Below are 922,746 nucleotides of genomic sequence, written 5' to 3'. Positions count from 1 at the left end.
AAGGGACATCCCCTTTGTCCTATTTTTTGAGTTTTGGATTCCTTCGAAGGAGTTTGCACCATGAAGTTCTTTATCGATACTGCCAATCTGGACGAGATCGCCGAGGCCAAGAGCTGGGGCTGCCTGGCCGGTGTTACCACCAACCCGTCCCTGTACGCCAAGACCGGCGGCAAGCTTGCCGACTTTGAGCCGCATATGCTCAAGATTGCCGAGCTCTGCGAGGGCCTGCCCGTTTCCGCCGAGTCTACCGCTACCACTGCCGAGGGTATGATCGAGGAGGGCAAGCGCCTTGCCGCCCTCGCCCCCAACATCGTGGTCAAGCTTCCCGTGTGCGAGGCCGGCCTTGCCGCCTGCCGTGCACTGGCCGATGCTGGCGTGCGCGTCAACATGACGCTCGTCTTCTCGCCGACGCAGGCCCTTATGGCCGCCAATGCCGGTGCTCGCTACATCAGCCCGTTTGTCGGTCGTTTCGATGACATCGCCGAGGACGGTATCTCGCAGCTCGACAACGTCGTGACCTGCATTAAGAACTACGACTGGACGGGCAAGAACGTCGACGACACCGTCGAGATCATCACCGCCTCGGTTCGTACGCCCAACCACGTGACCCAGGCCGCGCTACTCGGTGCCGATATTGCGACCGTGCCCATGGCCGCTCTCAAGAAGTGCCTGCATCATCCGCTGACCGACCAGGGCCTCGCCTCTTTTGAGGCTGACTGGCAGAAGGTCGTCGCTCAGGCTTAACGAGTGGATTGCCCCGGCATCGCGTCATCCGGTGCCGGGGTTGTTCTCAAGAGAGGAATTCGTATGACCAACCAGGAGCTGGCGAAGGTCGCCAATGAGGTCAGGAAGGGTGTCGTGACTGCGGTTCACGCGGCCAAGTCGGGACACCCGGGTGGATCGCTCGGTGCTGCCGACATCATGACGTATCTGTACTTTGAGGAAATGAATATCGATCCTGCCGACCCTCACAAGGCCGATCGCGATCGCTTTGTGCTCTCCAAGGGTCACGCGGCGCCGGGCCTGTATTCGGTGTTGGCAAATCGCGGCTATTTTCCCGTCGAAGAGCTCGAGACGCTCCGTCATATTGGCAGCCGACTGCAGGGCCATCCCAACATGAACGACGCCCCTGGCATCGATATGTCCACCGGATCGCTCGGTCAGGGCATCTCTGCTGCAGTTGGAATGGCGCTTGCCGCTAAGCACTGGGGCGACGGCTACCGTGTCTACACGTTGCTGGGCGACGGTGAGTGCGAGGAAGGCCAGGTGTGGGAGGCGGCCATGTTCGCCGGCAACCATGCGCTCGACAATCTTGTTGCCGTCGTCGACCACAACGGCTTGCAGATTGACGGCACGATCGATGAAGTCAACTCGGCCATGCCGCTCGCTGACAAGTTCCGCGCCTTTAAGTGGCATGTGATCGAGCTCGCCGACGGTAACGACATGGCGCAGATTGCCGCCGTCTTTGCCGAGGCCCGCAAAGTGAGCGACTCGCCCGTGGCCATTATCGCCGAGACGGTGAAGGGCAAGGGCGTCTCCTTTATGGAAAACCAGGTGGGCTGGCACGGCAAGGCACCCAACGATGAACAGTTTGAGCAGGCCATGGCCGAGCTCGCAGCAGCAGGGGAGGAGCTCTAATGGCAGACGTCAAGAAAGTCGCCACGCGCGTTAGCTATGGCGAGGCACTTGTCGAGCTGGGCAATGAGCGCGATGACTTTGTGGTTCTCGATGCCGACCTGGCCGCCGCCACGCAGACCGGTAAGTTTAAGGCTGCGCACCCTGAGCGCTTCTACGACGCCGGCATTGCCGAGAGCAACCTGATGGGTCTTGCCGCCGGCATCGCGACCACGGGCCGCGTTGCTTTTGCGAGCACCTTTGCGATGTTTGCCGCCGGTCGCGCCTACGAGCAGGTCCGCAATTCCATCGGCTACCCGCACCTCAACGTCAAGATTGGCGCTACTCATGCCGGCATTTCGGTGGGCGAGGACGGCGCCACGCACCAGTGCTGCGAGGATATCGCACTCATGCGCACGATTCCGGGTATGACGGTGGTCGTTCCCGCCGACGACGTCGAGGCTCGTGCCTGTGTGCGCGCCGCCTATGAGTTTGAGGGCCCGGTTTACATGCGCTTCGGCCGCCTGGCAACACCGGTCATCAACGACTGCGAGGACTATGAGTTCAAGATTGGTCGCGGCGTGGTCGTGCGCGAGGGGTCCGATGTGACCATCATCGCTTGTGGCCTTATGGTCGCCGAGGCGCTTGAGGCTGCCGAGGCGCTCGCTGCCGATGGCATCGATGCCGAGGTCATCAACATGCATACGATCAAGCCGCTCGACGAACGCCTGGTTGTAGCCAGCGCCAAGAAGACCGGTCGCGTGGTCACTGCCGAGGAGCATTCGATTATCGGCGGTCTTGGCGAGGCCGTTGCCTCGGTGCTAGCGGAGCAGTATCCGGTGCCGATGCGTCGCGTCGGCGTGCGCGATGTGTATGGCGAGTCCGGCCCTGCGGTCGATTTGCTGCACAAGTACGGTTTGGACGCCGACGGCATCGAAGCTGCGGTCAGGTCTGTGTTGTAAGGAAGGTTTCCATGGGATTTGTATCTGCCAACCAAGTGACGATAGGGTATACCGCCGCCTCGCGCGAGGATGCCCTGCATTATTTGTCCGATCAGGCCGTCGAGCTCGGCTTTGCTGACGACGCATCTGCCGTAGAGACTGCCTTCATGGCTCGCGAGAACGAGGCCGAGACTGGCCTTGTCGCCGGTTTTGCCGTTCCACATGCCAAAAGCGATGTTATCCACACGCCGGGCGTTGCCGTGCTTAAGCTGGTCGAGCCCGTTGAATGGCCGAGCTTCGATGGTGTGCCCGTCGATGTTGCGCTCGCGCTGTACGTGCCTGCCGGCGAGGCAGGAACCACGCACCTGCGCTTGCTCTCCAAGGCTGCCGTGATGCTGATGGACGCCGGCTTCCGTGACAAGGTGCGCGCGAGCACCGATCCCGTTGAGATTGCGGAGCTCATCAATAGCGGACTCGAAGACTAGAACGGTCATCCCGTTCAATCAATTGATCCTTCTCCAAGGAAAAGGGCCGCGACGCCGTATGGGTGTCACGGCCCTGTTCGCGTTTCCCAAGATAAAACCTGCCGAAATAAACCTGTCCCTTTTTGGCAGGTTAATCGGGGACTATTTCACCGCAACTTAGGGCACGGTTAGGAAGTGTGCACCTTAAAGAGTGGAGCCCATGATTAGAGAGGTCGCGCTCATCTCGCTAAATGTCTCTCTAAAGAGAAGGTTGGTTAGAGAGATAGCATTAGGCAATCTAGCAGCGAATTCGATACATCTCTCTTAATGTCTCTCTAAAACAAGGCGCTCATCTCTCTAAAGTTAGAGAGATGAGCGCCTTGTTTTAGAGAGACGGAATGCCAAAATTCGTCCGTCAGCTACCATCTGCCAAAAATGACGGATAAAGGGCTCATCGAAGTAATGGGTTCATCGACGAGTCGTAACCGCCGATATCGGAAGAAGTAGATGCAGCCGGGTCGCCTCTCTAGTGTCTCTCGAGGCCAGATGGGTGCTGGAGGGGCGATTGTCTCGCGATATTTCCCCAGATAAAACCTGCCAAAATAAACCTGTCCCTTTTTGGTAGGTCAGTTAACGCAGTCCAGGTTGAGCATATGCGAGCGAGCAGGCTCCGGGTGCGGTAAGGTGACGTGAAACAAGCGGGCGCTGACCTTTTGGTCGCGCCCGTGAAGTTGAACGTCAGATTGCCGTGCCCGGGGCCTGCGCAGCGCCGAGCAGTTACGCCGTTTGTAAAACGGCGTAACCTAAAGGTTCATGTTGCCGTGGATGTAGGGGGTGACCTCAGGGGAGATATGGTCGCAGCCCAGTTCGCGCAGCGCGGACTCGATAACGGCGGGCAGCGGGGTTTTGCCCTCGGCATCGACGGCGTTGCCACCGAGGGCAGCAATCTTGGCGACATCTGCGGGTGCGGCCTCGATATGCATGCAGCCGCCGATCAAGCGCGCGCGTACCTGTGCCAGATCAAGATCGTGCAGGTAATCCTCGCAGGCGCGGATTAAATCGACCTTCTCGCGCGTAAGCTCCTCGCCCGTGGGGACGCGGGTGGCAAGACATGCTCCCGCCGGCAGGTTCCAAACGGGATAGCCCCATGCGCGCAGCAGCTCGCGCTCTTCGTCCTTGGTAAAGCCGACCTCCATAAGGGGTGAGCGTACGCCGAGCTCTTCTGCCGCACGCATGCCGGGGCGGTAGTCACCGCGATCGCTTGCATTACTGCCATCGATGACGGTGGGAAAGCCGAGCGACTTGGCGTGGTTGACGATGGCGGTAAAGCCGGCGTGCTTGCAGTGGTAGCAGCGATTAGCATCGTTGCAGGCTACTTGGGGGAGCTGCAGCTGATCGACCGAAAGATTGAGCACGGGGAGCTTAAAATGCGCCCCTTCATTGGCTTGTCCATCAACGGACTGCTCAAACGAAGCCTGCTCGGGCGTGCCGATGAGCGGCGTGGTGAGATGGACGAGGAGGGTATTGGTAGGCATGATGCGGGCGCATACGGCGGCCAAAAAGCTGCTGTCAACGCCGCCGGAAAACCCGATAGCCACGCGCCCGTATGCCAAAAGCAGCTGTTCGAGCGCCGATAGCTTGTCTTGAAGCTCCTCTGCGGGTGCCGTGGTGTCTAAAATCATGAAACGTTCCTTATCGTTGAGTACTCGATCGAAAACTATAATCCTAATGCGTTACTTGCCATAAGACTTCTATCTGTGTAACGAAAGTGCAATATGGCATATACGTTATATACAAGTTGCCAAATGCGGTAGAGTTGCAGCAACGCGACAGCGAGAGTCGATGGGGGACCGATATGATCAAGGCTGTTATTTTTGACATGGATGGAACGCTGGTCGATACCGAGCGTTTGGGGATTAAGGCCTGGAAGGCAGGCGCCGCTGAGCTGGGGCTCGCGATTGATGAAGCGCTGATCCATCAGTTTATCGGCCGCACGCTGCCCGATGTCATGGACATCCTTGATGAGCATTACGGCAGCCACGAAACCACCGAGGCGGTCTATGTCCGCCACAAGGAGATTCGCGACGAGATGGTCAAGACCGAACTGGAACTTAAGGCCGGCGCCGCCGAGTGCCTAGACGAGCTGCTGGCTGCAGGCTATCACGTTGGTCTAGCGACGTCGTCGCGCCTCGTTACGGCCGAGCGCAACCTTAAGATGGTTGGCCTCTTTGACAAGTTTGAAACGGTAACGTGTGGCGAGGACGTCGTGCACGGCAAGCCCGACCCCGAGATGTATCTGCTCGCCTGCGAGCGCGCGGGCTTTGCTCCCGAGGAATGTGCCGTGGTCGAAGATTCGCGCAACGGTTGCGTCTCGGGCATTACGGCCGGCTGCCATGTCTTTGCCGTCCCCGATATCGTGCCGCTGCCGCAGGACGTGGTGGATGGCTGCGAGGCCGTGCTCGATACGTTGTTCGACCTGGCGGCGGCGGTCAAGGCCGTGCGCTAGACAATTGCGGCGTTGAAACGAGCAATTGCTTACGTTTGCGCTTAAACAAAAGGGGTCCGGCAATGGTCGGGCCCCTTTTGCTTGAGCGGCGACTTAGCATACTTGCGGGCGTGCTATAGATACGCACCGAGGTTGATGGCCGTGGCGTCGGTCTGGCTGCTTGCCTGGGTGCTGGCGCGTTCCAGCAGGAACGGCCGCACGAGTTCTTGGCGGTTGATGTCCTCGATGGCCGTGACCGCGGTGACGGTGCGCGCGGCAGAGCTGACGTGGATATGCTTGGTCTTTGTCGGGGCCTTGTTCTCGATTTGCTCCATCAGCAGTTGGATACCCTTGCGGCCAATCTCGTAGCCCGGGGGCGCTACCGTAGTGAGCGGGACCGATCCGCTCCAAGCGAGCGGGTTGCCGTCGCATCCGGCCACTCGTACTTGCCCGGGGACAGAGATGCCCTTGTCGACCAGTGCCGAAACGACGCCCGAGGCCAACACATCGGTCAGGCCGACGACAAAATCGGGACGTTCGTCCGCGGGGCGCTCGGCGATTTGGTTGCCGATACCATAGCCGTCGGCCGCCGTGTTCCACTCGCCGGCGTCGATGACTTCGATCTTGATATCGGGGTGCAGGGCGAGCGCCTTATGAATGCCAAGGACGCGCAGGGTGAGTTGCATAAATGCTGCTCGGCCGACGACGACAATATGGTGCGCGCCGCGGGCGATAGCAAGTTCGGCAATGATGCGACCCTGGGCCTCGTTGTCGGCCGCTACGTAGTAGCCGGGCTCGGAGCAATGGATGTCCAGATGGACGATCGGCACGGGCATCTTGGTCATGGCGGGGTGCCAGTCGGGGAATGCCATGGGCTGAACCATGACGCCGGACATCTGGGTGCCCATAAAGTAGCGCAGGTAATGGTCCTCGAGAATATCGTCGTTATCGGCGTTGGCGATGAGCAAGTCGTAGCCGTGCTTGCGGGCCTCGTTGTGGGCGCCGCTGGCGATTTGGAGCGAAAAGCCGTGATCGAGACGGGGGAGCACCAGGCCAAAGGACTTGGTGGCGCCGCCCGCGAGCTGACGGGCGCTTTGGTTGGGCAGGTAGCCAAGGCGATTAATGGTCTCGTTGATGAGCTTGAGGGTCTCGGGGCGCAGCTTTTCGGGGTGGTTGAGCGCGTTGGAAACCGTGCCCAACGAAACCCCGGCCTCGCGTGCGACGTCGCTGATTTTTACCTTTGCCATAGCGGCCCCTTTGATGCGTTTCAAGTACAAGCCAGATTGTAGCATCCCAAACCTTCCAAAAAGGGACAGGTTTATTTTGGCAGGTTTTATCTGGGCAAACGCTATTGCCAGCGCGACCACCACGAAGGGGGCAGGCACCTTTGTGGTGGTTTGGACCGGCTGGACGTGTGTGCATCGAGTGGTATCTAAGTTGAGATACCACTTCTGGTATATCAGCTTGCGTTTGCGTGAGTACAATACTCGAACGTTATACGTCTCAGCGCCCCTTGTGCGTGGACGTCTTGCAGTCACGCGAACGAAGGGATTTATCTTATGTGCGGAATCGTCGGCTACACCGGCTCTGATATTGCAAAGAACATCCTGGTCACGGGCCTCAAGCGTATGGAGTATCGCGGCTATGACTCCTCGGGCGTCGCGCTCGAGGTGGGCGAGGGCGCCGCGGCGCACCTCGACGTCATCCGCCGCGTGGGCAAGGTCGCGGGCTTGGAGAGCGAGCTTTCCAACATCGACAGCGACGCTACCTGCGGTATCGGCCACACCCGTTGGGCCACCCACGGCAAGCCCTCCGTCGTTAACGCTCACCCCCACACCAGCTGCGACGGTCGTATCGCCATCGTCCACAACGGCATCATCGAGAACTTCGCCGAGCTGCGCGAAGAGCTGGAGGGCCGCGGCCATCACTTTAAGAGCGAGACCGATACCGAGGTCTTCGCGCATCTGATCGAAGAGGCTTATGCCGAGGCGCACGACCTGATGGCCTCCGTGCGCGAGGCGTGCACCCACGTGGTCGGTGCCTATGGTCTGGCCGCCGTGTGCGCTGACGAGCCCGGCGTGATCGCCGTGGCCCGCAAGGATTCCCCGATCGTGGTCGGCGCGGGCGAGACCGGCGCCTATGTCGCCTCCGACGTCATCGCGCTCATCGACGCAACCCGCGACGTCGTGGTGCTCGAGGACGGTCAGTTTGCCAAGCTCACGCCCGCAGGCGTCGAGTATACCGACGAGGCCGGCAACGTGATTGAGCCCAAGGTCACCCACATCGACTGGGACCTGGACATGGCAGAAAAGGGCGGTTATCCCGACTTTATGCTCAAGGAGATTCACGAGCAGCCGCGCGTGGTGCGCGACACGCTGGTGGGCCGTATGACGCCGGCCGGCGAGCTCGACATCGACGAGCTGGGCCTTTCGCTCGAGGAACTCAACGACATCGACCGCGTCTACGTGATCGCTTGCGGCACCAGCTATCACGCCGGCCTCATTGCCAAGAATCTCATTGAGGGCTGGGCTCGCATCCCCACCGAGGTGGAGGCGGCCAGCGAGTTCCGTTATCGCAACCCCATCATTACGCCGACGACGCTTGTCGTTGCCGTGTCCCAGTCGGGCGAGACGGCCGACACTCTCGCCGCCATTCGCGACGCGCGCATCAAGGGTGCCAAGGTCTTCGGCATCACCAACGTGGTGGGCAGCCCCGTGGCGCGTGAGAGCGACGGCGTCATCTACACCAAGGCCAACAAGGAGATCGCGGTCGCCTCGACCAAGAGCTTCATCGGCCAGGTCGTGAGCCTGACGCTGCTGGCTCTGCTGCTAGCGCAGGTCAAGTACCGCCTGACCACCAAGCAGGCGCGCATGCTGTTCCGCGAGCTTTCCGATACGGCCGAGCAGATCCAGTGGATTTTGGATACCCAGACCGAGGCCGTTCATGAGGCTGCCCTGCTGTGCAAGGATGCGCAGTCGGCGCTGTTCGTGGGCCGCGGCATGGGTGCCGCTATTTCCTACGAGGGTGCGCTCAAGCTCAAGGAGGTCAGCTACCTGCACGCCGAGGCCTACGCCGCCGGCGAGATGAAGCACGGCCCCATTGCCCTGATCGACCCGGGCTTCCCTGTCATCGCTGTGGCCACCAAGAGTGCCACCTACGACAAGACCGTGTCGAACCTTATGGAGTGCAAGGCGCGCGGTGCCAAGGTCATCGTCGTTGCCACCGAGGGCGACGAGGAGATCAACAAGATTGCCGACTGCATCATCCGCGTGCCGGCAGTCCGCGACGTGTTCAGCCCCATCACGGCGAGTGTCCCGCTGCAGCTGCTCGCCCGCGAGGTCGCCATCCTGCGCGGCTGCGACGTCGACCAGCCCCGTAACCTGGCCAAGAGCGTCACGGTAGAGTAGTTGGTTCCGCCGTTCTAGCGACTAAGGCCCGGCTCCGCGTCATTAGACGGAGCCGGGCCCTTTTTTGCATTTGACCAGATAAAACCTGCCAAAATGAACCTGTCCCTTTTTGGCAGGTTAGCGGAGCTTGCTGGTCTCGAAGTACTCGGGGAACTGGTCCAGAACCTCGGTTTGGTTGCGGAACATCATGTGCAGGTGCTTGCTGACCAAAAAGCTCGCTTCGATGGGGTCGCGACCGGCGATGGCGCGGCGAATCTGCTTGTGCTCGTTCACGATGTCCTGATTGTCGAGAACCTGCGTGGCGGCGCGCAGCCAGCGGAAGCGCTCCAGGTCGGCATTGGTCTCTTCGAGCCACGACCACACGGTGCTGCGACATGCGATGCTAAAAATCATGTGATGCATGAGGTTGTCGCTCAAAAAGAAGCCGATGCGATCCTCTTCGGCCATGGCTTTTTCCTGCAGCACGATGGCGCGGTCGAGCTGCTCGATGCCGGCCGACGTGGCTCGCGCACAGCACTCCACGATCACCTGCTTTTCCAGATGCTCGCGGATGTAACAGGCACTCTCGGCAAGGGTGAGGTTGATGGGTGAGACGTAGGTGCCGCTCTGGGGCACGGTGCGCACCAGGCCCTCTTGCGCCAGACGCACCAGTGCCTCGCGCACGGGCGTGCGACCCATATCTAGGTCGTCGCAAAGCTGCTTGACGCCCAGCTTTTCGCCCGGCTTGTAGTCCAGGTAGACGATTTTGCGTCGAATGGTGTGATAGGACTGGTCCTGTAGGCTCGTTTCCTGCTCGCCGACGTGCATCGATTCTTCCATAGCGCCTCGCAACTGTTCTATCAAACTCATATGTCAGTTGTTAATTATGCCGCGAATCAGCTCTCCGCGGTGGGTAATTCGGCTGTTGCCTGAGAACTATTGCGGCATCTTAGTCTGTGTTTGCGCAAGGCTGCGCTCAATGTTGCCGTATCATAAGCCGTCGCAAACGTGAAATAGAAAGAAGGAATCCCATATGCAACTGGCAAACATCGTACGCGAGCGCTGGAAAGGCGTCTTGTTCTGCCTGATCATCGCCATTCCCGCGACGTTGCTCGGCAAACAAATTGAGGTGGTCGGCGGTCCGGTATTTGCCATCCTCTTTGGCATGGTCCTGGCGCTCGTCTTTCCCAAGAATCGTCGCGAACAGCTCACCGCCGGCGTTACCTATACGTCCAAAAAAGTCTTGCAGTACGCGGTTATCCTGCTTGGCTTTGGCATGAACCTCTCCCAGATTCTGTCCAAGGGCGCCCAGTCGCTACCGATTATCGTGGCAACAATCTCGACCTCGCTTGTCATCGCCTTTGTGCTCTGCCGCGTTATGAACGTGCCGGGCAAGATCGCGACGCTTGTGGGTGTGGGTTCGTCGATTTGCGGCGGTTCTGCCATCGCCGCGACCGCGCCCGTCATCGATGCCGACGATCGCGAGATTGCCCAGGCTATTTCGGTCATCTTCCTGTTTAACGTTATCGCGGCGCTCGTGTTTCCAACGCTCGGCGGCATGCTCGGGCTGACCAACGAGGGCTTTGGCCTGTTTGCCGGTACCGCCATCAACGACACCTCGTCCGTAACGGCTGCGGCGAGCGCTTGGGACAGCATGCATCCCGGCGCCAATGTGCTCGAGAGCGCCACAGTGGTCAAGCTCACCAGGACGCTGGCCATTATTCCCATCACGTTGGTCCTCGCATGCTGGCAGATGCATCCGGCACGCAAGGCCGGTGGCGACGCTAAGAGCACGTTCTCGCTTAAACGCGCGTTTCCCATGTTTGTGCTGTTCTTTGTGCTGGCGAGCGTGATCACCACGGTGTTTCAGCTTCCTGTGTCCATCACGGCGCCCATCAAGGAGCTGTCGAAGTTCTTTATTGTGATGGCCATGGCGGCTATTGGTTTTAATACCGATATCGTCGAGCTGGTCAAAAAGGGCGGCAAGCCCATCGCGCTGGGCTTTTGCTGCTGGATTGGCATTGCGTGCATGAGTTTGGGAATGCAGCACGTGCTGGGAATCTGGTAGAGAAGTAGCTTGTTTGCGTGCTGCGTGTTGGTTGCTGGTGAGCGCAAGCCTGCAGTGGAGCGATAGGAGCTCTTGCGGGTATGGCTTGTCCGCAGGTTTATAAGTCCCGAAGAGCTCTTATCGCCCCGCCAGGATGGCGATGCGGGGCAACACCTATACTCGCAGGATGACGCTTTCTGCCCTATAGTGTTTGGTGAGCAATATCGTTCAATTTTGAAACACTCGGTCGTGCGACCGTCGACGGTTGCACGTCGCTGCGGACAGGGGCAAATAATGGATAGCGATGCCAAGCTGAACATCTTGACCGAGGCCCTGGCTGCTGCCGGGGCCTCGGCATTGGCAATCGATGCGCGTGGGGACGTCGCGATCTCGACCGTGAATGACGCGGCGCTTGAGCGGGATGTGGCGGCTTTTGTCGCCGAGCGCCTCGACCGTATAGGAGACGGCGCGCGTCTGGTTATGGGGCGTGCGGGTACGCGCCTGAGCCTGACCGTTCGCCCCACCGACAAAGAGGGCGGGGGACTTTGGGTCGTCGTGGTCCGCGAGGTGCGCGGTGCCGCGGCGCATGCGGGCATCGAGTGGCTCAACGCCGACGAAGTTGAGGCCCGCTATGAATCGAGCGCGTACGGCATCGTTGAGGGTGCCGCTGCGGTAGCTGCACCGGTTTCCGAGAGCTATGCGCGCGGCGTGCCCCTTATGCTCGAGGGCGAGCTGGGCGCGGGCCAGATCGAGATCGCCAAGCGCCTCTATCTGGACGGTCCTTTTGCCGATCAGCCCTTTGTTTCCGTCGCGCTCGATGAACTCACCGATCGCGGTTGGCGCCATGTGCTCAAAAGCTCCGAATCGCCGCTGTTCCAAACGGGGCTGACACTTTGCATTGAGGGCTGGAATGCGGTTGGTCCCCAGCGCCTTCGCGAACTCGTTTCCACGATGGCCGACACCGCGTTGGCGACGCGCTGTCATGTGGTGCTGACGGCGAATGACATGCCGGGCGGCAGCGAAAGTGATCAAGCCGCCTTTGTGACCGAGCGCTTCGCCTGTGCGGTGAGCGTGGCGCCGGCAATCGCCGAGCAGGGAGCCGCGTCGACGAAGGTCGCGCGCTATTTGGAATATCTCGCTGATGCATTTGGGACGGCAGCGCCCACGCTGTCTGCCACGGCGACGAAGACGCTCGATGCTTACCGCTGGCCGCGCAATTATCTGCAGCTCCGCGAGGTCTCGGAACGACTGTATATATTGGTGGGGGCGGGCACGGTGGACCGCGCTGTGGCGGAGGAAGTGCTCGCCCAAGAGGACGTGATTAAGACCGCAACCTTTGGCGCCCCGACACTCGAAAGCGACCTGTATATTCTGCGACCGCTGGCCGATACCGAGCGAGATATCGCGCATTTGGTTGTAGACCATCTCCACGGTAACCGAACCCGTGCGGCGGAGGTGCTGGGCATAAGCCGTACAACGCTGTGGCGCTTGCTGAAGGACGATGACCGTTGAGCGAGGCGCCCGTGACCGCGCGCGACGCGTGTGCTACAGTCCAAAGCGTTATTGTTTCGATTTGGTTACGGCGTGCGAGGGCATATGGCTGAGACTTCAAAACCGAGCCGCAGAAGGCGGAGCGCCGCGCCGGTTAACCGACGCACGACATCGGTGACGTGGGGCAAACACGCCTCGGGGTTTGATGGCTCGTTCAAGCGCACTAAATACGGCTATCCTTCGGCAAGCGCCCGCTTGGCAATGCAGGCAGAGTCCTCGCTGTTGGGCCGCAAACGCGTGGTGGGCTCAAAGCTCAAGCACGACGGAACGCTTGGTTACATCAGCCGCGGGGCGGCTCGCCGCAGCGGGCTCAATCCTGCTGGTTGGCATCGTTATGTTCCGATCGTGGCCGCCGTTGCAGTGATCGTCATCGCGCTCGCTGCGCGCGGATATGCCGGCGGTGGCGCCAACTTGGACGCAATGTTTAAATCGCCCGAGCTCGCGCATGCAGGCACAGAAGTTGTCGAGGGCGCACAGACCCAGACGGGCGTTGCGCCCCAGCGCGGTATCGTTGCGGCGGCCTCCACCATCGCCGATGCGCAAAAGGACGAGGACGAACAGGGCGATGGCGCCGAAACGGCCCAGACGAACGAAACGACGACAACTCCATCGGCGGGATAAGTTGCGAGTGGGGCAGCTAATTTGGGACGGGGCTTTTTTAGCTGCCCAAGACAGTGGCTCATTCGATGTCAGCCGCCAAAAGCGAGCGAGCCGCATTTGCGCCAAGGTGACGTGAAATGAGAGGGCGCTGACCTTCTGGTCGCGCCCTCGAAATTGAACGTCAGATTGGCGTGAATGCGGCCCGCGCAGCGTCAACGAGCCCGCCGTTCGGTAGAACGGCGGAACTAATTACCTTACGTAGATGATGTTGTCGCGGCGGGGTTTGGGCTCGGGTAGCGTGTCCTCGGCGTAGCCAAGAATGCAGTTACCGACACCGCGCAGGCTGCCGTCGGCGGGCAGGCCCCAGCTGGCCAGCAGCTCCAGGCCCTCGGGCGAGTCAAAGACCTCATGCGCGCGGTGAATCCAGCACGAATCAACGCCCAGCGCATAAGCGGCGTTGAGCAAGTTGCCCATGGCGAGCGAGCCGTCTTCCAGATGTGTGGGCACGCTGCGGTCAACCAGCACCACCACAACGGTCTTGGCGCCATAGAAGGGGTCGCTGTTGCTGCCCATGACTTGCGCGTTGAGCTGCGAGAGACGCTCGACGGTCGCGGGGTCGGTGACGGCGACAAACGTCACCGGCTGGCGGCCCATGCCGCTCGGTGCATATTGGCCGGCTTCGATAATGCGTGCAAGCTTTTCGGCCTCGACGGGACGATCGCTGTAGTTGCGGCAGCTGCGGCGGTGAATGAGTGCTTCGATAGTCTCCATGGTGTCTCCTTGCGGTGGCGTTGCAGATGCCCCGTTCATACCCGTCGGGCTCAAACGATAGACGGTCAATTGCCCGGCCAAAAGGATAGATTCCAATTGGGAAAGTAGGTTTGCATAAAAGTACCTTCAGAATGTGACAAACAAATGGGATGGTTAAACGTTTTATCCCGTCTACCCTGCGGTTTTTTACCACTTGCCTAAATGACGAACGCATAACCTCTGATAAAGGTTTTACTAAAGGAGGACCAACGTTTATCAATGCGCCGTGGTGGCGCCGGGCCAGGAGGTAACATCATGTTCCAGGCTGGAGATGTCGTCGAGACCGACTTCGAAGGATTTCTGAAGCTGCTGCGTTCCAAGACGCGCGCTTTCGTGTCGATCAACGATCACGAGTACTACATCACGCACACCGATGGCTATTGGCGTGTTCAGGATTGCGAGGCCCTCAACGACAAGGGCCACTTTACTGACTGCTCCGAGCTGGTCAACACGGTCTGCGAGGTCGTCGAGCTGCCGTGGATTGCCGGCAAGAGCCTGCATGACAGCTTCTCGGGCGCTACGGTCTATGAGGCCGTCGCCGCTTAACAGGCAATAAAACTCGATTTTCACGTGACCGCTGGCGCCGCCCCCGCGCCGGCGGTCTTTTTCTGCCGATAGGCCATAAAAGTGCACGCATTTGCGGAGAGCCTGTTGACGATAGTCAAAACTCGGACTAATCTAGAGACACAAAATTGGTCAAAACTCGGACAATCGAATGGTGGGATAGATGAATAGTGCGGTTACACTGGTCGACTTCGACCGGTTGCTCAATGGACTCGACCATATCTATTCGGAGTTCTCGCGCGCCTGCGGCCTTTCGGACTGCGCTTACTGGATGCTCGTTGATACCAGCACGGCGGGCGGCAGTATTGCCGTAAGCCGTCTGACAAGCGAATGGTTCTACAGCAAGCAGACCATCAACTCGGCAATTAAAACCTTGACGGCGCGGGGCTTCGCAACGTTGGAGTTTGCCGAAGGCAGTCGTAAGAACAAGGTTGTGAGCCTGACCGAAGAGGGCAGGCGATTTGCCGAGCGTTATGCGCTGCCGGCACTCAAGGCCGAGCAGCGAGCCTTTGGCGCGCTTGAGCCGTGTGAGCAGCGCGAGATTATGCGCTTGATCGGCAAATTCTCTCAGGTGCTCGGCGAGGAGTGCGAGACATTTAAGCGGCATATCGCTGCCGAGAGCCAAGCCGAGAATCAAGGTGAGGGGGAGTCGTGCGACTGTTAATGAGGTTTTTGAAGCCCTATCGAGGGCTTGTCGCAGTGACGCTGCTGGTGCTGCTGGTGGATAACGTCGGTACGTTGCTGGTTCCCACGATGCTGGCGAACATGGTCAACACCGGTATTACCACGGGCGATGTCGACTACATTTTACGCAACGGCCTATACATGTTTATCGCGACCAGCATGGCTAGCGGCGGCACGGTGCTGGGCTGCTATCTTTCGGCGCGCCTGGCCGCCAACGTGGCTTGCGATATCCGCAATGCCGTGTACGACAAATCGCTCGAGCTCGCGGCCAGCGATTTTGAGCGCTTTGGCACCGGATCGATGATCACGCGCTCGCTCAACGACATCAACGTGATTCAGCAGGCGATTCTGCAGACGATTCAGCTGGTGCTGCCCGTGCCGTTTTTGGCTGTGGCGGGCATCATCTTCGCCTGGTTTATCGATCCCGCCATGGGCACGCTTCTGGGCGTAGTCGTTGCTATTGTGCTGGTGGCGGCGGTCTTTACGGTTGCCAACGCGGCGCCGATTTTTATGCGCCTACAGGGCTTTATCGACCGCATGAACGTGGTGCTGCGCGAGAATATTGTGGGCGCGCGCGTCATCCGTGCGTTTAACAAGGAGCGCCACGAGGAACGGCGTCTGGACGAGGTGTTTAGCGACTACGCCGCCAACGCCATCAAAGTCAACCACCTGTTTGTGGGCCTCGACAGTTCAAGCTTCTTTTTGATGAACATCGCCGAGGTGGCGGTGTTGTGGGTGGGCGGCAACCGCGTAGGCGCCCACGCCATGCAGATTGCGAGTATCTCGGCGGTGCTGGAGTATGCAATTCTGATCCTGTTCTTTGTGATGATGGCCCAGATGGTGGTGCTGACGCTTCCGCGTGCTGCCGCGTGCCTGAACCGTGCGCAGCAGGTGTTGGAGATTGAGCCGAGCATCGTCGATGGCGAGCGCACGCTGGATGACGGGGCGCGCGAGCCCCAAGACGAAGCCGATGCGGTGGCCGTGTTCGACCACATGTCGTTTCGCTTTGACGATGCCGACGAGGACACCCTGTGCGACCTGAGCTTTGCCTGCCGTCGCGGTCAGACGACTGCAATCGTTGGCTCGACAGGCTCGGGCAAATCGACGGTGGCAAAGCTTCTGCTGCGCTTCCACGATGCCACCAAGGGCTCCATTCGCCTGAATGGTGTGGACCTGCGCGAGCTTTCGCAAGGTGAGATTCGCGGGCACATCGCCTATGTGCCGCAGAAGGCGTGGCTGTTCTCGGGCACCGTGGCAAGCAATCTGCGCTTTGGCAACGAGGACGCGACCGAGGCGGACATGCTTCATGCGCTGCGGGTTGCCCAGAGCACCTTTGTGCTCGATCAGCCGCAGGGGCTCGATACCCCGGTTGCCCAAGGCGGTACGAACTTCTCGGGTGGTCAGCGCCAGCGCCTAGCCATTGCTCGCGCGCTCATGAAGCATGCCGATCTATATATCTTCGACGACAGTTTCTCGGCCCTGGACTTTAAGACCGATGCCGCCCTGCGTCATGCGTTGCAAGATGAGACGCGTGACGCTGCGGTGCTCATCATCGCGCAGCGCATCTCTACGATCTTGCACGCCGACCAGATTGTCGTGCTCAAGGACGGCGAGATTGTGGGCTTGGGCACGCATAGCGAGCTTATGGAAACCTGCGAGGTGTACCGCGCCATCGCGGAATCGCAAATGAAGGGAGGTGAGTAGCATGACCGAGGAGCTCAAGAAGCAGGGCGGCCTTGTCGATGCCGCCGCTGCGGACGCTGCCGATAAAACGGTCGACCAGGCTGCCGCGTCGACCGAGCTGGATGACGCCGCCAAGGCTGCAGCCGAGCGCGAGGCTCGCCGCCAAGCGCTCTACGAGGAAAATGAGCGCGCCGAGGACGAGCGCGCCCGCGCTGAGGCGGAGCGCATGCGCGATGTGGACGACGAGGACGAGGACGAGAAACCCCGCGACACCTGGGCGACGGTGCGCCGCCTGTGGAGCGAGGCTGCCGGCGACCATTGGCGCTTCTATATCGTGTTCGCGAGCATTGTGTTCTATGCCATCTTTAACACCGCTGCGCCGGCATATAGCGCCCGTGTGATCGATGAGCTGTGGGGCCACATTCAGGTGGCGTTTGCCAACAACGCCACCTTCAACATCACCTGGGAGAACTGCGGCAGGACCATCTTCATCTACTTTATGATTTGGACGGCCGCCGCCTCGTTCTACGCGCTCCAGAGCTTTTTGATGTCGAGCGTGGCCGAACGCCTCAATCTACGCCTGCGCAACCGCATCGCGCAAAAGCTCAACCGTCTGCCGCTTGCCTTCTTTGACGCGCATCGTCCCGGTGAGGTCGTCAGCCGCGCGACCAATGACCTGGACAAGATGTCCGAGAGCATGCAGCGCGGATTGCTGCAGCTGCTCGTGTCGATCGGCACGGTTGTTGGTGCTGTGAGCGTGATGTTCGTGTTCAGCGTGCAGCTTACGCTCGTCTTTCTGTTCTTTACGGCACTGTCGCTGCTGGTGACGAAGGTCGTCTCGCGCCGCACACACGATGTGACGGGCGAGCGCCAGGAGTGGGTGTCCAAGATTACGAGTGCGGTCGAGGAGGGCTACTCGGGCCGTCTGGTGATCCGCGCGTTTAACCGCGAGCGCCAGAGCTCCGCTGAGGTGCACGAGGCCTCGGGCGAGCTGGCTCGTGTGAGCACCAAGGCCGACTTTATGATCAATGCTGTCGGCCCCGCGGTGCGCTTTATCGGCCGTTTGGCGCAGATCGTTATTGCGCTGGTGGGCTGCAGCATGCTGGTTGCCGGTCACATGACCGTCGGCGTGTTCCAGGCGTTCTTCCAGTTTATCTACGAGGCGTCCGAACCCATGACGCAGCTGTCGTTTACCTTCAACTCGCTGCAGAGCGCGTTGGCGAGTGCGGAGCGCGTGTTCGACCTGCTCGATGAGCCCGAGATGGAGGCCGATCCGCTGCCGGACAAGGCCGCCAAGCTGCCGGGTCGCGTGGAGGGCCGCGTCTCCTTTGAGCACGTGCGCTTTGGTTATTCGCCCGACAAGCCGCTTATGCGCGACGTGTCGTTTACCGCCGAGCCGGGCCAGAAGATTGCCGTGGTGGGAACCACGGGCGCAGGCAAGACGACGCTCATCAACCTGCTCATGCGCTTCTACGAGATTGACGGCGGGCGTATTACGCTCGACGGCGTGGATACGAGCCGCATGGATCGCGGCGAGCTACGTCAGCAGTTTGGCATGGTGCTGCAAGACGCCTGGCTGTTCGATGGCACGATTGCCGAAAACATCGCCTACGGCTGTCCCGAGGCGACGCGCGACGAGATCGTGGCCGCCGCTCGTGCCGCGCAGGTCGACTTCTTTGTGCGCACCATGCCGCAGGGCTACGACACGCGCGTGGCCAACGATGCCGAGAGCATCAGCCAGGGCCAGCGTCAGCTGCTGACCATCGCACGCGTGCTGCTCAACAACCCGGCGATTCTCATCCTGGACGAGGCGACCTCAAGCGTGGATACGCGTACCGAGCTTGCCATCGGTCGTGCCATGGACGCGCTCATGCGCGGGCGTACGAGTTTTGTGATCGCGCACCGCCTGTCGACGATTGTGGATGCCGACCTGATCTTGGTCATGGATCACGGCAACATTATCGAGCAGGGCACGCATAAGGAGCTGCTGGCTGCCGAGGGTGCCTACGCCGACCTCTATCTGAGCCAGTTCGCATAATGTGACAAAGGGACAGTCCCACATGTCGCATCAACGCAAAGGCGCGCCGGGGATGAATTCCCTGGCGCGCCTTCTTGCGTTGATGCCGATGTCGTTTTGTGCCGCTTGCGTTCCTAGCGCTCGTCCACGAGCTTGGCGACGAGGGCCTTGAGCTCGGCCACCTCTCGCTCGAGCTCTTTAACGCGGCGGGCGTTCTCGGTGATGCCTTGGCGGTTGAGGGCACTCTGCTCGGCGGCGTCGTCGGGCATGTACTCGCGATGCTGCTTGGCATCGAAGCTCTCCTCGAACACGCGGCAGCCGTTGCGCTTGATGATGCGTCCCGGCACGCCCACGACGGTGCAGTTGTCGGGCACGTCCTTAACGACGACCGAGTTGCCGCCGATCTTGACGTTGTTGCCGATGTGAATGTTGCCGAGCACCTTGGCACCCGTGCCCACGGTGACGTTATCGCCGAGCGTTGGGTGGCGTTTGCCGGTCTCGTTGCCGGTGCCGCCGAGCGTAACGCCCTGGTAAAGCACACAGTTGTCGCCCACGACGGTGGTTTCGCCGATGACGACGCCCATGGCGTGGTCGATAAAGAAGTGCTTGCCGATCTGCGCGGCGGGATGAATCTCGACGCCGGTGATGTGGCGGGTGATTTGCGAGAGCACACGGGCGAGCGAGCGATGTCCATGCTCCCAGAGCCAGTGCTCGGGCACGTGATTCCACTTGGCGTGCAGGCCAGGATAGGAAAGGAAGATGACCAGACCGTTTTGCGCAGCGGGGTCTTGCGCCTGGACGGTCTTGATGTCCTCGCGAATGGTATTGATAAAGCTCACCGGCCGCCCTCCCTTAGCGCCATGGCAATGCGATTCAATAAAGTATAGCGATTCGCTAGGGATTAGGAAGAACAATCTTGGCGGCTTTGCACGACAAGTGTCAGTTATGAGTTATGCAAACTTGCTGGTAATGGAGTCATGCTTTTGTGGGGTTGCGCACGAGGGGGCGCCGCAACCGTATACTGGTCAATTTGGACGTATCCGCGCCCACAACTGAGAGGTTTTACTTCATGGGTTTCATCAATTTTATCGCCGAGCTGCTCAAAGACCCGCGCACCGCGATTGCCAGCTGGATCGCCGCCGGTCCGCTTATGGCCTACGGCTGCGTGTTCCTGATTATCTTCATTGAGACAGGCGTGGTGTTCTTCCCGTTCCTTCCTGGCGATTCACTGCTGTTTGCTTCGGGCTTCTTTGCCCACAACGGTGGTTTTAACATCGTGGCACTGCTGGTCGTCGCATGGGCTGCTGCCATCCTGGGTGACCAGTGCAACTTTATGATCGGTCACTTCTTTGGCAAAAAGATCATCGCTTCGGGCAAGGTCAAGGCCATGACGCCCGAGCGCATCAAAAAGTCCGAGGATTTCTTGGACAAGTGGGGTCACCTGGCTATTTTCCTGGGCCGCTTCTTCCCGTTTATTCGCACCTTTGTGCCCTTTATCGCGGGCATGGGCGGCATGCACTGGCGCAACTTTGTCATCTACAACGTACTGGGTGGTATTACCTGGTCAACGCTCTTTACACTGCTGGGCTACTTCTTTGGTGGCATTCCCTTTGTGCAGGAGCACTTTGAGTTGCTGATTGTTGGCATCGTTGCTGTGTCGATCATTCCGACTGTGGTCGGTCTGGTTAAGGCTAAGCTGGGCAAAAAGAGCGCGTAACTCGAGCCAGCGCGCAAACCGTGCAGTCAAGGCCCGTCACCGCTTGCGGTGGCGGGCCTCTTTGCTTCGGTCAAATGAAAATACTTTAGTTAGTTAAAGAAAAACGTTTTATCCGACGCGCGTGCGGAGTACAATCTCGTGCATGCGAATCGACGTGCCATCGGCTTTGATGCTGTTTGCGTGTCCCGTCCGGCTTTACGCTCCGGGCGTGCGACGTTGCGACGCGGCCGGCCTCGGTCCTTGCGTGCGGGTTCGCGAGTTTGCAACTGTGTATGTAAGGAGCGACATATGACTGTCGAGAAGAAGGATATCGATTGGGGTAGCCTCGGCTTTGGCTACATGAAGACCGATTACAGCTACGAGGCTCATTGGAAGGATGGCGAGTGGGACGAGGGCGGCCTGACCACCGACCACACCCTGCATGTCTCCGAGTGCGGCGGCATCTTCCATTACTGCCAGGAGGTCTTTGAGGGCCTGAAGGCCTACACCGCCGAGGACGGCAGCATCGTCTGCTTCCGTCCCGACATGAACGCCGAGCGCATGTATAACTCTGCCCAGCGCCTCGAGATGCCCCCGTTCCCCAAGGACAAGTTCGTTGAGGCCGTCAAGCAGGTCGTTTCTGCCAACGCCGCCTGGGTTCCGCCCTTCGGCTCCGGCGCGACCCTGTACGTGCGTCCGTTTATGATCGGTTCCGGTGACGTGATCGGCGTGGCTCCCGCTCCTGAGTACACGTTCCGCATCCTCGTGACCCCGGTCGGTCCGTACTTTAAGGGTGGCCTCAAGCCCGTCAAGCTGCGCGTTTCCGAGTACGACCGCGCCGCACCGCACGGCACTGGCAACATCAAGGCCGGCCTGAACTACGCCATGTCCCTTAAGCCCACGATGGAGGCCCATCGCGAGGGCTATGCCGAGAACCTGTATCTCGACTCCGAGTCCCGCACCTATGTCGAGGAGACCGGTGGCGCCAACGTCCTGTTCGTGAAAGAGGATGGCACGCTCGTCGTTCCGCAGTCGCACACCGACTCCATCCTGCCCTCTATCACCCGTCGTTCGCTCGTTCAGGTTGCTCAGGACCTGGGCATGACCGTTGACCAGCGCCCCGTCGAGTGGGCCGTGGTCAAGGCCGGCACCTTTGTGGAGTGCGGCCTGTGCGGCACCGCTGCCGTCATCTCTCCGGTTGGCGAAATCGACAACAAGGTTTACGGCGCCGACGAGACCGTGACCTTCCCGGCTGGATACACCGAGATCGGCCCTGTGATGAAGAAGCTTCGCGAGACCCTGACTGGTATCCAGTCCGGTGCTGTCGAGGACAAGCACAACTGGGTTTACACCGTCGCGTAAGCTGTCTTAGCTGTCCGGCCCGAGGGCAACCTTCCTTTCCGGCGCGTCCTCGGACATGAAAGAACCTCCGCTGCGCACTTCGTGCGGCGGAGGTTCTTTCGTCCTGCGGAGTGCGCCGGAAAGGAAGGTTGCCCTCGGGCCTGCGTTACCTCGGTGCTGCCGTTACGGGCAATATAGATCTGAAGTAAAGATGGTGCGCGGCCTATTGGCCGCGCGTTGTGCGTGGGCGCGTTGTGCGTGGATAAGAAAAGGGCCCAAGGTTTGTGCCTTGGACCCCAAAGGGTTGATGAGCTGGCTTAAGACTCGGCCGTGATTGTTAGAACTTGACGGTCGGTGCCTGGCGGGCGGCCTCGGCGGCCTCGAAGCCCTGGCGCTCCTTAAACTGGAAGATGCCGGCAAAGATAACGGCCGGGAACGTCTGGATGGCGTTGTTGTAGCTGAGCACGCAATCGTTGTAGCTCTGGCGCGCGTAGCTCACCTTGTTCTCGGTGTCCTCGAGCGTGGACTGGAGCTGCGTAAAGTTGGTATTTGCCTTAAGGTCGGGGTAGGCCTCGGCGACGGCAAAGAGCTGGCGCAGCGCACCGGTCAGCACGTTGTCCGCTTCCATCTTGGCCTCGGGGGTGGTGGCGCTCACGGCGGCGTTGCGCGCGTTGACTACGGCGGCGAGCGTGTCCTGCTCGTGCTTGGCGTAGCCCTTGACGGTCTCGACCAGGTTAGGGATCAGGTCGTTGCGGCGCTGCAGCTGCGTGTCGATGTTCTGCCAGGCATTATCGATGCGATTGCGCTTGGTGACCATGTTGTTGTAGATGCCGGCGATGGCGCTGGCGATCACAACGACAACAACGATACCGATGATGACGGGAAGCATGATGTCTCCGTTTCGAATGGCAGCGGCGTTTTGCGCCGGCTGCCGTTGGTGTAACGCTACTAGTATACCCGCAACCTTTGGCGATACCGAACTTTCCGGTAAGCGTTATGTTTCCGCCAAGGAGGGGGGCGCCAACATGGAACGGGTGGTACAGGTGTAAGATATGCGACAAATTAAGGAATGCTGTCTACACCTTGAGGATGGCGATATGGATGGACCTTCGCATCAAGAAAACCTATCGTGCCCTGTTCGATGCTTTTACCGAGCTCTTGGAAGAGCATCGGTTTGAGGATTTGACGGTTGCCATGCTTTGCGACCGGGCCCTGATTCGCCGCACGACGTTCTATAAGCATTTTCGCGATAAAAACGATTACTTTGCCTTCTATATCGATGAGCTTATGACGGGCTTGCCGCAAAACCGGACCGATGCAGCGGACGCGGAGCCGCTTGATGACGTACGGGCGCTTCGCCATGAGGTCTTTGACGATGCCATGAATATGATTCTGGCGCATGAGCAGCTCATGGATAACCTTTTGGCCAGCAGCATGTCGGGCATGCTGACCGGCATGATTTGCGACCGCATTGCGCGTTCCATCCGCGAGCGTGTGATGAGCTCGCTTGCCGAAGATGCCCTGGCGCCCGTTTCGCTCGAGACGACATCGGAGTTTATCGCCGGTGGCATTATTCGACTGTTCACAAATTGGTGGGAGTCGGGTCACGATCTTGAGCGTCGACCCGAGATAGCCGACGTGGTCGATGCGCTGTTCGAGCGCACCATGACGCCGGTGAATCACTAAGGTGGCGGAGAGAGGGGGATTCGAACCCCCGGAACGCTCTCGCGCTCAACGGTTTTCAAGACCGCCGCATTCAACCGCTCTGCCATCTCTCCGTGAGTCGTAATGATAGCATCGTTTTGGATTTGCAACAGGGAAGGCGAACGATGACGAGCACCGGAATCGATGAGAAGTTCATGAGCGAGGCGCTGGCGGAGGCGCGTGCCGCCGCGGCGGTGGGCGAGGTGCCGATCGGTGCCGTAGTGGTGCGCGCGGGTGAGATCGTCGCGAGGGCGCATAATCGCCGCGAGCTCGACCAGGATCCTTCGGCTCATGCCGAGTTTTCGGCCCTGTGCGCCGCCGCGCAGTCGCTCGGTCGTTGGCGCCTTTCCGACTGTACGGTCTACGTGACGCTCGAGCCCTGCTGCATGTGCGCGGGGCTTATGGTTAACGCGCGCGTGGGGCGCTGCGTGTACGGCGCGGCCGATGCCAAGGCGGGTGCACTGGGCTCGCTGTACGACCTCAATGCCGATTCGCGCCTGAACCATCGGTTTAACGTACGTGCCGGCGTGCTGGCGGATGAGTGTCGTGAGGTGTTGAGCAGCTATTTTAGTGGGCTGCGTGGCACCGATTGTGCTGGCTGCGGTTGTGGGGCCGATCTTGGGGCACATACCGCTCATGCCGAGGCGCTCGCGTGTGCCGAAGAGGATGCTGGCGCAGCGGTTGACTTTGGCCCCGTGCAGCGCCGGCCCCGCCGCGTGCTGCTGGCGATTGATTCCTTTAAGGGTAGCGTTTCGAGCGCGCAGGCGGAGAAAGCCGTTGCCGAAGGCGTGCGCCGTGTGTGGCCCGATGCCGAGCTGGGCGCTTTGCCGCTGGCAGATGGTGGCGAGGGAACGCTCGACGCCATCGCCGCGCGCGGTGGCGAGCTCTCGACCTGTGAGGCTGCAGGCCCCTTGGGCGACCGCGTGTCTGCCCGGATGCTGGTGGACGGCGAGCACGAGTCGGCTGTAATTGAGATGGCCGAGGCGGCGGGTATTGGGTATTCGCCCTGCACGGAGTCGGCGGCGTTGGCGGCCACAACTTATGGCGTGGGCGAACTGATGCTTCGTGCGGTTCGCGCGGGTGCAAAGACGATCTATATTGGTTTGGGCGGCAGCGCCACCAACGACGGTGGCGCCGGCATGCTGCAGGCGCTGGGCGCCCGCCTTGTCGATGAGCGTGGCCGCAATATCGCCCCCGGCCTGGCGGGCCTTGAACACGTGGCGGGTATCGATTTGGCACCAGCGCTTCGGGTACTGAATGGCACGCGTGTCGTGGTGCTTTCCGATGTCGAGAATCCGCTCGTGGGGCGTCGAGGCGCACTGGCGGTGTTTGGCGGGCAGAAGGGTCTGCCGACGGATGATGCCGAGGCGCTGCGCAGGTACGACAGCTGGATGGTCGGCTATGGTCGCCTGCTCGATGCGGCGATTACCGGGGCGCGGGCTCAGGGGTTGTTGCGCGTGCCCGAGGGTGCACGGACATTTGGCTCGGTGCTCGGTGTGCCCGGTGCCGGCGCCGCCGGCGGCCTGGGCGCCGCGTTGCTAGCGCTCGGTGCGGAGCTGCGTTCGGGCGTGGAGACGGTGCTCGATCTGATTGGGTTTGACGAGTGCGTGCGCGATGCCGACCTGGTCATAACGGGCGAGGGCAATATGGACGAGCAATCCGCTGCCGGCAAGGCACCGGTGGGCGTGGCTCGTCGTGCGAAGCGATATGGCAAGCCGGTTGTTGCCGTCGTGGGCGGTCGTGCCGACAACCTGGATGCGGTGTATGGGCAGGGTGTCGACTTAGTTCTGCCGGTCTGTCGCAGACCCATGCCCCTTGACCAAGCGCTCGACCCCCAGGAAGCCACAACCAACCTCATCTGCGCCGGTGAAGCCGCCGCCCGATCCTACGACCTCGCCCGCCTCTAAAATCCAACTCCCTATAAGTTGCGGTGGAATAGTTCCTGTTTGGCGGCTCAGGCGGCAAAAACAGGAACTATTCCACCGCAACTCAAAAGTGGTCTTTTGGCCCCGTCCTAAATTAGCTGCCTTGCCGTGGAGGGCGGGAGCGGGTAAGATATACCGAGCGCCTAGCGCGTTCGATGGGTTCGGATGACGACATGTTCCGAATCTGGTCAGGTCCGGAAGGAAGCAGCCATAAGGAGCCTCTGTCGGGCATCCGAATCCATCGAGCGCACGGGCGCTTTTTGGTGCCGCGATGTGGTCCCGGTGCCGGCGGGCTGTTTGGTGTCTCGCTGGTCCTCGGCTTTGCCTGCGGAATCGCTCGACTACCAAACAGCCCGCCGGCACCGGGACCACATCGTCCAAAATGCGCCCGTAGAGGCGCGTTAATCTGAACAATTAATCCCTTGTCTAGTGCTGCTCGTTGGCTTTGCCAAAACATGTTCGGGTGCTTTGTCTCTGTGCCTAGTTTCCTGATTGTTTCGGGGGCTTGTTCTGTGACGAGTTGATTTCATATCTCCAGGGCTCTCCGTACTATCATGAATCAGATTGAAGAGAGATGATGATAAGGAGCGCCTATACATGATTGAGCTGCTCAGGCGTTTTGGTGGTAAGTTTCGCCGGTATATGGTGATTGGTCCTGCGTGCAAGCTGATCGAAGTGATCTTTGACCTGCTGACGCCGCTCGTGATTGCCCAGATGATCGACAAGGGCATCGGCGCGCACGACGTCAGCGCCGTCGTCCACTACGGTATGCTGCTTGGCGCCATGGCTGTGATCGGCATCTCGTTTACGCTCGTTTGCCAAAAGATGGCGGCGCTGACCTCACAGGGCATGGGCACCGATATTCGCGGCGCACTCTATGAGCATATCAACAAGCTGAGCTATGCCGAGCTCGATCGCTTTGGCACGCCGTCGCTCATCACGCGCATCACCAACGACGTCAATCAGGTGCAGCTCGCCGTGGCGCTGGGCGTGCGCATGCTTATCCGCTGGCCTTTCCTGGCGGTGGGCTCCATGGTTGCGGCCCTCGCCATCGACCTTAAGCTCGGCATTATCTTTTTAATCTGCACGCCCGCCATCGGCCTGGTGTTTTGGTTTGTCATGGCGCGCTGCATTCCGTACTACAAGCAGCTGCAGGCAAAGCTCGACCGCATTGCGCTCATTTGCCGCGAGGGGCTTTCGGGCGCTCGTGTGGTCCGCGCGTTTGTGCGCGAGGATCACGAGCGCGAGCGTTTTGCCCAGGCGGCTGACGATCAGGCGCATGTCGCCATCGCGGTGGGCAAGCTCTCGTCGATTCTCAACCCCGTCACGTTTTTGGTGATGAACCTGGGCGTGTGCGCCATCCTGTGGGTGGGCGGCATCCAGGTGAATGTGGGCGAGCTCACGCAGGGCCAGGTCATGGCGTTTGTCAACTACATGACGCAGACGCTCACCTCCATCGTGTACGTCGCCAACCTGGTCGTGGTCTTTACCAAGGCGAGCGCCAGCGCGTCGCGCATCAACGAGGTGCTCAATTGCGTGCCGAGCATTACCGACGAGGGCAACGAGCCGGTCGCCCTGCCCGAGCCGAACGCGGCGGGCGCAGCTGCCCCGGTCCCCGCGCTGAGCTTGAGCCACGCGAGCTTCTCCTTTGGCGCGGGCGCCGCCAATGCCGTCAACGACGTGACTCTGGATTTGCCGCTGGGCAAAACGCTCGGCATTATCGGCGGCACGGGCAGTGGTAAGTCCACGCTCGTCTCGCTCATTCCGCGCCTGTACGATGCGGGTACCGGCAGCGTGAGCGTAATGGGTGCCGACGTGCGCACCTGGCCGCTCGACCAGCTGCGCCACGTGGTCGCGACCGTCCCGCAGCGCGCGTCGCTGGTGAGCGGCACCATTCGTAGCAACCTGACCTGGCGCGACGAGTCGGCGACCGACGAGGAGCTCTGGGCGGCGCTCGATATGGCGCAGGCCAGCGAGCTCGTGCGCAACAAGCCGCAGGGGCTCGACGCCTCGGTCGAGGCGGGCGGCAAGAACTTCAGCGGTGGTCAGCGCCAGCGCCTGACCATCGCGCGTGCCTTGGTGGGTTCGCCGCAGATTCTGATCATGGACGACTCCGCCTCGGCACTCGATTTTAAGACCGACGCGGCGCTTCGCCATGCCATCCGCGAGCGCAGCGTGCGCGGCGCCGCCGAGGGCGGGTTGCCGCTGACGACCGTCATCGTGAGCCAGCGCGTCTCGACCGTGCGCGATGCCGACATGATCTGTGTGCTCGATCACGGTTCGGTTGCGGGCCTGGGTACGCACGACGAGCTGTACGCAAGCTGCCAGCTCTACCGCGAGATTTGCCAGTCGCAGCTCCGCCGTGAGGAGCTCGAGGGCCAGCAGGGGAGTGCGACGCCCGCTTCGGACTCCGCCCCTGCATCCACCCGCGCAAAGGAGGGCCGCTAAATGAATCCGTATACTTCTTCCGGTTCGGTCGCCACGATGACGGCCAATGTGTCCGGTAGCGATAACCTCAACGATCTGGGTGACGGCCCGCGCCAGCCCGGCGATTCCGAGCGCTATCCCGTGAGCACGGTGACCCGTCGCCTGATGGGCTACGTGCGTCCGCACCGCATTTCGTTTACGGCGTCGTTTGTGAGCGCCGCCATCTCGGTGATCCTGCAGCTCTATACGCCCATCCTCATCGGCGAGGGCATCGACCTCATCGTTGCCGCCGGACAGGTGGACTTCGATGCACTGCTACCGCTCGTCACCAAACTCGCGCTGGTCGTGGTTGGCGCTGCGGCGTTCCAGTGGCTGCAGGGCTACTGCGTCAACCGCCTGTCCTACGAGACGGTGCGCGACATGCGTGTCGAGGCAAGCGACAAGCTCAGCCGCATGCCGCTCAGCTTTATCGACGGCCATGCCCACGGCGACCTTATGAGCCGCGTGGTCAACGACGTCGACCAGGTGGGCGACGGTCTGCTGCAGGGCTTTACGCAGCTCTTTACCGGCGTCATCACCATCGTGGGCACGCTCGCGTTTATGCTCTCCATCAACCTGACCATGACGCTCGTGGTGGTGCTTGTCACACCTCTTTCCATCTTTGCGGCGGGCGCCATCGCCAAGCTCTCCAACAAGAGCTTTACAGCGCAGCAGCGCATTCAGGGCCAGCTGGGCGGCCATATCGAGGAGTATGTGGGTGAGCAAAAGCTCGTGGACGCCTTCGCCTATGGACCGAACGCGCAGCAGCGTTTCGACGCCCTCAACGCCGAGCTCTACACTGCGGGCGAGCGCGCGCAGTTTATGGGCTCGCTTTCCAACCCCGGCACGCGCTTTATCAACAACATCATCTACGCCGTGGTCGCCGTGATCGGCTGCGTGGGCGTGATCACGGGCGTGCCCGCGGCGCTTACGGTGGGCGGCGTGCAGATCTTTCTGTCCTACGCCAACCAGTACACTAAGCCGTTCAACGAGGTTACGAACGTCATCACGCAGATCCAGACGGCGTACGCCTCGGCGCGCCGCATGTTCGCGTTGCTCGATGCGCGCGAGCAGGAACCCGACGCTGTGGATGCCATTGAGCTCGCCGCCCCGAAGGGCGAGGTTTCGTTTGAGCATGTGGACTTTAGCTATGTGCCCGACCGCAAACTGCTGCAGGATATCTGCATCGATGCCAAGCCCGGTATGCGCTATGCCCTCGTCGGTCCCACGGGCTGTGGCAAGACGACGCTCATCAACCTGCTACTGCGCTTTTACGATATCGATGCTGGGCGCATCGCGGTCGATGGCCGTTCCTCGCGTGACTACACGCGCGCAAGCCTGCGCCGCGCCTTTGGCATGGTGCTGCAGGACACTTGGCTGTTCGAGGGCACGGTGGCGGAAAACATCGCTTACGGCTGTCCCGATGCCACGCGCGAACAGGTTGTCGAGGCGGCCAAGCGCGCGCACGCGCACAAGTTTATCGTGCAGCTGCCAGGCGGCTACGATACGGTCATCGGCGAGGACGGCGGCACGTTTAGCCAGGGTCAAAAACAGCTGCTGTGCATCGCGCGCGTCATGCTCACCGACCCGGCTATCTTGCTGCTGGACGAGGCGACCTCGAGCATCGATACGCGTACCGAGCTGCAGGTGCAGGCGGCATTCGACGAGCTCATGGCTGGCCGCACAAGCTTTGTCGTGGCGCACCGCCTGAGCACGATTCGTAACGCCGACTGCATTCTGGTGATGCGCGACGGGCAGATTATCGAGCGTGGCACGCACGACGAGCTGCTAGCGGCAGGCGGCTTCTACGCCGAACTCTACCGCAGCCAATTCGCCCAGTAAGCAAGACGCGGGACAAATGAATCAGGTTAATTTGCCCCATAGAGCCATCTTGTTATATAGCGTTCTACCAGCGCGTGATACATTTTGACGATACTCCGTGACACAATTTGACGGTATTCCGTGAAACACTCTGCGGCGGCATTAATCCAAGTACACGCGGTCCAAAATCCACCCAAGGTGTCGTCTGCGTCGCCAATCGACAGACGGTGGTTTACATCTGTCGCGTTAGTACTAAGATATTCATCTAATAAATTGCATTAGTGGCTTTAGTTTTGGGGGAAACGAGCAACGTGACTATGACATGCTCTTTGGTGGTTAACAGCAAGAGCGGTAATACCAGGATGGTTTCGGGCGCGATCAAGCGCGCTCTGCAGGCTGCGGGCGTTGAGTTTATCCACGCCGCGGCGTTGAGCGACGATGCGGATGCGGATCAAGTTGCGCTCGAGGCGCAGGGCGCCTGCGCGGCCGACACGGTGCTCGTCGGTTTTTGGTGCGACAAGGGCGCGTGCACGCCTTCGGTCGCGGCGTTGCTCTCCGCCTTGCACGGCAAGCGCGTGTTCCTGTTTGGCACCTGCGGTTTTGGGGCCGACCAGAGCTATTATCAGCAGATTATCGATCGTGTGACCTCCAATTTGGCTGTGGATGCCGAGCTTGCGGGTTGGGCGATGTGCCAGGGCAAGATGGGCCCCGCGGTCAAGCAGCGCTACGAGGCCATGCTCGAGCAAGATCCCGACAACGCCCGATTTAAGATGCTGCTCGACAACTGGGTTGCCGCAAAGGATCACCCCACCAAGGAAGATCTGGACAACATGGCTGCAGCCGCCAAAAAGGCCGTGCTGGGGGAGTAGCTCCCATCGCCGACGGCGGTCGGTCCATCTTTCTAAATGAAACGTCCTCCCGGGCGTCGGGGCACGAAGTTCCCTGCTCTACAGTCCTGCGCAAGACGAAGGCCACATTAAGTGGCCTTCTTTGCGTGCGGAACTCGCGATGAACTTCGTGCCCCGCCGTCCGGGAGGACGCCTCTTTATTGATGGGAGGCCTGATAGGTCGATGGTTCCGTGCCCGGATGCGTCCAAAGTGGGACGGGCTTTCCGGATGGGCAGGCTTTCGAAAAATGCGTCCCGGAATTTGCCTTTGGAATGGGACGTAGTTTCCCGTTGAGGTGCTTTGCGGAAAGTGCATCCCACTCTGGGCGGTCGAAGTGGGACACACTTTCCCAAAGGCGCTCCAACGGGAAATTGCGTCCCATTATTCGGTCAAGAAACGGGATGCATTTTCCCAATGAGAGCAAAACCGGAAAATGCATCCCGGAATTTGCGCTCAAAGTGGGATGCGGTTTCCGGTTGAGGGTCTAAGGGGAAAGTGCGTCCCAGAATCGACGCTTGAAATGGGATGCAGTTTCCCGATGAGGCACTCGACGGAAAATACATCCCAGAAATGGCCTTTGAGCTGGGATAAGATTTCCGCGGCATCTCGGATTCTCAAAAATGAGACACGCCGTTGGCGAAAATGAGACACGTGATATCGGGCATCGGACGTATCATTTGCAAAAATGAGTCAACTCCACTCGAATAAAGCGAGGTCCCTCATGTACGTTCCACACCCCCGTATCCGTAGGCTGTCGAAAATCCCGCTTGTTGGGACGGCGGCGCTTGCTGCGTTGATCGCCACGAGCGTCGCCTGCTTCACGGCCACGCCCCAGGTTGCCCAGGCGGCAGACGCGCCCGCAATCACCGATATGACCGAGCAGGATTATCAAGCCCTGGGTCTGGGCACGAGCGAGGACATTCCGGCCGATACCGTTGGCCCCTATTCCACTGATACCCCCACGACGTTTGCCACGCGCAGCGAGGTCTATATGGCAGCTAACGGTAGCCATGGCAATCGCTACACTCTGCGCGACAAGCTCGAGAACGTCGAGCGCGGTGACATTGGCGGCAGCAGCAAACTCACCGATGGCTATGGAAGTGTGTGGGGCGCCGCAAAGTTCTGGCAAAACGTCAACAAATTCGATACGAACAGCGATCTCTACAAGCATAGCGACTACGGTGGCGGCACCTGGTCGTACCTAAGCAACAATGAGTCCTCAACAGTACTCGCCAACGACAACAACGGTTTCTCGGGCATTCACGCCACGAGTGTTGAGTTCTGCAGCGACGCCAGCACGGGCAAAAAGAGCCGCGTTGCCGAGCTCCGTGCCTACGGCGACAGTTCCTCCACGACGATTGACGGCAAGTCATACGCCGGAAAGGTTGAGCTGGTCCTCTACTCGTTTAGCAACGGGCGTACGCGCACTCTCGACACACGCCTGCCGGTGACGGTCAACACTAATATGATGTACGAAGGCCGTTTTAAGTACCTGGATGCCGGTTACCTGCAAGAGCACGACGCCGTCTTTGATGTCGAGGCGGGCGATGTCGATGGCGACGGCGTCGACGAGCTTTTTGTCTACGCGGGCTGCTATGTCGACGAGAACGGCGTGCGCAAGGCTGTAGTCGGCATGTATGACTTGGAGGGCGGCAACTGGAAGCAAAGCGTCGTCAAGATCGATGCCGGTAACGCCGCGGACTACACCACGCACAACAAGGGCGGGAACGACTCCTGGACGCAGCTTCAGTCAGCTCCTGTCGTTTCGCTAGCGGCCGGCGACCTCGATCGCGATTTTTGCGATGACCTCGCCATCGTGGTCTCGGCACCCTACGGCAAGAAGAATATTGATAAGTCGACGCATTGCGAGCTGTTTTCGTGGGATGCATCCAAGGGTGCGCTCGTCCATGTCGATGCTCTGGGCGACGCGGGCGCAATCTCCCTCTCCGCGAACGGCAAGACCATGGTCGCTGCGAATGCGACGTTCGGCACGTTTGCCGCCTACGATGAAGAAGGAAAGAAGACGGGTGAAACCGTCACGGGCCTTATTCTTGCGGGCTATGACTGGCAACGCAGCGCTTTTGATTACGGCGCTTCTGACGGCAGCAAGGGGCTGTACGGCGCGCTGTACCGCTACGCGTATTTTGACTCGGAGTCTGGCGAGTTCAAGCTTTCCGATTGCAAGGAACACAGAGACGGGCTCCTCGCCTCCTATGGGCTGATGCATGTGCCCAACAGCGCATGGAAGGATAGCGCTCAGGATAAGCGCTATCCGTGCACCTTGGCGCCTATTGCCCTTGCCACTGCCAACCTTGACGGCCTGTCCGAGCAGCTGGCGGTCGACGAGGTGCTCGTGGGCGGCGATGTGTTCCGCGACTTTGCCTGCAACACGGCACAGAGCGGGGCTCAGGGCTTGGGGTCCATGGTCGGAACCATGAGCATGAGCGGTCAGCAATACAACAGCGGCAACAAGCATGACCACAAGGGTATAGAGCAGGTGTGGATCAGCGACGTCAAGGCGGGCAGCGTCTCGGGTTCGGACCGCTATAACGAGAGCTTTATCGCCGTGGTGGGCAAGCACCTCGACGAGGACCTGCGCAAGAACGATGACTACTATTGGATGACCGCCTCGCATTTTTCGCTCGACGAGAACGGAAAGGTGCGCCGCGGCGAGGAGCAGGTGATTAGCGAGAGCAACCGTCGCGGCACTACCTACGGCACATTTATCTCGCTCGCGCTGCCCGATGTCGACAACGACAGCGTCAAGATCACGTACAAGGACCGCTACAAGGTCTATACCAACCCGCGCGTGCTTGCCGTGCTGCAGGATGCGCCCTATGTTGAGGATCTGGAGCAGGCATACGGCTATCTGGTGTTGGGCGGCACGTCATACGGAGAGGAAAAGGGCACGGGGACATCCCAGGGCTATACCATTGGCGCCGAGTTGGGCGTTGCCGTCGAGGTGCAGACCGGTCCGCCCCTGGTCGCGATGAATGCTTCAGTCGATTTTGCCGCCGAGGGATGCTATGACTACCGGAGCGAGCGCACGGTCAGCGCAAGCGTAAGCTATGAGTCGCATGCCGGCGAGGGTGACAAGGCCGTGCTCTACACGATTCCGATGGTCTATTACGAGTATGAGATCGAAAATGAGGAAACTGGTGGCAAGGGCGTGATGGCGGCGCCCGTGTCGCTCGGCGCGCAGACCTCGGTCGTTAATGTCGAGGCCTATGACCGCATTGCCAAACAGCACAATATGACGCCGCTCAGCTACTTTTTGACCAACCGGTCGGGAGAACCCGGAACCTATCAAACGACGCTCAACGGCGAGACTCCCGTTGGGGATTCCTTTGGCCTGGGCAAGCCTGGCGTAACGCGCGCCTACACGCACGATGGGTTTAACGGCGCCGCCGCGCAGTCGGGGGCGAGCATTGAGCAGACCATCGAAGTCGAGGAGGGCAAGGAGCAGGAGCTCGAGCTCGGCTTGACGCTGAACGGCAGCGTTGTCATGGGCGCGAAGCTCGCAAAGCACGAGTTGTTTGGCGGCCTGTGCTTTGGTGCCAACGCCGGCTTTACTACGGGTAACTCCTCGAGTGAATCGACCGAATACGGCGGCACCGTCGACAACCTGCCCGAGGCCGCGCAGGGCAAGTACGGTTTTGTGTGGCGTCTGGGCGTCAACGCGGTGGATGTCGACAAGTTCGAGGCAGACTCGGGCGACAAGCTCGGCACCAAGGACACCGACCAGTTCTGGATCGTGGGCTATGACGTTAAGGACGTCGAGATGCCCGACGCGCCGGCCGTGACGGGCTTTACGGCAAACGCTGTCGATTCGACCAGCGTTACGTTTAGCTGGGACGATGTACTCGCAAACAAGAGTGGCTTTAGCTACGGCGTGGGTATGCTGCAGAGCAATGCGGCGGACGCCGTCGTGAACAGCTGGAAGATTGCCGACAACACGCAGACGTCGCTTGCCTGGGACGGGTTGCAGCCCAATACGGAGTATCGATTCGCTATCGCCGCCGTTAAGAACGGATCCACGACTGAAACAGGTATTCGTTCGGCAATTATCACGGTCAAGACCATGCCCGATGGCATGACGATGACCGTGAGCGGACCTGCGGCGGATGCTGCGGAGGGGTCGGATCTTGGATACGACTCTTCGGTTGAGCGCACGGCGGGAAGCCACCTGACGCTCTCGGCGATTGGCCATGTGAAGCAACTCGGTGCCGACGATAGCGAAACAGGGCTGGCACCGACCTATATGTGGTACCGCAAGGGCCGCGGCGAGACAGAGTTTAAGCTCGTGGGTGCCGATGGCAACCTCGCGGCTGGAACGGCCTCAAAGCTCGAGATTGACCTGATCGCAGACGATGACGGTGCGCAGTATTACTGCCACGTGGGATACAACGACGTGGGCCTCGACACCGGCACGACGCTCGTGAATATCGAGGCCGAGGAGACGGCGCCCACAACGGTGAACGCCACCCCGATCCGCACGCGCCGCCTGTTCTCACAGGCAAGTGCGGGCGCCAAGAAGTTCCTGGACCATACGCTGGTAAACACCGCCGGCCCAACCGATTCCGAAGGCTCAAAGGGCCCCGAGACTCCTGAGACCCCGACGAACCCGGACAAGCCCAAGTCCGACAACGGAGCTAAGACCGACACCAAGGTTAAGACTACGACCACAGCGAAGAACCTCGCAAGTACCGGCGACCAAACATTCGCCCTAGTCGCCACCGCAGCAGCAGCGGGAGCAACGCTCGTAGTGATAGCCCTCATCATGCTGATCAAGCGCCGCAAGACCCACTAGTAGCCAGTCGAACATATCGACAACCCAAAAACCCGGGTAGCCAAAAAACAGGCCACCCGGGTTTTCTGTTGAGTGGAGACTCCGCAAGCGGAAACTGCATCCCACAATTAGCGCCCGGAACGGGACACATTTTCCGTCAAGCCCTCATCCGGAAAAACCATCCCAGTTTGAGCGCCCAGACCGGATCGCACTTTCCCAAAGGGTCCTCAACGGGAAACTGCGTCCCATAATTAGGCCGAGAAATGGGATGAACTTTCCCAATGAGAGCCAACCGGAAACCACGTCCCAGAATCAGCCCCCAAAGTGGGACGCACTTTCCCAACGAGCCTCAACCGGAAAATACATCCCGGAATCCAGCTGAATAGTGGGACACACTTTCCCAATCGGGTCCCAAGCGGAAACTGCATCCCATTCCAGACAAGAATTCCGGGACACACTTTCCGCAAACAAAGAAGGCCACATAACGTGGCCTTCAACTTATATATGTTCGGCGATACACCCAAGACAAGCCACGCTCCAACAACAGGGCGTCTGTCCGGGCGGAGGTATGTAAGGTTCATCGCGAGTTCCGCACGCAAAGGAGGCCACTTAATGTGGCCTCCGTCTTGCGCAGGACTGTCCGAGCAGGGAACCTTACATACCTCCGCCCGGACAGACGTTTCAGTTATGAACTCGCAGCTAGTCGCTACTTGATCTTGGTCGTACCCGGTGCCAAGTTGGGGTCGGTCTCGTTGGCCTCGGTCTGGAAGTGCTCGGTGTACACGTTCTTGCCGTCGCGGAACATCTCGTAATACTGCATTTTGGCGTAATCCTCGCGCGCCTTGGTGGCGGCTGCTGCGGCGTCGTCGTCACCGGTGACGTTGGAGGAGAGCGCCCAGCGCAGGCTGGCGTCCTCGTAGCCCACCGAGTTGATGGCGGGCAGCGACTCGCGCAGCGTCATGTGCGCCTTCTGGTAGTCGGAGAGGGGTGCGCCGATCAGCTGCATAAGTTGGGTGGACAGGTAGTTGGTGGACAGGTCGTCGGTCTCGCTCGTCTGGTCGCAGCCGGCAACGTCGTAGTTGGCCCAGATGATGTAGTCGGTCTGCCACAAGCGCTCCTGGTGGGTGGCGTCGTCCTCGCCGGTAAACCACTTGTCATTGAACTTGGACGGGAAGAACGGCTGGTGATCGCCCCAGAACACCACGACTACCTTGCGGTCGAGCTTGCTCAAGGCGTTGAGGAAGTAGCGCAGCGCCTGATCGGACTGCTCGATGCACGAGACATACTCGTCGACATCGGACAGCGTGCCGTCCTCGACGGTCTTGGCGTCCAGGTCGGTCGTGTCGATATTCAGATGCATCTGCTTATCGACCGGCAGCAGGCCCGTGTCGTAGCCCGAGTGGTTCTGCATGGTCACGTCGAAGATAAACTGAGGATCGGCGTTCTGGTCGAGCAGCTCAAGAATCTTGTCGTAGGTAGCCTGGTCGGTCACCATCCCGCGCAGGGTATCGGCGCCCTGGAAATCGTTGATGGACAGGAACTGGTCAAAGCCAAAGTCCTTATAGACGTTTTCGCGGTTCCAGTTGGTGGCGTGGTTGGGGTGCATGGCCGTGGTGGAATATCCGAGCGACTTGAACTGCTCTGCCAGGTTCCCGGTCGTCTCCATGTTGTAGATGGTGTACGGATACACGCCCGAGCCCAGGTTGGCCATGGAGTTGCCGGTCATAAACTCAAACTCGGTATTGGCGGTGCCGCCGCCGTAGGCGCTCACGTAGAGCTTGCCGCGGCTGAGGCAGTTGGACAGGTTCTTAAAGTACTGCGGGCCTTCGTAGCCGGCGCGCATGTTCTGGTAGATCGACAGATCCGAGAAGGTCTCGTTCATGATGGCGATGACCGTGGGCTTCTCGCTGTCGAACTGCTCCTTTGCGGCGGCGCGCTCGTCGCTCTTGGCCGCGTCGGACTTGTCGTAGGCCTTGGCGTACTTTTTGAGCGTGGCCTTGGCATCGTCGACGGAGTAGTCGGCGGGTTTGGGCGGCTTGATGGACTGCGCTGCGCTAATGAAAGCGGGCAGGTAGCCCTCGCGCCAGTAGCTCTCGAGCGGGCGCCAGGTGTAGACGGTGATGCCGAGGGTGTTGTAGTAGTCGATGAGTGTGACGTGTGCGGTCACGCCGCCCAGGCACAGCACGGCAACGAGCAGGTTGATGAGCAGCATGCGCTTGGCGTTGGCGGCACCCTTCTGGCGGTGCGGCGCCACGATGCCGGCGTACTCGCACAGCAGCATCGAGATGGCGGTAAAGCCCATGGATAGCACGCAGAACAGCGAGATCGAGAAGGTGTAGCCGTTGCCGGCGACCGCGGCGGCGGTGGAGATGGCCGAGAGGTCGCCCGGCTGGATGGGCATGGATTTAAACGTGATGACGAAGAACTCGGCAATGCCCAGGACAAAGAGGGCGAAGGCCAGGACGGCCGGAGCTGCGCCGTGGCGCTGGAACAGGAAGAATAGGCCGGCCATGAGCGTGGTGATGATGGCCAACTCGAGCAGGATGCACAGGGGGTAGACCCAGGTAAAGTCGTGGTTGGACGAGACCTCCATGCCCAGCAGCGCAAAGACGCCGGCAAGCAGCAGGCACAGCACGGCGGCGACAAGCGGCTTGCCCACAAAGGCGCCGCGCAGGCGGGCGAGCTTGCCCGTGGGGGCGGGGGCGTCGGCCGAGGCGAATGCAAAGACGCGCGGTGCGATGCGATCGCGGGCGATGCTTGCCCAGGCGCAGCTGGTGAGAATGGCGTTGGTCAGGATGAGCATCACAAAGGCGAGCGGCTCGTTCTGTGCCACGAGGCCAATAGCGCCCCAGACTGTCAAAAAGAGCTGGAACAGGCCAAAGGCGACGCTCCAGGCGAAGGCGCCCTTGGTGACGGTGCCCGACTGAGCGCGAATGGCCTTGGCCTCGCGCAAAACAAGGTAGACGGTCGCCGCAAGACCGACGAGCGAGATGGCGGCAGCGAACATGCTGAGACTCCTCACAAACTTAAAACCTACGAAAGCGGGGGTTTACCCGATTGTTACCTAAATATGCACTGCATTTGCGGGCTGCGCACAACAACCAGCCATATTAACGCGCATGTGCGGCGGTGTGGCGCAATGTAGTGGCGACCTGCGCGATAATGGACGGGAATTACACGGAAACGTAAAGGCTTCTTAAAGAATTGGCGAGGATAGAGCTATGGGCGAGCAGGTTTGTATGACGGGTGCCGAGTACTGCGGCGGAGCTAAGGGCGTGGATACGAACGGCTATCCGGTCGAGACTACGGGCAATGCGGTGCTGGACACGTTGGAGCACCGTTCCTCCACGCGTGCCTTCGCGCGTGACGACAACGACCGTCCCGTGGCGGTGACCGACGAGCAGCGGGCGGCGATTTTGCATGCGGCGAGCCGTGCGCCGTCGGCAGGCGCCATGATGATGTATTCCATCGTGAGCATCCGCGAGCATGCCACGCTCGACCGCCTGGCCGACCTGTGCGACCACCAGCCCATGATCGCCAAGGCGCCCTGGGCACTTATATTTGTGGTCGATTATGCCAAGTGGATCGATCTGTTTGAGCACGTGGGCTGCTTTGAACCCGAGTTTGTCGAGCGTACGGGCAAGGCGCCCCGCCGCGCGCCGGGTTTGGGCGACTTTGCCATCGCGGCCCAGGACGCCGTGATCGCCGCGCAAAACGCCGTGGTTGCCGCCGAGGCCCTGGGGCTGGGAAGCTGCTACATTGGCGACATCGTGGAGAACGCCGAGGAAGTTGCCGAGCTGCTCGACCTGCCACCCTATACCATGCCGCTGTCGATGCTCATCGTCGGCACGCCTCGCAAGGAGCGTCCGGCCATTGCGCATCCCGTGGTGAACCTGGTGCACGAGGAGCGCTACTGCCGCGCGGATGCCGCGACCATGGACGCGCAGGTGGCCGAGATGGACGCGATGTTCCGTCCGCATGCCCGCGAGGTGGGGGAGCGCGTCATGGATATCTACACCCGCAAGCACACGAGCCCCTTTATGGCCGAGATGAGCCGCTCCATGGAGTGGTGGTTCAAAAATTGGCTCGGAAAATGACGAATGTGACAAGGGGACAGTCCCTTTGTCACATTCCATATCGCCGCGGTGGCCTAAAGGCCGTATAAATGTTTATCTAGCTGGGAAAACAGTACCATTCAAACATAGGCCGATTACCTATAATTCCTTCGAACATTAAAGTTGGGAGGAAACCGGCTTATGGAACAGAAGGCCAAGGAGGCAGCCTCGCACGCTGCGATTCCCGTGAGCATCTCGGCGATGCTCGTCACGCTGGGCGTGGTGTACGGCGATATCGGCACCAGCCCTATGTATGTAACCAAGGCGCTCGTTGCCGGCAACGGCGGCATCGGAAGCGTGACGGAGGAGTTCGTGCTTGGCGCGCTCTCCCTTGTCGTGTGGACGGTCACGCTGCTGACCACCATCAAGTATGTGCTCATCTCGCTGCGCGCCGATAACCATGGTGAGGGCGGCATCTTTGCCCTGTACAGCCTGGTCAAGCGCTGTGGCAAGTGGCTTATCATCCCCGCCATGCTGGGTGGCGCCGCGCTGCTCGCCGACGGCATCCTGACGCCGGCCGTTACCGTTACCACGGCCATCGAGGGCCTGCGCACCATCCCGGCGGTCCATGCCGTGCTGGGCGATGACCAGGGCCGCGTCGTCGCCATTACGCTCGCCATCATCATCGCGCTCTTTTTGGTGCAACGCATCGGTACGGCCAAGATCGGTCACGCCTTTGGCCCCATCATGACGCTGTGGTTCCTATTCCTGGGCGGCACGGGTCTGTTCTTTGTCTTACAGCACCCCGCCGTGCTGCTGTGCCTCAACCCGCTCCGCGGCATCGCCTTTTTGTTGAGCCCCAACAACCACGCGGGCATCATGATTCTGGGCAGCTGCTTCCTTGCCACCACCGGTGCCGAGGCGCTCTACTCCGACATGGGCCACGTCGGCCGCGGCAATATCTACGCTACCTGGCCGTTCGTTAAGTGCTGCCTGCTGCTGTCCTATATGGGCCAGGGCGCTTGGCTTATGAACAACGCTGCCAACCCCGAGCTCATGGGCATTGCCGATCTCAACCCGTTCTACCAGATGCTCGCCCCGGGCCTGCGCCCGTTTGCCGTCGGCCTTTCCACCGTCGCGGCCATCATTGCCTCGCAGGCGCTCATCACCGGTGCATTCTCGCTGGTGTCCGAGGCCAGCCGTCTGGACCTCATGCCGCACATGCAGGTCTTCTACCCTGCCGAGACCAAGGGCCAGCTCTACATCCCCATGGTCAACAACGTCATGCTTGTCGGCTGCGTCATTGTGGTGCTGCTGTTCCAGAACTCGGCGCATATGGAAGCCGCGTACGGCCTTGCCATCACGCTGACTATGATGTGCACCACGCTGCTGCTCTTCTTCTACCTGCACGAGGAGCGCAAGCTCAAGGTTGCTCCGTGGATCTTCGCGGCCTTCTTCCTTTTGCTCGAGGGCTTTTTCTTCGTGAGCTCGCTCACCAAGTTCTTCCACGGCGGCTACTTCACCATCCTCATGGCCGCACTCATCATGGGCATTATGGTGTGCTGGTACAACGGCACGGCGGTCGAGCAGCGCCAGTTTACGCTGCTGCCGCTGCGCAGCTACCTGCCGCAGCTCAAGCGCCTGCGCGACGACGACCGTTACGAGCGCATGAGCGACAACGTCGTGTACCTGACCAAGGACACCCATACCGACTACATCGACCGCGATATCGTCTATTCGATCTTGGACAAGCATCCCAAGCGCGCCCGCGCCTGGTGGTTTGTGAATGTCGAGACCATGGACGAGCCGCACACCTTTGCCTATTCGGTCGAGACGTTCGGCACCGACTACGTGTTCCGCGTGCATCTGTACCTGGGCTACAAGATCAACCAGCGCGTCAATGCCTACCTGCGTCAGGTCGTTCAGGACCTGGCTGCCACCGGCGAGCTACCGGCGCAGATGCATGACTACTCGGTCTACAAGGATCCGGGCAACATCGGTACGTTCAAGTTCGTCCTGATTCGTAAGCTTCTGGCGCCTGAAAGCGATGTGGAGCCGAGCGAGCGTACGGCCATCACGCTCAAGTACATCATCCGCCGCGCCGCCGGCACGCCTGCGCGTTGGTATGGCCTGGAGAACTCCAACGTGAGCTTTGAGTACGTGCCGCTGTTCACCAAGTTCAAGGCCGTGAACAAGATGCAGCGCCTGGCCCCCAACGAGCGGCCGTAGTCGACGCTCGAGGTTTGTCTGCGAACGGGCGGGTTTGTATTGACGGGGATTGAGTCCTGGGAGGAAACCATGGATGCAAAGGTGCTTGACGGTTGCGATCTTGCGACCGAGCTGGTGCGTGAGGTACGCGCCGATGCTGCCGAAGATCGGTTCTTTACGAATCGGGCCAACATGGATATGGCCGACCGCGTGATTTCGATCGTGGTGACGGTGCTTGTCGCGGCGTGCGTGTGCGCACTGCTCGCGCACGTGCTGTTTGTCTAACGACCGCAGGTTGCAAAGGCTTTACACTTGGAACCACCACAAGGGGAAACCACCACAAGGGTGCCTGTCCCCTTTGTGGTGGTTTTTGTTTTTGAGAGAGGGGCGGGACGCTGATGGACGTCCGTACGGACGGCGATATTGCCGATAGCTTTTGGTGGCGGCGCACAACGCTGACGCGCCGCACTCCTCTGTATGACGCCTGCGTATCGGTGGGGCTGCTGGTCGCGGCGACGATTATGGGCGCGCTGCTCGACCATCCGGGTCTCGCGCCGAGCATCATGATCGTCTATGTGTTCGCCGTTCAGCTGTGCGCATTCTTTACCTGGAGTCGCCTGTATTGCTTGCTGAGCTCGGCTGCCGCCGTGGCGCTCTACAACTTTTTGTTTGTCGACCCGCGCTACTCGCTGTCGCTTATCGACCGCGGCTATCCCGGCATGTTCTTCATCATGTTCGTGGTTTCGCTTGTGTCGAGCTCGATTGCGTTGGCCCTGCGCCGCGCCTTGGCACAGGCTGCCGCCAGCGACCGCCGCACGCATATGGTGCTCGAGACCAACCGCATGCTGCAGCGGTGCGCCGATCAGCATCAGATCGTTCACGCCATGGCCACGCAGCTGGCGCGTCTTTCGGGCTGTCCGGTTGTGTGGTACAGCGCCGACGCCGAGGGCGATGACCTGCTGCCGCGTGCGACGTACACGGCCGTGGGCGATGCCGCCCCGGTGCACGAGCTGGCGCCGCAGATGCCGCCGAGGCTCTCGGCGTCCGCCTACGTGGGAACGCCGCTCGACGCCACGTTTGGCGGTTCGGCGTTTTATGGCATCTACCTGACGGTTCGCACGGGCGACGGCTTCGTGCGCTCGAGCGACCCCGCCTCGGTGGTGGGCGTGCTGGCTATCGTTGCCGAACCCGACGTGCTGACGCACGAGGAACGGACACTTGCCGATGCCATCGTGAGCGAAGGCGAGCTGGCGCTCGATCGCGCCCGCGCCATGGAGGCCCGCGAGGAGGCGGCGGTGCTTGCCAAAAATGAGCAGCTGCGCGCCAACCTGCTGCGCTCCATCTCGCACGACCTGCGCACACCGCTTACCAGTATTTCGGGTAATGCCGACGTGCTGCTCGACCAGGGCTCGACCGGCACCGCCGTGCTCGATGCCCAGACGCGCCGCGGCCTGCTTCTATCCATTCGCTCGGATGCGCTGTGGCTCAACGCCACCGTCGAGAATCTGCTCGCCATCACCAAGCTCGAGGGTGGCGGCATGCGCCTGTCGACCACGCTCGAGCTCATGGACGATATCGTCGAGGAGGCACTGCGCCACGTGAACCCTGCCGTGCGCGAGCACGACCTTAAGGTGGTGCCGTGCGATGAGCCGGCGCTCGTCAATGTCGATGCGCGCCTGATGGTGCAGCTGGTGGTCAATCTGGTGAACAACGCCGTCACCTATACGCCCGCAGGCTCGCATATCGTGATTTCGATTGGCGTCGACGGTGGGCACGTGACGTGCTCAGTGGCCGATGATGGCCCGGGCATTGCGCCCGAGGACCGCGAGCGGATCTTTGAGTCGTTCTACACCGCCAACCACGGTCTTGCCGACAGCCACCGTAGCGTGGGCCTGGGACTTTCGCTCTGCCGCTCCATTGCATTGGCGCATGGCGGTAGCATAGAGGTTGCCGCGGCGGACCCGCACGGCTCGGTCTTTACGATTGAGCTTCCCGTCGCCGACGTTTCGTTTGATAAGGAGTAGCGCTGTGCCGAACTCTGCCGTAAAACCGCTCATCTTGGTCGTTGAGGACGACCCCGCCGTTCGCAATCTTATTGTTGCCGCGCTCGAGGCGCACGGCTTGCGTCATATGGCCGTGGAGACCGCCCATGCCGCCATTGCCGCTGCCTCATCGCAGGCACCGAGCATTGTGCTGCTCGATCTTGGTCTGCCCGATATGGACGGCGTCAAGGTGGTGGAGTCGGTGCGCGCATGGTCGGGCATGCCGATCATCGTGGTCTCGGCGCGCAGTGAGGATGCGGACAAGATTCGCGCGCTCGATGCCGGCGCCGACGACTACCTGACCAAGCCGTTTTCGGTCGAGGAGTTGCTCGCGCGCATTCGCACGACGCTCAGGCGCCTTTCGTATGCACAAACGGGCGGCGTTGTCTCCGAGGGCTCGTTCGATACCGGCGAGTTGCATATCGATTTTGATGCCGGCATCGCCACGATGGATGGCGAGGAACTGCATCTGACGCCGATCGAGTACAAGCTCCTGTGCCTGCTGGCGCACAACGCCGACAAGGTGCTGACGCACCAGTTTATCCTGCACGAGATTTGGGGCACGGCAACTAAGAGCGATCTGGCGAGCCTGCGCGTCTTTATGGGCACGTTGCGCAAGAAGATCGAGTCCGACCCCGCGCACCCGCGCTATATCCAGACGCATGTGGGTATCGGTTACCGATTGGTCACCCAAGGCTAGATCGCCGGCCACCATCCCAATATGAGTTGCGGTGAAATAGTTCCTGTTTGTGCCTTTACCAGGCATTTTAGGAACTATTCCACCGCAACTTTGTTTATTTGCCCTTGGGCTTGCTGGCGTAGAACTTCTTCTTTTTGGGCTTGCCGGCGGGGGAGGGTTTGCCGGCAAGGTTGGACTTGCCGTTGCTGGCCTGCGCGTGCGCGGGTACTGCCGCACGAGACTTGCGGGCCTCGGGGTTGCGCAGCTCCTCGGTTCGCTCTGCAATCTCCTCGGCACTAAAGCCGACCTCGGCCATGGCGTCCTCGATGGGCAGGCGGCGCACGATATAGCAATGGTGCACCTTCTGGTTGCGTGCGAAGTCCTCGGGGATGGTCTGTGCCGTAATGTCCTCCAGCACGACGCCCGCGCGCGCGAGCTTGCGCGTCTCGGGGCGGAAGCCGCGCAGGTTGCAGCTAAAGATGGCATGGCCGCCCTGCGCGAGCAGGCGCGATACGCCGGCCAAAAGCTCAACATGGTCGCGCTGGACATCCCAGGTACGGCGGCCCATCTTGGACGAGTTCGAAAACGTGGGCGGGTCGACAAAGATCAGGTCCCAGCGGTTGCGCGTCTGGCGCTGGTCACGAATCCAGGCGAGCACGTCGTCGCGCACAAAGTGATGCTGCGGACCCACAAAGCCGTTCTGGCGCATATTACGCTCGGCCCAGTTCAGGTAGGTGTTGGAAAGGTCGACCGTCACAGTCTCCTCGACGCCGCCGTCTGCCGCATAGCAGGTGGCGGTGCCGGTGTAGGCAAACAGGTTGAGGAAGCGGCGCGCCTGCTTGGCGTGCTCGCGCACTAGGTTGCGGGTGACGCGGTGATCCAGGAAGATGCCCACATCCAGATAGTCGTCAAAGTTGACGGCAAAGGTGAGCCCGCCCTCTTCGATGAGCGGCAGGCGACGGCGCGCGATGTTGGCGCGCTCGCCTGATGCGCCCTTACCGGCGCCCTGCTTGCCGTACTGCGAGCCGCCGCGCGAACGCATGCGGGCCTTGGCGTGCACGTGCTCGGCTGGGACATCCAGGATGCGCGGCGCGATGGCCAGAATGTCGAGCATACGAGCCTGGGCCAGTGCGGGGTCGATGGTCTTGGGCGCGGCGTATTCGGCGATGACGAGCCAGCGGCCCGGCGTCTGCGGGCAGCCCTCGTACAGGTCGATAGCGGCGGAGTAGTCGGGTAGGTCGGCATCGTAGACGCGGTAGCAGCTCACGCCCTCGCGCTTGGCCCACTTGCGGCGCAGACGGGCATTCTTGCGCAGGCGGTTGGCGAACTGCTCCGACTCCGGGATGAGCACGGGCAGCGGCTTGCCGTCGCCCAGGTCGAGCATGGCGGCAGGCTCGGGCATGGGGGTGCCGGCGGCTTCGTCTTGGGCACCTGCGGTCTGCTCCTCAGCACCTGCACTGGTCGCAGCTTCAAATGCCGCGGCGGCATGGTCGAGCGAGGGCCAAACCTCAATAGCCGCCTCCTCGTTATTGGGCATGACGGCAATGGAGCGCGCGGGCTCGGCATGGAGTGCGCGGGCCATAAGGCCATCGCGGGTGAGCGCGGCGACCGGTGCCGAGGCAAGCTCGGGCGCGCGGCGCAGCTCACCGACCAGCGTCATGGCGTCGTGCATGAGCGAAAGCGGGGTTTCGGTGGTGTCTGCGACCACGACGGCACCGGCGACGGCGCCCGCATGGTCCAGCACGGCGGCGGACTTGGCGGCGCAAAAGTCGACAAAACGCTTGTAGCCGGCGCACTTGACCATGCGCTCGGCAGTCTTGCGGGCGGCGGGGTCAATGTCCACGGCGACGATGCGCGCCTGGCGCTCACGCGCCGCGGTCTCGCGCTCGCGCGCCTCGGCAAGCAGCTGCTCCCACAGAGCGGCGTCGTGCAGCTGCCAGCCCTCAAAGCCCCAGCGCTCGCGTGCGGCGCCCGGGGCGCGGTCGGTCAGAATGTTCACGGCCTCCAGCAGCAGGCCGCCGCCGGCGCACGAGGCATCGACCAGCGTGGGCAGGGCCTCGTTCTCGTAATCATCGGCCGTCAGCTCGCGCTCGCACAGCGTGGTCCAGCCGACCTGCGCCAGCACCAGAGCGGCGTAGTCGGGGCGCAGCACGTGCGCACCCTCGCCGGCGCGGGTCGCTGCGGGCGGCAGGCGCTTGAATAACGGATCGCCCGAAAGGCCCAGGCTTATGCTCGCGCGGCGCTGACGCAGCGAAAGCAGCAGGTGAACGTCGGGATCGGCGGCGTCGACATCGGCGCGACGTCCTGTGGTCTCGGCCAGACGGTCGCACAGCGCGTCCTTGGCGCGCAGGGCCGAGAAGCGCGTGTTGCGCAGCTGCTCGGTCACGCCGCGGGCGGTAATGGCGATGGTGGCGCCGGGGCGGATGATGGTCTCCCAAGCGATGTCGTAAACGCCGTCGTACAGCCCATCGGCATCCTGCGCCTCAAAGCGCCCGAGTACCACGAACACGCGGCTCGCCAGGCGCGACCACAGACAGGCGCGGTAGCCTTCTTCGAGCTCGCCCTCAAATGTAGCGCGGCCTTTCAGGCGGCGGACATGCGAAAGTCCGAGGCGTTTAAGCTCATCGGCGAGTGCGGGCTCAAAGCCCTCGGGGCAGCTTGCGTAAAATTCCATGGGTGACCTCTCTGGTTGCGTCGCTCCATTATATGATGGATGCTTCGTTTGCCCTTATCCTCGAAAGGAACCCATATGATTGATGCGTGCCCCGATTCCGCCGTGCTCTTTTTTGACGTGGACGGCACGCTGACGTCGTTCGATCCCGACGATATGACCGATAAGGACTTTTCGGCGGTTCGCCCCTCGCAGATGGTCGTCGAGGCGTTTCATCGTCTGCGCGACGCGGGGCACAAGGCGTTTATCTGCACGGGTCGCCCCCTGTGGCTCATCGCGGACAGCTTGCGTGCGCTCGACCCCGCGGGTGTCGTTGCCATGGCGGGCGCCACGCTCGAGGTCGAGGGCCGCGTGGTGCATGAGGACTGCTTTGGCGAGGACGTTATCGAGGAGCTTGCACGCCGTATGGCCGCGGCAGGGATTGAGGCCTTTTTCGAGACCAACGTGGCTACTTTTGCCCTGGAACCCGCGGGTGTTGAGCAGTCGTCTCTGATCGGCACTTCTGTGGCGCACAGCACCGAGGAGATGCGCGTCGACGGCAGTCTGCGCGTGGGCAAGGTAGGCATCGTCGCGAGCGACCTGGCTCGCGTAGCCAACGATGATGGCTTTATCGATCGCGAGTTTGAGCTGTGCAACACCGGTGGTCAGAATCGCGAGCTGAGCCCCAAGGGCATCGACAAGGGCGTGGGCGTGGCGCGAGCGCTGGAATACCTGGGTCGCACCGGCAACGCGCGCACCTTTGGCTTCGGCGATTCGGGTAACGACCTGGGCATGCTCGCTGCGGTCGAGACGGCTGTCGCCATGGGCAACGCCATGCCTGAGGTCAAGGCGGTCGCCGACTACGTGACCGACGACGTCGCGCACGACGGTACCGTCACAGCGATGCAGCATTTCGGCCTCATCTAATGAATCCCGCGTTCTGACGTTTGCCTAAACTGCGGCTCTTTGCTTTTGCATGCTCAATCGATTTATCAAACCAAACACTAAAGCGTTTATACCGTTCGCCGAGAAGATAAAAACCCGCAGTTCACGCCTTGATAAACATAGGTAAAGTGTTTAGCAGTTTATCGGCCGCATGCTAACGAAAGGAATCAGGCAGATGGCAATCAAGGTGTTCGCTGACGGTGCAAACCTCGAGGGCATGCTCGACATGTACGAGAACGGCAACGTTCAGGGTTTCACGACCAACCCGTCCCTTATGAAGAAGGGTGGCGTGACGGATTACCGCGCGTTTGCCAAGGAGGTTCTGGCTCACATCACCGATGTGTCCGTCTCGTTTGAGGTCTTTGCCGATGACGTCGAGACCATGGAGGTCGAGGCCCGCGAGATCGCTACCTGGGCCGACAACGTCTACGTCAAGATTCCGTGCGTGACCACCAAGGGCGAGTCCACCGCCGAGCTGGTCCGCAAGCTTTCGGCCGATGGCATCAAGGTCAACGTCACCACTATCTTTACGCCCGAGCAGGTCGACGAGATGGTCGAGGCCGTTGACGCCGAGACGCCGTCCATCATCTCGCTCTTTGCCGGCCGTATCGCCGATACCGGCGTCGATCCCATTCCGTTTGTGACGGAGTCGGTCAAGAAGGCCGCCGTCAAGCCCAACTGCGAGGTCCTGTGGGCATCCACGCGCGAGCTCATCAACATCTACCAGGCCGAAGCCTGCGGTTGCCAGATCATCACGGTGCCTAACAGCATCCTGGCCAAGCGCAAGAACATCGGCCGTGATCCGTACGAGGTCTCGCTCGACACCGTCCGCGGCTTTGCCAAGGATATCGCCTCGCTCGGTTTCCATATCCTGCCGTAACGCGAACACTGGCTGCGCTGCGAGTTGTTCGCCCCGGCCTTTCCTTTCCCTATCGCTCACGCGCTTCGCGAGGGTCGCGCTAGGCAAAGGAAAGGCCGGGACTGCCGACACGAACTTGCCGGTAGGCTGGTGATTGGCTTCCATATTCTGCCGTGGACAAAGGTACCCCCGCCTGCGCCGTGCAAAACTGAGAGTATTCAGCAAGGTAAAGGCTTTTACCAGCTAGCTGAAGCACGGAACAGCCCCCGTTTTGGCTCTGACGACGCTAAAACGGGGGCTGTTTTTTGCTTTTTCGTCTCTGAGGGGGGTGGCGCGCGCAGACGTGGTGTAAGAGCGTCCTGAGGTCCGTCGCTGCAAGTCCCGATATTACTCCTTCTTGAGGCCGCGCCTCTCGACTATCTCGTCCACTATCTCCCTGGCGCGCCGCCCGAGCGCGCGGCGCCTCCCCTCTGTCGGGGCCGGCCTGTCCGCGGGCTCGGCGAAGCCCTCGGCGGCCGAGGCCTCGGAGAACACGCGCTGCTGGGACCACTGTCCCTCGGTCTCCATGAGGCTCGCGCACGTCAGGCGCAGCATCGACTCCCTCGAGGGGAAGGACTGCACGACCCTGTAGCGGCGCTTGATCTCGCGGTTGGCGCGCTCCTGGACGTTGTTGGTGCGGAGCTTGGCCCAGTGCGCCCTGGGGAAGGCCGTGAACGCCAGCGCGGAGTCCTCGGCCTGCTCGAAGACCTCGCCGGCCCTGGCGGACACCGACGCCACCCAGGGCGCCGCCTCGGCCCACACGCAGCGCGCGAGGTCGGGGTCGTCCTGGTAGACCGCGGCGTGCACGAGGTCCCTGACGGCCGCCTTGGAGTCCTCGGGCCTGCCCTGTTAGCGTCAATCTATTTTTCACCAGTTTCGCTAAACAGGCGTGCCGTTCGCGCAAAGGCGGTTTCACCGGTTGCGCTAACGTATTTTCACCGATTCCGGTCACGGCTTGACGGGACCGTCCCTCGGCAGGTCCTTCAGCCTGTAGGACCTGCCCGTTATCTTGACCAGGTGGCAGTGGTGGCACACCCTGTCCGCGATCGCGCTCGCCGCCACGTCGTCCCCGAACACCCTGCCCCAGCCGCTGATCCCCACGTTGGTGGTGATGATCGTCGAGCGCTGCTCGTAGCGCGTCGATATCAGCTGGAACAGCAGGTCCGCGCCCGCGCTACCGACGTCGAGGTAGCCGAGCTCGTCGATGATCAGCAGCCTCGAGTGGGCGTAGTACTTGAGCCTCTTCTTGAGGATGCCGCGCGACGAGGCGTCCTCCAGGTCCTCGACGAGCCGGGCGCAGTCCACGAACCTGACCTCGCGCCCCGCCCTGACCGCCTCGATGCCCAGCGCGACGGCGAGGTGCGTCTTGCCCACGCCGGGGCTCCCCACGAACAGGACGTTCTCGGCCCGCTCGACGAACCTCAGGGTCGCGAGCTCCTCGATCTCGGCGCGCGGGACCGACGGCTGGAAGTCCCAGTCGAAGTCCGCCAGCCCCTTGACGTAGGGGAACCCCGACGACCGTATGCGCTGGCTGGTAATCCTGACCTCCCGGGCGGCGACCTCGACGCGCGTCATCTCCTCGAGGGCGGAGGCGAAGCCCCGCTCGCCCGCGGCGACCATCCTCACGTAGTCGGGCAGGGACGCCGCCATCTCGTGCAGCCCGAGCGCGGAGAGGTTCGCCTGCGCCCTGATCGAGGGGCTACCCTCCGCGACGGCGCCCATCACGCCCCTCCGAGCGAGTCGAGCAGCGCGAGGTTGGCGCGCGCGGCCTCGGCGATGTCCGCGTCGGCCAGGCCGCGCTTCCCCTCGAGGGCCTGCCCATAGTGGTCGGGGTCGTAGTTGATGGGCCTCGACGGCCCGGACGCGGCGTCGTGGACGGCGACCTCCTCGCCGGCCATCCTCACCACGACCTGGCCGCCGGGCATCGCTATGACGCTCACGCGCCGGCCGATGCAGCGCCTGGGCACGGACCACTCCCTGCCGGCGGCCCTGACGAGCATGGTCGGCGGGACGGTCTGGACGCTCACGTCGCCCACCATCGACTCGAGGAGACGGAGGTTCCCGATGGGTCGCAGGCTCTCCTTCTCCCGCATGAACAGCGCGTCAGGCGGCAGGCCGGTGGTGCGGTTCGGCTCCGAGTTTGCCTGGGCCTCGATCCGGGCCACCGCCTCGGCGAGGCCGCTCCACCCGGTGAACTCGCCGCCGTAGGCGAGCAGGCGGTTCAGGAAGCGGTTGGCCGACTCGTCCTTGCCCTTGGTCTGCGGCGAGCGCGGCGCGCAGAGCCTGAGCTCGAAGCCGGCCTCCCGCGCGAACCGCCACGCCCTCTCCTGCCTGGTCCTCCTGCGGCCCGAGACGGTCACCAGGCACGACATGTTGTCCGTGATGCACTCCTCCGGGACGCCGCCGAGGCGGGTGAAGGTGGCGAGCAGGCAGGACAGCAGGTCGTCGAGCGTGCGGCTCCTGACCGGTATGAAGCGGTGCTTCCGGGAATAGCCGAGCGTCGCGGTGAACACGCTGAACTCGAAGACCTCGCCCTCCGAGTCGACGAGCCTCATGCCCTCCTTCCAGTCGAACTGCAGCTGCCTGCCCGGGGGCGTCTCGAACCGCGGGTGCGGCTCGCGGCCGCCCACACCCCCGAAGGGCACGTCGCGGCCCCGGCACCATGCGGTGAAGGCGCCGTACCCGGGCAGCCCCTCCCCGCGGCCCTCGCGCAGGAACGCGTACACGGCCATCTTGGTCATCCCGGGCAGCTGGGCCTTCGCGCGGATCACCTCCTCGAGCGGGTCGAAGGCGCTGCCCCTCGCGGACCTCCCGTCGGCGGCGGCCTCGCCCTCCCGCCAGTACTTGGCGACCGTGTGCCGGTCCATGCCGTGCCTCCTCGCGATCTCGCTGAAGTTCGGCTTCGCGCCGGACCCCCTGTAGACGTTCAGCTCTCCCATTACGTTTCGCTCCATATCCCGCTCCTCCCGGGTCGGATACCCGATCGGAGCATAGTTCCGTTAGCGCAGTTGGTGAAAGTACGTTAGCGGGGTCGGCGAAAGCGCGTTAGCGCATTCGGCGAGATGCGTTTGCGAAAGTGGTTAATTTTAGATTAGCGCTAACATGCCCGAGCAGGCGCTCTGGAGGTTGCGCTGCAGGTGCGTCACGCAGCGCTGCCAGGCGCAGCCCTGGAACAGGCGCGAGACGGCGGCCACGAGCCCGGCGTGGCTGTCGGAGACCACGAGGCGAACGCCGGCCAGCCCGCGCTCGCGCAGCCCGCCGAGGAATGCCGCCCAGGAGTCCTCGCTCTCGGTGTCGACCACGTCGCAGCCCAGGAAGTGCTTGCGCCCGTCGGCGCCCAGCCCGATCGCGGTCACGACGCCCTGCGAGACGACCGACGAGCCGACCCTGCAGCTCATGTAGGTGGCGTCGAGCCACAGGTAGCAGCACGGCGTGCCCGACAGGTCGCGGCGGCGGAACTCCGCCACCTCGGCGTCGAGGTCGGAGCAGAGGCTCGAGACCTCCGAGCTCGACAGCGAGGATATGCCCAGCCTGGACGCCACGCGCTCGACCTTGCGGGTGGATACGCCGCACACGTACATCTCCTGCACGATGGCGGCCACCGAGGTGTCGACGCGCGACCATCGCGCGAGCATGCCCTCGGGGTAGTAGGTGCCGTGCCTGAGCTTGGGTATCTCGAGCTCCACGTCGCCCACGGCGGTCTTGAGCGACCTGGGGCGGTAGCCGTTGCGACTGTTCTCCCTGCCGTCACTGCGCTCATTGCGGCTCGCGCCGCACATCTGCTGGGCCTCGGAGTCCATCAGCGCGTTCATCACGCCGCCCAGCACCCTGCACGCGAACTCGCGCGCGTCGCCGCACTCCTGCCAAAGCCTCGCCGCCTCGAGGGCCTCGTCGCGGCCGAGGCGCAGTACACTCTCTTCTTGGGGCATCGCCTTTCCTTCCATTCGTCACCTTCATTACTCCAACGACGAATTCTAGGCGGTGTCCCCTCCCTTTCAAGAAAGGGCGGAGGCGGGGCATGCCCCGCCTCTTACACCACATCTCTGTGCGCTACCCTGAGGGGCATCAGGAACGGTGGAATTTGCAGAATACTCGCGATTTTGCACATCGCTACAGGGGGTACCTTTGCTTTGGCGGTTTACTTGCCCTGCACCATGGTGAGCGAGATCTTCTTGCGGTCGCGATCGACCTTTTCGACCCACACCTTGACCGTGTCACCGACGCGCACGACGTCGCTGGGGTGCTTGACAAAGCGGTTGGCCAGCTTAGAGATATGTACGAGGCCGTCCTGGTGCACTCCCACGTCGACGAAGGCGCCAAAGTCGACGACGTTGCGCACCGTGCCCTTGAGCTCCATGCCGGGCTCCAGGTCGTCGATGGAAAGCGCCGAGCGGCTAAAGACCACCTCGGGCGCGTCATCGCGCGGGTCGCGGCCGGGCTTCTTGAGCTCGTTGACAATGTCGACGAGCGTGAGGGTGCCGCAGTTCAGATCGCTAGCCAGCGTTGAGATGCTGCCCAGACGGCGCTCGATGTCGGGCACGCCGCCGCGGCTGAGCTCGCTGGCTTTAACGCCGGCGCGTTCCAGGACGGACGTGGCCACCTCGTAGCTCTCGGGGTGGACGCTTGTCGCGTCGAGTGGGTTCCTGCCGCCGCTAATGCGCAAAAAGCCCGCGGCGTTGAGATATGCCTTGGGTCCCAGCTTGGGGACCTTCTTAAGCTGGCGGCGATCGGTAAAGGCGCCGTTTTCCTCGCGGTAGGCCACGATGTTTTTGGCCACGCTCGGCGTGATGCCCGATACGTATCCCAGCAGACTTGCGCTCGCGGTGTTTACGTCGACGCCCACGCGGTTGACGACGTCCTCCACCACGTGGCCCAGGGTGCGTGAGAGCTCGGCCTGGTCAAGGTCGTGCTGGTACTGACCCACGCCGATGGACTGAGGCGGAATCTTAACGAGCTCTGCCAACGGATCCTGCAGGCGGCGGCCCAGGCTCATGGCGCCACGCACGGTGACGTCCAGGTCGGGGTATTCCTGACTGGCGAGCTCGGAGGCGGAGTACACCGACGCGCCGGCCTCATTGACGATGGTGTAGCGAAGGCTGGGCGCCTGCTCGGCAATGAACTCCGAGACGACTTCCTCGGTCTCGCGGCTGGCGGTGCCGTTGCCGATGACGATGGTGTTGACGCCATCCTTCTTGACGAGGCGGGCGAGCTCGCGCTTGGTGCCGGCGACGTCGTGGCGCGGCTTGGTGGGGTAGACCACGCCGTGGTCGAGTAGCTTGCCGGTCTCGTCCATGACGGCGACCTTGCAGCCGGTGCGGTAGCCCGGGTCGAGCGCGAGCACGCGTGCGCCGCGCACGGGACGTGCCGAGAGCAGGCCCTCGAGATTCTTGGCAAAGACGTTGATGGCCTCGGTCTGCGCGCGAACGGTGAGCTTGGCGCGGGCTTCGCGCTCCAGCGAGGGGGCCATGAGGCGCTTGTAACCGTCAGCGATGGCGGCGTCAAAGACGGGCGCGAAGACGCCCTGACGGCGGGGTCAACGGCTGCCGAGGCGTGCCGTGGCGGCAGCACCGTCGACGTTCACGCGCACGCGGAGCTTGCCTTCGCGCTCACCGCGGTCGATAGCCAGCACGCGGTGGTTGGGTATACGGCGCAGTGGCTCATCATAGCTGTAGTACGGCTCGTAGGGAGTCTTTTCGGCGGGGTCGGTGGCCTCGACGACGATGTCGGCGGTGTTTTGCGTAAAGGCGCGCAGGTCGGCGACGTTCTCGGGGTCCTCGGCTACCGTCTCGGCCACGATGTCGGCGGCGCCGGCGAGCGCCTTCTCGGGCGTGTCGAAGCCGGCCTCCTCGTTGACGTATGCCGCGGCGGCGTCGAGTGCGCTGCCCTTGGCCGAGGCCTGCATGATGACCATGTTGGCGAGCGGCTCCAGGCCGGCCTCGCGGGCCTTTTGCGCGCGGGTCATGCGCTTTTTGCGGTAGGGCTTGTAGAGGTCCTCGACACGCTGGAGCTGCGTGGCCTCGCGAATCTGCTGTTCGAGTTCGGGCGTGAGCTTGCCCTGGGCGTCGATGAGCAGAATGACGTCCTCTTTGCGCTGCTCAAGATTGCGCAGGTAGGACAGGCGCTCGTCGAGTGCGCGCAGGGCGACGTCGTCCATGCCACCCGTGGCTTCCTTGCGGTAGCGCGAGATAAAGGGAATGGTGTTGCCCTCGTCGATGAGCTTGACGGCTGCCTCGATGTTGTCAGCCTTAAGGTTGAGCTCGCGGGCGAGCTGGGCGATAAGATCCATGGGACTCCTTGCGTTTAAGGTGCGTTTGCAGCACAGGGCTACCAAGGATACCACCCGTCCCAAAAGACTGTTTTGGGCCCGCGTCACGAAAACGGCCTATCTACTACGTTTAACCCATATGGGTCGACCATTCCCCGGTTTTCAGAGAATACGCAAGCCGTCTACCTGCGGTTTTTATTTCGCGAAATTCGGCATGGTTGAGGGCGATCGGTTAAGCGTAGTAGATAGGCCCATTTCGTGGCGAACGAATCAAGCCGAGGTGCAAAATAGCCCCCGCCCCAGAAAAATCGTCGGCAAGGTAGCAAAATGCCCCGCGGGCAGGAGGCTGCTCGCGGGGCAAAGAAGAGGGGCTTGTTGGTGACGGACCGAAGGGTTCGGCATGGGGTTTCTGCCGCGGTCGCTCTTAAGGCATTACAGCTCGACGAGCTGGCCGGTCTCGGCGGCCTCCTTGATAGCGTTGAGAAGCGTGAGCGTCTTAACGTTGTCGGCGGGGGTCACGACGGGCTCGACCTCGCGGCGGACAACCTTCACAAAGTGCTTGAGCTGCATCTTGTGCGGCAGTGCCGGGTCGACGGCCGGAATCTCCATCTGCAGCGGCTTGTGCCAGTTGGAGGCGCCGTCGTAGGAGAACTGGTGCAGGCGGGGCAGCGACAGGGCGCCCTTAGTGCCGCCGATAAAGTAGGCGTCGGCGTCGAAGGGGCGGTACTGCGGGTCCTCGCGAGCGGTTGCCTCCCAGTTCCAGGGGCTGGCGGTGGCGTCGGAGATGGTCATGCTTGCGAGCGCGCCATCGGCAAAACGGACGTTGACCACGGCGGAGTCCTCGGTCTCAAAACCGCGGGCGGCGCTGGACTGCATACCCTGGACGGCAACGGGCTCGCCCAGCAGGTAGCGGAGCAGGTCGACGTCGTGCACCAGGTTGACCAGGATCGGGCCGGCACCCTTCTTGCGGCGCCATTCGACATCGAAGTACTCGTCATTCTTATAGATCATGTAGTGGAAGCTCGACACGGTGAGCTTGCCCAGCTCGCCGGACTCGATGATCTCCTTGGCCTTGTTGACGAAGGGGTTGTGGCGACGGTGCTGACCCACGAGCACGGGCACGCCGGCGGTCTCGGCCTCGGCAGCGAAGGCCTGGGCATCCTCCAGGTCGTTGGAGATCGGCTTTTCGACCAGCGGCACGATGTTGCGCTTTACAGCCTCGCGGGCAACGCCCAGGTGCAGGTCGTTGGGGGTGGCGATAATGACGGCCTCGGGCTTGACCTCGTCCATCATCTGAGCGGGATCGGTGTAAAACGGCACGCCGGCGGCCTCGGCCGTGGCGCGGGCGCCCTCAAAGGCGTCGGCGATGGCGACGAGCTCGGCCTCGGGCTCCTCGGTGACAAAGCGGATGTGGTTGCGGCCCATGGCGCCGGCGCCGATAACGGCAATGCGGACGGGGTTGAGCTCAGACATTTCGACTCCTTAATACTGGTGACCGGTGGAATGCGACAAAGGGGCTGTCCCTTTGTCGCATCGGTAAAACTAGGCGGACTTCTTCTTGCTGTCGGAGACCATCATGTAGACGGTGAGCACGACGGCGATGGCGGCGATCACAATGGCGCCGTAGAAGGACTGCTGGTAGGCGGCGCTGCCGGCCTCGGCGTGATACAGCACGGCGGTGATGGGCTGGCTGATCCAGGTGGAAGCGGCATAACCCAAAAACATGATGCCGTAGTTGACGCCGATGTTACTGGTGCCAAAGGCGCCACCGGTGAGCGGCGGGTAGATGACGAGCAGAGCGCCAAAGCTAAAGCCGAGCAGAGCGAGCGCCACAAAGAACATGGCCTGCGTAAAGCTCATCGACATGATGACGAGTGCGACGATGGTGACGACAAGGCTGATGAGCAGCGACTTATAGGCGCCGAGCTTGTCGATGATCTGGCCAAAGGACAGACGGCCGACCAGGTTGGCGCAGGTGTTGACGGAGACCACCACACCGCCGAGGGCGACGGCCGCGGCGCTCGTGGGGTCGGCGAAGAGCTGAACGGCGGCGATGGAGGCAACCTTGCCCACGAGCAGGGTGCCCGCGGTGGCGGCAAAGGCGAAGGTGACGATGAGGACCCAGAAGCGCGGGGTCTTGACCATCTCACCCGGGGTGAGGTCGCCGAAGGTGCCAGCATGCGCGCCGCCCTTGGGGGCCTCGAAGCCCTCGGGCAGCCAACCGGCCTCGGGGGCCTTCAGGAACAGGGCGGAGGCGGCGATCGTCACAAAGAAGATGACGCCGAGCGCCTTAAGGGCGCCAAAGATGCCCAGGCTCGGGATGAGCAGCGAGGCGAGCACCGGGGACAGCACGGCGGGACCGGCGGTCGAAGCGGCCAGGGTGATGCCGGAGGCGAGACCCTTCTTGTCGATGAACCACTTTTGGCCGGTGGTGAGCGCGGGGTTGTAGCCCAGGCCGTTGCCGATGGCGGCGACGAGCGAGAACCACAGGTAGAACTGCCACGGCTCGGTGACGGTGCCGGACATGAACCAGCCCAGGCCGTAGCACGCGGCGGCGGCGATCACGACGTTGCGGGGGCCGATTTTATCGGAGATGCGGCCGGCGAAGATGCCCGTCACGGCCATGATGGTCTGGAAGACGGGGAAGGCCCAGGTAAGGGCGCTGGACCACTCGGGATAGACGGCGAGCAGATTCTTGCTCACGACGGAATACAGCGCGATGGAGCTGATGAAGAACATGGTGACGCACGCGGCGGAAAGCACGACAGCGCGACCCTTGTTGGAGTTGGTGGAAGCCATTGGACTCTTTCTAATCGATACGGGGGAGGAGCGGGCGTGTCCGCGGGACCTCCCTGCCAGGTTGGTTTACTGGTCGGTCGGCTTGGCGACACCGGACTCATCGGACCAAAGCTCGACACCCTTGTTCTTAAGGTAGTTGTCGGCATAGGCGCGACGGCCGCCGGGCTTGGCGGTGAGGTCGCCCATCATGTTGGAGAAGCCGCCGTCGACCTTGATGGCATCGCCGGTGGTAAAGTCCGAGCGCTTGGACGCCAGGAACATGACGGCGTTGGCGATATCGCTGACCTCGCCGATGCGGCGCGTGGCGATCAGACGGCTGCGGCTCTTTTCGACCTCGGGGTCGGCGTAGAAGTTGGCCGACATCGGGGTCTTAACGAAGCAGGGCTCGACGCAGTTGGAGCGGACGCCGTAGGGGCCCCACTCGGCGGCGAGCATCTTGGACATCATGTTGACGCCGGCCTTGGTGGAGCTGTACACGCCCGAGAACGTCTCGGGGGAGTGGCTGGCGACGGTCGAGATGTGCACCAGGCGGCCCTGGCCGGCCTTGATCATCTCGCGACCAAAGCGCTGCGAGGTGATGAAGTAGCCGGTGAGATTGACGTTGAGCACCTGCTCCCAGTCGCTTAGCGGCAGGTCCTCCATGGCGGCGAAGCGCAGGATGCCGGCGGTGTTGACGAGGACGTCGACGCGGCCGAAGTTGGCGATGGTGGCGTCGACGGCAGCCTGAACCTCGGCCTCGTCAGTGGCGTTCATCTTGTAACCCTCGGCGTGGATGCCAAACTCGGCAGCGAGGTCGGCGGCAGCGGCCTTGACCTTTTCCTCGTCCAGATCGAGTAGGACGACGTTGGCGCCATTGCGGGCGAACTCGCGGCAGATCTCGGCGCCCATACCGCCGAGCGCGCCAGTCACGGCGCAGACATCGCCCTCGAGCTTAAGCCAATTGCTCATAGGAACTTCCCTTCTTGTGCCTCCCGGTGGGTCGCTCCCATTAACCGACCCACGTGGTTTTCGCTGGTTATCGTATGCTTTGCATTTGCGCAGGTGAATTGCATATTTGTTAGAATGGCGTTAACCGTAGGTTTATACTGTGCGATGCAGTTTATTCTCAATTGAGCGCGTGACCTGCGAAAACAACCCCCCTGTGGCACCATGCGGTCACGGGCGCGAAAACGGGAGATTGACGTGTACGATCGACGACTTGAGGCCATATCGGCCGCCGCGGAGCTGGGAAGCTTCTCGCGTGCGGCGGCAAAATTGCGCGTGTCGACTCCGGCGCTCGTCAAGCAGGTGTCGGGCTTCGAGGCCGAGTTCGGCATCACGCTGTTCGAACGCTCGCACTCGGGCGTCAAGGCGACGCCGGCCGGCGCACTGCTGGTGGACGATGCGCGCTCGATCATGCGGCAGTCCGAGGACGCGCTGCGCCGTGCCCGGCGCGCGGCGGGCGATGGCGGTGCCGTGCGCCTGGGCGTGTCGATGATGTGTCCGGGGCGTCAAACGCTGTCGATGTGGACGGGCATCCACGATTTGGAACCGTCGCTGCGATTTGAGATCGTGCCGGTAAGCGATCTCTACGACGAGCGCGAATCCGTCATGCGCAGGCTTGGCCGCGAGGTGGATGTAGTGCAGTCGAGTTTTTCGACTCCGCGCTGGGGCGACACCTGCCAAAAGCTCCGCATTGTCAACGTGCCGTTTTATATCGACCTGCCGCGCACGAGCCCGCTGGCGCGCAAGACGCGCATCACGGTTGCCGACCTGGAGGGCAAGCGCCTGCGCGTGCTCCGTCACGGCAACGACGCTATGGACAGCCTGCGTATCGATCTGTTGGCCGACGGCGGCGTGGATGTGATCGACGTGGATAGCTTCGACTTTGCGCTCTTTAACGAGGCGGAGGAAAAGGGTGACGCGGTGCTCACCTGCGGAGCGTGGTCGGGGGTGCACCCGGCCTTTGTGGGCGTGCCGTTCCTGTGCGGCCGCGAGGTGCCAGTCTTTCTGCACTACCCGCTCGAGCCCACCCTCCAAGTCCAAAAATTCGTCAACGCCATGGCCCAACTCCTTAACTAGCTAATTTAGGACGGGGCTTTTTAGCTACTTTCGCCGCACTACCAGCACAATGCGAAAAATGATGCGAAAAATGACTGCAAATCGGTCACGCATGATTTTGCTTTTGCCCTGGGCTGGTTGTAGAATCAAAAAGCTTAAACGAACTACTTGTGCAGCTTGCGCGAAAGCTCGGGCTGCGGCTGGGGGGGGATGCGCCCGTGCAGGGTCCTTTCGGTCATATTGCGTCGATGCGCCGCACCTTTATGATGTTGGCAGCGGCCTTATGCGTGTTCGTTATGGCCGGGGGGGGGTTGCCCTCGCGCGCGTACGGTGACGATGGCAACCTTATAACAAACCCAAACTTTCTTAACCAAGCTACTGGCTGGTCGACGACCTCTCCGAATGAGAGAATCGGCGAGACGATGAAGCTCGAGCTTTCCACGCAGCTCCTCAAGCCCCAAACGAACACCAAACAAGCTAACGGCAATCACTTTGCGCTTGCGTGGAATTTTAGGCCACAGGGCACCAATCTTTATTTTGAACCTGGATCAACCTACACCACCTTTTCCACCCAGAGCGGCGCCACGTACGAGTGGGGCCTAAACCATCGCGCCGCAACCGACCACGACGTGCTGATGCTCACGATGGGTCCTCAACAGGAGAATCTGTCGATTAACAGCGCAGGCCAAGACCAGCTTATGCAGCTGCGGGCTTGGCTTAAGGCGCAGGTCAAGATGCCCCAGGGAAATACCGTTGAGCAGTACACCGTTTACAGCGATCCCTTTGCTGCAAACGGCGGATTTGCTGGTAACAGTGCTGATGGATCCCACTTTTCGTTTGAACAGAGCGACGGTCGCATCGCGCTTTCTGTGTGGCTCGTAAGCTCTAACGGACAGGGTTGGTTCTCCTTTGGCACCAACAGCACGCATTATTATCGAGATCTTCCCGAGGAAGACGATGAGTTTGCCTATCAGGCTGACTATACCGCAGCGTCCGACAAAACGATGCTTGCGCTGACTTGCTACGATTCAAATCTTACGGGGGAGAACGAACAATACCGGGAGTGGTTTGGTAATCTGGTCAACGACGTTCACGTGGAAAAGCAGGGCACACGCGACATCTATAGCGACTTTGCCAAGGTGTATTGGGAAAATTCGTCCGAGACCATGACAACGCTCACAAACTATGCGTTCTCGACCTCGAATCTTAAGAACGAGAATACGAACATTGCTAACGGCAGCTTTGAAGAGGATATACATCTAGGGAACCAGAGGCCCAGCAAGTTTACGTTGTGCTCGCCCCATTGGCGTACGACCGAGACGGACCATCGTATCGAGATCGTTGCCAAGAACGACTACTATATCGACCCAGTTGGGCATTCTGTTACGTTTACGCCCTCCGATGGTGACTATGCAGCCGAGCTCAACGCACACGAGGCGAGTTCGCTCTACCAATATGTGACGACCGAGCCGGGAAAACAGTACGAGTGGGGGCTCGACCACCGCGGCCGCTCGGGTCGAGACGCCATGGCCCTTATCATCGGTCCGCGACAAGAAAACGAGCCGTACAAGGACAATCAAAAGGCACTCGATCAGTACCAGCAAATTGTTCAATGGATTCAAATGAGCGTCGACAACTATGTCGGCTTGGATGTGGTCAATTTTTCCCAATCGGGCTGCAGCAAAAAGATCATCCTGTATTCAACCAAGTTTGACAAAGTGGGCGGATTTGCCAATGCGTCCAGCGGAAGCGCGTTCTCATGGACGGCCGATGCGGAGCATACCGAAAAATGGTGCGTATGGATCATGGCGTCCGAAAACGACGCGTGGGCTTCCTACGGTTCCAACGCGCTCGAGCAGAGCAAAAAGGTTGACTACGACTATACCTACACCATTCCGGATGGCCAAAACCAGAGCGTCTTTGCTTTTGTGGCCTACAACACGGCCAACGGGAGCAATTCGACCGGCAACTTCCTCGACAATATCTCGTTTAGGGAGTTCTATCGCATCGAGACATACACGACGCCCAACGGAAGCGGAACGTATTTTTATAACGCCAATACCAAGACGGCGGACTTTACCTATGCCAAAAACTACGTAGGTAAACAGGAGAAGAACTCCTACTTTATGGTCGATGCCAAACGCGATGACGGGGCAGTCTTTATCGGTGCTTTTGTCAACGGCGAGTTCTATTCCGCAGACGACGACGCACATTGGACCAGATTGGAAGATGGTACCTATCGCTTTGAGGTCGACAAGGTCACAAAGCACTACAAAGTGCACCTCGTGTTTTCCAAGGCAGGCGTTCAATACGATGTGAACGGCGGCAAAGCGTATCACTACGATCCGTACAATGAGTCCACGGGCGATTTCGTACAGCTTTCTGGCGCTGGAGCGAGCTATACCTCCCATGCTGCCGTTGGACAAAACGACGACTGGAAGTTTATGGGCTGGGAGTACGCGGGCTCGGGAAAAGCCGTTCGCTTCGATGCCAAACACACGGTGACCCATACAGCTCCCGAGGGCACCACGGATTCCGGCACTCTTACCATTAAGGGCAAGAAGGTCAATCCGGATACCGGTGCTGTGGGCGATGCGGTAACCGTCGAAAACATTCCCGAGAGCCAGGGCGCGACGTTCGTGGCGCAATGGAAGTATCGTCAGGCCTTTGTTGCCCAGCTTAAAAATGCCGATGGCACGTGGAGCAACGTAACGACGGGCGGCACGGTCAGCTCCAAGCTTAAGGGGGCAAAGGGCTCCATCGATGCCGGGGATGGCTCGGGCAAGGACGAGGACGCGTACAAAAAATCGGGCGTTGCCTACTTTGTGGATGACGGCACGTTTGTGGAGGCGGTGGCCGCTCCCAAGGAGGGCTATCACTTTGAGGGTTGGTACGACCTATCGAATCCGGACGCCCCGGAGCTGCTGTCGTCTTCACCCACCTATACGTACAACGTAAAAGATCGCCATACGGGATGCGTATACGCACGATTCACCCCGCGCACCTACACACTCAAGGTTTCCAAGAGCGTTACGGGCAATATGGGCGACAAGCGTGCCTACTTTAAGATGACGGCGACCTTTACGGGCCTCAAGGCTGGTCAGACCTACGCCATCGAGTATTCGGATGCGTCTGCCCAAGGCAGCCATGCGCTCGTGGCGCGACCGAATGATCGGGCCGAGACCGTGGAAAACAAGACGGCCTTTACGGCCGATGGCCAGGGCAAGGCGACCGTGCCGTTTGCCGTTAAGGACGGCCTGACCGTTTCGATTAAGGCGCTGGATTACAACGCGGTCTATACCGTGAGCGAAGACGATTATTCGTCGTTGGGGTACCACGCCGAGCTTACGGGTGCGAGCGGCACGCTCAACGGTCCGCGTGTGACCGTTGCCGTTGAAGCTAAGGCCACCAATTCCCGACAGGTCGCGGTGCCTACGGGTATTACGCGCAACCCCATCTATGCCCTGGCGATTTTGGCCGCCGGCGTGCTGTTGGCTACGGGCATGGTTGCGCTGCGTTTACGCCGCGGCTCCAAGAGGGGCGGGCGCCTATGAGAAGACATGGCGCCAGCAATGCTGGTGATGGGCCAGCCGCACGAGCGGCCCCGCAGGGAAGACCCCGGGGCTCGCGGTATTCGGCCGCGTCGAACGTGAGGTTGGGCGCCCATGCGGCGCCAGATCTGGGAGAAGCGGACGACCGGCGCGATATCGTGGGTTTTCTGGCGCGCTTGGCATTTTTTGTCGTGACGCTCTGGCTGCTCTTTGGCGTGGTCTTGGGCGTGGGTGCAGTCACGACTGGCGAGATGGCCCCGCGTATCTGTTCGGGTGACGTCATGCTCTACTGGAGGTTCAGCCAGAGCTTCAACGAGGGTGACGTGGTGGTATACACCGCGGATGGCGCAGAGCGCCTAGGCCGCGTGGTTGCCCGTCCCGGTGATGAGGTCACGATTACCGAGGAAGGCGAGCTCATGGTTAACGGGGCTGTTGTTGTGGAAAGCGACATCACCACGCCGACGCCGCGCTATGAGTCTGCTGTGGACTATCCCGTGCGCCTGGGAACGGATGAGTTCTTTGTACTGGCAGATTTGCGTGAGGGCGGCCACGACAGCCGCCTGTACGGGCCGATTGCCCGCTCGCAGATCAAGGGCAACGTGATCAGCGTGCTGCGCAGGTCGAACCTGTAGGCACGGAGATTGGTTTTATTAAGGGCATATGCCCGAGAGGAAGGATACAACATGAAAACTGGAAAGAGACGACTGACAGCATTTGCAGTTGTGGCTGCCACGATGCTGCTGGCTTTGGTGGGAGTTGTCGCGCCCGCGTGGGCGGAGGACAGTGCCGCTCAACCGCATCTGCCGGTAAAAGACAACAAGGTTACGATCACCTCGACGCTTACCATGAATGAGAATGCCGTGGTGCCTAATGCGACGTTTAACTATTCGATTGCGCCGGCGGATGAGGAGAGTGAGCTTACGAGCACGAGCGGTATGCCCGTTTATGCTGGAGTGACAGACGCCGTCACGCTTTCGCCGACTTCCGTTAATTTTTCCAACAAAGGCCTTACAAGCACAGAGAATACCGGTGAGAAAACTAAGACAATAACCGCCAAACTGAGTGCCGAAATTAAAACCTCTCTGTTCAAGGCTCCGGGTATCTATCGATATAAAATTACGCAGACGCCGTCAGGGCTGGACGGTCTCAACGTTACATACAAGGAGCTCTTCCTGGATGTTTACGTAGAAAACGAAGAGAATGGCGGTTCGGGCTATGTTGTTAAGGGCTGTATTCTTAGAACAGAAGCAGGCTCGGGCGAGAAGACCGCAGGTTTTTTGAACAAATATGTCACCCATAAGCTGACCATCACAAAGGTCGTCAAGGGCAACCAAGGTGACAAGAATAAGGACTTTAATTTTACCTTCACGATTAAAGGCGCTGACGGGGAGAGCTATGAGTACGCCACTGTGAAAAACGGTGCCACCACCATGAGCCAAACTGGTACCGTCAAGATTCTTTCGCAAATTGATTTAGCCGTCTCCGGCCCCGTCCTCTTCTAGCCCTCCGCCTTTCCCCTCAGCTCGTCCATCTCCTCCAGCTTCGACATGTCCAAGTACCTCCTCTTGCCCCACTCGTGCTCCACTATGTACTTCAGCCTCGCCGTCACCAACATCAGAGCCGAATTGCCGTCTGGGAAGGTCCCGACGACCCTCGTCCTCCTCCTGATCTCGCGGTTGATGCGCTCGATCCCGTTGTTCGTCCTGATCCGGCGCCAGTGCTCCGGTGGGAATTCCGTGTAGGCAAGCGTCTCGGCGAACCCGTCGCGCACCGTCCTCGCGGCCGCCCCGAGCCTCATCGATTCCAGCTCCTCCGCCACCTCCTCGGCTTTTCTGGCGCATGCCTCGCGCGATTCCTGCGCGTGGATCGCCTTCAGCATGCGCGCCGCGGCCTTCCGCCTGGTCACGGGAACCCTTCCCAGCACGTTGCGGTAGAAATGCACCGTGCAGCGCTGGTAGCGGGCCCCGGGGAACACCTCCTCGAGCGCACCGAGCATCCCCGCGCACTTGTCGCCGGTGACGAGCCGTACGCCGGAGAGCCCGCGTCCCTTGAGCCAGGAGAAGAATTCGCGCCAGGACTCCGCGGACTCGGTGTACCCCTCGGAGCAGCCGATGACCTCCCGGTCGCCGGCGGAGTTGACGCCGATGGCGACCAGCACGGCCACGTTCTCGTAGGACCCTCCCCAGCTGCGCTTGAGGTAGATACCGTCGACGAAGACGTAGGGGTAGCCGCCCTCGAGCGGCCTCTGCCGCCATGTCTCGATGGACGCGAAGGCCCTCTCGTTGAGGTTGGAGACGGTGCCGGAGGACACCGGCGCTCCCCACAGGAGCTCGGAGACGTCCTCGATCCTCCTGGTGGAGACGCCCGCCAGGTACATCTCGACGATGGCCTCCTCGACCGAGGTCTCGCGCCTGCGGTAGCGCTCGATGACGGCCGTCTGGAAGGTCGCCCCGCGGAGCTTCGGCACGCTGAGCTCGACTTCCCCGGCGCCCGTGACGAGCCTCCTCGTGTAGTGGCCGCTGCGGTAGGCCTCCCGGCCCGCCGTCCTCTCGTAGCGCTCGGCCCCGACGAGCTCGGACGCCTCCTCGTCGAGCAGTGCGTTGAGCGTCTCCTCGACGGTCTTCCTCACCAGATTCTTTATGTCGTTGCGCAGCGACTCCTCGTCGACTGATACGATGTTCGCAGACACGGCCCGTGCCCCCTTCGTCGGTGATTTGTTGTTTAGTCGCTAGAAATCATATGACGGGGCGCGGGCCGTGTTCCGCTATGCGGTTGTCAATTTGCGAAAGAAATTATGCGTCACCGCCAAACTCCAGCTACGTCGGGAACTGCGGTTACCGTAAGCCTTAAGCATGGGGAATCCGTCATCGTTTACGGTCTCTCATCGGAGGATAAATTCGCCGTAACTGAGGCGGATTATCATGGCGACGGTTATAAGACGTCGTACAAGATTGGTGATGGCACCAATTCGACAGAAGGTAGCTCTATTGTCGAGGAAGCTATCGGTGCTTACGACACCACGGTGATCTTTACCAACACCAAGGATGTTACCGTTCCGACCGATGTTATTCGGACGGTCGTTCCCTATGCGGCAATCGTCGCGTTTGCTGCCGTGATGGGCGTGGTCTTCTTCCGTCCTCGTCGTAATCGTCGTTAAAACAGCGAGGATTACAGCCGATGGAGCTTAAACGCATAGCTCGGCTGGCGAGAGCCGGCGACCGCGTGCTTACGTGGTTTGCCGGCTTTCTCGTGCTGCTCATGCTGCTGTACGGGGGCTATTCGCTGTGGGATACAAACAACGTTATGAACGGCGGGTTCATCAGCGATGAGCTGCTGCACTACAAACCCACCGGGACCAACGATTGCGCACGCCTGCAGGATCTGATGGCCAAAAATCCCGACGTTGTCGGATGGGTCACCATCGATGGCACCAACATCGATTATCCCTTCGTTCAGGGAAAAGATAACCAGGAATACCTCAACAAAAACGTGTTGGGGGAGTCCGCGGTTTCGGGAGCGGTGTTTTTGGATACGCGCAACAGCCGCGCGATGACCGATCCCTACAATCTGCTCTATGCGCACCACATGGATAACGGTGCGATGTTTGGCGATGTCGATCGGTTTCTAGACAGGGGCTTCTTTGACCTGCACCGCACGGGCACGCTCTACACAAAGGATGGGGCGTTCCGGCTGCGCATCGTTGCCGTGTGTTCGTTTGCTGCGAGTGATGACATTATCTTTGGGCCGGGAAACCTGGACCAGGCCTCGATGCAGACGCTGCTCACGCATATCTCGCAGACGGCGGTGCATGCGGACATGGATGACGTTGGCCCTGATTCGCGCATCATCGCTCTTTCTACCTGCAGTGATAAAACAAACGGGCGCCGAGCACTTATAGCAGAGGTCTTGTAGCTCATTGAATATTCCGATTAAGCTGCGCCCCATAGGCTGCATCAAGTTTGAGGCTCTCGGTCCATCATGGTAGAGTTGTCCGCGCGTGAATTTCGGCACACTGCGCGCTATCTGAGCTTTTACCGTTTGGAGGAGTGAGCTTGTGAATGCTTCTGTCGCCAAGAAGGCCAGCCAGGCGGTGCGCCTTCTGATGATGGCGCTCACGGCAGTTCTTATCTTTTTCTTCATCAATGTCATGTTGCTCGTCTCCGACATCCAGGGCACGGCGCGCGTGGTCAACTACGCCGGTCTGGTGCGCGGCACCACGCAGCGAATCGTTAAGCTCGAGGATGCAGGCCAGCCACAAGACGACCTGCTCAAGGCCGTTGATTCATACATTAGTGGTTTGCGCTACGGAAGCGACGACCTCAATCTCGTCCGTCTCGATGACGATGAGTATCAGGCAAAGATGACCGAGCTCGCGAGCTATTTTGACAAGCTTCGCACCGAGATTGCCCGTGTGCGCGAAGTCGGCTACGAGAACACCGACATCATCGCCATGAGCGAGGAGTTCTTTGGCATTTGTGACGATGCCACGAGGCTTGCGGAGGACTACTCCCAGGAGAAGGCCACGGCGCTCAATCGCCTTGAGGGTTTGGTGATTATCGACATCGTGGGCCTGGTGGCGACCTTTGCGGTCGAACTTGCTCGCGCGGTGCGCACTGCCGCGCTCAATCGCGAGCTGCAGAACAAAGTCTATCTCGATGAAGCCACGGGACTGCCCAACAAGAACAAGTGCGAGGAAATCTTGGGGCAGGGGCATCCCGTTTCCGCCGAAGCGCCTGTTGCGCTGTGTGTTTTCGATCTTAACAATCTGCATACGGTCAATAACAGCTTTGGCCACGAGAAGGGTGACGAGTACATCCGTTCTTTTGCCCAGCAGCTGGGGTGCGTGGCGTCCGAGACCTGCTTTGTGGGCCGCGACGGCGGCGATGAGTTTATCGCGGTGCTGTGGGATGCCGATCGAGCTGCCGTGGAATCCTGTCTCGCTCGGATTCGTGCGAACGTGAGCGAGTATTCCGAGGCTCACTCCGACATGCCTATCAGCTACGCGGTGGGCTATGCGCTTTCTAGTGATTATGATGAACCGCCCACGATGCGCGAGCTCTTTTCCCAGGCCGACAAAAACATGTACATCGACAAGAACCGCATAAAGATGGCCGAGCCAGCCGGGCCGCAACGCGAGGAACGGTAAGCCTGTAACAGAGGGCGGCTAATTTGAAGGCAGCTAAAAAGCCCCGTCCCAAAAAGACTGCCATGAAAAGAGGTCCTGGCCATTTGGCCAGGACCTCACTAACTTTTATTCCGTTCAAATGAGGAGTTGACTGCGCGCAGGGCTCCGTCTCGGGAGGGCGGCATTTTACCTCCGCGCGCAGTTTCGCAGCGCAGCGAGAATGTTTGAGCACGGAGGTAATATGCCGCCCTCCCGAGACGGAGCCCGTGGGTTTACCTACTCGAGCTCAAACGCACCCGTATACAGCTGGTAGTAATACCCGCGCTTGGCAATCAGCTCATCATGGCTGCCGCGCTCGATAATCTGCCCGTGATCCAGCACGCTGATCAGGTCGGAGTTGCGCACCGTGCTCAGTCGGTGCGCGATCACAAACGTGGTTCTGCCCTCCATCAGCGCATCCATGCCGCGCTGCACCAATGCCTCGGTGCGGGTATCGATGCTCGACGTGGCCTCATCCAAAATCATCGCGGGCGGGTCGGCCACCGCGGCGCGCGCGATGCTGATCAGCTGGCGCTGTCCCTGTGAAAGACCGCTGCCGTCGCCCTCGAGTACGGTGTCGTAACCGTTCGGCAGCATGCGGATAAACCCGTCGGCGTTGGCCAGGCGCGCCGCCTCGATGCACTGCTCGTCCGTGGCGCCGGGGCAGCCGTAGCGGATGTTGTCCATGACGGTGCCCGTAAAGAGATTCACGTCTTGCAGCACCACGCCCAGGCTCCGGCGCAGGTCGGCCTTGCGGATCTTGTTGATGTTGATCCCGTCGTAGCGGACCTTGCCGTCGTCAATGTCGTAGAAGCGGTTGATAAGATTGGTGATCGTGGTCTTGCCGGCGCCCGTCGCACCAACGAGCGCGATCTTCTGCCCGGGCTCAGCTTCGAGCTCGATATCGTGCAGCACGAGCTTTTGGGGCACATAGCCAAAGCTCACATGGTCGAACATAATATGCCCCTTGAGCGGCACGAGCCCGCAGCCGCCATCGTGATGTGGGTTCTTCCAGACCCAGCGCTCGGTTCGCTCGCTCGTTTCGACAAGCGCGCCGTCCGCGTCCTCGCGCACGTTGACCAGCGTCACGTAACCGTCGTCGGACTCGGGCTTCTCATCCATGAGCGTAAAGATGCGCCCGGCGCCCGCAAGCGCGATGATGATCGAGTTGAGCTGGTTGGACACTTGCGCTACGGGGTTCATAAAGTTGCGCGTGAGCGTCAAAAACGATGCGATGGCGCCGAGCGTGAACGTGTCGAAACCGGTAAGTCCCAGGTTGGGTGTCCCTGCGATGGCCATGTAGCCGCCGAGCACAGCCACCACCACATAGATCAGGTAGCCAAGCGCGTTCATCATGGGCATGATCGAATTGCCCACGCCCTGCGCGTTCGTCGCAGCCTTTGCCCAGGCACGGTTGAGCTTACCCATTCCGGTACGTGCGGCGTCCTCGTGACAAAAGACCTTGATGACCTTCTGCCCGCCGACCATCTCCTCGATGTAGCCGTTGAGCGCGCCGAGTGTATCTTGCTGCTCGATAGAAAACGCCCCGATGACCCCCGTGATGCGGCCCACGAACACGAGCACCGCCGCCATGAGCACGCAGACTACCACGGTGAGCCCCACGCTCATCCAAAGCATGCACACGAAGACCGCGACCAGCGTGAATGCCGAGCTTACGAGCTGCGAGAGCGACTGCGCGATCATCTGGCGCAGGGTGTCGGTGTCGTTGGTGTAGAGGCTCATGATGTCGCCGTGCGCGCGTGTGTCGAAGTAACGCAAGGGGAGCGTCTGCATGTGCGAGAACATATCGTCGCGGATGCGTTTGAGCGTGCCTTGCGCCACAGTAACCATCGCGCGGTTGTAGACGAGCGTGGCTGCAACGCCCACCACATAGACAGCGCCGATGGTGATGAGCGCGTGCGCAAGGCCCGTCCATATGGGAGCGTCGGTCGCCAAAAGCGGGACGATGTAGTCGTCGATGAGTGCCTGCAAAAACATCGACGACGCGGCGCTTGCGATAGCAGAGATCAGGATGCACGCGACGACGAGTACAAGCTGCCCTCGGTAGCAGGACATATACGAGAGCAGGCGCTTGACGGTTGCCATGTCGAGTTGCATCGCGGGCATGTCGGCGCCCGGTGCCGCTCCGTTTGCGGGGCGTTTATTCTGCTTACTCATCCTCTGCCGTTCCCTTCTGCTGCGACTCAAAGACCTCGCGATAGATATCGCTCGTGCACAAGAGCTCCTCGTGCGTGCCCACCGCGCTGATGCGCCCGTCGTCCATGACCACGATCTTGTCGGCGTGCATGACCGAACTCACGCGCTGCGCGATCACGATCTTGGTCGTGGCGGGCAGGTACTCGGCAAGGCCGCGTTGGATCTTGGCGTCGGTCTTGGTGTCGACGGCGCTCGTGGAGTCATCGAGTACGAGCACGCGCGGCTTGGCCACGAGCGCGCGGGCGATGCACAGGCGCTGCTTTTGCCCGCCCGAGACGTTGGTGCCGCCCTGCTCGATCATGGTCTGGTAACCGTCCGGCAGCTGGTCGATAAACTCGTCCGCGCAGGCGAGCTCGCAGGCGCGCACCAGCTCTGCATCGTTGGCCTCGGCGTCACCCCAGCGCAGGTTCTCGGCGATGGTGCCGCTAAAGAGCTCGTTTTTCTGCAGTACCATGGCCACCTGGCCGCGCAGCGCATCGAGGTCGTAGTCGCGCACATCGATGCCGCCCACGCGCACGGTGCCCGCGGTGACGTCATAGAGACGGGCGATCAGATTCACAAGGCTCGACTTGGACGAACCCGTGCCGCCGATGATGCCCACGACCTCGCCGCTCTTGATGGTGAGGTTTACGTCCTCGAGTACGTTTTTCTCGGCCTTGCTCGCGTAGGCAAAGCTCACGTGGTCAAACTCCACGGAACCGTCCGCAACCTGCGTGACGGCGCGACCGGGCTCGGGGCTCGCGATGTCGCTCTGTTCGTTGAGTAGCTCGGCGATGCGCTTGGCCGAGCTCTGGGCAATCACGATGAGCGTAAAGACCATGGAGAGCATCATGAGCGCCATAAGGATTTGCGTGGCGTAGGTAAAGAGTGCGGTGAGCTGTCCTGTGGTGAGGCCGAGCGCGGCGTTGTTGCCCGAGGCCACGATGGCCCTAGCGCCGAGCCACGAGATGAGTATCATACATGCGTACATGCAGGCCTGCATGAGCGGCGTATTGAGTGCGATGAGGCGCTCGCCGCGGGCGAAGTCCTCGTAGATGCGTTGGCTGATGGCGCCGAACTTGCCGATCTCGTGCTCCTCACGGTTGAATGACTTGACCACGCGGATACCCGCAATGTTCTCCTGCACTACGTTGTTAAGCGTGTCGTAGGTAGCGAAGACGCGGTTGAAGATGCTGCTTACGCGCCACATGATGAGTCCGAGCGCGATGGCAAGGATGGGGATCACGGCTAGGAATACAAACGAGATCTGCCGGTTGATGGTAAACGACACGATCCAGCAGAACGCGAGCATCACGGGGCCGCGCACGCCCATGCGGATGATCATCATGTAGGCGTTTTGCACGTTGGTGACGTCGGTGGTGAGGCGCGTGACGATCGAACCGGTAGAGAACTTGTCGATGTTGCCAAAAGAGAAGGTCTGCACGTTGTCGTACATATCGTCGCGCAGGTTGGCGGCGAAGCCCACCGAGGCGCGTGCGCCCATCCAAGCGCCGCCGGCGCCCACTCCAAACTCGAGAACGGCAAGGAGAAGCAGGGCGATGCCAAGGCGCCAGACCTCGCCCATGTTGCCGGCCTGGATGCCGCGGTCGATAAGGTCGCTCATGACGAGCGGGATGGCGATCTCGAGTATCACCTCCAGGATGGAAAGTAGGATGGCGGTGACGGAGCTCTTGCGGTATTGCCGCAGGCTCCGTGCAAGCGTTCGTATCATGCATGTTCCTTTCGGTACGAATCGGGCTGAAATTACGTAGCAAGCTACGGAATAGGGTGTAAAGAAGCCCGTCGCAGGCGGATCGAATCCGGTGGGCGACGGGTGCTGATGAGGCTATTGTTTATTGTTTGCAGACGTTGGCGTAGATTCGCCTGAGCATGCGGATGAGCTCCGTCTGCTCGCGTTCATCAAGGCCGGCGAGCAGCTCTCGATCGCGTTCGCGCATGGTGGCACGCATGCGATCACCGGCATCGTGTGCCTTGTCCGTAAGCTCAACGACCTTATTACGTCGGTCATCCTCGGCTACCCAGGTGCGCACGAAGCCGTTTTTCTCGAGCCGGCTGACGAGGCCGGAGACCGTTGGGTGAGAGACCTTGAGGCTAGTTTCGATCTCTTTTTGGAGCGCTCGGCCCGCATGCTCAATGAGGTAGACGATCACCTGGCTTTGCGCAAAGGTGAGCCCTTGCTCCTTGAGGTCCGCATCGGCAGACGCCTGCATGCGCTCGTTGATTACCTTAAACAGGGGTCCAACAGCATCTTCGGGAACCATTCCAGCCACCATCCTTTCTGTAGCATGTTACGTTTATAGCACAACCAGAAGCATGCGACACATTCTTCACGAAACTGTCCTCGCTTTACGGCCTTTGGGGTCGTCTAATATCGGGACCTGACTATTCGGCAAACAATATCTGCAGGTAATCGCGTTTTCCGTGGAGAACACGGTCAATATAGACCTTCTGGTGAAAGCGGTAAAACGCGAGATAATTGTCACAGATCACGAACCGGTAATCGGAGCGTAGGGGATAGATCGAGGATAGTGGCGTGCCCGACTCCGGGAAGCTGGAGAGCAGGTCTATCCGAGCGAGGATACCCTCTACGATTCTCTCCGCTGCTGCGGGATTGTCCTGTTCGATGGCAATGTAGTCCCAGATGTCGTCGAGATCTTGCAGAGCCAGCGGAGAGTAGACGACCTTGCAGCTATGCATGGCTTGCAGCCTTGCGGCGGAAGTGTGCGGCGACGTTATCTGATGAGACCCATCCGCTCTCCTCGCCTGAGTTGCGCCCACGCTCAAGCTCGGACATCAGCGTGCTAATGGCGCAAAACCGGTCGTAATCTTTCATGTCGAGTACCGCGTAGCAACCGTGCCCGTTTTTAGTCAGAAACACCGGGGAGCCCTCGTGGACATCGGAGAGCACCTCGTTGTAATTGCGTAAATCGGAAACAGGCTTAATGGCAGGCATATAAGGCTCCAATCGATGTGCGGGAACTTACGATAAATTATACGATTAATATGCAGCACCTGCCAGTCAAAACGCCCCACACAAAACAAGGCCCTGGCCAAACGGCCAGGGCCTCACCATTTCTCTTCAGCTTGCGAGAAAAGACCGCGCGCGCAGGAGCTCCGTCGGGAGCGTAGGGCTATTTTGAGCTACTCGAGCTCAAATGCACCCGTGTACAGCTGGTAGTAATACCCACGCTTGGCAATCAGCTCGTCGTGGTTGCCGCGCTCGATAATGCGGCCGTGGTCCAGGCAGATGATCGCGTCGGAGTTGCGCACGGTGGAGAGACGGTGCGCGATGACAAACGTCGTGCGGCCCTCCATGAGCTTATCCATGCCTGCCTGCACGATGGCCTCGGTGCGGGTGTCGATGGAGCTCGTGGCCTCGTCCAGAATCATTGCCGGCGGATCGGCGACGGCAGCACGTGCGATCGAAATCAGCTGGCGCTGGCCCTGCGACAGCTGTGCGCCGTTGCCGGTGAGCATCGTGTCGTAGCCGTCGGGCAGGCGGGTGATAAAGTCGTCCGCGCCGGCGAGCTTTGCCGCCGCGATGCACTCCTCGTCGGTGGCGTCTAGGTTGCCGTAGCGGATGTTGTCCATCACGGTGCCGGTGAACAGGTTCACGTCCTGCAGTACCACGCCCAGCGAGCGGCGCAGATCGGCCTTGCGGATCTTGTTGACGTTGATGCCGTCGTAGCGAATCTTGCCGTCGGCGATGTCATAGAAGCGGTTGATGAGGTTGGTGATGGTCGTCTTGCCCGCACCGGTGGCGCCGACAAACGCGACCTTCTGGCCCGGCTTGGCAAACACGGACACGCCGTGCAGCACCTCGTGGTCGGGCGTGTAGCCAAAGTCGACGTTGTCCATGACCAGGTCGCCGCGCAGCGGTACGTACTCGATCTCGCCGGTTGCGCGGTGCGGGTGTTTCCATGCCCACATGCCGGTGTGGTGGTCGGCCTCCTCGAACTCCCAAGTCTCGGGGTTCACCTGCGCGTTGACGAGCGTCACGTAGCCTTCGTCGGCCTCGGGCTCCTCGTCGATGAGCTCAAAGATGCGGTCGGCGCCGGCGAGGCCCATGACCACGGCGTTGATCTGCTGCGAGATCTGACCGATCTGTCCGCAGAACTGCTTGGTCATGTTGAGGAACGGCACCACGACGGCGATGGACAGCGTCATGCCCGAGATGCTCAGGTTGGGCACGCCCAGCGCCAGGAAAATGCCGCCGGCAAGGGCCACCAACACGTAGAGCAGGTTGCCCAGGTTCATAAGGATAGGCATGAGGATGTTGGCGTACATGTTGGCCTTCTGCGAGACCTCGAAGAGCTTTTCGTTGCGCTCGTCAAAATCGGCCTCGGCGGCAGACTCGTGGCAGAATGCCTTGACGACCTTCTGGCCGTTCATGACTTCCTCGATATGGCCCTCGACCACGCCGAGCTCGGACTGCTGCGCAATAAAGAAACGCGCGGAGTTGGAGCCGAGCAGCTTGGTCATAAAGGTCATAAAGACGACGCCGGCCACAATGACCAGGCACATCCACACGCTGTAGTACAGCATGATAAAGAATACCGTGACGATGACGATGGTCGTCATGAGCAGGTTGGGCAGCGACTGGCTGATCATCTGGCGCAGCGTGTCGATGTCGTTGGTGTAGTGGCTCATGATGTCGCCGCGCTGGTGCGTGTCGAAGTAGCGAATCGGCAAGTCCTGCATGCGGTTGAACATCTTCTCGCGCAGCTTCTCGAGCGAGCCCTGCGTGACGATGGCCATGGCGCGGTTCCAGAAGAGCGAAGACAGGATGCCGATGCCGTAGATGCAGGCGAGGGTGGTCACGAGCTGTGCGATCTTGGGCTGTGCGGCTTCCCAATTGCCCGACTGCCACGATTCGCTAATAATCTGCAGGGCGCTCTGAAGGAAGGTCGCGCCGATGGAGTTGATGATGGCGCAGAGCACCACGCCGACGACGACGAGGGGCAAAAGCACGGGGTAGAAGCCAAAAAGCGTCTTGATGAGGCGCGACATGGTGCCGCCCTTGCGGTTGAGTGCGCGCTCGGCGGTTGTTGCCTTACTCATGTGCCTCGCCTCCTTCCTGGGTCTGAGCTTGCGTTGCGGATGCCTCGGTGTCGGCCTCGCCGGCCCCTTCGCCCTCGGCAGACATCTTGTTTTGCGAGGTAAAGGTCTCGCGGTAGATCTCGCTCGTCTTGAGCAGCTCGTCATGGTTGCCGATCTGCGCGATACGGCCACCCTCCATGACGATGATGCGGTCTGCGTCCTGCACGGAGCTGATGCGCTGGGCGATGATGAGCTTGGTCGTGTTGGGCAGATAGCTTGCCAACCCTGCGCGAATCTTGGCGTCGGTCTTGGTGTCGACGGCGCTGGTGGAGTCGTCCAGGATCAAGATCTTGGGGCGACGCAGCAGGGCACGCGCAATGCACAGGCGCTGCTTCTGACCGCCGGAAACATTGGAGCCGCCCTGCTCGATCCAGGTGTCATAGCCCTTGGGGAAGCCGTCGACAAACTCATCGGCGCAGGCCAGATGTGCCGCCTCGCGGACTTCCTCGTCGGTGGCGTTCGGGTCGCCCCAGCGCAGGTTCTCGGCAATGGTGCCGCTAAACAGCACGTTTTTCTGTAGCACCATGGCCACTTGGTGGCGCAGGGCGTCCAGGTCGTAGTCGCGCACGTCCATGCCGCCCACGCGCACGGTGCCTTCGGTGGCGTCGTACAGACGGGCGATGAGGTTTACAAGCGTGGACTTGGCCGAGCCGGTACCGCCGATGATGCCGATGGTCTCGCCGCTCTTAATGTGCAGGTCGATATCGTCGAGCGCCTGGCGCTTCGCATGCGCGGAATACTTAAAGCTCACGTGGTCAAAGTCGATGGAACCGTCGGCAACCTCGAGCGCGGGCTCGGCGGGATCGGCGATCGTGGGCTCGGCGGCCAGCACCTCGGTAATGCGGTGCGCCGATTCGTCGGCCATGGTCACCATGACAAAGATCATCGACAGCTGCATCAGGCTCATGAGGATCTGGAAGCCATAGGTAAAGATCGAGGAGAGCTGGCCCACGTCGAACAGCGTGCCCTGGCTCGTGATGATGAGCTTGGAGCCCAGGTAGATGATGACGACAAACGCGCCGTTGACGCAGATGTTCATCATGGGGTTGTTAAAGGCGAGCAGCTTCTCGGCGCGGGTGAAGTCCATCTGGACGTCTCGTGCTGCGGTCGCGAACTTTTCCTTCTCAAAGTCTTCGCGCACGTAGCTCTTGACTACGCGCATGCCGGTGACGTTTTCCTCGACGGACTCGTTAAGGGCGTCGTACTTGTGGAACACGCGCGAGAAGATGGGGCGCACCTTAAAGATGATAAAGAACAGTCCAAAGCCCAGCAGCGGAATGATGACCAGGTAGACCATGGCAACGCTGCCGCCCATGATAAACGCCATGGTAAAGGCGAAGATCAATACCAGCGGCGCGCGTACGGCGATACGGATGATCATCATAAAGGCCTGCTGCACGTTGTTGATGTCGGTGGTCAGGCGCGTGACGAGCGAGGAGCTCGAGAACTCATCGATGTTGGCAAAGCTGAACGTCTGGATCTTGTAGAACAGGTCGTGACGCAGGTTCTTGGCGAAGCCGCAACTCGCATGGCTGCAGGTGACGCCGGCAGCGGCACCAAAAGCAAGCGACGTCAGCGCGATGAGCACCAAAAAGCCTGCGGTGGGAAGCATCTCGGCCACGGTGGCGCCGTCTTTGATGGCGTCGATCAGGTTGGCGGTGATAAATGGAATCAGCATCTCGCAGAGCACCTCGCCAAGCACGAGCAATGGCGTGGCAACAGTGACTTTCATATAGTCGCGGATGCTGCCCATGAGGGTTTTAATCATCCAGTTCCTCCCAGGTTACACGGATTTTCTCGAGCATTTCGGCGAGCTGCTCGCGCTCGTCGTGAGTGAGGGCGCTAAAGGCCCGTTCTCTAAAGCGGATGCGGGCCGCCTGGTCGATGCGGGCGTTTTCCCGGCCGGTTTCGGTCAGGCGAATGGTGAGTTGCCGTCGATCCTTGGGGTTACGGCTGCGCTCGATGAGGCCGTTGACCTCGAGCTTGGACAGGATCTCGGAAAGCGACCCCGGCTTGAGGTCAAAGTGCATGCCGAGTTCCTGCTGCGACATCTCGCCGCCGGGCTGCTTGGCCAGCAGGCAGATGATGGGCGCCTTGCCGGACACGCCTCCGCCATGAAAATGCATGTAATGGCCGCAAAAACCCAGGCCGCTCAGGATGCGCTTGGCGAGTTTGTCTTCGGCGCTGACCGCTTCGGGTATGTCTACCGGTTGCGACGGGTCACCGCCGGGCTCGTGCGAACAAAGGTTAAGAGGTTCATCGCACATGAATTAGTGTTGCTCCTTTCTTTAGTTAGGTAGTGGAATTGTTTTGTGCCTAACCAATTTAGGAGCGTGAGAAATCAATGTCAAGGTACCAAACTTATTAAGTTACGGCGTTTTGCCAAACGCCGTAACCGCTCGACGCTGCAAACCCGCCAGAGCGGCAATCTGCCTTTCAACTTCGGCGGCATGACCAGAAGGTCAAGATAGTCGTTGGGGACGTTCTTGTTTGACTAGTCATTTAAGAACGTCCCTAATGACTAACTTCCTCCTTCCCGAAACCTTTCCGCAACAATTTGCCCTTCGCACTGCTCGACTCCGCTCGCAACGTCCCCTGCGCTACACTTAGTTGCACTGTGGCGCCGTTGCGCCGCGCCCGAACTAAGGGGGACACTCATGAAGAATACTCAGCTGCTGCTGATTAACGATATGTGCGGCTACGGCAAGGTCGCGCTTTCCGCCATGCTGCCGGTGCTGTCGCACATGGGCTACCGTATCCATAACCTGCCGACGGCGCTCGTTTCCGACACGCTCAACTACCCCAAGTTCTACATCCACGACACCACCGAGTACGTGCGCCAAAGCCTCGCTATCTGGGAGGAGCTCGGCTTTGAGTTCGACGCCATCTCGACCGGCTTTATCGTGACCGAGGAAGAGACGCGCATCATCTCGGACTTTTGCCACCGCCGTGCGCAAAAGGGCACCAAGGTGTTCGTTGACCCCATCATGGGCGACAACGGCAAGCTCTATGCGGGCGTGCCCGAGTCCACGATCGGTCTCATGAGGCACCTGCTCGAGTGCGCCGACTACGCGGTTCCCAACTACACCGAGGCCTGTTTGCTCACCGACACGCCTATCGTCGAGCAAATTACGCCCGATGAGGCCCGCGCCCTTGTGGACGCCGTGCGCGAGCTGGGTGCCAAGTCGGTGGTCATTACGAGCGCCGTAGTCAATGGCACGAACGCGGTTATCGGTTACGACCATGTGGCGGGGGAGTACTTTACGATTCCCTTTGAGCTCATTCCGGTCTATTTCCCGGGCACGGGCGACACGTTCTCGGCGGTGCTCGTCGGCCGCGTTATGGCAGGCTGGAGTCTGCAGCGCGCGACGTCCGATGCCATGCGTGTGGTGGCTGAGCTTATCGAGCGCAATGCCGACCAAGAGGACAAGTCGGCCGGCCTTCCCATCGAGGCCTGCCTGGATGTGGTTGACCATGAGTAACGCCGACGAGAGCAGCACCGAGGCAGCGGGCGAGAACAGGCCGCTCGGCGCGCCGCGTGGCAAGCGTCCGCGTATCCGTATTAGCTGCGTGGACCAGCTGGGTGCGTGCCGTTGTCACCACGGGCACAAGCCGGGCGATGTCTTCGACTTCGATCGCGATCGCGGCAAGATGTGCGCCATGGCCTGCCACGTGGGCTTTCCCTATATCGATATCCTGCGCTATGGCGGGACCGTGCCTGGCAACGAGCCCGGCATGGCAAAGTTCTGCTGCCCCGAGGTCGATACACTGAACGTCTGGCTTGCCGAGATCGTCGACGAGTAATCGAGCGTGGATTTTCTCCCGTTTAGAGCGTACTTGAGCGCTCAAAGTGGGAGATTGTCCACACTCAATTTGTATGCGGGAGATTATCCACGCTCATTTTGCGCCGAAGACGTGGCCCGCGACCTCGCTTGCCTACAGCTGCTCGAGCATGGCCGTGCAGCCGGCGAGCACGTCGCGGTACGTGGCATCGAAATTGCCGGTGTACCAGGGGTCGGCCACGTCGCCGGGGCGCTCGGTCCAATCGAGCAGGCGCGAGATCTTGCCGTCGGGGTCGTCGCCAAAGATGCGACGCAGGCCACGGGCGTTCTCGGCATCCATATAGACAATGTGATCCCAGTTGCCATACTCCGCGCGACGTACCTGACGTGCGCGATGTGCGACGACGGGAATCCCAACCTCGCGTAGCTTGGCAACAGTACCGTGATGCGGCGGGTTGCCGATCTCCTCGGTCGAGGTCGCGGCAGAATCAATGACAAACTCGCCCGCGCGCCCGGCGCGGTGCACCAGCTCGGTAAACACCGACTCGGCCATCGTCGAGCGGCAGATGTTCCCATAGCAGATAAACAGTACGCGTTGCATATGCGGTTTCCTTTCGATCGCCATCATCGAGTTCGAGTATCGCACCTACGCCTACGCCCTCGCCCGCTTGCGCTCCCAGCGAGCCAACTTAATCGTCACCAGCGTGAGCGCCCAGGCCACAAGCGAGAACGCGGCGCCCACTGCACCCACGTACGCAATGCCAATGCTGCTTACCACGGCGCCGCCCACTGCGGTGCCAAACGAGATGCCGACGTTAAACGCCATGGGCTCAACCGAACTTGCGAGTACCATCGACTTGGGATGGCGGCTGCGTGCCACGTCCATAAAGTGCGTGATGCATGAGACCGAGAACAGGTACATGAGCATCGCCAGGCTAAAGACAAAGACCAGCGCGAGCGGCATGGCGGCGCCCACGGCAAACAGCCCGAGCAGTGCCGCCGCCTGCAGCACAAACGTAACCAGCAGCGCCTTCATGCCAAAACGCGCATCGATCCATCCGCCCAGGATGTTCGAGATCAGGCAGAACACGCCATAGGCCATAAGTGTGGTGCTCGCCTGAACGGTATCCATGCCCAGCACCTGCTCCAGATAAGGCGTCACGTAGCCGTAGAATACGTAGACCGAGCCCACGCCAAACAAGAAGATGAGCATGCCGGTGATGATACTCGGCTCGCGTAGTAGCCCCGCCTGCTCGCGGAAGGTGGCGGGCTCATCGGTCTGCCCGGCGCGAGGCATAAACGCCACGAGCGCGCTACAGATCAAAACGGCAAAGGTCAGCGTGCCGTACATGGCCACGTGCCAATCGAGTGTGTCGGCCACAAACTTGCCAATCGAGGTCACAAAGACCATCGCCACGGAAAACGCGCCGTACACGACCGAGATGGCAAGTGAGGTTTGCTGCGGGGATAGCAGCTCAGGGATGTACGTCACGCCCACGGCGAGCAGCGCACCCGAGACAGAGCCCAGGACAATGCGTGAGATAAACAGCACCTGGAAGTTGGGGGCCAACGCCATGACCAGGTTGCCGAGCACAAAGACGACGCTATAGCACACGAGCAGCTGGTAGCGGCGGAATCGCCCCGTGCTGAGCGCGAGCACCGGCGTCGCGATAGCGTAGACGAGCGCAAACACGCTGATGAGCTGGCCCGCAGTGGCAAGTGATATGCCGAGTTCCGTTGCCAAGTCGCTTTCGATGCCGATGACCACGAACTCGGAGCAGCCGAGCGAGAATCCCAACAGCACGAGCAGCGCCAGGCAGAGCTTGGTGCGCGCGGGGGAGAGCGCGGCGGCGGTTGGCTTACTTTTAGGCGTGGTTGCGGCGGTCAAGGTTGTCACTCCAATGTCGCATGAATAAGCGGGATTCAATCCCTGCAACTCTAACAGAATGTGACAAAGGGACAGTCCCTTTGTCACATTGCGCTGCCGGCCAGTCGCTTAAACCGTCACAACATTCGGCGAAAATCTCGAAATCGAAGAAAAGCGTCGAATGTTGTGATGGTTTTCCTATCTGTGCCGGCGAGCCGCCGTGCCGTCTGGGGGTATAAGACTAGCGAGTGTTTATTTGCGAGGCCTAAGGGGCGCCCCGTATGGATATCGATAACTTTGAATGGTGGTATAGCGAGGGCGAAGCTCCGGATGAGGAGTGGGACGAGCCTACGCCGCGTGGCGTGTCGAGCGACGAGGACGAGACCGGCAACGACGTCGCCGCCGACTCGGACGCCGCCCTCGACCCTGTCGAGCCCCTGACCTTCGAACAAGCTTGGGCCCAGGCCGAGGCTGACGAGGCCAAGGCCGACGCTACGGCCACGCTCGGCGAGCCAGCCGACATGTCGATCTCGCCGGCAAAGACCCCGCAGCCGCGTCACACTATCGACCCCGACAGCACGGCATCCTTCAGCATTCTCGACGTGCCCTCGCAGGGTGCCCAGGCGCCCGCACCCACACGTCGCCCCAATCTGTCTCGCGAGGAAGATGCAGGACGTCGCTCGCCGCTCGGCCCCATCCTTATCGCCTTTATGGCCGGCGTTATCGCATGCTCGGTAATTGGAAACGTCTGGAGCCATGTGGAGCAACAGCGCAAAGATGCCGCCAAGGTCGAGATGTCTGTCGAGCAATCGCTCAGCCGCACGCGCTCGGTGCATGTGTCGGTCGAGGTCAAGGACGGTGCGACATGGGACACCGCCCGCGGCGATAGTCAGATGCTCATCCACATCGTGGGCCGCACGCTCAGGGGGCAGGCGATTGACGAGTATCAATATGTCAACTCCGCTGGCGACGGCATCGAACTCAAGCCCGGCGACTACGAGCTCACGGTCGACGAGCCGCCCGTCGCCACCGATGGCACGCGCTTCCGCGCCTCAAAGCGCATGGTCCCCGTGAGCTTTAACTCACAGGCGCCCGATACGGTCGACAGCACACCGCAGGGCGGGTTCGACCTTTACGCAATCGCTCAATAACTGCGCCTGCCGCCTCTCCGTGCCGCCAAGAGTGGCACAATAGCCCTCGACACTGTTGTTTACTTTTGGAGGAAGTAGCATGTCCACCGTCACCACCATCAAGCGCGGCGGCCTCACCGCGGCCATCGATTCCATGGGAGCCCAGCTCACGAGCCTTGCCCTCGACGGCAACGAGTATCTGTGGCAGGGCGACCCGGCCTTTTGGGGCAAGCACGCGCCCATTCTGTTCCCCATCGTGGGATCGCTGCGCAACAACACAGCGACGTCTGCGGCTGGCACCTGCGAGATGCCGCGTCATGGCCTCGCGCGCATCGTCGAGCACAAGCTGGTCGAGGTCTCCGAGGACGGCTCGTCCGTCACCTACGAGATCACCGATACGCCCGAGTCGCTCAAGGCTTTCCCCTTCCACTTTAAGCTCAACATGACCTATGCCCTGACTGGTGACGCCACGCTCACGCAGACCTTTGCCGTCACCAACACCGGCGACGTGGACCTGCCGTTCTCGGTGGGCGGCCACCCTGCATTTAACGTGCCCGCCCCCGGTGCCGAGGACGAGACGTTCGAGGACTACGAGCTGGCATTTACCGAGGCTTGGACCAACGAGGCCCCCGTCATCACGCCCGACGGTCTTATGACGTTCGAGGGCAGTTACAAGGCTCCCGATAACTCGGACGTGCTGCCCATCACGCACCGCAGCTTCGATAACGACGCCATCATGTTCACCGATACCCCGGGCTCCACGCTCACGCTGCGCGGCCGCAAGTCGGGCCACGGCGTCAAGATCGACTTTGAGGGCTTTAAGTACATCGGCGTGTGGTCTGCCGCCAACGACGCCCCGTTTGTGGCGCTCGAGCCCTGGACCGGTCACACCACCATGGACACCGAGGACGACGTCTTTGAGCACAAGGTCAACACCATTACCTTGGCTCCCGGCGCTACCGATAAACGTAGCTTTAGCGTCACCTTGCTCTAGAGGTTCCGCCGTTCTAACGAACGGCGGACCAGTCGACGCTGCGCGCCACCCGGAGCGACAATTTGTCATTCAAAAGGCAAGGCATGACCAGAAGGTCTATGCCTTGCCTTTTTTATGCCAAGCGGTGCATGGGGGACAGGTTGCTTTGCGCCAATCGTCCTCGTGTGTCTATTAATTTTTCGCGCACATGCCGCGCCGCTGGTTGCGGGCGTATATCCTGTCTTATTGTCAGTAACACAAAATAGGGAAGGCACCAGATGCAACCTCGGCAACAGCGCGGCATGCAGACCCAGCCGGTATGCAGCCGTCGCATCTTTTTGGGAAGCGCTCTCGCTGCGAGCGCTTCCGTCGTCGCCGGCGCGCTCGCCGGCTGTCAGCGCCCGTCCACGCTCAAGGTGGTTCAGCCCACGACGGGCGGCGGTCGCGACGACCTGTCCGATTCCGTGATCGGCAAGGACAAGATCCGCATTGGTATGGAGGCGGCCTACGCCCCGTACAACTGGCAGGTTTCCGAAGCCAGTGAGTACACCATCCCCATCGACAACGTGCAGGGCGCCTATGCCGATGGCTACGACGTGCAGATCGCCAAGATCGTCTGCAAGGCCCTCGGTGGCGAGCCCGTTGCCGTCAAGCAGAGCTTCTCGGGCCTCATCGATTCGCTCAACAACGGCCAGATCGACCTCATCATCGCCGGCATGAGCGCCACGCCCGAGCGCGAGGAGTCGGTCGGCTTCTCCGACCCGTACTTCATTGGCTACTTTGGCCTGTTCGTAAAAGAGGGTTCCCCCTACCAAAACGCCACCAAGCTCAGCGACTTTAGCGGTGCCACGGTACTCGGCCAAAAGGACACCATGCTCGATACCGTCATCGACGAGATCCCGGGCGTTGTGCACAAGAACCCGGTCGATTCGGTTCCCACGGTGTTCTCGAACCTGCTGCAGGGCACGTGCGATGCCGTGACCTACAACACCGAGAACGAGAAGGGCTATATGGCCCAAAATCCCGGTATCGTCCCCATCCATTTTGCCGAGGGCGAGGGCTTTAAGCAGGAGGTCGCGGCAAACGTCGGCTGCCGCAAGGGCTCGGACAAGCTGCTTAAACTCATCGACAAGACACTCAAGGGCATTAGCCAAGAGGAACGCGACCAAATGTGGGACGCATGCCTCGATCGTCAGCCGGCATAGGGAGGCAGCATGAAAACCATCAATCGTCTGGCCTCCTTTATCAAGGCCGACCACCGTTATGTGTACCTGGGCACGAGCGTTGTCGCGGCGCTCGGCCTGGCGTTTAGCCAACGCAATCCCACACCGCTGAGCTTCTTAGCCCCCACCGGTATCTTCCAGGATTGCCTTTGGGCGATTCTTTGGGCCTGGATTGTCGTGTCGGCGGCGGCGCTTGTCACCAAGCTTATGCACTGGAGTGACTATCGCGAAACGTCGCCGTTCGCATCCGAGCGTTTCCACCGCGTCGCGCGCCTGGGCAGCTATGTCGTGGCCGCCATCGCGGCGATCTTTTTCGTGGACCGCTGCGTCATGTCGTTTATCGACCTGGTACAGGTGAGCATCGTCTCGGACTCCAACCCCAGCGACTTTTTGTCGAGCCTGGTCTACATGACCTACAAGAGCGGGGACTTCTTCATCCGCGGTATCGAGATCACCATCGCACTTGCGACCCTTGGTACCGTTATCGCCTTTTTCCTGGCGCTGCTCTTTGTGTTCCTGCGTATTCAGACGTTCGACCGCGTGGATAACGATCTCACGCGCTTCTTTAAGAGCATCGGCCGCGGTTTTGCGACCATCTACTCCACCATCGTGCGCGGCACGCCCATGATGGTCCAGGGCCTGCTCATCTATTACGCGGGCTTCACCGTTTTGCGCGGCATGGGCTTCGAGACCGCCCAGGCCAACCAGATTTGGAGTACCTTCACCGCCGGCCTCGTCACCATCTCGCTCAACTCCACCGCCTACATGATGGAGGTCCTGCGCGGCGGCATCGAGTCCATCGACGCCGGCCAAGCCGAGGCGGCGCGATCGCTGGGCCTGTCGCAGTGGCAGGCCATGCGCAAAGTCGTGTTCCCCCAGGGCATTAAAAATGCGATTCCGGCGCTCACCAACGAGCTCATCATCAACATCAAGGATTCGTCGGTGCTCTCGGTCATCGGCGTGTTCGACCTTATGTACGCTACTACCACGGTCGCCGGCGTGTACTACCGCCAGATGGAGGTCTACTGCGTGGCGCTCGTGGTCTACCTGATCCTGACGCTCGTGGCGAGCCGCCTGCTCGAGGCCTTTGGCAAAAAGCTCGGCGCCGAGGCCCCGGCAACGCTGCCCAGCTCCAACTAGGCTCAAGACGAGGAGAATCATCATGGCAGATATCGCCACTACCGGCACCGCGGCCGCCGCACAGACCAATGAGCCGCTTATCCGCGTCGAGGGCCTGCGCAAGAGCTTCGGCTCGCTCGAGGTGCTCAAGGGCATCGACCTGTCCGTTAACCCCGGCGAGGTCGTCACCATTATCGGCGCTTCGGGCTCGGGCAAGTCGACCTTCCTGCGCTGTCTCAACCTGCTCGAGACCCCGGACGCGGGCCACATCTGGTTCCACGGCCAGGACCTTACGGCCGAGCGCTGCAACATCAACAAGCTGCGCGAGGACATCGGCATGGTGTTCCAGGGCTTCAACCTGTTCAACAACATGGACGTGCTCGACAACTGCACGCTCGCGCCCGTCACGCTCAAAAAGATGAGCAAGGCCGAGGCCGAGAAGGTCGCGATGGAGCATCTGACGAGCGTGGGGCTCGAAAAGTTCGCGCACGCCGCCGTGGGTCGCCTGTCCGGTGGTCAAAAACAGCGCGTGGCCATCGCTCGTGCCCTATGCATGAATCCGCAGATCATGCTGTTCGACGAGCCGACCTCCGCACTCGACCCCGAGATCGTGGGCGAGGTGCTCGAGGTCATGCGCAAGCTCGCTGCCGACGGCATGACCATGGTCGTCGTCACGCACGAGATGGCCTTTGCCCGCACGGTGTCCGACCGCGTGGTCTTTATGGACAAGGGCGTGGTGCTCGAGGACGCCGCGCCGGCCGAGCTCTTCGGTAACCCCAAACACCAGCGCACTCGCGAGTTCCTCTCTCGCTATCTCGAGGACAAATAACCGACCGCAAACGCTTGCGTTGCAGGGCCGCTCCCGTGGGGCGGCCTTTGTCGTCATAATCGAAAGGATGTCATGGCCGAGGTTTGGCGCTTCTTTGCGCATGAGGACGATTTTGCCGATATAGACGAGGCCGGCGCGTGCGAGCGCTTGGGCCGTGTGCTGTCGTTTCCGACCATCTCGAGCATGGATGCCGAGGCGGTGGACTGGCGGCCCTTCGACGACCTGCGTGCTTATATGCAGCAGGCCTGGCCGCACGTATTTGCGGCGGGCGAGGTCGAGCTTATCGACCATTCGCTATTGGTGACGCTTGGCGGTTCCGACTCTGCCCTCAAGCCCATTATGCTCATGGGCCACATGGACGTGGTTCCCGTGGTACCCGGCACCGAGGCTGACTGGACGCATGCTCCCTTTAGTGGCCACGTGGACGACACCTACATCTGGGGCCGCGGCGCGATCGACATGAAGGACCAGGTCGTAGGCATTCTCGAGGCTGTCGAGTATGCGCTGGCGCACGGTTGGCAGCACGAGCGCACGCTGCTCCTGGCCTTTGGTCAGGACGAGGAGACTACGCAGTACGGCGCAGGCGCCATCGGCCGCGCGCTCGAGGAACGCGGCATTGAACTTGAATACCTGATCGACGAGGGTGACTACCGTATTGTTTCGGCTGCCGAGTACGGCGCAGGCGAGGGCTGGCTCATGCACGCCGACCTGGCTGAGAAAGGCTACGCCGATATCGTGCTCAAGACAAAGAGCGCGGGTGGACATTCCTCCAACCCCTACGGCGGCACGTCGCTCGAGGTGCTCAGCCGTGCCATCACCGCAATCTGCGATATCGAGTGGCCGACGCGCGTGACCGACTTGCTTGCCGCCCAGCTCGTCGAGTTGGGGCTCTACACGGCCGATGAAATTGCCGCAAACGGGGATGCTATTGTCCGCGATTGCCTCGCCAGCAAGAAGCTCTATCCGCTGGTGACGACCACCTGCGCGCCCACGCAGATCGAGGGTGGCAGCACCGGCGCCAACGTAATGCCGCAGGATATGTGGGCCAACATCAACTTCCGCATGCTCGAGGGCACGAGCGTGGCCGACGTTGTGGCGCGCTGCCGTGAGGCGGTTGCCGGGGCGGACCTTGCCGGTCGTGTCGAAGTGGAGCTAGGCCCCGGCAGCTCCGAACCCTCGCCGTCCCCGCGCATCGGTGGTCCCGGCCTCGAGGCGGTTCGCTCCATCGCTGCCCGCTATTTCCGTGATCCAAAGGAGACGGAGGAAAATGGATCATTCGAGCCAGTGGCAATTGTGCCCTCGACCGTGATCGGTGCGACCGACGCTGCCAACTACCAGCACATTTGCCCTGAGTGCATTCGCTTCTCGGCCTTTGTGGTTGATGACGACGAGTGTGATCGCGGCGTCCACGGCACCAACGAGCGCATCACCCGCCGCGCCTACCTCCAAGGCATCCGCTTCCTCGTCGCTCTGCTTCAGGCGCTCTAGCCAAAAAGAAAGCTCTTGGTGCAATGGGGTCAGGTTTGTTTGCACTAATCCGTGCGGGTTATATGCAGGTTTGCCTGCGCACGCTATCATGTATGGGTTAGACCGCAACTATGTACCCCATACGCGAAGGGATGCGCATGTATCTGAAGATCGACATGTTCTAGCCGGGCTTACCCCCGCAGTGGCGCCGCGCGCCCCATCAACTCTGCCGATTTTCACCTTCACGCATATAAAGGAGTCCCGCCATGCGCGACAAGCTCGAAAAGATCATCAAGGCCTACGAGGAGCTCGAGAAGAAGCTCTCCGACCCGGCCGTCGCCTCCGATATTAAGGAGTTCACGCGTCTCAACAAGGAGTACGCGCACCAGTCCGACCTCATCGCCGCCTCGCGCGAGTACATCGGCGCACTCGATGACATCGAGGCCGCCAAGGAAATGCTCCGCGACACGACCGACGCGGACGAGAAGGAGATGCTCCAGATGGACATCTCCGAGAACGAGGAGAAGCTTCCCCAGCTCGAGGAAGATATCAAGTACATGCTCATCCCGAGCGACCCCAACGACGACAAGAATACCATCGTCGAGATCCGCTCCGCCGCCGGTGGCGACGAGGCGGCCATCTTTGCCGGCGATCTGTACAAGATGTACCAGCGCTTCTGCGAGTCGCGCGGCTGGAAGACCACCGTGCTCGACTCCAGCCCCAGCGAGGCCGGCGGCTTTAAGTCCATCGAGTTCAAGGTCGAGGGCGACCGCGTCTACTCCGTTATGAAGTTCGAGTCCGGCGTGCACCGTGTCCAGCGCGTCCCCAAGACCGAGTCCCAGGGCCGCATCCAGACCTCCACGGCAACCGTCGCCGTGCTTCCCGAGGCCGAGGAGATCGACGTTCAGATCAACCAGTCCGACCTGCGCATCGACACCTACTGCGCCTCCGGCCCTGGCGGTCAGTGCGTTAACACCACCTACTCCGCCGTGCGTATCACCCACCTGCCCACCAACACCGTGGTGCAGTCGCAAGAGCAGCGTTCCCAGATCCAGAACCGCGAGGTCTGCATGCAGATGCTGCGTGCCCGTCTGTACGAGATGGAACTCGAGAAGCAGCAGGCCGAGCTCGGCGCCGAGCGCCAGAGCCAGATTGGCCACGGCAACCGTTCCGAGAAGATCCGTACGTACAACCAGCCCCAGGACCGCGTGACCGATCACCGTATCGGTTTTAACTCCACCTACAACGGCGTCCTTCTGGGCGATCAGCTCGGCACTGTCATCGAGGCACTTGCCGCCGCCGAGCGAGCCGAGAAGCTGGCACAGGCTGTGTAGGTTACGCGGTTTTACCAAACCGCGTAACGGCTCGACGCTGCAAACGCCCCTAAGCGGCAATCTGACGTTCAATCGTCGGTCGCGTACCGAAGTACGCTTCCCTCCTCTTTCACGTCACCTTGCTCGCTTAGGGGCGTTTTCGCTGGCTTATGCTCAACCTGCGGTGTCTTAGAGGTAGCCATTGGGGACGTTCTTAAATGACTAGGTTGGACACATTGCTTTGAGGTGTTATTCAATCGGTTTTGATGGCCTTTAGGCTGTTTGCCTGCTTAAAGTAATTAATGGTATGCGTCTGCAATTGAAAATATTGCTCGAAAAATCGTCCAAGAAGTCGTGGGGCCCTTTTTGACGCGTTGCGTGTCAAGCGATGTGGCAAGTTGTTGGTTAGATATTGGTCAGTTTTGGGGCAACCTTGCCAAAAGCTTGACGGATGCAGATTTAGACGTCGACGAATGAACACTTCGATTGCGATTCAAGCAAAATTCTGGGCTGATTCTCGATAATCGCTTCCAATCGTCCCTTGCCGCGCGCCACCCTCGCGTACAATCTGCTCCGACATTCGTGCGCCGCCCGGCGCTTAAGAGGGGAGGACCCCATGGCAAACGAGATCTGGACCATCAAGCGTTGTCTCGAGTGGACCAAGGAGTACCTGGCCGAGCGCGGCGAGGAGCATCCCCGTCTTTCTGCCGAGTGGCTGCTGTGCGCGGCCACGGGCCTGGCGCGTATCGACTTGTATATGCGCATGGACGAGACGCTCGACGCAGCGCAGCTCGAGACCATGCATGCGGCCGTCGTTCGTCGCGCCAAAGGCGAACCGCTGCAGTACATCACCGGTAGCACGCAGTTTCGCATGATCGACGTCGCGTGCGCCCCCGGCGTGCTCATTCCGCGTCCCGAGACCGAGATGCTCGTCGAGGAAGTTCTGAACTATCTGGATGCCGAGGTGCTGAGCCCCGAGGCCGCCGCCCGTCAGCGTGTTGAGCTGCCTTGGAACGATGAGGTCGAGGAGGCACGCAAGGCCGAGGCCGCGCTGGCCGACGAGCGCACGACCGCCGAGCGTCGTGCCGCCAACCTGACGGCCGCCGATGAGGCTGCGCTGGGTAGCGACGTGCTCGGTAGCCGCGCCTATGCCGAGGAACTGGCCGACCGCGAGGCTGAGGAAGCCGCGCAGGCAGCAGAAGCCGAAGCCGCGGAAACCCCCGAGCCCGAGCTCGACGAATACGGCATCGCCATTGAGGACAACGACCAACAGGCGACTCCCGCGCAAGATGCCGCCGAGGCCAACGCACCTGCCCCAGCCGAGCCCCGCACTGCCCGCATTCTCGAGGTCGGCTGCGGCACGGGCTGTATCTCGCTCTCCCTTGCCTGGGAGCGCCGCGGCCACGTTGCCTGCACCGCCACCGATATCGAGCCGCGCGCCATCGACCTTGCTACCAAAAACCGCGATGCGCTTGGCCTCACGTCCGGCGAGGTCGCCTTTAGCCTCACCAACCTGGTGAGCTCCATTCCCCACGACGAGTGGGGCACCTTTGACGTACTCGTCTCCAACCCGCCCTACATCCCCACCGATGTCATGCGCTCGCTGCCGCACGAGGTCAAGGACTTTGAGCCCGATCTGGCGCTCGAGGGCGGTGCCGACGGCCTCGATATCTTCCGCCGCCTGCTCAACGCGGCGCCCTACATGTTGCGCGCCGGCGGCCTCTTTGCCTGCGAGCTCTACGAGGGCGCGCTCGACGCCGCGGCCGAGCTCTGCCGTCAAGCGGGTCTGTCGGACGTGCGCATCGTCCACGACCTCACCAATCGCCCCCGCATCGTCCGAGCCATCGTCACCGAGCCCAAGCAGCGTAATTAAGCTGAACTAATAGACATTTGCTCAAGTTTGCTCTTGCAATATACCGTAAAACTTCTACTATAGAAGGAGAAAGGTATGTCAAATCGGCTGCATCGGTACCGTATCGTGCTTGATTACATTGAACCTTGGCTTGATGAGCAGGATGAAGCTACGCTGAAGCAGATTTATGCAGACCTTTTGGTGCTCGAAAAGGAAGGTCCCAGCCTTGGTCGTCCACTGGTTGACCGTGTCAAGGGCTCGAAGCTTCATCATTTAAAGGAGCTGAGAGTGACTTCATGTGGTGGGCAGGTGATCCGCATCCTCTTCGCCTTTGACCCCAAGCGCCAGGCGGTATTGCTATTGGCGGGTGATAAGTCGCGAGCGGGATCGTCAAGGGCAAAATGGAACGGCTGGTATGCGATCAACATTCCAAAGGCCGAGCAAATATACCGTCGCCACGTAAGGAGGCTCGATCGAGATGGAACTGCATGAGTATATGGAATCTCGCGGGATAACACGCGACTCCATTACCGCCGAGCAGGAGAGGACTCGCGATCGTATCGAAGCCTATAAGCTTGCTCAGATTCGCAGGCTAAAAGATCTAACACAGGCGTCGGTCGCCCAGTCGATGGGCGTTTCTCAAAAACGTGTATCCGAGCTCGAGCGCGGCGAGCTGGGTTCGATGAGGCTTGACACGCTGAGCAGGTACGCAGAGAGCCTCGGCGGAAAACTGGTTGCAAGCATCGAGTTTCCCGATCGTACCGTTACGCTTGCGCGCTAAAAATCTTCAATTAACCCCCCTCACTTTCACCGACTACTAGAGCCGCTCACCAAACCAACATGCGCTCTGGGCAAATAGGTTGAACGTTTCGTGCGAGAATGCCCCACAGTAAACAAACTTGCACCAGAGCGTAAGGGGCTGGCATACACATGCAGACGGTCTATCGGGTATACGAGGGAGCGCGCGAGCCGCACCGGCTTGCAGTCGAGCGCACGGCCGAGCTACTCGGTCGCGGCGGCCTGGCGCTTATTCCAACCGAGACGGTCTACGGTGTCGCCGTGGCGGTCAACGCCTTCTCGGATGCCGTTCCACAAGATACAAGTGAACCTCTGCCGTGGCCGCGCGATCCGCAGGCCACCGTCAACGGCGCCGCGGTCCCCGCACTCGGTACCGGCTATCGTCGTATCTTTACTCTCAAGCAGCGCGAGCTCACCCAAACGGTTGCCTGGCTGGTCGATGATGCCGAAGCACTCGACCGCTATGGCGTGGATATCCCTAATGAGGCCCGCGTGCTCGCCCGACGATGCTGGCCGGGCGCCCTGACTATCGTGGTCAAGGCGGCCCCCTGCGTGCCGACCTTTATGCGCGCCGCCGACGACACGGTGGCACTTCGCGCTTCGGCCTCGCCCGTGGTGCAAGCGCTCATCCGCGCCTGCGGCAGCCCTCTTGCCTGCACGAGCGCCAACACACACGGCGCGCCCTCGCCGGCAAGCTTTGCCGCCGTCGAAGGTCGCATCCTGGAGGGGGTCGATGTTGCCGTCGACGCCGGCGAGACCCCGTGTCGCGACGCCTCGACCATCGTGTCGTTCCAGCACGGCGGGCTCCAGATCCTGCGCCAAGGCGCACTTCCCGCATCAGAGATCGAACGGGTCCTGTCCGACCCGATGCAATAGAAAGGTGTAAGCGATGTCGTTGAATCTGGGCAGCCTGGGCATGGAAGATGCCTCGTTTAACTTTGGCGGTTCCTACATCATGGCGTTCGACTGCGGCACCACCTCGGTACTTGCAACCATCGTCGACGAGTACGGCTGCATCGTCGCGCAGGCACGTCGTGGCGTCAAAACCAGCTTCCCGCGTCCCGGTTGGATAGAGCAAGACCCCATGGAGGTGCTTGCCAGCCAGATCGGCGTGATGATGGAGGTCCAGTTTAAGAGCGGCATCCATTCTGACCGCATCGCCGCCATCGGTATCTCCAACCAGCGCGAGACCACGGTGGTGTGGGACCGCATAAGCGGCCAACCCATCTATAACGCCATCGTGTGGCAATGCCGTCGCACCGCACCTCTGATCGACGAGCTGGTCGAGCGGGGCGCAGAAGAGCTGGTGCGCTCCCGCACGGGACTCACGCTCGATCCGTATTTCTCGGCTTCCAAGGTGCAGTGGATCCTCGACAACGTCGACGGTGCGCGTGAGAGCGCGGCGGCGGGCGACCTCATGTTCGGCACCATCGACACCTGGCTCATCTACAACCTCACCGGCAGTCAGGTCTTTGCCACCGACTACACCAATGCCAGCCGCACGGCGCTCTTTAATATCCATACGCTCGATTGGGACGACGACCTGCTGGCGCTCTTTGACGTTCCACGTTCCATGATGCCCGAGGTTCGTTGGAGCTCGGGCGACTACGGCCGCGTCGCGAGCGACATCATGACCAACATGCCGCCCATCATGGGCGTGGCGGGCGATCAGCAGGCGTCGCTGTTCGGCCACTGCTGCTTCCATCCCGGCCAGACCAAAAACACCTATGGCACGGGTTGCTTTATGCTCATGAACACCGGCGACGAGGTCGTCGAATCCAAGAACGGTCTGGTCTCCACGATCGGTGTCGCCGCGGACGGCAAGATCAGCTATGCGCTCGAGGGTTCTATCTTTGCCGCCGGCTCAACCATGAACTGGCTGCGCAACAACATGGGCATCATCTCGAGTGTGAGCGAGTCGGCACAACTCGCCGCTTCGATTAGCGACAACGAGGGCTGCTACTTCGTTCCCGCCTTTGCGGGTTTGGGTGCTCCCTGGTGGGACCCGCATGCCCGCGGTATCGTGTGCGGTCTGACCGGCGCCTCGAGCCGTGCGACCATCGTACGTGCCGCCTGCGAATCCATGGCATATCAGAGCTACGACGTGCTGCGCGCCATGGAGCAGGACGTGGGGCTTTCGATTGAGCGCCTGTCTGTCGATGGCGGTGCCTCGCGCAACGAGTTCATCATGCAATTCCAGGCTGACCTGCTGGATATCCCCGTGCTGCAATGCGAGACGGTGGAGACCACGGCAATCGGTGCCGCGTACTTGGCGGGTCTTGCCGTCGGCTATTGGGAAGACCTTGAAGAGCTGGAGCAAAATGCCCAGATCGTTAGGACCTTCCTTCCCTATATGTCCGCCGAGCGTCGCGAGCAAAACCTTGCGGGCTGGCGTGATGCAGTCAAGCGCTCGCTCAGTACCGCACAGTAGGGCTGCGATGGGCTGCTCGATACAACAAGCCGCTAAACTTATGCATGGCGTGCGGCGGCAACATTGCTGCGCGCCTTGTCAGCAAGGCCGTTTTGCGCCGCAACGAAAGGGGCAATCAACCCATGACCGTCACCTACGATGCGTCCCGTGTGACGCTTGTCGATCATCCGCTCGTCCAGCACAAGCTGTCGATCCTGCGCGACAAAAACACCGGCACCAACCAGTTCCGCCAGCTTGTGCGCGAGCTTGCACTTTTTGACGGCTACGAGGCCATGCGCGACCTGCCCATGGAAGACGTCGAAGTCGAGACCCCCATCACCACCGCAACGTTTAAGCAGCTTGCCGGCAAGAAACTCGCCATCGTGCCCATCCTGCGTGCGGGCCTTGGCATGGTCGACGGCATCCTCGACCTGGTGCCCTCCGCTCGCGTGGGCCACATCGGTATGGAACGCGACGAGGTCACCCACGAGCCGCATGAGTATTACTGCAAGATGCCTAAGGATATCGACCAGCGCATCTGCCTGGTTGTCGACCCCATGCTCGCCACGGGCGGTTCGGCTGAGATGGCCATCAGCTACCTGCGCGAGCGCGGTGTCAAGGATATCCGCATGCTGTGCATCGTCGCCGCGCCCGAGGGCCTCAAGTCACTGACCGAAAAGGACCCCGACGTACATATTTATACGTGCGCCATCGACGACCATCTCAACGAGGCCGCCTACATCGTTCCCGGCCTGGGCGACGCCGGCGACCGCATCTACGGCACGCTCTAGTCGCTGGGCTAAGACGGCCGCGGCTGCAAATACGAAGAAACGGTGCGCGCGGTCGAACAAAAGGCGACCGCGCGCACTCCTGTTAACGGACGTTTTGCGCTGAGGGGTTCGAAAAAACGTATTACCGTACCTGCGGCATAAAGAAGGCCTTAAGAAAACGTACAGGTGCGTATTAACCGTTTGTTTTACGGTTGTACTTTAGCGATTGGCTCGTACAATAGTCACCAATGTTTGGCGGGAACTGTTCTGTGAGGCGTTAAAAAGGAAAGTGAGGACGCCAGTGTTTCAGATAGCCGATCTGCTCGCTATCGTTGCAGGCGCCATCGCGGGCGCAATTGCCTTCCTTCCCTTTGTCTTTACGCTCAAGCCGGTTCTTGACGATAAACAGAATGCGGACATGCTCAAGGGTATGGTGAGTCTCGCGGTCTCGGCAATCGCGTTGCTTGTCTTTACCTTGGTTGTGTTTGTGTTGTTCGGAGAGGCATTTCGCATGTTCCTCCTGGGCGAGGCGATCGGCTTCGTGGCCTTTATGGCCGCCTGCGCGGTTCGCGTCGCCAAGGCGCTGCGAGATCCTCATGAGGTCGAAAGGTAAGTCGTGGAAATTTTTGAAAAGCTGCCTGATGAGATTAATCATCTGGTCAGCGAGTTCAGCTCCACCCCTGTCGTGGGCGATCTGAGCTGCGGCATCACGCAGTACTCGTTTTGGCTGATCGTCTCCACGATCGTGCTCCTGATCGTCCTGGCCGTGTTCAAGAAGAAGCAGACCCTGGTTCCCAAGGGCTTCTTCGTCAACGGTTTCGAGTACATCATCGAGTACGTCGAGAACGATATCGGCAAGGGCGTCGTGGGTGAGAACTGGAAGAAGCACTTCCCGTTCCTGTGCTCGCTTTTCCTGTTCATCCTGATCAACAACATGATCGGCCTGATTCCGGGAATGAAGCCCGGCACCGGCGCAATCGGCTCCACCGCCGCGCTCGCCATCTTCGCCTTCGTGTACTTCATCTACTACGGATGCAAGGCTCACGGCGTGATCGGCTACATCAAGAGCCTCGCTCCGCAGGGCGTGAGCTTCCCGATGAACGTGCTCGTGTGGGTCGTCGAGCTTTTCTCGACCTTCCTGCGCCTCATCACGCTTGCCGTCCGTTTGTTCTGCAACATGTTCGCAGGACACGTGGTCATGGGCTCGTTCGCCATCATGGCGAGCATGTTCATGCAGCCGCTGCTTCAGCAGGTTTCCGCGGCCCACGCCGTCGGCGCCCTGCCTTCGCTGGCCTGGCTTGCCATCCTCATCCTGATCTATGCGATCGAGCTTGTGGTCGGCGCCATCCAGGCTTACGTCTTCACGGTCCTTACCGCCGTGTATGTCTCCGAGGCAGAGGAGGTCGCGGAGGAGGAGTAGTCTTCCGTTCGCGCCTTAAAGGTAAGGCAATTCGTTAAACCGCCGGTGCCCGTACCCATGGAGCCCGGCAGTTATAAAAAGGTTATCCTGCGTGAAATAAGACACGCACGACAAAGGAGGAATCGTGGGAGTTATCGGTTACGGTCTCGGTGTTATCGGCGCTGGTCTTGCTATCGGCCTGTCTGCTCTGGGTGCTACGGGTGCTATGGCCCGTCAGCCTGAGGTCCAGGGCCGCGTGTTCACCGTCTTCATCATGGGCTCCGCTTTCGGCGAGGCTCTGGCTCTGATCGGCTTCGTTGTCGCGCTGATCGTTAAATAGCACGGAGCGTCAAGTATGAATCTTTCATCCCAGAAGAGCGCGATCGCACTCTCCGCGTCCGCGGCCGCGCTGCTCATGCCGGTTTCCGCGTTCGCCGAGGACGGCGCCGCCGGTGCGGACATCCTCATCCCTAAGATGGCGGAGTTCATCCCGGCGCTTATCGCCTTCCTGATTATCTGGATCGTGCTGGCCAAGGTCGCCCTGCCGGGCATCATGAAAACCATGGAGGAGCGCGGCAAGAAGATCGAGGAGAGCCTCGACGAGGCCGAGAAGACCAAGCAGGAGGCTATCGCCAAGCGCGCTGAGTCCGACTCGATCGTCACCGACGCCCGTCGTCAGGCTGCCGACATCGTTCTCGAGGCCCGTAAGGACGCCGAGTCCGAGCGTGCCCGTATCATCGAGGCTGCTCACAAGGAGGCCGAGGAGATCATCGCCAAGGCCCATACGACCGTCGAGGACGAGCGCAAGTCCATCTACGCCGGTGCCGCGAGCTCCATCGCCGACCTGTCCGTTGCCGTCGCCACCAAGATCGTGGGCGAGGCACTCGAGGACGATGCCGAGCAGAAGAAGCTCATCGAGCGCTACATCCAGGAAGCAGGTAGCCTGAATGCCGACTAGCCGCTATCAGGACAAGGTGCTCGAGACCTACGCGCGTTCCCTTTTGGAAGCCGCCAAGGCCGAGAACCATGTGTTCGAGGACCTCGAGATGATCGAGCGCTTGGCTTCTGCCAGCCCCGAGATCATCGCCGTGCTCGACACCATGTCCAAGCGCGACCAGCTCGACCTTCTTCCCAAGGTGGCAGCTGCCTTTAAGTATGTTGCCGAGGAAGACGAGGATGTAGTGGGCGTGACCGTCACCACGGCGATCCCGCTCGACGACGAGCTGCGTCAAACCATCACTAAGAAATGCGAGCAGGACTTCGGCCGCAAGGTATTCCTTATCGAGCAGGTCGACCCGTCTATCGTGGGCGGCCTGGTGCTCGAGGCCCGCGGCGAGCGTCGTGACATTTCCGTCAAGACGCAGCTGCGCATCGCGCAGGAGACCCTCGCAAACTCTGCTAATTCGTACGGAGGTGAAGCCTAATGTCCGAAACCCTCAATGCCCAGGATATCGCCAAGAAACTGCAGGAGCAGCTCACGAGCCTCTCCGCGACGGTCGATACGCATGAGGTTTCAACGGTCGACGAGGTAGGCGACGGCATCGCGCGCGTCTCCGGCCTCAAGAGCGCCATGGCAGGCGAGCTTCTGGAGTTCAAGAGCTCCGATACCGGTGAGACCGTCTTCGGCCTTGCCCAGAACCTTGACCGTGACGAGGTCGGCGCCGTTCTGTTCGGTGCCGTCGACTCCATCAAGGAAGGCGACGAGTGCCGCACCACTGGCCGCGTTATGGATATCCCCGTGAGCCGTGCCATGCTCGGCCGCGTCGTCAATCCGCTCGGCCAGCCCATCGACGGCCTGGGCGACATCGTCGCTACGCACCGTCGCCCCATCGAGTTCAAGGCTCCCGGCGTCATCGATCGTACCCCGGTGTGCGAGCCGGTTCAGACCGGTCTGCTCGCTATCGACTCCATGGTGCCTATCGGCCGCGGTCAGCGTGAGCTCATCATCGGCGACCGTAAGACCGGTAAGACCGCCATCGCCATCGACGCTATCCTCAATCAGCGCGGCAAGGGCATGGTCTGCATCTATGTTGCCATCGGCCAGAAGGCCTCCACGGTTGCCAACATCCGCGAGACCCTCGCTCAGCACGGTGCGCTCGACTACACCATCATCGTTTCGGCCACTGCTGCCGATTCCGCCCCTATGCAGTACATCGCGCCTATGGCCGGTGCCGCTATCGGCGAGTTCTTTATGTACAACGGCGAGGACGGCAAGCCCGCCAGCGAGACCAACCCCGGCGGCCACGTGCTCGTCATCTACGACGACCTGTCCAAGCAGGCTGTGGCCTACCGTCAGATGTCGCTGACGCTGCATCGTCCGCCCGGACGCGAGGCCTATCCTGGCGACATCTTCTACCTGCACTCTCGTCTGCTCGAGCGTGCCGTCAAGATGTCCAAGAAGAACGGTTACGGCTCCATGACGGCTCTGCCGATCATCGAGACTCAGGACGGCGACGTCTCGGCCTACATTCCGACCAACGTCATTTCCATTACCGATGGTCAGATCTACCTGCAGTCCGAGCTCTTCTTCCAGGGCCAGCGCCCGGCAGTCGACGTGGGCATTTCCGTGTCCCGCGTCGGTGGCGACGCGCAGACCAAGGCTATGAAGCAGGTCGCCGGCAACCTCCGTCTGGACCTCGCTTCGTACCAGGAGCTCGCCGGCTTTACGCAGTTCGGCTCCGACCTCGACGAGGCTACTCAGAAGCAGCTGACCCATGGTGCCCGCATGACCGAGCTCCTGAAGCAGCCGCGTTACAAGCCGTTTGAGGTTGGCGAGCAGATCGTTACGCTGTTCGCTGGCAACGAGGGCTTCCTGGATGACCTGGAGATCGCCGACGTGCTGCCTTTCCGTGCCGAGCTCATCGAGTACATGGACAATGGCTTTGGCTCGCTGCTCGACAAGGTTCGCGCCAAGAAGATCGATGATGACACCAAGGCTGAGCTCTTGCGCGTCATCGGCGACTTCAAGCAGCAGTTCATGGCCAAGCACCATTCGGATGTTTCTGGATCAGAGGAGAACTAAGCCCCATGGCCAACCTTCGCGACATTAAGAAGCGAATCTCCTCGGTTACCACGACCAAGCAGATCACGCGCACGATGGAGATGGTCTCTACGGCCAAGATCCGTCGTGCCCTCGATCGCTCCAAGCAGGCCGAGCCCTATAAGGAGGCGCTGACCGACGTCATGTTGACGGTCGCCGGCGACGCCTCCTGTTCGGGCACCGATCCCATGCTGCAGAAGCATGAGAGCGTCAAGCATGGCCTGATTGTCGTTATTGCCTCGGACCGCGGCCTTGCCGGCGGTTTCAATACGACGGTGGAGCGCACGGCCGAAAAGCTCGCCGCTTCTTGGGCGAACGACGGCATCGAGTGCGAGATCATCGCGTGCGGGCGTAAGCCGGCCACGTATTTCCGTGACCGCGCAAACGTCGTCATGCACTTTGAGGGCAACTCCTCTGAGCCCGATTTTAATCAGGCCCGCATGATCTCCTCTCATATCTGCGATGCGTATCGTGCCGGTGAGCTTGACCGTGTCGAGCTTGTCTACCACCACGCCAAGAACCGCGTGGATCAGGAGCTTCGCGTCGAGCATCTGTTGCCGCTCGACCCCGAGATGATCGCTATGGCCCACGGTCCGCGTAAGAACGAGACCGACGCCCCTAAGCGCATCTCGTCCACGTTCGAGTTCGTGCCCTCTCCCGAGCATGTTCTCGGCAAGCTTGTGCCGTCTTATATCCTGACGGTCATCTACCAGGCCCTGATCGATTCGGCGGCTGCCGAGCAGGGTGCACGCCGCAAGGCCATGCACTCCGCGACGGAAAACGCCACCGCGATCATCTCGACCCTTACCCGCACGTATAGTCGCGTGCGCCAGGCTTCGATCACGACCGAGATTAACGAGATCGTCGGCGGAGCCTCAGCATTGGAGGAACAGTAATGGCTAATAACACCGTAAAGCTTGCGGTCGAGGAAGCCACCAAGAAGACGACTGCCGGTGATGGTCGCATCGTGCGAATCATCGGCCCTGTCGTCGACGTCAAGTTTGACGGCGCGGTGCCCCCGATCTACAACGCGCTCACGGTCGAGGCCGAGACCCCGATCGGTCATCTGAGCACGATCCTCGAGGTCGAGAGCCAGCTTCCGGGCGGCGTCGTCCGCACGGTCGCCATGTCCTCGACCGACGGCCTGCAGCGCGGCCTCATCGCCACCGATACCGGTGAGCCCATGAAGATGCCCGTTGGTCCCAAGACGCTCGGCCGCATTTGGAACGTCATGGGCAAGCCCGTCGACGGCAAGCCCATGCCCGAGGTGGAGGAGTTCTACCCCATCCACCATGCAGCGCCCCGTTTCGACGAGCTCACCACCAAGACCGAGATCTTCGAGACCGGCATCAAGGCCGTTGACCTGCTCGAGCCCTACATCCGTGGCGGCAAGACGGGCCTGTTCGGCGGCGCCGGCGTCGGCAAGACCGTTCTGATTCAGGAGCTCATCAACAACCTTGCCCAGGAGCACGGCGGCACCTCGGTGTTCACCGGCGTCGGCGAGCGTACCCGCGAGGGCACCGACCTGTTCCTCGAGATGAGCGAGTCTGGCGTTATCGACAAGACCTGCTTGGTCTATGGTCAGATGAACGAGCCGCCCGGAGCGCGTCTGCGCATCGGTCTGGCCGGCCTTACCACCGCTGAGTACTTCCGCGATCGCGGTCAGGACGTTCTGCTGTTCATCGACAACATCTTCCGCTTCTCCCAGGCGGGTTCCGAGGTTTCCGCACTGCTGGGCCGTATGCCGTCCGCCGTTGGTTACCAGCCCACGCTGGCAACCGAGATGGGCGACCTCCAGGAGCGCATTACCTCGACCAAGACGGGCTCCATTACCTCCGTCCAGGCTGTCTACGTCCCCGCAGACGACCTGACCGATCCGGCGCCTGCCACGACGTTTACGCACCTCGATGCCACTACGGTTCTTTCGCGTAGCATTTCGTCGCTCGGCCTGTTCCCGGCTATCGACCCGCTCGCGTCTTCCTCCGACGCTCTCGATCCCTCGATCGTCGGCGAGGAGCACTACCGTGTCGCCGTCAAGGTCCAGGAGCTCCTGCAGGAGTACTCCGACCTTCAGGACATCATCGCAATTCTGGGTATGGACGAGCTGTCCGAGGAGCAGCGCCTTACGGTCAACCGTGCCCGTAAGATTCAGCAGTTCCTCTCGCAGTCCTTCCACGTCGCCGAGAAGTTCACCGGCAACCCCGGTGTCTACGTCCGCGTCGAGGATACCGTCCGCTCTTTCGCCGAGATTGTCGACGGCAAGGCCGATGACCTGCCCGAGCAGGCTTTCCGCTATGCTTCCACGATTGAGGACGTGCGCGAGCGCGCCCGCAAGATGGGGGAGAAGTAGGTTATGCGTATCCGCATCGTGTGCCCCGTGAGCTGCGCCTATGAGGGCGACGCTGCGTTTGTGTCGATTCCGTCCACGGATGGCGAGTTTGGTGTCCTGCCTGCTCACTCCAGCGAGATCTGCACGATCGACCGCGGTTACGTTCGCGTTTCCGATAAGGCCATGGGCACTGTCGACCACACGTTTGCCGTGGCCGGCGGCTATGCCCAGGTTGCGGACGATGTCGTGACCGTTCTCGCCGAGCGTGCTTGCGATTTGGCGACCGTCGATGCCGACAAGCTTAAAGCTGATATTCAAGGTTTTGAAGAGAAGCTGGGTAATTTGTCGGAGGATGATGCACGCCGCGCCTACCTCTATAATGAAATCGCATGGTGTAAGCTCAAGCTTGCCCAATAGTCAAACGATTTAGCGTTCGACCATTTGCGAACACATCATGCCCGGGATGGCCCAGCCACCCCGGGCATGCTTTTTGAAAGGGTAGACCTTGGATATTATCCGCGTTGAGGGTGGCCACGCCATCGGAGGCTCCGTGCCCGTTTCGGGCGCCAAGAACTCCGCGCTCAAACTCATGGCGGCAACGCTTCTGGCGCCGGGCAAGACGACGCTGCAGAACGTGCCCGATATTTCCGATGTCCACGTGATGGGCAAGGTGCTCAAGGGTATGGGCGCTACGATCGATGTTCTCGACGAGCACACGCTCGAGATTGATACCTCTCAGGTCGATTCTTGGGAGGCCCCCTACGAGCTCGTTGCCAAGATGCGTGCTTCCACCGCCGTCATGGGACCCTTGCTGGGTCGCTTCCATCGCGCCAAAATTGCCATGCCGGGCGGCTGCAACCTGGGTGCCCGCAAGATCGATATGCACATTCTTGGTCTTGAGGCCCTGGGCGTTGAGTTCGATACCGCCCACGGTTACATCAACGCTAATGCGCCCCAAGGTCTGCGCGGTACCACCGTCACGCTCGAGTTCGCCAGCGTCGGTGCGACCGAGAACCTCATCATGGCCTCTGTGCGCGCACAGGGCACCACGGTTATCGACAATGCCGCCCGCGAGCCCGAGATCGTCGATCTCGCCAACATGCTCAACGAAATGGGCGCTAAGATTGTCGGCGCCGGTACGCCTGTCGTGACCATCGAGGGCGTGGAAGAGCTCCATCCCGTTACCCATCGCGTAGTGGGCGACCGCATCGAGGCCGGTACCTTTATCGTCGCCGGTGCGCTGATGGCCGACGATCGCGGTGTCGACGTCACGGGTTTTTGCCCCATTCACTTGGGCATGGTGCTCAAGAAGATGGAGCTTATGGGCATCGATTGCGAGCGTACCGACGACGGCGTCCATGTGAGCCGTGCCGAGCGTATCAAGCCGGTCGACATCCAGACGCTTCCGTTCCCCGGCTTCCCGACGGACATGCAGGCGCAGATTATGGTGCTCTCCGCCCTTGCCGACGGCAGTTCCGTTATTACCGAGAACATCTTCGAGAATCGCTTTATGTTTGCCTCTGAGCTGGTGCGCATGGGTGCCGACATTCGTATCGAGAGCCATCATGCCATGATTCATGGCGTCAAGGGCTTCTCGGGCGCACAGGTTACCTCGCCCGATCTGCGTGGCGGAGCGGCCCTCGTCGTAGCGGGCTTGATCGCCGACGGGACGACCGAGGTTTCGGCCATCCATCACATCAAGCGCGGCTACGAGCAGTTTGTCGAAAAGCTGCAGGCGCTCGGCGCGCATGTCGAGCATGCTACCGTACCCGATCCCGTCATCTACTAATACAGGTTGCCTATGTTTAATAAAAAGCCCCTCGCGGATACCACCGCCCGAAGACCCTCAACTGGTGCGCAGGCCAAGATCTACAGTCGCGATAACGTGGCTCGCTATTCCGAGCGCGCTCGCCAACGTCGTCGTAGCCACACGATTCGTCACGTCGCGCTCATTGTCGTGCTTGGCGTGCTGCTGAGTGCCACTACCGCTGCCGGCCTGTGGTTTGCCACCATTATGGGCAAGCTCGGCGATTCTAATGTCATTACCGACAATCTGCGTCGGGTTCTGGTTGACACCGATGAGGCAAAGGATCCGTTCTACGTGCTGCTTCTTGGCACCGACGGCCGTCCGGGCGAGGATACGTATCGTGCCGACTCGATTATCCTGGCACGCATCGACCCCACGCAAAAGCAGGCGACGCTCATTTCCGTTCCGCGCGACACCAAGGTCGAGTACAAGGGCGAGACCATGAAGATCAACGCCTGCCATACCGTTGGCGGCGCCGAGGCCATGGTCGAGGCGGTCAACGAGCTGTGCGGTGTTCAGATTTCCCACTATGCCGAGGTCAGCTTCGACGGTATGCAGGCGCTGATTGATTCGGTTGGCGGTATCGACATTAACGCAACCGATGATGTTGACGACCCCGAGCACCTGGATATTAAGATTACCGCTGGCCAGCAGCATATGGACGGTGCCACCGCCCTTACCTATGCCCGCTGCCGCTACACCTATGCCGACGGCGATTACACGCGCATGCGCCACCAGCGTCAGGTGCTTGGCGCCCTTGCCAACCAGATTCTCAATAACTTCGATGCCACGAAGATCTTTGGCCTGGTTAATTCGCTGTCCGATATGCTCGTAACCGATATGAGCGTTCAGGATATCGTGGCTACGGTCAACGCCATGCGCGGTATGGATGTCGACGGTATCTACTCGGCCAACCTGCCCTCGTACGCCGACGACAGCACCATGATCGACGGTGTGAGCTACGTCTTTGTCTACGAGGACGAGCTCAAGGAAATGATGGAGCGCGTCGATGCCGGCAAGGATCCCAAGGGTCCCAACACCATGGGTCTTTCCGACGGTTCCAGCTCTACGATCGGCGACCTGAACAACAACACGTCTGACGACTACGCAAACGGTACCGCAACCTCATCGGTCAGCTCTGACGATTCCGATGACTCAAGCGATTCAAGCGATTCGGACTACTACGAAGAGCCCACCGGCGACGGCAACGGCTACGAAGCCAATTATTAGGGTTACGCGGTTTTACCAAACCGCGTAACCGCTTGACGCTGCAAACCCGCCAGAGCGGCAATCTGCCTTTCAACTTCGGCGGCATGACCAAAAGATCAATGCCGCCTTGTTTCAAGGCACCTTGCTCGCTCTGGCGGGTTTTCGCTGTCCGCGCCAAAACATCGGCGTTGCCGGAACGCTTGGCACTTGGGGACGTTCCTTTTGTGCCGGCAGTTTGGGACACTCCTTGCGTTAAGAGGCTGGCGTGCGTCAACCTGTTCTCATTGCAGCAAAAAAATCGCCCCGTTCTTGCTTGAGGACGGGGCGATTCGTCTTTTGGACTTGTGCAGCCAGGCTTATGCAAAGCGGGCGACGAGCTCCTGGAGCACGTCGGTCATCTTGACGAGCGAACTGACCGGGACGAACTCGTTGACGCCGTGGTAGCAATAGCCGCCGGTGGAAAGGTTGGGGCAGGGCAGACCGCGGAACGACAGCTGAGCGCCGTCGGTGCCGCCACGAATCGGCAGCACTTGGGGCTCAACGCCGCAGGCAAGATAGGCTTCCTTGGCAACATCAATAAGCTCGGGGTAGTCACGCACGATCTCGGCCATGTTGCGGTACTGCTGCTTGATCTCGACCGTCACGCGCTCTTCGCCCAGGCGCTGGTTGAGCAGTGCTGCGGCGGCATCCGTCAGCTCGAGCTTCTGCTGGAACTTGGCGGCATCGTGATCACGGACGATATAGCGCGCCGTGGCATGGTCGACCGTTGCCGAGACGCCCTCAAGGTGATAGAAGCCCTCGTAGCCCTCGGTGTATTCCGGACGCTGCTCGTAGGGGAGCAGGGCATTGAAGTCGCAGAACAGATTGCCCGCGTTGACCATGCGGCCTTTGGCGTCACCGGGATGGATGGACTGGCCCTCAAAGTGAACGGTTGCCTCGGCGGCGTTAAAGCACTCCCACTCCAGCTCGCCAATGGGACCGCCGTCGACCGTGTAGGCGTACTTGCAGCCAAAGGCCTCGATGTCCAACAGCTCGGCGCCGTGACCGATCTCTTCGTCTGGGCAAAAACAAATGCCGAGTGCGGGGTGGGGCAGCGAGGGGTCCTGAGCGATACGCGCGACAAGCGCCATGATCTCGGCGACGCCGGCCTTGTCGTCGGCGCCCAGCAGCGTGGTGCCATCGCTGCAGACCAGGCCCTCACCCGCGAGGTCATTCAGGGCGGGGAGCTTGGCGGTACTCATGGCAACGGGCTTACCGTCAACCGTGCCGCAGACCAGGTCGCCGCCTTCGTAGTGTACGATGTGCGGCTTCACGCCGGCGCCCGGTGCAACTTCGGTGGTGTCGAGATGGGCGATCAGGCCCAGGGCGGGCTTGTCCTCAGCGCCCGCACTTGCGGGGATATGCGCGCAGACATAGGCGTGCTCGGTCACGTGGGCATCTTCCGCACCAAGCTCGCGCAGCTCTTCAGCCAGCACGTTGGCAAGGTCAAACTGAACGGCGCTCGAGGGTACCTGGTCGCAGTTTGCGTCCTCGGACTGCGTGTTGATCTGGACGTAGCGCAAAAAGCGCTCGAGGACATCGGGGCTCGTGGTGGTGTTTTCCATAAAGACCGCTCCAATCTTGGTCGTCGTGTGCAACAAGAACTCTAGCACGGTATGCCACGGCATACCACGACGCTTGGATGGGGTAGAATCAGCCATTGAATGCAGAAGGGACGGAAGATCATGGATACGACAAATAGCTCGCGCGAACTACATCTGACGGTGGCGAACGAAGACTACTTGGAGTGCATGGTTCGCATTGAAAGCGAAGAGGGGGAAACCAACGGCGTGCGATCGGTCGACATCGCGCAGCGCCTTGGCGTCTCCAAGGCATCGGTCAATAAAGCGGTTTCGGCGCTCAAGGCATCCGAGCTTGTCGAGCAATCGCACTACGGCAAGGTGATCCTGACCGATCGCGGCCGCGAGGTTGGCACGGCTATCTGGTACCGTCATCGCCTCATCCGCACGTTTTTGGTTCAGGAGCTCGGTGTCGAATTTGAGCGAGCCGATTCCGAGGCCTGCATGATGGAGCATGCGCTATCCGAGGACACGATGAGCCGCTGGCTCGCCTATCTCGAAAAGCAGGGAATCAGCGTCGAGGAATAGCGGGATATATATGGATACGAGTTATTACAACCGCTTTGGTGCCGAGGAACTTACGCGCCGCTTGTCGAGCGAGACCTTGTTGGCGCAGGGCCCCATGGGCAGTGTTCTGTTGAGTGAGTACGATGCCGCCGACATTCCACCGGCGTTTTGGAATCTGGCAGAGCCGCAGACCGTTTCTCGTATCCATCGCTTGTATGTCGCCGCCGGCGCGCAGGTGCTCATTACCAATACCTTTCAGGCATCGAGCTATGCCCTCAAGCACGACCAGATTGCGCCGTCCGTGGCGGAGGTCAATCGCGGGGCCGTCGACGATGCCCGCCAGGCGCACCCTCAGCTACTGCTGGGCTCAATGGGCCCGATCGGTATTGAGTGGTTTGCCGAGGACTCTGTCGAGTATCGTGAAATCCGCGGCATTGCGCGCGAACAGGCGCACGCCTTGCTCAATGCTGGCGTTGACGGTCTGCTGATCGAGACGGTGACGTCTATCCGTAATCTGCAGCCCATGCTTGCCGGCGCCCGAGATGCCGCCGACGGCATGCCTGTTCTGGTGAGTTTTGTCGTTGACGATAAAGGCGACCTGCTGGGCGATGGCCTCAACATCGAGGCAGCCGTTTTGTACGCCGAAAAACACGGCGCAAATTCGGTTGGTGTTAATTGCTGTTCGCTTGCGGCCGCGAACGCGGCGGTGCCCAGGATGGTTGCATCGGCGACTACTCCCGTCACGGTGCGTCCCAACGTAGGCGATCCGGTCCAGACTCAGGATGGCCCCGTATGGCACGAGAACCCCGAAGCTTTCGCGCGCGCATGCATCGAATGGAGACATGCCGGTGCCGCAATGGTGGGCAGTTGCTGTGGAACCACGGCAATCACTACGGCCGCGATGGCCGAGGCGCTCGATATATAAAGGGCAAACCGCTCCATACGGGGCGGTTTTTTTTATTGCTTGCATGTCCTCGGCAGCATTTGCCCAAATGGTGAATGCTGGTGCCGGCAGGTTGCCGAGTGCATGTTGCGGGTATACCCCATGCGTACCATGATCCAAACACTGTGAGGTGTCTGCGCGTGTGCGCGATAATTCATTTTGGAACTGACGGTTGGCGCGCTCGCGTCGATGAGGACTTCACTGCCGATAACGTTGCCCGTATCGCCGATGCCGTCGGCGAGTTGTGGCAAAAGATCAATCCGGGCAAAACGGTATATATAGGGTTCGACACTCGGCCCCTGGCGCGCGAGTTCGCTGAGCTTGCGGCGGGCGTGCTAGCAGCGCACGGGCTAGACGCCGTGCTCGCTTCGCGACCTGTCCCGACCCCTGCCCTTACGTGGGCGGCGGCTTATGACGGTGAAGCGTGCGGCGCGCTCATGGTGACGGGGTCCCATCATCCGCAGGGCTATCTGTGCCTCAAGATTCGCATGGGTGACGGCTCGACCGCCAACCAGGATGTCATCGAAGAGCTCGAAGAGACTATGGCTCCCGAGCCAATGGGGATCGAGGGGCAATATCGCACCGCGGATATCATTCCTGACTATATGCAGGCGGTGGCATCGTTTGTCGATGCCGAAGCCATCCGCGCCGCGCACCTGCGCGTGGTTGTCGATCCCATGGGCGGCGCAGCCCAGGGCTATCTAGCCGACTTGCTGCGCGAGCTTGGCGTTGAGGTGCACGAGATTCACGCCGGGCAGGCGTCTGACCAAGAAGATATCTGCCCCGACCCCGTTGAGCCGTGGGTGGACGCTTGCGAGCGCACGGTTATCGAGGACGGAGCTTGCGCTGGCCTGGTGACCGACGGCGACGCCGACCGCATCGGCGCGGTTGACGAGCGCGGCAGATATATACATCCGCATCAGATCATGGCGCTCGTTTTGGGCGACTTGGTTCAATTTCGTAATTTGGAGGGGCGCGTCGTCGTCAATCTTTCGTGCTCGACGCTCGTGCGTCGCATTGCCGAGGCGCTTGGCTGCCGCGTGACCGTCAAACCAGTCGGTTTCAAATATATAGCGGCGGAGATGAAGAAGGGCGGCGTCCTCATAGGCGGCGAAGAAGCCGGTGGTATCGGCATCGCCGCACATATGCCCGAGCGCGATGGAATCCTCGCCTGTCTGATTCTGTGTGAGCTTATGGCAAAGACGGACGCGCCTTTGGGCGTTCTGGTCGACCAACTCGAGGACAGTTTTGGTAAGACGAGTTACGGTCGACGCGATTTACGCCTTGAGGCCGAAGATGCCGAAACGTTACGAACCCTGCTGCCGGGCGTAAACCCCAAGTCGATTTGTGGCAAGGTGCCGCAAAACGTTAGTCATATGGATGGCTTGCGTTTGGCATTCGAGGATGACACGTGGCTGCTGGTCCGTCCTAGTGGGACCGAACCAGTGGTGCGCGTCTACGCCGAGGGGTTCTCGGTGGAAGAACGCGATGAGTTGCTCGATGCTGGCTGTGCTTTAGCTAGGGGGACGTATCCGCTTTAACCATGAGACTGCCTTATATAAAGAGATGCTCGGCGAGCGGTAGTTAACGGCTGGCAAACGTTAGTCGGATCACAAAATGTGTAGGAAATGTGTACACCCAGATTCCCGCCCCCGGGGCCCCTCCGGTCTGGCAATATATCTCCTTGCCGCGCGGCCCGGTCGGACCGGATGAGCCGCGGGGCGTGCACCTTGAGAACCGGATACTGCGAGGATGGACACACCAGTTGTGTCGCATCCGGGCAGACATCGAACCATTTGAAATGGTCTAACTTGGATTTGTTTTTCGCAAGGCCGCCGAGAGGCGGCCCCGAGAAATTCCTTTTCCTATACTAGAACCATATGAATCGAACGGAACCGATCAGCTAATAGTTGTGAGGACCGGACGGGCTCGAAGCCCATACATTTTGGACGGAGAGTTCGATCCTGGCTCAGGATGAACGCTGGCGGCGCGCCTAACACATGCAAGTCGAACGGCACCCCTCTCCGGAGGGAAGCGAGTGGCGAACGGCTGAGTAACACGTGGAGAACCTGCCCCCTCCCCCGGGATAGCCGCCCGAAAGGACGGGTAATACCGGATACCCCGGGGTGCCGCATGGCGCCCCGGCTAAAGCCCCGACGGGAGGGGATGGCTCCGCGGCCCATCAGGTAGACGGCGGGGTGACGGCCCACCGTGCCGACAACGGGTAGCCGGGTTGAGAGACCGACCGGCCAGATTGGGACTGAGACACGGCCCAGACTCCTACGGGAGGCAGCAGTGGGGAATCTTGCGCAATGGGGGGAACCCTGACGCAGCGACGCCGCGTGCGGGACGGAGGCCTTCGGGTCGTAAACCGCTTTCAGCAGGGAAGAGTCAAGACTGTACCTGCAGAAGAAGCCCCGGCTAACTACGTGCCAGCAGCCGCGGTAATACGTAGGGGGCGAGCGTTATCCGGATTCATTGGGCGTAAAGCGCGCGTAGGCGGCCCGGCAGGCCGGGGGTCGAAGCGGGGGGCTCAACCCCCCGAAGCCCCCGGAACCTCCGCGGCTTGGGTCCGGTAGGGGAGGGTGGAACACCCGGTGTAGCGGTGGAATGCGCAGATATCGGGTGGAACACCGGTGGCGAAGGCGGCCCTCTGGGCCGAGACCGACGCTGAGGCGCGAAAGCTGGGGGAGCGAACAGGATTAGATACCCTGGTAGTCCCAGCCGTAAACGATGGACGCTAGGTGTGGGGGGACGATCCCCCCGTGCCGCAGCCAACGCATTAAGCGTCCCGCCTGGGGAGTACGGCCGCAAGGCTAAAACTCAAAGGAATTGACGGGGGCCCGCACAAGCAGCGGAGCATGTGGCTTAATTCGAAGCAACGCGAAGAACCTTACCAGGGCTTGACATATGGGTGAAGCGGGGGAGACCCCGTGGCCGAGAGGAGCCCATACAGGTGGTGCATGGCTGTCGTCAGCTCGTGTCGTGAGATGTTGGGTTAAGTCCCGCAACGAGCGCAACCCCCGCCGCGTGTTGCCATCGGGTGATGCCGGGAACCCACGCGGGACCGCCGCCGTCAAGGCGGAGGAGGGCGGGGACGACGTCAAGTCATCATGCCCCTTATGCCCTGGGCTGCACACGTGCTACAATGGCCGGTACAGAGGGATGCCACCCCGCGAGGGGGAGCGGATCCCGGAAAGCCGGCCCCAGTTCGGATTGGGGGCTGCAACCCGCCCCCATGAAGTCGGAGTTGCTAGTAATCGCGGATCAGCATGCCGCGGTGAATGCGTTCCCGGGCCTTGTACACACCGCCCGTCACACCACCCGAGTCGTCTGCACCCGAAGTCGCCGGCCCAACCGAGAGGGGGGAGGCGCCGAAGGTGTGGAGGGTGAGGGGGGTGAAGTCGTAACAAGGTAGCCGTACCGGAAGGTGCGGCTGGATCACCTCCTTTCTAGGGAGATACGTTCTTAGAGAGACAAACTTTAACTCGAATAGAGGGCAGGAGCCCGTCCGGTAGATGTCCCGCCACGGATGATTCCCCGCAGCACCCGGTCCCCGGGGTCGCACCCGCGTACCTTGAGAGCCGCATAGCGATAGGAGAGAGATGGAAGATCCAATTCTTCCAGACTCGATTCTTTTCTGCGATTTATCAGACAGAATGATAGCAATCATTCATCCGATCCAAACAAGAAGAATTCACTTATTTATGAGTGAGGAGCATCTGATCGCGAGCACAGTGAAACAGACTGTGCCGCGGTATGAGATACCCGAATTGCGACATACGAGCGCTATTCATGATATCGATTAATTAACTTTAGCGACACGTGGATATCCCGCGGGCCCGATGCGGTCCCGCAAGATACCACGGGCGCACGGCGGATGCCTTGGCACAGGGAGCCGATGAAGGACGCGGCAAGCTGCGATAATCCCCGGCGAGGAGCACACATCCTTCGACCCGGGGGTCTCCGAATGGGCGAACCCATGCACAGCAGTGTGCATATCCCCACCCCGAACACATAGGGGTGGGGAGGACAACCCGGGGAACTGAAACATCTAAGTACCCGGAGGAGAGGAAATCAATCTCGAGACTCCCCGAGTAGCGGCGAGCGAAAGGGGACCGATGGCCAAACCGTCGAGCGGGCATACCCGGCAGGGGTTCCGCCGACGGGGTTGCAGGGCCGCGCATCCGGGGGCTGCCGCCCCCGGGCGCAGGTCCGGCTGGGGAGCGGAACGGCATGGGAGGGCCGGCCGCAGCGGGTGACAGCCCCGTACGCGAACCCAGACCGGACGGCGCGACGCGGTCCCTGAGTAGGGCCGGGCACGTGAAACCCGGTCCGAACCTGGGTGGACCACCATCCAAGCCTGAGTACTACCCTGTGACCGATAGCGCACCAGTACCGTGAGGGAAAGGTGAAAAGCACCCCGGGAGGGGAGTGAAACAGTACCTGAAACCGTGCGCCCACGAGCAGTCGGAGCAACTTTTAGTTGTGACGGCGTGCCTTTTGTAGAATGAGCCAGCGAGTCGCTGGCGCGGGGCGAGGTTAACCGAAAGGGAGCCGGAGCGAAAGCGAGCCTTAACAGGGCGACTTGAGTCCCGCGCCGCGGACGCGAAGCCGGGTGAGCTATCCGTGGGCAGGCTGAAGCGGGGGTAAGACCCCGTGGAGGGCCGAACGCACGTCGGTTGAAAACGGCGGCGATGACCTGCGGATAGGGGTGAAAGGCCAATCAAACCCGGAGATATCTCGTTCTCCCCGAAATAGCTTTAGGGCTAGCGTCGCGCGTTCACCGCCGGAGGTAGAGCACCGGATGGACGAGGGGGCTTCGCCGCCTACCGAATCCAACCGAACTCCGAATGCCGGCGGCCCAGAGCGCGGCAGTCAGAGCATGTGGGCTAAGCTGTGTGCTCGAGAGGGAAACAGCCCGGACCGCCCGCTAAGGTCCCCAAGTTCCAGCCGAGTGGCAAAGGATGTGCGTCCGCCCAGACAACCAGGATGTTGGCTTAGAAGCAGCCATCCATTCAAAGAGTGCGTAACAGCTCACTGGTCGAGTGGACATGCGCCGACAATACACGGGGCTAAGCTGGACACCGAAGCGGCGGGATTTTGATTTTCAGAATCGGTAGGGGAGCTTCCCATGGGCGGAGAAGCCGGAGGGCGACCGACGGTGGAGCGCATGGGAGTGAGAATGCTGGCATGAGTAGCGAGAGACGAGAGAGTAACTCGTCCGCCGTGAACCCGAGGTTTCCTGGGCAAGGCTAATCCTCCCAGGGTCAGTCGGGGGCTAAGGCGAGGCCGGTAGGCGTAGCCGACGCGCAGCAGGCAGACATTCCTGCACCGCGCACGCGGCGCTACGACCGACGGGGCGACGGATGGGGGTGGCTCGGCGGGGTTCTGGACGTCCCCGTGATGGAGCGCGGCCCGCGGACCAGGGAAATCCGGTCCGCACGAAGGGCGAGGCTCCGGACGAAGCGACTGAGCGAAGCGAGTGAGCCCGAGGTCCCTAGAAAAACCCCTAGGCAGGCGCGTGCGCGCCCGTACCGCAAACCGACACAGGTGGGTGGGTAGAACATACCGAGGCGATCGGGTCAACCATGGTCAAGGAACTCGGCACAATGGCCCCGTAACTTCGGGAGAAGGGGTGCCCGCGCGTACGTGAACGGACTTGCTCCGGGAGCGGAGGCGGGCCGCAGTGGAGAGGCCCAAGCGACTGTTTACCAAAAACACAGGACTCTGCAGAAGCCGCAAGGCGACGTATAGGGTCTGACGCCTGCCCGGTGCCGGAAGGTCACGCGGAGGAGTTAGCCATTTCGGCGAAGCCCCGAAGCCAAGCCCCGGTAAACGGCGGCCGTAACTATAACGGTCCTAAGGTAGCGAAATTCCTTGTCGGGTAAGTTCCGACCTGCACGAAAGGCGCAACGACTTGGGCGCTGTCTCGACCATGGACCCGGTGAAATTGCACTGGTCGTGAAGATGCGACTTACCCGCGGAAGGACGGAAAGACCCCGTGAACCTTCACTGCAGCTTGGCATTGGCCGCTGGTCCCGCGTGTAGAGGATAGGCAGGAGGCATCGATCCGGAGGCGCCAGCCCCCGGGGAGCCGCCCTTGGAATACTGCCCTCGCGCGACCGGCGTCCTAACCCGAGGCCGTCAACCGGCTCGGGGACCGTGCCAGGCGGGCAGTTTGACTGGGGCGGTCGCCTCCTAAAGGGTAACGGAGGCGCGCGAAGGTCCGCTCGGGACGGTCGGCAACCGTCCTTTTGAATGCAAGAGTACAAGCGGGCTTGACTGCGAGGCCCACAAGCCGAGCAGGTGCGAAAGCAGGCTCTAGTGATCCGGCGGCCCCGAGTGGGTGGGCCGTCGCTCAACGGATAAAAGGTACTCCGGGGATAACAGGCTGATCTTGCCCAAGAGTCCACATCGACGGCAAGGTTTGGCACCTCGATGTCGGCTCATCGCATCCTGGGGCTGGAGCAGGTCCCAAGGGTACGGCTGTTCGCCGTTTAAAGCGGTACGCGAGCTGGGTTCAGAACGTCGTGAGACAGTTCGGTCCCTATCCTCCGTGGGCGCAGGAGAATCGATGGAGGCTGCCCCCAGTACGAGAGGACCGGGGTGGACGCACCTCCGGTGAACCGGTTGTCGACCAACGGCACGGCCGGGTAGCCGCGTGCGGCGCGGATAACCGCTGAAGGCATCTAAGCGGGAAGCCGTTCCAGGGATTAGTTCTCCTTCCGGTAAGGGCCCAGGTAGACTACCTGGTCGATAGACGGCAGGTGCAAGGCTGGCGACAGCCTCAGCCGAGCCGCACTAATCGCCCGAGCTCTTCCGGAACCGCACCTCGCGGCCCGCGGGACATGCGCTCATGCGCGGTCCGGGCACGAGGATGCCCCCGAGTCACCTCCCCTATGCGCCATGCGGCCCCCAGGGCACGTGTAGAGTGAGACCCAGGACACCGTAACGGTGGGCGCCGCCCACCGGTCAGCGGCCAGAGCATGGGGGGCACGCCCGGTCCCGTTCCGAACCCGGAAGCTAAGCCCCATCGCGCCGAGAGTACTGCGGGGTCGGCCCGTGGGAGGCCAGGGCGCCGCTGACCGGTGGACGGCACCGAGCCGTACGCTTGAACTGAGAAGGGGGAGGCCTCGCGGCCTCCCCCTTTTTTGCGTTATACAAACCGACATTTACACTATCTGTTTTAGGTGTGTTCGGATTGGCTTTAGTCGAGGGCATCGTTGTCGTCCGCGGTGAGGTAGAGCCGATCTTTTTGCTTATGTCGCTTTCTGGTGGCGCTCAGTCGGCTCCAGGGTTCTGTCGCCACGTTTATTCGGACGGATCTTTTGCTCCTTATTTCCAGTAAATCAATTAAGAGGCATTGTTTCAATCAAATTCACTCCGCCTGCGGGGGCTCTATCTAATTAGTGATAGAGTCCCCGCTGGCGTTTTATAGATTTGTTAACGTTGTCCTTCAATTTATGACGGGCTTACTAGCGGAGACCGACGAGGGTATAAAGATGCTATGTCTACAGTGGACAGCAAGATTCCCGAGGTCATACGGTCTGTCCGAGGTTTATGACCATATGTATGACTCTGAGCAACTCGGAGTCCAGTTAATTCATTTGTGAACAAAATATGGAGTGCGCGATTCCCGCCCGCGGGGCCCCTCCGGTCTGGCAATATATCTCCTTGCCGCGCGGCCCGGTCGAACCGGGAACCAGCGCAGGCGTGCACCTTGAGAACCGGATACTGCGAGGATGGACACACCAGTTGTGTCGCATCCGGGCAGACATCGAACCATTTGAAATGGTCTAACTTGGATTTGTTTTTCGCAAGGCCGCCGAGAGGCGGCCCCGAGAAATTCCTTTTCCTATACTAGAACCATATGAATCGAACGGAACCGATCAGCTAATAGTTGTGAGGACCGGACGGGCTCGAAGCCCATACATTTTGGACGGAGAGTTCGATCCTGGCTCAGGATGAACGCTGGCGGCGCGCCTAACACATGCAAGTCGAACGGCACCCCTCTCCGGAGGGAAGCGAGTGGCGAACGGCTGAGTAACACGTGGAGAACCTGCCCCCTCCCCCGGGATAGCCGCCCGAAAGGACGGGTAATACCGGATACCCCGGGGTGCCGCATGGCGCCCCGGCTAAAGCCCCGACGGGAGGGGATGGCTCCGCGGCCCATCAGGTAGACGGCGGGGTGACGGCCCACCGTGCCGACAACGGGTAGCCGGGTTGAGAGACCGACCGGCCAGATTGGGACTGAGACACGGCCCAGACTCCTACGGGAGGCAGCAGTGGGGAATCTTGCGCAATGGGGGGAACCCTGACGCAGCGACGCCGCGTGCGGGACGGAGGCCTTCGGGTCGTAAACCGCTTTCAGCAGGGAAGAGTCAAGACTGTACCTGCAGAAGAAGCCCCGGCTAACTACGTGCCAGCAGCCGCGGTAATACGTAGGGGGCGAGCGTTATCCGGATTCATTGGGCGTAAAGCGCGCGTAGGCGGCCCGGCAGGCCGGGGGTCGAAGCGGGGGGCTCAACCCCCCGAAGCCCCCGGAACCTCCGCGGCTTGGGTCCGGTAGGGGAGGGTGGAACACCCGGTGTAGCGGTGGAATGCGCAGATATCGGGTGGAACACCGGTGGCGAAGGCGGCCCTCTGGGCCGAGACCGACGCTGAGGCGCGAAAGCTGGGGGAGCGAACAGGATTAGATACCCTGGTAGTCCCAGCCGTAAACGATGGACGCTAGGTGTGGGGGGACGATCCCCCCGTGCCGCAGCCAACGCATTAAGCGTCCCGCCTGGGGAGTACGGCCGCAAGGCTAAAACTCAAAGGAATTGACGGGGGCCCGCACAAGCAGCGGAGCATGTGGCTTAATTCGAAGCAACGCGAAGAACCTTACCAGGGCTTGACATATGGGTGAAGCGGGGGAGACCCCGTGGCCGAGAGGAGCCCATACAGGTGGTGCATGGCTGTCGTCAGCTCGTGTCGTGAGATGTTGGGTTAAGTCCCGCAACGAGCGCAACCCCCGCCGCGTGTTGCCATCGGGTGATGCCGGGAACCCACGCGGGACCGCCGCCGTCAAGGCGGAGGAGGGCGGGGACGACGTCAAGTCATCATGCCCCTTATGCCCTGGGCTGCACACGTGCTACAATGGCCGGTACAGAGGGATGCCACCCCGCGAGGGGGAGCGGATCCCGGAAAGCCGGCCCCAGTTCGGATTGGGGGCTGCAACCCGCCCCCATGAAGTCGGAGTTGCTAGTAATCGCGGATCAGCATGCCGCGGTGAATGCGTTCCCGGGCCTTGTACACACCGCCCGTCACACCACCCGAGTCGTCTGCACCCGAAGTCGCCGGCCCAACCGAGAGGGGGGAGGCGCCGAAGGTGTGGAGGGTGAGGGGGGTGAAGTCGTAACAAGGTAGCCGTACCGGAAGGTGCGGCTGGATCACCTCCTTTCTAGGGAGATACGTTCTTAGAGAGACAAACTTTAACTCGAATAGAGGGCAGGAGCCCGTCCGGTAGATGTCCCGCCACGGATGATTCCCCGCAGCACCCGGTCCCCGGGGTCGCACCCGCGTACCTTGAGAGCCGCATAGCGATAGGAGAGAGATGGAAGATCCAATTCTTCCAGACTCGATTCTTTTCTGCGATTTATCAGACAGAATGATAGCAATCATTCATCCGATCCAAACAAGAAGAATTCACTTATTTATGAGTGAGGAGCATCTGATCGCGAGCACAGTGAAACAGACTGTGCCGCGGTATGAGATACCCGAATTGCGACATACGAGCGCTATTCATGATATCGATTAATTAACTTTAGCGACACGTGGATATCCCGCGGGCCCGATGCGGTCCCGCAAGATACCACGGGCGCACGGCGGATGCCTTGGCACAGGGAGCCGATGAAGGACGCGGCAAGCTGCGATAATCCCCGGCGAGGAGCACACATCCTTCGACCCGGGGGTCTCCGAATGGGCGAACCCATGCACAGCAGTGTGCATATCCCCACCCCGAACACATAGGGGTGGGGAGGACAACCCGGGGAACTGAAACATCTAAGTACCCGGAGGAGAGGAAATCAATCTCGAGACTCCCCGAGTAGCGGCGAGCGAAAGGGGACCGATGGCCAAACCGTCGAGCGGGCATACCCGGCAGGGGTTCCGCCGACGGGGTTGCAGGGCCGCGCATCCGGGGGCTGCCGCCCCCGGGCGCAGGTCCGGCTGGGGAGCGGAACGGCATGGGAGGGCCGGCCGCAGCGGGTGACAGCCCCGTACGCGAACCCAGACCGGACGGCGCGACGCGGTCCCTGAGTAGGGCCGGGCACGTGAAACCCGGTCCGAACCTGGGTGGACCACCATCCAAGCCTGAGTACTACCCTGTGACCGATAGCGCACCAGTACCGTGAGGGAAAGGTGAAAAGCACCCCGGGAGGGGAGTGAAACAGTACCTGAAACCGTGCGCCCACGAGCAGTCGGAGCAACTTTTAGTTGTGACGGCGTGCCTTTTGTAGAATGAGCCAGCGAGTCGCTGGCGCGGGGCGAGGTTAACCGAAAGGGAGCCGGAGCGAAAGCGAGCCTTAACAGGGCGACTTGAGTCCCGCGCCGCGGACGCGAAGCCGGGTGAGCTATCCGTGGGCAGGCTGAAGCGGGGGTAAGACCCCGTGGAGGGCCGAACGCACGTCGGTTGAAAACGGCGGCGATGACCTGCGGATAGGGGTGAAAGGCCAATCAAACCCGGAGATATCTCGTTCTCCCCGAAATAGCTTTAGGGCTAGCGTCGCGCGTTCACCGCCGGAGGTAGAGCACCGGATGGACGAGGGGGCTTCGCCGCCTACCGAATCCAACCGAACTCCGAATGCCGGCGGCCCAGAGCGCGGCAGTCAGAGCATGTGGGCTAAGCTGTGTGCTCGAGAGGGAAACAGCCCGGACCGCCCGCTAAGGTCCCCAAGTTCCAGCCGAGTGGCAAAGGATGTGCGTCCGCCCAGACAACCAGGATGTTGGCTTAGAAGCAGCCATCCATTCAAAGAGTGCGTAACAGCTCACTGGTCGAGTGGACATGCGCCGACAATACACGGGGCTAAGCTGGACACCGAAGCGGCGGGATTTTGATTTTCAGAATCGGTAGGGGAGCTTCCCATGGGCGGAGAAGCCGGAGGGCGACCGACGGTGGAGCGCATGGGAGTGAGAATGCTGGCATGAGTAGCGAGAGACGAGAGAGTAACTCGTCCGCCGTGAACCCGAGGTTTCCTGGGCAAGGCTAATCCTCCCAGGGTCAGTCGGGGGCTAAGGCGAGGCCGGTAGGCGTAGCCGACGCGCAGCAGGCAGACATTCCTGCACCGCGCACGCGGCGCTACGACCGACGGGGCGACGGATGGGGGTGGCTCGGCGGGGTTCTGGACGTCCCCGTGATGGAGCGCGGCCCGCGGACCAGGGAAATCCGGTCCGCACGAAGGGCGAGGCTCCGGACGAAGCGACTGAGCGAAGCGAGTGAGCCCGAGGTCCCTAGAAAAACCCCTAGGCAGGCGCGTGCGCGCCCGTACCGCAAACCGACACAGGTGGGTGGGTAGAACATACCGAGGCGATCGGGTCAACCATGGTCAAGGAACTCGGCACAATGGCCCCGTAACTTCGGGAGAAGGGGTGCCCGCGCGTACGTGAACGGACTTGCTCCGGGAGCGGAGGCGGGCCGCAGTGGAGAGGCCCAAGCGACTGTTTACCAAAAACACAGGACTCTGCAGAAGCCGCAAGGCGACGTATAGGGTCTGACGCCTGCCCGGTGCCGGAAGGTCACGCGGAGGAGTTAGCCATTTCGGCGAAGCCCCGAAGCCAAGCCCCGGTAAACGGCGGCCGTAACTATAACGGTCCTAAGGTAGCGAAATTCCTTGTCGGGTAAGTTCCGACCTGCACGAAAGGCGCAACGACTTGGGCGCTGTCTCGACCATGGACCCGGTGAAATTGCACTGGTCGTGAAGATGCGACTTACCCGCGGAAGGACGGAAAGACCCCGTGAACCTTCACTGCAGCTTGGCATTGGCCGCTGGTCCCGCGTGTAGAGGATAGGCAGGAGGCATCGATCCGGAGGCGCCAGCCCCCGGGGAGCCGCCCTTGGAATACTGCCCTCGCGCGACCGGCGTCCTAACCCGAGGCCGTCAACCGGCTCGGGGACCGTGCCAGGCGGGCAGTTTGACTGGGGCGGTCGCCTCCTAAAGGGTAACGGAGGCGCGCGAAGGTCCGCTCGGGACGGTCGGCAACCGTCCTTTTGAATGCAAGAGTACAAGCGGGCTTGACTGCGAGGCCCACAAGCCGAGCAGGTGCGAAAGCAGGCTCTAGTGATCCGGCGGCCCCGAGTGGGTGGGCCGTCGCTCAACGGATAAAAGGTACTCCGGGGATAACAGGCTGATCTTGCCCAAGAGTCCACATCGACGGCAAGGTTTGGCACCTCGATGTCGGCTCATCGCATCCTGGGGCTGGAGCAGGTCCCAAGGGTACGGCTGTTCGCCGTTTAAAGCGGTACGCGAGCTGGGTTCAGAACGTCGTGAGACAGTTCGGTCCCTATCCTCCGTGGGCGCAGGAGAATCGATGGAGGCTGCCCCCAGTACGAGAGGACCGGGGTGGACGCACCTCCGGTGAACCGGTTGTCGACCAACGGCACGGCCGGGTAGCCGCGTGCGGCGCGGATAACCGCTGAAGGCATCTAAGCGGGAAGCCGTTCCAGGGATTAGTTCTCCTTCCGGTAAGGGCCCAGGTAGACTACCTGGTCGATAGACGGCAGGTGCAAGGCTGGCGACAGCCTCAGCCGAGCCGCACTAATCGCCCGAGCTCTTCCGGAACCGCACCTCGCGGCCCGCGGGACATGCGCTCATGCGCGGTCCGGGCACGAGGATGCCCCCGAGTCACCTCCCCTATGCGCCATGCGGCCCCCAGGGCACGTGTAGAGTGAGACCCAGGACACCGTAACGGTGGGCGCCGCCCACCGGTCAGCGGCCAGAGCATGGGGGGCACGCCCGGTCCCGTTCCGAACCCGGAAGCTAAGCCCCATCGCGCCGAGAGTACTGCGGGGTCGGCCCGTGGGAGGCCAGGGCGCCGCTGACCGGTGGACGGCACCGAGCCGTCATCGAACTGAGAAGGGGGAGGCCTCGCGGCCTCCCCCTTTTTTGCGTTTACGGGCTTTTGTCTCACATAGTAGCTGTGTTTTATAACCCTCGTTTGTCGCATCTTCTGTGAACGGGCTACAATAACTTAGTCTGTGCGATCTGGAGGTGAACATGGCTGAAGCTGGTATCGGCGTTGATATCGTCGAGATTTCCCGCATGAAATCAATTCTTGAAAAGACGCCGTCGTTTGCTCGGCGTGTGTTTACCGAAGAAGAGCGTGCGTATTGCGATGCATCATCGCGTCCTGCTGCTCACTATGCGAGCCGCTTTGCTTCGCGCGAGGCGGTACTTAAAGCTCTCGGCACGGGTTTTAGTCAAGGCGTGGGTCGCAAGGATGTTTCGGTTACGCGTGATAAACTCGGCAAACCGAAAGCGCTGCTTTCGGGCCGTGCTCTCGAGATCGCTCAAGAACTGGGTGTTGTTGAGGTCGCTCTTTCCATTACGCTTACAGGAGACTTGGCCGTTGCGAATGCCATCGCGATTACCGAAGATGCTCGGCCTAAGCCAAAAGAGGAAAAGGTGAGCACCAAGAAACGCGTAGCGCAGACATTTAAAGAGGCTCGCTCTGTTTTAGATGAGCTTGAGCAGCTGCAGAATTCAGCATTGACGGAGCACCTGGGCGATGCTTCGCAAGATACGCTAGGAGCATAGATGAAACCGGTTTTGAGTACCGAAGAAGTCGTTCGTCTCGAGGATATCATCGAACGCGAAGGGACTTCGAAGGCCGAGCTTATGGAGCTAGCGGGTGAGTTTGCCGCCAACGAGGTCTTGAAGCTCAATCCCGATCGGGTTCTCGTTCTGGTCGGTTTTGGTAATAATGGCGGCGACGGTTGGGTTGCCGCCGATATCCTGAGCCATAAGGGTGTGGACGTGGATATCGTTTCTCCGGTTGAGCCGGATGAGATTCCTGCTGCTCTGGCACGTCATGTTGCTCGTCGTACTGCCGGCCGCGATGTGCACGTTTGCGTCGGCCCCTCGCGTGACGAACTCGAGGTTTTGATCGATAAGGCCGATGTTGTTGTCGATGCCATTTTTGGTACCGGTTTCCACGGAAATCTGCGTGCGCCGTTCTCCATCTGGATTCCTACGGTCAATGAATGCGCCGATTGTGTCGTATCCATTGATGTTCCCTCGGGCCTGAATGCCGAGACGGGCGTTGTTGATGACGACTGCATTCGTGCCGAGCATACGGTGACGATGATTGCGCCCAAGATTGGTCTGTATAGCGCTGATGGTCCTGAGTATGCTGGCGATTTGATCTGCGGCAATCTTTACGACCGTCTTGACGAGGTCATCGATGATGTCGACCACGCCGCCGAGATTGTCGAGCCCGGTGACTTAGTTGATTACTTTGCCCCACTACCTACGAATATCGATAAGTACTCCCGTGGCTCTGTGCTTATTGTCGCCGGATCTGCGCAATATCCTGGTGCTGCCATTATGGCGGCCAAGTCTGCAGCTCGCGCGGGTGCTGGTTACGTGGCAGTCGCGGCTCCTGACGCCTGCGCCAATCTTATTCGCATGGCACTTCCTTCGATTCCCGTCTTTGCTATTCCGTCTGATTCCCGCGGCTCCTTTGGCGCCGCTGCGCGCATGACTGTGTGCGAGATTGCAAAGAAGTACAGCTGTGTACTGTGCGGTCCCGGTATGACGACATCTGCCGGCGCTATGCAGGTGGTTTCGGGCTTGCTCGAGCTTGATGTGCCGCTTATCTTGGACGCCGATGCACTCAACTGCCTTGCTAAGATTGCCATTGACGGTATTGATAGTAATCCCGAGATGTATCGTCGCGAGCAGCCGTTGGTTATGACGCCGCACTATCGTGAACTTTCGCGTCTGGTTGCCGGTGACGAGGTGAACGACCTTGGTACTGCGATTGCAGCCGCGCAGAAGGTTGTCTGGGCTGCAGGCTCTGACAATCTGGTGGTCATTGCCAAGGGGCCGACGACGGCTATCTGTGGCGTTGAGCGTGTGCTGCTGCCGCTCTCGGGTCCGGCTTCTCTGGCAACTGCCGGTTCGGGTGATGTCCTCGCGGGTATTTTGGCCGGCACGCTTGCCACCATGCGCGACGAGATGGATCGTTGGGAGTTGCTGTATTCGTACGCCGTCGCACTTCACAGCTACGCCGGTTTTGCCGCGGCGACGGAGTATGGTGAGAAGAGCGTCATCGCGACCGATCTTATCGACTTGATCGGTCCGGCCATGGAACTGGCGGCAAAGGATGCGCTCGAAGATCTGGGAATCATGGACGAAGGGTCGGATGACTAATCATGAATAAAGCCGATTTGACGCGCTGGTCCTGGGTCGAGATCGACCGCGGGGCGCTCCGTCGCAACACGAGGGCCTATAAGAACTTGCTGAATCCACGTCAGCGCCTGTGCTGCGTGGTCAAGGCCGATGCTTATGGCCATGGAGCTGTTGAGTGCGCCAAGATCATGTATTCGGCCGGTGCCGACATGTTTGCCGTGGCGACGGTTAACGAGGGCGTTGAGCTCCGACAGGGCGGGATTACGAAACCCATCCTCATCCTAAGCGAGCCGCCTATCGAGGCCATTCCGACGTTGCTCGAGTTTGATATCATGCCTTCGGTCTATACGTCTGACTTTGCTCTTGCGTATGGCGAATGTGCCGTCGCGGCGGGCAAAGTGGGCAAGTATCATCTCGCCATCGAGACGGGCATGAATCGTATCGGCGTTCACTACACGCAGGTGCTCGACTTTGTCCGCGGTATAAATTTCCATCGCGGTATTCAGTGCGACGGCGTATTTACGCACTTCGCCACGGCCGATGAACCTTCGGGCTGGGACTACAAGCTGCAGTGTCAGCGCTTTACCGAGGCCGTTCAGGCCATTAAGGATGCGGGTTTTGAGTGCGGTATCGTGCACTGCGCCAACACGCCGTCCTCGATGCTCGACCCCTCGATGCATTTTGACATGATCCGCGCCGGCGTTGGCTTGTATGGCATGCAGCCGTGCGAGCTGAGTGGCCGCGTGATGCAGCTTGATCCCGTTATGAGCGTCCATGCGCGTGTGACGCGCGTGGCACACCCTGCGATGGGTGAGGGCGTGGGCTACGGTTTTACCTACCGCGTACCGCGTACGCGCGTTCAGATCTGCACGCTGCCGATCGGTTATGCCGATGGCCTATCGCGTACGCTTTCCAATCGTATGGATGTGCTGTATCGCGGCGAGCGTGTGCATCAGGTTGGCAATATCTGCATGGACCAGTTTATGGTCGCCATTCAGTCCAACCCGGCACACGAGATTCCCGAGGCCGAGTATGGTGACGAGATAATCATTGTCGGCCGCGATGGCGATGCCGAGATCACTATGGACGAGATGGCCCGACTGCGTGGAACGATTAACTACGAGGTCGCCTGCGGCTTTGGCATGCGTCTCGACAAGGTCTACGTGTAGGAGCCGCTATGGGCGTCATGCACATCCCCGGCCATACCCATCAGGCACCACGTGAGGTCGCACTCGAGGAAATTGAGGCCGTTCTGGGCGATTGTCACCTCTGCCAGCTCTACCAGTCGCGTCACAATATCGTGTTTGGCGTGGGAAACCCCCGCGCTCGCGTGATGTTTATTGGTGAGGCGCCGGGCCGCAATGAGGATTTGCAGGGCGAGCCCTTTGTGGGGGCGGCAGGCGAGGACCTCAACGGCATTTTGTCGCTGGCGGGCCTCAAACGCGAAGACGTCTACATTGCCAACGTGCTTAAGTGCCGCCCGCCGGGAAACCGCAATCCGCGTCCCGAGGAAGTGCTGGCTTGCTCGCCGTTTTTGCGTGAGCAGATTCGAAGCATCTGGCCCGATATTATCGTGACGCTCGGCAACCCCGCGACGCACTTTGTGCTTAAGACCGAGATTGGCATTACTAAGCTGCGCGGCAGGTTCCACCAGATGGGGCATTTTGTAGTAATGCCCACGTTCCATCCGGCAGCAGCGCTGCGCAATCCGGCGTGGCAGGAGCTGCTGGAGGAAGACTTTAAGATGCTGGGCGACTATCTGGAGCGACATCCCGCACCAGAGGACGCCTCGGAATAATAAGGAGCATATATGTCCCTGGAGCGCCTGGGGGTAGGTACTTACAAAACGACTTGCGCTGCCGATACGGAGTACTTTGGCGAGCTAATTGCACCGTGCCTTGAGGACGGCGATGTGCTCATCCTGACCGGTGGCCTGGGAGTGGGCAAAACTCACTTTACCAAGGGCGTCTCGCGCGGGCTGGGCGATGGGCATATGGTTACGAGCCCTACGTTTGCGCTCATGGCCGTTCACGATCAAGGTCGTATTCCGCTGTTTCACTTTGATCTATACCGCCTGGAGCATGCCTACGAGCTCGAGGATACGGGCATTTTCGATGTGCTGGGCTATGAGGGTGCTTGCCTGCTGGAATGGGGCGAACAATTCCAGGACGAGCTGACGGATGAGTATCTTTCGGTGACGCTCAAGCGTGATGAGGGCGACAGCGATGTGCGAACGATAACGCTTGAGGCGCACGGTGACCGCGCAATGGAGCTTTCCCATTTGATTGATAAGGCTGTACAAGATGAGCTTGCATAACGACAACGCGCTGGTGGTGGCGCTTGATACCTCGACCGACATGCTTGCCTGCGTGGCAAGCTGGATTGATGGGCAGACGGGCGAGACGAAGCTCGTGAGTGGCGACCACATGTGTCGCCGTCACGCCAACGTTGAGCTCGTGAATACCGTTGATGGCTTGCTGGCTCAAGCCGGTCTGGATCGCAGCGATGTTGGTTGCTATGTGGTCGGTCGCGGCCCGGGGTCCTTTACGGGTGTGCGCATCGGCATCTCCACTGCCAAGGGCCTCGCGCGTGGTGCCAATGTTCCGCTGCTGGGCGTGTCGACGCTCGACGCTTGCGCTTGGACGGCGTGGAAGGCTGGCGTGCGCGGCAAGCTTGGTATCTTGGCCGATGCTATGCGCGGTGAGGTATATCCGGCGCTGTATATGCTGGTCGATGAGGGCCCCGAGCGTCAATTTGAGCGCGAACACGTGGTCAAGGCCGCCGTGGCGCTCGATGAGTGGCGCCAAGCAGCGGACTGGGACCAGGTTCAGCTGACCGGCGACGGTCTCGTGCGCTATGGCAAGCTGCTGGGTGAGGACGAGATCGCCCGCTGCGTGGAGCGCGACCTGTGGTGGCCTTCGGGCGAGGGCTTGCTGCTCGCGCACGCTGCGGGTGACGGCGATCCGGCTCGCGTCCTGCCGATTTACACGCGCCTTTCGGATGCCGAGGAAAACGAGCGCAAGCGTCTTGGTCTTACCGAGAGTGCGCAGAGCGAAATAACGGGCGTTGCCGATGAGCTCGCCGGTCGTCATCTGCAGTTCCGTCCCATGGGCGCGGCGGATGCCGAGGGCGCGAGCGCGTTAGAGGCTGCCTGCTTTGAAGGTGCCGGACACAAGGCGTGGACGCCGGGCATGTTCCTGTCCGAACTGGGCGAGGACGTCGCTGCGCCGCGTAGTTGGTGGGTGGCACACGACGACGGCAAGCTGCTGGGCCTTGCCGGCGGTATGGTCGTGGACGGTGATGTGCAGATTCTGGATGTCGCCGTCGACTCGGCACATCGCCGTGAGGGCATTGCCCGCAAGCTGCTGTCGCATGTGAGCTATGATGCCCAGATGCTCAGCTGCACCACGGCTTCGCTCGAGGTCGAGGACGGCAACGAGGGAGCGATCGCGCTTTATAACGCTCTGGGCTTTACCGAGGCTGGCCGTCGCCGCGGCTACTATGGTGCCGGCAAGGATGCCATCGTCATGACGGCTCCGCTGCCCCTCGTGCTTCCGGTCGACAATGCTTCGCCCGAGCCGACGGCGGCAGAGCAGCGCGTATGGCCGCTGCCTGCGCCTGGGCGCTCCGAGGGGGAGCGTGCCGAAATTGAGCGCCGCCGCCTAGTGCTCGCTATCGAGAGTTCCTGCGACGAGACGGCCGTGGCGATTATCGATGCGGATGGCAATATGCTGGCCAACCAGGTGTCGACGCAGATTGATTTCCATGCCCGTTTTGGCGGCGTGGTGCCCGAGATCGCCTCGCGCAAACACGTTGAGGTGATTGTGAGTGTCGTGGATGCGGCGCTCGAGGATGCCGCAGCATCGCTGGGCCTTACGGGCGGAGCCATTGCACCAAGTGAGCTTGCCGCCGTGGGCGTGACGCAGGGTCCGGGCCTGGTGGGCGCGCTCGTGGTTGGCGTCGCCTTCGCCAAGGGCTTTGCCTACGCTGCTGGCAAGCCGCTCGTGTGCGTCAACCATCTGGAGGGGCACCTGTTTGCCAACCTGCTGGCGCAGCCCGACCTCAAGCCGCCGTTCATCTTCACGCTTGTCTCGGGCGGGCACACCATGCTCGTGCACGTGAAGGCGTGGGGCGACTACGAGGTGCTCGGTGAGACGCTCGACGATGCTGTGGGCGAGGCCTTCGACAAGGTAGCCAAGGCGTTGGGTCTGGGCTATCCCGGTGGCCCCATCATTTCCAAGCTGGCCGAGACGGGCAACCCCAAGGCGATCGATTTCCCCCGTGCGCTTAACAGCAGGGGGGACTACCGCTTCTCGCTTTCGGGCCTCAAGACGGCGGTGACGCTCTACATCGAGCAGGAGACCAAAGCCGGGCGTACGATTCATCTGCCCGACCTGGCTGCTTCGTTTGAGGCCGCGGTCTTTGACGTTCAGTACAAGAAGGCCAAGAACGCGCTGCATGCCACCGGATGCAAGGAATACTGCATCGGCGGCGGCGTCTCGGCCAACCCGCATCTGCGCGAGATGATGATCAAGAAGCTCGGGCGCCAGGGCATCCGCGTGACGGTGCCGCCTCTCTCGGCATGCACCGACAACGCCGCTATGATCGCGGAGGTCGCCCGCCGTAAATTCGACCGAGGAGAAATCTCGCCGTTCGACGTCGACGCCGATCCGAACATGACGCTGTAGCTGGTACGGCGCGGTCCCCGGCCGGAGGGGCCGGATATAAGGTTTCCTGCTCTACAGTCCTGCGCAAGACGAAGGCCACATTAAGTGGCCTTCTTTGCGTGCGGAACTCGCGATAAACCTTATATCCGGCCCCTCCGGCCGGGGACCTTTCTGTATCGATATAGCTTCTGAGCTGGTTTGGCGTCGACAACGTCCAGCAAGGTTAACAAGCCAGCGTCGAATTTCCGGCGTTCTTTAGCTGAAAGAAAAAGTTGGCGTGCGGAGCTTTGCTCCGCATTTGGGATGGGAGCCCCTCGGGAGCGGGCGGGCGTATACAAGGTTTATCGCGAGTTCCGCACGAGCCGGAGAGCACTTAATGTGCTCTCCGTGCGAGCAGGACTGTAGAGCAGGAAACCTTGCATACGCCCGCCCGCTCCCGAGAGGCATCTCTCATGCAAAAACTGTCGTGGGGTAAAGTCCGAGGTCAGTGGCGTTTTATACCGAGAAATCCAAAAAAGTTGAAAATTCATTACAAATTTGCGTTGACTTTAGGTAACTAAAGTTTCATACTCCTTTTCAACCACTGGGGGATGTGAACACGCACGGATCGTTCGCATCATGATTGAAGAGGATTTCTTAGACATGTTCACGCATCAGCTAAACATTATCAGCGTAGTAATTATCTGATGCGGGTTAGCACATACAGCTAGCCCGTACGATAACGGGCGGCTGATGAAGATGAGGGCCGTCGAGCGCAACCGACGGCCCTCATTTTTTATGTCTAGGAAGTTCTTTTTAGAGGAGGAAATGTAATGAACGGAGTTTTGCTCATGGTTGTGGCCGCGGCGGTGCTCGCCTGCGGCTATCTGGGCTACGGCCGATGGCTGGCCAACAAGTGGGGCGTTGACAAAGAGGCCCTCACGCCGGCCAAGCGCATGAAGGACGGCAAGAGCTTCTCGCCCGTCTCCGCCTTCACCGCGTTCTCGCACCAGTTCAGCTCGATCTGCGGTGCTGGTCCTGTCACGGGTACGATCGTCGCCATGGCCTTTGGCTGGCTGCCCGTCGTGCTCTGGGTCCTCGTCGGCGGCATCTTCTTTGGCGCCGTCCACGACTTTGGTGCCCTGTACGCTTCGATGAAGAACAACGGCAAGTCACTCGCTCAGCTCATCGAGAAGTATATCGGCAAGACCGGCCGTCGCCTGTTCCTGCTGTTCTGCTGGCTGTTCTGCATCATCGTCATCGCCGCCTTCACCGACATGGTCTGCAAGACGTTCATGTTCACCCCGGCCGTTGACGCTTCTGGTGCTGCTACCGGTGCCATCGACTTCACCAAGTCCTATGCCGCCGGCTGCGCTGGTACCATCTCCATCCTGTTCACTTTCGTCGCTATCGCTTTTGGTTGGGCCCAGAAGAAGTTCAACCTCACCGGCGCTGCCGAGTTCGTCACCGGCGTGGTCCTCATGGTTCTCATGTTCGCCGTCGGTATGCAGTTCCCGGTCTACCTGGATAAGTTCCAGTGGTTCGCCGTCGTCATGGTCTACCTGGTCTTCGCTGGCGCTATGCCCATCCAGATGCTCAAGACCCCGCGTGACTACCTCACTTCCATCATGATGATCGTCATGATCGTCTGCGCTGTCCTCGGCATCGTCGTCCTGGGCGTCAACGGTCAGGCCACTATCACCGCTCCGGTCTTTACCGGCTTCTCCACTGCCTCCGGCATGATGTTCCCGGTCCTGTTCGTCTCCGTCGCTTGCGGTGCTCTCTCCGGTTTCCACAGCCTCGTTTCTTCCGGCACCTCTTCTAAGCAGGTCGAGAAGGAGCAGGACGCCGTCAAGGTCGGTTACGGCGCCATGATTGTCGAGTCCTTCGTCGGCATCCTTGCCATCATCGTCGCCGGTATCATGTTCTCCGACATGAACACCGCCGGTACCGGCGCCCTCAACGCCGGTGTCGCTTCCACCCCGTTCCAGATCTTCGCCGCTGGCATCTCCCGCGGTATGCAGGCCTTCGGTGTTGACGGCACGCTCGCTACCGTCTTTATGACCATGAACGTCTCCGCTCTGGCCCTGACCTCGCTCGACGCCGTCGCCCGCATCGCCCGCACTTCGTTCTCCGAGTTCTTTGCCCAGACCAACGATGCCCTGGCCATCGAGTCCAAGGCCGGCTACATGAAGGTCCTCGGCAACCCCTGGTTCGCCACGGTCGTTACCCTGCTTCCTGGTCTCGCCCTCGCTTTTGGTGGCTATGCCAACATCTGGCCGCTCTTTGGTGCTTCCAACCAGCTGCTCGGCGGCATGACCATGATCACCCTCGCCGTGTTCTGCAAGTGCACCGGCCGCAAGGGTTGGATGCTCTACGTGCCCGTCGTCTTCCTGCTCTGCTGCACCTTCACCTCGCTGGTCCAGAGCGCCATGGGCTGCATGACCGCCGTCCAGGCCTACGGTTTCTTCGGTACCATCCCGGCTACCGCCACCACGGCCGCCGTCTCCGTCGCCGCCACCAAGGGCCTGCAGCTCGTCTTTGCCGTCCTGCTGATGGTCCTGGGCCTCATCGTCGCCGTCAACTGCCTCAAGGAGTTCTTCGGCAAGGAGGCTGGCTCCATGCCCGACGAGGAGCCCGAGTGGTCCGAGATGGGCAAGGCCGAGTATGGCCGCGCTGCTGCTGCCGAGGCTCCTGTCGACGCCGAGGCCGCCAAGGCTTAGTCGACCTGACGAGTTGAACGTCACCTCTATATGACTCGGAAAGACCGGGTCCGCGACTTCGCGGGCTCGGTCTTTTTTCATGCAAAAGCGGGTGACGCTCGAGTGTTCTCGCAGATGTTTTGCGTGGATAAGGGCGCGCGTTGTACCATATAGACGTATATGTGTGCATATGAAAGGGGCCCCGTGGCCAAGACGGTATATTCCGATAACCAACAAAATGTCGATGCTCTGGCTGAGCGCCTGAGCAGCCAGACGTCGCTTTCTGCTGAGCGTGCCAAGCTGGTTGCCTACGACCTGCTTTGCCGCAAGGCGCTCAAGATTAAGTCGAGTGCGCTGGCGCAGATTTTCCGCTCCGTCGATAAGGAGTGCGACACCAAGGCGATGCGCGATGAGCTTATCGCGGCAAAGATCGTGACCAAGATCGAGGGTAGCGGCATTAACGGGCGCCCGGCGTTCTATACCATCAATGCCGAGATTAACGATGCCCAGGAGCGGCCCGTCGAGGTTGCCGAAGAGGCCGTCGAGGACGTTGTCGAGGCGCCCGCTTCGGTGGAAACGGCTCCGCGCGAGCATGTCGATACCGACGAGCTGCTTGACGAGAGCGTCGTTCGCGCCTTTACGGCCAAGGCCGGCCGCGGCGGTTTTGGCGGGAGTGGCAAGCGCGATGCGCAGCGCCGCGCCCAGCAGGAGCGCTTCCGTCGCGCCGTTGCTCAAAAGGGTGAGACGGATGCTGAGGCTGTTGAGACCGAGGTTGCTGCCGAGTCGCAGAAGCCCGCGAGGGAGCAAAAGCCCGTGGAGGCCCAAGAGCCCAAGCGTCGTCGCGGTGCTCACTTTAAGACTGCACAGCAGGATGCCGCGCGTGAGGTTGAAGAGTCTTCTGAGGTTGCAGACGATGTTGAGGAGTCTGCCAAGAAGGCTCCGGGTTCGTGTCGTCCTGGTCGCGGTTTTGCGGGACGTGCATATCCCGTAAAGCGTCAGGAGAAGGGCGAGTCGGTTTCGACCACCCAGGACGAGAAGACCGTTGAGCCGGCGGCTCGCGAGCAGAAGCCTGTTGAGCCGCAGCTTGAGGTTGATGCCGAGGCCAAGGGCCAGCAGCCTACTGATGAGCAGGCGGAGCAGGGCGCGTCGAGCAAGCCTCGCCGCCGTCGCCATCGTGGGGGCCGCAGTTCCCATGCCGAGACTGCAACCGAGAAGACCACGCCGCAGGACGAGGATGCGAAGGTCGAGGTTTCTTCGGGGCAGCCTAAGCGCCAGCCGGCGAAGGAGAGCAAGTCCGATCGTCCGCAGAAGCAGGCGCCTATGCCGAAGCGCGAGCGCAATTCCCAAGGCGATTCTAAGCGCAAGTCTCAGAAGAAGCCGGAGTCTACCGCAGTAGATACTGCTGCCCAGCAGCCCGAGTCGGCAGTCCACGGCGAGGTCTCGGCGTTTGCCCTTGCCCGCGTTTTAGGCAGGCAGCTGCTCAAAGTTGTCCCTACGCCTACGGCGCTCTCTAAGATCAAGGAGCAGCAGACACAGATCGTAAAGGTCGAGGGCAAGGACGGCAAAAAGGCTCCGCAACGCACTCAGCACAACGAGATGTCCAACCGCAAGATTGCCGAGGAAATCGCAATCATCCAGGCTTGGATCGAGCAGAACCGAGGTACCGATACGCCGGTTGCCTCGCGCCGCCAGCGTGCCTACCAGATCTTTAACGACGAGAAGGCTTTTGACGGCAAGCACGGTGAGCGCCTGATCAGGCGTATGACCGAAAAGGGCATCAGCATGCAGGCGATCAAGGTCGCTCCCAATCGCCCCGTGCACTTTACGGGTTTCTTTACGCTGGGCGCCGACAAGCCGTTCATTATGGTCGAGAACCTGGATACCTATGACGAGATCGTCAAGCTCCTGCGCGGACGCAAACATGCCAAGCTCTTTGGCATCAAGGTGGGCGGCGTGATTTTTGGCGGCGGCTGCAAGGCGAGCGTCTCGCACGCACTGGATGATTATCTGGCCGAGATTGGCTATCGCTTTAACTACGTCTACTACGTGGGCGATATCGATCGCGAGGGCGCGCGCATCGTCGAGCAGGCTCGCAATGCCAATGTGGTTGAGATTCGCCTGCATGCCGGCATGTACCGCGCCATGCTCGCCGAGCATAAGCGTCGCATGAAGGCCGGCGGCGAGTGCGAGCCCGCGGCTGCCAACCAGGGCGTGCCGCAGAACCTGGCAGCGACGATCAAGGATCTGCCCATGGTTACGCGCGTGCAGTTCCGCAACGTGCTGCGCGAGGGCGGGCGCATTCCGCAGGAGATTCTGATGACCGCAGACTATCGGGATGGCGACTCGGGAAGCTTCGACCGCATGCTGAACAACTAGATTCCGCCGGCCCCGGGAGAGCGGGGACACCGGCTTAGGTTTCCTGCTCTACAGTCCTGCTCACGACGGAGGCCACATTAAGTGGCCTCCTGTTCGTGCGGAACTCGCGATAAACCTAAGCCGGTGTCCCCGCTCTCCCGGGGCCTGTGGTTACTTGGTTGTTGCATGCGGCTCGCTTTTCGGAACAGGGCTGATAATTCTAGATGCAAGGCGCTCTTGGTCGTTATGGGCCTGGGGCGTCTGTCTTATATAGGTAGATTCCTTGCGGGTTCGAATCCCTCCGCTTGCTCACAAGAAAAGCCTCCCGATCGGCTATGCGTTCGAGAGGCTTGTTTCTTTGGCTGGGACGGAGGGATTCGAACCCCCAACAGCCGGCACCAAAAACCGGAGTTCTACCGTTGAACTACGTCCCAATGTGTGGTGTTGCCCAAAAGCAACTCGTTTAGTTTACCTAATCTGCCAGGGCATCGCAAACGCCATCGAGAAGGCGGACGGCGAGGGTCTGCGCGTCGCTTGCGGTAAAGGTGCCGTTGTAACGCGTCATGCCGGTGAGCTCGATGCGAATTCGTGCCGGCTTTTGCTGTGCGGCAATATTGGCGGTACGGATGCGCTGGGCCAGGTTGTGGCACTCGGCGAGGGCAATCGTGGCGCGCGGTGCGGCGTCGGCGGGCAGCTCATCGCTTGCGATCTCGAGCACCAGGTCAACGTCGGTTGGGACCTCGGAGTCGCAGAGCATCATGCCGCTGTTGTCGGTCGTTGCCGTGGCGATATTCCACATGCGCGACGCAACGCTGCGTGCGATGGGGTCCTCGCCGATAACGGCAATCTGGAAGCGCTCGAGCACGTTGGCGGCGCGAGCAAAACCGATACGGGACTCGGCTTCGGTGACCGAGGGCTTGCCCTCCCACACATGGTGCAGGCGGTTGATGTAGGCGTAGGTGTCCTGGAAGGCCATGCCGTCGGCAAACAGGCCGACATTTTCCTGGAACTGCTGCAGGGCGGCCTCGGTATGCGGACCAAAGTAGCCGTCGTCTTCACCACAGGCAAAGCCCAAAACGTTGAGAGCGCGCTGCAGGGCCTGCACATCGGCGCCATGGAAATTGGGCATGCGCAGATAGAGGGTGCGGTCGCCCAGCTTATACGAAGCGTCTACAAGGGCGCTCCAACAGGGGATATCGACGGCATGACCGGCAGCAAGGCCGCTGTCGAGCCTGAAGGTGCTGACGGCCTGCTCAGTGGTGGCTCCAAAGTACTTGTCGGTGACTTCGGCGGCATCAATCGTGTAGCCGAGCTGCAGGAGACGAGACTGCACGTCCTCGACGGCTGCTCCTTGCATGCCCGTTGTAATAGGTTCCATGAACGAACCCCTTTCGGCGTACCATTCGTACTATTTGAGCGTCTGTCGGATAGACAACGCAAAGGGATGCATAAACATGCACTCAACAGTGTAGCAAGTTGTGCCTAAATACGCTGCTGACAGGTTTTATAACCCCCGTTAGTTAAGACGCTCCACAAAGAAATCTGCCATGGAGAGGAACAGCTCGCGTGCGTGCGGATCAAGCTCAACGTTCTCGATGGCCGCTTTGGCCTTAGCGGTCAGGTCGAGCGCGTAAGTGTGGGCGTAATCGATGGAGTCGGTCTCCTGGAAGATCTCCACGGCGCGTGCGAGCTGCGCGGGATCATCGGTGCCCGAGGAAAGAATCGCCTCGACCTCGTCGTGGTGGCGCTCATCAGAGAGGGCGTGTACGGCGACAAGCGTGCGCTTGCCCTCGGTGATGTCGGTGCGGAAGTCCTTGTTGGCGGCTTCCTTAGTGCCGACAAGGTTGAGCAGGTCGTCCTGAATCTGAAAGGCAAGGCCTGTGTGCAGGCCAAAGGCGCGCAGCGCTTCGATTTGCTCATCGCTGCCGCCGCCGATAATGGCTCCGGCGGCAAGCGGCGTGGCTCCGCTGTAAAACGCGGTCTTGTGCGTCGCCATGTCCAGGTAGTCATCAACCGAGATATCAAAGCGCCCGTCGCGGACCCAACCCAGGTCGAGTGCTTGACCCTCGATGGTGCGGACGATCATCTCGGTAAGCTCGTGGAGCACGCGCAGCTTCACGTCGGACTCCAGCGTAGGGTCGTCGAGAACCGTCTTGGTGACCATGGTGAGCGCCAGGTCGCCACAATTGATGGCAAGGCCCGTGCCCTCGGTAAGGTGCATGCAGGGCTTGCCTCGACGAAGCTGTCCGTTGTCGGCGATGTCGTCGTGGATTAGCGCGCCCGACTGGAAATGCTCGATAGCTGCCGCGGCGCTGCGGGCGCTCTCGAAGCTACCGCCCACTGCGGTTGCGGCGAGCATGCAGATAAGCGGGCGGTGGCGCTTGCCGGCGTTGGCCGTAAAAGTCGAGAGCGGCGCGTACAGGTAGCGCTCGATATCGGCAGAGGTCGCCTGTCCGTCAAAGAACGTGGCCAGATAGTCGTTAATCTGGTCAAAGTGCTGGGCTAAAAAGCTGGTAAACGGACTGGACACGGGTTCTCGCATTCTTTCTGAGGTTGCGTTGATGCAATATGCAGATAACATATTGCCACATCAGGGCGTTTGGCGCGGCAGTTTTGGCGATTTAGGACAACGGGCGTGCGTTTGATGGAGCGCGCCTAAATCAGCCTAAAATGCTCGAGCGCCGCAACGACACCGTCGTGATCGACGGTGTCGGTCACGTAATCGGCCTTATCCTTGAGATAGTCCGGCGCATTGCCCATGGCGATACCGACATCGACGGCGTTCATCAGCGAGACGTCATTGCTGGCGTCGCCAATGCCGTATACGGTTCCGTGGTGGGGGTCGAGGGCGTCGAGTACAGACTGGATGCCCCCGCGCTTCGTGCATTCGCGGGGCGAGATTTCGGTCACCTCGAGTTCGAGCTCGTTAAAGCACAGCAGCGGCTCAAGTGCCTTATCTTGAGCGATGTGGTTGGCGAGCGATGTAGACATCAAGATCTTGTAGACACTGTAATGTTGCAGCTGCGTGACTGCGTCGCCCAGGGTGCGCGCGTATCCGGGAGCATCGGGCGCATCGGCACTCATGCGCACGACGCCGTTGAGGCCCTCAAAGCGGATGACCTCGCCCGATTGCTCAAGGTAGGGGGCAAGACGCTGCAGCATACTGGGCGTCATCGACAGATCGCGAATTGCGTGTCCGTTGATCTCGGCGTAACCGCCCGCAAGACAGACGATGCCGGTCCAAGGCAGCTCAAGAAGTTTGGGGTGGATGCAGCTGAGGGTGCGTCCCGTGCAGATAAAGGCCATGTTGCCGTTGGCGACAAACTCGCGGATTGCCTGCGAAACCGCCTCGTTGGGATAGGGGGAGAGGTCCCGCTCGTCTTCGGGAAGGTCTTGGGCGAGCCTGGGGTCTTGCCAGGCGAGCGTTCCGTCGATATCGAAGAAGCAAATAGAGCCGCGCTTATGGGCTGCGCTGGCGGCAGGGGAGGCCGAGGTGGTGGGCACAAATTCCGGCTCGAGGCCCATGATCTGGTCAAAATGCTCTTTAACGCGGGGAACGGAGATGCCGATGACCACCTGGGCGGTCTTGCCCGTAATGATGAGGCCCTTGGCGCCCACCGCGACAAACGACGCGTTATCTGCAACGATGGAAGGGTCTGCGACCTCGACGCGCAGGCGCGTGGCGCAGTTGGTTGCGCCCACGATATTGCCAACGCCACCTAAAAGCTGAATTACCCGCTCAGCGAGGACGTGATCTTGATCGGATCGACTATCGACCTCGTCATTGGGGGATTGCTCTTTGGCAAAGTCGCTTCCCGTTAAACAATCGATTGCCGCGCGATTGGCAACATGATCCTCGCGGCCCGGTGTCTTAAGGTCATAGACCAAGATGAGTGCTCGAAAACTAACAAAAAAGATGAGGCTAAAGGCAAGGCCGATACCGAGCGCCAAAAGATAGGCACCGGCATGCGTGCGCATGAGCGGAATAAAGTTGAAGGCTGCCATCTCCATCAGGCCGCCCGAGAAGATGCCGACGATGCCAAAGAGATTCATGGTTGTGGCAAGGCAAGACGATAAGACGGCGTAGAGCAAAAAGAGCCCGGGGTGGGTGAACATAAAGAGAAACTCGAGTGGCTCGGTAACGCCGCAAACCACCGAGGCGATGATGGCGGGAGCAAGGATGACCCTGAGGCCGGCGCGGCGCTCGGGTTTTGCGGTGGAGTAGAACGCAGCTGCGATGGCAGGAAGGCCAAAGAGCTTGACCCAGCCGGTGGCGGTAAAACCGGCCCACGGCGCAAGTTCATTAAGGGGGCGCGTGCTATGGGAGAGGATGGGGAGCAAACTGCTCCACGTGGCGTAGATGCCGTCGTTAATGACCAGGTTGTCGTAGTAGATCGGCATGTAGAGCAGGTGGTGCAGGCCAAAGGGCTCGAGTGCTCGTTCTAAAAAGACAAAGATGCCCACGCCAAAGGGGCCGACGCTCGTAAGTGCATGGCGCAGCGTTTCGGTCATTGCGTATACGGAGGGCACGATGGCGGCCGAGATAGCGGCAAGGGCAAACACGGCAAAAAAGCTGATGAGGTAGACCAGCGAGGAGCCCGAGAAGGTGCCGAGCCAATCGGGAACCTTGGCATCGTAGAAGCGGTCATGGATGGCGACGACGGTTGCCGATACCACCAGCGGGCCGATAATGCCGGTGTCGAGCGTCTTGATGCCGTCGATGACGGTGATACCGTTGGCGGGGGTCAAAGATGACGGGTACTTAAGCCCAAGGTTGTCTCCGCTCAGCTTAATGATCTCGCTCAAAAAGAAGCAATAGGCAAAATAGGCCACGAGTGCCTCGAGGCAGCAGCGTGCCGGTTGCTTTTGGGCAAGACCGATAGGCAGCGCTACGGCAAAAAGGAGCGGGAGGCGTTTAAAGACCGTCCATGAGCCGCGCTGGATGATGGCCCAAAAAACGTACCAAGGGGTTCCGTATACGGCTAGATCGCCGACGATGTCCGCAGTCGTTGCGAGAGCGGAGACGCCGACCATGAGGCCCGATATAGAAAACAGCATGGCGGGAGCGAACATTGCCCCGCCAAAGCGTTGGATTTTTTGCAGCATGTTCTGCCTTCCGAATATCGAGGCGCGTTGCGCGTGGGGAAACGTTTAAACAATGGATTCATTGTAGAGGACCAGACGATTGTCGTGCCGGCAGTTTTGAGCGAAACCGATTTGGGCACGACAGAAACCGTCAACGGTTAAATCCTGTCGCTTTACCGATATTCGGTTTAAACAACTTTAAGAAATGCTATCGTGCCTAGCCGGAAATAAATAATGTAGAGGTGAAACAATGCCAAAAGCGATATACGAAGGAATCTACCGAGAAATACGCTCGCGCATCATTAATGGGACCTATGCGTTTCAGGAGATGCTGCCAACCGAAGCCGAGCTGACCGCGGAGTTTGGCTGCACGCGCAATACCGTTCGACGCGCCTTGAGCATGCTGGCCGACCAGATGTTTGTGCAGCCTATACACGGCAAGGGCGTGCGCGTTATTTGGCTCAAGGGCGAAACCGACATGCTGGGCGCACTCGAGGAAGTCGAGTCGTTTGGCGAATTTGCAAAGCGCAACAATGCCGTTGCATCGACGGACGTTAAGTCTTTTGAGCATTTGATTTGCACCGAGTAGCTCTCTCGTCGTCTGGGCTTTAAGGTGGGCGAGGAGTTGATTCGCGTGGTGCGTGTCCGAAGCCTTAACGGCAATGCGCGCCAAGTAGACCATGGTTACTTTTTGGAGTCAATCGCCAAGGGCCTGACGCCCGAGATCGCCGCAAAGTCAATTTACGACTATCTGGAGCACAAACGAGGCGTCAAGGTGATGGCGAGTCGCCGTACAGTGAGCGTCGAGCTTGCCAACGATGAGGACTGCAGCTATCTTGACCTCGGAAAATACAACTGCGTTGCCGTCATGGAGAGCCAGTCGTACACCTCGGACGGCATCTTGTTCGAGGTCACGCATGCCCGCACGCATCCCGAGATCTTCCACTACCGCGTCAACTCCAAGCGATAGCCGGCTAGCTCGCAGCCTGACGAAACCCATGCCCTCAAAGCGAAAGCGCCCGGTCAAACCGACGATGCATCGGCTTGACCGGGCGTTTTCTCTGCATTCGATAACAAATAATTGTTTATACAAAACTTGTCAAGTATCAAGTTGAAATTACCGTTCACCGAAGTTTTCCTACCGCTCTAGTAATACTTGTTCAAACAACTAGCCAAATAGCGTATTGTACAAATCAGCAAAAGGGGCAAAGTCCCCGAGCCAATCTCCGAAGGCGGCGGCAAAGGGTGCCGCCACGGTGTGAAAGGGTGGATTGTAATGAAGAACGAAATGAGCAGAAGGCAGTTCCTGGGCTTTGCTGGTTCCGCGGCTGCGGTTCTTGGTCTGGGTCTCGTGGGTTGCGGCGGTTCTGCCGGCTCCGGCTCCTCTGCTTCTGGTGACGCTGCCGAGGTCTACTTCCTCCAATTCAAGCCCGAGGTCGACAAGGAGTGGAAGGAGATCGCCAAGGCCTATAAGAAGGAGAAGGGCGTCGAGGTCAAGATCGTGACCGCCGCCTCCAACACCTACGAGGAGAAGCTCAAGTCCGAGATGTCCAAGAGCTCCGCTCCGACCCTGTTCCAGGTCAACGGCCCCACCGGTCTTAAGAACTGGAAGGATTACTGCGCCGACCTGTCCGATACCAAGCTCCGCGGTGAGCTCATTGACGACTCCCTGGCTCTGCAGTCCGACGGCAAGGATGTGTGCATCGACTGGGTTCAGGAGAGCTTCGGCATTATTTACAACAAGCAGCTGCTCGAGAAGGCTGGCTACAAGGCCGAGGACATCAACTCCTTCGACAAGCTGAAGGCTTGTGCCGACGACATCCAGGCCCGCAAGGACGAGCTTGGTGTCGAGGGTGCCTTCACTTCCGCCGGCATGGACGACTCCTCCAGCTGGCGCTACACCACCCACCTTGCCAACATGCCGCTCTACTACGAGTTTGAGAAGGAGCACAACCAGGAGGACGACGAGATCAAGGGTGAGTTCCTCGACAACTACAAGCAGATCTTCGACCTGTACATCACCGACTCCACCTGCGATCCTTCGCAGCTTGCTTCCAAGACCGGCGACGACGCCACCAACGAGTTCGCAACCGGCAAGGCCGTTTTCTACCAGAACGGCTCTTGGGCCTACTCTGACCTCGTCAAGGCCGGCATGACCGACGATCAGATTGGCATGATGCCCATCTACATCGGTGTTGACGGCGAGGAGAACCAGGGCCTGTGCTCCGGCGGCGAGAACTACTGGTGCGTCAGCTCCCAGGCTTCCGAGGATGCCCAGAAGGCCACCGAGGACTTCATGTATTGGTGCGTCACCGCTGACACCCCGACCAGCATCATCGCCGACAAGATGGGTCTGACCGCTCCGTTCAAGAGCGCCAAGGAGACCACCAACGTCTTCTCGCAGCAGGCCGTTGCCATGGCCAAGGACGGCAAGAAGACCGTCGCTTGGGACTTCGTCTACATTCCCTCCGAGGAGTGGAAGAAGAACCTCAAGCAGGCTCTGATTGCCTACGCTGCCGATAACAGCAAGTGGGACGGCGTCAAGAACGCCTTCGTCGATGGCTGGAAGACCGAGAAGGCTGCTTCCGAGTAAGCAGTTGCTGCCCAAGCTATCTGATTAGCGACAGGGGGCGGGCAGACGTTGGTTTGCCCGCCCCCTGCATATTGAAAGGACCCTTTTATGGGCAAAGCACTCAAGCGCTGGTGGCCGCTCTTTATGCTGCCCACGTGCCTGGCGTTTATGATCGGGTTCGTGATTCCCTTTATCCAGGGCTTCTATCTCTCGTTCTGCCAGTTTATTATCATTAGTAACGCGCACTTTGTCGGTATCGAGAACTACGTGCGCGCGCTGTCCGATCCGCAGTTCTCCACGTCGTTCTTCTTTACCGTGGCGTTTGCCTTCCTGTCGACGGTGCTCATCAACGTGATCGCCCTGGCCATTGCGCAGGCGCTCACCCGCAAGGCGCTCAAAGGCACCAACATCTTCCGTACGATCTTCTTTATGCCTAACCTGATCGGCGGCATCGTGCTGGGCTACATTTGGCAGATTCTGATCAACTGCCTGCTCTCCAACGTGGGCGCCCAGCTCATCGCTCTTAACTCTGCTGCTGGCTTCTGGGGCCTTATCATCCTGACCCTGTGGCAGCAGGTCGGCTACATGATGATCATCTACATCGCTGGTCTGCAGTCCATTCCGTCCGACTACATCGAGGCCGCCAAGGTCGACGGCGCTACGGCATGGCAGACGTTTTGGAAGGTTAAGATCCCTAACCTGATGCCGACCATCACCATCTGCCTGTTCCTGTCCATCACCAACGGCTTTAAGCTGTTCGACCAGAACCTCGCCCTTACCGGCGGCGCCCCCGCGCACTCCACCGAGATGCTCGCCCTGAACATCTACAACACGTTCTATTCGCGTGCAGGTATCGCATGGCAGGGCATCGGTCAGGCCAAGGCGGTTATCTTCTGCATCCTGGTCGTGGCCATCTCCATGATCCAGCTTAAGGCTACGAGGTCCAAGGAGGTGCAGCAGTAATGAAACGCGATAAGGTTATCAACCGCGCGCTCTCGATTTTCTTTACGATCCTGTCGCTCGCGTGGATCTACCCCGTGTTTATGATCGCGCTCAATTCCTTTAAAAAGGCAACTGCAATCAGCACCACCACGGCATTCGATCTGCTCACGCCCGAGACGTTCAACGGCCTCGCAAACTACATGCATGCCCTTAACGAGCAGGGCTTTGCCTCGGCATTTATGTACTCGCTCATCATCACGGTCACGTCGGTCGTGCTGATTCTGGTGTGCTGCTCCATGTGTGCTTGGTACGTAGTGCGCGTCAACAGCAAGATCTCGAACTTCTTCTATTACCTGTTCGTCTTCTCGATGGTCGTGCCCTTCCAGATGCTCATGTTCACGCTGTCTAATTTGGCGGACCGCATCGGCTTCAACACGCCGTTCAACATCTGCTTTATCTATCTGGGCTTTGGCGCGGGCCTGGCGGTCTTTATGTTCGCCGGCTTTGTAAAGAACATTCCGCTCGAGATCGAAGAGGCGGCCATGATCGACGGCTGCAACCCGGTCCAGGTGTTCTTTAAGATCGTCCTTCCCATCATGAAGCCCACCTATCTTTCGGTCGGCATCCTCGAGACCATGTGGGTCTGGAACGACTATCTGCTGCCCTACCTTACCCTCGACTCCACCAAGTACAAGACCATTCCTATCTTGATCCAGTACTTCCGCGGCGGCTACGGCCACGTCGAGCTCGGCCCCATGATGGCCTGCATCATGATGGTCGTTATCCCCATCGTCATCATGTACATCCTCTGCCAGAAGTACATCATCGACGGCGTGGTGGCAGGTGCCGTCAAGGGCTGATGCCGTAACTGTTTTGCAAGTTTCTGCGGCGCCCCTCAGCGCGGCGCCGCATATCGAAAGGTAAAGACATGGCCGAGATCGTTCTCAAACATGTTCAGAAGGTGTATCCCAACACCGAGTCCAAAAAGAAGGGCTTCTTTGGCAAAAAGAAGAAGACCGAGGAGAAGAAGCACAACCTCAAGGTTACCGAGGATGGCGTGCTTGCGGTGGAGGACTTTAACCTCACCGTGCATGACCAGGAGTTCATCGTCCTCGTCGGCCCGTCTGGCTGCGGTAAGTCCACGACGATGCGCATGGTCGCCGGCCTGGAGGACATCACTTCGGGTGACGTGCTCATCGACGGCAAGCGCGTCAACGACGTGGCACCCAAGGACCGCGACATTGCCATGGTGTTCCAGAGCTATGCTCTGTACCCCAATATGACGGTGTACGAGAACATGGCGTTTACGCTTGAGCTCAAGAAGGTCCCCAAGGACGAGATCGACCGCAAGGTTCGCTCCGCTGCCGAGATCTTGGGTATCACCGAGTACCTAGACCGTAAGCCCAAGGCGCTTTCGGGCGGCCAGCGCCAGCGTGTCGCTATCGGCCGCGCCATCGTGCGTGATCCTAAGGTCTTCCTGATGGACGAGCCGCTGTCCAACCTGGACGCCAAGCTGCGTAACCAGATGCGTGCCGAGCTCATCAAGCTGCGCCACGAGATTAAGGGCACGTTCATTTACGTCACTCACGACCAGACCGAGGCCATGACCCTCGGCGATCGTATCGTGGTCATGAAGGACGGTGTCGTCCAGCAGATCGCCACCCCGCAGGAGGTCTTCAGCCATCCCGCGAACATCTTCGTCGCCGGCTTTATCGGCGTGCCGCAGATGAACTTCTTCGATGCCCAGCTGGTGCGCTCGGGCAACGGCTTTACCGTCAAGACCGAGGATATGAACGTGGCGCTCGCCCCCGAGACTTGCGCTCAGCTTGCCCTCAACTGGGACGGCGGCGACGTGAAGGAGATTACGGCCGGCGTGCGTCCCGAGCAGATCCTGCTTGCCGACAAGGGCGAGGAGGGCGCGCTCCAGGGTACCGTCGAGGTGACCGAGCTCATGGGCTCGACCGAGCATGTCCACGTGACCGCTCCCGACGGCCAGTTTGTTCTGATTATCCCCGTCGTCGATCTCGAGGCCAAGGGCGCGCTCAAGGCTGGCGACACCATCTGGTTCAAGTTCGAGAAGAACGCGACCCATCTCTTCGATAAGGTGTCTGGCAAGAACCTTATCTAGGCCCGGTGCATCCGGACCCTCCCTTTGGGCGACTGCGGTATTGCCATCCTTTTGCCGCGGTCACATATAAGGCTCCCCTCCCGTCCACTGGGCGAGAGGGGAGCCTTTCTTTGTGTCGGGGCTGTCCATCGGCCAGTTTGTCTTGATTTGTAACAGGTAGGGCCGATTTCGGACGCTAGGTGTTACAGATCGAGACAGTTCCGCTGAGCTGACCATTTCATCTAAATCTGTAACACCAAAGGTGAATTTCAGCTGCTAGATGTTACAGATTGAGATAAACCCAAGGGGAGGGGCCGGTATGTCTCGATCTGTAACAGCTGGGACCGTTTTGGTTGAGTAGTTGTTACAGATTGAGATTGTTTGGTCGAGTCGGGTCACAGGGTAACGTACGGGCACAAAAAACGGAGCCGTGTTGCCACGACTCCGTTTCTCAAGAGGATGGGTAAGGGAAGCGAAATTAGTTCAGGTGCCAGATCTCGTCGTTGTACTGGGAGATGGTGCGGTCGGACGAGAAAGTGCCGGCGTTGGCGATATTGATGAGCGCCTTGCGCATCCAGGTGTCCTGGTCCTCATAGTCGGCCAGCACGCGCTCCTTGGTCTGGATGTACTCCTCGATGTCGAGCAGGGCCATAAACCAGTCCTTGCCCTTAATGTCATCGTGCAGGCGCTGCAGGCGCTCGGCATTGCCGGTCGCCATAAAGGCCGGGTTGGTGATGAAGTCCACCAGCAGTTTAATGCCGGGCTTGCGGTAGAGCGCCCCGGCGTTGTAGGTGCCGTCGGCGTAGAGCTGCTCGACCTGTTTGGACGAGGCACCAAAGGTATAGATGTTCTCGTCGCCCACGAGCTCGGCAATCTCCACGTTGGCGCCGTCAAGCGTGCACAGGGTTAGGGCGCCGTTGAGCATGAACTTCATGTTGGAGGTGCCGCTCGCCTCCTTGGAGGCCAGGCTGATCTGCTCGGAGATATCAGCGGCGGGGATCACGCGCTCGGCGGCGGTGACGTTGTAGTTCTCGATCATGACGACCTGCAGGTAGGGAGCCACGTCGGGGTCGTTTGCAATCCACTGCGACAGCGTCAAGATCAGATGGATGATGTCCTGCGCGATAGTGTAGGCAGGCGCCGCCTTGCCGCCAAAGATGATGGTGACGGGGTGCTTAGGTCTGTTGCCGTTCTTGATATCGAGGTACTTCCAGATGATGTAGAGCGCGAGCATCTGCTGACGCTTGTACTCGTGGATGCGCTTGACCTGGACGTCGATGATGGCGTTGGAGGGAATGGTCACGCCCTGCTCGAGCGCCATGAACTGGCGCATGATGGCCTTGGCCTCGACCTTGGTGGCGGCCAGGCGCTCAAGAACGTCCTTGTCGTCGGCGAAATTGGCGAGTTTGCTCAGATCGCCGGTGCTGCGCCAGTCGGTGCCGATCACATCGTCGAGCAGGCTGGCGAGCGCGGGGTTGGCCCCATGGACCCAGCGGCGGAAGGTGATGCCGTTGGTCTTGTTGGAGAACTTCTCGGGATAGATTTCGTAGAACGGATGAAGCTCGGTGTCCTCCAGGATCTTGGTGTGGAGGGCGGCTACGCCGTTGATGGAGAAGCCAAAGTGGATGTCCATGTGGGCCATGTGGACGGTATCGTGTTTGTCGATGATGGCGACGCGCGGGTCATCGTGCTCGGCCTTCGCGATCTCATCGAGCTTGACGATAATGTCGGCGATGGCAGGGGAGACCTTCTGTAGGCTGGCGAGCGGCCACTTCTCGAGCGCCTCGGCAAGAATCGTGTGGTTAGTGTAGGCGACCATGGAGCGTACGATGGTCACGGCCTCGTCAAACTCGATGCCATGCTCGGTGGTGAGCAAGCGAATGAGCTCGGGAATGACCATGGTGGGGTGCGTGTCGTTGATCTGGACAACGGCGTAATCGGCCAGATCGTGCAGGTTGCTGCCGCGCTCGACGGCCTCGTCGATCAGGAGCTGGGCGGCGTTGCTCACCATGAAGTACTCCTGATAGATGCGAAGTAGGCGGCCCTGCTCGTCGGAATCGTCGGGGTAGAGGAACAAGGTGAGGTTCTTGGCGATCTCGGTCTTGTCGAAGTCGATGGAACTGCCGGGGACCAGGCCGTCGTCGACGCTCGCCAGGTCGAACAGGCGCAGGCGGTTCTTGGTGGACTGGCCGTAACCGGGCACATCGATGTTGACGAGCTTGGAGGTAACGGCAAAATCGCCGAACTCGACGGTGTAGGAGTGGTCATCGTCGACTAGGATGTCCTGCTCACCGAGCCACTCGTCGGGGACGGCCTTCTGCTGGTTGTCGACAAAGCGCTGACGGAACAGACCGTAGTGATAGTTGAGGCCCACGCCATCGCCGGTCAAGCCCAGCGTGGCGATGGAATCCAGGAAGCATGCGGCCAAGCGGCCCAGGCCGCCGTTGCCGAGTGACGGCTCGACCTCGAATTCCTCGATCTTGTTGAGGTCGTGGCCTGCGGCGGTGAGCTGGTCCTTAACCTCGTCGTAGATGCCGAGGTCGATCATGTTGTTGATGAGCAGCTTGCCGATCAAAAATTCGGCGGAAATGTAATAGAGCTTTTTCTTGCCGTTGTTGAGCGGGCAGGTGGCAGAGCGCTCCTGCACGAGTTTGACCAGCAGCTTGTAAATGCGACGGTCGTCGAGCTGCTCGAGCGAGGTGCCAAAAGACTGCTCGGCGAGTTCCGTGAGGTTAATTTGGGGCATGTTTTCTCCTGTGATGGGTTGTTTCATGTCTGCAATTCATAAGAAGCCCGCGCGAGGGGATTGGGGTGGCCTCGCGCGGGAAAAGCAAGCGCGTCCGCACGGTGGGGAGGGGCCGGGCGCGGTAGCTCCTATTGAGGAAGCTCGATTTCGGCTTCCGACGGGATACGGAAGTAGGTCTCGGTCCAGTCGGTGAGTTTGTGCTCGAGCTCGCGGGTGATGGCGCCGTCGAGCATGCGCCAGGTCCAGTTGCCGCCCAGCGTGGCAGGGGTGTTGATGCGCGCCTCGTTGCCCAAGTTGAGCAGGTCCTGCATGGTGTAGATGCACGTGTCACTCACGCTGGCGGCGATGGTGCGATTGAGTGCATCTGCCATGGGTTCGCCGGCCTGCTGATGGGTGTACAGGGCTGCCTGCTCGCGTTGACGCGGGGTGGCCGTTCCCTCAAACCAACTGCGCGCCGTCTCGTTGTCGTGGGTGCCCACATAGGCGACGGTGTTGGCGATGTAGTTATGCGGCAGGTAGTACGAGTTGGTACCCTCAAAGGCAAACTGCAGGATCTTCATGCCGGGGAAGCCCGAGTTATCGCGCATGTCGATGACGCCGGGGGTGAGGAAGCCCAGGTCCTCGGCGATGATGGGCAGCGTGCCGAGCTTTTCCTCGAGCGTCTTGAAGAACTTGAGGCCGGGGCCCTGCGTCCACGAACCGTAGGACGAATCGGGCGAGGAGAACGGCACCTCCCAATAGGCCTCGAAGCCGCGGAAGTGATCCAGGCGGATGACGTCGTACATGTCGAGGGCGGCGCGAATGCGGCCCTCCCACCAGGAGAAGCCATCGGACTCCATAGCGTCCCAGTCGTAGATGGGGTTGCCCCAGTACTGGCCGGTGGCCGAGAACTGGTCGGGCGGCGTGCCGGCGACGCTCACGGGATTGCCGGCGGCGTCGATCTTAAAGAGCTCAGGCGTCGCCCACATCTCGACGGAGTCACGCGAGACATAGATGGGCAGGTCGCCGATGATGAGAATGTCGCGCTCGTTGGCATAGGCCTTGAGGCGGCTCCACTGGCGATCGAAGAAGTACTGCGTCATCTGGTGGTAGAGCATACGCGCCGGATGGTCGGCGCAGACCTTGGCGGAAGCCTCACCGCGGGTGCGGAGCTCCGCGGGCCACTCCCAAAACGCCTTGAGACCGCACTCCTCTTTGACGGTCATGAACTCACAGTAGGGGATGAGCCAGTCCTCGTTGGCTTGGATAAAGTCATCGAAATCGGCCGGCTTGTCGGCAGCAAAGCGCTCGGCGGCGCGGTCGAGAATCTGACGGCGGCCGCCAAAGATGGCACCGTAGTCGACGTTACTGGGGTCAGAACCCAGGTACACGCCATCGATATCGCGCTGCTCTAGATACCCTGCCTCGATAAGCTCGGCAAAGTCGATAAAGTTGGGGTTGCCTGCGCGGGCCGAGAACGACTGATAGGGCGAATCGCCATAGCTGGTCGTCGTAAGGGGCAGAATCTGCCAGTAATGTTGTTTGCACGAGGCGAGAAAATCGACGAAGTCGTAGGCATTCCAGCCAAAGCCGCCGATTCCGTATGGTCCGGGCAGAGATGAGACGGGCATGAGGACGCCGCTTGCACGCTCCATGAATGCGCTCACCAACCTTCTTGTTGTGGGGTCGGCCTGCCGATGGGTGTGCAGTCCGCCTCCGATGTTCTGATTCGATACGCCTATTGTAAAACATGTTGTTTAAACATGTACAGGCAAGATAAAAAAGTTGGTCGATTTTCGGCGAATGGTTACATGCCATGAAAAAGCCCCGACCTCACAACGTGAGATCGGGGCAAGAGCGGTATGTAGGTTTTTGCTACTCGGCGTCGGCGAAGCCGTTGGGGTTGTGGCTCTGCCAGTTCCAGCTATCGCGGCACATGTCCGCGATGTCGTACTGGGCCTTCCAGCCCATCATGCGCTCGGCCTTGGAGGCATCGCACCAGTTGGCAGCGATGTCGCCGGCGCGGCGCTCGCGGATCACGTAGGGCAGCTCCTTGCCACAAGCCTTGGAGAAGGCGGCGACGACCTCGAGTACCGAGGTGCCGGTGCCGGTGCCCAAGTTAAAGATCTCGACGCCGGTCTTGCCGTTCATCCAGTTAAGGGCGGCAACGTGACCAGAGGCCAGATCGCACACGTGGATGTAGTCGCGCACGCCGGTGCCGTCGGGGGTGGGGTAGTCGTTGCCAAAGACCTGAACGGCCTCGAGCTTGCCCACGGCGACCTGGGCGACATAGGGCACCAGGTTGTTGGGGATGCCCTTAGGGTCCTCGCCGATCAGGCCCGACGGATGAGCGCCGATGGGGTTGAAGTAACGGAGCAGCACGACGTCCCACTCGGGGTCGGCGGTGTGGACGTCCATAAGGATCTGCTCGATCATCCACTTGGTCCAACCATAGGGGTTGGTCGCGGGTTTCTTAGGATCCTCCTCGGTGACGGGCGGGTTGTCCGGGTCGCCGTAGACGGTCGAGGAGCTCGAGAAGATGATGGACTTGCAGCCATGGTTGCGCATGACGTCGATGAGCACCAGGGTGTTCTCGATGTTGTTGTGGTAGTACTCGACGGGCTTGCTCACCGACTCGCCGACGGCCTTAAAGCCGGCAAAGTGGATGACGCGGTCGATCTGATGGGTATCGAAGATTTTGTTCATCGCATCGCGGTCGAGCACGTTGGCCTCGTAGAAGGTGAGGTTCTTGGCGGCCTCGTCGCCCACGATGGTCTTGACGCGGTCGACGGCGACGGCGCTGGAGTTGGAGAGATCATCGACGATGACGACCTGATAGCCACCCTCGAGCAGCTGAACGACGGTGTGCGAGCCGATAAAGCCGGCGCCACCGGTAACGAGGACGCAGGTGTCTTTGGGGTCGAGTGCTTTGGACATGTAGTCTCCTATCGAATCAGGAACACTTCTTCAGGGGAGTATAGCGCAGGCAGGGACGCCCAAATCGTGCGCTGTAGGAAAAGTAGAGGACTGTGCTAACGTACTCATAGAAGAGCTTGCGTACGCATAACCTGATCTTTGGCATTTGCTTACGAGCCGCTGACCTTGTAGTTTCCTGCCGTTCGTGGAAATCGTTGGGACGCGCCATATGTACGCTAATATGTATGAGTTGAGCGACATATAAATAAGCATGTAACGGAGTACATATGTCACCAAACAGCGATTCCATCCTTTCCCAGGAGCTCTCGCGCCGCACTGCCCTCAAGGCCCTGTTCGGCGCCGCTTCTGCGGCAGTTCTTTTTGGCCTGCCCGCTCGCGCCCATGCGGCGGAGGCTTCCAAAGAAACCACCGATAAACTGAATGCCGCCCAGGCCCAGCTCGACGAGGTTCAGGCCCAGCTCGACAGCATCGCAAATGAGTATGCGGCGCTGGCCAACAAGAATGCCCAGACCCTCAACGACATCGAGAATGTCCAGGGCAAGATTGACGACACGCAGGCCCAGATCGATGAAAAGAAGGCCGAGCTCAAGAAGAAGCGCAACGACCTTTCCGATCGCGTGGCCGCCAGCTACAAGTCCGGCGGCACGAACATCCTGTCGCTGCTGCTGGCCTCTGGCTCGTTTGAGGAACTCGTCGCCAACGCGCATTACGTTGAGAAGATCAACAAGAGCGACCGCGACGCCATCGAGGACATTCAGACCATCCAGGAAGAGCTCGATGCGCAAAAGACCGAGCTTGAGTCGCAGAAAGCCGACTTAGAGAAGCTCAAGGACCAGCAGACTGCTCAGATGCAGGACATGCAGGCCAAGCAGCAAGAAGTCCAGACCGTGCTGAACGGTCTTTCCGACGACGTCAAGGAGCTCATGGCTCAGCGCGATTCCGAGATCCTCGCTGCCGCCCAGGCTGAGGAGGCTGCCAGGAAGGCCGCCGCTGCCGCTGCCGCCGCGAACAAGAACAATTCCTATTCGGGTGGTTCAAGCTCGGGTGGCGGATCGTATGCGCCCGGAACCCCGCAACAGAATGCCGGCTCGGGCAAACAGCAGGCCGTCGTCAACGCGTGCTACTCCACGCCTTCGCCGGGTCAGAACTGGTGTGCGGCGTGGGTTACCAATGTCTTCCGTAACGCCGGCGTTGGCTACTTTGGCGGTAACGCGTGCGATATGTTTAACGCATGGTGCTATAGCTCCGACCGCTCGGCGCTGCAGGTGGGCATGATCGTGGCCGATTCCTCGCACAGCGGCACGGGTGCTCCGGGCCTTATCTACGGTCATGTGGGTATCTACGTTGGCGGCGGCATCGTTATGAGCAACGAGGGTGCCATTACGTCTAAGTCGCTCGATTCGTTTATTAGCTTCTATGGCACTGGCTCTGGCGTGCGTTGGGGCTGGCTTGGCGGTATTGCGCTGTCGTAGCTGCGGTTTGAAGTAAGTTGGTCCGGGACCGCGGGCGAGGCATAAGGTTGCCTGCTCTACAGTCCTGCGCAAGACGAAGGCCACATTAAGTGGCCTTCTTTGCGTGCGGAACTCGCGACCAACCTTATGCCTCGCCCGCGGTCCCGGACCTTCCGGGTTCGGGGCGCGACACACCGGACTGGGTTATCTGAATAAATATGGCGAAGGCCCCTTTCGGGGCCTTCTTTGTTAAAGGAATTCGCCTACTCGGTGGACTTCGGGTTCTAGGTCTACGTTGAATTGGTCTTTGACGGTTGCCTGGATGTGGCGGATGAGTTCGTCGACATCGGCGGCGGTGGCGTGGTCGGCGTTGACGATGAAGCCGCAGTGCTTCTCGCTCACCTGCGCGCCGCCAACGGCGTGTCCTCGCAGGCCGGCATCCATGATGAGTTTGCCGGCAAAGTAACCCTCGGGGCGCTTGAAAGTGGAGCCAGCACTCGGCATGTCGAGCGGCTGCTTGTCCTCGCGGCGCTGGCGGTAGTCGTCCATGTCGGCCTTGATCATCGCGGCGTTGCCCGGGGTGAGATTGAAAGTGGCCGAAAGCACGATGAAACCGTCGTCGGCAATGCGGCTCTTGCGATAGCCCAGGTTGAGTTCGTCGACATCGAACTCGATGATGTTGCCGCTGCCGCGGGTGCCGTCGTCGAGCTGGCGAGCGGGTTTGTAGACGCGCACGTACTCCAGCACATCGGCCATGCAGGCGCCGTATGCTCCGGCGTTCATGTAGCAGGCACCGCCGACCGATCCGGGAATGCCCGAGATGGGCTCCATGCCGGTGAGACAGGCCTCGGCTGCCGCGGCTGCGACATCGGAAAGCAGCGCGCCGGCTGCCGCCGTGACGTGCGTGCCGTCGATCGTAATGTCGGAGAGGCCTTCGCCCAGCGCCACGACGACGCCGCGGATGCCCTTGTCGCCGACGAGTAGGTCGGAGCCGTTGCCCACGATGGTGAGGGGCAGATCGCAGCGATAGCAGGTATCGAGCGTGGCGACGAGGCCCTGCTCGGTATCGGGCGTGACAAAGACGTCGGCCGGGCCGCCGATCTTAAACGTGGTGTGCTCGCGCATGGGCTCGCTCATCAGTACGTTGTCCTCGCCGGCAACGCCAGCAAGCGCGCACAGCAGGTCCTCGTTAAAAAAGTCGTTCTCGTGCATACGAATATCCGCCTTTTGGTGGTCGTTGTCATCAATCGATTGCAATATACCCCACCCGGACGGATTTGGTGCGCTGGCGGCGATAAAACAGCCGTCTACCGGATTGGTAAAGTGTTTATCACCGAGGTAGAGGGGTAGTCGCTATACTTTCAAGAGATTGCGCGTAAACCCGGAAGGAGCGAGATGGCCAACAAAGTCACCCTCAAGCAGATCGCCCAGGAGGTGGGGCTTTCCCCCTCGTCGGTCTCGCTTGTGCTCAATAATCGGCCCTGTCGCATCTCGGAAGAAAACCGCAAGCTCATCAAGGAGGTCGCGGCGCGCAACCACTATGTTCCCAACCAGATCGCGCGCAGCCTGGTCATGCGCGAGTCGCGCACCCTGGGCCTTATCGTCCCTAACATCGAGAGCCGCTTTTTTGCCTCGCTCGCCGGTAGCCTGGAAAAGCGCTGCCGCGAGGACGGCTATGCGCTCTTCATTACCAGCTCGGGCGGAAGCGCCGATGACGATCTGGAGCTGCTGCGCCAGCTGGTGACGCGCGGCGTTGATGGCGTCTTCCTGGTCGTAGGCGACGAGTTCTCCGACGACCGCGCCCTGCGCGAAGAAGTCAGCCATCTGCCTATCCCTGCCGTGATGGTCGACCGTGCCATTGAGGGGCTCGAGTGCGACAAGGTGATGTTCGACCACGAGATGGGTGGCTACATGGCCACTCGCTATCTGATCGAGCAGGGCCACCGTCGCATTGCCTGCTTGGTTAACGCGCGCCGTTCCAATACGGGGCGTAAGCGACTTGCCGGCTATGAGCGCGCGCTGCGCGAGGTTGGCCTGCCTATCGACGCACGTTTGGAGTTTGAGAGCGAGTACTACATTCCGAGTGCCTATGAGGCCTCGGAGGCGGTGCTCGCAACTGATGCCACCGCTGTGTTCGCAAGCTCGGATAACATTGCCCTCGGTCTGCTCAAGCGCTTACACGAGATGGGGAAGAGCATTCCGGGCGACATCTCGGTGGTGAGTTACGACAACTCGGCCGCCGACGTTCTCTTTGAGCCGGCGCTGACCGCCATTGAGCAGGATCCTGGTGTCCTTGCGGAGCATGCTTTTGGCTGCATGTCCAAGCGTCTTGCCGGTAGGGGCGGCAGGCGTGCCGAAGAGGTCGTCCTGGAGCCGGCGCTTATCGTTAAGGGCAGCGTGCTCGAACTTACCGAATGTAGCTAAGCGTACTTGAATGTAGCTAAGCGTACTTGTTTGTTTGCATAGATTGCATGCGGAGTGTCCGCTATTTGCCGGCGGGGCCGGGGTGCCTGCCTTGTTTTGAGAAGTTCGCGGAGCCCACTTCTCAAAACAAGGCAGGCACCCCGGCCCTCGTCCGTTAACTCTTCCGCTGGGCGAGCCTTAGACGCCGCGCACCGATAGGGTAAGGCAGCGGCTTGAAATTGGTGCTATATTCAGCTTGAGTTGTTTAATGCTAGTACGGGAGGCTGATATGGGGCTGTTCAAGAAGAAAAACCCGCAGGATGCCTTTGATCCCGATGTGTTTACCATCACGGATACGATTTTGGACCCGCCGCGGTTTACATTTTTGCCGGCCATCTACCAGGATGCCACGCGCCGCAAGTGGGCCGTGCATCAGCGCGGCGGCGAGCCGAAGATCTTTGACTATGCGGACGTGCTGCAGTGCGAGATTGTCGAGACCGGAAATCCCGAGGATGTGCCGGAGGTTAGCAAGCGCGAACTAGCTCAGCAGATTTTGATTAATCCAGCTCAGGCTACCAAAAACAACGCTGCCAAGCGTAATATATGCCTTGGTATGGGTGTCATCGTTGCCGTGCAAACCGGCGAGGATGAGATTTCGAAGCTTGAGATTCCGGTGACCGCGGGCGAAGTCAAGCGAGACTCCGGCCTATATCGATCGTATCGGAACGTTGCGGAGCAGATCAAAGAAGCCTTCGACGCCATGGGGCGTCCGGAGCAATGATGCCCGCAGCATCAAGCGGTTGAGGAGCCTTGCCCATGTCGAGTGAACCATATGCGATTCCGCCCAAAGATCGCGCCTTTGAGGGCATTCTTTGGTATATCAAACATTATGACCTGCAGGGTGGTGACCGGCTGCCCGCCGAGCGTGTGCTCTGTGAAGAGCTGGGCGTGTCGCGCACGGCGTTGCGCGCTGCGATCACGCGTCTTATTTCGTGCGGAACTTTGGAAAGCCGTCGCGGTTCGGGCACCTATGTGTGTCCTCCCAAACCGCTGAATATCTTTCAGGAAACATGGAACTATACGCAGGCGGTGGAGAGGGTTGGTTCAAAGTCGACCGCACGCCTGGTTTGGTCCAAGGTCGTGTACGCCGATATCGATCTGGCCCAAAAAGCCCAGATCGACCTGGGCATGCCGCTCTTCTGCATTCGGCGCGTGCGCGTGGTTAATGGTTCCCCGGCGTCGATTGAGACGGCTCACGTCAATCTGTCTTTGTGCCCCTCGCTTCCCGATCACGATTTTGAGCAGGAAAGCCTCTACGACGTTTTGCTCAAAGAGGGGAATGTCCATGTGGCGCACGGCAAGGAGCATATTTCCATCAGCCGTCTGAACGCCGACGAGGCCAAGTTGCTGGGTGCTCAGGAGGGCACGCCGGTGTTTTACAAGGCTTCGCACGAGCGTGACGAGAACGATGGCTTTGTCGAGTATTGCAAGTCCGTGATTCTGCCGACCAAGTATCGTTTTGCCGATAACGGCGAGGCAGACGGCGTTGCGACGAAGGTGGGTGTCGAATGGCTGATGCAGTAGAAGACTTGCCGGTTTACAAACAAATTCGCCGCTGCATTGCGGAGCGAATCGAGCGCGGCGACTACCCGACGGGCTCGATGATTCCGTCCGAAAACGAGCTGGCCGAGGAGTTTGGCACGACACGCTTGACAATCCGAAGCGCCATGGACGAGCTGGTCAAAAGTGGCCAGATCCGTCGCGTGCAGGGCAAAGGCGCCTTTGTGGGACACAAGTGGTTTGACGAGCACGAACGCAAGGGCGGCTTCCGCCAGTCGGTTTTGGCATCGGGCGCGACGCCGTCGGTGCGCATCCTGGCGCGCTCCAAACGCTACGCCGGCCCGTATTATGCCGACTTGTTTGGCATCGCCGAGGACGATCTGCTTTACTCGGTGCGCCGCCTCAACTGCATCGATGGTGAGCCCGTATCGATCGAGATGACACTGATTCCGTGCCTGCTGTTTCCGGGCATCGAAGACGTGGACATTTCGGTCTTCAGCCTGTTCGAGACCTACGATATGTTGGGACGCAAGCCAGATCAGTCGGTAGAGAAACTCGATATCGAGGCGCTGGGCGCACGCGATGCGAGTTTGCTCAATCTTGAACCGGGCGATCTGGCGCTCGTGCTGGAAGGCCTGACCTATGACTCGAGTGGGCAGGCAATCGAGCATGCCAAGTCTTTTACCCGCGGCGACGCCGGCGGATATACCTACAACTATTAGCGTCTAGGGCGTCCCTGCGCATGGCGGGGGCGCTCGTTTTTACGGATATATGTCGCTTGACCGATGAGCGGCAAAAACTGACCGTCTACCGAGAGGGGAGGATGAAATCATAAAATCGGTATTAAAAACGGCTAACCTGTAATCGTTCACTGGTATTAAGAACCTTTGAATTGTTGAGCTTGGGGCCAAGATGTCCACAAGGTTAAGCGGTGCGACGGGGCGGCAAGCCTGTTCATTCCGTGCGACAATTCAAACTGCTCGTGAAAGGAGCGGGAATGAAGGAGACCGAGAAGATCGAGATCATGCACTTCGACCAGGAGGGCTACCTCGAGGACGGCAGGAACGTCTACGAGGCCGGCAAGAAGATGACCGCCCTGGCCGACCGCGTGCACGAGGAGGGCTACGACGCCGTCTTCCTGATGGGCGTCGGCGGCACCTGGGACGAGTTCATGCAGCTCGAGTACCTCATGAACAAGTTCGGCGACCGCGACCTCGAGGTCTACCTGATCCACGCCGCCGAGTGGAACGTCATGGGCCACAAGCGCATGACCGACAAATCCGTCGTGCTGACCGCCTCCGAGTCCGGCACCACCCCCGAGGTGCTCGAGGCCGTCGGCAAGATGAGGGAGATGGGCGTGCGCGTCTTCGCCATGACCAACCCCGAGGGCAAGATCGGGCAGGCCGTGGGCGCCGAGAACTGCGTCATGATGGCCTCCGACCACGGCGCCGGCGGCTGCGAGAAGGGCTACTACCTCGCCGACTGCTTCGGCCTGCGCCTGCTCAACCGCCGCGGCTGCTTCCCCAAGTTCGACCTGTTCATCGAGCAGACGAAGGACGTCTGGAAGGACATGCTCGACATCCGCAAGCGCTTCGAGCCGCGCGCCGAGGAGCTCGCCAGGAAGTACGCGCTGGCCGACTACACCATGTTCATCGGCTCGGGCGCGCTGTGGGGCGAGACCATCCTGTACTCCATGTGCCTGCTCGAGGAGATGCAGTGGAAGCGCATCCGCCACATCACCTCGCACGACTTCTTCCACGGCACGCTCGAGCTGCTCGAGCCCGGCGTCCCGGTGTTCCTGTTCATGGGAGAGGACGAGTGCCGCGCCCTCGACGAGCGCGTCCGCGCCTTCCTCACCAGCGGCGTGACCGGCGACGAGGACTACGTCATCATCGACACCGCCGAGTACGCGATCCCGGGCCTGGACGACGACTTCCGCGTCATCGTGTCCCCCTGGATCCTGTCCGTGCTGACCACCGACCGCCTCGCGCGCAACTACGAGCTGGTCACCAAGCACAACCTCAAGTACCGCCGCTACTACCACCAGTTCGACTACTAATTTCATTTGGGGGAAACCGCAATGAGGCAATACATCTTCGCCAGCCACGCGCATTTTGCGACCGGCATCAAGGAGAGCACCGAGCTGCTCTCGGGCGCGCGCGATAACGTCCACGACCTGTCGATGTTTGTCGACGGCCGCACCGACGTCGCCGAGGAGGCCGCCAAGCTCCTGGCGACCTTCGACCCCGCCGACGACGTAATCGTGTGCACCGACCTGTTTGGCGGCAGCGTCAACAACGAGTTCACCAAGATCGTCCAGACGCGCCCCAACACCTACCTGGTTGCCAACATGAATCTGCCGCTGCTGATCCAGCTGCTCTTTTCGGACCAGGAGGCTCCCGCCGATCAGGTTATCCGCGAGATCCTCGCGGCTGACGACACGCGCGTCAAGTTTGTCAACGACCTGCTGACCGATGCGGATGACGAGGAAGAGTTCTAGTCACCGCCTGCTATTAATGGGGCCGGGTTTCCGGCATGAGACCTTTGGGGGTCAATCATGATTCAACTGCTTCGCGTCGACCATCGTCTGCTTCATGGCCAGGTGGCCGTCTCTTGGGTCCAGGGCTTGGGCTCTGACTGCATCTTCTGCGTTGGCGACAAGGTTGCCAACGATCCCGTCTGGAAGACTACGCTCAAGATGGGAAAGCCGGCCAACGTCAAGCTCGTCATCAAGGACATGGAGCACGCCATCGAGGCCATCAACTCCGGTGTTACCGATAAGTACAAGATGATCATCTGCGTCGCCAGCATCGCCGAGGCCAAGCAGCTTGTCGACGGCTGCCCGCAGATCACCTCCATCAACCTGGGCAACACCAAGTCCAAGGACGAGCAGCGTCCCGATGCCCGTAAGATCTCCCGCCAGATCTTTGTGACTGCTACCGAGGAAGAGGACATTCGTGAGCTCGTCGGCCGCGGTGTCGAGGTCGAGATTCGCGCTCTGGCCGACGACCCCAAGGTCGATGCCCTAAGCGCCCTCTAATTGGGAACCACGGGCGGCGCGCACGGCGCCGCCCCTATTCGTGGGCGTACCGGATAAACGCTTTACCCGTTACCCCCATCTACCGTTCACCGGGAGTACACGCCCGTTGAGCGATTGGTATTAAATAGTTTTCTCATGACTATATAATTGGTATCAAATCATTTGCACCGGTTTAGGTGTTAACAGCACACCGGTACAAGCTGGATCTGTCTAGGCGATTGTCGGCATGGAAAAGGGCGCGCTGACAAGTCGGGAATCGCCGCGCGGATCCAAGAGGGATCAAAGGGAGGAACAATGCTTGTTCAAGCGATCCTCATCGGACTTATCGCTGCCTTCGGTAAGCTCGATTATCAGCTCGGTACGCTCTATGCGTTCCGCCCGATCGTTCTGTGCCCGCTCGTCGGCATAGTCCTCGGGGACCTGCAGTCCGGCCTCGCCATCGGTGCGAGCCTCGAGCTGCTCTTCATGGGTTCAATCTCCATCGGCGCTTACGTGCCGCCCGATGAGTGTATTGGCGGTGTGCTCGCCTGCGCCTTCGCTATTCAGCTGGGTCAGAGCACCGAGGCCGCTATCGCGCTCGCGATGCCCATCGCCACTCTGTGCTTGGCCATTAAGAACGTCGTCAACGCCGGTATGCCCCTTCTGGTCGACCGTGCCGACGTCTTTGCCAGCAAGGGTAACCTCAAGGGTATCTACGCTATGCACTGGATTATCGGTCTCGTGATTGTCGTCCTGGCCTTTATCCTGTGCTCGGTCTCCTTCTATCTGGGTGCCGACGCCGTTCAGGGCCTGCTCGACTTCATCCCGACGTTCGTCCTCGATGGCTTTGGCGTCGCAGCCAACATCCTGCCTGCCATGGGCTTCGCCATGCTCGGCCGTCTGGTGCTTACCAAGCAGCTCGTGCCGTTCTACTTCCTGGGCTTCCTGCTGTGCTCCTATGCCAACGTGCCCGTCCTCGGCGTCGCCCTGATCGCAATCATCATCGGCATCGACAAGTACGACCTGCTGGGCCTTGGTGGCGCCCAGTCCCAGCTTTCTGTGGAAGGGGATGAGGACGATGACTTCTAATTCCGAGAACCAGATTACTCGCTCCGACCTCATTAAGAGCGCCGTGAACACCGGCGCCCTGGGCATGGAATTCTCCTGGACCTACTACAAGCAGATGAACATTGCCTTCTGCCTGATGGTCGCCAACATGCTCAAGAAGATCTATGCCGGCCGTCCCGATGATTACGCCGAGGCCTTGCACCGTCACAGCGCATTCTTCAACATCACCCCGCAGCTCGCTCCCTTCGTGGGTGGCATCGCGATGGCCATGGAAGAAAAGGTCGCTCGTGGCGAGGTTGAGCCCGAGAGCGTCAACGACATCAAGGCCGCCCTCATGGGTCCGCTTTCCGGCCTGGGTGACTCCTTCTTCCTGTCCACCCTGCGCGTCGTCGCCGCTGCCGTGGGCATCAGCCTGTGCCAGGCCGGCAACGTCTTTGGCCCCATCGCCTTCCTGCTCGTCTACAACATCCCGGCGTTCCTGATTCGTATCTTTGGCGCTATCAAGGGTTATGAGCTAGGCATTGGCTTCCTCGACGAGGCTCAGAAGACCGGCCTGATGCAAAAGATCATGGCCTGCGTCGGCATTGTCGGCGTCATGGTCGTCGGCGCCATGAGCAAGGACATGTTCTGGGCTTCGTTGCCCATCGCCATTGGTCAGGGCGACTCCGCCCAGACTCTCCAGGACATCCTGGACGGCATCATGCCCGGTATGCTCGGTATGGCCGCCTTCTGGCTCTACTACTGGCTGCTCTCCAAGAAGATCAACCCGATGGTCCTGATCCTCTGCACCATGGTCGTGGGCATCATCGGCGCTTACTTTGGCGTGCTTGCCTAATATGTTCGAATCGCGCTTCCATCGCGTCTAACGGTTGCGTCGATCTTTGGGGGCTTGTCGCATCTGCGGCGGCCCCCTGTTTTTTAAAACTCCGTACGAAAGGGGAGGGCTATGGTCGTACCCGAGCTTTCGCTCATGAACATCAACCATCGTTACTACAGCATCGAGACGTTTTTTAAGGCTGCAGGTGAGGCCGGCTATCGCAATATCGAGCTGTGGACCGGCTCGATGCACCTGTATGTGGATTGCCATGAGCACGATTCGGTGGATAAGATTCGCGATCTTGCCGCCCAATACGGTATCAAGATCGTGTGCGTGTGCCCCGAGCAGAACAACCCCAAGCCGTGGAACGTCGCGGTGCGCGGTGAGGCGGGCCAAAAACGCATCCTCTCGTACTTTAAGAATGTGATCGACGTTGCCGTTGAGTTGGGCGTGCCGCAGATTCTGGTGACGAGTGGTTGGGCCTATCTGGACGAGCCGGCTGAGGACGCCTGGGCCCGCAGCGTTGCCATGCTGCGCTCGGTGTGCGCCTACGCCGATACGCGCGGTATTCGCGTCGCGCTCGAGGCCCTGCAGCCGTCGGAGTCCGTGTTGGTCAACACCGCACAGGATGTCGCGCGCATCCTCGAGGCGGTCGATCGTCCCAACCTGAAGGCCTGTATCGACTTTGGCGCCATGGAAGTTGCCGGCGACACGATCGACGGCTACTTTGAGGTTTTGGGCGACAAGATCGTTCACACCCACTTTGTAGATGTGGGCGGCGGCACGACGCATCTTGCCTGGGGCGACGGCGAGCGTGATATGCGTGCCGACCTCGAGGCACTCATGCGCCACGGCTATACGGGCTATGTCTCGGCCGAGACGTGTGATGGCCGCTACTATCAGGATCCGTCCAAGGCGACGACTCAGGTTATCGAGATGTATCGCCGTGTGACAGCGGAGATGGAAGCCGAATAACTAAACTGCGCGGTTGCGCCGGAAACGCTTGGGCGGGTCTGGCGCAACGCTTTTATAGCTGGCGAGTTGTGGGGAACCCGTTGGCAGTAGCGCTCGAAATAGACAACTATTGGCGTTGTAATACCACTCGGGCGAGGAAACCGACCGTTCGCCGCAAATCTCCGTGAGTTTGGATTGGTATTAAATAACAAGCAATCGTATGGCTATAATTGGTATCAGCAAGAAGCGCGATGTATAGAATTGCGCACATGTGATGGGAGGACACACATGAAGGAGACCGAGAAGATCGAGATCATGCACTTCGACCAGGAGGGCTACCTCGAGGACGGCAGGAACGTCTACGAGGCCGGCAAGAAGATGACCGCCCTGGCCGACCGCGTGCACGAGGAGGGCTACGACGCCGTCTTCCTGATGGGCGTCGGCGGCACCTGGGACGAGTTCATGCAGCTCGAGTACCTCATGAACAAGTTCGGCGACCGCGACCTCGAGGTCTACCTGATCCACGCCGCCGAGTGGAACGTCATGGGCCACAAGCGCATGACCGACAAATCCGTCGTGCTGACCGCCTCCGAGTCCGGCACCACCCCCGAGGTGCTCGAGGCCGTCGGCAAGATGAGGGAGATGGGCGTGCGCGTCTTCGCCATGACCAACCCCGAGGGCAAGATCGGGCAGGCCGTGGGCGCCGAGAACTGCGTCATGATGGCCTCCGACCACGGCGCCGGCGGCTGCGAGAAGGGCTACTACCTCGCCGACTGCTTCGGCCTGCGCCTGCTCAACCGCCGCGGCTGCTTCCCCAAGTTCGACCTGTTCATCGAGCAGACGAAGGACGTCTGGAAGGACATGCTCGACATCCGCAAGCGCTTCGAGCCGCGCGCCGAGGAGCTCGCCAGGAAGTACGCGCTGGCCGACTACACCATGTTCATCGGCTCGGGCGCGCTGTGGGGCGAGACCATCCTGTACTCCATGTGCCTGCTCGAGGAGATGCAGTGGAAGCGCATCCGCCACATCACCTCGCACGACTTCTTCCACGGCACGCTCGAGCTGCTCGAGCCCGGCGTCCCGGTGTTCCTGTTCATGGGAGAGGACGAGTGCCGCGCCCTCGACGAGCGCGTCCGCGCCTTCCTCACCAGCGGCGTGACCGGCGACGAGGACTACGTCATCATCGACACCGCCGAGTACGCGATCCCGGGCCTGGACGACGACTTCCGCGTCATCGTGTCCCCCTGGATCCTGTCCGTGCTGACCACCGACCGCCTCGCGCGCAACTACGAGCTGGTCACCAAGCACAACCTCAAGTACCGCCGCTACTACCACCAGTTCGACTACTAAGAGCTGGTCACGGGTCCGATATCTTGGCTGGTTGATATCTCGACCCTGCACAAGGGCGTCCGCATTTGCGCGGGCGCCCTTTTTGCGTTGCGACAAGAGACTGCTGCTAACCGCTCGCCCTATGTTTCCAAATGAATACGGTGTGAGCCGAGGAGGACGATTCTCCCCGCAAACACTCTAGTATGCTAAAGTACCCAGAAGACCGGCGGAGCTATGCCGGTCTTCTGTTCCATACGAAACACAGCATGAGGAGGCTCACCAGATGACGGCCACACCGTGGGGATTCCGGGACATATTGCCCGAGGAGGCTCAGGCGCGCGAGGAGATTGCGCTGACGGTGAAGGGCTGCTTCAGGGAGCATCATTACCTTCCGGTCGAGACGCCGCTGCTCGAGGACAAGGGTTCGCTCGAGGAAGGCGGCCGCATTGCGGACACGCCGTTTAAGCTCTTTGACGATGACGGCCGCCTGCTGGTGGTCCGTTCCGACAACACATTGCCGATCGTGCGTCTGGTTTCGACCCGCATGCGCGCGGCCGACCTGCCCCTACGCCTTCGCTACGAGGCGCCGGTGGTTCGCGAGTGTCAGCGCAATGCCGGTGGCTCGCGCCAGTTTACACAGCTGGGCTTTGAGCTTATCGGTGCGGGCGATACCGCGGGCGATGTCGAGATCGTCTCGCTCGTGGCCGAGGCGGTGCGCAAGCTGGCACTTCCCGATGCGCACATTATCGCGGGTAGCGTGCGTCCGTTTAAGGAGCTGCTCGCGGCGTGTGAGGATCGCGAGCTGGCCGCTGAGGCCCTGCGCTGCGTGCACGCCAACGACTTTGTGGGCCTCGATGCCCGCGTGGCGGCAAGCACCGAGTCCGATGCCGTCAAGGCCGCCATTAGCGAGCTGCCGCGTTTGCACGGCGGTGCCGAGGTGCTCGACCGCGTGGACGCGCTGCTGGAGACCGCCGGTGTTGTCGCGCCGCTGACGCGCGAGCTGCGTGCCCTGGTCGAGGGCCTGGCACCCGAGGACGCCCAGGTGCTGTCATTCGACTTCTCCATCATGAACTCTTTCGATTACTACACGGGCCTGGTCTTTAAGGCCTATGCCGGCGGCCTGCCCGATCCGGTGGGCTCGGGCGGTCGCTACGACTCCATCTTTACCGGCGCATTTGGCGACGGTATCGAGGTGCCGGCGGCGGGCTTCGCCTTTTCGCTCGAGCGCCTGGAGGCCGCGCGCACCTCGGCCGAGGATGCCGCTTCCGATGGCGACCACGCCGTGGGCCGTGGCGCCGAGGGCCCGCTGCGCATTGCCGTGCCCAAGGGCTCGCTTAAGGCCGACACGCTCGACGTGCTTGAGATCGCGGGCCTGGACGTCTCCGAGCTGCGTGACCCCGGCCGTCACCTGATCGTGCGCGGCCGCGACACGCGTGCCGGCGAGGGCGCGGTCGGCGATATCGAGTTTGTCATCGTGCGTCCCAGCGATGCGCCTGCCTTTGTGGGCTGCGGTGGTGCCGATTGCGGCATCTGCGGTTGGGACTCGCTCATCGAGGCAGACCTCAACCTGCTGCAGCTGGTCGACCTGGGCTATGGCCTGTGCACCTTTATCGAGGCGGAGCCCGCATGGCGCGCCGGTCAGGCCGAGCGCAACTATACTCGCCGCGGGTCGCTTCGCGTGGCCACCAAGTATCCGCGCATCGCGGGTGCATGGTATGCCGAGCGCGGCGTGAACGCCGACATCGTTTCGCTGCACGGCAACATCGAGTTGGGCCCCATCGTCGGCATGACTGATCGCATCGTGGATATTACTGCCACGGGCGCCACGCTGCGCGACAACGACCTGGTCATCACCGGTCGCATTATGGACTGTACGGCCCGCTTCTTCGTCAACCCGGGTGCTGCGCGCCTGGATCCGCGCGTGCGTAATCTGGCAGATCGCTTGGCAGCGGCCGTGAAGGACAAGCATTTTGAGCCCGTTGCGGGCTCGGCACAATAGCGCGAGCACGCACGGGCGTCCCAACGTCTGGGCTGCGGGCCGATTGGCGCCGCCGCCCGGCCTCTCGTTTTTCGAACTCAACCTCGACCGATAGGGGATTCCGATATGAAGACCATCAAGCTTGCTCCCGGTGAGCGCCTCGTTACCAACCAGCTCAACCGCAAGGGTGTGCTGCCGCAAAGCATCGTCGACGCCGCCCGCGATATCGTGGCTAACGTGCGCGCCAACGGCGATGCCGCGGTGCGCGATTACTGTCAGCGTTTTGACGGTGTCGAGCTGCAGAGCTTCCGTCTGCCGCAAGAGCAGGTCGATGCCGCGCTCGAAGGCCTCGATCCGGCCTTTGTCGCCGCGCTCGAGAAGGCCGCGCGCCAGATTCGTGAGTTCCACCAGCGCGAGGTCGAGCAGAGCTGGTTTACCACGCGCCCGGACGGCACGATGCTCGGCGTTAAAGTGACCCCGCTCGCGGCGGCCGGCATCTACGTGCCGGGCGGTCGCGCACAGTATCCCTCCACGGTGCTTATGAATGCCATTCCCGCCAAGGTCGCCGGCGTTAAGCGCGTGGTCATGGTGACCCCGCCGCAAAAAGACGGCCTGATCAGCCCCTACACGCTCGCCGCGGCAAAGCTCGGCGGCGTGGACGAAATTTATATGGTGGGCGGCGCCCAGGCCGTGGCCGCGCTGGCATACGGTACCGAGACCATTCCGCGCGTCGACAAAATCACCGGCCCGGGTAACGCCTTTGTTGCGGCGGCCAAGCAGATTGTCTCGGGCGATGTGGGAATCGACATGGTCGCCGGCCCGTCCGAGGTCTGCGTGCTGGCCGATGCTACGGCCAAGCCCATGGTGGTCGCGGCAGACCTGATGGCTCAGGCCGAGCACGATCCGCTGGCAGCCTGCTATTTGGTGACCTGCGACGAGCAGTTTGCGCGCGAGGTCGAGGCGGGTATCGATATTCTGGTGGCGCAGTCCCCGCGTGCCGAGATCACGCGTGCCTCGCTCGATAACGAGGGCACCATCGTGGTGGCCGCCGATATGGCTGCCGCTGTCGAGGCGGTGAACACCGTGGCGCCCGAGCACCTTGAGCTGCACTGTAAGGATGCGATGGGCCTGCTCGGCGGCATTCGCAACGCCGGCGCCATCTTTGTGGGCGCGTGGAGCTCCGAGCCGCTCGGCGATTACGTTGCCGGCCCGAACCACACGCTGCCGACCGGCGGTACGGCCATGTTCTCCAACCCGCTTTCGGTCGAAGAGTTCGTTAAGCGCTCGAGTGTCATTTGTTATACACCCGAGGGCCTGCTCTCCGACGCTCCCGCGACGCAGCGCCTGGCCGAGGCCGAGGGCCTGTGGGCGCACGCGCTTTCCGCCGCTTTGCGTCGCCGCGTGTTGGAGCAGGGCGAGGATGCCGTGAGCGCTGCGTCGCTGGCTGCGGCCGACCTGACCAAGGTCGCCTGGCCGGGTGATACGACCGTGACGGTCGCCGAGGGCGTGGACCTGGCGGCTGCAGGCTCGGATGGCGCTGGCGCGACCGGCGAGGAGGCTTAACATGGCCGAACTCACGCCGCGCATGAAGGAGCTCGTCCAGCCCTACTTGGCCGGTATTGAGCCCTACGATCCCAACTTTACGCCCACGCGCATCAATCTTTCGGCCAACGAGAACACCTATCCCGTGCCCGCTGGCGTGCGCGAGGCGATCGACGCGGCCTTGGCTGCCACACCGCTCAACCGCTATCCCGATCCCATGTCCAACGAGCTGCGCGACGAGCTGGCTGCTTGGCATGGCGTGACGCGCGAGAATACTTGCGTGGGAAACGGCGGCGACGAGCTGCTCTATAACTACCTGCTGGCGTTTGGCGGCGCGGGACGGACCCTGCTCAACTGCCCGCCGTGCTTTAGCGAGTATGCGTTCTTTGCATCGCTCTGTCAGACCGAGGTGCGCGACGTGTGGCGCGACCCGGCGAGCTTTGAGCTCGACCAGGCAGCCGTGCTTGCCGCGGCGCCGGAGTGCAGCCTGGCCATCGTGACTTCGCCCAACAACCCCACGGGCGACGTGGCACCGCTCGACTTTGTCGCGGCCCTGTGCGATGCGTGCCCCGGCATGGTCATGGTCGACGAGGCCTACGTTGAGTTTGCGGACGATTCGTTTGGCGCGGCTACCACGGCGCAGGGGCTTATCGCCGAGCATCCCAACCTGGTGATTCTGCATACGCTGTCCAAGGCGTTTGGCGCCGCCGGCACGCGTCTGGGCTATGTGATCGCGGCGCCCGAGGTCATCGATGCGTTTGCGGCGATTCGCCAGATCTACTCGGTTAACGTGCTGAGCCAGGCCGCCGCGCTTGCCTGCGTGCGTGCCCGCGATGCCTACGCACCCGTGGTGGCACAGGTTGCATCCGAGCGGGAGCGCGAACTGTGTGCCCTGCACGCAATGGCTGCCGAGGGTCTGCCCGTGGAGGCGTGGCCGAGCGCGGCGAACTTTGTGCTCGTGCGCACGCCGCATGCCACGCACGTGCGCGAGCGTCTGCGCGACGAGTATTCGATTTTGGTGCGCGACTTTAGCTACGCGCCGGGGCTCGCGGACTGCCTACGCATTACCGTGGGTACCCCGCAGGAAAACGACGAGGTGCTGGCTGCGTTTGCCGCGCTGGTGAAGGAGGAGATGTAGATGGACCGCTATGCCGAGGTGACCCGCAAGACGGGCGAGACCGACATTGTCGTAAAGCTCGACCTGGACGGAAGCGGCGTGTGCGATATCTCGACCGGCGTGCCGTTTTTCGACCACATGCTCAACGCTTTTGGCCGCCATGGTCTGTTCGATCTGACGGTGCACGCGGTGGGCGACGTGGAGGTCGATGCGCACCACACCGTCGAGGACGCGGGTATTGTGCTGGGCGAGGCGTTTTGCCAGGCGCTGGGCGACAAGGCGGGCATTACGCGCTTTGCCGACGCGGCGATCGCCATGGACGAGACACTTGTGATGGCTGCTGTTGATATTTCGGGCCGCGGGCAGGCCTACTGCGAGCTGCCCGTGCCGACCGAGCGCGTGGGCAGCTTCGATACCGAGCTGGCCGTCGAGTTCTTCTACGCCTTTGCGCGTGACGCCAAGCTCACGCTGCACGTGCGCGAGCTGGCGGGCAGCAACTCGCATCACATTATCGAGGCTGCCTTTAAGGCCGTGGGCCGCACGATGCGCCACGCCTGCGAGCTCGATCCCCGCGTGCAGGGCATCCCCAGCACCAAGGGATCGCTGTAACCGTTACAAGGGTAAAACCACCACAAAGGGGACAGGCACCTTTGTGGTGGTTTTGGATGATGAGAAGTGGAGGGGTCGCGTGGGCGAACCGAAGATCGTGGTGGTCGACTACCACAAGGGCAACTTGTCGAGCGTTGTGCGCGGGCTTGCGCGCGCCGGTGCCGTCGCCTGCACGTCGGACGACCCAGAGCAGATCCGTAACGCCGACGGCTTGGTCATCCCGGGCGTGGGCGCGTTCTATGACGCGATCGCCTTTATGCGCCAGAGCGGCGAGGCCGACGCGGTGCTCGATGCCGTCGCCGCCGGAACTCCGCTACTCGGTATCTGCCTGGGCCTTCAGCTATTTTTTGAGCGCGGCAACGAGGGCGTGCCTGCGGACGAGGGCGCGGTTGCCGATGGCAACACCCCCGAGCAGGCTGGCGGTCCCTGGGTCGATGGCCTGGGTATTATGCGTGGCTCGTGCACGCGCTTGAAATCGAGTCGCCTGAAGGTGCCGCACGTGGGCTGGGACCAGGTGCACATGACGCCCGCCGGTGCGGCCGATCCGCTGCTTACTGGTTTTGCCGAGGGTGCCAACATGTACTTCACCCACAGCTACGCGGTGGCCGACGATGCCGATGCCGCCGATGTGCTGGCGCGCACGCACTATACGCGGAGCTTCCCGTGCATCGTGCGCCACGGCAACGTGTGGGGCTGCCAGTTCCATCCCGAGAAATCCTCCGCGCTGGGTCAGCGCATCCTTAAGAACTTCGTGAGCATCGTCGAGGGGGCCGGCCGATGATTCTGTTTCCCGCAATCGATTTGATCGGCGGCAAGGTTGTGCGCCTGGAGCGCGGCGACCGGAGCCGCTGCAAGGTATATTCCGACGACCCCGTTGCCGTTGCCCGCTCGTTTGCCGAGCAGGGCGCAAGCTGGGTGCACGTCGTAGACCTGTCTTCTGCCTTTGGCGAGGACGAGGACACGTGCGCTGCCAACTCGGCGGCGATAAAGGCTATCTGCGGCGTCGACGGCCTGTCTGTGGACGTGGGCGGCGGCGTCCGCTCGCTCGCGCGCATCGACGAGCTGGCCGGCTATGGTGCTCGCCGTATTGCGCTGGGCACCGTGCTGGTGACCGAGCCGGGTTTTGCCGAAGTGGCAGCCCAAGGCTTTGGCGAGTTGCTGGTGGCAGACATTGCCGCGCGCGACGGTCAGGTCAAGGTGAATGGCTGGCGTGACGGTGCGGGTGTGGCGCTCGACGACGCCGTGGCGCAGCTTTCCGAGCTGGGTTTTAAGCATCTGGTGTATACCGACATCGCGCGCGACGGCATGCAGACGGGCATCGACGTAGCGGCGTATCGCCATGTGGCCGAGGTCGCGGGCTTTCCCGTCGTGGCTTCGGGCGGCATCTCGGCGCTCGACGACATCCGCGCACTGGCCGCGGTGGGTGAGGGCGCGATTGAAGGTGCCATTACCGGTCGTGCGCTCTACGAGGGCAACTTTACGTTGGCCCAGGCGCTGGCCGCCGCTCGAGGGGAGGAATAGCCCATGCTTACCAAACGCGTGATTCCCTGCTTGGACGTCAAGGATGGCCGTGTGGTCAAAGGCGTCAACTTTGTGAGCTTGCGCGATGCGGGCGATCCGGTGGAGCTGGCGCGCGCCTACGATCGCGAAGGTGCGGACGAGGTCGTCTTCCTGGACATTACCGCCACGAGCGACAACCGTGCGACGACTATCGAGATGGCGGCGCATGCGGCCGAGGAGCTGGCCATTCCCTATACCGTGGGCGGCGGCTTTCGCGACCTGGCGGGCATGCGCACCATGGTTGCCGCCGGTGCCGACAAGGTGTCGCTCAACTCTGCCGCCGTGCGCGATCCATCGCTGATTAGCCAGGCTGCCGCGGCGTTTGGTAGCCAGGCCGTGGTCGTGGCGATCGATGCCAAGCGTGTGGGGCTGCCCGGGGAGCCGGGCGCCGATAAGTGGGAGGTCTTTACGGCGGGCGGTCGCAACGCTACGGGTATCGACGCGGTGGCGTGGGCCGAGGAGGCGGCTCGTCGTGGCGCCGGCGAGATCCTGCTCACCAGCATGGATCGCGACGGCACCAAGGCCGGCTTTGATTTGGCGCTCACCCGCGCCGTGGCGCGCGCGGTGCCGATTCCCGTCATCGCGAGCGGCGGAGTGGGCACGCTCGAGCATTTTGCCGAGGGCGTGATCGAGGGCGAGGCCGACGCCGTGCTGGCGGCGAGCGTCTTTCACTTTGGAACCTTCAGCATTCGCGAAGTCAAAGAGTATATGGCCTCACAGGGCATTCCTGTGAGATTGGACTTCTAATGCTGCGGCTTGTCCAGGCACCCGACCTTCCGGCTCCAACCCTCCTCGCGTACTTAAGTACGCGTCGTCGGGCTTGTCGCTCGGAATCTCGGGCACCTGGACAACCCTCGCCGACCGGCGATGTTTAAATTGGGGAATTGAAATGAGAGAAATTACTACTCCAGCGGATCTTAAATACGACGCCAAAGGATTGATTCCTTGTGTGGTTCAGCAATATGACACCGGCGAGGTGCTTATGGTTGCTTGGATGAACGAGGAGTCGGTGGGGCTGACGCTCAAGACCGGTACCACGTGGTTTTGGAGCCGCAGCCGTCAGGAGCTCTGGAATAAGGGCGCGACGAGCGGCAATATGCAGGAGGTCAAGGAGCTCTGGGCCGACTGCGATAGCGATACGCTGCTGGTCAAGGTCGACTCGCCGGGTCCGGCCTGCCACACCGGCAACCGTACCTGCTTCTTTAAGAAACTCGCGTAGGACGGGCGCTCGACTAGGCGCTTGGCCAACCAGAAAGGATTGAACTATGGGTGTGCGCACCGCAAACGTTCAGGATGGAAATATCGGAGAGACGCTGACAGGTCTGGCCGAGGTGATTCACGGTCGTCGTGATGCATCGCCGCAGGAGAGCTATACCGCGCGTCTGCTGACCGACGTCGAGGACGAGCTGCTCAAGAAGCTTGCCGAGGAGGCAAGCGAGGTAATCATGGCCTGCAAGGATAACGATCACGATCACATCCGCTACGAGGCCGGCGACCTGGTCTACCACCTGCTCGTGACGCTCGAGCGCTACGGTATCACCCTCGACGAGCTTGCCGGCGAACTCAACGCCCGCCGCCACTAGTCGTTTGGGACAGTCTTTGTTGGTGTAACGGGGTCATGGAAGTTGCGGTGAAATAGGGACTGTTTAAGCGCTTCATCAAGCAAAACAATCCCTATTTCACCGCAACTTATGAAGGGATGGCTAGGCGAGGGGCGTGGATTCCCATTCGCCGGTGGCGTGGGGGATGTCGAAGGTTCGATAACCGCAGTCGTAGGCGTGCGCCTGGGCCTCGCGGATGTTCCAGCAGATATCGCAGGCGCGGTGCGCGTCCGAGCCAAAGGTGATCGGCACTTCGGCATGGGCAAAGCAGCGCAAAAGACCGGTTGCGGGGTAGTAGTCGCCCAAGCCCTTGCGCGGTGCGGCCGTCGAGACCTCAACGCGGCGGCCCGTGTCGTGAGCGCACTCGGCCATCTGTTCCCAGAACGGCGCGGGGTCAAAATCGGGCGCAAAGCCTTCCTTCGAAAAGCGCATGACCAGGTCGGGGTGAGCCATCACATCAAAGCTGAGCGAGCTTTCGCAGGCGCGGCACCAGTCATCGACATAGCGCTCCCACACGCCGCGCACGCCCAGGTTTTCCCAAACGTGCAGGTTGGTGTCGTCGTCGATCCAACCGCAGCGCGAATCGGGCGTATCGGGACGAGCGACGTTTTCCGTTCCCGCCGTGCCCGCGGCGCCGGCCATGATATCGCCTGGGTTGCCAATCCAATGCACGCTGCCCAAGCGCACTATGGCACCCGCGGACCAGCGCTCAACCAAAGGCTCGCAGCCCTCGTACCAATCGCATTCAAAGCCATAGATAAGCTCGAGCTCAGGCGCAATCTGCGCGGCGAGCTTGCGGGCGTCCTCAAATGCCAGGCGATGCGCCGTCAGGTCGCCCTCGACAACCTGCACTTCGCAGTTGGCGTCCATGCTGGCGGGCAGGGTGAGGTGATCGGTCGAGACCATGACGCGGCAGCCGGCAGCGGCAGCAGCGCGAACGTTGTTCTCAAACGAGGCATGGCCGTCCGAAAACGAGGTATGGGTATGGCAATCGATCAGCGGGCAAGCAGACATGGCGGCTCCTTTGCGTCAAGCGAATCCGCTCCATTGTAATGGCGCGACCCCTGGCGCGCCGGGAACGCCGCAAGTCGAAACCGACTGGAAAGGGCAGATGGCGCGCAAGGGCTGCCACACGACATCGACCCTGCCTTAAAACGTGTACATCAGCCTCCAAAAGCTGCAAAAAATGACGTGTTTGGAGGCTGATGTACATGTTTGGCTGAGGCGGTGGAGTGTCGGTTTCTTGCCGACAAGGAAAATCGCGCTCATCACGTGCCGTCACACTCGCGCAGCCCGCGATGTGCTAGCGTTTGGGTGAATAAAACGAGCCCATGCGGAAAGGAGCCGGACCGTATGCCATGCGATAGCACATCCCCGCTGTCTCGCGAGACCGATGCGCCCGAAACTATCGTCAAGCTGGAGTGCGACATCGACGACGCGTCGCCCGAGGTGCTCGCCTACGCCGCTGACCGCCTGCGCGAGGCCGGCGCCCGCGAGGTGCATTGGCTGCCGCTTTACTGCAAAAAGGGCCGCCCCGGATGGCAGCTGCAGGTGATCTGCTCGCACGAGGATATTGAGCGCTTGCAGACGATTATCTTTTTGGAGACCACGACTAACGGCATTCGTCGCCAGGTGATGGAACGCGTTTGCCTGCCGCGCCGATTCGAGCAGGTGACAACGCCTTGGGGCGAGGTATCCGTTAAGGTGGCGACCCTGCCCGACGGCAGCGAGCGCGCCGCGCCCGAGTACGAGGATTGCGCCCGTCTTGCCCGCGAACATGGCGTGCCGCTCCAACGCGTGATGCAGGCGGCTCAGAGCGCGGCGCTGCGATTCGAGTAACACGGTAGATGGGCTCCACATCCGCGGACTCCGTATTCAACCCCCCCATCAATCCCACTTCGAAAGGACTACCCATGAAATACCTCATCGCCTCCGACATCCACGGCTCGGCATACTGGACCGAGCGCCTCTGCACCGCTATCGAATCCGAGCAGCCCGACCGCATTGTGCTGCTGGGCGACCTGCTCTATCACGGTCCGCGCAACGACCTGCCGCGCGACTACGCCCCCAAGCGCGTGATTCCGCTGCTCAACGCCCTGGCCGACCGCATCATCGCGGTGCGCGGCAACTGCGACGCCGAGGTCGACCAGATGGTCCTCGACTTTCCGGTCATGGCCGACTACGCCACGCTGTTTGACGAGACCGGCCGCGAACTGTTCCTGACGCACGGCCACGTCTTTGGCGCCGGCATGCATAACAGCATTGACCACGCACCCGCGCTGCCCGAGGGTTCCGCGCTCGTCTACGGTCACACGCACATCAAGGTCAACGAGGCGAGCGAGGAGCATCCTGGTCTGTGGCTCTTCAACCCCGGCAGCGTGAGCATCCCCAAGGACGGCACGCACAGCTATGGCATCTACGAGGGCGGCGCGTTCCGCCACGTGATCCTGGAGGAGGAGTAACCATGGCAGAGCACATGGCTCAGCAAAATGCCGAGGGTTCGCGTGACCTGGCCACGCTGGTCGATGCGTCGGCCGAGCTGCAGCATCTGGTGCAGACCATCTGGCGTCTGCGTCAGCCCGATGGCTGCCCGTGGGACCGTGAGCAGACGCACCGCAGCATTGGCAAGAACATGATCGAGGAGGCCTACGAGGCACTCGACTGCATCGAGGCCGACGATGCCACGCATCTGCGCGAGGAGCTGGGTGACGTGCTCATGCAGGTCGTACTGCATGCACAGATTGCGGCGGATGCCGGCGAGTTTTCGCTGGCCGACGTGGCGCGCGATATCGATGCCAAGCTCATTCGCCGTCATCCGCACGTGTTTGGCGATGTGGATGCCGACAACTCTGACGAGGTGCTCAAGATTTGGGACGAGGTTAAGCTTGCCGAGAAGGCCGCCAAGGACCAAGCTGTGGCGGCAGGCGAGGCCGCGCCCGAGGGACTGCTCGACGGCGTGCCCACGCACCTGCCGGCGCTGATGCAGGCGCAAAAGGTGTCGCGCAAGGCGGCGGCCGTGGGCTTTGAATGGGAGACCGTCCAAGATGTGTGGGATGAGGTGGCCGAGGAGCGTGCCGAGTTTGAGGCCGAGGCCCCCGGAACGCCCGAGCGCGAGATGGAGTTTGGCGACCTACTCTTTGCCCTAGTCAACGTTGCGCGCAAAGAGGGGATTGACGCCGAGAGCGCCTTGCGTGCCAGCACGGCAAAGTTCCGCCGTCGGTGGACTGCGATGGAGCAGATGGCGGCCGACGCCCACGTTGATCTGGCTGAGCTTTCGACCCACGGTCTCAACGACCTGTGGGATGCCGCAAAGGCAGGGGAGTAATACCGCGGGAGCGACGGGACGGACTTGTCCCATCGCTCCATTATTTTTTAAAAAGAGTGTATCCCTTGGCTAACTTAGGGCATAATAAAAAAGTGCGACAAGGCTAACTTATGAACCTGCGCGCCGCTGCAGCGTGCAAGCCGCGTCGCCAAGCATTCAACCCGTTTCCAAGTGAGAGGGAGACAACATGAGCGATATTTTGGATGTCTACGGTCGCGAGGTGCTCGACAGCCGCGGCAACCCCACCGTCGAGGTCGAGGTCGTGCTCGAGGACGGCAGCTTCGGCCGCGCGATGGTGCCTTCGGGCGCTTCGACCGGTGCCTTTGAGGCATGTGAGCTGCGCGACGGCGACAAGGGCCGCTATCTGGGCAAGGGCGTCTCGCAGGCCGTCGAGCACGTCAACAACGAGTGCGCCGATGCCGTCGTAGGCCTCGACGCCTTCGATCAGCGCGCCGTCGATGCCGCGCTAATCGCCGCGGACGGTACGCCCAATAAGACCAAGCTCGGCGCCAACGCCATCCTGGGCGTGTCGCTGGCCGTTGCCCGCGCCGCAGCCGAGTCGGCGGGCCTGTCGCTGTACCAGTACCTGGGCGGCGTCAACGCTCACCTGCTGCCCACGCCCATGATGAACATCCTCAACGGTGGCGTGCATGCCGACAACAACGTTGACTTCCAGGAGTTCATGATCATGCCCGTGGGCGCCCCGAGCTTTGCCGAGGGCTTGCGCTGGTGCGCCGAGGTCTACCACACCCTCAAGGGCGTGCTGCACGAGGCTGGCCTGGGCGGCGGCGTGGGCGACGAGGGCGGTTTCGCGCCCAACCTCAAGACCAATGCCGAGCCGTTCGAGTACATCACCAAGGCCGTCGAGAAGGCCGGCTTTAAGCCCGGTGTCGACTTCATGTACGCCATGGATCCGGCATCGACCGAGTTCTACAACGCCGAGACCGGTATGTACGAGCTCAAGGGCGAGGGCGTGGAGTACACGAGCGCCCAGATGGTTGATTACTGGGAGAAGCTCGTCGACACCTATCCCATCATCTCCATCGAGGACGGCATGGCCGAGGAGGACTGGGACGGCTGGGTTGAGCTCACCCGTCGCATTGGCAACAAGGTGCAGCTGGTGGGCGACGACCTGTTCGTCACCAACACCGAGCGCCTCAAGAAGGGCATCGAGCTGGGCGCCGCCAACGCGATTCTGGTCAAGGTCAACCAGATCGGCACGCTCACCGAGTCGCTCGAGGCCATCGAAACCGCCAAGGAGGCCGGCTACGCTTGCATCGTGAGCCACCGTTCCGGCGAGACCGAGGACTCCACGATCGCCGACCTGGTCGTGGGTGTTAACGCTGGCCAGATTAAGTCGGGCGCCCCGTGCCGCAGCGACCGTATCGCCAAATACAACCAGCTCATCCGTATCGAGGACGAGCTCGAGGGCAGCGCGCGCTTCGCCGGCAAGGCCGCGTTCTACAACATTCGCTAGGCAAGCGGCGTGCGCGGGGCGGGGCTGACTCGGATTCGCTTCGCTCCCGCTGGGCGCTGTTGAGCACCATTGGGCGCTGGGCCATATGACTCAGCGCCTTTTTTATGTCGAGCAAAGGCTGTCGAAGGCGGTGCGCGCGCTCGTGCTATAACTAGAATACTTAGCGCAAACAAACCTCAACCGCACAAGGCGCACATGGATCAGATTTACGACAACAGGTACTATTCCGCCGGTTCGCGTGAGCCGTCGCCTCGCCGTGCGCGCACGGTGCAGCTCGGTGGGTCCGCCTACGCCGGCGCCGACCGCTCCACGCAGCGCCCGACAAGTACCTCGCGCCCCAATGCTCAAGTGAATACTTCGACAGATGGACCAGTGCGCCCAGCACGTTCGTCGCATGCTCAGCGCTCGTCGGCTCAAACGCACGATAGGTCGAGCAGGCCCTCGAACCGTCTTTCGGGCTCGGACTTTATGCACTACGCCAACGACAACGCGGTGGTCAAGGCGATCTACGACTTTACCCACGGTCCTCAGCGAGGGCTATTCATCGGCATCGTCGTTGCCCTGGTGCTCGTGAGCCTGTATTTCCCCGTGCGCGACCTGTATGTGGCAAAGCGCTCGAGCGATATCTTGGCCAAGCAGGTCGAGATTCGCCAGCAATACAATGATGAGCTGCAAAAAAGCGTCGACAAGTTGCTCTCGGAGGAGGGCATCAAGGATGCGGCATCCGAGGACCTGGGCCTGGTGATGCCCGGCGAGAAGAGGATTGAAGTGCAGGGCCTAGACGGCGATTCGGATGCCTCGTCGAGCCAGAAGTCGTCGAACGCCAAGAAAGCCAGCGAGGTGGCCAAGGAGATCGAAGAAGTCGGCAAGGACGCGCCGTGGTACATTCAGACGCTCGACATGCTGTTTGGATTTAACGGCGTCGAGGGTCAGACGGTCGCGTCTAGCGGCGAGTAGGCGAGTAGCGCCCGGAGGGGAGCCCGCAATGACAAATTGCAAACGCTATAAGGTAGCCGCGATCGACCTGGGAACGGTGTCGTCGCGACTGGTGTTGGCCCAGGTCGAGGGCGGGGCGATCGTGGAATCGTCCAAGCATACCGAGATTACCGATCTGGGCGAGGGCGTGGACGCGACGGGGCGCTTTTGCGAGGCGGCCGTTGAGCGCGTGCTCGCTGCGTGCCGCATGTTTGTGGACGAAGCCCGTGCCTTTGGGGCCGCGTGCATCTGCACCACGTGCACGAGTGCCGCGCGCGATGCGTCCAATGCCGCGCTGCTGCTGGACGGTCTGCGCGAGCTGGGGCTCGAACCGCAGGTGATTCCGGGAGAGGTCGAGGCGCGCCTGACGTTTTTTGGCGTGGCACACGACTTTGCTGGCGAGCGCATCATCGTCGCCGATTCGGGTGGCGGCTCCACGGAGCTCGCGACGGGCGTCTATGCGCCTGAGCGCGGGGTCTTTGCGCTGGAGGGAACGCGCTCACTGGACATCGGTTGCCGTCGCGTGACGGAGCGGTTTTTCTCGGCGCTGCCGCCCGCACGCGGCGAGCTTGCTGCCGCTGCCTCGTGGGCAGGCGAGCAGTTCGCCGCCTATTTTGAAGGCCTGCCCAGCGACTTTGAGCGCGCCGAGCGTCTGGTCGCGGTGGGTGGCACGGTGACTACGCTGGTGGCTCTGGTCCACGAGCTGGAACCGTACGATTCGAGCTTTGTTCACCTACGCGAGCTGTCGCTGGAGCAGGTCTCGGCCGCTATCGAGCGCATGTCTGTGTTGGACGCGGAAGGCATCGCCGCGCTACCGGGTGTACAGCCCAAACGCGCGGGCGTGATCTTGGCTGGCGCCGTGGTGATCCGCGAACTCATGCGTGCCGGCGGCTACAAGACGCTCACCGTAAGCGAGAACAGCCTACTCGCCGGCATGGCCGCCACCATCAACGAGACTCTCGACGGCGCGACCCCCACCATCGGCTGGACCCCGAGCCTGAGTGCTCTTTAACCGTCTTCCTCTGAGTTGCGGTGAAATAGTTCCTAAATAAGCTGGTAAACGGTATAAACAGGATCTATTCCACCGCAACTTAGAGCCCCGCCGGCGTGTAAAAGAAACGAGCCCGCATCCCTGGGGGACGCGGGCTCGTAAAAACCAAATGGTAGGGGCGGTGGGACGTCCGCGCATTTGCTGCGCAAATACGCACCGGCTTCGGCCGCCTGTCGGCGCCCTCGCCGGCTCGCTACGGACGCTGCGCGTCCGCTTAACGCTCGCCCCCTCGCGGGTTCGAGTCCCACCGGCATCTAAAAGAAGCGAGCCCGCATCCCTGGGGAACACGGGCTCGCAAGCTCCATATGGTAGGGGCGGTGGGACTCGAACCCACAATCCTTGCGGCGAGAGATTTTAAGTCTCCTGCGTATGCCAATTCCGCCACGCCCCCGTGAGACTAGAAGTCTAGCACAAGCCGTCCGTTACGCGTTGACGGCCATCGAGTGTTGGCCCGACTTCTCCAGGAACTCCTGGAACTTGGCTTCGTCGCCCTTGTTCTGGTACTGCAGGGCTAGCAGGTACTCCAAGCGGCAGCGCTTGACCGGGTCGTCGCCGACATCCTCGAGCATGCGCTCCAGCTCGGGAATGTCGTTGTGGCGCTTGAGGATCATCGTGTCGTACATCAGCTGACACTCGTGCGCAACTGCCTCGGCCTGACCGCCCTCAAAGCCCTTGATCTCGTGCAACAGCTCTTTGGACTTTTTGCGGTCCTCCTGGCCAACATAGTAGTTAAAGGCCTTAATCACCAAGTCGACGCGCTGCATCTTGGGGAGGTTGAGTCCCAGCAGTAGGTCGAACATCTCGCTGGCACGCTCGTGGTCCTCGCGCAGCAGATAGGAGTTCAGACGCAGGTAGTCGCGGTTGTAGCGCGGGTACAGCATGCTGGTGAGTTTGCCGTCGAGCAAACGATCGAACTCGTCCCACTGCTTGGCAGCCATAAGCTGCTGCAGGCGCTTAAACGTGGTGCGTTTTTTGACGCTAAAGAACACCGACACGGCGATGCAGATGATAACGACGGCGGTCCAGAGGGTGCGGGAATCGGGCATATTAGGGTCCTTAGTCGCTCATAAAGCGAGCGGTATGACAACACGTACTAGATGTATTATACGCAGCGCGCAAGCAAACTGGCATAAAAGCTCATCGAGGCCGAGTGCCATCGCTCGCTGCGGTACACTTACCTAAAGTAAACCATGAAGGGAGACATTACCTATGAAGAAGATCGTTTTGGCTTGCGGTGCTGGCGCTGCTACTTCCACGCTCGTTGCCCAGAAGGTCGCTACTCTGCTCGACGCCAACGGTTATGCCGACAAGTACGAGATCGTGCAGTGCGCCATCTCCGAGGCCAAGGATTACTGCGACGAGGGCGCTGACCTGCTGATCGCCACCACCGTTGCCCCCGAGGGCCTCACCTGCCCGTACGTGAGTGGCGTGCCCTTCATGACCGGCATGAACCGCGTTGCCGCCGAGAAGGCCGTTCTCGACGTCATGGCTCAGTAGGCGCTGCCTGTATGAATGAGCAGAACGCCAATCCGGTCGAGCTCTTTGGCATGCGCGTTGCCCATGTGGGCATTAACGCCACCGACCCGGCAGATGCCTTGGAGATCGCGGAGCTGTTCTCGACGATGATGGGCCTGCCCGTTATTGAGACCCCGGTTTCGTACTTTAACGATTCGCTGGTCGAGATCATGAAGCAGAACGGTCGTGGCACCAAGGGCCACATCGGCTTTGCCGTTAACGACATCGATGCAGCTGAGAAGTGGTTTGCCGAGCGCGGGCTCGAGGTCAACGAAGAGTCGCGCGCGCTGCTGCCCGACGGTGGTACCAAGCTCGTGTACTTTAAGCGCGAGTTCGCCGGTTTCGCCGTGCACCTGTGCCGCGAATAGCGCACAAGCTGCCATAGCTAGCAAAAAGGGATAGGGCCGCGTGGCCCTACCCCTTTATTTATGCCGAGGGGCTTCCTACCGCGGCAGGCGAATCGTAAAGCGGCTGCCGACGCCCTCGACTGAGGTCACGCCAATGACACCGCCATGGCTATCGACGATCCACTTGGCAATGGCAAGCCCCAGGCCCGAGCCCTGCGCGCCGGCATTGCGTGCGTTGTCGGCGCGGTAGAACCGTTCAAACGCGTGAGCTGCGGATTCCTGGTTCATGCCGATGCCCTCGTCCTCAACGCTTATGTCGATTGTGCCCGCGCCCGCATCCGGCGTTATGCCAAATGTGACGGTCGTTCCCGCGTCCGAATACTTGGCGGCGTTTTGCACGATCACGCGTAGCGCCTGCTTCACGAGTGCCACGTCGACGGGCGCGTCGCAGCGCGAATCGCTGACAAGCGCGGTGTCGTACGCCAGCCGATACGTGTGCGCGGTATCGATCATCTGCGATTCCTCGCATACCTCGCCGACCAGTGCGGCCAGGTTGGTATCCGCACGCCGCAGGACCGTGCGCCCGGCATCGCCGCGTGCCAAAAACAGCAGCTGCTCCACGAGCTCTTGCATGTGCTCGCTTTCGGCCTTGAGGGACGCGATGGATTCCGCCAGCACGTCCGGGTCGTCTTTGCCCCAGCGATCGAGCATGTTTACGTAACCCTGAATCACCGCGATGGGCGTGCGCAGCTCGTGGCTCGCATCGTTGACAAAGCGCATCTGTTGCAGTTTGGCCTCTTGCATCTGGCGCAGTAGGCGGTTGAGTGCAACCTCGATGCTTGCCAGGTCGGCGTCGCCGGTAGTGACGCTCGGCGAGTCGACGCTTGCGCGCTCGATGGCTTGCTCCAGTGTTTCCATCTTGCCGCCGGCGAGTTGCATGCGGCCGAGTTCGTCCACGCGCAGGGCCAGATCGTTGAGCGGCGCCATGGTGCGGCGCACGCGGCGGGCGCCGCCGAGCATGTTGAGCACGCTGATGACCTGCCAACCCACAACGACAAGGTAGAGAGGCCATAGCGTGACGAGGTCCTGCGCGAGGGGGAAAGTCTTGGTGGTACGCGCAAGCTCGACGGTATAGGTGAGCGTTGTCAGGTCCCAGCCGCGCGCGGGCGTCAGCGTCATGCCGCGAACGGTGGCGCTGGGGATCCATCCTGCGGTAAACGCGCCGTTGGGCAGCGTCTGGTTGTATCCATAGACAAGGATCGCCGCCACAATCACTACTAGCAGCAGGTCGAGCCAAACGTAGCTCATCAGGCGGCGCCACATATAGCTCCAGTTGATGGCGCGGGCGATGGAGGTGACGCGTTTGGCCTCGGCGTTACGCGCGGCAGACATAGCCCACCCCGCGCACGGTCTGGATGATGCGGGCGCCGCCGGCGTCCTCGATCTTGGCGCGTAGATGCGCGATGTGCACGTCGACGTTGTTGGTGTCGCCCATGTATTCGTAGCCCAGCGCTTCGTGCGCGATGCGTTCGCGCGTGAGCACGGTCTCGGCATGCGCCATAAGCAGGGCGAGGACATCGAACTCGCGGGCCGTGAGCGCAATGGGCGAGCCGCCGACCGTGACTTCGCGGCGGTCGGGGTCGAGCGCAACCGAGCCCACGGCGAGCGTGGCGGGGGAGAGCGAGGCGGAAACCTGGGTCGAGTCACTGACCGGGGGCATCGCAGTGGCGCCGACACCCGTGCCGCCTGCCGCGCCCGTCCCGATGCCGCCAACGCCCGAAGCCGCCCGCACGGCCTCCGAGCGCTTCAACGCCACGCGGATCCGTGCGAACAGCTCCTCAATCGCAAACGGCTTGGTCAGGTAATCGTCGGCGCCGGCATCGAGCCCGGCCACCTTGTCCATCACGGCATCGCGCGCGGTGACCATTATCACCGGCACATCCTTGTGCTTACGGACGCGCCGCAGGACCTCCATGCCGTTGAGCTGCGGCAACAGCACATCGAGCAGAATAAGATCGTAGTTGCGCTCCAGCGCCAGGTCCACGGCGGTGCGGCCATCGGCGGCGTGTTCCACCTGGTAGCCCTCGTGCTCCAGCTCGAGCGTCACAAAGCGGGCGATTTTCTCCTCGTCCTCTACGATCAGGATCCGTGCCATGCGTGCCCCCGTCTGCGATTACTTGTCGTCGTTCAGATTTTGCTTGATGTCGTCCGCGGCATCGGCGGCGTGATTCATAAGGTTGTTGATGCTGCCGGGCACGTCGCCGTCGCTGTCGATGCGGTAGCGCATGCCAAAGAACAGGCCAATCAGCATCAGCCAAATCGTAGCGCCCCAGGCAAACAGGGCGATGATGGGGATCAGGATGGGGATGTTGAGGATGATCGCATCGCGGCGCGTGGCGATAAACTTGGTGTCCAGGCTCAGGCGGAAGAGCTTTTTGAGGTACTCCCATACGCTGTCCATCTTCTTGGAGAAGTCGGTCTTTTCGCTCGACTTCTCGTAGGCGGCCTGCGCGGCGACCATCTCGGCTGAGGGCTCATCGACCGGCTCAGACTCGGTGGCGGCATGCGCTGATGTGGTCTGGGTCTTGCCCTGCGACTCGAGCCAAATGATGGCGTCCAAAACGTTGCCGTCGGCGGCGTCGAGCGCGGCCTTGGCATCGGTGTAGCTCACGTTGCACTTGGTGCGGATGGTTTCAACTTTTTCGAGGTCGTCCATGACCTGTCCTTTCGTTCGATGGGCGCGACGCCAGGCGATCTGCCTGGGCGCGAGCGTTGCGTTCGGCGGCCTGCGTTGCGCGGCGCCGCCCCGCCCTTGGTCGAACTCTATAGTGCAGGTTATAGATTAAGCGATTCTTGAGCCAAGATTAATGTTGGATGAGTTTTTGGGTAGCGGTGGGAAAAGTATTAGACCTCGATAGCGGGGGATGTGGTGCCGGTGCAAAACGGCGTCAAAGGTTGGTCGAGCAGGCGGTTTCTCCATTGATGTCCGCACGACATGTGACACTTACCCTGCCGCCCTGCTCTGCCGCGGAGGCATGTACCCAAACAACGACCCTCTAAGGAGTTCGATATTGATGAGTGACAACGCAAAGCATCTCGCAAAGAAGTGCGTTAAGGACGCGGGGCCGTGCCTCGCGCTGTGCGTAGCCGGCGCAGCGGTCGCGCTGCTGGCTTCTTTGGGGCCATTCGACGTGCTCCGAAGTGCCGTCTCTCTGCACGTTTGCATGGCCCTTGCCGGCGCCATGATGACCGGCGGCGTGCTCGATCTGGTTTTTTGGGTGCTTGACCCGTTTGGATGGAAGAACGAGGGGTAAGCCCTAAGGGCTGGAACGGTTGGCTTAGTGATCGTGCAGAATGCGGGCTAGCGACTTACAGGGAAGTGGTGATCCGATGACGGTCTATGTGACGGGCGATATTCACGGCGGCGTCGACATGCAAAAGCTGCGCGACTGGGACCTTGGGGATAGTCTGACGAGCGACGACTATCTGATTATCGCCGGCGACTTTGGCTTTCCGTGGGATTTCTCTGCCGAAGAATGTGCCGACATCGCTTGGCTGGAATCGCGTCCCTATACCGTGCTGTTTGTCGACGGCAACCACGAGCGTTTCGATCACTGGGCGGAGCGCCCCATGGAGTTGTGGCACGGTGGGCTGACGCAGCGCCTGTCGGACACCTCTCCCATACGGCGCCTGACGCGCGCCGAGGTTTTTGAGCTCGACGGCTCAACGGTCTTTACCATGGGCGGCGCCACGAGCGTGGACAAGGAATACCGCATTCCGTATTCCAGCTGGTGGCCGCAGGAGCTGCCGGACGAGCGCAACTTTGAGGAGGCGCGGGCAAAGCTCGACAGCGTGGGCTGGACGGTCGACTACGTGATCACTCACACCTGCTCTACGCGCATGCTTTCGTCCACGCTTTATCCAGCGTCCGGCTGGAATTGCCCCTCCGTTGATCGGCTTACGGCATTTTTCGATGAGCTGGAAGACCGCTTGGACTACAAGCGCTGGTACTACGGGCATTTTCATCGGGATACCAACCCGGCCGAGCGTCACACCGTGCTCTACGACTGCATCGTTCGCTTGGGCGACGAACTCCAACCCTGGGACATTGCGTAGGGGCGGGGCGTTTGGCTACTCGGCCGTTACGGTGATGTTCTCCCTGTGCGCGCGGATGACGTCCCAGCTAAAGTGCTCGACCAGCTGCTCGGCGGTGCGCGGCGTGGCGTCCGGCGCGATGCCTGTTTGTCCGGCGAGCCATCCCAGCAGCGCCTCGGGCGTGCCAAAGCGTGCGCGGAGCTCGCCCAGGTCCAGATCGCGGTCGCGCTTGGAAAGGCGGCGGCCATCCGGCGACATGAGCAGCGGAATGTGCGCGTAGTGCGGTGTGGGCAGTCCCAGCAGATGCTGCAGATAGATCTGGCGCGGCGTGGAGCCCAGCAGGTCGCATCCGCGTACGACCTCGGTGACGCCCATGGCGGCGTCGTCGACCACCACGGCCAGCTGGTAGGCAAACACGCCGTCGCTGCGGCGCACCAAAAAGTCGCCGCATTCGGTGGCGAGTGCTTCGCATTGGGCGCCATACGTGCGGTCCACGAATTCGACCACATCGTCTGCGAGGTCGTCGACGGCGGGCACGCGCAGGCGCGTGGCCGGAGCACGTAGAGCGCTGCGGCGAGCAACCTCCTCGGCAGAAAGGCCTCGGCAGGCGCCGCGGTAGATGGGCGTGCCGTCGCTGGCGTGCGGCGCGCTCGCGGCATGGAGTTCGGCGCGCGTGCAAAAGCAGGGGTAGGTGAGGCCGGCGTCTTGCAGCCGGCGCAAGGCACTCTCGTACAGGTCGAGGCGATCGTGCTGGTAGTAGGGGCCTTCGTCCCACTCGAGTCCCAGCCAGGCTAGGTCGTCAATCAGTTGAGCGGCAAGTTCCGGGCGCTTGCAGCGATCGTCCAGGTCTTCGATGCGCAGCACGATGCTGCCGCCCTGGCTGCGGGCCGAAAGCCACGAGCACAGGCAGCTGAACACGTTGCCCAGGTGCATGCGGCCCGATGGCGACGGGGCAAAGCGCCCCGCGACGGGCGCGGGAACGGAGACGGGCTGCGTCGTTGGCGCGTCCGCGACGGGCGTTGCTATGTTGCGTGCGTTGATATCCATGCGGACGAGTATAGCGCGGGGCGCGATGGGGAGGCGTCACTGCGGTCCGCAAGTTGTCGAGCCCCGCATTGCGTATGGCGTGCTGCAGACTCGGTGCTTTGATTCCTGTCCATCAACTCGGCACCTTAGACGACAGAAACCCCGGCAGCTCTTCGCAACTGCCGGGGTTTCCGCGGAAAAGGGGGACATGATCCTCGAGCGAACGGCAAAGGGGCAAACCGTTTTCGCTCAACTGCTTTATGCCCCTCGGCTGGCGGCTCAATCAGCGCGTGCCGCGCCCACACAAAGCCGCTACACCTGTGACTGAGCTGTGAAATGGTATCTATTGCTGGCGCAGGCCGTACCAAAGAGTGTCCCAAACTGTCGGCAGATAAGGAACGTCCCTAAGTGCCAGGCTCGGGTGGGACTTTTGTCCCATTTGACGTTCCGTTGGCCCAGATGTTCGTCATGTGTACCCGCAAACGTGGGACAATGGCGCTGTTGGTTTTACAGACAAAGGATGTGCCTATGAACACCCTCGCCGCCAAAGTCAGCAAGCAGCGCCGCCCGTTTGCGCGATTTGCTTCCATTTGCGCGCTCGTCGCGTGCGCACTGCTGCTGTTGCCCGCCGTTGCACGTGCCGACGGCTACTCCATGACCCAAACCTATATCGGCGCCACGGTTGAGGCCGACGGCTCGCTGACCGTTGTCGAGGGACGCCAGTTTGATTTCGATGACGACATTAACGGCGTGTTTTGGGAGATCAATGCGGGCACCAACCAGCAGGGCGGCACGGCGGGCGTCGATGTGCTGAGCGTTGAGGAAGACGATGCCGCGTTTAACAAAGTCGATAGCGCGAACAAGGGCGACTCTGGCGTCTACACGGTCGAGCAGACCGGTGACGGCGTAAAGATTAAGGTATTCAGCCCCCACGAGAGCGGCGACAGCGCGATCTATTACGTGAGCTACACCATGACCGGTGCGGTTATGAACTGGTCCGATACCGCCGAGCTCTACTGGAAGTTTGTGGGCGACGGCTGGTCCGCGGATTCCGAAGATGTCGAGATGGAAGTGTACTTCGCAAATGCCGCTGCCGGGACGGCGGCCGTCAAGGGCGATAACTTCCGTGCATGGGGCCACGGCCCGCTGACGGGCGACGTATCGCTCGATGCGGACGAGCCCATGGTCACCTATGCCATTCCCTGCGTGCATCAGGGCGAATTCGCCGAGGCGCGCATCGCCTTCCCCAGCGACTGGGTGCCTTGGCTTTCCGCTTCGAGCGAAGAGCGCATGTCAACGATCCTGAGCGAAGAGAAGGAATGGGCCGACGAAGCTAACGCCCGCCGCGCTCACGCTCGCATGATTGCCAATGCACTTGCCGTGCTAAGTGTTGTCGCGGCGGTGGCCTTTACCGGCACAATCGTTGTGCTCAAGCTGCGTAAGCGCAAGCCCAAGCCGCTTTTTCAGGACGAATATTTCCGCGATGTGCCTTCGGCCGACCATCCCGCCGTGCTTTCGGCCCTCATGAGCTGGAACGAGGTGCCCGATCAGGCATATATCGCCACGCTCATGAAGCTCACTGACGACCGTGTAATCAAGCTGGAGCAGGCGACCGTGACCAAGGCCAAGAAGGGTCTGTTGGGGCGTGAAAAAGAAGAGCAGACGTATCGCGTGACGGTGAGTGATGCGGGCTGGAAGTCGGCCAAGGGCATTGACCACATGGTGCTCAAGGTCTTCTTTGCCGGTGCTAAGCCCGACGAGAACGGCGACCGCTCGCGCACGTTTGACGAGCTACAGCACTACGTCAAGCAGCACGCTACACCCGTGGGCGACAAGCTCGAGGACTATCAGAACACCGTTAAGGGCAAGCTGGCCGATAGCGAGTATGTTGCCTCGGACGGCATTGTCGCAATGGTGTTTTGCCTGGTTCTTGGTATTCTGATCGCCTTTGTTCCCGCGGGATCCATCATCTTTACCGACGGTGCACAGGCGAACATTATCGCTGCGGTTATCTCGGTGCCGATTGTGCTGGTGGGTATTGGCGTGGGCCTTACGTTCCGCCGCTTTACGCCGGAGGGCGCCGAGGTGGCGGCTCGCTGCAAGGCGCTTAAGCATTGGCTCGAGGACTTCACGCGCCTAAAGGAAGCCGTCCCCGGCGATCTGGTCCTGTGGAATAAACTTCTGGTGATGGGTGCGGCGCTGGGCGTTTCGAAGGAAGTCCTGCGTCAGCTTGCCGAGGCTGTTCCTCCCGAGGTGCGCGAGGCCGACGGTTTCTACGACAATTACCCCTGCTACTGGTGGTACTACCATCATTACGGTACCGAGTCGCCGCTCGATTCGTTTAACGATGTGTATCACGAGAGCATCCGTGAGCTGGCTTCGAGTTCCGATAGCTCGAGCGGCGGCGGTGGCGGCGGCTTCTCGGGCGGCGGAGGCGGCGGCGTCGGCGGAGGCGGCGGCGGAACGTTCTAACGGTCGTAAACTATGGGATGGGCTTTTCTCGACAGCCGTCGGGGGAAGCCCATTCCCTTTTTTATGCGCTACCTACGAAGACTGTCCCCAACGACTAGTCACTGGGGACGTTCCTAAATGACTAGGTATGGCTGCTGGGCCTAGGCTGTTAGGTCGAGTTCGTAGAGGAAGCTTTCGCGCGGCATGTCGTGGCGGCGCTCTTCGCGGTTGGCGCGGTGCGTGGCCGTGCGCTTAAAGCCGTGCATCTCGTAGAACTTCCACGAGCAGCTGGAGTCGGTGTACAGGTGCGCCCTCGTCGCTCCAAGCGAGGACAGGTACGAGACCGCGGCATCGAGCAAAACCGAGCCAACGCCCAGGCCGTGGACATCGCGATCAACGGCAAGCAGCGTGACCTCGTTGTCGTGCGGCAGCGGGCTGCTCTCGAGCAGGCGGTTGTTGGTTCGGATGGTTGCGCGCACAAACGAGAGATACTCGGCGCAGGCATCAGGCTCCAGCTCGCGCATCTGCGATAGCAGCGCGCGTTCGGTATCCATCCAATGTTCCTTAACGGTGGCGCCGGAGCTCTGTCCCGCACGCGCGAGCGCAATGCCGCGCGCCTGACCGTCGATTACGGCAACCTGCGAAAACGTCGATGACGAAAGGCAATAGGCGAGGTCGCACGCGGCCTCAAGGCGGTTGTACTCATCGTTATCCGAATTGTTATGCCAAAGCTGCTGCAGAATCAGTGCGATGGCGTCGAAGTCTTCGGTATCAAACGGTCGGTAGAGAACCCGCGAGACCATGGTGCCTCTTTCTTTTGCGGATGCATATCGAGCACAGTTCTACCACGCCATTGGCATCAAATTATGGTGCCCCTGTGTTCCATGAACTCACCGTGCCCAGTGCCGTGCCCATCCCCTCCGCTCACAAACTTTTTCTGCACATGCGCCCGTTGCGGGGTGCATCGATGCGCTCGATGCGCTACATTGAATCAGTATTTTCAATGCCGCTGCGCGAGCGCTGCAGATCGACGTATCACCGACTCACAGAGCACGGCGGCGTACCAGACAGGAGGACTGCATGGGATCTGATGTGAAGATCGCACGCGCGTTGATCTCGGTTACCGATAAGACGGGCGTCGTCGATTTCGCACGGACGCTGGTCGATGACTTTGGCGTCGAGATCATCTCTACGGGCGGCACGGCTCGTGCCATTGAGGACGCGGGCGTTCCCGTAACCCCCATCGAGGAGTTCACGGGCTATCCCGAGATGATGGACGGCCGCGTTAAGACCCTGCACCCCAAGGTTCACGGCGCGCTGCTGGCCCGCCGCGATTCCGAGCAGCACATGCAGGAGGCCGCTCAGCACGGCATTAAGCTGATCGACCTGGTCGTCGTCAACCTGTACGAGTTCGAGAAAACCGTCGCCAACCCCGAGGTCACCTTCGCGGACGCCATCGAGCACATCGACATCGGTGGCCCCTCCATGCTGCGCTCCGCCGCTAAGAACGCCGCGAGCGTTACCGTCATCTCCGACCCGGCCGACTATGATGCCGTCCTGGCCGAGATGCACGAGACCGGTGGCTGCACCACGCTTTCCACTCGTCGTCGCCTGCAGGTGAAGGTCTACCAGACCACCGCCGCCTACGACACGGCTATCTCCCGTTGGCTTGCCGCCCAGGCAAGCGACGTGGCGGACACTTCTGCCAAGCTTGAGATCTCGCTGGAGAAGGTCGACGACCTGCGCTATGGCGAGAATCCTCAGCAGAAGGCTACGGTCTATCGCTTTGCCGAGGGCTGCGAGAACACCGCGAGCTCGCAGTTCCCGCTCGTTGGCTCCGAGCAGATCCAGGGCAAGCCGCTCAGCTACAACAACTATCTGGATGCCGACGCCGCTTGGAACCTGGTCCGCGAGTTCGACGAGCCTGCCTGCGTGATCCTCAAGCATCAGAACCCCTGCGGCTCCGCCGCGGCCGAGGACATCACGGCCGCCTACGACCGCGCGTTTGCCTGCGATCCCAAGAGCGCCTTTGGCGGCATCATCGCCTGCAACCGCGAGGTTCCCTATGAGCTGGTCGAGCACTTCGCCGATCAGAACAAGCAGTTCGTCGAGGTTATCATCGCCCCGAGCTACACTGCCGAGGCGCTCGAGCGCATGGCAAAGCGCCCCAACCTGCGCGTGCTGGCTACCGGCGGCGTGGACCACGGCGCCCAGGTGGAGCTGCGCTCCGTCGACGGCGGCATGCTGGTGCAGGAAGTCGACCACGTGACCGAGGATCCCGCGACCTTCACGTTTCCCACCGACCGCAAGCCCACTGACGCCGAGATGGCCGAGCTCGAGTTTGCCTGGAAGGTCTGCAAGGGCGTCAAGTCCAACGCCATCCTGGTCTCCAAGGGCAAGGCCGGCATTGGCATGGGCCCGGGTCAGCCTAACCGCGTTGACTCTGCGCTGCTTGCCTGCGAGCGCGCCGAGGACTTCTGCGAGCGCGAGGGCGTGGAGAAGGGCGGCTTTGCCTGCGCAAGCGACGCGTTCTTCCCGTTCCGCGACAACGTCGACGTGCTTGCCGAGCATGGTGTGACCTGCATCATCCAGCCCGGCGGCTCCAAGCGCGACGACGAGAGCATCCAGGCCTGCAACGAGCACAATATTGCTATGGTGTTTACGGGCGCTCGCCACTTTAGGCACTAAGTTTCGCCCCGGGACAAAATAATCTCTGCAAAAGACGGTTGCTCCGTTTGGAGGGCCGTCTTTTTGGTATAAGAGGACGGAATGACTAACACGAAAGGTATGACCATGCCCCAGATTGATGATGCCGAGCTGTTTGGCAATGCCGAGGATCAGCGTGCGTACGAGGACTTTTGCGCCAATCAGGAGGCGGTCGAGAAGTTTACGCTCGACAAGCCCGCGCTTGTCTGCCGTTGGCGCATGTCCAACAAAAAGGTGCCCATGCTCAACCGTCACATTCGCGCGCTGTCCGAGCGTCTGGTGCAGGGCGAGCCGCTTACCCATAACATGCTCAGCTGGGCCAAACAGCACGTTGAGTGGTCGCTTGCCGAGGGCGATTACACCGCGCGCGACGGCGTGCTCATGCTGGTGATCGACATCAACGGCAACGCCGCCATGACGGTGGGGGAGTACGAGCCGCTAGCCGATACGTCGGCCAAGGCGCTGCGTGCTCGCTCCGCCGAGGCCCGCTCCGAGGCCGACGAGACCGGCGTGGCGCCCGAGCTGCTCGCCGCCGTCAACAACGGCGAGCTTGCCTTTGTGGCGCCGGCGGACGAGCGCCTGTGTGGCACGGCGACGCTCATTGAGCAGCTGGCCCAGACCAAGGGCATCCCGGTCACGCGCGTAGACATTCCCGCGCAGCTTAAGGGCGCGCTGTTCCTAGTGAGCGACGAGCACGGCGTGGTCCCCGCAACCGAGACGGACGCCACCGAGGCCGACGCCGCTACGGTTGCCTTCTTCGCCGAAGGCTACGAAAAGCTCCGCGCCCGCCGCTAAATGATTTTCTGGGACGGGGATTAAAGAATCATTTTGGTCCCCGCCACCGCTACGAGTGCGAGGCGGACAAAACGCCCCCGCTCGCGAACAGTTCTGTCACCTTGGCACCGCGCGCGGTGCACACCTGCAGTTTCGCAGCCATAATGGTGGCAAGACAACCAAGAGGGGAGCGGAACCCATGCCGCTGATCTATATCGTTGAGGACGACGAGCCCATTCGTCGTGAGCTTGTCGACATTCTTGCCCGCGCCGGGTTTGAAATCGAGGCCTGCGAATCGTTCGAGCACGTCTCGCGCGATATTCTCGCCGCCGCTCCCGACCTGGTGCTGCTCGACCTCACACTCCCTGTCAAAGACGGCCAGCACATCTGCCATGAGGTTCGCCGCGAATCCGAGGTTCCCATCATCGTCCTCACGTCGCGCACGACCGAGATTGACGAGGTCATGGCCATGACGCTCGGCGCGGACGACTTTGTTCCCAAGCCCTACAGCGCCCGTGTGCTCGTGGCGCGCATCAACGCACTACTGCGTCGCACCGCGGCGGCGGGCGAGCGCAGCACGCTCGTCCACAAGGGACTGGAGCTCGACCTCGCACGCTCCATGGTCACCAACACGCAAACGGGCACCAGCACCGAGCTCACCAAAAACGAGCTGCGTATCCTCTCGTTGCTTCTGAGCCGCGCGGGCAAGATCGTCTCGCGCTCGGCCATCATGCAGGACCTGTGGGACTCCGATGCCTTCGTGGACGACAATACGCTCACCGTCAACATCAACCGCCTGCGTACCACGCTCGAAAAAATCGGCATCAAGGGGTATTTGACGACGCATCGCGGCCAAGGCTATTCGGTCTAGGGGCCGGCTATGTCGTTTGGCAAGTTCTTTAAAGATGCGCTGCTTCCCGTCGCCGTGTGGACGTGCGGCGTGCTGCTGAGCTGCTTTGTGCTGACGGTCGCCGGTGCTTCGACATCTATTGTGGTCGTGGCGGTCGGCGTGTCCTTTATCTTTGGTATGCTCGGCATCGTGGTCGAGTACGCGCGCCGTCGCCGTTTTCTGCGTCAGCTGGAGCGTGCGGCCGAGGAGCTCGAGAGTCCCGCATGGGTGCAGGAGATGGTGCAATGCCCGACCTATGCCGAGGGCGAGCTCGAGTACGAGGTCTTGCGTCGCGTGGGCAAAGCTGCTTGCGACGAGGTTGCCGAAGGCCGGCGTCAGACCGATGACTATCGCGACTATATCGAGAGCTGGGTCCACGAGGCCAAGCTGCCCCTGGCGGCGGCCCATCTAATTTTGGAAAACCTGGACGGCAGCGAAGACGACCTGTCGCGCGTAGATGACCTCGGTCGCGAGCTTGCCCGCGTGGAGCGCTATATCGACCAGGCGCTCTACTATGCGCGCTCGGAGGTTGTGGAGCGCGATTACCTGATTCGGCGTTGGAGCCTCAAGGCCCTGGTGACAGGTGCGATTAAAGCCAACACGCGCGAGCTCATTGCGGCGCACGTGGCGCCGGTGTGCGAGAATCTCGACTTTGAGGTCTTTACCGACGAGAAGTGGCTCGAGTTTATCTTGGGGCAGCTCATCCAGAACAGCATTAAATACGCGTGCGAGGACGGCGCGAAGATCGTGTTTTCGGGTGCGTTGCTGGACGAGGGTCTGGCGAGTGAGCGCATTGAGCTCACTGTTGCCGATAACGGCTGCGGCGTGAGTGCGGCAGACCTGCCACGCGTGTTCGAGAAGGGCTTTACCGGCGACAACGGCCGCACCACCAAGCGCGCAACGGGCATCGGCCTCTATCTGGTGGCACGCCTGTGCTCCAAGATGGGCATCGACGTCACCGCGGCATCCGATTCCGGCGAAGGCTTTGTCGTAACATTCGCGTTTTCAACGAACAAGTTCCAATATTTCGAGTAACGTACGCGGCAGACGCCCGCCCAAACAAAACGTGCCGCCCCAAACGGGGCGGCACGCCATTTTTCTATCAGACAACTCGCTGAAGTAAGGCTGCGAAGGCCGCGAGGCCGGGAGGGGTTTCCTAAGGGCACATCCCGCAGCCGCGAAGCGGCGAGGACGTGCCTGTGGAAACCCCGCAGGCCCCGCGGCCGGTGGGAGCAACGCTACTTTACGACCAAGATGTCGCAGTCGGTGTTGCGCAGCAGGAACGTCGAAATCGAGCCCAGGAGCGCATACTTGATCGAGGACAGACCGCGAGCGCCGCAGAGCACCAGGTCGGGCTTGACCACGTCGAGCATCTCGTCCTTGAGCGTCTCGCGAATACGGCCGGCGCGAATCATAACCTCGACCTCGGGAATATCGGGATTGGCCTTGGCCTCTTCGAGTTGCTTGGCGATGGAGTTCTTAAATGCCTCCTCTAGGCCGTTGACCAGATCGACCGGATAGGAACCGGCGCTCTCGAGTGCCGTGGAATCGATGACGTGGCCGATAATCAGCTTGGCGCCGTTGTTCGCGGCGACCTTGATGGCGCGTGCGAGCACAAAATCCTGCTGCTCAGTACCGTCGAGTGAAACAAATACCTTGGTATAGCCCTCGTTCATGGTTTCCTCCTTGGTCTATCGCACGGGCGCGGGGCTCGTGCGTCGGGCGGGCGCGGATGCGTGACCGCCGGACACTTTATCTTGTTGCAGTTATACCCAAGGATTTTGGTTTGACCGCTCGCAATTCTGTGAACGGGCGAGTTTTTTGGTAAGGGTAGGCGCAGGCGCGCCGCCAACGGTTGATAATGGGACATCGCCCGCACCGTCCGCAGAACAACTATCGGCGGGTGTCTAACGAGGGGGTCCCTTTGGATATTATCGAGCTTCTAAAATCTGCCTTCATGGGCCTAGTCGAGGGCATTACCGAATGGCTGCCTGTTTCGTCGACCGGCCACATGATCTTGGTGGACGAGTTCGTCAAGATGAACGTGAGCGAGACGTTCTGGAATATGTTCCTGGTCGTGATTCAGCTTGGCGCTATTTTGGCCGTCTGCGTCCTGTTCTTCTACGACCTTAATCCGTTTTCTCCCAGCAAAGGCAAGGAGGGTCGTCGCGACACCTGGGTGCTGTGGGGCAAGATTGTGCTCGGCTGTATTCCCGCCGCGGCGATCGGTCTGCCGCTTAACGACTGGATGGAGGAGCATTTCTATAATGCTCCCGTCGTGGCGCTGGCGCTCATTGTGTACGGTGTGCTGTTTATCGTGATCGAGAACTGGCGCGCGAACAAGCGCGACCAGGCCGCTCTTGCCGGTTCGTTTGGTTCGCGTGCCGTGGTGGCGGGCGGACGCCCCGCTGGTGCGCATTTTGCTGCACCCGCTGCGACTGCCACTGCAGACGATGACGATAACCTGGACTTTGGCTCCATTGCTACGCTCGAGGACCTGAGCTGGAAGACTGCGCTGGGTATCGGTTGCTTCCAGGTGCTCTCGCTGGTGCCGGGCACATCGCGCTCCGGCTCCACCATCATCGGCGGCCTGCTGCTGGGCTGCACGCGCTCGGTGGCGTCCAAGTTCACGTTCTTCCTGGCTATTCCCGTTATGTTTGGCGCAAGTGCGCTCAAGCTGGTCAAGTACTTTATTAAGGGCGGTACCTTCGGCACCAACGAGATCGCCATCTTGGGCGTGGGCTGCATCGTCGCCTTTGCGGTGTCGCTCATTGCCATCAAGTGGCTTATGGGCTTCGTTCGCCGTCACGACTTCAAGTGCTTCGGCGTCTACCGCATCATCCTGGGCATCGTGGTGCTCGCGTACTTCTTCGTCCTGGAGCCGATGCTCGGCCTCTAACTTAGTCGACGCTGCGCGGCGGCCGGGGCGACAACTTGTCATTCAAAGGGGGCGGCATGACCAGAAGGTCTATGCCGCCCCTTTTCATGCCAATTTGTTCGCCCCGGCCACCGCTCGCTGCTGCTGCCATGACATCGGCGACTCCCTGATTGGTGCATTGGGGCCGGGTTACTTTGCAGCAACATGGTGCAGATCAACCTGACCCCATTGCGCCAAATCCGCTGGGGCGGGTCTGACGGTGGCGCACGGAGTCGTGGTGTGATTTGCGTCGGTGTCCGCGCGGCTCGGTATACTGGTACGGCTCAAACTATGGCGCTGCCCGCAGGCGCGCCGTCCGTCAGATGAGGAGTCGCCCATGACCCAGCCCCTGCCCTGGGAAAAGAACGCCGCGGTACCCGTGCCGCCCGCGCCGGAACCCGTGCCGCTCGATGCATACACCGCCCCTGCAGCGCCGGAGCCCGAGCTCGTCCCGCTCGACATCTACGACGCTCCCGCGCCGGCGCCCAAGCCCGCCAAGCCGCTCGTCGACATTGACAGCCTTAATCCCGCCCAGCGCGAGGCGGTCCTGTCCACCGAGGGTCCGTTGCTGGTGCTCGCCGGCGCCGGCTCGGGCAAGACCCGCGTCTTGACCTTCCGCATCGCACATATGCTCGGCGACCTGGGTGTTAAGCCTTGGCAGGTTCTTGCCATCACGTTTACCAACAAGGCCGCGGCCGAGATGCGCGAGCGTCTGGCGGCGCTCATTCCCAGCGGCACCCGCGGCATGTGGGTGTGCACCTTCCATGCCATGTGCGTGCGCATGCTGCGTGAGGACGCCGACTTGCTGGGCTATACCGGTCAGTTCACCATCTACGATGATGATGACTCAAAGCGCATGGTGCGTGACATTATGCAGGCGCTCGGCATCGAGCAAAAGCAGTTCCCCATCAACATGATCCGCAGCAAGATCAGCTCGGCCAAAAACGCCATGATCGGCCCCGAGGACATGCTCAAGAGCGCCGATAGCCCCAACGACAAAAAGGCCGCGCAAGTCTACCTGGAGCTGGAGCGCCGCCTGCGCGCCGCCAATGCGATGGACTTCGACGACCTGCTCGTGCGCGCGCTTGAGCTGCTGCGCACCCGCCCCGAGGTGCTCGATAAGTACCAAGAGCGCTTCCGCTACATTAGCGTCGACGAGTATCAGGACACCAACCACGTCCAGTACGAAATCGCCAACCTGCTGGCCGCCAAGTACCAAAACCTCATGGTCGTAGGCGACGATGACCAGTCCATTTATAGCTGGCGCGGCGCCGACATCACCAACATCCTGGACTTTGAGAAGGACTTTAAAAACTGCAAGACCGTCAAGCTGGAGCAGAACTATCGCTCCACGGGTCACATCCTGAGCGCCGCCAACGCCGTGGTGCGCCACAACTCGCAGCGCAAGGACAAGCGCCTGTTTACGGCCGAGGGCGATGGCGAGAAGATCCAGGCCTTCCAGGCGAGCGACGAGCGCGACGAGGGCCGCTGGATTGCCGGCGAGATCGAGAAGCTGCACGCCAAGGGTACGAGCTACGACGACATCGCCGTGTTCTACCGCACCAACGCCCAGTCGCGTATTCTCGAAGATATGTTCCTGCGCGCGGGCGTGCCCTACAAGATCGTGGGCGGCACGCGATTCTTCGACCGTGCCGAGATCCGCGACGTCATGGCCTACCTCAAGATGATCGTGAACCCGGCCGACGAGATGAGCGTCAAGCGCGTCATCAACACACCTCGCCGCGGCATCGGTTCCACCTCGATCCAAAAGATCGAGCAGCTGGCGCGCGACAACCACTGCTCGTTCTTCCAGGCTTGCGAGATCGCGTGCGCCGAGACCGGCATGTTTAGCGCCAAGGTGCGCAACGGCCTGTCGAGCTTTGTGTCGCTGGTGCGCGAGGGCCGCCGCATGGACGGCGAGCTCAAGGACGTCGTCGAGATGATTGTCGATAAGACGGGCTTGCTGCAGGCATTTCGCGCCGAGGGCACCATGGAGTCCGAGAGCCGCGCCGAGAACATCCAGGAATTCCTGGGCGTCGCTGCCGAATTTGAGGAGACGCACGAGGACATCGAGGGTACGCTCGAGAGCTTGGAAGAGCTGCGCGCAGCCGGTGTTGCCGACGTTCCTGCCGGCGCCGAGCCCGAGCCCGTCGTGGTGAGCGCGCCCGCGCCCGAACCGGGGCCGTCCGCCCCGGCATCCTCGTTTGAGGCACTCGTCGGCGCGCGCGATGCTGCAGGTTCCAATCCGCTCGATAGACTAGCCGCCCCGGCGCTCTCACCGCAGGATGCCCTGGCCGCTGCCATCGCGGGCAACGCGTATGCCGCGCCGACGGAGATGCCGGCGGGTGCCGTGCATGCCGACGAGATTGAGCGCACCTACGGTCCGCTCACCTGTAAGGCGCTGCCGGCACTCATGGAGTGGCTGGCCCTGCGCTCCGACTTGGATTCCCTGGCCGGCGAGACGCATGCCATCACAATGATGACCATCCACTCCGCCAAGGGCCTGGAGTTCCCGGCGGTGTTCGTGGCCGGCATGGAGGAGGGCATCTTCCCGCACGTGCACGACTTTGGCGGCAGCGATGACCCGGGTAAGCTCGAGGAGGAGCGTCGCCTGGCCTACGTCGCCATCACGCGCGCCCGTAAGCGCCTGTTCTTGACCTATGCGGCCACGCGTCGCACCTACGGCTCGACCTCTGCCAACCCGCGCTCGCGCTTCCTCAACGAGATTCCGTTTGAGGATATCGAGTTTAGCGGTATCGGTTCTGCCGGTTTTGAGGGAACGGGCTGGGAGAAGCGCGGCGACCGTCGCGGCACCTTTGGCTCGGGCATGGGCTCGGATATGTATGGCGGCAAGGTGTTTGGTTCGCATACGCGCTCGACCGGCGGTTCCGGTTCGCGCGGCGGATCGAGCTTTGACGATTTCTTTGGCGGTAGCAGCCGCGGGACCGAGCGCCATCGTGGGGTCTCGCCCGACGCCGGCCGTGTTGCCTCGACCTTTGGTTCGGGTGCGCCGCGAGCTAAAAAGCCGTCGTCCAAGGTGTCTCCGACGGTGGAGCGCAAGGTCGATCGTGCCAGCGCGTCGCAGGACTTTGCCGCAGGCGATACCGTGAGCCACAAGACCTTTGGCACGGGTACCGTGATCTCGGTCGCTGGAGACATGATCGAGGTTCAATTCGAAAAGACCGGCCAGACCAAAAAGCTAATGAAGGGCTTTGCTCCGATCGTCAAGCTGTCGTGATCCTGGCGGACCTGGGCGGGCGTATAGGGCAACATCGCCTGCTCGGGCAGTCCTGCGCAAGACGGAGAGCACATTAAGTGCTCTCCTTTGCGTGCGGAACTCGCGATCGATGTTGCCCTATACGCCCGCCCAGGTCCTTGGGTAACGGTGCTTGCGAACGTCGCTCTGCTCGTTCGCTTTTTGATCTGGAGAGCCGGGTGGGCTGATAAATAGATATGGCAAGGGGCTCTCCCGCACATGGACGGGAGAGCCCCTTGTTGCGTTTGGGTTGTTGGTGCGACCTACAGGTGGCTGATGATCAGTTCCATCTTGCCTTCGAGGTCGATGGAGCTGACGGTGCTCGGGGCCAGCAGGTGGCTTCCCTTGTGGACGGGGTCGCCGCAGACGGTGCCTTCGCCGTCGATGACCGACAGACACATGAAGGGCCAGCGCTGGTCGAGGGTCTTGCTGCCGTCGACACGCACGCGATCGACGGTGTAGCAGGAGTTAGACTCGAGCTCGGTCACGCCATCGATTTCGGGCGCGGTCACCGTGCCGTCGGTCGGAGCCTGAGCATCAAAGTCGATGCAGTCGAGGCTCTGCTCAATGTGCAGCGGGCGCAGCTTGCCATCGGTGCCGGGACGGTCGTAGTCGTACAGGCGATATGTCACGTCGCTCGACTGCTGCGTCTCCAAAATGAGCGTGCCGGTCTTGATGGCGTGCACGGTGCCGGAATCAATCTGGAAAAAGTCGCCCTTGTGGATCGGCAGCACGTTGAGCATGCCGTCCCAGCGGCCGTCCTCGATCATCTGTGCGGCCTCGGCGCGGTCATGCGCGCGCTGGCCGACGATAATCGTGGAGCCGGGCTCGCAGTCCAGCACATACCAGCACTCGGTTTTGCCCAGGCTGCCGTTCTCGTGCTCGGCGGCGTACTCGTCGTTGGGGTGAATCTGGATCGAAAGGTCGTCCTTGGCGTCCAGAATCTTAACGAGTAGCGGGAACTCCTTGCCCTCGCAGTTGCCAAAGAGCTCGCGATGCTCGGCCCACAGCCACGACAGCGTGTGACCGGCATACGGGCCCTCCGCAATCTGGCAGTCGCCATTGGGGTGGGCCGAGATGGCCCAGCACTCACCGATGGGACCCTTGGGAATGTCGTAACCAAATACGGTTTCGAGCTGGCGGCCGCCCCAGATCTTCTCGTGAAAGATCGGCGTCAGTTTAATCAAATCGGACATGTTCATACCCCCATTGTGTTGCGCGGGCGCTGCACGAAACAGCTCAAAGCGAGCGCCCGGATGACTACAAAAACCTATGCCAACGTTACGTTGTGCAACTCAAAGCGGTCGCCAACGTTGCGCGAGACCGAATACTCAAAGGCGGCGCCGCTGTCCAAAAAGCCAATCTGGGTGAGCTCGAGCAGGGGAGAGCCAAGTTTGGTGTCCAGGCGCTTGGCTTCTTCCTCGGTTGCTGCCACGGCGCGAATGGTACGGTGGAAGCTCGATATCTTCAGCCCACATTGCTCGCGGATGAAGTGGTAGACCGATCCGTACAGGTCCTTCTTTTTAAGGCCTGGAATCAGCTCGAGGGGCATGTAGGTGTACTCGATAACGATGGGCTTCTCATCGGCCTGACGCACGCGCACGATGTGATAGGCAAAGTCATCCTCGGCAATTCCCAGCTGGGCTGCGATGTCCGCTGGTGGATTAACAATCGAGAAATCGTAGACCACCGAGGTCACCTTCTCCCCGCGGTGCTCATACGAAAAACCCTGGGCACGGTCGTTTTTGCCCTGGAAAAACGCCTGGCCGGGAAGTCCCGCCGTGTCCTTAACGTAGGTACCCGATCCACGACGGCTGGTAATAAGACCTTCCTCGGTGATTTGCTCGATAGCTCGTTTGACGGTGATTTTGGAAACGCTATAGAGCTCGCAGAACTCAACGACGGTGGGAAGCTTGTCGCCCGGTTTAAGAGCACCATCCTCGATACTTCGACGAATATCTGCAGCTATTGCCTCGTATTTGGGAATCAAGGAACCTCCTTTCCGACTTGATTGAGAATAAAAGAAAGTATAGTCAACGCCTAAGTATCTCTATTGAGTTATTGAAAAGTTCGAGAAAGATAAAATCAAAAGACGCCCCGCTTGTAAAATCAGAGCGTTTTAAATGATAAACATTTGAGTAGTGTCGTGTTGAGGAATGATCGGTCCGAGGACGGGACCGAACCGATATAGCGGCCAGCGAACCGAATCTCGTACTCTGCGTTTTCCCAGATAAAACCTGCCAAAACAAACCTGTCTCTTTTTGGTAGGTTTTTGCCTTGGGAGCGGTACCATACAGGCAATGTTTAAACGAGAAAGGTGGGCTCTCATGGAACCTAAGCAGTACTACATCGGCATTGACGTCGGCGGCACTTCGGTTAAGGAGGGTCTGTTCGACGAGGACGGTAACCTGCTGGCCAAGGCCAGTGTGCCCACGCCTCCCATCGTTGACGCCGCAGGCTTTGCCGCGGTGACCGAGGCTATCGACCAGGTGGTCGCCAAGGCGCAGATTCCGCGCGCCTTTGTGGCAGGCATTGGCCTGGCCGTTCCGTGCCCCATCCCGGCGTCGGGCGATGCCAAAGTCAAGGCCAACATTGCCATTAACCTGCCCGAGCTGAGGATCGCCATTCAAAAGCACTGCCCCGATGCGGTCGTTAAGTATGAGAACGATGCCAACGCCGCTGCCATGGGCGAGGCCTGGCTCGGCTCTGCCAAGGGCGTACAGAACGTGGTGATGGTCACCATCGGTACCGGTGTGGGCGGCGGCGTTATCGTTAACGGCGACGTGGTATCGGGCGTTGTGGGCGCCGGCGGCGAGATTGGCCACATGTGCCTGAACCCGGCCGAGGAGCGCACCTGCGGCTGCGGCGGCCATGGCCACCTGGAGCAGTATTCCAGCGCCACCGGCGTGGTGAGCAACTACCTTGCCGAGTGCAAGAAGGCGGGCGTCGACCCCATCGAGCTCACCGGCCCTTCCGATTCCAAGGACGTGTTCCAGGCCTGCCGCGAGGGCGACAAGCTTGCGCTGGCCGCAGCCGACACCATGGCCGACTACCTTGGCCGCGCCCTGGCGCTTATCGCCAACGTGGTCGACCCCGAGATGTTCCTCATCGGCGGCGGCGCCTCCGCCTCGGCCGATGTCTACCTCGACAAGGCTCGCGAGTACTTTAAGCAGTACGCGCTTTCCGCCTCGCGCGAGACGCCCATTAAGGTCGCTTCGCTCGGAAACGACGCCGGCATCATCGGTGCCGCCTACGTAGCCCTGCGCGCCGCCGGTAAATAGCTGGTGCAAGGGGGACAGGTTACTTTGCACCAATATGGTGCAAAAGGGACAACCTTGGCCCCGTGCCTGCCCCAAAATATGCCGTAGCCCTTCCGTCTGCGAAGGCTCGGCATCGGCGTGCTACCATAGCTACGTCCAAGTACACATATCAAGTGGAGGATATCCATGGCAAACGTTCTTGTCTTTGGTCACCAGAACCCCGATAACGACGCCATCATGAGCGCCGTCGTCCTGTCCCAGTTGCTCAACCAGGTTGAGTATGCCGGCAACACCTACGAGGCCTGCGCCCTTGGTCAGCTTCCGGCCGAGTCCGCCAAGCTGCTCGCCGACGCCGGCATCGCCGAGCCTCGCGTGATCGAGTCCGTCGAGGCCGGTCAGCTCGTCGTCCTCACCGACCACAACGAGTCCGCCCAGTCCGTCGCCGGCCTTAAGGACGCCACGGTCTTTGGCGTTGTCGATCATCACCGCATCGGCGACTTCGAGACCGCCGGCCCGCTGCACTACATCTGCCTGCCCTGGGGCTCCAGCTGCACCATCGTCACCAAGCTCGCCGGCGTGCTCGGCGTTGAGCTTTCCGACGTCCAGGCCAAGCTGCTGCTCTCGGCCATGATGACCGACACGCTTATGCTCAAGAGCCCCACCACCACCGATGTCGACCGCGCCGTCGCCGCCAAGCTCGGCGAGCAGGTGGGCGTCGACCCGGTCAAGTTTGGCATGGAGGTCTTCCTCACCCGTCCGTCCGGCTCCTTCACCGCAGCCGAGATGGTCGGCAACGACATCAAGATGTTCGAGCCCGCCGGCAAGAAGCTGCTCATCGGCCAGTACGAGACCGTCGACAAGAGCCGTGCGCTTGGCATGATTGACGAGATTCGCGAGGCCATGCGCGCCTACGCCGCCGAGAAGGGTGCCGACGGCATTGTTCTGTGCATCACCGACATTATGGAGGAGGGCTCGCAGGTCCTGCTCGAGGGCGAGACCGAGGCCGCTCAGAAGGGCCTGGGCATTGCCGACGAGCACGACGGCGTCTGGATGCCGGGCGTCCTCTCCCGTAAGAAGCAGGTCGCTGCCCCCATTATGGCCGCCTGCTAGGTTTAGTTGACCAAACGCTACGACCGGATCGCGGACACCCCGCCTCCGGTCGTTTTTTGTGCACGGCGCCGCGTCGTCTCTTGGACAGGCGTGCCCGTGCCGTTGAGCAAATAATGTTCAACCTGTGGTTCCGCTTTTCGGCCACGCCTGCGTGCTTGTCGTGCAGGGTAGGCTAGATGCAAGCGTAATACGTTAGAGCGCGGCGCCGCCACTTGGGCGGGCCGTGCTTTTTTAAGACGGGAGCTTTCCCGTGAAAGGAGCCGCCCATGGCAGCAACTGAGCAGCTGTTCAACGTTCGTGAGCGCAAGCGCTTTGAACGTCACGACATCTGGGAGCGCATCGCCGAGAACGGCACGATTTCTGCCGCCGTCATGGTCTTCGCCGCCATCGCCGCCGTCATTTGCGCCAATACCGATGCCTACGAGGCCGTCCATCACTTTTTGGAGACCCCGCTGTATGTGGGTCTGGGCAACCTTACGGCCGGTCTCACCGTTGAGCTTTTCGTCAACGACTTCCTCATGGCGATTTTCTTTTTGTTGGTGGGCATTGAGCTTAAGTACGAGATGACGGTCGGCGAGCTCAAGAATCCGCGTCAGGCCATGCTTCCCATGCTGGCGGCCGTGGGCGGCGTCGTCGTTCCCGCCTGTATCTACCTGATCTTCAACCATGCCGGCGCCCGCAACGGTTGGGCCATCCCCATGGCAACCGATATTGCCTTTGCGCTGGGCGTGCTATCGCTTTTGGGCAATCGCGTTCCCAACGGCGTGCGCGTGTTCTTCTCGACGCTCGCCATCGCCGACGACCTCATCTCCATCGCCGCCATCGCCATCTTCTACGGTCAGAGCCCCAATCCGTTTTGGTTGGGCGCCGCCGCGCTTGTGACCTGCGCGCTCGTGTGGCTCAACAAGACGCAGCATTACCGCCTTGCCCCGTATTCGGTACTGGGTCTGCTGTTGTGGTTCTGTATGTTCAAGAGCGGCGTGCACGCCACGCTTGCTGGCGTTATCTTGGCCTTTACCATCCCGGCCAAGTGCGGCGTCAAGCTCGATAGCCTCACCGATTGGTTGGGCGAGTGCCTGCCGCTGCTCGATGACCGCTACGACGACGAGGCGCACATCTTGGGCCAGCATGACTTTACCGTCTCGACCACCAGGGTCGAGCGCGTCATGCACCGCGTGACCCCGCCGCTCATCCGCATGGAGCGTCTGATCTCCACACCGGTCAACTTTGTGATTCTGCCGATCTTTGCGTTCGTGAACGCACAGGTTCGCCTGGTAGGCGTGGATATGAGCACGTTGCTCACCGACCCGGTGACGCTCGGCGTGTACTTTGGCATGCTGCTGGGCAAGCCGATTGGTATTTTTGGCATGACATTTGCCCTGGTCAAGCTCAAGGCTTGCCAGTTGCCGCGCAACGTCAACTGGCACATGATCGCCGGTGTGGGCATTCTGGGCGGCATCGGCTTTACGATGTCGATCCTCATCAGCGGCCTCGCTTTCCCGACGGCCGAGTTTGAGGTTCTTGCCGCCAAGGCTGCCATTCTTGCCGGTTCGGTCACCGCGGCCGTGCTCGGCATGATCTACATGAGTGTGGTCTGCAAGCACCCCGCGCCCAAGAACGAGTAAAAGCTCGAAAAAAGACACCAGAACCGGTTTGGATGCGTTCGAAACTCGGATCCGAGCGCTACTGGCCCCCTGCCAGATACCCATTACAGTCTGAAGTGGGCCACCGATAAATTTCGATGGCGAGCATTCGGCGCATTGCCTACGATACGGGCAAGCCCCGAGGGGCCGCCGATCGGGCGCCTCCGGATGGCCGTCTGCCCCTGCCCCGTAGAGGGCCCGGGGGGTGTTGCCACCGGGGGCGCTCGCCGCTCCGGACGACTGATAGGAAACTGCCGGGCGCAAGCGCCACGGCCAGGTAATGTGGGTGTCGCAGGGAGGGGTTCCGATCGGCCTACCGATTGGAGGATAACACCGTGGCACCACCTAGAATGCCGGAAGCCGTCATCGGGCTCGATGTCGGGAAATTGTCCCATTGGGCATGCGTCGCGACCCGGGACGGCGAGATACTGCTGAGCGCCCCCGTCGCGAACAGGGAGGGCGATCTGGACTCGCTGTTCGGCCGCTTCCCCGACGCGCTCGTGGTCGTCGACCAGTCGCGCAACATAGGCGCCCTCGCGCTCGCCCGCGCCAAGGCGGCCGGGATGTCGGCGGCGTACCTGCCGGGACTCGCGGCACACGGGGCCGCCAGGCTCTTCGCCGGCGACGCCAAGACCGACGAGCGGGACGCAATGGTCATCGCGAAGACGGCGCTGGGCATCCCCGACGCACTCCTGCCGGTCGGGGATCCGGGCCCGACGGTCGCGGCGGCGAGGGCGCTGGCCGCCCAGAGAAACTTCCTGACCTGCGAAAACACCAGGAGCAAGAACCGGCTGCGCAGCATCCTGCTGGAATCGTGCCCCGCCTTCGAGGCGTTGGTCGACCTGTCCGACGGTCCCCAGCTGAGGCTCATGGCATCCCTCGGCGGGGCCTGGTCGGTGGCCGACGCCGGGCCCCGCAGGGCGGCGGCGCTCACGCGCGGGGCGGCGCGCGGCAAGATCGAGGCCCTCGTCCGCTCGACGGCCTCCTCGACAAGGCCGGACGCGGCGGCCATCGCCGCCGAGGACCGGGCGGTGAGGCTGCTCGCGCGCAGGATCTCCGAGAACTCGGCGGAGATCGATGTGATCACGGCGGAGATATCCGCCCTCCTCGAGGGCGACGATACCTACCGATGCCTCCTGACGGTGCCGGGGATCGGCCCCAAAACCGCTTCCGAGCTCGCGATCTCCATAGATATCGAAGACTTCCCAAGCCACGACAGGCTCGCGTCGTACTGCGGCCTGGCGCCGCGCAACCGCCAGTCGGGGACCTCGATCTCCTCGGTGACGGCATCGCGCCAAGGCAACAAGAGGCTGAAGAACCTGCTCATATTCTCGTGCAACTGCCTTACCCGGACAGAGGGAAGATGGGGCGATTACTACGCTAGGTGCCGAGAGCGGGGCATGCCGCACGGCAAGGCGCTCAAGGCGCTGGCACGAAAGAGGCTGAAGGTCATCTACGCGATCATGCGGGACAGGGTGCCCTACGCCGCCTAGTCGAAGCGCTCCGAACAGATTGGAGCCCATCGGCCGAAAGGCCTGGCGTTAGCATGTCGCGATTCAATCTCGAAAACAGCATTGCCCAGTTGACAAAACTATAGGAACACCCCCCGTGGTCAAAAAACGCCGTTTGTGAGTACTGTCACAAACGGCGTATCATTTTAGGTGCGGAAAATAATGAACAAATTTATAAGAACTGTACGTTAATGAGTGACCATCGACTTCCAATTTGGCGCTAGCTGACGGTGATTAGGGAGTTTCAAGGTGGCGCGCGCAGACGTGGTGTAAGAGCGTCCTGAGGTCCGTCGCTGCAAGTCCCGATATTACTCCTTCTTGAGACCGCGCCTCTCGACTATCTCGTCCACTATCTCCCTGGCGCGCCGCCCGAGCGCGCGGCGCCTCCCCTCCGTCGGGGCCGGCCTGCCCGCGGGCTCGGCGAAGCCCTCGGCGGCCGAGGCCTCGGAGAACACGCGCTGCTGGGACCACTGTCCCTCGGTCTCCATGAGGCTCGCGCACGTCAGGCGCAGCATCGACTCCCTCGAGGGGAAGGACTGCACGACCCTGTAGCGGCGCTTGATCTCGCGGTTGGCGCGCTCCTGGACGTTGTTGGTGCGGAGCTTGGCCCAGTGCGCCCTGGGGAAGGCCGTGAACGCCAGCGCGGAGTCCTCGGCCTGCTCGAAGACCTCGCCGGCCCTGGCGGACACCGACGCCACCCAGGGCGCCGCCTCGGCCCACACGCAGCGCGCGAGGTCGGGGTCGTCCTGGTAGACCGCGGCGTGCACGAGGTCCCTGACGGCCGCCTTGGAGTCCTCGGGCCTGCCCGAGCAGGCGCTCTGGAGGTTGCGCTGCAGGTGCGTCACGCAGCGCTGCCAGGCGCAGCCCTGGAACAGGCGCGAGACGGCGGCCACGAGCCCGGCGTGGCTGTCGGAGACCACGAGGCGGACGCCGGCCAGCCCGCGCTCGCGCAGCCCGCCGAGGAATGCCGCCCAGGAGTCCTCGCTCTCGGTGTCGACCACGTCGCAGCCCAGGAAGTGCTTGCGCCCGTCGGCGCCCAGCCCGATCGCGGTCACGACGCCCTGCGAGACGACCGACGAGCCGACCCTGCAGCTCATGTAGGTGGCGTCGAGCCACAGGTAGCAGCACGGCGTGCCCGACAGGTCGCGGCGGCGGAACTCCGCCACCTCGGCGTCGAGGTCGGAGCAGAGGCTCGAGACCTCCGAGCTCGACAGCGAGGATATGCCCAGCCTGGACGCCACGCGCTCGACCTTGCGGGTGGATACGCCGCACACGTACATCTCCTGCACGATGGCGGCCACCGAGGTGTCGACGCGCGACCATCGCGCGAGCATGCCCTCGGGGTAGTAGGTGCCGTGCCTGAGCTTGGGTATCTCGAGCTCCACGTCGCCAACGGCGGTCTTGAGCGACCTGGGGCGGTAGCCGTTGCGGCTGTTCTCCCTGCCGTCGCTGCGCTCGTTGCGGCTCGCGCCGCACATCTGCTGGGCCTCGGAGTCCATCAGCGCGTTCATCACGCCGCCCAGCACCCTGCACGCGAACTCGCGCGCGTCGCCGCACTCCTGCCAAAGCCTCGCCGCCTCGAGGGCCTCGTCGCGGCCGAGGCGCAGTACACTCTCTTCTTGGGGCATCGCCTTTCCTTCCATTCGTCACCTTCATTACTCCAACGACGAATTCTAGGCGGTGTCCCCTCCCTTTCAAGAAAGGGCGGAGGCGGGGCATGCCCCGCCTCTTACACCACATCTCTGTGCGCTACCAGTTTCAAGTCGAGTTTTGCCGATTTCGACCAAGAAACGCTGCTACTAAAAAGGTGACAGTACTCATATTTGCCCTTTTTTGGCCACAAGCCCTAAAACAAGCCTCGCCAGGGTCGGGAAACGGGCCAAATGCCGGCCTCGAGGCTTATTCCACGGTGCCGTAGACGGCGCCCCAGCCGTGGGCGGCCAAGGCGGAGTTGAGCTGGTCGCAAAGCGATTGGCGGTCGTAGTAGCCGGGCGGCAAAAGGTTGACGATTTCCATGAGGTCGGGCGCGAGGTCCAAGATCTCGGCCTGCACGATGAGATCCAGGCGGTCGATGGCGCGGCGGTCATAAAACAGTCCGTCGACCAGGCGCTGCAGGTCGCCGAATTCCTCGGCCTGGAACGATCCGTACTCCATAGTGCCTCCTTGGGCGCCCCACACCGGCATGCGCGGCGATGTCGTAATTCATTGCGATGGACTTAATCTATCACGGCTTCATACCGTTGCGGCAGTGGCGGTCTATACTTAGACGAACTGCAACGTCCCGCTTCGCGAAAGGTCGCACCCATGCAGACGATCTACCAGAAGATGGAAACCACCGAACTCGATGCCGCCATCGAGGCGCTCAAAGCCGAGGTCGCCGAGGTCAAGGCCAAGGGCCTGGCGCTCGACATGGCCCGCGGCAAGCCGTCGCCCTCCCAGGTGGACATCTCTCGACCCATGCTCGATATCCTCAATGCCGATGCCGATCTGCACGACGGCAACGTCGACTGCTCCAACTACGGTTGCTTTGAGGGCATTCCCTCGGCACGCAAGCTGGCGGGGGAGTTCCTGGGTTGCCCCGCCGAGCAGACGCTCGTACTGGGTTCGTCGAGCCTGCTGATCGAGCACGATATCGCCGGCATGTTCTGGCGCTGCGGCTCGTGCGGTAGCGAGCCTTGGGAGGCTTATGAGGCCGCGCATGACGGCAAGAAGGTCAAGTTCCTGTGCCCTGTTCCCGGCTACGACCGCCACTTTGGCATCACTGCCGACTTGGGTATCGAGAATGTCCCCGTCGCGATGACCGACAACGGCCCCGACATGGACGAGATCGAGCGCTTGGTTGCCGCCGACGACTCCATCAAGGGCATCTGGTGCGTGCCCAAGTATTCCAACCCCACGGGCATCACCTTTAGCGAGGACACTGTGCGTCGCCTGGTCGAGATGCCCACGGCCGCGCCCGATTTCCGCATCTTCTGGGACAACGCCTACTGCGTGCACGACCTGTACGACGAGACCGACGAGCTCGCCAACATCTTTGACCTCGCTCGCGCGGCGGGCACCGAGGACCGCGTGGTGGCCTTTGCATCGACGTCCAAGATCACCTTCCCGGGCGCCGGCATCGGCTTTATCGGTGCGAGCCCCGCGGTTATCGCGGAGTTCTCCAAGCGCCTGAAGGCCGGCCTTATCAGCGCCGACAAGCTCAACCAGCTGCGCCACGTACGCTTCCTTCCCACCATCGAGGCGGTCAAGGAGCACATGAAAAAGCATGCCGAGTTCCTGCGTCCGCGCTTTGAGGCCGTCGAGCGCAAGCTCACCGAGGGCTTGGGCGACACAGACTGTGCCACCTGGACGCACCCCCGCGGCGGCTACTTTGTAAGCTTCGATGGTCCCGAGGGCTCGGCCCAGAAGGTCGCCGCGCTTTGCGCCGACCTGGGCGTCAAGCTCACGCCGGCCGGTGCTACCTGGCCCTATGGCAAGGACCCGCGCGACACCAACATCCGCATCGCGCCGAGCTATCCCACAGTCGAGGACCTGGAGGCCGCGCTCGATGTGCTGGTGCTGGCTGTGAAGCTGGTCGCTGCCGAGCTTGCGCGTGCCGAGCGCGCCTAACGCGCGGCTTCCCGTACTATCCGCACTTTCGATACGTAAAGGAGCGTATACATGGATTTGGGTATTTCCACCAACCCCACGCCAGAGCTCTATACCATTAAGGTAACCGGCGAGATTGATATCTCCAATGCCGATAGTCTGCGCAACGCCATCGACTTGGCGCTCGAGCAGCCCACCGAGGCCGTTGAGCTCGATTTTGCCCAGGTGAGCTACATCGATTCGACGGGCATTGGCGTGCTCGTGGGCGCCGCGCACCACGCGGTCGACCACGGTAAGCGCTTTAGCTGCACTAATGTGCAGCCCCAGGTGATGCGCGTGGTTCAGCTGCTGGGCGTCGACCAGGAGATTTCGATCACGGCGGCATAATCTTTGCCCCCAAAAGGGCGTGCCGTTTGGCATATGTTTGTGATGCGCTCGGACGTTTTGGCGTCCGGGCGCTATACTTGACCGAATGAATAGACGAGTTCCGGCCGAATGGCGCGGTGCGGGCTCGACTCACATCGAGCCTTGGAGGTATGTGTGTTTGGTATTGGAGAGGGTGAGCTGGCAATCATCGTGGTCTTCGGCTTTTTGCTGTTTGGCCCGGATAAGCTCCCGCAGATGGGCCGCACGATCGGCCGTGCCATCCGTCAGTTCCGCGAGACGCAGGAAAAGATGACGGCCGTTGTTCAGTCCGAGATCATCGATCCGGTAAGCGAGGCTGCTTCGGCTCCGGTCAAGCCCAAGAAGGCTGCCGTCGATGACGATTCCGATGCGGACGATGATGCCGTCGAGACGGTCGCGCCCGCAAAGAAGGAGACCTTTGCCGAGCGCCGTGCCCGCCTTGCCGCCGAGAAGGCTGCGAGCGAGGGTGCCACCGAGGACGAAGGTATTGCCGAGGAGGCCAAGGGTGCAGAGCCTGCCGCCGCTGCTGCTGCCGCAGCCGAGCCCGAGCCTGCTGCAGAGCCGGAGCCCGAGCCCGAGCCGGCAGAGCCCACGACAGCTGACCTCTACGCCCGTCGTCCCCGTAAGCGCAAGGCTGTCGTCGACCAGCTCGCTCGCGAGCTCGAGGCCGAGGACGACGCCGCTGCCGCCGACGCCCCGAAGGGAGGCGATGAGTAATGCCTATCGGACCTGCGCGTATGCCGCTCTTCGATCACCTGGGAGAGCTCCGTCGCCGCCTGACCATCGTGGTCGTGTCGGTGTTCGCCGCCGCTATCGTGCTGTATTTCGCCACGCCTGTGGTGCTCGACATCCTGGAAGATCCCATCCGCTCCTTTGTGCCGGACGGTAAGTTCTACATCACTACCACGCTCGGCGGCTTTGGCTTGCGCTTCTCGCTGGCCATCAAGATGGCCGTGGTCATGTGCACGCCCATGATCATCTGGCAGATTCTGGCGTTTTTCCTGCCGGCGCTTCGCCCCAACGAGCGCAAGTGGGTCGTGCCCACGGTGCTCGCCTCGACGGTGCTGTTCTTCCTGGGTGCCATCTTCTGCTACTTCATCATCATTCCTGCGGGCTTTGAGTGGCTCATCGGCGAGACCTCGGCCGTCGCTACGGCACTGCCCGATCTGGAGAACTACGTCAACATGGAGCTGCTCTTTATGATCGGCTTTGGCGTGGCGTTTGAGCTGCCGCTCATCATCTTCTATCTGTCCGTCTTCCACATCGTGTCCTACGCTGCTTTCCGCGGTGCCTGGCGTTATGTATACGTTGGCCTGCTCGTGGGTTCGGCTGTGATCACGCCCGACGGCTCGCCCGTTACGCTGGGTCTCATGTATGGCGCCCTGCTCTCGCTCTACGAGATTTCGCTCGCCATCGCCCGTGTGGTCATTACCGCGCGCGAGGGCAAGGAGGGCCTGTTTGTGAGTCGTCTGGACCTGTTCTCGGACGATGAGGACGACGAGGAGTAAATCGGTATGCACGAGGTTGGCATTGTCAACGGCATACTCGATACAGTGATTCGCGCGGCGCGTGGGGCGGGGGCCTCGCGCGCCGTTTTGGTAACGCTGCGTATCGGGGATATGACCGAGGTCGTGCGCGAGGCGCTCGACTTTGCCTGGGAGGCGTTTCGCGACGAGGACCCGCTCACGCGCGGCTGCGAGCTTGCCGTGGAGGAGGTCCATCCACAAAGCGAGTGCCTGGACTGCGGCGAGGTCTTTGATCACGACCGTTTCCATTGTCGCTGTCCCCAGTGTGGCGGCTCCAACGTGCGTCTGCTGCACGGCCGCGAACTCGACATCGCAAGTATCGAGATCGAGACCCCCGACGATTAGCCCGCCAGCAACCTGGGGACGGGGTATAAATGGTAGAAGTAAGGAGCGCCGAGTATGGCCGAGAAAACGATTGATATCGCGTCGCCGATCCTGTCGCGCAACGAGCGCCTGGCAGATCAGCTGCGTCAGCGATTTAATGAGACAAACACCTACGTGATCAACGTCTTGTCGAGCCCCGGCTCGGGTAAGACAACAACGATTCTGGGCACCAACGAGCGCCTGCGCGACAAGGCCGGCTTGCGCTGCGCCGTCATCGAAGGCGATATCGCCTCGGACGTCGACGCCATCACCATGAAGGAAGCCGGCATGCCTGCCATCCAGATCAACACGGGCGGCCTGTGCCACCTTGAGGGCAACATGATCATGGAGGCCGTTGACGCGTTCGACCAGGCCGTGGGTCTGGAAAACATCGACGTCATCTTTATCGAAAACGTGGGTAACCTGGTCTGCCCAGTCGACTTTGACCTGGGCGAAAACCTGTCCATCATGATTCTCTCGGTGCCCGAGGGCGACGACAAGCCCATCAAGTACCCGGGCATCTTTCAGCACGCCGGCGCGCAGCTGCTCAACAAGGTCGATGTGGCCCCGGCTTTCGATTTTGACATGGATAGGTATACTAAGACACTCGATGACCTCAATCCGCAGGCGCCGCGGTTTGCCGTGAGCGCGCGCAAGGGCGAGGGCATGGATGCCTGGTGCGATTGGCTCATCGGGCAGATTGAGCAAGCAAGGGCGTAAGTCGGCCGCCATACGGGCGGGCGTAGCCGCAGAGATACGAGATAGGAGCCTCTTTTGAAGCTCATCATCGCCGAGAAAAACGACGCCGCGCGTCAGATTGCCGAGCGTCTGTCCACGGGCAAGCCCAAAAAGGACAAGGTGTACAACACCGCCATCTACCGTTTTGAGTGGAAGGGCGAGGAGTGCGTGACCATCGGCCTTGCCGGTCACATCCTAGCGCCCGATTTTTGCGACAGCGTGCTGTTCGATAAAAAGCTGGGCTGGTATTCGGTCACCGAGGACGGCGAGATGCTGCCGGCCGACATACCCGATGGCCTGGCGCGTCCGCCCTACGACACCAAGCGCAAGCCGTTTCTTGCCGATGGCATCTCAATCAAGGGCTGGAAACTCGAGAGCCTGCCTTACCTCACCTGGGCGCCCGTCATTAAGCTACCGGCCGAGAAGGAACTCATTCGTTCGCTCAAGAACCTCGCCAAGAAGTCCGACAGTGTCATCATCGCCACGGACTTCGATCGCGAGGGCGAGCTGATCGGTTCGGACGCCCTCAACAAGGTGCGCGAGGTTGCGCCCGACCTGCCGGTCGCCCGCGCCCAGTATTCTTCGTTTACCAAGGCCGAGATCACGCAGGCCTTCGATAATCTCGTCTCGCTCGACCAGAATCTGGCCGACGCCGGCGAGAGCCGCCAGCACATCGACCTCATTTGGGGTGCGGTGCTCACGCGCTACCTGACGCTCGCCAAGTTTGGCGGCTTTGGTAACGTGCGCTCTGCCGGCCGTGTGCAGACGCCGACGCTTGCCCTGGTGGTCGAGCGCGAGCGCGAGCGCATGGCGTTTGTGCCCGAGGACTATTGGCAGATCCGCGGCATGGGCGCCGCACAGGGTGCTGCCGAGGACGACCGCTTTAAGATTGCGCACAAGACGGCGCGCTTTACCGACAAGGATGCTGCTGAGGCGGCGTACGGCCACGTTGACGGCGTTGCGACGGCAACCGTCGCCGCGGTGACCAAGCGTTCGCGCAAGCAGCAGCCGCCCACGCCGTTTGCGACCACCTCGCTGCAGGCTGCCGCCGCAGCCGAGGGCATCTCACCTGCGCGTACCATGCGCATCGCCGAGTCCCTCTACATGGCCGGTCTCATCAGCTACCCGCGTGTCGACAATACCGTGTACCCTGCGACGCTCGATCTGGGCGCCGTGGTGAGCGACCTTGCAAAGATCAACCCGGCGCTGGCGCCCGTGTGCAAAAAGGTGCTCGCCGGCCCCATGAAGCCCACGCGCGGCAAAGTCGAAACCACCGACCACCCGCCTATCTATCCCACGGGCGAGGGCGATCCGTCCGCGCTCGACGGTGGCCAGCGCAAGCTCTACGACCTCATCGCCCGTCGCTTCCTGGCAACGCTCATGGGTCCCGCGACCATCGAGAACACCAAGCTCGAGCTCGACGTCAATGGTGAGCCGTTCGTGGCTTCGGGCGATGTGCTCGTGACCCCGGGTTTCCGTGAGGCGTATCCGTATGGACTCAAGCGCGACGAGCAGATGCCGCCGCTGGAGCAGGGCGATGCGGTCGACGTGTTCGACATTAAGCTCGAGGCCAAGCAGACCGAGCCGCCCGCACGCTACAGCCAGGGCAAGCTCGTGCAGGAGATGGAAAAGCGCGGCCTGGGCACCAAGTCCACGCGCGCGAGCATCATCGAGCGCCTGTACGCCGTGCGCTATCTCAAAAACGATCCCGTGGAGCCGAGCCAGCTGGGCATCGCCATCATCGATGCACTGTCGCAGTTTGCCCCGCGCATCACGAGCCCCGATATGACCAGCGAGCTCGACGGCGACATGACCCGCGTGGAGCGCGGCGAGGACACCGAAGAGCATGTCGTGACGCACTCGCGCGCGCTGCTGGCCGGTGTGCTCGACGAGCTGCTCAAGCATACGCAGGAACTGGGCGATGCTATCAGCGACGCCGTCACGGCCGATGCGCGCGTGGGCGCCTGCCCCAAGTGCGGCAAGGACTTGGTTATGAAGACGAGCGCCAAGACCCGCGGCAGCTTTATCGGCTGCATGGGCTGGCCCGACTGCGATGTGACCTATCCGGTGCCGAGCGGCGTCAAGGTGAGCCCGCTCGAGGGCGAGGCTGCTGTGTGCCCCGAATGCGGTGCGCCGCGCATTAAGTGCCAGCCGTTCCGCCAAAAGGCTTTCGAGATTTGCGTGAACCCCACATGCCCCACCAACTACGAGCCCGACCTTAAGGTGGGCGAGTGCAAGGTGTGCGCCGAGGCAGGACGCCATGGCGACCTGATCGCACACAAGAGCGAGAAGAGCGGCAAGCGCTTTATCCGCTGCACCAACTATGACGACTGCGGCGTGAGCTATCCGCTGCCGGCGCGTGGCAAGCTCGAGGCGACGGGCGAGACCTGCCCCGAGTGCGGCGCCCCCATCGTGGTGGTCAACACCGCGCGCGGCCCGTGGCGCATCTGCGTGAACATGGACTGCCCGACCAAGGAGAAGAAGCCCGCCCGCGGCCGCAAGACCACGACCAAGGCGAGCGCGGCGAAGAAGACCACGGCAGCAAAGAAGACTGCTGCCAAGAAGACGACGGCCAAAAAGACGACTGCCAAGAAGTCGACTACCAAAAAGACCGCTGCCGACAAGTAACCGAGCACATATAGACACGGCGGGGCCGGGCGCGCAAATGCAAATGCGTGCCCGGCCCCACTTCTAAGTTGCGGTGAAATAGGGACTGTTTTTGCTGGCAAAAGGCCTAATTAATCCCTATTTCACCGCAAGTTTTGATCAGTTGTTGGGATTACTTCACCTCGACGGGTGCGGCGCCGGGGTAGCGGTCCTCAAAGTCCAGACGGTATTTGTTGTCGTTGGTGCCCGCTACGTTGTCGCGCGCCAGCGGCGCCACGATCTCGTCCTTGTGGTTGGCGGGGCTGGAGTACTCAAGGCTGATCTCCCAAGCGTCGCAAATCACGTCGATGCGATTCTCCAGGTCGTCATAGAGCGTGATGATATCTTTCCACGAGCTGTAATTCTGCGAGTCGATGGGAACGTCCAGGTCCTCGACCTCGTCCTTCAGGTCGCCGATCTGATCCTCGAGCGCCTCGGCGGTATCGCTGGCAGATTGGCGCGAGCTGCGGTCATCCTTGAGATAGTACGTGTTGAACGTGGTAGCGCAGTCGCGAACCTGCTGATCAAGATCGGAGAGCCTGCTGTAGTAGGAGCTCAGCTGGTCGTAGACGTTCTGCTCGCTGATGGTGGTGGCATCGTGGGCGTCATCGTCATTATCGTCAAGCTTGTTGGGGTCGCCCTTGACGGACGCATCGTCGTTATCGTGGTCGATCTTGACCTTCTCGATCGTCGTGCCCTTGGTATCATCGGTGCCCTTGTCGAAAGGCTTGATCATAAAGAACACGACGAGCGCGATAATCACGACGATTAGCGCGGCGATGATGCCGATAAACAGAGCGTTGTTGTTTTTGGGCGCAGCGGGAGCACCGGCCTGCGGAGCGGCGGTCGGTATGGGTTGCTGCGGCGCGGAGCCGGCTGGCGTCGCCCATTGCTGCGTCGCGCCAGCTTCCGGCTGGGGAGCGGGCGCGGGCTGATGGGCGGACTGTACGGTCACGGCTGCCTGCGCATCCTCTTGCGACTGAGAGGCCTGGCCATCATCGGTTACCGGCGTTCCGCAGCTGGTGCAGAAGCGCTCGTCGTCTTTCAGAAGCTTGCCGCAATGGGTACAAAACCGGGGCATGATGGTTCCTTCCACTCGATGTGCTGGCTAGATTATAAGGTGGTTCAGGTGCGGTTGGGCCGCGCCGACCCAACTGGTTATGTGAGGATGATCATGTCGCGCAAGCCCTGTCGCATGCGTCACAAATGAGTGCGGCATGCTGGGTGTCCGGCGCGGCCGTTTATCGACGGCTCAGTAGAATGCGATGGTGGGGAGTGAGTCTGTGTACTGCGGCGAGCAAGGTCGGGGTGGCGGCGACAACGTGGAGGCGTTCCGGTTCCCGCCGGGGGATGCACCCCTTACTGCGCGCGATTGCTCGCGTCGAGTGTTTTGTGCCGGGATGTTGACCGGAGCGCTTGCCTCGGTGATGAGTCTCGGCGGTTGTGCCGCGCGCCGCAACGAGGCTGAGGGCTCCGCTGTCCCTGTCAAACAAAAAGCGAATCATCCGTCCGCTCAAAAGACGGAAGCTGTCGCCTGTGCTTCTTGGATTGCCGGCCTTCAGCAAGATATCGAAGCCCTTGTCGAGCCGTATGATGGGTCTACCTCGGTCTATGCTGTGGCGCTTGATCCACAAACGTTCGCGTCGCTCGATGGTGAAGTCGCTGTAGCGCCGGACGCGCGACGTGTGGCGGCAAGCATCATCAAGCTTCCCATTCTCGCTTGTGCGCTCGAGACCGTGACGGCGGGCGAGCTGTCCCTCGACGAGCAGATAACGGTAACGCAACAGGATATCGTGGGTGGCAGCGGCAACATTCAGTCGCGCGGCGCGGGTGTGTCGTACGGTATTGACGAGCTGCTGCACGCTATGATCGCCCAGAGCGATAACGTGGCAGCGAACCTTGTTATCGGCAGGCTTGGCATGGATACGGTCAACGAAACGTGTGCCGCATTGGGGCTGACCCAGACCGTGCTCGCTCGTTTGATGATGGACACCGAGGCCCAGGCACAAGGTCGCGAGAACTATACGAGCGCCCGTGATGCTGCGGCTGTGTTGCAACGGCTGGCGGCAGGGACAATCGCGACGCCCGAGCTATGCGAGCGAGCGCGCGGATATCTGCTGGCGCAGGAAGACGCGCGCGGTATTGTCGAAGGCGTTCCCGGCGGCGTTTTGGTCGCGCACAAAACGGGCAGCCTGGCGAATGCTCAGCACGATGCCGCAATCGTCTACGCCGAGCGCCCTTACGTGCTGGCAATCCTCACCCAAGACCTCGAACGCGAGCAGGCCCTAGCCCTCGAGCGCGACATTTCCTTCGCCATCAACGCCCGCGCCCACTCCTAACTTGCGGTGAAATAGGGATTGTATTTGCTGTTAGAAGGCGTATCTAGTCCCTATTTCACCGCAACTTAGAGGGTCGGCAGTTGGGTGTTCCTATAGTTTTGTCAACCGTCGGGGCTACTCCCGGTAGGGCACCCGGTCGCGCATCACGGCGTATATCGCCCTGAGCCGCTTCCTCGCGACGGCCTTGAGCGCCCGCCCGTGCCCCATGCCCCGCGCCCTGCAGGCCCGGTAGTACTCGCCGTAGCGCCCCGAGGACCTCACCAGGCTGTTGCACGAGAAGATCAGCAGGGACTTGAGCCTCGCGTCGCCGCGCCTGGACGCCCTGACCGACCTCACCGACGTGCCGGAGCTCCTCACCCTCGGGGCTATGCCGCAGTACGAGGCCAGGTGGTCGTGGTCCGGGAACTGTTAGCGCTAATCTAAAATTAACCACTTTCGCAAACGCATCTCGCCGAATGCGCTAACGCGCTTTCGCCGACCCCGCTAACGTACTTTCACCAACTGCGCTAACGGAACTATGCTCCGATCGGGTATCCGACCCGGGAGGAGCGGGATATGGAGCGAAACGTAATGGGAGAGCTGAACGTCTACAGGGGGTCCGGCGCGAAGCCGAACTTCAGCGAGATCGCGAGGAGGCACGGCATGGACCGGCACACGGTCGCCAAGTACTGGCGGGAGGGCGAGGCCGCCGCCGACGGGAGGTCCGCGAGGGGCAGCGCCTTCGACCCGCTCGAGGAGGTGATCCGCGCGAAGGCCCAGCTGCCCGGGATGACCAAGATGGCCGTGTACGCGTTCCTGCGCGAGGGCCGCGGGGAGGGGCTGCCCGGGTACGGCGCCTTCACCGCATGGTGCCGGGGCCGCGACGTGCCCTTCGGGGGTGTGGGCGGCCGCGAGCCGCACCCGCGGTTCGAGACGCCCCCGGGCAGGCAGCTGCAGTTCGACTGGAAGGAGGGCATGAGGCTCGTCGACTCGGAGGGCGAGGTCTTCGAGTTCAGCGTGTTCACCGCGACGCTCGGCTATTCCCGGAAGCACCGCTTCATACCGGTCAGGAGCCGCACGCTCGACGACCTGCTGTCCTGCCTGCTCGCCACCTTCACCCGCCTCGGCGGCGTCCCGGAGGAGTGCATCACGGACAACATGTCGTGCCTGGTGACCGTCTCGGGCCGCAGGAGGACCAGGCAGGAGAGGGCGTGGCGGTTCGCGCGGGAGGCCGGCTTCGAGCTCAGGCTCTGCGCGCCGCGCTCGCCGCAGACCAAGGGCAAGGACGAGTCGGCCAACCGCTTCCTGAACCGCCTGCTCGCCTACGGCGGCGAGTTCACCGGGTGGAGCGGCCTCGCCGAGGCGGTGGCCCGGATCGAGGCCCAGGCAAACTCGGAGCCGAACCGCACCACCGGCCTGCCGCCTGACGCGCTGTTCATGCGGGAGAAGGAGAGCCTGCGACCCATCGGGAACCTCCGTCTCCTCGAGTCGATGGTGGGCGACGTGAGCGTCCAGACCGTCCCGCCGACCATGCTCGTCAGGGCCGCCGGCAGGGAGTGGTCCGTGCCCAGGCGCTGCATCGGCCGGCGCGTGAGCGTCATAGCGATGCCCGGCGGCCAGGTCGTGGTGAGGATGGCCGGCGAGGAGGTCGCCGTCCACGACGCCGCGTCCGGGCCGTCGAGGCCCATCAACTACGACCCCGACCACTATGGGCAGGCCCTCGAGGGGAAGCGCGGCCTGGCCGACGCGGACATCGCCGAGGCCGCGCGCGCCAACCTCGCGCTGCTCGACTCGCTCGGAGGGGCGTGATGGGCGCCGTCGCGGAGGGTAGCCCCTCGATCAGGGCGCAGGCGAACCTCTCCGCGCTCGGGCTGCACGAGATGGCGGCGTCCCTGCCCGACTACGTGAGGATGGTCGCCGCGGGCGAGCGGGGCTTCGCCTCCGCCCTCGAGGAGATGACGCGCGTCGAGGTCGCCGCCCGGGAGGTCAGGATTACCAGCCAGCGCATACGGTCGTCGGGGTTCCCCTACGTCAAGGGGGCTGGCGGACTTCGACTGGGACTTCCAGCCGTCGGTCCCGCGCGCCGAGATCGAGGAGCTCGCGACCCTGAGGTTCGTCGAGCGGGCCGAGAACGTCCTGTTCGTGGGGAGCCCCGGCGTGGGCAAGACGCACCTCGCCGTCGCGCTGGGCATCGAGGCGGTCAGGGCGGGGCGCGAGGTCAGGTTCGTGGACTGCGCCCGGCTCGTCGAGGACCTGGAGGACGCCTCGTCGCGCGGCATCCTCAAGAAGAGGCTCAAGTACTACGCCCACTCGAGGCTGCTGATCATCGACGAGCTCGGCTACCTCGACGTCGGTAGCGCGGGCGCGGACCTGCTGTTCCAGCTGATATCGACGCGCTACGAGCAGCGCTCGACGATCATCACCACCAACGTGGGGATCAGCGGCTGGGGCAGGGTGTTCGGGGACGACGTGGCGGCGAGCGCGATCGCGGACAGGGTGTGCCACCACTGCCACCTGGTCAAGATAACGGGCAGGTCCTACAGGCTGAAGGACCTGCCGAGGGACGGTCCCGTCAAGCCGTGACCGGAATCGGTGAAAATACGTTAGCGCAACCGGTGAAACCGCCTTTGCGCGAACGGCACGCCTGTTTAGCGAAACTGGTGAAAAATAGATTGACGCTAACAGGGAACCTCCCGATGTCGACCGACACCGCGAGCTGCGCCGCGGTCCTCGGGCCGATGCCGGGCACGGTGAGCAGACACGCGTAGGTCTCGTCGCCCTCGAGCAGCGCCGCCGTCTCGGCCTCGAGGGCCCCGGCCTCGTCGAGGGCCTCCGATATCCGGGCGGCCAGGAACCTGACCTGCCTGTTCTCGGCCTCGATGGATTGGCAACACCTATTTGGACGATTCCGGGAGGGACAGCCCCGCCTCCCTGAACTCGACCGGAGACATGTAGCCCAGCGTCGAGTGGATCCTGAAGTTGTTGTACCAGTGCACGTAGTCCGAGAGCTTGGCCCGGAGCTCGCGCGTCGTGCCGAACGTCTCGCGGTGGACGAGCTCGGCCTTCAGTATCCTGTTGGTCGACTCGTCGACGGCGTTGTCGTAGGGGCAGCCCTTGGCCGACAGCGACCTCTCAATGCCGAAGGCCTCGAGCATCAGGTCGATCTCGGCGTTGTCGAACTCGCTGCCGCGGTCCGTGTGGAAGACCTCGATGTCCGAGATGGGGAAGGAGAGCGTCGCGAACGCCGACTTGACCAGCCGGGCGTCCTTCCTGGGCCCGGCGGAGTGGCCGACGATCTCCCTGTTGTAGAGGTCGACGAGCAGGCAGACGTAGTTCCACGAGGCCCCGACGCGCACGTAGGTCAGGTCGCTGCATATATGGGTGCGCGGCGCCCTGCCGCCGAAGCCGCGCGCGACGACGTTGGGCACGTCGGCCTCGTTGACCGCCCCGGGGTGCACCTTGAACCTCTTCCTGCCGTATGCGCTGACCAGGCCGTTCTCCCTCATGATGCGGCAGACCCGGCGCCGGCTGACGGTGACGCCCGACCTCTCGAGCGACGCCTTTATCTTGCGCGAGCCGTACCGGCCCTTGCTGGCGGCGTGGGCCGCGACCACGGCCGGCGCGGCGGGGTCCGGCGCGGCGGGCCGGTCGGCCCGCGAGCGCATGGAGTAGTACGTCGACCTCGCGACGCCGAGGAGCCTGCACTGCGCTGATATGGGGGTAGCGGCCCTCGTTGGCCGCTATGGCCCTCACTTTCGAGCGTATATCAGCGCCGCTTGTTTTAAGACGTCGACCTCCATCCGGAGCCTGCGGTTCTCGCGCTCGAGCTCCAGGATCCGGTTCTGCTCGGGCGTGCGGTTGCACGCGGCGCGCGGCGAGCCGGTCGCGTTTATCGACTTGATCCACCTCTCCACGGTGCTCTTGCCGAGGTCGTACTCGTCCATGATCTCGCGCTTGGGCTTGCCGGCGTTGTAGAGGTCGACTATCTGCCTCTTGAACTCGTCGGTGAAATGCCTCGGGTGCCTGGGGTCCCTCATATACGGCCCTCCCGTCTCCTGCGCCCCTCCCGGAACTGTCCACATCAGTGTAGCCAATCCATCCCTGGTCGCGCAGGCGACGACGTGGTCGCGCTGCGACGAGAGGGCGCGGGCGGCCTCGAGGGCCTCGCCGCGGCCCGGGACCCCCGACAGGGAGTCCGGCACGCCCAGGGCGGTCCGCGCGATCACCGCGGCGTCGCGCTCGTCGGTCTTGGCCTCGCCGGCGAACAGGCCCGCGGCGCGGCTGGCGGCGAGCCCGGGCAGGTGGGCGACCCCGAGCCCCGCGGCGCGGGCCCGCCTCACGGCGAGGGACCCTATGTTGCGGAACTGGTCGACGACGACGAGCGTGCCGGCGGGCGCGGAGGCGAACAGCGCGTCGAGCTCGGCCTCCCTGTTGCGGACGGGGGCGCTGGCCAGCACCTCCCCGTCGCGGTCGATCAGGCAGGCCCAGTGCGACGACTTGCCGACGTCCAGGCCGAGCACGGCCGCGGGTCTGGTGGATGGCGCTTTCACGGTGGTATCCTTCCGGTAGTCGTTCGACCGGATGGCCTCCCCCTCGGCACTCACATTACCAGCCGCGGCGCCTGCCCGGCACTTTCCTATCAGCCGTCGGGGGCGGCGCGTCCCGCGCCGGCAGCACCCAACAGGCCCTCTCGGGGGCAGGGACGTTCGGCCGTGCGCGGGCGCCCGGTCGGCGGCCCGTTCTGGGCGCGCCTCAATCGTAGCCCGAGACGGTCCCGGGCTGACAATTTCGACTGTAATGGACGTTCCTTTTAATATGAGCAGGACATTGTCAAGAGGCAAAATCGGGCCTGGCCCCAACGATATGGGGTCAGGCCCTCTCCCTATATCAACCCGTCCGCGGCGACCTCGGCGTGTCTTCCCGACGCTCGTCTTTGCAGTTTAATATCCGCCCGTGGCGATCTCTCGCTGGGCAATCCGTTGCTACGGCTGAGGCTTCTACGTCGAACCGACAGTCTGTGCACGCGTGTGGCGCCCTGGGCGCTCGCAGAAAAGGGACCTGAGGTTCGCCTCAACGGCTTCGGATCCAACCGCTTCCGGGGTGATCGGCTTATGTGCGGGGGACCGCCCCCCCTACGCCTCCTCGGCCATGAGGCCGACCGCCCACACCCAGCAGGCGAGCTCGCGCGCCGTGGCGACGTTCGCCTTGTTGTTGTGGACCCCGCGCGCGAGCAGGGTCCCGCGCCTCTCGACCAGCCTCCGCACGCCCTTGGCGGCATGCCTGCGGGCGCCCGGGTCCGGGGCCTGGCCCCTGGCGGGCTCCTTCGGCCGCGCGGAGCACGTCAGGTAGTGCCACGCGGCCTCGACCAGCGCCTTTCTCAGGTGCTTGTTGCCCGCCTTGGTGATCGCGCCCCTGCGGTCGCTCTCCCCGCTGGTGGATTGGCTACACTGATGTGGACAGTTCCGGGAGGGGCGCAGGAGACGGGAGGGCCGTATATGAGGGACCCCAGGCACCCGAGGCATTTCACCGACGAGTTCAAGAGGCAGATAGTCGACCTCTACAACGCCGGCAAGCCCAAGCGCGAGATCATGGACGAGTACGACCTCGGCAAGAGCACCGTGGAGAGGTGGATCAAGTCGATAAACGCGACCGGCTCGCCGCGCGCCGCGTGCAACCGCACGCCCGAGCAGAACCGGATCCTGGAGCTCGAGCGCGAGAACCGCAGGCTCCGGATGGAGGTCGACGTCTTAAAACAAGCGGCGCTGATATACGCTCGAAAGTGAGGGCCATAGCGGCCAACGAGGGCCGCTACCCCATATCAGCGCAGTGCAGGCTCCTCGGCGTCGCGAGGTCGACGTACTACTCCATGCGCTCGCGGGCCGACCGGCCCGCCGCGCCGGACCCCGCCGCGCCGGCCGTGGTCGCGGCCCACGCCGCCAGCAAGGGCCGGTACGGCTCGCGCAAGATAAAGGCGTCGCTCGAGAGGTCGGGCGTCACCGTCAGCCGGCGCCGGGTCTGCCGCATCATGAGGGAGAACGGCCTGGTCAGCGCATACGGCAGGAAGAGGTTCAAGGTGCACCCCGGGGCGGTCAACGAGGCCGACGTGCCCAACGTCGTCGCGCGCGGCTTCGGCGGCAGGGCGCCGCGCACCCATATATGCAGCGACCTGACCTACGTGCGCGTCGGGGCCTCGTGGAACTACGTCTGCCTGCTCGTCGACCTCTACAACAGGGAGATCGTCGGCCACTCCGCCGGGCCCAGGAAGGACGCCCGGCTGGTCAAGTCGGCGTTCGCGACGCTCTCCTTCCCCATCTCGGACATCGAGGTCTTCCACACGGACCGCGGCAGCGAGTTCGACAACGCCGAGATCGACCTGATGCTCGAGGCCTTCGGCATTGAGAGGTCGCTGTCGGCCAAGGGCTGCCCCTACGACAACGCCGTCGACGAGTCGACCAACAGGATACTGAAGGCCGAGCTCGTCCACCGCGAGACGTTCGGCACGACGCGCGAGCTCCGGGCCAAGCTCTCGGACTACGTGCACTGGTACAACAACTTCAGGATCCACTCGACGCTGGGCTACATGTCTCCGGTCGAGTTCAGGGAGGCGGGGCTGTCCCTCCCGGAATCGTCCAAATAGGTGTTGCCAATCCATGGAGTGCTCGGAGGGCGTCAGGCCGACCCATGCGGCGAACGACCGGGCATTCCTGAACCTCGAGAACTCGCCGGCCTCGAACACGAGGTCGGCGGCCGTCGCGGTGTCGACGCCCTTGAGGCAGCGCAGGGAGTCGACCCTCCTCCTCCACCTGGGCTTGCGGGTCTCGGCCTCGACGAGCCCCTCGAGCCTCGCCTTGTCCTCCGCCGCCCGCCTGACCGCGTCGACGTAGTAGGCGAGCGCCTCGTTGTCGGCCCCCTCCGCGAACCTTATCGACTCGATCCAGGACCAGTGCGCCCGGGTCCAGTTGCCCTTCCTGCGGCCGGTGGGCGTCCTCTCGTCGAAGACGAGCCCGTGCCTGAGCAGGAACTTGGAGAGCCGCTGCTTCGAGCGCGAGAGGTCGTCCCTCGCGTCCTCGAGCGCCCTGGTCAGGTCGCGGGCGGCCTCGCACTCGTCGTCGGGGACCCACACCTCGACCACGTTGCCGACCGACAGCATGCGGGCGAGGAACTCGGCGTCGTTGCGGTCGTTCTTCCTGCGCCTGTCCGCGCTGGGCTTGATCATCTTCGAGACGGCGCCGACCACGCAGTCGACCCCGAGGCCGGAGAGCCTCTTCTGCAGGTCGAACCCCGTGACCCCGGACTCGTACACGCACTTGGCCTTTGGGTCCACGGACCGCACCCACTCCGCGACTGCCCCGGCGTCGTAGCCGAAGGTCGCGCAGCGCACCTCCCCGGTCATGACGTCGAGGGAGACTGCCTTTATCGAGCGGGCGTGGACGTCGAGGCCGACGAAGGTGGTAGTATCGAGCATGGGAGCCCCTTCCATGAATGCGGCGTGGCCGCCGCGGCTGAATTAGACACTCACCATTGTCGGCCTAATCCGCGGTCTTTCATGCAGCAGGGGCTCTCAATGTTTTTATGTCCTGCTCATATCGTCTCTGCCGGCACTTTGGGAACGTTCCTAACTGCCACACTAGCCCCTGCCCCTGGGGTATCATGGCTTGGTTGCTATAACTTGCATTTTCGCGCCTTGTAGGAAGGGGCTGCGCTCATGGCTTTTGAGCCCGCTCAACATAGCTTTATCACGCTCGAGGGCGTCGACGGTGCCGGCAAGTCCACGCAGGCACGCCTGCTTGCCCGTGCGCTCGAGCTCGCTGGCTACCAGGTTGTGAGCCTGCGCGAGCCGGGCGGTACCGCCATCAGCGAAAAGATCCGTGCTCTGCTGCTCGACCCTGCCAATACGGCGATGGGCGACACCTGCGAGTTGCTGCTCTACGAGGCGGCACGCGCTCAGTTGGTGCACGAGGTCATCGCGCCCGCCCTTGCTGCCGGCAAGGTGGTCCTGTGCGATCGCTTCTACGATTCCACGACCTGCTACCAGGCGTTTGCCGATGGCCTCGATCGTCAGATGGTGCGCGATGCCAACAACCTGGCCGTCGCGGGTACGCACCCGGCGCTCACGCTCGTCTATCACATCACGCCCGAGCAGGCGGCGCTGCGCATGGCCGACCGCGGTGCGGCAGATCGCATGGAGGCTAAGGGCATGGCCTTCCAAGAGCGTGTCTACCAGGGCTTTTGCGCAATTGCCGCCGAGGAGCCAAACCGCGTAAAGCTCATCGATGCCACCGCGACCATAGAGGAAGTCTTTGCGAAGACGGTCGAGCAGGTTCGCGCGTACGGTCTCGACATTTCCCAGGACGCCGTCACCGCCGCGCTTGCCCAGGAGGCCGAGTAACATGGCCCCCGCTCAGGCAAGCCTGCTGGCCAAGCTCGACACCCAAGAGCGCGTGCGCGACTTTTTGACCAATGCCGTCGCCAGCGGTCGCGCATCGCACGCCTACCTGTTTTTGGGCGCTCCCGGCGCCGGCAAGCTCGATGCCGCATGGGCGCTCGCCCAGGCCTTCCTGTGCGAGCAGGACGGCTGCGGCGCATGCGACAGCTGCGTGCGCGTTGCGCGGCACACGCATCCCGACGTGCACTATTACACGCCCGAGAGCGCCACGGGCTACCTCATTGCCCAGACCCGCGAGCTGCTCGACGACGTGCCTCTGGCGCCCATCCGTGCCAAGGCCAAGGTCTACATCATCGACCGTGCCGAGCAGCTGCGCGCTAACACCGCCAACGCACTGCTCAAGACACTCGAGGAGCCGCCCGAGGGCGTCATGTTCATCCTGCTGGGCACCTCGGCAGATGTGATGCTGCCCACCATCGTGAGCCGCTGCCAGTGTGTGCCGTTTCGGCTGGTGTCGCCCACCGTGGCCGCGCGTGCCGTGAGTCGCGCGACGGGTCAGGATCTCGCGCGTTGCCGCATGGCGGTCGCCGTGGCGGGAAGCCCCACGCGCGGTATCGAGTTCCTTAAGAGTGCCGAGCGCCAGGATGCCCGCCGCCAGATGGTCCGTGCCATCGATTCGCTCATCGCTGCCGACGAGGCCGATGTGCTCAGCCGCGCCAAGTCGCTTATTGTCGCCGTTAAGGCACCGCTCGCCGAGGTCAAGTCCACACAGGAAAAGGTGCTCGAGCAAAACGCCGACTACCTGTCGCGTGGAGCATTGAAGCAGCTTGAGGACCGCAACAAGCGCGAACTCAACGCGCGCGAGCGTTCGGGTATCATGGAAGCGCTGGCGAGCGCGCGGACGCTCATGCGCGACGTGCTGCTGACACTTCAGGACGAGGCAGCCGACGTGGTGAACGAAGACGTGCGCGACACGATCGGTCGGCTTGCCGCCGCGACCAATGTTGCGGGTGCCACGCGGGCGCTCGAGGCAGTCGCGACCGCCGAGCGCAACATCGCCAGAAACGTTACTCCCCAGCTGGCCATCGAGGTCATGCTGTTCGATATCAGGAAGGCACTGAAATGCCGTTAGTCGTACCCGTTAAGTTTACCTACGCCTCGCGCGACCTGTGGTTCGACCCGCAGGATCTGGATATCCTCGAGGCAGATTACGCTATCTGCTCCACCGAGCGCGGAACCGAGATCGGCCTGGTCACGGCCGATCCCTTCGAGGTGCCGCAAGACGAGATCGGTCAGCCGCTCAAGCCCGTGCTGCGCGTGGCGAGCGACATCGATCTGCAGCTTGCCGACGACTTGGCCATCCAAGGCGACGAGGCGATGGTCGATTTCCGCCGTCTGGTCAAAGAGCTCGACCTCGAGATGAAGCCGGTCGGCGTTGAGTACCTGTTTGGCGGCGAGAAGGCCGTGTTCTACTTTGCAGCCGAGGAGCGCGTCGATTTTCGTCAGCTCGTCAAGGACCTGTCCTCAACGCTGCATATTCGCGTCGACATGCGCCAGATAGGCGTGCGCGACGAGACCCGCCTGGTGGGCGGCTATGCCCAGTGCGGACAGGAGCTCTGCTGTACGCGCTTTGGCGGACAGTTTGAGCCCGTCTCGATTCGCATGGCAAAAGAGCAAGACCTGCCGCTCAACTCGTCCAAGATCAGCGGCGTTTGCGGCCGCCTGATGTGCTGCCTGCGCTATGAGTTCGAGGCGTACAAGGACTTTAAGAGCCGTGCGCCCAAAAAGAAGACGCTCATCGATACGCCGCTTGGCAAGGCGCGTATCCAGGAATATGACACGCCGCGTGAGCAGCTGGTGCTGCGCCTGGAGAACGGCAAAGTCTTTAAGGTCAACCTGGCCGATATGACGTGCTCGGAGGGCTGCAAAAAGAAGGCCGCCGAGCAGGGCTGCAACTGCCGCCCCGACTGCGTGACGCGCGACGTGCTCGAGCGCATCGAGTCGCCCGAGATGCGCCTGGCGCTTATGGAGCTCGACCGCGAGAACGGCGTCGACGTGGGCGATGGCCTGTCGAGCGCCGACCGTCTGGCGGGCACGTCGATGCCCAAGCGCCGCCGTCGCGATGCGGACGCCGATACCCGTGCCGGTCAGAGCCAGGGCGAGGGTCGCGGCCGCGGTAAGGGTCGCGGCAAGGCCGAAGTACCCGAGGCTGAGGAGGCTGCCGGTGGACGTCGCCGCCGCAAGCGCTCGGGTTCGGGCGATGCCGGCGAGGCTGCTCCCGCAGGCAAGAACGCCTCTCGCGAGCGCGAGGTTCAGCAGCCCCAGCAGCAGAATCGCGGCGGCGGCATGAACCCCACACGTCGCCGCCGCCGTCATCTGTCGAGCGAGGAGCGCGAGGACGCCTTCCGCGCCGCAGCTGCTCGCGAGGCCGGTGCCGCTTCCAAGGGCGCCTCGGCCTCCGATGCGCCTGTCGACAAGGGCGGCAAGTCACGTGGCGAGGAGGAGCGCGCGCCGCGTCCGCGCCGTCGCCATTCCTCGGGCGCGCAGCAGAAGCCTTCAGTGCCCTCCGTGGCCGATCAGGTCTCGGATGGCGAGGTCAAGGTCACGCGCCGTCGTCCCGGAGATGGCGGGGGAGCGGCTGCCAAGGCTTCGCATGGCGCCGCTCGTGACGAGCGCGAGCTGCGCGGTGGCGAGGGCTCGGCCGACCAGGGTCAAAAGCGCCGTCGCCGTCGCCGTTCCCGCAAGCCGCGCCAGGATGGTGGCGAGGGCTCGACCCCGTCTTCGTCCGCACCACAACCGCCTGCCGGCGAATAACGCCCGCGAGCGGATTTAGCCCGCCTTGCCCCGAGCGCATCGGGGTATCATAGCGCCGAATCAACAACCCTCCCTGCGACCGAACGTAGGGAGGGTTGTGTCTTGAAGAGCCATCTGAACATATTGAGCTGTCTGCAGGGTGCCGGTGCCCTACCGTTTGCGGACGAATTGCTACCGTTTGCCGAGCGGGTGGCACGCGAGGCGCTCGAGGCATTGTCGCCAACACGATGTGCCGGCTGCGAGCGCGCCGGTACGCTTATTTGCCAAGACTGCCTGACTGCGCTCACGCTCATCGACCCACGTCATAGCTGCACCCGATGCGGCGCCCCGTTTGGGGATTTGCTGTGCACTGAGTGTTCGGTCGAGGGCACGTCCTCGGCAATGGCGGAGGCGCTCGACCGCTGCCTGGCGTGCGCCGTCTATGCGCATCCGCTGCCGCGCATCATTAAAGCGTACAAGGATGCGGACGAGCGACGTCTGGCTCCGTATCTGGCGGAGCTGCTCTACGACACCGCCCTGCATGCCCAGGTCGTAGCGCCCGATCGCTATGGAGGTGTGCTGTCCGGTGCGGATGCGGTGGTGTTTGTGCCTGCGACGGCGGCAGCGTTTCGGCGGCGTGGTTTTGATCATATGGAGGCTATTGCGCGCCCATTTTGCGAGCTGTCGGGTGTTCCCCTGCTCGATGCTCTCGTCAAGTACGGGCATGGCGACCAGCGCGAACTCGGTCGTGAGGAGCGCCGCGAGCGTGCCCAAGGCATGTACGAGACGGTTGAGGATGTGCGGGGCAAGCGCCTGCTGCTTATCGACGACGTTATCACCACGGGTGCGACGATGGCAGCGGCTTCGGCGGAACTCAAGCGCGCCGGTGCCACGGCCGTTGATGGCCTCGCTATCGCACGCGTTTGGTAGGGGTGGTTTTGTGGCAGTGAAGATGGCGCGACGCATCGAGCCGACAAGCGAGCAACTGGCGGCCTCCGTAATCCTGACCGGCGCCTCGGCGCTGCGCATGATGCGCGCCGAGCGCCGACAAATGGGTTACATCAGCTGGAGGGACCTCGATCCCGATGAAGAGCGCCGTGTGCTGCGCACGTCGTCGCCCTCGACCGAGGACATCTATCTTCCCGATTTGGTGCGGATTGGGGCCGCAAGCGGCGAGGTGCAAGAGGATTTGTGCTTGTTGGTAGGGTCTGCAGCGCAGCGCCGCCGTATTCTTGGCGTGAGCTGGTCCGTATGCTCCGAGTTGCCCGCCGGCTCGATTCTAGAGGTGGAACCGGGGGTGTACAGTCTATCTCCCGAGGCCCTTTGCGTAGCCGTCGCGCGCGAGGTCGGCTGTATCCAGGCATTTGCCCTGGCCCAGGAGCTGTGCTCTAAGATTTCGCTGAGTGACCGCGGGAAGTATCTGCCTCCCTACACCTCGCCTGTTACGAATAAACTTGCAAAGGACAAGGACCAGCCAGCAGGCGTGGGCTACTTTGAGGTTGAGCCGGTGCTGACGCCCGATCGTCTGGCAGATTACCTCGCGGTATGCAAGGGGAATGCGGCCAAACAACTGCAGCGTCTGTGTCCCTACTTGTCAGAAAACCTGCGCTCGCCCATGGAGTGCATCATGCTCGCTCTGTTTTCGCTTCCGTTTTCCTATGGCGGATTTGCCTGCGGTCCCTTTAAGACCGACTACAAGATCGAGTTCGATGACCGCGCGCAGGCAATCTCGGGGATGCCGCATGCAGTTTGCGATGCGTATCAGGAAACAGCCCGGTTTGACCTGGAATACAACGGTGAGCTGGGCCATTCCTCTCGGAGGGGACGTATCCATGATGAAAAGCGCAACACGGGCTTGATTACTATGGGAATCGAGGTCGCGACGGTCAACAACGAAATGCTCTGCGACATGGAAGCGATGGAAGCGCTCGCATGGCGCATCCACCAGCGTATGGGTAAGCGATATCAGAATCGCGTAGAGGCTCGCCGAAAGAGGCAAGATGCTCTGCTGAATACGCTCCGAGCGTGCTTTGGGCTCAAGCCAGCGTAAAACTATGGCTTTATAGGGGGTCTGTTTATATGCTCTGTGCAAAAAACGGCAAATATGAGTACTGTTACTAGATTAGTGACAGCAAAAACAAAGAAACTTGGGCCGAAAATCTGGATTCAGCGAAGAGATAGTAAACGAATGTGGAATATCTTGGCGCCAAGCAGGCTGTGCGGAACTCAAAAAGGGCTCGTGAGGCGGTAATACTCTGCTACTAAATTGGTAACAGTACTCATATTTGCCGTTTTTTGCACACGGCACCCTGAGACGGGTGCCCCGGAGCTCCCCGTGGGGGAGCTCCGGGCTTCATGGGGGCACGAATGATCCGTCCTGACCTGCGAAATCTGTACTCGCGATGCGAATAACGCCCCTAACCTTAAACTTTAGCTTGAACTTAGCTATAATGCGCTACGTTCCTGCCAGGCTGTGGTTGCGGACGGACGAAATGCCCATCCTAGTCCAAGACAGACGCGGTCAAAGGGATCCACGTAAGCGACCGCGTGCGCGCGGCGCGATCATGGCGCGTCCTAGATGTAAGCCGCACCGTCCGTTCTACTTTCTTTGGGGCAATACCGCCTCGCGGGCGAGCGGGCCAGTCGTGAAGGTGGCTGCGGCCTCCCGAGCAAACGCCCCGGTGCGCAAGTGTGGGGTCAAATACCAGGTCAGCTGGTGGGAACAACCCGATATTCCGTGCGGGGCACGGATCGTATACGACACAGAAGGCAGGGTAGTGGACATGGTGAGGGGCAGCTTGATGCATGCGGCTCGGTTAGGTGCTGGGGCCGCGGCGGTCATTGCCGTTTTGGGCCTGAGCGGATGCGCGTTCAATCCACTGTCCACGTTCACGACGCCCACGATCGACCAGATCGAGCGCGAGACCGTTACCCCCACGGTATCGGACGATGCCCTGGTCACGCCGGGAACCCTGACGGTCGCCCTCGATACGTCCGATGCACCGCAGGCCATGCAGGATGCCGACGGAAACCTCACGGGCTATGCGGTCGATGCCGCTCGTGCCCTCGCATGCCGCATGGGTCTCAAGGTCGCCTTTGTCGATGCGTCCTCGGCCGATTCCGCGCTCAGCGATAAAAAGGCGGACATCTTCATTGGCGACATCAAGTCTGCGGGCGGCGACATCAGCTCGCTTGGCACCTGTCTGTACGATGCCGCCGCCGTATTCGGCAAGAGCAGTGACGGCGAGTCGCTGAGCGTTTCCACCGAAACGCTTAACACCGCTACCCTGGGCGTTCAGACCTCCTCGGCCTCGCAGGAGGCGCTCGCCAAGCAAAGCATCACCGCCAACCAAAAGACCTTTTCCAACATCAATGAGTGCTTTGAGGCGCTCGAGTCGGGCGAGGTCGATTACGTGATCTGTGATTCCACGGCTGGTGGCTACCTCGCGCGTCTGATGAGCCAGATCTCCTATGTCGGTACGCTCGAGGCGCCCTCCACGCTTGGCGTCGCAGGTCTTAGCTCTAATGATGAGCTGTGCCGTGCCGTGAGCGATGCCCTCGATGGCATCACGGTCGATGGCACGCTCGAGGCAGTCCACTGCGTCTGGTACGGACAGATGCCCTATGACCTTACCGCCAAGACCGTTTCGGGGGCCAATGTGCAGGCATCCGACTCCACGTCCAACGAGACCGAGTCCTCCGATGACGACGCCTCTGATAACAACAGCGACGGCCCGTCGTCTAGCCAGGAGGGCACCATCACCGACGATGACATCAACAAGCTCAATAGCTAGTTATTGGTAGGGGTGGCGCCTGCCACACGCTGAACAAGGCGCTTCTTCACGGTTTCAACACGCATGGCCGGGTCTCCCCAATAAGGGAGCCCGGCTTTTCTATTTTGGTAAAAACGGCAGGTAAAAGCTGATTTCCAGGAAAAAAACTAGCTTTGCCGACGCCCTCCTATAGCGCACTTTGTCACGGAAAAGTGCGAGACTTCGGTATGCGGTATCAAGCAGTCGTTATTCGGGTCTTTGGGAATTCGCGTGATTAAATGCACGGCAATGGGTACATAGCCAGTACAGTAAGTCCCCGAGGCAGATTGGAGCCACGTATGGATATCAAGGTTTCTGGACGCAAGACGACGGTAACCGATGCTCTGCGTGCGCATGTGGATGAGAAAATCGGCGAGGCGCTCAAGGTTTTCGACATCGAGCCCATGACAGTCGACGTCGTGCTTCGTTATGAGAAGAACCCCTCGAACCCCAACCCGGCAATCGTCGAGGTCACGGCTCGTGCCCGCGGTTCGGTGATTCGCGTTGCCGAGCACGGCGCAGATATGTATGCTGCCATCGACCTCTCCGCCGATAAGGTCACCCGCCAGCTGCGCAAGTTCAAGACCAAGGTCGTGGACAACCGCCAGGGTGGTGCCAGTGCCGCGGATGTCGCGCCGGTCGAGCGCGTTGAGGATCTGGCCGACCTGCTGCTGCCCGAGGAGGACGACGACCTGCTCGTCCGCGAGAAGGTCATCGATGTCACCCCGATGACCGAGGAGCAGGCGCTGGTGCAGACCGATTTGCTGGGCCACGACTTCTACGTGTTCGAGAACGCGACGACTGGCCTCATCAATGTGGTGTATCACCGTAAGAATGGTGGATATGGCATCATCAAGCCCCGCATCGAAACACTTGACGAGTAAAATACGTTAACTTGCATGAGTTAACGGTTGGCGGCCATCCCATGCGGGTGGCCGCCTTTTTACGTAAGGAGTCGCTTTGATGGACAAGGCCGCATCCGCCGGTCATTCGGACCGTTGCCGCATCGTCGTCGATACTTGCTGCGACTTTAGCCCCGAGGTCGCCGCGAACCTCGATGTCGATATCCTGGGTTTCCCCTTCATTATCGATGGCGAGGAGCGCACAGACGACATCTGGTCGAGCATGAGCCCTAAGGAGTTCTACGACCGCATGCGCGCCGGTGCCCGCGTGTCCACATCGGCTGTGTCGCTCGGTCGCTATATCGAGTTTTTTACCGAGTGCGCCAAAGAGGGCACGCCCACGGTCTACCTGTGCTTTACCTCGGCGCTGTCGTCGAGCTACAACTCCGCGTGCCAGGCGGCAGATGCCGTGCGCGCCGAGTATCCCAACTTTGAGCTCTACGTGGTCGACAACGCTCTGCCCTGCGCGACCGGCGCGCTCCTGGCGCTCGAGGCCGTGCGCCAGCGCTCGGCGGGACTCACCGCCAAGCAGCTGGTCGACTGGGCAAACGAGGCAAAGACCTACGTCCACGGCTACTTTACGCTCGAGAGCTTCGACGCGCTGGCTGCCGGCGGCCGCATTCCGCCCGCGGCGGCGCAGCTCACGGCAAAGCTCGATGTCAAGCCCGAGCTCTCCTACGACCTTGCCGGCTCGCTGTCGCTGATTGGCGTCAACCGCGGCCGCAAGAAGGCGCTCAAGTCCATCCTCAAGTCGTTCCGCGAGAACTACGTGCCCGACCGCACCATGCCCATCGCCATCATGACGGCCGATGCCGAGAAGGACGGCGACTGGCTCGAAGCCGCCATCCGCAAGGAGGAGGGCTGCGCCGACGTCACGATCATTCGTAGCTCCGTGGGCCCCACCATCGGCTCGCACGTGGGCCCCGGCATGGTGGCTTGCGCGTTTTGGGGCAAGAACCGCGCCGAGAAAGCCTCGCTTTCCGACCGCATCGCGCGTCGCGTGCGCGGCGAGTAGGCGGGCGCTGCGGTTGCAAGCGCCCTCAAGTCACGGCCCAAACGCTGGCACTGAGTATTCAACCTGGTAACAACACCCAACCCAAAAGGAAAGGTTTCATGGCAAACAAGCTCTCCGTCGCATTTATCGGCACCGGAATCATGGGTGCCCCCATCGCCGGTCACATCCTGGACGCCGGCTATCCTGTCACGGTCAACAACCGCACCAAGTCCAAGGCTGCCGCGCTTATCGAGCGCGGTGCCGTCTGGGCCGAAACGCCGGCCGACGCTGTGGTGAACGCCGATGTCGTCTTTACCATGGTGGGCTATCCCTCCGAGGTCGAGGAGCTCTACCTGGCGGGCGACGGTCTGCTCACGTGCACCAAGCCGGGCGCGGTGCTGATCGACCTCACTACGAGCTCGCCCGAGCTCGCCCGTGACATTGCAGAGGCCGCCCAGGTATCTGGTCGCATGGCGTTTGACTGCCCCGTCACCGGCGGCGAGTCGGGTGCTATCGCCGGAACGCTCACGGCTATCGTTGGCGCTACCGAGAACGACATCGCGCCGGTCCGCGATGTCCTTTCCACCTTTGCGGCAAACATCTGCTGCTTCGACGGCGCCGGCAAGGGCCAGGCTGCCAAGCTTGCCAACCAAGTGTCGCTGGCCGCCTGCATGGTCGGCATGGCCGACGCCATGGCATTTGCCGAGCTGAGCGGCCTTGACCTGGAGAAGACCCGCGAGATGATCCTGGGCGGCACCGGTAAGTCCGGCGCCATGGAGAGCCTGGCGCCCAAGGCGCTCGACGGCGACTACAAGCCCGGCTTTATGGTCGAGCACTTCATCAAGGACCTGCGCCTGGCGCTCGCTTACGCCGACGACCGCGAGCTCGCGCTGCCCGGTGCCGACGTGGCCTTTACGCTCTACGATATGCTCGACGCCATCGGTGGCGCCAAGCTGGGCACCCAGGCCATCACGGTACTCTACAAGGAGGAGGCCGACGCCATCGCCGCCGGTCTGGACTGGTCGCAGTATCGCCCCGAGGAGCATGGTGCCCACGAGGACGGCTGCGGTTGCGGCGAGCACGGCGACGACCACGAGTGCGGTTGTGGCCACCATCACGGCGAGGACCACGAGTGCTGCGGCGGCCACGGCCATGATGACGGCCACGAGTGCTGCTGCGGCCACCATCACGAGGAGTAGCGACCATGAGCTGGACGTTCGTGGTGCTTGCGCTGGTGCTCTTTCTCTTTGCGATCTACATCGGCTTTTTGTGCGGCCAGTGGGCGTGCGAAAAGCGCGTCATCACCAAGCGCGACTACTGGATTGCCAACTTTGCGGGAGCGGCGGCAGTCGTCCTGCTGACCTGGGTGTTCTCGCTGTTCCCGCTGGTGCAGTTTGCGCCGATCGGCTGGCTCGGCGGCTTTATCGCCGGCCTTAAGATGAGCTTTGGCGAGTCCGTGGGTCCGTGGCGCAAGCACGACGAGGTCTTTAACGTCAACAAGGCACACCGCGCCGCCGCCGATGCGGGCGACGCCGAGGAGCGCCGCCGCGCGCGTCACAATGGTGCAGCCGACCGACAGCTCATCTCGGTCACCGATGACAGCAAGGGTGCTGGCAAGCACGCTAAGAAATAGTAAGAAGAGGTAACTATGGCAGAAAACAAGGAAGAACAGCTCACCGACGAGGAGCTGGCACAGCTTCAGCTGGCAGAGGAGAACGAGAACGCCGTCGACCGTCTGGTCAAGGAGCTCGGCTGCCCCACGCGCCGTATCCGCCAGTTTGCCGCCCGCGTGCTGCACCTGCTGGCCGAGCGCGATCCGCAGCGCGTCGTGCCCTGCGTGCCCGCGCTGATCGAGGCACTCGACCGCCCCGAGGCTCAGACCCGCTGGGAGGCCCTCGATGCCCTGGCGGCGCTCGCCACCACCTGCCCCGAGCAGCTGGGCGATGCCTTTGAGGGCGCCGAGACTGCGCTGTTCGACGAGATTTCCTCCACGCTGCGCTATGCCGCCTTCCGCCTGCTGTGCGTGTGGGGCGCCACGAGCGTCGAGCGTTCGCGCGAGGCTTGGCCCATCCTGGACGAGGCCATCCAGTGCTACCACGGCGACCTCGAGTATCGCGATATGCTCGGTTGCCTGTACGAGTTTGGCCAGGGCGAGATCGACGCCGAGGTCGCCGAGAAGCTCGCGCTGCGCCTTAAGTTCGACGCCGAGAACGGCAAGGGCAGCTATCTCAAGGCCCGTTCGAGCGAGATTTGCGAAATGCTTGTTAAACGTTTTGGCCTGGATCTCTCCAAAAAGAAGAAGCGTGCTAGCGTTAAAAAATCTGACGACGCCGAAGACGAGGAGTAACAGATTATGGCGCACGATGTAGTCCTGATTCCCGGTGACGGTATCGGTCCCGAGATTACGCAGGCCATGCGCCGCGTGGTCGAGGCCACCGGTGTCCAGATCAACTGGAACGTCCAGGAGGCCGGTGCCGGCGTCATGGACGAGTTTGGCACGCCGCTGCCCCAGCATGTGCTCGATGCGGTCGCCGAGACCAAGGTTGCCATCAAGGGCCCCATCACCACGCCGGTCGGCACGGGTTTCCGCAGCGTTAACGTGGCCCTGCGCAAGCACTTCGACCTGTACGCTTGCGTGCGCCCCTGCCTGTCGCAGCCGGGCGACGGCTCGCGCTTCCGCGACGTCGACCTGGTCATCGTGCGCGAGAACACCGAGGACCTCTATGCCGGCATCGAGTTCGATGAGGGCGCTGCCGAGGTTGAGGAGCTCTCGCAGCTTGTCGAGCGCTCGGGTCAGAAGACCTTCGCCGCAGATTCCGCCATTTCAATTAAGCCGATCTCCATCGCCAAGAGCCGCCGCATTGTGGAGTATGCCTTTGAGTATGCCCGCCGCTGCGGCCGCAAAAAGGTGACGGCCGTGCATAAGGCCAACATCATGAAGGCGACCGATGGCCTGTTCCTGCGCGTGGCGCGCGAGGTGGCCGCCAACTATCCCGATATCGAGTTCAACGACAAGATCGTCGACGCCACCTGCATGGGTCTGGTCCAAAACCCCAACGACTTCGATGTCCTGGTGCTGCCCAACCTGTACGGCGACATCGTGAGCGACCTGTGCGCCGGCCTAGTGGGCGGTCTGGGTATGGCTCCTGGCTCCAACATCGGTGCCGACTGCGCAATCTTTGAGGCAACGCACGGCTCCGCGCCCGATATCGCTGGCCAGGATATCGCTAACCCCACGGCCGAGATTCTGTCTGCGGCTATGATGCTCGATCACCTGGGCGAGAACGACGCGGCCAATCGCATTCGCGCCGCCGTTTCTACCACGCTCGACGAGGGTGAGCAGGTTACCGGCGACGTTCGTCGTGCCCAGACCGGCTCCGTTGAGGGCGCTGTGGGCACGCAGGCCTTTGCCGATGCCGTTATCGCGCACCTGGCCTAAGGCATGCAGACTGCAAACGCCTAAATAGTACTTAAGTGTTTGCGTATAACCTAAGAATCAATACGCCCGGCGCTCTGTCGGGCGTATTCTATTGCGGACTATGTTTCCTAACAAGGAGTAACTGATATGGGTCTGATTCAAAAGAAGGACGAGAAGGACGAGATCGACGGCATCCAGATCATCGAGCGCGGCGAAGGCCCCGACGGTGACGAGGAGGAGAAGATCGATCTGGTCGCCGGTACGTCTGCCGAGCACATTGCTGCCGGTACGACGGCCGAGGAGGAGGACGCTCGCCTGGAGGCAAAGATCGCCGCGGACGCCGCCGACGAGAACCTCATGCCCGAGGAACAGGACGAGGACGACGACTCCGACGCGGACGACCGTGCATCCAAGCACAAGAAGACGATGATTGCCGCCTTTGTGGTCGCTATCGTGATCGCTGCTGTGGTCGGCTTCTTTATCGGCAACGGTGGTTTTGGCGGCAAGGGCGTCGGCTCGGCGACCCTCACCGAGGACCAGCTCGATTCGACCGTGGCAAGCTACAGCTACAACGGCAAGAAGAGTGACATCACCGCGCGCGAGGCCATCGAGAGCCAGTACAGCCTCGATACCGTCAAGGATGGCGATGGCAACTACACCGCTCCCTCTGCCGACGTTATCCTGTCCTACGTGCGCAACAAGATTCTGCTGGACGCTGCCGAGGACGAGGGCATCACCGTCTCTTCCAAGGAGATGAAGAAGTACGCCGAGGATTCCATCGGCACTTCGGACTACAAGACCATGGCCACGCAGTATGGCGTGTCCAAGGACCAGGCCAAGCAGATCGTCCGTCAGTCCGCGACGCTGCAGAAGCTCTACAAGAAGAAGGTGGGCGATAGCTCCGCAAGTATGCCGACCGCCCCGACCGAGCCTTCTGACGGCAACGAGGAGACCGCGAGCAAGGACTACGCCGACTACATCATCAACCTTGCCGGCGACGAGTGGGATAGCGAAAAGGGTACCTGGAAGGACGCCGATAGCACCTACGCTAAGGCCTTCGCTGACGATGCCTTTACGGCCGATAGCGCTACCTATAAGCAGGCCATGACCGCCTACTACACTGCTTATCAGCAGTATTCCTCGCAGGCTTCGAGCGCCAGCTCCAAGTGGACCGAGTATGCTAACGGCCTCTACGCCAAGGCCAACATCAGCATCTACGGCCTGTTTGCGTAAGGTTCGCCTGAGCTTCCGAGTGCGTAGCCGAAATATCTGAATAAGCCCGCTAGAACGGATACCGTTTTAGCGGGCTTTTTGCGTTGAAGAAGAGATTGGTGAGAAAAGAGGGATTATATTCAGCTTTTCGGACGTTTTATTCATATGTTCCGCTTCGCCATCACCAAATTCAACCTCATGACCCCTGGTCGCGAGGATATGGATGTCGAGGAGACCTCCGCCCTCTCCGCTGCTGGCGACGACAAGTTCGCCGCTGTGGCCGCTGCCGTTCTCGCTGCCGTCGGTGGCAAGGAGAAGGGCAAGACCGTTGACTGCTGCGCTACTCGCCTGCGCTTCGAGCTCGGCGATTCCGCTCTGGTCGACGAGGCTGCCTGCAAGAAGGCTGGCGCTCTGGATGTCATGAAGATTGGCAAGGGTGCTACCCAGGCCATCATCGGCGCGGACCCAAGCTGTTGCCGGGGAGCTCAAGAAGCTTCTCTAAGACTTAAAGACGTATGTATCTTGCAAAGTGTCGTCCCGCTCCGCGGGGGCGGCCCTTTTTGCTACATCGATACTTGATGCAGCGGTGTGATTGGTATTACAGCGCACAAGCTATCAACTGGCAAACAATATTGAAATGTGCGGTTTGACCTGCTGTTATTCCATTAAAACTGATATAGTACGTGGTGTCTGGTTACAACCAATTTCGAGTCATATATCCGGCAGGTATCATTATGGCAATGGGAGCGCGCAAACAACCTCTGTACGATCAGCTCGTCGATTTGCTGACCGATAAAATCGATCACGAACTTCGACCCGGCGACTATTTGCCGTCCGAGCGTGACTTGTCGGAGCGCTACGGGCTCTCGCGTACGACTGTTCGCCTTGCCCTGCAGGAGCTTGAGCGCCTGGGCTTGGTGGTTCGTCAGCGTGGCCGTGGAACCATGATAAGCGACCGCTCTCTGCAGACGGCAAACCTCACACAAACCTATAGCTTTACCGAGCAGATGAAGGCGATCGGCCGTGTGCCCAAGACGACGATTCTTGAGTTTACCGAGGTCGAGGCTGACAAGAATATTGCCGCAGAGATGAACGCGCGTCTGGGCGAGCGTCTGTACAAGATCAAGCGCCTGCGTATTGCCGATGGTGTGCCGCTGATGATTGAGTGCACGTATTTGCCGAGCCGCAAATTCTTTGCGCTTAAGCGCCCCATGATCGAGAACAAATCTCTATATGACATGATCGAGCAGGACTATCACGAGAAAGTTCGCCTGGCCGAGGAAGAATTCTACGCGAGTATCGCACGCCATTCCGACGCTCGTCTACTCGAGATTGCCGAAGGCGCACCGGTCCTGGATTTGATTCGTACCACATATGACATGAACAACGAGGTTATCGAGTATACGCGTTCGGTTGCGCGCGCCGACCAGTTTAAGTACAAGGTCTACCACAACCGCGCTGTCTAACGGTATTGGGTATAAACGGCTTGGCGTGTTTTGCGGCGGGTGCAAAATGAGCCAAGCGGTAGAAGGCAACGAACAATCGCTCGAATTAACAATGAGGTGGTTTTTGATTCGCCCTAAAACACACTGCGGGTGCGGGAGCATAGATGAGCACGTACGCAATTTAGGCTGACAAGTTCTTCTTGCCGGCGGGCCCGCAGCTGGGCGGCTATCTCATGGTCGAGGACGGCGTCTTTGGCGCCTGGCAGGCCGACGAGCCCTCCTGCGAGATCAGGGACTACACGGGGTCGTGGATCGCACCGGGCATGGTCGACACCCACATCCACGGCTTCTACAACCACTCGACTACCGATGGCGTCGAGCAGATCAAGGACGCCTGCGCCGCCATCGCCCAGGCCGACGAGGGCCGCGGCGCCAGAAGGCGTGTGGACACGGTTTTTCTCGGTGCAAAAGGACTATCGACATCATTCATACCGCAACGCCGCGTCAATGGATTCTGATCATGGTGGCCTCAGCCGCCGATGCGCTCGCGCTGGTTGGGGGCGGCGTGTCGATCGCCAAGGTCAGCATTGGCCATATGCGGGCGGGGGAGGGCAGGCGTCCCGCAACGCCCACGGTCGCCATAGGCGATGCGGACATCGCCGCTCTCAGAGAGCTGCAAGCGCTTGGTGTGAAAATGGAAGTTCGCAATCTACCCAGTGACGAACCCGACTCCATGAATGCTCTGCTGTATTAACGAGTCGTCGAACGCGGCGAATCGGTCGTAAGAAAGTCAGGTTCGATTCTGGATATTTTCAGGCTTGGAAATAGGAAGGCAACAGATCTCTTATGCTCATGTAGGTGAATCCAAAGTAGATAAGCATTTGAAGAAATGCGATTAAACATAACGTAACTAGTAGGAAATAGTGGATAGATGGTACATACCACCTTTCAAATATAGAATCGTTAGGAATCTATAATTAAACAGTGGTCTAACAGGTAGTTTAATTTTCTTTATTAAAGCCGTTCATCGTCATTTCGCTACCGTTTACGGACCACTTCAGATTCTGTCTACATAATTGCGTTAATGCGTCCATAATAGGCAAGGCGTTTAGCCGAGGGCCGAGGAACCGGCATCGGCGTCGTAGAGCACGAAGATCGGGAGTAGCATGCATTCGTTTAAGATCACCAATCAATTCCTACTTGATGATGAGCCGTTCACCATCTTGTCGGGGGCGATTCACTATATGCGTGTTCATCCGAGCGACTGGCACCACTCGCTCTATAACCTTAAGGCTCTTGGGTTTAATACGGTCGAAACGTATGTACCGTGGAATCTTCATGAGCCAAAGCCTGGCGTCTTCGATTTTTCTGGCTCAATCGATTTGGCGGCATTTCTTGATGAGGCAGCATCGCTCGGTCTGTATGCAATTGTTCGGCCCTCTCCGTTTATTTGTGCAGAATGGGAATTTGGCGGCATGCCAGCATGGCTGCTGCGCGAACATGATATGAGGCCGCGTAGCAGCGACCCCAAATTTCTTGCTCACGTTGCGCAGTACTACGACCATCTCATGCCGATACTCGTCTCGCGTCAGATTGACAAGGGCGGAAACATCATCATGATGCAGGTTGAAAACGAGTATGGATCATATTGCGAGGATAAGGACTATCTTCGCGCGATTCGTCGCCTTATGGTCGAGCGTGGGGTTTCCGTGCCCCTTTGTACTTCCGATGGCCCGTGGCGTGGGTGCCTTCGTGCCGGTACGCTCATTGACGATGATGTGTTGTGCACCGGCAACTTTGGTTCTCATGCAAAGGAGAACTTTGAGGCTCTTTCTGCTTTTCACAAGGAGCATGGAAAACAATGGCCTCTTATGTGCATGGAGTTGTGGGACGGCTGGTTCAATCGCTATGGGGAGAACGTCATCAGACGCGATCCCGAAGATCTTGCCTCTTGCGTTCGCGAGGTGCTCGAGCTTGGAGGATCTTTAAACCTCTACATGTTTCATGGAGGCACCAACTTTGGATTTATGAACGGATGTTCTGCACGCCATACGCATGACCTGCACCAGGTGACATCATATGACTACGATGCTCCATTGGACGAACAGGGCAACCCGACCGAGAAATACTTCGCAATTCAAAGGACAGTTCACGAGCTGTATCCCGATATCGCGCAAAGCAAGCCGTTAACAAAAAAGGCGTTTTCCATGCCCGATATTTCGGTGAGTGAGCGCGTAAGTCTCTTTAATGTGCTCGATATTCTTTCGGAGCCGATTGAAGCCCAATATCCTATGCCCATGGAAGAGATGGGTCAGTCGTATGGATATACGTTATATACCACGACTGTCGAGCGTGACCGTGCAGATGAAGAGCGTATTCGGGTTATTGACGCCCGCGACCGCGCTCAGATGTTTGTGAACGGTGACAAAGTGGCGACGCAGTATCAGGAGCACATCGGGGAAGATATTCACTGCGTTCTTCCCTGTGAACACAACCGCCTGGATGTTCTGACCGAGGATATGGGTCGCGTCAATTATGGTCACAAATTGCTCGCTGATACGCAACATAAGGGCATTAGGACAGGAGTTTGCGTTGATCTTCACTTTGTTACCGGTTGGGAGATGCGTTGTCTGCCACTCGATAACATCGATAATCTTGATTATTCCGCCGGCTGGGTAGAGGGGCAACCTTCCTTTTATCGCGCAAAGTTTGATATATCTGAGCCGGCTGATACCTTTATCGACACTACGGGTTTTGGAAAGGGTGTGGCATTCGTAAACGGAACGAATGTCGGACGTTTTTGGGATAAGGGTCCCATCATGACGCTCTATGTTCCGCACGGTTTATTGCACCCTGGTACCAATGAACTCGTTATGTTCGAAACAGAGGGCGTGTATGATGCGAAAATCTCCCTTCGCTCTGAGCCCGTTATCCGTACACTTGAACAAGAAGGAGTTGAGTAGAAATGATTGTAGGCGCACGAATCGACTTTCGCTTGATTCACGGACAGGTGGCAAACCTCTGGTCTAACGCCCGTCAGGTAAGCCGCTTCATGGTAGTTGACGACGAGGTATCGCAAGATGCTACCCAAAAGCAGGTTCTTCGCATGGCTTGCCCGGCAACTGTGAAGTTGTCCGTGCTTCCTGTCGACAAGGCCGCTGCCAACATCACTGCTGGCAAATATGATGCGCAACGTCTCTTCATTGTTGCGAAAAAGCCTGAGGTCTACGTTCGACTTTTGGAACAAGGTGTTAAGCTTGAGCAGCTCATCGTCGGTAATATGACGACAATGGAGCCGGTCAAGAAGCTGAATCGCAACATTAGTTGCGACCAGGGGGACCTTGACGCATTTGCCAAACTCAAGGCCGATAATCTTCCTATTGTCATTCAGCTGACGCCGCAGGATAACCCAGAGGCTCTCACGCTCTAGTCGAATTAACGCTAGGCCGTGAAGGGGGATGCACGGTTTATATAAGCGTATTGGTATTGTAGAAACTGTTACACCTTAAATAAGGAGTTTACCATGATTGCTTGGTGGCAGATTCTTCTGTTAACCCTGTATGCGGGTTATCAGATTATGGATGAGCTGAACTGGTACACCTGTGCCGGCTCAGCCGTCTTCTCCGGTATGATTACCGGTTTGATTATGGGTGACCTGCAGACTGGCCTGTTTATCGGCGGCAGCATGCAGCTTACCGTCCTGGGCGTTGGTACCTTTGGCGGCGCCTCTCGTATCGATGCCAACTCCGGCACTCTGGTCGCCACTGCCTTTGCCGTGGGTGCGGGCATGAATCCCGAGACGGCTCTTGCCGCCATCGGCGTACCTGTCGCTGCCATTCTCGTTTACACCGATATCGCCGGCCGTTTCGCCAACACGTTCTTCGGTCACATGTGCGATGCCGATATCGAGAAGATGAACTGGGGCGCCTACAACGTACACTACTTGTTCGGTGCCGTTTCCTGGATGTTGTCCCGCATGATTCCGGTCTTCCTGGCTCTCGCATTTGGCCAGGGCTTGGTCGAGGGCATCACCACCGCCCTTAACGGCGACTTGAAGTGGCTGGGTGACGGTCTGTCTGTTGCTGGCGGTGCCTTGCCCGCCGTTGGCTTCGCCATCCTGCTCCGTTACCTGCCGGTCAAAAAGCACGTCGCCTACCTGCTGCTCGGCTTTGTAGTCGCCGCCCTGTTTGGTACGGCCTTCACGAGCATCATGAACCTCAACGCCAACATCGTCGCTGTGAACGGTGCGCTTGGTAAGGGTGCCGTGGATATGGTCGGTATGTTCAATAACATGTCGATGCTGGCGATCGCTATTATTGGCTTTGCTCTGTCTTTGCTGTACTACAAGAACAACCAGCGTCCCGTCGCTGCTGCTGGCGCTGCGGAGGGAGACGACGACGATGAGCTCTAATGAGAAACTCGCCAATGGCACCACTGGCTACAAGATTACCAAGGACGACCTTGCGCAGATCAACCGTCGTAACCTGCTTGGTTTCCAGGATGGTTGGAACTACGAGCGCATGCAACACTCTGGTTATCTCTGGATTATCCTGCCCACGCTGCGCAAGCTGTACGGTGACGGCACGCCGGAGCTAAAGGAAGCCTGCCGCGCCCAGTGCGCACCGTTCTTCAACACCTCAAACTTCCTCAACACGATCATCACCGGTATCGATTTGGCGATCGAGGAAGAGGAGGGCATTGAGGGCCTCGAGGCTGTTGCCGGTCTCAAGACTGGTCTCATGGGACCGCTGGCTTCCATCGGCGATTCCATCTTCGGTTCGCTGCTCCCGACCATTTTTGGCGCCCTGGCTGCCAATATGGCCATGAACGGCAACCCCTTGGGTATCTTCATCTGGGTCGCCGTTAACATCCTTGTTGACTGGTTCCGCTGCAAGCAGACCCACATGGCCTATGAGCAGGGTATGAAGCTCGTCACCACCATGAGCGACCGCCTGAACGCGTTGACCGACGCGGCCTCCGTAATGGGTGTCTTTATGGTCGGTGCCCTGGTCGCAACCAATGTCGGTATCGTCATTGCAGCGAAGCCTGTTATCGGTGGCGTTACCGTTGACTTGCAGAATATCTGCAATATGATTTGCCCCAAGCTGGTTCCTGCCGCGCTCGTCGGCTTCGTATACTGGCTCCTTGGTAAGAAGGGCATGACCTCGACGAAGGCTATCTTTATCGTCTTGGTTCTGTCCATTGCCTTGGGTGCATTCGGTATCATTTGCAAGGGCTAAGTACCCCATATTGTCGCGACATTTGATCCTCAATTAAGATGTGGCGCACACCTCCAAGGCGACTTTATCGCCATATCCCCTGGAGTGTGCGCCTCTTTTGTTTTGTCGGACACCGCTTTTCATAGGCGGTTATGCAGTCATCGTGTTCGATTAATTCATTAAGGCTGCCTTGAAGGGAATATAGTGCAATGCCATTTTGGATTGTCCTGTTCATTTGTGTTGTCGTGGCTTATTTCGCTGTGACCGAAGGAGCGAAAAAATACTTCGATATGAAATTGCAGGTATTGTTTAACTTGGGCTTATACCAAGATTGCATAGACCTGCTCGATCGCAAACTAGCGCGTATAGTAATGTCTACGTATAAGCAGTATTACCTTCGTTTCACTATCTACGAAGCTGCTGATATGGACGCATATGCAGATCGAATGCTTGACCACTTGCTGGAGATGTCGTGCAGCGATAAGCAACGTCGACAGCTTGCGGTTCGCGCATTTAATTTCTATATCAAGACGGGTGACCGCAAGCGGGCGGCGTCCATGTTGGAAGAGATGCGCCCCGTCGTGTCGAAGGGTATTTTGGCGGACAGTCAATTGACCTACGACATAGTCTTTCGCCGTCGGCATGATAAGATCGATGAGATGGAAGCCATGCTAGATACGAACGACCTTGGGTTACGCGGAAAGCTCTATCTGCTGCTCTCATATCAATATGAGAGTAGCGGGAACAAGAGCGAAGCACGTAGATATCGCAACCTTGAAAAGCAGCTTAGAGACGCTCACAGACCTCCCACGATAAAACAAAATACTCACTAAACTTTAATGATGCAGTGGTCGTAAGAGCCCTTTTGAGGGGTTCTATGGCTAGAGAAAGCGAACGGTAGAAAGGTAGATAGAATGATTGGATTTGTACTAACTGGTCACGGTCAGTTTGCACCTGGTTTGAAAAGCGCTGTGGATATGGTCGCCGGCGAACAGCCTAATTTTGAGGTAGTTCCTTTTGCGGGCTCGGAGGCGGTTACTTTTGGTGATGATTTGCGAACCTGCATTGCCAAGATGCGTCAAGCTTGTGATGGCGTATTGGTGTTTGTTGATTTGCTTGGCGGTACTCCGTTCAATCAAGCTATCCCAATGACGACTGAGCTCGATAACGTGACCGTTGTCACCGGAACAAATCTACCTATGTTGGTGGAGCTCGTTATGACGCGTGCGTTTGGAGACCCAACGCTTGATGAACTTGCCGAACGCGCGCGGGTCGTTGGTCGTGAGGGAGTCGATCTCAAGAAACTCGAGAGTGCTGACATTGATGAAGACGATGAGATGTAGCGTCGCTATTAGCCCATTTATTGGACATGTTGGTGCGTTACCTGAAGGCTGAAGTATTGGTCAATTGCTCATTACGTGGAGAATATCATGACGTGCACGAGGCACAGACAACCGCTATATGACCAGCTCGTAGATATTCTGATCGAAAAAATTGATCATGAATATCAGCCAGGTGATTTGATTCCGTCCGAACGTGAGCTTGCCGAACGTTTCGGGCTTTCGCGGTCGACTGTCCGGCTTGCAATTCAGGAACTTGAGTATCTTGGTCGGATTGTGCGAAAACAAGGTCGCGGTACGTTTGTTGCCGATCGACTAGCTCAAGCAACAAATCTTACCCAATCGTACAGTTTTACTGAACAGATGAAAGCGATGGGCCGGCTGCCAGAAACAACCATCTTAGAGTTCTGTGAAATGGAAGCAGATAAAACGCTCTCGATGCAAATGGGGATTCATTTGGGTGAAAAGGTATTAAAACTCAAACGTTTACGAATGGCAGATGGTATACCTATGATGGTTGAGCGTAGCTATCTTCCAGCAAGGCTCTTTATTTCACTCAAGCGTCCTCTACTCGAACAAAAGCCCCTTTACGATGTTATTGAGCAGGATTATCAGCAGAAAATTCGAGTAGCGGATGAGGAGTTCTCTGCGGGTATAGCACGTCCATGTGACGCTCGGCTTCTAGGTATTGGTGAGGGTGCGCCAGTTCTGGACATAGTCCGAACTACTCACAACACCCAAAATGATGTTGTCGAGTTCACGCTTTCGGTGGCTCGTGCGGACAAGTTCAAGTACAGAATCTCTCACTATCGAGATACTTTGTGATCGGATACGAGTGCCAACGAAAGAAAAACAGCCTATGACTACTACCCGATTTAACTTTTCAGATTAAGTCTTTGTATATCAGACAATTTAGTAAAGAAAGAGGTATTAGAAATGTTCGAGAAGAGTGTCGAGGAGCTTACCGAGCTCGGCGCCCAGATCACCACGGCCGAGATTGCTCAGCAGCCCGAGCTTTGGCGTGATACGCTCAACATCTATCGCGAGAACAAGGAGGCCATCGAGGCCTTTCTGGCTGAGGCTCGCGCTATGGGCGAGGGCCGTCTGTCCGTTGTCTTCACCGGTGCCGGTACGTCCGACTACGTTGGCGATACCTGCGCCCCGTACCTGCGTCACGCTGGCAACACTGATCTCTACGACTTTAAGCCCATCGCCACGACCGACATCGTGAGCGCCCCGCGCGACTTCCTGCGCGCCGAGGATCCCACGCTCGTGGTTTCCTTTGCCCGCTCTGGCAATAGCCCCGAGAGCCTTGCCGCCGTTGCCGTTGCCAAGGAGCTCGTCCACAACGTCAAGTTCCTCAACATCACCTGCGCTCCCGAGGGCAAGCTCGCCGTTGAGTCTGCCGATGATCCCAACGCGCTGACGCTGCTCATTCCGCGCGCCAACGACAAGGGCTTCGCCATGACCGGTTCTTATTCCTGCATGACCCTGCTCTCTACCCTTATTTTCGATACGGCCTCTGACGAGCAGAAGGCTGAATGGGTCGAGACCATCGCCAAGATGGGCGAGGAGGTTATCGCTCGCGAGTCCGAGGTCGCCGATTACCTGGCTGGCGACTTCAACCGCGTGACCTACTTGGGTTCTGGCTCCTTCGGTGGCCTTGCCCAGGAGAGCCAGCTCAAGATCCTCGAGCTCGCTCACGGCCTGGTTGCCACTTCTTACGACACTTCCATGGGCTATCGTCACGGACCTAAGTCCTTCGTCGACGATAAGACGCTCGTCTTCGTGTTCGTCAACAATGACGCTTACACCCGTCAGTATGACATCGACATTCTCAACGAGATTGGTGGCGACGAGATCGCTCAGCACACCATCGCCGTTCAGCAGGAAGGTGCCACCGTCTATGAGGGTGAGTCCTTCACCTTTAAGGGCTACGAGGCGCTTCCCGAGGGCTACCTTGCTCTGCCGTTCGTAATGTTTGCCCAGGCTATCAGCCTGCTCAACTCCGTGCGCGTGGGCAACACGCCCGATACGCCGAGCCCCACCGGCACGGTCAACCGCGTGGTTAAGGGCGTGACGATTCACCCCTTCACCGCTTAATCGCGTCCCCCCTGTAAGGGCGCCCGTCCGCTCATAACGGCGGGCGGGCGCTTTTTGTTTTACGTGAGCTGTGTATAAGCATCACCACAGTCAACTGCTTTAGAAGCAAGGAGTGCATATGAGCACGTACGCAATTAAGGCTGACAAGTTCTTCTTGCCGGCGGGCCCGCAGCTGGGCGGCTATCTCATGGTCGAGGACGGCGTCTTTGGCGCCTGGCAGGCCGACGAGCCCTCCTGCGAGATCAGGGACTACACGGGGTCGTGGATCGCACCGGGCATGGTCGACACCCACATCCACGGCTTCTACAACCACTCGACTACCGATAACGATCCCGAGGGCATCGATATCAGCTCGACCGAGCTCGCCCGTCGCGGCACCACCAGCTGGCTGCCCACGACGTTTACCGATGGCGTCGAGCAGATCAAGGACGCCTGCGCCGCCATCGCCCAGGCCGACGAGGGCCGCGGCCCCGACTTCTGCGGTGCTCGCATTCAGGGCATCTACCTGGAGGGCCCCTTCTTTACCATGAAGCACGTGGGCGCGCAGAACCCCGCTTATCTTATCGATCCCTCCGAGGAGGTCTTCGACCGGTGGCAGGAGGCCGCGGGCGGTCGCATCGTCAAGAGCGCCATGGCGGCCGAGCGCGACGGAGCCGCTGCTTATGCGGCTGCTCTGAACGCCAAGGGCGTGGTGACCAGCATCGGCCACTCCGACGCCACCTACGATGAGTGCATCGCCGCCATCAACGCCGGCGCCAGCTGCTTTACGCATACCTATAACGGCCAGCGCGGCCTGCATCACCGTGAGCCCGGTGTCGTGGGCGCCGCCATGTCCACGCCCGAGACCTACGCCGAGATCATCTGCGACGGCAAGCACGTAAACCCTGCCGCCATCAAGGCGCTGCTGCAGGCCAAGGGCTGGCAGCACACGGTGCTCATCACCGACTGCCTTGGCTGCGGCGGCATGCCCGAGGGCAGCTACACCAGCGGCGGCATGGACGTCATCATGAAGGACAACCTGTGCTGGCTCGCCGACGGCAAGAGCATTGCCGGCTCGGTGCTCACGCTTGCCCAGGGCGTCAAGAACATCGTTGACTGGGGCATTGCCAGCGCCGATATCGCCATTCGCATGGCAACTGAGGTGCCGGCTCGCTCTGCGCACATCGAGGATAAGTGCGGCAGCATCATGCCGGGTCGCGACGCCGACTTTGTCGTGTTCGACCATGAGCTCACCCTCGTCGAGACGTACGTTGGCGGCCAGAGCGTCGGCAACGCCTTTACCGAGTAACGATAGAAAAAGACGGCGGGCCCGAATCTGCTCGGACCCGCCGTATGGGTTAAACGCTCAAAAGTACCTTCACAGTTACAGCTTGTTAGCGATCTTCTTTGCCGTGCGCTTAACGCCGGCCACCAGGCCTCCTGCAGGATGCTCCTTCTCGTATGCTAGGCGCTTCTCGCGCTTGGCGTACTCTTCGACGATGATGTCGCCATACTCGTCTTCGATCTTGTCGAAGAAGTCGACGGCGCCCTTAATTTCCTCAGCGGTCGGGTGTCCCTTTTGGACACCGCCGGTGAGTTTGAACGGCCCCCACGTATCAAAGCCGGGGCAGCCGTAGGCACCCATAAAGATGGCCCGCCTCATGCGGCAGATATCATCGATATCCTTGCCGTACCACTTGTTTTTGCCACCGCAGGTCATAAGGCCAAACACCTTGTCCTGCGGCTGCAGCACGTTAGTGAGCACATGCGCCATGTCCTTGTCGATCTCGGAGTAATAGATGCCCGTGGCAACACCGATTAGATGATATTCGTGCAGGTCGGGATACTCGTTTTTGCCGAGCGTCTTGACGTCGAGGGTATCGATCTCGGGGTGCGCCTCAACGATGGCGTCCACGAGCTTTTTCGTATTGCCGTGATGGCGCGAGGCGTAGAGGATGATGGTTCGCATAAGAAGGCCTTTCAGCTGTAATTGCATCAATGTCTGTATGGTGCCCCGTTGCATGGCTGGGATACCGGGCACATCGATGAGCGTGCGGGTTTTGTCCCTTGGTCAGGGCCGAGACGGGTACTTGCGAGCAAAAAGCAGTTGTTCGAAAGGATGGGCAATGGAATACGCTCTCTCCAACGATTCAATTTCTATTAAGGTGTCCACAGCTGGTGGTTCGTTTACCTCGATTGAGGCTGACGGACGCGAGTATTTGTGGCAGGGTGATCCCGCGGTGTGGTCCGGCCAGGCGCCGGTCTGCTTTCCGATTTGCGGAGGCCTGCGCGATGGTAGCGCCATGACGTTTGCCGGGCATCATGTGAAGCTCGCCCGCCACGGCTTTGCGCGCAAGCAGGAGTGGAAGCTGTTGAGCCAAAACGCAAACGAGCTGGCGATGTGCCTGGCATCTGAGGATAACGCTGCATTGCTGAGCGCTTATCCATATCCGTTTAAGCTCGTCGCCCGCTATACGCTCGAGGACGCTGCCGTGCGTGTCTCCTATGAAGTGACCAACGAGGGCGCCGAGGACATGCCGTTCTTTATCGGTGGACACCCCGGCTTTAGGTGCCCGCTCGACGAGGGCGAGGCCTATACGGACTACGAGTTGCGCTTCGAGAAAGACGAGGCAGCGGAGCTTTGCACCGCCGTACCCTCGACCGGATTGATTGATGTAGCTAACCGCTCCAAGAACCCCATGGTGGGAAAGACGCTGCCCCTATCGCACGAGCTCTTCGATTTCGCGGAGACCATCTTTGACGTGCTCGAGAGCCGTCAGGTCACGCTTTCCAAGAAGGGCGAGGACAAGGGCGTCCGCCTGAGCTTTGAGGGCTTCCCGTATCTCATTGTGTGGAGTAAGCCCGAGGGCGATTTTGTGGCGGTTGAGCCCTGGGGCGGCCTTTCGACCTGTTCCGATGAGGACGACGTACTTGAGCATAAGCGCGGCTGCCTTGTCGCTAAGCCCAAGGAGACCGTCGTTCGCTCGTTCACGATTGAGATTCTGTAATTCCGTTTTGTCGACTCGTATCGCGAGGCACAAGGAGCCTGCGAGATAAGGAGCTAAAAATGATCCTCACCGTTACGATGAACCCGTCTGTCGATACGCGCTATCAGCTCGATGAGCTCATTATCGACGACGTTAACCGTGTGACGCCCGAAAAGACCGCCGGCGGTAAGGGCCTCAACGTGGCCCGCGTCCTGGGCCAGCTGGGCGACGATGTCGTGGCAACCGGCTTGCTTGGTGGTCATATGGGCGCCTATATGGCCGAGCTCATGGATGCTAACGGCATTAAGAATGATTTTGTGCCCATCAAGGGCGAGACTCGCATTTGTCTCAACATCCTCCACGCCGGCAACCAGACCGAGCTGCTCGAGAGCGGCCCGACGATTGCCCCCGAGGAGCTCGATGCCTTTACCGCCAAGTTCGCCGAGCTTGCGAGCAAGGCCGATGTCGTTACCATCTCGGGTTCGCTGCCCCGCGGCGTCGAGGCGGACTACTACGCTAAGATCACGGGCATTGCAGAGAACGCCGGCGCCAAGGTGCTGCTCGATACCTCGGGCGCCTCGCTCGAGGCTGCGCTCAAGTCCGAGGTCAAGCCTGAGCTGGTTAAGCCTAACCTGACCGAAATTAACGGCCTTCTGGGCACGAGCTTTACCACCGACGATGTGGACGAGCTCCGTTCCGCGCTCGCCTCTGACGCCCGCTTCTCCGATATCCCCTGGGTCATCGTATCTATGGGCGCTGCCGGCTCCGTTGGTTTCCATAACGGCCGTGCGTTCCGCGCCAAGACCCCCGATATCCCCGCCGTTAACGCTACGGGCTCTGGCGATTCGACCATTGCCGGCTTCGCACATGCGATTGCTGCCGGAGCCGACGACGAGACGGTGCTGCGTACCGCCAACACCTGCGGCAAACTCAATGCCATGGATCCCATGACTGGCCACTTGGTTATGGATCGTTGGGACGAGGTTTACAACGGCGTTGTCGTGACCGAGCTGTAGGAGCTTGTGCTGCGGCCCCGGCATCGGTTGCCAGCTCATGTCGACGACAAGTGCAGTAGCATTATGCCGGGGCGCGACGCCGACACTGTCGTGTTCAATCCCGACCTTACCCTGGTCGAGACGCATGTGGGTGGCAACAGCGTCGGTAATGCGTTTGCCGAGTAGCCGCCAAAGAAACGATCCGAGAGGGGATTTAGATGATTTACGGTGCATTGGGCGATATCGAGGAGTACCGTGGAATGCTCAAGGGCCTCGACGTGCTGATCGACTGGCTCGAGGAGAACGATCCGGCGAAGCTCGAGGTCGGCAGCCATCCGATTCTGGGCGACAAGGTCTTTGCGAACGTCATGGCTCCCACGACGCGTCCCGAAGCCGAGGCTCACTATGAGACGCATCAGCGCTATCACGACCTGCAGATCGACGTCGAGGGTCGCGAGGCCTTTAAGGTTGCCACGGGCAGCCTGACGCTGGTTCAGGAGTTTGACGAGAAGGACGACTACGATCTGGTCGATTCCGACGCCTCGATCGCCGGCGATCTTGCTGACGACAAGTTTGCGCTGTTTGTTGCCGGCGAGCCTCACATGCCCACGCTCGAGTTCCAGGGCGATGGCGCGCAGCCGGTCAAGAAGATTTGCTTTAAGCTGCTTGCAGATGCTTACTGGGAGGGGTAACGCACTGCTCGGCTGAGCTGCTCGTCTGATGACGTGATTCCATTGGGGAGCGCGCTTGAGCCCCGTTAATCGCGGTTCCCTTGGGGATTGCGGTTGGCGGGGCTTTTTGTTGAGTAGGGGAGATGCCGGCGGCGTTGTGCTTGGATTTATTTGCGAAGAACATCGGCTAGCCGCAGGATTGAAATCATCGACCGATAAGTGAGTTCCACCTTTTCGCCCGCAAGCAGTCGTTTCGAGCCAATCTCATCTAGCCCCACAAGCCGAGAAAACAGCGGGCCGCTCATCGTGCCATCGTCAATTGACTCCCTTATGGTCTTCAAAACGTCCGTATCATGAAGCGATGCCGAGCTGTAGGGGGCAACACGAGCGGAACTCTCAATTAACGACGAGACAAAAGGATGGAGATGCTTTGGACATAGCCCATCAAACACCACATCCCCATTGTCATCCGAGCCGACCAGGCGCCAAGTATAATGATCGACCCAGTCGTCTCCGTCATATATGGCGTCCATGAGCAACTTCCCGTCTAGAGAGAGAAACCTATTTGGACATCGGGGCGCAAGACCGCAATCCATATCGGGCCTGCAGCAGCTCCAACCCAACGCACCACATAGGTTCCCTTTCGTACATGTGTATCAATCTGCCCCGAAATGCCGGTGAATGCAATTCCAGACCCGTTTGTCGGATAGCAATCGACGTATTTTTGTTTTCCGCTCACAACCTTGTATAGATATATCGTTCCAGCAAAAGAGAAGGTATCATGACTATTTTAGATCTATATGGCCAATTCGAGCCATCGCCATGGCAATTGTTGCAGCTGGGTTTCTTTTCATTAAAATTTCACTTTGGTAGATCCCCGCCCCTAAGCATTAAACCCGAAGTCCACCGAGTGGGCGAATTCCGGCGGATGTGCGCCTGAAATCGGTAACAAAAAAGCCGCCCGAAGGCGGCTATCTTGTGCAATGGAGCCAGCGACCGGGCTCGAACCGGTGACCCCCGCTTTACGAGAGCGGTGCTCTACCAACTGAGCTACGCTGGCGGCCATGTGGTGACGCAACTGAGGCGTCAACGGCTGTCTATGATACGGGACATCGCACATCCGCGCAAGTGTTCTGACGGCTTTTCTCACTTTAAATGCACTAATATTGGAGACGTGATGTCTTGCTCTTACGGGTCTCAAGCAGAATGGGGCAGTGATGATTCAACCCAAGATTCTTCTCACGCGCATCGATGATCGGTTTATTTACGGGCAAGACGTTGAGCTGTGGAATGAGGCGGTTGGTTCCAACCTCGTCCTGATCGTTAACGACGAGATTGCGGCGGATTCGCGCAAGTGGGCGCCTATGAGGGTCGCGGTGCCCGAGGGCGTGTGGACACGGTTTTTCTCGGTGCAAAGGGCCATCGACATCATTCATACCGCAACGCCGCGCCAATTGATTCTGATCATGGTGGCCTCACCCGCCGATGCACTCGCGCTGGTTAAGGGTGGCGTGCCGATCACCAAGATCAGCATTGGCCATATGCAGGCAGGGGAGGGCAAGCACCCCATAACGCCCGCAGTCGCCGTAGACGGCGAAGATGTCGCCGCCTTCAAAGAGCTGCAAAAGCTCGGCATAGAACTAGAAATCCGCTATCTCCCCAGCTCCAATCCCGACCCCATCGGCAATCTGTTCAACTGATCCCTTGGGGACGGAGAAAAACGAATCATTTTGCCCTTGCGAGGGACGCGTGCGATGCTGCCTGTCAAAAACAATGCCCATTTACTACGTTTGATCGGCTATCGCCGAGCATGTCGAGGTAGCGCACAGAGATGTGGTGTAAGAGGCGGGGCATGCCCCGCCTCCGCCCTTTCTTGAAAGGGAGGGGACACCGCCTAGAATTCGTCGTTGGAGTAATGAAGGTGACGAATGGAAGGAAAGGCGATGCCCCAAGAAGAGAGTGTACTGCGCCTCGGCCGCGACGAGGCCCTCGAGGCGGCGAGGCTTTGGCAGGAGTGCGGCGACGCGCGCGAGTTCGCGTGCAGGGTGCTGGGCGGCGTGATGAACGCGCTGATGGACTCCGAGGCCCAGCAGATGTGCGGCGCGAGCCGCAACGAGCGCAGCGACGGCAGGGAGAACAGCCGCAACGGCTACCGCCCCAGGTCGCTCAAGACCGCCGTGGGCGACGTGGAGCTCGAGATACCCAAGCTCAGGCACGGCACCTACTACCCCGAGGGCATGCTCGCGCGATGGTCGCGCGTCGACACCTCGGTGGCCGCCATCGTGCAGGAGATGTACGTGTGCGGCGTATCCACCCGCAAGGTCGAGCGCGTGGCGTCCAGGCTGGGCATATCCTCGCTGTCGAGCTCGGAGGTCTCGAGCCTCTGCTCCGACCTCGACGCCGAGGTGGCGGAGTTCCGCCGCCGCGACCTGTCGGGCACGCCGTGCTGCTACCTGTGGCTCGACGCCACCTACATGAGCTGCAGGGTCGGCTCGTCGGTCGTCTCGCAGGGCGTCGTGACCGCGATCGGGCTGGGCGCCGACGGGCGCAAGCACTTCCTGGGCTGCGACGTGGTCGACACCGAGAGCGAGGACTCCTGGGCGGCATTCCTCGGCGGGCTGCGCGAGCGCGGGCTGGCCGGCGTTCGCCTCGTGGTCTCCGACAGCCACGCCGGGCTCGTGGCCGCCGTCTCGCGCCTGTTCCAGGGCTGCGCCTGGCAGCGCTGCGTGACGCACCTGCAGCGCAACCTCCAGAGCGCCTGCTCGGGCAGGCCCGAGGACTCCAAGGCGGCCGTCAGGGACCTCGTGCACGCCGCGGTCTACCAGGACGACCCCGACCTCGCGCGCTGCGTGTGGGCCGAGGCGGCGCCCTGGGTGGCGTCGGTGTCCGCCAGGGCCGGCGAGGTCTTCGAGCAGGCCGAGGACTCCGCGCTGGCGTTCACGGCCTTCCCCAGGGCGCACTGGGCCAAGCTCCGCACCAACAACGTCCAGGAGCGCGCCAACCGCGAGATCAAGCGCCGCTACAGGGTCGTGCAGTCCTTCCCCTCGAGGGAGTCGATGCTGCGCCTGACGTGCGCGAGCCTCATGGAGACCGAGGGACAGTGGTCCCAGCAGCGCGTGTTCTCCGAGGCCTCGGCCGCCGAGGGCTTCGCCGAGCCCGCGGACAGGCCGGCCCCGACGGAGGGGAGGCGCCGCGCGCTCGGGCGGCGCGCCAGGGAGATAGTGGACGAGATAGTCGAGAGGCGCGGTCTCAAGAAGGAGTAATATCGGGACTTGCAGCGACGGACCTCAGGACGCTCTTACACCACGTCTGCGCGCGCCACCCATGTCGAATTTGAGAAAAACAAAACCGCAGGTAGGCGGCTCGCGAATTTAGCAAAAACCGGTGCATGGTCGAGCATCCCGGGCTAAACGTAGTAAATGGGCATAGTTTTGATATGTCACTCATACAGTCACAGCGAAATTGAGCCCAAAAGATGAAAAAACGCCCGTCGGCGGTGGTGCCGGCGGGCGTTGCTGTGCAATATGTCGCGTTGTGGGCCTAGTGCCTCATAAAGTGGTACTCGATCACATTGCTGTAGGGGTGACCCGGGCCCACAATGCCCTGCGGGAACAGCGGCTGGTGCGGCGTGTCGGGGTACATCTCTGCCTCGAGGGCAAAGCCGGCGCCCCAGCCATAGTTAGCATCGTCCTTGGCGTGCTCGTCGCCCAGCCAGTTGCCGGTGTAGAGCTGCACGCCCGGTGCGGTGGTGTAGTAGTCCAGCTCGCGACCGGTCCACATCTCCTCGACATGCAGGGCGCGGCGCAGGTTGCGACCGTACTGATAGCCATCGATGCACAGGCAGTGATCGTAGCCACGGGCCTGCTTAATCTGCGGGTCGTCGGCTTCCATGCCAGGAGCGACGGGGCGCAGCTCGCGGAAGTCAAACGGCGTGCCCTCGACCGGAGCAATTTCGCCGGTGGGAATGTTCTGCTCGTTGATGGGCAGGTAGTGGGCGGCGTTGGCGACAAAGAAATGTTCGCAGTCCATGCCGGCGTTATGGCCAGCAAGGTTAAAGTACGTGTGGTTGGTCATGGACACGTAGGTGGCGCGGTCGCTCTCGCAGCCATACTCGATGCGAAAGACGCCGGTGCGTGTAACGGTAAACACGGCCGTAAAGGTGCGGTTGCCGGGCAGGCCCAGTTCGCCATCCTCAAGCGAGGTGGTCATGCGCGCGGCATTGTGGACTTCGTCGAGCTCAACATCCCACACGCGTTTATGCAGACCGTGCTCAAGATCGCTGTGCAGGTTGTTGGTGCCCTCGTTGGCCGGCATATGCCAGTCCGTACCGTCGATGGTGATCGTGGCGCCCGCGGTGCGGTTTGCCACGGGGCCGATGGTCGCGCCAAAGCAGGCGGGGTTGTCAAAGTAATCCTCGAGCTTATCGAAGCCCAGCACCACATCGCGCACGTTGCCGGGAATGTCGGGCACGTCGATGCCCAACACGGTGGCACCATAGTCCATAATGCGAACGCAGATCTCGGGCCCGTTGAGGGTGTAACGATGAACGGGGGTACCGCACGGCGCGGTGCCGAAAAGCTCGGAAGTGATCATTTGGTTCCTAACATCGAGGTATTTCCGACAAACTGTAGCGCGAACAGGCGAGATTATCACTACACCCCACTAAAGCAGGGGATATTTTTCTCAAAAAAGTGATGATTGGAGCTGTGCGGGCGTTCATTTCTGACGCGCGCGAGTCTGATACAATTTGTTCGTTATTGTTTAAATGACGTGAGCGTGGAACAGCGAGGACTCATCGTGATTAAAGCGGAGCGACAGGATAAGGTCCGGCAGCTGCTCGAGGAACAGGGAACGGTCTCGGTCAAGGAGATTTCGGATGCGTTAGGTGTCTCGGATATGACGATCCGCCGTGACCTTGAGGAACTTGCGAGCCTGGGCGAGATCGAGCGCGTGCACGGCGGAGCCCGCAGTGCGCAGAGCCGTCCACACGCTATGCTGCGCCATGAGTATTCGCACAGCGAAAAGCGCACAAAGCATGCCGAGGAAAAGTTGCAGATTGCGCGCCGTTCTGTGGAGCTTATCGAGGAAGGCTCGACCATCTTTTTGGGCACGGGCACCACGGTTGAGCAGATGGCCTCGATGCTGCCGGCGTTTCGCCTGCGCATTGTGACCAATTCGCTTTCGGTGTTTAACCTGCTCGAGGCGCGCGAATACTGCGAACTGTGCCTGGTGGGCGGCGTGTACCGCCGCCGCACTGCCGCTTTTGTGGGCCCCACGGCCGAGGACACCTTGCGCGCACTGGGGATCGACGCAGCCTTTATCGGCGCAAACGGCATTTTGGACGGCGACGTGTCTACGTCTAACATGGAAGAGGGCCGCATCCAGCAGCTCGCCTTTAGCAAGGCCGACTCGCGCTACCTCATCGCCGACTCCAGCAAGATTGGCAAGCGCGACTTCTACACCTTCTGCCGTCTGGACAGCCTGGACGCCGTGGTGTGCGAGCCGGGCATCGCCGCCGAAGATCGTGCCGCCATCGAGGAGCATACGCAGGTCATTTGCTAGCTAGCGCTACGGGATTGCCAACGGGCGATGCGGGAGGACTTTTACCTCCTGTCATTGTGGAAACCAGCGCGTCAGCGCTACGCGATATGACGCGCAAATGAGGACTCCACTATCAAATCGCCTCAATCTGTAACATCTAGACGTCCAAAACCGGTCTTAGTGTTACAGATTGAGACAATTCGGCGGGGTCTACCTTGTTTGTCTCGATCTGTAACGGTTAGGACTTAAAAACTCGGCTACGTGTTACAGATCGAGACAAAAGAAAAAGAACATTAGGACTTGAAAATAAAGTTTTGATAAGGGATTCGCCCAGTTAAGACGGTGCGGCAGACAATTGAGATTAGTTTGCCTCCGGAGTCGTAAGCATAATGAGTCAGTTCGATGACCGGAAGTTTTGCAACACCATAATTTCTGGCTTCGGAATCGCTAAGCTGACGTGCTCTATAGCTTTCCCTAACAGATTGGATAGACTTGGACAAGTCGTCCATGATTCTGCTAAATGCCTGAAAATCTAACTGGTTATTCGGAACGCGCGACTTTGAAATGAAGAACGTATCAGCGCCTATGAAGCTACCTTCAAGTTCGTAGGTCAATTCAAGACGCTGAATTTCATCGCGACTTTGACATCCAAATTGCTGGAGCATCATTACGGAAATTGGACGACCTGATGTGAGGCCGCCGAAATGTTTGGTAATGGCATCTGGATCAACGCCATCGCAATGGCTTGCAAAGTCAAAGTCTAAAAGTGAATTGAGCTCGCTAACGCGTTTCGGTGCAACAAACGACCCCTTACCTTGGATTCGATAGATACTTCCACGACGCTCCAGCTCACTCATGGCAAGTCGGACGGTTGTTCTGCTTACGGCGTATTCGTCGCAGAGTTCCATTTCTGTTGGAAGTTTATCGTCTGCTTGATATTCATCGACGATCTGCTTGAGCAGCGCGTCGGTGAGCTGTAAATAGAGTGGCCGTTTTTCGTGTGTATCGAGCATTAGAGCCTCAGTTTGCATGTTGGTTATACCTGATGGTTGCCTCAGTCGGGATGTAACGTGGGCAAGGTAACCTTAACGTATCACAGAGCGGCTCAGCATGACGATCTGATGCCTGTATCCACGAAGGGCTTGTCCGAGCGTGAAGATATTCTGGGGCAGGCAAATACCGTTCATGGAGTCCCCGATATGTTGGAGGTCAGCGCCGGCTGCTTTTGCTGCAAGGCCTATTTTCTTAATGGTCTCGCTGTCGCAGGAGTCTTGACTCGTCCCGTTCGCCGCCATGACGAGAACCTTCTCTTCAATTGACTTGCCTACGTTGTGGGATCGTACAAAGTCTACGATGGCGCGCAGGTCTGCTTCTTGGAAGCAAGGGACGGTGTAGGGGGCTGGCACGAGAAGGATATCGACGCCGAGGTCAACAAACTTGCGCGCAATTTCGAGCGTCATGACAGGTTCCGCAACGCCCGCTCCATGCATTTTTCCGGCTATGACCAGGCCATTGAAATGCTCTTTGGAGAGTTTAATCGAATGGGCGATTGCATCGTTGGAGACGCCGGTTCCAGGGTTGCCCGTCAGGCAGATAAAATCAAATCCGAGTTCGTTAGCCTTTTCTAAGGTTTTGGGAGAGACGCGACGACCCATGGGGATTTCCGTACGGGATTCAGACATCTCTGCCTCGTTATCAACTGGCTCCAGATTGACGCCAATGGGCCTTCCGCATGCTCGCTTCACCCAAGTGACCGGGTTTTCATTGAGATCATCTGGAATACCGGCAATAACTGGATCGAACACATCGAGCGCGTTAAACAGAAGCAGGTCGGCACCTGCGGCACGTTCGATTTCTGCATTAGTAACGCCGCCGAGAAATTGGGAAGAGGGTACGTTTTCCGCCATGATGGTACGTCCCTCGGAAGCCAGAATTGCCTGCTTTAGATCCATGGGTGACGTGGCGGCAAAATCGGATGCGGACATGTTCAGTAATCGTTTGGGCATTGTTACTTCCTTTGACTAGAACGACAGGCTTGTGACATTGTCTCTAATATTGTTACAACAATATATTCAATATGTTATATCCAATCGGTGAACGGTTGCAAGCTTATTGTACTGCTCGGAAAAAATAGCCTTTAGCTGGGAAAACCTTATATTAATCAACTACCGTTCACCGAATAAGTATTTGAATTCTTGACATATCGACAAAGCGGAAAAAGAATTGGTTATGACAAATCGCGCAAATGATATTACATTTCGCACAAGAACGTATTCACTTACATAAGTGGATACAAACGGGGACGACGACGGTTGAGTCCGGATAAATCGTTGTGTGCCCGGGAATCATGAAAGGATGTGTTATGGACGCTATCGTCAAATTCCTTGAAAAACACCAGCCTCTCTTCGACAAAATCTCGAGGAACATTTATCTGGTGGCGATTAAGGATGGCTTTCTCTCGAATATGCCAATTGTGCTGTTCTCGAGCCTGTTCCTTCTTCTTTCGACGCTCCCTGCCTATGTAGGCATCACGCTTCCGTCTGAGGTGCTGGATTTCTTCAATAAAATCTATGCATATACCATGGGACTTCTTGGCATTATGGTGGCCGGCACCACGGCGAGCTCACTTGCCATGTCGATGAACCGTCGCATGCCTTCGGGTAAATCTCTCAACCCCACCTCGTGCATGGTTTGTGCCATGTGCGGCATGCTCTTGCTATCGGTGACGAACGATGTTGTCTCGATTGGCGGAGCAGATACATCTGTTTTTGAAACCGGCTATATGGGAACTAAGGGTTTTCTCGCTGCGTTCGTAGCCGCATTCTTGACCGTTAATATCTATAAGGTGTGCATTAGCCATAATGTGACGATCAAGCTCCCCAAAGAGGTCCCTGGCTCTATTGCGCAGAGTTTTCGCGATATCTTTGCATTTGGGTTTTCGATCCTTGCGTGCGCTTTTATCGATCTTGCGAGCCGCAAGCTGCTTGCTGTGCCGTTCGCCAATTTGGTATCCGCTCTCATCTCGCCGCTGTTCTCCGCGGTTGACACCTATCCTGGCATGGCGCTTATCGAAGGCGCGGTCGCACTTTTCCAATTTATGGGTATCCACGGTGCTTCGGTTGTCATGAGTCCGATCAATGCTGCGCTCTACGGCAATACCGTTACCAATCTTGAGGTTTTCCAAGCAGGTGGACGCCCGTCAATTGCTCTCACGCAGGACTTTACAAGCTTCATCGGCGGTCTGGGCGGTTCTGGCTGCACGTTCATCGTTCCTATTATCCTGATCATGTTTATGCGCTCCAAGCAGCTTAAAGCCATGGGCAAGGCATCGATTATCCCGGTGATTTTTGGAGTTAACGAGCCCGTTATCTTCGGTATGCCGATTGTTCTCAATCCCTATATGTTCGTGCCCTTCCTAGTGGCTCCTATGGTCAACGCCATTATCGGTAAATTTTTCATTGACGTCATTGGAATGAACGCCCCCATGTATACCATGCCGTGGGCGCTTCCCGGCCCAATCGGTGCATTCCTCACCACGGGTCTCGATCTGCGTTCTCTCGTATTGATGGCAGTGCTGTTGGTCGTTGACTTTGTGATTTACTATCCGTTCTGCAAGGCGTATGACCATCAGCTTTGTTTGGAAGAGTCTGCAAAGGAGACTGCAGGAACCTCGGATGCAGATGCTATTGCCGCACAGGAAAATGTCGCAAAAGCTCTCGAGGCGGTAAAGGACAAGGCGGAGCAGATCCGCGTGCTTGTGCTTTGCCAGGGTGCCGGCACTTCGACTCTCTTGGCAAATGCTCTTCGCGAAGGTGCCGCTGCTAAGGGTATCGATCTGGTTTCTCAGTCCGGTGCGTACGGAAGCCACTATGAGACGATGGATCAGTACAACGTGATTGTTCTGGCACCCCAGGCACGCATGTACTATGACGCTATGAAGGCCGATACCGATCGCCTTGGAATTAAACTGCTCACCACAAGGGGCAAGGAGTATATCGACCTTACCAACGATCCCGAAGGTGCAATTGACTGGATCGTTCAGGAGCTGGCCAAATAGTGGATGCACTCCGTCGTTGATTCGTCGGTGTATAGTACGGCCCTGCAGCTTATTGAGCTGCGGGGCCGTATTTCGTTGAGTATCTAATTGAGACAATGAGCGCAACCGTCGTGAGGTCGCATTGGCGCTCTCCGAGTCACCGACAAGCTGCCTTTCATCTATGTGACCAATTCGCTTTCGGCCTTTAGCCTGCTCGAGGCGCGCGAGGATTGCGAGCTGTGCCTGGTGGGCGGCATGTACCGCCGCCGCACCGCCGCCTTTGTGGGCCCCATGGCCGAGGATGCCCTGCGCGCACTAGGGATTGACACGGCGTTTATCGGTGCCAACGGCATTCTGGACGGCGACGTGTCCACGTCCAACATGGACGAGGGCCGCATCCAGCAGCTCGCCTTTAGCAAGGCCGATACGCGCTATCTGATTGCCGACTCCAGCAGGATCGGCAGGCGATACATCTGCCCATTACAGTCTGAAGTGGGCCACCGATAAATTTCGATGGCGAGCATTCGGCGCATTGCCTACGATACGGGCAAGCCCCGAGGGGCCGCCGATCGGGCGCCTCCGGATGGCCGTCTGCCCCTGCCCCGTAGAGGGCCCGGGGGGTGTTGCCACCGGGGGCGCTCGCCGCTCCGGACGACTGATAGGAAACTGCCGGGCGCAAGCGCCACGGCCAGGTAATGTGGGTGTCGCAGGGAGGGGTTCCGATCGGCCTACCGATTGGAGGATAACACCGTGGCACCACCTAGAATGCCGGAAGCCGTCATCGGGCTCGATGTCGGGAAATTGTCCCATTGGGCATGCGTCGCGACCCGGGACGGCGAGATACTGCTGAGCGCCCCCGTCGCGAACAGGGAGGGCGATCTGGACTCGCTGTTCGGCCGCTTCCCCGACGCGCTCGTGGTCGTCGACCAGTCGCGCAACATAGGCGCCCTCGCGCTCGCCCGCGCCAAGGCGGCCGGGATGTCGGCGGCGTACCTGCCGGGACTCGCGGCACACGGGGCCGCCAGGCTCTTCGCCGGCGACGCCAAGACCGACGAGCGGGACGCAATGGTCATCGCGAAGACGGCGCTGGGCATCCCCGACGCACTCCTGCCGGTCGGGGATCCGGGCCCGACGGTCGCGGCGGCGAGGGCGCTGGCCGCCCAGAGAAACTTCCTGACCTGCGAAAACACCAGGAGCAAGAACCGGCTGCGCAGCATCCTGCTGGAATCGTGCCCCGCCTTCGAGGCGTTGGTCGACCTGTCCGACGGTCCCCAGCTGAGGCTCATGGCATCCCTCGGCGGGGCCTGGTCGGTGGCCGACGCCGGGCCCCGCAGGGCGGCGGCGCTCACGCGCGGGGCGGCGCGCGGCAAGATCGAGGCCCTCGTCCGCTCGACGGCCTCCTCGACAAGGCCGGACGCGGCGGCCATCGCCGCCGAGGACCGGGCGGTGAGGCTGCTCGCGCGCAGGATCTCCGAGAACTCGGCGGAGATCGATGTGATCACGGCGGAGATATCCGCCCTCCTCGAGGGCGACGATACCTACCGATGCCTCCTGACGGTGCCGGGGATCGGCCCCAAAACCGCTTCCGAGCTCGCGATCTCCATAGATATCGAAGACTTCCCAAGCCACGACAGGCTCGCGTCGTACTGCGGCCTGGCGCCGCGCAACCGCCAGTCGGGGACCTCGATCTCCTCGGTGACGGCATCGCGCCAAGGCAACAAGAGGCTGAAGAACCTGCTCATATTCTCGTGCAACTGCCTTACCCGGACAGAGGGAAGATGGGGCGATTACTACGCTAGGTGCCGAGAGCGGGGCATGCCGCACGGCAAGGCGCTCAAGGCGCTGGCACGAAAGAGGCTGAAGGTCATCTACGCGATCATGCGGGACAGGGTGCCCTACGCCGCCTAGTCGAAGCGCTCCGAACAGATTGGAGCCCATCGGCCGAAAGGCCTGGCGTTAGCATGTCGCGATTCAATCTCGAAAACAGCATTGCCCAGTTGACAAAACTATAGGAACACCCCCCTGCCGGCGCGGGGGTACCGCTTTACAATGACGCGCAAATAACTTTGAGCAACAAGGATGAGGCTATTCTGAGATATGACTAGACTCCGTATTTCGTCTTTATGTCCCTTGAGAATGAATCATAGTCTTCATAGAGCCCCTCTTTGCTTTCATCCTCGGCGTGGTTTATACGTTCAAGGAGCTTATCCTTTGGAGCCTCTTTTGTTATTGCGGCCTCGCTATCGGGTATTGTGGATTGCAAGAATAGTTCTAGAGCATGGACGTCTTTGAGTATGTAGCCTGTCGAACGACCCGCTCCTGTTTTTTCGATTGCGCTGCAACTAACAAGCTGACCGAGGGTTCGTTTAACGGTGACCTCGCTGATATCGGGGCAGTTGGATCGGATGTCGGATTTCTTAATGACGCCGGGTCTCTGTTGAAATAGAACGGCGATGCGCGCTTGCTTCGACATGGGACGAGTGCTTGATTCAATTAAGGTACGCTGCTCGAGCTGTCGGTAGGCGGCCAGGGTTGTTCCGAGCATGAAACGGATAAAGGGTACTTCGGTGTTTTGATTTTCATTCCATCCAGTGGAGCTTGCAGCGAGAGCGTTGTAGTAAAGCGCTTTGTTGTCTTCAATAAGTCGTTCGATGCTGATGTAACGCGCAACGTCGTATCCAGTCTTTTCGAGCAGCAGCGTTGTAAGGAGCCGGCTCATCCTGCCATTGCCATCGTTGAAGGGATGAATGCTAACAAAATCGAAGATAAAGCGGAGCGATATAAGGAGGGGATCGCAAACTTGGCGAGATAAAGCATCGTTGAGGGACTGGCAGGCTTCTTTAATAAGTCCCGGGGTTGCTAGGGCCGAAGGGGGCCTAAAGCGCACAAATCGATTTCCTTGATCGTCAATGGAGACGATTTCGTTATCGCTATCTTTCCAATGGCCTCCATACGAGATTGCCGTGTGCGCCATGAGGTCACGATGCAACTGCAGAATGACCGATGGCGTTACGGGAATGGAATCGTGTTGCTCGTGAATAAGCGACAGCACATCTCGGTATCCAGCAATTTCTTCCTCTGCGCGGGAGCTTGGCTTGGCGGAATACGCCATGATCGCTTTGAGTCTTTTTTGGGTGGTAACAATTCCTTCAAGTCCGTTGGAGGACCGGGTGCTTTGGATCTTAGCCTCCTCCATTAGGGACGATAGAAGCTCGGGTTTGACTTGACTCAGAGCAAGCTGACGGCCTTTATGCTCGCGTATCGAGAGGAGGAGGTTGGTGATTGGAGTTGCTTCGAGTTCCGCTGGGACTGTGGTGTAATCGAACTGGCGCATGCGGCTCCTTTCGGTATCACGAACATATTTTCGATATCATAATATCATTAAATGATACCGAAAGTATGTTCGTGATACCGAAAACTAGAAACCATGCTTTATAACTGCTTGGAAAGTTCGGATTTGACTATCTTATTGTCTCGATCTGTAACAGTTAGACGGTTAAAAGTGGGCTACGTGTTACAGATTGAGATCTTTCAGCCCTGGTCGCCCGTTCGTCTAAATCTATAACAGTTAGGATTGAAAATCCCTGCTAGATGTTACAGATCGAGATAAACGGCCCGCACGGGCTCACCAAAAACAAAAAAGGCCGCATGCGAACCCGTGGAGGGATTCGTATGCGGCCGGCAGGGGGTACGCGGCTTAAACTAGGCCATGAGCAGGCCGGTCTCTGCGACGTTCTTGTACCAGTACGCGCTCGCCTTGGGATAGCGCTCCTGGGTCTCAAAGTCGATGTAGAACAGGCCATAGCGCTTGTTATAGCCGTTGGTCCAGGAGAACTGGTCCTGCAGCGACCACACAAAGTAACCGTCGACGTTCACGCCGCCGTCGATTGCCTTGAGGATCCACGCGAGATGCTGACGCATGTAGTCGATGCGAGGGGCGTCGTCGATAAAGCCATCCTCGAAGTCGTCCTTATAGCCCATGCCGTTCTCGGTGATGTAGATCTTCTTGTAGTTGGGGTAATCGTTCTTAATGCGCAGCAGCAGGTCGTACAGGCCCTCGGGATAGATAATCCAGTCCCAATCGGTGGTGGGAACGCCTTCACGCACGCATGCCTCGCCCACGCCCTTGAGGAACCAGCGCGAGGAGCCCTTGTCGCCGGTGCCATTGTGGTTGATGTCGTTTTCGCCCTCGGCGGCACGCAGGAACTGGCACTTGTAGGTGTTGACGCCCAGGCAATCGTTGTAGGGGAGCGCGGCGGTCAGCGCGGCGATGTCCTCGTCGCGGACGTCGAGCTCGCCGCCGGCGATATGGGCCAGCTTGGTCGCAGCCTCCATGGTGTCGGCTGCATAGTGGCCGCGGAAAGTGGCGTCGAGTACCCAGCGGTTGTTGATGACGTCGGCCATGCGAGCTGCCTCGCAGTCGGCGGCGTTGTTGGGATCGAGGGGATACTTGGGCTCCAGGTTCTGGACAATGCCGATCTCGCCCTCAAAGCCGCCCTCATGGAAGGCGACGACAGCCTTGGCGTGGGCCACCATCATGTTGTGCATGAGCTGGAAAGCCTTGTCCAGGCGATACTTCTCGCCGTGCGGCCAGTTGCCGACGATAAAGCTGCCCTCGGCGGTCGCGGGAATCTCGTTAAACGTGAACCAGTGCTTGACCTCGGTGAACTCGGCAAAGCAGAACTTGGCGTACTCGACAAAGGCGTCGATCGTCGTGCGCGTCAGGAAGCCCTCGCCGCCGTTCTGGTAAAAGGCCTCGGGCGTATCAAAGTGATCGAGCGTGACATAGGGGATAACGCCAGCATTGTTGCAGGTGGCAAAGAGCTCGTGATAGAAGGCGACACCTTCGGGGTTGATCTCGCCAGTGCCGTTGGGGAAGATGCGGCTCCAAGCGATGGAGACGCGGATACCGTTGATGCCGAAGCGCTGGCACAGGTCGATATCGACCGGGTACTTGTTGTAGAAATCGCTTGCGGGATCGGGGGAGAAGCGACCCTGGGCTGCCAGGAAATCGTCCCAGGGCACTTTGCCCTTGCCGTGCGTACGGGTCTCGCCCTCAACCTGGTAAGCAGCGGTGGCGCCGCCAAACACAAAGCCGTCGGGGAACTGCATGGGGTTGGTCATGAGTCATCCTTTCTGTGGGATACGAATAGGGAGGGTGCCCGAACTGGGGATCCGGGCACCAACAGAGGGAGGAACCTAGTCGAGGTTCTCGCGGAGCCACTTGATGGCGCCAGCGGGGTCACGAGTAAGGTCGATATATTCCTTACCGCGCGGGGCGAGCAGCTTAATGCCCAGACGATCGGTGTCGGCCTTCATGTCGTTGTAGTAGCTACGGACCTGCGGGGCAAGCACGATAACGTCGTACTGATCCATGATGGCAGTGTGCTGACCATAGGCGCCTGCGGAGGAAGCGATGTTCTCTCCGGTCTGTGCGGCACCTTCCTTGATGGCGTTGGCGAGCATGGCAGAGGTGCCGGCGCCGGCGCACAGGACGAGGACCTTCAGGCCGTCGACATCCTTCTTAGCGGATGCGTCGGCGGCGGGCTCGGGCTGATCGGCGACAGGCTTGCTGTCGGCGGCAGCGGCGGTCGGCTCGACGGCAGCGGCGGTCTGCTCGATGGCGGGTGCAGAGGTGCTGGCGGCGATGGTGGCAGCACCATCGGACTCGAGACCCAGCTCGGCGGCGCGCTCGGCCTCCTGGTCGCAGAGCAGCTTATCGTATGCCTTCAAGAACGGCAGGTAGATGATGGCGTCCAGCAAGATGATGATCGCGACAAATACCAGGGCGATAAGCTGGAAGTTCGTGGTGATGAAGATGCCGATGGGGGCAGGGGTAGCCCAAGGCACCACGAAGGAGAAGCCGTTCATGCCCACATTGTCGATAAAGAACTTGGCAACACTCACGTTGACGCAGCCGGCGGCAACAAAGGGGATGAGCATGTAGGGGTTAAGGATCATCGGCGCGCCAAAGAGCAGCGGCTCGTTGACAGCAAAGGCAACAGGAACAATCGAGGCCTTACCGACGGCTTTGAGCTGCTTGGACTTCATAAAGAGAATCAGCAGGAGCGGCACGATGAACGTGGCGCCGGTGCCGCCGAACTCACCCACGAGCGACATGTTAAAGGTGAGGGAGTGGGCGGGGTGACCACCGGCCAGCAGAACCTGCAGGTTCTCGGCCTGGTTGGCAAGACGGATGGGGTCGATGCCCGGCTGGACGATCGAGGGGCCGTGGACGCCGATGAACCAGAAGAACGCGGTGGCTGCCTGAATAAGGATGAGTCCGGGGTAGGTCTCTGCTGCAGTGAAGAGCGGGGAGAGCAGTTTGATGAGCAGCTCGGAGAACGGAACGCCCATGAGGTTGCGCACGACGACATCGATGATGCCGCAGATAATGACGGCGCCGCCAAAGGGGATGATGTCGCGGAAGTTCTGAGCGATGGCGCCCGGGACCTCCTTGGGCAGCTTAATGGTCAAATCGCGCGAGACGCAGAATTTGTAGACCCACACGGTGATGAACGCGGCGATATAGGCCGAGAACAGACCGCGCGTGCCCATGCTGGTGCAGTCGAAGACCGAAAGCTCGGAGCCGTTGAACTTGGTGGTGAACTGCGTAACGGCGAGCAAAAGCATACTGCACTGGGCGGCCACCATGGTGGAGCCGTCGTTGAGCACTTTGCCGGCGGGCATGCGACGGTTCATGGAAGCCGTAAAGTTCTTGGCAGTGGTGCCGGCAACCATGATGCCCATGACGCCCATGGTGAAGTTGTACAGCTTGTTGCACCAGTCGGTGAGCGGCTGGGGCAGCGTGATGCCGACTACGCCGGGAAGGGTGGCAATGAGCAGGAAAATCGAAGAGGTGAGGACGATGGGCATGCACCCAAGGAATCCGTCCTTAATAGCCTGGAGGTAGATGTTCCTCGAGATCTTCTCAAAGAACGGCTGATGCTTTTCGAGCATCTTTACGATGGCGTCCATAGAGCTCCTTTGCTACTTGATGCGCGATGCATGTGGATGGAACTGGTCGTCGATGGATGGTCAGGACTGCCCGGAAACCTTCCTGCTTAGGGAAGGCATTGCGAAATGACAACGTTGTCATTTCGTTAATGACAACGTAAGACATTTTTGGAAGAGCAACAAGGATTTACGGGTGAACGGTCGATATTGTCCGATAAACGGCTGATTTGTCAGTCGGGCAGGTAGTGTATGCTAGAACGCAAAAAACAAGCGATGCAAAACCGACTGGAGAAGTAGTGGCAACGATGGACAAGAAAAATGTCTCAATGAACGATGTGGCAGTTGCTGCGGGCGTTTCTCTCAAGACGGTGTCGCGCGTGATCAACGAGCCCGATAGCGTGCGAGAGTCGACACGCGATAAGGTCCATTCCGCAATGGAGGCGCTCGGGTTTCGAACTAACTTTGCCGCGCGTTCACTCAAGTTGGGCCGTTACGGGTGCATCGGCGTGGTGATGTTCCACTTGTCGGGCGGCGCCGTGGACATGATTGACGGTATCGCCGATGCCGCCGAAGAACGCGGCTTTGCGCTCACGATGATTAAGAAGTGCGCGGGGGAGAAGATGACCCTTGCCGACGCAGCGCGCAGGATGTCGCAGCTGCCTGTTGATGGCATGATCTTCAACCTGCGTCAGATGGTCGATGACTTTGATACGTTTGAGGCACCGAAAGACCTCAAGACGGTGATTATCACGCCGATGGAACATCCTACCTGCTCTACCGTTAGTGACGATCAAGAGGGTGGTGCGCGCATGGCGTGCGAGCACTTCTTAAATCGCGGGCACAAGAACGTGTATTTCGTCTCTGGTAAGAAAGAGTCGCTGTCGAGCCAGTGCCGTATGAAAGGTTGGCGTGCGGCGCTCGAGGCACGTGGCATTGAGCCGTCCGAGCCTCTGCAAGGCGATTGGAATGCGGATAGTGGCTATGCCGCGGGCCTTGTGCTTGCCGATAAACCCGATTGCACGGCGATCCTCGCTGCTAACGACTGCATGGCAAATGGTGTGATGATGGCTCTACATGACAAAGGACTCAGTGTGCCCGACGACGTGTCCGTGATCGGCTTCGACGATGAGCTCTACAAGACGATTCCCAACTCGATTCTGACGTCGGTGAAGTTTCGCCACCGCGAGCTGGGCATCCGTGCGCTTAACGAGGTCGTTGCGGGTTTGGAAGCCCCGAGCTCCAGAAGTCGCACGCTTGTGTCGGGCGTGTTGGTCGAGCGTTCCAGCGTAAAGGACTTGCGGGCGTAGGGTTTTTCGGCCCGTTCGTCTCAATCTGTAACAGTTAGGACCGAAAAACTCAGCTAAATATTACAGATTGAGATATTTCTGCTCGGGCGTTCTGTTTGTCTCGATCTGTAACAGCTAGGATCCAAAAACTCAGCTAGTTGTTACAGATTGAGATGAACAGGAGGACGGGTGCGGTCTAAACAAAATGGCCCGCGCATCACGCATCGATGCACGGGCCATTTTTTGTCTGCGAGCGGCAGGTGGCGTCAGCGTCTTATGCCTTGAGGTTTTCCTCGATCCAGGCGACGGCACCCTTGGGATCCTTAGTGAGGTCGATGTACTGTTTGCCCTTGGGCGACAGCAGCGTGATGCCCAGGCGGTCGGTGTCGGCCTTCATCTCGTTGTAATAGGTGCGAACCTGCGGAGCCAGGACGATGACGTTGTACTGGTCCATGATGGCGTAGTGGCTGCCGTAGGCACCGGCGTTGGCGGTAATGTCGATGCCCAGCTCGTCGGCGCCTTCCTTAAGCGCGTTGGCGAGCAGTGCAGAGGTGCCGGCGCCAGCGCACAGAACCAGAACCCTCAGATCCTTGCCCTTAAGGGCGGACGGAGCTGCGGAGGCCTCGGTGGCAGAAGCGGTCTCGACAACAGGAGCCTCAACGGCGGGGGCGGCAGCGGTCTTGACGGCCTTGGTCTCCTCGGCCTCTTCTTCGGCCAGGGTCTCGGCCTCCTGCTTGCACAGGACGTTGTCGTAGGCCTTGCAGAACGGGTAGTAGATCAAGAAGTCAACGACCAGCAGGACGACAACCAGGACCAGAGAGATCGGCTGGAAGTTGGTGTCGATGAAGGTGCCGATCGGTCCGGGGAGTGCCCACGGCATGGCATAGATAAAGCCGTTCATGCCCAAAAAGTCGATGAAGAACTTACCAATGAGGACGTTGGCCACGGGGGCAAACAGGAACGGGATCAGGAAGTACGGGTTGAGGATGATGGGCGCGGCGAACAGCAGCGGCTCGTTGACGGCGAACATCACGGGTACGACAGAGGCTTTGCCGACGGCCTTGAGCTGCTTGGAGCGCATAAAGAGCAGGAAGATGATCGGGACAATGAACGTGGCGCCGGTGCCGCCGAGTTCGCCGATGTAGTTACCGAAGTTCTCGGTCAGGGCGAGGGCGGGGTGACCGCCGGCCTGCAGCGTGGCGAGGTTGGTGGTGATGTTGCCAAACAGCGCGGCGTTGAGGGCAGGCTTAACGACCGAGGGGCCGTGGATGCCCATGAACCAGAACAGCGGGATCATGAACCAGATGAGGGCGAGGCCGGCGTAGGAATCGGCAGCGGCGAACAGCGGGCTCACCAGCGTGGAGATGACGTTGGCAAACGGGACGGCCAAGCAGGTGCGGCAGATAACGTCGATGACGGCGACAAACAGGATGGAGAAGCTGAAGGCGAAGATGTCGCGGAAGTTCTGGGCGATGGCGCCGGGGACTTCTTTGGGCAGCTTGATGGTGATGTCTCGCTTAATGCAGAAGGCATAGATGTTGACCGTGGCAAATGCGGCGACAAAGGAGCTCAGCAGGCCTTTGGTGCCCATGTTGTCGGTAAAGAACACCGAGACATCGGCGCCGTCGATCTTGGCACTCGTCTGGGTAACGGCCAAGATGAGCATAGCGCACATGGCGGCGACCATGGTGCTCGTGGCGTTGATGGCCTTGCCGGCAGGCATGCGGCGGTTCTTGGAGCCGGTCAGCGCGCTTGCGGTGGTGCCGGCGACCATGATGCCCACGACGCCCATCGTGAAGTTGTAAACCTTGTTGCAGAAGTTCACGACGTCGACGTTCCACCAGTCGGGCAGCGTAAAGCCGCCGACCGTGGCGACAACGCCCGGCAGGGTCGAAATGAGCAGGAAGACAGAAGAAGACAGGATAATGGGCATTGCTGCCAAAAAGCCGTCTTTAATGGCCTGAAGGTAGATGTTCTTAGAGACCTTGTCGAAGTACGGCTGACCTTTCTCCAAGAACTTAACGATCGATTCCATAGTTCACGCTCCTCTTTGCATGAAATCTTAATGGCATGGACGTTGAAAACCTATATGGTCTCCCGCTTGCTAAAAGCCCGGGTGCAGGCGGGGCCGGTCCCAGGGGGAGAGAGGGGAGCGGCTGGGTTTGTATCGCATAGGGCCGCTCCCTTCTCGGGGGAAAGCGAGGCGATGCGCTACTGCGCGTCCGCCATAGTGTCGGCGAGCTCCTTGTACCAGAGTGCCGACTGCTTGATGTAGCGTTTTTGCGTGTCGAAGTCGATGTAGAACAGGCCGTAGCGCTTGTTATAGCCATTGGCCCACGAGAACTGGTCCTGCAGGCTCCAGATAAAGTAGCCCTGGACGTCGACGCCCTCGGCGCGCGCCTGGAGCACCTTCTCCATGTGCTGGTCGACAAAGTCGATGCGCTCGGGATCGGCGACGATGCCGTTTGCGTCGGGCTCGGGGTCCTTGTGGCCCAGGCCGTTTTCGGTGATATAGATGACGGGGAGGTTGGGATAGGTGGCGCTGATGTGCTTGAGCGTGTCGTAGAGGCCTTGCGGGTAGATGAGCCAATCCCAGTCGGTGGTGGGGATACCCGGCATATCGACCTGCTGCCCGACGCCCTTAAACTTAAAGCACGAGGTGCCCTTGTCTCCGGTGCCGTTAAAGCTGTTGGTTGACTCGCCATCGTAGGCGGCGATAAACGCCGACTGATAGTAGTTGAGGCCGAACATATCGTTGCGGGGCGCCGCCTTGGCGAGCTCCTCCATGTCGCTGTCCTCAACCGTAAGTGTGGCGTTGTTGGCACGCAGAATCTCGTTGATGAGTGAGAGGGTGCGCGCGGAGTAGTGACCCAGGAAGGCGCCGTCCATGATGAAGTCGGTGTAGAAGGCGTTGTACAGGTCGGCGGCGTGCTGGTCGGCGGGCGAGTCGGTGGCAGGATATGCCGGCGTCAGGACGTTGACCATGCCAATGCGTCCGCCCAGGTGCTCGGTCTCGTCAAGATCCTTATACAGGTTGACGGCGCGGGCGTGGGCAACGAGCTCGTTGTGCTGGCTCTGGATGCCGCTCGTCACATCAAAGTGATGGTTGGGCGGGAAGTTGCCTTGGATGTATTGGGAGTGCGAGAGGCTGATGAGCTCGTTGATGGTGAACCAATTCTTGACCTCGCGGAACTCGCGGAAGCAGAACTCGGCATAGCGCACATAGGCGTCGACGGTCTTGCGGTTGAGCCAGTCGCCCTGGTTGAACAGGGCGGCGGGGGAGTCAAAGTGATGCAGGGACACATAGGGCTCGACGCCATACTTTTTGCAGCAGGCGAACAGCTCGTGGTAGTGCTTAACGCCCTCGGCGAGGGGTTCGGCATCGTCGCCGTTGGGGAAGATGCGGGTCCAGGCGATGGACACACGAATGGCGTTGAGTCCATGCTCGGCAGAAAGGCGGATATCCTCCTCGTAGCGGTTGTAGAAATCACTGGCCGGGTCGGGCAAAAAGCGACCCTGGGCGACAAGGTAATCGTCCCACATGGTCTTACCCTTGCCTGCCACCTTCGTGGAACCTTCCGTTTGGTACGCGGCGGTTGCGGCGCCCCAAACAAAGCCCTTCGGCAGCTGCTGTACGCGGTTTAGCAAAGACATATGCATACACCCTCTCGTCTCGCTGTTCGATATTGTGCGTTTGCGCTCAGGAGGCTCCCTGGTTAGCGTTCAGCGGTGAAAAAGCCCGATAAACACTATCTTAAAATGATTAGAACCAAAATGAGCACGTGAACATTTGACAATGAGCACGTTAACATCCGGCTGGGATGTATAGAAACAAAACAACTTCAAACAGCCGCGAACGGTTGTATTTGTTCGGTAAGCGGTTTTGATTGACAGAAGTTTTCATGTTGTGGTATATGGCTCGGGTATCATGAGCACGTTATCAATGTATGTACGATGCGCCATGGGCGCGGGGAATAGTTGGGAAGCAGGTTAGCGTGGAAGGCATGGATCAGCAGACAAGGAATGGTCGTTCGGCGAGCGCGGCAGAGGTTGCGGCGCTCGCTGGCGTGAGCCGCCAGACTGTGTCTCGCGTGGTCAACGGTATGCCCAACGTGACGGAAAAGACGCGCAAGCGTGTGCTGGCCGCCATGGAAGAGCTGGGCTTTCGTCCCAATTTTGCTGGAGCGGCGTTGCGCGGCGGGTCGTATCGTTCTATTGGCCTGTGCATGTACAACATCACACGTGTCGGTAACCTGGCGACGCTCGAGGGTATCATGCAAGCGGCGCGCGAGCACGATTTTGCCGTCACTATGATCGAGATGGGCGGCGACAAGCCCTATGCACTTGCCGATGCCTCGCGCCGCATGGTCGAGCGACCCGTCGACGGCATGATTCTCAACATGAACCGCATGGCTCCCGATTTTGAGGAGTTTGTTCCCCAGCCGGGAGTGCGAACGGTCATCCTGTCCATGTATGCGCATCCGCGCTGCACGACGATCGACTCCGACCAGTATGGTTCGTGCGAGCTGTTGACCAATTATCTGCTGGAACATGGTCACTCGAATATGCGGTTTGTGGCGGGTCCGGAAAACTCGATTTCCTCGCGTTTTCGTGAGGCCGGTTGGCGCGATACGCTGGGTCGTGCTCATGTCGATGCCGCTCCGATGCTGCGTGGCGATTGGAGTGCGGACAGTGGGTACGCCATGGGCGAGCGGATTGCGGCCGAGGTGCTTGCCGGCGGGTCGCAGGCGCCGACTGCCGTGCTTGCGGCAAATGACCAGATGGCGCTGGGCGTTATCGCCGCGCTCGAGAACGCGGGCCTGTCCGTGCCCGACGACGTGAGCGTGGTTGGTATCGACGACGCACTCGAGGGACTTGTTCCTCACAATCGGCTGACGACGCTGCGATTTGATTTGCGCGGTGTCGGTAAGCTTGCGTTTGAGGCGGCGATTGGAGAGAGCTCGTCTATCGAGGCGATTCATGTGCCGAGCACGCTGGTCGAACGCTCGACTGTTAGGGACATACGGGGTTAGGTCCTACTCCGTTTGTCTCGATTTGTAACAGGTAGACGGTCAAAAGCGGGCTACGTGTTACAGATTTAGATTCTTCGGAAAGAGCAATCCTGTTCGTCTCAATCTGTAACAGCTAGGACCCAAAAACTCGGCTAGATGTTACAGATTGAGACAAACGGACCCCGAACCGCCCAAAAAGGCCGGGGGCGGCGCGCCGTGTGACGTGCCGCCCCCGGTTGAGAAATGGGGACAGGTTATGTGGGCGGGTAACCCCGCAAGCCGCTAGTCCAGACGACGGGTCTGCGCTACGTGCTTGTACCAGTAGGCGCTTGCCTTGGGCGTGCGCTTCTGGGTTTCAAAGTCAACGTAGAAGAAGCCATAGCGCTTGTTGTAGCCATTGGTCCAGGAAAACTGATCCTGCAGGCTCCACAGGAAGTAGCCGCCCACGTTGACGCCCACCTCCATGGCCTTGAGCAACCAGCGCAGGTGCTGCTCGATGTAGTCGATGCGCGGCTGGTCGTCCACAAAACCGTCCTTGTAGGGGTCCTTGTAGCCCATGCCGTTCTCGGTGATGAAGATCTGCTTGTAGTTGGGGTAGCGCTGCTTAATGTAGACGAGCAGATCGAACAGGCCCTCGGGATAGATGATCCAGTCCCAGTCGGTGGTGGGGACGCCGGGCTTGTTCACATGCTCGCCAATGCCCTTAACGCGCCAGCGGCCAGTGCCCTTCTCGCCCGTACCGTTGTGGTGCAGGTCGTTCTCGCCATCGTAGGCCTTCAAGAAGCGGCACTGGTAGTTGTTAACGCCCAGGTAGTCGTTGTAGAGCGCGGCCTCGCGCATAATCTCGAGGTCCTCGTCCAGGATCTCGATGGTGCCGCCCGAGACGGCAGCCAGACGGTTGGCGCACTCGAGGGTGTCGGGCGCGTAGTCGCCACGGAAGGTGGCGTCGAGCAAGAACTGGTTCTGCAGCACGTGCTCGTTGTTGGCGGCTTTGATGTCGGCGGGGTCGTTCTCGTTGAGCGGATACTTAAACTCCAACGACTGAATGACGCCGATCTTGCCCTTAAAACCGCCGTTGTGGAAGGCCAGTACGGCCTTGGCGTGGGCGAGCATCATGTTGTGCTCGCACTGGAAAGCCTCGGCCAGATGCGCCTTGACGCCGCCGGGGAAGGTGCCCTCGATGTAGGTGTTGGAGGCATCGGCCCAAATCTCGTTAAAGGTGAACCAATAGGTCACCTGGTCGGCGTACTCCTTAAAGCAGAAGGTGGCAAAGTCCACAAAGGCGTCGATGGTCTCGCGGTTGAGGAAGTCGCCCTTCTCAAAGAGGGGAAGCGGCGTGTCAAAGTGATGCAGCGTGACAAACGGCTCAACGTGGTGCTTGTGGCATTCGGCGAAGAGATCGTGATAGAACTGGACACCCTCGGGGTTAATCTCACCGATACCGTTGGGGAAGATGCGGCTCCAGGCGATGGAGAGGCGAATGCCGTTGATGCCAAACTCCTCGCACAGCTCCAAGTCGACGGGGTACTGGTTGTAGAAGTCCGAAGCGGGATCGGGGGAAAAGCGCCCCTGGGCCTCCAAGAAGTCGTCCCAGGCAACCTTGCCCTTACCGTGGGTGCGGGTCTCGCCCTCCACCTGGTAGGCAGCAGTGGCACCGCCAAAGACAAAGTTCTCGGGAAACTGCGCGGGCGGGTTGGTGACGCTGGCAGGGTTAACGGACATGATGAAATATCCAATCGTCTAAATCGAAGGGCCAGCCGGCTGTTGATGGTCGGCTGGCCCTGAGCGTTACTTACTTCGAAAGCTGCTCGGAGACGAAGGCGAGAGATTTGTCGCCGTTCTGGGAGAGCTCGATGTACTGCTTGCCGCGGCAGGCGACGCACTTGTTGCCCACGCGCTCGCAGTCCTTCTGCAGGTCGGCCAGGTAGCTGGCAGCCTGCGGGGCCAGGACGACCAGGTCAAAGTCGGGGAGCATGTCCACGTGGTTGCCATAGGCCTCGGCAGCGGTCTCGAGGTTAATGCCGCGCTCCTTGGCAGCCTTGGCCAGCGCGTTGGCGAGCAGGCCCGAGGTGCCGCCACCCTGGCAGAGCACGAGCACGCGCTTGCCGTTGAGGTCGCTAGTGGCCGTAGCCTCGGTGGCGGGTGCTGCGGAAGCGGCGGGGGCGTCGGCCTTCACGGCCTCGGCAGCAGCGCCGGCGGCAACGCTCTTGGCGTCGGCCTTGCCCTGGAAGGCATCGTTGAGCTTGGCGGCCTTCTCGGCGTTCTTGGCGGCGAGCTCCTCCTGGGAGATCTCGGCCTCCTCGGCGCACTTCTGGGCGTCGTAGGCACGGAAGAACGGATAGTACAGAACAAAGTCGACGACCAGGATAAGGGCGAGCATCACAAAGGCGAGCGGCTGGAAGCCCAGGCCCATGATGGTGCCGATGGGGCCGGGGACGGTCCAAGGCAGGGTGTACATAAAGCCGTTCATGCCCAAGAAGTCGATAAAGATCTTGAGGATCCAGATGTTGGCGATCGGGGCAAAGACAAACGGGACAAAGAAGACGGGGTTGAGCACGATGGGCGCGGCGAACAGCAGCGGCTCGTTGACGGCAAAGCAGACGGGGACGATGGCGGCCTTACCGACGGCGCGCATCTCCTGAGACTTGGCCAGGAAGCAGAACATAAAGACCAGGACGAGCGTGGCGCCGGTGCCGCCCATGCAGACGACGAAGTACTGGGCACCCTGGGTCAGGACAGCGGAAGCGTGCTGGCCGGCCTGGAACGCAGCCAGGTTGTCGGTCATGTTGGCAACGAGGGCGGCGGCGATGGCGGGCTCGACGATCGAGGGGCCGTGGACGCCGACGAACCAGAACAGGCTCATAGCGCCGTAGATCACAGCGAGGCCGATGTAGCCGTCGGCAGCGGTGAACAGGGGCTGGAACACCTGGATGACGCCCTGGGCAAAGCAGAAGCCAAAAGCAGCGCGGAAGGCGATGTCAAAGACCCAAAAGACGGTGATGCAGACGGAGAAGGGGATGATGTCCTTAAAGGTCTGCGAGATGTTGGGCGGAACCTGCTCGGGCATCTTGACGGTGATGTTGCGCTTAATGAAGAACTTGTAGATGATGCCGGTCACAAACGCAGCGATAAAGGCGGTCAGCAGGCCTTTGGAACCAAAGTAGGTGGTGTTGAAGCCGCTGGCAGCGTCCGTGGCGATCGTGTCGCTCGAAAGGAGCAAGAAGCCGATGATGGCCGCGCACATGCACGAGATGAAGTTGATCTGGTTGTTCTTGGGCAGATCGCGGTTCTGAGCGTCGGCGAAGTGCTTGGCCGTGGTGGCGGCACAGGCGATGGCCAGGATGCCCATGGAGTAGTTGTAGCACTTCCACAGGGCGTTGTTGATGTCATCGGGCCAGTAGAAACCCCAGATATTGGGAACCGAGGCTACCAGGCAGAAGATGGACGAGAAGATGATGATGGGGATGACGGAGATAAAACCGTCGCGGATCGCCTTGAGGTACTTGTTGCGGGCGATCGCGTTGAAAAAGGGCTGCCCCTTTTCGATGATGGCGATGAGTTGCTCCATGCAAAGCTCCTAAGAGTCGGTGGGTTGGCAACGATGGTAGCTTTTGACGTTTGGTTGCCAAAATGTTGACGTTGCCATTTTGCGACACAAAATAAGACGCGAACCGATGGCCCCTGTGCCTGTGGACCGTCGATTCCTTGCGCGTAAACGTTTGAGCCGCCCGGTGGCTCTGTGTTTGCACAATGGCAACGTTAACATTTGGGCGACAAAAGCCGTTCGGGGAAGCAAAAATGTCGGTGAACGGTAGGTTTTGGGTGGTGAGCGTATGGTGGGGGAGGCGTTGGATATACTTGAAGGCGTTAAAAATGACTGCGCAAGGTGCCACCAATGGCATCGTTGACATAGAAAGATCGACCTATGGCCGCTGTTAAAAAATCGGTATCCGTCAAAGACGTAGCGCGCCTCGCGGGCGTCTCGGAGCAGACGGTCTCGCGCACCGTGCACGATTCGCCCAGCGTGCGCCCCGAGACCAAGGAACGCGTGCGTGCCGCCATGCGCGAGCTGGGGTATCGCCCCAATTTTGCCGGTCGATCGCTGCGCCGCGGTAAGTTTAAGACCGTCGGCGTCGCCATGTTCAACATTACCGGCACCGGCAATCTCGACCGTATGGAGGGCTTTGCCGCCGCGGCCGATAAGCACGGCTATGCCATCACCCTCACTAAAGTAGACGGGCATCCGTATACCCTCGAGAGCGCATCGTCGCGCATGAGCGCACTGCCAGTGGACGGTATGGTTGTGATCATGAATCGCATGCCGGCAGACTTTGGCACTTTTGAGCCGCTGCCCGGCATGCAGACGGTGCTCGTTACGATGTTGGAGCACCCGCTCTGTTCAACGGTCGATAACGACCAGTTCGATTGCTCGCGCCAGGTGGTCGAGTACTTGCTGGAGCGGGGGCACAAGACCGTGCACTTTATCTCGTGTCCCGAGCGCTCGCTTTCGGGCATGCGGCGCGAGGAAGGCTGGCGCGAGACATTGCGCGCGCATGGCATTGAGCCACCGCGACTTATCCGTGGCGATTGGACGGCGCAGAGCGGATATGCCGCAGGTCAGGCCCTGGCGGATGATCCGACCTGTACGGCCATTTATGCTTCCAACGACGCCATGGCCTACGGCTGCATTCGCGGGCTCGAGTCGCGCGGAAAGCGCGTGCCCGAGGACGTGAGTGTGGTGGGTGTTGATGACAGCCTGGGCGATATCGTGCCCGACCGTCGCCTGACCACGGTGCGCTTTGACAACAAGCGCGTCGGCATGTGGGCGGTCGACAAGATTGCCGGCGCCGAGGGCGTTGCGCCCGGTGTGGAGCACATGCTGTTTCCGGGCGTGCTCGTCGAGGGCGATACGGTGCGCGATGTACGCTAGGGCGCAGGTCTGTTTGGGTTGCCGCTAATTGTGTTCGATATTGTTCAGATTGGTTTAAAAACCGTTCACGGGCGAAAAGCGACCGTTCATAGCTCGAAATTACGTTTTACGCTGTTCTTTTTTGTTTGAATGTTATTGTTTCTGTCATACACAACGCAGCGCGTATGCCCGGACGCGATGCTCTCCATTGGTTCATATGTGAAAGGAACGCAATATGGCAACCAAAGAAGAAATCTCGATGGTTGGATTCGAGATTGTCGCATACGCAGGTGACGCCCAGACAGATCTGCTTGCAGCGCTCGATGCTGCTCGCGAGGGTGACTTTGAGAAGGCCGAACAGCTGCACAAGGATGCCAGCGATGCACTTATCGGCGCCCACGACACGCAGACCAAGCTGCTTTCGCAGGAGGCCGGTGGTGGCGAGATGGAGATGACCTTCATCATGGCCCACGCTCAGGATACCCTCATGACTACCATGATTCTGGAGAAGCAGACCCGCTTTACCATCGACGCCTACAAGCGCATTGCCGAGCTCGAGGCCAAGCTCGCCTAACCCTTTTTGCGCAACTCAGTTCCCTTCCAAAAGCCCTGCCGTTACCCGCGGCAGGGCTTTTTCTGTTCTCCTTCAAGTTGCGGTGAAATAGGGACTGAATAGGGGCCGACGGGCGCAAAACAATCCCTATTCCACCGCAACTCATCCGGAGATAGTCATTGGGGACAGTCTTGGTGCGCTCTGTTCGTCTTCCCGTTCGTTTTTTGCTCGGTGGGTATACTTCCTTTCGCATTAAACGCCGGACTGAGGAGGTATCCAAATGCCGGACAACGGATCGATTCAAAAGAAAGACGCGCACGAGATGACTCATGGGCGTCCTGTCCAGATAACCGAGCATACGACGGTAACCGAGCTGCAGCCCAGCCTGTCCGATGTCGTGTGCGCAAACAAAAAGCTGCAGATTGGCTTTATCGTTGCGCTCGTGGTACTGGCGCTGTTGTCGGGCTTTGTAGCTCGTCCGCATTTTGCCGATACCAAGACCTGGGACTCCACCATCGAGGTCATCGATCAAAAGAAGGGCAATGTTTTGGCGCTCACGACCTCGTGCGTCGCCCTATCTGCGGGTATCACCGCGCTGCCGGGCGATACGGGAACGCCGGTTGCCGAGCAGCTCGCGCAGCTTTCGGGAAACTTGGGTATCGTGCTTGCCGTGCTCTATCTTGAGAAATATCTGCTGACCATTTTGTGGTCGGTTGGCCTGGGCATCCTAATTCCGTTTGCGTTGGTGCTCTTTGCGGTGTCGCTCGGCATTCACGGGCGCTGGAGCACGAGCACTGTCCTGCGCCGTGTGGCGACACGCGTACTGGTGGTTGCCGTGATCGGCATGGCGCTCGTGCCCGCGAGCGTATGGGTGTCGCAAAAGGTCGATGAAACGTATCGCGTAAGTATTGAGCAAGCTGAGCAAAAGGCTGCGGACGCTGCGGACGCGGCCGACACCACGGACAAGTCAGCCGAGACCAGCTCAAAATCGAACAAGAAAAAATCCGAGGCCACGGAGTCCAAAAACGTGCTTGAGCAGTTGACTGATGGGGCCTCGAACCTGGTCACGTCGGTGACCAGCGGCGCCAAGCAGATGACCGATGAGATCGTGCAGCAGGTGACCGACCTCATCGAAGGCGTCATCGTGATGATCGTGACCTCGTGCGTTATCCCGCTGCTGGTGCTCGTGGCGTTCCTATGGCTAGGACACGTGCTGCTGGGGATTGATATTTCCGGCCCGGCGAACTATTTGACGGGCCGCTTTCTGAGTGCTCCGTCCAAGCACGCCAAGAAGGGCAGGCAGTCTGAGTAGGCGGCAAAGCGTTCTTTGGAAGATCAACTGTAAGAAGGGCGGCCGAGACACGTTCTCGGCCGCCCTTTTGTTTGTTGAATACGCGGTCGCTACGTCCGCGCCGGGTCCAGACGGTCGGCAATCATCCGTGAACGGTATTTGTTCAAAAAAGAACAAAGATAAACAAATAATTCTTGCAGTTACTGTTCGAATGTGTTCAAATAAACATGAACAGTGAAGAACCGCACATTCAGATGCCCGGACCTGAACGCGATTCAACACTTCCAAACAGAAACTACGCACCTGCGTATCTCTCAAGGAGGATGTCATGAGGGTTGTAATCGCTTCCGATGCCGACGGTATGTCGATGAAGGAGTCCATCAAGGAGATGCTCATCGCCGACGGTCACGAGGTCGTCGACTATTCCGAGACCCCTGCCGCGGACTTTGTCGATTCCGCGACCGCCGTTGCCAAGGACCTGCTGGAGCACAAGGATTCCCAGGGCTTCGCATTCGATAAGTACGGCGTCGGCTCCTATATGGCCGCCGTCAAGATTAAGGGTATGGTCGTCGCCAACATTTCCGACGAGCGTTCCGCCTACATGACCCGCGAGCACAACGGCTCGCGCATGGTCACCATGGGCCCGGGCGTTGTGGGCACCGAGGTCGCCAAGAAGATCGCCCGCGAGTTCCTGCGCGCCCAGTACGCCGGCGGCCGTCACCAGATCCGTGTCGACATGCTCAACAAGATGGCCTAACGAGAGCCACCGAGAACTCGAACTTCTACCTCAACTTGTGAATTCAGACGAAAGGACGTTCTGATGAAGAAGACCATCGCAATCGGTTGCGACCATATCGTTACGGACGAGAAGATCTATCTGGCCGACCGCCTGGAGCAGGCTGGTTACAAGGTGCTCGACTGCGGCACCTACAGCCACACCCGTACGCACTATCCCATCTACGGCAAGGCCGTGGGCGAGGCTGTTGCCAGCGGCAAGGCCGACTTTGGCGTGGCCCTGTGCGGCACCGGCATCGGCATCACCAACGCCGTCAACAAGGTTCCCGGCGCCCGCTGCGCCCTGGTCCGCGACATGACCTCTGCCCTGTATGCTCGTCGCGAGCTCAACGCCAACATCGTGGGCTTTGGCGGCAAGATTACCGGCGAGTTCCTGATGGCCGATATCATGCTTGCCTTCCTGGAGGAGCCCTACGAGAAGACCCCCGAGCACGATGCCCTGATCGCCAAGATCGATGCCTGCAATAAGGCCGACGCCGAGGCTCAGGCTGACCCGCACTTCTTTGACGAGTTCCTCGAGAAGTGGGACCGCGGCGAGTACCATGATTAGTGGGTATTCGGCGTAATTAACTAGTCCGTTGACGGCTCGCGTTTCTGTGAGGGGGCGCGGGCCGGTTTTCTATCAGCCCAATTGGTCCAGCGGGCTGGACGTGCATTGTTCTTTTGTTTGCGGCGCTGCCTCATTACCTTTCTGCTAAAGGCACGACGTTCACAATGGATCGTGCGAGATGATATGTGAAGGAGAAGATTCCCATGGAGTTTGTTCTTGATAACGGCTCTGTCCGCATTGCGTTGAGCACGGCTGGCGGATCGTTCACTTCTATTGCGGCCAACGGCCGTGAGTACCTGTGGCAGGGTGACCCGGCGGTCTGGTCGGGCCAGGCACCCATTTGTTTCCCGATCTGCGGCGGCCTTCGTGACGGTCGCGCAATGACCATGGGCGGCCGCGAGGTTAAGCTTGCCCGTCACGGCTTTGCTCGCAAACAGGAGTGGAAGCTCGAGGAGCAGGGCGACAACATGGTCGCGCTGAGCCTAAGCTCTGCCGACCATGCCGAGTTGCTCGAGCAGTACCCGTATCCGTTTAAGATCGTTGCTCGTTACACGATCGATGCGGAAAAGGTGGCCGTGTCGTACGAGGTGACCAATGAGGGCACCGAGGACATGCCGTTCTTTGTGGGCGGTCACCCTGGCTTTAAGTGCCCGCTTGACGAGGGCGAGTCCTATGACGACTACGAGCTCCGTTTTGAGCAGCGCGAGGCCGCCGAGCTCTGTACTGCCGTTCCTTCGACGGGCCTGATTGATGTTGAGCATCGCAGCAAGAACCCGATGGTTGGTCATGACCTGCCGCTGACCCACGAACTCTTTGACTTCGCGGAGACCATCTTTGACGTGCTCGAGAGCCGCGTGGTTACGCTTACCAAGAAAACCGAGGACAAGGGCGTGCGCCTGACGTTCCCCGATATGCCGTACCTGATTGTGTGGAGCAAGCCCGAGGGTGACTTTGTGGCCGTGGAACCGTGGGGTGGTCTGTCCACCTGCTCCGACGAGGACGATATTCTGGAGCACAAGCGTGGCTGCCTGGTGGCCAAGCCGGGAGAGACCGTCACCCGCGGCTTTGAGATCGAGATCCTTTAACGAGTTATCGTATGTTTGGGGCGGGTTATGCCGCCCCGGAACAGGAGTTCAACATGATTCTGACCGTTACCATGAACCCGTCGATTGATACGCGCTATCAGCTCGACAAGCTGATCATCGACGATGTTAACCGTGTGACGCCCGAAAAGACCGCTGGCGGCAAGGGCCTCAACGTGAGCCGCGTGTTGCTGCAGCTGGGAGATGACGTGCTCGCGACCGGTCTGCTCGGCGGCCACATGGGTGCCTATATGGCTGAGCTTATGGATGCCGACGGCGTCAAGAACGACTTTGTGCCCATCGCCGGTGAGACGCGCATTTGCCTGAATATTCTGCACGAGGGTAATCAGACCGAGCTTTTGGAGAGCGGCCCGCAGATCGCCCCGGCCGAGCTCGAGGCCTTTACGGCCAAGTTCGCCGAGCTTGCAGCGAAGGCGGACGTTGTGACGCTTTCGGGCTCGCTGCCGCGTGGCGTCGATGCCGGCTACTATGCCGAGCTCGTCAAGATCGCCGAGGAGGCGGGCGCCAAGGTGCTGCTCGACACCTCGGGTGCATCACTGGAGGCCGCGCTGGAGTCCGACGCTAAGCCTGAGCTCGTAAAGCCCAACCTGACCGAGATTAACGGCCTGCTGGGTACGTCCTTTACGACCGATGATGTCGATGCCCTGCACGAGACGCTTGCCGCCGATGACCGCTTTGCCGGTATCCCCTGGGTTGTCGTTTCGATGGGCGCTGCCGGTTCGGTGGGCTTCCATGAGGGTCGCGCGTTCCGCGCCAAGACGCCTGCGATTGCGGCTGTGAACGCGACGGGTTCCGGTGACTCGACCATCGCCGGCTTTGCGCATGCCATCGCTGCCGGTGCCGACGACGTCACGGTGCTCAAGACCGCCAATACCTGCGGCAAGCTCAACGCCATGGATCCCAAGACCGGCCACCTGGTCATGGATCGCTGGGACGAGGTCTACAACAGTGTTGTCGTGACTGAACTGTAGGGTTACGCGGTTTTACCAAACCGCGTAACGGCGCGACGCTGCAAACGCCCCTAAGCGGCAATCTGACGTTCAATCGTCGGGCATGACCAAAAGGTCAATGCCCTCCTCTTTCACGTCACCTTGCTCGCTTAGGGGCGTTTTCGCTGTCGTTGCCAAGACACCGGCGTTGCCTTGGTTGCAAGTAGTCATTGGGGACGCTCTTTAATGACTAGTCGTTTAAGAACGCCCCTTAAGAATGACCCCAATGACTACACTCAAAAACGGCGCCCGTCGGCGATGTTGCCGGCGGGCGCCGTTGTCTTGAAGACGAAATGATCTGTTTTCCTCCGTCCCCAAGGGACCATTACAGTGAGTCGATAAAGCGCTGTTGGGCGGTGCGTCCTGCTTCGTCCCACTTAAAGACGCCGGCGTTGTCGAGCACGTGGCCAAACACCACGCCGACCTCCTCGTGCAGGATATCGATGGCGTTGTCGGCCGTAAGCTCATCGGCGCGGCGGGCATAGACATCCTCGGCCCACGCGGCATGGCTGCGGCAAAGATCATCGCCCTCGAGCGCACCGGCAAGGTCGTAGCTGGCATCGGCCTTGGCTGCCAGCAAGTGCTCGCGGACAGCGCCGAGCTCGGGAACCAAGCGTGGCGGCAAAATGGCCAGGCCCATGACCTCGATCAGGCCGATGTTCTCCTTTTTAATATGGTGATACTCGGCATGCGGGTGGAATACGCCCAGCGGATGCTTGTCGGTCGTGATATTGCAGCGAAGCGCCAGGTAGGCCTCGTAGATCTCGCCGCCGGCGTTGCCGCGAGAGTCGACGCGGCGGATGACGGGCGTCACGGTGTTGTGCGCCACGCCATCGGCTGTGTGCGCGATAACGCCCACGGACTCATCGGTCCACTCGCGCCAGGCGAGGATAATCTTCTCGGCAGCGTCGAGCAGCTGAGCGCGGTCATGCGAGCGCAGGCGCAGCACCGAAAGCGGCCACTGCAACACGGTACCGCTGACCTGGTCAAAGCCGGGCACGCTAAACTGCGAGACCTCGGCGGCGTGCATCATGGGGAACTCGTGCGCGCCACCCTGGAAGTGGTCGTGCGACAGAATCGAGCCGCCCACGATGGGCAGGTCGGCGTTGGAACCGATGAAGTAGTGCGGGAACAGGTCCACAAAATCGAGCAGGCAGGTCAGTCCCTTACGGTCGACGTGCATCGGGCGATGCTCGGAGCTCATGGCAATGCAGTGCTCGTTAAAGTACGCATACGGGCTGTACTGGAAGCCCCAGCGCTCGCCGTTGAGCTGAATGGGGATAACGCGCAGATTCTGGCGGGCGGGGTGAGCGCCGCCGTCGGCTGCGGCAGAGCGTCCGGGATAGCCCTCGTTTTCGATGCAGAGCTGACAGGCGGGGTACTTCTCGCCCGTGTTCTTTGCGGCGCCGGCCGCGGCAATGTCGCGCGGGTCCTTCTCAGGCTTGGACAGGTTGATGGTGATCTCAAGATCGCCCCAGTTGGTGGGGGTGCTCCATTTGATGTTGCGCGCGATGGCGGCACGGCGCACGTAGCCGGCGTCGCAGCACAGGCCGTAGAACCAGTCGGTCGCGGCGCGGGGCTCGTTGACGCCCATGCGGCCGTTGAACTCCTCGTTTACAACCGAAGGCCTCGGCATGAGCGCGCCCATGATGCGCATGGCGAGGCGATCGCGGCCCGATGCCGTGTCCTCGGCAGCACCGTTGGCAACGGCAGCTTCGGAAAGCGCGGCAAGCGTGCCTTCAAGGTCAAAGTCGGGTGGGGTATCGGGGTGCAAGAGCGAGAGTTTCTCGACCTGGAGCGCCCAGGCCATGTCGAGCGCCGGGCCCGTGGCGCCGATGCACTCCAAAATGGTGTTGTATGCCCAGATGCGATCGTCCTGGCCGATCATCGATCGGTGGATAGCGTACTCGATCAGGTTCTGCGCGGCCTCGCGCACGTCAGTCATTACAGCCATGCCGCGTAAGCCCCCTTGTCAGAGATGGCGTAGTGACGGGCAGAGCCTTCGCCCAGCCAGCCGTTCATCTTGGCGATGAAGGTGTCGACCAGGTCGAGCGGCACGAAGGCCTGGATGGTGCCACCAAAGCCGCCACCGTGGATACGGACGGCGCCGCGGCCGTCGAGCACGTGCTCGGCCAGCGCCAGGGCATACATGGAAGGCTGCTCGGAGCCCAGCTTGGCAACGACATTCTGCAGGTACATGGCAGAGCTGGCGCCGGACTCGCGCGTCAGGACCAGGAACTGATCGATGTCGCCGGCGTTCAGGGCCGCCCAGCGCTTATCGACCAGGCCGTTCTCGTACCAGTAGTGAACGGCGCGCAGGCAGGCACGGTCGCCCAGTTTGGCACGCAGCTCGGGGAGCTTGGCGTCAAAATCGGCAACATCGACCTCGCACAGGCGTGCCTTGCCAAACTCGGCGGCGACGTCCTGCATCTCGCGCGGAACGGCGGCGTAGTCGTCGGTAGCTGCCACATGGTCGGCACCGACCTTAACGAGCACGAGCGCATAGCCGTGATCCTCAAAGTTGAGTTTGAGCTTCTGGGTCTTGGGCTGGGCCTGATCCTCAAAGTCCATGTAGGCGAGTCCGCCCAAGCAAACGGCGGCCTGGTCCATCAGACCGCAGGGCTTGCCGTAGTAGTTGTTCTCGGTGCGCTGGCTCATCTGGGCGAGCGTGACGGGCTCAATGGCGGGCGCGCCCCAGAGCGTCTCCATGGCACGACCGTACGCGGCTTCGACGGCGGCAGAGCTGGAAAGGCCGCCGCCCGAGGGGACGGAGCAGGTAAAGGCAAAGTCGAAGCCTTTGGGCTCAACGCCAAGGGCTGCGACCTCGTGGGCCATACCGCGCACGAGGCTTGCGGACGTGCCCTTCTCGGACTCCTGAACGTCTAGCGTGTCGAGCGCGATTTCAAACGTGGGATAGCCCTCGTCGGCTACGCGAACCTTGTTGGAATCGGTTGCCACGGCGATGCCGTCGACGGCGACATCGAGCGAGCCGGCGATAACGTGGCCACCCTCGTGGTCGGTGTGGTTGCCGCTGATCTCGGAACGGCCGGGCGCGTGCACGTAGAGCACCTGGCGGTCGCCGATGGGGCCAAACTCCTCCTCGAACAGCTTGGTGAGCGTGGCGAATGTCTTTTCGTCGGGGGTGGTCATGGGAGTCCTTTCCTTGGCGCGCACGGGTGGGTTTTGCGTCGTTATAAGTACGTTAACAACTTGAAGCGGCATGAACCAAGTGTTCACAATACCGCACGTTACGGGCTATGTTAACGTACTCATAACACATCGCTTGTCACTTTTTGAGAATCTGGTAATCGGTAGAAATTCAGCCGTGAACGGTACTGCCGTATGGACTTATAAAGCAGAAGAGATGCAGATAGAAAAAGTAGAGTACGTTAACATGCGTCCGACGATAGCGGGCCTCGGCGCGGGATGTATTTCTGCCCGGGCCGGCATTCACGCTATTCAGATCTCGCAAGGGTGAAGGTGATCCTGTGGCAAGGCGCCCGTCCAACGATACCAGTTCGCGTCCGGTCTCCATGGCCGACGTCGCCCGCGCTGCCGGCGTTTCGCAGCAGACGGTTTCGCGCGTCGCCAACGGCTTGCCTAACGTTAACGAGCAGACGCGCCAGCGCGTACAGGCCGCTATGCAAAAGCTCGGCTTTCGTCCGAGTTATGCCGGTCGCTCGCTGCGCGACGGCCGTTATCATTCGGTCGGCCTGTGCGTCAACGATGTCACCAAGTTCGGCAACCTCTCAATGATCGACGGCATCGCCAGCGCTGCTCGCGAGCATAATTGCGCCATCACGCTGGTCGAGATGTCCAAGACCGAGGAGTTTTCGCTTGCCGAGGCTACACGTCGTATGGCCGCATTGCCCGTGGACGGCATCATCATCGGCATGAGCCGCATGGCGCCCGATTTTGAGACGTTTGATCCACTGCCGGGCATTGGCACGGTCATCGTTACCATGTACGCGCATCCGCGCGTGACCACGGTCGATTCCGACCATTACGGCTGCTCGCTATTGCTTATGGACCACCTGTTTGAGCTGGGGCACGAGCAAATTCGCTATATTGGCGGCCCGTCGTTCTCGGTCGACGAGCAATTTCGTCGCGCCGGTTGGCAGGATGCACTCGAGCGTAAACACATCGAGCCGGCAGAGCCGCTCGAGGGCGACTGGTCTGCCAACAGCGGTTACGAGGCCGGCAGATATCTGGCCGAGAACGACCGCACCATGACGGCGATCTATGCGGCAAACGACCAGATGGCAAATGGCGCGATTGCAGCGCTGCGCGATAGCGGTCTGCGCGTGCCCGAGGACGTGAGCGTGGTGGGCGTCGATGACTCGCTCGACGACTTTGTCGCGCATAACGAGCTCACGACCGTGCGATTCGATCTGCATCAGCGCGGACGCGAGGTATTCGAGCATGCGGTTCCCGAGGCAGGTACGGCGGGCAAAACCGTTGCTATTCGTATTCCCGGCCAGCTCATCGTTCGACATACCACGGCAGCTCATCGCGTATAGTTTTTGCAGGTCAACGGCGGTATATTCCGCCTAAATAACAATCGGTAAGGTTGCCGGCAGATAGCTGTGGCTCTAAAGACGAGTGCTATGATAGACGAGCTCTTTTGTCTATCTAGGAGGCTTTGCCTGATGGAGATCACCAAGGATATCCGCTACATTGGCGTCAACGATCACGACATTGACCTGTTCGAGGGCCAGTACGACGTGTCCGAGAACGGTATGGCATATAACAGCTACGTTATCTTGGGCGATAAAATCGCTGTCGCCGATTCGGTCGACGCTGGCTTTGTCGACGAGTGGCTCGGTAACCTCGAGACCGTGCTCGATGGCCGCACGCCCGACTACCTGGTTGTCCATCATATGGAGCCCGATCACTCCGCCGGTATCGCCGCCTTTATGGAGCGCTATCCCCAGGCGCAGATTGTGGCCAGCATGGGTGCTTTCCGCATGATGGTCAACTACTTTGGCACCGACTTCCCCGAGCGTAAGATGGTCGTCAAAGATGGCGACGTGCTCGATTTGGGCGGTCACAGCCTAACGTTTGTCGGCGCCCCCAACGTGCACTGGCCCGAGGTGCTCTTCTCCTACGAGTCCACCGACAAGGTGCTCTTTAGTGCCGACGGCTTTGGCAAGTTCGGTGCCAACGACATCGAGGATCCGGAAGGGTGGGCTTGCGAAGCGCGCCGTTACTACTTTGGCATCGTGGGAAAGTTCGGCAAGTTTGTGCAGGCCGTGCTTAAGAAGGCCGCCAATCTGGACATCCAGATTATTTGCCCGCTTCACGGTCCTGTTCTTAGCGAGAACCTGGGCTATTACCTCGACACCTACAACACCTGGTCGAGCTATCAGCCCGAGGACGAGGGCATCACGATTGCCTATGCGAGTGTGTATGGTCATCTGAAGGCTGCCGTTGAGGAGCTCGCTTCTGCGCTCGAGGCCCGCGGTCAGAAGGTCTCCGTCTTTGACCTAGCTCGCGACGATATGGCCGAGGCGGTTGAGGATGCGTTCCGCTATGACCGTCTGGTGCTCGCTTCCATTACCTATCAGGGCGAGATCTTCCCGTTCGTGAGCACCTTTATCCATACGCTTGCCGAGCACGCCTATCAGAACCGTACGGTGGCACTCGTCGAGGCCGGCTCCTGGGCGCCCACCGCTGCCAAGGTTATGACCAAGGAGCTCGAGGGCATGAAGGACATCACCCTGGCGCAGAACAAGGTGACCGTGCTGGGTTCGCTCAACGACGCCTCGCGCGCTCAGATCGAGGTCCTTGCTGACGAGCTGTCCAAGTAGCGATATCTCGCTTTTAACGAGCAAAACCACCACAAAGGTACCTTTATGGTGGTTTTTGTTTAAGCGCCGGCGATGACGAGATTCGGGCGGGCGTCGTCGGCGGTCTCGGCGATTGAGGTGGCGACGGCGCCATCGGGATCACAGTCCATCACGATGGTGTCGACGTCGGCAAGCTCGGCAAAACGATACATACCGCGTCCGTTAACCTTGCTGGCGTCCATGAGGGCGACGCTTTGATGGGCTGCGGCGATCATAGCCGTTTTGGTCTCAGCCATCTGGGGAAAGTCGGTCGTAAAGCCGCAGCCGGGAACAAAAGCTCCAGGGCACATGACGGCAAGATCGGCGTGGACCATTTGGAGCGCCTGCATAGTGAGCGGTCCGTACAGATAACGATGGCCTTTGCGCAGCGCCCCGCCCGGCATGACGACATCGACTGAGGGCATGCTCTCGTCGATGTAATCGGCAATGGTAATGTCGGCCGTGATGACGGTGATACCGTCGTGCTGATCGAGGAGCCGGACGAACTCGAGCGCCGTGGTGCCCGAGTCGACGAGCAACGTGTCGCCGTCACTGACGAGCTCGATGGCGCTTTGCGCGATGGCCTGCTTGGCGGCGACGTTGACATTGATGCGGCGATCCTGCGTGGAGACGGTTAGGCGTTTGTGGAGCGACACAGCGCCGCCATGTGTGCGGCGCAGCTTGCCTGCTTCGGCGAGCGCGTCTAGGTCGGCGCGGGCGGTGACGGAGGACACGCCAAAGGTCTGGGCGATTTCTGCTACCTGCACCGAGGCGTTATGCTCAAGCATCTCCATGATGGCGGCACGACGCTCATCGGCGAAGGCACGGTTGGTAGCTTGGGCCATGTTTGCTCCATTCTCGGCTAAATTTGCAGGAATTGTGTTGACTCTATTTTCGTTCATTTTCTTTTTTAGTAAGAAAATACCTTTCGATTACTTATCTTTTCTATAAAAGAAAGACGCTGAACGCACAAAATTCAATATCGAACACGCCCACTCGGCTCCAATTCCTTCCGTTTACTTTTCAAAAACGACTGTATTGACCTGCATGGGCTCAATATCTCGCACATGCAAAGATGCTGAATTTCATACAATGAGCGCGAAAAAAGGCAAGGTAAAACGCCTTGTGAACAACTACGCCCGATGTCCAGATGCGGGCGAGGGAGAGGAGCAAACGCTCATGGCACTTGTTACCACCGAAAAGATGCTCAAGGACGCTCAGGCCGGTCATTACGCCGTTGGCGCGTTCAACGTCGAGAACCTCGAGTTTGTTATGGCCGTTCTGGCCGCTGCCGAGGAGACCAAGTCCCCCGTCATCATGCAGACCACCCCGGGCACCATCAAGACCGCTGGCCTGGACTACTTCTACGGCATGGTCAAGGCTGCCGCCGAGCGCGCTTCCGTGCCCGTTGCCCTGCACCTCGATCACGGCGACGGCTATGACCGCTGCATGCAGGCTTTCCGCACCGGCTACACCTCCGTCATGATCGACGGCTCGCACGAGTCCTTCGAGGATAACATTGCCCTGACCAAGTCCGTCGCCGACGCTGGCCGCGCCATGGGCGTGCCCGTCGAGGCCGAGCTCGGTAAGGTTGGCGGCAAGGAGGACGACGGTCCTGCGGTTGAGGGCGAGAGCCCCTACACCGATCCGGCCGAGGCCAAGGAGTTCGTCGAGCGCACTGGCTGCACCTCCCTCGCTATTGGCGTTGGCACCAGCCACGGTGTGTACACGAGCGATCCGCACATCGAGCAGTCCGTGGTCAAGGCCATCCGCGACGCTGTCGACGTGCCGCTGGTCCTGCACGGCACCTCCGGTGTGCCCGATGAGCAGGTTGCCGAGGCTGTGAAGAACGGCATCTGCAAGGTTAACTACGCCACCGAGCTGCGTCAGGCCTACACCAAGGGCTTCATGGCCTACATGGCCGAGAACCCTGCCTGCTTCGATCCCAAGAAGCCGGCCAAGGAGGGTATGCGTGAGATCACCGAGCTGGTTAAGATCCGCATGACCAACCTCAACTCTGTGGGCAAAGCAGAGTAACAGCAAGGGTACTCTGATCCCACCGGACGGCTTGGGCAGGTCCCCGTACTTAGTTTCCAAAACGTCCTCGCGCATGAAGGCCCCCGTTGCCTCGCTTCTACGAAGCGTTGGCAACGGGGGCCTTCGCGCTGCGGAATGATTTTGGAAACTAAGTACGGGGACCTGCCCAAGCCGTCCTGCTCGATCGCCCTTGTGGCGTTAGTGTCGGAAAAATAAGACGTTGCTTTTTGCCCCCTGCGGAAAGATTGGAGAACTAAGCCCTCGTCCCTCCCAGGTTGACCTACTCGAGGTCGTCGGCCTTGTGGCGTTGGGGCTGAAAGGGTGGGGCGCGGGGGTTACTTGGTTGTTAGGGTTAGCAGGTCGTTGGGGGTTTTGAGGTTGTAGGTGGCGTTTGGGATGTCTTGGTGTGATCCCCATGCCGCTCTGGCAAAACTGACCCCTGCCGAAGTTGCGCATTGTTCGTCGTAGACGGTGTCGCCAACGTAGACGACGTTGCCAGGATTCGCGCCCGTACGCCGGAGATATTCGAGCATGGGTGCGGGTGCGGGTTTATGTTCGGTTGTGTCTTCGACAAGGATGATGTGCTCAAAATACTTATCGAAACCAAGGGGTGCAATTTCTTTTGCGTATTCGTCGCGCGCACGTGAGGAGACGATGCCAAGTTTGCAGCCGCTATCGGCGAGTGTTGCGATGACTTCAAGCAAGCCTGGAAACACGCTGATGGTGCTTTTAAAGCTGGCGGCAACTTGGCACCAGCGATCCAACGTTGCCTGCGAGTAGATTCCAAGTTTCTCAAGGGCATCCTTGCCGGGTATGCCGAGGGCAAATTCAAGCTCGTGTCGGGGGAGCGTTTTGCCGGTCTCTTCTTGGACAATCTGGACAAGCGATGATAGAACGCTTTCTTCTGTATCTGCCAATGTCCCATCAACGTCAAATACGATATGTTCAAAGTGCTTCATATGATTGCTCCTCTCTGTTGTTTGCCTGCAAGTTTGATGCGGTGACAGAAGAAAGGCTAGCGGGATTTCTGCCTGGTGCTATCGAGATTCTGCCTCGCTGCTCGATAGCTCGAAGGAGTGCACCCCATTTGTTCTTTAAATACCTGGCCAAGATGGCTTGCTGTTATAAATCCGCATTGGCGCGCGACTGTCTGTACCGTTCGCGTGGTGTGTGCCAAAAGTTCGCAAGCACGGTTTATGCGGTATGCGCGTAGATATGCCGCCGGGGTCGTTCCTGCACAAGTTTCGATAATGCGGTAACACTCTCTTTCGCTTACGCCGGCTGCAGATGCCATCTGGGGCACATCTATAGCGGCTGCATAGTTTGCGCGGATAAAGTCCAGGATTCCCTTGAACTGTACGTCGCGGCCGGTCATCCAAGAGGCGCCGTCGGAGGAAAAGAGCGGTTCGGCCTTGGCGTAAATCTGAATCCAGAGCTCTGACAAGTTATTTCGAAGCGCCATCTCGTTCTGCGGCCGTTGAAGGTCGTGGCTAAAGGAGCTCTTCAGCAAATCGATAAAGGGCATATCGTCGGGGTTGGTGGGCGACCATTTGAGCACATCGACGCCTCGACATTGAAGTAATGGATTGATGTAGCGCTTTTGGAGACGTCCCGCGGGATCGCCGAGCATCGACGGCTGAAAGATATGCAACATTTGAATGGCTGGTGCCGAATTGGCTGATTGCAGCGTGCTGTGCAAAACGCCGCCGTTGATAAAGCCGGCTGACCCTTCCTCAAAGCGTACGTGCTCATGAGCCGCGCGCGTTCGATAGTCAATCGCTCCCTGCTCCATGTAGAAAAGCTCAACTTCGGAATGCCAGTGCCAGGGGACGGAATTGCCCGGATAGCGAGCGAATTCTGCGCGTTCGGCAATATAGGGCCAGTCTTCGGCGGTCTCGGGAAACGCTTCCTCGCGTCCTCCGCGGTGCAATTCTATGTGATCCATGTTTCGCATGGCATCAGTATAAAGCGCGATGGGCTTAGATTGCTCTTGCCTGTTCGGGGAACGCCTTGTCTAGGGATGCTTGGAGCTTTTCGAAGGATGTCTGCAGGTTGAGGTGTTGGTCTGCAGAGCGTTTGGGTTTGGGAGTTGGGGAGTCGAGGAGGCCGTTTCTCTGTGTCGGGGGGAAGGAGAAAAGGTTTGCATGATTTAGGGATGGCTGCTGTGCTGCGTCATTGGAAGAATGCATGCTTATGCGGCCTCCTCGATGTCCACCAAAAGGTTGCGCACGGGGTGTGCTGCTAGGTCCCGTGCGTTGGCAGTATTATGCCGCGGCTGTTGCAAAGAAGCGCTAAAGAAAGGCTTAATCAGATTTGATGTAACAATGAAACCGCAGGTCAAAGCTGTCGGGTAACACTCTTGAAAGGTTTTGAGCTTAAGGGCTTTCTAAGGTTTGTGGCGCGGATGTGGCTCGCCTGTGTGGGGCGTGTGGACGGCTCGTTCTTAGCGCTGCGGCTCTGCGGCCCGCACCCGCTCGATGACCTTTTCCATGGTGGCATCGATGCGGTCTTTCTTGAGCTCACATTCCCAGACGGTGATGGGCGTCCAGCCCATTTGGGTAAGTGCGTTGATGGCTGCTCGGTCGCGCTCGACGTTGCGGCGAAACTTTGCCTCCCAAAACTCAACGTTGCGCTTGGGTTGGCTAGGGTTGCACTTGGGGCAGCGGTGCCAAAAGCAGCCGTTGACGAAGATGGCGATCTTGCGCCCGGGAAAGGCGATGTCGGGCTTGCCGGGAACCTTCCATTCCAAGCGATAACCCGTAAGGCCCGCTGCCCGCAGGCGCTGGCGAACGAGCAGCTCGGGCTTGGTGTTGGCGCGCTTGTTGCCCTTCATGGACTTTTTGATGGCGGCGCGACGGCGCACCAGTTCACGCTCGTCGGCGGAAAGGTCCGAGGTGTCGATGCCGTCCAGCAGGCCGGGCTTGGGGCGCTTCTTGCTGCGGCGCTTAGGTGCGCGCTTGGGCTTGGAAGCGCGCTCGTCGGTCGCGGTGGCCTTGGCGTCGTTGGCAGTGCTGTTGGCCTCAAGCCGATCTTCCTTCAACTCAATCAGCGCATCGATAAGCCCTTTGTCGGCGGGCATCCACTCAACGGTGGCAAGCGAGGTGCGCGGAATCCAGCGGATATCGAGCTGGCGGTCGTGCTTCTGGGGCTCGCCGGACTCTTTGGCCATCGAGCAGTAGTAGCACTCCATGGAGAGATGAAAATCGGGGTAGTCATACTCAACGGTGTAGAAATCGCGCAGGTTGGTGACTTTTACCTGCAGTTCTTCCATGAGCTCGCGGCGTACGGCGTCCTCGGGCGTTTCGCCGCGCATGAGCTTGCCACCGGGGAACTCCCAAAGTCCCTGCATGTCGCCATAGCCGCGCTGCACGGCAAGCAGCTCATCGGATCCTTCCTTGCGAATGATCCCAGCGGCAACATGAACAGTCTTCAACAGGAGTCCTCTCTCAACATCAACACGTGGCAGGGTAGCTACCCGTACCTTACACAACGGTAAGGCAAGCGTAAGCCATATCGATGGTAGCCGACTCGTCTTCTTGCGACTATAGATGCCGTAGACTAATTGCAAGAAAGGACTCGGTATGCAAACCACGCACATGGCGACCCCGGTACTGGAGGTCGCGCATCTCGAAAAGGTATATGGAGCGCTGGGCAACGTGACCCGCGCGCTCAACGACGTCAGCTTTACCGTCAACCGCGGCGAATTCGTCGGCATCATGGGCGCTTCGGGCTCGGGCAAGTCGACGTTGCTCAACTGCGTGTCGACCATCGATAGCGCCACAAGTGGCACGATCCGCATCAACGGGCAGGACGTGACGCGCATGAAGCAGGCTAAGCTTTCGCAGTTCCGCCGCGAGGAGCTCGGCTTTATCTTCCAGGACTCCAACCTGCTCGATACGCTCACGGCACGCGAGAACATCGCCCTGCCGCTCACCATCGCCCGCACAAACTCGGCGGAGATCTCGACCCGAGTGCAGGATGTGGCCGCGCGTCTGTCCATTAGTCAGGTGCTCGACAAGTATCCCTACCAGATGTCCGGCGGTCAGCAGCAGCGCGTTGCCGCGGCTCGCGCGCTCGTCACCGACCCCACCATGATCATGGCCGACGAGCCCACCGGCGCCCTCGATTCCAAGAGCGCTCGCCTGCTGCTCGAGAGCCTGGAGGCCCTTAACCGCCGCCTACGTGCCACCGTACTCATGGTCACGCACGACAGCTTTGCCGCCAGCTACACGAGCCGTGTGCTGTTTATCCGCGACGGCAAGATCTTCACCGAGCTGCGCCGCGGCGACACCGACCGCCGCGAGTTCTTCGACCGCATTATGGAGGTCGTTGCCATGATGGGCGGTGAGGGCTCCGATGCTCTGTAAACTCGCTTGGGGTAACGTCCGCCGCGCCGGCCGCGACTACCTCGTCTACCTTTTGACGCTCACCCTGGGCGTCACGGTCTTCTATGCCTTTAATACCATCTCGATGCAGGTCGACATCGCCGGCATCGATGAAAAGGGCTTGGCGCAGGTTATGGGCAGCATGCTCGGCAACCTGACGTACTTTTTGGCCGGTGTCATGGCCTTTTTAATGGTGTACGCCAATAACTTCATCATGAAACGCCGCAAGAAGGAGTTTGGCCTGTACCAGGTGCTCGGCATGGGGCGCGGGCGCGTCGCCACGATCATGGCGCTCGAGACGGTGATCGTCTCGGTCGGCGCCTTTGTCGCCGGCATTGTGCTGGGCGTGGGACTCTCCCAGCTCATGACGTTCTTTACGGCCTCGCTCTTTAAGACACAGATCGCCAATTTCCACTTCTTTTTCTCGGTGCATGCGTTCAGCCTGACCCTTGCCTGCATGCTCGTGATGTTTGTGCTCACGCTACTGCTGAACCTTCGCGCCGTGCGTCGTACCAAACTCATCGAGCTTATGGGTGCCGAGCGTCGCAACGAGAGCATCAAGACACGCAACCCCTGGATCGCGATTGCCATTTTTGCCGTGGGCGTGGTGCTTGTGGGCGTGGCCTATTACCGTCTGCTACGTGATGGGTTCCCGCTAACCGCGACGGACAGCAAGCTGCAAGAGGCCATGACCCAGTTTGGTATTACGACCGCTATGGTTACCGTGGGCACCTTTGCCCTGTTCTGGGGACTCTCGGGCATGCTCATCAAGCTGCTGCAGAGCCTGCGCAGCGTGTATTGGCGCGGCCTCAACATGTTTACCGTGCGCCAGCTTGCGGCCAAGGTCAACACGGTGTGCTTTTCGATGGGCGTCATTGCGATGCTCCTGTTTTTGGCCATCACCTCGGTGACGTGCGGTATGTCGATTGCCAATGTGATGAACGAGAATCTGGAGCGCTATAATCCGGCCGACATGTCGCAGACGTATGTCTATTACACGCCCGATACGCTCGACTTCTATAAAGAGTCTTTCAATCCGTCTGAGGCCGATCGCATGGTGCTGGCCGATAGTACGGTCGATTTGTACTCCGCATGGCACGGCGATCGTAAGGGCAAGTCGGCGGACAACAACGATGAGACCGGCAAGAAGGTCAATATCGCCGATGTTGCAGGCGAGCATGTGCAGATCGATTCGTATCTGAGTTACCCGCTTGGCGGCTCGAATCCTTCGGTGACTCCAAGTGAGATGTGCAAGACCATGGGCGAAAAGCTTCCCAAGGCGTTCGGGGGTAGCAATGCCGATGCGATGGGTCTGTATGTGACGCCGGCAAGTCAGTACAACAAATTGCGTCAGATGATGGGCGAGGAGCCGGTGAGCATTGGCCGCGACCAGTACTTGCTCACGTGTGATATGGGCGGCGAGCTGGTCGACCTGTACACCAAGTATATGGCTGGCGGCCATGCCCTTACCTTGGGCGGGCATACGCTCAAGCCCGCAACCGATAAGTCGGACGAAGATACGGCGGCCATCGCCAACTCGGCGATGGGCAGTAATCCGGGTACCGTCGTCGTTTCCGACGAGCTGTTGTCCCAACTTAATCTGCAGCCGTATTCCAGTAGCCTGCTCGTTAACTACAAACAGGGGATGGATACGACCGAGGCAGACGAGAGCATTAAATACACTGTGCTCGACAATCTGCTCGTTGACGGCAAGGAGCCGGGGTCGTGGGGAACCTTCATCACACGCTCCGAGATGTACACGCAAGCAGCGCAAATGAACGGTCTTATTAGCTATCTAGCCATCTACATCGGCTTTGTATTGGTCGTTGCATGCGCGGCGATTCTGTCGATCCAGCAACTCTCCAACGTGGCCGATGGCAGCCGCAGCTATCGTGTGCTGGCACAGATCGGCTGCGACGACCGCCAGATTCGCCATTCGGTGATGGCGCAGCAAGCGGTATTCTTCCTGTTCCCGCTGGCAGTGGGCCTGGCGCACTCCTTTGTGGCACTTAAGGTGATCATCGAGCTGGTGAGCATTTTCGGAAATATGAGCATCGGCGGCACCGTGGGCCTCACCTGTGTAATCTTCCTGGCAGCATACAGTGGCTACTTCCTGGTGACCTACCTCATGAGCACCGGCATGGTGCGAGCCGCCATAGCCACCCGTTACAGCGAGTAACTCGTTCAGCTTGGAATTATCGTAGGTTGAGCATAGGTCAGCGAAAGCGCCCCTAAGCGAGCAAGGTGACGTTAAAGAGGAGGGAAGCGTACTTTGGGTACGCGACCGACGATTGAACGTCAGATTGCCGCTTAGGGGCGTTTGCAGCGTCGAGCCGTTACGCGGTTTGGTAAAACCGCGTAACTTCATCGTAGAAGCACGCTTGCGGGCGGCGGATGCTCGTCTCCTGTCGCCCGCTCACCGAGGCCCGGCAATTGCCTTAATATCTTAAGGACCTCGATTTGTCCAAGACTGAGCGAAGGAGCTCATCATGAGCGACGGAAAGAAAAAGCTTTCCTTCTTGACGGTCATCTCGACCATCATCTGCGTCGTCTTCGTTTGCGAGGCCGCCGCACCTGCTGCTGCCATTGGCAACCAGCAGTTCTTCTGGTGGATCTTCCTGATTCTGACCTTCCTGCTCCCTTATGGCATGGTCGTTGCCGAGCTCGGCACTACCTATGACGGCGAGGGTGGCATTTACGACTGGGTACGCGATGGCCTGGGCGACAAGTGGGGCGCCCGCATTTCGTACTACTACTGGGTTAACTACCCGCTGTGGATTGCCTCGCTGGCCACTATGTTCCCGGACATTTTGGGCATGGTCTTTGGCGTCGAGTTCAATCTGATTGCCAAGATTGGTATCGACCTTGCCTTTGTGTGGATCGTCTATCTTATGGGCCGCTCCAAGGCTGCCGACTCCGAGTGGGTCCTGAACGGCGGCGCCATCATCAAGGTCGCCGTTGCCGTTATCGTCGGCGCTTTGGGCATTTGGTACGCCATGGAGAACGGTTTTGCGAACGATATGTCCGCTGCCACCTTCCTGCCCGAGCTCACCAACACCAACGCGCTCGGCTACCTGTCGATCATCATCTTTAACTTCATGGGCTTCGAGGTCATCTGCACCATGACCGACGATATGGCCGATCCCGCTCGCGATATCCCCAAGGCTATCATCGTCGGCGGCCTGTCCATCGCCGTGATCTATCTGTTCGCTGGCTTTGGAATCGGCGCTGCTGTGTCGGCCGATTCCATCGATCCTGACTACGGCATGATTTACGCTGTCCAGACTATTGTGGGCGATTCCATGATCTTTAAGGTCATCTGCATCGCCTTCCTGATCACGCTGTTCGCCAACATGGCTGCCTGGTCCTTCGGCGTCAACTCCGTTGCTCGCTATGCTGCCGAGCATGGCAACATGCCCAAGGTCTTCGCCTCGATGATCTCGGATGACGACATGCCCAACGGCGCCAACCTGGTCAACGCCATCGTTGCCTCCCTGGTGCTGTGCCTGCAGCTGGTTCCCATCGACGCCATCTCCAACGGTGTCTTCTGGATGCTCTTCGGTACCTCCGTTGTCTTCCTGCTGCTGACCTACATCCCGATGTTCCCGGCATTCCTCAACCTTCGTAAGAACGACCCCAACCGTGAGCGTATCTTTACGTTCCCGTTTAAGGGCGCCATGATGAAGGTCATGCTGGCTATTCCCTGCATCGAGCTGATTCTGGCTATCGTTGCAACGCTGATTCCGTTCTCTGTCGATGAGATTGGCGATAAGGTCCCGATGATCGTCATCTTCATCGTGCTCTTGCTTATTGGCGAGGTTGTCCGCGTCGTCAGTGCTAAGGGCCGCGAGACCGAGTACAAGGGTCTCACTCCCGAGCTGGCTGCTCAGCGCCTCGCTGAGGAGTCCGAGGAGGACTAGAGCACCCGGATTCGGGGCTCCAACCTTCCTCGCGTACCAACGTACGCTTCGTCGGGCTTGTCGCTCCCGACTCGGGACACTCTAGCCTCTTCGGAGGCGTGCCCAAGCAACAGGTTTGCTAACCTTTCTCTGAGGTGGGTGTGAGCTATTGCTCCGGTAACCACCGCCCGCCCCAATCTCTCTTCCGTATCCTTCGTGCGTTTTGTCTCCGCGCACCGGGTTACGTCGCCGCTTGCCGGTGCGACATCCGTGAAAACCGGTGCCAGGCGCCCCGACCTTTGCCGGGGAACGGGCGTCTACCATCTCTTGGTTTTAGGCTGCGGGTAACCCGCCCGCAGCAAGCGATCGTTCGATTTGGAGGAAATCTTATGCGTACGATCACCGAGTCCGAGTCCACCCCTAAGGCCGATGGCTTCTTTATGCCTGCTGAGTTCGCCCCACAGGATCGCGTGTGGATGGGCTGGCCCCATCGCACCGATACCTGGGCCCATGGTGCCAAGCCGGCTCAGAAGCAGTATGCCGCCATCGCTCGCGCCATCGCCGAGTTCACCCCGGTCACCATGTGCGCCAACCAGGCCGACTACGCCAACTGCAAGGCCGTCTTTGAGGAAGACGAGAACGTCACCGTTATCGAGATGACCACCGACGACGCTTGGTTCCGCGACACCGCTGCCACTTTTGTTATCAACGGCAAGGGCGATAAGCGCGCCAACCACTGGCACTTCAACGCCTACGGCGGCCTCGTCGACGGCCTCTATTTCCCGTGGGACAAGGACGAACAGATTGCCCTTAAGATGGCTGAGCTTTCCGGCTGCCGTCGCTATCGTCCCGATGACATGATCCTCGAGGGCGGTTCCATTACCGTCGACGGCGAAGGCACTGTGGTCGTGACCGACCAGTGCCTGCTTTCCCCAGGCCGCACCTGCTCTGCGGTTCTGGAGGAGGAAGAGGATCCCGAGTCCATCTGGCCCAAGTTTAAGAGGAAGTTTGAGCCCTGGAGCGAGGAACTTCGCGCCTATATGGACGAGCACCTCAAGGATTACCTGGGTGTCGAGAAGGTCATCTGGGTCAAGGAGGGCATCGACCCCGAGGAGACCAACGGCCACATCGATGACGTCGCTACGTTCATCGCTCCGGGCGTCATGGCTTGCATCTGGACCGACGATCCCGAGTATCCGTTCTACGAGCAGTGCCACGCTGTCTACGAGACCCTCTCCAACGCCGTTGACGCCAAGGGCCGCAAGATGAAGGTCTACAAGCTCTGTATGCCTGTGAACCCGCTGTTCATGGACCAGGCTTCCTGCGACACCATCGACGCCGACGAGAACGCCGAGCCGCGCGTTGTCAACGAGCCGCTGATCGCCTCCTACATGAACTACCTGGTCACCAACCACGGCGTTATCGTCCCGCAGTACGGCGACGAGAACGATCAGCTTGCCGTTGACACGCTCCAGAAGATCTACGACGAGGTCTGGGGCGAGGGCGTCTACAAGTGCGTCGGCGTTCAGTCCGAGCAGGTCGTTTTCGGCGGCGGAAATATCCACTGCATTACGCAGCAGGAGCCCTCGGCGTAACTGTCTGTCTTCCCGAGGCACGGCACCTTGCCCTTCAATCGTCGGGCATGACCCTTAAGGTCTATGCCCTCCTCTTTCAGGGCAATCTGCTGCACCTCGGAAACCCAGCCGGTCAAGCGGACCGACGTAGCTAGTTACCGCATTACTCATTGGTGCCAACCTTGGCAACAATGCAGGTCGAAAAAACGTCAGCGAAAACCCGCCAGAGCGAGCAAGGTGCCTTGAAACGAGGCGGCATTGATCTTTTGATCATGCCGCCGAAGTTGAAAGGCAGATTGCCGTTCTGGCGGGTTTGCAGCGTCGAGCCGTTACGCGGTTTGGTAAAACCGCGTAGCTAAATACGTTCCGCGATCTCGTGGATGAGGTAGTCGGTCTTTTCCCAGCCCAGGCACGGGTCGGTGATCGACTTGCCAAAGACGCCGCCGTCGACCGGCTGGTTGCCGTCCTCCAGGTAGGACTCGATCATAAAGCCCTTGACCAGCTTGGAGATGGATTCGTTGCGGCGGCAGCTGTCGAGCACCTCCTTGCAAATGCGATACTGCTCCAGCGGACGCTTGCCCGAGTTGTCATGGTTGCAGTCGATGACCGCTGCCGGATTGGCATAGCCGGCATGCTCGGTATAGCGTTCGGCCAAGCGTTCCAGGTGTTCGTAGTGGTAGTTGGGGTAGGTGCGCCCATCGAGACCGATGTAGCCACGCATAACGGCGTGTGCGAGCGGATTGCCGTCGCACTCGACCTCCCAGTTGCGGAAGATGAAGCTCTGGTGCGCCTGGGCGGCGTAAATGGAGTTGAGCATAACGGTGGTAGAGCCGGCAGTGGGATTCTTCATGCCGACGGGTACCGAAATGCCGCTCGACACCAGGCGATGCTCTTGGTTCTCGACCGAGCGTGCGCCCACGGCAACATAGCTCAGCAGGTCAACGAGGTATTGGTAGTTGGACGGGTAGAGCATCTCATCGGCGGTAAAGAAGCCGGTCTCCTCGATGACGCGCAGGTGCATGTGGCGGATGGCCTTGACGCCCTCGAGCAGGTCGTCGGGAGCCTCGGGGTTGGGGTTGTGCAGAAGACCCTTGTAGCCGGTGCCCTTGGTGCGCGGCTTATTGGTGTAGACGCGCGGAATGATGATGAGCTTGTCCTTGACCTCCTCAGCGGTCTTGGCCAGTCGGTTCATGTACTCAAGTACCGAATCCTCGCGGTCGGCAGAGCACGGGCCGATGATGAGCACCTTACGTGCGTCCTCGCCGGTAAAGACTTTGGCGACCTCGGCGTCAAATGCCTGCTTTTTGGCGGTAAGCTCGGCAGAAAGTGGCATTTCCTCGCGGATCTCCATGGGTATCGGCAGCCTGCGTTTGAATTCCATGGCCATAGGGGCCTCCTCAATCTATAGAAAGAGCAATAAGCGTATTGTCGAATGCTCGGCATTATCCGCTGTCGCACGCTAAAGTGCAAGCCCTTGTCACCCCGAAACCTACCAAAAAGAGACAGGTTTATTTTGGCAGGTTTTATCTGGGGAAACGTCGGCGGATGCCGGGAGGGAGCGGCGCCGCGCGGGACCCTAAGGCTGTTGTCGGTTCCCTAGGAAATACCCTGTGGGCAAAAAATGCCAAATATGAGTACGGTTGCTATCTTAGTAGCATATTGCCTTCGCAAAATAATAGACATAACAGCAAAATATGTTCATTAACGTAAACACATATAAGTTCGCTATAGGGCTGTTTGATCAATTTAGGGACGCGTGTAAGCCGTGAAAACGGCATTTGGGACTGTTTTGGCTGTTACTAAAAAAGTAACAGTACTCATATTTGCCATTTTTTGCCCACGGGGCCTCGAAGGGGCTGTCAATCAGGTCCCAGGGGAGGCGGTTTGAAGGTCGCAGAACAAAAAAACGGGGGCACAGGTGGTGGCGCGCGCAGACGTGGTGTAAGAGCGTCCTGAGGTCCGTCGCTGCAAGTCCCGATATTACTCCTTCTTGAGACCGCGCCTCTCGACTATCTCGTCCACTATCTCCCTGGCGCGCCGCCCGAGCGCGCGGCGCCTCCCCTCCGTCGGGGCCGGCCTGCCCGCGGGCTCGGCGAAGCCCTCGGCGGCCGAGGCCTCGGAGAACACGCGCTGCTGGGACCACTGTCCCTCGGTCTCCATGAGGCTCGCGCACGTCAGGCGCAGCATCGACTCCCTCGAGGGGAAGGACTGCACGACCCTGTAGCGGCGCTTGATCTCGCGGTTGGCGCGCTCCTGGACGTTGTTGGTGCGGAGCTTGGCCCAGTGCGCCCTGGGGAAGGCCGTGAACGCCAGCGCGGAGTCCTCGGCCTGCTCGAAGACCTCGCCGGCCCTGGCGGACACCGACGCCACCCAGGGCGCCGCCTCGGCCCACACGCAGCGCGCGAGGTCGGGGTCGTCCTGGTAGACCGCGGCATGCACGAGGTCCCTGACGGCCGCCTTGGAGTCCTCGGGCCTGCCCGAGCAGGCGCTCTGGAGGTTGCGCTGCAGGTGCGTCACGCAGCGCTGCCAGGCGCAGCCCTGGAACAGGCGCGAGACGGCGGCCACGAGCCCGGCGTGGCTGTCGGAGACCACGAGGCGAACGCCGGCCAGCCCGCGCTCGCGCAGCCCGCCGAGGAATGCCGCCCAGGAGTCCTCGCTCTCGGTGTCGACCACGTCGCAGCCCAGGAAGTGCTTGCGCCCGTCGGCGCCCAGCCCGATCGCGGTCACGACGCCCTGCGAGACGACCGACGAGCCGACCCTGCAGCTCATGTAGGTGGCGTCGAGCCACAGGTAGCAGCACGGCGTGCCCGACAGGTCGCGGCGGCGGAACTCCGCCACCTCGGCGTCGAGGTCGGAGCAGAGGCTCGAGACCTCCGAGCTCGACAGCGAGGATATGCCCAGCCTGGACGCCACGCGCTCGACCTTGCGGGTGGATACGCCGCACACGTACATCTCCTGCACGATGGCGGCCACCGAGGTGTCGACGCGCGACCATCGCGCGAGCATGCCCTCGGGGTAGTAGGTGCCGTGCCTGAGCTTGGGTATCTCGAGCTCCACGTCGCCAACGGCGGTCTTGAGCGACCTGGGGCGGTAGCCGTTGCGGCTGTTCTCCCTGCCGTCGCTGCGCTCGTTGCGGCTCGCGCCGCACATCTGCTGGGCCTCGGAGTCCATCAGCGCGTTCATCACGCCGCCCAGCACCCTGCACGCGAACTCGCGCGCGTCGCCGCACTCCTGCCAAAGCCTCGCCGCCTCGAGGGCCTCGTCGCGGCCGAGGCGCAGTACACTCTCTTCTTGGGGCATCGCCTTTCCTTCCATTCGTCACCTTCATTACTCCAACGACGAATTCTAGGCGGTGTCCCCTCCCTTTCAAGAAAGGGCGGAGGCGGGGCATGCCCCGCCTCTTACACCACATCTCTGTGCGCTACCGCACAGGTTGTCCTGCGCCCCCGTTTTCTTGGCATTGCGGTTGTTTGCCGCCGGTTTTTACGCCGCTTCGTCGAACTGCGAGTTGTACAGGTCGGCGTAGAAGCCGCCCTGGGCGAGCAGCTCGTCGTGCGTGCCCTTCTCGACGATGTCGCCGTCGCGAATCACCAAGATCACGTCGGCGTTGCGGATCGTGGACAGGCGGTGTGCGATGACAAAGCTGGTACGGCCCTGCATCAGTGCATCCATGGCGCGCTGAATGAGTTCCTCGGTACGGGTATCGACGTTGGAAGTCGCCTCGTCCAGAATCAGCGCCGGGCGGTCGGCCAAAATGGCACGGGCGATGGTCACGAGCTGGCGCTGACCCTGCGACAGGTTAGTGCCCTCCTCGTTAATCATAAAGTCATAACCGCCGGCAAGCGTATGGATAAAGTGGTCGCAACGTGCGGCGCGCGCGGCGGCCTCGACCTCGGCGTCGCTCGCGTCGGGGCGTCCGTAGCGGATGTTCTCGCGGATGGTGCCGTTAAACAGCCAGGTATCCTGCAGCACCATGGCAAACTCGCCGCGCAGCGCCGCGCGGTCCCAGTCGCGCACGTCGACACCCTCGACGCGCAGCGAACCGCCGTCCACATCGTAGAAGCGCTGCAGCAGCTTGATGAGCGTGGTCTTGCCGGCGCCGGTGGGGCCGACGATGGCGATGGTCTGGCCGGGTTGCGCCTCGCAGCTAAAGTCGTGGATGATGGTCTTGTCGGGCGTATAGCCAAACTTGACGTGATCAAACTCCACATGGCCGGGGCGCTTTTCGGGAATCTGCGCGTCGGCTTTCTGCTCCTCCTCGGGCGCGGCCAGGAACTCAAAGACGCGCTCGGTGGCGGCGGCCATCGACTGCATCGTGTTGCTCACGTTGCCCAGCTGCTGCACGGGTTGCGTAAAGTTGCGAACGTACTGGATAAAGCTCTGGATGTCGCCGGGCGTGGCATTGCCGGTCAGCGCGAGCTGTGCGCCCACCACGACGACGCCCACGTAGCCCATGTTGCCCACCAAACTCATGAGCGGCATCATCAGGCCCGACAGGAACTGCGAGCGCCAGCCACTAATAAAGAGGCGGTCGTTTTGGCGGTCGAATTCCTCGATCGAGGCCTCGGCGCGGTCGAACACCTGAATGACGTTCTGGCCGGCAAAATCCTCCTCGATAATGCCGTTGACGGCGCCCAGAACCTGCTGCTGCTCGCGGAAGTACGGCTGCGAGAAGTGAATCATCACGGTCAGGATAATCGCAGCGGCCGGCAGCGTGAGCACGGTGACGCCGGTGAGCGGCAGGCTGATCGACAGCATCATGACGAGCACGCCGATAATCTGCGTCACCGACGTGATGAGCTGGGTCACACTCTGGTTGAGCGACTGACCCAGCGTATCGACGTCGTTGGTGATGCGGCTGAGCACATCGCCCTTGCTGTGACCGTTGAAGTAGCTCATCGGAACGACAGCGATCTTGGCGGCGATCTCCTTGCGCATGCGATAACAAATCTTTTGCGTGACGCCGGTCATGAGCCAGCCTTGGATCAGGCTGCAGACAGAGCTCGCCAGATACAGACAGAGCAAAAAGCCGAGCGTCTTGGCGATCCAGACAAAGTCGACATCGCCGGTGCCGTTGACCTTGGCAACCAAGCCCTCGAACAGTTTGGTGGTAACCTGGCCGAGCACCTTGGGTCCCACAATGTTAAAGATGACCGAGCACACGGCAAAGGCGACGGCGGCAAACACGGCAATCTTGTGCTGGCCGATATAGCCGAGCAGCTGCCTCATGGTGCCCTTAAAGTCCTTGGCCTTTTCGCCGCGACGCATGCCGCCCATGCGGCCCATGGGACCACGCTGGCGGGTGGGCTTGGGAATCTGAGTCTTGGTCTCGTCTGCCATTAGCGCTCGCCTCCTTCCGTGACGGCTGCAATTTCTTCTTGGGTAAGCCCCAGCTCCTCGGCAGAAAGCTGCGACTGTGCGATCTCCAGGTACGCCGGGCAGCTGCGCAGCAGCTCCTCGTGCGTGCCGGTGCCCACCACGTGGCCGTCATCGAGCACGATGATCTGGTCGGCGTGAATGATGGTCGCGATGCGCTGGGCCACGACCACGAGTGCGGCGTCGGTAACGTTTTTGGCCAGCTCCTCGCGCAGGCGCGCGTCGGTCTTGTAGTCGAGGGCACTAAACGAGTCATCGAATACCACGATCTCGGGCTTTTTGGCCAACGCACGGGCGATGGCCAGGCGCTGGCGCTGACCGCCCGAAACATTGGAGCCGCCCTGGCTGATGGGGGAGTCGTAGCCGCCCTCGCGCTCGGCAATAAAGTCCTCCGCCTGGGCGACACGTGCTGCCTGGCGCATATCCTCGTCACTCACCATGTCGCCGGCAAACTTGAGGTTGCTCTCAACGGTGCCCGAGAACAGGCGACCCTGCTGCGGAATGTAACCAATGCGGTGGCGCAGCTCGGAAAGGGTCATGTCGCGCACGTCGATGCCGTCGAGCGAAATGCTGCCGCCCGTGACGTCGTACAGGCGCGGAATCAGCTGCACGAGCGTGGACTTGCCCGAGCCCGTGGAGCCAATAATGCCAAGCATCTGGCCGGCGTGCGTGGTGAAGTTTACGCCGCTGATGACATCGGCGCGGGCATCGGGGTACTGGAAGCTCACGTCGCGGAAGGTGAGCTCACCGCGCGGCGCGCTGGCTGCGGGCAGTTTGGGCGAGGCAGGGTCGTTGATGCTCGTGGGGCAAGTGATGACCTCTTCTACGCGCTCGGCTGCGACCTCGGCACGGGGCAGGATGACCGAAACCATGGTGAGGATCATAAACGCCATGACGATCTGCATGGTATAGGAGATAAACGCCATCATGTTGCCGACCTGCATCACGCCGTCGGACACGCCCTGCGCGCCAAACCAGACGATAAGCACGGTGATGCAGTTCATGACGAGCATCATGAGCGGCATCATAAAGCTCATGGCGCGGTTGGTGTAGAGCTGCGTAGTCATCAGGTCGAGCGACGCCTTGTCAAAACGTTCGAGCTCATGCTCCTCGCGGTTGAACGAGCGGATGGGCATAAGGCCGTCGAGCAGCTCGCGGGCGGTAAGGTTCACGCGGTCCACAAAGCTCTGCATCTTTTTGAACTTGGGCATGGTGAGGCCCATGAGCACGCCGACGACGGCCGAAACCGCGATGATGGCCACAGCGATGGTCCACTCCAGGCCGGTGTGGTTGGCTAGGACGCGCATGACGGCGACGATGCCCATGACGGGGGCCATCAGACACATGCGGATAAACAGAGTTGCGGCCATCTGGATTTGCTGAATGTCGTTGGTGCAGCGGGTAATGAGCGAGGCCTGGCTAAATTTGCCCACCTCGGCCGGCGAGAAGTGCATAACCTTGTTGAAGGTCTCGCGGCGCAGGTCGCGGGCGATGGAGCAGGCGGTGCGCGAAGCCACGGCGCCGGTCAGGATGGTGGCGACGAGCGACACCAGGCACAGGCCAAACATCGTGGTCGCCATGCGGCTCAGGTAAGCGTTCTGCACGTCGGCGGGGTCGATGCCCTGTGCCTTGTACTCGTCCTGCACATAGCTCACGGCGCGCTGGGTGACGATGGAGCCCGACATGGAGCCCATTTTGTCCGCCATTTGGTTGGCGCCCTCGATGAGCTTACCCTGGTCGATTAGGTCGCCTTCAACGCCCAGGCGCAGGCTCTTCATGGTGATCTTACCGCCGTCGGCATCAATCTGCTTTTGCATGTTCTGCGCCGCCGCGGCCTTCTGCTGCATCTCGGCGAGCTGCTCGGGCGTCATCGCTGCCATTTGCTCGGGGGTGGGCATGGCCTGGGCAGCGTTGTCGTCTTTCTCGCTGGACGAGCCCATCATGTCGCCCATGGAGTTGGCGTCGATGCCCTGGTTGAGCGAAAGGACAACAGTCTCGGGCAGGCTCATAATGTCAGCAATCTTGCCTCCATCGGCACGCTCTTCCTCGGTGCCCTCGTACGTTCGAATGTCGTTTTTGTCAGCCTTGCTAAACACGGCCTCCACAGCCTTGGCGTCCTTGGCGCTCATAAAGAGTTCGAGGTCGTCGAGCGATTCGGCGCGGATGGTGTCGGGTACGGGCGACGCGATGCCGCCTTGCTGCACACCCACGTCGACGATGTCGCTCATATAGGTAGGCAGCGCCAGATCGGCGTTGCAGCTGATTACGATAAGTACGATAGCTGCGAACAGTGCCAGGATATGTTTTTTAAAGAGCTTGAGAATCCTCACTCGGCATCTCTCCTTTCTTGATTGCGGTCGATAATTTCGTTGGCACGTCTAAGAAGGCGCACCATCTCTTGGGTATCTGTTTCGCCAAGCTGCTCGAGGAAGGCCGCGGTGCGGTCCTCGAATTCCCGACGTTTGATTTCGATAACCTGGAATCCTTTGTCGGTCACCGTGACGTGTACGCGACGACGGTCGGTCTTTGAGTGCTCGCGCTCGACCCAGCCCTTGGCCTCGAGGGCACGCAGGATATTGGCGATGCGGGCGCTCGAGACCCAGGCGCGATCAGCGAGTTCGCTCGGCGTGAGCGAGCCGCCGGCGCGCATGAGGGCGCGCATGACGGCCATCTCGCCACCCAGAGCCTGGTCGGCAAAGCGCGAAACGCGCTGGTGCATGCTGCCAAACTCGGTAAAGAGCTGACGCCCAAGCTCATGGAAATCGGTATCTTCCACCGAAAACCCCTAACACTAGAAACTATTTTCGGTGGAAGATGATACCCCCGCTCAACCATCCCATTCGGTGGATTTCTAGGCATGTCCCAAAAATCTACTTGGCCGCTAGGCAATATTAAGAGTGCATTAAGACTTAAAATCATTCAATTGCTGAAGCGTTTCAAAGAACTATTATGCACGCGGTTAGGCGAGGGGTTGTCACCACCATGGGTTGTCACCACCATGACGACTGGGACTCATATAATCGCCACGTGCGATGCTCCAACTTCCCGCAAGGAGACACCTTACATAAAGGGGGATGGAGTCATGGCATTTGACTTCACGGGCAAGACCGCGATTGTCACGGGCGGCACTCAGGGCATTGGCCTCGAGATCGCCAAGGGCATCGTCGCGGGCGGCGGACATGTCGCGCTCATCGCAAGGAACGCTGCTAAGGGCGAGGCCGCAGTGGCCGAGCTTGGCGAGGGCAACAAGTTCTATCAGCTCGATGTCGCCGATGCGCCCAAGGCGCGCGAGACCGTCGAGCAGATTTTTACGGACCTGCCGCAAACCAACATCTTGATTAACTGCGCTGGCGTCATCAGCACCAAGAAGTTCGACGAGATCGATGACACCGAGTGGCGCCGCACTATCGATATCAACCTCAACGGTACCTTCACTATGATGAACGCCGTGTACCCGCACTTTAAGGCGGCGCATGCCGGCACTATCGTCAACGTGAGCTCCGTTGCTGGCAAGATCGGCGGCGGCCTGCTTGGCACCGCTGCCTACGCGAGCTCCAAGGCCGGTGTCAACGGCCTTACCAAGGCGGTCGCCAAGGAGGGCGGCAAGTTTGGCGTTCGCTGCAACGCCGTGTGCCCGTCGCTCACGTTGACCGATATGACCTCGATTCTCTCTGACGAGAACTCTCAGCGCATCATCAACGGTATTCCTCTGGGCCGCGCTGCCCAGGCCAGCGAGCCTGCGCAGATGGTGCTGTTCTTCGCTTCCGACCTCGCCAGCTTCGTGAACGGCGAGATCGGTGACTGCGACGGCGGCATCGTCCTGGACGGGTAATACCCCGCGATGATTATTCGGCGACGGCTCCTGCGACTCGGGACCGTCGCCTTCTTTCTGACATAGGCGCGTGCGGCTACGATTCGCATGCATCCAAAGGAGATATATATGAGTGAATCGACTGCGGTGGAGGCGCCGGCGGCAAAGGAGCCGTTCTTTAAGATGTCCTCCATCCCGGGTGCCAATATTTTGGTGCCGCTTTTGCTGGGCTGCCTGCTCAACACGCTATTCCCCGACCTGTTCAAAACGCTCGGCAGCTTTACGCTTGGTATGACCCAGCAGGGCGCAGGCCCGCTCGTGGGCGCTTTTTTGCTCATCGTCGGTACGACGATTTCGTTTAAGAGTGCTCCTGCCGCCGCTGCACGCGGCGCCATCATCATCGCCGTCAAGCAGATCGTGGTCGTTGCCGTGTCGCTGCTCATCCTTTATGTGTTCAACGACAACCTGTTTGGCATCTCTGCCATGGTGATGCTGGCGGCTTGCACCGGCGCCAACAACGCTATGTACGCTGGTCTGATGGGCACCATGGGCAATGAGGCCGAGCGTGGCGCTGTCGCCATCACCACGCTCGTTGTCGGCCCTCCGGTCACGATGATCGTGCTCGGCGCTGCCGGTCAGGCTCCGATCGGCTGGTCGCTCGTGGGTGCCATTCTGCCGATCGTCATCGGCATTATTCTGGGTAACCTGTTCCCCAGCTTTAAGAAGATGATGGCACCGGCACTTTCCGCCATCATCGTGCTCGTCTTCTTTGCCATGGGCTCGACCATGACCTTTGGCCAGCTCATTAATGGCGGTCTCCCCGGTATTCTGCTCGGTGTGATCTGCTCGGTGGTCTTTGCAATTCCCGTCATCGCGGTCGATAAGCTCACGGGTGGTACGGGTGTCGCAGGTGCGGCCATTTCGAGCTGCGCCGGAGCCAATGTGGCCACGCCTGCTGCCATGGCAAGCGTCAACGGGGCCATGTACGGCGGCGCCGTGCTCGCGACGGCTACGGCACAGGTTGCCGCCTGCGCAATCGTGACGGCTATTTTGACCCCGCTGGTCACCAGCTGGTGCTACAAGCATTTTGAGGGCCAGGGCAACGGCAATAGCAAGGCAACGACCGACAAGGCCGCCGCAGCCGCCTAATGCCAAGCGGCAATCAAAGCTAAAAACTAGCTACGCCACAGGGCGGCCACGGGGGATCCCGTGGCCGCCCTGCAGTTTCTGTAGGGTCTCTGAGACACTTTACCCTGCTAAAGCTGGCATAACAGCTAGAGCGAACGTCGTACAAAGGCAAGGAAAATAACATACAAATCGGTGAACGGTAGTTGTTCGCGCTCGCATTTCCTGCGGGTTTGTAAAAAACGCCCTTATGATATAAAAAAAGAAACATATAACAGCCCAGATGGAGAGGGTCGCTATGTTATCCTTCTCAGACGGGTGAAATCTTGGGTTTTGGGTTGTAGTTCCAAGGTGGACAAACGTTTTCTCTGCACCAGCGTGTGGTGAAGAACGGAAGAAGCCGGTAGTGCAAGCCGAACATTCAAGAATTCAATAAGCAGCGGTGTGAGAGAGCGCCGCATTACACGTAACTAGGAGCGTGGTTACACAATGCAGGAGGCATGGGAAGGCTTCAAGGAAGGCATCTGGACGGGAGAAGTTGACGTCCGAGACTTCATCCAGAAGAACTACACCCCCTACGAGGGCGACGAGTCGTTCCTCGTCGGTCCGACCGAGCGTACCAAGGAGCTGTGGGGCGAGGTTCTCGACCTGCTGCTTAAGGAGCGCGAACAGGGCGGTGTCCTCGATATGGACACCAAGATCGTCACGGGTATCGTGAGCCACCCCGCTGGCTACATCGATAACGCCCACCGCGAGAAGGAGACTATCGTCGGCCTCCAGACCGACAAGCCGCTCAAGCGCGCGCTGCACGTCAACGGTGGTATCCGCATCGCTTGCCAGGCTGCCAGCCAGCACGGCTACAAGGTCGACGAGAACGTTGTCGAGCGCTACACCTTCGAGCGCAAGACCCACAACGCCGGCGTCTTCGATGTTTACACCCCCGAGATGCGTGCTTGCCGCTCGGCCCACATCATCACCGGTCTGCCCGATGGCTATGGCCGCGGCCGCATCATCGGCGACTACCGTCGTGTCGCCCTGTACGGTGTCGACTACCTGATCAAGGACAAGGAGGCCCAGAAGGCTTCCACCCCGACGGTCATGACCGCCGACAACATCCGCGATCGTGAGGAGCTGCAGGAGCAGATCCGCGCCCTCGGCGAGCTTAAGATGATGGCCGAGACCTATGGTTTCGATATTTCCAACCCTGCTACCAACACGCAGGAGGCCATCCAGTGGATGTACTTCGCCTACCTCGCTGCCGTCAAGGAGCAGAACGGCGCCGCTATGTCCATCGGCCGTACCTCCACGTTCATCGACATCTACGCTGAGCGCGACCTTGCCAACGGTACCTTCACCGAGGAGCAGATCCAGGAGTTCGTGGATCACTTCATCATGAAGCTTCGCATGGTCAAGTTTGCCCGTACCCCCGAGTACCAGGCCCTGTTCACCGGCGACCCGCAGTGGGTCACCGAGTCCATCGGCGGCATGGGTGTCGACGGCCGTACGCTCGTTACCAAGATGAGCTACCGCTACCTGCACACGCTCGAGAACATGGGCACCAGCCCCGAGCCCAACATGACCGTTCTGTGGTCGACCCGTCTGCCCGAGAACTTCAAGAAGTTCTGCGCCAAGACTTCTGTCGCTAGCTCCTCGATCCAGTACGAGAACGACGACCTCATGCGCGTCTATCATGGCGACGACTACGGCATCGCCTGCTGCGTGTCCTCCATGCGCATCGGCAAGGAGATGCAGTTCTTCGGCGCTCGCGCCAACCTGGCCAAGTGCCTGCTGTACGCACTCAACGGCGGTGTTGACGAGGTCTCCAAGAAGCAGGTCGGCCCCAAGTATCGCGCCGTCGAGGGCGATACGCTCGATTACGACGACGTTGTGGCCAAGTACAACGACATGATGAAGTGGCTCGCTGGCGTGTACGTCAACTCGCTGAACATCATTCACTACATGCACGACAAATATTGCTACGAGCGCATCCAGATGGCTCTGCACGACAAGCACGTGCACCGCTGGTTCGCTACGGGCATCGCTGGCCTTTCCGTCGTGGCTGACTCCCTGTCCGCCATCAAGTACGCCAAGGTCCACCCCGTCCGTGATGAGAACGGCATCATCGTCGACTTCGAGACCGAGGGCGAGTTCCCCAAGTACGGTAACGACGACGACCGCGTCGACCAGATCGCTCACGACGTTGTGCACCAGTTCATGGAGTACATCCGCATGAACGATACCTACCGCAACTCCGTGCCTACGACCTCGGTTCTGACCATTACCTCCAACGTCGTGTACGGTAAGAAGACCGGCTCCACGCCCGACGGCCGCAAGGCTGGCCAGCCGTTCGCCCCGGGTGCTAACCCCATGCACAAGCGCGATAGCCACGGCGCCATCGCTTCGCTGTCTTCGGTTTCCAAGCTCCCGTTCCGCGATGCTCAGGACGGCATCTCCAACACCTTCTCCATCATCCCGAGTGCGCTCGGCAAGGAGGACCAGGTGTTCTTTGGCGATATCGACCTTGATCAGCTGGGCGAGTAACTATTGTTAGTGCTATACTAACAATAACGATTACTGATTAGTGCGCCGGTTTCGGCCGGCGCCTATTAATCGAAGGAGACACATTATGAAGGTTTCTGAAGTTTCCGAGACTCAGGCCGATAACCTGGTCCACATGCTCGACGCTTACGCCGAGAAGGGTGGCCACCACCTGAACATCAACGTCTTCAACCGTGAGACGCTGCTCGACGCTCAGGCTCACCCCGAGAAGTATCCGCAGCTGACCATCCGCGTTTCCGGCTACGCCGTGAACTTCCACACGCTCACCAAGGAGCAGCAGGACGAGGTCATTGCGCGTACCTTCCACGACAAGTTCTAAAGGGACTCAACTCCCACCGGAGACCCGGTAAGGCCTACGCACTTTGCCTCTCAAACGTCCTCGCCGCTTCGCGGCTGCGGAATGTTTGCGAGACAAAGTGCTCCCGGCCTTGCCGGGTCTCCTGCGTTGTCGTCCTTTAGGGAACCACGCTAAATTAAATTGATGTCCTCGGACATGCAAAGAGGCTCGCTGCGCACTTCGTGCGGCGAGCCTCTTTGCGTCCTGCGGAATGTTTTGGGAGGTAGCCCAAACAGCCCCGGCTGGGGTCCTGTGTAGTCACCCTTTAGGCGGAACTCTCCTAATTATTTGGATGAGTCGTTTACTTACTTGTACTGTTACCGTCTTCCCGCTCTTGTTGGGGTATGCTTTGTTCGTATGTAAACGTATGACATGTTGATGGGGGAGGGTGCTATGGCTCGCGAGGGCGCTCGTTCTAAGGATTCGGCTAAGCCTGGCATCAAGGAAGTTGCAGCGGTGGCGGGGGTTTCGCCTACTACGGTATCTCGCGTGCTTAATAATCGCGGCTATATTAGCCAAGAGACCCGCGATAAGGTCCATGCCGCGATGAAGCGCATCAACTATACGCCCAACGATATCGCCCGTGCCATGCTCAACGGTCGCCTGAATCTAATAGGTATGATAGTCCCCTATGTCAGCAGCCCGTTTCATGCCCAAGCGGTCCAAGCCGTTGAGCGTACCCTGGCCGAAAACGGTTTTAAGATGTTGCTGTGCAATAGCGCCAATCGACCTGATCTTGAGCGTTCTTATATCGATATGCTTCGGCGCAATATGGTTGATGGCGTCATCGTCAACTCGCTTAATATCGGTGCCGAGGCGTATGCCGAGATGGGCTTGAGTCTGGTTGGTATCGACTGCGACCTTGGCGAGACCTCTGTTCAGATTGCGAGCGACAGCTATGGCATCGGCGAACTTGCCACGCGTCGCCTGATTGATGACGGGTGTTCGCGCATCTTGTGCCTGCGCAACAATAGCCGCATGCGCATGCCTGCCAATAAGCGTACCGATGCCTACCACGATGTTGTGGAGCAGGCCGGTTTGCCCGCGCTTGTCCGTGAGGTCGAGTTCGTTAAGTCCGATGACGAAAAGAGTGCGGTCGTTGCGAAGATCCTCGATGAGAACCCCGATATTGACGGCATCTTTGCGGGAGACGACACGATGGCGGCCATCTGCCTCAACGTGATGAAGCGGCGCGGCTTGAGCGCTCCGGACGATATTAAGGTCGTGGGCGCGGATGGCGCCCGCCGCACTATGACGTTTATGCCTGACTTAACAACCGTTCGTCAAGATATCGATCGCATCGGAGAGCTCGCGGCGCAATCCATCATCGCTCTTGTTAACGGTGAAAAGCCCGAATCGAATACCAAGCTCCCCGTTGAACTCATTGAGGGCAAAACCGCGTAGTTCATCCCGTGCCAAAAGAATTCCTCAAACGCCTCTGATGACCGTTCGCCGCCATATGTCAACCGTTTGCCGACGACTGGAACTGCGAAAAGACGTATTAGTGTGAAAACGTTTGACATATGAAAACGATTGACATATCTTGCAGTTGTACCGAGTTAGTATCTTGTGGGAAAGGAAGTCTCGGATGCACAAGGTGTATTACCAGCCTGAGGGAATTTGGGTAGGCGACATCATGCCGTACGGCGAGGACGGCACGTTCTATCTCTATCACCAGCGTGACACGCGAAACCCCGGTCCTTTCGGAGAGCCGTTTGGTTGGGCACTCGCGACGACCAAGGATTTCGTCAACTACAAGGACTTTGGCGAGAGCCTTGAGCGTGGCGGCGACGAGGAAGTCGACCAGTATGTTTATGCCGGCACGGTGTTTAAGGTGGGCGACAAGTACCATGCGCTCTACACTGGTTGCAATCGCGATAAGGTCCGCGCACGCTTGATGAAGCAGGTTCTTCTTCACGCAACGAGTGACGACGCCGTCAAGTGGGAGAAGAACATCGCCGAGACGCTGCTTCCGCCCCAGGAAGGTTACGATGACCGCAACTGGCGCGATCCCTTTGTGCTTTGGGATGAGGAGAACGAAGAGTACATGCTCATCCTCGGCACGCGCGTGGGCGAGGACAAGCGTCTGATGACCGGGCGTCTGGTCAAGTTCACCTCCAAGGACCTGGATACCTGGGAGTTCCAGGGCGACTGGTGGAATCCGGGCCTTTACACCATGTTCGAGATGCCTGATCTCTTTAAGATGGGCGACTGGTGGTATCTGGTGTTCTCCGAGTACAGTGATGGCAACAAGACCCGTTACCGCATGTCTCGCTCCATCAACGGTCCTTGGATCACTCCTGCTGACGATTCATTCGATGGCCGCGCGTACTATGCCGCGCGTACCGCATTTGATGGCGAGCGCCGCGTTCTCTTTGGTTGGGTTCCTACGCGTGACGAGGGTGGCGATCCCAGCTCTTACCTGTGGGGTGGCACCTTTATGCCTCTCGAGATCGTTCAGCGTGCCGACGGAACGCTCGGCACCAAGCTCCCTGACAGCATGCTTGGCGCCTTTGGCGAGGCTAAGGCAGTCGAGGCCTTTGAGCTTTCCTGCGAGTCGGGCAAGGTCGAGCAGGTGCTCGCCGCGGATGCCGGTTCCACCTATATGCTCGATGCCGACATCGAGCTCGCCGGTGACGCTGCCGGCTTCTCGGTCAAGTTCGCCGAGGACGCCGAGACCGGTCTTGCCTATGAGTTCCGCGCCAACCTGCGCGAGGGCAAGCTCGAGTTCACGCCGGCTCCCCAGTACCCGTGGTTCCAGGTCAACAACATGGGCCTCGAGCGTCCGTTGTTCTTTAAGGGCGAGGGCACTCATCATGTGCGCCTGGTCGTTGACGACGATATCGCGACCATCTTTGTCGATGATGTTGCGCTTAACGCTCGATTCTGCAATAAGCAGGGCCAGGGTGTGGCGCTGACGGTCACCGACGGTACGCTTAAGTGCGCAAATGCAACGATCGCGTCTCTGTAATGGCATCAAAACGTCTTATGATTTCGTAAAGGAATGGAGAGGAACATGGACTACAAAGTAGTGTCTCAGCAAGTCGTCGATAACGTCGGCGGTCTGGAGAACATCGAGGGCGCCACGCATTGCGTTACGCGTCTGCGTCTGGTGCTCAAGGATACGAGCAAGTACAACAAGGCCGAGCTCGAGAACATCGATGGCGTCAAGGGCGTGCTGTACAACAGCGGCCAGCTCATGATCATCTTCGGTACCGGTACCGTCAACAAGGTTTACGATGAGTTTATGGCTCTGACGGGCGTTAAGGAGATTAGCGCTTCCGAGGTCAAGGGCGCCGAGGCGGACAAGAAGGGCAAGTTCTTCTCGGTCCTCAAGGTATTCTCGGACATCTTTATCCCCATCATTCCCGCTTTCGTCGGCGCTGCTATCATCATCGGCCTTAAGTCGCTGATTGTTGCCAACGGCCTCTTTGGCATGGAGGGCAGCCTCGCCGATCACAGCGAGTTCCTCAAGAACCTCGCAAGCTTCTTTGCCATTATCGCCACCACCTTCGACTACCTACCTGTCCTGGTTATGTACAGCGCGGTCAAGCGTTTTGGCGGTAACCCGATCCTGGGCATCCTCGTCGGTATCGTCATGGTTCACCCGAGCCTTATGAACCGTAACACGTTCGTTATGGACCCGACGGGTGCTGAGTACTGGAACTTCGGTCCGCTCTCCATTCCCATGGTTGCTTTCCAGGGCGGCGTGTTCCCTGCAATCCTGACTGCCTGGTTTATGGCCAAGGTCGAGAAGATTGCCCAGAAGTACATCCCCGAGGTCGTTTCGTTCGTCTTTGTCCCGACCGTTACCCTGATTCTTGCTAACGTCGCCCTGTTCACCGTGTTCGGCCCGCTCGGCAACCTGATCGGCGACGTCCTCGCCGGCGTAATCGATATCCTGTACAACAGGATGGGCGTCTTCGGTGCCTTTGTCTTTGCCGCATTCCTGCAGCCGCTCGTCGTTACCGGTACGCATCAGTTCATCCAGGGTATCGAGGCAAACCTCGTTGCCACGACTGGCTTCAACTACATCCAGGCAATCTGGTCGGTTTCCATCATCGCCCAGGGCGGCGGCGCCATCGGCATGTACCTCATTCACAAGAAGCATTCCAAAGAGCGCAACATCTGCATGTCGTCCTTTATCCCGACGCTGGTCGGTATCTCCGAGCCCGCAATCTTTGCTGCAAACATGCGCTACTCGATCATCCCGTTCATCTGCGCTTGCATCGGTGCAGGCTGCGGCGGTGCCTTCGTGAAGCTCTTTGAGGTGCGCGCCATCGGTCAGGGTCTGACCGGCGTGCTTGGCCTGCTCATCGTTACGCCCGAGACGCTCGTGTGGTATGTGGCTGGCAATCTCATCGCCTTCATCGTGCCGATCGTCTTGATCTTTGCCTACAACAAGGCAAAGGGCGTGCCGACCACCGATGAAGAGGGCGCTGGCGCTGGCTTCGACGTTAGCTTCTAGTTGAGCCGTTCAGCGTAATGTGCGGATAAGTCCATTTGGGGAAGGGCGTTCGGCTCGTGTGAGTCGAGCGTCCTTTCCCATAGACGAGAAAGTCAACGGCGATGTTTAATCAAAAAAATAAGGTGACATGCGCGGACTATGAGCAGTGGCGTGCCGGACAGGATGAGACGGTGGCTCGCATCGCATCCGACCCCGATAGGCTTTTGTTCCATGTGGAGCCTGAGCTTGGCTGGCTCAACGACCCCAATGGTTTGGTTCAGATTGGTGATACGTATCACATCTATCATCAATACGATCCGTTCGATGCTGCGCATGGCGGTCCAGTGCTTTGGAACCATCTGACGACAAAGGATTTTGTGACGTACGAGAATCACGGCCCCGTGCTGTTCCCCGATTCCGATTTGGATTCGAGCGGAGCGTATTCTGGTTCTGCCTTTGTACGTGATGGCAAGATTCACTACTTCTATACCGGCAACGTCAAGCATTTTGACCGCGATGATTACGACTACGTGTTGACGGGCCGTGAGCAAAACCAGATTCATATGGTTGCCGAGAATCCCGACGAATTGGGCGAGAAGCGCATGGCTGTTGGACCAGTCGATTACCCCGACGATATCGGTACGCACGTGCGCGACCCCAAGATCCTTGAGCACGATGGTATCTACTACATGGTTCTGGGCGCTCGTACGAAAGACGACCGTGGCTGCGTGCTTGTCTATACTTCGCGTGATTTAGGGGTCTGGAGCTATGCGACGCGCATTGAGCTGGGCGAGAAGTTTGGCTTTATGTGGGAGTGCCCTGATCTGTTTGAGCTTGATGGCGAGCTTATTCTCGTTTGCTGTCCGCAGGGTGTGCCTGCCGATGGTTGGCGTTACCGCAATCCGCATCAGTGCGTGTGGTTCCCCATCGAGGCCGATTGGGAGGCGCCGAGCTTTAAAATCGTCGGGAAGGGCATGCCCCCGATGGTCGATGCCGGTTTTGATTTCTATGCTCCGCAGTCCTTTGAGGATGCTGCAGGCCGGCGATTGATGATCGGATGGTCGGGTTGCCCCGATGCGACGGCGGAAAACCCGACGGTGGCGCGCGGGTGGCAGTGCGCGTTGACGGTGCCGCGAGAGCTGAGCATGCGCGATGGTAAGCTCTGCCAGCAGCCGGCGCACGAGATTGAGAGGATGCGCGGCGACTGCGTTCGCACGACAGGCGGTGAAACCGTTGAGGAGCCGGGCCGCCTGTTTGATCTCGTGGTTTCCTGTGAGGGCGCCAAGATGGTTGAGCTCGAGATTCGCAAGGGTGTCTTTGTGCGCTATGCGGACGGGATGCTTACCCTCGACATGGGTGACGAAGGCTATGGGCGCGACCAGAGGTCGATTGAGCTCGGCGAGCTTCGCGACCTGCGCGTGCTTTCGGACACTACGATGGTCGAGATTTTTGCCAACGGCGGTGAGGCGGCACTTACGAGCCGTACCTATTCGTCGGCGGTTCCGGCGATGGCGCTGCACGCCGAGGGCGCGGCGTCGATGGATTTCTACCGCCTCGCTCATTAACCGTGCATGGAGCACGATTGGACTTGTTGGGCGGAATGTGTCGCAGTTGCCGCGGCCAACTACCGTTTATCGCGTATAGCGACCGTTTGCGGAATAAGTAACACTCCTTAATAAACCGTGTAAAATCTCAGTTAAGCACGGAGTTTTCCAGGGAGACGCTGTCCTTTGTTATGTGCAAAGGGCGGCGTCTCTTTGGCGCTTAGATGCCGTTGTGCAACAGCGCGACGCGCGTGTCATGTATTGAAAAGCCAATGTCGAGATGGGTCGTGATAAGAATGGGCAAGTATGTAATCGTGGTTGAGTCTGGGTCGGATGTAACGCCGGAGCTCTGCGAGCGCTACGGCATCGTGCGCGTGCCCATGCATGTCACGATTGGTGACGAGACCGTCGAGGACGGCTCGATCGATCCGCTCGAGATTTATTCGCGCTGCAACGAGTTTGGTGTGATGCCCAAGACCAGTGGCTGTTCGCCAGCGGATTTTGCGCATGTGTACGACCGCATCCATGCCGAGCAACCCGACGCGACTATTTTGCATCTTGCATATTCCGAGGCCACGACCTGTTCGCATCAGTCCTCTAAGATTGCGGCCCAGGGGCGCGACTACGTGTTCTCCATGGACACACGCTTTGTCTCGGTGGGCCAGTCGCTCGTTGTCGTCGAGACCGCCAAATACATCGAGGCTCACCCCGATGTCACCGTCGACGAGATCTTTGCATTTACGAACTCCGTCATGGACCGCGTACTGTTGGGCTTTGTTCCTACCGACCTTGCCTTCCTTAAGGCAGGTGGCCGCTTGTCCAACGTCGCGTTCCTAGGCGCCCATCTGCTCAAGATTAAGCCCTGCATTGAGGTGACGGGCGGCAAGTTCGTGGCGACCAAGAAGTTCCGCGGTTCTATGCTTAAGTGCGCCCGTGCCTTTATTGATCACATGGTAGAGAAGGGCGAGATCGACTACTCGCATATTGGCCTGGCGTATTCGGTGGGTCTTTCCGAGGAGTTGCGCGACGACATGGAAGTCTATGCACACGATCTTGGCTTTAAGGACGTTACCTGGACTCAGGTCGGCGGCGTCATTTCGAGCCACTGCGGCCCGACTGCTTTCGGCGCGGTGCTCACGCTTAAGGCGTAAAGGCCTCAGACGAGCGTTCTTCAGTCTGACATCTCGAAGTAGACCCCAGCCATGGTGATGGGGGATAGATTAAAACGTGCCATTCTAGCCCGAGACGTTTAAACGCAAACGCATAGGCTAGAATGGCTCTGGCATTTTAATTGGTTGCATCCAAGGAGAGGCAAGGTAGCGCGAATGGCAGAAATGACGCTTGAGGGTGTGGACGCTCGTCCCGAGGACTCTGCGTTTGCCCTTGGCCGCGTGCATTCAATCGAGACGATGGGAACGGTCGACGGACCCGGCATTCGCTTTGTGGTGTTTGTCCAGGGCTGTCCCATGCGCTGCGCGTATTGTCACAATCCCGATACCTGGTCTGTTAACGGCGGCACCATGGTGACCGTCGAACACCTGATGGATGAGTTCCAGAGTAACCACGAGTTCTATCGCAGCGGTGGCATTACGGTGTCCGGCGGCGAGCCGCTCCTACAGCCTGAGTTTTTGGCCGACCTGTTCTGTGCCATGCACAACAACCCCGATGGTCGCGTGCATACCTGCTTGGATAGCTGTGGCTATGCGTTCGATCCCGCGCATCCCGAGAAGTTCGATGCCGTACTCAACGAGACCGATATGGTGCTGCTCGACATTAAGCACGCCGATCCCGTCGAGCATAAAAAGCTGACCGGTTGTGATCCCGCACGCATCCTGGCGTTTGGCGATGAGCTTGCACGTCGCAAGATTAAGGTCGTTATCCGCCACGTGGTGGTGCCGGGCATTACCGACACGGTGGAGGAATGCGAGAAGCTTGGTTGCCTGATCGCTCCATGGCACAACGTGGTGGGTTTGGAGATGCTGCCGTATCACACGATGGGTGTCGTCAAGTACGAGCAACTGGGCATTCCCTATAAGCTTGAGGGCGTGCCCCAGATGGATACCGCGCGCATGCCCGAGTTGCGCAATGCCGTCATGACGGGCATGAAAAAGCGCCGCGCCGAACTCAAAAACGCCATCGGCTAGCGTGCCATTTTTGCCCCTTTATGATATCCGAGCTGCACTGGCTTCACTCATTGGGGACAGACTTAAATGAGTGCCCCTGGGCACCAAGTTGATTGCCAAAGAGCCCCGTCCTTAAAAGACTGCTCTCTGGGTTGCGGTGAGATGCGCAACAGAATCGTGCCATTTGGATAAATACGCTTGTGGTTTCTTTAAAGACACCTTAAACGCCGCTGAATATCTTTGGAAAGAAATGCCTGCTCGGTATCATACTGCTCGTATATAAACGGTGGCAGTCAGGAGACCACGTGCGAAACATCGCATCGCGGGACGAGTATGTGCCGCAGCATGGCAGCAGATATAAGACGAAGGGCACGTCTTCGCGTGGCCTTGCCGGCGCTCGCATCCGCGTGAGGAAGATTGCCGCCATTGGGATGCTAACGTCGGCGGTTATTATCCTCGGAATTACCGTTAAAACCTACGCCTCGGAGCGAACGGTGCGCCCAGATGCGTCAACGGTACAGCTGCAAAACGAGAAGGTTTCAAAGTCCAAAGCGTCGGCAGATCAAGCTCTGTCGACAGCAGATCTCAAGACGAGACTTTCGAAGGCGGACTTCAACGATATCCCTTCGGGTGATACCGTTCGGACCTTCTCGTTGGTGGATAACAAGACTCCTGCCTTGGAGGATGAGAGCCTTGCCTCGCTCCAGGATGCCCTGTGTCGGGCGCAGGAGCTGGGCGACGTGGGTGTAGTGTTCTACGACCTATCGAGCGGTAGGGGCGTGACGTATAACGCCGATGTCGAGGTGTATGGAGCGAGCAGCTACAAAGCGCTGTATGCGCTCTATATTTGCGAGACGTTGGTCGAATCGGGGCGGGTGTCGCTCGATGGGCCTTTAGCCACGTATGGTGGTTGCAGCATGGGCTGGCAGACGGTGCGCGACCTTATCGAGAATGCCGTCGCCAACTCAGACAACGATTCGTTTATCGCGTTACGCGCGGCGTTTGACCATGATGGCTATGAGGATTGGATTGCCAATCTGGGTGTTGATGACGAAACGGCACTGAATCCGATGAGTGATTTTCCGACCTACTGCCCGCGCACTTCTGCGAGGTTATGGCGCGAGATGAGCGAGTATCTGAGCATGGATACCGAGACTTCACAGTGGTTGTCAGGCCTTTTGGCATCAACATCGCGCTCGTTTATTCGCGATGGCATTGCGGACGATCAGGTCTTGGTGCGCAACAAAGCGGGTTGGATCAGCGAGGACGGCTACTATTCGACATGCGATGCAGGCCTCATCGACATCGATGGCCGTACCTATGTCATGAGCGTCATGACATCGATGCCATCGAGCGACCGTTCGAGCGAGGTTACGGCTGCGATTGCAAAGGCTCTGTTTGATACGCGAGCTGCACTGGCTTAGCGTGTTCGTTTGGCGAGGTCAAACAAAATGCTGGTACCATACCTTGGTTGAGAATTTCGTATAGGTTTGGGGAATGGTATGGCTACCATCGCGATTATCGGTGCGCTCGAAAAAGAGATCATGCAGATTAAGGAAGAGCTGAGCGACGTTTGCGAGGCACGGGAGGCAGGCTTGACCGTTGTGAGCGGTGAGCTCGACGGCCTGACAGTTGTCGCCACAACGGCGGGCATGGGCACGGTGAACGCCGCCGCTGCAACACAGCACCTCATTAGCAAGTATGCTCCGCAGGCTGTTGTGTTTTCGGGCATTGCGGGCGGTTTGAACCCCAAGCTCCATATCGACGACGTGGTCATTGGCAAACGCCTACGCTATCTGGATACCGATACCGCGCTTATCGCCGAGTCCGCACCGGGGCTCGAGGAGTTTGGCTCGACGCCCGCGCTGGTCGATATTGCCGCCGACGTGCTTGCTGAGCGTGGGTTTGTTGACGCTTCGAAAAATGCAGTCGCTTCGAACGAGGGCACCAAGCAGTTCCTGGTCGGCACGATTGCCACGGGTAACCGCTTTGTGACGGGCGCCACCATGCGCAATGACGCTATCGAGGCGACGCATGCCGATTGTGTCGGCATGGAGGGCGCGGCAATTGCCCATGTCGCAACCAAAAATGGTGTCGATTGCCTGGTGTTGCGCGCTATCAGCGATAATTGTGACGAGGCGTACGATGCAATTTGCGAGCGCGAGTTCGATCTGTTCGAGTACGCGCGTGTCGCAAGTGACATCACGCTCGATATCGTCCGCCGCATTGCCGCTGCGCAATAGCGCGTCTATTTGTAAGAACCTACGACCAAGGAGTGTCCATGGCCGATTCCATTAACTACCAGCTTGCCAAGTTCGTCGCCAGCTATGGCAAGGTTTCGCAGATTCCCGAGTCCACCTGCCCCGAGGTGAGCTTTGTCGGCCGCTCCAACGTGGGCAAGTCGTCGATTATGAACAAGCTATTTGGCCGCAAGAACCTAGTCAAGGTTTCCAGTACGCCGGGCAAGACGAGCAACATCAACTTCTTTGAGGCCGACGACGTGCATTTCGTGGACCTGCCGGGTTACGGTTTCGCCCGTCGCTCCAAGGCCGAGCGCGACCGCTGGGCCGAGCTTATCGGCGACTTTTTCGACTCCGAGCGCAGCTTTAACTTGGTCGTCTCGCTGGTGGACATTCGTCACGATCCCAGCAAGCTCGATCATGACATGATCGACTACCTGCAGGGCAATGAGTTCAACTTTATCGTCTGCCTCACCAAGGCCGACAAGCTCAGTCGCACCCAGCAGGCCCGCCAGGCAGCAGCCATCAAAAAGCAGCTCAACGTTCCGGCCGAGAACGTAATCATCACAAGCTCCCAGACCGGCACCGGCATCGACGAACTCAAAAAGCGCATCGCCGAGGCTTGCCTCTAGTAAGGGTTCTTGGCAGGCAATAGTTTGCATCTATCTATATCACCCCAGTGATAGTTATTGGTACACTATCACTGGGGTGATATTTTTGTTTGGAGGTCGATATGGAGCTTTGGCACGGGTCGGAGGTTGTTGTCGAGCATCCGTCGTTGGATAAATGCAGACAATTCAATGACTATGGGTGTGGGTTTTATTGCACGCCACATGAGGAAATGGCAATGGAGTGGGCATGTCGGACTGAGTCTGATGGCATTGCAAATCGATATGAGCTCGATATGGATGGTCTCGCAGTCTTGGATTTGGAGTCCGGGGAGTTTTCAATTCTCAATTGGCTTGCGATTTTGGCTAACAATAGGGAGTTCAATGTTTCGACACCGCTGGCGCGCGAAGGACTTCGCTATCTGCTGGATAACTGCCTGATTGATATTTCTCCCTATGACGTAATTCGAGGTTATCGCGCCGACGACTCCTATTTTTCGTTTGCAAGACAGTTTGTCAGCGGCATGATCTCGCTCAGGCAGCTGCAACGTATCATGCGCTTGGGTGATTTGGGTATCCAATATGCTCTTATGAGCGAGTGCGCATTTTCGGCGATTAGATTCTGCGATTGGAAGCAGGCTTTGGGGTCTGAGTTTTATCCCAAGCGTTTTGAGCGAGAGCAGAATGCTCGACGCAAATACTTGGATACGGTTAACGGGTTCGATTCCGAAGGTATCGACATTAGGGATTTAATGGCAGGGAGGGTTGATTTAAATGATCCAAGAGTTAACGGATTGTGGGCCGAGTAGGACATACCCCGTCTACTACCTCGAGGATGCAATGAACAACCTCGGCGACTGCTTTGACTATGCCGTTAACGATTATGGAGCAGAAGGATCGGAAGTTGCTGAACTCTTTTGCCTGAGCGGCGTAGCTCGCGAGTTCGAACGCGGCAACGCATGGGTCGTATCGGGAAAATCGGGCGTTGAGCTGTTCGCGCTTATCGCTGAAAGGTCCGGCTATCAGAGCGGGTCTATACCGGATCGCACCTATCGTTTTGAGAAGACGCCAGAGTATTGGACAGGCTGGATACTGGCATATCTGCAGTGGCGTTTAGGGGAGTCTTTCGAAGACCTGCTGCATGTCGTTCCGTTTGACGCACTGCGCAGTCTGTACTATCCCTGGCATGAAGCCTCGGAGGAACGCGTGGCTCGCCTCGTCTGCGATATGGCGAAAAAAGCGTCCAGGCAAACCAAACTTGCGTTAGCAAGAAAGAAGCTTAAGAAAACCCAACAAGACCTGGCATACGAATCGGGCGTGTCCCTCCGCTCAATCCAAATGTACGAACAACGCCAGAGAAACATCAACGAAGCCTCGGTAACAACCGTAAGGGATATAGCAAAAGCCCTACACTGCAACATCGAAGACCTCCTAGAGCCAGTCTTCGAATACAAAGAAACCAGCGCCGCCTAAACCAGGCACGCAGCCGATGCCCGCCTCTAGGAAGTGCTCCAGCCTAGCAAGAGCCCCTACCAATAAAAAGCCAAACTATCAGCCCGGCGACTTTCCAGAGCGTAGGTCCCTGTAGCCGCCGCCGGCGAAGTTAACATAGGGGAGGCCAGGGGGCTTTGCCCCCAAATCTTTCCGCAGGACGGCAGGACCCCCGCCGCACGAAGTGCGCAGCGGGGGTCCTGCCATGTCCGAGGACGATTTGGGGGCAAAGCCCCCTGGCCTCCCCGGCGAGTATACGGGACGGCGACTACAGGTATTCGATCTGGGCGCCTTCCGTGTCGCACGTCAGAATATGCGTATCACACTTAGGGAACTGCTCGCGCAGCTTGACCTGCAGGAACTTTGCCACGATGGTGTCGTCAGTCACGGCCATGAGAGTCGAGCCCGAGCCGCTGATCCAGATGGTCTTGGCGCCGCCGTTAAGGCAGGTGTCGCGCACGGCGTTGTAGTCGGGAATCAGACGGCGACGATAGGGTTCCTGGATGCGGTCGTCATTGGCGGCGGCAATCAGGTCGAGGTCACCAGTCTCCAAGCCGCGCGTCATGCCGGCGATGCGGCCCATCTGCCACACGGCGGTGGAGAGTGGAATCTCCTGCGGCACAACCTTGCGCGCCTCGCTCGTATGCACCTCGTAGGGCGGAATCACGGTAATAAAACGCAGGCGATCGCTCACCTCGTAGCGCAGGCACTGGGGGAGCGAATCGGTCGGCGTAAAGGAACAGACGGCGCCGCCCAGGATAGCGGGGGCGACGTTATCGGGATGGCCCTCGACTTCGGTGGCAATGCGAACCAGCTCGGCGCGGTCGACGGTGTGGCCTGTCAGTGCGGCGGCGGCCATAATGCCGGCGACGACGCAGGTGGAGCTGGAGCCCAGGCCGCGGGCGACGGGCACGTCGGTCTGGATGTCGATGGCAACGGGAAAAGCCGGCTCGCCCCATGCAGCCAGTGCATCGACAAAGCTCACGTAGACCAGGTTGTTCTCGTTTTGGAATTCCTCGGGGCAGCCCGTGATGGTGAGTTTGTCGGCGCGCTCGAAGGTGAAGTGCGAGTAGAGGCTGACGGCCATGCCGAGGGTATCGTAGCCAATGCCCAAGTTGGCGCTTGTTGCTGGGACGGTGATCTTGATCATGTGAGTCCTCCTGGCGTGCCTGGCTGTTTAGTTCGCTGCTCGGGCAGTCCTGCGCAAGACGGAAAGCACATTAAGTGCTTTCCTTTGCGTGCGGAACTCGCGACGAACTAAACAGCCAGGCACGCTATGCACGTTCGTCATCATCCCGGTAGGTATCTGATAAAAGAAGGTGCGCCGGCTTTCGCCGGCGCCTTATAAGGGGTTTAGTTGGTTGCTATCTTTTTTGCAGCCTGCTCTACGTAGCTGGCCATCTCATCGACGTCGCAGACGTCTTCGAAGCGGACGGGCTTGGACTCGAGTTCGGCGAGCTGGGCTGGGGCGACCGTGTTGGTTGCCTGCTCGAGCACGCGCATGGCCTCAAAGTCGTCCTCGGGAACGTCGAGGCCCAGGGCATCGCAGCAGGCGCGCGGGAACTTGTAGGGGCTGGCGGTCGAAAGCAGCACGCGGGCCTTGGCGCCCTCGGTGGGGGCGACCTGCTCAAAGACGTGATAGCCGCAAGCGGTGTGCGGGTCGATCACGTAGCCGTTGGCATCCCAGCAGCTCTTGATGGCGGCGCGAACCTCGTCCTCGCTGGCCCAGCCGCAGCCAAATACGCTCTGGATCTTGGCCAGCAGCTCGGCAGGCACCTCGTAGCGACCGGTCTGGGCAAGCTGCTCCATAAGGCCGGCAACGAGCTCGCAGTCGCCGTCGGACAGGAAGTAGAGCATGCGCTCCAGATTAGAGCTAATAAGGATGTCCATCGACGGCGAAATGGTCGTGAAGAACGGACGGTTGCGGTCGTAGACGCCGGTGGTCAGGAAGTCAGCGAGCACGTTGTTCTTGTCGCTCGCGACGATGAGCTTGGCGACGGGCAGACCCATACGCTTGGCATAGTAGCCGGCCAGGATATCGCCAAAGTTGCCGGTCGGTACGCAGAACTCCACGGCGTCGCCGGCCTCGATAGCGCCGGCGCGCAGCAGCTGCGCATAGGCGGCAAAGTAGTAGACGACCTGTGGCACCAGGCGGCCGACGTTGATGGAGTTGGCACTCGAAAGCACCGTGCCGGCGGCCTCAAGACGCTCGGCAAGCTCCTTATCGGCAAAGATACGCTTGACGGCACTCTGGGCATCGTCGAAGTTGCCGCGGATGCCGCAGACGGCGACGTTATCGCCCTCCTGCGTGGACATCTGCAGGTTCTGGACGCGGCTGACCTTGCCCTCGGGATAAAAGACGGTGATGCCCGTGCCCGGGGCGTCGGCAAAGCCGGCGAGTGCGGCCTTGCCGGTGTCGCCTGACGTGGCGGTGACGATCATGATGCGTTCGGCGCCGCCGTCCTTGGCGGAAGTGCGGGCCATGAGGCGGGGGAGCATCTGTAGGGCGACGTCCTTGAAGGCGCTTGTGGGGCCGCCAAAGAGCTCCATCACATAGGTCTGAGGGGCGTCAGCGCCCGGCGCTGCGTCGAGTTTGACGAGCGGCGTAACCTCTTCACTCGCGAACGTGCCGCGGTATGCCTCGTCGACACACGCCGAAATTTCTTCGGCCGTGTAATCATTCAGTAACATTCCCAACACATCTTGAGCGATTTCAAAGTACGATTTATCTGCAAGCGAGCTGATATCGACCTGCTGGGTGCCAAGCTCGTCCGAGACAAACAAACCCCCGTCGGGAGCGATGCCGGTGCGGATTGCCACCTTACTTGAGCACGATAAAGTGCGTCCTCGTGTACTATGATAAGTTCCCATATAACACTGCTCCTCGGATGCCTTGGTCCCAATCGGTGAAACCATGGTATCAGAGCGCGCAAAGTAGGTTTGCAGAGGCTTTTTAGAAAGGTAACCTCCAGCCCATGATTAAGATTGCCAAGTTTGGCGGCTCGTCGGTCGCCGACGCCGAACACTTTAAGAAGATCAAGGCCATCGTCGATGCCGACCCGGCTCGCCGTTTTGTGGTGGTTTCCGCCTGTGGTCGCCGCTTTAAGGGCGACACCAAGGTGACCGACCTGCTCTACCTGGTTAACGCGCACGTTAAGTATCACGTGTCGTGTGAGGAGCTGCTCGAGGACATTGGCCAGCGCTACTTTGATATTGCTGACGAGCTAGGACTCACCTATCCCATCCGCGAGGAGTTTGCGGCCTTTGCCGAGCGCGCCCGCTCGGGCGGCTACTCTACCGAGGAGCTCGTGAGCCGCGGCGAGTACTTCACCGCTCGCCTGATGGCCGAGTACCTGGACCTGCCGTTCCTGGACGCCGCGACGGTTGTGGCGTTCCATCACGACGGTACGCTCAGCATGAACCGCACCTCCGAGCTGGTGCAAGAGTACGGTCAGCAGGGCGGCTTTGTTATGCCTGGCTTCTACGGCGCGACGCGCGAGGGCCAGATCAAGCTGCTCGACCGTGGCGGCGGCGACATTTCCGGCTCGATCCTGGCCAAGTGCCTAGGCGCCGACCTGTACGAGAACTGGACCGACGTTTCGGGCTTCTATTCTGCCGATCCTCGCATTGTGCCCGAGGCTCAGCCCATTGCGCGCGTTACCTACGAGGAGCTGCGCGAGCTTTCGTACATGGGCGCAAGCGTCCTGCACGAGGAGGCCGTGTTCCCTGTGCGTGAGGCGGGTATTCCGCTGGTCATCAAGAACACCAATGCACCGCAGGACCCCGGCACCATCATTAGCGAGACGGCTGATGAGGGCGAGGCGGAGCCCATCATTACCGGCGTGACCGGCAAGCGCGGCTTTGTCGCCATCAACGTCGCCCGCGACCGCACCAAGCCCCGTGTTGGCTTTATGCGCCGTGCGCTTTCGGTGTTCGAACGCTATGACGTCTCCGTCGAGCACATGCCCACCGGTGTCGACCGCTTTGGCGCCGTGGTGCAGGAGCAGGATGTGCACGACTCGCTGTACTCGCTCGTGGGCGACATTCAGCAGGAGGTCGAGCCGCTCGAGATCGAGGTTGTCGAGGGCCTGGCGCTTATCGCGACCGTCGGCCGTAACCTGCGCGGGCGCGCAGGTATCTCGGGTCACCTGTTTGGCATGCTTGGCCAGGCCGGCGTGAGCGTGCGTATGATTTCGCAGAGCTGTGACGAGATCAACATCATTATCGGTGTCGAGGAGAAGGACTTCGACCTAGCGATTCAGACCATCTACCGTGCCTTCTCCGACGAGAACGGCATTGTGAAGGTCTCCGATCTGGAGGTCCCCGCGCCGGTCGATCCCGCCCTGGCCACGCTCCACAAGTAGCTGCTATCCCAGTAGATTTTTGGACTTGCCTCAAAAATCTATGGCGGGGCGTTTCGTTTCGGTTTCGTTTCGACGGGGCGGGTTTCGTGCCCGCCCCGTTCTTGTATACACTGGCAACAATAATCGGCCTGCTTGGCGTGCGGGCAAAAGCCACAACCTTTAAAGGGGGAAGCATGAAACAGTACACGGTTGCTATTTTGGGCGCGACGGGAGCCGTGGGCACCCAGATGCTCGAGTGCCTCAACGAGCAGGAGTTCCCGGTTGGCAAGCTCAAGCTGCTGGCGAGCGCGCGTTCTGCGGGCAAGACCGTCGAGTTCCGCGGCGAGCAGATCGTGATCGAAGAGGCTTGTCCCGAGGCCTTTGAGGGCTGTGACATTGTGCTTGGAGCTGCCGGCGACGACATCGCGAAGGAGCTACTGCCCGAGGCCGTCAAGCGCGGCGCCGTCGTGGTCGACAACAGCCATGCCTTCCGCATGGATCCCGAGGTGCCGCTGGTTGTGCCCGAGATCAATGCCGACGACATCAAGTGGCATCACGGCCTTATCGCCAACCCCAACTGCGCGACCATTATCGGCCTGGTTCCCACGTGGCCGCTGCATCAGCTCGCTGGCGTGAAACGCATGATCGTCTCGACGTACCAGGCGGCTTCGGGTGCTGGCGCCCCCGGTATGGCCGAGCTCGAGGCTCAGCTGGCCGCCCTGGGCCGTGGCGAGGAGATTCCCGAGCCGCGCGCGTTTGCCGCCCAGCTGGCGAGCAACCTGATTCCGCAGATTGGCGGCGTCAAGGAGGAGGGCTTTACCTCCGAGGAGATGAAGTTGCAAAACGAGGGCCGCAAGATCATGCATCTGCCCGAGCTGCGCGTGAACTGCACCTGTGTGCGCGTGCCCGTGCTGCGCTCTCATTCCGAGAGCATTACGCTTGAGTTTGAGCGTGATATTACGGCCGAGGAGGCCCGTGTTGCGCTGGCTGCCGCTCCGGGCGTGAAGCTGGTTGACGACATGAGCGCCGAGGATGCGCACGAGCGCTTCCCCATGCCGATGGATACGTCCGACCAGGACCTGATCTGGGTCGGCCGCGTGCGCCGCGACATCTCGAACCCCGAGGCCGCGCGCGGTATCACCTTCTGGTGCTGCGGCGACCAAATCCGTAAGGGCGCGGCAACCAACGCCGTCCAGATCGCTAAGCTGCTCTGCGAGTAGTGTGGCCTGTCCGGCGGGGGCCGGGCTTAGTTTTCAGAACGTCCTCGACCATGTGTGGCGCCTTGTCCTGCTCCTTCGGAGCCGCGGACAAGGCGCCACACTGGTCTGCGGAGTGTTCTGAAAACTAAGCCCGGCCCCCGCCTGCGGTGACTCGGCTGCGAGCGGCCAGCGATGGGGCCGTTGTTGGTTGGGGCCGCTGGGCTGATGTGAGGGCACGTGGCCGCTGCGGGCCCTGGTCCCGGCGGTGGCCTCGGCGCTTTGCGCCTGCCGCCTTGGGGGACTGTGGGGCGCGGCCGGCAGCTGCGGCGCTGCGCGCCTGCTGCCTTGGGTGACTTTGGGGTCGATTGGGGTTGTCTGCACAATTCGCGGTATTATGTTGCGGAGTTTTGAAAGGAGCCGCTGGTGGTCACGACGACGTTTGCTTCGCCTTTGGGCGAAATCTTGCTTGCCGCTGATGGCCGCGGTTTGACGGGGCTTTGGTTTGAGGGGCAGGAGCACTTTGGCTCCACGCTTCTCAAAGAAGATCCCGAACATGTTGAAGGCGCCGATGCAGTTTCTGGTGCTGGCGGCATGTCGTCGGTGAGTCCGGCAAATGGTGCAGCGTCTTCGGTGCTTGAGCGTTCTTGGGCTTGGCTGAATGCTTATTTTGCAGGACAGGAACCTCGGTTTACGCCGCCGTTGCATTTGATTGGCACGGCGTTTCAGCGTGAAGTTTGGTACGAGCTGCTTTCTATTCCGCGTGGCGAGGTCGCTACGTATGGCGAGATCGCCCAGCGTGTTGCGGCTCGACATCGTGTGCCGGGAAATGAGACACCCGTTGTGTCTCCCCGTGCCGTGGGGGCCGCGGTCGCTCGCAACCCTGTTTCGATTATTGTGCCATGCCATCGCGTAGTGGCGGCCGACGGCTCGCTTAACGGATATGCCGGCGGGCTTGATCGCAAGGAGTGGCTGCTTCGGCTTGAGGGCGCGTACGAGGAGTAACGCTCGAGTACTTTGCCTGTAGTAGCCGACTTCGACCAAAGCTCGCTCGAGTTCGCTTTGATTAGAGCACTTAAGACCCTTGTTTTCTGTCAATAGTGCTATCTGTTCGTTGATGGATATCCACGACTTCTGGTATTTCATTTAAGCCTCTTGATATAAAAAGAGCTGGAGTTGCGCATCGTTGAGAGGCTTTCCAGCTTTAGAGACATAAAATTATAAGATACGATGACCTGCGTCAAGGAAGCTGCCAGATGATCTTGGAGCGGCTGATTGCCTGGCCTAAAACCTGATGCGCGGGACGGCGCTCCGCGCTATTCAGCGCGCTTGATAGGATGACGAACCACGGTCTTTAGTTTCTCCGGTGCACATTTGCGTGGATCGGAGAGATAGATTTCGTGATGTAAACGGGTGCCTGAGAAGTCGGGGACATAGCCCTGCTCGGTCGTGTATTCATGCATAGCGTTTACGGTCGCCGGTTCGTCGTCATAGGGCCCGGTGTGCATGCATTGAACGCAGAGACCCTCGTCAACTTTAAGCAGCTCGACGGCAGAAAAGTCCAGTTTCTTTTTGGCCGTGGCCTCCGCGACTGCCCAGTCAAAATCATCTCGGCTGACGAAATCGGGCAGGCGGATGCACGAGATAAAGTTGAAATCGTCCTTGCGTACATAATCGATGTCGCCGCTCGGGGAGTCTTGCCACCAGAAACCCTCGAGCGGAGGTACCACAAAGTCGAAATAGCCCTCGATACTCCTTGAGCCTTTCTTCGACATCTTGACGGTATAGGCGATGCCGTAAAGCAGCGGCAGGGCGTTTTGATACTCGCCACCTTCAGTATTTGGGTCGCCCTTTCCGCGAACGGCAACGTAGCTCATAGGCGGGACAGTTACGATACTCGGCTTGCTCGCAGGTCTGTAGAGCTCCTTGCATTCCTTCTTAAAGTCGAACGCCATGTTGGCCGCCTTTCTGCGTATTGGCCTGCTTAGATAACGGAATCATATCATAGAAACGAACAGCTGTTCGAATGATTTGGCTGACAGATTGAGATGCGTGCGTTGTGTTTGGCGGTCGGCCTGACTCCGTCGATGATTTCTCTGCCTCCCCGGCGCCTCATTTATAGCTGCCATTTCCCCATATAAAACCTGCCAAAATAAACCTGTCCCTTTTTGGTGGGTGCGAAATGGGTAATACTAAAGAGTTATCCGACCAGATGGGAACCGATCGATGGCCTATATCGAATTCAAAGACGTCATCAAGACATACGGCGAGGGCGACGCCCGCATTCACGCACTCGACGGCGCGAGCTTTACGGTCGAGCGCGGCGAGCTCGCCATCATTTTGGGTGCTTCTGGTGCCGGCAAGACCACGGCGCTCAACATTCTGGGCGGCATGGATACGGCGACTTCCGGCACCGTGACGGTGGACGGGCGCGATGTGAGCTCCGCTAACGAGGCGCAGCTCGTGGAATACCGCCGCGCCGACGTCGGCTTTGTCTTCCAGTTCTACAATCTGGTCCCCAACCTGACGGCGCTCGAAAATGTTGAGCTTGCGGCGCAAATCTGCCCCGATTCGCTCGATGCCGAGCAAACGCTTTGCCAGGTTGGCCTGGGCGAGCGCCTGGGCAACTTTCCGGCGCAGCTTTCGGGTGGCGAGCAGCAGCGCGTGTCGATCGCCCGCGCACTGGCAAAGAACCCCAAGCTGCTCCTGTGCGACGAGCCCACGGGCGCGCTCGACTATAAAACCGGTAAGCAGATCTTGCAGCTGCTGCAGGATACCTGCCGCAAGCAGGGCATTACGGTCATCATCATCACGCACAACTCCGCGCTCGCGCCCATGGCCGATCGCCTGATTCGCTTTAAGAGCGGTCGCGTGGAGAGCGAGACGGTCCAGCAAAATCCCGTGCCTATCGAGACGATCGAGTGGTAGCGCCCATGGACCAGGACCGCCAAAACAGCCTACGCCACGACGCGCAGAATACGGAGCGCGAGCAGGATTTTACGACCTACCGCACTGCCCAAAGCTCAAACGACATGGTGCCGACGGTGTTTCGCCGTGGCATCTACCGCACAATCCGAGGCAGTCTTAAGCGCTTCTTGTCAATCGTCGTGATCACCGCGCTCGGCGTGAGCGTGATGTGCGGCCTTAAGGCGGGTTGCGAGGACCTGTGCGATTCGGTTGACGCCTACTTCGACCAGCAAAATGTCTATGACATTAACGTGCAGTCGACCTATGGCCTGACTGACGATGATCTCGACGCCATCCAAGAGGTCGATGGCGTCGAAACGGCCGAGGGCATCTACACCGAGACCGCCTACACCGCCGTGGGCACAACGCGCGAGCGCGTGGTCGTGCAAAGTCTCTCCAAGGAGAATATCGATCAGCCAGTGCTCGTGAACGGCGATTTGCCCGAGAGCGCCGATGAGGTCGCGGTGACTTCGAAGTTCCTGAAGGCTTCGGGCAAAAAGCTCGGCGATACGGTGAGCTTTGCTGCCAACGATGCGAGCTCGTCGAACCAAAGCGCCAAGGATCAGTTTGCCGATGGCGATTACACCATCACGGCCGAGGTTCTCGATCCCACTGATGTGAGCTCCGACTCGACGGTCAACGCCTTCCGTGCCGCCTCGGCGGCGGACTATAAGTTCTATGTGAGCGAGGACGCCGCGACATCTTCTTCCTACTCCGCGGTCCACGTGGTCGTCGAGGGAGCCAAGGATCTCAACTCATATTCGGATGCCTACGCGGCAAAGATCAATGAGGTCAAGGGCAATATAGAGAAGATCCGCGAGGAGCGTGAGAAGGCGCGCGCTCAGGAGCTGACGGTCGACACGCCGACAAGCTTGGATGCGGCCGAGCGTCAGGCCGCCATGCTCTTTGGGATCGAGCAGGACAACATCAATCGCATGGCCGAGGGCAGCGACGAGCGTGCGCAGGCGCAAGCCGACCTGGACCAGCGCCGTGCCGCCGCCGACCAACAGTTTGCCGACGCCCGCGCCGAGCTTTCCGACCTGGGCGAATGCACCTGGTACATCCAGGACCGCGGCAATATCGCAAGCTACTCGAGCGTGGAGAGCGATAGCTCGTCAATTGAAGCCATCGCCACGGTGTTCCCGTTCATCTTCTTTATCGTCGCCGTGCTCATCAGCCTTACCACCGCCACGCGTATGGTCGAGGAGGAGCGCACGCTCATCGGCCTGTATAAGGCGCTCGGCTATTCGCGCGGACGCATCCTGTCCAAATACGTGGACTATGCGCTGTGGGCTTGTCTGATCGGCGGCGTGCTCGGCAACATCATCGGATTTGTGGGCCTGCCGCTGTTCCTGTTTACGGTGTTCGACGACATGTACTCGCTGCCCCAGATGCTGCTTTCGTACGACATCGTGTCCTCGATCGTCTCGGTGGCGCTGTTTGCCGTGGGCGTGGTGGGCGCCACGATTATCGCCTGCCGCCACGAGATGGCCGAGACCCCGGCCTCGCTTATGCGTCCCAAGGCCCCGCGCGCTGGCTCGCGCATCTTGCTCGAGCGCATCGGCTTTATCTGGCGCCGCATGGGCTTTTTGAACAAGGTCGCTGCACGCAACCTATTCCGTTACAAAAAGCGCGCCTTTATGACCATCTTTGGCATCGCGGGCTGTACGGCGCTTGTGATTTGCGGCATGGGCATCCGCGATACGTCGGTGGCGCTTTCGCCCAAGCAGTACGGGCATATCACGCGCTATGACCTGCTGGCGGTTGCCAATCCCGACGATTTTTCGCAGACGTGCGCGGCATTGGATGAGCGAAGCGCAGCCAAGGATTCCGACGTGACCGTGACTTCGACGCTGCCGATTATGACCGACAACGTCACCTTTACATTCGGCGGAAAGAGCGAGACCGTGCAGCTGATCGTGGTGCCCGATGACCGCACGAACGATCTGGACGACTATGTTCGCCTTGAGGATGAGTCCAAAGAGCCACTGTCTTTGCGTGACGGAGACGTGTATCTGAGTAAGAGTTCACAGCTGGTGCTGGGGATTCAACCGGGCGATACGGCGCACGTCCAGGATTCGTCGCTCAACGTAGCCAAGGTCAAAGTCAGCGACATTTCGCTCAACTATCTGGGCAATACGCTTTATATGACGCAGGGCACCTATGAGCGCGCGTTCGGTCGAAGCGTGCGCCTTAACGGTGTCTTTGTGCTGCTTAAGGGCTCGTCGGCCGACCAGATTGCGTTTAGCAAGAATCTTAAGAGCGACGGTTGGCTTACGATTTCGAGTACGGCCGAGCATTGGGAGAACTACGAGGCGAACTTTACGATTATCAATTCCGTCGTGGTGCTCGTGACCTTTATGGCGGCGTGCCTATCGTTTGTGGTGGTGTTTACGCTGTCCAACACGAATATCTCCGAGCGCGAACGCGAGCTGGCGACCATCAAGGTGCTGGGCTTCCGCCGTGGCGAGGTGCACCATTACGTCAACAAGGAGACGTTGATCCTCACGGCAATTGGCGCCGCGCTGGGCGTGCCACTGGGCGGCTTGCTGGCCGAGAGTTTTACGTACATTTTGCAGATGCCGTCGCTGTACTTTGACGTCGAAGTCGAGCCGCTAAGCTACGTGCTCGCCGTGGTGCTTTCCTTTGGCTTTACGTTTATCGTCAACCTCGCCACCAACCGAACGCTCAACAAGATCGACATGGTCGGCGCCCTCAAGAGCGCCGAGTAACCTGCCTGGGATTCAAGCTGTAGCGAGCTGTAATGTACCACAACCGCATTTTTGCATAAACCGCCCCGCCGATTGCATATTTCGGCGGGGCGGTTGCTTTTTGCCCGCGGGTACCCCAGGGGGCGGCGTGCAAATTCCGGAGAATTCAGCATCCCGGAGTCCGCGAGTGTGGGAGCGGGCGCACAAAAGCGCATTGAAAGCCTGACTTTGAGCTCCGGCGCCTCGAGGACCGCTCATTTTTTTTGCAGAATGCGGCCCGCGGCGCCTGTCTCTCGCCCAAAATCCAGTATGCAGGCACCCTCGGCTGCTGAATACTCCCAAAAATGCACGCCGCATCCTACCCCACGCACCCGCAGTAAGAAGACGAATAGCCTCGGCCTCCCCAGTCACCGTAGGAGGCCCCAGGGCTTACCTCCCAAATCTTTCCGCAGGACGGAAGGATCCCGCCGCGCGAAGCGCACGGCGGGATCCTGACATGTCCGAGGACGATTTGGGAGGTAAGCCCTGGGGTCTCCGATGAGAGCAGTTTCGGCCGAGGCTATTCGTCGCCGAAGCTGATGCCCAACGCCTTGGCCTCGCGCACCAGGTCGCTCTGGGGGTCGACAAACTTCAGCTTGCCGGCGACATCTTCGAGCGGCATGTGGCACATCTTGCCGTCGCGCAGGGCGATCATGTAGCCAAACTCGCCGCGCAGGCAGCCAAGCGCGGCCTCGACGCCGCACTGGGTCGCAAAGATGCGGTCCTGAGCGTCGGGCTGGCCGCCGCGCTGCGTGTGACCGGGGATGGCGACGCGGGTCTCGCGACCGGTCTTGGCCTCGATCTCCTTGGCGATGTCGTACACGATTGACGGGCTCGTGCGCTCGGCGAGCTTCTTCTTGTACTCCTTCTTGGACAGCGCCGCGTCCTCCTTGGAAATAGCGCCCTCGGCGACGGCCACGATGGTAAAGCGGCTGCCGGTCTCCATGCGATGCTCGATGGTCTTGATGACGTTATCCATGTCGTAGGGGATCTCGGGAATCAAGATGACATCCGCGCCGCCCGCGACGCCGGCGTATAGCGGGATCCAGCCAACCTTGTGGCCCATGATCTCGATAACGAACACGCGGCCGTGGCTCGAAGCGGTGGTGTGAATGTCGTCGATGCACTTGGTGGCGACGTCGATGGCGCTCGTAAAGCCAAACGTCAGCTCGGTGCCCCAGGTGTCGTTATCGATGGTCTTAGGCAGGGCGATAACGTTGAGGCCCTCTTCGCGCAGACGGTTGGCGGTCTTGGTGGAGCCGTTGCCGCCCAGCATAAACAGGCAGTCGAGCTGCAGCTTATGATAGGTGTGGACCATTGCCGGCACCTTCTCGACGCCGTCGGCCTCGGGAATATCCAGGCGCTTGAACGGCGTACGGCTCGTGCCCAGGATGGTGCCGCCACGGGTAAGGATGCCGCTAAAATCGGCGGGCGTCATGACGCGGAACCGGCTGTAGATAAGGCCCTGGTAGCCGTCCTCAAAACCATAGATCTCAATAGGCTCTTCGCTATTGGTCATAAGCGTTTTGACAATGCCGCGCATGGTGGCGTTGAGCGCCTGGCAGTCGCCGCCACTGGTAAGAAGACCGATCCTAAGCATGATGAATCCTTCCGGGCAAGTTATAACATGCGCATAAGTTTACCCCCGCACACTGTTGATACGGGGGTAAAACGTGTTAGCTCAAGCGTATAGAAATGTAAACAACGTCAGGCGAGCGTAAGGTCGACGAGCCTGGGTCCTTACAGTGCGAAGGCGTCGACGTCGCCCCAGTGGCGGCGCAGCGTAATGGCGGCGGCGGGTTCGGTATTGTCAAAGACGACCGACCATTGCGTATTGCTGGTGATGTCTTTCGGATTGGGTTCTTGCGCTGCAGCGCGTAGGGCCTTCCAAGCGACTGCCTCGTCCTGGGCACCGACATGGGCGTCAAGGACATCGGCGATTGCGATGGCGCGCTCTTTACCATGGCCCAGCTCGCCATTCTTTTGGTTGGGCAGCACTTCGTCGCCATAGCAGGCGTAGAAGTTCGTAACCTGGCGTACAGGAGTCGCTTTGAAAGCACGGTCCGGATCGCGCGGATCCCACTCTACTACGCGCGCGTCACCGGCGGCGTCGTTGATAAAGAAGTGGTAATCGCGTCCTGCCATGGCGTGCATGTCGTAGGCGGAAAGCAGGTCGACAGCTTCTTGCGTGGTGGCGGCACGGTCGAGCACCAGACGGATGGCGAGCGAGGTATTGATGACGGGGCGTTGCGCGTCCTGGTCACAGGGCTTGGAATCCAGGGTGAGTACGGCAATGGACACGCCGCATTCGTTAACACCGTCGAGCTGGCCAAACGGGCCCATGAGTGCGGCGGCCCGTCCGGCGACGGAGTCAAGCGGAGTGTTATCGCCCAGGTTGTTAAGGGCGGCAAACCCGATGGAGGCATAGCCGCCGCGTGGGTGATTGCGCACCAGCAGCGCCGAGGTGTCGTCCTTAAAGTCGTAATTGCGACCGGTGCGCACGCGGCCTTCGGCATCTACGGCGACAAAAGCGCTGCAGGCAAACTGGGGCGCCTGGACATGTACCGGCACACCGGGCAGCACCTGCGCCACCACGGCATCGATGTAGGCCTGGTCGTCGCGCACGCCAGCGGCGATGATGCGATTAAGATCGTAGTCGTAGGCGATGTCGATTGCGTACAGGTCATAGCCATCCGCGTAGCCGGTCAAGCGTTTGAGCGACGCGGCGGACTTGATTTGCTTGTGATAAACGATACCGGTGGCAGCGGCAAGGCTGACGGCGACTCCCGCGACACCGCAGGCGATGGCAATGTTACGTGGCTTCATGGCGGCTCCTCTCGTCCTGTTAGCGTAATTGTCGCAAAAGGTGCACGGGCATGATGGCTCAACTTGGTGAGCGGTGCGGGATTAAACACGGAATGAAGAGTGCAGCGCTGGCGTGGCGGGGTATGCTGGAGGGGACCATCAACCCAGCGAAAGGGGAGAGCATGACGGATCAGGAAACGCCCGAGCGCGCGCACGTGACGGCCGACGATATCGAGGCTGCCAACGACCTTATCGACTTTATCGAGGCATGCCCCAGCATGTTCCATACGGCAGCGACCATTATGGCCGAGCTCGACGAGGCGGGCTTTACCTACCTGCCCGAGAATGCGGCGTGGGACATCGAGCCGGGCGGGCGTTATTACACGCAGCGCAACACCTCGAGCGTTGTTGCCTTTAAGGTGGGCGAGGACCTGGCCGCGACGTGGGGCGAGGACGGCGTTGCCGGCGACTACCATTTTCAGCTGACGGCGTCGCACAGCGACTCGCCTACGTTTAAGGTTAAGGCCGTCCCCGAGCTCGACGGCGCAGGCGAGACGCTGCGTCTGAACACCGAGGCCTACGGCGGCATGATCGACTACACCTGGTTCGATCGTCCGCTGGCGCTCGCGGGCCGCGTACTGGTGCGCGAGGGCGACCGTATTGAGAGCCGCCTGCTTACCACCGAGCGCGAGGTTGCCATTATTCCGAGCCTTGCCATCCATATGAACCGTGGCGTTAACGAGAGCTTTGCTCCCAACCGAGCCGTTGACCTGTGCCCGCTCATCAGCGCCGGTGAACTCAAGCAGGGAGATTTTGACGCTCTGATTGCCGATGAGCTGGACGTTGAGCCCGAGCAAATTTTGGGCCGCGATCTGTTCCTGGTCAATCGTCAGGATGCGCGCATTTGGGGCTGGGCCGACGAGTTTATCTCGACGCCCAAGCTCGACGACCTGGCCTGCGCCTATACCTCGCTGCAGGCATTTTTGGGTGCTGAGAACGCGCGCGATATCTCGGTCTTCTGCTGCTTTGATAACGAGGAGGTTGGCTCCGAGACCAAGCAGGGAGCCATGTCGACGTTCTTGGCTGATGCGCTGCGCCGCATTAGCGGATCGCTGGGCTTCGATGACGAGTCGTACCATCGCGCACTTGCCGCCTCGATGCTCGTGAGCTGCGATAATGCGCATGCCGTGCATCCCAACCACGCCGAGAAGTGCGATGCCCGCAACCAGGTCGTGCTCAACGGCGGCATCGTTATCAAGGAAGCCGCCAACCAGCACTACTGCACCGATGCCTTTAGCCGCGCGGTGTTCCAGGCTATTTGCGATGACGCCGACGTGCCCACGCAGGCCTTCGCCAACAAGAGTGATATGGCCGGCGGCTCCACCCTGGGCAACCTGTCTAACATGCAGGCGAGCATGCACGCCGTAGACGTGGGCCTGCCGCAGCTTGCCATGCACTCGAGCTACGAGACCGGCGGCGTGCGCGACGTGATGTACGCCATCCGCGCCCTCACCGCCTTCTACGAGCGCAACCTAACCATCAACGGCGCCGAAAGCGTGGAGCTCTAATACCTGCCAAAAAGGGACAGGTTTACTTTGGCAGGTTTTATCTGGGCAAATGCCGCAAAGCCAACAGCTGGACAGAATTGTTATGACACCGCAGGTTGAGCAAGCGTCAGCGAGCGATGTCCAGAGCGAACAAGTTGGCATGAAAAAGGCAAGGCATAGACCTTCTGGTCATGCCTTGCCTTTTGAATGACAAATTGTCGCTCTGGGCGGCGCGTAGCGTCGACCGGTCCGCCGTTCGTTAGAACGGCGGAACCCTAATGTTCGATCCAGCAGCGAAGCGTCTCGCCGGCCTGCAGGTGACGCAGGTTCTCCGCGGCGATGTCGACCACGTTATTGAGCGTGGCGGCCAGGTGGAACCAGCCGGAGACGTGCGGCGAGATGAGCATGTTGGGCGCATCCCACAGGGGGCTTGTCTCGGGCAGCGGCTCGGGGTCGGTGACGTCGACCGCGGCGCCGGCGAGATGCCCCGACTCCAGGGCGGCAACCAGGTCGTCGGCGACCACAAGATCGCCGCGGCCGCCGTTGGCAAAGAAGGCGCCCGGCTTCATCGCGGCAAAGAACTCGGCATTCGCCAAGCCACGGGTCTCGGGCGTGCTCGGCATAAAGGATGCGACGATATCGGCCTCGGCCAGGCGCTCGGACAGGGCATCCATGCCGTCCATGTCCTCAAATACAATGGGGTAGACGAGCGGATGGCGCTTGATGCCGCGGACGTGCGCGCCCATGCTGCGGCAGAGCGTGGCAAAGTGGCCGCCGATATCGCCTGCGCCCAGCACCAGCACGTTGGCGTTTCTGAGCGAGGTGACCGGGCCCAAGTCCTCCCAGCGATGTTCGCGCTGCAGATCCTGGTAGCCGGGCAGGCGCTTCATCATAGACAACACCATGGCAAACATGTGCTCGCTCACGGCCTGGCCGTAGGCGCCCACCGAGCAAGACAGTTTGGCGTTGGCCGGCACGGTGCCGGCGGCAAGGTAGTCGTCATAGCCGGCGGTCTGCAATTGCAACAGCTGGAGATGCTCGCATGCCGTGAGCATGTCAGGGTCGATGCTGCCCAAGATCACGTCGGCATCGGCGACCTGTTCACGTGTGGCGGCGTCGGCGCTCGTGTAGATAAAGTCCTCGCCCGGAGCACTCGACTCAAGAATTGCGCGATGGCGGTCATTGACGGGCAGCAAAACCAGGATGTTCACTAGCAGTCCTCTCCGCTCGACCTGCCAAAAAGGGACAGGTTTATTTTGGCAGGTTTTATCAGGCAAAACGTTCAAATAAAACGCCGGATGCAAGACGGGCGTGCCCGTTAGCATCCGGCGTCCGCACGGTTACCAGCTCAGCAGCTCGTAGCCATCCTCGGTCACTACGAGCTGTACCTCGCACTGAGCCGAATCGCTGCCGTCCTTGGTGCGCACGCACCAACCGTCACCCTTGCTGATCTTGATGTCGGGCGCTCCGGCATTGACCATGGGCTCGATGGTAAAGACCATGCCCGGAGCCATGATGGTGTCCACATCGGGCGCCTCGGTGGTAAAGCCCACAAACGGGTCCTCGTGGAACTCCTTACCGATGCCGTGTCCGCCGTACTCGCGCACCACGCTAAAGCCAGCGTCCTCGACCGTCTTTTGCACGGCTTCGGCCATAACGGACAGCGGCAGCCACGGCTTGACGGCGGCCAGACCCGCCTCCACGCTGGCACGGGTGACCTCGACCAGGCGCTGGCGCTCGGCCGAGACCTCGCCGATACAGAACATGCGGCTCGAATCACTAAAGTAACCGTCCAGGATCGTGGAGCAGTCCACGTTGATGATGTCGCCCTCGTGCAACACGTCCGTATCGCAGGGGATACCGTGGCAGACCACGTCGTTGATCGAGGTGCACACGCTCTTGGGATAGCCCTCGTAGTTGAGGTCGGCCGGCGTGCCACCGTGCTCGACGGTGTAGTCGTAGATCATCTGGTCAATCTGGTTGGTGGTCATGCCCGCGGCGATGTGTTCGCCTACGTAATCGAGCACGCCCACGTTGATAGCGGCCGAGCGCTTGATGCCCTCGATATCGGTGGGCGTCTTGTAGAGCGTGCGGGGCAGGACCTCCCAGCCCTCTTCCCACAGGCGCTCAAGGCGCTCGTCGAAGGCGCTGTGGCATTTCTTATATTTTTTGCCGCTGCCGCACCAGCAAGCGTCGTTGCGGCCGGGTACGGGTCCTTTGTCATACATGGCTAACTTCCTTTCATCCGCAGCTAGTATAGCCCACTCACAGGGCAGCTGCGCGCTAGTAGCTCACCTGGCAGGGAATGCCGAGGGCTTGGACGCGCGCGGCAATGGCGTCAAGCACCTCGGGTGCTGCTTTGGCAAGGCCTGCGACCGGTGTCTCGCGCGCCACCGTGTAGATGGTCGCTTCTTGTGGGCGAATGCGCTCAAGCGCCGCGAGCCAGGGGGCGACGTACTCCTCGCCGGTGTTGTCGATGAGCTTGCCCTGATACTCGCCGGTCAAAAAGATTGTCTGGATAATAACGTGACCGTCAAAGCTTGCGAACGTCTCGATCTGGTGCTCGACGTCATAGGGGCCAACGGGCTGGTCGAGCAGCTGGATAAACGCCGGATCGACCGTATCGAGCTTGAGGATGTTGTCGTCGACCATCATGAGCGCGTCGTGCACCTCGGGGCGGTCGGCGCGCGTGCCGTTGGAGAGCACGGCGATTTTGGAGTTTGGGGCAAGCTCGTCGCGCAGCGCGACGGCGCCGGCAATGGCCTGCGGAAACTCCGGTGCGGCGGTGGGCTCGCCGTTGCCTGCGAAGGTGATCACATCGGGGAGCTCGCCCTCGGCTGCCATCTCGCGCAGCTTTGCCTCGAGCGCGTCGAGTACCACGGCGGCCGTGTTGTACGGCTCATGGCAGGGGCGCTCGGCGTTGAGGCCGTTTTCGCAGTAAATGCAGTCGAACGTGCAGATTTTACCGCTGGCCGGCATCATGTTGACGCCGAGCGAGAGACCAAGGCGACGGCTGCGAACGGGCCCAAAGATGGGGCTGGCATTCAAAAACGTAGACATAGGCTTATGCTCCTCAAGACAATTGTGCCTAAGCATAGCATCGGCTCCAAAGCAAGGTATGGGCTCTTGCTTTACAAGTTTCGTTTTTTCACGTCGCCCATTATGCCGCGCCATGAAAAGCCTCGGGTCGGGTAAAGTTAATCTGTTAACAAGGTGTAAGGCAATGTGGGTCCATCCAACCGCGCTGACGTGCAACTGGATGAGCATTGATGATGGGGGCACAACATGAATTTTACGGTCGAGAATGCGGGCACCACGATTGCCTGTCGCGAATATGCCGGCCCAGATGTGTCGCCTGATGCTCCTGCCTTGGTGTGCGTGCACGGCGCTTGTGTCGACGGCACATTTTTCGACGGTATCGCTTGTGAGCTCAGCCGCAACTACCGCGTAATTGCCTACGACCGCCGCGGCTGCGGTGGCAGCAGCGATGCGGCAGACGGCAGCTATGATCTTGCCGCTCAGGCCGCCGACCTGCAAGCCGTGATCGAACACGTTGGCGCTCCGGCAAATGTGCTTGCGCATAGCGCCGGTACGTTGGTGGCGCTGGAGCTTCTTCGCGCCGAACCCCATCTCGTCGCCCGTGCGATTCTGCATGAGCCGGCTGTGTCGGCCGAAGGCGTCGGCATGGGCGCAGCTCCGGTTTTGCTCGATATGATTGCGGCTGGAAAGGTTTCAAGGGCGCTCCGGCTTTTCTTGGGAGCCCTCGGCGACTTGGACCCCGAAGCTCCCGGGATGACCGAAGCGGAAGCCAAACATGCCCTGCGCAATGGTCGTTGCTTTATGGCTAATGAATACGGAACAAATATGACATATGCTCCCGACTGGGAGCGCGTCCGCGCGTCAAAGGCGGTGTCGGCCGTGTTTTTGGGCGAGCTTTCGGTCGATACACCCCGCGAGGCTGGCACGCGAGCGGCTGCCGAATATCTCGATTGCCCCCTTGTGACGATCCCGGGCGCGCATAACGGTCTGCGCGATCGCCCCGTTACGGCGGCAAACGCCGTTCGCGATGTCTTGGAGCGTTAGCACGCTCGATGACCTGCGGGGAGAGGGGCTGTTAGCGTTTCGTCATTGTTAACGAATGCGCCCATAACCGCGCGCCCGCGGCTCCATTACCGCCGTTTGCCAGGTCATAAAAATGTAACGATAATCGCGCGTTTGCCTTCAGCTGTTAGATGCTACCCTTGTACCAATTGATATGCACCGTTGCCGTGCGTAACGATAGGAAGGGCCCCATATGCTCAATAATCACGAGGTCAATCTAACCGACGAGGAGGCTGCCGCCGAGGTCGCCCGCGTCGCGAAGACCTACCCCGTGGTGCGTTTGTTGTCGGCCGATCAGATTAAGAGCGAGCCTAACTGCTTGCTCGCCGGCGATCGCTGCCCTTGTCTGCGTCAGTCGAGTCTTGAGGCCTTGGCAGGTTCCGATGATGTATCGGAGCAGCTGCTCAATGATGGTACCGAGTACCGCGCTCGCCTGCGCCCTCTGAAGGTCGAGGGCGAGCCTCACGTCCTGCTGATGGTGCGTCCGATCGATGAGCAAGAGGCTGCAGAAGAGGACCTCGTCTACACCGACGTGCTGACGAGTGTGCGCAATCGCCGATATTACGAGGAAAAGCTCCGTAGCGCCCGCATGAATGCCGGCGTTGCGGTGATCGACCTTGATGATTTTAGGGTCTTCAACGATACGTGTGGCCGTCATGCCGGCGACCTTGCGCTCGGTGCTGTGGCGACAGCCATACGCAGCGGAATTCGTTCGACTGACGAGCTTGTACGCTATGGCTGCGACAAGTTTGTGGTCGTCATGCCCAATATTCCCTCCGATGACTTCACCCGTCGCCTGCATCAGGTGTCCGATGCCGTTCATGCCACGATTGTTCCGGGCCATGAGTACGTGAGCTTGACGGCATGTGTTGGCGGTGTTCGCATTCATGGCGAGACGGTCGATGAAGGAGTTGGCCGCGCTGTCCAGTTATTGAGCCGCGCTAAGGCAAAAGCCGGTACGGTCGTGACCGATGCCGATTCCATCGAAGCCTTCCAAAGCGAAAAGCCTTTGGTGCTTATTGTCGATGACTCCGAGATGAACCGAGCCATTCTCAACGAGATGCTCAAGGACGAGTATTGCATCCTCGAGGCCGACAACGGTCGTACGGCGCTCGACATGGTCGACCGCTATGGCGATGAGTTGTCGCTCGTGCTGCTGGATATTGTCATGCCGGGCATAAGCGGCTTTGAGGTGCTGGCCGATCTGTCGCGCCGATCGGGTATCGACAATCTGCCTTTCATCATGATTTCGAGCGAAGATTCCGATGATATGGTTCTGCGCGCGTACGAGCTGGGCGCCTCGGACTATATCAACCGCCCGTTTGACTCCCGTGTCGTGCGCCGCCGTGTAAGCAACACCATCCGCCTATACGCCAAACAGCGCCGCCTGACGAGCCTGCTGTCCCAGCAGTACAACGAGCGCGTCAAGAACAGTCGCATGCTCATCGACATCATGGCCGGCGTCATGGAGCTTCGCAACGGCGAGAGCGGCAGGCACGTTACGAGCATCGAGAAGCTGACCGAGCTGCTGCTTGACTGTCTGGTCCAGCGTAGCGACACGATCTCCCTTGACAATGAGGAACGCTCTACGATTGCCCTGGCTTCGGCGCTGCACGATATCGGCAAGATGTCGATTGACGATGCGATTCTCAACAAACCCGGACGCCTTACGTCCGAGGAGTTCGAGATTATGAAGACGCATACCACGATCGGCGCCGACATGTTGCTTGAGCTGGGTCGCCATCACGTCGGCAATGCGCTTATGGAATATGCGTACCAGATTGCGCGTTGGCACCATGAGCGCTGGGACGGCAAGGGCTATCCCGATGGCCTTAAGGGCGACGATATTCCCATTGCCGCGCAGGTGGTCTCGGTGGCCGACGTGTACGATGCTCTGACGAGCGTGCGTGTGTACAAGGACGCTATTCCGCACAAGGAGGCTATCCAGATGATCTTGGACGGTAAGTGCGGTGAGTTTAACCCGCTGTTGCTCGACTGTCTGCTCGAGGTGCAAGACCGTATTGCCGAGACGTTGGCACGCCCCGCCGACGTTGTCGCGTTTCCCACGATTTAGTTTGACCAAAGGAGTTTTAATCCATGATTTCCATGCGTGAGGCGTATGAGAAGATCGGCGCTAATTATGATGACGCGTGCGCTCGGCTGATGGGCGGGGAAATGCTTGCCCGCTTTGCCCTCAAGTTTTTGGATGACGAGAGTATGGACAAGCTGGAGGCCGCCATGGCGGCGGGAGACGCCGAAGGTGCGTTTATGGCAGCGCATACGCTCAAGGGCGTGAGTCAGAACCTGGGATTCGATAATCTGTACGAGCCTGCGGTCGTGGTAACCGAAGCGCTGCGTGGCGCCGATGCCGTTGACGGCGCTCGCGAGGGAATGCATGCGTTGCAGCAGCAATATGCGGCTACGATGTCGGCTCTGCGCGAGGCGGGCGAGTAAGAGGTTGTGAGCCTTGGGCTGTGTGCCTGCCGCGTATAGGCAAAAGGGCACCCCGTCGGACCATGTGGCCGGCGGGGCGCCCTTATCTGTTGTGTGGCTCGCGAACTAGCGAGCCTGCTTAACCTTGGCCGCTGCCTCGACAAACGACTTCCACAGGTTAAAGTCGGTCTCGAGTGTCTTCCACGTGTACTCAGGGTGCCATTGCACGCCCAGACAGAACGGCTGGCCTTCGACTTCGATGCACTCGGGAACGCCGTCGGTTGCTTTGGCGACCAAGCGCGTGCTTTTACCCAGACGGTCGACGCAGCAGTGGTGTGCGGAGTTGGTCTGGATTAGCCTGTGCCCGCCAACCGTGCGTTCCAGCAGCGAGCCCGGCACGACCTCGACGGGGTGCACGGGATCGTTGAGCACGTGGGTGTGACGCCACTGCGTGCGACCCTCGCGCGCACCCAGGCTCGGCACGTCCATGCACAGGGTGCCGCCAGTGGCGACATTGAGCAACTGCGTGCCGCGGCAGGTGGTAAAGAGTGGCTTTTTGGCGCGGAGCACCTCGCCGACCAGCTTAAACTCAAAGCTATCGCGGATCTCGCAGCAGAGGGTGGGGTCGTAGGGTCGATCATCGCCCCAGCGCTTGGGATTGACATCGGGGCCGCCGGGAATGGCGATGCCGTCGGCGATATCGACGTAATGACGGATGACCTCAATGTCCTCGGTGATGGACATCTGCAGCGGCAGGCCGCCGGCGGCAAGGATGGCATCGACAAAGACGCTCGCAATCTCCTCGTTGGGGGAGAGCGTCTCGCTCAAATAGGGTTTCGCTTCTTCCCAGCGTGGTGCGACCAGGATGAGCGGACGGTCGGCGGGATCGACGTCGACGTGCGGAGTGTAGGACGATGAGGTGCGGGTTCCGATCATGGGCGTAGCTTTCGAATCCGGGTGGACATGGCACAGGGGTGGCGCGGAGCAAACGTTACTGATGAATTTGCCCGCGTGGCAATTGGGTTAGTGGCCCTTGATGGAGTTGAGGAAGTCCTGGGCGCGCTTGGTCTGGGGGTGGTCGAAGAACTCGTCGGGCGTGCCAGTTTCCACGATCTGGCCGTCGGCCATAAACACGACGCGGTCGGCCACACGGCGGGCGAAGTTCATCTCGTGCGTGATGACGATCATCGTCATGCCCTGCTGGGCCAGACGGACCATGACCTCGAGCACCTCGTTGATCATTTCGGGATCGAGGGCGCTTGTGGGCTCGTCAAAGAGCATAGCCTTGGGCTGCATGGCAAGCGAACGGGCGATGGCCACGCGCTGCTGCTGGCCGCCCGAAAGCTGCGCGGGCACCTTGTCGGCCTGCTCGGCCACGCCCACGCGGCTCAGCAGGTCCATGGCGCGCTCACGGGCCTCGTCCTTGGACACGCCCAGCACGTCGACCGGCCCCAACATGACGTTCTGCAGTACGGTCATATGTGCGAACAGGTTGAACTGTTGAAACACCATGCCCAGCTCGGCACGCATGCGGGCAAGATCCTTGCCTTCCTGCGGCAGGGGCTCGCCCTCGATGAGGATCTCGCCCGAGTCGATAGTTTCCAGGCGGTTGATGGTGCGGCACATGGTCGACTTGCCCGAGCCCGAGGGACCGATCACAACGACGACCTCGCCGCGGTCGACCGAGAGATTGATGTCGTTGAGGACGTGCAGATCGCCATAGTGCTTATCGACGTGTCTGAGCTCGATCAGCGGCTGATTGCCGGTGGAAGAGGTGCTCTGTGCCATGGTGCTCGGCTCCTTATGACTCGAAATGGTAAAGCGTTAGCGGATGATGGTCGCGCCGGTCTTGTGCGAAACGTAGACAGCGGCCTTGTTGATCGCGACGTTGATGAGGATGTAGATGACCGCGATAACCAGGTAGACCGACACGAGGGCGTCGTAGTTGGTAATGAGCACGCGGGCATTTTGCATCAGGTCGGGATAGCTCACCACATAGGCGACGGTGGTGTCTTTGACTACGACCACAAGCTGTGAAATCAAGGACGGAATGATAAACCGAATAGCCTGCGGCAACACGATTTTAAAGGTGATTTTGGCCTTGGAGAGACCGAGCGCCTGGGCCGCCTCGACCTGCCCGCGCGGCACGGCGTTGACGCCGGCGCGGAAGATCTCGGCGAGTACGCCGGCTGCAGCGAGTGCGACGGGGAGCGTGAGCATCCAAAACGACGGCAGCGCGATCTTGTACTGGGGCAGCACCAAAAAGAAGAAGTAGATGAACAGCAGGCTCGGCACGCCGCGGAAGAAATCGGTGAGCACACGGCAGACCAGTTGCAGTGGCTTAATGTCGCTGGTGCGGCCGAGCATAAGGGCTAAGCCCAGCACCAGCGCGATGGCGCCAGCGGTGAGTGCGACTTTAACGGTGCCCTCAAAGCCGGCAAGCAAGAACTTCCAGGTGGTGAGGTGCGTAAAGAAATACCAGTAGTGGACCGAAAGCTGACCGGTCACATAAAAGCGCTGCAGTACCAGGACGGCGAGTGCGGCCACGGCAACAAGCGAGATGGCGGTGCCGATGCGAATCTTGGCGCGCATCTTGGGGCCGGGAGCCTCGTAGAGCGCATCGCGCATGGTAAGCGCAGGGGAGGAATGCTTGCTCATCGGAGGATCCTCACCTTCTTATCGATATAGTTGCCGATGTGGCTCACCACAAAGGCCGTGCCCAGGTAGCCGAGCGCCGAGATAAAGAACGCGGCGACGCCGCCAAGTGAGCGCGTGTTGATATAGCTCACCACGCCGGTGAGCTCCTGCGGTTTAAGCGGCACCTGACTGCCGAGCGCGGTGGTGAGCATGACGGCGATAAAGAGGTTGGTCATGGGCAATACGCTCGAGCGCAGTGCCTGCGGAATCACGATCTTGGCGAGGATGCGATTAAAGCTCATGCCCAGCGAGCGGGCGGCTTCGACCTGACCGACGCCGACGGTGTTGATGCCACTCATGAAGTTCTCAGAGCCAAAGGCCGAGCCCAAAAGGACCGTGGCGACGATAACGCAGGTGCGGTAGGGCAGAACGACCTTGAGCGGCGGCAGCGCATAGACGACGATGATGAGCAGCGCGATGCCGGGGATGTTACGGAAGACCTGGACATACAGGTCGCCAAAGACGCGCAGTGGCTTGAGCGGCGACACGCGCATCACGGTGACGGCGACGGCCAGTACCATGGCGATGGCAAACGACTCAAGCGTCATGCCCCAGGTTGCTAGCAGCGCGTCGATATAGTTCTGGCCATAGAGCGACCAGAGTTCGGAGAGACTCATGCGGACCTCCCGCCGATAAGGAAAGGGGCTCCCGTGTGTACGGAAGCCCCGACAACTCAGTGAGGAAACAGTTTACCGCAATAAAGCGCATCGTGCGTTTCCGTATGGTTTCGTTGCGGCCGTTACCAGGCTCGCTGACTAGGCGCCGATCTCGGGCAGCTCGGGAACATTGGTGTCGCCCGTACGGTCGCCGATGCAGATCTGCCACAGCTCAGTCCAGGTGCCGTCGTCCTCGATCTTCTTAAGGAAGTCGTTGACAAAGGCGACGCCGTCGGAATCGAGCGGCAGGCCGATGCCATAGGGCTCCTTGCTGCCGAAGGGCTTGCCGGCGATCTTGTACTTACCGGGCTCGCGGACCAGGGCGCTCTGCTGCATGTTGTTATCGATGACGTAGGCGTCAACGCGGCCCTGCTGGAGTGCCTGGCGGGCCTCCTCGTCGGTCTTGAACTCCTGCTGGCTGGCCTTGGGGGCGAACTCCTCCAGGATGGCAGGGCCGTTGGAGCCGGACTGGACGGCGACGTTCTTGTCGACCAGGTCGTCGACGCTCTTGATGTCGTCGTTATCGGCGAGCACCAGGATGGCCTGCTGCGTGTAGTAATAGGGACCGGCAAAGGAGACAAGCTTCTTGCGCTCGTCGGTGATGGTGTAGGTGGCAAAGACGGCGTCGACCTGGCCGTTCTGCAGGACGGACTCGCGCGTGTCCGAGGTCACCTGGGTGATCTCGACCTTGTTCTCGCCCAGAATGTAGTTGGACAGGAGCTGTGCGATACCGGCATCGAAGCCGCGGGTCTGACCGTCTTTCTCGTTGAGGAGGGAGAAGAGCGTGGAGGTCTGAACGCCACCGATCTTAAAGACGCCGGCGTCCTTGACGGCCGTGGCCCAGGTGCTGGCGGCGATGGCGTCGTCATCGGCCTTGGGGCCGTCGTCGACGAGCTTGTCGAATGCCTTGGCATCGAGCGTAGCGGAAACCTCGGTATCCTCGGAGCCCTTGGAGGAGCCGGCGGCGGAACCCTTGTCGGCCTCGGCGCTGGTGTCGGAGCAGCCGGCAAGACCAAGGCCGGCGACGGTTGCGAAGGTAGCGGCGACAAAGCCGCGGCGGTCGAGAACGACCTGCTGGGAGAGGTTCTTGCTCATGGTAGAACACCTTTCTCAATAAAATCCCTAGCGGTTGAGTAGAGTTATACCCTATCGCGCTCAAATGGGTCAACACGAAATAACTCAGAAACATACTTACCTTATGGGTAATTCTACCTACCAAAAAGGGACAGGCACCTTTGTGGTGGTTCTGGCCGATGCGGTGGCATGCCTTGCTGCTTTGTCTCAATCTGTAACATCTGCAGCCGTTTTTGCCGAGTAACTGTTACAGATTGAGATTTTCTCTTCAGGGGGATTTGAATGTCTCGATCTGTAACATCTGGACGGGCAAAAGGTCTCTATCTGTTACAGATTGAGACAAAGGTCGGGGACTAAGACGTCTTGTCTCGATCTGTAACAGTTAGACGAGAATTCGGGCCATAGATGTTACGGATCGAGATAATCGCGTCGCGAAAGCAAAAACCTCCGCAGGGGTGCTTTCCTTGCGGAGGTTTTTCTTACTCGTTGAGTAGCCTTACGGCTTCAGCGGCCATGTTCTCGACCGTCATGCCGTTCTGCGCGAGCAGCTCGTTGGGGTCGTAGCGGTCGGGGAAGCCCTTGGCGATGCCGAAGGTGCGCGTGCGCACTGGCGTGCAGGCCAAGTAGCACGCGACGCGCTCGCCCCAGCCGCCGTCCAAGATGCCGTCCTCGAGGGTGACGACAACGCGATGCTCGGCGGCAAGGCTGTCGAGGAACTCGCGGTTGAGCTCGGTTGCAAAGCGCGGGTTGACGAGCGTGGCCTCGATGCCGTACTCGGCGGTCAGACGGTTTGCCACGCGCTCGCCCAGCTCAAAGAAATCGCCGAGCGCGAGCACTGCTACGTCGCGACCCTGGCGCACCACGTTGTAGCGAACGGTGCTGTAGTCGGTGTCTTCGGCAGGCGCAAGGTCGGGACGGCTCACCAGGCCAATACCAGGCACACGAATCGCCACGGGATGCTCGCGGTGGTCGAGCGACCAGCTCAGCATGGACAGATATTCCTCCATGCAGGCCGGCGCCAAGTAGTGCATGTTGGGAAGACCGCCCAGCATGGAAATATCAAAGAACGAAAGGTGCGTCTCGGACGTGGTGCCAAAGATCGACGCACCAAACACCAAAATGGTTGCCGGGGCGTCGTTGAGGCACAGATCGTGCCACAGCTCGTCGTAGGCGCGCTGCAAAAACGTGCCGTACACACCAAAGACTGGCTTGGCGCCCGAGCGCGCAAGCGCGGTGGCAAAGGTCACGGCGTGCTCCTCGGCAATGCCCACATCGACGAACTGTTTGCCGGCGGCAGCGCGAAGCTCGGGTGTAAAGCCCATGATGTAGGGTGTGGCGGCCGTGATGCCCACGACCTGCGGATCGCGCTCGATGGCGGCGCTGAGCGCCTCGCCCGTAATGTCGGCATAGGTGCGCGGCGCAGGCTCGCTCGGATGGCCCGGGCAAAGCTTGCGCCCAGTCGCCATGTCAAACGGACCCACGTGGTGCCAGCGTTCGGGGTCGCTCTGGGCCGGCTCAAAGCCCTTGCCCTTGGCGGTGGAGACGTGCAGCACGATGGGATGATCGATATTGCGCAGTTCCTGCAGCGTGTCGACCAGGGCCAACACGTCGTTGCCGGCGTCCAAATAACGGTAGTCGAGTCCCATCGCGCGGAAAACGTTGCGCTCACAGGTGCCGTTGCTGGTGCGCAGCTCGGCCAGATTGCGATAGAGGCCACCGTGGTTCTCGGCGATGGACTGGTCGTTATCGTTGACGATGATGATCAGGTTGCTGTCGAGTTCGGCGGCATTGTTGAAGCCCTCAAACGCCAAGCCGCCCGAAAGCGAGCCGTCGCCAATGATGGTGATGACGTTGTAGCTGTCGCCCGCCAGATCGCGGGCGTGTGCCAAGCCGCAGCCCAGGCTCACCGATGTGGAGGTGTGGCCCATGGCGAACAGGTCGTGCTCGGACTCGTCGGGATTGGCAAAGCCAGAAGCCTCGCCAAAACGTTCCGGATCGATATAGGTATACGCGCGCCCGGTCAGCGCCTTGTGGGCGTAGGTCTGGTGCGAAACGTCAAAGACAATCTTGTCGATGGGGGAGTTAAACACGCGATGGAGCGCGACCGTGAGCTCAACGACGCCTAGGTTGGGGGCAACGTGTCCGCCGACAGCGGCGGAGCTTTCGAGGATGGCGTGGCGAATCTCGCCGCAGAGCAGCGGAAGCTCGGCGCGGTCGAGAGCCTTGACGTCCTCGGGCGTTGTCGTTTGCGTAAGCAGCATCGTTGTGGGTTACTCCATGCGAATCGAGCGCCGGCGCTCCCTCGGCCGACACAATTGCACAAGACAGTCTCGCACATTTTGGCGTTTGATATGTGACGGCGGCGCGGTAATTCGACAACTGGTGGGGCAAAACGTTTTGTCCGATGCCATACTGATACATTCGATGATGATTTTTTCAATACGTGCAGGCCGTGGCTTGCCGCCGTGAGCCGCTGGAAGGAGGCAGCATGTCCGATGCCGTTCGTGCCGAGACAGTCGCGCACGAGGTCGACGATGCCGCCCGCCAGCTCGCCCAGGCGGGCCGCTTGGACCTGACGCGCGAGTTTATCCAGCATGGCGACGTGACGGTCTATGCACATGTGACCTCGGTGGCGCGGGCGAGCCTGTCCTTTGCCGAGCGCCTGGGCCGCGTCGGTGTCTCGGTCGACCGCGCCTCGTTGCTGCGCGGGGCCCTGCTGCACGATTACTTTCTCTATGACTGGCACGATCCCGACCCAAGCCATCGGCTGCATGGCTTTCGCCACCCGTTTTTTGCCCTAGCACGTGCGGAGGAAGATTTTGAGCTGACGTCGCGCGAGCGGAACATTATCGTGCGGCATATGTTTCCGCTGGTGCCGGTGCCGCCGACGTGTCGTGAGGCATGGATTGTATGCCTGGCAGATAAATGGTGTGCTCTGCGCGAGACAGTCGCCGGCCGTCTGCGGCGCAAGGACGAGGCTGACGATGGCGTGAACAGCGAATCGAGCGAAAAGAGGAGAGGGTAGACGGTGGAAACCGCGATTGATATGGCGTTTGGCGGCGCGACGCTTGCCGCCTGCCCGCTCTCGGCACTGGTGCTCTCGTTTGCCTTTTACGGGTTTTGCGGCTGGGCGTGGGAGTCGACAGTATGCGCCATGCTCAACCACGGACGCTTCGCCAACAGTGGCTTTTTGCTGGGGCCGTGTTGTCCTATCTATGGTGTGGGCGGCATTGCCTGCTGGCTTTTGCTGCGCGGGATTCCGGATGCGTCGAGCCAGTTTGTCGCTGCAGCGCTCGTATGCAGCGTGATTGAGTACAGCGTAGGCGTGCTGCTGGAAAAAACAACGGGCGCTCGCTTTTGGGACTATTCGCACCTGCCGTTTAATCTGCACGGACGTATCTGCCTGTACTGGGCATGCGCGTTTGGCTTGGGTGCGTTGTGCATTTGCCGTTTAGTGGAGCCGGCATTGCTGGGGCTGCTTGGCCATCTGCCGGTGCTGATTGTGCGGCTGTCGGCCTTTATCGTCGCGGTCGCGATGATGGTTGACGCAGTGTGCTCGTTGGCGAGCTGGCGGCGTCTGTCCAATCAGCTGGAGCGCGTCCGGGCCGACCTTGCCGACCGCATCAATGAGTCGCTCGCCGATGCGTCCGACTCCATGCTCGAACGTATTCCCGATTCTACGATTGACTCGGTGGCACAGACGCACATCCGTAGCCGTGCCGTTAACGGGTGGCTGGCCGAGCTGGGTGACGCCGCGCTCGATGCCCTGCGCGAGAAGGCTTCGATGCCGACGTTTATCGCGGATGGTGCTCGCGGCCTGGCGCTTGCCGCCCGCCGCGTGGCCGATGCCGCGCCGAACATGCCGCGTCCGTCGCTCAGCCGTCGCCTTGCCGGCAAGCGCATGAGCCGTCCGGTGCCAAGCGTGTCGCTCAGCCGACGCGACCTGCGCTTCTTCAATGCCTTCCCGCGCTTGCGCATCAACCGCTACGAGGGCGTCATCCGAGCTACCGACCTCCGTGACCGAGCCCGCGAGCTGTTCCGCCGCTAGCCGGGACGGGCGCGCTCGCGGCTTCCTTGCTCGCGTATTTCCCGTTCGTTTCGCGTCCGTTGCCGCGCCGTTTCCAAGGTTGCGGCGCCGTTTCCATTCGACAACGCCGCGTTTAACAACGCCGTATCTGGTCTACACCAGTTGCCCCTCGGCCGCATTATGGGCGCCGACAACGTTCATGCGACCAAGGGAGAGCGAATGTACGATACGGGATCGACAACGTTTATGCTCATCTGCACCATGCTCGTGTTTTTAATGACACCGGGTCTGGCGTTTTTCTATGGCGGCCTGTCCAGGCGCAAAAATGTCATCAACACCATGCTCATGTGCTTTGGCGCCATTGGTCTGGTTGGTGTGCTGTGGATTGTTGCCGGCTGGTCTCTGGCCTATGGCGGCGACGGTTCGAGTCCGTTTATTGGAGGCCTTGACCAGCTGCTGTGCCTGCCGGTGCTCAACCAGGTGCTGCAGGCGGCCGAGGGCAATGCTGCGGACGGTGTCGTCTACCCTCAGATCATCAACATCGCCTTCCAGATGGCATTTGCCATGATCACGGCTGCTATCGTCACGGGCAGCCTGGCCGGCCGCGTTAAGTTCGGTGCCACGACGGCCTTCCTGGGCATTTGGCTGCTCGTGGTCTATGCGCCGCTTGCTCACATGGTTTGGGGCGGCGAGGGCTCCTTTATCGGCGATATCATCGGCGCGCTCGACTTTGCCGGCGGCGACGTGGTGCACATCTCGTCTGGTCTTACGGGCCTGATTCTCTGCTTAATGCTCGGCCGTCGTCGCGGCTTTGGCATGGTGAGCTACCGTCCGCATAACGTGCCGTTTGTGGCGCTGGGAGCCGGCCTGCTTTGGTTTGGCTGGTTTGGCTTTAACGGCGGCAGCGAGTTCAAGGCCGACGCCGTGGCGGCACTTGCCATCCTCAATACCGTGACGGCCAGCGCGGCGGGCATGGTCTCGTGGCTTGCCGTCGAGCGCGTGCACACCGGTCGACCCACGCTGGTGGGCGCCAGCACCGGTCTGGTTGCGGGCCTTGTGGTGGTCACGCCGGGCGCGGGCTTTGTCGAGCCGTGGGCGGCGCTGGTCATGGGCCTGATCGTATCTCCCGTCTGCTACCTGGCCATCAGCCATCTTAAGACCAAATTTGGCTACGACGATGCGCTCGACGCGTTTGGCTGCCACGGCATCGGTGGCATCCTGGGCGGCGTGCTCACGGGGCTGTTCTGCGTGCCGGAGCTCTCGTGGACCGGTAAGGGCGGCCTGTTCTACACGGGCGATGTCTCGCTGCTCATCTCGCAGATTTTGGGCATTGTGGTGACGGTCGCTATTGTACTGGTGCTCGACTTGGTGATCGCCGCGGTGGTCAAGGCGCTGTTCCACGGCAGCCTGCGCGTGGACGAGGCCGACGAGGCGCTGGGCCTGGACGCGAGTCAACACGGCGAGAGCGCGTATCCCTCGTTCTCGGGACTTGACTAGCGGCTTCCCCAGGCTCCGCACCTTGCCGTTCAATCGTCGCGCGGCTTTCCCAGGCACCCGACCTTGCCCCTCAAACCGTCGCTTGCGTACCGAAGTACGCGGCGCTCCTCTTTCGGGGCAATCTCGGGCACCTGGAAAACCCGCGTCATTGAATGGCAATTCATTTCTTTGATAAAGAGAGGAATTTACTATGAAGAAAATTACGGCGATCGTTCGTGCTGAGAAGCTTGAGGTTCTTAAAGACGCGCTGTTTGCTGCCGATGTTCGCGGTATGACTATCAACCAGGTGCAGGGCTGCGGCTCACAGCATGGCTGGAAGGAATACGTGCGCGGCAACGAGTTGCTTGTCAACACGATCCCTAAGGTGCAGTTCACCCTTATCTGCGCCGATGAGCACGTCGATGGCATTGTCGACATCATCTGCAACGCCGCTCGCACCGGAGCCGCCGGCGATGGCAAGATCTGGGTCGAGCCGGTCGAGGAAGTCATCCGCATCCGTACCGGCGAACACGGCCCCGCCGCGGTGTAGAATCGACCGCCTGCCATCCGCAACGTTAAAATACTGCAATGAGGCACAAGACTTGCGTTGCGGATGGACAGATTATGGGGCGTAATAAATATCCCGAGGAGACAGTCGCGAAGATTCTCGACGCGGCGCTGGAGCTATTCTGCGCACAGGGTTATGAGGGGACGAGCATTCAAGATATCGTCGACCGCCTCAATGGCATGACCAAGGGTGCTGTCTATCATCACTTTAAGAGCAAAGAAGAGATTTTCAACGCCGCATTTGATCGGGCAATGGCTCCGATTGTTGAGCGCCGCCGCGCGACACTCGGTGCTGGCAATATGACGGGAGCCCAAAAGCTCAAGCGACTGTACGCGCCCGAGTCTGTCGTTCCGCAAATTGAGCTATGGGCACGCATGCATCCTGCGGCAGATCCGGTAAAAAGCTCGCGTCTACTGGCGATGCAGTACCAGGGCTCGTTCGACGAGTCGGCCGATGGCTGTCTTTTGCCAGTGATCGAGGAGGGCATCGCCGACGGCTCCATTGCGTGCAAATGCCCGCGCGAAGCGGCTGAGGCCGTATCGTTGTTGGCGAATCTTTGGCTGCTGCCGCTGTTCCGTCCGCTCGAGACCAAGGATCGAATGCTCGCTCGCGCGCAATGTTTGGCGCAGATGGCGGCCGCGGTGGGGCTCGATTTGGGTAATGAAGTGCTCCAGACAACGGCTCAGATTTGGGACGTATGGAACCGTGCTGGGTGGTAATATAGATACTGACGGTATGTAATTGATTTGTAAGGGTAGCCACGGCTGCCCTTTTCAAGTCATTAAATACATACTAATGGTATGTATAGGGGGCAGGCTTATGGCTGGAATGCGGAGGAGCAATGTCTCGTTGGCGCAAAAAACAGTGCGATCTATCAGGCTTTTCGGTCTTCTTGTTGCACAGCTGTGCGCGTATTCGATGTTGTCGGCACTGTGCTTTGCGTGCCCGCTTTACTTGTTCGATTGCAGCGGCTCGTCAACGTTATATGGTGCTGTCGCGGCGATAGCGTTCGTGCCGGGCGTGCTTGCGACTCCGGCTGGCGGAATCTTGGCGGATCACGGGAGACATCGCGGGGTTCTTGTGGTGCTCGGCATTGTTCTGATGGCTGCATCACTGCTGTTTATCCCCATGAAGTGTTCGCTGCCTCTTGCGGTTGTCGTGGCAGCAATGCTTTGCGTCCAATATGGCATCCAATCGCTGCTGAAACCGATGCTTCAAATTGAGACGGTGCACATGATGGGCCAAGAAAAGGTTGAGCGTGCCACAGCGTTGGTCTCGCAGGTAACCATGGCGAGCAATATCTTGGGGCCTGTAGTCGGGACGGCAGTCTATGGGTGCTTTGGTATCGATGCTCTATGCGAAACCGCGGCGTTGACGTTTGCGATGTCAGCCCTGCTGTTCGGGGGCGCACTCAAGCAAAATGCCTCATCTGGAATGACAGGGGACAGTACGACTTGCTCAACATGCCGAAGCGATTTTCGGGAGTCGATTCGGTACCTGTTTCAAAACGCATCATTGCTCGTTGTGTTTTTGCTTGCGGCTATTTTGAACCTTGCGTTAGTTGGGTTAACGATTGGTGCTCCCGTTATTGTTGCAAAGCATCTCGGAATGCAGTCATCCTTTGTTGGGATTATTGAGGTGGCTATGGGCTTAGGTGGTTTTGTCGGCAGTGGTTTGGTCGGTATTTGGCCGCATCGTTTTTCCTTCAAGGGCATATGTCGATATGTTGCGATGATTTGTTTTGGAGTCGTACCGATTATTGTCACGCTACTGAGCGGTCCTGATGAATTAGCGTTTGCCGCGCTTGCGGCCGGCTCGGCATGGGTCATGGCGTGGGCAAGCATTGCATCGGTCGGAATCGTTTCATTTGTTCAGCGGTCAGCGCCAAAGGAACTCTGCGGAAAAGTGCTGGCACTCGTTTATATGACACTTTCCTGTGCAACGCCTATTGGCCAATTGGTTTACGGGCTTGCATATGATCGATGGGCTCCGGCGATTGTATTCGCAGGCATGTTGGCGGTGCTGACGTCGACGACGGCGCTGTTTAATCGGCTGAAAAGTCGCTTATGGCGAATGTCTTAAGGCGCTGGGGGACCGTGAATTTGTGGAGACAGTGGCACGCCGCGCCGGGACGGCATTGTTTAGGCATGCCTCTCCTTCGTCTACAATATCGTGCAGACGAAGGAGAGGCGTATCCATGATCAAGATGTTTGCGAGTGACTTAGACGGAACGCTGCTGAACGCCCTGCACGAGGCAGATGGGACCATCCGCCGTGCCATTCGCGAGCTGACCGAGGCTGGCCTGCATGTGGTTCCCGCGACCGGGCGCTCGACGCTGCCGATTGGCGAGCATGGCTTTACGGGCCTGGCACTCGACGCCTGCTGCTCCAATGGGTCCATCGTGCGCGACAGCCATGGCGAGGTGCTCAGGACCTGGACCATCGACTCGCAGATTACCGAGGAGCTGCTCAAGGAGTTTCCGGATATCTGTTTTGACTGCTCCACGCCCGATGGCATGTTCTCGAGTGGATCGTTCGAGATGCACCAGGCAGGCTTTAAAAAAGACAGTCCTATCAAGCGCATCGTGATGCGCGGTATGCGTGCACGTGGCGGGTATCACGAGGAGCAGTATTTCGATCAGTCGATCGGCGACATCCTGCGTCACGATGTATGCAAGATTAACTGTCGCGTGACCTCGCCCGAGCTGGAGCGCGACCTTAAGGCGTATTTGGCCGAGCGATCGGACCGCGTGGTCAACGCGCCGTTCGATCCGGTGATGTTCGAGATCACGGACGTGGCGTGCAACAAGGGCGAGAGCGTGGCCTGGCTGGCGAGCTACTACGGCATTGCCGAGGATGAGGTCGCGGTTTACGGAGACGGCGGCAACGACATCGCCATGCTCAAACGCTTCCGCCACAGCTACGCGACCAAAAACGCAAGCGATGCCGCCAAGGCCGCCGCGAGCGCAACTATCGGCAGTTGCATGGTCCACGCCGTCCCCAAACACATGCTCGCCACCATGCGCAAGCAAAACTCTCGCACCGTCATCGAATAATGTGACAAAGGGACAGCCCCTTTGTCACAGGTGACGCTGGTCTCTTGAAATACGAACAAACATTCGCATATCTAACTGCGCTTTGATAGAATTGATACTGTTGGCGGCAGTTCCATGTGCCGGGCAACGCCCTCCATCTGATGGGAGGTGATGCCCATGACCGATCTGATTGATTTCGTGAGACTTCTGCCCGCTTTGGTCTCGTTCTCCACGGCACTCGTCGGGCTTTCCGAGGCACTCAAGCAACGTTCGAAGCAACGTAAGACGATATGAGAAAGCCATTTGGGTCGCCTCCCCCGCGGCGCAGCTTCTTTCCGCGGGCTCGGGATGCCACAATGGGCTTTGAGTATCGGCCCGTGCGGTAGCCCTTACCGCACCTGCGGGGAGGAGGCTTCCCATGCCCCATGTTACCTCCATCGGCCTGGACGTCCACGCGCGATCGGTCGCCGCCGCGGCGTTCAACCCCTTCACCGGCGAGGTGGTGCACCGTGACTTCGGGACGGACGCCGCCGAGATCGCGGAGTGGGCCCTCGGGTTCGAGGAGCCCAGGGCCTGCTACGAGAGCGGCCCCACCGGCTTCCACATGGCGCGCGAGCTGCGCGCGCTCGGCCTCGACTGCGCCGTGGCCGCCGTCTCCAAGATGCAGAGGCCGGCGGCGGACGCGCGCCGCAAGAACGACCGGCGCGACGCCGAGTTCATCGCCCGCATGCTCGCCACCCACAACATCGTGGAGGTCCCGCTGCCCGATGCGGCCGTCGAGGCCGCCCGGGACCTCGACCGCGCCCTCGACGACGCCACGGTGGAGTACCGCCGCGCCAGGCAGCGCCTCAACATGTTCCTGATCAGGCTGGGCCACGTCTGGGACGAGCGCAACGCCGACGGGACGAGGAAGGGATCCTGGACGCGCGCCCACTGGAGGTGGATATCCGGGATCAGGCTCGAGGGGCCCCAGCGCGACGTGCTCGAGTACTACGTCACGGCCGCGAGGTGCGCGGAGTCGGACCGCCGGCAGCTCGAGAAGAAGGTGCTCGCCCTCGCCCGGACCGACCGGTGGCGCCCGGCCGTCGAGGCGCTCTCCTGCATCAAGGGAATCGATGTTAGCGTCAATCTATTTTTCACCAGTTTCGCTAAACAGGCGTGCCGTTCGCGCAAAGGCGGTTTCACCGGTTGCGCTAACGTATTTTCACCGATTCCGGTCACGGCTTGACGGGACCGTCCCTCGGCAGGTCCTTCAGCCTGTAGGACCTGCCCGTTATCTTGACCAGGTGGCAGTGGTGGCACACCCTGTCCGCGATCGCGCTCGCCGCCACGTCGTCCCCGAACACCCTGCCCCAGCCGCTGATCCCCACGTTGGTGGTGATGATCGTCGAGCGCTGCTCGTAGCGCGTCGATATCAGCTGGAACAGCAGGTCCGCGCCCGCGCTACCGACGTCGAGGTAGCCGAGCTCGTCGATGATCAGCAGCCTCGAGTGGGCGTAGTACTTGAGCCTCTTCTTGAGGATGCCGCGCGACGAGGCGTCCTCCAGGTCCTCGACGAGCCGGGCGCAGTCCACGAACCTGACCTCGCGCCCCGCCCTGACCGCCTCGATGCCCAGCGCGACGGCGAGGTGCGTCTTGCCCACGCCGGGGCTCCCCACGAACAGGACGTTCTCGGCCCGCTCGACGAACCTCAGGGTCGCGAGCTCCTCGATCTCGGCGCGCGGGACCGACGGCTGGAAGTCCCAGTCGAAGTCCGCCAGCCCCTTGACGTAGGGGAACCCCGACGACCGTATGCGCTGGCTGGTAATCCTGACCTCCCGGGCGGCGACCTCGACGCGCGTCATCTCCTCGAGGGCGGAGGCGAAGCCCCGCTCGCCCGCGGCGACCATCCTCACGTAGTCGGGCAGGGACGCCGCCATCTCGTGCAGCCCGAGCGCGGAGAGGTTCGCCTGCGCCCTGATCGAGGGGCTACCCTCCGCGACGGCGCCCATCACGCCCCTCCGAGCGAGTCGAGCAGCGCGAGGTTGGCGCGCGCGGCCTCGGCGATGTCCGCGTCGGCCAGGCCGCGCTTCCCCTCGAGGGCCTGCCCATAGTGGTCGGGGTCGTAGTTGATGGGCCTCGACGGCCCGGACGCGGCGTCGTGGACGGCGACCTCCTCGCCGGCCATCCTCACCACGACCTGGCCGCCGGGCATCGCTATGACGCTCACGCGCCGGCCGATGCAGCGCCTGGGCACGGACCACTCCCTGCCGGCGGCCCTGACGAGCATGGTCGGCGGGACGGTCTGGACGCTCACGTCGCCCACCATCGACTCGAGGAGACGGAGGTTCCCGATGGGTCGCAGGCTCTCCTTCTCCCGCATGAACAGCGCGTCAGGCGGCAGGCCGGTGGTGCGGTTCGGCTCCGAGTTTGCCTGGGCCTCGATCCGGGCCACCGCCTCGGCGAGGCCGCTCCACCCGGTGAACTCGCCGCCGTAGGCGAGCAGGCGGTTCAGGAAGCGGTTGGCCGACTCGTCCTTGCCCTTGGTCTGCGGCGAGCGCGGCGCGCAGAGCCTGAGCTCGAAGCCGGCCTCCCGCGCGAACCGCCACGCCCTCTCCTGCCTGGTCCTCCTGCGGCCCGAGACGGTCACCAGGCACGACATGTTGTCCGTGATGCACTCCTCCGGGACGCCGCCGAGGCGGGTGAAGGTGGCGAGCAGGCAGGACAGCAGGTCGTCGAGCGTGCGGCTCCTGACCGGTATGAAGCGGTGCTTCCGGGAATAGCCGAGCGTCGCGGTGAACACGCTGAACTCGAAGACCTCGCCCTCCGAGTCGACGAGCCTCATGCCCTCCTTCCAGTCGAACTGCAGCTGCCTGCCCGGGGGCGTCTCGAACCGCGGGTGCGGCTCGCGGCCGCCCACACCCCCGAAGGGCACGTCGCGGCCCCGGCACCATGCGGTGAAGGCGCCGTACCCGGGCAGCCCCTCCCCGCGGCCCTCGCGCAGGAACGCGTACACGGCCATCTTGGTCATCCCGGGCAGCTGGGCCTTCGCGCGGATCACCTCCTCGAGCGGGTCGAAGGCGCTGCCCCTCGCGGACCTCCCGTCGGCGGCGGCCTCGCCCTCCCGCCAGTACTTGGCGACCGTGTGCCGGTCCATGCCGTGCCTCCTCGCGATCTCGCTGAAGTTCGGCTTCGCGCCGGACCCCCTGTAGACGTTCAGCTCTCCCATTACGTTTCGCTCCATATCCCGCTCCTCCCGGGTCGGATACCCGATCGGAGCATAGTTCCGTTAGCGCAGTTGGTGAAAGTACGTTAGCGGGGTCGGCGAAAGCGCGTTAGCGCATTCGGCGAGATGCGTTTGCGAAAGTGGTTAATTTTAGATTAGCGCTAACAATCGACACCCTGACGGCCTTCAGGCTCGCAGCCGAGGCGGGTTCCTTCACGAGGTTCCGGACGGCCCCGGCCTTCGCGAGCTGGTGCGGGCTGGTCCCGTCGGAGCGCTCGAGCGGCGAGACCGAGCGGTGCGGCGGGATAACCAAGACGGGCAACCGGCTCGCCAGGACGGCACTGGTGGAGTCGGCGTGGCACTACCTGACGTGCACGCCCCGCCCGAAGGCCCCGGCCCCCGGCGTGGACGTCCCCGCGGCGATCCGGGCGCGCGCCGACGACTGCACCGCCAGGCTCTGCCGCCGCCGCGAGGCGCTGGCGGCGGCGGGCAAGAGCTCGTGCAAGGCAAATGCCGCCGTCGCGCGCGAGCTCGCCTGCTGGGTCTGGGAGATCGGGCGCCGGGCGGAGGGGACCCTCGGCTGACCCCGTCGGACAACAAGCCTCCCGCCGGGAGGGCCCGCGCCTCGACGCATCGCCGGCGCGCGTTCACGAGCCCTTTTTGGGCAGCCCAAGGGCCGCGCCCGTGAACAAGACTGGTTTCGGACGAGCGCGCCGGGCGGAGAATCGAAATGCGGTGGGGTGCGCGGACATACCGGGCTGACCGCCGGCAGCGCGCCCACAAGAGCCCGCGGATATTAGCTTGCCAGGCAAGCGTCGACTAAACGTGCAGCGTGCGCGGGCCCTCCCGACGGGAAACGAAAAAGCCCGGTTTTAAACCGGGCTCAACAAACACGCCTATTGACAATGGCTTTCTCATATTAAAGGGGTCGCCGCCGCTAAGGCGTTGACCCCTTAATCCAAGCAACGGCGCTGCCCAGCTTTCCAGAACTTGGGCTGCCGTCGACACTATTCTACCCACGAATGATATTTTGAACAATCGGCAATGCTGCTCCAAAAGCCAGGCACAACTGGCACAACCTAGGCGGTCGCTGAATATGGCAAAGAAACTGTCCCTTTAACACATCCAAAATATTGCCTTTACGTGTTGATGCACACGGTGTGCAATAATACTCGCACTGTGCAATAGCGCACAGGCTGAGTAACAAGGAGGACGCTTGTCCCAGCTCGAGAAATGCGATCGCCGGTCCCTTCGCTCGCAGCGTGCCCTTCGCCAGGCACTTGCCAGCGAGCTTGCCGAAAGCGGCGACCTTTCGCGCATTAATGTCGCGTCGCTCACCGAGCGCGCTGGCCTTACGCGCCGTACGTTCTATTCGCACTACCGCGATATCCCCGACTTTATCAATCAAATCGAGGATGGCTTGCTGGCCGAGATCCGTGAGCGTATTGAGCTCATCACCGCAGCTCAGCTGCCCGATCTCTATCACAACATCGATGAGCTCGAGCCGGCGCCCGGTTCGGTTGAGCTGCTGCGTTATCTTGCGGCCAACCGCGACTTAATCGGTGCGCTGCTGGGTCCGGGCGGCGACCAGGCCTTCATTAAAAGGATTATCGACACCGCACGTGAGGCTGTGGTGCCGCGTGCACAGACGGGCATTTTGGGCCTGGCGCTGGGCACGTTCTTTGACTACTACGTCACCTACGTCGTGAGTGCCGAGGTCGGCATGATTCAGCGCTGGTTTGAGCGTGGGCTCACCGAATCGCCCGAGGCCATGGCGCGCATTATGACGGTGCTCGCTTTTGTGCGCCCCGGTGACCTGTATGGCCAACCTATCGATATCAACGTGCCGGAATACGGCATGAAGCTATTGAACTTGCAGCTCGAGGACGCGGCCGACACCGCCGCAACCGTCGAGTCCAACAACTAAGAGGAGAGACAATGAGCAAACTCGTCGAGGGCATTAAGGACCGTATGGTCGCTGCCGCACGCGAGGCCGCGCCCGCCGTGGTGGACGCCGCGCAGAAGGCCGCGACTGCCGCTGCCGAGAAGGTTGCCGAGGCGGTTGCCGAGGCCAAGAATGCGGCGGGGGAGACGCTTGCCGCCGACGCAGCCACGTCCGTCGTCGCCGAGCCCGCAGTCGCCACCGCCGCCCAGGCCCCCGAAGGCGCGATCTTCAACCCCGAGAACGCTCGTGGCAACCTGCACCTGGGCATCGACGTGGGCTCTACCACCGTTAAGCTCGCCGTGCTCAACGACGACAACCAGATCGTCTACGCCAAGTACCAGCGCCACCACACCGACGTCCGCGCCTGCGCCCGCGACCTGTTCGAGGGCGCTGCGACCGTGCTGCCGGCTGCCCAAATGACCTGCGCCATCACCGGTTCGGGCGGCCTGCTGCTGTCCCAGTGGCTCGACCTGGAGTTTGTCCAGGAGGTCATCGCCAGCAAGCGTGCCGTCGAGACCCTCATCCCGGCCACCGATGTCGCCATTGAGCTGGGCGGCGAGGATGCCAAGATCATCTACTTCGACAACGGCATCGAGCAGCGCATGAACGGCACCTGCGCCGGCGGCACGGGCGCGTTCATCGATCAGATGGCCACCCTGCTGCACACCGATGCCAGCGGCCTCAACGAGCTCGCGGCCAACGCCACCACCATCTATCCCATCGCCAGCCGCTGCGGCGTCTTTGCCAAGACCGACGTGCAGCCGCTGCTCAACGAGGGCGCCCGCCCCGAGGACGTGGCCGCCTCCATCTTCCAGGCCGTCGTGACCCAGACCATCTCGGGTCTGGCGTGCGGCCGTCCGATCCGCGGCAACGTCGCCTTCCTGGGCGGCCCGCTGCAGTATCTCTCCGAGCTGCGCCACCGCTTCTACCTCACGCTCAGCCTGGACGAGGAGCACCGTATCGTGCCCCAAAACGCTCACCTGTTTGTGGCGAGCGGCGCCGCCATGGCGCACGAGTCCAACAAGCTCAGCACGTTCCCGCAGCTCATCGAGGCCATTGATGCCCTGGGTGACACGCAGGGTGCCGAGGTCGAGCGCCTGGACCCGCTCTTTGCCACCGACGAGGACTTTGCCGAGTTCAAGACCCGCCACGACACCGAGGTCGTCCCCAAGGGCAAGCTCGACGGCTATGCCGGCCGCGTGTTCATCGGCATCGACGCCGGCTCCACCACCATGAAAGCCGCACTCGTGGGCGAGGACGGCCAGCTGTTGCACACCTGGTACGGCAACAACAACGGTGACATCCTGGGCACGGCCAAGGTCATCATGGCCGATTTCTACAACCACATCCCCGCCGGCTGCACCATCGGCCACGTGACCACCACGGGCTACGGCGAGGCGCTGCTCATCGAGGCCCTCAAGGCCGACTCCGGCGAGATCGAGACCGTCGCGCACCTGCGCGGCGCCAAGGCGTTCCTGCCCGGCGTCGAGTTCATTCTGGACATTGGCGGCCAGGACATGAAGTGTCTGCGCGTCAAGGACGGCGTCATCGAGCACATCATGCTCAACGAGGCCTGCTCGTCGGGTTGCGGTAGCTTTATCGAGAGCTTCGCCGTCTCTATGAACATGGACGTGTGCGCGTTCGCCGACGCCGCCATCCATGCCAAGGCCCCGGTCGACCTGGGCAGCCGCTGCACGGTCTTTATGAACTCGCGCGTCAAGCAGGCGCAAAAGGAAGGCGCCACGGTGGGCGACATCGCGGCCGGCCTGTCCTATTCCGTCATCAAGAATGCCCTGTTCAAGGTCATTAAGCTACGCGACCCCAAGGAGATCGGCAGCCAGGTGATCGTCCAGGGCGGCACCTTTATGTCCGACGCCACGCTGCGCGCATTTGAGCAGCTCACCGGCGTCCATGCCGTGCGTCCCGACATCGCCGGCTGCATGGGCGCCTACGGTGCGGCCCTGCTCGCCCGCGATCGCGCTGGCGCCGACGGCACTTCGACCATCCTTTCGGCCGAAGACATCGCGCACCTCACCGTGACGCAAAAGCATGTCCGCTGCGGCCGCTGCTCCAACAACTGCCAGCTCACCGTCAACGACTTTGGCGGCGGCAGGCGCTTCATTACCGGCAACCGCTGCGAGAAGGGTGCCGGCCACAAAAAGCAGAAGACCGAGGCTCCCAACCTCTTCAAAAAGAAAAACGAGTTGCTGTTTAACCGCGAGGTGCTGAGCCCCGACGAGGCCCCGCGCGGCACCGTCGGCATCCCCCGCGCACTCAACATGTACGAGAACTACCCCTTCTGGCACGCGTTCTTTACGCGCCTGGGCTTTAGCGTGCAGCTGTCCGACCAGTCGAGCAAGAAGACCTACCAGGCGGGCATCGAGTCCATGCCGTCTGAGAGCGTCTGCTATCCGGCCAAGATGAGCCACGGCCACGTGATGAACCTCATTGACCGCGATGTCGACTTCATTTGGATGCCGTGCGTGCGCTGGGAGCGCAAGGAGGATCCGACGGCCGGCAACTGCTACAACTGCCCCATCGTCATGAGCTACCCCACGGCGCTGGCGCTCAATATTGACGAGATTCGCGAGCAGAACATCGAGTTCCTGTACCCGTTTGTGCCGTATCACGATAAGACCGAGCTCAAGCGCCGTCTGTATCAGGTGCTCGCCGTCGACCGTGTGGCCGATGCGCAAGCCGGTCGCGGTCGCGTGCGTGGACCCAAGATCACGCGCTCCGAGGTCGATGCCGCCGTCAACGCTGCTTTTGAGGCCGATGCGCGCTTCCACGAGGACATTCAGACCATGGGCGAGGAGGCCCTCAAGTGGGTCGAGGACCACGGCGGCCACGGCATCGTACTCGCCGGTCGTCCCTACCATAACGACCCCGAGATCAACCATGCCCTGCCCGAGCTTATCTCGAGCTTTGGCTTTGCGGTCTTTACCGAGGATTCGCTTGCGCATCTCGTGAAGCCTGAGCGTCCGATTCGCGTCGTCGACCAGTGGATGTACCACAGCCGCCTGTACGCCGTCGCCCGTTTTGTGACGATGCGCAACGACCTGGACCTGATCCAGCTCAACTCCTTCGGCTGCGGCCTGGACGCTCTGACCACCGATCAGGTGCAGGAGATCCTGGAGGCCAGCGGCAAGATCTATACCGTGCTCAAGATCGACGAGGTGTCCAACCTGGGCGCCGCGCGTATCCGCATCCGCTCGCTCATGGCGGCGCTCAAGGACCAGGAGGCCGAGCGCTTGGCCGAGGCCACGGCCGCGGGCGAGGCTTACGAGCAGGGCGATGCCGCGCCGGTGTCCCCTTCCACGGATGCCCCCGCGTTCGCGAGCCGTAAGTACACGTTCGAGGCGCAGCGCGAGAGTGCTTCGACCGCGTGGCCCAAGGTGCCCTTTACCGAGCAGATGCGCGACGAGGGCTGCACCATTCTGTGCCCGCAGATGGCGCCGATCCACTTTGACCTGGTCAAAGAGGTGTTCCGCGGTGCTGGCTACAACTTGGAGCTGCTGCCCTCGACCGATCACGACGCCGTCGAGGCCGGCCTGCGCTATGTGAACAATGACATTTGCTATCCGTCCATTTTGGTGACCGGCCAGATTATGGAGGCCATCGAGAGCGGCCGGTACGACTTGTCCAAGACGGCCGTGGTTATCAGCCAGACCGGCGGCGGCTGCCGTGCCACCAACTACATCGCGCTCATCCGCAAGGCCCTGCGCGAGAGCGGCCACCCCGAGATCCCGGTAATCTCGCTTTCGGCCGTGGCACTCGGCGAGGACAACCCCGGCTTCAAGATTACGCCGGCGCTGCTTAAGCAGGCAGTCTACGCGGTGCTCTTTGGTGACGTGATGATGCAGATGCTCTACCGCTGCCGTCCGTACGAGGCAACGCCCAGTGCCGCCAACGCGCTCTACGAGGAGTACATGGCGCGCGCCCGCAAGCTGGCGCCCAAGTTCAACCGCCACAACTACACCAAACTGTGCCGCGAGGCCATCCGCGCGTTCGACACCATGCCGCTCGTGGGCGAGGGCACCAAACCGCGCGTGGGCGTGGTCGGCGAGATCTTGGTCAAGTTCCACCCCACAGCCAACAACCACGTGGTCGATGTCATCGAGCGCGAGGGCTGCGAGGCCGTGGTGCCGGGCCTGCTCGACTTCTTCCTGTACTCCATGAGCAACGCCGAGCTGCAGAAGGACGAGCTGGGAAGCTCTGCCACCACGCGCGCTGGTATGCAGGCGCTCATCAAACTCGTGGACTGGATGCGCACGCCGGTGGAGGAGATGCTCGAGAAATCCCGCCGCTTTGAGGCACCCGAGCGCATCGGCACCATGGCGGACAAGGCCCGCACGGTGCTTTCGGTGTGCAACAACATGGGCGAGGGCTGGTTGCTCACGGCCGAGATGCTCGACCTGATCGATCATGGCGCACCCAATATCATCTGCACGCAGCCCTTCGCGTGCCTGCCCAATCACGTGGTGGGCAAGGCCGTGATCAAGGAGCTGCGCCGTCAGCACCCCGAGAGCAACATCGTCGCGGTGGACTACGACCCCGGTGCATCCGAGGTCAACCAGCTCAACCGCATCAAGCTCATGATTAGCGTGGCCAAGGAGAACATGCGCGCCGGCAAGGGCTTTAAGCTCGAGAAGGTGGCGCCGCTCGCGATGGACGAGGTTACCGGGCAGATGCGTGCCCATGACGGCTGCGTGAGCTGCGGGCCGGCCAGTGAGGAGGCCGTTGCATCGGTCGCCAAGCGTCTGGGGCGCGGTATTAAGAAGTAGTTGGCCTACTTCGAGCCGGATATAAGACAAACGGGTGGTAGTCGTACCGGCTACCACCCGTTTTTGCTGGACATATGTTGCGCAAATGATCTCGCTGCAGCCTTCCGTGGGCTTGTCCGATTTTTGGGCCGGTTCGGGCTTTGAGGACAAGTTACTGCAGGCCCAAGGCGATTTTTCGCTCAACGCAGGCCAGCACAGTGTGATCTATCTGCCAAACGACGAGACGACCGCTATGGACTGCCCATCGCCGCCTACGCAATGGAAGCCGAGAAGTACATCTACCGCGTGTACAAGTACGAGCTGTAGCGCTGCGCTTGGGTTTGACCAATGGAGTATGAAAACACGCCGTTCGCCGATGCCCCCTCCGCGAGTGGCGGCCATATGGTTTGATGTCAGAAACATATAGTTGTCGCCAGCCTGCTGGCGACGTTCCCCCTGACATCGGAGGTTCCAGGTATGTTTCACGCTCCGTTAAACAGCTATCGGTTGGGCTAACATGGGTCGCCGTGCTATTTCGATAACCCTTGCAGTGGTCTGCCTGGCTGTGCTCCTGGGCGCTACAGGGCTGTTTGCTATAAGCCGAGAAACGTCCTATATGCAGGAATGCGCTTCCGAAGGGTTTGCCATTGATGGTTACTATCGGGATGACAAAACGAGTCGGGAAACCCTGGCTTTTCTTGAGGAGGACAACTGTCGATGGCAGCTGGTCGATCAAGACGGAATCTGCACAGACGGGCAGTTTAAGCGTACGGATGACCCCAACATCCTGATATTAAAGAAGGAAAACGGCGAAGAATTCGGCACGATTCACGTTGCGTATATATCGCGCCGACGCAATCAGGGGCAGATTTACCTAATTAGAAATACTAAGGTGACCCGATTTTATCTGGTGAGCACCGATCCGGCGTTTACAGTGGAATCTGGCGATGTCGATGCGGACGTCTGATTCACGGCAATAAAACAGCGAGCGGGGCGCGGGTGAACTGCGCCCCGCCATTTGCTCGTGTCCGTATCGCGTCTGCGCCTCGTTGTAACTTGCGTCCGTGCGAGCATTCGTCCCGCGCTGGCATTACTCCACATCAAACTCCACGCGATCGAGTTCGGGCACGTTGAGGTCGATGAGCTTGCGGGCGACGTGGCGGTCGTGCGTTCCGAGCGCCTCGCTCGTTGTCACATGGGCGACAATCTCACGCTCGACGATGCCCTCCTCGTCCCCTTCGGCAGCCGAGGTCTCGACGGCGACGGTGTAATCCTTAAAGCCCGGCAGCACCGCGGCAAGTTCGCGCGTAGTTTCGGTGACACCGTAGCCGTCCTGCACGCCGGCCTGCGCCGAGCCAATGGAACCCGCCGTCATAACAATGCAGGGGATGGCAAAAATCACCGTGCCCACAATGATGCGGCGGCGCACCTTGCGCGACAGCTCGTCGACCTCGGCGTCTTCCTCAGCGGTTACAATGCCGTCGCCGTTGAGGTCGCGCTTGAGCGGCACACGCAAAAGAAGCAATACGGCTTCGGCCGCCAGCGCGATAAAGACGACGTTGATGCCAAACTCGTAGAGGGCTGAGAGGAACAGCGACCCGCTCGCGATGGCAATGCCATAACCCGCCGCGCACAGGGGCGGCATGAGCGCGGTTGCCACGGCCACGCCGGCGATGAGCGTGGCGGGTTCCTGGTCGCGCGAGTTGCCCAGGCCGCCCGCAAAGCCGCCCGCGAGCGCGACGGCAAGGTCCCACACGGTGGGCGTCGAGTTGTCGACGATGGCGGCCGTGGCGGTGCCAAGGGGCGAGAGCTTAAAGTACAACGTGGACGTGACCAGGCAAAAGGCCATCTGCAGCGCAAGGCTGGCGATGGCTTCGACGGTAATCTCGCGGTCGAGCGTGGCGATGCCGTATGCCATGGCAAGGACCGATCCCATAAGCGGGCAGATGAGCATGGCGCCCACGATGGCGATGTCCGAATCGATATCGAGGCCGATGCTTGCGATGAGCATGGCGATGATGAGGATGCACAGGTGAGAGCCGGTCAGGCGTGCCCCGTTTACAAAGCGCTTGCGGATTACGTGGTAGGGCGCGCGACCCTCGCGAATGTTGAATGCGCGCTTTAGGAAGCGGGTGGCGTTCTCCATGGCCTCGCTATGGGCGGGGCGGATGCCGTGGCGCCGGTGATGGCGTTCGCGTAGTCGCTTGATCTGTTGTTTGTCGAGTTCCATGTCCACCTCGTTCCAGCGCGGTCCGCGCAACGCGCCCGTTGTCCTAACTCTACACCGTGGCGGGCAGGGCGTCTGTTGGATGTGGGATTCGATAGGGCAGATGACGCGGGAGCAAATGCAAATCACAGGCTCAATTCGATCCCGCAAGAATATGATGCGCCAGCTCCTACATATGTGACGAAATTGTGAAGCACGAGAGCGTAAATTTCAAAAAATACGCTGGTCGCCAATGTTGCGCAACAGAATTCAAAAATCGACAGCTACCGTTTGATACGTATGGATACATCCGTGTCAAAGGGAGAAAGCCATGGCAAACTACAGTCCACAACACTTTGAGCCTCGGGCCAAGACTGTCAACGTCAAGGGCGTTGCTAACCGCGCCGTCGCAACCGTTTTGACGGCGGGCCTCATCGCTCAGCCGCTCATGTCGCCGCTGGCGGCAATCGCCGCACCGTCAACCGGTAACGGCGATTCTGTTCAGGGGGGGGGTAGTTCTGTAGAGAATACCGTTACCGCCGGTAACCAAGCGGTCGTAAAGACGGCTGCCCAGCTGGCCGAGGAGTCGGCAAAGCAGCTCAAGGACGCTCAGGCCGCCTACGATGCCGCCCAGAAGAAGGCCGACGCGGCGGGCCAGTCTCAAAAGCAGGCGCAGCAGCAAAAGAATCAGGCCTCGCAGGCCGTGACCGATAACGCCGCCGAGCAGAACGAGGCCGAGGTAGCCGCGCTTCAGGAGAAGATTGACGAGCTTAAAGCCGCCGTCGAAAAGACCGAGCAGCAGCAGAAGAAGCTGGGCGACCTGAACGATCAGCTCGAACAGGCCAACAAGAGTGTCGAGGATAAGACCCAGGCGCTCAAGGACGCCAAGGCAAAGCAGGATGAGGCCAAGAAGGCCCTCGATGATGCCCAGGCCAAGCTCGAGGCCATGGGTATGGACGAGTACGAGGCCGCCAAGAAGGCCGTCGAGGACGCGCAGGCAAAGCTCGATGACGCCAATAAGGCCGTTACTACTGCACAGGCCAATCTGGACCAGGCCAAGGCTGCCGAGGCTAGCGCCCAGCAGGAAAAGCAGAATACCGAGGCAGCTTTGACGACTGCCCAGGCCAAGAAGCAGGAGACTGCCGCTGCTCTCGCAGTCGCAACCACCGCGCGCGATAACGCCCAGCAGAAGTTCAACCAGGCGCAGGCCGCGCTCGATGCTGCCGTCTCGGGTACGGGTGTTGACCTGAGCGCGCTTGAGGCCGCCAAGATCGCTGCTGCTGGTGAGCTCAAGACCGCGCAGGACGCGCTCGAAGCCGCGACGACTGCAGACGCCACCGCACAGGCGAACCTGCAGGCTGCGCAGACTACCGTCACCGCCGCGCAGGAGAAGGCCAACGCCGCCAACGCTGCTGTGGCATCTGCCCAGTCTGCATACGATGCGGCAAACAAGGAGTACAAGGACGCGGCCAGTAAGCGTGACGCCGCGAAGACGGCATACGAGCAGGCCCAGCAGACCGAGGCCGACAAGAAGGCTGAGTACGACCGACTCGTCGAGATTCGTCAGCAGAAGAGCAACGAGTTCGATCAGGCTCGTGCTGAAGTAACCGACGCGCACAATGCATACGACGCCGCAAACGCCGAGGTCGAGAAGCTTAACCAGCAGATTGCCGACCTCAAGTCGAACATGACCGTAGACCAGAATGTCATCAACCAGGGTATGTTCGGCTTCATGAACTACATCATCGGCGGCAGCCAGTTCACAGCCACGCAGAAAAAGAACGCCCAGGATGCCGTATCGACGTTGACCGGTGCCGATGACAAGGCCGAATGGTATGACCAGTACGTCGATCAGGACATGTCTCGCGACACCAACCCGCTTTCCCTGGAGCAGATGCGCAACGCCCTGACATATCTCGACACCCAGAACAACCTTCGCAAGGCGAACGGCCAGTCGGCGCTCAGCGTCAGCCTCCGCATGACTGTGGCAGCTGCCCTTAATACATCGTATTCATCGAATATCTGGGGGCACTCTGGCTGCTACTATGATAACGGTGAAAATCTTGCAGGCGGCGGCGGTGCATATACCGGTGGAGAGACCGAGGACACCCTCGGTTGGCCCTATACCGGTCTCTACACCCAGGAAAAAGAGGCATTCGATAAGTACGTCGCGCAGTATGGCGACGAACTCGGCAGCCACCGATATGATGCCTATTATATCTCCCAGAACTACAACAGCATCTATCAAGAGTGTGGACATTATCTCAACATCATCGATGCCGCTGCGGAAGCCATCGGTATTGCAACCGGTAGCGGAAAGAATACCGATTCCGAGGTAACCATCTTCGATTACAGCGCTGATGATACCCAGGCCGATTTCACTGTCTCAGAGTTCAAGAAGCTCCTCAACGACTATATCGATTCCGCTTACAACGCAGGCGGCACGCAGGAGCAGAAGGAGCAGCTGAAGCAGCTACAGAATAAGCTGGCGGAGGCGCAGAAGAACTTCGGGACTGCCGGAACGGCTTATTCTAACGCATTGGATAAGCAAGAAAGCGCTCGCGACGACTATACCGCGGCCGACACGAACGTGAACACCGCCAAGGGCGAGTACGAGAAGGCTAAGTCCGGCACCGCCGCCGCGAAGACAGCATATGACGCCGCGAAGGACGCCCTCGGCGGAATCGACATCGAGTCCCTCAAGCAGAACCTCGATGCCGCCAAGGCCGAGGCCGCTACTGCCCAGGCGGCTCTCGATAAGGCAAACGCCACGCTTGCTGACAGCAAGACGAAGGCAGCCGAGGCCGCTGCTCACAAGGCGAAGGTTCGCAGCGCCCGCGATGCCGCCAAGGCAAAGTCCGAACAGGCCAATGAGGCGTATGACAACGCCACGGCTTCGGTCAAGGACCTTGCTGCCAAGCGCGATGCCGCCCAAGCGGGCCTTGCGAATAAGCAGGGCTCGCTTGACGAGGCAAAGAAGGCCGACGATGCCGCCCAGGCTGGTGTAGACAAGGCCCAGGCCGCAGATGTCCAGGCCGCGACTGCTCTTTTGGACGCCAAGCAGGCGGTTGCCGCCAAGGCGCAGGCCCTGTCCGACGCACAGGAGAAGGCCGAGGCCGCCGAGGGCGAGCTTGCCACCGCAAACAAGGCCTTCGAGCGCTTCGCCGGCGCCCAGAAGGCGGTCGACGACGCCAAGGCCGCCTATGACGCCGCCGTCGCCGGTGTCGCCGATGCCCAGAAGCAGCTCGAGGCCGCCAACGAAGCCGTCGTCGATGCGAACCTCGATATCTTCAAGGCCAAGGCAGAGCTTGCCAACGACGAGGCACTCAAGGCCGATCTTGAGGCTGTCGATCACAAGGCATCCCTTGCCGCGGGCACGACGGGCAACGAGAAGCTGGTCAAGCTGAACGCTGCCTACGCTCGCTATAAGGCTGCCGTCGATGCCGCCGCTGGTCTCAAGGCTGCTTTGAGCGATGCCGATGCCAAGCTGTCCGATGCCAACGACGCCTATGCCGCCGCGCTTGCCGAGCTTGGCGATGCCAAGGATGCCCTGGCTGCCGCGCAGGCCGAGTACGACAAGTATCATCCCAAGGCCGAGCCGCAGGCCAAGCCTCAGGTTGCGCAGGCTGCTGCAAAGGCTCCTGTCGCCAAGAAGAAGGCCACGTCGGCCGCGCTCGCCCAGACTGGCGATGACTCCGCTCTTGCGGGCGAGGTGTTCGTCATCGGCGGTATCACCCTCGTGGCCGCTGGTGTGATGCTGAGCGATCGTCGTCGCAAGCAGATGTAGCGTTTCGAGCGTAGTTTCTGCAACGAACTTCGGTTCATAGCAGGAGCGCTTCGATGGCTTAACCGATAAGGCCGGCGCGCTGTCATACGCAGCGCGCCGGCCTTTCTTTGTTTCGATATCAAAAAGCCCGGTCGGTAGCCGCGAAAGCTACCGACCGGGCAAATCGTAGGCAATATGGTTGCTGTCGAGCAGCTGCTCGACTTAGCCCAGCAGGCTTAAGCCCACGGAGACAAACGCCAGGATAACGCCGACGATGGACTCGCCGCCGAGCAGGCCGCTGGCGACAACCAGACCCTGTTCCTGGAAGGCGGCGTCCTTGGCAGCCCTCTCCTCGTCAGAAAGACCAGCGGTGGCGTCGCGGTGGGCGGACCACTTGTCGTAGGCGAGCTTGACGCAGGAGCCCAGGAATGCCGTGAGCGACATGTAGAACGGCAGGTACACGCCCAGGCCGATCATCATGGCCGGAATGCCGAGCCAGTACATGACGATACCGGCGATAAAGCCGCCAACGAACCACGGCACGCTCGGGATGCCCGAGACCATGGTGGCGACGACGCTTGCCTGCGCGGCAACAAAGCTCTTGTCGGGGCCAAAGGCGTCCGGGCCATAGGCGGTGACGAGCGCGACCATGACGGCTGCGGCGACCAGGGCGCCCACGATGCCGCCGATGGCCTGGCCGATCCACTGCGCACGCGGGTTGGTGCCCAGCACGGCGCCGGCCTTAAAGTCGTTCATGACGTCGCCCGCAAGGCCGCACGCCACGGCTACGATGCCGGCGATAAAGAACAGCTTGACCTGAGCGATCTGTGCAAAGGCAGCCACGATGAGCATAACGATGAGGCCAAAGATTTCCATGGGGTCGATGCCCGTCTGGCCGCAGCTCTGTGCGCTCATGATGGTGGTGACAAAGGTGAACAGCGTGACGATGACGGCCGGAACGGGGCCAAGGTCAAGCACGATGGCGATGACCACGGCGATGGCGGCAGCGCCTAGGCCGATGATGCCGGCGTCGAGCTTAAGGGAGCCCGAGATGAGCGACTGCTCGTCGGTGTCGGTGGAGCTGTCGGCGGCAAGACCGCGGACGATACCGGCGACCTGCGGCAGGATGTCCTTGAGGACGACGGCGACGCCAAAGCCCATCATGAGGCCCATGCCCAGGGACTTAACAATGCCCTGTGCCGTCATAACGTCAAACAGGCCGGCAGCGGTGCCGCCGACGATGATGCCAAAATTGCCCAGCAGCGCGCCGGCAAACCAGAACGCGACGGGGGCGAAGCCCACGAGGAAGCCGACGGAGAGCAACATGGGCGAGTTGTAGATGGCAAAGGTCACGCCGGGGATATTGAGCGTGCACAGCATGCTGGGCACCACGCCCAGGGCGTCGCGCAGCACGCTGTAGATGCCGGCGATGGCCATGGAGCCAAAGAGCTGCTTGCCGGTCTTGCCGCCGGCCTCGGTCGCACGCAGGGTCTGAGCCGCGGCGTTGCCGGTGGGGAACTCAAGTGCGGCGTCCACGATAAAGTGACGGTGGATGAGCGCTGTCGCCAGAAGGCCCAAGATGGTGCCGGCGAGTGCCACGATAAACATGTCGAGCCAGCTGATCTGGTCGGCATAGCCCAGCATCCAGGCGCCCGGGATGGTAAACGCCAGACCGCCGGCGACCATGGCGCCTGCGGACATGATGGTGTGGGTGACGTTTGCCTCGTTGAGACTGGCGTTGCCCATGAGCTTAAGGAAGAACAGCGAGATGACGGCAGCGAAGACGATCGGCCAGGGGAGTGCGCCCATCTTGAGGGCGGTGTAGGCCGAGCTTGCCGTGATTATCACGCAGCCAAGGACGCCGATGACGACGCCACGCAGCGTGAGTTGCCCGCGCATCGAGGCGCGGTTCGAGGGATTGCTCATATAGAACTCCTTTGCGTATATCCGCTTCCCCCGGGAGCGCCGCTACGGATACGGCGCGGGAAGTCGGGTTACCAAGGGCCGCCGCGTGAGCTCGCGCGCGACCGCGCACCAGTATAGCCGCAAGCTAGCTCATTTGGGACGGGGCTTTTTTAGCTACCCCGGGCTCGGCCAAAGGATGATTATTCTGGGACGGGGATTTAAAAATCATTAGGTACGCAATGATTTTTAAATCCCCGTCCCAGAATAATCATCGGGATATACTGCTGGACAGACGAAAGGAGCGCCGGCGATGCTTAATGGGTGCGCATATATATTGACGGTCGACGTGGGTAACACGTTCATTCGCTTTGGTCTGTTTGCCGAGGATTCGGCCGCGGCGCAGGAATGCCCGCTTGCGACGTGCGAGATCACGACGCCGTCGAGCATTACGGCCGACGAAGCGCGCATGAGGCTCGCACGGGTCATGGCCGCACTGGCGGCCGATGCGGGCATGCCCGGCGCGCTCGTTCCCGCGGCCGCAGTGCTGAGCTGCGTGGTGCCGGCGCTCGAGCGCCCGTGGAAGACGGCGCTTTCCCGCACCTGCACAGGACGCGTGCTCACCGTGGGGCCGGGCCTCAAGACCGGCATGCCCGTACACTACGACGATCCGGCCGAGATCGGCCCCGACCGCATCGCCGACGCTGTGGCGGCACGCGCCGTCTACGGCTCGCCGTGCATCGTGATTGACCTGGGCACGACGACCAATATCGAGGTCATCGACGCGCGCGGTACCTTTGTGGGCGGCGTCATCGCGCCGGGTCTGGCGCTTGGCGCCCGTTCGCTTTCGGCGGCCGCGGCGCGTTTGCCTCAGGTCGAGCCCTCGGCGCCCACGCATGTGATCGGCCGCAACACGCGCGAGGCTATGCGCTCGGGCGTGGTCTTGGGCGAGGTGGCCCGCATCGACGGCATGCTCGATATGGTGCTTGCCGAGATGCGCGCGACCAAGGCGGCGGGCGAGGGCAGCGTGCCCATCATCATCACCGGCGATGATGCCGAGGCGCTCGCGGCGTTGGTCGGCCATAGCCTGACGGTCGACGACGCGCTGACGCTGCGGGGTCTCGCCGAGCTCTACCGCATCAACCAAAAGCCCCGCCGCGTGTAAAAGTGAGGGCGCCGGTGGGACAAACGCCTCCACCTTTCACCTGCTACAATGGGTCAAACTATTGCGATTACGGAGGTGTCTGCCATGTCGGACGATCTTCATCAAACTTCGTCAGGCAAGCGCCTGGACGTCATTAGCTGGGACGAGTTCTTTATGAGCGTGGCCATCGCCGCACAGCGCCGCAGCAAGGACCCCAACACGCAGGTGGGTGCGTGCATCGCCAACACCAACCACCGCATCCTTTCGGTGGGCTACAACGGTACACCCTCGGCGCTCAACGACGACTTTTTTCCGTGGGGTACGAGCGACGACCCGCTGCAGGACAAGCACAACTACGTGGTCCATGCCGAGGCCAACGCCGTGCTCAACTACCGTGGCTCGCTCAAGGACCTCGAGGGTTCCACGGTCTACGTCACGCTGTTCCCGTGCCACGACTGCGCCAAGATTTTGGCTCAGGTGGGCGTGGGCGAGGTCGTCTACCTGGACAACAAGTACGCCGACACCGATGACGGCCGTATCAGCCGCCGCATTCTCGACTCTTGCGGCATCAGCTACCGCCAGGTTATCGTCGATGTCCAGATTGGTACCGGGGGACAGGCTCGACAGTAATATGCGTTGTCGCTATCTGACGACGAACGCAGCTCAAAGAGTCCCGTCCCAAATTGACTACTCGTGAAAGTCGCGTCTGCGCGCATGGACGGCTCGTGAGCGGGTACATGGCTGTAGTAACATAGCTTCTGTCCGCGGGCGCGCCCGCGTTATTGTGAGAAAGGAGCCCCTGTGGCTGTTAACGAAGAGCTGCTTAAGAAGGTTCTTGAAGAGATCCGCCCCAACCTGCAGGCCGATGGCGGCGATATGGAGTATGTGGGCGTTGACGACGAGGGTGTCGTCAAGCTGGAGCTGCAGGGCGCCTGCGCCGGCTGCCCCATGAGCTCGCTGACCCTGTCCATGGGCATTGAGCGTATCCTGAAGGAGCATGTGCCCGGCGTTACCCGCGTTGAGCAGGTCAATGCTTCCGGCGAGGCCGAGGACCTGTACGACGAGTACGCGCCGTTCTAAGATGCGAAAGCTGCGGACGGCATACTCCGCATAGACGTTACGCCCAAATATGCGGCTGCGAGCGCAAGGCCCGCGGCCGCATTTGTATGTAGGGAGTAGGAGGGTCGATATGCTCAACGACCTCTACCATATGCTTGATCCCGTCGCCATCTCGGCGGGGCCCATCACCATCTACTGGTACGGCTTGGCCTATGTGGTCGGAGCTCTGCTTACGGCGGTCGTCATGTACCGCACGCAGCGCCGTTGGGGTTTTGACATTACGGTCGACGACCTGACGAGTGTCGTGGTCGGCGTGGTCTTTGGCCTTATCATTGGCGCCCGCCTGTTCTACGTCATCTTTTACGGCGACGGCTACTACTGGGCGCATCCGCTCGAGATCTTTGCCACCAACGAGGGCGGCATGAGCTTCCATGGCGGTTTGGTGGGCGGCGTTATCGGCGGCGTGCTCGTGTGCCGCATGTACAAGCTCGACGCATGGACTTTGGCAGACCTTGCCGTCATAGGCGCGCCGCTGGCCTTGTGCCTGGGCCGTTGTGCCAACTTTGTCAACGGTGAGCTGTGGGGCAAGCCGACCGATCTGCCCTGGGGCGTGGTCTTCGGTGGCACCGCGGGCGATATGCCGCGTCACCCCTCCCAGCTCTACGAGGCATTTCTTGAGGGCATCGTGCTCTTTTGCATTCTGCAGGTGCTCAGCCGCAAAAAGCCGCTACTGCCCCAAGGCACGTTTATGGGCGTGTTTGTGATGGGTTACGGCATCGTCCGCTTCCTCATTGAGTTTGTGCGCGTGCCCGATGCGCAGCTGGGCTATCTACTGGGTGGCGTTATCACCATGGGCCAGTTGCTGAGCCTGCCGCTCGTAATCGCGGGCCTGGCGCTCATCATCTTTGCCCGTCGCCGCAACCAGCCCCAGCGCGTCTACCTGGACGCCTAACCACCAAAACCACCACAAAGGGGACAGGAACCTTTGTGGTGGTTCGCTGGGCGACGATGACAGAACCGTAACGTTTCCCCAGATAAAACCTGCCAAAATAAACCTGTCCCTTTTTGGCAGGTTTCTAGAAAGGCTTTCGGACTGTGAAGGATTCCGACCTCTCCACAACGGCTGCGCGCGACGCTGCCCGCATCGTCTGGTTTAAGCGCTACCCCGCCAAGCAGACGCTCATCGCATTTTTGCTCGCGCTGTTGGCGACCACGGCGTTTTCCATCGATCCCGCCCCGGTGTCGAGCAACGCAGTCTTGGCGATTGACCCCAAAGCCTCGGGCATGCTGTACGTGTGCTACGAGGTGCTCCTCTCGTTTGCCGGCCATACCGACGCGGTCATGTTGCTTGCACTTGCCTGCCTGCTCACCTTGCCGTTTCGCTACGTGTTCTTTGGCCGTGGCGACACCTGGCGTCCATCGATCATTCTGCCGTCGCTGTTCTTCGCCATCTGCATGGTGTTCGGCCGCAGCTACGATCTCACCGACTCGGCCGAGATTGTCCTTGGCGACAAAGCCCGCATCATCTGCGCCTGGATTGGCGGCGCGGGCTGGATGCTCTTGGCGGTCGTTGCCTTCTACCTTGCCTTTGAGTGTCTAGATTGGCTGAGCTCTCGGCGCATTCCGTTTTCCGAAGCGCACTTTGGCCGCGTATGGCGTGTGACTCACGCCGTGCTCTCGGTCCATCCCTTTGCCGGGCCCTTCCTGGTGCTTATGATCGCCTGGGCGCCCACGCTCATCGCTTCGCTGCCCGGTCTTTTTATGGGAGATACGGGCGCGCAGATTCGCCAGTGGTTCAACTACCCCAACGGCACGAGTGACTACCTGCGTCTGCTCAATCCCAATGTGTTGCTCAACGGACATCACCCCGTGGTGCACACGGCTATCATCGGTTCGTGCGTCCAGCTGGGGCTTTCACTGTTCAACAGCGCTAACGCGGGCCTCATCATCTATACCTGCGCTCAATTTGTCATCACGGCCGCCTGCATGGCCTATTCCATTTCGTCGCTGCGCAAACTGGGCGTGAGCCTGCCGGTTCGCGGTGCGATCCTGCTGTTCTTTGCGTTTATGCCGATGTTCTCTAACTACGCGGCGTTGCTCACCAAAGACGTGCTCTTTGCCGACGCGTTTTTGGTGCTGCTGGTACAGACCGTCAAGCTCGTGGCATGTGGCTTGCCCCGTCGTGATGCCAATGCCGAGCGAGCGGGCGAGAAAGCCCCCGTGCTCTTTGCGCGCCACGACTGGCTGCTGCTCGCTCTGGGCGCCATGGGTTCCACGTTCCTGCGCAACGGCGGTCTGGTGTTTCCCCTGGCGGCATGCGTAATCGCGGCGGCGTTTTGCGTATGGGACGTGCATGTGGCTCGTCGTGCAGCCAAGCAGACTGGTGCTGCGCCTTCAGGCGCCATCCCGCGTTTCCGCTGGGTCGGTGTCCTCGCGGTGCTCGCGCTCTGCCTTGCCTCTAATATGTACTTCACCAAGGTCTTTATGCCGGCGCACGATATCACGCCTGGTTCCAAGCGCGAAATCCTCTCGATTCCGTTCCAGCAGACGGCTCGTTTCGTCCAAAAGCACGACGGCCTCAACTCGGGCGTCAACCCCACGGTTAAGGAGGACGGCACCATTGTGGAGGCTCCTTGCGACGGCTTGGTGACCGACGAAGAGCGTGCCGTGATCGACCGTGTGCTCAAGTACGAGAACCTGGGCCGCCGCTACAACCCCGACAAGTCCGATGCCGTCAAGAACTGCTTTAACGAGTATGCCTCGCAGGAGGACATCGATGCCTATTTTGAGGTATGGGCTCAGATGTTTAAGAAGGATCCCGAGTGCTATATCTCGGCGCTTATCAATAACTACTATGGTTATTTTTATCCGAGCGCGCGCGATGCCTGGGTCTACAGCACAGCGCGTAGTGCCGAGATTATGGCGCGCCCCGACAACCTCAAGTACTTCGACTTCCATCCGGTTGACAGCAACATGGTGCGCTGGTGCGACCACCTGATCAATCTGTACCGTGTGGCGGTGCAGCGCATCCCGTTTATTTCGCTCACCATGAGCTCGGCCACCTATGTGTGGATCATGATCGCCGTGGTGGTCTACCTGCTGCGTCGTCATTCATGGCGTGCGCTGGCGATCTGGGTGCCGCTGTTGGGCGTGCTCGCCGTGTGCCTGATCGGTCCATGTAACGGCTCGACCTACATGCGCTACCTGTATCCGGTCATCGCCTGCATGCCCTTCGCCATCGGCGCCACCGTCACCCGTAGCGACTTCCTCTGGTTCTAGCTTGGTGTATTGGGGTCAGGTTTCTTTGCACCAAAGGGGCCATCATCACGACGCCTTCATTTTGGGGTTTATCTCGCAGGCCAGTAGGTATATCATAACGACGTTTGTTTATATTGCCCGAGCATCTGCGCTGGGCTTTAGGTCGAAACCGATAGGAGACACGTATGTCCGGACACTCTAAGTGGGCCACAACCAAGCATCGTAAGGGCGCGCAGGACGCCAAGCGTTCCGCCCTCTTCTCCAAGCTCAGCCGCAACATCACCGTTGCTGCCCGTCTCGGCGGTGACCCGCTGCCCGAGAACAACGCCAGCCTCGCCGCTGCCGTTGCCAAGGCCAAGGCTCAGTCCATGCCTAAGGACAAGATCAAGTCCGCTATCGACAAGGCTTTTGGTTCGGGTGCCGATGCCGCCGTCTACGAGAACATCGTGTACGAGGGCTACGGTCCCGCCGGTGTCGCCGTCTACGTCGACTGCCTGACCGACAACCGCAACCGTACCGCCGCTGATGTCCGTTCCGCCTTCTCCCACGCTGGTGGCAACCTGGGCACCTCCGGCTCCGTCGCCTTCCAGTTTGAGCGCAAGGGCCAGATCGTCGTCGCCAAGGAGATCCTGGACGAGAACGCCAAGAAGGAGACCATGATCGCCAACGGTGCTGCCGGTGACGAGGATGAGTTCATGATGGCCATCGCCGAGGCCGGCGGCGAGGACTACGAGGACGCCGGCGAGGAGTGGATCGTCTGGACTACTGCCAACGAGGTCATGGCTGTCTCCAAGGCGCTCGAGGAGCAGGGCGTCCAGGTCAAGGGCTCCGAGACCACCATGGTCCCGACCACCCCGACCGAGGTCTCCGGCGCCGACGCCAAGAAGGTTCAGCGCCTCATCGACCGTCTTGAGGAGCTCGACGACGTCCAGGATGTTTACAGCACCATGGACATGACCGACGAGGTCATTGCTGCCCTCGAGGAGGAGTAACGCCCGCACGGGTTAAGCCGTGCATATCTGGGCATAATGAAGCGAGCATGCAAGCCTCGTGGAATAGATGAGCCGGATCCGCGTGCGTAGAGCACCGGACCCGGCTCTTTTATAATGATGCGAACCGTTTTGCATTTCGAGAGCCGAGATTTGAAGGGAGCGCCACGTGCGCGTACTCAAACGAGCCCTAGCGATCGTGTATCTTGCCGCCGCCATCGTGGCGCTGGGTACGCTTGTCTGCCAGTTTTGGGGGCCGTATACGTATCGCTTTATGCTGCTGATGCGCGACCCCATGCCGCGCATTGTCGTGACGGCATGCGGCGGAGTTGTGGCGATTGGCGTGCTGGTAAGCTTCTTCCGCCTGATGTTTGCTCGTCGCGAGCCGTCCTGCGTGCATCCGGCGGGGGAGCGCAATATCGAGGTCACGCTCGCGGCGCTTTCTTCGTGCGCCAGGGCTGCTGCAGAGCGCGACGATCGCGTGATGATCGAGCATGTCGAGGCCCGCGTCCAAGGTTCCGACGATTCGCACGTCCGTTTTAAGGTCGAGGCTATCGCGCTTGACGATAAGGACGTGGCATCTTTGGCTACCGCGATGCAGCAGCGCATCGAGGAAGCTTGCGACACCATGCTCGGCACGCCGGGTACGACCACGCGCGTCCGTTTTTTGCCGTCCAAGACTACCGTCCAGACCGTGGAGGTTTCCGGTGAGTGATACCAATCAAGATAAGACCGCTCGTACGCCGCGCCTGACGATTGACCAGAGCGCCACGCCGGCGAGCGAACCTGTTGATTCCAAAGCAGAGGCAACCGAGTTACAAGACGCGGCAGCCGCGGATTTTGATGAGGCTATGGGTCTCATCAAGGGTACGGGCGCTGCCATCTGGAGCTATGCTGTTCGTCATCCCAACACCACGCTCGGCGCCGTCGCTGGCTTTATCCTCGCTGTGTTGGTGCTCACGCTCGGCCTGTGGGACACGCTCGTCATTGCATTCTTCGTGCTGATCGGCGCTGTGATCGGCCAAATTCGCGACGGCGAGAACGGGATCGTCAACTTCTTCGGCCGTCTGTTTAGCGGTCGCTAATATGTATTCGACTGTCGCATCCGCGGCAGGCATAAGGAGGAACCATGGCTTTTAATACGAAGGTCGATGTAGCCGATACCGAGCTCGAGGCAGACGAGACCGTCACCGCCGAGGCCGAGGACGTAACGCTCGAGGATGAGGCGCTCGTCGAGGCCGAGTCCGATGTGGATGAGGATGACGAGGAAGCGGACGAGTCCGAGGACTCGCTGACCTATTCCAACGGTGTGATCGAGAAGATCGTTGCCATGGCCACCCGCGAGGTTCCGCACGTTCTGGGCATGAAGGGTAACCTTATGCACTTTGTGCAGGAGCAGTTTGGTGCCGAGAATCTGACCAAGGGCGTGACGGTCGAGGTCACCGATGACAATCGCGTGGTCGTCAACATCTCCGTCATTATCGAGTACGGTGCCTATGCGCCCGCGATCTTCGACGATGTCAAGGCACGTGTCACCGAGCGCCTTGCCGCGATGACCGGCCTTGAGGTGGCGGGCGTCAACCTGCGTATCGAGGACGTCATCACCCCCGAGGAGTACGAGCACCGCACCAGCCAGCACGAATAACCTTCCAAAAAGGGACAGGTTTGTTTTGGCAGGTTTTATCTGCGAAAACGTTAAACGGCCGACCGCGCAAGCAAAAGCGTGGCCGGCCGTTATTTGTATGCCCCCCGATGTAGGCATACCGCTCGTCTAACTAGGGGTTGCAATCGTCGCGTTCCGCGTTACCCTAATGGGCGCATTGTTTCCAAATTGTTAACGAGGGGTTGCCGTAATGGCTGACGAGCACGAAACAGAAAGCAAGGCATGGGCGATTGAGGCCGCCGCGGCAGAGGCGGCATCGCGTGCTGCCGAAGAGGTGCATCGTCCTCCCGTAGTGCCGATGGAGCGCGTGGTTGATCGCACCGATATCGAGCGCGGCGAGCGTGCCGGCCAAAAGCGCAGCCAGGAGCCGGGTTTCCCGCGCTTTTTTGCCGAGCTCAATCTGGGCCTGATTCTTACGGCCTTTGCCATCGTTGCGTTTAAAACCCCTAATCACTTTGCTTTTGGCGGCACCTCGGGCGTGTCGGTCATTCTGTCCACGCTGTTCCCGACCCTGCCCGTCGGCGTCTTTATGTGGATTATCAACGCGGTTCTCGTCGTTTTGGGCTTTATCTTTTTGGAGCGCAAGGCGATTCTTTGGAGTGTCTTCGCCTCGTTTGCGCTGTCCGCCTATGTTTCGCTTTTTGAGCTTTTTATTCCGACCGATGTCTCGATGACGGGCGATATGTGGCTCGACCTGTGCTTTGCCGTGATTCTGCCGGCGCTCGGCAGCGCCATCGTCTTTGATATTGGCGCCTCGACGGGCGGCACGGACATTCTCGCTATGATCCTCAAACGCCGCACCACGCTCGAGATTGGTCGCGCACTGCTGTTTGTCGATATCGGCATCGTGGCCATCGCGGCCTTTTTGTATGGCCCGCGTGTCGGTTTGTATTGCGTGCTCGGCCTGTTTGCCAAGACGCTTGTGGTCGACAAAGCCATTGAGAGCATTCATCTGCGCAAAGTCTGCACGGTCATTTGTTCCGAGCCCCTTAAGGTCGAGGAGTTTATCGTCAAGCATCTCAACCGCACGGCGACTATCAGCCGCGGCTACGGTGCTTTCTCGGGCAAGTGCGTGACGGTGATCATGAGCGTGCTGAGCCGTCGCGAGGCCGTGCAACTGCGCCGTTACGCGCGCGAAGTCGATCCGGGTGCCTTTATCACGATCGTCGACAGCTCCGAGATCGTCGGCAAGGGCTTCCGCGGCACGAACTAGCGCGGACACACTCATCAAACAATCGAAAAGCGCCTCGCGCGTTGCAAATACGTCATCTAAGAGTATTTGTCCTCACATTGGGTGATAATGATGCCAAAGACATCGTTTGCGATCCAGGTGATTCGCTCTAGATACGAAGGGATGATTTCGATGTTCTGCTCGCAGTGTGGCGCCCCCATGGGCGATAACGACAAGTTCTGCGGCGTGTGTGGTGCTCCTAATGCCGGTGCCGCTGGCCCCGCTCCCCAGGGACAGCCTCAGCCCCAGCAGTTTGTTCCGCAACCGCCCGTGGCGAATGCGCCAAAGGGCTGTGTGGCTCAGGCGTTCCAAGATATGACCAAGACTCCGGGCGTGCTTCAGCGTGTATGCCAAATCGCGTTTTTGCCGGCGCTGATTTGCGTTGTGTCGGTGCTCGTGTTGTTTATTCCCGTTATTGGCGGCATTGCGGCTGCCATCGGCTTTTTGGCAGCTTGCATTGCGAGCGTGTGCGGTTCCGGCTTTGGTATCGAGTGGGGTCGCGATCTGTCGCTCAAGGTCGATGACGGCATGGACCGTCCACTCATGCGTTCCACGTCGTTTGGTCTCGGAGTCTTTTCGAGCGTTATTTCGGTCGTGCTCGAGGTTATCGCTGCCATTCCCGTGATCGGTGTAGTGCTTTCGCTGGTGGAGGGCGTGGTAATTGGCGCTGCGGGCTCGTATTCTTATTACGGCTCTTATGCGCTCGAGGCTGCGCTGTTCGGTTCGCTCGGCCTGCTTGTCCTGGCGCTAATTGCCTCGGCGATTCTGGGTGTCTTCTTTAAGATGTTCGCCGACATCGCCGTGATGCATTTTGCGGTGACCGGTCGCGTCGAGAGCGCGTTTTCGCTCGATAAGGTCTGGGCGGCCTTTAAGAACAACAAGACCAAGCTGTTCTGTGCTTCGTTCCTTCCCGAGTTTTTGACGGGCCTGGTCGCCAACGTTGTCACATGGATCTTGACGGTCGTCTTTGGCGCCATTGCCTCTGTCGGTATGTATAGCTACTACTATCGTCCTACGGGTATTGAGGCAATTGTTACCGGCGGTGGTGTCACGCTCGCGCTGTTCTTGGTGCTGGTCGCTTTCGTCACCGTATTTCTTACGGTTTTTGGCAAGATACTCAAGCACCGTGCCGTTGGCTATTGGGCCGCACGCTATGCAAGCGAGTGGGCCGATGAGGATAAGGACGACGTCCTGACTTTTGTATTGCCCTTCGAGAAGAAGTCCACCCCTTCGGGTTACGGTGCTCCGGATGCTTCGCCGGCACCTGCACCCGCTCCCGCGACCGAGCCTGAGCCGGCGCCCGAGCCTGAGACGGCATCTGAGTCCGAGCCTGCACCTGAGCCTGAGCCTGAGCCGGCACCTGCACCTGAGCCGGCACCTGCACCTGAGTCGGCGTCCGAGCCAAGCTCCGACGAGGAACCTCAGGACGAGTAGCCATGCCGTCTGCCATTTGGGGACGGGGTAGAAATAGTAGAAATAGCGCTTGAAGAATGAGCGGGGGCGGACGTGTCGAAACGTCCGCCCCCGCTTTGACATCGCGATGTGGCTATGACTGCGAGATGCCAGCGAATCGACTACTCGTCGTGCTTCTCCTCGCGGCGTGCAGCAGCGCGTGCGTCGTGGATGCCCTTGATCGCGGCATGGCGAGCCGTTCGGGCATCATGGATGGCGTCGCGAGCCTCGGCGGTCGTCGCCTTGGCAGAGCGCAACTTGGCGGCCAGATCGGGGTTGGTTTCGGCGACCGCGGTAATCGCGGGGCCGTCGAGCTCCTCTTGCGTGGGCTCGGCCAAAAAGTCGATAGCATACTGGGCGGCCACCATGGAGCCCTTTGCCAGCACGGTCTCGTCGATCTTGTAGAAGCAGGAATGTTGGGCGTACGTGGCGCCAATCTTGGGGTTGCGCGTACCTACAAAGGCGAGCACGCCCGGTACGCGACGCAGGTACTCCGAAAAATCCTCGCCCGAAAGCGTGCCGCGATAATGGCCTTGGCCGGTGGGGCCCAGGCACTTGATTACAGCCTGACGGCAGCGCTCGCTCGAGGCGGCGTCGTTTTCGACCTTGTAGTTGGCGATGGTGTAGTCGGTGAGCTCTGCCTCGGCGCCCAAGGCGGCCGCGGTATGCTCCACGATGCGGCGCATAAGCTCCGGCATTTCCTCGTGGGTCGAATCGCCGTAGGTGCGCACCGTGCCGGCGAGGTAGGCCGTGCCGGCGATAACGTTGCGTGCGGTGCCGCCGTGCAGCTCGCCGACGGTGATGACGGCGGGTTCGTAGGGGCTAATCTCGCGCGAGACGATGGTCTGCAGGGCGTTGACAATCTCGGCGGCAACCATAACGGCGTCGTGGCCGCGCTGGGGCATGGCGCCATGGCACGAGGTGCCGCGAACGTCGATGCGGAACCAGTCGGTATTGGCCATGCGTGGGCCGGGCTCGCAGCTCACGGTGCCGGCGTCGACCTCACTCCAGATGTGCGCGGCGTAGGCGCCGTCGACGCCGTCGAGCACACCCGTGCCAATCATGAGTTTGGCGCCCTGGCCGTTTTCCTCGCTGGGCTGGAATACGATGCGAATCTCGCCGTGGATGTCATCGGTCATGTGGCGCAGAATCTGCAGCGTGCCGAGCATCATGGCGATATGGCAGTCGTGACCGCAGGCGTGCATGCAGCCCTCGTTGACGCTGGCGAACTCCTCGCCGGTCTGTTCGGTGACGGGCAGGGCGTCGATGTCGGCGCGCAGCAGGATGCGGCGGCGTGGCGTGCCGTCCTCGCGATAGGCGTCGGGCGCGGTGCCGCGAAGGGTCGCCACAAGGCCCGTCTTGAGCGGACGCTCGTAGGGGATATTCATGGCGTCGAGCTGGTTGGCGATGTCGGAGGTCGTGCGCTCCTCGGCAAGGCTCAGCTCCGGGTGCTTATGGAAGTGCCGGCGCTGCTTGATGATATAGGGTTCAAACTCGGTAGCGATATCTTTGATGGCTGCGGTGACGTCGTCAGCCGCGCGAGCCTCGGTCGCCGCCATAATCTGCTGTGCCTTGGTCTTCGTCATGGTCGATTTGCTCCTTGCTGGGTTGATCGCAAAATCGTACAGGCTCTTTCCAGTATGCCACCTGCCGCTAGGGCTGGTAAAGTTGCCGTTTGCCGCTTGGGGTTTTGTTGCAAGGGCGGGGGAGTACACTCGGGGGTGTTGAATTTCCTGCCAGAGATGGGGATGCCCATGCAACATATCGATCGGATTATCCGTTCCAAGAACGTCTTTACCGCCCAAGACGGCATCGATGCCGCCCGCGAGTTGGCGATCGCCATCGCGGGTGATCGCATCGTCGCGGTCGGCGCGCCCGATGACGTGATTGCCGCCGCCCCTGCCGCCGCGCCAGTTGTCGACTACGGCGAGCAATTCATCTGCCCCGGTTTCCACGATGCGCACCTGCATTTCTTCCATACCTCGGTCGGTTCCTCGCCGTACATGCTCATGGATATGGGCACGTCCGAGGCGGCGCTGGTGCAACATGCGCTCGAGTTTTCCCAGGACCTGCCCGACGACGCTTGGGTTGTGACACAGGGCTGGCGCGATTACCGTTGGGACCCGCCCGAGCATCCAACCAAGGCGTCGCTCGATACGGCATTCCCCGATCGTCCCTGCGTTATGTATTCGGGCGACGGACACACGCTTTGGCTCAACAGCCGCGCACTCGAGGCACTCGGCGTCACGCGCGACAGCGAGCCACCAGCAGGCGGCAGCTACGACAAGGACGCAAACGGCGAGCTCACGGGCATTGCTCACGAGGCGGCTGCCATGCAGCTGCTACCGCGCTGCCTTGAGTGGCTGGGGGAGGATCGCATCGCAAGTGCTTATGCCGATCAAATGAGGCGTATGGCCGAGCAGGGCATCACCTCGATATGCGATATGTCGCTCATGCCCATGCCGGGCTGCGATTTTATCCGCGACGACGTCTACGACAAACTGCAGGCAGCCGGCAAGCTGGGCATCCGAGCCCATCTGTTCCCCACGCTGTTGGATGACCAGTCGCGCTTGGAAGAGCTGCAGACCCGCTACGCGAACAACGCGCTGCTCTCGGCGCCAGGCTTTAAGCAGTTTTTCGACGGCGTGTCGAGCGAACACACGGCCTATCTCACCGAGCCCTATACCAACCCGCGCTTCCCGGGCGATCAAGGTCGCCTGACGGTTCCTGCCGAGCGCATGCGCAAGCTGGTTCTGGCGGCCGCGGAGCGCGGCCATACCGTGCGCATCCATGTCATCGGCGACGGTGCCATCCATGCCGCGCTCGATATCTTTGAGGAGGCCGCCGAACTGTACGGCCTGCCCCAGCACGGCCATAACACGCTCGAGCACCTGGAGAACCTCTTGCCCGAGGACATCGATCGTCTACGCAAGCTTAACGTCGTTGCCTCGAGCCAGCCCTGTCACATTACACTCGACCCAGGCGGCCCCGAGCGCGATCTGGGCCTGGAGCGCAGCCGCATCATGTGGCCGTTTGCGACCTATAAGCAGCGCGGCATTCGCCAAGCCTTCGGTACCGACAGCCCTATCACAGCTGTTACCAGCATGAACGTGCTCTACACGGCTATCACGCGCCAGGACCCCAAAAGCCACTGGCCCGAGGGCGGCTGGCTGCCGAGCGAGCGCATCGATGCGGCAACGGCCCTGCGCAACTACACCCTGGGTAGCGCTTATGCAGCGGGCGACGAGCAAAACCTCGGCAGCTTGGAGCCCGGCAAGTATGCCGACCTGGTAGTCCTGGACCAAAACCCGCTCACCATCGACCCCCAAGAGCTCCAGGCCACAAAAGTTCAGGCCACCTACCTGGCAGGCAACTTGATTTACGAGCGCTAATATTCATGTCGTACCGTTAAACGCGGCTCGCGCAGCCTATTTTGGGATGGCGCTCGAGCCGCGTTTGCGTTTTGGTGGGGATCCGCCATGAGCGTCCCTGCTCTGTTGGATTTGGGTGCGGGGCGGAGGTGCTGCTGCCCCGCGCTCAATTTGGACACCAGCAATGCTATCTCTTGGTGTTTTGCATACTTCCCATTACAGATTGAATAAAAAGGCTGGGATGTCCTTCCTGATCCTGATGTACCCCCGCCCGTGCCGTGCAAAAAACGGAGTATTCAGCACCGCGAGCTCTGCCGGTGCCGCTGCGGCTGAGTAACGTTGCGGAGATTGACGTCATTTTGGGCTCCGGTACGGCGCGAAGCATGCCTTTTTGTCCCAACGGGGTCTGCCCACCGACCAAAACCGCCCGCTGAAGGCGTTCTTGGGACCAATAAGGTATGTCCGGCGCGTATGCAGCCGTCCTGGCTTGCTGAATACTCCCAAAAATGCACGGTGCTTCCCAGGGGACCCGTGCGCGCAGCGAAACCCATACCCACGTTCCTATCCGCATCGCCATTTTGCTGCACTGACTTTTCTGAATGTCGGGCCCGAATTAGTTAACCTGCCTCCCGTGTGGCTCCGGAGGGGCGGGGCATAAGGTTTATCGCGAGTTCCGCACGAGCCGAAGGCCACTTAATGTGGCCTTCGTGCGAGCAGGACTGCCCGAGCAGGAAACCTTATGCCCGCCCTCCGGAGCCACGCGGGAGCCACCGCTAAGTTATCCCCCGGCATTCAGAAAATCTAAGTGCCAAAAAATAAGATTTTTTGACTCCGTGTTGTATAACCCGTCATTCGTGGGTACCATTCAACGCGTACGCAAACAAAAAGGGTTAACCCGCGCGGCATGACCGCGCGGCCCAAAAAGGAGGAAACAAGCATGTCGTCTTTGAAGCCGCTTGCAGATCGCGTCCTGGTCAAGCCCGACGAGGCCGAGCAGAAGACCGCTTCTGGCCTGTACATCGCCAGCAACGCTCAGGAGAAGCCGCAGCGCGGCACCATCGTTGCCGTTGGCGCCGGTAAGGTCAACGACAAGGGCGAGCGCATCCCCATGGACGTTCAGGTCGGCGACGTTGTCATCTACGGTAAGTTTGGTGGCAACGAGGTCAAGGTCGACGGCGAGAAGTATCTGCTGATGCGCGCCGACGACATCTACGCCGTCGTCGAGGCCTAGCCTCGTCAGAATCTCTGATTCGTCTTTGAACGCGCCTGCCGCATAGGACTCGGAAGCGGCGACGCGAGTCACATTTCTTTTGGAGGATTACCTACCATGGCAAAGAACATTACGTTCAACACCGATGCCCGCGCCAAGCTCGCAAAGGGCGTCAACACTCTGGCCGATGCCGTTACCGTCACCATGGGCCCCAAGGGCCGTTACGTCGCTCTGCAGCGCACGTTCGGTGCCCCGACCATCACCAACGACGGCGTTTCCGTCGCTAAGGAGATCGAGCTCGAGGACAACATCGAGAACATGGGCGCTCAGCTGGTGAAGGAGGTCGCCACCAAGACCAACGACACCGTGGGTGACGGCACCACCACCGCAACCCTGCTCGCCCAGGCTATCGTCAACGACGGTCTGCGTAACGTCGCCGCCGGCGCCAACCCGCTGGCCATCCGTCGCGGCATCGACAAGGCTGTAAACGCCGCCGTCGCCGAGATGAAGAAGCAGGCCAAGCCGGTCGAGACCAAGGAGCAGATCGCTTCCGTCGGTACCATCTCCGCCGGTGACCCCGAGGTCGGCGAGAAGATCGCCGAGGCCATGGAGGTCGTGGGCAAGGACGGCGTCATCACCGTCGAGGATTCCCAGACGTTCGACATTACCATCGACACCGTCGAGGGCATGCAGTTCGACAAGGGCTATGTCTCCGCTTACTTCGTCACGGACAACGACCGCATGGAGGCCGTGATGAAGGATCCGTACATCCTCATCACCGACCAGAAGATCTCCAGCGTTCAGGACATCATGCCCGTTCTCGAGGCTGTCCAGCGCGCTGGCCGTGGCCTGCTCATCATCGCTGAGGACATCGACGGCGAGGCTCTGCCGACCTTGGTCCTCAACAAGATCCGTGGCGCCCTCAACGTCTGCGCCGTCAAGGCCCCGGGCTACGGCGATCGCCGCAAGCGCATCCTCGAGGACATCGCCGTCCTCACCGGTGGTCAGGCTGCCCTGGACGAGCTGGGCGTGAAGGTCGCTGACATCACCGCCGATATGCTCGGTACCGCTAAGTCCGTCACCATCTCCAAGGACAACACCGTCGTCGTCGGCGGCGCTGGCTCCAAGGAGGCCATCGACGCCCGCATCGCTCAGATCAAGGGCGAGATGGAGAACACCACCTCTGACTTCGACCGCGAGAAGCTCCAGGAGCGCCTGGCCAAGCTCTCCGGTGGCGTTGCCGTCATCAAGGTCGGCGCTGCTACCGAGTCCGAGCTCAAGGAGATCAAGCACCGCGTCGAGGACGCCCTGCAGGCTACCCGCGCTGCTGTCGAGGAGGGCATTGTCGCTGGCGGCGGCGTCGCCTTCATGGACGCTGCTCCTGCGCTCGACGCTGTTGAGATCGACGACCCCGAGGAGAAGATTGGCGTCGATATCGTCAAGAAGGCTCTGACCGCTCCGGTCGCTACCATCGCCAAGAACGCTGGCTTTGAGGGCGCTGTCGTGGTCGACAAGGTTGCCGAGCTGCCCGCCGGCCAGGGTCTCAACTCTGCCAACGGCGAGTGGGGCGACATGATTGAGATGGGCGTCCTCGACCCCGTCAAGGTCAGCCGCGTCACCCTGCAGAACGCTGCTTCTGTCGCCAGCCTGATTCTCATCACCGAGGCCACCGTCTCCGATGTGCCCAAGAACACTCAGCTTGAGGATGCTATCGCTGCTGCTACCGCTGGTCAGCAGGGCGGCGGTATGTACTAAGGCCGACAAGGTCTAGAACTCCCACCGGGAATCCGGGGGCGTGACGGGGTTTCTCTCCGGAACGTCCTCGGACATGCAAAGAGGCTCCGCATCGCGCTTCGCGCTGCGGAGCCTCTTTGCGTCAGTGCGGAATGTTCCGGAGAGAAACCCCGTCACGCCCCCGGATCCCCTGCGTTTACGGCCTTGAGGTCGGCGTGGGCGGAGAATGTGGTTGATGGGGATACGTGTCCCTTTCGCTGTTTCGCGCTTTGCGCGAAAGGCGCGCTACTTTGGAGCGAACGGAGAACGTGGTTGTTGCGGCAACTGATCCCCACCATAAATTACTCTTGGCATACTTGCGCGAAAGCCTGCCCGTGCTACACTTGCAATTGCTGTTTCAGGGCGGGGTGAAATTCCCCACTGGCGGTAAATCGGGCGGTGCCAAAGGGGTACCGTGGCGCAGGAAACGTGCCTGCGGCCGAGCCGATGAGTCCGCGACCCGTGTGTGCGTTGGTTCGCATGCCGGCTGAACTGGTGAGATCCCAGTACCAACGGTTAGAGTCCGGATGAAAGAGGCAGGTGATCTTATGTCTGAACAGTCGCAGCATATCCATTTTGAGAACACGAATAGGTGGAGCACCAAACAGCTCGTTACCATGGCGTTGATGTGCGCCTTGGGAGCACTGTTTATGTATGTGCAGCTGCCCATCCTCCCCTCGGCGCCGTTTTTGACGTATGACCCGTCGCTGGTGCCGGCGATGGTGTGTGGATTTGCGTATGGCCCTGGTGCCGGCACCGCTGTTGCCGCTATGGCGATCGTTATCCATGCGCTTACCACGGGCGATTGGGTCGGTGCGCTTATGAACTTGGTTGCCACGCTGGGCTATATTCTGCCTGCGGCTATCGTCTACCAGAAGATGCATACCTATAAGGGCGCCGTGATTGGCCTGGCGCTGGGCGTTATTGCCGCTACGGCGTTGTCTATGGTCGCAAACCTGACCATCGGCGTTTGGTTCTGGTATGGCTCGGCCGATGTGATTTTGCCACTCATGCTTCCTGCTGTTCTGCCGTTCAACCTTATCAAGACCGTGCTTAACTCGGTATTGACGCTTGCAGTGTACAAGGCGGTCTCTAATCTCATCACGCCCAAGAAGGACCAGGTCAAAGGTCGCGCATGATTGAGTGTCGGGGCGTTTCCTTTAGCTATGACGGTGTTGCACCGGCGCTCGATGGCATCGATCTGAACATCGAAGATGGCGAGTTTTTCTGCATCCTCGGCGGAAACGGGTCGGGCAAGTCGACGTTTGCCAAGCACCTGAACGCGCTGCTGCAGCCCGATGCGGGAACGGTGTGCGTCAACGGCATGGACGCGTCCGATCCCGAGCTGGTCTACGACATTCGCTCGACTGCTGGCATGGTGTTCCAGAATCCCGACGATCAGCTGGTGGCAACGCTTGTCGAGGACGATGTTGCGTTTGGTCCCGAGAACTTAGGGGTCGAATCGGCCCAGATCGCGCAGCGCGTGCGCGAGGCGCTGAAGGCCGTGGGTCTGGTGGGCTTTGAGCGCCACGAGACCCACGCTCTCTCGGGCGGACAAAAGCAGCGCGTGGCGCTTGCCGGCGTGCTCGCCATGGAGCCGCGCGTGCTCATTTTGGACGAGGCTTCCTCGATGCTCGACCCGCGCGGGCGCAAGGGCCTTATGAAGGCCTGTCACGCGCTGCACGAACGCGGCATGACCATCGTGATGATTACGCACTTTATGGAAGAGGCCGCTGAGGCCGATCGAGTCGCGGTGTTTCGGGCGGGGCGCGTTGCCATGTTGGGCACGCCCGAGGAGATCTTGACGCGGGCGGACGAACTCGCGCGGCTGAATCTGGATATGCCGGCATCGTGTTGTCTTGGCAGGGCGCTTCGCGCGAAGGGCGTGCCCATTTGCGCGCAGGTGCGCGAGGCGGATATGGTCGCCGATATAGCGCAGGCTTATACCGAGCGGAGTAGGACAGGCATCGCCGGGCGGCCTTTCGCATCCGATCCTCGTATTCCCGACAACGTTTCCTCTGCAATCGATGGCGCAGACGCGCTGGAGCCCGTCATCGAGATTTCGCACCTTTCGTATGGCTATTCGCTGAGCGCCCGCGAGCGTCGCCGTTGGCACAAGCGCTCAGCTGCCGAGGGTGCATCGAACAAACAGGCCCTCTGGGGCAACGACCCTAGCAGCCCCTGGGCGTTGCGCAATGTATCGCTGACGGTGCGTCGTGGCGAGTTCCTGGGCCTTGCGGGCCATACCGGTTCGGGTAAGTCGACACTGGTTCAGCATCTCAACGGACTGATTCGTCCCCAGGAGGGTTCCGTTTACGCGTTGGGGCTCGACCTGGTAAACAAGAAAGATGCCGCCGCGGTTAAGGCAAAGGTCGGCGTGGTGTTTCAGTATCCAGAGCGTCAGCTGTTTGCCGAGACCGTGGCACAGGACGTGGCATTTGGTCCGCATAACCTTGGCTTGTCGCAGGCCGAGGTTGCCCACCGCGTTGAGTCATCGCTCGCGCGCGTGGGCCTCGACCTGGCCACGGTGGGCGACAAGAGTCCCTTTGAGCTCTCGGGCGGGCAGCAGCGGCGCGTGGCGTTTGCTGGCGTGCTTGCCATGGAGCCCGAGGTCCTGGTACTCGATGAGCCCATGGCGGGGCTCGATCCGGCAGCCCGCAGGGATTTCCTGGAGCTCATCGGCCATCTTCATGACGAGGGCCTGACCGTCGTCATGGTTTCACACAGTATGGATGACCTTGCCAATTGCTGCGACCGTATTGTCGTGATGAACGAGGGCACGGTGTTTGCCGAGGGTACGCCCGCTCAGGTTTTTGCGTATGCCGATGAGCTCAAGTCGATCGGCTTGGGTGTTCCCGCTGCCCAGCGCATGGCGCTGGCGCTTGCGAAGGCAGGCGTGCCGCTGCGCTTTGACGGCCTCTATACGGTTGAGTCGCTGGCAGACGAACTGGTGGACCTGCTTATCGGTCGCTCGGACGGTCCTTCTAACGTCGCGGACATTGCTAAATCCAAGACGGTCGCGCGAGAGGAGGGCTGCTAATGGAGGCGTTTTCGTTTGGCAGCTACTATCCCGGCGATAGTGCAATTCACCGCCTGGACCCGCGAACCAAGTTGCTCTTGGGCTTTGTGTTTCTGATCACGACGCTCACGGTCAGCAGCTTCCGCGGACTAGTCCCGGTCGCAATCTTCGTTGTCCTGATCTATGCCGTGTCCCGGGTGCCGGCTCGTCGCGTCCTGTCATCGATGGCGCCGCTGCTGGCGATCGTCGCGGTGGTCGCGGTGCTCAACCTGTTTTCCGACCAGAGCGGGCGCATTCTGTGGCAGCTCGGCTTTTTGCAGATAAGCGAGGGCTCGCTGCATTCCGCCGCCTTTATGGCGTGCCGCCTGACCTTGATGATGGCCGGCATGAGCGCTATTACGCTCACCACGCCCACGCTCGATCTCACCGCGGGCTTTGAGCGCCTGCTCGCGCCGTTTGCGCGTGTGGGACTTCCTGCGCACGAGCTCGGCATGATCATGGGTATCGCGCTGCGCTTTATGCCGCAGTTTGCCACCGAGATGAAGCAGACGGCCGATGCACAGGCGAGCCGCGGTGCGCGCGTGACGGGAGGCCCGCTCGGCGGCGTGCGTATGCTCGGCAGTGTGGCGATTCCGCTGTTCACGGGCGTGTTCCGTCATGCCGAAACGCTGTCTGCCGCCATGGATGCCCGTTGCTATCATGGCGAGCAGGGCCGCACACGTCTGCATGCGCTTGCATTTGGCCGCGGCGATGCGCTGGCGGCGGTGGTGACGGCGTTGCTGCTCATCTGCGTCATCGTCATCAATCTTCAACTTGTTTAGGCGCGATTCGAGCGCAGGAAAGGGGTCCCTATGACCGATAACGACCGCACGGCGCAGCTCGAGCGCGCCTGTTCGTATCTTAGGCGTATTCCGGCGTGGTATCTCGCCACGATCGACGTGACGGACGGACATCAGCCGCGCGTGAGGCCGTTCTCGTTTGCCATGGTCGATGATGGCAAGCTGTGGTTTTGCACCTCGCGCGATAAGGATGTGTGGGCCGAGCTTAGCGCGAACCCCAAGTTTGAGGTTTCGGGTTGGAAACCGGGGGAGTGCTGGATCGTATTAACTGGCGAGGCCGCGCTCGAGGACGACGCGGTCGTGAGTGACCGGGTGCGCCAAGCCGGCTTTAAGCACATGGTGGGCATCGGCGAAGATCACGAGAGCGCCAACGACGGTCGCCTTGCGTTCTTCTCGGTGCGCAATATCGCCGCCCGCTTCTGTGATATCGACGGCAGCGAAGAGCGCCTGGAGCTTTAACCATAGGGTAGCTAAAACAGCCCAGACCCAAAAAATACGAGCGTCAGGAGGACACATGGACGGATTGAATACGGTGTTGGAGTATCTGACGTCGGTACCGGCATGGTATTTGGCGACGAGCGTTGACGGGCAGCCGCATGTGCGTCCGTTTTCGTTTGCGCAGATCCAGGACGGCAAGCTGTGGTTTGTAACGGCGCGCACCAAAGACGTGTGGCAAGAGTTGCTGCAAAATCAACGCTTTGAGGCCACGAGTTGGTGGCCGGGCCATGGCTGGCTCATCTTGCGCGGGCGTGCGGGTCTGGATGACCAGGCCGCTCTCGATATGCGCGAGGCAGGCTGGAAGCACCTGGAGCGCCTAGGCGAGCACTACGAGGGCGCAGGCGATCCCACGCTCGTCTTCTTTAGCGTGGAGGAACCCGAGGCCTTTATCTGCAACCATGACGAATGGGTGCCGATCGAGCTCTAAACGAGTCTCTCAGCAAGCTTCGACAATTCAAATTCTCGCATGTAGCGGGCCCCACATTGCAACGTCACCGTAAGGCGCACTGGGCAATATGGGGCCCGCATTTATTTGTCAATTCCTTCGAGTGAATGTGTCGGGACTGTTTCAATGCATGAATATGTAAAAGATTTGCGTAGATATGCATCTTTTGGTGCTAAAGTTTCAACCCACTTCATAACGACGGCTGCGGGATGCGCATTGGTGCATAACTGCAGACAAGGAGTCTGATATGTCTTTAAAGGTTGGAATCGTCGGTGCGGCTGGATATGCCGGCGCCGAGCTCATTCGCCTCGTCCTCGGTCATCCCGAGTTTGAACTTGCTGCCATTACGTCCAACGCCGATGCCGTCCAGCCGTTGTCTGCGGTGTATCCGAGTTTCGCCGGCGTAAGCGATCTTGTCTTCACGACGCATGACGCCCCCGAGCTCAAGAACTGCGATGCGGTCTTTTTGGCCGTGCCGCACACGGCTGCCATGGCACAGGTGCCCGCCCTGCTTGCCGCGGGAGTCTCCTGCATTGACCTCTCGGCCGACTATCGCCTGAGCGATCCGGCCACCTTTGAGGCCTGGTATGCCGCCGAGCACACGAGCCCCGAGCTACTCAAGACCCGCGCCTTTGGTCTGCCCGAGCTGTTCTGCCAGGACTTGGAGACCGCCGCATCCGATTATGCTGACGGCAAGTCCGTGCTGGTTGCCTGCGCCGGTTGCTACCCCACCGCAACGAGCCTTGCTGCCGCGCCTGCCGTGCGCGCGGGCTGGGTGGCCGAGAGCGGTCCCGTGATTGTCGACGCTATCAGCGGCGTGACGGGTGCCGGTAAGTCTTGCAACGCCCGCACGCATTTTTGCAGTGCAGACGAGAATCTGGAGGCATATGGCGTGGGCAAGCATCGTCATACGCCCGAGATCGAGCAGATACTTGGCCTGGCCGACCGCATCGTCTTCACCCCGCATCTGGCACCGCTCAAGCGCGGCCTACTCTCCACGGTGACGCTGCCGCTCGCGCCGCAGGCTCTCGACACGCTGACCCTTGAGGACGTTGTCGACCATTACAAGCAGTTCTACGCCGGTCGCACCTTCGTGCGCGTACTCGATGCCGGCCAGCAGCCCAAGACGGCTTCGGTCGTCGGCACCAACGCCGCCCAAATCGGCCTCGCGCTCAACAAGCGTGCGGGCGTTCTGGTGGCTACGGGCGCCATCGACAATCTGTGCAAGGGTGCAGCAGGCCAGGCGGTCCAGTGCGCAAACATCGTCTTTGGTTTTGACGAGCGACGAGGCTTGCCCACAGTGGCGTGCCCGGTGTAGCACATTCGATTGTTAGCGATTTGGTAGTCGGGCATCGAGTGGGGCGCCACTCTTAAGCTGGTCTCATGATTGTGGCTGGCATGGCGCACCAACCGATGCCCATTTTTTGTTTGACATAAGGAGTCATAAAGACGATGAATACAGAGCAGTTCGATATCAAGATTCGTGCCGTAGAAGGCGGCGTAACGGCGGCAGCCGGCTTTAAGGCGGCGGGCATCCATGCCGGATTCCGCAAGAATCCCGAGCGCCTGGATTACGCGCTCGTCGTGCCCGATAAACCCTGTCCCGGGGCCGGCGTGTTTACGACTAACCGCTTTTGTGCGGCGCCCGTGCAGGTGAGCCGTGTCAACCTGGGCGGCGCCGACAAAGGTTATGGCATCATCGCCGGTGTTTCTATCAACTCTGGCAACGCCAACGCCGCCACGGGCGAGACCGGTCTTGCCTGCGCGCGCGAGACCTGCAACATCGCCTCGCAGGTCATCGGCTGCGAGCCCCAGCAGATTTTGGTCGCCTCCACGGGCGTAATTGGTCAGATTCTGCCGATTGACACGTTTGAGACCGCCGTTCCTGCCGCCTACGAGGCACTCTCCGCCCATGGTGGCGCTGATGCCGCCCGCGCTATCATGACGACCGACACGCACTCCAAGGAGTATGCCGTGTATTACCGCAGCGAGGCCGCGGGGCACGCAGGCAATGCCTATACGGTGGGCGGTATGTGCAAGGGCTCGGGCATGATCATGCCCAACATGGCAACCATGATCGCGGTCATCACTACCGATGCCCCCGTCGAGCCGGAGGCGCTCCATGCCCTGTTGCTCTCCACCGTCAAACAGACCTTCAACAAGGTAACGGTCGATTCCGACACCTCGACTAACGACACCTGCATCATGCTTGCCTCCGGCGCCGCTGCCGCAGATGCCGAGCCTATTGTCGAGGGCTCTGACGCCTTCGACGAGCTGGCCTTTGCCGTGCATGAGGTGTGCGAGAGCCTGGCGCGCAACATCGCCGCAGATGGCGAGGGCGCATCCAAGCTCGTGACGGTTAACGTCACCGGCGCCGTGAACGACGAGGAGGCCGATATCGCCGCTCGTGCCGTCGCCAACTCGCCGCTCGTCAAGACCTGCATTGCCGGCCACGATTGCAACTGGGGCCGCGTTGCCATGGCGCTCGGTAAGTGCGGCGTGCAGTTTAACCAAGAAGATGTGTCCATCGACATGATGGGTATGCCCGTCTGTCGCGATGGCCTGACGGTCCCCTTCGATGAGGACGAAGCCCTGCGACGTTTTGAGGCGCCCGAGATTGTGATCTCGGCAGACCTGGGTGCAGGGGACGCGGCGACCACCGTGTGGACTTGCGACCTCACGCACGAGTACATCTCCATTAACGGTGACTACCGTTCCTAGACTCCCGATGTGCCGTGCATCCCGCTGCAATCTCGGGCAACGAGGTACGGCGCGATAGCTAAACGAAAGACGAGGCAGACTATGAAGTTCGCACGCGATTGTCGCTCGAGCGAATCCAACGAAGTTACCGCGCAGCTGCTGTTCGAGGCGCTGCCGTGGATTAAGAACCTGACCGGTAAGACGGTCGTTATCAAGTACGGCGGTGCCGCCATGGTCGACGAGCAGCTGCGTCGTGACGTGATGAGCGACATCGTCCTGCTCAAGATTATCGGCATGCGCCCTGTTATCGTGCACGGTGGCGGCAAGGCCATCAACGAGGCTCTCAGCCACTACGACATCCCCGTCGAGTTTAAGAACGGCCAGCGCGTGACTACGCCTGCCACCATGGATATCGTGCGCGAGGTGCTGGGCGGCAAGGTCAATCAGGAGCTGGTCGCGGCGCTCAACCACCACGGCAACCTGGCCGTGGGCGTGTCCGGCAGCGACGCCGGTACCCTTATCGCCGAGCCACTCGACCCAGAGCTCGGCCGCGTAGGCAAGGTTACGCACGTCAACACCGACTATATCGAGCGCCTGCTCGACAGCGAGTACATTCCCGTTATCGCCACGGTCGCAGCGGGGGAGGAAGGTGGCTTCTTCAACATCAACGCCGATACCGCCGCCGGCGCCGTTGCGGCGGCGCTTCATGCGCACAAGGTGATCTTCCTTACCGACGTCGATGGCCTGTATAAGGACTTTAGCGACAAGGATTCGCTTATCTCCAACCTAACGCTCGACGAGGTTAATGAGATGCTCTACGGCGGCGAGGTCGACAAGGGCATGATTCCAAAGCTGCGCGCCGCTGTCGATGCGCTTGCCGCTGGCGTGTTCCGAGCCCACATCATCAACGGCACGACGCCGCACTCGCTGCTCCTGGAGCTGCTGACCGATGCTGGCGTGGGCACCGTGATCCACTCCACCGAGACGGCCTACGAATTCGATACGCATCCGCACCCGCTTTCGACGTTTGCGGCGCGCCTGACCGAGAACCTCGACGAGGTCGAGAAGCTCCAGACGGTTTAAGGTCCTGGCGCCGCATCCTAACACCCATAGCCCGCGCCGCCCGGCGCCCAACGAAAGGCATCCCATGTCACTTGCAACTCAACAATCGCTCGAATCCCATTACGTTATGCATACCTTTGGCCGCTCGCCGGTTGAGTTTGTCGAAGGTCACGGTATGAAGCTCGTCGGCGATGACGGCCGTGAGTATCTTGATTTTCTTGCCGGTATCGGTGTGTGCAGCCTTGGCCACGGCAACGCTGCAGTGCTCTCGGCGCTCGAGGCGCAGACCAAAAAGCTCATGCATGTCTCCAACTACTTCTTCATCGAGCAGCGTGGCCAGGTCGCGGCGCTGCTGTCCAAGCTCGCTAACGACGACGTAGATGGTGCGTGCGTGCTGGCCGATGCCATTGCCGCCGGCGATGAGACCACGGCCGCTGCGCTCGGTGCCCCGGCTGCGGACGAGCAGGTGTGGGAGACGTTCTTTGCCAATTCTGGTGCCGAAGCCAACGAGGGCTCGATGAAGCTCGCGCGTCTGTACGCCAAGCGTGCTGGTAACGGCGGCAACACCATCGTATGCATGCGCGGCGGCTTCCACGGCCGTACGCTCGAGACCATTGCCGCCACCATGCAGGATTGGCTGCAGGATAGCTTCCGCCCGCTGCCGGGCGGCTTTGTGGCCTGCACACCCAACGATGTCGATGAGCTGCGTGCAATCTTTAAGCAGCTGGGAAGCGAGATTTGCGCCGTCATGCTCGAGCCGATTCAGGGCGAGAGCGGTGTGCACCCCATGACCGAGGAGTTTATGGCGGCAGCGCGCGACTTGGCACACGAGGTGGGTGCCGTTCTTATCGCCGACGAGGTCCAGTGTGGCATCTTCCGCTCCGGCAAGCCGTTTGCATTCCAGACCTATGGCGTGGAGCCCGACATCATGAGTCTTGCCAAGGGCATCGCCGACGGCGTCCCCATGGGTGCCGTGGTGGCAAAGAAGGAGATCGCCGACGTGTTTAAGCCGGGCGACCACGGCTCGACCTTTGGCGGTAGTTGCTTGGCTGTCGCGGCGTGCGCCGCGACGCTCTCCGCGCTTGTGCGCGGCGACTACGCTGAGCATGCCGCCAAGGTGGGTGCTTATATGGAGCAGGCGCTGGCCAAGCTTCCGCACGTTACCGAGGTACGCGGTCGCGGCTTAATGCTCGGCTGCGATCTGGATGACGCTGCGGGCGATGCGCATGATATTGTTGCCCGCGCGCTGGCCGCCGGCGCCGTGATTAACGCTACTGGTGCCCACACGCTGCGTTTCCTGCCGCCGCTTGTCTGCGAAGAAGCCGACGTGGACAGCCTGATCGAGATTTTGTCGGACGTTTTGGCCTAACACAGCGCAATAACTCAATTTGGACCGGGTTCCGGACTGCGGACGTGCCATATGCGGCACGATTCAGCGGTCTGGAGCCCGTTTTGTTATCGATTTACCATGGCTGGGATAGGCCGTGTGCAAAAAGTGGCAAATATGAGTACGGGCACTAACTTCGTAACATATAAATTAGGCGTTTTTAGATGAGTTGGGCCACATATGTCCAGTTTTGCAGTAACTAAATTGGCTTAACTGGACTATCAGTCGTCGTTCTAAGGTAGCGCACAGAGATGTGGTGTAAGAGGCGGGGCATGCCCCGCCTCCGCCCTTTCTTGAAAGGGAGGGGACACCGCCTAGAATTCGTCGTTGGAGTAATGAAGGTGACGAATGGAAGGAAAGGCGATGCCCCAAGAAGAGAGTGTACTGCGCCTCGGCCGCGACGAGGCCCTCGAGGCGGCGAGGCTTTGGCAGGAGTGCGGCGACGCGCGCGAGTTCGCGTGCAGGGTGCTGGGCGGCGTGATGAACGCGCTGATGGACTCCGAGGCCCAGCAGATGTGCGGCGCGAGCCGCAACGAGCGCAGCGACGGCAGGGAGAACAGCCGCAACGGCTACCGCCCCAGGTCGCTCAAGACCGCCGTTGGCGACGTGGAGCTCGAGATACCCAAGCTCAGGCACGGCACCTACTACCCCGAGGGCATGCTCGCGCGATGGTCGCGCGTCGACACCTCGGTGGCCGCCATCGTGCAGGAGATGTACGTGTGCGGCGTATCCACCCGCAAGGTCGAGCGCGTGGCGTCCAGGCTGGGCATATCCTCGCTGTCGAGCTCGGAGGTCTCGAGCCTCTGCTCCGACCTCGACGCCGAGGTGGCGGAGTTCCGCCGCCGCGACCTGTCGGGCACGCCGTGCTGCTACCTGTGGCTCGACGCCACCTACATGAGCTGCAGGGTCGGCTCGTCGGTCGTCTCGCAGGGCGTCGTGACCGCGATCGGGCTGGGCGCCGACGGGCGCAAGCACTTCCTGGGCTGCGACGTGGTCGACACCGAGAGCGAGGACTCCTGGGCGGCATTCCTCGGCGGGCTGCGCGAGCGCGGGCTGGCCGGCGTCCGCCTCGTGGTCTCCGACAGCCACGCCGGGCTCGTGGCCGCCGTCTCGCGCCTGTTCCAGGGCTGCGCCTGGCAGCGCTGCGTGACGCACCTGCAGCGCAACCTCCAGAGCGCCTGCTCGGGCAGGCCCGAGGACTCCAAGGCGGCCGTCAGGGACCTCGTGCACGCCGCGGTCTACCAGGACGACCCCGACCTCGCGCGCTGCGTGTGGGCCGAGGCGGCGCCCTGGGTGGCGTCGGTGTCCGCCAGGGCCGGCGAGGTCTTCGAGCAGGCCGAGGACTCCGCGCTGGCGTTCACGGCCTTCCCCAGGGCGCACTGGGCCAAGCTCCGCACCAACAACGTCCAGGAGCGCGCCAACCGCGAGATCAAGCGCCGCTACAGGGTCGTGCAGTCCTTCCCCTCGAGGGAGTCGATGCTGCGCCTGACGTGCGCGAGCCTCATGGAGACCGAGGGACAGTGGTCCCAGCAGCGCGTGTTCTCCGAGGCCTCGGCCGCCGAGGGCTTCGCCGAGCCCGCGGGCAGGCCGGCCCCGACGGAGGGGAGGCGCCGCGCGCTCGGGCGGCGCGCCAGGGAGATAGTGGACGAGATAGTCGAGAGGCGCGGTCTCAAGAAGGAGTAATATCGGGACTTGCAGCGACGGACCTCAGGACGCTCTTACACCACGTCTGCGCGCGCCACCCGTTCTAATGTCGGATTTGCCTTTTATGACTTCGAAAACGCTGCTACCAAAAAGGTAGCAGTACTCATATTTGGCATTTTTTGCACATGGGTATTCGCCAAGGGTCCATTTCGCCGCCCGCTTTCGCTTCGGGCCTCCGCTCCTCGCGTGCTGCGCTGGAAAACGCTTACGCGTTTCCTCAGCTCCGCACCCTTGCGGGTTCGAATCCCTCTGCACGGGGCCCAAAAAGGAAAGGCCCCCATCGCTGGGAGCCTTTTCAATCAAGTGGTGGGCGATGAGGGGTGTCCGCGTGCGGCTGGCGCCGCCCGCGCCCCGCTTCGTCGCTTCGCTCCTCGCGTGCTGCGCCGGAAAACGCTTACGCGTTTCCTCAGCTCCGCACCCTTGCGGGTTTGAATCCCTCTGCACTGGGCCCAAAAAGGAAAGGCCCCCATCGCTGGGAGCCTTTTCAATCAAGTGGTGGGCGATGAGGGATTCGAACCCCCAGCCTTGTGCGTGTAAAGCACCTGCGCTAACCGTTGCGCCAATCGCCCGCAGGGATTGAGTATAGCGGAAACCCCGTGCTGTTCACCGCTAATTCATAACGAAACTTACGCGGCGACTTCGGCGCCCTTGTCCTCGTCGATAAAGAAGCGCTTGTACCAGATGAGGAACGTCAACGTGGTATAGATCTTGCGCTGGTTGAGCGCGCGACCCTCAAAGTGATCGTCAAGCAGTTTCATGAGCGCATCGGTGTCAAAGAAATCGGCAGCCCACGGTGCGGTGAAGTATTCCTTTACGTAGTCGTAGTACTTTTGCTCGCGCAGCCAGAACTTGACCGGTACGGGGAAGCCCACCTTCTTGCGCGTTGCCCACTCGTCGGGCAGCGTGCGGTTGGCAGCGTGACGCAGAACGAGCTTGCAGCCTTCTTCGTTAACACGGTAGTTGGCGGGAATGTGCTCGGCAAACTCCATGACCTTCTTGTCCAGGAACGGGACGCGAAGCTCCAGAGAATGCGCCATGCACATCTTGTCTGCCTTGAGCAGGATGTCGCCCGGCAGCCACATGTTCATATCCAGATACTGTTTCTTGGAAAGCTCGCAGCAGTTGGGAACTTGCTTGTAGTACTCGGCGCACATCTCCGCGGCGTTCTTGCCAGTGTCATAAGCGGGCTTGAGCACCTCGTCGACCTCGGAGGGATCGAACACCTTTGCCTGACCCACATACCAGCGCTCGGGAACCTCGGCGCATTTCGTCAGGAAGTTGTGGCCCTTAAAGTAGGGGAGATGCTGAACGAGCGAGCCCAGGGCGCGACGTACGCCGAGCGGCACGCGCTTCTTAAAGGAGCGCATCTCGGGGGTGTCCTCGTACCACTCGTAGCCGGCAAACAGCTCGTCGGCACCCTCGCCCGAAAGGACGACGGTGACCTCCTCGGAAGCCATCTGCGCCAGATAGTACAGCGGCACGCTGGACAGGTTCGATTGCGGCTCGTCCATGTGATACTGGATATCGGGCAGTGCATCGAAGAACTCGTCGGCGGTAATCATCTTACGCACGTTCTTGATGCCCAGCTTGTCGGAAAGCTCGGCAGCGTAGTTGGTCTCGTTGAAGTTCTTGTAATCAAAGCCGACAGAATACGTGGTGTCGGGCATGAGACAGGCGGCAATGTAGCTGGAGTCCACGCCGCCAGAAAGGAACGAGCCCACCTTAACATCGGCGATTCGGTGTGCAGCGACGCTTTCGTGCACGACCTTGTCGCACTCGTCCACGTACTCCTCGAAGGTCTTGGAGTTGTCGTCGGTGAAGTCACAGCTCCAGTAACGCTTGATGTCCATGGTGTTGGTCGTCAGGTCATATGTAAAGCAATGCGCCGGGGCAAGCTTGAACACGCCCCTAAAGAAGGTCTCCTCCGTGGCGGGGAATTGCAGCGTCAGGTAGGGGCGCAGCGCGTCGTGGTTGACAGCCTTCTCAAACTTGGGATGGTCCAGGAAGCTCTTGATCTCGGAGCCAAACAGCAGCGAGCCATCGGATGCCTGGTAGTAATAAAACGGCTTGATACCAAAGATGTCGCGAGCGCCAAAGAGTTTGTTCTTGTTCTGGTCGTGAATCACGAACGCGTACATGCCGCGCAGGCGGTTGACCAGGTCCTCGCCCCACTCCTCGTAACCATGCACCAGGACCTCGGTATCGGCGTTGCAGTGGAAGGCGTAGCCGGCTGCCTCCAGCTCGGCGCGAAGCTCCTGGAAGTTGTAGATCTCTCCGTTGAAGACAATCGTGACCTTGCCGTCGTCGCTCGACATGGGCTGAGCTCCAGCTTCGGAAAGATCGAGAATCGAAAGACGACGGAAGCCAAGGGCAACGTTGTCAACGATATGCTGGCCGCCCATATCGGGACCACGGTGGATGATGCGATTCATCATGGCCGTGAGAACCAGCTCACTCTGTTCATCTGTACCGGTAAAACCGACAAAACCGCACATGCAAGATCCTTTCTGCTGACGGCTCAGGTGTACTGCCGCAAGGATTGCGGCAGCTGATGTCAAATAATCTTTACTATCATGCCAATCTTTTGTTTCGTGATAGGGCATAAGCGCCGAGCGAACCGAAAAAACCACGGCCCGATCTTCAGATGAAGCGGCGGGTCGTGGTTGTGAACGCTATGTATGAGCGGTTAGCGCTTGCTGCGCTCGGCGAGACGGTGCTCCACCTTGGTGACGATGTGGATGAGCGGAATCGTCACGACCAGATAATAAAGTGCGGCGCAAATGTAGGGCGTAATGTTGCCCGTGGTGGCCGTGAGGTTTTTGGAGAACAGCATGAGCTCCATGACACCAACGCTCGAAAGCAGCGACGTGTCCTTGTACAGCATAACGAACTCGCTGGTCATAGTCGGTATAACGTAACGTACAGCCTGCGGGACCACGATGCGCGACATAACTTGGGACCAAGTCATGCCAAGCGAGTAGGCAGCTTCCGCTTGACCATGCGGTACGCTCTCGATGCCGGCACGGAAAATCTCGGCAAGATAGGCCGAGCAGTTGATGGCGAGCACGCCAACGCCGAGCGGCAGATTGGGCACGTTGAGACCGATCATAGGGAACCCAAAGAACGCAATGTAGATCTGCAGGAAGAGCGGGGTTCCGCGCAGGACGTTGATGTATGTCACGGCGATGCCGCGCAGCATACGACTATGACTGATTTTCATAAAGGCAAACAGCAAGCCGATGGGGATGGCGAGCGGAAAACCGATGGCGGTCACGGCAAGTGCTATGCCCCAGCCCTTAAAGAGCGAGGCGATTGAGGTGACGATAATCTGCGGCTTGCAGAACATGCCCAAAAACGGGTTGGAGTTCCATGCGGCAACCCAAGGCTGGGCATCGAGCCAGGCGACGATTTCTTGCACCATGGTGCTCTCCGAGACGCTGATGGTGGGGCTCTCGGGAAGATCTCGCTTGTCGCCGTCGGTGACATAGCTGCCGGTGACGGCATAGGCACCCGCGTTGCTCGGGAATACGACGTCGGGGACGACAACGCGAATCTGCGAGCCGGCAGCGACGGGATCGGCGAACTTGATGACGAGCTTTGAGCCGTCCAGCGAGCACGATGCCTTGACACCCGTCTGGTTCAGTCCGTCGAGCAGCGTGACCTTAACATCGGTGCTTTCAAATGACCCGCCTTCGGGCAGCTCAAGCTCAATTTGCGAAACGTCGCCCTCGTCGCTACCCGTTGTCGCTTCCCAGGTCAGGCGGGTTGCGATGCCGCCGAGCACGCCGTTGCCGCCGTCTTCGTTTGACTTGGCGGTCGCCGAGGTGACGGCGAGTGAAGCGCCCGTCGCGTCGTCTGGGCTCGAGGCATCCTCGTTATCGGACCCGCTCGTGGGTGCCATGCCAAACCACTTCTCGTACAGTTTGTCATAGGCGCCGGAGCTCTTGATCTTGGCAAGGGCATCGTTGATGGCCTGTGTCAGCTCGGGGTTGTCTTTAGAGACGGCAATGCCAAACTGCTCGCCCGTCGGAACCTCTTTGATGATCTCCATACCGGTAAAGGAGTTCGAAACCATCCACTGCTCAACGGGAAGATCGCATACGACCGCCTGGCACTGACTACTCATGACGGCGGTGAAGGCTGCCGTCCAGTCGTCAAAGTTGACGGTGGTTGCCTGCGGCAGGTTCTCGATTGCCCACTCCTCGGATGTGGTGCCCGACTGCACGGCAATTTTGACGCCCGGTGCGTTGAGGCTGTCGACCGTGTTGTATCCAGTGTTCTTTGCAACTGCGACGCCCTGGTTAGAGTCGATATAGGGGTCGGTGAAGTCGACCTCTTTCTTGCGCTCATCGGTAATCGTGATGTTACATGCGCCGACATCGGTCTTTACACCCTGCTTGACCATGGGGATAATGCCGTCGAACTTTTGCGCCGGCAAGTAGTTGAGCTCCAGACCGAGTTCGTCTGCGATCATGCCCATGAGTTCGTAGGTAAAGCCCTGGTCTTCGCCGGAATCGTTGACGTATTCAAACGGGGGTGTGGCCAAGTCACTTGCGACGGTGAACTTGCCATTCTCGACGAGTGTGTAGGTGCTCGAGGCGTTCTGGGAGGACGAACAGCCGCTCGCGCCGATGGTGGTGGCAAGGGCCACAACGATCGTCGCGAAGGCGCAGACGATGCGCCGGGTCAACTGGACATGTGCCGAGTGGTGGCGACGTTCGAAGTGTCGTTTCATCTGGAATCCTTTGCTTGGGCATGATGGGTCGGCATTGTGGGTCAATGAGGCGCATCAAGACATTTGGATAAAGAATAGCACCCAGATTTCCTTGTTTTTACACGGGGTGGACACTGTTGTCATTTATTGGCCCACAGCACAGTCCATGCAATTTTTTAGAAGGCTGCAGTGCGCGCAAGGCCAGGTGGCATATTAGGATGGTTGATAATACAGAATGTTTCATCGTTTCTGCCGCGGGACGTCTTTTGCCCTTTAAGGCTGAATTTAGCGAGAGAGGTCTTTGTATGTCGAGTCCGACACAAGAGAAGCTAACTCTGATGCGCTATATAGAGTTGCTCGAGGAAGATGACCTTGTTGTTTCCAGACCGAGCGCTTCGTGCGACCAGCGCATTGAGTTTGCGACTGACGACTCGCGCCAGGTGCGTCCGGGCACGTTGTTTGTCTGCAAGGGCCGCGCGTTTAAGCGCGAGTACCTGCTTTCGGCAATCGCCGATGGCGCCGTGGCCTACGTTTCCGAGGTCGATTACGATGTTGATCTTCCCGCGGTGATTGTGAGTGATATTCGTCGCACGCTCGCCGTGGTGGCAGATGCCTTTTATGGGCACCCGTCGGGTAAGGTGAAGGTCTGCGCCTTTACAGGCACCAAGGGAAAGTCGACCTGTAGCTTTTATCTGCGCGGCATTCTCGCCAACGAGGCCAAGCTTACGGGCTGTCATCGGCCCGCTCTTAATACGGGCATTGAGTTCGACGACGGCATCGAGGCAGGCCCTTCCAAGCTGACAACCCCCGAATCCTTCCTGCTGCAGTCTCGCATCGCGCATGCTGCGGAGGCGGGTGCCCCGTGGCTGGTTATGGAGGCATCGAGCCAGGGCCTCAAATACGAGCGCACGGGCAAGATCGCCTTTGAAGTCGGCGCCTTTACCAATATCGGCGAGGATCACATTTCGCCGATTGAGCATCCGACGCTCGAGGATTACTTTGCCAGCAAGCTCAAAATCTTCTCGCAGAGCCGTTTTGCCGTGGTCAATCTCGATATGGATAAGGTCGATCGTGTGCTCGAGGCGGCATCTCGTTGCGAACGTACGGTGACGTTCTCCTTGACCGACGAGCGTGCCGACGTGTTTGCGCTGGCGATTCGTAATGGCGACTGCGGCGTGGTGGCAACGGTGCGCACGCCCCGCTTTACGCGCGACATTGTGATTCCCACGCCGGTTAAGTTCAATGTGTCCAACGCGCTTGCCGCTATTGCCTGCGCCGAGGTCCTGGGCATTTCTGAAGAGGGTATCGTCCATGGCTTTGAGGGCGTCTTCGTTCCCGGCCGCATGGAGCTCTATCCGTCCGTATCGGGCAAAATCTTGGGTATCGTCGATTTTGCACATAACGGCATGAGCCTCGAGACACTCCTGCGCGACTTGCGCGAGAACTATCCCGAGCGCGAGCTGGCGGTTGTATTTGGCGCTACGGGTGGTAAGGGTGTCGATCGACGCACCACGATGGGCATCGCCGCTGGCAAGTATGCCGACCGAATCGTGATTACCGAGGATGACCCCGGCCCCGAGGATGTCGAGGATATTTGCGCCGAGATCGCGCGCAACGTTCAGGCGCAGGGAAATGATAACTGGCAAATCGTGACTGATCGCGTTGCCGCTATCGAGGCTGCCGTGCGTGAGACCGTCCGTCCTGCCGTGGTCATCGTGACCGGTAAGGGCGAGGAAGAGCGTATGCTGCGCAAGAACGGACCCGAGCCTTGTGAGCGCGATGGTTCGATTCTCAAGCGCACCCTTGCGGCGTACGACGCCTAAGACCAGAAGCCCCTTCTACGTAATGGAGTGACCATGTCCCACAATACCCTGCCGACCGTCGCTGAGCTTTCGGGCGAGATGCGCGAGCGTCTTGCCAAGGTCAAGTACGTCTTTACCGACCTGGACGCCACCATGCTCGCTCCCGGCTCGTGCGTACTGCGCGACAACGACGGAAATCCCTCGACCAAGCTCGTCGAGGCGGTCGTCGCGCTCGCTCGTGCCGGCATCCAGGTGGTTCCCACCTCGGGTCGCAACCGCACTATGATCCACGAGGACGCGCGCGTGCTCGGCCTCAACTCCTACATCGGCGAGATGGGCGGCCTGGTCATGTACGACCTCAAGGCCAACGATTGGGAGTACCTGACCGGCGACATGCCCTACGATCCCGCCTGCGATCTCACGCCGCACCAGGTGATCGAGCAGACCGGTGTGTGCGAGAAAATTCTCGCTCGCTGGCCGCATAAGATCGAGTACCACAACGACATGTCGACCGGTTACAAGTACCGCGAGGTCACTGTCGGCATGCGCGGCGATGTGCCTGACGATGAGGTTCAGGCCATCTTGGACGAGGCCGGTTGCGGTTTGGTTTGGGCTTGCAACGGCCATTTGACCCACCTGTCCAAGCCGACGACGCTCGAGCTCGATCGCGTCGAGGACGGCCGGGCGTTCAACATCAATCCGGCGGGTCTCAACAAGGGCGTTGCCATTGCGCGCTTCTGCGAGCACCTGGGGATCGAGCGCGAGGAGACGCTGGCGCTCGGCGACTCCGAGTCCGATTTCTACATGGCCGACCACGTGGGCACGTTCTGTTTGGTCGAGAACGGCCTGACCAGCGCCGGCGCGCCCGAGTTCCTGGACGCTTGCGACAACGCTTACGTCACGCGCGGCAAGATTGTCGACGGCTGGGTGGCAACGGCAGAGCTGCTCGTCGCGGCTCGTTCGTAGCGCGCACCTATCGTTCTGAGCCATATCTTTTCGAGAGAGAATCTGGTGAGGTAATGTCCGATATCGAGAATCTGGCTGGCGACACGCGCCCCATTGGCGTATTCGATTCGGGTCTGGGCGGTCTGACGGTTGCACGCGCCATCGCGACGGCGCTGCCGCATGAATCCGTCTACTACTTCGGCGACACCAAACGCTGCCCTTATGGCACCCGCACCGAGGACGAGGTGCGCTCGTTTGCACTGCAGGCGGGCCGCTGGCTGTCAAAGCACGATGTCAAGATCATGGTCATCGCCTGCAACACGGCGACCGCAGCGGCCTTGCGTCTGGCTCAGCAGGTGCTCGACGTTCCCGTGATCGGTGTCATCGCGCCGGGCGCACGTGCGGCGATTAACAGCACTCGCACGCGCCGCGTGGGCGTGCTCGCCACCAACCTCACTATTCGCTCGGGTGCTTACACGCGTGCCATTCAGGATCTGGACGCCGGTGTGGACGTGTATGGATGCCCGGCTTCGAGTTTTGTCGAGGTCGTCGAGCACGAGCTCGCCTCGGGTGCGCATCTGCAGGAGCAGTGGCTCGAGAACGAGGACATCTTCGATACGCCAGCCGTGCGAGCGCTGGTCGGCGCCACGGTTGAGCCGCTGCGCGATCGCGGAATCGATACCGTGGTGCTTGGCTGCACGCACTTTCCGCTGCTCGTGGGGCCTATTCGCCATGCGCTGGGGCCCGGGGTGCGCGTGGTGAGTTCCGCCGAGGAGACTACGCGCGAGCTGACCGATATCCTCACGCGCCGCGAGCAGCTGGCGGGCGACGCTGCCGAACCGCAGCATCGCTTTGCCACCACGTCTGACAACATTGCCGAGTTTGCGGTGGCGGGTAGCTTTATCTTCGGCCAGCCGCTCAAAAGCATCGAGCATGTCGATATCAACGAACTGAAATAGATGTAGGGTTACCTTCCAAAGACTTGCCCCCTTCTTTTGCCGAAAGGATATTTCTATGGAGTACATGCAGGTCAACCGCGCCAACGGCCGTGCTGCCAATGAGCTGCGCCCCGTCAAGCTCACCCGTGGTGTTATGAAGCATGCCCACGGCTCGTGCCTGGCTGAGTTCGGTGACACGCGCGTGCTGTGTGCCGCCACCATCGAGGAGGGCGTGCCGGGCTGGCGCAAGGGCGCCAAGGCCGGTTGGGTAACCGCAGAGTATGCCATGCTGCCGGCATCGACCGGTAAGCGTTGCAAGCGCGAGTACGCCAATCGTAAGGGCCGCTCCATGGAGATCGAGCGCCTCATCGGCCGCAGCCTGCGTACCGTCGTCAACATGAAGGCGCTCGGCGAGTACACCGTCACCGTCGACTGCGATGTGATCCAGGCGGATGGCGGCACGCGTACGGCGAGCATTACCGGCGCCTGGGTGGCGCTGCACGACGCCCTTGCCATGTGGGTCGAGGCCGGCAAGATCGAGCGCATTCCGCTCACGGGCCAGGTTGCTGCCATCTCTATGGGCGTTGTCGACGGCAACACCATGCTCGACCTCGATTATTCCGAGGACAGCCACGCCGAGGTCGACATGAACCTCGTCGCTACCGACACCGGCGAGATAATTGAGCTCCAAGGCACCGGCGAGCAGGCGCCCTTCGACCGCAAGCGTCTCAACGCCTTGCTCGACCTGGGCGACAAGGGCATCGCCGAGCTCATCGAACTCCAGCGCCAGGCCCTCGCCTAACCTGCCAAAAAGGGACAGGTTTATTTTGGCAGGTTTTATCTGCGGAAACGCTGAACTATAAGGTTTCTGTCGCCAGGGAGGGGAGAGGGCTCGAGGCCGGTTTCCCTTGGGCGACATTGCTATAGAGACAAGGAGGCCAGTCATGGCACTTGAGAAGATCGATATCGACACCCTCGACCCGGCAGCGACCATCGTCGTGGCAACGGGCAATGCCCATAAGCTCACCGAGATCGAGGCCATTTTGGGTAAGGTCATGCCCGAGGTGCGCTTTGTGGCACTCGGCCAGCTGGGTGATTTTGAGGACCCCGAGGAAAACGGCACGACGTTTTTGGAGAACGCCATCATCAAGGCGCAGGCTGCGGTAGAGGAGACGGGGCTCATGGCCATCGCCGACGATTCGGGCCTGGTTGTCGATGCCTTGGATGGCGAGCCGGGTGTGTATAGCGCGCGCTACGCGGGCGTGCACGGTGACGATGCCGCCAACAACGCCAAGCTCCTCATGAATTTGGAAGGCGTGGCCGACGAGGACCGCACCGCGCGCTTTATGAGTGTCGTCGCGCTCATCGACCAGGACGGCCTGGTCACCTATGGCGAGGGCGCCTGCGAGGGCGTTATCGCGCACGAGGGTCGCGGCGACCACGGCTTTGGCTACGACCCTCTGTTCCTGCCGGTTGATACGCCGGGCAAGACTATGGCAGAGCTGACGGCAGACGAGAAGAACGCCATCAGCCATCGCTTCCACGCGCTTGAGCACCTGTCCGCCAAGCTGACGGGCGAGGAGTAGGCCGTGCGTGCGGTGGTACAGCGCGTGCTCAATGCCGGTGTGACGGTCGACGGCGAGTGCGTGGGAAAGATTGGCCGCGGTTACCTGGTGCTGCTGGGCGTGGGCCATGGCGATACACGCGCCGAGGCCGATAAGCTGTGGGGCAAGCTCCGGGGCTTGCGCATTAACGAGGACGAGAACGGCAAGACCAATCTGGCACTTGCCGATGTCGACGGTGAGGTGCTCGTGGTGTCGCAGTTCACGCTGTTTGCCGATTGCCGTCACGGCCGCCGCCCATCGTTTACGGATGCCGGCGCCCCCGATGTCGCCAACGAGCTCTACGAGTACTTCCTGACGCTCGTTCGCCAAGATGTCGAACACGTGGCGCACGGCATCTTTGGCGCCGATATGAAAGTCGATCTCGTCAACGACGGCCCATTCACCATCGTCTTGGATACCGATAGTCTGTAAGTAGTCAATTTGGGACCGGGCTTGTTTAACTACTTGCGTATGGCGGCAGCAGGGTGCTATAGTATTAGAGTTTTGTCTATCTTAGGGGTATTATCCCCTTTTTGAATTGCACCTTCTGGAGGCCCTGTTCATGGAAGAGATGGAAGTCAATCACGTCGACGACATCCACGAGAAGCTGACCGATATGGTGGGCGATCGCGTCAAGGTGAAGGCCAACATGGGCCGCACCCGCGTCGTCGAGCGCATGGGCACCATCAAGAGTGTTCACCCCGCCGTCTTTATCGTCGAGGTTGACGAGCGCCGTGGCCGCAAGTCGCGCCAGTCCTACCAGTATATCGATGTCCTTACCGGCCAGGTCGAGCTGTTCGACCCCGAGAGCGGCGAGCACATCTTTACCCCGCTCGGCAATCAGCTCGAGGAGCACTAGCGGTGACCGATTGGTCCCTGACCCTTTCCGCGCCGGCAAAGATCAACCTCTATCTGGGGGTTCATACCGAGTGCGACGACCGCGGCTACCATAAGGTCGATTCCCTGATGGCAGCCGTCGGTCTTGTCGATACCGTTACGGTCACCCCGGCGCAGGAGCTGAGCGTCCAGACGATTCCGGCATCCGACTTTCCCATGCAAAAGAATACGGCTTATCGTGCTGCGCTCGCTATGGCTGAGCGTTATGGTCGGGAGGCCAACGTTTGCGTGACGATCGAGAAGCACATTCCGCTGTGTGCTGGTCTGGGCGGTCCCTCGACGGACGCCGCGGCAGTCATTGTCGCCTTAGCGGAGCTCTGGGGTGTCGATCGCGGCGATCCTGCGCTGGATGACATCGCGCGCGGCATTGGTGCTGATGTTCCCTTCTTCTTACACGCGAGCCCCGCATTCTATGTGGGTGGGGGAGACGTGTTGGCAACCGAGTATCCCGCGCTGCCCGCAACGCCCGTTGTGCTGGTCAAGCCGCGCGAGGCGAGCGTTTCAACAATTGAAGCCTATCGACGTTTTGATGAGAACCCGGTGCCGGCAGACAAGCCCGGCGCGATTGCTTCGGCCCTGCGTGCTGGGGATGCCGAGACGGCATACGCGCTCATCCAGAACAATTTGGGCGTCATTTCTGCGCAAATGGAGCCTCAAATCCAATCGGTTCTCGACTGGTTGCGTGCGCAGGACGGCACGGTTGCCGTGGATGTGTGCGGGTCGGGCGCTTGCTCGTTTGCCATTTGCGACACCGTTGCCACGGCATCCAATCTCGCGGCATCCGCTCAGCAAAATGGCTGGTGGGCTTGCGCAACGGAGCTTATTTCCGACACGGTTCGCATCGAAGTGCCAAAGAAGTAAAAATTTCTCTAGCACATGGCGGAAATCTTTGTTACTATAGTCGAGCTAACGGGTTGTGGCTCAGTTTGGTAGAGCACTGCGTTCGGGACGCAGGGGTCGCTGGTTCAAATCCAGTCAACCCGACCAGAGCATGAGGAGGGACCGCTTCTTGCGGTCCCTTTTTTTAGCTATTGTTGCTCTTGTTGTGATTCCAAAGCTGCATGCAGGCCCGCTGCGGTATAATCCATCGAGCTTGTTTGCATTGATTCCGGGAGGAAAGTACATGTTCCCTAAAGGCTTTGAGTGGGTAGTTATCCTTATTGTCGCCCTGTTGATTTTTGGGCCTAAGAACCTGCCGAAGCTCGGCAAGTCGCTTGGCTCTACCGTCAAGAACATCCGTGAGGGCATGGAAGGCGACAAGGGCGAGTCCAAGCAGGCCGAGGACGTTGTGGTCGAGGAGTCCGAGGAGGACAAGGAGATCGCTGACCTCGAGGCCAAGCTCGCTGCTGCCAAGAAAAAGAAGGCAGAGGACGGCGACGCGGACGCAGAGTAGTCCCATCCCTTTGGGGTGAGCACCTGACCGGCTTGCCCGCAGGCTAGCCGGTCTTTTTCGTTTTGTTGACAGTTGATCGTTACATCATAGTTGGGGAGATATCCGTATGGACGCAAGCCAGATCGTACTGACCGCTGAGGGCCGCCAGAAGCTCGTCGAGGAGCTCGCTTGGCGTGAAGGCGATTACGCCAAGGAGATCGTCGAGGACATCAAGGAAGCCCGCGCGTTCGGCGACCTTTCGGAGAACTCCGAGTACGATGCCGCCAAGGACAAGCAGGCCCAGAACGCCGCTCGTATCGCCGAGATCCAGGCCATCCTCGCCAACGCCCAGGTTGCTGCCACCACGGGTGATCTGACCGTCTCCATCGGTTCCACCGTTTCGTTGATTGATCCCAACGGTGAGGTCATGGAGGTCACGCTCGTCGGTACCACCGAGACCAACTCGCTCGAGCACAAGATCTCCAACGAGTCTCCGGTCGGCCACGCCATCATCGGTCACGGCGAGGGCGACTCCGTTGAGGTCGTTACGCCTTCTGGCAAGACCCGCGTCTACACCATCGCCAAGATCGCACGCTAGACCACGGTCCCGCGTAAAGGTATGTTTTCGCTCCCTGGGACCGAATCCTGGGGAGCGTTTTAGTTTGAGGAGCTAACTTATGGCAGAGAACCAGAACGCCGCCGATCAGGCATCGACGCTCAACGACGAGCGCGCCACCCGCCTGGCCAAGCGCGCCTCCCTGTTCGAGGCGGGCCAGAATCCGTACCCCGAGCACTCCGAGATCGAGGACTACGTTGCCGACATCGAGGCTAAGTATGCCGAGCTTGCCGATGGCGAAGACACCGAAGACGTCGTAAAGATCGGCGGCCGCGTGGTTGCCAAGCGCGGTCAGGGCAAGATTATGTTCATCGTCATCCGCGACGCGACTGGCGAGGTTCAACTGTTCTGCCGTATTAACGACATGGACGAGGCAGCCTGGAGCACGCTCAAGGCCCTCGACTTGGGCGATATCCTGGGCGTGACCGGCGTGGTCGTGCGCACCAAGCGCGGCCAGCTTTCCGTCGCTCCCAAGAGCGCGACCCTGCTCTCCAAGGCCGTTCGCCCGCTGCCCGAGAAGTTCCACGGCCTCTCCGACAAGGAGACCCGTTATCGTCAGCGTTACGTCGACCTCATTGCCAACGACGATGTTCGCGAGACCTTCCGCAAGCGCTCGCAGATCCTCTCCACCTTCCGTCGCTTTATGGAGTCCGACGGCTACATGGAGGTCGAGACCCCCATCCTGCAGACCATTCAGGGTGGCGCTACGGCTAAGCCGTTCATCACGCACTTCAACGCTCTCGATCAGGAATGCTACCTGCGCATTGCTACCGAGCTGCACCTCAAGCGCTGCATCGTCGGCGGTTTTGAGCGCGTCTTCGAGATCGGTCGTATCTTCCGTAACGAGGGCATGGATCTCACCCACAACCCCGAGTTCACCACGATGGAGGCCTACCGTGCCTTCTCCGATCTCGAGGGCATGAAGGCGCTCGCCCAGGGTGTCATCAAGGCTGCCAACAAGGCCATCGGCAACCCCGAGGTCATCGAGTATCAGGGCCAGACCATCGACCTGTCCGGTGAGTGGGCAAGCCGCCCCATGACTGATATTGTCTCTGACGTGCTCGGCAAGAAGGTTACCATCGACACGCCCGCCGAGGAGCTTGCCGCCGCCGCGCGCGAGAAGGGCCTGGAGATCAAGCCCGAGTGGACTGCTGGCAAGATCATCGCCGAGATTTACGATGAGCTGGGCGAGGACACCATCGTCAACCCGACCTTCGTGTGCGATTACCCCATCGAGGTCAGCCCGCTCGCCAAGCGTTTTGAGGACGACCCGCGTCTGACCCACCGCTTTGAGCTGGTCATCGCCGGCCACGAGTACGCCAACGCATTCTCCGAGCTCAACGACCCGGTCGACCAGGCTGAGCGCTTTGCTGCCCAGATGGCCGAGAAGGCCGGCGGCGACGATGAGGCCATGGAGTATGACGAGGACTACGTGCGCGCTCTCGAGTACGGTATGCCTCCCGCGGGCGGCATTGGCATTGGTATCGACCGCGTGGTCATGCTACTTACCAACCAGGCTTCTATCCGCGACGTCCTGCTGTTCCCGCACATGAAGCCCGAGAAGGGTTTCCAGTCCGGTGCCGCTGCCGCCAAGGCTGCAGAGGCCGGCAACGCCGCGAGCCCGTTCGTCAAGTCGCTTAAGCCCACGCTCGATTACTCCAAGATCGCCGTTGAGCCGCTGTTCGAGGAGTTCGTCGACTTCGATACCTTCTCCAAGAGCGATTTCCGCGCTGTGAAGGTCAAGGCATGCGAGGCCGTCAAGAAGTCCAAGAAGCTGCTGAACTTTACGCTCGACGACGGCACCGGTACCGACCGCACCATCCTCTCCGGCATCCATGAATACTATGAGCCCGAGGACCTGGTCGGCAAGACCCTGCTCGCCATCACCAATCTGCCTCCGCGCAAGATGATGGGCATCCCCAGCTGCGGCATGCTCATCAGTGCCATCCACGAGGAGGAGGGCGAGGAGCGCCTCAACCTGATCCAGCTCGACGCCTCCATCCCCGCCGGCGCAAAGATGTACTAGGGGGTTACGCGGGTTTACCAACCCGCGTAACCAGTTGACGCTGCAAGCCCGCCAGAGCGGCAATCTGCCTTTCAACTTCGGCGGCATGACCAGAAGGTCAATGCCGCCTTGTTTCAAGGCACCTTGCTCGCTCTGGCGGGCTTTCGCTGTCGTTGCCAAAACATCGGCGTTGCCTTGGCCGTCAAGCTGGACGTCGCTCACTGTCCGTCCTCTACCTGCGGCGTTGACTTGATTGATACTTAGAACATCGATGTAGTCATTGGGGACGTTCTTAAACGACTACTCAACGGCTATTGCGCGCATGGCTCGCACGACAGCCGTCTCTTTTATGTTTCCTTTAGCCGTCGCTGTCTAGGATGGGGGTTAGTCGACAGGAAGGGAGCACCGGGATGGACGATGCGAGCGAGCGCGCGATTGAAGAGGACATGCTCGATCAGTTCAATTACTTTGATGATGAGGACGAGGAGCTGATTGACCGTCGCGAGCCAGCGCCGCTTGATTCCTTTGATCTAGTCGATGAAGAGGCTGATGAGGTTGAGGGTGAATCAGTGGAGCCCCCACAGCCTTCGCGCCTTGACTCGCTGCTTTCGAGAGCCCCCATGCACCACGGTGTCCGTGCCGGCGCGCTCCATATGAAAACTGACTGGCGACAGATCGTGACCGCGGGTGATGAGCTTGCCGTCGATGCACCGCTTACCGACAAATCATCCATCATCTGCCGCACCGGTATGCTTATGCTCGCGAGCGGAACGGGTGCCTGGCGTGTACGCGATACCATGAACCGCGTCGCCGCCGTACTTGGTGTCACCGTCCACGTTGACTTAAGTCTCCTGTCGTTTGAGTGCACCTGCATCGAAGGCGGCCACTGCTTTAACGAGGTTGTCAGCCTGCCCACAACGGGCGTCAATACCCATCGCATTTGGATGATGGAGAGCTTCCTAAAGGAAATCGAGACATATGGCCGCCGTTTTACGGTGCATGAGTATCACGAGATGCTCAAGACCGTTGAGAGTTCAAAACCTGATTACGCGCCTTGGCAACAGGGCCTTGCGGCGGCCTGCGCCTGTGGCGCCTTTGTCTTTTTACTTGGTGGCGGTCCCATTGAGATGGCATGTGCGTTCGCGGGCGCGGGCGTCGGAAACTTTGCCCGCTCTCATATCCTCAAGCAGGGCCTCGGCCAGTTTAGCGCGTTGACGTTTGGCGTCGCGCTGGCCTGCATCTCGTATTTGCTGGCGTTGCTCGGCCTTGGCCAGGTCATTCCGGGGGCAATGTCGCACCAAGAAGGCTATATCGGCGCCATGCTCTTTGTGATTCCCGGCTTTCCCCTCATTACGGCAGGCCTCGACATCGCAAAGCTCGATATGCGAAGCGGCATCGAGCGTCTTTCGTATGCTGTGTCAATTATTGTGATGGCGACCCTCGTAGGTTGGATGGTTGCCGAGTGTGTCGGCCTGGCGCCGGATGACTTCGCCCCGCTCGGCCTCTCACCGTTGGCTCTTACGCTCTTGCGCATACTGATGAGCTTTGTCGGTGTATTTGGCTTTTCGGTTATGTTCAACAGCCCGGTAAAGATGGCCGCGGCGGCAGGGCTCATCGGCGCCGTGTCCAATACCTTGCGCCTTACGCTCGTCGATGCGCCGACGATGCTACCCTTCCTGGGCCTGAGCGTAGGCATGCCTCCCGAGGCGGCTGCATTTATCGGGGCGCTCGTATCGGGCCTGCTGGCAAGCCTGGCAGAAATCAAGCTCACCTACCCGCGCATCGCCCTCACGGTGCCATCGATTGTCATTATGGTGCCGGGCTTGTACCTGTATCGCTCGATGTATTACATGTGCACCTTCGACACGGTCAATATGCTCGGCTGGTTTGTGCGTGCAGTGCTCATCGTGGCATTTCTGCCCGTTGGCCTGGGTGTGGCGAGAACCCTCACCGACCCTCGCTGGCGCCACACCAGCTAATTAGTCGTTGGGGACGTCCCAACGGATCAAGTGCGCCTCGCATCTCCACAAACTCAACGCTTACGAAGCGCGCGCCGTTCGTGTTAGGGTAGTTCCACCACATAAGTAGTCGCAGACGCACGTACCACGGGCGGGCGAGATGAAGTTCAAGTAACTCCATCTCGCCCGCCCATTTTTGTTGCGTGGCGTTGCGGCGCAAAACAGAAAGGATTTCGCCCTTTATGCCTATCAACAAACGAGAGAGCCTGCTGTTCACCTTTATCATGTGCTTTTGCATGGTGCTCTGGATGAGCATCTACAACGTTGCCCTGCAGCATGGGGCCATCAACGGCGAGGTTGTTGCCGCTGCATGGCTCGGCTTCCCCGTTGCCTACGTCTTTGCCATGTGCTGCGACTGGTTTGTTGCCAGCCCGCTGGCCAAAGGCTTCGCCTTCAAGTTCCTGGTTACTCCGGGCAAGAGCTCGCCGCTCGCTATGACGCTCGCCGTCAGCTCCTGCATGGTCGTTCCCATGGTCATCATCATGTCGCTCTACGGCGCGTGCGAAGGCCTGTTCCATATGCCCGGCGGCCCGCTTGCCAATTTGCAGGCGCTGCCGATGATGTGGCTCATTAACATTCCGCGCAACTTTATCATGGCCCTGCCCTGGAACCTGCTGGTGGCCGGTCCGGTTGCTCGCTTTGTCTTCCGCCGCGCTTTCCCCATGGGGACCGTCTTTGAAGAGCCGCACATGGAGTTCGTGCACATGCCGGGTGCTCCCGCTGCCGAGGAGGTTGCCAACATTTCCGAGGGCATGGACGTCGAGCCTGCCTGCTAGGCAACGCTCAAAACCAGACCCCCAAACAGACCGGAGCGATTCCTTTTTTGTAGACGTTGTCGCGCGGCTCCGTACGGAAAAGGTCCCAACGGTTAACATATACTCCATATGGGTAAAGAGACCAAAGCGCTGCCGCGGGGCGGCGCTTTGCGTTTGAAAAACTAGCTCGTCTAAGAGGAACTAGCATGTTAGACCGTTTTACCGATCGCGCGCGCAAGGTCATGTCCATGGCCAAACAAGAGGCGCTCGATCTGCACTCAAATAAGGTGGGCACCGAGCACCTGCTGCTCGCACTCGCCAAGGAGGACGAGGGCATCGCTGCCGAGGCGCTGCGCTCGCTTGATATCTCCTACGACGACATCATGGACACCCTCAAGGAGGTCCAGACCACGGTTCCCGAGCCCAGCGAGGAGACCGAGGCTGCCAAGCTTGCCTTTACGCCGCTCGTCATTAGCGTGATGGAGCGCTCCTTCCGCGTGGCGCGTGAGAACAACCAGACATATGTGTCGACCGAGCACCTGCTCATCGGCATCGTCGAAGAGGGCAACGGCATGGCCATGGATATTCTCATGCGCCTGGGTGTGTCATCTGCTTCTATCAAAAAGGCCATCGAAAAGCTTACTGCCAAGGATCAGGACAAGAAGCGTCCGCTCGCCGGAGCCGGCGCCGGTCGTCCCGGTGCGGGCCTGCCGTTCTTTAGCGGCTCGGATGCCTCCCAGCAAAAGGGGAGCGGCACCGAAACGCTCAAGCAGTTCGCCACTAACCTCACGCAAAAGGCGCGCGACGGCGAGCTCGATCCCGTGATTGGCCGCGAAAAGGAAGTCCAGCGCATGATGGAGATCCTTTCGCGCCGCACCAAGAACAACCCGCTTATCCTGGGCGATCCCGGCGTGGGCAAGACGGCCATCGTCGAGGGCCTGGCCCAGCAGATCGCTGCCGGCAATGTGCCCGAGAATCTTATGAACCAGAACATCTGGACGCTCGACCTGCCGGGTCTTGTCGCGGGCGCCAAGTATCGCGGTGAGTTTGAGGAGCGCCTCAAGAACGTGATCCAGGAGGCAACCGAAGCCGACGACGTCATCTTGTTTATCGACGAGATGCACACCATCATCGGTGCCGGTTCTGCCGAGGGTTCTATCGATGCGAGCTCTATGCTCAAGCCGGTGCTCGCGCGCGGTGCTTTCCAGATTATCGGTGCCACCACGGCCGAGGAGTTCCGCAAGTACCTCACCAAGGACCCGGCGTTTGAGCGCCGCTTCCAGACAATCGATGTCGAGGAGCCGAGTGTCGAGGACACGGTCAAAATCCTGACCGCGCTCAAGCCGCGCTACGAGGAGCACCATCACGTGCGCTATACGCAGGGTGCTATCGAGGCCGCCGCGAACCTCTCCAACCGCTACATCCAGGATCGCTTCCTGCCCGATAAGGCCATCGACCTCATCGACGAGGCCGGCGCCCGCGCCCGCATCGCCGCCAACCGCGCGCCCGAGCCGGTGCGCGAGGCCGAGCATCGCGTGGAGGAGCTTAAGGCCGCCGCGCAGGAGGCCACCGAGAGCGACGACATGAACAAGGCTGCCGAGATCACCGAGCAGCAGAAGGCCGCCGAGATTGAGCTCGCCGAGGCCAAGGCTGCCTGGACGGCCGAGCTCGACGCCAGCCCGCTCACCATCGATGTCTCCCAGATTGCCGACATCGTGTCCGTGACCTCGGGCGTGCCGGTGTCCTCGCTCACCGAGAGCGAGAGCCGCCGCCTGTTGCAGGCCGAAAGCGTGCTCAAGACGCGCATCATCGGTCAGGACGAGGCCGTCGAGGCCGTTGCCAAGGCCGTGCGCCGCAGCCGCTCGCCGCTCAAGGATCCGCGTCGCCCCGGCGGCAGCTTTATCTTCCTGGGCCCTACCGGCACGGGCAAAACCGAGCTCGCCAAGACGCTCGCCGAGTATCTCTTTGGCAGCAAGGACGCGCTCATCAGCTTCGACATGTCCGAGTTCGGTAGCGAGTTCGAGGTCTCCAAGCTCATCGGTAGCCCTCCTGGTTACGTCGGTCACGACGAGGGCGGCCAGCTTACCAAGGCCGTTCGTCGCCACCCGTATTCGGTCGTGTTGTTCGACGAGATCGAGAAAGCACATCCCGACATCTTCAACATCCTGCTGCAGGTGCTGGAGGAGGGTCGTCTGACCGATAGCCAGGGCAAGACGGTCGATTTCCGCAACACCGTGATCATCATGACGTCAAACGTGGGCGCCCGCGAGATCGCGCAGGATGCGAGCGTTGGCTTTGGCACCACCGGCGAGCAAGGCCTTACCTCGAGCGAGATTAAGGGCCGTGCGATGGGCGAGCTCAAGCGCCTGTTCCGCCCCGAGCTGCTCAACCGTATCGACGACATCGTGGTGTTCCAGAAGCTTTCGGGCGAGAACCTGACCAAGATCGCGCACCTGCTGGTGGACGACCTGCGTCAGCGCCTGATCGCCAATGGCATGAATATCAAGCTCACCGATGCGGCCTACGACAAGATCGTGGCCGAGGGCACCGACCTCACCAACGGCGCGCGTCCGCTGCGCCGCGCCATCCAAAAGCTCATCGAGGACCCGCTGTCCGAGGAGCTGCTGGCCGGCGAGTGGGGCGAGGGCGATACCGTCCTGTGCGACGTGGCCGACGGCAAGTTCGTCTTTAGCCATGGCACAGGCGAGATTCCAGCGCCGCGTCCGGCAGGTGCGCTCGGGGGCGATACCGCCCCGGCGGCACCGCACACCGGCAACGCCGCGCCCGTGAGCGGCGGCGTGACCTCAGGCCCCGGCGGCATGATGCAAGCCGGTTCCGGCGCGCTGTAGGGATTAACATAGCTTGTATAACGGGGGCGTTTCCGATAAAGAAGCGCCCCCATTTCTATTGAAATGCGCTTCGATCTGCCGTGCTATACTAAAACTGAGATACCGTATAGCAAGGGAGCTGATATGCCTACATCAATGCTCGATACGCGGCCAGTTCAGATGAACGTGCGTATAGATCGCCAGCTCAAAGAGGCAGGAGACGCCGTCCTGACCCATATTGGCATGACGCCGTCACAAGCCGTTCGGACACTTTGGGAGTATCTGGTCGTTAACGGACGCATGCCCTCGAAGGGAGACGCGGCGGCTCCGGTTTCTGACGGAGTGGAGCCCATGGAGTCAAGGGCCGCGCAAGGCAGCCATATCGTTCGCGATTCGTGCCTCAAATACGGCATTCCCATCCCTGAGTTCTCGGGTGACTACGATGACCTCTATGAGGAAGCAATGGCGGAGCGCTATCCCGAGTGGGTGGAGCTATGAGTGCAGACGGCATTCTCAAGTTGCTTATCGACACCAACGTATGGATGGATTACTTTTCTGGAAGGTCGGACCGGACAGCGGATGTCGCCCGTCTATTCGAGATTGCCGATGTCTCGGAGCAGATTGCCCTGTTTGCCTCGTCTCTTTCGGTCAAAGATGTCTCGTATCTTGTCTCGGCGGCGATTAAGAGGGAGTGCCGAAGGAAGAATGGTTCGCTGAGCGATAACGCCATTGCGGCGGCGGACGAAACGGCCTGGGCATGCGTTCGGCAGATGCGCGAGCTCGCCCTCATCGCGCCGGTCGGTGCAGACGAGGTCTTCGACTCCTTTGTGTTCAAGTATCATCACAACGACTTCGAGGACGACCTGATGCTGGGCGTCGCCAATCGCATTGATGCCGATTACGTCGTGACGGAGGACAAAAACCTCATTAAACATACCAATGGCGTATGCATAAACGTTGATCAAGCTTTGAGGTTGGTTGAAGGGTCCAACGTCCCTTCGGCGCAGCCCGTCTAACCTGCTTTATCTTAATAAAGTGGCGTTTCCCCGCCGTTAGCCGATGATGCGAGGGCGCTCGGCGTTTTCGACTGGTTTATGCACGCAAAGTCTGGGAATATACAAGTCGCATGTCTTACTGTCTAACCAGTTGCGCCAAGGAGGCACCATGGATTACAAGATCACCGGCTACGAGCCCGCCCAGCTGTTCCATTTCTTTGAGGAGGTCAGCGCGATCCCCCGTGGGTCTGGCAACGAGAAGGGCATCAGCGATTTCCTGGTTGCGTTTGCTAAGGAGCGCGGCCTCGATGTGTACCAGGACGAGGTCTACAACGTCATCATTCGCAAGCCCGCTTCTGCCGGCGCCGAGCATGCTCCGACCGTGATGCTGCAGGGTCACATCGATATGGTGTGCGACAAGTTGGGCTCCGTTGAGCACGACTTTACGACCGACGGTATCGACCTGGTCGTCAAGGACGGCGTCCTCACCGCTAACGGCACCACGCTGGGCGCCGACAACGGTATCGCCGTCGCTCTGATGCTCACTGTCCTCAACGACGATTCGATCGTTCACCCCGCCCTCGAGTGCGTATTCACCACTGACGAGGAGACTGGCCTGGTCGGCGCCGAGACGCTCGACAAGTCCCAGATTAGCGCCCGCACCATGATTAACCTTGACTCCGAGGAAGAGGGCGTTGCCACCGTCAGCTGCGCCGGCGGCGTCGTCGTTACCTACAACTGCCCGATCGCGCGCGAGCACAAGACCGGTAGCACCCTCACGCTCGACATCTCCGGCCTGCTGGGCGGTCACTCCGGCAGCGATATCAACCTGGAGCGCGGCAACGGCAACCTCATCATGGCCCGCATCATCGACCGCCTGATGGTTGCCGGCGAGCCCGCCATCGTCAGCTTTAACGGCGGCACTAAGGACAATGCCATCAACCGTGAGTGCAAGGCTGTTCTGGTCTACGCCGACCACGCTGCCGCCGAGGCCGCGGCCCAGATTGCAAAGGGCATCATCGCCGACGTCACTGCCGAGCTCGAGGTCTTCGACCCCGGCTTTACCTGCACCGTCGAGATTGCCGACGACGCCGAGGTCGAGGCCATGGACCAGAAGTCCGCGCTTGCCCTCATCCGCGCCCTGCGTCTTGCCCCTAACGGCGTGATTCGCCGCAACGTCGCTACCGACGGCTCCGTCGAGGTTTCCTCCAACATCGGTGTGGTTGCCACTTCTGACGACGAGGTCAAGATTATGCTGTCCCCGCGCTCCTCGATCACCTCGCTGCAGAACGAGTTCAAGGACCGTCTGCAGACGCTGGCCGATGTCCTGGGCTTCGACGCCAAGTTTGAGTTCGAGTATCCCGGCTGGAGCTATGCCGAGCATTCGCCGGTCCGCGACGTCTTTGTCGAGAGCTATCGCGAGCTCTTTGGCTCCGAGCTGCGCATCGAGTCCATCCACGCCGGCCTTGAGTGCGGCCTGTTCGCCGAGGCCCTGCACGGCCTGGACGCCATCGCCGTGGGCCCGACGCTCTCCGATGTCCATACCCCGGACGAGAGCATGGAGCTCGCTTCTGCCGAGCGCTTCTACGAGCTGCTCATCGACGTCCTCAAGCGCCTTGCCGCGTAAAGGTTGCGCTAGCAGCAGTCCGAGTCACGTGCTAGCGGATTGCAGATGACATTACGAGAGGGGGCATCCGAGCTTTTGCGACGGGTGCCCCCTCTCTTCTTTCGGGAAATGGGAATTTGCGGCCACCTAGCCCATATCCGCCTTGATGAGGTCGAGGGTGCGCTGGCAGTTTTCACGGACGGGGCCGAGCATATGCTCGCGCAGGTCCGCCATGCCGGGCAGGTTAGCGTATTCGTCCATGACCTCTTCCATACAAATGGGTACCTCGTAGGCGAGGTCCATCATGGTCGCAAAGCAAAACTTCTCGGATAGCCCGGCGTCGGTGAGCGCCGCTTCCAATGCGGGGTCACCCATACCGTGGTATCGGCGGATAGCGCCTGGACCGATGCGCCCCACACGATTTTCGCCGCCAACGCTCATGGCAAGGCGCGCCCGGCGGCGCATGCGCTCGTATGCCAGCCCCGATGCAACGTCATACATACGGGCCATCATAGCTGTGCCGCCGTTTCCAAGGAGCAGGGAATAGTTTTTCGCATGCGCATCCGGTGCGCCGATAATGGCGTTGAAGAACAGTATCTGCGTAAACAGATGCAGGTTAAGTTGATGGTGGCTCGTAGTTACGAGGAGCTCTTGAATGTCGCGTGCGGTCGGGCCGCCGTCTGCCGTGTACTTTTGAGCGGGCATCACTCCAAGAGCCTGACAGAGGTCTTCTTGGTGTAGACGCATGATTGTTCCGTCTTTGACTTTCACACGGTCATAGCGCTCAACAATGAGGGCGGGTTCGTCCTCAAATAAGCGATACTCAACGTTCGCCGTTGCGATACCCGCGCGCTGGGCGCTTTTCATGCAGACAAACTCATTAAGAGCCTCAAGTTTAAATCCGATGACGCCATTTTTGAAAATATGCGTCGTGGGCGAGGAGCCCACGCATTCGCACCAGCGACCGTCTATGAGTGCGAGAGCGAACTTGCCCTGATTGCCTCCAAGTGACCAACTTTCATCTAGGCCCATCCACGATGCCTCGCGGTCATCTCTGATCGACTTGAGGCGCAAGGCAATCTCGTGGTCGTCTATAGGGCGGTATTCGCCAGTGCGATGCAAGACGGCGTCGATATCTTCTTCGGCGCAAAACTGCACTCCGCCCGGACAGTCGAGTCCGATATGGCTGAGCAGCGCAACGGCATTGTTGGGTCTAACGTCGAATTCGGCAGCAATCGCTTTTCGTTGGTCCTCGCTGTCGGGCAGAAGGCCAAACAAGTACGGATTCATGACCTGTTGGCCGTATGTGCGATTTGATACGGGAATGTTGGTCGATAGGGCTGGCCCGTCATAATCTTGATCGTAGACAAAACTGACCAGACCGCTCTCATCTTGCATGAGCGTTCCTGCGGGTGCACCGCAAATAATAGTCCGAAGCGATGTGGTGGCCATTGGCTACCTCCCTTTAGGCCTGGTTTGGGCAGATGGGTTTGCGGCAATCGAGACTCCGAGATTGGACATGGCGAAATCGGCGAAGGCCTTGTCGTAGAGCTCGGACGTAAAGGGGACATCTGCGAGAGTCGGAATGGCTGCGCTGCGACGGTTGCGATGGTGAAAACATTGAGCGTGATGGCGCCTGGGGGTGCTACGAGGTTGCAAATCAGCATGCGGGGCGTCGACTGGTTGCTCGTTATTCGTTTTAGCGATATCCCCTTGAGCGGCGAGCGCCAGTCCGAGAGCATTGAAAATTGCCAATAGCTTGTCGAGTCGAATGCCGGTGGCGTCTCCTAGCTCGAGCGATGCGAGCAGGCGCTCCGAAACACCGGCTTTTTTAGCGAGGGCCGCACGGGTGATTCCCTGCGCCTCGCGTGCCTGGCGCACGTAGATGCCAGCTTGGCGCGGTGTGGTGATGGGAAGGGTATCCACGGCGATCTCCTAACGTGCAGGCTTTTGCATATCAGTATGACATGCAAAAGTCTGCACGAAAAGGCCTCATGCAAAACTCTGCATGAGGCCTTGTGCTGGCGTTGAGTTTTGAGCGATTGTGTTTGGCGTTACAGCGCCAAAATCCCCAGATGCTCAAGCAAAATCTTAAGCCCAATGAGGATGAGCACGACGCCACCCACGATGGTGGCGGGTTTTTCGTAGCGCGCGCCAAAGGTGTGGCCGATCGCTACGCCGGCGACGGAGAAAATAAACGTTGTGACGCCGATAAGCGATACGGCGGGCGCGATGTCAACCGAGAGCGCGGCAAATGAGATACCTACGGCTAGGGCGTCAATCGAGGTGGCAATGGCAAGAATCAGATATTCTGCCAGGTCAATCTTTTCGGCATCCTTGCCGTCGCCCCCATCCTCGTCTTCGGTAAAGGCTTCCCACAGCATTTTGCCGCCGATAAAGGCCAAAAGGATAAAGGCGATCCAATGGTCGATGGGTCCGATGATGCCCATGAATTGACTGCCGAGCGCCCATCCGATTACGGGCATGCCGGCCTGAAAGCCGCCAAAGAACAGGCCGAGCACTACGGCGACTTTAAGGTTGATCTTTTTCATGCCAAGGCCCTTGCAGATGGATACGGCAAAAGCGTCCATAGAAAGGCCGATAGCGAGCAACACAAGCTCTGCGAGTCCCATAGTCTGGCTCCCTCTCTGCGGGCGAGCCCGATTACGCGACTACTCCCTCATTTATATGAGACCCGATGCTACCACACGAGCAGTCAAGAGAGCCTCGTCCCAAATGAGCTACCTAAGCGGTGTTCGCTCATTCTGTAAGCATCGGATTTCGCAAGCGCCGCGGGGACAAACCGTGAGAAACTATTTAGCGTTTATGGAGCGTATACGATGGGAGCGATGCCTTGGATAAGAACGAGCTGCAAAAGCGTATGGAACAGGCCATCCGCCTGACGGCACCTGGTCAGCCGATCCGCACTGCCCTCGACATGATCATCGCCGGTCACCTGGGCGCCCTTATCTGCGTCGGCGACACCGAAAACGTGCTCGCTGCCGGTAACGACGGCTTCCCGCTCAACATTTCGTTCACCTCGAACCGTCTGTTCGAGCTCTCCAAGATGGACGGTGCCATCGTCATCGACGGCGACCTCACCCAGATCCTGCGCGCCAACTTCCACCTCAATCCCGATCCCTCGCTTGCCACGAGCGAGACGGGCATGCGTCACCGCACCGCCGCTCGCATGTCGGTGCTCACCGATGCCATCGTGATCTCGGTCTCGGCCCGTCGTGCCGTCGTTAACGTGTACGTTCACGGCAAGAGCTACGAGATCCAGCCCGTCACCACCATCATGAGCTCGGTCAACCAGCTCGTCGCCACGCTCCAGACTACTCGTCAGTCGCTCGATCGCTCCCTGCTGCGCCTGACGGCACTCGAGCTGGACGACTACGTCACGCTCGCCGACATCACTGGCATCTTCTCGAGCTTCGAGATCATGCAGCAGGCAAAGACCGAGCTTAAGGATTGCATCGTCAAGCTGGGCAACCAGGGCAAGCTCGTGCAGATGCAGCTCGAGCAGCTCGCCGGTTCCAGCATGGATACCGAATACGACCTGATGATCCGCGACTACGCGAGCGATTCCTCCGAGGCAAACGCCGAGAAGATTCGTGCAGAGCTCGCTCGCATGACGCCTAAGGACCTGTCCGACCCGCAGCACGTAGCGGCAGTTCTGGGTTACGACGACCTGGACGAGGACTCCGTCATGACGCCGCTGGGCCTGCGCACGCTTTCGCGCGTGTCCGTCGTGCGCGACGGCGTGGCCGAGAAGATCGTCGACGAGTATGGCTCGCTGCAGGAGCTCATGGACGACATTAGCGAGGATCCGGAGCGCCTGGGCGACTTTGGCGTCAACAACCCTGCCATTCTTGCGGACTCGCTGTACCGCATGAAGGGCACCAAACAGGGGAACGCATAATGGCGCCCGTATGCGCCGTGGTCGTTGCCGGTGGCAGCGGCCAGCGCTTTGGAAATCCCGGCGGCAAACAGCTCGTTAACGTGGCGGGCCGTCCGCTCATGAGCTGGTCCATCCGCGCGTTCGACCGGAGCGACAAGGTCGGCCACATCGTGGTGGTGTGTCCTGCCGAGCGCCGTGCCGAGATGCGCCGCCTTGCCATCGACCCGTTTGACTATGACACGCCCATCAGCTTTGCCGATGCCGGCGATACCCGTCAGGATTCCACCCGTGCCGGCGTGCATGCGGTTCCGGCGGGTTTCGAATATGTCGCCATCCACGATGGCGCTCGTCCGCTCATTACGACCGAGGCCATCGACCACGCTATCGACGTGCTCATGGGTGACCGCTCGCTCGACGGTGTCGTGTGCGGTCAGCCCGCGATCGACACGCTCAAGATCGTCGACGGCGATAATATCGTCGAGACGCCGCCGCGCGAGCTCTATTGGGCCGCGCAGACGCCGCAGATTTTTAGCGTCGACGCCATGAAGCGCGCTCACGCCGCTGCTATCGCCGAGGGCTTTATCGGTACCGACGATTCATCGCTGATCGAGCGCATGGGCGGGCGCGTCCGCTGTGTCCAGAGCCCGCGCGATAACCTTAAGGTGACGGTGCCCGAGGATTTGCGTCCCGTAACCGCGATTCTGCTCGGTCGCATGGCCGAGGGAGAGGACCTTCCCCATGTTCAGTAACCTGCGCATTGGCCACGGCTACGACGTCCACCGTTTGGTGGAGGGGCGTCGATGTATCATCGGTGGGGTCGACATTCCCTACGAGCGCGGCCTGCTGGGCCACTCGGATGCCGATGTGCTCGCGCACGCCTTGGCCGACGCCATTCTGGGCGCCTGCCGCGGGGGAGACATCGGCAAGCTATTCCCCGACACTGATCCTGCCTACGAGGGTGCTGATTCGATGGTGCTGCTCGCTCGCGTGATGGACTATGCGCGCGAGCTGGGCTTTGAGTTTGTCGATGCCGATTGCACCATTGCCTGTCAGCAACCCAAGATCACCCCGCACCGCGATGCCATGCGCGCCAACCTTGCCCATGCCCTGGGCGTTGACGTCGAAAATGTGGGCGTCGCCGCCACCACGACCGAAAAGCTCGGTTGGGAAGGCCAAGGCGAGGGAATCGGCGCCTGGGCCGTCTGCCTGCTACAGAAAACCGTTAAGGAGTAACGAATGCGTATCTACAACAGCGCTACCCATAAAAAGGAAGAGTTTCAGCCCATCGAGTCCGGCAAGGTCCGCATGTACGTGTGTGGCCCCACGGTCTACGACAACATCCACATCGGCAACGCCCGCACGTTCATCAGCTTTGACGTGATTCGTCGCTGGCTCATCGCGAGCGGCTACGAGGTTACGTTCGCCCAGAACCTCACCGATGTCGATGACAAGATCATCAAGCGCGCCAACGAGCAGGGCCGTACGGCTGCCGAGGTCGCGACGGAGTTTTCCGACAAGTTCATCGGCGTCATGCGCGCCGCCAACGTGCTCGATCCCGATGTGCGCCCCCGCGCCACCAAGGAGATCGGCCCCATGATCGCCATGATCAAGACGCTTATCGAGCAGGGCCACGCTTACGCAGCCGATAACGGCGATGTGTACTTTGCCGTGCGCAGCGATCCCAACTATGGTCAGGTCTCGGGCCGCAACATCGACGACCTTATGGTTGGCGCGCGCATCGAGGAGAACGAGGACAAGAACGACCCGCTCGACTTTGCCCTGTGGAAGGCCGCCAAGCCGGGCGAGCCCAGCTGGCCGAGCCCCTGGGGCGAGGGCCGTCCCGGTTGGCACACCGAGTGTGCCGCCATGGTGCACCGCTACCTGGGCACTCCGATTGACATCCACGGCGGCGGCTCCGACCTTGCCTTCCCGCATCACGAGAACGAGTGCGCTCAGGCCACCTGCGCCTGGCACCAGGGCTTCTCCAACACCTGGATGCACACGGGCATGCTGCTGGTTGACGGCGAGAAGATGTCCAAGTCGCTCGGAAACTTCTTTACGCTGGCCGAGGTTCTCGAGCAGCACTCCGCTGCCGCCCTGCGCCTGCTGATGCTGCAGACGAGCTATCGCTCGCCGCTCGACTTCTCCTGGGAGCGCCTGGAGGGTGCCGAGAATTCGCTCACGCGTATCGCCGGTACGGTCGAGAACCTGCGCTGGGCCGCGAACCATGCGACGGCCGATGCCGATGAGGCAGCATCCGAGGCGTTTGCCGCCAAGGCCGCCGAGACCCGCGCCGCCTTTATGGAGTGCATGGACGACGACTTTAACACTGCCGGTGCCATGGGTGCTGTCTTTGGCTTTGTCACCGAGTGCAATCAGTATCTGGAGCAGGCAGGCGACGCTGCCGACAAGGCCGCCGCGCTTGCTGCCGCCGACACGCTGGCCGAGCTGCTCGATACGCTTGGCGTTGAGCTCCCCGAGCCCAAGGTCGAGCTGCCGCTGGGCCTGCTGGGCGTTGCCGCCGGCCTGGTTGCCTACACGGGTGACGACGTGGACGAGGCCGCTGCCAAGATTCTCGAGGCCCGCGCCGAGGCCCGTGCCGCCAAGAACTGGGACCTGGCTGACGCTATCCGTGACCAGCTCAAGGACCTGGGCCTGACGATCGAGGATACTGCCGCGGGCACCCGTATTAAGACTCTCTAATCCCTTCGGGTTTCCCAAGCGCCCGACCTTGCCGTTCAAACCGTCGCTCGCGTACTCAAGTACGCGTCGCTCCTCTTTCACGGTAATCTCGGGCACTTGGAAAACCCGTACCGACCGCCCGAGCCACGGCACCTTGCCTTTCAATCGTCGGGCATGACCTCAAGGTCTATGCCCTCCTCTTTCAAGGCAATCTGCCGCACCTCGGGCGGTCGGTCTATTTGTTTCGTTTGATAGTTGTATTTAGGAGGTCGCTTTATGGCCGACAATCGCAAGCGTACGCCTCGTGGCGGCAAGCAGGCTGCTTCTGGCTCGCGTCCGATTCGCCGTTACGATCGCGCTGCCGCTCCCAAGGGCCAGCGCGATCGTACCCAGGCCGCACGTCCGCAGCGCAACCGCGACAACGTTCAGGCTCCCAAGGGTGAGTTTATCGAAGGTCGTCGTGCAGCCGCCGAGGCGCTGCGTACCGGCTTTCCCGTCAAGTGCGCGCTCATTGCCGAGGGCGGGGAGCGCGATGCCGCCCTGTCTCGTCTGGTCGATGACCTCAACGCCGCGGGCGTCCGCATTAAGTATGTGCCGCGCGCGCAGCTCGATGCGCTGTCGAGCCATGGCGCTCACCAGGGCATTGCGCTCGAGGTTGGCAACTTCCCCTATGCCGATGTTGCCGATATCCTCGACCGTGCGGGCGACGGTCCGGCGCTCGTCGTCGTGCTCGACCATGTGACCGACGACGGCAACTTTGGCGCCATCGTGCGCTCCGCCGAGGTCGTGGGCGCGGCGGGCGTCATCATTGCCAACAAGCGCGCCGCCGGTGTGACCGTCGGCAGCTATAAGACTTCTGCTGGCGCCGTCATGCACCTGCCCATCGCGCAGGTTCCCAATATCGCCCGTGCGCTCGATGACCTCAAGGCCGCCGGCTTTTGGGTGAGCGGCGCCTCCGAGCGCGCCGAAGGCAGTTGCTGGGACGCCCCCTTCGAGGGCCGCGTTGCGCTCGTCATGGGTTCCGAGGGCGACGGCATCTCGCGTCTTGTGCTCGAGAAATGCGACTTTTTGACTAAGCTTCCCCAGCGCGGCATGACCGAGAGCCTCAATGTTGCCCAGGCGACCACGGCGCTATGCTTTGAGTGGCTGCGTCGCAACGCCGGCGAGCTCATGGGGGAGGAGTAGCGCATGTCCAAGAAGAACCGCGCCAAGTCCAAGGCCAAGCGCTTTGGCGAGGGCTCGGCCAAGCCGATTGTTTCGGCCGCGACCTATGGCGTGGGCGGCAATGCGTTTGCGCAGGCTATCGCCGACCCGGTCTCGACAGTGCATTCCAATAAGCCCGAGCTGCTGGTGGTCGACGGCTACAACGTGATTCACTGCACGCCGCGCTACGAAAAGCTCGTCTACGACCATTCCGACGATCCGTATTCCAGCGACGTCCACGATATGGCGCGCACCGCCCTCATCAACGACGTTGCCGCGTTTGCCCAGGGCCGCTACGAGGCCGTAATCGTGTTTGACGGTGCGGGCAATATCTCCAGCGAGCGCCCCAACCTGCCGGCCCGTGGCGTGCGTATCGAGTTTTCGCCGACGGGCGTATCGGCCGATACCGTGGTGCAGAAGCTCTGCATCGAGGCGCGCGAGGAAGGCCGCGCGTGCTCCGTGGTGTCGAGTGACGGCACGATCCAGGCCGTCGTCATGGGCAAGGGCGTTACGCGCATCTCGAGCCGCATGCTGGTGGACGAGATCAAACAGATCGATAACGACGTTCACGAGGCAGAGGAAGCTCCGCAGATCAAGATGACCCTGGGCAGCCGCTTGAGCCCCGATGCCCTGGCCAAGCTCAAGGCCCTGCGCGGGAGGTAGGTAGACCTTCAATGGGGGCTGCTTTCTCGATTGACCAACCAACTGGTTTGTAATCAGTGGGTTGCAGGCCGGCCTCGCCAAAACGAATAGTTTTTGGTTCTGGCGAGCAGATAAAACTATTCGTTCTGACGAAGGGTTTTGAGATGTGGTCGGTCAAAGGGTCTGTTGCGCCTCGTCCGCAATTCCTTTATTCTTAACTGGCTTCGCGTGAAAGCGCCAAGTGTGCCAGTGTGGCGCAACGGTAGCGCAACTGATTTGTAATCAGTGGGTTGCAGGTTCGATTCCTGTCACTGGCTCCATGAGTTTTCGCAGGTCGGGGGCCGTATGGCTCCCGATTTTGCATTTTCATGCAACAGCTCATGCAACAAACATGCAACAATTAAATCGGAATTGCATTTATGTGTGTTTTGTGACCGATGTCCAATGTCCATAAATGCGTGCAACGAAGCAGGAAAAGCAAAGCTTACAGTTGCTGTCTCCATTAGAGTTTTGGGCTTTGTTTCTCCAACTGGGATAGGGTGGAAAGTGACCAAGGTGCCGAGAGCTCCGATGCTGCCTCTCGAAAGATCGCGCGCCGTGCGCGGCGCTCTTTCCTGTAGCCCATGGGTATTACTATAGTCTAGATTTAATTCGGCGCGAGAAGTCAAGGGCGACAAGGATTTCCCGTCGTTTGTGAGCAAGGTGATTGAAAGGACTCATGATGATTAATAGCGTAGAGGACCCAACGGTTGCCAATATTCTGTCGACCGATATGCTAAAAATCTATGACATTCCTCGTTACCAGCGCGAATACACTTGGAATCAGCGCGATTGGGCGAATCTCTATGACGATATCACCCAAAACGATGCCGGATACTTCCTGGGCTCGTTTATTGTCGTGAACGGGACTGTGAATTCCAAGATGGATACCATTCACTATGAAGTCATCGATGGCCAGCAACGCCTGACGACGCTCAGCCTTCTCCTTGCTGCCATCTACGCTCGCGTTATGGAGCATAAGGATTCTATCGACGATGACCTGATGCTGGACGATGTCCGCCCTCTGCGCAATCGCCTTATCCTGAAATCCGACAAGTCGAGGACGCGCGTTATTCCTCAGGTTCAGAATCATAACCTTGAGGATTACCGCTGGATCTTGAAGGAACATATCGGTTTAGACGTCGTTATGCAAAAGCCGAAGTTCCTCGGTCTGAGAAAGATGTCTAAGGCATTCAACTATTTTTACGATCGATTGGGCGAGGAAGTTGAAGACGGGAGCGGGATCGAATGTGTTCATGCCCTGCTTGATATCTGCAAGCTGGTGTGCTCCGCAGTCGTGGTCCAGATTACCGTCGATAGCCATGCGGACGCCTATACCCTGTTCGCGTCCCTTAACAACCGCGGTGTCCCCTTGAGCGCCGTTGACCTCATCAAAAACATGCTTCTCGGCAAGGTTGCCGGGGTGGATGACGGACGGCTCGACTATTACTTTGAACGCTGGCAGGAAGTGCTCCGCAATCTCGGCGATGACTACAAGACGCAGGAGCGCTTCTTCCGCCAGAACTACGATGCCTTCCGCCGGGAGGTAAATAAGCCATTTATCGGCGAATCAGGTTCCCAACTCCCCCTCGGTTCCGTTGCCACGCGTTCCAACCTTCTGAAAATCTACGAGAAGCGGATGGAAGCCGATGACGGCGCCCTTAAGGTGTTGGACGAGCTGACCGAGAATTCCGCACTCTACTCGAAGATCATTGGGCTCGATCAAGAGAGCCCGGATTCCGAGCTTTCGCATCAGCTTTTGGAGCTTTCGAGAGCGCAGGGCGTCGCATCTTACCTGATGCTGCTGTTCCTTTTCAAGAAGCAGGACCAGTTGGAGCTAAAAGATGAAACCCTCGCGCTTCTTGTTAAGCTCCTTGTCTGCTTCTTTGTCCGACGCAACCTTACCGATACGCCTCCCACGCGTGACCTGGAGAGGCTCTTCATCAGTATTTGCGAGAGCCTCGAAAGCGAGGGTCTCAAGGGCATTGCGGCCGCGGAATACATCAAGAAGCGCCTCGTCGACGTGTCTGCCAGTGACGCTTCCTTCAAAGAACGTCTTGAAGGGCCGATTTACGATGTCAATCCCGATATGACGCGCTACATCCTGACCGTTATTGCATCACCGAGCGTTACGAAGGAGATGAAGCCACTTTGGGATCGATATGACTCCGGAAACTACGTTTGGACAATCGAGCACATCTTTCCCCAAGGTAAGAACATTCCCGACGAATGGGTGAAGATGGTTGCGGACGGCGACGTTTCCAGGGCGATTGAGGTGCAGGAGAAGCAGGTTCATACGCTTGGAAATCTGACTATCACCGGATATAACTCAAAGCTGAGCAACATGCCCTTTGTGACCAAGCGAGACCGCAAGGATGCGAACGGGGCGAACGTCGGATACCGCAACGGGTTGAACCTGAACGACGAGTTGGTAAACACGGATACCTGGACCAGCGAGCAGATTCAGGAGCGCACAGACAAGCTCGTTGGACTCACTTTGAAAGCTTTTGACTTTGACGAGATTGAGTTCTAGTGACCTCCAGCCAATATCTTGGGGACATTCGGCCCAAACGATTCAATCTCAATCTGTAACATCTAGACCGGTATTTCTCTTCAAGCTGTTATAGATTGAGATGTTAAGACGGGTTGGCGGGTAATATCTCGATCTGTAACACGAAGAGGCTGAAAACCTTTCTTACTGTTACAGAATGAGACGGAAGTCGGGGCTACTGCGTAGTATCTCAATCTGTAACAGATAGGGGAGAAAATATTCTCTAGATGTTACAGATTGAGATAAAGGCCGGGCCGGTCCAAGTCATTCTGGTCGAGCGTGGCTTATCGGACATACGAGCGTGGATAATCTCCCGCTTAGTGAATGAGCGTGGATAATCTCCCACTTTGGGCCCAGTGGCACGCCAAAAGTGGGAGATAATCCACGCTCGATTTCAAACGGGAGATAATCCACGCTCGAATCTGTCTGGGAAGCCCGATCTCGACCTATATATAGGTGCAAATGAGTCGTTATCGAAGTAATCATTCTGCAGGCTCACTCCACTACGCCAAAGTGTTCCCTCGGGAAATGTCACTGCTATATGCAAATTCACCGTCCTCCATATCCAAACTCAGCAAAACCGCAGGTCAAAGGTATGTAGATACGCCCGGCACCGTGTATCTAGAGGTTTTCGTTGACAGCCCCCAAGGTGGCATCGTATTATCTTCTTCGTTCGCGGGGGCGGCGGTCCAAAAGACCAAAGGACCTGCGGATACTTGAACGATTGGGAGTTTGCCCGAGTGGTTAATGGGGACGGGCTGTAAACCCGTTGGCTATGCCTACATAGGTTCGAATCCTATAGCTCCCACCCGTCAAGTGCCTGTATAGCTCAGTCGGTAGAGCACTTCGTTGGTAACGAAGAGGTCACCAGTTCAAGTCTGGTTGCAGGCTCCATCCGGCGGTGTAGCTCAGTTGGTTAGAGCACACGGTTCATACCCGTGGCGTCACTGGTTCGAATCCAGTCACCGCTACCATAGGTAACACGGTGGCTTCTCAATAGTATGTTGAGAGGCCACTATGGTATAAAGGCAAAGTCCCGTCCGGGGACGACCTGTTTAGAGGAGGGCTTTATGGCCAAAGAGAAGTTTGAGCGCACTAAGCCGCATGTTAACATCGGCACCATTGGTCACGTCGACCACGGCAAGACCACGCTGACCGCTGCCATCACCAAGGTTCTCTCCGAGACCGAGGGCTGCAAGGCTGACTTCACTGCGTTCGAGAACATCGACAAGGCTCCCGAGGAGCGCGAGCGCGGCATTACGATCTCCGTCTCCCACGTCGAGTACGAGACCGCTGCCCGTCACTACGCTCACGTTGACTGCCCGGGCCACGCTGACTACGTCAAGAACATGATCTCCGGTGCTGCTCAGATGGACGGCGCTATCCTGGTCATCGCCGCTACCGACGGCCCCATGGCTCAGACCCGCGAGCACATCCTGCTCGCCCGTCAGGTCGGCGTTCCCTACATCGTCGTCTTCCTGAACAAGTGCGACATGGTCGACGATGACGAGCTCATCGACCTCGTCGAGATGGAGACCCGTGAGCTCCTCTCCGAGTACGATTTCCCCGGCGACGACATCCCCGTCATCCGTGGTTCCGCTCTGGGCGCTCTCGAGGGCGACGCCAAGTGGATGGACGCCATCCGCGAGCTCATGAAGGCTGTCGACGAGTACATCCCGACGCCTGCTCGTAACAACGACCTCCCGTTCCTGATGGCCGTTGAGGACGTTATGACCATCTCCGGCCGTGGTACCGTTGCTACCGGCCGTGTCGAGCGCGGTGAGCTCAAGCTCAACGAGCCCGTCGAGATCGTCGGCATCAAGGATACCCAGAACACCGTCGTTACCGGTATCGAGATGTTCCGTAAGTCCATGGACTTCTGCGAGGCTGGCGACAACGTCGGTCTGCTGCTCCGCGGCATCAAGCGCGAGGACATCGAGCGCGGCCAGGTTCTCTGCAAGCCCGGTTCGGTTACCCCGCACACCAAGTTCACCGGCGAGATCTACGTTCTGACCAAGGAGGAGGGCGGCCGTCACACCCCGTTCTTCGATGGTTATCGTCCTCAGTTCTACTTCCGTACCACCGACGTTACCGGTACGGTCAAGCTCCCCGAGGGCACCGAGATGGCTATGCCTGGTGACCACATCACCATCGAGGGCGACCTCATCCACCCGATCGCCATGGAGGAGGGCCTGCGCTTCGCTATCCGCGAGGGCGGCCACACCGTCGGTTCGGGCATCGTCTCCACGATCATTGAGTAAATTAGCTCTTTGATATAGCTGACTTAGAGAACCCGGCACTTATATGGGTGCCGGGTTCTTTTCTGCAATGGATATTGAGCCGTTGCTGGTGTCGAGAGGATCGATAATGGTCCTGGGTGCACCGTCGATTAGATCTCGTTGGCTCCATTGATGTGTTCCAAATATGAATGGGTTCACCGAGAACCAATTGATTCGAGGTTTTCGTTGACAGCACTTACGTAGAGCTGATAAAGTATCAACTCGTGCCCGTACGGGGCGGAAATGAAAGGTCAGGATACATGCGAACTCTAGTTACTCTTGCGTGCACTGAGTGCAAGCGCCGCAACTATACGACCACCAAGAACAAGTCGACCATGCCTGATCGTATGGAGATCAAGAAGTATTGTCCCTGGTGCCGTCACCACACGCTGCACAAAGAGACTCGCTAGTCTCTAGTCACATACGCCAGTAGTTCAATTGGTAGAGCATCGGTCTCCAAAACCGAGTGTTGAGGGTTCGAGTCCTTCCTGGCGTGCCAGTCATTATTCCGTAAGCTCCCAATTGGGGGCTTACGGTTTACTCATGTATAAGCGCATTGCGCGGAGGTAACCCAAATGGCCAACAAGAAGAACAAGAAGAAGGCTCAGCAGCAGGCGCCTGCCAACAACGCTGCCGCCAACTCCAAGGTTGAGGCCAAGAAGGCCGTTGCCAAGAAGAACGAGAAAGCTGCGAAGTCCAAGAAGAACGAGAAGCCTGGTTTCTTCGCCCGCACCAAGAAGTATTTTGCTTCGGTGAAGTCCGAGATGAAGCGTGTCACGTGGCCCGATAAGAAGGAGCTCGTGAACTACTCGGTCGTCGTTTGCGCTTCTCTGATCGTCGTCGGCGTCGTCATCGCTCTGCTCGATGCTGGCTTTGGCGAGGCTCTTGCTCTGTTCTCTGGATTGAGGGGCTAAACCATGTCTAAGCGTTGGTACGTCGTTCACACTTACTCTGGATACGAGAACCGCGTTAAGTCCGATCTCGAGCATCGCATCGAGACTATGGGCATGCAGGACCGTATCTTTGACATCGAGATTCCTATGGAGCGCGTCACCGAGATTAAAGAGGGTGGCAAGCGCGAGACCAAGGATTCCAAGATTTTCCCGGGTTATGTCCTGGTCCGCATGGAGATGGATGACGATGCTTGGACGTGTGTTCGCAACACGCCCGGCGTCACTGGTTTCCTAGGCGGCAATGGCAAGCCCGCTCCGCTTTCCCGTGACGAGTACAACAAGATGACTCGTCGTCCCGGTAAGGGCGATTCGCCCAAGCGCACCTCGGTTGATATTCAGGTCGGCACGTCCGTCCGCGTCACCGATGGCCCGCTTACCGACTTTGATGGCAAGGTCTCCGAGGTTAACACCGAGGCTGGCAAGCTCAAGGTCACGCTGATGATCTTTGGCCGCGAGACGCCGGTCGAGCTCGACTTTAACCAGGTCGCTGTCATCGCTTAAGTTTTCGTCCGTTCGCGCGAGCGTGCTTCTTCTGTGACTGCTCATCTCAGGAGTGCTTCTAACACGTGCGTGCTTACGATATAGCAAGTACTTCACACTCGTGATTCGAAAGGAATGACCATGGCTGAGAAGAAGGTTGCCAACGTCATTAAGCTCCAGATTCCTGCTGGTGCAGCTAACCCCGCTCCTCCCGTCGGCCCCGCTCTGGGCGCTGCTGGCGTGAACATCATGCAGTTCTGCCAGGCCTTTAACGCCGAGACGCAGGACAAGAAGGGCGACATCATCCCCGTTGAGATCTCTGTCTACGAGGATAAGTCCTTCTCCTTCATCACCAAGACCCCGCCGGCGGCTCACCTCATCAAGAAGGAGCTGAACCTCAAGTCTGGTTCCGCTAAGCCCCAGGCCGACAAGGTTGGTCAGCTCTCCCAGGAGCAGCTCACCAAGATCGCCGAGATCAAGATGCCGGACCTCAATGCCAACGACATTGACGCCGCCAAGAAGATCATCGCCGGTACCGCCCGTTCCATGGGCGTCACCATCGCTGAGTAGCGATTTCTTATGGTAACGACGGGTGCTCCGACCGGGGCGCCCGTTTAATGTGTGCAATAGGGCACACGATACGATGTGGGAGGGCTCACGCCCGTTTAACCACAGGAGGTAATGCACATGGCTAAGCATGGTAAGAGCTATAACGCCGCTGCCGAGAAGATCGACCGCGCCACGCTCTACACCCCCCTTCAGGCTGCCAAGCTCATCAAGGAGCTCGACACCGCCAAGTTCGACGAGACCGTCGAGGCCCACTTCCGTCTGGGCATCGATACTCGTAAGGCTGACCAGAACATCCGTGGTTCCATCTCCCTGCCCCACGGCACCGGCAAGACCGTTCGTGTTGCCGTCTTCGCCGAGGGCGAGAAGGCCCGCGAGGCCGAGGCTGCCGGCGCCGACATCATCGGTTCCGACGAGCTCGTCGCCCAGATCCAGAAGGGCGAGATCAACTTCGACGCCGCTATTGCTACGCCGAACATGATGGCCAAGGTTGGCCGCATCGGTAAGATCCTTGGTCCCCGTGGCCTCATGCCGAACCCCAAGCTCGGCACCGTGACCATGGACGTCGCCAAGATGGTCTCCGAGCTCAAGGCTGGCCGCGTTGAGTACCGCGCCGACCGCTACGGCATCTGCCACGTGCCCCTGGGCAAGAAGTCCTTCTCTGAACAGCAGCTCGTCGAGAACTACGCTGCCCTGTACACCGAGATCCTGCGCGTCAAGCCCTCTTCTGCTAAGGGCAAGTACGTCAAGTCCATCTCCGTGTCTTCCACCATGGGCCCTGGCGTCAAGGTCGATCCCGCTGTCCAGCGTGACTTCCTGGCTGAGTAACTGCTAGTTACTGCCTGAGCAAAGCAAGCATTGCTAAAGAAACCCGGTTCCGCCTCGTGTGGGACCGGGTTTCTTGCTATCTCGGGCCAAAACCACCACAAAGGGGACAGGCACCTTTGTGGTGGTTTTGGCACTTTGGCGTCAATGTTATGGCATCGCAGCGAGCCGGTTCCAAGTGCCCCAGGTCGCCCCGAAAGAGGAGCGACGCGTACTTTGGTACGCGAGCGACGGTTTGAGGGGCGAGATGGGGTGCTTGGGGCCGGCGCAGCGTCAAGCCTTAAAGGTGGTTACCAGGGCGTTCTTGCGGTTGAGGACTCGATGGCATCGTGGCGTTTGAGCTCGCGGCGCATGGTTTGCGAATTGAGCCAGGCCGCCTGCCAGCCACGGATGGGGTAGCGCGTCTGGTCGAGCTCAAACTGCGTATAGCCGCAGGCGTTGATGATCGTCGTTCCACACACATGCTGCCGCTCGCGCTGAAAATCGTAACCGTAGCTTTGGTGTACATGCCCATGCACCATGTAGTCGGCCCCCCAGGACTCAAGCGCCGTGTTAAAGCACTCAAACCCTCGATGCGGCAGATCGTCCAGATCACCCATACCGGCCGCGGGTGCATGGGTAAGCAGAATGTCGCACCCGCCGACCATCCTAACCTTACGCGACAGCTTACGCATGCGCTTGGACATCTCGCGTTCGGTGTACATGTTGGCGCCGTCGCGATAACGCATGGACCCGCCAAGGCCCGCAATGCGAATCCCTCGGTATGTGTACACGCTGTCTTCCACGCAGATACATCCACCCGGTGCATGACGTGCGTAGCGGTCATCGTGATTGCCGCGTACGTAGATGAGCGGTTTGTTGATGACTGTGACCAAAAACTCAAGATAGTCCGGGTCCAGATCGCCGGCGGACAAAATCAGGTCGACACCCTCAAAGCGTTCCTTGCGAAAGCACTCCCAAAGGCATCGTTCTTCGGTATCGGCTATGGCAAGGATCTTCATAGGGCGGTAACTCCCGGCTCATCGTCGAGCTGCGGAATGGTGCCTACCACGTTGTCCGCCAGCCAATTCATCTCGACAATCTGCGTGCTCGGCAGCGGAGGGAAGCCTTCGATCTGTACCACGCCGCTCTGGCTGTGGAGCTCGCCGCCAAAGGGGTTGATGGAACCCTCGACAATGCCGTTGCGGAGCAACTGCACGAGTTTGCGCGTCTGGTAGGGTAGGCCCGGAGCGTAACGGATATCGATAACGCCCGAGCTCATGCCGTACCAGTAGTTGACGGCGCGAACCTGATTGTCGTCACTGGTCTCATCCCAGGTGCCATGCAGTAGGCTTCGCACGATGAGCTCGTAGTAACGGCCCCAGTTCCATACCGGCATGGCGATGCCGGAAACCTTGCCATCGACCAGGCGGTGGAGTCCGTAGGCCGTAGGGTCTTCGAGCGACTTTGACATGTCAGCGCCGGTCATGACGCTCACGCCTTCGCGGCACATGGCCTCGGCAAGACCGCCGGCGGGCACATCGCCCCAGGTGAGGATAATTTGCGCGCGGGGGTCGAGCAGCGAGGCGCCGATGGCAAAGGCATTGATCTCGCTGAGCGCGCCGGATGCGAAGACCGACGCGTGGTAACCGATGCGGTGGTTGTCCGCCATGCTGGCGGCAAGGGCGCCCAGGAGAAACTTGGCCTCGTACATCTTGCCAAAGTACGAACGGACGCTTTGATGGGGGAGGCCGATAGAGCAGTTGAGGAACCGAACCCGGGGATACTCAACGGCAGCCCTGAGCGTGTATTCCATCAGGCGGTGCGAGGTCGAGAAGATGACGTTATCTCCATGTTTGACAGCCGTTTCCACGGCGGCGTAGAACACGTCCGGATCGTGACAGTCCTCGAACGCCTCGGTGCGCACGATACCGCCAAAGTGCTCATCGAGATACTGACGCCCTTGGTCGTGCAGGCTGTCCCAGCTCGACGTCGCACAGGGGAACTCATGGATAAAGGCGATGCGCAGGGGGTTGGTCGCTGAGTAGACGGTCTTGCCCATAAAGAAGTTGAGCACACCGGAGGTGGACTTGGCGGGCGTCTCCTCCTCGTCGACGCTCGGTGCTTCGACGAGATCGACCTTGTCCTCGTCATTTTTGCCGGCAATGACCAGCTCGCGCCAGATCTTGCACAGGCGGTTTACGACGATATCCGTCGGCGTATCCAGCAGGCGGTCCTGGTTGTACACATTGAGGTACACGAGCATGGCGTCGGCGGGCGTAATGTCCAGGTGATCGCCGCCTGCGCGAAGGTAGGCACGCTTAAAGAGCAGGAAGGTGTGACGCAGGTAGTCGACCTTTTTCTGCGGCCATTTTTCGATAAGGTTCTGACCGAGCATCTTGGCGAGCGTTTCGTAGCTTCCCTCACGCGAGAACTCGATCTCGTATAGGGGGCAGACGCGCCAAAACGCGCAGAACTCACCGTACAGGCGGCTTTCGACGGAATCCCATGTGCCGGGGTAGAGACGGGTGACCTTGGCCGAAACCGTCGGGGCGTCTAGGAATTTGAGGACACTGACGCGTTTGTTGCCTTCCTGGACATAGAACCGATGCATGAACTCGGTGACGATGATGGGGTCGCGATAGCCCTCGGTCACCTGGATGTCGTAGAGGTTTGACCACTTGCGGGCGAACTCGGTGTTAAACGGAAGCAGGGGCATAAAGTTACACGAAAAGGCGGACTGACGGCCTTTGGTGACCGTGCCGACGACCATTTCGAGCGGAATATCCCGCAGGCCGACGCTCACTCGCTGACCTAAGGGGAGCTGAGCAACCAAACTGTCGAGGTCCGTAAGGTATGGATGCTCGCTTTGGCTAATGGCGCGACGGCGTCCCTGCTCGCCGCGCTTGCGTGCTTGACGATAGGCCTCTTCCATGGTGTCTACTCCCTTAGTCGTTTAAACAACGATATGAACCATGGTACCACGAATGAAAACCACTACAAAGATGCCTGTCCCCTTTGCGGTGGTTTAGGCAATGATGGGGGCGATGGCGCGGATGCAGGCGTCGGCTGCCGTGAAAGTGGTGCTGTCGTCGCTGACGATAAAGATGATCTTTCCTTTGATGCCAAAGTCGCCGATTTCGCTAAAGAGTACGTAGGGCTCCTTGTCAAAGCCCGAGATGGGCGAGACGGCCGTTTTGGTTGCGCTCGTGAGCTCGTCTGCCAGCGCGTCAAGGGAAGCCCACTTAGACGTGTCCTTTACGGCAACGGGCACGACCACGCGTCCAAAGGGCATCAAATGCACGAGTGTGTTCTTGGAAATGTTGGAGTTGGGGACGATGATGGTCTGCCCGCAGGCGTCCTCGATGGTCGTGTGGCGCCAGGTGATGTCCTGGACCACGCCCGACACGCCGCCGACCTCGATATTGTCGCCGGGCTTGATGATGCCCATAAAGGTCACCTGCATGCCGCCGATAAGGTTTGACAGCGTGTCCTGAAAGCCCAGCGAGATGGCGATGCCGCCGACGCCAAGAGCGGCGACGAGGGCGTTTGCGTTAATGCCAAAGCAGTTGTCGAGGATAAAGCTGCCGCCGATCATCCAGATGACGGCACGCGCGATGTTGATAAAGATGCTCGATGCCGGTAGCGGGTTATCGTCTCGGTTAAGCAGATGGTTCAGGGTCTTGGATATGACCTTGGCGGCGACGGCGGTGCCTATCGCCAAGATGACGGCCCAGATGATGTTGTGGACCCACCGTTGCTCAAAGAAATGAAGAATCGGCTCAAACAATTCCATGTAGGGAAAACCTCCTAATGATCGTTCAACCATGATACCCACCAAGAAGCCCGTCCGATCAAATTCGGACGGGCTTCTGTGCTCGATATAAGGTTTACGCGGCGGGGCTGTAAGGCCCGGCGGTGTAGCTTAGCGTCGACGCTTCCAGATAATGCCAAGAATGATGACGATGATGCCGCCGATAAGGCACGCGCCAACTACTGCCAGCGTGCGGTCTCCCGTTGCGGCGAGCTTACCGGTCGTCTTCTTGGTGATGACCTTCGTGGTCGTCGCGTCCGTCTTAGGCGAGGGCTTAGGCGTCGGGGCCGGTGTGGACGTGGGGTCCACGGCAGTAGCGCCAAAGCTGATGGTGCCCGCGAGCGAGGCCATCTTGCTCTCCCAGCCGTTCTGCCCAATCAGCGCCCTTAGCGCTGACTCGCAGGTACCCCACTCGGTGTGCTTGGTGGCGTTTGCGAAGGTGGGGAAGTCGGTCGTGTTGGTGATGATGTAGTTGTTGGTGGCGACGGTATAGGTCTTGGCGGGGTCGAGCGTGCTGCCGTCCTTGGTGAGTGTGGCACTCACAATGCGCTTGCCTTCGGGCTGCGTCCAATCGATTGTCACGTTGATGCCGCCAAAGGAGAGAACGCTGCCGGAGTCGTCGCGCCACTTGTACATGTCTTGCGCCTCCTGCTCGGTGTGGCCGGCTGCCACGTAGGCTTGCTGAAGCTCGTAGCTGTGATTGCACTCGTCGCTGATTTGCAGCGAGTGCTCGAGTGCTGCGAGGAAGTCCGCGCCGGTCATGGTCCAGGTTTCCACGGTGTTGCCGTAGGGCGAGATGGCGATGACGTTGCCGGCGGTCACGTTGCCCGCCGCGATGCCGCCGCGGATGCCGCCAGCGTTTTCGATAGCGAGGTCCGCGCCCGTCAGGGCAAGATAGGAGCCGCAAATCACGTGGCCGATGGTCTGGGCCTTGGTGGTATCGCCCTCCTTGCTGGGGCGGAAATCGGTGGTGCGCACCATTTCCCAACCATGCGTGCCTGCGGCGTCCTCGCCGTAGAAATAGTTGGTGGTGGATGTGCCGAGCACCTTGTTCGATTCGTTTTCAAAGGCCTCGTCGAGCGGCTTGATCTTGTTGCGGACGGCTTCAAGGCAGCTTTGGTAGTCGGAGCCCTTGTCGGGGTCTGCCAAAAGGTCGTTGACGTTCTTGGCGGTGTAGAGCTTCTCGTCGCTGCCGTCTGCAGGGACCGTGACCGCGTCATCGTCGGTCGTCTCGGTGCCATTGGTGTCGTACTTGTACGGAATGGAAAGCAGCCCCACCTCGGCAAAGGCGCTGCCTGCCTCGACAACGTGGATCGTCTTGCCGTCGACTCCCGTCACCTTCTCGTTAAGGTTGATGTGCTCGTGGCCTGCGATAAGGGCATCGACGCCACGGAGCCGTGTGGCAAAGGTCTTGGCGTTGAGCGTATGCGCGATACAGACGACAACATCGCAGCCCTCCTTGTGCAGCTGCTCTGCCTCGGTATTGATGGCGTTCGTGGCACTCGAGAACGACGTGCCCGCGACCAGGTCCGCGCGCAGCGAGGATCCCAGCGACTCATCCATGGCACCCACGACGCCGACCTTGATTTTGTAGTCGAATGTGGAGTGATCCTCGCTATCCTCCCAGGTGCGATCGAGCGTCTTCGTGATGCTCGAGCTCCATACGCCGCTCGTAGACTTCGCGTTCGCGCAGAGCATGGCGAAGGGCGTGCCGGTGGTGCTGTAGCCGGTCATGGTGCGGAGTTTGTCCGCGCCGTAGCTCCAGTCGTGGTTGCCTGGCGTGGTCGCGTCGTAGCCGTCGGCGTAGAAGGTGTCCATGAGCTCGGCGATGCTCTTGCCCTCGCTCATGGTGGCGAAGGACTGTCCGTGGAAGGTGTCGCCCGCATCGAGCAGAAAGTCGGGGGCGTTGTTTTGGGCGCTATAGAGAACCGCCAGTCCGTCAAAGCCAATGGTGCCCGTGCCCTTGCTTGCGTTGTAGCTGTACTTGTAGCTGCCATGGATGTCGTTGGTGTGCATGACGGCCACGGAGCCGTCAATAGCGGCGGGCAGGTTTCCCGCGAAAGCGAGGCTTGGGATGCCTGCGAGCGCGCCGGCAAACAACGCGGCGGCTAACGCAAGGCGGGGGAGTCTTTTCATGGCAGTTTCCTTAGTCCTTAGCCAGAATGTCTGGTTGAATATCGGATTATCGACATAATATGCGAAAACCGCCGCAAGGGCGCCTGTCCCTTAGCGGCGGTTTTGACGTTTGCGCAGATAAAACCTGCCAAAATAAACCTGTCCCTTTTTGGCAGGTTTTAGCTCAGCAGCATGCGGTCGTTGGCGAGCTCGCCGCCCGAGACCTCCTCGAACTTCTGCAGCAGGTCGGCTACGGTGAGCGACTTCTTCTCATCGCCCGCCACGTCGTAGATCACGTGGCCTTCGTGCATCATGATCAGACGATTGCCCAGACGGATAGCGTCGTTCATGTTATGCGTGACCATGAGCGTGGTGAGGTGGTTCTCGTCGACGATCTCCTCGGTCAGATTGAGCACCTTAGAGGCCGTCTTGGGGTCGAGGGCCGCGGTGTGCTCGTCGAGCAGCAGCAGGCGTGGCCTGGTGAGCGTGGCCATGAGCAGGGTGAGTGCCTGGCGCTGGCCGCCCGAGAGCAGGCCGACCTTGGCGTTGAGACGCGTGTCCAGACCAAGGTCCAGGCGCTTGAGCAGCTCAACGTACTCATCTTTCTCGGCCTTGGTGACGCCCCACGAAAGGCCGCGACGCTGGCCGCGACGCTTGGCGAGGGCCAGGTTCTCGGCGATTTGCATGTCGGCAGCGGTACCGCGCATGGGGTCCTGAAACACGCGGCCCAGGTACTTGGCGCGCTGCGACTCGCTCAGGCGCGAGATGTCGGTGCCGTCGAGCTCAATAACGCCCGAATCGAGCGGGTACACGCCGGCGATCATGTTGAGCAGCGTGGACTTGCCGGCGCCATTGCCGCCGATCACGGTTACAAAGTCGCCGTCATTCAGGGTGAGGTCGACGCCGGTGAGCGCGCGCTTCTCGGTGACGGTGTCCTTGTTAAAGGTCTTCTTGACGTGCGAGAGCTTAAGCATCTGCCTCATCCCCCTTCGTGTAGGAGCTGCGGAGCTTATAGCGCTCCCAAACCACGGGCACGCACAGGGCCACGGCGACGATCACGGCGGAGAGCAACTTCATGTCGTTGGCGTCCATGCCCAACTGCAGCACGATGGCGCGGATAAGGAAGTACACCACGGAGCCAAAGACGGCGGAGGCAAGACGGACGCTAAACTGCGTGAGGCCGCCGGGCAGCAGACGGCCGAGCACCTCACCGATAACAATGGCGGCAAGACCGATAACGATGGCACCGGTGCCCATACCAATGTCGGCATACTTCTGGCTCTGGCAGATAAGCGCGCCCGAAAGGCCGATGAGGGCGTTGGAGAGCACGAGGGCGATCATCTTGGTGGAGTTGGTGTTGACGCCCAGAGCGCGGATCATGTACTCGTTGTTGCCGGTGGCGCGCAGCGCCGAGCCGATCTCGGTGCCAAAGAACCAATACAGGATGGCAACGATAGCCACGGCGAGCAGGATGCCCAAGATGATGGCAACGGTGGACTGCGGCAGACCGGTCATATTGCTGACGGCCGAGAACACGGTGCCCTTGGCAAGAATTGGCGTATTGGACTTGCCCATGATGCGCAGGTTGATGGACCACAGGCTGATCTGGGTGAGGATTCCGGCGAGGATCGCGGGAATCTCAAAGACGGTGGTCAAAATGCCCGTGACGGCACCCGCGATGGCGCCGGCGCACATACCGGCCAGCACGGCGAGCAGCGGGTCGACGTTGTTATTGACGATGAGCACAGCGCAGACGCAGCCGCCGAGGGCAAAGCTGCCGTCGCAGGTCATATCGGGAATGTCGAGCAGGCGGAACGTGATAAACACGCCAAGCACCATAATGCCCCAGAGGACGCCCTGCGAAACGGCGCCCTGCAATGCAATGAGCATGCTTCATACCTCCTAGGATAGGGTGGACACGTGATTCACCATAATAGCGGTAACAATGCATAGAAGAGCTGCGGACAGACGTTTTGTTTTACCTGAAACAAGCAGGGCGGACGCCGGTCTACAGCGCCCGCCCCTGTGGCTCAGATATTGAATAACGCAGCTAAAGCGCGAGCACGGGCTCTAGACGCATGCCGCGTATAGCATTACGCGTCCAGAGCGGAAAGGTCGACGCCCAGGGCCTCGGCCATCTCGTCGTTCTTGACGACGACCAGGTCCTTGCTCGAGAGGTGCTTGATAGGCATGTCTTCGGGCTTGGCCTCGCCCTTCAGAATCTTGACGGCCATCTCGCCCGCGGCGTAGCCCAGATCCTCGTAATTGATGGAGAGGGTGAACAGGCCGCCGGCCATGCACATGCCCTCCTCGCCAGTCACGAAGGGAAGCTTGTTCTCCTTGCAGATCTGGCCCACCTGCGAGGCGCCCGCGGCGATGGTGTTGTCGGTGGGGGAGTACAGCGCGTCGACCTTGCCCACGGCAGACTCGACGACGGACTGAATCTCGTTGGAGCTCGAGACGGTGAAATCGGTGTACTCGAGGCCCAGCTTGTCGAGCTCCTTCTTGGCGGCCTTGATCTGGACGTCGGAGTTGGACTCGGCGGTGCAGTAGAGCAGGCCGACCTTTTTAACGTCGGGCAGGACCTTCTGCATCATCTCGAGCTGCTCGGCGACCGGGGTGAGGTCGGAAGCGCCCGTGACGTTGGTGCCGGGCTTGTCGTTGTCCTGGACCAGGCCGGAGGCGGCGTAGTCGGTGATGGCGCAGCCCACGATGGGGATATCGGCCGTGGCGCCGGCGGCAGCCTGCGCGGCGGGCGTGGCGATGGCATAAATCAGGTTGACGTTGTCGCCCACAAACTTGTCAGCAATGGACTTACACGTGGACTGGTCGTTCTGGGCGTTCTTCTGGTCGATCTTGACCTTAAGGCCGCTCTCCTTGATGGCCTTGACAAAGCCGTCGTTGGCGGCATCGAGTGCGGAGTGCTCGGTGAGCTGCAGAACGCCGATAGTGTAGTCGGAACCGGCGGCAGCAGAGCCGGAACCAGAGTTGCCGCCGCATCCGGCGAGCGGGGCGAGCGCGAGCAGGCCAGCGGAGACCAGAAGGCTCCTGCGGCTGATGGTGATGTCCTTCATATCATTACCCCCAGTATAAAAATGGCTGGAAACACTGCACTGGGACAAAGTGCAAGTGGAACTATAGTAGCGCTGATGTCCATTTTTACAACAGCCTGGCGGGTTTTTTAATACAGAATCGGATGGGCGGTACGGGTAGTCGAATGGGCGGCGGAGGGTCTTATGCGGCGGAGGAGGCGTCGTCCTCGTCTAGGGCGGCGAAGAGCTTCTTGCCGTCGAGGAGACGTGTGGTGACGTTTCTCATACGGGCGATCTCGACGGTGCGCAGCGTATCGTCGGTGCCTCGGGCGTCGTAGACCGTTCCCAGCAGATACGAGATGCCATCGCGCTGCCTGATGGCAAAGGGACGGAGTGTCATCCGTGCTGCTTCGGTTTCGCCGCGTGTCGTGACGCTCGAAATATCAAAACTCACCGTGGTTCCGTGGTCGATGGCCTGCTCGACGAGCTCGCACGTGTCGATGCGCTTGATGGGCGTGCGTGTTGCCTTGGTAGCCTTGCTGCCTGCGCTTGGAGCGGGTTCGGGTGTATCGAGGTAGCCGCGAACGTCGGCGCTCGCCATGGCAACTAAGTGCTGCGCCATGCTCTTGCGGATAGCGATAGGCGTGGAGCGGTTGCGCATGACCATACCGTGGAGCCGGATGATCTCTTCGTCGGTGAGCGGACGGGTCAAGAGCCGATACCCCACGCCGCGTTTGTACTCAATTTCGTATCCGGCATGGCGAAGTGCGGAGATGGCGGTGTAGATGCTGCGCCGCGCCGCCGAGATGGGCATGCGGGCGGGGTCGTCGGGATGGGCGAGGAGCCGGATCAACTCATCGGAAAGCATGGCCTTGTCCTCGCCGGTGTTCTCGCTTAATAGCTGCAAGATGCGAACGGCGCGATAGGCTGCCATCGACGCGGCGCCCCTAGTTGTGGTGTCGTAGGTTTCAACAGCGGTTTCGGTCATGGTGCCCACGTCCTTTCCGTTTTGGGTGGCGACGGTATGGAGCCTAGGGCGCGGGGTTTTCCCAGGGGCGCAGGGCGCTCTGGGCGGTCGGTAGTCGTCGGCAAACGGCGGTTCGAGTTTTCAACAGCCCTGTTCAACTGACCAAAAACTTGCCAAAAGCTTGACGGATGCTGTTGAAAAAAGCGTCTCTCGACCGATGTCGAGAGACGCTTGTGCGATGAGCGTTGGCGTGTGGCGACGCGAGCTAACGTCCGACGATTAGAAGTCGGCGTTGCCCACGGTGCGCGGGTGCGGCAGGACGTCGCGGATGTTGCCCACGCCGGTGAGGTACATCACCAAGCGCTCGAAGCCCAGACCGTAGCCGGCGTGCTTGCAGGAACCGTAGCGGCGCAGGTCCAGATAGTACTTGTACTGCTCGGGATTCATACCCAGGTCCTTGATACGGGCCTCGAGCAGATCCAGGCGCTCCTCGCGCTGGGAGCCACCGATGATCTCGCCGATGCCCGGCACCAGGCAATCGGCGGCGGCGACGGTCTTGCCGTCGTCGTTCATGCGCATATAGAAGGCCTTGATCTCTGCCGGGTAGTCGGTTACAAAGGTCGGGCGCTTAAAGTGCTCCTCGGTCAGGAAGCGCTCGTGCTCGGTCTGCAGGTCGATGCCCCAGCTGACGGGGTAATCAAACTGGTGGCCAGCAGCGACTGCCTGCTCCAGGATCTCGACGGCCTCGGTGTAGGTGACGCGGGCAAAGTCGGAGTTTGCCACGTGGTCCAGGCGTTCGATCAGGCCCTTGTCCACAAACTTGTTGAGCATGTTGAGCTCGTCGGGGCAGGTGGCCATAACGTCCTTAAGGACGTACTTGAGCATGGCTTCGGCGTTATCCATGTAGTCGTTCAGATCGGCAAAGGCCATCTCGGGCTCGATCATCCAAAACTCGGCGGCGTGGCGCGTGGTGTTGGAGTTTTCGGCGCGGAAGGTGGGGCCAAAGGTGTACACGTCGCCAAAGGCCATGGCAAAGTTCTCGGCGTTGAGCTGGCCGGACACGGTGAGGCTCGCGTGCTTGCCAAAGAAGTCCTGGCTCCAGTCGACCTCGCCGGACTCGGTGAGGGGCGGATTTTTGGGGTCGAGCGTGGTCACGCGGAACATCTCGCCGGCGCCCTCGCAGTCACTCGTGGTGATGATAGGGGTGTTGACGTAGACAAAGCCCTGCTCCTGGAAGAAGCGGTGGATGGCGGCAGCCGCGACAGAGCGGATGCGGAACACGGCTCGGAACAGGTTGGTGCGCGGGCGCAGGTGCTGCTGGGTGCGCAGGAACTCGACGGTTGCGCGCTTCTTCTGCAGCGGGTAATCCGGGGCGCTGACGCCCTCGACCTCGATGGAGGTGGCAGAAAGCTCGAAAGGCTGGGGCGCATCGGGGGTCAGCTTGACGGTGCCGGTGCAGATGAGGGCAGCCGAGACGTTTTGATGGGCGATCTCGTCGTAGTTGTCGAGCGCCTCGCGGTTCATGACGACCTGCAGGTCGCGGAAGCAGCTGCCGTCGTTGAGCGTAACAAAGCCAAAGTTCTTCATGTCGCGGACGGACTTGATCCAGCCGGCGACGGTGACGGTCTGGCCGCCGAGCGACTCGGCGTCGGCGTAGAGCTGCGCGATTTTGGTGCGGTTCACGTATCCTCCCATAACGGTTGAATGATAGTTATCCATACAGTTCGATATTCTAGCAGCTCGGCTCATTTGGGCTATACAGATAAGGCATTGGCGGGATGGTTTTTCAAACGAAAAGCGCCCGCGGCCAAATGGTCGCGGGCGCTTGACGAGGTGCCTTTTGGCTGTGTGGCGCGGGGCCTGACTACTTGGTCTTGGCAACCAGCAGCGGGTCGCCAAGCTTGACGAGCGGGTTGCCGCCGATAAGCGTTCCAGACTCGCCGACATGGTCGATGCTCTTAAGACGATCGAGCTCGGAGACGATGACGGTCACGATGTCCTCGTGGCCAGCGGCCTTAATGGCCTCGCGGTCGAAGCTGATGAGCGGCTGGCCTGCCTTGACCACATCGCCCATCTCGACAAAGCGGGCAAAACCCTTGCCGTTCATTTCCACGGTGCCCAGGCCAACATGGATGAATACGCGAAGACCGTCCTCGGTGATCATGCCAATGGAGTGGTTGGTGACGGTGGTAGCGCCGATGCGGCCGTTGGCGGGCGCATAGATGGTGCCGGTAATGGGCTCGATGCCATAGCCCTGGCCAAGCATGCCCGAGGCGATCGTCTCGTCGGGGACCTCGTTCAGGTTGACGAGCACGCCGTTGACGGGGGCATAGATGACGCCTTCGCGGGTGGCGAAGCTTGCTGCGGGCGGAACGGACGCCTCGCCCGTCGAGGTGAAGGTGGACTTAAGCGAATCGAGCAGACCCATAGTTGCCTCCAACTTAAATAGGCGCATATCGCGCGTTTGGTTTGCCGGAAACGTTTCATATGTGTTTCGCGGCTTGGTCAACGTCCCCTATTCTACGCTGCTCAGCGATACCTCTGAGCTGGGATTATGTGATATATCAGTTGAAGGGAAACTTATTGCTGGCGTGTTTCTGCGCCATGAGTTCAAGTGGGGTACGCTTGAAGGCGAAAAACAAGGGCGCTTAATTTGCGCGAAGGGAGCACATATGATTGTCGAGAACCATGCGCTGTGGGGCGAGGAGCCGACCGAGGAATATCCGGCGACGTTTACGTATCTGGGCGCCGAGCCGCTCCCCGACAAGCCCAATGGCCGCCGCCCCGCGGTGATCATTTGTGGCGGGGGCGGGTTTACACATATCGCTCCGCACGAGCAGGACCCGGTGGCGTTTGCATTTTTGGACCGCGGCTACCAGGCCTTTGTGCTCAACTATGTGACGAGCGGCACGGGCGATGTGAGCTTTCCGCACCCGCAGGCAGACCTTGCCAAGATGGTCGCCACGGTGCGCGCCAACGCCGACGAGTGGCATGTCGATCCCAAGCGCGTGTGCGTCGTGGGCTTCTCGGCGGGCGGCATGATCTGCGCCTCGCTGGCAACGCAGTGGAAGACTGGTCCCTTCGCGGGCCTGGCAGGGGCGCGTCCGGACGACATTCGTCCCGATGCCGTGGTGCTGGGCTATCCGCTGCTCGACTTTGCCTATGTGCGCGACATGCAGACGCGCGATCCGCGCATTGACTTGCGTGTGCCCAAGACGGGCGGCAAGACGGGGCGCGATTTGCTCAACGACTATTTGTCGATGGTGACGGGTGGCGAGGCAACTGACGAGCATCTGGCCGACATCTGCCCCACCACGCATGTTTCGCGTCAGATGCCGCCGACCTTTGTGTGGGGCGTGTCCGACGACAAGACGGCGCCGATCGCGCAGGTCTATCCGTTTGCGCAGCGCATGGCCGAGGAGGGCGTCGCATGCGAGATGCACGTCTTTGACCAGGGCGGCCACGGCCTTTCGCTCGGCAACGCCAACACTGCGGTCGACAACGAGGACAAGCAGGCGGCTGTCCGTCCTTGGATTCGCCTGGCCTTCCGCTTCCTGGAGCGCCACGGGTTTTAGTTACGGCGTTTTACCAAACCGCGTAACCACTTGACGCTGCGAGCCCGCCAGGGCGGCAATCTGTTAATTGAACGTCACTATGTGTTCGCGCTATCATGCATGGTTACAATTGGTTAGCCATGGCAAACGGTTAGCCATGGTAAACAAAATGCAACGCCCTGTGGGCGCCGGGGGAGGAACACGGACGTGAAGCTCGATACGCTCGAGATTGGAAAGGACGCCGTTGTCGCATCGGTGGCATCGGACGACCAGGCACTCCGACAGCATATTTTGGACATGGGCCTAACACCGGGCACCGAAGTCACCATGATGAAGTACGCCCCTATGGGCGACCCGCTTGAGATTCGCCTGCGTGGCTACGAGTTGACGCTGCGCAAGGACGATGCCGCTCGCATTGAGCTCGTAGATGTCCACGACACAGATACAGGTCCGCGCGCTAACGCCGCAATCGGCACGACGGAGCACCCGGCGCTCGGCGAGGGGACGTATTCGCCCCGCGCGGCAAAGACGGCCGTGCCCGAGGGCGCGCCGCTGCATTTTGCCCTCGCTGGCAACCAAAACTGCGGCAAGACCACGCTGTTCAACCAGCTGACGGGCTCCAACCAACACGTCGGTAACTTTCCCGGCGTGACGGTCGACCGCAAAGATGGCACTATCCGCAACCATCCCGAGGCGAGTGTCACCGACCTGCCTGGCATCTATTCGCTGTCGCCGTACACGGGCGAGGAGATCGTGAGCCGTCAATTCATCCTTGACGAAAACCCCGATGCCATCATCGACATCATCGACGCTACCAACATCGAGCGTAACCTGTACCTGACGCTGCAGCTTATGGAGCTCGATCGCCCCATGGTCATCGCGCTCAACATGATGGACGAGGTGACGACCAACGGCGGCGCCGTGGACGTCAATCTGCTCGAGAGTTTGTTGGGCGTGCCGGTTGTCCCCATTAGCGCTGCCCGCAACGAGGGTATTGGCGAGTTGGTGGACCATGCCCTGCATGTGGCGCGGTTCCGCGAACGTCCCGGCCGCTTGGACTTTTGCGCACCCGATGGTCCGGACGGCGGCGCGCTGCATCGCTGCATCCACGGCATCGCCAACCTTATCGAGGACCATGCCGCGACGGCGCACATTCCCGTGCGTTTCGCGGCGACCAAGCTGGTTGAGGGCGACGAGCTGGTAACCGAGGCGCTTCACCTGGACCGTAACGAGCTTGATGCCATCGAGCACATCATTACCCAGATGGAGGGCGAGGCCGGCACCGACCGTCTGTCCGCGCTGGCCGATATGCGCTTTAGCTTCATCGGCGACGTGTGTGGGCGCTGCGTCGTCAAGCCGCACGAGAGCCGCGAGCACGTGCGCTCCGTCAAGATTGACCGCATCCTGACGGGTCGTTACACAGCCATTCCGGCGTTTTTGGTGATCATGGGCCTCGTCTTTTGGCTGACGTTTGGCGTGATCGGCGCGGCGTTGCAGGGACTCATGGAGGACGGTATCGCTGCCATCATCGCCTCGGCCGATGCGGGCCTCAAGGCGTTCGGTACCAACGACGTGGTGCGCTCGCTGGCTGTCGACGGCGTGCTTACGGGTGTGGGCAGCGTGCTGACCTTTCTGCCGATTATCGTCGTGCTCTTCTTGTTCCTCTCCATTCTGGAAGACTCCGGCTACATGGCACGCGTAGCCTTTGTCATGGATAAGGTGTTGCGTCGCTTTGGCCTGTCGGGCCGCAGCTTCGTGCCCATGCTCGTCGGGTTTGGCTGCACCGTGCCGGCTATCATGTCGACCCGTACGCTCCCATCCGAGCACGACCGCAAGATGACGGTCATGCTCACGCCGTTCATGAGCTGCTCAGCCAAGTTGCCGGTTTACGGCTTGCTGTGCGGGGCGTTTTTCCCGCAGGCGACGGTTCCCGCCATGGTCTCGCTCTATCTGATCGGTATCGTGGTCGGCTGCATTGCGGCTTTGGTGCTCAACCGCACGGCATTTAAGGGCGATCCGGTGCCATTTATCATGGAGCTTCCCAATTACCGCCTGCCGAGCGTCAAGACGACAGTGATGCTGGCATGGGATAAAGCCAAGGATTTTATTACCAAGGCCTTTACCATTATCTTTGCCGCTACCGTGGTCATCTGGTTCCTTCAGACGTTCGATATCCGCTTTAATGTGGTCGCCGACCAGTCGCAAAGCCTGCTTGCGGGCCTCGGCAGCATCATTGCGCCGGCGCTGGCGCCGCTTGGGTTTGGCGACTGGCGTGCATCCACGGCGCTCGTTACCGGACTTATCGCCAAGGAGAGTGTCATCTCGACCCTCACCGTGCTTTTGGGTGCAACGTCACCCGCGGCGCTGTCGACCATGTTTTCGCCGTTTACCGCCTACGTGTTCTTGGTCTTTACGCTGCTGTACCCGCCCTGCGTGGCTGCCATCGGCGCCGTTAAGAGCGAGCTGGGCGCGCGCTACGCCGTTGCCGTGTTCGCGTTTCAAGTGACGGTCGCCTGGATCGTGGCGTTTGTCGTGCATTCGGCGGGCATATTGCTGGGGTTGGCTTAGTTATTTATTGACGGCGCAACCTTTGTGTATCGAATTGTTTTCGGCCCTGCGTCTGTTGCTGACGGATGCGGGGCCGTTGCTATATAATCGCCTCCGCTCAAAATGATTGGAGACGTTATATATGAGTCAGGCAAGGCAAGACGGCATCACGCTCAGGCAGTGGCTCCCGCTCGTCGGGCTCACCTGCTGTGCGTTCGTGTTCAACACGTCGGAGTTTATGCCCATCGGCCTTTTGACTGATATCGCCGCGTCGTTCTCGCTCACCGAGGCCCAGGCGGGCATCATGATCTCGGTCTACGCCTGGGGCGTCATGCTGCTGTCGTTGCCGCTCATGGTGTTTGCCTCGCGCTTCGAGTTCAAGCGGATGCTGCTGGGCGTGCTTGCCGTGTTCTCGCTGGGCCAGTTCCTGTCCGCCTTGGCGCCGACCTATCCCATCTTAGTCTGCGCGCGCCTGGTGGTTGCCTGCGCGCACGCTGTGTTCTGGTCGGTCGCCTCGATCATGGCGTCGCGCCTGGTTGACACACGCCACGGGGCGCTCGCCATCAGCATGATCGCTACGGGCTCTTCCATCGCACAGATTTTCGGCCTGCCGCTCGGCCGCGCCATTGGCCTGGCCGTGGGCTGGCGTATGACGTTTGCCGTGGTCGGGGTGCTGTCTACTGTCGCGGTCGTCTACCAGGCCACGGTCTTTCCTGCCATGCCAGCGGGTGAGCGCTTTACCGTCAAACAGCTGCCCGAGCTGCTCAAGAACCCGCTCCTCATCGCGCTCTACGCAGTCACGGTCTTCATGGCGACCGGCTATTACGCAAGCTACAGCTATATCGAGCCTTTCCTGGCTCAGGTCGCCCATGTCGACGCAAGCGCTATCACCATGACGCTGACGGCGTTCGGCTGCTCCGGTCTGCTCGGAAGCTGGCTGTTTGGCCGCCTGTTCGATGGGCATCGCTTCCCGTTCTTGGCTATCACGCTCTCCGGCGTGCCGGTGGCCCTGCTGCTCATGGGGCCGGCCGCATCGTCGCTCGTGACAGTGCTTGCCGTCTGCGCACTGTGGGGTTGCTGCGCCACGGCCTTTAACGTGGCGTTTCAGGCCGAGCTCATCAAGCACACGCCGGCAGATTCGTCGGCCGTCGCCATGTCGATCTTCTCGGGCCTGTTCAACCTCGGTATCGGCACGGGTACCGCGATCGGCGGAGCCGTGGTTTCGGGCCCCGGTATCGCCTGGATCGGCTGCGCGGGCGGTGCGATCGCTGCCGTGGGCGTCATCCTTGCCATCACGGTGATGTTCCCGGCTATCCGCCGCGCCAAGCCCGTCGCCTAATCACGTTCCCTCATCAGTTGCGGTGGAATAGTTCCTGTTTAAGGCTTCTGAAGGCCCAAGCAGGAACTATTCCACCGCAACTTATTTTGGGGAAGAGGATACAAGCCGGGCATACAATGGATGTCGTTGTGTTGCGCTTACCGGGAGGTTGCTATGTGGGCATACGAGACGACGTTCTATCAGATCTATCCGCTGGGCTTTTGCGGAGCTCCGCGCGAAAACGCCGCCCCCGTTGCCGAGAATGAGCTCGCCCAGGCCGCCGATGCCACAGCTAGCCCCGATGCCCCCATCATGAAGATTGCCCAATGGGCCGACTACCTGCAGGAACTCGGCGTTGGCGCCGTGCTCATCAACCCGCCGCTCGAGTCCGATAGTCATGGCTACGACACGCGCAGCCTGCGCCATATAGACCGTCGCCTGGGTGGGGACGCCGACTTTGCCGCCGTGTGCGAGACGCTGCACGTCCATGGCATCCGCGTGGTGCTCGATGCCGTCTTCAACCACGTCGGTCGCGGCTTTTGGGCCTTCCGTGATGTGCAGGAGCGCAAGTGGGATTCGCCGTACAAGGACTGGTTCCACATCAGCTTTGACGGTGACTCGTGCTACGGCGACGGCTTTTGGTACGAGGGCTGGGAGGGCCATTTTGAGCTTGTGAAGCTCAACCTGCAAAACCCCGCCGTGGTCGATTACCTGCTTGAGTCCGTGCGTCGCTGGACCGAAGTCTTTGGCGTCGACGGTCTGCGCCTGGACGTCGCCTATATGCTCGATCGCGATTTTATGCGCCGCCTGCATACTTTTACCCGTGAGCTCAAGCCCGACTTTGTGCTGATTGGTGAGACGCTCCACGGCGACTACAACCAGATCGTCAACGACGAGATGCTCGACTCCTGCACCAACTACGAGTGCTACAAGGGCCTGTACTCCAGCTTTAACTCGGTCAACATGTTCGAGATTGCCCACTCGCTTCATCGCCAGTTTGGCGGCGACCCCTGGTGCATTTATCGCGGCAAGCATCTGCTGTCGTTTGTCGACAACCACGACGTGCCGCGCCTGGCGAGCATCCTTACCGACAAGTCCTGCCTGCGCCCCGCCTACGGCATGCTCTTTGGTATGCCGGGCATTCCGTGCGTCTACTACGGCAGCGAGTGGGGGATTGCCGGCGAAAAGGGCGGCCCCGATGGCGATTGGGCGCTACGTCCTGCGCTCGATGAGCCCGCGCCCAACGAGCTGACGGCATTTGTCACGCAGCTGGCGCACCTGCGCTCGACAAACGACGCGGCAGCCCGTGCTCTCAACTACGGTGCCTATCGCAACGTGGTGATCCAGAACAAGCAGCTGCTGTTCGAGCGCGCCTGCGACGATGCGACGGTGTTCGTGGCGGTCAATGCCGTGAACGAGCCCTACACCTTTGGAGCTGGCGAACTCAGCGGCTCCTTCGTCGACCTGCTTGCCGACGATGCGCCCACGGTCGAGCTGTCGGGTGCCCTTGAGCTTGCACCCTATGAGGTGCGCTATCTGCTGAGGGCCTAGCTCGTGGCCGCGCCGGACGAGGGCTATCAACATATTGAGCATGGGTTTGAACCCGTGTTTGACGAGCACTCGCGCGTTTTGGTGCTGGGGTCGTTTCCCTCGGTGCTCTCGCGTGCCAATGCCTTCTACTATGGCAATCCGCAGAACCGCTTTTGGCGCGTGATGGCCGCGTGCCTTGGTGCGCCCGTGCCGCCCAACGAGGGAGACTCTTTGGCGAGCGGCGAACCCGCGACGCTTGACGCCTCGATTGCCGCCAAGCGGGTTATGCTGCTCAACGGCGGTGTGGCCCTGTGGGACGTGATCGAGAGCTGTGACATCAAGGGCTCAAGCGACGCGAGCATCAAAAACGTCGTTCCGGCGCATGTCGAGCGCATTACCGGTGCAGCTCCTATCGGGCAGGTGGTCTGTAACGGCGGCACGGCAGGACGGCTCTACAAGCGCTATCTACAAGAACGCACGGGGCTGTCGGCCATCGTTCTGCCGTCGACTAGTCCCGCCAATGCGGCATGGCGCCTAGAACGCCTTGTCGAGCGCTGGCGCGAGGCCGTTGATTGGGGCGCTCTGTAATTTAGATATCTGGTTGGGCGCGGGTGCCGAGGCATTTCATGATGGCATGCCAGATCGGTGCGGGCAGCGCGGGCTTGGCGCGCACCATGCCGTCGGCATCGACGCTTTCGGCATTGCCACCGCCAAGCAGCTGCGCATGCTCTATGGAGCAGCCCATGCGCACGGCGCCCACGAGCTTATCCATCGCTTCCGAAAATGGTCGGCGCAAGAGGCCCATGCGTGGGGAATGGCGAAGCGCTGCGATGCCGCTGCCAGCACAGATGACAACGCCGTCGCACCATGGCAGGTCACGTAGAATACATGCCCGGTATAGGCGGTCGAGGGCTTCGTCCGCCTGCTTGGTGTTTTTGGACAGGGCCTGAACGACGACATAGACGCGCGCGTCTGTATTCTTAAAGCGATCGAGTATCTCCTCGACAGCGATCATAGCCTCATCATCACATGCATCATCAACAGCGAGCACCATGCCATCGACTGCACCGGCATCATCCGCCTCCAAATCGATCGGGCGGGGGAGCGCCGTGCCAGAAAGCTGAGCATAGGCGGCGATGGCATCCTGCAGGTCCCAAAGCAAAAACTCAAGATCGGCGCTCTCGGGAATACTGACAAACGCGATGTTATGCAGTGTTTTTGGTACATCGCCGCGCGCGGTCACCTCCATGCCATCTCCTTTCCAGTCCGTTTCCGTTTAGGTTACACCGTCCGGTGGCGCTCCGCCGCGCTATCCTAGTGCAACCCTTACGAAAGGAACGCTATGCGCCTGCCCATGAATACCTCGCTTGCCACGCTCAAGCCCTCCGGCATCCGCCGAATCAACGCGCTCGCCGCCCAGCATCCGGGATGCATTGCGCTTGCGCTCGGCGAGCCCGATTTTCCCACGCCCGACGTGATTAGCGCCGAGGTGACGGCCTCGCTCGACCGCGGCGACACGCACTATCCGCCCAACAACGGCCGTCCCGCCCTGCGCGAGGCGTTGTCTGCCTACATGGGGGACGCGGACCTTACGTTTTCGGCCGACGAGGTCATCCTGACCGACGGCGCGACCGAGGCCCTGTCGGCAACATTCATGGCTATGCTCAACCCCGGCGACGAGGTCATCATCCCTACGCCGGCTTTTGGTTTGTACGAGAGCATTGTCGTGGCTAACCATGCCAAGACAGTCTTTTTGGATACGGAGCCCGCGCAATTTCAGATTGACGAGGAAGCGCTTCGCGCCTGTGTGACCCCGGCGACCAAGGCCATCGTTATCTGCTCGCCCAACAATCCCACGGGCTGCATTCTTAACGCGGCATCGCTCGACGCCGTGGCGCGCGTGGCGGAGCAGGCGGGCATCTACGTAGTCTGCGACGACGTATACAACCGCCTCGTCTATGTGGACGGCTACGAGCGCTTCGCCCAGCGACACCCGGAGCTGCGCGAGCAGACAGTCGTCATCGAGAGCTTCTCCAAGCCCTGGGCCATGACCGGCTGGCGCCTGGGCTGGCTCGCAGCGGCAGCCCCCGTCATCGCCGAGATCGCAAAAGCACACCAATACCTAGTATCGAGTGCCGTTTCATTTGAGATGGACGCAGCAGCGCGAGCCCTGACCGTCGACCCAACCCCCATGCTCGAAGTCTACCGAGCCCGTCGCGAACGCGTACTCGCGGCCTTAGACGCCATGGGCCTCGACGTAGTAGAGCCCGCAGGAGCCTTCTACACTTTCCCGAGCATCAAAAAGTTCGGCCTAACCAGCGAAGACTTCTGCATCAAAGCCATCAAAGAGGCAAACATAGCCCTAGTCCCGGGCGACTGCTTCGGCACCGAAGGCCACGTCCGCTTAAGCTACTGCGTCTCCGACAAAAATCTGGACGAAGGTCTCCGCCGCCTGTCCAACTTCGTGTCAACCCTATAGCCCAACGGGACGCAACACATCAGCCTACCGACCCAAGCATTATGAGTGGGGGCGTCAGCCAACGAAAACCCGGGCTGCCCAAAGTCAACGCAGGCACGCGCCGCCGAAGGCCAGGCGCAAGGGTTTCGTAGATTCCGCACGAGCCGAAGAGCACTTAATGTGCTCTTCGTGCGAGTCAGGACTTGACCGAGCGAAAACCTTGCGCCTGGCCTTCGGCGGCGCGTGCCGGATGGTGGAATTGTGTGCAGCCCGGTTTTCCGTTGACCGACGCCGGGGTCCCCGCCATAATACTTTCGGTTCACGCACGAATCCGCTGCCAGAGACAGCCGGCGCAAACGGGCATCGCCCGCGAGCTTAATGGGATATCCCGCCAGCCGAGGTGGTCGAGTAGATATGTCTTCTCGCCCCCGTCGCTCATGCAGCGCGGGGGCTTTCTTTTTGGACATGCCCCCGTCACGTCCTTGTGACGGACCGTGCCCGGAAAGAATTCGAGGAGGTGTAATTCATGCCCCAGCAGTACAAAATCGACAAGGTTGCAGAGATCGAGTCCCGTATCGCCGAGAACGCCGGTCTGTTCGTCGTCAACTACAACGGTCTGACGGTTAAGCAGGCTCAGGAGCTGCGTCATCAGCTTCGCGAGTGCGGCGCCGAGATGAAGGTCTACAAGAACAACCTGGTCAAGATCGCTCTCAAGAACCAGGAGCAGCCCGAGCTCGACGAGATCCTCGCCGGCCCCGTCGCTTATGTGTTCTACGAGTCCGAGCCGGTCGAGGCCGCTAAGGCCCTTAAGGACTTCTCCGCTAAGTCCAAGGGCGTCCTTGAGATCAAGGGCGGTATCTCCGACGGCAAGGCCGTTTCCGCTGATGATGTTAAGGCTATCGCCGAGCTGCCCACCAAGGATCAGCTTCTCGGCCAGATCGCCGGTCTCATCTCCGGTTTCGCTCGCGACATCGCTGTCTGCGTCAACGGCGTTTCCTCTGGTCTCGCTCGTTCGATCCAGCAGGTCTCCGAGCAGAAGGCAGCCTAGTCGCTGTTTTCACCCGCGGCGGCAACGCCGCACCCCTGGCGCATTCGCGCCGTGTTTTAACTGATCTCCGTGCATCCGCACGGAAACCGAAAGGACTTAGAAATGGCTAAGCTTACCACCGATGAGATCATCGATGCTCTTAAGGAAATGACCCTTCTCGAGGCTTCCGAGCTCGTCAAGGCTATCGAGGACACCTTCGGCGTTTCCGCCGCCGCTCCTGCCGCTGTTGTCGCCGCTCCCGCTGCTGGCGCTGCTGAGGCCGAGGAGAAGACCGAGTTTGACGTCGTGCTCGAGGGCTTCGGCGACAACAAGATCCAGGTCATCAAGGCCGTCCGTGAGCTCACCAACCTTGGCCTGAAGGAGGCCAAGGAGGTCGTCGAGGGCGCTCCCAAGGCTGTTCTCGAGGGTGCCAAGAAGGAGGACGCCGAGGCTGCCAAGGAGAAGCTCGAGGCTGCTGGCGCTGCTGTCACCCTCAAGTAATCAGGCTCTCTCGCCAGATTTCTTTGCAGACGGGGTTCGCATTGCGAGCCCCGTCTTTTTTTGTTTTGGCCCCTCATTCCCATTGTTCGGCACGCAGAACACTGCCGTCTTCGCCGTGCCAATCCCGTTACCGCTGGGGCGTAAAATTGCACCATTCGAGCAATAATTTGCGTTGACCTGCTGAAGAATTACGTTTGCCTTACGGTGACGTATGTCTCCGGCGGTAAGATACTTCGGTATCGCAATTTGGTCTGCGGCCGCCGTGCCGCACGCATGGGGCGCATTCTGCGCCTGCGAAAGGATCCTTGAATAACATGAAGGCAATCATCCCCGCCGCCGGTCTTGGCACGCGTTTTCTGCCTGGCACTAAGTGCACGCCCAAAGAGATGCTGCCGGTGCTCGACAAGCCGGTCATCCAGTATGTCGTCGAGGAGGCGCTCGACCCCGAGGAGGTCGACGACGCCATCATCGTTACCTCTCCCGGTAAGCCCGAGCTGCTGAGCTACTTCCAGCCCGATCGTTCGCTCGAGAATCTGCTGCGCGAGCGTGGTAAGGATGCTTACGCCGACGCCGTCGCCCATGCGGGCGGTATGCCGGTCGACTTCCGTTATCAGTACGAGCCCAAGGGCCTCGGTCACGCCATTCGCTCTGCCGCCGATGCTGTGGCAGGGGAGAACTTCCTGGTTCTTCTGGGCGACTACGTTGTGCCCAACCGCGACATCTGCGACAAGATGCTGGCCGTCTCCAAGGAGCACGGTGGCGCTTCGGTTATCGCCGTTGCCGCGTGCGCTCCCGAGGAAGTCAGCCGCTATGGCGTCATCGCCGGCGATCGCGTTGGCTCGCTCGAGGGCTTTGAGAATGCTGCCGACGACGAGCCCGGTGCCGTTTGGCGCATCGGCGGTCTGGTCGAGAAGCCCGCTCCCGAGGCGGCTCCGTCCAACCTGTACATCGTCGGTCGTTATCTGCTGAGCCCGCTGGTCATGGACCTGCTCGCCGATCAGCAGGCCGGCAAGGGCGGCGAGATCCAGCTCACCGACGCCATGGCCCGCTCGCTCGATCGCGAGGCCATGTATGCCGTCGTCATCGACCCGCTGTCGGGCTACGACACCGGCACCCCGTCTGGCTGGATGGCCACCAACGCCCTCATGGCTGCAAGCGATCCTCGCTTTGCCGGCGCATTCTGGGACGCCATCGACGAGCGCGGCGGTTTGATGCGCAAATAAGCCTTCGGGCATCGACATTTACGGGTGCAGACTTCGGTCTGCACCCGTTTTTTATAAGAGCTGCGATTGCCGACTCTCTGTTCACAGAAAATATATGAACAGGTGTTCGATACACACCTATCTACCTGCGCATTTTCTGTCGAAAAACTTTGCTACTCCAAAAACTCAATCGCGTCAAGGCTTTTCTTGCCCAACGGTCGGTACCTGATAAACTATTAGGTTGCGATAACTGGCGAAGCTATGCCTCGCCAACCCACCGAGCATTTCCGTGAAGGAGGAAAAACCTGGTGACCTACGCATACACTGCCACTGAGCGCAAGCGCGTCAGCTTCGGGAAAATCCCGGAGGCCATGGAGCTCCCCAACCTTATCTCTGTTCAAAGGGAATCCTTTGAGCGTTTTAAGGACGAGGGCCTTCGTGAGGCGTTCAAGGAATCCAGCCCCATCCAGAGCCAGAACCATGTTCTCGAGGTTACCTTCGGCGAGCATCAGTTCGGCGACCCCGCGCACACCGTCGAGGAGTGCCGCGAGAAGGATATGACCTATCAGGCTCCGCTTCTGACCGACGTCCGTCTCACCAACAAGGAGACCGGCGAGATCAAGGAGCAGCTCGTCTTCATGGGCGACTTCCCCATGATGACCGATCAGGGCACCTTCATCATCAACGGTACCGAGCGTATCGTCGTCTCGCAGCTCGTCCGCTCCCCGGGCGTGTACTACAGCTCCGAGATGGATTCGGGCAAGCAGATCTACAAGGCCCAGATCATCCCGTCCCGCGGTGCCTGGCTTGAGTTTGAGGTCGACAAGCGCGACCAGCTCATGGTCTCCATCGACCGTAAGCGCAAGCAGAGCGCCACGATGTTCCTGCGCGCCCTTGGCATCGCCGTCACCAACGACGACATCATCGAGCTGCTCGGCAACTCCGATGTGATCAAGCGCACCCTGGAGCGCGACACCGCCCTCACTCGCGAGGACGCCCTCATCGAGATCTACCGTCGCCTGCGTCCGGGCGAGCCTCCCACCGTGGATGCTTCCCGCAGCCTGCTCGAGGGCCTGCTCTTTAACCCGCAGCGCTATGATCTGGCCCGCGTCGGTCGTTACAAGGTCAACAAGAAGCTCAACCTCACCACCGAGGAAGAGGTCACGGTGCTCACCGACGAGGATATCGTCGCGACGCTGCGCTACCTGCTGTCCCTCGCTGCCGGCGAGCAGGGCTTCAAGGTTGACGACATCGACCACTTCGGTAACCGCCGTATCCGCACCGTCGGCGAGCTCGTCGCCAACCAGTTCCGTATCGGCATGAGCCGTATGGAGCGCGTCGTCCGCGAGCGCATGAGCTCCCAGGACATCGACGAGATCACCCCACAGTCGCTCATCAACATCCGCCCGATCGTGGCCTCCATCAAGGAGTTCTTCGGTTCCTCTCAGCTCTCGCAGTTCATGGACCAGGCGAACCCCCTGACCGGTCTGACCCACAAGCGCCGTCTGTCCGCACTCGGCCCTGGTGGTCTTGCCGGCCACAAGTCCGGCTCCAGCCGCCGCACCAACGTGCCGACGGCCGTCCGCGACGTTCACAATTCGCACTACAGCCGCATGTGCCCGATCGAGACCCCCGAAGGCCCCAACATCGGCCTGATCGGCTCGCTCGCCCTCTACGCCCGCGTCAACGAGTATGGCTTCATCGAGGCCCCGTTCCGTCGCGTCGAGAACGGCGTTGCCACCGATCAGATCGACTGGATGACCGCTGACGAGGAAGAGAAGCACGTCATCGCGCCGGCCAACACGCCGCTCGATCCCAAGACCAACGAGTTCATCACGACCGATGCCGAGGGTAAGATCGTCCGTCCGCACACCGTGATCGCCCGTACCCGCGACTTCGACGGCTCCTTCGGCGCTCCCGCCGACGTGCCCGTCGAGGACGTCGACTACATGGACGTCTCGCCGCGTCAGATGCTCTCCGTCGCAGCCACGCTGATCCCGTTCCTTGAGCACGATGACGCCAAGCGTACGCTGATGGGCGCCAACATGCAGCGTCAGGCCGTGCCGCTGGTTCACCCCGCCGCTCCCTATGTCGGTACCGGCATGGAGCGTCGCGCCGCTCTGGACTCCGGCGAGGTCACCCTGGCCAAGAACGCCGGCGAGGTCATCTTTGCCGACGCCGCCAAGATCATCGTCAAGCATGCCGGCGGCATGGACGAGTACCACCTGGCCAAGTACCAGCGCTCCAACCAGTCCACCTGCATCAACCACCGTCCGCTCGTTCGCGTTGGTGACACCGTTGAGCAGGGCGAGCCTCTGGCCGACGGTCCTTCGACCGATCACGGCGAGCTCGCACTGGGTCAGAACCTCACCGTGGCCTACATGCCGTGGGAAGGCTTTAACTACGAGGACGGTATCGTCGTGTCCGAGCGCCTGGTGGCCGAGGACCTGCTGACGACCATCAACATCACCCGTCACGAGATCGACGCCCGCGACACCAAGCTCGGCCCCGAGGAGATCACCCGCGAGATCCCGAACCTCTCCGAGGACATGCTTGCCAACCTCGACGAGGACGGCATCATCCGCATCGGCGCCGAGGTCGGCCCTGGCGACATCTTGGTCGGCAAGGTCACGCCTAAGGGCGAGAGCGCTCTGACCGCCGAGGAGCGCCTGCTGCGCGCCATCTTCGGTGCCAAGGCCCACGACGTCCGCGACACCTCCCTTAAGATGCCTCACGGCGCTTACGGCCGCGTCATCGACGTCGTCCGCTTTAGCCGCGAGAACGGCGACGACCTGGCCCCCGGCGTCAACGAGCAGGTGCGCGTCTACGTCGCCCAGCGTCGTAAGATCCAGCAGGGCGATAAGATCGCCGGCCGCCACGGCAACAAGGGTGTTATCTGCAACGTTCTGCCGGTCGAGGACATGCCCTACATGGCTGACGGTACCCCGATCGACGTTATCCTCAACCCGCTGGGCGTTCCTTCGCGTATGAACGTCGGCCAGCTGCTCGAGTGCCACCTTGGCTGGGCTGCTGCGTGCGGTTGGGATACCGAGCAGGCCGACTCCGACAAGTACGTCCCCGGTCCGTTCTTCACCGCCACGCCCGTCTTCGACGGCGCCAAGGAGGACGAGATCGCCGAGGTCATCCGTCGTGCCAACAAGAACATGCTCAACAAGGCTACCGCTGCCTTTGGCGATCACATGCGCCCCGAGTTCGTCACCCAGCTTGACGAGCGCGGCAAGACCCGCCTGTTCGACGGCCGCACCGGCGAGGAGTTCCGCGAGCCCATTACCGTGGGTACGTCCTACATCCTCAAGCTCGGCCACATGGTCGACGACAAGATCCACGCCCGTTCGACCGGCCCTTACAGCCTGGTTACCCAGCAGCCTCTGGGCGGCAAGGCTCAGTTCGGCGGCCAGCGCTTCGGCGAGATGGAAGTTTGGGCACTGTACGCTTACGGTGCTTCCAACGTCCTGCAGGAGATCCTGACCGTCAAGTCCGACGATACCGTGGGCCGTGTCAAGACCTACGAGTCCATCGTCAAGGGCGAGAACGTTCCTGTCCCGGGTATCCCCGAGTCCTTCAAGGTTCTCGTCAAGGAGATTCGCTCCCTCGCACTGGACATCGAGCCCATGCACGATGCCGACGAGGACGCCTCCGCCCCTGTGACCGCCGAGGAGACCTCTGCTCTCGACGACCTGGCTGCGCTCGCCGGCGTTGACGCCGACGTCGAGGCCGAGGATGCCGAGACCGCCGAGGCACCCGAGGCTGTCGCCGCCACGACCACTGATAAGGAGTAGTTGACTGTGGCAGATTTCGAAGCTACTGATTTTGACTCGGTAAAGATCTCCCTTGCCTCCGCCGACCAGATCCGTTCCTGGTCGCACGGTGAGGTCAAGAAGCCGGAGACCATCAATTACCGTACCCTCAAGCCCGAGAAGGACGGCCTGTTCTGCGAGAAGATCTTCGGTCCCGCCAAGGACTGGGAGTGCTCCTGCGGCAAGTACAAGGGCATCCGCTTTAAGGGCATCGTCTGCGAGCGCTGCGGCGTCGAGGTCACCTCGGCCAAGGTGCGTCGCGACCGCATGGGCCACATCGAGCTCGCCGCTCCCGTGTCCCACATCTGGTACTTCAAGAGCCCCACGAGCTTCCCGATGAGCCGTATGCTCGACATCAAGTCCAAGGACCTCGAGAAGGTTCTGTACTTTGCCAGCTACATCATCACCGAGGTTGACTACGAGGCTCGCGAGGCCGACGCCGACGACCTGCGCGAGGAGCTCGCCGCCGATCTGGAAGAGATCGATGCCGAGTGCGCCCGCCAGATCGAGTCCCTCAAGGAGCAGGGCAACCCCGAGAACTTTGACGAGTTCTCCGACGAGGAGCCGCTGACCCCCGAGGAGATCGCCTCTGGCATCGTCGACATCGAGGAAGAGTGCAAGGACGAGAAGCAGCTCCGCACGGACGCCTTCAACGCCTTCATGAAGCTCAGCGAGCGCGACCTCATTTCCGATGAGCCGCTGTTCCGCGAGATGACCCGCTACTACTCGATGTACTTCAAGGGCGGCATGGGTGCCGAGGCCGTCCGCGACCTGCTCGCTGCCATCGACCTCCCCTCCGAGGCCGAGAAGCTCAAGGCCATCATCGCCGACGAGGACTCCCAGAAGCAGAAGCGCGAGAAGGCCGTTAAGCGCCTCGAGGTCGTTGACGCCTTCCTGAAGGGCGGCAACAGCCCCGCGAACATGATCCTGGACGTCATTCCGGTCATTCCGCCCGATTTGCGCCCGATGGTCCAGCTTGACGGTGGCCGTTTCGCCGCGTCCGACCTCAACGACCTGTACCGTCGCGTGATCAACCGTAACAACCGACTCAAGCGCCTGCTCGACCTGGACGCCCCTGCGATCATCGTGAATAACGAGAAGCGCATGCTCCAGGAGTCCGTGGACGCCCTGTTCGACAACGGCCGTCGTGGTCGCCCGGTCTCTGGCCGTGGCGGTCGCCCGCTCAAGTCGCTCGCCGAGGCCCTCAAGGGCAAGCAGGGTCGTTTCCGTCAGAACCTGCTGGGCAAGCGTGTCGACTACTCCGGCCGTTCGGTAATCGTTACCGACCCCAAGCTGCTGCTGCACCAGTGCGGTCTGCCCAAGACCATGGCGCTGGAGCTCTTCAAGCCCTTCGTCATGAAGCGCCTGGTCGAGCTTGGCAAGGTCGAGAACATCAAGGGCGCCAAGCGCGCTATCGACCGCGGTGCCACCTTTGTGTGGGATATCCTCGAAGAGGTCATCGACGGCCGCGTCGTGCTGCTCAACCGTGCACCGACCCTGCACCGTCTGTCCATCCAGGCCTTTGAGCCGGTGCTGGTCGAGGGCAAGGCTATCCACCTGCACCCGCTGGTCTGCTCGCCCTTCAACGCCGACTTCGACGGCGACCAGATGTCTGTCCACGTGCCGCTGTCCAGCCAGGCTCAGGCCGAGGCCCGCGTGCTCATGCTCTCTGCGAACAACCTGCGCTCGCCGGCATCCGGCAAGCCGGTCAACATCCCCTCGCAGGACATGATCATCGGTGTGTACTACCTCACCCAGGTCCGCGACGGTCTGCCGGGCGAGAACCATGTGTTCGCCAGCTTCGACGACGCGCTGCACGCCTATGACTGCCGCTCCGAGGTCGACATGCAGGCCAAGATTCAGGTCCGCGTGTCCGCTGCCGACGCCAATGTCATCAACGAGGACGGCACCCGTATCTTCCGCGTTAAGAACGGCAAGAACGAGTTTGTCGACTACGACGTCACCGGCAACAAGACCGCGCGCTTCGAGACCTCCATCGGCCGCATCATCTTCAACCGCCAGTGCCTGCCCGAAGACTATGAGTTCATGAACTACAAGATGGTCAAGGGCGACGTGGCCAAGCTGGTTGCCGACTGCTGCGATCGTTACCCCGAGGCCAAGGTCGGCCCGATCCTCGACGCCATCAAGTACTCTGGCTTCCACTACGCTACCCGCGCCGGCCTCACCATCTCGGTGTGGGACGCTCTCATCCCTGCCGAGAAGCAGGAGCTGCTCGATCGCGCCCAGGCCAACGTCGACCAGATCAACGAGTACTTCGAGGAGGGCTTCATCAACGAGACGGAGCGCCACATCGAAGTCGTTAACGAGTGGACCGCTTGTACCGACAAGGTCGCAGCGCTCATGCTCGACATGTTCGACGAGGAGAACCCGCTGTACATGATGGCCGACTCCGGCGCCCGTGGTTCTAAGACCCAGCTGCGTCAGCTCGGCGGCATGCGTGGCCTGATGGCAGACATGTCCGGCGAGACGATCGACCTTCCCATTAAGGCGAACTTCCGCGAGGGCCTGCTGCCGCTCGAGTACTTCATTTCGACCTACGGCGCCCGTAAGGGCCTGGTCGATACCGCATCCCACACCTCGGACTCTGGTTACCTGACCCGTCGTCTGGTCGACGTGGCCCAGGACGTCATCGTCCGCGAGGAGGACTGCGGTACGCACGAGGGCGTCACCTACAACCTCATCATCCCCGGCACCACTGACCTCAACACCGACCTCGTCGGCCGTTGCTTCATTGAGGACGTCGTGGCTCCCGATGGCACCGTGCTCTTTGAACAGGACGGCTACATCGAGAAGGTCGCCGACATCCAGAAGATGGTCGATGCGGGCCTCAAGAAGGTCAAGCTTCGCGCGCTGCTCACCTGCCGCTCCAAGTACGGCGTGTGCCAGAAGTGCTACGGCTGGGATCTTTCCACCCGTCGTCCGGTCGCCATCGGTACCGCGGTCGGCATTATTGCCGCCCAGTCCATCGGCGAGCCCGGTACGCAGCTTACGATGCGTACCATTCACTCCGGCGGCGTCGCTGGCGTCGACGATATTACGCAGGGTCTGCCTACGGTCAGCCGTATGTTCGATATCGTCGGCAACGTCAACGAGAAGATCCTGGGTCGCGAGGCCGAGCTGGCTCCGTACTCTGGCCACCTCTCGATTAAGCCCGAGAAGTCCGAGTACGTGCTGACGCTCACCGACTCCGAGGATCACACCCGTGTCCTCGACGAGCGTCGCGTCCCCGCTTCGGTGCGCTTTATGCCCGAGATCGAGGACGGCTGCGAGGTTCGCGCCGGTGACCAGATCACCAAGGGCTTCGTCAACTTCCGCAACCTGCGCAAGCTGACCGACATCGAGTCGACGATGCACACCTTCGTCGAGAGCGTCAAGGACGTCTACACCAGCCAGGGCGTCGACCTGAACGACAAGCACATCGAGGTGCTCGCACGTCAGATGCTGCGTCGCGTTCAGATCACCAACCCCGGTGACTCCAAGTACCTGCTTGGTCAGTACGTCGACCGCTACGAGTTCGCCGACGAGGTCGAGCGCGTTGCCCGTCTGGGCGGTCAGGCTCCTGTGGCCGAGCCCGTCATCCTGGGTACGCTCAAGGTCGCGTCCAACATCGACTCCTGGCTGTCGAGCGCTTCGTTCATCCGTACCGCCGGCGTCCTTACCGAGGCTGCCATCGAGGGCAAGGTCGACCACCTGCTCGACCTTAAGTCCAACGTCATCGTCGGTAAGAAGATCCCGGCCGGTACCGGCCTCAAGCCGTACGCCAACGCCAAGCTGACGTATCGTACGGCCGACGGCTACGTGGACATCGACGGCCCGGCTTCGCCCAACGCCAAGTCGCTGCCCGAGTGGGCTCCGGTTGAGCTCAAGGACCTGGACGAGCAGCTCCCGCAGCAGCTCGACTGGGCCGGCTACGACGAGTTCGGTGGTGCTGACGGTTCGTTCACCCGCAACGGCCACACCATCTCCGCCGAGAAGGCTCGTCTGTACCTGTTCGACGACCTGGGCGTGTCGCAGCGCTGGACCAACAAGTTCAGCGAGGTCGGCATCGAGACGGTCGGCGACCTGGTCGGCAAGTCCGAGGAGGATCTGCTGCGCATCGATGGCATCGGTGCCAAGGCGATCGAGGAGCTCCGTGACGGCCTGGAGGCCCACGACCTGCTCTACATCCTCGAGAACAACGACGACGTTGCCGACGAGGAAGACCTCTCGCAGCTGCTGCAGATGGTCTTTAGCCCCGACGGTCCGGACGACATCCTGCTGGGCACCTCCGCCGCGCCGACGCATCACGCCGACGCCGACGAGGAGCTCCTGGGCGCCCCGATCGACGACAAGAAGACTCCCGCCAACGGTGCCATCAACGAGGACATGGCTTCCCTCGACGAGCTGCTCAACCAGCTCGTGGACACCGACGACGCCGAAGAGGCCAAGGACAACGACGAGGAGTAACTAGTTCCGCCGTTCTAACGAACGGCGGCGACCTCCGTCGCTGCGCGGCCCCCAGAGCTACAATCTGTCATTCAAAAGGCAGGGCATGACCAAAAGGTCAATGCCCTGCCTTTTTCATGCCACCTTGTACGCTCTGGGGGCCGCTCGCTTGCGTATGCTCAACCTGTTGCGTTCCGTTGGTCCGTTGGGGACGGAGGAAAACGGATCATTTTGAGGCGCGATTTCGGAAGTATGCGTCAAAAGCTTGATGGGTCGACCACACCGCATATGCTCAAGCGCTCTACCTGCTGGTTTAATATCGCAAAACCCTTGTGCGCTCAGCAAGTTCAAAATTTGCCGCATACTTCCGAAAAAACGCGTCGTTTCATAAACGATGGGGGAGACGAATGGCCATGAAGGTGCGACCTCTATGCTGTTTAGGGCAACAAATGAGCGTCGTGCACGGGTAAAGTAAGGGCCCGATCCGAAGTTTCGAATCGGGCCCTTGTGGTGGAGCTCTACTTTGTGAGAGTAGAACGATATGTCTAGTTCGCGGGCTAGATGCAGAACGCAGGTCTTACGCCAACAATGGGGTCGCCGTCCTTGTTGTATGAATAGGGCTGGCTATCGTTGGTGATTCGTGCCGCTTCCCCATCGCCATCGGAAAAGCATGCCCTAAAGCAAGGACGAAGAGTGGTGAAGTAGGCGACTTCGTAGGTTGACCATGAGCGCAGCCACCAGCCGCCTCCCCTTTCAGAGTCATACGTACCGAGAATTTTGTTTGGCTTATTCTGCTTTACGCCACCGTCTTTATAGATTTGATACTGGGACCCTTCCTGAAGTAGATAGTTGAAATCATTATCCGAAGGATCAAAGCCGAGATCATCGGTTGCTAAGACCTCAACGTAGGAAGGCAGCCACAACTTATCCGAACTTGTAATTGCTTTTGGGGTAGATTCGTGGCCCTCCAAACCTACGCTAGGGCTACCATCTTCGTCGCTATCGTCATCATAATACGGCAGAGTTGTCGCAACCAGCGGCATTACCGCATCGGTTTTGTCTACGGCGACGATCTTGTCGCTCAGCTCGGAGGGGAGCTGACCGGTAAATGAATCGTTCAACCATGTATGCAGGGAGGTGTCCTCCCAACTGAGCGTGGCCGATCCGTTGTCTTGGATTTCTTGGAACAGGTTGTCCATGTCCGTTTTCTCGCACATGTTTTGTTTGGCGACATCGTCCGTGAAGATGAAGGTGATGCCGGCCTTACCGGAGCCGTCGGACTTGTCGTCGTGATTGAAACCCATGATCATGACTTTGGTCTGGGTGCCGTCGGAGAGCGTGACGTCCTTGGTCTGGGTGCCATCGAGCTTTCCGTCGCTCGTGCAGAGATGATACTTTTTGGCGACCTCGATGGCGCCGTTCTGGTCGCCCTTCTTGGAGATGAGCTGGGAGATCTGCGAGATTTCGTCCCACGAGTAGTCGTTGAGACAACCCCTGACTTCGGGGCCCTTGGGGATGAGGACAAAGGCTGCAGCGGCGATAACGATGACGGCGGCAACAATGCCTCCGACGATGACGGGCATAGGCGGTTTGTGTCCGCGCTTCTGCACGACGCCCATTGGCATTGCACTAGGCGTGCCTGCGCTTACCGAGTAATCGGCTGTACCCATTACAGTCTGAAGTGGGCCACCGATAAATTTCGATGGCGAGCATTCGGCGCATTGCCTACGATACGGGCAAGCCCCGAGGGGCCGCCGATCGGGCGCCTCCGGATGGCCGTCTGCCCCTGCCCCGTAGAGGGCCCGGGGGGTGTTGCCACCGGGGGCGCTCGCCGCTCCGGACGACTGATAGGAAACTGCCGGGCGCAAGCGCCACGGCCAGGTAATGTGGGTGTCGCAGGGAGGGGTTCCGATCGGCCTACCGATTGGAGGATAACACCGTGGCACCACCTAGAATGCCGGAAGCCGTCATCGGGCTCGATGTCGGGAAATTGTCCCATTGGGCATGCGTCGCGACCCGGGACGGCGAGATACTGCTGAGCGCCCCCGTCGCGAACAGGGAGGGCGATCTGGACTCGCTGTTCGGCCGCTTCCCCGACGCGCTCGTGGTCGTCGACCAGTCGCGCAACATAGGCGCCCTCGCGCTCGCCCGCGCCAAGGCGGCCGGGATGTCGGCGGCGTACCTGCCGGGACTCGCGGCACACGGGGCCGCCAGGCTCTTCGCCGGCGACGCCAAGACCGACGAGCGGGACGCAATGGTCATCGCGAAGACGGCGCTGGGCATCCCCGACGCACTCCTGCCGGTCGGGGATCCGGGCCCGACGGTCGCGGCGGCGAGGGCGCTGGCCGCCCAGAGAAACTTCCTGACCTGCGAAAACACCAGGAGCAAGAACCGGCTGCGCAGCATCCTGCTGGAATCGTGCCCCGCCTTCGAGGCGTTGGTCGACCTGTCCGACGGTCCCCAGCTGAGGCTCATGGCATCCCTCGGCGGGGCCTGGTCGGTGGCCGACGCCGGGCCCCGCAGGGCGGCGGCGCTCACGCGCGGGGCGGCGCGCGGCAAGATCGAGGCCCTCGTCCGCTCGACGGCCTCCTCGACAAGGCCGGACGCGGCGGCCATCGCCGCCGAGGACCGGGCGGTGAGGCTGCTCGCGCGCAGGATCTCCGAGAACTCGGCGGAGATCGATGTGATCACGGCGGAGATATCCGCCCTCCTCGAGGGCGACGATACCTACCGATGCCTCCTGACGGTGCCGGGGATCGGCCCCAAAACCGCTTCCGAGCTCGCGATCTCCATAGATATCGAAGACTTCCCAAGCCACGACAGGCTCGCGTCGTACTGCGGCCTGGCGCCGCGCAACCGCCAGTCGGGGACCTCGATCTCCTCGGTGACGGCATCGCGCCAAGGCAACAAGAGGCTGAAGAACCTGCTCATATTCTCGTGCAACTGCCTTACCCGGACAGAGGGAAGATGGGGCGATTACTACGCTAGGTGCCGAGAGCGGGGCATGCCGCACGGCAAGGCGCTCAAGGCGCTGGCACGAAAGAGGCTGAAGGTCATCTACGCGATCATGCGGGACAGGGTGCCCTACGCCGCCTAGTCGAAGCGCTCCGAACAGATTGGAGCCCATCGGCCGAAAGGCCTGGCGTTAGCATGTCGCGATTCAATCTCGAAAACAGCATTGCCCAGTTGACAAAACTATAGGAACACCCCCCTGCGGAAGCGGCTTGCCACAGCTTGCGCAGAATCTTGCGTCATCGGGGTTTTTAGTCCCGCATGCTGGACAGAACATCGGTCTCCTTCCCTTGGGTTTCTATAGCTGTTTTCTAAGAATACACTTGCGTTGACGTTCATTGCGAGTTGCGCAACATGAAGAAATGAGTGAGGAACGTTGCCTCGACGAGCATGTCGGATTCCCGGGCCGGGCGGCCTGCGGTTTAAGTTTGTCGCGAGTTCCGCACGAGCCGGAGGCCACTTAATGTGGCCTCCGTGCGAGCCAGGACTGTAGAGCAGCAAACTTAACCCCTGTGCCGCCCGGCCCGGGAATCCGCCCCCGCGCACAGGAGGGGATTCCTTTTGTGTAGGCTTTGCGGAAATATGGCTATTTTGGGATACGCCCGGCGGCGTGGTCTGTTGACGGCACAGCTAACGGCACGTATCCTATCGAACTGCGTGTTTCGTAGGGGGATGCTGACCCCTCGATTCAAGCCGTTGCACTTTACAGAAAGCTGGAATCATTCGAGAAGGAGTACGCTTTGCCTACTATTAACCAGCTGGTTCGCCAGGGCCGTCGTTCCGTGCCCAAGAAGTCCAAGAACGCTGCTCTGCAGCACAACTCCCAGAAGCGCGGCGTGTGCACCCGCGTCTTCACCACGAGCCCCAAGAAGCCGAACTCGGCTCTTCGTAAGGTTGCCCGTGTTCGCCTTGTCAACGGCATCGAAGTTACTGCTTACATCCCGGGTGAGGGCCACAACCTGCAGGAGCACTCCATCGTGCTCGTCCGCGGCGGTCGTGTCCGTGACCTCCCTGGTGTCCGTTATCACGTCATCCGTGGCGCCTACGACGCTGCTCCGGTCCAGAACCGTATGCAGGCCCGTTCCAAGTACGGTGCTAAGCGCCCCAAGGCCAAATAAGCCAGATAACGTTTTGATACTTTCGCCGTGTGCCGCCTAAGCGCCGCACGGTAGACACTTAAGGAGATTTCACATGCCGCGTCGTGCAGCAGCTAATCGTCGTGAGGTTCAGCCTGACGCCGTTTACAACAACCGCCTGGTGACTCAGCTCATCAACAAGGTCCTTCTTGACGGCAAGAAGGCCACCGCTGAGCGCATCGTTTACACCGCTTTCGAGATCGTTGCCGAGAAGTCCGAGGGTGGCGACGCTCTCGCTACCTTCAAGAAGGCTATGGACAACGTCAAGCCCACGCTCGAGGTTAAGCCCAAGCGTGTCGGTGGCGCTACCTATCAGGTCCCGATGGAGGTCAACTCCCGTCGTTCCACCGCTCTGGGTATCCGCTGGATCGTCAACTTCTCCCGCGCTCGCAAGGAGAAGACCATGGCCGAGCGTCTCGCCAACGAGATCCTCGACGCTTCCAACGGCCTGGGCGCTTCCGTCAAGAAGCGTGAGGACGTCTTCAAGATGGCCGAGGCCAACCGCGCGTTCTCTCACTATCGTTGGTAAGTTAAGGTAAGGAACTAACATGGCTAAGCCTAAGTACAAGCTTTCCGATACCCGTAACATCGGCATCATGGCTCACATCGATGCCGGTAAGACCACCACGACCGAGCGTATTCTTTACTACACCGGTAAGACCCACAAGATCGGTGAGGTCCATGAGGGCGCTGCCACCATGGACTGGATGGTTCAGGAGCAGGAGCGCGGCGTAACCATTACCTCCGCTGCTACCACGTGCTTCTGGAATAAGGACGGTAAGGACTACCGCATCCAGATCATCGACACCCCGGGCCACGTTGACTTCACCGCCGAGGTCGAGCGCTGCCTGCGCGTCCTCGATGGCGCTGTCGCCGTCTTCGACGCCGTTGCCGGCGTTCAGCCCCAGTCTGAGACCGTTTGGCGTCAGGCTTCTACCTTCAACGTCCCCCGCATCGCCTTCATCAATAAGTATGACCGCGTGGGCGCTGACTTCTTCAACGCTATCGAGACCATGAAGGATCGTCTCGACGCTAACGCCGTGGCCGCTCAGGTCCCGATGGGCGCCGAGGACAACTTCTGGGGCGTCATCGACCTGGTCACCATGACTGCATGGGACTTCAAGGCCGACGAGAAGGGTATGACCTACCCCGAGCCGATGGACGAGATCCCGGCTGAGTTCGCTGACATCGCTGCCACCAAGCGCGAGGAGCTCCTCGACGCTGCTGCCAGCTTTGACGACGAGCTCATGGAGAAGATCCTCATGGAGGAGGACTTCACCGTCGAGGAGCTTAAGGCCGCTCTGCGCAAGGGCGTTCTGGCCAACGATCTCAACCTCGTCTTCGTGGGCTCCGCCTACAAGAACAAGGGCGTTCAGGAGCTGCTCGACGCTGTCGTCGACTACCTGCCCAGCCCGCTCGACGTTGAGGCCGTCACCGGTACCGATCCGGACACCGGCGAGGAGATCCAGCGTCATCCTTCCTTCGACGAGCCCTTCTCCGGCCTGGTCTTCAAGATCATGACCGACCCGTTCGTCGGTAAGCTCACCTATGTCCGCGTTTACTCCGGCCGCGCCGAGTCCGGCTCCTACGTTGTCAACGCTTCCAACGGTCAGCGCGAGCGCCTCGGCCGCATCCTCGAGATGAACGCCGCCGAGCGTATCGACCGTGACGACGCTGCCGCCGGCGACATCGTCGCTTGCGTCGGCTTCAAGAACTCCACCACCGGCGACACCCTGTGCGCCGAGGGCAAGGAGATCGTCCTCGAGAAGATCGAGTTCGCTAAGCCCGTTATCGACGTTGCCATCGAGCCCAAGACCAAGGCCGAGCAGGACAAGATGTCCCTGGCTCTGACCAAGCTCGCCGAGGAGGACCCGACCTTCCAGGTGTCCACCAACCACGAGACCGGCCAGACCATCATCGCCGGCATGGGCGAGCTGCACCTCGAGATCATCGTCGACCGTCTGCTCCGTGAGTTCAAGGTTGACGCTAACGTTGGTAAGCCCCAGGTTGCCTACCGCGAGACCGCTGGTCACGACGTCGAGAAGGCTGAGGGCAAGTTCGTCCGTCAGTCCGGCGGTCGCGGTCAGTACGGCCACGCCGTCATCAAGCTCGAGAAGATGGAGGAGGGCTTCGGCTACGAGTTCGTCAACGCTATCGTCGGCGGCGTCGTGCCCAAGGAGTACATCCCGTCCATCGACAAGGGCATCCAGGAGGCCCTGAACACCGGTGTTATCGCCGGCTTCCCGGTCCTCGACGTTAAGGTCACCCTGTTCGACGGTTCTTACCACGAGGTCGACTCCTCCGAGGCCGCCTTCAAGATCGCCGGTTCCATGGCTATCAAGGACGCCCTCAAGAAGTCCGACCCGCAGCTGCTCGAGCCGATCATGGCTGTCGAGGTCGAGACCCCCGAGCAGTACATGGGCGACGTTATGGGCAACCTCTCCGGTCGCCGCGGCAAGATCGAGGGCATGGAGGATCGCAAGAACAGTAAGCTCATCCGTGCCAAGGTGCCGCTGGGCGAGATGTTCGGTTACGCTACCGACCTTCGCTCCCAGACCCAGGGCCGTGCATCCTACACGATGCAGTTCGACTCTTATGAGCCTGCGCCCAAGTCCATCGTGGACGAGGTCATGAGCAAGAACGCCTAAGTTCGAGCTCCCTGTTACGTAATCCTGCGAGAACATCTCTCGCACTCTTTGGAGGTTTAAGTTGGCTACCCAGAAGATCCGCATTCGCCTCAAGGGCTATGATCACGAGGTCGTCGATCAGTCCGCGAAGCTCATCGTCGAGACCGCTCAGAAGACCGGCGCTCGCGTTTCCGGTCCTGTCCCCCTGCCCACCGAGCGCAACCTGTACACGGTTATCCGCTCGCCGCACGTGAACAAGGACTCCCGTGAGCAGTTCGAGATGCGCACCCACAAGCGCCTCATCGACATCCTCGACCCTACCTCGGGCACCGTTGATTCGCTCATGCGTCTCGACCTCCCCGCTGGCGTCGACATCGACATCAAGCTCTAAGCGATATCGCTCATAGCTTAAAGGGCCCCGCTGCCGTTACGGTAGCGGGGCCCTTTTGTTTTGAATTTAGATTTTGGGATAGCGAATTCGTCTGCCGAGCCGGCGGCTGCGGCGCCCTATTCGCTCAGGGGGCGCAAGGATGCTTCTTCGAAGTGGAAGACGCACAAGCCGCTCTCGGTCTCAATGCATGCGCGGCCGCAATCGTCGACCGTTCTAAATATGCCTCGTGCCAGCTCGTCTCCAGCGGGGGAGCGGGCGATAACGTGCTTCCCGATCCAATTAAGGTGGGCAATATATTCGTCGTGGACGGGCGCGAGCGGACCGGCATCTTCTTCCTTGGCGTTGAGGCGCTCTGCCCAGGCATCTGCAGCGTCTATAACTGCGTGATAGACCTCATCGAGGAGCATGTCGACGGCAGGTACGCTCTCGTTGAGATCCGAGAGGCCGATTGCCGGCAGGCCGCCATCGGGCACCTCTTGGGGCGCATAGTTCACATTGACGCCAATGCCGCAGACGGCGAAAGGTTTGCCTTCGTTATCGCGTGCGGCCTCGACCAGAATGCCGCCGAGCTTGCGTCCTCGCGCGACAAGGTCGTTGGGCCATTTAAGACGAATCTCGTTTGCAAGACCCTGCTTTTCGAGTGCTTCGAGCACCGCTAGGCCGCTGACGGCGGCAAGACCAGAGAACTTTGCAGGATTAACGCATGGGCGCAGGACAAGCGAAAGCAATAAGTTGCCGACGGTTGAGTCCCACTTGTGCCCGCGCCGGCCGCGCCCTGCTGTTTGAGCCCGGGCGGCAAGTCCTGTGCCGTGCGGCGCTCCCTGTTTTCCTGCTTCGAGCAGGTCATCGTTGGTCGATCCGGTTACGTCGACAATCGTTAATTGGGCATCCATAGCGGCTGCTACCTCCTTATTGAATAAGTGAATGACGCAATGGTGTCGAGAGATAGACACAATGTGAAGCCTTTGTCGCATTTGGACAATTTAATGTTAACACGTCAACAAAGACTGAAATGCGTTATCCTCTCTTGGTCGATGTAAACACGTCAACAACTCAAAGGAGGTTAGTGATGGGTTTCACGATTCTTGGAACAGGCTCGGCGCTTCCTGAACACAGTGTTTCCAATGACGAGCTGTCTGAGTTCCTCGATACCTCGGATGAGTGGATTTTTACCCGCACGGGTATCAAGAGCCGCCACGTCTGCACCACCGAGTCACTTGACGACCTTGCCGTAGCGGCGAGTGAGCGGGCACTCCAGGTGTCCGGAATCGACGCGAGCCAGCTGGATCTGATCGTCTGCTCGACGACGACGGGTGACCACCTTGTTCCCGCTGAGGCGTGTGCCGTTGCTGAGCGACTAGGCGCGACGTGCCCTGCCTTCGATGTCTCGGCGGCTTGTGCCGGCTTCGTATTTGCGCTCGATGTCGCCGAGGGCTATATCGCCCGCGGTCGCGCCGAGCGCGTGCTTGTCGTTGCTGCCGAGCAGATGACGCGCGCGCTCGACTGGACCGACCGTGCCACCTGCGTGCTCTTTGGCGATGGGGCAGGCGCCGCAGTGATTGAGGCTGGGGGAGACAGTCCCCTTGCCATTGAGCTTTCGACGGCGCCCGACGTCGAGACGTTGCGCGTTCCCGGTCTGGTCGGTACCTCGCCGTTTAAGGCTTCCGCAGATAGCGCGAGCGTGCTGTCCATGAACGGCCGCCGCGTGTTCAAGTTCGGCGTCAACGCCATCTGCGACACGGTCCATAAGCTTGCGATCGATGCGGGCATTTTGGTCGAAGACATCGATCATTTTGTATTCCATCAGGCTAACGAACGAATCCTGAGCCAGGCGGTCAAGCGCCTGGGCGTGCCGGACGAGCGCGTGGTTCGCACGTTGCGCGAGACCGGCAACATTTCGAGCGCATGCATTCCGCTTGCCCTCGACCGGCTGGCAAACGCCGGTGCACTTCACACAGGCGACACCATCGCCTTGGTTGGATTTGGCGCCGGTCTGGATATAGGTGGCTATCTGCTTCGTTGGAAGTAGTCGCACATAGGAAATAAAAACGCCCCTAGGGCACAACCAAAGGAGAACTACCATGGCAGATCAGAAGACCTTCGAGCGCGTTTGCGACGTTATCCGCGAGACCGCCGGTCTTGACGATGTCGAGATGAAGCCCGAGTCCACGCTCGAGGAGATTGGTCTCGACAGCCTGGGCACCGTCGAGATCCTCGTTGCCGTCGAGGACGAGTTTGGCATCCAGCTCGATACCGAGGAGAACCCCAAGACGGTCGGCGAGTTCGCCGATACGGTCGAGGCGGCATTGGAGAAGTAGAGATGCTCAAGACTCCTCTCTGCGATCTGCTCGGCATCGAAAAGCCCGTGTTCCAGGGCGGTATGGCCTGGATTGCCGATGCCTCGCTGGCGTCCGCAGTGTCCGAGGCGGGTGGCTTAGGCATCATCGCGGCCATGAACGCCGACGCCAACTGGCTTCGCGACCAGATTCATGAGCTGCGCGCCAAGACGGATAAGCCCTTTGGCGTGAACGTCATGCTCATGAGCCCGTTTGCCGACGAGGTTGCACAGGTCGTGATTGACGAGCGAGTGCCGGTCGTCGTGACGGGCGCCGGCAATCCCGCCAAGTACATGAAGGCGTGGAACGAGGCGGGCATCAAGGTCATCCCGGTCGTTGCCTCGGTGGCGCTGGCGCGCCTCGTGGCACGTCGTGGAGCCACGGCGGTTGTTGCCGAGGGTACCGAATCGGGCGGCCATATTGGCGAGACCTCGACGATGGCACTGGTGCCGCAGGTCGTCGATGCGGTTGACATTCCCGTCGTGGCCGCCGGCGGTATTGCCGACGGCCGCGGCGTGGCGGCCGCCTTTATGCTGGGCGCCGAAGGCGTGCAAGTGGGTACGCGCTTTCTGGTCGCAGACGAGTGCACCGTCTCGGAGCAGTACAAAGAGATGGTCCTGAAGGCCAACGACACTTCAACGCGTGCGACCGGTCGCTCGACGGGACATCCAGTGCGCGCCCTCAAGAGCCCCTTCACCAACGCCTATGCCAAGAGCGAGGGTTCCGGCGCGAGTGCCGAGGAGCTCGGTGCTATGGGAACCGGTGCGCTGCGTAAGGCCGCCAAGGACGGCAACTACGAAGAGGGTTCGTTTTTGTGTGGACAGATTGCCGGCATGGTCAACGAGCGCCAGAGCGCACGCGAAATCGTTGACGACCTGGTCGATGGCGCCGAGCACGTCCTGAAGGGTGCGTGCGCATGGGTGGCGTAGCGTTTTTGTTTGCCGGCCAGGGTGCCCAGCACCCCGCGATGGGCGTCGACTTGATCGAGACATCGCCGGCGGCCGCCGAGGTGTTCGCCATTGCCGACGAGGTGCGCCCGGGGACCAGCGAGCAGTGCCGGAGTGCCTCCAAGGAGGAGCTCTCGCAGACCGAGAACACGCAGCCTTGCGTGTTCGTGCACAACTTGGCTGTCGCCGTCGCCCTGCGCGAGCGCGGCGTGGTGCCTGCCGCCTGTGCGGGATTCTCGCTGGGCGAGGTCGCTGCACTCACCTTTGCGGGGGCATTCGATACGCGAGCGGGTTTTGAGCTCGTGTGTGAGCGCGCGGCATTGATGGCCACGGCGGCCGAGCGTCACCCCGGCGGCATGCGCGCCGTCATCAAACTTGATGCTGCGCAAGTCGAGAACCTGGCTGCGCAGGCCGGCGAGGACTGCTGGCCGGTCAACTACAACAGTCCCCAGCAGACGGTTGTGGCCGGAGCGCCCGATGCGCTGCAGACCCTCGACGTCCTAGTAAAAGAGGCTGGCGGCCGCGCCATGAAGGTCGCGGTGTCGGGTGCATTTCATAGCCCCTATATGGCCGAGGCGACCTGTGGCCTTGCCGCATATATTGAGGCCGGTCACGCGCCGTCCCCGTTGCTCATTCCTGTTTTGGCAAATATGACAGCGGCGCCCTATCCGGCGGATCCCCAGACGGCATCGGATGTCTTGGCCAATCAGGTGAGCCATGCCGTACGCTGGGTCGATACGCTGCATGCTCTGCAGGATCAAGGCATCGACACATTTATTGAGGTCGGCCCCGGCAAAACGCTGTCCGGCCTGGTCAAGCGTACGCTGAGCGACGTTCGTGTGTATTCGTGCGAGACGGCCGAGCAGGTCGCAGCTATTGCCGACGAGCTCGCATAGTCCACAGGGCTGTAACCCGAAAGGAATGACATGGGCAACTTGAACAATGGCGCGCTCGAGCGCAACGACTCACGTCGCGTGGCACTGGTCACGGGCGGCTCGCGGGGTATCGGCCGCGCCTGCGCTATCGGTCTGGCGGAGGATGGCTACGATATCGCCGTCGTCTATGCCGGCAGCGTCGATGCGGCGCGCGAGACGTGCGACGCCTGCGAGGCGGCTGGCGCCACGGCGCGCTCATATCAATGCGACGTGGCCGACCCCGCTGCCGTCAACGCGTGCGTGGAAGCGGTCCTCAACGACTTTGGCTCCATTTGGGCGCTCGTCAACAACGCTGGCATCACCCGCGATGGCCTGCTCATGCGCATGGGCGATGACGCCTTCGATCGCGTGCTCGATGTCAATCTTAAAGGAACGTTTAACACGACGCGCGCGCTCACCAAGACCTTTATGCGCCAGCGCGGCGGCTGCGTCGTCAACATGAGCTCGGTCGTGGGCCTGATGGGCAATGCCGGGCAAGCCAACTACGCTGCCTCCAAGGCGGGCGTGATCGGCCTGACCAAGGCGGTGGCGCGCGAGCTTGCGCCCCGCGGCGTACGAGTGAACGCGGTTGCCCCCGGGTTTGTCGAGACGGATATGACGGCAAAGCTCTCGGAGAAGGTGCGTGCGGCGTGCGAGGAGCAGATTCCCCTGAGGCGCATGGCGCGTCCCGAGGAAGTGGCCGGCGTGGTGCGCTTTTTGGCGAGCGACGCGGCTGCCTACATTACGGGCGAAGTCGTACGCGTCGACGGCGGAATGGCGATGTAGAAACCAGGGCCGAAGAACGGCTTGGATGAGGAGACCATGATGGAACAGAGAGTTGCAATCACCGGTATCGGTGCCGTGTCGCCGCTCGGCAACACCGCGCTTGCCACCTGGGCGGCCATGTGCGCCGGCACGTGCGGCATCGGCCCGATCACGCACTTCGATACCGATGCGTTTGCCGTCAAGGTGGCAGCCGAGGTCAAGGGCTTTGACAGCAACGAGTACTTTGGCAAGCGTGACGCCAAGCATCTCGACCCCTGCGTTCAGTTTGCGATGGCGGCTTCGGACGAAGCCATGCACGATGCGGGCTTTGATGTCGAAGGCGCCATCGATCGCGAGCGCCTGGGCGTCTACGTGGGCTCGGGCGTGGGCGGCATGACGACGCTCGTCGACAACGTCCATACGATTGCCGAACGTGGGCCCCGCCGCGCATCGCCCTATATGATCGCGATGATGATCCCCAACATGGCATCGGGCAATATCGCAATCCGCCACAAGGCAAAGGGCCCGACCCTGCCCGTGGTGACCGCGTGCGCAACCTCGGCCCATGCGGTGGGCGAGGCGTTCCGCGCCATCAAGCACGGCTATGCCGACGCGATCCTCGCGGGCGGCGCCGAGGCTGCAATTATCCCCGATGCCGTTGCGGGCTTTACGTCCTGCCGCGCATTGACCACCAACCCCGATCCCGCGACGGCCTGCCGTCCGTTCGATGCAGACCGCGACGGCTTTGTGATGGGCGAGGGCGCCTGCGTGCTGGTACTCGAGAGCATGGAACATGCGCAGGCGCGCGGTGCGCACATTTATGCCGAGGTCGTGGGCTACGGCAACACCGATGATGCCTATCACATCACGAGTCCTGATCCCGAGGCTGCCGGCATTGCCCGCGCGATATCGCTGGCGGTGACCGAGGGCGACGTCAAGCCTTCCGAGGGTCTCTACATCAATGCCCACGGCACATCGACCAAGCTCAACGATTCGTCCGAGACGACGGGCATTAAGCGTGCGCTCGGCGAGGACGCGGCGCGCGCCGCGCACGTCTCGTCGACTAAGTCGATGACCGGCCACATGATCGGTGCCACGGGCGCCATCGAGGTCATGGCCTGCGCCATGGCGCTCGAGCAGGGCGTGGTGCCGCCGACCATTAACTACCACACGCCCGATCCCGCCTGCAATCTTGACTACACGCCCAATCGCGCGGTTCGCGCCGACCTTACCTGGGCGCTTTCGACCAACCTGGGCTTTGGCGGACACAACGCCGCCATCGCGCTGCGTAGATATACGAGGAGCTAGAGCATGGATTCCAAAAGACTTGCCGAGATAGCCGATGTTATGGAGGACCGCGGCCTCACGCGCGTACGCGTTGAGGAGCCCGATGGCACCGCGGTCGAACTCGAGCGCGCGAGCGCCGCACAGCCGGTTGCCGCGCCCATGCCCATGCCGAGCGCTATGGCCGCTCCAGTTGCAGCTCCCACAGTCGCGCCTGCCGCACCGGAGCCCGCCGCGCAGACACCTGCCGCCGCACCGGAGCCCAAGGGCACCGAGGTGACCGCTCCCATGGTCGGCGTTTTCTATGCTGCCCCGGCGCCGGGCGACGAGCCGTTTGTGCACGTGGGCTCTAAGGTCAAGGCCGGCGAGACGCTCTGCATCATCGAGGCCATGAAGGTTCTCAACGAGGTAACGGCAGAGGCAGACGGCGAGGTGCTCGAGATCTGCGTGGCCGACGGCGACCTCGTGGAGTTTGGCAGCTGCCTCATGAGGATCGGATAGGTGATATCCATGAACAAAGAAGAGCTTAAGGAACTGTTGCCGCATCGCGAGCCGATGCTTTTGCTCGACGAAGCCGAGCTGGTGGGCGACGAGGCCCACGGCAAGATCACGATTACGGGCGACGAATACTTTTTGCAGGGGCATTTTCCGGGAAACCCGGTGGTCCCCGGCGTGATCCAGTGCGAGATGCTCGCCCAAAACTGCTGCGTGCTGCTGATGGGCGATGAGGAGGCGCGCGGCGCGACGCCGTTCTACACGAGTCTGGACAAGGTGCGCTTTAAGCGTCCGGTGCGCCCGGGCGACACGGTGGATCTGGTGTGCTCCATCACGCGTGCGCGCGGGCCGTTCCGCTTTGCGACGGGTACCGCGAGCGTCAACGGTGAGGTTTGCTGCCGCGCCGATATGTCTTTTGCACTCATGCACGAAAGTTAAGGAAGGCTCCATGTTCGACAAAGTGCTCATCGCCAACCGCGGCGAAGTCGCGGTCCGTGTTATCCGCGCGTGCCGCGATATGGGCATCAAGACCGTCGCTGTTTATTCCACGGCCGATGCGGACGCGCTGCACGTGCAGCTTGCCGACGAGGCGTATTGCATCGGTGGCCCGCGTCTTGCCGAGAGCTACCTCAACGACGATGCCGTGCTCACCTGTGCCGTAAAGTCGGGAGCTAAGGCAATTCATCCCGGCTATGGCTTCTTTTCCGAGAAGGCGAGCTTCGTGCGCGACTGCGACAAGTATGGCCTGGCGTTTGTTGGTCCTTCGGCCAAGGTGATCGACAGCATGGGCGACAAGGACGCCGCACGTCGAACGGCTGCCGCGGCGGGCGTGCCCATCGTGCCGGGCTGCGATTTGCTCAAAAGTCCCGAGGAGGCAACGGCCGAGGCTGAGCGCATTGGCTGCCCCGTGCTTATTAAGGCGCGTGCGGGCGGCGGCGGTCGCGGTATTCGTAAGGTCGAGCGCGTGGAAGATGCGGCAAAGGCCTTTATTGAAGCACGAGCCGAGGGCGAGGCCGTTTTTGGCGACGGCGAGTGCTACATGGAGAAGTTCGTCGCGCCGGCGCATCACGTTGAGGTACAGATTATGGCCGATAAGCAGGGCCATGTGTTTTCGCTCGGCGAGCGCGAGTGCTCGGTGCAGCGGCGCAACCAAAAGCTAATCGAGGAGAGCCCCGCGCCGTGCCTCGACGGACACGACGACATTCGTGCTCGCATGCACAAGGCAGCGCGTGACCTGGCTCGTGCCGTCGGCTACGAAGGAGCCGGTACCATCGAGTTCCTGTATTCGGACGACGGCAATTTCTACTTTATGGAAATGAACACGCGCTTGCAGGTGGAGCATCCGGTTACGGAGTTTGTGACCGATACCGACTTGGTCAAGTGGCAGCTGCGCGTGGCAGCCGGCCAGCCTCTGCCCTTTGAGCAGGAGGACATGCCGGTCCGCAACCACGCCATGGAGTGCCGCATCAATGCCGAAACGCCGGACTTTCTGCCGTCATGCGGAACGGTCACCGCGTTGCGTGTGCCGGGTGGTCCGCGCGTGCGCTGGGATTCCGCCATGTTTACCGGTGCTAAAGTTCCGCCGTACTACGACTCCATGCTTGGCAAGCTCATCGTGTGTGCGCCCACGCGTGACGGCGCCATTCGCAAGATGCGCTCGGCCCTGGGCGAGCTCGTGATTGAGGGCGTGAGCGAAAACAGCGAGCTTCAGCTCGACGTGCTGGCAAACGACGAGTTCTTGTCGGGCATGTATCACACCGATCTGATGGGGCATCTCTATGCTGATGAATAGAAAAGCGAAGACGGTCAACGTCCTCGAGGGACCGATGACCGAGTCGTGCGCCGAGTTTCCCGCGCGCCACGTGTTTATCAAGTGCCCGGAGTGCCGCCGCGTGATCGATGAGGCGCGCCTGCACGACAACCTCGAGGTCTGCCCTCGTTGCGGCAAACACTTTCGCGTGAGCGGGCGCGACCGCATGCGCATGACGATTGACGAGGGCACGTTTGAGGAATGGGATGCCAGTCTGGCGCCGGAGGACTTCCTCTCGTTTCCCGGCTATGCCGACAAGCTCAAGAGCGTGAGCGAGCGTTCGGGCGAGCACGATGCCGTTGTGTGCGGCAGGGGCAAAATCTGCGGTTGCGATACCGCGCTCTTCTTTATGGACGCCAACTTTATGATGGGCTCGATGGGTTCCGTGGTGGGCGAGAAGATCTGTCGCACATTTGAGCGAGCGACCGAGCTTGGATTGCCAGTTGTCGGCTTTACCGTTTCGGGCGGTGCGCGCATGCAAGAGGGCGTGACATCGCTTATGCAGATGGCCAAGATTTCTGCGGCGGTTAGGCGCCACAGCGAGGCGGGCGGCCTGTATATCACGGTGCTCACCGACCCCACGACCGGAGGCGTAACCGCGAGCTTTGCCATGGAGGGCGACATTATCCTGGCCGAGCCCGATGCCCTGACGGCATTTGCCGGCCCGCGCGTGATCGAGCAGAACATGCACAAGCGCCTGCCCAAGGGATTCCAGCGCTCCGAGTTTTTGCTGGAGCACGGCTTTTGCGATGCCGTTGTTCCGCGTGGTGAGATTGCGCTCACGGTAGGCGAGCTGCTGGCGCTGCACGAAGGGCACGCGCCCGGCCTGGGGGCACCGCATGAGATCGTGCATACGGGTCGCCGCGGCAAAAAGCTGGGACACTTGTTCAAGCGCTCGGCCGCACCAAAAACCGCGTTCGAGATTGTCAAGCAGACCCGCTCGGCAGATCGCGCCACGGCAGGCGAGATGATCTCGCTGGGCCTGGATGGATTTGTGGAGCTGCACGGCGACCGCTACTTTGGCGACGACGCTGCTGTGGTGGCTGGCATTGGCTGGAAAGACGGACGCCCCGTAACGGTCATCGCCATCGAGCGCGGCACCACGACCAAAGAGCGCATGCGTCGCAACTTTGGTATGGCACATCCCGAGGGCTACCGCAAAGCGCGTCGCCTGATGCGCCAGGCCGAAAAGTTTGGTCGACCGGTTCTGTGCCTGGTCGATACTTCGGGCGCGTTTTGCGGCATCGGTGCCGAGGAGCGCGGCCAGGGCGAGGCGATTGCCCAGAATCTCATGGAGATGAGCGGCCTTAAGACGCCGATTGTCTCGGTGGTGACAGGCGAGGGCGGCTCTGGTGGCGCGCTGGCGCTATCCGTGGCCGACCGCATCCTGATGCTCTCGAGCTCGGCCTATTCGGTCGTGAGCCCCGAGGCCTGTGCGTCGATCCTGTGGAAGGATACCGAGCGCGCGAATGAGGCCGCCGAGGCACTTAAGCTCACGGCCCCCGATCTGTTGGCGCTCGGCATCATCGACGGCATTGTTGACGATAGGGGCCTGTCGCATGAGGAGATCGCCGGTGCCGTCATGTCCTCGGCATTTGATGCCTTCGATACGCTTGGGCAGCTCGACGACGCGACCCTCACAAACCTCCGCTACGAAAAGTACCGCGCAATCGGTCAGTACCGCACGATGTGACAAAGGGAAAGCTCGCATGTCACATTGGGAAAGGCGTTCCATGTCACAAGTTTCTAACACCTCGTTTACAACGTCGGTTTCATCAAACGCCATGGCCGTGGTGGACTATCTGTCCAAAAGCATGATGTCGGCGCTGCCGTTTATTGTCTGCGCGGCGTTGTTCCGCACCGTCGCCGTCATTATGGGCGAAGGCATGCTGGGCCTGTGGTCTGCCGATTCCGATATCTATCGCCTGTTCTACAGTTGGCTCTATAACGCCGGCTACTACTTTTTGCCCATTTATCTTGGTTGGGCGGCCGCCCGCCAGCTCGGTTGCTCGGAGCAGCTGGGCATGATGCTGGGCGGCGTATTGATTGCACCCGATTTACTCAAGCTTGTCGATGCCGCATCGACGACGGGGGCATCGATGACTTCCGTGTATGGTCTGCTTCCCGCGCCGGTCAACGATTACACGACGACTGTTATTCCGATTCTCATCTCGGTGCCCGTGCTATGGCGAGTGGAGTGTTTCTTTCAGCGCGTTATCCCTAAGGCCGTGGCGTTTTCGTTCGTTCCGTTTGCGACCATGCTTGTCATGGTTCCGGTTTCGCTGTGTATCACGGCGCCGGCGGGCAGCTATCTGGGCATGCTGTTGGGCCAGCTTATGTTTATGCTTGGCAATTCCGGTGGCATCGTGTCGCTGCTCACGCTCATGGGGCTTGCCGCGGGTTGGGAGTTTCTTAAGATCGCGGGTGTCAGCAACGTCGTTCTATCGCTTGCGTACGCGCAGTTTATGAGTGTGGGAACGGATTCGTGCATCCTGATCGCCGCGACGATGGCAACGTTCGCCGTTTGGGGCATGCCCTTTGGCGCGTCGCTTCGCGTTGCGGATAAGGACGAGAAGGCGCTCATGCTGGGCTATTCAATCTCGGGTGTTCTTGGCGGCGTAAGCGAGCCGGCGCTGTACGGTTGCGGCTTTAAATATGGCAGGTGCCTGACGTGCATGGCCATTGGCGGCGCCGTCGGAGGCCTTGTTGCAGCCGTGGGCCACGTTACGGCCTATACCATCGGCATGACGAATGTCTTCATGGTCATTGGCTTTGCCACGGGCGGCATCTCGAACCTGCTGTGGTGCTGCGCTGCCGGCGGTGTGGCATTTGCGGTGTCTGCGGCGCTGAGCTACTGCTTTGGCGTGGTGCCGGCGAAGGGGCAGACGATGGGGGACGGAGCCGATTCACCCGAAACCTCGAAGAGCGTGGCCGAAGTAAGCGCGTAAACCTGTGCGACACAAGGACGATTCCTTTGCCATGCTCCAAGGCCGTGGCCCGTGTGGGTCGCGGCCTTTTTGTATCTGAAGGACAAAGTGGCTACACTACAAACCGTTTGAGCAATAGATATATATAGGCAGTACCGTGGGGGCTGATGAAGATGGTCGAGTGGATCGTTCGTCGTGCGCAGGGCGACCGTGCGCGCGTGGGCACGTTGACGGGCATGGTGTGTATTCTCGCTAATGTTGCGCTTTGTGCTGCGAAGGGCGCAATTGGTGTGCTGTCGGGATCGGTTTCGATTGTGGCGGATGCCATGAACAACCTGTCCGATGCCAGCTCGAATATCGTGAGTGTGCTGGGCTTTAAGCTGGCGAGCAAGCCGGCGGACCCCGAGCATCCTTACGGACATGGCCGCTACGAGTATCTCTCGGGTCTGGTCGTGGCGGCGCTCGTGCTGCTGATCGGCGTTGAGCTGGTGAAGTCCTCGGTTGAGCGCGTCATCCACCCCGAACCTGTCGAGTTCTCGCTTGCCCTGGTGGCAGTTCTAGTGCTTTCGATGATTGTTAAGCTGTGGATGGCAGCCCTCAACCAAAAGCTCGGTGACCGCATTGAGTCCGAGACGCTGCATGCGACCGCTCAGGATTCCAAGAACGATGTCCTTGCTACGGGTGCTGTGCTGGCGTGCGCAATTGTTTCCCAGGTGACGCATATCAATCTTGATGCCTGGGTTGGACTTGCCGTTGGCGCCTATATTGGCTGGAGCGGCTTTGAGCTTATCCAAGATACGGTGAGTCCGCTTTTGGGCCAGGCACCCGATCCCAAGTTGGTAAAGCACATTCGAGACAAGATCATGAGCTATCCCGGCGTTTTGGGCGTTCATGACCTAATGGTTCACGACTATGGCCCGGGCAGGAAGTTCGCAAGCGCTCACGCCGAGATGTCAGCCGAGGCCAGCCCGCTGGAAAGTCATGACACGCTCGATAACATCGAGCAGTCGTTTAGGGACGAAGACGGCATGATCGTCACGCTCCATTACGATCCCATCGTGACCGACGATTCAAATGTGGCGAGCATGCGCCTGCGCATCAACGCTATGGCCCAGGAGATTAATAGCCGCCTTTCGATTCACGATCTGCGTTGCGTGCCGGGCCCTACGCACACCAACGTGATCTTTGACTGCGTGCGTCCCTCGGATCTGCAGATGAGTGCCGAAGACGTAAAGCACGCGCTGGCACAACGGGTCGAATCGGAATATCCCAAGTCGATTGCCAAGATTACGATCGACGAAGACTACGTAGGACATACCCACGAGTAAGGCTGTGCCGGCAAAGCAGGTTATGCAGAAGGGGAGAGCATGAAGAAGCTGTATCTACTCCGCCACGGCCAGACGGAGTTCAACGTCAAAAAGCTGGTCCAGGGCCGCTGCGATTCACCGCTGACCGACCTGGGCCGCAAACAAGCGGGAATGGCAGCCGCATGGCTCAAGAGCCACGACGTTGTCCCCGACAAAGTGGTCTCATCACCCTTAGGCCGAGCCATGGACACAGCTCAGCTCGTCGCAACCGAACTCCTTGGCCCGGACGCAGCAGTCGAGCCCTGCGAAGGCATCATCGAGCGCTGCTACGGCTCCTTCGAAGAAGGCCCGCACGGCGCGCTGCCCACCGACGTCTGGGATCCGGGCGAGGACCTGGTCCCCTTCGGAGGAGAAGGAAACCAGGCGCTGCAAGAACGCATGGTAGGCACCCTCACTAATCTCATGGACTCCGAGGGCATCGAAGCCCTCCTAGCAGTAAGCCACGGCAGCGCCAGCCGCCAATTCATTAAGGCTGCAGCCCCAGAGGGCTTCGAGCTCCCAACAAAACTCCCCAACTGCGCCATCATGATCTTCGATTTTGACGAAGAAGATTTGCAAGGAGAGAGTGACAGGCCCCAATGCAAGTTCACTCTCCAGCAAATAGTGGACCCCCAACAAAGTCATTAGCCTGAGCGAGCAAGGTTTAGCAGACATCAACGTGGCGTTCCCAGTGTGCGGCGGAGGGGGCGGGCCTGAGACATATTAAGGTTGTCGCGAGTTCCGCACGAACAGGAGAGCACTTAATGTGCTCTCCGTCGTGAGCAGGACTGTAGAGCAGCAACCTTAATATGTCTCAGGCCCGCCCCCTCCGCCGCACACTGGGAACGTGCCACGCACTTTACCTGCGTAAACAATGTGAGTGAAATATGAATCTCGATGGATACGCCCGCAGCCGTGTATACTAAACAGCTGTGTGTAACCAGGGGAGTATTCTGGCTGGACAAAATGCCTGCTTAATAGGGTTGTCAGGTAGTCCGGGCGAAATACAAGGCTGGGGAGCACGTCGTGTAAGTAGTGGTCCTCTAGGGGCGTACGCTCGGTGGTGTACGCATTGTCCCAAGACCACGCGAGAGTTGGGATCATATCTTGATCAGCATGATTCTCGGCCGCAAGATTGGCATGACCCAGGTTTGGGACGAGGACGACAACGTCGTTCCCGTCACGGTCATCCAGGCTGGCCCCTGCGCTGTCTCGCAGGTTAAAACTCAGGCAACCGACGGCTATGATGCCGTCCAGATCGGTTTCGGCGACATCAAGGCCAAGAACGTGAACAAGCCCATGGCTGGTCACTTCGCCAAGGCTGGCGTCGAGCCTGTCCGCTTCCTTCGTGAGGTCCGCGTCGAGAACGGCGAGGAGCACAAGGTCGGCGAGGTCGTCACCGTCGCTGATTTCGCTGATGTCGAGAAGGTCGACGTCATCGGTACCTCCAAGGGTAAGGGCTTCCAGGGTCGCATCAAGCGCTGGGGTCAGCGCCGCGGTCCTATGACGCATGGTTCTCACTTCCAGCGTCACCCCGGTTCTATCGGTCAGTGCGCCTATCCTGCGCGCGTCCTCAAGGGCGTCAAGATGGCCGGTCACATGGGTAACGAGCGCGTTACCGTCAAGAACCTTTCCGTTGTCCGCATCGATGCCGAGCAGAACCTCATCTTGGTCAAGGGCGCTGTCCCGGGTGCCAAGAATGGTCTCGTCGCCATCCGTATGGCCTAAGGGCCCAGCCCATTTAGCCCAGCGTCATACCAAGGAGAACACTTAAATGGCAAAGTTTGAAGTAAAGAACAGCGAGGGCAAGAAGGTCGCCGAGGCCGAGCTCGCCGCTGAGGTGTACGGCATCGAGCCGAACATCCACGTTATGCACCACATCGTCAAGTGCCAGATGGCCTCTTGGCGTCAGGGCACCCAGTCCGCTAAGGGCCGCTCTGAGGTTTCCGGTGGCGGCAAGAAGCCTTGGCGTCAGAAGGGCACCGGCCGTGCCCGCCAGGGTTCCATCCGTGCTGCCCAGTGGCGTCACGGTGGCGTCGTCTTCGCCCCCAAGCCCCGTTCCTACGCTAAGCGTATGAACAACAAGGAGGTCAAGCTGGCTATGCGCTCCGCGCTGTCCGCCAAGCTGGCCGATGGCGAGCTCGTGCTCGTCGACGACTACGGCTTCGAGAAGCCTTCCACCAAGGCTGCCGTCGCCATGCTCAAGGCTCTCGGCCTTGAGGGCAAGCGTCTGACCATCATCGTTCGCGATGAGGACGTCAACGCCTACCTGTCGTTCCGCAACATTCCCAAGACGTTCATCATCACTGCCGACGAGGCCAACACCTACGATCTCGTCAACAACAACGCCGTGCTGATGCCCGCCGACATCGCCGCTCACTTCGGGGAGGTGCTTGCTTAAATGACCGCCCACGAGATCATCATCCGTCCGATCGTGTCCGAGCGTTCCTTCTCCGGCATGGAGCAGAACAAGTACACGTTCGAGGTCGCCAAGGATGCTAACAAGTATCAGATCAAGGACGCTGTCGAGGAGATCTTCGGCGTCAAGGTCGTTCGCGTGAACACCCTGACGGTCAAGCCCAAGACCAAGCGCGTGCGCTATGTCGCCGGCAAGACCCGTTCTTGGAAGAAGGCCATCGTCACGCTGGCCGAGGGCGACACCATCGAGGTCTTTGGCAACCAGGCCTAAGACTCGCTGCTGTTGAGTGAGCTCATGCCTCCCAAATAGGGGAGGCGAGAGCTCAAGGTTTTGGGCGTATAAAATGGACACGCCCGGAGCCGTGTATACGTCCGGTGTCATCGCACCCGAGGCAGAACCTCGAATCCCTGTCTGCGATGGCTAACGGATTCCTATTGAAAGGGATTGTAATGGCTGTAAAGCACCTTAAGCCGACCTCCGCTGGTAGGCGTTGGCAGACGATCTCCGACTTCTCCGAGATCACCTGCACCAAGCCCGAGAAGTCTCTTCTCGAGCCCCTGCCCAAGAAGGCCGGTCGTAACAACAACGGCCGCATCACCACCCGCCACCAGGGCGGCGGCGTGAAGCGTCGTTACCGCGTGATCGACTTCAAGCGCAACAAGGACGGCGTGCCCGCCAAGGTTGCCACGATCGAGTACGATCCGAACCGTTCCGCTCGCATCGCTCTGCTGCACTACGCTGACGGTGAGAAGCGCTACATCCTGGCCCCCAAGGGCCTCGAGGTCGGTCAGACCATCATGTCCGGTTCTGACGCCGACATCAAGCCGGGCAACGCTCTGCCCCTTGCCGACATCCCCGTCGGTACGCTCATCCACGCCGTCGAGTTCCAGCCGGGCAAGGGCGCTGCTATCGCCCGTTCCGCCGGTAACTCCTGCCAGCTGATGGGTAAGGAGGGCAAGTACGCTATCGTCCGTATGCCTTCCTCCGAGATGCGCCGCATCCTCGTTACCTGCCGCGCCACCGTCGGTGAGGTCGGCAACGCCGATCACTCCAACATCGTCATCGGCAAGGCCGGCCGTAAGCGTCACATGAACGTGCGCCCGACCGTCCGCGGTACCGTCATGAACCCTGTCGACCACCCGCACGGCGGTGGCGAGGGCAAGAACCACACCTCTGGTCGTCCCTCTGTTACCCCCTGGGGTAAGCCGACGAAGGGCCTTCGTACGCGCAAGAAGAAGAAGGTCTCGAACCAGCACATCATTCGTCGCCGTAAGAAGTAATTTCGGATACCGAGTTTTAGGAGAAAGCACTTATGAGCAGAAGTCTCAAAAAGGGCCCGTTCGTGGAGACTCGCCTTCTCTCGCGTATCACCGCGATGAACGAGGCTGGCAAGAAGGACGTCGTGAAGACCTGGTCCCGCGCGTCCACCATCTTCCCCGAGATGGTTGGTCACACCATCGCCGTCCACGACGGCCGCAAGCATGTGCCCGTGTATGTTACCGAGTCCATGGTTGGTCACAAGCTCGGCGAGTTCGCGCCGACTCGTACGTTCCGTGGCCACAAGGCCAAATAGGGGGTTAACCGTAAATGGCAACTAAGTCTATTGAAACTGAGGCCACCGAGGTTCGCGCCGTCGCTAAGTACGTGCGTGTTTCCCCCAGCAAGGCCCGCCTGGTGGTCGATCTGATCCGCCGCAAGCCTGTCGCTCAGGCCTTCGACATCCTCCACTTCTGCGACCGCGCCGTCGCCGTGGATGTCGAGAAGGTTCTCCGTTCCGCCGTTGCGAACGCCGAGAACAACAATGGTCTGCGTGCCGACAACCTGGTTGTCGCCGCTGCCTATGTTGACGAGGGTCCGACGCTTAAGCGCATCCGTCCCCGCGCCAAGGGTTCCGCTTCTCGCATTCTGAAGCGTACTTCCCACATCACCGTCGTCGTTGCTCCTCGAAAGGAGGCGTAAAGCTGTATGGGTCAGAAAGTCTACCCCACCGGCTTCCGTCTTGGCATCACCGAGAACTGGCGCTCCCGCTGGTTCGCAGAGAAGGATTACGCTAAGACCCTCGGTAACGATCTCGAGATCCGCAAGTACCTCGAGAAGCGTCTTTCCCGCGCAGCTGTCTCCCGCGTCGAGATCGAGCGCGCTGGCGACAAGGTGAAGGTCATCATCCTCACCGCTCGCCCCGGCGTTGTCATCGGTAAGAAGGGTGCCGAGATCGATACCCTCCGCACCGAGCTCGAGAAGGTCGCTGGCGTCTCCAAGGGCCAGCTCTCCGTCGACGTTGTCGAGATTAAGCGCCCCGAGCTCGACGCCAACCTCGTTGCTCAGTCCATCGCTGAGCAGCTCGAGGGCCGCGTTGCCTTCCGTCGCGCTATGCGCAAGGCTGTCCAGTCCGCCCGCAAGGCCGGCGCCAAGGGCATCCGTATCCAGTGCTCCGGTCGTCTCGGCGGTGCCGAGATGGGCCGTCGTGAGTGGTACCGTGAGGGTCGCGTGCCTCTGCACACCCTCCGCGCCAAGATCGACTACGGCACGGCTGTCGCCAGCACCACCATGGGTGCCTGCGGCGTGAAGGTCTGGATCTACCTGGGCGAGAAGCTCCCGGGCCAGCCTGTTCCCAACCCTGCACTCGAGGGCTCTTCCCGTCCTCGTCGTCGTAACTCCGAGAGGAGGGGTCAGTAGTGCTTGCCCCTAAGCGTATTCTTCACCGCAAGGTGCAGCGTGGCTCCATGAAGGGCCAGGCCAAGGGTAATACCGAGCTGCATTTCGGCGAGTTTGGTATCCAGGCTCTCGAGGCCCATTGGATCACCAACCGTCAGATCGAGGCCGCTCGTATTGCCATGACCCGCTACATGAAGCGTGGCGGTCGTGTCTACATCACGATCTTCCCCGATAAGCCCATCACCAAGAAGCCTGCCGAGACTCGCATGGGTTCTGGTAAGGGTAACCCCGAGGAGTGGGTGGCCGTCGTCAAGCCCGGCCGCATCATGTTCGAGGTCAAGGGCGTGCCCGAGGAGGTCGCTCGCGAGGCTCTGCGTCTTGCACAGCACAAGCTTCCCATCAAGACCAAGATTGTTGCTGCCAAGAACGCTGAGCAGCGCATCCAGAAGGAGATGGCTGAGGAGGCCGCTCTCGAGGCCAAGTGGGCTGCTGAGGACGCCGCCGCCGCCAAGGAGGAGAACTAATGAAGCCCGCAGAGATTCGTGAGCTCTCGGACGCTCAGCTCGTTGAGAAGCTGAAGGAAATGCGCGCCGAGCTCTTTAACCTTCGTTTCCAGATGGCCACCAGCCAGCTGGACAACACCGCTCGCGTCAACACCGTGAAGAAGGACATCGCTCGCGTCCTCACGGAGCAGCGCGCCCGCGAGATCGCAGCGGAGAAGTCCGCTGTCGCCGAGTAGGACCTAAGGAGAGAACATGACTGATTCGCGTAACTCGCGTAAGGTCCGTACGGGTGTCGTTACCTCCGTCTCCGGTGCCAAGACCATCGTTGTCACCATCACCGAGCGCAAGCGTCACCCCAAGTACGGCAAGATGATGACCAGCTCCAAGAAGCTGCACGCTCACGACGAGGAGTGCACGGCTGGCGTGGGCGATACCGTCCGCGTTATGGAGACCCGTCCTATGTCCAAGATGAAGCGCTGGCGCCTCATCGAGGTCGTCGAGCGCGCTAAATAAGCAGTCGCTCTTACGACTTGTACGTTTCCGAAGATGTGCGTATGCCTGGCTTGCATACCACGGGCCGTATAAAGGCTGCGCACCTCTCTTCGGTTCTTAGTTCGGAGGAACATCTACCATGATTCAGATGCAAACCATGCTGAACGTCGCCGACAACTCCGGCGCTCGCAAGATTCGCTGCATCAAGGTGCTTGGCGGTTCCAAGCGTCGTTATGCAGGCATCGGCGATGTGTTCATCGGTGCTGTCCAGGAGGCTACCCCTGGCGCCAACGTCAAGAAGAAGGACGTTGTCCGTTGCGTCGTCGTTCGCACCGTTAAGGAGATCCGCCGCAAGGATGGCTCCTACATTCGCTTTGATGAGAACGCCTGCGTTGTCATCAACAACGATGGTTCGCCCGTCGGCACCCGTATCTTCGGGCCCGTCGCTCGCGAGCTTCGTGACAAGAAGTACATGAAGATCGTCTCGCTCGCTCCCGAGACCCTGTAGTTAGGGGAGATATATGTATATCAAGAAGGGCGATAAGGTCCAGGTTCTCTCTGGTAAGGATCGCGGCAAGCAGGGCGTTGTCCTGCGTGCTCTCCCCGCCGAGAACAAGGTCGTTGTCGAGGGCGTTTCGGTCGTCAAGAAGGCCGTCAAGCCCAACGCTGCCAACCAGCAGGGCGGCATCGTTTCGCAGGAGGCTCCCATCGACGCCTCCAACGTCAATCTCGTTTGCCCCGAGTGCGGTAAGGTTACCCGCGTCGGTCACGAGAAGGACGGCAAGAACAAGCTGCGCGTCTGCAAGAAGTGCGGCCACAAGTTCTAAGCTGCCCGCAACAGTTAAGTTGCTAGCAAAGGCCCGGATGCCACGGCACCCGGGCCTTTTTTCTATCCCTATTCATTGGGTACTCATTGGGGACAGCCTTAAATGAGTGGTTGCGCGCGCGAAAGGCTGGCGTGACAGTCGGTCAGCTCGTGCGTTGTTGCGAACTCGGTGAGGCAACGGTTAAAAGGGCAACTGCTGGCTGGCGCGACGCCTCAAATGATCCGTTTTCCTCCGTCCCCAACGGATCATCACAGCTTTCCGCGTAAAAGATGATCCGTTTTCCTCCGTCCCCAGGGGATCAGGTGATGCGCATCTGTGCGTAGCTGCGTGCGTATGATTGCGTGAGTATACGTGTATATGCGCCGTTAACTCCTGAATTTTGACCATTTAGCGGTAATACACGCAGAAGCACGCACATACACGCGCATTTGTGCGAATATAGAGCTGTCAGAAATGAAAGACTTTTCACGATGTAGGAGGCACATATGGCAGATTCCAAGCAGGCTCCACTCGACTCCGCGGCAGCCGCAAAGGCAGCGTTCGCTTCGGTCCAGGGCAAGCCGTTCCCCGATGATATCTTTACGGCTCCCGAGCTTCGTTGGGCTGTGATTGGGTGCGGCGTTATCGCCAACCAGATGGCCCAGTCTCTCGCTCTTGCCGGTCGCAAGCTTGCGGGCGTCGCTAACCGCACGCTGTCAAAGGCTCAAGCTTTTGCCGAGCAGTATGGCATCGAGAAGGTCTATGAAACGGCCGAGGACCTCTATGCCGACCCTAACATCGACGCAATCTATATCACCACTCCGCATAACACGCATATCACCTACCTGCGCGCCGCCCTGGCAGCTGGCAAGCACGTGCTCTGCGAAAAGGCCATTACCCTCAACTCCGCCGAGCTCGACGAGGCACGTGCCATTGCCGACGAGCATAACGTGGTCCTTATGGACGCTACAACGGTGCTCCACATGCCCTTATATCAAGAGCTGCGCCGCCGCATGGATGCCGCTGAGTTTGGCCGCATGAACCTCGCTCAGCTCAACTTTGGCAGCTACAAGGAGTACGGCGATCTGACCAACCGTTTCTACAATCGCAACCTTGCTGGCGGTGCCATGCTCGACATTGGCGTCTATGCTCTGTCCGTTATGCGCCTCTTTATGGCAAGCCAGCCCGCTGAGGTCGTTTCGCTGGGCAACACCTGTGAGACCGGCGTTGACGTTGCGGGCGGCATCGTCTGCCGTAATGCCGAGCAGCAGCTGGGTGTTGTGAGTCTTACGCTTCACTCCAAGCAGCCCAAGCGCTCGGTCATCAGCTTTGACAAGTGCTATATCGAGGTCAACGAGTATCCGCGTGCCGATCACGCGACCATTGTGTGGACTGCGGACGGCCACCGCGAGGAGGTCCACGCCGGCACCGAGGCTTATGCCCTGTGCTACGAGATGGCCGACCTCGAGAAGGCGGTTGCCGGCGACGACTCCAAGCGCGAGCTGCTGGATTATGCTTATGATGTTATGGAGCTTATGACCAAGCTCCGCGCCGACTGGGGAGTCGTGTACCCCGAGGAGGAGTAAGCGATGCTTGCGGAAGATAGGCTCAACGCGATTGTGTCGATGGTGCAGCAGGCTGGCTCGGTTACTGTGCCAGAGCTTGCCGATACCCTGGGCGTGACGGCGTCTACCATTCGGCGCGACCTGCAGACGCTCGATCGAGCGCACCGCATCGCCAAGGTCCACGGCGGAGCGACGAGTCTTGAACGCGCGCACGTGACGCGCGACCTAACGCTCAATGAGCGCAGCGACCTCCATAACGACGACAAGGAGCGTATCTGCGCCCGTGCGGCGGCGCTTGTGGAGCCCGAGAGCTTTGTATACATCGACTCGGGCTCGACGACGCTCAAGCTCATCGAGCATCTTCCACACCTTGAAGGTGTCACCTACGTGACCGACTCCGTGCTCCATGCTCAGCATCTCGCCCTGCGCGGCATGCGCACTGTGGTGTTGGGTGGCGAGCTCAAGCCCGAGACCGAGGCGCTCGTTGGCCCCGATGCCTTGGCAACCCTAGACCACTACAACTTCAACTGTGGCTTTTGGGGTTCTAACGGCATTGCTGCCGAGCAGGGCTTCACGGCGCCAGATATCGAGGAGGCGCAAGTAAAGCGCATCTCGATGCGCCATACGGCCAAGCGCTTCGTAATCTCGGACGCCAGCAAATTTGGCATGGTGGCGCCCGTCAAGTTTGCGGACTTCCGCGACGCAACGATTATTACCGCAGGCGAGGTCCCCGCCAAGTACCGGGCAATGGACAACGTCATCACGGTCTAGCAAGCAGAGGCAGGTTAAGGCCAAAACCACCGCAAAGGTGCCTGTCCCCATTGTGGCGGTTAGTAACGAAAACCGAGTAGTTTTCCCATTAGAAAAGCGGCAACGTCCATCACGGGCGTTGCCGCTTTCGTTGTCTGCCGGCTTGTCTAAGTCTGTAACAACTGGACCGTTAAAAGTAGGCTAGGTGTTACAGATTGAGATACTTCCGAACCGCGCCGTCCCTTTGTCTCAATCTGTAACATCTGGGACGGATTTTGCCGAGTTACTGTTACAGATTGAGATTTTCCCTTGAGGGGGATTTGAGTGTCTCGATCTGTAACAGATAGACCGGAAAATGGGTTCTAACTGTTACAGATCGAGACGTTTTGGGACCGCGGCTAAGCCATTGCGTCAAAACCACCGCAAAGGTGCCTGTGAACTGCCTCCCATTTCTTGGACATCGGGAAATGGGAGGTTTTCCATGAGTAAAGACCTCAGGGTGAAGCACGACCTGGAGTCCAGGAGGCGGGCCGTCGAGCTCTTCGACGCCGGCGTCGGCTGCAAGCCGGCGGCCGAGGCCCTGTCCGTCCCCCGCGAGACCGTGAGAGAATGGCAGTGGGTATACCGGGCGTTCGGAAGCGAGGCGCTGCTGTCCATGGGCGGGAAACAATCCAGTTACACATTCGAGCAGAGGGTCGCCGCGGCGTCGGCCGTGGTCGACGGCGGGATGGCGAAGGCCGACGCCATGGCCGAGTTCGGGATCAGGTCGAAGTCCCCGCTGGAGCGCTGGTGCAGGCTCTACCGCGAGGGCGGCGCCGAGGCGCTGCGGCCCCGCCCGAAGGGCAGGCCGAGGGGGTCGAGGTCGAAACCCCGGGCCCGCACCCGCGAGCAGGAGCTCGAGGAGCGCTGCCGCAGGCTCGAGGCCGAGGTCGCCTACCTAAAAAAATTGCGCGCCCTGGTCGAGCGGGACGGGCTCTGACCAGGGCGGCGGCCGAGGCGGTGAGGGCGCTGAGGGCGGAGGGGCACTCCCTGCGCCACCTGCTGGAGTGCTCGGGGCTCAGAAGGTCGACCTACTACTACGCGCTGGCGCACCCGCGGAGGCCGACCAGGCCCGAGCTGCGCGACGCCGCGGCCGAGATATTCTCGCGCACCGCCAACGGCTGCGGGCACCGGCAGATAGCCATGTGCCTGCGCGCCGAGCTGGGCGCGGTCGTGGCCGACAAGACCGTGCTCAAGATGATGCGCGAGATGGGCATCCGGTGCGGGATGCGCCGCCGGGGCTCCCGCCGCCGGTACAGCTCCTACAGGGGGCTCGTGGGGAGCACGTTCGAGAACGTCATCGCGAGGGACTTCGGCGCCGAGGGGCCGTGGCAGAAGCTCGGCACCGACGTCACCGAGTTCAAGGTGGCCGGCGCCAAGGCCTACTGGGCCCCGGTGCTCGACTTCTGCACGAAGGAGATCGTGGCGAGCGACATATCGACCTCGCCGGACCTCGCCCAGCAGCACGGGATGCTCGACCGGCTCCTCGAGGCCCTGCCCGGCGGGGCGGCGCCGACCATGCACTCGGACATGGGCTGGCAGTACCAGCACGAGTCCTACGCCTCCAGGCTGGAGGGGGCGGGCATCACCCAGAGCATGTCGCGCAAGGGGAACTGCATCGACAACGCCGCCACCGAGCAGCTCTTCGGCCACGTGAAGGACGAGTTCTACCGCGGCAGGGAGTGGGGCAGCTTCGGGGACTTCAAGCGCGACCTGGAGGAGTACATAGCCCATTGGAACACGCGGCGCAGGCAGGTAAGATTGAAGGGCCTGACGCCGGAGGAGTTCCGGAACCGGGCCCTTGCGGCGTAGTCGCTATTTATTCAGTCCAAGTTTCGGGGCGCAGTTCACAGGCACCTTTGTGGTGGTTTAAGGCTCCCAGGGGCAGGGGGCTTCGATGTGGATGTGCTCGCCGGTAACGGGATGCGTAAAGGACACGCTGTGGGCGTGGAGCATCAATCCACAGGGGCGAGCAGTGCCGTACAGGTCGTCGCCGACCAGGGGGTGATGCTCACTGGCCAGGTGGACGCGAATCTGATGCTTGCGGCCGGTGAGCAGCTCGACATCGATATACGAACGCGTGGGCAGACCTCGGCGGCTCTTAAGGCGCTTGAGCACCTTCACGCGCGTCTGCGACGGCTTGCCGCTGGCGCCGACGCGCATCTTGCGGCTGTCGTGGCGGTCGCGGGCGATGGGCTTGTCGATGAGCTTCTCGTTCCAGTCGATCTTGCCCTCGGCCAGCGCCAGATAGTGCTTTTCGAAGGCGTGGTCGTTCACCATCTGGTCAAAGGCGGGCTGCGTCTGTTTGTCGAGCGAGAACAGCACCACGCCGGTGGTGTTGCGGTCCAGGCGGTTGAGCGGCTGCATGTCGGTCGCGGCAAAGCCGTCGCCCATCGCCAGCAAAAGGTCGCTGGCGTAGTCGGTAAGTGTGCGCTCACCGGTGCCGTCGCCGTGGACGATCATGCCGGCGGGCTTATCGATGGCCATGAGCCAGGCGTCGCAGTAGAGGACTTGAGGTTCTTCGTTCACGTGTAAGCCTTTCGGTTAGCTAATTCCCACAAACATGCAGCCCGAGGTGGCGCCGCGCAGGCGGGCAGCGGGCTTGCGACCTGCCTGAGCTGCCTCAATGGCGCGGCGGACACGAGCAACGGCACGGCCAATCTCATCGGCTTCGAGCAGGGTTCCGTCAACCATAAGACGGCGCACGCCGGCGTCGAGCAGCTGTGGTACCTGCGGCGTAAGGTCGATGGGGTAGGCGTCGTACAAGCGAGAGCGGCCATGGATGTCGGTGCGCACGGGCATGACCTTGCCGTCGATATTCTTGAGCGACAGCTTGCGGGCGCGCAGGCGGCAGTTGGCGCAATCGTGGATGCAGCCGTTGGCAACCTGCAGGATGCAGTGCTCGCTCGTCATAACGCGCGGGCGGCCGAAAACGGTGATGCCCAGGGCTGCGGGCGCGGAGGGGCCAAGCGAGATAATCTCGTCGAGCGTAATCTCGGGCGAGAGCCAAAAAGCGCCGGCCCCGCGCTCGGCGAGTGCCTCCATGCAAGGCGTGTTGTGCACGGGCAGGCAGGATCGAATTTCGGCCGTGGCGCCAACCTGGGCGGCCAGGGCAAGCTCAGAGATGTTACCGACAGCGATGGTGGCCCCAGCCTGTATCCACGAATCGACGCGCTCGTGGTCGACGGCGCGGCAGATCTCGTCGAGTACGGGTACGATGCCCTGCTCAAACGCATCGGCGGGGGAGACACCGGCGGCCTGGAGCGCGTCGGTGGTCATGTAGATGCGCGTTGCACCCTCGGCGCGAGCGGCCTCGGCGGCCTCGAGCGAGGTGACGGTGGCGCAGATCTGCGGCTCATCGCGGTAATGCTCGGGCGCGGGGCGGGAATCACTGGTGACAATCGCCGGCAGCTCGAGCGTGCGGGCGCGCTCCGCGTACGGCGCCAGAATGGCCTCCTCCAGTGCCTTGCAAGCGGCGGCACGCACCTTATGTACGGCGGAGAAGCCCATGCCGCAGCCCTCATCGAGCGTCACATCAAAGCTCGCAGCCTCAAAGGGCGAGGAGCCCATGCGGCCCACATGCTCCACCAGATCGGATGCCTCGACGGCGCGCGTCTTGGCGGCCTCGACGGTAAAGCCGGTCGCAGTGGCAGCGAGCGCGGGGTCGTCGCAGCAGGTGAGCGTCACGGTAAACGGCTCGCCCAGACGCGCCACGATAGACACATCTACGGCACGGCGGCGCAGCACGTCGCGCTTGAGCGCGGCGCCGGCGGCGTCGATAGCGCGCTGGCTGCGAATCACGCGGACGCGGCAGCCCTCGGGCATGCTGCGGGGCACGCGGCACTCGATGACGTCACCGGCGGCGGCATCATCGGCGGCAATGGTGGTCAGGAATTGGTCGAACTCATCGTCGTGGCGAAGCTCCAACAGGTCGCCCTTGCCCACGGGCTCAAACAACTCAATGCGGGCGATGGCGGCGCGGCGACGGCGATCGTCGGGCTTGAGCCCGCGCACATCGCGGTTGGCCAGGTGGCTGCCGAGCACCGTGCCCACGATCTGGCCGCGGTTGTTGGAGCGCTCGTAGCTCATCATCTCGTCACCCGAGGTGCCGTCTTGGTAGGCGTGCGTAAAGTCGCGGTTAAAGCAGCGCTTGAGCTGGCGCTGGCGGGCGGCGTCCTCGTCCTTATCTACGGCGACCCCGGCCAGCATGTCATCGATCTGATGACGGTACACGTCGACGATGGAATACACGTAATCGGGGGCCTTCATGCGGCCCTCGAGCTTGAGTGATGCGGCGCCGGCGTCATACAGACGGCGAACGAGCTGCGACGTGTTGGTGTCGCGCGGGCACAGCGCGCGCTCGCGACCGGCAGGGGAGAGCGAGCGGCCGTTCTCGTCAATCAGCTCGTAGGGCAGGCGACAGGGCTGAGCGCACATGCCGCGGTTGGCCGAGCGGCCCGCCATGGCAAAGCTCGACAGCAGGCACAGGCCCGAGTAACAAAAGCAGATGGCGCCGTGGCTAAAAACCTCCAGGTCAACGTCGGGCGCAGCGTTGTGAATGGCGGCGATCTCGTCAATGGAGAGCTCGCGCGAGAGGGTCACGCGGTCGGCGCCCTGCTCGCGGCACCAGATGGTCCCACGGTCATCGTGGATGTTCGCCTGGGTCGAGATGTGCGTCTCGATGCCGGGCATGGTGCGCTTGACCTCAAAGAACAGGCCCCAGTCCTGGATAATGAAGGCATCGGCGCCCAGCGTGGAGCAGCGATGGATGAGCTGCAGCGCATCGCTCATCTCGGACTGCTTGATGACGATGTTGACCGTGACGTAGACGTGCGAGCCGGCCAGGTGCGCGGCGCGGCAGGCCTGCTCAAAGGCCTCGTCGGTAAAGTTCGTTGCCTTGCGGCGGGCGTTGAAGCTGCCCATGCCACAGTAGATGGCGTCTGCCCCGGCAGCGAGTGCGGCGGCAAAGGGCTCCGGGCCTCCGGCGGGGGCCAAGAGCTCGGGCCTGCGGTTGGTGGTTCGACTGGCGGTTGCGGTCATATCCTGCCTTTCAAAATGCTCAGATACTCAAAAGTATAGTGGTGCAGTCGCGGCAGGCGATGCCCGCAGCCTAAGCAGGACAAAGTCTTCAGCAGCCTCTCATGTAAAAATGATCCCTTTTCCTCCGTCCCTAAGGGATCACGTGATCCGAAGGGGACGGAGGAAAAGGGATCAGTATTCGGGCACGTCGCCGGTCACGCCGTTCATCGGCCCGTACGCGCCGTTGGGCGATAAAATATTCTCGCAATGTGATAATAATCTTGCACAGCGCAAAATCATCCCCTACTATCCCAATCAAGCGCGGTGTTCAGACCGAACTGTGCCTCCCGGTGCGAACGCCGCGCTCACGCTCTCTATTTGATCGTAAGGAGAAAAACATGAGCAAGACCGTCGTGTCTTCCGATAACGCACCCGCAGCCATCGGCCCCTATTCCCCCGGTATCCAGACCGGCAACATGGTGTTCCTGTCCGGCCAGCTGGGCATTGACCCTGCGACCGGCAAGATGCCCGAGGGTGTCGAGGCTCAGGCCAAGCAGTCCCTCGCTAACGTCGAGGCCCTGCTGACCGCTACCGGCGCCACGTTTGCCGATGTCGTCAAGACCACGGTCTACCTGGCCGATATCGCCGACTTCGCCGCTGTGAACGAGATTTACGCCTCCAAGTTCGAGGCCCCGTTCCCCGCGCGCAGCGCCTTCCAGGTTGCCGCCCTTCCGGCTGGCGGTCTGGTCGAGATCGAGGTCGTCGCCGCTCTCTAGGGCGTTGGCAACAACTAAACATGACATGCAAAAAGACCCTGCAGTGCGAGCTGCAGGGTCTTTTGTCAAGCGATGCGACAAAAATGATCCGTTTCCCTCCGTCCCCAAGGATCAGCGGGCTAGCCCTCCTTGCGGACCTTTTGCAGATAGCGGTAGACGCTGGGCTCAGAGATTCCAAGTGCGGCGGCGGCGCAGGCAACGGCACCCTTGAGCATAAACACGCCGTTTCCGTTGAGATGGCGGATAACGTCCACGCGGTCGGCCTGCCCAAGCGAGGCGACATCCTGCCCGCGGCTTTCGAGCAGCTCGGAAATGCTGCGGTCGATGAGCTCCTGTGTGGACTCCGAAAGGCTTTCGACCTCGATGGGGGAGGGCTCCGTGCGGACCGGCGCGGCGTCGAAGCAGGCCATAAGCTGCTGGGCCATGGCGTTGATGTTGCGCACGGCCGAAAGATCGGTGTTGACGCACAGCATGCCGACGATCTCGTCATCCTCGCGAATGAAGTACGTTGCGGATTCCAGCGTCTTGCCGCCGGCGCCGCGGCCTTCGTAGCCCGTAATGAACGGCAGATCGCGATATTTACCATCGTGCATAATCTTGAGTGCCAGATCGGTAGCGGGTCCGCCAATCTTGCGCCCGCTCACGATACCGTTGCGAATATCGACAATGGCATGGTCGGGATCCGAGAAATCATGCAGCACGATTTCGCTGTTTTTGCCGAGCACCTGTTCAAGGAAATCGACCATCGGCAAAAAGCGACGTACGGTCTCGTTCACGGGTAACTCCTTTGGGTGAAATCGGAAATGTTCATAACAATTTTTTCTCATGGTAACACGCTGCCCATCATCTCGTATGTCCGCAGGTACATTGCGTAATACAGACGAGCGGTAGGAATTTGGCGGTAAACGGTCGACCAAAAGAAAAGTTAGATGTTATTTTGACCAGACACTTTCCTGACCTGCGGAAATGCGTTATCTCAGCTGAAGAATAGTCTGATAACAAAAAATTATTATTGAGAATGAGAATCATCTTTAATACGATATGCAACGAAGGCACAACCTCAACCCCGCACTGCGTCACAATAGAGCGTTAGATGCGAAACAACTACTTCGAGGATTGGTGGTCAAATGACCCAGGAGACGGTTACGAACGGCACTGAAGCCCTGTTCACTCGCGAAGGCATGCCTCCCGTTAAGGAAATGATCCCGTGTGCCCTTCAGCACGTACTGGCATCGTTTGCCGGCATCATTACCCCGGCGGTCATCATGGCCGGCGTCTACGGCTTTAATAGCCAGCAGAGTACCGACATCATTCAGGTCGCGCTCATTCTTTCGGCAATCGACACGGCCCTTCAGGCGTTCGCTCCCTTCCGTCGCATCGGCGGCGGCCTGCCCATCGTCATGGGCGTCTCGTTCGCGTTCCTGCCGGCCCTTCAGGCCATGGGCGCCTCGGGCTTTAGCTTTGGTGCGCTGCTGGGCGGCGAGATTGTCGGCGGTGCCGTCGCGGTCCTCTTTGGTCTGGCCTACAGCAAGATCAAGTGGCTGTTCCCGCCCGTCGTGACCGGTACGGTCATCTTCTCCATCGGCGTTTCGCTGTATCCCACGGCCGTCAAGTATATGGCCGGCGGTATGGGCACGCCGCTGTGGGGCACCCCGCAGGCATGGTGCGTCGCTCTTATCACCTTCGCCGTGGTCTTTGCGCTCGCCAACTTTGGCAAGGGCACGCTCAAGCTGGGATCCGTGTTCTTTGGCATGATCGTTGGCATGATCGTTTCGATCCCCTTTGGCATGATCGACTTCTCCAGCGTCGCCACCGCTCAGGTCTTCGCCCTTCCCAAGCTCATGCCCTACGCGCTCGAGTTTGATCCCGAGGTCTGCATTACCCTCGCCGTCGTGTTCCCCATGGTTGCCATCCAGGTTATCGGTGACGTCTCCGCCGCCTGCCTGGGCTCCATCGACCGTATGCCCACCGAGCGCGAGCTCTCCGGCGCTATCGTGTCCCAGGGCCTCACCTCTATGGTCGGCGGCCTGCTGGGCGGTCTTCCCACCAGCGCCCTTGGCCAGAACGTGGGCATCATCTGCTCCAACAAGGTCGTCAACAAGTGGGTCTTTGTGATCATCGCGGCCGTCTTTGCCATCGCCGGTCTGTTCCCGCAGCTCTCTGCCGTCCTTTCCGCTATCCCGCAGCCCGTCATCGGCGGCGCGACCGTCGGTGTCTTTGGCACCATCACCATGAACGGCGTGCGCATGTTCACCCGCGAGGGCCTCACGCAGCGCACCACCACCATCGTCGGTACCTCCGTCGTCTTTGGCCTGGGTATCTGGATGGCCAGCGGTTGCCTTGCCGGCGAGGGTATGCCCACTTGGGTGCCCACCGTCATCGGCTCCAATGCTGTAACCCCCACCGCCATCATGGCTATTGTCCTTAACCTGATCCTTCCGCAGACGCCGGTCGTGGCTCAGCACATCGATGCTGCCAAGGACGCTGCCGTGGATCTGGTCTTGCCCGAGAGCAAGAAGTAACCAATTCGGTGCTATTCGTCGGCGGGCGCATCGCCTCGTCCGCCGACGCCATGCGGCGCCAAGCCGCACTTCAAAGGGTTTGTCCCTTTGGTGAAGCGTTGACGGGAGAGGGCCCGTTTCCGGTGTAGGCCGGCGCTTCGCACTCCGCCATGTCAGAGGTGTCAAACCCCGCCTCTGATGTTGAAGGGAACATCCATGCTTCTGGTCGCTAACGGTTCCGTTTTTACCCGCAACGCTCAGACCCCGTTCATTCCAAACGGTGCGGTCGCCATTGACGGAGATACGATCGTCGAAGTGGGCCCCGAGTGCGAGCTCAAGGCCAAGTACCCGGATGCCGAGTACGTCGACGCCCAGGGCAACCTCATCATGCCCGGACTCATCAACTGCCACACCCACATCTACTCGGGTCTGGCCCGCGGCCTTGCCATCAAGGGCTGCAACCCCACCAACTTCCTGGAGAATCTTGAGCAGCAGTGGTGGAAGATCGACGACAACCTGACGCTCGACGGCACCAAGGCCAGCGCCTATGCCACGATTCTTGACTCCATCCGCGATGGCGTCACCACGATCTTCGATCACCATGCGAGCTTCTGCGAGATCCCGGGAAGCCTCTTTACCATTAAGGATGCCGCGCAGGAGCTGGGCATGCGTTCGTGCCTGTGCTACGAGGTCTCCGATCGTCGCGGCCAGGAAAAATGCGACCAGGCCATTGCCGAGAACGCCGAGTTTGCCCAGTGGGCCGCCAAGGAGCGTCGCGATAACGATAACCACATGATCGCCGCCATGTTTGGCGGTCACGCCACCTTTACGCTGTCGGACGAGACCATGGACAAGATGGCCGAGGCCAACAACGGCCTGACCGGCTTCCACATCCATGTGTGCGAGGGCATGAACGACGTGTGGGACTCCCGCCTCAACCGCGGCGGCATCAGCCCCGTCGAGCGCCTACTGCAGCACAACCTGCTGGGTCCCGACACCATGCTCGGCCACTGCATCCACGTGACGCCTGCCGAGATGGATATCGTCAAGGAGTCCGGCACCTGGCTCGTCAACAACCCCGAATCCAATATGGGCAACGCCGTGGGCTGCGCCCCCGTGCTCGAGTTCTTCCGCCGCGGTATCCCCGTGTGCATGGGCACCGACGCCTACACCCACGATATGCTCGAGAGCCTCAAGGTCTTCCTGATCATTCAGCGCCACAACGCCGCCATGCCCAACGTGGGCTGGTGCGAGGCCATGACGATGCTGTTCGAGAACAACGCCAAGATGGCGAGCAAGTACTTCGATCGCAAACTCGGCGTGCTCGAGGCCGGCGCCGCCGCCGACGTCATCGTTATGGACTACAAGCCCTTTACGCCGCTGAGCGAGGAGAACATCGACGGCCACATGCTCTTTGGCATGATGGGCAAAAACTGCCGCACCACCATCATCAACGGTCGTGTCCTGTACAAGGATCGCGAGTTTGTCGGTATCGATGAGGACAAGATCAACGCGTGGACCATGGCCGAGTCCAAGAAGCTCTGGAGCACGCTCAACGATCGCGTGTACTAATCCAACTGGAGATTCGCGCGCGTCGGATGTTTCGCCGCATCCGGCGCGCGCATAGGCGGCCTCCGCGGGGTCGCCGGCGCTGTGCTAGCGCTACACCGTATTTGCGCCCGCCGCGCGGTCTCGCCGGGCGTTACAGAGAGGAGCTCATTATGAGCGACATTATGAGGCCGATCCCGTTTTCGCAGCTGATGAACTGGATCATCGAGGAGCACAAGACCCAGGGCGCCATCTTTGGCGTGCGCAAGATGGTCACGACCAACCAGGAGGGCGCGCTTCCCATTTTTGACGAGCGCATCGAGACTCCGTTTGGCCCGGCCGCCGGCCCCAACACGCAGCTGGCCCAGAACATCGTGGCCTCTTATGTGGCCGGTTCCCGCTTCTTTGAGCTCAAGACCGTTCAGGTTATGGACGGCGAGGAGCTCTCCAAGTGTGTGAACAAACCCTGCATCGTGGCACAGGACGAGTGCTACAACTGCGAGTGGTCGACCGAGCTCGAGGTTCCGCAGGCCTTTGCCGAGTACGTGAAGGCATGGTTTGCCTGCCACCTGATCGCTCGCGAGTACGGTCTGGGCAGCCCGGACGGTTTTGTCTTTAACATGTCCGTGGGCTATGACCTCGAGGGCATCAAGAGCCCCAAGGTCGACGCCTACATCGAGGGCATGAAGGACGCCAGCGGCTCCGACGTCTGGAACGAGTGCCGCGCATGGGCGCTCGCCAACCTGGACAAGTTTGAGCATGTCGACGCCGCGTTTGTCGAGTCCATTCCGGCGCGCGTGTCCAACTCCATCACCGAGTCCACGCTGCATGGCTGCCCGCCGGCCGAGATCGAGCGCATCGCGACCTATCTGATCACCGAGAAGGGCCTCAACACCTACATCAAGTGCAACCCCACGCTGCTGGGCTATGAGTTTGCCCGCCAGCGCCTCAACGAGCTGGGCTTTGACTACATCGTCTTCGATGACACGCACTTCCGCGAGGACCTGCAGTGGGCCGATGCCGTGCCTATGTTCGAGCGCCTGATTGCCCTGTGCGCCGAGCGCGGCCTGGAGTTTGGCGTCAAGCTGACCAACACGTTCCCCGTCGACGTGACGAGGAACGAGCTGCCCTCCACCGAGATGTACATGTCCGGCCGTTCGCTGTTCTCGCTGACCATCGAGGCTGCCCGCCGCATTGCCGAGCAGTTCGATGGCAAACTACGCATTAGCTACTCTGGCGGTGCCACGGTCTACAACATCCGCGCCCTGTACGATGCCGGCATTTGGCCCGTTACCCTGGCGACCGACGTGCTCAAGCCCGGTGGCTACGAGCGCTTTAGCCAGATGGCCGGCGAGTTTACCGATCTGGACGGCAAGCCGTTCGCGGGTGTCTCTCTCGAGGCTGTGACTGCGATCCAGACCGATTCGCTCACCAACCCGCTATACAAGAAGCCGCTGCGCCCGCTGCCCGACCGCAAGGTCGCCGGCAAGAGCCCGCTTTCCGACTGCTTTACCACGCCGTGCCGCACGAGCTGCCCCATCCAGCAGGATATTCCCGCCTACTTGGCGGCTGTTGACGAGGGCCGCTACGAGGACGCACTCAACATCATCATCGAGCGCAACGCTCTGCCGTTCATTACCGGCACTATCTGCCCGCATCCCTGCGGCCGTGCCTGCGAGCGTGCGTTCTACGAGCCCGAGGGCGCCCAGATCCGCGCCAGCAAGCTCAAGGCCGCCCGCGAGGCCATGACCGCCGTGCTGCCCAAGCTGCGCGCCCAGGCCATCGCCAACGACGGCGAGCGCAACGTTGCCGTTATCGGCGGCGGCCCGGCCGGCTTGGCGACGGCGTTCTTCCTGACGCGCGCTGGCGTGCCCGTCACCATCTTCGAGGCCCGCGATTCGCTCGGCGGCGTGGTCCGTCACGTCATCCCCGAGTTCCGCATTGCGAGCGATGACATCTCCCACGATGCCGAGCTCTGCCTGGCCTTTGGTGCCAAGGTGCAGCTCAATGCCCGCGTGGAGTCCATTGACGAGCTCAAGGCCCAGGGCTTTACCGACGTGGTCGTGGCCACCGGCGCCTGGATGCCCGGCTCTGCGGGCCTGGGCGAGGATGCCGAGCTCGACGTGCTGGAGTTCCTCGAGGCCGCCAAGAGGGGCGAGAAGCTCGAGCTGGGCGAGGACGTCGTGGTCATTGGCGCCGGCAACACCGCCATGGATGCGGCCCGCGTGGCCAAGCGCCTGGCTGGCGTGAAGAACGTGCGCCTGGTGTATCGCCGCACCAAGAAGCAGATGCCCGCCGACGAGGAAGAGCTTGATCTTGCTCTTGCCGATGGTGTTGAGTTCTGCGAGCTGCTGGCCCCCAAGGCGCTTAACGGCGCCGTGCTGACCTGCGACGTCATGGAGCTTGGCGAGCCGGATGCAAGCGGCCGTCGCAGCCCCGTCGCCACGGGCGAGACCGTCGAGCTTTCCGCCACCACGGTGATCTGCGCCGTGGGCGAGGGCATCGATGCCAGCCTGTACGATGCCGCGGGTGTCGAGCACGACCGTCGCGGCCGCCTTGCCGCCACCTCCACTGGCGTCGAGGGCGTTTGGGCTGCGGGCGACTGCCGCCGCGGTCCTGCCACCGTGGTCGAGGCTATTGCCGATGCCGCCGAGGTCGCCCGCGCCATCGCCGGCGTGGACTTTAACAAGTACGCCGACTGCAACGAGCAGGCCGGCCGCGAGGACACTTGCTACGAGCGCAAGGGGTCGCTGTGCCGCGACAAGCGCAACTGCACCAAGACTCGCTGCCTGGGCTGCGGCTCGGTGTGCGAGGTCTGCTGCGATGTGTGCCCCAACCGTGCCAACGTGGCAATTAAGGTGCCGGGCCTGGCCAAGCATCAGGTCGTCCACGTCGATGGCATGTGCAACGAGTGCGGCAACTGCGCCGTGTTCTGTCCCTACCAGGAGGGCCGTCCCTACAAGGACAAGCTCACCCTGTTCTGGAGCGAGCAGGACATGGAGAACTCCGAGAACGAGGGCTTCCTGGCTGTGGACGAGGACCACTTTAAGGTCCGCGTCGCCGGCACGGTCCGCACCGTCTCGGTCGATGCCGTCAACACCGGCCTTCCCGAGGCCGTCCGCCTGACCATCAGGGCTGTGCGCGACAACTATCCGTATCTCCTTAAGAAATAGGCGAGTCTCTTATGGCCAAATCCATTCAACATAACGTGGCCTACGTTGCCTGCGGAAGCGGTTGCGCCTCCGCAGGCGGCGACGCCCGCTGCAGCGAAGGCTGCATTGGCTGTGGCGCCTGCGTCACGGCCTGCCCCCACGGTGCCATTGCGCTGGTCGATGGCATCGCCCGCGTGGATCGCTCAAAGTGCACGGGCTGTGGCCTGTGCGGCATGGCGTGCCCGCAGCGCGTGATTGCCTTCGTCCCCGGCTACCAGAACATTCTGGTGCGCTGCAACAACACCGATAAGGGTGCCATTGCGCGCAAGATTTGCGACACGAGCTGCATCGGTTGCGGTATGTGCGCCAAAAAGTGCCCTGCCGGCGCTATCCGCATCGAGGACAACTGCGCCCATATCGACGGCGTGGACTGCCTGTCGTGCGGCATGTGCGCCGTCGTCTGCCCGCATGGCGCCATCCACGACCGCACCGGCATCGCCGCCGGCGTGTAGAAGGGAATCACCATGGCACAGGAATTCACTTTTACCGTTAACGGTGTCGAGCACACGACGACGGAGAATAAACCACTGCTGCGCTATCTGCGCGACGACCTGCACATTCACTCCGCCAAGGACGGCTGCTCCGAGGGCGCCTGCGGCACCTGCACCATCCATGTGGACGGTGCGGCCGTCAAGGCGTGCGTGCTGACCACCGCTCTTGCCGCCGGCCGCAACATCGTGACCGTCGAGGGCCTGCCCGAGGACGTGCGCGAGGCCTTTGTGTACGCCTTTGGCGCCGTGGGCGCCGTGCAGTGCGGTTTTTGCATTCCCGGCATGGTCATGGCGGGTGCGGCGCTCATCGCCGAGGACCCCGAGCCCACCGAGGAGCAGATCAAGTACGCCATTCGCGGTAACGTCTGTCGCTGCACCGGCTACAAAAAGATTATCGAGGGCATCTCGCTGGCCGCTGCGGCGCTCCGCGGCGAAAAGCAGATCGACGAGGACCTGGAGCGCGGCGATGACTACGGCGTGGGCAAGCGCGCCTTTCGTATTGACGTGCGCAAGAAGGTGCTCGGCGAGGGCAAGTATCCCGACGACATCGACGAGCTCGATCAGCCGGGCCTGACCTATGCCAGCGCCGTGCGCTCCAAGTATCCGCGCGCCCGCGTGCTCTCCATCGACACCTCCAAGGCCGAGGCCCTGCCCGGTGTGGTGGGCATCCTGCGCGCCGAGGACGTGCCGGTCAACCAGGTCGGCCACCTTATCCAGGACTGGGACGTCATGATCGCTCAGGGCGATATCACCCGCTGCGTGGGCGATGCCATCGTGCTGGTGGTCGCCGAGGACGAGGCGACGCTCGAGAAGGCCAAGAAGCTCGTAAAGATTGACTACGAGCCGCTGGAGCCCGTGCGCAACATTGTCGAGGCCAGGGCCGCCGACGCTCCGCGCCTGCATGACAGCTTCTTTGCCTTTGGCAACACGGTGGAGCTCAAGGACAACGTGTGCCAGAGCCGCCACGTGACGCGCGGCGACGCCGCCAAGGCGCTGGCCGAAAGCGCGTTCACCGTGACGCAGCGCTTTACCACGCCCTTTACCGAGCATGCCTTCTTGGAGCCCGAGTGTGCCGTTGCCTTCCCGTACAAGAACGGCGTCAAGGTGCAGTCGACCGACCAGGGCGCCTACGACACGCGCAAAGAGTGTGCCCACATGTTTGGCTGGGACAACGAACCCGAGCGCGTGGTCGTCGAGACCATGCTCGTGGGCGGCGGCTTTGGCGGTAAGGAGGACGTGTCCATCCAGCATCTGGCCGCGCTCGCCGCATATAAGTTTCAGCGTCCTGTGAAGTGCAAGCTCACGCGTGCCGAGTCGCTCGCTTTCCATCCCAAGCGCCATGCCATGGACGGTACCTTTACGCTGGGCTGCGACGCCGAGGGCAACTTTACCGGTCTGGACTGCGAGATCAACTTTGACACCGGCGCCTACGCGTCGCTGTGTGGCCCGGTGCTCGAGCGCGCCTGCACACATGCCGTCGGCCCCTACAAGTACCAGAACACCGATATTCGCGGTTATGGCTACTACACCAACAACCCGCCCGCCGGCGCGTACCGCGGCTTTGGCGTTTGCCAGTCCGAGTTTGCGCTCGAGAGCCTAATCGACCTGCTGGCCGAGAAGGTCGGCCTGGATCCGTGGGAGATTCGCTACCGCAACGCCATCGAGCCGGGCGAGGTTTTGCCCAACGGTCAGATTGCCGACTGCTCCACGGCGCTGAAGGAGACACTGCTCGAGGTCAAGGATGCCTACTATGCGCATCCCGGACACGCCGGCATTGCCTGCGCCATGAAGAACGCCGGCGTGGGCGTGGGCCTGCCCGATGCCGGCCGCTGCAAGATTCGCATCGAGAACGGCGCGGCCGTGGTCTATGCCGCCACGTCCGACATTGGCCAGGGCTGTAACACCGTCTTTTTGCAGGACGTTGCCGAGGCATGCGGCCTGCCGCTTCGCTGCATCGCCAACGGCGAGTGCTCCACCGAGAACGCTCCCGACTCCGGCACCACGTCTGGTTCGCGTCAGACGGTCGTGACCGGCGAGGCCGTGCGCGGCGCCGCCTTCCTGCTGCGCGATGCCATGGTTGGCATCGAGGCCGGCAAGCCCGCGCCCGATGCTCCCGTGAGCGCGCATGGCGACGGCGTCAAGATCGAGTACGATGACGGTCGCGCCTACCAGCTGCGCACGCAGGAGCTCGTCGCCGGCCAGGGTATGCATCCTCAGGATCCCGCGGCCGCCATCAAGGCGCTTGAGGGATGCGAGTTTGGCTACGTGTACCTGGAGCCGACCGACAAACTGGGTGCGGATGTTCCCAACCCCAAGAGCCATATCTGCTACGGCTTTGCCACGCATGTGGTCATTCTGGATGATGACGGCCGCGTGAGCGAGGTCTACGCCGCGCACGATTCCGGCAAGGTGGTCAACCCCATCTCCATCCAGGGTCAGATCGAAGGCGGTGTGCTCATGGGTATGGGTTACGCACTTACCGAGGACTGGCCGCTCAAGGACTGCGTACCCCAGGCAAGGTACGGTACGCTCGGGTTGTTCCGTGCGCCCGAGATTCCGGATATCCATGCCATCTACGTGGAGAAGGACGAGCTGCTGCCCGTGGCATACGGCGGCAAGGGCATCGGCGAGATCGCAACGATTCCCACGGCGCCCGCCGTGCAGAACGCCTACCGCGCGTTTGACGGCAAGCTGCGTCCGGATCTGCCCATGGTGGATACGCCGTACAGCCGCGCCCGTCACCGCGGCTAGGGTAGAGCGCGGACGACCATTGCTGATGGGCCGTTCGCGCTCAACATCAACTACATACGCTGCGCCTTTGGCCCCGGCTCCATCGCGAGCCGAGGCCTTTTGTTTGGAGTGGAAACTGCGTCCCGGATTTGGCGCTCAGAACGGGACACGCTTTCCGGATGGGATGCTTGGCGGAAACTACGGCCCAGTTTTTGGCTCCAGAACGGGATACATTTTCCGGAACGGTCCACGTGCGGTGGTGTACCGCCCCTTTTGCGTGCGCCGCTTGTCGAATTACGTTATAGCTAGCTATATTATAGGAAGGTATAATATAGCTAGCTATAACGTAAAGGAAGGATGGCCCTATGTTTATCGGAAGAACAGTGGAAATGTCCGAGCTCAATCGACTGTATGGCACGGGCTCCTTTGAGATGCCTGTGATTTACGGCCGTCGTCGTGTGGGCAAAACGCGTCTTATCACAGAATTCATCCAAGACAAGAAGGCTATTTACTTTCAAGCTCGTCGTACCAATGCAGAGGCAAACCTGCACGGCTTTAGCCAGGCGATACTTGCGGGTTCGGTTGGTGCTGCAGGCGTGTCGTTTCGTAGTTTTGACGAGGCGTTCGATGCATTGGCCACCATGGCTCGCACGGAACGTTTGATTGTCGTGATTGACGAGTATCCCTATCTCGCCCAATCGAATCCCGAGATCAGTTCGTTGCTGCAAGACAAGATTGATCACTTGTACAAAGAGACTAGGCTCATGCTGATTCTATGCGGCTCGTCTCTTTCGTTTATGGAGGAACAGGTGTTGGGCTACGAGAGCCCACTATACGGTAGGCGTACGGCCCAGTTTAAGATCATGCCGCTCGATTTTACGACGACCCTCGGCCTGTGGCAGAGCATGAGTCGCGAAGACGCTGCAGTTTGCTATGGTATGACGGGCGGCATTCCTGCATATATCGAGAGAGTCGATCCTGCCGCATCGCTCAAGGACAACATCAAACGTCTTTTTCTTACTTCTACGGGCTATCTCTTTGAGGAGCCGAGTAACCTGCTATTGCAGGAGTGCCGCAATCCCGAGCAATATGATGCGATCGTGCAAGCAATTGCCCAGGGGCGCTCGAAGATCTCGGAGATTGCGAGCTCTACGGGAATCCCTGCGAGCAACGTAAAGAGCTATGTGGATAAGCTGGCGTCGCTTGGGATTGTCGAGCGCGAGCTGCCCCTAAACGAGACGAGCAATAAGCGAGCCGTGTATCTGCTGAGCGATCAGATGTTTAGGTTCTGGTACAAGTTTGTTCCGCAGAACATCGGGCTGATTCAAAACGATATGGCCGAGATGGCGTATGAGCGCATTGAGCCGCACGTATCGGATTACATGGGTACGGTCTTTGAGCTTATATGCAGACAATACGTGTACGAACTCGCGCGGGCGGGCCAGCTTGATGTGGTTCCGGCAAGCGTTGGGCGCTGGTGGGGGACGGATAATCGCACGCATACGCAGGAAGAAATCGACTTGATTGTTGACGATGGCGAGGGCACTGCGCTGTTTGCGGAATGCAAATGGCGCAATGAACCGGTGGGCGAAGACGTGCTGCAAAAGCTCGTGCATCGAAGCGAGCTCTTTAGGCGGCAGCACAAAAGCTATGCGATCTTCTCGAAGCGAGGCTTTACGCAAGGATGTCAGGAAGCTGCGGCGAGCAGGGGAGATGCCAAGCTGATTTCGTTTGCCGAGATGTGCGAGCGGAGATAACCAAGCACGCTCTGATGTGATGCTCGGAATGGGTCGCGCTAAGGATGCCAAGCGTAAAACCTTCAATGAAAATGGCGTAAAAACTACATCTGTCATGGCGTAAAAACTACATTGAAAGTAGCGTAAAATCAGCATTGAGAATGGCGTAATATCGCATATCGCGTGATAGAGAGGGACGGCCGTCTATGGATGCACCAAAGAGATTGACCCAAAAGGGATATAGGCCCCGGCTCATAGAGGAGCGCCTCGACACCCTTATGCGGGCGTTTGGCTGTGTGGAGATCAACGGCCCCAAATGGTGCGGCAAGACCTGGACGGCGCTCTCTCGCTCGGCGAGCGTCTCCAGGCTCGATGAGCCTGCGCAGCGTGCGGCGGCAGAGGTCGACCCAAGCCTGGCGCTCATCGGCGATGCGCCACACCTGGTCGATGAATGGCAGGAGGTGCCCGAGGTTTGGGATGCCGCCCGGCGTTTCGTGGACGCGAGCGGCAACGAACGGGGGACACTTTTGCTCACGGGCTCGACCGCGCTCAAAAGCGAGGAGCGCAGCCATGTTCGTCATTCCGGCACGGGTAGGATCGCCCGTCTGTCAATGCGCCCCATGGCCCTGTGTGAGTCGGGCGACGGCGAGCCGCTCGTGTCACTGGCAAGCCTCTTTAAGGGCGAGGATTTTGCCCCTCAGCGTCGCGAGAGCACGGTGGATGACGTCGCCCGCTGGTGCTGCAGGGGCGGTTGGCCTGCAAATCTTGGGCTTTCGGAAGATCTTGCGCGAGAGACGGCAAGCCAGTACGTGCACTCGGTGCTCGACGTCAACGTGCTGGACGAGGGCATGTCGCCCGAGCTTGCACACGGCCTTTTGCGAGCTCTTGCCATGAACGAGAGCCAGGCTGTCACGTACAAGACGCTCGTAAAGGACGCCTCGTACGGTGAGGCGGGCCCCGACGAGAGGACCATCGCTGCGTACTTGGACCTCTTCAACAGGCTCAAGCTGACCGAGGACCTGTGCGGATGGGAGCCGCCCATGCGCTCGAAGGCCCGCGTTCGCGTGCGCCCCAAGCGCTACTTCTGTGACCCGTCACTTGCGGCGGCGTTGCTGGGGGCTACCCCTGAGCGGCTGCTTGGCGATATGCAAACGCTGGGGATGCTCTTTGAGAATCTCGTCCTGCGCGACGTGCGCGTGTTCCTTTCCACCTACGGCGGTGTCGACAACAGTGTCCATTATTTCCGAGATGAGAAGGGCCTTGAGGTCGATCTGATCGTTGAGCACGACGGGCGCTGGGGAGCCATCGAGGTCAAGCTGAGTGATGCGAAAGCAGACGATGGAGCGAGAAATCTCAAGGCGCTGGAGAGGAAAGTGCTCTCCAATCCTGCCGCCCAGAATGCCGCGCCGGCGTTTTTGGCGGTCGTGGTTGGAAAGGGGAGCATTGCCTACACACGCGACGACGGCGTGGCGGTGATTCCCATGGCGGCACTTGGGGCGTAGTGGTTTTGCGGGCGTGCCGTGCTTCCTTTACCGAAAATCCATTTGGTAAACCAGATGCTCGCGGATAGAATAAAGTTGACGGCAGCCCAAGGGTGATAGCTGGGCAGCGCCGTTGCTTGGTCAAGAGGTCAGTGCCTTAATGGCAGCGACTTGTTATGCTTCGAATGCTGCTTGAGTGCCTCGGAAAGTTCGATAAGCGTCGTGAAGAGCGAGACCAAAGCAACCAAGAGCTCTACGAGCTCTGATGGGCCCGGGATGACCGCTGATTCAAGTCACCGGGCCTAAATTTTTTTCACACATTTGAATAGAGCGGGCGACTCTCTTGGGGCCGTCTGCATGGCGTGTGCTTGGCGCATGGTATTGCGCCCCGCTTTCACGTCCGCACGGGCGCCTATCCTTACAGCAATGTAGCCGCCTGTGTAGTAAGCGGCCAGCAACGGAGAAAGGCCCTAACCGTGTCAGCTGAAAAGACGCCGTGTATCTCGGCTATCGATACGACGAACTTTGCGCGCCAGATTGTGCTGGATTTTGAGTTTGCGCCGGTGCCAAAGCAGCGCCAGCGCCGTGGAATGCGCAATGAGATTATCGAGGTCGGCGCCGTCAAGCTCGACTACCACGGCAACGTTATGGGCGAGTTCTCGCAGTTTGTGCAGACGGAATTTACCGAAGGCGTTGCGTTTCCCGTCCGCGAGCTCACAGGTATATCGGCCGTGGACACCGCGATGGCCGACCCGCTCTACATGGTGATCAAAAGGCTCAGCGATTGGATCGGCCGCTACTCCGCCCAGATAGTTTGCTGGAGCGGGACGGACCGTCGACAGCTTATGACCGAGTGCCAGGCAAAGCAAATCGACCTTGCCGCATTTCCTACGGACTGGGCCGATCTGCAGGCGTTTTACACCTCGATCATGGACGTGGGCAGCCACGAGTGCGTCTCTTTGAATGACGCGGCGACGTGGTTTGGCATCGAGTTTGACGAGTCGACGGGTCACGCCCACAGTGCCCTAGCCGACGCGCGCGTGACCGCCAAGTTGCTCAAGCAGGTGATGGACGGGGACTATCGCGTGAGTCCGCGTGCTCAGGAGATCCGCCAGCGGTGGAGGATGGGCGATCGAGCCCAGATGCGCCTTTCCAACAAGTGCCCCGAGCTGGGCGACCTGCTGCTGAAGCTGAAGGCGGAGGGGAGGTAGGCGGGGCTCCGGGAATGACCTCTGACTCAAGTCAACGGGGCTCATTTTGCTTTCTTTGGAGCTTTCTCACGGGGCTGACTTTACTTCGTCTCATTTAGTATAAAGCGGCTGCTAGATTGCATAGTGATGATAAAATTAATCAACTCAACATCAATAGCTGTCGCTTTGCGCAATGAGGGGTTCCGAGACGTATGAACGAGTCTGACACACGGCTTAAACTCATTGATCCTGCGATTATGAAGTCGTGGGATCGCAATACCCAAGTCTTCACTGAGTATTTCTTTACCAGTGGCGAGATTGTTGTGCGCGGAAGTATGGTCACCCGTAAAGACAAGAAGAAGGCTGACTACCTTCTGATGTATGCTCCGGGCATCCCTATCGCAATCGTCGAGGCTAAGGATACGGAGCACACCGTTGATGCCGGTCTCCAACAGGGGATGGGATATGCCCAGCTGCTCGATATTCCGTTTGCGTACAGCTCAAACGGAAAGGGTTTTGTTGAGCACGATTTTCTTACCGGGAAAGAGCGCGCTCTTGCCATGGACGAGTTTCCCACTCCGGCGGAACTTTGGACACGATACTCAAAAGCTAAGGGGCTTGAACATCCGTATAGCCAGGAGATTGTGACCGCTCCGTATTACCAGGAGCACGGCGGCAATCATCCTCGCTACTATCAGTGCATCGCCATCAATCGTACGCTTGAAGCTATTGCGCGAGGTAAGAATCGCATCTTGCTCGTTATGGCAACGGGAACGGGAAAGACTTTTACGGCTTTTCAAATCGTTCATCGCTTGCGACAGACTACCGAGGTTCGTAAGGTTCTCTATCTGGCGGACCGCAATATTCTCGTCGATCAGACCATAGACGGCGATTTCAAGCCTCTCAAGAGGGTTACAACCAAGGTCGTAGGTCGAAAGCTCGATTCTGCTTACGAGGTCTATTTCTCGCTCTACCAACAGCTTGTTGGAGAAAACGGTGAAGAAATATTCCGCGAGTTCGACTCGGAATTCTTCGATTTGATTATCGTCGACGAGTGCCATCGCGGAAGCGCCGCGGCGGACTCCGCATGGCGTAAGGTACTTGAGTATTTCAATTGTGCAATTCAAATCGGTATGACGGCTACGGGTGGCGCGCGCAGACGTGGTGTAAGAGCGTCCTGAGGTCCGTCGCTGCAAGTCCCGATATTACTCCTTCTTGAGGCCGCGCCTCTCGACTATCTCGTCCACTATCTCCCTGGCGCGCCGCCCGAGCGCGCGGCGCCTCCCCTCTGTCGGGGCCGGCCTGTCCGCGGGCTCGGCGAAGCCCTCGGCGGCCGAGGCCTCGGAGAACACGCGCTGCTGGGACCACTGTCCCTCGGTCTCCATGAGGCTCGCGCACGTCAGGCGCAGCATCGACTCCCTCGAGGGGAAGGACTGCACGACCCTGTAGCGGCGCTTGATCTCGCGGTTGGCGCGCTCCTGGACGTTGTTGGTGCGGAGCTTGGCCCAGTGCGCCCTGGGGAAGGCCGTGAACGCCAGCGCGGAGTCCTCGGCCTGCTCGAAGACCTCGCCGGCCCTGGCGGACACCGACGCCACCCAGGGCGCCGCCTCGGCCCACACGCAGCGCGCGAGGTCGGGGTCGTCCTGGTAGACCGCGGCATGCACGAGGTCCCTGACGGCCGCCTTGGAGTCCTCGGGCCTGCCCGAGCAGGCGCTCTGGAGGTTGCGCTGCAGGTGCGTCACGCAGCGCTGCCAGGCGCAGCCCTGGAACAGGCGCGAGACGGCGGCCACGAGCCCGGCGTGGCTGTCGGAGACCACGAGGCGAACGCCGGCCAGCCCGCGCTCGCGCAGCCCGCCGAGGAATGTGTTAGCGCTAATCTAAAATTAACCACTTTCGCAAACGCATCTCGCCGAATGCGCTAACGCGCTTTCGCCGACCCCGCTAACGTACTTTCACCAACTGCGCTAACGGAACTATGCTCCGATCGGGTATCCGACCCGGGAGGAGCGGGATATGGAGCGAAACGTAATGGGAGAGCTGAACGTCTACAGGGGGTCCGGCGCGAAGCCGAACTTCAGCGAGATCGCGAGGAGGCACGGCATGGACCGGCACACGGTCGCCAAGTACTGGCGGGAGGGCGAGGCCGCCGCCGACGGGAGGTCCGCGAGGGGCAGCGCCTTCGACCCGCTCGAGGAGGTGATCCGCGCGAAGGCCCAGCTGCCCGGGATGACCAAGATGGCCGTGTACGCGTTCCTGCGCGAGGGCCGCGGGGAGGGGCTGCCCGGGTACGGCGCCTTCACCGCATGGTGCCGGGGCCGCGACGTGCCCTTCGGGGGTGTGGGCGGCCGCGAGCCGCACCCGCGGTTCGAGACGCCCCCGGGCAGGCAGCTGCAGTTCGACTGGAAGGAGGGCATGAGGCTCGTCGACTCGGAGGGCGAGGTCTTCGAGTTCAGCGTGTTCACCGCGACGCTCGGCTATTCCCGGAAGCACCGCTTCATACCGGTCAGGAGCCGCACGCTCGACGACCTGCTGTCCTGCCTGCTCGCCACCTTCACCCGCCTCGGCGGCGTCCCGGAGGAGTGCATCACGGACAACATGTCGTGCCTGGTGACCGTCTCGGGCCGCAGGAGGACCAGGCAGGAGAGGGCGTGGCGGTTCGCGCGGGAGGCCGGCTTCGAGCTCAGGCTCTGCGCGCCGCGCTCGCCGCAGACCAAGGGCAAGGACGAGTCGGCCAACCGCTTCCTGAACCGCCTGCTCGCCTACGGCGGCGAGTTCACCGGGTGGAGCGGCCTCGCCGAGGCGGTGGCCCGGATCGAGGCCCAGGCAAACTCGGAGCCGAACCGCACCACCGGCCTGCCGCCTGACGCGCTGTTCATGCGGGAGAAGGAGAGCCTGCGACCCATCGGGAACCTCCGTCTCCTCGAGTCGATGGTGGGCGACGTGAGCGTCCAGACCGTCCCGCCGACCATGCTCGTCAGGGCCGCCGGCAGGGAGTGGTCCGTGCCCAGGCGCTGCATCGGCCGGCGCGTGAGCGTCATAGCGATGCCCGGCGGCCAGGTCGTGGTGAGGATGGCCGGCGAGGAGGTCGCCGTCCACGACGCCGCGTCCGGGCCGTCGAGGCCCATCAACTACGACCCCGACCACTATGGGCAGGCCCTCGAGGGGAAGCGCGGCCTGGCCGACGCGGACATCGCCGAGGCCGCGCGCGCCAACCTCGCGCTGCTCGACTCGCTCGGAGGGGCGTGATGGGCGCCGTCGCGGAGGGTAGCCCCTCGATCAGGGCGCAGGCGAACCTCTCCGCGCTCGGGCTGCACGAGATGGCGGCGTCCCTGCCCGACTACGTGAGGATGGTCGCCGCGGGCGAGCGGGGCTTCGCCTCCGCCCTCGAGGAGATGACGCGCGTCGAGGTCGCCGCCCGGGAGGTCAGGATTACCAGCCAGCGCATACGGTCGTCGGGGTTCCCCTACGTCAAGGGGCTGGCGGACTTCGACTGGGACTTCCAGCCGTCGGTCCCGCGCGCCGAGATCGAGGAGCTCGCGACCCTGAGGTTCGTCGAGCGGGCCGAGAACGTCCTGTTCGTGGGGAGCCCCGGCGTGGGCAAGACGCACCTCGCCGTCGCGCTGGGCATCGAGGCGGTCAGGGCGGGGCGCGAGGTCAGGTTCGTGGACTGCGCCCGGCTCGTCGAGGACCTGGAGGACGCCTCGTCGCGCGGCATCCTCAAGAAGAGGCTCAAGTACTACGCCCACTCGAGGCTGCTGATCATCGACGAGCTCGGCTACCTCGACGTCGGTAGCGCGGGCGCGGACCTGCTGTTCCAGCTGATATCGACGCGCTACGAGCAGCGCTCGACGATCATCACCACCAACGTGGGGATCAGCGGCTGGGGCAGGGTGTTCGGGGACGACGTGGCGGCGAGCGCGATCGCGGACAGGGTGTGCCACCACTGCCACCTGGTCAAGATAACGGGCAGGTCCTACAGGCTGAAGGACCTGCCGAGGGACGGTCCCGTCAAGCCGTGACCGGAATCGGTGAAAATACGTTAGCGCAACCGGTGAAACCGCCTTTGCGCGAACGGCACGCCTGTTTAGCGAAACTGGTGAAAAATAGATTGACGCTAACAGAATGCCGCCCAGGAGTCCTCGCTCTCGGTGTCGACCACGTCGCAGCCCAGGAAGTGCTTGCGCCCGTCGGCGCCCAGCCCGATCGCGGTCACGACGCCCTGCGAGACGACCGACGAGCCGACCCTGCAGCTCATGTAGGTGGCGTCGAGCCACAGGTAGCAGCACGGCGTGCCCGACAGGTCGCGGCGGCGGAACTCCGCCACCTCGGCGTCGAGGTCGGAGCAGAGGCTCGAGACCTCCGAGCTCGACAGCGAGGATATGCCCAGCCTGGACGCCACGCGCTCGACCTTGCGGGTGGATACGCCGCACACGTACATCTCCTGCACGATGGCGGCCACCGAGGTGTCGACGCGCGACCATCGCGCGAGCATGCCCTCGGGGTAGTAGGTGCCGTGCCTGAGCTTGGGTATCTCGAGCTCCACGTCGCCCACGGCGGTCTTGAGCGACCTGGGGCGGTAGCCGTTGCGACTGTTCTCCCTGCCGTCGCTGCGCTCATTGCGGCTCGCGCCGCACATCTGCTGGGCCTCGGAGTCCATCAGTGCGTTCATCACGCCGCCCAGCACCCTGCACGCGAACTCGCGCGCGTCGCCGCACTCCTGCCAAAGCCTCGCCGCCTCGAGGGCCTCGTCGCGGCCGAGGCGCAGTACACTCTCTTCTTGGGGCATCGCCTTTCCTTCCATTCGTCACCTTCATTACTCCAACGACGAATTCTAGGCGGTGTCCCCTCCCTTTCAAGAAAGGGCGGAGGCGGGGCATGCCCCGCCTCTTACACCACATCTCTGTGCGCTACCCGGCTACGCCAAAGGAGACTGAAGAGGTTTCAAACATTACCTACTTCGGCGAACCTGTCTACACCTACTCCCTTAAACAGGGAATCGAGGATGGCTTTCTCGCCCCGTATAAAGTTATTCGTCCTAAGCTGAACGTCGACATTTACGGATACCGTACTGAGGAAGGCACCATAGATGATCGCGGCGAAGCTCTGCCCAAACGTGTTTTCGAGAAGCAAGACTTCGACAGCGAGATTGTCATCAAAGAGCGCTACGAGGAAGTTGCCAAGCGGATAACTCAATTTCTAAAGGAGACGGATCGTTACTCCAAGACCATAGTCTTTTGCGTTGACATCGAGCATGCCGAAAATATGCGACGTGCCCTTGTAAACGAGAACGCCGATATCGTAAGAGATCACCCCACCTACATCATGAAGATTACGGGTGACGACAGGGAAGGTAAGGCTCAGTTAGATAACTTCATCGACCCCGACGAGAAATACCCGACCATCGTTACGACTTCGAAGCTTCTCACCACTGGTGTTAATTGCAAGACGTGTAAGGTAGTCGTGCTCGACAACAAGTTCGGTGAGCACGGAATGACGGAGTTCAAGCAGATTATCGGCCGCGGAACCCGTATCTGTGAGGACTACGACAAACTCTATTTCACCATCCTCGATTTTCGTGACGCATCGCGTTTGTTTGCAGATCCCGAGTTTGATGGCGAACCTGTTGTTGTGTTTGAGCCTAATCCGGGTGACCCCATTGCGGATCCGGGTCCCGGCGGCAATGGCGGCAGTCCCGTTCCGCCTCCGTCTCCGATCGTAGACCCACCCGTATTGCCGCCGGACGATCCGTCCTCCCATGTGAAATATCACGTTCATGGGGCCGACGTCTATGTAGTGTCGGAGATGGTGCAGTATTACTCCTCCGATGGCCTTCTTGTAACTGAGAGCCTTAAGGACTATACGCGAAAAAACATTCTCGGCGAATACGACACTCTTGACCACTTCCTAGCGGCGTGGAACTCTGAACATAAGAAACAAGCGATTATCGATGAGCTGCGCGCGCGTGGCGTATTCCTGGATGAGCTGCGGCTCGAGACTGGACAGGAGCAAATGAGCGACTTTGACCTCATTTGCCACATTGCTTACGACCAGAGACCTCTTACGCGCAGCGAGAGAGCCAATAGTGTCAAGAAAAAGGGCGTGCTCTATGAGTATGCCGGCGTCGCGCGTGAGGTCCTTGAAGCGCTTCTCGACAAATATGCGACGTCGAACCTCGTAGACTTGGACGACACCCACGTCCTCGACCTCGAGGAATTCCGTCGGTTTGGCAGCCCAATGAAGATCGTCGCCGCATTCGGCGGCAAACAACAGTACATTCAGGCAGCGCAGATGCTCGAGGACGAGCTCTACATCGCATAGAGAAAGGTAACGATAGCAAATGGCACTGGGATCTCTCGTAAAGACCCTGCAGAACATCATGCGCAAAGACGCCGGCATCAATGGCGATGCGCAGCGCATTGAGCAGATGACTTGGCTTTTCTTCCTCAAGATTTACGATGCCAAGGAGCAGGAGTGGGAGTTTCACGATGACTCCTATCAGTCCATCATCCCCGAGCGCCTGCGCTGGTATAGCTGGGCGCACGATGCGAAAGACGGCAAGGCGCTTACTGGCGATGAGCTTCTCGACTTTGTGAACAATGATCTATTCAAGACTCTTGAGAGTCTTGAGCTTGCACCTGATGCGCCTTTGCGACACGTCGTCGTCAAGGCTGCTTTTACTGACGCCAACAACTACATGAAGGATGGGATTCTACTTCGTCAAGTCATCAACGAGATTGACGAGTCGGTTGATTTTACCGAGTACAAAGAGCGCCACGCCTTCGGTGAAATTTACGAGACCATCCTGAAAGACTTACAGTCCGCGGGTAATGCCGGCGAGTTTTACACGCCCCGAGCGGTGACTGACTTTATGGCCCAGGCACTTGCGCCCAAGCTCGGCGAGACTGTGGCTGACTTCGCGTGTGGCACGGGCGGCTTTTTGACGAGCGCCCTCAAGATTCTCGACTCCCAGGTTCAGACTCCAGCCGATCGTGAACTCTATGCAAGATCGGTCTACGGCATCGAGAAGAAGCAGCTCCCTTACCTGCTGTGCGTGACCAACATGCTGTTGCACGATATTGATAATCCTGAAGTCTTTCACGATAACTCTCTCGAGAAGGATGTTCGCGAGTGGAAGCACAAGCCTGACGGCCAGTTTGACGTCGTACTTATGAACCCGCCCTATGGCGGGTCCGAGAGTGCATCGGTGCAAAACAACTTCCCTGTTGCACTCCGTAGCTCCGAGACCGCAGATCTATTCCTTGGACTCATTCTTTATCGTCTTAAGCGAGGCGGCCGCGCTGCTGTTATCATTCCGGATGGTTTTCTCTTTGGCCAGGATAGTGCAAAGACGGAGATCAAGCGTCGCCTGCTTGAGGACATGAACTTGCATACTGTCTTGCGCCTTCCACAGAGTGTTTTCGCTCCGTACACGAGCATCACTACTAACGTTCTGTTCTTCGATAATACGGGGGCCTCTGAGGGCGTTTGGTTCTATCGCATGGACATGCCCGAGGGGTATAAACACTTCTCTAAGACCAAGCCCATTAGGATCGAACATTTTGCACCTGTAAAGGAATGGTGGGAGAACCGTCGGGATATCGAGGAAGACGGCAATCCCAAGGCCAAGTACTATACGGTTGACGAGTTGCGAGACGGCGGTTTTAACTTTGACGTGTGCGGCTATCCTCACGAGGAAGAGGAGATCTTACCGCCTGACGAACTGATCAGGAACTACAAAGAAGAGCGCGCTAAGCTCGATGCCGAGATTGACCAGAAGCTTGCTCGTATTTGCGAGATTCTTGGGATTGAGGCGTAGATGAAGGCAAAAGACCTGAAGAACTCAATCCTGCAAATGGCGATTGAGGGAAAGCTCGTTCCACAAGACCCGAGTGATGAGCCTGCAAGCGTCCTGCTTGAGCGTATTCGTGAAGAGAAGCATAAGCTTATTGCTGAGGGTAAGGCTAAATTCCCGAAGGGCGGGGAGAGCATTATCTATATCGGTTCCGATGGCTCCCCCTATGAGAAGAAGGTGGATGCCAAGGGTCGCGTGACTAGCGATAAGTGCATCGCGAACGAAGTGCCGTTTGAGGAGCTGCCCGAGGGGTGGGCTTGGGCAAGGCTGGAAACCGTATATAACTTCATTGATTACAGGGGTAAAACACCTCACAAATCACCTTCAGGTGTTCGACTAATGACTGCGAGCAACATTCGCCAAGGCTATATTGATTACACACGCGAGGAGTATATTTCAGAAGACGAATATGCAACACGCTTGTCTCGCGGAGAGACCCACCGTGGCGATTTGCTGTTTACAACCGAAGCCCCGATGGGGTATTGCGCGATATGCGAAATGAAACGTTGCAGCTGTGGACAGCGTGTCATTACCCTTCAGAATTACGGCACAGTTGGTCCAGACAATGCCCTGTTCTGCCAAATAATTCTATCTCCACTGTTCCAAATTCAAGTTAAGGATCATGCCACGGGGACGACCGCAAAAGGAATCAAAGCAGCAGTGCTAAAAGAGCTATTTCTTCCGATTCCGCCTCTCGCCGAGCAGCGCCGCATCGTCGAGCGGGTGAACGAGCTCATGCCCCTGGTCGAGGAGTACGGTGAGCTCGAGGACGCCCGCGAGGAGCTCGACGCCGCGCTGCCCGGCCGCCTGCGCAAGTCGGTGCTGCAGCTGGCGGTTCAGGGAGGGCTCGTGCCGCAGGACCCCGCAGACGAGCCCGCCGGCGTTCTGCTGGAGCGCATCCGCGGGCAGCGCCGGCAGCTCGTGGCCGAGGGGGAGATGAAGGCCCCGAAGGGCGGTGAGTCGATCATCTTCGCCGGTTCCGATGGCCGCCGCTATGAGAAGAGGGTGGACGCCAGGGGCCGCGAGTCCGAGCCCGTCTGCATCGAGGACGAGATCCCGTTCGAGATACCCGAGAGCTGGGAGTGGCGTCGTTTAGGGTCTCTTGTCTTGAATCGCGGGCAGAAGAGGCCTGAGGCGCGTTTTGCCTATATCGACATCTCGTCGATTGACAATGTGAACCAAAAGCTCGGACAAGAAACTGTTATAAATGCAGCTGACGCGCCCTCACGAGCAAGAAAGCTAGTCGCAAAGAATGATGTGCTCTATGCGACCGTCCGCCCTTATTTGCATAATGCCTGTATCGTAGATAAGGATTTTAATATTAAGCCCATCGCAAGTACTGGGTTTGCTGTCCTTTCATGTCTTGACGGATTCCTTCCTAGTTTTCTTCTCTACTTTTTGGTTTCTCCTAGCTTTGACTCTTATGCAAATGCCAATGAGAACGCGAAGGGGGTTGCCTATCCGGCAATCAATGACAACAGGCTGTATCGCGCTCTAGTTCCTGTTGTTAGCGCCGGATTATTTTAGCCAAATATAGTCGGCCGAGATTGACCAATCCCGGCCGACCCATTTTAGCCAACACGCCCGCATCTATGACTTTCCTATCGCATTCCTACATCCCCTCGGGCTGGATCCCCCTCACCTTCACCGCCTGGGGGACGGCCTCCACCGAGTAGGTGTCAAGCTCCCTGCCGCGGTAGCTCGGGCCCCGCATCACGAACACCGACGCCTTGTCGAACAGCCTGTCGAGGGCGCAGAGGAGCGTGTCGTCGCCCGTGAAGAACTCATCCCACCCGCTCGGGGCGATGTTGCTCGTGAGGACCATCGCGTTCGGCCCCTCCTTCTCGTAGCGCCTGTCGACGACATCGAAGAACAGGTCGGTGCACGGCCTGTCGTAGACGCATCTCCCCACCTCGTCAACGATGAGGCACGACGGCTTGACGAGCGAGGAGACGACCCGCGAGGTGTTTCCCCGCTGGACGGCCTTCTGGAACCTGTCCCTGAGCTCGGTCGCCTTTATGTAGTAGGTCTTGAGCCCCCGCATGCAGCACTCGCGCCCGTAGGCCTGCGCGAGGTGCGTCTTCCCTATGCCGCCGGGCCCGACGAAGGCGACGTTGCGGTGCGCGTAGAGGTCGGCCAGCGACGGGAGCTTGCCCAGCGCGGCCGCGTCCCGGCCCTGGATCCTGGAGAAGTCGAAGCCCTCGAAGGTCTTGGGCTCGCGCCTGGGCAGCCTGCTCAGCCTCAGCAGCGTCTCGATGGAGGCGAGCCTCCTCTTCTCCGCAAGGTAGGAGAAGGTGGCTGCCACGGCGGCCATCTCCCCGTCGCCGAGGTCGAGGTCCGAGGCGAGGGTCGCGAGCTCCTCCGCCCCGACGGCGATCCCGAGCCTCGACGCGGCGTCGCTCGCGAGCTCGTAGGGGCTCGCCCCCGCGCCCGCCATCATTCGGCCCTCCCGAAGTCGAACCTCTCGAAACCGGGTTTCGTCCTGGGCGGGGCGATTTGCTCGACCACGGTCCCCACCGGCTGGGTCGGCAGCTCCTCGGGCTGCGCCGGCGATGTCTCCCACTGCCCCTCGCACCAGCTGTCGGCGCCGGTGCCGACGGCGTGGGCGACGAGCTCGCGGGAGAGGTCGTCGCTGTATATGTGCACCACGCGCCCCTCCCGGTTCACCCTGCACTCGCGGCGGACGTACCAGTAGGGCACGCCGTAGCGGTGCCCCTCGAAGCTCACGAAGCCGTCGAAGGAGATCTTCCGGCGCGGGCACAGGTACCGCTCGACCTCGGCCGTGACCTCGAGCGGCCTGGTGTTCGCCGAGCACGCCGCCTCGTGCTCGCGCATCGGGACGCATGCCGCCGCGCGCCGCCAGCGGCCTCCCTGCTCGGCGCACCAGAGGGCGGCCTCCCGGTTGAGGGCGTCAAGGTCGGTAAAGGACCTTCCCGCGAGGAAGTTCCCCTTCACGAAGCGGACGAGCCTCTCCACCTTGCCCTTCGTATAGGGGTGGCGCGGCCTGCACAGCCTGGTGCGGAAGCCGACGACGCCCATGAACTCGGCGTAGTCGGCCTGCCAGACGGGCCGGCCGTCGGCATCGCGGCGGACGACCACGCTCTTCATGTTGTCGGTGAGCACGGTCGCGGGCACGCCCAGCGCCGAGAACGCGTGCAGCATCCCGATGAGGAGGTTCTCCTGGCGCGCGTTCGGGAAGAACTCGACGTGGGCGCCCCCGCAATGGTGGCAGACCATGGCGAAGCAGGCGATCCGCGCCCGCTCCCCGCCGGGGCGCTCGACCGCGACGAAGCCCCAGTCCATCTGGTAGGCCTCTCCGGGCGCCGTCCTGAAGCGCTGGCCGCGGCAGCCCTGCGGGGCCGCCTGCCGCCTCTTCGCGGGCACGAGGTCCCGGTGCGCGGCGATATAGGTCTTCACCGTGGTGAGGCCGCCGGCGTAGCCCTGGCCGAGCAGCCGCTCGAATATCACCTGCGAGTTGGTGACGCCCTTCCGCAGGAGGTCGTCCACCAGGCCGGTGTGGCCGGCGAGCACGCCCGGCGCGGCCCTCCTCCCGCTGTTCCCGTGGGGCAGGGCCCTGAACCCGTGTGCCCTGACCGTCCTCGCGCGGGAGCGGGTGAGCCCCGTCCTCCTGCAGAACTCCGCGAGGTTGCATGCCTGCGGGTCGAACCCGTCGCCCTCCTCCGCGGCCATCTCCCGGAGCGCCGCGTCTATAATCTCCTGTAGGTCATCGTGTCTCTCGTTCACCTCAATGGTCCTCCTAACGCCGGCGTGTTGGCACCACCAGCGTAGTGGCGGCGGGGAGGCACGGTGGCCATTATTCGGTGACCGGGATTGGTCAAAATCGTTTGACTATTAGCGGCTAAAATCGCCCGGCGCTAACACTGTTCCCCCGGCCAGCGAGCAGAAACGAATTGTTTCTAGAGTCACCGAAGTATTTGCTCTTACCAATTGACTGCTTCATCAACCGCGGCGCGCTGTTCATCGGCAGTGCGCCGCAGATAGATTCGCGTTGTCTCAATGCTTTCGTGTCCCATAAGATCAGCAAGCAGTGAAATATCTGGGTTGCGGTTGATAAAGTTTTTTGCGAACAAGTGCCGAAATGAATGCGGGTATACGACGTCTTGGTCGACGCCATAGCGCAGTGCGGCACGCTTCAACCCTACGGATATGCCGCGCGAAGTAATCGCGTTGTCGTTTTTGCCTGGAAATAGAAGGCCATTCATTGGCTTGGCTTTCCATGTAAGACTTTCTTCACGCAAAGAGTCAGGTATCCAAATTCTCCTGAGCTTCTGGCCTTTTGAAACAATGTCCATATATCCAGCGGTAACGTGTTCTACTTTGAACTGTCTTAACTCACTTACTCTCGCACCCGTACAACCAAGAAAGCGAACGATGAAATACCAAAACCAATCACCGTCTTGCTTCAGGCCGCTGATTAACTGCATGTATTGTTCATTGCTGATGACATTGTCGAGAAACGGCTTCTGTTGAATTCGCACTCCTTTGAGTCGGATTCCATCGAAAGCGATGAAATCAAGGTAGGTGTTAATTGCGCCGATGCGGTTGTTAACCGTTTTCGGAGCGAATGAAGAAACCAGCCACTCTTTGTGCGCAAGAAGTGACTGGTTTGTTAGAGACTGAGTTTTATCGATAAGCTGGCATATTGCAAAGGAATAAGAATCAACAGTGTTTTCCGCATAACCCTTTTCCTGCAAGTATTGTACAAACATTCTCATGACATCTTCCTTTCGACGAGGTCATGAAAACAGTTAGACAAGTATTTTGAAAAGCCAGTCAACTTCATAAACGATGCGACGCTGCTCGGCGAGGGGCGGAACTGGGATTAGGTAGTTTCTGACCGTCTCCTGCGCAAGCTCTTTCTGCTTCGTGCTGCCGCTTGCCTGGTCTTCAATTTCAGACTGGACTGACGGCCCCGCGAAATAGGCGAAGGCAAACCGGTGATCAAGCCAATCTTCCCGCGTCCTGATCACCGTCACGTGGCTGTCGGCGACGGCCCAGCCGTATCTGTTTTTCGCCGAGTCATAGACCGCCATCCTGCCCAACGTGCCGAGGCCGGTCGAGTTCCAGAGAAGGTCACCATCCTTCAGAATCCGCTCATCCGCGTACTTGGATACGGTGGCTGGGTCGATGAACCTCGCCTTTTCCACGGAGAATCCGCTCCATTGGTTGCACTTTTGGGCGATCACGGGGTATTTCTCGACGGTCGAATACTTCGGCGACTTGCCCCTCTGGATGTAAGTGGTGACGCTCTCGAGCCTCGCCCACTCCCAGCTCTCGGGTATCTCGAACGGGATCTCGTCCTCGATGCAGACGGGCTCGGACTCGCGGCCCCTGGCGTCCACCCTCTTCTCATAGCGGCGGCCATCGGAACCGGCGAAGATGATCGACTCACCGCCCTTCGGGGCCTTCATCTCCCCCTCGGCCACGAGCTGCCGGCGCTGCCCGCGGATGCGCTCCAGCAGAACGCCGGCGGGCTCGTCTGCGGGGTCCTGCGGCACGAGCCCTCCCTGAACCGCCAGCTGCAGCACCGACTTGCGCAGGCGGCCGGGCAGCGCGGCGTCGAGCTCCTCGCGGGCGTCCTCGAGCTCACCGTACTCCTCGACCAGGGGCATGAGCTCGTTCACCCGCTCGACGATGCGGCGCTGCTCGGCGAGAGGCGGAACTGGGACCAGAATGACGTTCAATGACTTCTGATTAGTCTTTGGCATTTTGACACGCGTATCACCCTTAAGCGTCTCCTCAGTGAAGAAATTGCTGAGGAGAACCGTGAGGACATATTCAGGTTGCAGCTTGGTGTTGAGCGGATACATATCCGCACTACACAGCCCATCAAAAGGGGCGATAACCGCCTTTCGAAGAGCTGGACGAATCTTCGAATAGAGAATCTGTCCTGCAGAGAACAGGTGATTGGCGCTCTTAACCTCGTCGGCCTTAACACTATGACAGAACAAGAGCTTTCCGGTGCCTTTTTGGATGTTGTCAGGCGCGATATGAGGAAAGTCCTGATATTTCAACGGGTCGACCAAACGCGCTGCAATTCCAATGACTTCACTAAATCTCGCCCAGGCCCAGCTTTCCGGAATCCCAAACGGAACCTCGTCCGCGATGCACTTGTCGCTCAGAACGCGTCCCTTAGTGTCCACGTGCTTCTCATAGGGGGAGCCATCGGAACCGGATTGGCTTTCAACTGTATTCGCGACAAGCGTTGTAAAATCTAGTGAGACGAGCATCCCGGTTGCTCCAGCGCTTCGATGCTCTGGTCTTTAGCGTCTTTCGTTCAGTGGGGGACTGACCGCAAGCGGCGTAAACAAGAAAGGGGACAAGCGTAAATGAAAGCAACCGAGGCGAATCTGCTCGACCTTATGGGCGTGGCGAAGATGCAGTTTGTCATTCCCGTGTACCAGCGAGTTTACTCGTGGAGTGTAAAAGAGTGCGAGGTGCTTTGGGATGACGTCATGCGAGCGGGTCGTGATGGCGTATCGCACTTCGTGGGGTCAATGCTTTATATCCCCGAGTCCGAGAGCTCTGCCACGAGCATTTCGCGCGTGCTTCTGATTGACGGACAGCAGCGCATGACGACGTTTTCGTTGATGATTGCAGCTTTGGCTGACTATTTGGAGAGCAACCCCGACAAGGCTGGCTTCCTTGGCGACCTCAAAATCTCGGCGCTGAGGAAAAATTACCTCTTTAACGATGACGACTACAACGGTCTGGCACGCTACAAGCTGGTGCTCTCGCAGGACGATAAAGAGACGCTGTTCTCCATCGTGTCTGGGGCTCCCGTGCCAGATGAAAAATCGGATCGGATTGTCGAGAACCATGCGTTCTTCCGCGAGAAGATGCGTGGTAAATCATTTGACCCGGCAAGGCTTTGGGCGGGGCTAAACCGCGTGCAGGTCATCGACACTAAGCTCACCGCTGGCGTTGATAATGCCCAGCTCATATTTGAGTCCATGAACTCCAAGGGCAAGCCGCTCACGCCCATTGACCTCATCCGTAACTACGTTCTAATGTCGCTTCCCAACGACGAACAGACCAAGCTTTATGAGGGTTATTGGCATCCACTCGAGTGCTTGTTCGGAAAAGGCGGCGAGGACGAGTTCAATGCATTTATCTGGTACTGGCTGTGGCTTAAAGTTCCCAATAGGATGCCGAAGGAGAACGAGGCCTACTACGAGTTTAAGCGCTATTTCGCCGACGACTACGATGGTGACACCGAGGGCCTGCTTAAGGAGCTGCGCGGGTATGCACATAGATACGCCAGTCTGTTCCTTGGTAAGGAGAAGGACGACGGACTGCGCCGAGTGTTCGGCAGAATCGTAAGCCTCGACGTGAAGCAGATAAGGCCCCTCTTAATGTTGCTTTATTCGGTTTACGAGGGGAATGGACTAGACCGCAATGCGTTTTTACGTATCTGCGAGACTATCGAGTCGTTTCTGTTCAGGCGAGCGGTTTGCGGCAGACTTACCACGGGCCTAAATAATTTCTTTGCCGGCATGTATCGCAATCTCGAGCAGCAGGACGATATCGAGGAGTACGTTACGGCGATGCTCCTTATCCACAGCAGCGGTATGACCGCATACTTTCCGACAGACGAGCATTTTGTCGAGGAGTTTAAGGCGCGTGACTGCTACAACCGCTTCTCTAAAAAGCGCTATTACCTGGAACGCATGGAGAACTGGCACCACCCGAAGGAGTCCATCTCAGCCGACGATTACCAGATCGAGCACATCATGCCCCAGACGATTGATGATGAGCACGGCTGGAAGGAATCGCTTGGTGAGAACTGGGAAGACGTCCACGACAGGCTGTGCAACAACTTGGGAAATCTTACGCTGACGGGCTACAACCAGGAGTACTCAAACCGGTCGTTCTCGGACAAGCTCAATCTGCCTGACGTCGGATTTAAGTGCAGCCCGCTCTACCTAAACAAATCGATTGTCTCGCATGAAAAATGGGGTGAGGAAGAGATTGGGCAGCGCGCGGACGAGCTGGCGAAAGAAGCGTGCGAGATATGGAAGTATCCCGACCTTCCGGCAGACGTCGTCGACAAGTACCGTCCTTCTCGTGGGGAGCCTGACGAGGCTCCTGTCTGGACTCTGCATGAGAACCACCCCACCTTTGCCGAAGGTGGGCTCAACCAGAAGCTTTTCGATGAGGTGCGCGAGTCCGTTCTGAGTGGTAACCCTTCGTGGGAGTCCTACATAGCCAAGTACTATGTAGGCTTCAGGTCGGGCAAGCGAAAACTGCATGCCGTGTTAGAAGGTAGGACCAGCAACGGTGGCTGGATTGCCGTCGGCCTGGCAAAGAGCGTGGATGACCTAATTGATCCAGAGGACATGTGCCAGGACAAACGTACGCAGGGTGGATTTGGCCCAGGCCTACCGACCTATGTTGCTCTTCGTAATGCCGATGACATTCCCGCGGTGCTCGATCTTATAAAGCAGTGCTAGGTTAAAGGCCGGGAATCTAATTCCCGGCCCTTGCCATCTCGGAATTGCCGATGGCTTATCTGCCCACCTACACCCCCGCAATCCCGCGCGCCGCGCTCAGCAGCTCGTACTCCCTCTGGCTCCACTGGTGCAGCTCGGCCGCGTGCACGGCGTCGCGACACAGGTCCAGGAACACCTCGGCGCCCTCGCAGAAGCACTCGCGGGCAAAGGCGCCGGATCCGTCCGCAACGCACGCACCGTCGGCAAAAAGCTTCCAGCTGGACGGCTCGCGCGAGCCGTCTCCGAGCAGCTTGATCTGCAGAACATGTGGGCCGCCAGCGGCACATGGCCCTTCTTCCAACGCCTGCACCGTAAAGCGCATCTGGAGGGACAGAGTATAAAATCCGGAAAAGTGTCGAAATAGGCACCTTAAAACTTCGGAAAAGTGTAGCTGGATGACAAAACAGCACTTAGAAGCCGGTGCTGGATGCGGGATCCTGCGGCCGCCTTCAGCTCTCGCTACTCGTCGTCTCCGTCGTTGGGGTCGCCCTTGAGGGTGTTGATGTCCAGGTACTGGTTATCGTCCTCTTTTTGCTGGGTCTCCGACTCCGCTTGGGTGGGGCCGCGGAACAGCTGGAACCCCTCAAACGCAATGACACCGAGCAGGGCAATGATAATGGCGATAAAGGCAACCTTGACTGCCTGCGGAAATTCCGAGAAACGCAGCGCCTTTTCCTCGGCGTAATAATCGGCAAAGCGCTCTTCGCCCGTGCTTTTGGTATACGCCGGCGCGGACGCGGCCTCCGGGTCATATTCCGGTGCAGGCGTGGCGGCGTACGGATCGTTGAGATAATCGCTCGATGCGGTGCCATAGTTCTCGGTCTCGATGCGACCGTTGCCAGCATAGCCATCGGAATAATCGGAATATGCCGCACCGCCCTCATAGTCCGCGGCGCTCGTGTTGGCGGCAAAAAGCGGGTTAACTGGAACGTCGAGCGCCGGCATGCCGGTAGAGGTCTCATCCAGATCGGTTGCAGCCCAGGAATCGTAGGCAACCTGATGGGCAACGGGCTCATCGAGCCTTGTGACCGGAGGCTTGCGTGCCGCAGGAACGGGCAACTGCTGGGCGTTGTACATAACGGTGCTGTCGGCCGATTTGCCCTGCGTCGCCGCAGCGAGAAATGCCGCCGTCTCGGACGGGTCGCTTGCGGGGCGGGGAGCGGTCGTGGGCGCCGAAGTGGGTGCGGGCGTAGGCGCGGGCGTCGGCGCAGATGCGGGCTTAGGCGCAAGTGCGGGATTGGGACTTGACGGGCGAGCCCCGCCGCCCATGAGTTCGTCGGCGGTCCACGGGCGATCATCCATCACGTCGTCAAGGCTCAGCGAAAACAGGTCGTCTTCACTCTCATCGAACATGCGGTGCACATGTCCACCAATTGCCGGAATCAATCCGCGACCGGTGCATGATGCCTTGCTCAACGCCATTCTGTTCCATCCTTTCGAAATACTAATGACATCGATTATATGGAACTTCCCAAGCGGCTCGGTCTTGGATTCGTGCTTTCCAGAACTCGCGCCCAAAAGGGGAGGGGCAATCCAGGCGAGTGCCTACTTGTCGCCGGCAGCAGCCTTGGCCTCATTGAGGTAGCTATAGAAGCTGTACTTGGAGATGCCAAAGAACTCGCAGGCGCGCTCGCTCGACTTGGAAATGAGGAAGGCGCCGCGACGGTCGAGGTAGCCAATGGCACGAATGCGCTCGTCTTTGGTCATGAGTGCCGCGGGCTTGCCCACAAACTGCTCGCACTCGTGCAGCAGGTCCTCGAGCAGGTCGCCGATGTTCTTGGTAATGGGCTCGGGCTCGGTATAGCCCGTGCCGCCGGTGCCGGTAAAGGCGTCGAGCGAACGCTCAAAAGCCTTCATAAGCGTAATGTCAAAGTTGATGCCCAAAATGCCGACGGGCTTGCCCTCGTCGTTGCGGATAAAGATCGTCGACGATTTGAGCAGCTTACCGTCGGTGGTTTTAGTGAGGTACGGCTCGCGGTCGTGTACATCGGTGGCGCCCTCGTGCATGGACTCAAACACGATATGGCTGGGGCCGTCACCCAGTTTGCGCCCGCTGACGTGGCCGTTTTCAATCACTACGATGGAGTGGTCCACGTCATCGGTCTCCAGATCGTGGACGACGATTTCGCAGTTGGGGCCAAATTGGAGCGCCAGGCCGTGTGCAAGGCGCTTATAAAACTCAATCTGTGCGGGGGTCATAGGTGCCTTCCTAAAAATTAGTTTGGGCTCACTGTGCCATAAACCACACATGACCGCAAACAAATCCATCAACAAGGCAATTCATGACCGTTCGGCGGCGAAAAAGTACCGATTGCGGCAACAAACAATTCGTTAGGTATACCAATCAAAAAGTGTGATAGAACATTACTAACAAACTTTTTGTTTGGCATCCACATAAAAGTTCAGTCGCATGAATGGGAATGGGCTGAAACGCGTATGCGGGGGCCGGCAAGAGAGGACTTAAGGAGTTCACCGTATGGCCGATAAGATCCAGTGGGCGAGCAACACGATGCCCAAGAGCGATGACAAGCACTTGGGAATCATGAGCCTCGACCACGTGAAGAAGGCCCGCGCCTTCCACCAGTCGTTCCCCCAATATACCGTCACTCCGCTTGCCCGCCTGGACGGCCAGGCTGCGCGCCTGGGCCTGTCCAACCTGTGCGTTAAGGACGAGAGCTATCGCTTTGGCCTCAACGCCTTTAAGGTTCTGGGCGGTTCGTTTGCCATGGCCAACTACATTGCCGACGAGACCGGCAAGGACGTTGCCGAGTGCACCTTCGATTACCTGACCTCCGATCAACTTGCCAAGGACTTTGGCCAGGCCACCTTCTTTACCGCCACCGACGGCAACCATGGCCGCGGCGTGGCATGGGCTGCCAACAAGCTGGGCCAGAAGGCCGTCGTTCACATGCCCAAGGGTTCCACTAAGCCCCGCTTCGATAACATCGCCGCCGAGGGCGCAACGGTGACCATCGAAGAGGTCAACTACGACGAGTGCGTGCGCATGGCCGCTGCCGAGGCCGACGCCTGCGAGCGCGGCGTCATCGTTCAGGACACCGCCTGGGAGGGCTACGAGAAGATCCCGTCCTGGATCATGGAGGGTTACGGCACCATGGCTTCCGAGGCTGCCGAGCAGCTGCGCGAGATGGCCATCAACCGCCCGACGCACGTGTTTGTCCAGGCTGGCGTGGGTTCGCTCGCCGGCGCCGTGGTGGGCTACTTCACCAACCTGTATCCCGATAACCCGCCCACCTTCGTCGTGGCTGAGTGCGCGCCTGCCGCCTGTCTGTACAAGGGCGCTGCCGCCGGCGACGGCGATCCGCGCATCGTGGACGGCGACATGCCCTCCATCATGGCCGGTCTGTGCTGCGGCGAGCCCAACATTCTGGGCTGGGATATCCTGCGCAACCACGTCACCGCCTTCGTGTCCTGCCCCGACTGGGTCACCGCTCGCGGCATGCGCACCCTGGGCGCTCCCGAGAAGGGCGACCCGCGCGTCATCTCCGGCGAGTCCGGCGCTGTGACCACCGGCCTGGTCGAGACCCTCATGCTCGATCCCGAGTACGCCGAGCTCAAGGAACTCATCGGCCTGGACAAGACGAGCTCCGTGCTCTGCTTCTCCACCGAGGGCGACACCGATCCCGACCAGTATCGCCGCATTGTTTGGGAAGGCGAATATCCCACTTGCTAATCGTTGGGGCGGAGTAAATAGGTATCGCTCCGCCACCTCACAGGTAGATTCCTTCGTTTGAAAGGTTATGAACAATGGCTAAAGAACTCGATTTCGACGCTATCAAGGCTGCTGCTGAGTCCCATCGTGCTGATATGACCCGCTTCCTGCGCGCTATGATCTCCCACCCCTCTGAGTCTTGCGAGGAGGGTGAGGTTGTTGCCTGCATTAAGGCCGAGATGGAGAGCCTTGGCTATGACGAGGTCAAGGTCGACGGCCTGGGCAACGTTATGGGCTTTATGGGCGAGGGCGACAAGATCATCGCCATCGACTCCCACATCGACACCGTCGGCATCGGCAACATCGAGAACTGGGACGCCGATCCCTATGAGGGCTACGAGACCGACGAGATCATCTACGGCCGCGGCGGCTCCGACCAGGAGGGCGGCATGGCTTCTGCTACCTACGCTGCCAAGATGATGAAGGACATGGGCCTCATCCCCGAGGGCTACAAGATCATGGTCGTCGGCACCGTCCAGGAAGAGGACTGCGACGGCATGTGCTGGCAGTACATCTACAACAAGGACGGCATTAAGCCCGAGTTCGTCATTTCCACCGAGCCCACCGACGGCGGCATCTACCGCGGTCACCGCGGCCGCATGGAGATCCGCGTCGACGTTCACGGCACCTCCTGCCACGGCTCCGCTCCCGACCGCGGCGACAACGCCATCTACAAGATGGCCGACATCATCGCCGACGTCCGCGCCCTCAACAACAACGGCTGCGACGAGTCGACCGACATCAAGGGTCTCGTCAAGATGCTCGACCCCAAGTACAATCCCGAGCACTTCGAGGATGCTCGCTTCCTGGGTCGCGGCACCTGCACCGTCAGCCAGATCTTCTACACCAGCCCCAGCCGCTGCGCCGTGGCTGATTCCTGCGCCATCTCCATCGACCGTCGCATGACCGCCGGCGAGACCTGGGAGTCCTGCCTGGACGAGATTCGCAACCTGCCGGCCGCCAAGAAGTACGGCGACGACGTGAAGGTCTCCATGTACATGTACGACCGTCCGTCCTGGACCGGCGAGGTCTACGAGACCGAGGCTTACTTCCCCACGTGGATCAACAAGGAGACCGCTCCGCACGTCAAGGCCCTCGTCGACGCCCACAAGGCCATGTTCGGTGACGAGCGCATCGGCTGCGAGCCCAGCATGGACAAGCGCATCGGTCGTCCGCTGTGCGACAAGTGGACCTTCTCCACGAACTGCGTCTCCATCCAGGGCCGCTATGGCATCCCCTGCGTGGGCTTTGGCCCGGGTGCCGAGTCTCAGGCTCACGCTCCCAACGAGGTCACCTACAAGGACGACCTGGTCACCGCTGCCGCCATGTACGTGGCTGCCCTGAACCTCTACGATCCGAGCCAGGCCGATGGCGACGCCACCGTGTTCCGCGCCGGTCTGACCAACAACAAGATCGACTAGTCCCATTCCTCGATTTTGTTGAGCCGGGGGCCGCTTGTGTCCCCGGCACCCCCTGTTGACTTGGGGCCCGCGGTCGTTATCTCCCATGCTTCCTCAACGGTGGCGGGTCCTCGTCATGGTGCTCTGCATGTTCTAGCCACACGCGCATGCCGGAGCACATCTACTCATTGCGATCGTTTCATCTTTTCGAAAGGACATTTCCATGGACGCTAAGTTTACCGAACTCGTCGAGCAGCTGAACGGCCTCGATTTTAAGGGTATGTACGGCAGCGACTTCCTGCACACCTGGGACAAGACCACCGATGAGCTCAAGGCTCTCTACATCGTCGCTGACGCCCTGCGCGAGCTGCGTGAGAACAACGTTTCGTCCAAGATCTTCGACTCGGGCCTGGCCGTCTCCCTGTTCCGCGACAACTCCACCCGTACGCGCTTCTCCTTCTCTAAGGCCGCCAACCTGCTCGGCCTTGAGCTGCAGGACCTGGACGAGAAGAAGTCCCAGATCGCTCACGGCGAGACCGTCCGCGAGACCGCTACCATGATCTCCTTTATGGCCGACGTCATCGGCATCCGCGACGACATGTACATCGGCAAGGGCGATGCCTACATGGCCGAGGTCTCCGAGTCCGTGCAGCAGGCCTACGAGGACGGCGTTCTGGATCACCGTCCCACGCTCATCTCTCTGCAGTCCGATTCCGACCACCCCACGCAGTCCTCTGCCGACATGCTCTACCTCATCAGCGAGTTTGGCGGCCTCGAGAACCTCAAGGGCAAGAAGGTTGCCGTCACTTGGGCCTATTCGCCCTCTTACGGCAAGCCGCTGTCCTGCCCGCAGTCGCTGATCAGCCTGCTGCCCCGCTTTGGCATGGACGTCACCCTGGCCCACCCCGAGGGCTACGACCTCATGCCCGAGGTCGTCGAGCGCGCCAAGGGCTATGCCGCCGAGTCCGGCACCACCTTTAAGCAGGTCAACACCATGGCCGAGGCCTTCGAGGGCGCCGACATCGTGATCCCCAAGAGCTGGGCTCCGTTTGCCGCCATGGAGAAGCGTACCAACCTGTACGCCGAGGGCGACGACGCCGGCATCGCTGCGCTCGAGAAGGAGCTGCTCGCCCAGAACGCCACCCATCAGGACTGGTGCTCTACGACCGAGCTCATGGAGAAGACTGCCAACGGCCAGGACACCATCTTTATGCACCCGCTGCCCGCCGACATCTCCGGTGTCTCCTGCGAGCACGGCGAGGTTAACGCCGACGTCTTCGACATGCACCGCGTGGGCATGTACAAGGAGGCCAGCTACAAGCCGTATGCCATCGCTGCCATGATGTTCCTGCAGAAGGTTGCCGATCCCGCCGCTACCCTCAAGGCCCTCGACGAGCGCAACACCGCCCGTTGGCTCCAGGCCTAAAGCCGGGTTGAGGTAAGCCATGTAAAGGGGACGCTCTGCCAACCGGCGGGGTGCCCCTTTTTTTGTATCGCGGGCGTGCGGGATAAGCGCTTTCGATGTGGATGCCCGCGGCGCGAGTTATGGGTACGATGGTTTCAGGGGAGGTATCACCATGAAACTTGGATGCGTCATTATGGCTTCGGGCGAGGGCAAGCGGTTTGGCTCTAACAAGATGCTTGCCGATATCTATGGCGAGCCGCTGATTGCCCGGACCATCGATTCGGTTCCCCGGGGCTTTGACGTCGTGGTTTCGACGCGTTGGCCCGGGGTCGCTCAGATTTGCGAGGACAAGCATTGCCCGTGCGTGCTGCACGATGGCGAGCTGCGCAGCGAAAGCGTCCGTGCGGGCCTTTCGTGGGGAGTCGAACGCAACTGGAAAGGTTGCCTCTTTTTGCCGGGCGACCAGCCGCTCGTGAGTTCGGATTCTTTTGAGGCTATGGTTCGTGCATTTGACGAGTGTGGCCGCAAGCATCCGGTGCGTCTTGCGTGCAACGGTGAGCCTTCGAGTCCGGTGCTCTTTCCGGCGGAACTGTTCGATGCGCTCATGCGTCTTGAGGGCAAGGACGGCGGGGGCTCGATCCTCAAGGACCGTACCGACGTGGTGCTGGTCGAGGCGCGTGCCTACGAGCTGTGGGACGTCGATACCGTCAAGGGACAGCGCTGCATAACAGAGCATATTGCCGCCTGCTCGTATTTTGATCGCGTGGCCAACTGCATCAATCAATAAGGAGCAATTATGATCATCATCAAAAACGGCGCGCTCGTGACGCCCCAGGGGCTTCGCCGCGCCGACCTTGCCATGGAGGGCGACAAGATCGTGCGGATTGCCGCGGCGATTGAGCCGGGCGAGGACGATACCGTCCAGGACGCCACGGACTGTTGGGTGTTCCCGGGCTTTATCGATGGGCACACGCACATGCAGTGTTGGACCGGCATGGACTGGACGGCCGATAGCTTTGAGACCGGCACACGTGCGGCTGTCTGCGGCGGTACCACGACCATCGTCGACTACGCGACGGCCGATCGCGGCGTGACCATGCCCGATGCCTTGGTCGAGTGGCATCATCGCGCCGACGGCACCTGCACCGCCAACTACGCCTTTCATATGGCGCTCGCCGAGTGGAATGAGCGCAACCGCGCCGATCTTTCGGCCATGCGCGAGGCGGGCGTGTCGTCGTTTAAGACCTACTTTGCCTATGACCACCTGCGCTTGGACGATGCCGAGACGCTCGAGGTGTTGGAGGAGCTCAAGCGCGTGGGCGGTATCCTGTGCGTGCATTGCGAGAACGGCACGCTGGTGAATGCGCTGCAGAAGCGCGTGTTTGAGCAGGGCATCCACGGGCCCGAGGGCCATGCGCTCAGCCGTCCGGACGTGTGCGAGGGTGAGGCCGTGAGCCGCCTGCTGTATCTGGCGCACCTGGCCGGGGACGCTCCGGTCAACGTGGTGCACCTTTCGACCAAGCTGGGGCTCGAGGCCATCCGTGCTGCCAAAGCGCGCGGGCAGAAGAATATCTATGTCGAGACCTGCCCCCAGTATCTGATGCTCGACGACACCTGCTATCTGGAACAGGGCGAGGACGGCTTTGCGGGCGCCAAGTACGTGATGAGCCCGCCGCTGCGCCATGCCGGTGACCGTGCCGCGTTGCGCGAGGCGCTTGTGGCTGGCGAGATCGATACTATTGCAACCGATCATTGCAGCTTTAACCTGCACGGGCAAAAGGACCGCGGGCGCGACGATTTCCGCGCGATTCCCAACGGCGGGCCCGGCGTGGAGCATCGTCCCGTCGCGATCGCCACGAGCTTTGAGGGGCAACTGGGCCCCGAGGACCTCTGCCGCCTGATGAGCGAGAACCCGGCGCGCGTGTTTGGCATGTACCCGCGCAAGGGCTGTCTTGCCGAGGGTGCCGATGCCGACGTGTGCGTGTGGGATCCCCAGGCGCGCTGGACCATTCGCGCGGCGACGCAGCATCAGGCCGTGGACTACACGCCGCTCGAGGGTTTTGAGGCACATGGCCGCGCCAAAGCCGTGTTTGTGAACGGCGTGCTGGCGGCACGCGACGGCGAGCCCACCGGAGCCCAACCCGGCCGCTACGTCCCCCGCTAGCAGCAAAGATGCCGTGTCCCCTCCGCAGTTGCGGTGAAATACGGACTGTTTGGCCGCCTAACGGCCGCAAACAGTCCGTATTTCACCGCAACTGACGAGATGGGGCCGGCTACTTGAGGCTGGTGGCGATGAGGGGGCGGTTGAGGGCTGCCTCGAAGCGATCTGCCATCGTGGGGTCGCTGAGCGTGTCGACTTGGTTGAGCATGATACGGGCATTGTTGAGGTTCAGCATCCGCAGCTCGGCATTGAGCACCTGGGCGACGCGCTCGGGCGTGGCGATGTCGGTGAGCTCGCAGCCGCAACGCTCGCAAAAGAGCTCGGGGCGGTGGACGGCTTCGTTGATGGGCTTGCTGAGCCCCGAGGCGCCGACGAGCCAGATGACGTTGGCCGTGCCGGCGGGAACGACCGGCTCCCACGGGGCATGCGCCTTGAGCGGGAGCCGCTTGCTGCCGTCCGCCTCGGCCAGGACGTAGTCAAAGCGCTGCGCCAGCTGGTCGAGCGGCTCGGCAGGGGAGGAGAGTTTGCCCGTCTCCGGGTCCAAAACACCCGCCTGGCAGATACTTCCGCGGCTCATGCCCGCGCATGCCTCGCAGGTGCAACCGGGGACATGCGAGGCGCCCGGCTTCCAAGGCGCGGCGTCCAGGCGACGATTCGACCCGTCCCATGGCACGCCGGCAACGGGAAGCATATGCGTGGTGGTGCAGAGGAGCACGCGGCCGCCAGCGCGCATGAGCTCAAGACCCAGCGTTTTGAGCAACGTCGACTTGCCGCCGCTGCCGATAATCGCGGTAATGCCCGGCTCGATCCTGAGCGCCGAGGCAAGATTGCCGCTAACCGTTTCCATCTGTTCACCGCCGTATAATACTGTGATAATAAATAATCATCAGAGTAGCGGTCGAACCGCTTTTGCTCTGCTCAAACCGTAGCACAGGGAGGTGCCCCGGGAATGCTCGTTTATGTTCGCGGCGCCGGCGATATCGCCACGGGTGTCGCCGCTCGCTTGGTGCACGCCGGCGTGTCGGTCGTTATGGCCGATATCGCGGTTCCCACGTGCATCCGCCGCACAATCAGTTTTTGCGAGGCTATTCGTCTGGGCGAGGTCCAGGTCGAGGGCATTCGCGCTCGCTTGGCGCAGACGCCGGCAGAGGCGCTCGAGATTACCCAAGCGGGGGATGTTGCCGTCGTGGTGGACCCTCAGGCCAAGATGCTCGATGAGCTTAAACCCGCGGCTGTGGTCGACGCGATTCTGGCCAAGCGCAACCTGGGCACCACGCGCGACATGGCGCCTACCGTCATCGCCGTGGGGCCGGGCTTTACCGCGCCGGTCGATTGCGACGCCGTGGTCGAGACCATGCGCGGGCATTTTTTGGGCCGTGTCATTACCCAGGGCTCGCCCCAGCCCAACACGGGCGTGCCGGGCGTGATCGCCGGCTATGGCAAGGAGCGCGTTATCCACAGCCCCGCCGCCGGCGTGTTTCGGTCCGACCGCGCAATCGGCGACATCGTGAGCGCCGGAGACGTGATTGGCTACGCGGACGATACGCCCATGTGCACGCAGATCGATGGCTGTCTGCGCGGGCTTTTGGCGAACGGCGTGCGGGTGACTGAGGGCTTTAAATGCGCCGATGTCGATCCGCGCGGCGATGCCAGCTATATCAACTACATTTCGGACAAGGCGACGTCGGTCGGCGGCGGCGTGCTCGAGGCACTCGCTATGCTCACCGATATCTTTAGAGGATAGAAGGCGGCAATGGAAAAGCTCGATGTTGTGAATGCGGCGCTTGTCGCCCTGCGTGCTGGCAAGATGTGCGAGCTCGTGGTCGTGGCCGGCACGGCGGGGTCGTCGCCGCGCGGCGTGGGCGCCTGGATGGCCGTCTTTGCCGACGGTAGCCAGGCGGGCACCATCGGCGGCGGCAAGATCGAGCTCTTTGCGCTGGACGAGGCGCGAGAGCTGCTGGCCGCGGGGCAATCGCGTCTGGTCCGCTACACCATGGGCAGCGAGAACTCCGATACCGGCATGATCTGCGGCGGAGCCATCTGCCTGTGCTACCTGCATCTGGATGCGACTCAGGCACCGTTGTTCCAGGAAATTGCCGACGTCTTGACGTATCGACGTATCGGCGACTTCGTCATCGACTTTGAACCGTTTGTCATTCAGGCCCTGGAGGGCGATGTGGTCGAGTACCATGGCGAGGCATCGCGCCATACCATTGCCGGCTGCCCCGAGCTTTCGCTGGTGGAGGAGGGGAGTAAGGTCACCTACACCAACGCCGCCTCCGAGATTCCCGCGGCGCACATCGAGACGCTCTGCCCCGAGGGCCTGACCTATATCTTTGGCTGCGGCCACGTGGGCGCCGCGACGGCGCGGGTGCTCACGGCGGCGGGCTTTGCCGTCGTGGCGTGCGACGACCGCCCCGGCACGCTGACCCCCGATTGGGTGCCCGGTGTCTACGATCGTCGCTTGGTCGATTACAAGAACCTGAGCGAGCTGTGCCCCATCGGCCCGCGCGACCTGGTGGTCGTCGCCACGGCGGGTCACAAGTCCGATATCGACGTGGTGATTCAGGCCATGCGCGCCAAGCCTGCCTACCTGGGCTGTCTGGGCTCGCGCCGCAAGACGGCCTTTGTGCGTGCCCGCCTGGAGCAGGAAGGCTTTACGCAGGACCAGATCGGCGAGCTGCACCTTCCGATCGGCGTTGCCATCGAGGCCGAGGACCCCGAGGAGATCGCCATCTCCATCGCCGCCGAGATGATCCACCTGCGCCGCACCAAGCTCGTCCCCCGCAAGCGCTAATCGCATCCCCACCAATAAGTTGCGGTGAAATACGGATTGTTTAAGCCTGTTAGGCCGCCCAACAGTCCCTATTTCACCGCAACTGCTTTTTGGGATCCATTTGTGCGGGGGAGTTGTGGAGTTGTGCAGGCAGACGAGGTTTTTCTGGAAATACGCTCCCGATGCGCGTATAGTACCGATTGTTTTGTCGGCTCCTGCTGCGTCGAGTCCAAACCGCGAAATGCCATGAGCGGCGCGGATGCAGCCAGGAGGCACGAGGACAACCCATCGTGGCCACGCCCCGTGCTTAAAACCCCAAGAAGGAGTGAACAATGGCAGAAGAGAAGTATGTGCCGCGTCTGAAGACCAAGTACAACAACGAGGTCAAGCAGCAGCTTCAGGACAAGTTTCAGTACGAGAACGTCATGATGATCCCCAAGTTTGAGAAGATCGTCGTGAACATGGGTGTCGGCGAGGCCGCTACCGATTCCAAGGCCATCGACGGTGCCGTGCGCGACCTGCGCGCCATCACCGGCCAGCAGCCGATGATTACCCGTGCCCGCAAGTCCATCGCTACCTTCCGCCTGCGCGCTGGTATGCCGATCGGCTGCAAGGTTACCCTGCGTGGCGACCGTATGTGGGAGTTCTTCGATCGTCTGACCTCCGTCGCGATTCCCCGTATCCGCGACTTCCGCGGCATCTCCGCCAAGAGCTTCGACGGCCGTGGTAACTTCTCCATGGGCGTCACCGAGCAGCTCATCTTCCCCGAGATCGACTTCGATTCCGTCGATCACCAGCGTGGTATGGACATCACTTTCGTGACCACCGCCAACACCGATGAGGAGGCCAAGGCCCTTCTGGACGCCTTCGGTTTCCCGTTCAAGAAATAGGTTCACCTGCCCTATAAGCGCCGTTCCCACAAGGGGGCGGCGCTTGGGGCGAACAATACTCTATGTGAGGAGGATATAAGTGGCTAAGACATCGATGATCGTCAAGTGCAATCGCAAGCAGAAGTTCTCTACTCGTGAGTACACGCGCTGCCAGCGCTGCGGCCGTCCGCACTCTGTGTACCGCAAGTTCGGCCTGTGCCGTGTCTGCTTCCGCGAGCTTGCACTCAAGGGCGAGCTTCCCGGCGTTAAGAAGGCCAGCTGGTAAGTCACTACCAGCGTTTCAAGCATCAGTTTGGAACAGGGAAAACGCGCTAAAAAGGCTTTGCTGTTAAGGGCGGCGAAGAACCAAGAGCACGTGTTCATCAAGAACGAAGGAGAATCTGTATGAACCTTACAGACCCGATCGCAGATATGCTTACGCGCATCCGTAACGCTAACTCTGTGAACAAGGCCACGGTCTCCATGCCGAGCAGCAAGAAGCTCGTCGAGATCGCTCGTGTTCTGCACGAGGAGGGCTACATCGAGGGCTACGATGTCGAGGACACCGTTCCCCAGAAGACTCTGCACATCACGCTTAAGTATGGTCCCAAGAAGGCTAAGGTCATCAACGGCATCCGCCGCATTTCCAAGCCGGGCCTGCGTAAGTACACCGGCGTTGCCGACATGCCCCGCGTCCGCGGTGGCCTTGGTACCGCCATTATTTCCACCAGCCATGGCGTCATGACCGACCGCGATGCTCGCAAGCACAACGTCGGCGGCGAGATCATCGCTTACGTCTGGTAATTCGCTCGGTAGGTAGAAGGAAAGGAGATCACCGTGTCTCGTATCGGTAATAAGCCTGTCCAGATTCCCGCCGGAGTCGAAGTGGCAGTCAACGGCAACAACGTTGTCGTCAAGGGCCCCAAGGGCCAGCTCGAGCTCGATGTCTTTGAGAAGCTCGCTATCAACGTCGAGGACAACGTCCTCACCGTTTCCCGTCCCGACGACGAGCGTGAGACCCGTGCCCGCCACGGCCTCACCCGCGCCCTCATCCACAACATGGTTGTTGGCGTTTCCGAGGGCTTCGAGAAGAAGCTCGAGCTCGCCGGCGTCGGTTACCGCGTGCAGCAGAAGGGCAAGAACCTCGAGTTCTCCCTGGGCTTCTCGCACCCCGTGATCGTCGAGGCTCCCGAGGGCATCACCTTCGAGGTTCCCGACAACACCCACGTGAACGTCAAGGGTATCAACAAGCAGCAGGTCGGTCAGATCGCCGCTGAGATCCGCGGCCATCGTCCTCCCGAGCCTTACAAGGGCAAGGGTATCCACTACGTTGGCGAGCACATCCGCCGCAAGCTGGGTAAGGCCGCCAAGTAGTCGTAACCGACTCACTCGCATAAGACCAGCACCCCGTCAGGTGCTGGCAAGATCAACCTTTTTAGGAGTTTACGTATGAACAAGCATAAGGCGAAGCTGGAAGGCCTCAAGCGTCGTCAGCGTCGTGTTCGCGGCAAGGTCTCGGGTACCTCCGAGCGTCCGCGTCTTCGCGTGACCCGTACTAACGCCAACATCTATGCCCAGATCATCGACGACAGCAAGGGCTCCAGCCTGACGCTCGTCTCTGCCTCGACCCTCGAGGCCGAGTTCAAGGGCACCCACACCTCGAACAAGGAGGCTGCGGAGAAGGTCGGTCAGCTCGTTGGCAAGCGCGCCATCGAGGCCGGCATCACCAAGGTCGCCTTCGATCGCGGTGGCCGTATCTACCATGGCCGCGTCAAGGCCCTCGCCGACGGTGCTCGTGCCGCCGGTCTCGAGTTCTAGGAGGTATGTAGCACATGGCTCGTAATCAGAAGCAGCAGCGCGAGGCCTCCGAGTTCGAGGAGCGCGTCGTTTACATCAACCGCGTGTCGAAGACCGTCAAGGGCGGTCGTCGCATGAGCCTCGTCGCTCTCGTCGTCGTTGGCGACGGCAAGGGCAACGTCGGCGTTGGCATGGGCAAGTCCGCTGAGGTGCCCATGGCCATCTCCAAGGCATCTCTCGATGCCAAGAAGAACATGTTCCACGTGCCGGTGACCGAGCAGGGCACCATCCCGCACGAGGTTCTCGGCCACTTTGGTGCCGGCCGCATCATCATCAAGCCCGCTGTCGAGGGTACCGGCGTTATCGCCGGCGGCGCTGTGCGTCCCCTCTTTGAGCTTGCTGGCATCAAGAACGTCCTGTCCAAGTCCCTCGGTACCGACAACGGCCTCAACATCATCAAGGCTGCCGTCGAGGGCCTCAAGGAGCTCTCCAGCCCTGAGGACGTCGCGGCTCGCCGTGGCCTGACGGTCTCCGAGATGTTCGTCGGTAAGGAGAACTAAGCATGGCTGACACCATCAAGATCAAGCAGGTCCGCAGCACCAACGGTTGCAAGCAGGACCAGGTCCGTACTGTCCGTGCCCTCGGTCTCCACAGGATCCGCGAGGTTCGCGAGATTGCTGACAACGAGTCCGTCCGCGGCATGATCTTCAAGGTCAAGCACCTTGTCGAGATTGTAGAGGAGTAGCAAATGCAGCTTCACGATCTTACTCCCGCGCCCGGTTCCACCAAGAACCGCAAGCGCGTCGGCCGTGGCAATTCTTCGGGTCACGGCACCACTTCTGGCCGCGGCCAGAAGGGCCAGGGTTCCCGCTCTGGCGGCACCAAGGGTGCCGGCTTCGAGGGTGGCCAGACTCCGCTGGCTATGCGCCTGCCCAAGCTTCCGGGCTTCCGCAACCCCCGTCGTATCGAGTACACCGCTGTTAACGTTGAGCGTCTCGAGCGTAAGTTCGAGGACGGCGCTGTGATCGACGGTGCCGCTCTTAAGGCCGCTCGCATCACCAAGAGCGAGTTCGAGCCCGTCAAGGTGCTCGGCAATGGTGAGCTCACCAAGAAGTTCACGGTCAAGGTCGACAAGGTCAGCGCTTCTGCGCAGGCCAAGATCGAGGCCGCCGGCGGAAAGGTCGAGCTGCCGTGCTAAATGGTCTTAAGAATGCTTTCCGCATCAAAGAATTGCGCGAAAAGATTCTTTTTACCATAGCTATGCTCGTCGTGTACCGCATTGGTGCGCACGTTCCTGTGCCCGGCATTCCCTTCCAGGGGATGCTGGGCCTTTTCTCGACCGATAACAATTCGGTCGCCGCAGGTGCTATGGCCCTCCTGAATCTTTTCTCTGGCGGCGCGTTGAGCTATGTGTCGGTGTTTTCGCTGGGCATCATGCCTTACATCACCAGCTCGATCATCCTCCAGATGCTCCAGGCCGTCGTGCCTTCCCTGCATGAGCTTGCCCGCGAGGGCGAGGTCGGTCAGACAAAGATTACGCAGTATTCGCGTTACCTCACCCTGGCTCTGGCAATCCTCAACTCCGTGGGTTACCTCTTCCTCTTTAAGAGCTTCGGCATCAGCTTTAATGGCGCCGGCGCTCCCGAGATCATCTTCGACCTCATGATCGTCGGTACGCTCACCGCGGGCGCCATGCTGATCATGTGGATCGGTGAGCTCATCACCCAGCGCGGTATCGGCAATGGCATGTCGCTGATCATCTTTGCGAACATCATGGCCGGTCTGCCGCAGGCTATCTTCTCCAGCACCGAGGGCAATGCCGGTGGCATCATCACCATGGTGATCATCTGCGCCATCATCCTGCTGGTTATCCCACTGATTGTTTTCCTTGAGCGCGGCCAGCGCCGCATCCCGGTCTCCTACGCTAAGCGCGTCGTGGGCCGTCGCATGATGGGTGGCCAGACCACCTACCTGCCCATCAAGGTCAACACCGCGGGTGTCGTGCCGATCATCTTCGCTTCGGCGCTGCTGTACTTCCCGGCTCAGATTGCCGTGTTCTTCCCCGGCATCGGCTGGATTCAGGCAGTTGCCTCCGCGCTTTCGACCGGTTGGCTCAACTGGGTGCTTAACGTTGTCCTCATCGTGTTCTTCGCGTACTTCTACACCTCCATGGTGTTCAACCCCGATGACACGGCCGATAACCTTAAGAAGCAGGGCGGCTTTATTCCGGGCGTCCGTCCGGGTAGGGCTACCGCGGCCTACATCAAGAACGCGCTCAACAAGATCACGCTTCCCAGCGCTGTCTTTTTGGCGCTCATCGCCATCGTGCCTTCGATCATCTTCTCCTTCACGGGTAACCATCTGATCCAGGCATTTGGCGGCACGTCCATCCTCATCATGGTCGGCGTCGTGCTCGACACGGTCGATAAGCTCGAAGGCCAGATCAAGATGTATGATTACGATGGATTCTTTAAATAGGCTAGAGGAGGATTGCTCATGAACCTCGTATTGCTCGGAGCTCCGGGTGCCGGTAAGGGCACCGTCGCACAGGAGCTCGTCGCCGAGTTTGGCGTCGCCCATATTTCCACGGGCGACCTGCTGCGTGCTGCCGTCAAGGGTGGCACCGAGCTTGGTATTCAGGCTAAGAAGTACATGGACGCTGGCGAGCTCGTTCCCGACCAGCTCGTGATCGACCTTGTCAAGGAGCGCCTTGCCGCCGATGACGCCCAGCAGGGCTTCATCCTCGACGGCTTCCCGCGCAACACCGCCCAGGCTGTGACGCTCGATTCCGAGCTCTCCGCCATGGGTCGCGAGATCGATTGCGCCCTTCTGGTCGATGTGGCCCCCGAGGTCATTATCGATCGTCTGTCTTCGCGTCGCACCTGCCGCGCATGCGGTTACACCGGCACCGCTGCCGATGCTACCTGCCCCAAGTGTGGCGGCGAGATGTATCAGCGCGACGACGACAAGCCCGAGACCATCAAGAACCGTCTCGACGTCTACGAGAAGTCCACGAGCCCGCTCGTCGACTACTATCGTGGCCAGGGTCTGCTCAAGTCGGTCAACGGTGACCAGGCTCGCGAGACCGTGTACGGGGATGTCAAAGAGGCTCTCGGTCTATGATCAAGATTAAGTCTGCAACGCAAATCGAGCAGATGAAGAAGGCAGGAGCGCTATCTAAGATGGCGCTCCGCCACGTTGGAGCCATGGTGCGCCCCGGCGTTTCCACCTTTGAGCTCGATCAGCTCGCGGAGCAGATTATCCGCATGCATGGCGGCACCCCGGCCTTTAAGGGTTACGGCGGGTTCCCGGGGACCATTTGCGCATCGATCAACGATGCCGTGGTCCACGGTATTCCCAACCCCGACATGATCCTGCGCGATGGCGATATCATCTCCATCGATACGGGAGCCGTTGTCGACGGTTGGGTCGGCGATAACGCTTGGACGTTTTTCGTCGGCACCCCCACGCCCGAAGCCAAGGCTTTGTGCGAGGTCACGCGCGATTGCCTTAAGGCTGCCATCGAGCAGGCTGTTCCCGGTAACCATATCGGGGACGTCGGTTATGCCGTTCAGTCCCTCGCCGAGTCTCACGGTTACGGTGTGCTTCGTGATTATGTAGGCCATGGCATTGGCCGCGTGATGCACGAGGACCCCAACGTTCCTAACTATGGAAAGAAGGGGAGGGGCGTTCGCCTCCAGGCCGGCATGGTCATTGCCATCGAGCCGATGGTTACGATGGGTTCCAACCATGTGAGCACGGGCTCCGACGGTTGGATTGTTACGACCAACGATCACCTGCCCGCCGCGCACTACGAGAACACCGTCGCCATTACCAATGATGGTCCGGTGATTCTCACCACGGATGCCCAAGGTGCTTGGTGCTCCCTCCAAGGCGGAGAAATGTAACAAGTTCCACTTAGTTGTGGAGCCATTACGAAGTTATTACGATGCGTGCATACGTGTTGTAGAATACTCAATCGCTGTCGTTTTCTAGAGAAAGATGATTGCTTGTGAAGAAGGAAGACGCAATTGAGCTCGAGGGTACGGTAAAGGAACCGTTGCCCAACGCCATGTTTAAGGTCGAGCTCGAGAACGGTCATTCGGTTCTGTGCAACATTTCTGGCAAGATCCGAATGAATTACATCCGTATTCTCCCCGGTGACAGGGTTGTCGTGGAGCTTTCCCCGTACGACCTGACCCGCGGCCGCATCACCTATCGCTACAAATAGCGGCACGCATACACGCACTCCATTTCCGACTGCAGGCTTAGCTCAACCTACGGTCGGATTGTGTGTGAAGACCAGCCATAGTTTTAAACGCCTGCGGCTGGGCGAGTAGATAGTAGGGAAGTAGTTTGAGCGCTACCGAAAGGAAGAACGATGAAGGTACGTCCTTCGGTCAAGAAGATGTGCGATAAGTGCAAAATCATTAGGCGCCATGGCAAGGTCCTCGTCATTTGCGAGAACCCCCGTCATAAGCAGCGTCAGGGTTAAGAGAGGAGACTACGTTGGCCCGTATTAATGGTGTCGACCTCCCGCGTGAGAAGCGCGTTGAGATCGGTCTGACCTACATTTACGGCATCGGCCGCACCACTGCGACGAAGATTTGCGTCGAGTGCAACGTTAACGTGGATACGCGCGTTAAGGACCTCACCGAGGATGAGGTTAATGCCATCCGCGATTATATCGATAAGAACCAGATCATGGTTGAGGGCGACCTCCGCCGTGAGCGCAACCAGAACGTCAAGCGCCTTATGGACATCGGCTGCAACCGCGGCCTTCGTCACCGCAAGGGCCTCCCGGTCCGCGGCCAGCGCACCCACACTAACGCTCGTACCCGCAAGGGCCCGAAGCGTCAGATCGGTGCTAAGAAGAAGAAATAAGGAGCGCTAGATAGATGGCTACTGCTAAGAAGAACGTTCGCGCTGCCCGTCTGAAGCGCGCGGACCGTAAGAACATTTCCGTGGGCCAGGCTCACATTCGTTCTACGTTCAACAACACGATCGTTTCGATCACCGATCCCCAGGGCAACGTCATTTCCTGGAAGTCGGCTGGCCAGGTGGGCTTCAAGGGCTCCCGTAAGTCCACGCCGTTCGCTGCCCAGATGGCTGCCGAGGCTGCTGCCAAGCAGGCCATGGAGCACGGTATGAAGAAGGTTTCCGTCTTCGTCAAGGGCCCCGGCTCCGGTCGTGAGACCGCCATCCGCTCCCTCCAGGCTGCTGGCCTCGAGGTCTCGAGCATCCAGGACAAGACCCCCATTCCGCACAACGGCTGCCGCCCCAAGAAGCGTCGCCGCGTGTAACTGAAAGGATCGTATCAATATGGCAATCGACAGGACTCCTGTTCTTAAGCGCTGCCGTCAGCTCGGGATCGATCCCGCTGAGCTCGGTTACAGCAGCAAGAAGGAATCTATCCGTCAGCCCAAGCGCCGTCGCAAGGAATCTGAGTACGGCATGCAGCTGCGCGAGAAGCAGAAGGTCAAGTTCATCTATGGCGTTCTGGAGAAGCAGTTCCACGGCTACTTCAACAAGGCCCGTAAGATGAACGGCGTCACCGGTGAGAACCTCATGATCATTCTTGAGTCTCGCCTCGACAACGTCGTCTTTCGTCTTGGCTTCGCCCGCACCCGCAAAGAGGCTCGTCAGTCCGTCCGTCACGGTCACTTCACCGTGAACGGCAAGCGCGTGGACATCCCGTCCTACCGCGTCAAGGCCGGCGACGTCGTCGCTGTCGGCGAGAAGTTCCGTGACCTCCTCCCCATCAAGGAGGCCCTGATTTCCTCCGAGCGCTTTGAGGTCCCTGGCTGGCTCGAGGTCGATATCGAGAAGCTGTCTGGTAACGTGCTCGCTCTGCCGACGCGTGAGCAGATCAGCGGTGATATCAACGAGCAGCTCATCGTCGAGCTCTACTCTAAGTAGTCCATCCGGGCTGCTGAGGCTGGAGGTAATACATGTCAGAATTCATTAGGCCTCAGGTTCAGGTCGAAGAGATCAACGAGACGTCTGCTCGTGTCTCCGTCGAGCCGCTCGAGCGTGGCTACGGCGATACGCTGGGTAACTCCCTTCGTCGCGTTCTTCTGTCCTCGCTCGAGGGTGCCGCCGTCGAGGCTATTCAGATCGATGGTGCGCAGCACGAGTTCATGACCATCCCTAACATGGTCGAGGATGTCACCGACATCGTCCTGAATGTCAAGGGTCTTGTCTTCAGGGCTCTCGGCACGACCGACGAGGCGACCGCCACCATCTCGGTTGACGGCCCCTGCGAGGTCACCGGTGCGGACTTCTTTATTCCGTCCGAGTTTGAGCTGGTTAACCCCGAGCAGCACATCGCTACGCTCACCGAGGGTGGCCATCTCACCATGAGCATGCGCATCGGCTATGGCCGCGGCTATGTTTCTGGCGAGGCCAACAAGCGCGACAACGATCCCATCGGTGTGATCCACGTCGACTCGCTGTACTCGCCGGTTTCCCGTTGCGCCAAGCTCGTTGAGGCTTGCCGTGTCGGTCAGCACACCGACTACGACCGCCTTGTCCTCGAGATCGAGACCAACGGCTCCATCGCCCCGCGCGACGCCGTGGTCCAGGCTGCCAATATCATCAACCAGCATATGGCCGCCTTTATGAACCTTGCCGAGACCCCCGAGGTCGAGGAGGAGGCTTCGATCTTCGCTCCCGAGGTCACCAACGACAACGCTGAGCTGGACAAGCAGATCGAGGATCTGGACCTTTCCGTCCGTTCCTACAACTGCCTTAAGCGCGCCAGCATTCACTCGGTCCGTCAGCTCGTTGAGTTCTCGGAGAACGATCTGCTCAACATCCGTAACTTCGGTGTTAAGTCGATCGAGGAAGTGAAGGACAAGCTTGAGTCCATGGGCCTGAGCCTGAAGGCTTAATGCTTCGCATATTTGAGGAGAAACTAGACCATGCGTCACAACGTTAAGAAGGGCCTGAAGCTCGGCACCGATGCGAGCCACACCAAGGCCATGAAGAAGAGCCTTGCTAAGGCCCTCTTCGAGAACGACCGCATCAAGACCACCGAGACCCGCGCTAAGGCGCTGCGTTCGGTCGTCGACCCGATCATCACTTGGGCCAAGAAGGGCGACCTGCACTCTCGTCGTCTGGCTATCGCCAAGCTCGGCGATAAGCAGCTCGTTGCCGAGATCTTCGACAAGGCTGCCCAGGGCATGTGGCAGGACCGCAACGGCGGTTATACCCGCATCATGAAGCTCGGTAACCGCAAGGGCGACAACGCTCCCATCGTTATCATGGAGCTCGTCACCGAGCCTTGCACGCCTAAGGCCAAGAAGGCTGCTCCGGCCCCCAAGAAGGCCGCTGCTCCCAAGAAGGTCGAGGCTGTCGAGGAGGCTCCTGCTGAGGAGACCGCTGAGTAGACTTTCCGTCTGCATAGGCTATATTCGAGGGGTACGTTCGCGTACCCCTCTTTTTTTGTCGCGATACCGTTACTTGTTTGTTGGGAGCGCCCATGACTGCGCCGTCTGATTTCAATTTGACCCCCGAGCTTGACGCCACGCTCGTATTTCGCGTGGCCTATGATGGCTCGTCGTATAGCGGATTTGCCGAGCAGCCGGGACAGGCGACGGTTGCGGGTGAGCTGCGTCGAGCCATCGAGACGCTGCTTCGCCGTCCGATCGATCTGACGTGCGCAGGTCGTACCGATGCCGGCGTGCATGCCGTGGCTCAGTACATCAGCGTGCCCGTAACGGACGCTGAGCTCGCCCTTACGCGCCGTAGGTGGCTGCGGGCTATGGATGCCCTGCTGCCTAAAGATATCGCCATAAACGAGGTCTACAGGGCCCGTAAGGGCTTTTCTGCACGCTTTGACGCGCGTTCCCGTACGTATACGTACCGTATTGCCGATCGCGATGCGCGCCCCGTGCTGTCCCGTGGTGCCGTGTGGTGGCATCGCTATCCCTTGGACGTCGAGGCCATGTCTGCGGCCTGTCCCGCGCTTTTGGGTGAGCAGGACTTTAAGAGCTTTTGCAAGGTCGCCTCTGCCGTGGGCAAGCCTACGCACCGCTGCGTAATGCGCGCCGAGTTTGGCCATGAGGTTGCGTTTGGCGAGGACATCCTGACGTTTACCATCGAGGGCAATGCGTTTCTGCATTCGATGGTCCGCACGATCGTTGGCACGCTTGTCGAGATTGGCATGCATCGCCGTAAACCCGAGTGGATGCGCGAGGTCATCGATGCTTGCGATCGTACCGCTGCGGGCCCCACGGCTCCTGCCTGCGGCCTTACGTTTATGGGCGTGGATTACGATCCCGCCGAGCTTGTCGTGCTCGACTAGGGGAGGGCTTGACGCGCCGTTCGTCGGCATCTGTCATCTGTGGGCTGCGCGTGTGCAACATCTGTTCTTGGCGTGCAGTGCAACCGGTGTCTCATTGCTTTTATTTATGGGGTGTACCATGAACCACGGTTTGATTCATTGCTGTCGAGAGGACGGATAACTTGGTTCGACGTGGCTCGCATCCGCGACTTTCGGTGATCCTTGTGGTAGAAGGTTCGCCCAGCTATGCGATGCGTGCGCTCGAGAGTATCCAGAACCAAGACCTCTACGATTTGCAGATTGTCGTTGTCTGCCGCGATGCTGCGCCCGGTGCGCGCCATTCGCTTCAGGTTGCTGCCGATAGGGACATCCATATTGATTTGATTGACGTCGAGGACGCGAAGCGCGGCGCTTGTCTTCGTGCCGGTTTTGATGCCTCGCGCGGCTCTCAAATCATCGCCATGAACGCCGATGAGTGGTTTGCTCCGCAGGCCCTTTCCAAGATGGTCGATATCGCGTGCGATACTGCGGCAGACATTGTGCTCCCCTCGGTGTCGCTCGATCGATACGATGCGCATCGCGAGCGTCATTCGCGCGTCTTGGATGCTGCCTCTATTGCCATAGAAGACGAGTCTTCTATGGTGACTGGGCTGCCCCAGTTGATTTTGGGCGGCCTAGTCGCTCAGACCTCTGGCGTGATGTATAGCCGTCCGCTGTTTGAGGCATGCCTGTCGCGCGGCAAGGCGTACCGTACGGTTGAGTTTATGGCTTATGCGCTCTCGCAGGCACGATTCGTGTCCGGCTGCGGCGACGCTTGTTTCCACGCGGTGGCACCTAAGCTTACAGATGCCTTTGATCCCACCATGTATGCCAGGATATCCGATGACACTCGAGCGCTCGACGAGCTTGCGGACTCACTCTCGGAAGCAGATAGCGGTGGTCGGCTCAAGCTGGCAAGCCAAAAGTTCTACTTTGCCGGACTGGTCGCCTGCATCGAGAATTTGTGTCTGAGCCCGCATGGGGTGTCGTCAATCGAGCGTTCCGCCCGCATGCGTGATATGCTCGATGCGCCTCGAACCCGTCAGATGGTCGCCGCGCTCAAGGATAACCATCGGGGGCTCGGTCTGTTGTTTGGGCCGATCGCCAGCGCCAAGCCCGCGCGCTGCGTGATGTGTACGCATCTGGCAGCTTTTCTTAACCGGACGGGCACAAAAACCGCCTAAACGGCTCACCTCGAAACAAATTTGCATAGAATTGTTTCGAAATGCGTTCTTATACACAAAAGCCTTCAAATAGCGTTAAACTATTCAATCACTAATTGATTGTCTCCGCTATCTTTTGGAGAGAGGGTTTGTATGGCTAAAAAACGCAATGGGCGCCAGGATGCCATTAGAGATATTGTGCGCAATAAGGACGTCCGCACGCAGCGCGTGCTGGTCGATGAGCTCCGCGCTATGGGCTTTGATTGCACGCAGGCGACTGTCTCTCGCGATATTGCCGATATGGGGCTGCGTAAGCTCCCTGAGGGCATCTATGTTCTGGCAGAGGACCTGCACCTGCAGCGTATGGTTTCCGAGCTCGTAACGGGCGTTCTGCGCACCGATAATCTGGTTATGATTAAGGCTCAGCCTGGCACGGCTTCCGGCATCGCCGCCGCCGTTGATGCGGCAGAGCTGCCCGATGTGCTTGGCTCGCTTGCCGGCAACGATACGATTTTGGTTATTGCCCAGACGGCCGAGGACGGCGAGCGTCTCGAGGCGCTGATCAATAAGCTGAGCAATTCTCGCAAGTAGGCGTGCGGGTCGTGCGCTCGGCACCGTGCGCGCTGACATAGTGGCTTGTAAGGGGTATCGACGTTGGTCGGTGCCCCCTTTTTTTGTCTGCCGGTATAAAGACCGCCCATCAGGTCGCTTTAAACTAAAAAGGCCCCCGAGCAGTTTAATAAGCTGCTCGGGGGCCTTGTTGCTTATGGCCGGATGATTTCTAGCCGACCGTATCGTCAGGCGTGGGCGAGGGGTCGGGAGTGGGTGTAGGCGTAGGCGTAGGCGTGCCGCCATCGCCGCCGGTGTCGGGAGTGGGTGTAGGCGTAGGCGTAGGCGTGCCGCCATCGCCGCCGGTCGAACCACCAGTGGAGCCGCCCGTCGAGCCACCGGTCGTACCGGTGCCGCCGGTGGTGTCGCCGCCCGTGGTCTCGGTGGTCGTGGTCGTCGTGGTAGTCGTTGTGGTGGTTTCCTCTTCGTCCTCGTTTTCGTCCTTGTCGTCGTTCTCCGTCTTCTTGGTGTTGTTGGTGCCGTAGAACTTCCAGACGCTGTTGTTCTTGTAGGTGGGCGCCGTTCCGGTCGCAAACTCCTCGCGCTCGGTACCGGTCAGAACGGTGTTCATAAATCGCTTAAAGACAGGCAGGTTGGTGCTGTCGCCCAGCAGGTCCGTGCCGTATTTTTGGATGGGGATCTCGCCCGCGGAATAGCCGGTCCACAGGGCGCACGCCAGCTGCGGGGTATAGCCGCAGAACCACAGGTTAGTGGTGTTGTCGGTGGTGCCCGTTTTGCCGGCATAGGGCTGGTTGACGCTCAGAGCGCCAGCAGCACCCGTACCGCTTCCCTGCATGACGCCGGACAGAACATCGGTGACCGCGGCGGCCTCGCCCTCGGTAAGCACCTGTGAGGGATTGTCCGTGTGCTGGAACAGCACCGAACCGGTACGAGAGTCAATCTCGGTGATGGCGATCGGCTGGCGATAGTAGCCGCCGTTGGCAAACGTCGCGTAGGCGGCGGCCATCTCGAGCGGCGAGATCGAGCCGGTGCCGAGCGTCATGACGGGAACATCCTCGATGTTGTCCTTGGCGGGATCGATGCCGAGCTTTTTGACGAGCGAGATGATCTTGCTGTTGCCGACGGCTTCCGCCACCTGGATGTAGCCGGTGTTGGAGGAGTATGCCGTTGCCTGCTTAAGCGTGATGTTGCCATAGCTATGGTTGGCGTAGTTTTGGACCTCGGTCGTGGTGCCCTTGGCCTTGAGCGGCGAGTTGCAGTTGAGGGTGACGTTGGGGTTCATGCCGTTTTGGATGGCAGTTGCCAGCGTAAAGGCCTTAAAGGTGGAGCCGACGGGACGCTTGGCCGTGGCATGGTTTACGTGGTTCTCGTCGGCGTTGTAGTCGTAGCCGCCCACCATGCACTTGATGTAGCCGGTCTTGGGGTCGACGACGACCATGCCCATGTCCAGGCCGTCGAGTGAGAGCGTGTCGAGCTGCTCGCGGACGGCATTCTCTGCCACTTGCTGCATCGTGGGGTCGATGGTGGTCTTGACGGTCAGGCCGCCCTTAAAGAGCACGTCGGTCGAGAACTCCTGCTCCAGCAGCTGCTTAACATAGGCGACAAAGTAGGGCTGTGAGTATACGTCGACGCCGCTGCCCGAAATCTCGGTCACGTTGAGGGTGATGGGCTCGGCCTGTGCGGCATCGTGTTCCTCCTGCGTAATGTGGCCCAGGCGCAACATGTTGTCGAGGACCTTGTTGCGACGGGACAGCGCCAGGTCGGGGTTGACCGTGGGGTCGTACTGCGAGGGCGAGTTGGGAAGGCCTATGAGCAGTGCGGCCTCGCTGAGGGTGAGGTCGGCGGCGCTCTTGGACAGATAGGTCTCGGCTGCGGCCTCGATGCCGTAGGCGCCGTGGCCGTAGTAGATGGTGTTGAGGTACATCATGAGGATCTCGTCTTTGGAGTACATGTCCTCCATCTTGACGGCGATGTAGGCCTCGCGCACCTTACGCTCGATGGTCGAGTCGAACTGCTCCTCCTGCAGGATGGTGTTGCGCACCAGCTGCTGGGTGATAGTCGAGGCGCCTTCGTGTCCGCCGCCGAGGGTTGCCACCGCAGCACGCGCGATACCCCACAGGTCGATACCGCCGTGCTCGTAGAAGCGCTCGTCCTCGACGTCAACGGTGCCCTGCAGCACGTAGGGGGAGACCTCGTCCTTGGTGATGGACTTGCGGTTTTGCGTGTAGAAGCTCGCGATCTTGTTGCCGTTGCAGTCGACGATCTCGGTGGGCTCGCTCACCAGATACGCGTTGGCGTCGGTGTAGTCGGGCAGATCGGACAGCCAGCGGTTGACGTTGCCGACCATGCCGATGCCAAATGCCACGCCCGCAATCAGCAGAAAGCCCAAAAACGAGAGCAGGATTATGGGCAGAGCATGCGTCTTTGAACGGCTGCGTCCCTGTCGTTGGCGAGGACCCATATATTGACCTCCAGGTATGTCGTGCCGGACGGTGGATGTGCCGTCGGGGCAGGATGGACATAAGTTATTACACGATAAACCAAACGGGGCGCGCGAGGCCTCGTGTATGCTGGAAGACGGCATTTTTCAGAGTGAATGCATACCTTGGTAAGGAGTTTGCCGATGGCGATTCGGGCGATGGGGCCGAGCGGACAATACGAGACTGGATTGGATGCTGCCGGTGCGGCGCTGCCCGAGCTGCTGGCGCCGGCGGGCGGGCTCGACCAGATGCTTGCGGCCATCGCCGCGGGTGCCGATGCCATCTACGCGGGGTTGGGCGGCTTTAACGCCCGCGTGAGCGCGCATGGCTTTACGGATGACGAGTTTGCGCGCGGCTGCGCCGTGGCGCATGCCCATGGCGTGCGCGTGTACGTGACGCTCAACGTGTTCGTGTTTGACGATGAGCTGTCCGATGCGGTGGCGCTGGGAGCTCATGCACTGGAGCTGGGCGCCGATGCTCTGATTGTGGCCGATGCCGGGTTGGCCTGCGCGCTGAGCGCGGCGATTCCCGGGGTCGAGATTCACCTGTCTACGCAGGCGGGCGTTCATAGCGAAGGCGCCGTGCGGCTTGCCGCCGATGAGCTGGGGGTCGAGCGTGTGACGACGGCGCGCGAGCTGACGGTCGACGAGATTGCGGCGCTATGTGCCACGGGCGTGCCCATCGAGGTATTCTGCCACGGTGCGATTTGCATCGGTTATTCGGGGGCGTGCGAGTTCTCGGCCCTGCGGCGTGGACGCTCGGCGATGCGCGGCGACTGCACGCAGCCGTGCCGTCTGGCGTACGACCTGGTGGACGAGGCGGGGCAGAGCGTTGTCGCCGTCGAGGGAGATCGCCTGCTGTGCCCGCGTGACTATCTGGGTATTGCGCATCTGCCCGAGCTTGTAGATGCCGGCGTGGCGTCGCTCAAGATCGAGGGGCGCATGAAGAACCCCGATTACGTACTCAACGTGGTGCGGGTGTGGCGCCGGGCACTCGATATGCTGCGCGACGGCGCGTGGGACCCCGATGTCGTGGAAGAGCTTGAACGCGAGCTGGGAAGGTCGTTTAACCGTGGGTTTACCGATGCGTACCTGCGAGGGCGTTCGGGTGCCGAGCTGATGAGCTTTGAGCGCGCAATTAACCAGGGCGTGCGCGTGGGGCGTTTGGTCGCTGTGGGCCACGAAGAGGTGACCGTTGAGCTCGACGCCGCCGTGGCGGCGGGTGACACGCTCGAGATTCGGTTCTATCCGGGTGTCGACGCGCGTCCCGATGTGCCCAAGCGCTGGCCGCAGGTGCCCTGCCCGGTGGATGCCGCAGCGGGGAAGCGCGTCGTCGTGCATTGCAAGCGTAAGGTGGACGCGGGCTGCGAGGTGTACCTGATTCGCAGCGCCGGCGTGTTGGATCAGACGGCGGCGGTGTTGGAGCGCATGCGGGCCGAGGCGGATGCGATTGCGCCCGTTGCGCGTGCCGTTGAAGTGCTGCCCTTTGAGGGCGTTGCGGTGGATGGCGGTGCATCGACGGAGTTGGTGGAGTGCGCGGTTCCCACTCGCATGGTTTTTGCTTGGCAGCTGATGGATGCCGACCCGTGCGGAGAACTCGATTTGTCCGACGCCGTTGTGGTGCTTGACGAGGTGTGCCGCGCGAGTGACGCTGACTGGACCCGCTCACTGATGCAGCGTGCCGGGCGCGTCGTCTGCCGCAACCTGGGGCAGGTGGCGATCGCTCGCGAGCTGGGCGTGACGTTTGACGTGGCGGCGCCGGTGTTCTGCGCGAATCGGGCCACGCTTACCTGGCTGCGCGGACTCGGTGCGGGGCGGGTGTACTTGCCGGCCGAGTTGCTCGGCAATGATGCGGAGCGTATTGCCGAACTGGCCGCTGAACCCGGCGTCTTGGGTCCGGTCGACGCCGACCGTCCCGAGCTTATGGTGTGCGAGCACTGCCTGCTGACCGCCGAGGGCGTCTGCGCTACGGATGCGACGGGGCAGGTTCATTGTCGTGACTGCCCGTGCCGTCAGCAAACGCGCTATTTAGTTGAACGTGACGGTACGCGTCTGCCGGTCGCCGTTGACGCGTGCGGCAGGACGAGGATTTTCCTGTCGTAGGTGCCGTGTCGCGTCAGTTTGTTATCATAAGAGAGTTTATGGACTTCCAGCACCGCCGTTTTCGGCGAGGGTGCTATAGCAAAAGGAGGATACCCAATGCTGTCTGTTGACGAGCAAATGCGTATCATCACCTCGGGCGCCGCGCAGATCGTTCCCGAGGCCGACCTTCGCAAGAAGCTTGAGAAGGGCGAGCCCCTCAACATCAAGCTCGGCGTCGACCCCACCAGCCCCGACCTGCACCTGGGCCATGCCGTGCCGCTGCGCAAGATGCGTCAGTTCCAGGACCTGGGCCACAACGTCACCCTCATCATCGGCAACGGCACCGCGTTGATCGGCGACCCCTCGGGCAAGAACTCCACCCGTCCGCAGCTTTCGCAGGAGCAGATCGAGGCCAACGCCGAGACCTACGTGAGCCAGGCCATGAAGATCCTGGATCCCGAGAAGACCACCATCGTGCACAACGGTGACTGGATCCTTTCGATGGACCTGGCCGGTCTGCTGCAGGTGTGTTCCAAGTTCACCGTCGCCCGCATCCTTGAGCGCGACGACTTTACCAAGCGCTACCAGTCTCAGACGCCGATCGCCCTGCATGAGTTCCTGTATCCCGTGATGCAGGCTTTCGACTCCGTGCAGATCAAGGCCGACGTCGAGATGGGCGGCACCGATCAGCTCTTCAACCTGCTCGCTGGCCGTGAGCTCATGGAGAAGATGGGCATGGAGCCCCAGATCGCGCTCACCATGCCGCTGCTCGAGGGTACCGACGGCGTGCGCAAGATGTCCAAGTCCTATGGCAACTACATCGGCCTGACCGACGCGCCCAAGGATATGTTCGGCAAGACCATGTCCATCCCCGACGAGATGATCGGCAAGTACTACCGCCTGGCGAGCTCGCTCACCCCGGCCGAGGTCGACAAGATCGACGCTGCCCTGGCCGACGGTTCCGCCGATCCCTACGAGCTCAAGCGCGCTCTGGGTCGCGACCTGTGCGACACCTACCACGGCGCCGGTGCCGGCGACGAGGCTCAGGCCGAGTTCGACCGCGTGTTCAAGGAGGGCCAGCTCGCCGACTTCCCCGAGAAGCACGTTGAGCTGACCGTCAACGACGAGGGCCAGATCTACCTCGCTGGCCTGCTCAAGGACCTGGGTCTTTCGGCGAGCGCCGGCCAGGCTCGTCGCGATATCGACGGCGGCGGCGTCAAGATCAACGGCAAGGCCGTGGCTCCCAAGAGCTACAACATCGACCCCAGCGCCCTCAAGCTGGGCGACACCCTCTCCGTGGGCAAGCGCAAGGGCTTTAAGTTGATTTAGTTCCACCGTTCTAACGAACGGCGGACCGGCCGACGCTGCGCGGGCCGCATTTGGACAATCTGACGTTCAACTTCAAGGGCGCGACCAGAAGGTCAGCGCCCTTTCGTTTCACGTCACCTTGTCTCAAATGCGGCCCGCTCGCTGTCGTTGCCAAAACATCGACGCTTCCGTGGTTGGCACTTGGGGACGTTCCTTTTGTGCCGGCACTTTGGGACACTCCTTGTCATTGGTGCAAAGTAACCTGCCCCCATTGCGCTGAGCAGCGTGTGCCGTTAAGCGGAGAGGCGTATTGTTGACCCATCGTTTGGGCATACAATGGCTATTGGTTTGCTGCGGTGAAGGTCTGTCCGCTCCGCAGCTTTTTTCTACGGTTAAAGGAGTATGTATGTCCGTTGAGGTCATGAGGTCTGTGATCGAGGCCGCCGAGGGGCGCGTGCCCGTCGACACGCTGTTTACCAATGCGCAGATTGTCGACGTGTATGGCCAGCGTGTGGCGCCCGGTAGCGTTGCCGTCAAGGACGGTGTAATCGTCGGCGTGCTCTACGATGGTCGCGACGATGCCGCTGGCACCTACGAGGCAACTGAGGTCATCGACTGCCAGGGTCGCTATCTCGCTCCCGGTTTTATTGACGGGCATCTGCATATCGAGTCTTCGAACATCCGTCCCGCCGAGTATGCTCGCATGGCCGCGACGCGCGGTACTACCACTGCCATTGCCGACAGCCACGAGATTGCCAATGTTGCCGGTCTCGACGGCTTGCGCTTTATGATCGAGGATGGCCGCCGCGCACCCATCTCCATCAAGTACATGATGCCTTCGTGCGTGCCCGCGCTGCCCGACGAGCAGGCCGGTGCCGTTATTTCGGCTGCCGATATGCAGGCGTTTTTTGCCGAGCATCCAGGCGATGTCTTTGGTCTGGGCGAAATGATGAACCTGCCGGGCGTCTTTATGGCCGACCCCGAGACCTGCACTCGCATCGATGCTGCCAACCAGACGCCGTCCAAGCAGGTTGACGGCCACGCGCCGCTCGTTGCCGGTAAGGACCTCAATGCCTATGCCGCAGCGGGCATTATCGCCGACCACGAGTCGACGATTCCCGAGGAGGCACTCGACAAGCTGTCCCGCGGCATGTATGTGATGCTGCGTGAGGGCACGTGCAGCCACGACCTGGCCAATTTATCCCCGATGCTGCTGGAGAATCCTGCCCGCGCCCGCCGCTGCTGCTTTGCGACCGACGATCGCGCTCCCTCCGATGCTCTTTCGACCGGCATGATCGACAATGCCTGCCGCGTGGCTATCGAGGCCGGTATCGACCCCGTGGTCGCCATCTCTATGGCGTCCCTTTCCACGGCTGAGGCATTTGGCCTGGACCACGGCTGCCGCGACCCGCACGAGCTCCGCGGCGCGATCGCTCCGGGCAAGCGCGCCGACCTGCTGGTGCTCGATGACCTGACCTTTGCCACGGCCCCGCATCGCGTATATGCCGCCGGTGCTCTGGTGGCGCAGGATGGCACCTTTGTGGGCGAGATCGCACCCGAGACGGCCGAGGTCGCAGCGCTTGCCGATGAGCTGCGTGCTTCCGTTAAGCTGCCGAAGCTATCGCTCGACGTGTTCGACTATGCCTTTAAGCCGGGCGAGGCGGTTATCGATGTGATCCCGGGCATGGCTATCACGGGCATGGTCCGTCCCGAGAGCGCCGAGGACTTGCGTCGCATTATGCTTATCGAGCGCCATGGCCGCGGCGTGTCGCTGCAGGCCGAGGGCGCCGATGGCGACGGTCCCGCCGGCATGGGGCTCGTCGGCAAGCATATCGGTCGCGGCTGGGTGCGCGGTTTCACCATCACGGGCGGTGCCATTGCCTCCACGATCGGCCACGACTCGCACAACGTGTGCGTGGTGGGCGACAACGCTGCCGATATGATGACTGCCGTTGAGGCCGTGGGCCAGGGCGGCCACGTGCTGGTGCGCAACGGCGAGGTCGTGGCGCGCATTCCGCTGGCGCTCGGTGGCCTGATGAGCGAGGGCACGGCCGAGGACGTTGCCGCGCAGCACGATGACTTTATGGTCAAGGCGCGCGCCATGGGTATTGAGCCGCCGCTCGACCCCATCATGGGCATCATCTTCCTGCCCCTGCCGGTCATCCCGACGCTTCGCATCCGCCCCGAGGGCATGTTCGACGTTACAACCTTCACCTACGCCGACTAGTCATCGGGGACGTTCTTAAACGACTAGTCATTGGGGACGCTCTTTGGCGGGCTGCCTGACGCCGCGACCGTAGGGCCTCTGGCATGTGTGAGCTATTTGCCAGGTCCTTGTAACGTTTACGCCCGCGGAGTCTTATTTGAGCTCCCTTTGGGTACGTTGGAATCGGATACGCGTTCGATTCCAACAAGCCCGAAGGGAGCTTTTCTATGTTTAAACTGATTGCATCCGATATGGACGGCACACTGCTTGACGAAAACGGCCAGGTGCCTCCCGAGACCTACGAACTGATTCTGGCGCTACACGAGCATGGTGTGCATTTCGCTGCATCGTCAGGTCGTCGCTACGATCGCCTGTGCGAGTTCTTTGCGCCCGTTCGCGACAAGATGGACTTTGTCGCCGCTAACGGCGCCCAGGTCTACGCCGACGGTAAGATGGTAGACCGTGAGGTGTATTCCCACCTGGCGATTCGAAGGCTCGCCCAAGCCGTCAGGACGTTTCCCAATCTGCATCTTGCGCTCTTTGACCGAACCAAGTCCTTCCTGCTCGATGACGAGTGCAAGTTCGTGCGTGAGGTCGATAAGGACCTTCCCAATGCCGAGCGCATTTGGGAGCTGCCCGATCCCAGCGTAAATATCATCAAAGCGAGTATCTTTTGCGACGACAGTGCGGTTATGGACAGCGCGTACGTGCTACAGCGCGAACTTGGTCAGCTCTTTACTTTTGCACCTTCGGGCAACGCGTGGATCGATGCCATGCAGCCTGGTGTGTCGAAGGCCTCGGGTATCGCGCAGCTCGCGGAGCATTACGGCATTGGTCGCGACGAGGTCATGGCGTTTGGCGACTCGATGAACGACTACGAGATCATTCGCTTTGTCGGCACGGGCTGCGCGATGGAAAACGCGCGCCCCGCGCTTAAAGCGGTGGCCGATCGCGTGGTGGGTTGTAACCGCGACCACGCCGTCCAGCAGGAGCTCCGTCGCGTGCTGGAGAGTCTCTCCTAATCCGGCAGATGGGGACGTTCCTTTTCTGCCGACAGTGGGGGACAGTCCTTGCAGCTTTTTCGCGAAGACTGTCCCCAACGACTAGTCATTCAAGAACGCCCCAATGACTAGGCGAGGGCGGCCATGATGGTGCGGGCGACGCCGTCGTGGTCGTTGTCGAACTCGGTGATGGCGTCGGCGGCGTCGCGGCCCTCGGGCTCGGCGTTGATCATGGCCATGCCGTGGCCCGCTGCCTGCAGCATGGGAATGTCGTTGATGTTGTCGCCGAACGCCCAGGCGCCGGCGAAACGCTCGCCCAGATGCTCACATAGCCACGTGAGGGCCGTTCCCTTGGTGGCGCCCTCGCCCATGACCTCGATATTCATGGCGTACGAACGCGTGACCTCAATGCCTCCGAGCGTGTCGAGCTCCGCCGCGATGGCGTCGCGATCGGCCGGGTCGTGCCAGTACATGGCGATGCGTTCGAGCGTCTCGACCTCGTCGATCTTGCTGTCGATATCCATGTCGATCGGTGTTCGTGTGCGCTTGAGCGAAGCTGCGATGTGGGGGTCGCCGCCGCAGAACTCATCCAGGCGCGTGTAGAGCGAGCGGGGGAGGAAGCACTGCCCGTCCGCGAAGATATCGAAGGTCACATCGTGGCCGGCGGCGATGCGGCGGATGCGATGGGCAATGCCGCAATCGAGCGGTCGGCTCAAGATGCGCGTGGCGCGCGAGGCGTCGGTGGGCACATCGTCGTCGAGCTGCCAGACGCTGGCGCCATTGGCGCAGACGGCATAGTGCACGGCGGGATGGGCGAGGATGGGCTCAAAGATGCCCGACAGCGGACGTCCCGTGCAGGGCACAAATTCAATCCCGCGTCGAGCGAGCTCGTCGAGCATCGCCCAGGTGGCATCGCTCATCTGCTTATCGCTCGTCAACAGCGTTCCATCCATATCGGAAAACACAATCATTTGATGCAGCCCTTTCTGCTGGCATAAAAAGCGTGGCCGAGGGCGGTGATGCCCTGGCCACGCTCGGGTTCTATAACGGTCCGCGTCCTAGCGGTCGGCGAGCGGCTTGTATTCCAGCGGCTCGATCACCGGACGGTATGCCGGGCGGATGATGCGATGCGCGCAGAAGAGCTCTTCCATGCGGTGTGCCGACCAGCCGGCCATGCGGGCGACGGCGAAAAGCGGCGTAAAAAGCGTCTCGGGCACGCCGAGCATCTTGTAGATAAAGCCTGTGTACAGGTCGATGTTGGCGCAGATAGGCTTGGTCATGCCGTGGTCGCGCATCACCTGCGGTGCCAGGCGCTCGATGCGCTCGATGAGTGCGAACTCTTCGCCCAAGTCCTTCTTGGCTGCCAGTGAGCGCGCGTAACGGCGGCAGACCTCGGCGCGCGGGTCGCTGAGCGTATAGACGGCGTGGCCCATGCCGTAGATGAGGCCCGTGCCGTCGAAGGCCTGCTTGTCGAGGATCTTGCCCAGGTAGGCCGCGACCTCGTCCTCGTCCTCCCAGTTGGAGACATGCGCGCGGATGTCCTCGTGCATAGACACGACCTTGGCATTGGCGCCGCCGTGGCGCGGGCCCTTGAGCGAGCCGATAGCCGCGGCGTAGGCGGAATACGGGTCGGTGGCCGAAGACGACAGCACGCGGCAAGCGAAGGTGGAGTTGTTGCCGCCGCCGTGCTCGGCATGCAGCATGAGCATAACGTCGAGCAGCATCGCCTCATCGCGGGTGAACGCCATGCCGCCGCGCAGGACCTGTAGGATGGTCTCGGCGGTGGAGAGACCGGGCGTAGGGTGCGGCACGTGAACCTCGGAGCCGCGAAGCTTGGCGACCGAGGCCATGTGTGCGAAGGCGGCGATGCGCGGGAGACGTGCGAGCATGGAAATGGCGACGTCGATTTCGTGCTCAGGCGTGATCACGTCTGGTTCGGCATCGAAGGCGTAGAGCAGCAGTACGGCGCGCTGGAGCACGTTCATGATGCTCGACGACACCGTGGTCATAGGGAACTCTTTAACGTACTCGTCGCTCAGATGTCTAAAGGCGCCCAGGCGCTCGCAAAAGCCGTCGAGCTCTTCCTTGTTGGGCAGCGAGCCCGTGATAAGCAGATAGGCGACTTCTTCGTAGCCGTAGCGATTCTCGGCCTGGGCATTGTTGACCAGATCCTCGATGCTGTAGCCGCGAAGCGTGAGCTTGCCCTGATCGGGCACGACCTTTCCGTCGACCTTGTTGTAGCCGTGCACATCCGAGATACGAGTGAGGCCCGCGACCACGCCCGAGCCGTCGGCATTGCGCAGGCCGCGCTTGACATTGTGCTCTTCGAACAAGCCCTCGTCATAAGGGTCGGTCGGCAGGCCGTGGTAGAGGCTTTCGCTCTCAGACGAAATCTGGCGGCTTGCTTCGTAATCCAGAACCAGTCGGCTCAAGTGGTCATCGAAGCGGTAATAGATTTTCTTGGCGTCGTAGGCCATGCGCGCTCCTCTCCGGGCCGCATCGGGGTGGCTTGCATGGGCATGCGCGCGTCAGGCTATCCCCAGCGGCTTGTTCGCTACAGGCGGTACATAAAGTTAAAGACGTCCTCGCGCTGGATGGACACGTTGACGCCCGAAAGCTCGCCGGCCTCGGCCAGGGCCTTCTGCAGCTCGGCGAAGTCGAGCTTGGACTCGGCGGTATCGGCCAGCATGGTCATGGTGAAGATGTCCTCGATAATGGACTGCGTGATGTCGCGGATGTCGACGTTGGCCTCGCCCAGGACGCGGGTGACGCCGGCGACGATGCCGGGGCGGTTCTTGCCAAGGACGGTGATGACGATACGGGAGGACGAGATCTCGGCCATGGGAAACCCTTTCGCGTGATTGCGGCGCGCGCGGGGCGCTCCGCTACGGTACAGTGTTCATCATTGTACCTGTCTGGCGCAAAAAAGGCGCGCTCGCTGCGGCGTTACATGCCTGCAACATGAGCGTAAGGGGGAAGGCCGTACGGGGAAGAGCCGTCTGGCGCGTGTCCGGCTCGTGTTGGGTTGATTTCCGATCTCAGCCGAACACATTGAGCGGACAGGCCGTTCCCGCAGTCAGCCGAACGCCTCCGACGGCTGATTCCGAACTGGAAGCGGAGGGCATCCCCGCCCTTCGGTAGGGGATACCGCTCCGCGGCGCATGCCGCGGGCGGCGCCCCTATCGGACCACCGTGACCTCAGTTGGGATGGGCCCAGCACTGCCGCGTACTCGGTGAGCTAGAGCCAACTGTTCGTCTTCACGTCGCGTATGGCGATATTTCGGTCGTCCGGCTCGGTGATGCCGTAGCCGAACGCCTGGAGCGTCTCGATGGACTCCTGGATCCTCTGTTGGAACATGGGACCCGGATCGACCCTCGGCCCGAGGTGCCCGCGCCAAAGGCACGGCGTGGCGCGCAGCATGTTATGGATTTTGGAGATGGGCTTGATGTCGGCGTAGACGCTGAGCGTCGCCATGGCGTCCTTGTGGCCGAGGATCGATTGGAGCGCCTTGATATCGCCGCCTTGGCGGATCCACTGCGTTGCGAACGTGTGGCGAAGGCCGTGGAACGTGATCAGCTCGTCGTTGGTGCCCATGAGGCCGTTGGTCTCCGAGAACGTCTTGAACGCCCTGCGGATATAGCTTGTCGTCGCGAAGGTCGCGCCCGGCTCCGACAGGATGTAGCAGTCCCCGATCTCGACCGCCCCGGTAAGGCCGCGCAAGCGCAGCTTTCCGCAGTCGATCTCGTGGGTCTCCTTCAGGAAGGGGAGTAGGCCGACCGGGTCGATGGGGATACCCCTGGCGTCATGGGTCTTGGTGTCCTTGATGAACGAACCCATTCCCTTCGCGTACGCCACCGAGTGTCTGATCGAGATCAGGCCCGTCTCGAAATCCACATCGCACCACCGAAGGCCGCAGACCTCGCCGATTCGCATCCCCGTGTGCAGGGCGAGTACGACCGCCCTCTAATCCTCGGCGGACCAATCGAGTCCGAACTCCTTTCGGGCATCCTCTTCGCTCATGACTTCGAGAAGGTCTCCGGGTTGGCAACGAAGGGCGAGGCATAGCTGCTCGAGTGTGTTGAAGCGAATGCCGCGAATATGCCCTTTTTTAATACGGGACAGGTTCACGGGCGTGGTTCCAATCCTTTCGGCAAGTTCGTTCGAGGAAATCTTTCGCTCGGCCATGATCTTGTCGAGGCGAACAATTACGGGCATGGCGTTTCCTTACGCAATCTCGTCGGAGTCGAGGTACAGCTCTCGGGCGTACAAGAAGAGCTGGGAAAGCATGAACAGGACGATGCCGAGAACCAGAGAGGTCCAATCGAATGATGAAGCGATCTCTTGGGCGCCGACGGCCCCCTCGCCGCCAAACATCGAAACGGAGGTTTTGAGTGAGCCGGCGTAGAGGCTGGTGGCAGCTTGAACAACGAAGAGAATGCCGAGCACCTTCAAGCATGTCGCAGACCCTTTCTTGAAGGGGTCTCCGCTCTTGATCGTCCACACGAGAACGGCGCTGAGGATGGTCGTAGCGATACCGATGACGGCAGGGACCAATGTCGAGATCGCAAGGGCTGGATACGCGGGGGAGTCTGCAATTACAGGGTTGTCGAGCACTTCGATTGCTGGCTTTAAGGAGAACGCCACTTGTGCGATGGCGGTGGCGCAAAGGGTCGCAGAGGCTATCGCACATGCGATGCGGAAGGAATGAAGCCGGGGAGTGCGATTGTCGGAACTCATAATAACCTCCGAAGAATTTAAAAAACTCAGGTTACTTTTTAACAGTTTATGTTAAATTGACTTTGCCGGCAAGTAACAAGGGCCGAGCATTTTGTTCGGCCCCTCTGTTCCGACTGGATGAGGTTAAGGTTGGCGATGAATATGCTCAAAATCTCGAAGGCGATCTTTAGGTCGCTTCTCTCCTCCAGGTCGCTCTGTGTTGTCGTTGTTGCGTTGATGGTTCTTTGTGCTCTGCCCGTCTTCAGGAGCGCGGCTGGCATCGACGGACGGGTCGAATACCTCGAGTCGGGAATAACCCGTGTTGAGCAGGAATTGTCAGCATCCTATGCGGATGCGCTTGTGAATGCGGGGGAGGACGGTGTCTATACCTCTTCATCAAGCATGCCCGCGCTTCTGTACCCTCTTGCCGCGGGACGTCTTATCTTGGCACCGCTCTCTCCCCTACTTCCGTTTCTGCAGATGTCGGATGGAGAGTACACCTATTATGACGGATCGAAGGAGTACTTGCTATGGGTCGCAACGGCCGTTGCCGTCTCGTTCCTTGCCGCGCGTCTTAACAAACGTGAAAAGCTCATCATCCAGGCACCGATGGGCGAGCTGGGTAGACTTGTTGCATCGAGCGTATGGGCGAGTGTTTTTGCAATGCTTGCCGTCCTCGCCATCAATCTTCCAGGGATAATCGCCGCGCTTGTGAAGAATGGCCCGGGCTCGCCGTTCTATCCGATAGGCTACATTCAATATGCGACTCCGGTTATCAAACCGGCTTGGCTGGTGTTCGCGCAGACGGCCATCTTGCAATTCTTGGTGGCAGCGTTCATCTCGCTTGTCGTTCACCTTGCCGTGAAGATTGCCAATAACCCTACGCTTGGAATCGTGTTCGTATGTGCCCTGATGGGGGTGACGATGGTTCCCGGGTATTACGGAAGATCCATCGCTTTACGTGAGTTCGCCCTGTTGAATCCCCTTACGTATGCGAACACTGAGTTGACCGTCGGCGCCTATAGCCCGTACCCGACAACGCAGATAGTGAATCTGCCTGGACTTTGCTTCGAGCGTGGCGCGATTGCCCTCGTATGCGCAATCGGGATCGAGGTGCTGACAATTAGCCTGCTTTGCGTTGCTGGAAAGAGCGGCTGCGCGTGCCCGATATCCCCGATTTGTCTTGAGAGAGGTTCCTTCACTGCATCGAGAACGGCAACTCGTTCGAGCGCTTGTGCCTCCGCCGTTGCATACGTAAGAACGATGGGGAAACTGCTCCTGCGTTCTCCTACCCTCGCCGTATGCGCGATTGCAATGTCGACGACGATGCTGGCCCCGGCTCTGGTCGAGATGTTTCCTGACGCTGATAACGTTTCCGCTGTTCGGTATAGGGATGGGGAGCTCCGTTCAATAGATCGGTATCTAGAGCAGAACGCTGCGAATATGGACGTCGAGGGCAAAGCGGCCCTGGAAGACATGCGGGATGCTCTTTCGGGTTTCGTGTACGCGCCTATGCCTGCGGAGGGGTTTCGAAGCCTTGCGACGTACGAGCGCGCTCGAGGTGAGCTGGGCGCGGCAGATGCGACTCTCCTGCAATCGATCGGAATCGAGCCGGAGACTCCTTCTCGTGCGGAGGCGCGCGCCCTTCTGCTTGAGTCGATCGCGAGCTTGCCGGACCCCAAGGTTTACGAGTTAAGTACGAAGATGCCCCCATTAATCCTCCTTTCGTATCTCCAGGCAGCGCTTCCCTCCTTCTTTTTGCTGTTGCCCGTGGTTGTCACATCGCTCGCGTGCACCCACCTGCAGTGTCGTTCCCTTCTGGTTCTCCAGATCCCCGCAACAGCGCATGTGCGTTTTCTGACGGCTGTTGCGCTGGCTCTCCTGCTTGGCTTGGTGCTGCTTTTGGTGTCGATGGTTCCCGCTGTCGTTGTGTCCGTGATTAAGAACGGTGCGGGTGGATCGGAGTATCCCGTCGCTCTCATTCGGGCGGGAGCTTCGACAACGTCCATGGTGGGGGAGGCGGTGTTGTGCAGTATTCCGTTGCTGGTCATGGCATACGGCGTGATTTCCGTCGTCGCTGCGTTGACAGCAGCGATTAGCCGCAACCCCGTTGTCACCGGAATGGTTTGCGCGGTTCTCTTGGTGTTGGGTTCGTTGAGCGCTCATGTTGAAAGCGTGGGCATGGGCGTCGCGCTGCTGGCTCCATTCGCCTCGTTTGATCCCGCTTCCCAGGTGGGGACGATTGGGTTCCTTGGGCGAGGGACGAACGCGATGCCTTTTGGAGAGGTCGTCGGCGCATCGGGCGCTCTGCTGGTGGTCTTGGGCGCCGTATCTCCGTTGATGGTGCGCCTGAGTGTTCCAAAGATCGAAAGGGGATGATCTCGATGATTGACCTTCAAACGCTGACGATCTCTTATGGAAAGAAGGTGCTCGTAGATTCGGTGAACGCTGAGTTTGCCCCGGGTACGGTCTACGGTCTCGTCGCTCAGAACGGGCATGGAAAGACGACGTTGCTGCGTGCGATGGCAGGTTTGCCGGGTCCTCGCGTGGACGGGAGCATCGTTCTGGATGAGGTGCAGGGTACGGGTGCGAGAGAGGTCCGTTCTATGATCTTCTATGCACCTGGTGAGGGGACGCTGCTGTATCCCGGATTGCGTGCGGAAGATCACCTCAAGATGGTTTGCGATATGTGGCCGCATGCTCGCGATATCGAAGAGATAGTGGAACAAACGCAGATAGGCGAGTTCGCGAAGATGAGGATCCGCACTCTGAGCCAGGGCATGAAGCAGCAGCTTACCCTGGCGATTGCGTATGCGACGGGCGCGCGGTACCTTCTATTAGATGAGCCCATGAACGCGCTCGACCCCAGCAGGGTGGACTTGCATTCCGAGATTCTCAGGAAGCTGGCCGATTCTGGTACGTGCATCATCATGTCATCCCACATCTTGGATTCGGTCGATAGGCTGTGCGATGAGATTCTGTTTTTGAAGGATGGGAGGCTCATTAGAAGCATTCCGCAAGATGATGCTGCGCCGAAGTCTCCTGGATCCCATTTCGCAAAGCCTGCCGGACGCGCCGAGGGTGCGCTAAGCACGTATCGGCGACTCTACGAAAAGGGCGGGTAGAAATGCAAGTTAAAAATCTATGTGGCCAATGTGATACCGTTGAACCCGCGTATCGATACCGTTCAGCCATTCGCCTCGCCCCCATCTTACGCATCTTCATCCGGTCTGTTACTTTTAATCGAACAATTCTTTGAGGAACGTAGGTGCTTCCAAATGTACTGTCGACTTCTTCTCAAACTAATCCTAAGAGACAAGGCCGTATGGATTTCCACGCTCGTTCTTGCTGCAGCCTTTTCCGTCCCCATTGCGTTCAATTCACCCATCTACGGCCCCTTCTTTATGAAGCAGGGCATGCAGGGCTTTGTCGACGCATTCAATACGCGCGCGCCCCAGGCCAGCGGCACAGACCTATCGCCAGAGCAGCAAGATGACGCTGAGCTTGCAAGATACGCGAACGCCGCCCTCGCCGCTCAAACCGACGCCGCCTTTCTCGACTCTGCCGAGAGCTACTACGCGCTCATGGACGAGGGCTTCCAATCCGGGTCCATCGTGGGGGACCAGGAGACCAATGACGCAGAGCTCGCATATTGCCGTGCCCTGAGCAGCTCCGGCATCGCGGATATCCCGGCCTCCGCAAACGACCTGCCGTTCCTCTCCTTCCTGCCCTACGCCATTGCCCAGGCGCCGTCCTTCCTTCCCTTCATCCCCTTCCTTCTCTCGTCGATACTCGTGCTCGGCGCCACAAGGCCCGGGACCCTGGCGGCAAAGGCGCCCGTGCCCAAATTCCGGCGCCTTATCCAAACCGTGTTTTCGATAATTGGCGCGGGGACCGCGATGCTCCTCGCCGGCCTTGCGCCCGGGAGTATTTACGCCTTGGCCCTAAACGGCTTCGGGCAGATCGGGTACCCGATCGCCTTCTTCCATAACGGCGCGCTCACTACCACGACCGCGGGAAACGTCTTCACGACCATACTTCTCGCGCTGCTCGCGGGTGGAACCTTGATATCCGTTTGTTCCGTCGTCCTATCGACCGCAACGAGGCGCGTCCTCGCAGGCCCCCTTACCTCCGCGTTGCTTGTCGCGGCCCCGGCATTCCCGTTATTGTCCGATTCGGCACTGGGGCATAATGCCGCGCTCGAGCTCCTGCCGCTGGCCGTGTTCTCGCCTATCGAGGCAACGGGTTACGTAGGATGCTTCCCGACGGAATTCATTGGCTCCGGTTCGGGCGGCGCATCGATGCTTGCCGTGGCCCTGGTATACGTCGCGGTCCTTTTCGCGGTCGGCGCCGTTGCGACACGTTCGCCCAAACAGGCTGGACCCGCTAAAAAGCACCATGGGCTCGAGCTCCTGGACGTGAGCGTGGGATACGGGAGCACGACGATACTTTCGATCGGATCGCTTTCCTTGGGCCCGGGAACGGCGGCGGGGCTCGTCGCTCCCAACGGCTCGGGGAAAACCACCCTTCTTGAAGCGCTGTCGGGCCAATTTCCCACCCGCATCCGCTCGGGAAGCCTGTTGGCAGACGGAATCTACCAACGTCGATCAGCCGAATTCGCAGAACTCGTCTACCTGAGCTCTTCGGGCGGCGCGGATCTCTACCCCACGCTATCGGCCCGCGAGCACCTCTCTTTCGTTAGGGAGGCGTGGAAATCGGCCGCCGACATCGACTCGCTCTGCAACTCCCTCGGAATCTCCCCATATCTCGACAAGCCGACCCGTAAACTCTCGACAGGAATGAAGCAGCAGGTAAAGCTTGCCATGGCGATAGCGACCGATTGCCCGTACCTCATCCTCGATGAACCGCTGAACGGCCTCGATCCGGGAAAACGGAAAACCTCCTGCGACGCGATGCGCAGCGAGGTGGAGCGGGGACGCAGCGTGCTCATCTCAAGCCATCTGCTCGACGACCTGGCAGACCTCACCGACTCGTTCTACTTCATCGAGGCCGGCACGCTCGTGGAAAAGACCGAGTCGTCCTCGCAGACGCTCAAGCAGGAATACCTCGATACATACGAGGGAGGTGAATGACATGAAACTATTTGAACAGCTGAAGTCCAATGCGTCGCGCATGGCTGTCTACGCCATCCTCGTGGCAACGGCTTTATGCGGAATCGCGGCACCCGTCTATGCGCTCAACGGGGAGAAAGGCGATGTCGAACCCGCGTACATGGCTTCGACGGTTAAGGACCGGTACAAAGCCTTCTCTGGAGACACGTTTTACGTAGCAGAGTACGACACGACCTACCGTCAGCTTCGCTACAACAAGGGCTACGACTATCTAGGCGCAGAGGCAATCAGCTATACGTCGGGTTGGTACCGCTCCAACTATGGACACATAACCCAGTTCAAGTGTAACTACCGTGTGTACAACTAAAGCAACCGGCCGGGACGAGGGGTGACGCAAAAGCGTCGCCCCTCGTTTTTAACCATGTCAACTGAACCTAGTTCAGTTTGGTTGATTTCCGATCTCAGCCGAACACATTGAGCGGAAAGGCCGTTCCCGCAGTCAGTCGAACGTCCCCGGGGCCCTTCTCAGGCCCCGGGGACGGCATTTTCCCAGTTGAAGGAACGGTGGAGATGTGTTTCGATGGGTCAGATTCGTGTCGTTCCGAAAAGACCGTGAACCTTTTGTGGGACACGCGGCGCCGTGGTACCATAGCCGAGTTTGTTGTCTTGGTCGGAAACCAAGACGCCTTATGCGCTGATCGGTAACCAGCGCCTGACCAATAAGGAGTCCTACCATGAAGCAGGGTATCCATCCCCAGTATGTCGAGTGCACGGTGACGTGCTCCTGCGGCAACACCTTCAAGACGCACGCTACCGTGTCCGAGATGAAGGTTGAGCTTTGCAACGAGTGCCACCCGTTCTACACCGGCCAGCAGAAGTTCGTCGACACCGGTGGACGCGTCCAGCGCTTCGCCGACAAGTTCGGTGGCGCCGCTGCCGCCCAGCTCAAGAAGGCCGAGGAGGCCAAGGCTGCCAAGGCTGCCAAGGCTGCTGAGGCCGAGGCCGCTCGCAAGGCCGCCGCTGAGGCTAAGGCTGCCGAGAAGGCCAAGCGTGCTGCTAAGTTTGCCGAGGAGGCTGCTAAGCAGGCCGCCGAGGCTCCCGCAGAGGCTCCCGTCGAGGAGGCCGCTGCCGAGGCCGAGACCACCGAGGCTGCTGAGTAAATAGCTCGCCGAGGAATCGCTCGCATTCATGGCAAAAGGGCCGTGCATCCGTTTGGGTGCGCGGCCCTTTTCTTTTTATTGGTGCAGGCTAACCCGTTCCCATTGCACCAGATTGGTGCGAAGGGGACGGGTTGGTTTGCACCAAATGGCAGAGTGACGGCGTTTTCCCAGATAAAACCTGCCAAAATAAACCAGTCCCTTTTTTGGCAGGTCGGTCGGGTCGTAGTTATTACGTGGCGGTCGAGGTCGACCGTATAGGCCGCGCCTTGTTTGGCTAAAGTACAATCATCTGTGTTTAACTCGCCCGCAGCTGCACGGCGTGGGCGATGGCCAAAAAGGAAAACCACATGGGATTCATGTCAAAGCTGCTGTCCTTTGGATCCGATAAGGACCTTAAGCGCTACTACAAGATCGTCGACCAGATCAACGGTCTTGAGCCCCAGTTTGAGAAGATGACCGAGGAGGAACTCCGCGCCCAGACCGATAAGTTCCGCGAGCGTTACGCCAACGGCGAGTCGCTCGACGACATGCTTCCCGAGGCCTTTGCCACCGTGCGCGAGGCTTCCAAGCGCATCACGGGCATGCGCCACTTTGACGTACAGCTCATCGGCGCCATGGCGCTTCATGAGGGTCATATTGCCGAGATGAAGACCGGCGAGGGCAAGACGCTCGTCTCCACCTTGGCCGGCTACCTCAACGCTATCGCCGGCAAGGGCGTGCATGTCGTTACCGTCAACGATTACCTGGCAAAGCGCGACTCCGAGTGGATGGGCCGCATCTACAAGTACCTGGGAATGACCGTCGGTTTGCTCCAGAACAACATGCCGCTCGAGCTTAAGCGCCCGGCCTACCAGGCAGACGTCACCTACGGCACCAACTCCGAGTTCGGCTTTGATTACCTGCGCGACAACATGGTTACCCGTCCCGAGCAGCGCGTGCAGCGCGGTCACAACTACGCCATCGTCGACGAGGTCGATTCCATCCTGATCGATGAGGCCAGGACCCCACTGATCATCTCGGGCGCTGGCACCAAGTCCGCCAGTACCTACAAGGACTTCGCGCGTGCCGTGCGTGGCCTTGAGCGCGGCGAGGACGTGTCGCACGACATGCTTACCGCTACCGAGGACGTCGAGCCCACGGGCGACTATGTCATGGATGAGGCCAAGCACACCATCGCCGCCACCGAGCGCGGCCTTAAGAAGATCGAGCGCCGCCTGGGCATCGAGGACATCTACGCCGACCTTTCGGGCCAGCTGGTCAACCACCTGCAGCAGGCGCTGAAGGCCCAGTACATGTTCCACCGCGATAAGCAGTACGTGGTCACCAACGGCGAGGTCAAGATCGTCGACGAGTTCACCGGCCGCATTATGGAAGGCCGCCGTTACTCCGAGGGCCTGCACCAGGCCATTGAGGCCAAAGAGGGCGTGCTCGTACGCGAGGAGAACCAGACCCTGGCCACCATCACCCTGCAGAACTACTTCCGTCTGTATGACAAGCTCTCCGGCATGACCGGCACGGCACTTACCGAGGATGCTGAGTTCCGCGAGATCTACAAGCTGCCCGTCGAGGTCATCCCCTCCAACAAGCCCGTGCAGCGCGTGGACCACGAGGACCTGGTGTACCGCACCATTCAGGCTAAATACAACGCCGTTGCCGACGACGTTGAGCGTCGTCACGCCAAGGGCCAACCGGTCCTGGTGGGCACCGTCTCCATCGAGAGCTCCGAGAAGCTGTCCGCCGCCCTTACCAAGCGCGGCATCGCACACGAGGTCCTCAATGCCAAGCACCATGAACGCGAGGCCCACATCGTTGCCCAGGCCGGACGCTACGGCGCCGTGACCATCGCCACCAACATGGCCGGTCGTGGTACCGACATCCTGCTGGGCGGCAACCCCGACGAGCTGGTGCGCGAGCGCCTTGAGCACGAGGGCCTGACCATGGAGGACGTGACGCCCGAGCAGCTCGAGCAGTTTAACGCCGAGGCCAAGGAGACCTGCAAGGCCGAGCGCGAGCGCGTGCTTGCCGCCGGCGGCCTGACCGTTATCGGAACCGAGCGCCACGAGTCCCGTCGTATCGACAACCAGCTGCGCGGCCGCTCCGGTCGTCAGGGCGATCCGGGCGAGACCCAGTTCTACCTGTCGCTCGAGGACGACCTCATGCGCCTGTTCGGCGGCGACAAGATGGACCGCGTCTCCAAGATGATGGTCACGGCCGACATGGGCGACGACATGCCCATTCAGCACAAGATCATCTCCAAGGCCGTCGAGAGCGCCCAGCACAAGGTCGAGAGCATCAACTTCTCCATGCGTAAGAGCGTCCTTGAGTACGACGACGTCATGAACAAGCAGCGCCAGGTCATCTACGCCGAGCGCAACAAGATTCTGGACGGCAAGGACCTGACCGACCACATCACCGAGGTCATGCACGATACCGTGTACCGCTGCGTGCAGGAGTTCTGCACCAAGGACAGCCACGAGGGCGAGCGCGACCTGGAGGGCCTGCGCAAGTGGGTTGTGGAGCTCACCGGCCACATCGATACGCCGAAGTTCCCCGACGAGGACTTTGAAGCCCTGGCTGCCGATGTCTTGGCCTATGTTGAGAAGTGCTACAACATGAAGGCCGAGCGTCTGGGCGAGGACCTGATGCGCGAGCTCAATACCCAGGTCATGCTGCGCGTCATCGATACCCGCTGGATGAACTACCTGCAGGAGATGGACTACCTCAAGACCGGCATCGGCCTGCGCGGCTTTGGCCAGCGCGACCCGCTGGTTGAGTACAAGACCGAGGCCTACGGCGCGTTCCAGATACTCGTCGATACCATGTATGAGGATTACCTGCGCACGGTTCTGCGCATCGAGATCAAGGCTGCCCCGCGTGCCGTGGAGCACAAGGAGGAGCCCGCGCTCGAGGGCGCGCGCTTCTCCGGCCCTGCCGAGGTCGATGGTGACAACGGCGACTCGGTGCTGCGCAAGCAGGCGCAGGTGCAGGCCCGCACGGCTGTCCAGGGTGGTCCGGCTGCCGTCAACAACGGTGGCAAGGTGACCACCTATCGCAAGTCCGAGAGCGACGATCCGTACGTCAACGTGGGCCGCAACGACCCGTGCCCCTGCGGTAGCGGCAAGAAGTTTAAGTACTGCCACGGCAGGAATCGTTAATGGCTGAGGCTTTAGAGGTAACGCCCGCCGAGCTGGACGCGTTTGCGGACCGGCTCGGTGAGGTCGAGTCATATCTCCACCTGGACGAGAAGCGTACCCGCGTGTCCGAGCTCGAGGCCAAAAGTGTTGCCCCTGGCTTTTGGGATGACGCCGACGCCGCCCGTGCCACCATGGAGGAGATTGCGCGCACCAAGGAAGATATCGCTGCCGTGGACACCGCGCGCGGCGAGCTTTCCGATGCCCGCGCCGCGCTGGAGCTTGCCGAGGAGATGGGGGATGACCCCGACGCCGCCGCCCTTCGCGAGGAGGCTGCAGCCACGGCTGAGCGCCTGGCCCGTGCCATCGATGAGCTTGAGCTTTCGAGCTGGTTTACCGGTGAGTTCGATCACGGCGATGCCATTGTGACCATCAAGCCCGGACAGGGTGGTCTGGAGGCGCAGGACTGGACCTTCATGCTCTTTAAGATGTACATGAAGTACTGCCAGCGTCGCGGCTGGAAGGTCACCATCAACGACTGTCCCGCGGCCGAGGTCATCGGCATCGACCGCGCGACCTTTACCGTCGAGGGCAAGGACGCATTTGGCATGCTGCGCGCCGAAGCCGGCGTCCACCGCTTGGTGCGCATTAGCCCCACCGACGACAAGAGGCGCCGCCAGACCACGTTTGCCGGCGTCGAGGTCATCCCCGTGCTACCCGATGATATCGACATCGAGATCAGTCCCGATGACATCCGCGTGGACGTGTACCACGCGAGCGGCCCGGGCGGTCAGGGCGTCAACACCACCGACTCCGCCGTGCGCGTGACGCATTTCCCCAGCGGCATTGTGGTTACCTGCCAAAACGAGCGCAGCCAGATTCAGAACAAGGCCGCGTGCATGCAGATCCTCAAGGCTCGCCTGTACGAGATTGAGCTCGAGAAGCGCGCCGAGGCGCTCGATGAGATTCGCGGACCCAAGACCACGATCGGTTTTGGCAACCAGATTCGCAGCTACGTGCTCTACCCGTATCAGATGGTCAAGGATCTGCGCTCGGGCGTGGAGACCAGCAATGTCGAGGCCGTTCTTGACGATGGCGACCTGGACCCGTTTGTTATTGGCTACCATCGCTGGGCTACCGGCAACGCTGATGCGGAGACCCCGTCTGCATAAACCGCCCGGTTTATGTGGAAATGGATTAAAACCCTCCGAGCAGGGTGGTTTTGTATCCAGAGCAAACCCTGCGCAGGGGTGGTTTTTGCTCGGCGAATCGGTAGAATCGAATACAGCAAGAAGTTCGAAGCGCATCCGTTTGGGTGCGCTTTTTTGAGGGAGGCAGCATGGCATATCGTCTGGACATCAAGCGCATTCTTTCGATGAACTTCTTTCACGACCTGCCCCAGATCATGTTGGGGTGTGCCTTGGCCGCCATCGCGACCGACCTGTTTTTGATTCCCAACGGTCTTGCCGCCGGTGGCGTTACGGGCCTTGCCACCATTATCCAGGCGGTCGGCGCGGCGCGAGGCGTGTCGCTCCCCGTCGGTATCCAGACCATCGTGATGAACGCCTTGCTGCTGCTGGTCGTTATGCGCGAGGGCGGCATGTTCTACGTGGTGCAGACCGCGACGGGCTTTGTGCTGCTGGGCTTCTTTACCGATCTGTTCGCCCCGTTTGTAGCACCTCTGGCGGATGCGGACCTGATGCTTCCCGCTATGTGGGGCGGCATTATTACGGGCATCGGTTACGGCATGGTGTTGCGCGCCGGCGCCAACACCGGCGGCTCGGACACGATTGGCCAAATCATTTCGCGTAACACCTCGCTGCCGGTGGGCTCGACCGTCATGGCAATCGACGTTGCCGTGTGTGCGCTGTCGGCTCCGGTCTTTTCAATCGAAAACGCACTATATGCAGGCCTTTCGATGGTCATTAGCGGCTACGTGATCGATGCCGTGGTCGATGGCGGCAACAAACGCCGTATGGTACTCATCATCTCGGACAAGTTCCCTGATATCGCTGCCGATATCATGTATGGCCTGGGTCGTGGTTGTACCAAGTTTAAGGCGACTGGCATGTATTCGGGTGCCGAGAAGCCGGTGATTATGGTCATCGTGAGCCGTCGAGAGCTCAATACCCTCAAGACGATCGTGCGCGAGCGCGATCCTCACGCCATTGTGACGGTCGCTGACGTTACGGAAGCCTTCGGTGAGGGATTCAAGGACATTAGCGCGTAGGGTCGACCGCGTTCCATCCAAAAGACGTTCACATTGATAAACCGTTTCATCAGCGGTTCTGCCTGCTAAATTGTTCAAATAATGATAAAAACTCTGGTAAAGCCATCAGTTTCCAGCATAATGAATGACGTACGTGCATTGCGGCTGTGTTGGGATTACCTTCGGTGCCGTGCGCATTTTGTCTAATGAGGATGAAAGGAAGGCACAATGAGCGACGAAGAGCTCAAAAAGGTTGCCAACGAGGTAAGGAAGGGCATCGTCACCGGCGTGCACGCTGCCAAGTCCGGCCATCCGGGCGGTTCGCTCGGCGCTGCCGACATCATGACCTATCTGTACTTTGAGGAAATGAACGTCGACCCGGCCGATCCCCGCAAGGCCGATCGCGACCGTTTTGTGCTCTCCAAGGGCCATTGCGCTCCGGGCCTGTACGCCGTGCTCGCCGAGCGTGGGTTCTTCCCCAAGGAGGATCTCGAGACGCTGCGCCATATCGGCAGCCACCTGCAGGGTCATCCCAACATGAACGACACCCCGGGCGTCGACATGTCCACCGGCTCGCTCGGCCAGGGCATCTCCGCCGCCGTGGGCATGGCGGTTGCCGCCAAGCACTGGGGCGATACTTACCGCACGTACGCCCTGCTGGGTGATGGCGAGAGCGAGGAGGGCCAGGTCTGGGAGGCAGCCATGTTTGCCGGCAACCAGCAGCTCGATAACCTCTGCGTGATCGTCGACCACAACGGCCTGCAGATCGACGGCCCCGTCGAGGAGGTCAACGACCCCATGCCGCTCGCCGACAAGTTCCGCGCCTTTAAGTTCCACGTGGTGGAGCTCGCCGACGGCAACGACTTCGACCAGATCCGCGCCGCCTTTGCCGAGGCTCGCGCCACCAAGGGGCAGCCGACCGCCATTATCGCCGAGACTATGAAGGGCAAGGGCGTCTCCTTTATGGAGAACCAGGTGGGTTGGCACGGTAAGGCCCCCAACGATGAACAGTTTGAGCAGGCCATGGCAGAGCTCACGGCCGCCGGAGAGGAGCTCTAGGATGGCAGACGTCAAGAAAATCGCCACGCGCGTAAGCTACGGCGAGGCCCTCGTCGAGCTCGCCAACGAGCACGATGACTTTGTGGTCCTCGACGCCGACCTGGCTGCCGCCACGCAGACCGGCAAGTTCAAGGCAGCCTGCCCCGACCGCTTCTTCGATGTGGGCATCGCCGAGAGCAACCTGATGGGCGTCGCCGCCGGTATCGCGACCACCGGTCGTGTTGCCTTCGCGAGTACCTTTGCCATGTTCGCTGCCGGTCGCGCCTTTGAGCAGGTTCGTAACTCCATCGGCTACCCGCACCTCAACGTTAAGATCGGTGCCACGCACGCCGGTATCTCGGTGGGCGAGGATGGCGCCACGCACCAGTGCTGCGAGGATATCGCCCTGATGCGCGTCATCCCTGGCATGACCGTGATTGTTCCCGCTGACGACGTCGAGGCCCGCGCCGTGACGCGCGCCGCCTACGAGTGCGACGGCCCCGTGTACATGCGCTTTGCCCGTCTGGCCTCGCCGGTTATCAACGATCCCGAGACCTACAAGTTCGAGTTGGGTAAGGGCATTGTCATGCGCGAGGGCGCCGACGTGACCATCATCGCCTGCGGCTTGATGGTCGGCGAGGCCCTCGAGGCCGCCGAGCAGCTCGCTGCCGAGGGCATCGACGCCGAGGTCATCAACATGCACACCATCAAGCCCATCGATGCCGACCTGATCGTCAAGAGCGCCACCAAGACCGGCCACGTCGTGACCGTCGAGGAGCATTCTGTGATCGGTGGCCTGGGCAGCGCCGTTGCCGACGTCCTGTGCGAGCAGTGCCCGACGCCGCTCAAGAAGATCGGTGTCAACGACACCTTCGGTGAGTCTGGCCCGGGTGCCGAGCTCTTGCACAAGTATGGCCTGGACGCCGCCAACATCGTGGCGACCACTAAGGAGTTCTTGGCCTAAGGCAAGGAGGATCTCAAGGACTGCTTCGCCAGAACTATGGAAACCCGGCAGGGGCGCTCTCTTGGAGAGCGCCCCTGTTTCAGTTGCGGTGAAATAAGGACTGTTTTGCCAGCTTAAAGGCTCAACAGTTCCTATTTCACCGCAACTCATGAAGACGCCCCTCAAGCACGGTCCCATCAGGGAAAAGGGCATATATCGACAAAGCGCAATTCAGACCCTTCCAGCTTTGTATATGCAGCACCCCAAGATAAACGCAGCGACCCCTTAGTTATCGCAGGCCGGGCACAGGGTTACTCTCCAAATTTTTCCGCAGGACGGAGGAGCCCCTGCCGCGCGAAGCGCGCAGCGGGGGCTCCGACATGTCCGAGGACGATTTGGAGAGTAACCCTGTGCCCGGCCGACGGGATTCCTAAGCACGCCATGCTTCTTATGTGCAGCAAAGCTAATGCTGCTAAAATACAAAGCGCTCATGTAGTTTAAACGCACGACGATAAGGAGCACCAGTGGGTAACCACTTCCGTACCTCCGGTGCGGGCGATGATGCCCCCAAGACGCAGGCAGGCGTCCAGGGCAGTCGTTTCGCCACTCCGGATTCAGAGGGCCAGCCTGTTGCTCAGGCCCCCGCTCAGCCGGCAGATCAGGCACAGCCGGCATCCGATCCCTTTGCCTACAATCCCACCAGCGATGTTGCGCTTTCCGGCGCGGCGGGTTTTGAACCCGTTCAGGCCGTGACCGCTCGCGTGGAGCAGCCTCAGGCTGGCGCCGCCACGCCGCAGCCTACCATGGCCGGCATTCCCGACCCCATGGCCCCTGCGACGCCGGCTCCTCAGCCTGCGCAGTCCGGTCTCTTTGCCGCTATTCCCGACCCCACGCAGCCTGCTGCCCCAGTGGTCGAGAGCGATCAGGCCGCCGAGGTTGCAAGCCTCGATAACGCGCTCAACAACCCCGATTTTACGTCGGTGTTTGCGCCCATCGATCCGCAGGCCAGCCGCAAGAAGATGGCCAAGCAGGCCGGTGTCGAGCCCGTCATCCTTATGGAGCATGTCACCAAGATCTATCCGGCACAGCCCAACAAGCCTGCACTCGACGACATCAACATCGAGATCTATCCGGGCGAGTTCGTCTTCCTGGTCGGTCACTCCGGCTCGGGTAAGACCACGCTGCTGTCGACGCTCAACCGCGACGTCAAGCCGACGAGCGGTCGCATCCTGGTTGCCGGTCAGGACCTCATGAAGATCAAGAACCGCAAGGTTCCGTTCCTGCGCCGCCAGATTGGCGCCGTGTTCCAGGACTTTAAGCTTCTGCCGCAAAAAACCGCCTACGAAAACGTGGCGTTTGCCCTACAGTGCATCGGCAAGCCCAAGGGCGTTATTCGCAGCCAGGTGCCCGAGGTGCTGCGTCTGGTCGGTCTGGCCGATCAGATGGACTCCCTGCCCGACCAGCTTTCCGGTGGCGAGCAGCAGCGCGTTGCCGTCGCCCGCGCTATGGTCAACCGCCCGCCGCTGCTGATCTGCGACGAGCCCACGGGTAACCTCGACCCGGCGATCTCGCTGGGCATCATGAAGCTGCTCGAGCGTATTAACCGCACCGGCACCACCGTGATCGTCGCCACGCACGACCGCGAGATGGTCGATAGCATGCACCGTCGCGTGATCGCCCTCGAGGGCGGCCACGTTATCCGCGACCAGGAGAGGGGAGGTTACGGCAACTATGGCACCAACTAACGTGGGCTACTCCTTCAAAGAGGCAATCAGCCACTTCTTCCGTAACTGGACTACCTCGCTCGGCGCCGTCATCACGATCTTCCTTTCGCTGTTTATCATCGGCCTGTTCATCATGGGCTCCGCGATGCTGAACTCCGTGATCGGCACCGTCGAGGATCAGGTTGTCATCAACGCGTTCATTAGTGATGACGCCGATCAGGCCGATGTTCAGGCTTTTGAGGCCGAACTTAAGACGTGGAATAACGTCAAGTCCGTGACCTATAAGGACAAGGACGACGCGCTGGCCGAGTATACGAGCAAGATGTCGGGCAACGCCGACGCCACCATGAGCGCGCTCGATGGCCAGAACCCGCTGCCGGCTTCGTTTGCAATTGAGATGGACGATCCTTCCAAGGTCGAGAGCACGGCAGAGAAGCTCAAGAAGGATGCCGATTTCCAGAAGATCGCGGATGACGGCGACGTCAACGCGAGCGTGCTGTACGGCCAGGAGGAAGTGAGCCGCCTGTTCCAGGTGACCAACTACATCCGCATCGCCGCCGTGGTGCTCGTTGGCCTGCTGACTTTTATCGCGTTCATCTTTATCAACAACACGATTCGCCTGTCCATCACGGCGCGTCGTCGTGAGATTGCGATTATGCGTCTGGTCGGCGCCAGCAACGGCTTCATTCGTGGCCCGTTTATCACCGAGGGCGTGCTGCAGGCCATTTTGGGCTCGCTGCTTTCCATCGGCGTTCTGGAGCTGCTGCGCAATCTGATGATTCCGCGTCTGCAGGAGAGCATCGGCTGGATGTCGTTTGCCCTGCCGATGCAGTACTACCTGGTGACCTATGCTGCGCTGATTCTGGTCGGCGTGATTATCGGTCTCTTTGGTTCTGCCATCGCCATGCGCCGCTACCTGCGCGTGTAGGCATGCCTGGAATTCATCCCTTCCAACGGGTCGTCTCTTATGGGGCGGCCCGTTTTTTGATCCCTAGGGGACGGCAGGATGGCGAATCATTTGGGTAGACTCTTTGGAGTCGGCAATCGATAGTTAGGAGGCGCCATGGGGCGCAATAACAAGCATAAGCGTGGAGCTCGCAATAAGCGCGGGCCGGTGCGCAGCGAACGCCGTCCGAGCCTGACCGGGCGCGTGCAGCTCCATGAGCACAGTGCCTATGTCATAACCGAGAATGGCGACTACAAGGTCATGGGCCGCGGCAAGCGCGAGATTATGGATGGCGATACCGTTGCCGTGAGCATTAAGAACAGCCCGCACGGTGAGCGGCGCGCCGTGATCGAAGGCGTGGTTGAGCGCGCAGCCATAAGCGTGGTGGGTACGTACCAGACCGCCGGTCCGCTCGGTGTGATCGAGCCGCTCGATTCGCGTCTGAAGGCTGACTTCTTCATTCTGCCTGAGGATACCTCGGCGGATCGTCTGGGCGTTCACCCGGGTGATGCTGTTGTCGCGCGCATTTTGACCTACCCGACGCGCCTGGAATCGGGCGCTGTGACGATCGAACGCCGCATTGGCGGAGATGACGCGCCCGATTTGGGCGTTCAATATGTGATGGCGCGTTACGGCTATACCGATAGCTATCCCGAGGCCGCGCTGGACGAGGCCGAGGGGCTTTCGCTCGATGTGTCCGCGGCGCTTAAGGACCCGCTCCGCCGCGATCTGCGCGACCGCTTTGTCATCACGATCGACCCGGTCGACGCACGCGACTTTGACGATGCTGTTTCGTTGGAACGCACGCCCGAGGGTGGCTACAGGCTGGGTGTGCATATCGCCGACGTTTCACACTATGTGGCTTGGGACGGGCATATCGATCTTGAGGCTCGTCATCGTACGACATCGGTGTATCTGGCCGATCGCGTGCTTCCCATGCTGCCCGAACGCCTGTCCAATGATCTGTGCTCGCTTCGCCCTGACGAGGACCGTCTTGCGTTTACCGTCGATATCGAGCTCGATGCGCAGGGTCGCGTGCGGCATTACGATCCGTATCCCAGCGTGATTCGCTCGCGTGTGCGTATGGACTATGACGGCGCCGAGGCGCTGCTGGTACGTGCCGGCGCGGTGGAGTATTCGGTGCTGGAGGGTGCGGCCGAGGATGTTGCGGCTGCCGAGGCCTCGCGCGAGGAAGCGCTTGAGCGCGGTCTCGCGTGCGAGGAGGCCGCCCGCGGCTACAACGTCGACCTCGGCGATTTCCTTGTCGCCGCCAACGAACTCGCCGAACTTCGCCGTCGCATTCGTCGCGCCCGCGGCTCAGTCGATTTTGACACGGCCGAGATTCGCGCTCTCTTGGATGAGGACGGAGTACCCGTGCAGATTGTGGCGCGTGAACGTTCGTGTGCCACGTCGCTTATCGAGGAAGCCATGCTGCTCGCCAACGAGTGCGTTGCAGAGTGGCTGGCAGACCGTGATATCGAGGCCTGCTATCGCGTGCATGAGGATCCGAGCCCCGATAGCCTGCACGGTGCCGCCGTTGCGCTGGCGCAGCTAGGCATCATCGACGATCGCCGTGCTGCCGGTATTGCCCTGGGGAGCCCCGATGAGCTGCAGGCTGCAGTTGATGCTGCCGCCGGTACGGCCAACGCACCGCTCGTTAACACGCTGCTTCTGCGCAGCATGCAGCGCGCGCTGTACAAGCCGCGCAACGAGGGCCACTTTGCGCTCGCCGCGCCGTGCTACTGCCACTTTACGAGTCCCATCCGTCGCTACCCCGATCTGGTGGTGCACCGCGTACTCAAGCTGCAGTTGGCCTATGAGCAGCTGGGCGGCAAGGACGCCCTGGTCCGTACGCCGCGCCTGATCGGCAAGGGGCGCGAGTCACTGCCGCGCATTCTGCCGCAGATCTGCCGCGCATGCAGCGATGCCGAGCGCGCGGCAGATGCCGCCAGCCATGCGACGCAAAAGATCAAGATTGCCCAGTACTATGAGGACCGTCTGGGCGAGCGCTATGCCGGAACCGTCTCGTGGGTTAGCAGCATGGGCCTCTTTGTGCGCTTGGACCTAACGCAGGTCGAAGGCTTGGTTTCGATCAAGAGTCTGGGCAACGAGTGGTTCGAGTTCGACGAGGACGCGCTAACGCTCACAGGTGCCGACACGGGCACCCGTTACGAGCTGGGGCAGCGCGTGATTATCGAGGTCTCGCGCGTCAATACCACGCGTGGGCACTTGGACTTTAAGCTTATCCATTAGCCAAATCCCGACTGATGGTGGGGGAGCGGAGGGCGGCCTTTCGGGACCGCCCTTCGCATTTGAATTATGGCTACCTTGCCGTCTGCTCGTCCGCCCGCTTACCTGCTATTTGAGAGGTAAAACCTACCAAAATAAACCTGTCCCTTTTGGCAGGTTTACAAGAAAGCGGGGATGAGATGGCGACGGTGTACGGTTATGCGCGGGTGAGTTCGCGCGATCAGAATCTTAATCGGCAGCTGGATGCGCTGGGCGCCTATGGCGTGGGCTCGGCGAATATTTATGCCGACCATGCGAGCGGCAAGGACTTCGATCGACCGCGTTATCGCGAGCTGCTGCACGTCCTGGGAGACGGGGACGTGCTGGTGGTGCTTTCTATCGACCGACTTGGCCGTAATTACTCCGAGATTCTTGAGGAATGGCGACGCATTACCAAGGAGCTCGGGGTTGCCATTGTGGTGTTGGACATGCCATTGCTTGACACGCGCGCTAGGGCCAGCGGCGCGCTGGATGTGACCAACGTCCTGATTGCCGATATTGTGCTGCAACTGCTGAGCTACGTGGCGCAGGTGGAGCGCGAGAATATCCATCGGCGCCAGGCGGAGGGAATTGCAGCGGCGCGGGCGCGAGGGGTTCGTTTCGGTCGACCTCGCAAGCCGTGCCCTCCTCAGTTTGAGCTGGTGCGCGATAGCTATGAGGCAGGCGATATTACCCGCAGCCAGGCAGCAAAGTGCCTGGGCGTGTGCGTGGGGACGTTCGATCGCTGGATGCGCGAGGCGGGGTAGGGGTTTGCGTCGCTTTGTCGCTTCCTGTTGCGATTCAAATTTTGATACGGTGACGATGCCATTTGGGGCTACACTCGCTGATATTCAAAAAAGGAGGTTGGCCCTTGGCGCGCGTAAAACAAATAATCGGATGGACCGCGATCGTTCTGTTCGTTGCAACGCTGGTGGGCATCTGGGTGCTGACGGAGCAAAATGCGGTGGAGACGTCGTTGCTGAGCGAGTCCACAGCGCGTGTGGTGGAGGGTCAGGCTACGGGCGTTCAGGCTGCCGATGCCACGGGTGAAGCCCAGACAGAGAACGGAATGACCGGGCGCGCCGATTCGGCTGCCTCGAATGTCCGGTCTGGCCGACTTGCTTCCATTCGCATGTGGGTGGGCACAAACGTCCGTCGCGTTGCCCATACCGTAGAGTTTTTCTTCGTCGGATTGTTCGCCTCCGTGGTCGTGGTTTGCTTTTCCAGGCGTCCGTGGAGCGTATGCTCCCGTTGCGTGCCCGTATTGCTCTTTTGCGCCGCCTGCTCCGTTGGCGATCAGGTGCATAAGATCTTTGTTCCCGGAAGGCATTTCGACGTTATCGATTTAGGATTCGACGCTGCGGGCTATGTCACCGCCATGCTGTCGGTATTGCTGGCGGCGGCGTTGGTGCGCCATGTGACTCGGCCGATCGGCGCCCATGCGAGGCGCTAGCCGGTAACAAACCCGTTTCTGATAATGCGACCTTGTTGAATTATTTTGTGTCGCGCGTATTTCCGAGCGGTCGGATTTGAGGGGCGAGCGGTAGAACACTCGCCCTTTGTGCGCCACGATGCGGCACAATGTACCGCAAAAGCTGTTTGTATCCGGTACGAATCGTTCGTTGGTCTTTAATTCTTCTCAACGGAGGTGTTTGAGATGGCAAACGGATTGCTTTTGCGGCTTCGCGAGCGTGAGCTCAGCGCGAGCCCGGCGGAACGCAATGTCATCGCATATGTAAGCGCTCATCCGCACGAGGTGGTCGGGCTGTCCGTCCGCGGTCTTGCCGATGTCACGTTCTCCTCGCCCTCGAGCATTTTGCGCTTTTGCAAGCGTTTGGGTTTTGCGGGCTACAAGGAGTTCCAGCGCGAACTGATTGCCGAGCTGGCGCTCTTAGGTGACAAGAAAGACGTAGCCCTCGAGGACATCTCCATGGATGACAGCGTCGAACGTATCGTGGGGAAGGTGATGAAAAGCAACGTGCGCACGATCGAGGCGACGGCGCGAACGCTCGATTACACCGTCTTGGAGCGATGCGCGGCCCGTCTTAAGCGGGCACGCGCGGTCAATCTGTTCGGTATTGGTGCTTCTCGTTTGGTCGCGCATGACCTGGCGCAAAAGCTCATGCGTGTCGACAAAGAGTGCCGTCTGTACGACGACTGGCATGATCAGCTCTTATGTGCCAAGAACATGCATGAGGGCGATATGGCAATCGCCTTTAGCTACTCGGGCTTGACGCAAGAGGTGCTGGACTGCACCGCCGAGGCTCAACGTCACAACTGTCCCGTTGTGGCCGTTACCAAAGTAGATGGATCATCCAAGCTTGCCACCATGGCCGATGCCGTGCTCGGCGTCGCTGCGAGTGAACCCTTGGTCCGCAGCGGTGCCATGGCTTCGCGTATGGCCCAGCTTATGGTTGTCGATGCCCTGTACGCTGCTTACGTTGCCAGCGACTACGAACGGGCGACGCATGTCATTAAGCAAAACTACATCGAGAAACAGGAAAGATGAGGTGAATGAAATGCTCGATTTAACAAAATTCACGACCGAACAGCGTAATCAAAGGTCAATGGACCTCGATACGATGACATCGCTGCAAATCGTCACGACGATGAACGATGAGGATCTTCGTGCCGTCCAGTCGGTCACGAAAGTGCTGCCCCAGGTTGCCACAGCAATCGACTGGGCTGCTGAGACACTCGAGCGCGGCGGGCGCGTCTTTTACATGGGCGCAGGCACCAGCGGTCGTCTGGGCGTACTCGACGCTTCGGAGTGCCCGCCCACGTTTGGCATGTCGCCCGATCTGATTGTCGGGCTCATTGCCGGAGGCGAGACGGCGTTTATCAAGGCTGTCGAAGGTGCCGAAGACAGCGAGGAGCTTGGCGCGAGCGACCTGCGGGAGCGTGGACTCTCGGACAAGGATCTTGTCGTTGGCCTGGCGGCAAGCGGTCGTACTCCTTATGTGGTGGGCGGCCTTGTGTACGCCAAGGCAACTGGGTGCAAGACCATTGCAATTGCCTGCAACCAAGGGTCGAAGATCGGGGAGAGCGCAGATCTTGCCATTGAGCCCGTGCCCGGTCCCGAGGTGCTGACCGGCTCAACGAGGCTCAAGGCGGGAACGGTTCAAAAGCTCATTCTCAACATGATTTCGACCGGTGCCATGGTCAAGATCGGCAAGGTATACCAAAACCTGATGGTCGATGTGCAGCAGACGAACGAGAAGCTGGTGGTGCGCGGCCAGAACATCGTGATGGAGGCGACCGGCTGCACGCGCGAGCGCGCTGTTCAGGCGCTTGCAGATGCCGGCGGCCACGTAAAAACCGCTATTGTCTCGGTGCTGTTGGACTGCGATGCCGAGCAGGCTGCGGTAGCTCTTGAACGGGCGCACGGCCATGTCCGTACTGCGGTGAGTGGCCATGAGAAGAGCAATGCCGATGTCCAATAGGTGCACGGCGTGAGCTGATATGACATCTAGACGAGATACCCAATACAAGGAGGAGTTATGACGAACAAAGAGCTGGCTCAAAAGCTGCTGGACCTTTTGGGCGGTAAAGACAACGTGCTCGCAAACGCGGCGTGCATGACGCGCCTGCGCGTGACCGTCAAAGACACGGGCAACGTCGACACGGAGGGTATTAAGGCGCTCGACGGCGTGATGGGCCTGGTCGAGGACGACACGATGCAGATCGTGCTGGGTCCGGGCAAGGTGAATAAGGTGCTCGAGGAGTTCTCCAAGCTCACCGGCCTTGCGAAAGGCGTTGCCGACGAGAGCGTGGTTGACGCTGCGGCCACAAACAAGGCCGCGCAGAAAGCCAAGTACGAGTCCAAGCCGGTTCAGGCCTTCCTCAAGAAGATTTCCAATGTCTTCGTCGCCCTGCTTCCCGGCATCATTGCGGCTGGCCTCATCAACGGTATCTGCAACGTCATTAACGTCTCGACGGCAGGCGCGCTTGCAGGCGAGTGGTGGTACCAGGGCATTCGTTCCATGGGCTGGGCCCTGTTTGCCTATCTGCCCATCTTGGTGGGCTATAACGCGGCACGTGAGTTTGGTGGCTCCGCTGCGCTGGGCGGCATCGCCGGCATGATGTGTATCGCCAACAGTGCCATGCCCCTGCTTGCGCCTGGCGCGGCTGATCCTGCCACTGCCATTCTGCTGCCGCTCACCAATGCGCAGTACAACCCCGCGGCGGGTGGCATGATCGCGGCTCTCATCGCTGGTGCATTTTTTGCCTGGATGGAGCGTCAGATTCGCAAGGTTATGCCCAACGCACTCGACACGTTCTTGTCCCCGCTGCTGGTGCTCATCATCGGCGCCTTTGCTCTGATGCTCGTCATCCAGCCGGTTGGCGCATGGCTGACGACTGCCATCTTTAGCGTTTTGACCTTTATCTTCGAGAAACTGGGCGTCCTGGGCGGCTATATCCTGTCGGCAGGCTTCTTGCCGCTGGTGTCCGTCGGCCTGCATCAGGCGCTCACGCCGATCCACGCTATGCTCAACGATCCCGACGGCGCTACCAAGGGTATCAATTACCTGCTTCCCATCCTTATGATGGCTGGCGGCGGCCAGGTCGGTGCCGGTTTGGCGCTGTACTTTAAGACCAAGAACGCCAAGCTCAAGAAGTACGTCGCAGAGTCCATTTCCGTTGGAATCCTGGGTGTGGGCGAGCCTCTGATGTATGCTGTTACGCTGCCGCTCGTTCGTCCGTTTGTGACGGCCTGCCTGGGTGCCGGATTTGGCGGCGCGCTCGCGGCGCTGCTTCACATCGGCACGGTTTCTCAGGGCGTTTCCGGTCTGTTTGGCCTACTGATCGTTGTTCCTGGCCAGCAGCTCGGCTACGTTGCCGCTATGCTGCTTGCCTATGCCGCTGGCTTTGTCCTGACGTGGTTCTTTGGCGTCGACGAGCAGAAGATCAACGAGTTCTTTGGCGAGTAGTTTGATATCGCGAGCCGTGTTGCTCGGGGCTCGCGGTGCGCGGCAGATTTCTTGATGCTATGGTTGTGCCGGCGGGGCTAACTGCTCCGCCGGCCTTTTTTAAAGGAGCGTTGAAGCGTGAAAACGGGTATTTCGATTTATCTTTCCAGCCCTCTGCAGGATATTGAGCGGACGATTGAACATGGTGCCGCGGCGGGTGCGCGCTATGCGTTCACCTCGCTGCATATTCCCGAGGATGGGGGAGCGGCGTATGCCGATAAGGTCCGTCATGTGCTGTCGCTGCTTTCCGCCCGCGGCATTGCGCTCATTGCCGATGTGGGGCCTCGCACGTGCGATTTGCTCGGGCTTGAGCGCATTGAGGACCTGCGCGATCTGGGGTTGGAATACCTTCGTTTGGACTATGGCTTTAGCGCCCAGCGGGTCGCGGAGCTGTCCGGTGTATTTCGCATTGTGGTCAATGCATCGACGGTGAGTTCTGATGAAATCGCATCGTGGCGTGAGGCCGGTGCCGATGTGACTCGTTTTGCCGCCTGCCACAATTTTTACCCCAAGCCTTATACCGGTTTAGCTCTTGAAGATGTTGCTCGGACGAATCTTCGTCTTGCGGCGCTTGGATTCGAAATCATGGCTTTTGTGCCGGGTGATGCTAACGTTCGCGGGCCGGTTTTCGAGGGACTGCCGACGGTCGAGGCGCAGCGCGGTCGCGCGTCAAAGGTTGCTCTCAATATGCTTGAGCTTGCACATGGCGCCGATTGCGACATTGTGTTGGTCGGCGACCCCGATCTATCCGATGCGGGCTGGGCGCAGTTTGCTCAAGTTTCCGCCGGATACGTGGACCTGCAATGCGAGCTTGAGCCCGGTTATGCCTATGTGCGCGGGCAGATTCATCACGACCGGCCCGACTCGAGCGTCCTCATCTTTAGGTCTCAGGAGTCACGTACGACGCTTAAGCCGGATTCCGTGCCGACAGATTCCGGAGCCGGCCTGCCGCGAAAGGCGGGGTCGATCGCTGTGAGCAATAGCGGATATGGGCGCTACGAAGGCGAGCTTGAGATTGCGCGGGTCGATCTTCCCGGTGACGAGCGCATGAACGTTGCGGGCCATATCACGCCCGAGGCAATGGAGCTGCTGCCGTTCATCAAACGCGGATTCGGGGTACGGTTCGTTTAGCGTGTGACCCGTGGGCTACAATTGGCCCATCATACGAAGGCGCCTCGTGTGGCGTGTGCCTGCGTTGGCCGATCTATATTCGGAGGATTTCCATGACCGTACTGTTTGTTGAATATCCCAAGTGCTCGACCTGTAAGAAGGCCAAGGCATGGCTGGACGAACATGGGGTAGAGTATATCGATCGCGATATCGTTTTGGACAATCCCACGGCTGATGAGCTTGCGACCTGGATTGCTCGTTCGGGGCTGCCGGTGCGGCGCTTCTTTAATTCGTCGGGCATGAAATATCGAGAGCTGGGCCTGAAGGCGCGTCTGGATGCGGGCATGACGGATCGGGAGTGCTACGAGCTGCTGGCGACCGACGGCATGCTGGTCAAGCGTCCGCTGCTGGTGGGCGACGACTTTGCGATTCCCGGCTTTAGGGAAGCGGCTTGGGCCGAGGCGTTGCTGTAGCGGCTGCGGAAAGTGCGACCCGTTTTGAGTGCTCAGGGTGGGATGCACTTTCCGTCGGCGGGCCTGCCCCAGTCAGTCCGCCAGCTGTGCCCATTCGTGCGGATCGTAGACCTTTACGTGCTTGTTGGGCTTGCCGCTCCAGTACTCCTCGTCCATAAAGGGCAGATATGCCTGAACGCCAGGGCAGATAAAGGGAATCCGCTGCTGTTGCAGTCGCTCGCGCTGACGCTGTTCCAGGTGCGCCTCGGATATGACGGTCGGCATGCCGGACAGCTCGACGAGACTTGCCTGGATTCGCTTAAGGTCGGGGAGTCCCGCGTGCCATGACATCCGCATGATCAAAAAGGATGCACGGCGGTATTTTGCCTGCACCACAGTAATGGCGGGGCGCAGTGTGGGATGGATTTTGTCCCGTTCGGGCCAAAGGTCGGCAGTGATCTCGAGGCCCAGGGTCTCCCATAGGTAATCAAGCTCTTCGTCCATGGCGCCTCGATATCTACGTGATCATTGATACTTCGATTGTGTTGCCTGGTGCTATCGTTTTCGCGGTAGAATCTGCCAACGGTTGACGGCTACCGCTCGCGGCGTTTTGCCCTTCGTGTACAGCGGTCGGCTTCACAGGTCCTTCACGGGTTGGACTAAATTAGGCCAATTTGACTGAATTTCAAAAAAGTCAAAATTGGGGCTTGCGTCACGGCGAGACTTCCCGTATATTTCTTTCTTGCGCAAAGGCATAGCCGAGCGCAGCGATGCAGTCATTGGGATGTCGTCTAATGGCAGGACAGCGGATTCTGGTTCCGTCAATGGGGGTTCGACTCCCTCCATCCCAGCCATTGCATTTGCTACATATGGCCCGTTCGTCTAGCGGTTTAGGACGCCGCCCTCTCAAGGCGGAGATCACCAGTTCGAATCTGGTACGGGCTACCAAAATTGAACGCCCGGGCCTCGTAAGAGACCCGGGTTTTGTGTATTGACCGTATATACGGCGCCTGCCGTGTTTCGCTCAGATCGAGGAGTAGCCATGGATCTGCCCATCAGCTTGCAAGACATCACGTATGCCGAGAACTATCTGGCGCAGGGCGACCTGGCTACGGCGACACCGCTGCTGGAGCGTCTGGTGGAGCTCGCCGAGGAGTATATCGACGCTGAGTGCAAGACGGAGGAGAAGCGCCAATACTTTAGCTTCGATAGCAAGTTTGAGCGCTTGGCCTATCGCCGCGTGGAGAAGGATCCGCGCGAGCTCGTGCAGGTCGAGGTGCCGTTTGACCGCCTGTACTCTGACATGGCGTTTGCCTACATTCGCCAGCAGGATTATGTGAGCGCTCGTAATGCCCTGATGCAGGCTGTGCGTTGGGACCCCATGAACTGCAACTATCGCTTGGATTTGGCCGAGCTGTTCCGCGCACTCGAGGACAAGCAGGAATGGGCGTCGCTCTCGTTCTCGGTGCTGGAGCGTGCAAGCGATGGCAAGTGCGCCGCCCGCGCTTACGCCAATCTAGGTCAGTACTTCTTGGAGCCCGAGACCGAGAACGTTTCGGCTGCCGTGGGCTGCGCGCGTCTGGCGCTGCGCCTGGCGCCCAACGATGCGCATACGACGCGCCTGCTCAACAAGATCCATACCACCTATCCGGATGCCGCTGATGAGAGCGACGACCACGTGATGGGTGAATTGGCCCTGCAAGGCGTGCCGACCTCGCCTTCGGCCGAGATTGCCATCTGCCTGATTATGTGCGCGACCGATGCTGCAAGCGACGGCGACAAACAGGAGGCGACGCGCCTGACGGTGCGCGCCCGCGACCTGGTGGGCGAGGAGGCCTGCGCGGCGATTATCAAGCTGGTGCGCGAGAGCGATGCTGAGCTCAATGCCGAGCGCAAGGCAAAGCGCGAGGCTGCGGGCTCAAACGCCGACGGCGCCAAGGAGGCCGGCGATGCCCAGTAAGCGCGAGCGCAAGCTCATTTCCAAGAATCGCTCGGCACATCACGAGTACTTTATCGATGAGACATTTGAGTGTGGCATTGAACTGAGCGGCACCGAGGTCAAGTCGATTCGCGAGCGCGCCTGCCAGATAACCGATACCTTCGCGCTGATCCGCGGCGGGGAGTGCTGGCTCGTCGGCCTGCATATCCACCCTTATAGCCATGGTGGCGTGTGGAATCGCGATCCCGACCGTCGGCGTCGTCTGCTGCTGCACCGCAAAGAGATCGACTTTCTTGACGGCAAACTTCGCAACCGTGGTTATGCGCTGGTTCCGTTGGAGCTCTACTTTAATACCGACGGCCGCGTAAAGCTGCTGCTGGGTCTGGGTCGCGGCAAGAAGCTCTATGACAAGCGCGAGGACATGGCCAAGCGTGATGTCCAACGCGAGATCGACCGCGCCCTTAAGGAACGCAACCGTTAGGCACTCTGCATAAGTTGCGGTGGAATACGGACTGTTTTGCCTGTTTGAGGGGCTATTCAGTCCCTATTTCACCGCAACTGCGGGCGTCTCATCTTTCTTACTGTTCTGACACATATGTCTCAAAGGCGGCGTCCGTTATGGGTGCCGCCTTTTTTGTGGGTACATACATTCATGAGGTTCCAACCCGAGCTAGGGGAGTGATCGTTATGGACAAAACTGCGTTCTTTACGATGCCGAGCGGCCTGTATGTGGTGAGCGCCGCGGCCGACGGGCTGCGCGCCGGCTGCGTTATCAACACAGCGGTGCAGGTGACGTCCGTCCCGCCGCGCATCTCGATTGCCGTGAACAAGGACAATGTCACCTCGGGCGTCATCGCATCGGCCAAAGCGTTCGCGCTGACCGTGATCGATCAGACCGCCGACATGCTCTACATCGGTAACTTTGGGTTCCGCACCAGCAGCGATTATGACAAGTTTGCCAAATACGAGACCCGCGAGACGGCTCTGGGCATGCCCTATGTGCCCGAGCACGCGGCGGCCCTGTTTAGCTGCCGTCTGATTGATACCGTGGATGTGGGCACGCACCTGCTCTTTATTGGCGAGGTGGAGGATGCCGAGCGCTTGAGCAGCGAGGCCTCGCTGACCTATGACTACTATCACAAGGTCTTGAAGGGCAAGACACCGCCCAAAGCCTCGTCGTATCAAGGCTAGAAATGTTCTAAAAATACTTGCATTATATTATTAAGAACCTATACTAATAAGCGAAGTACATCACCAGTCGCGTTCGAGAGGAGAACATCATGGCTGAGGAGAAGAAGACGTATAAGTTTGTGTGCACCGTTTGCGGTTACGAGGTTGAGGTCGACACGCCCGAGCTGCCCGAGGATTACGTGTGCCCGGTGTGCGGCGTTGGTCCCGATGAGTTTGAGCTTGTCGAGGAGTAGCTCGTAGACACACGGCGATTAGCCATACAGAGCTCTGTCCAAGGGTCCCGGCTGGATATTCCGGCTGGGACCTTTTTGATTTATCTGACGGTTTAAAACGGCCTTACGTGTTACAGATTGGGACGTTATATCTGGACAGCCACGCCATCCCAATTACATCCCCGTTAGCAGCACGATGTCGAGAATCGTCACGATGACGCCGATCCCTACGAGCAGCGCGTTGAGCGGGCGCGAGTTGGCGTATTTGCCCATAACGCGGGGCGAACTGGTGAGTCGTATGAGCACAAAGACCGTAATCGGCAACTGAAGCGACAGCAGCGCCTGACTCCAGATGAGACCCTCAAAAGGATTCAGGACGATCAGGCACGCAGCCACTGCGCCGACGAAACAGACCGCCACTCCAATCGATGAATGCCGGTCGTGGATGTTGTATTCCTCGTCGAACATGCCCGCGGTGATGGTGCCCGCCGCCATGCCCGCCGTCACACTACTCGATATGCCCGCAAACAGCAGTGCCACCGCAAAGATGGTCGAGCTTGCCGGGCCCAGAATGGGGGAGAGCGTGTCCGCTGCGACGGCGAGGTCGTCTACGACAATGCCGTGCGCAAAGAAGGTCGTTGCGGCCAGGATGACCATGGCCGAGTTGATCGCCCAGCCCACGCCCATCGAAAAGAGCGTGTCGAAGAGCTCGTAGCGCAGACGTTCCTCGATAACCTGCTCGCCTTGGCCTTCGAAGTGCATGGATTGGATGACCTCGGAGTGCAGGAAGAGGTTGTGAGGCATAACGACCGCGCCTAGGACACTTACGATAATCGCGGCCGAGCCGGTGGGCATACTGGGTGTGATCCAGCTTGCGGCGGCCTGCGGCCAGTCGACCTTGACCAGCGTGAGCTCAGCCAAAAACGAGAGTCCTACCACGCCGACGAAGGCGATGATCCATCGCTCGGCGCGCTTGTAGGAGCTCGTCATGAGCATCGCCATCGATACTGCCGCCACGATGACGCAGCCCGCGCGCACGGGCAGCCCAAAGAGCATTTGAAGGGCAATCGCGCCACCCAGGACTTCGGCCATGGCGGTGGCGATGGTCGCGAGATAGGCACTGGCGAGCACCGTGCGCCCAACGAAGCGGGGGAGAAAGCGGGTCGTGGCCTCGGCAAGGCAGGCGCCCGTGGCGATGCCCAGGTGCGCCGCGTTGTGCTGCAAGACGATCAGCATGATCGTGGACAGCGTGACGATCCACAGCAGCGCGTAGCCAAACTGCGAGCCGGCGGCCATGTTGGAGGCCCAGTTGCCCGGATCGATAAAGCCGACGGTCACGAGCAGCCCGGGGCCGATATGCCGGGCGATATCCAGACCTCCGTGGCCTCCGGTGCGGTGCGAGCCAAAGTGTTGTTTGAGATGGTTGAGCATGGTGAGCTCCTGCGTGCCGTTTGTTTGACGCCGCAAAGGATACCCGTTTTATGCTAAAAAGTTAACCAAGACTAACAAAATTGTTGTATTTGAATGGGGTGGGGAAAGGGGATTGCCGAAATGTCTTGATCTGTAACAACTGGGGATGGAAATTGGGTCTAGGTGTTACAGATCAAGACAGGAAGAAATGGTCCTATGGAATATCTCGATCTGTAACAGTTAGCTGCAAAAACCGGCCCTTCGTGTTACAGATTGAGATAAACCAAAACTGTCCTGCAGAAAATCTCAATCTGTAACATCTAAGCGCCAAAATCGGCTCCTCCTGTTACAGATTGAGATGTTTGAAGCGGTGAGTTTACAGGTCGAACTTGGGCCCTTGTTGCCGTCCTTGAGGTCGGCGGTGTCCACTCGTAGGGCGTGCGTTACGCGATTGTTTCGAAACGGGCGGGAAACACAACGGGCCGGCGATGCACCTAGTATGCCTAGTCAACTGACTGTCTAATAGCTAGGGGAGGATCGCGATGCAGGCAGATTCCGCTCAACAGCAGGGCCTTTATCGCCCCGAATTCGACCACGATGCATGCGGCATCGGCGCGCTTGCCGATATCAACGGCGAGCGCCATCACCAGATCCTGGACGACGCACTGTCCATTCTGGTCAACTTGGAGCACCGCGGCGGCACGGGACTCGAGAAGAACACCGGCGACGGCGCCGGCATCCTGTTCCAGGTTCCGCATCACTTTTTCCGTAAAGAGGCCCAAAAGTGCGGCCAGATTCTGCCGGCAGAGGGCGACTATGGCGTGGCCATGCTGTTCTTCCCGCAGGACGGCAAGGGCGTAGAGGATGCCCGTCGCGTGTTTGAGGAGGGCTGCGCCGAAGCCGGCGTTCCGCTGCTCTTTTGGCGTGAGGTGCCGGTCGACCCGCACGACCTGGGCGAGACGGCCCGCGCCTGCATGCCTACCATCCTGCAGGCCTTCCTGGGCCGTCCGGACGACACGCCCGCCGGTGATGCCTTTGAGCGCCGCCTATACGTGTGCCGCCGCACCATCGAGAAAAAGGCCGACGCCGAGTTTGCCCTGCGCGACAAGATCTTCTACGTGTGCTCCATGAGCTTGCGCACCATCGTGTACAAGGGTATGCTGGTCGCCACGCAGATGCGCCGCTTCTTCATCGATCTCAACGACGCCGCCGTCAAGACGGCCGTGGCGCTCGTCCACTCGCGCTACTCCACCAACACCACGCCCAGTTGGGAGCGCGCGCACCCCAACCGCTTTATCATCCACAACGGCGAGATCAACACCCTCAAGGGCAATGTCAACTGGATCCGCGCCCGCGAACCCAACCTGTACAGCCCCGTGCTGCAGCACGATCTTGAGCGCGTGATGCCCATCATTAACCGCGAGGGTTCCGACTCCGCGATTCTGGACAACGTGCTTGAGTTTTTGGTCATGAACGGTCGCCCGCTTACGCGTGCCGCGTCCATGTTACTGCCTGAGCCGTGGGACCACAACGACAGCCTGAGTGAGGAGCGCCGCGCCTACGACGCTTACCAGTCCATGCTCATGGAGCCGTGGGACGGTCCTGCCGCTATCGCCTTTACCGACGGCCGTACCCTGGGTGCCGCCCTCGACCGTAACGGCCTGCGCCCCGCCCGCTACTACGTGACGCGCGACGGCCGCTTTATGCTGGCGAGCGAGGTGGGCACCATCGAGGTGAGCCCCGAGAACATCCTGACGAGCGGCTGTCTGGGACCGGGCCAGATGCTCGAGGTCGATTTTGCCCGCGGCCGCGTCATCTACAACGACGAGCTGCGCGCCCGTTACGCCAAGGAAAAGCCCTATCGCGACTGGATCGCCGAGGAGACGCTGACCGTCGACGCGCTCGACAAGCCCGTCGCGCCCGCGCCCGCCGAGGATACCGAGGTGCCCGCCGCCGTGCGCATGGCCAAGCTCGGGTATCACTGGGATGATGTTGACGAAGTCGTGCGTCCCATGGCCCAGCAGGGCAAGGCGCCGCTCGCCTCGATGGGTATCGATGCGCCGCTGGCCTGCCTGTCCAAGAAGACGCGCTCGTTCTTTGACTACTTCTATCAGCTGTTCGCCCAGGTCACGAACCCGCCGATCGACGCCCTTCGCGAGCATATGGTCACCTCGACCACGCTCTACCTGGGCAACCACGGCAACCTGCTCGAGGACTCTCGTACGGCCTGCCAGCTGGTGCGCTTGGAGCGCCCACTGCTGAGCGAGGAGAAGTTCGAGCGTATCTGCGCCATCGACCGCGTGGGCTTTAAGACCCGCCGTTTCCGTGCCGTGTACCGCCGCGACGCGGGTGAGGGCGCGCTGCAGGCTGCACTCAAACAGCTTGCAGAGGACGTTGAGGCCGCGGTCCGCGACGGCGTGAACATCGTGGTGTTGAGCGATCGTGCCGCTGCGGGCGAGGTGCCCGTACCGTCGCTGCTCGCCGTGGGCTGCGTGCACAACCACCTGATTCGCGCCGGCGTGCGTACCTTTGCCGACATCGTGGTGGAGTGCGGCGACGCCGTGTCCCCGCACGACTTTGCTGCACTGGTGGGCTACTCCGCGAGCGGTATCTATCCGTACAACGCGCATTCGTGCATTCGCGACTTGGCGGCGCACGGCGATCTGGACGTGACAGCCGAGCAGGGCATCGCCAACTACAACAAGGCTGCGACTGCCGGCATCGTTTCCATCATGTCCAAGATGGGCATCTCCACGGTGCAGAGCTACCACTCCGCGCAGATCTTCGAGGCCGTGGGCTTCACTCCGGAGTTCGTCAACGCGTACTTCGCCGGCACGGTGAGCCGTGTGGGCGGTATGGGTGTCGAGGACGTCGAGCGCGAGCAGAATGAGCGCTACGACGCCGCGCTCGCTATCCTTAAGAGCCCGGCTCCCGATCAGCTGCCCACGCTGGGTCTGACCAAGTGGCGCCCGCTCGGCGGCGAGGATCACCTCATCGATCCGCAAACTGTCTACCTGCTGCAGACCGCCTGCCGTGAGGACAGCTACGACACCTTTAAGGAGTACAGCGCCCGCCTGCACCGCACCGGCCGTGCCGTGCGCCTGCGCGACCTGCTGGACTTTGATGCCAGCGGCCGCACTCCGGTGGCACTCGACGAGGTCGAGTCCGCACTCAACATCGTCCGCCGCTTTAACACCGGCGCCATGTCATATGGCTCCATCAGCAAAGAGGCACACGAGTGCATGGCCATCGCCATGAACCGCCTGCACGGCCGTTCCAACTCCGGCGAGGGCGGCGAGGATCCGCGTCGCGAGACCCCGCTGGCTAACGGAGACTCCAAGAACTCCGCCATCAAGCAGGTAGCAAGTGCGCGCTTTGGCGTGATGAGCCGCTATCTGTGCAGCGCCTTCGAGATTCAGATCAAGATGGCCCAGGGCGCCAAGCCCGGCGAGGGTGGCCACCTGCCCGGCAAGAAGGTCTACCCCTGGATCGCCGAGGTCCGTCAGTCTACGCCCGGCATCGGCCTGATCTCGCCTCCGCCGCACCACGACATCTACTCTATCGAGGACCTGGCAGAGCTGATCTTTGACCTTAAGAACGCCAACCCCGGCGCGCGCGTGTCGGTCAAGCTGGTCAGCGAGGCTGGCGTCGGCACCATCGCCACCGGTGTGGCCAAGGGTGCTGCCGACAAGATCTTGATCAGCGGCCACAATGGCGGCTCGGGTGCCGCTGCGCGCGACTCTATCTGGCATGCGGGTCTGCCGTTGGAGCTTGGCCTCGCCGAGGCTCAGCAGACGCTGCTGCAAAACGGCCTGCGCTCGCGCGTGGTGCTCGAAGCCGACGGCAAGCTCATGGACGGCACCGACGTCGCCGTCGCCTGTCTGCTGGGTGCCGAGGAGTTTGGCTTTGCGACCATGCCGCTCATCTCCATGGGTTGCCTCATGCAGCGCGACTGCCAGCAGGACACCTGCCCGGCCGGCATCGCTACGCAAAACTGCCGCCTGCGTCGCGGCTTCCGCGGCAAGCCCGAGCACGTTGAGCACTTTATGCTCTTTGTTGCCGAGCAGCTGCGCGAGGTCATGGCGAGCCTGGGCTTCCGCACCGTCGACGAGATGGTCGGTCATCCCGAGTGCTTACGCCAGATCGAGGTCCCGGGCAACCGCAAAGCAAACCTGCTCGATCTGTCGCCCGTGCTGGCGAGCGCGACCTGCGAGTTCGGTGCGCATATTCCGGGCGCCGACGGTCGCCACTTCCTGCCGCAGATGGCCGCGGACAGCGAGCTCGACAAGACGCTCGACTCCACGTTGTTTGTGCCCTATACGGCCGATGCCCGTGCGCACCTGCGTCCGATTCGCTTCCGCGCCGATATCGCCAACGTCAACCGCTGCGTCGGCACCATCTTGGGCAACGCGGTGACTAAGGCGCATCCCGAGGGTCTGCCCGCCGGCTCCATCACCATCGATTGCGATGGCTCGGCCGGTCAGAGCTTTGGCGCCTTCCTGCCGCGCGGCATTACGCTCAACGTGTGCGGCGACGCCAACGACTACTTTGGCAAGGGCCTTTCGGGCGGCGAGGTGTCGGTGCGCCCCAACCCGCATGCGACCTACAAGTTCGACGAGAACATCATCGTGGGCAACGTTGCGTTCTTTGGCGCCACGAGCGGCCGTGGCTTCATTAACGGTCTTGCCGGCCAGCGTTTTGCCGTGCGCAACTCCGGTGCCACCGTGGTGGTCGAAGGCTGCGGCAACCATGGCTGCGAGTATATGACGGGCGGTCTGGCGCTCATCCTGGGCGAGGTCGGGCAGAATTTTGCCGCCGGCATGACAGGCGGCGTGGCCTATGTCTTTGACCAGTACGGCACGCTCGATGCCCGTGTGAACCACGAGAGCGTTGAGCTCAAGGCCCCGACGGCCGGCGAGCTGGCGCAGATTCGCGAGCTCATCCAAGAGCACGTGGACGCGACGCAGAGCCCGCGCGGCATTAAGCTGCTCTACAGCTTTGAGACGATGAGCAAGCACTTTGTGAAGGTCATTCCGACCGAGTACGAGCGCGTGCTGGCGATTGTCGCTGCGGCCGAGGCTGTGGGCAAGACGCATGCGCAGGCTGAGGAGCTGGCGTTTGACATCGTGACCGGTCGCGCGAGTGCCGCGGATGTCGCTCGCTTTGATGCCGCGGGCGGTGCTGTAGGCGCTGCGTCCGTGGCTGCCAGCTCTGTTGCTTCGACCAAGAAGGAGGCGTAAGTGCCATGGGTAAGCCCGGTGCTTTTCTTGATATCGATCGCGTGGCCCACGAGCTTCGCCCCGTGGAGGAGCGCAGCCGCGATTTCGATCCGCTGTACGTGGAGCTCGATGACGATGCGCGCCGCGCCCAGGCGAGCCGCTGCATGATGTGCGGCGTGGCGTTTTGCCAGATGGGTGCGAGCTTTGGCAAGGCACGCCCGAGCGGCTGCCCCCTGCACAACCTGATTCCCGAGTGGAACGAGCTGGTGTACCGCGGCCGCTGGGACGAGGCTGCCGAGCGCCTGTCGCTCACCTCGCCCATGCCCGAGTTTACGAGTCGCGTGTGCCCGGCGCTTTGCGAGGCCGCGTGCAACCTGGGTTCGGTCGACGGTCAGCCCACGACGATTCACGACAACGAGCGTGCGATCAGCGACCACGAATGGGCAAATGGCGGTCCGCGTCGTTTTGAGCCGGCGGGGGAGGGCGCACCCACGGTTGCCGTGGTGGGCTCCGGTCCTGCTGGTCTGGTGGCGGCATGGGAGCTTGCGCGTCGTGGCGCCCGCGTGACGGTGTTTGAGCGTGACGACCGCCCGGGTGGTCTGCTCATGTACGGCATTCCCAACATGAAGCTCGAGAAGTCCGTGGTCGAGCGTCGCGTGGCGCTCATGCGTGAGTTGGGTATTGTCTTTGAGCTGGGTGCTGACGTTACGAACCCTGCGGTGGCGGCCAAGCTCAATGGCTTTGACGCCGTTGTGGTGGCTGCCGGTGCTCGTGCGCCCCGCGGTCTTTCGGCTACGAATGTGGATGCCCCGGGCGTGGTGTATGCCGTGGACTACCTGACGGCTTCGACCGTCTCGGTACTCGATGGCGGTGAGCCCGCGGTGAACGCGCGCGGCCTGGACGTTGTGGTCATTGGCGGCGGCGATACCGGCAACGACTGCGTGGGTACCGCGGTGCGCCAGGGTGCGCGCAGCGTGCGCCAGTTTGAGTTCTTGCCGGCTGCGCCCGATAAGCGTGCGGTGAGCAACCCTTGGCCGCAGTGGCCCAACGTTAAGAAGACCGACTACGGCCAGCAGGAGGCTATCGCTGCGATGGGTGGCGAGATGCGTGCCTGGGGTGTGGATACGCTCGAAGTGTTGCTGGACAAGAAGGGCGCGGCCGCGGGTCTGCGCGTAGTCGATCTAGATTGGTCGGCCGGCAAGCCCGAGCGCATCGCGGGCTCCGAGCGCGAGGTGCCGGCACAGCTGGTGCTCATCGCCTGCGGCTTTACGGGTCCGGAGCATAGCGTGTTCGATGCGGTGAGCGTGCCTGTTGCTACCGTTGGGCGTCCGCTGCCGGTGATGGCTGCCGAGGGCTCGCACCTCGCGGCTCGCACGGAGGGTGTCGCCGCGGATGCCGCGCCGGTGTATGTGGCCGGTGATGCCCGCAACGGCAGCTCGCTCGTGGTGAGTGCCATGGCGGATGCCCTGGCCTGTGCAGCCGAAGTCGCCGAGGCGCTGGAGCTGTAAGGCGGCTGTCTACAACTGAATCGTCAAGGGCTGTCCCCAACGGCCGGCACATGAGGAACGTCCCCAAGTGCCGGCAGCTGGGGACGTTCCTTTTTTGCCGGCAGTCTGGGACACTCCTTGCGAGTTCGCGGGCGATTTTGTCATTTATTGACGTGCAAGTGTTCATTTGTCGACGTTTGCGGCTGCGCTACTCTGCTCTTTCTGTGGCGGTAGCGGGCGCTTGCCTCAAATGAGTGAACTGACTGTCTATGTCTACCTGCGGTTTCTTTGCGGTGCGCTCATTCGGTCAAGTGTCCCGTCAAGTGTTTGGTTAGCATCTGGTTTGCAGTCGAAGGCCTATTTTGCCCGCGCTGACAGTGGTTGCTCGCCCTCCTCGTAAGCTCAAATTGAGGTCCATCAGTTTGAGGAGGATGCCATGACTGACCAAGTTTTTGACCGAGCACAGCTGGCTGAAGCTGTCGGCAACGATATTGCCGACATGGCTCACTTTTGGATGCTGCGGAAGTTTCAATTCCTGGAGCCGGCGCGCGAGCAGTTCGAGATTATCGTCGATCCGTGGCTCAGCTATTGCGAGGAACCTTCTCAAAACGAAATCATGGCCTACAACATGGCGTTTACCGATTGGCTGTTGTTTGAGCGCCCCTATCGCCATGGCAAGACGCTGCTCGAGCTGTATGTTGAAGAGCCGCCGACATCGCTTTCGCCTGCCGCGCTCAAGCGGCTCGAGCAGGTACGCGACACGCAGTATTTCTCGCGCTTTGGCATTTTGGACAAGGATCCTGCGACTGGTATGGTCGCGCTGAAGGACACGCGCGCCGACCGTCGCTTTGATGTCTACGACCCGCATATCGTGCAAAAGGAGCATTGGAGCGACGGAGCGATTGCGGTGCGCCTCGCCTGCGTCGACGATGTCTGGCTGACGGCGGGACAACTCTATCTGTATGACATCGCACGCCTGAGTGACACGGCGGTCGATGGGCCTGGTGCGGTGCATCCGGAGGACCTGCAGGATGGCTTTGACACCTCGTGCATCAGCTTCTTCTTGCGTCTGGTCCGCGACATCATGGGCGCCCAGGGGCGGTACGTAAAGTCCCTCAACATCTACGAGCAGGAGTGGGAGTAGGGGATGTGACTGGTGTCGCCCTGCTGCCCCTGACTTTGTCTCGATCTGTAACGTTTGGCGGCTGTTTGGGCCCGTAACTGTTACAGATCGAGACATTTCCCTGGTGTCGCTGGGGTGGGACTGCAACGTATTCCGTCCCCCACATCCCCTCTTCCCTCCGTTAACCGATATGCTCGACTTTAGGTCGCTGCATTAGGTGATAATGGACAAATGTTCAAGTTAATCGTGAGGGAGGAGCTCGATATGGCGTCTGCCGATCGTTCCACGTTGTTTATCAATGCGACCGTCCTGGATGGTTCGGAACATATGGAGCCGCAACCCGATATGGCCGTGACTGTTGAGCGCGGCGTCATCACCTGGATGGGGCCGAGTGCTGTGGCGCAGGCGCCCGCGGGTGCCGAGGTTATCGACCTGGGTGGTGCGTATCTCATGCCCGGTCTCATCAATATGCACGTGCACCTGTGCGGTTCGGGCAAGCCGGTTTCGGCGGGCGATGCGGGTGCGTTGATGAAGAAGCTCGATAACCCCGTGGGGCGTGCCATCGTGCGCCATATTCTTAAGGGCAGCGCCCAACAACAACTGGCAAGCGGCGTGACCACGGTGCGCGGCGCGGGCGACCCACTGTTTGCCGATCTGGCCGTGCGCGATGCTATCGATGCCGGCAAGTATCAAGGTCCTCGCCTGGTGGCGCCGGGAACGGGCGTCACGGTTCCGGGCGGCCATGGTGCGGGCTTGTTCGCCCAGGTGGCAAACAGTCCCGCCGAGGCAGCCGAACAGGTGCGCGACCTGTATGTGCGCGGTGCCGACGTCATTAAGCTGTTCGTAACGGGCGGCGTGTTCGACGCGACCGAGGTGGGCGAGCCGGGCGTGCTGCGTATGCCGGTGGAGGTTGCCGCGGCGGCGTGCAAGGCTGCGCACGAGGTGGGCCTGCCGGTTATGGCCCATGTCGAGAGTACCGAGGGCGTGATGGCCGCGCTTGAGGCCGGCGTTGACACGATCGAGCACGGTGCCCCGATGACGCCCGAGATTCTGGAGCTGTACCGTGGCGCCGCGGGCACGCAACTCGAGGGGCGTGCGCCCAGTGTTACCTGCACGATCGGCCCGGCGCTGCCGTTTGTATTGCTCGACCCGAAAAAGACCCATTCGACCGATACGCAAAAGAAGAACGGCGATATCGTGTGCTCGGGCATTATCGAGAGCGCCCGTGCCGCACTGGAAGCTGGCGTTAAGGTGGGCCTGGGCACGGACTCGAGCTGCCCGTTCGTGACGCAGTACGACATGTGGCGTGAGGTGGCCTATTTTGCCAAGTATGTCGGCGTGAGCAACGCCTTCGCACTGCATACGGCTACGCAAGTCAACGCCGAGCTGCTGGCGCTGGACGGCGAGACTGGCACGATCGAGTGCGGCAAGGCCGCCGATATCTTGGTGACGCGCAAGAACCCGCTCGATGACCTGTGCGCACTGCGTGAGCCGACGCACGTGATGTGCCGTGGCGATCTGGTGCGCAAGCTCAAGGTGAAGCGCATTCCCGAGGTGGACGCCGAGCTCGACGCGATTATGGCCATGCCTGCCGCAGCGCTTGCCGAGGAGCTGGCCCGCGACGGTGTGGCGTAGACGAGACAAAGGGACAGCTCCGTTGCCGCATACAAAAAGCCGAGGTCTCAACACGAGGCCTCGGCTTTTTTATCGAACAAATACTTAAGAATTGGGACAAACAAACCTGATTTATTTGTCCCGCGTGCGGGCGCTAGGAGCGCGTTTCCATCTTGGCGTGGCACTTGGGGCAGGTGACGCGGATCTTGCCCTTGCCCTTGGGGACGGACAGCATCTGGCCGCAGTTGGGGCACTTGAGGTACGCCGTGGTCTTGCGGCCCTTCCACATCTTCTTGGCCGTGCGCTTGGCGCGCTCAAAGTCTTCCTTGCTGGTACCAGCGGCATGCGAAGCGTTTGCGGCCGCAGTCCCGCCGCCCAAGCTGGCGACGAATTTGCCCAGGCAGGGGACGTTGGCAGTCGCGGCAACGAAGGAATCATTTTCCTTGCGGCGGGCATCGATGTTTTTGGACAGGCCACGCAGCACGCCGAGTACGATTACGGCGATGGCGATCCAGCTGAGCCACTGGATGCGGGCTATCGATCCGATCATCGCGATGACGATGCCGGCAAAACCCATCACGATGGTGAGTTCATCGGCACCATTGCGACCCTTCATAAAGTCATTCATGCAAATTGCCTTTCGTTCGATATGCTGCACGCCTTTATACCCGATTTAGAGCAAGGGGGACAGGTTAATCTTGAACTGCGTCCCGAATCTTGGCCTTCTTTTATTAGAAGCGAACACTAGGACGCTTTCAATAGCCGTTTCCGAAACTCCACCGGGGTGAGGCCGCCGAGCGCCACCTGGCGACGCCTCGTGTTCCAATGCACGACGTAGGCGTCGAGGTCCCTCTTGAAGGACTCGAAGTCGGCCCACTCGACGCCCCTGAAGAACTCGTCCTTGAGATGCCCGAACACCTGCTCCGTCGCCCCGTTGTCTAGGCAGTTGCCCTTTCTCGACATGCTCTGCCTGGCGCCGTGCCTCCTGAGCTCGCCGGTCCACCTAGGGTGCTGGTACTGCCAGCCCATGTCGCTGTGGACGATCGGCGAGGCCCCGGCCGGCATTCTCGCGAACAGGCGCCTGAGCACCTCCTCCTGCTGGGCCATGTCCGGGCTCGTCGACACCGACCAGGAGACGATCTCCTTCGTGCAGAAGTCGTAGACCGGGGCGAAGTACGCCTTGCCCCAGGGCTGCCTGAATTCCGTGACGTCGGTCCCGAGCTTCTCCCACGGGGCGCCCGCGCGAAAGTCACGCGCTATCAGGTTGTCGAATCTCTCGCCGACCGGGCCGCGGTAGGAGTTGTAGCGATGGTAGTCGGTCTCCCGGCGGATGCCGCAGCGGATGCCGAGCTCCCGCATCATCTTGAGGACCGTCTTGTCCGCTATCCTCGCGCCCAGCTCGGCCCTCAGGCACATCGCTATCTGGCGGTGGCCGCACCCGTTCGCCGTCCTCGAGAAGATCTCGCGCACGGCCTCCCGGAGCTCTGGCCGGGTCGCTCTCGGCGGGTGCGCTACGGCATAGTGGTAGCTCGACGGCGCGAGCCGCGCGGCCGCGAGCAGGTCGCATAGGCGGTGGTGCCCTGAAAGGGAGGCTACGACCTGGGCTTTCTCCCAGTTTGAGAGCTCTTCTCCGCTTTCAGGGCTATCGATTTTTTTAGATACGCCACCTGGGCCTCGAGTTTGCGCACGCGCTCCTCGAGCTCCCGCTCGCGCGTCCGCCCCCCGGGGCCCTCCGGCCTGCCGCGGCGTCCCGGCTCGAGCGCCTCCGGCCCGCCCTCGCGGTACAGCCTGCACCAGCGGTCGAGCGATGTGGCGGCGGCGATGCCGAAGCGGGCCATCGCCTCCGACCGCGGCATCCCCTCGTCCACGACGGCCCTCGCGACGGCGAGCTTGGTCTCCATGTCGTAGGTCCTGCGGCTCTCGCCCATCCCGATCAGCCCCTTCCTCCCGGTTGCCCGGTACGCGTAGAGCCATTTTCTCACCGCCGGGGCGGGAACGTCGAGCTTCTTGGCCGCGAGTTCGAAGCCGAGGCCGGCCTCGAACAGGTCGGCGGCGCGTGCCCTCATCTCGCGACCGTATCTTGCCTTCTTCCTGCGGGGCATTTCCGATGCCTCCCTTTTCTCGAACCTTAATTTCAAAGTCCAAGAAATGGGATGCAGTTCAAAAGAAGTCTGTCCCCAATGCCCCTATTACTTGGAGAGCTTGTCGACGACGCGTTCGATTTCGGCGAGCTTGGCGGCTTTGAGGTCTTCGTCGCCCGATTCGATTGCCGAAGTTACGCAGCCCTCGATATGCGCCTTGAGCACGTCGGCGTTGATGCGCGCAATGAGCGCCTGCGTTGCCATGAGCTGCGTGGAAATATCGACGCAGTAACGGTCCTCCTCGACCATCCGTAGGATGCCGTCGATCTGGCCGCGTGCCGTCTTGAGCATGCGGGTCACCGATTTATGGTCTGCCATCATGGCGGGTCCTCGTTTCTGGTCGATCTTCCGGATGTCCCCGTCAGTTGCGGTGAAATACGGACCGTTTAAAGGCCTAGGGCGGCACAACAGTCCGTATTTCACCGCAACTTCTGAGGATGGAGTAGGTGGCGCCTGCTACGCGGCGGTTACGGACAGGGCATGGAATTTCTCGCCGGCGCCCTCGACGGCGGCGGCGAGCTGCTCGGCGGTCACGGTGTCGGCGCACTCCACCTGGACGGTCTGGGTCTCGTGATCGGCGTCGGCGTCGGTCACGCCGGCCACGTTGAGCAGTGCCGTCTCGACAGTAGCGTCGCAGTGGCCGCACATGAGGCCCGAAGTCTTGATTGTGTAACGCATGGGTATTCCTCTCTGTTGTGTCGGCTTTCCCAGGCACCCGACCTTGACCTTCAGGCCGTCGCGCGCGTACCGAAGTACGCGTCGCTCCTCTTTCAGGTCAATCTCGGGCACCTGGAAAACCCGTTCTAAATGGACGTAATGGTGAGCCTATTTTGCCACTTTAGGCTTAAAGGATTTCAGGCGCAGCGCATTGCTTACGACGCACACGCTCGACAGGCTCATGGCCGCGGCGCCAAACATCGGCGAGAGCTGCCATCCGGTGAGCGGGAAGAACACGCCCGCCGCCAGCGGAATGCCGATGCCGTTGTAGAACAGTGCCCAGAACAGGTCCTGCTTGATGTTGCGGATCGTGGCGCGCGAAAGCTCGATGGCGCGGGCGACGTCCATGAGGTCGCTGCGCATGAGTACCACGTCGGCGCCCTCCTTGGCGATGTCGGCGCCGGTGCCGATAGCGAGGCCCACGTCGGAGCGCGCCAGGGCGGGGGAGTCGTTGATGCCGTCGCCCACCATGGCGACCTTGCCGCCCGCATCCTGCAGTTCGCGCACGTGGCGCTCCTTGTCGGCGGGAAGAACGTCGGCGATAACCTGCTCGCTGGTGAGTCCCACGCGGCGGGCGATGGCCTCTGCTGTCACGCGGTTGTCACCGGTGAGCATGCGCACGTCGACGCCGAGCTTGCGGAGCGCGGCGATGGCCTCGGCACTCGTTTCTTTGACCTCGTCAGCCACGGCGATGGTGCCAACGAGCTCGCTGTTCTTGGCAAAGAACAGCGGCGTTTTGCCCTCGGTGGCAAATTGCTCGGCAAGGTCCGTAGGCACGGCAGCACCCAACTCGTTCATCAGACGAACGTTGCCGGCTGCGATGGTATTCTGCCCCTCGCGTGCCGTAACGCCTCGTCCGGGCACGGCGGCAAAGTCCTCGACCATGCGTGCGACGATTCCGCGCGTTTCGCACTCGGCCATAATCGCCTCGGCCAGTGGGTGCTCACTCTGGCGCTCTAGTGCGGCGGCAAGCTTGAGCAGCGCCTTTTCACTCATGGCGGGCGAGCCGTCGGCGCGCGCTGCAACCACGATATCGGTCACGGCCGGCTTGCCGCGGGTGACGGTGCCCGTCTTATCGAGCACCACGGTGCCCACGTTGCGCAGATTCTCCAGCGCCTCGGCGCTCTTAAACAGGATGCCCATCTCGGCGCCCTTGCCGGTGCCCACCATAATGGCGACGGGCGTGGCCAGGCCCAGCGCGCACGGGCAGCTGATCACCAGCACGGCCACGGCGGAGGTGAGCGCCTCGTTCACGCTGCCGGTCAGTGCCATCCACGCCACAAAGGTCACGGCCGAGATTGCAAACACCACGGGCACAAACACGCCGGCGACCTTATCGGCCATGCGGGCAATGGGCGCCTTGGTGGCGTTGGCGTCCTCGACAAGCTGGATGATCTTGGCAAGCGACGTGTCGGCGCCCACGCGTGTGGCACGGAAGGTAAACGATCCGGTGCGGTTGACCGTGGCGGCGTTGACGGTGTCACCGGCGGCCTTTTCCACGGGGATGGACTCGCCGGTGAGCGCGCTCTCGTCCACGGCCGACGCGCCCTCGAGTACCACGCCGTCGACAGGGATAGACTCGCCGGGGCGCACACGCAGGACCTGGCCGGGAAGGATGCTGTCGACGTCGACGGTGGTCTCGGTGCCGTCGTCGGCAACGACGGTCGCGGTCTTGGGTGCTAGGTCGATGAGTGCCTCGATAGCGCCGCCGGTTTTGGACTTGCTGCGCGTCTCGAGATATTTGCCCACGGTGACGAGCGACAGGATGGTGCCGGCGCTCTCAAAATACAGGTTGTCCATGCCTGTCATCATAGCCTCGTGAACCTGCCCGGCGGCCAGCTGGTCGGCCATGATAAACATGGCGTAGAGCGACCAGGCAATGGAAGCGGTGGCACCGACGGCGATGAGGGCGTCCATGGTGGGCGCGCCGTGCACGAGTGATTTGAAGCCGTTGATAAAGTACGCGTCGTTGATGTAGACGATGGGGATGAGCAGGACAAGCTCGGTGAGGGCGAGCGTCATGCTGTGGATATGGTCCGTGAAGATGCCGGGCAGCGGCCAGCCGAGCATGTGTCCCATGCCTATGTAGAACAGCGGGATAAGAAAGATGATTGAGATGATGAGTCGGGTGCGCATAGCGGAGGCAGTGGCCTCTAGCTTTTTGGTGGGCGACTCCATATGGGTGGCTCCGGATCTGGCTTGCGCGTTGCCGCTTGAGTTGGCGGCATCGGTACCCGTGCTGACGGGCGAGGCCGAATAGCCCGCGCGGTCGACGGCAGTGCAGATATCGTCGGGGGAGACCTGCGCGGGGTCATAGTCGACCATCATGGAACCGGCGAGCAGGTTGACCGCGACGCTTTGGACGCCGTCGAGCTTGCTCACGGCGCGGTCCACGTGCGCCTGGCAAGCGGCGCATGTCATGCCGCCCACGTCGAACTTATCTTGAGCCATGGCTTCTCCTTTCTGTGGCGTAGTGTTGGAATTGTTAACCTGCCGATACTATACACCCATACCCCCTGGGGGTGTCCAGTACAGAAAGAAATGTATGACATTTCGATACAGATGAGGGTGGCTGCTCAATCGTTGGCAGCCCCTGTCAAACATCTCAACCTGTAACATCTAACAGGGAAAATGACCTCTAACTGTTACAAATCGAGATTTTGTTTTGCGTGGCTGAGTTCTGTCTTGATCTGTAACGGTTCGGCCGGTTTTTGCTGAGCAGCTGTTGCAGATTGAGACAATCGGCCCAGACCCGCCCCGTCCGCCCCGTCATCTGTGGTTTACGTGGGGGCATGCGAAGCGCGGGTATACTAACCGGCGGCGAATCTGCTCCATCGCTTAGAGCTGCTGCGTCTGGACGGCGCGTGATAGGGTTGCCAAAGCGATCGCCAGCGTGCTGAGCAACGTCCTCTCTGTGCGCACCCGTTTTTGTATGTATTAGCGCACTACCAAGCACGCTCGCGCGGCCGCATGCCGTGCCCATAACGCGTGCAGATAAGGAACAACAACATATGCGTAATTCTGTATCCGACGTCACGGACGCCGAGATTCTGGACGAGGCCCGCGAGGCCATGACCCAGGCTGCCTTCGATGCTGCCGACGAGGCCAGCGCCGCCGAGACCGTCGAGTCCGCGACCGAGAACCTGCCTGCCTTTGACGAGCTGGGACTTTCGGACGAGATGCTTCGTGCTATCGAGAACCTGGGCTACACGGCGCCGACGCCTGTTCAGGCCGGCTCGATCCCCGTGGTGCTCGAGGGCCGCGACCTGCTTGCCGCCGCTCAGACCGGCACCGGCAAGACGGCCGCCTTCTTGCTGCCGACCATGAATAACCTGGAGCACATCGCTCCGCCCAAGCCCGTGCGCGAGCGCGGCGGCCGCAACCGCCGTCGCGGTGCCAAGAAGCCCGAGGGCAACGGCCGCGGCCCCGTGATGCTCGTCATCACCCCCACGCGCGAGCTTGCCCAGCAGATCGATGAGGTCGCCGGCAAGATTGCCGACGTCACCGGCCATGTCGCCGTGACCGTCGTGGGCGGCGTGAGCTACAAGCCGCAGACCGCTGCCCTCAAGTACGGCTGCGACATCCTGGTCGCCACGCCGGGCCGTCTGGTCGATCTGATCGAGCAGGGCGCCTGCCACCTGGACGAGGTCAAGGTGCTGGTGCTCGACGAGGCCGACCGCATGCTCGACATGGGCTTTTTGCCCGCCGTCCGCCGCATTGTGCGCGAGACGCCGGCCGAGCGCCAGACGCTGCTGTTCTCGGCCACGCTCGACGAGGAGGCCGTGGGCGAGATCACCGACCTGGTGAGCGACCCGGCCCGCGTGGAGATCGCGCCCGCCACGTCGACCGCCGACACCGTCGACCAGTTTGTGTTCCCGGTGTCCATCGAGGCCAAGAACAACCTGCTGCCCGAGTTTCTCAAAAAGGAGGGCCCGGAGCGCACTATCGTCTTTATGCGTACCAAGCACCGCGCCGACAGCTGCTGCCGTCGTCTGGAGCGCAAGGGCATCAAGGCCGCCGCGATCCACGGCAACCGTAGCCAGGCCCAGCGCGAGCGCGCGCTTTCTGCCTTCCGCGACGGCACCGTCGACGTGCTGGTGGCGACCGACGTGCTCGCCCGCGGCATCGACATCAGCGACGTGCGCTACGTCGTGAACTTTGACGTGCCGGCCGAGCCGACCGACTACATCCACCGTATTGGCCGTACGGGACGTGCCGGCGAGCTGGGCTGGGCCATTACGTTTGTGACCGAGCAGGACGTCGATGAGTTCTACGAGATCGAGAAGCTCATGGACAAGACGGCCGACATCTATGACGCCGGCGACCTGCATGTGGGTCCCAACCCGCCCGCGGTTGACCCCGAGCGCGACCCTGCGGCCTTCAAGGTGAAGAAGAAGACCAAGCGCGGCAAGTCCAAGAGCAAGAAGAAGCTTGAGCAGGCACGTCGCGACGGCAAGCGCAACGGCGATGACTACGGCGATGTGGCCGGTCGTTCCAACCGCGGTTGCGGCGAGCGTCGCGGCGACGGCGAGCGCCCGAGCCGTCCCAAGCGCGGCGGCAAGACCCGCGTGCGCGAGGGCGTTCAAGCTCGCGTGGACGAGGCCGTGGAGAGCGTGGCTCGCGAGGTGGCTGCCGAGGAGCGCGGCGGTGCTGACGCCGTCAAGCAGGCCCCGCGTGGCAACCGTGCCGAGCGCCGCGCCAAGCAGTTCCAGGGCGAGGCGCATCGTCGTCGCCGCGAGGACGAGGACCGCGGCGGTCGTCGCCGTGTTGAGCGCGAGGACGACCGCCGCGGTTCGCGCGGTGGCAAGCGCGGTTCGGGCGACCGCCGTCGTTCCGGTCGTGATGACGAGCGCGGTGGCCGTGATGAGCGTCGCGGCGGCGAGAGCCGCGGTGAGCGAGGTGCCCGTGGCGGTGAGTCCCGTGGCGGCAAACGCTTTGAAGAGCGCGGTAGCCGCGGCGGCGAGCGTCGCGAGGGTGCTCGCAGCAATGGCGGCCGCGGCGGCGCTGGTCGTTCTAACGAGTCGCGCGATCGTCGTGACCCGCGTGCCAGCCGCGATCGTCGCGATGACTGGCGCAACTACGACGATACCCGCGAGGAGCGTCGTGGCGGCTATCGCGGCGGCCGCGGCGGCAACCAGGCCGGCTCCCGCGGCGGTCGTGCCGGCGGTCGCGATAACCGTGGCAGCTATGGCAACAATCGTGGCGGCAAGCGCGGCGGCAGCTCCCGTCGCCCCGGTGACGGCGGCGGCAAGCGCAAGTAACATACGCGTCGCACGCTAGAGCGAGGCGAACTAAGGGCCCCGAGCAACTACGCTCGGGGCCCTTTTGTTTGCCGCATCCGACCGTTGGTCCGGTGTGATTTGCTCAGGAATGCACCTGGAGGATGCTGAAGGCCCGTTTTCAGCCATGCGGCAATGGGTCCCATGGGGTGCGCCGTGCATTTTTTGGAGTATTCTGCAGATCGAGTTGCCTGCATACGATTCGACGTCGCCAGCGGTGGCCTTCGGATATCCCTAGCGAGCGTTTTGAGTCAGACTTTTCCGTTTTCCGGTGCAAAGGTGCGTCATTCTCGTTATAGCGGAACCCAAAATGATGCAGCGCCCTACAGTTTTGCCCGCTCGCGGCGGTGTTGGCACGAGCGCGTTGCAGAATACTCCGTTTTTTGCACGGTCCGGGATGGGGTACCTCAGGAGAACACAGCGGTATCATGTAAATATATGCAATCTGTAACGGAAATTATGCAAATCGATGAGGCAGACAGCATAGTTTGGTGCAAAGGGGTCAGGTTAATCTGCACCAGGTTGGTGGAAACAAACCTGACCCCTTTGCGCTAAACCGGGGTTTCCCCGCGCGCCGTATACTCTGTCTAAGCATGCGGGCGGCTTGGTGTGTTACCAAGCGTAGGGGAGGATGTTCGATGAGCATGTTCGAAATTGTGCTTAGTCCGACGGGCGGAACGGAGAAAGTGTCTGGTCTTGTGACCGGGACGCTGGATGGGAATATCGTTACTGTCGATCTGACCGATAGCGGGTTGGATTTCCACGGGGTCTCGATGGCGAAGGGCGACGTTGCGGTTATCTCCGTCCCATCATATGCTGGCAGGGTTCCAGCTGTGGCGGTTGAGCGACTGGGAATGGTGCGTGGCAACGGAGCTCGGGCTGTTTTGGTTTGTGTTTACGGGGGCCGCGCGTTTGAGGATACGCTTATTGAGCTGGAAGACGTTGCGAAGCGTGCCGGATTTAGGGTGGTTGCAGCGGTTTCTGCCATTGCCGAGCATTCCGTTGCTCGTCAGTTTGCTGCTGGGCGACCGGATGCGCAGGATGTGGCGCAACTTTCAGAGTTTGCGCAGCGAATCCGGCAAAAGCTACTGGACGGGGCTGCGTCCGAGCCCTCTATTCCCGGCAATCGTCCTTATAAGCAAGCTGGAGGCCACAGTATGGTGCCCCATGCAACGGAGGATTGCGTCTCCTGCGGTGCTTGCGCTGCGTTGTGCCCTGTTCGAGCTATCGACAAGGACGATCCAAGGCAGGTGGATGGCGAGGCGTGCATCTCCTGCATGCGTTGCGTCTCCGTATGCTCGCAGAATGCTCGCAAACTTGACCCTAACAAACTTGCCGCCGTTACCCAGATGCTGAGCAAGGCTTGCGTCGAGCGCAGGGAATGTGAGATCTTCATCTAACGCAAGCGAGATTGGTGCAATGGGGTCAGGTTAATCTTGAACTGCGTCCCGAATCTTGGCCTTCTTTTATTAGAAGCGAACACTAGGACGCTTTCAATAGCCGTTTCCGAAACTCCACCGGGGTGAGGCCGCCGAGCGCCACCTGGCGACGCCTCGTGTTCCAATGCACGACGTAGGCGTCGAGGTCCCTCTTGAAGGACTCGAAGTCGGCCCACTCGACGCCCCTGAAGAACTCGTCCTTGAGATGCCCGAACACCTGCTCCGTCGCCCCGTTGTCTAGGCAGTTGCCCTTTCTCGACATGCTCTGCCTGGCGCCGTGCCTCCTGAGCTCGCCGGTCCACCTAGGGTGCTGGTACTGCCAGCCCATGTCGCTGTGGACGATCGGCGAGGCCCCGGCCGGCATTCTCGCGAACAGGCGCCTGAGCACCTCCTCCTGCTGGGCCATGTCCGGGCTCGTCGACACCGACCAGGAGACGATCTCCTTCGTGCAGAAGTCGTAGACCGGGGCGAAGTACGCCTTGCCCCAGGGCTGCCTGAATTCCGTGACGTCGGTCCCGAGCTTCTCCCACGGGGCGCCCGCGCGAAAGTCACGCGCTATCAGGTTGTCGAATCTCTCGCCGACCGGGCCGCGGTAGGAGTTGTAGCGATGGTAGTCGGTCTCCCGGCGGATGCCGCAGCGGATGCCGAGCTCCCGCATCATCTTGAGGACCGTCTTGTCCGCTATCCTCGCGCCCAGCTCGGCCCTCAGGCACATCGCTATCTGGCGGTGGCCGCACCCGTTCGCCGTCCTCGAGAAGATCTCGCGCACGGCCTCCCGGAGCTCTGGCCGGGTCGCTCTCGGCGGGTGCGCTACGGCATAGTGGTAGCTCGACGGCGCGAGCCGCGCGGCCGCGAGCAGGTCGCATAGGCGGTGGTGCCCTGAAAGGGAGGCTACGACCTGGGCTTTCTCCCAGTTTGAGAGCTCTTCTCCGCTTTCAGGGCTATCGATTTTTTTAGATACGCCACCTGGGCCTCGAGTTTGCGCACGCGCTCCTCGAGCTCCCGCTCGCGCGTCCGCCCCCCGGGGCCCTCCGGCCTGCCGCGGCGTCCCGGCTCGAGCGCCTCCGGCCCGCCCTCGCGGTACAGCCTGCACCAGCGGTCGAGCGATGTGGCGGCGGCGATGCCGAAGCGGGCCATCGCCTCCGACCGCGGCATCCCCTCGTCCACGACGGCCCTCGCGACGGCGAGCTTGGTCTCCATGTCGTAGGTCCTGCGGCTCTCGCCCATCCCGATCAGCCCCTTCCTCCCGGTTGCCCGGTACGCGTAGAGCCATTTTCTCACCGCCGGGGCGGGAACGTCGAGCTTCTTGGCCGCGAGTTCGAAGCCGAGGCCGGCCTCGAACAGGTCGGCGGCGCGTGTCCTCATCTCGCGACCGTATCTTGCCTTCTTCCTGCGGGGCATTTCCGATGCCTCCCTTTTCTCGAACCTTAATTTCAAAGTCCAAGAAATGGGATGCAGTTCATCTGCACCAAGTTGGTGCAAACAAACCTGACCCCAATGCACCAAACAAGGAGTGTCCCTGGGTGCCGGCAGAAATGGAACGTCCCCAAGTGTCGCCTAAATACCGTTTATCGGAGAAAAAATACCGTTCATCGGTCATAATGGTTGTTCCGGCTTTGGGCTTGTCTACAATAGCTCCCGTCAAAAGAAATGCGGAAGGTTACCGAGTCCCTCGGACGTGGGCCTAACCAAAGTCTTTGAACGGGTGTGTCTCTATGGATGCATTCGCTTGATTTTGGTTGGGCTATATTTATGAAGGGACATGCCACCATGGGTTTCTTTTCTCGCCTGATGGGCGGTTCGGATGAGCAGAAGACTGCGGCTTCCGAGTTCGAAATCCTCGCTCCCGTTTCCGGCGAGCTTGTTCATCTAGAAGATACCAATGACCCCGCTTTTAGCAGCCGTGCCGTGGGCGATGGCGTTGCCGTGGTTCCCCAAGAGGGAACGGTGTGCGCTCCTGTTTCCGGCACCGTCGCGGCGCTGTTTCCGACTGAGCACGCGCTGGGCATCATGTCCGACGACAGCTCTGCTCAGGTGATGCTGCATATCGGAATCGACACTGTTAAGCTTGAGGGCAAGGGCTTCCATGCGCTTGTTGCCCAGGGTGACCATGTCGACGCGGGCCAGCCCCTCGTCGAGGTCGATTTCGACGCGGTCCGCGCCGCCGGCTTCGATCCCACGGTCTTCGTTATCGCGTGCGAGCGTTCAGAGAACTCGACTCTTCGTGAGCATGCTTCCGGCCCTGTTGCTGTTAAAGAGCCTGTCGTCTGGCTTTCCGAGTAAATTCTTGTGGTGGGTACCGTGGTTATCAAGCGAGTTTTTAACAACAACGTCGCAATGGTCACTTCGGACGATGGCTCCGAGCTCATCGTCATCGGTCGAGGCCTCTGCTTTGGCCGTCATGCCGGCGATGCCATCGATGAGGCGTCGGTCGAAAAGACCTACGCGTTGCAGGAGGGAACTTCTCAGGACTCGCGTACGATTGACCGCTTGGCACATCTTTTGGAGTCCATCCCCACCGTCAACCTCGTGATTTCCGAGGACATCGTTCAGATGCTTCGTCGAGAGCTCAATGTCGACATCAACGACAAGATTCTCATTGCTCTCGCAGACCATATCAGCCTTGCTTTGGAGCGTGAGCGCAAGGGCATCTCCTGTGAGAATCCGTTGCTGCTCGAGATCCAGCAGTTCTATCGCAAGGAGTATGCACTTGCGGGCCGTGCACTGCAGATTATCAAGGAGTATATGGGCATCCAGATGAGCGAAGAAGAGCAGGGTTTTATTACGCTGCATATCGTCAACGCCACCATGCCGCAACGCTCCGATCGTTTGATTGTTTCGGTCCAGCTTGTTCGCGACGTGCTCGCGATTGTTTCCAAGCGCTATGCTACGACCCTCGATGACACCTCGCTGCCTTACGAACGTTTCGTTCGTCACCTGCAGTTTTTCGCACAGCGAGCGCTCGATCCTACGGCCGGGCAAATCAACGGAGACGCGCTGTTCCGAATCGATGAAACGGCGTATCCCTGCGCATTCTTGTGCGCGGACGCCATAGCCGCCCACTTGTCGTCTACCTATAACGTTGTCGTTACCGATGCCGAGAAGAGTTATCTCGCATATCACATTGTTAACCTGCTTGGAGAACCTGGTCTCTAGGCATAACGTGCCCACACATCGATTGATATAAGGCAAGGCTCACGGTCTTGTCCAGGGCACATCTGTCTTAATTTGCGGAAAAGGAAGGGGAGTACCGCTATGACCGCAAAAAAGAAGTTCAATTTCAAAGCGCCGTTGGAGGTGTTCGCGAAGTCAATCGTTCAGCCGATGATGTATCTCTCGGTTGCCGGCATCCTGCTCATCGTGGGCATCATTCTGACCAACAAGACCATTTGTGCTTTGGTCCCCGTACTGGGCTCCGGTCCGTTCCAACTTGTGGGCGCCGTTGTCTACCAGTCGCTGATGTTTATCATCAACAACCTCTCGATTCTGTTCTGCGTGGGCATCGCCGGCGCCATGGCAAAGAAGAACAAGGGCCATGCCTCGCTGATTGCCCTGATGTCGTTCTTCCTGTTCCTGCAGGCTAACAACATCGTGCTCAACGCCACCGGCTCTCTTGCCGATGCGAGCGGCATGCTCGGCCTTACCGGAACCGGCCAGGCCACCGTTATGGGCATTCAGGTGCTCGATACCGGCGTGTTTGGCGGCATCATTCTTGGTTGCATCACCGGTGCCGTGTTCAACAAGTACTCGAACAAGCAGTTCCCCATTGCCCTTTCGATGTTCTCGGGCGTTCGCTTTCCGTTCCTGATCATGATCATCATTTCCTGGATCATGGGCGCTGGGTTCTGCATCGTTTGGCCTCCGGTTCAGGGTGCCATCTCCTCCGTTGCCGGCATCATTAAGGAGTCGGGCAACATCGGTCTGTTTATCTACGGCATGCTCAACAAGCTGCTCGTTCCTACCGGTCTGCACCACCTCATCTACACCCCGTTCCAGTTCTCCGATGTGGGTGGCACCCTGACGCTGGGCGATCAGGTTATCGCCGGTGCCTATCCCATCCGTGTCGCCGAGATGGCAATGACGGGCCAGCCCTTCTCCGATAGCACCTACTTCAACAGCTACACCTTCAACAACCTGTGGCCCTACATCGGTATCGGTCTCGCCTTTATCTTCACCGCTTACAAGGGGAACAAGGATAAGACCAAGGCCGTTATCATCCCGCTGATCATCACCGCCGTGCTCTCCTGCGTCACCGAGCCCATGGACTTCCTCTTTGTCTTTGCCGCTCCCGTGCTCTTTGTCGTTCACTCGGTTCTTTCCGGCATCTTCCTGGTTCTGCTCAAGGTCCTCTCCGTGCCCGCTTCGACTGCAGGCGGCATCATCAACATCGTGGTCTCCAACCTGGTTCTCGGTGTCGACAAGACCAACTGGCCGGTTATGCTGGTGCTTGGAGTCGTCAACGCCGCTCTGTACTTCTTCCTCTTCACCTTCCTCATCAAGAAGCTCAACCTCCACACGCCTGGTCGCGAGGAGGAGTCCGAGCTCGCCGAGTCCGTTGCCGAGGGCGAGGCCGCCGCGTCTGTCGCGGTGAAGCAGGGCGCTGTTGCCGCGGCTCCCGCAGAGGGCGTCGATGCAGGTATTGCCGACCTGGTCGCAGGTCTTGGTGGCAAGGACAACATCGAGGAGCTCGAGAACTGCTTTACGCGTCTCCGCGTGAACGTTAAGAACCCGGACCTCATCAATGAGGACCTCATCAACCACGTGCCCAACAGCGGCATCAACCGCAACGGCAATAATATCCAGATCATCTTTGGCATGAAGGTCGCCGAGATGCGCGACAAGGTCGAAAACGCAATTGAGAAGGAGCAGTAAACAATGATCATTACTCTGTGTGGTGGCGGATCCACCTTTACCCCCGGCATCGTCAAGTCCATCGCCCTGCGCAAGGACGAGCTCGACGTTGACGAGATTCGTCTGTACGACATCAACGAGGAGCGCCAGCGCAAGATCGGCGTGCTCGTGGACTGGATTTTGCACGAGGACCTCGGCTTGGACATCAAGCTCACGGTGACCACCGACAAGAAGACGGCTTTTACCGACGCGAGCTTCGTGTTTGCCCAGATGCGCGTGGGCGGCTACGCCATGCGCGAGCAGGACGAGAAGATTCCGCTGCGTCACGGCTGCGTGGGTCAGGAGACTTGCGGTTGCGGCGGCCTTGCCTACGGCATGCGCACCATCTTCCCCATGGTCGAGCTGATCGATGACGTTGAGAAGTACGCCAAGAAGGACTACTGGATTCTCAACTACTCCAACCCTGCCGCCATCGTCTCCGAGGGCTGCCGTGTGCTGCGTCCCAATGCTCGCATCATCAACATCTGCGACATGCCGATCGCGATCATCGACGTGGTTTGCGCCGCGCTCGATATCGACAAGAAGGATGTCGAGTACGATTACTTTGGTCTCAACCACTTTGGTTGGTTCACCTCGATCCGCCACAAGGGCGAGGAGGTTCTGCCGCAGCTGCGCGAGTACATCAAGGAGCATGAGATTCTGCTGCCCGACTCCTACCTCAAGGGCATGGGCTCGCTCATGGCAAAGAAGCCCGAGGAGGCCACCGACGAGCACCCCGAGCAGAACCGCCACACCAAGGGCAGCTGGTACTACGTCTGGAAGGGCGAGCACGAGATCATGGAGTGCTTCCCGGAGTACCTGCCCAACACGTATCTGAACTACTACCTGCAGCAGAAGGAGTTCGTCGAGCACTCCAACCCCGAGCGTACCCGTGCTAACGAGGTTGAGGAGACGCGCGAGAAGAACCTCTTCGACGGCATCGACCATTACGAGAAGACGGGCGAGATCGACGAGAGCACGTTCTATGCGGGCAGCCACGGCGACTGGATTGCCGACCTGGCCATCGCTCTGAAGAACGACACCAAGCAGCGTTTCCTGGTCATTTGCGAGAACAAGGGCGCTATCCCCAACATGCCCTACGACGCCATGGTCGAGCTGCCTGCCTACATTGGCAAGAACGGCCCCGAGGTCATCAGCCGCGACAACATTCCGCTGTTCCAGCAGGGCCTCATGATGCAGCAGCTGAACTCCGAGAAGCTCATTGTCGAGGCTACGATCGAGGGTTCGTACGAGAAGGCGCTTAAGGCCTTTACGCTCAACAAGACTGTGCCGTCGATGAAGGTCGCCAAGGAGGTTCTCGACGACATGATCGAGGCCAACAAGGGTTACTGGCCCGAGCTTAAGTAAAAGCAACAGGGTCGCTGGCCGCATGCCTGAAGCAATGCCCCGCCCACGTGATCGCGTGGGCGGGGCATTGTCGTTTGGTAACGCGTTTTATCAAATATGGCATTTATCTGCGGTAATGTTCTATTTCACCGCCGAGGGTGACATTTCATACCGCCTGCCGAACTGCGTGGAGGCCTAACAACTTTATAGGTCAGTGTTGTGCGTGTAGCAACTTCGCCCGGCCTCGCCTCCGGGCTGCCGCATGAGAGGGGATCTTATGGCACGACTGCACGTAATGGAACGCAGCCACGCTCAGGCTGTCATGGACGACCTGCACGATGCGCTTGGGCGCCGTCTGGCGGTGAGTTCGCTCGCCCCGTGCCCCGTTGAGTTTACGGCGGCGCTCGTCAACCTGTGCTCCACCCAGAGCTGCGGCAAGTGCACGCCCTGCCGTGTGGGCCTGAGCGCGCTGAGCGATCTGCTCGCCGATGTGCTCGAGGGCCGCGCCGACGAGTCCACGCTCAATTTGATTGAGCGCACGGCCCGCACCATCTACCTTTCGAGTGACTGCGCTATCGGCTACGAGGCCGGCGCCATGGCACTCACGGCCATTCGCGGCTTCCGCGACGATTTTGAGCACCACATTCGCGAGCACTCCTGCGGCTTTGACCGCGAGGCCCGCGTCCCGTGCGTCTCGGGCTGCCCGGCGCACGTCGACATTCCCGGGTACATTTCGCTCGTCGAGGCCGGCCGCTATGCCGATGCCGTCAAGGTCATCCGCAAGAACAACCCACTGCCGCTCGTTTGCGGCCTGGTGTGCGAGCATCCCTGCGAGATGCACTGCCGTCGTGGCATGGTCGACGATCCCATGAACATCCTCGCCCTCAAGCGTTTTGCCGTTGAGCACAGCGACCTCAACGATTACAAGCCTAGAGTGGCCGACAACACCGGCAAGCGCATCGCCGTGGTTGGCGGCGGTCCGGCCGGCCTTTCCTGCGCCTACTACCTGGCCGTGATGGGCCATAAGGTGACCATCTTTGAACAGCGCCACCACCTGGGCGGCATGCTGCGCTATGGCATCCCCAGTTACCGTCTGCCGCGCGAGCGCCTGCAGGCCGAGATTGACTGGATCTTGAGCGCCGGCATCGACGTGGAACTCGACCACTCCGTCAACGGCGAGGAGCTTGCCCGCCTGCGCGACGAGTTCGATGCCGTCTACCTGGCCATTGGCGCCCACAGCGATAAGAAGCTCGGCCTTCCGGGCGAAGAGGCGCTCGGCGTGGAGTCGGCCGTCAAGATGCTGCGTGCCATCGGCGACGACGAGCTGCCCGACCTGAGCGGCCAGCGCGTGTGCGTCATCGGCGGCGGCAATGTGGCCATGGACGTGGCGCGCTCTGCCGTGCGCTGCGGTGCCGAAAAGGTGAGCATCGTCTACCGCCGTCGCATCTGCGACATGACGGCCCAGGATGCCGAGATTGCCGGCGCCCAGGCCGAGGGCTGCGAGGTTCTGGAGCTCACCGCACCGCTCGCTATTGAGACGGGCGAGGAAGGTCGCGTGAGTGGCCTGCGCGTGCAGCCGCAGATTATCGGCGAGCCCCGTCGTGGGCGTCCGGCCCCGCGTGCCGCCGCCACGCCCGAGCGCGTCATTCCCTGCGAGCGCGTGTTTGTGGCCATTGGTCAGGACATCGACTCCAAGCCGTTTGAGGACATGGGCATCGCCTGTAAGTGGGGCTGCGTGGTCACCGATTCGGATGGCGCCGTGCCTAACTTTGATGGCCTCTTTAGCGGCGGCGACTGCCAGACCGGTCCCGCCACCGTCATCCGGGCCATCAACGCCGGCCGCGTTGCTTCGGCAAATATCGACCGCTACCTGGGCTTTGACCACAAGATCAAGCTCGACGTTGAGCTGCCGACCGTGCAGTTTAAGGGCAAGCACGAGTGCGGCCGCTGCGAGCTGGGCGAGCGCGAGGCCGGCGAGCGCATCCACGATTGGAATCTGGTCGAGCAGGGCCTTACCGAGGAGGAGGCACGCCAGGAGGCAAGCCGCTGCCTGCGTTGCGACCACTTTGGCTTTGGCGCGTTCCGCGGAGGGAGGAACCTGGAATGGTAGAGCCCAACAACCCCACTGTCAGCGACAACACCGAAAGCGGAGCACTCAATATGGTCAAGCTCACTATCGATAATTGCGAGGTCATGGTACCCGAGCACACCACGATCCTGGACGCGGCCAAGTCCGCCGGCATCCAGATTCCCACCCTGTGCTACCTGCGCGATCTAAACGAGATCGGCGGTTGCCGCGTGTGCGTGGTCGAGGTTGAGGGCTGCGACCAGCTGGTTGCCGCCTGCAACAACTACGTGCTCGACGGCATGGTGGTCCACACTAACAGCCCCAAGGCCCGCGAGGCGCGTCGCACCAACGTGCAGCTGCTGCTGTCCCAGCACGACTCGCGCTGTACGAGCTGCGTGCGCAGTGGTAACTGCAACCTGCAGACCATCGCCAACGACCTGGGCATCTTCTATCTGCCGTACGAGCAGCACCTGGCGCGCGAGGGCTGGGATTTCGATTTCCCCATCATCCGCGATAACGACAAGTGCATCAAATGCATGCGCTGCATCAAGGTGTGCGAGAGCGTGCAGGGCTTAGGGATTTGGGATCTGACCAACCGCGCCACGCATACCGCCGTGGGCACCCGCGGGCGTGCGCCGATCGGCAAGACCGATTGCGTCGCGTGCGGCCAGTGCATCACGCATTGCCCGACGGGCGCCCTGCGCGAGCGTGACGATACCGAGACCGTGTTCGATGCCATCGCCGATCCCGACAAGATCGTGCTGGTGCAGATTGCGCCGGCCGTGCGCAGCGCCTGGGGCGAGGAGCTCGGCATATCTCGCGAGGAGGCTACCGTTGAGCGCTTGGCTTGCGCGCTGCGCCGCGTGGGCTTTGAGTACGTGTTCGACACCGACTTCTCGGCCGATCTCACCATTATGGAGGAGGGCTCCGAGCTGCTCGAGCGCCTGGGTAAGGCCGCCAAGGGCGAGGGTGACAGCCGCGGCTGGCCCATGTTCACGAGCTGCTGCCCGGGCTGGGTACGCTTTGTGAAGGCACGTTACCCCGAGTTTGTCGACAGGCTCTCCACGTCAAAGTCGCCGCAGCAGATGTTCGGCGCTATCGCCAAGACCTACTACGCCAAGGTGCTGGGCGTGGAGCCCGAGCGTCTGTTCGTGGTGTCCGTTATGCCATGCACGGCCAAGAAGGCCGAGTGTGCGCTGCCGAGCATGATGGGCGAGGACGGCGCGCCCGACGTGGACGTTGCGCTGACGGTGCGCGAGATGGTGCGCATGATCCGCGCGAGCCACGTGAGCGTTGACACGCTGGTCGAGGAGCCGCTCGATACGCCGTTGGGCTTTGGCACGGGCGCGGGTGTGATCTTTGGCGCCACGGGCGGCGTGATGGAGGCCGCCGTGCGCTCGGCATATTACCTGGTGACGGGCAAGAACCCGGATGCCGACTTCTTCACTGACGTGCGCGGACTCGAGGGCTGGAAGGAGGCCGTGGCCGATATCGACGGTACCAAGGTGCGCGTCGCCGTGGCGCACGGGCTGGGCAACGCCGCCCGTCTGCTCGACGCGATTCGCGACGGCCGTGTGAGATATGACTTTGTTGAGGTCATGGCGTGCCCGGGCGGCTGCGTCGGTGGCGGCGGTCAGCCCATCCACGACGGCTGCGAGCTGGCGGCTGAGCGTGGCCAGGTGCTGTGGAGCCTGGATGCGAAGGCGGACATTCGTTTCTCGCACGAGAATCCCGATGTTCAGGCGTGCTACCGCGAGTTTTTGGGCGCGCCGCTCTCGCCGCTGGCCGAGGAGTTGCTGCATACCGACCATCATGCCTGGTCGATGCCTAACGAGGGGACGTGCTAGCGATGCGCGCGTTTGATTTTGAGCTGTCGCGCCGGGGGTTTGCCTCGGCGCTTGCCGCGGGTGCGCTGTCGCTTGCACTCGCGGGCTGTGGCGGCGGGGCTGCCGGTGCCGGGTCCGCCGCGGGCTCGGCTGCCACGGACGGCGCCGGTGCTGCTGCAGAGCCGGTCGAGGTGCGCGTCGCCTCGCTCAAGGGGCCGACCTCGATTGGTCTGGTGCAGTTTATGGACCGGGCAGCCGATGGCGAGACGGACAATGAGTTCGACTTTGCGATCAATACTGCCGCCGATGAGATTGTGCTCAAGGTCATTCAGGACGATATCGATATCGCCCTGGTGCCCGCCAACGTGGCGAGCGTACTCTACAACAAGACTGAGGGTGCGGTGCAGGTCATCGACATCAACACGCTGGGCGTGCTGAACGTGGTGACGGGTAACGCGGACGTTACTTCGTTTGGCGATCTGGCGGGCCATACTGTCTATATGACGGGCAAGGGCACCACGCCGGAGTACGTCATGAACTACCTGTTGGAGCGCGCGGGCCTGACCGGCCAGGTGGCGCTTGAGTTTAAGAGCGAGCCCACCGAGGTGCTGTCGGCCCTGCTTGCCGATCCGTCTGCCGTGGGCGTGCTGCCGGAGCCGTTCAAGACCGCTGCCATCGCAAAGAGCGAAGGCAAGCTGTCGGCGCCGGTGAGTCTGACCGATGTGTGGGATGAGCTGGCGGGCGACACGGGCTCCCGTTTGCTGACGGGCGTGACCGTGGTGCGTCGGGCCTTTGCCGAGGAGCATCCCGAGGCCGTGGCGGAATTCCTGAGCTGCCATGCTGCGAGCGTTGAGGACGTGAACGCGGCGCCGGCGGACTGGGCTCAGGCCGTGGTCGATGCGGGTATCGTGGATAACGCCGCGATTGCCGAAAAAGCGATTCTCGGGTGCATGCTCGTGTGCCAGACGGGGAGGGATATGAAGGCGGCGCTCGGTGGGTACCTGCAGGTGCTGGCCGATGCGGACGCGAGCGCCGTGGGCGGCAAGCTCCCGGCCGATGATTTCTACTACATGGAGTAGCCCGTGCGTGCGTTTGCTCGACAAATGGCAGAGCGTATGAAGGCGGTGGCGGCAGCAGGTGCCGTTGCCGCCTTTTGGCTTGCCGTGTGGGTGCTGGTGGCGGGTCTCGTGGCGCAGCCGTTGATTTTGCCGGGGCCGGGCGCTGTCGTGGTGGCGTTGCTACGACTGGTATGCGATGCCGGCACATGGGCGATTCTGGCAGGCTCGGGTGCGCGTATCTTGGCCGGGCTGGCGCTTGCCGCGGTGTGCGGCGTCGTGATGGCGGGAGCCTCGGTGCGGTCGCTGACGTTTGCCCGCTTGGTGGCGCCTGCGCTTTCGTTTGTTAAGGCGACACCGGTTGCCTGCGTGGTGGTCCTGCTGCTCATTTGGTTGGGGTCGGCGCGCGTGAGCATCGCCGCGGTCTTTTTGATGGCGCTGCCGGGCGTGTATTTTTCGCTGGTCGAGGGTTTGACGCAGGTTGATCAGTCGCTGGAGCAGATGTTTCATCTGCATAGCGTACGGGGTTGGCGTCTGTTTTGCGCCCATACCTGGCGCGAGGTCCTGCCGTTTGTGCTTTCGTGCGCGCGTGCCGTGATCGGCATGAGCTGGAAGGCCGGCGTGGCGGCGGAGCTCATCGGCATGGCGACGGGCACCGTGGGCGAGCGCATCTATCAGGCGAAGCTGCTCATCGAGACGGCTGACCTGCTGGCGTGGACCGTGCTGGTCGTGGCGGCATCGTGGGTATGCGAGCGCGTGCTGGTGTGGTTGCTGCGGGCTTCGGGGCCCGTGGCGTGGCGAACTGCCGTGCGGGCGCATGGGCATGGACTGCGCGGGCGTACAGGGGCTGCGAGCGATGGTGCTGCAGCGGAGCTTGCGCTTGCCGTGGGCGATCGCGCGCCTTGGGCGCCGGCGCTCGACGGGCTGGTGCTTCATGTGCCCGCCGGTGGACGCACCTGTGTGATGGGCGCTTCGGGCGTGGGCAAGTCGACGTTGCTTGCGCTGGCGGCGGGGGAGTGCGCACCGTGCTCCATGGTGTTTCAGGATGTGCGCCTGGTCGAGGACGCTTCTGCCTTGGATAATGTGCTGGTGTGCGCCGACGCGCGCGTGGATGCCTCGAGTGCCGCAGCCCTGTTGCGCCTGCTGGTACCGGGGATCGATGTGCATGCACGCGTGGCTGAGCTCTCGGGTGGGCAGCGTCGTCGCGTCGAGATTGCCCGAGCCCTGCTGTGCCCGGGCGGCGCAGTGATTCTGGACGAGCCCTTTACCGGTCTAGACATCGCTGCGCGCGACGCATGCGCCGAGGTCGTGCTCGACTTGCTCGACGGCCGCATGCTGTTGCTTGCCACGCACGATGCCGCTGACGCTCGGGCCCTCGATATCTCGGATATCATCACGCTCTAAAAGCCATTTCAGGCGCTAACTCAACAATAAAATGATTCGTTTTCTTCTGCCTCCATGGGGTCGGGTATGGTATTCTATCTACGGGGTAATACTTAGGATTACCAAGTAATACCAACGCCGTAGAACAAACTCCAGATGCGGGCCAATCGGGTTGCCTTCACAGCCCGTCGCCCAGCCGCGTGGCCCGCATCCATCCGCACCACCGTCGTTTCAAGAAGGAAGCGCCATGGCAGAACACATGACCCCGGTTGTCGCGAAGGTTTTGCCCGAGGAAAAGGCGGCCTTCGCGGCGGCAACCCAGCTCGTGGGCACCACACCGTCCAACGCCATCCGCATGTTCATCGCCGCTTTCAATCGCTGCGGCACCTTCCCGTTCGACATCTCGCCGAGCGGGGCTTTTGGCGCTGCGCCCGATTCTCATCAACAATGACTGTCCCAAACTGCCGGCACTTGGGGACGTTCCTTTTCAGCCGGCAGTTAAGGAACGTCCCTAAGTGCCGGGTTTTGAGGAGGTTGGCATGCTCAATGCGATGGCGTGGGCGCTTGCCTGTTTTGGCGTTGTCGCTGCCGATATAGCCCTGAGCGTGGTTCTGTTTTCAGTTCTCGATGCCGTGTCGGTGCTGACGGGTTTCCCGATCGACAACCTCGATATTCAATGGTTCCAGGCTGCCGCTCAGACGGCGTCATTTTTGATGGCGCTGCTGTGGTGGCGTTATCTGTGGCCCCGCTCCTTCATGGCACGCCGGCAAGGCGAGCGCCCGCTCGGTGGGGGAGCAAGCGCGGCATGGAAGCGCATTGCCTGCGTTGTCGTGATCGGCCTATCCATGCAGGTGGTCATTAGCTACCTATGCGACGGCGTGCTGTCGCTGCTGCCCGAGGTCGCGGCAGACTATAGCGAGCTCGTCGAGGAAACGGGCATGGGCGATACCAGCCTTCTTGCCGTCCTGACCACGGTGCTCGGCGCTCCGTTTTGCGAGGAACTGCTGGTGCGCGGCATCATCTTTGAGTTTTCGCTGCGTGCGTTTAATCCACAGTGCCGTTCGCTCTGGAAGCGCCGGCGCCGCGCGAACGCGCAAGACGGCGCCATGGTGCCCTGGGCGGCCCCAAGCACGTGGGGTATCGCCGCGGCAATCGTGCTGCAGGCGGCCATCTTTGGCTTTATGCATATGAACTGGGTGCAGGGCTGCTATGCGGGCGCTGCCGGCCTCATTTTTGGTTGGGTGTTCGTGACCACCGAAAAGCTCCGCTACACGATCCTGCTGCACTTTGCCTTTAATGCCGGGTCGTATCTCATAGGGCTGCTGTGGTTTGTGAACACGCCGTTCGACGTGGCAATTACGGTCGCGATCGCCGGCGTGATCCTGGTGGAGGCAATGCGCTCGCTGCGCCAAGCGTGCCAGCAGAGCGCTGTGAGCACATCTACCGCATTCCCGCACTAGTTGCGGCGTCCGCCTCCGTTGGCACCCTGACGCCCCTGAGCTGCACGGTTGCGCCCGGCAGTGTTCTGCGCGCGCGACATGCCGCTGTGCCCCTTGCTGCCCTTAGGCCCCTTGCCAGCGGCGCCACCGTGGGCCTTGCCGCCCTTCTTGGCTGCGCCATGCCCACCGCCAGCAGACGTCTCGCCCGGGCGCGGCGGCACGGGACGGATCAGGCAATGCTTGGTGTAGCCGATCAGGTCGCGACGGCCAGCCTTTTCCAGCGCCTCGCGTACCAGCTTGTAGTTCTCGGGCTTGCGATACTGGATGAGCGCGCGCTGCATGGCCTTCTCGTGCGGGTCGCGCGCCACATAGATCGGTTTCATGGTGCGCGGGTCCACGCCGGTGTAGTACATGCACGTCGACATGGTGGACGGTGTGGGGTAGAAGTCCTGCACCTGCTCGGGCATGTAACCCATGTCGCGCACGGCTTCGGCAAGGTCCACGGCTTCCTTCATCGTTGAGCCGGGGTGGCTCGAGATCAGATACGGCACCACGTACTGCTTGAGTCCGTATTCGCGATTCAAGCGTTCAAATTTACGGCAGAATGCGTCGTAGACAGCTCGGCTCGGCTTGCCCATCACGGACAGTACCGCGTCGCTCACGTGCTCGGGCGCTACGCGCAGCTGGCCCGAGACATGGTGTTCCAGCAGCTCGCGCAAAAACTCGTCCGAGGCATCGGCCATGGTGTAGTCAAAGCGGATGCCGCTGCGGACGAAGACCTTCTTGACGCCCGGCAGCTGGCGCAGGTCGCGCAGCAGCTGCGTGTAGCCGGTCTCGTCGACCACCATGTTCTTGCACACGCTCGGCCACAGGCAGCGCTTGTTCTTGCACACGCCGTGCTTGAGCTGCTTGTCGCAGGCGGGGCGGCTAAAGTTGGCCGTCGGTCCGCCCACGTCGTTGATATAGCCCTTAAACTCGGGATCGCGCGTGAGCAGCTCGGCCTCGCGCATGATCGAGTCGTGGCTGCGCATCTGCAACACGCGGCCCTGGTGGAAGGTGAGGGCGCAAAACGAGCACTCACCAAAACAGCCGCGGTTGGAGCTTATGGAAAACTTGATCTCAGCAAAGGCCGGCACGCCGCCCGCCGCGTCGTAATCGGGATGCCAGTCGCGTGCGTAGGGGAGTTCGGCCACCTCGTCCATCTCATCGGTAGTGAGCGTCGCCGACGGCGGGTTTTGCACCACATAGACGCTGTTGGGGTAGGGCTCTACCAGGCGATGCCCGGTGATGGGGTCCATATTCTGTTGCTGCACGTTAAAGCTGCGCGCGTAGTTGAGCTTGTCGGCGGTAAGGTCGTCCCAGCTGGGCAGCAGATCGTAGTCGTAGACCTCGTCGAGCGAGCCTGTGCGGTAGACGGTGCCGTTGATATAGGTGATCTGATCGACGGGCAGTCCCGCGTCGAGCGCGTCGGCGATCTCGACGATCGCGTGCTCGCCCATGCCGTAGATGAGGATGTCGGCGCCCGAGTCGAGCAGTACCGAGCGCTTGAGCTTGTCCTGCCAGTAGTCGTAGTGGGCCAGGCGGCGCAGGCTCGCCTCGATGCCGCCGATGATGATGGGGGCGTCCTTGAACGTCTGGCGGATGAGGTTGCCGTAGACCGTGACAGCTCGGTTGGGACGGTGCCCCTCCTCGCCACCGGGAGTGTAGGCGTCGGTGTGGCGGCGGTGCTTGGTCACCGAATAGTGGTTGATCATGGAGTCCATGTTGCCGGCACTGACGAGAAAGCCCAGGCGCGGCTCGCCGAGCACGGTGATGCTGGCGGGGTCGGTCCAATCGGGCTGGCAGATGATGCCCACCTTGTAGCCGTGTGCGTCGAGTACGCGGCTGACGATGGCCATACCAAAGCTGGGATGGTCCACGTAGGCGTCGCCGCAGATGTAGACAAAGTCGCACTGGTCCCAGCCGCGCGCATCCATGTCGGCGCGGCTGACGGGGAGGAACTTATCGCGGCCCGGTCGCCAGGGGCGGGCGGGCGTCGCTTGGGAATGCTTGGTGCGGGCGACCGTGGCCTGCGCCTTACCGCCACGCTTTTGCTGCTGGCCCTGTTTGCCCTGTTGACTGCGCTGGTTGTTCTGAGCGTGCTGAGGCTTTTTTGCCACGATCCCTCCCGGTGTCTGTATGCTGCACGTAATTGTAACCAGTCTTTTTGGGACGGCGCTAAAAAGACTGGTGGAGTACACGAGGCGTCGGGTGTCGGCGCCGCGCCCGCTGTTTGTTTCCAGACTGTGTATCTGCGCGTTGGAGAACCCGTCTCGCGCGCACGCCATGTTGTCAATGGGTTACAGTATGAACGGCGGCTATGTTTCCGCCAACGCACGAGAGAGTCGTCAACAAGGAGGATGCACGACGATGCAGCGTGCCAAACAGATATCGGAGTCCATCGAGCTGGGCATTATCTTGGCGCTCGCCGGTGGCTTTATGGACGTCTATTCGTACATTGGGCGCGATCATGTTTTCGCCAACGCGCAGACAGGCAACATCCTGCTCGTGGGCGTGAGCATCTCGGAGGGCAACTGGGCACTTGCGGGGCGCTACTTCTTCCCTGTGGTGTCGTTTGCCGTGGGTATTATGCTTGCCGACCTGGTACACGAACGGTTTGGCAGCGTGATTCACTGGCGCCAAGTGACGGTGTTCTTTGAAGCCGTCATCTTGCTGGGCGTGAGCTTTATCCCCGGTGGCGGTTACAACCTGCTCGCCAACTGCCTCACCTCGTTTGCCTGCGGCATGCAGGTCGAGAGCTTCCGCAAGATCCACGGTCACGGCATCGCTACGACCATGTGCATCGGCAACTTGCGCAACGCGCTGCAAAACGTGGACGATTACATCATCACCCACAGGCGCGGCTTTTTGGAAAACGGCCTGCTGTACTTTGGCGTGATCTTTACCTTTGTGTTTGGCGCCGTGCTGGGCAACTGGTGTATTGAGCGCATGGGGCTGCACGCCATCGTCGTGGCGAGTTTGCTGCTGTTTGTCGCGTTTGCCATCATGTTCATCGACCGCGAGCGCGATTTGCACAGGAAATGGGCCCGCATCATAGCTGACTGGCAGACCGCGAGTCTTAAGCGCTAAGGTGCATGTTCGTTACAACATTCAGGAGCCAGAAAAACTATCTAGCTCCTGAATGTTGTTACAAACTGCTTTTTGCGATTTATTCGAGATGCTCTTCAATCCGAGCCCTAAGAAGGGCAATGGCTGTAGGTATTCCAATTGCGGCGGCTAATTCGGCTTTATCCAAAACCTGTATGCTAAAGCACGATTGTTTATCACATTGAAGGACGATAACTGAAGATAGTTTCACTTCTCGTTGGCTGAATATATCGTAATCTCCAAATAGGAAGTTACCTTTTATTGTGTAATTCGGTATGTTCGTTACGCACTTCATCTCAAGTCTGTTTAGGCCATAATCAAACACCGCAACTTCCTCGTGTTCGATGATGAGCGCAACCCTGGGCATGTTGCTAAAACCGCCGTCGACGACAGTGAAGAGTTTTTCGTTTGCATCGTCATAAACGGTATATTTAAGACTCAATAGCTGTCCTAGTGGACCCGTGAACCCATGTTTTTTGATGTTGAGGTTGTCTCCCGCTGGGTTGATGAGAGCCAGAGTATGCGGATAAGGGTTACCTTCAATTGAGATTTGATATTCGTTTGTAGCCGTCTTGCTCGATTTAGGACCACTAGCCACCATGTGTCATCGCCTCGATCGAATTGGAACCGTCTTCTGCTTCGTGCGGAGAATTACGCTGTACGTTGCAGTAGATGCAGCTGCAATAACCGCATGGGCAATTTCTAACAAAATGAATGACGTTATTTGCTGCATGCATGTTATTCAATACAAAGTATCTTTTTATAAACGTATTGTCAAACATATATTGCTAAAACAGAAACAATTTATAGACTGAGTCGGTCGTATTCTTTGGGCGATTGCTCCTATAATCTAGCCTTCGCTGCTGTCGGGAGGGAAGGACTAGGGCTCCGTTATTCTGTTGAAACGCTTTAACACTTTTGACGTTCTCACGCTTTTTTGTTTCAAAAGCGTTAGGATGGAACTTATAGCGCGGGGCGTAAATAGGTGTCCCGCACACGATGGGAGGCTATCAATGGCTAATCGTTTCGTTCTCAACACCATCTCTTATCATGGTTCCGGCGCCATCAAGGAGATCCCCGGCGAGCTCCAGCGTCGCGGCTACAAGAAGATCTTCGTCTGCTCCGACCCCGATCTCGTCAAGTTTGGCGTTACCGCTAAGGTGACCGACGAGCTCGACGCTGCCGGCATTGCTTGGAGCCTCTACTCCGAGATCAAGCCCAATCCCACTATCCAGAACGTCAAGGACGGCGTCGAGGCCTTTAAGGCCGCCGAGGCTGATGCTATCGTGACCATCGGTGGCGGCTCCTCCATGGATACCGCTAAGGCCATCGGCATCATCATCAACAACCCCGAGTTCGCCGATGTCCGCAGCCTCGAGGGCGTTGCTCCCACTAAGAACCACGCCGTGTTCACCATCGCTGTGCCGACGACTGCCGGTACCGCCGCCGAGGTGACCATCAACTACGTCATCACCGACCCCGAGAAGGTCCGCAAGTTCGTGTGCGTCGACACCAACGACGCCCCCGAGGTCGCCGTCGTCGACCCCGATATGATGGCCTCCATGCCCGCCGGCCTGACCGCCTCTACCGGCATGGACGCTCTGACCCACGCCATCGAGGGCTACACCACCAAGGGCGCTTGGGAGCTCTCCGACATGTTCCACTTTGAGGCTATTAAGCTGATCAGCGAGAACCTGCGCGACTCCGTCGCCGAGGCCAAGTCCGGCAAGCCCGGCTCCGGTCGTGAGGGTATGGCTCTTGGCCAGTATGTCGCCGGCATGGGCTTCTCCAATGTCGGCCTGGGCATCGACCACGCCATGGCTCACACCCTGTCCGCTCACTACGACACCCCGCACGGCGTCGCCTGCGCCATGCTGCTGCCGATCGCCATGGAGTTCAACAAGCCGGTTTGCACCGAGCGCCTGGCCAAGGTCGCCGTCGCCATGGGCGTTGACACCACGGGCATGAGCACCGACGAGGCTGCCGACGCCGCTATCGCCGCCGTCAAGCAGCTTTCCGCCGACGTGGACATCCCGCACGTCTGCGAGGCCATGAAGGCTGACGAGATCGAGGTCCTGGCCAAGGACGCCATGGCCGATGCCTGCTTCCCGGGCAACCCGCGCGAGGCGACGCTCGACGATGTCATCGAGCTCTTCAAGAAGATCTGCCCGGCTGCCTAGCCCAGTTTGGTGGTCCTTCGCCCGTAGGCATATAGTCTTTTGACTTGCCGCTGGCCCCGCCGCGCTACGCGCGGCGGGGCTTTTTGTGCCGCGTCGATGCCCCGAGATGGGTAAAGCCAAGGCATACCGCCCGCTGCGGATAGGTGGTGCACTTCCCAGCGTGCATTTTTGGGAGTATTCAGCAGACTCTGAAAAATGCATAGCGTTGTGAATGGGCCGTAGTGGTCCGCAGGCGCCCATCGACAGCCATTGCGGACGGACTATCGATGACCGGAGGGGTTGTCGCTGCAGTTTCTGCTTTGCGACGACCTGCAACCTTGCTGTAGCCGCGTCGTTTTGTCGTTTGTGATGGGGCCGTTGGGGGCCGCGGTGCAGAATACTCCGTTTTTTGCACGGTCCAAGGTAGGGTACCCTGAGACGAAGCAAAAGGATGCCCTATATTTATGCAGAAATCGAAAAGCTTTATGCACAATTCGGATTATAAACCGTGCGCGTGCGCAAAATCGGCGCGAGGACGTCTGGAGGTGGCTCGGCTTCTAGGGCATCGCACGTGTAGAACGGTTAAAATCGGGATTCGGTCTTAGTTTTATTTGGAAGGATGCATATGGGTTCCAATATCGATGCTTCTCTAGAGGAGACGCTCTCCTATATCGCGGGACAGCTTAAGACGCTGACTTCTATTGCTTCGCCTACGGGCTATACCCGTGCGGCGACTGATTATCTAATGGAAACGTTGCGCGATATGGGCTTTGGCCCCGAGCGTTCCAATAAGGGCAACGTGCTGGTCGAGCTTGGCGGCGAGGGTGAGCCGCTTGTGTTGGCGAGTCATGTCGACACCCTGGGCGCCATGGTGCGCTCCATCAAGGACAATGGCCGCCTGCGTCCCACGACGCTCGGCGGGCATCAGTGGTCTACGGCCGATGGCGAGAACTGCACCGTCTACACGCGTGACGGCAATGTGTACACGGGTGTGGTCCTCAATACCGAGCCTTCGGCGCATGTGGCCGATGAGCCGGTCAAGGCCATCGAGAAGAACATGGAGATCTTGCTCGACGAGAACGTCGATAGCAAGGACGATGTGCTTGAGCTGGGCATTCAGACCGGCGACATCATCGCTATGGATCCGCGTACCACGGTGACGGAGAGCGGCTACATCAAGAGCCGCTTCCTGGATGACAAACTGTCGGCGTCGATTCTGCTGGGTCTGGCCCGCGCCGTTGCTGACGGCGAGGTGTCGCTTTCGCGCAAGGTGTCGCTGCTCTTTACCGTGTACGAGGAGGTCGGCCACGGCGGCGCCTTCGTGCCGGCCGACACGCGCGAGATGATCAGCGTTGACATGGGCTGCGTGGGCGACGACCTGGGCTGCACCGAGCGCATGGTGTCGATTTGCGCCAAGGATTCGGGTGGCCCCTACAACTACGATCTGGTGACCACGCTGTCCAATATCGCGCGCGAGCTCGAGCTCGACTACGCCATCGACGTGTACCCGCACTACGGTTCCGACGTCGAGGCCACGCTCTCTGCCGGCTACGATATCCGTCACGGCCTGATTGGCCCCGGCGTGTACGCGAGCCACAACTACGAGCGCAGCCACATCGACGGCGTGCGCAATACCTACGAGCTGGTTCGCGCCTACGTGCAGCGCTAACGATGCAGCGGCCTCGGCTGGCACAGCAGTACCGACCGAGGCCGCCCTCTGTAAGTTGCGGTGAAATAGGGACTGTTTAAGCGTTTTAAATGCGAAAACAGTCCCTATTTCACCGCAACTTAGGGGGCAGTGCTGTTATCTCTGCACGTGACGTAGTACCTCAACGGCGGCGCTTACCTCTATCATGCGGCGCTCGAGACCGCGGCGGATGGCCTTGAGGCGATTGCCTGCTGTTGCCCATGCGCTTTGTGAGAGGATTTCGAATGCCTCGTCGACGAACCCATCGAGATGCGACGCATCGAACCAATCGAGCGAGTCAACAAATGCTAGCTGAGTGGAAGGGTCCGGACCAAACGGTTTGGCGGCAAATCCAAACTCCCCGGCAACGAGCACGGCGGTTGGCACGTTGTACCACAGGCAATTGCCACTGTCGAACAGCGGTGCAGGCCGCATTTCTAGTGTGTCGACATTGCGGATGATGCCGAAGTTTCGCCAGTGGCGGTCGCTGTTGGCCAGGAGGGCATCGCAGACAATCATCTGCGACATGGATTTTCTTACCGCGGCTTCGTCAGCCCCGTGTCTGCCAAGATAGCGACAGTATCGATCGTATGTTGAGTTTCCTCGCTGGCCACCGAGTGCGTCCCTGATATAAGCGGCCGGCACGTATTCCTCACGGCCATTAAGAAAGTCATCGCATAGGCATACGGGCCCGTCGAACATGCGCTCGACCGTATAGGGAACAAACTCACCTTTGGATAGCAGACGCCGATGTAGAGCTGTTGCAACCGCCTCGTTAAACGGTCGCTGATCGTCCATTTCGCATCCTTTAACCAGGATGCGAACGCCATTGCGGATCATCCAGGATTTGGGGAGCTCGCCCTCGGACGTATTGTCAGGATTTTTGAGTCCGATGCCCTCAAGCCAGCCTGAACGATGCTCGGGTGCCGACCGTTCAAAATTGTTTTCGAAGTAATTGAGGTGCTGCCAATTGAGCTCGTCGCAGTCGACCGGTCTTAGCCAATAGCAATCCGAAAGCGAAAAACCCAGGCAACGAACGGGCACTTCAATACCGCTGTCAATTCCCAGCTCGCGATAGCGCGAGATGAGTCCGGGGCGGACGTCGGGCACCGACCGGTGACTCCACCACGTGTTGAGTGCTCGTTTATTCACCGTTGGAGAAGAACTCGAGCACGTGCCAAACGGCATCCTTCGTGCATCGAGTATGTCGGCAATTTCAAAGGAAAACTCGCGCGTTGGATCAAACGAGACATGCGCGACCTCGTGGTCGGCTGACATCAACGTGAACTTGCGCCCTACGTCAGCTGCGGGACGGCGCCCACGCTTACGGACCTTTTGATAACCAATCGCGGAATCGTACTGAACCATTTTCCGCCCACCGACGATATCGCACGCGAGCGTTCCCGATGCAGCCAGTTGCGATATACGGGCCTTCGTAACGCCCAGCAGGCGCGCGGCGTCACCCATGGTTATATAGTTGGAAGTACTCATCTGCTGCATCACCTCGTTAAGTATTCTAATCGTTAAATATATCAAGCACAAACATCATAATACTTAACAAAGTTGCGGTGAAATAGGGACTGTTTAGCGGCTTGAAACGCTTAAACAGTCCCTATTTCACCGCAACTTATCTAGGAGTGCTGTTATTTGATGGCGCCGGTCACGGTACCGCCGCCCAGGACGATGTCGCCGCGGTAGACTACAACGGCTTGGCCGGGGGCGATGGCTCGTTGTGGCTCGTCAAAAGTTAGTAGCATTTGCCCGTCTTCGTCACGCGTAAGGGTCGCTGCCTGGTCTTTCTGACGGTAGCGGTACTTGGCACCTACGCGAATGCCGCCGGCGTCGAGCTCCGCCTCCATGCGTGCGTCCGGCGCGCTCCAGATCCACTCATCGGCCGTGAGGGCAACGGCGGTCAGGTCCTCGGCCTCGCCCAGATGCACGGTGTTGTTGGCGGCGTCGATGCCCGTCACATACACGGGGTGCGCCATCGCGACGCCCAGGCCCTTGCGCTGGCCGATGGTATAGCGCAGCGCGCCATTGTGGCGCCCGACCACGCTGCCGTCGCGCCACACAATGTCGCCCGGTGCAGCGGTATGTCCGCAGCGGCGCTCGATATAGTCCGCGTAGTCACCGTCTGGAATAAAGCAGATATCCTCGCTTTCGGCCTTCTGGGCGTTGGTAAAGCCCTGCTCGGCGGCTATGCGGCGCACGTCGCGCTCTTTGTCTAGGCCCGCCAGCGGAAAGATCGTGTGCGCCAGGCGCTCCTGCGTAAGCGAATACAAAAAGTAGCTCTGGTCCTTTTTGGGATCTTCGCCGCGATGTAGCTGCCAGGTGCCGTCTGCCGCCTGGCTTGTTTTGGCGTAATGTCCCGTTGCGATGTAGTCGCAGCCCATGTCCAGCGCCGCATCGAGCAGCGCGCCAAACTTAATGTGGCGGTTGCAGATAATGCACGGATTGGGCGTCAGCCCCTCCTGATAGGCGTTCACAAAGCGCTCGATCACGTTGCGGTCGAAGGTCTGCTGCAGGTCGAGCACATGGTGGGGGATCCCCAGGCGCTCGGCGACGGCCTTTGCATCGGCGATGTCGCGGTCGACCTTACTCATGCCCGTGGTGGGATCGGGCGCGGGGCAGGTGAGGCGCATGGTTGCGCCGACGCATTCGTAGCCCTGACTTTTGAGCAGGTACGCGGTCACGCTGGAATCGACGCCGCCGCTCATGGCGACGAGCACGCGCTTGTTGTGCATGGGGAGGTTCTCCTTGGTGGCATGTGGCCAAAAAAGAAAAGCGGCGCGGGAGGCTGGTTCCGCGCCGCAGACATTGTAGCAAGTTCGGACGTCTCGTGGGACACCCTGTTGGGATGAGCTCAGGCCGCCAGAAGAGAGGGTAGACCGGCGTGCCTTGGGCCTATCGACAAGTGACGGGCCCTTAGTCCTGGAAGAGCGCCGTGGACAGGTAACGCTCACCGGTGTCGGCGAGCAGCGCCACGATGGTCTTGCCCTCGTTCTCGGGGCGCTTGGCCAGCTGCAATGCGGCCCACACGGCGGCACCGGACGAAATGCCCACGAGCACGCCCTCCTTGTGGCCCACGGCGCGGCCGGTCGCAAAGGCGTCGTCGTTCTCGACGGGAATGATCTCGTCATAGACCTGGGTGTCGAGGACGTCGGGCACAAAGCCGGCGCCGATGCCCTGGATCTTGTGCGGGCCGGCCTGGCCCTTAGAGAGCACCGGGGAGGTGGCGGGCTCGACGGCGACGACCTTAATCTCGGGGTTCTGCTCCTTGAGGAACTCGCCCACGCCGGTCACGGTGCCACCGGTGCCAACGCCGGCGACGAAGATGTCGACCTTGCCGTCGGTGTCGTCCCAGATCTCGGGGCCGGTCGTGGCCTTGTGAATGGCCGGGTTCGCGGGGTTCACAAACTGGCCGGCGATGATGCTGTTGGGAGTCTCCTTCTGCAGCTCCTCGGCCTTGGCGATAGCGCCCTTCATGCCCTTGGAGCCGTCAGTGAGCACGAGCTGCGCACCGTATGCCTGCATCAACTTGCGGCGCTCGACGGACATGGTCTCGGGCATGGTGATGATCACCTTGTAGCCGCGGGCGGCCGCCACCGAGGCGATGCCGACGCCGGTGTTGCCGCTCGTGGGCTCGATGATGGTGTAGTCGCCGCCGCGCACGAGCTTGCCTGTCTTCTCGGCCTCGTCAATCATGTTCTTGGCGACGCGGTCTTTAACGGATCCGGCGGGGTTGAAGTATTCCAGTTTGACGAGCACGCGAGCCTTGAGGTCCTCGTCGGCCTCAAAGTGGGTGAGCTCCAGAAGCGGGGTGTGGCCGATAAGCTGATCGATGGACGTGTAAACCTTGCTCATGGTGAACCTCCAAAGTGTTCAAGTAGCTGGTTGCCGTGTGGTTTTACGGCGTGTCTAGCAGCTAAACCCATAAACCTTATAGGTTGTTCGTTTAGCTGTTGGCAAGCATAGTAGACACTAAAGCCTAGTAATGCAATAGGAAATAGAAGATTATTACGAGTCGATTAACCATCTTGACCGGAACGGGTATTTCAAAAGCCAATTTTTCGGCTAGAATTTCAACGGACTAAAAGACCGAAAGGCAGCACTATATATGTTGGTTTCTACTAAGGGCAGATATGCCCTGCGCGTTATGGTTGACCTGGCCGAGCACCAGGCGGCCGGTCGCATCCCGCTCAAAGAGATTGCGGCGCGACAGGGGATTTCCGAGAAATATCTCGAGAACATCTTGGCTACGCTCGTGCGCGCCAACATGCTCTCGGGCATGCGTGGCAAGGGCGGCGGCTACGTGCTCACGCGCCCGCCCGAGCAGTACACGGTGGGCGAGATCTTGCGCCTGACCGAGGGCAGCCTGGCGCCGGTCGCCTGCCTGGATGGCGACTGCAAGGGTTGCTCGCGATCTGATGAGTGCCCCACGCTCGACGTGTGGAAGAACCTGGACAAGCTCATCAACGATTACCTCGACGGCGTGACGCTCGATCAACTTGTCGCCCCCAGCGAAGGCTTCGACTACGTCATCTAGCCCACACCTGCCATTTGGGGACGGGGTAGAAATGGTAGATTTTCTTGCCCTCTGAGACTTGACAAATAAGAAGGCCGCCCATTTTTGCGATGGGCGGCCTTCGTTTTGGGCTGTTGAGACAGACACGGTCGGAATGGCCGTTTTAGTCCTCGGCAATACTATCGAGGATGCTGCGCATGATGGACACTAGGATGCTGCCCATAAAGGCCGAGCCAAAGCCGGCGATGGAGATGCCGACGCCCAACAGGTTGACCGACAGGTAGCTGGCGAGCTCCAGCATAAAGCTGTTGAGCACGAGCTGGAAAATGCCGAGCGTGATGATCGTGAGCGGCAGCGAGATGACCGTGAGGAACGGTTTGACGAACGAATCGACGATGTTGAGGAACAGTCCCACAAAGGCAAAGCAGACCCAGGCCTCGGCAAAGCCGAAGGGTTGGATACCGGGGACGAGGAACGTGGCGATCGCGATGGCGATCGAGGTGAAGAGCCAGTTAAGCATAAAGCGCATGGCGTGAATCCTTTCTTGCGCCGGGGTTGCTGGCGTCGCGTGAAGCGGCTTGCGGCGGCGACTTGGATGGTTGCGCGGGCGCGCCGCGGTGTTTGGGCGCCCATTGTCTCAAATATTCGTGGAGCTTACGTGCGCATTCGGTTTCTAAACGGCGTTCGTCCTGAAAAACGTGCCGCTGACAGAGAGTCTTGTCACTTTAGTTTGGTGGTGTGCTACACTGCTACGGGCAAATGGCCTATGCATAGTTTTATTGCATATTTACGGGCGAACGATGCCCGATGTCAGTATCAACTTCGATGCCTTTTGGCGGGTTTGGCGGTGATCGATGAATATCGAGAACATGTTTGACAAGCCTGATGTCAAGCAGCTGGTCCACGCATTTAGTCTTTTGGATGACGAGAACGATATCCAGGCGTTTTTAACCGATATCTGCACGCCGCGCGAGATCTGCGATCTTTCTCAGCGCCTGCAGGTCGCGCGTTATCTGGACGAGGGCGAGCCCTATGTTGAGGTTCAGGCCCGCACCGGCGCTTCGTCCACCACGGTGAGCCGCGTGTCCAAGGCGCTTAATGGCGAGTACGGTGGCTATCGCAAGATCCTCATCAAACTGGAGGATGGCGAGTAGGCCAGAGGCAAAAACGAATTGCGCAGAACCGTCCCTTCGGGGGCGGTTTTTTGATCCCTCGGGGACGGAGGAAAACGGATTACTGGGTTAGACTAGCCCCCTCCGTGATCCGTTTTCCTCCGTCCCCGAGGGATCAAATCTGTTGGCGTGGGGCAAATCTGTCCGCGTGGGCGGGTAGGATGGATGCATTGATTATTGCGAACGGTTTGAGTGGAGGACCATGCCTGTTCGAATCTATACCACCAATACCGGTACGGACTTGAGCGATGCCGAGGCGGCGTTGCTCGCCGACCTGGTTGCCCGCCACGGGCGTGCCGTTATGCTGGCGCCCTCGTTTGCCGAGCTCGACGTGTGCCGTCACGATGCCGCGGTTGCTGGCGCCTCGCTGGGCGTTGACTACAAAACCCCCGCGTCGTGGCTTCGTTCGCTGTGGGAGCTTATGGGCGATGGCCGCAGCTTCGTCGACAACATGCAGCGCCAGATGCTGTTCTCGGACATGATCGCCCGTCGCGACGATGCCGACCTGCAGCCGCTTTCGCGCAGTCAGGGCACGGTGCGCATGCTCGCGCGCATGGCCCGCGATGTGCTGCCGGGCGTAGCGGGAACGGGTGCCGAGCGCTGCCGCGGCGACGTTTGCCAGCCCGATCCCAAGAGCGACGCCGAGGCTCGCGTGTTCGAGCTGTTGAGTTCCTATGCGAGCGGCTTGGACCGTCGAGACATGGTCGAGCCCTGCGAGGCGGCTGACCTTATGGCCGAGGTGCTGGCCGACAACCTTCCGGCGTGCGCCCGCGCGGTATGTGTGCGCGGTATCACGTCGTTTACGCACGGCTTGCTCGAGCTGCTGTCGGCCGTGGCGAACAATGGGGGAGAGGTCGTTGTGCTGCTTGCCCGCGAGCAGGCGGCAATGCGCGAGGAGCTTGCTGCCGCCTTTGATGCCCGCGGTGTGCTGTTTGAGGCTGCGCCGCTGGGGGAGGGTGCCGCCGCGCCCCAGACTGCCTCCAAGTCCGCCGCTCAGCCTACCTTTGTAGAGGTTGCCGGTCCTCACGCCCGCGCCCACGCCTATGTGGATGCAATCGATGAGCTGGTAAAAACGTGTGAGGACGCCGCGGTCGACGGCGGTGCCACGGCGTCCGCGGACCCCGTGCGCGTGCTCGTGGTGTCTGCCCGGGCGCCCCAGCTGTTCGGTGAACTCGCTGCCCGTTTGGCGGCGCGTCACATTGCTGCTGAGACAACCGAGTTCACGGCGTTTTCCCAATCCATCGCGGGCAGGCAGTTCACGGCGCTCGCCAATCTAATCGAGCGCATGAAGGCCGCTGACGAGGGCACCGCTTCCAAGACCGAGTGGTGGCCCGCTCCGGAGCTTACCGACTGGATTTACAGTCCGCTTTCGGGTGCCGATGCTGCCAGCGCGCGCACCTTCGACAAGAACATGCGCCTGTCGCGCGGCAAGACCACCACGGCCGTCAAAAGCCTGCTGCAGAGCGTGCAGGGCCAGGTCAGGGGCACGCGCAAGGCCGCCAGTGATGATAACTGGTTTAAGAACGTGCCGTGCGTGGTTTCGGACGTGTTCCAAGCGCTGTGGCGCGACAAACCCGTGACGGCGCTCAAGGCAATGCTCGCCGTTGCCGAGGCGTTGCCCGATCGCGCCCTTGGAGGCCTTGACGGTCAGGCTCGTCGCCAGGTGGAGACCGCCCTGCTGCGACATGTCATCGACATCCTTATGAACGATGCCCGTACGCTCGACGTGTCGCAGGCCGCGACCGTGCCCGTGCTCGACGACGTTCGTACCAAGGTGGACAAGCGCAGTACCGCATACGATTACGAGACCTACGAGGTCGACCGCGCGCCGCGCGCCCAGGTGCGCTTTGCGTCGCTTACCGATGCGGCAGCCCTGCGCCCCGATAGCTACGATGCCGTGCTGTTTGCCGACGTCGATCTGGACAGTTATCCGCTCTCACACGAGGAGGGACCGCTGGCCACGCTGACGGCCGAGCTGGGGCGCAGCGGTGTGACGCTTGAGCCCGCGGCCCTGCTGCGCGTGCGCTTTGGCCGCGCGATGCAGGCCGCGCGCGGTCCGGTTGCGCTTGCCCGCGTGACCCACGATCGCCAAGCGCGCGAGTGCTATCCGGCTGCCGTGTGGACCGAGTTGCGGGCGCACGCCGAGGCCACTGGCGCCGCCAAGGTTGCGTGCGTGGGCGAGGGCGGTATCGTTGCCGATTTTGATCCAGCGGCCGGCGAGGGCATCGAGTGCAAGCGCGTCGCGTGCGAGGCCCCTCAGCATTTGAGTGAGGCGGCTGTGCCGTACCTGGTCCTGCGTCGCCGCGATGGCGAGGGCGAGAACGCGCCGCTCGTGCCGCGCCTGACGTCCGCCTCGCAGATTGAGGCGTACTCGACGTGCCCGCTATGCTGGTTCGTCTCGTACCGCGTGAAGCCCCAGTCGATCGACGCCGGCTTTGGCAATATGGAGAAGGGCAACTTTGTCCACGACGTGCTGGAGCACCTGCACGCCCGTCTGCCCCAGGAGGGCATGGAGCGCGTGACGCCCGAGAATCTGCCGCGCGCTCAGGAGCTGCTGCGCGAGGTCTTTGACGAGACGTTGGCCGAGCACGCCGGCAAGCGAGGCACGGAGGGCCCGCTGGTGCCGCTCTCTGCGGTGGAGGAGCGCCAGGTGGCCGAGATCTTGCCGCAGCTGGAGGGCGTGCTTGCCTACGAGTCCGAAGCACTTGCCCCCTTTGCCCCGCGCTACCTGGAGTTCGCCTTCAACGAGCTCAAGGTCGAGTATGCCGGTTGGCCGCTTGGCGGTCGCATCGACCGCGTGGACGTGGACGCCGAGAATCGTGCCGTGGTGATCGACTACAAGCATCGCACGGGCGTTGAGGAGTTTAAGCTCGCCGACCCTACGGTGCGCGACGAGGAATCGGGCACGGCGCCCATCGACGATCCGCGCTGGTTGCCGCCACATACCCAAACGCTCATCTACGCCCAGGCCATGCGCCGGGCGCTGGATTTGGACACCCGCGCGGCGCTCTACTTTTCGACCAAGGGTGGCAAGCCGGCGTTGCGCGGTGCCGCGAGCGCCGAGCTGCTCGAGGAAGAGCGCGGCGACGGTCGCATCCCGGGCCTTAAGAAAGGTTTCCCCGGCGAGGGTGGCAGCATGGACTTCGACGCCCTGCTCGATCGCGTGGAGGCCGGCATTGCCGAGCGCCTGCGCGAGCTCGAGGCAGGCAACGTTGCCGCCGTCGACCCGACGTCGGCTCAGGCCGCGCATGCGCGCTGCTCGTATAACCACGAAGGAACGTTTGTAAGGAGGGGCGTGTAGACCATGGATCTTTCGACTTTGATGCCGCAACAGCTGCAGATCGTCAAAACGCTCGACCGTCCGCTGTTTGTCTCAGCGGGCGCCGGTTCGGGCAAGACCTTTACCCTCACGCGCCGCATCGTCTATGCGCTCTCGCCCGAATCCGGTCCGTTCGTTGAGCATCTGGACCAGGTGCTCGCCATTACCTTTACCAAAGATGCCGCGGCCGAGATCCGCGACCGAGTGCGCCGTGCGCTTATCGACGAGGGCATGGACGAGGAAGCACTGACTGTCGACGACGCGTGGATCTCGACCATTCACGGCATGTGCTCGCGTATCCTGCGCGCACACGCGTTGGAGCTGGGCATCGATCCCGAGTTCACAGTGCTCACCGATACCGACGAGCTTATGGACCAGGCTGTTGAGCATGTGCTGGCCCGCGCGACGGCGCCCGATGCCGCCCCCGAGCTCGCCGCCTCGCTCAAGGCCCTTTACGCCTGGTATCCCATGGCGGGCGAGGGCGGGCCGTTTGGTGCCGGCACCACCATCAAGGGTCTGGTGCGCGAGCTGCTGGAGCTCTCGAGCCAGCTGCCGGGCGGCATGGACGACGTGCATGTGGCGCGCGGACAGGCCGACACCTCGGCGCTTGCCGATGCATATCGCGCAGCACTGGGTGCGAGCAAGGCCGCGACCGAGAAGGCACAGGTGGCACTCGACGCCATCGATGCGTTCGAGGCGAGCGGCAAGACCATGGCCGATGCGGCGCGACTCATGATGTCGTGCACCATGCCACGGGCGAGCAAGGCATTTCCTAAGGAGCAGGTCGAGCTGCTCAAGGCCGAGGCCGCCGATGCATTTATCAATATCGTGCTGGCTTGCGGTGGTCCGGCGCTCGATGCGCTGGTGGGCTTGGCCCGCTCTGTAGAGGCTGAGTATCGCGCGCTGAAGGCCGGCCAGTCTGCCCTCGACAACAACGACCTGCTGCGTATGGCCTACGAGGCCCTGCGCGATTACCCTGCCATCCGAGCGGCATACGAGGGCCGCTTTAAGATGGTCATGATCGACGAGTTCCAGGATACCGACCAGATGCAGGTCGATCTGATCCGCTACCTGACGGGTGCGGGGGAGCGCGCGCTGTGTACCGTGGGCGATGCACAGCAGTCGATCTATCGTTTCCGCGGTGCCGAGGTCGAGGTCTTCCGCCGCCAGGAGCGCAAGGTGGGCTCGTCTGCCGCGCCCGAGGCGACTGCCGTGACCGACGCCCCTGCTGGCGAGCTCGTCAAACTCGTACGCAACTTCCGCAGTCATGACGAGGTACTGCGCTATGTGGCCCGCGTCTTTGATGGCGACGACGGCGGCCTGATGCAGGGCTTTTTGGACCTTGAGGCAAGCGACGGCCGCAAGGACACGCTGGTGGCAGACGCCTCGCGTCGCCAGGCCCTCTTTGTTGCCGGCGGCAGTACGCAGGAGCGCACACAGGCCAAGGCCCGTGCGATCGCCGAGCGATTCCGCGCGCTTGCCGATGCCGGCCAGCCCCAGGGCGGCATGGTGCTGCTGCTGGGCCGCATGACCAACGCAGACGTCTACGCACAGGCCTTCCGTGACCAGGGGCTCGACTGCGTCATCGCGGGCGGCTCGGTCTTTGCGCAGGCTGCCGAGGTGCAGACGGTGCGCGCCCTGGTCTGCGCGCTCGCCAACCCGGCCGATACGGCGCAGGGCCTTATGCCGCTGCTGGCATCGCCGATGTTTGCACTCGGCGCCCAGGAGTTTTTGGCGCTTGCGACCAAGCTCGACGAGCAGACGGGGGAGACCTCGCGCCGCAACATCGATGCAGGCATCATGAGCGATTTCGACGTGCCGGGCCTGCAGGGCCTGCCGCTCGTGACGCGCGCCCGCGAGGTTCTGCGGTATGCGCTTCGTCGCGTGGGCCGCGATTCGTTCGCCGCCATCGCGCGCGACGTGGTTAACGCCTCCGGCTGGTTTGTGCGTCTGGCACAGCGTGGTCCCGAGGGCAAGGCCATTGCCGCCAACGTGCTCAAGGCGCTCGACGCTGTGGCCGAGGCGGAGGCCGAGTTCGGCAACTCGCCGCGTTCCATCGCGCTTGCCTTCGATCGCTTCCTGGCGGGCAAGGAAGCCCCGGGTGCCCTCAACGAGGAGGGCGACGGCGCGGTGCGCATCATGACGGTGCATGCCTCCAAGGGTCTGGAATATCCGGTCGTGGCGGTCGCGGAGTGCTTTGGCGTGCGTAAGTCCTCGGGTGCGGCACAGATGGGTCGCGTTGAGGGCGGAGCGCAGGTCGTGGCGCTGCCGGCACGCTTCGACGGCATTAAACTCGCGGACGGCACGTTCGTAAAGGGCGATGACGTCAAAAAGCAGTTTGAGCATGCGTTTAAGGGCAAGGGCACGTCGCTGTGGCTGCCGCCGGAGCTCATGGAGGATGTCTGCGCGACGGGTTCTCCCGCCGAGGCATTTGCTCGCCTGCGCAACGATGACCTGCAGCTTTCGCTCGAGGAGCGGGCCCGCTTGCTCTATGTTGCCATGACGCGTGCGCGCGAGCTGGTGATCTTGGCGATGGATGCCGGCGTGAGCCGCGGCAAGGTGACGGCGCCGACCTTCGACGTCGAGACCGATCTGACCTACGACGTGCTGCGCCGTATTTTGCCGACCGACGCTCTGGACATGCCGCAGCTCGATAGTGACCGTTTGACGTTTGACAATTCCAAGCCGGGCGACTACGAGCTCATTTCGCTCGCGGATTTTACCTTTGGCGAGCAGGCGTTTGAGGCCAACGCTTCACTGGATGCCGAGGGCAGGCTTGTCCGTGGCGATGCGGAGCCGGAGGGCGCCGGTGCAGATGCCCGCGCCGCCGTTCCCGGTCCTGCCGACCCTGAGCCCGATGCGTTTGAGCTCGTGTATCCCCAGGCGGTGGGCGTGCGCATGGGCATCTGTCCGTATCCGGCGCGCGATTCGTACAGCTACTCGTCAATTGCCGCGGCGCTGCATACCGAGGCCGAGGACCGTGCCGCCGAGGCACGCGTGCCCATGGACGAGGCTGGCGATGATGCGGAGTCGGATGGTTCCGAGACGGCCGATGCAGACGTGGCCGCCGTTGAGCCCGCCGGCAACCCCATGGCGCTGGGCTCGGCCTTCCACGCTGCCTGCCAGTGGCTCATCGAGATGGGCGCCGATGCGCTGCCCGCCGCGCGTGCCGATGCACTGGCGCGCCAGTGGCGCCTGACGCCGGAGCAGCGCGAACGCTTCGACGTTGCTCTGGACCGCTGGCTCAAGTCGGCCGTTCGTGCCGACCTGCTCGCGTGGCCGTGCGTTCGCGCCGAGGTGCCGTTCTTTTCGCTGGGCTGCGAGGACGAGGACATCGCTCGCTACGGTGCCTATGCCGAGGGCGCCATCGACGCTTTGGCGACGAACCCGGCCGATCCGTCACGCGCGCTGGTCATCGACTACAAGACGGGCGGCACACCGGACGAGACGCCGGAACAGTTGCAGGAGAAGCACGTCCTGCAGGCGCGCGTCTACGCTGATGTTCTACACAAGGCGGGCTTTGAGGCCGTGACCGTCAAGTTCGTCCGCGTGGAACAGGCCGATCCGACTCTCTTCGTCAATCCCACCGAGCCCCAAGTAGTCACCTACAATCTCTAGCCCTCAGATAACTTGCGGTGGAATAGTTCCTGTATTGCGGCCCAGATGGCCCAAGCGGGAACTATTTCACCGCAACTGCAAGAGGAGCCGTGTGGGTTTGGCTAGGTTCGGGTGCTGTCCGTGCCGTGGGGTAAAATCGTTCAGTCAGAACACGAACCCGCATCGGAGCTCATCACATGGCATTCGTCCATCTGCACAATCACACTGTTTTTTCCATGCTCGACGGCGCAACCCGTATCCAGGATATGGTCAATCGCGCTGTTGAACTGAGCATGCCCGCCGTGGCCATTACCGACCACGGCTACATGTATGGCGTGCCCGACCTGGCGCTGGCCTGCGACGCCGTCAACCACAACACGCCCGAGTACAAAACCTGGAGCCACGACAAGGCCTTCCTGGAAAAGGACCGCCGTGACGAGCTGGTGGAGCCCGATCCCGAGGAAAGCCCGCGCGAGCATGCCCAGTATGTGAAGGACATGGCCATGTGGGACGAGAAGGGCAATATCGACGAGCTCAAGCCTCCCCTGGTCATCAAGCCCATCTTTGGCTGCGAGGTCTACTTTACGCCGGACGAGACGCTCGCCCGCGACCACAAGCCCGAGCTCTACCACATGATCCTTCTGGCCAAGGACCAGGAGGGCTACGTTAACCTGATGCAGACGGTCTCTGAGGCCGCCGTGCAGGGCTTTTACTACAAGCCACGCGTGACGCTCGACAACCTGCGTCGCCATGCCAAGGGCATGATCTGCACGAGCGCCTGTATCGCCGGCATCATCCCCAAGTACATCGACCGCGGTGACATGGAGGGCGCCATCAAGTGGGCCGAGACCTTCCGCGACACCTTCGACCCCGGCGACTTCTATATCGAGATCCAGGAACACGGCATTACCACCGACAACGGCCTGACCGACGAGCAGATGGACCGTACGCTCATCGACATCGCCAAACAGGTGGGCGTCAAGGTCATCGCGACCAACGACTTCCACTACCTGCGCCGCGAGGACGCACCCGTGCAGGACGTCATCATGTGCATCGGCATGAACGCCAAAGTCGACGACCCCAACCGCATGCGCATGACCGGCTCGGAGTTTTACATGAAGACCGAGGAGGAGATGCGGGCGATGTTCCCGTATTGCCCCGAGGCCTGCGACAATACGCTCGAGATCGCCGATAAGTGCTACGTCGAGCTCGACTGGGATTCCATCATCCTGCCGCGCTTCCCGCTGCTCGATCCCGGCGAGACGCACGAGAGCCAGTTCCGCCGCGAGTGCGAGAAGGGCCTGCGCCAGCACTACGGCGACGACTGGGCCACGCGCGAGATCGGTGGCGTCAACATCAAAGAGCGCTTTGAGTACGAATACAAAGTCATTTGCGACAAGGGCTTCGCTGCCTACTTCTTGATCGTTGCCGAGTACGTGCAATGGGCCAAGGACAACGGCATCGGCGTCGGCCCCGGCCGTGGTTCTGCCGCCGGCGCTATCGTCGCCTACGCCATGAACATCACCGCGTTCGACCCGCTCGAGAACGGCCTGATGTTTGAGAGGTTCCTGTCCCCGCAGCGTACCGAGATGCCCGATATCGATATGGACTTCGACGATGAGCGGCGCCTCGAGGTCGTGGAGCACGTTCGCCAGCTCTACGGCCCCGAGAAGGTCACCCACGTCATCACCTACTCGACCATCAAGGCCAAGCAGGCCATCAATGATGCCGCGCGCGTCCTGGACTACCCGGTCTACATGGGCCAGCGCCTGTCCAAGATGGTCTCGAGCGACCCCAAGGTCAAGCTCAAGCAGGTGCTCGACAAACAACCCGGCAAAGAGGATCTGTTTAACCCCGACTTTGCCGAGGCCTATAAAAAGGACGACGACGCCCGCCGCATCATCGACACGGCGCTCTCGATTGAGGGTCTCACCCGTGGCGAGGGCGTGCACGCGTGTGCCGTTCTGATCTGCCGCGACCCCGTCAACGAGCATGTGCCCACCAAGCTCGACACCAAGGGCGGCGTCGAGATTACCCAGTACGAGGGCCATACCGTTGCCGACATGGGCCTGCTCAAGATGGACTTCCTGGGCCTGCGTACGCTGACGGTTATCTCTAAGGCCAAGGCAAACATCAAGAAGAACTTCGGCATCGACATCAAAGAGGAAGAGATTCCCTTTGACGATCCCGAGATCTTTAAGCTCATGGGTTCCGGCCACACCGCCGGCGTCTTCCAGGTCGAGTCCGCCGGCATGACGGCCACGATCAAGAACATGAAGCCCACCGAGTACAAGCACGTCGTGGCATTGATCGCCCTGTACCGCCCGGGCCCGCTGGGCGCCGGCATGGTTTCGTCCTACATCAACCGTATGAACGGCAAGGAGCCGGCCGTCTCCTACGACGACCGTCTGGACGACATCCTGGGCGAAACCTACGGCACCATGGTCTACCAGGAACAGGTTATGCTCATCTCCGTCGAGATGTGCGGCTTCTCCAAGGGCGAATCGGACTCGCGTATCCGTAAGCCCGTGGCTAAGAAAAAGATCAAGCTGCTCACGTCGACGGTGCTCCACTGGGAGGATGGCTCGGACGAGACCACCTACGACCACTGGATGAACGGCGCTATCAAGAACAACTACACGCGCGAGGTCGCCCAGAAGATTTGGGACGATGTTCTCGAGTTCGCGTCCTACGCCTTCAACAAGTCGCACTCTGCCGGCTACGCCATCCTGGTTATGCAGACGGCGTGGCTCAAGGCGCATTATCCGCACGAGTACATGGCGGCCGTTCTGACGTCCTACACGGGCAAGACCGACAAGATCGTGCACTACGTCTCGGCGTGCCGTCACGACGGCATTCCCGTGCTGTCGCCAGATGTCAACGAGTCCGGTACCGAGTTTACGGCTACCAAGGAAGGCGTGCGCTTTGGTCTGGCTGGTATCCGCGGCGTGGGCACCGGCGTGGCGCAGGCGATTATCGCCGAGCGCGAGGCGGGCGGTCCGTTTAAGACGCTGCACGACTTTGTCGAGCGCGTGGACTCGAGCCAGGCCAACCGCCGCGTGATCGAATCGCTCATCAAGGCAGGCGCCTTCGACTCCACGGGCTATCCGCGCCGCCAGATGATGCACTTTGTGGACAAGAACAACCCCGAGAACATCATCGATGCCGCCGTGAAGCGCCAGAAGGATCGCGCGAGCGGCCAGACCTCGTTCTTCGACATGTTTGGTGATGTTGAGGGCTCGGGTTTCGAGGTCAGCGTGCCCGATCCGGACGGCCAGGAATGGGACCGCCACCTCAAGCTGAGCCAGGAGAAGGAGGTTCTGGGCATCTATGTCTCGGACCACCCGCTGCGCCCGTTTGAGTATGCGCTAGCCAAGGCGCGCGACTTCTCGTTCTCGCAGATTGACACCGGCTACGAAGTTCAGAATCCTACGGGCGGCACCATCAACCAGGAGATTCCCGAGGGCAAGGCACTGTGGTGGGCCGGCATGGTCTCGAGCGTGTCCAAGCGCGTGACCAAAAACGGCGACCCCATGGGCATCGTTCAGCTCGAGGACATGGAAGGCGAGGCCACCGTCGTGGTGTTCCCCAAGACCTACAAGGAGGCCGAGGGGTACCTGTACGGTGAGGTCGATCCCGAGACCGGCGCACAGCTGTCCGATGCGTTTGTTCGTATTAAGGGCAAACTCGAGCGCTCGGACCGCGGCGACCAGATCATCGCGCAGGAGATTGTGCCGCTGGAGCTCAACGAGGAGAACAACAAGCCCAAGGTGTTTGAGGTCATGGTGCCCAACAGCCGCTTTAGCCAAGGCAACATGGCGCGTCTTGCCACAGTGCTCACCACCAACCCGGGCGGCGACCGCGTGGAGATCTTTATCGAGCAGGTGGACGGGCGCGTGCTGCGCGCCGAGGTGCCTGCCAAGGTCAACGCGCGCTCGATTCCGCTGCTGGCAGAGGCCAAGGCCATCGTGGGTAACCAAGGCAGAGTGACGGTGATCTAAGATGATTTTTCTGGGACGGGGATTAAAAAATCATTTTGGGTGACGTGTGGCGGTAGACCGGTCTTTCTGGGACGGGAATGATTTTTTCATCCCCGTCCCAGAAAAATCATCCGGTGGGTGGATTGGAGGAAGTGATGGCGCAGGGGACGTTTGTGCAGGCGCTTCGTAAGGAGGCGGCGCTCAGCAGTACCTTTATGAAGGGGCGCTCGCTCATGCTCAACGGCGCCGTGCTGTCGATCGAGGACAGCGGCTCGCGCTTCTCCAAAAACGTGACGCTTGAGGGTGCAGTGCGCGGCTCGCGCGGTGACCTGTACAAGACGCACGTGGCGCTCGACATGGACGAGCACGAGGTGATCGACTACGACTGCGATTGCCCCGCTGCCTATCGCTACCCCGGCATGTGCAAGCACGCCATCGCCACGGCGCTGGCGTACCTGGATGCCAGCGGCATTGAGCCCGTCGAGGGGCTGCGCACGCCGGTCCGCACGTTTACGGCGGCGCCCAAGCAAGCCGCGCGTCCCTCGTCCGCCGCACCGGCGGTCAACCCTAACTTTCCCTTCCCGGCGCCCGTCCCCACGAGCCCGAGCCTCATGAAGGCGCTCTCCGATCTTTCGGACGCGCGCATGGATGAGTTGGCGGGCATGCGCCGCAAGCTCGCCGGCACTGTCGACCCCGATGCCCCCAAGGCGGTGTTGGAGCCCTCGCTGGTGCCGTACTACAATCCGCTGTTTGCCGACCGCTTTAGCTGGGCGCTCGAGCTTCGTATCCGCTGCGGCTCGGTGTCCTACGTGGTCAAGGACATCGACGGCATGGCCGCCGCTTACGTGCGCGGCGGCACGTTCTCGTACGGCAAAAAGCTTACATTCCTCCATGCGCCCGAGGCCTTCGACGAGGTTTCGGTGCGCCTACTCGACCTTGTTGTGGCAACGGTTGTGTATCTGAGCGACATCACAAGTTCGCGTTCGGCGTCGTACGATTTTGCACGCAGCGGCTTTGTCGCCGAGCGCCAGCTGCCGCTGTCCGAGCATGACATCGTATACATGCTGGACTTGCTGCGTGGCCGGACCATTTCCTTTGAGCCCGCCTGGTCGCGGGGAACGACGACGCATCGTTCCTACGAGGTTGCGGTTGAGTTATCGCCGGTGGGGGAGGACGAGGCCTCGGCGAAACAGCCGCCGCTCCTTGCCGCCAAGATCGCGCCGGCGGCCGGTGGCAGCTACGACCTGCGCCTGCCGGCCGATACGTACTGCTTTGTCGCAGGCGACGCAGCCTATCTGGTCGACACGCACCGCGCGCGCCGCGCCGATGCAGCGTTTGCCCAGCATGCCGCACCGTTTCTGTCGCGTCTGCTGCCTTGTCGCACGCCGGTCCATATCGCCGCCGAACAGGTGGGCGAATTCTGCCGCATGGCACTGCCCGTGCTGCGCGAATACACTGGCCTCACCGCTCCCGCCGTGCTCGACACCGTGGCGCCCGAGCCGAGCTTTGCCATGGCAATCGGTGTCGATGACGGGCTTGTGACCTGCAAGATTACGGTTTCCTACGGCGACTGGTCGGCAGATCTCTTTAGCCTGGGCGCTCCGGGCAGCCCCTTCGAAGAGCGGCGCCCGGGCGTGCCGCCGCGCGACGAGATGGCAGAGTTTCGCGTTATGGATACGGCGGCCCTGTATTTCGACTTTTACGAGGGCGGCCTGGCGTTTGAGGAACGCGATGACGAGAGCCTGTTCCACTTGCTGACCGAGGGCCTGTCTGCCCTGTCCGAGCTGGGCGAGGTCATGCTCAGTGACCGCCTGCGCCAGGTCTCGGTCCGCCCTGCGCCCAAGCTTTCGGTGCGCGCGACCGTCAAGAGTAACCTGCTCGATGTCGAACTGGGCGCGAGCGGCCTTTCGGCGGCAGACCTTGCCATCTACCTTGACTCCTACAAGCGTCACCAGACGTTTGCACGTCTCACGTCGGGCGACATCATTCGCCTGGACGAGGGTGCCCGCGCCGCGTTTGGTCTTGCCGAGGACCTGGGGGTCGATGCTGTCGACCTGCTCGACGGCGTGTCGCTTCCCGCGTCGAGTACCCTGTTTGTCGACAGCATGCTTGCGCGCACGCCCGAGCTCGAAGCCGATCGCGACGCTGCGTTCCGTCGCACCGTCGAGCGCTTGGATACGCTCGGCAAGATGGACTTTACGGTGCCGGTCTCGCTCAAGGCCACACTGCGCGGCTATCAGGTCGACGGCTACCAGTGGCTCGGCTCGCTCGAGCACCTGGGCCTCGGCGGTATCTTGGCCGACGATATGGGCTTGGGCAAAACACTGCAGATGATCGCGCATATCCTGGCGCGCGTGGAGGCGGGGGATGCCAAGCCCACGCTCGTGGTGTGCCCTGCGTCGCTCGTGTATAACTGGACCGCCGAGCTGGAGCGCTTTGCGCCTTCGCTCGACGTGTGCGCTATCGTGGGCGCCAAGGCGCAGCGCCGCGTGCAGATAGCCGGCGCTGACGAGCATAACGTGGTCATAACGTCGTATGACCTCATGCGGCGCGATATCGACGAGTATGCCGAGCAGGACTTTGCCCGTGTGGTGCTCGACGAGGCCCAGTACATTAAAAACCCGCTCACGCAGGTGGCGCACGCCGCCAAGCGTCTGCCTGCCGGCGTGCGCTTTGCCCTGACGGGCACGCCCATCGAAAACCGCTTGTCCGAGCTCTGGAGCATCTTCGACTTTTTGATGCCGGGCCTGCTTGGCTCGCGCGAGTCGTTTGCCAAGCGCTTCGAAAGCCCGGTCGAGCACGCCGAGGGTGACAGCGCCGCTCGCTTGCAAGCGCTCGTGTCGCCGTTTGTGCTGCGCCGCGTTAAGGAAGACGTGGTGGCCGACCTGCCCGAGAAGATCGAAGACACCGTCATGGCACAGCTCACCGGCGAGCAGCGCAAGCTCTACCTGGCCAACCAAGACCGTATCGCCCAGCAGGTGCAGCATCGCGAGGTATCCGAGTTTAAGAAAGACAAGCTCAAGGTGCTCGCCGAGCTCACCAAGCTGCGCCAGATCTGCTGCGACCCGCATCTACACTACGAGGACTACAAGGCAGGGAGCGCCAAGCTCGACGCTTGCATGGAGCTCGTGCACGGTGCGCTCGACGGCGGGCACCACATTCTGCTGTTCAGCCAGTTCACGGGCATGCTCGATATCATTGGCAAGCGCCTGGCCAAGGAGGACATCGGCTTTCTTAAGCTCACGGGCGCATCGTCTAAGGAGAGCCGCGCCAAGATGGTCGCGCAGTTCCAGGCGGGCGAGGTGCCGGTGTTTCTGATCTCGCTCAAGGCGGGCGGCGTGGGCCTCAACCTGACGGCGGCCGACGTGGTCATTCACTACGACCCGTGGTGGAACGTGGCCGCGCAGGACCAGGCGACCGACCGCGCGCACCGTATTGGCCAGCAACATACCGTGACCGTGTACAAGCTCATCGCCAAGGACACGATCGAGGAGCGCATCATGCGGATGCAGGAGTCCAAACGCGACCTGGTCAACAGTGTGCTCGGCGGCGACGGCATCTCCTCGGCGCTGTTTACCCGCGAGGATGTTCTGGCGCTGCTCGGCGGCGACGGGCGCTAACCCGCTCGGGTGGGGCCGCCAGGGCGGATAGCGCACGTTGCCCCGTCGTCCCCGCTCGTTATGTGTTCATTTGCGATGCCGTGGATGGTTCGCTTGCCTTTGGGCATAAGAAACATCGAGAACATCGGCACATCAGCAAAGGAGAGCATCATGGCGAAATTCTTTAAGGACCCCGACGGCAAGCTCATTGCCGCCCTTGGCAACGACGTTGCAACCCCTACCGGCTGCACGGAGCTGACCGCGAACACCGAGGACGCGGCGCACGAGAAGCACGTGCCGGTCGTCGAGAGCGAGCGCGACGGTCACGTGATTCGTGCACGTGTGGGCTCGGTCGAGCATCCTATGGTGCCCGAGCACTACATCGAGTGGATCGCCCTTGAGGCCGAGGGCCGTCTGGAGGTCCATTACCTTGAACCCGGCATGAAGCCCGCGACGTTTTTTGCCGGCGGTTCCAAGACCGGTACCGTCTATGCCTATTGCAACCTGCACGGGCTGTGGTCCGCGACGTTCTAGGAGCGCGCCCCCGCTCGGGGTATCATAGCTAGCATATGCACATGCGAGCGCCGACTGCATCATGCGGCCGGCGCTTTTACTACGACAACGATGGTTTACGACGGAAAGGGCTGAGCCATGAAGCTCGCACTTGCACAGATCGATATGCGCCTGGGTGATATTGAGGGTATCTGCGGTCGCATCGAGGACCAGGCGCGCCTGGCCCACGAGCGCGGTGCGCGCGTGCTGTGCGTGCCGGCTCCGCTCTTTATGGGAACCCTGCCCGGCGGCCTGGTGGGCGCTGCCGACTTTGAGCACGACATGCTTGCCGGCTTGACCGGCGTCGCCGAGCGTATCCAGGAGCTCGACATGATCTGCATCGTGCCCGCGGCGGTTTCGTTTGAGGGCCAGCCCCTGCTCGACTACATGATGCTCAAGGACGGTCATGTGGTGCCGGCCCGTTCGAGCATTGCCCTGCAGCGCGGTGGGAACGGCGATGCCCGTTGGGCACCGCCGGTGTTTGACGTGGACGGCGTGCGCATCGCGGTGATCTTCGACTTGGACCGCGAGCTCGAGATGCTGCCGACCGGCGTCGACCTCATTGTCTATTTCCAGTTCAACGCGTTTGATATGACCGACCGCGAGACCGCTGCGATCGCCGCCGTGCGCAGCGGAGCCTACCGCAAGATCGCATCTAAGCGCAGCGTGTGGTTTGCCTGCATGGCGCCGGTCGGTGCGTACGATGAGTCGGTGTATACCGGCGGCTCGTTTGTGCTCGACGACTGCGGCCGCGTGGTGGCCCAAGCGCCGTGTTTTGAGGAGAGCCTGCTGGTTCAGGAGATCCAGCGCGGCGTGATGCTCGATGCCCTGGAAGATCACGAACTGCCCGAGTTCCGTTCCGAGGAGTGGCTGTGGCAGGCGCTGGTGCTCGCCGTTCGCGATAACGCCCGCGCCCGCGGTACGTCGCGCGCCGTGGTGGCGCTCGAGGGCGACTTGCCGTCGTCCCTGCTGGCGGCGCTTGCCGTCGACGCCCTGGGTCCGCGAAACGTGATCGGCCTGGTACTGGGACGCAACCGCATCTTTACGCCGGCGCAGGAGGAGGCCGAGGCTGCTCGCTGTGCCGCCGTTCGCGCCATTGCCGAGCGTCTGCATATTCGCACGGTTGAGCGCGATGCACCGGATGCGGCGCCTGTGCTCGATCGAGACGTGTCGGCGGGCGATGCCGAGCGTCTGCGCTCGCGCACGCTGGGCCTCATGCTGGAGGACACGGCGCTCGAGCTGGGTGCGATGGCGCTGAGCCCGCTGTCCAAAACTGAGTACGCGCTGGCGGCGCCCGCGCTTTGCGGCGGCTACCAGGGCGATTATGCGCCCTTTGGTGACGTATACCTGTCGACGCTCGAGTTTGTGGCGCGTGTGCGTAACCGCACGTCCGCCGTGGTGCCGCAGGAGCTCGTGACGCTCAACGCGGTGGAGGATTGCATGGAGCGCGTGCTGGCGCGGGCGCTCTCGACGCTCGACGGCCCGGTCGACATGCTCGATCGTGCGGCGCAGCTGCTCGGCGGACTTGAGCCGGGCGAGGTCGATGGCACGCTCGAGTCGCACGTCGACCGCAACCGTCCCTTCGACGACATTCCGATGGCTGCCGGCAAGCCCGAGGCCTGCTCACTGCTGCTGATGCTCGTGCGCCAGGGAGAGGCGGCTCGCCGCCAGCTGCCGACGGCGCCGATCGTCTCGGCCCGCTCGTTTGTCGAGCGCGCTTGGCCGTACATGCTCGCATGGTCCGACCTGGGGTTGAGCGGCAAGGAACGCATGACGGTCGATGCGCTGGCGCGCGCCGAGGTGAATCGCTTTGCTGACGAAGATACAAGCGAACGCATGCGTGGCGAGATGATGGGCTTACTGGGTGACCTGTTGGGTATTTCGCCCGAGCAGATGGAAGAGCTGCGCTCCGAGGATGGCCAGCGTCGCCTGCATGAGGGTATGAAAAAGTTTGAGGGCGAGGTCCAGGACGCCATCGAAAAGATGATGGGCGGCCAGGGCGGACCGCAAGGTGGGCCCCAGGGCACGCCGATGCCGCAACCGCCGGTGGACCCGAGGCAGTTCCCATTCTTCTCGCAGAACTAAAAAGGTTACGCGGTTTTGCCAAACCGCGTAACGAGTCGACGCTGCGCGAGCCCCTGCCGGGCAATCTGCCGCTCAAGCCGTCGCTTGCGTACAGAAGTACGCGGCGCTCCTCTTTCGCGACACCTTGCCACGGCAGGGACTCGCTCGCTGACTTATGCTCAACCTATGGTTCAACCTTGCTTGCTAGATACGGTCGCCGTTGTGTTATTCTAGAACAGACGTTCGTGAATGATACGCGGGGCCTTGCCTTGTGCTTGGCAAAAGACGAGGGGAGGCTGGCTTGGTTATCTTGGGTATCGACCCCGGTTTGGCCCATACGGGCTGGGGGATTATCGAGGAGCGGCGCGGCGAGGTTCGCTGCCGTGCCTACGGTTGTATCGAGACCAGCGCGGGCAGTCCGCTCGCGGTGCGTCTGTCGCATATCGCCCGCGACCTCAAGGGCGTCGTCGAACGCTACCGTCCCGATACCGCGGCTATCGAGAGCATCTACTTTGGCGCTAATGTCCGCTCGGCCATCCCCACGGCGCATGCCCGTGGTGCCGCGCTCGTGGCGCTTTCGGAGTGCGCGCTCGAGATTGGCGAGTACACGCCTATGCAGATTAAGCAGGCTGTGGTGGGCACCGGCGCTGCAGATAAGCGGCAGGTCGCGTATATGGTTCGTACGCTCACACAGCTCGATCACGACCCGCATCCCGACCATGCAGCCGATGCCCTAGCCTGCGCCATCTGCCACGTAAACCTCAGCCGCACCCGTGCCCTCACCGGTGGCGAGTTCTATCAACAGAGAGGAACCGGATACTGATGATTTCCCAGCTCCATGGAACGCTTGTCGAGGCCACGATGAGCTCGGCCGTTGTCGATGTGTCGGGCGTGGGCTTTGAGCTCGGCATCTCGGGCAGCACTGCCGCCACGCTGCCTACACCCGGCGGCGAGGTGCGTCTCTATACCCGTATGCAGGTGCGCGAGGACGCCATGACGCTCTTTGGCTTTGCCTCCAAGGACGAGCGCACGATGTTCGATCGGCTCGTGTCCGTCTCGGGCGTCGGTCCGCGCCTGGCGCTCGCCGTGCTCTCCACCTATACCGTGGGACAGCTGTATTCCCTGGTAATGGCCGAGGATGACAAAGGCATGGCCAAGGTACCCGGCGTGGGCAAAAAGACAGCGCAGCGCCTCATCTTGGAGCTCAAGAGCACCTTTGCCAAGGACAAAGGCTTTGTGCCGGTCGACGCGATTCCCGGCCAGGTTGCGATGCCCGTGCCCGCTGCTGCTCCCTCGGCCATCGACGATGCCCGTGCGGCGCTCCTTTCCATGGGCTTTAGCCCGCAGGAGACCGATGTTGCCCTGAGCGGGTATGATGGGCAGGATATGCGTGTCGAGGATCTGCTCGGCGCGGCGCTTAAGCGACTTGGAATGGATGCGTGATGTGGGAAGCCGATGATTCTCAGGACCTGTGGTCGACGCCCGGAAACTCGCCGGCGGCATCCATGGCGCATGGCGAGCGCATGGTGGGCTCGGAGCTGACGCCCGAGGACCTCGATGTCGACCGCACCCTGCGCCCTCAGCGCCTGGATGACTACTGCGGCCAGGAACACATCAAGCAGAGCCTTCGCGTGCTCATCGAGGCGGCGCAAAGCCGCGGCGAGACGCTCGACCACGTGATCTTCTCGGGCCCTCCGGGTCTGGGCAAGACCACGCTGGCTACGGTTATCGCCAACGAGCTGGGCGCTCAGATTAAGACGACGAGCGGTCCGGCCATCGCGCGCACCGGCGACCTGGCTGCCATCCTGACTAACTTGCAACCGGGCGACGTGCTGTTTATCGACGAGATCCACCGCCTCAACCGCTCGGTCGAGGAGGTCCTGTATCCTGCGATGGAGGACTTTGCCCTCGATATCGTGATCGGAAAGGGTCCGGCTGCACGCTCGATTCGCCTGGATATCCCCAAGTTCACGCTGGTGGCGGCAACGACTCGCTCGGGCATGTTGACCGGCCCGCTACGCGACCGTTTTGGCATTTCGTATCGTCTGGATTACTACACCGTCGAGGAACTCGCCCAGATTGTGACACGCTCGGCGACCATCCTGGGCGTGACGATTGACCATCCCAGCGCGCTCGAGATCGGCTCGCGTTCGCGCGGCACGCCGCGTCTTGCCAACCGTCTGCTCAAGCGCGTGCGCGACTATGCGCAGGTGCGCGGCAACGGTCCCATCGAGCTCGATATCTGCCGTCAGGCACTCGAGTTCTTTGAGATCGATGAGCTCGGCTTGGACTGGATGGATATTCGCATTTTGGAGACGCTTGCCAAGACGTTCTCCGGACGTGCCGTCGGCCTGACGACGCTTGCCAGTGCGGTGGGCGAGGACCCGGGTACGCTCGAGGATGTCTACGAGCCCTATCTGCTGCAGTGTGGGTTGATGATTCGCACGCCGCAGGGTCGCCAGGCAACCCTGCGCACATTCGAGCATTTGGGTATCGAGCCGACCCTGTAGGAATGGGCTTGTTTTAGCGCATCTGTAGGCTATCGCTGGGCATCGGGTAAACATATCGCCGTTCGTCGGTTACGGGCGTTTTACTATTGCGCGCGCGTGCTATGCTGGATTGGTCTTTTTCTCATCCGGTAACGAAAGGACCGCCCATGCCTACTGACATCGAAATCGCACGTTCTGTTACGCCGCTGCCTATTACCGAGGTGGCCAAGAACGCCGGCGTCGACGTTAAGCATCTGATTCCGTACGGCTTTGACAAGGCAAAGGTCGACTATTCCCTGCTCAACGAGCCAACTGATCACCAGGCCAAGCTTGTCCTCGTGACCGCTATCAATCCCACGCCCGCAGGCGAGGGTAAGACCACTACGACCATCGGCCTGGCCGACGGCCTGCGCCGTCGCGGCGTCAAGAGCGCCGTGGCCCTGCGCGAGCCTTCGCTCGGTCCCGTGTTTGGCGTGAAGGGCGGTGCCGCCGGTGGCGGTTGGGCTCAGGTCATCCCCATGGAGGACATCAACCTGCACTTTACCGGCGACTTCCATGCCATCGGTGCCGCCAACAATCTGCTGGCAGCCATGCTCGACAACCATATTCAGCAGGGCAACCAGCTCGGCATCGACGTTAAGCGCATCACCTGGAAGCGCGTTGTCGACATGAACGACCGTCAGCTGCGCCATGTTATCGACGGCATTGGCGGCAAGGCCCAGGGAGTACCGCGCGAGGATGGCTTCGACATCACCGTTGCCTCCGAGGTCATGGCAATCCTGTGCCTGTCCACGAGCATCAATGACCTCAAGGAGCGCCTGGGCGAGATCGTCGTCGGCTACAGCTATGCCGGCGAGCCCGTCCGCGCCCGTGACCTTAAGGCTCAGGGTGCCATGGCGGCCCTGCTCAAGGACGCGCTCAAGCCCAATCTGGTGCAGACGCTCGAGGGTACGCCTGCGTTTGTCCACGGCGGTCCCTTCGCCAATATTGCCCACGGCTGCAACTCCATCATGGCCACCCGCATGGCCATGCGCTTTGGCGACGTCGCGATTACCGAGGCTGGTTTCGGTGCCGACCTGGGTGCCGAGAAGTTCCTCGACATCAAGTGCCGCATGACTGGCATTCGTCCCAGCGCCGTCGTGGTCGTCGCAACCGCCCGCGCGCTCAAGTACAACGGCGGTGTTGCCAAGGCCGACCTCAACGAGGAGAACCTCGAGGCCCTCAAGGTCGGCATGCCCAACCTGCTGCGCCACGTCGACAACATTCAGAATGTCTACGGTCTGCCCTGCGTGGTCGCCATTAACCGCTTCCCGACGGACACCGAGGCCGAACTCGAGCTCATCGAGTCCGAGTGCCAGAAGCTCGGTGTCAACGTTAAGCTGTTCGAGGTCTGGGCCAAGGGAGGCGAGGGCGCGCTCGACCTGGCCGATGAGGTCATGCGCCTGATCGAGCAGCCGAGCGAGCTCAAGTTTGCCTACGAGGACGGCGCCGATGTGGCCGACGCCCTCGAGGCCGTTGCCACCAAGATCTACCGCGCCGACGGTGTCGACTTTACGCCGGCTGCCAAGCGCCAGCTCGCCGAGCTGCGCGAGAACGGCTTTGGCAACCTGCCGGTGTGCGTGGCCAAGACGCAGTACAGCTTTAGCGACAACGCCAAGGCGCTGGGCGCTCCCGAGGGTTTCCGCATCACCGTGCGCGAGCTCAAGGTTTCCGCCGGTGCCCACTTTGTGGTCGCGCTGACCGGCAGCGTTCTGACCATGCCGGGCCTGCCCAAGGTGCCCGCGGCAGAGAACATCGACGTCGACAACGACGGCAACATCACCGGCCTGTTCTAAGTCTGCTGCTCATAGCCGCTTGCCCGCCCCGCCGCGCCAACCAAGGCCCGGCGGGGCTTTTTTGATCCTTAGGCCCGCGCATGTCTTGTAGATACCGACGGACTCTGCCCATCATAGGCTTTTGCGCGGGTAGAATGCATGGATAGCTTGAGGCTCACGCGCGACGGAAAGGAATCGTTGCATGGATCAGGACAAGACAACCGTGATGGGCGGCTACGGTTCCGCGCAGGCTGGCGATAGCGCCGATGCGACCCGCGTTGTTCCCAACCCCGGTTATACCGACCCCGCCGCGACGCAGCCTTCTGCCGAGCCCACCCGGGTTATGGGCTATGGCGACACGGCGCAGGATTCTTACGCTGCATCTTCGCAAGGCCCCTATGGCAACGCAGCTCCGGATCCGTTTGATTACGCGCCGCAGGATTCTTATGCTGCCTCGACGCCGAATCCCTATGACAACCTGCCGCAGAATCCCATTCCGCAGCCTCAGCAGACGACGTATATGCCTCGCACGGCGCAGCCTCGCTACGAGTCGCGCGAGCCGTATCGCGAGTACCCCAAGTCGATTCCGCAATATGACGAGGACGAGGAGAAGAAGCCATCGCGTTCGTCGAGCGTGATCAAGAAGATCCTGATTGTGCTGGCGATTTTCTTTGCCCTTTCGATTGTGTTCGCCGTTGTGTCGGGCATGCTCAACAAACGAGGAGCTACAACCAGCACGACGGCCGAGCAGACAGAGGTCACCCAAGCGGGTTCAGTAGAGCTGAGCGATATTCCGGGGCAGTACTGGTCCAACGCCAAAAAGCTCCTCAAGTCGCGCGGGGCCGATCTTTCGAATGCCGTGGTCCTGACTGATGATGGCTCAACGCCCGTCGTCGATGCCAACTGGGTCGTTACTTCTGCCTACTATAACGACAGCGGCAACCTTGAAATTCAGCTCACGCACAAGAACGGCTTGGGCAACTCGTCCGACGGACAAAGCGGTACCGACAGCTCGAGCTCCAACACGCTGGAGGACTTGAGCAACAAGGCACAGGAGTTGGGAGACAAGGCGCAAGAGCTGGGCGATACGGCCCAGAACCTGGGCGACACCGCGCAGAACTTGGGCGACATGGCGACGGATGCCTGGAACGCCCTGCAAAACGGCATCTCGGGCGCGCAGGGAAACTAGCGGACGAGCGGAGCGGGGCTACAGCTGCTCGGCCGGACGCTCGGGCGAGCTAAAGCCCGAATCGAACGTGACGACGCACGAGACGTCGGGCCGGCGCTCATGCACGATGCGCGTGACGAGCTCCAGCAGCTCCTCGTCGGATATGTCAAAGCCGTCGGGACGCACCAGGTCAAACGAAACGAACCCGTCGTGCTCGTGCAGGTCGTGGATGGAGAGCGCGGGATCGATCTGCATGACGCCGCGCTTGACCCAGCCGCGCAGGTCGTCGCCGGTTGTCGCGATGGGGTCGCAGTGCAGCGTGATCCCAATGCCCATCTGGCGCTTGATGTCGTGCTCGATGGTGTCCAGGATCTCGTGGTGCTCAAACGCGTCGCCCTCGCCGGGCATCTCCACGTGGGCGCTGGCAAACTGACGACCGGGGCCGTAGTCGTGCACCATCAGGTCGTGTGTGCCCAAGACCTGCGGATAGGACATGATCTTGTCGCGGATTGCCTGGACGAGCTTGGGGTCGGGCGCTTGCCCCAGCAACGGGCTGATGGCGTTGCGCACTAGGCCCATGCCGCTGATGCAGATGAAGATGCCCACACCCAGGCCTGCCCAGCCGTCGAGGTCAAAGCCTGTCGCTTGCGAAATAAGCGCCGCCGCTAAGACCGAGCCCGAGGTGATGACGTCGTTTTTGGAGTCCTGCGCCGTGGCGATGAGTGTCTCGGAATCGATGCGGTTGCCCAGCGTGCGGTTGAACGCTGCCATCCAGAGCTTAACGAGCATGGACGTAGCCAGTGCCGCAAGGGAAATAAACGTGTAAGCGGTGGGCGAGGGCTTGATGATCTTGGTGACCGACTCGAGAATCAGGTTGATGCCGACGGCGCAAACCAGGACGGCGACGAACAGGCCGGCTAGGTACTCGTAGCGGCCGTGACCATAGGGGTGGCCTTCGTCTGCCGGGCGGCTGGCAAGGCGGAAACCGAGCAGGCTCACAATGTTGCTCGAGGCATCGGAGAGGTTGTTGAAAGCGTCGGCGATGAGGGAGACGGAGCCGGCGAGCAGACCCGCGATGCCCTTGGCCAGGCACAGCGTGATGTTGAGGCCGATGCAAATGAGGCTTGCGGCAAAACCCGCGTTGGTGCGGCAGGAGGTATCGACCGGCTCGCTTTCGCTGCCGGGAACAAGCGTATGTACCAGCCGATTTACAAATAGCATGGCGTATCTCCTCGCATTCTTATTAAGGGGATAGTGTAGCTCGCACAGACGCAACGTGTACCGATGCTCAGAAAATGCAGCAATGGTCTGCCGGCACTAACGAGTGGGGCTTCTTGTCCGACCGGGTGCTCCATTTTGGGCCACATGGGTATGGGCATGTGCCTGTCTGCCCGACATACTTAATGTCGACAGCCCCTGTGCAAAGGAGGACGTATCCATGGACGAGATGTTTGCCATTAAATGCCAAAACTGCGGCGGCCCTATGTACTCACACCAGGCTAAACGCAGCTTTGAGTGCGCCTATTGCGGCACGGTCGTTCCGTGGCAGGCCGATGCGGGGGAGCCCAAGAGCGTCCTGGGTATCCGTCATACGCCGCTGACGGTGGTTGACGGGCTGCTCAAGCTCACGCACGTCTCGCAGCTCGAGCGCCCGGAGGACCCGGACTGGTATTTCTTTAATTCGTACTGGCGCAATCAGTCGGTTCTGGAGCATCTGCTGTGGGAAGACCGCGGCACGGCGCAGGAGTTCCAAGAGGCTACGCATGTGAGCATCCCGTGCCCCTTCTGCGGCGCATCCTTTGAAGGCGAGTCCACTCAGCGCGTGTTTGAGTGCCCGTCCTGCGGCAATAAGATTGGCGTTGCCGACCTGCTCAAGCCCGGCACCTTCAGCAAGCGCCTGACCATGGGCGTTGGTGCGGAGTATATGCCTGAGCAGGGTATTCCCTGCGAGATCACTCCGCAGCAGGCACGTGCCAACGCGCTGCAGCTGGTGCGTCAGTATCCCGATGCCTTTGCCGGGCACGATGTAGAAGACGCGATCCAAAACGACATGATGCTCTTCTATTTCCCCATGGCGTTGGCGGACCTGCGCATGATGGCGTCCTTCCCGGGCAAAGGGCTGAGCAAGGAGACCCTGGTGTACTACGAGGTGCTCGACTGGGCGTATCCGCGGGCAAACTACCTGGACGTTCGTCTTATGGGCATTTTGGAGCCGTGGGACTTTGGCAAGGTTGGGCCGTTCGATCCCGCTATGCAGGAGGGCGACTTCCGCGTCGTTTCCGTCGATGCATCTACCAAGGACCAGGTGGTCATTGATAAGCTGGCGCTCGATATTGCCGGCAACGATGCCGAGGCGGTGCTGGGGCTCAATAAAAAGAACATCCGCGCCTGGGCGCGCAAGGCCCGCAAGCACAAGGACGGCCTGGTGATGGTGCCGGTCTACTTTGTCGATCGTCCGGCGACGGACAGCCGCGATGGCGAGCAGGTGCGCATCGCCGTGAACGGCCAGACGGGCCGCGCGGCCGCGGTGGTGTTTAGCGACAAACGCGAGACGCATGTGGTGGCACCGCTCAATCCAAACGTGATGCTGTCGAGCGAAAGCACCGTGCACGCCACGCCCATCGAGGTCAAATACGTTAAATCGCCCTTCCTATACCAGATCGTGCGCCGTGGAGGCGGCGAGCAACCGCGTCAGGTGGCGGCAGCTGCCGAGGGTTCCTACCGAGAGGAGAAGCCCAAACGCAAGGGGCTGCTTGCAGCGATCTTTGGGAAGTAGGGGAACGGTACGGGACAGTGCGCAGTAGTGCGAGCTGTCCGTCGTGGTAGATCTAAATAAACGGTGGGACGGCTGCAAAAGAGCCGCCCCACCGGGCAAAATCAAGGTGTGCCGCGGAACCCGCTCCTCAGTCGGTCAACTTTGGAAGCTCGGGCAACGCAGGTGTTAATGTCTAAAGGGCCGGGGCAACCGGCCCTTTTCTGCGGCAGCGGGGATTCGAATACCAACACGGTGTATGGCCCCACGGTACTTTGCTCTGTGACGAACGGACCCATGATGGCGCATTCTGTTGTCATCATTTATGCGGTCCCTTAATCATTTGCGTTGACTGACGTTGTCTTTGTTGAAGGCGTGTCCTAAAACAAACACCGTTCTATCAGCTCTTTGCCGCGCAGGGTGTCGATCCACTCCTGCGGAATTGCGTCGATACCGTACGCCGTGCCCGCGAGCGCGCCTGCGACGGCTGCGGTGGTGTCGGTGTCGTCGCCCAGGTTGACGGCGGCAAGCACGCAATCTTCGTAGCTGTTAGTGTTGACAAAGCACCAGGCGGCTGCCTTAAGCGTGTCGCGCACGAAGCCGCCAGACCTGATTCCACGCTCGGGCACGTCTTTCAGCTGGAGCACCCATGAGGGGAGCACGCCGTTCAACACGTCTCTCATCAGCTCGACAAATATGACGCATGCGTCGGTCGATGTTCTGTGAGCGTGCGTGATCGCGGAGACCTTGCTGACCTCTTCGTCTGTCGCATCGGTGAACGCCAGGGGCGCGATGCGCATGAGCGAACCGTTACCGTTGTCGCGCTCGCCGGAGCCACCTTTGCCGGTGTGCAAGGCGCGGGCGGTCGTGCCGCCGTAATCGAAAACGCCGTCGATCGTATACTCGCCACGGGTAATCCAACCGACGAACTTGTCGCGCATGTCCGCGGTTTCGATGTGCCCGAGCTCCCTAATCGAGTCACAGGTGGCAAGCGTCATGGATGTGTCGTCGCTCCAGGTGCCGGCGGGCTGCCCATGCGTGCCGTAGCCAATCATGTCCGCGCATTCAAACGTGCCGCGGGGCCTGAACTCGTAAGGAACGCCCAGTGCGTCGCCGACGGCGAGCCCATAGATGCAGTCGCGCAGTGTTGTTTTCGGTCTGTCTGTCATGGAAAGCTCCTCTTATCCCGGGTGATGTGGAGCGCCATCGGTGGTGTCGGTCGCAACGTATTGCTATCCTTGTGCTTCGCCATTAGTCGCTTCGTTGATGGCGCGGTACTCGGCACTCAGCTCGCGCGCCAGCTCTTCCTTACTTGGAAGATACGGCAGGTATTTGGCGGCAAACACTTGGTCGTTGTCTTCGGGCAGCGTGTACTCGACAATCGAATCGCTTTTGTCCGCGCAGAGCACGATGCCTATGGGCGGATTGTCGCCTTCGTTCATGAGCTCGCGCGTGTAGTAGTTCACATACATTTGCATCTGGCCCAAGTCCTGGTGCGTAAGATCGTCCGTCTTAAGGTCGATAAGCACGAAGCAGCGCATCAGATAGTTGTAAAACACAAGGTCAATATAGAAATGGCGCCCATCAAAGGTGATACGCTTTTGGCGCGCCTCGAAAGCGAAGCCACGGCCAAGCTCCAGCAGGAACTTCTGAAGATGTGTGATGAGCGCCTGCTCTAGATCGCTCTCGCGAAACGCAGTATCGTCCGAGAAACCTAAAAACTCCAGTACATATGGATCGCGGATGATATCCTCGGGGCGACGAGCCGGGGCGCTCTCTTGGATTTCCTGGGTGACGGCCTCCTTGTCCTTGCTGGCAAGCAGGCGCTCGCGGAACATGGTGTTGATCTGGCGCTCGAGCTGACGCGTGCTCCAGCGAGAATCGGCGCATTCGTTCATGTACCAGGTGCGAGCTTCGGGGTCAGGAATGCGTATTAACCTGCGATAATGTGTCCAACTCAATTCGGGACGCAGTGAGTCCCGAATTGGAAATGCAAGATAGAACTGACGCATTTTACGCAGCTCTCTTGCTTCAAAACCTTTACCAAAATCCTTGGTAAGTCTGATTGCGAGGGCCTTGAGCAGCGCCTCTCCATACTTGGCGCGCTCCTCTCCGCCCTGCTCATCAACAATGCTCTTGCCGATCTCCCAATACGCCTCAACCATCGCAAAGTTAACGGCGGTATAGGCCTTGTCGCGAGCGGCGTTGAGAATCGAGGAAACCTGCTTGTAAAAAACTTCTGGCACGATTGCCGATTCTCCACGGTTTACCAGTTCGCCCATCACTGTCGCCCCACTTTCCTCTTGTGGAATGCATCTTTATTGCATTTAGTTTAAAGCCTCGCGCGGACTCGAATTTCAATGTCGCCTAGCGCCTTCGTGCAGGATTCCCGAAGTGACTAAAATGTGGCAATAGAGGCAGTTTTAGCGAACCCCATGGGAGTGACACGCATGGACAACAACACCTTGCTGTTTCAGGACAAGGGTTCGGGCGGGTTTAAAGACGTCAAGATCTACCCTAACCGCATCGAGGTGCTCAAGAAGGGCACTTTCGGCGGCAAGCACACCGAGATTGTCTACCTTAAGGACATCACGGGGGTCAACAGGATCAAGGGCCGCAGTGTTTTTCTACGTAACAGGCTGTTGACTGCCTGTGTCTTTAGCCTGAGCAGCCGCTCCCAGGCCCAGGAATTTGTGAACGCGCTGAACATGGTGATGTAGCCCATGGCGGCGTTCGGGCCAGACTTACGCCCGCGCATCTGGCGGCACGGTGGCTGGTCGTTCAACCTGCGAGGCGTCCTTTATGCGCTACCCCTTCATGTCAAAAATAGGGGCACAGAACGGTATTCCGCGCCCCTGATTGAGCCGATGCGTCTGAAAACCGGCTTGCCTATTCGCTAGCGCCTTCGTTGTTTTCGCGGTCGCTGGCAAGCATTGCTGCGCCGGCGACCGTCGTCGCCACGGCGGCAGCGGCGAGCCCGGCGGCAATGCCAGAGTTGTCGCCTGTGCCGGCAAGCTTTTCGCCTGAGCCCTTGCGCTTGTTGCCCTTGTCGTTCTTGTCGGCGCCGCCTGCGTTGGTGCCGTTGCCGTTGCCGTCGCCGGTGTCCGTAGCGCCCGCGTTGCCCGAAGTCGTCACAGTAAAGCTTGCGGCTCCGTCGGTGGCAAGCGTGTAGTTTTTCGCCGCGTCGCCCAACAGGCCTTTCGCACGCACCCAATACGTCCCCGCGGCAAATGCCTCGCCCTCGGCCATCGCCGTTCCCGGAGCGCCGTTCGCGTCGTGCACAAACTCGAGCTGGGCCGTGCAGGCATCGGTTTCGAGCTTGCCCTCGAGTGATGCCGCAATCTTGGCGCGCACGTCTTCGCCGGCCTTAAGGCCTTCAAGCCCCTCAAAATGGGGCGTCAGCGCGCGCGGGTCGATATCGATGGGCACGGAACCCTGCAGCCCCGTAACGGTCTCGTTGCCCAAGGCATCGACATCAACGTATTCGATGGCAAACGTATGGCCCGAAGCCGCCACGTTGAGTACGTTACTGCTGTCGACAAGGCGGAAATGACCCTCGCCAACGGTCTTTCCATCCTGGAGTGAGGCATCGCTCAACGAGTCGCCATATGTCATGCGCATGCGGGCTGGGAGGTAGCACGAAGTTGCCTGCTTGTGCTCCGTATCGTAATTGCGCTGGTAGATGCTCCGTGCCAGTGCCGCGTCAACAAAGTCGGACGCAATGATGCCAATGTGCTTACGGCAGTTCTCTTTTGTGCCCTCAACTCCGGTATTGTTTATATACGAGCTCTTGTACAGGTGCTCGTTGACCACTCGCGCTGCGGTAAAAGGGTTGTTTTGCGTGCAGCTCGTGTAGTTGATAAACCAGCAGCGCTCCGTTGCCTGCACCGTTGTCCCGTCCGCGGCAGTGATATCTACGGTGCTGCGCTCGAACTCGGACGCTGCCTTCAGGGCCATATCGACCCAGTCGATCTTACTGGATCCCGTGCAGTCGTAATGGTCTTGGGCATATACCGCTGTGCTATAGGGCTCTTTGTCGCCCGTATTGCCCGCAGCCTCAAAGCCTTGCTCGTATTTCACGAGGCACATGGACTTTCCGGAATGCGCCTTGATCTTGTCATCCCATTCGGTGAGGTCGAGGCCCCACGTGTGGCCGTCTACGCTGTCGCCGGCGAGCCTAAATCGACGCAGCAGGACGATCTTTCCGCGCACCTCGTTCAGTGTGGGGACATGGCTCGACGTATAGAACAGATCGGAGTTATTGCCCATAACATTGGCAAAAGCCGTCGTAACACTTTCGTCGGTAGCCTCGTCGTTGCCTCGTGACACAAGCATGATGAGCGCTTCTGACGGGTGTTCGTTCAAAAATGTTTTGAAGTAACCGATGACATTGGAGAGCTGCATATAGCCCCCGTCTTTTTTGAGCAGGTAGCATATTCCATGGTCGATGCCGGGGTCGCCTTTATCGTCGTTCTTTCCAAGTCGGATATCAAAATAGCGAATGCCTTCGAGCAGCTGCGTGGGGATGTAATCCTGCTGGCACTTTGCAAGCGAGGTTTGGGGCTCGGTGTCGTTGTCGACGCTGCAGGTGCCCGAATCGTGAGTTCCCGGGATGCTCAGCTCGTCGAGGTACTTGCTGCCATCGACGTGGCTCATCCAACATGGTCCGTCGACGTAGCTGCTATACGTGGTTCAGTCGATGCTGCTAACTGTGGCATTGGTCTTGTCCATGCTGTAGCCGACAAGCTCGAGCTCCCACGGAATGCTCTTCCTCTTGTGGCAGATCTTGTTGTTGTCTTGGTCTTTGCCGTCCTTTTCTATGGCCAGGTAATTAATGTCTTTTTTCTCGTTTGTGCGGTCTCGGATGATGTAGGTTCCGTTTTGCTGGCGGGCGAACGCAAAAGAGCGGCTGGCCTTGCCGTCATGCTCGCCACTCCATACGTGGATAACCTTTCCATCTTTGTCCGAGTCGCCGTCGACCGACCAAATGCTGTAGCCCGTCTTCTTGTGCTCCTCGAAATTGAGCAAGGTGCGAATGGCATACCAATTTGTATTATCTGTATCGGTCGCCACGTGCTCGAGGATGAGCTTGTTGGACGTGCCGTCATTAAACAGGTGGCAGACGTTGCCGATGACGTTGCCGTCTTCGTTGACGCTCGCGGTGCGAAAATAGCCCGCGGGGCGAAGGCGAATGACGAACTTGTCGAGGGTGGCCGCCGATGTGGGCGTGTCTTCTGCAAATGCCGCGCGCATGGGAAGGCCCAATCCCGCGGTTTCGGGCAGGCTTACAAATGGCGACAATGCTGCGAGTCCTAAGCCCAACGTGAATGCTCGACGGCTGATGGCGTGGTGTTCGGTCATAACTCCTCCATTCGCAGGGTGCGGTTATGCACTCATTTTGGTCACTATACTGCCCAGACGTTTAAAGGCGCCGACTTAAATTGTGTGCGCGGCGTTATAAATCGGCGGGCGGACGTGTTTGGGTGCTTGCCGTTTTCGTACCGTTGCCACATTTGGGGTGGTTCCGGCGTCCGGCATCCTCGCGTTTGTCGGCTGCCGGCATAAGAGAGGGAGGGTCGGTTTACCGACCCTCCCTTAGTACGAAACGCTGGGGCACCGCCGCTTGTTGGCGCTGCGCTCGTGTTTTTCGTTGCGCTCGCCAGTCGCTTAGCGCTTGATCTCGATATCCTCGAGCTTGACGTCCATGGCCTCAGTCTTGGCCTCGGCGATGTCGTCGGCAAACTCCAGGGACTTCATCATGGTCTCGACGGCGTCCTTGTGCTCTTCGACGTTGTCGATGCGCACGTACACGCTGCCGCCGTCAACGTCGGTGAAGTACTCGGTCGTCACGCCGCCAGTGTGCGTGTAGGAAGCGTTACGCCAGGACTTGCCGTTGTACTTGACGGGATCATTCTCGGTCCACTCAAAGTCGGTCTTCCACTTGGCCTCGTAGTCGAACAGCTCGTCGGCGTTCTTGTCAGAGTCGAAGATGGGGATGAAGCGATCGCTGGCGTGCTCGCTCTCGGTGAACTTAAACTGGGCCCTATCGGCCGTGTCGCCGGCAACGTCGGTGATCTCGACGCCCTCGGGGACCTCGACCTTAAACCAAATGAAGTCGGTCCTCATATCCACGGCTGGCTTTTCTGCTCCGCCGCCACCGCCACTGCCGGTAGCGCCGCCGCTGCCACCGCAGCCCACCAGGGCAAACGCGGCAAAGAGACTGATGCAGAGGGTGAGAATCGCAAAGGCCTTCTTTTTCATGGTCGTGTCCTCCTCGATCTGTAACCGCCCATGGATTACCTGCCTTTACTGTACGCGCGAGTGACTCGTAAGGGTGGGCCATGTGTCCCATTCTGATGGCCGGATATGTGCCGACAAGTGGCAATATGCCCGGGTCCAAAAGAGGGGAGGGCCGATGCTGTCGGCCCTCCCCGGGGTTGGGTGCCCGTTGCTTTAATGGGGCGCATGTGCGCAGGTGCGCGTAGGCGCGTGCGGGTGTCCCGTTACTTGATCTCGATGCTCGAAATCTCGACTTCGCGCGCCTCAGAAACTGCCTCTGCCATGTCATCGGGGAATTCGATGGAGTTGAGGAGCGCCTCGGCTTCTTTCATGTGCAGGTCGAAGTTCGAGATAAGGACATAGATGCTTCCCGGCTCAACGTCGGTAAAGAGGAGGGTTGTGATGCCACTGTTGTCCTCGTACGTTCCGACGAGCCACGTCCTGCCGTTATACTCGACGGACCCGCCATCCTTCCACTGGAACGTATCCCCCTTCTTTTCCGCCTGGTCGGCGTGGGATTCCTCGGCAGTCAGCGCTTTTTTCCAAACGGGGATAAAACGATCGGCCGAGGCGTTCTCGTCTTCGGGGAAGGTGAGCTGGACCCTGTCGGCGTTCTTGCCGGCGGAGTCGCTTACGCCGACGCCCTCGGGCATCTCGACCTTAAACCAGATAAAGTCGGTCTTCTTGGCGACGGGGACCTTTTCCTTGCTCTCGCTCTTGGGGGCGCTGCCGCCGCCCGATGCGCTCCCGCCGCAGCCGACAAGGGCAAACGCGGCAAAGAGGGCGATGCAAAGGGAGAGGATCGATAGGGTCTTTTTCTTCATGGTGGCGTCCTCCTTGTCTGCCGATGACATCACGGCGCCGCATGCTGTTGGGGTACTGATTGCGCTGGCGGCGGATGTCTCTGTGTACTGTGCGGCTTATGCCTCCGTTCATCGCTTATGGCCGTTGCTCGGCCGTGCCCCAACGGGTCCCTTACTTATAGATATGCCCCAGTTTGTGCCGTTCGGGAGTCTCGAAAGGTGGGCCATGTGTCCCATGTTTGCGGCGCCGACGCCTATCGTTCGTCATAGAAATCCGCGATGGCCAGGTGTGCTGACGCTCATGTGCTTATGGGCTAGACTTAGCATCATTACGTGTTTGATGCGGTTGGTCGGCGGTTGCCGCCCGACCGATCTATATGACTTGAAGGTGCATACGTATGAGCCAAGAGATGATGGACAAGACCTGCCGTGGATTTGCCGAGGCGCTGGCCGCGCGCGAGCCGGTTCCCGGCGGTGGCAGCGCGAGCGCCTTTGTGGGCGCGCTGGGCGCCTCGCTGTGCGGAATGGTCGCACGCTACGGGGCGACGAACCCCGCGCTTGCCGATCGCGCGGACGATTTGACGCACGCGTTTGCCCAGGCAGACGAGCTGGCTCAGGAGCTTGTCGACTTGGTTGCCGAGGATGTTCGAGCCTACGGGCAGGTGTCGGCGGCGTACGGTATTTCGCGCGAGGATCCGGCTCGACCGGCTGCGATTCAAGATGCGTTGCATGTGGCAGCCATGCCGCCGTACCGCATTATGGATGCCTGCGGTCGTGCGCTGGCACTGCTCGAGGACATGGCAGACAAAGGTTCGCGCCAACTGCTGTCCGACGTGGCTTGTGGCGCCGTGTTCTGCCGCGCCGCCATGCAGGGTGCGAGCCTGACGCTCTTTGCCAACACCACATCTATGAAAGACCGGGCGCGCGCCGAGGAACTCGAGGCGGCGTGCGATGAGCTGCTGGATACGTGGCTGCCGCGCGCCGATGCACTGGCGCGCCGCGCTGCCGACGCCGCAAGGAAGAGGAAATAGCCATGGCAGAGCTGCTCAAAGGGGCCCCTGTTGCCCGTGCTTTGACCGAGGAGCTCGCTGCTCGTTGCGCCGCCCTGCGCGAACAGGGCGTTGTGCCGATGCTGGCCATCGTTCGCGTGGGCGAGCGCGAGGACGATCTATCCTACGAGCGCGGTGCCCTCAAGCGCTGCGAGAAGGTTGGCATTGAGGCTCGCCGCGTTTTACTCCCTGTAGATGTTTCGCAGGATGAGCTGCTGGCGGCTATTAAGGACATCAATGCCGACCCCGCTGTTCATGGCTGCCTGATGTTTCGTCCGTTGCCCGCTGGGCTTGACGAGGATGCGGTTGCCGCGGCACTCGATCCCGCCAAGGATGTTGACTCCATGACACCGGCCTCGCTGCTCACCACGCTTTCGGGTCGTGGCGAGGGCTTTGCTCCCTGCACGGCCGAGGCCGTGTTGGCGTTGCTGGACCATTACGGTGTTGAGCTGGATGGGGCAAAGGTCGCGGTTGTTGGTCGGTCGCTGGTAATTGGTCGTCCCGTTGCCGCCATGCTTACGGCTCGCAATGCCACGGTGACGACGTGCCATACGCATACGCGTGACTTGGCTGCCGAGTGCCGTGCAGCTGATATTGTGGTTGCGGCCGTTGGACGCGCGCGCACGATTGGCGCGGATGCGGTTCGTGGGGGCCAGACGATCATCGATGTCGGCATTAATTGGGACGAGGCCGCTGGCAAGCTGGTCGGCGATGTCGATTTTGATGCTGCGGAACCGATCGTTGGCGCAATTACTCCCGTGCCGGGCGGCGTGGGCGCTGTGACCACGGCGATTCTCGCCAAGCACGTGATCGAGGCGGCGGAGCGCGCATCGAAATAGGTGTTTTGGGCTGTTTGAGGGGTCAGCTATATACCACGCGGTCAAAAAATGCCGAATATGAGTACTGCTGCCAAGATAGTCACATATGTTTTATGACATTTGGGCTTCCTAGCGATATCCATTATCGTTAGGAAGCCCATTTTATTGAACCTATGGGGAATAACGCTGTCTCGCTTTGGTGGCGCGCGCAGACGTGGTGTAAGAGCGTCCTGAGGTCCGTCGCTGCAAGTCCCGATATTACTCCTTCTTGAGGCCGCGCCTCTCGACTATCTCGTCCACTATCTCCCTGGCGCGCCGCCCGAGCGCGCGGCGCCTCCCCTCCGTCGGGGCCGGCCTGTCCGCGGGCTCGGCGAAGCCCTCGGCGGCCGAGGCCTCGGAGAACACGCGCTGCTGGGACCACTGTCCCTCGGTCTCCATGAGGCTCGCGCACGTCAGGCGCAGCATCGACTCCCTCGAGGGGAAGGACTGCACGACCCTGTAGCGGCGCTTGATCTCGCGGTTGGCGCGCTCCTGGACGTTGTTGGTGCGGAGCTTGGCCCAGTGCGCCCTGGGGAAGGCCGTGAACGCCAGCGCGGAGTCCTCGGCCTGCTCGAAGACCTCGCCGGCCCTGGCGGACACCGACGCCACCCAGGGCGCCGCCTCGGCCCACACGCAGCGCGCGAGGTCGGGGTCGTCCTGGTAGACCGCGGCGTGCACGAGGTCCCTGACGGCCGCCTTGGAGTCCTCGGGCCTGCCCGAGCAGGCGCTCTGGAGGTTGCGCTGCAGGTGCGTCACGCAGCGCTGCCAGGCGCAGCCCTGGAACAGGCGCGAGACGGCGGCCACGAGCCCGGCGTGGCTGTCGGAGACCACGAGGCGAACGCCGGCCAGCCCGCGCTCGCGCAGCCCGCCGAGGAATGCCGCCCAGGAGTCCTCGCTCTCGGTGTCGACCACGTCGCAGCCCAGGAAGTGCTTGCGCCCGTCGGCGCCCAGCCCGATCGCGGTCACGACGCCCTGCGAGACGACCGACGAGCCGACCCTGCAGCTCATGTAGGTGGCGTCGAGCCACAGGTAGCAGCACGGCGTGCCCGACAGGTCGCGGCGGCGGAACTCCGCCACCTCGGCGTCGAGGTCGGAGCAGAGGCTCGAGACCTCCGAGCTCGACAGCGAGGATATGCCCAGCCTGGACGCCACGCGCTCGACCTTGCGGGTGGATACGCCGCACACGTACATCTCCTGCACGATGGCGGCCACCGAGGTGTCGACGCGCGACCATCGCGCGAGCATGCCCTCGGGGTAGTAGGTGCCGTGCCTGAGCTTGGGTATCTCGAGCTCCACGTCGCCAACGGCGGTCTTGAGCGACCTGGGGCGGTAGCCGTTGCGGCTGTTCTCCCTGCCGTCGCTGCGCTCGTTGCGGCTCGCGCCGCACATCTGCTGGGCCTCGGAGTCCATCAGCGCGTTCATCACGCCGCCCAGCACCCTGCACGCGAACTCGCGCGCGTCGCCGCACTCCTGCCAAAGCCTCGCCGCCTCGAGGGCCTCGTCGCGGCCGAGGCGCAGTACACTCTCTTCTTGGGGCATCGCCTTTCCTTCCATTCGTCACCTTCATTACTCCAACGACGAATTCTAGGCGGTGTCCCCTCCCTTTCAAGAAAGGGCGGAGGCGGGGCATGCCCCGCCTCTTACACCACATCTCTGTGCGCTACCCTCGCTTTTGGACAAATAGGGATTTCCGGCACTCGTTACAAGAAAAATTGCTGCTACTAAATTGGTGACAGTACTCATATTTGGCATTTTTTGACCACAGGGGTCCCGAGGGGTCTCGAGGGGCCGCGGTTTCGCCCTTTTTGCGCCGAAGCGATACACTGTTGCCGTTTGATTTCTTCGCTCAAGGAGGATGCGCATGCCGTGCACAACGATTTTGGTTGGTAAGAACGCGAGCTACGACGGCTCGACGCTGGTTGCCCGCAATGAGGACTCGTCCAACGGGGTGTTTGAGCCCAAGCGCATGCGCGTGGTGCACCCCGACGAGCAGCCGCGTGTCTACACGAGCGTCCTGAGCCACCTGACCGTTGAGCTGCCCGACAACCCCATGCGTTACACGAGCGTCCCCGACGTTGTTCCGGGTCACGGCATTTGGGCCGAGGCCGGCTTCAATGAGCTCAATGTTGGCATGTCCGCAACCGAGACGCTCACCACCAACGAGCGCGTCCGCGGCGCCGATCCGCTCGTGGACTATGTGCCCGCCAAGGGTAACGAAGGCGAGGACGGCTATGTTCCGGCGCAGCCCGGTGGTTTGGGCGAGGAGGATATGGTGACCCTGGTGCTGCCGTACGCCAAGTCCGCCCGCGACGGCGTGCGCATCCTGGGCGACCTGCTCGAGCGCTACGGCACCTACGAGAACAACGGCATCGCCTTTAGTGACGTGGACGAGATCTGGTGGCTCGAGACCATCGGCGGCCATCACTGGATCGCCAAGCGCGTGCCCGACGACGCCTATGTGACCATGCCCAACCAGCTGGGTATCGATAGCTTTGACCTGGACGATGCCGAGGGCGCTCAGGTCGACCACATGTGCTCCGCTGACCTGCGCTCCTGGATGGCCGAGTGGCATCTGGACCTGACGCTGGGCGTCGAGGGCGACGGTCCCGCCGCGGTCTTTAACCCGCGCGAGGCCTTTGGCTCGCACAGCGACAGCGACCACGTCTACAACACGCCGCGCGCCTGGTACATGCAGCGCTGCCTCAACCCCAGCGACGTGTGGGATGGCCCCGACGCCGACTACACGCCCGAGAGCGACGATATCCCCTGGAGCCGCGTGCCCGAGCGCAAGGTGACCATCGAGGACATCAAGTACGTGCTCTCGAGCCACTACCAGGGCACGGAGTACGACTGCTACGGCAGCAAGGGCACGCCCGCTACGCGTGGTGCCTATCGCCCCATCGGCATCAACCGCAACAGCCAGCTTGCCGTGTTGCAGCTGCGCCCCTATGCGCAGCCGGCCTATCGCGCCGTGCAGTGGATGGCGTTTGGCTCCAACTCGTTTAACGCGCTGGTTCCGCTGTACGCCAACGTCGAGACCATGCCCGAGTACTATGCCGACACGCAGGCTCGCGTAACGTCCGAAAACTTCTACTGGGCCAACCGCCTGATCGGCGCCCTGGCCGACGTCCGTTTCCATGAGTGCGGCCGCGCTGTGGAGGACTATCAGGAGAAGGTCGGTGGCATGGGTCACAAGCAGATCCATGACGTCGACGCTGCCGTAGCCGCTCTGCCCGAGGCCGAGGTGCCTTCCGAGCTTGCACGCGCCAACGAGGCCTTTGCCGAGCGTGTTCGCGTGGAGACCGATGCCCTGCTGGGCAAGGTGCTCTTCACCACGAGCTGCGCCATGAAGAACTCTTTCGCGATGAACGACAACGTGAGGTAGGGATTTCTCGTCGATCGAATAGTGCTAAAACGCTTTGTCGCTTTCGCTCAATCTTGGGTACAAGAACGCCAATGCAGTTGTTTGTGATTGGAGACAACCATGGTTATGAAACTCGATCAGCTTGTTAACGGCGCCATTAACGTGGGCTTTGGCGCTGCCGCCGTTGCTGTCGAAGGCGGCAAGAAGGTCCTCGACGACCTTAATACCAAGGGCGAGCAGGTTCGCAAGGACGCCGGCACCCCCGATATCGCCCGTAGCGTGTCCGACATGTTCGAGCAGGCCGGCGGCACCATCTCCGACCTGACCGAGCGTCTGGGCATGCAGGGCGAGACCGCGGCCCAACGCGTGCTCGACGAGCTCATTCTGGCTCGCGTCCGCGTTATGACCGCGCCCGAGCGCACGGCCTTCCTGGCTCATGTGCGCGACATCGTCGATTCGGTCGAGGACAACGTGACCTCGGTGCCCGTCGAGTCTGTTGAGGCCGACGATGCGAAGGATACCGAAGAGGCCGAGTAGCAGCGCAGATGGCAGATTCCACCACCGATTACAACAATCTAGATCCTCTGGGTAACGAGGCGGCGGTTGTCGATGAGGTCGACGCTGCCGTCTCGGGCGCTCGCAAGAAGCCACGCGCTGTCGATATGGTGCCCGAGGAGCCCGACGCGATGGCACCGGACGAGGAATACCAGCTCACGCCGGCGGGTCGTCGCGAACGCATTGGGCAGATTGTTCGCCTGGTCAAAAAGTACCGCGTGTGGGATAACCTCACGCCGGTTCGTTTGCGCCGCCTGCTCGAGGAACTCGGCCCCATGTTCGTCAAGATGGGGCAGATTCTGGCCAACCGGTCCGAGATTCTGCCGCAACGCTTTTGCGACGAGCTGCGTCGTCTGCGCTCCGACGTGGAGCCGGTGCCGTACGAGGTAGTGCTTCGCTGTCTGGAGGAAGAATACGGCCTGCGCCTGGGGGAGATGTTCGATGCGATCGATCCCAATCCGCTTGGTAGCGCATCGCTCGCGCAGGTGCACCGCGCTCGTCTGGTGACGGGCGAGGACGTGGCCGTCAAGGTGCAGCGCCCCGGTGCGCAGCAGGTTATGGCGCAGGACATCGATATCATCCGCTCGGTGGTGCGTATCGTTTCCAAGTTCGTCAACACCGATCAATTCGTTGACCTGCACGGCGTGGTCGAGGAACTGTGGACCTCGTTTCGCGAGGAGACCAACTTTTTGGCCGAGGCCAAAAACCTCAACGACTTCTACGAGTTCCATAAGAGCGTTCATGGCGTGACGTGCCCTAAATCCTATCTGGACCTGTGCACCGAGCACGTGGTGGTTATGGATTACGTCGACGGCATTTCGATCGCCGATCCTGAACGCTTAGTGGCCGAGGGCTATGACTTGGAAAAGATCGGTGCCGCAATCGTCGAGGACTATTCGACGCAGGTGCTCGACGACGGCTTTTTCCATGCCGACCCGCATGCGGGAAACATCATCCTCAAAGACGGAATTGTCTACTTTATCGACTTGGGCATGGTCGGACGCATGTCGAGCCACGACCGTGGCATCGTCAAGGATATGATCTTTGCCGTGGCCGAGGGCGACGTGCCAAAGCTCAAGGATTCGCTCATGCGCTTTGCCGTGACGCGCGGCGATTCGGCCGAGCTTGACCATTCGGCCTTTTTGTCCGACTTGGACTTTATTGTTGCCGACTTTGCCGGGCTCGACCTTAAAGACCTGGATATCGGCGAGTTTTTGACCTCGCTGTTAAACCTCGCGCGCAAAAATGACGTTGAGCTGCCGAGCGTGGTGACGATGTTCGCCCGCGGCATGGTGACGCTCGAGGGCCTGTTGACCGAGTACATGCCCAACGTCAACATGATCCAGATCATCCAGACGCATATTAAAAACGAGAAAAGCACCTATGCGCGCATGCGCGAGATGAGCCGCGACTTTGCAGCGAGCAGTTATCGCGCGGCGAAGGGCTCGCTCGAGGCGGCCGAGTATCTGGGCTTGGCTTCGCGTATGCTTACGCGCGGCCAGCTTAAGGTAAACACGCAGATCATGAGCAGCGATAAGGCGCTGCGACAGCTAGGTGGGATTATCGACCGCATGTCGATGGCAATTGTGATCGCCGGTCTGTTTATCGGTTCGTCGGTGGTGTACTACGCGCGCATCGAGCCGGTTGTGTTTGGTATCCCGGTCATTGGCTTTATGGGCTACGTGAGCGCGCTGGTGCTGGCGCTTATGCTGGGCCGCAATATCTGGCTCAACAGTCACGGCGGCAAGCACTAGAGGCTGCGGCCGTCACCGCATTTTCCTATCGCAAACAATAGCTTTTACCTTGGGCTTCGCCTGCGTGCGAGGCCCTTTTGCGTGATACCATTTTGACGGTAATAATCGATGGCCTAGATGGTGGTGCGGAGACGCACGAATGCGCGGTTATCCTGCGCATTTGGGAGAATCGGGGTGCAAGTCCCCAGCTGTACCAGTAACCGTAATTCCTCTTGGCTCGGGATGCTCGCGTCGCAGATCGGACGACGTGCCCGAGTCGTTAAGGTTAAGTCGGATCGCCTCCCGTCTTGCATGCGGCTGCGGCTTTTGCCGCCGGTGTGCATAGGGCTCTGGAGGGAAGGGGGACCCCGATGGGGGAACTCGAGCGCAACATGCGCGATGACGTGGGGCAGTCTCAAGGCAACGCTCCAAGTACAGACAGTAGGAGACAAATGGATATGTTTGAGGACGAGCGCCAGCGCGTCTCGCATCGCCGTGGCGCGATTGCACGCGGTGTAGCCAAGCGCGGCCTGGTGGCATTCCTGGCCTTCGCGATGGCCTTTGGCACCACGCCGGCTCAGCTGTGGGCCGAGGGCGCCGAGGGCATTGCCGAGGCTGTGGCTCAGGCTGCGACGCCGGGCGAGGACGCAGCGCTTGCGGGCGGTACCGCTGAGCAGAGCGGCGCCGAGGTTTCGGATTCCGAGGGCGCGCCTGCAGCTAGTGCAGCCATAGCAGAGGCAGCAACTGGCGGCGAAGGCTCGGCGACGGGGGAGAGCCCTGCCACGAGCGAGCAGTCTTCGACGGCATCCGCTGGCCAAGCGGGATCTGCCGCCGCGGCTGCCGTTCAGACAGAGAACCCGACAGAAACCGGCGATGTCGCCAAGAAGCAGGTCGAGGTCTCGTTCTCGATTATCGGCACCGATGCTGACGGCAAGGCTCAGACCTGGGTGGCACCTACGCAGCTCAAGCTCGACGAGGGCGCGACGGCTGCGGATGCTTTCGTTAAGCTGCAGCAGAAGACGGGCTTTAAAGCGGATTACGAACCGAACACGGCATACGGCTTCTACCTCAAAAGCATCACATCTCCGAGCGATGGTCGCACGCTTGCCTACGATCCGACGACTTATGCCTTCTGGCAGCTGTTCGTCGACGGCGCGTCTTCCTCGGTTGGCGCGAGCAGCGTCAAGCTCACCCAGGGGCAGAAGATTGAGTTTGCCTATACGGCTGGTAGCTCGTCCCCTGTCGTTAAGGACCAGGTTGCCGCAAATGTGACCGTCATTGGTCGCGATGCCCAGGGCAAGACTCAGACTTGGGTCGATAACGCGCAGTATGTGGTGACGTCCGGCTCGAGCGCGCTTGACCTTACGAAGGTCGCGCTCGAGGCGAATGATATTGACGCCGTTGCTGCGGGCTCCTTCATTCTGAGCCTTAAGTACAACGGTGTTGAGCTGGGTACGCCCCAAGATTATTCGACCTATTGGCAGCTGTTTATCAACGGCAAGTCGAGTGACTATACGGCGGACAATGTCACCATCCATGCCGGCGATACCGTCACGTGGTTCTACGGTGGCTGGGGCGACCAGTTGCCGTCCGATTCTGTCCATGCTTCTGTTCAGGTTCTCGGTAAGGACAAGGACGGCAAGCAGCAGGTTTGGGCTTCGACGGGTCAGACGAGTCTCAAGGCGGGCTCTACTGCCAAGGATCTCCTTGAGCAGACCGGCCTTAAGCTCGATGCTAGCGAATCGTCTTGGGGCTGGTTCCTCAACGGTATTACTTCGCCGTTCGACAGTAAGTCCTATGGCTGGGATGCTGCGACCAAGAGCTATTGGCGCTTCTACGTAAATGGCAAGTTCGCCGACGTTGGCGCCGGTGCCTACAAGCTCCAGGAGGGTGACGCCGTCACCTTTATGTATGGTGCTGACGCCGATGCCCTCCCCGGTCAGGTGCTTGGATCCGCCGATGTTATCGGTCCCGATGTCAACGGCAACAATACTCGCTGGGGCTCGGCAAGCAGTGTTTCTTTGCCTGAAGGCTCTACTGCCCAGAACCTTATTGAGACGGTTCTGAAGGCCAAGGGCGTTACGTACAACGGCTCCCAGAGTGGCGAGTACTGGTTCCTCAATTCCATCAAATCGCCGTTCGAAGACAAGTCGTACGGTTATGATGCTGCGACCAATAAATATTGGCACCTGTATATCAATGGAGAGCCCTCCTTACTCTGCGCCAATCAGATTACGCTCAAGAGCGGCGATAAGGTCACGCTTGCCTATACCACCGACGATTCGCCCATGCCCGATCCCGACAAGGTTGTCGTGGACCCGAGTGCGACGACTCCTGATTGGGATGCCGAGTGGGCCGGCTACGGCAACAGTGGCAACGGTTCGACCGTAACGGATGCCAAGACGCCTGCGCAGGCCGCCGGTCTTAAGTGGGCCTTCGATTGGAAGGCCGAGTCTGGTCAGCAGTATGCCAACTGCAGCGAACCTGTCATCGCCAACGGCTTTGTGTACATCGCGACCGAGAACGAGCTCATCAAGATCGATTCGTCCACGGGCAAAAAGGTTGCCTCTGCGCCGCTTGCCTCCAAGGTGAGCTATACCTCTCGTCCGATCTATACCAATGGCCTTATCATCGTTCCGCTCAACGGCGGTGCGGTCCAGGCGATTACTGCAGACAAGCTGATCTGCAAGTGGCTGACGCCTGGTTTGACGGACTTGACGCAGAGCTCCTGCACCGTCGTTTCGGACGGCGAGTACGTCTATGTAGGCTCGGTCGATATTTCGTATGACGAGAATTACAACGCGACCTACGGCAACGGCTCCTTTGCGCGCATTAAGATTGCCACGGGCGAAGTTTCTTGGCAGAACATCGACCCTGCCGAGGGCTATTACTGGACTGGTGCGGCTTTGACGGATAAGTATGCCATCGTTCCTACGAGCGCGGGTACGCTTAAGTGCATTGATAAGACGACGGGCGATGTCGTTTCGACCATGAAGCTCGGCGCTGTCGCAAATGCCGATTGCATTGCCGATCCGTCCAATGGTTCGACCTTCTATCAGATGACGCACGACGGAAAGCTCCATGTGATTTCGCTTTCGGCGAAGGGCGTGCTGAGTGAACAGAAGACGGTTGATCTGGGCCTTACGAATAATCTGAGCGCCCCTGCGGTGTCTGGTGACAATCTGATTGTCGGCGGACAGACGGCTACTGGCTCTGCTCTGGTTCTCTATAACCTGAAGACGGGTAAGACCACGATGGTCGCTGCTGCCGACGGCAAGGCGCTGCCGGCTGGCCTCAACGGTATTGCTGCTACTCCGCTGGTGAGTGTTCAGGGCGGCAAGACCTATGTGTACTTCACCGTTAACAGCGCGGATAGCAAGGATTACGTCAACTACTCTGCTGGTGGTGGCGTGTATCGCTATACGCTCGGCGATGCAGAGGCGACGCAGATTTATGATGCGGCTGGCCATTACCAGTACTGTGACTCTCCGGTCATTGCCGATGCTTCTGGCAATCTCTACTACATTAATGATTCGGGCACGCTGTTTAAACTTGGAGCTGTCGAGTCTTGGACGGTTGCCTTTAACTCCAACGGCGGGTCTGCTTGCGACACTAAGTTTGTTGCTACGGCCGATGGCAAGCTGGTCAAGCCGGTCGATCCGACGCGCGATGGCTACACTTTCGGCGGTTGGTATACCGATGAGGCTTGCACGCAGGCGTATGACTTCAGTACGCCGGTGACGGCCGACCTGACGTTGTATGCCAAGTGGACCAAGAATGCCGTTAACCCTGGCGGTAATGGCGGTTCAGGCTCCAATGGCGGCAATGGCGGCGTTGGTTCGAATGGCGGCGGCGGTTCTAGTACCGGTACTGGTTCCGGCACTGGCGCTGGCGCTGGTTCTGGCTCCGGCTCGAAGGGCGGCGCTATTGCCCCGGGCCAGAAGCCGGTGACCAAGACGACGGTGTCGACCAAGACCGAGACCAGGGACAACAAGTCCGACAAGAAGGACTCCGATAAGTCCGATAAGAAGGACGAGAAGAAGTCTGACAAGAAGTCTGACAAGAAGTCTGACAGGAAGTCTGACAGGAAGGACGGCAAGTCCGACAAGAAGTCCGACAAGAAGTCCGATTCCAAGTCCGATACGGGTGCTGTTTCCACGACCACTGCTAAGAAGTCCTCTAGTGCTTCCGAGCAGGAGACTGGCACCAATCCGCTCGCCATCGTTGGCATCGCCGCCGGCGTGATTGGCCTCGCGCTCATCGCCGTCTTCGTGCTGACCAAGCGCGGCAAGGGTGACGGTAATGCCCGATAAGCCCAAGGAGACCAGCGGGCAACAGCCCGACTCCTCGTTTATCCAGCTCGATGATCCAAAGCAAAAGGGCGCCGCTTCGGCGGCGTCCGCCTCTCGTCGCAAGGCGCTCCTTGGCGTTCTTGCTGCCGCGTGCACCATTCTGATCGTCGTCTCGCTGGGCTTCGTCCATCCCTCCGAGAGCGGCGCCTGGTCCGTTGATTGGATTTTTCAGTCCGTGACGGGGGAGAGCGTCGTTTCCAAGGATGACAATGGGTCTGGCTCGTCTACCGCTTCGGGCGAGGCCAGTTCCAAGGATTCCAAATCTTCGGATGCTGCAAAAGATGAGTCCAAGGGCTCGAACGACGCCAAGGACGATTCCGAGTCTTCAAACAAGGAATCGGACAAAAAATCGGATAGCAAGAAGTCCGATGGTCAGGACGGCAAGAAGTCTGGCGATAAATCCGCTGCCCAAAATACGGGAGCCGGTGATACTTCCAATGTGTCTGGTGGTGCTTCTTCGGGCGGTGGCCAGTCGTCTGATGGAGCCTCATCCTCTAATGGTGGAAACGCCTCCTCGGGCGGCCAGAGCGGCTCACAGGAGTCCAACTACGTAACGGTGACGGTTTCGGTCACATCGAGCTCTGTGGGCAATCCTGTGTCCTCTGGTGGCACCTTTACCTTTAACGAAGGCGCTACCGTCTACGATGCCCTGTGCGCGCTGGGCCTTTCTGTCAACGCACATGGCTCGTCGTACGGTACGTATGTCTCCGCGATTGGTGGTTTGGCCGAGAAACAGTACGGCGGCACGAGCGGCTGGATGTACTCCGTCAACGGCACAACGCCCATGACGGCCTGCAGTAACTACGTTCTCTCCAATGGTGACAACGTCGTTTGGTATTACGTAACGGGCTAGAGGCCTCGACATAGCGCGCCAGACGGGCGGTTCGGACCAACATCCGGACCGCCCGTTTTTCATGCGAATGGGACTGGGTCGCCGGGTCTCTCGGCAAACAAAAAACCGGTTGGAACGGGAATTCCAACCGGTTATACATTCAAGCAAATAGCGAATCGACTACGACCGTGCGCCCTCGAGGAAAAAGCGGCGGCTGAAGTAGTTGTACCAGGTGACGAGGAACGTGGCGATGGCCTTCATGGCCTGGTAGCCGATGCTCAAAAACGTGACGCCCACAAACATGTACAGGTCGTTGAGGCCCAGGCCGATCACCGACAGGATGGTGAAGATCGTGAACTCGCGCTTGCGGCTCATGCCTTCGCGGTGGTCGAACACGTACTTCATGCTGAGCCAGTAGTTGACCACGACGGATGTGATAAACGAAACCGTGGTGCTCATCAAAAAGTCAAGGTGAAACAGCTCGACGAGCGCAATGAGCATGCCCCAGTCGATGCCAAAGGAGATAAGACCCACGACAGCGAACTTGAGGAATTGCTTGGTATGAGGTTGTGCCAGTGCCTTGCGCACGTAATCACATCCAATGCGTTGATGAATCGAGCAGAGGATACTTTAGAGCTTTTGCAAGGGAAACGTAAGGTCTTTGCCAAGAACTATACGAACTCGCCAAATTTTCAAGAGCTAATCCGCAAACGTTGAAAATTTGCCCGTAAACGAACGATGCCCACGGGCGATACTGTACTGAGCACGCATTGTCCGTGGGCATCGTAAGGCTGTAAGGTTGCGAGTTACTTGGTCTCGTCACCCTCTAGGAAGATCTTTCGGGTCACAAAGTTGTAGACCATGACAAGCGCGGTGGCGCAGATCTTGGCGATATTGGCCTCGAGCCCCAGACCGGCGTTGAGTGTCAGCACGATACCGTCGTTGAGTGCCAGGCCGATCACGGACAGCACGACAAAGATGATGAACTCGCGGCGGCGGCTCATGCCTTCCTTGTGCGCAAACACGTACTTCATGCTTGCGAGGTAGTTAAAGATGAGTGAGATGATAAAGCCGCTGGTGTTGGCGATTAGGATGTTGAGGCCCAGACCGTAGTGGAGCAGATTCATAATGCCAAAGTCGATAACCGTGGCAATGACACCGACGACGCCAAATTTCATGATCTGCGCAAGGAGCTTTTGCATGGTACCTGCCTTAAGCCGGCGCCGGGGCGCCGTGGGGATGACAAACTTAGCAAGTTTAGCCAATCCCCGCGGGTGGTGCTAGGCGCGCTCCTCGATAGCACCGTTTCTATATGCATCGAGGAGCTGGCGCAGGTCCTGGATTTGGCTGCGGATCTTGGCGCCAGTATCGGTGTCGCTTACCATGCGGCGACGGTCTGCTTGGTCAAAACGGTTGGTCTCGCTTTCGATGTCCACGTTGCGCGTGAGTGCCTCGGCAACCGTCGTAAAGGCCCGGTGCGACTTGAGGCGGCAGCCGCGCGAACTCGAGATGAGCGTATAGCCGGCGATGCCCGTCTTGGGATGGTAAGCGCGGCAGAAGCCGCCATCGATGACCAGCAGCTTGCCCTCGGCGCGGATGGGCTGCTCGCCCTTGGTAGTTTTAACGGGCGTGTGGCCGTTGATGATGTGGCCGGTCGGCGAGCATGCCATGGGCGCGACGCCAAACTCGCGCATGATGTCATCGCAGACCGAGGGCGACTTGGTAAGCGTAAAGTACGGATCCATCGGCTCGACCCAGGTGCTCTTATCGGCGATATAGGCGCGCTCAAAGGTACGCACCAGGCGTCCGCTGGCGGGTGAGTTAAAGCCAATCCACAGGTACCACATCCAGTCGAGAGCGTCGCGGTCGCCCACGCGCCAGGCGCGGCGGGCGATGTGGTCGCAAAAATCGAGATAATCGCGGCCAGCGTGCCAGGTGCCCAGACAGTTCATGCTGCTAAAGGTGCCGTCTTCGTTGAGCGGAACGCAGCCGTGGAAGAGCAGGTTGCCGTTGGCGACCTTGTACATCGAGCCGTGGGAATAGAGGAAATCGATATGGCGATGCAGGTGATCGGCGGTGACAAACTCGGACACGAGCTTGTCGATGATGTGCTGCTCCTGGGGCGTGAGCGTATAGGGGTCCGCCGGGTCGACGGTGGGGAAGTCGTTGGTCGTGAGCGACCACACGCTGCCGTCGGCGAGCGTGACCGTGCCGGTGTCGTGTTCGATCTTGTCGAGTAACAGGCGGTTGGTCATATCGAACTCGGGGTGGCGCTGGATAATCTGGCCCTCGAGCTTAAAGAGCAGCACGTTGATGGCCTTGATCAGCGGGGTGATGGACTCACCGGCGGTATAGGTGGCATCGGCAAAGGCGACAAGCTCACGCAGCGAGATGCCGTAGTCGTTCTCTAGAATTTCGTAGTTGTCGTAGCGTAGGTTGTTGCGCAATACCGTGGCGATGCAGGCGGGCTCACCGGCCGCAGCGCCCATCCACAGCAGGTCGTGGTTGCCCCACTGGATGTCGAGCGAATGGTAGGTGAGCAGGCGGTCCATAATCTTGGCCGCGCCGCCGCCGCGGTCGAAGATATCGCCCACCAGGTGCAGGTGGTCGACGGCCAGGCGCTTGATGAGCGAAGCGAGCGACTCGATAAAGTCGTCGGCGCTGGCGGTCTCCAGGATGGACTCCACGATGCGCTCGTGATAGCGCACGCGATAGTTGTTCTCGTCCGGGTGCGTGTGCAACAACTCGTCGATGATATAGGCGTAGTCGCGCGGGATGGCCTTACGCACCTTGGAGCGCGTGTAGCGGCTCGAAAGCGAGCGTGCGACCATGATGAGCTGGTCAAGCATCGTCTTGTACCAAGTTGGCGAGTCCTCGCGCTGGCTGCGGACCAGCTCAATCTTCTCGCGCGGGTAGTAAATTAGCGTGCACAGCTCGCCCTTTTCGTCAAAGGAGAGCGTGTCGCCAAAAATCTCGTCGACATGCTCGCGCACGACGCCCGAGCAGTTGTTGAGGATGTGCATAAAGGCTTCGTACTCGCCATGCACGTCGCTCATAAAATGCTCGGTGCCCTTGGGTAGGTTGAGGATGGCCGAGAGGTTGATAATTTCGGTAAACGCGGATTGTTCGGTGGGGAACTGTCTCGACAGCAGGCGCAGATACTTGAAGTCTTGCGGGTTGCGATCGAATGCGACCATGAAACACCTTCCGATGGGGCTGGTAAAACTGATAAACAGCGTCAAACGTTTATCAGTATGCGCCGCTTTTGTTTCGATTTTGCGCCGGCGGCTGAATTGTCGGCTGAACGGTTTGGTAAATCGATTTAGTTGAGGTGGATATGGCGGTTGAGTGGAGACGACAGAAGGTGTTTTCTCAGATATTTATGCGTGGGGCCGGTGGAGACGATGGTGATAAAGATGTTCGCTATTTTTGGTTCGATTTGGTAAATAGTGGACATATGTACCGTATGTAGGCTCACTGTGCGATAATTTGCGCAGCAATGAGTAAGGAGCCTCATATGAGTGATTTTGTCCTGACCTGTGAATCCGCCGCCGACCGAACCCGTGAGTTCTTTGCGTCGCGCAATATCCCTGTCGTGTGTTTTCATTACGAGATCGACGATGTTGTCCATACGGACGATCTGTATCAGTCGATTACGCCGGACAAGTTTTTTGCCCAGATTGCCGCGGGCGCCATGCCCAAGACGTCTCAGGTGAGCGTGGGTGAGTACAAGGAGTTTTGGGAGCCGTTTGTTGCCGAGGGTAAAGACGTGCTGCACCTGGCGTTGTCGTCGGGTATTTCGGGCACGTATGGATCGGCCTGCGTTGCGGCGCAGATGCTCGCGGATCGCTATCCCCAGGGCGGCAAGGTGCGCGTCATCGATTCGCTGGCGGCGTCTTCGGGCTTTGGCCTGTTGCTGGAATATGCCGCCGACGTGCGCGATAGCGGGGCTTCACTCGACGAGACGGCTGCCTGGATCGAGGAGCACAAACTCAACCTGCACCACTGGTTCTTCTCGACCGATCTGTCGAGCTATCTACGAGGCGGTCGCATTTCGGCTGCGAGTGCGATCATCGGCACGGCGCTTAAGATTTGCCCGCTTATGACGGTCGATTGCGACGGCAAGCTGTCGCCACGTGAGAAGATTCGCACTAAGAAGCGCGCGATTTCCGAGATGGCCAAGACCATGATGGCACACGTGCAGGACGGTGCGGATTATTCGGGTAAGTGCATCATGTCGCACTCGGCGTGCCGCGAGGATGCCGAGGCAGTTGCGGCGCTGATTGAGGAACAGGTTCCGCAGCTTAAAGGCAAGATTGAGATCAATGACATCGGTACTCTGATTGGCTCGCATACCGGACCTGGTACGGTGGCGCTCTTCTTTATGGGCGACAAGCGCGTGGATTAATTTGCCCCATCACGTCGCTGCATGATTGCTCAAACGATAACGGCCCGCCTCACGTTTGTGGGGCGGGCCTTGCTGTTACGATTAGCGTTTCTTTCCGCGGAAGAAGAAGCCGTGCAGTGACGGCTTGAGGCCGCGGTTGGCGCGATGCTCCTCGACGCGCTCGTGGATCGAAGCGACGCGCTCGATGACTTCGTCGGGAATCGGCACATCGGGATTCATGTTCTCGACCTGGCTGACTTCGGCGGCGGCGACCTGGTCGATAATGGGCACATCGTCGCGCGAGATGACAGGTGTGGCTTCTTCCTTCATCTTGCGATAACGCTGCATCATGTCGGTCTGTAGCTGCTGTGCCGAAGGCGGCGTCCAGATGATGGCGTTGGCGCCGGCGGCGATGGTCTCACGGATGCTCTCGGGCGTCTTGCCGCCCGGCGCGATGAGCGGCAGGTTGGGATAGTGCTCGCGCAGTTCACGCAGGACCTGGGGCGTGTTTTTGCCGGCGGCGATGTTGAGAATCTTGGCTCCGGCGCGCACTTTGGCATGCGCATCGTCGTCGCAACGTACGACCGTGGCGATGACGGGGATGTCGGCGATGTTGGTGATGTGCTCGACCATCTCGGCAGTAGCGGGGGAGTTGACCACGCAGCCCGCCGCGCCCTGCATCTCGGAGACGGCTGCCATCTGCACGGAGCGCTTACCGGTCGTAGTTCCGCCGCCCACGCCTACAAAGACCGGGCACTCGGCGACGGTCAGCAGCGCTTGCGTAATGGCGGGCTGCGGCGTGAAAGGGTAGACCGCAAAAACGGCATCGGCGTTGGAGTTGCGGATAACCGCGACATCGGTAGTGTAAATGAGCGACTTGATGCGGCGGCCGAAGAGCGTGAAGCCGCTGGCCTCCTCGATCTCGTCGGGCATGCGAAGAGCAGCCTTGCGCAGACGTCCGTCGATGGGCAGGGGCTCCATGGGGAGCAGTCCGTTGGGGGTCACGGCTACCTGGGGCTCGGTGAACTCGTCTGCGAGCTCGACCTCGGAGAAATCGACCGAGGCGACGATGTCCTCGTGAACCTCGGCGGGTACATCGATGGGAGCTTGGTCGTTTGCCGCGGCAGGCGTGTCGAAGGAGCTGGTGCCGACAAAGGCGTCGACGCGTTCGTTTAGGTCGTTGAGGGTATCCATGGAGGCTCGATTCTATGCGATGGTGGCCGGCGCGATGCAGCCGGAATTGCGAATGCTAAATCGTTTGACGAGTTGATTTTTCCCCGCCGCACCATCCGTTAGACCGAAGGGCGGGAGAACGTGAAGGAGCTGTGGTGGCGAGGATCGAGGTGCTATCTTGAAAGTCCCGTTTAAAAGAGAGGTGACGCGGTATGGAATTGACAGCAATGTTTGGCTCGATTGGCCTGTGCGTGGGCGCAATCGTTGCCGCCGCGGTCATCTACTTTGTGGTCACGGCCATTAAGGGCAAAAGGGCCGAACGCAAGGAGCGCGCGATGCTTAAACAGCATCGCGACCAGCAGGGCAAACGCGCACAGAGATAGCTTGTTGAGTTTTTGATCCGTGCGCTAGCTGCGTTTTCGGATCAGGGCAATGTAGAAGCCCTCAAAATCGCGGCTAGGCGGAATGGTCAGCGTGCCGGGCATACCGTTGGCGATGGCCGAGACATGGCCGGCGGCGATGGCCTCGGTGAGGGCGTTGCACTCGATATGCGGCTCCTCGCCGGCATCCTGGGCGCGACGCGCTTCACTTTCGCTCGGTGTGCCGTCGAGGGGGATAAGCTCGCAATCCATGTGCTTGTCGAGGGCCTCTTGCAGGGCGTCCTCGTTTTCCTGCGGCATAATCGAACAGGTGGAATAGACGAGTGTGCCGCCCGGCTTGAGGGCGCCCATGGCGCGGTCCAGAAGCGCGCGCTGCGAGCGGGCGCACTTGCCAAGCAGCTGCTCGGTCAGGCCGCGCAGGCTCTTTTCGTTGCCGCTGATGACGGTGCCCGTGCCGGTGCAGGGGGCGTCGAGCAGGATGCGGTCAAAGCGGAAGAATTCGTCGAGCTCGCGTGCGTCGATGCGCATGACAGGCACGTTTTTGGCGCCTTGGCGATGGAGGTTGGATTCAAGCTTTTCAGCGCGGGGAATGCTCATCTCGCAGGCCGTGAGGTGTGCCTGGCTCTGGGTGAGGGCGGCGATTTGCGTCGTCTTGCCACCGGGGGCCGCGCACATGTCCAGGATGTCCTCGCCGGCCTGAGCGCCCAACACCAAAGGCGGCATCATGGACGACAGGCTCTGCAGATAGATTTTGCCGTCGCGGTAGATGTCGAGATCCCACAGATCGGATACCTGGGCCTCGGGCAGGATGAAAGCGTCCGGGTACCATGCGACGGGGCGGTGGGCGATGCCGGCTGCGTCGAGCGCGGCGGCGATGTCCTCGGCGGTCGCCTTGAGGGTGTTGGCGCGCAGCGTGACCGGGCGCGTGGCTGCGGCGCCGAAGCCCTCGATCATGAGCTGAGCATCGGCGGGCGCATAGGCGCCGGCGACCGTGTCGACCATAAAGCGCGGCAGGTCGGCGGCGGAGTGTTGGGCGGCAAGCTGGTCGGAAAGCTCGGTGGCGGCAAACTGCCTGAGCTTGAGCTCGGGCTTAACCTGCTTTTTCTGCTTACGACGACGCGGCTTGGACATCCGTCTTTCCTTCCCGTCCCAAATTGACTACTTTCCGGGCACGTCGCTGCTGGCGTGCTTTAGTACTGGCTCTCGTGCTTGCTAAAGAAGTCGAAGCGCGGGGGCAGCGGCTTTACGCGGTGTTCGCCGGGCTTCTCGCCCAGGCCCTCCACAAACTCATCCGTGGAGGCAAAGATGTTATCCCAGCTAAAGAAGGCGACTGGGTCGATGTCGAAGTACTCGCAGATGAGCTCGCAGCCGGCCGGCACGATGCCGTGCATGAGCACGGTCGCCACGCGCAGCTCGGTGAAGGCGTCGACGAGGGCCTGCGTCATCGCGGTATTGGCTTGCTCGCCCTCGAGCTTGTTGGCGGCCTTGGAGGCGTCGCTCCAGCGCTTGTTGGCGGCGCGCAGGTAGTCGTCGCACACGGCGAGCGCATGGTGCGTCTCGAACTTGTACATGGCCTGCTCAAAGGCGAGGGCGGCCTGCTCGGCGGCCTCGACCACGGTGGCAGAGGCGGCGCCGGCGGGAATGCAGCCGTTGCGGTACGGGCTCTTGTCGCCCTCCTTGACGGCGACGCCGTAGAAGCAGCTGCGGGCCAGGCGGTTGAAGACGCCGGTCAAAAGAGCGCTCTCCTTAAGGGCGGGGTCGATGACGCGCTTGTCGTCGCAGGCGCGCACCTCGTTGCCGTCTTTGTCCTTGCCGGTCACGCGGGTGTCGTATGCCTTGGGGCTAAAGCTCACCGGCTTCTCGGACAGGCCGAGCGACAGCCAGTGCGCGCGCATCTGCTCGCAGGTGTAGTGGTTGAGCAGGTCGTCTGCCGGTGGGGGAGGCGTCTGCGAGGACGAGCTTGCCTTTTTGCCCATGTAGAGCAGGTGGTAGCAGGCGCTGACGGTGCTTTGCGTGAGGTTCCAACCCAGGGCCTTCCACATGGCGGTCTGCGCGATGCAGTAGAAGTAGATGTTGTCCTGGCCAATGAACTGGTAGATCTGTGCGTCATCCGAGCACCACCAGTCGCGCCAGTCGAGCGAGCTGTGCTGGTAGGTGGGCGCGGGGACCTGCGTGGAATCGGCGGAGGGCTCGCCCATAAGGGCGGCGTCCTGGGCGGCGACACCCTCGGTCACGCCGGCGGCCTTGGCATCGCGTGCGAGCACGGTGCGCGTATAGCTGATGGGTGCCCATAGGCTCTCGGGCCAGCACCAGCAGGTGACGTCGGAGACGCCGTCGACCTCGGGCACCGGAACGCCCCAGTCGATGTTGCCGGTGATGCGGAAGGGCACGAGCGCCTTGCCGCTGCGGAAGCGCACGCCACCGTTGGCGAGCACTGCGTGAGCGTCGTCGCGCTCCTTCCAGCTGGGGAAGGTGACGGTAAAGCTGCTCTTGTTGCCCTCGGGCTCCAGCACGGTGTGCTCGGGCAGCTGGTCCTCGACGGCGTCGAAGGCCTCGCGGAACTTGTTCTGGATGTAGAGCTGAGCCGGCAGCAGCCACTCCTCCATGGTCTTGGAGACCACGGAGCGAACCTGCGGGTTCTGGGCGAGCTTGGCGGTGTAGGTCTTCATAAAGTCGAGGTAGGCCGGCAGGTCGAAGTAGAGGTTGTCGACCGGGCGCAGCTCGGGCACCTCGCCGGTGAGCTGGCTCTTGGGCGCGATGAGCTCCTCGGGCTCAAACTGGTGACCCAGGTCGCACTCGTCAGCATAGGCCTTCTCGGACTTGCAGCCCTGGATGGGGCAGCTGCCAATCACCTGGCGGCCGTTGAGGAACGTGCCGGCCTTGGCATCGTAGAACTGCAGCGTGGAACGCTTTGAGATGGTGCCCTGCTCGTGCAGGCGCTCGATAATCTCGGCGGTCACCTCGTTGTGAATCTGCGCAGCCGGCTCAAGGCCCGAGCCGCCGTAGATATCGCAGCTGATGTTGTAGTTGTTGAGGGTTGCGGCCTGGCGGGAGTGATTGGACTCGACATACTCGCTAATGGACTTGTCGTAGCCCTCGTTCTCCTTGAGCTTGCGGTAGCTCTCCATGATGGGCGAGCCGTAGCAGTCGGTGCCCGAGGTGAAGATGACGTTCTCGCGGCCCAGGCGGTCGCGCAGGAAGCGGGCGAAGAAGTCGGCCGGGACAAAGACGCCGCCAACGTGGCCAAAGTGAAGGCCCTTGTTGCCGTAGGGCTCGCCGGCGGTAACGATGGCGCGGCGAGGCCAGCTGGGACGGTCGTTCATGGAGTATTTGGATGCCATGGGACTCCTTCGCATATGGTGGGAGCGCAGCCGGGCGTGGGGCTCGGCGACGCGGTGGTCAATTCGTGCATATCGTTCGACATTATCGCACATGCGGACGGGTACGTGGCAGGGGCGCTATCCTAAGATGCTATGAATGAGATTTCCAACATACATGCGTTTGAGGACGAGGATTTTCTGCACGCTTGCTTCGTGTGGGGGATGGTCGTAGTCGGCGTGTTTGCCGTGTGCCTGGTGCCGGTGTTTATGCTGCTGGGCGGGCCTGCAGACTTGGATGTGGCTGACGCGGGCGGCTGGATGGCCGTCTTGGGCTGGATGGTCGGCTTGACTGCGGTTTCGGCGGCTTCATTTGCCGTGCACGAGCTGGTGCACGGTGTGTTTTTTAAGCTGCTGGCGCCTGCGGGCGCGAAGGTGACCTTTGGGGCGAATCGCGAGACGGCGATGATCTATGCCTGCGCCGAGGGCGTTGTGTATTCGCGCCGGCGGTACGTGGCGGTTTGCCTGGCGCCGACGGTTGTTGTGACGACAGCGTTTGCCCTGGGGTTTGCGTTTTCGGGCTATCCGCTGCTGTGCTATTTGGCGGCCGGCTTGCATTTGTCGGGCTGTGTAGGCGACTGGTATTACGTGCGGACCATCTTGCGCGACCGCCGCATTGTCGCCTGCGAGGACACGTCCTTCGGCGTGCGCTTTTTCGGGTGAGGAGATGTCGATGAAGCCGTTGTTGCTGCATGCGTGCTGTGCACCATGCTCGCTTGAGCCGGTCCGCCTGCTGCGCGAGGAAGGGTTTGAGCCCACAATCTGCTGGACAAACCCCAATATTCAGCCTCACGATGAATGGCAGCGGCGTTTGGACGAGCTGCGCCGGTGGTGTGCCGATGGCGACATCGAGCTTATCGAGGCGGGGGAGGACCGTGAGCGCTGGGAGGCCGGCGTGGCCCCGCTGGGAGCCGACCGAGCCCGTCGCTGTCGCGCGTGCTATGCCCTGCGTCTGGCCGAGGCGTGCCGTGTGGCCCAGGAGCGCGGGTTTGAGTTTGTGGGCACGACGCTCGCCGTCTCGCCGTATCAGCTGTTCGACACCTGCAATGACGTGCTCGAGCGCTTGGCGGCGGCACATGGGCTCACCCCGGTGATTCGCGATTTTCGCCCGTATTACCCCGAGGCCACGCGTCGTTCGCGCGAGCTGGGCATGTATCGGCAGAATTACTGCGGCTGCCGATTCTCGGCCGTCGAGGCGGCCATGGACCGCGCCCGCATCCGCGACGAGCGCAAAGCGTCCAAAAAGTAGTTCTTTTGGGCTGGCAGCCTGCTAGGATGTAGAGCGGACTTTAACTATATAAGGAGTATCCGACGTGTCTATGCGTACCGATGATTTTGACTATAACCTGCCCGAAGAGCTCATCGCCCAGGCTCCTGCCGAGCCGCGCGACTCCTGCCGCCTGCTGGTGGTGGATCGCAAGGGCTCCCAGGCGGGAACGCCGCTGGAGCACGGCGGTACCGTTGAGCACCGCATCTTCCGCGACATCATCGACTATATCGAGCCGGGCGACGTGCTCGTCATCAACCAGACGCGCGTGATGCCGGCCCGTTTGATCGGTCGCAAGACGGGCTCGGGCGGCGTGGTCGAGACGCTGCTGCTCAAGCGCCGCGAGGATGTTGACCCGCTGGGTCACGTTTGGGAGTGCCTGGTCAAGCCGGGCAAGCGTCTGAAGCCCGGTGCCCAAATTGAGTATCGCGCCGGTGGCGCCCATGCGCCCGAGGGGGCTCCCGTGGTGCTGACGGCCGAGGTCGTCGACTTTGTCACCGATAGCCGCGGTGGCCGTCTGGTGCGCTTTGAGCCGGCCGGTTGCAATGCCGCCGGCGACCCGCGCACGCTCGACGAGGCTATCCATGCTGCCGGCCACGTGCCGCTGCCGCCTTACATTACCGATTACGAGGGCGATCCCGAGAAGTACCAGACCGTCTACGCCATGAAGGAGGAGCACTCGGCTGCCGCTCCTACGGCGGGTCTGCATTTTACTCCTGAGCTCATGGCCGCTATCGAGGCCAAGGGTGCCAAGTTTGCCGCCGTCGAGCTCGAGGTGGGCATCGATACCTTCCGCTTGGTGGAGGAGGACGACCCTACGCAGCACGTCATGCACACCGAGCGCTACCACGTGTCGCAGGAGGTTGTCGACGCCGTGCATAAGGCCAAGGCGGAGGGCCATCGTGTGATCGCCGTCGGCACTACCGCGGTGCGCTCGCTCGAGAGCGCGTTTGACACGGACGCGCCGGTGTCCGATCCGGCCGTGACGGCGCGCTATTTTGAAGGCCGCGAGGACGGGGCCGATACGCTTGGCCGCGGTGACATCGTGGTGCGCGAGAGCGCCACGACGCAGCTTTACCTCATGCCCGGCTCGACCTATCACGTGGTCGATGCGCTGATCACGAACTTCCACGTGCCGCGCTCCACGCTCATGATGCTCGTGAGCGCGCTTGCCACCCGCGACCAGATCATGGATGCCTACGCCGCTGCTATCGAAGAACGTTACCGCTTCTTCAGCTTTGGCGACGCGATGCTCATTTGTTAGTTACGCGGTTCTACGAACCGCGTAACTACTCGACGCTGCGCGGGCCGCATTTGGACAATCTGACGTTCAACTTCAAGGGCGCGACCAGAAGGTCAGCGCCCTTTCGTTTCACGTCACCTTGTCTCAAATGCGGCCCGCTCGCTGTCCGTCCTCTACCTGCGGCGTTGTCTTGCTCCGGATGCGGCAGTTAGGGACGTTCCTTTTAATATGAGCAGGACATTGTCAAGAGGCAAAATCGGGCCTGGCCCCAACGATATGGGGTCAGGCCCTCTCCCTATATCAACCCGTCCGCGGCGACCTCGGCGTGTCTTCCCGACGCTCGTCTTTGCAGTTTAATATCCGCCCGTGGCGATCTCTCGCTGGGCAATCCGTTGCTACGGCTGAGGCTTCTACGTCGAACCGACAGTCTGTGCACGCGTGTGGCGCCCTGGGCGCTCGCAGAAAAGGGACCTGAGGTTCGCCTCAACGGCTTCGGATCCAACCGCTTCCGGGGTGATCGGCTTATGTGCGGGGGACCGCCCATTACAGTCTGAAGTGGGCCACCGATAAATTTCGATGGCGAGCATTCGGCGCATTGCCTACGATACGGGCAAGCCCCGAGGGGCCGCCGATCGGGCGCCTCCGGATGGCCGTCTGCCCCTGCCCCGTAGAGGGCCCGGGGGGTGTTGCCACCGGGGGCGCTCGCCGCTCCGGACGACTGATAGGAAACTGCCGGGCGCAAGCGCCACGGCCAGGTAATGTGGGTGTCGCAGGGAGGGGTTCCGATCGGCCTACCGATTGGAGGATAACACCGTGGCACCACCTAGAATGCCGGAAGCCGTCATCGGGCTCGATGTCGGGAAATTGTCCCATTGGGCATGCGTCGCGACCCGGGACGGCGAGATACTGCTGAGCGCCCCCGTCGCGAACAGGGAGGGCGATCTGGACTCGCTGTTCGGCCGCTTCCCCGACGCGCTCGTGGTCGTCGACCAGTCGCGCAACATAGGCGCCCTCGCGCTCGCCCGCGCCAAGGCGGCCGGGATGTCGGCGGCGTACCTGCCGGGACTCGCGGCACACGGGGCCGCCAGGCTCTTCGCCGGCGACGCCAAGACCGACGAGCGGGACGCAATGGTCATCGCGAAGACGGCGCTGGGCATCCCCGACGCACTCCTGCCGGTCGGGGATCCGGGCCCGACGGTCGCGGCGGCGAGGGCGCTGGCCGCCCAGAGAAACTTCCTGACCTGCGAAAACACCAGGAGCAAGAACCGGCTGCGCAGCATCCTGCTGGAATCGTGCCCCGCCTTCGAGGCGTTGGTCGACCTGTCCGACGGTCCCCAGCTGAGGCTCATGGCATCCCTCGGCGGGGCCTGGTCGGTGGCCGACGCCGGGCCCCGCAGGGCGGCGGCGCTCACGCGCGGGGCGGCGCGCGGCAAGATCGAGGCCCTCGTCCGCTCGACGGCCTCCTCGACAAGGCCGGACGCGGCGGCCATCGCCGCCGAGGACCGGGCGGTGAGGCTGCTCGCGCGCAGGATCTCCGAGAACTCGGCGGAGATCGATGTGATCACGGCGGAGATATCCGCCCTCCTCGAGGGCGACGATACCTACCGATGCCTCCTGACGGTGCCGGGGATCGGCCCCAAAACCGCTTCCGAGCTCGCGATCTCCATAGATATCGAAGACTTCCCAAGCCACGACAGGCTCGCGTCGTACTGCGGCCTGGCGCCGCGCAACCGCCAGTCGGGGACCTCGATCTCCTCGGTGACGGCATCGCGCCAAGGCAACAAGAGGCTGAAGAACCTGCTCATATTCTCGTGCAACTGCCTTACCCGGACAGAGGGAAGATGGGGCGATTACTACGCTAGGTGCCGAGAGCGGGGCATGCCGCACGGCAAGGCGCTCAAGGCGCTGGCACGAAAGAGGCTGAAGGTCATCTACGCGATCATGCGGGACAGGGTGCCCTACGCCGCCTAGTCGAAGCGCTCCGAACAGATTGGAGCCCATCGGCCGAAAGGCCTGGCGTTAGCATGTCGCGATTCAATCTCGAAAACAGCATTGCCCAGTTGACAAAACTATAGGAACACCCCCCTACGCCTCCTCGGCCATGAGGCCGACCGCCCACACCCAGCAGGCGAGCTCGCGCGCCGTGGCGACGTTCGCCTTGTTGTTGTGGACCCCGCGCGCGAGCAGGGTCCCGCGCCTCTCGACCAGCCTCCGCACGCCCTTGGCGGCATGCCTGCGGGCGCCCGGGTCCGGGGCCTGGCCCCTGGCGGGCTCCTTCGGCCGCGCGGAGCACGTCAGGTAGTGCCACGCGGCCTCGACCAGCGCCTTTCTCAGGTGCTTGTTGCCCGCCTTGGTGATCGCGCCCCTGCGGTCGCTCTCCCCGCTGGAGTGCTCGGAGGGCGTCAGGCCGACCCATGCGGCGAACGACCGGGCATTCCTGAACCTCGAGAACTCGCCGGCCTCGAACACGAGGTCGGCGGCCGTCGCGGTGTCGACGCCCTTGAGGCAGCGCAGGGAGTCGACCCTCCTCCTCCACCTGGGCTTGCGGGTCTCGGCCTCGACGAGCCCCTCGAGCCTCGCCTTGTCCTCCGCCGCCCGCCTGACCGCGTCGACGTAGTAGGCGAGCGCCTCGTTGTCGGCCCCCTCCGCGAACCTTATCGACTCGATCCAGGACCAGTGCGCCCGGGTCCAGTTGCCCTTCCTGCGGCCGGTGGGCGTCCTCTCGTCGAAGACGAGCCCGTGCCTGAGCAGGAACTTGGAGAGCCGCTGCTTCGAGCGCGAGAGGTCGTCCCTCGCGTCCTCGAGCGCCCTGGTCAGGTCGCGGGCGGCCTCGCACTCGTCGTCGGGGACCCACACCTCGACCACGTTGCCGACCGACAGCATGCGGGCGAGGAACTCGGCGTCGTTGCGGTCGTTCTTCCTGCGCCTGTCCGCGCTGGGCTTGATCATCTTCGAGACGGCGCCGACCACGCAGTCGACCCCGAGGCCGGAGAGCCTCTTCTGCAGGTCGAACCCCGTGACCCCGGACTCGTACACGCACTTGGCCTTTGGGTCCACGGACCGCACCCACTCCGCGACTGCCCCGGCGTCGTAGCCGAAGGTCGCGCAGCGCACCTCCCCGGTCATGACGTCGAGGGAGACTGCCTTTATCGAGCGGGCGTGGACGTCGAGGCCGACGAAGGTGGTAGTATCGAGCATGGGAGCCCCTTCCATGAATGCGGCGTGGCCGCCGCGGCTGAATTAGACACTCACCATTGTCGGCCTAATCCGCGGTCTTTCATGCAGCAGGGGCTCTCAATGTTTTTATGTCCTGCTCATATCGTCTCTGCCGGCAGTTTGGGACACTCCTTGTAGTCATTGGGGACGTTCTTAAATGACTACTTGCTCGCGAACAGCCAGACTAGGATGATCGCCAGGATTGCGGCGACGATGCAGACGATGGCGCCGGTGAATTTGATGCGTGAGTCGCGGGTACGCTCGCGCACCGCGTCCTCGGTGGCTTCGAGCTGGGTAACCTCTCGCTCGGTCTCGGCGTGTTCGGCTTTGTCTCGGGCCAAGGATCCTGCAAGCGACTCAGTAATCTCTGGGTGGTCGTGTACTTCGTTCGCCTGTTCGATGATCGACTGCGCATGTGCGGCATCTGCTTGGGCGTTGGCGATGCTCTGCTCTTGGTCGCGGCGTGCCTTGTCCTCGGCGGCGATCTTCTCGCGCAGTTCGCGCTGGCGCGTTGCAGCGGCGGTTTTTGCGGTCTGCAGCTCGTCGCGCGCGGCATCGGCCTCTGCCGTCACGGCTTGGTGCGCGCGTTTGGCTTCGGCAATGGGGGCCTGCGCCTGTTCGACGGCCTGCTCGGCTGCGGCAAGCGAGTGTTCAAGGTCGGCGGTGATACGCGGGACATCTTCTTCGGCTTTACGCAGGGCATCTGCCGTGTCGGAGATCTGCATCGAGAGCTCGCTGGTGCGCACCGTATAGTTGGCGGGATTTGCCGAGGGATTGCGTTGCAGCTCGGCATACTCATGACGCAGTGTCTCGAGCTGGGCGCGCGTGGCGTCGACGGTTTGTTGTGCGGCGGCAATGCCGGCGTCTCGCTCGGCCTGCACCTTGTCGCGGATGCGCTTGGAATCCTCAAGACGGCGAACGAGGCGGTTGCCGGTCTCGCGCGAGCTCGCCTCGCGGGCCTCCACGGCATCGAGCGCGGCCTTCAGGCGGAGCTCGGTCGCGTCATCCTCTGTCTTCATTTGTTCGAGCTGACCCTTGAGCTCTGCTACTTTGGAAGCATGGACATCGCGATCGATTTCGGCTGCCGCAGCGGTCTTTTGCGCTGTGGCGATCGCCTGACGCTGGTCGGCGACGATCTGCTCGTAGCGGCCTGCGATATCCTGGCGCGTCTCGAGTTCCTCGGCCTGATCGGCAATGCGCTGCTCAAGTTCGGCCAGGTGGGCGCGGGCATCGGCAAGTGCCTTTTTCGCGGCGTTCATCTCACGCATGGCCGAGGCACCCTGGGCGATAAAGGTGCCCACGGCGTTCGCAGTGTTCGAGACAGCGGTCCCCAGATCGCGGCTCGCGGCGGGGGAGTGCGGGGCGGTCGGGCGAGCGGTGTCGGCAGCGTCCGCATCGGCAGCCTGCGGCGCGGCGATATTGCCGGTACCGCCCTCGACCACAGAAAAGCCTGCTGCGTGCGGATCGACCGCATCGGCGCCAATCGTGGGGTGCTCGAGCTGCAGAAACGAGGGCATGGTGCTGCCCTGGTCGGCAACCGGAGTCTCGCCGGGCACAAAGGTCGAGGCCGCCTCGGCGGCCTCCTCTTCCTCGGCATCGATATCGGCATCGGCGACGGCGTCTTTCATCGCTTTGACAGCATCCATCATGGAGTCCATGACGGCATCGAGCTCTTCTTCCGAAGACACCTCGATGGGGCCCGCTGCTTGCGGGGCGTCGTCCTGAGCGGGCGCATCGTCGTTTTGCTCATCGGCGTTTTCTGTTTCGGGGGTTTCCGCCGTAGCGCTTTCGTCCAAGATGGGGTCGTCGATGTCGATACTATCGCAGGTCACAGCGTCAGTATCTGCGGTGACGTCTGCGGAATCATCAATATGCTGTTGAGTCTGGGGGTCCAGCTCGTCTGTCATAGGCATGTGCTCCTCATCGTTGTTTGTCACCCTATGATAAAGTCTCGCGCCGACATCCCGCGCGCCGCAGCAAAGTTTCAAAACGTGTTCGATGGCTCGTTTGGCTGACAAAAATTCGGCCTCTTTATCCAGTTCGTGCTTGACATTCCCTTCGCCGAATGACGTTGTGCCGTTCGCCTGCTGCGGTCTTTATTTTTCACTTGAACCCGCTAAAGTTGCATTTCAGCTTTTGGCGCGTGAAGTTGGATGCGCGCAGTCGGCGGGTGGGCCCGTCGCGATTTGAAAGGACTTTGTATGGGACTTTTCACTGGTAAGACCGTGATCGTCACCGGCGGCGGCAAGGCCACGCTTAAGGACGGTTCCGCTGGCTCCATCGGCTACGGCATCGATATCGCTTTTGCCAAGGAGGGCGCGAACCTCGTCATCACCGGCCGCAACGTCGCTAAGCTCGAGGCCGCCAAGGAGTCTCTCGAGGCCGAGTACGGTGTCAAGGTTCTGCCTGTTCAGGCCGATGTTTCAGCCGGTCAGGACAACGAAGCCGTCGTCCAGAACGTCATCGACAAGGCCATTGAGGAGTTTGGCCGCATCGACGCCGTCGTCAACAATGCTCAGGCTAGCGCCTCGGGCGTGACCATCGCCGATCACACCATGGACCAGTTTAACCTGGCCATTTACTCCGGTCTGTATGCTACCTATCTGTACATGCAGAAGGCCTATCCGCACCTGAAGGAGACTAAGGGCTCCGTGGTCAACTTTGCCTCGGGCGCCGGCCTGTTTGGCAACTATGGCCAGTGCAGCTATGCTGCCGCCAAGGAGGGCATCCGCGGCCTGACCCGCGTTGCCGCCAACGAGTGGGGCAAGGACGGCATCAACGTCAATATCGTTTGCCCGCTTGCTTGGACCGCTGCGCTCGAGAACTTCCAGGATGCTTACCCCGAGGCTTTCAAGGCCAACGTCCACATGCCGCCGGCAGGCCACTACGGCGACGTTGAGAAGGAGATCGGCCGCGTGGTCGTTCAGCTCTGCGGTCCCGACTTTAAGTACATGAACGGCGAGACCGTCACCCTCGAGGGTGGCATGGGCCAGCGGCCGTAGGGTTACGCGGTTTTTCCAAACCGCGTAACGGCTCGACGCTGCGCGGTCACCAGGGCGACAACTTGTCATTCAAAGAGGGCGGCATGACCAGAAGGTCTATGCCGCCCTCTTTTCATGCCAATTTGTTCGCCCTGGCGACCGCTCGCTGACGTCGCCAGAGCATCGGCGTTGCCTTGGCTGTTGGAGATGATCTCGTAGTCGTTGGGTGTTCCTATAGTTTTGTCAACCGTCGGGGCTACTCCCGGTAGGGCACCCGGTCGCGCATCACGGCGTATATCGCCCTGAGCCGCTTCCTCGCGACGGCCTTGAGCGCCCGCCCGTGCCCCATGCCCCGCGCCCTGCAGGCCCGGTAGTACTCGCCGTAGCGCCCCGAGGACCTCACCAGGCTGTTGCACGAGAAGATCAGCAGGGACTTGAGCCTCGCGTCGCCGCGCCTGGACGCCCTGACCGACCTCACCGACGTGCCGGAGCTCCTCACCCTCGGGGCTATGCCGCAGTACGAGGCCAGGTGGTCGTGGTCCGGGAACCTCCCGATGTCGACCGACACCGCGAGCTGCGCCGCGGTCCTCGGGCCGATGCCGGGCACGGTGAGCAGACACGCGTAGGTCTCGTCGCCCTCGAGCAGCGCCGCCGTCTCGGCCTCGAGGGCCCCGGCCTCGTCGAGGGCCTCCGATATCCGGGCGGCCAGGAACCTGATGTTAGCGCTAATCTAAAATTAACCACTTTCGCAAACGCATCTCGCCGAATGCGCTAACGCGCTTTCGCCGACCCCGCTAACGTACTTTCACCAACTGCGCTAACGGAACTATGCTCCGATCGGGTATCCGACCCGGGAGGAGCGGGATATGGAGCGAAACGTAATGGGAGAGCTGAACGTCTACAGGGGGTCCGGCGCGAAGCCGAACTTCAGCGAGATCGCGAGGAGGCACGGCATGGACCGGCACACGGTCGCCAAGTACTGGCGGGAGGGCGAGGCCGCCGCCGACGGGAGGTCCGCGAGGGGCAGCGCCTTCGACCCGCTCGAGGAGGTGATCCGCGCGAAGGCCCAGCTGCCCGGGATGACCAAGATGGCCGTGTACGCGTTCCTGCGCGAGGGCCGCGGGGAGGGGCTGCCCGGGTACGGCGCCTTCACCGCATGGTGCCGGGGCCGCGACGTGCCCTTCGGGGGTGTGGGCGGCCGCGAGCCGCACCCGCGGTTCGAGACGCCCCCGGGCAGGCAGCTGCAGTTCGACTGGAAGGAGGGCATGAGGCTCGTCGACTCGGAGGGCGAGGTCTTCGAGTTCAGCGTGTTCACCGCGACGCTCGGCTATTCCCGGAAGCACCGCTTCATACCGGTCAGGAGCCGCACGCTCGACGACCTGCTGTCCTGCCTGCTCGCCACCTTCACCCGCCTCGGCGGCGTCCCGGAGGAGTGCATCACGGACAACATGTCGTGCCTGGTGACCGTCTCGGGCCGCAGGAGGACCAGGCAGGAGAGGGCGTGGCGGTTCGCGCGGGAGGCCGGCTTCGAGCTCAGGCTCTGCGCGCCGCGCTCGCCGCAGACCAAGGGCAAGGACGAGTCGGCCAACCGCTTCCTGAACCGCCTGCTCGCCTACGGCGGCGAGTTCACCGGGTGGAGCGGCCTCGCCGAGGCGGTGGCCCGGATCGAGGCCCAGGCAAACTCGGAGCCGAACCGCACCACCGGCCTGCCGCCTGACGCGCTGTTCATGCGGGAGAAGGAGAGCCTGCGACCCATCGGGAACCTCCGTCTCCTCGAGTCGATGGTGGGCGACGTGAGCGTCCAGACCGTCCCGCCGACCATGCTCGTCAGGGCCGCCGGCAGGGAGTGGTCCGTGCCCAGGCGCTGCATCGGCCGGCGCGTGAGCGTCATAGCGATGCCCGGCGGCCAGGTCGTGGTGAGGATGGCCGGCGAGGAGGTCGCCGTCCACGACGCCGCGTCCGGGCCGTCGAGGCCCATCAACTACGACCCCGACCACTATGGGCAGGCCCTCGAGGGGAAGCGCGGCCTGGCCGACGCGGACATCGCCGAGGCCGCGCGCGCCAACCTCGCGCTGCTCGACTCGCTCGGAGGGGCGTGATGGGCGCCGTCGCGGAGGGTAGCCCCTCGATCAGGGCGCAGGCGAACCTCTCCGCGCTCGGGCTGCACGAGATGGCGGCGTCCCTGCCCGACTACGTGAGGATGGTCGCCGCGGGCGAGCGGGGCTTCGCCTCCGCCCTCGAGGAGATGACGCGCGTCGAGGTCGCCGCCCGGGAGGTCAGGATTACCAGCCAGCGCATACGGTCGTCGGGGTTCCCCTACGTCAAGGGGCTGGCGGACTTCGACTGGGACTTCCAGCCGTCGGTCCCGCGCGCCGAGATCGAGGAGCTCGCGACCCTGAGGTTCGTCGAGCGGGCCGAGAACGTCCTGTTCGTGGGGAGCCCCGGCGTGGGCAAGACGCACCTCGCCGTCGCGCTGGGCATCGAGGCGGTCAGGGCGGGGCGCGAGGTCAGGTTCGTGGACTGCGCCCGGCTCGTCGAGGACCTGGAGGACGCCTCGTCGCGCGGCATCCTCAAGAAGAGGCTCAAGTACTACGCCCACTCGAGGCTGCTGATCATCGACGAGCTCGGCTACCTCGACGTCGGTAGCGCGGGCGCGGACCTGCTGTTCCAGCTGATATCGACGCGCTACGAGCAGCGCTCGACGATCATCACCACCAACGTGGGGATCAGCGGCTGGGGCAGGGTGTTCGGGGACGACGTGGCGGCGAGCGCGATCGCGGACAGGGTGTGCCACCACTGCCACCTGGTCAAGATAACGGGCAGGTCCTACAGGCTGAAGGACCTGCCGAGGGACGGTCCCGTCAAGCCGTGACCGGAATCGGTGAAAATACGTTAGCGCAACCGGTGAAACCGCCTTTGCGCGAACGGCACGCCTGTTTAGCGAAACTGGTGAAAAATAGATTGACGCTAACACCCGGGACCCCCGACAGGGAGTCCGGCACGCCCAGGGCGGTCCGCGCGATCACCGCGGCGTCGCGCTCGTCGGTCTTGGCCTCGCCGGCGAACAGGCCCGCGGCGCGGCTGGCGGCGAGCCCGGGCAGGTGGGCGACCCCGAGCCCCGCGGCGCGGGCCCGCCTCACGGCGAGGGACCCTATGTTGCGGAACTGGTCGACGACGACGAGCGTGCCGGCGGGCGCGGAGGCGAACAGCGCGTCGAGCTCGGCCTCCCTGTTGCGGACGGGGGCGCTGGCCAGCACCTCCCCGTCGCGGTCGATCAGGCAGGCCCAGTGCGACGACTTGCCGACGTCCAGGCCGAGCACGGCCGCGGGTCTGGTGGATGGCGCTTTCACGGTGGTATCCTTCCGGTAGTCGTTCGACCGGATGGCCTCCCCCTCGGCACTCACATTACCAGCCGCGGCGCCTGCCCGGCACTTTCCTATCAGCCGTCGGGGGCGGCGCGTCCCGCGCCGGCAGCACCCAACAGGCCCTCTCGGGGGCAGGGACGTTCGGCCGTGCGCGGGCGCCCGGTCGGCGGCCCGTTCTGGGCGCGCCTCAATCGTAGCCCGAGACGGTCCCGGGCTGACAATTTCGACTGTAATGGACGTTCTTAAATGACTAGTCATAAGGGACACTCTTGCCGGCACTTGGGGACAGTCCCTAAGTGCCGGCAGATTGGGACACTCCTTTGCAAGATGGCGCTGAAGATTGTCCTCGACGACTAGTCGTTTAATGCATCAGTTTCTGTCGAGTCGGTGCGGTTTGCTGGTTGCCCGTATAATGGTTTGCGTATGAACCGCAACCAAGGAGTTCCAGTTTATGGACCAGAGCCTTTTTAAATTCGACCTGATCGCCGAGGACCCGACGACGCATGCGCGTGCCGGCGTGCTGCACACCCCGCACGGCGACATCGAGACGCCGATCTTCATGCCCGTGGGCACCAAGGCAAACGTCAAGGGCATTCCTACCGAGACCGTTAAACAGCTCGGCGCCCAGATCGTGCTTGCCAATACTTATCACCTGTCCATGCGTCCCGGCGAGGACACCATCGCCGAGCTGGGCGGGCTGCACAAGTTTATGAACTGGCATGGCCCCATTCTTACCGACTCGGGCGGCTTCCAAGTGTTCAGCCACAACGACGCCGTCAAGCTCACCGACGAGGGTGTGCGCTTTATCGTCAACGATTACGACGGTCGCCACGTGTTCTGGACGCCCGAGGACAACATGGAAATCGCCATGAAACTCGGCTCCGACATCTGCATGCAGCTCGACCAGTGCCCGGGCTATCCCGCCACGCGCGCCTACGTTGAGCGCGCCGTGGAGCTGTCGAGCATGTGGGCCGAGCGCTGCTATAATGCACACACCCGCGATGATCAGGCACTCTTTGGCATCGTCCAGGGTGGCATGCATCTGGACCTGCGCCTGCGTTCGCTGCGCCATCTGGAAGAGTGCGGCGACTTCCCCGGTTACGGCATCGGTGGCTACTCGGTGGGCGAGGACCACGAGACCATGTTCGAGACCCTGGCACCGCTCGTAAGCGAGTACATGCCCAAGCACAAGCCGCGCTACCTGATGGGCGTCGGCAACCCCACCACCCTCGTGCGCGGTGTGGGTGTGGGCATCGACATGTTCGACTGCGTGCTACCGACGCGCACCGGCCGTATGGGCACGGCGTTTTCGAGTGAGGGTCGCCTCAACTTCCGCAACGCGCGCTTTGCGCACGACGACGGCCCCATCGATCCCACCTGCACCTGCCCGGTGTGCACGGGCGGTTACAGCCGCGCACTCATTCGCCACATGGTCACGCAGAAGGAGATGCTCGGCGGCATTCTGCTGTCGATGCACAACATCTACTACCTGCTCAACCTTATGCAGCGTGCCCGTCAGGCCATTATCGAGGGCCGTTACGGCGCATTCGTGAGCGATTGGATGAATAGTCCTGCCGCGGTGGATTACTAAGGGCGACAGGCGCGCTTACAGAGCGTGGGCAACGGCAAAGGCTGAGCGGCAGCCGCTCGTCACATTCGCTGACGTCGGCTGCGCGACCGCTGACCGATGCCTTGCAAGCGCATAACGCATCGTGGGTACCATACCGAATAGTTGATGTTCGGGCGGGTGTTTGACGCATGGCGTCGACCCCGCCCGCTTTTCTTTTTCTCGATAGGAGTACCCATGATTAAGAATGAGAACGTCGAGGGCGAGCCCGCCTACGACGAGACGTACCGCCGCGGCCCCGTGGTTATGCGCGGCCCCATGATTCCTAAGGACAACACCTACGCCAACCTGCTGGCGCCCGAGGATTCGACCGACTGGCTGCATGCCGATCCCTGGCGCGTGCTGCGCATTCAGGCCGAGTTTGTCGATGGCTTCGGCGCGCTTGCCGAGCTTGGCCCCGCAGTGACCATCTTCGGCAGTGCCCGCACGCCTAAGACCGATCCGCTCTACAAGGCGGCGCGTACCGTCGGGCGCAAGATCGCGCAACGTGGCGTGGCGGTTATCACCGGTGGCGGCCCCGGCATCATGGAAGCGGCCAACAGGGGAGCGGCGAGTGTCAACGGCAAGTCAGTTGGCCTGGGCATTGAATTGCCGCACGAGCAGGGGCTCAATAAATACGTAAACCTCGGTATGAACTTCCGCTACTTCTTTGTGCGCAAAACCATGTTCGTTAAGTACAGCTCGGGCGCCATCGTGTTTCCCGGCGGCTTTGGCACGCTCGACGAGATGTTCGAGGTGCTCACGCTGGTGCAGACGCACAAGGTCAAGCGCATGCCGCTCGTGCTGGTGGGCAGCGAGTACTGGCAGGGCCTGTTCGACTGGCTCAACGGCCCGGTGATGAGCGCCGGTATGATCAGCCCGCTCGATCCGGATTTGGTACACATTACTGACGACCTCAACGAGGCCGTCGACATTGCGCTCAGCGGGTTGATGTAGAGCAATCGTGCCCACCGCGACATGAATATGTATGGCAATCTGATGCTATCTAACGTCAGTTTGCCGTTTATATTGGGTATACTGATGCAAAAGACGAGAGCGAGGAGGTCGCAAATGTCTACAGCAACAGTTAAGCCTACGACGGTTCGCATCGAAGAGGGGCTCAAGGAGCAGGCGACTGAGTTCTTGGATTCGGTCGGCCTCAGCCTCAATTCCTATCTCAATCTTGCCGTTCGGCAGCTGGTAAATCAGCGAAAGATTCCTTTTGAGATTGTAGGAAGGGCGGAGGTGCCCAACGAGGCGACGAGGCGTGCCATGGTGATCGCCGAGGCTCATGAGTTGGGGGTTTTGCCGGACGATAGCCCATCATTCAACAACGCTGATGAGCTTATATCATTCCTCGATGAGGACTAGCGATGTTTGAGATTAAAGTCGAGGCTCAGTTTAAGGCGGATTATAAACGGACGATGCGCATCCATCCGCAGCTAAAAACCGAGTTTAAGGCGGCGGTCGCAGAGCTTGCAGCTCACGGCTCGCTTCCCGCGGAATATGGCGCCCATGAGCTTTCAAACCCGGGCGGAAACTACAACGGCCACATCGATTTCCATCTATCCGATGGCTTGGTCGATGTGGTCGTTCTTTATCTTCCCCATAAGACTAACCCAGTGATTAGGCTGGTAAGAATGGGCGCTCATCAGGAGTTGTTTCAGGGTCCGCTGGGCTGATCGCCGATTTCCAAGTTGTGGTGGAATAGGGATTGATTGGCGGCTAATAAGCCAAAAACAGTCCCCATTTCACCATAACTGATGTGGGCGTCCCTAGCGAGTTGGCTGGTAGCGGGGGCAGTAGCTGATGGCGATGGCGTCGACGCCTACATGGGTGGCGATGGTGCAGCCGATGGGGCCGGTGCCGGCGTCTACGTAATCCTGGCCCGCGAGTGCCTCGTTGACAAGCTCCTGCTCCTCGGCGGCGCCGGTCGTGAGCACTCGCACGCTTGAGCCCGGGTGCTCGTCCAAAAACGCGAGGCAATCTGCCATGGTGTTGGCGACGATGCGCTTGGCGCCGCGACCCTTCTTGATGGCCTTGATCTCGCCCGACTGCCACTCCGGCGAAACGGTCAGGCGAATGTTGAGCATCTGCGTGAGCTGGCCGGCGAGCTTGGGCGCGCGGCCGTTCTTAACGAGGTTCTCGAGCGTGCGGGGAATCAGCAGCAGGTGGGCGTCGGGCAGCGTCGCGCGGATCTGCGCCTCGGTTTCGTCCAAGCTGCGACCGTCCTCGCGCATGGCCAGCGCGTACTCTACTAGCAGACCTTCGGCACCCGAGCCGGTGCGCGAGTCGATGCAGCGCACGTCGAGCTCGTGGGTCTCGGCGACCAGGCATGCGTTGGAATAGCAGGCGGACCATTCGCTGCACAGCGAGATAAAGATCGCGCTATCGTGGCCGTCAGCACGCACGCGGTCAAAGAGTGCCTTGAACTCGCCGGCGCTCGGCTGCGAGGTGTGCGGCAGTTGCTCGGAGCCGGCCATGCGCGCGACGTATTCCTCGGCGGTAATCTGTACCTGGTCGAGCAGGTCCTCGCCCTCGATAATCACATGCAGCGGAATCACGTAAATGCCGAGCTCTTGAGCGCGGGCGGGGGAGATGTCCGACGTGGAGTCGGTTATGATGGCAAAAGACATAATTGCACCTTTCGTTGGGGCGCTTGCGCGCCGCCTTCTGAGAGCAAAGTGCGACAAGTATAGTGGAGTTGCTCTACATTGCTAGGTTCAATTGTTGAATAGTCAACAGTTTGAAGTGACGGTGTGGAAATCATCAACTGGGGAAGAGGGATGCCGATGGCGGCATTGCAGCTATGCGAGCGGCCGGTTGTGCTGTTCGATTTTGACGGCACGGTGGCCGATACGGGCCGGGCGGTGATGACCTCGACGCGCAAGACGTTGGCCGCGCGCGGGTTTTCGGAGGCGCAGATGGGTGACCTGCGCCGCATGATCGGGCCGCCCCTGTGGAAGAGCTTTCACGACTTTTATGGCTTCTCCCGCGAGGAGTCGCTTGTGGTGGCCGACGAGTACCGCGCCTTTTTTGACGAGCTGGGACCGGAGGAGTATCCCGTGTTTGACGGGATCCCCGAGCTGCTGGATGGGTTGGTCGCCCAGGGCAAGCGCTTGGCCGTGGCGACGTCGCGCATGGAGGCAAAGTGCGTTGACATGGTGGGAGAGCTGGGACTTTCTCAGTTTGAGGCGGTGGTCGGCATGAATCCGCCGCAGGGGCGCGAGACCAAGGCCGATTCGGTCCGCGACGCGTTGGCGGCCTTGGGTGCGGCCGCGGGCGATGCCGTGATGATCGGCGATCGCTTTAACGACGTCGAGGGCGCGCACGCGATGAGCGTGCCGTGCATTGGTATCTATTCGGGCGCGGCGGCGCCGGGCGAGCACGAGGCGGCGGGTGCCGATGCAGTGGTGCACTCGGTGGCCGAGCTTGCTAAACTTTTCGCTATATAAGTATTTGATGTGAGGGGCGGGCACGCTCGCCGCTCATTGGTAAGGAGGTCGTCCATGAATCAGGTGGAGCAGAGCGTTGCCGAGTATGTCGACGAGGTCTGGGAGGATGTCGTCGCCGATATCGAGCAGCTGGTGAGCTATCCGTCCGTGGCCGTTGCTGCCGATGCGGAGCCCGGCGCGCCGTTTGGCCGCCCGGTCCGTGACGCGCTCGATTGCGCGCTCGGCATCGCGCAGAAGCTCGGCTATCAAACGAGCGACGACGATGGGTATGTGGGAATCGCCGATATCCCGGGTCGCGGCGACAAGCAGCTCGCGACCATCTGCCACGTGGACGTGGTGCCCGCCGGCCCCGGCTGGAACACCGACCCGTTTGCGATGGAGCGTCGCGAGGGCTGGCTGCTCGGCCGTGGCGTGATTGATGACAAGGGTCCGGCGGTGTTGTCGCTCTACGCCGGTGCCTACCTGCTCAAGCACGGCATTGTGCCGCGCTATACCTTCCGCGCGCTGCTGGGCTGCGATGAGGAAGTGGGCATGTCCGACGTTCACCATTATCTGGAGAACCACGCAGACCCTGACTTTCTGTTTACGCCCGATGCCGAGTTCCCGGTCTGCAATGCCGAGAAGGGCCAGTTTGGGGCGACGTTTGTGAGCCCCAAGATCGACGGCGGGCGCATTGTGTCCTGGAGCGGTGCCGAGGCGAGCAACGCCATTCCGTCGCAGTCCATCTGCGAGCTCGCGATTGCCGCCGATGAGCTGCCGGCGCCGGTCGAGAACGCCGACCGCTTGGAGATTACGGCGCTCGATAACGGGCACGCGCAGATTTTTGCCCATGGCATTGGCGGTCATGCCTCGATGCCCGAGGGAACGATTAACGCCGTCGGCCTGATCGTGGCGTATCTGCGCGAGGCCGAGGACGCGTTTGGTGCACGCGACGAACGCCTGCTGACGCCTGCCGAGCACGAGTTCGTCAAGTTCCTGGCCTTTGTGCATGCGGATGCCTATGGCCGCGGCCTGGGTATCGATGCGACGAGTCCGGCGTTTGGCCCGCTTACCTGCAACGCTGGCCTCATCCGCGTGGCGGATGGCCATATTGAGCAGGTCATCGACGTGCGCTTCCCCGACAGCACGAGTGCCGATACCATCCGCGAGCAGCTCGACCCGCTCGTGGGCCGTTTTGGCGTGACGTGCCGTGTGGGTCGTGCGAAGGTGCCGTTCTCGGTGTCTGCCGACGATCCGGCCGTGAAGGCGCTTATCGATACCTATAACGAGTTCACCGGCAAGCATGCCGAGCCCTTTGCCATGGGCGGCGGCACGTACGCGCGCAACTTTGCCCGCGCCGTCTCGTTTGGCCCCGAGGAGACCGGCCTGGAGCTGCCCGCATGGGGCGGCCAGATGCACGGCCCCAACGAGTGCGCCAACGAGGAACAGCTCAAGCAGGCGCTCAAGATCTATATTGTTGCGATCCTCCGTTTGAATGAATTAGAGCTTTAGGGTTACGCGGTTTTACCAAACCGCGTAACGGCTCGACGCTGCAAACGCCCCTAAGCGGCAATCTGACGTTCAATCGTCGGTCGCGTACCCAAAGTACGCTTCCCTCCTCTTTCACGTCACCTTGCTCGCTTAGGGGCGTTTTCGCTGACTTATGCTCAACCTGTGGGGTTTCCAAGGTAGTCCTTGGGGACGTTCTTAAATGACTAGTCAAACAAGAACGTCCATTACAGTCGAAATTGTCAGCCCGGGACCGTCTCGGGCTACGATTGAGGCGCGCCCAGAACGGGCCGCCGACCGGGCGCCCGCGCACGGCCGAACGTCCCTGCCCCCGAGAGGGCCTGTTGGGTGCTGCCGGCGCGGGACGCGCCGCCCCCGACGGCTGATAGGAAAGTGCCGGGCAGGCGCCGCGGCTGGTAATGTGAGTGCCGAGGGGGAGGCCATCCGGTCGAACGACTACCGGAAGGATACCACCGTGAAAGCGCCATCCACCAGACCCGCGGCCGTGCTCGGCCTGGACGTCGGCAAGTCGTCGCACTGGGCCTGCCTGATCGACCGCGACGGGGAGGTGCTGGCCAGCGCCCCCGTCCGCAACAGGGAGGCCGAGCTCGACGCGCTGTTCGCCTCCGCGCCCGCCGGCACGCTCGTCGTCGTCGACCAGTTCCGCAACATAGGGTCCCTCGCCGTGAGGCGGGCCCGCGCCGCGGGGCTCGGGGTCGCCCACCTGCCCGGGCTCGCCGCCAGCCGCGCCGCGGGCCTGTTCGCCGGCGAGGCCAAGACCGACGAGCGCGACGCCGCGGTGATCGCGCGGACCGCCCTGGGCGTGCCGGACTCCCTGTCGGGGGTCCCGGGCCGCGGCGAGGCCCTCGAGGCCGCCCGCGCCCTCTCGTCGCAGCGCGACCACGTCGTCGCCTGCGCGACCAGGGACAAGAACCGCCTGCGCGCGGTGCTGCTCGAGTCCTGCCCGGCCCTCGAGGCCGCGGTCGACCTGTCGGACCGGCGGTGGCTGGAGCTGCTCTGGATTGGCTACACTGATGTGGACAGTTCCGGGAGGGGCGCAGGAGACGGGAGGGCCGTATATGAGGGACCCCAGGCACCCGAGGCATTTCACCGACGAGTTCAAGAGGCAGATAGTCGACCTCTACAACGCCGGCAAGCCCAAGCGCGAGATCATGGACGAGTACGACCTCGGCAAGAGCACCGTGGAGAGGTGGATCAAGTCGATAAACGCGACCGGCTCGCCGCGCGCCGCGTGCAACCGCACGCCCGAGCAGAACCGGATCCTGGAGCTCGAGCGCGAGAACCGCAGGCTCCGGATGGAGGTCGACGTCTTAAAACAAGCGGCGCTGATATACGCTCGAAAGTGAGGGCCATAGCGGCCAACGAGGGCCGCTACCCCATATCAGCGCAGTGCAGGCTCCTCGGCGTCGCGAGGTCGACGTACTACTCCATGCGCTCGCGGGCCGACCGGCCCGCCGCGCCGGACCCCGCCGCGCCGGCCGTGGTCGCGGCCCACGCCGCCAGCAAGGGCCGGTACGGCTCGCGCAAGATAAAGGCGTCGCTCGAGAGGTCGGGCGTCACCGTCAGCCGGCGCCGGGTCTGCCGCATCATGAGGGAGAACGGCCTGGTCAGCGCATACGGCAGGAAGAGGTTCAAGGTGCACCCCGGGGCGGTCAACGAGGCCGACGTGCCCAACGTCGTCGCGCGCGGCTTCGGCGGCAGGGCGCCGCGCACCCATATATGCAGCGACCTGACCTACGTGCGCGTCGGGGCCTCGTGGAACTACGTCTGCCTGCTCGTCGACCTCTACAACAGGGAGATCGTCGGCCACTCCGCCGGGCCCAGGAAGGACGCCCGGCTGGTCAAGTCGGCGTTCGCGACGCTCTCCTTCCCCATCTCGGACATCGAGGTCTTCCACACGGACCGCGGCAGCGAGTTCGACAACGCCGAGATCGACCTGATGCTCGAGGCCTTCGGCATTGAGAGGTCGCTGTCGGCCAAGGGCTGCCCCTACGACAACGCCGTCGACGAGTCGACCAACAGGATACTGAAGGCCGAGCTCGTCCACCGCGAGACGTTCGGCACGACGCGCGAGCTCCGGGCCAAGCTCTCGGACTACGTGCACTGGTACAACAACTTCAGGATCCACTCGACGCTGGGCTACATGTCTCCGGTCGAGTTCAGGGAGGCGGGGCTGTCCCTCCCGGAATCGTCCAAATAGGTGTTGCCAATCCACTCGCCGGGTTCGGCGGGGCGTGGGGGATCGCCCGCTCCGGGGCCGAGGGCCCGCGGGCCGAGGCCGCCGGGGAGGCCGCGGCCGCCTCCACCGCGCCCCCGCCGGCGCTCGTCGAGGCCGAGAACAGGCAGGTCAGGTTCCTGGCCGCCCGGATATCGGAGGCCCTCGACGAGGCCGGGGCCCTCGAGGCCGAGACGGCGGCGCTGCTCGAGGGCGACGAGACCTACGCGTGTCTGCTCACCGTGCCCGGCATCGGCCCGAGGACCGCGGCGCAGCTCGCGGTGTCGGTCGACATCGGGAGGTTCCCGGACCACGACCACCTGGCCTCGTACTGCGGCATAGCCCCGAGGGTGAGGAGCTCCGGCACGTCGGTGAGGTCGGTCAGGGCGTCCAGGCGCGGCGACGCGAGGCTCAAGTCCCTGCTGATCTTCTCGTGCAACAGCCTGGTGAGGTCCTCGGGGCGCTACGGCGAGTACTACCGGGCCTGCAGGGCGCGGGGCATGGGGCACGGGCGGGCGCTCAAGGCCGTCGCGAGGAAGCGGCTCAGGGCGATATACGCCGTGATGCGCGACCGGGTGCCCTACCGGGAGTAGCCCCGACGGTTGACAAAACTATAGGAACACCCAACAACTACCTTCCTCTGGTGTAAAAGGTGCGCCATGTTCGGCGCTGGATTGTTATTCGTTTGTAAAGGCCGTGCTGCGCTTGCGGTAAGGGTCTATCAAATGCCCGTAAGAAACCGTAGTTGGCGCGGACGCTGCCCGGTCGGGGCCGTATCTTTCCAAACAGCAAAGCGGGCAGGGTGCCCGCGATTCGCATGTATGAAAGGAAGATCATGCTCGATCAGGCTTATTCTCGTCGTCAGTTCCTCGGCCTCGCTGGTGGTCTTGCCAGCATCGTCGGTCTCGGTCTCGTTGGGTGCGGCGGCTCCGGCGCATCCGATGCCGCCGACAAGGGCAGCGCCGCTGCCGCTGCCGAGTCTGTCTCCGGCGAGGTGACCTACGACGGCGCCTCTTCGTTCCAGGCTCTCGTCGAGGCCGCTGCCGAGAAGTTCATGGATGCCAACCCGGACGTCTCCGTCTCCGGCTCGGGCAACGGTTCGGGCAAGGGCCTGACCGCTGTCGCCGCCGGCACCGTCACCATCGGTAACTCCGACGTCTTCGCCGAGACCAAGCTCGAGGCCGACCAGGTCAAGAACCTCGTCGACCACGAGGTCGCCGTCGTGGGCATGGGCCCCGTCGTTTCCAAGAACGTGACGGTCGACGACCTGTCCCTCGAGCAGCTCAAGGGCATCTTCTCCGGCCAGATCACCAACTGGAAGGAGGTCGGCGGCGACGACGCCACCATCGTCGTGCTCAACCGCAAGGCCGGCTCCGGTACCCGCGCCACCTTCGAGGCCGCCGTCTTTGGCGACGAGACCGTCGACTTTAAGGGCGACGCCGAGCTCGACAAGTCCGGCGATGTCCAGACTCAGATGGGCAGCACCGACTACGCCATCTCCTACCTCGACTTCTCGCACTTCGATGACTCCAAGTTCAACGCCATCAAGGTCGAGGGCGTGGAGCCCAAGAGTGCAAACGTCACCGACGACTCCTTTAAGATCTGGGCTACCGAGCACATGTACTGCGCAAAGGACGCCGACGACGCCACCAAGGCCTTCCTGGAGTTCATGCTTTCCGACGACGTCCAGGGCAAGCTCGTCGAGGAGCAGGGCTTTATCCCCGTCTCTGCCATGAAGGTCGTCAAGGACGCCAGCGGCAAGGTCTCTGCTAAATAAGTAATCGCCCCGGAAAGGTTTGCAATGGCAAAACAGCTGCCAAAGCGCGACCTTGAGAACGTGGGCCTGGGCGTCACGGGCGCGTGCGTAGCGCTCGTGACGCTTGTCGTTGCCGCGCTCATCTTTATGGTCGCCCAAAAGGGCCTCTCGGCTTTTGTCAAGGACGGCGTCTCGGTCGTCGAGTTTTTCACCGGCACCAAGTGGGACCTGGCCAACACAGCCGAAAACGGCCTGCCCTATACCGGCGCCCTGCCCCTGATCGTCACCTCGTTTGCGGTCATGGTACTCTCCACGCTTATCGCGCTGCCCATCGCCATCGGCTCTGCCATCTTTGCGGTCGAGATTAGCCCTAAGTTTGGCTCTAAGATCTTTCAGCCGCTCATTGAGCTTTTGACCGGCATCCCCTCGGTCGTCTTTGGCCTGATCGGTTTTCACGTGGTCGTCGGTCTTATGAAGAGCGTTTTCCACGTGAGCACGGGCCTGGGCATCTTGCCCGGCGCCATCGTGCTGGCGGTCATGATTCTGCCGACGATGACCACGCTTTCGGTCGATGGCCTGCGCGCCGTGCCCGACGGCTACCGACAGGGCTCGCTCGCGCTGGGCTACACCCGCTGGCAGACCATCTGGCACGTGGTGCTCAAGTCCGCCATGCCGTCGCTCATGACCGCGGTTATCTTGGGCATGACCCGCGCCTTTGGCGAGACGCTCGCCGTGCGCATGGTCATCGGCGGCATCGAGGCCATGCCGACGTCGCTGCTGTCGCCGGCTTCGACCATCACCACCACGCTCACCACGTCCATGGCGGTCTACGCCGAGGGCTCGGCCCAGGACGACGTCCTGTGGGCACTCGGTCTGCTGCTGATGGGCATGAGCCTCATCTTCATCCTGATCATCCATCTCATTGGCCGCAAGGGGGCGAAGGCTCGTGGCTAGCACGCGCATCCACATCGACGAGGCGAGGCTCGGGCGTGTCCAAAAGCAGGATCGCATCGCCACGGGCGTGCTGACGGCGATCGTCGCCATCGTCATGCTCATCGTCATCTCCATGGTGGCCTATATCCTGTTCGAGGGCATCTCGACGCTGTTCCAGCCGGGCTTTCTCACAGAGCCGTCGCGCGCCAACGGAACGCAGGGCGGCGTGCTCTACCAGCTGTTCGACTCGTTCTACCTGCTGCTGATCACTCTGATCATCTCGGTGCCCATCAGCCTAGGCGGAGCGGTCTTCCTGGTTGAGTACGCGCCGAACGGCCCTATCCGCGACATCGCCTCTACCGCCATCGAGACGCTGTCCTCGCTGCCTTCCATCGTCGTCGGCATGTTCGGCTTTCTGGTGTTCTCGGTGCAGCTGGGCTGGAAGTACTCCATCATCTCCGGCGCCGTCGCGCTCACCATGTTCAACATCCCCATCCTGGTGCGCGTGATCCAGCAGGCGCTCGAGGACGTGCCGCAGGCCCAGCGCGATGCGTGCCTGGCCATGGGCCTCACTCGCTGGGAGGCCACGCTGCACATCCTGATCCCCGAGGCCATGCCCGCTATCGTGACGGGCATCGTGCTTTCGGCCGGCCGTGTGTTTGGCGAGGCCGCAGCACTGCTCTTTACCTCGGGCATGAGCTCGCCGGTTCGCCTGAACTTCTTGAGCTTTAACCTGTCGAGCCCCACCTGCGCCTGGAACGTGTTCCGCCCAGGCGAGTCGCTCGCCGTGCACATCTACAAGATCTATGGCGAAGGCAGCCCCGAGGCCCAGCAGATCGTCTGGGGCACCGCGGCGCTGCTGATGATTTGCGTGCTGCTGTTTAACGTAATCGCCCGCATTGTGGGCAAGCAACTGGCAAGGAAGATGACGGCCGAATGAGCGAGATAAATGCAACGCCCGCAACCGAAGCGGCCGCGTCCGACACCCAGGACTTTCTATCGAGTGTGGGGGAGAGCGAGAAGCGCGTGCGCGTGAGCGGCAAGGCCGTGAGCGACGAGGTCGTGCTCTCCACCAAGGACGTCAACGTGTACTATGGCGACCACCATGCCCTGCACGACACGTCGCTCGACTTTCACAAGGGCGAGATCACGGCGCTCATCGGGCCTTCGGGCTGCGGTAAGTCGACCTTCTTGCGTAGCCTCAACCTTATGAATCGCGAGATTCGCGGCTGCCGCGTGGAGGGCGAGATCAACTATCGCGGGCGCAACGTGAACACCAAGACCGAGAACACCTACGAGTTGCGTCGCTCCATTGGCATGGTGTTCCAGCAGCCCAACCCGTTTCGCAAGTCCATTCGCGACAACATCACGTTTGCGCCTAGGCGCCACGGCATCACCGACCGCGACGAACTCGACCGCATGGTCGAGGAGAGTCTGCGCGGCGCGGCGCTGTGGGACGAGGTCAAGGACAAGCTCGACAAGAGCGCCTATGCGCTTTCGGGTGGTCAGCAGCAGCGCCTGTGCATCGCGCGCACGCTGGCGCTCAACCCCGACGTGATTCTGTTCGACGAGCCCTGCTCGGCGCTCGATCCCATCTCGACGCTGGCGATCGAGGACCTCATGTCGTCGATTGTGGCCGAGCGCGCCATCGTCATCGTGACGCACAACATGGAGCAGGCATCGCGTGTGTCCAACCGCACGGCGTTCTTCTACATGGGCGATATGGTCGAATACGACGAGACTGACGAGATTTTCCAACGGCCCAAGGACAAGCGGCTGAATGATTACCTCACCGGCATGTTCTCCTAGTCCGGGACATGCTTGAGGCCCGCGGCGGCCACGGTTGCCGCGGGACTGATTGGAGAGGCGGGTCATCTCTTGTGGGAGATGGCCCGCCTTTTTGTGTCGTGCGCGCCCCGTCTTTTCGCTGCTATCATGGACAACGTTGAATTTCTACGAAGGAGCAGGGCATATGGCGATTCTTTTGGGATGCGATTCCGTCAGCCTAGAGTTTCCCACCAAGCATATTTTCGATAGCGTAACGCTCGGCGTGGGCGAGGGCGACCGCATTGGTATTGTCGGTAAAAACGGCGACGGCAAGTCGACGCTGCTGAGCGTGCTCGCCGGCACGCTGGAGCCCGATGACGGGCGCGTGACGCACCGCCGCGACACGACGATTGGATTGCTCGGCCAAAAGGATAACCTGGTCGATACCGACACCGTGCATCATGCCGTCGTCGGTGACACGCCCGAATACGAGTGGGCCTCGAGCCCGCGTACGCGCCAGATTCTGGCCGGCCTTATTAGCGATGTGCCCTGGGAGGGCACGGTGGGCGAGCTTTCGGGCGGCCAGCGCCGTCGCGTGGACCTCGCGCGCCTGCTGATCGGCGACTACGACGTGCTCATGCTCGACGAGCCCACCAACCACCTGGACATGCGCACCATCAACTGGCTCGCGCGTCACTTAAAGGCCCGCTGGCAGCGCGGCCAGGGCGCGATGCTCGTGGTCACGCACGACCGCTGGTTCTTGGACGAGGTCTGTACCAGTATGTGGGAGGTCCACGACGGCCAGGTCGATCCCTTCGAGGGCGGTTACTCCGCATATATCCTGCAGCGCGTGGAGCGCGACCGCATGGCCGCCGTCACCGAGGAGCGTCGTCGCAACATGGCGCGCAAGGAGCTCGCGTGGCTGAGCCGCGGTGCCCAGGCGCGCTCCACCAAGCCCAAGTTTCGCGTTGAGGCTGCTCGTGAGCTGATCGCCGACGTGCCTCCCGTGCGTGACGAGCTGGAGCTCAAGCGCCTAGCCGTGAGCCGCCTGGGCAAGCAGGTTATCGATGTGGTCGACGTGGACGCCGGCTATGCGGATACCGATGGCGCGCCCAAGCAGGTGCTCTCTGACGTGACCTGGCTCATTGGTGCGGGCGACCGCTATGGCCTGCTGGGCGAGAACGGTGCCGGCAAGTCGACGCTGCTCGGCGTGATCCAGGGCAAGATTGAACCCACGCGCGGCCGCGTGAAGATTGGCCAGACAGTGCGCTTTGGCGTGCTGTCGCAGCAGCTCGAGGAGCTCGAACCCTACATGGGCGACACGATCCGAGAGGTGCTCAGCAACTATAAGAAGTACTACGTCATCGACGGCAAGGAGACTTCGCCCGAGAAGCTCTGCGAGCGTCTGGGCTTTACGACGCAGCAGCTCTGGAGTCGCATCGGCGATCTTTCGGGCGGCCAGCGCCGTCGCCTGTCGCTGCTACTGACAATCCTGGACGAGCCCAACGTGCTCATCCTGGACGAGCCCGGCAACGACCTGGATACCGACATGCTGGCGATTGTCGAGGATCTGCTCGACGGCTGGCCCGGCACGCTGATCCTGGTGACGCACGACCGCTTTTTGATGGAGCGCGTGACCGACCAGCAGTGGGCGCTGCTCGACGGCCACCTGACGCATATGCCCGGTGGCGTGGACCAGTACCTGCGCCTGTGCAACGCCACCGCCGAGGGCGAGCCCGTGGGCGCGCCGAGCGCCAAGACCGGCACGTTTGACACCGGTGCCGCGGCAGCTGCGGCCGAAAAGCCCAAGTCGAGCGGTCAGCCCAACGGCCTGTCCAACGCCGAGCGCCAGAAGCTCCGCCGCGAGGTGAGTTCGCTCGAGCGCAAGATGGAGACGCAGCGCGCCCGCGTTGAGGAGGCCGAGGCAGCAATGGCCCAAGTCGATCCCACCAACTACACGGCGCTCGGCGAGCAGCAGGCAAAGATCGACGAGGCTCACGCCGCCATGGACGAGCTGGAGATGGCGTGGCTCGAGGCGAGCGAAAAGCTCGAGGGCGAGGAGTAGACGAGGATGATCAAAGCCGCGTTTTTCGATATCGACGGCACGCTGCTGAGCTTTAAGACCCACCGGATTCCGGCGTCGGCGCAGCAGGTGCTCGACAGCTTTCACGAGCAGGGGATCGCATGCGTGATCGCCACGGGTCGCCCGACCTACCAGATGCCGGACTGGCTGTTCGACCTGGGCTGGGATGCGTACATTACGCTCTCGGGTCAGCACTGTTTTGATGCCGAGGGGGTTTACCGCAGCTGTCCGATCGATCCGGACGACGTTGCGGTGATTGTGGACCAGGTGGCGCAGGGGCGCTATGACTCGCTGTGCATGCAGGGCGAGAACTCGTTTGTGAACCGCCTGTCCGAGCGCGTGGTGACGGCTGGCAGCAACGCGGGAATCGTCTACCACGAGGAGCCGTTTGAGCACGCCTTTGACGCACCGGTCTACCAGTTCTGCGCCTTTGTGGACCCGGCCGACGAACATATCGTGACCGACGCCGTGTCGCATTCGCTCACCACGCGCTGGTGCGACCTGTTCTGCGACATTATTCCCGCTAACGGCGGCAAGGACCTGGGCGTGGCGGCGACGCTCGAGCGGCTTGGTATCGACGCGAGCGAGGCGATTGCCTTTGGCGACGGCGAGAACGACCTGTCGATGTTTGCCGCCGTGGGCACGAGTGTGGCCATGGGCAACGCACAGGACACGGTGAAAGCTGCGGCGACCTATGTGACGACTGCCGTGGACGACGACGGCATCTACAACGCCGCGAAGCACTTTGGATTGATGTAACTGCGGGCCGGCACCTGGCACCTGGGGACACTCCTTGCGGGGCGTCCCCATTTTGTTTTCGTCCCGCTCGTTTTGTGAAACACGGCTAACTTTTAGGCAAAGTAGTAAGACATGGGCAACTTTTGCGGTAAAGTAAGCCGTGGAAAGTATCCAAAGGCTAACTAGCAATCATCGCGAAAGGCGGCCCATGGCCCTACGTGAATCCGGAGAAGACTATCTCGAATCGATCTACGTTCTGTCGGAACGCCAGGGCATCGTGCGCTCGATCGACGTTGCGGAGTACCTCGGCGTAACCAAGGCGAGCGTTTCCAAGGCCATGGCGACGCTGGAAAGCAACGGCTATGTCGAAATGGGCAAGCGCGACGTTCATCTGACGGAGCGTGGTCTGGAGGTCGCTCGCCAAATGTGGGAGCGTCACTGCTTTTTCGTGGGGCTGCTGGAGGATGCGGGTGTTTCGGCTGAGGTCGCGTCGCAAGAGGGCTGCCACATGGAGCACTGCCTGAGCGAGGAAAGCTTCGAGAAACTGAGGGCGATGCTGAACCGGGGCGAGGCGACGGGCCAAGCGGCGGAATCCTAACGAACCCCCAGTAGCGCGGAGTTCGCGCAAAGCGCGAACCAGCGACCGGGACCAGCGGTCCTTTCGGCCAAGTCCATTTCAGCAAAGGAACCCCGCCAGCAAGCGATGCCCAAGAACTGCCACCTACGTCACCGCAGGCCGGGGCCGGGTTTGGTTTTGAAAACACTCCACAGCGCGAGGCCCGCCTTTCCGTTGCTCCGCAGGAGCAGGAAAGACGGGCCTCATGCGCGAGGACGTTTTCAAAACCAAGCCCGGTCCCGGCCGGACAGCCCACGAACGCTACAGGTTCTTGACACCCATCGCGCGCATGGCATTCAGGATGGCGATAATCGCCACGCCTACGTCGCCGAACACGGCAAGCCACATGTTGGCGATGCCCAGTGCCGCAAGCACCAGAATCAGCAACTTAATGCCCAGCGCAAAGATGATGTTCTGCCAAACAATCGACATGGTCTTGCGCGCCACGCGGATCGCGCGGGAGATGTTGGACGGCTTGTCATCCATGAGCACGACGTCCGCCGCCTCAATTGCGGCGTCCGAGCCCATAGCGCCCATGGCGATGCCAACGTCTGCGCGGGTAAGCACGGGTGCGTCGTTGATACCGTCGCCGACAAAAGCGAGCTTGCCCTTGCCGCTTTCGGCCGCGAGCAACGCCTCAACACGCTCGACCTTATCGCCCGGCAGCAGCTGCGCGTGGAACTCGTCGAGACTGAGTTGCTTGGCCACAGACGCCGCAACCTCCTCGCGGTCGCCCGTGAGCATAACGGTGCGCTTGACGCCGGCGGCGTGCAGGTCGCGGATCGTCTGCTCGGCGTCGGCCTTAACGGTGTCTGCAATCACGATGTGGCCGGCGTAAACGCCGTCAACGAGCACGTGGAGGATCGTGCCGACAACCTCACAATTGGGAACGTCGATACCGGCCGCAGCAAGCATTTTGGCGTTGCCGACGACGACGTGCTTGCCGTCGATGGTCGCCGTCACGCCGTGGCCCGCGTCATTAGCGGAGTCGCTCACGCGCTTGGGGTCGAGCTCGCCCTGGTAGGCGGCGCGCACCGACTGCGCGATGGGATGGTCGGAGAATGACTCGGCGAGGGCTGCGACTTCAAGCAGCGATTGCTCGGTATAGCCTGCCTCGGGGTGTACCGCCACGACCGAAAACGTGCCGTTGGTGAGCGTGCCGGTCTTGTCAAAGACGACGGTGTCAACGTCGGCGAGCGTTTCGAGGTAGTTGGAGCCCTTGATGAGAACGCCCAGCTTGGAGGCGCCGCCGATGCCGCCAAAGAAACTGAGCGGCACGCTGATCACCAACGCGCACGGGCAGCTGACGACCAGGAAGGTCAGACCGCGCAGGATCCAGTCGGACCAGGCGCCGGTGACCAAGCCGCCGCCGAGCGCGAGTACCGCGGCAGCGCCGGTGACGGCGGGCGTGTAGATGCGGGCGAAGCGCGTGATGAAGTTCTCGGTGCGCGCCTTCTTTTCGCTGGCGTTTTCTACGAGCTCCAAGATGCGCGCGACGGTGGACTCGCCAAAGGACTTGGTGGTGCGCACGTGGATGAGGCCCGTCATGTTGATGCAACCGCTGATGATATCGTCGCCGGACTTGGCGGGGCGGGGGACTGACTCGCCCGTGAGCGCGGCGGTGTCGAGCTGGGTTTCGCCCTCGACGATGACGCCGTCGATAGGCACGCGCTCGCCGGGCTTGACCACGATCACGGTGCCCACGGCGATGTCATCGGGAAAGACCTGTTCGAGCGTGCCGTCGGGCTGCTCGACGTTAGCGTAGTCGGGCGCGATGTCCATCATGGCGCTGATCGACTTGCGGCTCTTGCCCACGGCGTATGCCTGGAACAGCTCGCCGACCTGGTAGAACAGCATGACGGCGGCGCCTTCGGCCATGTGCGGGTCGGTATCGGGGAAGAACACCATGGCAAACGCGCCGATGGTTGCGACTGCCATAAGGAAACTCTCGTCGAAGGCCTTGCCGCGGCGGATGTTACTGAATGCCTTTTGCAGTACGTCGTAGCCGGCAATCAAAAACGGCACGAGGAACAGTGCGAAGCTGGCGTAGATGTCGCCCGGGGTGCCGAATGCGGCAGTGAGGGTGCCGAGCTCATCGAGGGCGTACACCACGGCAAAAATGCCCAGCGCTACCAGGATGCGGTTGCGCTTATGCTCGAGTGACTCTTTTTTCTTGCGCTTCTTCTTTTTCTTCTTGGGGTCGGCGGTGGCCATGACTCGAATCCTCCCATTTGAATGTATGAACACTCACTCATATAATTTCGCGAGCAAAGGCCGCGGCAAGCGCGGCCTTGCGGGTTGGCGTAAACCTGGGCTAGAGAATGATCTCGCAGTCCGGCTCGGCGTCGGCGGTGAACTCCACAACGCGGTCGAGGACCTCGTCGAACTCGGCGTCATCGGCCTCGAGCGTCAACTTCTGGGTCATAAAGTTGACCGAAACGGACTTGACGCCATCAAGCTTGGCCAGCTCGTCCTGAAGCTCACGCGCGCAGTTGGCGCAGTCGATCTCGTCGAGTTTAAACTGCTTTTTCATGGTGGGTTCCTTTCTCTGTATTTGCGGCTTGGGTGCAGGCCGCGCTGGTACCGTGGTTGGTCGCTATTCGCAGATGTGGCTCATGCCCTGGTTGAGCATGGTGTAGACGTGGTCGTCGGCGAGCGAGTAGAGGATATTGCGCCCGTCGCGCCGGAATTTAACCAGGTGCGACTGCTTGAGTGTGCGCAGCTGGTGCGACACCGCGGACTGCGAGGTTTCGGTCGCTTCGGCGATGTCTGCCACGCAGAGCTCGCGGCCCATGAGGGCATAGAGGATCTTGATGCGCGTGGTGTCGCTGAAGACCTTGAACAGGTCGGCGAGGTCGTAGAGAAGCTCCTCGTCGGGAAGGTCCTCGGGCGAGCAGGTGGTGGGGATCGCGGGCTCGGTGGCCTCGGTGTCGGGTTTCATTTCATCAACGCGGATGCTCATTGCAATATCCTTTCATATGAACATGCGCTCATAAAACTTGCTTCCGATTATATGAGCGCATGTTCATATGTCAATACAATTTGCGTTAATTTCGATGACTGCTTGCCGCCTCTGCGATTTTCTGTGGGTTGGGAGACATCGACGCAATGCTCGCCAACATATTTCGAGATGTTCGGCTAGCATGCTAAGAAAGCCACCTTGAGAAGCATTAGAACTGTTCATATTTGTACTTTATCGTGTCAAATACCGCGAGAATCAGTTCTTCCTCTACGGGAGTTCCTGCAGAATCAGTTTTATCTAAAGTTATATTGAGCATTGCTGCAGCCAATCTGGCACATCGGTGGCCGAATAAGTCGAAAAATGTAGGTGGACATCCGCAGAGATCGCCTTTAGAAGAGCGAATTCTCAATTAGATCAATAATCGTGTCGTCTTCCGTGCGGTTTTCATCGATTTTTGCGAACATGTCGCATTCCCAAGCCCCATTGATTTCCTCAGCAAGGGCCCCGACGTGTTGCATGTCGTCGGGTTCGGGCACATCGTTGATGCTCGGGTCATCAGCTTGCGGATATTGGCTTGCAATTTCGCGCTTGGCGGCCTCTTCTTCTTTGAGTGTCTCCAGGACGCGGCGACCGTATTCGAAGTAGCGCCGCAAGACAAATTGACGAAGAGTTTCTTGCAGGATGGCGAAGTTATCCGGGAGTCGACCGGGCCATATCTTCTCGCGAATGCGAATCGCTTCCATGACCCGTTTAAAAGCGGACTGCTTGAAAAACGAATGACGATTAACTGTGATAACGGCATATCCCATGTTTCGCAGCGTGTTTCGGCGCTCCTCGTCAATTGATTGCTGCTCGGGTTCGTCGTGGTAAAAGCCGTTGTATTCGATATCGGTCATCGAATTTTCGAGCAGCGCGTCGAGGTAGAAAACCGTCCGTCGCGTTAGGGCGGCGTATCTTTTGGGGACTGGGATCGGATAATCCGTTTTGATAGCGCGTATGGCTAAGCCACCCATTGACTTGGGCATTGTCAGCATCATGACAAACGCCGTTTCGAGTGGGGAGCGACAGCCTTCGTGTACATAAGAAAGTGCCTTAAGTGCTTTATTAGATCCACGATACCCCGGTGCCTCTGAAAAGAAGGCTCTGAGCTCTTCAACGCTGGTTAGGGCTGGGCGCTCGCGATATTGAGTTTCGTCGGACGTTCCAAGCGCGTAGGAGCCGCAGATTTCAAAGTAATACTCAACGAGCTCCGAAAGGTTGAGGTCGGCTGTTGCTTCTAACGCGCACAGCTTGATATCGACGATGTAGACGTTCGGCTCGAGTTCTAGGTAGCTTTCTGCATCAAACGTATAGCGCGTGCAGTGGCAGGTGCAGCCCTTGCGGTGCCTTTTGGCATTATTGGAAAACGTCAGCACATGGATACGTTCAGAATCGACATTCTTTCTGTTGAGCCATGCTCGTGCCGCTTCCAGGTCGGACGTGGTCGGCGCAGACACCCTGATCTTTTCCATAGGTATGGGACCGGTCGCGTAGCTTGCGAGCGAGTTGGCTGTTTGGTATACAGCGCGTGCCGTGGTATGTGACAGAATGATTCCCATACGCGCATGATGGCATAGCGGACGCCGCATACGCCCGAAACTTCGGGCAACGGTATTGGGGCGCGGCTTATCTTCTGCGAACGGTGGGTTTTTGAGCTGTCGTATTGAGGGAGCAGCTTTGGCTGGGGAGGTTTCTGCCGGCTGCCCCTTTTTGATGAACTTTAGTTGCGGATTCGTAGCTTCTAAGCGTTTTTGCCGACCGCTCAGATGCCTCACCAACATAATTTGAGTTATTCGGCCTTATCCTATACAAATGGTGCGATCGCAACGTCCTATTCGAATTGATTCAGGTAGATTTATGGGGCTTGGTTGCGAAATTAAGGCGATTTTAGCTTCGATTGCGGTTCAAGGGGCCTTGACTGGTAGCGCACAGAGATGTGGTGTAAGAGGCGGGGCATGCCCCGCCTCCGCCCTTTCTTGAAAGGGAGGGGACACCGCCTAGAATTCGTCGTTGGAGTAATGAAGGTGACGAATGGAAGGAAAGGCGATGCCCCAAGAAGAGAGTGTACTGCGCCTCGGCCGCGACGAGGCCCTCGAGGCGGCGAGGCTTTGGCAGGAGTGCGGCGACGCGCGCGAGTTCGCGTGCAGGGTGCTGGGCGGCGTGATGAACGCGCTGATGGACTCCGAGGCCCAGCAGATGTGCGGCGCGAGCCGCAATGAGCGCAGCGACGGCAGGGAGAACAGTCGCAACGGCTACCGCCCCAGGTCGCTCAAGACCGCCGTGGGCGACGTGGAGCTCGAGATACCCAAGCTCAGGCACGGCACCTACTACCCCGAGGGCATGCTCGCGCGATGGTCGCGCGTCGACACCTCGGTGGCCGCCATCGTGCAGGAGATGTACGTGTGCGGCGTATCCACCCGCAAGGTCGAGCGCGTGGCGTCCAGGCTGGGCATATCCTCGCTGTCGAGCTCGGAGGTCTCGAGCCTCTGCTCCGACCTCGACGCCGAGGTGGCGGAGTTCCGCCGCCGCGACCTGTCGGGCACGCCGTGCTGCTACCTGTGGCTCGACGCCACCTACATGAGCTGCAGGGTCGGCTCGTCGGTCGTCTCGCAGGGCGTCGTGACCGCGATCGGGCTGGGCGCCGACGGGCGCAAGCACTTCCTGGGCTGCGACGTGGTCGACACCGAGAGCGAGGACTCCTGGGCGGCATTCCTCGGCGGGCTGCGCGAGCGCGGGCTGGCCGGCGTTCGCCTCGTGGTCTCCGACAGCCACGCCGGGCTCGTGGCCGCCGTCTCGCGCCTGTTCCAGGGCTGCGCCTGGCAGCGCTGCGTGACGCACCTGCAGCGCAACCTCCAGAGCGCCTGCTCGGGCAGGCCCGAGGACTCCAAGGCGGCCGTCAGGGACCTCGTGCATGCCGCGGTCTACCAGGACGACCCCGACCTCGCGCGCTGCGTGTGGGCCGAGGCGGCGCCCTGGGTGGCGTCGGTGTCCGCCAGGGCCGGCGAGGTCTTCGAGCAGGCCGAGGACTCCGCGCTGGCGTTCACGGCCTTCCCCAGGGCGCACTGGGCCAAGCTCCGCACCAACAACGTCCAGGAGCGCGCCAACCGCGAGATCAAGCGCCGCTACAGGGTCGTGCAGTCCTTCCCCTCGAGGGAGTCGATGCTGCGCCTGACGTGCGCGAGCCTCATGGAGACCGAGGGACAGTGGTCCCAGCAGCGCGTGTTCTCCGAGGCCTCGGCCGCCGAGGGCTTCGCCGAGCCCGCGGACAGGCCGGCCCCGACAGAGGGGAGGCGCCGCGCGCTCGGGCGGCGCGCCAGGGAGATAGTGGACGAGATAGTCGAGAGGCGCGGCCTCAAGAAGGAGTAACATCGGGACTTGCAGCGACGGACCTCAGGACGCTCTTACACCACGTCTGCGCGCGCCACCCCTTGACTAGTGGTTCAGCTGGCCGAACAACTCGAAAAATGTAGGTGGGCCAACCTGCCGACTATGTGAAGCACGCGTATTTGCTCGTTTTGATGAAAACTAGGGTGCAGCCATAAGGCTGCGCCCTAGTTTACTGCGTGTCGGTGTGCCCAGACGGATTGCGCTGTGCCTGGCAGGCGCTCCCGCAGATGGATCGGTTATTTCGCGAATAGGTTCTTGAGGTTGAACTCGGCCTGAACCGTGCGGAGCATGAGGTCGGTGTCGTCGAGGCCCAGATGCTGCTCGTTGGCGTCGGCGGCGAGGGTTCCACGGCGGCGCGCCCAGTTCTCGAGCGCGGCGGGCGCGGATTCGCGGGGGAGCGAGCGGACGTCGGCATCCAGGCTGCGGCAGATCTGGCGCGAGTCGATGACGATGATCTTGCCGGCGCGGCGTGCCTCGGCGTAACCGTCCAGGTGGATCTTGAACCAACTGTCCTCAAAGGCGGCGTTGTGCGCCATGTACGGGTACTTCTTCATAAGCTTGAGCAGCTGCTTCTGCAGTTCCTTGTTCTCGCGGAACGGCTTTTTGCCGTCGATGTCGTCCCAGGTGATGTGGTGGATATTCGACAACGGCACATCCTCGCCGCGGTAGATATCGGGCAGGCCGCAGTAGTGTGCCTCGGCGTCGTGCGGGACGGCGTCGCTGGTGAGCTCCATGATTTCCCAACCCACATTGATGATATAACCGCGCTCGGGTGCACGGCCGGTGGTCTCGATGTCGATACCGAGCACGGTGCCCTGGATGGGCTTGCGGGCGTAGGCCACGCCGAGCGCGTCGCGGTCGCCGCGGATCTCGCGCATGACCGACGCGGCGGTGCGCTTTTGCATCTTACCGATGGCGGCGCAGGTGTCGGCATCGGACAGGCCGCGCGAAAGCGTCGCGGGCGTCACGTTGCGCAGGCGCGCCTCGCCAATCTGGTCGCACAGGTCGCGGTTGCGGTCAGCCAGGTCGCGCACGGTGGCAAAGTCGAAGCTGGGGTCGCCCTCGGCGGTAAAGTACTCGGTTTCGAGCACCTTAAGGGCCTCCTCGCCCTTCTGGCGCTCGGACTCCATGGCGCCGTGATCGCCATAGATAAACATGGGGATAAACGGCTGACGCTCGTATTCGAGTGCTTGTGAAACGTTCATATAACTGCTCCTTGGACGGGCCGCACCGCGCGGCTCGGGTTCATTGAGATGTGGCGAGATGATAGTTTACCATGGGCAACTATTGGCATCGCGCCTAGGACAACTACAATACCCTAGTTGACCGCTAGGACTTTTACAATGCTGCCGAAAGACATGAAAGGTTCCATCCGTCATGGATTTGCTGATTGATATTCTGCTCGACGCCGGCAAGGACACGCTCTCGCTGGCGCCGTTTTTGTTGGTGACGTATCTTGCTCTCGAGACACTTGAGCACGTTGCGGGCGACCGCGTCAACGGCGCTATCAAGCGCGCCGGCGCTGCGGGTCCTGTGGCTGGCTCGCTGCTGGGCATTGTGCCGCAGTGCGGATTTTCGGCCATGGCAGCAACGCTGTACGCCGGCCGTGTCGTGACGCTGGGCACGCTGGTCGCCGTGTTCCTCTCGACCTCCGATGAGATGCTGCCGCTGTTGCTCGCCGAGCAGGTGCCCGTGCAGACCATGGCGATGCTTTTGGCTTCGAAGGCACTGATCGCGCTGATCACGGGCTTTATCGTGGACGCCGCCATTCGCGGCCTGCGTCGTAACGCTCGCGCGCATGCGGCGATTCGTCGTACCGTGTTGGGGACCACTGTCAATCCGGCGCACGTTAACTGCGCGCATGACGACCACAGCGGCGGTGACATCATCGACGAGGTGGCCGAGGCGGGCGTGAGCACCGATCACATCCATGAGCTGTGCGAGCGCGACCATTGCGGTTGCGATGAAGACGAGGACGAGCACGAACACGGACATGGCCACGATCACGGTCATGAGGGCGAACATGAACACCATGATGGTCACGGTCACTCTCATTCCCACGAAGGGACGCCTGTCCTGTCGATCATCCGCAGCGCGATCTCGCACACCGTGCAGGTCTCGGTATTCATTTTTCTGGTGACGCTGATTCTGGTCGCCGTACTCGAGACGTTCGGCGAGTCCGCAATCGAGCAGTTCCTGCGCGGTAACGAGACGCTTGCGGTCCTGGGCTCGGCACTCGTCGGCCTGATCCCCAACTGCTCGGCTAGCGTCGTTATCACGCAGCTGTACCTGGAGGGCGCGCTACAGCTGGCGCCGATGCTCGCCGGCACGCTCATTTCCGCCGGTGTGGGCTACCTGGTGCTGTTCCGCACCAACCGCAGCGCCCGCGAAAACGTCCTGTTCCTGATCATGATGTACGTCATCGGTGCCGGCTGGGGCCTCATCCTATCCGCCTTCGGCCTCTAAGTGGGCCTAACAAAACGGGTTTCAAAATAGCCATGCTCGGCGCCTGCACAATGCGGCGACGCATGGCATTTTGAAACCCGTTTTTTGTTGAGCCATGGATTTTGAGCGCTCACACCGCCCAAAGCAAAAAGCAGATTTCCGGACATGTCCCAAAAATCTACCTTGGTTAGCGCAGCAGCTCGGTGAGGTTGCGTTTAAAGCGAGCGCGATCTTCGCTGGTGAAGGCTGCCGGCCCGCGGGTGCGACCGCCAGCGCGACGCACCTTCTTTTCCTCGTGGCGAATAAACAACTGCATGTCGATGGTCGCTTTGTCGTAGACGCGCCCGCGCACACCGATGGCGGCGGCATCGCGCCCGAGCACCATGCTCGCCAAGCCAATGTCCTGCGTCACGACCACGTCGCCCGCCTGCAGGCGTTCGACAATGGCAAAGTCGGCGCTGTCGGCGCCCACACTCACGTCGAGCGTCGTGACCCAAAAGCCGCGTCGCGCGTGCTCGGCATCGCGCGGGTCGTCGCGGCGAATGTGCCGTTCCAGGTTTTGCGTGCTGTTGCCGGCGATAACAACGGCGACGCCCGCCCGCCGCGCGCAGTCAATCGACTCGCGCGTGACCGGGCAGGCGTCGGCATCAATAAAGAGCGTTCGCGGCATCTAGTGCACCAGTTTGCCAAATTGAATAGCGCGAACAATCAGCGTAACGCCAAACACCAGCAGCGCGGCGCCGCTAAAGATGACGAGCATCTTGGCCGACCATAGCGGATAGATAAACACGAACATGCCGGCGATGATGGAGAGTGCACCGCTCAGGATAGCGAGGGCGCGGTTGGACGAAAGCTCGGACTCCAGAATGGACATGACACCTTCGACAATCCAGCCAAAGCCGGCCACGATAACCACCATCGTGGTGAGCGTCGCGGTCGAGAAGGCCTGGTTGCGCAGGATTATGACGCCGCCCAAGATAATGAGTAGGTTGGAGATGATGCTCGTCACGCGCCAGCCGGTGGGCAGCAGCGGCTCAAAAATGGCAGTGAACAGCCTGATGGCAGCAGTGATTACAAAGTAAAAACCCAGGACAGTCATCAAAAAGACGAGGGACTTGGCGGGTGCAAAAAGCAGCGCGATACCAGCAATGAGCGCTAAGACGCCCGTGATGGCGTAGATCCAGCGTACGGCCTTGACGGCTTTGCCCGCCATGCTTTTCTCGTCAAATCCAAACTGGCTCGATTTTTGGTCATCGTTCTTAAAGATGCCCATAATGTCTCCTTTCCGTGCGGCGTAAGCCTTGATCGTTACGACCAGTATCGCCTAAAGGCGCTGACGTATGGGTCGGGGAGGGTGAAACGTAACCCAAAGGCCCCGAATTGTTTCCGTTGTTCCCCACGTCGCGATTTTCTATTCAACAGGTGTAGAACATTGCAGCCCTGTTCGTTATTGCCTACGTTTTAGGTTAGATTTTCCTAAGAACAATTGCCCGAAATTGGGGGTCCCTATGAACGAAACAGTTCCCGCGGCGCCGGTAAGCGCTGAGTCGATGGCAAAGCAGGGTTGCGAAAAGCTCGGCTTGGACGCGTTTGATGCGTTGGTTCGCCGCGCCCGCACGTGCCGCCGCTTTGACGAGTCCATGCGCGTGCCGCGCGAGTTTTTGCTCGAGCTGGCGGAACTTGCGCACCTGGCTCCCTGTGGTGCCAATGCTCAGCGTCTGCGTTTTCATGTGGTAAGCGGTGCAGAGGACTGCGCGCGTGTATTTGACGAGCTCGCATGGGCCGGCGCACTTAAGGACTGGCCGGGTCCTGCCGAGGGTGAGCGCCCGACCGGCTACATCGCGATTCTTGCTGAGCGCGCCGTTCCGGGCAAGCCCGCCGCTCCCATTACCGATGTCGACACGGGCATTGCCGCGCAGACGATGATGCTCGCCGCCCGCAGCGCCACGCCCGAGGTGGCAGCCTGCATGTTCAAGGCCTTTACGCCCCACGCGATCGATGCCATGGGGCTCGATAACGACAAATATGAGCTCAAGCTGATCATGGCGTTTGGCGTTCCGGCCGAGACACAGGTGATCGATGCGATCGATTCCAACCCCGACGGCTCCATCAATTATTGGCGCGACGAGGCGCGGGTGCACCACGTACCCAAGCGTCCGCTTGCCGACGTGCTGCTGTAGTTGTGCGTCGTTGCGGCGCAATCCGGCGGCAAAATCACCACAAAGACTCCTGTCCCCTTTGTGGTGGTACGAGGGGAGGGTGTGTGGCAGATCTGTATTTGGTGCGGCATGGGCAGACTGAGCTCAATGTGCAGAGCATTTTGCAGGGCTGGCACGATTCGCCGCTTACGGCGCGCGGGCGCGAGCAGGCGCTGACGGCGCGTACGGCGTTTGCGGCGCGTGGCGTGGCCTTTGATCATGTGTATTCCTCGCCGTTGGGCCGGGCGCGGCATACGGCCGAGCTTATCGTTGGCGAGGGCCGTTCCATTGAGCTGGTCGATGACCTGCGTGAGTGGCATTTTGGCTCGCTGGAGGGCACATCAAATCGCGAGATGCCGCCGCAGCCCTGGGGCGATTATCCGGTGGCCTTTGGCGGCGAGTCGGAAGTGCAGCTTCAGTCGCGCATGGTCGCGGCGCTGTCCCGCATCATGGCCAGGCCGCAACACGACTGCGTGCTGGCGGTTTCCCACGGCTCAGCCTGCCAGGAGTTTCTTGAGTATGTGACTGGCGAGGGAGAGCTACCCGACAACGGTGCCGTGCTTCATTTTGGCTATTGCGACGGGGCGTTTTCGCTCTTGTGTTGGTAACGAACGAAAGGACCCCTATGAATAAAGACCTGTATCTGGTTCGTCATGGGCAGACAATATTCAACCTTAAGCGCATCATTCAGGGTTGGAGTGACTCGCCGCTCACGCAGCTGGGCTGCGATCAGGCGGCGCGCGCCGGTATGTTTTTGCGCGCACGCGGCATTGAGCCCGATCATGCTTACACCTCCACACTTCATCGCACCGAGCAGACTATCGCCAACTTGTGGCCGGGCTTGGCGTACGAGCGCCTGGACGGCCTGCGCGAGTGGTTCTTTGGCGACTTTGAGGCCGAGCGCGTGGTGCTCATGCCCGAGCGCCCGTGGCGCGACTTCTATTGCCAGTTTGGCGGCGAGGGCCAGATGCAAGTGCGCGAGCGCATGGTGGCGACGCTGACCGAGCTTATGCAGCGTCCGGACCATATGTGCGTGCTCGCGGTAAGCCATGGCTCGGCCATCAAGGAGTTCATGGACCACGTGAAGGGTGCGGCGGCTGACGAGCGCGATCGCGTGCCGGGCAACTGCTCGGTGCTGCATTTCGTGTTTAACGACGAGGCCGGCACGTTTGAGCTGATTGAGATTTTTACGCAGGAGGATTACGCGCGCGAGCTGGGGCTTGAACCGCTTGTGGCTACTGCAGGTCCGCAGCGCGGATAACGCGAGCGCGGCGGCACGGGTCGCCGGCATAACTTCTCGACGCAAAAGGGGCGGAGATGCATGTACCTGCTGCATCTCCGCCCCCTGTTTGTTGAGCTGCCGATTTTTGTGCTGGGCGGTCTGGTCTTGCTAGAACCGCGCGACCTGGTGCGTGAGCAGACCTGTCGGAACCTGCGGCGCGCCGCCGCTGACCTGCGCAGCGGGGAAGAGCACGGCAACGGTAAAGTTGAACGGCTCCTTGCCGGTGTACGTTCCGGCGGAACGGGCCTCATCGGCCAGCAGCTGCGACGCCCCGGTCAGCGCGGCAGCGTAGGCGGGGTCGTCGGCCAGTGCCGGCTCCGGTGCTTGGTCGAGCATAGCGCGGATGGCCCCGACGGCGTCCTCGCGCTTGACCTCCCACGCGCGGTGCGTAATGCCCGCGGGGTCGGTGACGGCGTAGAGCGACGCGCCCTCTTTGGCGGCGCCCAGGATGATATCCATGACGGGCGAGGCCTCGTAGGCGAGCGACACGGGGCGCGGCTGCACCTTGAGCTCGGCGATCGCGCGCGCGGCGGCGGCCACGTCAGCGCTGGCATCGCCCTTGCCACCCGCAAGTACACTCGTCGGGCAGATCGCCACGACACCCGTCACACGTCCCGGCTCGCCCGAGCATTCGTACACGTAATACGCCGCACCCGGGTCCTTGAGCATCAGGCCATCGGCAATGGCTCCGCGCAGAGCATCGTTGCCGCTCAGGATGCTGCCCATTGCGGGCAACGCCTCGAGCACGCGGTCCTGAGCCGGGCGGATGCAGGGAAACGGAAGTGCTTTCATGGGCGGTCCTAACGCACGAGTCGGTTTGTTCGCGGCTTATTATGCCCCAACTTGGCCGCTCGCGTCCCAGAGCACGTTATCGGCGAGCGCGATTAGCACCTGCTGACAACGAACGATATCGGCGTGGGGCACATATTCGTTGGGCTTGTGCGCGAGCGCGAGCGACCCGGGACCGTAGCTCATGCAATTGCGGTTGTCTGTCTTGCCGGCAATGACGGCGGTGTCGGTGTAGCCGGTAAAGAAGCCGACGGTCGTGTCCGCGTCCGTCACGTCATCGGCGGCACGCTTGAGCGCTGCTAGAAGGGGAGAGTTCGGGTCGCGCTCGATGGCGGGGCGGTCGCCCGTCACGGTGTAGCTGCCATGGCAACCGGGAACGGCGGCTTCGGCGCCGGCGATGGCCTGCTCTACCATGCGCGTCGCGGCGGCCGTATCGGTCGGCGGGGTCAGTCGCATGTCGACCCAGGCTTTGGCGCGGTCGGGTACGACATAGGGACGGTAGCCACCTTCGATCTGTCCAAACGTGATGGTCGAAGATCCCAGCTCATCGTGTACGGGCAGCGCCACAAACGCGCGACGGAGCGAACACACGACCTCGGCCATGGCGGCGACGGCATCCGCGCCCTTCCACGGCTGGCTCGCATGCGCCGTTACGCCAGTCATTTCAATCTCGAACCACGTACGCCCCTTGTGCGCCACCTGGATCTGTCCGTCGGTGGGCTCGGTGTCCAGCACCCATTCACGCGAGCCGACCCAGCCAGCATCGATCGTGGCCTCTGAGCCGCGCATAAAGTCCTCCTCGTCGACCGAGCAAATGAGTGAGAAGCCACGGCGGGGCAGCTTGCCTTCTGCCGCCACGCGCTCGAGCGTATGGACCAGTGCGGCAATGGCGCAGGCCAGGCCACCCTTCATATCGCAGGCACCGCGGCCATAGAGTTTATCGTTGCGCACGATCGCTCCGAGCGGCGGAATGTCCGCGTCCCAGCCATCGCCCAGTGTAACGGTATCCATATGGCAGATATAGACGAGCCGTGGCTCGTCGCTCAGTCCCGGCACGGTGACCATAAGGTTGCGGCGCCCGGGCAGCACCTCGAGTTCCTCAACCTGCACGGCATCGAGTACCGGATGGCTCAGCTGCGCCAACCGTTCCTCAACCAACGCTTTGATATAGCGTTCAATCTCGCCCTCATACGCACCTGGGTCGGAACTGTCGATCCGCACGAGCCCTTGCGTAAGCCACCAGGCAAAATCTGTATCAACCATAGGCACCTCACAGATAGTTAGGTCAACATACAGATTGTATGCCAAGAAGCGGCTCGGTGCATTTAATGGAGCGCTCACAAAAACGGGGGCGCCTCTCGTGCGAAAGGCACCCCCGCGGGCATTCAATGTCAGTGACGGGCAGGCCACATGGGGAGCTGCCCGTCAGGTCAGTCGGCGCTACTTGATCACGCGCACGCGATACATCGACGGAATCTGCTTGAGCGCCTCGATGGTGCTGCTGTCTAGGTGTTCGTCGGTGTCGAACATGGTGTAGGCGTTCTCGCCGGCGGACTCGTTGGTCATACGCTGCACGTTGGCGTTGTCCTTGGCCAGGATGGCCGTGATCTGGCCGATCATGTTGGGCACGTTGGCATGCAGGCAGGCAATGCGGCTTGCAGCGCGCGCCTTGCCCATGCTGCAGGCGGGGTAGTTGACGCTGTGTGCGATGTTGCCGTTCTCCAGGTAATCCTTGAGCTCGCTGATGGCCATGTCGGCGCAGTTGGCCTCGGCCTCGCCGGTGCCGGCGCCCGAGTGCGTGGTGATAAACGTATTGGGCATCTTGACCGTCTTGGGCGTGGCGAAGTCGCAGCTAAACCAGCTGAGCTTGCCCTCGCGCAGGGCGGCGTCGACGGCGTCCTCGTCAATGATGGTTTCGCGCGCGTAGTTGATGAGCACGGCGTCCGGTGCCAGCAGGTTAATCTGCTCGGTGCTGATCATGCCGATGGTGTCGGCCTTGCTGGGCACGTGCACGGTGAGGTAGTCGCAGCCGCGGCAGAGATCCTCGAGCGTGCCCACGCGCTGCACCTCGCGGCTCAGCACCCACGCGTGCTCGACGGAAATGAACGGGTCGTAGCCGTAAACGTCCATGCCCAGGTCGACGCAGGCGTTGGCGACCTTGGAGCCCACGTTGCCCAGGCCGATGACGCCGATGCGCTTGCCCTTGAGCTCGCGGCCCACAAAGGCCTTCTTGGCCTTCTCGGCATCGACCTGAATCTCGGGGTCGTCGGCGTTGTCGCGCACCCAGTTCATCGATTGCACCACGCCGCGGCTCGAGAGCACCAGCATGCCTAGGACGAGCTCCTTGACGGCGTTGCTGTTGGCACCGGGGGAGTTAAAGACGACGACGCCCTTCTTGGCGTATTCCTCGACGGGGATGTTGTTGACGCCGGCACCGCAGCGGGCGATGGCGCGGATGCCCTCGGGCAGCTCGTAGCCGTGCAGGTCGGTCGAGCGCATCAGGATCGCGTCGGCCTCTTCGGCGGTGCTCACAAATTCGTAGCCCTCGCCAAACTCGACTTTGCCGTCCTTGGTAATGTCATCGATGGTTTTAATCTTGCGCATGGAAAACTCCTTAGCAGGTTTGTCTAAAACAAGTGGTTTGAAGTGGCTGGTCGGCCCGCGTGTTGCGGGCTAGTTAGATCGCGGACTCAAACTATGCTGCGCTTCGAAGCCCTTCATGTACGTGGCCAGCGCCTGTACGTCCTCCATGGTGACTGCGTTGTACACGCTGGCGCGCATGCCGCCGACGAGGCGATGGCCCTTGACGTTTTGGATCTGGTGCTCTGCCGCGCCCGCAACAAAGGCGGCGTCGAGGTCGGCGTCGCCGGTGCGGAACGTGACGTTGGCGATGGAGCGACTGTCTGTCTGCGCGGTGCCGTGGAATAGTTTGCTGTTCTCGAGCAAGTCGTAGAGCAGGTTGGCCTTGGCCCAGTTGCGCTCGGCCATGGCGGCAAGTCCGCCGGTCTGCTCCACCCAACGGAACACCTTGCCGCACACGTAGATGCCAAAGGTGTTGGGCGTGTTGAGCATGGAGCCCTTGGCGGCCTGGGTCTTAAGGTCCAGGTACTGCGGCGTCTGCGCAAAGGCCGGGCCGTCAGCGATCAGGCCGTCGCGCACGATAACCACGGTGACGCCCGCGGCGCCGGCGTTTTTCTGCGCGCCGGCGTAGATGAGTCCGTAGCGCTCGACGTCGAGCGGCTGCGACAAAAAGCAGCTCGAGACATCGGCGACCAGCGGTACGTCGCCGCAAGCGGGCAGCTCGTGGTACATGGTGCCAAAGATGGTGTTGTTCTGGCAGATGTAGACGTAGTCGAGCCCGTCGCCCGCGGCCTCGGCGGCAATGCGCGCGTTGACGTCGGCCATGGTGGGTATGCGGTCGAAATTGGTGTCCTCGGAGCTCGCGAGCAGCACGGCCTCGCCGTACTTGGCGGCCTCCTTGTACGCCTTGTTGGCAAAGTTACCGGTCACGACGTAGCCGGCGCGGCCGCGGCGCATGAGGTTCATGGGGATGCCCGCAAACTGCAGCGTGGCGCCGCCCTGCAAAAACAGGACACGGTAGTTGTCGGGGATGCTCAGCAGACGGCGCAGGGTTGCCTCGGCGTCGTCGATGATCTGCTGGTACATGCTAGATCGATGGCTCATCTCGAGCACGGACATGCCGCAACCGCGGTAGTCCATCATCTCGTCGGCGATCTCGGCGAGCACGCTTGTAGGCAGTGCGGCCGGGCCAGCTGAGAAGTTGTGCACACGTGCCATCTTCTAGTTCCCCCTCGTAGTCGTTTGAACGTTCGGGATACTTTAGCACAGTGCAGCGTCAGGCGCGACCGCATCACAGCAAAACCCGAGTGCGCCGCTATGATTTACAGGATGGTTACATGGGGGAGGGCTTATCTCGAAGCCCGCATCCGATCCGCCTTGGCCTTCGCTTGTTTCCAGGGGCGCACACGACCGTTGGTGAGGTCGTCGTAACCATGAGCGATGGTACGTTGAATGTGATCTTCGCGTTCCTGAATGGTAGTTAGCGCGCGCGTCTGATCAGAAATAGGCTTTACGACAGGCATATGAAACTCCTTACATAGAATCATATGTAGAACTCTATGTTGAGTGTAGCGGAGGGTGGCGTTGGGCGTGTGCGTGCCTGCATTCGTAAGCGCGGTTGTCTGGCAAGTGTGATTTGGGGCGACCTCGTTAAAGTTTCTAAGCTGCGAAAATGACCGTTAACCGGATTATATTTTGTTGCTCAACATTTGACACTCTGGGCGTGGTAACTTTTTTACCAACAGGTATGATTATTGTCATGTGCGCCGCGCCTGCCTGCCGGGTTGCGGCGTACTTGTGACAGCCTTTGACACCCTTGGAGCGTGTACTGTGGATGTAACCACAAAAAGCGTTCGGGGGGGGGGTGCTCACCCGCGAGCAATTCCTCCCGCATGAGATGCGCATCGTCGCTGCCCTTCGTATGCAGGGCGCAAGCGACGAGCAGGTCATTGTACGCGTAAAGAGCGAGAACCTCTTTCAATATCCCACGGAGCGCATGGTCGCCAACCGCGCAACCGTGTGCCTTCGCCGCCTTGACGCCATGGTGCCCACGGACGCCGTATGCGCCGCGCGCGGCATCGACCCCAAAACCGCCGTCGAGGCTGCGTCATCCCTAACCAGGCTCATGGCATCCGGCACTCCCACGCAGACGGACCAGGCCATCTTCTACAGCATGATCTGCCGCTACGATATCGTGCGCGAGCTCGTGCTCGTCGAGGTAGGGGAGCGCCTACAAAACTTCGATTATGCCTTTACGGCGGTTGACCTCAACGCCTTTATGACACGCTTTACCACGGAGTATCCGGACGCGGCCCGCTGGACTGAGGCCACGGTCAAGTGCATTAAGGGCTCGCTCCGCCAGACGCTCCGCCATGCCGGCCTTATCGGCGAGGGCCAGGGCCCGGAGTCCGAGCGCCTGTCACCACTCTTCCTCGATTTCGATGTCGAGCGAGTCTTGGTTCAGCTGGGCGAGCAGTCGCTTATCGCGGCCCTTACCGGCAGGGCGGTGATGTAGCGTGGCTCCCGTCAAAAGCGCCGTCGACCCTGTTATCACCCCGGCGACCGATCTCACCACCAATATCGGCATCCATTCCCGCAAGAGCGTCGTGGCGGCGCATGCCCGCTCCGAGCGCGCCTGTCAGGAATTTGAGCGCCGTGCGCAGCTTCTGCGCGAGTGCCTGTGCAGCGAGGACTTTTTGGCCAACAAGGGCATAGGCAATGAGATCGGCTTCCACACTTTTTGCTATGACCCCGCGCTGGAGTTTGAGGCGCGTGCATTATTTGACACCCTTTCACGCGATGCCGAGGCCGACAAGCTTCCGTGCACGCTCAAGGTCATGAACCTTTACGACGCCGTGCTGGCAATTCTCGAAAAGCGCCGTGTCCTCAAGGCTATCCCGCACCAAGAGGAGCGCCGCGGTACCCAGCGCGTGCTCGAGGACGTGGCCAAGTTCGCCTCGCCTGAGAAAGTCGCCGCGTACATCCTTGAGCAGACCGAACCGCACGCGCCTGGAGACGTCGTTCTCCTTACTGGCGCGGGCGAGGTTTTCCCGTTCTTTCGCATACACACGCTTCTCCACTGCATGCTTGCGGATTTTGATGAGGTGCCTGTGGTCGCCGCCTATCCGGGCAGTTTCAACGGCTCTTCTTTCCAGCTCTTTAACCGTCTGCCGGCCGACAACTACTACCGCGCCATCGATATCTCGTAAGCACGGCTCCCCGCAGGCAAGTCCCTGCCGCCGGTAACAACCCTTTGCCATAACGTTCCCAAACCCAAAGGAGCATCCATGGACAACACGATCATTCGCGACCTCTTTGCTAAAGACATCAACCGCTCCATCAACGGCGTGGTCAAGGTCCAGGATTCAAAAGATGGGTCCATCCGCCAGGAGCTTGACGAGTACGTGGTGACGCGCGAGTTGCAGAGGCATTTTGCCACGTTCTTCAAGGCCTACGGCGATGCCATCGATGTGTCCACCGACAAGATCGGCGTGTGGATCAGTGGTTTCTTCGGTTCTGGTAAATCGCACTTCCTCAAGATGCTGAGCTACCTGCTCGAGAATCGCCAGATCGGCGGCAAGAGCGCCATCCGCTACTTTGACGGCAAGATCGTCGACCCCATGGTCGAGGCTGCCATGGAGCGCGCCTGCTCGGTGTCCACGCAGGCCATCCTCTTTAACATCGATAGCAAGGCGGGCCAGTGGAAGCAGGGTGATACGGCTCCCACGGCGCTGCTTCGCGGCTTTGAGCGCATGTTCTACGAGGCGCGCGGCTTCTACGGCGAGGACCTCAAGCTTGCAAAGCTCGAGGAATACATCGATTCCCTGGGCAAGACCCAGGAGTTCCGCGAGGCCTTTGAGCGCGTCAACGGCGAGTCCTGGCTCCAGACCCGCGATACCTACAGCTACTTTGAGGACGACGTCGTCGAGGTGCTGCAGAGCGTGCTCGGCATGAGCGAAAAGGCCGCATGGAACTGGCTCGAGGGTTCTGAGGACGAGGTTTTGGCCCCTGATGTCTTTGCCAAAAAGGTCAAGGACTACGTGGACGCTCAGGCAGCGGCCCACGGCGGCAACTTCCGTTTGCTCTTTATGGTCGACGAGGTGGGTCAGTTTATTACAAACGACCAGGACCCAAGCCTTATGCTGAGCCTTCAGACCATCGTCGAGGAGTTGGGTGCCGCCTGCGGTGGCCGCGTGTGGGTGATGGTCACGAGCCAGGAGGCCATCGACAACCTGAGCCTGCCCGTGGGCAACGACTTTTCAAAGATCCAAGGCCGTTTCAATACCCGACTTTCGCTCTCCAGCTCCAGCGTGGACGAGGTCATCCAGCGCCGTGTGCTCGAGAAGACCGCGCCGGTGGCCGATATGCTTGCACAGGTCTACGAGCAAGACGCCGCCGTGCTTAAAAACAACTTTACCTTTGAGGGTGGCTCGCGCTCCGACCTTGCCGGCTACGCCAACTCCAAGGATTTTGTGGCCAGCTACCCGTTTGTGGGCTACCAGTTTAAGCTCCTGCCCGACGTGATGACCGAGGTGCGCAAGCACGGTGTCAAGGCCAAGCACATGTCAACGGGCGAGCGCTCCATGCTGAGCGCGTTCCAGGAGAGCGCTCAGGCCATCCAGCATGACCAGACCGGTGCGCTCGTGCCGTTCTGGCGCTTCTTCGATACTATCTCCAAAGACCTTGAGCACGGCATCATCCAGGTGGTCGACCGCGCGGTCCGTGCGGCCGAGGACGCAGAGGGCCTTGAACCCTACGACGTTCAGGTGCTCAAGCTCCTGTACCTGATTCGTTACATCGGCTACGTTAAGGCCACGGCCGAGAACATCTCCATCTTCATGATCGACGGCCTCGACGTGGACATGCGCGCCCTCAAGGACCGCGTCAAGGAGTCCCTTGCCCGCCTGGAGCGCGAGAACTACGTGGCACGCCAGGGCGATACCTATAGCTTCCTCACCGACGAGGAGCAGGAGATAGCGCAGGAGATCGCACGCACCCCGATCGATAACGCGCAGGTGATCGAGTCTATCAAAAAGCGCCTGTTCGACAGCATCTACACCGCGCGCAAACTCAACCGCGGGGCCAACGACTTTCCGTTTGACCGCTATGTGGACGGCTCAATCCACGGTACCAGCATGGGCGGCATGGAGCTTTACGTGGCGACTATGGCGAGCGACCTGGGCCGTGCGGACGATACCGAGCTGGCCTTGGCTTCTTCGGGCAAAGCCATCGTGGCCTTGAGCGACGAGGCGGATTATTGGGAGACGCTCGTCAACGCCGCCAAGATCCGCAAGTACGCCAAGACGCGAAATCTCCAGGAGCTTCAGCCGAGTACGCGCCAGATCGTCGAGTCCAAGATGCGCGAGGCGGCTTATAACGAGAAGGAGGCCGATACCCTTTTGAGCGAGGCCGTGCTCCATGCACGTTGCGCGGTCAACGGCCGCATGGTTGAGGTCCGCGCGGCCAAACCCGCCCAGGTTTTTGAGCAGGTGCTGGCGCAGCTGTGCGATGTGGTCTTTGAAAAGGCCGACTATATCGGCGCGCCGGTCACGAGCGATTCCGATATCCGCTCCACTCTGGCGGGCAACGTTCAAGCTGGGCTCGCTGGCATGGACGCGGGCAACATGCGTGCGCTCAAGGAGGTCGAGGACTACCTCAAAGTTCAGCACCAGCGCCACCTGGATACCGCTATGGGCGATATCCAGCGCCAGTACCAGCAAAGACCCTTTGGCTGGCGCGAGGTCGATATCGCAAATGTGGTGGCGCAGCTTGTGGTGGAGCAGCGCGCGCAGGTGCTGTTTGGCGGTCAAACGGTTCAAGCCAACGATAGCCGCATGGTGGCACTCCTGCGCAAGGATGCCGATAAAGCCCAGGTGCGCTTGCGTATGCGCATGAGTGACCGTTTGCTGTGCGATACGGGCGAGCTTATGCGTGACCTGTTTGAGCTTGGCACCGTGCCCTCCAACGAGGATAAGCTCGTGGCCGAGCTTAAAGCGCGCCTTGAGGACTTGCGCGAGGCGTGCCTCGCCATGGCACGCGACTACTACACGGGCATCAAACCAGCCTACCCGTATCCCGGTGAGGACGAGTGCGAGAAGATGCGCTCGGAGGTCGCCGACATCCTTAAGGACCAGAGCGAGTCCGAGGCATTCTTGACCACCTTCACCAAGCACGAGGACCGCCTGCTCGATGCCAAGGAAGACTTTGACAGGGTGGTTGAGTTCTTCGAGTCCAACCAACGAACGGCGTTTGATCACGCCAAGGATTTCTTGAGTCGCACCGAGGGTATTGAGTATGTCTCCGATGACATTCCCAACGCGGTGGAGAACGTGGCAAAGGTGCGCGAGATCCTCAAAGATCCCAAGCCCTATGGCCGCATTAAAGACCTGCAGCCGCTTATGGATCCCGTTGAGGACGACATAAAAAAGCTGCTGGGCATCCGCCGCAATGAGTTTTTGTGCCGCATCGAGAGCGATCTGCAAGACCTGCAGGCACAGGCTGAGAGTCAAAAGGGCTTTGTCAATCAAGCCAAGGATGCCATAGCAGAAGCCGCCGCCAAATACGAGTCGTTCAAAAACCGTGCCCACAGTGCTCAAAGCCTCAACGAGCTGAGTGTTGCCGCGACTAACTGGGGCAACTGGATCGTTGCTGCAACCAACAAGATATACGACGCCGTGGATGCGGCCCGCATGCGCATGGACAACGAGCGCCGCACCACTGAGGTCACGAGTACGGGTGAGGTGGTCAAGAAGGTCTCCAACAAGGGCGCCGCATCGTCTGCTCCCGTGCCCGCGCCCAAGCCCCAGCGCAAGATCAAGACCGTGCGCCGCGCCGATCTGGCCAAGCCGAGTCGTCTCTTGTCCGCAGAGGACGTGGAGCGCTATGTGGATGACTTGCGCTCCCGCCTTATGCAGGCACTCGCTGCAAACGACGAGATCCGTATCAACTAACCCGCGGGGCAACCGGCGCCAAAACGTGCGCCGGTTGCTTATGGCGTTTAGAAAGGCTCATCAACCATGAACGATTCTGCTCTTAAGAGCTTCTGCACCTGGGCCCGCACGGAGCTCATCAAAGGCGTTGAGGCGCAGATGGTGCGCTACGGCATCACCGAACCTGCACCTGCGCCCGCTGGGTCCGAGACCGTCAACAGCCTGCCCCTAAGTCCGGCTGAGATTGAGCAACGCGACGAACTGCTGCGCATGCAGGCAGAGGTGGGTCACGAGGCGCTGCGCGACCGTGCGGCCTACACCTGGTTCAACCGCATCGTGGCCATTCGCTTCATGGATGCATACGGATGGCTTCCCAGCCGTATGCGCATGCTAAGTCGTGCGGACGGCAGCCATGGCAGCGAGGCCGTGGAGAACGCACTGGACGTGGAAATAACGACGGCCGATACCGATCGCATAGCCGAGCTCAAGATGGCGGGCTTGGATGAACCGTTGTGGCGCTACCTGTTTGTTGCTCAGTGCGAGGAGCTTGCCGATTGCCTGCCGGGCGTCTTTGAACGCGTGGGCGGAGCCATGGAGCTGCTGTTGCCCCAGGGCCTCATGATGGCTGACAGCGTGGTGGGCAAACTCAATGCCGTCCTCACTGACGAGGACTGGCGCGAGGGCGTGACCGTTCTGGGCTGGATGTATCAGTACTACAATGCCGACGTTAAAGACGAGTTCTTCAAGTCCAAGCGCAAGGCAGCGGCGGCGGACATCGCGCCCGCCACGCAGCTCTTCACCCCCGAGTGGATTGTGCGCTATATGGTCGAGAACTCGCTCGGCCGTCTGTGGATGCTCAACAATCCGGGGAGTTCGCTACGCGAGCGCATGGAGTATTACATCGAGCCCGATGCTGAGCACGAGGACTTCATTCGCATTTCGAGTCCCGAGGAGATAACCCTCTGCGACCCCGCATGCGGCTCGGGCCATATCTTGGTCTATGCGTTTGAGCTGCTCTTCCATATGTACGAGGAGCGCGGCTATCGTGAGCGCGAGATTCCCGAGCTCATTCTTACTAAAAACCTTGCAGGTATGGAAATCGATTCCCGCGCGGCACAGATCGCGGAGCTGGCGCTTGCCATGTGCGCCCGCGAGCACGACCGTCGCTTCTTTGGGCGGGGCGTTCGCGCCGACGTTACCGTGCTCTCGAGCATCCCGCTAGGGGAGGACGAGCTGCCGGGTAACAAGAAGCTCGCCGAGGAGCTGAGTCATTTGGGCGAGATCGGTTCGCTGCTCAATCCCTCAGAGGACGAGATCGACGAGCTCAAGGCTGCCGCCGCGAGTTGTTCCGATGACCTTTTTGCTTCTGCGACCAAAACTAAGCTCGAAAGCGCCGTCGCCATTTGCGAGAAACTGTCCCGTCGTTTTATCTGCGTCGTGGCGAATCCTCCGTATATGGGCAGCAGCAGCTTTAATCCATTCATGAGCAAGTGGATCAAGAAGAACTACCCCGACGTGAAGAGCGACCTCTGCACGTGCTTTATCGAGCGCGGTTTTAACCTTGTCGAGGATAAGGGCTACGCCGCAATGGTTACCATGCAGAGTTGGATGTTCCTGGGCAGCTTTGAGAAGATGCGCGCCAAGGTTATCGACAACAAGACAATCGTTTCCATGGCCCATCTGGGACCTCGCGCGTTTGATGCTATCGGCGGCGAGGTCGTCAACGTTACAGCTGACGTGATCTACAACCAGCATTCGGACGCCGAGGGCGCCTATGTGCGCCTTGTTGATATCAACGGCTCTGAGGCCAAGAGGCTCAAACTGGTCGAGGCCATCCAAAACCCCGATTGCGGCTGGTTCTACCGCTGCGACGCCGGCACCTTCAAGCAAATCCCCGGCACCCCCATAGCCTACTGGGCCAGTGACGCTCTTCTGGATGCGTTTGGAAACGCAAAACAGCTCAGTGAGTATGGCAAGCCGCGCCAAGGGCTTGCTACTGGCGAGAACGCTCGTTTCGTTCGCGAGTGGTGGGAAGTCGATGATTGCAAGAGCGTCTATTCCTGTGGATCTATTCAAGAGTCGATTGAAAACGCTTGCAAATGGTTCCCCTACAACAAGGGAGGCGATTTTCGTAAATGGTACGGTAATAATGAATGCGTTATCAATTGGGAGAGCAATGGCCACCTAGTTCGAGAGTTCGCGGGTTCGGTGATTCGAAATCCCGACTGTTTTTTTATGCCTTCGATTACATGGTCAAAAATCTCGAGCGGGTCTATTGCGTTTCGTTTTAAGCCTGCTGGGCATATCTTTGATGTGGCGGGCACGAGCGTTTTTAGCGACGAGGAGTCACTCAAGTATCTCCAGGGAGCTTGTAACAGCTCCGTGATTATGCGTGTCGCAAGCATGCTCTCGCCGACGCTTAATTTCGAGGTAGGCCAAATCGCAACCTACCCGATCATTCAGAACAAGGAACAGGAGCCGTTGGTCAACGACATGGTCGACTCGTGCCGCGAACTATCAAAAACCGATTGGGATTCGTTTGAAACCTCTTGGGATTTCAAACATAACCCTTTGGTGTAGGTGCTGGTTATGGACAAAGCCTGTATATCTTCATTTCATATGTCTCTGCATGAATCTAGCTATTGGACTCCGGATGAGATTTCTTCTATTTGGGATTTCTTTGTGACTAAATCTGTAGCTAACTCTGCCTCTCAAAGAAGAACCGCCTCTGATTATGGATTGAAACAATTGCCATTCGATACTCTTCTTGAGTATGAAGGGGTGCCTTCCGGGAAGCGTGAATTACTTATGGCTGATAATCTTGGAGATGTGATTGAGGAATATGGATTTAAAACAACTGTAAATCAAAAGTCGGCTGATGGAGTTAAACAAGAGATTGAAGCTCCGATTGATATCGTTAGTCCGAGGGTCCTCTGTATTCAACCTTATACAATCTCTGGTCGCAAGGGTCCCGAACCTAAAGACTCAGGTAAAGGAATGACTTTACTAACTCATATCCGCAATTCACTTGCACATGGGTGTACGTATTACTTCCCTAATGGAATGATGCTTCTCGAGGATAAAGCTGGTGGTTCAAGTGGAAAAACGACTGCCATGATGCTTCTGCCTCAAAAGGCGTTTACCGACTGGATAAAGGCGATTGATATTGACGCTCGTTTTTATTTTAAGGACGCTGGCAGAGGCGAATTTGAAAAGCTCATTCATAGAAAGAGCAACAAACACTAGGGAATTAATAAACGACGCGCTTTAATCCGTAAAGAATTTAAATCTGTTAATTGTTTAGCTGGCTAGTGCAAATTTTAAATTTGCATAGCCGCACTTTTCAACAAAGAAAGGGCGGTCTGTCATGGCCACTTTACTTCAAGATAAATACGAGGCTCGCAAGGCCGAGGTCAATGCTCGCTTTGAGCAGCTTCGCGCTAACGAGGAAGAGCTCAACCGAATCTTTGCCAAGATCTACAACATGGAGGGGGAGGTGCCCATCGAGGTCGAGGATAAGTACGTTTCGGTGGCGCGCATCTTTGATACCGCCGATGAGATCCCCGAGAGCTATAAGGGCAACAAATACGTGCGCACTAAGCGCGATGAGATCACCTCGCTCCTAAGCTATGCCGTGGGCTGCATGTTTGGCCGCTATTCGCTGGATGTGGATGGCCTGGTCCTGGCCGATCAGGGCACCACGGTCGACGACTATCTGGCCAAGATGCCCGATCCCGCCCATGTGACCTTTATGCCCGATGCCGACAACGTGCTGCCCATCACCGACGACGAGTACTTTGACGACGACATCGTGCGTTACTTTATCGACTTTGTGCGCACCGTGTACGGCGAGGAGACACTCGAACGGAACCTGGCCTTTATTGCCGAGGCGCTCGGCGGCAAGGGCACCTCGCGCGAGGTGATTCGCACCTGCTTTTTGAAGGACTTCTATAAGGACCACTGCCAGACCTATAAGAAGCGCCCCATCTACTGGCTGTTCGACAGCGGCAAGAAGAACGGCTTCAAGTGCCTTGTTTACATGCATCGCTACCAGCCTGACCTGTTGGCTCGCATCCGCACCGACTATGTGCATGAGCAGCAGGAGCGCTACCGTGCCCAGATCGGGTATGCCAACGATGCCCTTGTCAGTGCCGAGCGCGGCGAGCGCGTGCGCTTGGATAAGCGCATCAAAAAGCTCAACGACCAGCTCAAAGAGACCATTGCCTACGAGGAGAAACTGCACCACTTGGCAGACCAGATGATTAAGATCGATCTGGATGACGGTGTCAAGGTCAACTACGCCAAGTTTCAGGATGTGCTGGCGAAGATTAAGTAACTGCAGATACGGTAAGGATATTCATGCCCAAGATCGATGTAGAAGAACAGCTCAAGCTGCGATTTTTGCAGCCGTTGTCCTCATGCGCGCCGCGCCGTGTTGTGGTTTGGCACGATGCGGACGGCGAGTTTGCTCCTGAGTTTGAGCGATTGGCTGCCGAGGGTTTCGACGGCGTGGGGGCCGATGCCGGCGTAATGTCTGCTCACGGTGACTTTGAGCGCCCGGTGCGCTTTGTTGAGGCCTGCGAGGGCCGTATGTTTGCCGTCAAGAAGCTCATCAACCGCGATGACCTTGCGAGCGATATCTTGCTGTATCGCCGTTGCCCGCGCGGCAGGCTTGAGGGTGATTGGCTTGCCGATGTTGAGCTGTATGCCGATCAGTTCCAGGCTGACTATCTTTCGCTTTTGGCCGATCAGCTGGGCATCGAGAATATCGACGCCGTGCGCGAGAGCCTGCGCGAGCACAAGACGTTCTTTGATGCCAAGACCCGCTGCGCTAAGTTTGCCGCGTGTGTTCCGCATGCCTCGGGCGCATCCGATATCGAACTCGGCATCCTTACGGTGATTTTTGGCGGTAAAGAGCCTGGTGACGCGCGCCCCGCGTTTGTGCTGCGTGGCTGTATGACCATGTTGCTGCACGAGGGTCCCGAGGCGCTGGCTGAGTTGGCGGACAAGTACTGCGTGCGCGATGCCCTCTCTGCCTTCATTGTGCGTTGCTATGGGTTTGATGGGCCGCTTTACGAGCGTGACTCATTGCTTATGCTTGCATCCCATGTGCTCCTTACGGCGGCATCAACCGCGCTTCCCGAGGGAGCGCTCAAGGGGCTCGAAAGCTATGTGGCTCCCGCCTACGGCCCCTATTGCCTTGAGGCGGTGCGCACGTGGGACCAGGCCGCCGATACCCAGGCATCGAGCGAGGACCTATTTGAGATCTGTCGTTTGGTGGAGGATGCCCGTGGGCTCTTTGCGCGGTTCGAGACTCTGCCAATCGATGCGCTGGCCTCGCTTGACGTGTTCCCGTGCGTCAACGAGGCCGTGCTCTCGCAGCTGTTCAGTTCGTTTGCCCAGGGCGCGGACCGCGTTGAGGACGCACGTGCCTTTGTGGCGCGCCGTTGCGACCTGAGCTGGTACCGTCGTGTCGAGAGCTATTTTGACCTGCTTGCCGCTGTGGCCGATATGTGTGCGTTTAGGCAGGCGCACGCGGGCGGGTTCCATCTGGCGCAACCCCAGCAGGTGTGGGATGCCTACACGTCCGATTGGTATGCCATGGACGCTGCTTATCGCCATATGTGCACCGCGTATCTGCGGGCGCGCTCCGTCGAGTGTGATGCGCTCGAGGAGCCTGCCCGCTCTGTGGCGGACTGGGCGGAGAATCTCTACAGCAACTGGTTCTTGGCCGACGCCAATGCCTGTTGGGCGGCCGCTGCGCAGGGGGAGTGGGCCGATTGCGGCTACATCGAAGGTCCCTCACGGCAGGATGAGTTCTACTGGCATATGCTGCCCACCTTTGTGGGCTCTGCCAAAACGACGGTCGTTATTGTGAGCGACGCGCTGCGCTATGAGGTGGCTCGTGACGTTGCGGCGTTGCTCGAGCGCGAGCGCGGCGGCAACGTCAAGGTCTCTAGCATGCAGGCGGTCTTTCCCTCCATTACCGAGGTGGGTATGCCCGCGCTGCTGCCGCACCAAGCGCTTGAGCTTGCAGCAGATGGCCCATTTGTGTTGGCTGACGGCATGCCCACTGCGACGACTCCGCAGCGCGAGGCCGTGCTCGCCCACGTTGAGCCCACGGCCCGCGCTTTACGCTCGAGCGCATACCTCAACATGGCGGGAACCGAGCGCAAGGTACTGCTCAAGGACTCAAGACTCGTCTACCTCTACCACAACAAGATCGATGCCACGGGCGAGAAGGCCGCTACGCAGGATGACGTCTTCGATGCCTGCGCGGACACTGTGGAGGAACTTGCCACGTTGGCGCGCCGTGTGTGCACCGACGCCCCGGGCGCACGTGTTGTTATAACGGCGGACCACGGCTTTATCTACACGCGTCGGGAGCTCAACGAGTGCCAGATGCTCGGCAAGCCAGACCTTCCCGTCCTTGATGCTCCCGTCATGCACGGCAAACGTCATCTGGTGGTGCCCAACGAGGCCGTACTCAAACTTTCGGATGAGGCGTGTGGGGTGTTTGTTAATGTTGACATGGGACGTTTGGGAGCCGGATTTGAGGGGTTTGCCCCGCGCGAGAACGTGCACTTCAAGCGTCCCGGCGGCACTAACAACTACGTCCACGGCGGCATGAGCCTGCAGGAGCTCTGCGTGCCCGTTATCGGATTTTGGCGTGCACGCTCGGGTTCCAAGGACTTTGTCGACACGCGCGCAGCGACACTGCGCGTACTAAGTGAGGGACGCCGAGTGACCAACTCGCTTTTCTCGGTCAACTTAATCCAGGAAGAACCTGTCCAAGGCAAGGTCTTGCCGTGCGAGTACGAGCTGGTGTTTACCGATGCAAGCGGCAACGAGGTGAGCGATACGGTCAAGGCGCATGCCAACAAGACTTCTGTTAACTCGCAGGAGCGCGTGGTGCATGCCAAGTTTGCGTTGCATGCGGCGGATGGATTCTCGGCCAAGGGCCCGTACTATCTGGTCTGCCGCGAGCGCGAGACGGGCAAGATCGTTTGGCGCGAGACGTATACCATCGCTGTTTCGTTTGCCCCTGTTGCTGACTTTGGTTTTTAGGAGTGTGCCCTATGTTTGATAGCAATGACGACAATCTGTGGGAAGTTCCCTCGATTGATGTGGATGTGCCGGTGGAGGGTGTGGTGCCTGCGGAGGCCGCGCCTGCTGCGGAGGCCCCGGCGACTGAGGCTGTTGCGCCTGCCCCGGAGCCGGTTGCTGCCGCGCCCGTTGAGGCTGCGGCGACCACCAAGGACGAATCCTCGACCGATGGCTATGACCAGGCCGCGGCCGAGGCCCCCGAGGACGACGGCTACGATATGGATGGCCTTGACGGCAAGCTGCTTGAGCACTTTGCTGGCAAGATCGTGCGTAAGGACCTGACGGCCCTTATGAAGCGTGGCGCCAACGTGCCAACCTTTGTGCTGGAGTACCTGCTGGGCATGTACTGCTCAACCGATGACGAGGAAGCCGTGGCGGAGGGCCTTGACCGCATTCGCAGGATTCTTACCGATAACTACGTGCGCCCCGACGAGTCCGAGCGCATTAAGTCCAAGATCCGCGAGCTGGGTCGTTTTACCATCATCGACAAGGTGACGGCCAAGCTCGACGAGTACAAAGATATCTACGTGGCGTCGTTTGCCAACCTGACCATCGAGCCGTTTGTGATGCCGGCCGAGTACGTGCGCGACTATTCCAAGATTCTGCAGGGCGGCATTTGGTGCATTATGAGCATCGAGTATCGTCATCCCGTGGATGAGGAAGACGAGTTTGGCATGGAGGTCTTTGGCGACGATGCGCCGCGCCGCTCCAAGGCCAAGCGCAAAAAGCGCGGACCCGAGGACTCTCCGTTTAGCGTGGCGTCGCTCACGCCCATTCAGATGCCCAATCTGGACCTGGATGCCATGATCGACGAGCGCCAGTACTTTACGCGCGACGAGTGGCTCAATATGCTGCTGCGCTCGGCTGGCTACGAACCCAGCGAGCTTTCCGAGAAAGAGCGCCTCCACTTTATCGAGCGCATGGTGCCGCTTATCGAGCGCAACTACAACCTGTGCGAATTGGGTCCCCGCGGCACCGGCAAGAGCCATATCTACAAAGAGGTCTCGCCTTACGCCATCTTGCTTTCGGGCGGTCAGACCACCACGGCCAACCTGTTCGGCCGTATGAACTCCATGCGCGCCGATCGCGTGGGCCTGGTGGGCCACTGGGATTGCGTGACGTTCGACGAGGTCGCCGGCATGCGGTTTAAGGACACCAACGCCGTGCAGATCATGAAGGACTACATGGCGAGCGGCAGTTACGCACGCGGCCGCGACCAGATTAACGCCGACGCCTCCATGGTCTTTGAGGGCAACATCAACGACACCGTGCAAAATGTCCTTAAGACCACGCACCTGTTTGATCCGTTCCCGCCGGAGTTTAACAACGATTCGGCCTTCTTCGACCGTATCCATTACTACCTGCCGGGCTGGGAGATTCCCAAGATGCGCTCGAGCCTGCTGACCGGGCATTATGGCCTGATTACCGACTGCCTGTCGGAGTTTTGCAAGGAGATGCGCCGCAAAGACTTTACGCACCATATCGACCGGTATTTCCGCTTTAACAGTGACTTTAACAAGCGTGACGAGATCGCCGTGCGCAAGACCTTTAGCGGCCTTGCCAAGCTGCTGTTCCCCGACGAGGCCATGGACAAGGACGACGTGCGCTGGCTGTTGGATTACGCCATCGAGGGCCGTCGCCGCGTAAAGGAGCAGCTCAAGATTATGGCGGGCGTCGAGTTTATCGACGTCAACCTGGGCTATATGGATGCCGACAACCCGCAGGACGTGCACGTGGTGCGCGTGCCCGAGCAGAGCGAGGACACGCTGATTCCCGACGGGCCGCTGCTGTCCGGCCACGTGTTTGGCGTGGGCAGGTCGCAGGGCGGCGAGGTTGCCGTGTACAAGCTTGAGAACAAGGCCGTTGCCGGCGAGTGCAAGTTTAAGCACGAGGGCGTGGCCTTTAACAAGCCGGTGCGCGATACGCTGGAGGCCGCGTTCGACAACTTTGTGAATCTGGCGAACCGCGTGGCGCCGGGCATGCACATTGGCTCCAAGGATTACCTGCTGTTCTACAACGACCTGCAGAGCAAGGGGCTGTCCGAGGAGGTTTCGCTCGCCGAGTTTGTGGGACTTTGCTCCGCGGCGTGCAACCGCCCGGTGATGCCCGCGCTGGCGATTCCGGGAATCTTGCGCATGTCGGGCTCTATGGACGAGATCCGCGGGCTCGAGGACATTATGCGCGTGGCCAAAAACGCCGGCGCCAAGCGCGTGATTTTGCCGCTGAGCGCCATCGCGGGCCTGCAGAGTGTTTCGTCCGAGATTATCTCGGGGCTGAGCCCGGTGTTCTACATGGATGGCGATCCCGTCGACGCCGCGAAGAAGGCGCTGGATCTGTAGGGGTGCGGGCGAGCGGGGCGTTCGGTGTTCGGGCGCCCTGCGAGCATGTTGGCGTGTTCGAGTAGGGAGGCCTGCCATGGCGGACGAGCGTTCTGTTGGTGAGCTGCTCGACGAGCTGTTTGGCTTTGAATCGGTAACCAAGCGTCAGACGGCGCTTGAGCAGTACGATCGCGGGGAGTTGGTGCCCAAGGCACGCTCCCGCGAGCTACTGGGTGTGCTTAGGGGCGTCGAGACCGCCGAGCGCGCTGCACGCGAGTCTGCCGTGCGGGCTGTTGATACGTACGTGCGCCGTGTTGAGGGTGCGGCCCTTGCGCGCGCTCGCAAACAGGCGGGCGTTGTGGGTCCGCTGAAGATGGAGCGTCGCTATGCTGCCTTCTTGCGCATGGAGGACAAGGCCGAATTGCTGACGCGCCTGGAGCAGACGCTTTCGTTTATCGAGGTAAAGCTGCGGGCCAATACTGCGGACAGGGTTTGTGCCGCGTACGATGCCGCGGGGGCTTTAGTGCTGCAGGGCGTGGCGCGCCTGAGTGACGTGCGCGTTGTGGATGCCGTGCCCCTGGATGCCGATCTGCTGTGTACGCAGCTGGAGCAGCTGCGTTGTGCCGCCGATGCGACGGACCTTGCGGGCATGATCACAGCGACGTTTGAATCTGAGCTGAGTGCGACGGGGTCGCAGGGCGCTGACGGGTTTACGGGCGATTTTGCTGGCGATGTAGCTGGTGATGTGGCGTTGGAGCGTGAACTTACCAACGTGCGCGGCGCTGCGCAGCGAGCGCGCTTGGCGGCGCAGGCGTATCGGGCCGAGCGTGCCGCCCGCGTTGCGGGGAGCACGGTGGAGCCGGTATCGTTGCCCGAGTCTGTGTGCGTTGCGTGCGAGACGGCGTGCGATGCCGGGGAGCTTTCCGAGTTGCTCGCTCAGGTTAAGAAGTCGTTTGAGACCTACCGTCGTGTTGTTATCGACGGTGGGTTGTTCTGTGCGTTTGGCACGGGCTCGCCGCATGGGATCTGTAGTGGCTTGAGCTATTTTGACTACGATTCTCGGCTTGACGAAGATGTGTTGGTGGGTGAGTACGACGGCGCTACCAGGCATGATGTTCGGCGCGAGGTTCCGATTCCCGAGCTTGTGGATGAGGCTTCGGCCGAGGGCGGCGACTCGCTCGAGGTTACCGTGGCGCGCATGCGTGAGTTTAATGGGCGTCGCTACGATGGTGTGCTGGATGAGGACCCCGCGCGTCATGTGAATGCGTTTTGGTATGGACTCAAAAAGCTCAGCCAGTATTGCGAGACCGCCGTTCGTGTGGACGAGCGCGCTTGGGACTGCTTTATCGATAAGGTTCAGTATGCCTACGATGAGCCCGTGGGGCGCCTGGCCACGCAGATGGACGACAAGCAAGTGGCGGCTTTTGTTGCTGCCGTGGAAGTGCTTGGCGCTGACGAGTAAGGGCCTGGTTTGGCGGGAGGTTTCACCATGAAAATCGAAGTTGATGTAGACCAGCTGCGCGAGAGCCTGCTCGGCCGCGCGGGGAGTGCAGCCGGCGTGGGCTTTCCGGCCGCCATGCTCGACGTAGTGGATATCGAGGACGAGTCGCCCCAAGAGCTCCTAGCCCAAGCCGAACGCGAAGGCCTCGACCTCCGAGACCTTGCCGTCGACGACGACTGCGGAGCGTCTGACGACTGGTGACCCCGGGTCAGTTCATCCTTTTCTTCCTGAGATATAAGAGAAATCCCTTTTTGAACGTCCTTCGGGTTCCAAAAAATAGCCGATCAGTCTTTGTATCTTCCTTGCTGTCAAACTTGATAGCCGTTAGCTCGATCGTACAGATGTAGTCAGCAACTTGGAATAGCCGGTAGGCTCGTGGTGTGGCTTCTCGGTATACGATGACATCCCTTGCTAGAACGTACTCAAGCGCAGAATGAATGACCTCCGTTACAATCGGTTGGCCGTTGTCGTAGTAAATCTTAACGGTGTCGTATCGCTGGAAGACTTTCAGATGGTCGAAAAGCTCAACTGTGAGGTCTCGCCTCATTCTCTCCGCGAGACCGTTTTGATTGCCGGCGAATTCGCTCATTCGGTATTGCAGACAGAGATAGCGTATGGGGAGATGCTGAATGAACGCGCGAAATGCGCTCAACATGTGCCTTCGCTGCTCCTTGGGAAGATCTTTGTAGTCGCCGTTTCCATTCAGTAGGGGTCCTGCATGAAAAGGCGTATTGGGAAGCGAGGACTGCGACAGGGCGCGCTCGTAGCGGTCAATGCGTTCAACGATTGCATCGTTTTGATCGTGAAAAACGAGGGTGACGAGGTAGTAGTTGGAGACGCCTCCGAGGTCGCCAGATTCGTCAACAAAGACGGAGAGTTCGCTCATGATGGGCCTCCATTTTTGCAAAAAAATGCCGGGGGTAAGACCCCGGCTCTTGGAGGCCCCTCTTTTGGAGGGAACCGTATTCTTTATACCATGAGATAAGGGGTGCTTTCAAGTAATATTATAATAAGCAAACATATGTTCGTCAAACTACCTGCGAAAAGTCCTTAGCCGCCGAGATGTGGGGTAGAGCGGCTCGCAAATTGCTGACGCAATGGCGCCGGCGGTTTCCAGAGAACTGTTTAGTCTTGGCTCACATAAAAAATGCCGAGGGACATCCCCCGGCTTTTTTCATTTCGGTGTCAATTCAAATGTTTTTCAATCCATCCCCTCAATAAGTTGCGGTGAAATAGGGACTGAAATGGCTGTTCAGAGGCCTATTCAATCCCTATTTCACCGCAACTTATGGGTGGGGATGGCTACGATGCCAGCGTGGCAATGACGGCTTCGTCGCCGGCGTATATTAGGGTGTTGCCATCGGGGATGATCGTCTGGCCTTCGCGCTTGAGCATCACCACAATAAACGGATGCTTGCCTTGCGGCACATCGCGCAGGCGCTGGCCGGCCAGGCGACCGTGGGGCGTCACGGTGACCTCGCGCAGCGTAACCTCGGCACGCTCTTCGAACGTTGGGGCGGCCATCACCAGCAGATCGCCTTCCTGGATCACGGTATCGCCGTTGGGCAGCACTGGGTGCGCGCCGTCGCGAAGCACCAGGACCACGAGCATGTCCGTGGCGCTGCCGATGTCCGCGAGTGAGCGTTCGGCAAACGGATGTCCAGCGCCCACCTTGAGCTTTACAAACGACATGCCGTCCTCGTCGCGGTAGTCGTTAAAGGTGCGGCGCACGTCGCCGGTCGCATCGATCATATCGAGCTTCTTCGCCACCGCCGGCAGCAGCGAGCCCTGCACCACAATGCTCGACACGGCAATCACAAACACCAGGTCAAATAGGTCGTGTCCGCCGGGAACGCCGGCCACCACGGCAAAGAGACTAAAGACGACCGAAGCTGCTCCGCGCAGACCCGCCCAGCTTACGAGTGCAACCTGGCGAGGGTTCGTCCTAAACGGCGCCAGCAGCATGCCTACGGCGATGGGGCGGCTCGCAAAGAGCATAAACGCCATGAGTGCCAGGCCCGGTAGCAGCATTTGCGGCAGGCGTGCGGGTGTAACGAGCAGGCCCAGCAAAAAGAAGATGGTCATCTCTGCCATCTCGGTGAGGGTGTCAAAGAAGTGCGCCATCTCGACTTTGCCGGTGATGTCGCTGGCACCCAGCACAATGCCGGCCAGGTATACAGCCAAAAAGCCGTTGCCGCCCAGGTAGCTCGGCAGCGCGTAGGCGACGATGGCCACGGCGAACAAAAAGATGGTCTGCGCGTCCTTGGCCGTTGCGTGCGCGCGTTCAATCAGGCGGCCCGCCGCCCAGCCGATGGCAAGGCCCAGGCCCACGCCCAGGATAATCTGCTTGGCCAGCAGTGCGGGAATGTTGATGTCGCCGCCGGCCGCGAGTGTAGCGAGCACAGCGGTGAGCATGTAGGCGACGGGGTCGTTGGAGCCCGATTCGACCTCGAGCAGCGAGTCGGTGCCACCTCTCAGCGACAGGCTGTGCTCACGCAGTACGCTAAAGACGCTCGCCGCGTCGGTGGATGCCACGACCGATCCCAGCAGCAGGCTGCCGATCCAGTCGATCCCCAGCGCGAAGTGGGCGAACACGCCGGTGATGCCGGCAGTGATGACGACGCCGAGCGTGCTCAGCAGCACCGCCGGCGCAGCGACGGGCTTGGCGCGGTCGATATTGGTGTTAAAGCCGCCGTAGAACATGATGAACAGCAGCGCCGTGCTGCAGACGGTTTCGGTGAGTGCGTAGTCGCTAAAGTCGATATGCGTCGGGCCGTTGACGCCCAACAGCATGCCCAGCGCGATAAAGATGAGCAGGGTGGGGAAGGGGAGTTTTTTGCCGACGGGTTTGATGGTCAGGCACAGAATAATGACGAGGCCGATAAAGAGAAGGATCTGGTTCATGGATGGTGTCCGCTCCTGGGTGGTTGGCGTGGCACGGTCAGTTGTCTGCGGTTATTTGTACCCAAAGATGGTGGGTTTATGGGGTTGGATTGCGGGCGTGCGCGATATCGTCATAGACGGCTGCCGTCTTTGCCTCTGCTCGGAAACCCTTTCCAGCTTTATTGCAACGGAGTACAATGGGTAACGTTTAAGTTCAACTTGAAGTTTTAGTTGCGGCGCCGGGCTTCGGCCGCAATGCAAGGAGAGGCGTACCATGGCGATCTATGTGACATCTGATGCTCACGGGCACGTGCGTGCGCTTGACGAGGCCCTGTCTAAGATCTCGTTGACGTCCGACGACACGCTGTACGTGCTGGGCGACATGATCGATCGCGGGCCCGATCCGGTCGGCGTTATTAAGCTCGTGCGCTCGCTGCCCAACGCCCACGTGCTCAAGGGTAATCACGAGCAGATCATGCTCGATGCCATCATTGGTCAGGATCCGCTCGATGCCGAGACCTGGGATATCAACGGTGGCTGGACGACGCGCGAGCAGCTCAACGACATGGAATTTGAGGCGTACGAGGAGCTCGTGCGTTGGATGGCGACGCTGCCGCTCTATGCGGTGGCCGAGACTGACGAGCGTTCGTATCTGCTGGTGCACGCCGGTATTCAGACCGAGGCGGCGCGGGCGTTTTTGCTTGAACATGGGGTTGATTGTGCCGATGGTGCGGGGGCGGTGGATGCCGATCGCGAGCTACTGCAGCAGATGCTTGCGGTGCAGTCGTCCGATGACTTGCTGTGGATTCGTCACGGCTACTGGGATGCGTCGACGGGGCTGCTTTCCGCCGAGGGCAATGGCCCGGTCGTGGTGAGCGGCCACACGCCCACGGTGTCGCTTGGACGTTATTGCGAGGTCGGCGGCCTGGCGGGACTCGATGAGGAGTCGGGCCGCGGGCGGATTGTGCGGCTGGGCGGCGAGGATACCGCCGGCGTACCCGATCGCATCGACATCGACTGCGCCGCCGCCACTGGGTCGGAGTTCGGCCGCGTGGGCATCCTGCGCCTGGATGATGGTGCGGAGTTCTACGCGAATATTCGCCCCGGGGAATAACGGCGCACAGGGTAGCTAATTTGGGACGGGGCTTTTTTGACTACTTTTGCCCTTCTGCCCACCAAATGATTTTTCTAGGACGGGGATTTAATAATCATTTGGCTGCCCGCTGGCTAAGTGAGTAGACTTTTTTGGAAATGCTGAGCACCCAACATGTTTGCTTCAACAAAACCGCAGGTCACTGACTTGTGCTTTGTTGGCGTGGTCGGGGATTCGGAAAAAGTCTACTCACTTAGTTTTGCGTGATGCATATTGTCCGCAACGAGACCCCAGTCGGGGTGATTCCATCGCAAATTAGCTGCCCCCATTGCACCATTTAGGCGCCGTATGGGTTGCGGTCGCGTTCGATGCGTTGGCGGATGTGGGCGTACTCGATGATCAGTAGCACCAGGAGCAGGGCCATGATGGCTAGGTAGCTCACCACAGCGCCCATCAGATCCAGCAGCTTAATCAGGATCACCGGCACCACCACGCTTACGGCGAAGCAGATCAGGTAGATCTTGGTGACGTCGCCGGCGTGGCGCAACACCGTGATGATGGCGTAGATAAAGTCGATTGCCGCGGTGACGCCGCCGGCGACAACCATTAGCAGTGCCAGCGTGCGGTAGCGCTCAAAGTTGAGGCCGTACATAAAGCTCATGATGGGGATGCCGGGGCCTGCCATAAATGCGGCGCATGCTCCGGTAATGACCACGATCAGTGCCATAACGGCAACAATAATCAGGTCAAAGCGGCGACGCTTGCGCGGATTCGCCCAAATGCTCGACAGACGCAGGAGCTGCGGTTTATAGATAAATCCAATGCCCAGCAAAATGGCCTGCGCCGGAAAGAACAGTGCATTAAAGTACAGCTGATACTTGTAGGCCAGCGTGCCCTCCATCACGAACTTGGGCATGCTCTCGATAAGGTTGAACAGGAACAGCGCACCAAAGAGCGGGGCGCACTGGATAAACAGGTGGCCGACCTCGCGCAGGCTCACGCGGCGCGATTTTTCGGTTTCGAGCAGGGCCAGCGGCGCGGTGACCAGCACGAGCGAGGCAATCGCGGCGATGCCCATGGCCATGGCCGCGATGGGCATGCTGCGTGTGAGGAACAGTGCCACGCTAAAGACCACGATGACGCCGGCGGAACGCAGCGTTTGGCTCATGCCGGCCAAATAGAGCTTGTCGGCCTGCTGCAGGCGGCCCTCGTACACGTCGGCGATGCCGTCGATCACCTTATACAGGTAGACGCCCAGGCCGATCGTGGCCATCTGTGCATCGTAGCCGCGGGCGCTGCTGTATACCAGGCCGCATGCCAGCGCGAGCGCTCCGCAGAGCCAGCGGTTGAGCTGGTAGGAGGCGAAGGACGTCTTTTCATCGATGTCCGAGACCTGAAAGTTGCGGACGCCGTAGTTGCACGCGATCATGATGAGCGTGCCGGTGACAAAGGCGATGGAGAACTTGCCGGCCTCCTCGGCGCCTACGAGCTGCGTCGACACAATGGTGAGCAGGGGAAACGCCATGCCCCATACGGCGGTGCCCAGGGTATTCCAAAGGTAGTCGCGACGGGTGGCGTGATCTTCGTACTCGGCTTCTTGCGTGGAAAAGCCGCCGCCGTAGACGGCTCCGAGAAGGCGGTTCCACCAGGCATTGACCATGCGGTGGATGGGGCCGGGTTGGCGATCGCGCTCGCGGCGACGGCGTGTGGTCTGGCTGCTGTCGGGACCGCCGGCGTTACGCTGGCTCAGCTCTTGGATTCGTGCGAGCTCCTCGGCGGTGTGCGATGCGGGGAACAGGCCGTTCTCGATGCGTCCGCCCTGCCCGTGCGCCCCGCCCGATACGGTGGGGTCGGTGACGCCGTTGCGGCGGGCGATGGCGCGGCGGATGCTATCGAGGGGCGTGATGCTCAAGGCGGAGTCCTTTCTATTGCTGCGCTCTAGTATAGACGCGGCGGTGTTTGCTCGTGTTTTTGAACGGATTGTTCAATATTTCGGCAGGCGGCAGAAAATTGTCGGTAAGCGTGCGGTATCCTGTTCAAGTTTTATGACACCCCCGATGCCGCCCTCGCGGTACCAAGGAGCTTTTACCCATGGACGTCGCCGCATTTTTGCTGGCTCTTGTGCCTATCATCTGGCTTGTCGTGATGCTGCTGTGCTTTAAATGGCCGGCCTGGAAAGCCGCGATTGGTTCGTTTGTTCTTTCGTGCGTGCTCGCCTTTGCGTGGTGGCATTTGCCGGTGGCGCAGATAGCCACGGCCTCGCTCGAGGGCTTTTTGATGGCGCTGTGGCCCATCGTGTTGGTGATTATCGCCGCCGTCTTTACGTATAACCTCTGCGTTCGCACGGGCGCCATGGACGTGATCGGCAGCATGATCACCTCCATCAGCAGCGATCGCCGTCTGCTGGCGCTGCTCGTGGCGTGGTGCTTCGGCGGCTTTATGGAGGGCATGGCTGGCTTTGGTACCGCTGTCGCCATTCCCGCCGGCATGCTCGCGGGCCTTGGTTTTGAGGCCGTGCCTGCCGTGCTGATCTGCCTGCTGGCCAACGGCGTGCCCACGCCCTACGGCTCCATCGGCATCCCCACGGTGTCCGTTGCCGACCTGGTGGGTCTGGATTCCCTGCACCTGGCGACCGTTCAGCTGGTGCAGCTCGCACCGTTCTTTGTGGTGATGCCGCTGCTCATCGTGTTGGTTGCGGGCCGCGTGACCGACGATCAAGGCGATGTTGCGAGCGTAGGCGAGCGCCTGCACGGCGTGGCCGGTATCGCGCTGCTCTCTGGCGCGTCCTTTGTCGGCGCTGCCCTGGTCGTCGCTATGTTTGTGGGCCCCGAGCTTGCCGTGGTCGTGGGCTCCATCGTGTCGCTCGCGCTGACCGCCGCGCTTGCCATGCGCGCCGAGAAGTCCGGTCACCTGGACGCGCGCTTTCACATGAATATCGAGGCCGGTGAGCAGCTCACCGCTAAGTCGGCGCTTTCTGCCTGGTCGTGTTTCATCCTGATTTTTGTACTGCTGTTGGGTACGTCCAACCTGGTGCCCGCCGTGCATGCCGCGCTTGCGCCCTTTGCGAGTCACGTGCAGGTGTATTGCGGCGAGAACCCCGGCACGCTCACGTTTTCGTGGATTAACACGCCGGGTGTTTGGATCTTCCTGGCCGCGTTTATCGGCGGCGCCATTCAGGGGGCTTCGCCGCGCATGATGGGCGAGGTGCTGGCCGCGACTGTGAAGCAGATGATGCCGACGGTAATCACGATGCTTTCGGTGCTGGGCTGTGCCAAGGTGATGGGCTATGCGGGCATGATCTCTTCGATCAGTGCGTTCTGCATTGCCGTCGCCGGTGGTCTGTACCCGATTCTGGCCCCGTGGATCGGTGCCGTCGGTGCGTTCGTGACCGGTTCGGGCACATCGTCGGGCATGCTGTTTGGTCCCATTCAGAGCCAGGCCGCTTCGGCGCTGGGTGTGAGCGACTACTGGATGGTTGCGTTGAACGCCCTGGGTGTCGCCGCCGGTAAGATGGTCTCGCCGCAGACGCTCGCGATTGGCCTCGCTGCCGTGCACGTGCGCGGTAAGGACGCCGAGCTTCTGGGCGCAGTGCTGCCCTACGCCGCCGGCATGCTGGTCCTCATGAGCGTCATCGCCATGCTCGGCCAAGGCCTGCCGCTGTAGTCGGCACTTTGGGAACGTCCCTAAGTGCCGGCATCTAGGGACACTCCTTGGTTGTTGCCTGTTCATAAGTGTCCCCAACGATTAGTCGATTAAGAACGTCCCCAATGACCAGGCCGCTTGCCTGCGATTTTTGACCGTTGGGCGGGCGCTTCGCCGTTGCCGCAAAAACGTTTTTGCATATCGGGTACAACGGGCTTTACGTGAGTAAAGTGCGCGCCGCGTCCACGTGCCGCGTTTTTAAAGGAGGCCCCATGCCTGGTGTTACCCCTGCAGAAGTTCTGTCCAACTTTGGTATTACGCTGGTCGAAGATCCCGCCGAGAATCAGCCTCGTTTGCTGGTCGATCTACCCGCCGCGGAGCTTGTCGAGCACGCCATCCGCCGCGAAGAAGGCCGCATGGCATCCAACGGCGCGCTGGTGATCGAGACGGGGGAGCGCACCGGCCGTTCTCCCAACGATCGCTTTATCGTCGACACCCCCGATGTCCACGACAAGATTGCCTGGGGCGCCGTCAACCGCCCGCTTTCGATCGAGAGCTACGAGGCCATCAAGGCCGGTATCGTCGACTTTCTCAACGAGCGCGATGTATTCGTCACGCGCGGCATGGCGGGCGCCGACCGCAACCACACGCGTCGCCTGCTCGTCGCCTGCGAGCGCGCCAGCCAGGCGCTCTTTATTAAGCAAATGCTCGCTCGTCCGCTTGCCCGCGAAATCGCGCGCACTGGCGAGCCGGACTTTTGCGTGCTCGCCGCTCCCGGCTACCAGTGCGATCCCGCCATTAAGGGCCTCAACTCCAGCGCCGCCGTGGTCATTAACTTCCAGGAGCGCGTGATTTTGGTTGCCGGCACCGGTTACTCCGGCGAAATCAAAAAGTCCATCTTCAGCGTTATGAACTACCTACTGCCCGTCGAGGACGACGTGCTGCCCATGCACTGCTCGGCCAGCATGGATCCCGTCACGCACGAGACGGCCGTGTTCTTTGGCCTTTCGGGCACGGGCAAGACCACGCTTTCGGCCAACCCCACGCGTCTGCTGATCGGCGACGACGAGCACGGCTGGTCCGACATGGGCATCTTTAACGTCGAGGGCGGCTGCTACGCCAAGTGCGAGGGCTTGGATGCGTTCCACGAGCCCGAGATCTTCAACGCCGTTCGCTTTGGCGCCATCTGCGAAAACGTGGTGCTCGATGAGAATCGCAAGCCTAACTATGATGATGTCTCGATCACGCACAACACGCGCGTGGCCTATCCCGTCGAGCATATCCCCAACGCGTGGACCAAGGGTATGGGCACCACCCCGAGCGTCGTGTTGTTTTTGACCTGCGATGCCTTTGGCGTGCTGCCGCCTATCTCGCGCCTGACGGCCGATGCAGCCATGTATCACTTTGTGACGGGCTTCACCGCCAAGATCCCCGGTACCGAGGTCGGCGTCACCGAGCCCACGCCCACGTTCTCCTCGCTGTTTGGCGAGCCGTTTATGCCGCTCGATCCCATGGTCTATGCCAAGATGCTCGGCGAGCGTATCGCCGACGGACGCACCCGCGTCTATCTGGTCAACACCGGCTGGATTGGCGGCGGTTATGGCGTGGGCCATCGCATCGAACTGGCCTACACGCGCGCCCTGGTGGCCCGCGCCCTCGACGGTACCATCGAGGACAGTGAGTTCGTGCACGACGATATCTTTAATGTCGACATTCCCACTACGTGCCACGGTGTGCCCGACGGTATCCTGGTGCCGCGCCAGTACTGGCAGAGCACCGCGCGCTACGACGAGGCAGCGCACAACCTGGCGGTGATGTTTGAGGAGAACTTCGAGAAGAAGTACTCGCACCTGCCCGAGTCCGTTAAGGCCGCTGGTCCGCACGCTCAGGTGCCCGCCGACGCCCGTCATCGCGGCCGTGGCCTGCTGGGACTCCGCCATTAGCGTCGTCTCAGACCCAAAACCACCACGAAGGTGCCTGTCCCCTTTGTGGTGGTTTTGCTCGCGCGGATGACTCGGGTTACAATACGCCTGACATATCGTCCCCTTCTCCGGATGGGGACAGCGCAAGCGCTCTTGTGACGGCACCGTAGGACTTTGAAGGTGGCCGTTGTAAGGGCGCTTTTTGTTTAGGCGTACGCGTAGGGCGAATCGTGAAGGGAGCACGTATGAAGAGCTTTATTGCCGAGGATTCATTCTGGGAGCTGTTTCCGCAGGCAGCGGTCGGTGTAGTGGTCGTGGAGGGTATGAAGCCCGCGGCCGAGATTCCCCAGGAGGACGTGGATGCGATTGCGGCGTTGCTCGACCGCGCCAATATCGATGCGGAGCGCCATCTGACCAGCGATACTATCAGCGAGAACGCACCGGTCAAGGCATGGCGCGAGGCCTATCGTCTGTTCAAGACTAAAAAGGGCGCGCGCTGCTCAATCGAGAACTTGCTCAAACGCGTGCTTAAAGGCAAGCCGGTGGGCCACATTACGCCCGCGGTGGACATCTACAACACGGTGTCGCTGACCTACGCGCTGCCCGTGGGAGGCGAGGACTTGCATGCGATCGAGGGAGACCTTCGCTTGAAGGTGACCGACGGTGGCGACGCGTTCTTGCCGCTTGGCGAGGAAGCGGATGACCCGACGCTGCCCGGCGAGCTGGCCTACGTCGATGATGCGGGCGCCGTGTGCCGCTGCTGGAACTGGCGCGACGGCGTTCGAACGGCCCTGTCCGACGATTCGGCCGACGCGTTCCTGGCGATTGAATGTGTTGAGCCCGAGCGCATGGGGGACTGTCAGGCCGCCATCGACCGTCTTGCCGATTTGCTCGAGCGCTATCTGGGAGCGACGGTTGTCGTTAAGACGCTTGTGACCCGCGACAATCCCTGCGTGGAGTTGTAGCGGCGCCTAGAACCTATTGATGCCCCAAACCACCACAAAGGTGCCTGTCCCCTTTGTGGTGGTTTTTATGTTGATGAGTTAACAAATAGGTCGTGCGGGGCTTGTGATCGCTGGGTACGGTTAAGATGTTTACCCGTTAGCATTATGCAAGCGAAAGGCGGTCGTCTCCCATGCAGCAGAGCGACGAGACACGTTTCGAGGACTTTGTCGGACTGATCAGCGGACTCTACAAGGAGATCCAGCGCATTAAGACATCTGAGGGCGCAAGGCTGGGCCTTAAGGGCTCCGACATCATGTGCCTGTACTATCTTGAGCGCAGCAAGGATGGCCTGACTGGCGCTGACCTCGCTCGCATGGCTGGCGTGACCCGCGCTGCCGTCTCGCGCACGCTGGCGCATCTGGAGGAGGGCGGCTACGTCGAGGTCGACGACTCGGGCGATGCTGCCGTTAAGTATCGCGCCCCGGTTCGCCTGACCACGTTGGGCGGCGAGAGCATGAATGAGGCCGATCGCATTATTCGCGAAGTGCTCGACACCACCGGCAAGGCCATGGGCGTGGAGCAGCGTGAGCAGATGTATGCGTCGCTGCGTACGATTCTCAACACCTTGCGCGAGCTGTAGGGCCGCCTAGGCATTTGCTTCCCATTAATAACTGCATCGTCCCGTTTGAGCGCGTATACCGTGCCGGGGCATTGCTGTCAAAATTCCCTGCGCGGGACCTGCGCAAGAAAGGATTCGTTATGTCCGTCCGCATTATTACCGATTCCGCAAGCGATATGTCGCCGGCGGAGCACCCGGCACTGGCTGTTTTGCCGCTGTCCGTCACCTTTGGCACCGATGTGTACATGGATGGCGTCGACATCGATCATCAGCGCTTTTACGAGATGCTCGTGGAGCGCGATGAGCTGCCCAAGACCGGTCAGGTCAACCCGTACGCGTTTTCGCAGGCTATCGCCGAGGTTCGTGAAACCGGCGATGAGGCTGTGATTATTACCGTGGGTGCTAAGCTTTCGGGCACCAATCAGAGTGCCCGTACCGCACTTGCCGAGGCACCGGGCGGCGATGTGTACGTGGTTGATAGCAACAACGTCACCCTGGGTGAACGCATCCTGGTTGAGTATGCGCTGCGCTTGGTGGACGAGGGCCGTAGCGCGGCCCAGATCGCGGCGGCGGTCGAGGCCGTGCGCGACCGCGTGGTGGTTATCGGCCTGCTCGAGACGCTGGAGTACCTGGTGCGCGGCGGTCGCCTGTCTGCTGCTGCCGGCGCCGTGGGTACGCTGCTCAACGTAAAGCCCGTGGTTGCTGTCGAGGACGGTCTGATCGTGCAGCTGGGCAAGGCGCGCGGTTCCAAGAACGGCCGCAACCTGCTGAACCAAAAGGTCGAAAAGGCAGGCGGCATCGACTTTTCCATGCCGCTTGCGCTCGGCTATACGGGTCTTTCGGATGCGGTGCTCAAGAAGTATATCGAGGACAGCGCGGCACTGTGGGCTGGCCACACCGAGGGCGAGCTGCCCGTCCACACCATCGGTGCCACCATCGGCACCCACGTAGGTCCCGGCGCCGTAGCCGTAGCCTTTTTCCAGCCCGCCAACTAACCGACCTGCCAACAAATGATCCCTTGGGGACGGAGGAAAACGGATCATCGACCGCACGGAGGCCGCGAATGATCCGTTTTCCTCCGTCCCCAAGGGATCATTTCTTTATGCTGTTAATGCGGAGAGGGGAGCGAGCGATGGCGTCTGAGGGCTTTTTTGAGCGGGTGTACGAGGTGGTCGAGCAGATCCCCGAGGGGATGGTCGCCACGTATGGTCAGGTGGCGCTGCTTGCCGGTCGTCCGCGAAGTGCGCGTTACGTGGGGTATGCCCTGCATAGCAATCCGCGCCCCGGTCAGATTCCCTGCCATCGTGTGGTGTTTGCCGACGGGCACATATGCGAGGGCTTCGCTTTTGGCGGTCCCGATGCTCAACGTGAGCTTTTGCTAGGGGAGGGTGTGGCGTTTAAGGACGACATGCACGTCGACTTGGCCGCCTGTCGCTGGCCTGCCGGGCTGTAGTGGCGGGCTTCGTCAAAACCACCACAAAGGTGCCTGTCCCCTTCGTGGTGGTTTTAGTTTACCGGAGCTAACTTATGGAGAAGGTGTGGCGGCGCATATTGACGCTACAAAGTAAACCACGGTGAACTATATTGTATTCAGCAACGGAGCAGGCAATAGGCGATGAAAAAGCCTGCCCTGTTGAGTTTGATTCGCATCCCTCCCCTCTGTGCGATTCAACGGTGTACTTCGGGAACAGGCCCGCTGGCAACTATCTGCCAGCGGGCCTGTTCCTGTTTGTCGGGAGAGTGTGATGGACGGAGCCGAAGCGGTCCGCTCCAAAAAAGGCGGACGCCGTAGCGCCCGCCCTATAGCAATCGAAAGCTCAAGCCAGCAGATCGGTCTAGTACACCATACCCATGGCGTCCTGAACCTCTGCCAGGGTCTGCTCGGCGATCTCGTTGGCGCGACGGTTGCCCTCGTGCAGCACGTCCTTCACGTAATCCAGATCGTTCTCGTAGCGCTGGCGACGCTCGCGGATAGGTGCGAAGTACTCGTTGACGGCCTCGGTCACGTACTTCTTGAGCTGGCCGGAGCCGCCCATGCCAATCTCCTCGGCAATTTCGACCTCGGAGCGACCGGTGCAGATGGCGGCCGTCGAAAGCAAACCAGACACGCCGGGGCGGTTCTCGGGATCGAACGTGATCATGCGCTCGGAGTCGGTCTGGCTCTTCTTGATGCGTTTGGCCGTTTCCTCGGCGGTCATCGAGATGTTGATGGCGTTGCCGTAGCTCTTGCTCATCTTGCGACCGTCCAGGCCCGGCAGCAGCGGGGTCTCGGACAGCAGCGCGTCGACCTCGGGGAACACCTTGCCGTAGCGGTTGTTAAAGCGGCGAGCGATGGTGCGGGTAAGCTCGATGTGCGGCAGCTGGTCGCGACCGACGGGCACCACGTTGCCCTTGCAGAACAGGATGTCGCAGGCCTGGTGCACCGGGTAGGTGAGCAGAAGGCCGGTGAGCTCGTGGCCCGAGGCCTCCATCTCGGCCTTTACCGTGGGGTTGCGCGCCAGTTCGGCCTCGGACACCAGCGACAGGAACGGCAGCATGAGCTGGTTGGCTGCGGGCACGGCGGAGTGCGCGTAGATCATGGTCTTGTCGGGGTCGATGCCGCAGGCAAGGTAGTCCATGACCATGTTGTACACGTTGTCCTGGATGTGCTCGGTCGTGTCGCGGTCAGTGATGACCTGGTAGTCGGCGATGAGCACGTTGGTCTTGGCGCCCATGTTCTGCAGCTCAACACGGCCCTTGAGGGTGCCGAAGTAGTGGCCCAGGTGCAGACGGCCGGTGGGGCGGTCGCCGGTGAGCATGGTGAACTTCTCGGGCGTCTTGGCCAGGCCCTCGCGAATGTCGTTGCTCTTTTGCAGCGCGACTTCGTAGCTGTTCTCGTTTGGCATGATTGCTCCTAACGTATGTTCATGGGTCAAGATGATAACGCGTTTATTGGAGGGGCGGGACGTAAGTAGGCGAGGGGCGGGAGAGGGGTGGCTTGTGCGGTGGGTGCGGCGCGGCCGCGCTTGGCCAACGGTGCCTTGGCACATCCTTGGCAGCTTGCCCTAGAGCTTGTGGTGGCGCTCTTCTTTGCGCTCCTCGGCTGCCTGCTCCTCCTGCTTAAAAGCGGGGTCGTCGGGGGTGACGAGCTCGTCCTCGTGCGTGCGCTTGTTGTAATGGTGGCGCAGCACGGGCTCAAACAGATGCAGATGCTTGGCAAAGGCAGCCGAGCCAATGGCGAGCACGGTAAAGATGAGCACACGCATGGGCACCTCGACCTGGTTAATCGCGGCGGCGCCGGCCGAAAGCATGATGCACCAGGCATAGATGAGCAGCACGGCCTGTTTTTGGTTGTAGCCTTCTTGGATCAGGCGGTGGTGGATGTGACCCTTGTCGGCCTGCCCGATGCTAATGTGGGCGCGCTTGCGGCGCACGATGGCGCTAAACGTGTCGATGATGGGCACGCCGGCAACGATGAGCGGGATGATAAGCGAGGTGAGCGCGGCGGTGCGGCTCACGTTGAGCAGCGAGATGGAGCCCAGTGCAAAGCCCAGAAGCAGCGACCCCGAGTCGCCCAAGAAGATGCTTGCGGGGTTGAAGTTGTAGCGCAAAAAGGCCAGACAGGCGCCAAAGAGCGCAATGGAGAGCGCGGCGGCGTCGATGCGGCCCGAGAGAACGGCCATCGAAAACATCGTGAACGACGCGATGCCGCAGATGCCCGTGGCCAAGCCGTCGAGGCCGTCGATGAGGTTAATGATGTTGGTGAATGCCACCAGATAGATCACGGTAATGGGGTAGGCGAGCCATCCGAGCATGATCTCGCCGGGGGCAAACGGGTTGACGATGACGCCGATCCGCAGGCCGCCCATGCAGGCGATAAGCGCGGCGAGGACCTGTCCGGCCAGTTTTTGCTTGGGCGTGAGCTGGAAGACGTCGTCGATCGCGCCGGTCGCAAAGATGACGGTAAAGGAGAGCGCCAGCATGGGATAGCTAATGTGAAGGCGCGGGTGCGGCACCAGGACGGGTGGCCAGCCTAGGTGCCAGGTGCCTAGGATTTGCACAATGCAGGCAACGACCAGGCCCAAAAACACCGCCGTTCCGCCCAAACGCGGGATGGGCTTGGTGTTGATGCGGCGCTTAGAAGGATAGTCGACGGCATCGAGCTTAATTGCCAAGCGCTTGACCAGGGGCACCGCGAGGAAGGTCGTGATAAAGGCCGCCGCTGCCACGCATAGGTACGGTATGTAGCTCGGGGATGAAGCCATGAATCTAAAAACCGCCAAGCGTCGAAGGAAAAGGTCAGAAGAACGCCATGCGCAAAGGGCATAGTCGAACCATAATACTCGACCAAGGGGGGTGCATGGAATTGCACGCAGCGATAATCACGCGCTTACCAGATATTGGGATGTTGTCGATGGCTTGTCGGGATGCCGGCGGGGATCCATATGGACTGTAATGGTGATTTTCGGCAAAAGAAAACCACCCCCCACGTTACGAAAATGAACCCACCTAAAACAGGTGGGTGCCCTCATCGACTGTTCCAGCGTCCTTAACAACGAAGGATACCTGTACTAGGTACGACTGTGTGGGCTCCCTAAATAAACGCGACGGTTCACCCAGTTGCTCCGCGGGGGGCGGAATACCTACATCATAAAGCGGCACTTTATCGATTCCAGTCTTGACATTACAAAAATCGTGTCGGACGATTACGGCGCCTTGGGCTCGAGCCGTCTGTGGGGTTGATCCCTTTACGTTTGAGCTGCTGAATCGTTGTTTTGGAGCATGGTTTTATGCCGACGTCGTTGACCGAACTTTTTTCGCCCGCCTGCCATTTGTGTCCGCGCCGTTGCGGTGCGGCGCGCGATGAGGGCGCGCACGGCGTCTGCGGTGCTAACGACACGCTCAAGGTGGCCCGCGCCGCGCTTCATATGTGGGAGGAGCCGCCTATCTCGGGCGAGGCCGGTTCGGGCACGATCTTCTTTAGCGGCTGCTCGCTCAAATGTATCTACTGCCAGAACCACGAGATCTCGACCGGCAATTTTGGCCTTGAGATTTCGCCTGAGCGCCTGGTCGAGATTATGCTGGAACTGCAGGACCAGGGTGCCAACAACATCAATTTGGTGACGGCGACGCACTATGCGCACCTGTTGCCTGCCGCGATTGCCGCGGCACGGGCGCGCGGACTGGTTATCCCAATCGTCTACAACACGAGTGGTTACGAGCGCGCGAGTGCCGTGGCGGCGCTGGGCGACCTGGTCGATGTGTGGCTCACCGACTTTAAATATGCCGATGCCGGGCTTGCGCAGTCGCTCTCCCATATAAAGGATTACCCGCGTGTGGCCGTGTCGGGTCTGGCCCAGATGGCGCGCGAGATCGAGCGCCGCGGGGGAGAGTTGGTGGACGAGGACGGGCTTATGAAGCGTGGCATGATCGTGCGTCACCTGGTGCTTCCGGGGCATGCAGACGATTCGTGTCGCGTGCTGGACCTGGTGTGGCAGACGGTGGGCGACGTGCCGATCTCGGTTATGAACCAGTACACGCCCAATGCGCTCATGCGCGAGCAGGGCGGCGACCTGGCACGCGCCGTGACGCGTGAGGAGTACGAGCAGGTGCTCGACCATGCCGACGACCTGGGTTTTACGACGATGTTCTGGCAAGAGGGCGGCGCGGTAGACGAGAGCTTCACCCCGGCCTTCGACACCACCGGTGTTCTTACCAGCGCAAAGTAGCGCGTTCGTCGATGATTTTTCTGGGACGGGGATAAAAAATCATCGAGAGGATCGCCTGTTCGAAAAGTTGCCAAAATAGCCGCGCCCCAAAAAGACTGGTTATTGGGCGTTGACAGTTGGCGAGCCGTAGGTAAAATATCGACTTGTCCTGGGGACGTAGCTCAGTTGGGAGAGCGCTGCCGTCGCATGGCAGAGGCCGAGGGTTCGACTCCCTTCGTCTCCACCCTTGGATTTGATAAGCCGCTGACATTGTGTCGGCGGCTTTTTTTAAAAGAAAGGGCTATACCATGGCCGAGCTTGAGTCCCAACCATTGTCCGACGAGGAGCGCGCTGAGTTGGAAGAGCTCCGCGCTGAGAAGGCCCGCCGCGAGGCTCGGGAAGAGGCCCGTCGCGAGCGTGAGGAGCTGGCTGCCCTGCGCGCCGAGCGTGCGAAGGCCGAGGAGGCCGCCGCGAACGCCGCATCCGCATCGGCGCCCGCGCCCGCACCCAAGCCCGCTGCTGCGAAGCCTGCACCTGCCGCGCCCAAACCTCAGCCTAAAAAGGCCGCCCGTCCCAAGTCCGTCGAGCCCAAGCCGAGCCGTGACGAGATGACCTTTGCCCAGCGCATGGTTACCTCCAAGGAGCCTATGGGCGAGAACGAGATCCCTGGCATGGCGCCGGCTCAAAAAATCATCATTGTCCTTGCCCTCATCGCGTTTGTCATCTTTATGGGCTACACGATCCTGACCAGCATGGGCCTGCTCTAACCGACTCGCATCGGGCGTCATGTCCGCATGCTCTGCTCTCGTCCAACCCTCAAATTCTGCACCACACATCCGAAAGGTCGCCCCATGGCTTTGACCGACATCTCGCATCCCACCGACATTGCAATGCTCACCGATCTGTACGAGCTCACTATGGCCCAGGGCCTGTGGGAGAGCGGCAAGGCCAATGAGCAGGGTTGTTTTACCGCGTTTTACCGCGACCATCCCTTTGGCAGCGCCTATGCCGTCATGTGCGGCACCGCCGAGCTGCCCGAGCTGGTCGAGAATCTGCGCTTTACGCCCGAGGACATCGACTACCTCGCCTCGCTCCAGGCCCCTGCTGGCGGTGCGATGTTCAAGTCTGGATTCCTCGACTACCTGCGCGATTTTCGTGCGCATGTAAACATCGACGCCGTGCCCGAGGGCGAGCTCGTCTTTCCGCGCGAGCCCATGGTGCGCGTCACCGGCCCCGCGCTGGAGTGCCAGCTGCTCGAGACGGCGCTGCTCAACATCGTCGGGTTCCAGACGCTTGTCGCCACCAAGACGGCGCGCGTGGTGCTCGCCGCCGACGGTCGCCCCGTGGCGGAGTTTGGCCTGCGCCGAGCCCAGGGTCCCGATGGCGGCCTGGCCGTTGCGCGCGCGAGCTACGTTGCCGGCTGCTCCTCTACGTCCAATGTGCTCGCCGGCCGCCGCTACGGTATTCCCGTCTTTGGCACGCATGCTCACAGCTGGGTGATGAGCTTCGATTCCGAGCTCGAGGCCTTCCGTGCCTTTGCCAAATCGAGCCCCAAGAACTGCACGCTGCTCATCGACACCTATGACGTGCGCGAGGGCTGTGAACATGCCATTACGGTTGCCAAGGAGATGGAAGCGGTGGGCGAGCGCTTGTCGGCCATTCGCATTGACTCCGGCGACCTCGCCAAGCTCTCCAAGTATGTTCGCGGCCGTTTTGATGCCGAGGGCCTGCCCTATGTGGGGATCTCGGTTTCTAACGATCTGGATGAGTACACGATTCAGTCGCTGCTCGACCAGGGCGCGCCCATCGACAGCTTTGGCGTGGGTACCAAGCTTGCGACCTGCTATGACCAGCCGGCGCTGGGCGGCGTGTACAAGCTTTCCGCCCGCCGTGCGAGCGAGGCAGATCCATGGACGCCGGTGGTCAAGCTCTCCGAGCAGCCCTACAAGCGCACGATCCCGGGTGTGCAACGCGTGCGCCGTTATTACGACGGCTTTGGCGGCCCGGTCTGCGACATGATCTACGACGAGGACCATCTGGCGGGGGAGGGCGCCGCGCGCGGCAATACCCTCGTGGCCGTGAATGATGCCGCCCTGGTGACCGACGTGTCCGAACTTGAGTATCGCGAGCTGCTGGTGCCGATCGTGCGCGATGGCAGTGCGGTGGCTCCGCGTGAGAGCATCCAGGACGCGCGCGAGCGCTGTGCTTGGGCGCTCGATCATCTGGACGCAGCTTTCAAGCGCTTCCTGTACCCGCAGACCTATGTGGTGGGCATGGAGCAGGGCCTGGCTCAGGTGCGCGACGAGCTCGTGCGCAAGAACATGGCCGCGGCTTCTGCCTTTCCCTGGGCTCACTAATTTCTTGGGTGGTAGGGGCGAGTCACGCTCCCTTGGCCGCCAGCTCGGCCGTTCGCTGAACAGTTGATTGGTTTGACGTATGACGACTTCTTATAAAACGATGGTGGTAAAGATCGGTTCGTCCACGGTTGTGGGCACTGACGGCAAGGTCAACCGCTCCTTTATCGGCGGGCTTGCCGATCAGGCCGCAGCGCTGCGCAAGCTCGGCTGGCGTCTGGTCGTGGTGAGCTCGGGCGCTATCGCCTGTGGCTATCCCGTGCTGGGCTTCGACCGCAAGCCGGTCGGCGACCTGCCGAGCCTGCAGGCTTGCGCCTCGGCTGGTCAGTGCATCATCTCGTCGGCCTACGACGAGGAGTTCCATGCGCGCGACCTGCTCACCTCGCTCGTGCTGCTCACGCGCCACGATACGGCCCGCCGCACGTCTTACCTGCACGCGCGCGACGCCCTGCTGCGCCTCGTGGAGCTTGGCGTGGTGCCGGTCGTCAACGAGAACGATACCGTTACCGTCGATGAGATTAAGTTTGGCGACAACGACACACTGGCGGCGCTTGTGAGCTGCCTGGTTTCTGCCGATCTGTGCGTGACGCTCTCGGACATCGATGGCCTCTATACTGCCAATCCGCATGAGGACCCCACGGCCGAGTTTGTTCCTGTCGTGCATAAGATCGATGCCAAGATTATTGCCTCGGCGGGCGATTCTTCCACATCGGTGGGCACGGGCGGCATGATTACCAAGATTCGCGCGAGCCGCATCCTGATGACGGCGGGCATTCAGAGCGTGATTTGCTCGGGCGAGGAGCCCGATGCGCTCGTGCGCCTCGCCCGCGGCGAGAGCGTGGGCACGCTGTTCGATCCGCCGGCGGAGCGTCTGGACATCGCACCCCGCAAGCTGTGGATCGCACTGGGCGACAAGGCGCATGGCTCGGTGACGGTCGATGATGGTGCTGCGAAGGCGCTGGTCAGCCGTGGCTCTTCTCTGCTTGCGGTGGGTATTCGCGAGGTCGATGGCCAGTTTGCCGAGGGCGATGTGCTCGATGTGTGCGACCCGAGCGGTATGGTCGTCGCCCGCGGTATCGCCGAGGCCGATTCGGACGTGCTGGAGCTTGCTGCCGGCCGCCGCCAGGACCAGATCGCCAGCAACCGCCTGCTCGCTAACTTGGCCGAGAAGCCGGCGATACACAGGGATAACTTGATCGTATTTGCATAAAGAAAGACAGCACTGCGGATCGTTTCCCGCAGCGCTGTCTTTCTCGTGCCGGCACTTGGGGACGTTCCTTTTGTGCCGGCAGGTGGGGACACTCCTTTGTTAGAAGATCCGGCGCAGGTCTCCGCGGTTGAGTGCTTCGTCGAAGAGGTGCTTGAACACCACACTGCCGTGCAGACCGTCGTGCTCGAACTCGTTGGTCACCCAGGCATGCGAGTTGCCCACGCGGCTGAGCGTATCGAGCTGCAGGCCCGAATCCACGTACATGTCGTCGAAATACACCGCGGCCTGGAGCGGCACTTCGTTGTAGGCCAGGCGCTGCGGGTCGTAGATCTTGTCCCAGCTGGTGTCTTCCATCAGCAGGTCCATGGCGGGCTTGAAGGGCTTGAGCTCGGGCATCTGCTCGAACATCCACGGGAACATGGCCTCGCCGGTAAACATGAGCGGGCGCGCGAGGGTGTCGAACTCGGTGCGGTGAGCCTTCTCTTCAGCCGCGGCCCAGCCAATGGGCATAGTGTCACCGTCGGCGTATATGAACTCCTGCAGCGTCCAGTACAGCGGATTCGTGCGCGTGTTGGTGCGCTCGAAGGCGCGCATCAAAAAGCTGTCAGATACCGAGGCGTCGCAGGTCAGCGTGCCGTCGCCATCAACAAAAGCGTGATCGATAATCCAATGCATGCGTTCAAAGCTCGGCTTCATGCCAAAGTCGCTGCCCATGAGCTGTAGGCGCTCGACTGTCATCGGCGAGCCGTCGGGCAGCACGGGCTTCTGGGCTTCGAGCGCATCGGCCAGGGCTGCCACGCGCTCGACGTCAGCGGGGTAGCGGTCATAATACTGCTGCGTCTTGGCGGCCATGCGCGGGAAGGTGTGCGCGTAGACCTCGCTTGCGCTCGCCGGCACGTGGGGGATTCCGCCGCAGGTAAAGCTCGCCGCCACGCCCTCGGGGAAGAGCGACAGGTAGCTCAGCGTCAAAAAACCGCCGTAGCTTTGGCCGAGCGTGACCCACGGCTTGCCTCCAAAGCCCACTAGGCGCAGGTACTCAAAATCGCGCACGATGGAGCTGGCGAGGTGGCGCTTGAGGTAGTCCGCCTGCGAGCGGGCCGCATTGGCGCCTGCTGCCTCGGCGCGATCGCCCAAGGCGGCAATCGTGCGCCCGTCCACGCAGCTGCTGCGTCCGGTGCCGCGCTGGTCGGGAAGGACCACGCGGAAGTGCTTGACGGCCTCCTCGATCCAGCCGTCGCTTGTGGGCGTCAGCGGACGCGGGCTCTCGCCGCCGGGGCCGCCCTGCAAAAACAGGAGCAGTGGCAGATCGTCGTTGATGCGGTCGGGCGCGCAAACCACGCGGTAGAAGAGCTTGATGCTCTCGGGCGCGCCGGCGATGGGTGCCGGCATAGCGCCGCGGCGCATGGTGCTGCCGACGGCCAGGAGCATCGGCTCCAGGCCGCGCCAGTCAAGGGGGACGTCGATGCTGTGGTCCTCGACGTAAAGGCCGGGGACGTGGTACGAAGTGATGAGGGCCATGTGAGACTTCCGTTCGTTGCGGTGTTTCGGGTTGACCAATTCTACCGCCGCGGGCGAGGCCATGCGCAAATCGGCTACCATGGTTGCAAACTTCTAGGAGAAAGGGCCGCCCATGTCGGTCGATATAGCCACGTATGTCCACGATCTTGCCGTTGCCGCCAAGGCAGCGTCGGCCTCGCTTGCCACGGCGAGCGATGAGCAGCGCCAGGAGGCCGTGCGCGCCATGGCCGCAGCACTGCGCAACGGTGTCGACTCCATCGTCGCCGCCAACGAGCTCGATATGTCCGCTGCGCGCGATGCGGGTACCTCGGCCGGACTGCTCGATCGCCTGCTGCTGACGCCCGAGCGCGTCGAGGGCATGGCCGCCGGCCTGGAAAAGCTCGCCGAGCTGCCCGATCCCGTGGGCCGCGTGCTCGACCACCGTATACTCGCAAGCGGCGTGGACCTGACCCGCGTGAGTGTGCCACTGGGTCTGGTCGCCATAGTGTATGAGGCGCGCCCCAACGTGACGGCCGATGCCGCGGGCATCTGCATCCGCACCGGCAACGCCTGCATTCTGCGCGGCGGCTCGCTGGCCTATCACTCGTGTGCCATGATTGCCGAGCTGCTGGCCGATGCGCTCGAGGCCAAGGGCTTCCCGCGCGAGGCCGTGTCGATGATCGAGTCCACCGACCGCGAGGCCACTGGCGAGCTCATGAAGCTCCGCGGCATTGTCGACGTACTCATTCCGCGCGGCGGTGCAGGCCTGATCCAGCGCTGCGTGCGCGAGTCGCTTGTGCCGGTGATCGAGACGGGCACGGGCAACTGCCACATCTACGTGCATGAATCCGCCGACTTTGATAAGGCGCTCAACATTATCGTTAATGCCAAGACCCAGCGCGTAGGCGTGTGCAATGCCGCCGAGTCGCTGCTGGTCGACCGTGCTGTGGCCGATGCGTTTTTGCCTGCGGTCGTTGCCGTGCTGCACGACCACGGCGTGCTCATTCACGGCGACGAGGCCACGTGCGCCGCGTGCGCCGACGCCGGCTTTGTAGAGGGCGATGACTACGTCGCCGCGACTGAGGAGGACTGGGGTCGCGAGTACCTGGCGCTCGAGATGAGCGTGAAGGTCGTGGCAAACGAGGACGAGGCCATCGCGCACATCAACCGCTACGGTACCATGCATTCCGAGGCCATCATTTCCGAGGACGTGGACGCCTGCGAGCGCTTCTTGGATGCGGTCGATGCCTCGGCCGTATATGCCAACGCCAGCACGCGCTTTACCGACGGCGGCGAGTTTGGCCTGGGCGCCGAGATCGGCATCTCGACCCAAAAGCTCCACGCCCGCGGCCCCTTTGCCGCCGAGGCCCTCACCACCTACAAATACAAGCTCCGCGGCACCGGCCAGGTCCGCCCCTAGCGTCCGCGCAAACAAAAACCACCACAAAGGTGCCTTTCCCCTTTGTGGTGGTTTTAAGTGGCGCGGGCGGTTAGGCCTGGAAGGTATCGTGGTCGGGGGCGAAGGACTGCATGGCTGCGATGGTGCGGTCGAAGAGCTCAGGAAGCTCCCAGCCCAGCATCTCGGCGCCCTGCGAAATCACGTCGCGCGAGCAGCCGGCGGCAAAGCGCTTGTCCTTGAACTTCTTCTTGAGCGACTTGGTCGTAAAGTCCATAACGCTCTTGCTCGGGCGCATGATGACTGCAGCGCCGATCAGGCCGGTGAGCTCATCGCAGGCAAACAGGATCTTTTCCATCTGCAGCTCGGGCTTGGGCAGCGAGGTATTGAAGTCCGACGTGTGCGTCTGGATGGCGCGAATGAGCTCGGGAGACGCACCTTCATCCTTAAGAATCTTGGCAGCATAGATGGTGTGGTTCATGGGGTCGTCCTCATGCTCCTCCCAATCCAGGTCGTGCAGCAGACCGACGATGCCCCAAAACTCCTCGTTCTCGGGGTCGAACTCGCGCGCAAAGTAGCGCATAGTGCCCTCGACCGTCTCGCCATGGGTGATATGGAACGGGTCCTTGTTGTGCTCATTGAGCAGTTCGAACGCGCGGTCGCGGGTGATTCCGGCGGTAAGCGGCTCTGCCATAAGAGACTCCTTGTGCTCGTGGGTATCGATAAGAATGAATACTACTAGAACAAGAAAACCACCACAAAGGTGCCTGTTCCCTTTGTGGTGGTTTTTGGCGCGGATGGGTTAGTTGAGGGCGGCTTGGGCTAGGCGGGCTTCGGCGGCCTCCTCGGTGACACCAAGGGCCACGGCGAACTCCTCGATGGAGCGGCGTTTGGCCTCCTTGAGTACGCGCATGTAGTAGGAGCTGGGTTTTTTATCAGCTTCCTCGGCCTGGCGAATGCGGTGCATCATGGTCTTTGCCACGCGGACCGTCTCGGGCGCACCCAGCTTGAGCTGCTGCTTAAAGTGCGTCTCCTCAAGCGAGCTGTTGCGCTCGGTAAAGGTGTCGCACTCCAGCTCGTCATAGTGGCTCAGCAGGTGCTCGGCATCTTGCTGCGAGATGGCGGCGTGCAAACGGTCGGCCTGCGCCACGGGGTACATGAGGATCGTCTGCGCATGTCCCTGCTTGGTCTCGAGCAGTAGCATGGGCTGCGGTGTGTCGTCCCTAAAACCGACGACGGTGCAGACTCCCTGACCCGGATGAATGACGTGTTGACCGATTGAGAACATGCTACCTCCAACTTATACGAATTTACGTATGTCTAGAATAACACGCTGACGTGCGCAAACCCTTACTTTATGCAGGAAAAGCACACAACTCCGATAGGTAAGAGTATTCGATAACAGGCGCAGCTCATTCACACCTTTATGCATTTTCAACGCCTGCATAATCTGCAGGCAGACTGGCATCTTTGAGTGACTCCATACAAGCTGTAGTCAATTTTGTGCATATGCAATATCGATTGGCTTTACCCTGCGACAGTGCCCGTCGCTTGTGATAGAGTGCTACAAACTCTGGCTTTTGCCCTACGAGTGACCAAGAGCTCGGGGGCTTTAACACAAGGAGGATCTATGCCCGAGAAGATTGAAGAGCTGGTACGCGCTGCGCTTGCTGCGGCCCAGGAGGCCGGCGACCTTTCCGCATTTGAACTTGACGATTGCGCTATCGAGCGACCGGCTGACACTTCTCATGGCGAGTGGACCTCTACCATGGCCCTGAAGTCCGCCAAGCTGGCCCATTGCGCCCCGCGCAAGATCGCCGAGGCCATCGTTGCCCATATGCCCGAGGACCCCGCGATCGAGAAGGTCGAGATCGCAGGCCCCGGCTTCATCAACTTCTACCTCTCCGTTGCCGTCAAGAATGCCATCTTTGGCGAGGCTCGCGAGAAGGGCATGGACTTCGCTAAGTCCAACGTCGGTGGTGGCCTGAAGACCCAGGTCGAGTTCGTTTCCGCCAACCCCGTCGGCCCCATGCACATCGGCCACGGCCGCTGGGCCGCGCTGGGCGATTCGCTCTGCCGTGTTATGGACCACGCCGGTTACGACATCCAGCGTGAGTTCTACATCAACGACCACGGCTCTCAGATGAACACCTTCGGCAACTCCATCAGCACGCGCTATATGCAGCTTGCCGACATCATCGCCAAGCAGGGCGTGGATATCGACGAGGCTCACAAACTGCTGATTGCCGACCGCGACGCCTTTGTTGCCGACGAGAACGACGAGCATCCCGAGACTCATCCGTACCAGGATAACTTTGCCGAGACCCTTGGCAAGGACTCCTATGGCGGCGACTACATCATCGACGAGGCCGCCGAGTTCTGGCGCACTGACGGCGACAAGTGGGTCAACGCCGATCCTCAGGAGCGCATGGAGAGCTTCCGCGAGCGCGGCTATGTGAAGATGGTCGACAACATGCGCGACCTCTGCCACGCCGTCAATTGCGACTTCGATCGTTGGTACTCCGAGCGTTCGCTGTACGTGAAGGACACCGAGGGCGAGACCGCCGGCACCTCTGCCGTCGACCGCGCTTTTGAGAAGCTCGACAAGATGGGCTATCTCTACACCAAGGACGGCGCCCTGTGGTTCCGCTCCACCGACCTGGGCGATGACAAGGACCGCGTCCTGATCAAGTCCGACGGCGAGTACACCTACTTCGCCTCCGACGTTGCCTATCACTGGGATAAGTTCCAGCGCGTCGACCACGTCATCGACATCTGGGGCGCCGACCACCACGGCTACATCGAGCGTGTCCGCTGCGTCTGCGATGCCTTGGGTTACCCCGGCAAGTTCGAGGTTCTGCTGGGCCAGCTCGTCAACCTGCTGCGCAACGGCAAGCCCGTCCGTATGTCCAAGCGCAAGGGCACCATGGTGACCCTGCAGGAGCTTGTCGACGAGGTCGGCTCCGATGCCGCTCGCTATACGCTCATCTCCAAGAGCTCCAACCAGATGGTCGACTTCGATATTGAGGCCGTTAAGAAACGCGACAACTCCAACCCGGTGTACTACGTGCAGTACGCTCACGCCCGTGTGTGCTCCATCCTGCGCCGTGCCGCTGACGTTACGCCCGAGCAGGCTGACGAGATGGGCATGAAGGCCGTCGCCGCCAAGGCCATCGGTGAGAACGTCGATTACTCGCTGCTGACCGACCCGACCGAGCTTGCCCTTTCGCGTAAGCTCAACGAGCTCACCGACCTCATCGCCAGCTGCGCTCGTGATCGCGCCCCGTTCCGTCTGACGCACTTTGCCGAGGAGCTTGCCGGCGACTTCCACAGCTTCTATGCTGCTTGCCAGGTGCTGCCGAGCGAGGGCCGTCCCGTCGACCCCGAGCTTTCGCGTGCCCGTCTGGCCGCTTGCGATGCCGTCCGCGTGACGCTCGCCCTGGTGCTCACCCTTGTTGGTGTCTCCGCTCCCGAGCAGATGTAATCTGCGGGTCATTTGACCGTACAGACTTGGTTTAACTAAGCCTTGAAAGCCCGATCTCCCACGGAGGTCGGGCTTTTTTGCAAACGCCGACGTATTGACGAATTTGGAACTGCTGGAAATACGAAACTATGCCGGTTTACTACGATGAATTGAGATATTCCAACCACGCCGGCTTTTAGCTAAAAAGTGCAGGGCATCTACCTGCGGTTTTAGTTCAACAAGTTTCGGAGTGGTCGCGGTTGAGCGATTCATCGTAGTAAACCGCCATAGTTTTGGCGGAGGCAGTCAGATTTGTGGGCGGTAAACCAAAGAGTGTCCCTTTTGAATAGTCGTTTAAGAACGTCCCCAATGACTAAGTTGCAGGTGGCGGCGGTTGTGTTACACTAACGCTGCGTATATGACGCAAATATCTCGATACAGATCAATGATGTCCGTCGGTTTTTGACGGAGCTAGACTGTTTAGCCGCCCTGAAGGTTTATGCAGGGAGCATGTGATCACAGGGCTTGAAAAGAAAGTTGAGCAAACACTGTGTCTGATCAACAGCAAGAAAACGAAATAACGACGACGCAAGCCGCTCCCGCTGCACCGGTTGCGTCGGACCAGGTCGCGGCGCCCGCGCAAGCCTCGGCTCCTGAGACGCCTAAGGCTGCTTCGACGCCTACGCCTGTAGCGGCTGAGAAGGCCGTGTCTGCAACTGGTGAGGAGGCTGCTCCGGCAAAGCCCAAGCGCACGCGCCGCGCGGCCAAGCCTGCCGCTGACGGCGAGGAGGTCACCAAGCCCAAGCGCCGTACCGCGCGCACGACGCGCGCCAAGCGCACCGTTGCAGCTGACTCCTCGGCGCCGATTTCCGATGAGGTCGCGCAGGCACGTGCGTTGGCGCAGATTAGCGAGGCTCAGGTGGTGCGCGCCCGCCGTCGTGCTGCCGAGCGCGAGGCCGCGGCTCTGACCGAGCTTGCAGCTCCGTCTGTGCCCGAGACGCCTGCCGCCACCGAGACCCCTGTCGCCGACCAGCCAACCGAGAAGCCGGTACCGCGCACACGCCGTCGCACGGCTGCTAAGGCCGAGCAGGTTGCCGATCAGGTAACCCCCGAGCTCGCTGAGGCTTCGGTCCGTTCCGCGGCAGGGGAGGGCACATCGCCTGTTGAGCCCGCTGCGCCTGCCGAGGCCAGCGAAGTTCCCGTTGTCGATCCGGCTTTGCGCCCGCACCGTCGCGGTCGCAAGCCCAAGGCTTTCGTCGAGGCCGAGAAGGCCGCAGCCGCAGCCGCCGCCGCTCGGGATGCTGCGGCGACCGCCGAGCCTGCAACCGCTGCCGACGCGCCCGTCCAGGATGCTACGACTTCCGAGGCCGTTTCTGCTGATGTCGAGCCCGCCGACGTCCGCCCTGGTCGCAGCCATCGTACTGCTGCTAAGCGCACGTTCAAGGCCAAGGCTGCCAAGAAGGGTGCGTCCGAGGATTCCGCCGAGACGACCGCCGATGCATCGATTGATGCCGCTGAGTCCCAGGACGTCGAACAGCCTGCGTCCGAGAAGCCCAAGCGCGGTCGTAAGAAGTCCGCTAAGGCCAAGGCGTCCGAGCAGCAGGCTGATGCCGAAGCGCAGATTGATTCCGGCGCCGAGGCCAATGACGCCGCTGCGGCCAATGCCGGCGCCGCCGCAACCGATGGTGCCGCCCCCGCTGAGGGCGAAGACGGCACTCGTTCCAACCGTCGCCAGCACAAGCGCAACGAGGAGCGCAACGATCGCAAGGACGAGCGCAACAACGACCGTCGCAACCGTCAGCGCGATCGCAAACAGCGCAACAAGGAGCGCAACGCCGCCCCCACCGAGCCCACGCTTTCGCGCGAGGAGCTCGCTGCCATGAAGGTCGCCGAACTGCGCGAGAAGGCCAAGGAGTTCGAGATCGAGACGACCGGCAAGAAGAAAGCCGAGCTCGTCGAAGAGATCTACGTCACCGCTGCGAAGGCCGAGGGCTTCCGCGACATCAAGGGCATTCTGCAGATTCGCCCGGACAGCTCCGGCATCATCCACGCCCATGGCTACATGAAGTCCAACGACGACGCCTTCGTGCCCGCCTACCTCATCCGCTCCGCGCGTCTGCGCACGGGCGACGTCATCGAGGGCTCGCTTCGTCCTTCGCGCGGCGGCGACAAGCGCGCCGGCCTCGCCAAAATCACGACCGTCAACGGTCTAGACCCCGAGCAGATTCGCAACCGCCCCAAGTTCGGTGACCTCACCCCGGTCTATCCCAACGAGCCGCTGCGCATGGAGCATGGCAAGGACTCCATTACCGGTCGCGCCATCGACATCGTGTCGCCGATCGGCAAGGGTCAGCGTGGCCTGATCGTGTCCCCGCCCAAGGCCGGCAAGACCACAATCCTCAAGAAGATCTGCCAGTCTATCTCGATTAACAACCCCGAGGTGCACCTCATCTGCCTGCTCGTCGACGAGCGCCCCGAAGAGGTTACCGATATGCAGCGTTCCATCAAGGGCGAGGTTGTTGCGTCGACCTTCGATATGCCCGCCGACAACCACACTCGTGTGGCAGAGCTCGTCATCGAGCGCGCCAAGCGCATCGTGGAGCTGGGCGGCGATGTCGTGGTGGTGCTCGACTCCATCACGCGTCTTGCCCGCGCCTACAACTTGGCGGCGCCCGCCTCAGGCCGCATCCTTTCGGGCGGCGTCGATTCGGCGGCCCTGTATCCGCCCAAGCGCTTCCTGGGCGCAGCCCGTAATATCGAGAACGGTGGCTCGCTCACCATCCTGGCCTCTGCCCTCATCGACACCGGTTCCAAGATGGACGAGGTCATCTTTGAGGAGTTCAAGGGCACCGGCAACATGGAGCTCAAGCTTGACCGCGACCTAGCCGATCGCCGCATCTTCCCGGCTATCGACCCCGTTGCCTCCGGCACGCGTAACGAGGACCTGTTGGTCGACGAGCAGATGCGTCCGTTTGTCTTTGGCCTGCGTCGCATTCTTGCCGGCATGAACAACACCGAGCGCGCGGCCGCATCGTTTATCAAGGGTCTTAAGGGCACCAACACCAACCAGGAGTTCCTGGTGCGTTCGGCCAAAAAGCACAGCGACTACGAGCAGACGTTCTAGGTTGTAATCCACACGCAGCGTTAATCATCAATGCGATAAAGGGTCGGGGCTTTGAGCCTCGGCCCTTTTCTATATCGCCGCTTCGCACTTATTTTTGACCATAAGACTTGCAAGCAGCAGGTTTCCCGTTTCAATCCGACATCGTCGCTTGCAATCGACAGGGCGGTTTCGCATAATAGCTTTTAAGCTTCGCGACGGAAAACGCAGATGAAACGAACCATATACCGTTGCTTTGGGGCATAGCCCCGCTTCATCTTCTCTCGCGCAGCCAACTGAATGATGCGATTTGGGTGCTGGAAGATGGGGAGAGCTCATGGCTTCTTCTGATGCAACACAACGAGCAGTCCTTGCCGGACTTTCGTGCGGGATCGGCCTTGCCGCTCCCGTGGTTATGTATGCCGCGACGCTGCCGTTTTCGTCGGTGAACGAGACGGTCGTGGCGGGTGCGGTTCCCTTCGCCGTGGGTGCGGTGGCGGGCGTGGGTATCTATGCCGCCTCGCTGGGTATCTCCGAGTACAGTGCGCAGCGTGAAGAGCGTCTGTTCCAGCCCGATGCCATGGGCGGTGCCGCCAATCTCAATCAGCATCAAAGCGAGTTCAAGACCGCCTCGATTCCAGCTCAGCAGCAGGATGCGACTCCTTACGCTGCGACTTCTGCTTCTCAGGCTCAGGCGGAGCAGTCTACCTCGGCATTCCTTTCCGGCCTGACTGGTGCGTTCCAGCGCCGTCATGCCGATGATGGTGTCCCTACCATCGCTCGAGCCGCAGATGCTATGGACGAGGACGAGGCTTGGTCCATGATCGACAGTATGCTCGACGACGATTCGCCGGTGAGCTGCGACCCTGCACACTCGCGCGACGTCTATCAAGTCGCCATCGACGAGCTCACCAACGGCGGGCAGACCGGCTCCTTCAATCGCGACGACATCGCCGCCGCGGCACGCGCCGTGTCTGGCTCCCAGGCCGCCCCTGCGGGCAGCACGGCGGCTTTCGTGGCACTCGTCGCCAACGCGGCAGCCAATAACGCCTACAGCGCTACCTCGGCGGACGCGAACGCTTCTGCCGACAATTCGTACGTTGATGAAGCCATGGCCGCGGACGAGGAGGCCGTTGCCGCCCGCCGTGCCGCCGAAAGCTCGCTTTGGGGCGCTCCTGCCCAGCAGCAGGCGGCTGAGGCTGCGCCGTACAACGCAAACCTCGCCAGCATGCCTATCATCTCCGGTGCCGCGGACATCGATCTCGATGACCTCGATGAGCCTGCAGCCATCACCGCATCGATTGATGCCCAAGATCGCATCGACACCGGAGACCTTCCGGACGCCTCGCTCGAGGTTGATGTTCCCATGGCCGATTACTCGGGCCACGAGGACATGTGGGCCGCCGCCACCGCGATTCTGGATGAGATTGACGAGCCCGCTCCTGTTGCAGCGCCCGCTCCCGTCGATGCCCCTCAGCCTGCTGCCCCCGCCTATGTCGGCCGTCACAGCGCTGTGTTCCCCGAGGATACCGCCCGTATCTCGCGCGAGAGCATCGAGCGGGCCGAGGCTATTGCCGCCGGCATTATGGAAAATCGTCGTCACGAGCGCGTCAATCAGATCCTCGAGGAAGAGATCGAGCGCCTGCAGTCCTCAACCGCCAAGCGTACGGGCCGTGCCTATCTGAGCGTTATCGAGGGCGGTACCGCCAGCTTCGCGCCGCTCCGCGCGGAGGCATAACTTCTGCATGGTTAAGATCAATCGAAAATGGGCGGTTGTAACCTGCCTGATGGCGCTCTTGATCTGGGGCAATTCGCTGGTTCCCGGCTCGGGGTCGGGCTCGCTGAGCCTAACGGTCATGGAAGCTATCCGCGGTTTCCTGCACGGCGTGGGACTTCCATATGAATGGGTGACCAACTTTGTTGTTCGCAAGTGCGCGCATTTTACCGAGTATATGGTGCTCGGCATCCTGGCAACGCACGCCTTTGATTTTGAGGGGCGGCGCACCTTTGACGTGCTGCTGCCCACGGCGGTGTTCCTGCTGCTGATTCCCTCGATCGACGAGACGATTCAGCTCTTTGTGCCGGGACGCGCCGGCATGATCACCGATGTGATGATCGACTGCTGTGGAGCGGCAACGGGCGTTGTGCTCCGATATCTCTTACGGTCGCTGATGTGCGCCAAAAAGGCCGCCTAGGACGTATTGTTTGGTCCTAGGCGGCCTTTTTTATTTGAGGGCTTATATGAGGCGTGGTGGCGTCGTTCCGTAGGTTGGATTTGCCGAGCGCGCCACGCCCTGTGGGTGCGTCTGCTACTGAAGCGCCTGTGCGCCCAGGGCCAGGCAGCCCATGATGCCCTGCTTGCCCTCGAGGCTGTTGTTGACAATATAGGAATCGATGTCGTTGACCTCGGGCGTGACGATATAGCCGTTGAGCATCTCGGCGCACTTTTTGCGTGCGAGCGGCACGATGGGGGTGTGGTCGGCCACGCCGCCGCCGATGATGATCTTTTGCGGTGCGTAGCACAGCGTGTAGGTCATGAGCGCCTGTGCCAGATAGCCTGCGAGCAGGTCCATGGCCTCCGGGTCATCGGCCATGTCTCCGGCGCTCTTGCCATCCCAGCGCTTTTTAACGCCAGGGCCGGCGATGAGGCCCTCGAGGCAGTTGTCATGGAAGGGGCAGGCGCTATGCTCGCCGATGGTGTCGCGCGGGTCGCGCGTGACCAGGATGTGGCCGGCCTCGGGATGCATCATGCCGTGCACGAGCTTACCGCCCGAGAGCACGCCGGCGCCCACGCCGGTGCCGATGGTCAGGTAGACCACGTCGGTGAGGCCCTGGGCGCAACCAAAGGTGACCTCGCCCAAGCAGGCAACGTTGACGTCGGTGTCGTAGCCACAGGGAATATTGAGCTCGTTTTGGATAGTGCCCAGCAGATCAAAGTAGCGCCATGCCGTCTTGGGCGTCTCCAGGATCTTGCCGTATTGGGGTGAGGCAGGGTTGACTGCGGTGGGGCCAAAGGCGCCGATGCCCAGCGCGGCGATGCCCTTGTCGGCAAACCACGCGTTGACGGCCTCGACGGTCTCCTGCGGGGTCGTGGTCGCGATCTGCTCACGCTCCAGGACCGTGCCGTCCGCATAGCCCGTGGCGCAGACCATCTTGGTGCCGCCGGCCTCGAGCGCTCCGATAAGCTGCTGCTCTGCCATAATATTCCTCTCTCTGGGACGAGTTGCTCCATGACTAAAGTATAGAGCTCTAAACCATTTAAGAAAGCGCTATAAAAAGAAGCCTCGCAACGCGGCGGGCGGTGCGGGGCTTCTTTAGTTACTTTAGTTGCCGGGCCGTCCTTACCCGCGCGGTTTGATTTTATCACGCAGGGACTTGAGGTTCTCCAGCGCCGCGTTGAGCGTCTCGTCTCGCTTGGCAAAGTGGAAACGAATCAGATGGTTGACGGGCTCGCGGAAGAAGCTCGAGCCGGGCACGGCGCCCACGCCCACCTTGGATGCGAGGTCCTCGCAGAATTCGAGGTCGCTGTCATAGCCAAACTCAGAGATGTCCATCATGACGTAGTAGGCGCCCTGCGGCACGTTATGCTCAAGACCGATGCTATCGAGCCCCTGGCAGAACAGGTCGCGTTTGGCGGTGTAGAGGTCGAGGACCTCATCGTAATAGCTGTCGTCGAAGTTGAGGGCGGTGACAACGGCTTCCTGCAGGGGAGCGGCGGCACCCACGGTGAGAAAGTCGTGGACCTTCTTGATGCGCTCGGTGATCTGGGCCGGGGCGATGGTGTAGCCCAGACGCCAGCCGGTGATGGAGTACGTCTTAGACAGCGAGCTGCAGCTGATGGTTCGCTCGAACATGCCGGGCAGCGTGGCCATGTAGACGTGCTCATGGGGCGCGTAGACGATGTGCTCGTAGACTTCGTCGGTGATGCAGTACGCGTCGTACTTTTTGCACAGGTCGGCGATAAAGGTGAGCTCTTCGCGCGTAAAGACCTTGCCGCAGGGGTTGGAAGGGTTGCACAGGACGATGGCCTTGGGGTCGTTGTCGCGGAAGGCAGCCTCGAGCGCCTCGCGGTCAAAGTCGAATGTGGGCGGGTTGAGCGGCACATAGATGGGCTCGGCACCCGAGAGAATGGTGTCAGCGCCGTAGTTCTCGTAGAACGGCGAGAAGATGACGACCTTGTCTCCGGGGTTCGTAACCGTCATCATGGCGGCCATCATGGCCTCGGTGGAGCCGCAGGTGACCACGATATTCTGGTTGGGGTCGATCGGCATGCCCATAAAGTGCTCCTGTTTGGCGGCGAGCGCCTCGCGCATGGCCTGGGAGCCCCAGGTAATGGAGTACTGGTGGTAGAGCGGCTTGGGGTCGGCGGCGATGGTGCTCAGGCTGTTGAGCAGCTGCGCCGGAGGATCGAAGTCGGGGAAGCCCTGCGAGAGATTGACGGCATCGTACTTATTGGAGATGCGTGTCATGCGGCGGATGACCGAATCGGTAAATGTTGCCGTGCGGTTGGAGAGTTCTTTCATGCCGGTCCTTTCGAGGATTTGCAGTGGGGCAAGTTTACTCCTATGGAACCGGTGGGAATTGCTCGAAACGCGCTCGAAAAACTCTTTTCAAAATTCTTGAAAATTGGGGCTTGCATCGCGTGGCGTTCCTTGCAATAATAGTCGAGCGCGAAGCGCACAGGACACGGTGGGTGTAGCTCAGTTGGCTAGAGCGACGGGTTGTGGTCCCGTAGGTCGAGGGTTCGAGTCCCTTTACCCACCCCAGTTCTTGCTTCGTGTTGATATCGGGTCGTTAGCTCAGTTGGTAGAGCAGGGGACTCTTAATCCCAAGGTCCAGGGTTCGAACCCCTGACGGCCCACCACACGATATCTTCTCTAAAGTCCGCCATAACGGACTTTAGCTTTGGGTCGTTAGCTCAGTTGGTAGAGCAGGGGACTCTTAATCCCAAGGTCCAGGGTTCGACCCCCTGACGGCCCACCAAAGAACACGCAGGTCAGCGCTTCGGCGCTGACCTTTTTTGTTTACCGAAGAGTCGAATCATAACCGTCCGTTACCGTTCGCGTTTTACGCCCCCTGCCGTTTATGCGCGGCAGGGGGCGTTTTATTCATTTTGTAGGTAGTGGACCTAGAAAATGCAATTTAGAGCGTCTCGGCGCTGCGACCGGTGACATTAAAACCGCCGTCCGCGCTGCCGCCCTCGACGATCTGCAGGGCGCGCCCGACCTGCCTGGCGGCCTTCTCGCGCTCCGCGAGGCCCGGTTTTATGTAATGGCGGTAATCTGTCCCCAGGTCCGTATGGCCGTGCAAATCCATAATGCTCAGGGGGTCGACCTCGGTCGCCGCCATGATGGTCTCGGACGTGTGGCGCAGGGCCTTGGGCGGGATATACCGCAGGTCATGGCGTACGCACATGCGCCGCCAGGCGCGCACGAGGTTGTCGCCGCGCATGTTCACGATGCGCTGCCCGCTCCACTCCCGCACCTGCTCCGTAACCGAAGTGCCGCCCTCGACGGTTATGCTCGGACGCAGCTCGTCCATGATCTGGTGCAGGCGCTCGCGGCCCGCCAATAAAACCGGCACGGTGCGCACGGAATGGGCGTTCTTGGTCTCCTTCACGCCGTCCTCGTCCGTGTACGCGCGGCAGACCTCGATGTACTCCGAGACGGTCGGCTTGCCCGTGGCGAAGTCGTAGGTCGTGGTGACCTTGAGGTCGCACGGGCGCACGGCCAACGCCTCCTCCTTGCGCAGGCCGCTCAGGCCCAGGATGAGGTAGGCGTTCATGACCAGATCGGCGCGGTCGTCGCTGGCGGCGAGCCTGCGCAGCGCCTCGGCGGCCTCGGGGATGCTCCACGGCTCCACGGGAGCCTGCTTGGCCTTGGGCGCGATGACGCGGCGGCGGAAGGGCTCCACCGTCACCCAGCCGTCGTCGAAGGCGCGGCGCATGACGGCGCGAAGCGTGGTCTTGGTCTTTGCCGGCGCGCCCGAGCGCTCGATGCAGCTTCGCATCATGTCGTGGGTTATCTCGGAGATGTCGATGCTCCCCAGGACGGGGGAGATGTAGTTGCACATCTGCCTGTCGTACTCGCGTAGGCTCGCGCGGGAGCGCGGCTTGCCGCGGGTGCTGGGGGAGTCGCGGAACACGCCCCAGTAGTACATGTCGAGCGTCACGCCCGCGTGCGCCGCCTGGGACACGCCCAGTTCCTGTGCGAGCTGGGCGATGGCGATATCGGCCTCGGTCTCGGTGCCGTATACGGTGCGCGACACGCGCCGCACATGGCCGTCCGCGCGGAAGCCCGCCTGCACGCGGATCACCCACTTGCCGGGCGCGACCTCGCGCTTGGAGCCGAGTTTTGACCTTGAGTTCTCACTGGTTGCCATATAATGGTCCTGCCTTTCCCTTATTTGCCGGAGGGCATGCCCCGTGCGGATCCGCCAAGATTGCCGCACGGGGTTTCTTTATGTCTTGATAACGAAGAAAGGCGGCCGCCCCCTGGGACAGCCGCCTTTCCTTTGGACGCGAGCCCCGTGGGGTCCCCGCGTCAATACCGCTGTCCAAATTACCGTTTGCCGTCGGCGCGGTCAAGCCGTCGCCCATTTTCGTGACCCCGCGAAAATGGGGAATAACTGGCGCTTTGATGGGCCCCTGCGCCCGCTATGCCTTGCCGTTCAGGCGCTTCGCCATGCGCTCGAAATCGTTCTCGTAGGTCTTGTCCTGGAGCTTCTGGAACTCGTGGAAGCGCTCCTTGGCGATCTTGTCCGCCGTCTTCTTGTTGCGGTTGCCGAGGCCCTTGAGCACCTCGCGCCCGCTGAACGTCAGGAAGCCGTCGAGCAGGCGCTCGCAGTCCTCCATGCTCGTAAGGACGTGCCGCTCGGCCCTGTCCTCGAGCGTGTCGAGCAGCATCGTGACGAGGCGGTTCAGCTGCCTGATCTCGTCTTCGGACAGGTAGTTCTTGGCCACGGTGACGTCCGAGGAGTGGATGCGGCCCTCGGGGCCTCCCTTCCATGAGGTGAGCCCCATGTTGGGCTTGGACGGGTCGGAGCGCCCCTGGACGATCTCGGCCGCGGTGTGCCCGGTGACGGCGTAGTGCATCTTGTTCTGGACCGCGGCGTAGAAGTTCTTGGCCATGGTCGAGTCCTTGTCGTAGTCGAAGCTGCACTCCTGGAATATGTCGGTGATCTTGAGCCACACGCGCCGCTCGCTCGCGCGGATGTCGCGGATGCGGGCGAGCAGCTCGTCGAAGTAATCCTTGCCGAAAGGCCGGCCGTTCTTGAGCATGTCGTCGTTGAGGACGAATCCCTTGGTGATGTACTCCTTGAGGGTCGCCGTCGCCCACTGGCGGAAGCGGGTCGCGCGCATCGAGTTGACGCGGTACCCGACGGCGATTACCGCATCGAGGTTATAGAAAGTCTTCGGCCTGCCTCCCTTGGAGGTTTTTTCGAAAATTTCTAAAAAACTAGTTGAGCTGGCCTTTTGCAGCTCTCCGCTGTCATAAATGTTCTTCAGGTGCGCCGAGATTGTCGGCACGGTGACGTCAAACAGCTCGGCCATCGCCGCCTGCGAGACCCAAAGGGTCTCGTCCTTGTAGTAGACCTGCACCGGCACGTTTGTCCCCTCGGACTGGTACAGGATTATCTCGGCCTGGATGGGGTCTTCCATATATCTTCCTTTCCGCTGGATGTCTACGCGGACCTTACTTGATCCGCTTCCAGCCCTTCGCCTTCAGGCGCCGCAGCTTGAGCTTGGGACAGCTCGGCCTGGTCGCGTGCCGTCTCCAGGATCTTCGAGCGCCTCTTCTCGGTGCTCTGCCGGTAGCAGGCGATCAGCTCGCCCTCCGCGCCCGCCGGCACCGTCGGCCTGTCCTCGGGATGCTCCTCGTACCATCCGAGCAGGTCGTTGGGGTCGGTGTGCAGAATCTTCGCGCATTTCCAGAGCTGCTCAATATCGGGAAGAGTTTTCCCTCGTTCCCAGTTACCTACCGTTTTGATATCAACGTTCAACGCGTCTGCCAGATCGGCCTGTGAATATCCGTTTTCTTTCCTAGCCTGCTTAAGTTTTAGGTTCATCGTCACCTCCAATATAGGGAAGTATTTACCGAGGATTCTATAGATACACAAAAGAAAAGGCAAGAAAAGCCCTAGTTTGCTATTGCAATCGGGAAAAGATTCCCTATACTCTGATTTGCACAGGGAAGAAGTTCCCTATTTCAGAAGGAGGAAGAGATGAAATTCTCGAAGGACGAGTTTGGCGCGAACTTGCGCGCCGCCCGCGCTCGCGCTGATATGTCGCAGGAGCAGCTGGCCAACAAGGCGGGGCTCTCGGCATCTTCGATCATCGGCTACGAGAACGGCTCGATGGTCCCGGGCGTCGACAAGGCCTACGCCATCGCCCAGGCACTCGGATGCACGCCCAACGACCTGATGGGCTGGAACACTGACGAGGCCGCGTAGACGCGGCGCGCTAACGAACTGCTGAAAGGAGAAGGTCATGATCGACCAGGTGTTCACGTTCAGGGAGAGGGACGGCATCCTCTACGAGACGGAGGAGAGCCTCAGGCACAGGATCCGGGCGGAGTTTCTCTTTCCCGAGGACCTCGATATCGACCTCGTCGAGACCTCGACGGCCAAGCTGGGAGAGCTCCACGGTTGGGCCTACTCGGCCTTCAGCGATGCAACCATCAGGGTGAAGGGGAAGGGCTACCGGTGGAGCGGCGACATGCTCGTGCGCGTGCCCTCTCTCGACGAGGAATGGTAGGGCGTGTCCATGGATGATCTGGAGGAAGAGGAATGACAGGCAAGAGTTACGAGCTGCCAGACGACATCACGACTCTGGGCGGCATGGTCACGTGGGCCGACGAGCACGCCGTGTGGCACACGGAGATGTTCGAGTTCCTGGCGGACGCGCGCTACGCGTTCCGCAAGCACGTCCTGGTCGGCGACGTCGCCTACCTCGCGCGCCTGGTCGCGCTCGACCGCAGGCAGTCGCTCGACCCGGTGGCCTACGACGTCATGGAGATCGACCCCGCGCCGGGCGAGTGGCCGTTCGGCCGCGGTCGCGAATGACCCGGGCGCTGCTGGCCTCGGCCGTCGTGATGGATGTCGCGGGGTGGGCGTGCACCGCGCAGGGGGCCTACGGCCTCGCGCGGGTGTGCTTCTCGGCCGCCGTGCCGTTCATCGCGGCGTGGGCGCTTTGGTCGCTCTGCGAGCGCTAGGCGAGCCACTCGGATCGGTGCCCGGCGATCGCCCTGACCACCGCGGGCCTGATGGAGAAGTCGGTCGCGGTGAGCATCGAGCCGACCGGCGGCGTGCCGAAGATGCCGAGCTCGCACAGCGCGAGGGCGTCGGCATCGAGCGGGGAGAGGCTGACGGAGCCCTCGTCGAGCGCACGGGACACCAGCTCCTTCCGCCTCCTCGACATGCCGAGGAATACGGCGGAGAGGCGGTCGTCCATCCTCCTGCGCTTTGCCCAGGAGCTCCTCGCGGAGACGACGCGCGCGGTCGCGTACCCGAGCATGGCGGCGGCGCCGGTCAGGAGGAGGCACGAGGCCGGGTGCTCGGCGACCACCATGCGCACGTCCTCGGCCATCGCGGCGATCGAGCCGAACCCGACCGCGCCGGCGATGGTGATCAGCAGGTCGATGTTCTCCTTCGCGGCTTTGAGTGTCTTGTTCATCTTCAATTCCCTTCCAAGGAGGTTCCCATGGGTTTCATTCTCGCACTTTCCTTCGCGTTCCTGTTCGGGGTCGGACTCGGCCTCATGCGCCGCTGACGGCTGGCCCGCCCCCGTCGCGCCACGGGTTCCGTACCGCCCCCATTCCGCGGGGCCCGTGGCGCGACGGGGCCGGACCCCTACATCCGGCCCGCAAGGTGTCCGCCGCCGACTTGGCGGGGCGGCGGCACCGCTCCCTTTGGCGGGGGAGCGCCCTCCGGCTGCATCTATCGGTGCAGCCCTCCGGCAAGGGATTGGCCCTATTACATGTGAAAGGAGAAGGCCATGTGGATGTCGATAGCCAAGGGCGCGCGTTACGCCTGCTGCGACAACGTCACGTTCCGCGCGATGGTCATGCAGGGCGTGATACCGCGCTACCCGTCGCTCAACCCGAGCAGCTCACGCGAGGTGGTGCGCAGCGAGGACATCGATGCCGCCATCATGGCGCGCGGCGCGGTGCCGGCGCTGCCCTCGCCCGACTGCGTTCCGGCGCGCCGTCCGAGGCGGGTGGCGTGATGGGCGACCTGGTCTGGGAGGCGGGCTGCCGCCTCGGCGCGTGGTGGGACTCGCTTCCCGAGCGCGTTCGCAGCGTGGTGTGCGCCGTGGCGCTCATCGGCCTGATCGCCGTCGCCGGCGCCATCGAGGGGACCGCGCCGAGCGGGATGTACTACTAGGAGGTTAGATATGCAATTCGAGAAGAAGTCTGTGCGCCTGGGCGACATCAGGCCCAGCGAGCAGAACCCGCGCGAGGACTTCGGCGACATCGGCGCCCTGGCCCGCAGCATCGAGGCGACCGGCGGCGAGCCGTTGAACCCAGTCGTCGTGGTGGCGGACGGCAACGTCTACCGCATCGTGGACGGCGAGCGCCGATACCGCGCGCTGTCCTCGATCTACGGGGAGGACCGCGAGGTGTCCGCGCTGGTGGCCGAGAGCATGGACGAGGCCAACGAGCTCGTGGCCATGCTCGCCACCGACGACAAGCGCCAGCTGACCGAGGCCGAGCGCGCACGAGGCGTGCAGCAGATGCTCGTGCTGGGCGTCGACGAGCAGCGCATCGAGCGCGCGAGCCGCGCCACCGCCGGGCAGATCCGCGCCGCGCGCAAGCTGCGCGGTCGCATCGACGCCGGTGTGCAGGTGACGCTGGAGCAGCTCGAGGCCGCGAGCGCCTTCGAGGACGAGAAGGACGTCGAGGCCGTGCTGGCGGCCGGTGACGGCTGGGCCGGCAAGGCCGACAGCATCCGCCGCCGCGTCGAGCGCGAGGAGGCCAAGGCCGAGGACTACGACGCCTTCGGCGACGCTGGCATCCCGGTCGTGAAGGAGCAGCCTGAAGGGTTCATCTACACGGACTGGGTCCATGTCGGCCTCGCCGCCCAGAAACTCGAGGGGCAGGAGTTCCCCGCCGGCACCGTTGCCGTGTTGAAGGGCAGCTACTGGGACCTCTACGGGCCGAATGCCGGCTCGGGCGCCGAGCCCGAGAAGACCGAGGAGGAGATCCGGGCCGAGCAGGAGGCCGCGCGCGAGAAAGCGGCGCTCGAGGGGCTGTACAGGAGCCTGATCGGCTTCGTGGCGTCCGGCGCCTTCGCCATGTCCAAGGACCTCATGATGTGCGTGCGCGTGGGCCGCGAGGACCCGCCCGCGCTGCTCGTGGCGATGGGCGGCGACAGCAACCCCGAGAACGAGGAGCGCTTCGGTGCCGTGCGCGACGAGTTCGCCCGCAACCTCAAGGCGTGCAGGCCCAGCGAGTACGAGGCCGGCTGCTGGCTCATGGCGGCGGCCAAGGACATGGCCCAGCTCAACAACCGCTGGGGCGGCGACGACGCGGAGGCGTGGCTCGACCACTATGACGTCTTCTGCTCCGTGGGCTTCGAGCCCGGCGAGGAGGACGTGTGGCTCATGGAGAGGGTTCAGGCGAGTTTTGAGGAGGAGAAGGATGAGTAGCGAGAAGAGGGTCAGGGTGACGGTCGAGGCGTGCGGCGAGGCCCGCGCTTTCGAGTGCCGCTGCGCGACGGTCACGACCGCCAAAGGGGACGGCTCCGGCGACTCATGCTTCGTGGGCCCGACCGACATCAGCGACCTGTTCGCGCTCGCCTGCGAGTGCACCGACACGCTCTGCGCGGCCTTCAGCCAGGCGGGCGTCCCGGACAGGAACGCGCGCAAGCTCGTACTCATCGCCGCGCTCGGCGCCAACCCCCATGGGCACGCCGACAGCATCCAGACCACCGACCTGGACGCGTGCAGGGAGATCCGCGACATGGCGGCGGAGCTGGGCGTCGATGCCGACATCTAGCGAGCGACGGGCGGTCGTGCAGCGCGGGGCGGACGGGCGCTGGTTCGCCCGCCCCTACATGGGCACCGACCGCGTCACGGGCAGGCGGATCAGGCCGTACAGGTCGTGGGACGCGGAGCTGACGCGCGAGCAGGCCCAGGCCGAGTGCGACAGGTGGGCGGCGACGTTCGACCCTTCCTCCGCACGGGACAGCTCCAAGCGCCTGTCCTCGATGCTCGAGACGTACATCTCCGACCCCGTCAACGGCCTGTCCGACAACTCGGTGGCCACGTACCGCAGCGTCGTCAGGACGATGGTGGAGCCGACCATCGGGCGGCTTCCCTACGACCAGCTTGAGCCCTGGGACGTGTCGGCGGCGTACCGCATGCTGCTCGCCCCCAGGAGCGGCAAGGGGCTGTCGCCCAAGACGCTGCTCAAGATGCACGCGCTCCTCAAGGGCGCCTACCGCTCGTGGCGACCGGCGCTGGGCCGCGACATCATGCTCGACGTGCCCGCGCCCTCGCCCGACCCCGTGGAGCCCTTCGCGCTGTCCGAGCTCGACACCGACGAGCTCTCCCGGGCGCTGGCCTCCGCCATGTCCTCGCGATCTGCCTCGGGCGCCAACATCTCGCGGCGCACCGAGGCCTTAGCGGTCTACCTCGCCCTCAACACCGGCCTTCGCTGCGGGGAGATCTGCGGGCTGCAGCGCCGAGACTGGCGCCGCGCCCTGCACGACCTGCACGTCGTGGGGCAGGCGGTCGAGCACCCCGAGCTGCACCGGCAGGCCTACACCAAGGGCAGGCGCGTGCGCAACGTGGCGCTCGCCCCGGCGGTGGAGGCGCAGCTGCAGCGCCACCTGGATTGGCAGGACACGTGGCTCGCGCGCAAGGGGCCGACGGCGCTGGTGGTGACCTTCGGGCCCGCCGGAGCCATCGCGCGCCCGAGCACCGTGACGAGCCGCTTCAAGTCGCTCGTGAGGGACCTGGGGCTGCCGGAGGAGACGGTGTTCCATTCCCTGCGGCACACGCATGCCTCGTGGCTGCTCATGAACGGGTTCGACATGAGGACCATCCAGGAGCGCCTGGGGCACGCGAGCGTCAAGACGACGCTCGACATCTACGGCTCGGTCATGCCGGGCCGCGACCAGGCCGCCGCCGCGGCCTTTACCGATTCGATCTGCGGAGGTGATACGGATGACGATACTTGATTCCCTCGTGGATGGCGCCCTGTGCCTAGGCAACAGGCGCGAGAGCAACGAGCTGCTCGGCATGATGGTTCGCTACCTCGTGACCGGCGAGGCGCCCGAGCCGCGCACCGACGCCCAGCGGATGGCCATCACGATGATCATGCCGGTCCTCGAGAACAGCCGCGCCAGGGCGGAGGCCGGAAGGAAGGGCGGGCTGAGCAAGGGCAAACCAGAGAGCAAACGCGCGAGCAAAACGGAAAGCAAACCAGAGAGCAAACGCGCGAGCAAAACGGAAAGCAAACCAGAGAGCAAACGCGCAAGCGAAGAGGAAGAGGAAGGGGAAGAGGAGTTAGGAGTCTGGATTAACCCCTCAGATTGTGAAAACGAAGGGGGAGGGGGCGCCGAGTTCGTCCCGCCGACCCTCGAGGAGGTCAAGACGTACTTCGCGGTGAACTGCCTGCGCGGCAGCGCCAGCAAGTTCTTCGATTACTACGAGTCCAACGGCTGGACCAGGCAGGGCTTCCCCATCGCGAAGTGGGAGCCGGTCGCCCGAATCTGGTCTGACCGCGAGCGCGGCTACGATGCCGAGCGCAAGGCCCGCGGCGGGCAGACCTCGCAGGAGGTCGAGCGCGCGGCGGTGTGGAAGCCCGCCGAGACCGAGGACGACGTCATCGCCGCCCTCGAGCGGGAGCTGGGTGAGTCGGCATGATCACCCTCAGGGAGATGCTCGACGGCTTCGACCCCGCAGCCGGCCGGCCGCTCGACGTGACGCGGATCTACATGGCCAACGTCATCAGCGCCGACGAGGGCGCGCGCCTGGCCAAGAAGCAGAAGCTCGACGAGTACCGCGCCCGCAAGCGCGCCAAGGAGGAACTGCGGATGGACATCGCCGCCATCGCGAGGGGCGAGAAGCCGAGCTGGAGGTATGCCAAAAGTGTGCCAACACCGGCGGGGCAGCTGGGCCAGCAGGCGATGGGGTTCCCGCCGCTAGAGGGCGGAAACGGCGCCGGCGGGGGAGTCCCCGCGGCAAAGAACGCCTAATTCTTTTGAGATAGGAGAGTGAGAAGGTTTTGACCGAGATCTCAGCGGTGATGAGGGCCTACCGGGACGCCCTCGACAGGCATCGGATTCCCTGGGCCGACGACACGTACGACACGGAGCGGGTGGGCGGCTACAGGTTTCGCGTGGAGCGCACCGAGACCATCCTCGACGAGCACAGGGTGAGCGTGGCCTGGGGCTACCAGCTCCTTCCGGGGCGCGAGCCCACGGGCGTGACGATCGGCTACCCGAACTACCTCGAGGTGACCTACGACCCGATCAGCCCCGAGCCGTTCGTGGCATCGCCGGGCGACATCCTGGCCGACATCTTCGGCGTGAGGGGTGAGTCGCGGTGAGCTACGCGTACGGACCCGCCGACTGGATCGACCTCGCCATCGGCAGGCTCGAGGACGCCAAGAGGTCGCTCAGGGAGTGCGACAGGCTGCGACAGGGGTGCGACATCTGCGGCGAGCTGCGCCAGGCGAGGCGATACCTCAACAAGGCGCTGATCATGGTCGCGCAGGAGAAGGAGATCGAGAAGGATTGGAGCACGAAGTGAGAGACAGAAACGAGTGGTTCAAGGACGTTAAGAGGCTCATGCGGGGCCTCAAAGTCGAGACCGTAGAAAACCCCTTCGCGTGGCCGACTGTCACGAGCGTCACCGACGGGGAGGATGTCCTGTATGCGCTCGGGCTTCATCCGTCCCGTGATGTCGGCGGCATTGTGAACGTCTACATCGATGAGGTGCGTGAACTCGTCCGGCTCATAGAGCCCGAGCCCGTCACGGGCTCCACGTCGGACGGATACCACACGTTCGACGAGCTCTACCACCACCGGGCGGTGCTGTTCTCGGTGATCGTGACCATGTTCCGCGGGCTCTCGTGGAAGTCTCTCCACCACCATGACGGGACGATGTACGACGGTATGTTCATCGTGGGCATCGACACGCCCGCCGGCCCCGCCACCTACCACTACGATGTCGAGCCTTACTGGGACATGTTCCCGTGCAGGGTGCTCGACCGAGCGCCCGAGTGGGACGGGCACACGCCGGACGACGCGATCGAGCGCATCGGCACCCTGCGGGACCTCCTACAGGCGGAGGTCAAGGAGGAAGGGAGCGAGAAATGAGTGAAGCGCCAAAGATGTACACCTGCTCTTGGTGCGGGAAGCCGACTCCGAACTATAGGGAGTACTCGCATCCGATGGCTGGCATTCTCGGCGAGTCGGGATACTCGGTATGTGACGAGTGCCTAAGGAAGGCCCGTATCGAGAGGGAATGGGAGAACGAACAGTGCGCTGAGGAACGCCTGATCTGCCCCTACTGCGAGAGTTCCATCGATGACCCGTGGTATTACGACGAGGACGATGAAGAGGTTGTGTGCCCTGAGTGCAAGCGCGCGTTCGAGCTCGAGATTACCACCGTGCGCACGTATAGGACGAAACGCCGTATCGAGGACATGCCCGACGGCTGGAATGGGGGCGAGCTTTAATGAGCCGAGATTTCATTGAGCTATACGACGACGATGGCTACAGGTACATCGTCAACATGGACAAGATCTCATTCGTCAACGTTGCAGGCAGAAAGGTCTGGGCTGGTGAGGTGGCCACGCTCGCAATATGCGATGAGAGCATGGAGCGTCTTTTAAGCAGGCTGGTAGGTGAGGGCGAATGAGTTGCTATTTCTGCGGCGGCTCACGCATCGCCTCCATCCACTCTGCGCCTGGCCGAGACGTCCGAAGCTGGTCTGTGGGTTCCATGGCCCTGACGCGCCGATACGACGGCGAGCCGATCGTCAGGGTCGAGCTGGATACCAGCGTGGAGCTCGACGTCTCAGTCAACGGCTCGTGCGGAGAGACCGTCGGCGCCGACGTGACGGCGAACGCCTACATCGAGGACATCAAGTACTGCCCGTTCTGCGGAGAGGAGCTTTGATCCGCTCGGCGGCCGAGCTGTTCCGCGCGACCGCCTGGCGCATGGTGCCCGATCTGATTTCGGGCCCCGCGCGCCGGGCGCTCGTTCACGGCAGGGCAGACGCGCCGAGCGTGTCGGCGAGGGAGATTAGGGATTCGGAGCGAAGGGCGAGCGCGTTGGAGCGCGACCGGGCCCGCGCGCTCAAGAGGTCGAGGAAGGCTAAGCGATGAGGTTGTTTAAAAAGCTGCGGCGGATGATCGTTGAGAACCGCCGCGTGCGCATAAAGGAAGCGGAGGTACTTAATGATTAACGAAGAAGAGCGCAGACGAGCGGTGGCCGAGTTGCGCGAAGCATCGACCGGGGCATACTGTCACGTTGATTCACTCGATGTAATTGCAAACTCTGTCGGTGTCGAGGTGGCCGGCAAGTTCAGCCACGAGGTTGAGAACGAGACGTACGCGGCCCTTGCAGACCTTATCGACCGCCCGACGTGCCATATCAGCGAGACGGACCACGAGTTCGAGGACAGCGTTCGATGCGACAGGTGCCGGACGACATTTAACCGACCATGGGAGCCGTTTAAATACTGTCCCAACTGCGGAGCAGAGGTGGTGGGAGAATGACCGACGAGGAAGGCTAAGCGATGAGGCTGTTTGAGCAGCTGCGGCGGATGATTATCGAGAACCGCCGCGTGCGCAAGAGCATCGAGGCGCGCCGCGCCCGCAGGTGCAGGAGGTCGATAAGATGACCGTGATGTGGGACGTGCAGGAGAGAAGCTGCGCGGTCTGCGGGGGGATCTTCATCCCGCAGGCGCCGAAGGCCAAGTACTGCTCGGAGGACTGCCGGCGAAAGCACGAGCAGGACCGCGCGAAGGAGGCCCGGCGCAGGGGCGCTAGGCCGAAGCGCGACAAGGTCGACCGCTACCTGGCGCCCACGGGCCCGGCGCACGACGAGATCATGGCCATGCGCCGCGAGGTCGCGATGAGATATTGAGTTTCCGCAGGTAGATATATAATTAAGGCCGCTGGCGTTGGAGCGCCGGCGGCCTTTGGCAAAGACGCCTCCCGGCATCCTCTATGTGGCGTAGAGCATGGTACCACGCGGGAGGTCACATGGACGCAAGGGAATACTTAGACACCGTACGGGCCGCCCAGCGCGGCATCGACCGCAGACTGGCGGTCATCGAGTCGATGCAGGCGCGCGAGCAGGTGCGCGCCCAGCGCTACGATGCCGTGGGCAAGGGTGCGCACGGCACGGACTTCATGAGGTCCACCGACGACCGCATAGACTACGAGCGCCGCAGCGGCGCCGAGCTGTCCGAGCTCCGGCACGAGGTGGAGCGGGGCCGCGAGCTGTGCGCGGGCGTGCGCTCGGCCAACCCGGGCAAGCGCTGGGGCGACGTGCTGGAGCTGCGCTACTGCGAGGACCGCACACTGCAGGAGATCGCGGGGACGTTGGGGGTGTCGGTGAGGTCCATACAGGCGGACCTGTCTGCGGCTCTTGACTGGGTGAACCTAACCGGCCTCGCCCGTGCGCGACAAGGGCGAGGAGCTGCCGAGATATAACTTAATGATAGCTAAGATTTATATAGTAATAACTATTAGGATATGCTAATATATAACTGTCGATAGAAAGAAGGTGACATGCAGAGACGCGAATTAGTCCGCATCCTCGAGGAAGCCGGTTTTATCTCCAGGGGCGGCACCAACCACGAGAAGTTCGTCAAGGGCGACAAGCTCGTGCTGGTGAAGCGCCACAGAGAGATCGAGGACCAGATAGCCAAGAGGATTTTGAGACAGGCGGGGCTTCGTTAGCCCCGCCCCTTTGGGGCTACGTCTTGCATCACCCACGCAAAGGAGACGTGAATGGTTTACGTATGGGAATTCGAATTCTTTGATTCGGGTGGCATGGTCGATGCCGTGCCGTGTGGTTCGCTCGGAGGAGGCGGCACGTTCGGGTCCGACTTGAACGATGCCGTCGCGAGCGCGGCCGACTACCTCGCCTGCATGGTCGACGATCACCTCATGGGCGGGGTCGACCTTCCCGCGCCCGACTTCGGTCATGAGCCGCAGAACGGGGGCAAGATCATCGCCGTCGCCGTCAGCCGCGAGCTCGGTGACATTCCCGCCGTCACTGCCGCAGATGCCGCCCGCATGCTCGGCGTCAGCTCGGCGAGGGTGTCGCAGCTGATAGGCGCGGGGTTGCTTGACTCGTGGAGGGACGGTACCAAGCGCATGGTGTCCAAGGCCTCCGTCGAGGCCAGACTTGCCGATTCACCCAAGGCCGGGCGCCCGAAAGAGGCTCCCGTCGCCGTATAATACAAGTGCTGGTTCGCGTCAGCATGTCGGCCCCGATCGCCATGTGCGGTCGGGGCCTTTCTCTTGGTTCGCTATCGAGTGCCATTGCGCGTGATTGCCAACTATTGCATGTGATTGCCGACAATTGCGCGTGATTGCATACGATTGCCGACAATTGCGCGCGATTGCGTGCCGTTGCGCGTTGCGATTGGGATATAACTAGGGTGTCGATTCGCAGCGCCGCCCGCGCGGTGTGCGGGTCGGATGTGCGTGGAAGCACAGATGAGTGGCCGGGGTTCCCTTCAGCAGTTCAGGGACTCCGGCCTTTCTATTACGTTTAATTCAATAGGGGATGATGCCCGTGGTCAGCCGAGAGTACATCGCGCGATCCGCCCGCCACCACGACACGGTCATGGCGTGGGCGTTCCGTCGCGCCCTGGGGGTCACGGCGACGGCCCGCCGCCGACCGGGGGGTGCCGGGGGCGTACGCCTGGAGGCGCTGCGCTACGGGGGCATCGAGGCGTGCATGTCCAACCGAGGGCGCTCCCCGGTAGAGTGGTAGGGGATGGGCAACCCTCGTAAGGCCAACGGCGCCCGCCGCCGCCATGTCGTGCGGTGGCTCCGCTCGCAGGGTAGGCCCTGCTGGATATGTGGGCTACCCATAGACTACGGGGTGCCTGCGGGCGACCCCCGGGCCTTCGAGTGCGATGAGCTCGTCCCGGTCAGCCGCGGCGGATCGCCCTTCGACCGCGACAACGTCGCCGCCGCGCACCGCTGCTGCAACAACTGGCGCCGCGCCCGCAGCGTCGCCGAGGTCTCGGCCGTACGGTCCGCGCTCGCCGTGCGCCGCGCCGCCTGGAACTCGCCCGAGACGTTCGTCGCGCTGTGCAAGGCGCTCAAGGACGATCGCGCCTCCGTTATTGGCCCCCCGTCCGTGCCCGAGAAGCAGCCGCGGCAAACGACCTCATGGTAGGGGATGCGTTGCGGCACTCGACCCCACGGGGGTCTTTTGCCGGATGGTGGCAGGCCACCATCCCGCGCCAGGGCCGCAATACCCCCGAATACGCTTTTTTACGGAAGTCAAGCAAAAACCGCAGCTAAACCGAGAAAAACTAGGCGGGTGTGTACGTGAAGATACACGATATCGTCCCATATGAGCGAAACGCGCGGCACAACGCCTCCGCCGTCCCCGTGGTCGCCGACTCAATCAAGGAGTTCGGCCTGCGCGGGACCATCGGCCTGGAGAGCCGCGAGCGCCCGGTTATTGTATGGGGGCACACCCGCGTCGAGGCGTGCAGAAGCCTGGGGTGGGACGAGATTCCCGACTCCAAGATCGAGTACTGCGACGACCTGACCGACGAGCAGATCAAGGCCTTCCGCATCGCCGACAACAAGACCGGCGAGGTGGCAACCTGGAACAAGTCGATGCTTCGCGAGGAGGTCCGCAGCCTCAAGGACTTCGACATGTCGCGGTTCGGGCTGGACTTCAAGAGCAAGCGGCTCGACTACGGCCACGAGCGCCTGAGGACGGACGACGCGTACAACCTGCGCCTCGTCAGCCGATCCGACTGCGGCCGCGACGGCATGCCCCGCATGAAGCGGTGCATGGCCAAGCCGGCGGACATGATCGGGTTCAACTACGCCAAGAGCGCCCCCGAGGCCGACAAGGCCGGCCGCTGCTGCCACTTCTTCATCGACGACTACCAGTTCGAGCGCGTGTGGGCACGCCCCGCCGCCTACCTCGAGTGCCTGCGCGGCTTCGACTGCGTCCTCACGCCCGACTTCTCGCTCTACCTCGACATGCCCGATGCCATGCAGCGGTGGAACCGCTACCGCTCCCAGGCGCTCGGCCACTGGTGGCAGGAGCAGGGCCTCCGTGTAGTCCCGACCCTGTCGTGGGCGCAGCGCCGGAGCTTCCGCTTCGCGTTCGACGGCGTCCCGCGCCGCTCGACCGTCGCCGTGTCGACCGTCGGCGTGAAGGGGGACGAGAACGCCCTGGCCGTCTGGCGCGAGGGCATGGCGGAGGCAATGAGCCGCCTGGAGCCCGCGCGCGTGCTGCTCTACGGCGGCGACATTGGATTCGATTTCGGCGGCTGCGAGGTCGTCGAGTACAAGGGAGGCGGTTTCCGTGGGAGGTAGGGGCTCAAGCTCGATGACTTCATCGCGCGCCAAAGTCATGAGCCTTGACGAATACATGGGACTCATGGGTGTCCGTGACCCATTGAGTGGATACATGGATGACAAGATGAAGATTCCGCACGGCGAGACGCAGCGCCAGACTGAGCGCCGTCAGAAGGAAGCCGCGCATGCTCGCGCCGAATACGAGAGGAAGCGTGAGGCGGCCAGAACTGAATACAAAGCGCTCGTTGATTCCGGCAAGGTGCGCCCGCCAACCGAGATGGAGAAGCGCCTGAAGATTGCGCAAGGCAGGCCCGAGAACCCGGCGGTCCAGGCGGCGAGACGCGTGCTGACGAGGCGCGGAATCGATTGGCGAACAGGAAGAGCACTGTAAATGGGCGGCAGGGGCGCTTCAAGCGGAACTAGCAAATCTGGAAATGCCTACGGCAGCCAGTACCATTCGGTACTGACCGTCGGGAACGTTAGATACGTTCAGAAAAACAGCAAGAGCTCCGAGACCCTCATGGAAACGATGACGCACGGAAGGGTATATGCCGTCGTTGATCGTGGCGAGGTGAAGTCGGTCGTATACTTCGACAATCAGAGCAAGCGCAGCAAGCAGATAGACCTAGCTGACCACCACGGGATGTCTCCCCATACGCATGTCGGCTACCTGCACAACGAGGGCTCCCCCAACGGCAAACCGATGCGCCTGTCGACTGACGAGCGAAAAATGGTTGACAGGGTTCTGTCTGATTGGGAACAATACAAGCAAGGTAAGACATAGCACAGCCTGGAGTGCCCTTGATGGAGGAGACCCCGGTTCAAATCCGGGTGCTTACCGACGGCCGTCCTTCGGGGCGGCTTTTTTATGCCGATTGGAGGTGGCGGATGCCCCTCGAGAAGCCCGCCGCGGTCGCCGGCGACCCCGTGAAGAGCGCCAAGTGGGACGAGCTCACCGCCGGCCGCTCGTTCACCCAGGCCGACGCGCCGACGCTCGCGCTGCTTTGCCAGTGGTACAAGATCGTCGAGCTCGCCCAGGACGAGCTCGACAGCTTCGGCGAGCAGACCGCCTACCAGAACGACATGGGGGACCTGAAGTCATTCCCTCAGATAGCGACCCTGAAGACCGCGTCGGCGGAGATCAGGCAGCTCAACAAGCAGCTCGGCATAACCGACGGCCACGAGGGGGTGCCAGATGTCAGGAGCGTCCAGACCAAGCTCTTCTCGATCGCCGAGCGCCACGAGGCGCGGAAGGCAAGAGCCGCGGTATAGGGTCGCCGTGGGCGAGGTCGCCTACTCCGAGGGCGAGGACGCCGCCGAGCTCGGCGGGGACCTGGGCATGGAGCCCATCGAGTGGCAGTCCCTGGTTCTGTCCGACTGGTGCGCGTGCGATGCCGAGGGCCGCCCCGCCTACGTCACGTGCGGCCTGGACGTGCCCCGCCAGAACGGCAAGAACGCCGTCATCGAGATATACGAGGTGTTCCGCCTGGCGGTCTGCGGCTGGCACATCCTCCACACCGCGCACCGCGTGAAGACCGCCAAGAAGGCGTTCAACCGACTCGTCCGCTACTTCACGGACAAGGAGCACCCCGAGCTCTCGTGCCTCGTCGAGAGGATCCGCCGCACGAACGGCGAGGAGGCCATCTACCTCACCAACGGCGGCTCCATCAAGTTCTCGGCGCGCACCAACGGAAGCGCGCGAGGCTTCGATGACATCCAGCTCGTCGTGTTCGACGAGGCGCAGGAGCTCACCGACTCCCAGTACGACGCCATCATGTACACGCTCGCCGCGTCCGCGACCGGAGAGCGCCAGATCATCTACACGGGCACGCCGCCCAACGAGGACTGCCCCGGCACCGTGTTCGCGCGCACGCGCGCGGCCATCCTAGCCGGCGACATCCCGAGCACCGAGTGGTGCTCGTGGGCCACGGACGAGTGTCCGCGCCAGGACGCCACGTTCGACGACGTGGTGGACCTCATCTACGAATCGAACCCGAGCATGGGCATCATCCTGTCGCTCGACTTCACCCGCACGGAGTTCGCCGGCGGCTCGATCACCGGTTTCGCCCACGAGCGCCTGGGCTGGTTCAGCCCGGCCGCCATGCTCACGAGGGCCATCCCGCGGGAATCGTGGGGCGCCGCCCTCATCGACGCCATCGGCGACCGGTACCGCGGCAAGAAGGCCTTCGGGGTGAAGTTCTCGAGGGACGGGTCGACCTACGCGCTGTCGGGCTGCAAGCTCGGCCAGCGCGCGCTCAAGGGCAAGGCCGCCGTCGAGCTCATCAGGGTCGGAACGACGGCGGGCGGCGCCCGCGAGCTCGCCGAGTGGCTCTACGACCGCCGCACGACCGCGTCGGTCGTCGTCATCGACGGCATGTCGGGCGCCGACGCGCTCATCGACCGCCTCGCGGAGATGAAGCCGCCGCGCGGCTACGTCGTGAGGCCGCAGACGCGCGACGTGGTCGCCGCCGCGGTCGGCTTCGTGGACGCGCTCAACGACGGCACGCTCGCGCACACCTACGACCCGACCCTCGAGGAGTCGGCGAGGAAGTGCGTCCGCAGGAAGATCGGGTCCAGGGGAGGATGGGGCTTCGGCTCCCCCGAGGACGCGACCGTGCCGCCCGAGCCGCTCGAATCTTGCTCGCTCGCGCTGTGGGGCGCGAGGACCACCAAGCGCAACCCGCGCAGGAAGCAGAGGACACTGTGATCCAGAGAATTGGGCGTGGGACCTCCGTTGAGACCCCGAACCTCGACGCCGTCCCCAAGCCGTACCGAGCCGCCGTGGAGGACATGTTCGACACCTGGGGCGACGTGTCGGCGCGCAACACCGTCCTCAAGCGCTACTACGACATGAAGAACGAGATGAAGAGCCTCGGCATCTCCATCCCGCCCATGCTCGAGACGGTCAACTGCGTCACCGGGTGGTGCGCCAAGGCCATCAAGGCGCACTCCGTGCGCTCCGTCTTCGACGGCTTCGTCTTCGACGGCGCGGAGGACCAGGACCTCAAGCGCCTCGTGCGCGAGAACCGCCTGAGGTCGCTCTACCGGCAGGCGTGCTCGAGCGCCCTCACCTACGGCGTGTCGGCCATGACCGTCATGAAGGGCAGGCCGGGCCAGCCCGCGTCGATGGTGCGCGTGTTCAGCGCGAACCAGTTCTGCTGCCTGTGGGACAAGGACGAGGGCCGCATCCGCTGCGGCGTCGTCCTCGCCGACGTCGATCGGTCGGGCAACGCCTCCCGCTACGTGTGCCACTTCCGGGACGCGGTGCTCACGCTGGTGCGCATCGGCTCGGGCGGCGGACCCTACGAGTGGGATTGCGTGGTGGAGCCGAATCCCATGGGACGGCCGCTCATGGAGGTGCTCACCTACGACCCCGACCCCGACCGCCCGCTCGGCCACTCGATGCTCACGCCCGAGGTCCGGGGCATCGTCGACAAGGCCATGCGCGACGTGCTGCGCATGGAGGTCGGCGCGGAGTTCTTCACGTTCCCGCAGCGATACATCCTCGGCGCCAAGGACGACCTCTTCTCCGTGAAGGACGGGGACGGGGACGAAGGCGAGGACGAGGGCGGCGGAGACAGCGTGCCGTCGCCCATAGCCAAGTTCAACGCATACGTCGGGTCGTTCCTCGCCATCACCAAGGACGAGGACGGCGACGTCCCGACCGTGGGGCAGTTCGCCGCACCGACCGCCGACAACTTCACGCGCGTGTTCGAGAACGACGCGCAGCGGTTCTCCGGCGCGACCAACGTGCCGCTGGCGCAGCTGGGCGTGCTGTCGAACACCTACACGTCCTCGGACGCCCTGGGCGCGGCGAACGACCCGCTCATCCTCGAGGTGGAGCAGATCAACGAGCACAACGCCGAGGCGCTCGAGACGATCGCGCAGATGATGATGGCGGTCAAGGACGACGTCCCGATAACCAGGCTCACCGACGAGCAGTGCGCCGTCCAGGCATGCTTCAAGGACCCCTCGATGCCGACCATCGCCGCGCGCGCCGACGCCTGGACGAAGCTCGGCGCCGCGGACGAGAGCATGGTGGGCACCCGCGTCTACTACGAGGGCGTGGGCCTGTCCCAACCGACCATCGACCGCCTGGAGCGCGAAAAGCAGCAGGGCGGCGCCATCGCGTCGCTCAACGCCATGGCCGACACGATGGCCATCGAGGCCGCGAGGGCCGCGGCCCTGCCGCCAGCCGGCGGTGAGGCGGAGTGATACCGCGCGGGGACTTCGACCGCTACGCCCGCGCGCTCGGGATAAACGCCGACCTGCTGCAGGCGGCTGTCGCGCAGGCGATAGACGAGTGCGCGGGCCTCTACGGCGAGGAGCTCTACCGGGCGCTGTCCCGCACCTACGCCGCGCTCGTTGCCAAGTTCGGCTCGTTCGCGGCCGCCGCGGCCGTCGAGTTCTACGCCGCCATGCGCTCGGGCGCGGGACCCGCGCAGGGATACGAGCCGCGGCAGTTCGACCCCGGCCACGGCGGGCTCCTCGCGAGCGACGTCGACGAGGCGCTGCGGACTTCCGCGACCGCCGCCGCCCTCGCGGCGAGGGCCGTGCAGCGCGCCATGGGCTACGCGGACGCCACGATCCAGGGCAACGCCATGGCCGACCCCGCGCACCCGCGCTGGGCGCTGGTGCCGCACGCGGGCGCGTGCGACTGGTGCCGGATGATCGGGTCGCGCGGCTTCGTCTTCAAGAGCTCGGCGACCGCCGGCGCCGAGCGCCACCCGAGCTGCAGGTGCATACCGGTCGCCGACTTCTCCGACAGCCCCGCGCTCGACGGCTACGACCCTGCGGCGCTCTACGACGAGTACCGCGCTAAGCACCCCGAATGGGGTTCCCGCCGCACGGGATCGCGCGGCCACCGCAGGGGCGGCAAGGTGGTCGCCGCATTCGTTGACGGGAAGAGGTTCGGGAGCATCGGCGACATCCAGAGGTACATGGAGGGGGCATCGTCCCCCGACGACCTCAAGGCCCGCATGGCCACCGCGAACAGGGCGGGGCTGGCAATGGGCTTCCAACCGGGGAGCCCCTACGCCAAGTCGCTCGCGCAGACCGCGGCGGGCGTGAGCAAGAGGCTCTCGGCCAAGTGAGGACGCCCCGTGGGAGGGCGGGCGCGACGCGCCATCAAGCGTCGCCGGCGAAGACACGCAACGCGCCGGCAGGAACACGAGGCCGCAGCCCGCACGGGAGGCGGCCTTTTCCATGCCAAAACACCGCCAGCGCCGCCGCACGGAGGCGCGAAGCGAGCCCCGCACGGGGCCGGAAGGAGTGCAAGATGCCTACCCAGCAGCAAGCCAACAACGTGACCGATCCCGTCGAGCCCCCGCAGCCGGCGGCGCCGGCGGAGCCCGGCGGCGACCAAGGATCCGGGGCCCCACAGGAGCCGGCAGCGATCGACTGGAAGGCCGAGGCCGAGCGATTCAAGAAGGAGTCCCGCAAGTGGGAGGCCCGGGCCAAGGAGAACAAAGGCAAGGCCGACCTGTGGGACGCACAGGGCGCGCAGACGCCCACCGTCGAGTCCCTCAACGACGAGCTCAACGACCTGAAGGGCCGCCTCGCCGCATCCGAGGCCGAGCGCGAGCGCGAGCGTACGCTGGCGCGCGTGTCCCAGGCCACCGGCGTGCCGTCCGCGCTCATCCACGGCGATGACGAGGAGTCGATGACGGCATCGGCAAAGGCCGTCGCCGACTTCGCCGAGTCGCGCCAGCCCGGATACCCGCTCGACAAGGGCGGCTCCGGCGGAGGCAAGAAAGTGAACAAGGAGTCCATCGAGTCCATCAAGGACCCCGCCAAGCGCATCATGGCCCGCGCCGCGCACATGGACCTCTACAAGTAAGAAAGGGGCAAACATGCCCGTACCCGCAAACATCTCCGACTCCACGGCCATCAACGCCTCGATGGACCAGGAGTTCATCCGCAACTTCGAGGGCGACCTCGACCGACTGCTCGAGGTCCTCGGCATCTTCGGCGCCGAGACCATCGCCGCCGGCACCACGCTCAAGATGCTCAAGGTGGCCGGCGAGCTCAACAACTCCAAGACCGCCGGATCCAAGGAGTCCGCCACCGGCGATACCGCCGTCCAGCTGGGCTCCAGCTCCGGCACCGCCTACGTCGAGGGCGACGAGGTCGCGCTGTCCAAGTTCACCGCCACCTACGAGCCCGTGGGCGAGGCCGAGGCCTTCCCGTACCGCCGCATGACCACGCACAAGGCGATCCAGCAGTCCGGCTACGTCAACGCCGTGCTCAAGACCGACAAGCACATGGCCTCGCTCGTGCGCCGCAGCATCGTCTCGCAGTTCTTCTCCTTCCTGCTCAAGGGAACGGGCACGGCGACCGGCAAGGGCCTGCAGGCCTGCGCCGCGGCCGTCGACGCCAAGCTCGGCAACACCCTCGAGACCAACGGCGACGCCGCCGAGCGCGTCGTCCACTTCATCAACCGAGACGACGCAGCCGACTACCTCGGCAACGCGACCATCACCGACCAGAACCTGTTCGGCCTCACCTACCTCGAGAACTTCCTGGGCCTCTCGGGCGTCTTCCTGACCAACCAGGTCGCCAAGGGAACCATGATCGCCACCCCCGCCGACAACATCCGCATCTTCGGCGTGGACTTCGGCGAGCTCGCGACCTCGGGCCTCACGTACACGGTATCCGACTCCGGCCTGATCGGCGTCGCGCACACCCCGGCGTACGACCACGTGTCCGTCGAGACGAACGTGCTCGCCGGCGCGACGTTCTTCCCCGAGGTGAAGGACTACATCGTGAAGGGAACCATCACCGCCAAGTAAGGAGGCCAGCATGGACGACTACGCGTTCGCTACGGTCGACGAGTACCGCATCGACACGGGGGACGCGGCGAGCGACGAGGAACGCGTCGCGGCCGAGCTGTCGCGGCAGAGTGCCAAGCTCCGCGCGACCCTCGGCATGCCGCGCTTCCGCTCCCTGACGGGCGATGCCAGGGAGCTGGCCCGCGACCTGGTGACCGACGCGACCCGCAAGAAGCTGGTCCAGCCGGCCTGCGCGCCCATGGGCGTGGAGGACCTCACCGGCGTCTCGCAGTCGAGCTTCACGGCCAACGGGTTCCAGGGGAGCTTTACCTACCAGAACCCGAGCGGAACGGCCTACTTCGACCGTTCGACGCTCGCCGCGCTCAAGAGGCTCCTCGGGCGCGGCCAGCGCATCGGCACCGTGTGCCCGAGTTACGGGCGCAGGCCGTGATGGGCGAGGAGGTGACGGTGCTGTCGAGCACGGAGACGGGCAGGGACGCCATGGGAGAGCCCACCGTCGAGTGGGAGCCCACCGTCGTCCCGGGGTGCCTCGTGCGGCCCCTGGCCGGCTCGGACGCGGGGGACGCCGTCCGGCCGGAAGGCATCGTGGCAAGCTACTCCATCGCGTTCCCCAAGACGTACGCGGGGCCGCCGCTGGCGCGCTGCCGCATCGCCCTGACGGGGCGCGGCATGCCCGCAGACCCCGATACCGCGCTGCTGGTGGTCGGTTCCCCCGACATTACGAACCCCTGCCCCACGGCGTGGAACATGACGGCGACGGCGGGGAGGGTCCATGGCTGACAAGATCAAGTTCGGGCGCTTCGTCCACAGCGACGCGGGCGTCATCGCCGTCACGAAGGGCGCGGGCGTCCGCGCCTGGGTGGCGACCGAGACCGCCCGCCTCGCGGCGAAGGCCAACGCCGAGGCCGCATCGCACCACGTGCCGTCGGGCTACCGCAGGTCCCTCGAGAAGAAATACCCGGGGACATTCGACAGCGCCCCCTACGTGGGCGTCGTCAAGTCGGGTTCCTGTGACACCCTCGGCGTCGTTCGCGCCGCGACCCCGGCCGGCGCATTCGACCAGAACCGCAACCACACCCTCGACCACCTGCTCTAAGGAGGGAACGTGCCGAGACTCAACGTGATGGGCGAGCTCAGGGAGATCCTCGAGTCCGCCCTGGGCGGCGTGCCCGTGCGGGTCGACCTGCCCGGGGAACGGCCGGGGACCGTCGTCGTGGTCCGCCGGTGCGGGGGCGCGCGGCAGGACGCCCTCGTCGACTCGCCGCAGGTGGAGGTGCTCATGTGGGCGCCCACCGAGGCCGAGGCCGAGGGGCTCGCCGAGCGCGTGGGCGACGCCATGTCGCGCCTGCCGTTCACGCGGGGCTTCTGCGCCTGCGAGGAGCTCGAGATGCGGACCGACTACGACTACGTCGCCCGGTCCCCGCGCTGGTACGCGCTGTACCGACTGAAGACATTCCAACCGAAAGAAGGATAAATGGCACCTAACAACGAGGAGGGCAAGATCGCCCTCGCCTCCGAGGACGCGACTCCCGCAAACGACATCGACCCCTCGCTCGTCACCACCGGCTCGCCCGTCGAGGGCGGCTGCGTGTACACGAGCTTCAAGGCCAACCCGACGCTCCCGACCGACGCCGCGACCAAGATCTCCACGCTCACCGACCTCGTATCGCTGGGCGACCTGTCGCCCGACGGCTTCACGGCATCCAAGAGCGTTACGGTCAACGAGTTCAAGGGCTGGCACCAGTCCATCGTGCTCACCAAGGTCTCCGAGGAGAAGCACCAGTACAAGATGGTCTTCATCGAGTCCGTCCGCTCCTCCGTCGCCAAGCTGCGCTACGGCGCCGGCAACGTCGAGACGAACGAGGACGGAACGTTCAGCCACATCAAGGTCATCGCCAACTCCGACGTGCGCGTCCCGCTCGTCATCGACGAGCTCGAGGACACGGGCAACCTGCGCCGCACCGTCATCCCGCGCGTCTCCATCGACTCCTACGACGACGTCGAGCACAAGCCCGGCGGCCTGGTCCAGTACGGCTTCACCTTCACGGTCCTCAAGACCGCGGGCAAGCCGCTGTTCGACATCTACCGCGCTAAGCCCGCCGCGTAGGCAGGGCCATAACGAGAACGCCGCCCCGGTTTTGCCGGGGCGGCCCTTTATCTGGGAGGAAAGATGAACAAGGACTACCTGGCAATGATGGACGAGGGCGAGCTCGAGGCGTACGCCAAGGTCCTCGGCTTCACGACCGCCGCCGCGCAGACGGCGGCCGACAAGGCGAAGCTCATCGAGCAGAAGCGCGGCCACTGCGCCGAGCTGACCGTGCTCGGCATCGCCATGAGCATCCCCGTCAAGCGCGCGCACGACCGCCGCTTCATCGATGCCATGAACAAGGAGGACCGCACGACTGAGGAGCTCGACGGGGCGTTCCGCTTCCTCCTAGGCGACGAGCAGTACGCGAGCCTCATGGAGGCCGTGACCGAGGATGACGGCACGCAGGACGACGACGCGCTGGGCTACGCATACAACAAGCTGCTCTACTCGGCCGAACTAAAAAACTTCTAGAGCTCGCCGACCTCGAGGATCGTCACCTGCCCCTGCTCAGGCACGACTTCAGGGCCTACTACGGCTGCTGCTACGACGAGGTCGGCACCGCCGAGGCGTACGACCTCGTGAGGACGCTGCCCGACGGCTCGCTCACCGTGGCGGCCCTCCACCCGGAGCGCAGCTGGACCCGAGAGCAGCACCTGGCGGCGGACATCGTGGACAGCGTCTACGCGGCGGCGACCGCGCTGTGCGGCGGCAAGGCATCGGAAGCCCCGAGGGTGCCCCGCCCGCGGGACGTGGCCGCCGCCGGCGCCGCGGCAGAGCGCGCGGCATCGGTCCGCGCCCGCATCGAGAACACCGAGTGGGTGGAGGTGACGGATGGCTGAGATCGGACGCGCGGACCTGCTGATCGTCCCCAGGTTCGACAACCTTACCAAGTCGGTCGAGTCCGCGCTCGGCAAGTGCGAGGGGCAGGCGAGCAAGTCCGGCTCCAGCCTCGGCAAGAGCACGGGCTCCGGGTTCGGGAAGGGGCTGGCCGGCTCCGGCGCGATGATAGGCGCCTTCTCGACGCTCACGTCGAAGGCCATGGACTCCATCTCGTCCCATGTCGGGTCGGCGATCAGCCGCTTCGACACGCTCAACAACTACCCGAAGGTCATGCAGTCCCTCGGGTACTCAGCTGATTCCGCCAACGCGTCGATCGGCAAGATGTCCGACCGCCTGTCGACCCTGCCCACCAGGCTCGACGACATGGTCTCGGTCGTCCAGGGCATCACCGCCACGGTCGGGGACCTCGACAAGGCCACCGACGTCGGCCTCGCGCTCAACGACATGCTCATCGCCTCGGGCAGCTCGACCCAGCTGTGCTCGGCGGCGATGGAGCAGTTCCGCCAGATCCTCTCCAAGGGCAAGCCCGAGATGGAGGACTGGCGCTCGCTGACGACGGCCGCGCCGGGCCAGATGGACCAGCTGGCGAAATCCATGCTCGGCCCCACGGCAAACGCCAACGACCTGTACGCAGCGCTCGGCGGCGGGGGCAAGGACCCGACCATCACGCTCGACCAGCTCATGGACAAGATGGTCGAGCTCGACACGCAGGGCGGCGCGAGCTTCGCGTCCTTCAGGGACCAGGCCGAGACCGCCGCCGGCGGCGTCCAGACGAGCGTCCAGAACATGTCGAACGCCGTGACAAAGGGCGTCACCGGCACGCTCGAGTCGATCGGCAGGAACAACATCGCCGGGGTGCTCGACGACGCGAAGGGCGCCGTGAACGGCTTCTTCAAGGTCGTCAACGGCGGCGTCTCGGCGTCGATGCCGATGGTCAAGCAGCTCTACGGCGGGTTCAAGAGCCTGGCGCCCGAGATCGTCTCGGGGGCGGCGGGCATCGCGGCGTGGCAGAAGGCGGTGCCAGTCCTCTCCGGCGTCGCGAGCGGCGTGGGCAAGGCAACCGAGGCGTTCAAGCTCGCCCGCGGAGGCGCCGGCACGTTCGCCGAGGCGCTCGAGGCGGTGGGCGTCGGCTTCAACCCGGTCGCAATCGGCTGCACCGTCGCGGCCGCCGGCATCGGCATACTCATCGAGAAGCAGGTCGAGTGGCAGGCCCGCACGGACGCCCTGAACAAGGCCACGACTGGCCTGGTCGACGCGGCCTCAAACACCGTGGCGCTCGAGTCCTACGCCGGCAGGGTCGAGAATGTAGGCAAGAAGTCCTCATTCTCGGCGATGTCCGTCGACGAGCTCGCAGAATCGATCGGCAAGCACGTCGACGCCATGAACGAGAACACGAGGGCGGCCGAGTCGCAGATCGCGCAGCTCAACACCGCGCAGCAGATCATCGACAACTACGCCGGCAAGACCGACCTGTCCACCGACGCACAGGGCAGGCTCACATGGGCGCTGCAGCTGCTCAACGACCAGCTCGGGCTCAACATCTCGGCGCAGGACGTGGCGAACGGGAAGTACGTCGACGCGGACGGCAACGTCAAGAACCTCAAGCAGTCCATCGACGAGCTCGTCGCCTCCAAGAAGAAGGACGCCGAGGTGAGTGCCCTCACGGCGAACCTCACCGAGGCGTACCAGGCCCAGTCCGAGGCGGCCGACACGCTCGCCTCCAAGACGAAGCCCTACCAGGACCGCCTCAAGGAGCTGGCGAAGAGCTACCCGGAGCTCTCAAAGGGAGAGCTCGAGGCGCTCGCCTGCACCGAGAAGGTCGGCAGGGAGTACAACGAGGCAAAGAAGCAGTTCGACTCCGCCTCGGAGAGCATCGACGTCCTCAACGGCAAGCTCGGCGACGCAAGCCTGACCACGCAGGAGGCCGGCAGCACCTTCGAGCACTTCGCCCAGGCGCAGCTCACGCTCTTCCAGGCGCAGCTCTCGGCCAACGGCGAGACCCTGTCCGCCGTCTCCGGATCGCTCACGCAGCTCGGTGTCGACACCGAGCAGCTGGCGAGCCTCAGCGACGATCAGCTCGCCAAGCTGGCGCAGGACTACGACGGCACCGCCCGCTCCATCGTCGACGACCTCGACGGGTGGGGCGTCTCGATGGACGAGGGCGCCGCCTCGACGGTCCGCGCGGCGAGCCAGATCCAGGCCGCGCTCGAGGACATGGGCGGCAAGCTCAAGAAGGCGTTCTCGAAGGAGAACATCGACTTCGGCGCGTTCTCGGACGCCTGCGCCGCCGCCGGCGTGTCGACCGAGACGCTCAACAGCATCGGCTCCGCCAACCTCGCCGCGCTCGCAAGCAACTTCAACGGCAACATCGACCAGATGGTGTGGGCCGTCCAGAACTACAACGCGCAGCCCATCGTCGACAAGAACGGCAACGTTACCGTCAACCAGGCCCAGCTCATGGACGCCCAGGGCAACGTTTACACCTGGAACGGCTCGCAGCTGATGGACAAGAACGGCGTCGTCGACGTGAGCGTCGGCGACCTGCGCGACGCCCAGGGCAACCTCGTGACTTGGAACGGCACGGCTCTCCAGTCCAAGAGCGCCAAGACAAAGGTCGACAAGAAGGAAGTCGACAGGGCGCAGACCTCGGTGGACAAGCTCAACGGCACCAAGCTCAAGAGCAAGGAGATGACCGCCAAGGCGAGCTACGGGACGCTGCCGAAGTGCCAGTCTGCGATGCAGGCGGTGATGAACGAGCCGTTCCACTCAAGGTCGGCGACGATCACCACGACCTACGTGACCGTCAACAGGACGCGCAACGAGAAGGCCGCAGGCGGCATACGGCACGCCGATGGCGGCATCCGCATGCACGCGCACGGAGCCATCGTCGACGCGCCGGTGACCGGCTACCCGCTCGACTGGGTGGGCGAGGACGGCGCCGAGGCAATCGTGCCGCTCACCAACCGAAAGTACTCGGAGCCGTTCGCGGCGACCATCGCCGAGCAGATGGCAAAGCTCGGGGGCCAGCGCGGCGACGTCTACAACATCTACCTCGACGGGTCGGCCCTCGAGGTCGACGAGCGCGTCGCGGAGGCGCTCAGGGCGCTGGTCTCCGAACTCAAGAGGACCGTCAGGACCGGAAGGGGGTAGCAGGTGGCATCAGCGCAGACGACCAGGGGAGGCGTGACGTACTACACCGTCAACCTCTCCACGTCCGTGTCGAACGTGAACGACACCACGGCCCGCATCTACTGGACCGCCACCGTCGACTTCGGAGACTGGTACTACTACGGCGTGCGCCTGCACGTCAAGGTCGGCGGCGTCTGGCGCGCGTCGGGCGACGGCTACACGACCTCCTCCTGGAAGCGCGCCGTCACCGTCAGTGGGTACACCGACGCGGAGCGCAAGGACAACGACTACGACGTCTGGGTCGAGGCGTACACCGAGTCCGTGGCAGTCAACGGCTACGGCGGGGTCGGCGCGACGACCTCCTGCGGCGAGGGCGCCAGGATCGGCAAGGTCCCGGCATACGAGCCCGCGGCCCCGACCGACCTCAGGGTCACGCGCTCGACCGACGGGACAACCGAGCTCGAGTGGGTCAACCACCCGGACGACGATGCTAGGAAGTACTACGACGGCATCAACGTCTACCGCCATACCAACGGCGGCGACACCGAGAACCCCTACAACAGCGTCACGATCTCCAACTGGCGCGACACGTCGACATCGGCAAACAATTACTACGACTACGACGTAAGGGCGCGCTGGCGAGGCGGCACGTCGGAGAGAACGAGCTCCGTGCGCGTCTACAAGACGCCCTCCCCACCGGCATCGGTCTCGCTATCGCGCTCCGGCGACGGCGAGGTCTCGCTGGTCGTCAGGGGTCCCGATATCCCGTTCTGGATTAGCGGCTTCGATGTCCGCGCGACCTCCGACTGCGGCAGGACCTACAAGCCCCGCGCCCTTACCGCCGACAGACAGGAGCCGGGCGTCTGGACCATGACCGACCCGTCTGCCGTGGCGGGAGAGAAGGTCGTCTACGAGGTCCGCACCTACCGCGAGGAGCCCGTGGCGGGCGCGGGGGACACCGTCTTCTCCGCGTGGACGGCATCCAACGCAGTGGCGACGATCTGCCCGCCGTACGCGCCCGCCGTCTCCGGGGTCGACCCCGCCTACCCGACTGGGTCGACGGCGACCATCGGCTGGACGCGGAACCACCCCGACGGGACAGCCCAGACGGCGGCGCAGATTGAGCTGGTCGGGCCCGATGGCAAGACCGTCCCGCACCACATCACCGGGCCCGCGTCGACGACATCCCTGAGCCTGTCCGCGAAGGGCACCTACCGGCTACGCGTCCGCACCAAGGGCGCCGACCCCTCATGGGGAGCGTGGTCGGAGTACGCGGTGTTCAGGGTCGCCGACCCGCCGCAGGCGTTCTTCACGACCCCCGCGGAGGACGGCGAGGCCGTCGTCGAGCTCCCGCTGCGCGCCGCCTGGGCCGCTGTCGACGAGACCGGCATCACCTACCAGCGCCTGAGGCTGCTGCGCGGCGGCTCCGCGGTCATCGACACATCGGTCGCCGCGGGCGCGCGGTCGCACGAGATCGCCTCCGGCCTGGAGAACAGGTCCGCGTACGTCCTCGAGCTCACCGTCCGCGGCGGCTCGAGCCTGTCCACGACCGTCACCCGCTCGTTCTCGACCGACTGGCTCGTGCCCGCCACGCCCATCGTCAACGTCTCCTACAGCGACGCGCTCGCAGCCGTCGTCACGGTGCGCGACGGCATCTCGGAGTTCTCCGTCAGGGACCACAAGCTGCGCGGCCCCATGGCCATGACGCCCGAGGGCAACATCCGCATCAGGGGCGGCATGTCCATAAAGGGGACGCGCGCAACCGTCCACAGCCTCCCGCCGTGCGCCTCGTTCGATATCGAGCGCGTACTCGCGGACGGCTCGAGGCTCCTGCTCGCGAGCGGCCTCAAGTCCGGGCAGAGCGTCATCGACCGCCTGCCGCCGCTCAACGTCGGGTTCTCCTACGTCGCGCGCGGCTACGCGGCCTCCGGAACCACCTCGACGACCGAGGTGGGGACCGTGTGCCCGTGCGACGGGTTCGCCCTCAACTTCGGGCCGGACGCCTCCGAGGTCGTCGTGGGCGACAGGAACATGGGCGGCCCGCCGCAGTACTCGGCGAGCCCCGAGCGCGAGCGCGACCAGTTCCACTTCGTCGGCGGCGGCCTGCCCATGGGGTTCGAGAGCGGCAACCTCTCGATGAAGGAGTCGATGGAGTTCACGATCGAGGAGGACGACTACCTGCGCGTCCGCGGCCTGTTCGGCCGCTACGGAAGCGCCTGGGTGCGACCCCATCTGGGCGACCGCGGCTTCGCCGCCGTCACGGGGACGCTCACCAGGTGCGCGCCCGAGGACTACAGGGTGTCCGTATCGACGAAGAGGGAGCGATGGAGGGAGCCCAACGGTGTCGGATGATATCTGGCTCGCGTCGTTCAGGACCTCCTACCGGTACGCCCGCGTTTCGCGGTCGACCGGCCTGGAGACCGGCGCCATCGAGTGCTTCACCGGCGGGAGCATCAGCCGCAACCAGGACACGGACACCTATGAGTCCGCATCGCTGGACTACGTCGGCAGGCTCGACATGGGCAACGACTTCGTGCGCATCTACCTCGACGCGGAGGACCCGATCTCGGGCGCGTCGCGCACCGTGTGCCTGGGGACCTTCGAGTGCTCGACGCCGTCCCGCACGGTGAGCGGCGAGGTGGCGACCGGCATCGCGACGCTCTACGGCAGACTCCACGACCTCGCGAAGGACGACTTCGACGAGCCGTACACCGTGCCAGCCGGCGCAAACGCGGTCTCCGCGGCCAAGGCGATCGCGGAGGGGTGCGGGCTCGAGGTGGTCGCGGAGCCGAGCGACTACACGCTGTCGACGGCATGGGTCTTCGGGATCGCCGCCACGGCGGACACGCCGGACAACAAGCTGGGCGCGGTCAATAGGCTGCTCTCCGCTGCAGGATTCAGGAGCGCGTCGACCGACGCCTACGGGCGCGTGCTGTTCAGGCGTTACCTGGAACCGGCGGCGAGGCCGATCGACCACACCTTCTCAGAGGGCGAGGACTGCCGGGTGCTTCCCGACCTCACCGACGAGCAGGACGACTTCGACGCGGTGAACGTGGTGCACGTCGACTTCGCTACCCAGGGCGAGAGCGTCAGGGGAACGGCCTCGGACGACAGCCCGCAGAGCGAGTGGTCGACCGTCTCCACGGGCCGCCGCATCGTGAAGCGGTACCAGTACAGCGACCTCCCGTCAGGGGAGAGCGTCATCGCCGGCGGCTCCTACCCGCTCGCCGGAGACGGCACCCACGACAGCGCGACCTTCAGGTGCAGTGGCGGCGGGGGGACCATCGAGACCGTCGGCGTTTCCGGGTGCCCGATCGGCGGCATCAGCCAGGCGATCCGCATCACGAAGGGGTCGGGCTCCGGTGAGATCGGCATCGCCCAGGACAAGATATTCCTCAAGAAGGGCCAGCCGTACACCGAGTCCGTTTACCTCTACGCGTCGCAGAGGGTGCAGGTGAGGGTCCAGCCAATCTGGCGCGAGGACGACGGGGGAGAGACCGCGACGGTCGCCATCGGGCCAGGCTGGACGAGGCTGTCGCTCACGGCCACCCCGGCCAAGTCCGAGGAATACAGCGCGGGCTACATCTACCTTGCCGCTAGCGCGCCGACCGGATCGTACATCGACGTAGCGCAGGTCAAGGTCGAGGAGGGCGTTGTGGCAACGCAGTTCGCGGTCGAGGCTGCGAACGAGAAGGCGGCGAGCCTGCTCGCCACCGAGTGCTCGGTCATCCGCCGCCCGATCATCACGGCGATCTTCAACCCGTCGGCGGACGTCTACTCGGCGTGCGCCATCAGGCTGCCGTCTGTCGGGATCGAGCTCGCCCGCGCCTGCATCCGGAAGATGGACCTCGAGCTCTCGATGGGATGCCCCATGAGGATCGAGCTCCGCATGTACATGAGGGGTGATGCCTCGTGAGCGCCATGCCGTCCCTGGCCGCGGACCTTGCCGATATCGTCGCCGGCCCTTCGGCGCCCGGCGTCTCGATCGCCTACGGCACCGTCGTCGCGGCGGACTCCAGGACCGTCGACGTGCGCATCGGGGGCTCGGTTGTCGCCGGCATCTGCATGACGACGTCCTGTCGGGGCGCGGCGCCCGGTCAGCGCGCCATCCTCATCGGGTCGCCGCCGCTCTGGACGGCGATCGGGATCATCGCTTGATTATCGTGCGGGCGCAGGCCCGCGGAAGGGAATCCGCATGGCCAACAACAGCGACGGGTCCGCCGTCTACGAGGTGAAGATCGGGGAGGACGACTATATCGACGGCCTCGACGTGACGGAGAGCGACGGTAGCATCACCACCTACCTGTTCCGCCCGGCAAACTACGACGAAGTCGAGGCGGCGCGAAAGAGGGCCGAGAGCGCCGCGTCGCTGGCGAGCAGCGCCGCAGGCACCGCAAAGACCCAGGCATATGACGCCAAAGTCGCCGCCGGAGCTGCCAGAACGGCCGCCGCGAAGTGCTCGACTGCCACCGAGAACGCCAACGCCGCCGTTCAGAAGGCGAATGCCGCGAACGATACCGCAAGCGCCTCGACTGCGCTGGCGAGCAATGCGGCCGCCGCGGCCAACGGCGCGGCGTCTCATGCCGAGGCCGCCGCGAACCAGGCGCTGCAGATCGCGAGCTCGGTGGCGCAGGGCGCCGGCGGCGAATCCGATATCGCGGAGCTGCGCCGTCAGAACGGCCAGCTCGCGACGATGCTCGCCGACGCGACGGGGAAGTTCATCTACATGGACGGGACCGTCTACTGCCCGGCATCCAAGGCGTCGGTGTCCGGCGACACGGTGTCGTTCGGCGGCACGTGCTCGGTCTCGGGCAGCACGGTAACCCTTGCCTAAGGAGGATAAATGGCAAATGCAAAGACACTGGTCGTCGGCGGCCAGTCGCTCAACGTCATCGACGATACCGCGCGCAGCAACGCGCAGACGGCGCTCAACAACGCCGAGTACAACCGCCAGGGCCAAATCGGCAAGTACGGCGGGCAGAACATCGCCACCATCCTGGCGGGAGAGATCGGCAGCGGCAGCGTGTACGACGCGCTGCACAAGCGAGCGGCGGCCGGCAACTTCGCGGGCCTTCGCGTGGGCGACTACCTGGACGTGCCCCTCGTGAGCGCATCCGCCGTCGCCGCCCAGCAGTCCGTGCGTTTCCTTTTGGCCCACATCGACCCGTACCTGTACTGCGGCGACAACAGCAAGGGGCACCACGTCGCGTTCGTGGCGTCCGCCCCCGTGGCCGTGGCAAAATCCGTGACAGGCGTGGCAAACGACAGCTTCCTGATGTGGAACACCACCAACACGAACCAGGGCACCGCCGACCAGAAATGCCCCTACCCCAACAGCAACCTCAAGGCGTGGGAGACGGCCTTCGAGGCCTGCCTGCCCGAGGGGCTGACCAAGTACCTGCTGACCCAGCGCGTCCTGCTGGAGGAGCGTTACAGCGCCAGCGGCGCGCTCAACGACTCCAACTCGTGGAGCTGGCAGGATATCGGCAAGGTGTTCTCGCTGTCGGAGATGGAGGTGTACGGCTGCCCCGTGTGGGGGACGAAAGGCTACAGCGTGGGCTTCGACTGCCAGTTTGACCTGTTCCGAGACACGGCGCACCGAGTCAACGGAAATCGGTGCCACTGGTGGCTGCGTTCCGTCGTGGGTGGCTCGTCGTCCGGCGTGTGCTACGTCAGCAGCGGCGGCATTGCCCGCTACGACTCCGCGACGTACGTCTGGGTTCGCCCCCGCCCCGGCTTCCTCGTCGGCTAGCCAGCCGAGTGCTCTATACTCTGCTTCTAGGCGACCGCCTCGCGCGGTCGCCTCCTGCCCGCGAAGCGGGCCGGGTTTTTCGCCAGTTTCCCCAGGAGGTGCACGTGAGCGGCGTCTACCAGCGCAACCGCGAGGTGTCCGAGTACAAGTTCTTCACGCAGGCCATCGCCATCCGCGTGGAGGTCAATAAGCTGATGGCGTCCTCCTCGGTAGTGCCCAAGGCCTACAGGCTGCTGAACGCGGTGCCGACCGTGGAGACGGCGCGCGGCATCGTGTACAACATCAACCGCGCCGACTGCTTCTACCCCAACAGCTCGTTCAACGCGCTGGAGAGGAAACGCTACCTGACGCTGGCCATAGCGGACTGCGAGCAGCTTATGCTGGACATGCAGTGCCTCATGGATATCGGCCTGCCCGTGAACGCCAACCGCTTCGAGGAGCTGGCGGCCATGGTCGAGGAGGAGATCAGGCTGCTGAAGGGCGCGCGCAAGAACGTGCGCGTCACCGGCAAGAAGTCCACCGAGGAGCGCATAGCCGAGGCCGAGGCCGAGCTAGAGCGCCTGCGTTCGCTATAATGGACGGCGGTCCCGCCTTGTATATCGGTACAACTGGTGGCTGCGTTCCGTCATGGGTGGCTCGTCGTCCAACGTGTGCTACGTCAACAACAACGGCAATGCCAACTACAACTCCGCGACGAACGTCTGGGTTCGCCCCCGCCCCGGATTCCCTTATTGCCAGACCGAGTAGGCCCCAGAGCCGAAAGCAGAGCGCGAAGAGGAAGGAAGGCGCGACCGTCGGGCATGCGCCCGTAAATACGCACCCCGCGAGGGTGGCCGGACGCTGCTTGCATGGCGCGGCGCTCCGTGGCTTCGCCGCGTTTCATGGCCATACCTCAAGCGGCTGCCAGAGCCACATTGCAAGCCGCGCGGGGTGCCTCCTGTGAACTCCGAGCAAAGGCGGGCGGCGCGCCGCAAGCGCCGCGAGGAGAGGCGCGCGCGGGCCAAGGCCGAGCGCGTCAAGGCGTGCACGCTTGATACCGTGGCCGACCTCAACAGCCTGTGCAAGGCATCGAAGCAGGCGGCGGGCGGCGTGATGTGGAAGTCCTCCACGCAGCGTTATATGAAGGACTATCTGCGAAACGCGGTCAAATCGAGGAACGACCTTCTGGAGGGCCGCGACATATGCCGGGGCTTCATCCGCTTCGACCTGTGGGAGCGCGGCAAGCTGCGCCACATCAGCGCCGTGCACTTCCCAGAGCGAGTGATTCAGAAGTCGCTTTCTCAGAACGCCCTCGTACCCGCGATAGTCCCGACACTCATAACGGCCAACTCCGCCAACATAAAGGGGCGCGGCACCGACTACGCCCTGAAGCTGCTCAAGCGCCACCTGGCCGATCACTGGAGGCGGCACGGCCGCGAGGGCTACATCCTCCTGGGCGACTTCTCCGACTACTTCGCGCGCATAGCGCACCAACCCGTCAAAGACCAGGTGGCCTCCGCGCTGCTAGATCCGCGCGTGGTCGCCTTGGAGCACCGCCTGATAGACGCGCAGGGCGATGTGGGCCTGGGGCTGGGCAGCGAGCCGAACCAGATATGCGCCGTGGCCCACCCCAACCGCATCGACCACTATGTGACGGAGATGCTGCGCCCCGAGTCTTACGGGCGCTATATGGACGACTTCTACCTGATCCACGAGAGCAAGGAGTACCTGCAGGTGTGCCTGCTGCTGATAGGGCGCAAGTGCGCCGAGCTGGGCATAGAGCTGAACCCGCGCAAGACCCGCGTGGTGAAGCTGTCGCGCGGCTTCACGTGGCTGAAGAAGCGCATCTTCTACACGGAGACGGGCCGCATAGTCGTGAAGCCGTGCCGCGACTCCATCACGCGCGAGCGCCGCAAGCTGAAGAAGATGGCCCGCATGGTCGCCGATGGCGTCATGACCCCCGAGCAGGTTGAGCGGAGCTACCAGAGCTGGCGCGGCGGCATGAAGCGGCTGGACGCGCACCGCAGCGTTTTGGCCATGGACGCGCTGTACCACAGCCTGTTCGAAAATCTCGCGCGGGAGGGGGGTGCTCAATGCAGGCCAACCCGAGGGACGATTCAAGCGGAGGCAAGCCCTCGCAATAGCGGAGAACCGGCAACTCAAAGCAGCGGCCTAAGCGAAGCGGCCGCGAAATAACAGAAGCATCGAAGGCGTGCCGCGGCGCGCCTTCTTTCTTTGCGCCCATCGAAGCGGCCCGGCAATCTCACGGCGCCAATACGATGGCGACACATTCCCCGACAAGAGAGGAGTCCGCATGGACACTGAGGAAGACATGCCGCGCCCCAACGAGCTTCAAGACGGCACCATGGCCGAGGTCAACGCCCTGCGCGATCTGCTGTCGCAGATCGGCGACCCCGACGCGGCGCACGACGCGGGCGTTATCGACGATGACGAGTACGTTGAGCGGAAGGCGCGAAAGCTCGCCTACACCGCGGCCGTCGCCGCCTACGGAAAGGGTGAGGCCCCGGACGTGGACAAGCTGCTTGAGCAGATGCGCGAGAAGGTCGCCGAGCCCAGCCAAACCGAGACCAACACGGCAAACATCGACTACCTGATGATGACGGTCGGGGGTGAACAGTAATGGCGGTACGCGTCAAGGCTGCAACCACGGCGGCGCACTCGAAGAACTATGACAAGGTGAGGCGCTACTACGAGCGCGGCCTCTGGACCAAGGCCATGGTGCATCGAGCCGTGGACTGCAAGTGGATCACATGCGACGAATATGAGGAGATCGTCGGAGAAGAGTACGCGGAGGAGGTTTAGGGTGCCGGTGCTGAGCATCGGGGAGGCAACGTCGGTCCTCTCGGCCGCCGTTGTGATTGTCACGTTCTTCATCGGGCGCGTCTCCGTATCCAAAACATCGTCTGCCAAGGAGCAGCGGACCGAAGACAAGCTCGACAGCCTTTGCGGCGACACGAGCGAGATCAAGGACGGCGTCAAGGAGATCAACCGCAAGCTCGACGACCACGGCGAGCGCCTCACGAAAGTCGAGCAACAGGTCATCACCTTGTTCAGCCGGCTCGACCGCGTCGAGAAGAATTACGACTTGCATCACGGTATCGGCGGGTCAGATTAGGAGCTGAAAAATGAAAATCAACTGGGCCCTTCGCTTCAAGAATAAGCAGACGCTCGCGGCATTGGCCGCCACCGTAATCAGCGCAGCCTATCAGGTGCTCGGAATCCTCGGAGTCGTGGCGCCTATCTCCCAGGGGTCGCTCATCCAGCTCGTCGGAATCATCCTGACCGTTCTCGCCGGCTTCGGCGTGATCGTCGATCCGACCACCAAGGGCGCGTCGGACTCGAAGCGTGCCATGTCGTACAGCGAGCCCCATGCCGCATATGACGCCAAGGCGGTTGAGTAGGCCATGGCCATCACACAGCGCGAGGCCTTCGCGCAGGTCATGGAACACCTCGTCTCCCATGATGGGGGCGGCGGTCACGGATACTCGCAGGCCAACCGCATGGGGGACGGAACGACCGAGACGATTTGTCTGTCCGACGGCACCACCGTCACTATTGCCGGTGGCGATCGCGACTGTTCCTCGGCCGTAGTGACCGCCCTCCGCGCGGTCGGCGTCAATACCTTCGGAGCCTCGTATACCGGAAACATGCGGGAGCAGCTGCTCAAGACGGGCCTATTCGGCTGGCGTAAGATGGGCGTCAAGTCCGCCCAGCGTGGAGACATCTACCTCAACGAGAAGTGCCACACCGCCGTGTGCGTCTCTCCCTATGGATCAGCTCGCGGCGACCTCTTGGCTCAATTCTCCATTTCTGAAAAGGGGACCGTCACCGGCACCAAGGGCGACCAGACCGGGCGCGAGTCCAACATCAAGGCGTACTACAGCTACCCATGGGACGGCACGCTCTACTGGCTTGGCGACGGAAAGACGCTAAACGGGTCCAATACCGAAGTCGCGGACAATACGGTCCCGAGCCTCGGAGACACGCGATATTTCGGCCCGAAGATGGCCAAGGAGCTGCAACGCCAGCTCGGCACGACTGCCGATGGCGTGATCTCCGGTCAATGGCCGGCGAATGAGCGATACCTTTGGGCATGCGACCGCGGCGTAATCGAGTACGTCAAGGGCGGGGTTGGCTCGAATGCCGTCCGCGCCCTGCAGGACAAGGTCGGATGCAAAGTCTATCCCGTGGTCGGCGGTGTTCAGGCGCGACAGATGGGTTCGGGAACGGTCTTCAAACACCAGCAGTGGCTCATCGCTCAAGGTATCTCGTGCGGATCATCGGGTGCGGACGGATACCAGGGCCGCGATACCAACGTCGCCATTGGCCAAGCGCTCGTCAAGCAACTCTATCGATAGGTGTGCATATGAATCCATTTGATATCTGTTTTATTGTCGGCGCTGCTGCAGGACTGCTGACCGGTCTTCTCGGATGGGCAATCGTGCGCGTCGGCAGCCAAAAAGACTCTAGAAATTGATAGATGCAGCCCCTCCCCGGCAACTGCCGGGGAGGGGCTTTATGCATTGCCGGATATCCGTCAATATCCGTTCTGCAATGCAGTTTCAGTGCGGTGAGAGCGTGTGGAAACATAACTACCTGCGATTTTGCTGCTACAAGGCACGCCATAACATCACGTTCAAGACTCTTAATCCCAAGGTCCAGGGTTCGACCCCCTGACGGCCCACCCAAAGCATGTTAAAGCGACTGGCTTAGGCTGGTCGCTTTTTTGTTAACCTCGCATGGGGTCGAACCCGTCGGGGCGCGGAGCTGAGGAAATGCGTAAGCATTTGCCAGCGCAGCGCGCAAGGCGCAAAGCGCCGCAGCGACCGCCTGCGCAGCAGGCTGACCCCCTGACGGCCCACCCAAAGATTGTTAAAGCGACTGGCTCAGGCTGGTCGTTTTTTGTTGACCTCGCATGGGGTCGAACCCGAAAGGGCACAGCCGCTTTCACAGATCGAGCCTACCCTGGGGATCGGTAAAACCGTCAGTACCCTCCTTGAGTTTCTTCTCGTCTGTCTTCACGCGACGCTCGAGCTTTTTTGTATCCTCGGCAGGCGGTAGGTTCTCGGGGACAATTCCGCGGTCGATGAGGCTGCCACGCACGCTTGTGTTGTTCTCGACGTGCTCTTGCTTGATCTGGTCCAGGCCGTACAGGTCGTGTTCCTCGGCGTTGAAGGCCGTCATCGAGTTCGTAAGGTCCTTTGCTTTGATGAGGACATCGGCTAACCTGTCCGCCAATGCCGCTCTCTTGGGTACGCCGAGCTGCTGCTTCATTTCCGCCGTGCTTCTGCCGCCGAATAACGCTTCATCGCCCTTCGACTTGATGATCGCGAATCCTTTGGAGTCCACGCCGCGTTTGAACGCAATACCCGAGAGCTGTTTCTCTGAATCGGATAGCGAGTGGCGCGCCTGCAAGCGCTGAATCTCTGCGAAGCGCTGCTCTATGAGCTCCTGACGGCGTGTCTGCACGGCGAAGTACGCCTGTGCGAGTGCGATTTCGGGCTTGTTTGGGTCTCCGTTTTGGGCGATTAAATAGCATGCGTAGCGCGTCAGCTTGTAGTCTTTTACGGCTCGTTTGGCGATGCCGGCATCTACCATTTTGCTGGCCTCAGCAAAATGGGCGGCAACAGGCATTTTATTGGTGTCACACGATGCCATGGATCTCTTAACTGCAGTCTCAAAATTACGCCATTGGGTGTATCCGAGGGGTTCCATTAAATCGCGTGCGAGCCAATACTCAACGCCGTCTTCTACATGGGCGTAGCTGTCAAGTTCGACACGCCATTTCTCGATATCCCTGCTGTCCATATCTCTTCCTTTCTGTTCGTTTGTCTACGTGGACTATGTCGACTCCGTATTCAGAATGAGTATATTTGGCCGCGCGGACACGAATGGGCCCTGTGTCGCTTTGAGCTCACGGGACCCATTAATATCGAGAAGTTGTGTTCTGCTCTGGAGGGGTGCTCGGCTTAGTCCGCTCGATAGTGCGAACCCAGGCTTTCGGTCCGCTTGCGCATGGCTTTGACCATTTCCTGTGCCAGCTGAATCTGCGATTGCAGGCGGGCGAGGGCTGCGACTTCGCTGTCCTGGGCTTTCTGTGTGCTCAAGGTCGTTGCCTCCGTCTTCAAGCCCTCAAGCTCGTGTAGTGCCTCGGATAGGCCTGTTTCGGTCCTGTTGATCATGCAAAAGGTGCTCATCGTGTGCCTAAGGCTGTGTGTCAGGCGTTCGGCATCTGTTGTGGCAATGCCGTACTGGGGGAGGGTGATATCCGCCTTCAGGGCCGCCTCAGGCTCTTTCTGCGCTGTGAGGGCTGCCGATGCGCCCGCGATACGTCCGAATACGATGCCGTTGGCGCTTGATAAGCCACCAATGCGGTCGGCGCCGTGCATGCCGCCTGTCGCCTCGCCGCAAGCGTAGAGGCCCTCAACGCCCGTGTGCGCGGTCTTATCGATCTTGATGCCGCCGTTAGCGGCGTGGGCATACATCGCAACGCGCATCTCGTCAGTCGGGGCGATGCCGTGCTCGTCTTGCAGCCAGGTGGCAAAGGTCTGCACAAACTCTGGGACATCCTCGCGGGGGAAGTCGTAGTGGAGTGCCAGGCCTTCGACACCTGCCTGATCGATGACGAGATCGATAGCGCGGGAGGCCAAGCGTGACGTGAAGGGACCATATCCAGAGCGCTGCTCGAGCAGGTCGTTCAGCTTGTCGTCGGCAATATCTACCGGCTGGTCTACATGCACGTAGCGCCAGGTTTTCTCGTTGAAGACCAAGTTACGCCTGGGCTCGATGAAGCCGGGCATCATCTGCATGAACTCTATATTAGTAAGTGTTGCGCCGTGCGCCAGTGCGATGGCCTGCGAGGAGCTGAGCACATCAGCCGACGTAAGGCTGCGCTCGAACAGGCCGCCTGTGCCACCGGCTGCGATGATCGTGGCCTTGGCAGCAAAGGGCACGATTCGATTTTCGGTAAGGTCGTAGAGTACGGTTCCGGTTATTCTGCCGTTCGTGTCCTCAACAAGGTCGATAAGCTCATGGCGGGGGAGTAGGCGAATGCCGAGCGACTCGATCCAGGTCGTCAGAGCGTCCTCAAGGGGCTTGCGGGTGAGGCCGCGCCACATGCGCGTCTTGCGGTCAAAGCAGGGGATAAATTGCTTTTGTTGAGCACTCTTGGCGCTTTGCGGACGCTGGAGCTCAACGCCCAGGTCTTGCTCGAGCCAGTCAATCGCTTGGGGAATGCCGTGGACGAACGTTTGGACGAGTTCGGGGTCGGCGACACCGCCGCCGACGGTCTGGATGGTGTCGATGAGGTCCTGCTCGTCGTCTTCGTCGACGGGACCGATGAGGCCGAGGCCCCAGGTACCCGGGAAGAAGCTCGATCCACTCATGGTCTTGCCGGCGCTTGCCACAGTGACGGTTGCACCCGTGCGTGCCGCTTCGATGGCGGCACAAAGGCCCGCAATGCCAGATCCAATTACCAGTACATCAGTCGATTCCATCGGATTCCTTTCTCGTCCGGCGCATTGTCGCACGGGTGATCGGCAATGGGGCCGCAAAGACCCGTCAAATCGGTAAAGGGCAAATATGGCAGGTGGGCGTCATGGACGCTCTGACGCTCCATCTCTTCACATCTCGTATTTCGCCCCAGCTGATATATCGGCATTAGATACCCTGCGCCAGCGCAAACAAAAAGAGCCGCTACCTCGAAAGGTAGCGGCTCCAAAGCTCAACTATCTGAGCATCGCGCGGGCGCGATTAGGCCTTGAGGGCCTCTTCGACGGCGACAGCGCAGGCGACGGTGGCACCGACCATGGGGTTGTTGCCCATGCCGATGAGACCCATCATGTCGACGTGCGCAGGCACGGAGGAAGAACCGGCGAACTGGGCGTCGGAGTGCATGCGGCCCATGGTGTCGGTCATGCCGTAAGAGGCAGGGCCGGCGCCCATGTTGTCCGGGTGCAGGGTACGGCCAGTGCCGCCACCAGAAGCGACGGAGAAGTACTTCTTGCCAGCCTCGAGGCGCTCCTTCTTGTAGGTGCCAGCGACGGGGTGCTGGAAGCGCGTGGGGTTGGTGGAGTTACCGGTGATCGAGATGTCGACGTTCTCGTGCCACATGATGGCAACGCCCTCGCGGACGTCGTCGGCGCCGTAGCAGTTGACGGCGGCGCGGGGACCATCGGAGTAGGGGATGGTCTCGACGACCTTGAGCTCGCCCGTGAAGTAGTCGAACTGGGTCTTCACGTAGGTGAAGCCGTTGATGCGGGCGATGATCTGAGCAGCGTCCTTGCCCAGACCGTTGAGGATGACGCGCAGCGGCTTCTTGCGAGCCTTGTTGGCGTTCAGAGCCAGGCCGATAGCACCCTCAGCGGCAGCGAAGGACTCGTGACCGGCCAGGAAGGCGAAGCACTCGGTGTCGTCGGAGAGCAGCATAGCGCCCAGGTTGCCGTGGCCCAGACCGACCTTGCGGTCCTCGGCGACGGAGCCGGGAACGGTGAAGGCCTGGATGCCCTCGCCGATGATGGCGGCAGCCTCAGAAGCGGACTTGGCGCCACGCTTGACAGCGAGAGCGCAACCGAGGGTGTAGGCCCACTCGGCGTTCTGGAAGGCGATGGACTGGGTGTTGTTGACGATCTCACGCGGGTTGAAGCCCTTGTCGGTGCAGATCTGCAGAGCTTCCTCGAGGGAGGCGATGCCGTTGTCGGCGAGGCACTTGTTGATCTTGTCAGCGCGGCGCTCGTAACCTTCGAACGTAACAGTCATAGTTATTTCCCTCCCTTTCTACTCGTGAACCGGGAACACGCTGGCGACGGAGTGAGTCTCCTCGTCGGTGCGCGGGTCGATGTACTTGGCAGCGTTCTCCCACTGACCATAGTGGCCCATAGCGCCAGCGATGGCCTCCTCGGGGGTCTTGCCGGCCTTGACGGCGTCGGTGAACTTGCCGAGGTTCAGGAACTCGAATGCGATGATCTCGTTCTTGTCGTTGAGAGCCATGCGGGTGACGTAGCCCTGAGCGAGCTCGAGGTAACGAGCGCCCTTGGCCTTGGTGCCGAACATGGTGCCGACCTGAGAGCGAAGGCCCTTGCCGAGGTCGTCGAGGGAGGCGCCCACGGGCAGGCCGCCCTCGGAGAACGCGGTCTGGCTGCGGCCGTAAACGATCTGCAGGAAGATCTCGCGCATAGCAACGTTGATGGCGTCGCAGACGAGGTCGGTGTTGAGGGCCTCGAGGATGGTCTTACCGGGAAGGATCTCGGAAGCCATGGCGGCAGAGTGGGTCATACCCGAGCAGCCGATGGTCTCAACGAGGGCCTCCTCGATGATGCCGTCCTTGACGTTCAGCGTGAGCTTGCAGGCGCCCTGCTGAGGTGCGCACCAACCCACACCGTGCGTAAGACCGGAGATGTCGGAAATCTCCTTAGCCTGGACCCACTTGCCCTCCTCAGGGATGGGTGCGGGGCCGTGGTATGCACCCTTGGCAACGGGGCACATGTTCTCCACTTCCTGTGAGTACTGCATGCCTCTCCTCTCTATCGTGTTGGCGTCCCGTCTGGGGGTCGTGGCTGGCGATTGCCGGGCGACCCTTCGAAAGGGACATGACATGCAGCCCCTATAATACCGCGAAATGCACGGAATATTCGGCGAACGGCTCAGTTTTCGTAGCGGGAAGTCCGGAAGTTTTAATTGAAACGGTTTAACTCTATGTTCTGTGGTCGTGAACTTCCGTAGAGGGGGTCCTTCTTGGGCAAGCTTTTGGTCAGCTCTTGTAAGCGTTGCAGGGGTTGACCTGTTGCAACGGTGCCGTTCGCCGCCTGATTACTGCCTTTGGCCGCGCGAGTGTATTGTTTTGCGTGAATGTTTTGATGGCACGCTTCAATCGTGCTGTATTGGATGGCAAGCAGATCCCGGCGAAAGGAACGCCATGCAGCGCGTTTGGAGAACGGTTACCGGCTTTTACCATGTCTGTGCCCGCGGTACGGGCAAGCAGCTCATCTTTGAGGGCGATGAGGACCGGTGGGAGTTCTTGGAGCTGATGCGTGAGTGCTGCCGCAAGGCGGGCGTGACGGTTATCGCCTGGTGCCTTATGGGCAATCACGTGCGTCTGGTGCTTGCAGATTACGAGGACGCGATGAGCGCGGCGATGCACCGGCTGCTTTTGACGTACGCGCGGCGGTTCAATAAACGCACGGGGCGCACGGGCCATCTGTTCCAGAACCGTTTTGACCGGCGCTCGCTCGATACCGACTGGCAGGTGATGGAGGCTATTCGCTCCGTACACGCCGATCCGCAGGAGGTGGGCATCGGTCTCATTGAGCGTTATCCCTGGAGCAGCTTTGCGGAACATCTACGCTCTTACGACTGTGATGCGGCCGATGCCGCGAGGGGATTTTCTGATCCTTCTTGCGTGCTTGAACTTTTTGGTTCTGCCGAGGGCTTTATTGCCTATTCGCTTTCGACGCCCGACGGCAGCGAGCCAGCGCTGTGCGATATGAAAGAGACAGAGTGGGAACGCAATGCCTTTGCCGGCAAGTTGGCAAAGAGTCTCGGGGTTCCGCTCAACGGGGTTAAAACTGCACCGCCGGCGCAGCGCGATACTGTTATTGTTGGATTGAACAATGCCGGCTTTACGGTGCGCCAGATTGAGCGGTATACCGGGATTGGCAAAAGTACCGTCTCTCGTATCGTGCGCGCCCGCGCGCGAACGGCGATGCGGGCTGGCGGAAACGTGATGTAAGGTCGCCTTTTCACCGCAGCTGGGGTCGTCCATACGCCGCAACCAGCGTTCAAAAGCTTGGTGAGGTAACTGCACTTCTTAATATGCATAGAACAATCGCCATCTTGCATAAAATAACGGCTCAGTCCGGGTTTGCCCGTGCCTACCCCCGTCTGCGCCGTGCAAAAAACGGAGTTTTCAGCATCGTGGTGCTGTCGGCACCGACGCAATCTTGCAACATGCGGACCCCGAAGCTATTGATCCCTGCCGTTGCGCCCCCGAAGCACGTGTCTGCGTCCCGTCAGACCGCGATGCTTGTTCTAAACACAATATATATGCGCCTGAAGATGTTGATTAACGCTTTCGATGCGTATACACACAGCTTGGCGTGCTGAATACTCGCAAAAATGCACGCCGCTCCCTATGGGACCCGTCTGCGGCAGGCGCGAAGCGAGTCGGAGCTTCGCAGAACGGGGCTTGGCGCATTGCTTGGCGGGCCCGGGGCCCTGCCGCAGGCCTTTGGTGCTGTGGAAAACGCCCGTGTTCGCGTCTGGCTGTGTGGCAAATGTCAGACGGGGCGCCGGACGCGCGGACTTTGTGCCACCGCGCTCATTAGGTAAAAACAGAGCCGCCCGTATCGGGCGGCTCGGCAATTAAAACCCTTGGATTCGGGGCATAAGCTACTGGTTTGTTTGCCCCTCGAGCATGCCGTCGAGGGTGCGCCAGGCGAGCTCGGCGCATTTGACGCGGGCGGGCATGTGCGAGATGTCCTGGAGCTGGGCGGCTTCGTCCAGGTCTTCCAGGTCGTCCTCGGAGAGCTTCTCGCCGCGGATCATGGCGAGGAAGAGTCCCGCCAAGCGACGCGCCTCCTCGACGGTCTCGCCGGTGATGAGGTCGGCCATGATGTCGGCGCTGGCCTGGCTTATGGCGCAGCCGTGCCCGGTAAACGAGGCTTCCTCGATTACATCGTTCTCGACACGCAGCTGCAAGGTGAGCTCGTCTCCGCAGCTGGGGTTGATACCGTCGTGCTCGTGCGTGGGAGCATCCATCTCGTACTTATAGTCGGGGTGCGAGTTGTGCTCCATAAACGTGGTGGAGGTGTACAGATTACCCATTGAACGTGCTCCAAACGTGATGCAGGCCGGCGACGAACTTGTCGATGTCGGCCTTGTCGTTGTAGAAGGCCACGCTGGCGCGGCAGCAGGCAAGGTTCTCGACGCCCAGCCAGGTGAGCAGCGGCTGCGCGCAGTGGTGGCCGGCGCGGATGCAGACGCCGTCCATGTCCATGATGCTCGCGACGTCGTGCGGGTGAATTCCCTTGACGTTAAAGCTCACAACGCCGTGGTGGTTGTCCCAGTAGATGGAACCGATGATTTGGACAAAGTCGAGCTGCATGAGCTCGCCCATCAGATAGTGGACGAGTGCCTGCTCGCGGGCCTGGATGTTCTCGTAACCCACGGTGTTGACCAGGTAGTCGAGTGCCGCACCCGTGGCGAAGATGCCGGCGGCGTCCTGCGTGCCGGCCTCGAATTTCTCGGGAACGGGCGCCCAGACGGCGTCCTGCTCGGTGACCGAATCGATCATCTCACCGCCGGTAAGCACTGGCGGCATGGCGTTGAGCAGGTCCATCTTGCCCCACAGCACGCCGATGCCCATGGGGCCCATGGCCTTGTGCGCGCTAAAGGCAAAGAAGTCGGCGCCCAGGTCGGCCACATCGACCGGCATGTGCGGCAGCGACTGCGCACCGTCGACGACCAGGTAGCCGCCGTACTTGTGCACGAGCTTGCCGAGGTTCTTGACTGGGTTCTCGACGCCCAACACGTTGGAGACCTGTCCCACGGCCAGGATCTTGGTCTTGGGACCCACCTTGGCAAGAACCTCCTCGGTGGTGAGCTGGCCGGTCTTGGTGGGGTAGAGGTAGACGAGCTTGGCGCCGGTCTTGCGGCAGACCTGCTGCCACGGGATTAGGTTGGAGTGGTGCTCCATGATGGTGATGACGACCTCGTCACCGGGCTCGAGCACCGTGGGTGCAAAGCTCTTGGCGACCAGGTTGAGCGACTCGCTCGTGTTGCGAGTGAAGACGACCTCGTTGGCCTGGGGAGCGCCGATGAGGTCGGCGATCTGCTGGCGGACCTTCGCGATGGCCTCAGTGGCCTCGACGGACAGCGAGTACAGGCCACGCAGGGGGTTGGCGTTCATGCGCTGATAGAAGTCGCGCTCGGCGTCGAGCACGCAGGCAGGGCGCTGCGCGGTGGCGGCACTATCGAGGAAGGCGATCTCGGGGTGCTGCTGGAACAGCGGGAACTGTGCCTTGTAGGGATTGGTCTCGATGTCGACGGTAGGCCAGCCGCGCGAGGCCTCGTCGCTGGCGTCGAGCTCCATAGGCTCCGGTGCGGTACAGGTATCGCATTTAACGTGCTCGGTGTCGATCATGCGAGCTCCTCTTCAAAGTTGTCGATCAGGTTGTTGCCCAGGCGGACGACGGCGGCGCGGGTGCGCTCGTCGGTGGCGGAAAGCGCGGCGTCCTCCAGCTTGGCGCGGATGAACAGGTCCTCGGCGGCATTTTGGTCAAGGCCGCGGCAGGCGAGGTAGAACAGCTGCTCGTCGCGGACGTGACCGATGGTGGCGCCGTGGTTGCCGGCGACGTCGTCCTCGTCGCAGAGGATGACGGGGACGGTTTTGTTGTCGACGCCCTTGTTGGCGAGCAGCACGGTCTCGCGCTCGGTGCCGGTTGCGCCCTTGCAGCCGTGCACGAGGTCGATGGTGCCGCGGTAGACCTTCTTGGACGTGCCAGTCAGCACGCCGTTGGCGTCGATCTCGCACTCGGTCTTACGACCGCGGTGGCGCAGCTCGTAGTTAAAGTCGTGCACCTGTTCGCGGGCGCCCAGGTAATCGGTATCGATGGTCACCTTGGCGGTGTCGCCCAGCAGGTCGCCGGCGAGGCCGGTGGCGCTGGCACCGGCACCCAGGACGGTGTGCTGCACGTTGACGCGCGCGCCCTCGTCTAGGAATAGACCGGTGTCATCGAGTGCGATCCAGCTGTCATCGAGCGTCTGCGTGCAGGTTACGTTGACGGTGGCGTACTCGTAAGCGCACACGCGTAGCACAGAGCCCACGACGCCCTGGCCGTTGACGGGGGAGTCCAGGGCTATGCGCAGATCGAGTGTTGCCTGCGGACGGGCGACGACGTCGATGGCGGCGATGGCCGCGGCTGCATCGACACCGCTCACGCGCACGGTAACCGTGGCGTGCTTGTATGCGGGCACGTCGATGACGATGCGCTTGGTAGCGTGCTCGGCCAAGTAGGCGTAGGCAGCCTCACCCATGCCGGTTTCGAAGGCCTCAGCAGGGGAGAGCTCTTCCTCGAGCTTAATGGCGCCGGCCTGGTAGACGGAGGTTGCGGGCACGTCGAGCTCGGTCTCGGGCGTGATGCGGGCGCGGTCGGCGGCATCACCGGGGGCGGAGGCACGGCGCTCGGGGAAGCGCTCGGCCATGGCGTCCATGGCGGCGTCGAACGCGTCTGCCACGCCGGTAAACTGCTCGTCCAAGGCCTCGACCTCAATGGTCTCGGTGGGAGCGGCGGCAAGCTCGTTAGAGAGCTCGAGCTTGGTCTGATTCATCTTCAGCCAGCCCCAAGTGGCAGCCGGCATCGCGTTGACCTGCTCGAGCGTGGTAGCAGCGGTGTTGGTTTCCTGTTTCATTATCCGATCGCTCCTTCCATCTCGAGCTTGATCAGGTTGTTCATCTCGACGGCGTACTCCAGCGGCAGCTCCTTGGAGACCGGGTTGGCAAAGCCGTTGACGATCATGGTACGGGCTTCTTCCTCCGAGATACCGCGGCTCATCAGGTAGAACACCTTATCGTCGCCGATGCGGCCGATGGTGGCCTCGTGGCCGATGTCGACGTTCTTGGCGCGGATGTCCATGGCCGGAATAGTGTCGGAGCGGCTTTGGTCGTCGAGCATCAGCGACTGACAGCTCACGGTTGCCTTGGAGCCCTCGGCCTTGGGCGTGGCAACGATAGAGCTGCGGAAGGTCTGGATACCGCCGCTCTTAGAGATGCCCTTGGTCTCGACGGTTGCCGAGGTATCGGGTGCGTTGAGCACGACCTTGCAGCCGGTATCGAGGTTCTGACCGGCGCCGGCAAAGGTGATGCCGGTAAAGCTCGACCGGGCGCGGCGGCCGTTGAGCACGCTCATGGGGTAGAGGTAGCCCACGTGGCTGCCGAAGGAGCCACTGATCCACTCGATGTCGCCGTCCTCGTCCACGCGCGCACGCTTGGTGTTGAGGTTGTACATGTTCTTGGACCAGTTCTCGATGGTCGAGTAGCGCAGGTGTGCGCGTTTGCCCACAAAAAGCTCCACAGCGCCGGCGTGGAGGTTGGCCACGTTGTACTTGGGCGCGGAGCAACCCTCGATAAAGTGCAGGTCGGCATCGTCCTCGACGATGATGAGCGTGTGCTCAAACTGACCGGCGCCCTTGGCGTTGAGGCGGAAGTAGCTCTGCAGCGGAAAATCGAGCTTGGTGCCCTTGGGCACGTAGACAAACGAGCCGCCCGACCACACGGCGCCGTGCAGGGCCGCAAACTTGTGGTCGGTGGGCGGGATGAGCGTCATAAACTTCTCGTGGATGAGCGGCTCCCACTGCGGGTCATGCAGGGCTTCCTCAATACCGGAGTAGACGATGCCCATCTTGGACGCCGTGTCCTGCATGTTGTGGTAGACGAGCTCGGAGTCGTACTGCGCGCCGACGCCCGCCAGGTAGCTGCGCTCGGCCTCGGGGATGCCCAGGCGCTCAAAGGTATTCTTGATGTCGTCGGGCACCGACTCCCAGTCGTGCTTTTGTTCGGTGTTGGGCTTGACGTAGGTGACGATGTTGTCCATGTCCAGGCCCTCGATGGAGGGGCCCCACGTCGGGTCGGGAAAACGGTTGAAGATCTCGAGGGACTTTAAGCGCAGGTCGAGCATCCACTGCGGCTCGTCCTTTTTGGCGCTAATCTCGCGCACGATGTCGGGCGTGATGCCGGCGTCGAGGCGCTCGAATCCCTCCTCGCCATAGGTGAAGTCGTAGAGGCTGCGGTCGATGTCCGCGACCTCGGTGCGGTTCTTGGTCATTGCGTCGCCCCTTTACGCCTGCTGCTCGGCAGCGGCGGCCTCGGCCTGGGCGCGCTGCTCGGCGGCCTCGCGCTCGAAGGTCTCAAAACCGTTCTTGTCGATCCAGGGGATGAGCGAGGCGTCGTCCTCGCGCACGATGTGGCCCTTGACCATAACGTGGACGCGGTCGACATCCAGGTGCTCCAAGATGCGCGTGTTGTGTGTGATGATGAGCATGGAGCCGTCGCAGCTCTTGCGGTAGGCGTCCATGCCGTGGCTGACGGTGGACAGGGCGTCGACGTCTAGGCCCGAGTCGGTCTCGTCGAGGATGGCGAGCTTGGGCTGCAGCAACAGGAGCTGGAGCATCTCGACCTTCTTCTTCTCGCCGCCCGAGAAGCCCACGCCCAGCTCGCGGTTGAGGTAGGCGGTATCCATGTTGAGCTCTGCCGCGAGCTCCTTGACGCGACGGCGGAACTCCTTGCCCTTCATCTCCAGGCCGGGGCGGCCGGCGATGCTGGCGCGCAAAAAGCTCGACAGCGGCACGCCCGGAATCTCGACCGGGGCCTGGAAGCTCAGGAACAGGCCGGCGCGCGAGCGCTTGTCGGTGGTGAGTTCAGTGATGTCCTGGCCGTCAAAGACGATGCGGCCGTCGTTGACCGTGTAAACGGGGTCGCCCATGACCAGGTGGCCGAGGGTGGACTTGCCGGCGCCGTTGGGTCCCATCAGAACGTGGGTCTCGCCGGCGGCGACGTTGAGGTTGACGTTGTGGAGGATGGTCTTCTCGTCCACGGAGGCGGTCAGACCTTCGATGGAAAGCAGCGGATTTGCGCTCATGCTGTCCCTCTCTGTATATGGTGTACTCATAGGTGTACTAAACCCTAGGAATCTTCTCGGAATAAAGTTACTATGGGTTCGGCGTTAGTCAAGGGAAAACCCGACTAATCCACTCGACTTTTTAGATGTGGGACATAATAATCAGGCTTGTTTGCCCCGCGTGCATAAGATTTGGGACAAACAAGCCTGGTATTTTGTCTCGGCTACGATGAGAGGGTAGGTATGCTCATTTCTTCTAAGGGCCGCTATGCCCTCCGTCTGATGATCTATATCGCAGCGCTTGGTGACGCCGAGGACAAGATTGCCCTTCGCGAGGTCGCTGACCGCGAGCATATTTCACAAAAGTATTTGGAGCAGCTGGTTCGTCCGCTCATGAAGGCGGGCCTGCTTAGGAGCGTGCGCGGTAAGGGCGGCGGCTACATGATGGCGAAGGACCCGGCCGAGGTGCGCGCCGGCGACATCCTGCGTGCCGTCGAGGGCAGCACGGCTCCGGTGGCGTGCGATGGCATCGACAACAGCTGCACCCGCAGCGATTTGTGCTCGACCGTCAAGTTCTGGCGCGGTTTGGACGACGTGATCGAAAAGTACGTCGACGGCGTGACGTTGGCCGACCTGGCCGCCGTCCCCGAAATCAACTTTGACATTAAGCTGTAGGGGTGCAAATGGCATCTCTCGACAAGGTGTACAAGCAAATCGAAGTTTTTGCTCGGGAATGTGACGCCGAGAAGGTCGTGTTGTTTGGTTCTCGTGCTCGAGGCGACAACTTGCCCAAGAGCGATATTGACATCGCCGTAGCAGGTTGCCGGGATTTCGGCCGTTTCTCATATTTGATCGAGGAACATCTTGATACTCTTTTAGATGTAGATGTCGTCAATCTCGACGAGTCCCTCTCGCAGCAATTGCTCGATGAGATTGCCAGGGATGGTGTGATTCTGTATGAAAAAATATGAGAACTTTGTTAGCGCCTTGGCGAATCTTGAGGATGCGCCCAATCAGGATCTCAACAATGATTTTGTTCAGAGTGGATTGATTAATAAGTTCAATCTTCAATTTGAACTGAGCTGGAAGCTCCTTAAGCGTCTGCTCGAGTATGAGGGCGCCACGCTTGCCGCGTCGGGGTCTCCTCGTGCCATCGTGAAGGAGTCGTACCGATTCTACGACTTTATTGATGAGGCGGCCTGGCTAGACATGCTCAGAGACCGCAATACGAACGTCCATATCTACGACAACAAGCTCGCTCAAGATTTGATTCAGCGCATCTTGAACGTCTATATCCCCGCTTTCTGTCAGTTGAGGGACGGGCTGATGGAGCGATACGGCGAGCTTCTGATGGCGCCCGACGACCAGTTTGTTTAATTCCTTAAGATTTCGCGGAGGGTTGTTGCCGTTTACCGAGGGGTTGTTGTGCAACAACGGGCGAGCTGCAATACTTATTTCTATCTTTGCAAACTGCACTTTAACTATACCAATGCAGGGAGGATCTTATGCAGCCCAAGCATTCCGCGATTGTTGCGGGCCTGACGCTGGCGCTTTCGTTTAGCGCCGTTACCGCGCCCGCGCCCGCCGCTGCCGAGGAACCCACGCCGGGCGTTGCCTCGGATGCCACCGATATCGACAAAGGCCTCTACACCCAGCAGTCCTTCTCGGGCGTGCTGAGGTCGGTCCAGGGCGTTTCGTTTGTCAACGTGACTCCCGAGATGAAGTACTTTACCAAGTACGAGAGCCATGGCAACTACAACCAAGGCTTTTCGTATGGCGACGGCTATAACGCGCTGGGCTATTACCAGTTCGACCGCCGCTGGTCGCTCATCCCGTTTATGAAGCAGGCCTACAACTACAACCCCGAAAAATACTGCATGCTCAAGGATGCGATTGATCGCGGCAGCGAGATTTCCAACACGAGCAATGCCATGTACGAGAACGGCCAGCTCACCGAGCTGGGCCATATCGCGCAGGATGCCTTCCAAGGTGCTTATAACACCGATCCTGTTGAGTTCTCAGCACTTCAAGATGCCTATGCGTACAACTCGTACTATGCGGTGACCGAGGCGTGGCTTAAGAGCGCTCTTGGCATTGACATCTCCGGCCGCGCCGATTGCGTCAAGGGTATGGTGTGGAGCATCACCAACATGTGCGGTACCGGTGGCTGCAGAGACTTCTTCCGCTGGGCGAATCTTTCCAACGATATGTCCGACCGCGAGTTTGCGACGGCGCTCTCCAATAGCGTGGTCAACAATGTCGCCACCAAGTTTTCAAGTCAGCCCCAGTATCATGAGGGCTGGAAGAACCGCTACCGCAACGAGCTGAAGGACTGCTTGGTTTATATCGCCGAGGACGAGGCCGCTGCCGCTGCGACGCCCGTGCAGCCCGAGCCTGCGCCGGCGCCCTCGCCGACACCTGATTCGAATGACGGCTCGAGTGACGATGCCAACGATGACAGGATGGATGCGCCCTCGACCGATGCTGACGGTAATGGCTCTGCTGGTGGCACTACCAACGACGGCTCTACCTCGAACGGCTCCGATTCGAACGGCTCTGCTGCGAGCGATTCGCCTTCAAGCTCTGCCGGCAATACGGACAGCGACGCTTCTGGTTCGACCGACGCTGGCACCTCTAACTCATCTACCGGCTCGAGCGATTCGTCCGTTGACACCGGCTCTAACAACGGCTCGGGCTCTGACACGACCCCTGATTCCGATGCTTCCAAGGACGACTCGAATAAGGCGCCGGACGCTCCCGTTGCTTCGCCGGACAAGAAGCCTTCTTTCTCCGAGCAGCTTGGTTCTACGCTGGGTTCTTCGCTGATGGCTGGCGTCAATAACGGCTCGGCCCAGAACAAGGACAACTCTGATCAGGTTTCCACGGAAAAGACCGAAGCCGCAAAGGGCGACTCCAAGGACAAGGCTTCCGAGAAGGCTGAATCCGATAAGGGTCCTAGCTCTGATGAGAAGGGCGACAAGTCCGGTCAGAAGAAGGACGAGAGCAAGACCGAGGGCGAAAAGAAACAGCCCGAAGACGACGACAAGAGCGGTGCTGACAACCAAGTCCAAGAGCAAAATGACTCCAAGACGGTGACCACTACAACCACGACGACTACAACGACCAAGTCATCTGGCGGTAACATGCCCAAGACGGGCGACCTTATCGTTATGGCGAGCCTTGCCAGTGCAAGCTTGGCCACGCTGGGCGCTACGTCTATCGTAAGTGGTAAGCATAAGCTCGATCAGCAGAAGAAGGCTTCTGGGGAGGACGGCTCGGAGGAGTAGCCTCTCGGTTGCCAGATAACTAAAGAGTCGGGACGGGGTCCGGTGCGAATGTATCGGGCCCCGTTTTGTTGTGCAACGATTAGTTGTGCCCCCTCATACCTCTTGTTGCTACCGTTGCCCGATATGTTTGCGCGGCGACATCGGTACGCGCGAGGCGGTCATTACAATTGGCATCGTGTTGCGATTTAGGGGGAACGTTTTGGTGTCTGAACAGGCAAATAATGGTTGTGCTGACGGCTTTGGCGTGCGTTTGATCGGCTGTGCCGACGATGCGGCTTTGCCCATTGGCGTGCACGACTATGCGGAGGCTCTTGGTTGCTGCATGCTGGTTGACAAGACCATGTTTATTGCCGATGTGTTGGACTGCGACGCGTCCGTTGTGGTGTGCTGTCGACCCGAGGGTTTTGGCAAGAGCATGAACTTGTCGATGCTCGGGGCTTTTCTGGAGCGTCCAGCGGTCGGTCGCTCTGGTCAGCGTTTGTTTGCCGATGCTCAGATTTGGGATGCGGACGGCGGGCGCTATCGGGATGAGCATGCTTGCTATCCGGTGATATCGCTGGACTTTTCTGGCGCTGCGAGGCGTGGCCCCGCTGTTGCCAGCGTCGTGCGCGACGCCCTTTCGGGCGAGTGCGCTCGCTGGTTGGCGCTCTTGGAGGCTCCGGATTTAGCTCGAGATAAGGTGCGTCACATCGAACGCGTCGCGCGTGGCGTGGCGAGCACAGACGAGGTTGACTCGGTGCTCGGTGTGCTCATTGAGCTGCTGGAGATGGCCTGCGATGAGCAGGTTGTATTGCTCGTTGATGGGTACGATGTGGCGTGGTCTCGCCGTGCGAGCGCGAGGGACGCTTCCGACGCCGATCCGGCAGGGCTATTCGATCGCGTGCTGTTCGACGCCATTGCCACTGCGCGCGATTCGTTGCGGCTGACGTGTTTGATGGGGGAGCGTCCCGGCCCTGCCGAAGCGGCGCTTTCTTTGCATGGCTGCTCGTATTGTCTGACGACGCCGCTTTCGACCTGGTGTGACCGTTGGTTCGGCTTTTCGGATGCCGAGGTCCAGGCTCTTTTGAATCATGCTGGGCGCGAGGAATACCTGGATGATGCGCGTGAATGGCTCGAGGGGTATCGGTTTGGCAGGGCCTATTGCTCGAGTCCAGAGCGTGTGATTGGGTTTTTGGACCGAGGCTGCACGGCGCCTGTGCGTGCCGATCTGTATGGATATGCCGATTGCCTGAGTAGGGTAGTTGTCGGGTGGAATCTCGACCGCCTTTCGGTCTTGTTTGATTTGCTCGAGGCCCATGGGTGCGCTGAGGTCCCGCTTTGTTTGGGCACTGCAGAGCCAGATGTCTCGCCTGATGATGGTCTGTGGACGGCGCTGTATCTGTCAGGTTTTCTCACGACGGATATGACTGAGGAGCCAGAGCATGGCGATCGACTCCGTTCTTTGCGATTGCCCAATAACGAGCTTCGTCAGGCCTTGCGTCTAGTGATTGTTGAGTGGTTTGAGTGCGCTGCAGAAGACATTCGAGACGTCGATGCGTTCCGCGACGGGCTGTGCCATGGGAACGAGGACACCGTGAGGCGGGCGCTAAGCCGCATCTTGGGAGATGCGGGAATCGGTGCGACCGACCCAGATACACCGCTGCCATATCACCTACTCTTGCAAGGACTCTGCTTTGGATTGCCGGGCTATGCCAATCCTGCCTCGAGGCGAAAGTGTGGCGCGGATCGCTGGGACATCCAGGTTTTTCCTACGGGCGCCGTGTTGGACGTGGCAGATACGATTGGCATGCTGGGTGAGCGCCCGCTGATAACGATTAACTTGATGTATGACCCCGATGTGGATGCGCTGGGCCTGGAATTGCTGGCCGTGCAGGCGCTACTCGACATAGAGCGCGACGGCATCGACGAAATCCGTGTACCGCGCCCCGGCGTGGGTCGCATGCGCTGGGGGTTCGGTTTTGATGGGCAGCATGTGGCTACGGTGTGCCAGCGGCTTTAAGCGCCGAGGTGTTTCCGGCTTCCGTTACTCGGTGTCCTTCATGGGCGGCATGGGCTTCCAGTTGGGGTCCTTGATGATCTTGCGGGCGTCCTTCATGCCACGGCGCAGCGCCGGAATACCGGTCTTAAAGCACTTGTCGACCGCGGCCAGGCGAATGAACTCCTTGCAGAAGGTCGCGACGTTGCCCAGACGGAACAGCATGGGGTGATAGTCGCCGTAAATCTGCATGTAGCGGGCCAGATAGCCGCGGTTGCGCATGATGTAGTAACGGTTGGTGTCGCTCGTAGAGTTGAGCTGGCGCTTGCCGGCGATATCCCAGTTAGAGACAGCGCGGGCGCGCTTGAGAACCACGTCGGCAACAACGGCGGCGGGGAAGTGCTGGCTGGCCACGTAGCCATAGCAGGCATCGTCGCCGTAGATAAAGAAGCGCGCGTCGGGCAGGCCAATCTTGTCGACCACGCGGCGCGAGAACATGCCGCCCTCAAAGCACAGCTGGTTCATGGTGCGGTAGCCCTCGGGACCCAGATCCCACTTGGCGACAGGGTTTGGAATGCCGAGCGAAAGGATCAGTTGGTACTGCCAAAAGAACGCGCCGCCGTCGAAGTCCAGGCGCGAACCCTGGATGACATCGTAGCGGTCGGTCCACTTGGCCAAGCGCTCGATGCCTTCGGGGATGACGAGCACGTCGTCGTCCATCACCCAGAACCACTGGGCGCCCAGGTCGTAGGCGCATTTAGTGCCGGCGGAGAAGCCGCCCGCACCGCCGCCGTTTTCGAGCTGCGGTGCGTAGATGACGCGGTCGGTGCCGCCCTGCGCGTCGGGCTGCTCGGTGTCGATGCCCCACAGGTTGGCCAAGCGCTCGTTGAATGCGGTGCACATGGCCTCGGTCTCGCGCGAATTCTCGTTATCGACAATCACGATGCGCCAGGGCGTTGCCGTGAGCTCGGTCATGGAGTCGAACAAGTTGGCCAGGAGTTCCTGGCGCTTGTACGTAACGACGACGATGGCGAGCTTATCGATGGGAGCGGGGAGGGTTGAAGGCATGGGGCAATATATCCTTTCACGCGCGGCGGGCGAGTGCTGCGCGGAAGCTATCGAATACGTCCTTGGGACTGTCCTATTGTAAAGGCTCGGCGCACCTTGGCGGCAAGCTTTGAATAAAACGCAGGAACCTGCCATGGGCCCGCCGCATGACGTGGGGCTGCTTTGCCCGCAAGAGGCTCCATAGATTATATAAACGCCCGCCGGCGCGCTGGCCCTTTGATACCATGAAACGACAGGTATTTCCTAAGGAGCACATTTGTCTACTAACGCCTCTGGCAGCCCTGTTCTGTCGCTGCTTATTCCCATTTACAATGTTGAGCGCTACCTGCGCGAGTGCCTCGATTCCGCCGTGACTCAGACGCTCAAGGACATCGAGATCATCTGCATTAACGACGGGTCGACCGACAGCTCGCCGGCGATTATCCGCGAGTATATGGAGCGCGATGGGCGCGTCAAGATGATCGACAAGGCCAACAGCGGCTACGGCGACTCGATGAACCGCGGCCTGGAGATGGCACGCGGCGAGTACGTGGGTATCTTGGAGTCCGATGACTTTATGGCGCCCGACGCGCTGGAGAAGCTTGTGTCGGCGGCCGAGGGCTGCAATGCCGACTTTGCGAAGGCGAACTTTGACTTCTACTGGTCCAAGCCCGAGGAGCGCCGCTCGCTGCACGAGATGTTTAAGCCCAAAGACTGCGGCAAACCGGTGCACCCAAGCGACACGACACAGTTCTTTAAGCAAAAGCCCTCGATTTGGTCGGCCGTCTACCGTCGCGATTTTCTTGAGCGCAACGGCATCAAGTTCTTGCCGACCCCGGGTGCCTCTTTCCAGGACACGTCGTTTGCCTTTAAGGTGATCGCGTGCGCCGACAAGGCCGTTTACCTGCACGATGCCGTACTTTCGTATCGCCAGGACAACGAGAACTCCTCGGTCAATTCTTCGGCCAAGGTCTTTTGCGTCAATGCCGAATATGCCGAGATCGAGCGCTGGATCCGAGAGGATTACGCTCGCAATCACGCAAGTGATGACGTCGCGCGCATGCTCAAGTTCAATCAACTTATTAAGTACGATTCGTACATGTGGAACTACGTGCGCCTGGCGCCTAAGTTCTATAAAGAGTTCCTGGTCCAGATGACCAAGGAGTTCCAGGCCTCCTTGGACGCAGGAGACTTTTCGCTGGACGACCTTAAGCCGTGGAAGCGCGCGAATCTTGCTGCGATCCTCAAAGACCCTGAAGCTTGGGTGGACGAGCACCCGCACTTTGCGACGGACGGCGCCCTGGGACGCGCCAAATACTACGCCTCGGTTGGAGGCCCAGGCGTGGTCGCCGCCTTCCTCATCGAATCGCTGAGGGGGTAGGTCGACATGGGAGAGGCTTCGACCCCCAAAGCGACCATCGTCGTTCCCGTATACAACTCGGCACGCTCGATTCAGCGATGCCTCGACTCGCTGTTGGCACAGTCCGAGCGCTCGATTCAGGTCGTTTGTGTCAATGACGGATCGACTGATGATTCCCTGAGCGTCTTGCATCAAATGGCACAGACCGACGGACGTGTGCTGGTGATTGACCAGAAAAACGAGGGTGTCTCGTGCGCTCGAAACGCCGGCATCGATGCCGCCGAGGGCGAGACCGTCTTTTTTGTGGACGCCGACGATTACATCGATGCCCAGACGGTCGAGCGCGTGTTGCATGTCATGGAGTCTGCGGATGCCGAGGCCGCCGTTTTTGGCGGCGTCTGTGAACCTGCCGATGCTGCCCCCAAACGCGTCCAGCAACTCATGAGCCCCAAAGCTGGTACCTTCGGCGCCCGTGATCCCCAACTACTGTTCCATTCGAATGCGCAGCCCTATGCCTGCCGTGCGGCTTTTTCGCGCGAGCTGCTCAATCGCGAAGGCATTCGCTTCGCCCCCGGTTTGGCTTTGGGCGAGGACGTCGTCTTCCAATTTGCGGCTTATGCGCTTGCCCGCAAGACCGTCGTCATGCCGGACAAGTTCTACCACTACGTGATGGAGAGTGAATCGGCGACGCACGAGTTCAACAGTGCCGAGGCTCGCGCCAAAAAGCTTGACGCCCACATGAGGATGCTCGAGGAGGTCTTGGAGGACTGGGCGGCCTACGGTCTTTTAGACCTGTGCCCCGGCGAGCTGATAACTTGGTTTTTGGACCTAACTGTGTTCGACCTGGCGCGCTTGGATGCCGATGACTTCCATCGCGTGGCGGCTCGCGTCAACATGGACCTCGCGACGTTTTTGGGAACGGACTGGGCAGATATGCCTGCTAAGGGCGCCGTTCGCCGTGTTGCCCACAAGCTCGTTGCGGCGACCTCGGGCGTTTCGATGGCAGACGCCACGCTGTTCTATCTTTCGACTCGCGGTCTCAAAGCCTGCCTGGAGCGCTTTATCTAATTCCAAGCGCTGCCGCTCGCCGCAACTCGGCTGTTAAAATAACCCTGTTACACGCTACTCAACAGGAGGTTCTCTTGCAGAACTCTGATACCCCTAAAGTTTCGCTGCTTGTCCCCATTTGCAATGTCGAACGCTACCTGTGCGAGTGCCTCGATTCCGCCGTGGCGCAGACGCTTAAGGACATCGAGATCATCTGTATCAATGACGGTTCCACCGATAGCTCGCCGGATATCATCCGCGAGTACATGGAGCGCGACCCCCGTGTGAAGATGATCGACAAGGCCAACAGCGGCTACGGTGACTCGATGAACCGCGGCCTGGAGATGGCGCGCGGCGAGTACGTGGGCATCCTTGAGTCCGACGACTTTATGTTTGAGGATTCGCTCCAAAAGCTGGTTGCCAAGGCCGATGCTGAGCATGCCGATGTGGTAAAGGGCGACTTTTACCTGTATTGGTCCGCGCCCAGTGAGCGCCGTGAGCTGTTTGGGATTATCGATGAGCATATGACGGGCGCCGCGTATCGCCCCGTCGATCGCCCTGGCATCTTCTACCGCAAACCTTCCATTTGGTCTGCCATCTATCGGCGCGAGTTCCTCAACGACAATCAGATTCGGTTCCTTCCCACGCCGGGCGCCTCGTATCAGGACGCAGGCTTTAACTTTAAGGTCTGGGCGTGCGCCGAGCGTGCCGCGTTTATTGCGGACCCCATCCTGTGCTATCGCCAGGACAATGAGAAGAGCTCTGTTAATTCGCCCAACAAGGTGTTTTGCGTGTGCGACGAATATGCCGAGATGCAACGTTTTTTGGATGAACGTCCCGAGCTCAAGGTTCAGCTCCAGGGCATTTTAATGCGCATGAAGGTCGATACGTATCGCTGGAATGACGAGCGTCTGGTCGATGAGCTGCGCGAGCAGTTTTGGGAGAAGGCTTCGCCCGAGCTCAAGGCCGATTGGGATGCCGGTCGCTTTGATCTGTCGCTGTTCGATCCGCGCGGCGAGACCGACTTGCGCCTGATGGTCAAGTCGCCCCGTGCTTATATCGATTCGCGCTTTGACTTTAAGAAGCCCGGCAAGCTCAATACGTTTAAGCACTACTTTAAGATTGGCGGCCTGCCGCTGGTCTGGCGCGTGCTGACGTATCAGCGCACCTACGGCGATAATCCGCATCCCGATGACGTGCCGGCCGCACAGTAGGAGCACTTGGCTATGACTACCCCCAAGATTTCCGTTGTCGTTCCCATCTATAAGGTGGAGGAGTGCCTGACCTGGTGCCTGGACTCCCTGCTTGCGCAGGACATGCCCGATTGGGAAGGCGTGCTGGTCAACGATGGCTCGCCGGACGGTTCGCGCGATATTGCGGCTGCCTATTGCGAAAAGGACGCGCGCTTTACGTTGGTCGATAAAGAGAACGGGGGCCTGTCGAGCGCGCGCAATGCAGGCATCGCCGCGTCCACGGCGCCTATTGTCGCGTTCTTGGATTCCGACGACCGCTTTACGCCCGATGCATGCCGCGTGATCGTCGATGCCTTTGAGCGCGAGGACTGCGACGTGTTGACCTTTGGCGCGAACCCGTATCCGCTGGAGGCGGGGTATCCGTGGCTTAACTATGTGCTTAGCCCGCGCGATGTGTCGTTTGAGGGCTATAGCTCCGACCTGCTGTTTAAGGAAGCGTCTCGTCCCTTTGCATGGCGCACCGCCTGCAAGCGCGACTTCTTGCTGGGCAACGGGATCGTGTTCGACGAAACCGTTAAGTATGGCGAGGACCAGGTCTTCGACTTTGCCGTGTACGGTCGTTCGCACAAGACCGCGCTTATCTCGAACAAGTTGTACGACTATCGCGTGGCTCGCAAGGGTTCGCTCATGGACACCATGCGCTACGACGACGAGACACGTCTGCTGGAGCACGTGAAGATTTACTCCGCTATGCTGGCTGACTGGCAGCGCGACGGTCTCGACGCACAGCATGCTGATGACCTGGCGTACTTCCTGTGTGATCTGGTGCTGTACGATGCGCTGAGGTTGCTGGGTTCGGACTGCGGCAAAGTGTTTGCTGCCGTTGCCGCGGCGCTTAACGGTTCTGCCGTGGACAACGATGCTGCGCTCGCACAATGTGCTCCTTCGGTTGCCGCCATGGTGCGCGCGGCACTTATCGGTAAGGCCCCTGCTGCTCGTTTGTGCAAAAAGCTCATGTTCGATTACGACGTCTTGAGGTTTGGGCGCCTGGGTGCCTGCAAACGCATGGCAGCGAACGCCCTGGGAAAGCGAGAAGTGTAGATGAGTATCAAACGTTTGGCACTTTGCCGCAGCCAGGGCCGTCTGTTTGTGCTGCTTCGTTTTGCCGGTCAGGATGTCGCCGCGCTTATTGAGCGGGAGGGTTCTCAAGCGTTTGTCCATGCGACGACGAGCGGTTCTCGTGTGCCGTCGCTGGTGCTCCCGGTCGATCATGGCCGTGTGCTGGCGCTTTGCCCTTCCGTTTCCGGTTACGAGCGCGAGCTCGCCGTCATGGTACTTCCGTTTTTGGATGGCTCGTCGATGGATGTCGTTTTTGCATCCGGTGGTCAAAGGTTGGGCTCTATTCGCCTCGATAGCCGCGTGGCCAAGCTGGAATCCAAGATTAACTACAAAGCAAAGCCTGCGCTGTGCGCGCTTATCCGCGATGCGCAGCGTGGCGAATGCTGCGGTCGCTACGAGATCGATGCCATTCGCTATTTGCCGGCAGACTCCGGCGCGGTGTGGCGCTATGAGGTTACCTGGGCGGGAGACCCCCAGTGCGCACCCGAGTTCCAGATCTCCGATACGCATATGAATGCCATCGATGTCACCGTGCATGTGTTTGAGTCGCAGGTCGATGTGCCGCAGCAGGACGGATGCCGCGTCAATAAAACGTTTCTGAGCGTCGAGATGCCTCAGGATATACGAGATTTTGTCGCGATTGTGAGCGATCCCACAGAGCAGATCCAGAGCGGGTTTTGCGCCATGGATGGTCGCCTGTACAACGGCATGGTCGACGACAGCTGGAACCGTATGAAGGACGCGCGTGCAGACGACGCAGCTTATCGACGTTGGTTTGAGCAGCATCGCGCAAAGCCGGGCGATTTGGCGTGCCAGCGTGTCGCTTCGGCGGCCTTTGCCTATAGGCCGCTCGTGAGCATTGTGGTGCCGTGCTACAAGACCGATCGAGTCTACCTGCGCGAGCTGCTGGACTCGGTGCTAGCCCAGAGCTATGACAACTGGGAATTGCTCCTTATGGATGCCTCACCTGAATGGGATGCGGTTGCCGACCTTGCGGCAGGCGCCCACGACGAGCGCGTTCGTCGCTTTGGGCTGCCCGGCAACGGCGGCATTGTGGTCAACACCAACGCGGGTATTGAGCAAGCGATGGGCGACTACATCGCGTTCTTGGACCACGATGACATTCTGGAGCCGGACGCGTTGTTCCACTATGTTGCCGCGCTGAACAATGCTGCCGAGGGCGAGCGTCCCCAGGTCCTGTTCTGCGACGAGGACATGTTTCAGAAAACGGGGGAGTGGGGCCAGCCGGTCTTTAAGACCAAGCTCAATGTAGACTTGCTCTATAGCCATAACTGCGTGACGCATTTCCTGATGGTGGAGAAGGCGCTTATCGATCGTATCGGCACGTCCCCAGAAGACGTTGCGGGTGCCCAGGACTACGACCTGACGCTCCGCTGCCTTGCGGCGGGCGCGCGGTTTGAACATGTTGCGCACGTGTTGTATCACTGGCGCGTGCACCCCGGTTCCACCGCCGACGGTTCCGCCGATAGCAAGCCGTATGCCATCGAGGCCGGGCGCCTTGCGCTGCAGCGCCACTTTAATGCACTGGGCGTTCACGGGACGGTCGAGGAGACCGAGACGCCGTTTGTCTACCGCATGCGCTATGCGCTGCCGGAGCCTTCGCCGCTGGTGAGCATTGTGGTTCCCACCAAGGACCACGTTGAGACGCTCGATGCCTGTGTGATGTCGATCGCCCAGAAGGCCACGTATGCCAATTACGAGATCGTCTTGGTGGAGAACAACAGCGAAGCCCCGGAGACGTTTGCGTATTACGAATCCCTGCCAGAGCGCGTGGCTGCAGCATCCGAAGGCAAGGGCGTCGCGCGCGTTGTGTACTGGCTGGGCGAGTTCAATTACTCCCAGATCATCAATTTTGGTGTGGAGCACGCCAAGGGCGACTACCTGCTGCTGCTCAACAACGATACCGAGGTCATAAGCCCCGACTTTACTGAAGAGATGATGGGCTATCTGCAGCGCCCCGATGCGGGGGTGGTGGGTGCCAAGCTTTATTTTGCCGATCATCTGGTGCAACACGCCGGCATTTTGGTCGGCGTGCGTGGCGCACTTGCCCATGCCAACCAGGATTTCTCGGCAAAGCGCGAGGGCTATCTTGCCCGTGCTGTGCGTCCGGGCAACTTTAGTGCCGTGACGGGCGCCTGCCAGATGGTCCGACGCGACGTATTTGAGCAGGTCGGAGGCTACAATGAGGAATTCGCCGTCGGCTTTAACGACGCAGACTTTTGCCTGCGCGTGTGGGAGGCGGGCTACCGCACCATCTTTACGCCCTATGCCGAGCTGTACCACTACGAGTTCACCTCGCGCGGCAGGGAAGAGGCCAACGAGGAAAAGTTGCGCCGTTGGAAACGCGAACAGGCACTGTTCATGCAGCGCTGGCCAGAGTTTTTCTTGACGGGTGATCCATGGTTGGGGCCTAACTTGTCTTCCGAGAGTGAGTACTTCTCGCTTTAGACAATGGTTGTTAGAAGGCCCTCAGCTTGACTTCGCCATGAGTTGGGAAGAAGGCAGCGTTTAGGCTATTTGTTAGTTTACATTACGATAGCTCGATACTTCTACGATAAGTTTGTACAGGCTTATACAACTCGATATAATCCGATATAGTTGCGATAAACTAATAAAGCTAAGATTGACCGATAATCGATTTCCTTGAGAGGCAAACAAGTGAGCGCCACAATATTCCATAACCCGTTTCGTCCCACTGCCGGCGCTGAGCCTCCGCGCATAATTGGTCGTGATGATATTGCCCTTGAGTTTACCGAGAGTTTGAATTCGGGAATTGGTGCACCTGCGAGGCTCATGCGCGTTGCCGGGCCAAGGGGTTCCGGAAAAACTGTTTTGCTCTGTGATCTTAGAGATCGTGCACGAGAGCTTGGCTGGAAGACGGCTATTGTTTCTGCTGGTCCCAACCTATTGCTGGACCTGAAGGATCAGATTGCAGAATCCTCCCTTGCGACCAATGCTTCAGTCGGCGTAAATGCCGGCTTTGTTTCCGCTAAATTCGACGTTGTGCCAAAAGAGTCGAGTCTTAGAAAGTTGCTTGGCTCGGCCGCAAAGTCTTCCAAGGGCCTGTTTATTGCAATAGATGAGGTGCAGGATGCCCCGATTGACGATATGCGCGCTATTGCTTCTGCTGTGCAGCTTCTAATAGGGGAGAAAGTCGATATTGCTCTCGCATTTGCCGGATTGCCCGCTGGTGTTATGGATCTTATTAACGGCAAGGCACTTACATTCTTGCGTCGTGCCCTCCCCGAAGATCTGGCGCCTATCAACCAGGTGGAGGTAGCGCTCTCTATGGGCGATAGCTTTATAGCGACTGGTTTGACCATAGAGGACGATCTGCTGTCGAGAGCCGCTAAGGCCACGAAGGGCTATGCCTATTTGGTGCAACTGGTCGGTTACTCCATTTGGCAGCGCGCCAACTTGCATCGTGTCAAAAGTGCCAACGTGAGCGAGCGCGATGTTATCGAAGGCATTGCGCTGGCAGAGGCTCGTTTTCACGATGTTGTTCACGAGCCCGCGATTTCTGGACTTGGACTCAACGATATCAAATATCTTTTGGCCATGTGCGAGGATAAGCAGCAGTCCAAATCATCTGAGATTGCTAAACGTATGGGTAAAAAGACCAATGAGGTCAGCTCTATTAGGGCTAAGCTGCTACAAAGAGAGGTTATTCAGGCTCCACAGAGGGGCTACGTGCAGTTTGCCGTGCCGGACCTAGATATCTATCTGCGAGAGAATGCCGCGGAGATTCTCGAGCGGTTCTAAATCAAGGCATGAATAGCCGCCGGTTAACTGCCTTTTTCGACTTGGCTCGCGTCCCCCCCCGCGCGAGGACGTGCCCAAAGCGGCAATACTGATTGATTACGGAAGGGCATCTCAGGGTGCAATCGATATACTATTTGTCCAAATGAAAGGAAACCCATGCAGCTATCTGAGCAGCTTCTGCACACGACGATTCGCATCGAAGCTTCGTTGGCCTCGGGAGGTTGCTCAGTTGGAACGGGTTTCTTTTTCAAGTTCTGCGACGACGGAAAGACCTATGTGCCGGCAATCGTGACCAACAGGCACGTGGTCGAGGGCGCGTGCGAGTATCGCGTCATCTTTTCGAGATCTGACGAGAACGGAAACCTGCTCAATATAAACGAGCAACTTACCATGCGGGGCTCCGAGAGCGACTGGATCGCACACCCTGACGAAAGTGTTGACCTGTGCGTCTTACCCATCGGTCCCGCACTGAATGGTTTTATCCGGGCGGGGAAGCATCTGCTTACCATACCGCTCAGCTTGGAGCTTCTGCCGACGGATAAGCAGATTCAAGACATGGGCTGTATGGACGAGGTGACCATGGTCGGATACCCCAACGGCATTTGGGATGAGGCCAACAACCTGCCGATCGTCCGTCGGGGTATCACGGCGACGCCCTATAGGTACGACTATCAGGGGCAGAAAGAGTTCCTGGTTGACATGGCGTGCTACCCGGGATCGAGCGGTTCCCCGGTCTTTCTCTACAACGAGGGTACTTATTTGGAGAACGATGCTGTGGTCATGGGCAAGAGGCTCTATCTACTTGGCATCCTTCGGGCTGTGCCCATCAGAACTCTTCTCGGAGACATCACCGTATCCACGATTGCCCACGTGAGCGTTCAGGACATGTTGAATCTCGGCATCGTCATCAAATCCGAGCGTCTGAGGGACTTCGATCCCATCGTGAGGGAACGCTTGAGCGTTTCTGGAAATTAGTATTTATTTGGCTCGCCCGCTCTGATGCCGCCCCCGCACAGCTGGTCGGCCTCGGCGTCCATCACCGCGTTCACGACCTGCTCGGCGAGGCGCCTGAGCAGCTCCTGCATGTCGATGGCGCCGTCGTCGAAACGGGGCATGGCGAGCATGTCCGGCGTCGGGTCTGATAAGATTTCCATAGCGGTCCTCGTCCTTTCCTAGAACCTGTTGTTGTGGTGATTTCAGATTCTAGGACGAGGGCCGCTCTTCGTTAAGCGGCCGCTGGGGCGTCACCCTTACACCAACATTTTCGACGCGATCGGCCGCTTCGTGGACTTCGTGCGCGACGTGTGTGCTGAGGATGCTCTGGAAGAGAATCTCCGTTTTGTGTCTGATGCCCTGGACGGTAAGTGCACGCCGCGTGAGATTATTCGCAACTACTTCCTCAAAGATTTCTACAAGGATCACTGCTCAACCCACCAGAAGCGCCCCATCTACTGGATGCTTGATTTCGGTAAGAAAAACGGCTTCAAGTGCCTTATTTACATGCATCGCTACCAGCCAGACCTGCTGGTCCGCGTACGCACTAATTATGTCCATGAACAGCAAGAACGGTACCGCACGCAGCTCGCTCACCTAGAGGAAGCCGTGGCACAAGTTGATATCTCGCAACGCGTAAAGTTGAACAAGCAGATCAAGAAGCTCAACGATCAGCTCGCTGAGACTATAACCTTTGGGGAGAAGATTCACCATTTAGCAGAACAAATGATTGCGATCGGACTGAGGGATAAGCGTGATCGATTTCGGCATCTTTACCATTGACGGGGTGAAGAGGTTCTTGTTCGACGCCCTGCGCATCGATGGGTGCGAGTTCGGAGATATGCAGCTGCGTTTTCGCAGCGACGAGGTTGGGACGTACGCCGATGTCCGGGAGAGGCTGGGGGAGTCCCTCGCCCCCGACGACCTGCTGCTGCACCTCAGGCACGTCACGGCCAACACGGATGGCTGCGCGTCCATTCGCGAGAGCGGGATTCTCGGAATCGGGGACGTGCTCTCGCGTCCTAGTGCGCTTACGCGTCTTTTCGAGGGCTGCGGGGTTCATTTCGACAAGGCGAGCCGAACCGTGTCTGTCGACGGGAGAAGGCTCAGCCTGGACCTGGTCGATGATGCCTTCCTCGGACGGGAGTCCTCGGAGCCGATAGATGGACTTCTGTACATTCTGGCGGAAGACTCCCTCGTGAACTCCTTCATCCACAAGTCGTGCATCCGGGAGTACTCCACGCTTTCGCGGTATCCCGAGGCCATATGGGCTCTGGAAGAGGTCGTCGGGCATGGGAACGAGGCGGTTTGGAGATGGAAGGACGCCGCGCGCCCATATGTTGTCGAGTTCACCGCGACTTTGAAGGAGCTCGATCTGTGTCGACTCCAGCCGGACGATGGGATGGGTTTTTGCAGGGCGGCGGTTTGAAGGAGTCCGTATTCAATAATCTGGTTTACCAGGCGCTCGGGGTCTGCGTGCGGGGTGCCCGCGAGGTTATCGCCTCCCTGCCTGCCGGCGGCGGGGTGCCCCGTCGTCGATCGTTCGGATAACCCCTCTGGATGAGTTCTGCGGCGACCCCGAAGCTGGCTTGGATTCCATGTGCGATAGGGAGGGGCGTTGTCGGATTTGCGACGAAGACGCTGTGGAGTCCCTGTCGGCGTTCCTTATCGCTAATGGGTATCTAGGGGAGGGCTTCTCGGGATAAAACGGGTTTCGCTTGGTCTAATGCGTAGGATGACCAGTTTCGTGTTGTCCCAGCAGGGAATCGCCCGACGGATCAGATTGCGGAAACATGGGGTTCCGATGCATGGGGTAGGCGAGGGGTCGTCGCCCTGATGTGCGAATGAGCTTCACCCTGCTGTCGCATTCTGTCCGTATGGATAATGGCCGGCTTAAGGTGCCGGCCTCCTACCGGAGGAGGTTGCGACGTGCGCGCGATGATCGAGATTGAGTGGATGGACGGGCTTGTGACGAAGGTGCCGGAGTTCGCTCTGGGCGACGTATTCGGTGAAAGCGTTCAGGTAGAGCTCGATTTCAAGTTCGACGACGTGTCGGAGGGCCTCTGGGTCGAGGTGCGCCATCATAAACCGGACGAGGGCTCGGATGGCGACCCGCGCGAAAGGGCCTGTACGCTGCATGCGGACTGTCACTACGGTTTGGTCGACGCGGTCGACCTCGACCGTATCTTCTGCGTTCTCTTTGAGGGGCAGCCGAGGATCTGCCGCATCGCGGGGGAGCTCGTGAACCTCTCAAGGGCCTGTGCTATGGCTCAAGGTTGACGCGCTACTGAACGTTGTCGGTGCGCAGCCTCGCGTGGCGCTCGTAGGGGAAGTCCAGGTAGGTCAGCGCGTCGGCCTCTGCCTCCTGTTACCGTTCATGGGAAATCGGTCAATTGGGAGCGCGGTGGAAATCCTGGACCGTGTTCCTACGCTACAAGACCTAGGCTTCTTCGGTACTGCATCGGGCTCATATAGCCCAGGTCGCTCTTGCAGCGCTTGTCGCGATACCAGACCAGATAGGCGTACAGCATCTTCATGAATTCCCCCATGCCAACATCGTCCCAGCCCCTTCCGTAGAAGAGCTCCACCTTCAGCCTGCCGAAGCCCTCCGTCCTTGAATTGTCGGGTGAGCACCCCTTTCTCGACATCGAGCGCGCGAGGTCCTGGGCGGCGCATAGCCGATCCGGCCCTGCCACCGGTAGTGGCCGCCGCGGTCGCTGGCTTACGCCTTGAGGAAGCGCGCCCGGGACCTCGGCCCCTACGAGGCATCGGCATTGTGCCAGCTTCGATCGGAGGCGGGCTGCTCGAGCCTCATGACCGCATACGACCTCAAAGAGGACTTCTTCGACATCTACGACGAGCACCCGCTCTCGCGGGAGGATGCCGAGGATGCATTCGATGCGTGGAAGGCATCCATCCCCGATGACAAGGCCTACGATCCCTTCCGGGGGCTTGCGAAGGCCGTGGAGAACCACCGCGAGTTCATATTTAACTACCGGGATTGTCCGAGCCGCATCTCGAACGGTTACACGGAATGCGCGAACCGCCTCATCAACGAGACTAACATGATGGGGCGTGGCCACTCCTTCGAGACGCTGCGCGCGCGTACGCTCTATCGCAGTTTGTCCCGTCACAGAGGTATGGCCCTACGCCTGTCATCTCGGCTGTCGGAACAGGAGTGGGTGCGGTTACCCCAAGTGTCGCTACGACGCTGCCTATCGCACCCGCCTGTCCGCGGCCCGTGAAGGGTTATGTCTCACCGCTGACGAGCTCGCCGCCATGGTCGCGATTGTGGTCCCTTTGTTTAGGCGGGGGCAGAGTTACGAGACCATATGGGCCACACATGCTGACGAGCTTCCTGTGTGCGTGCGCAGTGCCTGCTCCTATCAGGAGAGGGACAGGCGCGCCTTACCTGCTTCTCCCGCGAAAGGACCGTATGAGGAAGCGTAAGCGCAGGGATGTCGAAGGTGCTGGGCGCGACGGGGTTGACCGCACTGGCCGTACCTACGCCGAATTCGAGGCGCTCTCGCTTGCCGACAGGTCGCGCGTGGTCCAATGTGACTCCGTTGAGGGCTACGAGCGCAACACCTACGACATCCTGAGCGCACACATCGTGGCCCGGGCGTTCCAAATCTATTTGCGCAAGCGTCATGCCAGCTCCGGCAGCCATCGTTGCCTGCCTCGACCATATAGAGAGTCTCATAGGCTCTGTTGCTGCCTTCGAGGCTATCTTCGGCATCCTGCTAGTCGATTGAGGAGTCGAGTTCGATGATTGGAAGGGCCTGGAGCGCTGGTGTCTCGAAAGCGGAGCTCGGCGCTGCCGCGTGTTCTGCTGCGACGCGATGAGATCCAACCAGTAGTCGGCATGTGAGCGCAACCACGAGCAGCTCAGGCGCATTCTGCCCAAAAGCCGTAGTGGCGGTGCTCTGAGCCCCTACGACGTTGTAGTATGCTGCAGCCACGTAAACTCTTGCCCGCTTGCTGGACTCGCTGGCAGGTGTCCATTCGAGCTCCTCGGAGACCTGTTGCTGTGCGGCATCGGATGATCGCTTCGGGCTGTCCCTCGACAGCGAGCTCGCCGTCTCGCCCGATAAGGGGTCATCCCCGACGGGGTGGTACCAGGCCTACGAGCGGGGCGAAGGCTCTTGGGCCGCCGGGTGTCAGTGGTAGCGTGAAACTGAACACTTGTTCAGTTTCACGCTACCACTGACAGTTCGCAAGCTTCATTATGAATTCAGGGTACCTCATCTTGTCGATGCGGGATTGGCGCCCAGAGCCGGGGTCCCGCCAGAGTGCGATACGCCGTGTGCCGAACATGCAGGCGCGACCGTTGACGCCTTCTTCTCTTCTGCCGGAATCCACGCAGAAAGCATTCTGTACGACAGGCTATGCCAGGTGTTCTACCAAATGGTCATTTTATCTTTCTATAATGAGGCGAGATTCTATCCAAGAATCCGACATGTCGCTCTTCATCGATGCCGAGGACCGTTAAGTCGACTACTCTACCGGTCTCGTTACCTAACTTTTGGGATATCTGTTCGCATCCGGAGACAAGTTGATCGGAATATTTCGAGTACAGTAGCAGCAAATCAATATCACTGTCTGCACTGAGCTCTGAACCACTCAGCGCAGATCCGAACAGATAGACATGATCAAACTGAGAGAACAGTTCTAGGTTGCTGTCGAGAATGTCTATGAGTCTCAAATAGTTCATAGTTTGCGAACGAATGGGAAGAAGCTATCCATATCGAGGAGCTTCACGTTAATTTGCCCCGCAAACACCTGGGCTTCTTCGGAGATGCATTGCTTACCGTTCCATCTATGCAAGTTGACGACAACGGTATGTTCTGCCGGTGCTAAACGGGCCAACTCTGCATAGCTCAGACAGTATTCGTATACGAATAAGAAGCATTTTCCTTTCGCTATATATTCTCTAAGGTTTGTCTTCGACTTGCGAGTTGCTTTCTTTCCGCACAGGCGGAAGTACTTTAGGGCAAAAATCAAGCTGTCTAGCCTCATCTCGGCACGCCTGAAGCAGCGGGCGTCATAGTACATCTGTCGGATACGCGGCGTATCGTCAAGATAAACTACCGCCTCTTTCCCGTTTTCTATTATTTGCAACAATGGATGTTCTGCATCTAGAGAAACATCTATAAATCGCCCCTGTTCGTCAAGCTTTTTGATTAGCAGCTCTAGGGATTCTGCAGAGGGGAGCAGGTCACCTTCTATGGGCTGGATTCCGAAGATGGAGTTGATGACCTCGGGGAAAAGAATAGACCTTTGTCTTTCCGTATTATCTCTGGTGGCTTCGAACTCCTTAGCATGGTCGATAAAATCGCGGACAGCGGCCTGGTTGGAGAAGGAATTGTCCTTGTGGTTCTGGAACAGGCACAAGTTCGATTCGAACAGCGTGCAAAGTTTTCGGTTGTTGACGATTATTTCCTTTTCAAAAACATCCCACAGTCTTCGCTTGTCCTTCATGTAGTAATTCTCATATATCGACTTGTTTCGGGCGAGCAGAGGTGCGGCCTCTTTGCGCAGGTCGTCGAAGGAACTGAACGTCTTTCCGAAAACGCGATCAATTTCTGCGTGACGAATCGACTTCCATTTCCTCACTTCATCTGCCGTGAAAGCGGAGTTTTTGTCGAAATTCGTATGGCAGTTTGGACAGATGAGAATAAGGTTGTCGAACGTGTTCTCTGCGCTTTTGCAATATGGGACGATATGGGCTCGTTCAGCAATGTCTCCATTGCTGATGAATAGATCGGCCCGACAATCTGGATTCATGCATTTGCCGGCAGACTCCGCCCAGAGTCTTCGCTCGACATATGCTGAGATTGGCTTTCTGCTTGTCTTCGACACTTTCCGTCCCCGCTTTGACCTCTTCGATTGACGATTAACTGTCATTTAAGAATATGTTATCCAATGATTGGGCCACCGTCAGGCTTCAAGTGAAGATTATTGAACGGGGAGGTAAATGGAGCACTAAAGAAGTAGACATTCGGCAGCTTTAAGCCCCAGGGTTAACGAATCGCGTGCCGAATGACGCTGCTATAGGCTGTCAAGTCCTTTATCGGACGACATTTTAGCATTCAAGTAGCGGTCGTATTCGCGTCTGATTTCCTCGTGGGGGCATACTTCTCTTCCTATTTCGCTGAGCCTTACATTCGGCACGTTAAGCTCTCGGGCAACCTGCTTTTGGGTCAATCCGAGCGATTTTCGCATGTCCGCCAGTATCGAGCCCCGGGCGTACTTCAACCTCATGGGGCGCCGCAACGTTGGGTAAACCTCCCTGGCTGTGAACCTCTTAAGGCAGCGCATGATCTCTCGCTTTGTCTTGCCGTCGGACTTGCGCTTCGCCATGTAGGCGAGCGTTCTCTCGTCCCCGCGCATCCTGTGTTAGTCATGCCGTCGTAGCCCGCCGAGACCCAGCGGTAGATGGTCGAGGGCGACAGGTCCACCGGCCCGCCGTTGCGCGCCGCCATCTGCTCGGGCGACAGCCCCCGGCGCAGGCAGTCCCTGATGGCCTCAAGCCTCGCCGTCGCGGCGGGCTCGTCGGCGTCGATCCCGCGCCTGGACGAGACGAGCACCGAGTCCGCGCACAGCTGCGCGGCGCGGGCCTCGTAGAAGACGTGCGGGCAGCGCATGCAGCCCACCGCGCGGTAGCGGCCGCAGCCGTCGCGGCAGCGCGGCCACGCCGCCAGGCGCGGGCAGGCAGGCTGCCGACAGGTCGGTGCCGGCGTCGACGCGCTCGCCGCGCCTGGGCTTGGGCGCGGCGACGAACCTGTGCGACGACACCTCGGCGCTCACCGTCGAGGGCGACCTGCCCAGCTCCCTCGCGATCTCCCTGCACGAGGCCCTGCGCTCCAGCATCCTCTGGACCGTATCCCGCTCGTGCCTGGTGAGCCTGCCGTAGGCCCTCGGGACCGCCTTCGCTGCGCCCTTCTTGCTCTTTCCGGACATGGCGTCCTCCGATCTCCCGGGGCCGGCCGATCCGGCCCTCAGGGTATCGGATTCCCATATTCATCCGTACATGTACAGATGAATATGGGAGGTGTTCGGATGAAGTTGATATTCAAGGTCCATATCTATCTGTTCCATCCGGCCGAACGCCCTGTTCCCGAATCATTACCCGTTATCTAAACTGTTGGATTGATTTGGCTCTGTTAGACCATGATTGACATTCTGCCCCAATCATCTTTTTGAAATTGCAAGATAATCGCCCCCTTGCCGGGTTTGAATCCGGCAAGGGGGCGATGTGCTCAAGATCTGTCGGGTCAATCGTGAGGGTCCCATCGCCCAAGTCGATTTGCCGACTATCTTGCCGTCTTCCCGTCGGGCACCGGCGCCTTGACCCTCATCTCGAACGGCAACCCGCCCTTCCGGACGGGCGCCCTGAGGAACGCGTTGACGGCGGTGGACATGGACAGGCCGAGCTCGTCCAGGATGGCCGTGGCCTCCTTTTTGGCCTCCGGGTCGATCCGGATCGTCGTGGCCGGTATATTCGACGGCATGGCTGCACCTTTCCTCGTATATCGCGATGCGACCATTCTACTGTCTCTATGCGGCGGCTTCGGTCCAGTAGTCCATTTAGGGCGGCAGGACGTTGAACATATCATGGATGCGGCTCCTGCACACGCCGTTGGCGAGCTGTCGCGCGACCGTGCGCTCGGCGGTGCCGGAATCGGTCGCCATGAAGGTCCGGCACCACTTGAACCAAGCGAGGTAGGTGCCGAGGTGCTTCGTCGACACGCCCTTAAACGGCTTCATGAAGGTATCGAGGAGCGAATGGACGGTGTTGATCCGGTTGATGGTCCCCTCGGAAGGGTCCTTGGAATCGTAGGCCGTGTGTGCGTCGACCTCGAGCTCCGCGAGGACGTCGACATAGGCGGACGCCTTGTCCGTCGCTACGACGGAAGCGGACGCGATGCGGTCCCTCAGCACGTCCATGGCGCGTTTCCTCGACAGGATGCCTCGTCCCGAGACCTGGAGAAACGTCTCGTTCGAGTCGTTCACGCCGGTCATGACGCAGATCTGCTCGCGCGACAGTCCGCGCCTGTGCACCTGCTTGCCACGATGTCGGGAGTGACGTGGCATCGTAAATGACCCCTTCGTGTGGTTGCCCTTGAACGACTCGGGGAAGTAGGTCTCGTCGAGCTCGCAGCCGCAGCCCCGCCCGGTCTTGAACGAGGGCGAGTAGGCCGAGAGACACTCGATGAGCCTGTGGCGCATGGTGTAGGCGGTCTTGAGGCAGACATGGCAGCGCCCCGCGCATTCGCGCAGGGGCAGCATGAGAACGAAGCACTCGGCATTGGCCATCCAGGTCTCCTTCGGGAGCCTGCTCGTCCCCAGGATGTGCCCGCTGCCCATGCCGAAGGTCCTGCCGCAATCCTGGCAGAGGTAACGCTGCTCGCCGTTCTTTGATTTGCCCTTCTTCACGACCGCGGCGGACCCGCAGCGCGGGGAGCGCTCGGCCTCGTAGGCGGAGCCGGCGGCGTTCGGTCCTGCTGAGGCTCGCGATGTCCCTCTTGAAGGTGATTACCAGGTCCTCGGCGTTCATGCTGCCCCGCGGTCTACGAGGCTAACGATATGGCGCCGTGATGACATATGTATGTCAATCTTGGTCTAACAGAGCCTAACGAAAGTGCATGTCAGGAGTTTCCCTTAGGCATTTTGCGGCTATAGGGACAAGGTCGAACATCGTGTGAACGACATCGCCCGTGTTTGCAACGGTAGCCGTGAACTTGCCGTTTCCAAAATCCATCAGATGGTAGAGGTTGATGGTTAAGTCCTTTTGCGTGGCAATTCTCAGAATCCAGTAAGCGCAATTGTCGCTGCAGGTTGTGGCGTTGTATACGTTCTGAAGCATGAAGTACATGAGCAACAGCGTCTTAGTGCCTCCCGACAGCCTTTCAGGAGGGATAATGCCTAGGATCTTGGTGTCTATTGCGCAGGGTCCAACGACATTGCCTTTATCGATTGATTTAATAATCCTTTGAGCAAAGGCGTCTTGAAACCACTGGGGCGAATAGACGTTATCGAAGTAAACCGACGTATTGTAGATAACGTTTTCCATATCACCATAGTGAATTGTTAACACGTTGGTCCCTTCGGGTTGCTGGTTTGGTGTTCGGTGAGACTGATTGTATCGCACGCATAAGACGGGCGTAATTTGCCAGAAACACATGCGATTGATAACCATTGACAGTCAAGACCTGTATCCAGTGCCCGTATTTGCATGTCCGTACTTGAACCTAAGTTGCTTTGAAGGCCTATGTTTTAGACAATAGTTCCAGGCTAGGCTCTGCGTGGCGGCACGTAAAAGCCGTACTGTGCTTGGGTGGGTAAAAGTCCAAGACGATTAGATATCCGAGAGGATATCGAGCCCGTGCCGGGGAGATAAGGTGAGCCCGCGCCGGGGACTATAGTTCCGGCAACAAATGGGTTTCCGCGAGGATGCCGCGGCTGACGGTCAGTATATTACCGCCCTACACGCTCCTTCCGCGCGTCGCCTGCTCAAACGATTTGCGCCGAATTTTATTCCGCGGGCGGTGAGCCTGTTTATAGACAACGTCACGACCTATAGACGGGTGTCTTGGGGGTATTGCAGCTTGGCTCCCGTCCCCCCAATCTAGTAGACTTGGAAACCGTTGCTAGATTAGGGGGATTTTCCATGAGACGCTTCACGAAACGAATTTCCGGTGCCGCCGCCGCGCTGGCGGTCGCGGCCGCCCTGGCCCTGTGCGGGCCCGCGGCCTACGCCGCCCCCGCCGCCCCGGGCGACGCGCAGGCCCCGGCCGCCGGGGCCCAGCCCGCCGACGGGGGTCCCGCCGCCCAGGCCGACGCCGCCCAGCCCGCGCAGGCCGACGCCTCCCAGCCCGAGGCCTCGCAGGCCGACGGCGCCCAGGCGGAGCCCGCCCGGTCCGAGGCGGCCGCGCCCGTCTCGCTCTCATACTCGGCCCACGTCTCCAATATCGGCTGGATGGGCGCCGTCGCCGGCGGCGAGGTCGCCGGCACGACCGGCAGGGGGCTCCCCCTCGAGGCGCTGCGCCTCGTCCTGTCCGACGCCTCGACCGGCGAGCCCCTCGGCGCCGACGCCATATCCGTCGAGGCCCACGTCTCCAACGTCGGCTGGCAGGCCGCCGTCGGCAACGGCGGCACCGCCGGCACGACCGGCCAGTCCCGCGCCGTCGAGGCCCTGAGGGTCAGGCTGTCCGGGGAGCTGTCGGCCCGCTACACCGTCTGGTACCGCGTCCACTCCGCCGAGTTCGGCTGGCTGGGCTGGGCGTGCGACGGCGCCGACGCCGGCTCGGCGGGCTACGGCCGCGCCGTCCAGGCCGTCCAGGTCGCGGTCCTGCCCAAGGGCGACCCCGCCCCGGGCGACACCGCCACCCCGTTCGTCGACAGGTCCTCCGAGCCCCCCTCCGTCTCCTACCGCGCCCACGTCGCCGGCATCGGCTGGCAGGGCTCCGTCTCGGACGGCGCCGTCGCCGGCACCACCGGGCAGGGCCGCGCCCTCGAGGCCCTCTCGGGCTCCGTCTCCTGGTACGGGCACGGATCCTCCTCCCTCGAGGTGAGGGCCCACGTCTCGAACGTCGGCTGGCAGGGCTGGACCTCGGGGACCGCCGGCACCACCGGGCGCTCCCTAGCGGTCGAGGCGCTCCAGTTCAGGCTCTCCGGCGAGGCCGCCTCGTCCTACGACGTCTGGTACCGCGTGCACTGCTCCGACTACGGCTGGCTCGGCTGGGCCAAGGACGGCGCGTCCGCGGGCACGGTTGGCCTGTCTGGATTGGCAACACCTATTTGGACGATTCCGGGAGGGACAGCCCCGCCTCCCTGAACTCGACCGGAGACATGTAGCCCAGCGTCGAGTGGATCCTGAAGTTGTTGTACCAGTGCACGTAGTCCGAGAGCTTGGCCCGGAGCTCGCGCGTCGTGCCGAACGTCTCGCGGTGGACGAGCTCGGCCTTCAGTATCCTGTTGGTCGACTCGTCGACGGCGTTGTCGTAGGGGCAGCCCTTGGCCGACAGCGACCTCTCAATGCCGAAGGCCTCGAGCATCAGGTCGATCTCGGCGTTGTCGAACTCGCTGCCGCGGTCCGTGTGGAAGACCTCGATGTCCGAGATGGGGAAGGAGAGCGTCGCGAACGCCGACTTGACCAGCCGGGCGTCCTTCCTGGGCCCGGCGGAGTGGCCGACGATCTCCCTGTTGTAGAGGTCGACGAGCAGGCAGACGTAGTTCCACGAGGCCCCGACGCGCACGTAGGTCAGGTCGCTGCATATATGGGTGCGCGGCGCCCTGCCGCCGAAGCCGCGCGCGACGACGTTGGGCACGTCGGCCTCGTTGACCGCCCCGGGGTGCACCTTGAACCTCTTCCTGCCGTATGCGCTGACCAGGCCGTTCTCCCTCATGATGCGGCAGACCCGGCGCCGGCTGACGGTGACGCCCGACCTCTCGAGCGACGCCTTTATCTTGCGCGAGCCGTACCGGCCCTTGCTGGCGGCGTGGGCCGCGACCACGGCCGGCGCGGCGGGGTCCGGCGCGGCGGGCCGGTCGGCCCGCGAGCGCATGGAGTAGTACGTCGACCTCGCGACGCCGAGGAGCCTGCACTGCGCTGATATGGGGTAGCGGCCCTCGTTGGCCGCTATGGCCCTCACTTTCGAGCGTATATCAGCGCCGCTTGTTTTAAGACGTCGACCTCCATCCGGAGCCTGCGGTTCTCGCGCTCGAGCTCCAGGATCCGGTTCTGCTCGGGCGTGCGGTTGCACGCGGCGCGCGGCGAGCCGGTCGCGTTTATCGACTTGATCCACCTCTCCACGGTGCTCTTGCCGAGGTCGTACTCGTCCATGATCTCGCGCTTGGGCTTGCCGGCGTTGTAGAGGTCGACTATCTGCCTCTTGAACTCGTCGGTGAAATGCCTCGGGTGCCTGGGGTCCCTCATATACGGCCCTCCCGTCTCCTGCGCCCCTCCCGGAACTGTCCACATCAGTGTAGCCAATCCAGGCAGGACGCCGCCTCCGCCCCCTCCTACGCCGGCACGGTGGGGCAGGGCCGCGCCGTCCAGGCCGTGAGGGTGTCCCTCTCCGGCCCCGTCTCCGAGCGCTACGACGTGTGGTACCGCGTCCACGCGGCCGGCTACGGCTGGCTCGGCTGGGCCAAGGACGGCGAGGCCGCGGGCACCGAGGGGCTCGGCGTCCAGGCAGAGGCCCTCCAGGCCGTCCTCGTCGAGAAGGGCGGCGACGCCCCCTCGACGGGCGACCCCGCCGAGCTCTCCGTCCCCTCGCTCAGCCTCAGGGCCCACGTCTCCGGCGTCGGCTGGCAGCCCGCCGTCGGCAACGGCGGCACCGCCGGCACGACCGGCCAGTCCCGCGCCGTCGAGGCGATCGCCGCCGAGGTCTCCTCGCCGGTCTCCGGCGGCCTGTCCTACAGCGCCCACGTCTCCGGCGTCGGCTGGCAGGACGAGGTCTCGGGCGGCGCCGTGGCGGGCACCACCGGCCAGGGCAGGGCGGTCGAGTGCGTGAAGATGCGCCTGACCGGCGACCTCTCCGAGTACTACGACGTGTGGTACCGCGCCTACGTGCAGGACTACGGCTGGCTCGGCTGGGCCAGCGACGGGGCCCGCGCCGGCACGACCGGCATCGGCTACCGCGTAGAGGCGCTCCAGGTCCGCGTCCTCGCGAAGGGCTCGGCGGCCCCGGGCCCGACGGACGGCGCGTACAGGGACCGCCCATTGCATCCGAATTCGGTTGTTCTCAACGTCCCTTGTACAATGCAGAACCCCGAGCTTCCGACTGGCTGCGAGTCCGTTGCATTGACCAATGCGCTTAACTATTACGGATTTGGTTTGGGTAAAACCGTCATTGCAGACGCGTATATGCCTAGGAGCAGTTGGGATTTTGTTACGGCGTTTTGGGGCAATCCTCATAGCGCTTCGAATGGAAACTGCATATCTGCTCCCGGACTGACCAACACCGCGAATTCTTTCTTGATTAGCAGTGGTAGTAGTTTGCGAGCCTACGATGTGACCGGTACTGGTTTCTATGACCTTTATTCGTACTTGGAAGCTGGACATCCCGTTATTATTTGGTCAACGATAGGTATGCAAAACCTGGGAAGTTGCTATGCGACTCAGGCTTACGGCGGAAGGGTTTATAGAACCTATACCAACTCTCACACCGTTGTCTTAAGAGGCTTTAATCGCTCCCTAGGTACCGTTTACATTGCTGATTCACTCGCTGGCTATGTCTCTAACTCAGCTCAGCGCATTGCTTCGCTATACTCGCAAAGAGGAGCTCAGGCGGTCGTCATTAAATAGGCGCCGTCGAAGTCGAAGGAAGGTGGAATCGTGAAGCGTCTCTTAGATGTGTCCGTTTCTATACTTGTGGTTATCGCGCTGTTCATGAGTCAATCATGGGCCGTGACTGCTGCATATGCCGATTATTCAATTGACGGATCTGATGATTCAAACAGCTTTCATCTTGAAGGCTCTACTTCCAATCAAGCTGAGCCTATCTCTGGGGGGCAAGAATCGGATGCTGGCTCCGTAGATAGCGAGCCTCAAGACGCGCAGCAGGTCTTATCGGGGGAGACTAACGAAGCCGCTGCCGCTGATTCTGCCTCCAACGATCAGCTCACCGTCAAAAACGTTAGTGTTTCTGCCCATGTGCAGAATATTGGCTGGATGGATCCGGTTAGTTCGGGTAAGGTTGCCGGAACCACGGGTAGGGGCTTGAATCTTGAGGCACTAAAAATCTCACTTGAAGTGGATGGAGCCACCTCTCAAGAACAGATTGCAAATGCCATATCCGTCGAGGCCCACGTCTCCAACGTCGGCTGGCAGGCCGCCGTCGGCAACGGCGGCACCGCCGGCACGACCGGCCAGTCCCGCGCCGTCGAGGCCCTGAGGGTCAGGCTGTCCGGGGAGCTGTCGGCCCGCTACACCGTCTGGTACCGCGTCCACTCCGCCGAGTTCGGCTGGCTGGGCTGGGCGTGCGACGGCGCCGACGCCGGCTCGGCGGGCTACGGCCGCGCCGTCCAGGCCGTCCAGGTCGCGGTCCTGCCCAAGGGCGACCCCGCCCCGGGCGACACCTCCTGTCCTTTTAAGAGCCGTAGCGATGAACCTGCCTCAATCACTGTTCGCTCACATACGTCGAATATTGGTTGGATGTCGCCCGTAGGCGGCGGATCTGTTGCCGGGACAACTGGTAGGGGCCTCCCCATGGAGGCGCTTGAGGCTCAGCTTGGCTGGTATGGTCACTCGGGCTCCATTGAGCTTCGTGGCCATGTTTCTAATGTCGGCTGGCAACAGTGGTCTGAGGGGCACTGTGGAACGACTGGTAAGTCTCAGCGTCTCGAAGCCGTTCAGATTCGTCTAACCGGTGAGGCAGCTGAAAAATATGACATTTGGTACTGTGCTCATGTCTCTGGTATAGGCTGGCTCGATTGGGCTTGTAATGGAGCTGCCGCTGGTTCTGCCGGTAAAGGCAAGGCTATCGAAGCGGTAAAGGTAATCCTTGTGGAGAAAGGCGGAGCAGCGCCTGGCTCTTCGAGCAAGGTCTTTATCGGCGATCTAGATGCTGTTGCGGTTTCCGGATCCGCCGTTTCTGGGGAGAGTCTTGGCTTATCTTCTGGTCAAAAGGCTACGATTGGAGGCAAGGGCGCCAAACTGCTGAACTCCATTGCCTTAAGCGTTGCAGGCCAAACTGATGACGGGTCAATTTCCTATGCCGTTATGGATGCATATTCAGGCTGGGGTGCTTCCGAATCGGATGGCGGCGCCGCCAAGGCGGTATCCGGCGCACCCATTAAAGCGATAAAAATGTCGCTGAGCGGCCAGTTTGCTGCCAATTATGACATTTGGTATCGAGTATACGATTCCGGTAATGGCTGGACGGGCTGGACGTCAAATGGTCAGGCATGTGGCGTTTCTGGTGGTTCTTCCGGTTTGTGCGGCATAGATGTTGCACTTGTTCGTAAGGGTCAACCTGCCCCTGGTTCTACCGGTAATGCATTTACCGAAACGTCGGGAATCGGTCTTGTATCCCAGGCGCACGTTGCTTCTGCGGGCTGGTTGGCTCCCGTTGGCAATGGCGAAACTGCCGGCCAGACGGGCATGTCTCGTTCTCTGCAGGCGTTGTATATTTCGACGCAGGGCATCGATGCCTCCGTTGAAGTGTCAGCACACGTTGCGAATATCGGTTGGCAGCCATACGTTTCGGGTGCTTCCTATGCTGGCACTGTTGGCAAGGGCCTCGCAATTCAGGCGGTTAAATTAAGGCTCACTGGCAACGACTCGTCAAAATACAATATTTACTACCGTATTCATGCGGCGGATTATGGTTGGCTTGGTTGGGCTAAAAATGACGCCGCAGCTGGCACCGTTGGGCTGTCTAAGCAGGCCGAGGCAATTCAAATTAAGTTGGTTGCCAAGGGTTCGTCCGACGCTCCCGTTCAAGATCATGCTGCGTTGATCCAGCTTCCTGGGCTATCCGCTAAGGCAAATTGCTCCGGTCTTGGCTGGCAAGCGTCTGTTGGCAATGGCGGTGTTGCCGGAACGGTTGGGCAGAACCGTGCCATGGAGGCAATGCAACTGTCCCTTTCCGATAGTTCCATGAACGGTGGCATTTCGTATTCCGCCCACGTATCCAATATCGGCTGGCAATCTGCTGTCTCAGATGGAGCCACAGCGGGAACCATTGGACAGGGACAACAAATCCAAGCTGTGAAGATTAATTTGACTGGTGACGTTTCGAATTACTTTGATGTCTGGTATCGCGTCCACGTGTCAAATTACGGATGGCTTGGCTGGACCAAAAATGGATCACCGGCGGGCACCACGAAGCTTGGCATTCCTGTTCAGGCATTACAGGTAAAGATTGTTCCCAAGGGCGCTTCCGCACCAGGCTCTACGTCTGATTCGTATTTTGAGACCTATCGTTATATGGGGTATCAGACCCCGGGATCTTATCCAAAGGTTAGTTGCAATAGCGTGCAGCTTCCTTCGTATTGCACCGGTTACTTTACGTATGTCACGCCTTCTCGAATTCCTTACAACGCTTCGCGACAGGATTGCATCAACGCATTCGTCCAGCGTGCTCGTGAATATATCGGGACGCGTTATATCGAGCCTTGGTCTTCTTGGCCGGGGGATGCGGTTGATTGTTCGGGCTTAGTGCTGCAATGTCTGTATGCGACTGGCATGGATATGGGTTGGTATAACCCGTATAACCATCGTTGGTTGCCCGAGCAAACCTACAACTCCATGAATTGGTATCGCAACAACACGTTTATGCCGGTTAGCACTTCTGCTATGCAGAGGGGAGATGTGGTCTACTACCAGGGCCATATTGGAATCTATATCGGAAACGGTCGAATCATTGATTCGTGGCCTGGGATCGGTGTGACCGAGCGCTCGGTCAATGCTCCAGGTCGTGTAATCGGTGCCGCTAGGCCTTTCGCATAGAGTCTGTTGAGGCGCTCCGTTGCAGGAGCGCCTCTTTTTGACTGTGTGCTAACTGGTGCTTTCCTAAGCTTTAAATGCCTGTATGGAAGTGCGGTAATATAGCTAGTATTCGTTTCTTTATCTGTGGTTACTGTCTCGGGGGGATATGCATGAAACGTCTTAAAGCGTCTGCTGCTTTGGTTTGTACGCTATTGATGGGCTGGTCGCAAATCATTCAGCCTTACAGCGCGTATGCGCTGTCGGTCCAGGCCGCCGCTGCTTCGCAGTCGGTCTCGCAAACATCGAACGAGTACGAATCTCAAGGTGCAAGCTCTCAGGGAGCGCAGGACGATGCCTCGGGTTCTCAGGGTGTAACCGAATGGTATGGTGACGATGCAAATGCTGCTCGTCCTGATGGGGGTGTAGACTCTGATTCAGGCGAACAGCCTGGAATTGGCATCGAAGAGTCTCGTGTTGACGAGTCAAACGGTGAAGCCCCAACCGATGATTCCACTGAAATGAATTCCTGCGAAGCCGACTCTTTGGAACCGAACTCTTGGCGTTTCGAAAACGGCGTGCTTATCGATTCTGACAATGGCGACATCGATGCGCAGTCTTTAACTGACGATCCTTTGCCCAATGGCGCTGTTGCGCGCGGCATCGATGTCAGCAATCATCAAGGAACTGTTGATTGGAATAAGGTTAAGGCCGCGGGGATTGATTTTGCCATTCTCAAGGTCGGTCCGGTTTACGGAAAACCTGACGATTCTTTTGAAAGGAACGCTGCTGAATGTGAACGCCTCGGCATTCCTTATGGCGTGTATTACTACTCCTACGCCCGTTCTGTAGAGGATGCCAATAAAGAGGCCGACAGGACACTTGCTTGGCTCGGCGGCCATCATCCGTCGCTTCCCGTTTATTATGATCTTGAGGATAGCTATATCTTGCAAGATCCGGATTTCAGCAAGGATAAGCTTACCCAGATTGCGCAGGCTTTTTGCAACCGTATGGAGGCCGTTGGCTTTAAGTCGGGTATCTATGCGAACCTTAACTGGCTTAACAACTACCTGAATTCTCCGTCGTTGAGCGGTTATGACCATTGGGTCGCTCAATATAATTGGCGTTGCGATTATGCTGGCAGCTACAGTTTCTGGCAGTATTCAAGCAGTGGCAATGTCCCGGGCGTCAACGGACGCTGTGACATGAACTACTGCTTCAACGGTTCTCTTCTCAACGTAGATGACAGCAAGATGCATATTCAGTATGAGGCGCATGTCTCGAATATTGGCTGGATGAGCAGCAAGCGCGACGGATCTACGGCTGGCACAACGGGGCAGTCTAAATCAGTGGAGGATCTTAAGGTCAGCATCTTGAATCCCGTTGAAGATGGCTCTGTGCAAATTAACGCCAATGTAAGTGGCGTCGGCTGGCAGGGCTGGGACACCCCCTCGGCCTCCGAGGGCGGCACCACCGGCCAGGGCCGCGCCGTCGAGGCCGTGCGCCTGAGGCTCACGGGCTCCCTCGCCAAGGACTACGACGTCTACTACCGCGTGCACGCCTCCAACATCGGCTGGATGGCCTGGGCCAAGGACGGCGAGGAGGCCGGCACCACGGGCTTCGGCAGGAGCGTCGAGGCCGTCCAGATCAGGCTCGTCAAGAAGGGCGACGCCGCCCCCTCGTCCGACGGGGCCAACGTCGACTACGCCTTCAAGAAGAAGCCCATGTCCCTGACCTACCGCGCCCACGTCTCCAACGTTGGCTGGCAGGGCGCCGTGTCCGACGGGGCGACCGCCGGCACCACAGGCCGCGGCCTCGCCCTCGAGGACCTCAAGCTCTCGCTCGACAGTTCCGACTACTCAGACGGCTCGTGCGTCCAGATCGACGCCCACGTCTCGGGCGTCGGCTGGCAGGGCTGGGACACCCCCTCGGCCTCCGAGGGCGGCACCACCGGCCAGGGCCGCGCCGTCGAGGCCGTGCGCCTGAGGCTCACGGGCTCCCTCGCCAAGGACTACGACGTCTACTACCGCGTGCACGCCTCCAACATCGGCTGGATGGCCTGGGCCAAGGACGGCGAGGAGGCCGGCACCACGGGCTTCGGCAGGAGCGTCGAGGCCGTCCAGATCAGGCTCGTCAAGAAGGGCGACGCCGCCCCCTCGTCCGACGGGGCCAACGTCGACTACGCCTTCAAGAAGAAGCCCATGTCCCTGACCTACCGCGCCCACGTCTCCAACGTTGGCTGGCAGGGCGCCGTGTCCGACGGGGCGACCGCCGGCACCACAGGCCGCGGCCTCGCCCTCGAGGACCTCAAGCTCTCGCTCGACAGTTCCGACTACTCAGACGGCTCGTGCGTCCAGATCGACGCCCACGTCTCGGGCGTCGGCTGGCAGGGCTGGGACACCCCCTCGGCCTCCGAGGGCGGCACCACCGGCCAGGGCCGCGCCGTCGAGGCCGTGCGCCTGAGGCTCACGGGCTCCCTCGCCAAGGACTACGACGTCTACTACCGCGTGCACGCCTCCAACATCGGCTGGATGGCCTGGGCCAAGGACGGCGAGGAGGCCGGCACCACCGGTATGTCATGCTCTCTCGAGGCTGTTCAGATTAAGCTCATTAAGAAGGGTACCTCCCATCCTGATACATCGGGCTATCCCCATCTTGAAATACCTACGGTGACGTATTCCGCTCAGGTGAAAGGTGCTTGGCAGAATTATGTCCCTGCCGGAGAGGTGTCCGGTACGACCGGTCAGGGAATTCCCATCACCGGGTTTTCGGCTAAAACTACTTCATCTGTTGCCGGCGGGATTGCTTATCAACTGCATCTTTCGAATGTAGGCTGGACTTCTGGCAAGACAAACGGGGAGCAGCTTTCGTCTACCGCTGAATCTAATTCGGTTGAGGCTATTAAAATTTCTCTTTCTGGTGACTTAGCAACCTATTTTGATGTTTGGTATAGGGTCCATGTCGATAATGTCGGCTGGCTTGGTTGGACTAAAAATGGTGCCGTTGCCGGTAGCACTGGCTATGGGACGCATGTCCAAGCTGTTCAAGTTCGACTTACAAGGAAGGGCGCCAATGCCCCCGGGAGCACCGTTTCGCCATGTTTGCTTGGGCAGCCTTCTGCGTTTGCAAATCCTATGCAGAAGAAGATTGTTGATCTTGCCCGACAGGTACCGTCTCCTGGCCCGGGATTGTGCTCCGAGTGGATTGCAGATATCTACGAGCGTGCCGGATTTAGGAACGTCCATACAGATGCCTGCGATTACTACTGGGATTATTGTAAATTCACCGATTATTCTCAGCTGAAAGTTGGAATGGTCATTGCCGTTCCTTCGCATACGCATACCCGCATGGGCAGCATTTACGGTCACGTTTGTCTCTATATTGGCAATAACCAGGTTATGGATAATGTCGGTCAGATCAGGACGCTCGATATGGCGTACTGGTTGGATTATTATTCCACCTCATATAAGCCAAAGTGGGGTTGGTATGACAACGTGCCGCTTGCATAGCTGATCGAAAGTCATGCCTTCGCACAGGTTCTAGCAGTTACTCTGGTTAAAAACGAACGGGTCGTTTGGTACCGTCAAGATTCTTTCGCAAATTGATTTAGCCGTCTCCGGCCCCGTCCTCTTCTAGCCCTCCGCCTTTCCCCTCAGCTCGTCCATCTCCTCCAGCTTCGACATGTCCAAGTACCTCCTCTTGCCCCACTCGTGCTCCACTATGTACTTCAGCCTCGCCGTCACCAACATCAGAGCCGAATTGCCGTCTGGGAAGGTCCCGACGACCCTCGTCCTCCTCCTGATCTCGCGGTTGATGCGCTCGATCCCGTTGTTCGTCCTGATCCGGCGCCAGTGCTCCGGTGGGAATTCCGTGTAGGCAAGCGTCTCGGCGAACCCGTCGCGCACCGTCCTCGCGGCCGCCCCGAGCCTCATCGATTCCAGCTCCTCCGCCACCTCCTCGGCTTTTCTGGCGCATGCCTCGCGCGATTCCTGCGCGTGGATCGCCTTCAGCATGCGCGCCGCGGCCTTCCGCCTGGTCACGGGAACCCTTCCCAGCACGTTGCGGTAGAAATGCACCGTGCAGCGCTGGTAGCGGGCCCCGGGGAACACCTCCTCGAGCGCACCGAGCATCCCCGCGCACTTGTCGCCGGTGACGAGCCGTACGCCGGAGAGCCCGCGTCCCTTGAGCCAGGAGAAGAATTCGCGCCAGGACTCCGCGGACTCGGTGTACCCCTCGGAGCAGCCGATGACCTCCCGGTCGCCGGCGGAGTTGACGCCGATGGCGACCAGCACGGCCACGTTCTCGTAGGACCCTCCCCAGCTGCGCTTGAGGTAGATACCGTCGACGAAGACGTAGGGGTAGCCGCCCTCGAGCGGCCTCTGCCGCCATGTCTCGATGGACGCGAAGGCCCTCTCGTTGAGGTTGGAGACGGTGCCGGAGGACACCGGCGCTCCCCACAGGAGCTCGGAGACGTCCTCGATCCTCCTGGTGGAGACGCCCGCCAGGTACATCTCGACGATGGCCTCCTCGACCGAGGTCTCGCGCCTGCGGTAGCGCTCGATGACGGCCGTCTGGAAGGTCGCCCCGCGGAGCTTCGGCACGCTGAGCTCGACTTCCCCGGCGCCCGTGACGAGCCTCCTCGTGTAGTGGCCGCTGCGGTAGGCCTCCCGGCCCGCCGTCCTCTCGTAGCGCTCGGCCCCGACGAGCTCGGACGCCTCCTCGTCGAGCAGTGCGTTGAGCGTCTCCTCGACGGTCTTCCTCACCAGATTCTTTATGTCGTTGCGCAGCGACTCCTCGTCGACTGATACGATGTTCGCAGACACGGCCCGTGCCCCCTTCGTCGGTGATTTGTTGTTTAGTCGCTAGAAATCATATGACGGGGCGCGGGCCGTGTTCCGCTATGCGGTTGTCAATTTGCGAAAGAAATTATGCGTCACCGGTCGTTTTGCAACGGTCCGTTCGTTTCTATTTAAGTGCCATTCACGTTTTCGGTATTTAAGCAATTGCCGAAACGATAAATAATGATGCTAAAGATGGTCGATTGATGGGGAAGTCGAATGAAAAAGACGCAACGACTGCTAGCAACGGCAATGACGCCATTACTGATTCTTCATTGTCTTCTGACGCCCCTTTCTGTCTGGGCTGATTCTTTACCGGTGCAGCCGGAGTCTACTGATTATTCCAATAGCGCCGCCAGCAGCTCGGAAGACGAGAGTTTCGTCCTAAATGATGAACAGCAGGGGGTTGAAGTCGAGCAGCCGACTGTGTCAGACAATGATTCTCCCTCATCCGTTTCTAGCGAGTCTGCTTCCAATGCGACTGATTTGTTAGCGTCGGAATAATTTAGCCAAATATAGTCGGCCGAGATTGACCAATCCCGGCCGACCCATTTTAGCCAACACGCCCGCATCTATGACTTTCCTATCGCATTCCTACATCCCCTCGGGCTGGATCCCCCTCACCTTCACCGCCTGGGGGACGGCCTCCACCGAGTAGGTGTCAAGCCCCCTGCCGCGGTAGCTCGGGCCCCGCATCACGAACACCGACGCCTTGTCGAACAGCCTGTCGAGGGCGCAGAGGAGCGTGTCGTCGCCCGTGAAGAACTCATCCCACCCGCTCGGGGCGATGTTGCTCGTGAGGACCATCGCGTTCGGCCCCTCCTTCTCGTAGCGCCTGTCGACGACATCGAAGAACAGGTCGGTGCACGGCCTGTCGTAGACGCATCTCCCCACCTCGTCAACGATGAGGCACGACGGCTTGACGAGCGAGGAGACGACCCGCGAGGTGTTTCCCCGCTGGACGGCCTTCTGGAACCTGTCCCTGAGCTCGGTCGCCTTTATGTAGTAGGTCTTGAGCCCCCGCATGCAGCACTCGCGCCCGTAGGCCTGCGCGAGGTGCGTCTTCCCTATGCCGCCGGGCCCGACGAAGGCGACGTTGCGGTGCGCGTAGAGGTCGGCCAGCGACGGGAGCTTGCCCAGCGCGGCCGCGTCCCGGCCCTGGATCCTGGAGAAGTCGAAGCCCTCGAAGGTCTTGGGCTCGCGCCTGGGCAGCCTGCTCAGCCTCAGCAGCGTCTCGATGGAGGCGAGCCTCCTCTTCTCCGCAAGGTAGGAGAAGGTGGCTGCCACGGCGGCCATCTCCCCGTCGCCGAGGTCGAGGTCCGAGGCGAGGGTCGCGAGCTCCTCCGCCCCGACGGCGATCCCGAGCCTCGACGCGGCGTCGCTCGCGAGCTCGTAGGGGCTCGCCCCCGCGCCCGCCATCATTCGGCCCTCCCGAAGTCGAACCTCTCGAAACCGGGTTTCGTCCTGGGCGGGGCGATTTGCTCGACCACGGTCCCCACCGGCTGGGTCGGCAGCTCCTCGGGCTGCGCCGGCGATGTCTCCCACTGCCCCTCGCACCAGCTGTCGGCGCCGGTGCCGACGGCGTGGGCGACGAGCTCGCGGGAGAGGTCGTCGCTGTATATGTGCACCACGCGCCCCTCCCGGTTCACCCTGCACTCGCGGCGGACGTACCAGTAGGGCACGCCGTAGCGGTGCCCCTCGAAGCTCACGAAGCCGTCGAAGGAGATCTTCCGGCGCGGGCACAGGTACCGCTCGACCTCGGCCGTGACCTCGAGCGGCCTGGTGTTCGCCGAGCACGCCGCCTCGTGCTCGCGCATCGGGACGCATGCCGCCGCGCGCCGCCAGCGGCCTCCCTGCTCGGCGCACCAGAGGGCGGCCTCCCGGTTGAGGGCGTCAAGGTCGGTAAAGGACCTTCCCGCGAGGAAGTTCCCCTTCACGAAGCGGACGAGCCTCTCCACCTTGCCCTTCGTATAGGGGTGGCGCGGCCTGCACAGCCTGGTGCGGAAGCCGACGACGCCCATGAACTCGGCGTAGTCGGCCTGCCAGACGGGCCGGCCGTCGGCATCGCGGCGGACGACCACGCTCTTCATGTTGTCGGTGAGCACGGTCGCGGGCACGCCCAGCGCCGAGAACGCGTGCAGCATCCCGATGAGGAGGTTCTCCTGGCGCGCGTTCGGGAAGAACTCGACGTGGGCGCCCCCGCAATGGTGGCAGACCATGGCGAAGCAGGCGATCCGCGCCCGCTCCCCGCCGGGGCGCTCGACCGCGACGAAGCCCCAGTCCATCTGGTAGGCCTCTCCGGGCGCCGTCCTGAAGCGCTGGCCGCGGCAGCCCTGCGGGGCCGCCTGCCGCCTCTTCGCGGGCACGAGGTCCCGGTGCGCGGCGATATAGGTCTTCACCGTGGTGAGGCCGCCGGCGTAGCCCTGGCCGAGCAGCCGCTCGAATATCACCTGCGAGTTGGTGACGCCCTTCCGCAGGAGGTCGTCCACCAGGCCGGTGTGGCCGGCGAGCACGCCCGGCGCGGCCCTCCTCCCGCTGTTCCCGTGGGGCAGGGCCCTGAACCCGTGTGCCCTGACCGTCCTCGCGCGGGAGCGGGTGAGCCCCGTCCTCCTGCAGAACTCCGCGAGGTTGCATGCCTGCGGGTCGAACCCGTCGCCCTCCTCCGCGGCCATCTCCCGGAGCGCCGCGTCTATAATCTCCTGTAGGTCATCGTGTCTCTCGTTCACCTCAATGGTCCTCCTAACGCCGGCGTGTTGGCACCACCAGCGTAGTGGCGGCGGGGAGGCACGGTGGCCATTATTCGGTGACCGGGATTGGTCAAAATAGTTTGACTATTAGCGGCTAAAATCGCCCGGCGCTAACAGATTCGCCGAAACCCGAAAATGATGTATCCGCTGTCTTTGGTTCTGTTTCATACCAGACTCATGTACAGGATATTGGCTGGCAGGCTCCCGTTTCAAATGGAATGACGGCTGGCACAACAGGTCGTGCTAAGCGCGTTGAAGCCCTCAAGATCAATCTGCTTTCACAAGATGGCACCCCTTTGGGGACTGACAGCATTTCGGTCCAATCACACATTTCCGGGATCGGCTGGGAGCCTCAGCCGGTGGGTAACGGGCAGACATCTGGAACAGTTGGACAGTCGCGAGCCATCGAAGCGATCAAGCTATCTTTGTCGGGCGGTCTTTCTGACTCGTATGACATTTGGTATCGCGTTCATTCTGCAAATGTTGGTTGGCTTGGCTGGGCCTCAAATGGTGAGCCTGCTGGAACACAGGGCTATGCTTATCAGATCGAAGCTATTCAGATAAAGGTGCTTCCAAAAAATGCTCAAGATGCGCCAGCGCGAGGCGATGCCTTTAGGGACCATTCCCAGGAACCGCCTACTGTTTCCTATCGATCTCATATCTCCAATGTTGGATGGATGGGTGTTGTCGCGGACGGAAAGACATCGGGGGTCATTGACTCAAGAAATGCAATCGAGGCACTGTCGCTTAGTGTTAATTGGTATGGCCACGGAGGCTCTATTTCCTCTCGCGCGCACGTCTCTGGCATTGGTTGGCAAAGCTGGTCTTCAGGTACTGTTGGCACGACCGGGCAGTCTCGGTCAGTTGAGTCCGTTCAGTTTAAGCTCAATGACGAGATATCTGCAACTTACGACATTTGGTACCGTGTGTATGCTTCCAAATTGGGCGGATGGTTGGGCTGGACGTCCAACGGGTCTCCTGCGGGCTCGGTGGGGAAGGGTGCCGCCATTCAGGGTATTCAGGTTATGTTGGTCGAAAAGGGCTGCTCTGCTCCTGGAGATACAGCGAATCATTTTATTGGAGCTACGGATGTTCTGAGTGGCAGTTCGTATGGCCTTAATGGCAATAGCTTGGGCACTGTGCAGGGTAAAACGATTTTAATGGGTTCCGAGAGCGGCTCTGAGCCTTTAACATCGCTTTCTATTTCGTTTGATAATCAAGAGACTTCAGGTTCAATCGGTTATTCAGGCTGCTATGAATTTAGTGGATGGAGCGGAGTTGTTTCTGACGGTGCCGCGCTCAATTCTAAAAATGATGGCCGTACTTTGAAGGCCGTGAGATTGACTCTTACTGGTGATTTGTCTAATGCCTATGACGTTTGGTACCGGTGTTTTGACTCCAAAAAAGGATGGCTTGGCTGGGCGTGTAATGGCGCGGATGCGGGGGCAACGATACCGGGTTCATGCCTTAAGGCTGTCGAAGTAAGGATTATCAGTAAAGGCAGTGGCGCTCCCGGAGTAACGGACGGAGCATTTGTTTCCGATACTTCCGCCGATTGCGCTCATGTTGTTTATCAGGCCCATTCCGCTAGCCGTGGGTGGTTTCCATCTGTTTTAGATGGGCAGGATGCCGGCACAACGGGAAAATCGCTTTCGCTTCAAGCTCTGAATGTGGTGCTGGCCGGTGTGGATGATGATTCTCTGGTTGAGGCACGAGCTCATGTTGCCAATATTGGTTGGCAGGAATGGCGGTCTGCCGGTTATGTTGGGACCGTTGGACAAGGATTGGCCATTCAGGCTCTTGAGCTGCGCATTAATGGTCCCCTCGCGAATCAGTATGACATCTACTATCGAGTTCATTCGGCTGGTTATGGTTGGTTGGGTTGGGCCAAAAACGGCGATTCCGCTGGAACTACCGGGTTAAATATCCAGATAGAAGCTGTCCAAATTAAGCTTGTCGCGAAGGGCGGGAATCCTGGCTCATCGTCTGCGCCCGCATTTATCTCTGCTCCAGCTCTAACGCTCCAGGCGCATGTCGCCACGCTTGGTTGGATGAATCCCGTTGGCAACGGTGGTGTTGCGGGCACAACCGGCAGATCGCTTGCTATTGAGGCGCTGAAGTTGAATGTCTCCAGTAGCGTATCAGGCGGTATTGAGTACTCCGCCCATGTACAGGATGTGGGCTGGCAAGGTTGGACTTCCAATGGGAATGTCGCTGGCACAGTAGGCTGCGCAAAGCGTATCGAGGCTCTTAAGATTAAGTTGACCGGTGATTTATCGAACTACTTTGATGTTTGGTATCGAGCATATTGCCAAGACTTTGGGTGGCTCGACTGGACCTCAAATGGGCAGCCTGCGGGTACGTCTAGGATAGGCTGCAGAGTCGAGTCTGTTCAAGTGAAGATTGTTCCCAAGGGCGCTGGTGCTCCCGGTTCTACTGCGCGTCCGTTTACTGACCAGCCCTTGTTGCCGGCAGATATGATGACTATGCTTAATCGAGCTAATAGATATTCGAGCAGCACAAGCTGGCTCATTATGGTTGACAGGCAAGCATGCCGCCTTGGAGTTTTTCGTGGACAGCGCGGGTCGTGGAGTTACGCTCAATACTGGACTTGCTCTACCGGCGCCCCTAGTACTCCAACGCCTACGGGTGAGTATACCGTCACCGGCAAGGGCTACTCGTTTGGACATGGGTATACCTGCTACTACTACACGCAGTTTTACGGTGACTATCTGTTCCATTCAATACCGTACTACCAGGGAACTTTTAATCCCATGGACAGCCGAATGGGAATGCATGTTTCACAAGGCTGCGTGCGTTTGCCCATTGATCGCGCTAAATGGATTTGGGATAACGTGCCCCTTGCTACCAAGGTGGTAATCTACTAACTATTCCCGTAAGCGGTGAGAGCTTGTTAGAGGGCCCTTCCCTGTTGCCGTAGTCTTGGCAACAGGAAAGGGCCCTTGCCGTTGGATTAGGCTCCTTTTTCTTCGTTCACCTAATTGGTGACATTAATGAAGCTAACTCCCGATAGTATGGTTATTGACGACCGTCTATCTAGGAGGCGATTCTTTTGAAAAGGCAATTTAGAGCATTTATTGTTCTGATTTCCTGCTTCATGACGATGCTGCTTTTGAGCCCTTTGGCTTGTTGGGCAGATCAAAATGTTGGTTCCAACGAATATGAATCCGTTCCAGAGACCCAATCCGACCCCTCGGATCAAACTGCTGCTGTAGCCGATGAAACGGCGCCTTCGATTGATGCTACCGTGGAGCCCAAAGAGGCGGCCCCGGACGTCAGCTATAAATCTCACATTTCAGGCATTGGTTGGGAGCCGACGTTTACATCGAATGGCTCGACCTCTGGCACAACAGGCCAGTCCCGTAGGCTTGAAGCACTCAGGGTTTCCCTCCCTAATTCAGAAGACCTTGGTATCGAATACCGCTCTCATGTTCAAAATGAAGGCTGGCAGGATTGGGTTTCTAATGGAGCCGTCTCCGGCACAACGGGAAAGGGCCTTCAGATTGAAGCCGTCGAGCTCAAGCTGACGGGCAACAGGGCGGCTTCTTATGACCTGTATTATCGCGTTCATGCTTCTAATTTCGGCTGGCTTGGATGGACTTCAAATGGGTCGACTGCGGGAACCACCGGTTGGTCTTATGCCGTTGAAGCAATACAGATCGTCATTGTAAAAAAAGGTGACGCGGCGCCCGGCGATACTGCTGGTGCCTATGTCCCATATGTCTTTAATTGCTCTCTTTCTCAGGTTGGGGAGACGACTAAAGTAACCCTGAATATTCCGCAGATCGAGGATATAAAACGACTCGGGATCGCTGATTCGATAAAGGTGGCAGGCTCCATGTCGTATGGAGGGAGGGTCACCCGTTCCGTCTCAAGCACGATTGCACTCGGAGATCTGGGCTCTAGCTCCAGTGAAATTGAATTTAGCGATTATGGTCCGTTTGACGTTACGTTGCAGTATTTGAAGAACGGAAACATCGTTCAAGAGGACCATCAGTCAATTGGCATTTCTGCGAGTGAGTACAACCTTGCCCCTTTGAGTGCTTCTTTCCCCGTTGTTCTCTATTCGCTATCTTTCTGGGATATCAGTACCTCTTCTGCTGGAACGACCGTTCCGTCAATTGTAATGCTCGATCGTCCAAGTGCCTATAACTGGAACTCGCTTCCATCCGGGATGTACGGTCTTCCGTATCTGACTCATGAGGAGAATGCTTCTAGTTCGAGCTATCAGGCGTTCGCGGATTATGTCGCTGCTCTCTACAAGATCAATCCCAAGGCAAAGTTCAATCTGTATATCAATGACATCACCTGTTCGTTGATCCATAGGATGATTTACGCCAACAAGATTCCCGCAGGCCAATACTCCATTCGGCTGTTGTCCGATGGATCCGCCACGTATGTCTTTACCAACGAAGCCTTTGACGTTAAGGATCCAGATTCTAAGCAAGCGGAGCTGATTACTTTATGGAACGCCGCCAAGAATAAGGAATACGAAACCGGTGAGGTCTCAAAGTCGTATAGCGATTATCACGATCACTGGGATTCTATGTATGCCGTGCTGAGTATTGAGCCTGGCACTCAGTGGTGGATGACTCGAACGAATCTGTTTACGAGTGGTGACGATAATGCCTTTGCGAATAAGATCGCGTCCGATCCCGGCGTTAAGAAGGTGAATGTTTCGGGCATGCTTACGAGCCTGCAGAATAGGGGAGAGGATACAGTCCAAGCGTTTAAGGCGCTGTACAACTTTAACGATGGCTATTTTGATGCGGCGACTCAGCAGGGCAAAAAGGTAATGATGCTGCTTGGAACGTACGTTTCTTACGAGCAGAATTTTGACGACTATGCCAACTTGACCGAAGTTATCTATGGCGATGACTATTTGTATTATTACAAGGGGCATCCAAACACACCGACGGGTATGTATCCCCAAAAGCAGGAACAGCTTGACCGTCTTGGCATTACCGATGTCGATTCTTCCGTCGCTGCAGAGCTGATCCTCTTCTTTAATCCGGAGATCGGTCTGTCTGGTTATGGGTCTAGTACGTATAACTCGGCCAGTGCCGATGCTGCTGGTGGACTTTGGAATTCCACAAAGGCCGAGGCCTTGAAGCCGGGTGCCGTCATCGATTATTCCATTATGGATTGGTTTGCTTCTCCGATTACCGAAGACACGGATGCTGCTATCAGATCCCTTTGCAAACAGGGAGACTCTTGCTATCTCGTAGAGTTTTCGGATTCCATACTTGCTTCGGCAAATTACGACTTTGCTATCTATTCGCACAATAGCGGTGCTCTGACTTATTTCAAGAAGGGCGAGTCGGGCTATGATGTTGTTAGGGTGTCACGAGGCCCTCTTGACGTCTTGGCAACTTCGCATGTTTCAAATGACGGCTGGCAATCGGCCTCTAAGGGTGGAAATGCTTCCGGTACCGTTGGGCAGTCAAAAGCCGTCGAGGCTATTACTCTCAATCTGCAGAATGCTCCCTATGATGGTGCATTGGAGTACAGGACACATGTTTCCGATTATGGCTGGCAGGGCTATGTGAAGGAGGGGAAAGTTTCTGGTACTACGGGCCAGAGCAAGTCTGTCCAGGCTATTCAGATTCGCCTGACTGGTGAGATGGCCAATCACTATGACGTTTATTATCGAGCTCACGTTCAGGATAAGGGATGGCTCGGTTGGGCCTGCAATGATCAAGTTGCCGGAACGACCGGTTTCGTTTTGAGGCTAGAGGCATTTCAGGTCGTTTTGGTCGAAAAGGGTTCGCCCGCTCCTGGGGATACGAGTCAGCCCTCTATTCAGAGAGCGTTTTCAATCAAGGCACATGTTTCAAACCTTGGTTGGCAGTCGCCTGTTTACGAAGGCATGACCGTTGGCACAACTGGCCGAAATCTTGCTGTTGAGGCGTTGACGATTAGCAAGCCTGACCTAGGGTATTCCGGCGGCATCGAGTATCGAGCTCACGTTCAAAATATCGGCTGGCAAAAGTGGGTCAAAAATGGAAAGGTTGCCGGTACTACGGGGAAGTCTCTTGCTGTTGAGGCTGTTGAAATAAAACTGACGGGAGATCTTGCCAAGCATTATGACGTTGTCTATAGGGCACACGTTCAAAGCAAAGGTTGGCTAGACTGGGTTAAATCGGGCGAGTGTGCCGGTACAACTGGTGAGGCTCTGCATCTAGAAGCGCTTGAGGTTAGGCTGGTTGAGAAAAGCTAAATATAGATCCAATTTGCCTATATACCAACGCTAATGAAGTGGGGGTGAATTGATGGGGTTGTAGTCCCCTCAATTCACCCTCCTTAGTTGCAAGTTATTTGAAAGAGACAAACCGTGCTAAACTTTATCCTTTGTGTAAGGATTTCGTTTCGGCCTCTTTCATTAAGTCGTCATCATTAATTTCTATTGGGTGAATTAAGGTGAAGTTTGGTAATCATGAATTTGCTTTATACGGTTGATAACAATTTTGTCCCACAGTTGGCCGCCAATATTTGCTCGGTTGTTTCAAATCATTCCGGTATTCAAGACATTACTTTTCATGTCTTCTCTAATGGCATTACAGAGGATAACCAGCGTTTGCTCCAGGAGATGGTGACCGAATACAACCAAAACCTTGTATTTTATGATATTTCGAACTTCAAAGATGCTCTCGGGTTTGATTTTGATACATCGGGATGGAATGAAATAGTTCTTGCTAGGCTTTTGATGGCACATTTTCTACCTAATGAGATCGAAAGAGTTATTTACCTCGATGGCGATACGATTGTTCTTGGGGATATTGCTCTTCTTTGGAATCAAGATCTTAAGGGTTGCGTGGTTGGAATGGTTCCCGAGCCAACGGTCGGCCCATCTCGACTTAATGATTTAGACTTAAATGGCTGTCTGTACCACAATGCTGGCGTGTTGCTCGTTGATTTAAAGCAATGGAGATCAACTTGTTGCGAAGATCAATTATTGGATTATTGCGAGCGCCGCTCAGGACGCTTGTTTGCGAATGATCAAGATGCTCTAAATGCAGTACTTAAAGATAAGATTTGCAGTTTATCCCCTGCGTTCAATTATTCCAATATCTTTGACTACTATCCGTTTATATTCTTAAACTCGTTAATGCCGGGCTTTTCGGATGAAAACAGTTTTAATACCGCAAGATCGAAGCCCATCGTTGTCCATTATCTCGGCGAAGAGAGGCCATGGCGGCGGGGGAATACTCATCGCTTCAATAATGAGTATCACTTTTATTTATCAGAAACGTTCTGGAAGGACGCGAAAGATGAAGATGGTTGGGGCGCTTATTTTCTTGCTTGGCGGACTTTTAATTTCCTAACCAGGCCTTTTCCTCAGCTTCGTTATAAAGTGATCAGCGGGTTGATTCCCGCATTTCTTAAATATCGTGCCTCGCAAAGAAATAAATAGGATTATGGATAAAATCAAAGACAAGTCTGTTTGCATTGTTTTACCCACATATAACGGCGGAAAGTATTTGGCCAAACAGCTTGATAGTATCTTGGAGCAAACTTGGCCTAATTGCTCCGTCTATATTCGTGATGATGGTTCAACGGATGAAACTGTTGAAATTGCACAATGGTACTGTCGGTCAAACTCCAGCATTCATTTAATTCAAGATTCAATCGGTAATCTTGGGTGCCCAAATAGTTTTTATGAAATTATCAAACGGGTTCCCGAATATGACTACTATGCATTTGCCGATCAGGATGATATTTGGAAGACCGATAAAATTGAACGGGCGGTCAGGGCAATTGAAAATAGTGGAGACAAGGTGCCGACTGTCTACTTTTCTTCCTTTTCATATGTAAACGAAGATGGCGAGACGATACGCGAGTCGGCTCCGCAGGACAAGTACCTCTCTTTTCATAACACCTTGTTTTATACTCCCGGACTAGGCTTCACGATAGTATTTAATCGCCTTGCCTGCAGGGCCTTTATTCTTGAGGTAGATCCAGGGAATGAAATGCATGATCGCTGGCTGATTCGGTGTGCTTCGGCATTTGGAAAGGTATTGTTTGATTCCGTCTGTACGGCTTCACATGTTCGTCATTCCTCTGCGGTCACGTCTGGAGATAATCGTTATTTTGATCTTTTAAAGACCTATTTTAAGGACGAGCTATTTGGTGATAGATCGAAAGATGAGAGTAAAAAGTTAAGCCATTTTTCTGCGGTGTTTTATGATGAGCTTAGTTTTGAGCAGAAACATGAGCTTGATATTTTCACCAATGATGATGGGATTATTTCAAGACTTAGGAAAGCATTTTTCCCAAAGCGTCTGCGACCTACTTTGATTTCTGATTTACTTCTTCGCGTTTTGTTTTTATTCAACAAGGCCTGATGATCCACTGCTGGAGTGATTGTGTCTAATAGAAAAACGAAAGAACTCTCTGTTGAGCAGAGTCTTGTTTGGAACAGCGTCGGCTCGATGGCGTATTTGATTTGCAACTGGCTGATTACTGTTCTTGTGGTGACACTTGGTTCCGACATTAGCATGTCTGGTAGCCTTGCTGTGGCTATGTCTGTTGGTAATATTTTTGCGACCATTGTTTTGCTTAGAGCGCGCCCCGTTCAGGTTTCTGAGAGCTATTCTGATTTTACGACTGGGAATTTTATCGCTCATAGAATCGTTGCAACAATACTTGCCTGTGTAATTTGCTTCTTCTATTGTTTAGTCTCTGTTGCATTCAACGATTGGGCAGTTGTTGCTGTTTATTGCCTATTTAAAGCTGGTGATTCATTTGTCGATGTTCTTCACGGTGTGGATCAGGTAAACAACAGATTGGACATTGCGGCTATCTCTCAAATAGTTCGTGGCGTAGGAGTTCTAGTCTCCTTTTCGTTGTGCTTGTTGCTATTTGATAACTTGGTAATAGCCGTTGCTTCAATGGCTTTTGTTACCATAGCTGTTGTGCTTACATATGATTTTAGAATGACAAAACGGTTTTGTGCCGTTATACCTGATTTTGATTTTACTTCCCTTATCAAATTGTCGCGTATCTGCTTTCCCGGTTTTGTTGCATCTCTTGCGTGCACGGCTGTTGTTAGCGTAACAAGACAGTTCTATGGCCTTTCCTATGGAAATGAGGCGTTGGGTTTTTATGCCGCCGTTGCCACTCCGACTGCCGTAATTCAGGCTCTCGTATCTTATCTATATGCCCCCCTGCTTGGACCTATTTCGGCAATGTGGCGAGAAAACGAAACTCACCGATTACGCTTAGTATTTATTAAGATGCTCGTTTCCGTATTCGTTTTGACGGCGATGTGTGCCATGGCTAGTGCTTTCATAGGCGAACCTGTGCTTACTGCTATTTATGGCAAAGAAGTTGGCCTTCACTCAGATTATCTTCCGTTGGCACTCGTTGCTACCGCATTCACTGGTTTGAACTTTTTCACTATTGATGTCTTTATTGCATTTGGGAAACCGATTATTGGCACGATTTCTGGTGCCGCTTCGTTAGCGTTGGCCGTGTTTCTTTCTCGTTATTGTTTTGTGAATCCGGTATTTGCTTCTGATGCAAATGTCATCAATATCATTATCTTGGTGGCATACGGTTTTGGATTATTATTTTCCTTCCTTTGTATAATTAACCTATTAAATCGGAAGGCGAAGCAATCTGTCACATCCGAACTGTAAATTCGCTCTCCTTGTTTCGATAGGGTTTTTCAGTTCGGCTTGGGCTGTTTGATTGATATTCTGTACTGAGGATTCAGATGATGCATGAATTAAGAGCGCTGGTTATCATCCCAGCTTTTAATGAAGAGGCGAACATTTTAGATACGGTTTCTTCTGTGGAGGAAGCTGGATACGATTATGTAGTTATTAACGATGGCTCTACTGATGACACTTTGCGTGTTTGTCGCGATGCGGGGGTTAATGTCCTGGATTTACCGCAGAATCTTGGCATTGGAGGCGCGGTTCAAGCCGGACACAAATATGCCAAACGCTTTGGCTATGATGTAGACATCCAAGTTGATGGTGATGGGCAGCATGACGCCCATTACATATCGCGCTTGCTTGATGAAATAAATAATGGGTCTGATTTAGTTATCGGATCGCGATTTCTTGAAGAATCTGAAGGCTTCAAGTCAACCTTCTTGAGGCGTCTTGGAATTAGATGGCTCTCTGCGGTAATTCATCTTACAACTCACGTTCGTGTTAGCGACCCCACTTCTGGTTTTCGCGCATGTGGATCTAAGGCCATAGATCTGTTCTGTAAAAAATATCCCGTAGACTATCCGGAGCCGGATTCTGCTGTTGCGGCTATGGTTAAGGGCCTTCGCGTTACAGAAGTGCCTGTCGTAATGAAAGAACGACAGGGGGGAAAGTCGTCAATTTCTGGTTTTAGTAGCATTTATTACATGATAAAGGTTACTTTGGCGATTATCATCTCTTCATTCTCGAATTAGGACGGGTTGTTATGCATATTTCCTTACAGTTTGGTGTCATTACTGCTTGTTTAGTTTTGCTTTGTTTTGTGCTGCGTCTTGTATTAAAGGATAGCCTTCAGCTCAAGTATTCACTTCTTTGGATTGTTCTTGCATTGGTTTTGTTGGTATGCGGCCTCTTTCCGCAACCTCTTTACTTCATTTCAAGTTTATTTGGTTTTCAGACTCCAGCCAATTTTGTTTTTGTCTTAGGGTTTTTATTTTTGATATGCATTGTTCTTTCTATGGCATGTCTGTCAAGTAAACAATCTTCTGCAATTGCTAACTTAACTCAACGAATTGCATTGCTTGAAAAAGAGCTTGAATCAAAAAATAGGGAGTAATGCCATGTGCTTGGCAAAAGATCATACATTTGTATTGTGCGCATACGGCGAGTCTCCGTACTTGTCTGACTGTTTAGATTCTTTAGTGAACCAAAGCACCCGAAGTAATATCCTTATATCGACGTCAACTCCTAATTCCTATATTGATCGTATAGCGTCTAATTATTCGATTCCGGTAATTGTTAACGAGGGGTCGCCTAGCATATCTCATGACTGGAATTGTGCTATTGCGAATTCAAATACAAAGCTTGTGACTATAGCTCATCAGGATGATATCTATAGCTCTAGTTATACGGAAACTATGCTGCGGGCTATGAAAGAAGCGGATCGACCTTTAATCTTCTTTTCTAATTATGGTGAGATAAGAAATGGCGTATATGAAGAAAACCTCCTTATTCTGAAAATTAAGAGAATTTTACTTCGTAAGTTTGCTCGCCACGGCGCTCTTTCATCGGTTAAGGATAAAAGGGATATCCTGAGGTTCGGTTCCGCCATCTGCTGTCCTTCTGTGACATTTAATCTAAGCATCTTACAGACACCGTTATTTATGACAGACATGAAATGTGACTTGGACTGGGAGGCATGGGAAAGATTCTCGAAAATCGACGGATCTTTCGTTTATTCTCCCGAGGTTTTAATGTTTCATCGAATTCATGAAGGCTCTGAGACCACGGCGTTGATTAAAGATGATACAAGGAGGTCGGAGGATGAAACTATGCTTCAAAAATTCTGGCCCAAGTGGTTTGCTCCAATAGTCTGTAGCCTGTATTCGCTTAGCATGAGAAGCAATTCTTTATGACGCTGCAACAATGCCGGCGTAAGTTGAACATTTATCGAGACGGAGTTGTAGAGTTATGAATCTAGATACCTTTACTGGTCATCTGAAACTATCTGATAGTTATCGAAAAGCTCTGACGTTTATCGTTTATCCACTTATAGCTGCACTCTCTCTTTGCTTGGGATTTTTCTACTATTGCGCCTTTAAAGCCAGCGCTATCGGATTGCCTGGGCTATGGCTCTCGGCTCTGCCCTTAATCGCCTGCTTGTTCGTTGGTGTCCTATTATTAATTAAAGAGCAGCACAATCCCGCAATTTGCTTTGTGGTGATTGGTGTGCCCGCTGTAACTGCTTTTGGCCTTTTCATGCTGCCCGCTAATGTTCCAGACGAGGCTTCTCATATTTGGCAGGCGGCCGCCTTATTGTCTCGTAACGGCAATGGCTTTGATGTTGTCTCTTGCTTCCAATTGGGTCAGTTTCCTTCATCGTACGCAGATTATTTTAATGCAATGACTCAGCCTACCGATTGGTCTAGCGTCTTTGTGTGCCATACGTATTTGGGGAGCTATTACCCTCATCTTTATTTAATTCCGGGAGTAATTCTAGGATTTGCGCAGCAAACGGGTTTCAATGCCTTTGTGGCCCTTTCAGTTTCGCGCGTGTGCGCTGGATTAATATATTGCTTCGCGGCTTATTGGATAATCAAACTGATGCCAGTTGGTAAAAATGCTGTTTTGATTTTTTTACTAAATCCCATTTTATTGCAGCAGGAAGCGTCTGTTTCGGCTGATTCTGTCGCAAACATTGTTGCCATTTTGTACGTTGCTGTAGTTGTTAAGATTTATGCGGACTCGTTGTACTCATATCGATCTCTGCTGGCGTTAATACTGCTATCCGTTTTACTGCTTCTTTCAAAGATAATGTTTTTCCCGTTGGTACTCTTGAATCTTATTCACTGGAAAAAACTTAAAGGAACAGACAGCTATATAAAGTTCATCTTTTCCTTCTTTGCGATAGCTTTTGTTGCGAGCTGTGCGTTCGTGTCTCTTTATCATGGTAGTTTCATGCCAGATTCTTTTGATTTGATGCGAGCGCCGCTGCATTGCGCAAAGGTCTTTATTAAGTCTATTTGGGAGATGGGGCCATTCTGGTTTCAATCCTATGCAGGTTACAATCTTGGCGCTCTTTCGATTAATGTTTGGCCATTTTGTTTTTGGCTTTACATCATTCTTCAGTCCGTTGTTCTGTTTTATAACGATGAGAATAATAAAAAATTATTCTGCAGTACGGATCGCTTTGTAATGATTGCTGTTGTATTCGTCAATTTCTTCCTGATTGTTATGACGATGAGGAACTGGACTCTTACTGTTGATAAGCGTGAAGATATTATCATGGGGGTCCAAGGACGATATTTATTCCCACTGGTCCTTCCGGTTCTGTTGAATATCTTGCGACCGATAAAATCAAGTTCTGAAGGACATGTCTTGCTTGGTTCTTCATTGATAATGAGTACTATTCTATTTGTTGACTTTATTTCAATTCTTTCTGCGTTTTAGGAGTTAGTGTTTCATGTTGAACCTTCTTGAGGGCATTGGTTACACCGTTAAAGAAGAGGGCTTTTATAACGTCCCCAAGAAGGTCTCCCATGTACTCTCAATGCATAGGCCTCGATTTGATTTTGGCTCTCGCCAAGACAATTCTTTTTTTGATGTTATTTTTATTAATGGATGTGATTATTCCGTTCCGCATCCTATTAGGTACCGTGTCGATCATCAGATTGAGGAACTTGAGGCTGCCGGCTTAACGGTCCAAAAGGTTAATGCCTGGGAGATGGAAAAGGATATTCTTAGGCATGCGCGTACTTTTATTATTTTCCGTTGTCCCCTAAGTGATGAAGTTGAATCTTTAATTAGGCAGGCAAAAAAACTCAATAAGCGTGTTATTTATGACATTGATGATTTGGTTATCGACACTGCTTATACCGATTCTATTCCGTTCGTTAATGCAATGACTGCTCATGATAAGTCTTGCTATGACGATGGAGTCAGGCGAATGGGTGAAACACTGAAGCTTTGCGATTGCGCTATCACTACTACTGAGGGTATGGCGGAAGAACTAAAAAAATATGTTCCCAGGGTCTATATAAATAGAAATGTAGCATCTGAATCGATGATTGATTATTCGAATATTGCTATCTATCGTCGAGATGTACTCCCCAGCTTGCAAAGCTCAAGCGTCTTGCCCGAGGATAGGGTTCCCTATAAGCGAGCGGTTGAGCGAAGGGATGAAAAACAGAAAACTCAGGAAATCAGAATCGGCTATTTTAGCGGAAGCATTACCCATAATGCAGATTTCAATTCAGTGCTCCCAGCATTATCTAAGGTAATGGAGACTCATCACAACGTCACCCTGATGGTGGGCGGGGAACTCGATGTTCCTGATGACTTGATGCCATTTTCTGAACGTATTGTCACGTTCCCATTTTGCGATTGGCGTCGGCTTCCAAATTATATAGCTTCCTGTGATATCAATATCGCTCCTTTGGAGAATACTCTATTCAATCGAGCTAAATCCGAGAATAAATGGATTGAATCTTCGCTTGTTAAGGTTCCTACGGTTGCTAGCAATGTTGGCGCCTTTAAGAAGATGATTCAGGATGGCGTTACTGGATTTCTCTGCGATTGTGTTGAGGACTGGTGTGCTGCCCTCAATCGTCTGATATTAGATTCTGATCTTAGGAAGAGCGTCGGCGAATCTGCATATTTATACTGCCATGAGCACTGCACTACTGTTTCGGCTGCTAAAGCAATCCGAGATATTATTGTAAAAGAACAATCTCCCAATCTCGCAATGGTCATGCCGAGCGTGAATACTAGCGGTGGTGTCTTAGTCGCCCTTAGGCATCTGTGCATTCTTCAAGACGCTGGCGTTGATGTATTGTTGCTTAATACTGATGATTCAACAAAGTGGCTTGAAGTTTTCGGACATCGTATTCCTGTTCTTAATCGTGTCGTTCCTAGCGGTAAGCTCGATAAATGTCCTTTGTCGGGTGCAATTGATACCGCAGTTGCAACCCTTTGGGACACTCTTGATTTTGTTAGGCGCTATCCACGTATTGGTAAGAAAAAGTACTTGGTCCAGAATCTGGAGACCGATTTTTATCTTCCAGGAGATAGACTGCGCCTTCAAGCAAATGCCACGTATTTGAATAATGATATTGACTATTTGACAATTTCGCCTTGGTGTGAGGAATGGCTTCAGGACAGGTTCGGTCAGGATTGTAAGTCTGTGCCAAACGGACTTGACCTTGCTGCGTTCCCTCATTCTGTGCGCGATTTTTCTTTGCCCAAAATTAGGATTCTAATTGAGGGGGATTGCGGTTCTGATTATAAAAATGTTGATGAAGCTTTCAGGGTAGTGGAAAGGCTTGACTCTGAAAGATATGAGATTTGGTACATGAACTACACTGGTAAAAAGAAGCCTTGGTACCGTATTGATAATTTCCTCGGTAGAGTACCGCATGATCAAATATCAGACATCTATAACCAGTGTCATATTTTATTGAAGACAAGCATTCTCGAAAGTTTTTCATATCCCCCGCTGGAGATGATGGCGACCGGCGGCTTTGTTGTTGCTGTTCCCAATGGAGGTAATGCAGAGTTCCTTCGCGACGGATTGAATTGCTTGCTTTATGACCGGGGAGATATTGATGCTGCGGTGAGCTGCATTAATCGCATCGTTAATGATCACGGTCTTCGTAAGACGCTGTATGACGGGGGATTGAAGACTGCGGAGGAGAGGGACTGGTCAAAACTGACGGATAGAGTCGTTCGCCTATATGACTGATACTATAGTTTTAATGTGATGGATGCATACTTGCGGCAACGTAGACCTTTAAGTTAACGTTGCCGCAAGCATGCAATGTCTGGCTGCTTTATTTTTTAAGGAGTTATGTTATGAAAGGCATCATCCTCGCCGGCGGGTCCGGCACGCGCCTGTACCCGCTCACGCTCGTGACCTCCAAGCAGCTGCTGCCGGTCTACGACAAGCCCATGATCTACTACCCGCTGTCCACCCTCATGCTGGCGGGCATCCGGGACATCCTGGTCATCTCCACCCCGACGGACCTCCCCAACTTCGAGCGCCTGCTCGGCGACGGCTCGCGCTACGGCGTGAACCTGTCCTATGCCGAGCAGCCCTCGCCGGACGGCCTGGCGCAGGCCTTCACCATCGGCGAGGACTTCATCGCCGGCGAGCCGTGCGCCCTGGTGCTCGGCGACAACATCTTCTACGGCAACGGCCTGTCGCGCCACCTGACGCGCGCCGTCCAGAACGCCGAGTCGGGCCGCGCCACGGTCTTCGGCTACCACGTGGACGACCCCGAGCGCTTCGGCGTCGTGGAGTTCGACGCGCGGGGGAGGGCCGTCTCCATCGAGGAGAAGCCCGAGGCGCCCAAGAGCTCCTACGCCGTCACCGGCCTGTACTTCTACCCGGGCGACGTGGCAGCCAAGGCGCACGAGGTTCAGCCTTCCGCCCGCGGGGAGCTGGAGATCACCACGCTCAACCAGATGTACCTGGAGGAGGGGACGCTGTCGGTCGTCACCCTCGGCCGCGGCTACGCGTGGCTGGACACCGGCACCATGGAGAGCCTGCACGAGGCGGCGGAGTTCGTCCGCGCCGTGGAGCACTCACAGGACCTGCCGGTGTCCGTCCCCGAGGAGATCGCCTGGGAGAACGGCTGGATCACGACCGCCGGGCTCGAGGAGGCCGCGAAGGCCTACGGCAAGTCGGTCTACGGCCGGCACCTGAAGAAGGTCGCCGCCGGCGAGATCGTCAACAGCCCGCGCGAGTACTAGCGCCAGCTTGTTTTCTTTTAGGGGTCACCGTTTATCTGGTGGCCCCTTTCGTTATGATTACGTTGACCATAAAGATAATATGATTGGGAGTGGATGTGTTAAGCGTCTACTTTGGCGATATGCCAGAAGCGATTTACAACACAGCGACATATTTCAAAAACTCTTACCGGTCTACTTGGATTACGGATCCCTATGCAGTCTCGATAATTAAAGATGTCGATCGATCGGATGTTGTCTCCGAAAACGTCATCGAAAGCCCCGTGCTTGGATCCATCTCCCCACTCCAGCTTTCTGGTGGCGTGAAAACGCTGCTGCTTATGAGATTTGATCGTAAGCATATTTTTAACGCCTCTACCTGTGGTGACAACTGTGCCAAGTGGATTCTTGACATGGCGAAAGACCGCAAGCTCGTTGTGAATCTCTATCATGTGATGGACTTTGGTCGCGAGGATTTTAAAATTAAAGTCGTGAATAGCGGCCGAATCGTTCACAACATGGCCGAATTGATTCACGAGTCGATTCCGTATCTGTAGGTACTGCTTATGAACGGTTCGCATCTCGTTAAGATTTCCCGCCGCAGGGGAACTAAGTACACATTTACCATCAAGCGGAACATCACTATTGTGCGTGGCGATAGTGGCACGGGTAAGACGACACTGTTTGACATGGTCGCAGACTACATGCGAACGGGCGAGCAGTCGGGTGTCTCCTTGCAATGCGATTGTCCCTGTGTCGCCCTGACCGATTATGATTGGCGAAACCAGCTTTCGTCCGTTCATGACTCGATTGTATTTGTCGATGAGGGCTTAAAAGAGATCCATTCTGATGAGTTTGCCCATCATGTGCTGTATTCCTCGAATTATTTCGTGCTGATCTCAAGGGCTGATTTCCCCAATCTTCCGTATAGCGTGGATGAGATTTACAAGATTAAGACGAGCGGAAAATACCATTCCTTCGTCCCTGTTTATCAAGATCGCGGAAATCATCGTTATGCTATTTCCCGATCGGCGCCAAAACAGGACTTTTCTATCCTTCTATGCGAGGACAGTAAGTCTGGTTTCCAGTTCTTTGAACGGCATTTCGCTGATAGTGAGCTTACCTGTGCTTCGGCCATGAC

Annotated in this window: 784 protein-coding genes, 17 tRNA genes, 6 rRNA genes, 1 other RNA gene, 11 pseudogenes and 1 riboswitch (1 of these 820 cut by a window edge); of the genes and pseudogenes, 593 read left to right on the top strand and 226 right to left on the bottom strand. The window is 60.6% G+C overall.

Going from position 1 to position 922,746, the window contains the following annotated elements; all coding sequences use genetic code 11:
* Positions 1-60: 60 nt before the first annotated feature.
* The 4 genes from fsa (at position 61) to GXM19_RS07545 (ending at position 3,040) form a co-directional block, all read left to right on the top strand.
* Positions 61-744, top strand: a complete 684-nt coding sequence (gene fsa / locus GXM19_RS07560; RefSeq protein ID WP_006235616.1) for a fructose-6-phosphate aldolase — start codon at positions 61-63, stop codon at positions 742-744.
* 63 nt (positions 745-807) lie between these two features.
* Complete coding sequence (locus GXM19_RS07555) at positions 808-1,638, top strand: transketolase (RefSeq protein ID WP_006235617.1); 831 nt, start codon at positions 808-810, stop codon at positions 1,636-1,638.
* Complete coding sequence (locus GXM19_RS07550; protein ID WP_006235618.1) at positions 1,638-2,576, top strand: transketolase family protein; 939 nt, start codon at positions 1,638-1,640, stop codon at positions 2,574-2,576. The genes GXM19_RS07555 and GXM19_RS07550 overlap by 1 nt, the downstream gene beginning before the upstream one ends.
* A gap of 11 nt (positions 2,577-2,587) precedes the next feature.
* Positions 2,588-3,040, top strand: coding sequence for a PTS sugar transporter subunit IIA (locus GXM19_RS07545; RefSeq protein ID WP_006235619.1), 453 nt, complete (start codon positions 2,588-2,590; stop codon positions 3,038-3,040).
* Between the two features lie 782 nt (positions 3,041-3,822).
* On the opposite strand, the gene larE is transcribed toward GXM19_RS07545, so the two are convergent.
* Positions 3,823-4,701 (bottom strand): ATP-dependent sacrificial sulfur transferase LarE, encoded by an 879-nt coding sequence (gene larE / locus GXM19_RS07540; protein ID WP_006235622.1) that lies wholly within the window; start codon positions 4,699-4,701, stop codon positions 3,823-3,825.
* Positions 4,702-4,874: 173 nt separating this feature from the next.
* Here larE and GXM19_RS07535 point away from each other — a divergent pair, with 173 nt between their 5' ends.
* A complete protein-coding gene (locus tag GXM19_RS07535) occupies positions 4,875-5,525 on the top strand; it encodes an HAD family hydrolase (RefSeq protein WP_006235623.1) in 651 nt (216 codons plus the stop codon).
* A 113-nt stretch (positions 5,526-5,638) separates the two neighbouring features.
* On the opposite strand, the gene GXM19_RS07530 is transcribed toward GXM19_RS07535, so the two are convergent.
* Entirely contained in the window at positions 5,639-6,751 is a 1,113-nt protein-coding gene (locus tag GXM19_RS07530; RefSeq protein ID WP_040359545.1) for a LacI family DNA-binding transcriptional regulator, read from the bottom strand.
* A 312-nt stretch (positions 6,752-7,063) separates the two neighbouring features.
* On the opposite strand from GXM19_RS07530, the gene glmS reads away from it, so the two are divergent.
* Positions 7,064-8,911: a glutamine--fructose-6-phosphate transaminase (isomerizing) gene (gene glmS, locus GXM19_RS07525; protein ID WP_006235625.1), complete on the top strand. Its 1,848-nt coding sequence runs from the start codon at positions 7,064-7,066 to the stop codon at positions 8,909-8,911.
* 117 nt (positions 8,912-9,028) lie between these two features.
* Here glmS and GXM19_RS07520 read toward each other — a convergent pair whose 3' ends face one another.
* Positions 9,029-9,730, bottom strand: coding sequence for a GntR family transcriptional regulator (locus GXM19_RS07520; protein ID WP_050766156.1), 702 nt, complete (start codon positions 9,728-9,730; stop codon positions 9,029-9,031).
* Between the two features lie 193 nt (positions 9,731-9,923).
* On the opposite strand from GXM19_RS07520, the gene GXM19_RS07515 reads away from it, so the two are divergent.
* The 3 genes from GXM19_RS07515 (at position 9,924) to GXM19_RS07505 (ending at position 13,109) form a co-directional block, all read left to right on the top strand.
* On the top strand, positions 9,924-10,958 hold the full coding sequence (locus tag GXM19_RS07515) for a YeiH family protein (RefSeq protein WP_006235627.1): 1,035 nt from the start codon (positions 9,924-9,926) through the stop codon (positions 10,956-10,958).
* A 273-nt stretch (positions 10,959-11,231) separates the two neighbouring features.
* Entirely contained in the window at positions 11,232-12,449 is a 1,218-nt protein-coding gene (locus GXM19_RS07510) for a helix-turn-helix domain-containing protein (protein WP_006235628.1), read from the top strand.
* 84 nt (positions 12,450-12,533) lie between these two features.
* Positions 12,534-13,109 (top strand): hypothetical protein, encoded by a 576-nt coding sequence (locus GXM19_RS07505; RefSeq protein WP_147293061.1) that lies wholly within the window; start codon positions 12,534-12,536, stop codon positions 13,107-13,109.
* A gap of 228 nt (positions 13,110-13,337) precedes the next feature.
* Here the strand turns inward: GXM19_RS07505 and GXM19_RS07500 are convergent, their stop codons facing one another.
* Positions 13,338-13,859 carry a nitroreductase family protein gene (locus GXM19_RS07500; RefSeq protein ID WP_006235630.1) on the bottom strand — a complete coding sequence of 174 codons (522 nt, stop codon included), beginning with the start codon at positions 13,857-13,859 and terminating at the stop codon, positions 13,338-13,340.
* 294 nt (positions 13,860-14,153) lie between these two features.
* On the opposite strand from GXM19_RS07500, the gene GXM19_RS07495 reads away from it, so the two are divergent.
* The 4 genes from GXM19_RS07495 (at position 14,154) to GXM19_RS07480 (ending at position 18,867) form a co-directional block, all read left to right on the top strand.
* Positions 14,154-14,444, top strand: a complete 291-nt coding sequence (locus tag GXM19_RS07495; RefSeq protein ID WP_006235631.1) for a hypothetical protein — start codon at positions 14,154-14,156, stop codon at positions 14,442-14,444.
* 181 nt (positions 14,445-14,625) lie between these two features.
* On the top strand, positions 14,626-15,126 hold the full coding sequence (locus GXM19_RS07490) for a MarR family winged helix-turn-helix transcriptional regulator (RefSeq protein WP_006235633.1): 501 nt from the start codon (positions 14,626-14,628) through the stop codon (positions 15,124-15,126).
* Positions 15,126-16,850 (top strand): ABC transporter ATP-binding protein, encoded by a 1,725-nt coding sequence (locus tag GXM19_RS07485; protein ID WP_006235634.1) that lies wholly within the window; start codon positions 15,126-15,128, stop codon positions 16,848-16,850. Before GXM19_RS07490 ends, GXM19_RS07485 begins: the two co-directional genes overlap by 1 nt.
* 1 nt (position 16,851) lies before the next feature.
* A complete protein-coding gene (locus GXM19_RS07480) occupies positions 16,852-18,867 on the top strand; it encodes an ABC transporter ATP-binding protein (RefSeq protein WP_006235636.1) in 2,016 nt (671 codons plus the stop codon).
* Between the two features lie 113 nt (positions 18,868-18,980).
* Here GXM19_RS07480 and cysE read toward each other — a convergent pair whose 3' ends face one another.
* Positions 18,981-19,685 (bottom strand): serine O-acetyltransferase, encoded by a 705-nt coding sequence (cysE, locus tag GXM19_RS07475; protein WP_040359553.1) that lies wholly within the window; start codon positions 19,683-19,685, stop codon positions 18,981-18,983.
* A 230-nt stretch (positions 19,686-19,915) separates the two neighbouring features.
* Here cysE and GXM19_RS07470 point away from each other — a divergent pair, with 230 nt between their 5' ends.
* Together GXM19_RS07470 and GXM19_RS07465 are read left to right on the top strand one after the other, a co-directional pair.
* Complete coding sequence (locus GXM19_RS07470; protein ID WP_006235639.1) at positions 19,916-20,563, top strand: VTT domain-containing protein; 648 nt, start codon at positions 19,916-19,918, stop codon at positions 20,561-20,563.
* A 288-nt stretch (positions 20,564-20,851) separates the two neighbouring features.
* Positions 20,852-21,904 (top strand): branched-chain amino acid aminotransferase, encoded by a 1,053-nt coding sequence (locus GXM19_RS07465; protein WP_006235640.1) that lies wholly within the window; start codon positions 20,852-20,854, stop codon positions 21,902-21,904.
* Positions 21,905-22,220: 316 nt separating this feature from the next.
* Here the strand turns inward: GXM19_RS07465 and GXM19_RS07460 are convergent, their stop codons facing one another.
* Positions 22,221-22,772, bottom strand: a complete 552-nt coding sequence (locus tag GXM19_RS07460; RefSeq protein WP_006235641.1) for a LemA family protein — start codon at positions 22,770-22,772, stop codon at positions 22,221-22,223.
* 212 nt (positions 22,773-22,984) lie between these two features.
* Here GXM19_RS07460 and GXM19_RS07455 point away from each other — a divergent pair, with 212 nt between their 5' ends.
* Positions 22,985-23,569, top strand: coding sequence for a TetR/AcrR family transcriptional regulator (locus GXM19_RS07455; RefSeq protein WP_050766158.1), 585 nt, complete (start codon positions 22,985-22,987; stop codon positions 23,567-23,569).
* Between the two features lie 2 nt (positions 23,570-23,571).
* Here GXM19_RS07455 and GXM19_RS07450 read toward each other — a convergent pair.
* Positions 23,572-23,661 (bottom strand) — tRNA-Ser (locus GXM19_RS07450).
* Between the two features lie 51 nt (positions 23,662-23,712).
* Between GXM19_RS07450 and tadA the strand changes: the two genes are divergently transcribed.
* The 6 genes from tadA to GXM19_RS07420 all read left to right on the top strand — a co-directional run bounded on the left by tadA (position 23,713) and on the right by GXM19_RS07420 (position 35,497).
* Complete coding sequence (gene tadA / locus GXM19_RS07445) at positions 23,713-25,494, top strand: tRNA adenosine(34) deaminase TadA (protein ID WP_006235643.1); 1,782 nt, start codon at positions 23,713-23,715, stop codon at positions 25,492-25,494.
* A 170-nt stretch (positions 25,495-25,664) separates the two neighbouring features.
* An RNA gene (gene ffs, locus GXM19_RS07440) (signal recognition particle sRNA small type) lies at positions 25,665-25,760 on the top strand.
* 349 nt (positions 25,761-26,109) lie between these two features.
* Entirely contained in the window at positions 26,110-27,960 is a 1,851-nt protein-coding gene (locus tag GXM19_RS07435) for an ABC transporter ATP-binding protein (protein WP_006235644.1), read from the top strand.
* Positions 27,961-29,820, top strand: coding sequence for an ABC transporter ATP-binding protein (locus tag GXM19_RS07430; protein WP_006235646.1), 1,860 nt, complete (start codon positions 27,961-27,963; stop codon positions 29,818-29,820).
* Positions 29,821-30,116: 296 nt separating this feature from the next.
* The gene (gene bilS, locus GXM19_RS07425) at positions 30,117-30,668 is read left to right on the top strand and encodes a flavodoxin family protein BilS (RefSeq protein WP_040359559.1); all 552 of its coding nucleotides are present in this window, start codon (positions 30,117-30,119) and stop codon (positions 30,666-30,668) included.
* Positions 30,669-31,408: 740 nt separating this feature from the next.
* Complete coding sequence (locus GXM19_RS07420) at positions 31,409-35,497, top strand: fibronectin type III domain-containing protein (protein ID WP_040359569.1); 4,089 nt, start codon at positions 31,409-31,411, stop codon at positions 35,495-35,497.
* A gap of 685 nt (positions 35,498-36,182) precedes the next feature.
* On the opposite strand, the gene GXM19_RS07415 is transcribed toward GXM19_RS07420, so the two are convergent.
* Positions 36,183-38,483: an LTA synthase family protein gene (locus GXM19_RS07415; protein ID WP_006235653.1), complete on the bottom strand. Its 2,301-nt coding sequence runs from the start codon at positions 38,481-38,483 to the stop codon at positions 36,183-36,185.
* A 214-nt stretch (positions 38,484-38,697) separates the two neighbouring features.
* On the opposite strand from GXM19_RS07415, the gene GXM19_RS07410 reads away from it, so the two are divergent.
* The 5 genes from GXM19_RS07410 to GXM19_RS07390 all read left to right on the top strand — a co-directional run bounded on the left by GXM19_RS07410 (position 38,698) and on the right by GXM19_RS07390 (position 44,481).
* The gene (locus GXM19_RS07410; protein ID WP_006235654.1) at positions 38,698-39,573 is read left to right on the top strand and encodes a nitroreductase family protein; all 876 of its coding nucleotides are present in this window, start codon (positions 38,698-38,700) and stop codon (positions 39,571-39,573) included.
* A 159-nt stretch (positions 39,574-39,732) separates the two neighbouring features.
* The gene (locus tag GXM19_RS07405; RefSeq protein WP_006235655.1) at positions 39,733-41,760 is read left to right on the top strand and encodes a KUP/HAK/KT family potassium transporter; all 2,028 of its coding nucleotides are present in this window, start codon (positions 39,733-39,735) and stop codon (positions 41,758-41,760) included.
* Positions 41,761-41,829: 69 nt separating this feature from the next.
* A complete protein-coding gene (locus GXM19_RS07400; RefSeq protein WP_006235656.1) occupies positions 41,830-42,024 on the top strand; it encodes a hypothetical protein in 195 nt (64 codons plus the stop codon).
* A 113-nt stretch (positions 42,025-42,137) separates the two neighbouring features.
* The gene (locus GXM19_RS07395; RefSeq protein WP_006235657.1) at positions 42,138-43,763 is read left to right on the top strand and encodes a sensor histidine kinase; all 1,626 of its coding nucleotides are present in this window, start codon (positions 42,138-42,140) and stop codon (positions 43,761-43,763) included.
* A 4-nt stretch (positions 43,764-43,767) separates the two neighbouring features.
* The gene (locus GXM19_RS07390; RefSeq protein WP_040359573.1) at positions 43,768-44,481 is read left to right on the top strand and encodes a response regulator; all 714 of its coding nucleotides are present in this window, start codon (positions 43,768-43,770) and stop codon (positions 44,479-44,481) included.
* Between the two features lie 94 nt (positions 44,482-44,575).
* Here the strand turns inward: GXM19_RS07390 and rlmKL are convergent, their stop codons facing one another.
* Positions 44,576-47,134, bottom strand: a complete 2,559-nt coding sequence (rlmKL, locus tag GXM19_RS07385; RefSeq protein WP_006235659.1) for a bifunctional 23S rRNA (guanine(2069)-N(7))-methyltransferase RlmK/23S rRNA (guanine(2445)-N(2))-methyltransferase RlmL — start codon at positions 47,132-47,134, stop codon at positions 44,576-44,578.
* A gap of 75 nt (positions 47,135-47,209) precedes the next feature.
* Between rlmKL and GXM19_RS07380 the strand changes: the two genes are divergently transcribed.
* Both GXM19_RS07380 and GXM19_RS07375 read left to right on the top strand, forming a co-directional pair.
* Entirely contained in the window at positions 47,210-48,037 is an 828-nt protein-coding gene (locus GXM19_RS07380) for an HAD-IIB family hydrolase (protein ID WP_006235660.1), read from the top strand.
* Between the two features lie 193 nt (positions 48,038-48,230).
* The gene (locus GXM19_RS07375; RefSeq protein ID WP_115596222.1) at positions 48,231-48,935 is read left to right on the top strand and encodes a transaldolase; all 705 of its coding nucleotides are present in this window, start codon (positions 48,231-48,233) and stop codon (positions 48,933-48,935) included.
* A gap of 366 nt (positions 48,936-49,301) precedes the next feature.
* On the opposite strand, the gene GXM19_RS07370 is transcribed toward GXM19_RS07375, so the two are convergent.
* From GXM19_RS07370 to GXM19_RS07335, 9 genes are all read right to left on the bottom strand, one after another.
* On the bottom strand, positions 49,302-49,760 hold the full coding sequence (locus GXM19_RS07370) for a transposase (RefSeq protein ID WP_050766159.1): 459 nt from the start codon (positions 49,758-49,760) through the stop codon (positions 49,302-49,304).
* A gap of 141 nt (positions 49,761-49,901) precedes the next feature.
* Complete coding sequence (gene istB / locus GXM19_RS07365) at positions 49,902-50,675, bottom strand: IS21-like element helper ATPase IstB (RefSeq protein ID WP_006234495.1); 774 nt, start codon at positions 50,673-50,675, stop codon at positions 49,902-49,904.
* The gene (istA, locus tag GXM19_RS07360) at positions 50,675-51,907 is read right to left on the bottom strand and encodes an IS21 family transposase (RefSeq protein WP_006234496.1); all 1,233 of its coding nucleotides are present in this window, start codon (positions 51,905-51,907) and stop codon (positions 50,675-50,677) included. The genes istB (GXM19_RS07365) and istA (GXM19_RS07360) overlap by 1 nt, the downstream gene beginning before the upstream one ends.
* Before the next feature lie 132 nt (positions 51,908-52,039).
* The gene (locus tag GXM19_RS07355; RefSeq protein ID WP_006235662.1) at positions 52,040-52,897 is read right to left on the bottom strand and encodes an IS256 family transposase; all 858 of its coding nucleotides are present in this window, start codon (positions 52,895-52,897) and stop codon (positions 52,040-52,042) included.
* Between the two features lie 194 nt (positions 52,898-53,091).
* Positions 53,092-54,420 carry a helix-hairpin-helix domain-containing protein gene (locus GXM19_RS11330; protein ID WP_006235663.1) on the bottom strand — a complete coding sequence of 443 codons (1,329 nt, stop codon included), beginning with the start codon at positions 54,418-54,420 and terminating at the stop codon, positions 53,092-53,094.
* Positions 54,421-54,486: 66 nt separating this feature from the next.
* Positions 54,487-55,239: a Tex-like N-terminal domain-containing protein gene (locus tag GXM19_RS11325; RefSeq protein WP_006235664.1), complete on the bottom strand. Its 753-nt coding sequence runs from the start codon at positions 55,237-55,239 to the stop codon at positions 54,487-54,489.
* A gap of 411 nt (positions 55,240-55,650) precedes the next feature.
* The gene (locus GXM19_RS07345; RefSeq protein ID WP_006235665.1) at positions 55,651-56,691 is read right to left on the bottom strand and encodes a Gfo/Idh/MocA family protein; all 1,041 of its coding nucleotides are present in this window, start codon (positions 56,689-56,691) and stop codon (positions 55,651-55,653) included.
* 69 nt (positions 56,692-56,760) lie between these two features.
* Positions 56,761-58,017, bottom strand: a complete 1,257-nt coding sequence (locus GXM19_RS07340) for an MFS transporter (RefSeq protein WP_006235666.1) — start codon at positions 58,015-58,017, stop codon at positions 56,761-56,763.
* Positions 58,018-58,083: 66 nt separating this feature from the next.
* Positions 58,084-58,965, bottom strand: coding sequence for an SDR family NAD(P)-dependent oxidoreductase (locus tag GXM19_RS07335; protein WP_006235667.1), 882 nt, complete (start codon positions 58,963-58,965; stop codon positions 58,084-58,086).
* Positions 58,966-59,199: 234 nt separating this feature from the next.
* Here GXM19_RS07335 and GXM19_RS07330 point away from each other — a divergent pair, with 234 nt between their 5' ends.
* The 4 genes from GXM19_RS07330 (at position 59,200) to GXM19_RS07315 (ending at position 65,110) form a co-directional block, all read left to right on the top strand.
* Positions 59,200-60,078 (top strand): LysR family transcriptional regulator, encoded by an 879-nt coding sequence (locus tag GXM19_RS07330; RefSeq protein ID WP_040359577.1) that lies wholly within the window; start codon positions 59,200-59,202, stop codon positions 60,076-60,078.
* Between the two features lie 401 nt (positions 60,079-60,479).
* Positions 60,480-63,611: a DUF7601 domain-containing protein gene (locus tag GXM19_RS07325; protein ID WP_040359581.1), complete on the top strand. Its 3,132-nt coding sequence runs from the start codon at positions 60,480-60,482 to the stop codon at positions 63,609-63,611.
* A 95-nt stretch (positions 63,612-63,706) separates the two neighbouring features.
* Positions 63,707-64,240, top strand: coding sequence for a signal peptidase I (gene lepB / locus GXM19_RS07320; protein ID WP_162010724.1), 534 nt, complete (start codon positions 63,707-63,709; stop codon positions 64,238-64,240).
* 51 nt (positions 64,241-64,291) lie between these two features.
* Complete coding sequence (locus tag GXM19_RS07315) at positions 64,292-65,110, top strand: DUF7601 domain-containing protein (protein WP_040359582.1); 819 nt, start codon at positions 64,292-64,294, stop codon at positions 65,108-65,110.
* Here the strand turns inward: GXM19_RS07315 and GXM19_RS07310 are convergent.
* Positions 65,107-66,297 (bottom strand): IS256 family transposase, encoded by a 1,191-nt coding sequence (locus GXM19_RS07310; protein WP_040358202.1) that lies wholly within the window; start codon positions 66,295-66,297, stop codon positions 65,107-65,109. The genes GXM19_RS07315 and GXM19_RS07310 overlap by 4 nt on opposite strands.
* A 105-nt stretch (positions 66,298-66,402) precedes the next feature.
* On the opposite strand from GXM19_RS07310, the gene GXM19_RS07305 reads away from it, so the two are divergent.
* From GXM19_RS07305 to GXM19_RS07295, 3 genes are all read left to right on the top strand, one after another.
* Positions 66,403-66,765 (top strand): DUF7601 domain-containing protein, encoded by a 363-nt coding sequence (locus GXM19_RS07305; protein ID WP_006235672.1) that lies wholly within the window; start codon positions 66,403-66,405, stop codon positions 66,763-66,765.
* Between the two features lie 20 nt (positions 66,766-66,785).
* The gene (gene srtB / locus GXM19_RS07300) at positions 66,786-67,520 is read left to right on the top strand and encodes a class B sortase (protein ID WP_006235673.1); all 735 of its coding nucleotides are present in this window, start codon (positions 66,786-66,788) and stop codon (positions 67,518-67,520) included.
* A gap of 142 nt (positions 67,521-67,662) precedes the next feature.
* Positions 67,663-68,754, top strand: a complete 1,092-nt coding sequence (locus tag GXM19_RS07295) for a GGDEF domain-containing protein (protein WP_050766162.1) — start codon at positions 67,663-67,665, stop codon at positions 68,752-68,754.
* Between the two features lie 255 nt (positions 68,755-69,009).
* Here GXM19_RS07295 and GXM19_RS07290 read toward each other — a convergent pair whose 3' ends face one another.
* The 8 genes from GXM19_RS07290 to GXM19_RS07255 all read right to left on the bottom strand — a co-directional run bounded on the left by GXM19_RS07290 (position 69,010) and on the right by GXM19_RS07255 (position 78,356).
* Positions 69,010-70,950 carry an ABC transporter ATP-binding protein gene (locus GXM19_RS07290; protein ID WP_006235675.1) on the bottom strand — a complete coding sequence of 647 codons (1,941 nt, stop codon included), beginning with the start codon at positions 70,948-70,950 and terminating at the stop codon, positions 69,010-69,012.
* Positions 70,943-72,700: an ABC transporter ATP-binding protein gene (locus GXM19_RS07285; RefSeq protein ID WP_006235676.1), complete on the bottom strand. Its 1,758-nt coding sequence runs from the start codon at positions 72,698-72,700 to the stop codon at positions 70,943-70,945. Before GXM19_RS07285 ends, GXM19_RS07290 begins: the two co-directional genes overlap by 8 nt.
* Before the next feature lie 121 nt (positions 72,701-72,821).
* Complete coding sequence (locus GXM19_RS07280) at positions 72,822-73,250, bottom strand: MarR family winged helix-turn-helix transcriptional regulator (protein ID WP_040359584.1); 429 nt, start codon at positions 73,248-73,250, stop codon at positions 72,822-72,824.
* Positions 73,251-73,371: 121 nt separating this feature from the next.
* Positions 73,372-73,686, bottom strand: a complete 315-nt coding sequence (locus GXM19_RS07275; protein ID WP_006235678.1) for a type II toxin-antitoxin system RelE/ParE family toxin — start codon at positions 73,684-73,686, stop codon at positions 73,372-73,374.
* Positions 73,679-73,942 carry a type II toxin-antitoxin system Phd/YefM family antitoxin gene (locus tag GXM19_RS07270; RefSeq protein WP_006235679.1) on the bottom strand — a complete coding sequence of 88 codons (264 nt, stop codon included), beginning with the start codon at positions 73,940-73,942 and terminating at the stop codon, positions 73,679-73,681. The genes GXM19_RS07275 and GXM19_RS07270 overlap by 8 nt, the downstream gene beginning before the upstream one ends.
* Positions 73,943-74,130: 188 nt before the next feature.
* Positions 74,131-76,050 (bottom strand): ABC transporter ATP-binding protein, encoded by a 1,920-nt coding sequence (locus GXM19_RS07265; RefSeq protein WP_006235680.1) that lies wholly within the window; start codon positions 76,048-76,050, stop codon positions 74,131-74,133.
* A complete protein-coding gene (locus GXM19_RS07260) occupies positions 76,043-77,857 on the bottom strand; it encodes an ABC transporter ATP-binding protein (protein ID WP_040359586.1) in 1,815 nt (604 codons plus the stop codon). The genes GXM19_RS07265 and GXM19_RS07260 overlap by 8 nt, the downstream gene beginning before the upstream one ends.
* The gene (locus GXM19_RS07255; RefSeq protein WP_006235682.1) at positions 77,850-78,356 is read right to left on the bottom strand and encodes a MarR family winged helix-turn-helix transcriptional regulator; all 507 of its coding nucleotides are present in this window, start codon (positions 78,354-78,356) and stop codon (positions 77,850-77,852) included. The genes GXM19_RS07260 and GXM19_RS07255 overlap by 8 nt, the downstream gene beginning before the upstream one ends.
* 390 nt (positions 78,357-78,746) lie before the next feature.
* Between GXM19_RS07255 and GXM19_RS07250 the strand changes: the two genes are divergently transcribed.
* Positions 78,747-79,571 carry a PfkB family carbohydrate kinase gene (locus tag GXM19_RS07250; protein WP_006235683.1) on the top strand — a complete coding sequence of 275 codons (825 nt, stop codon included), beginning with the start codon at positions 78,747-78,749 and terminating at the stop codon, positions 79,569-79,571.
* Entirely contained in the window at positions 79,564-79,893 is a 330-nt protein-coding gene (locus GXM19_RS07245; RefSeq protein ID WP_006235684.1) for a TIGR04076 family protein, read from the top strand. The genes GXM19_RS07250 and GXM19_RS07245 overlap by 8 nt, the downstream gene beginning before the upstream one ends.
* A 132-nt stretch (positions 79,894-80,025) precedes the next feature.
* Here GXM19_RS07245 and GXM19_RS07240 read toward each other — a convergent pair whose 3' ends face one another.
* Positions 80,026-80,472, bottom strand: coding sequence for a low molecular weight protein-tyrosine-phosphatase (locus GXM19_RS07240; RefSeq protein ID WP_040359588.1), 447 nt, complete (start codon positions 80,470-80,472; stop codon positions 80,026-80,028).
* A 51-nt stretch (positions 80,473-80,523) separates the two neighbouring features.
* Positions 80,524-81,768, bottom strand: a complete 1,245-nt coding sequence (locus tag GXM19_RS07235) for an MFS transporter (protein ID WP_050766163.1) — start codon at positions 81,766-81,768, stop codon at positions 80,524-80,526.
* A 251-nt stretch (positions 81,769-82,019) separates the two neighbouring features.
* On the opposite strand from GXM19_RS07235, the gene GXM19_RS07230 reads away from it, so the two are divergent.
* The 24 genes from GXM19_RS07230 to GXM19_RS07115 all read left to right on the top strand — a co-directional run bounded on the left by GXM19_RS07230 (position 82,020) and on the right by GXM19_RS07115 (position 105,427).
* Positions 82,020-82,889, top strand: a complete 870-nt coding sequence (locus GXM19_RS07230) for a hypothetical protein (protein ID WP_006235688.1) — start codon at positions 82,020-82,022, stop codon at positions 82,887-82,889.
* A 79-nt stretch (positions 82,890-82,968) separates the two neighbouring features.
* Complete coding sequence (locus GXM19_RS07225) at positions 82,969-83,862, top strand: aldose 1-epimerase family protein (RefSeq protein WP_006235689.1); 894 nt, start codon at positions 82,969-82,971, stop codon at positions 83,860-83,862.
* Between the two features lie 257 nt (positions 83,863-84,119).
* Positions 84,120-85,046 carry a transporter substrate-binding domain-containing protein gene (locus GXM19_RS07220; protein WP_006235690.1) on the top strand — a complete coding sequence of 309 codons (927 nt, stop codon included), beginning with the start codon at positions 84,120-84,122 and terminating at the stop codon, positions 85,044-85,046.
* A 9-nt stretch (positions 85,047-85,055) separates the two neighbouring features.
* Positions 85,056-86,204, top strand: coding sequence for an amino acid ABC transporter permease (locus GXM19_RS07215; protein WP_006235691.1), 1,149 nt, complete (start codon positions 85,056-85,058; stop codon positions 86,202-86,204).
* A gap of 22 nt (positions 86,205-86,226) precedes the next feature.
* Entirely contained in the window at positions 86,227-87,012 is a 786-nt protein-coding gene (locus GXM19_RS07210) for an amino acid ABC transporter ATP-binding protein (protein WP_006235692.1), read from the top strand.
* A 72-nt stretch (positions 87,013-87,084) separates the two neighbouring features.
* Positions 87,085-88,500 (top strand): M20/M25/M40 family metallo-hydrolase, encoded by a 1,416-nt coding sequence (locus GXM19_RS07205; protein WP_006235694.1) that lies wholly within the window; start codon positions 87,085-87,087, stop codon positions 88,498-88,500.
* 245 nt (positions 88,501-88,745) lie between these two features.
* On the top strand, positions 88,746-89,813 hold the full coding sequence (gene prfA, locus GXM19_RS07200; protein ID WP_006235697.1) for a peptide chain release factor 1: 1,068 nt from the start codon (positions 88,746-88,748) through the stop codon (positions 89,811-89,813).
* Between the two features lie 595 nt (positions 89,814-90,408).
* The gene (locus GXM19_RS07195) at positions 90,409-91,665 is read left to right on the top strand and encodes a N5-glutamine methyltransferase family protein (protein ID WP_006235699.1); all 1,257 of its coding nucleotides are present in this window, start codon (positions 90,409-90,411) and stop codon (positions 91,663-91,665) included.
* Between the two features lie 75 nt (positions 91,666-91,740).
* Positions 91,741-92,136, top strand: a complete 396-nt coding sequence (locus tag GXM19_RS07190) for a type II toxin-antitoxin system RelE/ParE family toxin (RefSeq protein ID WP_040359593.1) — start codon at positions 91,741-91,743, stop codon at positions 92,134-92,136.
* The gene (locus GXM19_RS07185) at positions 92,123-92,425 is read left to right on the top strand and encodes a helix-turn-helix domain-containing protein (protein WP_006235701.1); all 303 of its coding nucleotides are present in this window, start codon (positions 92,123-92,125) and stop codon (positions 92,423-92,425) included. The genes GXM19_RS07190 and GXM19_RS07185 overlap by 14 nt, the downstream gene beginning before the upstream one ends.
* 149 nt (positions 92,426-92,574) lie before the next feature.
* Positions 92,575-93,318 (top strand): L-threonylcarbamoyladenylate synthase, encoded by a 744-nt coding sequence (locus GXM19_RS07180; RefSeq protein ID WP_006235702.1) that lies wholly within the window; start codon positions 92,575-92,577, stop codon positions 93,316-93,318.
* A 13-nt stretch (positions 93,319-93,331) separates the two neighbouring features.
* On the top strand, positions 93,332-94,873 hold the full coding sequence (gene glpK / locus GXM19_RS07175; protein WP_006235703.1) for a glycerol kinase GlpK: 1,542 nt from the start codon (positions 93,332-93,334) through the stop codon (positions 94,871-94,873).
* Between the two features lie 122 nt (positions 94,874-94,995).
* The gene (upp, locus tag GXM19_RS07170) at positions 94,996-95,643 is read left to right on the top strand and encodes a uracil phosphoribosyltransferase (protein ID WP_040359658.1); all 648 of its coding nucleotides are present in this window, start codon (positions 94,996-94,998) and stop codon (positions 95,641-95,643) included.
* A gap of 280 nt (positions 95,644-95,923) precedes the next feature.
* Complete coding sequence (locus tag GXM19_RS07165) at positions 95,924-96,235, top strand: hypothetical protein (RefSeq protein ID WP_035138788.1); 312 nt, start codon at positions 95,924-95,926, stop codon at positions 96,233-96,235.
* Positions 96,236-96,238: 3 nt separating this feature from the next.
* Positions 96,239-97,042 (top strand): F0F1 ATP synthase subunit A, encoded by an 804-nt coding sequence (gene atpB, locus GXM19_RS07160; RefSeq protein ID WP_022094263.1) that lies wholly within the window; start codon positions 96,239-96,241, stop codon positions 97,040-97,042.
* 124 nt (positions 97,043-97,166) lie between these two features.
* Positions 97,167-97,361, top strand: coding sequence for an ATP synthase subunit c family protein (locus GXM19_RS07155; protein WP_022094262.1), 195 nt, complete (start codon positions 97,167-97,169; stop codon positions 97,359-97,361).
* A 15-nt stretch (positions 97,362-97,376) separates the two neighbouring features.
* Positions 97,377-97,979, top strand: coding sequence for a F0F1 ATP synthase subunit B (gene atpF, locus GXM19_RS07150; RefSeq protein WP_006235712.1), 603 nt, complete (start codon positions 97,377-97,379; stop codon positions 97,977-97,979).
* Entirely contained in the window at positions 97,969-98,445 is a 477-nt protein-coding gene (locus GXM19_RS07145; protein ID WP_006235713.1) for a F0F1 ATP synthase subunit delta, read from the top strand. The genes atpF and GXM19_RS07145 overlap by 11 nt, the downstream gene beginning before the upstream one ends.
* The gene (gene atpA, locus GXM19_RS07140) at positions 98,445-100,043 is read left to right on the top strand and encodes a F0F1 ATP synthase subunit alpha (protein ID WP_006235714.1); all 1,599 of its coding nucleotides are present in this window, start codon (positions 98,445-98,447) and stop codon (positions 100,041-100,043) included. Before GXM19_RS07145 ends, atpA begins: the two co-directional genes overlap by 1 nt.
* Positions 100,044-100,048: 5 nt before the next feature.
* Positions 100,049-100,957, top strand: coding sequence for an ATP synthase F1 subunit gamma (gene atpG / locus GXM19_RS07135; protein WP_006235716.1), 909 nt, complete (start codon positions 100,049-100,051; stop codon positions 100,955-100,957).
* On the top strand, positions 100,957-102,411 hold the full coding sequence (gene atpD / locus GXM19_RS07130; protein ID WP_006235717.1) for a F0F1 ATP synthase subunit beta: 1,455 nt from the start codon (positions 100,957-100,959) through the stop codon (positions 102,409-102,411). The genes atpG and atpD overlap by 1 nt, the downstream gene beginning before the upstream one ends.
* A gap of 3 nt (positions 102,412-102,414) precedes the next feature.
* Positions 102,415-102,807, top strand: coding sequence for an ATP synthase F1 subunit epsilon (gene atpC / locus GXM19_RS07125; protein WP_006235718.1), 393 nt, complete (start codon positions 102,415-102,417; stop codon positions 102,805-102,807).
* 88 nt (positions 102,808-102,895) lie between these two features.
* On the top strand, positions 102,896-104,179 hold the full coding sequence (gene murA / locus GXM19_RS07120; RefSeq protein WP_040359596.1) for a UDP-N-acetylglucosamine 1-carboxyvinyltransferase: 1,284 nt from the start codon (positions 102,896-102,898) through the stop codon (positions 104,177-104,179).
* Between the two features lie 12 nt (positions 104,180-104,191).
* Positions 104,192-105,427: an LCP family protein gene (locus tag GXM19_RS07115; protein ID WP_006235722.1), complete on the top strand. Its 1,236-nt coding sequence runs from the start codon at positions 104,192-104,194 to the stop codon at positions 105,425-105,427.
* Between the two features lie 335 nt (positions 105,428-105,762).
* Here GXM19_RS07115 and pepT read toward each other — a convergent pair whose 3' ends face one another.
* Positions 105,763-107,010: a peptidase T gene (pepT, locus tag GXM19_RS07110; protein ID WP_040359598.1), complete on the bottom strand. Its 1,248-nt coding sequence runs from the start codon at positions 107,008-107,010 to the stop codon at positions 105,763-105,765.
* 120 nt (positions 107,011-107,130) lie between these two features.
* Here pepT and GXM19_RS07105 point away from each other — a divergent pair, with 120 nt between their 5' ends.
* The 17 genes from GXM19_RS07105 (at position 107,131) to GXM19_RS07025 (ending at position 133,591) form a co-directional block, all read left to right on the top strand.
* Complete coding sequence (locus GXM19_RS07105) at positions 107,131-107,553, top strand: metal-dependent transcriptional regulator (protein WP_040359600.1); 423 nt, start codon at positions 107,131-107,133, stop codon at positions 107,551-107,553.
* A gap of 10 nt (positions 107,554-107,563) precedes the next feature.
* On the top strand, positions 107,564-108,457 hold the full coding sequence (locus GXM19_RS07100; protein WP_006235725.1) for a homocysteine S-methyltransferase family protein: 894 nt from the start codon (positions 107,564-107,566) through the stop codon (positions 108,455-108,457).
* A gap of 158 nt (positions 108,458-108,615) precedes the next feature.
* Positions 108,616-110,016 carry a phosphoglucomutase/phosphomannomutase family protein gene (locus GXM19_RS07095; protein WP_040359603.1) on the top strand — a complete coding sequence of 467 codons (1,401 nt, stop codon included), beginning with the start codon at positions 108,616-108,618 and terminating at the stop codon, positions 110,014-110,016.
* A 405-nt stretch (positions 110,017-110,421) separates the two neighbouring features.
* Positions 110,422-111,927, top strand: a 16S ribosomal RNA gene (locus GXM19_RS07090).
* A gap of 401 nt (positions 111,928-112,328) precedes the next feature.
* Positions 112,329-115,303: ribosomal RNA gene (locus tag GXM19_RS07085) — 23S ribosomal RNA — on the top strand.
* A gap of 146 nt (positions 115,304-115,449) precedes the next feature.
* Positions 115,450-115,565: ribosomal RNA gene (gene rrf, locus GXM19_RS07080) — 5S ribosomal RNA — on the top strand.
* A gap of 849 nt (positions 115,566-116,414) precedes the next feature.
* Positions 116,415-117,920 (top strand): 16S ribosomal RNA (locus tag GXM19_RS07075).
* Between the two features lie 401 nt (positions 117,921-118,321).
* Positions 118,322-121,296: ribosomal RNA gene (locus GXM19_RS07070) — 23S ribosomal RNA — on the top strand.
* A 146-nt stretch (positions 121,297-121,442) separates the two neighbouring features.
* Positions 121,443-121,558, top strand: a 5S ribosomal RNA gene (gene rrf / locus GXM19_RS07065).
* The 16S, 23S and 5S rRNA genes sit together here, the layout of an rRNA operon.
* A gap of 173 nt (positions 121,559-121,731) precedes the next feature.
* Positions 121,732-122,271 (top strand): holo-ACP synthase, encoded by a 540-nt coding sequence (acpS, locus tag GXM19_RS07060; protein ID WP_006235843.1) that lies wholly within the window; start codon positions 121,732-121,734, stop codon positions 122,269-122,271.
* A complete protein-coding gene (locus tag GXM19_RS07055) occupies positions 122,272-123,888 on the top strand; it encodes an NAD(P)H-hydrate dehydratase (RefSeq protein WP_082222952.1) in 1,617 nt (538 codons plus the stop codon).
* Between the two features lie 2 nt (positions 123,889-123,890).
* Positions 123,891-125,036: an alanine racemase gene (gene alr, locus GXM19_RS07050; RefSeq protein WP_006235847.1), complete on the top strand. Its 1,146-nt coding sequence runs from the start codon at positions 123,891-123,893 to the stop codon at positions 125,034-125,036.
* A gap of 8 nt (positions 125,037-125,044) precedes the next feature.
* Positions 125,045-125,665 (top strand): uracil-DNA glycosylase, encoded by a 621-nt coding sequence (locus GXM19_RS07045; protein WP_006235848.1) that lies wholly within the window; start codon positions 125,045-125,047, stop codon positions 125,663-125,665.
* 12 nt (positions 125,666-125,677) lie between these two features.
* Complete coding sequence (gene tsaE, locus GXM19_RS07040; protein WP_006235849.1) at positions 125,678-126,184, top strand: tRNA (adenosine(37)-N6)-threonylcarbamoyltransferase complex ATPase subunit type 1 TsaE; 507 nt, start codon at positions 125,678-125,680, stop codon at positions 126,182-126,184.
* Positions 126,171-128,555 carry a tRNA (adenosine(37)-N6)-threonylcarbamoyltransferase complex transferase subunit TsaD gene (gene tsaD, locus GXM19_RS07035; protein ID WP_006235850.1) on the top strand — a complete coding sequence of 795 codons (2,385 nt, stop codon included), beginning with the start codon at positions 126,171-126,173 and terminating at the stop codon, positions 128,553-128,555. The genes tsaE and tsaD overlap by 14 nt, the downstream gene beginning before the upstream one ends.
* Positions 128,556-129,346: 791 nt before the next feature.
* Entirely contained in the window at positions 129,347-131,236 is a 1,890-nt protein-coding gene (locus GXM19_RS07030) for a carbon starvation CstA family protein (RefSeq protein ID WP_006235852.1), read from the top strand.
* A gap of 183 nt (positions 131,237-131,419) precedes the next feature.
* Complete coding sequence (locus GXM19_RS07025; protein ID WP_040359749.1) at positions 131,420-133,591, top strand: hypothetical protein; 2,172 nt, start codon at positions 131,420-131,422, stop codon at positions 133,589-133,591.
* 338 nt (positions 133,592-133,929) lie between these two features.
* Here the strand turns inward: GXM19_RS07025 and GXM19_RS07020 are convergent.
* The 4 genes from GXM19_RS07020 to GXM19_RS07005 all read right to left on the bottom strand — a co-directional run bounded on the left by GXM19_RS07020 (position 133,930) and on the right by GXM19_RS07005 (position 138,676).
* Positions 133,930-134,004: transfer RNA gene (locus tag GXM19_RS07020), tRNA-Gln, on the bottom strand.
* A gap of 38 nt (positions 134,005-134,042) precedes the next feature.
* Positions 134,043-134,948, bottom strand: a complete 906-nt coding sequence (locus tag GXM19_RS07015) for a peptidoglycan-binding domain-containing protein (RefSeq protein WP_006235856.1) — start codon at positions 134,946-134,948, stop codon at positions 134,043-134,045.
* Positions 134,949-135,086: 138 nt separating this feature from the next.
* Positions 135,087-136,100: a polyprenyl synthetase family protein gene (locus tag GXM19_RS07010; protein WP_040359751.1), complete on the bottom strand. Its 1,014-nt coding sequence runs from the start codon at positions 136,098-136,100 to the stop codon at positions 135,087-135,089.
* 125 nt (positions 136,101-136,225) lie between these two features.
* On the bottom strand, positions 136,226-138,676 hold the full coding sequence (locus GXM19_RS07005) for a PTS transporter subunit EIIC (protein WP_006235859.1): 2,451 nt from the start codon (positions 138,674-138,676) through the stop codon (positions 136,226-136,228).
* A gap of 229 nt (positions 138,677-138,905) precedes the next feature.
* Between GXM19_RS07005 and GXM19_RS11125 the strand changes: the two genes are divergently transcribed.
* The 6 genes from GXM19_RS11125 (at position 138,906) to GXM19_RS06980 (ending at position 144,297) form a co-directional block, all read left to right on the top strand.
* Positions 138,906-139,244 carry a GntR family transcriptional regulator gene (locus GXM19_RS11125; protein WP_006235860.1) on the top strand — a complete coding sequence of 113 codons (339 nt, stop codon included), beginning with the start codon at positions 138,906-138,908 and terminating at the stop codon, positions 139,242-139,244.
* Between the two features lie 12 nt (positions 139,245-139,256).
* Entirely contained in the window at positions 139,257-139,625 is a 369-nt protein-coding gene (locus GXM19_RS11120; RefSeq protein WP_256637914.1) for a GntR family transcriptional regulator, read from the top strand.
* Between the two features lie 306 nt (positions 139,626-139,931).
* The gene (locus tag GXM19_RS06995; RefSeq protein ID WP_006235863.1) at positions 139,932-141,248 is read left to right on the top strand and encodes an ABC transporter substrate-binding protein; all 1,317 of its coding nucleotides are present in this window, start codon (positions 139,932-139,934) and stop codon (positions 141,246-141,248) included.
* An 87-nt stretch (positions 141,249-141,335) separates the two neighbouring features.
* Positions 141,336-142,190 carry a carbohydrate ABC transporter permease gene (locus GXM19_RS06990; protein WP_006235864.1) on the top strand — a complete coding sequence of 285 codons (855 nt, stop codon included), beginning with the start codon at positions 141,336-141,338 and terminating at the stop codon, positions 142,188-142,190.
* Complete coding sequence (locus GXM19_RS06985; protein ID WP_006235865.1) at positions 142,190-143,029, top strand: carbohydrate ABC transporter permease; 840 nt, start codon at positions 142,190-142,192, stop codon at positions 143,027-143,029. The genes GXM19_RS06990 and GXM19_RS06985 overlap by 1 nt, the downstream gene beginning before the upstream one ends.
* 68 nt (positions 143,030-143,097) lie before the next feature.
* A complete protein-coding gene (locus GXM19_RS06980; protein WP_006235866.1) occupies positions 143,098-144,297 on the top strand; it encodes an ABC transporter ATP-binding protein in 1,200 nt (399 codons plus the stop codon).
* A gap of 457 nt (positions 144,298-144,754) precedes the next feature.
* Here GXM19_RS06980 and glgP read toward each other — a convergent pair whose 3' ends face one another.
* The 3 genes from glgP to galE form a co-directional block, all read right to left on the bottom strand.
* Positions 144,755-147,022: a glycogen/starch/alpha-glucan family phosphorylase gene (gene glgP / locus GXM19_RS06975; RefSeq protein WP_040359753.1), complete on the bottom strand. Its 2,268-nt coding sequence runs from the start codon at positions 147,020-147,022 to the stop codon at positions 144,755-144,757.
* A 128-nt stretch (positions 147,023-147,150) separates the two neighbouring features.
* Complete coding sequence (gene malQ / locus GXM19_RS06970) at positions 147,151-148,668, bottom strand: 4-alpha-glucanotransferase (protein WP_239057606.1); 1,518 nt, start codon at positions 148,666-148,668, stop codon at positions 147,151-147,153.
* A gap of 208 nt (positions 148,669-148,876) precedes the next feature.
* On the bottom strand, positions 148,877-149,938 hold the full coding sequence (galE, locus tag GXM19_RS06965) for a UDP-glucose 4-epimerase GalE (protein ID WP_006235870.1): 1,062 nt from the start codon (positions 149,936-149,938) through the stop codon (positions 148,877-148,879).
* Between the two features lie 266 nt (positions 149,939-150,204).
* Between galE and GXM19_RS06960 the strand changes: the two genes are divergently transcribed.
* Positions 150,205-151,410, top strand: coding sequence for a coiled-coil domain-containing protein (locus GXM19_RS06960; protein ID WP_006235871.1), 1,206 nt, complete (start codon positions 150,205-150,207; stop codon positions 151,408-151,410).
* A 228-nt stretch (positions 151,411-151,638) separates the two neighbouring features.
* Here the strand turns inward: GXM19_RS06960 and murB are convergent, their stop codons facing one another.
* Positions 151,639-152,601 (bottom strand): UDP-N-acetylmuramate dehydrogenase, encoded by a 963-nt coding sequence (gene murB, locus GXM19_RS06955; RefSeq protein ID WP_006235872.1) that lies wholly within the window; start codon positions 152,599-152,601, stop codon positions 151,639-151,641.
* Between the two features lie 183 nt (positions 152,602-152,784).
* Here murB and GXM19_RS06950 point away from each other — a divergent pair, with 183 nt between their 5' ends.
* From GXM19_RS06950 to hisE, 20 genes are all read left to right on the top strand, one after another.
* A complete protein-coding gene (locus GXM19_RS06950) occupies positions 152,785-153,813 on the top strand; it encodes a LacI family DNA-binding transcriptional regulator (protein WP_006235873.1) in 1,029 nt (342 codons plus the stop codon).
* 268 nt (positions 153,814-154,081) lie between these two features.
* A complete protein-coding gene (locus tag GXM19_RS06945) occupies positions 154,082-154,573 on the top strand; it encodes a hypothetical protein (protein WP_040359756.1) in 492 nt (163 codons plus the stop codon).
* A 35-nt stretch (positions 154,574-154,608) separates the two neighbouring features.
* A complete protein-coding gene (locus GXM19_RS06940) occupies positions 154,609-155,376 on the top strand; it encodes a GntR family transcriptional regulator (protein WP_006235875.1) in 768 nt (255 codons plus the stop codon).
* Complete coding sequence (locus tag GXM19_RS06935) at positions 155,361-156,074, top strand: GntR family transcriptional regulator (RefSeq protein WP_006235877.1); 714 nt, start codon at positions 155,361-155,363, stop codon at positions 156,072-156,074. The genes GXM19_RS06940 and GXM19_RS06935 overlap by 16 nt, the downstream gene beginning before the upstream one ends.
* 275 nt (positions 156,075-156,349) lie before the next feature.
* Positions 156,350-157,411 (top strand): SIS domain-containing protein, encoded by a 1,062-nt coding sequence (locus GXM19_RS06930; RefSeq protein ID WP_006235878.1) that lies wholly within the window; start codon positions 156,350-156,352, stop codon positions 157,409-157,411.
* A 21-nt stretch (positions 157,412-157,432) separates the two neighbouring features.
* Positions 157,433-157,852 (top strand): PTS sugar transporter subunit IIA, encoded by a 420-nt coding sequence (locus GXM19_RS06925; RefSeq protein ID WP_006235880.1) that lies wholly within the window; start codon positions 157,433-157,435, stop codon positions 157,850-157,852.
* Positions 157,853-157,909: 57 nt separating this feature from the next.
* Positions 157,910-158,392, top strand: coding sequence for a PTS sugar transporter subunit IIB (locus GXM19_RS06920; protein WP_006235881.1), 483 nt, complete (start codon positions 157,910-157,912; stop codon positions 158,390-158,392).
* A 294-nt stretch (positions 158,393-158,686) separates the two neighbouring features.
* Positions 158,687-159,460, top strand: coding sequence for a PTS mannose/fructose/sorbose/N-acetylgalactosamine transporter subunit IIC (locus GXM19_RS06915; RefSeq protein WP_006235882.1), 774 nt, complete (start codon positions 158,687-158,689; stop codon positions 159,458-159,460).
* Entirely contained in the window at positions 159,441-160,274 is an 834-nt protein-coding gene (locus tag GXM19_RS06910; protein ID WP_006235883.1) for a PTS system mannose/fructose/sorbose family transporter subunit IID, read from the top strand. The genes GXM19_RS06915 and GXM19_RS06910 overlap by 20 nt, the downstream gene beginning before the upstream one ends.
* A 111-nt stretch (positions 160,275-160,385) precedes the next feature.
* Positions 160,386-161,231, top strand: a complete 846-nt coding sequence (locus tag GXM19_RS06905; RefSeq protein ID WP_006235884.1) for a sugar phosphate isomerase/epimerase family protein — start codon at positions 160,386-160,388, stop codon at positions 161,229-161,231.
* A 267-nt stretch (positions 161,232-161,498) separates the two neighbouring features.
* On the top strand, positions 161,499-162,560 hold the full coding sequence (locus GXM19_RS06900) for an SIS domain-containing protein (protein WP_006235878.1): 1,062 nt from the start codon (positions 161,499-161,501) through the stop codon (positions 162,558-162,560).
* A 262-nt stretch (positions 162,561-162,822) separates the two neighbouring features.
* Positions 162,823-164,538, top strand: coding sequence for an ATP phosphoribosyltransferase (hisG, locus tag GXM19_RS06895; protein ID WP_006235885.1), 1,716 nt, complete (start codon positions 162,823-162,825; stop codon positions 164,536-164,538).
* A 105-nt stretch (positions 164,539-164,643) separates the two neighbouring features.
* Entirely contained in the window at positions 164,644-166,080 is a 1,437-nt protein-coding gene (gene hisD / locus GXM19_RS06890) for a histidinol dehydrogenase (protein WP_006235886.1), read from the top strand.
* Between the two features lies 1 nt (position 166,081).
* Complete coding sequence (gene hisC / locus GXM19_RS06885; RefSeq protein WP_040359758.1) at positions 166,082-167,197, top strand: histidinol-phosphate transaminase; 1,116 nt, start codon at positions 166,082-166,084, stop codon at positions 167,195-167,197.
* Positions 167,198-167,785: an imidazoleglycerol-phosphate dehydratase HisB gene (hisB, locus tag GXM19_RS06880; RefSeq protein ID WP_006235888.1), complete on the top strand. Its 588-nt coding sequence runs from the start codon at positions 167,198-167,200 to the stop codon at positions 167,783-167,785.
* Positions 167,786-167,864: 79 nt separating this feature from the next.
* On the top strand, positions 167,865-168,566 hold the full coding sequence (locus tag GXM19_RS06875; RefSeq protein ID WP_040359809.1) for an imidazole glycerol phosphate synthase subunit HisH: 702 nt from the start codon (positions 167,865-167,867) through the stop codon (positions 168,564-168,566).
* The gene (locus GXM19_RS06870) at positions 168,563-169,306 is read left to right on the top strand and encodes a 1-(5-phosphoribosyl)-5-[(5-phosphoribosylamino)methylideneamino]imidazole-4-carboxamide isomerase (RefSeq protein WP_006235890.1); all 744 of its coding nucleotides are present in this window, start codon (positions 168,563-168,565) and stop codon (positions 169,304-169,306) included. Before GXM19_RS06875 ends, GXM19_RS06870 begins: the two co-directional genes overlap by 4 nt.
* A gap of 3 nt (positions 169,307-169,309) precedes the next feature.
* Complete coding sequence (gene hisF, locus GXM19_RS06865; protein ID WP_006235891.1) at positions 169,310-170,092, top strand: imidazole glycerol phosphate synthase subunit HisF; 783 nt, start codon at positions 169,310-169,312, stop codon at positions 170,090-170,092.
* A gap of 142 nt (positions 170,093-170,234) precedes the next feature.
* Positions 170,235-170,564 (top strand): phosphoribosyl-AMP cyclohydrolase, encoded by a 330-nt coding sequence (gene hisI / locus GXM19_RS06860; protein ID WP_006235892.1) that lies wholly within the window; start codon positions 170,235-170,237, stop codon positions 170,562-170,564.
* 46 nt (positions 170,565-170,610) lie between these two features.
* Positions 170,611-170,928 carry a phosphoribosyl-ATP diphosphatase gene (gene hisE, locus GXM19_RS06855; protein WP_006235893.1) on the top strand — a complete coding sequence of 106 codons (318 nt, stop codon included), beginning with the start codon at positions 170,611-170,613 and terminating at the stop codon, positions 170,926-170,928.
* Between the two features lie 120 nt (positions 170,929-171,048).
* Here hisE and GXM19_RS06850 read toward each other — a convergent pair whose 3' ends face one another.
* Positions 171,049-171,960, bottom strand: a complete 912-nt coding sequence (locus GXM19_RS06850) for a PHP domain-containing protein (RefSeq protein ID WP_040359761.1) — start codon at positions 171,958-171,960, stop codon at positions 171,049-171,051.
* Positions 171,961-172,299: 339 nt separating this feature from the next.
* On the opposite strand from GXM19_RS06850, the gene larC2 reads away from it, so the two are divergent.
* The 6 genes from larC2 to GXM19_RS06820 all read left to right on the top strand — a co-directional run bounded on the left by larC2 (position 172,300) and on the right by GXM19_RS06820 (position 177,735).
* Positions 172,300-172,785, top strand: coding sequence for a nickel pincer cofactor biosynthesis protein LarC2 (larC2, locus tag GXM19_RS06845; RefSeq protein WP_006235895.1), 486 nt, complete (start codon positions 172,300-172,302; stop codon positions 172,783-172,785).
* Positions 172,786-172,859: 74 nt separating this feature from the next.
* Positions 172,860-173,408, top strand: a complete 549-nt coding sequence (gene yfcE / locus GXM19_RS06840; RefSeq protein WP_006235896.1) for a phosphodiesterase — start codon at positions 172,860-172,862, stop codon at positions 173,406-173,408.
* A gap of 2 nt (positions 173,409-173,410) precedes the next feature.
* Positions 173,411-174,271, top strand: a complete 861-nt coding sequence (gene mazG / locus GXM19_RS06835) for a nucleoside triphosphate pyrophosphohydrolase (protein WP_006235897.1) — start codon at positions 173,411-173,413, stop codon at positions 174,269-174,271.
* A gap of 187 nt (positions 174,272-174,458) precedes the next feature.
* On the top strand, positions 174,459-175,748 hold the full coding sequence (gene eno / locus GXM19_RS06830) for a phosphopyruvate hydratase (protein ID WP_006235898.1): 1,290 nt from the start codon (positions 174,459-174,461) through the stop codon (positions 175,746-175,748).
* Between the two features lie 195 nt (positions 175,749-175,943).
* On the top strand, positions 175,944-176,705 hold the full coding sequence (locus tag GXM19_RS11115) for a hypothetical protein (protein WP_239057605.1): 762 nt from the start codon (positions 175,944-175,946) through the stop codon (positions 176,703-176,705).
* Positions 176,706-176,733: 28 nt separating this feature from the next.
* Positions 176,734-177,735 carry a Ppx/GppA phosphatase family protein gene (locus GXM19_RS06820; RefSeq protein ID WP_006235901.1) on the top strand — a complete coding sequence of 334 codons (1,002 nt, stop codon included), beginning with the start codon at positions 176,734-176,736 and terminating at the stop codon, positions 177,733-177,735.
* A gap of 345 nt (positions 177,736-178,080) precedes the next feature.
* Here the strand turns inward: GXM19_RS06820 and GXM19_RS06815 are convergent.
* Together GXM19_RS06815 and GXM19_RS06810 are read right to left on the bottom strand one after the other, a co-directional pair.
* Positions 178,081-178,165 (bottom strand) — tRNA-Leu (locus GXM19_RS06815).
* 31 nt (positions 178,166-178,196) lie between these two features.
* Positions 178,197-178,820, bottom strand: a complete 624-nt coding sequence (locus GXM19_RS06810) for a hypothetical protein (RefSeq protein WP_006235902.1) — start codon at positions 178,818-178,820, stop codon at positions 178,197-178,199.
* A gap of 163 nt (positions 178,821-178,983) precedes the next feature.
* Here GXM19_RS06810 and GXM19_RS06805 point away from each other — a divergent pair, with 163 nt between their 5' ends.
* Both GXM19_RS06805 and GXM19_RS06800 read left to right on the top strand, forming a co-directional pair.
* The gene (locus tag GXM19_RS06805) at positions 178,984-179,271 is read left to right on the top strand and encodes a PTS sugar transporter subunit IIB (protein WP_006235903.1); all 288 of its coding nucleotides are present in this window, start codon (positions 178,984-178,986) and stop codon (positions 179,269-179,271) included.
* Between the two features lie 11 nt (positions 179,272-179,282).
* Positions 179,283-179,657 carry a VOC family protein gene (locus tag GXM19_RS06800; protein ID WP_006235904.1) on the top strand — a complete coding sequence of 125 codons (375 nt, stop codon included), beginning with the start codon at positions 179,283-179,285 and terminating at the stop codon, positions 179,655-179,657.
* 75 nt (positions 179,658-179,732) lie between these two features.
* On the opposite strand, the gene GXM19_RS06795 is transcribed toward GXM19_RS06800, so the two are convergent.
* From GXM19_RS06795 to GXM19_RS06785, 3 genes are read right to left on the bottom strand one after another with little or no spacing between them, the layout of a single operon-like run.
* Positions 179,733-181,028, bottom strand: coding sequence for a sensor histidine kinase (locus GXM19_RS06795; protein WP_006235906.1), 1,296 nt, complete (start codon positions 181,026-181,028; stop codon positions 179,733-179,735).
* On the bottom strand, positions 181,012-181,791 hold the full coding sequence (locus GXM19_RS06790; protein WP_006235907.1) for a response regulator transcription factor: 780 nt from the start codon (positions 181,789-181,791) through the stop codon (positions 181,012-181,014). Before GXM19_RS06790 ends, GXM19_RS06795 begins: the two co-directional genes overlap by 17 nt.
* Positions 181,792-181,809: 18 nt before the next feature.
* A complete protein-coding gene (locus GXM19_RS06785) occupies positions 181,810-182,352 on the bottom strand; it encodes a UBA domain-containing protein (protein ID WP_006235908.1) in 543 nt (180 codons plus the stop codon).
* Positions 182,353-182,710: 358 nt separating this feature from the next.
* On the opposite strand from GXM19_RS06785, the gene GXM19_RS06780 reads away from it, so the two are divergent.
* Both GXM19_RS06780 and GXM19_RS06775 read left to right on the top strand, forming a co-directional pair.
* The gene (locus GXM19_RS06780; RefSeq protein ID WP_040359765.1) at positions 182,711-182,950 is read left to right on the top strand and encodes a hypothetical protein; all 240 of its coding nucleotides are present in this window, start codon (positions 182,711-182,713) and stop codon (positions 182,948-182,950) included.
* A 76-nt stretch (positions 182,951-183,026) separates the two neighbouring features.
* A complete protein-coding gene (locus tag GXM19_RS06775; RefSeq protein ID WP_006235910.1) occupies positions 183,027-183,752 on the top strand; it encodes a metallophosphoesterase in 726 nt (241 codons plus the stop codon).
* Positions 183,753-183,767: 15 nt separating this feature from the next.
* Here GXM19_RS06775 and gluQRS read toward each other — a convergent pair whose 3' ends face one another.
* Entirely contained in the window at positions 183,768-184,778 is a 1,011-nt protein-coding gene (gene gluQRS / locus GXM19_RS06770; RefSeq protein WP_040359768.1) for a tRNA glutamyl-Q(34) synthetase GluQRS, read from the bottom strand.
* Between the two features lie 507 nt (positions 184,779-185,285).
* Here gluQRS and GXM19_RS06765 point away from each other — a divergent pair.
* Complete coding sequence (locus tag GXM19_RS06765; protein ID WP_050766172.1) at positions 185,286-187,229, top strand: DUF2207 domain-containing protein; 1,944 nt, start codon at positions 185,286-185,288, stop codon at positions 187,227-187,229.
* Between the two features lie 140 nt (positions 187,230-187,369).
* Here GXM19_RS06765 and GXM19_RS06760 read toward each other — a convergent pair whose 3' ends face one another.
* Positions 187,370-188,011: a GNAT family N-acetyltransferase gene (locus GXM19_RS06760; protein WP_006235914.1), complete on the bottom strand. Its 642-nt coding sequence runs from the start codon at positions 188,009-188,011 to the stop codon at positions 187,370-187,372.
* A 277-nt stretch (positions 188,012-188,288) separates the two neighbouring features.
* On the opposite strand from GXM19_RS06760, the gene purH reads away from it, so the two are divergent.
* The 4 genes from purH (at position 188,289) to GXM19_RS06740 (ending at position 192,612) form a co-directional block, all read left to right on the top strand.
* Positions 188,289-189,896 carry a bifunctional phosphoribosylaminoimidazolecarboxamide formyltransferase/IMP cyclohydrolase gene (gene purH, locus GXM19_RS06755; protein ID WP_006235915.1) on the top strand — a complete coding sequence of 536 codons (1,608 nt, stop codon included), beginning with the start codon at positions 188,289-188,291 and terminating at the stop codon, positions 189,894-189,896.
* 81 nt (positions 189,897-189,977) lie between these two features.
* On the top strand, positions 189,978-190,709 hold the full coding sequence (locus GXM19_RS06750; RefSeq protein WP_006235916.1) for a hypothetical protein: 732 nt from the start codon (positions 189,978-189,980) through the stop codon (positions 190,707-190,709).
* A 178-nt stretch (positions 190,710-190,887) separates the two neighbouring features.
* Positions 190,888-191,559 (top strand): response regulator transcription factor, encoded by a 672-nt coding sequence (locus tag GXM19_RS06745; protein WP_006235918.1) that lies wholly within the window; start codon positions 190,888-190,890, stop codon positions 191,557-191,559.
* Between the two features lie 9 nt (positions 191,560-191,568).
* On the top strand, positions 191,569-192,612 hold the full coding sequence (locus tag GXM19_RS06740; protein ID WP_006235920.1) for a sensor histidine kinase: 1,044 nt from the start codon (positions 191,569-191,571) through the stop codon (positions 192,610-192,612).
* 203 nt (positions 192,613-192,815) lie between these two features.
* Here the strand turns inward: GXM19_RS06740 and GXM19_RS06735 are convergent, their stop codons facing one another.
* A complete protein-coding gene (locus tag GXM19_RS06735) occupies positions 192,816-193,253 on the bottom strand; it encodes a universal stress protein (protein ID WP_006235921.1) in 438 nt (145 codons plus the stop codon).
* Between the two features lie 248 nt (positions 193,254-193,501).
* On the opposite strand from GXM19_RS06735, the gene GXM19_RS06730 reads away from it, so the two are divergent.
* Positions 193,502-194,476, top strand: a complete 975-nt coding sequence (locus GXM19_RS06730) for an undecaprenyl-diphosphate phosphatase (protein ID WP_040359773.1) — start codon at positions 193,502-193,504, stop codon at positions 194,474-194,476.
* A gap of 355 nt (positions 194,477-194,831) precedes the next feature.
* Positions 194,832-197,732: an ATP-dependent helicase gene (locus GXM19_RS06725; protein WP_006235923.1), complete on the top strand. Its 2,901-nt coding sequence runs from the start codon at positions 194,832-194,834 to the stop codon at positions 197,730-197,732.
* A gap of 281 nt (positions 197,733-198,013) precedes the next feature.
* Here GXM19_RS06725 and GXM19_RS06720 read toward each other — a convergent pair whose 3' ends face one another.
* Both GXM19_RS06720 and GXM19_RS06715 read right to left on the bottom strand, forming a co-directional pair.
* Positions 198,014-198,946, bottom strand: a complete 933-nt coding sequence (locus GXM19_RS06720; RefSeq protein WP_040359776.1) for a type I phosphomannose isomerase catalytic subunit — start codon at positions 198,944-198,946, stop codon at positions 198,014-198,016.
* A gap of 74 nt (positions 198,947-199,020) precedes the next feature.
* The gene (locus tag GXM19_RS06715; protein WP_050766173.1) at positions 199,021-199,740 is read right to left on the bottom strand and encodes a GntR family transcriptional regulator; all 720 of its coding nucleotides are present in this window, start codon (positions 199,738-199,740) and stop codon (positions 199,021-199,023) included.
* A 337-nt stretch (positions 199,741-200,077) separates the two neighbouring features.
* Between GXM19_RS06715 and GXM19_RS06710 the strand changes: the two genes are divergently transcribed.
* The 4 genes from GXM19_RS06710 to GXM19_RS06695 all read left to right on the top strand — a co-directional run bounded on the left by GXM19_RS06710 (position 200,078) and on the right by GXM19_RS06695 (position 205,256).
* The gene (locus GXM19_RS06710) at positions 200,078-201,031 is read left to right on the top strand and encodes an ROK family protein (protein ID WP_040359777.1); all 954 of its coding nucleotides are present in this window, start codon (positions 200,078-200,080) and stop codon (positions 201,029-201,031) included.
* A 165-nt stretch (positions 201,032-201,196) separates the two neighbouring features.
* On the top strand, positions 201,197-202,120 hold the full coding sequence (locus GXM19_RS06705) for a manganese-dependent inorganic pyrophosphatase (protein WP_006235927.1): 924 nt from the start codon (positions 201,197-201,199) through the stop codon (positions 202,118-202,120).
* A gap of 266 nt (positions 202,121-202,386) precedes the next feature.
* Positions 202,387-203,745, top strand: a complete 1,359-nt coding sequence (nhaA, locus tag GXM19_RS06700; protein WP_006235928.1) for a Na+/H+ antiporter NhaA — start codon at positions 202,387-202,389, stop codon at positions 203,743-203,745.
* 353 nt (positions 203,746-204,098) lie between these two features.
* Complete coding sequence (locus tag GXM19_RS06695; protein ID WP_225093533.1) at positions 204,099-205,256, top strand: IS110 family RNA-guided transposase; 1,158 nt, start codon at positions 204,099-204,101, stop codon at positions 205,254-205,256.
* Between the two features lie 326 nt (positions 205,257-205,582).
* Here GXM19_RS06695 and GXM19_RS06690 read toward each other — a convergent pair whose 3' ends face one another.
* Complete coding sequence (locus tag GXM19_RS06690) at positions 205,583-206,917, bottom strand: IS256 family transposase (RefSeq protein WP_115596155.1); 1,335 nt, start codon at positions 206,915-206,917, stop codon at positions 205,583-205,585.
* A 256-nt stretch (positions 206,918-207,173) separates the two neighbouring features.
* Positions 207,174-207,428, bottom strand: coding sequence for a hypothetical protein (locus GXM19_RS06685; RefSeq protein ID WP_040359778.1), 255 nt, complete (start codon positions 207,426-207,428; stop codon positions 207,174-207,176).
* Between the two features lie 150 nt (positions 207,429-207,578).
* Between GXM19_RS06685 and GXM19_RS06680 the strand changes: the two genes are divergently transcribed.
* The 7 genes from GXM19_RS06680 (at position 207,579) to GXM19_RS06650 (ending at position 214,522) form a co-directional block, all read left to right on the top strand.
* A complete protein-coding gene (locus GXM19_RS06680; protein WP_006235931.1) occupies positions 207,579-208,883 on the top strand; it encodes an aspartate aminotransferase type Ic in 1,305 nt (434 codons plus the stop codon).
* 51 nt (positions 208,884-208,934) lie between these two features.
* A complete protein-coding gene (locus tag GXM19_RS06675; protein ID WP_006235932.1) occupies positions 208,935-209,249 on the top strand; it encodes an STAS domain-containing protein in 315 nt (104 codons plus the stop codon).
* A 153-nt stretch (positions 209,250-209,402) separates the two neighbouring features.
* Positions 209,403-209,984, top strand: coding sequence for a twin-arginine translocase TatA/TatE family subunit (locus tag GXM19_RS06670; RefSeq protein ID WP_040359780.1), 582 nt, complete (start codon positions 209,403-209,405; stop codon positions 209,982-209,984).
* On the top strand, positions 209,984-210,775 hold the full coding sequence (gene tatC, locus GXM19_RS06665; RefSeq protein ID WP_022093860.1) for a twin-arginine translocase subunit TatC: 792 nt from the start codon (positions 209,984-209,986) through the stop codon (positions 210,773-210,775). Before GXM19_RS06670 ends, tatC begins: the two co-directional genes overlap by 1 nt.
* A 6-nt stretch (positions 210,776-210,781) precedes the next feature.
* A complete protein-coding gene (locus tag GXM19_RS06660) occupies positions 210,782-211,138 on the top strand; it encodes a hydrogenase maturation nickel metallochaperone HypA/HybF (RefSeq protein ID WP_006235935.1) in 357 nt (118 codons plus the stop codon).
* Between the two features lie 54 nt (positions 211,139-211,192).
* A complete protein-coding gene (hypB, locus tag GXM19_RS06655; protein ID WP_006235936.1) occupies positions 211,193-211,876 on the top strand; it encodes a hydrogenase nickel incorporation protein HypB in 684 nt (227 codons plus the stop codon).
* Between the two features lie 54 nt (positions 211,877-211,930).
* Positions 211,931-214,522 (top strand): DNA topoisomerase I, encoded by a 2,592-nt coding sequence (locus tag GXM19_RS06650; protein WP_040359782.1) that lies wholly within the window; start codon positions 211,931-211,933, stop codon positions 214,520-214,522.
* Between the two features lie 151 nt (positions 214,523-214,673).
* Here GXM19_RS06650 and GXM19_RS06645 read toward each other — a convergent pair whose 3' ends face one another.
* Complete coding sequence (locus GXM19_RS06645) at positions 214,674-215,621, bottom strand: zinc-ribbon domain-containing protein (protein WP_006235938.1); 948 nt, start codon at positions 215,619-215,621, stop codon at positions 214,674-214,676.
* Positions 215,622-215,967: 346 nt separating this feature from the next.
* Between GXM19_RS06645 and GXM19_RS06640 the strand changes: the two genes are divergently transcribed.
* Positions 215,968-216,879: a serine hydrolase gene (locus GXM19_RS06640; RefSeq protein ID WP_187367068.1), complete on the top strand. Its 912-nt coding sequence runs from the start codon at positions 215,968-215,970 to the stop codon at positions 216,877-216,879.
* Between the two features lie 114 nt (positions 216,880-216,993).
* On the opposite strand, the pseudogene GXM19_RS06635 reads toward GXM19_RS06640, so the two are convergent.
* Positions 216,994-217,275 (bottom strand): annotated as a pseudogene (locus GXM19_RS06635) (transposase); the annotation flags it as partial.
* Positions 217,276-217,434: 159 nt separating this feature from the next.
* Between GXM19_RS06635 and istA (GXM19_RS06630) the strand changes: the two are divergent.
* Both istA (GXM19_RS06630) and istB (GXM19_RS06625) read left to right on the top strand, forming a co-directional pair.
* Positions 217,435-218,667, top strand: a complete 1,233-nt coding sequence (istA, locus tag GXM19_RS06630) for an IS21 family transposase (protein WP_006234496.1) — start codon at positions 217,435-217,437, stop codon at positions 218,665-218,667.
* A gap of 231 nt (positions 218,668-218,898) precedes the next feature.
* Positions 218,899-219,441, top strand: coding sequence for an IS21-like element helper ATPase IstB (gene istB / locus GXM19_RS06625; protein WP_239057671.1), 543 nt, complete (start codon positions 218,899-218,901; stop codon positions 219,439-219,441).
* Between the two features lie 311 nt (positions 219,442-219,752).
* Here istB (GXM19_RS06625) and GXM19_RS06620 read toward each other — a convergent pair.
* The 3 genes and pseudogenes from GXM19_RS06620 to GXM19_RS06610 form a co-directional block, all read right to left on the bottom strand.
* Positions 219,753-220,895, bottom strand: a pseudogene (locus GXM19_RS06620) (IS3 family transposase).
* 123 nt (positions 220,896-221,018) lie between these two features.
* A pseudogene (locus GXM19_RS11295) lies at positions 221,019-221,315 on the bottom strand (IS110 family transposase); the annotation flags it as partial.
* Positions 221,316-221,990: 675 nt separating this feature from the next.
* Positions 221,991-222,380 (bottom strand): transposase, encoded by a 390-nt coding sequence (locus tag GXM19_RS06610; protein WP_239057602.1) that lies wholly within the window; start codon positions 222,378-222,380, stop codon positions 221,991-221,993.
* Here GXM19_RS06610 and GXM19_RS06600 point away from each other — a divergent pair.
* A protein-coding gene (locus tag GXM19_RS06600; RefSeq protein ID WP_370448105.1) for an IS3 family transposase occupies positions 222,354-223,495 on the top strand; the annotation gives its coding sequence in 2 pieces (ribosomal slippage) (positions 222,354-222,612 and positions 222,612-223,495; 1,143 coding nt in all). The two genes, GXM19_RS06610 and GXM19_RS06600, sit on opposite strands and share 27 nt — an antisense overlap.
* A 27-nt stretch (positions 223,496-223,522) precedes the next feature.
* Here GXM19_RS06600 and GXM19_RS06595 read toward each other — a convergent pair.
* Positions 223,523-224,323: pseudogene (locus tag GXM19_RS06595) on the bottom strand (IS110 family RNA-guided transposase); the annotation flags it as partial.
* A gap of 240 nt (positions 224,324-224,563) precedes the next feature.
* Between GXM19_RS06595 and tmk the strand changes: the two are divergent.
* From tmk to nagA, 26 genes are all read left to right on the top strand, one after another.
* On the top strand, positions 224,564-225,247 hold the full coding sequence (gene tmk, locus GXM19_RS06590; protein ID WP_006236242.1) for a dTMP kinase: 684 nt from the start codon (positions 224,564-224,566) through the stop codon (positions 225,245-225,247).
* 1 nt (position 225,248) lies between these two features.
* Complete coding sequence (locus GXM19_RS06585; protein WP_006236243.1) at positions 225,249-226,376, top strand: DNA polymerase III subunit; 1,128 nt, start codon at positions 225,249-225,251, stop codon at positions 226,374-226,376.
* Positions 226,367-228,058: a PSP1 domain-containing protein gene (locus GXM19_RS06580; RefSeq protein WP_006236244.1), complete on the top strand. Its 1,692-nt coding sequence runs from the start codon at positions 226,367-226,369 to the stop codon at positions 228,056-228,058. Before GXM19_RS06585 ends, GXM19_RS06580 begins: the two co-directional genes overlap by 10 nt.
* A gap of 102 nt (positions 228,059-228,160) precedes the next feature.
* Positions 228,161-228,967 carry a ComF family protein gene (locus GXM19_RS06575; RefSeq protein WP_239057601.1) on the top strand — a complete coding sequence of 269 codons (807 nt, stop codon included), beginning with the start codon at positions 228,161-228,163 and terminating at the stop codon, positions 228,965-228,967.
* 10 nt (positions 228,968-228,977) lie between these two features.
* A complete protein-coding gene (locus tag GXM19_RS06570) occupies positions 228,978-230,087 on the top strand; it encodes a hypothetical protein (protein ID WP_040360081.1) in 1,110 nt (369 codons plus the stop codon).
* A gap of 733 nt (positions 230,088-230,820) precedes the next feature.
* A complete protein-coding gene (locus tag GXM19_RS06565) occupies positions 230,821-231,831 on the top strand; it encodes a substrate-binding periplasmic protein (RefSeq protein WP_230317467.1) in 1,011 nt (336 codons plus the stop codon).
* 317 nt (positions 231,832-232,148) lie between these two features.
* Positions 232,149-232,733: a ribosome hibernation-promoting factor, HPF/YfiA family gene (gene hpf, locus GXM19_RS06560; protein ID WP_006236248.1), complete on the top strand. Its 585-nt coding sequence runs from the start codon at positions 232,149-232,151 to the stop codon at positions 232,731-232,733.
* A gap of 79 nt (positions 232,734-232,812) precedes the next feature.
* On the top strand, positions 232,813-233,766 hold the full coding sequence (locus GXM19_RS06555) for a DegV family protein (protein ID WP_006236249.1): 954 nt from the start codon (positions 232,813-232,815) through the stop codon (positions 233,764-233,766).
* A gap of 98 nt (positions 233,767-233,864) precedes the next feature.
* On the top strand, positions 233,865-234,944 hold the full coding sequence (locus tag GXM19_RS06550) for an NAD(P)-dependent oxidoreductase (RefSeq protein WP_006236250.1): 1,080 nt from the start codon (positions 233,865-233,867) through the stop codon (positions 234,942-234,944).
* Positions 234,945-234,949: 5 nt separating this feature from the next.
* Positions 234,950-235,378, top strand: a complete 429-nt coding sequence (locus GXM19_RS06545; protein ID WP_006236251.1) for a hypothetical protein — start codon at positions 234,950-234,952, stop codon at positions 235,376-235,378.
* A 15-nt stretch (positions 235,379-235,393) separates the two neighbouring features.
* Positions 235,394-236,092, top strand: a complete 699-nt coding sequence (locus GXM19_RS06540) for a hypothetical protein (RefSeq protein ID WP_006236252.1) — start codon at positions 235,394-235,396, stop codon at positions 236,090-236,092.
* A 6-nt stretch (positions 236,093-236,098) separates the two neighbouring features.
* A complete protein-coding gene (locus tag GXM19_RS06535) occupies positions 236,099-237,184 on the top strand; it encodes an isocitrate/isopropylmalate dehydrogenase family protein (RefSeq protein WP_006236254.1) in 1,086 nt (361 codons plus the stop codon).
* Between the two features lie 126 nt (positions 237,185-237,310).
* Positions 237,311-238,396, top strand: a complete 1,086-nt coding sequence (locus GXM19_RS06530; RefSeq protein ID WP_006236256.1) for a hypothetical protein — start codon at positions 237,311-237,313, stop codon at positions 238,394-238,396.
* A 144-nt stretch (positions 238,397-238,540) separates the two neighbouring features.
* A complete protein-coding gene (locus tag GXM19_RS06525; protein ID WP_006236257.1) occupies positions 238,541-238,954 on the top strand; it encodes a glucose PTS transporter subunit EIIB in 414 nt (137 codons plus the stop codon).
* A gap of 155 nt (positions 238,955-239,109) precedes the next feature.
* The gene (locus GXM19_RS06520) at positions 239,110-239,841 is read left to right on the top strand and encodes a GntR family transcriptional regulator (RefSeq protein WP_006236258.1); all 732 of its coding nucleotides are present in this window, start codon (positions 239,110-239,112) and stop codon (positions 239,839-239,841) included.
* 179 nt (positions 239,842-240,020) lie between these two features.
* A complete protein-coding gene (locus tag GXM19_RS11105; protein ID WP_050766191.1) occupies positions 240,021-240,338 on the top strand; it encodes a hypothetical protein in 318 nt (105 codons plus the stop codon).
* A gap of 2 nt (positions 240,339-240,340) precedes the next feature.
* The gene (locus GXM19_RS11100) at positions 240,341-240,574 is read left to right on the top strand and encodes a PTS sugar transporter subunit IIB (RefSeq protein WP_006236260.1); all 234 of its coding nucleotides are present in this window, start codon (positions 240,341-240,343) and stop codon (positions 240,572-240,574) included.
* A 412-nt stretch (positions 240,575-240,986) separates the two neighbouring features.
* A complete protein-coding gene (locus GXM19_RS06510) occupies positions 240,987-242,783 on the top strand; it encodes a glycoside hydrolase family 35 protein (RefSeq protein WP_006236262.1) in 1,797 nt (598 codons plus the stop codon).
* Positions 242,784-242,785: 2 nt separating this feature from the next.
* Positions 242,786-243,250: a PTS sugar transporter subunit IIB gene (locus tag GXM19_RS06505; RefSeq protein WP_006236263.1), complete on the top strand. Its 465-nt coding sequence runs from the start codon at positions 242,786-242,788 to the stop codon at positions 243,248-243,250.
* 93 nt (positions 243,251-243,343) lie between these two features.
* Positions 243,344-244,231 carry a PTS mannose/fructose/sorbose/N-acetylgalactosamine transporter subunit IIC gene (locus tag GXM19_RS06500; RefSeq protein ID WP_006236264.1) on the top strand — a complete coding sequence of 296 codons (888 nt, stop codon included), beginning with the start codon at positions 243,344-243,346 and terminating at the stop codon, positions 244,229-244,231.
* Entirely contained in the window at positions 244,221-245,060 is an 840-nt protein-coding gene (locus GXM19_RS06495; protein WP_006236265.1) for a PTS system mannose/fructose/sorbose family transporter subunit IID, read from the top strand. The genes GXM19_RS06500 and GXM19_RS06495 overlap by 11 nt, the downstream gene beginning before the upstream one ends.
* A gap of 188 nt (positions 245,061-245,248) precedes the next feature.
* Positions 245,249-245,872, top strand: a complete 624-nt coding sequence (locus GXM19_RS06490) for a hypothetical protein (protein WP_006236267.1) — start codon at positions 245,249-245,251, stop codon at positions 245,870-245,872.
* 81 nt (positions 245,873-245,953) lie between these two features.
* Positions 245,954-246,382 carry a PTS sugar transporter subunit IIA gene (locus tag GXM19_RS06485; protein WP_040360084.1) on the top strand — a complete coding sequence of 143 codons (429 nt, stop codon included), beginning with the start codon at positions 245,954-245,956 and terminating at the stop codon, positions 246,380-246,382.
* Positions 246,383-246,469: 87 nt separating this feature from the next.
* Complete coding sequence (locus GXM19_RS06480; protein WP_006236269.1) at positions 246,470-247,204, top strand: GntR family transcriptional regulator; 735 nt, start codon at positions 246,470-246,472, stop codon at positions 247,202-247,204.
* 111 nt (positions 247,205-247,315) lie between these two features.
* Complete coding sequence (locus GXM19_RS06475; protein WP_006236270.1) at positions 247,316-248,482, top strand: AgaS family sugar isomerase; 1,167 nt, start codon at positions 247,316-247,318, stop codon at positions 248,480-248,482.
* A 118-nt stretch (positions 248,483-248,600) separates the two neighbouring features.
* A complete protein-coding gene (nagA, locus tag GXM19_RS06470) occupies positions 248,601-249,770 on the top strand; it encodes an N-acetylglucosamine-6-phosphate deacetylase (RefSeq protein WP_006236271.1) in 1,170 nt (389 codons plus the stop codon).
* A 75-nt stretch (positions 249,771-249,845) separates the two neighbouring features.
* Here the strand turns inward: nagA and GXM19_RS06465 are convergent, their stop codons facing one another.
* Positions 249,846-250,430 (bottom strand): flavodoxin domain-containing protein, encoded by a 585-nt coding sequence (locus GXM19_RS06465; protein ID WP_040360086.1) that lies wholly within the window; start codon positions 250,428-250,430, stop codon positions 249,846-249,848.
* A gap of 157 nt (positions 250,431-250,587) precedes the next feature.
* Here GXM19_RS06465 and GXM19_RS06460 point away from each other — a divergent pair, with 157 nt between their 5' ends.
* The 3 genes from GXM19_RS06460 (at position 250,588) to GXM19_RS06445 (ending at position 253,135) form a co-directional block, all read left to right on the top strand.
* A complete protein-coding gene (locus GXM19_RS06460) occupies positions 250,588-251,469 on the top strand; it encodes an aldose 1-epimerase family protein (protein WP_006236273.1) in 882 nt (293 codons plus the stop codon).
* Positions 251,470-251,528: 59 nt separating this feature from the next.
* On the top strand, positions 251,529-252,464 hold the full coding sequence (locus GXM19_RS06455) for a hexose kinase (RefSeq protein ID WP_006236274.1): 936 nt from the start codon (positions 251,529-251,531) through the stop codon (positions 252,462-252,464).
* 197 nt (positions 252,465-252,661) lie between these two features.
* A complete protein-coding gene (locus GXM19_RS06445) occupies positions 252,662-253,135 on the top strand; it encodes a NanQ anomerase/TabA/YiaL family protein (protein ID WP_006236277.1) in 474 nt (157 codons plus the stop codon).
* Positions 253,136-253,281: 146 nt separating this feature from the next.
* Here the strand turns inward: GXM19_RS06445 and GXM19_RS06440 are convergent, their stop codons facing one another.
* Together GXM19_RS06440 and GXM19_RS06435 are read right to left on the bottom strand one after the other, a co-directional pair.
* Positions 253,282-253,647 carry a hypothetical protein gene (locus tag GXM19_RS06440; protein WP_006236278.1) on the bottom strand — a complete coding sequence of 122 codons (366 nt, stop codon included), beginning with the start codon at positions 253,645-253,647 and terminating at the stop codon, positions 253,282-253,284.
* Between the two features lie 451 nt (positions 253,648-254,098).
* Positions 254,099-254,174, bottom strand: a tRNA-Thr gene (locus GXM19_RS06435).
* A 157-nt stretch (positions 254,175-254,331) separates the two neighbouring features.
* On the opposite strand from GXM19_RS06435, the gene GXM19_RS06430 reads away from it, so the two are divergent.
* Positions 254,332-254,814, top strand: coding sequence for a PTS sugar transporter subunit IIB (locus GXM19_RS06430; protein WP_006236279.1), 483 nt, complete (start codon positions 254,332-254,334; stop codon positions 254,812-254,814).
* Between the two features lie 228 nt (positions 254,815-255,042).
* On the top strand, positions 255,043-256,377 hold the full coding sequence (locus GXM19_RS06425) for an IS256 family transposase (RefSeq protein ID WP_006235436.1): 1,335 nt from the start codon (positions 255,043-255,045) through the stop codon (positions 256,375-256,377).
* A gap of 277 nt (positions 256,378-256,654) precedes the next feature.
* Here GXM19_RS06425 and GXM19_RS06420 read toward each other — a convergent pair whose 3' ends face one another.
* The gene (locus tag GXM19_RS06420) at positions 256,655-257,707 is read right to left on the bottom strand and encodes an aldose epimerase family protein (protein ID WP_006234811.1); all 1,053 of its coding nucleotides are present in this window, start codon (positions 257,705-257,707) and stop codon (positions 256,655-256,657) included.
* A gap of 204 nt (positions 257,708-257,911) precedes the next feature.
* On the opposite strand from GXM19_RS06420, the gene GXM19_RS06415 reads away from it, so the two are divergent.
* Entirely contained in the window at positions 257,912-258,676 is a 765-nt protein-coding gene (locus GXM19_RS06415; protein WP_040358935.1) for a DeoR/GlpR family DNA-binding transcription regulator, read from the top strand.
* 272 nt (positions 258,677-258,948) lie between these two features.
* On the opposite strand, the gene GXM19_RS06410 is transcribed toward GXM19_RS06415, so the two are convergent.
* Positions 258,949-259,668, bottom strand: coding sequence for a GntR family transcriptional regulator (locus tag GXM19_RS06410; RefSeq protein WP_162010711.1), 720 nt, complete (start codon positions 259,666-259,668; stop codon positions 258,949-258,951).
* Between the two features lie 72 nt (positions 259,669-259,740).
* Positions 259,741-260,661: a DUF7916 family protein gene (locus GXM19_RS06405; RefSeq protein ID WP_022094155.1), complete on the bottom strand. Its 921-nt coding sequence runs from the start codon at positions 260,659-260,661 to the stop codon at positions 259,741-259,743.
* 356 nt (positions 260,662-261,017) lie between these two features.
* On the opposite strand from GXM19_RS06405, the gene GXM19_RS06400 reads away from it, so the two are divergent.
* The 3 genes from GXM19_RS06400 (at position 261,018) to GXM19_RS06390 (ending at position 264,599) form a co-directional block, all read left to right on the top strand.
* Positions 261,018-262,712 (top strand): PTS lactose transporter subunit IIBC, encoded by a 1,695-nt coding sequence (locus GXM19_RS06400; RefSeq protein ID WP_006234815.1) that lies wholly within the window; start codon positions 261,018-261,020, stop codon positions 262,710-262,712.
* Positions 262,713-262,832: 120 nt separating this feature from the next.
* On the top strand, positions 262,833-263,198 hold the full coding sequence (locus GXM19_RS06395; protein ID WP_305954500.1) for a sugar phosphate isomerase family: 366 nt from the start codon (positions 262,833-262,835) through the stop codon (positions 263,196-263,198).
* A gap of 243 nt (positions 263,199-263,441) precedes the next feature.
* A complete protein-coding gene (locus GXM19_RS06390) occupies positions 263,442-264,599 on the top strand; it encodes an IS110 family RNA-guided transposase (protein WP_225093533.1) in 1,158 nt (385 codons plus the stop codon).
* Positions 264,600-264,792: 193 nt separating this feature from the next.
* Here GXM19_RS06390 and GXM19_RS06385 read toward each other — a convergent pair whose 3' ends face one another.
* The 3 genes from GXM19_RS06385 to GXM19_RS06375 form a co-directional block, all read right to left on the bottom strand.
* The gene (locus GXM19_RS06385; protein WP_006234817.1) at positions 264,793-266,025 is read right to left on the bottom strand and encodes a Fic family protein; all 1,233 of its coding nucleotides are present in this window, start codon (positions 266,023-266,025) and stop codon (positions 264,793-264,795) included.
* Between the two features lie 368 nt (positions 266,026-266,393).
* On the bottom strand, positions 266,394-267,815 hold the full coding sequence (gene lacG, locus GXM19_RS06380; RefSeq protein ID WP_006234818.1) for a 6-phospho-beta-galactosidase: 1,422 nt from the start codon (positions 267,813-267,815) through the stop codon (positions 266,394-266,396).
* A gap of 75 nt (positions 267,816-267,890) precedes the next feature.
* Positions 267,891-269,669 carry a PTS lactose transporter subunit IIBC gene (locus GXM19_RS06375; protein WP_006234819.1) on the bottom strand — a complete coding sequence of 593 codons (1,779 nt, stop codon included), beginning with the start codon at positions 269,667-269,669 and terminating at the stop codon, positions 267,891-267,893.
* Between the two features lie 284 nt (positions 269,670-269,953).
* On the opposite strand from GXM19_RS06375, the gene GXM19_RS06370 reads away from it, so the two are divergent.
* Positions 269,954-270,955, top strand: coding sequence for a LacI family DNA-binding transcriptional regulator (locus tag GXM19_RS06370; RefSeq protein WP_006234820.1), 1,002 nt, complete (start codon positions 269,954-269,956; stop codon positions 270,953-270,955).
* A gap of 253 nt (positions 270,956-271,208) precedes the next feature.
* Here GXM19_RS06370 and GXM19_RS06365 read toward each other — a convergent pair whose 3' ends face one another.
* Together GXM19_RS06365 and lacG (GXM19_RS06360) are read right to left on the bottom strand one after the other, a co-directional pair.
* Positions 271,209-272,969 (bottom strand): PTS lactose transporter subunit IIBC, encoded by a 1,761-nt coding sequence (locus tag GXM19_RS06365; RefSeq protein ID WP_006234821.1) that lies wholly within the window; start codon positions 272,967-272,969, stop codon positions 271,209-271,211.
* Positions 272,970-273,145: 176 nt separating this feature from the next.
* A complete protein-coding gene (gene lacG / locus GXM19_RS06360) occupies positions 273,146-274,588 on the bottom strand; it encodes a 6-phospho-beta-galactosidase (protein ID WP_022094683.1) in 1,443 nt (480 codons plus the stop codon).
* A gap of 350 nt (positions 274,589-274,938) precedes the next feature.
* On the opposite strand from lacG (GXM19_RS06360), the gene GXM19_RS06355 reads away from it, so the two are divergent.
* Positions 274,939-275,967, top strand: a complete 1,029-nt coding sequence (locus GXM19_RS06355; RefSeq protein WP_040358938.1) for a LacI family DNA-binding transcriptional regulator — start codon at positions 274,939-274,941, stop codon at positions 275,965-275,967.
* A gap of 261 nt (positions 275,968-276,228) precedes the next feature.
* Here GXM19_RS06355 and lacG (GXM19_RS06350) read toward each other — a convergent pair whose 3' ends face one another.
* Positions 276,229-277,668, bottom strand: a complete 1,440-nt coding sequence (gene lacG, locus GXM19_RS06350) for a 6-phospho-beta-galactosidase (RefSeq protein WP_006234824.1) — start codon at positions 277,666-277,668, stop codon at positions 276,229-276,231.
* A gap of 70 nt (positions 277,669-277,738) precedes the next feature.
* Positions 277,739-279,514: a lactose/cellobiose PTS transporter subunit IIB gene (locus tag GXM19_RS06345; RefSeq protein ID WP_006234825.1), complete on the bottom strand. Its 1,776-nt coding sequence runs from the start codon at positions 279,512-279,514 to the stop codon at positions 277,739-277,741.
* A gap of 357 nt (positions 279,515-279,871) precedes the next feature.
* Here GXM19_RS06345 and GXM19_RS06340 point away from each other — a divergent pair, with 357 nt between their 5' ends.
* The 7 genes from GXM19_RS06340 (at position 279,872) to GXM19_RS06310 (ending at position 286,118) form a co-directional block, all read left to right on the top strand.
* The gene (locus GXM19_RS06340) at positions 279,872-280,876 is read left to right on the top strand and encodes a LacI family DNA-binding transcriptional regulator (RefSeq protein WP_006234826.1); all 1,005 of its coding nucleotides are present in this window, start codon (positions 279,872-279,874) and stop codon (positions 280,874-280,876) included.
* Between the two features lie 214 nt (positions 280,877-281,090).
* Complete coding sequence (locus tag GXM19_RS06335; RefSeq protein ID WP_006234827.1) at positions 281,091-281,429, top strand: PTS lactose/cellobiose transporter subunit IIA; 339 nt, start codon at positions 281,091-281,093, stop codon at positions 281,427-281,429.
* 259 nt (positions 281,430-281,688) lie between these two features.
* The gene (locus GXM19_RS06330) at positions 281,689-282,720 is read left to right on the top strand and encodes a hypothetical protein (protein WP_006234828.1); all 1,032 of its coding nucleotides are present in this window, start codon (positions 281,689-281,691) and stop codon (positions 282,718-282,720) included.
* A 307-nt stretch (positions 282,721-283,027) separates the two neighbouring features.
* On the top strand, positions 283,028-283,456 hold the full coding sequence (gene lacA, locus GXM19_RS06325) for a galactose-6-phosphate isomerase subunit LacA (RefSeq protein ID WP_006234830.1): 429 nt from the start codon (positions 283,028-283,030) through the stop codon (positions 283,454-283,456).
* 63 nt (positions 283,457-283,519) lie between these two features.
* The gene (lacB, locus tag GXM19_RS06320) at positions 283,520-284,044 is read left to right on the top strand and encodes a galactose-6-phosphate isomerase subunit LacB (protein ID WP_006234831.1); all 525 of its coding nucleotides are present in this window, start codon (positions 283,520-283,522) and stop codon (positions 284,042-284,044) included.
* 203 nt (positions 284,045-284,247) lie between these two features.
* A complete protein-coding gene (locus GXM19_RS06315; RefSeq protein WP_006234832.1) occupies positions 284,248-285,129 on the top strand; it encodes an aldose 1-epimerase family protein in 882 nt (293 codons plus the stop codon).
* A gap of 53 nt (positions 285,130-285,182) precedes the next feature.
* A complete protein-coding gene (locus tag GXM19_RS06310; RefSeq protein ID WP_040359037.1) occupies positions 285,183-286,118 on the top strand; it encodes a hexose kinase in 936 nt (311 codons plus the stop codon).
* A 343-nt stretch (positions 286,119-286,461) separates the two neighbouring features.
* Here GXM19_RS06310 and GXM19_RS06305 read toward each other — a convergent pair whose 3' ends face one another.
* The gene (locus GXM19_RS06305; RefSeq protein ID WP_050766107.1) at positions 286,462-288,090 is read right to left on the bottom strand and encodes a UDP-glucose--hexose-1-phosphate uridylyltransferase; all 1,629 of its coding nucleotides are present in this window, start codon (positions 288,088-288,090) and stop codon (positions 286,462-286,464) included.
* Positions 288,081-289,286 (bottom strand): galactokinase, encoded by a 1,206-nt coding sequence (locus tag GXM19_RS06300; protein WP_040358942.1) that lies wholly within the window; start codon positions 289,284-289,286, stop codon positions 288,081-288,083. Before GXM19_RS06300 ends, GXM19_RS06305 begins: the two co-directional genes overlap by 10 nt.
* Before the next feature lie 383 nt (positions 289,287-289,669).
* On the opposite strand from GXM19_RS06300, the gene GXM19_RS06295 reads away from it, so the two are divergent.
* Both GXM19_RS06295 and GXM19_RS06290 read left to right on the top strand, forming a co-directional pair.
* Positions 289,670-290,656 carry a LacI family DNA-binding transcriptional regulator gene (locus tag GXM19_RS06295; protein WP_006234838.1) on the top strand — a complete coding sequence of 329 codons (987 nt, stop codon included), beginning with the start codon at positions 289,670-289,672 and terminating at the stop codon, positions 290,654-290,656.
* A gap of 129 nt (positions 290,657-290,785) precedes the next feature.
* The gene (locus GXM19_RS06290) at positions 290,786-291,946 is read left to right on the top strand and encodes an FprA family A-type flavoprotein (protein WP_040358947.1); all 1,161 of its coding nucleotides are present in this window, start codon (positions 290,786-290,788) and stop codon (positions 291,944-291,946) included.
* Between the two features lie 59 nt (positions 291,947-292,005).
* On the opposite strand, the gene GXM19_RS06285 is transcribed toward GXM19_RS06290, so the two are convergent.
* Entirely contained in the window at positions 292,006-292,809 is an 804-nt protein-coding gene (locus GXM19_RS06285; protein ID WP_006234840.1) for a DeoR/GlpR family DNA-binding transcription regulator, read from the bottom strand.
* Positions 292,810-293,143: 334 nt separating this feature from the next.
* Between GXM19_RS06285 and GXM19_RS06280 the strand changes: the two genes are divergently transcribed.
* Positions 293,144-294,001 carry a class II fructose-bisphosphate aldolase gene (locus GXM19_RS06280; RefSeq protein ID WP_022095149.1) on the top strand — a complete coding sequence of 286 codons (858 nt, stop codon included), beginning with the start codon at positions 293,144-293,146 and terminating at the stop codon, positions 293,999-294,001.
* 335 nt (positions 294,002-294,336) lie between these two features.
* Here GXM19_RS06280 and GXM19_RS06275 read toward each other — a convergent pair whose 3' ends face one another.
* The 3 genes from GXM19_RS06275 to vsr all read right to left on the bottom strand — a co-directional run bounded on the left by GXM19_RS06275 (position 294,337) and on the right by vsr (position 297,434).
* Complete coding sequence (locus GXM19_RS06275; protein ID WP_006234842.1) at positions 294,337-294,960, bottom strand: HAD family hydrolase; 624 nt, start codon at positions 294,958-294,960, stop codon at positions 294,337-294,339.
* Between the two features lie 56 nt (positions 294,961-295,016).
* Positions 295,017-295,946, bottom strand: coding sequence for an AraC family transcriptional regulator (locus GXM19_RS06270; RefSeq protein WP_162010712.1), 930 nt, complete (start codon positions 295,944-295,946; stop codon positions 295,017-295,019).
* A 498-nt stretch (positions 295,947-296,444) separates the two neighbouring features.
* Complete coding sequence (gene vsr / locus GXM19_RS06265; protein WP_115596219.1) at positions 296,445-297,434, bottom strand: DNA mismatch endonuclease Vsr; 990 nt, start codon at positions 297,432-297,434, stop codon at positions 296,445-296,447.
* A gap of 148 nt (positions 297,435-297,582) precedes the next feature.
* Here vsr and GXM19_RS06260 point away from each other — a divergent pair, with 148 nt between their 5' ends.
* From GXM19_RS06260 to GXM19_RS06245, 4 genes are all read left to right on the top strand, one after another.
* A complete protein-coding gene (locus GXM19_RS06260) occupies positions 297,583-298,368 on the top strand; it encodes an ABC transporter ATP-binding protein (protein WP_006234847.1) in 786 nt (261 codons plus the stop codon).
* The gene (locus tag GXM19_RS06255; protein WP_006234848.1) at positions 298,358-300,565 is read left to right on the top strand and encodes an ABC transporter permease; all 2,208 of its coding nucleotides are present in this window, start codon (positions 298,358-298,360) and stop codon (positions 300,563-300,565) included. The genes GXM19_RS06260 and GXM19_RS06255 overlap by 11 nt, the downstream gene beginning before the upstream one ends.
* 310 nt (positions 300,566-300,875) lie before the next feature.
* Positions 300,876-302,306 carry an APC family permease gene (locus GXM19_RS06250; RefSeq protein ID WP_006234849.1) on the top strand — a complete coding sequence of 477 codons (1,431 nt, stop codon included), beginning with the start codon at positions 300,876-300,878 and terminating at the stop codon, positions 302,304-302,306.
* A 368-nt stretch (positions 302,307-302,674) separates the two neighbouring features.
* Positions 302,675-303,880 (top strand): agmatine deiminase family protein, encoded by a 1,206-nt coding sequence (locus GXM19_RS06245; protein WP_006234850.1) that lies wholly within the window; start codon positions 302,675-302,677, stop codon positions 303,878-303,880.
* A gap of 334 nt (positions 303,881-304,214) precedes the next feature.
* On the opposite strand, the gene GXM19_RS06240 is transcribed toward GXM19_RS06245, so the two are convergent.
* The 5 genes from GXM19_RS06240 to GXM19_RS06220 all read right to left on the bottom strand — a co-directional run bounded on the left by GXM19_RS06240 (position 304,215) and on the right by GXM19_RS06220 (position 312,011).
* The gene (locus tag GXM19_RS06240; protein WP_006234851.1) at positions 304,215-305,246 is read right to left on the bottom strand and encodes a 3-deoxy-7-phosphoheptulonate synthase; all 1,032 of its coding nucleotides are present in this window, start codon (positions 305,244-305,246) and stop codon (positions 304,215-304,217) included.
* A gap of 593 nt (positions 305,247-305,839) precedes the next feature.
* Entirely contained in the window at positions 305,840-307,174 is a 1,335-nt protein-coding gene (locus GXM19_RS06235; RefSeq protein ID WP_115596155.1) for an IS256 family transposase, read from the bottom strand.
* A 168-nt stretch (positions 307,175-307,342) separates the two neighbouring features.
* Complete coding sequence (locus tag GXM19_RS06230; protein WP_006234854.1) at positions 307,343-309,199, bottom strand: ABC transporter ATP-binding protein; 1,857 nt, start codon at positions 309,197-309,199, stop codon at positions 307,343-307,345.
* The gene (locus GXM19_RS06225; protein ID WP_040358950.1) at positions 309,199-311,565 is read right to left on the bottom strand and encodes an ABC transporter ATP-binding protein; all 2,367 of its coding nucleotides are present in this window, start codon (positions 311,563-311,565) and stop codon (positions 309,199-309,201) included. Before GXM19_RS06225 ends, GXM19_RS06230 begins: the two co-directional genes overlap by 1 nt.
* Positions 311,562-312,011: a MarR family winged helix-turn-helix transcriptional regulator gene (locus GXM19_RS06220; RefSeq protein WP_050766108.1), complete on the bottom strand. Its 450-nt coding sequence runs from the start codon at positions 312,009-312,011 to the stop codon at positions 311,562-311,564. Before GXM19_RS06220 ends, GXM19_RS06225 begins: the two co-directional genes overlap by 4 nt.
* 306 nt (positions 312,012-312,317) lie before the next feature.
* On the opposite strand from GXM19_RS06220, the gene GXM19_RS06215 reads away from it, so the two are divergent.
* The 15 genes from GXM19_RS06215 (at position 312,318) to GXM19_RS06145 (ending at position 329,502) form a co-directional block, all read left to right on the top strand.
* On the top strand, positions 312,318-313,067 hold the full coding sequence (locus GXM19_RS06215) for an SDR family NAD(P)-dependent oxidoreductase (protein WP_006234857.1): 750 nt from the start codon (positions 312,318-312,320) through the stop codon (positions 313,065-313,067).
* Between the two features lie 108 nt (positions 313,068-313,175).
* Positions 313,176-314,195 carry a 2-keto-3-deoxygluconate permease gene (locus GXM19_RS06210; protein WP_040358952.1) on the top strand — a complete coding sequence of 340 codons (1,020 nt, stop codon included), beginning with the start codon at positions 313,176-313,178 and terminating at the stop codon, positions 314,193-314,195.
* Positions 314,196-314,660: 465 nt separating this feature from the next.
* Complete coding sequence (gene pflB / locus GXM19_RS06205) at positions 314,661-316,712, top strand: formate C-acetyltransferase (protein WP_006234859.1); 2,052 nt, start codon at positions 314,661-314,663, stop codon at positions 316,710-316,712.
* A gap of 85 nt (positions 316,713-316,797) precedes the next feature.
* Positions 316,798-317,049, top strand: coding sequence for an autonomous glycyl radical cofactor GrcA3 (gene grcA3, locus GXM19_RS06200; RefSeq protein WP_006234861.1), 252 nt, complete (start codon positions 316,798-316,800; stop codon positions 317,047-317,049).
* A gap of 411 nt (positions 317,050-317,460) precedes the next feature.
* The gene (locus tag GXM19_RS06195; protein WP_050766109.1) at positions 317,461-318,471 is read left to right on the top strand and encodes a LacI family DNA-binding transcriptional regulator; all 1,011 of its coding nucleotides are present in this window, start codon (positions 317,461-317,463) and stop codon (positions 318,469-318,471) included.
* A 184-nt stretch (positions 318,472-318,655) separates the two neighbouring features.
* Entirely contained in the window at positions 318,656-320,038 is a 1,383-nt protein-coding gene (locus GXM19_RS06190) for a family 43 glycosylhydrolase (protein WP_006234864.1), read from the top strand.
* A 45-nt stretch (positions 320,039-320,083) separates the two neighbouring features.
* Entirely contained in the window at positions 320,084-321,535 is a 1,452-nt protein-coding gene (locus GXM19_RS06185) for a PTS transporter subunit EIIC (protein WP_040358954.1), read from the top strand.
* Positions 321,536-321,705: 170 nt separating this feature from the next.
* Positions 321,706-323,079, top strand: coding sequence for a glycoside hydrolase family 32 protein (locus GXM19_RS06180; RefSeq protein ID WP_193684739.1), 1,374 nt, complete (start codon positions 321,706-321,708; stop codon positions 323,077-323,079).
* A gap of 275 nt (positions 323,080-323,354) precedes the next feature.
* The gene (locus GXM19_RS06175) at positions 323,355-324,209 is read left to right on the top strand and encodes a DegV family protein (RefSeq protein WP_040358955.1); all 855 of its coding nucleotides are present in this window, start codon (positions 323,355-323,357) and stop codon (positions 324,207-324,209) included.
* Positions 324,210-324,383: 174 nt separating this feature from the next.
* Positions 324,384-325,202 carry a pyruvate formate-lyase-activating protein gene (gene pflA, locus GXM19_RS06170; protein ID WP_006234868.1) on the top strand — a complete coding sequence of 273 codons (819 nt, stop codon included), beginning with the start codon at positions 324,384-324,386 and terminating at the stop codon, positions 325,200-325,202.
* A 284-nt stretch (positions 325,203-325,486) separates the two neighbouring features.
* Positions 325,487-326,605, top strand: a complete 1,119-nt coding sequence (locus GXM19_RS06165; RefSeq protein ID WP_040358957.1) for a serine hydrolase — start codon at positions 325,487-325,489, stop codon at positions 326,603-326,605.
* Between the two features lie 78 nt (positions 326,606-326,683).
* The gene (gene mtnN, locus GXM19_RS06160) at positions 326,684-327,424 is read left to right on the top strand and encodes a 5'-methylthioadenosine/S-adenosylhomocysteine nucleosidase (protein WP_006234870.1); all 741 of its coding nucleotides are present in this window, start codon (positions 326,684-326,686) and stop codon (positions 327,422-327,424) included.
* Between the two features lie 38 nt (positions 327,425-327,462).
* Entirely contained in the window at positions 327,463-328,053 is a 591-nt protein-coding gene (gene yihA, locus GXM19_RS06155; RefSeq protein ID WP_006234871.1) for a ribosome biogenesis GTP-binding protein YihA/YsxC, read from the top strand.
* Between the two features lie 101 nt (positions 328,054-328,154).
* Positions 328,155-328,838 carry a DUF3990 domain-containing protein gene (locus GXM19_RS06150; protein WP_006234872.1) on the top strand — a complete coding sequence of 228 codons (684 nt, stop codon included), beginning with the start codon at positions 328,155-328,157 and terminating at the stop codon, positions 328,836-328,838.
* Positions 328,839-328,869: 31 nt separating this feature from the next.
* A complete protein-coding gene (locus GXM19_RS06145; protein WP_006234873.1) occupies positions 328,870-329,502 on the top strand; it encodes a helix-turn-helix transcriptional regulator in 633 nt (210 codons plus the stop codon).
* A gap of 286 nt (positions 329,503-329,788) precedes the next feature.
* On the opposite strand, the gene thrB is transcribed toward GXM19_RS06145, so the two are convergent.
* Positions 329,789-330,670: a homoserine kinase gene (thrB, locus tag GXM19_RS06140; RefSeq protein ID WP_006234874.1), complete on the bottom strand. Its 882-nt coding sequence runs from the start codon at positions 330,668-330,670 to the stop codon at positions 329,789-329,791.
* A gap of 203 nt (positions 330,671-330,873) precedes the next feature.
* Positions 330,874-332,391, bottom strand: a complete 1,518-nt coding sequence (gene thrC, locus GXM19_RS06135; RefSeq protein ID WP_040358959.1) for a threonine synthase — start codon at positions 332,389-332,391, stop codon at positions 330,874-330,876.
* Positions 332,392-332,495: 104 nt separating this feature from the next.
* Here thrC and GXM19_RS06130 point away from each other — a divergent pair, with 104 nt between their 5' ends.
* The 3 genes from GXM19_RS06130 (at position 332,496) to GXM19_RS06120 (ending at position 336,064) form a co-directional block, all read left to right on the top strand.
* A complete protein-coding gene (locus GXM19_RS06130) occupies positions 332,496-333,884 on the top strand; it encodes an aspartate kinase (protein WP_006234876.1) in 1,389 nt (462 codons plus the stop codon).
* Positions 333,885-334,057: 173 nt separating this feature from the next.
* Positions 334,058-335,083, top strand: coding sequence for an aspartate-semialdehyde dehydrogenase (locus GXM19_RS06125; protein WP_006234877.1), 1,026 nt, complete (start codon positions 334,058-334,060; stop codon positions 335,081-335,083).
* Between the two features lie 402 nt (positions 335,084-335,485).
* Positions 335,486-336,064 (top strand): methylated-DNA--[protein]-cysteine S-methyltransferase, encoded by a 579-nt coding sequence (locus GXM19_RS06120; protein ID WP_239057599.1) that lies wholly within the window; start codon positions 335,486-335,488, stop codon positions 336,062-336,064.
* Positions 336,065-336,375: 311 nt separating this feature from the next.
* Here the strand turns inward: GXM19_RS06120 and GXM19_RS06115 are convergent, their stop codons facing one another.
* Positions 336,376-337,014 (bottom strand): GyrI-like domain-containing protein, encoded by a 639-nt coding sequence (locus GXM19_RS06115; protein WP_006234879.1) that lies wholly within the window; start codon positions 337,012-337,014, stop codon positions 336,376-336,378.
* 271 nt (positions 337,015-337,285) lie between these two features.
* Here GXM19_RS06115 and GXM19_RS06110 point away from each other — a divergent pair, with 271 nt between their 5' ends.
* Both GXM19_RS06110 and GXM19_RS06105 read left to right on the top strand, forming a co-directional pair.
* A complete protein-coding gene (locus GXM19_RS06110) occupies positions 337,286-337,987 on the top strand; it encodes an ABC transporter ATP-binding protein (RefSeq protein WP_006234880.1) in 702 nt (233 codons plus the stop codon).
* 5 nt (positions 337,988-337,992) lie between these two features.
* Positions 337,993-340,758, top strand: coding sequence for an FtsX-like permease family protein (locus GXM19_RS06105; protein WP_006234881.1), 2,766 nt, complete (start codon positions 337,993-337,995; stop codon positions 340,756-340,758).
* 538 nt (positions 340,759-341,296) lie between these two features.
* Here GXM19_RS06105 and GXM19_RS06100 read toward each other — a convergent pair.
* Together GXM19_RS06100 and GXM19_RS06095 are read right to left on the bottom strand one after the other, a co-directional pair.
* On the bottom strand, positions 341,297-342,376 hold the full coding sequence (locus GXM19_RS06100; RefSeq protein WP_006234882.1) for a 6-phosphofructokinase: 1,080 nt from the start codon (positions 342,374-342,376) through the stop codon (positions 341,297-341,299).
* A gap of 140 nt (positions 342,377-342,516) precedes the next feature.
* The gene (locus tag GXM19_RS06095) at positions 342,517-343,602 is read right to left on the bottom strand and encodes a carcinine hydrolase/isopenicillin-N N-acyltransferase family protein (protein ID WP_006234883.1); all 1,086 of its coding nucleotides are present in this window, start codon (positions 343,600-343,602) and stop codon (positions 342,517-342,519) included.
* A gap of 161 nt (positions 343,603-343,763) precedes the next feature.
* Here GXM19_RS06095 and GXM19_RS06090 point away from each other — a divergent pair, with 161 nt between their 5' ends.
* Positions 343,764-345,149, top strand: a complete 1,386-nt coding sequence (locus GXM19_RS06090; protein WP_172544927.1) for a M18 family aminopeptidase — start codon at positions 343,764-343,766, stop codon at positions 345,147-345,149.
* Between the two features lie 254 nt (positions 345,150-345,403).
* Here GXM19_RS06090 and GXM19_RS06085 read toward each other — a convergent pair whose 3' ends face one another.
* From GXM19_RS06085 to GXM19_RS06075, 3 genes are all read right to left on the bottom strand, one after another.
* Positions 345,404-346,339, bottom strand: coding sequence for a D-2-hydroxyacid dehydrogenase (locus GXM19_RS06085; protein WP_040358963.1), 936 nt, complete (start codon positions 346,337-346,339; stop codon positions 345,404-345,406).
* 129 nt (positions 346,340-346,468) lie between these two features.
* Entirely contained in the window at positions 346,469-347,356 is an 888-nt protein-coding gene (map, locus tag GXM19_RS06080; protein ID WP_006234886.1) for a type I methionyl aminopeptidase, read from the bottom strand.
* Positions 347,357-347,411: 55 nt separating this feature from the next.
* Positions 347,412-348,188, bottom strand: a complete 777-nt coding sequence (locus GXM19_RS06075; RefSeq protein ID WP_040358964.1) for a radical SAM protein — start codon at positions 348,186-348,188, stop codon at positions 347,412-347,414.
* A 225-nt stretch (positions 348,189-348,413) separates the two neighbouring features.
* Here GXM19_RS06075 and GXM19_RS06070 point away from each other — a divergent pair, with 225 nt between their 5' ends.
* The 3 genes from GXM19_RS06070 to GXM19_RS06060 all read left to right on the top strand — a co-directional run bounded on the left by GXM19_RS06070 (position 348,414) and on the right by GXM19_RS06060 (position 351,683).
* Positions 348,414-349,211, top strand: a complete 798-nt coding sequence (locus GXM19_RS06070; RefSeq protein WP_050766111.1) for an alpha/beta fold hydrolase — start codon at positions 348,414-348,416, stop codon at positions 349,209-349,211.
* Positions 349,212-349,422: 211 nt separating this feature from the next.
* The gene (locus GXM19_RS06065; protein ID WP_006234889.1) at positions 349,423-351,303 is read left to right on the top strand and encodes a diguanylate cyclase; all 1,881 of its coding nucleotides are present in this window, start codon (positions 349,423-349,425) and stop codon (positions 351,301-351,303) included.
* Positions 351,304-351,326: 23 nt separating this feature from the next.
* Complete coding sequence (locus GXM19_RS06060) at positions 351,327-351,683, top strand: Hpt domain-containing protein (RefSeq protein ID WP_006234890.1); 357 nt, start codon at positions 351,327-351,329, stop codon at positions 351,681-351,683.
* Between the two features lie 105 nt (positions 351,684-351,788).
* Here the strand turns inward: GXM19_RS06060 and GXM19_RS06055 are convergent, their stop codons facing one another.
* The 6 genes from GXM19_RS06055 to GXM19_RS06030 form a co-directional block, all read right to left on the bottom strand.
* The gene (locus GXM19_RS06055; RefSeq protein ID WP_006234891.1) at positions 351,789-352,598 is read right to left on the bottom strand and encodes a gamma-glutamyl-gamma-aminobutyrate hydrolase family protein; all 810 of its coding nucleotides are present in this window, start codon (positions 352,596-352,598) and stop codon (positions 351,789-351,791) included.
* A gap of 87 nt (positions 352,599-352,685) precedes the next feature.
* Positions 352,686-353,450, bottom strand: coding sequence for an amino acid ABC transporter ATP-binding protein (locus tag GXM19_RS06050; protein WP_006234892.1), 765 nt, complete (start codon positions 353,448-353,450; stop codon positions 352,686-352,688).
* A 36-nt stretch (positions 353,451-353,486) separates the two neighbouring features.
* The gene (locus GXM19_RS06045) at positions 353,487-354,320 is read right to left on the bottom strand and encodes an amino acid ABC transporter permease (RefSeq protein WP_006234893.1); all 834 of its coding nucleotides are present in this window, start codon (positions 354,318-354,320) and stop codon (positions 353,487-353,489) included.
* The gene (locus GXM19_RS06040; protein WP_006234894.1) at positions 354,317-354,976 is read right to left on the bottom strand and encodes an amino acid ABC transporter permease; all 660 of its coding nucleotides are present in this window, start codon (positions 354,974-354,976) and stop codon (positions 354,317-354,319) included. The genes GXM19_RS06045 and GXM19_RS06040 overlap by 4 nt, the downstream gene beginning before the upstream one ends.
* 138 nt (positions 354,977-355,114) lie before the next feature.
* Entirely contained in the window at positions 355,115-356,110 is a 996-nt protein-coding gene (locus GXM19_RS06035) for a glutamate ABC transporter substrate-binding protein (RefSeq protein ID WP_006234895.1), read from the bottom strand.
* Between the two features lie 458 nt (positions 356,111-356,568).
* On the bottom strand, positions 356,569-358,350 hold the full coding sequence (locus GXM19_RS06030) for a 1-deoxy-D-xylulose-5-phosphate synthase (RefSeq protein WP_006234896.1): 1,782 nt from the start codon (positions 358,348-358,350) through the stop codon (positions 356,569-356,571).
* Between the two features lie 227 nt (positions 358,351-358,577).
* Between GXM19_RS06030 and GXM19_RS06025 the strand changes: the two genes are divergently transcribed.
* The 8 genes from GXM19_RS06025 (at position 358,578) to GXM19_RS05990 (ending at position 366,422) form a co-directional block, all read left to right on the top strand.
* Complete coding sequence (locus tag GXM19_RS06025; RefSeq protein WP_006234897.1) at positions 358,578-359,114, top strand: HD domain-containing protein; 537 nt, start codon at positions 358,578-358,580, stop codon at positions 359,112-359,114.
* Positions 359,115-359,117: 3 nt separating this feature from the next.
* Positions 359,118-360,137 (top strand): putative ABC transporter permease, encoded by a 1,020-nt coding sequence (locus tag GXM19_RS06020; RefSeq protein ID WP_239057598.1) that lies wholly within the window; start codon positions 359,118-359,120, stop codon positions 360,135-360,137.
* Positions 360,138-360,335: 198 nt separating this feature from the next.
* Positions 360,336-361,613, top strand: coding sequence for an ammonium transporter (locus GXM19_RS06015; protein WP_040358967.1), 1,278 nt, complete (start codon positions 360,336-360,338; stop codon positions 361,611-361,613).
* Between the two features lie 190 nt (positions 361,614-361,803).
* Positions 361,804-362,142, top strand: a complete 339-nt coding sequence (locus GXM19_RS06010) for a P-II family nitrogen regulator (protein WP_006234900.1) — start codon at positions 361,804-361,806, stop codon at positions 362,140-362,142.
* A gap of 74 nt (positions 362,143-362,216) precedes the next feature.
* Positions 362,217-362,879 carry a TetR/AcrR family transcriptional regulator gene (locus GXM19_RS06005; protein WP_040358969.1) on the top strand — a complete coding sequence of 221 codons (663 nt, stop codon included), beginning with the start codon at positions 362,217-362,219 and terminating at the stop codon, positions 362,877-362,879.
* A 100-nt stretch (positions 362,880-362,979) separates the two neighbouring features.
* Positions 362,980-364,242: an MFS transporter gene (locus tag GXM19_RS06000; RefSeq protein ID WP_006234902.1), complete on the top strand. Its 1,263-nt coding sequence runs from the start codon at positions 362,980-362,982 to the stop codon at positions 364,240-364,242.
* A gap of 115 nt (positions 364,243-364,357) precedes the next feature.
* Positions 364,358-365,215, top strand: coding sequence for an HAD-IIB family hydrolase (locus GXM19_RS05995; RefSeq protein ID WP_006234903.1), 858 nt, complete (start codon positions 364,358-364,360; stop codon positions 365,213-365,215).
* A 397-nt stretch (positions 365,216-365,612) separates the two neighbouring features.
* A complete protein-coding gene (locus GXM19_RS05990; protein ID WP_115596217.1) occupies positions 365,613-366,422 on the top strand; it encodes an IS110 family transposase in 810 nt (269 codons plus the stop codon).
* On the opposite strand, the gene istB (GXM19_RS05985) is transcribed toward GXM19_RS05990, so the two are convergent.
* Both istB (GXM19_RS05985) and istA (GXM19_RS05980) read right to left on the bottom strand, forming a co-directional pair.
* Positions 366,412-367,185: an IS21-like element helper ATPase IstB gene (gene istB / locus GXM19_RS05985; RefSeq protein ID WP_006234495.1), complete on the bottom strand. Its 774-nt coding sequence runs from the start codon at positions 367,183-367,185 to the stop codon at positions 366,412-366,414. The genes GXM19_RS05990 and istB (GXM19_RS05985) overlap by 11 nt on opposite strands.
* A complete protein-coding gene (istA, locus tag GXM19_RS05980) occupies positions 367,185-368,417 on the bottom strand; it encodes an IS21 family transposase (RefSeq protein WP_006234496.1) in 1,233 nt (410 codons plus the stop codon). The genes istB (GXM19_RS05985) and istA (GXM19_RS05980) overlap by 1 nt, the downstream gene beginning before the upstream one ends.
* A 122-nt stretch (positions 368,418-368,539) precedes the next feature.
* Here istA (GXM19_RS05980) and GXM19_RS11290 point away from each other — a divergent pair, with 122 nt between their 5' ends.
* From GXM19_RS11290 to GXM19_RS05960, 4 genes are all read left to right on the top strand, one after another.
* On the top strand, positions 368,540-368,983 hold the full coding sequence (locus GXM19_RS11290) for an IS110 family transposase (RefSeq protein WP_050766112.1): 444 nt from the start codon (positions 368,540-368,542) through the stop codon (positions 368,981-368,983).
* A gap of 632 nt (positions 368,984-369,615) precedes the next feature.
* Positions 369,616-370,326 (top strand): TetR/AcrR family transcriptional regulator, encoded by a 711-nt coding sequence (locus GXM19_RS05970; protein ID WP_040358972.1) that lies wholly within the window; start codon positions 369,616-369,618, stop codon positions 370,324-370,326.
* A gap of 11 nt (positions 370,327-370,337) precedes the next feature.
* The gene (locus GXM19_RS05965; protein WP_006234913.1) at positions 370,338-375,128 is read left to right on the top strand and encodes a 2-hydroxyacyl-CoA dehydratase; all 4,791 of its coding nucleotides are present in this window, start codon (positions 370,338-370,340) and stop codon (positions 375,126-375,128) included.
* Positions 375,129-375,624: 496 nt separating this feature from the next.
* Positions 375,625-376,074: a hypothetical protein gene (locus GXM19_RS05960; RefSeq protein WP_006234914.1), complete on the top strand. Its 450-nt coding sequence runs from the start codon at positions 375,625-375,627 to the stop codon at positions 376,072-376,074.
* Positions 376,075-376,197: 123 nt separating this feature from the next.
* Here the strand turns inward: GXM19_RS05960 and GXM19_RS05955 are convergent, their stop codons facing one another.
* The gene (locus tag GXM19_RS05955) at positions 376,198-377,337 is read right to left on the bottom strand and encodes a DUF389 domain-containing protein (RefSeq protein WP_006234916.1); all 1,140 of its coding nucleotides are present in this window, start codon (positions 377,335-377,337) and stop codon (positions 376,198-376,200) included.
* A 307-nt stretch (positions 377,338-377,644) separates the two neighbouring features.
* Here GXM19_RS05955 and GXM19_RS05950 point away from each other — a divergent pair, with 307 nt between their 5' ends.
* Positions 377,645-381,100: a CAP domain-containing protein gene (locus GXM19_RS05950; RefSeq protein WP_006234917.1), complete on the top strand. Its 3,456-nt coding sequence runs from the start codon at positions 377,645-377,647 to the stop codon at positions 381,098-381,100.
* A gap of 201 nt (positions 381,101-381,301) precedes the next feature.
* On the opposite strand, the gene GXM19_RS05945 is transcribed toward GXM19_RS05950, so the two are convergent.
* Positions 381,302-383,005: an OPT/YSL family transporter gene (locus tag GXM19_RS05945; RefSeq protein ID WP_040358977.1), complete on the bottom strand. Its 1,704-nt coding sequence runs from the start codon at positions 383,003-383,005 to the stop codon at positions 381,302-381,304.
* A 289-nt stretch (positions 383,006-383,294) separates the two neighbouring features.
* Here GXM19_RS05945 and GXM19_RS05940 point away from each other — a divergent pair, with 289 nt between their 5' ends.
* The 11 genes from GXM19_RS05940 (at position 383,295) to GXM19_RS05890 (ending at position 393,759) form a co-directional block, all read left to right on the top strand.
* Positions 383,295-384,146 (top strand): type III pantothenate kinase, encoded by an 852-nt coding sequence (locus tag GXM19_RS05940; protein ID WP_006234919.1) that lies wholly within the window; start codon positions 383,295-383,297, stop codon positions 384,144-384,146.
* Positions 384,147-384,230: 84 nt separating this feature from the next.
* Complete coding sequence (locus GXM19_RS05935) at positions 384,231-384,755, top strand: deoxycytidylate deaminase (protein ID WP_050766113.1); 525 nt, start codon at positions 384,231-384,233, stop codon at positions 384,753-384,755.
* A gap of 171 nt (positions 384,756-384,926) precedes the next feature.
* The gene (locus tag GXM19_RS05930; RefSeq protein ID WP_035137589.1) at positions 384,927-385,205 is read left to right on the top strand and encodes a NifU family protein; all 279 of its coding nucleotides are present in this window, start codon (positions 384,927-384,929) and stop codon (positions 385,203-385,205) included.
* A gap of 109 nt (positions 385,206-385,314) precedes the next feature.
* The gene (gene lgt, locus GXM19_RS05925; protein ID WP_006234922.1) at positions 385,315-386,136 is read left to right on the top strand and encodes a prolipoprotein diacylglyceryl transferase; all 822 of its coding nucleotides are present in this window, start codon (positions 385,315-385,317) and stop codon (positions 386,134-386,136) included.
* Between the two features lie 143 nt (positions 386,137-386,279).
* Entirely contained in the window at positions 386,280-388,463 is a 2,184-nt protein-coding gene (locus GXM19_RS05920; protein WP_115596216.1) for a DUF6020 family protein, read from the top strand.
* 164 nt (positions 388,464-388,627) lie between these two features.
* Positions 388,628-389,434 carry a YebC/PmpR family DNA-binding transcriptional regulator gene (locus tag GXM19_RS05915; protein ID WP_006234926.1) on the top strand — a complete coding sequence of 269 codons (807 nt, stop codon included), beginning with the start codon at positions 388,628-388,630 and terminating at the stop codon, positions 389,432-389,434.
* A gap of 166 nt (positions 389,435-389,600) precedes the next feature.
* The gene (locus tag GXM19_RS05910; protein WP_040358981.1) at positions 389,601-390,146 is read left to right on the top strand and encodes an Asp23/Gls24 family envelope stress response protein; all 546 of its coding nucleotides are present in this window, start codon (positions 389,601-389,603) and stop codon (positions 390,144-390,146) included.
* Entirely contained in the window at positions 390,139-390,516 is a 378-nt protein-coding gene (locus GXM19_RS11095; RefSeq protein ID WP_040358983.1) for a DUF2273 domain-containing protein, read from the top strand. Before GXM19_RS05910 ends, GXM19_RS11095 begins: the two co-directional genes overlap by 8 nt.
* 44 nt (positions 390,517-390,560) lie before the next feature.
* Positions 390,561-391,076, top strand: a complete 516-nt coding sequence (locus GXM19_RS05900) for an Asp23/Gls24 family envelope stress response protein (protein ID WP_006234930.1) — start codon at positions 390,561-390,563, stop codon at positions 391,074-391,076.
* A 208-nt stretch (positions 391,077-391,284) separates the two neighbouring features.
* Positions 391,285-392,307: a YitT family protein gene (locus GXM19_RS05895; protein WP_006234931.1), complete on the top strand. Its 1,023-nt coding sequence runs from the start codon at positions 391,285-391,287 to the stop codon at positions 392,305-392,307.
* A 150-nt stretch (positions 392,308-392,457) separates the two neighbouring features.
* Positions 392,458-393,759: a zinc-ribbon domain-containing protein gene (locus tag GXM19_RS05890; RefSeq protein WP_040358985.1), complete on the top strand. Its 1,302-nt coding sequence runs from the start codon at positions 392,458-392,460 to the stop codon at positions 393,757-393,759.
* A gap of 140 nt (positions 393,760-393,899) precedes the next feature.
* On the opposite strand, the gene GXM19_RS05885 is transcribed toward GXM19_RS05890, so the two are convergent.
* A complete protein-coding gene (locus GXM19_RS05885) occupies positions 393,900-395,363 on the bottom strand; it encodes a M20 family metallopeptidase (RefSeq protein ID WP_006234935.1) in 1,464 nt (487 codons plus the stop codon).
* Positions 395,364-395,525: 162 nt separating this feature from the next.
* Here GXM19_RS05885 and GXM19_RS05880 point away from each other — a divergent pair, with 162 nt between their 5' ends.
* From GXM19_RS05880 to GXM19_RS05820, 13 genes are all read left to right on the top strand, one after another.
* Complete coding sequence (locus tag GXM19_RS05880) at positions 395,526-397,169, top strand: amidohydrolase (RefSeq protein ID WP_050766114.1); 1,644 nt, start codon at positions 395,526-395,528, stop codon at positions 397,167-397,169.
* 916 nt (positions 397,170-398,085) lie between these two features.
* Positions 398,086-398,379, top strand: a complete 294-nt coding sequence (gene groES, locus GXM19_RS05875; RefSeq protein WP_040358989.1) for a co-chaperone GroES — start codon at positions 398,086-398,088, stop codon at positions 398,377-398,379.
* A gap of 96 nt (positions 398,380-398,475) precedes the next feature.
* A complete protein-coding gene (gene groL, locus GXM19_RS05870; protein WP_006234938.1) occupies positions 398,476-400,113 on the top strand; it encodes a chaperonin GroEL in 1,638 nt (545 codons plus the stop codon).
* 368 nt (positions 400,114-400,481) lie between these two features.
* A riboswitch (FMN riboswitch) is annotated at positions 400,482-400,674 on the top strand.
* A 5-nt stretch (positions 400,675-400,679) separates the two neighbouring features.
* On the top strand, positions 400,680-401,270 hold the full coding sequence (locus GXM19_RS05865; RefSeq protein WP_040358991.1) for an ECF transporter S component: 591 nt from the start codon (positions 400,680-400,682) through the stop codon (positions 401,268-401,270).
* Complete coding sequence (locus tag GXM19_RS05860; protein WP_006234940.1) at positions 401,267-403,171, top strand: energy-coupling factor transporter ATPase; 1,905 nt, start codon at positions 401,267-401,269, stop codon at positions 403,169-403,171. Before GXM19_RS05865 ends, GXM19_RS05860 begins: the two co-directional genes overlap by 4 nt.
* Positions 403,171-403,971 (top strand): energy-coupling factor transporter transmembrane component T family protein, encoded by an 801-nt coding sequence (locus GXM19_RS05855; protein WP_006234941.1) that lies wholly within the window; start codon positions 403,171-403,173, stop codon positions 403,969-403,971. The genes GXM19_RS05860 and GXM19_RS05855 overlap by 1 nt, the downstream gene beginning before the upstream one ends.
* Before the next feature lie 30 nt (positions 403,972-404,001).
* A complete protein-coding gene (locus GXM19_RS05850; RefSeq protein WP_006234942.1) occupies positions 404,002-404,448 on the top strand; it encodes a pyridoxamine 5'-phosphate oxidase family protein in 447 nt (148 codons plus the stop codon).
* Positions 404,449-404,503: 55 nt separating this feature from the next.
* Entirely contained in the window at positions 404,504-404,914 is a 411-nt protein-coding gene (locus tag GXM19_RS05845; RefSeq protein ID WP_006234944.1) for a pyridoxamine 5'-phosphate oxidase family protein, read from the top strand.
* A gap of 265 nt (positions 404,915-405,179) precedes the next feature.
* A complete protein-coding gene (gene argC, locus GXM19_RS05840; RefSeq protein ID WP_006234945.1) occupies positions 405,180-406,250 on the top strand; it encodes an N-acetyl-gamma-glutamyl-phosphate reductase in 1,071 nt (356 codons plus the stop codon).
* 134 nt (positions 406,251-406,384) lie between these two features.
* Positions 406,385-407,653, top strand: a complete 1,269-nt coding sequence (argJ, locus tag GXM19_RS05835; protein WP_006234946.1) for a bifunctional glutamate N-acetyltransferase/amino-acid acetyltransferase ArgJ — start codon at positions 406,385-406,387, stop codon at positions 407,651-407,653.
* An 81-nt stretch (positions 407,654-407,734) separates the two neighbouring features.
* Positions 407,735-408,715 (top strand): acetylglutamate kinase, encoded by a 981-nt coding sequence (argB, locus tag GXM19_RS05830; RefSeq protein ID WP_006234947.1) that lies wholly within the window; start codon positions 407,735-407,737, stop codon positions 408,713-408,715.
* Between the two features lie 64 nt (positions 408,716-408,779).
* A complete protein-coding gene (locus tag GXM19_RS05825) occupies positions 408,780-410,063 on the top strand; it encodes an aspartate aminotransferase family protein (protein ID WP_040358993.1) in 1,284 nt (427 codons plus the stop codon).
* 366 nt (positions 410,064-410,429) lie between these two features.
* A complete protein-coding gene (locus GXM19_RS05820) occupies positions 410,430-411,764 on the top strand; it encodes an IS256 family transposase (protein WP_115596155.1) in 1,335 nt (444 codons plus the stop codon).
* 514 nt (positions 411,765-412,278) lie between these two features.
* Here GXM19_RS05820 and GXM19_RS05815 read toward each other — a convergent pair.
* The 3 genes from GXM19_RS05815 to GXM19_RS05805 form a co-directional block, all read right to left on the bottom strand.
* Positions 412,279-412,354, bottom strand: a tRNA-Val gene (locus GXM19_RS05815).
* A gap of 57 nt (positions 412,355-412,411) precedes the next feature.
* Positions 412,412-414,280, bottom strand: coding sequence for an asparagine synthase (glutamine-hydrolyzing) (gene asnB, locus GXM19_RS05810; RefSeq protein ID WP_006234950.1), 1,869 nt, complete (start codon positions 414,278-414,280; stop codon positions 412,412-412,414).
* Positions 414,281-414,471: 191 nt separating this feature from the next.
* Positions 414,472-416,520, bottom strand: a complete 2,049-nt coding sequence (locus GXM19_RS05805; RefSeq protein ID WP_006234951.1) for an ABC transporter permease subunit — start codon at positions 416,518-416,520, stop codon at positions 414,472-414,474.
* 317 nt (positions 416,521-416,837) lie between these two features.
* On the opposite strand from GXM19_RS05805, the gene GXM19_RS05800 reads away from it, so the two are divergent.
* The 18 genes from GXM19_RS05800 to GXM19_RS05710 all read left to right on the top strand — a co-directional run bounded on the left by GXM19_RS05800 (position 416,838) and on the right by GXM19_RS05710 (position 434,901).
* Entirely contained in the window at positions 416,838-418,322 is a 1,485-nt protein-coding gene (locus GXM19_RS05800; RefSeq protein ID WP_239057597.1) for a Mur ligase family protein, read from the top strand.
* Positions 418,323-418,355: 33 nt separating this feature from the next.
* On the top strand, positions 418,356-419,267 hold the full coding sequence (locus GXM19_RS05795; protein WP_006234953.1) for an HAD family hydrolase: 912 nt from the start codon (positions 418,356-418,358) through the stop codon (positions 419,265-419,267).
* Positions 419,268-419,320: 53 nt separating this feature from the next.
* Positions 419,321-420,205, top strand: a complete 885-nt coding sequence (murI, locus tag GXM19_RS05790) for a glutamate racemase (RefSeq protein WP_006234954.1) — start codon at positions 419,321-419,323, stop codon at positions 420,203-420,205.
* A gap of 55 nt (positions 420,206-420,260) precedes the next feature.
* Complete coding sequence (rph, locus tag GXM19_RS05785) at positions 420,261-420,986, top strand: ribonuclease PH (protein ID WP_006234955.1); 726 nt, start codon at positions 420,261-420,263, stop codon at positions 420,984-420,986.
* Positions 420,987-421,128: 142 nt separating this feature from the next.
* Positions 421,129-421,770: an RdgB/HAM1 family non-canonical purine NTP pyrophosphatase gene (gene rdgB, locus GXM19_RS05780; protein ID WP_006234956.1), complete on the top strand. Its 642-nt coding sequence runs from the start codon at positions 421,129-421,131 to the stop codon at positions 421,768-421,770.
* A gap of 3 nt (positions 421,771-421,773) precedes the next feature.
* Positions 421,774-422,220, top strand: a complete 447-nt coding sequence (gene dtd, locus GXM19_RS05775) for a D-aminoacyl-tRNA deacylase (RefSeq protein WP_040358996.1) — start codon at positions 421,774-421,776, stop codon at positions 422,218-422,220.
* 130 nt (positions 422,221-422,350) lie between these two features.
* Positions 422,351-422,647 (top strand): Veg family protein, encoded by a 297-nt coding sequence (locus GXM19_RS05770; protein ID WP_006234957.1) that lies wholly within the window; start codon positions 422,351-422,353, stop codon positions 422,645-422,647.
* A 2-nt stretch (positions 422,648-422,649) separates the two neighbouring features.
* Complete coding sequence (gene ispE / locus GXM19_RS05765; RefSeq protein ID WP_218565037.1) at positions 422,650-423,546, top strand: 4-(cytidine 5'-diphospho)-2-C-methyl-D-erythritol kinase; 897 nt, start codon at positions 422,650-422,652, stop codon at positions 423,544-423,546.
* A gap of 49 nt (positions 423,547-423,595) precedes the next feature.
* Positions 423,596-423,672, top strand: a tRNA-Pro gene (locus GXM19_RS05760).
* 136 nt (positions 423,673-423,808) lie between these two features.
* Positions 423,809-424,078: a Sec-independent protein translocase subunit TatA/TatB gene (locus GXM19_RS05755; RefSeq protein WP_040358998.1), complete on the top strand. Its 270-nt coding sequence runs from the start codon at positions 423,809-423,811 to the stop codon at positions 424,076-424,078.
* Between the two features lie 106 nt (positions 424,079-424,184).
* Positions 424,185-424,655, top strand: coding sequence for a transcription elongation factor GreA (gene greA, locus GXM19_RS05745; RefSeq protein ID WP_006234960.1), 471 nt, complete (start codon positions 424,185-424,187; stop codon positions 424,653-424,655).
* Positions 424,656-424,734: 79 nt separating this feature from the next.
* Entirely contained in the window at positions 424,735-426,699 is a 1,965-nt protein-coding gene (gene lysS / locus GXM19_RS05740) for a lysine--tRNA ligase (protein ID WP_006234961.1), read from the top strand.
* A 389-nt stretch (positions 426,700-427,088) separates the two neighbouring features.
* Positions 427,089-428,657: a threonine/serine exporter family protein gene (locus GXM19_RS05735; protein WP_203572360.1), complete on the top strand. Its 1,569-nt coding sequence runs from the start codon at positions 427,089-427,091 to the stop codon at positions 428,655-428,657.
* A gap of 221 nt (positions 428,658-428,878) precedes the next feature.
* Complete coding sequence (locus tag GXM19_RS05730) at positions 428,879-429,472, top strand: DUF2798 domain-containing protein (RefSeq protein WP_006234963.1); 594 nt, start codon at positions 428,879-428,881, stop codon at positions 429,470-429,472.
* Positions 429,473-429,657: 185 nt separating this feature from the next.
* Entirely contained in the window at positions 429,658-432,300 is a 2,643-nt protein-coding gene (locus GXM19_RS05725; RefSeq protein WP_006234964.1) for an ATP-dependent Clp protease ATP-binding subunit, read from the top strand.
* Between the two features lie 123 nt (positions 432,301-432,423).
* Positions 432,424-432,777, top strand: coding sequence for a type II toxin-antitoxin system RelB/DinJ family antitoxin (locus GXM19_RS05720; protein WP_050766116.1), 354 nt, complete (start codon positions 432,424-432,426; stop codon positions 432,775-432,777).
* On the top strand, positions 432,774-433,295 hold the full coding sequence (locus GXM19_RS05715) for a type II toxin-antitoxin system VapC family toxin (RefSeq protein ID WP_006234966.1): 522 nt from the start codon (positions 432,774-432,776) through the stop codon (positions 433,293-433,295). The genes GXM19_RS05720 and GXM19_RS05715 overlap by 4 nt, the downstream gene beginning before the upstream one ends.
* A gap of 148 nt (positions 433,296-433,443) precedes the next feature.
* Positions 433,444-434,901: an aminoacyl-histidine dipeptidase gene (locus GXM19_RS05710; protein ID WP_006234967.1), complete on the top strand. Its 1,458-nt coding sequence runs from the start codon at positions 433,444-433,446 to the stop codon at positions 434,899-434,901.
* A gap of 126 nt (positions 434,902-435,027) precedes the next feature.
* Here GXM19_RS05710 and GXM19_RS05705 read toward each other — a convergent pair whose 3' ends face one another.
* The 3 genes from GXM19_RS05705 to GXM19_RS05695 form a co-directional block, all read right to left on the bottom strand.
* The gene (locus tag GXM19_RS05705; protein WP_040358999.1) at positions 435,028-436,332 is read right to left on the bottom strand and encodes a type II toxin-antitoxin system HipA family toxin; all 1,305 of its coding nucleotides are present in this window, start codon (positions 436,330-436,332) and stop codon (positions 435,028-435,030) included.
* A 3-nt stretch (positions 436,333-436,335) separates the two neighbouring features.
* Positions 436,336-436,806, bottom strand: coding sequence for a helix-turn-helix domain-containing protein (locus tag GXM19_RS05700; protein ID WP_006234970.1), 471 nt, complete (start codon positions 436,804-436,806; stop codon positions 436,336-436,338).
* Positions 436,807-436,934: 128 nt separating this feature from the next.
* Positions 436,935-437,513, bottom strand: coding sequence for a manganese efflux pump MntP (locus GXM19_RS05695; RefSeq protein ID WP_006234972.1), 579 nt, complete (start codon positions 437,511-437,513; stop codon positions 436,935-436,937).
* Between the two features lie 248 nt (positions 437,514-437,761).
* Here GXM19_RS05695 and disA point away from each other — a divergent pair, with 248 nt between their 5' ends.
* The 18 genes from disA to rplA all read left to right on the top strand — a co-directional run bounded on the left by disA (position 437,762) and on the right by rplA (position 451,005).
* On the top strand, positions 437,762-438,802 hold the full coding sequence (disA, locus tag GXM19_RS05690; protein WP_006234973.1) for a DNA integrity scanning diadenylate cyclase DisA: 1,041 nt from the start codon (positions 437,762-437,764) through the stop codon (positions 438,800-438,802).
* Positions 438,802-439,530 carry a 2-C-methyl-D-erythritol 4-phosphate cytidylyltransferase gene (gene ispD, locus GXM19_RS05685; protein WP_006234974.1) on the top strand — a complete coding sequence of 243 codons (729 nt, stop codon included), beginning with the start codon at positions 438,802-438,804 and terminating at the stop codon, positions 439,528-439,530. Before disA ends, ispD begins: the two co-directional genes overlap by 1 nt.
* Entirely contained in the window at positions 439,520-440,014 is a 495-nt protein-coding gene (ispF, locus tag GXM19_RS05680; RefSeq protein ID WP_006234975.1) for a 2-C-methyl-D-erythritol 2,4-cyclodiphosphate synthase, read from the top strand. Before ispD ends, ispF begins: the two co-directional genes overlap by 11 nt.
* A gap of 3 nt (positions 440,015-440,017) precedes the next feature.
* Entirely contained in the window at positions 440,018-441,484 is a 1,467-nt protein-coding gene (gene cysS / locus GXM19_RS05675) for a cysteine--tRNA ligase (protein WP_006234976.1), read from the top strand.
* Between the two features lie 255 nt (positions 441,485-441,739).
* Positions 441,740-442,648 (top strand): 23S rRNA (guanosine(2251)-2'-O)-methyltransferase RlmB, encoded by a 909-nt coding sequence (rlmB, locus tag GXM19_RS05670; RefSeq protein ID WP_006234977.1) that lies wholly within the window; start codon positions 441,740-441,742, stop codon positions 442,646-442,648.
* A 3-nt stretch (positions 442,649-442,651) separates the two neighbouring features.
* On the top strand, positions 442,652-443,329 hold the full coding sequence (locus tag GXM19_RS05665; protein WP_006234978.1) for an NYN domain-containing protein: 678 nt from the start codon (positions 442,652-442,654) through the stop codon (positions 443,327-443,329).
* A 224-nt stretch (positions 443,330-443,553) separates the two neighbouring features.
* A tRNA-Thr gene (locus tag GXM19_RS05660) sits at positions 443,554-443,628 on the top strand.
* A gap of 401 nt (positions 443,629-444,029) precedes the next feature.
* Complete coding sequence (locus GXM19_RS05655) at positions 444,030-445,880, top strand: DUF262 domain-containing protein (protein ID WP_040359003.1); 1,851 nt, start codon at positions 444,030-444,032, stop codon at positions 445,878-445,880.
* A 744-nt stretch (positions 445,881-446,624) separates the two neighbouring features.
* Positions 446,625-446,706: transfer RNA gene (locus GXM19_RS05650), tRNA-Tyr, on the top strand.
* A gap of 10 nt (positions 446,707-446,716) precedes the next feature.
* Positions 446,717-446,792 (top strand) — tRNA-Thr (locus GXM19_RS05645).
* Positions 446,793-446,795: 3 nt separating this feature from the next.
* Positions 446,796-446,872: transfer RNA gene (locus GXM19_RS05640), tRNA-Met, on the top strand.
* A 96-nt stretch (positions 446,873-446,968) separates the two neighbouring features.
* On the top strand, positions 446,969-448,159 hold the full coding sequence (gene tuf, locus GXM19_RS05635; protein ID WP_035137538.1) for an elongation factor Tu: 1,191 nt from the start codon (positions 446,969-446,971) through the stop codon (positions 448,157-448,159).
* Between the two features lie 278 nt (positions 448,160-448,437).
* Entirely contained in the window at positions 448,438-448,587 is a 150-nt protein-coding gene (gene rpmG, locus GXM19_RS05630; protein ID WP_022093895.1) for a 50S ribosomal protein L33, read from the top strand.
* A 13-nt stretch (positions 448,588-448,600) separates the two neighbouring features.
* A tRNA-Trp gene (locus GXM19_RS05625) sits at positions 448,601-448,676 on the top strand.
* A gap of 76 nt (positions 448,677-448,752) precedes the next feature.
* A complete protein-coding gene (gene secE / locus GXM19_RS05620; RefSeq protein ID WP_006234983.1) occupies positions 448,753-449,091 on the top strand; it encodes a preprotein translocase subunit SecE in 339 nt (112 codons plus the stop codon).
* Positions 449,092-449,094: 3 nt separating this feature from the next.
* Positions 449,095-449,631: a transcription termination/antitermination protein NusG gene (nusG, locus tag GXM19_RS05615; RefSeq protein WP_006234984.1), complete on the top strand. Its 537-nt coding sequence runs from the start codon at positions 449,095-449,097 to the stop codon at positions 449,629-449,631.
* Positions 449,632-449,751: 120 nt separating this feature from the next.
* Positions 449,752-450,180, top strand: coding sequence for a 50S ribosomal protein L11 (rplK, locus tag GXM19_RS05610; RefSeq protein ID WP_022093893.1), 429 nt, complete (start codon positions 449,752-449,754; stop codon positions 450,178-450,180).
* Positions 450,181-450,297: 117 nt separating this feature from the next.
* A complete protein-coding gene (gene rplA / locus GXM19_RS05605) occupies positions 450,298-451,005 on the top strand; it encodes a 50S ribosomal protein L1 (RefSeq protein ID WP_022093892.1) in 708 nt (235 codons plus the stop codon).
* 287 nt (positions 451,006-451,292) lie between these two features.
* On the opposite strand, the gene GXM19_RS05600 is transcribed toward rplA, so the two are convergent.
* The 10 genes from GXM19_RS05600 to GXM19_RS05555 all read right to left on the bottom strand — a co-directional run bounded on the left by GXM19_RS05600 (position 451,293) and on the right by GXM19_RS05555 (position 463,337).
* The gene (locus GXM19_RS05600; RefSeq protein WP_006234987.1) at positions 451,293-452,003 is read right to left on the bottom strand and encodes a metallophosphoesterase family protein; all 711 of its coding nucleotides are present in this window, start codon (positions 452,001-452,003) and stop codon (positions 451,293-451,295) included.
* Entirely contained in the window at positions 452,000-453,916 is a 1,917-nt protein-coding gene (locus GXM19_RS05595; protein ID WP_006234988.1) for a BMP family ABC transporter substrate-binding protein, read from the bottom strand. The genes GXM19_RS05600 and GXM19_RS05595 overlap by 4 nt, the downstream gene beginning before the upstream one ends.
* 93 nt (positions 453,917-454,009) lie before the next feature.
* The gene (locus tag GXM19_RS05590; protein WP_006234989.1) at positions 454,010-454,777 is read right to left on the bottom strand and encodes a mechanosensitive ion channel family protein; all 768 of its coding nucleotides are present in this window, start codon (positions 454,775-454,777) and stop codon (positions 454,010-454,012) included.
* Between the two features lie 129 nt (positions 454,778-454,906).
* Complete coding sequence (locus GXM19_RS05585) at positions 454,907-456,931, bottom strand: bifunctional metallophosphatase/5'-nucleotidase (protein ID WP_006234990.1); 2,025 nt, start codon at positions 456,929-456,931, stop codon at positions 454,907-454,909.
* Between the two features lie 158 nt (positions 456,932-457,089).
* Positions 457,090-457,884: an ABC transporter ATP-binding protein gene (locus GXM19_RS05580; protein WP_040359005.1), complete on the bottom strand. Its 795-nt coding sequence runs from the start codon at positions 457,882-457,884 to the stop codon at positions 457,090-457,092.
* Entirely contained in the window at positions 457,877-458,800 is a 924-nt protein-coding gene (locus GXM19_RS05575; protein WP_006234992.1) for an ABC transporter permease, read from the bottom strand. The genes GXM19_RS05580 and GXM19_RS05575 overlap by 8 nt, the downstream gene beginning before the upstream one ends.
* Before the next feature lie 203 nt (positions 458,801-459,003).
* Entirely contained in the window at positions 459,004-459,984 is a 981-nt protein-coding gene (locus GXM19_RS05570) for an ABC transporter substrate-binding protein (RefSeq protein ID WP_006234993.1), read from the bottom strand.
* 160 nt (positions 459,985-460,144) lie between these two features.
* Positions 460,145-460,930 carry a hypothetical protein gene (locus GXM19_RS05565; RefSeq protein WP_006234994.1) on the bottom strand — a complete coding sequence of 262 codons (786 nt, stop codon included), beginning with the start codon at positions 460,928-460,930 and terminating at the stop codon, positions 460,145-460,147.
* A 258-nt stretch (positions 460,931-461,188) separates the two neighbouring features.
* Positions 461,189-462,592: an asparagine--tRNA ligase gene (gene asnS, locus GXM19_RS05560; RefSeq protein WP_040359086.1), complete on the bottom strand. Its 1,404-nt coding sequence runs from the start codon at positions 462,590-462,592 to the stop codon at positions 461,189-461,191.
* A 181-nt stretch (positions 462,593-462,773) separates the two neighbouring features.
* Complete coding sequence (locus GXM19_RS05555) at positions 462,774-463,337, bottom strand: PTS sugar transporter subunit IIA (RefSeq protein ID WP_040359007.1); 564 nt, start codon at positions 463,335-463,337, stop codon at positions 462,774-462,776.
* A gap of 244 nt (positions 463,338-463,581) precedes the next feature.
* On the opposite strand from GXM19_RS05555, the gene GXM19_RS05550 reads away from it, so the two are divergent.
* From GXM19_RS05550 to GXM19_RS05530, 5 genes are all read left to right on the top strand, one after another.
* Positions 463,582-464,484 (top strand): alpha/beta hydrolase, encoded by a 903-nt coding sequence (locus GXM19_RS05550; protein ID WP_006234997.1) that lies wholly within the window; start codon positions 463,582-463,584, stop codon positions 464,482-464,484.
* 186 nt (positions 464,485-464,670) lie between these two features.
* Positions 464,671-467,031, top strand: a complete 2,361-nt coding sequence (gene feoB / locus GXM19_RS05545) for a ferrous iron transport protein B (RefSeq protein WP_040359009.1) — start codon at positions 464,671-464,673, stop codon at positions 467,029-467,031.
* A 121-nt stretch (positions 467,032-467,152) separates the two neighbouring features.
* Positions 467,153-468,349, top strand: a complete 1,197-nt coding sequence (locus GXM19_RS05540; RefSeq protein WP_006234999.1) for an MFS transporter — start codon at positions 467,153-467,155, stop codon at positions 468,347-468,349.
* 153 nt (positions 468,350-468,502) lie between these two features.
* Entirely contained in the window at positions 468,503-469,879 is a 1,377-nt protein-coding gene (locus GXM19_RS05535) for an alpha-amylase family glycosyl hydrolase (protein WP_006235000.1), read from the top strand.
* Between the two features lie 3 nt (positions 469,880-469,882).
* Positions 469,883-470,446 carry a DNA-deoxyinosine glycosylase gene (locus GXM19_RS05530; protein ID WP_040359013.1) on the top strand — a complete coding sequence of 188 codons (564 nt, stop codon included), beginning with the start codon at positions 469,883-469,885 and terminating at the stop codon, positions 470,444-470,446.
* A 1-nt stretch (position 470,447) separates the two neighbouring features.
* Here the strand turns inward: GXM19_RS05530 and GXM19_RS05525 are convergent, their stop codons facing one another.
* Entirely contained in the window at positions 470,448-471,107 is a 660-nt protein-coding gene (locus GXM19_RS05525; protein WP_006235002.1) for a hypothetical protein, read from the bottom strand.
* 93 nt (positions 471,108-471,200) lie between these two features.
* Here GXM19_RS05525 and GXM19_RS05520 point away from each other — a divergent pair, with 93 nt between their 5' ends.
* The 6 genes from GXM19_RS05520 (at position 471,201) to GXM19_RS05495 (ending at position 483,331) form a co-directional block, all read left to right on the top strand.
* On the top strand, positions 471,201-472,337 hold the full coding sequence (locus GXM19_RS05520; RefSeq protein WP_006235003.1) for a pyridoxal phosphate-dependent aminotransferase: 1,137 nt from the start codon (positions 471,201-471,203) through the stop codon (positions 472,335-472,337).
* A gap of 505 nt (positions 472,338-472,842) precedes the next feature.
* Complete coding sequence (rplJ, locus tag GXM19_RS05515; protein WP_006235004.1) at positions 472,843-473,364, top strand: 50S ribosomal protein L10; 522 nt, start codon at positions 472,843-472,845, stop codon at positions 473,362-473,364.
* Between the two features lie 102 nt (positions 473,365-473,466).
* Positions 473,467-473,844, top strand: coding sequence for a 50S ribosomal protein L7/L12 (gene rplL, locus GXM19_RS05510; RefSeq protein ID WP_006235005.1), 378 nt, complete (start codon positions 473,467-473,469; stop codon positions 473,842-473,844).
* Between the two features lie 314 nt (positions 473,845-474,158).
* Positions 474,159-475,067, top strand: coding sequence for a UTP--glucose-1-phosphate uridylyltransferase (locus GXM19_RS05505; RefSeq protein WP_006235006.1), 909 nt, complete (start codon positions 474,159-474,161; stop codon positions 475,065-475,067).
* A 287-nt stretch (positions 475,068-475,354) separates the two neighbouring features.
* The gene (gene rpoB, locus GXM19_RS05500; protein WP_199408987.1) at positions 475,355-478,846 is read left to right on the top strand and encodes a DNA-directed RNA polymerase subunit beta; all 3,492 of its coding nucleotides are present in this window, start codon (positions 475,355-475,357) and stop codon (positions 478,844-478,846) included.
* Positions 478,847-478,852: 6 nt separating this feature from the next.
* A complete protein-coding gene (locus GXM19_RS05495) occupies positions 478,853-483,331 on the top strand; it encodes a DNA-directed RNA polymerase subunit beta' (protein WP_172544926.1) in 4,479 nt (1,492 codons plus the stop codon).
* 536 nt (positions 483,332-483,867) lie between these two features.
* On the opposite strand, the gene GXM19_RS05490 is transcribed toward GXM19_RS05495, so the two are convergent.
* On the bottom strand, positions 483,868-484,893 hold the full coding sequence (locus GXM19_RS05490; protein WP_147293058.1) for a DUF6273 domain-containing protein: 1,026 nt from the start codon (positions 484,891-484,893) through the stop codon (positions 483,868-483,870).
* A gap of 356 nt (positions 484,894-485,249) precedes the next feature.
* On the opposite strand from GXM19_RS05490, the gene GXM19_RS05485 reads away from it, so the two are divergent.
* Positions 485,250-486,407: an IS110 family RNA-guided transposase gene (locus GXM19_RS05485; RefSeq protein WP_225093533.1), complete on the top strand. Its 1,158-nt coding sequence runs from the start codon at positions 485,250-485,252 to the stop codon at positions 486,405-486,407.
* Positions 486,408-486,470: 63 nt separating this feature from the next.
* Here GXM19_RS05485 and GXM19_RS11285 read toward each other — a convergent pair whose 3' ends face one another.
* A complete protein-coding gene (locus GXM19_RS11285) occupies positions 486,471-486,599 on the bottom strand; it encodes a zinc-ribbon domain-containing protein (RefSeq protein ID WP_082222924.1) in 129 nt (42 codons plus the stop codon).
* 463 nt (positions 486,600-487,062) lie between these two features.
* On the opposite strand from GXM19_RS11285, the gene rpsL reads away from it, so the two are divergent.
* The 4 genes from rpsL to rpsJ all read left to right on the top strand — a co-directional run bounded on the left by rpsL (position 487,063) and on the right by rpsJ (position 490,476).
* Positions 487,063-487,440: a 30S ribosomal protein S12 gene (gene rpsL / locus GXM19_RS05475; RefSeq protein WP_006235012.1), complete on the top strand. Its 378-nt coding sequence runs from the start codon at positions 487,063-487,065 to the stop codon at positions 487,438-487,440.
* Positions 487,441-487,513: 73 nt separating this feature from the next.
* Positions 487,514-487,987: a 30S ribosomal protein S7 gene (rpsG, locus tag GXM19_RS05470; protein ID WP_006235013.1), complete on the top strand. Its 474-nt coding sequence runs from the start codon at positions 487,514-487,516 to the stop codon at positions 487,985-487,987.
* 19 nt (positions 487,988-488,006) lie between these two features.
* Positions 488,007-490,106, top strand: coding sequence for an elongation factor G (gene fusA / locus GXM19_RS05465; protein ID WP_006235014.1), 2,100 nt, complete (start codon positions 488,007-488,009; stop codon positions 490,104-490,106).
* Positions 490,107-490,167: 61 nt separating this feature from the next.
* Entirely contained in the window at positions 490,168-490,476 is a 309-nt protein-coding gene (gene rpsJ / locus GXM19_RS05460; protein ID WP_022094184.1) for a 30S ribosomal protein S10, read from the top strand.
* 116 nt (positions 490,477-490,592) lie between these two features.
* On the opposite strand, the gene GXM19_RS05455 is transcribed toward rpsJ, so the two are convergent.
* Positions 490,593-491,369 (bottom strand): biotin--[acetyl-CoA-carboxylase] ligase, encoded by a 777-nt coding sequence (locus GXM19_RS05455; RefSeq protein WP_006235017.1) that lies wholly within the window; start codon positions 491,367-491,369, stop codon positions 490,593-490,595.
* A gap of 176 nt (positions 491,370-491,545) precedes the next feature.
* Here GXM19_RS05455 and GXM19_RS05450 point away from each other — a divergent pair, with 176 nt between their 5' ends.
* The 29 genes and pseudogenes from GXM19_RS05450 (at position 491,546) to GXM19_RS05310 (ending at position 514,341) form a co-directional block, all read left to right on the top strand.
* Positions 491,546-492,505 (top strand): 3-oxoacyl-ACP synthase III family protein, encoded by a 960-nt coding sequence (locus tag GXM19_RS05450; protein ID WP_006235018.1) that lies wholly within the window; start codon positions 491,546-491,548, stop codon positions 492,503-492,505.
* Positions 492,506-492,557: 52 nt separating this feature from the next.
* A complete protein-coding gene (locus tag GXM19_RS05445; protein WP_006235019.1) occupies positions 492,558-492,794 on the top strand; it encodes an acyl carrier protein in 237 nt (78 codons plus the stop codon).
* 2 nt (positions 492,795-492,796) lie between these two features.
* The gene (fabK, locus tag GXM19_RS05440; RefSeq protein WP_006235020.1) at positions 492,797-493,741 is read left to right on the top strand and encodes an enoyl-[acyl-carrier-protein] reductase FabK; all 945 of its coding nucleotides are present in this window, start codon (positions 492,797-492,799) and stop codon (positions 493,739-493,741) included.
* Positions 493,729-494,655 carry an ACP S-malonyltransferase gene (locus tag GXM19_RS05435; protein WP_006235021.1) on the top strand — a complete coding sequence of 309 codons (927 nt, stop codon included), beginning with the start codon at positions 493,729-493,731 and terminating at the stop codon, positions 494,653-494,655. The genes fabK and GXM19_RS05435 overlap by 13 nt, the downstream gene beginning before the upstream one ends.
* A 30-nt stretch (positions 494,656-494,685) precedes the next feature.
* Complete coding sequence (gene fabG / locus GXM19_RS05430; protein WP_006235022.1) at positions 494,686-495,459, top strand: 3-oxoacyl-[acyl-carrier-protein] reductase; 774 nt, start codon at positions 494,686-494,688, stop codon at positions 495,457-495,459.
* 39 nt (positions 495,460-495,498) lie between these two features.
* Positions 495,499-496,746, top strand: coding sequence for a beta-ketoacyl-ACP synthase II (gene fabF / locus GXM19_RS05425; RefSeq protein ID WP_040359017.1), 1,248 nt, complete (start codon positions 495,499-495,501; stop codon positions 496,744-496,746).
* Positions 496,747-496,749: 3 nt separating this feature from the next.
* Positions 496,750-497,223 carry an acetyl-CoA carboxylase biotin carboxyl carrier protein gene (accB, locus tag GXM19_RS05420; RefSeq protein WP_006235024.1) on the top strand — a complete coding sequence of 158 codons (474 nt, stop codon included), beginning with the start codon at positions 496,750-496,752 and terminating at the stop codon, positions 497,221-497,223.
* A gap of 9 nt (positions 497,224-497,232) precedes the next feature.
* Positions 497,233-497,655 (top strand): 3-hydroxyacyl-ACP dehydratase FabZ, encoded by a 423-nt coding sequence (gene fabZ, locus GXM19_RS05415; RefSeq protein ID WP_006235025.1) that lies wholly within the window; start codon positions 497,233-497,235, stop codon positions 497,653-497,655.
* A 10-nt stretch (positions 497,656-497,665) separates the two neighbouring features.
* Positions 497,666-499,009: an acetyl-CoA carboxylase biotin carboxylase subunit gene (locus tag GXM19_RS05410; protein ID WP_006235026.1), complete on the top strand. Its 1,344-nt coding sequence runs from the start codon at positions 497,666-497,668 to the stop codon at positions 499,007-499,009.
* Positions 498,996-500,720, top strand: coding sequence for an acetyl-CoA carboxylase carboxyl transferase subunit (locus tag GXM19_RS05405; protein WP_006235027.1), 1,725 nt, complete (start codon positions 498,996-498,998; stop codon positions 500,718-500,720). The genes GXM19_RS05410 and GXM19_RS05405 overlap by 14 nt, the downstream gene beginning before the upstream one ends.
* A gap of 40 nt (positions 500,721-500,760) precedes the next feature.
* Entirely contained in the window at positions 500,761-501,975 is a 1,215-nt protein-coding gene (locus GXM19_RS05400) for a PTS sugar transporter subunit IIC (RefSeq protein WP_050766118.1), read from the top strand.
* Between the two features lie 146 nt (positions 501,976-502,121).
* Positions 502,122-503,282 carry a cation diffusion facilitator family transporter gene (locus GXM19_RS05395; protein ID WP_006235029.1) on the top strand — a complete coding sequence of 387 codons (1,161 nt, stop codon included), beginning with the start codon at positions 502,122-502,124 and terminating at the stop codon, positions 503,280-503,282.
* Positions 503,283-503,321: 39 nt separating this feature from the next.
* On the top strand, positions 503,322-503,948 hold the full coding sequence (locus GXM19_RS05390) for a histidine phosphatase family protein (protein WP_006235030.1): 627 nt from the start codon (positions 503,322-503,324) through the stop codon (positions 503,946-503,948).
* Between the two features lie 459 nt (positions 503,949-504,407).
* Complete coding sequence (gene rplC / locus GXM19_RS05385; RefSeq protein ID WP_035137484.1) at positions 504,408-505,028, top strand: 50S ribosomal protein L3; 621 nt, start codon at positions 504,408-504,410, stop codon at positions 505,026-505,028.
* A 46-nt stretch (positions 505,029-505,074) separates the two neighbouring features.
* The gene (gene rplD, locus GXM19_RS05380; RefSeq protein WP_006235032.1) at positions 505,075-505,701 is read left to right on the top strand and encodes a 50S ribosomal protein L4; all 627 of its coding nucleotides are present in this window, start codon (positions 505,075-505,077) and stop codon (positions 505,699-505,701) included.
* Positions 505,702-505,989: a 50S ribosomal protein L23 gene (rplW, locus tag GXM19_RS05375; protein WP_006235033.1), complete on the top strand. Its 288-nt coding sequence runs from the start codon at positions 505,702-505,704 to the stop codon at positions 505,987-505,989. It begins immediately after the preceding gene.
* Between the two features lie 179 nt (positions 505,990-506,168).
* Positions 506,169-506,999: a 50S ribosomal protein L2 gene (gene rplB / locus GXM19_RS05370; RefSeq protein ID WP_022094198.1), complete on the top strand. Its 831-nt coding sequence runs from the start codon at positions 506,169-506,171 to the stop codon at positions 506,997-506,999.
* 32 nt (positions 507,000-507,031) lie between these two features.
* Positions 507,032-507,292, top strand: coding sequence for a 30S ribosomal protein S19 (rpsS, locus tag GXM19_RS05365; protein ID WP_006235035.1), 261 nt, complete (start codon positions 507,032-507,034; stop codon positions 507,290-507,292).
* A gap of 14 nt (positions 507,293-507,306) precedes the next feature.
* Positions 507,307-507,678 (top strand): 50S ribosomal protein L22, encoded by a 372-nt coding sequence (rplV, locus tag GXM19_RS05360; RefSeq protein WP_006235036.1) that lies wholly within the window; start codon positions 507,307-507,309, stop codon positions 507,676-507,678.
* A 6-nt stretch (positions 507,679-507,684) separates the two neighbouring features.
* Entirely contained in the window at positions 507,685-508,395 is a 711-nt protein-coding gene (gene rpsC, locus GXM19_RS05355) for a 30S ribosomal protein S3 (RefSeq protein ID WP_006235037.1), read from the top strand.
* Positions 508,395-508,808: pseudogene (gene rplP / locus GXM19_RS05350) on the top strand (50S ribosomal protein L16); the annotation flags it as partial. The gene rpsC and the pseudogene rplP, both read left to right, overlap by 1 nt.
* Positions 508,809-508,897: 89 nt before the next feature.
* Positions 508,898-509,113 carry a 50S ribosomal protein L29 gene (rpmC, locus tag GXM19_RS05345; protein ID WP_006235039.1) on the top strand — a complete coding sequence of 72 codons (216 nt, stop codon included), beginning with the start codon at positions 508,898-508,900 and terminating at the stop codon, positions 509,111-509,113.
* Between the two features lie 16 nt (positions 509,114-509,129).
* Positions 509,130-509,390 (top strand): 30S ribosomal protein S17, encoded by a 261-nt coding sequence (rpsQ, locus tag GXM19_RS05340; RefSeq protein WP_006235040.1) that lies wholly within the window; start codon positions 509,130-509,132, stop codon positions 509,388-509,390.
* A 118-nt stretch (positions 509,391-509,508) separates the two neighbouring features.
* A complete protein-coding gene (gene rplN / locus GXM19_RS05335) occupies positions 509,509-509,877 on the top strand; it encodes a 50S ribosomal protein L14 (RefSeq protein WP_006235041.1) in 369 nt (122 codons plus the stop codon).
* A 13-nt stretch (positions 509,878-509,890) separates the two neighbouring features.
* Positions 509,891-510,196: a 50S ribosomal protein L24 gene (gene rplX, locus GXM19_RS05330; RefSeq protein WP_006235043.1), complete on the top strand. Its 306-nt coding sequence runs from the start codon at positions 509,891-509,893 to the stop codon at positions 510,194-510,196.
* Positions 510,197-510,681: 485 nt separating this feature from the next.
* Positions 510,682-511,761, top strand: a complete 1,080-nt coding sequence (locus tag GXM19_RS05325; protein ID WP_006235044.1) for a Gfo/Idh/MocA family protein — start codon at positions 510,682-510,684, stop codon at positions 511,759-511,761.
* Positions 511,762-511,764: 3 nt separating this feature from the next.
* Entirely contained in the window at positions 511,765-512,511 is a 747-nt protein-coding gene (locus GXM19_RS05320; RefSeq protein WP_006235045.1) for a DeoR/GlpR family DNA-binding transcription regulator, read from the top strand.
* Between the two features lie 460 nt (positions 512,512-512,971).
* Positions 512,972-513,469 (top strand): helix-turn-helix domain-containing protein, encoded by a 498-nt coding sequence (locus GXM19_RS05315; protein WP_006235046.1) that lies wholly within the window; start codon positions 512,972-512,974, stop codon positions 513,467-513,469.
* A 20-nt stretch (positions 513,470-513,489) separates the two neighbouring features.
* The gene (locus GXM19_RS05310) at positions 513,490-514,341 is read left to right on the top strand and encodes an IS3 family transposase (protein ID WP_050766119.1); all 852 of its coding nucleotides are present in this window, start codon (positions 513,490-513,492) and stop codon (positions 514,339-514,341) included.
* Positions 514,342-514,398: 57 nt separating this feature from the next.
* Here the strand turns inward: GXM19_RS05310 and GXM19_RS05305 are convergent, their stop codons facing one another.
* Both GXM19_RS05305 and GXM19_RS05300 read right to left on the bottom strand, forming a co-directional pair.
* Positions 514,399-515,058, bottom strand: coding sequence for an RluA family pseudouridine synthase (locus tag GXM19_RS05305; RefSeq protein WP_040359019.1), 660 nt, complete (start codon positions 515,056-515,058; stop codon positions 514,399-514,401).
* A gap of 15 nt (positions 515,059-515,073) precedes the next feature.
* Complete coding sequence (locus GXM19_RS05300; RefSeq protein ID WP_006235049.1) at positions 515,074-517,569, bottom strand: U32 family peptidase; 2,496 nt, start codon at positions 517,567-517,569, stop codon at positions 515,074-515,076.
* 377 nt (positions 517,570-517,946) lie between these two features.
* On the opposite strand from GXM19_RS05300, the gene GXM19_RS05295 reads away from it, so the two are divergent.
* Positions 517,947-518,324 (top strand): Rid family detoxifying hydrolase, encoded by a 378-nt coding sequence (locus tag GXM19_RS05295; RefSeq protein ID WP_006235050.1) that lies wholly within the window; start codon positions 517,947-517,949, stop codon positions 518,322-518,324.
* A gap of 119 nt (positions 518,325-518,443) precedes the next feature.
* On the opposite strand, the gene GXM19_RS05290 is transcribed toward GXM19_RS05295, so the two are convergent.
* Positions 518,444-519,100 carry a helix-turn-helix transcriptional regulator gene (locus tag GXM19_RS05290; RefSeq protein ID WP_115596213.1) on the bottom strand — a complete coding sequence of 219 codons (657 nt, stop codon included), beginning with the start codon at positions 519,098-519,100 and terminating at the stop codon, positions 518,444-518,446.
* Positions 519,101-519,451: 351 nt separating this feature from the next.
* Between GXM19_RS05290 and GXM19_RS05285 the strand changes: the two genes are divergently transcribed.
* The 9 genes from GXM19_RS05285 to GXM19_RS05245 all read left to right on the top strand — a co-directional run bounded on the left by GXM19_RS05285 (position 519,452) and on the right by GXM19_RS05245 (position 534,394).
* On the top strand, positions 519,452-520,846 hold the full coding sequence (locus tag GXM19_RS05285) for a uracil-xanthine permease family protein (protein WP_006235052.1): 1,395 nt from the start codon (positions 519,452-519,454) through the stop codon (positions 520,844-520,846).
* A 195-nt stretch (positions 520,847-521,041) separates the two neighbouring features.
* The gene (gene ssnA / locus GXM19_RS05280) at positions 521,042-522,397 is read left to right on the top strand and encodes a putative aminohydrolase SsnA (protein WP_040359022.1); all 1,356 of its coding nucleotides are present in this window, start codon (positions 521,042-521,044) and stop codon (positions 522,395-522,397) included.
* Positions 522,398-522,546: 149 nt separating this feature from the next.
* Complete coding sequence (gene ygfK, locus GXM19_RS05275) at positions 522,547-525,546, top strand: putative selenate reductase subunit YgfK (protein WP_006235054.1); 3,000 nt, start codon at positions 522,547-522,549, stop codon at positions 525,544-525,546.
* A gap of 11 nt (positions 525,547-525,557) precedes the next feature.
* Positions 525,558-526,037 carry a 4Fe-4S binding protein gene (locus GXM19_RS05270; protein WP_006235055.1) on the top strand — a complete coding sequence of 160 codons (480 nt, stop codon included), beginning with the start codon at positions 525,558-525,560 and terminating at the stop codon, positions 526,035-526,037.
* A gap of 12 nt (positions 526,038-526,049) precedes the next feature.
* Positions 526,050-528,827, top strand: a complete 2,778-nt coding sequence (gene xdh, locus GXM19_RS05265; protein ID WP_006235056.1) for a selenium-dependent xanthine dehydrogenase — start codon at positions 526,050-526,052, stop codon at positions 528,825-528,827.
* 344 nt (positions 528,828-529,171) lie between these two features.
* On the top strand, positions 529,172-530,563 hold the full coding sequence (locus tag GXM19_RS05260) for an ATP-binding protein (protein ID WP_006235057.1): 1,392 nt from the start codon (positions 529,172-529,174) through the stop codon (positions 530,561-530,563).
* A gap of 275 nt (positions 530,564-530,838) precedes the next feature.
* A complete protein-coding gene (locus tag GXM19_RS05255; protein WP_239057662.1) occupies positions 530,839-532,044 on the top strand; it encodes an ATP-binding protein in 1,206 nt (401 codons plus the stop codon).
* Positions 532,045-532,499: 455 nt separating this feature from the next.
* Positions 532,500-533,234, top strand: a complete 735-nt coding sequence (locus tag GXM19_RS05250) for a 3'-5' exonuclease (protein WP_040359026.1) — start codon at positions 532,500-532,502, stop codon at positions 533,232-533,234.
* Between the two features lie 191 nt (positions 533,235-533,425).
* Entirely contained in the window at positions 533,426-534,394 is a 969-nt protein-coding gene (locus GXM19_RS05245) for a DEAD/DEAH box helicase family protein (protein ID WP_006235062.1), read from the top strand.
* Positions 534,395-534,418: 24 nt separating this feature from the next.
* Here GXM19_RS05245 and GXM19_RS05240 read toward each other — a convergent pair whose 3' ends face one another.
* Positions 534,419-535,030, bottom strand: a complete 612-nt coding sequence (locus tag GXM19_RS05240) for a transposase (RefSeq protein ID WP_239057661.1) — start codon at positions 535,028-535,030, stop codon at positions 534,419-534,421.
* A gap of 196 nt (positions 535,031-535,226) precedes the next feature.
* Between GXM19_RS05240 and istA (GXM19_RS05235) the strand changes: the two genes are divergently transcribed.
* Entirely contained in the window at positions 535,227-536,459 is a 1,233-nt protein-coding gene (istA, locus tag GXM19_RS05235; protein ID WP_006234496.1) for an IS21 family transposase, read from the top strand.
* Positions 536,459-537,232: an IS21-like element helper ATPase IstB gene (istB, locus tag GXM19_RS05230; protein ID WP_006234495.1), complete on the top strand. Its 774-nt coding sequence runs from the start codon at positions 536,459-536,461 to the stop codon at positions 537,230-537,232. Before istA (GXM19_RS05235) ends, istB (GXM19_RS05230) begins: the two co-directional genes overlap by 1 nt.
* Before the next feature lie 95 nt (positions 537,233-537,327).
* Here the strand turns inward: istB (GXM19_RS05230) and GXM19_RS05225 are convergent, their stop codons facing one another.
* Positions 537,328-538,014, bottom strand: a complete 687-nt coding sequence (locus GXM19_RS05225) for an IS256 family transposase (protein ID WP_006235241.1) — start codon at positions 538,012-538,014, stop codon at positions 537,328-537,330.
* A 110-nt stretch (positions 538,015-538,124) separates the two neighbouring features.
* Between GXM19_RS05225 and hsdR the strand changes: the two are divergent.
* The 3 genes and pseudogenes from hsdR to GXM19_RS05210 all read left to right on the top strand — a co-directional run.
* A pseudogene (gene hsdR / locus GXM19_RS05220) lies at positions 538,125-539,531 on the top strand (EcoAI/FtnUII family type I restriction enzme subunit R); the annotation flags it as partial.
* Positions 539,532-539,550: 19 nt separating this feature from the next.
* A complete protein-coding gene (locus GXM19_RS05215; RefSeq protein ID WP_006235244.1) occupies positions 539,551-541,029 on the top strand; it encodes a class I SAM-dependent DNA methyltransferase in 1,479 nt (492 codons plus the stop codon).
* Positions 541,030-542,592, top strand: coding sequence for a restriction endonuclease subunit S (locus tag GXM19_RS05210; protein WP_006235245.1), 1,563 nt, complete (start codon positions 541,030-541,032; stop codon positions 542,590-542,592).
* An 85-nt stretch (positions 542,593-542,677) separates the two neighbouring features.
* Here GXM19_RS05210 and GXM19_RS05205 read toward each other — a convergent pair whose 3' ends face one another.
* From GXM19_RS05205 to GXM19_RS05190, 4 genes are all read right to left on the bottom strand, one after another.
* On the bottom strand, positions 542,678-543,505 hold the full coding sequence (locus GXM19_RS05205) for an ATP-binding protein (protein WP_006235234.1): 828 nt from the start codon (positions 543,503-543,505) through the stop codon (positions 542,678-542,680).
* Entirely contained in the window at positions 543,502-544,755 is a 1,254-nt protein-coding gene (gene istA / locus GXM19_RS05200) for an IS21 family transposase (RefSeq protein ID WP_006235233.1), read from the bottom strand. The genes GXM19_RS05205 and istA (GXM19_RS05200) overlap by 4 nt, the downstream gene beginning before the upstream one ends.
* Before the next feature lie 251 nt (positions 544,756-545,006).
* Positions 545,007-545,801 (bottom strand): tyrosine-type recombinase/integrase, encoded by a 795-nt coding sequence (locus GXM19_RS05195; RefSeq protein WP_006235246.1) that lies wholly within the window; start codon positions 545,799-545,801, stop codon positions 545,007-545,009.
* A 33-nt stretch (positions 545,802-545,834) separates the two neighbouring features.
* Positions 545,835-547,229, bottom strand: coding sequence for a restriction endonuclease subunit S (locus tag GXM19_RS05190; protein WP_147293057.1), 1,395 nt, complete (start codon positions 547,227-547,229; stop codon positions 545,835-545,837).
* A 186-nt stretch (positions 547,230-547,415) separates the two neighbouring features.
* On the opposite strand from GXM19_RS05190, the gene GXM19_RS05185 reads away from it, so the two are divergent.
* Positions 547,416-549,539, top strand: coding sequence for a DUF262 and DUF1524 domain-containing protein (locus GXM19_RS05185; RefSeq protein WP_006235248.1), 2,124 nt, complete (start codon positions 547,416-547,418; stop codon positions 549,537-549,539).
* A gap of 67 nt (positions 549,540-549,606) precedes the next feature.
* Here GXM19_RS05185 and GXM19_RS05180 read toward each other — a convergent pair whose 3' ends face one another.
* The 3 genes from GXM19_RS05180 to GXM19_RS05170 all read right to left on the bottom strand — a co-directional run bounded on the left by GXM19_RS05180 (position 549,607) and on the right by GXM19_RS05170 (position 551,777).
* Positions 549,607-549,879 carry a hypothetical protein gene (locus tag GXM19_RS05180; RefSeq protein ID WP_147293056.1) on the bottom strand — a complete coding sequence of 91 codons (273 nt, stop codon included), beginning with the start codon at positions 549,877-549,879 and terminating at the stop codon, positions 549,607-549,609.
* A 158-nt stretch (positions 549,880-550,037) separates the two neighbouring features.
* Positions 550,038-551,000: a hypothetical protein gene (locus GXM19_RS05175; RefSeq protein ID WP_040359227.1), complete on the bottom strand. Its 963-nt coding sequence runs from the start codon at positions 550,998-551,000 to the stop codon at positions 550,038-550,040.
* A 123-nt stretch (positions 551,001-551,123) separates the two neighbouring features.
* On the bottom strand, positions 551,124-551,777 hold the full coding sequence (locus GXM19_RS05170; RefSeq protein WP_040359230.1) for a helix-turn-helix transcriptional regulator: 654 nt from the start codon (positions 551,775-551,777) through the stop codon (positions 551,124-551,126).
* Positions 551,778-552,054: 277 nt separating this feature from the next.
* Between GXM19_RS05170 and dpaL the strand changes: the two genes are divergently transcribed.
* The 5 genes from dpaL to hydA all read left to right on the top strand — a co-directional run bounded on the left by dpaL (position 552,055) and on the right by hydA (position 558,277).
* Positions 552,055-553,269, top strand: coding sequence for a diaminopropionate ammonia-lyase (dpaL, locus tag GXM19_RS05165; RefSeq protein ID WP_006235252.1), 1,215 nt, complete (start codon positions 552,055-552,057; stop codon positions 553,267-553,269).
* A 74-nt stretch (positions 553,270-553,343) separates the two neighbouring features.
* The gene (locus GXM19_RS05160; protein ID WP_006235253.1) at positions 553,344-554,729 is read left to right on the top strand and encodes a YgeY family selenium metabolism-linked hydrolase; all 1,386 of its coding nucleotides are present in this window, start codon (positions 553,344-553,346) and stop codon (positions 554,727-554,729) included.
* 202 nt (positions 554,730-554,931) lie between these two features.
* Entirely contained in the window at positions 554,932-556,134 is a 1,203-nt protein-coding gene (gene ygeW, locus GXM19_RS05155; protein ID WP_006235254.1) for a knotted carbamoyltransferase YgeW, read from the top strand.
* Between the two features lie 151 nt (positions 556,135-556,285).
* The gene (locus GXM19_RS05150) at positions 556,286-556,900 is read left to right on the top strand and encodes a nucleotidyltransferase family protein (protein ID WP_006235255.1); all 615 of its coding nucleotides are present in this window, start codon (positions 556,286-556,288) and stop codon (positions 556,898-556,900) included.
* A gap of 9 nt (positions 556,901-556,909) precedes the next feature.
* Entirely contained in the window at positions 556,910-558,277 is a 1,368-nt protein-coding gene (gene hydA, locus GXM19_RS05145; protein ID WP_006235256.1) for a dihydropyrimidinase, read from the top strand.
* Positions 558,278-558,386: 109 nt separating this feature from the next.
* Here the strand turns inward: hydA and yqeC are convergent, their stop codons facing one another.
* Positions 558,387-559,121, bottom strand: coding sequence for a selenium cofactor biosynthesis protein YqeC (yqeC, locus tag GXM19_RS05140; RefSeq protein WP_006235257.1), 735 nt, complete (start codon positions 559,119-559,121; stop codon positions 558,387-558,389).
* A 102-nt stretch (positions 559,122-559,223) separates the two neighbouring features.
* Between yqeC and yqeB the strand changes: the two genes are divergently transcribed.
* The 23 genes from yqeB (at position 559,224) to GXM19_RS05025 (ending at position 573,796) form a co-directional block, all read left to right on the top strand.
* Positions 559,224-560,018, top strand: a complete 795-nt coding sequence (gene yqeB, locus GXM19_RS05135) for a selenium-dependent molybdenum cofactor biosynthesis protein YqeB (RefSeq protein ID WP_006235258.1) — start codon at positions 559,224-559,226, stop codon at positions 560,016-560,018.
* Between the two features lie 9 nt (positions 560,019-560,027).
* Positions 560,028-561,071: an XdhC family protein gene (locus GXM19_RS05130; protein WP_006235259.1), complete on the top strand. Its 1,044-nt coding sequence runs from the start codon at positions 560,028-560,030 to the stop codon at positions 561,069-561,071.
* Positions 561,072-561,382: 311 nt separating this feature from the next.
* A complete protein-coding gene (rplE, locus tag GXM19_RS05125) occupies positions 561,383-561,940 on the top strand; it encodes a 50S ribosomal protein L5 (RefSeq protein WP_006235260.1) in 558 nt (185 codons plus the stop codon).
* A gap of 79 nt (positions 561,941-562,019) precedes the next feature.
* A complete protein-coding gene (locus tag GXM19_RS05120) occupies positions 562,020-562,205 on the top strand; it encodes a type Z 30S ribosomal protein S14 (RefSeq protein WP_022094280.1) in 186 nt (61 codons plus the stop codon).
* Positions 562,206-562,324: 119 nt separating this feature from the next.
* Complete coding sequence (gene rpsH / locus GXM19_RS05115) at positions 562,325-562,723, top strand: 30S ribosomal protein S8 (protein ID WP_006235262.1); 399 nt, start codon at positions 562,325-562,327, stop codon at positions 562,721-562,723.
* A gap of 33 nt (positions 562,724-562,756) precedes the next feature.
* Complete coding sequence (gene rplF / locus GXM19_RS05110) at positions 562,757-563,293, top strand: 50S ribosomal protein L6 (RefSeq protein ID WP_006235263.1); 537 nt, start codon at positions 562,757-562,759, stop codon at positions 563,291-563,293.
* A 75-nt stretch (positions 563,294-563,368) separates the two neighbouring features.
* Positions 563,369-563,737, top strand: a complete 369-nt coding sequence (gene rplR / locus GXM19_RS05105) for a 50S ribosomal protein L18 (RefSeq protein WP_006235264.1) — start codon at positions 563,369-563,371, stop codon at positions 563,735-563,737.
* A 14-nt stretch (positions 563,738-563,751) separates the two neighbouring features.
* On the top strand, positions 563,752-564,276 hold the full coding sequence (gene rpsE, locus GXM19_RS05100) for a 30S ribosomal protein S5 (RefSeq protein ID WP_006235265.1): 525 nt from the start codon (positions 563,752-563,754) through the stop codon (positions 564,274-564,276).
* Between the two features lie 2 nt (positions 564,277-564,278).
* Positions 564,279-564,461, top strand: coding sequence for a 50S ribosomal protein L30 (gene rpmD, locus GXM19_RS05095; RefSeq protein WP_006235266.1), 183 nt, complete (start codon positions 564,279-564,281; stop codon positions 564,459-564,461).
* 3 nt (positions 564,462-564,464) lie between these two features.
* Positions 564,465-564,914 (top strand): 50S ribosomal protein L15, encoded by a 450-nt coding sequence (gene rplO, locus GXM19_RS05090; protein WP_006235267.1) that lies wholly within the window; start codon positions 564,465-564,467, stop codon positions 564,912-564,914.
* A complete protein-coding gene (gene secY / locus GXM19_RS05085) occupies positions 564,908-566,194 on the top strand; it encodes a preprotein translocase subunit SecY (protein ID WP_035137447.1) in 1,287 nt (428 codons plus the stop codon). The genes rplO and secY overlap by 7 nt, the downstream gene beginning before the upstream one ends.
* A gap of 18 nt (positions 566,195-566,212) precedes the next feature.
* Entirely contained in the window at positions 566,213-566,839 is a 627-nt protein-coding gene (locus GXM19_RS05080) for an adenylate kinase (RefSeq protein WP_006235269.1), read from the top strand.
* Positions 566,836-567,624 (top strand): type I methionyl aminopeptidase, encoded by a 789-nt coding sequence (gene map, locus GXM19_RS05075; RefSeq protein ID WP_006235270.1) that lies wholly within the window; start codon positions 566,836-566,838, stop codon positions 567,622-567,624. The genes GXM19_RS05080 and map (GXM19_RS05075) overlap by 4 nt, the downstream gene beginning before the upstream one ends.
* A gap of 104 nt (positions 567,625-567,728) precedes the next feature.
* Positions 567,729-567,947 carry a translation initiation factor IF-1 gene (infA, locus tag GXM19_RS05070; protein ID WP_035137443.1) on the top strand — a complete coding sequence of 73 codons (219 nt, stop codon included), beginning with the start codon at positions 567,729-567,731 and terminating at the stop codon, positions 567,945-567,947.
* Between the two features lie 150 nt (positions 567,948-568,097).
* Positions 568,098-568,211 (top strand): 50S ribosomal protein L36, encoded by a 114-nt coding sequence (gene rpmJ, locus GXM19_RS05065; RefSeq protein ID WP_006363204.1) that lies wholly within the window; start codon positions 568,098-568,100, stop codon positions 568,209-568,211.
* Between the two features lie 14 nt (positions 568,212-568,225).
* On the top strand, positions 568,226-568,600 hold the full coding sequence (rpsM, locus tag GXM19_RS05060; protein ID WP_022094275.1) for a 30S ribosomal protein S13: 375 nt from the start codon (positions 568,226-568,228) through the stop codon (positions 568,598-568,600).
* 14 nt (positions 568,601-568,614) lie between these two features.
* On the top strand, positions 568,615-569,019 hold the full coding sequence (gene rpsK / locus GXM19_RS05055) for a 30S ribosomal protein S11 (protein WP_006235274.1): 405 nt from the start codon (positions 568,615-568,617) through the stop codon (positions 569,017-569,019).
* A gap of 19 nt (positions 569,020-569,038) precedes the next feature.
* Complete coding sequence (rpsD, locus tag GXM19_RS05050; protein WP_006235275.1) at positions 569,039-569,635, top strand: 30S ribosomal protein S4; 597 nt, start codon at positions 569,039-569,041, stop codon at positions 569,633-569,635.
* A 32-nt stretch (positions 569,636-569,667) separates the two neighbouring features.
* Positions 569,668-570,609, top strand: coding sequence for a DNA-directed RNA polymerase subunit alpha (locus GXM19_RS05045; protein WP_006235276.1), 942 nt, complete (start codon positions 569,668-569,670; stop codon positions 570,607-570,609).
* A 30-nt stretch (positions 570,610-570,639) separates the two neighbouring features.
* Positions 570,640-571,107, top strand: coding sequence for a 50S ribosomal protein L17 (gene rplQ / locus GXM19_RS05040; RefSeq protein ID WP_006235277.1), 468 nt, complete (start codon positions 570,640-570,642; stop codon positions 571,105-571,107).
* 92 nt (positions 571,108-571,199) lie between these two features.
* Positions 571,200-572,024, top strand: coding sequence for a tRNA pseudouridine(38-40) synthase TruA (gene truA, locus GXM19_RS05035; protein WP_006235278.1), 825 nt, complete (start codon positions 571,200-571,202; stop codon positions 572,022-572,024).
* A 203-nt stretch (positions 572,025-572,227) separates the two neighbouring features.
* Positions 572,228-573,226 (top strand): glycosyltransferase family 2 protein, encoded by a 999-nt coding sequence (locus tag GXM19_RS05030; protein WP_147293055.1) that lies wholly within the window; start codon positions 572,228-572,230, stop codon positions 573,224-573,226.
* 132 nt (positions 573,227-573,358) lie between these two features.
* On the top strand, positions 573,359-573,796 hold the full coding sequence (locus tag GXM19_RS05025; RefSeq protein ID WP_006235280.1) for an arginine repressor: 438 nt from the start codon (positions 573,359-573,361) through the stop codon (positions 573,794-573,796).
* A gap of 190 nt (positions 573,797-573,986) precedes the next feature.
* On the opposite strand, the gene GXM19_RS05020 is transcribed toward GXM19_RS05025, so the two are convergent.
* A complete protein-coding gene (locus GXM19_RS05020; RefSeq protein ID WP_006235281.1) occupies positions 573,987-576,236 on the bottom strand; it encodes a transglycosylase domain-containing protein in 2,250 nt (749 codons plus the stop codon).
* Positions 576,237-576,398: 162 nt separating this feature from the next.
* Here GXM19_RS05020 and GXM19_RS05015 point away from each other — a divergent pair, with 162 nt between their 5' ends.
* The 4 genes from GXM19_RS05015 (at position 576,399) to GXM19_RS05000 (ending at position 582,872) form a co-directional block, all read left to right on the top strand.
* Complete coding sequence (locus tag GXM19_RS05015) at positions 576,399-578,357, top strand: U32 family peptidase (RefSeq protein WP_006235282.1); 1,959 nt, start codon at positions 576,399-576,401, stop codon at positions 578,355-578,357.
* 96 nt (positions 578,358-578,453) lie between these two features.
* Entirely contained in the window at positions 578,454-579,665 is a 1,212-nt protein-coding gene (gene tyrS, locus GXM19_RS05010) for a tyrosine--tRNA ligase (RefSeq protein WP_006235283.1), read from the top strand.
* 385 nt (positions 579,666-580,050) lie between these two features.
* Positions 580,051-581,871, top strand: a complete 1,821-nt coding sequence (locus GXM19_RS05005; RefSeq protein ID WP_006235285.1) for an adenine deaminase — start codon at positions 580,051-580,053, stop codon at positions 581,869-581,871.
* 206 nt (positions 581,872-582,077) lie between these two features.
* Positions 582,078-582,872 carry a Cof-type HAD-IIB family hydrolase gene (locus GXM19_RS05000; protein WP_006235286.1) on the top strand — a complete coding sequence of 265 codons (795 nt, stop codon included), beginning with the start codon at positions 582,078-582,080 and terminating at the stop codon, positions 582,870-582,872.
* A 107-nt stretch (positions 582,873-582,979) separates the two neighbouring features.
* Here GXM19_RS05000 and GXM19_RS04995 read toward each other — a convergent pair whose 3' ends face one another.
* The 6 genes from GXM19_RS04995 to GXM19_RS04970 form a co-directional block, all read right to left on the bottom strand.
* The gene (locus tag GXM19_RS04995; RefSeq protein ID WP_006235287.1) at positions 582,980-583,822 is read right to left on the bottom strand and encodes a Cof-type HAD-IIB family hydrolase; all 843 of its coding nucleotides are present in this window, start codon (positions 583,820-583,822) and stop codon (positions 582,980-582,982) included.
* Between the two features lie 87 nt (positions 583,823-583,909).
* Positions 583,910-585,328 carry a citrate synthase gene (locus GXM19_RS04990; protein ID WP_006235288.1) on the bottom strand — a complete coding sequence of 473 codons (1,419 nt, stop codon included), beginning with the start codon at positions 585,326-585,328 and terminating at the stop codon, positions 583,910-583,912.
* 77 nt (positions 585,329-585,405) lie between these two features.
* Entirely contained in the window at positions 585,406-585,693 is a 288-nt protein-coding gene (locus tag GXM19_RS04985) for an ACT domain-containing protein (RefSeq protein ID WP_006235289.1), read from the bottom strand.
* A gap of 396 nt (positions 585,694-586,089) precedes the next feature.
* Positions 586,090-586,797, bottom strand: a complete 708-nt coding sequence (locus tag GXM19_RS04980) for a site-specific integrase (RefSeq protein ID WP_256637912.1) — start codon at positions 586,795-586,797, stop codon at positions 586,090-586,092.
* An 18-nt stretch (positions 586,798-586,815) separates the two neighbouring features.
* Positions 586,816-587,067 (bottom strand): helix-turn-helix domain-containing protein, encoded by a 252-nt coding sequence (locus GXM19_RS04975; RefSeq protein ID WP_006235292.1) that lies wholly within the window; start codon positions 587,065-587,067, stop codon positions 586,816-586,818.
* 9 nt (positions 587,068-587,076) lie between these two features.
* Entirely contained in the window at positions 587,077-587,589 is a 513-nt protein-coding gene (locus tag GXM19_RS04970; RefSeq protein ID WP_006235293.1) for a DUF2975 domain-containing protein, read from the bottom strand.
* Between the two features lie 135 nt (positions 587,590-587,724).
* On the opposite strand from GXM19_RS04970, the gene GXM19_RS04965 reads away from it, so the two are divergent.
* The 20 genes from GXM19_RS04965 to GXM19_RS04870 all read left to right on the top strand — a co-directional run bounded on the left by GXM19_RS04965 (position 587,725) and on the right by GXM19_RS04870 (position 612,612).
* Positions 587,725-589,947, top strand: coding sequence for a hypothetical protein (locus GXM19_RS04965; protein ID WP_040359233.1), 2,223 nt, complete (start codon positions 587,725-587,727; stop codon positions 589,945-589,947).
* 5 nt (positions 589,948-589,952) lie between these two features.
* Positions 589,953-590,693, top strand: a complete 741-nt coding sequence (locus GXM19_RS04960; RefSeq protein ID WP_162010718.1) for an ABC transporter ATP-binding protein — start codon at positions 589,953-589,955, stop codon at positions 590,691-590,693.
* 153 nt (positions 590,694-590,846) lie between these two features.
* Positions 590,847-592,661, top strand: a complete 1,815-nt coding sequence (locus GXM19_RS04955) for an ABC transporter ATP-binding protein (RefSeq protein ID WP_006235301.1) — start codon at positions 590,847-590,849, stop codon at positions 592,659-592,661.
* 1 nt (position 592,662) lies between these two features.
* Entirely contained in the window at positions 592,663-593,007 is a 345-nt protein-coding gene (locus tag GXM19_RS04950) for a hypothetical protein (protein ID WP_006235302.1), read from the top strand.
* 367 nt (positions 593,008-593,374) lie between these two features.
* On the top strand, positions 593,375-593,800 hold the full coding sequence (gene rpmE / locus GXM19_RS04945; RefSeq protein WP_006235303.1) for a 50S ribosomal protein L31: 426 nt from the start codon (positions 593,375-593,377) through the stop codon (positions 593,798-593,800).
* Positions 593,801-594,147: 347 nt separating this feature from the next.
* Positions 594,148-596,955: a preprotein translocase subunit SecA gene (gene secA, locus GXM19_RS04940; protein WP_040359241.1), complete on the top strand. Its 2,808-nt coding sequence runs from the start codon at positions 594,148-594,150 to the stop codon at positions 596,953-596,955.
* The gene (gene prfB, locus GXM19_RS04935; RefSeq protein WP_006235305.1) at positions 596,955-598,103 is read left to right on the top strand and encodes a peptide chain release factor 2; all 1,149 of its coding nucleotides are present in this window, start codon (positions 596,955-596,957) and stop codon (positions 598,101-598,103) included. Before secA ends, prfB begins: the two co-directional genes overlap by 1 nt.
* Before the next feature lie 167 nt (positions 598,104-598,270).
* The gene (locus tag GXM19_RS04930; protein WP_006235307.1) at positions 598,271-599,161 is read left to right on the top strand and encodes a YitT family protein; all 891 of its coding nucleotides are present in this window, start codon (positions 598,271-598,273) and stop codon (positions 599,159-599,161) included.
* A 207-nt stretch (positions 599,162-599,368) separates the two neighbouring features.
* The gene (locus GXM19_RS04925) at positions 599,369-600,199 is read left to right on the top strand and encodes a transketolase (protein ID WP_006235308.1); all 831 of its coding nucleotides are present in this window, start codon (positions 599,369-599,371) and stop codon (positions 600,197-600,199) included.
* A gap of 1 nt (position 600,200) precedes the next feature.
* Entirely contained in the window at positions 600,201-601,142 is a 942-nt protein-coding gene (locus GXM19_RS04920; protein WP_006235309.1) for a transketolase family protein, read from the top strand.
* Between the two features lie 503 nt (positions 601,143-601,645).
* Positions 601,646-602,866, top strand: a complete 1,221-nt coding sequence (ftsE, locus tag GXM19_RS04915) for a cell division ATP-binding protein FtsE (protein WP_040359244.1) — start codon at positions 601,646-601,648, stop codon at positions 602,864-602,866.
* Positions 602,853-603,773 carry a permease-like cell division protein FtsX gene (gene ftsX / locus GXM19_RS04910; RefSeq protein ID WP_006235311.1) on the top strand — a complete coding sequence of 307 codons (921 nt, stop codon included), beginning with the start codon at positions 602,853-602,855 and terminating at the stop codon, positions 603,771-603,773. Before ftsE ends, ftsX begins: the two co-directional genes overlap by 14 nt.
* Before the next feature lie 135 nt (positions 603,774-603,908).
* Positions 603,909-606,044 carry a ribonuclease R family protein gene (locus tag GXM19_RS04905; RefSeq protein ID WP_006235312.1) on the top strand — a complete coding sequence of 712 codons (2,136 nt, stop codon included), beginning with the start codon at positions 603,909-603,911 and terminating at the stop codon, positions 606,042-606,044.
* Between the two features lie 176 nt (positions 606,045-606,220).
* Complete coding sequence (locus GXM19_RS04900; protein ID WP_006235313.1) at positions 606,221-606,826, top strand: recombinase family protein; 606 nt, start codon at positions 606,221-606,223, stop codon at positions 606,824-606,826.
* A gap of 104 nt (positions 606,827-606,930) precedes the next feature.
* Entirely contained in the window at positions 606,931-607,512 is a 582-nt protein-coding gene (locus GXM19_RS04895) for a VanZ family protein (RefSeq protein WP_050766135.1), read from the top strand.
* A gap of 204 nt (positions 607,513-607,716) precedes the next feature.
* The gene (locus GXM19_RS04890; RefSeq protein WP_006235316.1) at positions 607,717-608,568 is read left to right on the top strand and encodes a MurR/RpiR family transcriptional regulator; all 852 of its coding nucleotides are present in this window, start codon (positions 607,717-607,719) and stop codon (positions 608,566-608,568) included.
* Positions 608,569-608,578: 10 nt separating this feature from the next.
* Entirely contained in the window at positions 608,579-609,502 is a 924-nt protein-coding gene (gene murQ, locus GXM19_RS04885) for an N-acetylmuramic acid 6-phosphate etherase (RefSeq protein WP_006235317.1), read from the top strand.
* Between the two features lie 57 nt (positions 609,503-609,559).
* Positions 609,560-610,990 carry a PTS transporter subunit EIIC gene (locus GXM19_RS04880; RefSeq protein WP_006235318.1) on the top strand — a complete coding sequence of 477 codons (1,431 nt, stop codon included), beginning with the start codon at positions 609,560-609,562 and terminating at the stop codon, positions 610,988-610,990.
* 117 nt (positions 610,991-611,107) lie between these two features.
* The gene (locus tag GXM19_RS04875; protein ID WP_040359248.1) at positions 611,108-612,160 is read left to right on the top strand and encodes a MupG family TIM beta-alpha barrel fold protein; all 1,053 of its coding nucleotides are present in this window, start codon (positions 611,108-611,110) and stop codon (positions 612,158-612,160) included.
* A 92-nt stretch (positions 612,161-612,252) separates the two neighbouring features.
* Positions 612,253-612,612 carry an arsenate reductase family protein gene (locus tag GXM19_RS04870; RefSeq protein WP_006235321.1) on the top strand — a complete coding sequence of 120 codons (360 nt, stop codon included), beginning with the start codon at positions 612,253-612,255 and terminating at the stop codon, positions 612,610-612,612.
* A gap of 72 nt (positions 612,613-612,684) precedes the next feature.
* On the opposite strand, the gene GXM19_RS04865 is transcribed toward GXM19_RS04870, so the two are convergent.
* Positions 612,685-613,095, bottom strand: coding sequence for a hypothetical protein (locus GXM19_RS04865; protein ID WP_006235322.1), 411 nt, complete (start codon positions 613,093-613,095; stop codon positions 612,685-612,687).
* A 276-nt stretch (positions 613,096-613,371) separates the two neighbouring features.
* Here GXM19_RS04865 and GXM19_RS04860 point away from each other — a divergent pair.
* From GXM19_RS04860 to GXM19_RS04835, 6 genes are all read left to right on the top strand, one after another.
* A tRNA-Gln gene (locus GXM19_RS04860) sits at positions 613,372-613,445 on the top strand.
* Positions 613,446-613,462: 17 nt separating this feature from the next.
* Positions 613,463-613,539 (top strand) — tRNA-Glu (locus GXM19_RS04855).
* A 94-nt stretch (positions 613,540-613,633) separates the two neighbouring features.
* Positions 613,634-614,551 (top strand): tetratricopeptide repeat protein, encoded by a 918-nt coding sequence (locus tag GXM19_RS04850; protein ID WP_006235324.1) that lies wholly within the window; start codon positions 613,634-613,636, stop codon positions 614,549-614,551.
* Positions 614,541-615,011: an SsrA-binding protein SmpB gene (gene smpB, locus GXM19_RS04845; RefSeq protein WP_006235325.1), complete on the top strand. Its 471-nt coding sequence runs from the start codon at positions 614,541-614,543 to the stop codon at positions 615,009-615,011. Before GXM19_RS04850 ends, smpB begins: the two co-directional genes overlap by 11 nt.
* Before the next feature lie 206 nt (positions 615,012-615,217).
* Positions 615,218-615,721 carry a flavin reductase family protein gene (locus tag GXM19_RS04840; protein ID WP_040359251.1) on the top strand — a complete coding sequence of 168 codons (504 nt, stop codon included), beginning with the start codon at positions 615,218-615,220 and terminating at the stop codon, positions 615,719-615,721.
* Positions 615,722-615,810: 89 nt separating this feature from the next.
* On the top strand, positions 615,811-615,954 hold the full coding sequence (locus tag GXM19_RS04835; RefSeq protein WP_006235327.1) for a rubredoxin-like domain-containing protein: 144 nt from the start codon (positions 615,811-615,813) through the stop codon (positions 615,952-615,954).
* 153 nt (positions 615,955-616,107) lie between these two features.
* Here GXM19_RS04835 and GXM19_RS04830 read toward each other — a convergent pair whose 3' ends face one another.
* Positions 616,108-617,364, bottom strand: a complete 1,257-nt coding sequence (locus tag GXM19_RS04830; protein WP_006235328.1) for an Nramp family divalent metal transporter — start codon at positions 617,362-617,364, stop codon at positions 616,108-616,110.
* Between the two features lie 521 nt (positions 617,365-617,885).
* Here GXM19_RS04830 and gltB point away from each other — a divergent pair.
* The 4 genes from gltB (at position 617,886) to GXM19_RS04810 (ending at position 626,807) form a co-directional block, all read left to right on the top strand.
* On the top strand, positions 617,886-622,583 hold the full coding sequence (gltB, locus tag GXM19_RS04825; protein ID WP_006235330.1) for a glutamate synthase large subunit: 4,698 nt from the start codon (positions 617,886-617,888) through the stop codon (positions 622,581-622,583).
* Positions 622,584-622,588: 5 nt separating this feature from the next.
* Positions 622,589-624,070 (top strand): glutamate synthase subunit beta, encoded by a 1,482-nt coding sequence (locus GXM19_RS04820; RefSeq protein WP_006235332.1) that lies wholly within the window; start codon positions 622,589-622,591, stop codon positions 624,068-624,070.
* Between the two features lie 415 nt (positions 624,071-624,485).
* Positions 624,486-625,193: a hypothetical protein gene (locus tag GXM19_RS04815; RefSeq protein ID WP_006235333.1), complete on the top strand. Its 708-nt coding sequence runs from the start codon at positions 624,486-624,488 to the stop codon at positions 625,191-625,193.
* Between the two features lie 210 nt (positions 625,194-625,403).
* Positions 625,404-626,807: an amidohydrolase family protein gene (locus GXM19_RS04810; RefSeq protein WP_006235335.1), complete on the top strand. Its 1,404-nt coding sequence runs from the start codon at positions 625,404-625,406 to the stop codon at positions 626,805-626,807.
* 133 nt (positions 626,808-626,940) lie between these two features.
* Here the strand turns inward: GXM19_RS04810 and GXM19_RS04805 are convergent, their stop codons facing one another.
* From GXM19_RS04805 to GXM19_RS04780, 6 genes are all read right to left on the bottom strand, one after another.
* On the bottom strand, positions 626,941-627,414 hold the full coding sequence (locus tag GXM19_RS04805) for a hypothetical protein (protein ID WP_006235336.1): 474 nt from the start codon (positions 627,412-627,414) through the stop codon (positions 626,941-626,943).
* A 116-nt stretch (positions 627,415-627,530) separates the two neighbouring features.
* Positions 627,531-628,436 carry an IS3 family transposase gene (locus GXM19_RS04800; RefSeq protein WP_082222915.1) on the bottom strand — a complete coding sequence of 302 codons (906 nt, stop codon included), beginning with the start codon at positions 628,434-628,436 and terminating at the stop codon, positions 627,531-627,533.
* On the bottom strand, positions 628,379-628,888 hold the full coding sequence (locus GXM19_RS11090) for a helix-turn-helix domain-containing protein (protein WP_006234481.1): 510 nt from the start codon (positions 628,886-628,888) through the stop codon (positions 628,379-628,381). Before GXM19_RS11090 ends, GXM19_RS04800 begins: the two co-directional genes overlap by 58 nt.
* A gap of 87 nt (positions 628,889-628,975) precedes the next feature.
* Positions 628,976-629,248 (bottom strand): metal-sensing transcriptional repressor, encoded by a 273-nt coding sequence (locus GXM19_RS04790; RefSeq protein WP_006235337.1) that lies wholly within the window; start codon positions 629,246-629,248, stop codon positions 628,976-628,978.
* 135 nt (positions 629,249-629,383) lie between these two features.
* Positions 629,384-629,605, bottom strand: a complete 222-nt coding sequence (locus GXM19_RS04785; protein ID WP_006235338.1) for a heavy-metal-associated domain-containing protein — start codon at positions 629,603-629,605, stop codon at positions 629,384-629,386.
* Positions 629,606-629,752: 147 nt separating this feature from the next.
* The gene (locus tag GXM19_RS04780; RefSeq protein ID WP_006235339.1) at positions 629,753-632,095 is read right to left on the bottom strand and encodes a heavy metal translocating P-type ATPase; all 2,343 of its coding nucleotides are present in this window, start codon (positions 632,093-632,095) and stop codon (positions 629,753-629,755) included.
* Positions 632,096-632,655: 560 nt separating this feature from the next.
* On the opposite strand from GXM19_RS04780, the gene GXM19_RS04775 reads away from it, so the two are divergent.
* Together GXM19_RS04775 and GXM19_RS04770 are read left to right on the top strand one after the other, a co-directional pair.
* Positions 632,656-634,905 carry a DEAD/DEAH box helicase gene (locus GXM19_RS04775; RefSeq protein WP_006235340.1) on the top strand — a complete coding sequence of 750 codons (2,250 nt, stop codon included), beginning with the start codon at positions 632,656-632,658 and terminating at the stop codon, positions 634,903-634,905.
* Between the two features lie 656 nt (positions 634,906-635,561).
* Positions 635,562-636,323, top strand: coding sequence for a 4Fe-4S binding protein (locus GXM19_RS04770; RefSeq protein WP_006235342.1), 762 nt, complete (start codon positions 635,562-635,564; stop codon positions 636,321-636,323).
* Positions 636,324-636,405: 82 nt separating this feature from the next.
* Here GXM19_RS04770 and GXM19_RS04765 read toward each other — a convergent pair whose 3' ends face one another.
* Together GXM19_RS04765 and GXM19_RS11085 are read right to left on the bottom strand one after the other, a co-directional pair.
* Positions 636,406-637,311 (bottom strand): IS3 family transposase, encoded by a 906-nt coding sequence (locus tag GXM19_RS04765; RefSeq protein WP_082222915.1) that lies wholly within the window; start codon positions 637,309-637,311, stop codon positions 636,406-636,408.
* Positions 637,254-637,763 carry a helix-turn-helix domain-containing protein gene (locus GXM19_RS11085; protein WP_006234611.1) on the bottom strand — a complete coding sequence of 170 codons (510 nt, stop codon included), beginning with the start codon at positions 637,761-637,763 and terminating at the stop codon, positions 637,254-637,256. Before GXM19_RS11085 ends, GXM19_RS04765 begins: the two co-directional genes overlap by 58 nt.
* Before the next feature lie 369 nt (positions 637,764-638,132).
* Here GXM19_RS11085 and GXM19_RS04755 point away from each other — a divergent pair, with 369 nt between their 5' ends.
* The 10 genes from GXM19_RS04755 to GXM19_RS04710 all read left to right on the top strand — a co-directional run bounded on the left by GXM19_RS04755 (position 638,133) and on the right by GXM19_RS04710 (position 650,391).
* Positions 638,133-638,645 carry a PTS sugar transporter subunit IIA gene (locus tag GXM19_RS04755; RefSeq protein ID WP_050766136.1) on the top strand — a complete coding sequence of 171 codons (513 nt, stop codon included), beginning with the start codon at positions 638,133-638,135 and terminating at the stop codon, positions 638,643-638,645.
* A gap of 18 nt (positions 638,646-638,663) precedes the next feature.
* Positions 638,664-639,518 (top strand): PRD domain-containing protein, encoded by an 855-nt coding sequence (locus GXM19_RS04750; RefSeq protein ID WP_040359314.1) that lies wholly within the window; start codon positions 638,664-638,666, stop codon positions 639,516-639,518.
* A 99-nt stretch (positions 639,519-639,617) separates the two neighbouring features.
* Positions 639,618-641,234, top strand: coding sequence for a PTS transporter subunit EIIC (locus tag GXM19_RS04745; protein ID WP_006235345.1), 1,617 nt, complete (start codon positions 639,618-639,620; stop codon positions 641,232-641,234).
* Between the two features lie 3 nt (positions 641,235-641,237).
* A complete protein-coding gene (locus GXM19_RS04740; protein ID WP_006235346.1) occupies positions 641,238-642,620 on the top strand; it encodes a 6-phospho-alpha-glucosidase in 1,383 nt (460 codons plus the stop codon).
* Between the two features lie 256 nt (positions 642,621-642,876).
* On the top strand, positions 642,877-644,709 hold the full coding sequence (locus tag GXM19_RS04735; RefSeq protein ID WP_040359255.1) for an NAD(P)-binding protein: 1,833 nt from the start codon (positions 642,877-642,879) through the stop codon (positions 644,707-644,709).
* Positions 644,703-646,514, top strand: a complete 1,812-nt coding sequence (locus tag GXM19_RS04730; RefSeq protein ID WP_006235348.1) for an NADH-dependent [FeFe] hydrogenase, group A6 — start codon at positions 644,703-644,705, stop codon at positions 646,512-646,514. Before GXM19_RS04735 ends, GXM19_RS04730 begins: the two co-directional genes overlap by 7 nt.
* A 2-nt stretch (positions 646,515-646,516) precedes the next feature.
* Positions 646,517-647,572 carry an ABC transporter substrate-binding protein gene (locus GXM19_RS04725; protein ID WP_006235349.1) on the top strand — a complete coding sequence of 352 codons (1,056 nt, stop codon included), beginning with the start codon at positions 646,517-646,519 and terminating at the stop codon, positions 647,570-647,572.
* A gap of 3 nt (positions 647,573-647,575) precedes the next feature.
* A complete protein-coding gene (locus GXM19_RS04720; RefSeq protein ID WP_147293054.1) occupies positions 647,576-648,952 on the top strand; it encodes an ATP-binding cassette domain-containing protein in 1,377 nt (458 codons plus the stop codon).
* 226 nt (positions 648,953-649,178) lie between these two features.
* Entirely contained in the window at positions 649,179-649,382 is a 204-nt protein-coding gene (locus tag GXM19_RS04715; protein WP_006235351.1) for a type II toxin-antitoxin system RelB/DinJ family antitoxin, read from the top strand.
* Positions 649,383-649,470: 88 nt separating this feature from the next.
* Entirely contained in the window at positions 649,471-650,391 is a 921-nt protein-coding gene (locus GXM19_RS04710) for a CPBP family intramembrane glutamic endopeptidase (RefSeq protein WP_006235352.1), read from the top strand.
* Here the strand turns inward: GXM19_RS04710 and GXM19_RS04705 are convergent.
* Positions 650,388-652,529 (bottom strand): YgiQ family radical SAM protein, encoded by a 2,142-nt coding sequence (locus GXM19_RS04705; protein WP_239057659.1) that lies wholly within the window; start codon positions 652,527-652,529, stop codon positions 650,388-650,390. The two genes, GXM19_RS04710 and GXM19_RS04705, sit on opposite strands and share 4 nt — an antisense overlap.
* Positions 652,530-652,779: 250 nt before the next feature.
* On the opposite strand from GXM19_RS04705, the gene GXM19_RS04700 reads away from it, so the two are divergent.
* Complete coding sequence (locus tag GXM19_RS04700; protein ID WP_006235354.1) at positions 652,780-653,499, top strand: YoaK family protein; 720 nt, start codon at positions 652,780-652,782, stop codon at positions 653,497-653,499.
* Between the two features lie 79 nt (positions 653,500-653,578).
* Here the strand turns inward: GXM19_RS04700 and GXM19_RS04695 are convergent, their stop codons facing one another.
* A complete protein-coding gene (locus GXM19_RS04695; protein ID WP_006235355.1) occupies positions 653,579-654,118 on the bottom strand; it encodes an LURP-one-related/scramblase family protein in 540 nt (179 codons plus the stop codon).
* 412 nt (positions 654,119-654,530) lie between these two features.
* Between GXM19_RS04695 and fucO the strand changes: the two genes are divergently transcribed.
* A complete protein-coding gene (gene fucO, locus GXM19_RS04690; RefSeq protein ID WP_006235357.1) occupies positions 654,531-655,697 on the top strand; it encodes a lactaldehyde reductase in 1,167 nt (388 codons plus the stop codon).
* A gap of 604 nt (positions 655,698-656,301) precedes the next feature.
* Entirely contained in the window at positions 656,302-657,345 is a 1,044-nt protein-coding gene (locus GXM19_RS04685; protein ID WP_006235358.1) for a M42 family metallopeptidase, read from the top strand.
* A gap of 135 nt (positions 657,346-657,480) precedes the next feature.
* On the opposite strand, the gene GXM19_RS04680 is transcribed toward GXM19_RS04685, so the two are convergent.
* The 3 genes from GXM19_RS04680 to cysK all read right to left on the bottom strand — a co-directional run bounded on the left by GXM19_RS04680 (position 657,481) and on the right by cysK (position 661,227).
* Entirely contained in the window at positions 657,481-658,854 is a 1,374-nt protein-coding gene (locus tag GXM19_RS04680; RefSeq protein WP_147293053.1) for a DNA-binding protein, read from the bottom strand.
* Positions 658,855-659,006: 152 nt separating this feature from the next.
* On the bottom strand, positions 659,007-660,326 hold the full coding sequence (mnmA, locus tag GXM19_RS04675; RefSeq protein ID WP_256637907.1) for a tRNA 2-thiouridine(34) synthase MnmA: 1,320 nt from the start codon (positions 660,324-660,326) through the stop codon (positions 659,007-659,009).
* Positions 660,289-661,227 (bottom strand): cysteine synthase A, encoded by a 939-nt coding sequence (gene cysK, locus GXM19_RS04670; RefSeq protein ID WP_006235362.1) that lies wholly within the window; start codon positions 661,225-661,227, stop codon positions 660,289-660,291. The genes mnmA and cysK overlap by 38 nt, the downstream gene beginning before the upstream one ends.
* A 253-nt stretch (positions 661,228-661,480) precedes the next feature.
* Here cysK and GXM19_RS04665 point away from each other — a divergent pair, with 253 nt between their 5' ends.
* Positions 661,481-661,909, top strand: a complete 429-nt coding sequence (locus GXM19_RS04665; RefSeq protein WP_006235363.1) for an RrF2 family transcriptional regulator — start codon at positions 661,481-661,483, stop codon at positions 661,907-661,909.
* 142 nt (positions 661,910-662,051) lie between these two features.
* On the opposite strand, the gene GXM19_RS04660 is transcribed toward GXM19_RS04665, so the two are convergent.
* A complete protein-coding gene (locus GXM19_RS04660) occupies positions 662,052-662,417 on the bottom strand; it encodes a phage holin family protein (protein WP_006235365.1) in 366 nt (121 codons plus the stop codon).
* Positions 662,418-662,742: 325 nt separating this feature from the next.
* Here GXM19_RS04660 and GXM19_RS04655 point away from each other — a divergent pair, with 325 nt between their 5' ends.
* From GXM19_RS04655 to GXM19_RS04600, 12 genes are all read left to right on the top strand, one after another.
* The gene (locus GXM19_RS04655; protein WP_006235366.1) at positions 662,743-663,042 is read left to right on the top strand and encodes a YerC/YecD family TrpR-related protein; all 300 of its coding nucleotides are present in this window, start codon (positions 662,743-662,745) and stop codon (positions 663,040-663,042) included.
* 220 nt (positions 663,043-663,262) lie between these two features.
* On the top strand, positions 663,263-666,361 hold the full coding sequence (locus tag GXM19_RS04650; protein ID WP_006235367.1) for a PD-(D/E)XK nuclease family protein: 3,099 nt from the start codon (positions 663,263-663,265) through the stop codon (positions 666,359-666,361).
* Positions 666,362-666,364: 3 nt separating this feature from the next.
* Positions 666,365-669,997 (top strand): UvrD-helicase domain-containing protein, encoded by a 3,633-nt coding sequence (locus tag GXM19_RS04645; RefSeq protein WP_006235368.1) that lies wholly within the window; start codon positions 666,365-666,367, stop codon positions 669,995-669,997.
* Between the two features lie 176 nt (positions 669,998-670,173).
* Positions 670,174-673,977: a DNA polymerase III subunit alpha gene (gene dnaE, locus GXM19_RS04640; protein ID WP_006235369.1), complete on the top strand. Its 3,804-nt coding sequence runs from the start codon at positions 670,174-670,176 to the stop codon at positions 673,975-673,977.
* Between the two features lie 134 nt (positions 673,978-674,111).
* A complete protein-coding gene (locus GXM19_RS04635) occupies positions 674,112-677,576 on the top strand; it encodes a DEAD/DEAH box helicase (RefSeq protein WP_040359258.1) in 3,465 nt (1,154 codons plus the stop codon).
* Between the two features lie 150 nt (positions 677,577-677,726).
* Positions 677,727-678,089: a desulfoferrodoxin family protein gene (locus tag GXM19_RS04630; protein WP_040359260.1), complete on the top strand. Its 363-nt coding sequence runs from the start codon at positions 677,727-677,729 to the stop codon at positions 678,087-678,089.
* Between the two features lie 117 nt (positions 678,090-678,206).
* Positions 678,207-680,192, top strand: coding sequence for an NAD(+) synthetase (locus GXM19_RS04625; RefSeq protein WP_006235372.1), 1,986 nt, complete (start codon positions 678,207-678,209; stop codon positions 680,190-680,192).
* A gap of 280 nt (positions 680,193-680,472) precedes the next feature.
* Complete coding sequence (gene ruvC / locus GXM19_RS04620) at positions 680,473-680,994, top strand: crossover junction endodeoxyribonuclease RuvC (protein WP_035137351.1); 522 nt, start codon at positions 680,473-680,475, stop codon at positions 680,992-680,994.
* Positions 680,994-681,614, top strand: a complete 621-nt coding sequence (ruvA, locus tag GXM19_RS04615) for a Holliday junction branch migration protein RuvA (RefSeq protein WP_006235374.1) — start codon at positions 680,994-680,996, stop codon at positions 681,612-681,614. The genes ruvC and ruvA overlap by 1 nt, the downstream gene beginning before the upstream one ends.
* Positions 681,614-682,681 carry a Holliday junction branch migration DNA helicase RuvB gene (gene ruvB, locus GXM19_RS04610; protein ID WP_006235375.1) on the top strand — a complete coding sequence of 356 codons (1,068 nt, stop codon included), beginning with the start codon at positions 681,614-681,616 and terminating at the stop codon, positions 682,679-682,681. The genes ruvA and ruvB overlap by 1 nt, the downstream gene beginning before the upstream one ends.
* A 146-nt stretch (positions 682,682-682,827) precedes the next feature.
* The gene (locus tag GXM19_RS04605) at positions 682,828-684,495 is read left to right on the top strand and encodes a formate--tetrahydrofolate ligase (protein ID WP_006235376.1); all 1,668 of its coding nucleotides are present in this window, start codon (positions 682,828-682,830) and stop codon (positions 684,493-684,495) included.
* Between the two features lie 181 nt (positions 684,496-684,676).
* The gene (locus GXM19_RS04600; protein ID WP_006235377.1) at positions 684,677-685,663 is read left to right on the top strand and encodes a hypothetical protein; all 987 of its coding nucleotides are present in this window, start codon (positions 684,677-684,679) and stop codon (positions 685,661-685,663) included.
* 18 nt (positions 685,664-685,681) lie between these two features.
* On the opposite strand, the gene GXM19_RS04595 is transcribed toward GXM19_RS04600, so the two are convergent.
* The gene (locus GXM19_RS04595; RefSeq protein ID WP_006235378.1) at positions 685,682-686,863 is read right to left on the bottom strand and encodes a cation diffusion facilitator family transporter; all 1,182 of its coding nucleotides are present in this window, start codon (positions 686,861-686,863) and stop codon (positions 685,682-685,684) included.
* 217 nt (positions 686,864-687,080) lie between these two features.
* Here GXM19_RS04595 and GXM19_RS04590 point away from each other — a divergent pair, with 217 nt between their 5' ends.
* Positions 687,081-688,418: a TFIIB-type zinc ribbon-containing protein gene (locus GXM19_RS04590; protein ID WP_006235379.1), complete on the top strand. Its 1,338-nt coding sequence runs from the start codon at positions 687,081-687,083 to the stop codon at positions 688,416-688,418.
* A gap of 356 nt (positions 688,419-688,774) precedes the next feature.
* Here GXM19_RS04590 and GXM19_RS04585 read toward each other — a convergent pair whose 3' ends face one another.
* Both GXM19_RS04585 and GXM19_RS04580 read right to left on the bottom strand, forming a co-directional pair.
* The gene (locus tag GXM19_RS04585; protein WP_006235380.1) at positions 688,775-689,563 is read right to left on the bottom strand and encodes an ADP-ribosylglycohydrolase family protein; all 789 of its coding nucleotides are present in this window, start codon (positions 689,561-689,563) and stop codon (positions 688,775-688,777) included.
* Between the two features lie 63 nt (positions 689,564-689,626).
* Positions 689,627-690,676, bottom strand: a complete 1,050-nt coding sequence (locus GXM19_RS04580) for a PDDEXK nuclease domain-containing protein (RefSeq protein WP_006235381.1) — start codon at positions 690,674-690,676, stop codon at positions 689,627-689,629.
* Positions 690,677-690,844: 168 nt separating this feature from the next.
* Here GXM19_RS04580 and GXM19_RS04575 point away from each other — a divergent pair, with 168 nt between their 5' ends.
* A complete protein-coding gene (locus tag GXM19_RS04575) occupies positions 690,845-691,114 on the top strand; it encodes a hypothetical protein (RefSeq protein ID WP_006235382.1) in 270 nt (89 codons plus the stop codon).
* Between the two features lie 169 nt (positions 691,115-691,283).
* Here GXM19_RS04575 and GXM19_RS04570 read toward each other — a convergent pair whose 3' ends face one another.
* From GXM19_RS04570 to GXM19_RS04555, 4 genes are all read right to left on the bottom strand, one after another.
* Positions 691,284-693,050 carry a phosphatidylinositol-specific phospholipase C gene (locus GXM19_RS04570; protein WP_006235383.1) on the bottom strand — a complete coding sequence of 589 codons (1,767 nt, stop codon included), beginning with the start codon at positions 693,048-693,050 and terminating at the stop codon, positions 691,284-691,286.
* Positions 693,051-693,086: 36 nt separating this feature from the next.
* On the bottom strand, positions 693,087-693,755 hold the full coding sequence (locus tag GXM19_RS04565) for a hypothetical protein (protein WP_006235384.1): 669 nt from the start codon (positions 693,753-693,755) through the stop codon (positions 693,087-693,089).
* 306 nt (positions 693,756-694,061) lie between these two features.
* The gene (locus tag GXM19_RS04560) at positions 694,062-694,655 is read right to left on the bottom strand and encodes a hypothetical protein (RefSeq protein ID WP_006235386.1); all 594 of its coding nucleotides are present in this window, start codon (positions 694,653-694,655) and stop codon (positions 694,062-694,064) included.
* 242 nt (positions 694,656-694,897) lie between these two features.
* Positions 694,898-695,497 carry a hypothetical protein gene (locus GXM19_RS04555; protein ID WP_040359268.1) on the bottom strand — a complete coding sequence of 200 codons (600 nt, stop codon included), beginning with the start codon at positions 695,495-695,497 and terminating at the stop codon, positions 694,898-694,900.
* A 377-nt stretch (positions 695,498-695,874) separates the two neighbouring features.
* Between GXM19_RS04555 and GXM19_RS04550 the strand changes: the two genes are divergently transcribed.
* Together GXM19_RS04550 and GXM19_RS04545 are read left to right on the top strand one after the other, a co-directional pair.
* Positions 695,875-696,507, top strand: a complete 633-nt coding sequence (locus GXM19_RS04550; RefSeq protein ID WP_006235388.1) for a cyclodeaminase/cyclohydrolase family protein — start codon at positions 695,875-695,877, stop codon at positions 696,505-696,507.
* Between the two features lie 2 nt (positions 696,508-696,509).
* Positions 696,510-697,364, top strand: coding sequence for a bifunctional 5,10-methylenetetrahydrofolate dehydrogenase/5,10-methenyltetrahydrofolate cyclohydrolase (locus tag GXM19_RS04545; RefSeq protein WP_006235389.1), 855 nt, complete (start codon positions 696,510-696,512; stop codon positions 697,362-697,364).
* A 237-nt stretch (positions 697,365-697,601) separates the two neighbouring features.
* Here GXM19_RS04545 and GXM19_RS04540 read toward each other — a convergent pair whose 3' ends face one another.
* Positions 697,602-698,936 (bottom strand): IS256 family transposase, encoded by a 1,335-nt coding sequence (locus tag GXM19_RS04540; protein WP_006235436.1) that lies wholly within the window; start codon positions 698,934-698,936, stop codon positions 697,602-697,604.
* Positions 698,937-699,243: 307 nt separating this feature from the next.
* On the opposite strand from GXM19_RS04540, the gene GXM19_RS04535 reads away from it, so the two are divergent.
* The 5 genes from GXM19_RS04535 to GXM19_RS04515 all read left to right on the top strand — a co-directional run bounded on the left by GXM19_RS04535 (position 699,244) and on the right by GXM19_RS04515 (position 708,239).
* Positions 699,244-700,767, top strand: coding sequence for a C69 family dipeptidase (locus tag GXM19_RS04535; protein WP_040359271.1), 1,524 nt, complete (start codon positions 699,244-699,246; stop codon positions 700,765-700,767).
* Between the two features lie 99 nt (positions 700,768-700,866).
* A complete protein-coding gene (locus tag GXM19_RS04530) occupies positions 700,867-701,283 on the top strand; it encodes a hypothetical protein (RefSeq protein WP_006235392.1) in 417 nt (138 codons plus the stop codon).
* A gap of 8 nt (positions 701,284-701,291) precedes the next feature.
* Complete coding sequence (locus GXM19_RS04525; protein WP_006235393.1) at positions 701,292-703,055, top strand: ABC1 kinase family protein; 1,764 nt, start codon at positions 701,292-701,294, stop codon at positions 703,053-703,055.
* Positions 703,056-703,486: 431 nt separating this feature from the next.
* Positions 703,487-707,347, top strand: a complete 3,861-nt coding sequence (locus GXM19_RS04520) for a DUF4430 domain-containing protein (protein ID WP_040359274.1) — start codon at positions 703,487-703,489, stop codon at positions 707,345-707,347.
* Positions 707,337-708,239 (top strand): DUF4430 domain-containing protein, encoded by a 903-nt coding sequence (locus GXM19_RS04515; protein WP_006235395.1) that lies wholly within the window; start codon positions 707,337-707,339, stop codon positions 708,237-708,239. The genes GXM19_RS04520 and GXM19_RS04515 overlap by 11 nt, the downstream gene beginning before the upstream one ends.
* A 159-nt stretch (positions 708,240-708,398) precedes the next feature.
* On the opposite strand, the gene GXM19_RS04510 is transcribed toward GXM19_RS04515, so the two are convergent.
* From GXM19_RS04510 to GXM19_RS04500, 3 genes are all read right to left on the bottom strand, one after another.
* Complete coding sequence (locus GXM19_RS04510) at positions 708,399-708,806, bottom strand: GtrA family protein (protein ID WP_022095123.1); 408 nt, start codon at positions 708,804-708,806, stop codon at positions 708,399-708,401.
* A gap of 218 nt (positions 708,807-709,024) precedes the next feature.
* A complete protein-coding gene (locus GXM19_RS04505; RefSeq protein WP_006235398.1) occupies positions 709,025-709,420 on the bottom strand; it encodes a GtrA family protein in 396 nt (131 codons plus the stop codon).
* Positions 709,421-709,498: 78 nt separating this feature from the next.
* Positions 709,499-711,415 carry a fructose-bisphosphatase class III gene (locus tag GXM19_RS04500; RefSeq protein WP_006235399.1) on the bottom strand — a complete coding sequence of 639 codons (1,917 nt, stop codon included), beginning with the start codon at positions 711,413-711,415 and terminating at the stop codon, positions 709,499-709,501.
* A gap of 320 nt (positions 711,416-711,735) precedes the next feature.
* Here GXM19_RS04500 and GXM19_RS04495 point away from each other — a divergent pair, with 320 nt between their 5' ends.
* On the top strand, positions 711,736-712,626 hold the full coding sequence (locus GXM19_RS04495; protein ID WP_040359278.1) for a DegV family protein: 891 nt from the start codon (positions 711,736-711,738) through the stop codon (positions 712,624-712,626).
* 81 nt (positions 712,627-712,707) lie between these two features.
* Here GXM19_RS04495 and GXM19_RS04490 read toward each other — a convergent pair whose 3' ends face one another.
* A complete protein-coding gene (locus GXM19_RS04490; protein WP_006235402.1) occupies positions 712,708-713,799 on the bottom strand; it encodes a beta/alpha barrel domain-containing protein in 1,092 nt (363 codons plus the stop codon).
* A gap of 191 nt (positions 713,800-713,990) precedes the next feature.
* Between GXM19_RS04490 and GXM19_RS04485 the strand changes: the two genes are divergently transcribed.
* Entirely contained in the window at positions 713,991-714,161 is a 171-nt protein-coding gene (locus GXM19_RS04485) for a hypothetical protein (protein ID WP_006235403.1), read from the top strand.
* Between the two features lie 24 nt (positions 714,162-714,185).
* On the opposite strand, the gene GXM19_RS04480 is transcribed toward GXM19_RS04485, so the two are convergent.
* Positions 714,186-715,289 (bottom strand): RsmB/NOP family class I SAM-dependent RNA methyltransferase, encoded by a 1,104-nt coding sequence (locus GXM19_RS04480; protein ID WP_006235404.1) that lies wholly within the window; start codon positions 715,287-715,289, stop codon positions 714,186-714,188.
* Between the two features lie 59 nt (positions 715,290-715,348).
* Positions 715,349-717,499, bottom strand: a complete 2,151-nt coding sequence (locus GXM19_RS04475; RefSeq protein ID WP_040359280.1) for a methionine--tRNA ligase — start codon at positions 717,497-717,499, stop codon at positions 715,349-715,351.
* Between the two features lie 132 nt (positions 717,500-717,631).
* On the opposite strand from GXM19_RS04475, the gene GXM19_RS04470 reads away from it, so the two are divergent.
* From GXM19_RS04470 to GXM19_RS04455, 4 genes are all read left to right on the top strand, one after another.
* Positions 717,632-718,198, top strand: coding sequence for a DUF3267 domain-containing protein (locus GXM19_RS04470; protein WP_006235407.1), 567 nt, complete (start codon positions 717,632-717,634; stop codon positions 718,196-718,198).
* 10 nt (positions 718,199-718,208) lie between these two features.
* The gene (locus tag GXM19_RS04465; protein WP_040359283.1) at positions 718,209-718,784 is read left to right on the top strand and encodes an epoxyqueuosine reductase QueH; all 576 of its coding nucleotides are present in this window, start codon (positions 718,209-718,211) and stop codon (positions 718,782-718,784) included.
* A gap of 70 nt (positions 718,785-718,854) precedes the next feature.
* The gene (gene queA, locus GXM19_RS04460) at positions 718,855-720,066 is read left to right on the top strand and encodes a tRNA preQ1(34) S-adenosylmethionine ribosyltransferase-isomerase QueA (RefSeq protein WP_006235409.1); all 1,212 of its coding nucleotides are present in this window, start codon (positions 718,855-718,857) and stop codon (positions 720,064-720,066) included.
* A gap of 792 nt (positions 720,067-720,858) precedes the next feature.
* Entirely contained in the window at positions 720,859-722,016 is a 1,158-nt protein-coding gene (locus tag GXM19_RS04455) for an IS110 family RNA-guided transposase (RefSeq protein WP_225093533.1), read from the top strand.
* A 114-nt stretch (positions 722,017-722,130) separates the two neighbouring features.
* On the opposite strand, the gene GXM19_RS04450 is transcribed toward GXM19_RS04455, so the two are convergent.
* Both GXM19_RS04450 and GXM19_RS04445 read right to left on the bottom strand, forming a co-directional pair.
* Positions 722,131-723,243: an IS110 family RNA-guided transposase gene (locus tag GXM19_RS04450; protein ID WP_239057658.1), complete on the bottom strand. Its 1,113-nt coding sequence runs from the start codon at positions 723,241-723,243 to the stop codon at positions 722,131-722,133.
* Between the two features lie 179 nt (positions 723,244-723,422).
* Positions 723,423-725,168, bottom strand: a complete 1,746-nt coding sequence (locus GXM19_RS04445; protein ID WP_040359361.1) for a coiled-coil domain-containing protein — start codon at positions 725,166-725,168, stop codon at positions 723,423-723,425.
* 294 nt (positions 725,169-725,462) lie between these two features.
* On the opposite strand from GXM19_RS04445, the gene GXM19_RS04440 reads away from it, so the two are divergent.
* Complete coding sequence (locus GXM19_RS04440; protein ID WP_006235414.1) at positions 725,463-726,263, top strand: SDR family NAD(P)-dependent oxidoreductase; 801 nt, start codon at positions 725,463-725,465, stop codon at positions 726,261-726,263.
* A 235-nt stretch (positions 726,264-726,498) separates the two neighbouring features.
* Here the strand turns inward: GXM19_RS04440 and GXM19_RS04435 are convergent, their stop codons facing one another.
* Positions 726,499-726,858, bottom strand: a complete 360-nt coding sequence (locus tag GXM19_RS04435) for an IS110 family transposase (RefSeq protein ID WP_050766140.1) — start codon at positions 726,856-726,858, stop codon at positions 726,499-726,501.
* A 250-nt stretch (positions 726,859-727,108) separates the two neighbouring features.
* Between GXM19_RS04435 and istA (GXM19_RS04430) the strand changes: the two genes are divergently transcribed.
* A complete protein-coding gene (gene istA / locus GXM19_RS04430) occupies positions 727,109-728,341 on the top strand; it encodes an IS21 family transposase (RefSeq protein ID WP_006234496.1) in 1,233 nt (410 codons plus the stop codon).
* Positions 728,341-729,114 carry an IS21-like element helper ATPase IstB gene (gene istB / locus GXM19_RS04425; protein ID WP_006234495.1) on the top strand — a complete coding sequence of 258 codons (774 nt, stop codon included), beginning with the start codon at positions 728,341-728,343 and terminating at the stop codon, positions 729,112-729,114. Before istA (GXM19_RS04430) ends, istB (GXM19_RS04425) begins: the two co-directional genes overlap by 1 nt.
* Here istB (GXM19_RS04425) and GXM19_RS04420 read toward each other — a convergent pair.
* The gene (locus GXM19_RS04420) at positions 729,104-729,646 is read right to left on the bottom strand and encodes an IS110 family transposase (protein WP_050766167.1); all 543 of its coding nucleotides are present in this window, start codon (positions 729,644-729,646) and stop codon (positions 729,104-729,106) included. The two genes, istB (GXM19_RS04425) and GXM19_RS04420, sit on opposite strands and share 11 nt — an antisense overlap.
* A 412-nt stretch (positions 729,647-730,058) precedes the next feature.
* Here GXM19_RS04420 and tgt point away from each other — a divergent pair, with 412 nt between their 5' ends.
* The 4 genes from tgt to GXM19_RS04400 all read left to right on the top strand — a co-directional run bounded on the left by tgt (position 730,059) and on the right by GXM19_RS04400 (position 732,895).
* Positions 730,059-731,198 carry a tRNA guanosine(34) transglycosylase Tgt gene (gene tgt, locus GXM19_RS04415; protein WP_006235417.1) on the top strand — a complete coding sequence of 380 codons (1,140 nt, stop codon included), beginning with the start codon at positions 730,059-730,061 and terminating at the stop codon, positions 731,196-731,198.
* A gap of 213 nt (positions 731,199-731,411) precedes the next feature.
* Positions 731,412-732,170 (top strand): LOG family protein, encoded by a 759-nt coding sequence (locus tag GXM19_RS04410; RefSeq protein ID WP_006235418.1) that lies wholly within the window; start codon positions 731,412-731,414, stop codon positions 732,168-732,170.
* 114 nt (positions 732,171-732,284) lie between these two features.
* Complete coding sequence (locus tag GXM19_RS04405; RefSeq protein ID WP_040359362.1) at positions 732,285-732,584, top strand: type II toxin-antitoxin system RelB/DinJ family antitoxin; 300 nt, start codon at positions 732,285-732,287, stop codon at positions 732,582-732,584.
* A 2-nt stretch (positions 732,585-732,586) separates the two neighbouring features.
* Positions 732,587-732,895 (top strand): type II toxin-antitoxin system RelE/ParE family toxin, encoded by a 309-nt coding sequence (locus GXM19_RS04400; protein WP_006235420.1) that lies wholly within the window; start codon positions 732,587-732,589, stop codon positions 732,893-732,895.
* A 93-nt stretch (positions 732,896-732,988) separates the two neighbouring features.
* On the opposite strand, the gene GXM19_RS04395 is transcribed toward GXM19_RS04400, so the two are convergent.
* On the bottom strand, positions 732,989-733,849 hold the full coding sequence (locus GXM19_RS04395; protein ID WP_006235421.1) for a DegV family protein: 861 nt from the start codon (positions 733,847-733,849) through the stop codon (positions 732,989-732,991).
* A 156-nt stretch (positions 733,850-734,005) separates the two neighbouring features.
* On the opposite strand from GXM19_RS04395, the gene GXM19_RS04390 reads away from it, so the two are divergent.
* The 12 genes and pseudogenes from GXM19_RS04390 (at position 734,006) to GXM19_RS04335 (ending at position 746,267) form a co-directional block, all read left to right on the top strand.
* Positions 734,006-734,668, top strand: coding sequence for an HAD hydrolase-like protein (locus GXM19_RS04390; protein WP_239057657.1), 663 nt, complete (start codon positions 734,006-734,008; stop codon positions 734,666-734,668).
* Between the two features lie 54 nt (positions 734,669-734,722).
* Positions 734,723-736,159, top strand: coding sequence for a M20 family metallopeptidase (locus GXM19_RS04385; protein ID WP_006235423.1), 1,437 nt, complete (start codon positions 734,723-734,725; stop codon positions 736,157-736,159).
* A 199-nt stretch (positions 736,160-736,358) separates the two neighbouring features.
* Positions 736,359-737,063, top strand: a pseudogene (locus GXM19_RS11080) (IS110 family transposase); the annotation flags it as partial.
* A 172-nt stretch (positions 737,064-737,235) separates the two neighbouring features.
* Positions 737,236-738,377 (top strand): IS3 family transposase gene (locus GXM19_RS04375; RefSeq protein WP_370448105.1). Its coding sequence is split into 2 segments (ribosomal slippage): positions 737,236-737,494 and positions 737,494-738,377, totalling 1,143 coding nucleotides; the frame shifts between segments, so codons are not numbered across the junction.
* Positions 738,281-738,985 carry a transposase gene (locus tag GXM19_RS11245; protein ID WP_082222940.1) on the top strand — a complete coding sequence of 235 codons (705 nt, stop codon included), beginning with the start codon at positions 738,281-738,283 and terminating at the stop codon, positions 738,983-738,985. The genes GXM19_RS04375 and GXM19_RS11245 overlap by 97 nt, the downstream gene beginning before the upstream one ends.
* Before the next feature lie 242 nt (positions 738,986-739,227).
* Complete coding sequence (locus GXM19_RS04365; protein WP_040359365.1) at positions 739,228-740,169, top strand: phosphate ABC transporter substrate-binding protein; 942 nt, start codon at positions 739,228-739,230, stop codon at positions 740,167-740,169.
* Positions 740,170-740,193: 24 nt separating this feature from the next.
* The gene (gene pstC, locus GXM19_RS04360) at positions 740,194-741,102 is read left to right on the top strand and encodes a phosphate ABC transporter permease subunit PstC (RefSeq protein WP_006235426.1); all 909 of its coding nucleotides are present in this window, start codon (positions 740,194-740,196) and stop codon (positions 741,100-741,102) included.
* Complete coding sequence (pstA, locus tag GXM19_RS04355; protein ID WP_239057656.1) at positions 741,095-742,021, top strand: phosphate ABC transporter permease PstA; 927 nt, start codon at positions 741,095-741,097, stop codon at positions 742,019-742,021. The genes pstC and pstA overlap by 8 nt, the downstream gene beginning before the upstream one ends.
* Positions 742,018-742,890 carry a phosphate ABC transporter ATP-binding protein PstB gene (gene pstB / locus GXM19_RS04350; RefSeq protein ID WP_006235428.1) on the top strand — a complete coding sequence of 291 codons (873 nt, stop codon included), beginning with the start codon at positions 742,018-742,020 and terminating at the stop codon, positions 742,888-742,890. The genes pstA and pstB overlap by 4 nt, the downstream gene beginning before the upstream one ends.
* A gap of 163 nt (positions 742,891-743,053) precedes the next feature.
* Entirely contained in the window at positions 743,054-744,913 is a 1,860-nt protein-coding gene (locus tag GXM19_RS04345) for an ABC-F family ATP-binding cassette domain-containing protein (RefSeq protein WP_006235429.1), read from the top strand.
* A gap of 6 nt (positions 744,914-744,919) precedes the next feature.
* Positions 744,920-745,690, top strand: coding sequence for a Cof-type HAD-IIB family hydrolase (locus GXM19_RS04340; RefSeq protein WP_006235430.1), 771 nt, complete (start codon positions 744,920-744,922; stop codon positions 745,688-745,690).
* 187 nt (positions 745,691-745,877) lie between these two features.
* The gene (locus GXM19_RS04335) at positions 745,878-746,267 is read left to right on the top strand and encodes a metal-dependent transcriptional regulator (protein ID WP_006235431.1); all 390 of its coding nucleotides are present in this window, start codon (positions 745,878-745,880) and stop codon (positions 746,265-746,267) included.
* A gap of 279 nt (positions 746,268-746,546) precedes the next feature.
* Here GXM19_RS04335 and GXM19_RS04330 read toward each other — a convergent pair whose 3' ends face one another.
* From GXM19_RS04330 to GXM19_RS04315, 4 genes are all read right to left on the bottom strand, one after another.
* Positions 746,547-748,499, bottom strand: coding sequence for a heavy metal translocating P-type ATPase (locus tag GXM19_RS04330; protein WP_006235432.1), 1,953 nt, complete (start codon positions 748,497-748,499; stop codon positions 746,547-746,549).
* A gap of 100 nt (positions 748,500-748,599) precedes the next feature.
* The gene (locus GXM19_RS04325; RefSeq protein WP_006235433.1) at positions 748,600-748,818 is read right to left on the bottom strand and encodes a cation transporter; all 219 of its coding nucleotides are present in this window, start codon (positions 748,816-748,818) and stop codon (positions 748,600-748,602) included.
* Between the two features lie 63 nt (positions 748,819-748,881).
* Positions 748,882-749,226 carry an ArsR/SmtB family transcription factor gene (locus GXM19_RS04320; protein WP_050766151.1) on the bottom strand — a complete coding sequence of 115 codons (345 nt, stop codon included), beginning with the start codon at positions 749,224-749,226 and terminating at the stop codon, positions 748,882-748,884.
* Positions 749,227-749,636: 410 nt separating this feature from the next.
* The gene (locus tag GXM19_RS04315) at positions 749,637-750,758 is read right to left on the bottom strand and encodes a hypothetical protein (RefSeq protein WP_006235435.1); all 1,122 of its coding nucleotides are present in this window, start codon (positions 750,756-750,758) and stop codon (positions 749,637-749,639) included.
* Positions 750,759-751,317: 559 nt separating this feature from the next.
* Between GXM19_RS04315 and GXM19_RS04310 the strand changes: the two genes are divergently transcribed.
* On the top strand, positions 751,318-752,652 hold the full coding sequence (locus GXM19_RS04310) for an IS256 family transposase (protein ID WP_006235436.1): 1,335 nt from the start codon (positions 751,318-751,320) through the stop codon (positions 752,650-752,652).
* A gap of 257 nt (positions 752,653-752,909) precedes the next feature.
* On the opposite strand, the gene GXM19_RS04305 is transcribed toward GXM19_RS04310, so the two are convergent.
* The gene (locus tag GXM19_RS04305; protein ID WP_006235437.1) at positions 752,910-753,878 is read right to left on the bottom strand and encodes a 3'-5' exonuclease; all 969 of its coding nucleotides are present in this window, start codon (positions 753,876-753,878) and stop codon (positions 752,910-752,912) included.
* A 172-nt stretch (positions 753,879-754,050) separates the two neighbouring features.
* Here GXM19_RS04305 and GXM19_RS04300 point away from each other — a divergent pair, with 172 nt between their 5' ends.
* Entirely contained in the window at positions 754,051-755,139 is a 1,089-nt protein-coding gene (locus GXM19_RS04300; RefSeq protein ID WP_006235438.1) for a putative manganese transporter, read from the top strand.
* A gap of 166 nt (positions 755,140-755,305) precedes the next feature.
* Here GXM19_RS04300 and GXM19_RS04295 read toward each other — a convergent pair whose 3' ends face one another.
* Both GXM19_RS04295 and GXM19_RS04290 read right to left on the bottom strand, forming a co-directional pair.
* Positions 755,306-755,788, bottom strand: coding sequence for a YaiI/YqxD family protein (locus GXM19_RS04295; protein WP_006235439.1), 483 nt, complete (start codon positions 755,786-755,788; stop codon positions 755,306-755,308).
* Positions 755,789-756,391 (bottom strand): HdeD family acid-resistance protein, encoded by a 603-nt coding sequence (locus GXM19_RS04290; protein ID WP_006235440.1) that lies wholly within the window; start codon positions 756,389-756,391, stop codon positions 755,789-755,791.
* A gap of 235 nt (positions 756,392-756,626) precedes the next feature.
* Between GXM19_RS04290 and GXM19_RS04285 the strand changes: the two genes are divergently transcribed.
* From GXM19_RS04285 to GXM19_RS04275, 3 genes are all read left to right on the top strand, one after another.
* Complete coding sequence (locus GXM19_RS04285) at positions 756,627-757,298, top strand: nitroreductase family protein (RefSeq protein WP_006235441.1); 672 nt, start codon at positions 756,627-756,629, stop codon at positions 757,296-757,298.
* 83 nt (positions 757,299-757,381) lie between these two features.
* Complete coding sequence (locus GXM19_RS04280) at positions 757,382-757,924, top strand: histidine phosphatase family protein (protein ID WP_040359466.1); 543 nt, start codon at positions 757,382-757,384, stop codon at positions 757,922-757,924.
* A gap of 17 nt (positions 757,925-757,941) precedes the next feature.
* Positions 757,942-758,577, top strand: a complete 636-nt coding sequence (locus GXM19_RS04275) for a histidine phosphatase family protein (RefSeq protein ID WP_006235443.1) — start codon at positions 757,942-757,944, stop codon at positions 758,575-758,577.
* Between the two features lie 129 nt (positions 758,578-758,706).
* Here GXM19_RS04275 and GXM19_RS04270 read toward each other — a convergent pair whose 3' ends face one another.
* The 5 genes from GXM19_RS04270 to GXM19_RS04250 form a co-directional block, all read right to left on the bottom strand.
* Positions 758,707-759,390 carry a DUF1015 family protein gene (locus GXM19_RS04270; protein ID WP_006235444.1) on the bottom strand — a complete coding sequence of 228 codons (684 nt, stop codon included), beginning with the start codon at positions 759,388-759,390 and terminating at the stop codon, positions 758,707-758,709.
* A 39-nt stretch (positions 759,391-759,429) separates the two neighbouring features.
* Positions 759,430-760,650 (bottom strand): M20 family metallopeptidase, encoded by a 1,221-nt coding sequence (locus tag GXM19_RS04265; RefSeq protein ID WP_006235445.1) that lies wholly within the window; start codon positions 760,648-760,650, stop codon positions 759,430-759,432.
* Between the two features lie 177 nt (positions 760,651-760,827).
* Positions 760,828-761,991 (bottom strand): phosphoglycerate dehydrogenase, encoded by a 1,164-nt coding sequence (locus GXM19_RS04260; RefSeq protein WP_006235446.1) that lies wholly within the window; start codon positions 761,989-761,991, stop codon positions 760,828-760,830.
* 69 nt (positions 761,992-762,060) lie between these two features.
* Positions 762,061-763,185: a 3-phosphoserine/phosphohydroxythreonine transaminase gene (serC, locus tag GXM19_RS04255; protein WP_006235447.1), complete on the bottom strand. Its 1,125-nt coding sequence runs from the start codon at positions 763,183-763,185 to the stop codon at positions 762,061-762,063.
* A gap of 131 nt (positions 763,186-763,316) precedes the next feature.
* Positions 763,317-763,490: a hypothetical protein gene (locus GXM19_RS04250; protein ID WP_155813826.1), complete on the bottom strand. Its 174-nt coding sequence runs from the start codon at positions 763,488-763,490 to the stop codon at positions 763,317-763,319.
* 341 nt (positions 763,491-763,831) lie between these two features.
* On the opposite strand from GXM19_RS04250, the gene GXM19_RS04245 reads away from it, so the two are divergent.
* The 10 genes from GXM19_RS04245 (at position 763,832) to GXM19_RS04200 (ending at position 780,023) form a co-directional block, all read left to right on the top strand.
* A complete protein-coding gene (locus GXM19_RS04245; RefSeq protein WP_040359370.1) occupies positions 763,832-764,482 on the top strand; it encodes a BrxA family protein in 651 nt (216 codons plus the stop codon).
* A gap of 1 nt (position 764,483) precedes the next feature.
* Entirely contained in the window at positions 764,484-765,176 is a 693-nt protein-coding gene (locus GXM19_RS04240; RefSeq protein WP_050766143.1) for a DUF1788 domain-containing protein, read from the top strand.
* Positions 765,177-765,254: 78 nt separating this feature from the next.
* Positions 765,255-768,917, top strand: coding sequence for a BREX system P-loop protein BrxC (gene brxC, locus GXM19_RS04235; RefSeq protein ID WP_006235452.1), 3,663 nt, complete (start codon positions 765,255-765,257; stop codon positions 768,915-768,917).
* A 66-nt stretch (positions 768,918-768,983) separates the two neighbouring features.
* Entirely contained in the window at positions 768,984-771,476 is a 2,493-nt protein-coding gene (gene pglX, locus GXM19_RS04230; protein ID WP_006235453.1) for a BREX-1 system adenine-specific DNA-methyltransferase PglX, read from the top strand.
* A 9-nt stretch (positions 771,477-771,485) separates the two neighbouring features.
* Positions 771,486-772,142 carry a hypothetical protein gene (locus GXM19_RS04225; protein ID WP_147293052.1) on the top strand — a complete coding sequence of 219 codons (657 nt, stop codon included), beginning with the start codon at positions 771,486-771,488 and terminating at the stop codon, positions 772,140-772,142.
* A gap of 121 nt (positions 772,143-772,263) precedes the next feature.
* Positions 772,264-773,232, top strand: coding sequence for a BREX-1 system adenine-specific DNA-methyltransferase PglX (locus GXM19_RS04220; protein WP_006235455.1), 969 nt, complete (start codon positions 772,264-772,266; stop codon positions 773,230-773,232).
* Positions 773,233-773,255: 23 nt separating this feature from the next.
* Complete coding sequence (gene pglZ, locus GXM19_RS04215; protein WP_006235456.1) at positions 773,256-775,964, top strand: BREX-1 system phosphatase PglZ type A; 2,709 nt, start codon at positions 773,256-773,258, stop codon at positions 775,962-775,964.
* Between the two features lie 11 nt (positions 775,965-775,975).
* A complete protein-coding gene (gene brxL, locus GXM19_RS04210) occupies positions 775,976-778,342 on the top strand; it encodes a protease Lon-related BREX system protein BrxL (RefSeq protein ID WP_006235457.1) in 2,367 nt (788 codons plus the stop codon).
* Positions 778,343-778,418: 76 nt separating this feature from the next.
* Entirely contained in the window at positions 778,419-779,783 is a 1,365-nt protein-coding gene (locus GXM19_RS04205; protein WP_006235458.1) for a hypothetical protein, read from the top strand.
* A gap of 27 nt (positions 779,784-779,810) precedes the next feature.
* The gene (locus GXM19_RS04200; protein WP_006235459.1) at positions 779,811-780,023 is read left to right on the top strand and encodes a hypothetical protein; all 213 of its coding nucleotides are present in this window, start codon (positions 779,811-779,813) and stop codon (positions 780,021-780,023) included.
* A gap of 7 nt (positions 780,024-780,030) precedes the next feature.
* Here the strand turns inward: GXM19_RS04200 and GXM19_RS04195 are convergent, their stop codons facing one another.
* Entirely contained in the window at positions 780,031-780,708 is a 678-nt protein-coding gene (locus tag GXM19_RS04195; protein ID WP_006235460.1) for a DUF3800 domain-containing protein, read from the bottom strand.
* Positions 780,709-781,124: 416 nt separating this feature from the next.
* Entirely contained in the window at positions 781,125-782,726 is a 1,602-nt protein-coding gene (locus GXM19_RS04190; protein WP_006235461.1) for a potassium/proton antiporter, read from the bottom strand.
* A gap of 253 nt (positions 782,727-782,979) precedes the next feature.
* Here GXM19_RS04190 and GXM19_RS04185 point away from each other — a divergent pair, with 253 nt between their 5' ends.
* Positions 782,980-783,819 (top strand): metallophosphoesterase family protein, encoded by an 840-nt coding sequence (locus GXM19_RS04185; protein ID WP_006235462.1) that lies wholly within the window; start codon positions 782,980-782,982, stop codon positions 783,817-783,819.
* A 316-nt stretch (positions 783,820-784,135) separates the two neighbouring features.
* Here the strand turns inward: GXM19_RS04185 and GXM19_RS04180 are convergent, their stop codons facing one another.
* The gene (locus GXM19_RS04180) at positions 784,136-785,710 is read right to left on the bottom strand and encodes a lipopolysaccharide biosynthesis protein (protein ID WP_115596207.1); all 1,575 of its coding nucleotides are present in this window, start codon (positions 785,708-785,710) and stop codon (positions 784,136-784,138) included.
* A gap of 179 nt (positions 785,711-785,889) precedes the next feature.
* Here GXM19_RS04180 and GXM19_RS04175 point away from each other — a divergent pair, with 179 nt between their 5' ends.
* The 6 genes from GXM19_RS04175 to GXM19_RS04150 all read left to right on the top strand — a co-directional run bounded on the left by GXM19_RS04175 (position 785,890) and on the right by GXM19_RS04150 (position 792,379).
* A complete protein-coding gene (locus GXM19_RS04175; protein WP_006235464.1) occupies positions 785,890-787,461 on the top strand; it encodes an L-lactate permease in 1,572 nt (523 codons plus the stop codon).
* A gap of 251 nt (positions 787,462-787,712) precedes the next feature.
* Positions 787,713-789,383 carry a phosphoenolpyruvate carboxykinase (ATP) gene (gene pckA, locus GXM19_RS04170; protein WP_006235465.1) on the top strand — a complete coding sequence of 557 codons (1,671 nt, stop codon included), beginning with the start codon at positions 787,713-787,715 and terminating at the stop codon, positions 789,381-789,383.
* Positions 789,384-789,607: 224 nt separating this feature from the next.
* On the top strand, positions 789,608-790,327 hold the full coding sequence (locus tag GXM19_RS04165; RefSeq protein ID WP_006235466.1) for a B3/B4 domain-containing protein: 720 nt from the start codon (positions 789,608-789,610) through the stop codon (positions 790,325-790,327).
* A 170-nt stretch (positions 790,328-790,497) separates the two neighbouring features.
* Entirely contained in the window at positions 790,498-790,947 is a 450-nt protein-coding gene (locus GXM19_RS04160; RefSeq protein ID WP_006235467.1) for a MarR family winged helix-turn-helix transcriptional regulator, read from the top strand.
* 119 nt (positions 790,948-791,066) lie between these two features.
* Positions 791,067-791,921 carry a DegV family protein gene (locus GXM19_RS04155; RefSeq protein WP_006235468.1) on the top strand — a complete coding sequence of 285 codons (855 nt, stop codon included), beginning with the start codon at positions 791,067-791,069 and terminating at the stop codon, positions 791,919-791,921.
* Positions 791,922-792,058: 137 nt separating this feature from the next.
* A complete protein-coding gene (locus GXM19_RS04150) occupies positions 792,059-792,379 on the top strand; it encodes an MGMT family protein (protein WP_040359378.1) in 321 nt (106 codons plus the stop codon).
* A gap of 382 nt (positions 792,380-792,761) precedes the next feature.
* Here GXM19_RS04150 and trpS read toward each other — a convergent pair whose 3' ends face one another.
* Complete coding sequence (trpS, locus tag GXM19_RS04145; protein WP_006235470.1) at positions 792,762-793,811, bottom strand: tryptophan--tRNA ligase; 1,050 nt, start codon at positions 793,809-793,811, stop codon at positions 792,762-792,764.
* A 159-nt stretch (positions 793,812-793,970) separates the two neighbouring features.
* Positions 793,971-795,170, bottom strand: coding sequence for an MraY family glycosyltransferase (locus GXM19_RS04140; protein ID WP_006235471.1), 1,200 nt, complete (start codon positions 795,168-795,170; stop codon positions 793,971-793,973).
* A 525-nt stretch (positions 795,171-795,695) separates the two neighbouring features.
* On the opposite strand from GXM19_RS04140, the gene GXM19_RS04135 reads away from it, so the two are divergent.
* The 5 genes from GXM19_RS04135 to proB all read left to right on the top strand — a co-directional run bounded on the left by GXM19_RS04135 (position 795,696) and on the right by proB (position 800,177).
* Entirely contained in the window at positions 795,696-796,634 is a 939-nt protein-coding gene (locus GXM19_RS04135; RefSeq protein WP_006235472.1) for a radical SAM protein, read from the top strand.
* Between the two features lie 150 nt (positions 796,635-796,784).
* Positions 796,785-796,857: transfer RNA gene (locus GXM19_RS04130), tRNA-Ala, on the top strand.
* A gap of 64 nt (positions 796,858-796,921) precedes the next feature.
* Entirely contained in the window at positions 796,922-797,380 is a 459-nt protein-coding gene (locus tag GXM19_RS04125; protein ID WP_006235473.1) for a hypothetical protein, read from the top strand.
* A gap of 84 nt (positions 797,381-797,464) precedes the next feature.
* Positions 797,465-798,970, top strand: coding sequence for a nicotinate phosphoribosyltransferase (locus tag GXM19_RS04120; RefSeq protein WP_006235474.1), 1,506 nt, complete (start codon positions 797,465-797,467; stop codon positions 798,968-798,970).
* A gap of 79 nt (positions 798,971-799,049) precedes the next feature.
* Complete coding sequence (proB, locus tag GXM19_RS04115) at positions 799,050-800,177, top strand: glutamate 5-kinase (RefSeq protein ID WP_006235475.1); 1,128 nt, start codon at positions 799,050-799,052, stop codon at positions 800,175-800,177.
* A gap of 99 nt (positions 800,178-800,276) precedes the next feature.
* On the opposite strand, the gene GXM19_RS04110 is transcribed toward proB, so the two are convergent.
* Positions 800,277-801,695, bottom strand: a complete 1,419-nt coding sequence (locus tag GXM19_RS04110) for an alpha/beta fold hydrolase (protein ID WP_040359379.1) — start codon at positions 801,693-801,695, stop codon at positions 800,277-800,279.
* 112 nt (positions 801,696-801,807) lie between these two features.
* Between GXM19_RS04110 and GXM19_RS04105 the strand changes: the two genes are divergently transcribed.
* Positions 801,808-803,094: a glutamate-5-semialdehyde dehydrogenase gene (locus tag GXM19_RS04105; protein WP_006235477.1), complete on the top strand. Its 1,287-nt coding sequence runs from the start codon at positions 801,808-801,810 to the stop codon at positions 803,092-803,094.
* A gap of 70 nt (positions 803,095-803,164) precedes the next feature.
* On the opposite strand, the gene GXM19_RS04100 is transcribed toward GXM19_RS04105, so the two are convergent.
* Together GXM19_RS04100 and GXM19_RS04095 are read right to left on the bottom strand one after the other, a co-directional pair.
* The gene (locus GXM19_RS04100) at positions 803,165-803,764 is read right to left on the bottom strand and encodes an HD domain-containing protein (RefSeq protein WP_006235479.1); all 600 of its coding nucleotides are present in this window, start codon (positions 803,762-803,764) and stop codon (positions 803,165-803,167) included.
* A gap of 108 nt (positions 803,765-803,872) precedes the next feature.
* The gene (locus GXM19_RS04095; protein WP_006235480.1) at positions 803,873-804,358 is read right to left on the bottom strand and encodes a CarD family transcriptional regulator; all 486 of its coding nucleotides are present in this window, start codon (positions 804,356-804,358) and stop codon (positions 803,873-803,875) included.
* 342 nt (positions 804,359-804,700) lie between these two features.
* Here GXM19_RS04095 and argS point away from each other — a divergent pair, with 342 nt between their 5' ends.
* From argS to GXM19_RS04075, 4 genes are all read left to right on the top strand, one after another.
* Entirely contained in the window at positions 804,701-806,554 is a 1,854-nt protein-coding gene (gene argS / locus GXM19_RS04090; protein WP_006235481.1) for an arginine--tRNA ligase, read from the top strand.
* Between the two features lie 529 nt (positions 806,555-807,083).
* A complete protein-coding gene (gene rho, locus GXM19_RS04085; protein ID WP_239057655.1) occupies positions 807,084-809,657 on the top strand; it encodes a transcription termination factor Rho in 2,574 nt (857 codons plus the stop codon).
* Positions 809,658-809,970: 313 nt separating this feature from the next.
* Entirely contained in the window at positions 809,971-811,371 is a 1,401-nt protein-coding gene (locus GXM19_RS04080) for a hypothetical protein (RefSeq protein WP_040359381.1), read from the top strand.
* A 7-nt stretch (positions 811,372-811,378) separates the two neighbouring features.
* Positions 811,379-811,828, top strand: a complete 450-nt coding sequence (locus GXM19_RS04075) for a VanZ family protein (RefSeq protein ID WP_006235485.1) — start codon at positions 811,379-811,381, stop codon at positions 811,826-811,828.
* A 114-nt stretch (positions 811,829-811,942) separates the two neighbouring features.
* On the opposite strand, the gene GXM19_RS04070 is transcribed toward GXM19_RS04075, so the two are convergent.
* On the bottom strand, positions 811,943-812,833 hold the full coding sequence (locus GXM19_RS04070) for an ROK family protein (RefSeq protein ID WP_006235486.1): 891 nt from the start codon (positions 812,831-812,833) through the stop codon (positions 811,943-811,945).
* A 141-nt stretch (positions 812,834-812,974) separates the two neighbouring features.
* Positions 812,975-814,156 carry a pyridoxal phosphate-dependent aminotransferase gene (locus GXM19_RS04065; RefSeq protein WP_006235487.1) on the bottom strand — a complete coding sequence of 394 codons (1,182 nt, stop codon included), beginning with the start codon at positions 814,154-814,156 and terminating at the stop codon, positions 812,975-812,977.
* Between the two features lie 166 nt (positions 814,157-814,322).
* On the opposite strand from GXM19_RS04065, the gene GXM19_RS04060 reads away from it, so the two are divergent.
* The 3 genes from GXM19_RS04060 (at position 814,323) to GXM19_RS04050 (ending at position 814,616) form a co-directional block, all read left to right on the top strand.
* A tRNA-His gene (locus GXM19_RS04060) sits at positions 814,323-814,399 on the top strand.
* 22 nt (positions 814,400-814,421) lie between these two features.
* Positions 814,422-814,497, top strand: a tRNA-Lys gene (locus tag GXM19_RS04055).
* Between the two features lie 43 nt (positions 814,498-814,540).
* Positions 814,541-814,616, top strand: a tRNA-Lys gene (locus tag GXM19_RS04050).
* Positions 814,617-814,775: 159 nt separating this feature from the next.
* On the opposite strand, the gene GXM19_RS04045 is transcribed toward GXM19_RS04050, so the two are convergent.
* The 3 genes from GXM19_RS04045 to GXM19_RS04035 all read right to left on the bottom strand — a co-directional run bounded on the left by GXM19_RS04045 (position 814,776) and on the right by GXM19_RS04035 (position 817,700).
* Positions 814,776-816,014, bottom strand: coding sequence for a site-specific integrase (locus tag GXM19_RS04045; RefSeq protein WP_006235488.1), 1,239 nt, complete (start codon positions 816,012-816,014; stop codon positions 814,776-814,778).
* A 274-nt stretch (positions 816,015-816,288) separates the two neighbouring features.
* Positions 816,289-817,293 (bottom strand): virulence RhuM family protein, encoded by a 1,005-nt coding sequence (rhuM, locus tag GXM19_RS04040; RefSeq protein ID WP_006235489.1) that lies wholly within the window; start codon positions 817,291-817,293, stop codon positions 816,289-816,291.
* A 23-nt stretch (positions 817,294-817,316) separates the two neighbouring features.
* A complete protein-coding gene (locus GXM19_RS04035) occupies positions 817,317-817,700 on the bottom strand; it encodes a helix-turn-helix transcriptional regulator (protein ID WP_006235490.1) in 384 nt (127 codons plus the stop codon).
* Between the two features lie 156 nt (positions 817,701-817,856).
* Here GXM19_RS04035 and GXM19_RS04030 point away from each other — a divergent pair, with 156 nt between their 5' ends.
* Genes GXM19_RS04030 through GXM19_RS04020 form a run of 3 tightly spaced genes read left to right on the top strand, consistent with a single transcriptional unit; the run spans position 817,857 to position 818,696 of the window.
* On the top strand, positions 817,857-818,084 hold the full coding sequence (locus GXM19_RS04030) for a helix-turn-helix domain-containing protein (RefSeq protein ID WP_006235491.1): 228 nt from the start codon (positions 817,857-817,859) through the stop codon (positions 818,082-818,084).
* A gap of 37 nt (positions 818,085-818,121) precedes the next feature.
* A complete protein-coding gene (locus GXM19_RS04025) occupies positions 818,122-818,388 on the top strand; it encodes a hypothetical protein (RefSeq protein ID WP_006235492.1) in 267 nt (88 codons plus the stop codon).
* A gap of 32 nt (positions 818,389-818,420) precedes the next feature.
* Positions 818,421-818,696: a hypothetical protein gene (locus tag GXM19_RS04020; protein WP_006235493.1), complete on the top strand. Its 276-nt coding sequence runs from the start codon at positions 818,421-818,423 to the stop codon at positions 818,694-818,696.
* Positions 818,697-818,841: 145 nt separating this feature from the next.
* Here GXM19_RS04020 and GXM19_RS04015 read toward each other — a convergent pair whose 3' ends face one another.
* Positions 818,842-819,306 (bottom strand): hypothetical protein, encoded by a 465-nt coding sequence (locus GXM19_RS04015; protein ID WP_006235495.1) that lies wholly within the window; start codon positions 819,304-819,306, stop codon positions 818,842-818,844.
* A gap of 321 nt (positions 819,307-819,627) precedes the next feature.
* Here GXM19_RS04015 and GXM19_RS04010 point away from each other — a divergent pair, with 321 nt between their 5' ends.
* From GXM19_RS04010 to GXM19_RS03995, 4 genes are read left to right on the top strand one after another with little or no spacing between them, the layout of a single operon-like run.
* Positions 819,628-819,858, top strand: a complete 231-nt coding sequence (locus tag GXM19_RS04010) for a hypothetical protein (protein ID WP_006235496.1) — start codon at positions 819,628-819,630, stop codon at positions 819,856-819,858.
* On the top strand, positions 819,858-820,016 hold the full coding sequence (locus GXM19_RS04005) for a hypothetical protein (protein WP_006235497.1): 159 nt from the start codon (positions 819,858-819,860) through the stop codon (positions 820,014-820,016). The genes GXM19_RS04010 and GXM19_RS04005 overlap by 1 nt, the downstream gene beginning before the upstream one ends.
* A gap of 10 nt (positions 820,017-820,026) precedes the next feature.
* Positions 820,027-821,280, top strand: coding sequence for a ParB/RepB/Spo0J family partition protein (locus GXM19_RS04000; RefSeq protein WP_006235498.1), 1,254 nt, complete (start codon positions 820,027-820,029; stop codon positions 821,278-821,280).
* Positions 821,273-821,629, top strand: a complete 357-nt coding sequence (locus tag GXM19_RS03995) for a hypothetical protein (protein WP_006235499.1) — start codon at positions 821,273-821,275, stop codon at positions 821,627-821,629. The genes GXM19_RS04000 and GXM19_RS03995 overlap by 8 nt, the downstream gene beginning before the upstream one ends.
* Positions 821,630-821,683: 54 nt before the next feature.
* Here the strand turns inward: GXM19_RS03995 and GXM19_RS11075 are convergent, their stop codons facing one another.
* The gene (locus GXM19_RS11075; RefSeq protein WP_239057654.1) at positions 821,684-821,857 is read right to left on the bottom strand and encodes a hypothetical protein; all 174 of its coding nucleotides are present in this window, start codon (positions 821,855-821,857) and stop codon (positions 821,684-821,686) included.
* On the opposite strand from GXM19_RS11075, the gene GXM19_RS03990 reads away from it, so the two are divergent.
* The 45 genes and pseudogenes from GXM19_RS03990 to GXM19_RS03775 all read left to right on the top strand — a co-directional run bounded on the left by GXM19_RS03990 (position 821,841) and on the right by GXM19_RS03775 (position 853,120).
* Positions 821,841-822,815 carry a tyrosine-type recombinase/integrase gene (locus GXM19_RS03990; RefSeq protein ID WP_239057653.1) on the top strand — a complete coding sequence of 325 codons (975 nt, stop codon included), beginning with the start codon at positions 821,841-821,843 and terminating at the stop codon, positions 822,813-822,815. The two genes, GXM19_RS11075 and GXM19_RS03990, sit on opposite strands and share 17 nt — an antisense overlap.
* Positions 822,802-823,503 carry a hypothetical protein gene (locus GXM19_RS03985; protein ID WP_006235501.1) on the top strand — a complete coding sequence of 234 codons (702 nt, stop codon included), beginning with the start codon at positions 822,802-822,804 and terminating at the stop codon, positions 823,501-823,503. Before GXM19_RS03990 ends, GXM19_RS03985 begins: the two co-directional genes overlap by 14 nt.
* Positions 823,500-823,835 (top strand): hypothetical protein, encoded by a 336-nt coding sequence (locus GXM19_RS03980; protein ID WP_006235502.1) that lies wholly within the window; start codon positions 823,500-823,502, stop codon positions 823,833-823,835. Before GXM19_RS03985 ends, GXM19_RS03980 begins: the two co-directional genes overlap by 4 nt.
* Before the next feature lie 29 nt (positions 823,836-823,864).
* Positions 823,865-824,188: a hypothetical protein gene (locus tag GXM19_RS03975; protein WP_040359389.1), complete on the top strand. Its 324-nt coding sequence runs from the start codon at positions 823,865-823,867 to the stop codon at positions 824,186-824,188.
* Positions 824,185-824,391: a hypothetical protein gene (locus tag GXM19_RS03970; protein WP_040359392.1), complete on the top strand. Its 207-nt coding sequence runs from the start codon at positions 824,185-824,187 to the stop codon at positions 824,389-824,391. Before GXM19_RS03975 ends, GXM19_RS03970 begins: the two co-directional genes overlap by 4 nt.
* Entirely contained in the window at positions 824,376-824,960 is a 585-nt protein-coding gene (locus tag GXM19_RS03965; protein WP_050766144.1) for a WDGH domain-containing protein, read from the top strand. Before GXM19_RS03970 ends, GXM19_RS03965 begins: the two co-directional genes overlap by 16 nt.
* 74 nt (positions 824,961-825,034) lie before the next feature.
* Positions 825,035-825,322, top strand: coding sequence for a Trm112 family protein (locus GXM19_RS03960; RefSeq protein ID WP_006235506.1), 288 nt, complete (start codon positions 825,035-825,037; stop codon positions 825,320-825,322).
* The gene (locus tag GXM19_RS03955) at positions 825,322-825,504 is read left to right on the top strand and encodes a hypothetical protein (protein ID WP_006235507.1); all 183 of its coding nucleotides are present in this window, start codon (positions 825,322-825,324) and stop codon (positions 825,502-825,504) included. The genes GXM19_RS03960 and GXM19_RS03955 overlap by 1 nt, the downstream gene beginning before the upstream one ends.
* On the top strand, positions 825,501-825,764 hold the full coding sequence (locus GXM19_RS03950) for a hypothetical protein (RefSeq protein WP_040359394.1): 264 nt from the start codon (positions 825,501-825,503) through the stop codon (positions 825,762-825,764). The genes GXM19_RS03955 and GXM19_RS03950 overlap by 4 nt, the downstream gene beginning before the upstream one ends.
* Positions 825,765-826,045: 281 nt before the next feature.
* Positions 826,046-826,366, top strand: coding sequence for a hypothetical protein (locus tag GXM19_RS03945; protein WP_006235510.1), 321 nt, complete (start codon positions 826,046-826,048; stop codon positions 826,364-826,366).
* 121 nt (positions 826,367-826,487) lie between these two features.
* Positions 826,488-826,736, top strand: coding sequence for a hypothetical protein (locus GXM19_RS03940; protein WP_006235512.1), 249 nt, complete (start codon positions 826,488-826,490; stop codon positions 826,734-826,736).
* Between the two features lie 119 nt (positions 826,737-826,855).
* Positions 826,856-827,308 (top strand): sigma factor-like helix-turn-helix DNA-binding protein, encoded by a 453-nt coding sequence (locus tag GXM19_RS03935; RefSeq protein WP_006235513.1) that lies wholly within the window; start codon positions 826,856-826,858, stop codon positions 827,306-827,308.
* A 78-nt stretch (positions 827,309-827,386) separates the two neighbouring features.
* Positions 827,387-827,557: a type II toxin-antitoxin system HicA family toxin gene (locus tag GXM19_RS03930; protein WP_006235514.1), complete on the top strand. Its 171-nt coding sequence runs from the start codon at positions 827,387-827,389 to the stop codon at positions 827,555-827,557.
* A 51-nt stretch (positions 827,558-827,608) separates the two neighbouring features.
* Positions 827,609-828,061 carry a helix-turn-helix domain-containing protein gene (locus GXM19_RS03925; RefSeq protein ID WP_006235515.1) on the top strand — a complete coding sequence of 151 codons (453 nt, stop codon included), beginning with the start codon at positions 827,609-827,611 and terminating at the stop codon, positions 828,059-828,061.
* 652 nt (positions 828,062-828,713) lie between these two features.
* Complete coding sequence (locus GXM19_RS10995; RefSeq protein ID WP_082222942.1) at positions 828,714-829,013, top strand: hypothetical protein; 300 nt, start codon at positions 828,714-828,716, stop codon at positions 829,011-829,013.
* Positions 829,014-829,168: 155 nt separating this feature from the next.
* Positions 829,169-830,179: a DUF4417 domain-containing protein gene (locus GXM19_RS03915; RefSeq protein ID WP_115596204.1), complete on the top strand. Its 1,011-nt coding sequence runs from the start codon at positions 829,169-829,171 to the stop codon at positions 830,177-830,179.
* 13 nt (positions 830,180-830,192) lie between these two features.
* Positions 830,193-830,552, top strand: a complete 360-nt coding sequence (locus GXM19_RS03910) for a hypothetical protein (protein ID WP_040359403.1) — start codon at positions 830,193-830,195, stop codon at positions 830,550-830,552.
* The gene (locus tag GXM19_RS03905; protein ID WP_006235520.1) at positions 830,553-830,945 is read left to right on the top strand and encodes a hypothetical protein; all 393 of its coding nucleotides are present in this window, start codon (positions 830,553-830,555) and stop codon (positions 830,943-830,945) included.
* Positions 830,946-831,049: 104 nt separating this feature from the next.
* Positions 831,050-831,433: a P27 family phage terminase small subunit gene (locus GXM19_RS03900; RefSeq protein ID WP_162010721.1), complete on the top strand. Its 384-nt coding sequence runs from the start codon at positions 831,050-831,052 to the stop codon at positions 831,431-831,433.
* A gap of 7 nt (positions 831,434-831,440) precedes the next feature.
* The gene (locus GXM19_RS03895) at positions 831,441-832,868 is read left to right on the top strand and encodes a DEAD/DEAH box helicase family protein (protein WP_050766145.1); all 1,428 of its coding nucleotides are present in this window, start codon (positions 831,441-831,443) and stop codon (positions 832,866-832,868) included.
* 83 nt (positions 832,869-832,951) lie between these two features.
* Entirely contained in the window at positions 832,952-834,376 is a 1,425-nt protein-coding gene (locus tag GXM19_RS03890) for a phage portal protein (RefSeq protein WP_187367070.1), read from the top strand.
* A complete protein-coding gene (locus GXM19_RS03885; protein ID WP_040359407.1) occupies positions 834,373-835,254 on the top strand; it encodes a VG15 protein in 882 nt (293 codons plus the stop codon). Before GXM19_RS03890 ends, GXM19_RS03885 begins: the two co-directional genes overlap by 4 nt.
* Before the next feature lie 185 nt (positions 835,255-835,439).
* Complete coding sequence (locus GXM19_RS03880; protein ID WP_006235525.1) at positions 835,440-836,000, top strand: hypothetical protein; 561 nt, start codon at positions 835,440-835,442, stop codon at positions 835,998-836,000.
* A 13-nt stretch (positions 836,001-836,013) separates the two neighbouring features.
* Complete coding sequence (locus GXM19_RS03875; protein WP_006235526.1) at positions 836,014-836,952, top strand: hypothetical protein; 939 nt, start codon at positions 836,014-836,016, stop codon at positions 836,950-836,952.
* Positions 836,953-836,962: 10 nt separating this feature from the next.
* A complete protein-coding gene (locus tag GXM19_RS03870; protein WP_006235527.1) occupies positions 836,963-837,382 on the top strand; it encodes a hypothetical protein in 420 nt (139 codons plus the stop codon).
* Between the two features lie 155 nt (positions 837,383-837,537).
* Positions 837,538-837,732, top strand: a complete 195-nt coding sequence (locus tag GXM19_RS03865; RefSeq protein ID WP_147293049.1) for a hypothetical protein — start codon at positions 837,538-837,540, stop codon at positions 837,730-837,732.
* Positions 837,725-838,048 (top strand): hypothetical protein, encoded by a 324-nt coding sequence (locus GXM19_RS03860; RefSeq protein ID WP_006235530.1) that lies wholly within the window; start codon positions 837,725-837,727, stop codon positions 838,046-838,048. The genes GXM19_RS03865 and GXM19_RS03860 overlap by 8 nt, the downstream gene beginning before the upstream one ends.
* Before the next feature lie 9 nt (positions 838,049-838,057).
* Complete coding sequence (locus GXM19_RS03855) at positions 838,058-838,426, top strand: hypothetical protein (RefSeq protein ID WP_050766146.1); 369 nt, start codon at positions 838,058-838,060, stop codon at positions 838,424-838,426.
* Positions 838,427-839,059, top strand: a complete 633-nt coding sequence (locus GXM19_RS03850) for a phage tail tube protein (protein WP_006235532.1) — start codon at positions 838,427-838,429, stop codon at positions 839,057-839,059. It abuts the gene before it with no gap.
* A 63-nt stretch (positions 839,060-839,122) separates the two neighbouring features.
* Complete coding sequence (locus tag GXM19_RS03845) at positions 839,123-839,512, top strand: hypothetical protein (RefSeq protein ID WP_006235533.1); 390 nt, start codon at positions 839,123-839,125, stop codon at positions 839,510-839,512.
* 107 nt (positions 839,513-839,619) lie between these two features.
* Complete coding sequence (locus GXM19_RS03840) at positions 839,620-839,880, top strand: hypothetical protein (RefSeq protein WP_040359409.1); 261 nt, start codon at positions 839,620-839,622, stop codon at positions 839,878-839,880.
* The gene (locus GXM19_RS03835; RefSeq protein ID WP_040359412.1) at positions 839,873-843,031 is read left to right on the top strand and encodes a tape measure protein; all 3,159 of its coding nucleotides are present in this window, start codon (positions 839,873-839,875) and stop codon (positions 843,029-843,031) included. Before GXM19_RS03840 ends, GXM19_RS03835 begins: the two co-directional genes overlap by 8 nt.
* Positions 843,032-843,064: 33 nt before the next feature.
* Positions 843,065-845,362, top strand: coding sequence for a fibronectin type III domain-containing protein (locus tag GXM19_RS03830; protein WP_147293048.1), 2,298 nt, complete (start codon positions 843,065-843,067; stop codon positions 845,360-845,362).
* Complete coding sequence (locus GXM19_RS03825) at positions 845,352-846,926, top strand: phage head spike fiber domain-containing protein (protein ID WP_040359418.1); 1,575 nt, start codon at positions 845,352-845,354, stop codon at positions 846,924-846,926. Before GXM19_RS03830 ends, GXM19_RS03825 begins: the two co-directional genes overlap by 11 nt.
* A complete protein-coding gene (locus GXM19_RS03820) occupies positions 846,923-847,168 on the top strand; it encodes a hypothetical protein (protein ID WP_040359421.1) in 246 nt (81 codons plus the stop codon). The genes GXM19_RS03825 and GXM19_RS03820 overlap by 4 nt, the downstream gene beginning before the upstream one ends.
* A gap of 37 nt (positions 847,169-847,205) precedes the next feature.
* On the top strand, positions 847,206-847,844 hold the full coding sequence (locus GXM19_RS03815; RefSeq protein ID WP_006235540.1) for a hypothetical protein: 639 nt from the start codon (positions 847,206-847,208) through the stop codon (positions 847,842-847,844).
* A gap of 9 nt (positions 847,845-847,853) precedes the next feature.
* On the top strand, positions 847,854-848,762 hold the full coding sequence (locus tag GXM19_RS03810) for a DUF6273 domain-containing protein (protein ID WP_193684738.1): 909 nt from the start codon (positions 847,854-847,856) through the stop codon (positions 848,760-848,762).
* Between the two features lie 104 nt (positions 848,763-848,866).
* Positions 848,867-849,337, top strand: a complete 471-nt coding sequence (locus GXM19_RS03805; RefSeq protein ID WP_040359424.1) for a hypothetical protein — start codon at positions 848,867-848,869, stop codon at positions 849,335-849,337.
* Between the two features lie 31 nt (positions 849,338-849,368).
* Positions 849,369-849,509 (top strand): annotated as a pseudogene (locus tag GXM19_RS11280) (DUF6273 domain-containing protein); the annotation flags it as partial.
* A gap of 192 nt (positions 849,510-849,701) precedes the next feature.
* Complete coding sequence (locus GXM19_RS03800; RefSeq protein ID WP_115596203.1) at positions 849,702-850,937, top strand: RNA-directed DNA polymerase; 1,236 nt, start codon at positions 849,702-849,704, stop codon at positions 850,935-850,937.
* Between the two features lie 118 nt (positions 850,938-851,055).
* The gene (locus GXM19_RS03795) at positions 851,056-851,382 is read left to right on the top strand and encodes a hypothetical protein (protein ID WP_006235545.1); all 327 of its coding nucleotides are present in this window, start codon (positions 851,056-851,058) and stop codon (positions 851,380-851,382) included.
* Complete coding sequence (locus GXM19_RS03790) at positions 851,382-851,564, top strand: XkdX family protein (protein WP_006235546.1); 183 nt, start codon at positions 851,382-851,384, stop codon at positions 851,562-851,564. The genes GXM19_RS03795 and GXM19_RS03790 overlap by 1 nt, the downstream gene beginning before the upstream one ends.
* A gap of 1 nt (position 851,565) precedes the next feature.
* Positions 851,566-851,877 carry a hypothetical protein gene (locus GXM19_RS03785; protein WP_040359427.1) on the top strand — a complete coding sequence of 104 codons (312 nt, stop codon included), beginning with the start codon at positions 851,566-851,568 and terminating at the stop codon, positions 851,875-851,877.
* Between the two features lie 10 nt (positions 851,878-851,887).
* Positions 851,888-852,163 carry a phage holin gene (locus tag GXM19_RS03780; protein WP_006235548.1) on the top strand — a complete coding sequence of 92 codons (276 nt, stop codon included), beginning with the start codon at positions 851,888-851,890 and terminating at the stop codon, positions 852,161-852,163.
* A 3-nt stretch (positions 852,164-852,166) separates the two neighbouring features.
* Complete coding sequence (locus GXM19_RS03775; protein ID WP_006235549.1) at positions 852,167-853,120, top strand: endolysin-like domain-containing protein; 954 nt, start codon at positions 852,167-852,169, stop codon at positions 853,118-853,120.
* Positions 853,121-853,709: 589 nt separating this feature from the next.
* Here GXM19_RS03775 and dinD read toward each other — a convergent pair.
* From dinD to GXM19_RS03755, 4 genes are all read right to left on the bottom strand, one after another.
* Complete coding sequence (gene dinD / locus GXM19_RS03770) at positions 853,710-854,570, bottom strand: DNA damage-inducible protein D (protein ID WP_006235551.1); 861 nt, start codon at positions 854,568-854,570, stop codon at positions 853,710-853,712.
* 161 nt (positions 854,571-854,731) lie between these two features.
* Positions 854,732-856,258, bottom strand: a complete 1,527-nt coding sequence (locus GXM19_RS03765; protein WP_006235552.1) for an FAD-dependent oxidoreductase — start codon at positions 856,256-856,258, stop codon at positions 854,732-854,734.
* A 256-nt stretch (positions 856,259-856,514) separates the two neighbouring features.
* Positions 856,515-857,519 (bottom strand): GGGtGRT protein, encoded by a 1,005-nt coding sequence (locus tag GXM19_RS03760; RefSeq protein ID WP_006235553.1) that lies wholly within the window; start codon positions 857,517-857,519, stop codon positions 856,515-856,517.
* Between the two features lie 18 nt (positions 857,520-857,537).
* Positions 857,538-858,272: an iron-sulfur cluster assembly scaffold protein gene (locus tag GXM19_RS03755; RefSeq protein WP_006235554.1), complete on the bottom strand. Its 735-nt coding sequence runs from the start codon at positions 858,270-858,272 to the stop codon at positions 857,538-857,540.
* A gap of 403 nt (positions 858,273-858,675) precedes the next feature.
* Here GXM19_RS03755 and GXM19_RS03750 point away from each other — a divergent pair, with 403 nt between their 5' ends.
* Entirely contained in the window at positions 858,676-859,488 is an 813-nt protein-coding gene (locus GXM19_RS03750) for a transposase (RefSeq protein WP_006235555.1), read from the top strand.
* Between the two features lie 659 nt (positions 859,489-860,147).
* Here GXM19_RS03750 and sufU read toward each other — a convergent pair.
* From sufU to sufC, 5 genes are read right to left on the bottom strand one after another with little or no spacing between them, the layout of a single operon-like run.
* Complete coding sequence (gene sufU, locus GXM19_RS03745; protein WP_006235557.1) at positions 860,148-860,582, bottom strand: Fe-S cluster assembly sulfur transfer protein SufU; 435 nt, start codon at positions 860,580-860,582, stop codon at positions 860,148-860,150.
* Positions 860,575-861,900: an aminotransferase class V-fold PLP-dependent enzyme gene (locus tag GXM19_RS03740; RefSeq protein ID WP_006235558.1), complete on the bottom strand. Its 1,326-nt coding sequence runs from the start codon at positions 861,898-861,900 to the stop codon at positions 860,575-860,577. Before GXM19_RS03740 ends, sufU begins: the two co-directional genes overlap by 8 nt.
* A complete protein-coding gene (locus GXM19_RS03735) occupies positions 861,897-863,168 on the bottom strand; it encodes a SufB/SufD family protein (protein WP_006235559.1) in 1,272 nt (423 codons plus the stop codon). Before GXM19_RS03735 ends, GXM19_RS03740 begins: the two co-directional genes overlap by 4 nt.
* Positions 863,168-864,580, bottom strand: coding sequence for a Fe-S cluster assembly protein SufB (gene sufB, locus GXM19_RS03730; RefSeq protein WP_006235560.1), 1,413 nt, complete (start codon positions 864,578-864,580; stop codon positions 863,168-863,170). The genes GXM19_RS03735 and sufB overlap by 1 nt, the downstream gene beginning before the upstream one ends.
* Before the next feature lie 12 nt (positions 864,581-864,592).
* Complete coding sequence (gene sufC / locus GXM19_RS03725) at positions 864,593-865,393, bottom strand: Fe-S cluster assembly ATPase SufC (protein ID WP_006235561.1); 801 nt, start codon at positions 865,391-865,393, stop codon at positions 864,593-864,595.
* Between the two features lie 222 nt (positions 865,394-865,615).
* Here sufC and GXM19_RS03720 point away from each other — a divergent pair, with 222 nt between their 5' ends.
* The 5 genes from GXM19_RS03720 (at position 865,616) to GXM19_RS03700 (ending at position 870,658) form a co-directional block, all read left to right on the top strand.
* The gene (locus tag GXM19_RS03720; protein WP_006235562.1) at positions 865,616-866,047 is read left to right on the top strand and encodes an RrF2 family transcriptional regulator; all 432 of its coding nucleotides are present in this window, start codon (positions 865,616-865,618) and stop codon (positions 866,045-866,047) included.
* Positions 866,048-866,055: 8 nt separating this feature from the next.
* Entirely contained in the window at positions 866,056-866,343 is a 288-nt protein-coding gene (locus GXM19_RS03715; protein WP_006235563.1) for a nucleotidyltransferase family protein, read from the top strand.
* Entirely contained in the window at positions 866,330-866,749 is a 420-nt protein-coding gene (locus GXM19_RS03710) for an HI0074 family nucleotidyltransferase substrate-binding subunit (RefSeq protein ID WP_006235564.1), read from the top strand. The genes GXM19_RS03715 and GXM19_RS03710 overlap by 14 nt, the downstream gene beginning before the upstream one ends.
* Before the next feature lie 128 nt (positions 866,750-866,877).
* Positions 866,878-868,659, top strand: coding sequence for a VgrG-related protein (locus tag GXM19_RS03705; RefSeq protein ID WP_006235565.1), 1,782 nt, complete (start codon positions 866,878-866,880; stop codon positions 868,657-868,659).
* A 202-nt stretch (positions 868,660-868,861) separates the two neighbouring features.
* Positions 868,862-870,658, top strand: a complete 1,797-nt coding sequence (locus tag GXM19_RS03700; protein WP_147293047.1) for an AAA family ATPase — start codon at positions 868,862-868,864, stop codon at positions 870,656-870,658.
* Between the two features lie 24 nt (positions 870,659-870,682).
* Here GXM19_RS03700 and GXM19_RS03695 read toward each other — a convergent pair whose 3' ends face one another.
* A complete protein-coding gene (locus GXM19_RS03695; protein WP_006235568.1) occupies positions 870,683-871,702 on the bottom strand; it encodes a glycosyltransferase in 1,020 nt (339 codons plus the stop codon).
* Positions 871,703-871,958: 256 nt separating this feature from the next.
* On the opposite strand from GXM19_RS03695, the gene GXM19_RS03690 reads away from it, so the two are divergent.
* The 7 genes from GXM19_RS03690 to GXM19_RS03660 all read left to right on the top strand — a co-directional run bounded on the left by GXM19_RS03690 (position 871,959) and on the right by GXM19_RS03660 (position 881,158).
* Positions 871,959-873,062, top strand: coding sequence for a glycosyltransferase family 2 protein (locus GXM19_RS03690; protein WP_050766147.1), 1,104 nt, complete (start codon positions 871,959-871,961; stop codon positions 873,060-873,062).
* Between the two features lie 6 nt (positions 873,063-873,068).
* Positions 873,069-874,109: a glycosyltransferase family 2 protein gene (locus GXM19_RS03685; RefSeq protein ID WP_006235570.1), complete on the top strand. Its 1,041-nt coding sequence runs from the start codon at positions 873,069-873,071 to the stop codon at positions 874,107-874,109.
* 74 nt (positions 874,110-874,183) lie between these two features.
* A complete protein-coding gene (locus tag GXM19_RS03680) occupies positions 874,184-875,302 on the top strand; it encodes a glycosyltransferase family 2 protein (RefSeq protein ID WP_050766148.1) in 1,119 nt (372 codons plus the stop codon).
* A 12-nt stretch (positions 875,303-875,314) separates the two neighbouring features.
* Positions 875,315-876,382 carry a glycosyltransferase gene (locus tag GXM19_RS03675; protein ID WP_006235572.1) on the top strand — a complete coding sequence of 356 codons (1,068 nt, stop codon included), beginning with the start codon at positions 875,315-875,317 and terminating at the stop codon, positions 876,380-876,382.
* Positions 876,383-878,869 (top strand): glycosyltransferase family 2 protein, encoded by a 2,487-nt coding sequence (locus tag GXM19_RS03670; RefSeq protein WP_006235573.1) that lies wholly within the window; start codon positions 876,383-876,385, stop codon positions 878,867-878,869.
* A 210-nt stretch (positions 878,870-879,079) separates the two neighbouring features.
* Positions 879,080-880,183: an ATP-binding protein gene (locus GXM19_RS03665; RefSeq protein WP_040359435.1), complete on the top strand. Its 1,104-nt coding sequence runs from the start codon at positions 879,080-879,082 to the stop codon at positions 880,181-880,183.
* A gap of 156 nt (positions 880,184-880,339) precedes the next feature.
* Entirely contained in the window at positions 880,340-881,158 is an 819-nt protein-coding gene (locus GXM19_RS03660; RefSeq protein WP_006235575.1) for a S1 family peptidase, read from the top strand.
* Here the strand turns inward: GXM19_RS03660 and GXM19_RS03655 are convergent.
* Entirely contained in the window at positions 881,155-881,337 is a 183-nt protein-coding gene (locus GXM19_RS03655) for a hypothetical protein (protein WP_006235576.1), read from the bottom strand. The two genes, GXM19_RS03660 and GXM19_RS03655, sit on opposite strands and share 4 nt — an antisense overlap.
* Positions 881,338-881,467: 130 nt before the next feature.
* Between GXM19_RS03655 and GXM19_RS03650 the strand changes: the two genes are divergently transcribed.
* From GXM19_RS03650 to GXM19_RS03640, 3 genes are all read left to right on the top strand, one after another.
* Positions 881,468-881,959 carry a hypothetical protein gene (locus GXM19_RS03650; protein WP_050766149.1) on the top strand — a complete coding sequence of 164 codons (492 nt, stop codon included), beginning with the start codon at positions 881,468-881,470 and terminating at the stop codon, positions 881,957-881,959.
* Entirely contained in the window at positions 881,931-882,605 is a 675-nt protein-coding gene (locus GXM19_RS03645) for a hypothetical protein (RefSeq protein ID WP_040359437.1), read from the top strand. Before GXM19_RS03650 ends, GXM19_RS03645 begins: the two co-directional genes overlap by 29 nt.
* A gap of 500 nt (positions 882,606-883,105) precedes the next feature.
* Positions 883,106-883,456: a hypothetical protein gene (locus GXM19_RS03640; protein ID WP_040359438.1), complete on the top strand. Its 351-nt coding sequence runs from the start codon at positions 883,106-883,108 to the stop codon at positions 883,454-883,456.
* 146 nt (positions 883,457-883,602) lie between these two features.
* On the opposite strand, the pseudogene GXM19_RS11065 reads toward GXM19_RS03640, so the two are convergent.
* Positions 883,603-883,895, bottom strand: a pseudogene (locus GXM19_RS11065) (IS3 family transposase); the annotation flags it as partial.
* A gap of 10 nt (positions 883,896-883,905) precedes the next feature.
* Between GXM19_RS11065 and GXM19_RS03630 the strand changes: the two are divergent.
* Entirely contained in the window at positions 883,906-884,421 is a 516-nt protein-coding gene (locus GXM19_RS03630) for a transposase (RefSeq protein ID WP_162010723.1), read from the top strand.
* A gap of 1,166 nt (positions 884,422-885,587) precedes the next feature.
* Here the strand turns inward: GXM19_RS03630 and GXM19_RS11275 are convergent.
* The 8 genes and pseudogenes from GXM19_RS11275 to GXM19_RS03600 form a co-directional block, all read right to left on the bottom strand.
* The gene (locus GXM19_RS11275; protein WP_006235584.1) at positions 885,588-885,890 is read right to left on the bottom strand and encodes a nucleotidyltransferase domain-containing protein; all 303 of its coding nucleotides are present in this window, start codon (positions 885,888-885,890) and stop codon (positions 885,588-885,590) included.
* Positions 885,887-887,038 carry an HNH endonuclease signature motif containing protein gene (locus GXM19_RS03620; protein ID WP_239057651.1) on the bottom strand — a complete coding sequence of 384 codons (1,152 nt, stop codon included), beginning with the start codon at positions 887,036-887,038 and terminating at the stop codon, positions 885,887-885,889. The genes GXM19_RS11275 and GXM19_RS03620 overlap by 4 nt, the downstream gene beginning before the upstream one ends.
* A 420-nt stretch (positions 887,039-887,458) precedes the next feature.
* Positions 887,459-887,572 (bottom strand): annotated as a pseudogene (locus GXM19_RS11060) (IS110 family transposase); the annotation flags it as partial.
* A gap of 132 nt (positions 887,573-887,704) precedes the next feature.
* Positions 887,705-888,049: a helix-turn-helix domain-containing protein gene (locus tag GXM19_RS11270; RefSeq protein WP_421757510.1), complete on the bottom strand. Its 345-nt coding sequence runs from the start codon at positions 888,047-888,049 to the stop codon at positions 887,705-887,707.
* 443 nt (positions 888,050-888,492) lie between these two features.
* Complete coding sequence (locus GXM19_RS03610) at positions 888,493-888,690, bottom strand: type II toxin-antitoxin system RelB/DinJ family antitoxin (protein WP_006235589.1); 198 nt, start codon at positions 888,688-888,690, stop codon at positions 888,493-888,495.
* Between the two features lie 76 nt (positions 888,691-888,766).
* Positions 888,767-889,546 (bottom strand): IS1595 family transposase, encoded by a 780-nt coding sequence (locus tag GXM19_RS03605; protein ID WP_006235590.1) that lies wholly within the window; start codon positions 889,544-889,546, stop codon positions 888,767-888,769.
* Between the two features lie 15 nt (positions 889,547-889,561).
* A pseudogene (locus GXM19_RS11210) lies at positions 889,562-889,627 on the bottom strand (IS1/IS1595 family N-terminal zinc-binding domain-containing protein); the annotation flags it as partial.
* 184 nt (positions 889,628-889,811) lie between these two features.
* A complete protein-coding gene (locus tag GXM19_RS03600; RefSeq protein ID WP_006235591.1) occupies positions 889,812-890,252 on the bottom strand; it encodes a DUF4869 domain-containing protein in 441 nt (146 codons plus the stop codon).
* Between the two features lie 597 nt (positions 890,253-890,849).
* Here GXM19_RS03600 and GXM19_RS03595 point away from each other — a divergent pair.
* Positions 890,850-892,016, top strand: a complete 1,167-nt coding sequence (locus GXM19_RS03595; protein ID WP_115596202.1) for a hypothetical protein — start codon at positions 890,850-890,852, stop codon at positions 892,014-892,016.
* Here GXM19_RS03595 and GXM19_RS03590 read toward each other — a convergent pair.
* A protein-coding gene (locus GXM19_RS03590; RefSeq protein ID WP_370448105.1) for an IS3 family transposase occupies positions 891,976-893,117 on the bottom strand; the annotation gives its coding sequence in 2 pieces (ribosomal slippage) (positions 891,976-892,859 and positions 892,859-893,117; 1,143 coding nt in all). The two genes, GXM19_RS03595 and GXM19_RS03590, sit on opposite strands and share 41 nt — an antisense overlap.
* Before the next feature lie 132 nt (positions 893,118-893,249).
* Here GXM19_RS03590 and GXM19_RS03580 point away from each other — a divergent pair.
* From GXM19_RS03580 to GXM19_RS03570, 3 genes are all read left to right on the top strand, one after another.
* Positions 893,250-894,491, top strand: a complete 1,242-nt coding sequence (locus GXM19_RS03580; RefSeq protein ID WP_187367065.1) for a C39 family peptidase — start codon at positions 893,250-893,252, stop codon at positions 894,489-894,491.
* A 30-nt stretch (positions 894,492-894,521) separates the two neighbouring features.
* Positions 894,522-897,638, top strand: a complete 3,117-nt coding sequence (locus tag GXM19_RS03575; protein WP_050766187.1) for an NlpC/P60 family protein — start codon at positions 894,522-894,524, stop codon at positions 897,636-897,638.
* Positions 897,639-898,192: 554 nt separating this feature from the next.
* Positions 898,193-901,123 carry a GH25 family lysozyme gene (locus GXM19_RS03570; protein ID WP_158567834.1) on the top strand — a complete coding sequence of 977 codons (2,931 nt, stop codon included), beginning with the start codon at positions 898,193-898,195 and terminating at the stop codon, positions 901,121-901,123.
* 123 nt (positions 901,124-901,246) lie between these two features.
* Here the strand turns inward: GXM19_RS03570 and GXM19_RS03565 are convergent, their stop codons facing one another.
* Positions 901,247-902,437: an IS256 family transposase gene (locus tag GXM19_RS03565; protein WP_040358202.1), complete on the bottom strand. Its 1,191-nt coding sequence runs from the start codon at positions 902,435-902,437 to the stop codon at positions 901,247-901,249.
* 234 nt (positions 902,438-902,671) lie between these two features.
* On the opposite strand from GXM19_RS03565, the gene GXM19_RS03560 reads away from it, so the two are divergent.
* Positions 902,672-902,956, top strand: a complete 285-nt coding sequence (locus tag GXM19_RS03560) for a hypothetical protein (protein WP_006236220.1) — start codon at positions 902,672-902,674, stop codon at positions 902,954-902,956.
* A 90-nt stretch (positions 902,957-903,046) separates the two neighbouring features.
* Here the strand turns inward: GXM19_RS03560 and GXM19_RS03555 are convergent, their stop codons facing one another.
* Complete coding sequence (locus GXM19_RS03555) at positions 903,047-903,874, bottom strand: ATP-binding protein (protein WP_006234068.1); 828 nt, start codon at positions 903,872-903,874, stop codon at positions 903,047-903,049.
* On the bottom strand, positions 903,871-905,124 hold the full coding sequence (istA, locus tag GXM19_RS03550) for an IS21 family transposase (RefSeq protein WP_006235233.1): 1,254 nt from the start codon (positions 905,122-905,124) through the stop codon (positions 903,871-903,873). Before istA (GXM19_RS03550) ends, GXM19_RS03555 begins: the two co-directional genes overlap by 4 nt.
* A 263-nt stretch (positions 905,125-905,387) precedes the next feature.
* On the opposite strand from istA (GXM19_RS03550), the gene GXM19_RS03540 reads away from it, so the two are divergent.
* From GXM19_RS03540 to GXM19_RS03480, 13 genes are all read left to right on the top strand, one after another.
* Positions 905,388-908,087 (top strand): L,D-transpeptidase family protein, encoded by a 2,700-nt coding sequence (locus GXM19_RS03540; RefSeq protein WP_256637911.1) that lies wholly within the window; start codon positions 905,388-905,390, stop codon positions 908,085-908,087.
* A gap of 185 nt (positions 908,088-908,272) precedes the next feature.
* Positions 908,273-911,440, top strand: coding sequence for a hypothetical protein (locus GXM19_RS03535; protein ID WP_050766188.1), 3,168 nt, complete (start codon positions 908,273-908,275; stop codon positions 911,438-911,440).
* Between the two features lie 216 nt (positions 911,441-911,656).
* A complete protein-coding gene (locus tag GXM19_RS03530; RefSeq protein WP_115596199.1) occupies positions 911,657-912,634 on the top strand; it encodes a glycosyltransferase family 8 protein in 978 nt (325 codons plus the stop codon).
* Between the two features lie 4 nt (positions 912,635-912,638).
* A complete protein-coding gene (locus tag GXM19_RS03525) occupies positions 912,639-913,565 on the top strand; it encodes a glycosyltransferase family 2 protein (protein WP_006236225.1) in 927 nt (308 codons plus the stop codon).
* Between the two features lie 21 nt (positions 913,566-913,586).
* Complete coding sequence (locus GXM19_RS03520; RefSeq protein ID WP_138341626.1) at positions 913,587-914,861, top strand: lipopolysaccharide biosynthesis protein; 1,275 nt, start codon at positions 913,587-913,589, stop codon at positions 914,859-914,861.
* 77 nt (positions 914,862-914,938) lie between these two features.
* The gene (locus GXM19_RS03515) at positions 914,939-915,634 is read left to right on the top strand and encodes a glycosyltransferase family 2 protein (protein ID WP_082222965.1); all 696 of its coding nucleotides are present in this window, start codon (positions 914,939-914,941) and stop codon (positions 915,632-915,634) included.
* 11 nt (positions 915,635-915,645) lie between these two features.
* A complete protein-coding gene (locus GXM19_RS03510) occupies positions 915,646-915,996 on the top strand; it encodes a DUF2304 domain-containing protein (protein ID WP_082222966.1) in 351 nt (116 codons plus the stop codon).
* Positions 915,997-916,000: 4 nt separating this feature from the next.
* The gene (locus tag GXM19_RS03505) at positions 916,001-916,795 is read left to right on the top strand and encodes a glycosyltransferase family A protein (RefSeq protein WP_082222967.1); all 795 of its coding nucleotides are present in this window, start codon (positions 916,001-916,003) and stop codon (positions 916,793-916,795) included.
* Between the two features lie 55 nt (positions 916,796-916,850).
* Entirely contained in the window at positions 916,851-918,329 is a 1,479-nt protein-coding gene (locus GXM19_RS03500; protein WP_040360056.1) for a DUF2142 domain-containing protein, read from the top strand.
* Positions 918,330-918,342: 13 nt separating this feature from the next.
* On the top strand, positions 918,343-920,619 hold the full coding sequence (locus GXM19_RS03495) for a glycosyltransferase (RefSeq protein ID WP_040360058.1): 2,277 nt from the start codon (positions 918,343-918,345) through the stop codon (positions 920,617-920,619).
* A 110-nt stretch (positions 920,620-920,729) separates the two neighbouring features.
* A complete protein-coding gene (rfbA, locus tag GXM19_RS03490) occupies positions 920,730-921,629 on the top strand; it encodes a glucose-1-phosphate thymidylyltransferase RfbA (protein WP_040360061.1) in 900 nt (299 codons plus the stop codon).
* 95 nt (positions 921,630-921,724) lie between these two features.
* Positions 921,725-922,162, top strand: coding sequence for a DUF4869 domain-containing protein (locus tag GXM19_RS03485; RefSeq protein ID WP_040360074.1), 438 nt, complete (start codon positions 921,725-921,727; stop codon positions 922,160-922,162).
* Between the two features lie 9 nt (positions 922,163-922,171).
* Positions 922,172-922,746: the 5' portion of a hypothetical protein gene (locus tag GXM19_RS03480; protein WP_006236235.1), read on the top strand. The gene runs 400 nt beyond the window's last position; 575 of the gene's 975 nt are visible here — the first part of the coding sequence; it begins with the start codon at positions 922,172-922,174; the stop codon falls past the right edge of the window.

The sequence above is a fragment of the Collinsella aerofaciens ATCC 25986 genome (genome assembly GCF_010509075.1).
In the GTDB taxonomy this organism is placed as follows: Bacteria; Actinomycetota; Coriobacteriia; order Coriobacteriales; family Coriobacteriaceae; genus Collinsella; species Collinsella aerofaciens.
The sequence above is the reverse complement of the archived record's forward strand: the minus strand, read 5'-3'. Positions and strand labels throughout refer to the sequence as shown.

What these genes read in the sequence shown, in the direction of transcription:
- GXM19_RS07260 (WP_040359586.1), bottom strand. Translation starts at nt 77,857, where the DNA reads ATGATTAAAACCCTCATGGGCAGCATCCGCGACTATATGAAAGTCACT.
- tgt (WP_006235417.1), top strand. Translation starts at nt 730,059, where the DNA reads ATGGACCAGAGCCTTTTTAAATTCGACCTGATCGCCGAGGACCCGACG.
- GXM19_RS06370 (WP_006234820.1), top strand. Translation starts at nt 269,954, where the DNA reads ATGGACAAGAAAAATGTCTCAATGAACGATGTGGCAGTTGCTGCGGGC.
- rpmE (WP_006235303.1), top strand. Translation starts at nt 593,375, where the DNA reads ATGAAGCAGGGTATCCATCCCCAGTATGTCGAGTGCACGGTGACGTGC.
- GXM19_RS07325 (WP_040359581.1), top strand. Translation starts at nt 60,480, where the DNA reads ATGAAGCTCGAGCTTTCCACGCAGCTCCTCAAGCCCCAAACGAACACC.
- GXM19_RS06610 (WP_239057602.1), bottom strand. Translation starts at nt 222,380, where the DNA reads ATGCCTCGGGTGCCTGGGGTCCCTCATATACGGCCCTCCCGTCTCCTG.
- GXM19_RS04020 (WP_006235493.1), top strand. Translation starts at nt 818,421, where the DNA reads ATGACAGGCAAGAGTTACGAGCTGCCAGACGACATCACGACTCTGGGC.
- GXM19_RS06870 (WP_006235890.1), top strand. Translation starts at nt 168,563, where the DNA reads ATGATTCTGTTTCCCGCAATCGATTTGATCGGCGGCAAGGTTGTGCGC.
- ispD (WP_006234974.1), top strand. Translation starts at nt 438,802, where the DNA reads ATGGCGCCCGTATGCGCCGTGGTCGTTGCCGGTGGCAGCGGCCAGCGC.
- GXM19_RS04965 (WP_040359233.1), top strand. Translation starts at nt 587,725, where the DNA reads ATGAATATGCTCAAAATCTCGAAGGCGATCTTTAGGTCGCTTCTCTCC.
- GXM19_RS04630 (WP_040359260.1), top strand. Translation starts at nt 677,727, where the DNA reads ATGGCGAAATTCTTTAAGGACCCCGACGGCAAGCTCATTGCCGCCCTT.
- GXM19_RS07340 (WP_006235666.1), bottom strand. Translation starts at nt 58,017, where the DNA reads ATGGCTTCCACCAACTCCAACAAGGGTCGCGCTGTCGTGCTTTCCGCC.
- argS (WP_006235481.1), top strand. Translation starts at nt 804,701, where the DNA reads ATGCCCGAGAAGATTGAAGAGCTGGTACGCGCTGCGCTTGCTGCGGCC.
- GXM19_RS05295 (WP_006235050.1), top strand. Translation starts at nt 517,947, where the DNA reads ATGAGCAAGACCGTCGTGTCTTCCGATAACGCACCCGCAGCCATCGGC.
- GXM19_RS03750 (WP_006235555.1), top strand. Translation starts at nt 858,676, where the DNA reads ATGCAGCGCGTTTGGAGAACGGTTACCGGCTTTTACCATGTCTGTGCC.
- GXM19_RS06335 (WP_006234827.1), top strand. Translation starts at nt 281,091, where the DNA reads ATGGCAACCAAAGAAGAAATCTCGATGGTTGGATTCGAGATTGTCGCA.
- disA (WP_006234973.1), top strand. Translation starts at nt 437,762, where the DNA reads ATGGAACAGGCCATCCGCCTGACGGCACCTGGTCAGCCGATCCGCACT.
- GXM19_RS05730 (WP_006234963.1), top strand. Translation starts at nt 428,879, where the DNA reads ATGCCTATCAACAAACGAGAGAGCCTGCTGTTCACCTTTATCATGTGC.
- GXM19_RS03900 (WP_162010721.1), top strand. Translation starts at nt 831,050, where the DNA reads ATGCCCCTCGAGAAGCCCGCCGCGGTCGCCGGCGACCCCGTGAAGAGC.
- lacG (WP_006234818.1), bottom strand. Translation starts at nt 267,815, where the DNA reads ATGACCAACCCCATGCAGTTCCCCGACGGCTTTGTGTTTGGCGGCGCC.
- GXM19_RS04975 (WP_006235292.1), bottom strand. Translation starts at nt 587,067, where the DNA reads ATGCCCGTAATTGTTCGCCTCGACAAGATCATGGCCGAGCGAAAGATT.
- GXM19_RS04685 (WP_006235358.1), top strand. Translation starts at nt 656,302, where the DNA reads ATGGGTTCCAATATCGATGCTTCTCTAGAGGAGACGCTCTCCTATATC.
- rlmB (WP_006234977.1), top strand. Translation starts at nt 441,740, where the DNA reads ATGGCCGACAATCGCAAGCGTACGCCTCGTGGCGGCAAGCAGGCTGCT.
- GXM19_RS07230 (WP_006235688.1), top strand. Translation starts at nt 82,020, where the DNA reads ATGGATATCGATAACTTTGAATGGTGGTATAGCGAGGGCGAAGCTCCG.
- GXM19_RS03760 (WP_006235553.1), bottom strand. Translation starts at nt 857,519, where the DNA reads ATGACTGTTACGTTCGAAGGTTACGAGCGCCGCGCTGACAAGATCAAC.
- GXM19_RS06705 (WP_006235927.1), top strand. Translation starts at nt 201,197, where the DNA reads ATGGCAAACGTTCTTGTCTTTGGTCACCAGAACCCCGATAACGACGCC.
- GXM19_RS06660 (WP_006235935.1), top strand. Translation starts at nt 210,782, where the DNA reads ATGCACGAGGTTGGCATTGTCAACGGCATACTCGATACAGTGATTCGC.
- rpsD (WP_006235275.1), top strand. Translation starts at nt 569,039, where the DNA reads ATGGCAATCGACAGGACTCCTGTTCTTAAGCGCTGCCGTCAGCTCGGG.
- GXM19_RS06075 (WP_040358964.1), bottom strand. Translation starts at nt 348,188, where the DNA reads ATGTCTACGTTTTTGAATGCCAGCCCCATCTTTGGGCCCGTTCGCAGC.
- GXM19_RS04830 (WP_006235328.1), bottom strand. Translation starts at nt 617,364, where the DNA reads ATGCTCAACCATCTCAAACAACACTTTGGCTCGCACCGCACCGGAGGC.
- hisI (WP_006235892.1), top strand. Translation starts at nt 170,235, where the DNA reads ATGAGAGAAATTACTACTCCAGCGGATCTTAAATACGACGCCAAAGGA.
- GXM19_RS06800 (WP_006235904.1), top strand. Translation starts at nt 179,283, where the DNA reads ATGAATGAGCAGAACGCCAATCCGGTCGAGCTCTTTGGCATGCGCGTT.
- GXM19_RS03735 (WP_006235559.1), bottom strand. Translation starts at nt 863,168, where the DNA reads ATGAAACAGGAAACCAACACCGCTGCTACCACGCTCGAGCAGGTCAAC.
- rplD (WP_006235032.1), top strand. Translation starts at nt 505,075, where the DNA reads ATGGCAAAGTTTGAAGTAAAGAACAGCGAGGGCAAGAAGGTCGCCGAG.
- GXM19_RS06540 (WP_006236252.1), top strand. Translation starts at nt 235,394, where the DNA reads ATGGCAGAAAACAAGGAAGAACAGCTCACCGACGAGGAGCTGGCACAG.
- GXM19_RS04905 (WP_006235312.1), top strand. Translation starts at nt 603,909, where the DNA reads ATGGGGCGCAATAACAAGCATAAGCGTGGAGCTCGCAATAAGCGCGGG.
- GXM19_RS06425 (WP_006235436.1), top strand. Translation starts at nt 255,043, where the DNA reads ATGGAAGGAAAGGCGATGCCCCAAGAAGAGAGTGTACTGCGCCTCGGC.
- purH (WP_006235915.1), top strand. Translation starts at nt 188,289, where the DNA reads ATGGGATCTGATGTGAAGATCGCACGCGCGTTGATCTCGGTTACCGAT.
- GXM19_RS05895 (WP_006234931.1), top strand. Translation starts at nt 391,285, where the DNA reads ATGGCTGACGAGCACGAAACAGAAAGCAAGGCATGGGCGATTGAGGCC.
- GXM19_RS07345 (WP_006235665.1), bottom strand. Translation starts at nt 56,691, where the DNA reads ATGTCTGAGCTCAACCCCGTCCGCATTGCCGTTATCGGCGCCGGCGCC.
- bilS (WP_040359559.1), top strand. Translation starts at nt 30,117, where the DNA reads ATGACATGCTCTTTGGTGGTTAACAGCAAGAGCGGTAATACCAGGATG.
- tadA (WP_006235643.1), top strand. Translation starts at nt 23,713, where the DNA reads ATGACGAGCACCGGAATCGATGAGAAGTTCATGAGCGAGGCGCTGGCG.
- GXM19_RS05590 (WP_006234989.1), bottom strand. Translation starts at nt 454,777, where the DNA reads ATGGAATTGTTTGAGCCGATTCTTCATTTCTTTGAGCAACGGTGGGTC.
- rpsH (WP_006235262.1), top strand. Translation starts at nt 562,325, where the DNA reads ATGAACCTTACAGACCCGATCGCAGATATGCTTACGCGCATCCGTAAC.
- GXM19_RS05880 (WP_050766114.1), top strand. Translation starts at nt 395,526, where the DNA reads ATGCCCATGCAACATATCGATCGGATTATCCGTTCCAAGAACGTCTTT.
- tmk (WP_006236242.1), top strand. Translation starts at nt 224,564, where the DNA reads ATGGCTTTTGAGCCCGCTCAACATAGCTTTATCACGCTCGAGGGCGTC.
- GXM19_RS03555 (WP_006234068.1), bottom strand. Translation starts at nt 903,874, where the DNA reads ATGATGGCGGGCGCGGGGGCGAGCCCCTACGAGCTCGCGAGCGACGCC.
- GXM19_RS05555 (WP_040359007.1), bottom strand. Translation starts at nt 463,337, where the DNA reads ATGGGTCTGCTCGATTCGCTTAAGTCCACCTTCACCTCGACGGGCGAG.
- GXM19_RS04645 (WP_006235368.1), top strand. Translation starts at nt 666,365, where the DNA reads ATGGATCTTTCGACTTTGATGCCGCAACAGCTGCAGATCGTCAAAACG.
- GXM19_RS05160 (WP_006235253.1), top strand. Translation starts at nt 553,344, where the DNA reads ATGGCTAAAGAACTCGATTTCGACGCTATCAAGGCTGCTGCTGAGTCC.
- GXM19_RS06735 (WP_006235921.1), bottom strand. Translation starts at nt 193,253, where the DNA reads ATGAACGAGGGCTATACCAAGGTATTTGTTTCACTCGACGGTACTGAG.
- rpsC (WP_006235037.1), top strand. Translation starts at nt 507,685, where the DNA reads ATGGGTCAGAAAGTCTACCCCACCGGCTTCCGTCTTGGCATCACCGAG.
- truA (WP_006235278.1), top strand. Translation starts at nt 571,200, where the DNA reads ATGACTGCGCCGTCTGATTTCAATTTGACCCCCGAGCTTGACGCCACG.
- GXM19_RS04870 (WP_006235321.1), top strand. Translation starts at nt 612,253, where the DNA reads ATGACCGTACTGTTTGTTGAATATCCCAAGTGCTCGACCTGTAAGAAG.
- GXM19_RS07435 (WP_006235644.1), top strand. Translation starts at nt 26,110, where the DNA reads ATGATTGAGCTGCTCAGGCGTTTTGGTGGTAAGTTTCGCCGGTATATG.
- rpsK (WP_006235274.1), top strand. Translation starts at nt 568,615, where the DNA reads ATGGCTACTGCTAAGAAGAACGTTCGCGCTGCCCGTCTGAAGCGCGCG.
- GXM19_RS03610 (WP_006235589.1), bottom strand. Translation starts at nt 888,690, where the DNA reads ATGCCGTCGAATATACCGGCCACGACGATCCGGATCGACCCGGAGGCC.
- GXM19_RS11330 (WP_006235663.1), bottom strand. Translation starts at nt 54,420, where the DNA reads ATGGCCCCCTCGCTGGAGCGCGAAGCCCGCGCCAAGCTCACCGTTCGC.
- rplQ (WP_006235277.1), top strand. Translation starts at nt 570,640, where the DNA reads ATGCGTCACAACGTTAAGAAGGGCCTGAAGCTCGGCACCGATGCGAGC.
- GXM19_RS07015 (WP_006235856.1), bottom strand. Translation starts at nt 134,948, where the DNA reads ATGGAACCTATTACAACGGGCATGCAAGGAGCAGCCGTCGAGGACGTG.
- rpmJ (WP_006363204.1), top strand. Translation starts at nt 568,098, where the DNA reads ATGAAGGTACGTCCTTCGGTCAAGAAGATGTGCGATAAGTGCAAAATC.
- GXM19_RS04835 (WP_006235327.1), top strand. Translation starts at nt 615,811, where the DNA reads ATGGCTGAGGAGAAGAAGACGTATAAGTTTGTGTGCACCGTTTGCGGT.
- GXM19_RS03925 (WP_006235515.1), top strand. Translation starts at nt 827,609, where the DNA reads ATGGTTTACGTATGGGAATTCGAATTCTTTGATTCGGGTGGCATGGTC.
- GXM19_RS07530 (WP_040359545.1), bottom strand. Translation starts at nt 6,751, where the DNA reads ATGGCAAAGGTAAAAATCAGCGACGTCGCACGCGAGGCCGGGGTTTCG.
- GXM19_RS03675 (WP_006235572.1), top strand. Translation starts at nt 875,315, where the DNA reads ATGACTACCCCCAAGATTTCCGTTGTCGTTCCCATCTATAAGGTGGAG.
- GXM19_RS06710 (WP_040359777.1), top strand. Translation starts at nt 200,078, where the DNA reads ATGGAACCTAAGCAGTACTACATCGGCATTGACGTCGGCGGCACTTCG.
- GXM19_RS06015 (WP_040358967.1), top strand. Translation starts at nt 360,336, where the DNA reads ATGTACGATACGGGATCGACAACGTTTATGCTCATCTGCACCATGCTC.
- GXM19_RS04950 (WP_006235302.1), top strand. Translation starts at nt 592,663, where the DNA reads ATGAAACTATTTGAACAGCTGAAGTCCAATGCGTCGCGCATGGCTGTC.
- GXM19_RS06545 (WP_006236251.1), top strand. Translation starts at nt 234,950, where the DNA reads ATGAGCTGGACGTTCGTGGTGCTTGCGCTGGTGCTCTTTCTCTTTGCG.
- GXM19_RS04110 (WP_040359379.1), bottom strand. Translation starts at nt 801,695, where the DNA reads ATGGCCCTCATCACTTCGTACCACGTCCCCGGCCTTTACGTCGAGGAC.
- GXM19_RS07290 (WP_006235675.1), bottom strand. Translation starts at nt 70,950, where the DNA reads ATGAGTAAGCAGAATAAACGCCCCGCAAACGGAGCGGCACCGGGCGCC.
- nhaA (WP_006235928.1), top strand. Translation starts at nt 202,387, where the DNA reads ATGGCAGCAACTGAGCAGCTGTTCAACGTTCGTGAGCGCAAGCGCTTT.
- GXM19_RS05005 (WP_006235285.1), top strand. Translation starts at nt 580,051, where the DNA reads ATGTCCGTTGAGGTCATGAGGTCTGTGATCGAGGCCGCCGAGGGGCGC.
- GXM19_RS04345 (WP_006235429.1), top strand. Translation starts at nt 743,054, where the DNA reads ATGGCGATTCTTTTGGGATGCGATTCCGTCAGCCTAGAGTTTCCCACC.
- GXM19_RS04155 (WP_006235468.1), top strand. Translation starts at nt 791,067, where the DNA reads ATGTCCGTCCGCATTATTACCGATTCCGCAAGCGATATGTCGCCGGCG.
- ruvB (WP_006235375.1), top strand. Translation starts at nt 681,614, where the DNA reads ATGTGGGAAGCCGATGATTCTCAGGACCTGTGGTCGACGCCCGGAAAC.
- GXM19_RS05845 (WP_006234944.1), top strand. Translation starts at nt 404,504, where the DNA reads ATGGACGGATTGAATACGGTGTTGGAGTATCTGACGTCGGTACCGGCA.
- GXM19_RS06235 (WP_115596155.1), bottom strand. Translation starts at nt 307,174, where the DNA reads ATGGAAGGAAAGGCGATGCCCCAAGAAGAGAGTGTACTGCGCCTCGGC.
- GXM19_RS04450 (WP_239057658.1), bottom strand. Translation starts at nt 723,243, where the DNA reads ATGCTCGATACTACCACCTTCGTCGGCCTCGACGTCCACGCCCGCTCG.
- eno (WP_006235898.1), top strand. Translation starts at nt 174,459, where the DNA reads ATGAGCGATATTTTGGATGTCTACGGTCGCGAGGTGCTCGACAGCCGC.
- GXM19_RS03780 (WP_006235548.1), top strand. Translation starts at nt 851,888, where the DNA reads ATGAAAATCAACTGGGCCCTTCGCTTCAAGAATAAGCAGACGCTCGCG.
- GXM19_RS04500 (WP_006235399.1), bottom strand. Translation starts at nt 711,415, where the DNA reads ATGGTCGCATTCGATCGCAACCCGCAAGACTTCAAGTATCTGCGCCTG.
- GXM19_RS03910 (WP_040359403.1), top strand. Translation starts at nt 830,193, where the DNA reads ATGACTTCATCGCGCGCCAAAGTCATGAGCCTTGACGAATACATGGGA.
- GXM19_RS06990 (WP_006235864.1), top strand. Translation starts at nt 141,336, where the DNA reads ATGGGCAAAGCACTCAAGCGCTGGTGGCCGCTCTTTATGCTGCCCACG.
- GXM19_RS04150 (WP_040359378.1), top strand. Translation starts at nt 792,059, where the DNA reads ATGGCGTCTGAGGGCTTTTTTGAGCGGGTGTACGAGGTGGTCGAGCAG.
- GXM19_RS07250 (WP_006235683.1), top strand. Translation starts at nt 78,747, where the DNA reads ATGAAGAATACTCAGCTGCTGCTGATTAACGATATGTGCGGCTACGGC.
- GXM19_RS05575 (WP_006234992.1), bottom strand. Translation starts at nt 458,800, where the DNA reads ATGCTCATTGCATTGCAGGGCGCCGTTTCGCAGGGCGTCCTCTGGGGC.
- GXM19_RS06295 (WP_006234838.1), top strand. Translation starts at nt 289,670, where the DNA reads ATGGCCGACGTCGCCCGCGCTGCCGGCGTTTCGCAGCAGACGGTTTCG.
- GXM19_RS03705 (WP_006235565.1), top strand. Translation starts at nt 866,878, where the DNA reads ATGCAGCCCAAGCATTCCGCGATTGTTGCGGGCCTGACGCTGGCGCTT.
- GXM19_RS06920 (WP_006235881.1), top strand. Translation starts at nt 157,910, where the DNA reads ATGATTCAACTGCTTCGCGTCGACCATCGTCTGCTTCATGGCCAGGTG.
- GXM19_RS05540 (WP_006234999.1), top strand. Translation starts at nt 467,153, where the DNA reads ATGAGTCAGGCAAGGCAAGACGGCATCACGCTCAGGCAGTGGCTCCCG.
- GXM19_RS05080 (WP_006235269.1), top strand. Translation starts at nt 566,213, where the DNA reads ATGAACCTCGTATTGCTCGGAGCTCCGGGTGCCGGTAAGGGCACCGTC.
- GXM19_RS07400 (WP_006235656.1), top strand. Translation starts at nt 41,830, where the DNA reads ATGGATGCAAAGGTGCTTGACGGTTGCGATCTTGCGACCGAGCTGGTG.
- GXM19_RS04070 (WP_006235486.1), bottom strand. Translation starts at nt 812,833, where the DNA reads ATGGCAGAGCAGCAGCTTATCGGAGCGCTCGAGGCCGGCGGCACCAAG.
- GXM19_RS06365 (WP_006234821.1), bottom strand. Translation starts at nt 272,969, where the DNA reads ATGGAATCGATCGTTAAGTTCTTGGAGAAAGGTCAGCCGTACTTCGAC.
- rpmG (WP_022093895.1), top strand. Translation starts at nt 448,438, where the DNA reads ATGCGAACTCTAGTTACTCTTGCGTGCACTGAGTGCAAGCGCCGCAAC.
- GXM19_RS05225 (WP_006235241.1), bottom strand. Translation starts at nt 538,014, where the DNA reads ATGGAAGGAAAGGCGATGCCCCAAGAAGAGAGTGTACTGCGCCTCGGC.
- fabF (WP_040359017.1), top strand. Translation starts at nt 495,499, where the DNA reads ATGGAACAGAGAGTTGCAATCACCGGTATCGGTGCCGTGTCGCCGCTC.
- istA (WP_006234496.1), bottom strand. Translation starts at nt 51,907, where the DNA reads ATGGAGCGAAACGTAATGGGAGAGCTGAACGTCTACAGGGGGTCCGGC.
- alr (WP_006235847.1), top strand. Translation starts at nt 123,891, where the DNA reads ATGAATAAAGCCGATTTGACGCGCTGGTCCTGGGTCGAGATCGACCGC.
- GXM19_RS06995 (WP_006235863.1), top strand. Translation starts at nt 139,932, where the DNA reads ATGAAGAACGAAATGAGCAGAAGGCAGTTCCTGGGCTTTGCTGGTTCC.
- GXM19_RS07500 (WP_006235630.1), bottom strand. Translation starts at nt 13,859, where the DNA reads ATGGAGACTATCGAAGCACTCATTCACCGCCGCAGCTGCCGCAACTAC.
- GXM19_RS05260 (WP_006235057.1), top strand. Translation starts at nt 529,172, where the DNA reads ATGTTTATCGGAAGAACAGTGGAAATGTCCGAGCTCAATCGACTGTAT.
- GXM19_RS07495 (WP_006235631.1), top strand. Translation starts at nt 14,154, where the DNA reads ATGTTCCAGGCTGGAGATGTCGTCGAGACCGACTTCGAAGGATTTCTG.
- GXM19_RS04550 (WP_006235388.1), top strand. Translation starts at nt 695,875, where the DNA reads ATGAGCCAAGAGATGATGGACAAGACCTGCCGTGGATTTGCCGAGGCG.
- GXM19_RS07185 (WP_006235701.1), top strand. Translation starts at nt 92,123, where the DNA reads ATGGAACTGCATGAGTATATGGAATCTCGCGGGATAACACGCGACTCC.
- GXM19_RS06100 (WP_006234882.1), bottom strand. Translation starts at nt 342,376, where the DNA reads ATGCTTAGGATCGGTCTTCTTACCAGTGGCGGCGACTGCCAGGCGCTC.
- GXM19_RS05400 (WP_050766118.1), top strand. Translation starts at nt 500,761, where the DNA reads ATGTCACAAGTTTCTAACACCTCGTTTACAACGTCGGTTTCATCAAAC.
- GXM19_RS06445 (WP_006236277.1), top strand. Translation starts at nt 252,662, where the DNA reads ATGATTTACGGTGCATTGGGCGATATCGAGGAGTACCGTGGAATGCTC.
- GXM19_RS11125 (WP_006235860.1), top strand. Translation starts at nt 138,906, where the DNA reads ATGCCAAAAGCGATATACGAAGGAATCTACCGAGAAATACGCTCGCGC.
- GXM19_RS06480 (WP_006236269.1), top strand. Translation starts at nt 246,470, where the DNA reads ATGACGTGCACGAGGCACAGACAACCGCTATATGACCAGCTCGTAGAT.
- GXM19_RS07220 (WP_006235690.1), top strand. Translation starts at nt 84,120, where the DNA reads ATGCAACCTCGGCAACAGCGCGGCATGCAGACCCAGCCGGTATGCAGC.
- GXM19_RS07225 (WP_006235689.1), top strand. Translation starts at nt 82,969, where the DNA reads ATGTCCACCGTCACCACCATCAAGCGCGGCGGCCTCACCGCGGCCATC.
- GXM19_RS06280 (WP_022095149.1), top strand. Translation starts at nt 293,144, where the DNA reads ATGGCACTTGTTACCACCGAAAAGATGCTCAAGGACGCTCAGGCCGGT.
- GXM19_RS04325 (WP_006235433.1), bottom strand. Translation starts at nt 748,818, where the DNA reads ATGAAAAAGCAGTTTAAACTCGACGAGATCGACTGCGCCAACTGCGCG.
- GXM19_RS06690 (WP_115596155.1), bottom strand. Translation starts at nt 206,917, where the DNA reads ATGGAAGGAAAGGCGATGCCCCAAGAAGAGAGTGTACTGCGCCTCGGC.
- lacA (WP_006234830.1), top strand. Translation starts at nt 283,028, where the DNA reads ATGAGGGTTGTAATCGCTTCCGATGCCGACGGTATGTCGATGAAGGAG.
- GXM19_RS04445 (WP_040359361.1), bottom strand. Translation starts at nt 725,168, where the DNA reads ATGACAGACGAGCTGGACCCCCAGACTCAACAGCATATTGATGATTCC.
- rplV (WP_006235036.1), top strand. Translation starts at nt 507,307, where the DNA reads ATGGCAACTAAGTCTATTGAAACTGAGGCCACCGAGGTTCGCGCCGTC.
- istA (WP_006235233.1), bottom strand. Translation starts at nt 905,124, where the DNA reads ATGGCCGCGGAGGAGGGCGACGGGTTCGACCCGCAGGCATGCAACCTC.
- GXM19_RS06525 (WP_006236257.1), top strand. Translation starts at nt 238,541, where the DNA reads ATGTTCCGCTTCGCCATCACCAAATTCAACCTCATGACCCCTGGTCGC.
- GXM19_RS07145 (WP_006235713.1), top strand. Translation starts at nt 97,969, where the DNA reads ATGCCGACTAGCCGCTATCAGGACAAGGTGCTCGAGACCTACGCGCGT.
- GXM19_RS04735 (WP_040359255.1), top strand. Translation starts at nt 642,877, where the DNA reads ATGGCACGACTGCACGTAATGGAACGCAGCCACGCTCAGGCTGTCATG.
- GXM19_RS06550 (WP_006236250.1), top strand. Translation starts at nt 233,865, where the DNA reads ATGGCAAACAAGCTCTCCGTCGCATTTATCGGCACCGGAATCATGGGT.
- GXM19_RS06305 (WP_050766107.1), bottom strand. Translation starts at nt 288,090, where the DNA reads ATGGCTGTAATGACTGACGTGCGCGAGGCCGCGCAGAACCTGATCGAG.
- GXM19_RS04660 (WP_006235365.1), bottom strand. Translation starts at nt 662,417, where the DNA reads ATGCGCTTTATGCTTAACTGGCTCTTCACCTCGATCGCCATCGCGATC.
- istA (WP_006234496.1), top strand. Translation starts at nt 217,435, where the DNA reads ATGGAGCGAAACGTAATGGGAGAGCTGAACGTCTACAGGGGGTCCGGC.
- argB (WP_006234947.1), top strand. Translation starts at nt 407,735, where the DNA reads ATGAAGTTCGCACGCGATTGTCGCTCGAGCGAATCCAACGAAGTTACC.
- GXM19_RS04625 (WP_006235372.1), top strand. Translation starts at nt 678,207, where the DNA reads ATGAAGCTCGCACTTGCACAGATCGATATGCGCCTGGGTGATATTGAG.
- GXM19_RS06725 (WP_006235923.1), top strand. Translation starts at nt 194,832, where the DNA reads ATGACCCAGCCCCTGCCCTGGGAAAAGAACGCCGCGGTACCCGTGCCG.
- istB (WP_006234495.1), bottom strand. Translation starts at nt 367,185, where the DNA reads ATGGGCGCCGTCGCGGAGGGTAGCCCCTCGATCAGGGCGCAGGCGAAC.
- GXM19_RS06910 (WP_006235883.1), top strand. Translation starts at nt 159,441, where the DNA reads ATGAGGACGATGACTTCTAATTCCGAGAACCAGATTACTCGCTCCGAC.
- GXM19_RS04635 (WP_040359258.1), top strand. Translation starts at nt 674,112, where the DNA reads ATGGCGCAGGGGACGTTTGTGCAGGCGCTTCGTAAGGAGGCGGCGCTC.
- istA (WP_006234496.1), top strand. Translation starts at nt 535,227, where the DNA reads ATGGAGCGAAACGTAATGGGAGAGCTGAACGTCTACAGGGGGTCCGGC.
- GXM19_RS06400 (WP_006234815.1), top strand. Translation starts at nt 261,018, where the DNA reads ATGGACGCTATCGTCAAATTCCTTGAAAAACACCAGCCTCTCTTCGAC.
- smpB (WP_006235325.1), top strand. Translation starts at nt 614,541, where the DNA reads ATGCCCAGTAAGCGCGAGCGCAAGCTCATTTCCAAGAATCGCTCGGCA.
- GXM19_RS04890 (WP_006235316.1), top strand. Translation starts at nt 607,717, where the DNA reads ATGGCAAACGGATTGCTTTTGCGGCTTCGCGAGCGTGAGCTCAGCGCG.
- GXM19_RS04805 (WP_006235336.1), bottom strand. Translation starts at nt 627,414, where the DNA reads ATGAATGACTTTATGAAGGGTCGCAATGGTGCCGATGAACTCACCATC.
- GXM19_RS05565 (WP_006234994.1), bottom strand. Translation starts at nt 460,930, where the DNA reads ATGACCGAAACCGCTGTTGAAACCTACGACACCACAACTAGGGGCGCC.
- GXM19_RS06555 (WP_006236249.1), top strand. Translation starts at nt 232,813, where the DNA reads ATGGACAAGGCCGCATCCGCCGGTCATTCGGACCGTTGCCGCATCGTC.
- GXM19_RS04580 (WP_006235381.1), bottom strand. Translation starts at nt 690,676, where the DNA reads ATGGGCGAACTGGTAAACCGTGGAGAATCGGCAATCGTGCCAGAAGTT.
- GXM19_RS06410 (WP_162010711.1), bottom strand. Translation starts at nt 259,668, where the DNA reads ATGCTCGATACACACGAAAAACGGCCACTCTATTTACAGCTCACCGAC.
- GXM19_RS04820 (WP_006235332.1), top strand. Translation starts at nt 622,589, where the DNA reads ATGGGTAAGCCCGGTGCTTTTCTTGATATCGATCGCGTGGCCCACGAG.
- GXM19_RS06535 (WP_006236254.1), top strand. Translation starts at nt 236,099, where the DNA reads ATGGCGCACGATGTAGTCCTGATTCCCGGTGACGGTATCGGTCCCGAG.
- GXM19_RS06310 (WP_040359037.1), top strand. Translation starts at nt 285,183, where the DNA reads ATGATTCTGACCGTTACCATGAACCCGTCGATTGATACGCGCTATCAG.
- lacB (WP_006234831.1), top strand. Translation starts at nt 283,520, where the DNA reads ATGAAGAAGACCATCGCAATCGGTTGCGACCATATCGTTACGGACGAG.
- GXM19_RS07190 (WP_040359593.1), top strand. Translation starts at nt 91,741, where the DNA reads ATGTCAAATCGGCTGCATCGGTACCGTATCGTGCTTGATTACATTGAA.
- GXM19_RS04120 (WP_006235474.1), top strand. Translation starts at nt 797,465, where the DNA reads ATGGCTTTGACCGACATCTCGCATCCCACCGACATTGCAATGCTCACC.
- GXM19_RS06355 (WP_040358938.1), top strand. Translation starts at nt 274,939, where the DNA reads ATGGATCAGCAGACAAGGAATGGTCGTTCGGCGAGCGCGGCAGAGGTT.
- GXM19_RS06040 (WP_006234894.1), bottom strand. Translation starts at nt 354,976, where the DNA reads ATGAGTCTCTCCGAACTCTGGTCGCTCTATGGCCAGAACTATATCGAC.
- hisG (WP_006235885.1), top strand. Translation starts at nt 162,823, where the DNA reads ATGACGGCCACACCGTGGGGATTCCGGGACATATTGCCCGAGGAGGCT.
- GXM19_RS04400 (WP_006235420.1), top strand. Translation starts at nt 732,587, where the DNA reads ATGTTTGAGATTAAAGTCGAGGCTCAGTTTAAGGCGGATTATAAACGG.
- GXM19_RS04290 (WP_006235440.1), bottom strand. Translation starts at nt 756,391, where the DNA reads ATGGGCATCTTTAAGAACGATGACCAAAAATCGAGCCAGTTTGGATTT.
- GXM19_RS05995 (WP_006234903.1), top strand. Translation starts at nt 364,358, where the DNA reads ATGATCAAGATGTTTGCGAGTGACTTAGACGGAACGCTGCTGAACGCC.
- brxL (WP_006235457.1), top strand. Translation starts at nt 775,976, where the DNA reads ATGTTTGATAGCAATGACGACAATCTGTGGGAAGTTCCCTCGATTGAT.
- upp (WP_040359658.1), top strand. Translation starts at nt 94,996, where the DNA reads ATGACCGTCACCTACGATGCGTCCCGTGTGACGCTTGTCGATCATCCG.
- GXM19_RS05045 (WP_006235276.1), top strand. Translation starts at nt 569,668, where the DNA reads ATGTCAGAATTCATTAGGCCTCAGGTTCAGGTCGAAGAGATCAACGAG.
- GXM19_RS04080 (WP_040359381.1), top strand. Translation starts at nt 809,971, where the DNA reads ATGGCTTCTTCTGATGCAACACAACGAGCAGTCCTTGCCGGACTTTCG.
- GXM19_RS03605 (WP_006235590.1), bottom strand. Translation starts at nt 889,546, where the DNA reads ATGGGCAGCGGGCACATCCTGGGGACGAGCAGGCTCCCGAAGGAGACC.
- GXM19_RS07480 (WP_006235636.1), top strand. Translation starts at nt 16,852, where the DNA reads ATGACCGAGGAGCTCAAGAAGCAGGGCGGCCTTGTCGATGCCGCCGCT.
- GXM19_RS06765 (WP_050766172.1), top strand. Translation starts at nt 185,286, where the DNA reads ATGAACACCCTCGCCGCCAAAGTCAGCAAGCAGCGCCGCCCGTTTGCG.
- rhuM (WP_006235489.1), bottom strand. Translation starts at nt 817,293, where the DNA reads ATGGAAGACCCCATCCAGGCCGAGATAATCCTGTACCAGTCCGAGGGG.
- thrB (WP_006234874.1), bottom strand. Translation starts at nt 330,670, where the DNA reads ATGATCAAGATCACCGTCCCAGCAACAAGCGCCAACTTGGGCATTGGC.
- GXM19_RS04200 (WP_006235459.1), top strand. Translation starts at nt 779,811, where the DNA reads ATGAAAATCGAAGTTGATGTAGACCAGCTGCGCGAGAGCCTGCTCGGC.
- GXM19_RS05935 (WP_050766113.1), top strand. Translation starts at nt 384,231, where the DNA reads ATGTCGGACGATCTTCATCAAACTTCGTCAGGCAAGCGCCTGGACGTC.
- GXM19_RS07470 (WP_006235639.1), top strand. Translation starts at nt 19,916, where the DNA reads ATGGGTTTCATCAATTTTATCGCCGAGCTGCTCAAAGACCCGCGCACC.
- fsa (WP_006235616.1), top strand. Translation starts at nt 61, where the DNA reads ATGAAGTTCTTTATCGATACTGCCAATCTGGACGAGATCGCCGAGGCC.
- GXM19_RS03515 (WP_082222965.1), top strand. Translation starts at nt 914,939, where the DNA reads ATGATGCATGAATTAAGAGCGCTGGTTATCATCCCAGCTTTTAATGAA.
- GXM19_RS05865 (WP_040358991.1), top strand. Translation starts at nt 400,680, where the DNA reads ATGTCTGAACAGTCGCAGCATATCCATTTTGAGAACACGAATAGGTGG.
- map (WP_006235270.1), top strand. Translation starts at nt 566,836, where the DNA reads ATGATCAAGATTAAGTCTGCAACGCAAATCGAGCAGATGAAGAAGGCA.
- tyrS (WP_006235283.1), top strand. Translation starts at nt 578,454, where the DNA reads ATGCTGTCTGTTGACGAGCAAATGCGTATCATCACCTCGGGCGCCGCG.
- GXM19_RS04695 (WP_006235355.1), bottom strand. Translation starts at nt 654,118, where the DNA reads ATGGTGGCTAGTGGTCCTAAATCGAGCAAGACGGCTACAAACGAATAT.
- GXM19_RS07205 (WP_006235694.1), top strand. Translation starts at nt 87,085, where the DNA reads ATGGCCGAGGTTTGGCGCTTCTTTGCGCATGAGGACGATTTTGCCGAT.
- GXM19_RS07550 (WP_006235618.1), top strand. Translation starts at nt 1,638, where the DNA reads ATGGCAGACGTCAAGAAAGTCGCCACGCGCGTTAGCTATGGCGAGGCA.
- rplA (WP_022093892.1), top strand. Translation starts at nt 450,298, where the DNA reads ATGGCTAAGCATGGTAAGAGCTATAACGCCGCTGCCGAGAAGATCGAC.
- nagA (WP_006236271.1), top strand. Translation starts at nt 248,601, where the DNA reads ATGAGCACGTACGCAATTAAGGCTGACAAGTTCTTCTTGCCGGCGGGC.
- GXM19_RS04785 (WP_006235338.1), bottom strand. Translation starts at nt 629,605, where the DNA reads ATGCGTTACACAATCAAGACTTCGGGCCTCATGTGCGGCCACTGCGAC.
- GXM19_RS04295 (WP_006235439.1), bottom strand. Translation starts at nt 755,788, where the DNA reads ATGCCGCGAACGCTCTTTATTGATGCCGACGCCTGCCCGGTCACGCGC.
- GXM19_RS03875 (WP_006235526.1), top strand. Translation starts at nt 836,014, where the DNA reads ATGCCCGTACCCGCAAACATCTCCGACTCCACGGCCATCAACGCCTCG.
- GXM19_RS06290 (WP_040358947.1), top strand. Translation starts at nt 290,786, where the DNA reads ATGGAGATCACCAAGGATATCCGCTACATTGGCGTCAACGATCACGAC.
- ruvA (WP_006235374.1), top strand. Translation starts at nt 680,994, where the DNA reads ATGATTTCCCAGCTCCATGGAACGCTTGTCGAGGCCACGATGAGCTCG.
- GXM19_RS06820 (WP_006235901.1), top strand. Translation starts at nt 176,734, where the DNA reads ATGACAAATTGCAAACGCTATAAGGTAGCCGCGATCGACCTGGGAACG.
- GXM19_RS04310 (WP_006235436.1), top strand. Translation starts at nt 751,318, where the DNA reads ATGGAAGGAAAGGCGATGCCCCAAGAAGAGAGTGTACTGCGCCTCGGC.
- glmS (WP_006235625.1), top strand. Translation starts at nt 7,064, where the DNA reads ATGTGCGGAATCGTCGGCTACACCGGCTCTGATATTGCAAAGAACATC.
- GXM19_RS04190 (WP_006235461.1), bottom strand. Translation starts at nt 782,726, where the DNA reads ATGAACCAGATCCTTCTCTTTATCGGCCTCGTCATTATTCTGTGCCTG.
- GXM19_RS04305 (WP_006235437.1), bottom strand. Translation starts at nt 753,878, where the DNA reads ATGAACGTTTCACAAGCACTCGAATACGAGCGTCAGCCGTTTATCCCC.
- GXM19_RS04555 (WP_040359268.1), bottom strand. Translation starts at nt 695,497, where the DNA reads ATGAAGAAAAAGACCCTATCGATCCTCTCCCTTTGCATCGCCCTCTTT.
- pglZ (WP_006235456.1), top strand. Translation starts at nt 773,256, where the DNA reads ATGCCCAAGATCGATGTAGAAGAACAGCTCAAGCTGCGATTTTTGCAG.
- GXM19_RS03995 (WP_006235499.1), top strand. Translation starts at nt 821,273, where the DNA reads ATGAGTAGCGAGAAGAGGGTCAGGGTGACGGTCGAGGCGTGCGGCGAG.
- GXM19_RS05755 (WP_040358998.1), top strand. Translation starts at nt 423,809, where the DNA reads ATGTTCCCTAAAGGCTTTGAGTGGGTAGTTATCCTTATTGTCGCCCTG.
- GXM19_RS04160 (WP_006235467.1), top strand. Translation starts at nt 790,498, where the DNA reads ATGCAGCAGAGCGACGAGACACGTTTCGAGGACTTTGTCGGACTGATC.
- GXM19_RS05025 (WP_006235280.1), top strand. Translation starts at nt 573,359, where the DNA reads ATGGCTAAAAAACGCAATGGGCGCCAGGATGCCATTAGAGATATTGTG.
- GXM19_RS06645 (WP_006235938.1), bottom strand. Translation starts at nt 215,621, where the DNA reads ATGCCCCGGTTTTGTACCCATTGCGGCAAGCTTCTGAAAGACGACGAG.
- GXM19_RS06035 (WP_006234895.1), bottom strand. Translation starts at nt 356,110, where the DNA reads ATGAGCAAGAACCTCTCCCAGCAGGTCGTTCTCGACCGCCGCGGCTTT.
- GXM19_RS05825 (WP_040358993.1), top strand. Translation starts at nt 408,780, where the DNA reads ATGTCACTTGCAACTCAACAATCGCTCGAATCCCATTACGTTATGCAT.
- GXM19_RS04850 (WP_006235324.1), top strand. Translation starts at nt 613,634, where the DNA reads ATGGATCTGCCCATCAGCTTGCAAGACATCACGTATGCCGAGAACTAT.
- rplR (WP_006235264.1), top strand. Translation starts at nt 563,369, where the DNA reads ATGAACAAGCATAAGGCGAAGCTGGAAGGCCTCAAGCGTCGTCAGCGT.
- lacG (WP_022094683.1), bottom strand. Translation starts at nt 274,588, where the DNA reads ATGTCTTTGCTAAACCGCGTACAGCAGCTGCCGAAGGGCTTTGTTTGG.
- ygeW (WP_006235254.1), top strand. Translation starts at nt 554,932, where the DNA reads ATGGACGCTAAGTTTACCGAACTCGTCGAGCAGCTGAACGGCCTCGAT.
- GXM19_RS06420 (WP_006234811.1), bottom strand. Translation starts at nt 257,707, where the DNA reads ATGATCACTTCCGAGCTTTTCGGCACCGCGCCGTGCGGTACCCCCGTT.
- GXM19_RS06905 (WP_006235884.1), top strand. Translation starts at nt 160,386, where the DNA reads ATGGTCGTACCCGAGCTTTCGCTCATGAACATCAACCATCGTTACTAC.
- GXM19_RS07335 (WP_006235667.1), bottom strand. Translation starts at nt 58,965, where the DNA reads ATGAGCAATTGGCTTAAGCTCGAGGGCGATGTCTGCGCCGTGACTGGC.
- GXM19_RS05585 (WP_006234990.1), bottom strand. Translation starts at nt 456,931, where the DNA reads ATGAAAAGACTCCCCCGCCTTGCGTTAGCCGCCGCGTTGTTTGCCGGC.
- rfbA (WP_040360061.1), top strand. Translation starts at nt 920,730, where the DNA reads ATGAAAGGCATCATCCTCGCCGGCGGGTCCGGCACGCGCCTGTACCCG.
- GXM19_RS03990 (WP_239057653.1), top strand. Translation starts at nt 821,841, where the DNA reads ATGCTCGAGACGTACATCTCCGACCCCGTCAACGGCCTGTCCGACAAC.
- GXM19_RS05195 (WP_006235246.1), bottom strand. Translation starts at nt 545,801, where the DNA reads ATGAGAATGTTTGTACAATACTTGCAGGAAAAGGGTTATGCGGAAAAC.
- GXM19_RS06985 (WP_006235865.1), top strand. Translation starts at nt 142,190, where the DNA reads ATGAAACGCGATAAGGTTATCAACCGCGCGCTCTCGATTTTCTTTACG.
- GXM19_RS04570 (WP_006235383.1), bottom strand. Translation starts at nt 693,050, where the DNA reads ATGAGCCACGTCGATGGCAGCAAGTACCTCGACGAGCTGAGCATCCCG.
- GXM19_RS04815 (WP_006235333.1), top strand. Translation starts at nt 624,486, where the DNA reads ATGACTGACCAAGTTTTTGACCGAGCACAGCTGGCTGAAGCTGTCGGC.
- GXM19_RS03985 (WP_006235501.1), top strand. Translation starts at nt 822,802, where the DNA reads ATGACGATACTTGATTCCCTCGTGGATGGCGCCCTGTGCCTAGGCAAC.
- pglX (WP_006235453.1), top strand. Translation starts at nt 768,984, where the DNA reads ATGAACGATTCTGCTCTTAAGAGCTTCTGCACCTGGGCCCGCACGGAG.
- GXM19_RS05150 (WP_006235255.1), top strand. Translation starts at nt 556,286, where the DNA reads ATGAAACTTGGATGCGTCATTATGGCTTCGGGCGAGGGCAAGCGGTTT.
- mtnN (WP_006234870.1), top strand. Translation starts at nt 326,684, where the DNA reads ATGGCTACCATCGCGATTATCGGTGCGCTCGAAAAAGAGATCATGCAG.
- GXM19_RS06275 (WP_006234842.1), bottom strand. Translation starts at nt 294,960, where the DNA reads ATGAAGCACTTTGAACATATCGTATTTGACGTTGATGGGACATTGGCA.
- GXM19_RS06750 (WP_006235916.1), top strand. Translation starts at nt 189,978, where the DNA reads ATGACTAACACGAAAGGTATGACCATGCCCCAGATTGATGATGCCGAG.
- GXM19_RS07045 (WP_006235848.1), top strand. Translation starts at nt 125,045, where the DNA reads ATGGGCGTCATGCACATCCCCGGCCATACCCATCAGGCACCACGTGAG.
- GXM19_RS06125 (WP_006234877.1), top strand. Translation starts at nt 334,058, where the DNA reads ATGAAACAGTACACGGTTGCTATTTTGGGCGCGACGGGAGCCGTGGGC.
- GXM19_RS05210 (WP_006235245.1), top strand. Translation starts at nt 541,030, where the DNA reads ATGAAGGCAAAAGACCTGAAGAACTCAATCCTGCAAATGGCGATTGAG.
- GXM19_RS03880 (WP_006235525.1), top strand. Translation starts at nt 835,440, where the DNA reads ATGCCTACCCAGCAGCAAGCCAACAACGTGACCGATCCCGTCGAGCCC.
- GXM19_RS04650 (WP_006235367.1), top strand. Translation starts at nt 663,263, where the DNA reads ATGCCTGTTCGAATCTATACCACCAATACCGGTACGGACTTGAGCGAT.
- GXM19_RS05520 (WP_006235003.1), top strand. Translation starts at nt 471,201, where the DNA reads ATGCGCCTGCCCATGAATACCTCGCTTGCCACGCTCAAGCCCTCCGGC.
- GXM19_RS03740 (WP_006235558.1), bottom strand. Translation starts at nt 861,900, where the DNA reads ATGATCGACACCGAGCACGTTAAATGCGATACCTGTACCGCACCGGAG.
- GXM19_RS07305 (WP_006235672.1), top strand. Translation starts at nt 66,403, where the DNA reads ATGCGTCACCGCCAAACTCCAGCTACGTCGGGAACTGCGGTTACCGTA.
- GXM19_RS04900 (WP_006235313.1), top strand. Translation starts at nt 606,221, where the DNA reads ATGGCGACGGTGTACGGTTATGCGCGGGTGAGTTCGCGCGATCAGAAT.
- argC (WP_006234945.1), top strand. Translation starts at nt 405,180, where the DNA reads ATGTCTTTAAAGGTTGGAATCGTCGGTGCGGCTGGATATGCCGGCGCC.
- GXM19_RS05205 (WP_006235234.1), bottom strand. Translation starts at nt 543,505, where the DNA reads ATGATGGCGGGCGCGGGGGCGAGCCCCTACGAGCTCGCGAGCGACGCC.
- GXM19_RS03495 (WP_040360058.1), top strand. Translation starts at nt 918,343, where the DNA reads ATGTTGAACCTTCTTGAGGGCATTGGTTACACCGTTAAAGAAGAGGGC.
- GXM19_RS04225 (WP_147293052.1), top strand. Translation starts at nt 771,486, where the DNA reads ATGGACAAAGCCTGTATATCTTCATTTCATATGTCTCTGCATGAATCT.
- rdgB (WP_006234956.1), top strand. Translation starts at nt 421,129, where the DNA reads ATGGCACTTGAGAAGATCGATATCGACACCCTCGACCCGGCAGCGACC.
- hisB (WP_006235888.1), top strand. Translation starts at nt 167,198, where the DNA reads ATGGACCGCTATGCCGAGGTGACCCGCAAGACGGGCGAGACCGACATT.
- GXM19_RS11275 (WP_006235584.1), bottom strand. Translation starts at nt 885,890, where the DNA reads ATGAACTATTTGAGACTCATAGACATTCTCGACAGCAACCTAGAACTG.
- hisE (WP_006235893.1), top strand. Translation starts at nt 170,611, where the DNA reads ATGGGTGTGCGCACCGCAAACGTTCAGGATGGAAATATCGGAGAGACG.
- GXM19_RS03835 (WP_040359412.1), top strand. Translation starts at nt 839,873, where the DNA reads ATGGCTGAGATCGGACGCGCGGACCTGCTGATCGTCCCCAGGTTCGAC.
- GXM19_RS05245 (WP_006235062.1), top strand. Translation starts at nt 533,426, where the DNA reads ATGAACGAGTCTGACACACGGCTTAAACTCATTGATCCTGCGATTATG.
- GXM19_RS07245 (WP_006235684.1), top strand. Translation starts at nt 79,564, where the DNA reads ATGAGTAACGCCGACGAGAGCAGCACCGAGGCAGCGGGCGAGAACAGG.
- GXM19_RS05570 (WP_006234993.1), bottom strand. Translation starts at nt 459,984, where the DNA reads ATGAAGGACATCACCATCAGCCGCAGGAGCCTTCTGGTCTCCGCTGGC.
- tsaE (WP_006235849.1), top strand. Translation starts at nt 125,678, where the DNA reads ATGTCCCTGGAGCGCCTGGGGGTAGGTACTTACAAAACGACTTGCGCT.
- GXM19_RS03525 (WP_006236225.1), top strand. Translation starts at nt 912,639, where the DNA reads ATGGATAAAATCAAAGACAAGTCTGTTTGCATTGTTTTACCCACATAT.
- GXM19_RS05950 (WP_006234917.1), top strand. Translation starts at nt 377,645, where the DNA reads ATGGCAAACTACAGTCCACAACACTTTGAGCCTCGGGCCAAGACTGTC.
- GXM19_RS05665 (WP_006234978.1), top strand. Translation starts at nt 442,652, where the DNA reads ATGTCCAAGAAGAACCGCGCCAAGTCCAAGGCCAAGCGCTTTGGCGAG.
- GXM19_RS05450 (WP_006235018.1), top strand. Translation starts at nt 491,546, where the DNA reads ATGGGTTTCACGATTCTTGGAACAGGCTCGGCGCTTCCTGAACACAGT.
- GXM19_RS05855 (WP_006234941.1), top strand. Translation starts at nt 403,171, where the DNA reads ATGGAGGCGTTTTCGTTTGGCAGCTACTATCCCGGCGATAGTGCAATT.
- GXM19_RS06190 (WP_006234864.1), top strand. Translation starts at nt 318,656, where the DNA reads ATGCACAAGGTGTATTACCAGCCTGAGGGAATTTGGGTAGGCGACATC.
- GXM19_RS07100 (WP_006235725.1), top strand. Translation starts at nt 107,564, where the DNA reads ATGGATACGAGTTATTACAACCGCTTTGGTGCCGAGGAACTTACGCGC.
- GXM19_RS06115 (WP_006234879.1), bottom strand. Translation starts at nt 337,014, where the DNA reads ATGGCGTTCGACTTTAAGAAGGAATGCAAGGAGCTCTACAGACCTGCG.
- GXM19_RS06640 (WP_187367068.1), top strand. Translation starts at nt 215,968, where the DNA reads ATGAGTCTCGGCGGTTGTGCCGCGCGCCGCAACGAGGCTGAGGGCTCC.
- GXM19_RS05805 (WP_006234951.1), bottom strand. Translation starts at nt 416,520, where the DNA reads ATGAAACGACACTTCGAACGTCGCCACCACTCGGCACATGTCCAGTTG.
- rplJ (WP_006235004.1), top strand. Translation starts at nt 472,843, where the DNA reads ATGCCCCAGCAGTACAAAATCGACAAGGTTGCAGAGATCGAGTCCCGT.
- GXM19_RS04205 (WP_006235458.1), top strand. Translation starts at nt 778,419, where the DNA reads ATGGCGGACGAGCGTTCTGTTGGTGAGCTGCTCGACGAGCTGTTTGGC.
- GXM19_RS05890 (WP_040358985.1), top strand. Translation starts at nt 392,458, where the DNA reads ATGTTCTGCTCGCAGTGTGGCGCCCCCATGGGCGATAACGACAAGTTC.
- GXM19_RS06175 (WP_040358955.1), top strand. Translation starts at nt 323,355, where the DNA reads ATGGGCAAGTATGTAATCGTGGTTGAGTCTGGGTCGGATGTAACGCCG.
- GXM19_RS04665 (WP_006235363.1), top strand. Translation starts at nt 661,481, where the DNA reads ATGTTGGTTTCTACTAAGGGCAGATATGCCCTGCGCGTTATGGTTGAC.
- GXM19_RS04865 (WP_006235322.1), bottom strand. Translation starts at nt 613,095, where the DNA reads ATGGACGAAGAGCTTGATTACCTATGGGAGACCCTGGGCCTCGAGATC.
- GXM19_RS03560 (WP_006236220.1), top strand. Translation starts at nt 902,672, where the DNA reads ATGAAAAAGACGCAACGACTGCTAGCAACGGCAATGACGCCATTACTG.
- GXM19_RS04600 (WP_006235377.1), top strand. Translation starts at nt 684,677, where the DNA reads ATGGATCAGGACAAGACAACCGTGATGGGCGGCTACGGTTCCGCGCAG.
- GXM19_RS04920 (WP_006235309.1), top strand. Translation starts at nt 600,201, where the DNA reads ATGGCAGACGTCAAGAAAATCGCCACGCGCGTAAGCTACGGCGAGGCC.
- queA (WP_006235409.1), top strand. Translation starts at nt 718,855, where the DNA reads ATGCGTACCGATGATTTTGACTATAACCTGCCCGAAGAGCTCATCGCC.
- GXM19_RS04725 (WP_006235349.1), top strand. Translation starts at nt 646,517, where the DNA reads ATGCGCGCGTTTGATTTTGAGCTGTCGCGCCGGGGGTTTGCCTCGGCG.
- GXM19_RS06900 (WP_006235878.1), top strand. Translation starts at nt 161,499, where the DNA reads ATGAAGGAGACCGAGAAGATCGAGATCATGCACTTCGACCAGGAGGGC.
- GXM19_RS04250 (WP_155813826.1), bottom strand. Translation starts at nt 763,490, where the DNA reads ATGCCTGTCGTAAAGCCTATTTCTGATCAGACGCGCGCGCTAACTACC.
- GXM19_RS04775 (WP_006235340.1), top strand. Translation starts at nt 632,656, where the DNA reads ATGCGTAATTCTGTATCCGACGTCACGGACGCCGAGATTCTGGACGAG.
- GXM19_RS07505 (WP_147293061.1), top strand. Translation starts at nt 12,534, where the DNA reads ATGGCTGAGACTTCAAAACCGAGCCGCAGAAGGCGGAGCGCCGCGCCG.
- GXM19_RS07430 (WP_006235646.1), top strand. Translation starts at nt 27,961, where the DNA reads ATGAATCCGTATACTTCTTCCGGTTCGGTCGCCACGATGACGGCCAAT.
- GXM19_RS04285 (WP_006235441.1), top strand. Translation starts at nt 756,627, where the DNA reads ATGAACGAAACAGTTCCCGCGGCGCCGGTAAGCGCTGAGTCGATGGCA.
- GXM19_RS04590 (WP_006235379.1), top strand. Translation starts at nt 687,081, where the DNA reads ATGGACGAGATGTTTGCCATTAAATGCCAAAACTGCGGCGGCCCTATG.
- GXM19_RS04585 (WP_006235380.1), bottom strand. Translation starts at nt 689,563, where the DNA reads ATGACAGACAGACCGAAAACAACACTGCGCGACTGCATCTATGGGCTC.
- pflA (WP_006234868.1), top strand. Translation starts at nt 324,384, where the DNA reads ATGGCAGAAATGACGCTTGAGGGTGTGGACGCTCGTCCCGAGGACTCT.
- GXM19_RS04135 (WP_006235472.1), top strand. Translation starts at nt 795,696, where the DNA reads ATGCCGACGTCGTTGACCGAACTTTTTTCGCCCGCCTGCCATTTGTGT.
- cysS (WP_006234976.1), top strand. Translation starts at nt 440,018, where the DNA reads ATGCGTATCTACAACAGCGCTACCCATAAAAAGGAAGAGTTTCAGCCC.
- GXM19_RS06095 (WP_006234883.1), bottom strand. Translation starts at nt 343,602, where the DNA reads ATGAAGCCACGTAACATTGCCATCGCCTGCGGTGTCGCGGGAGTCGCC.
- istB (WP_006234495.1), top strand. Translation starts at nt 536,459, where the DNA reads ATGGGCGCCGTCGCGGAGGGTAGCCCCTCGATCAGGGCGCAGGCGAAC.
- GXM19_RS07420 (WP_040359569.1), top strand. Translation starts at nt 31,409, where the DNA reads ATGTACGTTCCACACCCCCGTATCCGTAGGCTGTCGAAAATCCCGCTT.
- GXM19_RS04490 (WP_006235402.1), bottom strand. Translation starts at nt 713,799, where the DNA reads ATGGATACCCTCAACGACCTAAACGAACGCGTCGACGCCTTTGTCGGC.
- GXM19_RS07545 (WP_006235619.1), top strand. Translation starts at nt 2,588, where the DNA reads ATGGGATTTGTATCTGCCAACCAAGTGACGATAGGGTATACCGCCGCC.
- GXM19_RS07490 (WP_006235633.1), top strand. Translation starts at nt 14,626, where the DNA reads ATGAATAGTGCGGTTACACTGGTCGACTTCGACCGGTTGCTCAATGGA.
- GXM19_RS05695 (WP_006234972.1), bottom strand. Translation starts at nt 437,513, where the DNA reads ATGGGACTCGCAGAGCTTGTGTTGCTCGCTATCGGCCTTTCTATGGAC.
- atpF (WP_006235712.1), top strand. Translation starts at nt 97,377, where the DNA reads ATGAATCTTTCATCCCAGAAGAGCGCGATCGCACTCTCCGCGTCCGCG.
- GXM19_RS11085 (WP_006234611.1), bottom strand. Translation starts at nt 637,763, where the DNA reads ATGCCCCGCAGGAAGAAGGCAAGATACGGTCGCGAGATGAGGACACGC.
- hypB (WP_006235936.1), top strand. Translation starts at nt 211,193, where the DNA reads ATGGCCGAGAAAACGATTGATATCGCGTCGCCGATCCTGTCGCGCAAC.
- GXM19_RS07005 (WP_006235859.1), bottom strand. Translation starts at nt 138,676, where the DNA reads ATGCTGCAAAAAATCCAACGCTTTGGCGGGGCAATGTTCGCTCCCGCC.
- GXM19_RS06680 (WP_006235931.1), top strand. Translation starts at nt 207,579, where the DNA reads ATGCAGACGATCTACCAGAAGATGGAAACCACCGAACTCGATGCCGCC.
- GXM19_RS03850 (WP_006235532.1), top strand. Translation starts at nt 838,427, where the DNA reads ATGGCACCTAACAACGAGGAGGGCAAGATCGCCCTCGCCTCCGAGGAC.
- hisC (WP_040359758.1), top strand. Translation starts at nt 166,082, where the DNA reads ATGGCCGAACTCACGCCGCGCATGAAGGAGCTCGTCCAGCCCTACTTG.
- GXM19_RS04990 (WP_006235288.1), bottom strand. Translation starts at nt 585,328, where the DNA reads ATGGCCTACGACGCCAAGAAAATCTATTACCGCTTCGATGACCACTTG.
- GXM19_RS06195 (WP_050766109.1), top strand. Translation starts at nt 317,461, where the DNA reads ATGGCTCGCGAGGGCGCTCGTTCTAAGGATTCGGCTAAGCCTGGCATC.
- GXM19_RS05770 (WP_006234957.1), top strand. Translation starts at nt 422,351, where the DNA reads ATGGAAGAGATGGAAGTCAATCACGTCGACGACATCCACGAGAAGCTG.
- rpsS (WP_006235035.1), top strand. Translation starts at nt 507,032, where the DNA reads ATGAGCAGAAGTCTCAAAAAGGGCCCGTTCGTGGAGACTCGCCTTCTC.
- GXM19_RS04385 (WP_006235423.1), top strand. Translation starts at nt 734,723, where the DNA reads ATGAATCAGGTGGAGCAGAGCGTTGCCGAGTATGTCGACGAGGTCTGG.
- GXM19_RS05800 (WP_239057597.1), top strand. Translation starts at nt 416,838, where the DNA reads ATGCGCTATATAGAGTTGCTCGAGGAAGATGACCTTGTTGTTTCCAGA.
- rplL (WP_006235005.1), top strand. Translation starts at nt 473,467, where the DNA reads ATGGCTAAGCTTACCACCGATGAGATCATCGATGCTCTTAAGGAAATG.
- GXM19_RS05435 (WP_006235021.1), top strand. Translation starts at nt 493,729, where the DNA reads ATGGGTGGCGTAGCGTTTTTGTTTGCCGGCCAGGGTGCCCAGCACCCC.
- GXM19_RS06260 (WP_006234847.1), top strand. Translation starts at nt 297,583, where the DNA reads ATGCAAACCACGCACATGGCGACCCCGGTACTGGAGGTCGCGCATCTC.
- fabG (WP_006235022.1), top strand. Translation starts at nt 494,686, where the DNA reads ATGGGCAACTTGAACAATGGCGCGCTCGAGCGCAACGACTCACGTCGC.
- GXM19_RS04515 (WP_006235395.1), top strand. Translation starts at nt 707,337, where the DNA reads ATGCCCGATAAGCCCAAGGAGACCAGCGGGCAACAGCCCGACTCCTCG.
- secE (WP_006234983.1), top strand. Translation starts at nt 448,753, where the DNA reads ATGGCCAACAAGAAGAACAAGAAGAAGGCTCAGCAGCAGGCGCCTGCC.
- GXM19_RS03905 (WP_006235520.1), top strand. Translation starts at nt 830,553, where the DNA reads ATGGGCGGCAGGGGCGCTTCAAGCGGAACTAGCAAATCTGGAAATGCC.
- hisD (WP_006235886.1), top strand. Translation starts at nt 164,644, where the DNA reads ATGAAGACCATCAAGCTTGCTCCCGGTGAGCGCCTCGTTACCAACCAG.
- GXM19_RS04175 (WP_006235464.1), top strand. Translation starts at nt 785,890, where the DNA reads ATGGACGTCGCCGCATTTTTGCTGGCTCTTGTGCCTATCATCTGGCTT.
- GXM19_RS06210 (WP_040358952.1), top strand. Translation starts at nt 313,176, where the DNA reads ATGAGTGAATCGACTGCGGTGGAGGCGCCGGCGGCAAAGGAGCCGTTC.
- GXM19_RS05175 (WP_040359227.1), bottom strand. Translation starts at nt 551,000, where the DNA reads ATGGCGTTGAGCAAGGCATCATGCACCGGTCGCGGATTGATTCCGGCA.
- GXM19_RS03860 (WP_006235530.1), top strand. Translation starts at nt 837,725, where the DNA reads ATGGCTGACAAGATCAAGTTCGGGCGCTTCGTCCACAGCGACGCGGGC.
- GXM19_RS03955 (WP_006235507.1), top strand. Translation starts at nt 825,322, where the DNA reads ATGAGCCGAGATTTCATTGAGCTATACGACGACGATGGCTACAGGTAC.
- rpsQ (WP_006235040.1), top strand. Translation starts at nt 509,130, where the DNA reads ATGACTGATTCGCGTAACTCGCGTAAGGTCCGTACGGGTGTCGTTACC.
- istA (WP_006235233.1), bottom strand. Translation starts at nt 544,755, where the DNA reads ATGGCCGCGGAGGAGGGCGACGGGTTCGACCCGCAGGCATGCAACCTC.
- gluQRS (WP_040359768.1), bottom strand. Translation starts at nt 184,778, where the DNA reads ATGGATATCAACGCACGCAACATAGCAACGCCCGTCGCGGACGCGCCA.
- pstC (WP_006235426.1), top strand. Translation starts at nt 740,194, where the DNA reads ATGGCAAAACAGCTGCCAAAGCGCGACCTTGAGAACGTGGGCCTGGGC.
- larC2 (WP_006235895.1), top strand. Translation starts at nt 172,300, where the DNA reads ATGCCATGCGATAGCACATCCCCGCTGTCTCGCGAGACCGATGCGCCC.
- GXM19_RS03530 (WP_115596199.1), top strand. Translation starts at nt 911,657, where the DNA reads ATGAATTTGCTTTATACGGTTGATAACAATTTTGTCCCACAGTTGGCC.
- GXM19_RS04605 (WP_006235376.1), top strand. Translation starts at nt 682,828, where the DNA reads ATGCCTACTGACATCGAAATCGCACGTTCTGTTACGCCGCTGCCTATT.
- GXM19_RS11090 (WP_006234481.1), bottom strand. Translation starts at nt 628,888, where the DNA reads ATGCCCCGCAGGAAGAAGGCAAGATACGGTCGCGAGATGAGGGCACGC.
- nusG (WP_006234984.1), top strand. Translation starts at nt 449,095, where the DNA reads ATGTCTAAGCGTTGGTACGTCGTTCACACTTACTCTGGATACGAGAAC.
- sufU (WP_006235557.1), bottom strand. Translation starts at nt 860,582, where the DNA reads ATGGGTAATCTGTACACCTCCACCACGTTTATGGAGCACAACTCGCAC.
- GXM19_RS06495 (WP_006236265.1), top strand. Translation starts at nt 244,221, where the DNA reads ATGAGCTCTAATGAGAAACTCGCCAATGGCACCACTGGCTACAAGATT.
- glgP (WP_040359753.1), bottom strand. Translation starts at nt 147,022, where the DNA reads ATGCCCCAAATTAACCTCACGGAACTCGCCGAGCAGTCTTTTGGCACC.
- GXM19_RS04105 (WP_006235477.1), top strand. Translation starts at nt 801,808, where the DNA reads ATGTCGGTCGATATAGCCACGTATGTCCACGATCTTGCCGTTGCCGCC.
- ftsX (WP_006235311.1), top strand. Translation starts at nt 602,853, where the DNA reads ATGGCACCAACTAACGTGGGCTACTCCTTCAAAGAGGCAATCAGCCAC.
- GXM19_RS04005 (WP_006235497.1), top strand. Translation starts at nt 819,858, where the DNA reads ATGGGCGACCTGGTCTGGGAGGCGGGCTGCCGCCTCGGCGCGTGGTGG.
- GXM19_RS05020 (WP_006235281.1), bottom strand. Translation starts at nt 576,236, where the DNA reads ATGGGTCCTCGCCAACGACAGGGACGCAGCCGTTCAAAGACGCATGCT.
- istA (WP_006234496.1), bottom strand. Translation starts at nt 368,417, where the DNA reads ATGGAGCGAAACGTAATGGGAGAGCTGAACGTCTACAGGGGGTCCGGC.
- GXM19_RS05410 (WP_006235026.1), top strand. Translation starts at nt 497,666, where the DNA reads ATGTTCGACAAAGTGCTCATCGCCAACCGCGGCGAAGTCGCGGTCCGT.
- GXM19_RS06930 (WP_006235878.1), top strand. Translation starts at nt 156,350, where the DNA reads ATGAAGGAGACCGAGAAGATCGAGATCATGCACTTCGACCAGGAGGGC.
- rlmKL (WP_006235659.1), bottom strand. Translation starts at nt 47,134, where the DNA reads ATGGAATTTTACGCAAGCTGCCCCGAGGGCTTTGAGCCCGCACTCGCC.
- GXM19_RS03695 (WP_006235568.1), bottom strand. Translation starts at nt 871,702, where the DNA reads ATGCCTTCAACCCTCCCCGCTCCCATCGATAAGCTCGCCATCGTCGTC.
- GXM19_RS03950 (WP_040359394.1), top strand. Translation starts at nt 825,501, where the DNA reads ATGAGTTGCTATTTCTGCGGCGGCTCACGCATCGCCTCCATCCACTCT.
- GXM19_RS05130 (WP_006235259.1), top strand. Translation starts at nt 560,028, where the DNA reads ATGGAAAAGCTCGATGTTGTGAATGCGGCGCTTGTCGCCCTGCGTGCT.
- GXM19_RS06285 (WP_006234840.1), bottom strand. Translation starts at nt 292,809, where the DNA reads ATGGCCCAAGCTACCAACCGTGCCTTCGCCGATGAGCGTCGTGCCGCC.
- GXM19_RS04065 (WP_006235487.1), bottom strand. Translation starts at nt 814,156, where the DNA reads ATGAAAGAACTCTCCAACCGCACGGCAACATTTACCGATTCGGTCATC.
- GXM19_RS04680 (WP_147293053.1), bottom strand. Translation starts at nt 658,854, where the DNA reads ATGAGTACTTCCAACTATATAACCATGGGTGACGCCGCGCGCCTGCTG.
- GXM19_RS05300 (WP_006235049.1), bottom strand. Translation starts at nt 517,569, where the DNA reads ATGACCGCAACCGCCAGTCGAACCACCAACCGCAGGCCCGAGCTCTTG.
- istB (WP_006234495.1), top strand. Translation starts at nt 728,341, where the DNA reads ATGGGCGCCGTCGCGGAGGGTAGCCCCTCGATCAGGGCGCAGGCGAAC.
- trpS (WP_006235470.1), bottom strand. Translation starts at nt 793,811, where the DNA reads ATGCCAAACGAGAACAGCTACGAAGTCGCGCTGCAAAAGAGCAACGAC.
- GXM19_RS03870 (WP_006235527.1), top strand. Translation starts at nt 836,963, where the DNA reads ATGGACGACTACGCGTTCGCTACGGTCGACGAGTACCGCATCGACACG.
- GXM19_RS07055 (WP_082222952.1), top strand. Translation starts at nt 122,272, where the DNA reads ATGAAACCGGTTTTGAGTACCGAAGAAGTCGTTCGTCTCGAGGATATC.
- GXM19_RS06810 (WP_006235902.1), bottom strand. Translation starts at nt 178,820, where the DNA reads ATGCCCGATTCCCGCACCCTCTGGACCGCCGTCGTTATCATCTGCATC.
- GXM19_RS06345 (WP_006234825.1), bottom strand. Translation starts at nt 279,514, where the DNA reads ATGGAGCAACTCATCGCCATCATCGAAAAGGGGCAGCCCTTTTTCAAC.
- GXM19_RS07255 (WP_006235682.1), bottom strand. Translation starts at nt 78,356, where the DNA reads ATGTGCGATGAACCTCTTAACCTTTGTTCGCACGAGCCCGGCGGTGAC.
- GXM19_RS07460 (WP_006235641.1), bottom strand. Translation starts at nt 22,772, where the DNA reads ATGCTTCCCGTCATCATCGGTATCGTTGTTGTCGTTGTGATCGCCAGC.
- GXM19_RS05655 (WP_040359003.1), top strand. Translation starts at nt 444,030, where the DNA reads ATGATTAATAGCGTAGAGGACCCAACGGTTGCCAATATTCTGTCGACC.
- galE (WP_006235870.1), bottom strand. Translation starts at nt 149,938, where the DNA reads ATGTCCAAAGCACTCGACCCCAAAGACACCTGCGTCCTCGTTACCGGT.
- GXM19_RS05445 (WP_006235019.1), top strand. Translation starts at nt 492,558, where the DNA reads ATGGCAGATCAGAAGACCTTCGAGCGCGTTTGCGACGTTATCCGCGAG.
- GXM19_RS05270 (WP_006235055.1), top strand. Translation starts at nt 525,558, where the DNA reads ATGGCCAAATCCATTCAACATAACGTGGCCTACGTTGCCTGCGGAAGC.
- GXM19_RS05285 (WP_006235052.1), top strand. Translation starts at nt 519,452, where the DNA reads ATGACCCAGGAGACGGTTACGAACGGCACTGAAGCCCTGTTCACTCGC.
- GXM19_RS05795 (WP_006234953.1), top strand. Translation starts at nt 418,356, where the DNA reads ATGTCCCACAATACCCTGCCGACCGTCGCTGAGCTTTCGGGCGAGATG.
- GXM19_RS05320 (WP_006235045.1), top strand. Translation starts at nt 511,765, where the DNA reads ATGCTTGCGGAAGATAGGCTCAACGCGATTGTGTCGATGGTGCAGCAG.
- GXM19_RS06490 (WP_006236267.1), top strand. Translation starts at nt 245,249, where the DNA reads ATGCCATTTTGGATTGTCCTGTTCATTTGTGTTGTCGTGGCTTATTTC.
- GXM19_RS04560 (WP_006235386.1), bottom strand. Translation starts at nt 694,655, where the DNA reads ATGAAAAAGAAGGCCTTTGCGATTCTCACCCTCTGCATCAGTCTCTTT.
- GXM19_RS07405 (WP_006235655.1), top strand. Translation starts at nt 39,733, where the DNA reads ATGGAACAGAAGGCCAAGGAGGCAGCCTCGCACGCTGCGATTCCCGTG.
- sufB (WP_006235560.1), bottom strand. Translation starts at nt 864,580, where the DNA reads ATGACCAAGAACCGCACCGAGGTCGCGGACATCGACCGCAGCCTCTAC.
- mazG (WP_006235897.1), top strand. Translation starts at nt 173,411, where the DNA reads ATGGCAGAGCACATGGCTCAGCAAAATGCCGAGGGTTCGCGTGACCTG.
- GXM19_RS06455 (WP_006236274.1), top strand. Translation starts at nt 251,529, where the DNA reads ATGATCCTCACCGTTACGATGAACCCGTCTGTCGATACGCGCTATCAG.
- GXM19_RS05525 (WP_006235002.1), bottom strand. Translation starts at nt 471,107, where the DNA reads ATGGAGGTGACCGCGCGCGGCGATGTACCAAAAACACTGCATAACATC.
- proB (WP_006235475.1), top strand. Translation starts at nt 799,050, where the DNA reads ATGACGACTTCTTATAAAACGATGGTGGTAAAGATCGGTTCGTCCACG.
- GXM19_RS03890 (WP_187367070.1), top strand. Translation starts at nt 832,952, where the DNA reads ATGTTCGACACCTGGGGCGACGTGTCGGCGCGCAACACCGTCCTCAAG.
- gltB (WP_006235330.1), top strand. Translation starts at nt 617,886, where the DNA reads ATGCAGGCAGATTCCGCTCAACAGCAGGGCCTTTATCGCCCCGAATTC.
- hisF (WP_006235891.1), top strand. Translation starts at nt 169,310, where the DNA reads ATGCTTACCAAACGCGTGATTCCCTGCTTGGACGTCAAGGATGGCCGT.
- GXM19_RS05990 (WP_115596217.1), top strand. Translation starts at nt 365,613, where the DNA reads ATGCCCCATGTTACCTCCATCGGCCTGGACGTCCACGCGCGATCGGTC.
- accB (WP_006235024.1), top strand. Translation starts at nt 496,750, where the DNA reads ATGGATTCCAAAAGACTTGCCGAGATAGCCGATGTTATGGAGGACCGC.
- prfA (WP_006235697.1), top strand. Translation starts at nt 88,746, where the DNA reads ATGCGCGACAAGCTCGAAAAGATCATCAAGGCCTACGAGGAGCTCGAG.
- lacG (WP_006234824.1), bottom strand. Translation starts at nt 277,668, where the DNA reads ATGTCCGTTAACCCTGCCAGCGTCACCAACCCGCCCGCGCAGTTTCCC.
- GXM19_RS07485 (WP_006235634.1), top strand. Translation starts at nt 15,126, where the DNA reads ATGAGGTTTTTGAAGCCCTATCGAGGGCTTGTCGCAGTGACGCTGCTG.
- GXM19_RS04520 (WP_040359274.1), top strand. Translation starts at nt 703,487, where the DNA reads ATGGATATGTTTGAGGACGAGCGCCAGCGCGTCTCGCATCGCCGTGGC.
- GXM19_RS06980 (WP_006235866.1), top strand. Translation starts at nt 143,098, where the DNA reads ATGGCCGAGATCGTTCTCAAACATGTTCAGAAGGTGTATCCCAACACC.
- GXM19_RS06375 (WP_006234819.1), bottom strand. Translation starts at nt 269,669, where the DNA reads ATGGACGCCATCGTAAAGATGCTCGAAAAGCATCAGCCGTTCTTTGAG.
- GXM19_RS06935 (WP_006235877.1), top strand. Translation starts at nt 155,361, where the DNA reads ATGGCTGATGCAGTAGAAGACTTGCCGGTTTACAAACAAATTCGCCGC.
- GXM19_RS04030 (WP_006235491.1), top strand. Translation starts at nt 817,857, where the DNA reads ATGAAATTCTCGAAGGACGAGTTTGGCGCGAACTTGCGCGCCGCCCGC.
- yfcE (WP_006235896.1), top strand. Translation starts at nt 172,860, where the DNA reads ATGAAATACCTCATCGCCTCCGACATCCACGGCTCGGCATACTGGACC.
- GXM19_RS04485 (WP_006235403.1), top strand. Translation starts at nt 713,991, where the DNA reads ATGGAATTGACAGCAATGTTTGGCTCGATTGGCCTGTGCGTGGGCGCA.
- GXM19_RS04840 (WP_040359251.1), top strand. Translation starts at nt 615,218, where the DNA reads ATGGACAAAACTGCGTTCTTTACGATGCCGAGCGGCCTGTATGTGGTG.
- GXM19_RS07555 (WP_006235617.1), top strand. Translation starts at nt 808, where the DNA reads ATGACCAACCAGGAGCTGGCGAAGGTCGCCAATGAGGTCAGGAAGGGT.
- GXM19_RS07535 (WP_006235623.1), top strand. Translation starts at nt 4,875, where the DNA reads ATGATCAAGGCTGTTATTTTTGACATGGATGGAACGCTGGTCGATACC.
- atpC (WP_006235718.1), top strand. Translation starts at nt 102,415, where the DNA reads ATGCGTATCCGCATCGTGTGCCCCGTGAGCTGCGCCTATGAGGGCGAC.
- GXM19_RS07240 (WP_040359588.1), bottom strand. Translation starts at nt 80,472, where the DNA reads ATGCAACGCGTACTGTTTATCTGCTATGGGAACATCTGCCGCTCGACG.
- GXM19_RS06060 (WP_006234890.1), top strand. Translation starts at nt 351,327, where the DNA reads ATGATTTCCATGCGTGAGGCGTATGAGAAGATCGGCGCTAATTATGAT.
- GXM19_RS05455 (WP_006235017.1), bottom strand. Translation starts at nt 491,369, where the DNA reads ATGGATGCCCAATTAACGATTGTCGACGTAACCGGATCGACCAACGAT.
- GXM19_RS06805 (WP_006235903.1), top strand. Translation starts at nt 178,984, where the DNA reads ATGAAGAAGATCGTTTTGGCTTGCGGTGCTGGCGCTGCTACTTCCACG.
- serC (WP_006235447.1), bottom strand. Translation starts at nt 763,185, where the DNA reads ATGGCACGTGTGCACAACTTCTCAGCTGGCCCGGCCGCACTGCCTACA.
- GXM19_RS06005 (WP_040358969.1), top strand. Translation starts at nt 362,217, where the DNA reads ATGGGGCGTAATAAATATCCCGAGGAGACAGTCGCGAAGATTCTCGAC.
- GXM19_RS04165 (WP_006235466.1), top strand. Translation starts at nt 789,608, where the DNA reads ATGAAGAGCTTTATTGCCGAGGATTCATTCTGGGAGCTGTTTCCGCAG.
- GXM19_RS03960 (WP_006235506.1), top strand. Translation starts at nt 825,035, where the DNA reads ATGGCTGGCATTCTCGGCGAGTCGGGATACTCGGTATGTGACGAGTGC.
- rph (WP_006234955.1), top strand. Translation starts at nt 420,261, where the DNA reads ATGGAGTACATGCAGGTCAACCGCGCCAACGGCCGTGCTGCCAATGAG.
- GXM19_RS05490 (WP_147293058.1), bottom strand. Translation starts at nt 484,893, where the DNA reads ATGCCCGTCATCGTCGGAGGCATTGTTGCCGCCGTCATCGTTATCGCC.
- srtB (WP_006235673.1), top strand. Translation starts at nt 66,786, where the DNA reads ATGGAGCTTAAACGCATAGCTCGGCTGGCGAGAGCCGGCGACCGCGTG.
- acpS (WP_006235843.1), top strand. Translation starts at nt 121,732, where the DNA reads ATGGCTGAAGCTGGTATCGGCGTTGATATCGTCGAGATTTCCCGCATG.
- GXM19_RS04730 (WP_006235348.1), top strand. Translation starts at nt 644,703, where the DNA reads ATGGTAGAGCCCAACAACCCCACTGTCAGCGACAACACCGAAAGCGGA.
- GXM19_RS11075 (WP_239057654.1), bottom strand. Translation starts at nt 821,857, where the DNA reads ATGTACGTCTCGAGCATCGAGGACAGGCGCTTGGAGCTGTCCCGTGCG.
- groL (WP_006234938.1), top strand. Translation starts at nt 398,476, where the DNA reads ATGGCAAAGAACATTACGTTCAACACCGATGCCCGCGCCAAGCTCGCA.
- GXM19_RS05535 (WP_006235000.1), top strand. Translation starts at nt 468,503, where the DNA reads ATGTGGGCATACGAGACGACGTTCTATCAGATCTATCCGCTGGGCTTT.
- rpmC (WP_006235039.1), top strand. Translation starts at nt 508,898, where the DNA reads ATGAAGCCCGCAGAGATTCGTGAGCTCTCGGACGCTCAGCTCGTTGAG.
- istB (WP_006234495.1), bottom strand. Translation starts at nt 50,675, where the DNA reads ATGGGCGCCGTCGCGGAGGGTAGCCCCTCGATCAGGGCGCAGGCGAAC.
- GXM19_RS06130 (WP_006234876.1), top strand. Translation starts at nt 332,496, where the DNA reads ATGATTAAGATTGCCAAGTTTGGCGGCTCGTCGGTCGCCGACGCCGAA.
- map (WP_006234886.1), bottom strand. Translation starts at nt 347,356, where the DNA reads ATGTATGACAAAGGACCCGTACCCGGCCGCAACGACGCTTGCTGGTGC.
- GXM19_RS03670 (WP_006235573.1), top strand. Translation starts at nt 876,383, where the DNA reads ATGAGTATCAAACGTTTGGCACTTTGCCGCAGCCAGGGCCGTCTGTTT.
- GXM19_RS04140 (WP_006235471.1), bottom strand. Translation starts at nt 795,170, where the DNA reads ATGGCTTCATCCCCGAGCTACATACCGTACCTATGCGTGGCAGCGGCG.
- GXM19_RS06585 (WP_006236243.1), top strand. Translation starts at nt 225,249, where the DNA reads ATGGCCCCCGCTCAGGCAAGCCTGCTGGCCAAGCTCGACACCCAAGAG.
- GXM19_RS05595 (WP_006234988.1), bottom strand. Translation starts at nt 453,916, where the DNA reads ATGGAAGAGGCCTATCGTCAAGCACGCAAGCGCGGCGAGCAGGGACGC.
- GXM19_RS04790 (WP_006235337.1), bottom strand. Translation starts at nt 629,248, where the DNA reads ATGATGGCAGACCATAAATCGGTGACCCGCATGCTCAAGACGGCACGC.
- GXM19_RS04260 (WP_006235446.1), bottom strand. Translation starts at nt 761,991, where the DNA reads ATGCGCAAGATTAAAACCATCGATGACATTACCAAGGACGGCAAAGTC.
- GXM19_RS06070 (WP_050766111.1), top strand. Translation starts at nt 348,414, where the DNA reads ATGAATTTTACGGTCGAGAATGCGGGCACCACGATTGCCTGTCGCGAA.
- GXM19_RS04545 (WP_006235389.1), top strand. Translation starts at nt 696,510, where the DNA reads ATGGCAGAGCTGCTCAAAGGGGCCCCTGTTGCCCGTGCTTTGACCGAG.
- GXM19_RS06245 (WP_006234850.1), top strand. Translation starts at nt 302,675, where the DNA reads ATGCGTACGATCACCGAGTCCGAGTCCACCCCTAAGGCCGATGGCTTC.
- GXM19_RS03980 (WP_006235502.1), top strand. Translation starts at nt 823,500, where the DNA reads ATGATCACCCTCAGGGAGATGCTCGACGGCTTCGACCCCGCAGCCGGC.
- GXM19_RS04770 (WP_006235342.1), top strand. Translation starts at nt 635,562, where the DNA reads ATGAGCATGTTCGAAATTGTGCTTAGTCCGACGGGCGGAACGGAGAAA.
- GXM19_RS04655 (WP_006235366.1), top strand. Translation starts at nt 662,743, where the DNA reads ATGAATATCGAGAACATGTTTGACAAGCCTGATGTCAAGCAGCTGGTC.
- GXM19_RS06050 (WP_006234892.1), bottom strand. Translation starts at nt 353,450, where the DNA reads ATGGCACAGAGCACCTCTTCCACCGGCAATCAGCCGCTGATCGAGCTC.
- GXM19_RS04505 (WP_006235398.1), bottom strand. Translation starts at nt 709,420, where the DNA reads ATGCAAAAGCTCCTTGCGCAGATCATGAAATTTGGCGTCGTCGGTGTC.
- GXM19_RS05945 (WP_040358977.1), bottom strand. Translation starts at nt 383,005, where the DNA reads ATGAGCAATCCCTCGAACCGCGCCTCGATGCGCGGGCAACTCACGCTG.
- GXM19_RS03945 (WP_006235510.1), top strand. Translation starts at nt 826,046, where the DNA reads ATGATTAACGAAGAAGAGCGCAGACGAGCGGTGGCCGAGTTGCGCGAA.
- GXM19_RS07180 (WP_006235702.1), top strand. Translation starts at nt 92,575, where the DNA reads ATGCAGACGGTCTATCGGGTATACGAGGGAGCGCGCGAGCCGCACCGG.
- GXM19_RS06915 (WP_006235882.1), top strand. Translation starts at nt 158,687, where the DNA reads ATGCTTGTTCAAGCGATCCTCATCGGACTTATCGCTGCCTTCGGTAAG.
- rplX (WP_006235043.1), top strand. Translation starts at nt 509,891, where the DNA reads ATGTATATCAAGAAGGGCGATAAGGTCCAGGTTCTCTCTGGTAAGGAT.
- dpaL (WP_006235252.1), top strand. Translation starts at nt 552,055, where the DNA reads ATGGCCGATAAGATCCAGTGGGCGAGCAACACGATGCCCAAGAGCGAT.
- GXM19_RS05715 (WP_006234966.1), top strand. Translation starts at nt 432,774, where the DNA reads ATGAGTGCAGACGGCATTCTCAAGTTGCTTATCGACACCAACGTATGG.
- GXM19_RS06950 (WP_006235873.1), top strand. Translation starts at nt 152,785, where the DNA reads ATGGCCAACAAAGTCACCCTCAAGCAGATCGCCCAGGAGGTGGGGCTT.
- GXM19_RS06505 (WP_006236263.1), top strand. Translation starts at nt 242,786, where the DNA reads ATGATTGTAGGCGCACGAATCGACTTTCGCTTGATTCACGGACAGGTG.
- GXM19_RS04595 (WP_006235378.1), bottom strand. Translation starts at nt 686,863, where the DNA reads ATGCTATTTGTAAATCGGCTGGTACATACGCTTGTTCCCGGCAGCGAA.
- GXM19_RS05215 (WP_006235244.1), top strand. Translation starts at nt 539,551, where the DNA reads ATGGCACTGGGATCTCTCGTAAAGACCCTGCAGAACATCATGCGCAAA.
- cysK (WP_006235362.1), bottom strand. Translation starts at nt 661,227, where the DNA reads ATGAGCAAGGTTTACACGTCCATCGATCAGCTTATCGGCCACACCCCG.
- GXM19_RS06790 (WP_006235907.1), bottom strand. Translation starts at nt 181,791, where the DNA reads ATGGCACGGATCCTGATCGTAGAGGACGAGGAGAAAATCGCCCGCTTT.
- GXM19_RS03765 (WP_006235552.1), bottom strand. Translation starts at nt 856,258, where the DNA reads ATGGAATCGACTGATGTACTGGTAATTGGATCTGGCATTGCGGGCCTT.
- GXM19_RS06330 (WP_006234828.1), top strand. Translation starts at nt 281,689, where the DNA reads ATGCCGGACAACGGATCGATTCAAAAGAAAGACGCGCACGAGATGACT.
- thrC (WP_040358959.1), bottom strand. Translation starts at nt 332,391, where the DNA reads ATGGGAACTTATCATAGTACACGAGGACGCACTTTATCGTGCTCAAGT.
- GXM19_RS04320 (WP_050766151.1), bottom strand. Translation starts at nt 749,226, where the DNA reads ATGAAACCCGACACCGAGGCCACCGAGCCCGCGATCCCCACCACCTGC.
- GXM19_RS07410 (WP_006235654.1), top strand. Translation starts at nt 38,698, where the DNA reads ATGGGCGAGCAGGTTTGTATGACGGGTGCCGAGTACTGCGGCGGAGCT.
- GXM19_RS04970 (WP_006235293.1), bottom strand. Translation starts at nt 587,589, where the DNA reads ATGAGTTCCGACAATCGCACTCCCCGGCTTCATTCCTTCCGCATCGCA.
- GXM19_RS04700 (WP_006235354.1), top strand. Translation starts at nt 652,780, where the DNA reads ATGCAGCGTGCCAAACAGATATCGGAGTCCATCGAGCTGGGCATTATC.
- GXM19_RS07115 (WP_006235722.1), top strand. Translation starts at nt 104,192, where the DNA reads ATGTTTAATAAAAAGCCCCTCGCGGATACCACCGCCCGAAGACCCTCA.
- GXM19_RS04535 (WP_040359271.1), top strand. Translation starts at nt 699,244, where the DNA reads ATGCCGTGCACAACGATTTTGGTTGGTAAGAACGCGAGCTACGACGGC.
- GXM19_RS06485 (WP_040360084.1), top strand. Translation starts at nt 245,954, where the DNA reads ATGATTGGATTTGTACTAACTGGTCACGGTCAGTTTGCACCTGGTTTG.
- rplW (WP_006235033.1), top strand. Translation starts at nt 505,702, where the DNA reads ATGACCGCCCACGAGATCATCATCCGTCCGATCGTGTCCGAGCGTTCC.
- GXM19_RS06315 (WP_006234832.1), top strand. Translation starts at nt 284,248, where the DNA reads ATGGAGTTTGTTCTTGATAACGGCTCTGTCCGCATTGCGTTGAGCACG.
- GXM19_RS05185 (WP_006235248.1), top strand. Translation starts at nt 547,416, where the DNA reads ATGAAAGCAACCGAGGCGAATCTGCTCGACCTTATGGGCGTGGCGAAG.
- GXM19_RS04985 (WP_006235289.1), bottom strand. Translation starts at nt 585,693, where the DNA reads ATGGCCGAGATCTCGTCCTCCCGTATCGTCATCACCGTCCTTGGCAAG.
- GXM19_RS04365 (WP_040359365.1), top strand. Translation starts at nt 739,228, where the DNA reads ATGCTCGATCAGGCTTATTCTCGTCGTCAGTTCCTCGGCCTCGCTGGT.
- GXM19_RS06405 (WP_022094155.1), bottom strand. Translation starts at nt 260,661, where the DNA reads ATGCCCAAACGATTACTGAACATGTCCGCATCCGATTTTGCCGCCACG.
- GXM19_RS06775 (WP_006235910.1), top strand. Translation starts at nt 183,027, where the DNA reads ATGACGGTCTATGTGACGGGCGATATTCACGGCGGCGTCGACATGCAA.
- tuf (WP_035137538.1), top strand. Translation starts at nt 446,969, where the DNA reads ATGGCCAAAGAGAAGTTTGAGCGCACTAAGCCGCATGTTAACATCGGC.
- GXM19_RS07285 (WP_006235676.1), bottom strand. Translation starts at nt 72,700, where the DNA reads ATGATACGAACGCTTGCACGGAGCCTGCGGCAATACCGCAAGAGCTCC.
- GXM19_RS03795 (WP_006235545.1), top strand. Translation starts at nt 851,056, where the DNA reads ATGGACACTGAGGAAGACATGCCGCGCCCCAACGAGCTTCAAGACGGC.
- atpG (WP_006235716.1), top strand. Translation starts at nt 100,049, where the DNA reads ATGGCCAACCTTCGCGACATTAAGAAGCGAATCTCCTCGGTTACCACG.
- GXM19_RS04270 (WP_006235444.1), bottom strand. Translation starts at nt 759,390, where the DNA reads ATGAAAGCACTTCCGTTTCCCTGCATCCGCCCGGCTCAGGACCGCGTG.
- GXM19_RS04540 (WP_006235436.1), bottom strand. Translation starts at nt 698,936, where the DNA reads ATGGAAGGAAAGGCGATGCCCCAAGAAGAGAGTGTACTGCGCCTCGGC.
- GXM19_RS05550 (WP_006234997.1), top strand. Translation starts at nt 463,582, where the DNA reads ATGATTGTCGAGAACCATGCGCTGTGGGGCGAGGAGCCGACCGAGGAA.
- GXM19_RS11325 (WP_006235664.1), bottom strand. Translation starts at nt 55,239, where the DNA reads ATGGATCTTATCGCCCAGCTCGCCCGCGAGCTCAACCTTAAGGCTGAC.
- GXM19_RS07520 (WP_050766156.1), bottom strand. Translation starts at nt 9,730, where the DNA reads ATGGAAGAATCGATGCACGTCGGCGAGCAGGAAACGAGCCTACAGGAC.
- GXM19_RS11270 (WP_421757510.1), bottom strand. Translation starts at nt 888,049, where the DNA reads ATGCTGGAGCGCAGGGCCTCGTGCAGGGAGATCGCGAGGGAGCTGGGC.
- GXM19_RS04925 (WP_006235308.1), top strand. Translation starts at nt 599,369, where the DNA reads ATGAGCGACGAAGAGCTCAAAAAGGTTGCCAACGAGGTAAGGAAGGGC.
- GXM19_RS07510 (WP_006235628.1), top strand. Translation starts at nt 11,232, where the DNA reads ATGGATAGCGATGCCAAGCTGAACATCTTGACCGAGGCCCTGGCTGCT.
- GXM19_RS03845 (WP_006235533.1), top strand. Translation starts at nt 839,123, where the DNA reads ATGAACAAGGACTACCTGGCAATGATGGACGAGGGCGAGCTCGAGGCG.
- rpmD (WP_006235266.1), top strand. Translation starts at nt 564,279, where the DNA reads ATGGCTGACACCATCAAGATCAAGCAGGTCCGCAGCACCAACGGTTGC.
- GXM19_RS06055 (WP_006234891.1), bottom strand. Translation starts at nt 352,598, where the DNA reads ATGATCGGAACCCGCACCTCATCGTCCTACACTCCGCACGTCGACGTC.
- GXM19_RS06720 (WP_040359776.1), bottom strand. Translation starts at nt 198,946, where the DNA reads ATGTCCGATTTGATTAAACTGACGCCGATCTTTCACGAGAAGATCTGG.
- GXM19_RS04715 (WP_006235351.1), top strand. Translation starts at nt 649,179, where the DNA reads ATGGCAGAACACATGACCCCGGTTGTCGCGAAGGTTTTGCCCGAGGAA.
- GXM19_RS07465 (WP_006235640.1), top strand. Translation starts at nt 20,852, where the DNA reads ATGACTGTCGAGAAGAAGGATATCGATTGGGGTAGCCTCGGCTTTGGC.
- GXM19_RS05965 (WP_006234913.1), top strand. Translation starts at nt 370,338, where the DNA reads ATGAGCAAACTCGTCGAGGGCATTAAGGACCGTATGGTCGCTGCCGCA.
- tatC (WP_022093860.1), top strand. Translation starts at nt 209,984, where the DNA reads ATGCCTATCGGACCTGCGCGTATGCCGCTCTTCGATCACCTGGGAGAG.
- GXM19_RS05820 (WP_115596155.1), top strand. Translation starts at nt 410,430, where the DNA reads ATGGAAGGAAAGGCGATGCCCCAAGAAGAGAGTGTACTGCGCCTCGGC.
- prfB (WP_006235305.1), top strand. Translation starts at nt 596,955, where the DNA reads ATGGCTGAGGCTTTAGAGGTAACGCCCGCCGAGCTGGACGCGTTTGCG.
- xdh (WP_006235056.1), top strand. Translation starts at nt 526,050, where the DNA reads ATGGCACAGGAATTCACTTTTACCGTTAACGGTGTCGAGCACACGACG.
- larE (WP_006235622.1), bottom strand. Translation starts at nt 4,701, where the DNA reads ATGATTTTAGACACCACGGCACCCGCAGAGGAGCTTCAAGACAAGCTA.
- GXM19_RS06850 (WP_040359761.1), bottom strand. Translation starts at nt 171,960, where the DNA reads ATGTCTGCTTGCCCGCTGATCGATTGCCATACCCATACCTCGTTTTCG.
- GXM19_RS06150 (WP_006234872.1), top strand. Translation starts at nt 328,155, where the DNA reads ATGGAGCTTTGGCACGGGTCGGAGGTTGTTGTCGAGCATCCGTCGTTG.
- istA (WP_006234496.1), top strand. Translation starts at nt 727,109, where the DNA reads ATGGAGCGAAACGTAATGGGAGAGCTGAACGTCTACAGGGGGTCCGGC.
- GXM19_RS06010 (WP_006234900.1), top strand. Translation starts at nt 361,804, where the DNA reads ATGAAGAAAATTACGGCGATCGTTCGTGCTGAGAAGCTTGAGGTTCTT.
- GXM19_RS04405 (WP_040359362.1), top strand. Translation starts at nt 732,285, where the DNA reads ATGTCTACAGCAACAGTTAAGCCTACGACGGTTCGCATCGAAGAGGGG.
- GXM19_RS04710 (WP_006235352.1), top strand. Translation starts at nt 649,471, where the DNA reads ATGCTCAATGCGATGGCGTGGGCGCTTGCCTGTTTTGGCGTTGTCGCT.
- GXM19_RS04480 (WP_006235404.1), bottom strand. Translation starts at nt 715,289, where the DNA reads ATGTCCAAGCCGCGTCGTCGTAAGCAGAAAAAGCAGGTTAAGCCCGAG.
- murB (WP_006235872.1), bottom strand. Translation starts at nt 152,601, where the DNA reads ATGCACGAGAACGACTTTTTTAACGAGGACCTGCTGTGCGCGCTTGCT.
- GXM19_RS03930 (WP_006235514.1), top strand. Translation starts at nt 827,387, where the DNA reads ATGCAGAGACGCGAATTAGTCCGCATCCTCGAGGAAGCCGGTTTTATC.
- GXM19_RS04100 (WP_006235479.1), bottom strand. Translation starts at nt 803,764, where the DNA reads ATGGCAGAGCCGCTTACCGCCGGAATCACCCGCGACCGCGCGTTCGAA.
- rpsE (WP_006235265.1), top strand. Translation starts at nt 563,752, where the DNA reads ATGGCTCGTAATCAGAAGCAGCAGCGCGAGGCCTCCGAGTTCGAGGAG.
- GXM19_RS04410 (WP_006235418.1), top strand. Translation starts at nt 731,412, where the DNA reads ATGATTAAGAATGAGAACGTCGAGGGCGAGCCCGCCTACGACGAGACG.
- GXM19_RS03815 (WP_006235540.1), top strand. Translation starts at nt 847,206, where the DNA reads ATGGCCAACAACAGCGACGGGTCCGCCGTCTACGAGGTGAAGATCGGG.
- GXM19_RS05600 (WP_006234987.1), bottom strand. Translation starts at nt 452,003, where the DNA reads ATGAAGATCCTTGCCATAGCCGATACCGAAGAACGATGCCTTTGGGAG.
- GXM19_RS04025 (WP_006235492.1), top strand. Translation starts at nt 818,122, where the DNA reads ATGATCGACCAGGTGTTCACGTTCAGGGAGAGGGACGGCATCCTCTAC.
- GXM19_RS03655 (WP_006235576.1), bottom strand. Translation starts at nt 881,337, where the DNA reads ATGGAAATCTTATCAGACCCGACGCCGGACATGCTCGCCATGCCCCGT.
- GXM19_RS06105 (WP_006234881.1), top strand. Translation starts at nt 337,993, where the DNA reads ATGGACCAGGACCGCCAAAACAGCCTACGCCACGACGCGCAGAATACG.
- GXM19_RS04000 (WP_006235498.1), top strand. Translation starts at nt 820,027, where the DNA reads ATGCAATTCGAGAAGAAGTCTGTGCGCCTGGGCGACATCAGGCCCAGC.
- yihA (WP_006234871.1), top strand. Translation starts at nt 327,463, where the DNA reads ATGGCCGATTCCATTAACTACCAGCTTGCCAAGTTCGTCGCCAGCTAT.
- GXM19_RS03710 (WP_006235564.1), top strand. Translation starts at nt 866,330, where the DNA reads ATGAAAAAATATGAGAACTTTGTTAGCGCCTTGGCGAATCTTGAGGAT.
- GXM19_RS06230 (WP_006234854.1), bottom strand. Translation starts at nt 309,199, where the DNA reads ATGGCAGACGAGACCAAGACTCAGATTCCCAAGCCCACCCGCCAGCGT.
- GXM19_RS04045 (WP_006235488.1), bottom strand. Translation starts at nt 816,014, where the DNA reads ATGGCAACCAGTGAGAACTCAAGGTCAAAACTCGGCTCCAAGCGCGAG.
- GXM19_RS05395 (WP_006235029.1), top strand. Translation starts at nt 502,122, where the DNA reads ATGAAGATGGTCGAGTGGATCGTTCGTCGTGCGCAGGGCGACCGTGCG.
- grcA3 (WP_006234861.1), top strand. Translation starts at nt 316,798, where the DNA reads ATGAAGGTTTCTGAAGTTTCCGAGACTCAGGCCGATAACCTGGTCCAC.
- GXM19_RS07195 (WP_006235699.1), top strand. Translation starts at nt 90,409, where the DNA reads ATGGCAAACGAGATCTGGACCATCAAGCGTTGTCTCGAGTGGACCAAG.
- GXM19_RS06925 (WP_006235880.1), top strand. Translation starts at nt 157,433, where the DNA reads ATGAGGCAATACATCTTCGCCAGCCACGCGCATTTTGCGACCGGCATC.
- GXM19_RS04475 (WP_040359280.1), bottom strand. Translation starts at nt 717,499, where the DNA reads ATGGCATCCAAATACTCCATGAACGACCGTCCCAGCTGGCCTCGCCGC.
- GXM19_RS06240 (WP_006234851.1), bottom strand. Translation starts at nt 305,246, where the DNA reads ATGGCCATGGAATTCAAACGCAGGCTGCCGATACCCATGGAGATCCGC.
- GXM19_RS04220 (WP_006235455.1), top strand. Translation starts at nt 772,264, where the DNA reads ATGGCCACTTTACTTCAAGATAAATACGAGGCTCGCAAGGCCGAGGTC.
- fucO (WP_006235357.1), top strand. Translation starts at nt 654,531, where the DNA reads ATGGCTAATCGTTTCGTTCTCAACACCATCTCTTATCATGGTTCCGGC.
- GXM19_RS06250 (WP_006234849.1), top strand. Translation starts at nt 300,876, where the DNA reads ATGAGCGACGGAAAGAAAAAGCTTTCCTTCTTGACGGTCATCTCGACC.
- dnaE (WP_006235369.1), top strand. Translation starts at nt 670,174, where the DNA reads ATGGCATTCGTCCATCTGCACAATCACACTGTTTTTTCCATGCTCGAC.
- brxC (WP_006235452.1), top strand. Translation starts at nt 765,255, where the DNA reads ATGGACAACACGATCATTCGCGACCTCTTTGCTAAAGACATCAACCGC.
- GXM19_RS07315 (WP_040359582.1), top strand. Translation starts at nt 64,292, where the DNA reads ATGAAAACTGGAAAGAGACGACTGACAGCATTTGCAGTTGTGGCTGCC.
- GXM19_RS06110 (WP_006234880.1), top strand. Translation starts at nt 337,286, where the DNA reads ATGGCCTATATCGAATTCAAAGACGTCATCAAGACATACGGCGAGGGC.
- GXM19_RS04880 (WP_006235318.1), top strand. Translation starts at nt 609,560, where the DNA reads ATGACGAACAAAGAGCTGGCTCAAAAGCTGCTGGACCTTTTGGGCGGT.
- GXM19_RS04930 (WP_006235307.1), top strand. Translation starts at nt 598,271, where the DNA reads ATGGCATATCGTCTGGACATCAAGCGCATTCTTTCGATGAACTTCTTT.
- GXM19_RS04300 (WP_006235438.1), top strand. Translation starts at nt 754,051, where the DNA reads ATGGATTTGCTGATTGATATTCTGCTCGACGCCGGCAAGGACACGCTC.
- argJ (WP_006234946.1), top strand. Translation starts at nt 406,385, where the DNA reads ATGAATACAGAGCAGTTCGATATCAAGATTCGTGCCGTAGAAGGCGGC.
- atpD (WP_006235717.1), top strand. Translation starts at nt 100,957, where the DNA reads ATGGCTAATAACACCGTAAAGCTTGCGGTCGAGGAAGCCACCAAGAAG.
- GXM19_RS07280 (WP_040359584.1), bottom strand. Translation starts at nt 73,250, where the DNA reads ATGGTTCCCGAAGATGCTGTTGGACCCCTGTTTAAGGTAATCAACGAG.
- GXM19_RS03510 (WP_082222966.1), top strand. Translation starts at nt 915,646, where the DNA reads ATGCATATTTCCTTACAGTTTGGTGTCATTACTGCTTGTTTAGTTTTG.
- fabK (WP_006235020.1), top strand. Translation starts at nt 492,797, where the DNA reads ATGCTCAAGACTCCTCTCTGCGATCTGCTCGGCATCGAAAAGCCCGTG.
- GXM19_RS06740 (WP_006235920.1), top strand. Translation starts at nt 191,569, where the DNA reads ATGTCGTTTGGCAAGTTCTTTAAAGATGCGCTGCTTCCCGTCGCCGTG.
- hydA (WP_006235256.1), top strand. Translation starts at nt 556,910, where the DNA reads ATGATCATCATCAAAAACGGCGCGCTCGTGACGCCCCAGGGGCTTCGC.
- GXM19_RS03790 (WP_006235546.1), top strand. Translation starts at nt 851,382, where the DNA reads ATGGCGGTACGCGTCAAGGCTGCAACCACGGCGGCGCACTCGAAGAAC.
- GXM19_RS06945 (WP_040359756.1), top strand. Translation starts at nt 154,082, where the DNA reads ATGGGGCTGTTCAAGAAGAAAAACCCGCAGGATGCCTTTGATCCCGAT.
- GXM19_RS06065 (WP_006234889.1), top strand. Translation starts at nt 349,423, where the DNA reads ATGCTCAATAATCACGAGGTCAATCTAACCGACGAGGAGGCTGCCGCC.
- GXM19_RS04125 (WP_006235473.1), top strand. Translation starts at nt 796,922, where the DNA reads ATGGCCGAGCTTGAGTCCCAACCATTGTCCGACGAGGAGCGCGCTGAG.
- GXM19_RS06940 (WP_006235875.1), top strand. Translation starts at nt 154,609, where the DNA reads ATGTCGAGTGAACCATATGCGATTCCGCCCAAAGATCGCGCCTTTGAG.
- yqeC (WP_006235257.1), bottom strand. Translation starts at nt 559,121, where the DNA reads ATGGAAACGGTTAGCGGCAATCTTGCCTCGGCGCTCAGGATCGAGCCG.
- GXM19_RS04495 (WP_040359278.1), top strand. Translation starts at nt 711,736, where the DNA reads ATGAGTGATTTTGTCCTGACCTGTGAATCCGCCGCCGACCGAACCCGT.
- GXM19_RS03600 (WP_006235591.1), bottom strand. Translation starts at nt 890,252, where the DNA reads ATGGAAAACGTTATCTACAATACGTCGGTTTACTTCGATAACGTCTAT.
- GXM19_RS03505 (WP_082222967.1), top strand. Translation starts at nt 916,001, where the DNA reads ATGTGCTTGGCAAAAGATCATACATTTGTATTGTGCGCATACGGCGAG.
- GXM19_RS05860 (WP_006234940.1), top strand. Translation starts at nt 401,267, where the DNA reads ATGATTGAGTGTCGGGGCGTTTCCTTTAGCTATGACGGTGTTGCACCG.
- rplB (WP_022094198.1), top strand. Translation starts at nt 506,169, where the DNA reads ATGGCTGTAAAGCACCTTAAGCCGACCTCCGCTGGTAGGCGTTGGCAG.
- pepT (WP_040359598.1), bottom strand. Translation starts at nt 107,010, where the DNA reads ATGGAAAACACCACCACGAGCCCCGATGTCCTCGAGCGCTTTTTGCGC.
- sufC (WP_006235561.1), bottom strand. Translation starts at nt 865,393, where the DNA reads ATGAGCGCAAATCCGCTGCTTTCCATCGAAGGTCTGACCGCCTCCGTG.
- ygfK (WP_006235054.1), top strand. Translation starts at nt 522,547, where the DNA reads ATGAGCGACATTATGAGGCCGATCCCGTTTTCGCAGCTGATGAACTGG.
- GXM19_RS06960 (WP_006235871.1), top strand. Translation starts at nt 150,205, where the DNA reads ATGTCACCAAACAGCGATTCCATCCTTTCCCAGGAGCTCTCGCGCCGC.
- pflB (WP_006234859.1), top strand. Translation starts at nt 314,661, where the DNA reads ATGCAGGAGGCATGGGAAGGCTTCAAGGAAGGCATCTGGACGGGAGAA.
- GXM19_RS04195 (WP_006235460.1), bottom strand. Translation starts at nt 780,708, where the DNA reads ATGAGCGAACTCTCCGTCTTTGTTGACGAATCTGGCGACCTCGGAGGC.
- GXM19_RS05315 (WP_006235046.1), top strand. Translation starts at nt 512,972, where the DNA reads ATGAGTAAAGACCTCAGGGTGAAGCACGACCTGGAGTCCAGGAGGCGG.
- GXM19_RS04470 (WP_006235407.1), top strand. Translation starts at nt 717,632, where the DNA reads ATGAATGAGATTTCCAACATACATGCGTTTGAGGACGAGGATTTTCTG.
- GXM19_RS07515 (WP_006235627.1), top strand. Translation starts at nt 9,924, where the DNA reads ATGCAACTGGCAAACATCGTACGCGAGCGCTGGAAAGGCGTCTTGTTC.
- fabZ (WP_006235025.1), top strand. Translation starts at nt 497,233, where the DNA reads ATGAACAAAGAAGAGCTTAAGGAACTGTTGCCGCATCGCGAGCCGATG.
- GXM19_RS04315 (WP_006235435.1), bottom strand. Translation starts at nt 750,758, where the DNA reads ATGGAAAAGATCAGGGTGTCTGCGCCGACCACGTCCGACCTGGAAGCG.
- GXM19_RS06385 (WP_006234817.1), bottom strand. Translation starts at nt 266,025, where the DNA reads ATGCGCCAGTTCGATTACACCACAGTCCCAGCGGAACTCGAAGCAACT.
- GXM19_RS06440 (WP_006236278.1), bottom strand. Translation starts at nt 253,647, where the DNA reads ATGGACGCCATATATGACGGAGACGACTGGGTCGATCATTATACTTGG.
- GXM19_RS06500 (WP_006236264.1), top strand. Translation starts at nt 243,344, where the DNA reads ATGATTGCTTGGTGGCAGATTCTTCTGTTAACCCTGTATGCGGGTTAT.
- GXM19_RS03755 (WP_006235554.1), bottom strand. Translation starts at nt 858,272, where the DNA reads ATGCAGTACTCACAGGAAGTGGAGAACATGTGCCCCGTTGCCAAGGGT.
- ssnA (WP_040359022.1), top strand. Translation starts at nt 521,042, where the DNA reads ATGCTTCTGGTCGCTAACGGTTCCGTTTTTACCCGCAACGCTCAGACC.
- GXM19_RS06780 (WP_040359765.1), top strand. Translation starts at nt 182,711, where the DNA reads ATGAGTGACAACGCAAAGCATCTCGCAAAGAAGTGCGTTAAGGACGCG.
- GXM19_RS06090 (WP_172544927.1), top strand. Translation starts at nt 343,764, where the DNA reads ATGACGGATCAGGAAACGCCCGAGCGCGCGCACGTGACGGCCGACGAT.
- GXM19_RS06460 (WP_006236273.1), top strand. Translation starts at nt 250,588, where the DNA reads ATGGAATACGCTCTCTCCAACGATTCAATTTCTATTAAGGTGTCCACA.
- GXM19_RS03940 (WP_006235512.1), top strand. Translation starts at nt 826,488, where the DNA reads ATGACCGTGATGTGGGACGTGCAGGAGAGAAGCTGCGCGGTCTGCGGG.
- GXM19_RS07375 (WP_115596222.1), top strand. Translation starts at nt 48,231, where the DNA reads ATGGCAATCAAGGTGTTCGCTGACGGTGCAAACCTCGAGGGCATGCTC.
- GXM19_RS03720 (WP_006235562.1), top strand. Translation starts at nt 865,616, where the DNA reads ATGCTCATTTCTTCTAAGGGCCGCTATGCCCTCCGTCTGATGATCTAT.
- GXM19_RS06580 (WP_006236244.1), top strand. Translation starts at nt 226,367, where the DNA reads ATGCCGTTAGTCGTACCCGTTAAGTTTACCTACGCCTCGCGCGACCTG.
- GXM19_RS05405 (WP_006235027.1), top strand. Translation starts at nt 498,996, where the DNA reads ATGCTGATGAATAGAAAAGCGAAGACGGTCAACGTCCTCGAGGGACCG.
- GXM19_RS06045 (WP_006234893.1), bottom strand. Translation starts at nt 354,320, where the DNA reads ATGAGCAAGCATTCCTCCCCTGCGCTTACCATGCGCGATGCGCTCTAC.
- tsaD (WP_006235850.1), top strand. Translation starts at nt 126,171, where the DNA reads ATGAGCTTGCATAACGACAACGCGCTGGTGGTGGCGCTTGATACCTCG.
- GXM19_RS06475 (WP_006236270.1), top strand. Translation starts at nt 247,316, where the DNA reads ATGTTCGAGAAGAGTGTCGAGGAGCTTACCGAGCTCGGCGCCCAGATC.
- GXM19_RS07355 (WP_006235662.1), bottom strand. Translation starts at nt 52,897, where the DNA reads ATGGAAGGAAAGGCGATGCCCCAAGAAGAGAGTGTACTGCGCCTCGGC.
- GXM19_RS03810 (WP_193684738.1), top strand. Translation starts at nt 847,854, where the DNA reads ATGGCAAATGCAAAGACACTGGTCGTCGGCGGCCAGTCGCTCAACGTC.
- GXM19_RS06215 (WP_006234857.1), top strand. Translation starts at nt 312,318, where the DNA reads ATGGCATTTGACTTCACGGGCAAGACCGCGATTGTCACGGGCGGCACT.
- GXM19_RS04525 (WP_006235393.1), top strand. Translation starts at nt 701,292, where the DNA reads ATGGCAGATTCCACCACCGATTACAACAATCTAGATCCTCTGGGTAAC.
- GXM19_RS07030 (WP_006235852.1), top strand. Translation starts at nt 129,347, where the DNA reads ATGAACGGAGTTTTGCTCATGGTTGTGGCCGCGGCGGTGCTCGCCTGC.
- GXM19_RS11100 (WP_006236260.1), top strand. Translation starts at nt 240,341, where the DNA reads ATGGTGGCCTCAGCCGCCGATGCGCTCGCGCTGGTTGGGGGCGGCGTG.
- GXM19_RS05940 (WP_006234919.1), top strand. Translation starts at nt 383,295, where the DNA reads ATGCTTAATGGGTGCGCATATATATTGACGGTCGACGTGGGTAACACG.
- GXM19_RS04185 (WP_006235462.1), top strand. Translation starts at nt 782,980, where the DNA reads ATGGCGATCTATGTGACATCTGATGCTCACGGGCACGTGCGTGCGCTT.
- ispF (WP_006234975.1), top strand. Translation starts at nt 439,520, where the DNA reads ATGTTCAGTAACCTGCGCATTGGCCACGGCTACGACGTCCACCGTTTG.
- GXM19_RS04395 (WP_006235421.1), bottom strand. Translation starts at nt 733,849, where the DNA reads ATGTCTTTTGCCATCATAACCGACTCCACGTCGGACATCTCCCCCGCC.
- groES (WP_040358989.1), top strand. Translation starts at nt 398,086, where the DNA reads ATGTCGTCTTTGAAGCCGCTTGCAGATCGCGTCCTGGTCAAGCCCGAC.
- GXM19_RS05170 (WP_040359230.1), bottom strand. Translation starts at nt 551,777, where the DNA reads ATGACCCCCGCACAGATTGAGTTTTATAAGCGCCTTGCACACGGCCTG.
- GXM19_RS04075 (WP_006235485.1), top strand. Translation starts at nt 811,379, where the DNA reads ATGGTTAAGATCAATCGAAAATGGGCGGTTGTAACCTGCCTGATGGCG.
- GXM19_RS03595 (WP_115596202.1), top strand. Translation starts at nt 890,850, where the DNA reads ATGAGACGCTTCACGAAACGAATTTCCGGTGCCGCCGCCGCGCTGGCG.
- asnB (WP_006234950.1), bottom strand. Translation starts at nt 414,280, where the DNA reads ATGTGCGGTTTTGTCGGTTTTACCGGTACAGATGAACAGAGTGAGCTG.
- GXM19_RS04275 (WP_006235443.1), top strand. Translation starts at nt 757,942, where the DNA reads ATGAATAAAGACCTGTATCTGGTTCGTCATGGGCAGACAATATTCAAC.
- rpsG (WP_006235013.1), top strand. Translation starts at nt 487,514, where the DNA reads ATGCCGCGTCGTGCAGCAGCTAATCGTCGTGAGGTTCAGCCTGACGCC.
- GXM19_RS07455 (WP_050766158.1), top strand. Translation starts at nt 22,985, where the DNA reads ATGGACCTTCGCATCAAGAAAACCTATCGTGCCCTGTTCGATGCTTTT.
- GXM19_RS04755 (WP_050766136.1), top strand. Translation starts at nt 638,133, where the DNA reads ATGGGTTTCTTTTCTCGCCTGATGGGCGGTTCGGATGAGCAGAAGACT.
- GXM19_RS06465 (WP_040360086.1), bottom strand. Translation starts at nt 250,430, where the DNA reads ATGCGAACCATCATCCTCTACGCCTCGCGCCATCACGGCAATACGAAA.
- GXM19_RS03775 (WP_006235549.1), top strand. Translation starts at nt 852,167, where the DNA reads ATGGCCATCACACAGCGCGAGGCCTTCGCGCAGGTCATGGAACACCTC.
- GXM19_RS06510 (WP_006236262.1), top strand. Translation starts at nt 240,987, where the DNA reads ATGCATTCGTTTAAGATCACCAATCAATTCCTACTTGATGATGAGCCG.
- GXM19_RS06255 (WP_006234848.1), top strand. Translation starts at nt 298,358, where the DNA reads ATGCTCTGTAAACTCGCTTGGGGTAACGTCCGCCGCGCCGGCCGCGAC.
- GXM19_RS05705 (WP_040358999.1), bottom strand. Translation starts at nt 436,332, where the DNA reads ATGGCCACCACATCGCTTCGGACTATTATTTGCGGTGCACCCGCAGGA.
- GXM19_RS07415 (WP_006235653.1), bottom strand. Translation starts at nt 38,483, where the DNA reads ATGTTCGCTGCCGCCATCTCGCTCGTCGGTCTTGCGGCGACCGTCTAC.
- GXM19_RS06025 (WP_006234897.1), top strand. Translation starts at nt 358,578, where the DNA reads ATGTCCGATGCCGTTCGTGCCGAGACAGTCGCGCACGAGGTCGACGAT.
- GXM19_RS06270 (WP_162010712.1), bottom strand. Translation starts at nt 295,946, where the DNA reads ATGGATCACATAGAATTGCACCGCGGAGGACGCGAGGAAGCGTTTCCC.
- GXM19_RS05505 (WP_006235006.1), top strand. Translation starts at nt 474,159, where the DNA reads ATGAAGGCAATCATCCCCGCCGCCGGTCTTGGCACGCGTTTTCTGCCT.
- GXM19_RS06530 (WP_006236256.1), top strand. Translation starts at nt 237,311, where the DNA reads ATGGGTCTGATTCAAAAGAAGGACGAGAAGGACGAGATCGACGGCATC.
- GXM19_RS04740 (WP_006235346.1), top strand. Translation starts at nt 641,238, where the DNA reads ATGATCATTACTCTGTGTGGTGGCGGATCCACCTTTACCCCCGGCATC.
- GXM19_RS04565 (WP_006235384.1), bottom strand. Translation starts at nt 693,755, where the DNA reads ATGACCGAACACCACGCCATCAGCCGTCGAGCATTCACGTTGGGCTTA.
- GXM19_RS04390 (WP_239057657.1), top strand. Translation starts at nt 734,006, where the DNA reads ATGGCGGCATTGCAGCTATGCGAGCGGCCGGTTGTGCTGTTCGATTTT.
- GXM19_RS05390 (WP_006235030.1), top strand. Translation starts at nt 503,322, where the DNA reads ATGAAGAAGCTGTATCTACTCCGCCACGGCCAGACGGAGTTCAACGTC.
- GXM19_RS04745 (WP_006235345.1), top strand. Translation starts at nt 639,618, where the DNA reads ATGACCGCAAAAAAGAAGTTCAATTTCAAAGCGCCGTTGGAGGTGTTC.
- GXM19_RS07215 (WP_006235691.1), top strand. Translation starts at nt 85,056, where the DNA reads ATGAAAACCATCAATCGTCTGGCCTCCTTTATCAAGGCCGACCACCGT.
- GXM19_RS06000 (WP_006234902.1), top strand. Translation starts at nt 362,980, where the DNA reads ATGGCTGGAATGCGGAGGAGCAATGTCTCGTTGGCGCAAAAAACAGTG.
- GXM19_RS05885 (WP_006234935.1), bottom strand. Translation starts at nt 395,363, where the DNA reads ATGACGAAGACCAAGGCACAGCAGATTATGGCGGCGACCGAGGCTCGC.
- lgt (WP_006234922.1), top strand. Translation starts at nt 385,315, where the DNA reads ATGCTCAACGACCTCTACCATATGCTTGATCCCGTCGCCATCTCGGCG.
- rplK (WP_022093893.1), top strand. Translation starts at nt 449,752, where the DNA reads ATGGCTGAGAAGAAGGTTGCCAACGTCATTAAGCTCCAGATTCCTGCT.
- glpK (WP_006235703.1), top strand. Translation starts at nt 93,332, where the DNA reads ATGTCGTTGAATCTGGGCAGCCTGGGCATGGAAGATGCCTCGTTTAAC.
- GXM19_RS06760 (WP_006235914.1), bottom strand. Translation starts at nt 188,011, where the DNA reads ATGGTCTCGCGGGTTCTCTACCGACCGTTTGATACCGAAGACTTCGAC.
- GXM19_RS06685 (WP_040359778.1), bottom strand. Translation starts at nt 207,428, where the DNA reads ATGGAGTACGGATCGTTCCAGGCCGAGGAATTCGGCGACCTGCAGCGC.
- GXM19_RS04010 (WP_006235496.1), top strand. Translation starts at nt 819,628, where the DNA reads ATGTGGATGTCGATAGCCAAGGGCGCGCGTTACGCCTGCTGCGACAAC.
- GXM19_RS06520 (WP_006236258.1), top strand. Translation starts at nt 239,110, where the DNA reads ATGGCAATGGGAGCGCGCAAACAACCTCTGTACGATCAGCTCGTCGAT.
- GXM19_RS03500 (WP_040360056.1), top strand. Translation starts at nt 916,851, where the DNA reads ATGAATCTAGATACCTTTACTGGTCATCTGAAACTATCTGATAGTTAT.
- GXM19_RS05325 (WP_006235044.1), top strand. Translation starts at nt 510,682, where the DNA reads ATGGCAGATTCCAAGCAGGCTCCACTCGACTCCGCGGCAGCCGCAAAG.
- GXM19_RS03660 (WP_006235575.1), top strand. Translation starts at nt 880,340, where the DNA reads ATGCAGCTATCTGAGCAGCTTCTGCACACGACGATTCGCATCGAAGCT.
- pstB (WP_006235428.1), top strand. Translation starts at nt 742,018, where the DNA reads ATGAGCGAGATAAATGCAACGCCCGCAACCGAAGCGGCCGCGTCCGAC.
- GXM19_RS06145 (WP_006234873.1), top strand. Translation starts at nt 328,870, where the DNA reads ATGAACAACCTCGGCGACTGCTTTGACTATGCCGTTAACGATTATGGA.
- GXM19_RS04810 (WP_006235335.1), top strand. Translation starts at nt 625,404, where the DNA reads ATGTTCAAGTTAATCGTGAGGGAGGAGCTCGATATGGCGTCTGCCGAT.
- GXM19_RS06675 (WP_006235932.1), top strand. Translation starts at nt 208,935, where the DNA reads ATGGATTTGGGTATTTCCACCAACCCCACGCCAGAGCTCTATACCATT.
- murQ (WP_006235317.1), top strand. Translation starts at nt 608,579, where the DNA reads ATGCTCGATTTAACAAAATTCACGACCGAACAGCGTAATCAAAGGTCA.
- GXM19_RS05710 (WP_006234967.1), top strand. Translation starts at nt 433,444, where the DNA reads ATGGATTACAAGATCACCGGCTACGAGCCCGCCCAGCTGTTCCATTTC.
- GXM19_RS07380 (WP_006235660.1), top strand. Translation starts at nt 47,210, where the DNA reads ATGATTGATGCGTGCCCCGATTCCGCCGTGCTCTTTTTTGACGTGGAC.
- GXM19_RS04960 (WP_162010718.1), top strand. Translation starts at nt 589,953, where the DNA reads ATGATTGACCTTCAAACGCTGACGATCTCTTATGGAAAGAAGGTGCTC.
- GXM19_RS05735 (WP_203572360.1), top strand. Translation starts at nt 427,089, where the DNA reads ATGGACGATGCGAGCGAGCGCGCGATTGAAGAGGACATGCTCGATCAG.
- GXM19_RS06340 (WP_006234826.1), top strand. Translation starts at nt 279,872, where the DNA reads ATGGCCGCTGTTAAAAAATCGGTATCCGTCAAAGACGTAGCGCGCCTC.
- hpf (WP_006236248.1), top strand. Translation starts at nt 232,149, where the DNA reads ATGGATATCAAGGTTTCTGGACGCAAGACGACGGTAACCGATGCTCTG.
- GXM19_RS04265 (WP_006235445.1), bottom strand. Translation starts at nt 760,650, where the DNA reads ATGGTTGATACAGATTTTGCCTGGTGGCTTACGCAAGGGCTCGTGCGG.
- GXM19_RS06785 (WP_006235908.1), bottom strand. Translation starts at nt 182,352, where the DNA reads ATGGACGACCTCGAAAAAGTTGAAACCATCCGCACCAAGTGCAACGTG.
- GXM19_RS05720 (WP_050766116.1), top strand. Translation starts at nt 432,424, where the DNA reads ATGCCTACATCAATGCTCGATACGCGGCCAGTTCAGATGAACGTGCGT.
- GXM19_RS07395 (WP_006235657.1), top strand. Translation starts at nt 42,138, where the DNA reads ATGGACGTCCGTACGGACGGCGATATTGCCGATAGCTTTTGGTGGCGG.
- GXM19_RS06565 (WP_230317467.1), top strand. Translation starts at nt 230,821, where the DNA reads ATGGTGAGGGGCAGCTTGATGCATGCGGCTCGGTTAGGTGCTGGGGCC.
- GXM19_RS07265 (WP_006235680.1), bottom strand. Translation starts at nt 76,050, where the DNA reads ATGAGTAAGGCAACAACCGCCGAGCGCGCACTCAACCGCAAGGGCGGC.
- murI (WP_006234954.1), top strand. Translation starts at nt 419,321, where the DNA reads ATGTCCGATATCGAGAATCTGGCTGGCGACACGCGCCCCATTGGCGTA.
- GXM19_RS04995 (WP_006235287.1), bottom strand. Translation starts at nt 583,822, where the DNA reads ATGATTGTGTTTTCCGATATGGATGGAACGCTGTTGACGAGCGATAAG.
- GXM19_RS04530 (WP_006235392.1), top strand. Translation starts at nt 700,867, where the DNA reads ATGGTTATGAAACTCGATCAGCTTGTTAACGGCGCCATTAACGTGGGC.
- GXM19_RS03685 (WP_006235570.1), top strand. Translation starts at nt 873,069, where the DNA reads ATGGGAGAGGCTTCGACCCCCAAAGCGACCATCGTCGTTCCCGTATAC.
- rplN (WP_006235041.1), top strand. Translation starts at nt 509,509, where the DNA reads ATGATTCAGATGCAAACCATGCTGAACGTCGCCGACAACTCCGGCGCT.
- GXM19_RS07210 (WP_006235692.1), top strand. Translation starts at nt 86,227, where the DNA reads ATGGCAGATATCGCCACTACCGGCACCGCGGCCGCCGCACAGACCAAT.
- GXM19_RS04330 (WP_006235432.1), bottom strand. Translation starts at nt 748,499, where the DNA reads ATGGCCACCGCCGACCCCAAGAAGAAAAAGAAGAAGCGCAAGAAAAAA.
- GXM19_RS03935 (WP_006235513.1), top strand. Translation starts at nt 826,856, where the DNA reads ATGGACGCAAGGGAATACTTAGACACCGTACGGGCCGCCCAGCGCGGC.
- rplE (WP_006235260.1), top strand. Translation starts at nt 561,383, where the DNA reads ATGGCAGAAGAGAAGTATGTGCCGCGTCTGAAGACCAAGTACAACAAC.
- GXM19_RS04955 (WP_006235301.1), top strand. Translation starts at nt 590,847, where the DNA reads ATGTACTGTCGACTTCTTCTCAAACTAATCCTAAGAGACAAGGCCGTA.
- GXM19_RS05900 (WP_006234930.1), top strand. Translation starts at nt 390,561, where the DNA reads ATGGCTTTTAATACGAAGGTCGATGTAGCCGATACCGAGCTCGAGGCA.
- secA (WP_040359241.1), top strand. Translation starts at nt 594,148, where the DNA reads ATGGGATTCATGTCAAAGCTGCTGTCCTTTGGATCCGATAAGGACCTT.
- GXM19_RS05015 (WP_006235282.1), top strand. Translation starts at nt 576,399, where the DNA reads ATGGCGATTCGGGCGATGGGGCCGAGCGGACAATACGAGACTGGATTG.
- lysS (WP_006234961.1), top strand. Translation starts at nt 424,735, where the DNA reads ATGGCAGAGAACCAGAACGCCGCCGATCAGGCATCGACGCTCAACGAC.
- atpA (WP_006235714.1), top strand. Translation starts at nt 98,445, where the DNA reads ATGTCCGAAACCCTCAATGCCCAGGATATCGCCAAGAAACTGCAGGAG.
- greA (WP_006234960.1), top strand. Translation starts at nt 424,185, where the DNA reads ATGGACGCAAGCCAGATCGTACTGACCGCTGAGGGCCGCCAGAAGCTC.
- fusA (WP_006235014.1), top strand. Translation starts at nt 488,007, where the DNA reads ATGGCTAAGCCTAAGTACAAGCTTTCCGATACCCGTAACATCGGCATC.
- GXM19_RS05580 (WP_040359005.1), bottom strand. Translation starts at nt 457,884, where the DNA reads ATGCTTAAGCTCTCGCACGTCAAGAAGACCTTTAACAAGGACACCGTC.
- GXM19_RS07270 (WP_006235679.1), bottom strand. Translation starts at nt 73,942, where the DNA reads ATGCCTGCCATTAAGCCTGTTTCCGATTTACGCAATTACAACGAGGTG.
- pckA (WP_006235465.1), top strand. Translation starts at nt 787,713, where the DNA reads ATGCCTGGTGTTACCCCTGCAGAAGTTCTGTCCAACTTTGGTATTACG.
- dinD (WP_006235551.1), bottom strand. Translation starts at nt 854,570, where the DNA reads ATGGACAGCAGGGATATCGAGAAATGGCGTGTCGAACTTGACAGCTAC.
- GXM19_RS04340 (WP_006235430.1), top strand. Translation starts at nt 744,920, where the DNA reads ATGATCAAAGCCGCGTTTTTCGATATCGACGGCACGCTGCTGAGCTTT.
- GXM19_RS06430 (WP_006236279.1), top strand. Translation starts at nt 254,332, where the DNA reads ATGATTCAACCCAAGATTCTTCTCACGCGCATCGATGATCGGTTTATT.
- GXM19_RS07105 (WP_040359600.1), top strand. Translation starts at nt 107,131, where the DNA reads ATGGATACGACAAATAGCTCGCGCGAACTACATCTGACGGTGGCGAAC.
- GXM19_RS05915 (WP_006234926.1), top strand. Translation starts at nt 388,628, where the DNA reads ATGTCCGGACACTCTAAGTGGGCCACAACCAAGCATCGTAAGGGCGCG.
- GXM19_RS11115 (WP_239057605.1), top strand. Translation starts at nt 175,944, where the DNA reads ATGGATCAGATTTACGACAACAGGTACTATTCCGCCGGTTCGCGTGAG.
- GXM19_RS06030 (WP_006234896.1), bottom strand. Translation starts at nt 358,350, where the DNA reads ATGCTGCTTACGCAAACGACAACGCCCGAGGACGTCAAGGCTCTCGAC.
- GXM19_RS04575 (WP_006235382.1), top strand. Translation starts at nt 690,845, where the DNA reads ATGGACAACAACACCTTGCTGTTTCAGGACAAGGGTTCGGGCGGGTTT.
- GXM19_RS04335 (WP_006235431.1), top strand. Translation starts at nt 745,878, where the DNA reads ATGGCCCTACGTGAATCCGGAGAAGACTATCTCGAATCGATCTACGTT.
- GXM19_RS11285 (WP_082222924.1), bottom strand. Translation starts at nt 486,599, where the DNA reads ATGTTCTGTCCAGCATGCGGGACTAAAAACCCCGATGACGCAAGATTC.
- GXM19_RS04780 (WP_006235339.1), bottom strand. Translation starts at nt 632,095, where the DNA reads ATGGCTCAAGATAAGTTCGACGTGGGCGGCATGACATGCGCCGCTTGC.
- GXM19_RS04095 (WP_006235480.1), bottom strand. Translation starts at nt 804,358, where the DNA reads ATGTTCTCAATCGGTCAACACGTCATTCATCCGGGTCAGGGAGTCTGC.
- GXM19_RS04440 (WP_006235414.1), top strand. Translation starts at nt 725,463, where the DNA reads ATGGGACTTTTCACTGGTAAGACCGTGATCGTCACCGGCGGCGGCAAG.
- GXM19_RS06745 (WP_006235918.1), top strand. Translation starts at nt 190,888, where the DNA reads ATGCCGCTGATCTATATCGTTGAGGACGACGAGCCCATTCGTCGTGAG.
- GXM19_RS04465 (WP_040359283.1), top strand. Translation starts at nt 718,209, where the DNA reads ATGAAGCCGTTGTTGCTGCATGCGTGCTGTGCACCATGCTCGCTTGAG.
- GXM19_RS05850 (WP_006234942.1), top strand. Translation starts at nt 404,002, where the DNA reads ATGACCGATAACGACCGCACGGCGCAGCTCGAGCGCGCCTGTTCGTAT.
- GXM19_RS06300 (WP_040358942.1), bottom strand. Translation starts at nt 289,286, where the DNA reads ATGACCACCCCCGACGAAAAGACATTCGCCACGCTCACCAAGCTGTTC.
- GXM19_RS06795 (WP_006235906.1), bottom strand. Translation starts at nt 181,028, where the DNA reads ATGTCTGCCGCGCGTAACGCCGAGGCCAAACGCGTCACCTCCATCGCC.
- GXM19_RS05960 (WP_006234914.1), top strand. Translation starts at nt 375,625, where the DNA reads ATGGGTCGCCGTGCTATTTCGATAACCCTTGCAGTGGTCTGCCTGGCT.
- GXM19_RS05955 (WP_006234916.1), bottom strand. Translation starts at nt 377,337, where the DNA reads ATGGAACTCGACAAACAACAGATCAAGCGACTACGCGAACGCCATCAC.
- rplO (WP_006235267.1), top strand. Translation starts at nt 564,465, where the DNA reads ATGCAGCTTCACGATCTTACTCCCGCGCCCGGTTCCACCAAGAACCGC.
- GXM19_RS04015 (WP_006235495.1), bottom strand. Translation starts at nt 819,306, where the DNA reads ATGAACAAGACACTCAAAGCCGCGAAGGAGAACATCGACCTGCTGATC.
- GXM19_RS05725 (WP_006234964.1), top strand. Translation starts at nt 429,658, where the DNA reads ATGTTAGACCGTTTTACCGATCGCGCGCGCAAGGTCATGTCCATGGCC.
- GXM19_RS07275 (WP_006235678.1), bottom strand. Translation starts at nt 73,686, where the DNA reads ATGCATAGCTGCAAGGTCGTCTACTCTCCGCTGGCTCTGCAAGATCTC.
- GXM19_RS04035 (WP_006235490.1), bottom strand. Translation starts at nt 817,700, where the DNA reads ATGAACCTAAAACTTAAGCAGGCTAGGAAAGAAAACGGATATTCACAG.
- GXM19_RS06185 (WP_040358954.1), top strand. Translation starts at nt 320,084, where the DNA reads ATGGACTACAAAGTAGTGTCTCAGCAAGTCGTCGATAACGTCGGCGGT.
- GXM19_RS03715 (WP_006235563.1), top strand. Translation starts at nt 866,056, where the DNA reads ATGGCATCTCTCGACAAGGTGTACAAGCAAATCGAAGTTTTTGCTCGG.
- GXM19_RS05000 (WP_006235286.1), top strand. Translation starts at nt 582,078, where the DNA reads ATGTTTAAACTGATTGCATCCGATATGGACGGCACACTGCTTGACGAA.
- yqeB (WP_006235258.1), top strand. Translation starts at nt 559,224, where the DNA reads ATGCTCGTTTATGTTCGCGGCGCCGGCGATATCGCCACGGGTGTCGCC.